This is a genomic window from Streptomyces sp. MJM8645 (assembly GCF_001625365.1).
Lineage (GTDB): Bacteria > Actinomycetota > Actinomycetes > Streptomycetales > Streptomycetaceae > Kitasatospora.
The window spans coordinates 5512501-6310000 of the sequence record NZ_LJJF01000001.1; the positions used below are offsets into that span (position 1 = coordinate 5512501).

The 797500-nt window shown below is 73.7% G+C and carries 626 protein-coding genes, 2 tRNA genes, 2 rRNA genes, 7 pseudogenes and 5 riboswitches; of the genes and pseudogenes, 352 read left to right on the forward strand and 285 right to left on the reverse strand.

All coding sequences use genetic code 11. The features are described from left to right. Positions 1-261: 261 nt before the first annotated feature. The 4 genes and pseudogenes from A6F73_RS23745 to A6F73_RS43320 all read left to right on the forward strand — a co-directional run bounded on the left by A6F73_RS23745 (position 262) and on the right by A6F73_RS43320 (position 6296). Positions 262-3382 (forward strand): 23S ribosomal RNA (locus tag A6F73_RS23745). A gap of 109 nt (positions 3383-3491) precedes the next feature. After that, a 5S ribosomal RNA gene (gene rrf / locus A6F73_RS23750) occupies positions 3492-3608 on the forward strand. A 225-nt stretch (positions 3609-3833) separates the two neighbouring features. Next, positions 3834-5294 (forward strand): annotated as a pseudogene (locus A6F73_RS43315) (hypothetical protein); the annotation flags it as partial. A 123-nt stretch (positions 5295-5417) separates the two neighbouring features. Beyond that, positions 5418-6296, forward strand: coding sequence for a tetratricopeptide repeat protein (locus tag A6F73_RS43320; RefSeq protein ID WP_079136336.1), 879 nt, complete (start codon positions 5418-5420; stop codon positions 6294-6296). A gap of 90 nt (positions 6297-6386) precedes the next feature. Here A6F73_RS43320 and A6F73_RS23760 read toward each other — a convergent pair whose 3' ends face one another. Next, positions 6387-7757, reverse strand: a complete 1371-nt coding sequence (locus A6F73_RS23760) for a DUF1015 domain-containing protein (RefSeq protein ID WP_079135935.1) — start codon at positions 7755-7757, stop codon at positions 6387-6389. A gap of 92 nt (positions 7758-7849) precedes the next feature. Here A6F73_RS23760 and A6F73_RS23765 point away from each other — a divergent pair, with 92 nt between their 5' ends. Together A6F73_RS23765 and A6F73_RS23770 are read left to right on the forward strand one after the other, a co-directional pair. After that, complete coding sequence (locus A6F73_RS23765; protein ID WP_079135936.1) at positions 7850-8449, forward strand: tetratricopeptide repeat protein; 600 nt, start codon at positions 7850-7852, stop codon at positions 8447-8449. Between the two features lie 166 nt (positions 8450-8615). Then, complete coding sequence (locus A6F73_RS23770; RefSeq protein WP_063349642.1) at positions 8616-9653, forward strand: HAD-IIA family hydrolase; 1038 nt, start codon at positions 8616-8618, stop codon at positions 9651-9653. A 110-nt stretch (positions 9654-9763) separates the two neighbouring features. Here A6F73_RS23770 and A6F73_RS23775 read toward each other — a convergent pair whose 3' ends face one another. Continuing rightward, complete coding sequence (locus tag A6F73_RS23775) at positions 9764-10111, reverse strand: SCP2 sterol-binding domain-containing protein (protein WP_063349643.1); 348 nt, start codon at positions 10109-10111, stop codon at positions 9764-9766. Between the two features lie 177 nt (positions 10112-10288). Here A6F73_RS23775 and A6F73_RS23780 point away from each other — a divergent pair, with 177 nt between their 5' ends. From A6F73_RS23780 to A6F73_RS23795, 4 genes are all read left to right on the forward strand, one after another. Then, positions 10289-11197 carry a histone H1-like repetitive region-containing protein gene (locus A6F73_RS23780; protein WP_107452939.1) on the forward strand — a complete coding sequence of 303 codons (909 nt, stop codon included), beginning with the start codon at positions 10289-10291 and terminating at the stop codon, positions 11195-11197. Beyond that, positions 11181-11369 (forward strand): hypothetical protein, encoded by a 189-nt coding sequence (locus A6F73_RS23785; RefSeq protein ID WP_063349645.1) that lies wholly within the window; start codon positions 11181-11183, stop codon positions 11367-11369. Before A6F73_RS23780 ends, A6F73_RS23785 begins: the two co-directional genes overlap by 17 nt. Then, complete coding sequence (locus tag A6F73_RS23790) at positions 11366-12223, forward strand: TlyA family RNA methyltransferase (protein WP_063349646.1); 858 nt, start codon at positions 11366-11368, stop codon at positions 12221-12223. The genes A6F73_RS23785 and A6F73_RS23790 overlap by 4 nt, the downstream gene beginning before the upstream one ends. 93 nt (positions 12224-12316) lie before the next feature. Then, a complete protein-coding gene (locus tag A6F73_RS23795; protein ID WP_063349647.1) occupies positions 12317-13225 on the forward strand; it encodes an NAD kinase in 909 nt (302 codons plus the stop codon). Between the two features lie 19 nt (positions 13226-13244). On the opposite strand, the gene A6F73_RS23800 is transcribed toward A6F73_RS23795, so the two are convergent. Further along, entirely contained in the window at positions 13245-14744 is a 1500-nt protein-coding gene (locus A6F73_RS23800; RefSeq protein ID WP_063349648.1) for a PLP-dependent aminotransferase family protein, read from the reverse strand. A 282-nt stretch (positions 14745-15026) separates the two neighbouring features. Here A6F73_RS23800 and A6F73_RS23805 point away from each other — a divergent pair, with 282 nt between their 5' ends. The 3 genes from A6F73_RS23805 to A6F73_RS23815 all read left to right on the forward strand — a co-directional run bounded on the left by A6F73_RS23805 (position 15027) and on the right by A6F73_RS23815 (position 18807). After that, positions 15027-15572, forward strand: coding sequence for a hypothetical protein (locus tag A6F73_RS23805; RefSeq protein ID WP_244293685.1), 546 nt, complete (start codon positions 15027-15029; stop codon positions 15570-15572). Positions 15573-15660: 88 nt separating this feature from the next. Next, positions 15661-17394, forward strand: a complete 1734-nt coding sequence (gene recN / locus A6F73_RS23810; protein WP_079136337.1) for a DNA repair protein RecN — start codon at positions 15661-15663, stop codon at positions 17392-17394. Between the two features lie 234 nt (positions 17395-17628). Then, a complete protein-coding gene (locus A6F73_RS23815) occupies positions 17629-18807 on the forward strand; it encodes a glycosyltransferase family 4 protein (RefSeq protein ID WP_063349650.1) in 1179 nt (392 codons plus the stop codon). Between the two features lie 4 nt (positions 18808-18811). Here the strand turns inward: A6F73_RS23815 and A6F73_RS23820 are convergent. Together A6F73_RS23820 and A6F73_RS44410 are read right to left on the reverse strand one after the other, a co-directional pair. Continuing rightward, positions 18812-20515: pseudogene (locus A6F73_RS23820) on the reverse strand (glycoside hydrolase family 15 protein); the annotation flags it as partial. Between the two features lie 135 nt (positions 20516-20650). Beyond that, positions 20651-20818: pseudogene (locus A6F73_RS44410) on the reverse strand (trehalase-like domain-containing protein); the annotation flags it as partial. A 720-nt stretch (positions 20819-21538) separates the two neighbouring features. Here A6F73_RS44410 and A6F73_RS23825 point away from each other — a divergent pair. The 10 genes from A6F73_RS23825 to A6F73_RS23870 all read left to right on the forward strand — a co-directional run bounded on the left by A6F73_RS23825 (position 21539) and on the right by A6F73_RS23870 (position 34641). Further along, entirely contained in the window at positions 21539-23218 is a 1680-nt protein-coding gene (locus tag A6F73_RS23825) for a CTP synthase (RefSeq protein ID WP_079135937.1), read from the forward strand. 93 nt (positions 23219-23311) lie between these two features. Further along, a complete protein-coding gene (locus tag A6F73_RS23830; protein WP_063349653.1) occupies positions 23312-23959 on the forward strand; it encodes an NUDIX hydrolase in 648 nt (215 codons plus the stop codon). A gap of 175 nt (positions 23960-24134) precedes the next feature. After that, positions 24135-26336, forward strand: coding sequence for a tetratricopeptide repeat protein (locus A6F73_RS23835; protein WP_159398524.1), 2202 nt, complete (start codon positions 24135-24137; stop codon positions 26334-26336). Positions 26337-26597: 261 nt separating this feature from the next. Next, complete coding sequence (gene ald, locus A6F73_RS23840) at positions 26598-27713, forward strand: alanine dehydrogenase (RefSeq protein WP_063349655.1); 1116 nt, start codon at positions 26598-26600, stop codon at positions 27711-27713. Between the two features lie 382 nt (positions 27714-28095). Next, positions 28096-29262 carry a ParA family protein gene (locus A6F73_RS23845; RefSeq protein ID WP_107452940.1) on the forward strand — a complete coding sequence of 389 codons (1167 nt, stop codon included), beginning with the start codon at positions 28096-28098 and terminating at the stop codon, positions 29260-29262. Next, positions 29259-29846, forward strand: a complete 588-nt coding sequence (locus A6F73_RS23850) for a hypothetical protein (RefSeq protein WP_063349656.1) — start codon at positions 29259-29261, stop codon at positions 29844-29846. Before A6F73_RS23845 ends, A6F73_RS23850 begins: the two co-directional genes overlap by 4 nt. A 185-nt stretch (positions 29847-30031) precedes the next feature. After that, positions 30032-30898 (forward strand): segregation/condensation protein A, encoded by an 867-nt coding sequence (locus A6F73_RS23855; protein ID WP_079135939.1) that lies wholly within the window; start codon positions 30032-30034, stop codon positions 30896-30898. A gap of 386 nt (positions 30899-31284) precedes the next feature. Beyond that, positions 31285-31920, forward strand: a complete 636-nt coding sequence (scpB, locus tag A6F73_RS23860) for an SMC-Scp complex subunit ScpB (RefSeq protein ID WP_279634960.1) — start codon at positions 31285-31287, stop codon at positions 31918-31920. A gap of 63 nt (positions 31921-31983) precedes the next feature. Continuing rightward, entirely contained in the window at positions 31984-33342 is a 1359-nt protein-coding gene (locus A6F73_RS23865; protein ID WP_063349657.1) for a pseudouridine synthase, read from the forward strand. Positions 33343-33657: 315 nt separating this feature from the next. Then, entirely contained in the window at positions 33658-34641 is a 984-nt protein-coding gene (locus A6F73_RS23870; protein WP_159398525.1) for a helix-turn-helix domain-containing protein, read from the forward strand. 85 nt (positions 34642-34726) lie between these two features. On the opposite strand, the gene A6F73_RS23875 is transcribed toward A6F73_RS23870, so the two are convergent. The 3 genes from A6F73_RS23875 to A6F73_RS23885 all read right to left on the reverse strand — a co-directional run bounded on the left by A6F73_RS23875 (position 34727) and on the right by A6F73_RS23885 (position 39113). Then, the gene (locus A6F73_RS23875) at positions 34727-35089 is read right to left on the reverse strand and encodes a DUF952 domain-containing protein (protein ID WP_063349658.1); all 363 of its coding nucleotides are present in this window, start codon (positions 35087-35089) and stop codon (positions 34727-34729) included. A 79-nt stretch (positions 35090-35168) separates the two neighbouring features. Continuing rightward, positions 35169-36716: a mucoidy inhibitor MuiA family protein gene (locus A6F73_RS23880; protein ID WP_063349659.1), complete on the reverse strand. Its 1548-nt coding sequence runs from the start codon at positions 36714-36716 to the stop codon at positions 35169-35171. A 3-nt stretch (positions 36717-36719) separates the two neighbouring features. Then, complete coding sequence (locus A6F73_RS23885; protein WP_079135941.1) at positions 36720-39113, reverse strand: DUF4139 domain-containing protein; 2394 nt, start codon at positions 39111-39113, stop codon at positions 36720-36722. Between the two features lie 473 nt (positions 39114-39586). On the opposite strand from A6F73_RS23885, the gene A6F73_RS23890 reads away from it, so the two are divergent. The 4 genes from A6F73_RS23890 (at position 39587) to der (ending at position 44510) form a co-directional block, all read left to right on the forward strand. After that, positions 39587-40672 (forward strand): prephenate dehydrogenase, encoded by a 1086-nt coding sequence (locus tag A6F73_RS23890; RefSeq protein WP_063349660.1) that lies wholly within the window; start codon positions 39587-39589, stop codon positions 40670-40672. Positions 40673-40765: 93 nt separating this feature from the next. Continuing rightward, positions 40766-41860: a DUF4419 domain-containing protein gene (locus A6F73_RS23895; protein WP_063349661.1), complete on the forward strand. Its 1095-nt coding sequence runs from the start codon at positions 40766-40768 to the stop codon at positions 41858-41860. A gap of 215 nt (positions 41861-42075) precedes the next feature. Next, positions 42076-42789, forward strand: coding sequence for a (d)CMP kinase (gene cmk, locus A6F73_RS23900; RefSeq protein ID WP_063349662.1), 714 nt, complete (start codon positions 42076-42078; stop codon positions 42787-42789). Positions 42790-43055: 266 nt separating this feature from the next. Further along, positions 43056-44510, forward strand: a complete 1455-nt coding sequence (gene der / locus A6F73_RS23905) for a ribosome biogenesis GTPase Der (RefSeq protein ID WP_063349663.1) — start codon at positions 43056-43058, stop codon at positions 44508-44510. A 136-nt stretch (positions 44511-44646) separates the two neighbouring features. Here der and A6F73_RS41635 read toward each other — a convergent pair whose 3' ends face one another. Together A6F73_RS41635 and A6F73_RS23915 are read right to left on the reverse strand one after the other, a co-directional pair. Further along, positions 44647-45411, reverse strand: coding sequence for a hypothetical protein (locus A6F73_RS41635; protein WP_063349664.1), 765 nt, complete (start codon positions 45409-45411; stop codon positions 44647-44649). Between the two features lie 276 nt (positions 45412-45687). Further along, a complete protein-coding gene (locus A6F73_RS23915; RefSeq protein WP_079135943.1) occupies positions 45688-46530 on the reverse strand; it encodes a hypothetical protein in 843 nt (280 codons plus the stop codon). Positions 46531-47125: 595 nt separating this feature from the next. Between A6F73_RS23915 and A6F73_RS23920 the strand changes: the two genes are divergently transcribed. From A6F73_RS23920 to A6F73_RS23950, 7 genes are all read left to right on the forward strand, one after another. After that, a complete protein-coding gene (locus A6F73_RS23920) occupies positions 47126-47947 on the forward strand; it encodes a transglycosylase family protein (RefSeq protein ID WP_063349666.1) in 822 nt (273 codons plus the stop codon). Positions 47948-48279: 332 nt separating this feature from the next. Then, a complete protein-coding gene (locus A6F73_RS23925) occupies positions 48280-48738 on the forward strand; it encodes a transglycosylase family protein (RefSeq protein ID WP_244293479.1) in 459 nt (152 codons plus the stop codon). A gap of 70 nt (positions 48739-48808) precedes the next feature. Beyond that, positions 48809-49525, forward strand: a complete 717-nt coding sequence (locus tag A6F73_RS23930; protein WP_063351472.1) for an alpha-ketoglutarate-dependent dioxygenase AlkB — start codon at positions 48809-48811, stop codon at positions 49523-49525. Between the two features lie 220 nt (positions 49526-49745). Beyond that, a complete protein-coding gene (locus tag A6F73_RS23935) occupies positions 49746-50612 on the forward strand; it encodes an acyl-CoA thioesterase II (RefSeq protein WP_063349667.1) in 867 nt (288 codons plus the stop codon). Positions 50613-50874: 262 nt separating this feature from the next. Continuing rightward, the gene (locus tag A6F73_RS23940) at positions 50875-51666 is read left to right on the forward strand and encodes a DUF1684 domain-containing protein (RefSeq protein ID WP_063349668.1); all 792 of its coding nucleotides are present in this window, start codon (positions 50875-50877) and stop codon (positions 51664-51666) included. A gap of 269 nt (positions 51667-51935) precedes the next feature. Further along, positions 51936-53132: an MFS transporter gene (locus tag A6F73_RS23945; protein WP_063351473.1), complete on the forward strand. Its 1197-nt coding sequence runs from the start codon at positions 51936-51938 to the stop codon at positions 53130-53132. A 146-nt stretch (positions 53133-53278) separates the two neighbouring features. Further along, a tRNA-Pro gene (locus A6F73_RS23950) sits at positions 53279-53352 on the forward strand. Here the strand turns inward: A6F73_RS23950 and A6F73_RS39510 are convergent. Beyond that, positions 53334-53816 carry a hypothetical protein gene (locus A6F73_RS39510; protein WP_159398526.1) on the reverse strand — a complete coding sequence of 161 codons (483 nt, stop codon included), beginning with the start codon at positions 53814-53816 and terminating at the stop codon, positions 53334-53336. The two genes, A6F73_RS23950 and A6F73_RS39510, sit on opposite strands and share 19 nt — an antisense overlap. 347 nt (positions 53817-54163) lie before the next feature. Between A6F73_RS39510 and A6F73_RS23955 the strand changes: the two genes are divergently transcribed. Beyond that, on the forward strand, positions 54164-54421 hold the full coding sequence (locus A6F73_RS23955) for a DUF5302 domain-containing protein (protein ID WP_063349669.1): 258 nt from the start codon (positions 54164-54166) through the stop codon (positions 54419-54421). Positions 54422-54750: 329 nt separating this feature from the next. On the opposite strand, the gene A6F73_RS23960 is transcribed toward A6F73_RS23955, so the two are convergent. Next, the gene (locus A6F73_RS23960) at positions 54751-55002 is read right to left on the reverse strand and encodes a hypothetical protein (RefSeq protein ID WP_159398527.1); all 252 of its coding nucleotides are present in this window, start codon (positions 55000-55002) and stop codon (positions 54751-54753) included. A gap of 366 nt (positions 55003-55368) precedes the next feature. Then, entirely contained in the window at positions 55369-57312 is a 1944-nt protein-coding gene (locus A6F73_RS23965) for a hypothetical protein (protein ID WP_159398528.1), read from the reverse strand. Positions 57313-57855: 543 nt separating this feature from the next. Here A6F73_RS23965 and A6F73_RS23970 point away from each other — a divergent pair. Then, positions 57856-59967: a tetratricopeptide repeat protein gene (locus A6F73_RS23970; RefSeq protein WP_244293480.1), complete on the forward strand. Its 2112-nt coding sequence runs from the start codon at positions 57856-57858 to the stop codon at positions 59965-59967. Here the strand turns inward: A6F73_RS23970 and A6F73_RS23975 are convergent. The 3 genes from A6F73_RS23975 to A6F73_RS23985 all read right to left on the reverse strand — a co-directional run bounded on the left by A6F73_RS23975 (position 59951) and on the right by A6F73_RS23985 (position 63328). Next, positions 59951-61195, reverse strand: a complete 1245-nt coding sequence (locus A6F73_RS23975; protein ID WP_079135947.1) for a hypothetical protein — start codon at positions 61193-61195, stop codon at positions 59951-59953. The genes A6F73_RS23970 and A6F73_RS23975 overlap by 17 nt on opposite strands. A gap of 694 nt (positions 61196-61889) precedes the next feature. Next, positions 61890-62087 (reverse strand): ferredoxin, encoded by a 198-nt coding sequence (locus A6F73_RS23980; RefSeq protein ID WP_063349674.1) that lies wholly within the window; start codon positions 62085-62087, stop codon positions 61890-61892. 41 nt (positions 62088-62128) lie between these two features. Further along, positions 62129-63328 (reverse strand): cytochrome P450, encoded by a 1200-nt coding sequence (locus A6F73_RS23985; protein ID WP_063349675.1) that lies wholly within the window; start codon positions 63326-63328, stop codon positions 62129-62131. Between the two features lie 232 nt (positions 63329-63560). On the opposite strand from A6F73_RS23985, the gene A6F73_RS23990 reads away from it, so the two are divergent. After that, the gene (locus A6F73_RS23990; protein WP_063349676.1) at positions 63561-64115 is read left to right on the forward strand and encodes a MarR family transcriptional regulator; all 555 of its coding nucleotides are present in this window, start codon (positions 63561-63563) and stop codon (positions 64113-64115) included. A gap of 68 nt (positions 64116-64183) precedes the next feature. On the opposite strand, the gene A6F73_RS23995 is transcribed toward A6F73_RS23990, so the two are convergent. The 11 genes from A6F73_RS23995 to A6F73_RS24040 form a co-directional block, all read right to left on the reverse strand. Beyond that, positions 64184-65413, reverse strand: coding sequence for a PLP-dependent aminotransferase family protein (locus tag A6F73_RS23995; RefSeq protein ID WP_063351474.1), 1230 nt, complete (start codon positions 65411-65413; stop codon positions 64184-64186). 65 nt (positions 65414-65478) lie between these two features. Then, the gene (locus tag A6F73_RS24000; protein ID WP_063349677.1) at positions 65479-66636 is read right to left on the reverse strand and encodes an alpha-hydroxy acid oxidase; all 1158 of its coding nucleotides are present in this window, start codon (positions 66634-66636) and stop codon (positions 65479-65481) included. Continuing rightward, a complete protein-coding gene (gene hppD, locus A6F73_RS24005) occupies positions 66633-67730 on the reverse strand; it encodes a 4-hydroxyphenylpyruvate dioxygenase (RefSeq protein ID WP_063349678.1) in 1098 nt (365 codons plus the stop codon). The genes A6F73_RS24000 and hppD (A6F73_RS24005) overlap by 4 nt, the downstream gene beginning before the upstream one ends. 52 nt (positions 67731-67782) lie before the next feature. Continuing rightward, positions 67783-69099: an MFS transporter gene (locus tag A6F73_RS24010; RefSeq protein WP_063349679.1), complete on the reverse strand. Its 1317-nt coding sequence runs from the start codon at positions 69097-69099 to the stop codon at positions 67783-67785. A 208-nt stretch (positions 69100-69307) separates the two neighbouring features. Beyond that, a complete protein-coding gene (locus A6F73_RS24015) occupies positions 69308-70321 on the reverse strand; it encodes an aminotransferase class I/II-fold pyridoxal phosphate-dependent enzyme (protein ID WP_063349680.1) in 1014 nt (337 codons plus the stop codon). Further along, positions 70321-71367 (reverse strand): class I SAM-dependent methyltransferase, encoded by a 1047-nt coding sequence (locus A6F73_RS24020; protein ID WP_063349681.1) that lies wholly within the window; start codon positions 71365-71367, stop codon positions 70321-70323. Before A6F73_RS24020 ends, A6F73_RS24015 begins: the two co-directional genes overlap by 1 nt. Before the next feature lie 120 nt (positions 71368-71487). Continuing rightward, entirely contained in the window at positions 71488-78603 is a 7116-nt protein-coding gene (locus A6F73_RS24025) for a non-ribosomal peptide synthetase (protein ID WP_063349682.1), read from the reverse strand. Between the two features lie 158 nt (positions 78604-78761). Continuing rightward, on the reverse strand, positions 78762-88316 hold the full coding sequence (locus A6F73_RS24030; RefSeq protein WP_063349683.1) for a non-ribosomal peptide synthetase: 9555 nt from the start codon (positions 88314-88316) through the stop codon (positions 78762-78764). A gap of 181 nt (positions 88317-88497) precedes the next feature. Next, complete coding sequence (locus A6F73_RS24035) at positions 88498-88710, reverse strand: MbtH family protein (protein WP_063349684.1); 213 nt, start codon at positions 88708-88710, stop codon at positions 88498-88500. Between the two features lie 61 nt (positions 88711-88771). Then, positions 88772-88900 (reverse strand): hypothetical protein, encoded by a 129-nt coding sequence (locus tag A6F73_RS44120; RefSeq protein ID WP_279634940.1) that lies wholly within the window; start codon positions 88898-88900, stop codon positions 88772-88774. A gap of 367 nt (positions 88901-89267) precedes the next feature. Further along, a complete protein-coding gene (locus A6F73_RS24040; protein ID WP_159398529.1) occupies positions 89268-90509 on the reverse strand; it encodes an IS256 family transposase in 1242 nt (413 codons plus the stop codon). Positions 90510-90850: 341 nt separating this feature from the next. On the opposite strand from A6F73_RS24040, the gene A6F73_RS43325 reads away from it, so the two are divergent. Then, positions 90851-91834, forward strand: coding sequence for a helix-turn-helix transcriptional regulator (locus tag A6F73_RS43325; RefSeq protein WP_063349685.1), 984 nt, complete (start codon positions 90851-90853; stop codon positions 91832-91834). Between the two features lie 53 nt (positions 91835-91887). Here A6F73_RS43325 and A6F73_RS24050 read toward each other — a convergent pair whose 3' ends face one another. The 4 genes from A6F73_RS24050 to A6F73_RS24065 all read right to left on the reverse strand — a co-directional run bounded on the left by A6F73_RS24050 (position 91888) and on the right by A6F73_RS24065 (position 96262). After that, positions 91888-94410: an ABC transporter permease gene (locus tag A6F73_RS24050; RefSeq protein WP_079135951.1), complete on the reverse strand. Its 2523-nt coding sequence runs from the start codon at positions 94408-94410 to the stop codon at positions 91888-91890. Further along, a complete protein-coding gene (locus A6F73_RS24055) occupies positions 94407-95087 on the reverse strand; it encodes an ABC transporter ATP-binding protein (protein WP_063349686.1) in 681 nt (226 codons plus the stop codon). Before A6F73_RS24055 ends, A6F73_RS24050 begins: the two co-directional genes overlap by 4 nt. 2 nt (positions 95088-95089) lie before the next feature. Then, positions 95090-95623, reverse strand: a complete 534-nt coding sequence (locus A6F73_RS24060; protein WP_063349687.1) for a PadR family transcriptional regulator — start codon at positions 95621-95623, stop codon at positions 95090-95092. A 159-nt stretch (positions 95624-95782) separates the two neighbouring features. Continuing rightward, a complete protein-coding gene (locus A6F73_RS24065; protein ID WP_063349688.1) occupies positions 95783-96262 on the reverse strand; it encodes an RICIN domain-containing protein in 480 nt (159 codons plus the stop codon). A gap of 43 nt (positions 96263-96305) precedes the next feature. Between A6F73_RS24065 and A6F73_RS41640 the strand changes: the two genes are divergently transcribed. The 5 genes from A6F73_RS41640 (at position 96306) to A6F73_RS24085 (ending at position 100433) form a co-directional block, all read left to right on the forward strand. Then, a complete protein-coding gene (locus A6F73_RS41640) occupies positions 96306-96719 on the forward strand; it encodes an RHS repeat-associated core domain-containing protein (RefSeq protein WP_159398530.1) in 414 nt (137 codons plus the stop codon). 1141 nt (positions 96720-97860) lie between these two features. Continuing rightward, complete coding sequence (locus tag A6F73_RS24070) at positions 97861-98055, forward strand: hypothetical protein (RefSeq protein WP_159398531.1); 195 nt, start codon at positions 97861-97863, stop codon at positions 98053-98055. Positions 98056-98101: 46 nt separating this feature from the next. Then, positions 98102-98539 (forward strand): hypothetical protein, encoded by a 438-nt coding sequence (locus A6F73_RS24075; protein ID WP_159398532.1) that lies wholly within the window; start codon positions 98102-98104, stop codon positions 98537-98539. A 272-nt stretch (positions 98540-98811) separates the two neighbouring features. After that, positions 98812-99168, forward strand: coding sequence for a type VII secretion target (locus tag A6F73_RS24080; RefSeq protein ID WP_159398533.1), 357 nt, complete (start codon positions 98812-98814; stop codon positions 99166-99168). Then, positions 99168-100433, forward strand: a complete 1266-nt coding sequence (locus tag A6F73_RS24085) for a hypothetical protein (RefSeq protein WP_063349692.1) — start codon at positions 99168-99170, stop codon at positions 100431-100433. The genes A6F73_RS24080 and A6F73_RS24085 overlap by 1 nt, the downstream gene beginning before the upstream one ends. Positions 100434-100475: 42 nt before the next feature. Here the strand turns inward: A6F73_RS24085 and A6F73_RS24090 are convergent, their stop codons facing one another. Both A6F73_RS24090 and A6F73_RS44125 read right to left on the reverse strand, forming a co-directional pair. Beyond that, positions 100476-101918 carry a M1 family metallopeptidase gene (locus A6F73_RS24090; protein WP_063349693.1) on the reverse strand — a complete coding sequence of 481 codons (1443 nt, stop codon included), beginning with the start codon at positions 101916-101918 and terminating at the stop codon, positions 100476-100478. Positions 101919-101941: 23 nt separating this feature from the next. Beyond that, a complete protein-coding gene (locus tag A6F73_RS44125; RefSeq protein ID WP_079136342.1) occupies positions 101942-102913 on the reverse strand; it encodes a M20/M25/M40 family metallo-hydrolase in 972 nt (323 codons plus the stop codon). Between the two features lie 143 nt (positions 102914-103056). On the opposite strand from A6F73_RS44125, the gene A6F73_RS24100 reads away from it, so the two are divergent. Genes A6F73_RS24100 through A6F73_RS24115 form a run of 4 tightly spaced genes read left to right on the forward strand, consistent with a single transcriptional unit; the run spans position 103057 to position 107123 of the window. Beyond that, a complete protein-coding gene (locus tag A6F73_RS24100) occupies positions 103057-103818 on the forward strand; it encodes a response regulator transcription factor (RefSeq protein WP_063349695.1) in 762 nt (253 codons plus the stop codon). Then, positions 103808-105697 carry an ATP-binding protein gene (locus A6F73_RS24105; RefSeq protein ID WP_063349696.1) on the forward strand — a complete coding sequence of 630 codons (1890 nt, stop codon included), beginning with the start codon at positions 103808-103810 and terminating at the stop codon, positions 105695-105697. Before A6F73_RS24100 ends, A6F73_RS24105 begins: the two co-directional genes overlap by 11 nt. A gap of 56 nt (positions 105698-105753) precedes the next feature. Continuing rightward, on the forward strand, positions 105754-106119 hold the full coding sequence (locus A6F73_RS24110) for a PadR family transcriptional regulator (protein WP_063351477.1): 366 nt from the start codon (positions 105754-105756) through the stop codon (positions 106117-106119). Continuing rightward, complete coding sequence (locus tag A6F73_RS24115; RefSeq protein ID WP_063349697.1) at positions 106116-107123, forward strand: hypothetical protein; 1008 nt, start codon at positions 106116-106118, stop codon at positions 107121-107123. Before A6F73_RS24110 ends, A6F73_RS24115 begins: the two co-directional genes overlap by 4 nt. A 178-nt stretch (positions 107124-107301) precedes the next feature. On the opposite strand, the gene A6F73_RS24120 is transcribed toward A6F73_RS24115, so the two are convergent. The 5 genes from A6F73_RS24120 to A6F73_RS24140 form a co-directional block, all read right to left on the reverse strand. Further along, the gene (locus tag A6F73_RS24120) at positions 107302-107523 is read right to left on the reverse strand and encodes a hypothetical protein (RefSeq protein ID WP_159398534.1); all 222 of its coding nucleotides are present in this window, start codon (positions 107521-107523) and stop codon (positions 107302-107304) included. A gap of 290 nt (positions 107524-107813) precedes the next feature. Continuing rightward, entirely contained in the window at positions 107814-108584 is a 771-nt protein-coding gene (locus tag A6F73_RS24125; RefSeq protein WP_107452943.1) for an ATP-binding cassette domain-containing protein, read from the reverse strand. A gap of 166 nt (positions 108585-108750) precedes the next feature. Beyond that, a complete protein-coding gene (locus A6F73_RS24130) occupies positions 108751-109554 on the reverse strand; it encodes a winged helix-turn-helix domain-containing protein (RefSeq protein WP_159398536.1) in 804 nt (267 codons plus the stop codon). Positions 109555-109673: 119 nt separating this feature from the next. Further along, a complete protein-coding gene (locus A6F73_RS24135) occupies positions 109674-110303 on the reverse strand; it encodes a hypothetical protein (RefSeq protein WP_063349701.1) in 630 nt (209 codons plus the stop codon). 715 nt (positions 110304-111018) lie between these two features. Continuing rightward, positions 111019-111438: a hypothetical protein gene (locus A6F73_RS24140; protein WP_159398537.1), complete on the reverse strand. Its 420-nt coding sequence runs from the start codon at positions 111436-111438 to the stop codon at positions 111019-111021. Between the two features lie 329 nt (positions 111439-111767). On the opposite strand from A6F73_RS24140, the gene leuC (A6F73_RS24145) reads away from it, so the two are divergent. Genes leuC (A6F73_RS24145) through A6F73_RS24165 form a run of 5 tightly spaced genes read left to right on the forward strand, consistent with a single transcriptional unit; the run spans position 111768 to position 117424 of the window. Beyond that, the gene (leuC, locus tag A6F73_RS24145; protein WP_063349703.1) at positions 111768-113168 is read left to right on the forward strand and encodes a 3-isopropylmalate dehydratase large subunit; all 1401 of its coding nucleotides are present in this window, start codon (positions 111768-111770) and stop codon (positions 113166-113168) included. 35 nt (positions 113169-113203) lie between these two features. After that, positions 113204-113887, forward strand: coding sequence for a 3-isopropylmalate dehydratase small subunit (leuD, locus tag A6F73_RS24150; protein WP_079135953.1), 684 nt, complete (start codon positions 113204-113206; stop codon positions 113885-113887). Beyond that, a complete protein-coding gene (locus tag A6F73_RS24155) occupies positions 113884-115083 on the forward strand; it encodes a pyridoxal phosphate-dependent aminotransferase (RefSeq protein WP_063349704.1) in 1200 nt (399 codons plus the stop codon). The genes leuD (A6F73_RS24150) and A6F73_RS24155 overlap by 4 nt, the downstream gene beginning before the upstream one ends. Next, the gene (locus tag A6F73_RS24160) at positions 115080-116108 is read left to right on the forward strand and encodes a TauD/TfdA family dioxygenase (protein ID WP_063349705.1); all 1029 of its coding nucleotides are present in this window, start codon (positions 115080-115082) and stop codon (positions 116106-116108) included. The genes A6F73_RS24155 and A6F73_RS24160 overlap by 4 nt, the downstream gene beginning before the upstream one ends. 29 nt (positions 116109-116137) lie before the next feature. Continuing rightward, complete coding sequence (locus A6F73_RS24165) at positions 116138-117424, forward strand: MFS transporter (RefSeq protein ID WP_079135954.1); 1287 nt, start codon at positions 116138-116140, stop codon at positions 117422-117424. A gap of 69 nt (positions 117425-117493) precedes the next feature. Here A6F73_RS24165 and A6F73_RS24170 read toward each other — a convergent pair whose 3' ends face one another. Beyond that, complete coding sequence (locus A6F73_RS24170) at positions 117494-118138, reverse strand: response regulator transcription factor (protein ID WP_063349707.1); 645 nt, start codon at positions 118136-118138, stop codon at positions 117494-117496. Then, the gene (locus tag A6F73_RS24175; protein ID WP_244293481.1) at positions 118126-119394 is read right to left on the reverse strand and encodes a sensor histidine kinase; all 1269 of its coding nucleotides are present in this window, start codon (positions 119392-119394) and stop codon (positions 118126-118128) included. The genes A6F73_RS24170 and A6F73_RS24175 overlap by 13 nt, the downstream gene beginning before the upstream one ends. A 298-nt stretch (positions 119395-119692) precedes the next feature. Here A6F73_RS24175 and A6F73_RS24180 point away from each other — a divergent pair, with 298 nt between their 5' ends. From A6F73_RS24180 to ddaH, 23 genes are all read left to right on the forward strand, one after another. After that, positions 119693-120427: an ABC transporter ATP-binding protein gene (locus A6F73_RS24180; protein ID WP_063351478.1), complete on the forward strand. Its 735-nt coding sequence runs from the start codon at positions 119693-119695 to the stop codon at positions 120425-120427. Between the two features lie 3 nt (positions 120428-120430). Further along, a complete protein-coding gene (locus A6F73_RS24185) occupies positions 120431-123001 on the forward strand; it encodes an FtsX-like permease family protein (RefSeq protein WP_063349709.1) in 2571 nt (856 codons plus the stop codon). Positions 123002-123353: 352 nt separating this feature from the next. Continuing rightward, entirely contained in the window at positions 123354-124514 is a 1161-nt protein-coding gene (locus A6F73_RS24190; protein ID WP_063349710.1) for a serine hydrolase domain-containing protein, read from the forward strand. Positions 124515-124532: 18 nt separating this feature from the next. Beyond that, positions 124533-130877 carry a non-ribosomal peptide synthetase gene (locus tag A6F73_RS24195; RefSeq protein WP_063349711.1) on the forward strand — a complete coding sequence of 2115 codons (6345 nt, stop codon included), beginning with the start codon at positions 124533-124535 and terminating at the stop codon, positions 130875-130877. Next, positions 130874-143350, forward strand: a complete 12477-nt coding sequence (locus A6F73_RS24200) for a non-ribosomal peptide synthetase (RefSeq protein ID WP_063349712.1) — start codon at positions 130874-130876, stop codon at positions 143348-143350. Before A6F73_RS24195 ends, A6F73_RS24200 begins: the two co-directional genes overlap by 4 nt. 11 nt (positions 143351-143361) lie before the next feature. Next, entirely contained in the window at positions 143362-147972 is a 4611-nt protein-coding gene (locus tag A6F73_RS24205; protein WP_063349713.1) for a non-ribosomal peptide synthetase, read from the forward strand. Positions 147973-148027: 55 nt separating this feature from the next. Then, positions 148028-148801: an alpha/beta fold hydrolase gene (locus tag A6F73_RS24210; protein ID WP_079135957.1), complete on the forward strand. Its 774-nt coding sequence runs from the start codon at positions 148028-148030 to the stop codon at positions 148799-148801. Between the two features lie 261 nt (positions 148802-149062). After that, a complete protein-coding gene (locus A6F73_RS24215) occupies positions 149063-150607 on the forward strand; it encodes a tryptophan halogenase family protein (RefSeq protein ID WP_079135958.1) in 1545 nt (514 codons plus the stop codon). 30 nt (positions 150608-150637) lie between these two features. Beyond that, positions 150638-151900, forward strand: a complete 1263-nt coding sequence (locus A6F73_RS24220) for a cation:proton antiporter (RefSeq protein ID WP_063349714.1) — start codon at positions 150638-150640, stop codon at positions 151898-151900. A gap of 5 nt (positions 151901-151905) precedes the next feature. After that, on the forward strand, positions 151906-152400 hold the full coding sequence (locus tag A6F73_RS24225) for a flavin reductase family protein (protein ID WP_244293482.1): 495 nt from the start codon (positions 151906-151908) through the stop codon (positions 152398-152400). 54 nt (positions 152401-152454) lie between these two features. Continuing rightward, positions 152455-154158, forward strand: coding sequence for a 2-isopropylmalate synthase (locus tag A6F73_RS24230; RefSeq protein ID WP_244293483.1), 1704 nt, complete (start codon positions 152455-152457; stop codon positions 154156-154158). Positions 154159-154238: 80 nt separating this feature from the next. Further along, entirely contained in the window at positions 154239-155660 is a 1422-nt protein-coding gene (locus A6F73_RS24235) for a PLP-dependent aminotransferase family protein (RefSeq protein WP_063349715.1), read from the forward strand. Positions 155661-155765: 105 nt separating this feature from the next. After that, positions 155766-156788 (forward strand): 3-oxoacyl-[acyl-carrier-protein] synthase III C-terminal domain-containing protein, encoded by a 1023-nt coding sequence (locus A6F73_RS24240; RefSeq protein ID WP_063349716.1) that lies wholly within the window; start codon positions 155766-155768, stop codon positions 156786-156788. Next, entirely contained in the window at positions 156785-157066 is a 282-nt protein-coding gene (locus tag A6F73_RS24245; RefSeq protein WP_079135959.1) for a phosphopantetheine-binding protein, read from the forward strand. The genes A6F73_RS24240 and A6F73_RS24245 overlap by 4 nt, the downstream gene beginning before the upstream one ends. Before the next feature lie 58 nt (positions 157067-157124). After that, positions 157125-158231 (forward strand): acyl-CoA dehydrogenase family protein, encoded by a 1107-nt coding sequence (locus A6F73_RS24250; protein WP_063349717.1) that lies wholly within the window; start codon positions 157125-157127, stop codon positions 158229-158231. Continuing rightward, positions 158228-159391, forward strand: a complete 1164-nt coding sequence (locus A6F73_RS24255) for an HAD-IIIC family phosphatase (protein WP_063349718.1) — start codon at positions 158228-158230, stop codon at positions 159389-159391. Before A6F73_RS24250 ends, A6F73_RS24255 begins: the two co-directional genes overlap by 4 nt. Positions 159392-159426: 35 nt before the next feature. Continuing rightward, a complete protein-coding gene (locus A6F73_RS24260) occupies positions 159427-160380 on the forward strand; it encodes a 3-hydroxyacyl-CoA dehydrogenase family protein (RefSeq protein WP_244293484.1) in 954 nt (317 codons plus the stop codon). Beyond that, positions 160377-162272, forward strand: coding sequence for a non-ribosomal peptide synthetase (locus tag A6F73_RS24265; RefSeq protein WP_063349719.1), 1896 nt, complete (start codon positions 160377-160379; stop codon positions 162270-162272). Before A6F73_RS24260 ends, A6F73_RS24265 begins: the two co-directional genes overlap by 4 nt. A 19-nt stretch (positions 162273-162291) precedes the next feature. Next, positions 162292-166878: a condensation domain-containing protein gene (locus tag A6F73_RS24270; protein ID WP_063349720.1), complete on the forward strand. Its 4587-nt coding sequence runs from the start codon at positions 162292-162294 to the stop codon at positions 166876-166878. Continuing rightward, positions 166875-172265 carry a non-ribosomal peptide synthetase gene (locus tag A6F73_RS24275; RefSeq protein ID WP_063349721.1) on the forward strand — a complete coding sequence of 1797 codons (5391 nt, stop codon included), beginning with the start codon at positions 166875-166877 and terminating at the stop codon, positions 172263-172265. The genes A6F73_RS24270 and A6F73_RS24275 overlap by 4 nt, the downstream gene beginning before the upstream one ends. A gap of 4 nt (positions 172266-172269) precedes the next feature. Continuing rightward, positions 172270-183282 carry a non-ribosomal peptide synthetase gene (locus A6F73_RS24280; protein WP_063349722.1) on the forward strand — a complete coding sequence of 3671 codons (11013 nt, stop codon included), beginning with the start codon at positions 172270-172272 and terminating at the stop codon, positions 183280-183282. Beyond that, entirely contained in the window at positions 183279-183503 is a 225-nt protein-coding gene (locus tag A6F73_RS24285; protein ID WP_063349723.1) for an MbtH family protein, read from the forward strand. The genes A6F73_RS24280 and A6F73_RS24285 overlap by 4 nt, the downstream gene beginning before the upstream one ends. Before the next feature lie 253 nt (positions 183504-183756). Then, positions 183757-184596: a dimethylargininase gene (gene ddaH, locus A6F73_RS24290; protein ID WP_063349724.1), complete on the forward strand. Its 840-nt coding sequence runs from the start codon at positions 183757-183759 to the stop codon at positions 184594-184596. 198 nt (positions 184597-184794) lie between these two features. Here ddaH and trpD read toward each other — a convergent pair whose 3' ends face one another. The 3 genes from trpD to A6F73_RS24305 are packed head-to-tail and all read right to left on the reverse strand — an operon-like array spanning position 184795 to position 187968. Then, positions 184795-185856: an anthranilate phosphoribosyltransferase gene (gene trpD, locus A6F73_RS24295; RefSeq protein ID WP_063349725.1), complete on the reverse strand. Its 1062-nt coding sequence runs from the start codon at positions 185854-185856 to the stop codon at positions 184795-184797. Between the two features lie 40 nt (positions 185857-185896). Beyond that, on the reverse strand, positions 185897-186472 hold the full coding sequence (locus A6F73_RS24300; RefSeq protein ID WP_063349726.1) for an aminodeoxychorismate/anthranilate synthase component II: 576 nt from the start codon (positions 186470-186472) through the stop codon (positions 185897-185899). Then, positions 186469-187968, reverse strand: coding sequence for an anthranilate synthase component I family protein (locus A6F73_RS24305; protein ID WP_063349727.1), 1500 nt, complete (start codon positions 187966-187968; stop codon positions 186469-186471). The genes A6F73_RS24300 and A6F73_RS24305 overlap by 4 nt, the downstream gene beginning before the upstream one ends. Before the next feature lie 195 nt (positions 187969-188163). Between A6F73_RS24305 and A6F73_RS24310 the strand changes: the two genes are divergently transcribed. Together A6F73_RS24310 and A6F73_RS24315 are read left to right on the forward strand one after the other, a co-directional pair. Beyond that, positions 188164-189507: a 3-deoxy-7-phosphoheptulonate synthase class II gene (locus A6F73_RS24310; protein ID WP_063351485.1), complete on the forward strand. Its 1344-nt coding sequence runs from the start codon at positions 188164-188166 to the stop codon at positions 189505-189507. A 219-nt stretch (positions 189508-189726) separates the two neighbouring features. Beyond that, positions 189727-192867 carry a BTAD domain-containing putative transcriptional regulator gene (locus A6F73_RS24315; protein WP_208869109.1) on the forward strand — a complete coding sequence of 1047 codons (3141 nt, stop codon included), beginning with the start codon at positions 189727-189729 and terminating at the stop codon, positions 192865-192867. Here A6F73_RS24315 and A6F73_RS24320 read toward each other — a convergent pair. Continuing rightward, positions 192864-193202 (reverse strand): hydroxyisourate hydrolase, encoded by a 339-nt coding sequence (locus A6F73_RS24320; protein ID WP_063349729.1) that lies wholly within the window; start codon positions 193200-193202, stop codon positions 192864-192866. The genes A6F73_RS24315 and A6F73_RS24320 overlap by 4 nt on opposite strands. Positions 193203-193491: 289 nt before the next feature. Here A6F73_RS24320 and A6F73_RS24325 point away from each other — a divergent pair, with 289 nt between their 5' ends. The 5 genes from A6F73_RS24325 (at position 193492) to A6F73_RS24345 (ending at position 198815) form a co-directional block, all read left to right on the forward strand. Continuing rightward, entirely contained in the window at positions 193492-194685 is a 1194-nt protein-coding gene (locus A6F73_RS24325) for a pyruvate carboxyltransferase (protein ID WP_063349730.1), read from the forward strand. Next, entirely contained in the window at positions 194685-196085 is a 1401-nt protein-coding gene (leuC, locus tag A6F73_RS24330; protein WP_063349731.1) for a 3-isopropylmalate dehydratase large subunit, read from the forward strand. The genes A6F73_RS24325 and leuC (A6F73_RS24330) overlap by 1 nt, the downstream gene beginning before the upstream one ends. A 100-nt stretch (positions 196086-196185) precedes the next feature. Next, on the forward strand, positions 196186-196824 hold the full coding sequence (leuD, locus tag A6F73_RS24335) for a 3-isopropylmalate dehydratase small subunit (RefSeq protein WP_063349732.1): 639 nt from the start codon (positions 196186-196188) through the stop codon (positions 196822-196824). A 119-nt stretch (positions 196825-196943) separates the two neighbouring features. Continuing rightward, a complete protein-coding gene (locus tag A6F73_RS24340; protein WP_063349733.1) occupies positions 196944-197981 on the forward strand; it encodes an isocitrate/isopropylmalate family dehydrogenase in 1038 nt (345 codons plus the stop codon). A gap of 417 nt (positions 197982-198398) precedes the next feature. Further along, on the forward strand, positions 198399-198815 hold the full coding sequence (locus tag A6F73_RS24345) for a metalloregulator ArsR/SmtB family transcription factor (RefSeq protein WP_063349734.1): 417 nt from the start codon (positions 198399-198401) through the stop codon (positions 198813-198815). Between the two features lie 10 nt (positions 198816-198825). Here the strand turns inward: A6F73_RS24345 and A6F73_RS24350 are convergent, their stop codons facing one another. From A6F73_RS24350 to A6F73_RS24385, 8 genes and pseudogenes are all read right to left on the reverse strand, one after another. Further along, the gene (locus tag A6F73_RS24350) at positions 198826-200217 is read right to left on the reverse strand and encodes a nitrate/sulfonate/bicarbonate ABC transporter ATP-binding protein (protein ID WP_079135960.1); all 1392 of its coding nucleotides are present in this window, start codon (positions 200215-200217) and stop codon (positions 198826-198828) included. Between the two features lie 33 nt (positions 200218-200250). Continuing rightward, on the reverse strand, positions 200251-202008 hold the full coding sequence (locus A6F73_RS24355; RefSeq protein WP_063349736.1) for an ABC transporter permease subunit: 1758 nt from the start codon (positions 202006-202008) through the stop codon (positions 200251-200253). A gap of 290 nt (positions 202009-202298) precedes the next feature. Continuing rightward, positions 202299-202664, reverse strand: a complete 366-nt coding sequence (locus A6F73_RS24360) for a hypothetical protein (RefSeq protein ID WP_063349737.1) — start codon at positions 202662-202664, stop codon at positions 202299-202301. Continuing rightward, a complete protein-coding gene (locus A6F73_RS24365) occupies positions 202661-203122 on the reverse strand; it encodes a hypothetical protein (protein ID WP_107452946.1) in 462 nt (153 codons plus the stop codon). The genes A6F73_RS24360 and A6F73_RS24365 overlap by 4 nt, the downstream gene beginning before the upstream one ends. A gap of 100 nt (positions 203123-203222) precedes the next feature. Continuing rightward, positions 203223-203513 (reverse strand): annotated as a pseudogene (locus A6F73_RS43335) (winged helix-turn-helix domain-containing protein); the annotation flags it as partial. Between the two features lie 192 nt (positions 203514-203705). Further along, positions 203706-203972, reverse strand: coding sequence for a hypothetical protein (locus tag A6F73_RS24375; protein ID WP_063349739.1), 267 nt, complete (start codon positions 203970-203972; stop codon positions 203706-203708). Positions 203973-204045: 73 nt separating this feature from the next. Next, positions 204046-204318 (reverse strand): hypothetical protein, encoded by a 273-nt coding sequence (locus A6F73_RS24380; RefSeq protein ID WP_063349740.1) that lies wholly within the window; start codon positions 204316-204318, stop codon positions 204046-204048. A gap of 95 nt (positions 204319-204413) precedes the next feature. After that, a complete protein-coding gene (locus A6F73_RS24385; RefSeq protein WP_063349741.1) occupies positions 204414-206063 on the reverse strand; it encodes an NRAMP family divalent metal transporter in 1650 nt (549 codons plus the stop codon). A gap of 326 nt (positions 206064-206389) precedes the next feature. Next, positions 206390-206567, reverse strand: a riboswitch (M-box (ykoK) riboswitch). A gap of 211 nt (positions 206568-206778) precedes the next feature. Between A6F73_RS24385 and A6F73_RS24390 the strand changes: the two genes are divergently transcribed. Beyond that, entirely contained in the window at positions 206779-208092 is a 1314-nt protein-coding gene (locus A6F73_RS24390; protein WP_063349742.1) for a DUF3533 domain-containing protein, read from the forward strand. 43 nt (positions 208093-208135) lie between these two features. On the opposite strand, the gene A6F73_RS24395 is transcribed toward A6F73_RS24390, so the two are convergent. Further along, positions 208136-210454, reverse strand: coding sequence for an FdhF/YdeP family oxidoreductase (locus tag A6F73_RS24395; protein ID WP_063349743.1), 2319 nt, complete (start codon positions 210452-210454; stop codon positions 208136-208138). Next, a complete protein-coding gene (locus A6F73_RS24400; RefSeq protein ID WP_063349744.1) occupies positions 210451-210921 on the reverse strand; it encodes a GreA/GreB family elongation factor in 471 nt (156 codons plus the stop codon). Before A6F73_RS24400 ends, A6F73_RS24395 begins: the two co-directional genes overlap by 4 nt. A 297-nt stretch (positions 210922-211218) precedes the next feature. Here A6F73_RS24400 and A6F73_RS24405 point away from each other — a divergent pair, with 297 nt between their 5' ends. Continuing rightward, complete coding sequence (locus A6F73_RS24405) at positions 211219-212661, forward strand: glyceraldehyde-3-phosphate dehydrogenase (RefSeq protein ID WP_063349745.1); 1443 nt, start codon at positions 211219-211221, stop codon at positions 212659-212661. Positions 212662-212816: 155 nt separating this feature from the next. Here A6F73_RS24405 and A6F73_RS41645 read toward each other — a convergent pair whose 3' ends face one another. Continuing rightward, positions 212817-213212, reverse strand: a complete 396-nt coding sequence (locus A6F73_RS41645) for a hypothetical protein (protein WP_159398538.1) — start codon at positions 213210-213212, stop codon at positions 212817-212819. Between A6F73_RS41645 and A6F73_RS24410 the strand changes: the two genes are divergently transcribed. The 4 genes from A6F73_RS24410 (at position 213196) to A6F73_RS24425 (ending at position 219878) form a co-directional block, all read left to right on the forward strand. Next, a complete protein-coding gene (locus A6F73_RS24410; RefSeq protein WP_063349746.1) occupies positions 213196-213699 on the forward strand; it encodes a hypothetical protein in 504 nt (167 codons plus the stop codon). The genes A6F73_RS41645 and A6F73_RS24410 overlap by 17 nt on opposite strands. Before the next feature lie 295 nt (positions 213700-213994). Continuing rightward, positions 213995-215023 carry a hypothetical protein gene (locus tag A6F73_RS24415; RefSeq protein ID WP_244293485.1) on the forward strand — a complete coding sequence of 343 codons (1029 nt, stop codon included), beginning with the start codon at positions 213995-213997 and terminating at the stop codon, positions 215021-215023. Positions 215024-215079: 56 nt separating this feature from the next. Beyond that, positions 215080-216966 (forward strand): HSP90 family protein, encoded by a 1887-nt coding sequence (locus A6F73_RS24420; protein ID WP_063349747.1) that lies wholly within the window; start codon positions 215080-215082, stop codon positions 216964-216966. Next, positions 216966-219878 carry a hypothetical protein gene (locus tag A6F73_RS24425; protein ID WP_063349748.1) on the forward strand — a complete coding sequence of 971 codons (2913 nt, stop codon included), beginning with the start codon at positions 216966-216968 and terminating at the stop codon, positions 219876-219878. The genes A6F73_RS24420 and A6F73_RS24425 overlap by 1 nt, the downstream gene beginning before the upstream one ends. A gap of 84 nt (positions 219879-219962) precedes the next feature. Here A6F73_RS24425 and A6F73_RS42555 read toward each other — a convergent pair whose 3' ends face one another. Both A6F73_RS42555 and A6F73_RS24435 read right to left on the reverse strand, forming a co-directional pair. Further along, positions 219963-221255 carry a carbohydrate-binding protein gene (locus tag A6F73_RS42555; RefSeq protein WP_079135961.1) on the reverse strand — a complete coding sequence of 431 codons (1293 nt, stop codon included), beginning with the start codon at positions 221253-221255 and terminating at the stop codon, positions 219963-219965. 207 nt (positions 221256-221462) lie between these two features. Beyond that, positions 221463-222392, reverse strand: coding sequence for a LysR family transcriptional regulator substrate-binding protein (locus A6F73_RS24435; protein ID WP_063349749.1), 930 nt, complete (start codon positions 222390-222392; stop codon positions 221463-221465). 226 nt (positions 222393-222618) lie between these two features. On the opposite strand from A6F73_RS24435, the gene A6F73_RS24440 reads away from it, so the two are divergent. The 3 genes from A6F73_RS24440 to A6F73_RS24450 are packed head-to-tail and all read left to right on the forward strand — an operon-like array spanning position 222619 to position 225518. After that, entirely contained in the window at positions 222619-223557 is a 939-nt protein-coding gene (locus A6F73_RS24440) for a DMT family transporter (RefSeq protein ID WP_208869111.1), read from the forward strand. A gap of 9 nt (positions 223558-223566) precedes the next feature. Continuing rightward, positions 223567-224877 (forward strand): sensor domain-containing protein, encoded by a 1311-nt coding sequence (locus tag A6F73_RS24445; protein ID WP_063349751.1) that lies wholly within the window; start codon positions 223567-223569, stop codon positions 224875-224877. Further along, positions 224862-225518 (forward strand): response regulator transcription factor, encoded by a 657-nt coding sequence (locus A6F73_RS24450; RefSeq protein WP_063349752.1) that lies wholly within the window; start codon positions 224862-224864, stop codon positions 225516-225518. The genes A6F73_RS24445 and A6F73_RS24450 overlap by 16 nt, the downstream gene beginning before the upstream one ends. Positions 225519-225543: 25 nt before the next feature. Here A6F73_RS24450 and A6F73_RS24455 read toward each other — a convergent pair whose 3' ends face one another. From A6F73_RS24455 to A6F73_RS39530, 6 genes are all read right to left on the reverse strand, one after another. Further along, positions 225544-226785, reverse strand: a complete 1242-nt coding sequence (locus A6F73_RS24455; protein WP_079135962.1) for a lanthionine synthetase LanC family protein — start codon at positions 226783-226785, stop codon at positions 225544-225546. A 137-nt stretch (positions 226786-226922) separates the two neighbouring features. Then, entirely contained in the window at positions 226923-227093 is a 171-nt protein-coding gene (locus A6F73_RS42250) for a hypothetical protein (protein ID WP_167745873.1), read from the reverse strand. 12 nt (positions 227094-227105) lie between these two features. After that, a complete protein-coding gene (locus A6F73_RS24460) occupies positions 227106-229880 on the reverse strand; it encodes a lantibiotic dehydratase (protein WP_079135963.1) in 2775 nt (924 codons plus the stop codon). 1 nt (position 229881) lies between these two features. After that, complete coding sequence (locus A6F73_RS24465; RefSeq protein ID WP_063349754.1) at positions 229882-230844, reverse strand: thiopeptide-type bacteriocin biosynthesis protein; 963 nt, start codon at positions 230842-230844, stop codon at positions 229882-229884. A gap of 265 nt (positions 230845-231109) precedes the next feature. Then, complete coding sequence (locus tag A6F73_RS24470; protein WP_244293688.1) at positions 231110-232210, reverse strand: glycosyltransferase family 4 protein; 1101 nt, start codon at positions 232208-232210, stop codon at positions 231110-231112. Next, positions 232096-233568: a glycosyltransferase 87 family protein gene (locus A6F73_RS39530; RefSeq protein ID WP_244293486.1), complete on the reverse strand. Its 1473-nt coding sequence runs from the start codon at positions 233566-233568 to the stop codon at positions 232096-232098. The genes A6F73_RS24470 and A6F73_RS39530 overlap by 115 nt, the downstream gene beginning before the upstream one ends. Before the next feature lie 175 nt (positions 233569-233743). On the opposite strand from A6F73_RS39530, the gene A6F73_RS42560 reads away from it, so the two are divergent. The 9 genes from A6F73_RS42560 (at position 233744) to A6F73_RS24515 (ending at position 244923) form a co-directional block, all read left to right on the forward strand. After that, a complete protein-coding gene (locus A6F73_RS42560) occupies positions 233744-234739 on the forward strand; it encodes a GNAT family N-acetyltransferase (protein ID WP_107452947.1) in 996 nt (331 codons plus the stop codon). After that, the gene (locus A6F73_RS24480) at positions 234732-235523 is read left to right on the forward strand and encodes an aminotransferase class IV (protein WP_063349757.1); all 792 of its coding nucleotides are present in this window, start codon (positions 234732-234734) and stop codon (positions 235521-235523) included. Before A6F73_RS42560 ends, A6F73_RS24480 begins: the two co-directional genes overlap by 8 nt. A gap of 151 nt (positions 235524-235674) precedes the next feature. Continuing rightward, the gene (locus A6F73_RS24485) at positions 235675-236532 is read left to right on the forward strand and encodes an ABC transporter ATP-binding protein (RefSeq protein ID WP_079135965.1); all 858 of its coding nucleotides are present in this window, start codon (positions 235675-235677) and stop codon (positions 236530-236532) included. A gap of 43 nt (positions 236533-236575) precedes the next feature. Next, positions 236576-239221, forward strand: a complete 2646-nt coding sequence (locus A6F73_RS24490; RefSeq protein ID WP_063349758.1) for an FtsX-like permease family protein — start codon at positions 236576-236578, stop codon at positions 239219-239221. Between the two features lie 460 nt (positions 239222-239681). Beyond that, on the forward strand, positions 239682-240152 hold the full coding sequence (locus A6F73_RS24495) for a hypothetical protein (protein WP_063349759.1): 471 nt from the start codon (positions 239682-239684) through the stop codon (positions 240150-240152). After that, positions 240149-241741: a multicopper oxidase domain-containing protein gene (locus A6F73_RS24500; RefSeq protein ID WP_063349760.1), complete on the forward strand. Its 1593-nt coding sequence runs from the start codon at positions 240149-240151 to the stop codon at positions 241739-241741. The genes A6F73_RS24495 and A6F73_RS24500 overlap by 4 nt, the downstream gene beginning before the upstream one ends. 176 nt (positions 241742-241917) lie before the next feature. Beyond that, positions 241918-243276: a DUF2252 domain-containing protein gene (locus tag A6F73_RS24505; protein WP_063349761.1), complete on the forward strand. Its 1359-nt coding sequence runs from the start codon at positions 241918-241920 to the stop codon at positions 243274-243276. A gap of 91 nt (positions 243277-243367) precedes the next feature. Continuing rightward, on the forward strand, positions 243368-243910 hold the full coding sequence (locus A6F73_RS24510) for a GNAT family N-acetyltransferase (protein ID WP_063349762.1): 543 nt from the start codon (positions 243368-243370) through the stop codon (positions 243908-243910). Positions 243911-244002: 92 nt separating this feature from the next. Then, entirely contained in the window at positions 244003-244923 is a 921-nt protein-coding gene (locus tag A6F73_RS24515) for a hypothetical protein (protein WP_063349763.1), read from the forward strand. 31 nt (positions 244924-244954) lie between these two features. On the opposite strand, the gene A6F73_RS24520 is transcribed toward A6F73_RS24515, so the two are convergent. Both A6F73_RS24520 and A6F73_RS24525 read right to left on the reverse strand, forming a co-directional pair. Beyond that, positions 244955-245866, reverse strand: coding sequence for a diacylglycerol kinase (locus A6F73_RS24520; RefSeq protein WP_279634941.1), 912 nt, complete (start codon positions 245864-245866; stop codon positions 244955-244957). Beyond that, positions 245863-247431: an FAD-binding oxidoreductase gene (locus A6F73_RS24525; RefSeq protein WP_063349764.1), complete on the reverse strand. Its 1569-nt coding sequence runs from the start codon at positions 247429-247431 to the stop codon at positions 245863-245865. Before A6F73_RS24525 ends, A6F73_RS24520 begins: the two co-directional genes overlap by 4 nt. A gap of 74 nt (positions 247432-247505) precedes the next feature. Between A6F73_RS24525 and A6F73_RS24530 the strand changes: the two genes are divergently transcribed. Further along, positions 247506-248120, forward strand: coding sequence for a TetR/AcrR family transcriptional regulator (locus A6F73_RS24530; protein ID WP_063349765.1), 615 nt, complete (start codon positions 247506-247508; stop codon positions 248118-248120). Beyond that, the gene (locus A6F73_RS24535; RefSeq protein WP_063349766.1) at positions 248117-249712 is read left to right on the forward strand and encodes a glycerol-3-phosphate dehydrogenase/oxidase; all 1596 of its coding nucleotides are present in this window, start codon (positions 248117-248119) and stop codon (positions 249710-249712) included. Before A6F73_RS24530 ends, A6F73_RS24535 begins: the two co-directional genes overlap by 4 nt. A gap of 36 nt (positions 249713-249748) precedes the next feature. On the opposite strand, the gene A6F73_RS24540 is transcribed toward A6F73_RS24535, so the two are convergent. The 3 genes from A6F73_RS24540 to A6F73_RS24550 are packed head-to-tail and all read right to left on the reverse strand — an operon-like array spanning position 249749 to position 250938. Then, complete coding sequence (locus A6F73_RS24540) at positions 249749-250153, reverse strand: hypothetical protein (RefSeq protein ID WP_063349767.1); 405 nt, start codon at positions 250151-250153, stop codon at positions 249749-249751. Next, positions 250150-250587: a MarR family transcriptional regulator gene (locus A6F73_RS24545; RefSeq protein WP_063349768.1), complete on the reverse strand. Its 438-nt coding sequence runs from the start codon at positions 250585-250587 to the stop codon at positions 250150-250152. The genes A6F73_RS24540 and A6F73_RS24545 overlap by 4 nt, the downstream gene beginning before the upstream one ends. Before the next feature lie 57 nt (positions 250588-250644). Further along, positions 250645-250938, reverse strand: coding sequence for a hypothetical protein (locus A6F73_RS24550; protein WP_063349769.1), 294 nt, complete (start codon positions 250936-250938; stop codon positions 250645-250647). Between the two features lie 226 nt (positions 250939-251164). Between A6F73_RS24550 and A6F73_RS24555 the strand changes: the two genes are divergently transcribed. Further along, complete coding sequence (locus tag A6F73_RS24555) at positions 251165-251740, forward strand: TerD family protein (RefSeq protein WP_063349770.1); 576 nt, start codon at positions 251165-251167, stop codon at positions 251738-251740. A 69-nt stretch (positions 251741-251809) separates the two neighbouring features. Here A6F73_RS24555 and A6F73_RS24560 read toward each other — a convergent pair whose 3' ends face one another. Beyond that, complete coding sequence (locus tag A6F73_RS24560) at positions 251810-253069, reverse strand: FAD-dependent monooxygenase (RefSeq protein WP_063349771.1); 1260 nt, start codon at positions 253067-253069, stop codon at positions 251810-251812. Positions 253070-253253: 184 nt separating this feature from the next. Here A6F73_RS24560 and A6F73_RS24565 point away from each other — a divergent pair, with 184 nt between their 5' ends. The 3 genes and pseudogenes from A6F73_RS24565 (at position 253254) to A6F73_RS24575 (ending at position 256896) form a co-directional block, all read left to right on the forward strand. Further along, complete coding sequence (locus tag A6F73_RS24565; protein WP_244293487.1) at positions 253254-255308, forward strand: NADPH-dependent 2,4-dienoyl-CoA reductase; 2055 nt, start codon at positions 253254-253256, stop codon at positions 255306-255308. A 76-nt stretch (positions 255309-255384) separates the two neighbouring features. Then, positions 255385-255906, forward strand: a pseudogene (locus A6F73_RS24570) (PadR family transcriptional regulator); the annotation flags it as partial. 237 nt (positions 255907-256143) lie between these two features. Further along, positions 256144-256896, forward strand: a complete 753-nt coding sequence (locus tag A6F73_RS24575) for a hypothetical protein (RefSeq protein ID WP_063349772.1) — start codon at positions 256144-256146, stop codon at positions 256894-256896. Positions 256897-256991: 95 nt separating this feature from the next. Here the strand turns inward: A6F73_RS24575 and A6F73_RS24580 are convergent, their stop codons facing one another. Continuing rightward, entirely contained in the window at positions 256992-257342 is a 351-nt protein-coding gene (locus A6F73_RS24580; protein ID WP_063349773.1) for an HGxxPAAW family protein, read from the reverse strand. Between the two features lie 92 nt (positions 257343-257434). Here A6F73_RS24580 and A6F73_RS24585 point away from each other — a divergent pair, with 92 nt between their 5' ends. Continuing rightward, positions 257435-257920: a MarR family transcriptional regulator gene (locus tag A6F73_RS24585; RefSeq protein ID WP_063349774.1), complete on the forward strand. Its 486-nt coding sequence runs from the start codon at positions 257435-257437 to the stop codon at positions 257918-257920. A gap of 113 nt (positions 257921-258033) precedes the next feature. Here A6F73_RS24585 and A6F73_RS24590 read toward each other — a convergent pair whose 3' ends face one another. Then, complete coding sequence (locus A6F73_RS24590) at positions 258034-259272, reverse strand: acetylhydrolase (protein ID WP_063349775.1); 1239 nt, start codon at positions 259270-259272, stop codon at positions 258034-258036. A 446-nt stretch (positions 259273-259718) separates the two neighbouring features. Here A6F73_RS24590 and A6F73_RS24595 point away from each other — a divergent pair, with 446 nt between their 5' ends. The 4 genes from A6F73_RS24595 to A6F73_RS24610 all read left to right on the forward strand — a co-directional run bounded on the left by A6F73_RS24595 (position 259719) and on the right by A6F73_RS24610 (position 263385). Continuing rightward, positions 259719-260390 (forward strand): DUF4097 family beta strand repeat-containing protein, encoded by a 672-nt coding sequence (locus A6F73_RS24595; protein ID WP_063349776.1) that lies wholly within the window; start codon positions 259719-259721, stop codon positions 260388-260390. Between the two features lie 54 nt (positions 260391-260444). Next, complete coding sequence (locus A6F73_RS24600; protein ID WP_063349777.1) at positions 260445-261584, forward strand: serine hydrolase domain-containing protein; 1140 nt, start codon at positions 260445-260447, stop codon at positions 261582-261584. A gap of 479 nt (positions 261585-262063) precedes the next feature. Next, positions 262064-263032: a DUF4331 family protein gene (locus A6F73_RS24605; RefSeq protein ID WP_063349778.1), complete on the forward strand. Its 969-nt coding sequence runs from the start codon at positions 262064-262066 to the stop codon at positions 263030-263032. A gap of 116 nt (positions 263033-263148) precedes the next feature. Beyond that, positions 263149-263385 carry a helix-turn-helix transcriptional regulator gene (locus A6F73_RS24610; protein WP_063349779.1) on the forward strand — a complete coding sequence of 79 codons (237 nt, stop codon included), beginning with the start codon at positions 263149-263151 and terminating at the stop codon, positions 263383-263385. Positions 263386-263522: 137 nt separating this feature from the next. On the opposite strand, the gene A6F73_RS24615 is transcribed toward A6F73_RS24610, so the two are convergent. The 5 genes from A6F73_RS24615 to A6F73_RS24635 form a co-directional block, all read right to left on the reverse strand. After that, positions 263523-263933, reverse strand: a complete 411-nt coding sequence (locus A6F73_RS24615) for a hypothetical protein (protein WP_159398539.1) — start codon at positions 263931-263933, stop codon at positions 263523-263525. Between the two features lie 143 nt (positions 263934-264076). Then, entirely contained in the window at positions 264077-264475 is a 399-nt protein-coding gene (locus tag A6F73_RS24620) for a hypothetical protein (protein ID WP_063349781.1), read from the reverse strand. Continuing rightward, entirely contained in the window at positions 264472-272544 is an 8073-nt protein-coding gene (locus A6F73_RS24625; protein ID WP_063349782.1) for a ricin-type beta-trefoil lectin domain protein, read from the reverse strand. Before A6F73_RS24625 ends, A6F73_RS24620 begins: the two co-directional genes overlap by 4 nt. A 424-nt stretch (positions 272545-272968) precedes the next feature. Then, positions 272969-273820: a hypothetical protein gene (locus tag A6F73_RS24630; RefSeq protein ID WP_063349783.1), complete on the reverse strand. Its 852-nt coding sequence runs from the start codon at positions 273818-273820 to the stop codon at positions 272969-272971. 4 nt (positions 273821-273824) lie between these two features. Then, the gene (locus A6F73_RS24635) at positions 273825-274442 is read right to left on the reverse strand and encodes a papain-like cysteine protease family protein (protein WP_063349784.1); all 618 of its coding nucleotides are present in this window, start codon (positions 274440-274442) and stop codon (positions 273825-273827) included. A 446-nt stretch (positions 274443-274888) separates the two neighbouring features. On the opposite strand from A6F73_RS24635, the gene A6F73_RS24640 reads away from it, so the two are divergent. Further along, complete coding sequence (locus A6F73_RS24640) at positions 274889-275848, forward strand: helix-turn-helix transcriptional regulator (protein WP_063349785.1); 960 nt, start codon at positions 274889-274891, stop codon at positions 275846-275848. Positions 275849-275896: 48 nt separating this feature from the next. Here the strand turns inward: A6F73_RS24640 and A6F73_RS24645 are convergent, their stop codons facing one another. Continuing rightward, positions 275897-279145 (reverse strand): EAL domain-containing protein, encoded by a 3249-nt coding sequence (locus A6F73_RS24645; RefSeq protein WP_159398540.1) that lies wholly within the window; start codon positions 279143-279145, stop codon positions 275897-275899. A 265-nt stretch (positions 279146-279410) separates the two neighbouring features. Here A6F73_RS24645 and A6F73_RS24650 point away from each other — a divergent pair, with 265 nt between their 5' ends. From A6F73_RS24650 to A6F73_RS24665, 4 genes are all read left to right on the forward strand, one after another. Beyond that, positions 279411-282704 carry an amino acid adenylation domain-containing protein gene (locus tag A6F73_RS24650; RefSeq protein ID WP_279634961.1) on the forward strand — a complete coding sequence of 1098 codons (3294 nt, stop codon included), beginning with the start codon at positions 279411-279413 and terminating at the stop codon, positions 282702-282704. Next, a complete protein-coding gene (locus A6F73_RS24655; RefSeq protein ID WP_063349787.1) occupies positions 282701-283456 on the forward strand; it encodes a leucyl/phenylalanyl-tRNA--protein transferase in 756 nt (251 codons plus the stop codon). The genes A6F73_RS24650 and A6F73_RS24655 overlap by 4 nt, the downstream gene beginning before the upstream one ends. Positions 283457-283523: 67 nt before the next feature. Then, positions 283524-285050: a hypothetical protein gene (locus tag A6F73_RS24660; protein WP_063349788.1), complete on the forward strand. Its 1527-nt coding sequence runs from the start codon at positions 283524-283526 to the stop codon at positions 285048-285050. A 206-nt stretch (positions 285051-285256) separates the two neighbouring features. Further along, the gene (locus A6F73_RS24665; RefSeq protein ID WP_063349789.1) at positions 285257-286111 is read left to right on the forward strand and encodes an alpha/beta hydrolase; all 855 of its coding nucleotides are present in this window, start codon (positions 285257-285259) and stop codon (positions 286109-286111) included. 90 nt (positions 286112-286201) lie between these two features. Here A6F73_RS24665 and A6F73_RS24670 read toward each other — a convergent pair whose 3' ends face one another. Next, positions 286202-287170 (reverse strand): hypothetical protein, encoded by a 969-nt coding sequence (locus A6F73_RS24670; protein ID WP_079135971.1) that lies wholly within the window; start codon positions 287168-287170, stop codon positions 286202-286204. A 422-nt stretch (positions 287171-287592) separates the two neighbouring features. On the opposite strand from A6F73_RS24670, the gene A6F73_RS24675 reads away from it, so the two are divergent. Then, positions 287593-288936, forward strand: a complete 1344-nt coding sequence (locus tag A6F73_RS24675) for a thioester domain-containing protein (protein WP_159398542.1) — start codon at positions 287593-287595, stop codon at positions 288934-288936. Between the two features lie 90 nt (positions 288937-289026). Further along, complete coding sequence (locus A6F73_RS24680; protein WP_063349791.1) at positions 289027-289788, forward strand: serine hydrolase; 762 nt, start codon at positions 289027-289029, stop codon at positions 289786-289788. Positions 289789-289863: 75 nt separating this feature from the next. Here the strand turns inward: A6F73_RS24680 and A6F73_RS24685 are convergent, their stop codons facing one another. From A6F73_RS24685 to A6F73_RS24710, 6 genes are all read right to left on the reverse strand, one after another. Next, complete coding sequence (locus A6F73_RS24685) at positions 289864-290997, reverse strand: FAD-dependent monooxygenase (RefSeq protein ID WP_063349792.1); 1134 nt, start codon at positions 290995-290997, stop codon at positions 289864-289866. Positions 290998-291036: 39 nt separating this feature from the next. Next, positions 291037-291639, reverse strand: coding sequence for an ATP/GTP-binding protein (locus tag A6F73_RS24690; RefSeq protein WP_063349793.1), 603 nt, complete (start codon positions 291637-291639; stop codon positions 291037-291039). A 3-nt stretch (positions 291640-291642) separates the two neighbouring features. Further along, positions 291643-292008: a DUF742 domain-containing protein gene (locus A6F73_RS24695; RefSeq protein ID WP_079136345.1), complete on the reverse strand. Its 366-nt coding sequence runs from the start codon at positions 292006-292008 to the stop codon at positions 291643-291645. A 116-nt stretch (positions 292009-292124) separates the two neighbouring features. After that, complete coding sequence (locus tag A6F73_RS24700) at positions 292125-292580, reverse strand: roadblock/LC7 domain-containing protein (RefSeq protein WP_063349794.1); 456 nt, start codon at positions 292578-292580, stop codon at positions 292125-292127. After that, positions 292577-295735 (reverse strand): nitrate- and nitrite sensing domain-containing protein, encoded by a 3159-nt coding sequence (locus A6F73_RS44130; protein WP_063349795.1) that lies wholly within the window; start codon positions 295733-295735, stop codon positions 292577-292579. Before A6F73_RS44130 ends, A6F73_RS24700 begins: the two co-directional genes overlap by 4 nt. 243 nt (positions 295736-295978) lie before the next feature. Next, the gene (locus A6F73_RS24710) at positions 295979-296671 is read right to left on the reverse strand and encodes an FCD domain-containing protein (protein ID WP_063349796.1); all 693 of its coding nucleotides are present in this window, start codon (positions 296669-296671) and stop codon (positions 295979-295981) included. Positions 296672-296933: 262 nt separating this feature from the next. Here A6F73_RS24710 and A6F73_RS24715 point away from each other — a divergent pair, with 262 nt between their 5' ends. Next, positions 296934-298565: a 2-isopropylmalate synthase gene (locus tag A6F73_RS24715; protein WP_079136347.1), complete on the forward strand. Its 1632-nt coding sequence runs from the start codon at positions 296934-296936 to the stop codon at positions 298563-298565. A gap of 134 nt (positions 298566-298699) precedes the next feature. Here the strand turns inward: A6F73_RS24715 and A6F73_RS24720 are convergent, their stop codons facing one another. The 11 genes and pseudogenes from A6F73_RS24720 to A6F73_RS24765 all read right to left on the reverse strand — a co-directional run bounded on the left by A6F73_RS24720 (position 298700) and on the right by A6F73_RS24765 (position 305015). Then, positions 298700-299479 carry a VOC family protein gene (locus tag A6F73_RS24720; protein WP_063349798.1) on the reverse strand — a complete coding sequence of 260 codons (780 nt, stop codon included), beginning with the start codon at positions 299477-299479 and terminating at the stop codon, positions 298700-298702. A gap of 117 nt (positions 299480-299596) precedes the next feature. Further along, positions 299597-300037 (reverse strand): hypothetical protein, encoded by a 441-nt coding sequence (locus A6F73_RS24725; RefSeq protein ID WP_063349799.1) that lies wholly within the window; start codon positions 300035-300037, stop codon positions 299597-299599. Positions 300038-300116: 79 nt separating this feature from the next. Continuing rightward, entirely contained in the window at positions 300117-300356 is a 240-nt protein-coding gene (locus A6F73_RS24730; RefSeq protein WP_063349800.1) for a hypothetical protein, read from the reverse strand. Between the two features lie 130 nt (positions 300357-300486). Further along, positions 300487-301044, reverse strand: coding sequence for a DUF5753 domain-containing protein (locus A6F73_RS24735; RefSeq protein ID WP_347878565.1), 558 nt, complete (start codon positions 301042-301044; stop codon positions 300487-300489). A gap of 81 nt (positions 301045-301125) precedes the next feature. Then, positions 301126-301335, reverse strand: a pseudogene (locus A6F73_RS44415) (helix-turn-helix transcriptional regulator); the annotation flags it as partial. A 31-nt stretch (positions 301336-301366) separates the two neighbouring features. Then, positions 301367-301891: a DUF6879 family protein gene (locus tag A6F73_RS24740; protein WP_063349802.1), complete on the reverse strand. Its 525-nt coding sequence runs from the start codon at positions 301889-301891 to the stop codon at positions 301367-301369. Beyond that, positions 301872-302105 (reverse strand): hypothetical protein, encoded by a 234-nt coding sequence (locus A6F73_RS24745; RefSeq protein WP_063349803.1) that lies wholly within the window; start codon positions 302103-302105, stop codon positions 301872-301874. Before A6F73_RS24745 ends, A6F73_RS24740 begins: the two co-directional genes overlap by 20 nt. 105 nt (positions 302106-302210) lie before the next feature. Further along, entirely contained in the window at positions 302211-303386 is a 1176-nt protein-coding gene (locus A6F73_RS24750) for an epoxide hydrolase family protein (protein ID WP_208869113.1), read from the reverse strand. A 28-nt stretch (positions 303387-303414) separates the two neighbouring features. Then, the gene (locus A6F73_RS24755) at positions 303415-304002 is read right to left on the reverse strand and encodes a TetR/AcrR family transcriptional regulator (RefSeq protein WP_063349804.1); all 588 of its coding nucleotides are present in this window, start codon (positions 304000-304002) and stop codon (positions 303415-303417) included. A 106-nt stretch (positions 304003-304108) separates the two neighbouring features. Then, positions 304109-304546: a GNAT family N-acetyltransferase gene (locus A6F73_RS24760; RefSeq protein ID WP_063349805.1), complete on the reverse strand. Its 438-nt coding sequence runs from the start codon at positions 304544-304546 to the stop codon at positions 304109-304111. 82 nt (positions 304547-304628) lie between these two features. Then, the gene (locus A6F73_RS24765) at positions 304629-305015 is read right to left on the reverse strand and encodes a nuclear transport factor 2 family protein (protein ID WP_063349806.1); all 387 of its coding nucleotides are present in this window, start codon (positions 305013-305015) and stop codon (positions 304629-304631) included. 192 nt (positions 305016-305207) lie between these two features. On the opposite strand from A6F73_RS24765, the gene A6F73_RS42565 reads away from it, so the two are divergent. Continuing rightward, entirely contained in the window at positions 305208-306452 is a 1245-nt protein-coding gene (locus tag A6F73_RS42565) for a hypothetical protein (RefSeq protein ID WP_208869114.1), read from the forward strand. Positions 306453-306796: 344 nt separating this feature from the next. On the opposite strand, the gene A6F73_RS24775 is transcribed toward A6F73_RS42565, so the two are convergent. Further along, positions 306797-307549: a glycine-rich domain-containing protein gene (locus A6F73_RS24775; protein ID WP_063349808.1), complete on the reverse strand. Its 753-nt coding sequence runs from the start codon at positions 307547-307549 to the stop codon at positions 306797-306799. Between the two features lie 235 nt (positions 307550-307784). Here A6F73_RS24775 and A6F73_RS24780 point away from each other — a divergent pair, with 235 nt between their 5' ends. Further along, a complete protein-coding gene (locus A6F73_RS24780) occupies positions 307785-308288 on the forward strand; it encodes a DUF3592 domain-containing protein (RefSeq protein WP_063349809.1) in 504 nt (167 codons plus the stop codon). A gap of 27 nt (positions 308289-308315) precedes the next feature. Here A6F73_RS24780 and A6F73_RS43350 read toward each other — a convergent pair whose 3' ends face one another. Continuing rightward, on the reverse strand, positions 308316-308504 hold the full coding sequence (locus A6F73_RS43350) for a DUF397 domain-containing protein (RefSeq protein WP_063349810.1): 189 nt from the start codon (positions 308502-308504) through the stop codon (positions 308316-308318). Positions 308505-308550: 46 nt separating this feature from the next. Beyond that, positions 308551-309378 (reverse strand): helix-turn-helix transcriptional regulator, encoded by an 828-nt coding sequence (locus tag A6F73_RS24790; RefSeq protein ID WP_063349811.1) that lies wholly within the window; start codon positions 309376-309378, stop codon positions 308551-308553. 125 nt (positions 309379-309503) lie between these two features. Here A6F73_RS24790 and A6F73_RS24795 point away from each other — a divergent pair, with 125 nt between their 5' ends. Beyond that, entirely contained in the window at positions 309504-310241 is a 738-nt protein-coding gene (locus A6F73_RS24795; RefSeq protein WP_063349812.1) for an SDR family oxidoreductase, read from the forward strand. A gap of 14 nt (positions 310242-310255) precedes the next feature. Next, positions 310256-310732 (forward strand): nuclear transport factor 2 family protein, encoded by a 477-nt coding sequence (locus tag A6F73_RS24800; protein WP_063349813.1) that lies wholly within the window; start codon positions 310256-310258, stop codon positions 310730-310732. A 33-nt stretch (positions 310733-310765) separates the two neighbouring features. Here the strand turns inward: A6F73_RS24800 and A6F73_RS24805 are convergent, their stop codons facing one another. The 3 genes from A6F73_RS24805 to A6F73_RS24815 form a co-directional block, all read right to left on the reverse strand. Continuing rightward, positions 310766-311062: a DUF397 domain-containing protein gene (locus tag A6F73_RS24805; RefSeq protein WP_063349814.1), complete on the reverse strand. Its 297-nt coding sequence runs from the start codon at positions 311060-311062 to the stop codon at positions 310766-310768. A 92-nt stretch (positions 311063-311154) separates the two neighbouring features. Continuing rightward, complete coding sequence (locus A6F73_RS24810) at positions 311155-311343, reverse strand: DUF397 domain-containing protein (RefSeq protein ID WP_063349815.1); 189 nt, start codon at positions 311341-311343, stop codon at positions 311155-311157. Continuing rightward, positions 311340-312218, reverse strand: coding sequence for a helix-turn-helix transcriptional regulator (locus A6F73_RS24815; protein WP_079136348.1), 879 nt, complete (start codon positions 312216-312218; stop codon positions 311340-311342). Before A6F73_RS24815 ends, A6F73_RS24810 begins: the two co-directional genes overlap by 4 nt. 119 nt (positions 312219-312337) lie before the next feature. Here A6F73_RS24815 and A6F73_RS24820 point away from each other — a divergent pair, with 119 nt between their 5' ends. Further along, positions 312338-312799, forward strand: coding sequence for an ATP-binding protein (locus tag A6F73_RS24820; protein WP_063349816.1), 462 nt, complete (start codon positions 312338-312340; stop codon positions 312797-312799). Here the strand turns inward: A6F73_RS24820 and A6F73_RS39550 are convergent. After that, positions 312696-313865 (reverse strand): DUF998 domain-containing protein, encoded by a 1170-nt coding sequence (locus A6F73_RS39550; protein ID WP_347878551.1) that lies wholly within the window; start codon positions 313863-313865, stop codon positions 312696-312698. The genes A6F73_RS24820 and A6F73_RS39550 overlap by 104 nt on opposite strands. A 162-nt stretch (positions 313866-314027) precedes the next feature. On the opposite strand from A6F73_RS39550, the gene A6F73_RS24830 reads away from it, so the two are divergent. After that, entirely contained in the window at positions 314028-314459 is a 432-nt protein-coding gene (locus tag A6F73_RS24830; RefSeq protein WP_063351496.1) for an Rrf2 family transcriptional regulator, read from the forward strand. Between the two features lie 96 nt (positions 314460-314555). Then, positions 314556-315293 (forward strand): SDR family oxidoreductase, encoded by a 738-nt coding sequence (locus A6F73_RS24835; RefSeq protein ID WP_063349818.1) that lies wholly within the window; start codon positions 314556-314558, stop codon positions 315291-315293. 90 nt (positions 315294-315383) lie between these two features. Here A6F73_RS24835 and A6F73_RS24840 read toward each other — a convergent pair whose 3' ends face one another. The 3 genes from A6F73_RS24840 to A6F73_RS24850 form a co-directional block, all read right to left on the reverse strand. Then, positions 315384-316457: a serine hydrolase domain-containing protein gene (locus A6F73_RS24840; protein ID WP_063351497.1), complete on the reverse strand. Its 1074-nt coding sequence runs from the start codon at positions 316455-316457 to the stop codon at positions 315384-315386. A gap of 503 nt (positions 316458-316960) precedes the next feature. Then, positions 316961-317905, reverse strand: coding sequence for a hypothetical protein (locus tag A6F73_RS24845; protein ID WP_063349819.1), 945 nt, complete (start codon positions 317903-317905; stop codon positions 316961-316963). After that, complete coding sequence (locus A6F73_RS24850; protein WP_063349820.1) at positions 317902-318435, reverse strand: SigE family RNA polymerase sigma factor; 534 nt, start codon at positions 318433-318435, stop codon at positions 317902-317904. The genes A6F73_RS24845 and A6F73_RS24850 overlap by 4 nt, the downstream gene beginning before the upstream one ends. A gap of 105 nt (positions 318436-318540) precedes the next feature. On the opposite strand from A6F73_RS24850, the gene A6F73_RS24855 reads away from it, so the two are divergent. Then, complete coding sequence (locus A6F73_RS24855; RefSeq protein ID WP_063349821.1) at positions 318541-319302, forward strand: alpha/beta fold hydrolase; 762 nt, start codon at positions 318541-318543, stop codon at positions 319300-319302. 19 nt (positions 319303-319321) lie between these two features. On the opposite strand, the gene A6F73_RS24860 is transcribed toward A6F73_RS24855, so the two are convergent. Together A6F73_RS24860 and A6F73_RS24865 are read right to left on the reverse strand one after the other, a co-directional pair. Next, positions 319322-319918 carry a MarR family transcriptional regulator gene (locus A6F73_RS24860; protein ID WP_063349822.1) on the reverse strand — a complete coding sequence of 199 codons (597 nt, stop codon included), beginning with the start codon at positions 319916-319918 and terminating at the stop codon, positions 319322-319324. Further along, positions 319915-321663, reverse strand: coding sequence for an MFS transporter (locus A6F73_RS24865; RefSeq protein WP_244293692.1), 1749 nt, complete (start codon positions 321661-321663; stop codon positions 319915-319917). Before A6F73_RS24865 ends, A6F73_RS24860 begins: the two co-directional genes overlap by 4 nt. A 677-nt stretch (positions 321664-322340) precedes the next feature. Here A6F73_RS24865 and A6F73_RS24870 point away from each other — a divergent pair. The 9 genes from A6F73_RS24870 (at position 322341) to A6F73_RS24910 (ending at position 330404) form a co-directional block, all read left to right on the forward strand. Further along, positions 322341-323312: an urea transporter gene (locus A6F73_RS24870; protein WP_079135974.1), complete on the forward strand. Its 972-nt coding sequence runs from the start codon at positions 322341-322343 to the stop codon at positions 323310-323312. Between the two features lie 90 nt (positions 323313-323402). Continuing rightward, positions 323403-323708: an urease subunit gamma gene (locus A6F73_RS24875; RefSeq protein ID WP_063349823.1), complete on the forward strand. Its 306-nt coding sequence runs from the start codon at positions 323403-323405 to the stop codon at positions 323706-323708. Positions 323709-323711: 3 nt separating this feature from the next. Then, on the forward strand, positions 323712-324602 hold the full coding sequence (locus A6F73_RS24880) for a hypothetical protein (protein WP_063349824.1): 891 nt from the start codon (positions 323712-323714) through the stop codon (positions 324600-324602). A gap of 24 nt (positions 324603-324626) precedes the next feature. Continuing rightward, positions 324627-325025, forward strand: a complete 399-nt coding sequence (locus A6F73_RS24885) for an urease subunit beta (protein ID WP_063349825.1) — start codon at positions 324627-324629, stop codon at positions 325023-325025. Further along, a complete protein-coding gene (ureC, locus tag A6F73_RS24890; protein ID WP_063349826.1) occupies positions 325025-326749 on the forward strand; it encodes an urease subunit alpha in 1725 nt (574 codons plus the stop codon). Before A6F73_RS24885 ends, ureC begins: the two co-directional genes overlap by 1 nt. Before the next feature lie 80 nt (positions 326750-326829). Further along, positions 326830-327501, forward strand: coding sequence for an urease accessory UreF family protein (locus A6F73_RS24895; RefSeq protein WP_244293694.1), 672 nt, complete (start codon positions 326830-326832; stop codon positions 327499-327501). A 97-nt stretch (positions 327502-327598) separates the two neighbouring features. Continuing rightward, entirely contained in the window at positions 327599-328219 is a 621-nt protein-coding gene (ureG, locus tag A6F73_RS24900; RefSeq protein ID WP_063349828.1) for an urease accessory protein UreG, read from the forward strand. Beyond that, complete coding sequence (locus A6F73_RS24905; RefSeq protein WP_079135975.1) at positions 328216-329214, forward strand: urease accessory protein UreD; 999 nt, start codon at positions 328216-328218, stop codon at positions 329212-329214. The genes ureG and A6F73_RS24905 overlap by 4 nt, the downstream gene beginning before the upstream one ends. A gap of 284 nt (positions 329215-329498) precedes the next feature. Beyond that, complete coding sequence (locus A6F73_RS24910) at positions 329499-330404, forward strand: class I SAM-dependent methyltransferase (RefSeq protein WP_063349829.1); 906 nt, start codon at positions 329499-329501, stop codon at positions 330402-330404. A gap of 25 nt (positions 330405-330429) precedes the next feature. Here A6F73_RS24910 and A6F73_RS24915 read toward each other — a convergent pair whose 3' ends face one another. The 5 genes from A6F73_RS24915 to A6F73_RS44135 form a co-directional block, all read right to left on the reverse strand. Continuing rightward, complete coding sequence (locus A6F73_RS24915) at positions 330430-331569, reverse strand: NAD(P)-dependent alcohol dehydrogenase (RefSeq protein WP_063349830.1); 1140 nt, start codon at positions 331567-331569, stop codon at positions 330430-330432. A 27-nt stretch (positions 331570-331596) separates the two neighbouring features. Beyond that, on the reverse strand, positions 331597-333000 hold the full coding sequence (locus A6F73_RS24920) for an aldehyde dehydrogenase family protein (RefSeq protein ID WP_063351500.1): 1404 nt from the start codon (positions 332998-333000) through the stop codon (positions 331597-331599). Positions 333001-333008: 8 nt separating this feature from the next. Continuing rightward, complete coding sequence (locus tag A6F73_RS24925; protein WP_063349831.1) at positions 333009-333764, reverse strand: (5-formylfuran-3-yl)methyl phosphate synthase; 756 nt, start codon at positions 333762-333764, stop codon at positions 333009-333011. A 252-nt stretch (positions 333765-334016) separates the two neighbouring features. Further along, a complete protein-coding gene (locus tag A6F73_RS24930; RefSeq protein WP_063349832.1) occupies positions 334017-334481 on the reverse strand; it encodes a protein-tyrosine phosphatase family protein in 465 nt (154 codons plus the stop codon). Positions 334482-334494: 13 nt separating this feature from the next. After that, the gene (locus tag A6F73_RS44135; protein ID WP_079135976.1) at positions 334495-335904 is read right to left on the reverse strand and encodes a LuxR C-terminal-related transcriptional regulator; all 1410 of its coding nucleotides are present in this window, start codon (positions 335902-335904) and stop codon (positions 334495-334497) included. A gap of 147 nt (positions 335905-336051) precedes the next feature. Between A6F73_RS44135 and A6F73_RS24940 the strand changes: the two genes are divergently transcribed. Both A6F73_RS24940 and A6F73_RS24945 read left to right on the forward strand, forming a co-directional pair. Continuing rightward, positions 336052-336981 (forward strand): NADP-dependent oxidoreductase, encoded by a 930-nt coding sequence (locus A6F73_RS24940; RefSeq protein WP_063349833.1) that lies wholly within the window; start codon positions 336052-336054, stop codon positions 336979-336981. 104 nt (positions 336982-337085) lie between these two features. Next, on the forward strand, positions 337086-337874 hold the full coding sequence (locus A6F73_RS24945) for an SDR family oxidoreductase (RefSeq protein ID WP_063349834.1): 789 nt from the start codon (positions 337086-337088) through the stop codon (positions 337872-337874). A 3-nt stretch (positions 337875-337877) separates the two neighbouring features. Here the strand turns inward: A6F73_RS24945 and A6F73_RS24950 are convergent, their stop codons facing one another. Continuing rightward, positions 337878-338858, reverse strand: coding sequence for an NAD(P)-binding domain-containing protein (locus A6F73_RS24950; RefSeq protein ID WP_079135977.1), 981 nt, complete (start codon positions 338856-338858; stop codon positions 337878-337880). Positions 338859-338990: 132 nt separating this feature from the next. Between A6F73_RS24950 and A6F73_RS24955 the strand changes: the two genes are divergently transcribed. Both A6F73_RS24955 and A6F73_RS24960 read left to right on the forward strand, forming a co-directional pair. After that, positions 338991-339410, forward strand: coding sequence for a MerR family transcriptional regulator (locus tag A6F73_RS24955; protein WP_063349836.1), 420 nt, complete (start codon positions 338991-338993; stop codon positions 339408-339410). 96 nt (positions 339411-339506) lie between these two features. Beyond that, positions 339507-340340, forward strand: a complete 834-nt coding sequence (locus A6F73_RS24960; RefSeq protein WP_063349837.1) for a GNAT family N-acetyltransferase — start codon at positions 339507-339509, stop codon at positions 340338-340340. Here the strand turns inward: A6F73_RS24960 and A6F73_RS24965 are convergent. From A6F73_RS24965 to A6F73_RS24975, 3 genes are all read right to left on the reverse strand, one after another. Continuing rightward, positions 340337-341521, reverse strand: a complete 1185-nt coding sequence (locus A6F73_RS24965; RefSeq protein ID WP_079136350.1) for a PP2C family protein-serine/threonine phosphatase — start codon at positions 341519-341521, stop codon at positions 340337-340339. The two genes, A6F73_RS24960 and A6F73_RS24965, sit on opposite strands and share 4 nt — an antisense overlap. A 154-nt stretch (positions 341522-341675) precedes the next feature. Then, positions 341676-342098, reverse strand: a complete 423-nt coding sequence (locus tag A6F73_RS24970) for a MarR family transcriptional regulator (protein ID WP_063349838.1) — start codon at positions 342096-342098, stop codon at positions 341676-341678. Positions 342099-342129: 31 nt separating this feature from the next. Next, positions 342130-343362: a M48 family metalloprotease gene (locus A6F73_RS24975; protein WP_063349839.1), complete on the reverse strand. Its 1233-nt coding sequence runs from the start codon at positions 343360-343362 to the stop codon at positions 342130-342132. A gap of 263 nt (positions 343363-343625) precedes the next feature. On the opposite strand from A6F73_RS24975, the gene A6F73_RS24980 reads away from it, so the two are divergent. The 7 genes from A6F73_RS24980 to A6F73_RS25010 all read left to right on the forward strand — a co-directional run bounded on the left by A6F73_RS24980 (position 343626) and on the right by A6F73_RS25010 (position 350646). After that, positions 343626-344804, forward strand: a complete 1179-nt coding sequence (locus A6F73_RS24980) for a CapA family protein (RefSeq protein ID WP_063349840.1) — start codon at positions 343626-343628, stop codon at positions 344802-344804. Between the two features lie 286 nt (positions 344805-345090). Continuing rightward, the gene (locus A6F73_RS24985) at positions 345091-345876 is read left to right on the forward strand and encodes a 2,3-dihydro-2,3-dihydroxybenzoate dehydrogenase (protein ID WP_063349841.1); all 786 of its coding nucleotides are present in this window, start codon (positions 345091-345093) and stop codon (positions 345874-345876) included. A 263-nt stretch (positions 345877-346139) separates the two neighbouring features. Then, entirely contained in the window at positions 346140-347291 is a 1152-nt protein-coding gene (dhbC, locus tag A6F73_RS24990) for an isochorismate synthase DhbC (protein WP_063351503.1), read from the forward strand. A 20-nt stretch (positions 347292-347311) separates the two neighbouring features. Beyond that, on the forward strand, positions 347312-349003 hold the full coding sequence (locus tag A6F73_RS24995; RefSeq protein ID WP_063349842.1) for a (2,3-dihydroxybenzoyl)adenylate synthase: 1692 nt from the start codon (positions 347312-347314) through the stop codon (positions 349001-349003). A gap of 13 nt (positions 349004-349016) precedes the next feature. Next, entirely contained in the window at positions 349017-349658 is a 642-nt protein-coding gene (locus A6F73_RS25000) for an isochorismatase family protein (protein ID WP_063349843.1), read from the forward strand. A gap of 5 nt (positions 349659-349663) precedes the next feature. Further along, positions 349664-349888, forward strand: a complete 225-nt coding sequence (locus A6F73_RS25005) for a phosphopantetheine-binding protein (protein WP_063349844.1) — start codon at positions 349664-349666, stop codon at positions 349886-349888. Further along, positions 349888-350646 (forward strand): AMP-binding protein, encoded by a 759-nt coding sequence (locus A6F73_RS25010; protein ID WP_063349845.1) that lies wholly within the window; start codon positions 349888-349890, stop codon positions 350644-350646. Before A6F73_RS25005 ends, A6F73_RS25010 begins: the two co-directional genes overlap by 1 nt. Before the next feature lie 86 nt (positions 350647-350732). On the opposite strand, the gene A6F73_RS25015 is transcribed toward A6F73_RS25010, so the two are convergent. Then, the gene (locus A6F73_RS25015) at positions 350733-351857 is read right to left on the reverse strand and encodes an amidohydrolase (RefSeq protein WP_244293488.1); all 1125 of its coding nucleotides are present in this window, start codon (positions 351855-351857) and stop codon (positions 350733-350735) included. 124 nt (positions 351858-351981) lie between these two features. On the opposite strand from A6F73_RS25015, the gene A6F73_RS25020 reads away from it, so the two are divergent. Genes A6F73_RS25020 through A6F73_RS43360 form a run of 5 tightly spaced genes read left to right on the forward strand, consistent with a single transcriptional unit; the run spans position 351982 to position 361498 of the window. Further along, on the forward strand, positions 351982-359337 hold the full coding sequence (locus tag A6F73_RS25020) for a non-ribosomal peptide synthetase (protein ID WP_063349846.1): 7356 nt from the start codon (positions 351982-351984) through the stop codon (positions 359335-359337). Beyond that, complete coding sequence (locus A6F73_RS25025; RefSeq protein ID WP_063349847.1) at positions 359330-359515, forward strand: MbtH family protein; 186 nt, start codon at positions 359330-359332, stop codon at positions 359513-359515. The genes A6F73_RS25020 and A6F73_RS25025 overlap by 8 nt, the downstream gene beginning before the upstream one ends. Next, a complete protein-coding gene (locus A6F73_RS25030) occupies positions 359512-360900 on the forward strand; it encodes a DHA2 family efflux MFS transporter permease subunit (protein WP_063349848.1) in 1389 nt (462 codons plus the stop codon). Before A6F73_RS25025 ends, A6F73_RS25030 begins: the two co-directional genes overlap by 4 nt. 47 nt (positions 360901-360947) lie before the next feature. Continuing rightward, entirely contained in the window at positions 360948-361340 is a 393-nt protein-coding gene (locus A6F73_RS25035) for a Uma2 family endonuclease (RefSeq protein WP_244293489.1), read from the forward strand. After that, entirely contained in the window at positions 361319-361498 is a 180-nt protein-coding gene (locus A6F73_RS43360; protein ID WP_244293490.1) for a Uma2 family endonuclease, read from the forward strand. The genes A6F73_RS25035 and A6F73_RS43360 overlap by 22 nt, the downstream gene beginning before the upstream one ends. A gap of 24 nt (positions 361499-361522) precedes the next feature. Here A6F73_RS43360 and A6F73_RS25040 read toward each other — a convergent pair whose 3' ends face one another. The 3 genes from A6F73_RS25040 to fhuB form a co-directional block, all read right to left on the reverse strand. Then, a complete protein-coding gene (locus A6F73_RS25040) occupies positions 361523-362377 on the reverse strand; it encodes an MBL fold metallo-hydrolase (RefSeq protein ID WP_063349849.1) in 855 nt (284 codons plus the stop codon). 12 nt (positions 362378-362389) lie between these two features. Next, positions 362390-362450: riboswitch (guanidine-III (ykkC-III) riboswitch) on the reverse strand. A gap of 89 nt (positions 362451-362539) precedes the next feature. Further along, the gene (fes, locus tag A6F73_RS25045) at positions 362540-363655 is read right to left on the reverse strand and encodes an enterochelin esterase (protein WP_063349850.1); all 1116 of its coding nucleotides are present in this window, start codon (positions 363653-363655) and stop codon (positions 362540-362542) included. A 21-nt stretch (positions 363656-363676) separates the two neighbouring features. Further along, the gene (fhuB, locus tag A6F73_RS25050; RefSeq protein ID WP_063349851.1) at positions 363677-365842 is read right to left on the reverse strand and encodes a Fe(3+)-hydroxamate ABC transporter permease FhuB; all 2166 of its coding nucleotides are present in this window, start codon (positions 365840-365842) and stop codon (positions 363677-363679) included. A gap of 105 nt (positions 365843-365947) precedes the next feature. Here fhuB and A6F73_RS25055 point away from each other — a divergent pair, with 105 nt between their 5' ends. From A6F73_RS25055 to A6F73_RS25090, 8 genes are all read left to right on the forward strand, one after another. After that, on the forward strand, positions 365948-366973 hold the full coding sequence (locus A6F73_RS25055; protein ID WP_063351505.1) for an iron-siderophore ABC transporter substrate-binding protein: 1026 nt from the start codon (positions 365948-365950) through the stop codon (positions 366971-366973). 137 nt (positions 366974-367110) lie between these two features. Beyond that, the gene (locus tag A6F73_RS25060; protein ID WP_063349852.1) at positions 367111-367896 is read left to right on the forward strand and encodes an ABC transporter ATP-binding protein; all 786 of its coding nucleotides are present in this window, start codon (positions 367111-367113) and stop codon (positions 367894-367896) included. A 201-nt stretch (positions 367897-368097) separates the two neighbouring features. Next, positions 368098-368946, forward strand: a complete 849-nt coding sequence (locus A6F73_RS25065; RefSeq protein ID WP_107452949.1) for a DUF4132 domain-containing protein — start codon at positions 368098-368100, stop codon at positions 368944-368946. Beyond that, on the forward strand, positions 368943-374096 hold the full coding sequence (locus A6F73_RS25070; protein ID WP_244293491.1) for a hypothetical protein: 5154 nt from the start codon (positions 368943-368945) through the stop codon (positions 374094-374096). Before A6F73_RS25065 ends, A6F73_RS25070 begins: the two co-directional genes overlap by 4 nt. Continuing rightward, complete coding sequence (locus A6F73_RS25075) at positions 374093-375277, forward strand: AAA family ATPase (RefSeq protein ID WP_063349854.1); 1185 nt, start codon at positions 374093-374095, stop codon at positions 375275-375277. Before A6F73_RS25070 ends, A6F73_RS25075 begins: the two co-directional genes overlap by 4 nt. A 4-nt stretch (positions 375278-375281) precedes the next feature. Continuing rightward, positions 375282-379076 carry a DUF5682 family protein gene (locus A6F73_RS25080; RefSeq protein ID WP_079135979.1) on the forward strand — a complete coding sequence of 1265 codons (3795 nt, stop codon included), beginning with the start codon at positions 375282-375284 and terminating at the stop codon, positions 379074-379076. 2 nt (positions 379077-379078) lie between these two features. Beyond that, complete coding sequence (locus A6F73_RS25085) at positions 379079-381064, forward strand: hypothetical protein (RefSeq protein ID WP_107452950.1); 1986 nt, start codon at positions 379079-379081, stop codon at positions 381062-381064. A 100-nt stretch (positions 381065-381164) separates the two neighbouring features. Beyond that, positions 381165-381644, forward strand: coding sequence for a MarR family transcriptional regulator (locus tag A6F73_RS25090; RefSeq protein WP_063349856.1), 480 nt, complete (start codon positions 381165-381167; stop codon positions 381642-381644). 110 nt (positions 381645-381754) lie between these two features. Here A6F73_RS25090 and A6F73_RS25095 read toward each other — a convergent pair whose 3' ends face one another. The 5 genes from A6F73_RS25095 to A6F73_RS25115 form a co-directional block, all read right to left on the reverse strand. Beyond that, a complete protein-coding gene (locus tag A6F73_RS25095) occupies positions 381755-382330 on the reverse strand; it encodes an ATP/GTP-binding protein (protein WP_063349857.1) in 576 nt (191 codons plus the stop codon). 53 nt (positions 382331-382383) lie between these two features. Continuing rightward, the gene (locus A6F73_RS25100) at positions 382384-382764 is read right to left on the reverse strand and encodes a DUF742 domain-containing protein (protein WP_063349858.1); all 381 of its coding nucleotides are present in this window, start codon (positions 382762-382764) and stop codon (positions 382384-382386) included. Continuing rightward, positions 382761-383192 (reverse strand): roadblock/LC7 domain-containing protein, encoded by a 432-nt coding sequence (locus tag A6F73_RS25105; protein WP_063349859.1) that lies wholly within the window; start codon positions 383190-383192, stop codon positions 382761-382763. The genes A6F73_RS25100 and A6F73_RS25105 overlap by 4 nt, the downstream gene beginning before the upstream one ends. Beyond that, positions 383192-385351, reverse strand: coding sequence for an ATP-binding protein (locus A6F73_RS25110; RefSeq protein WP_063349860.1), 2160 nt, complete (start codon positions 385349-385351; stop codon positions 383192-383194). Before A6F73_RS25110 ends, A6F73_RS25105 begins: the two co-directional genes overlap by 1 nt. Positions 385352-385811: 460 nt before the next feature. After that, positions 385812-387080 (reverse strand): acyl-CoA dehydrogenase family protein, encoded by a 1269-nt coding sequence (locus A6F73_RS25115; RefSeq protein ID WP_063351508.1) that lies wholly within the window; start codon positions 387078-387080, stop codon positions 385812-385814. A 426-nt stretch (positions 387081-387506) separates the two neighbouring features. On the opposite strand from A6F73_RS25115, the gene A6F73_RS25120 reads away from it, so the two are divergent. The 3 genes from A6F73_RS25120 to A6F73_RS25130 all read left to right on the forward strand — a co-directional run bounded on the left by A6F73_RS25120 (position 387507) and on the right by A6F73_RS25130 (position 392858). Next, on the forward strand, positions 387507-388580 hold the full coding sequence (locus tag A6F73_RS25120) for a GAF domain-containing protein (RefSeq protein ID WP_079135982.1): 1074 nt from the start codon (positions 387507-387509) through the stop codon (positions 388578-388580). Positions 388581-388807: 227 nt separating this feature from the next. Beyond that, positions 388808-390397 carry a lipase maturation factor family protein gene (locus A6F73_RS25125; RefSeq protein WP_079136354.1) on the forward strand — a complete coding sequence of 530 codons (1590 nt, stop codon included), beginning with the start codon at positions 388808-388810 and terminating at the stop codon, positions 390395-390397. A 205-nt stretch (positions 390398-390602) separates the two neighbouring features. Further along, positions 390603-392858, forward strand: a complete 2256-nt coding sequence (locus A6F73_RS25130; protein WP_063349862.1) for a hypothetical protein — start codon at positions 390603-390605, stop codon at positions 392856-392858. 88 nt (positions 392859-392946) lie between these two features. Here the strand turns inward: A6F73_RS25130 and A6F73_RS25135 are convergent, their stop codons facing one another. Further along, on the reverse strand, positions 392947-393948 hold the full coding sequence (locus A6F73_RS25135; RefSeq protein ID WP_063349863.1) for a lytic transglycosylase domain-containing protein: 1002 nt from the start codon (positions 393946-393948) through the stop codon (positions 392947-392949). A gap of 82 nt (positions 393949-394030) precedes the next feature. After that, positions 394031-394837: a helical backbone metal receptor gene (locus A6F73_RS25140; protein ID WP_244293492.1), complete on the reverse strand. Its 807-nt coding sequence runs from the start codon at positions 394835-394837 to the stop codon at positions 394031-394033. Positions 394838-395234: 397 nt separating this feature from the next. On the opposite strand from A6F73_RS25140, the gene A6F73_RS25145 reads away from it, so the two are divergent. The 3 genes from A6F73_RS25145 to A6F73_RS25155 are packed head-to-tail and all read left to right on the forward strand — an operon-like array spanning position 395235 to position 398338. Further along, positions 395235-396347, forward strand: coding sequence for an ABC transporter substrate-binding protein (locus A6F73_RS25145; protein ID WP_079135983.1), 1113 nt, complete (start codon positions 395235-395237; stop codon positions 396345-396347). 3 nt (positions 396348-396350) lie between these two features. Further along, the gene (locus A6F73_RS25150; RefSeq protein ID WP_063349864.1) at positions 396351-397439 is read left to right on the forward strand and encodes an iron ABC transporter permease; all 1089 of its coding nucleotides are present in this window, start codon (positions 396351-396353) and stop codon (positions 397437-397439) included. Further along, complete coding sequence (locus A6F73_RS25155) at positions 397436-398338, forward strand: ABC transporter ATP-binding protein (RefSeq protein WP_063349865.1); 903 nt, start codon at positions 397436-397438, stop codon at positions 398336-398338. Before A6F73_RS25150 ends, A6F73_RS25155 begins: the two co-directional genes overlap by 4 nt. On the opposite strand, the gene A6F73_RS25160 is transcribed toward A6F73_RS25155, so the two are convergent. From A6F73_RS25160 to A6F73_RS25175, 4 genes are all read right to left on the reverse strand, one after another. Further along, complete coding sequence (locus tag A6F73_RS25160; RefSeq protein ID WP_079135984.1) at positions 398323-399345, reverse strand: isocyanide synthase family protein; 1023 nt, start codon at positions 399343-399345, stop codon at positions 398323-398325. The genes A6F73_RS25155 and A6F73_RS25160 overlap by 16 nt on opposite strands. Before the next feature lie 116 nt (positions 399346-399461). Continuing rightward, a complete protein-coding gene (locus A6F73_RS25165) occupies positions 399462-400832 on the reverse strand; it encodes a cytochrome P450 (RefSeq protein ID WP_063349866.1) in 1371 nt (456 codons plus the stop codon). 118 nt (positions 400833-400950) lie between these two features. Continuing rightward, complete coding sequence (locus tag A6F73_RS25170) at positions 400951-402324, reverse strand: MFS transporter (protein WP_079135985.1); 1374 nt, start codon at positions 402322-402324, stop codon at positions 400951-400953. Positions 402325-402558: 234 nt separating this feature from the next. Further along, a complete protein-coding gene (locus tag A6F73_RS25175; RefSeq protein ID WP_079135986.1) occupies positions 402559-403122 on the reverse strand; it encodes a sigma-70 family RNA polymerase sigma factor in 564 nt (187 codons plus the stop codon). A gap of 55 nt (positions 403123-403177) precedes the next feature. On the opposite strand from A6F73_RS25175, the gene A6F73_RS25180 reads away from it, so the two are divergent. After that, the gene (locus tag A6F73_RS25180; RefSeq protein ID WP_063349868.1) at positions 403178-403447 is read left to right on the forward strand and encodes a zf-HC2 domain-containing protein; all 270 of its coding nucleotides are present in this window, start codon (positions 403178-403180) and stop codon (positions 403445-403447) included. A gap of 306 nt (positions 403448-403753) precedes the next feature. Here A6F73_RS25180 and A6F73_RS25185 read toward each other — a convergent pair whose 3' ends face one another. After that, a complete protein-coding gene (locus tag A6F73_RS25185) occupies positions 403754-404731 on the reverse strand; it encodes a hypothetical protein (protein WP_063349869.1) in 978 nt (325 codons plus the stop codon). 242 nt (positions 404732-404973) lie between these two features. On the opposite strand from A6F73_RS25185, the gene A6F73_RS25190 reads away from it, so the two are divergent. Next, the gene (locus A6F73_RS25190) at positions 404974-406224 is read left to right on the forward strand and encodes a cytochrome P450 (RefSeq protein ID WP_063349870.1); all 1251 of its coding nucleotides are present in this window, start codon (positions 404974-404976) and stop codon (positions 406222-406224) included. A 94-nt stretch (positions 406225-406318) separates the two neighbouring features. On the opposite strand, the gene A6F73_RS25195 is transcribed toward A6F73_RS25190, so the two are convergent. Together A6F73_RS25195 and A6F73_RS25200 are read right to left on the reverse strand one after the other, a co-directional pair. After that, positions 406319-407014: an N-acyl homoserine lactonase family protein gene (locus tag A6F73_RS25195; RefSeq protein ID WP_063349871.1), complete on the reverse strand. Its 696-nt coding sequence runs from the start codon at positions 407012-407014 to the stop codon at positions 406319-406321. A gap of 60 nt (positions 407015-407074) precedes the next feature. Continuing rightward, on the reverse strand, positions 407075-407533 hold the full coding sequence (locus A6F73_RS25200) for an Lrp/AsnC family transcriptional regulator (RefSeq protein ID WP_063349872.1): 459 nt from the start codon (positions 407531-407533) through the stop codon (positions 407075-407077). A 167-nt stretch (positions 407534-407700) separates the two neighbouring features. On the opposite strand from A6F73_RS25200, the gene A6F73_RS25205 reads away from it, so the two are divergent. The 3 genes from A6F73_RS25205 to A6F73_RS25215 are packed head-to-tail and all read left to right on the forward strand — an operon-like array spanning position 407701 to position 410539. Continuing rightward, complete coding sequence (locus A6F73_RS25205; RefSeq protein ID WP_063349873.1) at positions 407701-408330, forward strand: LysE family translocator; 630 nt, start codon at positions 407701-407703, stop codon at positions 408328-408330. Positions 408331-408352: 22 nt separating this feature from the next. Further along, positions 408353-409843, forward strand: a complete 1491-nt coding sequence (locus A6F73_RS25210) for a CoA transferase (protein ID WP_079135987.1) — start codon at positions 408353-408355, stop codon at positions 409841-409843. Positions 409844-409903: 60 nt separating this feature from the next. Further along, positions 409904-410539 carry a DUF6461 domain-containing protein gene (locus A6F73_RS25215; RefSeq protein WP_063349874.1) on the forward strand — a complete coding sequence of 212 codons (636 nt, stop codon included), beginning with the start codon at positions 409904-409906 and terminating at the stop codon, positions 410537-410539. A 49-nt stretch (positions 410540-410588) separates the two neighbouring features. Here the strand turns inward: A6F73_RS25215 and A6F73_RS25220 are convergent, their stop codons facing one another. Then, positions 410589-411188 carry an HdeD family acid-resistance protein gene (locus A6F73_RS25220; RefSeq protein ID WP_063349875.1) on the reverse strand — a complete coding sequence of 200 codons (600 nt, stop codon included), beginning with the start codon at positions 411186-411188 and terminating at the stop codon, positions 410589-410591. 254 nt (positions 411189-411442) lie between these two features. Between A6F73_RS25220 and A6F73_RS25225 the strand changes: the two genes are divergently transcribed. Then, positions 411443-413257 carry an NAD-binding protein gene (locus A6F73_RS25225; protein ID WP_063349876.1) on the forward strand — a complete coding sequence of 605 codons (1815 nt, stop codon included), beginning with the start codon at positions 411443-411445 and terminating at the stop codon, positions 413255-413257. 122 nt (positions 413258-413379) lie between these two features. On the opposite strand, the gene A6F73_RS25230 is transcribed toward A6F73_RS25225, so the two are convergent. The 5 genes from A6F73_RS25230 to A6F73_RS25250 form a co-directional block, all read right to left on the reverse strand. Next, on the reverse strand, positions 413380-414165 hold the full coding sequence (locus tag A6F73_RS25230) for an enoyl-CoA hydratase (RefSeq protein WP_063349877.1): 786 nt from the start codon (positions 414163-414165) through the stop codon (positions 413380-413382). Between the two features lie 172 nt (positions 414166-414337). Continuing rightward, positions 414338-417064, reverse strand: a complete 2727-nt coding sequence (gene aceE / locus A6F73_RS25235; protein WP_063349878.1) for a pyruvate dehydrogenase (acetyl-transferring), homodimeric type — start codon at positions 417062-417064, stop codon at positions 414338-414340. A 195-nt stretch (positions 417065-417259) separates the two neighbouring features. Beyond that, positions 417260-417922: a GntR family transcriptional regulator gene (locus A6F73_RS25240; protein WP_063349879.1), complete on the reverse strand. Its 663-nt coding sequence runs from the start codon at positions 417920-417922 to the stop codon at positions 417260-417262. A 115-nt stretch (positions 417923-418037) separates the two neighbouring features. Further along, on the reverse strand, positions 418038-419084 hold the full coding sequence (locus A6F73_RS25245; RefSeq protein WP_063349880.1) for an enoyl-CoA hydratase/isomerase family protein: 1047 nt from the start codon (positions 419082-419084) through the stop codon (positions 418038-418040). Positions 419085-419261: 177 nt separating this feature from the next. Next, positions 419262-419873, reverse strand: coding sequence for a TetR/AcrR family transcriptional regulator (locus A6F73_RS25250; RefSeq protein WP_063349881.1), 612 nt, complete (start codon positions 419871-419873; stop codon positions 419262-419264). Between the two features lie 97 nt (positions 419874-419970). On the opposite strand from A6F73_RS25250, the gene A6F73_RS25255 reads away from it, so the two are divergent. Beyond that, positions 419971-420744, forward strand: coding sequence for an SDR family oxidoreductase (locus tag A6F73_RS25255; protein WP_063349882.1), 774 nt, complete (start codon positions 419971-419973; stop codon positions 420742-420744). A 142-nt stretch (positions 420745-420886) separates the two neighbouring features. Here A6F73_RS25255 and fahA read toward each other — a convergent pair whose 3' ends face one another. From fahA to A6F73_RS25290, 7 genes are all read right to left on the reverse strand, one after another. After that, positions 420887-422110, reverse strand: coding sequence for a fumarylacetoacetase (gene fahA / locus A6F73_RS25260; protein ID WP_063349883.1), 1224 nt, complete (start codon positions 422108-422110; stop codon positions 420887-420889). Next, positions 422107-422988: a hypothetical protein gene (locus A6F73_RS25265; RefSeq protein WP_063349884.1), complete on the reverse strand. Its 882-nt coding sequence runs from the start codon at positions 422986-422988 to the stop codon at positions 422107-422109. The genes fahA and A6F73_RS25265 overlap by 4 nt, the downstream gene beginning before the upstream one ends. Then, complete coding sequence (locus A6F73_RS25270) at positions 422985-424211, reverse strand: cupin domain-containing protein (protein ID WP_063349885.1); 1227 nt, start codon at positions 424209-424211, stop codon at positions 422985-422987. Before A6F73_RS25270 ends, A6F73_RS25265 begins: the two co-directional genes overlap by 4 nt. 161 nt (positions 424212-424372) lie before the next feature. Continuing rightward, complete coding sequence (hppD, locus tag A6F73_RS25275) at positions 424373-425587, reverse strand: 4-hydroxyphenylpyruvate dioxygenase (RefSeq protein WP_063349886.1); 1215 nt, start codon at positions 425585-425587, stop codon at positions 424373-424375. A 206-nt stretch (positions 425588-425793) separates the two neighbouring features. After that, on the reverse strand, positions 425794-427155 hold the full coding sequence (locus A6F73_RS25280) for an alpha/beta family hydrolase (protein ID WP_063349887.1): 1362 nt from the start codon (positions 427153-427155) through the stop codon (positions 425794-425796). 147 nt (positions 427156-427302) lie between these two features. Next, the gene (locus A6F73_RS25285; RefSeq protein WP_063349888.1) at positions 427303-429003 is read right to left on the reverse strand and encodes an acyl-CoA dehydrogenase family protein; all 1701 of its coding nucleotides are present in this window, start codon (positions 429001-429003) and stop codon (positions 427303-427305) included. A 102-nt stretch (positions 429004-429105) separates the two neighbouring features. Continuing rightward, the gene (locus tag A6F73_RS25290) at positions 429106-429681 is read right to left on the reverse strand and encodes a PadR family transcriptional regulator (protein WP_063349889.1); all 576 of its coding nucleotides are present in this window, start codon (positions 429679-429681) and stop codon (positions 429106-429108) included. A gap of 186 nt (positions 429682-429867) precedes the next feature. Here A6F73_RS25290 and A6F73_RS25295 point away from each other — a divergent pair, with 186 nt between their 5' ends. Further along, positions 429868-430338, forward strand: a complete 471-nt coding sequence (locus A6F73_RS25295; protein WP_063349890.1) for an SPW repeat protein — start codon at positions 429868-429870, stop codon at positions 430336-430338. Between the two features lie 125 nt (positions 430339-430463). On the opposite strand, the gene A6F73_RS25300 is transcribed toward A6F73_RS25295, so the two are convergent. Both A6F73_RS25300 and A6F73_RS25305 read right to left on the reverse strand, forming a co-directional pair. Then, complete coding sequence (locus tag A6F73_RS25300) at positions 430464-431870, reverse strand: class II fumarate hydratase (RefSeq protein WP_063349891.1); 1407 nt, start codon at positions 431868-431870, stop codon at positions 430464-430466. A 226-nt stretch (positions 431871-432096) separates the two neighbouring features. Next, a complete protein-coding gene (locus A6F73_RS25305) occupies positions 432097-432855 on the reverse strand; it encodes a carbon-nitrogen hydrolase family protein (RefSeq protein WP_063349892.1) in 759 nt (252 codons plus the stop codon). A 523-nt stretch (positions 432856-433378) separates the two neighbouring features. Here A6F73_RS25305 and A6F73_RS25310 point away from each other — a divergent pair. Continuing rightward, positions 433379-435205, forward strand: coding sequence for a cholesterol oxidase substrate-binding domain-containing protein (locus A6F73_RS25310; protein WP_063349893.1), 1827 nt, complete (start codon positions 433379-433381; stop codon positions 435203-435205). Between the two features lie 21 nt (positions 435206-435226). On the opposite strand, the gene A6F73_RS25315 is transcribed toward A6F73_RS25310, so the two are convergent. Continuing rightward, positions 435227-435808: a helix-turn-helix domain-containing protein gene (locus tag A6F73_RS25315; protein ID WP_063349894.1), complete on the reverse strand. Its 582-nt coding sequence runs from the start codon at positions 435806-435808 to the stop codon at positions 435227-435229. A 166-nt stretch (positions 435809-435974) separates the two neighbouring features. Here A6F73_RS25315 and A6F73_RS25320 point away from each other — a divergent pair, with 166 nt between their 5' ends. Further along, positions 435975-436805 carry an AzlC family ABC transporter permease gene (locus A6F73_RS25320; RefSeq protein ID WP_063349895.1) on the forward strand — a complete coding sequence of 277 codons (831 nt, stop codon included), beginning with the start codon at positions 435975-435977 and terminating at the stop codon, positions 436803-436805. Then, positions 436802-437113 (forward strand): AzlD domain-containing protein, encoded by a 312-nt coding sequence (locus A6F73_RS25325; RefSeq protein WP_208869116.1) that lies wholly within the window; start codon positions 436802-436804, stop codon positions 437111-437113. Before A6F73_RS25320 ends, A6F73_RS25325 begins: the two co-directional genes overlap by 4 nt. A 26-nt stretch (positions 437114-437139) precedes the next feature. On the opposite strand, the gene A6F73_RS25330 is transcribed toward A6F73_RS25325, so the two are convergent. Further along, entirely contained in the window at positions 437140-437679 is a 540-nt protein-coding gene (locus A6F73_RS25330; RefSeq protein ID WP_063349897.1) for a GNAT family N-acetyltransferase, read from the reverse strand. Between the two features lie 117 nt (positions 437680-437796). Between A6F73_RS25330 and A6F73_RS25335 the strand changes: the two genes are divergently transcribed. From A6F73_RS25335 to A6F73_RS25360, 6 genes are all read left to right on the forward strand, one after another. Continuing rightward, complete coding sequence (locus A6F73_RS25335) at positions 437797-438975, forward strand: acyl-CoA dehydrogenase family protein (protein ID WP_063349898.1); 1179 nt, start codon at positions 437797-437799, stop codon at positions 438973-438975. Positions 438976-439038: 63 nt separating this feature from the next. Then, positions 439039-439419 (forward strand): hypothetical protein, encoded by a 381-nt coding sequence (locus tag A6F73_RS25340; protein WP_063351514.1) that lies wholly within the window; start codon positions 439039-439041, stop codon positions 439417-439419. 161 nt (positions 439420-439580) lie between these two features. Further along, entirely contained in the window at positions 439581-440369 is a 789-nt protein-coding gene (locus A6F73_RS25345; RefSeq protein ID WP_244293493.1) for an ATP-grasp domain-containing protein, read from the forward strand. Between the two features lie 126 nt (positions 440370-440495). After that, entirely contained in the window at positions 440496-441392 is an 897-nt protein-coding gene (locus A6F73_RS25350; RefSeq protein ID WP_063349899.1) for an alkaline phosphatase family protein, read from the forward strand. 420 nt (positions 441393-441812) lie between these two features. Continuing rightward, the gene (locus tag A6F73_RS25355) at positions 441813-442295 is read left to right on the forward strand and encodes a hypothetical protein (RefSeq protein ID WP_063349900.1); all 483 of its coding nucleotides are present in this window, start codon (positions 441813-441815) and stop codon (positions 442293-442295) included. 276 nt (positions 442296-442571) lie between these two features. Next, positions 442572-443864, forward strand: a complete 1293-nt coding sequence (locus A6F73_RS25360; protein ID WP_063349901.1) for a multidrug effflux MFS transporter — start codon at positions 442572-442574, stop codon at positions 443862-443864. 159 nt (positions 443865-444023) lie between these two features. On the opposite strand, the gene A6F73_RS25365 is transcribed toward A6F73_RS25360, so the two are convergent. From A6F73_RS25365 to A6F73_RS25400, 8 genes are all read right to left on the reverse strand, one after another. Then, positions 444024-446081, reverse strand: a complete 2058-nt coding sequence (locus tag A6F73_RS25365; RefSeq protein ID WP_063349902.1) for a glycosyl hydrolase family 18 protein — start codon at positions 446079-446081, stop codon at positions 444024-444026. Between the two features lie 606 nt (positions 446082-446687). Next, positions 446688-447296 carry a hypothetical protein gene (locus A6F73_RS25370; protein ID WP_063349903.1) on the reverse strand — a complete coding sequence of 203 codons (609 nt, stop codon included), beginning with the start codon at positions 447294-447296 and terminating at the stop codon, positions 446688-446690. A gap of 132 nt (positions 447297-447428) precedes the next feature. Further along, positions 447429-448370 carry an ABC transporter substrate-binding protein gene (locus A6F73_RS25375; RefSeq protein WP_063349904.1) on the reverse strand — a complete coding sequence of 314 codons (942 nt, stop codon included), beginning with the start codon at positions 448368-448370 and terminating at the stop codon, positions 447429-447431. 39 nt (positions 448371-448409) lie between these two features. Next, entirely contained in the window at positions 448410-449087 is a 678-nt protein-coding gene (locus tag A6F73_RS25380) for an ABC transporter permease (protein WP_063349905.1), read from the reverse strand. After that, positions 449084-449752 (reverse strand): ABC transporter permease, encoded by a 669-nt coding sequence (locus A6F73_RS25385; protein WP_063351516.1) that lies wholly within the window; start codon positions 449750-449752, stop codon positions 449084-449086. The genes A6F73_RS25380 and A6F73_RS25385 overlap by 4 nt, the downstream gene beginning before the upstream one ends. After that, a complete protein-coding gene (locus tag A6F73_RS25390; RefSeq protein ID WP_079135989.1) occupies positions 449742-450899 on the reverse strand; it encodes an ATP-binding cassette domain-containing protein in 1158 nt (385 codons plus the stop codon). Before A6F73_RS25390 ends, A6F73_RS25385 begins: the two co-directional genes overlap by 11 nt. Before the next feature lie 398 nt (positions 450900-451297). Continuing rightward, positions 451298-451684 carry a rhodanese-like domain-containing protein gene (locus A6F73_RS25395; RefSeq protein WP_063349906.1) on the reverse strand — a complete coding sequence of 129 codons (387 nt, stop codon included), beginning with the start codon at positions 451682-451684 and terminating at the stop codon, positions 451298-451300. After that, complete coding sequence (locus tag A6F73_RS25400) at positions 451678-452268, reverse strand: cysteine dioxygenase family protein (RefSeq protein ID WP_079135990.1); 591 nt, start codon at positions 452266-452268, stop codon at positions 451678-451680. The genes A6F73_RS25395 and A6F73_RS25400 overlap by 7 nt, the downstream gene beginning before the upstream one ends. A 674-nt stretch (positions 452269-452942) precedes the next feature. On the opposite strand from A6F73_RS25400, the gene A6F73_RS25405 reads away from it, so the two are divergent. From A6F73_RS25405 to A6F73_RS25415, 3 genes are all read left to right on the forward strand, one after another. Further along, the gene (locus A6F73_RS25405) at positions 452943-453785 is read left to right on the forward strand and encodes a nitrilase-related carbon-nitrogen hydrolase (RefSeq protein WP_063349907.1); all 843 of its coding nucleotides are present in this window, start codon (positions 452943-452945) and stop codon (positions 453783-453785) included. Positions 453786-453796: 11 nt separating this feature from the next. Beyond that, positions 453797-455227, forward strand: a complete 1431-nt coding sequence (gene hydA / locus A6F73_RS25410; RefSeq protein ID WP_063349908.1) for a dihydropyrimidinase — start codon at positions 453797-453799, stop codon at positions 455225-455227. Between the two features lie 76 nt (positions 455228-455303). Continuing rightward, positions 455304-456335, forward strand: coding sequence for a TIGR03842 family LLM class F420-dependent oxidoreductase (locus tag A6F73_RS25415; protein WP_063349909.1), 1032 nt, complete (start codon positions 455304-455306; stop codon positions 456333-456335). A 353-nt stretch (positions 456336-456688) separates the two neighbouring features. Here A6F73_RS25415 and A6F73_RS25420 read toward each other — a convergent pair whose 3' ends face one another. Then, the gene (locus A6F73_RS25420; RefSeq protein ID WP_063349910.1) at positions 456689-457933 is read right to left on the reverse strand and encodes a glycosyltransferase; all 1245 of its coding nucleotides are present in this window, start codon (positions 457931-457933) and stop codon (positions 456689-456691) included. A 192-nt stretch (positions 457934-458125) separates the two neighbouring features. On the opposite strand from A6F73_RS25420, the gene A6F73_RS25425 reads away from it, so the two are divergent. After that, complete coding sequence (locus tag A6F73_RS25425; protein WP_063349911.1) at positions 458126-458392, forward strand: GlsB/YeaQ/YmgE family stress response membrane protein; 267 nt, start codon at positions 458126-458128, stop codon at positions 458390-458392. An 87-nt stretch (positions 458393-458479) separates the two neighbouring features. On the opposite strand, the gene A6F73_RS25430 is transcribed toward A6F73_RS25425, so the two are convergent. The 4 genes from A6F73_RS25430 to A6F73_RS25445 form a co-directional block, all read right to left on the reverse strand. Further along, positions 458480-459427: an ADP-ribosylglycohydrolase family protein gene (locus A6F73_RS25430; protein WP_063349912.1), complete on the reverse strand. Its 948-nt coding sequence runs from the start codon at positions 459425-459427 to the stop codon at positions 458480-458482. Positions 459428-459564: 137 nt separating this feature from the next. Further along, positions 459565-460152 carry a TetR family transcriptional regulator gene (locus A6F73_RS25435; protein WP_063349913.1) on the reverse strand — a complete coding sequence of 196 codons (588 nt, stop codon included), beginning with the start codon at positions 460150-460152 and terminating at the stop codon, positions 459565-459567. Between the two features lie 75 nt (positions 460153-460227). Next, positions 460228-461241: an aldo/keto reductase gene (locus A6F73_RS25440; protein WP_279634942.1), complete on the reverse strand. Its 1014-nt coding sequence runs from the start codon at positions 461239-461241 to the stop codon at positions 460228-460230. A gap of 125 nt (positions 461242-461366) precedes the next feature. Then, positions 461367-462260, reverse strand: a complete 894-nt coding sequence (locus tag A6F73_RS25445; protein ID WP_063349914.1) for a methyltransferase domain-containing protein — start codon at positions 462258-462260, stop codon at positions 461367-461369. A gap of 215 nt (positions 462261-462475) precedes the next feature. On the opposite strand from A6F73_RS25445, the gene A6F73_RS44140 reads away from it, so the two are divergent. From A6F73_RS44140 to paaE, 8 genes are all read left to right on the forward strand, one after another. Next, positions 462476-463813, forward strand: coding sequence for a sensor histidine kinase (locus tag A6F73_RS44140; RefSeq protein ID WP_063349915.1), 1338 nt, complete (start codon positions 462476-462478; stop codon positions 463811-463813). Continuing rightward, positions 463810-464469: a response regulator transcription factor gene (locus tag A6F73_RS25455; RefSeq protein ID WP_063349916.1), complete on the forward strand. Its 660-nt coding sequence runs from the start codon at positions 463810-463812 to the stop codon at positions 464467-464469. Before A6F73_RS44140 ends, A6F73_RS25455 begins: the two co-directional genes overlap by 4 nt. A 963-nt stretch (positions 464470-465432) precedes the next feature. Beyond that, entirely contained in the window at positions 465433-466671 is a 1239-nt protein-coding gene (locus A6F73_RS25460) for a M20/M25/M40 family metallo-hydrolase (RefSeq protein WP_079135991.1), read from the forward strand. Between the two features lie 287 nt (positions 466672-466958). Further along, positions 466959-468032, forward strand: coding sequence for a 1,2-phenylacetyl-CoA epoxidase subunit PaaA (gene paaA / locus A6F73_RS25465; RefSeq protein WP_244293494.1), 1074 nt, complete (start codon positions 466959-466961; stop codon positions 468030-468032). After that, complete coding sequence (paaB, locus tag A6F73_RS25470) at positions 468029-468322, forward strand: 1,2-phenylacetyl-CoA epoxidase subunit PaaB (RefSeq protein ID WP_030056311.1); 294 nt, start codon at positions 468029-468031, stop codon at positions 468320-468322. The genes paaA and paaB overlap by 4 nt, the downstream gene beginning before the upstream one ends. A gap of 13 nt (positions 468323-468335) precedes the next feature. Beyond that, positions 468336-469253 carry a 1,2-phenylacetyl-CoA epoxidase subunit PaaC gene (gene paaC / locus A6F73_RS25475; RefSeq protein WP_063349917.1) on the forward strand — a complete coding sequence of 306 codons (918 nt, stop codon included), beginning with the start codon at positions 468336-468338 and terminating at the stop codon, positions 469251-469253. Positions 469254-469261: 8 nt separating this feature from the next. Then, a complete protein-coding gene (gene paaD / locus A6F73_RS25480; protein WP_279634943.1) occupies positions 469262-469819 on the forward strand; it encodes a 1,2-phenylacetyl-CoA epoxidase subunit PaaD in 558 nt (185 codons plus the stop codon). Continuing rightward, entirely contained in the window at positions 469820-470986 is a 1167-nt protein-coding gene (paaE, locus tag A6F73_RS25485; protein WP_063349919.1) for a 1,2-phenylacetyl-CoA epoxidase subunit PaaE, read from the forward strand. 48 nt (positions 470987-471034) lie between these two features. Here the strand turns inward: paaE and A6F73_RS25490 are convergent, their stop codons facing one another. Then, the gene (locus A6F73_RS25490; RefSeq protein ID WP_063351520.1) at positions 471035-472138 is read right to left on the reverse strand and encodes an NAD(P)-binding domain-containing protein; all 1104 of its coding nucleotides are present in this window, start codon (positions 472136-472138) and stop codon (positions 471035-471037) included. A gap of 188 nt (positions 472139-472326) precedes the next feature. Further along, entirely contained in the window at positions 472327-472698 is a 372-nt protein-coding gene (locus tag A6F73_RS25495) for a YbjQ family protein (RefSeq protein ID WP_063349920.1), read from the reverse strand. Between the two features lie 122 nt (positions 472699-472820). On the opposite strand from A6F73_RS25495, the gene A6F73_RS25500 reads away from it, so the two are divergent. The 3 genes from A6F73_RS25500 to A6F73_RS25510 all read left to right on the forward strand — a co-directional run bounded on the left by A6F73_RS25500 (position 472821) and on the right by A6F73_RS25510 (position 475193). Then, complete coding sequence (locus tag A6F73_RS25500; protein WP_063349921.1) at positions 472821-473753, forward strand: hypothetical protein; 933 nt, start codon at positions 472821-472823, stop codon at positions 473751-473753. 98 nt (positions 473754-473851) lie between these two features. Then, positions 473852-474346 (forward strand): hypothetical protein, encoded by a 495-nt coding sequence (locus A6F73_RS25505; protein ID WP_208869117.1) that lies wholly within the window; start codon positions 473852-473854, stop codon positions 474344-474346. A 103-nt stretch (positions 474347-474449) separates the two neighbouring features. Further along, positions 474450-475193 (forward strand): aminoacyl-tRNA hydrolase, encoded by a 744-nt coding sequence (locus A6F73_RS25510; protein ID WP_063349922.1) that lies wholly within the window; start codon positions 474450-474452, stop codon positions 475191-475193. 187 nt (positions 475194-475380) lie between these two features. Here the strand turns inward: A6F73_RS25510 and A6F73_RS25515 are convergent, their stop codons facing one another. Next, entirely contained in the window at positions 475381-475962 is a 582-nt protein-coding gene (locus tag A6F73_RS25515; protein ID WP_244293495.1) for a DUF2269 domain-containing protein, read from the reverse strand. A 98-nt stretch (positions 475963-476060) separates the two neighbouring features. Further along, the gene (locus A6F73_RS25520) at positions 476061-476834 is read right to left on the reverse strand and encodes an SDR family NAD(P)-dependent oxidoreductase (RefSeq protein WP_063349923.1); all 774 of its coding nucleotides are present in this window, start codon (positions 476832-476834) and stop codon (positions 476061-476063) included. 438 nt (positions 476835-477272) lie between these two features. On the opposite strand from A6F73_RS25520, the gene A6F73_RS25525 reads away from it, so the two are divergent. Genes A6F73_RS25525 through A6F73_RS25535 form a run of 3 tightly spaced genes read left to right on the forward strand, consistent with a single transcriptional unit; the run spans position 477273 to position 479886 of the window. Continuing rightward, on the forward strand, positions 477273-478013 hold the full coding sequence (locus A6F73_RS25525) for a hypothetical protein (protein WP_063349924.1): 741 nt from the start codon (positions 477273-477275) through the stop codon (positions 478011-478013). 35 nt (positions 478014-478048) lie between these two features. Beyond that, complete coding sequence (locus tag A6F73_RS25530; protein WP_063349925.1) at positions 478049-479227, forward strand: sensor histidine kinase; 1179 nt, start codon at positions 478049-478051, stop codon at positions 479225-479227. Continuing rightward, positions 479224-479886, forward strand: coding sequence for a response regulator transcription factor (locus A6F73_RS25535; protein ID WP_063349926.1), 663 nt, complete (start codon positions 479224-479226; stop codon positions 479884-479886). The genes A6F73_RS25530 and A6F73_RS25535 overlap by 4 nt, the downstream gene beginning before the upstream one ends. 135 nt (positions 479887-480021) lie before the next feature. Here A6F73_RS25535 and A6F73_RS25540 read toward each other — a convergent pair whose 3' ends face one another. The 3 genes from A6F73_RS25540 to A6F73_RS25550 are packed head-to-tail and all read right to left on the reverse strand — an operon-like array spanning position 480022 to position 482482. After that, positions 480022-480768, reverse strand: a complete 747-nt coding sequence (locus A6F73_RS25540; protein ID WP_063349927.1) for an ABC transporter permease — start codon at positions 480766-480768, stop codon at positions 480022-480024. 23 nt (positions 480769-480791) lie between these two features. Beyond that, the gene (locus A6F73_RS25545) at positions 480792-481547 is read right to left on the reverse strand and encodes an ABC transporter permease (RefSeq protein ID WP_063349928.1); all 756 of its coding nucleotides are present in this window, start codon (positions 481545-481547) and stop codon (positions 480792-480794) included. Continuing rightward, positions 481544-482482, reverse strand: a complete 939-nt coding sequence (locus A6F73_RS25550; protein WP_063349929.1) for an ATP-binding cassette domain-containing protein — start codon at positions 482480-482482, stop codon at positions 481544-481546. The genes A6F73_RS25545 and A6F73_RS25550 overlap by 4 nt, the downstream gene beginning before the upstream one ends. A 177-nt stretch (positions 482483-482659) precedes the next feature. Here A6F73_RS25550 and A6F73_RS25555 point away from each other — a divergent pair, with 177 nt between their 5' ends. Beyond that, positions 482660-483871, forward strand: coding sequence for a histidine kinase (locus A6F73_RS25555; RefSeq protein ID WP_063349930.1), 1212 nt, complete (start codon positions 482660-482662; stop codon positions 483869-483871). A gap of 44 nt (positions 483872-483915) precedes the next feature. Further along, a complete protein-coding gene (locus A6F73_RS25560) occupies positions 483916-484575 on the forward strand; it encodes a response regulator transcription factor (RefSeq protein WP_063349931.1) in 660 nt (219 codons plus the stop codon). A gap of 94 nt (positions 484576-484669) precedes the next feature. Here A6F73_RS25560 and A6F73_RS25565 read toward each other — a convergent pair whose 3' ends face one another. The 3 genes from A6F73_RS25565 to modA form a co-directional block, all read right to left on the reverse strand. After that, complete coding sequence (locus A6F73_RS25565) at positions 484670-485794, reverse strand: ABC transporter ATP-binding protein (protein WP_079135994.1); 1125 nt, start codon at positions 485792-485794, stop codon at positions 484670-484672. 64 nt (positions 485795-485858) lie between these two features. Beyond that, entirely contained in the window at positions 485859-486686 is an 828-nt protein-coding gene (locus A6F73_RS25570) for an ABC transporter permease (RefSeq protein ID WP_063351524.1), read from the reverse strand. Between the two features lie 71 nt (positions 486687-486757). Then, the gene (gene modA, locus A6F73_RS25575) at positions 486758-487612 is read right to left on the reverse strand and encodes a molybdate ABC transporter substrate-binding protein (protein ID WP_063349932.1); all 855 of its coding nucleotides are present in this window, start codon (positions 487610-487612) and stop codon (positions 486758-486760) included. A 398-nt stretch (positions 487613-488010) separates the two neighbouring features. Here modA and A6F73_RS25580 point away from each other — a divergent pair, with 398 nt between their 5' ends. Together A6F73_RS25580 and A6F73_RS25585 are read left to right on the forward strand one after the other, a co-directional pair. Further along, positions 488011-489078: an RNA ligase (ATP) gene (locus A6F73_RS25580; RefSeq protein WP_063349933.1), complete on the forward strand. Its 1068-nt coding sequence runs from the start codon at positions 488011-488013 to the stop codon at positions 489076-489078. Between the two features lie 133 nt (positions 489079-489211). Beyond that, complete coding sequence (locus tag A6F73_RS25585; protein WP_063349934.1) at positions 489212-490609, forward strand: cytochrome P450; 1398 nt, start codon at positions 489212-489214, stop codon at positions 490607-490609. Positions 490610-490803: 194 nt separating this feature from the next. Here the strand turns inward: A6F73_RS25585 and A6F73_RS41655 are convergent, their stop codons facing one another. After that, positions 490804-491184: a hypothetical protein gene (locus A6F73_RS41655; protein ID WP_063349935.1), complete on the reverse strand. Its 381-nt coding sequence runs from the start codon at positions 491182-491184 to the stop codon at positions 490804-490806. Positions 491185-491337: 153 nt separating this feature from the next. Between A6F73_RS41655 and A6F73_RS25595 the strand changes: the two genes are divergently transcribed. After that, the gene (locus A6F73_RS25595) at positions 491338-492132 is read left to right on the forward strand and encodes an RNA polymerase sigma factor (RefSeq protein WP_244293496.1); all 795 of its coding nucleotides are present in this window, start codon (positions 491338-491340) and stop codon (positions 492130-492132) included. Positions 492133-492177: 45 nt separating this feature from the next. Continuing rightward, a complete protein-coding gene (locus A6F73_RS41660) occupies positions 492178-493143 on the forward strand; it encodes a hypothetical protein (protein WP_063349937.1) in 966 nt (321 codons plus the stop codon). A gap of 185 nt (positions 493144-493328) precedes the next feature. Here the strand turns inward: A6F73_RS41660 and A6F73_RS25605 are convergent, their stop codons facing one another. After that, positions 493329-494732, reverse strand: a complete 1404-nt coding sequence (locus tag A6F73_RS25605; protein WP_063349938.1) for a cation:dicarboxylase symporter family transporter — start codon at positions 494730-494732, stop codon at positions 493329-493331. 241 nt (positions 494733-494973) lie between these two features. Between A6F73_RS25605 and A6F73_RS25610 the strand changes: the two genes are divergently transcribed. The 4 genes from A6F73_RS25610 (at position 494974) to A6F73_RS25625 (ending at position 500894) form a co-directional block, all read left to right on the forward strand. Next, positions 494974-496869, forward strand: coding sequence for a sensor histidine kinase (locus A6F73_RS25610; RefSeq protein WP_063349939.1), 1896 nt, complete (start codon positions 494974-494976; stop codon positions 496867-496869). After that, positions 496866-497606, forward strand: coding sequence for a response regulator (locus A6F73_RS25615; protein ID WP_063349940.1), 741 nt, complete (start codon positions 496866-496868; stop codon positions 497604-497606). Before A6F73_RS25610 ends, A6F73_RS25615 begins: the two co-directional genes overlap by 4 nt. 142 nt (positions 497607-497748) lie before the next feature. Continuing rightward, complete coding sequence (locus tag A6F73_RS25620) at positions 497749-499275, forward strand: diaminobutyrate--2-oxoglutarate transaminase (protein WP_079135996.1); 1527 nt, start codon at positions 497749-497751, stop codon at positions 499273-499275. Positions 499276-499430: 155 nt separating this feature from the next. Continuing rightward, positions 499431-500894, forward strand: a complete 1464-nt coding sequence (locus A6F73_RS25625) for a pyridoxal-dependent decarboxylase (RefSeq protein WP_063349941.1) — start codon at positions 499431-499433, stop codon at positions 500892-500894. A gap of 164 nt (positions 500895-501058) precedes the next feature. On the opposite strand, the gene A6F73_RS25630 is transcribed toward A6F73_RS25625, so the two are convergent. From A6F73_RS25630 to A6F73_RS25675, 10 genes are all read right to left on the reverse strand, one after another. Next, positions 501059-501856 carry an inositol monophosphatase family protein gene (locus A6F73_RS25630; RefSeq protein ID WP_063351525.1) on the reverse strand — a complete coding sequence of 266 codons (798 nt, stop codon included), beginning with the start codon at positions 501854-501856 and terminating at the stop codon, positions 501059-501061. Between the two features lie 234 nt (positions 501857-502090). Next, positions 502091-503317, reverse strand: coding sequence for a type III PLP-dependent enzyme (locus tag A6F73_RS25635; RefSeq protein WP_063349942.1), 1227 nt, complete (start codon positions 503315-503317; stop codon positions 502091-502093). Continuing rightward, positions 503314-505083 carry an IucA/IucC family protein gene (locus A6F73_RS25640; protein ID WP_079135998.1) on the reverse strand — a complete coding sequence of 590 codons (1770 nt, stop codon included), beginning with the start codon at positions 505081-505083 and terminating at the stop codon, positions 503314-503316. Before A6F73_RS25640 ends, A6F73_RS25635 begins: the two co-directional genes overlap by 4 nt. Next, the gene (locus A6F73_RS25645; RefSeq protein WP_063349943.1) at positions 505080-506294 is read right to left on the reverse strand and encodes an MFS transporter; all 1215 of its coding nucleotides are present in this window, start codon (positions 506292-506294) and stop codon (positions 505080-505082) included. Before A6F73_RS25645 ends, A6F73_RS25640 begins: the two co-directional genes overlap by 4 nt. Positions 506295-506296: 2 nt before the next feature. Beyond that, positions 506297-508012, reverse strand: a complete 1716-nt coding sequence (locus A6F73_RS25650) for an IucA/IucC family protein (RefSeq protein WP_244293497.1) — start codon at positions 508010-508012, stop codon at positions 506297-506299. Further along, positions 508009-509217, reverse strand: coding sequence for an ATP-grasp domain-containing protein (locus A6F73_RS25655; protein WP_063351527.1), 1209 nt, complete (start codon positions 509215-509217; stop codon positions 508009-508011). Before A6F73_RS25655 ends, A6F73_RS25650 begins: the two co-directional genes overlap by 4 nt. 222 nt (positions 509218-509439) lie before the next feature. Beyond that, on the reverse strand, positions 509440-510429 hold the full coding sequence (locus A6F73_RS25660; protein ID WP_063349944.1) for an iron-siderophore ABC transporter substrate-binding protein: 990 nt from the start codon (positions 510427-510429) through the stop codon (positions 509440-509442). Between the two features lie 79 nt (positions 510430-510508). Continuing rightward, on the reverse strand, positions 510509-511351 hold the full coding sequence (locus A6F73_RS25665) for an ABC transporter ATP-binding protein (protein ID WP_063349945.1): 843 nt from the start codon (positions 511349-511351) through the stop codon (positions 510509-510511). Further along, positions 511351-512316, reverse strand: coding sequence for an iron ABC transporter permease (locus A6F73_RS25670; RefSeq protein ID WP_244293701.1), 966 nt, complete (start codon positions 512314-512316; stop codon positions 511351-511353). Before A6F73_RS25670 ends, A6F73_RS25665 begins: the two co-directional genes overlap by 1 nt. Positions 512317-512381: 65 nt before the next feature. Continuing rightward, a complete protein-coding gene (locus A6F73_RS25675) occupies positions 512382-513329 on the reverse strand; it encodes an iron ABC transporter permease (protein WP_063349947.1) in 948 nt (315 codons plus the stop codon). A gap of 292 nt (positions 513330-513621) precedes the next feature. On the opposite strand from A6F73_RS25675, the gene A6F73_RS25680 reads away from it, so the two are divergent. Both A6F73_RS25680 and A6F73_RS25685 read left to right on the forward strand, forming a co-directional pair. Further along, the gene (locus A6F73_RS25680) at positions 513622-514422 is read left to right on the forward strand and encodes a (2Fe-2S)-binding protein (protein ID WP_063349948.1); all 801 of its coding nucleotides are present in this window, start codon (positions 513622-513624) and stop codon (positions 514420-514422) included. Positions 514423-514533: 111 nt separating this feature from the next. Then, the gene (locus tag A6F73_RS25685) at positions 514534-514935 is read left to right on the forward strand and encodes a VOC family protein (RefSeq protein WP_063349949.1); all 402 of its coding nucleotides are present in this window, start codon (positions 514534-514536) and stop codon (positions 514933-514935) included. Here the strand turns inward: A6F73_RS25685 and A6F73_RS42570 are convergent. Beyond that, positions 514896-515336, reverse strand: a complete 441-nt coding sequence (locus A6F73_RS42570; protein WP_063349950.1) for a DUF6191 domain-containing protein — start codon at positions 515334-515336, stop codon at positions 514896-514898. The two genes, A6F73_RS25685 and A6F73_RS42570, sit on opposite strands and share 40 nt — an antisense overlap. A gap of 39 nt (positions 515337-515375) precedes the next feature. On the opposite strand from A6F73_RS42570, the gene A6F73_RS25695 reads away from it, so the two are divergent. The 5 genes from A6F73_RS25695 (at position 515376) to A6F73_RS25715 (ending at position 522458) form a co-directional block, all read left to right on the forward strand. After that, positions 515376-516134, forward strand: a complete 759-nt coding sequence (locus tag A6F73_RS25695; protein ID WP_063349951.1) for a dienelactone hydrolase family protein — start codon at positions 515376-515378, stop codon at positions 516132-516134. A gap of 321 nt (positions 516135-516455) precedes the next feature. Next, entirely contained in the window at positions 516456-517406 is a 951-nt protein-coding gene (locus A6F73_RS25700) for an alpha/beta hydrolase (RefSeq protein ID WP_159398543.1), read from the forward strand. Between the two features lie 116 nt (positions 517407-517522). Further along, a complete protein-coding gene (locus A6F73_RS25705) occupies positions 517523-519712 on the forward strand; it encodes a serine/threonine-protein kinase (protein WP_079136001.1) in 2190 nt (729 codons plus the stop codon). Then, the gene (locus A6F73_RS25710) at positions 519709-520011 is read left to right on the forward strand and encodes a glutaredoxin domain-containing protein (RefSeq protein ID WP_279634944.1); all 303 of its coding nucleotides are present in this window, start codon (positions 519709-519711) and stop codon (positions 520009-520011) included. The genes A6F73_RS25705 and A6F73_RS25710 overlap by 4 nt, the downstream gene beginning before the upstream one ends. Positions 520012-520820: 809 nt before the next feature. After that, entirely contained in the window at positions 520821-522458 is a 1638-nt protein-coding gene (locus A6F73_RS25715; RefSeq protein WP_063349955.1) for a M4 family metallopeptidase, read from the forward strand. A 94-nt stretch (positions 522459-522552) separates the two neighbouring features. Here A6F73_RS25715 and A6F73_RS25720 read toward each other — a convergent pair whose 3' ends face one another. From A6F73_RS25720 to A6F73_RS25730, 3 genes are all read right to left on the reverse strand, one after another. After that, the gene (locus A6F73_RS25720) at positions 522553-523872 is read right to left on the reverse strand and encodes an MFS transporter (RefSeq protein ID WP_063349956.1); all 1320 of its coding nucleotides are present in this window, start codon (positions 523870-523872) and stop codon (positions 522553-522555) included. A 344-nt stretch (positions 523873-524216) separates the two neighbouring features. Beyond that, on the reverse strand, positions 524217-525221 hold the full coding sequence (locus A6F73_RS25725; protein WP_063349957.1) for an iron-siderophore ABC transporter substrate-binding protein: 1005 nt from the start codon (positions 525219-525221) through the stop codon (positions 524217-524219). Between the two features lie 59 nt (positions 525222-525280). Continuing rightward, entirely contained in the window at positions 525281-526069 is a 789-nt protein-coding gene (locus A6F73_RS25730; protein WP_063349958.1) for a MerR family transcriptional regulator, read from the reverse strand. 397 nt (positions 526070-526466) lie between these two features. On the opposite strand from A6F73_RS25730, the gene A6F73_RS25735 reads away from it, so the two are divergent. The 3 genes from A6F73_RS25735 to A6F73_RS25745 are packed head-to-tail and all read left to right on the forward strand — an operon-like array spanning position 526467 to position 529926. Beyond that, entirely contained in the window at positions 526467-528029 is a 1563-nt protein-coding gene (locus A6F73_RS25735) for an NAD(P)/FAD-dependent oxidoreductase (protein ID WP_063349959.1), read from the forward strand. After that, positions 528026-529024: an alpha/beta hydrolase gene (locus tag A6F73_RS25740; RefSeq protein ID WP_063349960.1), complete on the forward strand. Its 999-nt coding sequence runs from the start codon at positions 528026-528028 to the stop codon at positions 529022-529024. The genes A6F73_RS25735 and A6F73_RS25740 overlap by 4 nt, the downstream gene beginning before the upstream one ends. Next, positions 529021-529926, forward strand: a complete 906-nt coding sequence (locus tag A6F73_RS25745; protein ID WP_063349961.1) for an SDR family oxidoreductase — start codon at positions 529021-529023, stop codon at positions 529924-529926. Before A6F73_RS25740 ends, A6F73_RS25745 begins: the two co-directional genes overlap by 4 nt. 118 nt (positions 529927-530044) lie before the next feature. Here A6F73_RS25745 and A6F73_RS25750 read toward each other — a convergent pair whose 3' ends face one another. Continuing rightward, a complete protein-coding gene (locus A6F73_RS25750; RefSeq protein ID WP_063349962.1) occupies positions 530045-531439 on the reverse strand; it encodes a PLP-dependent aminotransferase family protein in 1395 nt (464 codons plus the stop codon). A gap of 231 nt (positions 531440-531670) precedes the next feature. Between A6F73_RS25750 and A6F73_RS25755 the strand changes: the two genes are divergently transcribed. Continuing rightward, positions 531671-532267, forward strand: a complete 597-nt coding sequence (locus tag A6F73_RS25755; protein WP_063351529.1) for a LysE family translocator — start codon at positions 531671-531673, stop codon at positions 532265-532267. Positions 532268-532401: 134 nt separating this feature from the next. Here the strand turns inward: A6F73_RS25755 and A6F73_RS25760 are convergent, their stop codons facing one another. The 4 genes from A6F73_RS25760 to A6F73_RS25775 all read right to left on the reverse strand — a co-directional run bounded on the left by A6F73_RS25760 (position 532402) and on the right by A6F73_RS25775 (position 535567). Then, a complete protein-coding gene (locus A6F73_RS25760) occupies positions 532402-533415 on the reverse strand; it encodes a serine hydrolase domain-containing protein (protein ID WP_107452955.1) in 1014 nt (337 codons plus the stop codon). Then, positions 533412-534344 (reverse strand): hypothetical protein, encoded by a 933-nt coding sequence (locus tag A6F73_RS25765; protein ID WP_063349963.1) that lies wholly within the window; start codon positions 534342-534344, stop codon positions 533412-533414. Before A6F73_RS25765 ends, A6F73_RS25760 begins: the two co-directional genes overlap by 4 nt. Next, complete coding sequence (locus A6F73_RS25770; protein ID WP_063349964.1) at positions 534341-535108, reverse strand: hypothetical protein; 768 nt, start codon at positions 535106-535108, stop codon at positions 534341-534343. The genes A6F73_RS25765 and A6F73_RS25770 overlap by 4 nt, the downstream gene beginning before the upstream one ends. Before the next feature lie 258 nt (positions 535109-535366). Continuing rightward, positions 535367-535567, reverse strand: a complete 201-nt coding sequence (locus A6F73_RS25775) for a hypothetical protein (RefSeq protein ID WP_063349965.1) — start codon at positions 535565-535567, stop codon at positions 535367-535369. A 156-nt stretch (positions 535568-535723) separates the two neighbouring features. Between A6F73_RS25775 and A6F73_RS25780 the strand changes: the two genes are divergently transcribed. Then, positions 535724-536497: an SDR family oxidoreductase gene (locus A6F73_RS25780; protein WP_063349966.1), complete on the forward strand. Its 774-nt coding sequence runs from the start codon at positions 535724-535726 to the stop codon at positions 536495-536497. A gap of 167 nt (positions 536498-536664) precedes the next feature. Further along, positions 536665-538506, forward strand: coding sequence for an ABC transporter ATP-binding protein (locus tag A6F73_RS25785; protein WP_063349967.1), 1842 nt, complete (start codon positions 536665-536667; stop codon positions 538504-538506). Positions 538507-538588: 82 nt separating this feature from the next. On the opposite strand, the gene A6F73_RS25790 is transcribed toward A6F73_RS25785, so the two are convergent. Then, on the reverse strand, positions 538589-539257 hold the full coding sequence (locus A6F73_RS25790; protein WP_063349968.1) for a lysophospholipid acyltransferase family protein: 669 nt from the start codon (positions 539255-539257) through the stop codon (positions 538589-538591). Between the two features lie 174 nt (positions 539258-539431). Here A6F73_RS25790 and A6F73_RS25795 point away from each other — a divergent pair, with 174 nt between their 5' ends. After that, positions 539432-539644 carry an EF-hand domain-containing protein gene (locus A6F73_RS25795; RefSeq protein ID WP_063349969.1) on the forward strand — a complete coding sequence of 71 codons (213 nt, stop codon included), beginning with the start codon at positions 539432-539434 and terminating at the stop codon, positions 539642-539644. A gap of 138 nt (positions 539645-539782) precedes the next feature. Here A6F73_RS25795 and A6F73_RS25800 read toward each other — a convergent pair whose 3' ends face one another. Continuing rightward, entirely contained in the window at positions 539783-541993 is a 2211-nt protein-coding gene (locus A6F73_RS25800) for a CDP-glycerol glycerophosphotransferase family protein (RefSeq protein WP_063349970.1), read from the reverse strand. Positions 541994-542768: 775 nt separating this feature from the next. Here A6F73_RS25800 and A6F73_RS25805 point away from each other — a divergent pair. Together A6F73_RS25805 and A6F73_RS25810 are read left to right on the forward strand one after the other, a co-directional pair. Then, positions 542769-543035 carry a hypothetical protein gene (locus A6F73_RS25805; protein ID WP_063349971.1) on the forward strand — a complete coding sequence of 89 codons (267 nt, stop codon included), beginning with the start codon at positions 542769-542771 and terminating at the stop codon, positions 543033-543035. Between the two features lie 240 nt (positions 543036-543275). Further along, a complete protein-coding gene (locus tag A6F73_RS25810) occupies positions 543276-543722 on the forward strand; it encodes a YjbQ family protein (protein WP_063349972.1) in 447 nt (148 codons plus the stop codon). 72 nt (positions 543723-543794) lie between these two features. Here the strand turns inward: A6F73_RS25810 and A6F73_RS25815 are convergent, their stop codons facing one another. Beyond that, positions 543795-544391, reverse strand: coding sequence for a DUF1990 domain-containing protein (locus A6F73_RS25815; protein WP_079136004.1), 597 nt, complete (start codon positions 544389-544391; stop codon positions 543795-543797). A 236-nt stretch (positions 544392-544627) separates the two neighbouring features. On the opposite strand from A6F73_RS25815, the gene A6F73_RS25820 reads away from it, so the two are divergent. Beyond that, positions 544628-544846 carry a hypothetical protein gene (locus tag A6F73_RS25820; RefSeq protein WP_063349973.1) on the forward strand — a complete coding sequence of 73 codons (219 nt, stop codon included), beginning with the start codon at positions 544628-544630 and terminating at the stop codon, positions 544844-544846. A 132-nt stretch (positions 544847-544978) separates the two neighbouring features. Here A6F73_RS25820 and A6F73_RS25825 read toward each other — a convergent pair whose 3' ends face one another. Further along, positions 544979-548032, reverse strand: coding sequence for an SMC family ATPase (locus A6F73_RS25825; protein ID WP_063349974.1), 3054 nt, complete (start codon positions 548030-548032; stop codon positions 544979-544981). Beyond that, positions 548029-549198 carry an exonuclease SbcCD subunit D gene (locus A6F73_RS25830; RefSeq protein WP_063349975.1) on the reverse strand — a complete coding sequence of 390 codons (1170 nt, stop codon included), beginning with the start codon at positions 549196-549198 and terminating at the stop codon, positions 548029-548031. Before A6F73_RS25830 ends, A6F73_RS25825 begins: the two co-directional genes overlap by 4 nt. A gap of 1311 nt (positions 549199-550509) precedes the next feature. On the opposite strand from A6F73_RS25830, the gene A6F73_RS25835 reads away from it, so the two are divergent. From A6F73_RS25835 to A6F73_RS25845, 3 genes are all read left to right on the forward strand, one after another. Continuing rightward, positions 550510-551379, forward strand: coding sequence for a hypothetical protein (locus tag A6F73_RS25835; RefSeq protein ID WP_159398544.1), 870 nt, complete (start codon positions 550510-550512; stop codon positions 551377-551379). A gap of 205 nt (positions 551380-551584) precedes the next feature. Next, positions 551585-552283: a hypothetical protein gene (locus A6F73_RS42575; protein ID WP_063349977.1), complete on the forward strand. Its 699-nt coding sequence runs from the start codon at positions 551585-551587 to the stop codon at positions 552281-552283. A 530-nt stretch (positions 552284-552813) separates the two neighbouring features. Continuing rightward, a complete protein-coding gene (locus A6F73_RS25845; RefSeq protein ID WP_107452956.1) occupies positions 552814-553590 on the forward strand; it encodes an SGNH/GDSL hydrolase family protein in 777 nt (258 codons plus the stop codon). Between the two features lie 194 nt (positions 553591-553784). Here A6F73_RS25845 and A6F73_RS25850 read toward each other — a convergent pair whose 3' ends face one another. After that, positions 553785-554681 (reverse strand): nitroreductase/quinone reductase family protein, encoded by an 897-nt coding sequence (locus tag A6F73_RS25850; RefSeq protein WP_208869119.1) that lies wholly within the window; start codon positions 554679-554681, stop codon positions 553785-553787. A 314-nt stretch (positions 554682-554995) separates the two neighbouring features. Here A6F73_RS25850 and A6F73_RS25855 point away from each other — a divergent pair, with 314 nt between their 5' ends. Next, complete coding sequence (locus A6F73_RS25855) at positions 554996-555382, forward strand: hypothetical protein (protein ID WP_244293498.1); 387 nt, start codon at positions 554996-554998, stop codon at positions 555380-555382. Between the two features lie 82 nt (positions 555383-555464). Here the strand turns inward: A6F73_RS25855 and A6F73_RS25860 are convergent, their stop codons facing one another. After that, positions 555465-556607 (reverse strand): polysaccharide deacetylase family protein, encoded by a 1143-nt coding sequence (locus tag A6F73_RS25860; protein WP_063349980.1) that lies wholly within the window; start codon positions 556605-556607, stop codon positions 555465-555467. A gap of 320 nt (positions 556608-556927) precedes the next feature. Continuing rightward, on the reverse strand, positions 556928-558808 hold the full coding sequence (locus tag A6F73_RS25865; protein WP_063349981.1) for an AMP-dependent synthetase/ligase: 1881 nt from the start codon (positions 558806-558808) through the stop codon (positions 556928-556930). Between the two features lie 553 nt (positions 558809-559361). Here A6F73_RS25865 and A6F73_RS25870 point away from each other — a divergent pair. The 5 genes from A6F73_RS25870 (at position 559362) to A6F73_RS25890 (ending at position 565576) form a co-directional block, all read left to right on the forward strand. Then, positions 559362-562199 (forward strand): nitrate- and nitrite sensing domain-containing protein, encoded by a 2838-nt coding sequence (locus tag A6F73_RS25870; protein WP_063349982.1) that lies wholly within the window; start codon positions 559362-559364, stop codon positions 562197-562199. Then, entirely contained in the window at positions 562196-562615 is a 420-nt protein-coding gene (locus A6F73_RS25875; RefSeq protein ID WP_063349983.1) for a roadblock/LC7 domain-containing protein, read from the forward strand. Before A6F73_RS25870 ends, A6F73_RS25875 begins: the two co-directional genes overlap by 4 nt. A gap of 8 nt (positions 562616-562623) precedes the next feature. Beyond that, positions 562624-563145: a DUF742 domain-containing protein gene (locus A6F73_RS44420; protein WP_079136006.1), complete on the forward strand. Its 522-nt coding sequence runs from the start codon at positions 562624-562626 to the stop codon at positions 563143-563145. Positions 563146-563272: 127 nt separating this feature from the next. Further along, a complete protein-coding gene (locus A6F73_RS25885; protein ID WP_063351534.1) occupies positions 563273-563824 on the forward strand; it encodes an ATP/GTP-binding protein in 552 nt (183 codons plus the stop codon). 1155 nt (positions 563825-564979) lie between these two features. Further along, positions 564980-565576 (forward strand): winged helix-turn-helix domain-containing protein, encoded by a 597-nt coding sequence (locus A6F73_RS25890; protein ID WP_244293707.1) that lies wholly within the window; start codon positions 564980-564982, stop codon positions 565574-565576. Between the two features lie 81 nt (positions 565577-565657). On the opposite strand, the gene A6F73_RS25895 is transcribed toward A6F73_RS25890, so the two are convergent. Further along, complete coding sequence (locus tag A6F73_RS25895) at positions 565658-566440, reverse strand: IclR family transcriptional regulator (RefSeq protein WP_063349984.1); 783 nt, start codon at positions 566438-566440, stop codon at positions 565658-565660. Between the two features lie 468 nt (positions 566441-566908). Between A6F73_RS25895 and A6F73_RS25900 the strand changes: the two genes are divergently transcribed. The 6 genes from A6F73_RS25900 (at position 566909) to A6F73_RS25925 (ending at position 572728) form a co-directional block, all read left to right on the forward strand. Then, a complete protein-coding gene (locus tag A6F73_RS25900; protein WP_063349985.1) occupies positions 566909-567931 on the forward strand; it encodes an ABC transporter substrate-binding protein in 1023 nt (340 codons plus the stop codon). A gap of 113 nt (positions 567932-568044) precedes the next feature. Further along, complete coding sequence (locus A6F73_RS25905) at positions 568045-569073, forward strand: NrtA/SsuA/CpmA family ABC transporter substrate-binding protein (RefSeq protein ID WP_063349986.1); 1029 nt, start codon at positions 568045-568047, stop codon at positions 569071-569073. After that, a complete protein-coding gene (locus tag A6F73_RS25910) occupies positions 569070-569936 on the forward strand; it encodes an ABC transporter permease (RefSeq protein WP_063349987.1) in 867 nt (288 codons plus the stop codon). The genes A6F73_RS25905 and A6F73_RS25910 overlap by 4 nt, the downstream gene beginning before the upstream one ends. Next, positions 569933-570682 (forward strand): ABC transporter ATP-binding protein, encoded by a 750-nt coding sequence (locus tag A6F73_RS25915; protein WP_079136009.1) that lies wholly within the window; start codon positions 569933-569935, stop codon positions 570680-570682. The genes A6F73_RS25910 and A6F73_RS25915 overlap by 4 nt, the downstream gene beginning before the upstream one ends. 63 nt (positions 570683-570745) lie before the next feature. Then, on the forward strand, positions 570746-571651 hold the full coding sequence (locus A6F73_RS25920) for an ABC transporter substrate-binding protein (RefSeq protein WP_063349988.1): 906 nt from the start codon (positions 570746-570748) through the stop codon (positions 571649-571651). 3 nt (positions 571652-571654) lie between these two features. Next, positions 571655-572728 (forward strand): LLM class flavin-dependent oxidoreductase, encoded by a 1074-nt coding sequence (locus A6F73_RS25925; protein ID WP_063349989.1) that lies wholly within the window; start codon positions 571655-571657, stop codon positions 572726-572728. Between the two features lie 112 nt (positions 572729-572840). Here the strand turns inward: A6F73_RS25925 and A6F73_RS25930 are convergent, their stop codons facing one another. Beyond that, a complete protein-coding gene (locus A6F73_RS25930) occupies positions 572841-573830 on the reverse strand; it encodes an aldo/keto reductase (RefSeq protein WP_063351537.1) in 990 nt (329 codons plus the stop codon). A gap of 434 nt (positions 573831-574264) precedes the next feature. On the opposite strand from A6F73_RS25930, the gene A6F73_RS25935 reads away from it, so the two are divergent. The 6 genes from A6F73_RS25935 (at position 574265) to A6F73_RS25960 (ending at position 579091) form a co-directional block, all read left to right on the forward strand. Beyond that, positions 574265-575284, forward strand: coding sequence for an LLM class flavin-dependent oxidoreductase (locus tag A6F73_RS25935; RefSeq protein WP_063349990.1), 1020 nt, complete (start codon positions 574265-574267; stop codon positions 575282-575284). A 239-nt stretch (positions 575285-575523) separates the two neighbouring features. After that, positions 575524-576090 (forward strand): TetR/AcrR family transcriptional regulator, encoded by a 567-nt coding sequence (locus tag A6F73_RS25940; RefSeq protein ID WP_063349991.1) that lies wholly within the window; start codon positions 575524-575526, stop codon positions 576088-576090. Positions 576091-576224: 134 nt separating this feature from the next. After that, entirely contained in the window at positions 576225-576917 is a 693-nt protein-coding gene (locus tag A6F73_RS25945) for a DUF4865 family protein (protein WP_063349992.1), read from the forward strand. 17 nt (positions 576918-576934) lie between these two features. Beyond that, positions 576935-577513: a carboxymuconolactone decarboxylase family protein gene (locus tag A6F73_RS25950; protein ID WP_244293499.1), complete on the forward strand. Its 579-nt coding sequence runs from the start codon at positions 576935-576937 to the stop codon at positions 577511-577513. Beyond that, complete coding sequence (locus A6F73_RS25955; protein ID WP_063349993.1) at positions 577510-578493, forward strand: hypothetical protein; 984 nt, start codon at positions 577510-577512, stop codon at positions 578491-578493. The genes A6F73_RS25950 and A6F73_RS25955 overlap by 4 nt, the downstream gene beginning before the upstream one ends. Positions 578494-578590: 97 nt before the next feature. Beyond that, entirely contained in the window at positions 578591-579091 is a 501-nt protein-coding gene (locus tag A6F73_RS25960; protein WP_063349994.1) for a GNAT family N-acetyltransferase, read from the forward strand. A gap of 359 nt (positions 579092-579450) precedes the next feature. Here the strand turns inward: A6F73_RS25960 and A6F73_RS25965 are convergent, their stop codons facing one another. Continuing rightward, entirely contained in the window at positions 579451-580215 is a 765-nt protein-coding gene (locus tag A6F73_RS25965; protein ID WP_063349995.1) for an SDR family oxidoreductase, read from the reverse strand. Positions 580216-580353: 138 nt separating this feature from the next. On the opposite strand from A6F73_RS25965, the gene A6F73_RS25970 reads away from it, so the two are divergent. Continuing rightward, positions 580354-580974, forward strand: coding sequence for a TetR family transcriptional regulator (locus tag A6F73_RS25970; protein WP_063349996.1), 621 nt, complete (start codon positions 580354-580356; stop codon positions 580972-580974). Positions 580975-581192: 218 nt separating this feature from the next. Further along, the gene (locus A6F73_RS25975) at positions 581193-582335 is read left to right on the forward strand and encodes an alpha/beta hydrolase-fold protein (protein ID WP_063349997.1); all 1143 of its coding nucleotides are present in this window, start codon (positions 581193-581195) and stop codon (positions 582333-582335) included. Positions 582336-582440: 105 nt separating this feature from the next. Here A6F73_RS25975 and A6F73_RS25980 read toward each other — a convergent pair whose 3' ends face one another. After that, on the reverse strand, positions 582441-582770 hold the full coding sequence (locus tag A6F73_RS25980) for a MoaF N-terminal domain-containing protein (RefSeq protein WP_063349998.1): 330 nt from the start codon (positions 582768-582770) through the stop codon (positions 582441-582443). 209 nt (positions 582771-582979) lie between these two features. On the opposite strand from A6F73_RS25980, the gene A6F73_RS25985 reads away from it, so the two are divergent. Next, a complete protein-coding gene (locus A6F73_RS25985; protein ID WP_208869120.1) occupies positions 582980-584332 on the forward strand; it encodes a lipase in 1353 nt (450 codons plus the stop codon). A 327-nt stretch (positions 584333-584659) separates the two neighbouring features. Here the strand turns inward: A6F73_RS25985 and A6F73_RS25990 are convergent, their stop codons facing one another. Next, positions 584660-585280 carry a hypothetical protein gene (locus tag A6F73_RS25990; protein ID WP_159398545.1) on the reverse strand — a complete coding sequence of 207 codons (621 nt, stop codon included), beginning with the start codon at positions 585278-585280 and terminating at the stop codon, positions 584660-584662. A gap of 184 nt (positions 585281-585464) precedes the next feature. Further along, entirely contained in the window at positions 585465-586262 is a 798-nt protein-coding gene (locus A6F73_RS25995) for an IclR family transcriptional regulator (protein ID WP_079136010.1), read from the reverse strand. A 188-nt stretch (positions 586263-586450) separates the two neighbouring features. Here A6F73_RS25995 and aceB point away from each other — a divergent pair, with 188 nt between their 5' ends. Further along, complete coding sequence (aceB, locus tag A6F73_RS26000) at positions 586451-588103, forward strand: malate synthase A (protein WP_063350000.1); 1653 nt, start codon at positions 586451-586453, stop codon at positions 588101-588103. A gap of 153 nt (positions 588104-588256) precedes the next feature. After that, positions 588257-588643 carry a gamma-glutamylcyclotransferase gene (locus A6F73_RS26005; protein ID WP_079136011.1) on the forward strand — a complete coding sequence of 129 codons (387 nt, stop codon included), beginning with the start codon at positions 588257-588259 and terminating at the stop codon, positions 588641-588643. Positions 588644-588933: 290 nt separating this feature from the next. Here A6F73_RS26005 and A6F73_RS26010 read toward each other — a convergent pair whose 3' ends face one another. The 7 genes from A6F73_RS26010 to A6F73_RS26045 form a co-directional block, all read right to left on the reverse strand. Continuing rightward, complete coding sequence (locus A6F73_RS26010; RefSeq protein WP_063350001.1) at positions 588934-590319, reverse strand: 8-oxoguanine deaminase; 1386 nt, start codon at positions 590317-590319, stop codon at positions 588934-588936. A gap of 68 nt (positions 590320-590387) precedes the next feature. Continuing rightward, the gene (locus A6F73_RS26015; RefSeq protein ID WP_079136012.1) at positions 590388-591866 is read right to left on the reverse strand and encodes a nucleobase:cation symporter-2 family protein; all 1479 of its coding nucleotides are present in this window, start codon (positions 591864-591866) and stop codon (positions 590388-590390) included. A gap of 324 nt (positions 591867-592190) precedes the next feature. Beyond that, positions 592191-593111 (reverse strand): factor-independent urate hydroxylase, encoded by a 921-nt coding sequence (gene pucL / locus A6F73_RS26025; protein WP_063350004.1) that lies wholly within the window; start codon positions 593109-593111, stop codon positions 592191-592193. A 32-nt stretch (positions 593112-593143) separates the two neighbouring features. Continuing rightward, entirely contained in the window at positions 593144-593479 is a 336-nt protein-coding gene (gene uraH, locus A6F73_RS26030; RefSeq protein ID WP_063350005.1) for a hydroxyisourate hydrolase, read from the reverse strand. A gap of 90 nt (positions 593480-593569) precedes the next feature. Beyond that, on the reverse strand, positions 593570-594073 hold the full coding sequence (gene uraD / locus A6F73_RS26035) for a 2-oxo-4-hydroxy-4-carboxy-5-ureidoimidazoline decarboxylase (protein ID WP_063350006.1): 504 nt from the start codon (positions 594071-594073) through the stop codon (positions 593570-593572). 274 nt (positions 594074-594347) lie between these two features. After that, entirely contained in the window at positions 594348-594728 is a 381-nt protein-coding gene (locus A6F73_RS26040; protein ID WP_063350007.1) for a helix-turn-helix domain-containing protein, read from the reverse strand. Then, positions 594725-594970, reverse strand: a complete 246-nt coding sequence (locus tag A6F73_RS26045; protein WP_079136014.1) for a thiamine-binding protein — start codon at positions 594968-594970, stop codon at positions 594725-594727. Before A6F73_RS26045 ends, A6F73_RS26040 begins: the two co-directional genes overlap by 4 nt. Positions 594971-595195: 225 nt before the next feature. Between A6F73_RS26045 and A6F73_RS26050 the strand changes: the two genes are divergently transcribed. The 12 genes and pseudogenes from A6F73_RS26050 to A6F73_RS26105 all read left to right on the forward strand — a co-directional run bounded on the left by A6F73_RS26050 (position 595196) and on the right by A6F73_RS26105 (position 610022). Continuing rightward, on the forward strand, positions 595196-596041 hold the full coding sequence (locus A6F73_RS26050; protein ID WP_063350008.1) for a TIM barrel protein: 846 nt from the start codon (positions 595196-595198) through the stop codon (positions 596039-596041). Positions 596042-596188: 147 nt separating this feature from the next. Then, positions 596189-597079 (forward strand): annotated as a pseudogene (locus A6F73_RS26055) (2-hydroxy-3-oxopropionate reductase); the annotation flags it as partial. A 453-nt stretch (positions 597080-597532) separates the two neighbouring features. Next, the gene (locus tag A6F73_RS26060) at positions 597533-598675 is read left to right on the forward strand and encodes a glycerate kinase (RefSeq protein WP_063350010.1); all 1143 of its coding nucleotides are present in this window, start codon (positions 597533-597535) and stop codon (positions 598673-598675) included. A 202-nt stretch (positions 598676-598877) separates the two neighbouring features. Further along, the gene (gene allB / locus A6F73_RS26065) at positions 598878-600281 is read left to right on the forward strand and encodes an allantoinase AllB (protein WP_063350011.1); all 1404 of its coding nucleotides are present in this window, start codon (positions 598878-598880) and stop codon (positions 600279-600281) included. Positions 600282-600290: 9 nt separating this feature from the next. Further along, a complete protein-coding gene (gene alc / locus A6F73_RS26070) occupies positions 600291-601550 on the forward strand; it encodes an allantoicase (protein WP_079136015.1) in 1260 nt (419 codons plus the stop codon). Between the two features lie 98 nt (positions 601551-601648). Beyond that, positions 601649-603109, forward strand: coding sequence for a catalase (locus tag A6F73_RS26075; RefSeq protein WP_063350012.1), 1461 nt, complete (start codon positions 601649-601651; stop codon positions 603107-603109). Between the two features lie 326 nt (positions 603110-603435). Then, complete coding sequence (locus tag A6F73_RS26080) at positions 603436-604215, forward strand: IclR family transcriptional regulator C-terminal domain-containing protein (RefSeq protein ID WP_063350013.1); 780 nt, start codon at positions 603436-603438, stop codon at positions 604213-604215. A 272-nt stretch (positions 604216-604487) separates the two neighbouring features. Continuing rightward, positions 604488-605405, forward strand: a complete 918-nt coding sequence (locus A6F73_RS26085; protein WP_063350014.1) for a metal-dependent hydrolase — start codon at positions 604488-604490, stop codon at positions 605403-605405. Between the two features lie 123 nt (positions 605406-605528). Next, positions 605529-606614: a PDR/VanB family oxidoreductase gene (locus A6F73_RS26090; protein WP_063350015.1), complete on the forward strand. Its 1086-nt coding sequence runs from the start codon at positions 605529-605531 to the stop codon at positions 606612-606614. A 27-nt stretch (positions 606615-606641) separates the two neighbouring features. Then, positions 606642-607505: a M24 family metallopeptidase gene (locus A6F73_RS26095; protein ID WP_063350016.1), complete on the forward strand. Its 864-nt coding sequence runs from the start codon at positions 606642-606644 to the stop codon at positions 607503-607505. Beyond that, a complete protein-coding gene (locus tag A6F73_RS26100) occupies positions 607502-609286 on the forward strand; it encodes an SDR family oxidoreductase (protein WP_079136017.1) in 1785 nt (594 codons plus the stop codon). Before A6F73_RS26095 ends, A6F73_RS26100 begins: the two co-directional genes overlap by 4 nt. Positions 609287-609401: 115 nt before the next feature. Continuing rightward, positions 609402-610022 (forward strand): LysE family translocator, encoded by a 621-nt coding sequence (locus tag A6F73_RS26105; RefSeq protein WP_063350017.1) that lies wholly within the window; start codon positions 609402-609404, stop codon positions 610020-610022. A 9-nt stretch (positions 610023-610031) separates the two neighbouring features. On the opposite strand, the gene A6F73_RS26110 is transcribed toward A6F73_RS26105, so the two are convergent. From A6F73_RS26110 to A6F73_RS26130, 5 genes are all read right to left on the reverse strand, one after another. Continuing rightward, positions 610032-611300, reverse strand: a complete 1269-nt coding sequence (locus tag A6F73_RS26110; RefSeq protein ID WP_063350018.1) for an XdhC/CoxI family protein — start codon at positions 611298-611300, stop codon at positions 610032-610034. Between the two features lie 106 nt (positions 611301-611406). Next, a complete protein-coding gene (locus A6F73_RS26115) occupies positions 611407-612912 on the reverse strand; it encodes an NCS2 family permease (protein ID WP_079136018.1) in 1506 nt (501 codons plus the stop codon). Between the two features lie 335 nt (positions 612913-613247). Then, a complete protein-coding gene (pucD, locus tag A6F73_RS26120; RefSeq protein WP_063350019.1) occupies positions 613248-615617 on the reverse strand; it encodes a xanthine dehydrogenase subunit D in 2370 nt (789 codons plus the stop codon). Then, positions 615614-616102 (reverse strand): (2Fe-2S)-binding protein, encoded by a 489-nt coding sequence (locus tag A6F73_RS26125; RefSeq protein ID WP_063350020.1) that lies wholly within the window; start codon positions 616100-616102, stop codon positions 615614-615616. Before A6F73_RS26125 ends, pucD begins: the two co-directional genes overlap by 4 nt. Continuing rightward, positions 616099-616986: an FAD binding domain-containing protein gene (locus tag A6F73_RS26130; protein ID WP_063350021.1), complete on the reverse strand. Its 888-nt coding sequence runs from the start codon at positions 616984-616986 to the stop codon at positions 616099-616101. The genes A6F73_RS26125 and A6F73_RS26130 overlap by 4 nt, the downstream gene beginning before the upstream one ends. Before the next feature lie 451 nt (positions 616987-617437). Between A6F73_RS26130 and A6F73_RS26135 the strand changes: the two genes are divergently transcribed. Further along, positions 617438-619030: a PucR family transcriptional regulator ligand-binding domain-containing protein gene (locus A6F73_RS26135; protein ID WP_063350022.1), complete on the forward strand. Its 1593-nt coding sequence runs from the start codon at positions 617438-617440 to the stop codon at positions 619028-619030. A gap of 140 nt (positions 619031-619170) precedes the next feature. Here the strand turns inward: A6F73_RS26135 and A6F73_RS26140 are convergent, their stop codons facing one another. Continuing rightward, positions 619171-620319 (reverse strand): alpha/beta hydrolase-fold protein, encoded by a 1149-nt coding sequence (locus A6F73_RS26140; RefSeq protein WP_063350023.1) that lies wholly within the window; start codon positions 620317-620319, stop codon positions 619171-619173. A gap of 312 nt (positions 620320-620631) precedes the next feature. Here A6F73_RS26140 and A6F73_RS26145 point away from each other — a divergent pair, with 312 nt between their 5' ends. The 7 genes from A6F73_RS26145 (at position 620632) to A6F73_RS26175 (ending at position 628402) form a co-directional block, all read left to right on the forward strand. Continuing rightward, a complete protein-coding gene (locus A6F73_RS26145) occupies positions 620632-621651 on the forward strand; it encodes a sugar ABC transporter substrate-binding protein (RefSeq protein WP_063350024.1) in 1020 nt (339 codons plus the stop codon). Further along, positions 621648-622679, forward strand: a complete 1032-nt coding sequence (locus tag A6F73_RS26150) for an ABC transporter permease (RefSeq protein WP_063350025.1) — start codon at positions 621648-621650, stop codon at positions 622677-622679. Before A6F73_RS26145 ends, A6F73_RS26150 begins: the two co-directional genes overlap by 4 nt. Further along, on the forward strand, positions 622676-623590 hold the full coding sequence (locus A6F73_RS26155) for an ATP-binding cassette domain-containing protein (protein WP_079136019.1): 915 nt from the start codon (positions 622676-622678) through the stop codon (positions 623588-623590). Before A6F73_RS26150 ends, A6F73_RS26155 begins: the two co-directional genes overlap by 4 nt. Before the next feature lie 47 nt (positions 623591-623637). After that, positions 623638-624699, forward strand: a complete 1062-nt coding sequence (locus A6F73_RS26160; RefSeq protein ID WP_244293708.1) for an ROK family glucokinase — start codon at positions 623638-623640, stop codon at positions 624697-624699. A gap of 119 nt (positions 624700-624818) precedes the next feature. Continuing rightward, positions 624819-626612, forward strand: coding sequence for a gamma-glutamyltransferase (ggt, locus tag A6F73_RS26165; RefSeq protein WP_063350027.1), 1794 nt, complete (start codon positions 624819-624821; stop codon positions 626610-626612). Between the two features lie 172 nt (positions 626613-626784). Further along, a complete protein-coding gene (locus tag A6F73_RS26170; protein ID WP_063350028.1) occupies positions 626785-627588 on the forward strand; it encodes an exodeoxyribonuclease III in 804 nt (267 codons plus the stop codon). Between the two features lie 154 nt (positions 627589-627742). Next, positions 627743-628402 carry a hypothetical protein gene (locus tag A6F73_RS26175; RefSeq protein ID WP_063350029.1) on the forward strand — a complete coding sequence of 220 codons (660 nt, stop codon included), beginning with the start codon at positions 627743-627745 and terminating at the stop codon, positions 628400-628402. Positions 628403-628472: 70 nt separating this feature from the next. On the opposite strand, the gene A6F73_RS26180 is transcribed toward A6F73_RS26175, so the two are convergent. Further along, positions 628473-629255: a lysoplasmalogenase gene (locus A6F73_RS26180; protein WP_063350030.1), complete on the reverse strand. Its 783-nt coding sequence runs from the start codon at positions 629253-629255 to the stop codon at positions 628473-628475. Positions 629256-629505: 250 nt separating this feature from the next. On the opposite strand from A6F73_RS26180, the gene A6F73_RS26185 reads away from it, so the two are divergent. Then, positions 629506-631323, forward strand: coding sequence for a DUF2398 family protein (locus tag A6F73_RS26185; RefSeq protein ID WP_063350031.1), 1818 nt, complete (start codon positions 629506-629508; stop codon positions 631321-631323). A gap of 156 nt (positions 631324-631479) precedes the next feature. Here A6F73_RS26185 and A6F73_RS26190 read toward each other — a convergent pair whose 3' ends face one another. From A6F73_RS26190 to A6F73_RS26205, 4 genes are all read right to left on the reverse strand, one after another. Further along, positions 631480-631665 carry a hypothetical protein gene (locus A6F73_RS26190; protein ID WP_063350032.1) on the reverse strand — a complete coding sequence of 62 codons (186 nt, stop codon included), beginning with the start codon at positions 631663-631665 and terminating at the stop codon, positions 631480-631482. A gap of 118 nt (positions 631666-631783) precedes the next feature. Beyond that, positions 631784-633427 carry a BCCT family transporter gene (locus A6F73_RS26195; protein ID WP_063350033.1) on the reverse strand — a complete coding sequence of 548 codons (1644 nt, stop codon included), beginning with the start codon at positions 633425-633427 and terminating at the stop codon, positions 631784-631786. Between the two features lie 246 nt (positions 633428-633673). Beyond that, on the reverse strand, positions 633674-634333 hold the full coding sequence (locus tag A6F73_RS26200; protein ID WP_063351543.1) for a TetR/AcrR family transcriptional regulator: 660 nt from the start codon (positions 634331-634333) through the stop codon (positions 633674-633676). A 143-nt stretch (positions 634334-634476) separates the two neighbouring features. Further along, complete coding sequence (locus A6F73_RS26205; protein WP_244293500.1) at positions 634477-635376, reverse strand: acyl-CoA thioesterase II; 900 nt, start codon at positions 635374-635376, stop codon at positions 634477-634479. Positions 635377-635512: 136 nt separating this feature from the next. Between A6F73_RS26205 and A6F73_RS26210 the strand changes: the two genes are divergently transcribed. Next, entirely contained in the window at positions 635513-636952 is a 1440-nt protein-coding gene (locus A6F73_RS26210; protein WP_063350034.1) for an SWIM zinc finger family protein, read from the forward strand. Further along, positions 636949-639717: a DUF6493 family protein gene (locus A6F73_RS26215; RefSeq protein WP_159398546.1), complete on the forward strand. Its 2769-nt coding sequence runs from the start codon at positions 636949-636951 to the stop codon at positions 639715-639717. The genes A6F73_RS26210 and A6F73_RS26215 overlap by 4 nt, the downstream gene beginning before the upstream one ends. Before the next feature lie 148 nt (positions 639718-639865). Here A6F73_RS26215 and A6F73_RS26220 read toward each other — a convergent pair whose 3' ends face one another. From A6F73_RS26220 to A6F73_RS26230, 3 genes are all read right to left on the reverse strand, one after another. Further along, entirely contained in the window at positions 639866-641050 is a 1185-nt protein-coding gene (locus A6F73_RS26220) for an MBL fold metallo-hydrolase (RefSeq protein ID WP_244293710.1), read from the reverse strand. A gap of 347 nt (positions 641051-641397) precedes the next feature. Further along, entirely contained in the window at positions 641398-641850 is a 453-nt protein-coding gene (locus A6F73_RS26225) for a MaoC family dehydratase (protein ID WP_063350035.1), read from the reverse strand. 143 nt (positions 641851-641993) lie between these two features. After that, positions 641994-642437, reverse strand: coding sequence for a pyridoxamine 5'-phosphate oxidase family protein (locus tag A6F73_RS26230; RefSeq protein ID WP_063350036.1), 444 nt, complete (start codon positions 642435-642437; stop codon positions 641994-641996). A gap of 202 nt (positions 642438-642639) precedes the next feature. Here A6F73_RS26230 and A6F73_RS26235 point away from each other — a divergent pair, with 202 nt between their 5' ends. The 14 genes from A6F73_RS26235 (at position 642640) to A6F73_RS26300 (ending at position 657465) form a co-directional block, all read left to right on the forward strand. Beyond that, positions 642640-643494, forward strand: a complete 855-nt coding sequence (locus A6F73_RS26235; RefSeq protein WP_063350037.1) for a hypothetical protein — start codon at positions 642640-642642, stop codon at positions 643492-643494. A gap of 280 nt (positions 643495-643774) precedes the next feature. Beyond that, positions 643775-644254, forward strand: a complete 480-nt coding sequence (locus A6F73_RS26240) for a hypothetical protein (protein ID WP_159398547.1) — start codon at positions 643775-643777, stop codon at positions 644252-644254. Then, on the forward strand, positions 644248-645192 hold the full coding sequence (locus A6F73_RS26245) for a hypothetical protein (protein WP_063350039.1): 945 nt from the start codon (positions 644248-644250) through the stop codon (positions 645190-645192). Before A6F73_RS26240 ends, A6F73_RS26245 begins: the two co-directional genes overlap by 7 nt. Before the next feature lie 242 nt (positions 645193-645434). Next, entirely contained in the window at positions 645435-646244 is an 810-nt protein-coding gene (locus A6F73_RS26250) for an SAF domain-containing protein (RefSeq protein ID WP_063350040.1), read from the forward strand. Further along, entirely contained in the window at positions 646244-647521 is a 1278-nt protein-coding gene (locus tag A6F73_RS42580; protein WP_063350041.1) for a hypothetical protein, read from the forward strand. The genes A6F73_RS26250 and A6F73_RS42580 overlap by 1 nt, the downstream gene beginning before the upstream one ends. Then, positions 647511-649151, forward strand: coding sequence for a CpaF/VirB11 family protein (locus A6F73_RS26260; RefSeq protein ID WP_063350042.1), 1641 nt, complete (start codon positions 647511-647513; stop codon positions 649149-649151). Before A6F73_RS42580 ends, A6F73_RS26260 begins: the two co-directional genes overlap by 11 nt. Next, entirely contained in the window at positions 649148-650110 is a 963-nt protein-coding gene (locus tag A6F73_RS26265) for a type II secretion system F family protein (RefSeq protein WP_063350043.1), read from the forward strand. The genes A6F73_RS26260 and A6F73_RS26265 overlap by 4 nt, the downstream gene beginning before the upstream one ends. Continuing rightward, complete coding sequence (locus A6F73_RS26270; protein ID WP_063350044.1) at positions 650107-650985, forward strand: hypothetical protein; 879 nt, start codon at positions 650107-650109, stop codon at positions 650983-650985. The genes A6F73_RS26265 and A6F73_RS26270 overlap by 4 nt, the downstream gene beginning before the upstream one ends. A 54-nt stretch (positions 650986-651039) precedes the next feature. Continuing rightward, the gene (locus tag A6F73_RS26275; RefSeq protein ID WP_063350045.1) at positions 651040-651327 is read left to right on the forward strand and encodes a hypothetical protein; all 288 of its coding nucleotides are present in this window, start codon (positions 651040-651042) and stop codon (positions 651325-651327) included. After that, a complete protein-coding gene (locus A6F73_RS41665; RefSeq protein WP_159398548.1) occupies positions 651324-651740 on the forward strand; it encodes a TadE/TadG family type IV pilus assembly protein in 417 nt (138 codons plus the stop codon). The genes A6F73_RS26275 and A6F73_RS41665 overlap by 4 nt, the downstream gene beginning before the upstream one ends. After that, positions 651737-652279 (forward strand): TadE/TadG family type IV pilus assembly protein, encoded by a 543-nt coding sequence (locus A6F73_RS41670; RefSeq protein ID WP_079136025.1) that lies wholly within the window; start codon positions 651737-651739, stop codon positions 652277-652279. The genes A6F73_RS41665 and A6F73_RS41670 overlap by 4 nt, the downstream gene beginning before the upstream one ends. Before the next feature lie 164 nt (positions 652280-652443). After that, positions 652444-652890 (forward strand): hypothetical protein, encoded by a 447-nt coding sequence (locus A6F73_RS26290; RefSeq protein ID WP_063350047.1) that lies wholly within the window; start codon positions 652444-652446, stop codon positions 652888-652890. Further along, complete coding sequence (locus A6F73_RS26295; protein ID WP_063350048.1) at positions 652890-656960, forward strand: BTAD domain-containing putative transcriptional regulator; 4071 nt, start codon at positions 652890-652892, stop codon at positions 656958-656960. Before A6F73_RS26290 ends, A6F73_RS26295 begins: the two co-directional genes overlap by 1 nt. Positions 656961-657144: 184 nt before the next feature. Beyond that, positions 657145-657465: a GntR family transcriptional regulator gene (locus A6F73_RS26300; RefSeq protein ID WP_063350049.1), complete on the forward strand. Its 321-nt coding sequence runs from the start codon at positions 657145-657147 to the stop codon at positions 657463-657465. Between the two features lie 226 nt (positions 657466-657691). On the opposite strand, the gene A6F73_RS41675 is transcribed toward A6F73_RS26300, so the two are convergent. Next, positions 657692-657979 carry a hypothetical protein gene (locus A6F73_RS41675; RefSeq protein ID WP_063350050.1) on the reverse strand — a complete coding sequence of 96 codons (288 nt, stop codon included), beginning with the start codon at positions 657977-657979 and terminating at the stop codon, positions 657692-657694. 45 nt (positions 657980-658024) lie between these two features. Then, on the reverse strand, positions 658025-658549 hold the full coding sequence (locus A6F73_RS26310) for an HAD domain-containing protein (RefSeq protein WP_063350051.1): 525 nt from the start codon (positions 658547-658549) through the stop codon (positions 658025-658027). A gap of 158 nt (positions 658550-658707) precedes the next feature. On the opposite strand from A6F73_RS26310, the gene A6F73_RS26315 reads away from it, so the two are divergent. After that, complete coding sequence (locus A6F73_RS26315) at positions 658708-660894, forward strand: hypothetical protein (RefSeq protein WP_159398549.1); 2187 nt, start codon at positions 658708-658710, stop codon at positions 660892-660894. 158 nt (positions 660895-661052) lie between these two features. Here A6F73_RS26315 and A6F73_RS26320 read toward each other — a convergent pair whose 3' ends face one another. From A6F73_RS26320 to A6F73_RS26335, 4 genes are all read right to left on the reverse strand, one after another. Beyond that, positions 661053-662423 carry a S53 family peptidase gene (locus A6F73_RS26320; RefSeq protein ID WP_063350053.1) on the reverse strand — a complete coding sequence of 457 codons (1371 nt, stop codon included), beginning with the start codon at positions 662421-662423 and terminating at the stop codon, positions 661053-661055. A gap of 253 nt (positions 662424-662676) precedes the next feature. Continuing rightward, positions 662677-663447 (reverse strand): 3-oxoacyl-ACP reductase FabG, encoded by a 771-nt coding sequence (gene fabG, locus A6F73_RS26325; protein WP_244293711.1) that lies wholly within the window; start codon positions 663445-663447, stop codon positions 662677-662679. A gap of 124 nt (positions 663448-663571) precedes the next feature. Next, a complete protein-coding gene (locus A6F73_RS26330; protein ID WP_063350054.1) occupies positions 663572-664774 on the reverse strand; it encodes an acetyl-CoA C-acyltransferase in 1203 nt (400 codons plus the stop codon). Positions 664775-664925: 151 nt separating this feature from the next. Then, positions 664926-666089 (reverse strand): acyl-CoA dehydrogenase family protein, encoded by a 1164-nt coding sequence (locus tag A6F73_RS26335; protein WP_063350055.1) that lies wholly within the window; start codon positions 666087-666089, stop codon positions 664926-664928. Between the two features lie 138 nt (positions 666090-666227). On the opposite strand from A6F73_RS26335, the gene A6F73_RS26340 reads away from it, so the two are divergent. Next, a complete protein-coding gene (locus A6F73_RS26340; protein ID WP_063350056.1) occupies positions 666228-666953 on the forward strand; it encodes a TetR/AcrR family transcriptional regulator C-terminal domain-containing protein in 726 nt (241 codons plus the stop codon). Positions 666954-667029: 76 nt separating this feature from the next. Here the strand turns inward: A6F73_RS26340 and A6F73_RS26345 are convergent, their stop codons facing one another. From A6F73_RS26345 to A6F73_RS26380, 8 genes are all read right to left on the reverse strand, one after another. Further along, the gene (locus A6F73_RS26345; RefSeq protein ID WP_244293501.1) at positions 667030-668274 is read right to left on the reverse strand and encodes a nitric oxide synthase oxygenase; all 1245 of its coding nucleotides are present in this window, start codon (positions 668272-668274) and stop codon (positions 667030-667032) included. 120 nt (positions 668275-668394) lie between these two features. Then, positions 668395-669819 (reverse strand): sugar porter family MFS transporter, encoded by a 1425-nt coding sequence (locus tag A6F73_RS26350; protein WP_244293502.1) that lies wholly within the window; start codon positions 669817-669819, stop codon positions 668395-668397. 143 nt (positions 669820-669962) lie between these two features. Continuing rightward, positions 669963-670934: an L-histidine N(alpha)-methyltransferase gene (gene egtD, locus A6F73_RS26355; protein ID WP_063350058.1), complete on the reverse strand. Its 972-nt coding sequence runs from the start codon at positions 670932-670934 to the stop codon at positions 669963-669965. Positions 670935-670979: 45 nt separating this feature from the next. After that, positions 670980-671729 (reverse strand): ergothioneine biosynthesis protein EgtC, encoded by a 750-nt coding sequence (gene egtC / locus A6F73_RS26360; RefSeq protein ID WP_063350059.1) that lies wholly within the window; start codon positions 671727-671729, stop codon positions 670980-670982. Beyond that, positions 671729-673072, reverse strand: coding sequence for an ergothioneine biosynthesis protein EgtB (gene egtB / locus A6F73_RS26365; protein ID WP_079136026.1), 1344 nt, complete (start codon positions 673070-673072; stop codon positions 671729-671731). Before egtB ends, egtC begins: the two co-directional genes overlap by 1 nt. Further along, a complete protein-coding gene (egtA, locus tag A6F73_RS26370) occupies positions 673069-674358 on the reverse strand; it encodes an ergothioneine biosynthesis glutamate--cysteine ligase EgtA (RefSeq protein WP_063350060.1) in 1290 nt (429 codons plus the stop codon). The genes egtB and egtA overlap by 4 nt, the downstream gene beginning before the upstream one ends. Before the next feature lie 312 nt (positions 674359-674670). Continuing rightward, complete coding sequence (locus A6F73_RS26375) at positions 674671-675816, reverse strand: aminotransferase class I/II-fold pyridoxal phosphate-dependent enzyme (protein WP_063350061.1); 1146 nt, start codon at positions 675814-675816, stop codon at positions 674671-674673. Positions 675817-675889: 73 nt separating this feature from the next. Continuing rightward, positions 675890-676354 carry an SRPBCC family protein gene (locus A6F73_RS26380; RefSeq protein WP_063351550.1) on the reverse strand — a complete coding sequence of 155 codons (465 nt, stop codon included), beginning with the start codon at positions 676352-676354 and terminating at the stop codon, positions 675890-675892. A gap of 276 nt (positions 676355-676630) precedes the next feature. On the opposite strand from A6F73_RS26380, the gene A6F73_RS26385 reads away from it, so the two are divergent. From A6F73_RS26385 to A6F73_RS26395, 3 genes are all read left to right on the forward strand, one after another. Then, complete coding sequence (locus tag A6F73_RS26385) at positions 676631-677437, forward strand: SAM-dependent methyltransferase (protein ID WP_063350062.1); 807 nt, start codon at positions 676631-676633, stop codon at positions 677435-677437. A gap of 223 nt (positions 677438-677660) precedes the next feature. Then, positions 677661-679775, forward strand: coding sequence for an EAL domain-containing protein (locus tag A6F73_RS26390; protein WP_079136028.1), 2115 nt, complete (start codon positions 677661-677663; stop codon positions 679773-679775). A gap of 220 nt (positions 679776-679995) precedes the next feature. Beyond that, on the forward strand, positions 679996-683427 hold the full coding sequence (locus tag A6F73_RS26395; RefSeq protein ID WP_063350063.1) for a hypothetical protein: 3432 nt from the start codon (positions 679996-679998) through the stop codon (positions 683425-683427). A gap of 139 nt (positions 683428-683566) precedes the next feature. On the opposite strand, the gene ribA is transcribed toward A6F73_RS26395, so the two are convergent. After that, positions 683567-684196, reverse strand: a complete 630-nt coding sequence (gene ribA, locus A6F73_RS26400) for a GTP cyclohydrolase II (RefSeq protein ID WP_063350064.1) — start codon at positions 684194-684196, stop codon at positions 683567-683569. Positions 684197-684544: 348 nt separating this feature from the next. On the opposite strand from ribA, the gene gdhA reads away from it, so the two are divergent. The 4 genes from gdhA (at position 684545) to A6F73_RS26420 (ending at position 688994) form a co-directional block, all read left to right on the forward strand. Beyond that, positions 684545-685933 (forward strand): NADP-specific glutamate dehydrogenase, encoded by a 1389-nt coding sequence (gene gdhA / locus A6F73_RS26405; RefSeq protein ID WP_063350065.1) that lies wholly within the window; start codon positions 684545-684547, stop codon positions 685931-685933. A 202-nt stretch (positions 685934-686135) separates the two neighbouring features. After that, positions 686136-687005, forward strand: a complete 870-nt coding sequence (locus A6F73_RS26410; protein WP_063350066.1) for an AraC family transcriptional regulator — start codon at positions 686136-686138, stop codon at positions 687003-687005. Positions 687006-687244: 239 nt separating this feature from the next. After that, complete coding sequence (locus tag A6F73_RS26415) at positions 687245-688153, forward strand: NADP-dependent oxidoreductase (protein WP_063350067.1); 909 nt, start codon at positions 687245-687247, stop codon at positions 688151-688153. Between the two features lie 76 nt (positions 688154-688229). Further along, positions 688230-688994, forward strand: coding sequence for a VOC family protein (locus tag A6F73_RS26420; RefSeq protein ID WP_063350068.1), 765 nt, complete (start codon positions 688230-688232; stop codon positions 688992-688994). Between the two features lie 101 nt (positions 688995-689095). On the opposite strand, the gene lnt is transcribed toward A6F73_RS26420, so the two are convergent. Both lnt and cobN read right to left on the reverse strand, forming a co-directional pair. Then, positions 689096-690793 carry an apolipoprotein N-acyltransferase gene (lnt, locus tag A6F73_RS26425; RefSeq protein ID WP_063350069.1) on the reverse strand — a complete coding sequence of 566 codons (1698 nt, stop codon included), beginning with the start codon at positions 690791-690793 and terminating at the stop codon, positions 689096-689098. A gap of 89 nt (positions 690794-690882) precedes the next feature. Continuing rightward, positions 690883-694569, reverse strand: coding sequence for a cobaltochelatase subunit CobN (gene cobN / locus A6F73_RS26430; protein ID WP_063350070.1), 3687 nt, complete (start codon positions 694567-694569; stop codon positions 690883-690885). 301 nt (positions 694570-694870) lie between these two features. After that, a riboswitch (cobalamin riboswitch) is annotated at positions 694871-694956 on the reverse strand. 167 nt (positions 694957-695123) lie between these two features. Between cobN and A6F73_RS26435 the strand changes: the two genes are divergently transcribed. The 3 genes from A6F73_RS26435 to A6F73_RS26445 are packed head-to-tail and all read left to right on the forward strand — an operon-like array spanning position 695124 to position 698619. Further along, the gene (locus A6F73_RS26435) at positions 695124-696479 is read left to right on the forward strand and encodes a hypothetical protein (protein ID WP_244293503.1); all 1356 of its coding nucleotides are present in this window, start codon (positions 695124-695126) and stop codon (positions 696477-696479) included. Next, positions 696476-697102: a precorrin-8X methylmutase gene (locus A6F73_RS26440; RefSeq protein ID WP_063350072.1), complete on the forward strand. Its 627-nt coding sequence runs from the start codon at positions 696476-696478 to the stop codon at positions 697100-697102. The genes A6F73_RS26435 and A6F73_RS26440 overlap by 4 nt, the downstream gene beginning before the upstream one ends. Then, positions 697099-698619: a precorrin-2 C(20)-methyltransferase gene (locus A6F73_RS26445; RefSeq protein WP_063350073.1), complete on the forward strand. Its 1521-nt coding sequence runs from the start codon at positions 697099-697101 to the stop codon at positions 698617-698619. Before A6F73_RS26440 ends, A6F73_RS26445 begins: the two co-directional genes overlap by 4 nt. Before the next feature lie 107 nt (positions 698620-698726). Here the strand turns inward: A6F73_RS26445 and A6F73_RS26450 are convergent, their stop codons facing one another. Then, positions 698727-700466, reverse strand: coding sequence for a TIGR03767 family metallophosphoesterase (locus A6F73_RS26450; protein ID WP_079136030.1), 1740 nt, complete (start codon positions 700464-700466; stop codon positions 698727-698729). Between the two features lie 298 nt (positions 700467-700764). Here A6F73_RS26450 and A6F73_RS26455 point away from each other — a divergent pair, with 298 nt between their 5' ends. Then, positions 700765-702012, forward strand: coding sequence for a cobalt-precorrin-5B (C(1))-methyltransferase (locus A6F73_RS26455; protein WP_063351552.1), 1248 nt, complete (start codon positions 700765-700767; stop codon positions 702010-702012). Positions 702013-702149: 137 nt separating this feature from the next. Beyond that, entirely contained in the window at positions 702150-703679 is a 1530-nt protein-coding gene (locus A6F73_RS26460; protein WP_107452962.1) for a UDP-N-acetylglucosamine 1-carboxyvinyltransferase, read from the forward strand. Positions 703680-704100: 421 nt separating this feature from the next. Here the strand turns inward: A6F73_RS26460 and A6F73_RS26465 are convergent, their stop codons facing one another. The 5 genes from A6F73_RS26465 to A6F73_RS26485 all read right to left on the reverse strand — a co-directional run bounded on the left by A6F73_RS26465 (position 704101) and on the right by A6F73_RS26485 (position 708222). Beyond that, positions 704101-704844 (reverse strand): cobalt-precorrin-6A reductase, encoded by a 744-nt coding sequence (locus A6F73_RS26465; protein WP_063351553.1) that lies wholly within the window; start codon positions 704842-704844, stop codon positions 704101-704103. A gap of 5 nt (positions 704845-704849) precedes the next feature. Beyond that, positions 704850-705611: a precorrin-4 C(11)-methyltransferase gene (gene cobM / locus A6F73_RS26470; protein ID WP_063350076.1), complete on the reverse strand. Its 762-nt coding sequence runs from the start codon at positions 705609-705611 to the stop codon at positions 704850-704852. Beyond that, the gene (locus A6F73_RS26475; protein WP_063350077.1) at positions 705608-706846 is read right to left on the reverse strand and encodes a bifunctional cobalt-precorrin-7 (C(5))-methyltransferase/cobalt-precorrin-6B (C(15))-methyltransferase; all 1239 of its coding nucleotides are present in this window, start codon (positions 706844-706846) and stop codon (positions 705608-705610) included. Before A6F73_RS26475 ends, cobM begins: the two co-directional genes overlap by 4 nt. A gap of 102 nt (positions 706847-706948) precedes the next feature. Next, on the reverse strand, positions 706949-707368 hold the full coding sequence (locus tag A6F73_RS26480; protein WP_063350078.1) for a gamma-glutamylcyclotransferase family protein: 420 nt from the start codon (positions 707366-707368) through the stop codon (positions 706949-706951). A gap of 260 nt (positions 707369-707628) precedes the next feature. Next, on the reverse strand, positions 707629-708222 hold the full coding sequence (locus tag A6F73_RS26485) for a dihydrofolate reductase family protein (RefSeq protein WP_063350079.1): 594 nt from the start codon (positions 708220-708222) through the stop codon (positions 707629-707631). Positions 708223-708371: 149 nt separating this feature from the next. Between A6F73_RS26485 and A6F73_RS26490 the strand changes: the two genes are divergently transcribed. Then, positions 708372-708947 (forward strand): TetR/AcrR family transcriptional regulator, encoded by a 576-nt coding sequence (locus A6F73_RS26490; protein ID WP_063350080.1) that lies wholly within the window; start codon positions 708372-708374, stop codon positions 708945-708947. 54 nt (positions 708948-709001) lie between these two features. Here A6F73_RS26490 and A6F73_RS26495 read toward each other — a convergent pair whose 3' ends face one another. Both A6F73_RS26495 and A6F73_RS26500 read right to left on the reverse strand, forming a co-directional pair. Then, positions 709002-709565 (reverse strand): EF-hand domain-containing protein, encoded by a 564-nt coding sequence (locus A6F73_RS26495; protein WP_063350081.1) that lies wholly within the window; start codon positions 709563-709565, stop codon positions 709002-709004. A gap of 120 nt (positions 709566-709685) precedes the next feature. Continuing rightward, positions 709686-710117: a cytidine deaminase gene (locus tag A6F73_RS26500; protein ID WP_063350082.1), complete on the reverse strand. Its 432-nt coding sequence runs from the start codon at positions 710115-710117 to the stop codon at positions 709686-709688. A gap of 41 nt (positions 710118-710158) precedes the next feature. On the opposite strand from A6F73_RS26500, the gene A6F73_RS42585 reads away from it, so the two are divergent. Continuing rightward, positions 710159-710404, forward strand: coding sequence for a hypothetical protein (locus A6F73_RS42585; RefSeq protein ID WP_063350083.1), 246 nt, complete (start codon positions 710159-710161; stop codon positions 710402-710404). Here the strand turns inward: A6F73_RS42585 and A6F73_RS26510 are convergent. The 4 genes from A6F73_RS26510 to A6F73_RS26525 all read right to left on the reverse strand — a co-directional run bounded on the left by A6F73_RS26510 (position 710401) and on the right by A6F73_RS26525 (position 716065). Then, a complete protein-coding gene (locus tag A6F73_RS26510) occupies positions 710401-712041 on the reverse strand; it encodes an ABC transporter ATP-binding protein (RefSeq protein ID WP_244293504.1) in 1641 nt (546 codons plus the stop codon). The genes A6F73_RS42585 and A6F73_RS26510 overlap by 4 nt on opposite strands. 118 nt (positions 712042-712159) lie before the next feature. Further along, positions 712160-713152: an ABC transporter permease gene (locus tag A6F73_RS26515; RefSeq protein ID WP_063350084.1), complete on the reverse strand. Its 993-nt coding sequence runs from the start codon at positions 713150-713152 to the stop codon at positions 712160-712162. Between the two features lie 119 nt (positions 713153-713271). Beyond that, a complete protein-coding gene (locus tag A6F73_RS26520) occupies positions 713272-715023 on the reverse strand; it encodes an ABC transporter substrate-binding protein (RefSeq protein ID WP_063350085.1) in 1752 nt (583 codons plus the stop codon). Between the two features lie 76 nt (positions 715024-715099). Next, a complete protein-coding gene (locus tag A6F73_RS26525; RefSeq protein WP_063350086.1) occupies positions 715100-716065 on the reverse strand; it encodes an ABC transporter permease in 966 nt (321 codons plus the stop codon). Between the two features lie 305 nt (positions 716066-716370). Beyond that, positions 716371-716466, forward strand: a riboswitch (ZMP/ZTP riboswitch). Between the two features lie 29 nt (positions 716467-716495). On the opposite strand from A6F73_RS26525, the gene A6F73_RS26530 reads away from it, so the two are divergent. After that, positions 716496-717986 (forward strand): glycine hydroxymethyltransferase, encoded by a 1491-nt coding sequence (locus tag A6F73_RS26530; protein WP_063350087.1) that lies wholly within the window; start codon positions 716496-716498, stop codon positions 717984-717986. 120 nt (positions 717987-718106) lie between these two features. On the opposite strand, the gene A6F73_RS26535 is transcribed toward A6F73_RS26530, so the two are convergent. Next, positions 718107-719537, reverse strand: a complete 1431-nt coding sequence (locus A6F73_RS26535) for an aldehyde dehydrogenase family protein (protein WP_244293505.1) — start codon at positions 719535-719537, stop codon at positions 718107-718109. Between the two features lie 657 nt (positions 719538-720194). Between A6F73_RS26535 and A6F73_RS26545 the strand changes: the two genes are divergently transcribed. Then, complete coding sequence (locus tag A6F73_RS26545) at positions 720195-721175, forward strand: class I SAM-dependent methyltransferase (RefSeq protein ID WP_244293506.1); 981 nt, start codon at positions 720195-720197, stop codon at positions 721173-721175. A gap of 124 nt (positions 721176-721299) precedes the next feature. On the opposite strand, the gene A6F73_RS26550 is transcribed toward A6F73_RS26545, so the two are convergent. Both A6F73_RS26550 and A6F73_RS26555 read right to left on the reverse strand, forming a co-directional pair. Continuing rightward, on the reverse strand, positions 721300-722973 hold the full coding sequence (locus A6F73_RS26550) for an APC family permease (RefSeq protein ID WP_063350090.1): 1674 nt from the start codon (positions 722971-722973) through the stop codon (positions 721300-721302). A 358-nt stretch (positions 722974-723331) separates the two neighbouring features. After that, a tRNA-Leu gene (locus tag A6F73_RS26555) sits at positions 723332-723416 on the reverse strand. Positions 723417-723923: 507 nt separating this feature from the next. Here A6F73_RS26555 and A6F73_RS26560 point away from each other — a divergent pair. Beyond that, positions 723924-724343 carry an ATP-binding protein gene (locus tag A6F73_RS26560; RefSeq protein WP_063351556.1) on the forward strand — a complete coding sequence of 140 codons (420 nt, stop codon included), beginning with the start codon at positions 723924-723926 and terminating at the stop codon, positions 724341-724343. A gap of 32 nt (positions 724344-724375) precedes the next feature. On the opposite strand, the gene idi is transcribed toward A6F73_RS26560, so the two are convergent. After that, positions 724376-725032 (reverse strand): isopentenyl-diphosphate Delta-isomerase, encoded by a 657-nt coding sequence (gene idi, locus A6F73_RS26565; protein WP_079136034.1) that lies wholly within the window; start codon positions 725030-725032, stop codon positions 724376-724378. Between the two features lie 492 nt (positions 725033-725524). Between idi and A6F73_RS26570 the strand changes: the two genes are divergently transcribed. The 15 genes from A6F73_RS26570 to A6F73_RS26640 all read left to right on the forward strand — a co-directional run bounded on the left by A6F73_RS26570 (position 725525) and on the right by A6F73_RS26640 (position 743213). After that, positions 725525-726280, forward strand: a complete 756-nt coding sequence (locus tag A6F73_RS26570) for a phosphocholine cytidylyltransferase family protein (protein ID WP_063350091.1) — start codon at positions 725525-725527, stop codon at positions 726278-726280. Further along, positions 726268-727329: an iron-containing alcohol dehydrogenase family protein gene (locus A6F73_RS26575; RefSeq protein WP_063350092.1), complete on the forward strand. Its 1062-nt coding sequence runs from the start codon at positions 726268-726270 to the stop codon at positions 727327-727329. Before A6F73_RS26570 ends, A6F73_RS26575 begins: the two co-directional genes overlap by 13 nt. A 91-nt stretch (positions 727330-727420) precedes the next feature. Further along, positions 727421-728158 (forward strand): CDP-alcohol phosphatidyltransferase family protein, encoded by a 738-nt coding sequence (locus tag A6F73_RS26580; RefSeq protein WP_063351558.1) that lies wholly within the window; start codon positions 727421-727423, stop codon positions 728156-728158. Next, entirely contained in the window at positions 728155-729054 is a 900-nt protein-coding gene (locus tag A6F73_RS26585) for a glycosyltransferase (RefSeq protein ID WP_063350093.1), read from the forward strand. Before A6F73_RS26580 ends, A6F73_RS26585 begins: the two co-directional genes overlap by 4 nt. Before the next feature lie 136 nt (positions 729055-729190). After that, entirely contained in the window at positions 729191-730132 is a 942-nt protein-coding gene (locus A6F73_RS26590) for an ABC transporter permease (RefSeq protein WP_063350094.1), read from the forward strand. Beyond that, a complete protein-coding gene (locus A6F73_RS26595; protein WP_063350095.1) occupies positions 730125-730934 on the forward strand; it encodes an ABC transporter ATP-binding protein in 810 nt (269 codons plus the stop codon). The genes A6F73_RS26590 and A6F73_RS26595 overlap by 8 nt, the downstream gene beginning before the upstream one ends. Before the next feature lie 292 nt (positions 730935-731226). Continuing rightward, positions 731227-732174 (forward strand): squalene synthase HpnC, encoded by a 948-nt coding sequence (gene hpnC, locus A6F73_RS26600; RefSeq protein ID WP_107452963.1) that lies wholly within the window; start codon positions 731227-731229, stop codon positions 732172-732174. A 41-nt stretch (positions 732175-732215) separates the two neighbouring features. Next, positions 732216-733073 carry a presqualene diphosphate synthase HpnD gene (gene hpnD, locus A6F73_RS26605; RefSeq protein WP_063350097.1) on the forward strand — a complete coding sequence of 286 codons (858 nt, stop codon included), beginning with the start codon at positions 732216-732218 and terminating at the stop codon, positions 733071-733073. Positions 733074-733215: 142 nt separating this feature from the next. Continuing rightward, the gene (gene hpnE / locus A6F73_RS26610) at positions 733216-734652 is read left to right on the forward strand and encodes a hydroxysqualene dehydroxylase HpnE (protein ID WP_063350098.1); all 1437 of its coding nucleotides are present in this window, start codon (positions 733216-733218) and stop codon (positions 734650-734652) included. A 257-nt stretch (positions 734653-734909) separates the two neighbouring features. Further along, complete coding sequence (locus A6F73_RS26615; RefSeq protein WP_063351559.1) at positions 734910-735980, forward strand: polyprenyl synthetase family protein; 1071 nt, start codon at positions 734910-734912, stop codon at positions 735978-735980. Between the two features lie 7 nt (positions 735981-735987). Then, positions 735988-738072 carry a squalene--hopene cyclase gene (shc, locus tag A6F73_RS26620; RefSeq protein WP_244293508.1) on the forward strand — a complete coding sequence of 695 codons (2085 nt, stop codon included), beginning with the start codon at positions 735988-735990 and terminating at the stop codon, positions 738070-738072. After that, on the forward strand, positions 738069-738749 hold the full coding sequence (locus A6F73_RS26625; RefSeq protein WP_063350099.1) for a hypothetical protein: 681 nt from the start codon (positions 738069-738071) through the stop codon (positions 738747-738749). Before shc ends, A6F73_RS26625 begins: the two co-directional genes overlap by 4 nt. A gap of 2 nt (positions 738750-738751) precedes the next feature. After that, entirely contained in the window at positions 738752-739780 is a 1029-nt protein-coding gene (hpnH, locus tag A6F73_RS26630) for an adenosyl-hopene transferase HpnH (RefSeq protein ID WP_063350100.1), read from the forward strand. 126 nt (positions 739781-739906) lie between these two features. Beyond that, on the forward strand, positions 739907-741817 hold the full coding sequence (dxs, locus tag A6F73_RS26635; RefSeq protein WP_063350101.1) for a 1-deoxy-D-xylulose-5-phosphate synthase: 1911 nt from the start codon (positions 739907-739909) through the stop codon (positions 741815-741817). After that, positions 741807-743213 carry an aspartate aminotransferase family protein gene (locus A6F73_RS26640; RefSeq protein ID WP_063350102.1) on the forward strand — a complete coding sequence of 469 codons (1407 nt, stop codon included), beginning with the start codon at positions 741807-741809 and terminating at the stop codon, positions 743211-743213. The genes dxs and A6F73_RS26640 overlap by 11 nt, the downstream gene beginning before the upstream one ends. A gap of 94 nt (positions 743214-743307) precedes the next feature. On the opposite strand, the gene A6F73_RS26645 is transcribed toward A6F73_RS26640, so the two are convergent. Continuing rightward, positions 743308-743583, reverse strand: a complete 276-nt coding sequence (locus A6F73_RS26645; protein ID WP_063350103.1) for a DUF6343 family protein — start codon at positions 743581-743583, stop codon at positions 743308-743310. 77 nt (positions 743584-743660) lie between these two features. Here A6F73_RS26645 and A6F73_RS26650 point away from each other — a divergent pair, with 77 nt between their 5' ends. Then, the gene (locus tag A6F73_RS26650) at positions 743661-743861 is read left to right on the forward strand and encodes an I78 family peptidase inhibitor (protein WP_063350104.1); all 201 of its coding nucleotides are present in this window, start codon (positions 743661-743663) and stop codon (positions 743859-743861) included. 73 nt (positions 743862-743934) lie between these two features. Here A6F73_RS26650 and A6F73_RS26655 read toward each other — a convergent pair whose 3' ends face one another. Continuing rightward, positions 743935-744702: a phosphatase PAP2 family protein gene (locus tag A6F73_RS26655; protein ID WP_244293509.1), complete on the reverse strand. Its 768-nt coding sequence runs from the start codon at positions 744700-744702 to the stop codon at positions 743935-743937. A 231-nt stretch (positions 744703-744933) separates the two neighbouring features. Beyond that, complete coding sequence (gene fabG, locus A6F73_RS26660) at positions 744934-745701, reverse strand: 3-oxoacyl-ACP reductase FabG (protein WP_063350105.1); 768 nt, start codon at positions 745699-745701, stop codon at positions 744934-744936. 375 nt (positions 745702-746076) lie between these two features. On the opposite strand from fabG (A6F73_RS26660), the gene A6F73_RS43375 reads away from it, so the two are divergent. Beyond that, positions 746077-746973 (forward strand): MarR family transcriptional regulator, encoded by an 897-nt coding sequence (locus tag A6F73_RS43375; protein WP_244293510.1) that lies wholly within the window; start codon positions 746077-746079, stop codon positions 746971-746973. Positions 746974-747230: 257 nt separating this feature from the next. Here the strand turns inward: A6F73_RS43375 and A6F73_RS26670 are convergent, their stop codons facing one another. After that, on the reverse strand, positions 747231-748094 hold the full coding sequence (locus A6F73_RS26670) for an aldo/keto reductase (protein ID WP_063350106.1): 864 nt from the start codon (positions 748092-748094) through the stop codon (positions 747231-747233). Between the two features lie 478 nt (positions 748095-748572). Between A6F73_RS26670 and A6F73_RS26675 the strand changes: the two genes are divergently transcribed. The 11 genes from A6F73_RS26675 (at position 748573) to A6F73_RS26725 (ending at position 759429) form a co-directional block, all read left to right on the forward strand. Further along, on the forward strand, positions 748573-750345 hold the full coding sequence (locus A6F73_RS26675) for an ABC transporter ATP-binding protein (RefSeq protein ID WP_063350107.1): 1773 nt from the start codon (positions 748573-748575) through the stop codon (positions 750343-750345). Between the two features lie 64 nt (positions 750346-750409). Further along, positions 750410-752182 (forward strand): ABC transporter ATP-binding protein, encoded by a 1773-nt coding sequence (locus A6F73_RS26680; protein WP_063350108.1) that lies wholly within the window; start codon positions 750410-750412, stop codon positions 752180-752182. Between the two features lie 149 nt (positions 752183-752331). Further along, the gene (locus tag A6F73_RS26685; RefSeq protein ID WP_079136036.1) at positions 752332-752577 is read left to right on the forward strand and encodes a LapA family protein; all 246 of its coding nucleotides are present in this window, start codon (positions 752332-752334) and stop codon (positions 752575-752577) included. Positions 752578-752624: 47 nt separating this feature from the next. Continuing rightward, entirely contained in the window at positions 752625-753353 is a 729-nt protein-coding gene (locus A6F73_RS26690; RefSeq protein WP_063351563.1) for an amino acid ABC transporter ATP-binding protein, read from the forward strand. 9 nt (positions 753354-753362) lie between these two features. Beyond that, the gene (locus A6F73_RS26695; protein WP_063350109.1) at positions 753363-754280 is read left to right on the forward strand and encodes a glutamate ABC transporter substrate-binding protein; all 918 of its coding nucleotides are present in this window, start codon (positions 753363-753365) and stop codon (positions 754278-754280) included. Between the two features lie 12 nt (positions 754281-754292). Beyond that, positions 754293-754937 (forward strand): amino acid ABC transporter permease, encoded by a 645-nt coding sequence (locus A6F73_RS26700; protein ID WP_063350110.1) that lies wholly within the window; start codon positions 754293-754295, stop codon positions 754935-754937. Further along, on the forward strand, positions 754934-755803 hold the full coding sequence (locus A6F73_RS26705; RefSeq protein WP_063350111.1) for an amino acid ABC transporter permease: 870 nt from the start codon (positions 754934-754936) through the stop codon (positions 755801-755803). The genes A6F73_RS26700 and A6F73_RS26705 overlap by 4 nt, the downstream gene beginning before the upstream one ends. Before the next feature lie 108 nt (positions 755804-755911). After that, positions 755912-756826 carry a LysR family transcriptional regulator gene (locus A6F73_RS26710; protein ID WP_063350112.1) on the forward strand — a complete coding sequence of 305 codons (915 nt, stop codon included), beginning with the start codon at positions 755912-755914 and terminating at the stop codon, positions 756824-756826. Positions 756827-756950: 124 nt separating this feature from the next. Continuing rightward, the gene (locus A6F73_RS26715; RefSeq protein ID WP_063350113.1) at positions 756951-757532 is read left to right on the forward strand and encodes a cysteine dioxygenase family protein; all 582 of its coding nucleotides are present in this window, start codon (positions 756951-756953) and stop codon (positions 757530-757532) included. Between the two features lie 13 nt (positions 757533-757545). Further along, positions 757546-758637, forward strand: a complete 1092-nt coding sequence (locus A6F73_RS26720; RefSeq protein ID WP_063351564.1) for a putative sulfate exporter family transporter — start codon at positions 757546-757548, stop codon at positions 758635-758637. An 84-nt stretch (positions 758638-758721) separates the two neighbouring features. Continuing rightward, positions 758722-759429 (forward strand): hypothetical protein, encoded by a 708-nt coding sequence (locus A6F73_RS26725; protein WP_063350114.1) that lies wholly within the window; start codon positions 758722-758724, stop codon positions 759427-759429. A gap of 133 nt (positions 759430-759562) precedes the next feature. Here A6F73_RS26725 and A6F73_RS41680 read toward each other — a convergent pair whose 3' ends face one another. The 3 genes from A6F73_RS41680 to A6F73_RS26740 all read right to left on the reverse strand — a co-directional run bounded on the left by A6F73_RS41680 (position 759563) and on the right by A6F73_RS26740 (position 762871). Then, positions 759563-761305, reverse strand: coding sequence for a hypothetical protein (locus A6F73_RS41680; RefSeq protein ID WP_063350115.1), 1743 nt, complete (start codon positions 761303-761305; stop codon positions 759563-759565). A 129-nt stretch (positions 761306-761434) separates the two neighbouring features. After that, the gene (locus A6F73_RS26735; protein WP_079136037.1) at positions 761435-762328 is read right to left on the reverse strand and encodes a TetR/AcrR family transcriptional regulator; all 894 of its coding nucleotides are present in this window, start codon (positions 762326-762328) and stop codon (positions 761435-761437) included. Positions 762329-762361: 33 nt separating this feature from the next. Beyond that, positions 762362-762871 carry an NUDIX domain-containing protein gene (locus tag A6F73_RS26740; protein WP_063350117.1) on the reverse strand — a complete coding sequence of 170 codons (510 nt, stop codon included), beginning with the start codon at positions 762869-762871 and terminating at the stop codon, positions 762362-762364. A gap of 156 nt (positions 762872-763027) precedes the next feature. Here A6F73_RS26740 and A6F73_RS26745 point away from each other — a divergent pair, with 156 nt between their 5' ends. Then, positions 763028-764251 (forward strand): serine hydrolase domain-containing protein, encoded by a 1224-nt coding sequence (locus tag A6F73_RS26745; RefSeq protein ID WP_063350118.1) that lies wholly within the window; start codon positions 763028-763030, stop codon positions 764249-764251. A gap of 22 nt (positions 764252-764273) precedes the next feature. Here A6F73_RS26745 and A6F73_RS26750 read toward each other — a convergent pair whose 3' ends face one another. The 3 genes from A6F73_RS26750 to A6F73_RS26760 form a co-directional block, all read right to left on the reverse strand. After that, positions 764274-764597: a nuclear transport factor 2 family protein gene (locus A6F73_RS26750; protein ID WP_063350119.1), complete on the reverse strand. Its 324-nt coding sequence runs from the start codon at positions 764595-764597 to the stop codon at positions 764274-764276. A 282-nt stretch (positions 764598-764879) separates the two neighbouring features. Beyond that, complete coding sequence (locus A6F73_RS26755; protein WP_063350120.1) at positions 764880-766403, reverse strand: aldehyde dehydrogenase family protein; 1524 nt, start codon at positions 766401-766403, stop codon at positions 764880-764882. A 267-nt stretch (positions 766404-766670) separates the two neighbouring features. Then, positions 766671-767618, reverse strand: coding sequence for a hypothetical protein (locus A6F73_RS26760; protein ID WP_063350121.1), 948 nt, complete (start codon positions 767616-767618; stop codon positions 766671-766673). A 323-nt stretch (positions 767619-767941) separates the two neighbouring features. Between A6F73_RS26760 and A6F73_RS26765 the strand changes: the two genes are divergently transcribed. After that, complete coding sequence (locus tag A6F73_RS26765) at positions 767942-770953, forward strand: tetratricopeptide repeat protein (RefSeq protein WP_079136038.1); 3012 nt, start codon at positions 767942-767944, stop codon at positions 770951-770953. Positions 770954-771183: 230 nt separating this feature from the next. Then, positions 771184-772248 carry an aldose epimerase family protein gene (locus A6F73_RS26770; RefSeq protein WP_079136039.1) on the forward strand — a complete coding sequence of 355 codons (1065 nt, stop codon included), beginning with the start codon at positions 771184-771186 and terminating at the stop codon, positions 772246-772248. Here the strand turns inward: A6F73_RS26770 and A6F73_RS26775 are convergent. Beyond that, positions 772241-772864: a GNAT family N-acetyltransferase gene (locus tag A6F73_RS26775; RefSeq protein WP_079136040.1), complete on the reverse strand. Its 624-nt coding sequence runs from the start codon at positions 772862-772864 to the stop codon at positions 772241-772243. The two genes, A6F73_RS26770 and A6F73_RS26775, sit on opposite strands and share 8 nt — an antisense overlap. 309 nt (positions 772865-773173) lie before the next feature. Between A6F73_RS26775 and A6F73_RS26780 the strand changes: the two genes are divergently transcribed. The 5 genes from A6F73_RS26780 to A6F73_RS26800 all read left to right on the forward strand — a co-directional run bounded on the left by A6F73_RS26780 (position 773174) and on the right by A6F73_RS26800 (position 779326). After that, positions 773174-774451, forward strand: coding sequence for an extracellular solute-binding protein (locus tag A6F73_RS26780; RefSeq protein ID WP_063350123.1), 1278 nt, complete (start codon positions 773174-773176; stop codon positions 774449-774451). Positions 774452-774577: 126 nt separating this feature from the next. After that, complete coding sequence (locus tag A6F73_RS26785; protein WP_063350124.1) at positions 774578-775579, forward strand: sugar ABC transporter permease; 1002 nt, start codon at positions 774578-774580, stop codon at positions 775577-775579. A 40-nt stretch (positions 775580-775619) separates the two neighbouring features. Continuing rightward, positions 775620-776525, forward strand: a complete 906-nt coding sequence (locus tag A6F73_RS26790; RefSeq protein WP_063350125.1) for a carbohydrate ABC transporter permease — start codon at positions 775620-775622, stop codon at positions 776523-776525. A 37-nt stretch (positions 776526-776562) separates the two neighbouring features. Then, positions 776563-778281 (forward strand): glycoside hydrolase family 13 protein, encoded by a 1719-nt coding sequence (locus A6F73_RS26795; RefSeq protein ID WP_079136041.1) that lies wholly within the window; start codon positions 776563-776565, stop codon positions 778279-778281. A 25-nt stretch (positions 778282-778306) separates the two neighbouring features. Continuing rightward, positions 778307-779326, forward strand: a complete 1020-nt coding sequence (locus A6F73_RS26800) for a LacI family DNA-binding transcriptional regulator (protein ID WP_208869121.1) — start codon at positions 778307-778309, stop codon at positions 779324-779326. 71 nt (positions 779327-779397) lie between these two features. Here A6F73_RS26800 and A6F73_RS26805 read toward each other — a convergent pair whose 3' ends face one another. The 3 genes from A6F73_RS26805 to A6F73_RS26815 form a co-directional block, all read right to left on the reverse strand. Beyond that, positions 779398-779598, reverse strand: coding sequence for a hypothetical protein (locus A6F73_RS26805; RefSeq protein WP_063350127.1), 201 nt, complete (start codon positions 779596-779598; stop codon positions 779398-779400). A gap of 215 nt (positions 779599-779813) precedes the next feature. Continuing rightward, complete coding sequence (locus A6F73_RS26810; RefSeq protein ID WP_159398550.1) at positions 779814-781205, reverse strand: transglycosylase family protein; 1392 nt, start codon at positions 781203-781205, stop codon at positions 779814-779816. Further along, positions 781192-781352, reverse strand: a riboswitch (cyclic di-AMP (ydaO/yuaA leader). Its footprint overlaps the gene before it by 14 nt. 430 nt (positions 781353-781782) lie before the next feature. Beyond that, entirely contained in the window at positions 781783-782760 is a 978-nt protein-coding gene (locus tag A6F73_RS26815) for a hypothetical protein (protein ID WP_063350129.1), read from the reverse strand. Positions 782761-783319: 559 nt separating this feature from the next. Here A6F73_RS26815 and A6F73_RS26820 point away from each other — a divergent pair. Further along, complete coding sequence (locus A6F73_RS26820) at positions 783320-783583, forward strand: DUF397 domain-containing protein (RefSeq protein ID WP_063350130.1); 264 nt, start codon at positions 783320-783322, stop codon at positions 783581-783583. Between the two features lie 379 nt (positions 783584-783962). Here A6F73_RS26820 and A6F73_RS26825 read toward each other — a convergent pair whose 3' ends face one another. Continuing rightward, positions 783963-784484 (reverse strand): ATP-binding protein, encoded by a 522-nt coding sequence (locus A6F73_RS26825; RefSeq protein WP_244293511.1) that lies wholly within the window; start codon positions 784482-784484, stop codon positions 783963-783965. Positions 784485-784902: 418 nt separating this feature from the next. On the opposite strand from A6F73_RS26825, the gene A6F73_RS26830 reads away from it, so the two are divergent. Beyond that, complete coding sequence (locus A6F73_RS26830; RefSeq protein ID WP_063350131.1) at positions 784903-785769, forward strand: helix-turn-helix transcriptional regulator; 867 nt, start codon at positions 784903-784905, stop codon at positions 785767-785769. A 102-nt stretch (positions 785770-785871) separates the two neighbouring features. Here the strand turns inward: A6F73_RS26830 and A6F73_RS26835 are convergent, their stop codons facing one another. Next, positions 785872-786450: a TetR family transcriptional regulator gene (locus tag A6F73_RS26835; RefSeq protein ID WP_244293512.1), complete on the reverse strand. Its 579-nt coding sequence runs from the start codon at positions 786448-786450 to the stop codon at positions 785872-785874. Positions 786451-786710: 260 nt separating this feature from the next. Then, a complete protein-coding gene (locus tag A6F73_RS26840) occupies positions 786711-788225 on the reverse strand; it encodes an MFS transporter (protein ID WP_063350133.1) in 1515 nt (504 codons plus the stop codon). An 87-nt stretch (positions 788226-788312) separates the two neighbouring features. On the opposite strand from A6F73_RS26840, the gene A6F73_RS26845 reads away from it, so the two are divergent. Beyond that, entirely contained in the window at positions 788313-788744 is a 432-nt protein-coding gene (locus A6F73_RS26845; protein ID WP_063350134.1) for a MarR family transcriptional regulator, read from the forward strand. 110 nt (positions 788745-788854) lie between these two features. Here the strand turns inward: A6F73_RS26845 and A6F73_RS26850 are convergent, their stop codons facing one another. The 5 genes from A6F73_RS26850 to A6F73_RS26870 all read right to left on the reverse strand — a co-directional run bounded on the left by A6F73_RS26850 (position 788855) and on the right by A6F73_RS26870 (position 793468). After that, positions 788855-789802, reverse strand: coding sequence for a M56 family metallopeptidase (locus A6F73_RS26850; protein ID WP_063350135.1), 948 nt, complete (start codon positions 789800-789802; stop codon positions 788855-788857). Between the two features lie 140 nt (positions 789803-789942). Continuing rightward, positions 789943-790509 carry a DUF5134 domain-containing protein gene (locus A6F73_RS26855; protein ID WP_063350136.1) on the reverse strand — a complete coding sequence of 189 codons (567 nt, stop codon included), beginning with the start codon at positions 790507-790509 and terminating at the stop codon, positions 789943-789945. 315 nt (positions 790510-790824) lie between these two features. Continuing rightward, positions 790825-791580 (reverse strand): amino acid ABC transporter ATP-binding protein, encoded by a 756-nt coding sequence (locus A6F73_RS26860; RefSeq protein ID WP_063350137.1) that lies wholly within the window; start codon positions 791578-791580, stop codon positions 790825-790827. Continuing rightward, positions 791577-792398 carry an amino acid ABC transporter permease gene (locus tag A6F73_RS26865; RefSeq protein ID WP_244293715.1) on the reverse strand — a complete coding sequence of 274 codons (822 nt, stop codon included), beginning with the start codon at positions 792396-792398 and terminating at the stop codon, positions 791577-791579. Before A6F73_RS26865 ends, A6F73_RS26860 begins: the two co-directional genes overlap by 4 nt. Before the next feature lie 176 nt (positions 792399-792574). Next, positions 792575-793468, reverse strand: coding sequence for an ABC transporter substrate-binding protein (locus A6F73_RS26870; RefSeq protein ID WP_063350138.1), 894 nt, complete (start codon positions 793466-793468; stop codon positions 792575-792577). A gap of 490 nt (positions 793469-793958) precedes the next feature. On the opposite strand from A6F73_RS26870, the gene A6F73_RS26875 reads away from it, so the two are divergent. Genes A6F73_RS26875 through A6F73_RS26885 form a run of 3 tightly spaced genes read left to right on the forward strand, consistent with a single transcriptional unit; the run spans position 793959 to position 797187 of the window. Next, positions 793959-795359, forward strand: a complete 1401-nt coding sequence (locus A6F73_RS26875; protein ID WP_063350139.1) for a DUF6421 family protein — start codon at positions 793959-793961, stop codon at positions 795357-795359. Then, the gene (locus A6F73_RS26880) at positions 795356-796114 is read left to right on the forward strand and encodes an SDR family NAD(P)-dependent oxidoreductase (protein ID WP_107452964.1); all 759 of its coding nucleotides are present in this window, start codon (positions 795356-795358) and stop codon (positions 796112-796114) included. The genes A6F73_RS26875 and A6F73_RS26880 overlap by 4 nt, the downstream gene beginning before the upstream one ends. Beyond that, a complete protein-coding gene (locus A6F73_RS26885; protein WP_063350140.1) occupies positions 796111-797187 on the forward strand; it encodes a low specificity L-threonine aldolase in 1077 nt (358 codons plus the stop codon). The genes A6F73_RS26880 and A6F73_RS26885 overlap by 4 nt, the downstream gene beginning before the upstream one ends. The last annotated feature ends 313 nt before the right edge of the window (positions 797188-797500 follow it).

Below are 797500 nucleotides of genomic sequence, written 5' to 3' on the forward strand. Positions count from 1 at the left end.
CGCTTGCAGGCGAATGTCCTGCACGGTTGCTCATGGGTGGAACGTTGACTATTCGGCACAGCGAGGGTTCTTCTCCTAGTACTGCTTCGGCGTGGAAGAGAGTGGGGTTCTGGTTGTGTCGGGCACGTTGTTGGGTCCTGAGGGAATGGCCGTGAGGCTGTTTCTTCTGGGATGCCGGCCTCATCTGATGCGCTCTTCGGGGTGTTGAGGGTGTGTGACTGGTCGTTGTTTGAGAACTGCACAGTGGACGCGAGCATCTGTGGCCAAGTTTTTAAGGGCGCACGGTGGATGCCTTGGCACCAGGAACCGATGAAGGACGTGGGAGGCCACGATAGTCCCCGGGGAGCCGTCAACCAGGCTTTGATCCGGGGGTTTCCGAATGGGGAAACCCGGCAGTCGTCATGGGCTGTCACCCGCTGCTGAACACATAGGCAGTGTGGAGGGAACGCGGGGAAGTGAAACATCTCAGTACCCGCAGGAAGAGAAAACAACCGTGATTCCGGGAGTAGTGGCGAGCGAAACCGGATGAGGCTAAACCGTGATGGTGTGAGACCCGGCAGGGGTTGCCATCGCGGGGTCGTGGGATTTTTCTTGACCGGTCTGCCGGCCGGTCGGCGAGTCAGAAACCGTATGGGTAGTCGAAGGACATGCGAAAGGTCCGGCGTAGAGGGTAAGACCCCCGTAGACGAAATCTGTACGGCTCGTTTGAGAAACTCCCAAGTAGCACGGGGCCCGAGAAATCCCGTGTGAATCTGGCGGGACCACCCGCTAAGCCTAAATATTCCCTGGTGACCGATAGCGGATAGTACCGTGAGGGAATGGTGAAAAGTACCGCGGGAGCGGAGTGAAATAGTACCTGAAACCGTGTGCCTACAAGCCGTGGGAGCGTCGTTCATCAGCTTGCTGGTGGGCCGTGACTGCGTGCCTTTTGAAGAATGAGCCTGCGAGTTTGCGGTGTGTAGCGAGGTTAACCCGTGTGGGGTAGCCGTAGCGAAAGCGAGTCCGAATAGGGCGTCTGAGTTGCATGCCCAAGACCCGAAGCGGAGTGATCTAGCCATGGGCAGGTTGAAGCGCGGGTAAGACCGTGTGGAGGACCGAACCCACCAGGGTTGAAAACCTGGGGGATGACCTGTGGTTAGGGGTGAAAGGCCAATCAAACTCCGTGATAGCTGGTTCTCCCCGAAATGCATTTAGGTGCAGCGTCACGTGTTTCTTGCCGGAGGTAGAGCACTGGATAGGCGATGGGCCTTACCGGGTTACTGACCTTAGCCAAACTCCGAATGCCGGTAAGTGAGAGCGTGGCAGTGAGACTGTGGGGGATAAGCTCCATGGTCGAGAGGGAAACAGCCCAGAACACCGACTAAGGTCCCTAAGCGTGTGCTAAGTGGGAAAGGATGTGGAGTCGCAGAGACAACCAGGAGGTTGGCTTAGAAGCAGCCACCCTTGAAAGAGTGCGTAATAGCTCACTGGTCAAGTGATTCCGCGCCGACAATGTAGCGGGGCTCAAGCACATCACCGAAGTCGTGTCATTGCAGCATATAGGGCCAACGCCTGCTGTGATGGGTAGGGGAGCGTCGTGTGCCGGGTGAAGCGGCGGTGGAAACCAGTCGTGGACGGTATACGAGTGAGAATGCAGGCATGAGTAGCGATACAAGAGTGGGAAACTCTTGCGCCGATTGACCAAGGGTTCCTGGGTCAAGCTGATCTGCCCAGGGTAAGTCGGGACCTAAGGCGAGGCCGACAGGCGTAGTCGATGGACAACGGGTTGATATTCCCGTACCCGCTTTGAAGCGCCAACGCTGAACCAGGTGATGCTAAGGCCGTGAAGCCGGCCCGGAGTCTTCGGACAAAGGGACGTGGTGGAGCCGCTGAACCAAGTCTGTAGTAGGTGAGCGATGGGGTGACGCAGGAAGGTAGTCCAGCCCGGGCGGTGGTTGTCCCGGGGTAAGGGTGTAGGCCGAGTGATAGGCAAATCCGTCACTCATTGAGGCTGAGACCTGATGCCGAGCCGATTGTGGTGAAGTGGATGATCCTATGCTGTCGAGAAAAGCCTCTAGCGAGTTTCATGGCGGCCCGTACCCCAAACCGACTCAGGTGGTCAGGTAGAGAATACCGAGGCGTTCGGGTGAACTATGGTTAAGGAACTCGGCAAAATGCCCCCGTAACTTCGGGAGAAGGGGGGCCATTCCTGGTGACGGCACTTGCTGTCAGAGCTGGGGGTGGCCGCAGAGACCAGCGAGAAGCGACTGTTTACTAAAAACACAGGTCCGTGCGAAGCCGTAAGGCGATGTATACGGACTGACGCCTGCCCGGTGCTGGAACGTTAAGGGGACCGGTTAGCTTGGATTCGTCCAGGCGAAGCTGAGAACTTAAGCGCCAGTAAACGGCGGTGGTAACTATAACCATCCTAAGGTAGCGAAATTCCTTGTCGGGTAAGTTCCGACCTGCACGAATGGCGTAACGACTTCTCGACTGTCTCAACCATAGGCCCGGTGAAATTGCATTACGAGTAAAGATGCTCGTTTCGCGCAGCAGGACGGAAAGACCCCGGGACCTTTACTATAGCTTGATATTGGTGTTCGGTTCGGCTTGTGTAGGATAGGTGGGAGACTTTGAAGCAGCAACGCCAGTTGTTGTGGAGTCGTCGTTGAAATACCACTCTGGTCGTGCTGGATGTCTAACCTGGGTCCGTGATCCGGATCAGGGACAGTGTCTGGTGGGTAGTTTAACTGGGGCGGTTGCCTCCTAAAGAGTAACGGAGGCGCCCAAAGGTTCCCTCAGCCTGGTTGGCAATCAGGTGTTGAGTGTAAGTGCACAAGGGAGCTTGACTGTGAGACTGACGGGTCGAGCAGGTACGAAAGTAGGGACTAGTGATCCGGCGGTGGCTTGTGGAAGCGCCGTCGCTCAACGGATAAAAGGTACCCCGGGGATAACAGGCTGATCTTCCCCAAGAGTCCATATCGACGGGATGGTTTGGCACCTCGATGTCGGCTCGTCGCATCCTGGGGCTGGAGTAGGTCCCAAGGGTTGGGCTGTTCGCCCATTAAAGCGGTACGCGAGCTGGGTTTAGAACGTCGTGAGACAGTTCGGTCCCTATCCGCTGTGCGCGTAGGAGTGTTGAGAAGGGCTGTCCCTAGTACGAGAGGACCGGGACGGACGAACCTCTGGTGTGCCAGTTGTCCTGCCAAGGGCATGGCTGGTTGGCTACGTTCGGGAGGGATAACCGCTGAAAGCATCTAAGCGGGAAGCCTGCTTCGAGATGAGCACTCCCACCTCCTTGAGAGGGTAAGGCTCCCAGTAGACGACTGGGTTGATAGGCCGGATATGGAAGCCCTGTGAGGGGTGGAGTTGACCGGTACTAATAGGCCGAGGGCTTGTCCTCAGACGCTCGCGTTCACTGTGTGGTTCCCGGGTAGCGAACAGCTATCGCCGGCGAACAAGAAAAACACTTATCAATTAAAAAGTGTGTTTCGCTGAATACCCGATAGGGTTTCGGTGGTCATAGCGTGAGGGAAACGCCCGGTTACATTCCGAACCCGGAAGCTAAGCCTCACAGCGCCGATGGTACTGCAGGGGGGACCCTGTGGGAGAGTAGGACGCCGCCGAACAATTATTCAAGGCCGCGGCCCCAGCGATTCGCTGGGGCCGCGGCCTTTTTGTGTTTTGCGAACGAGTAGTACCCCGGCAGACCGGGACCTTCGCCCAGGCGGAGTGTTCCGGGATGTCGGACAATGGAGATGGTGCGCGGCCAGGAGGCCGGCGCCGAAACCGCGTGACGGCAGCGGAGTTGCTCAGTCCGCGGTGGAGCTGAAGCAGCAGAAGGAGTCACCACGATGTCGAACCAGCCCCAGGACCGTCCCGAGCGTCGATCGGACGACGGCCGAGGCTACGAGCCCCGGTCCCGTGGGGGCTGGTCGAACGACCGTGGCGGCGCCCGTCGTGACGACCGCCCCTCCGGTGGCGGCTTCAACCGCGACCGTGACGACCGCCCGCGTCGTGACGACCGCCCGTCCGGTGGCGGCTTCCGTCGTGACGACCGCCCCTCCGGCGGTGGCTTCAACCGTGACCGTGGCGACCGCCCGTCGGGTGGTTTCAACCGCGATGACCGTGGCGGCGACCGTGGCGGCTTCCGCCGTGACGACCGCCCCTCCGGCGGCGGCTTCAACCGTGACCGTGGCGACCGCCCGTCGGGTGGTTTCAACCGCGATGACCGTGGCGGCGACCGTGGCGGCTTCCGCCGTGACGACCGCCCCTCCGGCGGCGGCTTCAACCGTGACCGTGGCGACCGCCCGTCGGGTGGTGGCGGTTTCCGTCGCGATGACCGTCCGAGTGGCTTCAACCGTGACCGTGACGACCGTCCGCGTCGTGACGACCGCCCGTCCGGTGGTTTCAACCGCGACGACCGTGGTGGCGACCGTGGCGGCTTCCGTCGCGACGACCGCCCCTCCGGCGGTGGCTTCAACCGCGACCGTGGCGACCGCCCCTCGGGTGGTTTCAACCGCGACGACCGTGGCGGCGACCGCGGCGGCTTCCGTCGCGACGACCGCCCCTCCGGCGGTGGCTTCAACCGCGACCGTGACGACCGTCCGCGTCGTGACGACCGTCCGTCGGGTGGCGGTTTCAACCGTGACCGTGGCGACCGTCCGTCGGGTGGTTTCAACCGCGATGACCGTGGTGGCGACCGCGGTGGCTTCCGTCGTGACGACCGTCCGTCCGGTGGTGGCTTCAACCGTGACCGTGGCGACCGCCCGTCGGGTGGTTTCAACCGCGATGACCGCGGTGGCGACCGTGGCGGTTTCCGTCGTGACGACCGCCCCTCCGGCGGTGGCTTCAACCGTGACCGTGGCGACCGCCCGTCGGGTGGTTTCAACCGCGACGACCGTGGTGGCGACCGTGGCGGCTTCCGTCGCGACGACCGCCCCTCCGGTGGCGGCTTCAACCGTGACCGTGGCGACCGCCCGTCGGGTGGTGGCGGTTTCCGTCGCGATGACCGTCCGAGTGGCTTCAACCGTGACCGTGACGACCGTCCGCGTCGTGACGACCGCCCGTCCGGTGGTTTCAACCGCGATGACCGCGGTGGCGACCGCGGTGGCTTCCGTCGTGACGACCGTCCGTCCGGTGGTGGCTTCAACCGTGACCGTGGCGACCGCCCGTCCGGTGGTTTCAACCGCGACGACCGTGGTGGCGACCGCGGTGGCTTCCGTCGCGACGACCGCCCCTCCGGTGGCGGCTTCAACCGTGACCGTGGCGACCGCCCGTCGGGTGGTTTCAACCGCGATGACCGTGGCGGCTACCGCGGCAACCGCGACGACCGCCGTGACGACCGGGGCGGCTACGACGACCGTCGCGGCAACTACGAGCCCGTCAAGCGCCTGCCGATCCCGGAGGACGTCACCGGCTTCGAGCTGGACGGGGACGTGCGCCAGGAGCTCAAGAGCCTTCCCAAGACGCTCGCGGACGACGTCGCCCGCAACCTGGTGATGGTGGCCCGCCTGCTCGACACCGAGCCGGAGGAGGCCTACCAGTTCTCCCGCGTCGCGCTCCGTCTGGCCTCCCGCGTGGCCGCCGTCCGTGAGGCGGCCGGTTTCGCCTCCTACATGACGCAGCGGTACTCCGAGGCGCTGACCGAGTTCCGTGCCGCCCGTCGGATGACCGGCCGTGCGGACCTGTGGCCGGTGATGGCCGACTGCGAGCGCGGTCTGGGCCGTCCGGAGCGGGCCCTGGCGATGGCCGGTGAGCCCGAGGTGAAGCAGCTGGACAAGGCCGGCCAGGTCGAGATGCGTCTGGTCTCCGCCGGCGCCCGCTCCGACATGGAGCAGTTCGACGCGGCCGTGGTGACCCTGCAGAGCCCGGAGCTGGCTTCCAGCGCCGTGCACCCGTGGACCGCGCGTCTTCGGTACGCCTACGGCGAGGCGCTGATCGCGGCCGGCCGTGGCGACGAGGCCCGTGACTGGTTCGCGAAGGCGGCCGAGGCGGACACCGAGGGCACGACCAACGCGGCGGAGCGCCTGGCCGAGATCGACGGTGTGGAGTTCGTGGACGCGCTCGACCCGGAGATGGCCGAGGAGGAGTTCGAGCAGGCCGACGCCCCGGCGAAGAAGCGCGGCGGCGAGGCCTCCGACGACCGCGTGATCTTCGAGGACGAGGAGAACGTCGAGGAGTACTACGACGAGGACGACCTCGAGATCGACGAGGAGTTCGACGGCGTGGTGCCCGCGCGCGCCACCGAGGCCAAGGACGAGGCCAAGGACGAGGCCAAGGCTGACGCCGAGGCCAAGGGCGACGCCCGCAGCTGAGCGGTTCCGACCGACGAGTGAGGCCCTGCCCGCTTCCCCTGAAATTCAAGGGGAAGCGGGCAGGGCCTCTTCGCGTTTCGGCGGGGGAACCTAGCCCAGTTCGAGGTTGCGCAGCACCAGTCCGGTGGCCGGCTTCGGCCCGAAGGAGGTGGACTTGCGTGGCATGGTGACGCCCTGTTCGGCGAGTCTGCGGACCACGCTCTCCCGGACCGGGTGCAGCAGGACGGCGGTGCCGCCGGTGCGCGCGGCCTCCTGCTCGGCGGCTGCGGCGGTGTGCAGGTAGCCGATGTCGTCCGGGCCGTCGGGGACGTGCCAGGTGCGGTCGAGCAGGGTGGCGTGCAGGACGGTGGCGTCCAGATGGCGCCACTCCTCGGGTCGGTCGTGCGGCACGGTGGCGTCGAGCAGTGCCTCCTCGGGCTCGCCGAGCAGCCAGTACACGCCGTCCCCGCCGGTCAGTATGAAGCCGTTGCCGCCGTGCCGTTTCTGTTCGGCGAGGGCCTGGAGGGCGGCGGTCAGCGGGCCGGGGACCTCCTTGACCTTCCACTGGTCGCCGAGCCTCTCCAGCGCCTCGGCCACCGGCAGCCGGTACAGCACCCGGTGGATGGCCCGGACCCGCAGCGGGTAGCGGGCGGTGTCCACCAGGAGCACCAGGCCGCGGTCCCACGGGCTGCGCGGCAGGTGGCGGTGCTCGCGCTGGAGGCGGAGGTACATTTCCCAGCGGTGGTGGCCGTCGGCGATCAGGGCCCGGCAGGTGGCGAGGTCGCGGCTGATCTCGGCGATCTCGGCGGGGTCGGCGACGGCCCAGAGGCGGTGGTGGGTGCCGTCGCTGGTGGCCGTGGAGAGCAGCGGCTCGCCCTGGACGGTCCGCTCGATGACGCCGGAGGCGCCGCCGCTGCCGCGGTAGGTGAGCAGCAGCGGTTCGAGGTTGGCCCGGGTGGTGCGCATCAGGCCGACCCGGTCGGCGACCGGCCGCGGCATCACGTCCTCGTGGGGGAGGACCACGCCGGCCTCGCGACCGCTCACCGCTAGGGCGCCGATCAGCCCGCGTTGGAGCAGCTCGGGGGAGTCGCCGGTGGCGGGCACGCGCTGCTCGTAGACGTAGAGCGCGGGCGCCGGGTCGGCGGCGAGGATCCCCTCGCGCTGCCAGGCGGCCAGGAGCCGGGCGGCGTGCCGGTACTTGGTGTCGCGGTCGGGCCGGTCGCCGGCGTCCTCGGGTTCGGGCCTGGGCAGGATCAGCCGGACCACGTTGTGCGGGTCGGCGGTCTCCAGGTCGAGCCGACGGCCGGGGTCGACGACGTCGTACGGCGGTGACATGACCGCAGCCAGCGCGCCGACCCGATCGGGGACGTAGCGCAGGCCTTGGAAGGGTGACAGGGACAGGCCTGCGGTGGCGACGTGCCCGGGATCGCCGGGGCCGCCCTCGGGAGTCTCGACTCCGTCTTCTGCACTGGGTGTGCTCATTCTGGGCATCGTAACCGGGTACGCGTTGTTGAGAGATCGGAATACCCGTGCTGACCTGTGGGACGGGTGTGCGACCGAGGGCGAGGTACCGCATGGACGACGGGCAGGAACGGCTGGACGGCAGCGGCCCGGCCGAGCAGGGCGGGTTGGACGGCGCCGGTGGCGGGGGTGCGCAGGTGCACGGCGGCGTGCCGGCGCAGGGGCGTTCCGGCGAACCGACCGGGGACGTGTACGACTGGTTCCGGCGCGGCGGGAAGCTGCTGGCCCAGGGCAACGCGGCGGCCGCCGAGCAGTTGCTGGTCCGGGCGGCGGCGGCCGAGCCGCAGTCGCGCAGCATCCGGGAGACGCTGGCGCGGGCCCAGTTCGACACCGGTTCGTACGCGGCGGCGCTGGAGAACTTCCGGGCCGTCGCGCTGGCCGATCCGTCGGACGACTACGCTCAGTTCGGGTGGGGCGTCGCGGCGGCCCGGCTGGGCGACTTCGAGACGTCCGCCGAGCACCTGGCGCTGGCCGTGGCCATGCGGCCGGGCACCGAGCACTACCAGGCGGCGCTGCGGCAGACCAGGGCGACCCTGGCGGCCCGCGCCGGGGCGTTCGGGCCGCTGCTGCCCGGGGCACCCGGGTACCTGGCGCCCCCGCCGGGCCCGGACGGGGCGCCGACGGGCGACGCCGGTGCGGACGACGAGGTCTGACCGGCTCGGGGCCCACCGGCTCAAGGGCCCACCGGCTCAAGGGCCCACCGGCTCAAGGGTCCACCGGCTCAAGGGTCCACCAACTCAGGGGCCCGGCAACTCAAGGGCCCACCCGCTCGGGGGCACCCGAGGAAGCGAACGACGCAGTGAATGAGGTAGCGCAGCCATGACCGCACCGACCACCACCGTGCGACGGACCGCCCCCGGCGGCAGCGAGCAGCCGTTGACCGAGGCGTACGACACGGCGCTGCTGGACCTGGACGGCGTGGTCTACGCGGGCCCGCACGCGATCGAGCACGCCGTGGACGCGCTGGCCGCCGCCCGGACGGCCGGGATGCGGCTCGCGTACGTGACCAACAACGCCTCCCGCCCGCCGCGGGTGGTGGCCGAGCACCTGACCGGGCTGGGCGTGCCGGCCGAGCCGGCCGACGTGATCAACTCGGCGCAGGCGGCCGCCAGGGTGGTCGCCGAGCAGGTGCCGACCGGGGCGAGGGTGCTGGTCGTGGGCGGTCCGGGGCTGGAGGAAGCACTGGCCGAGCGCGGGCTGGTCGCCGTCCGCTCGCTGGCCGAGGAGCCGCTCGCGGTGGTCCAGGGCTACGACCCGTCGGTCGGCTGGGCGCAGCTGGCGGAGGCCGCGTACGCGGTGCAGCAGGGGCTGCCGTGGGTGGCCTCCAACACCGACCTGACCATCCCGACCGCGCGTGGCATCGCGCCCGGCAACGGGACGCTGGTGGCGGCGGTGCGGGCGGCCGCCGGGGTGGACCCGGTGGTGGCGGGCAAGCCGCAGCCGCCGATGCACCGGGAGACCGTGCTGCGGACCGGCGCGCGGCGGCCACTGGTGGTCGGCGACCGGCTGGACACCGACATCGAGGGCGCGTTCAACGGCGAGGTGGACAGCCTGCTGGTGTTCACCGGGGTGACCACCCCGGCGCAGCTGCTGGCGGCCCCGGCCGAGCACCGGCCGACCTACCTGTCGGCGGACCTGCGCGGGCTGCTGGAGCCGCACCCGGCGGTCACGACCGGGGCGGACGGCTTCGGTTGCGGCGGCTGGGTTGCGTCGGCCGCCGGTGGCGTGCTGCGGCTGGACGGCGGCGGGGACCGCTGGGACGGTCTGCGGGCGCTGTGCGCGGCGGCGTGGACGGCGCTGGACGCGGACGGCGCACCGGCCGACGGGCGCAAGGCCCTGGCCGAGCTGGGGTTCTGAGTCGCCGCACGGCGCTCAAGGCGAGGGCGGTCGGGGCCAGGACGCTCAAGGCGAGGGCGGTCGGGTCCGGAGTGTTCGGGTCCAAGAGGGAAGGACCACGGCGGCCGGGTTCAGAGCAGGGTGCGCAGCCGCAGCAGGTCGCGGAAGCCCGCCTCCAGCCGGATCCGGCCGCCCGCCCAGGCGGACGCGAAGTTGAGCCCGCCGAAGACCACGGCGACCAGGTCGTCGCTGCTCATGGTGAGCCGGATCGCCGCCTTCTCGGCCGGTGCGCCGGAGGCCGAGGCGAGGCCTTGGATCCGGCCGTCGCGCAGTTGGCCGGTGAAGGTCAGGTCGAGGTCGGTGATCCGGCAGCTGAGCGAGCGGTCGAGGGCGGCCGCCTTGCGGACGTCACCGGTGGACTTCGCCATGTTCCGGCTGAGCTGTTCCAGCGCCTCGCGGCACTCCTCGGCGTTGGCCATGGCGGTGGTTCCCCTCCCTGGGCTTCCTGGTGGTTGCGGCAGGTGACGGCGGTGGTCCCTGCCGGGCCACGGTACCGCAGGCGGGTTTTGGCGGTAGCGTCGTCCGTGGGGTGCCCGGATCGGCCCGGGCACCGACGGCGACGGAGCGATGCGCGCAGGCGCTAAGGAGGCACCCGGATGCTGCCGAGGACGGTGCGGGGAGTGGTGGAGGTCGCCGCCGGGCTGGCGGAGGAGGTCGGCAAGCGGGTCGTCGGGACGGCGGCCGTGATCCTGGAGCGGACCGGGGTCGACGTCACCGAGGTCGAGCGCCGGCTCGGCGGGCAGTTCCCGCCGTCGGCGAAGACGCTGCAGACGCTGGCGGAGGAGGCGGTCACCGCCGGGCGGGCCGGGGTGGACCTGGCCGTCGGGGTGGCGCGCGGCGAGGTGGAGAAGGCCTTCGAGAAGGTCGGCGACCAGGTGATGAAGGTCGGCGTGGTGCTCGCCTACCTGGAGAGCAAGCTGCGCGAGGTCGAGGAGGAGGCCGAGCCTGCGGTGCGGTCGGCCGGGGTCGACGAGGCGGCGGAGCCGACGCCGGCGCCCCGGGCGGACGACCTGTTCGGGCGCGGCTGGGAGCGGGCGGACGAGCAGCCGGCGGCCCCGGTGGCGGGGGAGCCGATAGTGGCCGAACGGGTGGAGGTGGACGAGCCGGTCGAGGTCGACCCGCCCGTCCCGCCGGTACGGCCGTCGCTACCGGGGAAGGCCGCCGCGAAGCGGACCCCGGTGAGGAAGGCCCCGGCGACGGAGCAGACCTCGACGGAGAAGGTCCCGACGGAGCAGGCCCCGACGGAGCAGACCCCGGTGGCGGGCCGGGCCGGGGCGAAGAAGTCCCCGGCGAAGAAGGCGGCCGCCAAGAAGCCGGTGGCCAAGAAGACGGCCGCCAAGAAGACGACCGTGCGCAAGACGGCCGTCAAGAAGACCGCCACCGCGCAGCAGGCCGCCGCCGCGCCGGCCGCGCAGCCCAAGGCGCCCGCGAAGCGCACGGCGACGAAGAAGACCACCGTCCGCAAGGCCACCAGCACGAAGAAGCCCGATGACCGGACCAGCTGAAGCCGTCGAACCGCTCGGCGTGGAACAGACCCCGACCGGCCACCCCGTGGTGGACGCCGGGCTGGCCCGGCTGGAGGCCCTGGACGGGGTCCCGGCCGAGGCACACGTCGAGGTGTACGAAGATGTTCACCAGCGGCTGGCCGACACGCTGGCCGCGCTCGACCAGGAATGACCCTGGAACGACCCGTAGGACTCGTAGGAGCTGAAACACCAGTGGCAGTGGCACGACGCCGACTCGACGCGGAGCTGGTCCGCCGCAAGCTGGCCCGGTCGCGTGAGCACGCGTCCGAGCTGATCGCGGCCGGCCGGGTGACCGTCGGAGGCACCACCGCGACCAAGCCGGCCACCCAGGTGGAGACCTCGGCGGCGGTCGTGGTGGCCAAGGACGACAACGACCCCGACTACGTCTCGCGCGGCGGGCACAAGCTGGCCGGGGCGTTCGCCGCCTTCGTCCCGCAGGGCCTGGTGGTCGAGGGCCGCCGGGCGCTGGACGCGGGCGCTTCCACCGGCGGCTTCACCGACGTCCTGCTGCGGGCCGGCGCGGTCGGCGTGCTGGCGGTGGACGTCGGCTACGGGCAGCTCGCGTGGTCGCTGCAGAGCGACGAGCGGGTGACGGTGATGGACCGCACCAACGTCCGGGAGCTGACCCTGGAGCTGATCGGCGGCACCCCGGTCGACCTGGTGGTCGGCGATCTGTCGTTCATCTCGCTGGGCCTGGTGCTGCCCGCGCTGGCCGCCTGCGCGGCCGGGGACGCGGACCTGGTGCTGATGGTCAAGCCGCAGTTCGAGATCGGCAAGGAGCGTCTGGGCAGCGGCGGGGTGGTGCGCAGCCCCCAGCTGCGTGCCGAGATGGTGCGCCAGGTCGCCGGGCAGGCGTGGGGGCTCGGGCTGGGCGTGCGCGCCGTCACCGCGAGCCCGCTGCCGGGCCCGTCCGGGAACGTGGAGTACTTCCTGTGGCTGCGCCGGGACGCCCCGCAGCTGGATCCCGCCGAGGCGGACCGGGCCGTCGCGGAGGGGCCCCGATAGGGTGCTGTGGGGGCGTCCGGTCCGTCATGCTGTGTGACGCGGCCGTACCGGGGCCGAAGGCGACCCGGCAGGCGTGAGGGAGAGGGCAGCGGCATGAGCGATGAAGAACGTACGGTCTTCCTGATCGCGCACACCGGCCGGGCGGCGGCGCTGCGCAGCGTCGAGGCCCTGGTGCACGGGCTGCTGAAGGCGGGCATCCGGATCAGACTGCTCGCCTCCGAGGCGCTGGACCTGGACCTGCCGGACGGGGTCGAGAAGGTGGCCGGGGGGCCGGGCGCGGCGGACGGCTGCGAGCTGATCCTGGTCGCCGGCGGGGACGGGACGCTGCTGCGCGGGGCGGAGCTGGCCCGCGAGCACGGGCTGCCGATGCTCGGGATCAACCTGGGCCGGGTCGGCTTCCTCGCCGAGGCCGAGCGGGACGATCTGGCCGTGGTGGTCGAGCGGGTGGTCGACGCCGACTACGAGGTCGAGGAGCGGATGACGATCGACGTCATCGTCCGCACCAACGGCGATGTGGTGCACCAGGACTGGGCGTTGAACGAGGCGTCGATCGAGAAGGCATCCCGGGAGCGGATGCTGGAGGTGGTGACGGAGGTGGACGGCCGCCCGGTCTCCAACTTCGGCTGCGACGGCGTGGTGTGCGCGACGCCGACCGGTTCCACCGCGTACGCGTTCTCCGGCGGCGGGCCGGTGGTGTGGCCGGAGGTGGAGGCGCTGCTGATGGTGCCGATCTCCGCGCACGCGCTGTTCGCCCGCCCGCTGGTGACCTCGCCGGATTCGGTGCTGGCCGTCGAGGTGCAGCCCAAGACCCCGCACGGCGTGCTCTGGTGCGACGGGCGGCGTACGGTCGAACTGCCGGCCGGCGCACGGGTGGAGGTCCGCCGGGGGCAGACCCCGGTGCGCCTGGCCAGACTGCACCGGGCGCCGTTCACCGACCGGCTGGTGGCCAAGTTCGCGCTGCCGGTGACGGGTTGGCGCGGGCGGGCGAACACCCACTGCTGACGGCCCGTCAGGCCGCTGGTCAGATCGCCAGCGGCGGGGTGTCGCCGGGCGGCCCGTACCGGCCGCCCGCCGCAGCCCGGGCGGCGGTCTCGGCGAGCCGCTGCACGGCGGCGGGGACGGCCGGGGCCGGCACGGTGAGCGGGATCCGGACGTGGTGCTCGAACGCGCCGTCCGAGCCGAACCGGTTGCCCGAGGCGATCCTCACCCCGGCGCGTTCCCCGGACCGGGCCAGCGCCGCGCCGGACAGCCCGCCGGTGGACACCCAGAGCGAGAGCCCGCCGGGCGGCGGCGTGAACGACCAGCCCGGCAGGTGCTCGGGCAGTGCGGCGGCGAAGGCGTGCGCCGTCGCCCGCAGCCGGTCCAACTGGTGCGCCCGGACGGCGGGCAGCGGCTCGCCCAGCAGTTCGGCGGCGATCAGCTGCTCCAGGACCGGCGTGCCGACGTCGCTGTAGACCCGGTCGGCGGCCAGCCGGCGCACCAGCGCGGGCGCGGCCCGGACCCAGCCGATCCGCAGGCCGCCCCAGAGCAGCTTGCTGGCCGAGCCGACGGTGACCACCTGGGCGGAGCGGTCCAGCGCCGCCATCGGGCGCGGCAGCGGGACGGACTCCGGTACGCCCCAGCCGAGTTCGGCGGTGGTCTCGTCGACCAGGACGACGCTGCCGGCGGCCCGGGCGGCGGCCAGCAGCTCGCGGCGCTGCTCCTCGCCGATCAGCGCGCCGGTCGGGTTGTGGAAGTCCGGGATCACGTAGGCGACCTTGGGCGCGGCCCCGCGCAGCACCCCGCGCCACTCGGTGAGGTCCCACTCGGGCTGGGGGCGGTAGCCGTACGGCACCGGCACCAGGCGGGCGCCGGTGATCCGGAGCGCCTGGAGGGTGTGGGCGTAGCTGGGCGCCTCGACGGCGACCCGGTCGCCGCGGCCGATCAGCGCCCGCTGGACCAGGTGCAGCCCGCCCATCGCGCCGGTGGTGACGAGGATCTGGTCGGGGGTGGTGGGCAGGCCGCGCTGGGTGTAGCGGCGGGCGAGGGCCTCGCGCAGCACCGGGACGCCGGTGGGGTAGTGGCCGTGCCCGGCGGCGTAGCAGGGTAGCTGCTCGACGGCCCGGACGGCGGCCTCGCCGAGGAAGGGCTGCGGGGCCGGCAGGGCGGCGACGCCGAGGTCCAGGGTGCGGCCCTGCTCGTCCGGGGGGACGGGGTGCAGCGCGTCGCTGGGCGGCGGGGCGCCCTCGGGCAGGGTGGTCCAGCTGCCGGCGCCGCGGCGGCTGAGCAGGTAGCCGTCGGCGCGCAGGGTCTCGTAGGCGGTGGCGACGGTGGTGCGGCTCAGCTCCAGGGCGCCGGCGAGTTCGCGCTCGGCGGGCAGCCGGGCGCCGACCGGCAGGCGGCCCTCGGTGACCAGCAGCCGGATCTGCCCGGCGAGGGTCCGGTAGGCGGGGCGGCGGGCGGTGGCCGGCTCGGGCAGCCGGGCGGCGGCGAGCAGCCGGGCGAGCGCGGGCGGGGTGACGGTGGTGTGCCAGTCGGCCAAGGCTGATCAGTCCACTTGCTCGAAATTGGCCCTGGAGCGGGCTCTATTGGCCTGACCATCATGGCAGTGCGGCCGTCGAGTCCGCCACCGCCGGGGCCGCCCGGGGTGCAGCACCACCCGCAGGAGCGCCCGATGGCCACCACGACCACGCCGACGACCACGCCCGAACCCGCCCCGGAGGCCGCCCGGCCCCCGCTCGCCGCCCGGGTGCTCGGCGACACCCACGCCCTGGGCCGCCGGATCCCGCAGCTCGCCGTCGGCCTCTACCTGTACGGCGCGAGCATGGCGCTGATGCTGCGCTCCGGCCTCGGCCTCGACCCGTGGGACGTCTTCCACCAGGGCCTGCAACGCGTCGCCGGCCTCTCGGTGGGCACCTGGGTGACCATCTGCGGCGCCCTGGTCCTGCTGCTGTGGATCCCGATCCGCCAGCGCCCGGGCGTCGGCACCGTCGCCAACGTGCTGGTGCTGGGCGCCTCGATGGACCTCACGCTGCGGCTGGTCGACGGCCCGCACGGGCTGCCCGCCCGGATCGCGCTGATGGCCGCCGCGATCCTGCTCAACGGCCTGGCCACCGGCCTCTACATCGGTGCCCGCCTGGGCCCGGGCCCGCGCGACGGCCTGATGACCGGCCTGCACCGGCGCACCGGGCGTTCGCTGCGGCTGATCCGCACCGGCATCGAGGTGACGGTACTGGTCGCCGGCGTCCTGCTGGGCGGCACCGCCGGGGTCGGCACGGTCGCGTACGCACTGGCGATCGGCCCGCTGGTGCAGATCTTCCTGCCGTGGTGCACGGTGCCGGGACCCGGGCAAACGCCCCGGAAGGGGTGAACTTCCGGGCGCGGAGTTGCCACGCGGCGTTGCCGCTCGTCGCGCGCCGGGGGTGGAACCTCGTAAGGTCGTCTCCGTGTTGGACGAGATGCGGATACGGGATCTTGGGGTCATCGACGACGCGGTGGTCGAACTCGCCCCCGGCTTCACCGCCGTGACCGGTGAGACCGGCGCCGGAAAGACCATGGTCGTGACCAGCCTCGGCCTGCTGCTCGGCGGCCGCGCCGACCCGGGCCTGGTGCGCAACGGGACCGGACGCGCCGTCGTCGAGGGCCGGCTGGAGCTGCCCCCCGGTTCCCCGGCGGCGATCCGCGCGGCCGAGGCCGGGGCCGAACTGGACGAGGGCGCCCTGCTGATCAGCCGGACCGTCTCCGCCGAGGGCCGCTCCCGGGCGTACGTCGGCGGTCGGGCCGTCCCGGTCGGGCTGCTCACCGAACTCGGCGAGGAACTGATCGCCGTGCACGGCCAGACCGACCAGCAGCGGCTGCTGCGCCCGGCCCGCCAGCGCGGCGCGCTGGACCGTTACGCGGGCGAGGCGGTGGCCGAGCCGCTGGCCCGCTACCGGGAGACCTACCGGAGCCTGCGCGAGGTCTCGGCCACCCTGGAGGAGCTGACCACCCGGGCCCGTGAGCGCGCGCAGGAGGCCGATCTGCTGCGCTTCGGCCTGGACGAGATCGCCGCCGCCGAGGCGGTGGCCGGCGAGGACACGGAGCTGGCCGCCGAGGCCGAGCGGCTGGGCCACGCCGACGCGCTGTCCTCCGCCGCGACCCTCGCCCACGCCGCCCTGGCCGGCGACCCGGCCGACCCGGAGGCACTGGACGCGGGCACCCTGCTCGCGCAGTCCCGCCGCGCCCTGGACGCCGTGCGCCACCACGACGAGCGCCTCGCCGGCCTCGCCGACCGCCTCAACGAGGTCGGCTACCTGCTCGCCGACGTGGCCGGCGACCTGGCCGGCTACGCGGACGACCTGGACGCCGACCCAGTCCGGCTCGCCGCCGTCGAGGACCGCCGGGCCGTCCTGGCCCAGCTGCTGCGCAAGTACGGCGGCCCGGAGAACTCCCTCGCCGAGGTGCTCGCCTGGGCCGAGGCCGGCTCCGCCCGGCTCGCCGAACTCGACGGCGACGACGACCGGATCGACCAGCTCGGCGCCCAGGAGACCGCGCTGCGGGCCGAGTTGGCCGAGCTGGCGGCCGAGGTGTCGGGCGCCCGGCAGGCTGCGGCCGGGCGTTTCGCCGACGCCGTCTCCGCCGAACTCGCCGAACTGGCGATGCCGCACGCCCGGGTGACCTTCTCGATCGCCCAGGTCGACGACCTGTCGGGGATCGAGGTCGACGGCCGCACCGTCGCCTACGGCCCGCACGGCGTGGACGAGGTCGAGGTGCTGCTCGCCCCGCACCCCGGCGCCCAGCCCCGCCCGATCGCCAAGGGCGCCTCCGGCGGTGAGCTGTCCCGCGTGATGCTCGCCGTCGAGGTGGTCTTCGCGGGCGCCGACCCCGTCCCCACCTACCTGTTCGACGAGGTGGACGCGGGCGTCGGCGGCAAGGCCGCGGTCGAGATCGGCCGCCGGCTGGCCAAACTGGCTGAATCCGCCCAGGTCGTGGTGGTCACCCACCTGCCGCAGGTCGCCGCCTTCGCGGACCGGCACCTGGTGGTGGAGAAGACCAACGACGGCACCGTGACCCGCAGCGGCGTCAAGGTGCTGAACGACGAGGAGCGGGTGCGCGAACTCTCCAGGATGCTGGCCGGCCTGGAGGACTCCGAGCTCGGCCGGGCCCACGCCGAGGAACTGCTGGCCGCCGCCCGGGCCCCGCGCCACCGCTAACGCGGGTCCGGCAACCCCCGGCTGGACCTGCTGCGACAGGCCCTGGCCGGGGCGTCCGACCCGCCGACAGGGCCGGGTGGCCCTTGCGGACGGAAGGTGACGCGCCCCCGGTGGCGCCGACTGTCCAAGAGGGCCGCCGACCTGGCATGGTGGCGGCTGGACACTGGCTTTCCAGTCCCGAGCGCCGCCGACGGGCAACCCTCGCGAAGCGGCGCGCGAACCTGATCGAGTCGGATGCGAGAGAACGTGGACCATTCCGCCGCCCGGGCCGCCGCTGCCACCCCAGAACCGGGGCAGCTGCACGTGGTACTCGTCCTGGCCGCCAGCACCGGCGGTATCGGTGCCCACGTGCGCTCCCTGGCGCAGGGCCTCGTCGCGCACGGCGTGATCGTCACGGTGTGCGCCCCGGCCGGCACGGACGCGCTGTTCGGCTTCTCCCGCACCGGTGCCAGGTTCCACACCGTCGACATCACCCCCACCGCCGGCGCCCGCAGTGACGCCGCCGCGATCGGCGAGCTGCGCCGGGCCTTCACCGGCGCCGACGTGGTGCACGCGCACGGGCTGCGCGCCGGGCTGCTCGCCGACCTCGCCCTGCGCACCGCAGGCCGTTTCCCGGGCCTGCGCCCGGAGACCCCGCTGGTGGTCACCTCCCACCACGCGCTGCTGGCCACCGGTCTGGAGCGCCGCCTGCAGCGGCTGATGGAGCGCCGGGTCGCGCGCGCCGCCGACCTCGTCCTCGGCGCCTCCTCCGACCTGGTCGCCCGGGCCCGGGAGCTGGGCGCCACCGACGCCCGGCTCGGCCCGGTGGCCGCCCCGCCGATGCCCGAGGGCCGGCTCGACCGGGCCGCGGCGCGCGCCGCGCTGCTCGGCGACGGCCCGGACCGGCCGCTGGTGCTGGCGGTCGGCCGGCTCGTCCCGCAGAAGGCCTTCGGGCTGCTGCTGGACGCCACCCGCGAGCTGTCCGTGCTGGACCCGGAGCCGCTGCTGCTGCTCGCCGGGGACGGGCCGGAGGCGGCCGGGCTGCGCGAGCGGGTCGCCGCCGAGAAGCTGCCGGTGCGGCTGCTCGGCTTCCGCACCGACGTGCCCGACCTGCTGGCGGCCGCCGACGTGGTGGTGGTCGCCAGTCGTTGGGAGGCCCGCTCGCTGGTGGTGCAGGAGTCGATGCGGGCCGGCGTGCCGGTGGTCGCCACCGCCGTCGGCGGGATCCCCGAGCTGGTCGGCGACGCGGCCGTGCTGGTGCCGGCCGGCGACCCGGTCGCGATCGGCCGGGCGGTGCGCGGGCTGCTGGCCGACCCGGCGGGCCGCGAGCGGCTGGTGGCGGCCGGCCGGCAGCAGGCCGAGACCTGGCCGGACGAGGCCGCCACCGTCGCCCAGGTGCTCAGCACCTACGACGAGCTGGTCCAGCGGGACTAGACCGCTAGACCGTCGCCTGTTCGACCCGCTCGGCCGCCAGGCCGTCCGGCTGGGCGGACAGGTAGGCGCCGCCGCAGGCGGTCAGCCGCAGTGCGGTGTCGATCAGCGGGACGTGGCTGAAGGCCTGCGGGAAGTTGCCGACCTGGCGCTTGAGCCGCGGGTCCCACTCCTCGGCGAGCAGGCCGAGGTCGTTGCGCAGCGCGAGCAGCCGGTCGAACAGCTCGCGCGCCTCCTGCACCCGGCCGATCATGGCGAGGTCGTCGGCCAGCCAGAACGAGCAGGCCAGGAAGGCGCCCTCGTGGCCGGAGAGGCCGTCGACGTTGTTGCCGCTCTCGTCGTGGGTCGGGTAGCGCAGCACGAAGCCGTCCTCGGTGGACAGCTCGCGCTGGATCGCCTCGATGGTGCCGATGACGCGCTTGTCGTCCGGCGGCAGGAAGCCGACCTGGGGGATGAGCAGCAGCGAGGCGTCCAGCTCCTTGCCGCCGTAGTACTGGGTGAAGGTGTTGCGCTCCGGGTCGTAGCCCTTCTCGCAGACGTCCCGGTGGATGGTCTCGCGCAGCTCGCGCCAGCGCTCCAGGTGGCCGTCGGAGGGGGCGTCCTCGGGGGTCTGCTCCAGCAGCTTGATCGTCCGGTCGACGGCGACCCAGGCCATCACCTTGGAGTGGACGAAGTGCCGGCGCGGGCCGCGGACCTCCCAGATGCCCTCGTCCGGCTCCTGCCAGTGGTCCTCCAGGTACTCGATCAGGCGCAGCTGGAGGTGGTGGGCGTGGTCGTTGCGGACCAGGCCGGTCATGTGGGCCAGGTGCAGGGCCTCGACGACCTCGCCGTAGACGTCCAGCTGGAGCTGGCCGGCCGCGCCGTTGCCGACCCGGACGGGCTGCGAGCCCTCGTAGCCGGGCAGCCAGTCCAGCGAGGACTCGGTGAGCTCGCGCTCACCGGCGATGCCGTACATGATCTGGAGGTTCTCCGGGTCGCCGGCGACGGCGCGCAGCAGCCACTCGCGCCAGGCCTTGGCCTCGTCGCGGTAGCCGGTGCGCAGCAGCGAGGAGAGGGTGATCGCGGCGTCGCGCAGCCAGGTGTAGCGGTAGTCCCAGTTGCGCTCACCGCCGATGTCCTCGGGCAGCGAGGTGGTGGGGGCGGCGACGATGCCGCCGGTGGGGGCGTAGGTGAGGCCCTTGAGGGTGATCAGGGAGCGGATCACGGCCTCGCGGTAGGGGCCCTGGTAGGTGCACTGGGCGGCCCACTCGTGCCAGAAGTCGGTGGTGGCGTCGAGCATCTCCTCGGCGTCCGGGGCCTTCGGCGCGTCCAGGTGGGAGGCCTGCCAGGTCAGCGCGAAGGCGATCCGCTCGCCGGCGGTGACGGTGAAGTCGGCGTAGGTGGTCAGGTCGCGGCCGTAGGTCTCGGACTCGCCGTCCAGCCACACCGAGTCGGGCCCGGCCACGGCGACGGTGCGGTGGCCGCCTCCGGCCTGCTCGACCCGGTGCACCCAGGGCACGATGCGCCCGTACGAGAAGCGCATCCGCACCGCCGAGCGCATCCGGACGGTGCCGGCCACGCCCTCGACGATCCGGATCACCTGGGGGACGGCGTCGCGGCCGGCCAGCGGGCGCGGCGGCATGAAGTCGATCACCCGGACGGTGCCGCCCTGGGTGTCCCACTCCTGTTCCAGGACCAGCGAGTCGCCCCGGTAGCGGCGGCGGTCGGCGGGCACTGCGGGGGCGGCCGCGGTGGGCGGCGGGACCCTCAGATCGGCGGTGTCGGTGAAGCGGGGGAGGCCGAGGGCGGGGGCGGCCGGGGTGGGGGGTGCCGCGGGGGTGGGGACTTCGGTCGCGACGGCTTCGGCCGGACCGATCCGCCAGAAGCCGTGTTCATCGGTGCCGAGCAGGCCGGCGAACACGGCCGGAGAGTCGAAGCGGGGCAGGCAGAGCCAGTCCACCGCCCCGTCCCTGCTGACCAGGGCAGCGGTCTGCATGTCCCCGATGAGTGCGTAGTCCTCGATACGGCCGGCCACGTGGATCTCCAGTTCGCAATGTGGTCACGACGCATCGGCGATCTGGGGGAGCGAACGGTCTGCGGGGCCGGAGCCCACCCCGGGACGTCCGGCCCGCCGAAGGGTGGTGGCGGGCCTTGCTGGAGTGTCCGCGCGGGGCTCGGTCGAGCCCCTGGGGTGGGAGGGGAGGAGCTGGAATACGGGGAGGTCCGGTCGCGCATCGGGGACCGGGAGTGTCCTGACCTCCCACGCCCTCCGCGTGCTCGTGCTGTCGGCGATGCGTCCGTGCAGCTTACGACGGACGAAAGGGGCGAAGCACGCGGGCGCAGCCTCGTGTGGCGCCACAATTCGGCGGAAATGCCGTGCATCGCGAGGACGCCGGGCAGGATGGTCCGGACGGATCAGTTCCGCCTGGTCCCAGTGGAGGGGCTGTCATGGCCCGAACGGAGTGCTCCGAAGTGGCCCGGTCCGGCCGTGGTGCGACCGGTGTGACGGCTGCGCCGGATGATGCGCCGGTGGTGCGCCCCGCGCACGCCCCCGGGGCGCCGCGAGCGGGCCGGAAGGCGTCCGGGTCGGGTCACTGATACCCTGGTATCCCGTGGACCGGTGGGATCAAACGCCCCGGACCAGCCGAATCGACGACCCCCCGAGTGCCGTGCACCGCACCGCCTCCCGTCGTTCGGCGAGTCGAGAGCATCCCGCCCACGTCACCTTCGACACGCGACCCACGGGAGCCCCCTCTTGGCACAGCCCCATTCCGGCAAGGCAGCGAACGGCCGCGCCGTGACGACCAAGCACCTCTTCGTCACCGGGGGTGTCGCCTCTTCGCTCGGCAAGGGCCTCACCGCCTCCAGCCTTGGCGCGCTCCTCAAGGCCCGCGGCCTGCGCGTCACCATGCAGAAGCTCGACCCGTACCTCAACGTGGACCCGGGCACCATGAACCCGTTCCAGCACGGTGAGGTCTTCGTCACGGACGACGGCGCCGAGACCGACCTGGACATCGGCCACTACGAGCGGTTCCTGGACACCAACCTGCACGGTTCGGCGAACGTCACCACCGGCCAGGTCTACTCCACCGTCATCGCCAAGGAGCGACGCGGCGAGTACCTGGGCGACACCGTCCAGGTCATCCCCCACATCACCAACGAGATCAAGTCCCGGATCCGCCGGATGGCGACCGAGGACGTCGACGTGGTGATCACCGAGGTCGGCGGGACCGTCGGCGACATCGAGTCGCTGCCGTTCCTGGAGGCCGTCCGCCAGGTCCGCCACGAGGTCGGCCGGGACAACGTGTTCTTCGTGCACGTCTCCCTGCTGCCGTACATCGGCCCCTCGGGCGAGCTGAAGACCAAGCCCACCCAGCACTCCGTCGCCGCGCTGCGCAACATCGGCATCCAGCCCGACGCGATCGTGCTGCGCGCCGACCGCGAGGTCCCGCAGGCCATCAAGCGCAAGATCTCGCTGATGTGCGACGTGGACGAGGAGGCCGTGGTGGCGGCGATCGACGCCAAGTCGATCTACGACATCCCCAAGGTCCTGCACGGCGAGGGCCTGGACGCCTACGTGGTGCGCCGGCTCGACCTGCCGTTCCGCGACGTGGACTGGACCACCTGGGACGACCTGCTGCGCCGCGTCCACGAGCCGCAGCACATCGTCAAGGTCGCCCTGGTCGGCAAGTACATCGACCTGCCCGACGCCTACCTGTCGGTGACCGAGGCGCTGCGTGCCGGCGGCTTCGCCAACAACGCCCGGGTCGAGATCAAGTGGGTGACCTCGGACGACTGCGAGACCCCCGAGGGCGCCCGGGCGCAGCTCGGCGACGTGGACGCGATCTGCATCCCCGGCGGCTTCGGCGACCGCGGCGTCAACGGCAAGGTCGGCGCCATCACCTTCGCCCGCGAGAATCGCGTCCCGCTGCTCGGCCTGTGCCTGGGCCTGCAGTGCGTGGTCATCGAGGCGGCCCGCAACCTGGCCGGCCTGCCCGAGGCCAACTCCACCGAGTTCGACGCCGCCGCCAAGCACCCGGTCGTCTCCACGATGGCCGAGCAGCTGGCCATCGTCGACGGCAAGGGCGACCTGGGCGGCACCATGCGCCTGGGCCTGTACCCGGCCAAGCTCGCCGAGGGCTCGATCGTCCGTGAGGTCTACGGCGGCGAGCAGTACGTCGAGGAGCGCCACCGCCACCGCTACGAGGTCAACAACGCCTACCGCGCGGACCTGGAGAAGACCGGCCTGCAGTTCTCCGGCCTCTCCCCGAAGGGCGACCTGGTCGAGTACGTCGAGTACCCGCGCGAGGTGCACCCGTACCTGGTGGCCACCCAGGCCCACCCGGAGCTGAAGTCCCGCCCGACCCGCCCGCACCCGCTGTTCGCGGGCCTGGTCAAGGCCGCCATCGAGATCAAGACCACCGCGGCCGAGTAAGTCGTCGGTCGTTCACCGGACGGCGGCCCCGCGATTCCCGCGGGGCCGCCGTCCGGCGTTAGATTGTGTCGCACTGACGAAAAGGGGAGAGCGATGGACGAGCAGCGCGACCAGGGGATCGCCGACGTGGCCGAGGAGTGGGAGGTCCGGGAGAGCCGGACGCCGTTCCAGGGCAAGGTCACCGGCGTGCGCAGCGAAGAGGTCCGGATGCCCGACGGCAGCTGGGCCCGCCGCGACTACCAGACCCACCCCGGCTCGGTCTCCGTGCTCGCCCTGGACGCCAAGCAGCGGGTGCTGGTCCTGCGGCAGTACCGCCACCCCGTCCGCCAGCGCCTGTGGGAGCTGCCCGCCGGCCTGCTCGACGTGCCCGGCGAGAACCCGTGGCACGCCGCGCAGCGCGAGCTGTACGAGGAGGCGCACTGCAAGGCCGACACCTGGCGCATCCTCGCCGACTACTACACCTCCCCCGGCGGCACCGACGAGGCGCTGCGGATGTTCCTCGCCACCGACCTCGCGGAGGCCGAGGGCGAGCGCTACGCGGCGCAGGGCGAGGAGCAGGAGATCGAGGTCGCCTGGGTGCCGGTGTCCGACCTGATCCGGCTGATCCACGCCGGGCGGCTGCACAACCCGACCCTGATCACCGGCACGCTCGCCGTGCACGCCGCGCTCACCGGACCGGACGGGCTGGACGGGCTGCGCCCGGCGGACTCGCCCTGGCCGGCCCGGCCCTTCGAGGGGTGAGCGAACGGCCCGTACGCCTCCTGAGCACCCTGCTGTTGATCCGCGAGGGTGATTTACCGGTTCGTACGACCGGATGTCACCTCGGCTGAGCCGGACGGTCGAACTACGCTTCGCAGACAGGGCGCCCGTCCCGGGCCGCCTCCGCTGAGGCCGGATGACGTCGGGAGTGGCACGGGTGGCGAGGAAGACGGCGACGATGGACCCCGGCCCCGACGCGCCCGTCGGGGCCGTTCCGGGCCTCGACCGGCTGCCGGCCGGGCCCGCACTGTTCGTCGGGCGGCGCACCGAGCTGGCCGCGCTGCGGGCGGCCGCCGCGCGCCCGGCCACCGGCCGCAGCCCGGTGCTGGTGCTGGCCGGCCGCCCCGGCTCCGGCCGCACCACGCTGGCGGTCCGCTTCGCCCGCACCGCCGCCGCGGACCACCCCGACGGCGTGCTCTTCGCGCGCCTGTCCGCCCCCGACGGCGGCCGGGTGACGCCCGCCCGGGCCGCCCGGCTGCTGCTGGAGCAGCTCGACCCCGAGGCCCCCGTGCCGCTGCCCGGCGCCACCGGGGACGGGCGGGACGAGCCCGCCTGCGTCGCGCTGCGCGAGGCGCTCGTGGGTCGCCGGGTGCTGCTGGTGCTGGACGACGTCCGGGATGCCGGGCAGCTGTGGCCGCTGCTCGCCGACGAACCCGGCTGCCTGGTGCTCGCCACCACCGCCGGGCCGCTCACCGGCATCGAGGACATCGACCCGGTGATCCTCGGCGGGCTCGACCGGCAGGCCTCCGGCGAACTGCTCGCCGACCTGGTCGGCGGCACCCGGATCTCCTGCGACCCGGTCGGCGGCGCCGACCTGGCCGAGGCCTGCGCGGCCCGGCCGGCCGCCCTGCGGCTGATGGCCGGGTGGCTGCGCGGCGACCCGAAGGCGGCCGTCACCGAGGCGGCGCGCGAGCTCACCCGGGTGGTGGGCGAGGAGTCGGCGCGGTCGGCGGCGCCGAAGGGGGAGGGGGAGAAGGCGGAGAAGCCCGTCCAGGGGCCGAAGACCGCCCAGGCGTCGACGCCCGGGAAGGCGGCGAAGCCCGTACAGGGCACGGCGTCGGGGAAGGCCGCGAAGCCTGTACAGGGCACGACCTCGGGGAAGGCCGCGAAGGCCGTTCAGGGGCTGAAGGCTGCCCAGGCGTCCACGCCCGGGAAGGCCGGGAAGGCCGCGACGCCCTCGGCGTCGGGGGAGAAGCCGGCCGAGGGCCCGGCGCCGGAGCCCGCCGCCGCCGAGACGGCCGGGGAGCAAGCGGCCTGGGTGAAGCCCGGCCCGGAGCCGGCCGAGCCGGTGCCCGTACCCGACAGCGACCCGCTGATCGGCGCGTTCACCCTGCTGTACGGCACCCTCCCGGCCGCCCAGGCGCGGATGCTGCGCACCCTCACCCTGGCCCCGGCGCAGACCGCCGACCCGCGCACCGCCTCCGCCCTGGTCGGCTGCCCGGCACCGGAGGCGGCTGTGACGCTCGCCGCACTGGCCGAACGGGAGCTGCTCGGCCAGGAGGCGCCGGCCGCCGACGGCAGCCCGCGCTACCGGGTGCCAGGCCGTCTCTACCCGAGGCTGGTCCGGCTGCGCGAGCAGGAGGACCGGCCCGCCGAGACCGAGCTCGCCCGGGCCCGGCTGCTGGAGCGGCTGGTCCGGCTCACCGAGTCGGCCCGCGCCCTGCTGGACCCGGCGGGCGGCCCCGGGCCGGACCCGCTGCCCGCCGCCCTGCGGCTGGGCTCGGCGGCGCACGCCCGGGAGTGGCTGCTCGGCGAGCGGGACCTGCTGCTCGGGGCGGTGGCCGACGCGATCGGCCAGGGCGACCTGGACGGCTCGGCGGGCCGGCTGGTCACCGCGCTGCTGCGGACCCTGCCGCTCACCGGCGCCGCCCCCGCCGACCTCTACCGGCTGCACGAACTGGTGCTGACCGTCGCCGAGCGGCACGGCCGACCCCGCCGGGCCTCGGCCGCGCTGCTCAACCTGGGCGACCTGCAGGCCGCCGCGGGCCGCTGGGAGCAGGCCGTCGCGCACTACCGGGCCGCCCTGGAGCACGCCCGCACGGCCGGGGACGAACCGCTCTGCGCCCGGGCCCTGGAGGGCGCCGCCGGCTGCCACCGCGCGCTCGGCGACGCGGTGCGCGCCGCCGACTGGTACGGGCGGGCGCTCGGCCTGCGGCAGTCGATGGGGGAGCCCGCCGCCGAGGCCCGGCTGCTCGCCCGGGTGGCCGAGGCGCACACCGCACAGCGCCGTTTCGACGAGGCGGACCGCGAGTACCGGGCCGCGCTGGCGGTGCTGCGCAGGCTCGGCGACGAGCGCGGCCGGGAGGCCGTCGGGGCCGCCCTCGCGGACCTGCGGGAACGCGTCGACGCCGGGTGGTGAGGGGTATTTCGGAGGTATTGTCGAAGATGCCCGGTTAACACACCTTTGGTGGGAAGATCGCAAGGGAAGCCTACGAACCTGCCAATGTGTTCGGCAGATTTATTCACTTTGGAAGGCTGACACGCCGACTGGGCTTCATTACACTCGAACTCAGTCGCGCAGCGATCCCCGCCCCGGGCTGCCCCGGAGGCTTCCCCACGTGCGCGTCGCCCGCCGGTCTTCTCCGGTAGGGACCCCCATGGCAAGAGGACGTGTTTAGCCGTGAAGGTCGGCATCCCCCGCGAGGTCAAGAACCACGAGTACCGCGTGGCCATCACGCCCGCCGGCGTGCATGAGCTGGTCCGCAACGGACACTCGGTCTACATCGAGGACAACGCCGGTGTCGGCTCCTCGATCCCCAACGAGGAGTACGTGGCCGCCGGCGCCACCATCCTCCCCACCGCCGACGAGGTGTGGGCCACGGCCGACCTGCTGCTGAAGGTCAAGGAGCCCATCGCCTCCGAGTACCACCGGCTGCGCAAGGGCCAGACCCTCTTCACGTACCTGCACCTGGCGGCCGACCGCGCCGGCACCGACGCGCTGATCGCCTCGGGCACCACCGCCATCGCGTACGAGACCGTGCAGCTCGGCAACGGCGCGCTGCCGCTGCTCGCCCCGATGTCCGAGGTCGCGGGCCGTCTCGCCCCGCAGGTCGGCTCGTACCACCTGATGCGCCCGGCCGGCGGCCGCGGCGTGCTGCCCGGCGGTGTGCCCGGCACCCACCCGGCCAAGGCCGTCGTCATCGGCGGTGGCGTCTCCGGCTGGCACGCGGCCACCATCGCCATCGGCATGGGCTACGACGTGACCCTGCTCGACCGCGACATCAACAAGCTGCGCGAGGCCGACCGCATCTTCGGCACGAAGATCAAGGCCATCGTCTCCAACACCTTCGAGCTGGAGAAGGCCGTCATCGAGGCCGACCTGGTCATCGGCGCGGTGCTGATCCCGGGCGCCAAGGCCCCGAAGCTCGTCACCAACGAGCTGGTCTCCCGCATGAAGCCGGGCTCCGTGCTCGTCGACATCGCCATCGACCAGGGCGGCTGCTTCGAGGACTCGCACGCCACCACGCACGCCGAGCCGACCTTCCAGGTCCACAACTCGGTCTTCTACTGCGTGGCCAACATGCCGGGCGCCGTCCCGAACACCTCCACCTACGCGCTGACCAACGCGACGATGCCGTACGTCGTCGAGCTGGCCAACCGCGGTTGGAAGGAGGCGCTGCGCCGTGACCCGGCGCTCGCCAAGGGCCTGAACGTGCACGAGGGCCAGATCACCTTCCCGGCCGTGGCCGAGGCCTTCGGCCTGGAGTCGGTCTCGCTGGAGAGCGTGCTCGCCTGATCCGGTGATCCAGTGATCTGCTGATCCGGCGATCCGCTGATCTGGCGATCCAGTGATCCGGTAGGCCGCCCGGCGGTCGTTCGCCCCCGACCCGATCCCCTCGGGCCGGGGGCTTCGCCGTGCCCGTGAACGGGTGGTTGAGCGGGCGGGTCGCTCTGTCGTCAATTTCTGTCGGTCGTGTCACCCCACCGCAGAAACGTTAGGGTCAACGGCCTACTCATCCCTTGACATCGGCCCGCCCGATAGTCGACACATCCGGCCCACTACCGTGGATTGTGTTGCTGCGAACGCCTTGAACGGCCTAGAGTCGCAAACCGTCGGCATGCTGCCACGCTGACGAATCGACATAGAGTCCTGGATGCCCAAGGAGGTAAGACGACTTGTGAATGAGTCGACATTTGCTCCCGGGGGTGGTCAGCCAGGACTGGCGGAGCGCACCGCCGGCCAGCCGAGTGAGGAGCCCGGGGCCCGGCAGCCCTCCGTGGGCTCGGCCGAGGTCGGCTCGGTCGCACTCCGTACCTTCGAAGCACGCCAGAACACAGCGCAGGTGACCACGGTGACCGATCACGACGCCGACTTGGCGGCCTACGGCCTGGCCTACGGCGAGTTCGCCTACGGTGCCTACGACGACCCGGACGCCGAGTACGAGCCGGACCCGGAGTACGCCGCCACGCTGGCCCCCGACGCCGCGCGCCAGCGCCGCGAGCGGGTCGGCCCGACCGGCCGCCCGCTGCCGTACTTCCCGATCCCCGCCCCGGTCGCCGAGCACGGCCCCGCGCAGATCATCGCCATGTGCAACCAGAAGGGCGGCGTCGGCAAGACCACGTCGACCATCAACCTGGGCGCCGCGCTGGCCGAGTACGGCCGCCGGGTGCTGCTCGTCGACTTCGACCCGCAGGGCGCGCTCTCGGTCGGCCTCGGCGTCAACCCGATGGAGCTCGACGTCACCGTCTACAACCTGCTCATGGAGCGGGGCCTGACGGCCGATGAAGTGCTGCTCAAGACGGCCGTGCCGGGCATGGACCTGCTGCCGTCCAACATCGACCTCTCCGCCGCCGAGGTGCAGCTGGTCAGCGAGGTGGCCCGGGAGTCCGCGCTGGCCCGCGCGCTGAAGCCGCTGCTGCCCGACTACGACTTCGTCATCATCGACTGCCAGCCCTCGCTGGGCCTGCTGACGGTCAATGCGCTGACCGCCGCTCACAGCGTCATCGTCCCGCTGGAGTGCGAGTTCTTCGCGCTGCGCGGCGTCGCACTGCTGACCGAGACCATCGAGAAGGTGTGCGAGCGGCTCAACCCCGAGCTGCGCCTGGACGGCATCCTCGCGACCATGTACGACTCGCGCACCGTGCACAGCCGCGAGGTGCTGGCGCGCGTCGTCGAGGCGTTCGGCGAGCACGTCTTCCACACCGTCATCGGGCGGACCGTGCGCTTCCCGGAGACCACCGTCGCCGGCGAGCCCATCACCACGTACGCGACCAACTCGGTCGGTGCCGCCGCCTACCGCCAGCTCGCCAGGGAGGTGCTCGACCGGTGCCGCCCCGCCGAGTGAGTCTCCCGGGGGCCGACGAGCTGTTCCGGACCACCGGCGGGATGGCGCTGTCGCCCTCCCTCGCGCCGCGTCCGGCCGCCGACGCAGCCAGAGCGGAGACCGCGCGGACCGTCCACGGCACGGACGGCGCCGAAGGCGCCGAGGACGCCCAGGACACCCAGCGCACCGGCGAGGCCGGGCGGCAGCCGTCCCAGGACCAGCAGCCGGCCGCCGGCGCACCGGCGGGCGCCCAGCCGCCCGCCCAGCGCTCCGCCTCGTCGGCCGGGCCCCAGGGCGCCGTACCGGCCGGCCGCCAGCACCCCGGCACCGCCGAGGAGCAGGCCGGCGGCACCGGGCGCGCCCGGCCGCGCGGCCGCGCGCCGCGCCGCCCCAGCGGGCGCGAGCGGCACGACGAGAAGATCACCGTGTACGTGTCCGCCGAGGAGCTCATGGACCTGGAGCACGCCCGGCTGGTGCTGCGCGGCGAGCACGGCCTGGCCGTGGACCGCGGGCGGATCGTCCGGGAGGCCATCGCGGTCGTCCTGGCGGACCTGGAGCAGCGCGGTGAGGCCTCCATCCTGGTCCGGCGGTTGCGCGGCCGCTAGGCCCCTTCCCGGGCGTCGGTAGTGCTTCTGGTGCTGCCGGTGCGGTGCCTCCGGTGCGGCGGTCCCGGTGTGGCGGTCCCGGCGCGGCATCCCTGGTGTGGCGTGTCGGCGTCCTGCGGTGTCGACGGCGTGTCGACGGCCCCGGGGGCGGGGCGGGCGGCCGGGCCGGGTGAAGATGGACCGTCATGCCGAGCACCGCCGAACCACCCACCACCGCCGTGAACGCGACCGAGGAACAGCCGCGGGGCGGTTTCCGGGTGCGGCTGGACAACTTCGAAGGCCCCTTCGACCTGCTGCTCAGCCTGATCGCGAAGCACAAGCTCGACGTCACCGAAGTGGCGCTGGCCACCGTCACCGACGAGTTCATGGCACACATCCGGGCGATGGGCCCGGACTGGGACCTGGACGCGGCGACCGAGTTCCTGGTCGTCGCCGCGACCCTGCTCGACCTCAAGGCCGCCCGGCTGCTGCCCGCCGCCGAGGTCGAGGACGAGGAGGACCTGGCGCTGCTGGAGGCCCGCGACCTGCTGTTCGCCCGGTTGCTGCAGTACCGGGCGTACAAGCGGGCGGCGGCTCTCTTCGGCGAGCGCTGGGCCGCCGAGCTGGCCCGACGCCCGCGCACCGTCGGGCTGGAGCCCCGGCATGCCGGGCTGCTGCCCGAGGTGGTCATCACCATCGGCCCGGAGCGGCTCGCGGAGCTGGCGGCCAGGGCCATGGAACCCAAGCCGAAACCCGTCGTGTACGTCGACCACATCCACAGCCCGCCGGTCAGCGTGCGCGAGCAAGCCGGGCTGGTGGTCGGGCTGCTCACCGAGCTCGGCGAGGCGTCGTTCCAGCGGCTGGTCGCGGACGCGCCGGACGAGCTGGTGGTCGTCGCCCGTTTCCTGGCGCTGCTGGAGCTGTACCGGGAACGGGTGCTGGCCTTCGAGCAGCCGGAGGCGCTGGGCGAACTGCTGGTGCGCTGGGTGGCGGAGGCGGACCGGGGCGCGGTCGAGGTGACGGACGAGTTCGACCGGCCGGTGGGCGAGCGGGAGCGGGAGGAGAGCCGATGAGTGGTGGGAACGGGAGCCCGAGTGGGGGCGGGAGCCTGAGTGGGAGCGGCGGGGGCGGCGGGGGCGGCGGGCGGCCGGTGCGGCGCCCGCTCGGGCTGCCGGGGCGGCCGCGGGCCGGGGAGTGGCTGGAGCCGGCCTTCGAGCTGCTGCCGGAGCCGGTGGCGGGGCTGCTGCCGGGGCCGGTGAATCCGGTGGCGGCGTCCGTGGGTGTCTCGTCGGAGGGCGAGGCCCGGGTCGTCCACCAGAAGTCGGCCCCGTCGACTTCCGGCGTCGGTGATCTGGTCGGCGTCGCCGATCTGGCCGAGGATGCCGATCTGGCCGAGGATGCCGATCTGGCCGAGGATGCTGATCGGGCCGAGGGTGCTGATTCGGCCGAGGGCGAGGAGGTGGCCGGGGCCGGACTGAAGGCCGAGCTGGAGGCGATCCTGATGGTCGTCGACGAGCCGGCCGGGGAGGAGCGGCTGGCCGGCGTGCTGGAGCGGCCCCGGGCGCAGGTGGCCGCGGCGCTGCGCGAACTGGCCGCCGAATACACCGCCCAGGGCCGCGGATTCGACCTGCGGCTGATCGCCGGCGGGTGGCGGTTCTACAGCCGGGACACCTGCGCTCCGGCCGTCGACCGCTTCCTGCTGGACGGCCAGCAGGCCCGGCTCACGCAGGCCGCACTGGAGACCCTGGCGGTCGTCGCCTACCGGCAGCCGGTGTCCAGATCGAGGGTTTCCGCCGTCCGCGGTGTGAACTGTGACGGCGTGATGCGTACCCTGGTACAGCGAGGACTGGTGGAAGAGGCCGGATCCGAGCCCGAAACAGGTGCGATCCTGTATCGGACGACGAACTACTTCCTGGAACGGATGGGGCTCCGCGGCCTGGACGAGCTGCCGGAGCTTGCTCCCTTCCTGCCCGAGGTCGACGACGTGGAAGCGGAGTCCCTGGAGGGCACGATGATCGCGGAGGCGGTCGCCGCCGCTGCCGTGAAGGCCGTGGACGGCAGTGGCGAGGCCGGTCGGGCTGCGCCTGATCGGTAGGGGGCGGTGAGGTCGGCCGAAACGACCGCACATCCCAGACGGTAACGACGTACGGACACTTTGATGCGTAGCAGTGGCAACGGCAGGAACGGCAGCGGCGGCGGCAGCGGTCGCAGCGGACAGGGCGGGGGCCGGGGCGGCGGCTCCTACGGCGGCAGCGGCAGCGGCCGCAGCGGCTCGGGCTCGGGCTCCGGCTCGCGCGGGGGTTCGTACGGCGGCGGGTCCGGCTCGGGTTCGCGGAGCGGCTCGTACGGCGGCGGGTCCGGCTCGGGCTCCGGCTCGCGCGGGGGTTCGTACGGCGGTGGGTCCGGTTCGGGCTCGCGCGGCGGCTCGTACGGCGGCGGCAGCGGTGCCGGCTCGCGCGGCGGCTCCGGCTCGGGCTCCGGCTCGTACGGGCGTGACAGCCGCCGGGACGACCGGCGCGACGACAACCGGTACCCGGACCGCCCGCTGCGGCCCGAGGAGCGGCGCTACGACCGCCCCGAGTACGGCGGCGGCCCCAACGCCACCCCCGCCCGCGGCGGCTTCTCCGGGCGTCGCCCCAGCCCGGCCCCGCGCCCGCGCCGTGAGGGCCAGGGCGCCCCGGGCGACCCGCGCCGCCAGCCGCAGCGCTCGCGCGAGCTGCAGGCCAAGATTGAGGACGCCGTCCTCGCCCGGCACGACAAGCCGGCCGTCAAGCTGCCCAAGACCTTCGGCGAGCCCGAGGGCGAGCGCCTGCAGAAGGTGCTGGCCCGGGCGGGCATCGGCAGCCGCCGCGCCTGCGAGGAGCTGATCGAGCAGGGCCGGGTCCAGGTCAACGGCAAGCTCGTCACCGAGCAGGGCAAGCGGGTCGACCCGCAGAACGACGAGATCAAGGTGGACGGCCTGACCGTCGCCACCCAGTCGTACCTGTTCTTCGCGCTCAACAAGCCGGCCGGCGTGGTCTCCACCATGGAGGACCCGGACGGGCGCCAGTGCCTCGGCGACTACGTGACCAACCGGGAGACCCGGCTGTTCCACGTCGGCCGTCTGGACACCGAGACCGAGGGCATCATCCTGCTCACCAACCACGGCGAGCTGGCCCACCGTCTCACCCACCCCCGGTACGGCGTGACCAAGACCTACCTGGCCGCCATCCAGGGCCCGATCCCGCGCGACCTGGGCAAGCAGCTGGCGCAGGGCATCGAGCTGGAGGACGGCTTCGCGCGCGCCGACAGCTTCAAGGTGATCTCCAACGTCGGCAAGAACTACCTGGTCGAGGTGACCCTGCACGAGGGTCGCAAGCACATCGTCCGCCGGATGCTGTCCGAGGCCGGCTTCCCGGTCGAGAAGCTGGTGCGCACGCACTTCGGCCCGATCGCGCTGGGCGACCAGAAGTCGGGCTGGCTGCGCCGTCTGACCAACCCCGAGGTCGGTCAGCTGATGCGCGAGGTCGGCCTGTAGACCGGTCGGTATATTTCTGTAGACCGGTCGGTATATTCCGGTCGGGCTATATAGACCGGTCGGTATATTCCCGCTGGAGTCTGTAGACCGGTCGGTATATTCGGGCTTCTGTAGAGGGCCTCCCCGTCGAAAGGCGGGGAGGCCCTCGGTCGTCCGGCGGGGGTGGGTGGGGTGCGAGGCGGGCCGCAACCCCTGGTCACGGCCTTGTCAGTGCCATGATCTGTGGCAGAGGATTGCCACCGGACCACCACCCGCCCAGTGGCGGGACTGCGCCAAGGCCGGCGCCGGTGGGGGGCGAACGGGGGAGACGGCGTCGTGTCGGATGCACCACTCAGCGCACTGGGACTGGCCGAGCCGGACGGACAGGTCTACGCGGCGCTGGTGGCCAATCCGCAGTCCACCGCGGAGGAACTGGCCGAGGGCTGCGGCCTGACGCTCCAGCAGAGCGTGCGCGCCCTGGACCGCCTGGCGCAGCAGGGCATGGCGACTCGGGCGCCGGTGGACCGGCAGCGCTACCTGCCGGTCGCCCCCGACGTCGCGATCGGCACCCTGATCGGCCACCGCGAGTCCGAACTGCGGCACGCCCGGGCCGAGATGCACCGCCTGATGGACGCCTTCCGGGAGGCCTCGCGGTACACCGATCCGGCGCACTCGGTGGAGGTGCTGACCGGTGGCGAGGCGATCGCGCAGCGGCTGGAGCACATCACCGAGACCAGCCAGTACCAGGTCCGCGGCTTCGACCGCCCGCCGTACATCCAGGATCCGGTGACCCCGATCCCGTTGCAGCGGCGGCGGTTGCGGGAGGGTCTGCGGCTGCGGACCGTCTACGACCGGGACGCGGTGGCCTGGCCGGGCCGGCTGGAGCGGAACATCCTGGCCGGGGTCGCGGACGGCGAGGAGGCCAGGGTCCGGCCGTCGCTGCCGATGAAGATGATCATTTCGGACGACCGGATGGCGATCATCCCGATCAGCGTGGGCGACAGCGTCCTCGACGCCGCGTACGTCATCCACCCCTCCGCGCTGCTCCAGGCGCTGGACACGCTGTTCGAGGCGGAGTGGGAGCGCGCCGTCCAGTTGCAGGCCGCGATCGGCACCGGGGACGCGACGCTGGAGCCGGAGGCCGACCACCGCAAGCTGCTGGGCCTGCTGGCGGCCGGCCTCACCGACGAGTCGATCGCCCGGTCGCTGGGCTGGAGCGCCCGCACCACGCAGCGCCGGTTGCAGAGCCTGATGCGCTCGCTGGGCGCCACCACCCGCTTCCAGGCCGGTATGGCGGCCCGGGAGCGGGGCTGGTTGTGAGCTGGCTGACCGGCTGGTTGTGACCGGGGCTGGTTGTGCACCGGGCCGGGTGGGCCGTCGGGGGTGGGCCGTCGGGGGTTGGGCGTCAGCTCCAGGGGGTGAGGGTGGCCCAGCGGCCGTCCGGGCCGCGTTCGACCTTCAGCAGGCCCTTGACGGCGGAGCGGTTGAGCCGTCCGTAGACGTGCGGGAACAGCAGGCCGGGGGTGGCCCCGGGCGGCGGTGCGCCGTGCGGGGCCTCCCACTTGACCATCGGTTCCACCTGTGACTCCTCGATCAGCAGCGCCATCAGCGGGTCGGGAGTGTCGGCGAAGAAGGCGTTGGCCACCGCGAGCGCCGTCTGTTCGTCCGCCGAGCAGTGGATGAACCCGTCGGTGAGCAGCGACGCGGTGGTGTACGGCCGACCGGGGTCGGACAGCCAGTCGTCCAGGGGTGCGAGGTGGAGGATCATGTTCCTGTTCTACCCGGTTTGGTCCTGAGCGGTCGTCACGAGCGGACCGGTGTTCGGACGGCGGCGGAGGCCGGGCTCCTCAGAGCCCGGCGACCTTGGCGGTGGCGGAGACCTCGTAGACGAGCGTGACCGTCCGACGGGCGCCGGGCCCGAGCGGGACGTCCCAGCGGAGGATGCCCTCGGCGTCGAAGGCGTCCGGCGACGGGGAGCACTCCTCCTTGCGCAGCCGCACCTCCACCGCCGACACCTCGGAGACCGGCACCCGCTCGCGGACCGCGACGACCTGCTCGTCCCGCTCCTCCGGGCCGGAGAAGCGGGAGAGGTGCAGCCGCACCGTCCGGGTGGTCGTCTGGCGGCCGGTGAGCCCGGCGGTGGCCTGGCGCTCCTCGGCCTCGCGGACCACCCGGTAGCCGTCCGAGCTGCCGAACGCCAGCTCGGCGTCGGCCCCGGCGGCGGTGAAGCCCAGCTCGCCCCGACCGGTGAAGCCGCTGCCGCGGACCAGCTCGACCGGACCCGCCAGCAGCGGGTGCCCGGCCGCGTTGCGGAACCGGACCACCTGGGTCACCAGCGGGGACAGCTCCGGCGCGCACGCGTACTCGCTGCTCGCCTGCCCGGTGAAGGCGCCGAGCGGCACCCGGTGCGCCCGGCCGTCGGAGGGCACGGTGGCCGGGGCGGGCGCGGGCAGCACCCGGACCTCCCCGCCGTCGTCCACCCCCGGCACCCCGGCGGCCGGGCCGAGCGCGCTGATCGCCTCCTCGCGCAGCTCCACCTCGACCGTGCGGCGCTCCTCCGCGGTGCGCTCGCGCAGCATCAGGACGTCCTCGGCGACGGCGGGCGGGTCGGTGGCGAGGGCCGAGCGGGCGGTGGAGAAGGTGAGCCGGACGCCGGTCCAGTCCTCGCCGGTGCGCTGCCAGACCACCGCCTCCGACTCCAGCCGCAGGCTCCCGCCGTCCAGGGTGGCCCGGTACGAGGGGCGCCAGAGGGCGCACGGCACCAGGTGGGTGACGGCCAGCCCGCTCGGGCCGGGCTGCGCCGCCTCGACGGTGAGCTCCAGGTGGGCGACCAGTTCGGCCGGTTCCTCCTCGGCCTGGTCGAGGGCGATCAGGGCCTGCGAGCGCTCCTGGTCCAGGCGGCGCAGCCGGGAGTGGGTGGTCCGCAGCTCCTCGCCGTGGCGCTCGCGTTCGGCGTCCACCCGGTCCAGTTCGCGGGCCCAGCGGGTGCGTTCGAGCTCACCGATCCCGGCGCCCTCGCCGATCTCGCGCAGCAGGTCGGCGGAGAGCTGGGCGAGCAGCGCCAGCCGGGCCTCCAGGCGGGCGCGGGTCTGGTCGGCGAGGCGGCTCGCGGTCTCCAGCTCGTGCAGCCGGTGGCGCAGCCGGGAGTCCTCCGGGCCGGGCGGCAGCGGGGCGCGGGGGATCCAGTCGCGGACGATCCGGGCGTCCAGCACGCGGGTGCCGGGGGCGGTGGTCTCGGCGCGCAGGGTGCGGTCGACGGCGAGTGTGGTGAGCGGGCCCAGGCGCAGCCGCTGGACGCCCGCGGCGAGGTCGACGGTGGCGGTGCGTTCGACCTGGCTGCGGTCCTCCAGGCAGGTGACGGCGGTGACGGGGAGGGGGATGGTCGTTCCGGTCATCGTTCAGTTCCTCCGGTTTCCACCGACGATGGCCTTTCCGGCCGGGATCTTGATCTGGTAGCCGCCGTCCAGCTCGGTGCGGCCGCCGGGCGGCAGCTCGACCCGCCAGAGCCGGGTGCTGGGCGGGCAGTCCGGCGTGGAGACCGCCGGGGCCTGCCAGTCGGCCCGCTCCTCGATCCGGATCTCGGCGTCGGAGGTGACCGGCACGCGCTCGCGGACCTCCACGGTGACGGTACGGCCGAGCCGGTTCGCCAGCTGGACGTGCACCCGGTGGTCGAGCACGGTGCTGCTGCTCAGCATGCCCGCGGTGGACTCGTGCAGCTCGGTGCGGCGCGCCACCTCGATGCTCTCGGTGACCCCGATGCCCAGGCTCCGCAGCCCGCCCGGGGCGAGGGTGGGCAGGGCGGCGGTGAGCAGGAACTCGTCGTCGACGGTGACCTCGACCGGGCCGGCCAGCACGGCGCGGTCGGTCCGGTTGGCGAGCACCAGGGTGGCGTACACCTTCTCCTCGACGGCGGGGACGGTGACGTACTCCGGGCGGACGGACACCGGGATCTCGTCGATCGTGACGGTGTGCCAGGTGCCGTCGGACGGGATGTCGGCGGGGGCGGTGGAGTCGAAGCGGTGGTCGAAGGAGCCCGCCGACTCGCGGGGCGGGACGGCGTGCCGGGGGAGCGCCAGGTGGCGTACCCGCTCGCCGCCGGTGCCGCCCGGGAGCATCGCCGCCGGCCCGTAGTGGTCGGCCTGGTCGGCTTGCTCGGCCTGGGGGTGCAGGGTGCCGCGGTGGGTGGCGGGTGCGTCGGGGCCGGCCAGGACGAGGCCGGGGTAGTCGAGCAGGGAGGCGTCCGGGGCGAAGCCGGTGCCGGGGGCCTCGGTGCCGCCGCCGCTTCGGCGGGAGCGGCGGGCGAGCGGGTGCAGGTCCGGCGGGGGTGCGCCGCCCGGTGCCACGGGGGCGGGCGGCGGCGCGGAGGCCTGGGGCATCGAGGCTTGGTACATCGAGGCTTGCGGCAGGGGGGCCTGGGGCATCGGGGCGGCGGCGGGCGCACCGCCGTATCCGGCGAAGCTGCCCGGGGCGGGCGGGGGCGCCGGGACGGGTTCGTCGACGTCCAGGGTGCCGCCGCGCCCGGCGGGGGCGGCCAGCCGGGCGGCGTCGGCCACGAGGCCGGCGTCGGCGGGGCGGGGACCGGCGGGCCGGGCGCCGCCGAGGCGGTTGAGCCGGGCGGTTGAGCCGTACGGGCCGGGCGCCGAGGCGGCGAGTGGGGCCTTGCGGCGCGGGGCCGGGCGGGCTCCGGCGCCGGCGTCGTCGTAGCCGGTGAAGAGGTCGGCCAGGCCGGCCGGGGGCTCGCGCCAGCCGGACGGCGGCGGGGCGGGCTGGCTGCGGCCGATCCGCAGCGAGCGGAGCCGGGGCAGGTCGGTGCGGCGGTCGAGGTCGGCGGTGGAGAGGGCGAGCCGGACGCCGGTCCAGTCCTCGCCGGTCTGCTGGGCGACGGAGGCGCGCAGGACGAGCCGGCCGGTGTCGGCGCCGTGGCGGTAGGAGAGGCGGTAGGCGGGCACCCAACGGGCTGCGGGGACGCCGTACTCCAGCTCGATGTCGAGCCGGGCGGGGGGCTCCTCGGGGGCCGGGGCGGGGGCGGGGGCTGGGGCGACGGGCTCCCGGGCGGGTTCCGTGACGGGCTGTGTGGTGAGTGCCGGGGCGGACTGTGCGGTGAGTGCCGAGGCCGGTGTGGTGGTGAGGGTGAGCAGGACGGTGGCGGCGGTCCCGACCGGGTGGGCGGGGCCGGCGGTGGACGCGCGGTCCAGTCGGTCGGCGGCCAACTCGCGCTCGTGGTCAGCGAGTTCGACCTCCCGGGTGAGCTCCTCGGCGCGCTGCTGGAGCCGGGTCAGGCGCTCGTCGACGAAGTCGGCCAGCTCCAGCCAGGCGTCGGCGGGCGTCCGCCGCAGCGGCTCCTCACGCCGCCGCTGCGGCGGTACGGCGCGCAGGGCGGAGGTCTCGGCGATCGCGGTCAGGACCAGTCGGCGGCGCTCGTTGAGTGCGCCCTGGCGCTCCATGGCCTCGTCCAACTCTCGTCGGAGCCTGGGGAGTTCGGTCGGCTCGTGGAACTCGGCGAGCAGCTCCAGCCGGGCCTCGGTGACCGCCGTCCCGCTCGGGCCGTCGAGCACCCGGGCGCGCAGCGAGCGGCCGTCCAGGGAGGAGGGCAGGCCGGTCAGCCGCAGCCGGCCGTCGGCCGGGAGCGGGACGCTGGCCCGGCGGCGGCACACCGCGCCCTCGGCGTAGACCACGACGGAGTCCAGGACCGACGGGTGGGCGGGGACGGCGGGGGGCTTCGGGGGCCCGGCCTCGCTGACGTGGCGGTCCTCGCCGTTCTGCTGATCGTCGCCGCTGTGCTGATCGTCCATGCGCAACCCCTTCGTTCGCGTGCCGTGTTCCGCGTGTCGCCCGCGCCGTGCCCGGGCGGCCAGTCTGCCCCGCTTCGGTGCGGGCGTCGCCGGATTTCGCGGGGTGCGGCGTGTGTGCCCGTCGGCGGGTCTGGTGGGTCTGGCGCGTTCGCGGTGCCTGTGGTGTTTGTGGTGCCTTGGTGCCTGTGGTGCCCGGCGTGCGTCCGCATGGTGTGGGACGGGGGCGGGGCCGCCGTGGTTGCCCAACGGGTGGGCGGTGGGGGCGTGGGTGGGGCGGATGCGAGAGGATGGGGCGCGGGTGCTCCCGGCCCGTGCCGGGGCGCCGACCGGACCGAGAACCGCGAAGTCCCGCGAGGCCGGGTGGCCCGGGAAGTCCCGCGAGGCCGGGCAACCCGGGAGACCCAGAACACGAAGCTCAGAACGCGAAGCCCAGAACGCGAAGCCCGAGAATTCGAGAAGGAGCGCGACCCGCCATGCGCACTGCCGTCGTCGTCGGTACCGGACTGATCGGCACCTCCGCCGCGCTCGCCCTGGCCGGCCGCGGGCTGACCGTCCATCTGGAGGACGCCGACCCGGATGCCGCCCGGACCGCCGCCTCCCTCGGCGCCGGCATCACCGATCCGGCCGACGGCCCGGTCGACCTGGCGATCATCGCCGTGCCGCCCGCCCTCGTCGGCAAGGTGCTCGCCGACTGCCAGCGCCGCAACCTGGCCCGCTGGTACACCGACGTCGCCAGCGTCAAGGCCGGCCCGCGCATCGAGGTCGCCGCGCTCGGCTGCGACACCGTCCACTACATCGGCAGCCACCCGATGGCCGGCCGCGAGCGCTCCGGCCCGCTGGCCGCCCGCGCCGACCTGTTCGAGGGCCGTCCCTGGGTGCTCACCCCCACCGACGACACCGACACGGAGACCCTCAACGCCGCCCTGGAACTGGTCGCGCTCTGCGGTGCGATGCCGATCGTGATGGACGCGGCCGCGCACGACCGGGCCGTCGCCCTGGTCTCGCACGCCCCGCAGCTGGTGTCCTCGCTGGTCGCCGCCCGGCTGGAGCACGCCGACGAGACCGCCATAAGGCTCTCCGGGCAGGGCGTCCGGGACGTCACCAGGATCGCCGCCTCCAACCCCGGCATGTGGGTCGACATCCTCTCCGCCAACGCCGGTGCGGTCGCCGACATCCTGGAGGAGGTCGCCTCCGACCTCGGGGAGACCGTCACCGCGCTGCGCGCCCTGGACGCCCCCGAGGAGGGCGAGCGCCGGGCGGGCGCGGCCGGGATCGAGGCGGTCATGCGGCGCGGCAACACCGGCCAGGCCCGCATCCCCGGCAAGCACGGCGCGCCGCCCACCCGGTACGAGACTGTGGCCGTGGTGCTCGGTGACCAGCCCGGCGAGCTGGGCCGGCTGTTCGGCGAGGTCGGCGCGGCCGGGGTCAACATCGAGGACGTCATCATCGAGCACTCGACCGGCCAGCAGGTGGGCTTCGTCCAGCTGTCGGTGGCGCCGGGGGCGGTCAAGCCGCTCACGGTGGCGCTGCGGGCGAGCGGGTGGAGCGTCCGGGACTGATCGGGCTGCGGGGGCCGGTCGGCTTCCGGGACTTCGGGTGAGGGGTTCGGCCGAGGGGTTCGGGTGAGGGGTTCGGTTGAGGGGGGAGCAGGGGTGATCATCGAGTTGCCGCTGGGCGAGACCCGGCACGGGTCCTACGGCCGGCCGGTGGACCTGGGGAACGAGCGGTTCCTGCGGGCGGTGGTGGGTGGGGACTTCCGGATCCACCACCGCAGCGTCGAAGCGCTGGTCGAACTGCCCCGGCCGACGCCGCCGGACCCGGAGCCCGCCGAGCCGGAGCCGACCTGCAGCCTGCTGGTGCGGGCGGCCCACGCCGCCTTCGCGGAGCACCTGCCGCTCAGCCTGTCGCCGGACGTGCTCTGGTACGCGGTGGTGCACGAGGTGGCCGTGCACGCGCGGATGTACGCGCCGAGGTACCGGGCGCTGTTCGGCGGCGCCGAGGGGCGCCGGGAAGCGATCGTGGTCCGCGACGACACCCTGGCGGCGCCCGGGCCGGACTGGTCGCGGTCGATCCGGCTGGTGCGGGAGCCGCTGGCGGCGGCGGTCGGGGCCGAGCTGGTGGAGCTGTTCCAGCCGGCGTTCTCGACGACCACGCCCGACGACGCCTCCTGCGCGCTGGTGGCGCTGATGGACGTGGTCAGCCCCTACTACGCCTTCCGCTGGGAGACCCGCTGCGGCATCCCGCGGATCCGGCTGGAGGGCACGGCCGAGGACTGGGCGCTGCTGGTGGCGCGGGTCGCCGGGCTGGCGGAGCGCTTCGACTGGCTGGCGCCGTGGTTCGCCGAACTGCGCCCGGTGCTCGACGAGATCGCGGCGACCGCGGCGGGCGGGGCGGTCGACGACGAGTTCTGGCGCTCGCTCTTCAAGTGGCGGTCGATGTCCGGCGGCCCACGGGTGACCGGCTGGCTCACCGCCTTCCTCGCGCACACCCAGACCCCTGACGGGCCACGGCTGCGCCAGTCCTTCGGCTGGCGGGAGGCGGACGCCAACCCGTACCACCGGGACTCCTTCGCGGTGAACGACTTCCCCTCGCACGTCTCCAAGGTGCCGTTCGTCTGGGACCTCCTCGGCCGCGAGATCCCGATGGCCTTCACCGCCGGCATCCTCGGCATCGAGTGGGACGGGGAGTACCTGCGGCCCCGGCTGGGCAACGCCGTCCTGCAGGTCCTGGGCCCCGACCAGGGCTGATACCGGGCCTGGAGCCGGGGCTGAAGCCCGGGGCTGATATCGGCGCCGGTACCGGGGCTGATCCCGGGGCCGAGGGGGGCTGGCAGGGGGCTGGTACTGGGCTGATCGGGTGGCGGAGTGGGTAGGGCGGCGGTCCATTAACCTTGAGGGAGACAATCCCCTGCCGTCTGCCTCCCCAGGCCCCGGCTTTCACGCCCAGAGAGAGGTTCGGCCCCGTGGACACTGCCGACCGAGCGCACGCCCCGGTCGTCGTCGCGATCGACGGACCCTCCGGTTCGGGCAAGTCGACCGTCTCGCGGGCGGTGGCGGCCCGGCTGGGCCTGAGCTTCCTGGACACCGGCGCCATGTACCGGGCGATGACCTGGTGGATGCTGGCCAACGACGTCGACGTGGCCGACCCGGAGGCGGTGGCCGTCGCGTGCGGCAAGCCGGTGATCGTGTCGGGCACGGACGCGGACGGTCCCACCATCACGGTGGACGGCCAGGACGTCTCCGGACCGATCCGCGGCCCCGAGGTGACGGCGCAGGTCAGCGCCGTTTCCGCGGTGCCGGCGGTGCGCTCCCGGCTGGTGGAGCTGCAGCGCGGCTGCGCCGAGGTCGCCGAGCGCGGCATCGTCGCCGAGGGCCGGGACATGGGGACGGTGGTGTTCCCGAACGCCACCGTCAAGGTGTTCCTGACCGCCTCCGAGCAGGCCCGGGCCGAGCGCCGGGCGGCCGAGCTGCGCGCCAAGGGCGTCGACGAGACGACCATCACCGCGATGGCCGCCGACCTCGCCCGCCGGGACGCCGCCGACTCCTCCCGGAAGACGGCCCCGCTGGCCCAGGCCGCGGACGCCGTCCTGGTGGACACCAGCGAGCTCACCCTGGAGCAGGTGATCGACCGGATCGCCGCGCTGGTGGAGGAGCGGGCCGGGATGTCGTCGGTCTGAATGGACGGACAGGTCCGAACGAACGGACAGGTCTGGACGGCCGGGCCGGTCTGAGGACCGGATCGGCCGGAATGATCGGGTCGGCCCGACGGCCACAATGGTCCGGACGACCGGAATGGCCTGAACGACCGGAATGGCCGGAACGGCCGAATGAGCTGCGGTGCCGCCGAGGTGCCGCGGAGACAACCATCGCGCTGCCCCGAGCGGGGCAGGTACGCACGGCGCGCCCCTGGGAAGGGCCGCGCCGGGAAACGGAACAGACGAACATGACCGCAGAGCACTCCGACACCGGCCACGGTGGACTGGACGCCGCCGACTACGCCGAGTTCATGGCCATCGCCGCCGAGGAAGGCTTCGACGTCGACGGCGTGGACGGCTTCGACGGCGCCGAGCACGTACCGCTGCCGGTGCTGGCCATCGTCGGCCGCCCGAACGTCGGCAAGTCGACCCTGGTGAACCGCATCATCGGCCGCCGCGAGGCCGTCGTCGAGGACAAGCCGGGCGTCACCCGCGACCGGGTCACCTACGAGGCCAGCTGGAACGGCCGCCGCTTCAAGGTCGTCGACACCGGCGGCTGGGAGATCGACGTCCTCGGCCTCGACGCGATGGTGGCCGCGCAGGCCGAGCTCGGCATCGAGCAGGCCGACGCGGTGCTGTTCGTGGTCGACGCCACCGTCGGCGCCACCGACACCGACGAAGCCCTGATCAAGCTCATCCGCCGGGCCGGCAAGCCGACCGTGCTGTGCGCCAACAAGGTCGACGGCCCGTCCACCGAGGCCGAGGCCGCCTACCTGTGGTCGCTGGGCCTGGGCGAGCCGCACCCCGTCTCCGCGCTGCACGGCCGCGGCTCGGGCGACCTGCTCGACGCCGTCATGGACGCGCTGCCCGAGGCCCCGCCGCAGACCTTCGGCGACGCCGCCCCCGGCGGCCCGCGCCGCATCGCGCTGATCGGCCGCCCGAACGTCGGCAAGTCCAGCCTGCTGAACAAGGTCGCCGGCGAGGAGCGGGTGGTCGTCAACGAGCTGGCCGGCACCACCCGCGACCCGGTCGACGAGATGATCGAACTCGCCGGCAAGACCTGGAAGTTCGTCGACACCGCCGGCATCCGTCGCCGGGTCCACCTGACCGCCGGCGCCGACTTCTACGCCTCGCTGCGCACCTCCTCCGCGCTGGAGAAGGCCGAGGTCGCGGTCGTCCTGGTCGACGCCAGCGAGACCCTCGCCGAGCAGGACACCCGGATCATCTCGATGGCCGTCGAGGCCGGGCGCGCCGTCGTCATCGCCTACAACAAGTGGGACCAGATGGACGAGGAGCGCCGCTTCTACCTGGAGCGCGAGATCGAGCGCGACCTCGTCCAGGTGCAGTGGGCCCCCCGGGTCAACGTCTCGGCCAAGACCGGCCGGCACATGGAGAGGCTCGTCCCGGCGATCGAGACCGCGCTGGAGGGCTGGGAGACCCGCATCCCGACCGCGCGGCTGAACGCCTTCCTCGGCGAGCTGGTGGCCGCCCACCCGCACCCGATCCGCGGTGGCAAGCAGCCGCGCGTCCTGTTCGGCACCCAGGCGGGCATCCGTCCGCCGCGGTTCGTGCTGTTCGCCTCGGGCTTCCTGGAGGCCGGCTACCGGCGCTTCATCGAGCGCCGGCTGCGTGAGGAGTTCGGCTTCGTCGGGACGCCGATCTCGATCTCGGTGCGGGTCCGGGAGAAGCGCAAGCGGAAGTAGGACGTCGTGATCCACCGGCAGTAGTCGGTGGGTGCCGGCAGTAGGTGTGGGCGAGGGCCCCGTCACGGTGGTGGCGGGGCCCTCGTCGTGTGTGCGGGGTCGTGCGGGTCGTGCGGGTGGTGCGCAGGCGGGCGGTTCAGTGGTGGTCGCCGTTGCGGCCCGGGGGGAGGGAGAGCATCTGGCGGTGGCGGCCGCCGGTGGGCGCGGCGGTGGCGACGCCGGTGGCGGTGCCCATCGCCGGGGCGGGGGCCGGGGGCGGCGCGGGCATCGAGTGCGGGATCGGGCCGAGGTAGCCGGCGGCCACCCAGCCCTGGCCGTTGGTGAACTGGGGCGGCGGGGGCGGGGTGTGCTGAGGGGCGGTGGCCGCCGGGGCGGCTTGGCCGAAGCCGTCGCTGGTCGGGGCGGCGGGCTCGGAGTGGGGGTGCGGCTGAGGCTGAGGGGCGCTGTGGCCGGTGTGGCCCATCGCGCTGTGGTGGGTTTGGCCGGTGGTGCTGTGGTGGGTTTGGCCGGTGTGGCCAGTGTGGCTGGTGGCGCCGTGGCCGGAGTGGCCGGTGGCGTGCCCTGCGGAGTGGCCGTGCTGCTGGCTCGGCATGAACTGCGGCAGGCCGGGCGGCTGCCCCCCGTAGCTGTGGAAGGCCTGGTGCTGGGGCGGGTACGGGCGCGGTTCGCCGAGCACCGGGTAGCCGTCGCGGACCGCGAAGCCGGTGAACTTCAGGTCCTCCTCGCCCGAGCGGTCGCCCGGGAGCGCGCGGAACAGCCGCCGGTACTCGGAGTACAGCTCGTCGTAGATCGGCGTCGTCGAGTGCGGGTGCTCCGCGTCGTACGACGGGCGCATGCCGGGGATCGAGCGGGGGGCGGTGGTGGACCGGCCGGGGGACGCGGAGACGTCGTAGCTGTACACACAGGGGCCAACGAGTGAGGGGTCACGGGGATGCGGGGTGCCGGGGACCGGCCGGAAGGCGGCTTGTGCTGAGGGAGAGGCCGCCTTCCGGCGGGTGCTTCGGCGGGTGCGGAGCCGGGGTGCGGAGCCCGGGCGTGGAGCCCGGGTGCCGACGGGTCGGGGCGCGGTTGGGGCTGGGTGCTGAGGGGGCGGGGGCGGGCGCGCGCCTGGGTCGGGCGCGCGGCTGGGGCTGGGTGCCGACAGGGCGGGTGTCGGCGGGCCCGGGTGCCGAGGGGCTCAGGTGCCGGCGAGGGGGAGGGAGGCGGCGACCACCTGACCCAGTGCCACCGCCCGCTCCAGCGCCTGGCGGAGCAGGTCCTCGCGCGGCTGGCGGCCCACCATCCCGGCCGGGACGGCGTACATGGTGACCTCGGAGAGCTGACTCGCGGCCATCCGCCAGGCGTCGGTGACCTGGAGCGGCTGGTGCGCCTGCCACCAGCCGGTGCTGCCGCCGGCGGCAGCGGGCTGCAGGATCGCGTGCAGCTTGCCCATCGCCACCAGGACCGACCAGCCGCCCAGTTGGTCCGGGGTCTCGTCGAGGTCGGTGATGGCCTGGAAGCCGGCGTCCTGGAGCAGGTCGAGGAACTCGTCCTCGCCCGAGGTGCTGCCGGGGCGCCCGACCGGGCCGGTCGGTTCGACGACCAGCGAGGCGTGTCCGACCTTGCCGTGCAGCACCAGCCCGCAGGTGATGCCGAGGATGGCGGCCTGGCCCGGCGCGCTGGGCTGGGCGGTGGGGGCGGTCGCCGGGGTCGGCGCGGGAATGGGCACCAGCGGGTGCGCGGGCGCGGCCGGGGCGCCGGTCTGGGCCTGGCTGATGCTGCGGACGGCGCCGACCAACTGCTCCTCGGCCACCGGCACCACCTGGGACGGGATGCAGCGGGCGTGCGCGAAGGCGAGTACGGCGGTCTCCTCGCCGACGAACAGGACGGTGCTGGTGGGCTCCGCGTGGGTGTCGCCGGAGGTGCGGCAGGAGGTGCATTCGTAGCTGTCGGGTGCGCGGTCGCCGCCGAGGAGGCGGTCCGCCTCGTCGTCGCCGATCTCGGACCGGACCTCGTCGCTGACGTCGAGCATGCGCGGCACAGGTTCTCCTCTGGTGGGTGCGGTTGGCGGTCGGGGGCGGATACGGGGAGGTCGCCATGACCAACGGGCCCTTGTGTCAGGCGTCACGGGTGGTCGACGAGGCTGACGGGAATTGCCTCTGATCCGACCGCGCCGCGTGTTCTCGTGGTCGCAATGTGTCGATGTCGGTGGCAGGCCTGCCGGAATGAAACCGTGAGGTGAGTCACGCCACCGTGATGTTTGATCTACGAATCGACGGCTAAAACGGGCATTTCGGGCAGGATTGTGCGGGTACTACCGCCGGTAACCCTTGGCTGAGCTGGGCAGACCGGTGGAGTTTTGGTTTCCCCGCCGACCGGCTCGTAGCTTCATTGGCGGCGCAACGAGCGCCACCCGGGTTCACCCCCGACGCACCGCCCCTCCGGCTCCCCGCCGGATGCGGCAGGTGCCCGCCGACGCGATCGCTCGAAAAGGTCGCCGGTGAGCGGCTGGGTGGCCGGGGCGGCAAGCGGCACGTCCGACACGTGCACGGTCGCCCGACGGACGCGGCAAGTGAACGCGGCCCTCTCCAGGGCCTGGTTCCGCATGCCCGCCCGGGGCTTTCGAGAGGAACCCCATGACCTTCCGTCACGAGACCGCCGCTGCCACCACCTCCACGGCCACCAAGCGCAACCGCGTCCGGATGGCTGTCGTGGCGGGCGCCGCTGTCGCGGCCCTGCCGGTGGCCGGCCTCGTCACGGCCACCTCGGCCTCCGCCGCCTCCGTCTCCACCTGGGACTCCGTCGCCCAGTGCGAGAGCGGCGGCAACTGGGCCATCAACACCGGCAACGGTTTCTACGGCGGACTGCAGTTCACCTCCAGCACCTGGGCCGCCTTCGGCGGCACCGCCTACGCCTCGCAGGCCAACCAGGCCACCAAGGCGCAGCAGATCGCCGTCGCCGAGAAGGTCCTCGCCTCGCAGGGCCCGGGCGCCTGGCCCGTGTGCTCCGTCAAGGCCGGCCTGACCAAGGGCGGCACCCCGGCCGCCGTCGACACCTCGGCCGGCTCGACCACCGGCTCGGCTGCCGGTTCGACCGCCGCCAAGCCGACTGCCCCGGCCGCCAAGCCGGCGCAGACCCAGGCTCCGAAGGCCGCCGCTGCGCCGAAGGCCGATGCCGCGCCGAAGGCCGCTGCCCCGAAGGCCGCCGCTGCGCCGAAGGCTGACGTCGCGCCGAAGGCCGCGCCGAAGAACGACGCCGCCAAGGGCGCCAAGGGCTGGACCGGCTCGAACGACGCCAAGCCGGCCAAGGGCGACAGCTACACCGTCAAGTCCGGTGACACCCTGAGCTCGATCGCCGCCGCGCAGGGCCTGGACTGGCACGACCTGTACAAGAACAACGCCAAGGTCATCGGTGGCAACCCCGACCTGATCCTCCCGGGCCAGACCCTGAGCGTCTGAGCACCTGGGCCTCTGAGCGTCTGGGCCTCTGAGCAACTGAGTGTCTGAGCGTTTGACACCGGCTCTCCGGGGTCTGCCGCCTGATGTCGGCTGTCCGACGTCCCCGGCCTGAGGTCGGTTCAGCGGGCCTCCCGGCCCCGGCGGTGTGCTGACACCACGGCCGCTTCTCCGCTGCGCGGGGGAGCGGCCGTTGGCGTTTCCGGTGCTTCCGGTGTTCCCGGCGTTTCTGGTGTGTTCGGCGCGTTCGGAGTGTCGTTGGGGAGGGCCGTGAGGCGACCGGCCTAGGGTCGGCTGCTGTGCTGCCTCCGTGTGACGAGCGTATGTGCCGGGTCGTGCTTCGACTGGGCGTCGCCGTGGTGCTGCTGGCGGGGGCGGCGGCGATCCCCTGGGAGCGGGCCGGTGCGGCGGCCCGGGTCGCGGACGTCGTGTGGGACGGCCTCGCCGAGTGCGAGAGCGGCGGCGACTGGCAGGCCGACACCGGCAACGGCTACTACGGCGGCCTGCAGATCTGGCCGCCCACCTGGGAGGTCGCTGGCGGCTTGCGCTTCGCCGACCGGCCGGACCACGCGAGCCGCCGGGAGCAGACGACCGTCGGCGAGGAGATCCTCCGACGGCAGGGCTGGGAGGCGTGGCCGGACTGCGCGCGGGAGCTGGGGCTGATCGGCGGATCGCCGACTCCCGGTGGCGGTCCGACCTCCGGCGGCAGCCCGACCCCCGGTGGCAGCCCGACCTCCGGTAGCGGTCCGGGCTCCGGAGGTGGCCCGGGCTCCCGAGGCCGGCCGGATTCCTGAGGCCGGCCGGGCTTCGGCCGTGGCGGTGCGGGAGGATGGTGGGGTGATCCAGGGCGAACTGTTCGGTGACCTGCCCGGTGCCGTCCCGGGCGGCCGGTCGGGGTCCGCTGCCGCGCGCGGGCGCGCCGAGCCCGCCCCCGGTGCCGTCCTCCTCCCCGGCTGGCTGGACGCCGATGCCCAACTGCGCCTGGTCGCCGCCTGTCGGGAGTGGGCCCGCCCACCGGCCGGCCTGCACGCCGTGCGGATGCCCACCGGCGGGATGATGTCCGTACGAATGGTCAGCCTCGGATGGCACTGGTATCCGTACGGTTATCGGAAGGACGCGGAGGACGGCACGCCCGTCAAGCCGTTCCCGCCCGAACTCGACCGCCTCGCCCGCCGGGCCGTCGCCGACGCCTACGGGACGGACGCCCGGCAGATCGCCGGCGCCGCGTCGTACGAACCCGACATCGCGATCGTCAACCACTACCCGCACGGCGCGAAGATGGGCCTCCACCAGGACCGCGACGAGCGGACCGACGCGCCGGTGGTCTCACTCTCGCTCGGCGACGCCTGTGTGTTCCGGCTCGGGAACACCGAGACCCGGACCCGCCCGTGGACCGACCTGGAACTGCGCAGCGGCGACCTGCTGGTGTTCGGCGGCCCGGCCCGGTTCGCGTACCACGGTGTGGTGCGCACGCTGCCCGGCACGGCGGATCCGGCGCTGGGTCTGGTCGGCCGGCTCAACATCACCGTGCGGCAGTCGGGGCTGGCGGCGGGGGAGGCGGGGGAGGCGGGGGAGGCCTGAGTCCGGGTGGGCGTTCGTCCGTCCGCCTGGTGACCGCTCTTCCGCTCTTCCCCTCCTGCTCGCTTACTCGTTCGAGTGAATCGGCTCCTTCGGCCCGGTGAGCGGGAATGACCCCGGTCGCCGGAGAATTCCAGTGGGTTGGAGAATTCGATCAGGACGGGCGCCGGAGCCGGGCGGAAGACCTCCGCCGGGGCCGTGGGCCTGGAGAGGAAGCGCACGCATGGGTACCCCCGTCGACGACCTTGTCGACCTGCTCGACCTGGAGCAGATCGAACTGAACATCTTCCGCGGGCGCAGCCCCGAGGAGGCGCTGCAGCGGACGTTCGGCGGCCAGGTCGCCGGGCAGGCGCTGGTCGCGGCCGGGCGCACGGTGGACGGCGACCGCCCGGTCCACTCGCTGCACGCCTACTTCCTGCGCCCCGGGGTGCCCGGCGTGCCGATCGTCTACCAGGTCGACCGGATCCGCGACGGCCGTTCCTTCACCACGCGCCGGGTGCTCGCCATCCAGGGCGGCCGGTCGATCTTCGCCCTCACCGCCGACTTCCACCGCCCCGAAGAGGGCGGCATCGAGCACCAGCACCCCATACCGGACGTCCCCGCGCCCGAGGACCTGCCCAGCGCGCTGGAGGAGGTCGGTTCCCGGCTCGGCGAACTCCCCCCGTTCATCAGCCGCCGCCAGCCCTTCGACATCCGCTACGTCGACCGGCTGCGCTGGACGAAGGAGGAGCTGGCCGGGGTCGAGGCGCGCAGCGGAGTCTGGCTGCGGACGGACGGCCCGCTGCCGGACGACCCGCTGATCCACGTCTGTGCCCTCACCTACGCCAGCGACATGACGCTGCTCGACGCCGTCCGCGCCCCCGTCGAGCCGCTCTGGGGCACCCGGCACTTCGACATGGCCTCGCTCGACCACGCGATGTGGTTCCACCGCCCGTTCCGTACGGACGACTGGCTGCTGTACCAGCAGGAGTCCCCGATCGCCCACGGCGGGCGCGGCCTCGCGCGCGGGCAGATCTTCGACCGGAGCGGGCGGCTGGTGGTGTCGGTGGTGCAGGAGGGGCTGTTCCGGCCGTTGGGCGCCGGCAGCTGACGGGGTGGGCGAGTGGGCGAGTGGGCGCGTCGGGTGCTGGGTGCCGGCGGCCGGGTGTCGGCCGAGCGGGCCGGCCTTCGTCCCGGCGGGCGTCGTGTCCGTGGTGTTGCCGTCGTGACGCCGTGTTGCCGTCCTGTGGCCGCCCTGTGGCGGTTCCGGCAGGCGGGAATGATCCGTCCGGGTGCGCGGCGTTGTGGTGGGTGACCGAGGTGGACGGCCCGAACAGCGGGCCGCCCGAGGACCGCAGTGGGAGGGTGTACCGATGACGGCTACGGCCGCGGAGGACTGGAAGCGCTGGAGCGATGGCCGGGCGGCGTCGGTGAGCTCGCCACACGGCCAGCTCGCACTCACCGGCACGCACTGGTTGGAGCCCGGACCCGTCGAGATCGTCGGCCTGCCCGGGCACTGGTGGGCCGACGCCGAGGGCGTCCGGGTCCGGGCGACGGCCGCGGACGGCATCACCGTCGGCGGCGCCGACGGGCCGGTCGACGGCGAGGCGCTGCTCCGTCCCGACACCGATCCGGCCGCCGACACCGCCACCCTCGGCGACGTCCTGCTCGTCCCGATCGAGCGCGAGGGCGAGCTCGCCCTGCGGGTCTTCGATCCGGCCGCGCCGCGCCGGACGGCCTTCGCGGGCATCTCCGCCTACCCGTACTCGCCGGAGTGGGCCGTCCCCGCCGTATTCACCCCGTTCGAGGAGGACGGCGCCCAGTCCGTGCTCGTCCCCAATGCGGACGGCAAGGAGCGTCCGCTCGCCGTCACCGGGCAGATCGCCTTCACCGTCGCCGGCGAGCACCGCGAGCTGACCGTCAGCCGCTCCGGCGACCGCCTCACCGGCGTCATCGCGGACGCGACCAGCGGCATCGGCACCTACCGCTTCCGCTTCATCACCCTCCCCGCCCCGGACGCGGACGGCCGCACCGTCCTCGACCTCAACCGGGCCTACCTGCCGCCGTGCGCCTTCGCCGACCACTTCATCTGCCCGTTCCCGCTGCCGGGCAACCGGCTCGACTTCGCGGTGGAGGCAGGGGAGAAGCAGGTCCTGACCAGGTAGGACGGGCCGCTGTCCGGCCCCGGTGCGGGGAGCGGGGAGGCCGGGGCGGACCATGGAGGGTTGTGTCGACCAATCATCCTGCCAATCCCGCCCCGGCGTCCGATCCCGCCCCGACGCCTGCCCCTGCCTCGGCGCCTGCCCCTGTCCCGACGTCCGATGCCGCCCCTGCCGCTGCTCCGGCGGAGGAGCCGCCCTCCGACGTCTCCGCTCCGTCGGCCGGAACCGAGACCCTCCCCTGGTACCGGCGGGCCTTCGCCGACCTCAGCCCACTGCGCGACCACCCCGACTACCGCCGGGTCTGGTTCGGGCAGGCGGTCTCCTCCATAGGCCAGCAGATGACGGCCGTCGCCGTCTCCGTCCAGGTCTACGACGAGACCGGCTCCGCCTTCGCGACCGGCCTGGTCGGCCTCTTCTCCTTCTTCCCGATCGTCGCCTTCGGCCTGTACGGCGGCGCGATCGCCGACACCGTCGACCGGCGCAAGCTCGGCCTGATCGGTTCGGCCGGGCTCGCCGTCGTCTCCGCCGTCCTCGCCGTGCAGGCACTGGCGGGCCTCGGCCAGGTCGCCGTCCTCTACGCCGCCGTCGCCGCCCAGGCCGGCTTCTTCGCCCTCAGCTCGCCCGCCCGCTCCGCGATGATCCCCCGGCTGGTCCCCAGCCACCAGCTCCCCGCGGCGAACGCGCTGAACACCGTCAGCATGAACCTCGGCCTCACCGTCGGACCCATGCTCGGCGGCGTCCTCATCGGCGCCTACGGCACCCAAGCCGCCTACCTGGTCGACACCGTCGCCTTCGCCGGCACCCTCTACGCGATGTGGCGCCTGCCCGCCATGCGCCCGCTCGGCGACCGCAAGGGCCGCGCCTCCGTCCTCGACGGCCTCCGCTTCCTGCGCGAGCAGCCCAACCTGCGCACCAGCTTCCTCGCCGACCTGGCCGCGATGATCTTCGGCATGCCGCGCGCCCTCTTCCCCGCCATCGCGGTCACCTTCTACGGCGGCGACGCCCGCACCGTCGGCCTCCTCGTCGCCGCCCCCGCCGTCGGCGCCCTCACCGGCGCCCTCTTCTCCGGCTGGGTCGGCCGCATCCACCGCCAGGGCGTCGCCGTCCTCGTCGCCGTCGCCGCCTGGGGCCTCGCCATCGCAGCCTTCGGCGCGCTCCACAACCTCTGGCTCGGCCTCCTCCTGCTCGCGGTCGCCGGCTGCGCCGACACCGTCAGCATGATCTTCCGCAACACGATGATGCAGGTCGCCGCCCCCGACGAGATGCGCGGACGCCTCCAGGGCATCTTCATCGTCGTCGTCGCCGGCGGCCCCCGCCTCGGCGACTTCGAGTCCGGCGCCGTCGCCGCCCTCACCAACCCCGCCACCTCCGTGATCACCGGCGGCCTCGCCTGCGTCGCCGCCGTCGTCCTCCTCGCCGCCCGCCGCCCCGCCTTCCTCACCTACGACGCCCGCCACCCCACCCCCTGACCCGCCCCTGACCCACCCACCCTCAACCCGGCAGCGAGCACCCCTCCACGTGCTGTATTGTTTTCCACGTCGCCGGGACAATCGGAGACAAGGTCGAGAAGCCCACAGCAGAGCCCCCCAGGCCCCGCTACTGGGCACCGAGACCGCGGGACGTGGCGCAGCTTGGTAGCGCACTTGACTGGGGGTCAAGGGGTCGCAGGTTCAAATCCTGTCGTCCCGACTGTGAAGTCGGTTGTGAGAGCCGGTACTTGGGAAACCGAGTGCCGGCTCTTTCTGTTTTTGCGTCAGCTGGTGGTCGCACGGTGGTCGCCGGGCCACATCGGCCAGGGCGCGGACGGTTCTTCTGTTCGCGCCTGCTGGTATGCGGGCAGTTGCGGGCGCGGGCGCGGGCGCCAGGGGCCGCTGGGCGCGGCAGACGGGGTGTCCGAGGACGGTGTGGTCGGCGTAGATGTTCGCGGTCGTCGACAGAGTGCGGTGGCGCAGGGTCTTGGAGATCACGGGCAGGGGCACGCCCGCGGCCAGGGCGAAACTGGCGGAGAGGTGGTGCAGGTCGTGCAGGGCGATCGCCTCGCCTTTGCGGATGCCGGTGCCGATCATGAGGTTGGCGAGGTCGGCGTAGAGAGGGTCGGAGCCCCCGCTCCGACCGGCCTCGACCGGCCCCAGCGTCGACACCAGCAGTTCCACCGTGCGACGCTGCGGCCGCTCCCGGCGGCCCCGCTCCGGATGCCTGATGGACCTGGCGGCCAACCCGGCTACCTCGGCCGGCTCAGTGCAGCGGCCTGGCGAAACCCAGTAGAGGCTCACCGAATGCCCTCACTCGACCACCCCCGCAGCGCACTACCCCCGCTATTTCTACTTGCGGGTAACCCGTCAGGATCCTGCCGGAGAGATTCGGCCGGGTTCTGAGGACCGGGCGGGCGCGCAGGTTCTGTCCGTACAGGATCGGTACCACCCGCAGATGGGAAGCTTGGGCATGACATGGTGTGTGTGAAGTCATCAACCGCCACCATCCCTCAAGGAAGAGGTTCTGCATGAGCAGCGACGTGGAGTCATCTGAGAACCCCAAGAGCGCCGAGAGTGCCGAGAGCCCGGAGGTCACGGGGGCTGCCGAGGCTCCCGCGCCCGCCGCCCAGGACGACGTCAAGGCCCGGTTCCTCGCCGCTCTGGAGCGCAAGCGCGGCGCCAAGTCCGATAGCGCGGCCGGCGGCCCGAATGGCGACTCGAAGATCCACGGCGCCCACGGCGCGGTGGGCGGCAAGCGCAACTTCCGCCGCAAGAGCGGTGGTTGATCAGCCCGGTTGACGCCGGGGGCCGCCAGGCCTGGTCCTGACCGGGCGGCCGTAGCTGTACGCGACAGGCAAGGTCTTCGTTCGAGTGTGTCGGGTGCGGGGCCTTGCCTGCCGGGGATCGGCAGGGTGCCTGGAGAAGGCGGCGCCGGGTGCCGGCCTCGGAGCCCGTCCCGCCGAGCACCGCCGCCCGTGACAGTGGGGCCGACTGAGCGTGACTCTGTCGGGGATCTTGGCCGCTGCCGTGTCAGCTCTGTGCACATGATGCAACCAGTCGACGAGCAGACGCAGTCAAACGACCTGTCCGTTCACTCCGAGGGGTTCGGCCACTGCTACACCACATCGCTGCGCTGCCGGCCACCACGGCGTCCGTGAACCTCACCTCCCCACCTGGAGGGCGTCATGACTCCGGGGAAGGGGCTGATCCAGGTGCGGCTGGCCTCGGTCTTGGGCCCGCCGGGATGGAGCCGCCCGTTGTTGACGGCGGCGAGGGTCCAGCGGACGTAGAGCCTGCGGTCCATGAGGTGGACGTCGGACCAGTGGAGGGCGAGGATCTCACCGCGGTGCATGCCGGTGCCGAGCATCACCTCGAACAGGTCGGTTAGCTGATCGGCGTACTGTTCGGCGCCGTGGCGCAGGAAGGTGGCGGCCTGTTCGGGGGTCCAGCAGGTGCGCTCGGCGGCGCGGGGCCGGGCGGGGGCGGAGCGCTTGGCGGGGTTGTAGCGCAGTCCGCCTCCGACGCCACGAGGCCGGTGCCGCCCGGTAGTCGCCGCGGCCGGACGGCACCGGCCTCGTTGATGCTGCTTCCAGTGCTGTGCCCAGGATGGGAACGCTTGCTGACCCGAGCCGAAGTGTGGCCGACGCCTCCGCCATGGAAGGAGGGCGACCTGGACGGGGGCGGCGTCTTCGCGGCCGAGTAGGAAGGGCCGCCCCGGGGCGGCCCGGAGCTGTCACCTGGAGGTCGGCGGCTTCGGCCACGTTGTTCCGTCTGCGGCGGCCGTGAGGATGTCTCCGAGGCGGAGCCAGGCGTTGGGGCCGGAGTTGCCGATCGGGCTGTCGGCGAATCGCTGCCAGGCCTGGTGGTCGTCTCCGAGCGCTGCTTCCACCAGGGCGATCACTGTGGGATGGGTGCTGTTGTAGTGGTGCCCGCGTGCTTTGAGTGCCGTCCAGGCGGGCAGGGCGAGGATGGTCTCGCTGGGGCAGTCGGGTAGGGCGAGGATCTCCCGGGCCCATGCTTCGCGGTTGCTGGGGTTGCCGCCAAGCCTGTGGCGGAGCTCGCGGGTGAGCGTGTGGACGGCGCGCTGCGGATCGGAGTGGCGGGTGAGGACCGAGGTGAATGCCGGTTCGCTGCGGTGGCCGTGCCAGGCGAAGGACAGCAGTGCCTTCTCCACGAGTGCGTCGTCGCCGACGTGCCGGTCGAGGTACGCGTCGAGCACCACTGCGGTGACGGCGGACAGGCTCCGCACCGTCACCTCTTCGGGATCGCCGAGGGCCCCGCGACGGGTCGCGGGCGGCTGCGGGGCGGGGTCGGCGACGATCCGCGTGATCGCGTCCAGGAGTTCGTCGAACTGTCGCCGGTCGTCCTGGGACTTGTAGTCGTACGACTGGAGGCCGGACCGGCCGCGGCGGGCGTCGCGGATCACCAGTCGGACGGTCGCTTCGACGGCGGGCGTGAGTTCGGGCAGGTGGACCAGCATGGCGTGGATCCAGCGCAGGTCGGCCGCCCTGCTGATTCCGTAGAGGTCCTTCGGCTTCCACGTTCGGAGGGCTTGCACGGCCGTTTCGGCGAAGTGTCGGCCCAGGTCGGCGAGTTCGTCCGCATGGCTCTGCCAGGCGTGGGGATCGCCGTAGGCGGGCTTGGCCTCGGCGGGGTTCAGGACGAGGCGCCACCGTCCGTCGGCCGCATGGCTCACCCAGGAGACGGCGGAATCGGTGCCCCAGTCGGTGTCGAAGCCGTCGTCCCGTAGGTGCAGGAACTCGATGTCCCTTCGATCGGTCTCGTCCAGGGCGGAGAGCTCGGCGGCGAAGTGCTGCCGGGCCTCCTCCTTCGAGGAACCCTCCTGGAGGAAGCCGCAGATCCGGGTCGTGAGCATGGCGGCGCCGAACCTGAAGAGGTCATCCAGCGCGATCTGCCTAAGGAGTTTCGGCTCGACCGTCCACGGCACGCTGCCGAGCAGTTGGTCGCGGATGACCCGGTTCGCCGTGGTGCCGGCGGTCCTGTCGATGAGCTGGGAGTGTCGGTCGGAGTGCCGTTCGAGTACGGCCGACCACATGCGGCCCCACGCGTCGAACGCTGCCCTGATCCGGTCGGACCAGGCGCCGGAATCCTCGTCCTCCAGACGCGTGCGGTCGAGGCCGTCGGGCAGGAGAGCGACAGCGGCTTCGAACACGGCGTCGTGGAGGCGTCCCGTACGCAGAACCACCTGTGCGGACGTTGGCTCCTTGAGCAGTTCGGGTGTCATGTGCGGTGGCTGCGGCACTCGCCTGCGCAGTTCGTCGGCGACGGCCGCGCAGAGGTCGGCCGGCCGGTCGGCGGTGCCGAGGGAGCCGAGCCGGCGGTCGGAGCAGCGGTGCAAGGCGTCGGCCCGCAGGGCCGGGTCGCAGTCGGGGTGGATGAGCGCGAGGACCACCAGCGAGGTCGACCCGGTCAGGTACTCGTATTCGCTTTCGGTCTGCCGTAGCCCGTTCGTCACCGCGGCCTCCAGCAGCCAGGCGGGTGCCGAATCCCGGTAGGGCTTGTCGAGCAGCGCGGCGAGGAGTGGTCCGCCCTGCTGACTGTCGGCGACGGCACGGGCCTGTTCGGCTGCCATCCGGGCCGCGGCGGACCCGGCATCGGCACCGGCCGCGACAGTGGCCAGGAACTCCACAGGCAGCCGGGTTTCGTCAGTGGCCATTCCTTGCTTCCCTCTCCCCAGTGACTGGTCGAACTCCATCCTGCTCCATCGGTCGGACAATCCGGGGACGAACGGAGACGAGGAGGGCCGGGGCCCAGGGCGGGCCGTACCGGTTTCGTCGGGGGCAACTCCTCGGTGCCTCCGGTGCCGTGTCGGACAGGACCAGGTCCGGACCGCCGACAGCATCGGCGGAACCAGCGAGCGGCTTGGCCGCGGGCTCGCGGGGCGGCTATGGCCGGGGCCGGGTGAACACCCCCTGCTCGGTCTCGGCCGGGATCCCGCGCTCGACCAGCCGCTTGAGTTTCAGACGGACGTTGTTGGCGTTGGGGGCGCGATCTTCTGGGGAGGGGAAGCGGAACCGGATCCGGCTGTGGGCAAGCGGGCTGGTGCGCGCCCGTGGTGGGGTTTGGCAGGCTACCGTGGGGCCGGACGCGAGGGTGCGGCGGTGCTGGTCGGGTGCCGCGATGGACCAGGGGGTGTGGGGTGTTGGAGCCGGTGTCGCTGTCGGCGGTGGCCGCTGTTTTCGGCGCCGTGGGTGCGAGCGTGGCGAACGAGGCCGGTAAGTGGGCCTGGGAGTCGGCGGGTGCGTTCGTCCGCCGGGTGACGGGACGGGATGTGCCGGCGCCGACCGATGCCGCCGAACGGGCCACTGTGGCGCAGCTGTTGCTGGATGCGGCCGAGTCGGATCCGGCGCAGGCCAGGGCGCTTCGGGCCTGGCTGGGCGGCCAGGGCGGGGCCTGGTCCGGGCCGTTGGCGACGCCCTCCCTACTGCCGCCCTCCGACCGCTTCTTCACCGACCGGCGCAAGGTGTTGGCGTTGTTGGACAAGGAGGCCGGACGGAAGGCGGACGGCACGCCCCGCGTCAGCGTCCTGTACGGACCGCAGGGGATGGGCGTGAGCACCGCGGCCGTCCACTGGGGTGCGCAGCAGCGGAAGCGGTTTCCGCACGGGCAGCTCTACGCGGACCTCTCCGGCGGGTCGCTGGCCACCGCACCCGATGCGGCCGCCGTGCTCCGGCAGTTCCTGATCCACCTCGGCATGCCGGCGGACCGGGTTCCGCCGGCCGCGCAGGACCGGGTCGAGCGGTTCCGGTCGCTGGTCGCCGAGCGGCAGCTGCTCGTCGTGCTGGACCACACCCGGTCGGCGGCCCAGGTCCGGCCGTTGATCACCGCGGCCCCGGGCGTCGTCACGGTCGTCGTGGCCCGGCGTCCGCTCACCGGTCTCGACGCCGTCCCGATCCCGGTGGGGCCGCTGTCCGACAAGGACGCCAGGCGGCTGCTCACGGACCTCGTGGGGAAGGAGACCGTCTCAGCCGCCGGCCCCGCCCTGTCGGGCGTCCTCGAACGGTGCGAAGGATCGCCCTTCGCCCTGCGTGCCGCGGCTCCCCGGCTGGCGTTCATCCCCCAGCAGCGCCGAGGCCGGGGCGGTGGTGGTGACGGCGGCGGCGATGCCCATGTGGGTGATCCGGTGCGCGCCGCCGTGCAGGAGTCGTACGAGGCGCTGGAGCCGGAGGAGGCCCGGCTGTTCCGGCTCTGCGCCTTGCGGCCGTGGCCGGCCGTCGGTCCCGAGCTGGCCGTGGCGGTTGTCGGACCCCATGGAACTGGCGGGCTCACCGTCGAACGCGCTGGTGTCCTGCTGGCCGGGCTCGCCGAGGCCGGCCTGGTGGAGGCCACGCCCGAGGGCCGCTACCGATACCGGCCCGCCGTGCGCCGGTTCGCCGAGGAGCGGGCGGCGCGGGAGGACGGTCTGGCCGCGTGCGCGGGTGCGGTGACGCGTGCCGTGGAGCACCTGCTGCGCTTCGCCGTCCGGGCCGACTACGCGGCGTTGCGGGAGCGTTGGCACGTCGGGCCGCTCTACCGGGAGCTCGGGCCCGGCGACTACCCGGACGCCGGTGCGGCGTTGGCCGCGCTGGCCGCGGAGGTGGGCAACCTGGTCGAGGCGGTGCTCGCCGCCGAGGAGTTGGCCGCGCCGGCCACGGTGTGCGAGCTGGCGGAGGCGTCGTGGGCGGTGCAGCTCAAGGCCGGTCGGCACGAGACCTTGTTGCCGGCGCTGCGAACCGCCGTGCGGGCGGCGGTCGCGCACGACCCGGACTCGGCGATGGCCGGCCGGATGCACACCCAACTGGCTTTCGCCCTGATGGAGCTGGACCTGCTGGCCGAGGCCGAGAGCTGTCTGGTCGACGCCTCCTCGGCGTTCGAGCGGGCCGGCCACCTGCTGGGCCGGGCCACGGCCGTCGAGTCGCTCGGGCTGCTGAGGCTTCGGCAGTGGCGGTGGCAGCCCGCGTACGACTGCTTCGAGCAGGCCGACGGACTGCTCGGGTCGATCGGTCCGGAGCACGAGCGGGCGGGGGACGTTCCGCGGGCCCGGGCGCTGCTGAAGCGGCACCGGGGGCGGGCGCTGCGAGGCCTGGCCGAGTACGAGCGGGCCCGGACCTGGCTGACGGAGGCGTTGTCCGAATTCCGGCGTCTGCGCGACAACTACAACGCGGCCCGCACCCTCACCAACCTCGCGGAGACCTGGGCGGACACCTCGGCGACGGAACAGGCGCTGGCCGCGATCGACGAGGCCACCGCGATCCTGGACCGTGAGCAGGCGGAGCCCCATCTGCGCTACCTGGCGGGCCTGCGGCAGCAGTGCCTCACGGAACGGGACTGACCAGGACCGCGTGGGACGCGCCGCCGGTGCGCACCGTCAGCTCCATCGGCGGCAGCGGACGGGGGACGGCGGTGCCGTCCACCTGGGCGAACAGTGCCGAGGCGGCCGCCGCCGGGTCGAGCGAGGGGCTGGTGAGGCGGACGAATCCCCGGTCGCGCAGCAGCACTTCACAGGTGTCCGGACCGGAGACGAAGGCCGCGAGCGAGCAGTTCGGGTAGCGGGCGAGCGTCGCCGCGGCCCACTCCCGGGGCGGGCCGATCCGGGGGTCGTCGGCCTCCCCGTACCGGAGGATCGCGTCGGCCAGACCGAGGAGGCCCTGGTCGAGGGTGTCCTCGTGCACCGCGAGGTGATCGGAGCCGGGCCCGGCAGGCCCGTACCGGCCTTCGGCGACCCGCTCGATGGTGACCTCGTGCGGGCGGGGCCCCGGGCGGGTACGGACCCGCAGCGGCACGGTTCGGGTCGGTGGCCGGTAGGCGGGGAGTGGGAGCAGGTCCAGGAGAGCCGGCTCTGTCGGCTCGGGCAGTCCCATGACCTCGTAGAAGAGCGAACGCAGTAGGCCGGCCGCCTCGCCGGGTGCTGAGGTCGTCAATTCGCTGGTGCTGGTGATGGGTTGATGGTGCGTCAGGAGTCGGTTCAGCTGCGGCAGCAGAGGGGAGTCCAGGGCGAGTCTGGGGGCTTCGCGGACGAAGGCTGCCACCGGTGAGGTGGCGCCCAGGACTTCGTCGGAGGCCGTGCCGAGCAGGACGGGGGTGCCCAGTGCCGCGGCGTAGTAGCTGACCGAGCCGAAGTCCCCGATCACCGCGTCGGCGGCGATCAGTGCCTGCCGCCAGCTGTCCAGGGGGTCGATCAGGGTGAGGCCGGCCCGCTCGGCGCGGTCCAGCCAGAGGCGGACCTGGCCGGGGCCGTGGCCGTGCCAGATGTTCGGGTGGAGGACGGCCGCCACCCGGTAGTCGTCGACCGGGAGTTCGGCGGTGAGGCGGTCGAGCAGCCACGGCAGCGGGTCGTTCGCGCCGGCGTCACCGAAGAGCGACTGCGGGTTCCAGGTGGAGTTGAGCACGATGAACCGCTGCCCGGGTCGGACGCCGAACGCGCGGCGATGGCGTTCGCGGCGCGGAAGGGCGGCCAGGATGCGGTCGAAGCAGGGGTCGCCGCCGAGCACCGCCGTCGGAGCGGCCTCGGGGCAGGCTTCGCGCAGCCGGCCGAGCTGCTCGGGGTGGGAGAGCACCATCGCCCGGGCGAGCGGAACCCCGTCGGACAGCAGCCACTCGGGCGCCAGGCCGAAGACAGGGGCATGCGGCGCGTTCGGTGTTCGGTGTTCGGTGTTCGGTGTTCGGTGTTCGGTGTTCGGTGTTCGGTGTTCGGTGTTCGGTGTTCGGTGTTGCGAGCCTTTTATTGTATCCGGCTCCGTGCGAGAGGACGATCAACTTCCCCTGGAACTCGGAGAGTTCACCGCCGAAGCTGGCCGACAGGGCGAGGTCGACGGGGGTCTGCTTGGCCTGCTCCCACGGAAGTACCGGAACCCCGAGGGAGCTCAGCAGCTCGGCGACTCCTGCGCTGAAGGGGGACGATCCCGTGCAGGAGGCCAGTAACTGGATCCTGAGGTCGTCGCGGAACAGCGGAACGACGTCCAGGAGTCGGGTCGCGGAGGTCACGTTGTGGACGACGAGGAGAACGCGGCGGCAGCCACCGCGGGTGGTCCACCTCGAAGCGTCCTCGCCCACCGGAACCCGGATCCAGTCGGTCACCAGCCCTGCCAACCCGCCGCTCCTTCGATGCTCGCCGCCTCCCCCGCGCGAGGCCCGTCCATTGTTCCACGGCGTGGATGTCGAGGATCGGCCTCGGTCGGGGTCCGGTCGGTTCGGCCGGACCCGACGCGCGGTCAGGGGCGCCGCTCGGCGGCGGGTTGGTGGGGTGGGGGGTGGTTACGGCTGGTCGAGCCGGATGGCTGCGGCCGGGCAGACCGCGGCGGCGTCCTGGACGGCCTGGTGGAGGTCGGCGGGGGGTGCGGCGTCGAGGAGGACGACGATGCCGTCCTCCTCGCGCTGGTCGAAGACCTCGGGGGCGGCGAGTACGCAGTTGCCGGCGCCGCAGCACTTTTCCTGGTCGATGTGGATGAGCATGGCTTTCCCTTCGGAGGATCGGTTCGGACGTGGGAGGGCCGTTACCAGGCGAGGGGGAGCTCGTGGACGCCGTAGATGAGCATGTCGCCCCGGAAGCGGATCTCCTCGAACGGTACGGCCAGGCGCAGTTCGGGCAGTCGCTGCAGGATGGTGTTCAGCGCGATCTGCAGTTCCAGCCGGGCCAGGGGCTGTCCGAGGCACTGGTGGACGCCGAAGCCGAAGGCCAGGTGGAGGCGTGCGTCGCGGGAGAGGTCGAGTTCGTCGCCGTCGGGGAACTTCTGCTCGTCCCGGTTCGCGGTGCTGATCATGCAGATCACGCCCTCGCCCGCCCGGATCCGGACGCCGCCGACGGTGACGTCCTCGGTGGCGACCCGGGTCAGGCCGGAGTGCACGATGGTGAGGTAGCGCAGCAGTTCCTCGACGGCGCCGGCGACCGACTCCGGGTGCTCGCGCAGGTGGGCGAGCTGGGTGGGGTTCTGCAGCAGGGCCAGGATGGAGAGTGCGGTCATGTTCGCCGTGGTCTCGTGTCCGGCGACGAGCAGCAGCCGGCCCATGGCGCCGATCTCCTCGGTGCTCAGCTCGCCGCGGGCGACCAGGCGGCTGAGGATGCCGTCGTCGGGCTCGGTGCGCTTGGAGTCGGTGAGCTTGACCAGGTAGTCGGCCAGGTTCTTCTGGGCGATCTGCACCTCTTCGACCGAGGAGTCGCGGCGCAGCAGGACCCGGCTGCACTCCTGGAAGAAGTCGTGGTCCTGGTAGGGGACGCCGAGCAGCAGGCAGATGACCAGGGACGGCAGCGGCAGCGCGAACTCGTGGACCAGGTCGCCGGAGTTGCGGCCGGCGGTCAGCTCGTCGAGCAGGTCGTCGGCGATGCGCTGGACCTCGGGGCGCAGTGCCTCGACCTTCTTGATCATGAATTCGCTGGTGAGCATCCGGCGCAGCTGGGCGTGCTCCGGGTCGTCCATCCGGATGAAGGTCCGCTGGCCGGTGCTCAGCTGCCGGGCGCCGGCGCTGATGAACGGGAAGCCGGGCCGGGCGGCGTCCGAGCTGAAGCGGGCGTCGCTGAGCACGGCCTTGATGTCGTCGTGGCGGGTGACCAGCCAGCTGGGGGCGCCGTCCCAGAGGGCGATCCGGCTGATCGGTTCGTCCTGCTGGGCCTGCTGGTAGGCCGGCGGCGGGTCGAACGGGCAGCCGCCACGGGCGGCGGGGTGGGTGAACTGGGGGTGGTGAGCGGCGGTGGCCATCATGGGCTCCCTTCACGGAGCGGATTTGCCGGTGGCGCCGAGCGGATGGGCCTGCGGTGCCGTGGGGTAGCGCCCGGGACCATTGCATGCCCTAAGCAACTAACTCACCGTCACGCTAACTCGCGGTCAGTGGTGGCGAAAGGGTCCATCCGGTGGCGAACGAATCTGTCCGGAAACCGGTCAGTGGTCGAGAGGGGAGCCACTTCTCGAACGGGGTCGCTACAGTTCCCCCATGCCGGACGCAACAGACAATCCGACCGCCACCTCCGAACTGGAGGAGGTGCTGGCCTCGCTGGCCTACCTGCTGACCCGCTCGCAGGAGCACGAGCGCCAGACGGCGCGGGCCGGCATCACGGCGGCGCGCTCGGACGTCTACCTGCTGCGCGCGCTCGCCGAGGCCGAGGAGGTCAGCCGGGTGGGCGACCTGGCCGCCCGGCTGATGGTCAAGCCCTCCCACGTCACCCGGCAGATCGACCGGCTGCAGACCCAGCAACTGGTGGAACGCACCCCGGACGCGCTGGACCGCCGGGCCCGCCAGGTGGCGCTCACGGCCGAGGGGCGGGCGATGCTCAACCGTCTGAAACAGGCCAACATCGCCGGTCTGGCCAATGCGCTGGACGGCATTCCGGCACCGGACGTCGCCGCCACGGTCAGCGTGCTGCGCCACTTGGTGGACCGGTACGTGCGGCAGGTCCGGATCAAGATGCTGTCCGAGGACGCCACGCCGGCGGACCGGGCGGTCGGGGGCGTCGGGGGCGTCGACTCGGGCTCGTCCCACTGCCCCTGACGCGAGGGCCCGGCAAGGGAGGGGGCGCCGGAGCGGGCGCCCCCTCCGAGGTCAGGACCGTACGGCGATCAGGACCGTGCGGCGATCAGGGCGGCCAGCCCGTCCAGCCCGCGGTCGACGGTGTCCGGGTCGACCTGGCTGACGGAGAGCCGCAGTTGCCGCTCCCCGCCCGCGCCCGGGTAGAAGTGCGACATCGGGGTCCAGATCACCCCGTACTCCGAGGCCGAGAGTTCGAGCAGTGCGTCGTCCACCGCGAACGGCACCGTGACCACCAGGAAGAACCCGCCGCGCGGCTCGTTCCAGCTCACCCCGCTGCCGGGCGGGAATCGCCGGGCCAGGCCCGCCAGGACGAGCGCGAGGTTGCGCCGGTAGAGCGCGGCGACCTCGGTGTTGGCGGCCCGCAGGCTGTAGCCGTGTTCGAGCAGTGCCCCGCCGATCACGGCCTGGGCGATCGGTGAGGTGTTCACCGTGGTCATGCTCTTGATCATGCCGAGCAGGTCGGCCAGCAGGTCGGTACCGCCCGCGCCGTCGGCCACCGGCTGGTCCGCCACCACGTACCCGACCCGGGCGCCCGGGAGGGCCGTCTTGGCGAAGGAGCCGAGGTGGACGACCCGCCGTTCGGTGTCCAGGGCCTTGAGCGAGGGCAGCCGCTCCTCGCCGGCGAAGACGCAGTACGGGTTGTCCTCCAGCAGGAGGAAGTCCTCCTCGGCGGCCAGGGCGAGCAGCTCCCGCCGCAGCTCCAGCGGCAGGCTGGCCCCGCTCGGGTTGGCGACGTCCGGTACCAGGTAGAGGGCGCGCGGGCGCAGCCCCTCGGCCCGGGCGGCGGCCAGTTGGCGGCGCAGGTCGGCGAGGTCCACGCCGTCCGGGCCGTCGGCCACCGGCCGTACCGGGAGGTCGGCGAGCAGCGCCGCGCCGGTCAGCCCCACGTACGTGGGCGAGACGGCGAGCACCACGTCCTCGGGGCCGCGGCGCAGTGCCCGCAGCACCAGGAACATCGCCTCCTGGCAACCCACCGTCACCACGATCGACTCGGCGGGCACCTCGATGCCCTCGTCCACCGCGAGGTGGGTGGCGATCAGCTCGTGGATGATCCCCTTGGTCCGCCCGTACTGGAGCACCTGCCGCCGGGCCGCCTCCTCGGAGAGCCCGCGCTCGGCGCGCAGGTGGGCGACGTAGCGGTCCAGGTGGCGGTGGACGGCGTCGAGTTCGAAGAACTGCTCCGCCGGGCGGCCCGCGGCGAAGGAGACCGCCTCCGGGTAGCGGATGGAGATCTCGTTGAGCAGGTTCATCGAGGTCATCGCCGGGTCGGCGAGGGAGGGGTGCAGGTCGGCCCGCAGCAGGCCGCGGGGTGGGGCGGTGGTGGTCACGGGGCACTCCAGGTGGGGCAGGGCATGGGGGTGGTGCGCAGCGCGGCGGCCGCGCTCAGGTCGGCGCAGCCCGCGAGGCCGAGCGCGTGCCGCAGCTCCGCGGCCAGCAGGTCGAGCACGTGGGCGCAGCCGGCCTCGCCCCGGGCCGCCAGGCCCCAGATCATCGGGCGTCCGAGCAGCACCCCGGACGCCCCGAGGGCCAGGGCGGTGAGCACGTCCGAGCCGCCGCGCACCCCGCTGTCCAGCAGCACCTGGCAGTCGCAGCCGGCCAGCGCCTCGGCGACGGCGGGCAGCGCGGTGATCGAGGGGACGGCCCGGTCGAGCTGGCGGCCGCCGTGGTTGGACACCACCACGGCCTCGGCGCCGAGTTCGGCGGCCCGCACCGCGTCCGCCGGGTCGAGCACCCCCTTGACCATCAGCGGCAGGCTGGTGTGCTCGCGCAGCCAGGCGAGATCCGCCCAGGTGACGGCGGGGGAGAGCAACTCGGCGGTGTGCGCGGCCACCGCCGAGACGGCGGTGGTGGCCTGGTGGGCCCGCCCGGCGGCGCCGTCTTCGAGCAGGACCGCGCGGACGTCCGCGGGCAGCGCGAAGGCGTTCTTGGCGTCGCGCAGGCGGCGGCCCATGAACGGCACGTCGGCGGTGACGACCAGGCACTCGCTGCCCGCCGCCTCGGCCGCCGCGACCAGTTCGAGCAGCCGCCCCCGGTCGCGCAGCCAGTACAGCTGGAACCAGAGCGTGGCTCCCGTCGCGGCCAGGTCCTCGAAGCCGACGCTGCTGAGCGTGCCGACGGTGAACGGCACCCCCGCCGCGGCCGCCGCCCGGGCCGAGGCCAGCTCGCCCTCGGGGTGGAACAGCCGGTGGTACGCGACGGGCGCCACCGCCACCGGCAGGCTCGCGCGGCTGCGCACCAGGGTGGCGGCGGTGTCGCAGGCGGAGACGTCGGCCAGCACCCGGGGCACCAGGGCCAGTTGGTCGAAGGCCGCCCGGTTGCCGGCGAGGGTGCGCTCGCGCTCCGCGCCGCCCTCCAGCCAGTCCCAGACCTCGGGCGCGAGCGCGGCCCGGGCCGGCTCCGCGTACTCGGCGACGGAGAGCGGCTGGGTGGAGGGTGGCTGGGAGGGGGAGGGCTGGTGCCCGGTCAGGGCCGGCGCGTTCATCCGGCCACTTCGCTGGCGCTGCGCTGGAGTTCGACGGCCTCGTAGAGGGCGCGGACGTTGTTGCTGCCGAAGGTGCGGGCCCGGATGCGCTCGATCACCTCGAAGAAGAAGGTGCCGCGCGGGTGCTGGGAGCGGGTGAAGATCTGGAACAGCTGGCCGTCGTGGTCCTGGTCGACCAGCAGGTGCAGGGCGCGCAGCTGGTCGAGGGAGTGCCGCAGCGGCGTCAGACGGGCGGGCAGTGCGTCGAAGTACGCGCCCGGGGTGCGCAGGAACGGCACGCCGCGCTCCGCCATCGCGGAGACGGAGTGCACGGCGTCGGCGGAGGAGAAGGCCACGTGCTGCACCCCGGCGCCGCCGTGGTCGGCGAGGAAGGAGGCGATCTGGCCGCCCGCGTCGGGGCTGAGCGGCTCGATCAGGGTGAGCGTGACGCTGTGGTCGGCGCTCTGCACGACCGCCGAGTCCATGCCGAGCGCGCCGACCTCGATCCGCTCCTCGAAGATCATCCGGAAGCCGAAGACCTCGCAGTACCGGCGGACGGTCTCGCGCAGCTCGCCGGAGGGGACGCAGACCGCGAAGTGGTCGACGGAGCGCAGCCCCGTCGTACCGGCACCGGTCACGGGGGCGGCGTCCGGCAGGCCGGGGATCCGGTCGGCGGGGGCCTCGGGGCCGCGTTCGATCAGGGTGTGCACCACGTCGCCGAAGGCGCCGACCACCGCCGTGACGCAACCGTGCGCGGCCTGCGGCGGGCGCAGCCCGTCGGCGCCCCGGCCGGTCAGCGTCCGGTAGGCGTCGGCGGCGTCCGGCACCCGCAGGGCCAGTGCGCCCACGCCGTCGCCGTGCCGGGCCAGGTAGTCGGTGGCCGGGTGGCCGCCGGCCAGCGGCTGGGTGAGCAGCAGCCGGACGGTGCCCTGTCCGACCAGCGCCGAGAGGCAGCGCTCGGCGGCCTCGCCGCGCTCGGTGGGCGGGACGAGCAGCTCGAAGCCGTACTCGGTGGTCAGCCGGGCGGTCTCGGCGGTGAGGTCGGACAGGTAGAACTCGATGTGGTCCAGTTCGACGGGGAGCGGGGCGGCGGTGGGCGAGGAGCGGTCGGTCATCTGAGGAGCTTTCTGGTGAGGAGGAGAGGAGGTGTCGGGGGTGATCGGGCGATCAGGTGCGCTGGAGGTCCGGGGCGCTCCCGGGCTCGGTGGGACTCTCGGAGTCGGCCGGAGGCTCGGTGGAGCTCTCGGGCTCTTCGGGGGCCTCGGTCCCGGCGGGGGCCTCGGATTCCGCGGGGGCCTCGGGCTCGGTCGGGGCCTCGGGCTTGCCGAGCAGGTGGACGGCCGCGAGCAGGGCGCCGAGCACCATCACGGCCAGCACGACCCGGAAGTCCAGGGCGGCCACCAGCCCGGAGCCGACGCCGACCGCGAGGGCCTGCGGGGCGGTGAGCGAGAGGTTGACGGCCGCCTGGGCGCGGCCCATCAGCTGGGGCGGCGTGGCCGCCTGGGCGGCCGTGGCGAGGCCGACCATGGCGGCCGGGATGCCCGCCCCGGCGATCACCAGGCCGGCCGCCACCACGGGGAGGGACGGCGCGAGCAGCAGGACCGTGCCGAGGCCGAACACCACCGACCCCGCCATGACCGTCCGGCGCGGCCCGAGCCGGCCGATCAGCAGACCGCCGACCACCGAGCCGCCCAGCGCCCCGACCGCCTCGATCGTCTCCAGCACGCCGAGGAACTGCGGCGGGCGGTGCAGCCCGTGCTGGGTCAGTGCGAACAGCACCGGCTGGAGCAGGCTCAGCACGAAGCCCGTGACGGCGGTGGCCGCCACCAGCGGGCGCAGCCCGGTCGCGCCGCGCAGGTGGGCGAAGCCCGCCAGTACCTCGGTGCGCCACCGGCGGCCCGAGGGCTCCGGCCTGGGCTCGTCCGCCCGCAGGCCGAGGAAGGCCAGGGCCGCCAGCAGCAGCACGCCGAGGTCGGCCAGCGCCACGGCGCGCCCGCCCAGCCAGCTGTAGAGGCCCGAGCCGAGCAGCGGCGCGACGAGCGTGGTGCCGGCCCGGGCGCTCTGGGTGAACCCGGCTGCCGCGCCGAAGTCCTGACGGTCCGTCAGGATCGTACGCAGCAGGGCGCTCTGCGCCGGGGCCAGTACGGCCCCGGCGAGACCGCAGAGCGAGGCGGTGCAGTAGATGATCCAGACCCGGTCCGGACCGTCGACGAGCAGCAGGGGCGTCAACCCCACCGCCACCACCAGGTTGACCCCGACCAGCAGCGGTCTGCGCCGGACCCGGTCGGCGAGCAGGCCGCCCAGCGGCAGGAGCAGCAGCGGCGCGGCGAAGCAGAACAGCACCAGCCCGGCGGCGGAGTTGCTGCCGGTCAGCACCTTGGCCCAGATGCCGAGGGCGATGGAGAGGGCGCTGTCGCCGAGGACGGACAGGGTCTGCCCGGCGAGGTAGCGCCGGAACTCCGGGCGGGCCAACAGCGGGTGCATCGCGGTTCCTTCGCTGCGCCGACGGCGCTTCGGGGTGCTGGACGTGCTGGACGTGCTGTGTGTGCCGTGTGTGCTGAGTTGCTGGGCTGCTCGGCGCGTGGGGCGCGGACGGTGCGCCCTCACGCGCCGTGCGCGGGGACATGCGGGAACGTGCGGGACGTGCGGGGAGGTGCAGGGATACGCGGGGATCCGCGGACGCGGGGTGCGGTCAGGGAGCGGCGGGCGCGGTGGCGCCGAAGCCCTCGATCACCGCGTCGTTGGCGTCCTTCTCACCGACGGCGATCCGGATGCCCTGCCCGGCGTAGTAGCGGACGGCCACCCCCCGGCGCTCCAGCTCCGTCCGCAGGGGGAGCTGGTCACCCGGCGCGACGACCCAGAGGAAGTTGGTCAGGCTGGGCGCCACCGTCCAGCCCAGCCCCAGCAGTTCGGCCCGCAGGCGCTCCCGCTCGGCGGCGATCTCGGCGATCCGCCGGTCCACCTCGTCCTGGGCCGAGACGGCGGCCAGCAGGCCCGCCTCCTGGAGCCGGTTCACCGCGTACGGGACCTGGTGGTCCCGTACCCGCTGGGCCACGGACTCCTCCGCGAGCGCGTAGCCGATCCGCAGGGCGGCGATGCCGTGCGACTTGGAGAGGGTGCGCAGCACCACCAGGTTCGGCCACTCGGCGATCCGGTCCGGGACGGCCGGGGCCGCCCAGTCCCGGGCGAAGTCGACGTACGCCTCGTCCAGCAGGATCAGTGCCGTGGCCGGGACCAGGCGGAAGAAGTCCGTCAGCTCCGCCCAGGAGTAGACCGTGCCGGTCGGGTTGTGCGGGTTGCACAGCACGACGATCCGGGTGCGTTCGTCCAGCCGCTCGGCCATCGCGGCCAGGTCGTGCCGGGCGTCGGGGCCGAGCGGGACGGCCCGGGCCTCGGCCCGGGCGATCTCGCAGAACAGCGGGTACGCGTCGAAGCAGGGCGCCGAGTGCACCACGTTGTCGCCGGGCTCGACGACGGCGTGGAAGAGGTCCAGCGCCACGCCCGCCGAGCCGTGGCCGACCGCGACCTGGCCGGCCGGGACGCCCTGCCAGTCGGCGATGATCCCCTCGATCCGCTGCGGGCGGAAGTCCGGGTACCGGTGCAGGTCGCCGGCGGCCGCGGCCAGGGCGGCCACGACGGACGGCAGCGGCGGGCCCGGGTGCTCGTTCTGCGCCAGCAGGTGTCTGGCGGCGGGGGCGGCGGCCATCAGTCGGTCTGGAGGACGTAGAGCCAGGAGTGCGGGGTGGCCAGCGCCTCGACGCGGTCGATCCGCAGCCCGGCGTCGGTGAACAGCTCCTCGTACGTCTCCTTGGTGTGCAGCGGCACGCCCATCATCGCGTGCGCCAGCTCGAAGCCGACCGAGAAGACCGGCAGGGCGCTCTGGGACTCGCCCGGGCCGCGCAGCATGGTGTCGCCGAGCACGAAGGTGCGGGCCTTCGGGAAGGCCTCCCGCATCCGGGTGAAGATCGAGGAACGGGTGGCCGGGTCGGCCAGCAGGTCGTGCAGCAGGAAGAAGCTCATCACGGTGTCGACCTCGGCCACCTCGGCGGCCTCGGCGTCGTTGTCGATCTGGGTGCCGAGCAGGCCCAGGACGTCGGCCCGGACGGCGGTGACGCGGTCCTGCATCCCGGCCGTGACGATGTCGCGGCGGGCGATGTCGGTGGCCGGGCGGCTGATGTCGATGCCCAGGCCCCGGGTGCCCTCGCGCTGCCCGACCACCCGGCGCACCCGGGCGGAGGTGCCGCTACCAAGGTCGGCGATGGTGCGGAAGTCGATGCCGGAGAGCACGTCGGTCAGCTGCGCGGCGAACAGCGACTGGTCGCACTGGGCGGAGCCGAGGGCGACCATCGCCTCGTCGCGCAGGACGTCCTCGCTGTAGCGGTGCGTCCCCGCGCTCAGGTGCCCGGCGCGGCCGAACACGTCGTGGTACCCGCCGACGGCCCAGGTGAAGTAGCCGCGTGCGGCGGCGACTTCGAGGCCCACCTCGGTGGGCACGTAGGTGCCGCCGTCGGCCTTGACGTAGCCGCAGTCGGCGGCGGCGCGCAGGACGGCCTCGGTCCGGGCGGTGTCGCCGCCCTGGGCGGTGGCCTCGACGGCCGAGAGCGGCTCGCCGCGCCCGAGCTTCTCCAGGACGCCGATCCGGTCCAGCGCGAAGATCACGTTGGCGGCGATGAAGCCGTTGTAGGCGTCGGTCGACGTGATCGGCGACGGGGTGACGCCGCGCCAGGTGTCGGGGATGGCGGCAGTGGTCATGGTGGTGTCCGTTTCTCGGTGGGCGGGCCGGGTGCGGCCCGCGCGGTGGGTGCAGGTCGGTGGCCTGCGGTCGGAAGGGATGCGAAAGTCGGCGGGTCGGGAGGCCGGTCGGGAGGCGGGTCAGGAGGCCGGTCGGGCGGTCAGACGGGCGGCGAGCACCGGACCGATGACGGCGAGCGCCTCGGGGCCCGTCATGGCGCCGTGGGTGCTCGGCACCTCGTGGACGTCGATCCGGCCGCCCACGTGGGGGCGCCAGCCGTCCGGGTCGGGGGCGTCGGCCGGGCGGTCCTTGGCGGCGGTGAAGACCACCGCATCGCCGTCGTAGCCGGGCAGCGGGAGCGTGTGAGCCAGCTCGGCGTTGGTCTGGAAGACCGCGACCACCCGGGCCACCGCGGCGCCGCTGAGGCCCGCGAGCGGGCCCTCGCCGTGCCGGACCAGCTCGGCGTAGCCGTCCTCGTCCTCGGGCCAGGCGTCGATCTCCCCGGCTGGGTGGCCGAGCGAGTCGAGGATCACCGCCAGCTGCGCCGGGTCGTCCCGCCACTGCTCGGGCCCGGCCTCGCCGGCGCCCGGGTAGGCGTCCAGCAGGGCCAGCAGCCGGACCTCCTCGCCCTGGTCGCGCAGCAGCGCGGCGATCGCGTGGGCGACGGCCCCGCCGAAGGACCAGCCGAGCAGGGCGTACGGGCCCTCGGGGCGGACGGCGCGGATCTGCGCGAGGTAGTCGCGCGCCAACTCCGCGACGGAGGAGGGGCGGTGGCTCGGATCGGCCAGGCCCGGGGCCTGGAGGCCGTAGATCGGCTGCTCGGCGTCGAGGTGGCGTAGCAGCCCCGTGTACACCCAGCTGATGCCCGCGGCCGGGTGGACGCAGAACAGCGGCGGGCGCGAGCCCCGGGTGCGGATCGGCAGCAGGACGGGGAAGCTCTCGGCGCCCGGCCCCCGGGCGAGCCGCTCGGCGAGCCCGGCGACGGTCGGCGCCTCGAACACGGTGCGGACCCCGATCCCCTCGCCCGCGCCGACCAGCTCCCGCAGCCCCGCGACCAGGCGGGCGGCCAGCAGCGAGTGCCCGCCCAGTTCGAAGAAGTTGTCGTCCACGCCGACCCGTTCGAGTCCGAGCACGTCGGCGAACAGCCCGCAGAGCACCTCCTCCTGCGGCGTGCCGGGCGCCCGCCCGGCGCCGGGCCAGGCGGCGGTGTCGGGGGCGGGGAGGGCGCGGCGGTCGACCTTGCCGTTGGCGGTGAGGGGGAGGGCGTCCAGGGCCACGACGGCGGAGGGCACCATGTAGTCGGGCAGGGTCGCGCCGACGTGGGCCCGCAGGAGGGCCTGGTCGACCGTCTGCCCGGGCCGGGCCACGGCGTAGCCGACCAGGCGCCGGTCGCCGGGGCGGTCCTCGCGGACCAGGACGAAGGCCTGGGCGAGGGAGGGGTGCCGGACGAGGGCGGCCTCGATCTCTCCGGGTTCGATGCGGAACCCGCGGATCTTGACCTGGTGGTCGGTGCGGCCGAGGTACTCCAGGGAGCCGTCGGCCCGGCGGCGGGCGAGGTCGCCGGTGCGGTACATCCGGCTGCCGGGGGCGTCGTACGGGTTGGCGACGAAGCGCTCGGCGGTCAGGCCGGGCCGGTTGAGGTAGCCCCTGGCCAGGCCGGCGCCCGCGAGGTAGAGCTCGCCGACGACCCCGGCGGGGACGGGCCGCAGGGCGGCGTCGAGGACGTGCAGCCGGGTGTTCAGGATGGGCCGGCCCAGCGGCGGTGCGATCCGGCCGGACAGCGGGGTGGTCATGCTGGCGCAGACGGTGGACTCCGTCGGCCCGTAGGCGTTGACCATCCGCAGGCGGGCGGACCAGTGCTCGACGAGGTCGGGCGGGCAGGCCTCCCCGGCGACGGCCAGGGTCTCGACGTGCGCGAGCGCGTCGGGGGGCAGGACGGCCAGGGCGGTGGGCGGCAGGGTGACGTGGGTGACGCCCTGCTCGGCGATCAGTTCGGCCAGGGCCGGGCCGGGCAGCAGCTGGTCGGCGGTGCCGAGGACGGCGCGGGCACCGGTGAGCAGGGCCATGCTGAGCTCGGCGACGGCGGCGTCGAAGGAGGGGGAGGCGAACAGCAGGACGCGGCTGTCGGGGGTGGGCGCCAGGCTCGCGCGCTGGCTCTCGATCAGGGAGGCGAGGCCGGTGTGGGGGACGACGACGCCCTTGGGGCGGCCGGTGGAGCCGGAGGTGTAGATGACGTACGCGGCGGCGTCGGGGGCGGTACCAGGCTCGGTGGCGGTTTCGGCGTCGGTGAGGTCGTGCGCCGGGTGGCCGGAGGTGTCGAGGTCCTCGACCAGCAGGCGCGGGACGGCGCTGTCGGCCGGCAGGCCTGCGGCCACCGCACCGGTGGTGAGGACCAGGACGGGGGCGGCGTCGGCGAGCATGTAGGCGATGCGGTCGGCCGGGTAGCGCGGGTCGAGCGGGAGGAAGGCCGCGCCGGCCTTGAGGACGGCGAGCTGGGCGACGATGAGCTCGGTCGAGCGGTCCAGGGCGATCGCGACGAACCGCTCGGGGCCCGCGCCGTGTGCGGTGAGCAGCCGGGCGAGGCGGTTGGCGCGTCCGTTCAGCTCGGCGTAGGTGAGCTGCTCGGCGCCGAAGGCGAGGGCGACGGCGTCGGGGCGGGCGGCGGCCTGGGCCTGGAAGAGCGCCGGGAAGGTGGCGGGGGCGACGGGGTGGTCGGTGTCGTTCCAGGCCGTGATCAGCTGCCGGCGCTCCTCCGGGGCCAGGATCTCCACCTGGCCCACCCGCTGGTCCGGGTCGGCCAGCACCGCGCGCAGGGCGCGCTCGAACCGCGCGGCCGTCGCCGCCGCCGTGGCCCGGTCGAACAGGTCGACGGCGTACTCGACCGACAGCTCCAGTCCGGCGGGGGTGCCGTCGCGGTCGAAGGTCTCGCCGAAGGCGAAGGTCAGGTCGAACTTGGCGAGGTCCGAATCCAGTGCCTCGACCCGGCCCGGCAGGCCGCCGAGGCGGATCTGTCCGGCGTCGCCGCCCGAGGTCAGCATCACCTGGCAGAGCGGGTGCCGGGCCGTCGAGCGCGCCGGGTTGAGCAGCTCGACCAGGCGCTCGAAGGGCACGTCCTGGTGCCCGAAGGCGTCCAGGGTGCCGATCCGGACGCGCTCCAGCAGCTCCCGGAAGCTCGGGTCGCCGGACGTGTCGGTGCGCAGCACCAGGGTGTTGACGAAGAAGCCGACCAGGTCGTCGAGGGCTTCGTCGGTGCGCCCGGCGACGACGGTGCCGATCGGCAGGTCGGTGCCCGCGCCCAGGCGGCCCAGCGTGGTGGCGAGTGCCGCCTGCATCACCATGAACACGCTGGCCCGGCTCTGCTGCGCCAACTCGACCAGGGCGCCGTGGAGTTCGCTGTCCAGGTGCAGCTCCACCGCTGCGCCCCGGCGGGTGGGCGCGGTCGGGCGGGGGTGGTCGTAGGGGAGCGCAAGCTCTTCGGGGAGGCCGGACAACGTCTGCTGCCAGTGGGCGAGTTGTTCGGTGAGCAGGGTGGTGGGCTGCTGTGGGGTGCCGAGGAGTTCGTGCTGCCAGAGGGCGTAGTCGGCGTACTGCACGGGGATTGGCTGCCACTGCGGTGCGGTGCCGGTGAGCCGGGCGTCGTAGGCGGTGGCGAGGTCGCGCAGGAGGGGGGCGACGGACCAGCCGTCGGTGGCGATGTGGTGCATCAGGACGAGCAGGACGTGTTCGTCGTGCGGGAGGGAGAGCAGCGTCGCGCGGACGGGCAGGTCGTGGGCGAGGTCGAAGACCTGCCCGCCGGCCTCGGTCAGGGCGGACTGGAGCTCGGCCTCGGTGGCCACCGACACGGTGTGCAGCGGGAGTTCGGGGCGCTCGACGATCAGCTGGTGCGGCTGGCCGTTGGTGGTCGGGTAGACGGTGCGCAGCACCTCGTGGCGGTCGAGGACGTCCGTCAGCGCGGCATGGAGGGCGGGGGCGTCGACCCGGCCGGTCAGGCGCACCGCGCACGGGGTGTTGTAGAGCGCGCTCGGGCCCTCGAACTGCTCGATGAACCACAGGCGTTGCTGCGCCGGGGAGAGCGGGATGCGCGCGGGCCGGTCGACGGGCCGCAGGGCCGGGCGGGCCGCGCCGGAGGCGGGTAGGACGGCGGCCAGGGCGGCCACCGTGGGAGCGTCGAACAGGGCCCGGATGGGCAGTTCGGTGCTGAGGGCGGCGCGGATGCGGCTGACCAGCTTGGTGGCGAGGAGGGAGTGGCCGCCGAGGTCGAAGAAGCGGTCGTCGATGGTGACGGTGGTGAGTCCGAGGACGTCGGCGAAGAGTTCGCAGAGGGTTTGTTCGGTGGTGTTGCGGGGGGCGCGGCCTTCGGTGGTGCTGGTGTAGTCGGGGGCGGGGAGGGCGCGGCGGTCGACTTTGCCGTTGGCGGTGACGGGGAGGGTGTCGAGGATGACGACGGCGGCGGGGAGCATGTAGCTGGGGAGGGTGTCGGTGACGGCTGCGCGCAGTTCGCCGGCGGTGACGGTGTCCGCGCCTGTGCTGGCGAGGGTGGTGTAGACGACGAGGCGTTTGTCGCCGGGCTGGTCTTCGCGGACGTGGGCGAGGGCTTGGCCGACGGCGGGGTGGGCGGTGAACGCGGTTTCGACTTCGCCGAGTTCGATGCGGAAGCCGCGGATCTTGACCTGGTCGTCGGCGCGGCCGAGGAATTCCAGGACGCCGTCGGTGGTCCAGCGGGCGAGGTCGCCGGTGCGGTACATCCGCTCGCCGGCGATGAACGGGCAGGCGACGAAGCGTTCGGCGGTGAGGGAGGGGCGGCCGGTGTAGCCGCGGGCGAGTCCGGCGCCGGCGATGTACAGCTCGCCTGCCACGCCGGCGGGTACGGGCTGCAGCGTGGTGTCGAGCACGTATGTCCGGGTGTTGGCCAGCGGACGGCCGATCGGCACCACGTTCGGGACTGCTGAGGAGGGGGTCATGGTGAAGGTGGTCTTGATGGCCGTCGTCTCGGTGGGCGCGTAGACCGCAACGACGGAGGTGTCCGGGCACGCCTGGAACAGCCGGCGGACGGCCTCGGGCGGGACGACGTCGCCGCCGGTCCACACCTGCCGGACGGCCCGGAAGGCCTCCGGCGTCTCCTCGGCCATCAGCCGCAGCAGGCCCGAGGGCGCCTGGACCAGGGTCACCCGGTGGGTGGTGATGGTCTCGGCGAGGCGCCGGATGTCCAGCTCGCCGGGCTCGGCCAGCACGATCGCCCCGCCGGTGACGAGCGGCGCCCAGATCTCGGTGGTGGAGGCGTCGAAGGCGGTGGGCGAGTGCAGCAGGACGCGCTCGTGGTGGCCCGTGCGGAAGTGCTGGTTGCCCAGCAGGTCCACCACGTTGCGGTGGGTGACGGCGACGCCCTTGGGCAGGCCGGTCGAGCCCGAGGTGTACATCACGTAGACCAGCTGGCCGGGGTGCACGGGCACGGCCGGGTCGCCCGCCTCGGGGGCCGTGGCGAGCAGCGCGTCGGTGACCTCGACGGTGGTGAAGCCGCCGGTGGCGAGGACCGGATGCCCGTGGTGGGCCGGGTCGGTGAGCAGCAGGCCGGTGCGGGTGTCGGTGAGGATGTGCTGGAGCCGGTCCAGCGGGTAGCGGTCGTCCAGCGGGACGTACGTGCCGCCCGCCTTGGCGATCGCGAGGACGGCCGTGAGCAGCCCGGCGGAGCGCTCCATCAGCACCGCCACCGGCTGCTCGGCGGTCAGGCCGCGCGCCAGCAGCAGGGCGGCGAGGCGGTTGGCGCGTCCGTTCAGCTCGGCGTAGCTGAGCTTTTCGGCGTCGGTGATCAGGGCGGGGGCGTCGGGGGTGGCGGCGGCCTGGGCCTCGAACAGCCGGGGCAGGCTGGTGTCGGGCACCGGTGCGGTCGGCCCGTTCCAGCCGGTGAGCAGGTGCTCGCGTTCGGCCGGGTCGAGGATCTCGATGCTGCCGATCGGGGCGTCCGGGTCGGCGGCGACGGCGTGCAGGACGCGCAGCAGCCGCTCGGCGAGGGCGGTGGCGGTGGCGTGGTCGAAGAGGTCGGCCGCGTAGTCGACGGCGCCGCGGACACCGAGGCAGTCGCCGTCCGCCGTGAGGTGCTCGACGAAGTTGAAGTTCAGGTCGAACTGGGCCTGGGCCTCGCCGGCCTCGACCGGCCGGGCCGTCACCGGGCCGAAGGCGAGATCGCCGGCCCGCTCCGTGTTCAGGGTGACGAGCGACTGGAAGAGGGGGTGGCCGGCGGTGCGGGTGGGGTTGAGGTGTTCGACCAGGCGCTCGAAGGGGATGTCCTGGTGGTCGTAGGCGTCGAGGTCGGTGCGGCGGACGCGGTCCAGCAGTTCCCGGAAGCTCGGGTTGCCGCTGGTGTCGGTGCGCAGCAGCAGGGTGTTGACGAAGAAGCCGACCAGGTCGTCGAGGGCTTCGTCGGTGCGCCCGGCGACGACGGTGCCGATCGGCAGGTCGGTGCCCGTACCGAGGCGGGTGTAGAGGGCGGCGACGGCGGCCTGCAGGGCCATGAAGAGGCTGGCGTTCTGCGTGCCGGCCAACTCGGCCAGCGCGGTGTGCAGTTCGACGTCGAGTTCCAGCTCCGCGGCGCCGCCCCGGCGGGTGGGCGCGGTCGGGCGGGGGCGGTCGTAGGGGAGCGCAAGCTCTTCGGGGAGGCCGGACAACGCCTGCTGCCAGTAGGCGAGTTGCAGGGAGACGACGCTCTCGGGGTCGCCCTCCTCGCCGAGCAGCTCGCGCTGCCAGAGGGTGTAGTCGGCGTACTGCACCGGCAGCGGCTCCCACTGCGGCTCGGTGCCGGCGAGCCGGGCCTCGTAGGCGGTGGCGAGGTCGCCGAAGAGCGGGGCGACGGACCAGCCGTCGCTGGCGATGTGGTGCGTCAGCAGCAGCAGGACGTGCTCGCCCGGCGAGGGGAGGGCGTACAGCCAGGCGCGGACGGGGAGATCGGCGGCGAGGTCGAAGACCTGCCCGGCGTCCTCGCGCAGCCGCTCGGACAGTTCGGCCTCGCCGGCCACCGGCACCCGGTGCAGCGGCGGGCGCCCCTGGTCGAGGATGTGCTGGTGGGGCTGGCCGTCGGTGGTCGGGAAGACGGTGCGCAGCACCTCGTGCCGGGCCACCACGTCCCACAGCGCGCCTTCGAGGGCGGCGGCGTCGAGCTCGCCGGTCAGCCGGAGGGCGAACGGCGTGTTGTAGAGGGCGCTCGGGCCCTCGAACTGCTCGATGAACCAGAGCCGCTGCTGGGCGAACGACAACGGGATCAAGGTCTGCCTCCGACTGGCGACGTACGGGTGCTGTGACTGCTGGGGCTGGTGTGGCTGGTGGGGTTCGGCGGTCGCGGGACGCGGCGGGCCGCGCCGCCGGCCGGGCCGGCGGCGGGCGCGCATCCTGCTGTGGACGGGGCCGCGAGGTGGGCGGCAGGTCAGGCCGGACCGCCCGGGCGGCGCATCGGCCGCAGGGCCGGGCGGGCCTTCTTCGGCGTGGCCTTCTGTTCGCGCTCGGGCAGGACGGCGGCCAGGGCGGCGACCGTGGGGGAGTCGAACAGGGTGCGGATCGGCAGCTCCGTACCGAGGGCGGCGCGGATGCGGCTGACCAGCCTGGTGGCGAGCAGCGAGTGGCCGCCGAGGTCGAAGAAGCGGTCGTCGATGGTGACGGTGGTCAATCCGAGGACGTCGGCGAAGAGTTCGCAGAGGGTTTGTTCGGTGGTGTTGCGGGGGGCGCGGCCTTCGGTGGTGCCGGTGTAGTCGGGGGCGGGGAGGGCGCGGCGGTCGACTTTCCCGTTGGCGGTGACGGGGAGGGTGTCGAGGATGACGACGGCGGCGGGGAGCATGTAGCTGGGGAGGGTGTCGGCGACGGCGGCACGCAGTTCGCCGGGAGTGACGCTGTCTGTCGAAGTGGTGGTGTAGACGACGAGGCGTTTGTCGCCGGGCTGGTCTTCGCGGACGTGGGCGAGGGCTTGGCCGACGGCGGGGTGGGCGGTGAACGCGGTTTCGACTTCGCCGAGTTCGATGCGGAAGCCGCGGATCTTGACCTGGTCGTCGGCGCGGCCGAGGAATTCCAGGATGCCGTCGGTGGTCCAGCGGGCGAGGTCGCCGGTGCGGTACATCCGCTCGCCGGAAATGAACGGGCAGGCGACGAAGCGTTCGGCGGTGAGGGAGGGTCGGCCGGTGTAGCCGCGGGCGAGTCCGGCGCCGGCGATGTACAGCTCGCCTGCCACGCCGACGGGTACGGGCTGCAGTGCGGTGTCGAGCACGTACGTCCGGGTGTTGGCCAGCGGACGGCCGATCGGCACCACGTTCGGGACCGCCGAGGCGGTCGGCATCGGGAACTGGGTCGCGCACAGGGTCGTCTCGGTCGGCCCGTAAAGCGCTCGCACCGCGATGCCCGGGACGGCCTCCAGCACCCGGCGGACGGCCGGGGCGGAGACGACGTCCCCACCGGTCAGCACCTCGCGCACACCGGTGAAGATGCCTGGGTCCTCCTCCGCGATGACGCGGAACAGCCCGGCGGTGACGTGCACGTGGGTGAGACCGTGCGCCCGGACCAGCTCGCGGATGGCGGAGGCGTCCAGGTCGCCCTGCGGCGCGACGACCACCTGGCCGCCGGAGAGCAGCGGCGCCCACAGTTCGTAGGTCGAGGCGTCGAAGGCGTGCGGCGCGTGGAAGAGCACCCGCAGCCCGTCGGGGTGGTGCCAGCACGGGTCCGTCGCGAGCTGCACCACGTCCCGGTGGGTGATGGCGATCCCCTTGGGCACCCCGGTGGATCCGGAGGTGAACATCACGTACGCGAGCTGCTCCGGGTGGAGCCCGGCGGGCTGGGCGCGCCGCCTGCGCGGGCCGTCGAACCAGCCCTCGGTGAGCGGCAGGACGGGGCAGGGGGCGTCGGTGGCCAGCGGGTGGCCCTGGTGCGCGGGATCGACCAGGACGAGCGCCGCCCGCGTCTCGGCGGTGATCTGCCGCAGCCGCTCGGCCGGGTGCCGGTCGTCCAGCGGGACGTAGGTGCCGCCGGCCTTGGCCACCGCCAGGATCGCCGTCACCAGGTCGGCGGAGCGGTGCATCAGCAGGATCACCGGGGTGTCGGCGCCGACGCCCGCCTCGGCGAGGTGGGCCGCCAAGTGTTCGGCGCGGGAGTCGAGTTCGGCGTAGTTGAGCTGTTCGGCGCCGGTGATCAGGGCGGGGGCGTCGGGGGTGGCGGCGGCCTGGGCCTCGAACAGCTGCGGCAGGGTGGCCTCGGGTACCGGCGCCGCCGGTCCGTTCCAGCCGGTGAGCAGGTGCTCGCGTTCGGCCGGGTCGAGGATCTCGATGCTGCCGATCGGGGCGTCCGGGTCGGCGGCGACGGCGCGCAGGACGCGCAGCAGCCGCTCGGCGAGGGCGGTGACGGTGGCGTGGTCGAAGAGGTCGGCCGCGTACTCGACCGCCACCGACAGGCCCGCCTGGGAGTCCTGTTCGGTGAAGCGGAAGGACAGGTCGAACTTGGCCACGTCCAGCTCGAAGGGGTGGTCCGCGCAGGCCAGGTCGCCGACGGCGGCGGGCACCGCCGGGCCGCTCTCCAGGGCGATCAGCGACTGGAAGAGGGGGTGGCGGGTGGTGCGGGTGGGGTTGAGGTGTTCGACCAGGCGCTCGAAGGGGATGTCCTGGTGGTCGTAGGCGTCGAGGTCGGTGCGGCGGACGCGGTCCAGCAGTTCCCGGAAGGTGGGGTTGCCGGTGGTGTCGGTGCGCAGCAGCAGGGTGTTGACGAAGAAGCCGACCAGGTCGTCGAGGGCTTCGTCGGTGCGTCCGGCGACGGGGGTGCCGAGCGGGAGGTCGGTGCCCGCGCCGAGGCGGGTGTAGAGGGTGGCGACGGCGGCTTGCAGGGCCATGAAGAGGCTGGCGTTCTGCGTGCCCGCCAACTCGGCCAGGGCGGTGTGCAGTTCGGCGCCGACCTCGAACTCGGCGGCGCTGCCCCGGTGGCTGGGAACGGTCGGGCGGGGGCGGTCGTAGGGGAGCGCAAGCTCCTCCGGGAGGCCGGACAACGCCTGCTGCCAGTAGTCGAGTTGCTCGGTGAGCAGGGCGGTGGGCTGCTGCGGAGTGCCGAGGAGTTCGTGCTGCCAGAGGGCGTAGTCGGCGTACTGCACGGGGAGTGGCTGCCACTGCGGTGCGGTGCCGGCCAGTCGGGCCTGGTAGGCGGTGGCGAGGTCGCGGAGGAGGGGGGCGACGGACCAGCCGTCGGTGGCGATGTGGTGCATGAGGACGAGCAGGACGTGTTCGTCGTGCGGGAGGGAGAGCAGCGTCGCGCGGACGGGCAGGTCGTGGGCGAGGTCGAAGACCTGCCCGCCGGCCTCGGTCAGGGCGGCCCGGAGCGCCGCCTCGGTGGCCACGGGTATGGTCCGCAGGACCGACTCGGGGGTTTCGGCGACCAGTTGGTGCGGCTGGCCGTCGGTGGTCGGGAAGACGGTGCGCAGCACCTCGTGCCGGGCCACCACGTCCCGCAGCGCGCCTTCCAGCGCGGGGCGGTCGAGGGCGCCGGTCAGCCGGAGGGCGACGGGCGTGTTGTAGAGCGCGCTCGGGCCCTCGAACTGCTCGATGAACCACAGGCGTTGCTGCGCGGAGGACAGCGGGACGCGCTCCGGCCGGGTGACGGGCCGCAGGGCCGGGCGGGCCGCGCCGGAGGCGGGCAGGGCGGCGGCCAGGGCGGCCACCGTCGGGTGGTCGAAGAGCGCGCGGATCGGCAGCTCCGTGCCGAGGGCGGTGCGGACGCGGCTGACCAGCTTGGTGGCGAGCAGCGAGTGGCCGCCCAGGTCGAAGAAGCTGTCGTCGATGCCGACCGAGGCCAACCCGAGGACCTCGGCGAAGAGTTCGCAGAGCGCCTGCTCGGTTTCGGTGCGCGGGGCCCGGCCGGCGGCGGCGCCGCTGTAGTCGGGGGCGGGCAGGGCGCGGCGGTCGACCTTGCCGTTGGGGGTGACGGGCAGCGCGTCGAGGGTGACGATCGCGGCGGGCACCATGTAGCCGGGCAGGCGGTCGGCGACGAAGGCGCGCAGTTCGTCGGGCCGGACGGGGCCCGTGACGTAGGCGACCAGGCGTTTGTCGCCCGGCTGGTCCTGGCGGACCACGGCGACGGCCTGGCCGACGGCCGGGTGGGCGGTGAACGCGGCCTCCACCTCGCCGAGTTCGATCCGGAAGCCGCGCAGCTTGACCTGGTCGTCGGCGCGGCCGACGAACTCCAGTTCGCCCGTGGTGGTCCAGCGCACCACGTCGCCGGTGCGGTACATCCGGCCGCCGGGCTCGCCGAAGGGGCAGGCCACGAAGCGCTCGGCGGTCAGGCCGGCGCGGCCGACGTAGCCCCGGGCCAGCCCGGCGCCCGCGACGTACAGCTCACCGGCGACGCCGACGGGGACCGGGCGCAGCCCGGCGTCCAGCGCGTACACCCGGGTGTTGGGCAGCGGCCGCCCGATCGGTACGGCGGCCGGGACCTCGGCGGCGGTGGCCATCGGGTGGCGGGTCGCGAAGGTCGTGGTCTCCGTCGGTCCGTAGCCGTTCACCACCCGCAGGCCGGGGCAGTGCTCCAGCACCCGCCGGATGGCGGCCGGCGAGACGATGTCCCCGCCCGTCCACACCTCGCGCAGCCCGGCGAAGGTCTCCGGGGCCTCGGCGGCCAGCACGTTGAAGAGCCCGACCGTCATCCAGGCGGCGCCGACCCGCCCCCGGCCGATCGCGGTCGCCAGCTCGGCGACGCCGAGCCGCCCGGCGGGGGCGACCACCACGCGGCCGCCCGAGAGCAGCGGCACCCAGAGTTCGTAGGTGGAGGCGTCGAAGGCGACGGGGGAGTGCAGCAGGACGCGCTCGTGGCCGCCGCCCGCGAACGCCCCGCCGAGCGCGAGGTCGACCACGGACCGGTGGGTGACGCCGATGCCCTTGGGCACGCCGGTCGAGCCGGAGGTGTGCATCACGTACGCCAACTGGTCGGCGCTCAAGGGGAGTCCGAGGTTCCCGGCGGTGTCGTCGCCCTCGGGGTCTCGTGCGCCCTCGGGGTCGAGCACGTCCAGTCCGGCCAGCGCGGGGTGCGCCCGGTGGGCGGTGTCGGCCAGTACCAGCCGGGCCCCGGAGTCCGCGAGGACGGCCCGCAGGCGCTCGACCGGCTGCGCGCCGTCCAGCGGCACGAAGGCGCCGCCGGCCTTGAGCACGGCCAGGATCGCCACCACCAGGGCGGCCGAGCGCTCCATCAGCAGCGCGACGGGGGTCTCCGGGCGGACCCCGGCCTCGACCAGCCGCACGGCCAACCCGTTGGCCCGCGCGTTGAGTTCGGCGTAGGTCAGCTCGACGTCTTCGGCGGTGAGCGCGACCGCTTCGGGCGTCTCGGCGGCCCGTGCCTCGAACAGCTCGGGCAGTGCGGCCTCCGGCAGCGGCGCGGTGGCGCCGGCCCCGCCGGTCAGCAGCCGCTCGCGCTCCTCCTCGGTCAACACCTGGACGGCACTGACGAGTTCGGCCGGGTCGGCGACGATCCGGTCGAGCAGGGCGAGGAAGCGGTCCAGCAGGGCGCGCGCCTCGGCGGGGGTGAAGGCGTCGGGTCGGTGGTCCAGGCGCAGTTGGAGGCCGTCGCCCGGGGTGAGGGCCAGCAGCAGCGGGTAGTGCGCGCTGTCGACGTCCTCGACCAGGGTGACGTGGGTGGCGCCGCTCGGGTCGGCCTCGTCCAGGGCGGACGGGTCCGGGTAGTTGCCGTACACCGTGACGGTGTCGAACAGGCTGCCCACTCCGGCGAGTTGCTGGATCTCGGTGAGGCTGAGGTGCTGGTGGTCCAGCAGCGCGGACTGCTCGTGCTGGAGGCGCAGCAGCAGCTGCCCCCAGCTCTCGGCCGGGTCGAGGGTGACGCGCACCGGCACGGTGTTGATGAGCAGGCCCACCATCCGCTCCACGCCCGGCAGGTCGTGCGGCCGGCCGGAGACGGTGGTGCCGAAGAGCACGTCCTCGCTCCCGGTGAGCCGGGCCAGCAGCACGCCCCAGGCGGCCTGGACGAGGGTGTTGAGGGTGACGCCGTAGCGGCGGGCGGTGCGGGCCAGCGCCTCGGTGGCCGCCGGGGTGAGGCCGGTGTGCAGGCGCAGCGGCAGCTGCGGGGCGGCGGCGGAGCGGCCGGGGGCCAGCAGGGTGGGCTCGTCGGCGCCCGCCAGGGCCTGGGCCCAGGCGGCGCGGGCGGCGGCGCCGTCGCGCCGGGTGAGCCAGCGCAGGTACTCGCGGTAGGGGGCGGCCGGGGGCATCGGCTGCTGGAAGTACAGGCCCCACAGCTCCTCGGCGAACAGCGGGGTGGACCAGCCGTCCAGCAGGATGTGGTGCGCGGCGGCGATCAGCTGGTGGCGCCCGGGGGCGAGGGTGAGCAGGGTGTAGCGCAGCAGCGGCGGCCGGGCGAGGTCGAAGCGGCGGCCGTACTCGGCGGCGGCGATCCGCGCGGCCTCGGCCTGCGGGTCGGCGTGCGCCGTCAGGTCGAGGGCGGTGAAGGGCAGTTCGACGCCGTCCGGCACGGCCTGCACGGGCGGGCCGTCGGGGCGCTGGTGGAAGCCGGCCTTGAGGTTGGGGTGGCGCAGCAGCAGCGCCTCGGCGGCGGCGCGCAGCCGGTCGGCGTCCACCGGGCCGGTGAGGTCGAAGGTGCAGACGGAGGTGTAGACGTCGGCGCCGTCGGTGTCGTACGCCGCGTGGAAGGCCATGCCCTGCTGGAGCGGCGAGGTGGGCCAGACGTCCACCAGACGGGCGGGGGCGTGGTGTTGGGCGAGCTGGTCCAGTTCGGACTGGCCGAGGGTGACGAGCGGGAAGTCGGAGGGGGTGTGTCCGCCCGCGTCCGGCCGGTCGGCGTGCTCGGCGAGCGCGCGCAGCGCGGTGAACCACGCCTCGGCGAGCGCGGCCACGCGCTCCTCGGCGAGCAGCCCGGTGGCGTAGGACCACTGGGCGACCAGCAGCGGGCCCTGCGGGGTGTCGACGGTGGTGGCGTCGAGGCCGAGCACCCGGCCGAGCGCGAGGCCGGTCGCGGCGCCCTCGCTCATCGCCTCGGTGCCGGCGAGCACGTCCTCGGCGGTGACGCCCTCCGGCGCGAAGCGGCCCAGGTAGTTGAACTCGACCTGCGGATCGGCGTACCCCTCCAGCACGGCGGCGGTGGCCGGGTTGAGGTGGCGCAGCAGGCCGTAGCCGATGCCGTTGTCCGGGACGGCGCGCAGCTGCTCCTTGACCCGGCCGAGGGCCCGGCCGAGCCCGGGGCCGGCCGCGGTGACCTCGGACCAGGGCAGCGCCCCGGGGGCGAGCCGGACGGGGTAGAGCGAGGTGAACCAGCCGGCGGTGCGGTGCAGGTCGACGCCGTCGACGACCTCCTCGCGGCCGTGGCCCTCCGCGGTCACCAGCACGGCGCCGTCCGGACCGGTGGTCGCCGCGCCGCGCCAGTGGCCGAGGGCGAGCGCCAGCGCGGTCAGCAGCACGTCGTTGACCTGCGCGTGGTAGGCGGCCGTGACCCGGGTCAGCAGCGCCTGGGTGGTCTCGGCGGGCAGCACGAGCCGCAGGACGCCCTCGGTGGCGTAGGTGTCCCGGGCCGGGTCGAGCGGGCGCGCGCCGAGCAGCGGGTCCGGGGTGGCCAGGGCGGCCTCCCAGAGCGGGAGTTCGGCGGCCCGGCGGTCGGTCCCGGCCTCGGCGGTGAGCCGCTGGGCCCAGCGGCGGAAGGAGGTGGGCACCGGCGCCAGCTCCACGGCCCGGCCCTCGCGGACGGCGGCGAGCGCGGCGAGTAGGTCCTCCTCGACGATGCGCCAGGTGACGCCGTCCACCGCCAGGTGGTGGATCACGAGCAGGAGCTGCGAGGGCAGGCCCGGCCCGGCGTCGAACCGGACGGCCTGGAGCATCCGGCCGTCCTCGGGCGAGAGGCGCCCGCGGGCGGCCTCGGTCTCGGCGCGCAGCGCCTCCTGGGTGGCCGGGCCCGCGACGTGCCGCAGCGCGGCCCCGGCGGGGACGGCGCCGGGGGCGGGGACGTGCAGCGTCCAGGGGCGCTCGGCGAGCGGGGAGGTGCGGGCGCGGAAGACGTCGTGGTGGTCGAGCAGCGCCTGGAGGGCCGTGGCCACGTGCTCGGGCCCGCTCCCGGCGGGGAGGGTGAGCAGGGTGGACTGGTAGAAGCTCTCGACGGCGCCGTGCTGCGCGGCCAGCCAGTGCACGATGGGCGTCGGCGGCACCTCGCCGAGGCCGGCCCCGGCGGGTTCGGCGACGACCGGCCCCTCCAGCGGTCGGGCGATCCGGGCCAGCGCCTCGACGGTCGGCGAGAGGAACACCTCGCGGGGGGTGAGCTGCAGCCCGGCGTGCCGGGCCCGGGAGACGAGCCGGATGGCCACGATGGAGTCGCCGCCGAGCTCGAAGAAGGAGTCCGTGACGCCTACCGCGGGCAGGCCCAGCACCTCGGCGAAGAGCCGGGCGAGGGTGTGCTCCAGTTCCCCGGCGGGGGCCCGGCCGCCCTCCTCGGCGGCGGCGAAGACCGGCGCCGGCAGGGCGCGCTTGTCCACCTTGCCGTTGGGCGTGAGCGGCAGCCGGTCGAGCACCACGACGGTGGGCACCATGTGGTCGGGCAGCCGCTCGGCGCAGTACGCGCGCAGCTCGGCCGGGTCGGCGGCGCCGACGGTGTAGCCGACCAGGCGGCGCTCGCCCGGGCGGTCCTCGCGGACCAGCACCACGGCCTGGCGCACCTCGGGGTGGGCGGAGAGGGCCTGCTCGACCTCGCCGAGCTCCACCCGGAAGCCGCGGATCTTCACCTGGTCGTCGGCCCGGCCGACGAAGTCCAGCTGCCCGTCCGGCCGTTGGCTGCCGAGGTCGCCGGTGCGGTACATCCGGTCGCCGGGCTCGCCGAAGGGGCAGGCGACGAAGCGCTCGGCGGTCAGGCCGGGGCGCCCGAGGTAGCCCCGGGCCAGGTGCGGGCCGGAGACGTACAGCTCGCCCACGGTGCCCGGTTCGACCGGGCGCAGCCGCTCGTCCAGCACGTGGATGCGCACGTCCTGGCAGGGGTGGCCGATCGGGGGCTGCTCCTCGCCGGTGAGCGGCTCGCTCATGGTGACGATGACGGTGGTCTCGGTCGGCCCGTAGCTGTTGAGCATCAGGCGGTCGCGGCCGCAGCGGGCGGCCAGTTCGCGCGGGATGGCCTCGCCGCCGCCGATCAGGGTGCGCAGGGAGGGCAGCGGCACGTCCGGCAGGGTGGCCGCCATCGCGGTGGCGATGTCGGCGTGGGTGACGCCGTACTGCTCGATCAGCGCGGCCAGCGGCTCGCCGACCAGCTGGCTCTGCTCGCGGGGGAGCACCAGGGCGGCGCCGGTGGAGAGCGCCACGGCCAGGTCGGAGACGGAGACGTCGAAGCTGAGCGAGGCGGCCTGGAGCACCCGGCTGCCGGGGCCGACCCCGGTGGCGGCGACCTGCGTGTCGATCATGCTGGGCAGTCCGGTGTGGGTGACGGCCACACCCTTGGGCACACCGGTGGAGCCGGAGGTGTAGATCACGTACGCGGTGTTCCCGGCGCTCAGCGGCCGCACCCGCTCGGCGGCGGTGAAGGGGGTGGCGGCCTGGGCGGCCAGCTCGGCGAGGTGCCCGGGGTCGTCGAGCAGCAGCCGGGGGGCGCCGGTCCCGGGCAGCTGGGCGGCGGCCTCGGCGGTGGTGAGCACCAGGGCGGCGCGGGAGTCGGTCAGCATGTGGCGCAGCCGCTCGGCGGGGTAGGCCGGGTCGGCGGGCAGCCAGGCGGCGCCGGTCTTGGCCACGGCGAGGATCGCGGCGACGGCCTCGGGGGACTTCGGCAGGGCGAGCGCGACGATGTCCTCGGTGCCCAGGCCGCGGGCGGCGAGCACCCGGGCCAGCCGGTTGGCGCGGGCGTCCAGCTCGGCGTACGTGAGGGTGGTGCCCTCGGCGTACAGGGCGGGGGCCTGCGGGGTGCGGGACGTTTGGGCGTCGACCAGCGCGGTCAGGGTCGGCCGCTGGTCGGCTCTGTGCGTCTGCTGGACCCCGGACATGTGGCTCTCTCCCTCGTACGGCTGGCCCCCGCGGTGGCGGGAACGGCTTGCTCGGCGACCTTCGGGGCGGTCGGCCCGGGCGGTCGATGGAGCGGCGGTGCGGTGGCGTGGTGGCGCGGCTCTGGCTGTTCTGGCTGTTCTGGTGGTGCGGTGGTGCGGCTTCGGCGCTGGGCTGCCGCGGTCAGTGGCCGGACTGCTGGGCGAGCAGGCTCTTCGGCCGCAGGTCCTGCCAGTGCTGTTCGACGTAGTCGAGGCAGTCCTGCCGGCCGGCGGCGCCGAAGGCCTGCTGCCAGCCGTCGGGCACCGGGCTGAAGGCCGGCCACAGCGAGTGCTGGCCCTCGTCGTTCACCAGGACGAGGTAGCTGGCGTCGGGGTCCTCGAACGGGTTCGCCATCGTCGGTTTCCTCTTTGTTCGGAGAAATTTCGGGGAGGGGGGAATTACGCCGGAGCGCGGCTCACGGACCCCAGCCGGAGTCGGGGTTGGGCGCCGAGACGAGGGCGGCGGCGGCCAGGGGCGCGTGCGGGTCGGCGCTGCTCTGGACGCCCAGTCCGGCGACCAGCAGAACGGCGAGAATCCCGAGCATATGGTGAATGCGAACGGCAAGATTCTTCATCGTTAATTCCTTTTTCCGAGGGGGCGGTCGGCCCTCTTCGCTCGGAAATTCATCCTGCCGAGGCTCAAACGGGGGTGGAAGCTCTGGCCATGATCGGGAACACGCATTGCGGGAACCGGAAGCCCGAACAGACCATGTCAAAAACAGACAGATCTGATCCAAAGAGTGCCTGGCACTGTCAGATCAGTGGTGGGAACCGGTCACTGGCGAGGGTTTCGGTCAAACCACGCCCCCGGCGCGTCGGCGAGGGAGGCCCCGGCCCCCGGCCCCCGGAAGCCGCCGAAGCTGCCGCAGGGGGCGGGGGTTACGGAGCGTCAGCGCGGGAGGTGATGGAGCGTCAGCAGTGCGAGCCCCGGCGCAGTTCCTCGCGGACGGCGGGCCAGTCGTCGGTCCACGTCCGCCCCGCCGAGGCGGGCGACTCCAGGGCGATCGTCGCCAGGTAGGCGCGCTTGAGCGCGGCCCGCTCGTCCTGCACCCGGCCCGAGGCCTGCTCGATCCGGCGCAGCCGGGCGTGCAGCCGCTCCAGCGCGCCCCCGCCCGCGAGCAGACGCCGCGCCTCGGGGCCGAAGCGGAAGCCGGCGGCGAGCAGCGGCCAGGCCGACCGCCACACCCGGAACACCTCGCGGTGGCCCGGACCCCACTCCCGCTCGGCCCGGGACAGCCGCGCCATCGCCGCCCGCTCGGTGGGCGCGGCACAGATCTCGCGCAGCGTCCGCGCGAGCGCACCCCAGTCCTCGCCGGGCGCGTGCCGCAGCGCGGCGTGCAACAGGTGGGCCATCGAGCCGTGCACCACGGTGCGCGGCCACCGCGCGGCCACCGCCTCGGCCAGGCCCCCGCCGGTGTCGCCGACCAGTACCCAGACCTCGCGCACCCCGCGCTCGGCGAGCTCGGCCAGCACCTGCGGCCAGTGCTCCCCGTCCGTGGCCGGCCACAGGCCCAGGACCTCGCGCCGGCCGTCGGTGGAGATCCCGAGCGCCAGGTGCACCAGCGGGCCGCCCGAGCGGCCGCTGCGCACCGCGTCGAGGAAGACCACCGGGTAGACGGGGTCGAGCGGGCACCGGCGCCGCTCGTCGAGCTCGTCGAGCACCTGGTCGGTGATGGCGGAGACGGTCTCCCGGCTGAGCTCCACGCCGTACACCTCGGCCAGGTGCGCCACCAGCTCGCCCGAACTGAGACCGCGCGCGGTGAGTGAGATGACCAGCCGGTCGAGGCCGGGCAGCCGGCGGGCCCGGGGGCGGACGGCCCGGGGGGTGAAGCTGCCCTGGCGATCCCGGGGCACCCGCACCTCGACCGGGCCGACCTCGGTGAGCAGCCGTCTGGCCCGGGCGCCGTTGCGGACGTTGGCGCCGGGGTCGGAGCTGGGTTCGGCCCCGCGCAGGTGCTCCTGGAGTTCGAGCTCCAGGGCGTGCTCGATCAGCTGCTTGGCGAGCGTCTGGAACAGCCCGCCGTCGCCCAGCAGCCGGATCGCGCCGGAGCCGACCTGCTCGGCGGCGGCCTCCGCCAACTGCCGCACCAGCCGCTGGTCCACCAGCTCGGCCAGGTCCACGGGCGGGACCGCCGGGCCGGGATCAGCTCGCAACAAGGGGTGCCCTCCGTCTGTCGGCCGTTCCGTCCGCCGACCGTCCGCCCCGGCCGCCCTGACGGGGCGACAGGCGCGACACGGCGGCCATCCGCCTGTCACCGCGGCCGGGTACGGTCGGGTCCGCCACTGCCGCGGTCGGCTCCCCCGCCTCCGGGCGCGCTCGGCTTCGCCGTCGGCCGCTGATTTCCGCGCCACTTGGGCGTACACTCACGGCAGTCAGAGCCCGGGGGGACGGCTTCCGACCGACAGGTGATTTCCATCCTGCCATTTCAGACGCCTGGCGGTGGCCGGTACGGGCATTCGTGAAACCGCAATGCCGAAGCCGGAAGGATGCCCAGATGTGCCTATCCCAGGACAACAGCGCGGGAATGGGGACACCGCAGCTCTGTGACCGGGGAGTCGAGTTCTACCGGGTGGCGCTGGCCGAGGGCTGCGCCGCCGGAGACGCCCCCGAGTGCCTGCTCGCGATGGGCCTGCTGCGCTCCGTGCCCGGCTCCGGCGAGCGGCTGACCCCCGTCCCGCCCGACATCGCGGTCACCGGCCTGACCCGGCCGCTCGAACTCGCCGTGCTGGGCCACCAGGAGCGGCTCGCCGAGCTGCGCACCGCCTTCACCGCCGCCGACCGCGCCTACCAGGACGTCATGCGCCGGGCCCAGCTGCCGGTCCGCCTCCTGACGGGCGAGGAGATCAACCCCGCGCTGGAGAAGGCCGTCGCCGCCTGCGCCGAGGAACTGCGCACCGCCCAGCCCGGCGGCGGCCGCAGCCCCGAGCACCTCGCGGACGCCCTCCCGCGCGACCTCGCCCTCGCCGGGCGCGGCGTGCGCCAGCGCACCCTCTACCAGCACACCGTGCGCGCGCACGGCCCGACGCTGGCCTACATCGAGCAGGTCACCGCCCAGGGCGCCCGGATACGCACCCTGAACGAGGTGTTCGACCGGGTGATCATCTGCGACCGCTCCACCGCCTTCGTCCCGGCCGCGGCCGACCGCGAGGCCGCCGCGATGCTCATCCAGTTCCCACCGCTGGTCGAGTACCTGCTCAAGATCTACGAGTTGATGTGGGAACGCGCCGAACCGGTCACCTACCTGGAGGGTCGCCACCGCCCCCAACTGCTCACCGACCGCACCCGCCAGAACGTCCTGCGCCTGATGGTCAACGGCTACACGGACGAGGCCATCGCCTCCCGCCTCGGCATGAGCACCCGTACGGTCTCCAGCCACATCCAGAAGGCCAGCGAACTCCTCGGCAGCCGCAGCCGCGGCCACCTCGGCTACATCATCGCCCGCGAGGGCGTCCTGGACGAACCCCTCGACGACCTGTGACCGGCACCGGGGGCCGTCGCCGTCGCTTGGCGGGACGGCCCCGGTGGCCGGTGCTACTCGTAGCGCAGTTCGCTGGGCCGCATCAGGCGCAGGAGCTGCGGCAGGCCGAGCGCGGTCGTGAGGAGGACGGCGCCGGCGGCGATCGCGGACATGGCCAGCATGGAGCCCCAGTCGAGGGCGAAGGGCAGGCCCGCCGTGTACTGCAGGACGGCTCCCATCAGCAGGCCGCCGGCGGTGGCCAGCAGCATGCCCAGGGCCATCGGGACGAGGGTCTGCCACAGCACCGACAGGCCCAGGATCCGGCGCCGGGTGCCGACGGCGTTCAGCACGCCGAGGATGCGGCGTTGCTCCCGGAACCGCTCCAACTGGCCGACCAGCAGGCTGAGGGCGACCAGCAGCAGGGTGACGGCGGAGCCGGCGGTGAGCAGGCGTTTGACGGCGAGGTAGGTCGGGTCGACGGCGCGGTCGAGGGGGGAGCCGGCGAAGCCCTGCGGGTCGATCGCCATGACGGCGGTCGCGAGTTGCTCCTTCGGGTCCGGCACGCCGGGGGCCATCGCGACCAGGACGGTCGCGGGCTGGCCGCGCAGTGCGGCGGCCGGGGCGGCGGCCGGGGTGAGGAGCAGCAGGCCGGAGCCGAGCCGCCCGTTGGGGTCGGCGCCTTCGACGGGCTCGACGGTGGCCGTCACCGCGGGCAGTGGCCAGGACGGCGGCTCGCCGTCACCGCGGAAGTAGGCGGCGTGGACGGTCGTGCCGGGCCTGGTCTCGGCGGCGGCGTCCGTGCCGCGGTTCGTTCCGGTGTTCGTTCCGTCGTTCGTTCCGGTGCTCGTGCCGTCGTTCGTTCCGGTGCTCGTGCCGCCGCCCGGTCGGATGGTCCGGCCCTGGACGGCGAAGGCGTCACCGTCCTTGCAGTCGGGCAGGGTGGCGAAGCCGCGCAGCACGGCGCAGCCGGCGATCCGGACGCCGGGCAGCTCCCAGGACTTGGCGGTGGGGGTCTCCAGGGCGAACTCGGTGTAGGCGGCGGTGGCCTGCACCCCGGGGGAGTGTGCCAGCCGCTCGGCGAGCAGGTCGGCCTGCGGTCCGCCGCCGGGGAAGGACACCGACTGCTGGTACGGCCCGACCGCGGCGCGGGGGCCGGGACGGTCCTCGTAGCTCGCGCTGACGCCGAGGAAGAGCGTCTGCAGGGCGATCGCCCCGGCGACGGCGACGACCACGCCGCTGACCGCGGCCGAGGCGGGGCCCGAGCTCAACTGGAGCCTTCGGATGGCGAGTTGCCAGGACACGCCGCCGCCGGAGCGCCGGGTGGCGGCCTCCACCAGCCAGGGCAGCAGGGTGCAGACGCCCACCAGCATCAGCAGCACGCCGACCGCGACCAGCAGTGAACCGCGAGTGTCCTGAACGGAGTTGAAGACGGCGGTGCGCCCCATCCCGGACGGGTTGTACTGCGTGGGCAGCGCCAGCGCGAGCGCCGTCAGGGCAAGACCGGCCAGCGGCAGCGCCAGCCGCCACCCGATCCGGCGCCGGCCGGGACCGGACCGGCGGACCACGCCGAGCGGGTCGACGGTGACCCGGCGCATCGCCAGCAGGGTCACGCCGACGCCGAGGAGCGGCACGACCACGGCGATCGCGGCGGCGATGGCGGGGTGCGGCGCGATGTCCTCGGGGTAGAAGCTGAAGCCCGCGAGCCGCAGGCGGCCGGTCAGCCGCCGGCCGAGCAGGAACAGCGCCGCGCCCGCGACCAGGCCCAGCACCGCGCCGACCAGGGACTCCCCGGCGGCGAGCCGGGCGGTCATCCGGCGGTCCGCGCCGACCAGGCGCAGTGCGGCGAGCCTGCGGTCGCGCCGTTCGCCGCCGAAGCGGGCGGCGGCGGCGAGGAAGACGCCGACCGGGGCGAGCATCACGGTCAGACCGACGGCGTTGAGCAGGATCAGCCGGGGGTCCATCGGCTTGGGCGGCGAGAAGTGGCCGTACGAGGTGATGCGGTCGGCTCCGGCGTCCAGCGAGAGCCGGTCGCTGCCGAGCAGGTAGCCGGCCTGGCCGGGGCCGAGCAGACCGGCCGGGCCGATGCCGCCGACCACCGGATAGGGGAGGCGGTCGCGCAGCAGCTGGTTGGCCGGGTCCTTCAGGAGCTCGGCCAGGGCGGGCGAGACGACCATCCGCCCCGGCGGCGGGTACGCGGCCACTCCGGGCGGGAGCGCCGCGTCCGGGCCCTCGGGCTGGACGACCCGTCCACGGATCGGGGTGCCCCGGAAGGTGGTGTCGGCGGTGGCGATGAGGACCGTCCGGTCGCCGGGCGTGGGCAGGTCCTCGTCGCGGAAGGTGTCGTTCTGCACGTACAGGCGCTCGTTGCGGTGCTGGACGATGCCGGGGAAGGAGGCGGTGAACAGCAGCAGGGCCACCCCCAGGCCGACGCCGCAGGCGGTGAGCAGCAGCCGCCCCCAGCCGTCCCGCCCGTTGGTGAGGGCCAGGCGTACGCCGAGGCCGAGCTGGTCCAGGAACGGCGAGCGGACCCGGTCGGCGGCGGGGGTGTTCGCGTCGGGGCTGCTCACGCCGGGGCCGCTCGTGGTGGAACTGCTCATATCGCGCCCGCCAGGTCGCGGGTGCGGCCGTCGCGGACGACGATCTCGCGGTCGGCGTAGGCGGCGACCCTGACCTCGTGGGTGACCAGGACGACGGCGGCGCCGGTCTCCCGGGCGGCCAGGGTGAGCAGCTTCATCACCCGCTCGCCGTTGAGGGAGTCGAGCGCGCCGGTCGGCTCGTCGGCGAAGACCGCCCTGGGTCCGGTGATCAGGGCCCGCGCGGCGCCGACCCGTTGGCCCTGGCCGCCGGAGACCTCGCCGGGGCGCTTGGCGGCCACGTCGTCCACCTCCAGGCGCTCCAGCCATTCGCGGGCCCGGGCCTCGGCGGCCCGGCGGCGCAGTCCGTTGAGGCGCAGCGGGAGCGCGACGTTCTCCAGGCAGGAGAGTTCCGGGACGAGCTGGCCGAACTGGAACAGGAAGCCGAACTCGGTGCGCCGCAGGGCGCTCAGCTCGGCGTCGGAGCAGGCGGTGAGGTCGCGTTCCCGGTAGCGGAGGCGGCCGCTGTCGGGCCGGGTGATCCCGGCGAGGCAGTGCAGCAGGGTGGACTTGCCGGAGCCCGACGGGCCCATCACGGCGACGAGTTCGCCGGCCGCGACGGTGAGCGAGGCCCCGCCGAGCGCCGGGGTGAGCCCGAAGTTCTTGTGCAGGTCGTGGGCGGCGAGCAGGGGTTCGGGCATGGTCAACGCTGGGACTCCGTGATGCGGGCGGCGAGTTCGTCCAGGCGGGCGGCGGTGAGCTCCAGCCAGCGCAGATCGGCTTCCAGGTGGAACAGGGCGTGGTCGCAGATCAGCTGGTCGGTGAGGTCCCCGGCGAGCTTGCGGCGGGTCAGCTCCCGCATCTCCTTGAGGTGTTCGGCCCGCTGCGCGTCCAGGACGTCGGCGCCGGAGCGGCCGGTCAGGAGGGCGAGCACGACCTTCTGGTAGAGCGTGCTCTGCAGGTACGGCTGCGGGCTCTCCGGGTGCGCGAGCCAGTTGGCGAGGTCAGTGACCCCGGCATCGGTGATCGCGTACCGCTTGCGCTCCGGGCCGTCGCCGGCCTCGACACCGTCGACCACCACCAGCCCGTTCTTCAGCAGCCGGGAGAGTGTCGCGTACACCTGCCCGTAGTGCAGGCCGCGGTCGCGCCCGAAGTGCTCGTCGTGGAGGCGTTTGATGTCGTATCCGTGGCGGGGCTGGGTCTCCAGCAAGCCGAGGAACAGCTGTCCGAGTGACATGCTCCGGGACTATACAGGCCATGTATACACATGGGTGTATAGCGGGCCCCCTGGGGGCCCGGCCGCCGCCGACACGGCCGCGGCCTCCCCGAGCAGGGCTCGGGGAGGCCGGAGCGGTTCGGTGCCCTGGTCATTTCAGACTTCCGTGGGCACCGGTGGTCAGCCCGCCTGGGCGCGCACCAGCCAACGCTGGTTGGCGCTGGCGGTGCAGGACCAGACCCCGAGTGTGGTGCCGTTCGCGTCCGCCCAGCCGGGCAGTTCGAGGCACTTGTCGGAGATCGGGTTGTAGAGCGTGCCGTCGTAGCGGCGGACCCAGGTCTGGGCGTCGTCGGCGGCGCAGGTCTGGAAGGACACCTTGGTGCCGTTGCCGGCCGGCTTGTCGTTGGTGGCGACGCACCGGTCGGTGCCGGAGACCTTGACCTTGTTGTCGATGGTCAGGTTGAAGTGCTGGGCGTTGCCGTTGTAGCAGTTGTAGAAGGCGACCGCCGTGCCGATGGAACCGCCCCAACTGTCGATGCACCTGCCGGGGTTGTAGGCGCTCTGGATCTGGACGCTGGAGCCGGCCGTGGCGAGCGTGTTGGCCTGCTGGTCGGTGAACGCGTACGGGTAGATCCGGACGTCGCTGACCGCGCCGCTCACGCGGCTGTCAGGCCCGGGGTACCGGGTGGTGGTCTCCCCGCCGATGTTCAGACTGCCGTTGGCCTTCCAGCCCGCAGGGACCTTCGACCGCTTCCTCAGCCCGGACCCACTGCCCCTGCCCAACGACCCGCAGCAGTGGAACGCTTACGTGTACAGCAACAATGACCCGGTCAACAAGACCGACCCCACCGGCATGGCCCTTGAGGTTTTCTGGGATGCCGATACCGGTGGCGCAACGTTTACCGTGATGCCGTCAACAGTGGCGGGGCATCACGATACGGTAATTGGCGGTACGTCGCGCCATCCGACTACGAGGAATGTCCGGGTGCCGCTGCAGATAGTTCCAGCGAAAGAGAGGGAGATCCTGGTCTGCTTGCAGTTCCGTTTGCGTCATCCCTCTTCTCGCCTTCGGGCCGTACCTACCAGAATGGCGGGTGTGTATCAAGGTGCTGATTAACAGATTTAATCGAGTCGGCCAGTGGTTCAGTCGGGCGCTGCTGAGATATCTTGCGGTGTGCGTGGCCCCCGTGTGCGTTTTTATGCTCGTTCTTTCGGCATTTGCGCCCGGAGGGCATGACGCCAATGGGTTCTCTCGAGCCGACTCTTTGGATAGCCTCAAGCTGCTGGCGCTCATCTCGCTCACAATAACTGTCCCCACACTGTTCTTTCTCTTTCTGGTCTCTTTTTGGGCGGCCAGGGGGAGGAATGTTCGGGGGGTGGCTGCCGTGTTGTTTGCTCTGCCCCCACTGCTCTATCTCCTTGCGGGTGCTTGGCCCTTCCTGCTGATGAGCGCACTCGGTGTGATCTACGCAATGGTAGTGATGCCCGCGCCTGCGCCTAGATCCTGATTTTGCGACATCTGGGTCCCCGGGCGCGTGATGCAAATCGGGGACCCAGATGTTTATTCTGGGCACTTACGGTAACTTCCCGTTCAATCCTGGTGGGGCTCATCGAGTAATCGCTCGGCGAGCCCGCCAGGAGTGGGGGATCATGGAAGGGAGGGGGGAGTGGCAGGAATCTTGGTGCTCACTCGAGTGTGTGCCGGTGGAAGGCATATGGCTTACCGTTTGTACGGTGGCCGCACTGCTGCTGGCAGCTTCGTGCGCGGTGGCTGACGATGACTGGCGTGGACGCCGGTCAAGGACCGTTCGCCCGACAGTAGTCCGTCGGCTGTGGATAGCCAGTAGGTCTGTGCCATGAGCGCCCCATCCGGTTTCCGGATGGGGCGCTCAGCTGACTCGTGGGGGTCGGTCCTCGGCATGGCCGTCAAGGCGATCCTGCGCTGACCTGTTCGGACTGTCGCGGATGGTGGCGCGTGACTTCTGCGGCGGCGGGGCGGTCTTCGGGACGGCCTCGCTGCCAGATCCTTTGATGGAGGGTGCGTGAAGGGGCGGCGAATTGTCCTGTGGAGTGTGCTCGGCGGGTTGCTGGGCGTCCTCGGATTGGGCTGGGCCCTGTGGGTGACGGTCCGACCTTCCGGGCCTGATGTGCCCGATCCGGTCGGACGGTGGGCCGGAGGAGCGGCGGCTGTCGAGCTTCTTCCGGAAGGGCGGGTCGGATCGGCACAAGTGCCGGCCCGCGTGTGCAGCGTTGCCTCGGTGGACCGGGAACAGCCGACGGAGATTGAGGGGCGCTGGAAGAAGTCGGTTCTCGATGACGTGGGGCCGGGGGTCTACGTGGACGCGACCCGGAAGGACGGGAGCGGTAGTTGTCGGTTCTGGCTGACGGCCGAGGAGAACGGGAAGGACCTGTGGGTGTTGGTCAGTCAGGGGTTCGTCATGAAGAAGGACTGAGATGTCGCGGTGGATTCGATTCCTGGCGGTATGGAACGGGGTGGGAGTGATCGGGATGCAGAGGCCGAGCCGGGTGCGTGGACGTGGGAGGCTGCCTGTTCTGGCTGTCTGTGTGGCGTCGGCTCTGCCGCTGGCGGCTTCGTGCACGGTGGCGAAGGATCCTGTCCCGGCTGTCATCGGGTCCTGGAAGGCGCCCGTTGCTTCGATTCAGTTCCTGGAGGGCGGCAAGCTCGGCGAGGTGAGTCTGCTCCCCGCCATGTGTCGTGGAAAGAAGTCCTCGACCGTGGTGAAGTTCACCGGCACCTGGAAGTACGGGACGCTTTCCGACGCCGGACCTGGTGCGGTCGCCCAATTGGTCTCCGTCGATGGTGATCTGAGGTGCGAGCGGTTCTTCCAGTACGTCAAGCGCCAAGGTGAGGAGCGGTTGGGACTGACCGATGCGGACGACGGCGGCGTGCCGTTCGCCGCGTTCGTTCGGCAGTAGGTCCGTTTCGAGAGCCGCCCCATCCGATGTGTCGGATGGGGCGGCTCTCGCAATGGAGCATGGGCGACGCGGGGTCCGGGGGCGTCCGGGGGCGTCAGGGGGGTGTCAGGAGTGGGGCGGTGATCGTTGGGATGTCGTCAAGAGTGGTCGAGGTCCGGGGTGGGGTCGGGTGAGGTGGGTGGGTGCCGAGTCCTCCGTTGCCTGATGTGCCTGGTCCCACTGGTGGTTACCGCAATGCGCCTACCGGGGTGCCGCCGTACGGCGGGCCGGCGGTGCCGCAGCTGCCGGCTCTGGACGGGACGCTGGTGGTCGACTTCGCGTTGGTGGGCAAGGCCGGGGCGGATGCAGGGCGGGCGGCCGACGGCATGGCTGCCGCCTGGACGGCGCTGAGTTCTGCGGCCCTGTCCGGCGCGGCGCCCTGGGGGGATGATCCGGCGCTCGGGCAGGGCTTCGACCAGGTCTTCGCCCAGCCGCGGGACGATCTGCTGAAGGCGGTGCAGGCGCTGCCGGACACCTTGCGCAAGCTGGCCGATGCCCTCGGCGCCACTCGCAGCACGTTCGAGAAGGCCGACGAGCATGCCACGGAACTCGCCTGGACGTTCCCGGTGCCCGGTAGCGGCGGCGCGTGATGGCGGTCGACGCCCCCAACGCCTCGCTGCCGGACGGGTTGCAGAACCTGCTGATGATCCTGGTGGGGAACAAGTGGCCCACGGGGAACGAGAGTGCGCTGCGGGCCGAGGCGGATGCCTGGACCGAGGCGGCGAAGTCGATCCGTGCCTGTGTCCTGGACCTGGCGGACGCCAAGTCCCAGCTCGACCAGGGTCTGAGCGGTGCCACCAGGGACGCGTTCGACGCCTATCTGGCCAGGCTCGCCGTCGCCGACGACGCCGCGCTGCCGCTCATCGCCCAGTGCTGCGACGCCGCCGCCGACGCGCTGCACAACCTGGCGAACCAGATCGAGACCCTGCGCATCGAGATCATCGGTGCGCTGGTGGTCCTGGCCGTTCAACTGGCCATCGACGCCGCGTTGTTCCTCTTCGGCGGGGCCGAGGCGGCGCCCGTGGAGATCGCCTTCACCAGGGCCCTGGTGTGGGCCTTCCTGCGCAAGGCGCTGATCAGTGCGGTGACTCGGGTCGCCGAGTCGGTGCTGGCCCAGGTGGGCTTCGACCTGCTGGCCCAGGTGATCGAGCTGGGCCAGGGCCACCGCACGTCGATCGACGGCGGCGAGCTGGGCACGGCCGCCGTCAACGGGGCGGTGGGCGGCGCGGTCGGTGTCGGTGCCGGGTGGCTCGGCAAGGGGCTGGGCAAGGGCCTGGGCAAGGGGCTCGGGAAGGGCTTCACCTCGCTGACCGGCAAGGAGGCCGGCGCGTTCGCCAAGGGCGCGGCCGGGCTGGTCTGGAACACCGGCTACGGGGCGCTGACCGGGATGGCCGAAGGCGCGGCGCAGGATGCGGTGTTCGGGTTGTCGGGCGACTACGTCTCCGGCGCGGCCAACGGCGCGTTCGCCGGGGCGTGGGGGTGGCGGCACGGGGTGATGAACCCCGGGAACAAGTTCTCCATCTCGCCGGGCGACCACATCGAGGGCTGGCTGAACGGCCGGCTGGAGGGCCCGCGCCCACCGCGCGGCGGTACGACGGGGGACGGCACGCCAGGGGGCGGCCCGTCGGAGATCGAGCTCGTCCCGGTCGGGGACCTGCCCCATGAGTTGCCGCCGCTGCCGCCGCAGGACACGGACCTCTCGGGCCTGTTCCACGAGATGGGCCACTTCCCGGCCCCCGTCGGCGACTTCAGGCCGACGCACGGCGGCACCTCGGTTCCGCACCGCCCGCAGCCGAGGACCGTCTCCGACATCGTCCTGGAGGAGCTCAGCCCGGGCGTGCGCCAGCCCTCCTGACGGGGCATCAGGAGGGCTGGCGTCGGCGCGGGGGCGGGGGTGTTACCGGCTGCCTGCCGGGGCGAGGGGGGCCAGGGGGCCGGGGTAGAGGTATTCCTTCGCCGGGATCGTGGTGCCGTGGGCCCAGGCGTCGAAGAAGCCCTTGAGGTCCTTGCCGGAGACCTTGGCGGCGAGGGCCTCGAACTGGGGGAAGGAGGCGTTGCCGTAGGCGTGGTCGGCGGTCCAGCGCTTGAGGGTGGCGAAGAACGTGTCGTCTCCGACGGTGCGCCGCAGGGCGTGCATCATCAGGGAGCCCTTGAAGTAGAGGGCCGAGGCGAGTTCCTTGCCCTGCCCGGGGTCGTAGAGCTTGGTGGACCAGTACTCCGGCTTGTTCCGGTTCTCCTCGACGCCGGGGGCGTAGAAGCCGGTGTCGAGGTTGCTGCCCTGGTGTTCGTCCCACAGCTGGTTGGCGTACTGGGCGACGCATTCGGCGATGCAGCCGTCGCGCCAGTCGGTGAACGAGACGCTGTCGCCGAACCACTGGTGGGTGATCTCGTGGACCGCCGCGGAGTCCCAGAAGTAGTTGGTGTAGGTGGGCCGGCTCTGGGTCTCCAGGTCCGGCGCGCCGGTGCCCGTCTCCTTGGTCCAGCTGCGGACGATGGCGCCCGCGGAGGAGAACGGGTACGGGCCGAACTTGGAGGCCAGGAAGGCGATGATCTCGGGCTGCTGGGCCTCGGTCGCCTTGGCCATGTCGTCGATCGGCACGTCCGGGCCGTAGGCGGTGATGACCGGCGTCCCGTCGGGCAGCGCCGAGCGGTGGACGGTGAACTTGTCGATGGCGACGGTGCTGAGGTAGGTCGCCATCGGCTTGTCCTCGCGCCAGCGGAAGGTCGTCGAGCCGTCCTTGCTGGTGGTCTGGCCGGGCCGGCCGTTGCCGATGGCGGTCCAGCCGTCGGGGACGGTCGCGGCGAGCGAGAAGGTGGCCTTGTCGGACGGGTGGTCGTTGGACGGGAACCAGGAGGTCGCCGAGTGCGGCTCGCCCATCGCGTTGACGCCGCCGGACACCAGTTGGTGCCAGCCCTCGGGGTCGGGCTTGCCCGCGTACACCACCCGCACCGCGAAGGTGGCGCCGCCGGCCACCCGGCGGGCGGGCACGATGTCCAGCTTGTGCGAGCCGGAGCGGGAGAACGACTTGGCCGGGGTGCCGTTCACGGTGACGGAGGTGACCTGGAAGCCCTTGAGGTCCAGGGAGAGGCGGTCCAGCGACTGCAGGGCCCGGGCGGTGACGGTGGTGTCGCCGTTCAACTGGTCGGGGTGCGCCGGGTCGTAGGCGATCCGGACGTCGTAGTTCGCCACGTCGTAGCCGGTGTTGCCGTCCTCGGGGAAGTACGGGTCCCCGATGCCGGCCGCTCCCGCGGGGGCGGCGGTCAGGGCGACGCCGAGGGCGGTGGCGGCGGCCACCAGGGTGACGGCCTTGCGGCGGTGGCGACTCAGCGGTGTGCGCATCTGTGGCTCCTGGGGGCGGGCGGTCAGGACCGGGGGGCGGCGGAGGCGGTGGCCGGGGCGGTGGTGGCAGGAGCGGCGGGCTTGGCGGGGGCGGGCTTGGTGGTGGCGAACTGCCAGACCACGCCGATCATGGCGTTGGTGCTGGTCGCCTGCGTCGCGGGGTCGACGTTGGCGAGGTTGTCGCACGCGCTGTGGATGCAGTCCGAGACGCCGCTGCTGAAGCCGGACGACGGGATGCCCGCGTCCCCGAACGGCTGGCTGTCGGAGCTGTCCAGCGGGATGTCGAAGGTGGCCAGGCCGCGGTCGGTGAACCACTTCTCGAAGGCCTGGAAGGCCGCGGTCTCGTTGTTCTTCGCGTCCTTCACCAGCAGGTACTGCTGGAGGTTCTTGCTGCCCGCCTGGTCGAGGTTGAGGTACAGGTCGATGGCCTTGCGGTCACCGGCGGACAGGTTCTTGACGTAGTCCGCCGAACCGACCATCCCCAGCTCCTCCGCCCCCCACCAGGCGAAGCGCAGGTGCCGCTCGGGCTTCAGCTTGGCCTTGGCCACCTGGAGGGCGGTGGTCAGGACGGCCGCCGAGCCGGAGCCGTTGTCGTTGATCCCCGGGCCCATCGTGACGCTGTCCAGGTGGGCGCCGGTGAGCAGCACGTGGTCGGGGTCGCCGCCCTGCCAGTCGGCGATCAGGTTGTAGCCGTCCTTGCCGTCGTGGGAGAAGCGGCGCAGCTGCGTCTGGAAGCCGGCCCGGTCCAGCGCGTGCTTCATGTACGCCACCGACTCCGCGTACCCCTTGGTGCCGTGCGCGCGGTTGCCGCCGTTGCGGTCCGCGATCCGCTGCAGGGCCTGGAGGTGCGGCATCACCTCGGCCGCCTCGACGGTGGGCGCGGCGGGGGCGGGCCTGCGCTCGGCGGCCGTCGCCGCGACGGCGGGGACGGTGGACAGCAGCAGGGCGGCCCCGAGGACGTGGGCGGCGAGGGACACCAGACGGCGGGAGGGCATCACGCGGGAGCCTTTCGGAGGCGGGGCCGGGGGGCTTCCCCCGGCGGACTCGACCCACCCTGGTCCGTCGATGTCAGGAACTTGTCGAGAGGCTGTCGGGAACCGGTAGGGGTGCTTCCGGAGGGCGACTTACGATCATCCTCATGTGCGCACATGTCGTGGTCGCCGAGGACGATCCCAAGCAGGCCGACCTGGCCCGCCTGTACCTGGAGCGGGAAGGGCACCGCGTGGTCGTCGTCCACGACGGCCGGGCCGCGCTGGAACAGGCCCGGCGCGGCCCGGCGGACCTCCTGGTCCTCGACGTGATGATGCCCGTCATGGACGGGCTCGACGTCTGCCGCGCCCTGCGCGCCGAATCCGCCCTGCCGGTACTGATGCTGACGGCCCGCACCGCCGAGGAGGACCTGCTGCTCGGCCTCGACCTCGGCGCCGACGACTACCTCACCAAGCCGTACAGCCCGCGCGAGCTTGTCGCCCGGGTCCGGGCCCTGCTGCGCCGCGGGTCCCGGCCGCTGGCCCCGGGAGCTCCCGCGCCGCCGGCCGCGCCCACCCTGCCGCCGCCCGCGCCGCCCGCCGCCGCGCCCTCGGCGGTGCTGACCGCCGGGGCCCTCACCATCGACCCCCTGCGCCACGAGGTCACCGCTGACGGACGGCCCGTCAGCTGCACGCCCGGCGAGTTCCGGCTGCTCCAGGTGTTGGCCGCCCAGCCCGGCCGGGTCTTCACCCGGGCCCAGCTGCTGGAGCACCTGCACGGCATCGACCGGTACATCACCACCCGGACCGTCGACACCCACGTGATGAACCTGCGCCGCAAGATCGAGCCCCAACCGCGGCGCCCCACCCGCCTGCTGACGGTCTACGGCATCGGCTACAAGCTCGCGGAGGGGCCGCGCGGTGCGTCGTGACGCCCCGCCGCGCCGCAGCCTGCTGGTCCGGCTGCTCGCCCTCTCCGCCCTGGTCTCGCTCTGTTCGATCGCCGCGACGGCCTGGCTGACCGCCCGCACCACGACGGGCGCGATCAGGCAGGAGCAGCGCCAGGTCCTCGCGGACCAGGCCCGGATCTACCACGAACTGCTCGGCTACGCCGCGACCCACCCCGACTGGACGGGTGCGGAGAGCACCGTGCGGCGGCTCGCCGCCGACACCGGGCAGCGCATCCTGCTGACCACTCCGCGCTTCGAGCCGGTCGTCGACTCCGCGGCCGCCGCACCCGGGTCACCGCCGTCGGCCGCCACCGCACCCGGGTCACCGCCCCCGGCCGCCACGCCGTCGGCGCCGCCCCCGGGCGCCGCCGACCGGACGGTGCTGCCCCGGACGCCCACCACCACCGTCGACCCGCTCTCCGTCGACCTCGCCATGCTGCCCGACGCCCCGGCCGACCGGATCGACGCCCGCGCCGTGGGCCCGTTCCGGCTGACGACCGCCGAGCGCGCGGCCATGGAGGAGGCCGCGCGGGACCGGGCCGGCTGCCTGCGGTCGGAACTGGGCGTCGAGGCGACCGTCACCGACGACGCCGTCGGCCGCCCCGTGGTGAGCGTCCCCGGTGGCCGGCCGCTCGGCGTGCGCTGCGCGCCCCCGCTGGTGCTGGACGCCCCGACCCGCACCGAGAGCGCCGCCCTCGCCGACCTCACCGCGCTCGTCAACGCCTGCCTGGAGCGCCAGCAGATCCGGCCCGTGACGCTGTCCCTGGGGCTGCAGTGGGCCCCGGCCCGCGACCGGGAGCAGGAGCAGGTGATCTCCGCCTGCCTCGCCAACTCCCGCCGGCAGCAGCTCGTCCGGTACGTGGCGCCGCCCGTGCTGCTGTTCGTCGGCGCGCCCGCCGGCGCGGCGGACCAGGCCCCCGCGCTGTCCGCCCCGCACCGCGGGCGGGTCGCCGAGGTCGCCGCGCTGGTGCTGGTGGTCACCGTGGCGATCACCACGATCGTCGGCCTGCGGCTCTCCCGGCCGCTGAACGCGCTCACCCGCGCCGCCCGGCGGATGGCCGACGGGGACCTCTCCGCCCGGGTGTCCGCGACCGGCCGCGACGAGATCGCCGGACTCGCCGCCGCCTTCAACGCCATGGCGCAGCGCCGCGAACAGCTGGAGGAACTGCGCCGGGCGATGGTCGGCGACATCGCGCACGAGCTGCGCACCCCGCTCAGTAACATCCGCGGCTGGCTGGAGGCCGTCGAGGACGGTGTCGTCACCGCCGACGGCGCCCTGACGAGTTCGCTGCTGGAGGAGGCCCTGCAACTCCAGCACCTGATCGACGACCTGCGGGACCTCGCCGACGCCGACGCCGGTGAACTGGCCCTGCACCGCGAGCCCGTGGACGTCGAGGACCTGCTGGTCCAGGTCGCCACCGCGCACGGCGCCCGGGCACAGGCGTCGGGCGTGGCCCTGGTCGTCGACACCGCCGACGCTCCAGCCGGGTGCGAGGTGTTCGCCGACCCGGTGCGCCTGCGCCAGCTGGTGGGCAACCTGGTCGCCAACGCCGTCCGGCACACCCCGGCGGGCGGCACGGTCACCCTGCGGACCCGCCCGGAGGCCGACGCCCTGCTGATCGAGGTCGCCGACACCGGTGGCGGCATCGCCGAGGCGGACCTGCCGTTGGTGTTCGAACGCTTCTGGCGGGCCGACAAGTCCCGCAACCGGCAGAGCGGCGGCAGCGGTCTGGGCCTCGCCATCGTCCGCAAGCTCGCCGAGCTCCACGGCGGCGGCGTCCACGCGGCCAGCAGCCCCGGCGCGGGGTCGGTGTTCACCGTGCGCCTGCCGGCTCCGGCGGCCGCCGGGTACGGGGGCTGAGCGGGCCGATAGCTAAATCATCGACATATGTTTGCCATTGATCTATGCTCACGGCCATGGCTAACCGTCAACTACAGGAGCCGACCCGGCTCGTGCTCACCGCGCTCGCCGATGCCCCGCGGCACGGCTACGCGATCGTCCAGGAAGTCCTGGCCATCTCCGACGGCCGGACCAAGCTGCTCACCGGCACGCTCTACACCGCGCTGGACCGGCTCCTCCAGCAGGGGCTGATCCGGATCGACCACGAGGAGGTCGTCGGTGGCCGGATGCGGCGCACCTTCGCCCTCACCGAGGACGGCCGGGACGTCCTGGGCGCGGAGACGGCGCGGCTGCGGGCCGGAGTCGTCGAGGCCGAGCGCAGGCTCGCGCTCGGGCGGGGGCCGCGCCTCGGGGCGCTCCGGCTGAGCGGCGGTGCGGCATGACCGCGCAGCAGGCCGGGGCGCTGCCCGGCAGGCTCCCGCTGATCGGCATCTACCCCGCCGCCTACCGGGCCTCGCACGGCGAGGAGATCGCCGCCGTCTTCGCCGAGTCCGTCGAGGGCGCCGACCGGCGCACCGTGCTGCGCGAATGGGTCACCCTGGCCGCGCACGCCGCCCGGCTGCGGACCCGGCTCAGCTCCGGCGACCCCGCGGGCCGGGCGCTCGCCGGCGCCGCGCCGTACCTGCTGGCCGGCGGGGCGGCGCTGGCCTTCGTCCAGCTGCTGATGGGCCTCTTCATCAGGGAGCCGCACTCCGAACTGATGGGCCTGCACACCACGGCCGCGTCCGCGGTGGGCGTGGTGCAGACCGTCCCCTGGCTCCTCGCGCTGCTCGGCGCCGGCCTCGGGCACTGGGGCGCCGCCCGTGTCCTGGTGCTGGTCGGCGTCCTCGCCCGGATCGGCGCCGCGGTCGGCTATTTCGTCCACCCGGCCGGGGTGCTCTTCCTGTCCCTCTACCAGCTGCCCCTCTGGCTCCTGCTCGGGGTGCCGCTGCTCATCGCCCCGCCCGACGGCGTCGACCAGCGCGTCCGCGCCCGGGTCGGGACGGTCGTCGCGGCAGGTGCCATCGTGCTGCCGATGAGCGCGCTCGTCCTCGCCTGGCCCTGGCGCGAGTTGGAGGACTACTCCGAGGTCATCTTCCCGCGCAGCACCCAGATGCTGCTCGACGCGTCGTCGGCCTGGCCCGCCGTGGTGATGGCGATCGCCTTCTTCGTCCACTTCGCCGCCCGCCGGCCCGACCGGCCGCGCGCCGTCGGCGTGGCGCTGGCCGCCCTCCCCTGGGCGGTCATGCTCCCCGCGCCCTACTACTGGGCGCTGCCGCGCGACCTCGCCGACCTCGGGCGCAACCTCGCGGTCGTGGTCGGTCTGCTGGCTGTCGCCGCCACCCTCGCCGCGTTCAGCCGCACCCTGGCCGCCTCCCGGAACCCGGAGCCGGTCGAGCCGGCCTGACCGCGCAGGCGGTGCCCCGAACTGACCGCCGGTGTCGGGCCGGCCGGTCCGAGGATCCCCGAGTCCCTTCTTCCGGAAGGGGCTCGGGGATCTTTCGGCGTCGGTCCTCGGCGGTCGGGCGGTCCGTCCTCGGCGATCGGCGATCGGTGCGCGGTGATCGGTGCACGGTGGCCGGTCCTCAGCGGTCGGCGGAGAAGCCGTTGATGACGCTCAGGGCGCTCAGGACGCCGAAGCCGCCGTCCGCGCAGACCGGTTGGAGCTGGACGTCGCCGACGATCTGGAAGAGCTTCTCGGCCGGGTCGGCGGCCGTGGGGTTGCAGACGGGCTGGCCGACGCAGTGGTGGATGGCGGCCACGCCGTCGCCGGTGACGGCGGGGGAGGCGGTGGTGCAGAAGGTCACCACGCCGATCTTCGCGGGGTTCGGCCCGTCGGGGTCGTGCAGCTTCCACGTGCCGGAGGTGGTGGAGGCAGCGACGTTGCCGCCGCACTGCCCCGCGGCGGCGGCGGGTGCGGCGGGCGGCGGTCCGGGATGCGCCGGCGCGGTGCGCGGGAGGGCGTACGGGGCGCGGGAGCCGCGACTGGGGAAGCGCTGTGCACCGCTTGACCGGGGGGCGCCGGGGAGGGCGAGGGGCGCCGGGGAAGGGGCGCCGGGGGCGCCCTGGGAGAGGGGCGCCGGGGAAGGCGGGCGGATCAGGTGGTCGAGCCTCTTCGGAGGTGCTGGAGGCAGTCGGCGATCTCGGCGGGGGTGGAGGGGCCGAGGGCGTCGGCGAGGCGGCCGTGGTGGAGGAAGACGACGCTGTCCGCGCACGCGGCGGCTTCCGGGTCGGTGGTGACGAGGACCGCCGTGAGGTCGAGGGCGCGGACCGCGCGGCGGAGTGAGGCGCCGATGGCGCGGGCGAGTTCGGGCGAGTCGTCGTGGCCGGGGGTGTCGACCAGCAGCAGGCGCGGGGAGCCGGCCAGCAGCCGGGCCAGCATGGCGTTGTGCTGCTGGACCCGGCCCAGTCTCCGGAGCGGCCGCCGCCAGAGCCACAGTCGGGTGACCCGACTGATCTGCCAGGCCTGGCGGCGGCCGAGTGCGGAAACGCCCGGGTCGACGAATTCACGAACCGTCACATTCGGGTGGACGGGCTCGTGTTGGCCCCAGAGTGCACCGACGGAACCCCGTCCACCGTCGGCCCAGTGGACCGTTCCGGTGGACGGGGTGGTGACGCCGGCCATGCACTCCAGGAGTGCTGTGGTGCTGGCGCGTTCGTCTCCCATGACGGCACAGAAGCGGCCTTTTCGTACGCCGAGTGAGAACTCGCGCAGGACCGCTGTGGGACCGTTCGTGCCCGGGTGGATTTTCGACACGTTTTCCAGCGTGACGGCACAGTCTGGGGCGGCTTCCCGCTCAGCTGGTCCACCTCCCATCATGAATCCGCTCCCAGGCTTCCGTAAATGATGCGTGCGGCGACAAGGCATCGTGCGTGCATGCCCAGAACCTACTCGCTCGTAATGGGTTTAGGCCATGCTGCCCGCATCCGTATGTATGGTGCACTTTCCTAGACCATCCGTGTCGGATCCAGATCGCTCCTCGGGGCGTGTTGCGGGTTCGTTACTTCGGGAATCGTCGGTATAGGGCGAATTGTCAGACGAGTGGATCCCCACGAAGAAGCGCCCCGCCCAGGGGGGTCAGGGTGTGGTGCACTTTGTTGAGCGAGCGCAGGGTGGTGATAAGGCCGGCCGCCCGCAGGACGGCGGTGTGCTGGCTCGCGGCGGCGGTGGAGATGCCCACCAGCTCGCCGACCTCGGTGGTGGTGCAGGTGGTCGTCAGTACCTGGAGGACGGCCGCCCGGGTGCGCCCCAGCAGGGCGCCCAGGGCCTGGTCGCCGTCGGGCGCCGGGTCCCACAGGTTCTCCCGGTCGCGCGGGACGGGGATCGGGTAGAGCAGCAGCAGGGGCCGGTCGCCCTGCTGTTCGACCAGGATCGGCGACCGGGAGAACAGGAACAGCGACGGTGCTATCTCCAGGCCGGTCGACTCCAGTTTGATGTCGTGCCCCGTCCCGGGGACCTCCAGCACCGGGGGGCGCCAGCGGATCGCCGGGTGCAGGGTGCTGAGCAACTGGTCGACGCCGCCGCTCATCATGATCTGGGCCCGGGCGTTCCGGTCGACTTCGAGCAGGGTCGACACCTGGTTCCAGTACGGCTCCACGGCGATCCGGTGGAATGTCTCCAGATCGCGCAGGACCCGCGGTCGGAATTCGTTCCCGGATCCGGCCGTGGAGGAATTTTCGAGAATTCGGTAGAGATCCGGGAAAGGGCGGACGGTGCGGGCGAGTTCGGCCAGCGCCCGGCCGTCCCGTTCACCCGCGACCCGGCGTCGCCAGGAATGGAAGACGGGGCCTCCGCCGCCCGTCGCGAAGGTTTCGAGGGCGCACAGCGCCTCTCTCATCGGATCCAGATGGGCGGCCGACGATACTTTGGCCAGGCTCGCCGGACTGAAGAATATGCGTCGCATTGCTGTTTTCCCCCTTGAAGTTCCGATGCTGTCGCGATCGGAGGTCATCGGTCTCAGGCCGGCATCGCTGCCGCTTCGATCACGCCCTCGGTCGCACAGTTCGGTCCGTCGGGGAGAATGGGGTAGAAGAGCGTCGGTCCGTCGGCAATGGTGTGGTCGTCCACCAGGACCGGGGAATCGGGTGCCAGGAAGTAGGACGGCGCAATGGTCAGCCCGACCTCCTCCAGTTGCACGTCCTCGTTCTGTCCGGGTATCTCCAGCGAGCAGGTGGAGAGCCGGACGGTCGGGTGAAGAGTGCTCAGCAGGCTGCGGGCGCCGCAGTCCTGGAGGATTTCCAGCCGCTTCTTCCGGTCGCTCTGAACGGTGAGGGAGATCACGTCCCAGTGCGGGGCGACCATGATGCGGTAGAAGGACTCCAGGTCCCGGAGCAGGCGCAGGTCGGCGCCGTTCCCGGAGTGCCGGGCGCGCCGGACCATGGTGTCCATGTCGGGGAACGGGCGGATGGTCCGGGCGAGTTCGACGAGCCGCTGGGTGGAGCCGAGCCGGTGGGTGGGACCCAGCCGGCGGGCCGGTCCGACGGGACGGGTTTTATGCCATCGGAGCCGGCGTTTCGCCTGGCGGTGCCGGGAAGAGAGCAGGTCCAGGGCGAAGAGTGATTCGCTGACCCAGTCCGGGGTCGGCATGATACGCGTTCTCAACAGGCTTGCCGACGTGAAGTGCAGACGTGGCACGAGTCCCCCATGAATGCCGTTGATGTAGGCGGGTCGGGAGCCGGGATCCACGGTGAGGTGGATGGTCGATCGTGCGTGACCGCAAGTTCGACATGGCCATGCCCGTTCCCGTACCGACTACGCTACGTGGCGCTTTAGGGGGGTGACAGTCGAGTCTTCGCCAGTTCGAAGGTGCAGTTCTCTGCACCTGATCCGGATAGCGGACTCGACTCGGTTCGGCCGCCCCCTGACGGGTCGTGTGACCCGTGGGGCGGGTGGGGTGAGAGAGGTCTGTGGGGCCGGAGTCGCGCCGGACGTGGGTCCGCGCTCTCGGCCTACCTGCCAAGAGCGCGGAAGTTCCTCAGGCGCGGATTCGATCTGCTCGTCAGATCGTGATAAGCACGTTGATCAGAACGCCAACGGCGACCACCGCGAGGACGACCCAGGGCCACATCGGGCGTTCCTTAGTGGGCTTCCAGCCGCTCGAATCGGGCATGACTGCTCCTGGCTTGTATTGGTACGGGGAGATTTACGGCCGGGCCCCCCGGAAGACGGGGGACCCAACGAGGGGCCCGGCCAAGGGAATCGGTGGGGGGAACTGTTAGTGCCCTGTTCACCGATTCCGGTCTGTGGTCACCGTGCGCTCGCTGGGAGCCTCAACGGTGACGCTGGTTCGGAAGCCCAGTCATCACGGGTAGTCGTGGTGGTCGAGGCAGGTCTGGCGCAGTTCCTTGATGCGGTCGTTCTGCTCACCGATGTATCCGACCACGGTGCGCACCGCACCCTTCTCGCGGATGTCGGCGTTGCGCATCTTGTCGGCGGTCGACTGGATCGCATTGCGGAGCTTGTCGTCCCCGGCCTGCTTGGCCAGCCCGTCGAGCTCGTCGGCCCGTGCCCGCATCTTCTTGCGGGCCTCCTCCACGTTGTCCGGGAACGGATCGGTGAAGGTCTTGCCGAAGATCTTCGCGCACAGCTCGATCCGGTCGGCGGCCTTGGTACTGACCTGGCAGGCGGACGTTCCGGCGCCGACCAGGAGGACGGCGGCCAGGGTCAGCACGACCGTCCTGCTCCGCCGGTGTCCGGGTTCGGCCCCGTGGCTCCTGCGCATCGGGTACATGCTTCCTCCCTGGGTCCCGTGGGATCCGATGATCTTCTGCCCGTCGTCCCGGCGTTGGTTCCGCCTTCGATGACTCCATCCTGAACCCGGGCGCCGCCGATTTCATGGGGGCTTACTTCCGATCCGAGGTGCAGTTCTCTGCACCTTTCTTCGTGCACGTGATCGCCTGTGCTGGGCGTTTTCGCACCGGCTTAAAGACGTGGTGGGCGGCGGGTGGCGCCATGGAGGCTGAGGTCCGTACGGCCGGGACGGCATGCGGTGGCCGGGGTTCCGCCCCAAGGCCGTAGTGCACGGACAGCGCAGGGGAGAGAGGGACGACGATGGGCCCAGCACGGACACTCGCGGAGAAGCTGTGGGAGCGCCACGTCGTGGCGTCCCGGCCCGGCGGACCGGACCTCCTCTACATCGACCTCCACCTCACCCACGAGGCCACCTCCCCGCAGGCCTTCGACGGGCTGCGGCTGGCCGGCCGCAGCGTCCGGCGGCCGGGGCTGACCCTGGCGCTGGAGGACCACAACGTCGCCACCACGGCGACCGCGGTGCTCGACCCGGTCAGCCTGGTCCAACTGGACACGCTGCGCCGCAACTGCGCCGAACAGGGCGTCGAGCTCTACTCGGTCGGCCACCGGCGGCAGGGGATCGTGCACGTCGTCGGACCCGAACTCGGCCTGGTGCAGCCCGGCATGACGATCGTCTGCGGGGACAGCCACACCGCCACGCACGGCGCGTTCGGCGCGCTCGCCTTCGGCATCGGCACCAGCGACGTGGAGCACGTCCTGGCCACCCAGTGCCTGGAGATCGGCCAGCCGCGCACCCTGGCCGTCGAGTTCACCGGCCAACTCCCCCCGGAGGTCGGGGCGAAGGAGATGATCCTCGCGCTGATCGCCCGGATCGGGGCCAACGGGGCGCAGGGCCACCTCATCGAGTACCGGGGCGACGCGGTGCGCGGGCTCTCCATGGAGGCCCGGATGACGCTCTGCAACATGAGCATCGAGGCCGGCGCCCGGGCCGGGATCGTCGCACCCGACGAGACCACCCTGGAGTACCTGCGCGGCCGTCCGCACGCCCCCGCCGGGGCGGACTGGGACGCCGCCGTCGCCGACTGGTCGACCCTGGCCACCGACCCCGGCGCCGTGTTCGACCGGACGGTCGTGCTCGACGTGGGCGGGCTCACCCCGCTCGTCACCTGGGGCACCAACCCCGCCCAGACCGTGCCGCTCGCCGCCGCCGTGCCCGACCCGCAGACCTTCGCCGACCCGCTCGAACGCGCCTCCGCGCAGAAGGCGTTGGCCTACATGGGCCTGCGGCCCGGAACCTCGATGCGGGACCTCGCGATCGACGTCGTCTTCGTCGGCTCCTGCACCAACGGCCGGATCGAGGACCTCCGCTCCGCGGCCGGGGTGCTGCGCGGGCGCACCGTCGCCGCCGGCACCCGGATGCTGGTCGTCCCCGGCTCGATGCAGGTGCGGGCCGAGGCCGAGGCGGAGGGGCTGCACGAGGTCTTCGCGGCCGCCGGCGCCGAGTGGCGGCTGCCCGGCTGCTCGATGTGCCTGGGGATGAACACCGACCGTCTTGAGGGTGTCGAGCGCTGCGCCTCCACCTCGAACCGTAACTTCGAAGGCCGCCAAGGGGCGCGGGCCCGCACCCACCTGGTGTCGCCCGCGGTCGCCGCCGCGACGGCGGTGGCCGGGCGGCTCGCGGCCCCGGCCGACCTGGCCTGACAGCGCCGGCCCGGCCGGAGAGAGGACAGCTGAGTATGGAACCCTTCGTCGAACACCACGGTCGCGCGGTCGCCCTGCGCCGCGACGACGTCGACACCGACCAGATCCTGCCCGCGGAGTTCTGCAAGCGGGTCACCAAGAGCGGCTACGAGGACGCGCTGTTCGCCCGCTGGCGCGCCGAGGACGGCTTCGTCCTGGAGCAGCCGCGCCACGCGGGCGCGACGGTCCTGCTGGCCGGCCGGGACTTCGGCATCGGCAGCTCCCGCGAGCACGCCGTCTGGGCGCTGCGCGACTGGGGGTTCCGCGCCGTCGTCGCCACCGGCTTCGGCGACATCTTCCGCCGCAACGCCCTCAACAACGGGCTCGTCCCGGTCGACCTGCCGACCCCCGTGGTCGAGGAGCTGATGGACCTCGCGGAGTCCGCCGAGGGCCTGCGGCTCACCGTGGACCTGCGGGCCGGCCTGCTGCGCCGGCCGGGCGGCGAGCACCCGTTCACGGTCGACGCGCGGGCCCGGGCCCGGCTGCTCGAAGGGCAGGACGTGATCGCGGAGACCCTGCTCAGGACCGGGGACATCGAGGCGTACGAGGCGGGCCGCCCGTCCTGGCTGCCCGAGATCCCGCGCGGCGCCTTCGACCTGGCCGAACAGCGGCTCCAGGACGAAGCGCCGCTCCAGACCGAACAGCGGCTGCGGACCGACGCCGCGGGAGTGAGCCGATGAGCGCCACCACGCACCATGACACCCCGGCCCGCCGCGCCCTGGGCGCCGAGCGGGTCGCCGGACTGCCCGGCGGGGGGCTGGCCGCGCTGCTGCTGGAGGGGCTGCCGCCGGACACCGTCGACCTCGCCGTCGGCACCCCGGCCTACCCCGACACGCCGCCCGGGCTGGTCGAGGCGGCGGTGACCGCGCTGCGGGCCGGCGTCCACCAGTACCAGGACCCGGCCGGGCTGGCGCTGCTGCGCGAGCGGATCGCCGCGGCCCTGCCCGGCGCCCCGGACCCGGGCTCCGAGATCACCGTCACCGTCGGCGGCAGCGAGGGGCTGGCCGTCGCCCTGCTCTCGTTCGTCGACCCCGGCGACGAGGTGATCGTGTTCGAGCCCTTCTACGAGAACTTCCTCAGCGCCATCGCCCTCACCGGCGCCCGCCCGCGCCCGGTCCGGCTGCGGGAGCCCGACTGGAGCGTCGACCCGGACGAGCTGGCCGCGGCCTTCGGACCGCGCACCCGCGCCGTCATCGTGAACAGCCCGGCCAACCCGACCGGCGTCGTCCTGGAGCGCGGCACCCTCGACCTGCTCGCCGAGCTGTGCCGGCGCTGGGGCACCGTGGTGATCTCGGACGAGGTGTACGCCGGGTACGTCTACGAGTCGGCCGGCTACCGCTCGGTCGCCGAGATCGAGGGCCTGGTCGACCGGTCCGTGGTGGTCGGCAGCCTCTCCAAGAGCCATGCGATCAGCGGCTGGCGGCTCGGCTTCCTGCGCGCGGCGCCGGAGCTCACCGCCCTGCTGCGCAAGGTGCACGTGGCCACCACCGGCGGCGCGGCGGCCGCGCTCCAGCACGCCGCCGCCAACGCGGACCTGCTGCTGCCGGAGCGCTGGGACCACGCGGCGGGGATGCGCGAGCGGCGCGACCGGACGGTGGCCCTGCTGCGGGACGCCGGCTTCGACTTCACGCCCCCGGCCGGCGGCTGCTACGTGCTGGCCCGGATCGACGGGCTGACCGACGAGCCCAGTCCGCGCTTCATCCGCACGCTGCTCGCCGAGACCGGTGTGCTGGTGGCGCCGGGCACCTCGTTCTTCGTCGATCCGGCCGATGGCGAGCGCTACGTCCGGATCGCCTTCAACCGTCCACTCCAGACCCTCGACACCGCTGCCGAGCGGCTTCGCGCCCGCAGCCCGCAGAAGGGAGTCACTCCGTGACAACCGCCATCAGCATCTCGACCGAAGCGCGGCACGACGGACTGGTCCTCGGGATCACCGCCGAGACCGCGGGCAACCGGCTGGTCGACCTCGGCAAGGAGCAGGGGGAGTTCATCCGCCGGCGGATCACCGAGCACGGCGCGGTCGTGCTCAGCGGCTTCGACTGGCAGGAGTGGCCGGAGCTGGACACCTTCGTCAACGCCGTCGTCGGCCGGCCGCTCGACTACACCGAGCGCTCCTCGCCGCGCACCGAGCTGCACCCCGGGGTGTTCACGGCCACCGACCACCCGGCGACCGAGGAGATCTTCCTCCACACCGAGCAGTCGTACAACCTGAACGTCCCGCGCTACCTGTTCTTCTTCTGCCGCCAGGAGTCGCCGGACGGCGGCGCCAGCCTGCTGGCCGACTGCCGCGCCCTGCACGCCGGGCTGCCCCGGGAGACCGCCGAGCGGTTCGAGCGCGAGGGCTACCTGCTCGTCCGCAACTTCCGCCCCGGCCTGGGCCTTTCCTGGCAGGAGGCGTTCGGCACCAGCGACCCGGACGAGGTCAAGGCCTACTGCGACGCCAACAGCATCGAGCTGGAGTGGCTGGAGCGCAACCACCTGAGGACGCGTCAGCTCCGCTGGGCCGTCGCCACCCACCCGGAGACCGGCGTCCGCTCCTGGTTCAACCACCTGACCTTCTTCCACGCCCGCACCCTGCGCGAGGACGTCGCCGACTTCCTGCTGGAGGAGTACGGCCCGTGGGGGATGCCCACCAACACCTTCTACGCGGACGGCAGCGAGATCCCGGACGAGGTCGTCCGGCAGCTCCAGGCCGCGTACCGGGCGCAGCAGATCGACGTCAACGTGCACACCGGTGAGGTCCTGATCGTGGACAACATCAGCGTGGCGCACGGGCGGGCTCCCTTCGTGCCGCCGCGTGACCTGTTCGTCAGCATGGCCGGGGCGCACGCGTGGTCCGAACTCCGCCCGGTGGAGCGGACGTCGGCGCCCGCGGTGGCGCTGCCGACCCCGCCGCAGTGACCTCGGGCAGTACGACGGCCGATGCCGCCGTGGCCGCGGAGCCGGGCCCGCCGCCGCTGTCCCGCAACCGCGAGTACAACGTGCTGTGGACCGCGAACATGGTCTCCCAGCTGGGGGCGCAGGGCACGCTGATCGCGTACCCGCTGCTGGTGCTCGGGCTCGGCGGCTCCGCCTTCGAGGCCTCGCTGGCCGAGTTCGCGATCGCCGGGTCGCGGGCGCTCGCGGCGCTCCCCTCGGGGGCGCTGGCCGACCGGGTCAGCCGCAAGACGCTGATGCTGGTCTCGGAGTTCGGGCGGGCCGCGGCGCTGGGCGTGCTCGCGCTGCTGGTGGCGATCGGGCACGCGCCGCTGGCGGCCATCGTGGTGGTGGCGGTGGTCGAAGGGGTGTGCACCTCGCTGTTCGGCACCGCCGACCAGGCGCTGCTGCCGAGCGTCGTGCCGTCCTCGCAACTCGCCGACGCCGTGACCCGCAACACCGCCCGCTACTACCTCGCGACCATCGTGGGCCCGGGGATCGGCGGATTCCTGTACGGCGTCCAGCGGTTGCTGCCGTTCGTCGCCCAGGCGGTGACCTCGGCGATCGCCTTCGTCACGCTGTTGTTCCTGCGGCTGCCGGCGCCGCCGCCCGCACCGGCGTCGTCGCCCGAGGGCGAGGGCGAGGGCGAGGGTGCGGACCGGCCCGAGGGGACGTTGCAGGCGATGGCGTCGGGGCTGCGCTGGCTGCGCGGCAACCCGGCGGTGCGGGCCACCGTGCTGTTCGGCACCGCCTTCAACCTGGTGTTCAGCGGCCTGCTGATCGCCGTGGTGGTGATGGCCCAGCAGGACGGGCGGTCCGGTGCCGAGATCGGCGCCATCGGCGCCCTGGTCGGCGCGGGCGGCGTGTCGGGTGCGCTGGCGGCCGGGCGGCTGCGCCGCTCGCTCTCGCCGTTCACGGCGCTCATGGTGCTGACCTGGGCCACCGCCGTGCTGGTGCCGCTGCTCGCGGTGGTGCCGACCGGCTGGCCGTCCGGGCTGGTGCTGGGCGCGGCCGCGTTCCTCGCACCCACCGCCACCGCCCTGGTGGCGGGTCATCAGATGATGGTCACCCCCGATGAGATGCGCGGCCGGCTGGCCGGCCTGATCGGGGTCTCGATGGGCGCCGGCGCGGCGCTCGGCCCGCTGCTGTGCGGGCTGCTGCTGGAGACGGTGCACGCCGTGCCCACCGTCCTGAGCTGTGCGGCGGCGTTCCTGCTGATCGCACTCGGCGTGACCGTCACCCCCGCGGTCCGCGCCTTCCCCGCCCTGCCCGACAACCGGGAGCACCCGTCCGGGAGTTGAGGAGGGGGACGCGGAGAGGGGCGGCGCCCGACCGGCGCCGCCCCTCTCCGCGTGTCCTGCTTTGGGCGTTCAGGCCCGCAGGTAGGTGAGCACGGCGAGCACCCGGCGGTGGCCGCTGTCCGGCGTGGGCATGTTCAGCTTGGCGAAGATGTTGCCGATGTGCTTGTTCACCGAACTCTCCGCGATGAACAGCATCTCGGCGATGGTGCCGTTGTTGCGCCCCTCCGCCATCAGCGCCAGGACCTCGCGCTCGCGCTGGGTCAGCGAGGACAGCGGGTCGTCGCCGGCCCGGCGGACCATCAGCTGCGAGATGACCTCCGGGTCCATCGCGGTGCCGCCGTCGGCGACCCGTTCCAGCGCGAGCAGGAACTCCTCGGCGCGCCCCACCCGGTCCTTCAGCAGGTAGCCGACCCCGGAGGCGCTCTGCGCCAGCAGCTCCGTCGCGTACGCCCGTTCGACGTACTGCGAGAGCACCAGGACGGGCAGGTTGGGCAGTTGCTTGCGGGCCTCGACGACGGCGCGCAGGCCCTCGTCGCGGAACGTCGGCGGCAGCCGGACGTCCACCACGGCGACGTCCGGGCGGTGTGCGAGCAGCGCGGGCAGCAGGTCGTCCCCGTTGTCCACGGTGACGCACACCTCGTGCCCCTCGCTGTTCAGCAGCAGGACCAGCCCCTCACGGAGCAGGGCGTTGTCTTCGGCGATCAGGATCCGCATGGAATCTCCACCTTCAGTACGGTCGGGCCCCCGGGCGGGCTGAACAGGTCGGTGGTCCCGTCGAAGGCGGCGACCCGGCGCCGGAGTCCGAGGATCCCGCTCCCCGTGCCCTCGGTGGCGCCGCCCTTGCCGTCGTCCTCGACCCTGATCGAGATGGCGTCCGACGCGATCCGCAGCCACACCAGCGCGCTGCGCGCCCCGCTGTGCTTCGTGATGTTGGTGAGCGCCTCGGAGATCACGAAGTAGGCCGCGGCCTCGGCGGCGGCGGGCGCGCGGGGCGCCGCGCCGGCCGACTCGTCGATGTCTATCCGGGTCGGGACCCCGCACAGCGCGGTGAGCGCCCGGACGGCGTCGGTCAGTCCGCGGTCGGCGAGCACCGGCGGGTAGATGCCGCGGACGAGGTGGCGCAGCGACTCCAACGCCTGCTCGGCGAGGTTCTGGGCCGCGTCCACCATCTCCGGGACCTGCTCGGGCCGTTGGCCGAGCGCGCGCTTGATCATGCCGAGCCGCAGCGAGACGGCGACGATGCCGGCCTGCGCGCCGTCGTGCAGGTCGCGTTCGATCCGGCGCAGTTCGGCGTCGTGCGCGTCGAGCGCCTCGGCGCGGGTCACCGAGAGTTCGCGGACCCGCTGCGCGAGCGCGACCCGGGGGCGGGCGGTCAGCAGCCGGCGGGACATCCGGGCGTGCACGAGGGCCAGCCCGCGCATCGCGGCCATCGCCACCACGGCGTAGCCGACGCCGATGAACACCGCGACGAAGGACTTCAGCCACGAGTCGACGTTCATCAGGATGATCGAGTTGCGCTCGCCCGACGCGAGCTTCCACCACACCGGTGCGGACAGCCAGTTGAAGGCGTTGCCGCAGATGCTCAGGGCGAAGATGCACAGGGCCGAGCCGACGACGCCGTGGGTGATCACCCAGACCAGGTCCTTGCGGACGGCCGGGTCGCGCAGGGAGGGCTTGCGGGGGCCGGTGCGGCCGGGCTCCAGGTCGCGGTAGGGCGTGCGGACCTCGGTCTCCAGCAGCCGGCCGACCCACCGGCGGTGGACCTCCGCGTACCTGCGCAGCACCCGCAGTGTCCTGGGCAGCAGCAGGAAGCCCGTTCCGACCAGGCAGAGCGCGAAGATGATGGCGATCAGGTAGAACAGCAGCAGCCCGGCGAGTCCGGTCATCAGGCAGAGCAGGACGTAGCCCGCGGCCGGAGGGAAACGGATCACCGTCTGGCGGACCCACTGCTCGGGTTGTAAGCGTCGCAACTCGGCAATGCTGGGGGCGCGCACGGCTCCTAAAACCCTCCGAGTCGTCATCCCGATCACCCTACCACCGTCCCAAATGCGGCGGTGGGTGGCACTTTTCTGCACCATCGACTCTCCAGTTCGTGCCCTGGTTCCGCACCTGCTCCAGGACTTACCTTCGTGAACGTCAAGTAGTGCGTGCGAGTGGTGGAGGCCGGAAGTGAGCAGAAAGGGACGCGGAGCGCGGACGGAGGAGTTCCAGAGCGCGGCCGCGGAGGAGGAGTACGCGGCGCCGCCGCGGCCGGACGGCAGTGCCGCTCTGGACGCCCACTGGGTCGTCCGCCTCGACGGGGTCCGGAAGACGTACGGCAAGGGCGCCGGGGCCGTGCACGCGCTGCGCGATCTGTCCCTCGCCTTCGCCCGGGGCACCTTCACCGCGGTGATGGGTCCGTCCGGGGCGGGCAAGAGCACCTTCCTGCACTGCGCCGCCGGGCTGGACCGCCCGGACGCCGGCTCGGTGGTGCTCGGCGGTACCGAGCTGGCGCAGCTGAGCGAGGTCGATCTGACCATCATGCGCCGGGAGCGGGTCGGCTTCATCTTCCAGGCGTACAACCTGATGGCGGCGTTGACCGTCGCGGACAACATCACCCTGCCGCTGATGCTGGCCGGCCGCCAGCCGGACCACCAGTGGTTGCAGCAGGTCGTGACGCAGGTGGGTCTCGCCGACCGGATGAGCCACCGGCCCTCGGAGCTGTCTGGCGGCCAGCAGCAGCGGGTGGCCATCGCCCGGGCGCTGGCGGCGCGGCCCGAGGTGGTCTTCGCGGACGAGCCGACCGGCGCGCTGGACACCCGCACCGCCAAGCAGGTGCTGACGCTGCTGCGCGAGGTCGTGGACAGCCTCGGACAGACGGTGATCATGGTGACCCACGACCCGATCGCCGCCTCCTACGCGCACCGCGTGGTGTTCCTCGCGGACGGGAGCTACGCGGAGGAGATGACGCACCCCACTCCGGACCGGGTGGCCGAGCGCATGACCCGGCTGGGGGAGTGGTGAGACGTGTTCAGGCTCGTCGTACAGACCGTCAAGGAGCGTAAGGCCGGGTTCGTCGGGGCGTTCGTCGCCCTGTTCGGCGCGTCCGTGCTCGTCACGGCCTTCGGAATCATCCTCCAGTCCGGCATCGGCAACGGGGTGCCGGTCCAGCGCTACTCCGGCGCTGCGGTCGTGGTCGGCGGTCAGAAGCACTTCACGGTCCACGAGGCCAAGAAGAGCAAGTCCAAGGACCTCAAGGACGCCGTCGGCGTCCCGATCGACCTGGTCGACAAGGTCGCCAGGACCGAGGGCGTCGACAAGGCCGTCCCGGTGCTCACCTTCCCCGCGCAGGTCGTCTCCAACGACGGCGAGGAGCTGGTCAAGGGCGCCGACGACCGGACGTCCAACGGCACCAACTGGGGCGCGGCCGCGCTCGGCCCGTACGACCGCAACGGCGACGAGCCGAAGCGCGCCGGCGAGGTGGTGCTGGAGAAGTCCGTCGCCGACCACCGCAAGGTGAAGGTGGGCGACAGCGTCAAGATCGCCTCCACCCGGGACGCCAGCTCGTACAAGATCGTCGGCATCGTCACCTACAAGGGCGGCGGCGGGGCGCTGCGCACCCCGCCGGTGTTCTTCTCCGACGACGAGGCGCGCACCCTGTTCGGCCGCACCGACCAGGTCAGCGCCATCGGCGTGCTGGCGCCCAAGGACACCAACGCCGGCAAGCTCGGCGACCGGATCGACAAGGCGCTCAAGGGCTCCGCGATCGACGTCTACACCGGTGACGGGCGCAGCAGCGTCGAGAACCCGGACGTCGCCTCGGCCCGGGGCAGCCTGAAGGAGCTGGCGGGCTCGCTCGGCGGCACCGTCGTGCTGATCACCATGATGGTGGTGGGCAGCACCCTGGCGCTCAGCGTGCACCAGCGCCGGCGCGAGCTGGCGCTGCTGCGCGCGGTCGGCGCGACGCCCAAGCAGATCCACAAGATGATCTCGGGCGAGGCCCTGGTGATCTCGCTGGTGGCCTCGATCCTGGGCTGCTTCCCCGGCATGCTGGCCGCCGGGGTGCTGCGCGGGGCGCTCGGGGCGATCGGCATCCTGCCGGACGACTTCGAGTTCTCCTACGGCCCGATCCCGGCGATCGCCGCGGTCGGCATCGGCGTGATCGCCGCGCAGGTGGCGGCGTTCGCGGTGGCCCGCCGGGTGGTGTCGATCCGGCCGGTGGAGGCGCTCAGCGAGGCCCAGACCGAGCAGCCGGGCATCGGCGGCGCCCGGGTGGCCATCGGGATCCTGCTGTTCGTCCTCGGCTTCTGCGCGTCGCTGCTGCCGCTGTTCTTCGGCAGCATCTTCGCCGTGGCCGCGGCCGGCAGCGGCGGTCTGATCATGGTGATCGCGATCCTCATGCTGGCCCCGCCGGTGGTGGCGAAGGCGACCAGGCTGATGGCCGCGCCGTTCCAGCGGCGGTTCGGGACCCTCGGATTCCTGGCCGTGGCCAACACCCGGGCCAACGCCCGGCGGCTGGCGGCCGGCATCGGCCCGCTGATCCTGGCGATCGGCTTCGCCTCGGTGCAGCTGTTCATCCCGACCACCACGTCTGGTGCGGCCGAGGCGCAGGCCCAGGCGGGCGTCGTCGCCGACTACACGGTGACCAGCGATTCCGGCGGCCTGCCGGTCACCGCGCCGAAGTTCATCGCCGGCCTGGACGGGGTGGACGCCGCGGCCGGGACGGTGCGGGTCGACCTGTTCGCCTCGACGAAGATGCTCGGCTCGCCGGAGATCTTCGACTACAAGGCGCAGGGGCTGACCCCGGGCAACCTGAGCCGGGTCGTCGACCTGGACGTCTCCGAGGGCTCCCTGGACAACCTGTCCACGGACACGGTGGCGATCAGCAGCGGGGCTTCGGCCACGCTCGGCGCGGGCGTCGGCGGCCAGATCAAGGTGCACATGCCCGACGGGCAGACGCTGGAGCCGAAGGTGATCGCCGTGTACAAGCGCGGCCTGGGCTTCGGCGACATCACCCTGTCCTACGACACCGTGCTCCAGCACAGTTCGCGCCGGATGTACGACTCGGTGCTGGTGCGGGCCAAGGACGGCGCCGACAAGAAGAAGGTGATCGGGGAGCTCACCGGGCTCAACGACCGCTACCCCGGGGTGCACGTCCAGGACAAGGGCGGCCTGTCCGCCGCCCAGGAGAAGGCCGGCACGGCCAACCTGTTCGGCAGCGCGCTGCCGCTGGTCCTGGTCTTCGGGTACATCGCGGTGGCCGTCGCCAACACCCTGGTGATGACCACGCTGTCCAGAGCACGGGAGTTCGCGCTGCTGCGGCTGGTGGGCGCGACCCCCGAACAGGTCATGCGGATGATGCGCACCGAGACGCTGATGCTGATCCTGATCGCGGTGGTGGTCGGCAGCCTGGTGCCCATCGTGCCGTTGATGACGGTGAGCATGGGCCTGACCGGGTCCCTGGTTCCGCACATTCCGCCGCTGCTCTACCTGGCGATCGTGGCGGCGACCTCGGCCCTGGCCGCGGCGGCCGTTCTGGTGCCGACCAAGCTCGCCCTGCGCGCCCGCCCGGTGGAGGCCATCGGACTGCGCGAGTAGCTCCGCCCCCACCATTGCCACACCGACCCGCCGATGGGGTCCGCGACCGCGGACCCCATCGGCGTTTTCGGGTTTCCGGGCAGGTCGAACGGCGTTTCGCAGTGCGGCAACCAGGGTCATTCGGCTGCCGCTTAACGACCCTGACCGGCCCCGCCGCCCGGTGTTAGCCTGCATTCACCAGAGCGAATTCCCCTTTTGCGTAATCCCCGTACCGACGAGCCGTGGACGGAACACGGCCGAACGGGGCTGTTGTGCTGCGCCTTTTTCGGATTCCGGTGAATGCGGTGGGTGGGTTTTAGTGAATTCACAGTCATGGCGTGAAAAGGCCGGACGGCTCGCGCGCGAACACGGTGTGCGCTCCCTCCGGTGCGCGTTCTACGACGCCGGCGAACTCCACGTCGCCGAGGCGGGTGCGGAGCCCGGGCCGGCGCCCGCCGCGCCGTTCGCCTCGCTCACCAAGCTCTTCACCGCGACGCTGGCCATGCAGCTGGCCTTCGACGGCGACCTCGACCTGGACCTGCCGGTCGGCGAGTACCTGAACGAACCACCCTTCGCCGAGCTGAGACTGACGACCCGCCACCTGCTCAGCCACTCCTCCGGAATGGTCTGCGACGGCCCCGGCGACGGCGGGCTGCGGGCCGCCGTCGCGGCCGGCCCGCTGTTCGCCCCCGGCACCGCGTTCTCGTACTCCAACGCCGGGTTCGCGCTGGCCGGAAAGGTCATCGAGGCCGCCGCCGGGGTGAGTTGGCGCAACGCCGTGACGGACTTCCTGCTCCGGCCGCTGGACATCGAGCCGGCCTTCCTGGCGGCCGACGAGATCCCCCGCGACCTCGCCCCCGCCGCCGCGATCGCCGGCACCGTCACCGACCTGGTCGCGTTCGCCCGGCTCCACCTGGACGACCGTGACGCCTCGCACGCCGCCCTGCTCGACCAGGAGGCCGTCCGGGAGCTGGCCGAACCGCCCTTCGACACCCTGCCGTTCGGCCTGGCCGACGGCTGGGGCCACGGCTGGGCCCGGTACGGCAACGGCGCCGACCGCTGGCTCGGCCTCGACGGCGTGGGCGCGGGCGCCACCTGCCACCTGCGGATCCAGCCGGAACGCGGCACCGTGATCGCCCTCCAGGCCGACTCCGCGGCCGGCCTCGGCGCCTGGCAGGACCTGCTGGCCCAGTTCCGGGCCGAGGGCGTGGACGTCGCCGGCTACGCGCCGGGCCCCGCCGCCGGCGCCGCGCAGGACCTGTCGGACCGCGTCGGGCAGTGGGCCAACGGCGAGACCGTGTACCGGATCCGCCCCGGCGCCGACACGGCGGACGGCGCACACCCCGGCGCCACCGTCCTGGTCGACGACGACGGGATGGAGTACGACCTGACCGGCCGAGGCGAGCGCTTCTTCGCCGCCCGGCACCCGCGGCTGCCCGAGGTGGAACACCTCGGCCGCTTCCTGCTCGACCCGGAGACCGGGCGCGCGGACCACATGCAGTTCGGCGGCCGCGTCCTGCGACGCGTCGCCTGAACAGGCTGGAGAGCGAACGTGACGATCACCAACGACAGTGTCCTGTCGCCGGCGCAGCAGCGCCTGTGGTTCCTGAACCGCTTCCAGGAGGGCGCCGCCGGCCACACCCACACGGTGGCGCTGCGGCTGGCCGGCGGCCTGGGTCCGGAGCAGCTGCGTGCCGCGCTGGACGCCCTGGTCCGGCGGCACCCGCTGCTGGGCACCGTGCACCGCGAGGCCGAGGGTCGCTGCCGCCCCGAACCCGCCCCCGACGGCGGGGCGTTCGCCGGGCTGCGGCCCGAGCCGGTCGCCCCCGACGAGCTCGACGAGGCGCTGACCCGGGCGGCCGGCCAGGGCCTGGACCTCACCCGGGAGCCCCCGCTGCGGGCCCGGCTGCTGGCCACCGGTCCGGACGCCCACGTGCTGGTCCTGACGGTGCACGAGATCGCGGCCGACGAGCGCTCGCTCGCCGTGATCGTCGACGACCTGGCCCGGGCGTACGCGGCGGCCACCGCCCCGGCCGCCCCCGGCGCGTCCGAGCCCGCCCCGCAGTACGCCGCGGCGGCCGCCGCCGACCGGGAGCTGAACGGCGCCCCCGAGCGGCCCACCGAGCACGCCGCGGCCGAACTCGCCCACTGGCGCGCGGCCTTGGACGGCGCGCCGGCGCAGCTCGACCTGCCCGTCGACCGGCCGCGCCCGGCCGTCACCCGCTACGCCGCCGACGAGTACCGCAGCGAGCTGGACGTCCCGCTGGCGGCGGCCCTCGCCGACCTGGCCGCCGACTGCGGCGCCGGCGTCGAGGCGGTGCTGCACGCCGCCGTCGTGGCGCTGCTGGGCCGCTTCGGCGCCGGCGCCGACGTCCCGCTGGTCGGCAGCCTGCCCGGCCGCGACGACGCCCGGCGCGCCGCCGTGGTCGGTCCGCTGGCCAACCCGGTGGTGCTGCGGGTCGTCCGCCGCCCCGGCGCCTCCTTCCGCGAGCTGGTCGGCGACTGCGCGGCGGTCGCCGACACGGCCCGGCGCCACGGTGGCGTCCCGTTCGAGACCGTGGTCGGCGAGCTGCGGCCCGAGCGCGCGCTCAACCGCCACCCGCTGGCCCAGGTGGCCTTCGACCTCGCCGAGGACCTGCCCGCCCGCCTCCGCTTCGGCGCGCTCGACGCCCAGGTGGCCCAACTTCCCCGCCAGCACTCCCCGTTCGACCTCCAGCTGCGCTTTCGCAGCGCGCCCGACGGCTCCGGGCTGCGGCTGGCCGCGACCTTCAGCACCGAGCTGTTCGACCCGGCGACCGTGCGGCGGCTCACCGACGCGCTGCCGCGCCTGCTGGCCGCCGCCGTCGCCGCGCCGGACGCCGACCCGGACGGCTACGAGGTGCTGGACCCGGCCGAGCGGCACGCCCTGCTGACCGCGTGGAACGCCACCGACCGGCCGGTGCCCGACGCCGACGTCTCCGCACTGTTCCGGGCCCGGGCCGCCGCCCAGCCCGCGCGGACCGCCCTGATCGCCGGCGACACCGTGCTCAGCTACGCCGAACTCGACGACCGGGCCGAGCGGCTGGCCGGCGAGCTGCGCCGCCACGGCGCCGCCCCGGGCCGGCTCGTCGCCCTGGCGCTGCCGCGCTCCGCCGACCTCGTCGTCGCCCTGCTCGCGGTGGCCCGCACCGGCGCCGCCTACGTGCCGCTCGACCCCGACTACCCGGCCGACCGGATCGGCTACATCCTCGACCACGCCGCCCCCTCGGCGCTGGTCACCGACAGCGCGACGGCCGGACGGCTGCCCGCCACCGCCGCCCACCGGCTGCTGCTGGACGACGAGGAGGTGCGCGCCAGGCTGGCGACGGAGCCCGCCGGGCCGCAGGGCCCCGCCGCGACCGCCGCCGACCCGGCCTACGTCATCTACACCTCCGGCTCCACCGGCCGCCCCAAGGGCGTCGTCATCAGCCGCCACGCGCTGACCAACTTCCTGGTCTCGATGGCCGACCTCTTCCCGCTCGCCGCCGAGGACGTCTGGACCTCCGTCACCACGATCGCCTTCGACATCGCCGCCCTGGAGCTCTACCTGCCGCTGGTCGGCGGCGCCACCGTGGTCCTCGCCGACCGCGCGACCGTCACCGACCCCGCCGGGCTGGGCGCCCTGGTCGGCCGCACCGGCACCACGATCATGCAAGCCACCCCCAGCCTCTGGCAGGCCCTGTGCGACGAAGTCCCGCAGGCGCTGCGCGGCCTGCGGATGCTGGTCGGCGGGGAGGCCCTGCCGGCCGCCCTCGCCGAGCGGATGCGCGCGCTCGGCAGCGAGGTCACCAACCTGTACGGGCCCACCGAGACCACCATCTGGTCCACCGCCGCCCGCCTGGACGACCGCCCCGGCGCGCCGACCATCGGCCGGCCGATCGGCAACACCCGGGTCCGGGTCCTCGACGAGGCGCTGCGCCTGGTGCCGATCGGCGCCGCCGGCGAGCTGTACATCGCCGGGGACGGCGTCGGCACCGGCTACCTGCACCGCGAGGACCTCACCCGGGACCGCTTCCTGCCCGACCCGTACGGCGCCGAGGGCGAGCGCATGTACCGCACCGGCGACATCGTCCGCTGGGCCGCCGACGGCAACCTGGAGTACGTCGGCCGCGCCGACTTCCAGCTGAAGGTCCGCGGCTTCCGGATCGAGCCCGGCGAGATCGACGCCGTCCTGGAGCGGCACCCCGCGGTGGCCCGCGCCGTCACCGTCGCCCGCGAGTACGGGGCCGGCGACACCCGGCTGGTCTCCTACGTGGTGCCGGCCGGCGAGGGCGGCGCCGACCCGGCCGAACTGCGCGCGCACGCCGCCGCCACGCTGCCCGGCTACATGGTCCCGGCCGTGGTGGTGCCGATCCCCGAGATCCCGCTGACCCCCAACGGCAAGACCGACCGGGCCGCGCTCCCGGACCCGGGCACCGTCGCCGCCGGCAGCGGGCACGGGCCGCGCAGCGCCCGCGAGGAGCAGCTCTGCGACCTGTTCTGCGAGGTGCTCGGCGTCGCCTCGATCGGTGTCGAGGACAGCTTCTTCGACCTCGGCGGCCACTCCCTGCTCGCCACCCGGCTGATCGGGCGCATCCGCTCGGTGCTGGACGTCGAGGTGCCGATCCGCACCCTGTTCGAGTCGCCCACCGTCGCCGGGCTGGCCGGCCGGCTGGGCAGCGAGCCCGCCCGCCGGGCCGGACTGGTGCCGGTCGGCCGCGACCGGCCGCTGCCGCTCTCCTACGGCCAGCAGCGGCTCTGGTTCCTGTACGACTACGAGTCCCAGGGCACCGAGTACAACTCGCCGCTCGGCCTGCGGCTGACCGGGCCGCTCGACCGGGACGCCCTCGGGCGCGCCGTCGACGCCCTGGTGGCCCGGCACGAGGCGCTGCGCACCACCTTCGCCACCGAGGGCGGCCAGGGCGTGCAGGTCGTCCACGCCCCCGGCCACCGGCCGGTGCGCTTCACCGACCTCGCGGCCGAGGGGCGCGTCGACGACCTCGACCAGCTGCTGCGCACCGAGCTGAGCCGCTCCTTCGACCTGCGCGGCGGCCCGCTGCTGCGCCCCTGGCTGATCCGGCTGGCCGACGCCGAGCACCTGCTCGTCCTCGACATGCACCACGTCGTCACCGACGGCTGGTCCAAGGAGGTGATGGCCCGCGAGCTCGTCGCCCTGCTCGGCCAGGAGGCCACCGGACGGCCCGCCGCGCTGAGTGAACTGCCTTTGCAGTACGCCGACTTCGCGGTGCACCAGCACGGCGAGCGGGGCGCCCGGGAGGCCGCCGACCTCGCCTACTGGAAGCGCCGGCTGGACGGCGTGGTGCCGCTGGAGCTGCCGACCGACCGGCCCAGGCCCGCCACCCGCGCCACCCGGGGCGCCGGCCACCCCTTCGAGCTGAGCCCCGAGCTGGTGGCCGCCCTCACCCGGCTCTGCCGCCGGGAGGGCGTCACCCTGTTCACCGTCCTCACGGCGGGCGTCCAGCTGCTGCTGTCCCGGTACGCGCGCCAGCGCGACATCGCCGTCGGCACCATCGTCTCCGGCCGCGAGCACAGCGAACTGGAGGACGTGCTCGGCTTCTTCGTCAACACGCTGGTGCTGCGCTCCCGGACCACCCCCGACACGACCGTCGGCGCCTTCCTGGCCGACGTCCGGCAGGGCGTGCTGGAGGCCTTCACCCACCAGCACCTGCCGTACGACCGGCTGATCGACGAGCTCAAGCCGGACCGCGACCCCAGCCGCACCCCGCTGATCCAGGCCGCGCTGATGCTCAAGCGGGCCCAGGACGCGCTGCCCGGCCCCGACGGCCTGCGGGTCGAGGAGAGCGCCCTGCCGCGGATGCACGCGCTGTTCGACATCGGCTTCGAGTTCGAGGAGCGCGACGGGCGGCTCGGCGGCCTGGTCGAGTACAGCACGGCGCTCTTCGACCCGGAGACCGTCGCCCGGACCGCCCGCCACCTCACCGTGCTGCTGGAGGGCATGGCGGCGGCCGACCCGGACCGGCTCGTCGACGAGCTGCCGCTGATGGACGAGCAGGAACGCCGGCTGGTCACCACCGGCTGGAACGCCACCGCGACCGGCGCCCGGTTCCACACGGCGACCATCCACGGCCTGGTCGCCGACCAGGCCCGGCGCACCCCGGACGCCGCGGCCGTCACCACCGAGGACCGCAGCCTGACCTTCGCCGAACTCGACGCGCTGACGGACGCGCTGGCCCACCGGCTGGCCGACCGCGGCGTCGGCCCGGGCAGCGTCGTCGGCGTCCGGACCCGGCGCGCCGCCGAGATGACGATCGCCCAGCTCGCCGTGCTCAAGGCCGGCGCCGCCTACCTGCCGCTCGACCCCGAACTGCCCGACGACCGGACGGTCTACGTGCTCCAGGACGCCGGGGTGCCGGTGCTCCTCACCCAGCGCGACCTGCCCGGGCCCGAGGCGCCGGAAGGCGTCGAGGTGCTGTACGTCGAGGACACCGGGCCCGGCACGCACGACGGGCCGCCCGAGGTCGCCGTCGGCCCGTCCGACCTCGCGTACGTGATCTACACCTCGGGCTCCACCGGCAAGGCCAAGGGCGTGCTGATCGAGCACCGCGGCGTGGTCAACCTGTGCGACTGGTACCGGGACTTCTTCGACGCCGGGCCCGGCGACCGGGCCACCCAGATGGTGCCGCCCGGCTTCGATCCGACGGTGCTGGAGCAGTGGGGCGCCCTCGCCTGCGGCGTGGAGATCCGGTTCGCCTCCGACCGTGTCCTGGAGGACCCGCACCTGCTCGCCGGCTGGATCGTCGAGCAGGGGATCACCCTCATCCTCATCCCGGCCCCGCGCCTGGAGGGCCTGCTCGACCAGCCCGCGCTCCACCAGGGCCGGGTGCGCCACATCCTCACCGGCGCCGACGTGGTGCGCCGCCGGCTGCCGCGCGGCTCCGCGATGGCGCTGTCCAACCTGTACGGCCCGACCGAGACCACCGTGCTCACCACCGGCACGGTGCTGGAGGCGGAGGAGGACGCCCCGGTCGGGCGGCTGCCCTCGATCGGCCGGCCCATCGCCAACACCACCGGCTACGTGCTCGACGAGCACCGCGAGCCCGTCCCGGTGGGCGTGCCCGGCGAACTGTACGTCGGCGGCGCCGGGGTGGCCCGCGGCTACCTGGGCCGCCCGGAGCTCACCGAGGAGCGGTTCGTCCCGGACCACCTCGCCGCGACCGCCGGCGCGAGGCTCTACCGCACCGGCGACCTGGTCCGCTGGCTGCCCGACGGCACGCTCGAATTCCTCGGGCGGATCGACAACCAGGTCAAGGTGCGCGGCTACCGGATCGAGCTGGGCGAGATCGAGACCGCGCTGCTCGACGACGAGAGCGTCGAGCAGACCGCGGTGGTCGCCCGGACCAAGCCGTCCGGGCAGACCGTGCTGACCGGCTACGTGGTGCCCGCGGACGGCGCCGCCGACCCGGAGAAGATCCGGGACCGGCTCGCCGAGCGGCTGCCCGGCTACATGGTCCCGCCGGTCGTCATCGTCCTGGACGCGTTCCCGATGACCACGAGCGGCAAGATCGACCGGCGGGCCCTGCCGGAGCCGGAGGAGCAGCGGCCGGCCGCCGAGCCCACCGCGCCCCGGGACGAGACCGAGGCGGCGCTGGCCGGGATCTGGGCCGAGGTGCTGGGTGTGCCCGTCGTGGGGGCCGAGGACAACGTCTTCGACCACGGCGCCAACTCGGTGCTCACCCTCCAGGTCACCGCCCGGATCCGGGAGGTGTTCGGCGTCGGGGTCTCGGCCCGGCACGTGTTCGCCGCCCGCACCGTGGCGGCCCTCGCGGACCAGGTCCGCAAGCAAGTACTCGAAGACGTGCGCCGGACACCGGCGGACCGGACGACGACGCGCGGTGGCGCGCGGGGGAGCAACCGATGACAGACCAGCGACACAGCGAGGGCCAGGACGCCGACGAGATCCTGCGGCAGCGACTGGCAGCCGCCGGCGCCGGCGGCGGCGACCGCGACGCGATCCGGCCCGGCGGCGACGGCCCGGCCCCGCTCTCCTTCGGCCAGGAACGGCTCTGGTTCCTCCAGGAGTTCGAGACCGACGCGGTCGAGTACACCACCTCCTTCGGCCTCCGGCTGCGCGGCCGCCTCGACCTGGCCGCGCTGCGCACCGCGCTGACCGGCCTGGTCGAGCGGCACGAGCCGCTGCGCACCGTCTTCACCACCGAGGACGGCGTGGCCCGCCAGGAGGTCCGGCCCGCCTACGCACCGGACACCGAGCCGGTGGACCTGGGCGCGCTGGGCGCCGACGAGCGGGAGGCCGAGTTCGCCGCGCTGCTGCGCCGCGAACTCGCCACCCCCTTCGACCTCGCCAGCGGCCCGCTGCTGCGCTCCACGGTCGTGCGGCACGGCCCGGACGACCACGCGCTCTTCCTCAACCTGCACCACATCGCCGCCGACGGCTGGTCCAAGGGCCTGCTGACCGGCGAGCTCGGCGAGCTCTACCGGGCCGCCGTCGAGGGCCGCCCGCACACCCTCGCCCCGCTGCCGGTCAGCTACCGCGACTACTCCCGCTGGCAGCGCGAGCGCTGCACCGAAGACCGCCTGGCCGGGCAACTGGACTACTGGCGCGACGAGTTGGCGGACATCCAGCCGCTGGAGCTGCCCACCGACCGGCCCCGCCCGGCGGTGCGCACCACCGTCGGCGCCCTGCACACCTTCCAGGTCGACGCCGAGGTCGCCGCCGGCCTCGAAACGCTCGGCGCCGAACGCGGCACCACGCTCTTCGCCGTGCTCGCCGCCGCCACCCAGGTGCTGCTGGCCCGGCACACCGGCCAGCGCACCGTGGGCCTGGGCACCGTGTCGGTCGGCCGCGACCGCACCGAACTGGAGCCGCTGGTCGGCTTCTTCGTCAACACCCTGGTCCTGCACGGCCGGATCGACCTGGACGAGGCCTTCGGCGACCTGCTGGAGCGCACCACCGACCAGCTCTGGGACGCCCTCAGCAACCAGGACGTCCCCTTCCACCGGCTGGTGGACGAGATCCAGCCCGAGCGCGACCCGAGCCGCACCCCGCTGGTGCAGGCCGCCCTCGTGCTCCAGAACGACCCCGGCGCCCTGCCCGACTTCGGCGGCCCGGCCGTCGAGGAGTTCCGCGCGCCCTCGGTGTCCTCCATCTTCGACCTGACGCTGGAGTTCACCCCGGCCGCCGACGGCACGCTGGGCGGGACGGTCGAGTACAACACCGACCTGTTCGACGCCTCGACCGTCGACGCGCTCTGCACCCGGCTGCTGCTCCTGCTGGCGGGCGTCGCCGCCGACGCCGACCGCCCGGTCGGCGACCTGCCGCTGCTCACCGCCGCCGAACTCGACACCGTCACCCGCGACTGGGCCGAGAACCGGGTGCCCTACCCGGCCGACCGGACCGTCCACTCGCTGGTCGCCGAGCAGGCCGCGGCCACCCCCGACGCCATCGCCGTCACCGCCGCCGAAGGCGAGCTGACCTACCGTCAACTCGACGAGCAGGCCGACCGGTTGGCCCGGCTGCTGCTCGACCACGGCGCCCGCCCCGGCCAGCACGTCGCGGTCTGCCTGCCCCGCGGCACCGGCCTGGTCGTCGCCCTGCTGGCCGTGCTCAAGGCCGGCTGCACCTACGTGCCGCTGGACCCGGACTACCCGGCCGACCGGCTGGAGTTCATGCTCGCGGACACCGGGGCCGCGCTCTGCGTCACCGACCGGGAGCTGCTCGAACGGCTGCCCGACCTGGCCGTCCCGGCCCTGCTGCCCGCCGAGCGCACCGCCGAGCTGGCCGCCCTCCCGGCCGGGCCGCCGGCCACCGACGCGGGGCCCGAGAGCGCCGCCTACGTCATCTACACCTCCGGCTCCACCGGCCGGCCCAAGGGCGTCGTGGTCGAGCACCGCTCCATCGTCCGGCTGGTCCGCGGCGCCGACTACGCCCCGCTGGCGGCCGACGACGTGGTGGCGCAGGTCGCCGACGCCACCTTCGACGCGGCGACCTTCGAGTTCTGGGGCCCGCTGGTGGCCGGGGCGCGGATCGCCGTCATCACCAAGGACGTCCTGCTCGACCCGCCGGCCTTCGCCGCCGCACTGCGCTCGACCGGCGCCACCGCGATGTTCCTCACCGCCGGCGTCTTCAACCAGGTCGTCGGCCTGGAGCCCACCGCCTTCGGCGGCATGCGCCACCTGCTGGTCGGCGGCGAGGCGCTCAACCCGCGCCGGATCGCCGAACTGCTGGCCGGCGGCGCCCCGCCGCAGCGGCTGGTCAACGGCTACGGCCCGACCGAGACCACCACCTTCGCCGTCTCCCACCTGATCCGCGAGACCGACGGCGTGCGCGCCATCCCGATCGGCCGCCCGATCTCCAACACGGCGGTGTACGTCCTCGACGAGCGCCGCCGCCCCGTCCCGCCCGGCGTGCCCGGCGAGCTCTGGATCGCCGGCCCCGGCGTCGCCCGCGGCTACCTGGGCCGCCCGGAGCTGACCGAGGAGCGCTTCCAGCCCTCGCCGTTCGCGGCGGAGCCCGGCGAGCGGATGTACCGCACCGGGGACGTGGTGCGCTGGGCCGACGGCCTGGTCGAGTACCTCGGCCGCGCCGACACCCAGGTCAAGGTCCGCGGCTACCGGATCGAGCCCGGCGAGGTCGAAGCCGTCCTGGAGGCCCACCCCGCGGTGGCCGAGGCCCTGGTGGTCGCCCTCGCGGACGGCGACCACAAGCGGCTGGTCGGCTACCTGCGCGCCGAGCCCGGCGCCGTCATCGCGCCGCTGGACCTGCGCGCCTTCGCCGAGCAGCGGCTGCCCTCCTACAGCGTCCCGACCGCCTTCGCCACCCTCGACGCCTTCCCGCTCACCCCCAACGGCAAGGTCGACGTCCGGGCCCTGCCGGCGCCGGACGCCCCCCTGGAGCGGGAGGACTACCGGGCCCCCGAGGACCCGGCCGAGCAGGCTCTCGCCGAGGTCTGGTCGGAGGTGCTCGGCATCGGCAAGGTCGGCGCCGACGACAACTTCTTCGAACTCGGCGGCGACTCCATCCTGAGCATCCAGGTGGTCGCCCGGGCCCGCCGGGCCGGCCTCGTCATCACCTCGAAGGACATCTTCTCCCGGCAGTCGCTCGCCGACCTCGCCCGCGCCGCCCGCCCGGTGGAGCAGGCCCCGGTCGTCCAGGTCGACGCCGACGACCACGAGCCGGCCCCGCTCGGCCCCGTCCAGGAGTGGTTCTTCGCCCACCACACCCGCGGCGCCCACCACTTCAACCAGTCCGTGCTGATCACCCTGGACGGCGCGGTCGACGAACCCGCGCTGGCCCGCGCCCTGGCCGGCCTCGTCCGCCGGCACGAGGCCCTGCGCACCCGCTTCGCCACCGGCCCCGACGGCCGGCGGGTCCAGACCGTCACCGCGCCGGACGCCGACGCCGTGCCGGCCGAGGCCCGGATCGAGCGGATCACCCTCGACCAGGCCGCCCCCGGCGAGCGCGCCGCCGCCATGCGCACCCTCGCCGAGGCCGCGCAGGCCTCGCTCGACCCGGCTGAGGGGCCGCTGGTGCGCACCCTGCTGTTCGACCACGGCGCCGGCGAGCCCGCGCGGCTGCTGCTCACCGTGCACCACCTGGCCGTGGACGGCGTCTCCTGGCGGATCCTCCTGGAGGACCTGGAGAGCGCCTACCGGCAGGCCGTCCGCGGCGAGGACGTCGACCTCGGCCCGGCCGGCACCTCGTACCGCGGCTGGGCGCGCCGCCTCGCCGCCTTCACCCAGGACGGCGGCCTGGACGACGAACTGGCGCACTGGGCCCGCCCGGTGCCGGCCGGCTCCGCCGACCTGCCCACCGACCGGGAGGGCCGCAACAGCGTCGGCGACACCCGCGCCGTCTCGGCCGGCCTCGACGCCGAGCGCACCCGGCAACTGCTCCAGGACGTGCCCGCCGTCTACCGCACCCAGGTCAACGACGTCCTGCTGACCGCCCTCGGCCGCGCGCTCGCCCGCTTCACCGGCCGGGCCCGCACCCTGATCACCCTGGAGGGCCACGGCCGCGAGGAGATCCTCGACGGCACCGACGTCTCCCGGACGGTCGGCTGGTTCACCTCGATCTTCCCGGTGCTGCTGGAGTCCCCGGCCGACCGCCCGCTCGGCCGGCTCATCCGCGACACCAAGGAACTGCTGCGCGCCGTGCCCGGCCGCGGCGCCGGCTACGGCCCGCTGCGCTACCTGCGCGGCGACCAGCCGCAGGCCGCCGCCCTGGCCGCGGCGCCGCAGCCCCAGGTCAGCTTCAACTACCTCGGCCAGTGGAGCGACGCCGCGGCCGGGAGCGAGCTGTTCCGCGCCGTCGAACCCGACTACGGCCTGGACCACCACCCGGACGAGGAGCGGCCGCACCTGCTGGACATCGTCGGCGAGGTCCGGCACGGCGTGCTGACCTTCGACTTCCACTACGCGCCGCAGCGCCACGACCAGGCCACCGTGCAGCGGCTCGCCGACGACTTCGCGGCGGCCCTGACCGAACTCGTCGAGCACTGCCTGACCCCCGGCGCCGGCGGCGCCACCCCCGGCGACTTCCCGCTGCTCACCCTCGACCAGGCGACCGTCGACCGGCTGGTGCCGGCCGGCTCCGCCGTCGAGGACATCCACCCGCTGACCCCGATGCAGAGCGGGATGCTCTTCCACACCCTCAACCAGGACGGCGTCGGCGCCTACTCCGACCACGTCGCCTTCCGGCTGGAGGGCGTCCGCGACGTCGACGCGCTGGCCGCCGCCTGGCAGCAGGTGGTCGACCGCACCCCCGCGCTGCGCACCCGGCTGGTCTGGGACGGCGTCCCCGAGCCCGTCCAGGTGGTCGAGCGCTCCGCCCGGCTGACGGTGCGCCACCTCGACTGGACCGGCCTGCCCGCCGCCGAACTGGACCGCCGGCTCAAGGCGCTGATCGACGAGGAGCGCGCCACCGGGATCGAGCTGTCCCGGGCGCCGCTGATGCGCCTCGCCCTCGCCCGCGAGGACGAGCGGACCGTCCGCGTCGTGTGGACCTTCCACCACGCCGTCCTGGACGGCTGGAGCACCTCGCACCTGTTCGCCGACCTCTTCGCCGCCTACCAGGCGCTCACCGACGGCAGGGGCAAGGCCCCGGCCCTGCCCGAGCGCCGGCCCTTCCGCGACTACGTCGCCTGGCTGGCCCGGCAGGACAAGGCCGCGGCCGCCGCCCACTGGAGCGCCCTGCTGGGCGACCTGGACGCGCCGACCCAGCTGCCCTTCGGCCGCTCGGTGCCCCAGGGCCACGAGTCCCAGTCCGCCGGGCAGGTCCGGGTGGGCCTGTCCGGCGCCGAGACCGACGCGCTGGTCGCGATGGTCCGCCGCCACCGGCTCACCCTCAACACCGCCGTCCAGGGCGCCTGGGCGATCCTGCTGGCCCGCCACTCCGGGCAGCGCGACGTCTGCTTCGGCACCACCGTGGCCGGCCGCCCGACCGAGCTGCCCGGCGCCGACACCATGGTCGGCAACCTGCTCAACACCCTGCCGCTGCGCACCGAGGTCGACCAGGACGCCCCGCTGGTGGAGTGGCTGGCGGCCCTCCAGGCCGAGCAGGCCGAATCCCGGCGCTTCGAGTACTCCTCGATCGCCGAGATCCAGCGCAGCAGCAAGGTCCCGCGCGGCAGCGCGCTGTTCCAGACCCTGGTGGTGTTCGAGAACTACCCGGGCAACGGGGCCGCCGCCGAACGCCACGGACTGCGCCTCAGCGACGTCCGCGCCGTCGACACCACCAGCTTCACGCTGGACCTCACCGCCTACGACGACGACGGCTCGCTGACCCTGCTGCTCTCCTACGACCCGGCGCTCTACGACCGCGCCCAGGCCGAGGTGCTCGCCGACCAGCTCGCCGTCCTGCTCGGCAGCATGCCCACCGCCCCCGGCCAGCGGGTCGGCGACGTCCCGATGCTGTCGCTGCGCGCCCGCGACCGCGTCCTGTACGAGTGGAACGACACCGGCACCCCGGGCGCCGACGCCTGCCTGCACGAGCTGATCGCCGAGCAGGCGCAGCAGACCCCGGACGCCGAGGCGGTGGTCTTCGAGGAGACCGTGCTGACCTACGCGGAACTGGAGGCCCGGGCCAACCGGCTCGCCCAGCACCTCGTCGGCCAGGGCATCGGCCCGGAGACCGTCGTCGCGATCTGCCTGGACCGCGGCCCGGACACCGTCGTCGCCGCCCTCGGCGTCCTCAAGGCCGGCGCCGCCTACCTGCCGCTGGACCCCACCCACCCCGCCGAGCGGCTGCGCCTGGTGCTGGACGACAGCGCCGCCGCGATGCTCGTCACCCAGCGGGACCTCGCCGAGCGGCTCCCGCTGTGCGACGCGACCGTGCTCTGCCTGGACGCCGACCGCGAGGAGATCGACAGCTGGCCCGCCGAGGCGCCCAGCACCGAGGTGACCCCGGACAACCTCGCCTACGTCATCTACACCTCCGGCTCCACCGGCAAGCCCAAGGGCGTCACGGTCGAGCACCGCAGCGTCGCCCGGGCCGCCGCGGCCTGGCGCGAGGCCTACCGGCTCGACCGCGGCCCCGTCCGCCAGCTCAACCTCGCCAGCATGGCCTTCGACGTCTTCGTCTCCGACCTGACGCACGCGCTGACCACCGGCGGCGCCCTGGTGCTCTGCCCGAAGGACGCCACCACCGACCCGGTGCGCCTGCTCGACCTGATGGAGCGCCAGCGCGTCACCCACGTCGAGACGGTGCCCTCGCTGGCCAACGCGCTGGCCGACGAGGCCGCCCGCACCGGCCGGGCCTTCCCGCCGCTGCGCTACCTGGCCGTCGGCTCGGACAACTGGCGCACCGACGACTGCCGACGGCTGCTGAAGAGCGTCGCCCCCGGCACCGTCGTGCTCAACTCCTACGGCGTCACCGAGGCCACCGTCGAGTCCTCGTACTTCACCGTCACCCCGCAGAGCCTGCCGGACGTCGCGTCCGTGCCGATCGGCCGGCCCATCCCGGGCACCCGGATGTACGTCCTGGACGCGGACCTGGAGCCGCTGCCGGTCGGCGTCGTCGGCGAGCTCTTCCTCGGCGGCAGCGGCGTCACCCGGGGCTACCTGGGCCGCCCCGACCTCACCGAGGAGCGCTTCTCCGCCGACCCGTTCACGCCCCACCCCGACGGCCGGCTCTACCGCACCGGCGACCAGGCCCGCTTCCTGCCCACCGGCGACGTCGAGTTCCTCGGCCGCGGCGACGACCAGGTCAAGATCCGCGGGTTCCGGGTGGAACTCGCCGAGATCGAGGCCGTCCTGCGCCGCCACCCCGACGTCCTGGAGGCCGTCGCGGCGCTGCGCTCCGAGCCGGGCGCCGTCCTGACCGGGTACGTCGTGCCCCGGCCCGGCACCGCACCGGAGAGCGCCGAGCTGCGCCGCTACCTGGAGGGCTCGCTGCCCCGCCACATGGTGCCGCAGGCCTTCGTCCGGCTCGACCGGCTGCCGCTGAACGCCAACGGCAAGGTGGACCGGCGGGCGCTGCCGGCCGCGGCCGCCGACGACCGCCCGGCCACCACCAGGACGGCCCCCCGCAACCCCGCCGAGCAGGCGCTCGCCGGGCTCTGGGCGGAGGTCTTCCGGGTGCCCGAGGTCGGCGTCGACGACAACTTCTTCGACCTGGGCGGTGACTCGATCCTGAGCATCCAGGTCGTCTCCCGGGCGCGGCAGTTGGGACTGCGCCTCAGCTCGCAGGACATCTTCAGCCACCAGACCATCGCCGGGATCGCCGCCGCGATCTCGACCCACGAACCCGAGGAGCCGGCCGGCGTGAACACCGAACCCGTCACCGGAAGGGCGCCGCTGACCCCGATCCAGCGCGCCTTCTTCCAACACCACACCGAGGCCCCCCAGCACAGCACCATGTCCGTGCTGGCCGAGCTGCGCGAACTCCCCGACGAGGCGCACCTGCGCACCGCGCTCGACGCGCTCCTCACCCACCACGACGCCCTGCGCACCCGCTTCCGCACCGTCTACGGCCGCTGGCAGCAGGAGATCGCCGCCCCCGGCGACGGCTGGCCGCTGGAGCGGCTGGACCTCACCCTGGAGGCCGACCCGGAGGGCGCGCTGCTGGCCGCCGCGACCGCCGCCCAGTCCGGCTTCGACCTGGCCGAGGGCCCGCTGGTGCGGGCCGTGCTGGCCGACCTCGGCGGCACCGCCGGCGCCCGGCTCTTCCTCACCGCCCACCACCTGGTGGTCGACGCGGTCTCCTGGCAGACCCTGCTCGGCGACCTGGAGACGGCCTACCGGCAGGCCGCCGAGGGCCGGCCGGTCGACCTCGGCTCGCGCGGCACCTCCTTCCTCGACTGGTCCCGCCGGCTCTCCGAGCACACCGCGGTCGGCGGCTTCGACGAGGAGCTGGACCACTGGTTCGCGGCCGGCCGCGCCGGCGGCGAGCCGCTGCCCGCCGACCTCACCGGCACCCCGACCGTCGCCACCGCCGCCGCCGTCCGGGTCGGCCTGGACGCGGAGAGCACCGACGCGCTGCTGCGCGAGGTCCCCGCGGTCTACCGCACCCAGGTCAACGACGTCCTGCTGACCGCGCTCGCCCGGGTGCTCGCCGACTGGACCGGCCGCTCCGCCGTCCTGGTGGACCTGGAGGGCCACGGCCGCGAGGAGATCTTCGACGACGTCGACCTGAGCCGCACCACCGGCTGGTTCACCACCTCCTTCCCGGTCGCCCTGGACACCGCCGACGGCGCCGACTGGGGCGCCCGGCTCCGCTCCGTCAAGGAGCAGCTGCGGGCCGTCCCCCAGCGCGGCATCGGCTACGGCGCGCTGCGCCACCTCAGCCCGGCCGGGGCGCCCGGCGAGCTGCTCGCCGAAGGCCCCCGCGCCCAGGTCGGCTTCAACTACCTCGGCCGGGTCGTCGACGGCCACGACGGCGGCCTGCTGCACGACGTGCGGCTCGGCTACGGCACCGAGCAGGCGCCCGGGGAACTGCTGGAGTACCCGCTCGACATCGTGGCGTACGTGCGCGACGGCAAGCTCGGCTTCGAGCTGTTCCACTCCACCGCGACCCACACCACCGAGACCGTCCAGCGGGTCGGCGACCAGCTGGTCGAGGCCCTGCGCGGGATCGTCGCGCACTGCCGCGAGGCCGGCGCCGCCGCCTCCGGGGCCACCCCCTCGGACTTCCCGCTCGCCCGGGTCGACCAGCCGCTGCTTGACGAACTGACCGCCCTGGGCCGGATCGCCGACCTCTACCCGGCCACGCCGATGCAGCACGGCCTGCTGTTCCACAGCCTCACCGAGGAGGGCGAGGGCGTCTACCTCGGCCAGCTGTCCTTCCTGCTGGAGGGCGGCGTGGACGCGGACGCCTTCGCCGAGGCCTGGCAGCGCCTCGCCGACCGGACCCCGATGCTGCGCACCGGCTTCGCCCGGGTCGACACCGACCAGCCGCTCCAGGTGGTCCGCGAGCACGTCACCGTGCCCGTCGAGCGGCTGGACTGGAGCGCCCTGCCGGCGGCCGAGCGCGAGCAGCGGTTCGCCGCCTACCTCGCCGAGGACCGCACCCGCGGCATCGACCTGGCGGTGGCGCCGCTGATGCGCCTGGCCCTGATCGACGAGCCGGACGGCGCCCTGCGGGTCGTCTGGACCTCGCACCACCTGCTGCTGGACGGCTGGAGCAGCGCCGAACTGGTCTCCGAGGTGGTCGACGACTACCTCCGGCTCACCGGCCACGACCGGCCCGGCCCGGCCGCCCGCCGCCCGTTCCGCGACTACGTCGCCTGGCTCGGCGAGCAGGACCTGGCCGACGCCGAGCGCTACTGGCGCGAGCTGCTCGACGGCTTCACCGCCCCGACCGCCCTGCCGGCCGACCGGGCCGGCGAGGAGGCGGCCCGCCAGGGCAGCGAGGCGACCAGCGTCTTCCAGTTGGAGCCCGAGGTCACCGAGCGGCTCGCCGAGGTCGCCCGGCGCCACCGGCTCACCACCAACACGCTCGCCCAGGGCGCCTGGGCGCTGACGCTCTCGCGCTACGCGGGGGAGCGGGAGGTCTGCTTCGGCTCGGCCGTCTCCGGCCGCCCCGCCGACCTGCCCGACGTCGAGTCGATGATCGGCCTGTTCATCAACAACCTGCCGGTGCGGGTCGAGGTCCGCCCCGAGCAGCCCGTCCTCGACTGGCTGGGCGACCTCCAGCGCGACCAGGTCCAGGCCCGCAGCTACGAGTACGTCTCACTGGCGCAGATCCGCGGCTGGACCGGACTGCCCGCCGGGGTCGACCTGTTCGACAGCTACGTGGTCGTCGAGAACTACCCCTTCGACGGCGAGCTGGGCTCCGACCAGGGCATCCGGATCCGCGACGTGCGCTCCCAGGAGCCCACCAGCTACGCCATGGTGCTCGCGGTCTTCGCCGGCGAGCAGCTCTCCTTCCGGCTCGCCTACGACCCCGGGCTCTTCGACGCCGACACCGCCGACCGCGTCACCGGCGACCTGCGCGCCCTGCTGGAGGAGATCGCGGCCGAGCCCGAGCGCACCCTCGCCGAGCTGCGCGCGCTGGCCCCCGCCCACCGGGAGCGGCTGCTCACCGGCCACAACGAGACCGCCACCGCGCTCACCACCGACGCCCTGGTGCCCGAGCGGTTCGCCCGCCAGGCCGCCGCCACCCCGCAGGCCGTCGCCCTGGTCCACGGCGGCGAGCGGATCACCTTCGCCGAGCTGGACGAGCGGGCCAACCGGCTCGCCCACCACCTCGCCGACCGGGGCGTCGGCCCCGAGGTGCCGGTCGCGGTCTGCCTGCGGCGCGGCCCCGGCCTGATCACCGCGCTGCTCGCGGTGCTCAAGGCGGGCGGCGTCTACACCCCGCTGGACCCGGCCGCCCCGGCCGAGCGCCTGCGGCTGCTGGTCGAGGACGTCAAGCCCCGGGTGGTGATCGCCGACGAGGCCGCGAGCACCACGCTGGCGCTGCCCGCCGACGTCGCCCTGGTCGTCCCGGAGCGCGAGCGGGACGCCATCGCGGCCCGGCCCGCCACCGCCCCCGACCCGGACCTCGCCCCGGAGCACGCCGCCTACGTCATCCACACCTCCGGCTCCACCGGCAAGCCCAAGGGCGTGCTGGTCGAGCACGGCAGCCTGGCGAACCTGCTCGACAGCCACCTGCGGACCGTCTTCGAGCCGCTGCGCGAGGCCTGCGGCGACCGGCAGGTCCGGGTCGCCCACCTGGCGCCCGCGTCCTTCGACGCCTCCTGGAACCCGGTGCTGTGGATGGTCGCCGGCCACGAACTGCACCTGGTCGACGACGAGGTGCGGCGCGACGCGCACGCCCTGGTCGCCTACCGCGCCGAGCAGCGGATCGACTTCCTGCAGACCACCCCGTCCTGGTTCCGCCAGCTCGACGACGCCGGACTACTCGCCCCCGGCAGCCACCCGCTGCGCGGCGCGGCGCTCGGCGGCGAGGCGATCGGCCAGGCCCAGTGGGACCGGCTGCGCGCCCAGTCCGACCTGATCGCCTACAACTTCTACGGGCCCACCGAGGCCACCGTGGACGCGCTGGTCTGCCGGGTCGCCGACAGCCCCCGGCCCGTCCTCGGCCTGCCCGTCCAGAACGTCCGGGCCTACGTCCTGGACCCGGAGCGCAACCTCGCCCCGGTCGGCGCGCCCGGCGAGCTGTACCTGGCCGGCGACGGCCTCGCCCGCGGCTACCTGGGCCGCCCCGACCTGACCGAACAGGCCTTCCTGGCCGCGCCGTTCGACCCCAAGGAGCGGCTGTACCGCACCGGCGACCGGGTCCGCCGGCTGTCCGACGGCCGGCTGGAGTTCCTCGGCCGGCTCGACGACCAGGTCAAGCTGCGCGGCTACCGGATCGAGCCGGGCGAGATCACCGCGGCCCTGGACGCCCACCCGGGCGTCGCCGAGTCCGTCGTCCTGGTCCGCGGCGAGGCCGAGCACGCCCGCCTGGTCGCCTACCTGCGGCCGGCCGCGGGCGGCGTCCCCGGCGCCGCCGAGCTCGCCGGCTACCTCGCCGAGCGGCTCCCGGCCCACCTGGTGCCGGCCGCCTTCGCCGAGGTGGAGTCCTTCCCGCTCACCCGGCACGGCAAGATCGACCGGGCCGCGCTGCCCGACCCCGCCGAGACGGCCGTCGAGGCCGCCGAGGAGTGGGTGGAGCCGCGCGACGAGACCGAGAAGCTGATCGCCGGGATCTGGTCCGAAACCCTGCACGTGGAGCGGGTCGGCGCGCACGACAGCTTCTTCGCCCTCGGCGGGCAGTCCCTGACCAGCGTGCAGGCGATCACCAGGATCAAGCAGACCTTCGGCATCCGGATCGCCTTCCGCAGCCTCCTGGAGAACCCCACCGTGGCGGGGGTGGCGCGACTCGTCGAGGACGCGCTGTTGGAGGAACTGGAGCGAGAGGCCGCGCGCCAGTCGGCGCCGGCGGCGGAGTAGGGGCAACCGACATGAGTGAAACCCAGACGTCCACGTCCCGCGAGGACCGCATAGCGGCCCTGCCCGAGCACCTGCGGGCCCTGCTGCGGGACCGCCTGGCGGGCACCGAGACGCCCGCCCCCGAGGCCGCCGCGAGCACCGCGCTGCGCCCCGCCGACCGCGACCGCCCGCTGCCGATGTCCTTCGCCCAGCAGCGGATGTGGTTCCTGTACGAGTTCGACCCGGAGTCGGTCGGCTACAACTCCTCCTTCGCGCTGCGGCTGCGCGGCGACCTCGACCGCGCCGCGCTGCAGGGCGCGCTGGCCGCCGTCGTCGACCGGCACGAGGCGCTGCGCACCACCTACGACCAGGTGGACGGCGTCCCGGTGCAGGTCCCGCACCCGAGCGTGGACATCCCGCTGCCGGTCGTGGAGGCCGGCGGCGGGACGCCCGAGGAGCGGGAGGAGGAACTGCTGAGACTGGTCCGCGAGGAGGCCGGCCGGCCCTTCGACCTGCGCACCGGCCCGGTGCTGCGGACCCTCCTCGTCCGGCTCTCCGACCGCGAGCACGTGCTCGTCCTGAGCATCCACCACATCGCGCACGACGGCTGGTCGCTGTCGATCGTCACCCGCGAGCTGGGCCAGTACTACGCGGCCGCGCTCCAGGGGCGCGAACCCGACCTGCCCGCGACGGGGCCGCAGTACGCGGACTACTCGGTGTGGCAGCGCGAGCGGGCCTCCGGCGGGCGGCTCGACGAGCAGCTCGACTACTGGCGCGAGCAGCTCGACGGCGTCCCCGTGCTGGAGCTGCCGACCGACCGGCAGCGCCCCGCCGTGCCCACCGGGGCGGGCGCCTTCCACGAGTTCAGCGTCCCGGCGGAGACCGTCGCCGGGCTGCGCGAGCTCACCGAGTCCGCCGCGGCGACGCTGTTCATGACGCTCACCGCGGCCACCCAGCTGCTGCTGGCCCGGCTCTCCCGGCAGGAGGACGTCGCGATCGGCACCCCGGTGGCCGGCCGTGACGAGCCCGAACTCGCCGACCTGGTCGGCCTGTTCCTCAACACCCTGGTGCTGCGCGCCCGGATCGAGCCGGGCCTGGGCTTCCGGGACTTCCTGGGCCAGGTCCGCGACACCGTGCTGGCCGGCTTCGACCACGCGGAGGTCCCATTCGAACGGGTGGTGGACGCCGTCCAGCCCGAGCGCGACCCCAGCCGGATGCCGCTCGCCCAGGTACTCATCGTCCTGCAGAACGCCCCCGAGGCGACCCTCGACCTGCCCGGGCTGACCATGGAGCAGCTCGCCCTGCCGCAGGCGAGCACCGGCTTCGACCTCGTGGTGGCCTTCGAGGAGCGCCCCGACGGCAGCCTCTGGTCCGCCCTGGAGTACAGCACCGACCTGTACGACGAGGCCACGGTGCGCCGCTTCGCCGGCCACCTGACCACCCTGCTCGGCTCGATCGCCGCCGACCCCGACCAGGAGCTGGGCCGGCTCGACCTGCTCGACCCGAAGCAGCACAACCGGCTCACCGTGGACTGGGCCCGCAACCCGGTGGCCTTCCCCGAACAGGACCCGGTGCACCTGCTGGTGGCCAAGCGGGCCGCCGAACGCCCCGACGGCCTCGCGGTGGTGCGCGGCGACGAGCGCCTCAGCTACGCCGAACTCGACCGCCGGGCCGGGCTGTTGGCCGAGCTGCTGCGCTCCCGCGGCACCCGCCCCGGCGACGTCGTCGGCGTGTGCTGCGAGCGCGGCCCCGACCAGGTGGCCGCCACCCTCGCGGTGCTCAAGGCCGGCGCCGCCTTCCTGCCGCTGAACCCGCGCTTCCCGGCCGCCCGCCGGGAGCTGATGCTGGCCGAGACCGGCGCCCGGTTCGTCTTCACCGAACGCGCGCTGGCCGCCGACGCGGGCGAGTCCGCCGCCGAGCCGCTGATCCTGGAGGACCTGCGCCCGCAGCTCGACGCGCACACCGGACCGGTGCCCGAGGGAGACCGGGTGGGGCCGGACGCGCTCGCCTACATCGTCTACACCTCCGGCTCCACCGGGACGCCCAAGGGCGTGCTGCTGGGCCACGGCGGCCTGACCAACGTCGTCAACGCCTCCCGGCTGATCGTCGGCACCGGCCCCGAGAACACGGTGACCCAGCTCTCCTCGCCCAGCTTCGACGGCGCGGTCTGGGAGACCTTCCTCGCCCTCGTCTCCGGCGCGGCGCTCGCCCTCCCGGCGAACGAGTCCGAGGCGCTGGGCAGCGAGCAGCTGCGCGCCATGGCGGGAGGCCGGCCCACCGTCCTCGCGCTGCCGCCCGCGGCCCTCGCGGCGGTCGAGCCCGAGGCGCTGCCCGCCGGCTCGGTGGTGCTCGCCGTCGGCGACCGCTGCCCGGTCGGCCTGGCCCGCAAGTGGTCGCGGGTGCACCGCTTCATCAACGGCTACGGCCCGACCGAGAACACCGTCGGCGCCACCATGTTCGAGGTCCAGGACGAGGAGGCCGGCAGCCGGCTGTCGATCGGCCGGCCGCTGCCCAACACCGAGGTCTACCTGCTGGACCCGCACGGCAACCCGGTGCCGCCCGCCGTCACCGGCGAGATCCACCTCGGCGGCCGCGGCGTCGCCCAGGGCTACCTGGGCCGCCCGGAGCTGACCGAGCAGCGGTTCGTCCCGCACCCCTTCGCGGACGACGCCGGGGCCCGGCTCTACCGCACCGGCGACCTCGGCGCCTGGCTGCCCGACGGGCGGATCGACTTCCGCGGCCGGGCCGACGACCAGGTCAAGATCCGCGGCTTCCGGGTCGAGCCCGGCGAGATCGAGTCGGCCATGCAGCGCCACCCCGCGGTCGACCAGGCCGCCGTGGTGGTCCGCGAGAGCGACCGCGGCAAGCAGCTCGTCGGCTACCTGGTCGCCGCGCCCGGCCGCGACCGGGGCGAGGCGGTCCGCGAGGTCCGCGAGGCCCTGACCGAGGAACTGCCCGCCTTCATGGTGCCGGCCGCGCTGATCCCGATGGACGCGATGCCGCTCACCACCAACGGCAAGGTCGACCGGGACGCCCTGCCGGACGCCCGGGAGGCCCTGACCAGGGTCTCCACCCCGCCGAAGGGCCCGGTGGAGACGGCGCTGGCCGAGGTGTTCCGCTCGGTGCTGGGCATCGAGGACGTGGGCGCCGAGGACGACTTCTTCCTGCTCGGCGGCGACTCCATCCTCTCCACCCAGGTGGTCGCCCGGGCCCGCCAGGAGGGCCTGCACTTCACCGCCCGGGACCTCTTCCAGCACAAGACCGTCGCCGCGCTCGCCAAGGCCGCCGGGACGGGGGAGAGCGGGCCGGCCGAGGAGGACCCGTACGCCACCGGGCCCGTGCCGCTGACCGCCGTGCAGCAGTGGTTCTTCGAGCACCACACCGTCAACCCGGGCCACTTCAACCAGTCGCTGCTGTTCGAGCTCGTCCCGGGCGCCGACACCGAGGCCCTGCGCGCCGCCCTGGCCGCGCTGGTCGGGCAGCACGACATGCTGCGCGCCCGCTACACCCGCGACGCCGAGGGCGCCTGGTCCCAGGAGGTGGCGGCCGAGGCCGACGGCTGCTGGGACTTCCAGCGGCTCGACCTCGCCGGGGCGCCGGACGCCGAGGAGCGCGCCACCGAGGCGTTCCGGCAGGCCCAGAGCGGCCTGCGGCTGGCCGACGGGCCGCTGCTGCGCGCGGTCCTGGCCGACCTGGGGCCGGACCGCCCGGCCCGGCTGTTCCTCACCGCGCACCACCTGGTGGTCGACGGCGTCTCCTGGCGCATCCTGCTCGACGACCTGCGCTCCGCCTACGCCGACCTGGCGGCCGGCCGGCCCGCCCGGCCCGCCGCGCGTTCCACCTCCTTCGGCCAGTGGTCCCGCCGACTGCGCGAGCACGCCCTGACCGGCGGCTTCGACGACGAGCTGGCGCACTGGCGGTCGCTGCCCGAGCCCGCCGGGGAGCCCCTGGACACCGGCCGGTTCGGCGACCGCCGCACCGCGCGGCACACCCTGACCGGGGACGAGACGGAGGCGCTGCTGCGCCGGGTGCCCGGCGTGCTGCGCGCGCAGGTCCACGAGGTGCTGCTGACCGCCCTCGCCCAGGCGCTCGCCGCCCAGGGCCACGCCGGCGACGGCGGCACCGTGATCGACCTGGAGGGGCACGGCCGCGAGGAGATCCTGGACGGCGTCGACCTGTCCCGCACCGTCGGCTGGTTCACCACGATCTACCCGGTGCTGCTCGACGTGCCCGCGGAGCTGGCGCCGACCGCCGCCGTCCGGGTGGCCAAGCGCCGGCTGCGGGCCGTCCCGCGCCGCGGCATCGGCCACGGCGTCCTGCGGCTGGCGGCGGCCGCCGAGGCCCGGGAGGACCTGCTGGTCCCCGCGCCCAAGGCCCGGATCGGCTTCAACTACCTCGGCCAGTGGGACAACCAGCTGCCCGAGGGGGACCGGCTGATCCTGCGCCACCTGGACCACGGCGGCGGCGACCACGAGCCGGGCGAGACCCGCACCTACGAGCTGGACGTCGCCGCCGCGGTCGAGGGCGGCCGGATGGAGCTGTCCTGCGTGTACGCGGGCGGCCGGTTCGACGAGGCGGCGGCCACCGCCCTGCTCCAGCGCATGCACGAGGCCCTGCGCGAGATCGTCCGGGCCTGCGGATGACCGGCCGGGCCGGTACGGACACGGCCCCGCGGGGCCGACGGAAGGAAGTGACCGTTTGAACGACGACCAACCCTGGCTGGTGATCCCCCGGCCGCGCCCGGAGGCGACCCGGCGGCTGGTCTGCCTGCCGCACGCCGGCGGCAGCGCGGGCTTCTACCGGCCCTGGGCCAACCACCTCTCGGCGGCCGTCGAACTCCAGCTCGTCCAGTACCCGGGGCGGGAGGAGCGGATCGAGGACCCCTTCGTCCAGGACGCCGCGAGCCTGGTGGCCCAGCTGACGCAGGCGCTGCTGGAGACCGACCGCCCCGGCGTCGAGACGGTCGTCTTCGGCCACAGCATGGGCGCGCTGCTCGCGTACGAGACCGTGCAGTCCCTGCACGCGCAGGGCCTGCCGGTGGCCCGGCTGGTGCTTTCCGGCTACCCGCCGCCGCAGGCGCCGGCCGGCTCCGGCGACGGACCGGCCGGGCGGGCGCCGGCCCTGCCCCGCGGCGACGACGAGCTCCTCGCCACGGTCGCGGGCCACGGCGGGACCCAGATGTCGATCTTCGACGACCCGGACATCCGGGAGATGGTGCTGCCGATCCTGCGCAACGACTACCTGCTGATCGACTCCTACCGGCCCACCGCGCTGCGCCCGGTGGACTGCGGGGTCGTGGTGCTCACCGGGGACTCCGACGTCACGGTGAGCGTCGAGCGGGCCCGCGGCTGGGAGGCGCTGGCCGGCAAGGAGTTCGCGTTCCACGTGCTGCCCGGCGGGCACTTCTACCTGACCGCGCAGCGGGCCCGGGTCATCTCCCTGCTGCACGACTACCTGCTGGACGGTGGCTGAGCCGGCCCTGCCGGTCAGGCTCAGCCACTGCCGAACCCCCGCCGAATTCCGGCGAGTTCCGCCGAACAGATGGCACCCCCAACCATCGGGTGTCATCTGTTCGGCATGCCGGAAAACACCCGGCGAAGGCCGGGACGCGCTGGAGTGCGTGTTTCCGCTGAGGCTTAAAAGCCTGTTTTCCGGAGGCTCCGCTGCCGCAGGATTTCGAGCCATGGGACAGCCCGGGGCTCCGGGTTGAACGACCGGCTGAGAGGGTCAGGAATGCTGGGCAACGTCGTCATCGTCGGTGGTGGGACATCCGGTTGGATGACCGCCTCGTACCTGCGCGCCGCATTCGGCGATCGCATTTCCGTCACGCTGGTGGAATCCAAGCGAATCAAGTCCATCGGGGTCGGCGAGGCGACCTTCAGCACCGTCCGGCATTTCTTCAACTACCTGGGCCTGCCGGAGCACGTCTGGATGCCCAAGTGCAATGCCACCTACAAGCTGGGCATCCGATTCGAGAACTGGCGGCGCAAGGGCCACTACTTCTACCACCCCTTCGAGCGCCTCCGGGTCGTCGACGGCCTGCCGCTCACCGACTGGTGGCTGAACAGCCGCTCCGGCGACCGCTTCGACCAGGACGTGTTCCTGATGGCCGCGATCTGCGACGCCGAGAAGTCCCCGCGCTACCTCGACGGCACCCTCTTCGAGCAGGACTTCAAGGAGGGCGGCAACACGACCGAGCGCGACACCCTCACGGAGCAGGACACCCAGTTCCCGTACGCCTACCAGTTCGACGCCTCGCTGCTCGCCGACTTCCTCTCCGGGTACGCCACCGAGCGCGGCGCCAAGCACATCGAGGACGACGTCGTCGAGGTCGTCCAGGACGACCGCGGCTGGATCAGCGGCGTGCGCACCAAGGAGCACGGCCTGATCGAGGGCGACCTCTTCATCGACTGCACCGGCTTCCGCGGCCTGCTGATCAACCAGACCCTGGAGGAGCCGTTCAACTCCTTCCAGGACACCCTGCCCAACAACCGCGCGGTGGCGCTGCGCGTCCCGGTCGACATGGAGAAGCGCGGCCTGCGCCCCTGCACCACCGCCACCGCCTCGGACGCCGGCTGGATCTGGACCATCCCGCTGTTCGGCCGCATCGGCACCGGCTACGTCTACTCCGACGAGTACGCGACGCCCGAGGAGGCCGAGGCCACGCTGCGGGCCAAGGTCGGCCCGGAGTCGGAGGGCCTGGAGGCCAACCACATCAGGATGCGGATCGGCCGCACCCGCAACGCCTGGGTCAACAACTGCGTCGCCATCGGCCTGTCCAGCGGCTTCGTCGAGCCCCTGGAGTCGACCGGCATCTTCTTCATCCAGCAGGGCATCGAGGAACTGGTCAAGCACTTCCCGGACGCCAACTGGGACCCGGGGCTGCGCCGCTCCTACAACCGCATCGTCGGCAACACCATCGACGGCGTACGGGAGTTCCTCGTCCTGCACTACAAGGCCGCGGCCCGCGAGGACAACGCCTACTGGCGGGACGCCAAGACCCGGGTGATGCCCGACGGCCTGGCCGAGCGGATCGAGCTGTGGAAGGCCAAGCCTCCGACGGAGGCCACCATCTTCCCGCACTTCCACGGGTTCGAGTCCTACTCCTACCTGGCCATGCTGCTCGGCCTCGGCGGCATCGAGCTCAAGGCCCCGCCCGCGCTCGCCCTGCAGGACGGCAGCCGCGCGGAGAAGGAGTTCCAGCTGCTGAGCGACCAGTCCGCCGAGCTCCTGAAGCGCCTGCCCAGCCAGTACGAGTACCTCGCCCAGATGCACTGACCCCTTCGGCTCCCCGAGAAAGGAGGCACCATGGACAGTCTTCCGTACGTACCGGCCGCGGTGACGCTCGCTCTGCTCGTCCCCGTGGCACTGCTCGGACGCCGGCTGGCGAAGCTGCTGCGGCAGCCGGAGATCGTCGGCGAGATCATGGCCTGCCTCCTGCTCGGGGCGCTGCTGGCGAGCCAGTGGCACTGGAAGCCGGCCACCATGGACGGCGGGGCCCTCCTGGAGAAGGCGGGCCACCTCGGCCTCGCGCTCTTCCTGGTGGGCGCCGTCCACGAGATCCGGGCCGGCGGCAGCCGGCTGGGCGGGCGCAGCATCGCACTGACCGCCGTGGGCTCGCTGCTGCTGCCGCTCGGCTGCGGCGTCGCGTTCGCCGCGTGGGTGCTGGCCGACGGCTCCCCGGCGCTGCGCGGCGGCGCCCCGGCCGGGGTGCTGGTCCTGATGCTGGCGATCGCGCTGGCGGTCACCGCCGTCCCGGTGCTGGCCGGCATCCTGGACGACCGCGGCATGCTCAACACCGCGATCGGCCGGCTCTGCATGGCGGTCGCGGTCTCCATCGACGCCGTCACCTGGTCGCTGCTGGCGATCGCGGTCGGCCTGGCGCACGGCGGCGGGAAGATCACCCCGTACCTGGTGTTCGTCGTCGGCCTGCTGGGCGCCTGGCTGATCCGCCGGGCCGGGGCCCTGCCCGGGCCCCGGGCCTGGGCCGAGCGGATCCCGGTGGCGGTGCCGATCGGGCTGACCGCCGCCGCGGCCGTGGCCGCGGCGCTGACCACCTCGCGGCTGGGCCTCACCGATGTGCTCGGCGCCGTCCTGGTCGCCCTGGCGCTGCCGGGCGACGACGGCGCGGGCCCCTGGACCAGGGCCGCCCACACCGTCGGCGGCTGGGGCCGGATCGTGCTGCCGCTGCTGTTCACGGTGACCGGCATGGGCCTCGCCTCGGCGCCGCTCAGCGTGTTCTCCTGGCAGGCCGTCGTCCTGTCGGTGGTGCTCGCGATCTTCGGCAAGCTGGTCGGCAGCTACTACGGCGCGCGGGCGGCCGGCCGGCCCCCGGTGGAGAGCATGCGGATCGCGGTGTTCCTCAACGCCCGCGGCCTGACCGAGCTCGCCGTCCTCCAGACGGGTTACCAGGCCGGGATCCTCACCCCGGCGCTCTTCCTCGCCCTCGTCGTGATGGCCCTGTTCACGACGGTGCTCAGCGGCCCGCTGCTGTGGGTCATCGACCGGCGCACGGCGAGCGTGGACGCGCCCCGGACCGCGGAGCCGGTCCCCTACCCAGTCGAGCGGTGAATCACGTGGAACTCGTCACCTCAACCCCCTCCGACTTCCGGACCTTCATGTCCGGCTTCCCGAGCGGCGTCGCCATCGTCACCTCGCTGGACGACGCCGGCCGGCCCTGGGGCATGACCTGCTCCGCCCTGTGCAGCGTCACCGTCGAACCGCCCACCCTGCTGGTCGGCATGCGGGCGGAGAGCCCGACCCTGAAGGCCGTGCTGCGCAGCGGCCAGTTCGCGGTGAACCTGCTGCACGCCGAGGGCCGCGGCACCGCCGAACTGTTCGCCTCCGGCGACCCGGACCGGTTCGACGCCACCACCTGGCGGCTGCCCCCCGGCGCCGGCGGACCCCACCTCGTCCACGACGCCCACGCGGTGGCCGACTGCCGGGTCAGCCAGCTGGTCCCCGTCGGCGGCCAGCGGATGGTCTTCGGCGAGGTCATCCGGATCACCGAGCTCAGCGACGCGTCGCCGCTGCTCTACGGGAGGAGACAGTTCAGCTCCTGGCCCGCCTAGCAGAGCTAGCAGAGCGTCCCCACAAGACGCCCAGACCACCGTTGTGGAGGAGAGATGACCGCTCAACCCACCGACGCGGACACGCCGCAGGGCACACCCGCCCGCGACCAGGGCATCCAGCGCCACAGCGCGATGCCGGTCCGGAAGTACCAGCCGTACCAGGCGGTCGGGCTGCCCGACCGAGGCTGGCCGGGCCGCCGCGCGGAACAGGCCCCGCTGTGGTGCAGCGTCGACCTGCGGGACGGCAACCAGGCCCTGACCGACCCCATGGACATCACCCGCAAGCGGCGGATGTTCGACCTGCTGGTCGCCATGGGGTTCAAGGAGATCGAGGTCGGCTTCCCCACCTCCTCGCAGGACGACCACGCCTTCCTCCGCCACCTCGTCGACACCGGCGCGATCCCGGACGACGTCGTCGTCCAGGTCATGACGCCGATCCGCGGCGACTTCATCGAACGCACCGTCAAGGCCCTGGAGGGCGTGCCCCGCGCCGTCCTCCAGATCTTCAACCCGACCTCGGAGGTCCAGCGCCGCCTGGTCTTCCGCAAGGACCGCCGGCAGACCACCGCCATGGCGCTCGACGGGGCCGAACAGGCCCTCAAACTCCAGGACTCGATCCCCGGCACGGAGATCTACCTCCAGTACGCGCCGGAGTCCTACACCCAGACCGAGCCGGACTACGCGCTCGAACTCTGCAACGCCGTCCTCGACTTCTGGGCCCCGCGGGCCGCGCACACGCTGCGGATCAACCTGCCCTCCACCGTCGAGGTGTTCCCGCCGCAGGAGTTCGCCGACCGGATCGAGTACACCCACCGCAACCTGCTCCACCGCGAGCGCACCATCCTCAGCGTGCACCCGCACAACGACCGCGGCAGCGGCGTCGCCGCCGCCGAACTCGCCGTCCTCGCCGGGGCCGACCGGGTCGAGGGCACCCTGTTCGGCAACGGCGAGCGCTCCGGCAACGTCTGTCTGGTCACCCTGGCCATGAACCTGTTCTCCCAGGGCGTCGACCCGATGCTGGACCTGAGCGACATCGACGGCATCCGCCGCATCGTCGAGAGCTGCAACCAGATGCCCGTCCCCGCCCGCCACCCGTGGGCCGGCGACTTCGTCTACACCTCCTTCGCCGGCTCCCACCAGGACGCCATCGCCAAGGGCCTGCGCGCCCGCGAGGAGTCCGGGCAGGAGGTCTGGGACGTGCCGTACCTGCCGATCGACCCGCGCGACATCGGCCGCGACTACCAGGCGCTGATCCGGATCAACACCCAGTCCGGCAAGGGCGGCATCGCCCACCTGCTGCGCACCGAGTACGGCATCGAGCTGCCGCGCCGCCTCCAGATCGACTTCGCCGCCGAGATGCAGGCGGTCTGCGAGGAGATCGGCGGCGAGATCACCGGCGACCAGCTGTGGGAGCACTTCGTCGAGCGGTACGTGGCGCTGGGCACCGAGACCGTGCCCGGCCTGCCGGAGCCGGAGCCGCTGGCGGCGGAGCCCGGCGACACCCGCTGGAGCGGGGCCACCGCCGAGGCGGTGGCCGGCTACGGGCTCGATGCCGTCATCCAGGGCCTCGTCGTGGAGCGGGCCGGCGCACCGCTGAACGCGGTCACCGCCGCCTTCGAGATCGTCGTGGACTCCCACTCCTACTGGGGGGTCGGCATCGCCCAGGAGGAGGGCGAGGCTGTCGGCCGGGCCGTCCGGGTCGCGTGCCTGCGGGCGCTGCTGGACACCGAGCGGGCCGGTCTGTCCGAGGCCCGCTAGGGCCGGCGGGCCGGGCAGGGCTTAACAGGTCCGCAGGGCTTTAACAGGGCCGCCGTGGGCGGGGGAGGGAGGAGCCAAACATGCCCTGGAACACCTTGATCGACGTGGCACGGGAGGACGTGCTCCCGCTGACCGCCCAGATCCGGGACGGCATCAAGCGGGAGATCGCCGAGGGGGCGCTGCACCCCGGCACCCGGCTGCCGTCGAGCCGTCAGCTCGCCGAGGACCTCCGGGTGTCCCGCAGCGTCGTCGTCGAGGCCTACGGGCAACTCGTCGCCGGCGGCTACCTGGAGGCCACCCGGGGATCGGGCACCCGGGTCGCCACCCACCTGGACCGGGGCACCCGGATGCCGACCCTGCTCGGCGACGCCCGCCCCGCCCCGGTGATCCGCTGGGACCTGCGGGCCGGCGGCGCCGACGCCTCCGCCTTCCCCCAGCGCGAGTGGCTGGCCGCCTACCAGCGGGCCGCGCGCCGGCTCGGCCCGCGCGACCTCGGGTACCCGCCGGTGTCCGGCGTCCCGGCGCTGCGCGCCGAACTCGCCCGCTACCTCGGGCGGGCGCGCGGCGTGCACACCACCCCCGAGCACGTCATGGTGGTCTCCGGGTTCGCCCAGACGCTCGGCCTGGTCTGCGCCACGCTGCCCCGCACCGGCCTCGGCGCGCTCGCCGTCGAGGACCCGTGCCACCCGCAGCAGCGCCAGTTCATCGTCGAGTCGGGCCTGGACTGCCCGTCCGTCCCGGTCGACGAGCACGGCATCGACGTGGCCGCGCTCGCCCGCACCGGCGCCCGCGCGGTGCTGGTCACCCCCGCCCACCAGTTCCCCACCGGCGCCGTGCTCAGCGCCGAGCGGCGGGCCGCCCTGGTCCGCTGGGCGGAGGACGTGGACGGCTGGATCATCGAGGACGACTACGACGGCGACCTCTGGCTGGACCACGGCCGCCGGCCCACCGCGCTGCAACGGCTGGCCCCCTCCCGGGTGCTCTACGCGGGCACCGCGAGCAAGTCGCTGGCCTCCGGGATGCGGCTGGGCTGGCTGGTCGCCCCGCCCCGGCTGCGCCGCCGCCTGGAGGAGGTCCGATCCCAACGGGACCTCGGCTGCGACGTGTTCACCCAGCACGCGTTCGCCGAACTGCTGGACGGCGGCGAACTCGACCGGCACCTGCGGCGCCAGCGCGAACGGCTGCGGGCCCGCCGCGAGGTCTTCCACGAGGCCGTGCGGCGACGGCTGCCCGGGGCCCGGATCGTGGGCGCCTTCGCCGGCCTGCACGCCTACGTCCAGCTCCCGCACCGGGTGGACGAGGCGGCGCTGGTCGCCCGGGCGCTGCGCCGTTCGGTGCTGGTGCGCGGCGGCCGCTCCTACCACCACCGGTCCTGGCAGTCCGGGCCGGCCCTGGTGGTGGGGTACGCCGGGGTGCCCCGCAGCGGCGTCGCCGAGGCGGTGCGGGAACTGGGGGAGGCCTACGCCGAGTCGGCGGCGGACGGCTGCCTGCGCAGTGCCTGAGCCGCGCCCCGGCTTTGCCCGGAACGCGGCAGGGACGGCACCGAGAGACCCCGGACGGACGCCCGGCCGGACAGCGGACAGACAGCGGAGAGTCGAGGACACGGCATGGTGACGACGAGGACGGGTGGCGCCCCCGCGCCGCTCGCGGTGCGCGAGGCGGCCTGGCACCTGCCGGAGCAGCGGGTGCCGGTCGGCGAGCTGCCCGAACTGGCGGGCCTGGCCGGCGAGCGCAGAACCACGCTGGCCGGCCTGGGCATCGACACCGTGGCCGTCGACCGCGAGCTCGGCCCGACCGGGCTGGCCGAGCGGGCGGCCCGCAGCGCGCTGGCCGGCGCCGGGCTCGCCGCCCAGGACCTGGACGCCCTGATCGTCGTCGACTCCCGGGCCCCCGAGACCCTGCTCAGCTCCGAGGCGACCAGGCTCCAGGCCCGGCTCGGCGCCGACCGGGCCGTCACCTTCGGCGTCGGCGGCCTCGGCTGCGTCTCGCTCGGCCCGGCCCTGCTCGCCGCCCGCGGACTGCTCGCCGCCGACCCCGACGTCCGGCACGTCCTGGTCGCGCACGCCTCCACCCCGGCCACCCCCGGCCGCTACCGGCACCCCGTCACCGTCAACGGGGACGCCGGGCAGGCCCTGCTGCTCGCCCGCACCGGCCCGGTGCGGGTGCTCGACCTGGTCCAGGAGACCAACGGCGCGTACTGGGACCTCTTCCGGGTGGACTACCGGGACCGCCCCTGGGAGAGCTGGCAGGAGGAGTGCCGGGACCTGCCCGGCTACTCCTTCCGGCTCGCGGTGGAGACCAGGAACCGGCTCACCGCGCTCCTGGAGCGGCTGCTCAAGCGGCACGGCCTCGACCGCGCCGACGTCGCCGGCTACGCCAGCCAGAACCTCTCGGCGGGCGGACTGCGCTTCCTGGCGGAGTCGCTGGGCGTCGACCTCCTGCCGGAGTGCCGGGAGAACCTGGCCCGGTACGGCCACCTGGGGCCGAACGACGTCTTCCTCAACCTCTGGACGGCGCTGGCGAACGGGCGGCTGGCCGAGGGCGACCGGGTCGTCCTGGTCAACGTCAGCCCGGTGGCGGCCTGGAACCTGCTGCTGGTGGAAATCGGACCCTGGGAGAGCACCGCGTGACCGACACGGCAATCGAGATACGGGAGTTCCTGACCGTCGCACTGCGCCGGCCGGTGGCGCCGGACGAGGACTACTTCGCACTGGGGCTCGCGGACTCGCTGTTCGCGCTGGAGCTGGTGGTCTTCGTCGAGGAGCGGTTCGACATCCGGATCGAGGTGGACGACCTCGACCTGGACTCCTTCCGCACCGCCGAGCGGATCGCCGCGCTGGTCGAGCGCAAGCGGGCCGGCCTGGGCACGGGCGAGGAGACGGGGGCCGGCTGTGCCGCCCACGGCTAGCGAGACCCGTCCGTCCGCCCCGTCCGACCCGGGGGCTTCGGTGGCCCCGGGGACTTCTGTGGTCGACGCCGCGGCCGAGCTGGCCGCCGCCGTCCGCGACGAGGCCGCCCGCTGGGACGAGCAGGGCGCGCTGCCCGACGAGGCCGTCCGCGCGGTGGCCGCCGCCGGGCTGCTCGGCCTCGACCTGCCCGCCCGCCACGGCGGCGCCGGCGCCACCCCGGCCCAGCTGGGCGAGGCCGTCGCGCACCTGGGCGGCGTCTGCGGCGCCCTGCGCGCGCTGCTCACCGTCCAGGGCATGACGGCCGCGGCGCTGCTGCGCTGGGGCGGCGAGGAGCAGCGCGCGCGGTGGCTGCCCGCACTGGCCTCCGGCGAACGCCTCGCCGGCTTCGCCGCCACCGAACGGGAGGCCGGCAGCGCGCTCGCCGAGGTCGGCACGCGGATCGAGGACGACGGCGAACGGCTGGTCGTCACCGGCGCCAAGCGCTGGGTGACCTTCGGGCAGAGCGCCGACGTGTTCCTGGTGCTGGGGCGCACCGACGCCGGCCCGACGGCCGTCCTGGTGGAGGCCGACCGGCCCGGGATCGTCCGCGAGCCCGTCAGCGGCCAACTCGGCCTGCGCGCCGCGCGGATCGCCCACCTCACCTTCGACCGGGTGCGGGTGCCCCGGGAGAACCTGGTGGCGCCGCCCGGGCTGGGCCTGACCCACACCGCCGCCGTGGCGCTGGACCACGGCCGGTTCACGGTGGCCTGGGGCTGCGTCGGCATGGCGGAGGCCTGCCTGGCCGACGCCGCCGAGCACGCCGCGCACCGGGTCCAGGGCGGCGTGCCGCTGGCCGGGCACCAGCTGGTGCGCTCGCTGCTCGCCCGCTCCGCCGTCGACACGGCGGCCGCCCGGGCGCTGGCCGAGCGGGCCGCCGAGGCCCGGGCCGGCTCGCCGCTGGGCGCCGCCACCGAGACCGTGGTCGCCAAGTACGCGGCGGCCGGGGCGGCGAAGGCGGTCGCCGACCGGGCCGTCCAGATCCTCGGCTCGGCGGGCTGCGAGCCCGGCGTCCGGGCCGGCCGGTTCTACCGGGACGCCAAGGTGATGGAGATCATCGAGGGCAGCCCGCAGGTCGCCGAACTGCACATCGCCGACCGCCTGTTGCGCCAGGGGGTGCGCCGATGACCGGGGCTCAACCGGGGCCGCAGCGGAGTGGGGCGGAGCAGAGTAGGGCGGAGCCGACCGTCAAGGTCCTGGTCTGGGACCTCGACGACACCCTCTGGGACGGCACCGTGCTGGAGGGCGACGACCCGGCGCCGTTCCCCGTCGCGACCGCCGCCCTGCGGGCGCTGGACGAGCGCGGCGTCCTGCACGCCGTCGCCAGCCGGAGCGACCGGGCCGTCGCCACCGCGCACCTGGAACGGCTCGGGTTGCACGAGCTGTTCACCGTGCTGGAGATCGGCTGGGGGCCCAAGTCGGGCGCGGTGCGCCGGATCGCCGAGGCCATCGGCATCGGGCTGGACACCGTGGCCTTCGTCGACAACGACCCGGTCGAGCGCGCCGAGGTGGCCGCCGCCCACCCCGTGGTGCGCTGCTACCCGGCCGAGCAGGTCGCCGAGCTGGCCGAACTGTCGGAGTTCCGGCCCGAGTTCGTCACCGCCGACGCCCGCGAACGCCGGCTGCGCTACCGCGGCGAGGCGCTCCGCACCCAGGCCCGGGAGGATCACCAGGGCACCCCCGAGGAGTTCCTCGCCTCCCTGGGACTGGAGTTGGCGATCCGTCAGGCCGGGCCGGACGACCTCGCCCGCGCCCACGAGCTCACCGTCCGCACCCACCAGCTCAACACCACCGGCCGGACCTACGGCCTGACGGAGCTGCGCGCCCTGTGCGACTCGCCCGACCACCGGGTGCTGGTCGCCGAACTGACCGACCGGTTCGGCGACTACGGCACCATCGGACTCGCGCTGAGCGAGCGGACCGGGCACCGGGAGGGCGACGGCCCGGCCGGGCCGGCCGAGGTGCTGCGGCTGCTCCTGCTGTCCTGCCGGGTGATGTCCCGGGGCATCGGGCCGGCGCTGATCGGGCACGTCGTGCGCGCGGCGCTCGCCGAAGGGCGCCGCCCGCTGGCCGAGTTCGTGCCCACCGACGTCAACCGGGTGATGCTGGTGAACCTCCGGTTCGCCGGGTTCACCGTGGTGGGCCAGGAGGGGGAGGGGCGGCTGCTGCTCGGCTACCCGCCCGCCGCCCCGCCGCCCCCGCCGCCGGGCCACCTGCGGCTGATCACCCCCGAGGCGCCCAACGCCCCTGCCGCCCTTGAGGCCCCCGAGGCCCGGAACCGGCCGTGACCGGGCCGCAATCCGTCGTGACCAGGAAGGACACCGTGCACCCGCAAGACACCCAGAACCGCGAGGCAGGCGAGGCCCGGGCGGCCCGCACCGACCGGATCCCGGTCGGGATCGTCGGCGCCGGCACGATGGGCACCGCCGTCGCCCAGGTCTTCGCCGCGGCCGGGCACCCCGTGGTGGTGGTCGACCGGCAGCGGGCCGCCCTCGACGCCGGCCCCGGCCGGCTGCGGGACGGCCTGCGCGCCGCGCGGCTGCTCGGCCGCCGCCCGGCCCCCGGTGAGGCTGGTGCCGGGACCCCTGCCGAGGCCCGCCCCTCGGCGGCGGAGACCGTCGAACTGGTCGATTGGACGGACGAGTTCGGGCGGCTGGCGGCGGCCGGCTTCGTGGTGGAGTGCGCCTCCGAGCGACTGGCCGTCAAGGAGCAGGTGCTCCGGGAGCTCGACCGGGTCTGCGCCCCCGCCGCGGTGTTCGCCTCCTGCACCTCGGCGATCCCGGTCGAGCGGCTCGCCTCCTACACCGACCGGGCCGACCGGGTGCTCGCCACGCACTTCATGAACCCCGCCTACCTCAAGGAGACGGTCGAGGTGGTGCGGGGCCCGGCCACCACCGCCCGGACGCTGGAGACCACCCTTGCTCTGCTCGCCGGGGTCGGCCGCCGCGCCCACGTCGTCCGCGACTCGCCGGGTTTCGTCTCCAACCGGGTGCTGATGCCGATGGTCAACGACGCGGCCGCCCGGGTGCAGGAGGGCGTGGCCGACGCGGAGACCGTCGACCTGATCTTCCAGGAGTGCTTCGGCCACGCCATGGGCCCGCTGCGCACGGCGGACCTGATCGGGCTCGACACCATCGTCGACACCCTCGACGTCCTGCTGGAGACCACCGGCGACGAACGGTTCCGGCCCTGCGACCTGCTGCTCGACCTGGTGCGGCGCGGACACTTCGGCCGCAAGACCGGGCTGGGCTTCCACGCCTACGGGACCCGCCCGTGACCGCCGGCCGTCCGGCCCCCGACGTACTCGACCTGATCCGGGAACGGTTCCGCACGCTGCCCGACCGGACCGCCGTGGCGGTCGGCGGGCAGAGTCTGACGTATCGTCAACTCGACATCGAAACCAAGGCGTTGGCCGATCGACTGGCCGCCGTCGGGGTCGCCCCCGGCCGGCTCGTCCTGATCCACCGCCGCCAGGGCGTGCGCACCGTCGTCGGCATGCTGGCCGCGCTGCGGCTGGGCGCCGCCTGGTGCGTCCTGGAACCCGATCGCCCCGCCGCGATGGTGCGCGCCCTGCTGCGCGACAGCGGCTGCGCCGTCCTGGTGTACGACGACGGCGACCCGGCCACCCCGCCCGCCGCCGTACGGGAGCTGACGGCCGGCTGCGGGCAGCCCGTCACGGCGGTGGCCGAGAGCGGACCGGCCCCTGCTCCGGCCGTGGCCGCCGGCCGGTCGGACGCCGTGGTGCCCCCGACCGCACCGGCCTACGCCGTCACCACCTCCGGGACCACCGGGGAGCCCAAGGCCGTCCTGGTCTCCCGCGGCGCGCTCGCCCACCTGGTCGCCTCCCGCGCCGAGGACCCCGCCGCGACCACCTTCACCGCCTCCCGGCTCTCCTGGGACGCGCCGCTGTTGATGCTGTTCCACACGCTCTGCGGCGGCGGCACGGCGGTGCTGCCCGACGAACGGGCCCTGCCCGACCCGGAGGCCGCCGCCGCGCTGATCCGCCGCCACCGGGTCGAGGTGGCGGTCGGCCCGCCCTCGTTCCACCTGCTGGTGCTGCCCCACCTGGCCGGCGCCGACGTCCACCTGCGGCAGTGGATCGTCGGCGGGGAGGCGCTGTCGGCCGCGCAGGCCGAGCGGCACCGGGCCGCCCTGCCCGGCACCCGGCTGGTCAACGAGTACGGCGCCACCGAGACCACCGTCACCGTGCTCGCCCAGCCGGTCACGCCCGCGTCGCTCGACCCCGTCCCGATCGGGCGGTCCACCCCGGGCAACCGGATCCACCTGCTGGACGAGCGGCTCGCCCCGGTCGGGCCCGGGCGAACCGGCGAGCTGTACGTGGCCGGGCCGCAGGTCGCCGAGGGCTACGCCGGCCGCCCGGCCGACACCGCGCTGCGCTTCCTCCCCGACCCCTTCGCCACCACCCCCGGCGCCCGGATGTACCGCACCGGGGACCTCGCCTCCGCCGACCCCACCGGGGCGCTGGTGTTCCGCGGCCGGGCCGACGGGCAGCTCAAGGTGCGCGGCGTCCGGGTCGAACGCGAGGCCGTCGAAGCGGCGCTGGAGCGCCACCCCGCCGTCCGGCAGGCCGCCGTCCTCGCCGTGACCGGCCCCGACGGCGCCACCGCGCTGGCCGCGTGCTGGCTCCCCGCCGACCCCGCCGCCCCCGCGCCGGACACCGCCGAACTGCTGGCGCACTGCACCGCCCTGCTCGGCGGCCAGGCCCGGCCGGAGCGATTCGTCCGGGTGGCCGGCTTCCCGCTCGCGCCGTCCGGCAAGACCGACCTCCAGGCGCTGCGCGCCCTGCTCGCCGAAGACCCCGGCGAGCCCGGCGGACGTGACGAGCCCGCCGAGGCGGACGGGGCCCCGCAGCTCGTGACGCGCTACTGGACCGAGGTCCTCGGGCACGGCGACTTCGGACCGGACGACGACTTCTTCGCCGTCGGCGGCAACTCGCACCGGATCGTCGAACTCCACCTGCGCCTCGAAGGCCGCTGGCCCGGCGCCGTCCGCGTCGGCCGGCTCTTCGACCTGCGCACCGTCGCCGAGCAGGCAGCGGCCGTCGCCTCGGAGGCCGTCGCCCCGGAGGCCGCCACCCGGGAGCCCGTCGCCCCGGCGGCCGGACCGCCCACGGGCGGCGCCCGGCCCGACGCCGCGTACGAAGTCTGACGAACGGGAGAGAGCAGCAGTGACCAGGACCCCAGCGACGGCCCCCGCCGACACCGACATCGCCGTCGTCGGCATCGGCGCCCGCTTCCCCGACGCCGACGACCTGGCGGCCTTCCGGGCCAACCTCGCCGCCGGCCGGGACTCCGTCGGGGACATGCCCGCCGCCCGGGCCGCCGCCACCGGACTCGACCCGGACGCGGGCTACCTGCCGATGGGCCACCTCGCCGACGTCCACACCTTCGACCACGCCTTCTTCGGCCTCTCCCGGCGCGAGGCCGCCCTGATGGACCCCCAGCAGCGGATCGCGCTGGTCCTCGCCCACCAGGCCGTCGAGGACGCCGGCCACGCCGCGAGCGCCCTGCGCGGACGCCAGGTCGCCGTGGTGCTCAGCGCCGCCGCCTCCGGCTACCTCGGCGCCGCCACCGAGCCCGGCCCGCTCAGCGCCCTCGGCAACGTGCCCTTCGCGCTGCCCGCCCGGATCGCCCACGTGCTCGGCTTCGAAGGCCCCTGCTACGCCGTCGACACCGGCTGCAACGGCTCGCTCGTCGCCGTCCACCAGGCCTGCCGCGAACTGCGCGACGGCGAGGCCGAGTACGCGCTCGCCGGCGGCTTCAGCCTGCGCCCCGGCGGCCTGCCCGCCCGGCAGACCGAAGGCATGACCGAACTCGTCTCCCCGAGCGGCCGCTGCCGGGCCTTCGACGCCGACGCCGACGGCACCGCCAGTGGCGAGGGCGGCGCCGTCCTGCTGCTCACCACCCTCGGCCGGGCCCGCGCCGACGGCACGCCCGTCCACGCCGTGATCCGCGGCAGCGCCGTCCGGCACAACGGCCGGGCGGCCGCCACCATCAGCACCCCGAGCGCACCCGCGCACGCGGCGGTGATCGGCGCGGCCTGGCGCGCCGCCGGGCTCGACCCCGCCCTGGCCGGCTACCTGGAGGCGCACGGCTCCGGCACCCGGCTCGGCGACGCCGTCGAACTGGAGGGCCTGGCCCAGGTGTTCGGGCCGCGCGGGTTCGGGGCGCGGGGCCGGCGGCTGCCGATCGGCTCGGTGAAGACCAACGTCGGCCACCTCGACCACGCGGCCGGGATCGCCGGCCTGGTCAAGGCCGTCCTCGCGGTCGGCCACGGCGAGCTGTACCCGTCCCTGCACTTCCGCCGGCCCGTCGACGAGGCCGCCCTCGAACCCGTCGAGGTGGTCACCGCGCTGCGCCCCTGGGAGGGCGAGGAGCGGATCGCCGGCGTCAGCTCGTACAGCCTCGGCGGCATCAACGCCCACTGCGTGGTCCAGCGGCCGCCCGTGCCGCCGCGCGGCGACCGGTCGGGCACCCCACGGCTCGTCGGTGTCTCCGCGCGCAGCCGCACCGCGCTCGCCCGGCTCTGCGCCGACCTCGGCGCCGCGCTGACCGGCCCGGCCGCCCGCGACACCGACCTCGACGACGTCGCCCTCACCCTCAACTCCGGGCGCACGCACTACGGGCACCGGGCGGCGGTGTGGGCCCGCGACACCGCCGAACTCGGCCGGGCCCTGCTCGAACGGGCGGCCCGGCTCGACGCCTCGGCACCGGCCGGCGGCGCCCCGCGCGGCGGCCGGACCAGGCCGCCCGCCGTCTGCCTGCTGCTCTCCCCGGACGCCGTGCCCGACGCCCCCGGCCCGGCGGAGCTGCCCGACGCGCTGCCCGCCACCGGCCCGGCGGCCCGGCTGCTCGCGGGCCAACTCGCCCTCCACCGCGAGCTGTCGCGCTGCGGCGTGCCCGTCGGGACGGTGCTGAGCAGCGGCGCCTCCCGGTACGCCGCCCGGTATCTGCTCGGCACCCTCACCGCCGAGGACACCCGCGAACTCGCCACCGCCGCCGCCACCGGAGCCGAGGCCGCGCCGCCCGACCGGGACCGGCTCGTCGCGGCGGCCGAACGGCTCGCCGCCGCCGGACCGGTGGTGTTCCTCGACCCCGGCCCCGGCGGCGTCCTCGGCCGGCTGCTCGCCGAGCGGTTCGGCCCGGAGGGGCAGGACGGCGCCCGGCTGGTCACCGCCGCCGGTGACGGCGACGGAGGCTTTGCCGCGCTGCTCGGCCGGCTGTACGAATGCGGCCTGGACCTGGACTGGACGGCGCTCGGCCCCGAGCCCGGCACCGCCCGGCGGCTGCGCCTGCCCGGACACCCGCTGGCCGCCACCCCGTGCTGGATCCGGCCCGCACCGGCGGCCCCCGCCCTGCCCGTCGCGTCCGCGGCGCCCGCCGTCGAGCGCACCGGGACCGGCCCCGCCGAGGACCCCGAACGCTGGCTCGCCGAAGTCCTCGGAGAACTCCTGCACAGCGAGCAGCCGCCCGGCCCGGAGGCCGACTACTTCGAACTCGGCGGCAACTCGATCATCGCCCTCCAGCTCGCCGACCGGATCCAGACCCGCTTCGGCTTCCGCCCCCGGCTGCTCGACGTCTACGAACACCCCGCCGTCGGCGCGTTCGCCGACCTCATCCGCCGCCGGGCCGGCGCCCCCGCGGCCCCCGCCCTGCCGCCGATCACCCCCCGCGACACACCCCCCGTCACCTCCTTCGGCCAGGACCGGATCTGGTTCCACCACCAGCTCGACCCCGACACCACGCTCTACAACCTCCCGATGGTCAGCCTGATCAGCGGCCCGCTCGACGTCGACGCCGTCCGCGGCATGTGGCACGACCTGATGCTGCGCCACGAGGTGCTGCGCTCCAACTTCGCCGAGGAGGACGACGAGCCGGTGCTGCGCATCAGCCCGGAGCCCGGCGACTTCTTCACCTTCCGGGACGTCTCCGCGGATCCGGACCCGCTCGCCGCAGCCCGCGAACTCGTCCGGCAGGCCGCCGAGCACCGCTTCGACCTCGCCCACGACCCCCTGGTGCGGGTGCTCGTGGTCCGTACGGCCCCCGAGCAGCACGTGCTCCAGGTGACCATGCACCACGCCGTCAACGACGGCGCCTCACCGCGGATCTTCGAACGCGAGCTGCCCGAGCTGTACGCCGCCCGCCGCGAGGGCCGCCCGCACCGGCTCGCGCCGCTGCCCGTCCAGTTCGCCGACTACGCGGCCTGGCAGCGCGAACTGGTGGCCGGTTCGGCCCTGGACGGCGAACTCGCCTACTGGTGCGAGACCCTGCGGGACGCGCCGGTGCTGCGGCTGCCCACCGACCACCCGCGCCCGGCCCGCAAGGACCACGCGGGCGACCTCGCGGTGTTCACCGTGGACGCCGCCCTGATGCGGGAGCTGCGGCGGCTCGCGGCCGACCGCTCCGTCACCCTCTTCGTGGTCCTGCTCGCCGGCCTCTACCTGCTGCTGGCCCGCCGCAGCGAGCAGGACGACCTGGTCGTCGGCATCCCGACCACCGGGCGCAACCGGCCCGAACTCGAAGGCCTGATCGGCTTCTTCAACAGCACCGTGGCACTGCGCGCCGACCTGTCCGGCGCCCCGTCGGTGACCGCCTTCCTGCACCGGGTGCGCGCCGTGGTGCTGGAGTCCCTGGAGCACCAGGAGATCCCCTTCGACCGGGTCGTCCAGGCGCTGACGGACGAGCGCGATCCGGGCCGGAGCCCGCTGTTCGACGTGTTCTACGTGCACCAGGAGCTGCCGCCGATCCAGCAGATCGAGGGCACCTCGACCGGGTACTTCGACATCGGCCACAGCGCCGGCAACCTGTTCGGCGGCCTGCCGGCGGGCACCGCCAAGTTCGACCTCACCCTGATCACCTCCGACCGGGTCGGCGACGACGCCATGACCGCCTGCCTGGAGTTCAGCACCCAGCTGTTCACGGGGGCGACGGCGGCCGCGTTCGTCGAGGAGTACACGGAGCTGCTCCGTGAACTCGCCGCCGCCGACGGCGAGTTGCCGATCTCCCGGCTGTGGGCCGGGGCGCCGGTTCCCGCCTCCTCCGACGCGGCGCTGCCAGCCGCCCCCGCCGGCCCGCCCGGGCCCGTCCGGCTCGACGTCCCCACCGACCGCCCCCGCCCGGGCCGCCCCGACTACACCGAGCGCAGCGTCACCGTCCCGGTCGACGAGTCGCTGCGCGGCGCCATCGCCCGGTTCGGCCCGCACCCCGACCGGGTGCTGCGGGCCGGCTGGCTGGTGCTGCTCTCGTGGATCGCCGGCCAGGACGAGGTGGCGGTCGGCCTGCCCGGCGGCGCCCTGCTGCGGGCCGACCTCGCCGACGAGCCCGCCTTCACCGACCTGCTCGGGCGCACCACCCCCGACGGGACGGCCGGCCCCGGAGCCGAGCCCCCGGTCCGCTCCCGGGGCGACGGGGGAGGCCGCGGCGTCGGTCACGGCGCCGCCCCGGGCGGGGCCGAACTCGACCTGGGGTGGCGGGCGGAGAGCGGCGCCGCCCCCACGGCGCTGACCGTGCACTACGCCCCCGAACTCTTCGACCCGCCGACCGCGACCGGCTTCGCCACCGGCCTGCGCGAGCTGCTGCGCGGCCTGCTCGCCGAGCCCGACCGCCCGGTCCACGACGTGGCGGCCGACTACGCCGACTACGCGGACCAGGCCGACGGTGCGGACCACGCCGACCACGCCGGCCACGCCGACCACGGCGACGCGCCCGAGACCGTGACCCCGCACCCCGACGACGACACCGTGAGGGCCCTGTGAGCAGCTCCACCGCCACCCCGCTCGACGCCGCCCGGCGTGCCGTCCTGCGGGACACCCCGCTCCTTCCCGCCGACTGCGTGGCGCGCCTGGTCCGCTTCGAGGGCCCGGTCGGGCTGGACCGGCTGCGCCGCGCCGTGGCCCGGGCCCTGGCCGAGCGCCCGGACCTGCACACCGGCTACCGCGCCGCCGCCGGGGGCGGCCCCGGCCTGCTCCGCCCGGCCGACCCGGCCCAGCCGCCCGCCGTCGCGGTGATCGACCTCGACCCGGAGGAACTGGACGGCTGGCTCGCCGCCGAGCTCGTCCGCCCGCTGGACCTGCTCGGCGGGCCGCTGCTGCGCCACGTGCTGATCCGCCGATCCGACGGCGGGCTCAGCTGGTTCCAGCGCCACCACCGGCTGGTCGACGACGACGCCGGGCTGGCCGCACTCGTCCGCCGGGCCGGCGAGCTGTACGCCGAGGACGCCGCGGATGCCGAGACGGCCCCGGCCTCCACCGGCACCTCCGTTTCCACCCCGGACCCGGACCCGGACGCCGACCGGGCGTACTGGCGGGAGGTCCTGGGGACCGCCGGCCCCGAGCCCGCCGCCGCCCGCCCGGCCGGGGCCGTCGCGCCGCCGGCCGAGCTGCCCTGGCTGCCGGTGGCCGACCCGGCCGCACTGGCCCGGGCCGCCCGGGCCGGCGGTGCGGGCCCCGCCGCGGTGCTGCTCGCCGCCGCCGCCGTCCACGCGCACCGGCTGACCGGCGCCCGGGAGCTGCTGCTCGGACACTGGCGCCCGGCGCCCGGCCCGGGCGGCCGCGGCCTGGTCGTCCCGGTGCGCCTGGCCCCGGCCCCCGGGCTCAGCTTCACCGCCGTCCTCCGGCAGGCCGGCCGCGCCCTGCGCGCGGTCCGGCGCCACGGCCACCGGCCGGACCTCGACCTGCCCTGGGGCCCGTCCTCCGGGTACGGCCTGGTCACCGGGATCGCCGACAGTGCCGAGCGGGTGGCGTACGGCCCCGGGACGGTCGCCGTCCTGGCCCGCGCCTGGGGCGAGCCGCTGCCCGGCCTGTTCCTGCGCGCCGACCCCACCCCCGGCCCGGCGGACCGGGACGGGGCGTGGCGGGTCGCCGCCGGCGGCCACGGCGCCGACCCGGCGGCCCACCGCCGGCTGGTCCGGCTGCTGGCGCGGCTGGCGGCCCGGCCCGACGAGCCGATCCACTCCTTCGACCTCGCCGACGGGGACGAGCTCGCCCTGCTGCGGAAGGCCAACGCCACCGAACACGCGGTGCCCGAGACCACCGTGCCCGCGGCGTTCGCCGCCCAGCTGGCGCGGACCCCGTCCGCCGTCGCGGTGCGCGGCGGGGGAGAGGTGCTGGACTACGCCGAACTGGACGGGCGCTCCGAGCGGATCGCCCGGCGGCTCGCCGGCCTCGGTGTCGGTCGCGAGGACGTCGTCGCGGTGCTGCTGCCCCGCACGCCCGCCCTGGTCGCGGCCGTGCTGGGCGTGCTGAAGGCGGGCGCCGCCTACCTCCCGGTCGACCCGGGCCACCCGCGCGGCCGGGTGGAGTTCGTGCTCGCGGACGCCCGCCCCCGGGTGGTCCTGACCACGGCGCAGCTGGCCGCCGCCGTGCTGCCGGAGCCGACCGCCGACGGCCCGTCCGTCGTCCTGCTGGACGAGCCCGCTGCCGAGCCCGCCGGCCCCGCGCCCGCCGGTCCCGCGCCCGCCGGGGCGACGCCCACCCGCCCGCTGCCCGGCAACGCGGCGTACGTCATCCACACCTCCGGCTCCACCGGGACGCCGAAGGGCGTGGTGGTCACCCACCGGGCCGTGGCCAACCTCGCCGCCTGGGCGGCGGCCGAGCTCGGCCCCGAGGCCCTCTCCCGGGTGCTCGGCTCCACCTCGCTCTCCTTCGACCTGTCGGTCTTCGAGCTCCTGGTGCCGCTGTTCACCGGCGGCAGCGTCGACCTGGTGGACAACCTGCTCACGCTGCTGGAACGCCCGGACTGGTCCGGCAGCCTGGTCAACACCGTCCCGTCGGTGTACCAGCAGGTCGCCCGGGCCGAGTGGGTGCGTGAGCGGGCGACGACCTACGTGTTCTGCGGCGAGCCGCTGCCCGCCGCGCTGGTCCGCCAGGTGCACGCCCGCACCCCGGACGCCCGGGTGCTCAACCTCTACGGCCCCACCGAGGCCATCGTGTACGCCACGGCCGGGGCGTGCCCGCCCGGTGCGGACGGTGAGCCGTCGATCGGCGTGCCGATCGGCAACGTGCGCGCCCACGTCCTCGACCCGGCCCTGCGGCCCGCGCCGGTCGGCGTCACCGGCGAGCTCTACCTGGCCGGCGACTACCTGGCCCGGGGCTACGCCCACCGGCCGGGGGCCACCGCCGAGCGCTTCCTGCCCGACCCGTTCGGCCCGCCCGGCGCCCGGATGTACCGCACCGGGGACCTCGCCCGCTGGACCGCCGCCGGCGAGCTGGAGTACGCCGGCCGCACCGACCACCAGGTGAAGATCCGCGGCCACCGGATCGAACTCGGCGAGATCGAGGCCCGGTTGACGGAGCTGGACGGCATCCGGCGGGCCGTGGTGGTCGCCACCGACGACGGCGAGGGCGACCGCCGCACGACGGCCTTCCTGGTCGCCGCCGAGGGCCGCCCGGCCGATCCGGAGGCCGTCCGGGCGGCGCTGCGCGAGGTGCTGCCCGCACCCGTCGTCCCGGCCGCCCTGGTCTTCCTCGACGACCTCCCGACCAACGCCAACGGCAAGACCGACCGCGGCGCACTCGCCGCCCTGGCCGCCGGAGCCGTGGACGGGGCGTCGCCCGAGCCCGCCGCCGCCCCGGCCGCCGGCCCCGTCGAGGTGCTGCGCGAGCTCTTCGCCGGCGTCCTCGGCCTGCCCGAAGTCGGCCCGGACGACAGCTTCTTCGCCCTCGGCGGCGACAGCATCCGCTCCATCAAGCTGCTCCGCCGGGCCCGCCGGGCCGGGCTGGCGCTCGCCCCGGAGGACGTGTTCGCGCACCCGACCCCGGCCGGACTCGCGGCCGTCGCCACCGCGCTCGACCCCGCCGACCAGGGCGCCGGCCGGCCCGCCGACGGCGAACTGCTCCCGCTGGACGCCGCCGAACGCGCCTGGTTGCAGGCCCGGTTCCCGGGCCACCGGGACGTGCTGCCGCTGACACCGCTCCAGGAGCGGCTGCTCTTCCCCACCCAGCACAGCCAGGGCGGCGGCGGGGCCTACGTGATGCGGCTGTGGATGCTCTTCGACGGGCGGCTCGACCCGGCGGCGCTGCGCCGCGCCGTCGAGGCGCTCTGCCGCCGCCACCCGAACCTGGCGGCCGGGTTCGTCCGCCTCCCCGACGGCCGCCCGGTGCAGGTCGTCCCGGACCGCCTGCCGCCGTTCACGGAGCTGGACCTCGGCGGCCTCACGGCGGCCGAACAGGAGGCGGAGACCGAGCGGTTGGCCGCCGAGGCGAGGACCACCCGGTTCGACCCGGCCGACCCGCCGCTGATCCGCTTCACCCTGCTGCGGCTGGGCCCCGGAGAGGGCGTGGGAGCGCAGCGGTACCGGTTGGAGGTGGTCGCCCACCACACCCTGATCGACGGCTGGTCCAACCAGCTCCTCCTGCCGGAGCTGTTCGCCCTGTACCGCGACCCGGCCGGACTGCCCGAGCCGGTGCCGCTGCGCGCCCACCTGGCCTGGCTGGCCGGCCGGGACCACGAGGCCGCCCGCCGGGCGTGGCGCGAGGCCCTGGCCGCGCCGATCGAACCCACCCTGGTGACGCCGCCCGGGCTGCCGCCCGCCGCCGGGTGGCCGGGCCGCCGCTACCGGCCCCTGGGCGAGGAGCGCACCGAACGGCTCGGCGCCCTCGCCGCCGGGCTGGGCATCACGCTCAACACCGTGCTCCAGGCCACCTGGGCGCTGCTGCTGGCCGAGCGGACCGGCCGCCCCGACACCGTGTTCGGGATCATCGTCAACGGCCGCTCGCCGGAGCTGCCGGGCTCCGAGTCCGTCATGGGCTTCCTGATCAACACCCTGCCGCTGCGGATCACCCTGCGGCCGGAGGAGTCGCTGGCCGGGCTGCTGACCCGGGTCCAGCGCGAGCAGGTCCGGATGATCGCCCACCAGCACCTGGGAATCCCCGCCATCCAGCGGGCGACCGGCCTCGGCGAACTCTTCGACACCGTCATGGTGTACGAGAACTTCCCGCAGTCCGGCGACCAAGGCGACGCGCTCCCGGGGGTGCGGATCACCGGTTCGGGCAGCGAGACGGCCGCGCACTACCCGCTGTCGCTGATGGCCATCCCGAGGGACGGCGGACTGGAACTCGACATCCTGCACCGGGAGGACGCCGTCGACGCCGAGGCCGCCGACGCCCTGCTCGCCCGGCTGCTGGAGCTGCTCGACACCCTCGTCGCCGAGCCGGACACCACCGTCGGCGCCCTCGGCCTGCTCGACTCCTGGCCCGCGACCGCCGGGCCCGCCCGCACCCCGTTCCCTGCCGACGCCGCCGCCGACGCCGCCGTCCCCGCGCCGCCCGCCGACGGCCTGGAGCCCATGCTGGCCACCCTGCTGCCGCTGCGCTCGACCGGCACCGGGGCGCCGCTGTTCTGCGTGCACCCGGCCGCCGGGATCGGCTGGACGTACGCGGCGCTGCTGGGGCCGCTCGGCGACCGGCCGCTCTACGTCCTGCAGTCCCGCGGCCTCGACGGCCGGGGGCCGCTGCCGGCCAGCGTGGAGGAGGTGGCCGAGGACTGCGTGCGGGAGATCCGCGCCGTCCAGCCCGACGGGCCCTACCACCTGCTCGGCTGGTCGTTCGGCGGCCTGGTCGCCTACGCCGTGGCCGCCCGGCTGCAGGAGCAGGGCGCGGAGGTGGGCCTGCTCGCGATGCTCGACAGCTACGTGCTCGCCGACCTGCCCGCCCGCTCGGAGGCCGAGGTGCTCGCCGAGCAGGGCCACGTCCGTAACGCCCTGCTGCGGCTGACCGGCGTCGACCGCCCCGCCGACGCGCCCGCGCCGACCGCCGAGGAGTTCCTCGTCCTCGCCAAGGACTCCGACTCGCCGCTCTCCGTCTTCTCCGAACACCACCTGACCGCGCTCGCCGAGGTCTACGACAACAACGTCCGGCTCGGCCGCGCCTTCCGCCCCGGCCGGTACCGCGGCGACCTGCTCCTCATCGAGGCCGTCCCGGAGACCAGCGGGCCCGTCCAGGACCCGGAGAGCTGGCTGCCCCACCTCGGCGGCGGCCGGCTGCTGCGGCACCGGACCGACCACGGCCACCAGGACCTCGGCGGCCCGGCCGCCCTCCTCGACCTCGCCCCGGCGCTGCTCGACCGGCTCGGCGACCCGTCCGGGCCGCACGGGTCACCGAGCCCGTACGAGTCGCACCAGCCGCACGAGCCGGAAAGGAGCTGACCGGATGTCCGCCACGCCCGCCTCTCCCGCCTCTCCCGCCCGACGACGGCCGCTCACGGCCCCGCAGTCGGGAATCTGGTTCGGCCACGAGGCCGACCCCACCCGGCGGCGGTTCACCGCCGGCCAGTACGTCCAGTTCCACGGCGCGATCGACGAGGAGCTGTTCGAACGCGCGCTGCGGGGCGTGGTGGCCGGCAGCGAGAGCCTGCGGGTGCGCTTCGAGCCGACCGCCGACGGCGCCGTCCAGATCATCGAGGACGCCGCCGACTGGCCGCTGCACCGGCAGGACCTGCGCCACCACGAGGACCCGGCCGCCGCCGCCCGCGCGTTCCTCGCCGCCGAACTCGCCCACCCCTACGACCTGACCGCCCGCCCGCCCTTCGACCACTTCCTGCTGCGGACCGGCGAGGCGGAGTACCTCTGGTACCTCCGGATGCACCACATCCTGTGCGACGGCGTGGGCGGGGCCGGGCTGATGCGCCGGGTGGCGGCCGAGTACACGGCGCTGCACGCGGGCGAGCCGGCCTCCACCGGCGTGCACGACCCGCTCCAGGCCCTACTGGACGACGACGCCGCCTACCGCGCCTCCACCCGGTTCCGCACCGACGCCGCTTTCTGGGCCGAGGAGTTGGCCGGCCTCGGCGACCCGCCCCGCCTCGCGGGCGGGCGCGGCGCCCCGACCGGCTCGGGCCCGCGCCCGCCGGTCGCCGTCCGGACGGAGCTGTCCGCCGAACGCTGGGCCGCTGTCCGCGAGCGCGTCGGCGCGGGCTGGACGGCGCTGTTCCCGGCCGCGCTCGCCGTCGCGCTGCACGCCGACACCGGCGAGGGCACGGCGGTGATCGGCCTCGGCGTCCGCGGCCGGGACGCCGCGCTGGCCCGGCGGGCCCTCGGCATGACGGCGAACGTCGTCCCGCTGCGGCTCGCCGTCGACCCGGCCGCCACCGTCGGCGGCCTGATGACGGCCACGGCGGACCGGGTCCGCGCCGCGCTGCGCCGCCAGCGGTACCGCTTCGAGGACCTGCTCCGCGACACCGCCGCCGCCCGGGGCGACCGGCCGCTGATCGGCCCCACCCTGAACCTGCTGCCGCTCGACCCGGGCCTGCGGTTCGGCGGGATCCCGGCCACCGTGCACGAGGTCTCGCCGGGCCTGCCCGAGGACTTCGCGCTCGGCGTCTACGACAACGGCCGCGCCACCCTGCCGGTGTTCGCCGACGCGGTCGGCGACTACCCCGAGGACACCGTCCGGGCCCACCTGGACCGGGTGCTCGACCTCGTGACGGCGCTGGCCGAGGCGCCCGAGGGGCTCCCGGTCGGCCGGCTGCGCACCGGCGGCGGAGCCGTCGCCCTGCCCGCGCCCGCGTCCGGATCGGCGCGGACCGAGCCGGACGGCGACACCCTGGTCTCGCTGTTCGAACGGCAGGCCGCCGCCCGCCCGCAGGCACCCGCCGTGGTGCTGGGGGAGACCGTCCTCACCTACCGCGAACTCGACCTGCGCGCCGACCGGTTGGCCCGCCGGCTCGCCGCCCGGGGCGTGCGCCGCGGCGACCTGGTGGGCGTCGCCCTGCCCCGCTCGCCGGACCTGGTGGTCGCGCTGCTCGGCGTCCAGAAGGCCGGCGCCGGCTACCTGCCGCTGGATCCGGACTACCCGGTCGAGCGGCTGCGCGCGACCATCGAGGACGCCGCGCCCCGGCTCGTGGTGACGGACGACTCCGTCCGGGCGGCGCTGCCCGACGGCGTCGAGACCCTGCCCGTCGACGGCGCGGACGAGCCCGCCGACCGGACGCAGCCGCAGCGCCCCGGCCCGAACGGAGTCGCCTACGTCATCCACACCTCCGGCTCCACCGGCCGCCCCAAGGGCGTCCTGGTCACCCACCGCAACGTCACCCGGCTGCTCGCCACCACCGCCGACCGGTTCGGCTTCGGACCGGACGACACCTGGACCCTGTTCCACTCCTACGCCTTCGACTTCTCGGTCTGGGAGCTGTGGGGCGCCCTGCTGCACGGCGGCCGCCTGGTCGTCGTCCCCCGGGACACCGCCCGCTCGCCCGAGGAGTTCCTGCGCCTGCTCGCCGACGAGCGCGTCACGGTGCTCAACCAGACCCCCTCGGCGTTCACCCAGCTGGCCGCCGCCGACGCCGCCCACCCCGGCCCGAGCGCCCGGCTCGCCCTGCGCTACGTCATCTTCGGCGGTGAGCAGCTCGAACCCTGGCGGCTCGCGGACTGGTACCTGCGGCACCCGCAGGACGCGCCCCGGCTCGTCAACATGTACGGCATCACCGAGACCACCGTGCACGTCACGGCCGGCGACCTCGACGCCGCCGCCGTGGCCTCGGGCACCGCCACCATCGGCCGGCCGCTGCCCGACCTGCGGGCGTACCTGCTGGACGCCGCCCTGCGGCCGGTGCCCGACGGCCTGCCCGGCGAGCTGTACGTGGCCGGCCCCGGCCTCGCCCGCGGCTACCTCGGCCGCCCCGCGCTGACGGCCGGCCGCTTCACCGCCGACCCGTACGGTCCGCCCGGCAGCCGGATGTACCGCAGCGGGGACCGCGCCCGCCGCCGCCCCGACGGCGAACTCGAACACCTCGGCCGCACCGACCGGCAGGTGAAGATCCGCGGCTACCGGATCGAACCGGGGGAGATCGAGGCCGCGCTCGCCGCGCGGCCCGGCATCTCCGGCGCCGCCGTCCTCGCCACCGAACGGGAGCCCGGGCACAAGGCGCTGACCGCCTACCTGCTCGGCACCGAGGAGGCCGTCCGCGCGGCCGCCGACCACGCCCACGCGTCGCTCCCGGACCACCTGGTGCCCGCGGCCTTCGTCGCCGTCGAGGCCTTCCCGCTGACCGCCAACGGCAAGCTCGACGAGCACCGGCTGCGGGCCCGGGAGGCCAGGGCGGCGGACGGCCGGGGCCGGGCACCCAGCGGCGAGCACGAGACCCGGCTGCACCGGCTGTTCGGCGAACTCCTCGGGGCCGACGGCTTCGGCGCGGACGAGAGCTTCTTCGCCCTCGGCGGCGACTCCCTCTCGGCGAACCGGCTGGTGGTCCGCGCCCGGGCCGAGCTGCCCGCCGAGCTGTCGGCCGAACTGACCATCCGGGACGTCTTCGCGGCCCCCACCGTGGCCGGCCTGGCCGCCCGGATCGGTGCCCGTGGCGCCGCCCGCCAGGGCGATGCGGCGGCCGGTCGGGCGCGCCCGCAGCGCCCGCAGGCCGGCCCCCGCCCGGAGCGCATCCCACTCTCCTACGCCCAGCGCGGCCTGTGGTTCCTGCACCGGCTCGGCGAGCAGGCGTCGACCTACCACGTCCCGCTCGCCGCCCGGCTGACCGGGCCGCTCGACCTGGCCGCGCTACGGGCCGCCGCGGGCGACGTCCAGCAGCGGCACGAGAGCCTGCGCACCGTGTTCCCGGCCACCGACGGGCAGCCGTACCAGCGGATCCTCGACGACCCGCCCCTTCCGCTGACCGTCCGGCACCCCGACCCCGCCGACCTGGACGCGGCGGTGCACGAGGAGGTCCACCGGCCCTTCGACCTCGAACACGGCCTGCCCTGGCGGCTGGTGGTGTTCACCGCCGGGCCCGGCACCCACCTGCTGCTGATCGTCCTGCACCACATCACCGCCGACGAACAGTCGTTGGGCCCGCTGACCCGCGACCTCGCCGCCGGCTACGCCGCCCGGGCCCGCGGCCGGGCCCCCGAGTGGCCCCGACTGCCGCTCCAGTACGCCGACTTCACGCTCTGGCAGGGCCGGGAGCTCGGCCCGGCCGGCCGGCCCGACAGCCCGCTGGCCACCGAACTGGCGCACTGGCGCGAGACCCTGCACGCCGCACCGGGGCGCACCGCGCTGCCGGTGGACCACGAGCCGCCGCCCGGCACGGCCCTGCGCGGGGCCGCCGCCGAGTTCCAGTGGGACGCCGAACTGGTCGCCGCAGCGGCCGAATTGGCGGCCGGCCGGGGAGCCACCCTGTTCATGGTGCTGCACGCGGCCGTCGCCTGCCTGCTCGCCCGCTCCGGAGCGGGCACCGACCTCGTCCTCGGCACGGTCACCGCCGGCCGCGCCGACCCCGCCCTGGACGACCTGGTCGGCTACTTCGCCCAGCCGCTCGCCCTGCGCACCGACCTCTCGGGCCGCCCGGGCTTCGCGGAGCTCGTCGACCGCGTCCGGCACGCCGACCTCACCGCCTTCGCGCACGACCAGGCGCCCTTCGACCGGGTCGTGGACGCCCTCGCACCCGACCGGAAACTCGGCCGCCACCCGCTGTTCCAGGTGATGATCACCCTGCACGGCGGGCGCCGGCCCGCGCTCACCCTGCCCGGCCTGTCCGGCGCACCGCACCGGTTCGAGCGGGTGATGGCCAAGTTCCCGCTGCTCTTCGAGTTCACCGAACAGCCGGACGGCACGGTGCGCGGCGTCCTGGAGTACAGCACCGGCCACTTCCGCCCCGAGACCGCCGACCGCCTGGCGCAGGGCCTCGGCCGTCTGCTGGCGGCGGCTCTGGCCGACCCGGCGGCACCCGTCGACACCCTCGACGGCCTCGACGCCCTCGACGTCCTTGGCACCCGCGACCTGTCGGACACCCCAGACCCGGCTGCCCGCCCGCAGCCCGTCACCGGACCGGAGGGCGGCTCGCCCGCCGAGGAGCAGCTGCGGACCCTGTTCGGCAGCGTCCTCGGCCGGGCGCGGCCCGGGCCGTCGGAGGGGTTCTTCCGGCTCGGCGGGGACAGCATCCTGGCGATCCAACTCGCCACCCGGGCCCGGTCGGCGGGAGTGCTGATCACACCGAAGGACGTGTTCACCCACCAGACCCCGCGCGCCCTCGCCGCCGCGGCCGTCGTCCCGGACGCCGGCCGCGCAACGGCCGCCCGCCCGGCGGTGCCCGCGCCCCCGGGCGAGGTGCTGCCGCCCACCCCGATCGCGGACTGGCTGGCGGCCCGCGGCGGACCGATCCACGGCTACGCCCAGTCCCTGCTGTGCGAGGTGCCGCCCGGCGCCACCGAACACACCCTGCGCACCGCCCTCCAGCAGCTCGTCGACCACCACGACGCGCTGCGGACCCGGCTGACCGGGGCCCCGGGCGAGCCGCTCGCCTTCGAGATCCGGCCCGCCGGGACCGTCCCGGCGGCCCCGCTGCTGCACCGGATCGACCTCGCCCGCGAGGGCCTCGCCACCGCCCCCGGCCGCGACCCGGCGCCCGCCCTGCTGGAACTCGTCGCGGAACAGCGGCACGACGCCCGCCGCCGCCTCGACCCCTACCGGGGCGACCTGCTGCGGGCGGTCTGGTTCGACGGCGACCAGGGCGGCCTGCTGCTGATGGTGATCCACCACCTCGCCGTCGACGGCGTCTCCTGGCGGATCCTGCTCGACGACCTCGCCCGGGCCCACCGGGCCGCCGCCGACGGCCACCCGGCCGACCTCGCCGCCGTCCCCGTCACGGCCGCCGACTGGGCCCGTGCGCTGCGGGCCGCCGAGGCCGACCCGGCGGTCGCCGCCGACCGCGACCACTGGCACGGCCTGCTGACCGCCGGCACCGGGACCATCGGCACCCGGCCGCTGGACCGCACCCGGGACACCGTGGCCGGGGCCGCGACCCTGCGCACCACCCTGGGCGGCGGCCCGACCGCCGCCCTGCTGACCGACCTGCCCGACCGACTCGGCGCCGCCGTACCGGAGATCCTCCTCGGCGCCCTCGCCGCCGCCCTGCACGGCTGGCGCGCCCGCAGCGCCGACGGCCCGCTCCTGGTGGACGTCGAGGGCCACGGCCGCGACCCGGAACTCGCCGCCCTCGACGGCCTCGACCTCTCCCGGACGCTGGGCTGGTTCACGGTCATCCACCCCGTCCTGCTGGACACCGGCCCGGCCGCGCCCGACACCGGGGGAGCGGCCCCCGCCGACGACCTGGCCCGCGCCGTCGCGGCCGCCCGGCGGCGCCTGCGCGCCACTCCCCACCGGGGCCTGACGTACGGGCTGCTCCAGCGGTCCGGCACGCTGCCCGACGGCCCGGCCCCGATCGCCTTCAACTACCTGGGCCGCTTCGACACCACCCGACGCGGCCCCTGGCAGCCCGTCCCCGGCACCCTGCGCGGCGAGGCCGATCCCACCCTGCCGCTCGCCCACACCCTCTCGGTCGACGCCTTCGTGGAGACCGGCCCGGACGGCCCGCGGCTGCGGGTCGAATGGGCCTGGCCGGCCGACGTGCTGGCCGCCGACGCGGTGGCCGAACTCGCCGCCCGCTGGGAGCAGGCCCTCACCACCCTGTCGTCCGCCGCCCCGCCCCGCGCCGAGGGGCCCGCAGCCGACGCCCAGTCCGAGGCGCCCGCCGAAACGTCCGCCGAAGCCTCCGCCGAGGCCGCCGCGCCCGCCGCCGTCCTGCTGCCCGCCACGCCGCTCCAGGCCGGCCTGCTGTTCCACTCCCGCTACGCCGCCCACGACGGCCGCCGCGACCCGTACCTCGTGCAGCTCGTCCTCGACCTCGCCGGCGCGATCGACCCGGAGCGGCTCCAGGACGCCGCCCGGCGGCTGCTCGCGCGCCATCCGCAGCTCGCCGGGGCCTTCACCAGCGGCGAGTCCGGCCCGCCGCAGCAGGTCGTGCCGGTCGAGGTGACGCTGCCCTGGCGCACCGTGGACCTCACCGGGCGGGCGGAGCGGGAGCAGTCCGCCACCGCCCGGCGGCTCGTGGAGGAGGACCGCCGGCCGTTCGCGGTCGACACGCCGCCGCTGATCCGCTTCACCCTGCTGCGGCTGGCCGCCGACCGGTGGCGGCTCGTCTTCACCCACCACCACCTGCTGCTGGACGGCTGGTCGGTGCCGATCGTGCTGCGCGAGCTGCTCGCGCTGCACCAGGGCGTCGACCTGCCCCCGGCGCCGTCCTACCGCAGCTACCTCGACTGGCTGGCCGGGCGCGACGACGCGGCCGCGCGCGGCGCCTGGCGCGCCGCCCTCGCCGGGGCCGAGCCCACCCGGGTCGGCCGGCCCGCGCCGGCCGGCGGCGAGGGCGCCGACGACGGCCCGTCGACGAGCGTCTTCACCCTGCCCGCCGGGCTCACCGCCGGGCTGCGGGCGCGCGCCGCGCAGTGGGAGGTGACCCTCGGCTCCCTGGTGGCGACGGCGTGGGCGCTGGTGCTCTCCCACCTCACCGGCCGCGACGACGTCCTGTTCGGCACCACCGTCGCCCAGCGCCCGGCCGAACTACCGGAGGCGGAGCGGCTCGTGGGCCTGCTGATCAACACCGTTCCGGTCCGGGCCCGGCTGCACCCGGGCGAGCCACTGCGCGAGCTCGCCGCCCGGCTCCAGCGGGAGCGCACCGCGTTGCTGGACCACGAGCACCTGGGGCTCACCGCGGTGGAGGAGGCCGCCGGCGCCGGGCGGCTCTTCGACAGTTCGCTGGTGTTCGAGAACTACCCGCTGGACGAGGCCGGGTTCGTCGAGCCCGCGCCGGGCCTGCGGATCGGCGCCGTCGAACCGTTCGACGGCACCCACTACCCGCTCTCGCTGGTGGTGCTGCCGCGCCAGGGCGGCCTGGACGTGCGGCTCCAACTGCGCCCCGCCGAACTGGACCGGTACCTCGACGCGGACCGGCTGCGCACCTTGCTGACGGCCGCCTGCGCCGCCCTGGCCGGTCCGGGCGCGGACGCGCTGACCACCGGCCGGGTCGACCTGCTGCCGCCCGTCCAGCGGGCGGGGCTGCGGGCCTGGGGCACCGGCCCGGCGGCCGACGCCGAACCGGTGTCGGTCGGCGCGCGGTTCGAGCGGCTGACGGCCGACCACCCGGACCGGATCGCCCTGCGCCACGTCGACGGCGCCACCGCGAACGGCACCGGTACCGCCACGGACGCCACCACCACGTACGGCGCGCTGAACGCCGACGCCAACCGGCTGGCCCACCACCTGGCGGCCCTCGGGGTGCGGCCCGGCACCCGGGTCGCCGTGCGGCTGCCGCGCAGCCCGGAGGTGCCGGTGGCGATGCTGGCGCTGGCCAAGCTCGGCGCCGTCTGCGTCCCGCTGCACCCGGGGTTCCCGGCCGAGCGGCTGCGCGCGCTCGCCGCCGAGGCGGGCACCGAACTGCTGCTGGACGCCGACCTGTTGGCGGCGGCCCGGCGGGCGGGCGGGAGTACGGACGACCCCGGCGTGGAGGTGCGGCCCGGGCAGGTCGCCCAGTTGCTGTACACCTCGGGCTCGACCGGCCGCCCCAAGGGCGTGGCGGTCACCCACCGCAACATCCTCGCCCTGGCCGACGACCCGCTGTGGCACGGCCCCGACCACGACCGGGTGCTGTTCCACTCGCCGCACGCCTGGGACGCCATGGTGTACGAGCTGCTGATGCCGCTGCTGACCGGCCGCCAGGTGGTGGTGGCCCCGCCGGGGGAGCTGACCCCGGCGGACTACGCCCGGGCCGTCGAGCGCGGCGGCGCCACCGCGGCCTGGCTGACGGCGGGCCTGTTCGACCTGCTGACCGAGCAGATCCCGGCGGCCCTGGCCCGGTTGCGCCTGATCTGCACCGGCGGCGACGTCGTGCCCCCGGCGGCGCTCGCCCGGGCCCGGCGGGCCGCGCCCGGCCAGCGGCTGCTGGACCTGTACGGGCCGGTGGAGAGCACGACCTTCGCCCTGGGCCACGAAGTCCCGGCGGGCCAGGTCCGCGAGGGCGGGGCCGTCCCGATCGGCCGCCCGCTCGCGGGGACGAGGGTGCTGCTGCTGGACGCCGCGCTGCGCCCGGTGCCGCCGGGCGTCCCCGGCGAGATCCACCTGGGCGGCGAGGGCCTGGCCGCGGGCTACCACGGCGCCCCGGCCCGGACGGCCGAGCGGTTCGTCGCCGATCCGTACGGCCCGCCGGGCGGCCGGCTGTACCGCACCGGGGACCTGGGCCGGTGGGACACCGAGGGCCGGCTGCACTTCCTGGGGCGCGCGGACCGGCAGGTGAAGATCAACGGGTTCCGGATCGAGCCGGGCGAGATCGAGGCCGCGCTGTGCGCCGAACCGGAGGTCACCGCCGCCCGGGTGGTGCCGCACGGGGCGGGCCCGGCGGGCCGCTCGCTGGTCGGGTACGTGGTCGCCGACCGGCCGGTGGCCGCCGGCGAACTGCGCCGCCGGCTCGCCGGGCGGCTGCCGCGCCACCTGGTGCCCGCCGTGCTCGTCCCGGTCGACGCGCTGCCGCTGGACGCCAACGGCAAGGTCGACACGACCGCCCTGGGCCCGCCGAAGCGGTCGGCCCCGGGGCCGACCCGCTCGCCCCGCCGGGAGGTGCTGGCGGCGCTGTTCGCGGAGGTGCTGCGGGTGCCGGCGGTCGCGCCGGAGGACGACTTCTTCGCGCTCGGCGGCAACTCGATCGCCGCGATGCGGCTGGCCGGGCGGATCCGGTCCACCCTGGGGGTCGACGTGCCGCTCGGTGAGCTGTTCGACGCGCCCACGGTGGCCGGGCTGGACCACCGGCTCGACCGCGCCGCCCGTACCGACGGCACTGACGGCACTGACGGCACCGAAGGCAGCGCCCCGGCGTTCGGCGACCGGACGGCCCGGCCCGACCGGCTGCCGCTCGCCCCCGCCCAACTGCGCCTGTGGACGGCCAACTACCTGGGCGAGCACCGCCCGGACTACCTCACCACCCTGGCCCTCGACCTCACCGGCGGGCTCGACCCCGCCGCGCTGCGGGCCGCCCTCGGCGACCTGGTGGCCCGGCACGAGGCCCTGCGGACCGTCCTGCCGTACGGCCCGGACGGCCCCGAGCAGCGCATCCTCGCGCCCACCGCGGCCCCGCCCGCCGACGACCCGCCCGCCGACGCCGACCTCGCCGAGGCCGTCCTCGCCGCCGTCCCGTCCGCCGCGCCCCGCTTCCTCGACGTCCCGCCGGAGCGGCTGGACGCCTGGATCGCCGCCGAACTCGACCGCGGCTTCGACCTGTTGACCGAACCGCCGCTGCGCACCGCCCTGTTGCGCAGCGGCCCCGACCGGCACACCCTGCTGCTGGTGCTGCACCACGCGACGGTGGACGGGCACGCGCTCGAACCGCTGCTGGCCGACCTGCGGTCCGCCTACCGGGCCCGGGCGGCCGGCGGGGCGCCGCGCTGGCCGGCGCCCGCCGTCCAGTACGCCGACCACGCCCTGTGGCTGCGGCGGCGACTCGGCGACGAGGACCGCCCGGAGAGCCCGGCCGGTCGGCAGGCCGCCTACTGGAAGGGCGCGTTGGCCGCCCTGCCGCCGTGGCGGGGCCTGCCGGACGCCACCGGCGCCCCGGGCGCCGGGCCGGGCGCGGCCGGCACCGTCCGCTTCGCCCTGGACCCGGGGGAGCACCGCCGGCTGGCGGCCGCCGCCCGGGCCTGCTCGGCCGGCACCGGCATGGTGGTGCAGGCGGCGTTCGCCGCCGCGCTGGGCGACCTCGGCGCGGGGCACGACCTGCCGATCGGGGTGCCGCTGGCCGGCCGGGACGACGAGGTGCTGGACGGCGTGGTCGGCTGCCTGGTCAACACCGTGGTGCTGCGGGTCGACACCTCCGGCGCCCCGACGGCCCGCACCCTGGTCGGGCGGGTCCGGGAGCGGCTGCTGGCCGCCCACGCCCATCAGGACCTGCCGTTCGACCGGGTGGTGGAACTGGTCAACCCGGCCCGGCAGGCGGGCCGCCAGCCGCTGTTCGGGGTGGCGGTCTCCCACCTGGTGCGGGTCGAGCCAGCCGACGGCGGGCGGTGGGCCGACGCCGTGGCGGTCGCCGAGCGGCCCGTCCCGGTGGCCCGCACCGCCGTGGACCTGCTGCTCCAACTGGTGGAGCGGCGGACCGCGGACGGCGCACCCGGCGGGCTGGAGTGCGCCCTGGTACACGCGCTGGACGGCTGCGACGAGCCGACCGCCCGGCGGGTGGTGGCCGCCTTCCGGCGGCGGGTCACCGAGTTCTGCGACGAGCTGAACGACGAGCTGAACGACGAGCTGAACGGCGAGTTGAACGACAAGGTCGACGGCGGGCTCAACGACGAGCCGGCCGACGAGTCGAACGACCTTGCCCAAGTGCACGACCACAACCATGAAGTGAGGGTCCGATGAGCAGCACCAACCCCTTCGACGACGAGCAGGGCGCGTTCCTGGTCCTGGCGAACGAGGAGAACCAGCACGCCCTCTGGCCCGCCTTCGTCGACGTGCCCGCCGGTTGGCGCAGCGTGTTCGGCGAGGAATCCCGGCAGGCCTGCCTGGACTACGTCGAGAAGAACTGGACCGACCTGCGTCCGCGCAGCCTGGCCGAGGCGATGGACGCCCGCGTCGACTGAGCGCGATCGGCCGGTCCATCAGGGCTGTTCCACCCTGGCTTAAGGATCTTCCGCCCCCCGCAAGCGAACTGACAGCATGTCAGGGACGGGCGCGGGGCCGGCCCGCAGGAACGAGTGCGGCGCGCCTGGGTTTCCCCCACGCCCGGCCGCGCCGCCGGCGAGCCGGCCCCGGAGCCCCGCAGGCACCCGATTGCCGCCCGTCCGGACCGCAGCGCCACCGCCCGTTGTCCGAAGCCCTCACGAGGAGTCACCGATGAACGCTGTCACCCCGCGCCCCGCCGAGCGCACGGCCCGGCCCCGGCACTACCTGATGTGCCGCCCCAGCCACTTCGAGGTCACCTACGCGATCAACCCGTGGATGGACCCGGCGAAGCCGGTCGACACCGGGCTCGCCGTGGCGCAGTGGGAGCGGCTGTACGCGCTCTACCAGGAGCTCGGTCACCGGGTCGACCTGATCGACCCGATCCCGGGCCTGCCCGACATGGTCTACGCGGCCAACGGCGCCACCGTGGTGGACGGCAAGGTGCTCGGCGCCCGCTTCCGCAACGCCGAGCGGGCCGCCGAGGGCCCCGCCTACCTGGAGTGGTTCCGCGCCAACGGCTACCCCGAGCTGCACGACCCGCAGCACGTCAACGAGGGCGAGGGCGACTTCCTGGTCACCGCCGAGTACGTGCTCGCCGGGCGGGGCTTCCGCAGCACGCCGGCCGGCCACGCCGAGGCCCAGGAGTTCTTCGGGCGCCCGGTGATCGGCCTGGAGCTGATCGACCCGCGCTACTACCACCTGGACACCGCGCTGGCCGTGCTGGACGGCGACGAGATCATGTACAACCCGGAGGCCTTCTCCGCGGGCAGCCGCGAGGTGCTGGGCCGGCTGTTCCCCGACGCGGTGCTGGCCGACGCCGGCGACGCCGCCGTGTTCGGCCTCAACGCGGTCAGCGACGGCCGGCACGTGTTCCTGCCGGAGGCGGCCACCGGCCTCGCCGACAAGCTGCGGGAGCGCGGCTTCGAGCCGATCGGCGTCGACCTGTCCGAGCTGCTCAAGGGCGGCGGCAGCGTCAAGTGCTGCACGCTGGAGCTGCGCCACCGGGCCTGACCGCCGCCCGTCCGCCCCTTCGCCCGCCCCCTCGTCCGCCCCTGTGACGGAGGGGCGGGCGAACGGGGCGGACTCGGGCCGTACGGTCACCCCGCACCAACGCGACGGGCCGCGCGGGCCTCCCCCCGAGGAGGTCCGCGCGGCCCGTCGGCGTCGCGCCCCGGTGCCGCCGCCCGACGACGGCGGCCCGGTGGCGGCTCAGTCCGGCCGCCCCGCGCGCGGCGGCCCGCTCTCGGCCCAGCGCTTCAGCAGGGCGGCCGCCGCGCCCGAGTCGACCGCCTCGGCGGCCCGGGGCAGCGCGGCCGCCAGCCGCTCGACGACCGGCTGTTCGGAGGGCGTCAGCGCCGCCAGGCCGGCCGCCGCGGACAGCAGGACGGCGTCGCGGACGGGGCCCTGCTCGCCGTCCAGGACGGCGTGGACCACGCCCGCGTTGTGGGCGGCGTCGCCGCCGCGCAGCGCGTCCGGGGCCGCCGTGGCGATCCCGAGTTCGCGCGGATCGAGCCGCTCCTGCACGAACCGGCCGGTGGTCGCCGTCCAGACCGTCGAGGTGGTGGAGACGGACAGTTCGTCGAGGCCGTCGTCGCCCCGGAAGACCAGCGCGTCCACGCCCTGGCGGGCGAACACGGCGGCGATCAGCGGGCCCAGCCGGGGATCGGCGACGCCGACCGCCATGGCCGTGGGCGAGGCCGGGTTGGTCAGCGGGCCCAGCGCGTTGAACGCCGTCGGCACGCCCAACTCCTTGCGGGCGACGGCCGCGTGGCGGAACGCCGGGTGGAAGGCGGGGGCGAAGCAGAAGCCGATCCCGATCTCGCGCACCGAGCGGGCCACCTCCTCGGCCGAGAGCTCCAGCGCGATGCCGAGCCGCTCCAGCACGTCCGCCGAGCCGGAGGCGGAGGAGGCCGAGCGGTTGCCGTGCTTGACCACCCGGGCCCCGGCGGCGGCCGCCACGATCGCGGCCATGGTGGACACGTTCACGGTCTTCGCGCCGTCCCCGCCGGTGCCGACGATGTCCAGCGTCGGCCCCGGCACGTCGACCCGCACCGTGTGCTCGCGCGCGGCCCGGACCAGCCCGTCGACCTCCTCGGCGGTCTCGCCCTTGGCCCGCAGCGCCACCAGGAACCCGGCCAGCTGCGCCGGCGCCGCCTCGCCGCGCATCACCCGGTCCATCGCCCAGGCGGTGTCGGCGGCGCTCAGGTCCGTCCCGCCGATCAGCGCCGCGAGCAGCTGCGGCCAGCTGCGCGATTCACCATTCCCTGTCACTGGTCACCCATTCCGCTCGTCGATTCCGATGTGCGTGCGGTCAGCGCCCGGCGCCGACCGCGAGGAAGTTCTCCAGCAGCTGCATGCCGCCGGTGGTGGTGATGCTCTCGGGGTGGAACTGCACCGACTCGATGGGCAGGCTGCGGTGCCGCATGCCCATGACGTAGCCGTCGTCGTCGGCGGTCGCGGTGAGTTCCAGGTCCTCGGGCAGCGGCTGGGTGACGATCAGGGAGTGGTACCTGGTCGCGGTGAGGCTGTTTCCGAGGCCGGCGAACAGGCCGCGCCCGTCGTGCGTCACGGTGCTGGTGCGCCCGTGCATCAGCCGGTCGGCGACCTGGACCCGCCCGCCGAACGCCAGGCCGATCGCCTGGTGGCCCAGGCACACGCCGAGCAGCGGGACCTTCCCGGCGAAATGGTGGACGAGCTCGACGTGGCCGGAGGCCGCCGGGTGCCCGGGGCCGGGGCCGAGCACGACCGCGTCGGGCGCGGTCGCGGCCAGCTGCTCGGGGGTGCGGGTGTGCGAGCGGACCACCTCGGTGTCCGCGCCGAGCGCCCGCAGGTACTGGTCGATGATGTGGACGAAGCTGTCCCGCGCGTCCACCAGCAGAACCTTCACGCCGTCAACTCCTCACCCGTCAGCGCCCAGTAGGCGGCGCCCAGCTTCGCCAACGTCTCGTTCCACTCGCCCTCGGGGGTCGAGTCGGCGACGATCCCCGCGGAACTCTGCACGGAGTACACCGCGCCGTCGTGCGCGATCGTGCGGATGCACAGCGCCAGTTCGCTCCAGCCGCCGACGTCGATCAGGCCGACGGCGCCGGCGTAGGCCCCGCGCGGCTCCCGCTCGATCTCGTGGATGATCTCCATGGCGCGCAGCTTGGGCGCGCCGGTCATGGTGCCGGCCGGGAAGGTCGCGCACAGCGACCGCCACACGTCGGCGTCCTCCTCCAGCTCGGCGCTGACCGTGGACACCAGGTGGAAGACGTGCGAGAAGGTCTCCACCACCATCAGGTCGTCGGCCGTCAGGGTGTGCGGCTTGCAGACCCGGCTGATGTCGTTGCGGGAGAGGTCGACCAGCATGACGTGCTCGGCCTGCTCCTTGGTGCTCGCCAGCAGGGCCTTGATCCGCCGCTCGTTCTCCTCCTCGTCCTGGTCGCGGCGCGTGGTGCCGGCGATCGGGCGCATCACGATCCGGCCGTCCTCGATCCGGAACAGCAGCTCGGGGCTGGCGCCGATCAGCGTGCCCTCGCCGTTCGGGAGCAGGTACATGTGCGGGGAGGGGTTGCGCGAGCGCAGCCGCCGGTAGACCTCGACCGGCGTCAGCGCGGTGCGGACGTCGATCCGGTGGCCGACCTGGATCTGGTAGATGTCGCCGACCCCGATGTGCTCCAGGCAGCGCCGGACCCAGCCGTGGAAGGTGTCGCGGTCCACGCTGTCGTGCACGGACTGCGGACGGGCGGCCGGCGGGCACGCGGCCTGCGGCTCCTGCCCGGCCGCCTCCCGGGCCGCGCCCGCGAGGTCGTGCCGGCCGTGCTCGCCGAAGGCCGGGCTGTCGGCCGTCCGCAGGACCGGCGCGCCGTCGGTGCCGTAGTGCACGCTGTCGCGGAACAGCGTCAGCACGGCGTCCGGGCGGGCCGGCGGCAGCGCCCGGGCCGGCAGGTCCTCCATGTGCCAGGCCGCGTCGTAGCCGAACCGGGCCAGGAAGCCGAAGTGGAAGCGGTCGCCGGGCAGGCCCGGCTCCAGGCCGAACAGGCCCTGCGCGCGCCGCAGGAACTCCCAGACGCGGGCCGGGTCGGGGGCCTCCAGCCGCCCGGGGGCGTCCGCGGCGGGGGTGAGGCCCGCCGCCTCGGCGGTCGCCCGCAGCACCGGGGCGAGCTCCGCGATCCCGTCGATCTCCAGGTACGAGCCGTACAGCCGGATCTCGGCGAGCGGACCGCAGCCGAGCACCGCGGGCCCGCCCTGCCGGCCGGACTCGGTCAGGCTCTCCAGCAGGTACACCTGCTCCGCGCCGAGCCGGTCGCCCAGCCGCGTGTACAGCTCCAGCGGGTCGTGCGGCGGCAGCGGCTCGGTGCCGAGCCGGACGGCGAACGGAGGGTGCGATGGCGCGTCTGGCATCGGAATCCTCATCGTGAATGGCCGGCTGGGTACGGCCGGTGAACGAATGGCCCCCAGTCAATCCGTTCGTCCCGGAAGGCGGTCAGACCAGTTCTCCGGTGTGGGAGCAGGCCAATTCGCGGACGCTTGACCTTCTTTCCGCGGCCGGGCTGCAATGAGCGGGCCAGCGATTTCCGTTCCCATCCGAGGGCCGTGATGAATCGAATTCCGCAGACCGGAGCACCTGCCGCCTGGCGTTCCCTGCCGGCGGCCCAGCAACCGCAGTGGCCGGACCAGGCGGCGCTGCGCGAGGTGGTCGCCGACCTGTCGGCCGCCCCGCCCCTGGTCCTCGCCGAGGAGTGCGACCGGCTGACCGACCGGATGGCCGCCGTCGCCGCCGGCGAGGCCTTCGTCCTCCAGGGCGGCGACTGCGCCGAGACCTTCGGGGGCCTCACCGCGGACGCGGTCACCGCCAAGCTGCGCACCCTGCTGCAGATGGCGGTGGTGCTGACCTACGCGAGCGGCGTCCCGGTCGTGAAGATCGGCCGGCTGGCCGGGCAGTACGCCAAGCCCCGCTCCCAGCCGGACGAGACCCGTGACGGCCTCAGCCTGCCCTCCTACCGGGGCGACGCGGTCAACGGCCCGGAGTTCACCGAGGCGGCCCGCCGCCCGGACCCGGCGCGGCTGCGGCGGATGTACGAGGCGTCGGCGGTCACCCTCAACCTGGTCCGCGGCTTCGCGGCCGGCGGCAGCGCCTCCCTCTACCAGGCCCACCAGTGGAACCGCGGCTTCCTGGAGGACTCCGCCGAGGCCCGCCGCTACGAGGAACTGGCCGACGGTGTGGACCGCGCCCTGCGCTTCCTGCAAGCCTGCGGCTGCGACCCGGCCGGGCTGCTGGAGGCCGAGTTCTTCGCCAGCCACGAGGGACTGCTGCTGGACTACGAGCAGCCCCTCACCCGCACCGACCCGCGCACCGGGGCGCACTACGCCACCAGCGGGCACCTGCTCTGGGTCGGCGAGCGGACCAGGGGCCTGGACGACGCGCACATCGCCTACTTCGCCGGGATCCACAACCCGATCGCCGTCAAGCTCGGCCCCACGACCACCGCGGACGAGGTCCTCGGCTACGTCGACCGCCTCGACCCCGACCGCCGGCCCGGCCGGCTGACCTTCGTGGTGCGGATGGGCGCGGGCCGGGTGCGCGAACTGCTGCCGCCGCTGGTGGAGAAGGTCACGGCGGAGGGCGCCCGGGTCGCCTGGATCTGCGACCCGATGCACGGCAACACCGTCCAGACCGACGACGGCCGCAAGACCCGCCGCTTCGACGACATCCTGGGCGAGGTCGCCGGCTTCTTCGAGGTGCACCGGGAGCTGGGCACGCACGCCGGCGGCATCCACGTCGAGCTCACCGGCGACGACGTCACGGAGTGCCTCGGCGGCGGCGACCAGGTCCGCGCCGAGGACCTGCACCAGCGCTACGAGACGGCCTGCGACCCGCGGCTGAACCACCGCCAGTCCCTCGATCTCGCCTTCCGGGTCGCGGAGCTGATGAAGGCCTGAAACCGCCCCGGGCGACGGTTGGCCGGATCAGTGCGCGCCGATCCGGCCAACCGGCATTTCCGTGCCGATTTTTCGTGGGTCACCCGAGGGTGCGGACGCCGATCGCAACCCGTCAGGCGGCGTCTTTTGGGGAGAACTGAATAGCGTTGACCCATTGACCGGGCCGTCCTTAGAGTGCCTTGCGATCCTGCGCCTATTCCTCTGGGGGGAGTGGAAACGGTGGGGCACAGACCTGGTTCCGGCATACGCCACGACGGCAGTTCCTCACCCGTGCCCCGGGTCGAGTACCGCATTCTCGGCCCGCTCGAAGCGCTCGTCGACGCCAGGCCGCTGAACCTCGGCGGGATCCGGCAGCAGACGGTGCTCGCCGCGCTGCTCCTCGACGTCAACCGGGTGGTCAGCGTGGACCGCCTGGTCCGCGCCCTCTACGAGGAGGCCCCGCCGGCCACCGCCCGCGCGCAGTTGCAGATCAGCGTCTCCGCCCTGCGCCGGCTGTTCGCCGCGCACGGCCTCTCCGACGTCATCACCACCCACCCGCAGGGCTACATGGTGAAGGCGGCGGACGACCAGCTCGACCTGCTCCAGGCCCGCGACCGGGTCGGGAAGGCGCGGGCGCTGCGCGACCAGAAGGCGGAGGCCCACGACCGCACGGCGGAGGACCGCGACCGCAGGGCGGAGGCCCAGGACCGCAAGGCGGAGGCCGCCGCCCTCTTCCGGCAGGCGCTCGGACTGTGGCGCGGCGACCCCCTCGGCGGCCTGCCCAGCGAGTCGATCCGCTCCGCCGCCGGCCAGCTCACCGAGCAGTGGGTCGGCGCCACCGAGGAGTGCATCCAGCTCGAACTCGCGCTCGGCCGGCACGGCGCGGCCGTCGGCGAACTCCTGGGCCTGGTCGACGAGTTCCCGTTACGGGAGCGGCTGCGCGGCCAGCTGATGCTGGCGCTCTACCGCTCCGGGCGCCAGACCGAGGCGCTCCAGGTCTACCGCGACACCCGCCAGTGGATGATCGACGAACTCGGCGTCGAACCCGACCCCCGGCTGCAGCGGCTCGAACTCTCCATCCTCGCCGGCGACCCCCGGCTCGACCTGCCCGACAGCCGTCCGGCCGCCGCCCACGGAGCCCCGGCCGCCGAGCCCGCCGCCGCGCCGCCCGTGGCACCCGCCGCCCCCGCCGCCGTCCCGGAGATGCTCCCCGCCGACCTCGCCGACTTCACCGGCCGCGAGCACCTGCTCGCCGGCCTGCGCGAACGGCTGCTGCTCTCCTCCCACGACCAGTCCCGGCTCGCCGTCCCGATCGTCTCCGTCGTCGGCAAGGCCGGGGTCGGCAAGACCGCCGTGGCCGTCCACGCGGCCCACCAGATCGCCGCCGAGTTCCCCGGCGGGCAGCTCTTCGCCGACCTGCACGCCGGGGCCCCCGACACCGTCGGCCCGGCCCAGGTGCTGGAGCGCTTCCTGCGCGCCCTCGGCGTCCACGGCACCGCCATCCCCGACGGGCTGGAGGAGCGGGCCGAGATGTACCGGGCCCTGCTCGCCGAGCGCCGGGTGCTGATCGTCCTCGACAACGTCGCCACCGAGAGCCAGATCACCCCGCTGCTGCCGGGCAAGCCCACCTCGGCCGTGATCGTCACCAGCCGGCGGCACATCGGCAGCCTCGCCGGAGCCGTCCGGGTGGACGTCGACACCTTCGACCCCGAGCAGTCCGCGGAACTGCTCGGCCGGATCGCCGGCCCCGCGCGGGTGGCGGCCGAACCGGAGGCGGCGAAGGCGCTCGCCGAACTCTGCGACCACCTGCCGCTGGCGCTGCGCATCGCCGGCGCCCGGCTCGCCGCCCGGCCGCACTGGGAGATCACCGAACTGGTGGAGCGGCTGGAGGACGGGACCCGCCGGCTCGACGAGCTCAAGTACGCCGACGTCGGCATCAGGGCCGGCCTCTCGCTCACCTACGAGAGCGTCAGCGAGGATGCCCGCCGACTGCTGCGGCGGATCGCCCTGATCGACGAGGGGCCGTTCTCCACCTGGGTCGGCATGGCGCTGCTCGACCTCCCCGAGTACCAGGTCCAGGACCTGATCGACGAACTCTCCGACGCCCAACTGCTGGACGCCGTCGGCACCGCGCCCGGCCGCCACACCCAGTACCGGCTGCACAACCTGATCCGGGTCTTCGCGCGCGAACGCCTCGTCGACGAGGAGAGCGTCGAGGAGCGGGAGGCCGCACTGGCCCGGGTGATCGGCTGCTTCCTCTACCTGCTGATCGAGGCGAGGCAGCGCGAGTACGGCCGCGACGTGCTGATCCGCGGCCGCGGCACCGCCCTGCACCCGCTGCCCGCCCGGACGGTGGACCGGCTGCTGGCCGAGCCGCTGCGGTGGTTCGCCCGGGAGCGGCCCATGCTCGTGCCCCGGGTCAGGCAGGCGGCCATGATGGGCCTCACCGCGCACTGCTGGGAACTCGCCGTCACCGCCGTGACGTTCCTGGAGACCCACGGCCGGCTCGACGACTGGCGCGACACCCACGAACTCGCCCTCGCGGCCGCCCGCAAGGGCGGCGACCGGCTCGGCCAGGCCGCCGCACTGCACTCCCTCGGCTCGCTCGCGCTGACCCGGCAGAACTTCGCCGCCGCCGAGGAGCGCTTCCGCCAGGCCGCCGGGATCTTCACCGACCTCGGCGACGACCTCGGCTCCGCCCTGACCGCCCGCGGCCTCGGCTACCTCGCCCGAGTGGACGGCCGGATCGACGAGGCGACCGCCCACTACCAGGCCGCCCTCACCGTCCTGCGGGCGAGCGGCGGCTCCGTCGCCGTCGCCTACGTGCTGCACAACCTGGCCCAGCTCAAACTGGGCGCGGGCGACGAGGAGGGCGCCGGAGAGCTCCTCGACGAGGCGCTGCGGCTCAGCCGGGAGGGCCGCGGCCGGCGGGTCGAGGCCCAGGTGCTGCACCGGATGGGCCAGAGCCACCTGGAACGCGGCGGGTACGACCGGGCCCTGGAGGCCTTCTCCCGCGCCCTCGACGTCGTCCGGCTGATCGGCGACCACACCGGCGAGATCTACGCCCTGCACGGCATCGGCGCGGCCCGCCACCGGCTCGGCGAGAGCGGCGAGGCCGCCCACGCCCTGCACCGCGCACTGCTCCTCGCGGAGGGCTCCAACGAGCGGCTGATCATGGGCCGGATCCTCGTCACCCTCGGCGAGTTGGCGCTCGGCACCGGGGAGGCCGACCTGGCGGTCCAGCACCTGCGGCGGGCCCGGCTGGTGTTCCGTCTGATGCGGACCCCCGCCGAGGAGGCGCGCACCCTCGACCTGCTGCGCTCCGCCCGGCTGGCCGCCGGTGACCCGGAGCCCCCCGCGGGCCCGGGTCCACCGTCCTAGTCGGCGATGAAGGCCACCGCGTAGTGGTTCAGCGAGAGGGTGAGGCTCACCCGGTGCCCCGACTCGCCGTCGGAGACCCGGAAGGTGGCCGCCACCTCGGGGTGCACGGTGAACAGGCCGAGCCCGCTGAAGTACCGGTCGACGTCGAACACCAGCCGGTAGAGGCCGCGTCCGCCGTCCGTCCCGCCCCACTCCTCGATCCGGCCGCTCGCGTCCGTTCTCCGCTCGACCACCGGCACCCACTCGTTGTCGACCAGCGACTCCAGTCTCGCGTCGAGGCCGGCGGCGGTGCGCCCGTGGACGCTGTCCAGCGCTTCGACGATGACCCTCGCCATCAGCCCACCCGCCCCGGGCGCGGTAACCGGGCCGGCGGACGTTCCTCGGACGGGATATCTCGCATGAAAACCACTCCTTGCCTCAGTACACGATGCATCGGGAAAAGGGCGCGTCAAGCCTATTGTCAGGGGTCCCACTATCGGCCCGCCATCGAATGATTATTTGTTCGAAAAGTCTTGACGGACAGTGATTCCGGACCAGTAAAGTCACCGCTGCCAGCCACAATCCTCCGCCGCCGCACACCGCGACCTCCCGTCCGGCGGCGTTCCCGAAAGAGGCGGAAAATCCATGTCTCCGAAATCCGTCCCCACCGCACGGCGGCTCCGGGTATTCGACTCGACACTGCGCGACGGCGAACAGGCCCCGGGCAACGCGATGAACCCCGACCAGAAACTGGAGCTGGCCCTCGCCATCGAGGCCACCGGCGTCGACACCATCGAGGCCGGCTTCCCCAGCTCCTCACCGCGTGACTTCGAGGCGACCAGACTGATCGCGGGCGCGCTCACCACCGCCAAGGTGGCGACCCTCAACCGGGCCGTCCGCGCGGACATCGAGCTGGCCGCCCAGGCCGGCGGCGTCGAGCGCCACCAGGTCCAGATCATGGCCACCGGCAGCGACGTCCATCTGGAGCACAAGCGCGGCCTCACCCGGGCCGAGGGCCTGCACGAGATCATCGACAGCATCCGGTTCGCCCGCGAGCTGGGCTTCACCGACATCACGCTCGGCATCGAGGACGCCAGCCGGGGCAGCGACGACCTGCTGCGCCCGATGATCGAGGCCGGCATCGAGGAGGGCGCCAACACGGTGGCGCTCGCCGACACCACCGGCTGCCTGATCCCGTCCGAGTTCGGCGCCCAGGTGGCGCGGGTCCGCTCCTGGATCCCGGACCACATCATCCTGTCCACCCACTGCCACCAGGACCTCGGGCTCTCCCTCGCCAACGCCCTGGCCGGCGTCGAGGCCGGCGCGGACGAGGTGCAGGCCACCATCGCCGGCATCGGCGAGCGCGCGGGCAACACCCCGCTGGAGGAGCTGGCCGCGGTGCTGCTCTACAAGGGCGAGCAGCTCGGCCTGACCAGCCGGCTGCGCACCGAGAAGTTCTACGAGGCCTACCAGCTGCTGGCCCGGATCATCGGAATGTCGACGCCGCGCAACAAGGCGATATTCGGGGAGAACGCCTTCGCCACCCAGGCCGGAATCCACCAGGCCGGAATGCTGCGCAATCCGGTGACCTACGAATACGTCGAGCCGCACAGCTTCGGCCGCGAGCGCGGAATTCTCATCGGCCGGCACTCCGGGCGCAATGTGGTCCGCAACCTGTTCGACCAGATGGGAATCGGCGCCGAGCACGACCTGCTCGACGAGATCTACGAGACCTACATCGCGGGCCGCGCCGACGGCACCTGCATCGAACTGGGCGAGCTGCGCGAGATCATCGCCGAGCGCCTGGAGCGCACCAGCGAGATGGCGGTGGCCAGCTGATGGGCGGCACCGAGCGCAACCTGATCGAGAAGGTCTGGCAGAGCCACGTCGTCGACCAGGCACCGGGCGAGCCCGACCTGCTCTACATCGACCTGCACCTGCTCCACGAGGCGAGTTCCCCGCAGGCCTTCGACGGCCTCCAGCTGGCCGGCCGCCGGGTCCGCCGGCCCGACCTCGCGCTCGCCCTCGAAGACCACAACGTGCCCACCAACACGCTGCTGGTCAAGGACGCGATGGGCAGCGCCCAGCTGGAGCGCCTGCGCGAGAACTGCGAGGAGCAGGGGATCGAGCTGTTCTCGCTCGGCGACGACCGGCAGGGCATCGTGCACGTGGTGGCGCCCGAACTGGGCTTCGTACGCCCCGGCATGACCGTGGTGTGCGGCGACAGCCACACCTCCACGCACGGCGCCTTCGGGGCGCTCGCCTTCGGCGTCGGCACCAGCGACGTCGAGCACGTGCTCGCCACCCAGACGCTGGCGCTCCAGCGCCCCCGGACGATGTCCGTCGAGTTCGTCGGCGAGCCGCCGGCCGACGTCACGCCGAAGGACCTGATCCTCGCGCTGATCGCGCACATCGGCGCCAACGGCGCCAACGGCTACGCGATCGAGTACCGCGGCAAGGCCGTCGAGAACCTCTCCATGGAGGGGCGGATGACGGTCTGCAACATGAGCATCGAGGCGGGCGCCCGCGCCGGCCTGATCGCCCCCGACGACACCACGCTCGCCTACCTGCGCGAGCGCTGGGACCCGGCCGCCGAGGCCGACTGGGACGAGGCCGTCAGCTACTGGCAGTCCCTGCGCACCGACGAGGGCGCCGCCTTCGACCGCGTCGTCGAACTGGACGTCACCGGGCTCAAGCCCTTCGTCACCTGGGGCACCAACCCCGGCCAGGCCGTCCCGCTGGACGCCGCGGTGCCGGCGCCCGAGACCTTCGCGACCCCCGCCGAGCAGCAGGCCGCGCGCCGCGCCCTGGAGTACATGGGCCTCGAACCGGACGTCGCCCTGCGGGACGTCGAGATCAACACGGTCTTCCTCGGCTCCTGCACCAACGGCCGGATCGAGGACCTGCGGGCCGCCGCCGACGTGCTGCGCGGCCGCAAGGTCTCCGACCGGATCACCATGCTCGTCGTCCCCGGTTCGATGGCCGTCCGGGCCCAGGCCGAGGAGGAGGGCCTGGACCAGGTCTTCCTCGACGCGGGCGCGCAGTGGCGGCTCTCCGGCTGCTCGATGTGCATGGGCATCAACGCCGACCGCCTCCAGGGCATCCAGCGGGTCGCCTCCACCTCCAACCGCAACTACGAGGGCCGGCAGGGCACCCACGCCCGCACCCACCTGGTCTCGCCCGTCGTCGCCGCCGCCACCGCCGTGGTCGGCCGCCTGGCCGCGCCGACCGAGCTGTGACCCCGCCCGCCGGGCACACCCGCCCGACCCGTTCCACCCGACCGGCCTGTTCGACCCGTTCCACCGACCGCAGCCAGACCGACCAGCAGGGGGCAGAGGCATGAGGCAGCCGCTCACGGCGCACACCGGACAGGCCGTGGCCCTGTCCCGGGACGACGTCGACACCGACCAGATCATCCCGGCCGAGTTCTGCAAGCGGCTGACCAAGACCGGCTACGCCGACACCCTGTTCGGGCACTGGCGCAAGGAGCCCGGGTTCGTCCTGAACCAGCCGGAGCACCAGGACGCGAGCGTCCTGGTGGCGGGCCACAACTTCGGCACCGGCAGCTCCCGCGAGCACGCCGTGTGGGCCCTGCGCGACTGGGGCTTCCGGGCCGTCATCGCCACCAGCTTCGGCGACATCTTCCTGCGCAACGCGCTGAAGAACGGCCTGCTGGCCGTCGCCCTGCCGGTGCCCGTCGTCGCCGACCTCGCCGAACGCGCCCAGGCCGACCCGAAGTTCGAGATCACCGTCGACCTGGAGCAGCTGACCGTCGGCACCGACCTCGGGACCTGGGAGTTCGAGGCCGACCAGCGCGCCCGCTGGCTGCTGCTCAACGGCCTCGACGACATCGACGTCACCCTGCGCAAGGCCGACGCGATCGCCGCCTTCGAGCAGGGCCGCCCGGCCTGGATGACCAGCATCACCCGCGGCGCCTTCTCCTCCCCGGACACCGCGAAGCAGCGCCGGGCCTCCTGACGACCGCGCCCCCCGGCGCAGCTCCCAGGGCCGCGCGGCGGTGACCCTGCCCGACGCCCCCGGCCCGGCCGACCCGACCCACAACCGGCCGGCCCCACCCCAGAAACGGTGAGAGACCCATGACCAAGACAGTGACCGTCATCCCCGGTGACGGCATCGGCCCCGAGGTGACCAAGGAGGCCCTGGAGACCATCGAGTCGCTGGGCCTGGACCTCGCGGTCGACGTGCTCGACCACGTCAACGCCGACACCTACCTGCGGACCGGGGTCTCCCTGTCCGACGAGGACTTCGAGCGGATCAAGGCGAGCGACTCGGTGCTCTTCGGCGCCATCGGCGACCCCCGGGTGAAGACCTCGGACTACGGCCGCGGCGTCCTGCTGCGCCTGCGCTTCGACCTCGACCTGTACGTCAACCACCGCCCGGCCACCCTGCTCCAGGAGCGGCTGAGCCCGCTGCGCGACGCCCGGACCCGCGCCATCGACGCCGTGATCGTCCGGGAGAACACCGAGGGCCTCTACACCGACATCGGCGGAGTGCTGCGCGGGAACACCGTGCACGAGATGGCCGTCGACGCGGACGTCAGCACCTACATGGGCGTCTCGCGGGTGATGGAGTACGCGTACTCGATCGCCGAGCGCGGCGTCTGCATGGTCGACAAGTCCAACGCCGTCCGGCACGGCGGCCAGGTGTGGCAGCGGGTGTTCCGCGAGGCCGCCGCGAAGCACCCCGCCATCGACTCCACCCACCTCTACGTCGACGCCGCCGCGATGAAGCTGATCTCCGACCCGTCGCAGTTCGACGTGATCGTCACCAACAACTCGTACGGCGACATCCTCAGCGACCTGGCGGCCATGCTGGCCGGCGGCCTGGGCAACGCGGCCTCGGCCAACATCAACCCGGACACCGGGTTCGGCCTCTACGAGCCGGTGCACGGCAGCGCGCCCGACATCGCCGGCCAGGGCATCGGCAACCCCTTCGGCGCCATCCTCAGCTCCGCGCTGATGCTGGAGCGCCTGGGCTGGGCCGCCGAGGCTAAGGCGATCCAGCTGGCCGTCGGCACGGCCGTGGCGGAGGGCGCCTGCACGCCGGACCTCGGCGGCACCCTCACCACCGAGCAGGTCGGCGCCGCGGTCAGGGCGGCCCTCGCCGCGGCCTGACGGCATGACCCGCCCCCACCCCCCCAACCGCCGCCGTGGTCGCCCCACCGACCACGGCGGCCGGGTCCGTCCTCCCCGACACCGCCCGGCGGGCGGGCGTCCGAAGGCGGACCCAGGCCGCTCAGCCCCAGGGATTGTGCTCGTGCGATCCGCTGACCGCGGTACGGAACGTGGTGTGCTCGATCATCTCGTACGGACTCCAACTCCTGGACGGCGCGGCCGGTCGGCTGCGGTGGAAAGGATGGCTGAAGCCTGGCAGCCCCGGCCATCGGCCCGCTATCGACGCCCGGTGTCGACGTCCGGTGTCGACGCCCACTGGGTACGCCCGCTGGCGACGCCCGCGCCCGGCCGGACGGCACCGGCTTCGGCGCCGCCGGGGCGCCGGGGCGGTGGGGCCGGCTCGGTAGGATCCCTGGCATGGGTGCGCAGGAAGAGGCGTGGGACACGGACGCGGCGGAGCGGGCGGTCGCGGTGCTGAAGGCGGTCGCCGACCCGTCCCGGTACCGGCTGCTCTGGGCGCTGACCCGGCGGGAGCTGCCGGTCAGCGAACTGGCGGAGCTGCTGGGCGCGCACGTGGCGGCGACCTCGCAGCACCTGGCCAGGCTGCGGGCGGCCGGGCTGGTCGTCTCGCGCCGGGAGGGCACCCGGATCTTCTACCGCGCCGCCGAGGTGCGCGGCCTGCTGACGGAGGCGGCGCTGATCGCCAACGACCTGCCCGGGCGCGGTGACGGCGGCGACGGCGGCGGTACCGGCCCGGCCGCCGCGACGGCCGAGCAGCCGTTCGCCCGCGCCGTCCGCTCCGCCCGCCGCCGCCCGGCCACCGGCCAGGCCTGACTCCGGCGCTTCAGGCCGTCTCCTCGTCGAGCCGGTACTCCCGCAGGGCGGCGTCGTAGCCGAACAGCCCGGCGTAGCGGCCCCAGTCGGTGGCGGTCTCCAACTGCCGGTCGACCTGTTCGCTGGTGTAGTGGTGGGCGAGCAGGTCGCGGAAGAAGCCGGCGTGCACGGCGGCGCCGGGGCGGCCGCGCAGGCCGTTGGTGATCAGCCGGACCAGCGGGACGTCCACCGCGGCACCGGCGAAGATGGTCCGGGACTCCTGGACGTCGGCTCCGGCGAAGGCGGCGCCGGCCTCGGTGAGCAGCAGGTCGTCGCCGTGGATCTCGGCGAAGCCGAGCAGGTCGAGGGCGTCGAGCTGGGGGAGCATGTCGTCGATGTCGAGGCCGAGTTCGTCGGCGAGGTCGGCGAGGTCGCAGCAGCCGCCGCGGTGGGCGATCATCGCGGCGAGGCCGGCGAGGCCGTCCACGCTGGCGGTGGGCAGCGGGGTGTTGGCGACGGTGCGCCGGTCGGGCCGGGCGCCGTCGGCGCGGCCGGGCAGGCGGGTCTCCTTGGGGCGTCCGGTCATGATCCGGTAGACCCGGTCGACGAGTTCGTCGAAGGCGGCGGCGTCGCGGTCGCGGGGCCGGTCGAGGTCGACCTCGACGGTCTCCCGGATGGTGCCGTACGGGCGGGAGCCGAGGACGACGATTCGGTCGGCCATCAGGACCGCCTCCTCGATGTTGTGGGTGACCAGGACGACGGCGCGGGTGGGGAACTGGCCGGACTCCCACAGTTCCAGCAGCTCGCCGCGCAGGTTCTCGGCGGTGAGGACGTCCAGCGCGGAGAAGGGCTCGTCCATCATCAGCACGTCCGGTTCGACGACCAGGGCGCGGGCGAAGCCGACGCGCTGGCGCATGCCGCCGGAGAGCTCCTTGGGGTAGGCGGACTCGAAGCCGGCCAGGCCGATCAGGTCGATGGCCTGGACGGCGGCCTCGGCGCGCTCCCGGGGCGGCACGCCGCGGGCCTCCAGGCCGAGTTCGACGTTCTGCCGGACGGTCAGCCAGGGCAGCAGCGCGAAGGTCTGGAACACCAGGGCGGTGCCCGGGTTGGCGCCGGTGAGCGGGGTGCCGCGGTAGGCGACGGTGCCGGAGCTGGGCGGGATCAGCCCGGACAGGCAGCGCAGCAGGGTGGACTTGCCGGAGCCGGAGCGGCCGAGCAGGGCGACGATCTCGCCGGCCCGGACGGTGAGGTCGATGCCGGACAGCACGGGCAGCGCGCCGTCGGCGCCGGCGTAGGCCTTGGTGAGGCCGACGGTCTCCAGCAGGACCTCGCCGTCGGCGGGGGAGAACACAGCAGCAGCAGCAGCAGCATCAGCGGCGGCGGGCGGCGCGGGGCGGGCGGCGCGCGGGAACGGGAAGCGCATACGGGGACCTCCGGGGCGGGGAGCGGGCGCGGGTCAGAGCGAGTAGCGGCGCTCGGCCAGGCGGTAGAGGCGGCGCCAGAGCAGCCGGTTGAGGGCGACGACGTACAGGCTCATCACCGCCACCCCGGCGAGCAGGTGCGGGTAGTCGCCGCGCTCGGTGGCCCGCGCGATGTACGCGCCGAGGCCGGTGGCGGTGAGCGTGGTGCCGCCGAAGGTGACGACCTCGGAGACGATGGAGGCGTTCCAGGCGCCGCCGGAGGCGGTGAGGCCGCCGGTGACGTAGGCCGGGAAGATCCCGGGGATGATCAGCCGCCGCCAGCGCTGCCAGCCGCGCACGCCGAGGTCGTCCATGGCCTCGCGCAGGTCGGTGGGGATGGCCATGGCGCCGGCGATGGTGTTGAACAGGATGTACCACTGGGCGCCGAGGGCCATCAGCAGGACGCCGCCGAGGTCGATCGACAGCCCGGTCCGCAGCAGCAGCCAGACGACCAGCGGGAAGAGGAAGTTGGCCGGGAAGCTGGCGAGCACCTGCACCAGCGGCTGGGCGATCCGGGTCAGCCGGGGGGAGAAGCCGATCCGCACGCCGACCGGCACCCAGACCAGGGTGGCGACGGTCACCAGGACGACGACCCGGGCGAGCGTGGCGAGGCCGAGCAGCAGCGGTTCGCCGAACACGCCGAGGCCGGTCGCGCCGTGCAGGTAGCGGCCGAGGTCGACCAGGCCCCAGAGCACGAGGCCGCCGGCGACGGCGGCGAAGGCGGTGTCCCCGGCGCGCCGCCGCCCGGGGTCGACGGCCAGCGGGCGGTCGTCGGTGCCCAGCAGGCGCCCGGCCCGGGAGAGCGCCCGCCACCCCGGGCGCAGCAGCCGGCCGAGCAGTCCGGGCCAGTGCGAGCGGCGCAGCAGGTCCAGCACGACGGAGCGCTGCACCTCGGTGGCCTCGGACTGCTCGTTCTTGAAGCGTTCGGCCCAGGCCGTGAGCGGGCGCCAGAACAGCAGGTTGACGCCGACCACCAGGACGGCCATGGTGGCGATCGCCCAGCCGACTCGGCCGAGGTCGCCGGCGGCGATGGCCGCGCCCGCGTAGGAGCCGACGCCGGGCAGCGCGTAGCCCTGGTCGTCGACGCTGATCGCCTCGGAGGCGACCAGGAAGAACCAGCCGCCGCCGAAGCTCAGCATGCCGTTCCAGACCAGGCCGATCATGCCCGAGGGCAGTTCGACCTTCCAGAACCGCATCCACCGGGTGAAGCGGAACGAGCGTGACAGCTCGTCGAGTTCGGGCGGCAGCGAGACCAGCGAGCAGTAGAAGCCGAAGGTCATGTTCCAGGCCTGGGAGGTGAAGATGGCGAACACCGCCGCGCACTCCAGGCCCAGCACGGAGCCGGGGAACAGGGCGAGGAAGCCGGTCACCGCGACGGTCAGGAAGGCGAGCACCGGCACCGACTGGAGGATGTCCAGGGCCGGGATCAGGACCCGCTCCAGCCGGCGGCTGCGGGCCGCGGCGTAGGCGTAGCCGAAGGTGAAGACCACCGACACGGCGAGCGCGGCGAACATTCGCAGCAGCGAGCGCGCCGCGTCGTACGGCAGCCGCGCCGGGTCGGTGTCGACCGCCGCGTTCCGGCCGGTGGAGAACCGGACGGTGGTGCCCTGCCCGACCCGCAGCGCGAGGTAGAGCAGCACCAGGACGGCGGCCGCGACGAGCGCGTCCACCCAGGTCATCCGGGCCAGGCGGGCGGCCGTCCGGGACGGCAGTGAGCCCCGGGCGGCGCCCGGGGCCGGCTTCGGCAGGGTCATGGGGTGCACCTCCGGCGCGCACCCGGGGCCCCGGGGTCGGGAGAGGTGCGTGCGACGTCAGCGGGATCGGGACGAACGCCGCGTCCCCCCCGGGCCGTCGCGTCAGGCGCGCGGGCGGGCGTGGGGGAGGCGGCCGGTACGGCGGCGCGTACTGGGAGGGTCTTCGCCCATGGCCGCCTCCTCCGGTGGTGTCGTCTGGTGCCGTCCCGGCCCGTCCTGCGGGCCCCGGGCAGTCTGCTCCTTCGGTACGTCCGTAGGCAAATGGATCCGGGGTTCCCCCGCGTGCCGGCTCAGGCCGTTTCGACGAACTCCAGCAGGTTGCCGACGGGGTCGGTGGTGTAGAAGCGGCGCCGGGGCGGCAGGCTCTCGTCCCACACCACGAGCACGCCGAGCTCGGACAGCCGCGAGGCGAAGTCGTCGATCTCGGAGACCGCGATGCCGGGGTGGGCCTTGGTGCTGGGGCGGAAGCGCTCCTCGATGCCGAGGTAGAGCCGGACCCGGCCGCCGTCGGCGGCGAACCAGCAGCCGCCGCCCTCGGTCAGCGGCCGGGGCTTGGGGATCTCGGCCATCTGCAGGACGTCGCCGTAGAAGGCCCGCAGCAGGGCCTCGCTGCCGGGGGGTGCGGAGAGCTGGACGTGGTCGAGGGCCGTGATCACTGCGGCCTCCTGTCGGGAGCGGTGTGGTGCCGGGCCGCGGTGACCAGCAGCCGGGCGGTCGGGGTGGACAGGTCGAGGTGGTGGGCGATCCACTGGGGGTCGTGCCCGTGGGTGGCGAACACCCAGGCGGTGTAGAGCCGGTTCAGGCCCGGGGCGCCGGGCGACAGCAGCAGCGGTCGGACCTGCTCCATCGGGAACCCGTCCAGGGAGCGGGCGCTGAACCACTGGGTGTCGTCCTCGCCGGGGGCGGCGGGCCGGGCGGTGCCGCGCCCGCTGCGGGCGAGCAGCAGGGCGAGGAGCAGTCCGGCCGCCGAGGCGCCGATGAGTACGCCGGAGAGGAAGAGCCGCAGCCGCCCCGGGGCGACGCCGACGGCGATCCCCTGGAGGGTGAGGAGGAGCAGGACGCCGCACAGCGCCGTCCCTCTGCTGGTCCAGGGGAACAGGGCGGTTCTGGTCACGGCGGTGTCCTCCTTCGGTGGGGTGCTGGCCGGCGGGGTGCCGCGGGGGCGGGCGATCGGGCCTCGGGCGGCGCAGTCGGACGGCGCGGCCGGACGGCGGTCAGGCGACGCGGGTCAGGCGGGGGTCGTACTTGTAGCCGATCTGGCGGACGGTGGCGATCGCCTCCCGGTGGCCGGGGCCGAGCTTGCGGCGGATCCGGGCGATGTGGGTGGCGATGGTGCGGGTGTCGCCGGTGTCCGGCCGGCCCCAGACCGTCTCCATCAGCTGGCGGCGGGAGTGGACCCGCAGCGGGTTGTCGACCAGGTGCGCGAGCAGCTCGAACTCCAGGTAGGGGAGTGCCAGTTGCTGCCCGTCGACGGTGACGGTGCGCTGTTCGGGGTCCACCACCAGGCCGGTGTCCGGGTCGACGGCGGGCCGGGGGGCCGGTGCGGGGCGCGGCCGCCGGGGCGGGGCGGCGGCGGTGTGGTCCGAGAAGATGGCTTCGAGCCTGGGGTAGCGCACGGCCATGGCGGATGCTCCTTCGGCGGGTCGGTGCGGGGTCGGTGCGGATCTGTACGCATCAGTACGCATCGGTACGGGTGGTCAGCGGGCGGGGTGCCAGGGGTGCCAGGAGGCTTCCAGCCGGGCGGTGCCGTCCGGGGCCGTGACGGTCCGCCAGCTGGCCCGCAGCCGGGTGGGGCGGTCGGCGGGGGCGGCGGCCGGTGCCGGGCCCCGGGCCGTGACGGCGTGCAGGACGGGGCTGTCCAGCGGGCTCTCCGCCAGGCGTCGGCCCACGGCGGCGAGCGCGGCGCGCAGGCGGCCGCGGCCGGCGGACGGGAGGGAGGGGTGGAACGCGGCGACGATGGACATGGCAGGTCACCTCCGTGACAGGACAGCGGGTGGAGGGGTGCGCGAGGGCGCGGGTGGTGCGGTCGGCGGGGCGTCAGCCGTGCGGCCGGTGGCGGGCGGCGGCGCGGCTGAGGCGGCGCGCGGCGGCCGGCGGGAGGTCCGCGAAGTCGGCGAGCCAGTCCGGGCGGTGGCCTTGGCGGGCCAGCAGGTAGGCCAGGTGCACGCGCGGCTCGTACGCGCAGGCCCGGGTGTTGGGCGTGCCGGAGTGCGGGCAGACGCCGGGGTCGTCGAGGCGGTAGTTCCTCTCGACACCGTCGTGCAGGGCGAGGCGGACGCGCGGGCAGTGGTGGTGAAGGGCGGTGCGCATGGCCGTACTTCCTTCCTTCCCCGGGTGCGGGGCGGTCGAGGTTTCCGGGTCGGGGCCGGGGCGGCGGTACTGTCGGGCGCCGCCCCGGCGGCGGCTCAGTGGTTGAGCGCGGTCTGGACGATCTTGATGATGACCATCACCATCGCGACCAGGAGGTAGGCGCGCAGGGCGCCCATGCCGACCTTGCGGGCGGTGGACATGACCGGCTTGCCGAGGGTCTCCAGCGGGGGCATCCGCCATTCCTCGCGGCCGGTGCGGTCGATCGGGTCCTCCTTGGTCCCCCGGCGGCCGAAGGTGAAGAAGTACCCGGCGACCAGGACGCCCGCCACGCCGCAGCCGGCCATGATCCACAGGATGGCCTGCGAGCTGATGTCGGGCCAGACCACGGCGGCCGTCAGGATCAGCGACAGCATCACCAGGACGCTGACCACGGCGGAGGTGAAGGCGTTGGTCTTGGGCCCGTTGACCCAGGGCCCCAGGACGGCCTTGTCGTTGCACAGCAGCAGCAGGAACACCGTCGCCGAGGGCAGCAGCACACCGGCCAGCACCTGGACGAACTGCGTCATCAGGCCCTGGGTGTAGCCGGTGGACAGCAGCGTGATCGCGGCCGCCGCGACCACCAGGCCGGCGTAGATCGCGTAGAAGCCCTTGGCGCCCTTGACGCCCCGGTGCAGCGAGTGCCTGATGCCGAACACGTCGCCGATCGCGTAGGCGGTGGACAGCGACACGGCGAAGGCGCCGATGATCGAGGCGTCCAGCAGCGCGATGGCGAACAGCACGCCCACCACGTGCCCGGCCTTGTCCTCAAGGCCCTTGGCGACGGCGGCCGCATCCGAGAACTGGCCGAAGCCGTCGGTGCCGGCGAAGGCCGCGGCGGTGAAGCCCATCATCGCGGCGGCGCCGATGATGACGATGGCGATCCCGATCCACAGGTCGACCTTCTCGTACTTCATGAACCGCGGCGTGATCCGCTTGTCGATGACGTACGACTGCTGGAAGAACAGCTGCCACGGGGCGACGGTGGTGCCCACGATGGAGACGATCACCAGCATCACGGCCGCCAGCTGACCCGAACCGCCCGGCATGCTCGGCACCGTGAAGTCGTGCGCCATCTGCGAGGTCTTCGGGTGGACCATGAAGTAGATCGGCACCAGCAGCAGCGAACCCACGCACAGCGTGACGGCGACGCGCTCGAAACGCCGGAACGAGCCGGTGAACGCCGAGGCGATGATCACCACCGCCGCCAGCACCACCGCGGCCACCTTCGGCAGCCCGAGGTACCCGGCCGCCAGGGTGACGCCGATGAACTCCGTGACCAGCGTCAGCGCGTTCAGCAGGAACAGGTCGATGACGCTGAACGCGCCCCAGAACTTCCCGAAGCGCTCCAGGATCAGCCGGGCGTGGCCGACACCGGTGACGGCGCCCAGGCGCAGCACCATCTCCTGGTTCACGTACAGCACCGGGACGAGCATCAGCAGTGTCCACAGCAGCTGCGTGCCGTAGTTCTGCCCCGCCTGCCCGTACGTCGAGAAGGCGCCCGCGTCGTTGTCGCCGACCATCACGATCAGGCCGGGGCCGACGATCGCCAGCAGGGTCTTGAGTCTTGCGGACAGGCCGTGGCGCGGCGTGGTGTCGTCGAGCCGGATGGTGCCGAGCGCACCCTTGATGTCGCCGACGTGGGCGTCGTCCAGTACCGCTGAACGTGGGGCGGGGACCTTGGAGTTGAGCGTGGCGTTGGTGGTCATGACGATCCTCCCGTGGGCCCCGGGCAGGCGGGGCGATCGGGGGCGCACGGCGGCGATCCCCCTGCGGACGGGCGCGGCGCATCGCCACCCGGCGGTGCGGGCCCGTTCGGGCACGGCGAAGCCGGGTGTCGAGGTGATGAGCCGTCAGAGATGTGCGCAGGGAGGGTCGTTACCGCGTGCCGGGAGTGTGCGAGGACAAGCGGGGGCAGGGGCAACTGTGGCCCGGACTACTGCAATCCATGTCTCTCGCCTCCTCCCGGTCGACGCACCCCGTGGTGCGTGTGATCGACGCGGCAAGGAGTTCGCCGGCGCGCGAAGCGACCGCCGGTTCACCCCAACTCGTCAGAGCTTTGGCACTCCACGGCGTGTCCAGCCCGGTCGGGCCGGAAGCCACTTCGGATCAACCCTTAGGTCGGGAAGATCTGTCCTAACCCTGGGCGTCTCTCGACGTCGTCGGATCAGTGGCCTGTGTCCGTGAAGAAGCCTCACCGAACGAGGTGCCTTCTTCAAACCTCCAGAAGCATAGACCGCGCGGAGGCCGATACTTGCGTACTTGGTAGAACCTTTACCTTCTGTCCCGGCTGCCCCGGCCGGGGCGCGGCGGTGGGCGGCGGGGCGGATCGGGTGACGTGGGGTTTTGCCGTCGGGCCGCCACGGAACGACTTCCCACCGCATCGGCAGCAGCACCAGGTTGCGCCCGAATCCGAGGGGTGGCATGGCGTCCGCAGGCTCCCAGGACGGTCCCCGGCAGGCGCGGGCCCTCGTGCTCGCCCGCCACGCGAAGCTGTGGCTCGTTCCGAGCATCCTGTGCGGCCTGCTGGCCGTGGTGCTCTCGCTGCTCTACATGGGCGGCATCCTCAACCCGACCGGGCACCTGCACCGGCTCCCGATCGCCCTGGTGAACGCGGATCAGGGCCCGCCGCCGCCGGGCCGGACGGAGAGCCTGGGCGCGCGGCTCACCCGGGAGATCGTCGCCGGGACGCCCGGCAGCACCGTCGACTGGCGCCAGGTCGACCAGGCCGAGGCGATGGACCTGCTCTCCACCGGGAAGGTCTACGGCGCGCTGCTCGTCCCGCAGGCGTTCACCGCCGACGTGGCGGCACTGACCACCGGCCGGGCCACCGAACGGCCCACCCTGACGGTGCTGACCAACCCCGGCCTCGGCAGCCTCGGCTCCTCGCTGGCCTCCCAGATCACCCAGTCCGCCGCCCACCAGGCCTCGCTGGCGCTCGGCAAGGAGCTGACCGCCGCCGCGCCGCCGGCCGGTCCCGCCGGCTCCGGCTCCGGCACGGGCGCCAACGCCACCGCGCGGCTGCTGCTCGCCGACCCGCTCGCCGTCACCACCCGGGTCGGCCACCCGATCGGCACCCACAGCGGGCTCGGCCTGAGCGCCTTCTACTACACCCTGCTGGCCGTGCTGACCGGCTTCATCGGCGGCAACATCATCCACAACGGCGTCGACACCGCGCTCGGCTACAGCGACAGCGAGCTCGGCCCCTGGCACACCCGGCGCCCGACCGTCCCGATCACCCGCACCCAGACCCTGCTGCTGAAGATGGTCATGACGGCCGGCATCATGCTGCTCACCACCACCCTGGTGATGCTCTGCTCGGTCACCGTCCTCGGCATGGACGCCCCGCACCAGGCGCTGCTCTGGGTCTTCGCCTACTGCGCCAGCCTCGCCGTCGGCCTCGGGGTCCAGGCGATCAACGCGGCGTTCGGCGGGATCGGGCAGCTGGTGTCCATGTTCGTCTTCATCGCGCTGGCGCTGCCCTCCTCGGGGGCGACCATCCCGCTCCAGGCGGTGCCCGGCTTCTACCGCTTCCTCAGCGTCTTCGAGCCGATGCGCCAGCTCAGCGACGGCATCCGGGCGATCCTGTTCTTCGACGCCCGGGCGGACGCGGGCCTGGCCCGGGGCTGGACCATGATCGCGGTCGGCGTGGTGCTCGCCCTGGCCTTCGGCTTCGGGATGACCCGGTACTACGACCGCAAGGGCCTGCACCGCTGGACGCCGCAGCCGTCGGAGTAGACGTAGTCGTCGGCGTAGGCGCCACGCCTGATCCCTACGCCTCCTACGCCTTGGTGACGGTGACCTTGAGGTGCTTCATGATCGGCTGGTCGCTCTGGGTGCTGTAGTCGCCGATCGCGCACAGCACGTTCATCTCGGGCATGTAGCCCGCCGCGCAGCCCCGCGGGATGTCGTACGGGATCGCGAGATAGCCGTTCAGCGTGCGGGTGCTGCCGTCCTTCGCGGTGCTGGTGATGTCGACCGGGTCGAGCTCGGCGATGCCGCGCTCGCGCATGTCGTCGGTGTTCAGGAAGACCAGCGTGCGCAGGTTCCGCACGCCCCGGTAGCGGTCGTTGTCGGAGTAGATGGTGGTGTTCCACTGGTCGTGGGAGCGCATGGTGCCCAGCGCCAGGGTGCCCGGGGCGGGAACGACGTCGGGCAGCGGGGCGGTGGAGAACTCGGCCCGCCCGGAGGGGGTGAGGAAGACCAGTTCGCGGGCCGGCTGCTTGATCCGGAACCCGAGCGGCAGCCGCACCCGGCGGTTGAAGTCCTCGAAGCCGTCCAGGGCCCGGGACATGGTGTCGCGGATGCGGTCGTAGTCCTCGATGTACCACTCCCACGGTGTCCCGCTGTCCGGCAGCGCCGCGCGGGCCATCCCGGCGACGATGGCGGGCTCGGACAGCAGGTGCGGGGAGGCCGGGCGCTTCATGCCGACGGACAGGTGCACCATGCTCATCGAGTCCTCGACCGAGGTGCTCTGCACCCCGCCGCGCTGGTGGTCCTTCTCGGTGCGGCCCAGGCACGGCAGGATCAGCGCCCGGCGGCCGTGCACCAGGTGGCTGCGGTTCAGCTTGGTGCTCACCTGGACGGTCAACTCGCAGCCGCGCAACGCCTCGTAGGTGTAAGGCGTGTCGGGCGCGGCGAGCGCGAAGTTGCCGCCCATGGCGACGAAGACCGTCACCTCGCCGCGCCGCATCGCCTCGACGGCGGAGACGGTGTCCAGGCCGTGCGCGCGCGGCGGGTCGATCCCGCAGGCCTCGGCGAGGCGGTCCAGGAACTCGGGTGAGGGGCGGTGGTCGATGCCGCAGGTGCGGTTGCCCTGGACGTTGCTGTGCCCGCGCACCGGCGACGGGCCGGCGCCCTCGCGGCCCAGGTTGCCGCGCAGCAGCAGGAGGTTGACGATCTCCCGCACGGTGTCCACGCCGTGCTCGTGCTGGGTGACGCCCAGGCACCAGCTGACGATGGAGCGGTCGGCGTCGCGGTAGACCCGGGCGGCCTTGAGGACCTCGGCCCGGCCGAGCCCGCTCTGCCGCTCGATCTCCTCCCAGGGCGTGGCCCCGCACAGCGCGCGGTAGGCCTCGAACCCGGTGGTGTGGCGCTCGATGAACTGCCGGTCCAGGGCCTGGGGGTCGGCCGTGGCCTGCTCCAGGATCGCCTTGGCCATGCCGCGCACCAGTGCCATGTCGCCGCCGATGCGCGGCTGGAGGTTCAGCGTGCTGGTCTTCGTGGACTTGAACAGCGCCATGTCCACGAACTCGTGCGGGACGATGGTGCGGGTGGCGGCCGCCTCGATCAGCGGGTTGATGTGTACGATCTGCGCGCCGCGGCGGTGCGCGTCGGCGAGGGCGGTGAGCATCCGGGGCGCGTTGGAGGCGGCGTTGACGCCCATGATGAACAGCGCGTCGGTGACCTCCCAGTCCTTGAGGTCGACCGTGCCCTTCCCGGTGCCCAGCGAGGCCTGGAGCGCGCGTCCGCTGGCCTCGTGGCACATGTTGGAGCAGTCCGGCAGGTTGTTGGTGCCCAGTTCGCGGGCCATCAGCTGGTAGAGGAAGGTGGCCTCGTTGCCGAGCCGGCCGGAGGTGTAGAAGGCGGCCCGGTTCGGGTCGTCCAGCTCGCGCAGGGTGCGGCCGACCAGCTCGAAGGCGTCCTTCCAGCTGATCGGGACGTAATGGTCCGAGCCGGCGTCGTACACCATCGGCCCGGTGAGGCGGCCCTGGTCCTCCAGCGCGAAGTCGCTCCACCCGGACAGCTCGGTCACCGAGTGGGCGGCGAAGAAGTCGCGGCCGACCCGCTTGCGGGTCATCTCCCAGGTGACGTGCTTGATGCCGTTCTCGCAGATGTCCAGGTGCAGGCCCTTGGTGTCGTCCGGCCAGGCGCACCCGGGGCAGTCGAAGCCGCCGCTCTCGTGGTTCATCCGCATGATCGCCCGGGGCCCGTCCACGTACGCGCCCTCCTTGACCAGGAAGCGCGTCACGCTCTTCGCGGCACCCCAGCCGGCGGCCGGGTGGTGGTACGGCGCGAACTGCGGCGGCCCGACGGGGTCGGGGCCCACGGCCGGCTCGTCCCGGGCGGGCTCCTGCTGGGGGTCGTCGGGGGAGCTCACGAAGCCCGCCGTCCGCCGACCGACAGCACGACCGCGCTCGCCGCGCCGTTCGGCGCCTCGTAGTTCACGGTCTCCCCGGCGTGCCGCCCGAGCAGCGCCCGCCCGAGCGGGCTGTCGGCGGTCACCAGGGTCTCCTCCCGCACCTCGGCGAGCTCCGCCACCTCGACGGTCTCCTCCACCCCGTCCGCGAACCGCACGGTGACCGTGGAGCCCACCCCCACCACCTCCGTGGACGGCGGCCCGGCGGCGGCCCCCTCGCGGACCCGGGCCTCCAGCTCGGCGATCCGCTCGTCCAGCCGGGCGACGTCGTCGGCCCGCTGCAACTCGTCCGCAGCGTCCGCCCGGTCGCCCACGTCCTCCCCGCGCAGCGTCCCCACCACTTTCGCCCGCTCGGCGCGCAGCTCGGCCAACTCCTCCTGCACGGCGCGCAGGGCCTCGGCACTGATGGGCTCGGGACCGTCTGTCATGGCTGCTCCCGGGTCGTTCGCGGAACGCTCAAGCACAGGTCGCTTCCATTACCCCACCACCCCGCACCCCCGGCAAATCCGGCACGGGCGAGGCCTCCGCGACCGGCCCCGGGGGTGGCGGTGATCACCTTCGCGGTGGGTGGGCGGCGGGGCGGTGGGCCCCGGCCGGGACGAAGCCGCAGGTCCGGGCGGTGCGGGCGGGGCGCGGTCGGGCGGGCGGGGAGAGGGACCGGCGGAAGGGGCGGGGGCGGGCGAAGCTACCATGTGCGCAACACCCTCAGCTCGAAAGATGGACTTGTGACTGTCAACGACGACGTGTTCACGGACTGGAAGAACCGCGAGGAGATCGCGGAGTCGATGATCCCGATCATCGGGCGACTGCACCGCGAGCGGGACGTGACCGTCCTGCTGCACAGCAGGTCCCTGGTGAACAAGTCGGTGGTCAGCATCCTGAAGACGCACCGCTTCGCCCGCCAGATAGCCGGCGCCGAGCTCTCGGTCACCGAGACGATGCCCTTCCTGAGTGCGCTGACCACCCTGGACCTCGGCCCCTCGCAGATCGACATCGGCATGCTCGCCGCGACCTACCGGGCCGACGACCACGGCCTGTCGGTCGAGGAGTTCACCGCCCAGGCCGTCTCCGGCGCCACCGGCGAGAACAAGCTGGAGCGCCGCGACGCCCGCGACGTCGTCCTCTACGGCTTCGGCCGGATCGGCCGCCTGGTCGCCCGCCTGCTGATCGAGAAGGCCTCCGGCAACGGCCTGCGCCTGAAGGCCATCGTCGTGCGCGACAGCGGCGGAGACGACCTGGTCAAGCGCGCCTCGCTGCTGCGCCGGGACTCGATCCACGGCCAGTTCCAGGGCACGATCACCGTCGACGAGGCGAACAACAAGATCATCGCCAACGGCAACGAGATCACCGTGATCTACTCCGACGACCCGACCAAGGTCGACTACACGGAGTACGGGATCAAGGACGCCATCCTGATCGACAACACCGGCCGCTGGCGCGACCGGGAGGGCCTGTCCAAGCACCTGCGCCCCGGCATCGCCAAGGTCGTGCTGACCGCGCCGGGCAAGGGCGACGTCCCGAACATCGTCCACGGCGTCAACCACGACACGATCAAGCCCGACGAGCAGATCCTGTCCTGCGCCTCCTGCACCACCAACGCCATCGTCCCGCCGCTGAAGGCGATGGACGACGAGTACGGCGTGCTGCGCGGGCACGTGGAGACCGTCCACTCGTTCACCAACGACCAGAACCTGCTGGACAACTACCACAAGGCCGACCGTCGCGGCCGCTCGGCACCGCTCAACATGGTGATCACCGAGACCGGCGCCGCCTCGGCCGTCGCCAAGGCCCTGCCGGACCTCCAGGCGAAGATCACCGGCAGCTCGATCCGCGTCCCCGTGCCGGACGTCTCGATCGCCATCCTCAACCTGCAGCTGGCCCGCGAGACCAACCGCGAGGAGGTCCTCGACTACCTGCGCAACGTCTCGTTGACCTCGCCGCTGAAGCGTCAGATCGACTTCACCGACTCCCCCGACGCGGTCTCCAGCGACTTCATCGGCTCGCGCCACGCCTCGATCGTCGACGCCGGCGCCACCAAGGTCGAGGGCGACAACGCGATCCTCTACCTGTGGTACGACAACGAGTTCGGCTACTCCTGCCAGGTCATCCGGGTCGTCCAGTACGTCTCGGGCGTCGAGTTCCCGACCTACCCGGCCCCGGCGGTCTGATCCTCCGGTAGTTCAGGTAGTCCCGGCAGTTCCGGCGGCGGGGCGGTGACCAGTACGGTCACCGCCCCGCCGCCGTTCCCGCCCCCGCTCCGTCCTTGATCGGCCCGGGTGCACCCGGGCGCGGGCGGGCCGGGGGCGGCGGCTATCTTGATGGGTCACGGACATCCGGAGGAGTGGGCGATGGGGATGGGGATGGCTGGTCGGAGGGTGGCTGCCGCGGTGGCGGCCGGGGTGCTGACGGGGGTGCTGGCCGGGTGCTCGGCGGGTTCTGCGGGGAGTTCCCCGGCGGGCTCCGATGCGGCCAAGGGTGCGGCGGGGGCGGCGAGTGCGGTGGCGAGTGCGACGGGTCCGGCGGGTGGTGAGACCGGTGCAGGGGCTTCGGTCTCCGCCTCGGCGTCCGCGCCTGCCGCCGCGACGGGGGCGGGTGCGGCTGCGGGCTCGGCCTCGGCGCCGCCGCCTGCGACCGGAAGCGGTGGCGCCGGGGCCTCTGCTCCGCCGGCCGGGGCGGCGACGCCCGGGGCGGACCTGGAGGCGGTGCTGCTGGACGACAAGCTCGTCGGGCAGGTGCTGCCGGACGCGAAGGCGATGGCGGGCTGGGAGGAGGAGAAGCGCAAGGTCGACACCATCGACCACGCCACCACCTGCACCGCGGCGGTGCCGTGCACCGGCAAGCCGCTCAGCGGTTCCGTCCGGTTCTCCTCGGGGGATGTGGTCGCCCGCTTCATCGTCGAGACGCTGCCGAACCGCGACGCCGCCAAGGGCAAGCTCAAGGAGTCCTACGCCTCCTACGGAGCCGGGCCGTTCCGCAAGGTCGACTCCCCGGTGCTGGGCAGCGAGAGCCAGGCCTTCCAGGGTCAGCTGGGCGAGAGCGAGGGCATCGGCATCGTGCTGCGCTCTGGCACCGTCGTCGCCAGCGTGACCACCGAGGGCGGGCCGGCCGACGTGGCTGCCGCCCGGCGGTTCGGGGTGATGCTGGTCAAGCGGATCGAGCAGGCCCAGGCGGGCAAGACCCCGGACGCCGGGCTCGGACTGGCCTGACGGCCGCCGCGTACGCGAAGCGAAGCGAAGCCCCGGGCCGAGGAGGCGCCGGGGCCCGCTGCGTTTCGGCGTCGGACCGGACAGCGTCGCCGCTCGTTCGACGTGCCCGCGTTCCGGCCGTCAGCCCCGGTCGTCCGCCCCGGTCGGCGGGCCGTGGGGCGGTCCCCGCACGTGCCGGACCGGGACGGCCCCTGGGCTGGGGAAACGGATGTCGGTCGGCCGTGATATCTACTCATCTGGGGTGGCCGTCGTGCGGCCATGCGAAAGATGCCGATGATGTTCGAGGGGGCCACACATGCCGCTGTTCCGACGCCGCTCCGGCGAGGAGGCCGCGCAGAGCGGGGCGGGCTGGCTTGGGAGGGTGCGGCGGGCCGTCGGGTCCACGCCCGTGGCGGCCGTTGCGGCGCCGCGGCTGGATCCGGCGCTCGGGGACGAGTCGCTGCGCCTGATGCTCGGCCAGGCCGCAGCCGGTGACTGGGCGGCCCTGGGCCCCGCGCTGGCCGCCGTCGGGGACGGCGCCGATCTGACCGGGCGGGTCGGTGCGATCGCGGAGGTGCCCCGGGTCGAGGAGTGGACGGCCCGGGCCCTCGCCGACCGGCCCGAGGACGCGCTGGCGCTGCTGCTGTCCGGTGCCCGGCACGTCACCTGGGCCTGGGAGGCCCGGACGGGCGCCCGGGCGAAGCACGTGTCCGAGAAGCAGTGGCAGGTGTTCCATGAGCGGCTGGACATCGCCGAGGAGCAGCTGCTGGAGGTCGCCGAGCGCGAGCCCTCCTGGCTCGCCCCCTGGTACTTCCTGCAGATCAGCGCCCGCGGTGCCTCGCTCCCGGCGGAGGTCGCGACCTGCCGCTTCGAGGCCGCCGTGCGCCGTGCTCCCGGGCATCCGGCCTCGCACCGCCAGCGCCTCCAGCAGCTGTGTGCCAAGTGGGGCGGCTCGCACGAGGAGATGCACGCTTTCGCCCGTTCCTCGATGCTCGCGGCGCCGGAGGGCAGCCAGCTCGGCGAGCTGGTGGTGCTGGCGCACCTGGAGCGCTGGCTGGACCTCCCGGACGGTGAGGACCGCGCCTACCTGGCCAGTGCGGAGGTGGTGGCCGACTTGCAGGAGGCGGCCTTCCGCTCCGTGCTGCACCCGGACTTCACGCCGGTGCGTGGTTGGCAGGGTTCCTTCAACGCCTTCGCGATGGCCTTCTCGCTGGCCGGCCAGCGCAAGACGGCGCGCCTGCTGTTCGAGGCCTTGGACGGCGCCGTCACCGAGTCGCCCTGGCACTTCCTGTCCGGTGATCCGCTCAAGGCGTTCGCCTCCCACCGGGACCGCTGCGCGTACTGACGCCCCCGGCCCGTCCAGAACCTCCATCACCCGCCCCGCGATCGAAAGAGCCCCCGGTGTCCCCATCCGAGAACCCGACGCCCGACAACGCGGCGAGCGCGCACACCTTCCAGGTGGACCTGCGCGGCCTGGTGGACCTGCTCTCCCACCACCTCTACTCCAGCCCGCGGGTGTACCTGCGCGAGTTGCTGCAGAACGCGGTGGACGCGATCTCCGCCCGCCGCGCCCTCGATCCGCAGGCGCCGGCCCGGATCGTCGTGCGCGCCGACGACGAGCTGAGCGTCACCGACACCGGCGTCGGCCTGACCGAGGCGGACGTCCACACCTTCCTCGCCACCATCGGCCGCAGTTCGAAGCGCGACGCCGACGGCCGGCTGGACGGCGCCGGGCTGGCCCAGGCCCGCGGCGACTTCATCGGCCAGTTCGGCATCGGCCTGCTGGCCTGCTTCGTGGTCGCCGACGAGATCACCGTGGTGACCCGCTCCGCCGCCACGCCGGACGCGCCGGTGATCGAGTGGCGCGGCGGCTCCGACGGCCGCTACACGATCCGCACCCTGCCCGCCGCGGCCAAGCCGGAGCCGGGCACCACCGTGACGCTGGTCCCGCGCGCCGACGCCGTCGAGTGGACGCGGTCGGGCCGCGTCCTCGCGCTGGCCCGGGACTTCGGCAGCCTGCTGCGCCACGACGTCACGGTGGTGGACGCGAACGGCACCGAGCACCGGGTGAACCGCACCCCGCCGTGGGCCGAGCGGCACGGCTCGCCGCTGGCCCGGCGCGACGCGCTGACGGAGTACTGCCGCGCCGCCTTCGACTTCGCCCCGCTCGACACCATCGACCTGGACCTGCCGCTGGTCGGCCTGCGCGGCGTCGCCTACGTGCTGCCGGACGCGGCCCCGCCGTCCCGCCGTTCGGGCCACCGGGTGCACCTCAAGGGCATGCTGTTGTCCGACCAGGCCGACGAGCTGCTGCCGGACTGGGCGTTCTTCGTCCGCTGCGTGGTGGACACCGACGGCCTGCGCCCGACCGCTTCCCGCGAGGGCCTGTACGCGGACGAGACGCTGGCCGCCGTCCGCGACGCGCTGGGCGTCCGGATCCGCGACTGGCTGACCGGCCTGTCCGCGAGCGATCCGGCGCTGCTGCACCGCTTCCTGTCCGTGCACCACCTGGCCGTCAAGGAACTCGCCCGTTACGACGACGAGTTGCTGCGGATGATGCTGCCGTGGCTGCCGTTCGAGACCACCGACGGCAACGTCACCCTGGACGAGTTCACCCGCAGCCACCCGGTGGTGCTGGTGACCCGCACCGTCGAGGAGTTCCGCCAGGTCGCCCCGATCGCCGGCGCCGCCGGCCTCGGCGTGGTCAACGGCGGCTACACCTACGACCGCGACCTGGTGCACCGGCTGCCCGAGATCCGCCCCGGCGTCTCGGTCTCCGACCTCGACCCGGGCACCGTCACCGCGCACCTGGACACCGTCGACCCGGCCGCCGAGCTCGCCGCGAACGCCTTCCTCGCCGTCGCCCGCGAGGTGGTCGGCCGCTTCGACTGCGACGTCGCCCTGCGCAGCTTCCACCCGACCAACGCGCCCGCGCTGCTGCTGGACAACCGGGAGGCCCGGCACGAGCGCAGCCGCGCCCAGCTCGCCGAGGAGGCCGACGGCCTGTGGGCGGACATCCTGGGCTCGCTGCGCGCCGAGGCGCCCCGCGCCCAGCTGGTGCTCAACCACCTCAACCCGCTGGTGCGCCGCGCCGCGACGGTCACCAACCGCGAGCTGGCCGTCACTGCCGTCGAGGCGCTGTACGGGCAGGCCGTGCTGATGACCCGCCGCCCGCTCAAGGCCAGCGAGAGCGCCCTGCTCAACCGCTCGTTCATCAGCCTGCTCGACCACGCCATGCTCGGCCACGAGTCGGCCGGACCGGACCGCACCGACCCGAAGGAGGCCTGATGCTGGACACCCCCGATGCGGTGATGGCCGCGCTGCGCGAGAACGACGCCCGCCCCTACGGCCGCCAGCGGACCGTCGCGGCCGAGGAACTCGTCGACGCCGCCGAGCAGTTCGACGACACCGGGGCGCGCTCGATGGCCCTGCTGGAGCTGATGGAGGCGTACGAGTACGACGGTGAGCGCGGCAAGAGCCCGGTCGTCTTCGCCCGCCTCCTCAAGCTGTGGGACGCCGACCCGGACGGCTTCGGCGAGTGGGCCCGCCAGCAGGTGTTCTGGCGTTTCAAGTGGGTGGCCGGCGCACTCCTGGGCAACCCGGACGTGCCGCTGCCGGCCCTGCGGCGCTGGCACACCGAACTGCGCGACCGCTACCGGGCGGCCGGCTTCGACCTCCAGCCGTACTATGTCCAGCGCTACCACCTGGCCGCGCAGACCGGCAGCGGCCGCCAGGACGCCTACGAGCTGTGGACGGCCCGTCCGCGCTCCGAGCTGAGCGACTGCCACGCCTGCGAGACCCGGGCGCGCGCCGAGCACTTCGTGGACGCCGGCGACGACGCCCGGGCGCTGGACGTCCTGCAGCCGGTCCTCGACGGCCGGAGTAGTTGCGAGCAGGAGCCCGCCCTCAGCCAGGCCGCCGCCCTGCTCCCGCTGCTGCGCCGGGGCCGGCTGGACGAGGCCCGCTCCAGCCACCTGACCGGTTACCGCGCCGCGCGCGGCAAGGCCTCGATGGCGCACGCCGTCGGCCGGCACGTCGAGTTCTGCGCGCTGTCCGGCAACGAGCCGCGCGGCCTGGAACTGCTCGCCGAGAACCGCGACCTGTTCGCGGTGGCCGGCGAGCCGTCCGCGCTGCTGTCCTTCCTCACCGGCGTCGAGGTGCTGCTCGCCGTCCTGGCCCGGGGCGGCCATGGTGGGCTCGCCGTCAGCGGCCCGCCCGGCACCTCCTGGACGGCGGACACCCTGCTCGCCCATGTGCGCGCCGAGGCCGACGCGCTCGCCGCCCGCTTCGACGCCCGCAACGGCACCGACGCGGTCGGCGCCGACCGGCGCGCCCGGCTGGCCCGCGAGCCGCTGCTGGCCGAGCCGCTGGCCCTCGGCGTGCGCGCCGCCGCCGCGCCCGAGCTGGCCGCCGCCCCGGCCCTCGCGCCCGCACCGCGCCGGGCCGTCGAGCCGGAGCCGGAGGACTTCACCGCCCTGGTGGTCCGGGCCCGCGAGCTGGAGCTCGTCGGGCACCCGGACGCCGACCGGCTCTGGCGGCGGATCGCCGAACGCGCCGCCGCCGACGGTTTCGCCCACCCCGAGGGCACCGCGGTCGGCAGCCCCGGGCGGCTGCGCGCCGAACTCGCCGAGCAGCGGGCCCACCAGGCGCTGGAGCGGGACGAGCACGCCGACGGCCGGGCCGGGCTGCTGGCCGCCGCCGAGCTGTTCGAGCAGGCCGGGCTGCCCGGCCAGGCCCTGATGGCCCGGGCCCGCGCGCTGATCGTGGAACTCGGCGACGTCGAGGGCGCGGTGGCCGACTGGCCGGCGCTCGACGAGGTGCTGCGCCGGGCCGAGGAGCTGCGGGCCGCCGGCACGATGGCCGACGACGACCACCTGATCGTGTGGCAGGTCCGCGCCTACGCGGCCCACCACGACTTGGTCGAGGCGCTGCCCGAGCCGCCCGCCGAGGCCGTCGAGCGCTTCGAGGCGGCGGCCGGCGGCTACCACCGCACCGCCGTGGAGCTGGGCTCCGCCCGCCGCGCGGCCACCTCCCGCCAGTACCTGGCCGACGCGGCCGCCCGGCAGGGCCGGCTGGCCGAGGCCACCGCCGAACTGCGCGAGGTGCTCGCCCAGTTGGACGCGGCCGAACTGCCCTGGCACACCCCGCGGGTGCTCGGCCTGCTGGGCCAGGTGCTGTTGCAGAGCGGCGAACCCGCCGAGGCCGTCGAGGTGTTCCACCGGGCGCTCGCCGAGGCCGCCCGCTGGGGCGACGACTCCTACCCGTACGCGCCCACCTACCTGATGCTCGGCCACGCGGCCATGGGGGCCGGGGACCGCGGCGGCGCGGTCCGGGCGCTCACCGAGGCGGCCGCGCGCTTCGACCGCAAGGGCCGGGAGGCGGCCGAGGACGCCGCGCAGGCCCGTCTCCAGCTGGCCGACGTGCTGCGTGCCGCCGACCGCACGGCCGACGCCGTCGCGGTGCTGGAGTCGGTGCTGCTGGACGCCGCCGCGTCGGAGCTGGACGTTCGGATGCTCGCGCAGGCCCGGCTGGACCTCGCCCGGGGCCTCACCGAACTGGACGAGCACCGGGACGCCGCCGAGGAGTACCTGCGGCTGGCCGACGTCGTCGCCGGCTGGGAGGAGCAGGACACCCACACCATGGTCGCCTGCGAGGCCGCGCTGGCGCTGGCCCGGGCGGACCGCTGGGAGGCCGCGAAGGCCGCCCTCGACCGCGCCCTCGCGGCGCACGCCCAGGCCCCCCAGGTGGACCAACTGGCCGCGACGCTACGCGAGTTCGCCCGGCTGACCATGCACGCCGAGGGCCCGGAGGGGCTGGCTTCGGCGCTGGCCCGGCTGGCCGAGGCGGACGCCGCCGGGGAGCACGCCGGGCAGACCGGTCAGGAGTACAACCCCTGGTACCTGCGCGGCGGTTCGCACTACGAGCGGGCGCGCTGCCTGGCCATGGCCGAGCGCCACGAGGAGGCGCTGGCCGAGGTCGAGCGGGCGATCGCGGTCTACGAGGGCGGCGACGAGCGGGCCGGGACGTCCCGGGCCGAGGCCGTCCGACTGGCCGCGCTGATCGAGGGCGCCGACCTCGGCCGTACCGGGGCGGCCGTCGCCCGGCTGACCGCGGGCATCGCCCGCTGCGAGGCCGCCGGCCTCCCGGAGGCGGCGCAGGTGCTGGCCGAACTGCGGGAGCGGTTCACGGCCGCGGACTGACCACGGCCGCGAACTGGCCTGCCGGGGGCCCGGGGTGCGCAGATCCCCGGGCCCCGGGCGTCGGCCCGTCGACCTGTCAGCCCGTCAGCAGGGGCCGTCGTCGCCCCAGACGCCCCACTGGCCGCTGGCGCTCGGCACCTCGTTCAGCGTCCACCACTTGGCGTGGTACTCGTGGCCGCCGTACGAGACCTTGCTGCCGCTGGTGTACGTGGTGCTCGCGCTCCACGCCGGGTCGGCGCAGGCCCCGGGGGTGGTCGGGGGAGTCGTCGGCGGCGTGGTGGGCGGGGTGGTCGGAGGCGTGGTCGGCGGGGTGGTGGGCGGCGTCGCCCCGGCGAACTTCACGGTGTACTTGGTGAAGTCCCAGTCGTTCTGCGCCACGCTGGAGCAGGAGCCGGACAGCCCCGGGTCCACCGGGCCCGTGCACTGCCGGTCCCGGTTGACCGACCAGTAGGTGTACCGGGCCAGGTTGTGCGCGGTGGCGAAGTCCAGCACGGCCTGGAAGTCCGCCTGCCGGAAGTACTCGGCGGCGTCGGTGCGGCCGTTCATCATCGACACGCCCTCGTGGGCGTAGGCCGTCGCCTCGGACCAGCCGAAGGTGGTCTGGAGGATCTGGTTGAACTTCACCAGCGCGTCGGTCTGCGCGGCCGCGCCGTTGAACCCGCCGTCGAACGGCATGATCGAGTAGTTGTTCGGCGTGAAGCCCTGCGACTTGGCCTCGTTCAGCATCTGGGTGCCGAACCAGCCCGTCCCCGCGTTGGTCCCGGCGGTGGTGATCGAGATGTAGAGGCCGGGGTTGTTCTGCTGGAGGATCCGGGCGGCGCCGATCTCGTTGTGGATCGCCGCGGTGTTCTCGTACTCCGGCTCCTCCAGGTCGAAGTCGATCGCCTTCAACTGGTACTTGGTGATCACCTTCTGGTACCCGGCGGCGGTCGCCTCCGGCGTGCCGCAGACCTGGCCGAGCTTGGTGCCGCCGTACCCGCCGACCGACACCGAGACGTCCCCGCCCTTGCCGCGGATGGTCTGGATGACGCCGGGCATGGTGGTGTCGGTGTCGATCGAGGAGGTGCCGCCCCAGGCCGGTGAACAGCTGCTGCCCTGGGCCAGGATGAACGCCAGCTGGAAGGCCTTCTGCCCGGTGGCGTCCATCACCGCCGCGGCGTCCGGCGGGCTGTTGTCCTCGGGCATCAGGTAGGGCGCCGAGGCGTACCAGTTGCTGCCGAGGCCGGTCGTGGTGTCGGCGGCGGCGGAGCCGGTGTTCGCGAGCGCGGCGACACCGCCGGCGACCAGGCCGAGCACCCCGGCCACGGCGGCGGCGACCCGGCGCGGGCGGCGGCGCGGGTTCCGGGGGGCGGGGTGTGGGGGAAGTGCGCGTTCCATCGAGGGCCTTTCCAGGCGGGACGGCAGTGGGGGAGGGGCTGCTCACGCCGGAGGTGGGGGTGGCGCGCAGACCGAACGGGCCTTTGGCAGGGGGTAGTTGCCGAAGGCTGTCACTGGTATAGACCTGTCGAGGAAGGGTGGTCAACCCCAAAATGGTCAAGCCGGGCCCGGCGCCGGCGGTGGGCCGGGCGCCGAACGGGCTCCCCGTCAGGCGCGCGCCGCCACACGGACCCCGGTCCCCACTCCCCGTGCGGCGTCACCCGCCCCCTGCGCGGCACCCACCGCCGCCAGCAGCCCGCCGACCGCCGGTGACCACGGCCGGCTGGTCGGCCCGGTGAGCGTGAGCGTGCGGTGGACGGCCGGCCGGATCGGGACGAGCACGCAGTCGGCCGGGAGCATGGTCAGCGCCAGCGCGGGCATCACCGAGACCCCGACGCCCGCGTGCACCATGCCGATGAGCGTGTTGAGGTCGCGGATGCGGTGCCGGGGGGTGAAGCGGGTGCCGGCCCGGCGGAAGGCCTCGCGGATGTGGCGTTCACAGCCGCCCTCGGAGAGCAGGAAGTCGTCGTCCTCCAGGTCGGCGACGTGGATGGCCTCCTGTCCGGCGAGCGGGTGGTCGCGGCGCAGCAGCGCGTGCATGGAGTCGGCCCCGAGCGCGACCGCCCCGGGCGGGAGCGGCCCGGGGTCGACCAGGACGGCGGCGTCGACGGTGCCCGCCTCCAGCCAGGTGGCGAGCTCGTCGTCCTCGCCCTCGAAGACCCGGACGGTGACCTGCGGGTAGGCGGCCTTCCAGTCCCGGAGCAGCCCGGGGAGCAGCGCCTGGCAGACGGTGGTCGGCGCGGCCAGCCGCACGGTGCCGACGGGGCCGCCGGAGTGCCGGGTGGCGATGGCGCGTACGGCGGCGGCGGAGGCGACGGCGGTGCGGGCGTGCGGGAGGATCTGCTCGCCCAGGGGAGTGGGCCGGGCCGGGGTGCCGCGCAGCAGGACGGGCGCGCCGAGGGTCCGCTCCAGCGCGGCGACGGCGTGCGAGACGGCGGACTGGCTGATGCCCAGTTCGTCGGCGGCCGCGCCGAACCCCCCGGTGTCGGCGACCGCGACCAGTGCCCTCAGCTGGGCCAGGTTGACCTCCGACGCCATGAGACTTCCTCATCTATCCGGCACTGCCACTTGTTGGACTCATGCTCTGCCGCCGGGCCACCCTCTGTCCAGACGGGATCCCAGACGGGACCCGAGGCGGGATCCCAGACGGAATCCCAGACGGGACCCCAGGCGGGACCTGCGGCGGGACCCGAGACTGGACCCTGGACGGGACCGGGACGGAACCCGACACGGAACCAACGGGACGAAGATGGAGGTGGTCCGGGTGCGGCGCTGGTTGCCGGGCTTCGTGGCGCTGTCGGCGATCTGGGGCGCGAGCTTCGCGCTGATCAAGGTGGCGGTGGAGGCGGGGGTGCCGCCGCTGTGGGTGGCGCTGTGGCGCTGCGCGCTCGGGGCGGTCACGCTGTGGACGATCCTCGTGCTGCGCCACGAGCGCGTCCCCCGCGACCGTGCGCTCTGGGGGCACTCCGCCGTGGTCGCGGTGCTCCTCAACACCGTGCCGTTCACGCTGTTCTCGTTCGGCGAGACCCGGGTCAGCTCCGTCCTCGCCGGGGTGATGAACGCGACCACCCCGCTGTTCACCCTGCTGTTCACCGTCCTCACCGTCGCCGAGGAGCGCCGCCCCGGCGCCCGCCGGCTCTCCGGACTCGCCCTCGGCTTCGTCGGCGTGCTCACCGTGCTCGGGGTCTGGCGCGGCATCGGCTCCGGCGAGGCCGCCGGCGGCCTCGCCTGCCTGGCCGCCGCCTGCTGCTACGGCGCGGGCTTCGCCTATCTGCGCCGCTTCCTCTCCGGCCGGCCGGAGTCGGTGGTCACCCTCTCCGCCGTCCAGATCGCCTGCGCCACCGCCGAGTTGGCCGCCATCGCGCCGTTCGCCGCGGGCGCCCCGCACTGGCCGGGGGCGGGCGCGGCCGGCGCCCTGCTGGTGCTGGGCGCGGTCGGCACCGGCCTCGCGTACCTGCTCAACCTCGGGCTGGTCCGCACGGCCGGCACCGCGGTGGCCTCCGCCGTCACCTACGTCATGCCGCTGTGGTCCACGGTCCTCGGCGCGGCCTTCCTCGCCGAACCCGTCGGCTGGAACGCCCTGGCCGGCGGCGTCCTGGTGATCGCCGCCGTCGCCCTGACCCGCCCCCGGCCCGCACCCCGCCCGGCCGGCTCCGCCGCCGCTACGCCTGACGCCCCGAGGCCTGGTCAGAGGGTTCGTTAGAGTGACCGGGTGAACGAGGAGGAGCAGCAGCCGACGGCCGTCTGGGCCGCGCTGCGAGCCCACCCGCTGCGCTTCCCCGTCACCCCGTGGGTGCCGCGCTGCTGGGCGTACCTGCTCGGCGGCGCGCTGCTGAGCCCGCTGCTGCTGGCCGCCCTGGCGGTGCTGCTGGTGCTCGGGCTGGGCCTGTCCGTGGTCGGGGTCGGACTGCCGGTCCTCCTCGCACTGGCCCTCGCGGGCATCCCCGCCGCCGCCCTCGAACGCCGACGGCTGCGGCTGGTCGAACCGGCACCGCTGCCCGACCCGCACCGTCCGCTGCCCGGCGCCGGCCGCCGCGCGAGGCTGCGGACCCGCCTGCGCGAGCGCGCCACCTGGCGCGAGCTGGCCCACACCGCGCTCACCGCCACGGCCCTCGCCGCCGCCGCGCTCGGCTTCAGCGCCGTGCTGCTGTTCTGTGCCGCCCTGGTCGTCTCCCCGGTGATCGTCTGGGCGCTGGCTCCCGAAACCGTCATGATCATCCCCGGCCGGGCGGTGTCCGGGCCGCTCGCCGCCCTGCCGTTCAGTGCCGCCGGGCTCGCCGGGCTCCTCCTCTGTGCCTACGCCGGCGCCCTGCTGACCACCGCCCAGGTGGCCCTCGCCCGCCTCCTGCTCGGGCCCCGCGAGGAGGACACCGGCCGCCAGGTCCTCGAACTCACCCGCTCCCGGGCCCGGCTCGCCGACGCCTTCGAAGCCGAACGCCGCCGCATCGAACGCGACCTGCACGACGGCGCCCAACAGCAGCTCGTCGCGCTCAGCATGACCCTCGGCCTCGCCGACCACGCGCTGCGCGACGGCAGCGCCCAGTCCGGCGACCGGGCCACCGCCCTGGTCGCCCGGGCGCGCGGCGAAGCCCGGCAGGCCCTGGAACAACTGCGCGGCCTGGTCCGCGGCATCCACCCCCAGGTGCTCACCGACCACGGCCTCGCCGCCGCCGTCGCCGAGGTCGCGCTGCGCCACCCCATCCCGGTCCGGTCCGACTTCGACCTCCCCGGCCGGCTGCCCGCCCCCGTCGAGACCACCGCCTACTTCACCGTCACCGAAGCGCTCACCAACGCCGCCAAGCACAGCGGCGCCGCCGCGATCACCGTCAGCGGGCGCATCGCCGACGGCCGCCTGGTGCTCCAGGTGACCGACGACGGCCACGGCGGGGCGGACCCGGCCGCCGGGGCCGGCCTGCGCGGACTCGCCGACCGGGTGGCACTCCTGAAAGGACGGCTCATGGTGACCAGCCCGACGGGCGGCCCGACCACGCTGCGGCTGGAGGTCCCGTGCTCCGGGTCGTGATCGCGGAGGACGCCGTCCTGCTGCGCGCCGGACTCGTCGAACTCCTCACCCTCGGCGGCCACCGGGTGACCGCCGCCGTCGGAGACGCCCGCGCCCTCGCCGCCGCCGTCGACACCGAACGGCCCGACGCCGTCATCACCGACGTCCGGATGCCGCCCGACTTCTCCGACGAGGGCCTGCGCGCCGCCCTCGACCTGCGCGAACGCCACCCGGGCCTGCCCGTCCTGGTGCTCTCCCAGTACGTCGCCACCCCGTACGCGACCCGCCTGCTCGCCGCCGCCGGCGCCCAACCCGCAGGCCTCGGCTACCTCCTGAAGGACCGCGTCGGCGACGTCGCCGACTTCCTCGACGCCCTGCGCCGGGTCGCCGCCGGCGAGACCGTCATCGACCCCGACGTGGTCCGCGTCCTGCTGCGCCAGCAGTCCGCCGACCGCCCCCTCACCCGGCTGACCCCCCGCGAACGCGAAGTCCTCGCCCTCATGGCCGAGGGCCTCAACAACCAGGCGATCGCCACCCGGCTCACCATCACCGAGGCCTCGGTGGTCAAACACTGCGGCAACATCTTCATGAAGCTCGACCTCGACCCCACCGAAGGCAACCGCCGCGTCCTCGCCGTCCTCGCCCACCTCCGGGCGGCGTAGGGCGGGCCCGGCACCACGCCGGGCGTCAGCGCAGACCGAGACAGGGCAGCCAGGCCCGGGAGGCGTCGTGGCCCGCGGTGAGCAGGGCGCACAGCGGGCCGGCCGCGCCCCCGAGCAGGCCCATCCCTTCCGCGCCCAGGGCCTCCACCTCGGGCAGGCGGGCCCTCAGGTGGGCGAGCAGGCGGGCCCTCAGCGCGGCCGCGGCGGGCAGACCGGCATGGTGGGCGAAGGCGTCGGCCACCGCCAGCACGCCCGAGGCGCCGTGGCACAGGGCCAGCAGGTCGCTCGCGCGGTCGCCGAAGAGGTGGAACCGCTCGTCGTACCGGTCGGCGAGCGTGCCGAAGGCCGCTGCGGCCCAGGCCGCCGTCTCCCGGTCGCCCGTCGCGTCGGCCGCGTCCCACAGCGCCCAGGACACTCCGGGGGTGCCGTAGCACCAGGCCTGGCGGGCGCGCGCTCCGGCGGGCGGCGGGCCGTCGAGCCCGGCGCCGTCCCAGGTGCGGATGGAGCGGGCGTCGTCGAAGGACTGCCGCATCAGCCACCCGGTCGCGCGGCGCAGGGCGGGCGTCAGGCCGGGGTGCGGTCCGAGGTGGCGTACGGCTGCGGTGAGTGCGATGACGACCCCTGCGGCGCCGTGGCCCGTGCCGGTGTTGATCCGGCCGTCCAGCCAGCCCAGGTGCGGGTGGCCGGCGTACTGCCCCGTCCGCAGCCGGGGCAGCTCGTCGGTGTCGCACAGCCGGGCCAGATGGTCGGCGTACGGGCCGAGTTGGGCCGATGCCGGGCGGGCGCCCGTGGTCAGGGCGAGCAGGGTGCCGGAGGGGCCGACGATGAGGTCGTAGTCCGGGAAGGCGACCTGCTCGCACCGCCAGTTAAGGGCCGGCGCGGTGCGGACCAGGTGGTCGCGGAGCCGGTCGGCGGCCCGGTGCAAGTCCGGGTGGACCAGGGCTCCCAGGCGCAGGCCCGCCAGCGTTCCGGCCAGTCCGCCGTCGTAGAGCCCGCAGTGGCCCGGCCCCTGGCCGGCGGTGCGGGCCCACACCGCCACGGCACGGGCCGCGGACCGTTCGGCCTCCGGCCCTCCGGAGGCGTGCAGCAAGGACGCCAGGACGGGGATGCCCGGATCGGAGGGGTGCTCGGCGCCCGCCGGGCTCTCGCGGGGCCGGGCGGACCAGGCGTCGAGGAGCCGGACGGCGAGTCCGGTGACGGCGGTGCCGGTGCTCTCGGTGCTCTCAGTGCTCTCGGTGTTCGCGGCGTTCGCGGTGTGCTGCGGCACGGTGGCTCCTCGGGAACGACGGGTCGGCACTCCGCCCGGTCTGGAGGGGCCGGGCGGAGTGCCGGTGGTGGCGGCCGTCAGGGGCCGCTGTCCGGGTGGCCGTCCGAGGGCGTGCCCTCGGACGGCCTGACGGGAGATCAGCAGAACAGGCCGCTACAGAGCAGCGCCGTGTCGCAGATCAGGACGGTGCAGACGCCGCTGCAGCCGCCGCTGCTGGCCTCGGGGGTCGGCAGGGTGGTCTCGGTGATGCGCGCGTCCAGGTCGCCGATGAGGGCGTCGAGGTCGGTGAGCGCCGTGATGTCGGGCATGGTTGTCCTCCTTCAGGAGCGGTGATGGGTGGAGACCGCCCCGGTGGCCCGCCCACGAGGGGCGGGCGCACCGGGGACGTCGGGTTCGCCGCGCAGTGCGGCGGCGGCGGGCTCCGCGAGTTCCTCGGCGCCCTGGTCGAACGGAAGTCTGAGCAGCAGCTGGGCGGCGACGGCGGCACCGCCGTGCACGGGGTCATGGAGCAGCAGGCCGCCCGGGTCGGGGAGCATCTCTTCGACCAGCAGGTCCGCACCGGGGTGGCGCGCGCAGATCCGCTCCAGCAGCGGGACCGCGGTCAGCGCCGCGAAGTCCACGGGCACCGGTTTCGGCTGGGGTACGGCCCGGACGAACGCGAAGCGCGGCAGTCCGGCGCAGCGCCCGAGGGCGGCGAGGGCGCGCACCTTGGTCAGGTCGCCGTCGCCGGGCCGCCACAGCAGGGCCGCCGGCACGCGCCAGACCGCGGGGCTGATGACCAGGGCGCCGCCGCCGACGGTCACCCGGGGCAGCCGGTCCGTGTCGGGGAACGCCTCGGCCAGGCCGTCCAGGCGGATCAGGCGCGAGCCCGCCGGGTGGCCGGCGGCCAGCAGCAGCCGGACCAGGACGTCGTACGGCGGCAGGGGCGTACGGGTGGCGTGGTGGACGGGCAGCAGCCGGCACCCGTCGGCCTCGGCGATGATCCGCGGGCCGACCCGTCGCAGGGTGATGCGCTCCAGCGGCAGGTAGCGGGCCGTCAGGCCGTTCGCTCCCTGGTACGGCAGGGGATCGGGATCCCCCGTCCACCAGCCGGTGATGACCGGCCGCCGTACGGCGTTGGCGGCGCGCCCGGCCAGCGGCGGCACCAGCAGTTCGACGAAGCGCGCCCCGGACAGCCGCTCGACGGAGGCGAGGAAGGCCCGGTAGCTCCGGAGGTTGTCGTAGCCGCCGTGCAGGGTGTGGAGCGCGTCGGCGAACCGGGCGTCCAGCACGCCCGCCGGCGAGGCGGTCTCCAGGACCGCGACCGGACCGGGGCCCGGCAGCGGACGCAGCAGGCAGTCCAGGGGCCAGGGCGGCAGCGCGGTCGCGGCCGGGGGCGCCCCGAGCGTGTCCAGCAGGTCGTCGTCCAGGTCCACCGGTCCGCCGCCGGCCCGGGCGGACAGGTGGGCCAGCAGCCCGGCGTAACCGGAACCGGAGGTCTCGGCGGGGTGCCAGCCCGCGTACCGGCGCGGGGGCTGAGGCGGCGGCGGGCAACTGCCGTCGGGCAGGTGGCGCGCGAGGATCTCGCCGAGCGGGCACGGCCGTTCGGTGAGCTCCGCGAGCTCGGCCGGCAGCCGGTGCGGGTCCGGCCCCGCGAGCCGGTCGGCTTCCCGCAGCCACGCCACGCGGGCGGCGGTGCCGAGGCCCTGCTGCACCTGGCGGGCGGCCGCTCCGGAGACGGCCGAGGCTATGGTGCGGTAGGAATCGGTGAACCACGGCCGGGAGTCGTCGGCGGGGGCGGCGGAGCCGGTGGTACGGAGCTCCGAAGCGGGTGCGGGTATGGGCGCGGGTATGGCGGAATCGGCGCTCGGTGCGGGTGCTGGAGGCGGTGCCGGTGCCGGTGCCGGTGCCGGTTGCGGAAGGGTGCCGCGTGCGCGGACGTCCTCGGCGGCGAGCCAGCCCGTGGTGCGGCGGCGCGGGGCCGCGCAGGCCTGGAGCACGCCGAGTCCGAGCAGGTGCGCGAGGAAGCCGCGCAGCACCGTGGGAGCGGAAGCCGCCGCCCCGGTCGCCGCCGTGCCCAGCAGAGCCGCTTCGAGGTCGCCCAACGGGCGCGGGCCGTCGGCCAGTTGGGCCAGCACGTGATCCAGGGGGAGGGAGCGCCGCAGGTCGACCTGCCGCAACCGGCCCCGGTCGTGCGGGTCGGTCACCCAGCAGCGCAGGACACCGGCGCCCGGCGCGGCGCCCGCCGGCTGGGGGAAGTGCAGCGGAGTCAGGGCCAGCACCGTGGCCGGGTCCGCCGCCCGCAGGTCCAGGGCGCCGAGCCGGGCCCGCACCCCGTGGACGTTCTCCACGGCCTCGGCCGCCACCTCGCCGAGGGCCGTACCGGGCGGGACGAGCCGCAGCAGGGGGCCGTCGGCCCAGCCGCCGCTCCCGCCGCCGCTCCCGCCGCCGCTCCCGCCGCCGTTCGCGCCCGCCGGGGTGACCGGCAGTAGGGTGACCTGGCCGACCCAGCCGCGCGGGGTGGTCTTCGCCGCGGCCCGACCGAGCGCCCGCCACACGTACGCCGCCCGTTTGCGCAGCCGCTTCCCGCTCCAGGACTCGCCCGCGGCCAGCCGGCCGGCCACGTCTGCGGCGGCTCCGGGTTCCACCTCGTCCAGGAAGGCCCGCATGACGGGCGACGCGCACACCAGGGACCAGCCCAGGGCGCCCACGCGCTCGCGCTCGGCCGCCACCGCGGCCTCCAGCCGCCGGAGGGCAGCGGCCGCCGACTCGGCTTCGCCGGACAGCCGTGCGGCGTCCGCGACGAGGCCGTGGGCGGCGGGCAGCCGCCCCAGCAGCCCGCAGTCGGCCGGGCCCGGTGCGGCGCCGGAGTGCAGCCGACGGCGCACGGCCAGCACGGCGCGGCGGTCGGCGGCGGTGAGGGCGGGGTGCGGTACGACCAAGGTGCCCAGCTGCCCGGCCAGTTGGCGGGCGTGCTCCGCCCGCCGTTCGTCCTGCCGGGCGTGGTCGGCGACCTGTGCGAACAGCTCCGGGTTGCCCGCCGCCGCCCACGCGGCCAAGGGCATGCCGGCCACGCGGAGCAGTGCCGCGGCGCCCAGTTCCCGGTCCTCGGACACGTCAGGACCTCCCGTCACCGGTGAGTGCGTGGGTCAGCAGGCTCTGCCGGGCCAGGGAGAACCGCCCCCGGTTCCAGTGGAAGACGACGTAGTGGGCGGCGGCCCGGCGCGGGCCGATCACCGCCTCGCCGGACTCGAAGTAGCCGGTGCGCCAGCCCTCGGCGGCCCGGCGCACGGCGTCCCCGTGCACCTCGACCGCCGCCCGCCGGTGCGGCGGCAGCGGAGCGAGCAGGCTCTGTCCGCCGGCCCGCCAGGCCGCGAGGATGCCCGCGGCGGCGCGCCGGGTGTCCTCGTCCGGGTCGGTGCCCAGCCTGCGGCCGGCGTCGTCCTGGAGCACCTGCCAGACCCCGCGGTGCTCCCAGCCGACGATGCCGAGGCCGTCGAGGAGTTCACCGAGGAGGTACAGGGACAACCGCCAGTCCGCGATCGCCTCCGGTCGGCCCGGGGCCGCGACGGTGTCGTGGTGATCGAGCCAGGCCAGGGAGTCCACCGTGAACAGGTCGTGGACGTGCCGCATCGATCGCGGGCCGCCGAAGAGGTAGGTCTCCGGCTCGTACCGCCCGCACAGCGGCGGTTGCGGCTGTCCGTCCACCGCGCGGAAGCGGCGGGTCAGTTCCTCGCGCAGTGCCCCGACGTCCGACCGGCCCGCCTCGAACCGGACCCGCAGCCCGGGCGGTTTGTGCATGAAGAAGAAGGAGCGCGCCGCGCCGGCGGCGATCAGGTCGCGGGCCGTGTCCGCGACGGCGCGGTACGTCCGGTGCCAAGTGGCCGGGACCGGTGCGAGGTTGATCTGCACCCAGCCGTCCTCGGGCCTGTCGTCGCGCAGCGCGGACAGCCCGGCCGTCAGGAACGCGCGGCGCGCGGCCTCGTATTCGGGGCCCGCGGAATCGACCGGTACCGTTCCCCACGGAATGTCGCGAGCGTCCTGGAGGCAGTCGGCCAGCAATCGTTCGACCTCCACCATGGTGCCCACCTCCTCGTGATTTCGGCTCTACTCCTGGGGTTTCCACGGTTTGGTCAGATTGAAAAACGGAAGGCAAATATTCATATGATGAAAAAGGGTGCGCCTGCTGCGCGTAAGGGACTTCGCGCGCTGAAGGCGCATCCTGCGGGCGCATTCGACAGCCTTAGCCCCCCCCTGGCGTGATGACCGCCCGAATGCCGGTGAGTGAGTGCCATTTTTATTCAAACTCCCCTTGAATAAAACGGCGTTGGCGCGTCCGAAAGTGTCAGGCGAGTCCGGCGAGGGCATCCGGAACGGACCGGGCGGGGTCGAGCAGGTGGGCGAGGCGGTGGGCGGAGGCGGTCCAGGACCAGTGGGTGGTGGCCCAGTCGCGGCCGGCGGTGCCCATCCGGGCGCGGTCCGCCGGCGGGGCGAGGAGGAGCCGGGTGAGGGCGGCGGCCACGTCGGCCGGGTCGCGCCCGTCGACGACGGTGCCGGTGACGCCGTCGAGGACGGTGTCGGGGGCGCCGCCGGATCGGCCGGCGACGACGGGCAGGGCGGCGGCGGCCGCTTCGAGGTAGACGATGCCGAGGCCTTCGGCTTCGAGGCCCGCCCGGCGGGTGCGGCACGGCATGGCGAAGACGTCGGCCTCGGCGTAGTGGGCGGCGGTGGCCGCGTGGTCGAGACCGCCGGCGAACTCGACGCTGCCGGGCTCGGTGCACCGGTGGGCGAGCGCGCGCAGGCGGTCCTCGTACGGGCCCTGGCCGACGAGGACGAGGACGGTGCCGGGGACGGCCCGGCGGATCGCCGGCAGGGCGCGGATCAGGACGTCCTGCCCCTTGCGCGGGACGAGCCGGGCGACGCAGAGGATCACCGGCCCGGTGCGGGCCCGCCGGGCGCCGTCGACGCCGGGCCGGAAGCGGTCCGGGTCCACGCCCGGGACGAGGCGCGCCAATTGGGCGTCCGGGCCGAGGGCGGGGGCGATCCGGGCGCGGGTGTACTCGCCGAGGTAGGTGACGACGTCGACGCTGCGGCCTATCCGGCGCAGCAGGCGGCGGGCGCCGGGGGTGCGGGCCCACCAGATCTCGTGGCCGTGGGTGGTGGCGACGGTGCGGCGGATGCCGTCGGCCTGGCGCAGCAGGCCGGGGGCCATCGCGGCGAGCGGGGCGGCGGCGCCGAACCAGACCCGGTCGCAGCCGTGGGCGCGGGCGATCTCGGCGGCGCGGCGGGTGGCCCGGGCGGTGGGCAGCAGGGTGCGGGCCCGGTCGCGGATCACCGGGAAGGGGAGAGCGGCGTCGTGCCGATCGGCGCCCGGTTCGGCGGAGGTGTAGACCACGACGTCGGAGTGGGGCAGCCGGGTGGCCAGGGCGTGGACGAAGGTTTCGATGCCGCCTTGGCGGGGCGGGAAGTCGTTGGTGACGATGAGTGTGCTGCCCATGGGCGGGTGAGACCTCGGTTCGGTGTCGGAGAAGGGACCGGAGAAGGGACCGGAGAAGGGACCGGAGAAGGGACCGGCGAAGGGACCGGCGAAGGGGTTGGAGCGGTGGTCGGAGCGGGGGAAGCGGGGAGCACCCGGGCGAGCAGGACGAGGAGGGCCGGCAGCGCGAGGTAGCCGAACCGCCCGGCGGGGGCGAGCAGGAAGGCCAGGGCGAGCCCGAGGGCGAGCCGGTCGGCGGCGGCCGCCGCGTGCCGGGGCGGGTGGGTGAGCAGGGAGGCCGCGAGGGCGAGTGCGGCGAGCAGCAGCAGGCCGACGGCCGCGTACCAGCCGGGCGGGCCGAGGTCGGCGAGCAGCCGTCCGGGCAGCGGGCTGGCGGCGGGGGTGGGCAGGTCGCCGCGGCCGGTGGGGAAGGCGAACACCTGGTGGAGCATCGGCCCGGGCGAGCGCAGGGCGCCGGGCAGGACGAGCAGGGCCGTGCCGCCCACCGCGACGGCGGCGGCGCGCAGGGCGGGGCGCCGTCCGGCGGTGGTGGCGAGCAGCGCGGTGACCACGGCGACGGCCGGCCAGGCCGTCCACTTGAGCGAGCAGGCGGCGGCGAGGGCCAGTCCGGCGGGGGCGGGGCGCCGTCGGGCGGCGAGGGTGAGTGCGAGCCAGCAGAGGCCGGTCATCGGCAGGTCGACGCCGCTGACGCAGAGCGGCAGCGCGACGACGGGCGAGGCGGTCAGCGCGGCCAGGACGGTCCGCCGGCCGACAGGTGGGGCGGTCGGCGCGGCGCGGGCGGTTCGCCGCCCGGTGGGCGCGGAGCGCAGCAGGCAGGCGAGGAACGCGGCCGCGCACCAGAGCCGCGCGTCGCCCGCCACCCGGGCGAGCGGCAGCCCGCCGAGTGGCAGCCCGTCGAGCAGGGCCCGGGGCAGTCCGAGGAGCGCCATCCCGGGCAGGTACGGGGTGTACTCGGCCACCGTCCTGGGCTCGGCGAGGTACGGCGTCCCGGTGTGCAGCAGCAGGGCCCCGGAGCGTTCGATCACCCCGACCTCGCTCTGCCCCTGGCCGGCCAGCACGAGGGCGAGCAGCGGTACGGCGACGGCCCCGATGAGCGCGAGGGCGATGGACAGCGGCCGGCCCCGGCGCGTCGGCAGAAGGGCGGCGAACGCCGCCAGCAGGTAGCCGACGGCGGCGCAGACGCCCCAGGCGCGGTGCGGGCCGAGGTCGGAGAGCAGCGGGAAGGCCCCGGCCCACCCGGCCGCGAGGAGCCATCCGCCGCACCACGCGGCGGCGTGCCGCCGGTCTGGGGAGTCGTGCCGATTCATCACCCGTTCATTGCATCGTCGCAGGTCAGCCTGGTCATCACGGTCAGGTCGAGTCCTCTGGTCGGGTTTCCCCTACCATCCGTCGGGGCCTTCGCCCGGAGACCTTCGCATCCGATCTGACGTTCGGTGTTCATCGGATTACGGAAAGTGCCCGCGCTCCCGCTATCGTGTCGGCGTGGTGAGGTCGTGGGATGCGGCAGTGGAGCGGGCGCAGGACCGGCTGGCGGCGGGGCCGCGGCTGCGGGCGGTCGCCGAGGGGGACGAACGGCGGTTCACCCTCTGGGACTTGGCGTCCCTGGTGGAGGGTGAGCTGGGGGAGCTGGTGGCCCCGGACGCGCTGACGCCGGAGGTCGAGCGCCGGTGGCGCGAGCGGCTGGGGGAGAGCGGCCGGGAGTGGCCCGGCGGCGAGCTCTACCGGCGCCGCTACTGGGTGCTGGACGAGGGCGGCGCCGTGGCCGGCATGGTGGCGGTGGACAACTGGACCAAGGGGCCCGGCCAACTGGCCGTCTCCTCCCTCTACTTGATTCCGGAGGCGCGCGGCCGGGGGCTGGCCGCCGGGGCGCTGGACGAGGTGTACGCGGCGGCTGCCGTGGAGGGCCTGCCCGGCTTCCGGCTGGAGGCGCACTGGTCCTGGCAGCGCGCCGTCCGCTACTACCTGCGCCGCGGCCTCTGGGTGGTCGGCTGGAAGCGTTCGCTGGCCCTGGCCCGGATGCCGCAGCTCCCGCCGTACCGGGTGTGCGAGGAGGGCGGCTGGCTGCACCTGCTGGTCGCGGACCGGGGCTGGGGCTGGGTGCCGATGCTCGCCGCCGGCTGCGAGGGCCGCTGGCTGCGGCTGGACGAGACGCCCGACTACCGGGCGGCCGACGGCTGGGTGCACGAGTACGCGCGTTCGACGCTGGCGCTGCATCTGGCGCTCGCGGGCCGGCCGCTGGTGCGCGGCCCGCAGTGGTGGGCGGAGGCGTGGCGGTGGTCGGACGCCGGGGAGCCGGAGGGGCTGGCCTACAAGATCGAGCACTTCGAGCAGTTGGCCCTGGCGGCGGGCCGCGAGGTGGTCAGCCCGTACCGCCCGGCGGCGACCCAGGCCCCGGCGGCCCCGACCCCGCCCCCGGCGCCGAGAGCGGAGGCCCCGGTGGCGGCCGTGCCGGGGCTGGCAGACTCGGGGGATGGCTGAGATCGAGATCGACGGCGCGCCGGCCGACCCGGCGCGGCTGGCCGCACTGGGGCTGCTGAACTACGGGCACTTCACCACCCTGCGCGTCGAGGCGGGCCGGGTCCGGGGCCTGGCGCTGCACCTGGACCGGCTGGTCCGGGACTGCGGGGTGCTGTTCGCCGCCGAGTTGGACCGGGCGGCGGTGCGGGAGCGGATCCGCGCGGTGCTGCCCGCCGACGGCGCGCCGGTGATCGTCCGGGTGACGGTGTACGACCCGGAGCTCGGCCTGGAGCGCCCCGGCGGCCCGGCGGCGCCCCGGCTGCTGCTGACCACCCGCCCGGCGGCGGTGGCCGCGCCGGCCCCGTTGCGGGTGCGCACGGCCGGGTACCGGCGGGAGCTGCCGGAGGTGAAGCACGTCGGCCTGTTCGGCCTGGTCCACCACCGCAGGCGGGCCCAACTCGACGGCTATGACGACGTGTTGCTGGTGGAGCCGGACGGCGGCGGGGTGGCCGAGGGCGCCACCTGGAACGTCGGCTTCCTCGACGGCCGCCGACTGGTCTGGCCGGACGGCCCGAGCCTGCCCGGGGTGACCGCCGCGCTGCTGGCCGGCGCGTACGGCGGGCCGCAGTCGCGCGAGCGGGTGGACGCGTCCGGGCTGGGCCGCTTCACGGCGGCGTTCGCGGTGAACGCGGGTGTCGGCGTCCGGCCGCTGGCCGCGGTCGACGGTACGGCCTTCGACCCGGCGCACCCCGTGCTCGCCGAACTCGCCACCGTCTACGGGGAGATCGCCGCCGACCCGGTGTGAGCCCGCCCGGCGCCGGCCCGCAGGCCCCCGGAGGGGGGTGGGGATATCCCCACCCCCGGTCCGCCAGCGGCCTCCATGGTCCGCCGGCCTGGCCTTTTCTAACGTGGAACCCGTCGACGACCACCGACGATCCCCGAAGGAAGGCCCACCCATGGCACGCCGCCACGACCGCCCATCGACCGAGCCGTACGCCGCCGGACCGCACGCCGCCGGACCGTACGCGACGGGGGCGTACGGCGGCGGCCCGTACACCGAGCAGGGCGCCCGTCCGGCGATCGAGCTGCGCGGGGTGCGCCGCACCTACGGCCGCGGCGCCGAGACCGTGCACGCGCTGCGCGGGATCGACCTGGCGCTGGCCCGGGGCACCTTCACCGCCGTGATGGGCCCGTCCGGCTCCGGCAAGTCGACCTTCCTGCAGTGCGCGGCGGGCCTGGACAAGCCCGACCAGGGGGAGATCCGCCTCGGCGGCGAGGACATCACCCGGCTGAGCGAGGACCGGCTCACCAAGCTGCGCCGCAGCCGGATCGGCTTCATCTTCCAGTCCTTCAACCTGCTGCCCTCGCTGACGGTGGAGCAGAACGTGCTGCTCCCGCAGCGGCTGGCGGGCGAGCGCCAGGACCGTGCCCGGGCCCGGGAGCTGCTGGCCCAGGTCGGCCTCGGCGAGCACGCCAAGCGGCGGCCCGGCCAGCTCTCCGGCGGCCAGCAGCAGCGGGTGGCGATCGCCCGCGCGCTGATCACCGACCCGGACGTGGTGTTCGCCGACGAGCCGACCGGCGCGCTGGACACCCGCACCGCGCACGAGGTGCTGGGCCTGCTGCGGCGCGCCGTGGACGACCTGGGCGCGACGGTGGTCATGGTGACCCACGACCCGGTGGCGGCCTCGTTCGCCGACCGGGCGCTGTTCCTGGCCGGCGGCGCGCTCGTCGACGAGCTGCACCACCCGCAGGCGCAGGCCGTCGCCGACCGGATGGTCTCGCTCACCGCCCGCCCGGTGGGGGTCGCGGCGTGAACGGGCGGCGTGGACCGATCGACGAGTGGAACGGGGCAGGGGCATGAGCAACGGACTGGCGCGCGCCTCGGTGCGCTTTCGACCCGCCTCCTTCGTGGGCACCCTGGTCGCCCTGCTGCTGGGCGCCGCCGTGGTGGTGGCCTGCGGCGTGCTGCTGCAGACCGGACTGACCGCGAGCGTCGCACCGCAGCGGTACGCGGGCACCCCGGTGGTGGTCGCGGCCGACCCGATGGTGCGGATCACCGCCAAGGTCGGCCGCGACACCGAGACCAGGGAGCAGACCACCCCCGAGCGGGCCCGGACGGACGCCGCCCTGGTGGGCCGGATCGCCGCACTGCCCGGGGTCGCCGCCGCCCGCCCGGACAGCGCCTTTCCGCTGCCGGCCGGCGCCGGCACCCCCGCCCTGACCGGCCGGGGCTTCGCCGCGCTCGGCATCGCCGGCCCGGCCGACCAACTGGTCGAGGGCCGTGCGCCCGGCGCCGACGAGGTGGTGCTGGACGCCGACACGGCGCGCGCCGCCCACCTCGCGCCCGGCGCGAAGCTCACCCTCACCGCCCCCGGCGGCACCGGCGACTACCGGGTCTCCGGCCTGGCCGCCGCCCAGTCGGCCGGCCCCACCGCCTGGTTCGCCGACGCCATCGCCGACCGCCTCTCCGGCCACCCCGGTCGGATCGACGCGATCGCCGTCCAGCCGCGCGAGGGCGTGGACCGCGCCGCGCTGGTCGCGCAGGTCCGCCAGGCCCTCGACGCCCAGGCCCCCGGCACCAAGGCCGCAGACGCCAAGGCTGCGGGCACCCAGGCAGCGGACGCCAAGGCCGCCGGCACCCCGGCCATCGGCCTGGAGGCCAAGGCCGAGAACGGCGGCGCCAAGGTCTTCACCGGCGACGGCCGCGGCACCGTCGAACAGCCCGCCATCGGCGAGGCCCGCACCCTGCTGATGGGGCTCGGCGGCAGCTTCGGCGGCTACGCCACCATGACCGCGATCTTCGTCGTGATGAGCACCGTCGCCCTGGCCACCGGCCAGCGCGCCCGCGAGTTCGCCCTGCTGCGCGCCATCGGCGCCACCCCGCGACAGATCCGCCGCACCATCGCCACCGAGGCGATGCTGGTCGCGCCGGTCGCCGGGGCGCTCGGCATCCTGCCCGGACTGGCCCTGGCCCGCTGGTGGTTCGACGAACTGACCTCGCGCGGCGCCGTGCCGCAGGGCGTGCGACTGGACGTCGGCCCGCTGCCGATGCTCGCCGCCGTCCTCATCTGCACCCTCGCCGCGCTGACCGCCGGCTTCCTGGCCGCCCGCCGCCCCGCCAAGCTGCGCCCCGGTCAGGCGCTCGGCGCGGCCGCCGTCGAACCGGGACACCCCGGCAAGGTGCGGACCGTCATCGGGCTGCTCTTCGCCGCCGGCGGCGTGGTGGCCGCCGCCCTCGCGGCCGCCCTGGACGGCATCAACGCCGCCAACACCGCGCTCGGCGTGGTCATGTGCTTCATGCTGGCCGTCGCGCTGCTCGGCCCCTGGGTGGCGCGGGTCGCCGCCGCGGTGTTCGGCGCCCCGCTGCGGGCCGGCGGTGCCCCCGGCTCGCTGGCCGCCGACAACACCCGCGCCAACGCCCGCCGGCTGGCCTCCGCGATCACCCCGATCGTGCTGGTCACCGCCTTCTGCGGCACCCTGCTGTTCCTCCAGAGCACCATCAGCCACGCCACCGGCGCGAACGTGCGGGACGGCATCGTCGCCGACCACGTGATCGGCTCCACCGGCCCCGGCCTGCCCGCGGGCACCGCCGCCCGGGCCGCCAAGGTGCCCGGTGTGGACGCCGCGGTCGGCGTGCTGCGCACCGCCGCCGTGTACACCCACGACATGCAGCTCGGCTCCGCCACCGCGCTCGGCGTCGACGGCGACCCGGCCCGGCTGTCCCGGGTGCTCGACCTGGGCGTGCGCAGCGGTTCGCTCGCCGACCTGGGCCGCGCCGCCGACACCGTCGCCCTGGACGCCACGCTGGCCGACGCCCTGGACGTCAAGGTCGGCGACCGGGTGCCGCTGCGGCTCGGCGACGGCACCCCGGTGCAGCCCGCCGTGGTCGCCGTCTACGACCGCGGGCTCGGCTTCGGCCAGGTGCTGCTGCCCCGGGCGGTCGTCGCCGGGCACGTCACCGCCGGGTACGACAGCCAGGTGCTGGTCGCCGACGCGCCGGGCGCCGACCGTACGGCGGTGGCGGCCGCGCTGGCGGGCCTCGCGGGCCCCGGCGGGGCGACCGTGACCGACCGGGCCGGATTCGTCGCCCAGTCCGACAAGATGATGGAGCTGAATGCCTGGGCCAACACCGTGATGGCCGGCGTGCTCGGCGGGTTCGCCGCCGTCACCGCCGTCAACACCCTGGTGATGACCGTCCTCGACCGGCGCCGCGAGGTCGCCCTGCTCCGACTGGCCGGCACCACCCGGCGCCAGGTGCGCGGCATGATGCGCTGGGAGGCGCTGCTGGTCGCCGCGACCGGCCTGGTGATCGGCGGGGGGATCGCCTGGATCGCCCTCGTCCCGATCGCCCGGGGCGTCGCCAACTCCTCCCCGTACATCCCGCCGGCGCTCGCCCTGCCGCTGGCCGCCGGAGCCGTCCTGCTCTGCCTCGGCGCGACCGGGCTGCCCGCCCGGGCCCTGCTGCGCACCCGCCCGGTGGCGCTGGGCGCCGCCCGGCAGTAGCCGAGGCCCGTGAAAGCCCGAAGGGCCCCGTCCGGTACCGCCGGAAGGGGCCCTTCGGGCTGGTCAGGGCACCTGCCAGGTCCTGTCCGGCCGATCTTGCCGGGCCCGCGACGCGCCCCCAGCCTGGCGGCCGGGAGGTACCCCCAGGCATCCCGCCTGGACGCACGCCCGAATCGCCCAAGTACGTCCAGTACGAGGGCGATCCGGGCGCACGCCCAGCCGGGCGCCCACCGCCGCGGGCTGATCCGCCAAGATCGACCGGACAGGACCTAGAGGATCGCTGGACGGCCACACCAGAGCCTCGCTCGTACGGGTGACAAAAGCCGGGCCGAGTAGGCGCAATGGGGTAGCCGGGAAAGTCCAAACCCCTTTATTGGAGCTGATCGTGATGTCGGATCAGCTACGCTCTCGCCCGCCCCGTCGGACCCGCCCGACCCGCCGAAGCAGAGAGTAGCCCGACATGAGCAGTCCTCCCGCGGCCGCCGCGCCCCGCTGGCCGCTGATCCTGCTGCGCATCACCGCGACCACCCTGGCGGTCCTGGCCCTGCTCCAGGTCATGCTGGCCGGCAGCTTCCTCAACGGCACCTACGAGTCCCTCAAGGACCACGAGGGCAACGCGATGACGCTGGCCACCGTGGTCCTCTGCCAACTGGCGGCGGCCGCGCTGGTGCGCCGGCCCGGTCGCGGCCCGCTCTGGCCGCTGTGGAGCACCGCCGTGCTGACCGTCGCCGTCGTCGGCCAGATCGCCGCCGGCTACGCGCGGTCGATCAGCGTGCACGTCACCCTCGGGGTGCTGCTGGTCAGCGGGGTCCTGTTCGGGCTGGTCGGCGCCTGGCGGCTGCCGCTGCCCGCCCGCGCGGACCACCTGCCCGAGCCGGACGGCAGCGGACGCCTGCCGCGCCCCGGCGGGCCGCTGGAGGTGTCCAAGTGAACCGTCGACGGTTCCTGGGCGTCGGCGCCTCCGTCCTCGGCGCGGGCGCGCTGGCCGCCGTCGCCGGCCCCGCCGCAGCCCGGCTGTTCGCCGAGGGCCACCCCGGCCGGCTGCTCAGCAGCGGCCTCGACCTGCCCGAGCCGTTCCAGGTGCCGCTGCCGGTGCCCGCGGTGCTCCAGCCGGTGCGCACCGACGCGACGGCCGACTACTACGAGATCACCCAGCGGGTCGCCGAGCTGGAGATCCTGCCCGGCGTCAGGACCGAGGCCTGGACGTACGGCGGCACCTTCCCCGGGCCGACGGTGGTCACCCGGTCCGGCCGGGCGGCGGTGGTCAAGCACCGCAACGAGCTGCCGGTGCCGTCCGTGGTCCACCTGCACGGCGGCCACACCCCGGCCGACAGCGACGGCTACCCCGTCGACCTGCTGCTGCCGGTCGGCTCCTCCGGTGCGGGCCAGGGGTCGGCGGGCATGCAGGGGATGTCCGACATGCCCGGCATGGCGGGGATGGGCCACGAGGCCGGGCGCACCGCCGAGGGCGAGCGCACCCACACCTACCCGGGCAAGCAGCGCGCCGCCACCCTCTGGTACCACGACCACCGGATGGGCTTCACCGGCCCCGGCGTCTGGCGCGGCCTGGCCGGCTTCCACCTCGTCCACGACGACGAGGAGAGCGCCCTGCCGCTGCCGCGCGGCGACCGCGACCTCCCGCTGATGCTCGCCGACCGCTCCTTCACCGAGGACGGCTCCTTCCGCTACCCCGCCATCGACGAGGACCTCGCCTCGCCCGGCGTCACCGACGACTACATGAACGGCGTCCTCGGCGACGTCATCCTCGTCAACGGCGCCCCCTGGCCCCGCCTCGACGTCGACCGCGCCCGCTACCGGCTGCGCCTGCTCAACGCCTCCAACGCCCGCCCCTACCGGCTCCGGCTCGACCCGCAGCCCTCCGGCGGCGACGCCCTCGTCCAGATCGGCTCCGACGGCGGCCTGCTCGCCGCCCCGATCGCCCACGACGTGCTGGAGATCGCCCCCGCCGAGCGCTTCGACATCGTCGTCGACTTCTCCCGTTATGCCCCGGGCACCTCGGTGCGCCTGCTCAACCTCTTCGGCAGCGGCCGTACGGCGGAGGTGATGCGCTTCGACGTCTCCGGCAAGAAGGTCGGCGACGACTCGACCGTGCCCGACAAGCTGTCCGCGATCGAGGAACTGGACGCCTCCGCCGTCGACGTCACCCGCAAGTTCATCTTCCGGCGCAGCGGCAGCTACGGCTGGACCATCAACGGCGACCTGTACCGGCCCGGCCGCGACCTCGCCCGGCCGGCCCTCGGCAGCACCGAGCGGTGGCGCTTCACCTCCGACCTGCACCACCCCGTCCACGTCCACCTCAACCAGTTCCAGGTGCTCAGCCGCAACGGCCGCGACCCGGGCCCGTACGACGGCGGCTGGAAGGACACCGTCGACCTGCGCCCGGCCGAGGCGGTCGAGGTCCTGGTGCGCTTCACCGACTACCAGGGGACGTACATGATGCACTGCCACAACCTGGAGCACGAGGACATGGCGATGATGGCGGACTTCACCGTGCAGTGAGCCGGGGGCCGGGGGGCTTCGTCCGGCGGGCTTCATCCGGTCGGCCGAGTGCCGGAGGGCGCGCGGTGCGCGTTCCGGCACTCGTGGCCTAGCGTCGCGGGGAGACGCACCCCGTCCGCCGTCCGCCGTTTCGTCCTCCCGCCGTCCCCGCCGTCCCGCCGACCGAGGAGCCGCGCATGACCACCCCCGCCGAACGCCGCCGGCACGGCCGGGCCGCCCGTGACCGCGTCTCCCGCTCCGCCCACGGGCGGTGGATCCCCGCCGCCGACCGGCCCGACCCGGTCGAGGTGCTGGTACGCCAGGGCGAGGGCCGGGTCGCCCGGCTGCTGCCGATCCGCTACGGGCGGATGGCCGACACCCCCTTCACCTACCTGCGCGGCGCCGCCGCCGTCATGGCCGCCGACCTCGGCGCCGTCCCCGACACCGGCCTCACCGTCCAACTCTGCGGCGACGCCCACCTGGTGAACTTCGGCTTGTTCGCCTCGCCGGAACGCGCCCTGCTCTTCGACGTCAACGACTTCGATGAGACCCACCCCGGCCCCTTCGAGTGGGACGTCAAACGGCTGGCCGCCAGCATCGCCGTCGCCGCCCGCGACCACGGACAGGACGAGGACCGCGCCCACCGCGCCGCCCGCACCGCCGTCGAGGGCTACGCCACCGCCATGCGCCGCCTCGCCGGGCTCGGCGAACTCGACGTCTGGTACTCCCGGATCGACGCCGGCGACCTGCTGGCGCTGCTCCGCAAACCCCGGCAGCGCAAGCGCGCCGAGGCCGACCTCGCCCAGGCCCGCCGCCGCACCAGCCTGCACGCCTTCGGCAAGCTCACCGAGGAACGCGACGGGCAGCGGCGCATCATCAGCGCGCCACCGCTCATCGAACCGCTGAAGAAGAACGAACTGCGCGACATCGGCAAGGTGTTCAGCGACTACCGGGCCGCCCTCGCCGAGGACCGCCGCGTCCTCCTCGACCGCTACCGCTTCGTCGACGCGGCGATGAAGGTCGTCGGTGTCGGCAGCGTCGGCACCCGCTGCTACATCGTCCTGCTGGAGGGCCGGGACACCCGCGACCCGCTGTTCCTCCAGCTCAAGGAGGCCGGGCGGTCCGTCCTGGAGGACCACCTGCCGCCCACCCGGGTCGACGCCGAGGTCTCCGTCCACCGCGGCGGGCGCCGTGTCGTCACCGGCCAGCACCTCATGCAGGCCGCCGGCGACATCTTCCTCGGCTGGACCGCCGGCCCCGCCGGGCGCCACTTCTACGGCCGCCAACTGCGCGACATGAAGGGCTCGGTCGAGGTCGCCGACCTGGCCCCGTCCGGCCTGCGTGCCTACGCCGACCTGTGCGGCCGCACCCTGGCCCGTGCCCACGCGCGCACCGGCGACCGCCTCGCCATCGCCGGCTACCTGGGCGGCACGGACGCCTTCGCCGAGGCGATCGCCGACTTCTCCGTCCGGTACGCCGACCAGACGGCGCTCGACCACGCCGAACTGGTCGCCGCGATCGACGCCGGCCGGATCACCGCGACCCCGGGCGTCTGAGCTCGGCGCGCCCCCGGGGCAGGGGTGCGGGGGTGCGGGGGTGCGGAAAACGGGTTGCCCCGGCGGGCGCGGTCGGCGTTGGCTGGCCCGCATGACCGAACTGCGCACCGACCGCCTGCTCCTGCGCCCCTGGCGGGCCACCGACCTCGCACCCTGGGCCGCGATGAACGCCGACCCCGAAGTCCGCGAGCACCTCGGGGACGTCCTCACCCGCGAGCAGTGCGACGCCTCGGTGGCGCGCTTCGAGGCCGAGACCGCGGCGCGCGGATACGGCTGGCTGGCCGTCGAGGTGCGCGCCACCGGCGAGTTCGTCGGCCTGGCCGGCCTCGACGAGGTCGACGAGGGCCTGCCCTTCACCGGCGTCGAGATCGGCTGGCGCCTCGCCCGCACCGCCTGGGGCCACGGCTACGCGACCGAGGCGGCCCGCGCCGTCCTCGCCCACGGCTTCGACGCCCTCGGCCTCCCCGAGATCCTCGCCGTCACCACCGCGACCAACCACCGCTCGCAGGCCGTCATGCGCCGCCTCGGCATGACGTCCGACCCCGCCGACGACTTCGAGGACCCGGCCGCCCCCGAGGGCCCGCTGCGGCCCAACGTGCTGTTCCGCCTCCGCCGCGAGCAGCGGGCGGGCTGACGGCGGGCCGGGAACAGGCCGGAAACGGCCTGACGGCAGGCGCGTCCCGCGGCTCGGCGCCGTTGTCAGTGGCGTGTGGTTGGGTGATCCACATGCTGGCGATCGGGGTGCAGGAGAACGACGGGACGCGCCACCTCCGGGTGGAGGCGGCCGAGTTGGCGCGGCTGGTGCGGCGGATCGGCGCGAAGGGCGACCGCTTCCTGGTCGCCCAGCGGATACCGGACCTGCCGGACGTCTTCATCCAGGTGTGGCACGCCGAAGGCGGCGAGTACACGCTCGAACACCGCGACGGCTCCGCCGCCCGGCACTTCGAGGTGCGCACCGACGGTCCCGAGGCGGTCATCGCCGCGATGACGGGCTGGGCGCGGTACGAGCCGGGCTGGGGCGACGGCCTGGACTGGCAGCCGCTCGACCTGGGCCCGCAGCCCGAGCCCGCCCCGCCGCTCGACCTGCCCGCCGAGGACCTGCGGCAGTTGCACGACCGGCTGCGCCTCACCCTGGCCGGCGGCTACACCACCCGCACCGAGCTCGCCGAACTCGCCGAGGACCACCTGGCCTCCGGCGACCACCGCCCGCCCTCCCGCGACCAGGCCGAGCAACTGGCCGACCGGCTCTGGCTGGAGCGCGTCGGCGAGCAGACCGGCTGGATCGGCGAGACCGACCCGGAACGCCTCACCCGGGCCTTCGCCGCCCTGGAGGCGGCCGCCATCACCGCCCGGGAGCACTTCAGCTGCTGCGGTTCCTGCGGCGACGCCGAGATCGCCGCCGCCGGGGCGCCGGACGCCCGCGGCTACGTCTACTTCCATACCCAGTCCACCGACTCCGCCGCCGCCGGCCACGGCCTCGCCCTCCGCTACGGCGGCTTCGATGCCTCCCCGCTGACCACCACCGCCATCGGCCACGAGGTGGCCGCCGCGCTCACCGAGGCCGGCCTGCCCGTCATCTGGAACGCCGACCCCTCCCAAGCGATAGAGATCCGCCCGCTCCTCTGGCGCCGCCGCCTGACCGGGTGAGGCTCGCGGCTCCGACGGGGAGACGGGTGGGTCACGGCACCAGGAGGTGGAGGGCCCCGGGGGCGGCGCTCACGTCGACGGGGAGGGCCGCGATGAACTCGCCGTCGGCGTAGGCGGTGATGGCGGGGGAGTCGATCCGCAGGGATGCGGTGCGGTGGGTGGTGACTTCGGGGTGGGTGGTGTGGGTGCCCTTGAAGAGGGTGGGGAAGAAGCGGGCGATGCGTAGCCGGGGCATGGCGGCGACGAGGGTGAGGTCGAGGAGGCCGTCGTCCGGGAGGGCGTCGGGGCAGATGAGCATGCCGCCGCCGTAGCTGCGGGTGTTGCCGACGGCGGCCAGGGTGAGGTCGCGTTCGATGACGGTGCCGTCGGCGAGGGTGATGCGGAAGGGCAGCGGGCGCAGGTTGGCGAACTCGGCGAGGATGGCCAGGTTGTAGCGCATCCGGCCGCGGGGCCAGCGCAGGCGGTTGGCACGGTCGCTGACCAGCGAGTCGAAGCCGGTGGCGAGGACGGAGCCGTACCAGCGGGTGGTGCCGTCGGCGGCGGTGACCAGGCCGAGGTCGACGGTCCTGGTGCGTCCGGCGGCGACGACGTCGGCGGCGGCTTCGGGGGTGGCGAGCGGGAGGCCGTAGGCACGGGCGTGGTCGTTGCCGGTGCCGGCGGGTATCACGCCGAGCGGGACGGCGGTGCCGGCGACGGCCTGGAGCGCGAGGTTGACCATGCCGTCGCCGCCGACGGCCACGACGGCGTCGACGCCGTCCGCCACGGCCCGCCGGGCGAGGCGGACGGCGTCCTCGGGGTCGCGGCCGGCGTGCCGGTCGACCTGGAGGCCGAGGGCGTGCAGACGGGCGACGGCCCGGTGGGCGGCGGGCGCGGCGTGGCCGGCGCCCGCCGCCGGGTTGCTGAGGACGGCCACTCGCCTGATGGCTCGCGGACCGCCGGTCACGGGATCAGCTTGCCGGGGTTGAGGATGCCCGCCGGGTCGAGTTCGGCCTTGACGGCGCGCAGGATGCGCACGCCGAGCTCGCCGATCTCGTCGCTCATCCAGGGCCGGTGGTCGGCGCCGACGGCGTGGTGGTGGGTGATGGTGCCGCCGGCGGTGACGATGGCGTCGCCGGCGGCGCGCTTGGCGGCGGCCCACCGGGTGAGCGGGTCCTCGCCGAGGGCGGCGACGACGGTGAAGTAGAGCGAGGCGCCGGTCGGGTAGACGTGCGAGATGTGGCAGAGGACGAGGGCGCCGGGCAGGGCGGTGGTGAGGGCCTCGGTGACGGCGGTCCGCAGCTGCGGGAGCCGGCTCCAACTGGTCGCGGTCTCCAGGGTTTCGCAGAGGGCGCCGGCGCTGAGCAGGGAGTCCCGCAGGTAGGGGGCGTTGAAGCGGCCGTGTTCCCAGGCCCGGGCGGGGGCCTCGCCGACAGACGTGGCGCCGGCGGCGAGCAGGGTGTCGCGGGTGAGCCGGTGGCGGGTGGCGACCTGTTCGGCGGTGCCTTCGAAGACGGTGACGGCGAGGCAGCCGGTGATGGCGGGGGCGCCGCCGATCTGTTCGGTCGTGGCGAGGTTGACCATCGTCTCGGCCTCGTCGGAGAGCCGGATGACGGTGGGGCCGGTGCCGGCCTGTTCGACGGCGCGCAGGGCGGCGCTGCCGGTGGCGAAGTCGGGCAGGCTCCAGGCCTCGTAGGCCTTGACGGCGGGCAGCGGGTGAACGCGCAGGCGGACGGCGGTGATGACGCCGAGGGTGCCTTCGGAGCCGAGGAAGAGCTCGCGCAGGTCGGGGCCGGCGGCGGAGGCGGGGGCGCGGCCGAGGTCGAGCACACCGGCGGGGGTGACGACGCGCAGGCCGCGGACCATCTCGTCGAAGCGCCCGTGGCCGGCCGAGTCCTGGCCGGAGGAGCGGGTGGCGGCGAAGCCGCCGAGGGTGGCGTAGCGGAAGCTCTGCGGGTAGTGGCCGAGTTCGTAGCCGCGCTCGGCGAGCAGGGCCTCGGCGGCGGGGCCGGTGAGGCCGGCGCCGAGGACGGCCTCGCCGGAGGTCTCGTCGAGGTCGTGGAGCCGGTCGAGGCGGCGCAGGTCGAGCGAGATGACGGCGGTGAGGCCGCCGCGTTCGGGGTCGAGGCCGCCGACGACGCTGGTGCCGCCGCCGAACGGGACGACGGCGATGCGGCGTTCGGCGCAGAGCGCGAGGACGGCGGCGATCTCCTGCTCGTCGCCGGGCAGCACGACGGCGTCGGGCGCGTCCTGGGGGTCGCGGCTGCGGCGGCGCAGCAGGTCGGGGGTGGACTTGCCGCCGGCGCGGGGGAGCCGGTCGGCGTCGGCGGCGCTGACGTTGGTCTCGCCGACGGCGGCGGCGAGGGCCTTGAGGTCGTCGGCGGCGATCCGCGAGGGGTGCAGGACGACCTCGTCGGCGGCCGGTCCGGGGGTGGCGTCGCCGGTGACGCCGAGGGCGGCGGCGAGCAGTCCCTTGATGTCCGCGGACAGCTCCTTGGCGAGGGCCGGGTCGCCCCAGGCGTCCCACTTCATCGGGGGGAGCGGCAGCGCGGCGCCGGCCGGTCCCGCTTGCGTCTCAGATGCCATGCGTTACAGTTTCACACATCATGTCAAGTAGTAACGCCGAGCCCCCTGGCAGTCCCGCGCGCAGCACCGACGACGCGATCCTGGACGCCGCCGCCGACCTGATCGTCCATCTCGGCGTGCGCCGAACGCAGTTGGCGGAGATCGCCCGCCGCGCCGGGGTCAGCCGGCCGACCGTCTACCGGCGCTGGCCGGACGTCCGGGCGGTGATCGGCGCCCTGCTCACCCGGGAGATCCGGGCCACCCGGGAGGGCGTCGCCCTGACCCTCGGGGGCGACGGCGCCCCGATCGGCCGGGAGGCCTTCGTGGACGGGGTCGTCGAGGTGGCCGTCCGGCTGCGGGACCACCCGGTGCTCGGCGCGCTGCTGCGCTCCGCCGACTCCGACCTGCTGCTGGAATACGTCGTCGAGCGGCTCGGCACCAGCCAGCGCGGCCTGCTGGAGGCGCTGCGGGCCGGCATCGAGCAGGGGCAGGCGCACGGTTCGATCCGGTCAGGGGAGCCGGTCGAACTGGCCGCCATGGTTCTGCTGATCGCCCAGTCCACCGTCCAGTCGCACCGCATGGTCGCCTCCCTGCTGCCGGAGGCCGCCTGGCGGCGCGAACTGACCAGAGCACTGAACGGATACCTCGCGCCATGACCTCGACGCCCGCCGGATCCTCCGCCGCTCGCTCCGCCGCTCCTTACGCCGGCTCCAGCCGACTCGACGCCGGCCGGCGCCGGGCGGAACTCGAAGCGCTGGGGGACCGCCCGCGGGTCGACCTGCTGGTGATCGGCGGCGGCGTCACCGGCGCCGGGGTGGCCCTGGACGCCGCCTCGCGCGGGCTGCGCACGGTGCTGGTCGAGTCCCGCGACCTGGCGTTCGGCACCAGCCGCTGGAGCTCCAAGCTGGTGCACGGCGGCCTGCGCTACCTCGCCTCCGGGCGGATCGGGGTGGCCCGGGAGAGCGCGATCGAGCGCGGCGTGCTGATGACCCGCACCGCCCCGCACCTGATCCGCGCGCTGCCCCAACTGGTGCCGCTGCTTCCGGGGTTGCTGCGCCCCGGGCAGGCCTCGCTGATCCGGGTGGGCTTCCACGCCGGGGACGCGCTGCGGCTCAGTGCCGGGACGCCGGGCGCGCTGCTGCCCCGGGTGCGCCGGATCGACGCCGCGCGGACGCGGCAGCTGGTGCCGGGCGTGCGGACCGCCGGACTGTCCGGCGCGCTGGTCGCGCACGACGGCCAACTCGTGGACGACGCCCGGCTGGTGGTGGCGCTGGCGCGGACCGCGGCGCAGTACGGCGCCACCGTGCTGACCAGGGTGCGGGCGGAGTCCGTGACGGGCGGCTGCGCCCGGCTCACCGACACCGTCACCGGGCAGTCGCTGACCGTCGAGGCCGGCGCGGTGGTCAACGCCACCGGCGTCTGGGCGGGCGAGGTGGACCCGTCGATCAGGCTGCGCCCCAGCCGGGGCACCCACCTCCTGGTGGACGCCGCCGCGCTCGGCCACCCGACCGCGGCGCTCACCGTGCCGGTGCCCGGTTCGACCAGCCGCTTCGTCTTCGCGCTGCCCCAGCAGCTCGGCCGGGTGGCGATCGGGCTGACCGACGAGGACGCGCCCGGTCCGATCCCGGACGAGCCGCAGCCCGCCGAGGGGGAGCTCGCCTTCCTGCTCGACACCGTCAACGCCGCCCTGAGCACCGCGCTGACCAGGGCGGACGTGCGCGGCGCGTACGCGGGGCTGCGGCCGCTGATCGACACCGGGGGCGGCAGCACCGCCGACATCTCCCGGGAGCACGCGGTGCTGGAGTCGCCGTCCGGGCTGGTCACGGTGGTCGGCGGCAAGCTCACCACCTACCGGCGGATGGCCGAGGACGCGGTGGACGCCGCCGTCCGGCTGCGCGGCCTGCCGGCCCGGGCCTGCTGGACGGCCCGCCTGCCGCTGGTCGGGGCCCCGACCCACCGGGACAGCCGTCCGCTCCCGGCGGGCGCCGTGCCCGGCTCGCTGCTCGCCCGCTACGGCGGATCGTCCCAGGAGGTGGTGGCCGCCGGGGAGTTGACGCCGATCGCGGAAGGCCTGGACGTGACGCGCGCCGAGGTCGCCTACGCCGTCACGCACGAGGGCGCGCTGGACGTCGCCGACGTGCTCGACCGCCGGACCAGGATCGGTCTGGTCGCCGAGGACGCCGAGCGGGCCCGCAAGGCGATCGAGGAGATCGTGACGGAGGTCCGGGACGGCAGCCGGGAAGGCTAGGGAAGGCTGGGGAAGGCTGGGGAGGGCTGGGGAAGGCTAGGGGAACGGCACCAGGTCGGGTTCGACCCAGGTGGTGCGGGCCTGGTCGCTCGTGAGGGTCTCGGGGCGGTAGTGGCGGGCGAGCAGGTTCTTGTCGAGCAGCTCGGGGTGACGGGCGGCGAAGTCCTCGAAGTCGGTTGCGGCGTCGGCGTGGTGGGCCACCAGTTCCATCCAGGCCCGGGTCATGGTGACGTGGAACTTCTGCGGCGCCCCGGCCTTGGCGGCGGTGCGGCGGATGCCGTCGCCGACCAGGTCGAGGGCGGTGGCGCTGCCGTGGCGGCGGACGGCGAGCCAGCTGAGCCGGACGTGCTGACGGTGGCCGAAGCGGTCTGCGCCGGCCATCACCTCGCGCAGCAACTCGCCGAAGGGGTCGGGGGTTTCGGGAGTTTCGGGGGAGTTCATGAGGAGGCCTTCGTCAGGGCCCGGAGGGTGGCGTGGAAGCCGTCCACCTGGGCGGGGGAGAGGTTGCCGAGTGCGCGGCGTTCGAGGTCGGCGACGGTCTGCCGGATGGTGTCGGCGGTGATTCGGCCGGTGGGGGTGAGCTCGATCAGTACCGAGCGGCGGTCCCCGGCGCGGGTGCCGCGGGTGATGTGGCCGCGGCGTTCCAGGCGGTCCAGGACGCCGGTCAGCGTGGTCGGCCGGGTGCCGACGGCGGTGCCGAGCTCGGAGACCGTCCGGCCGCGCCCGTCGGCGAGGTTGGCGAGGGCGTTGATCTCGGAGGCGGTCAGGTCGAGGTCGACCAGCTCGGTGGCGAGCAGGTGGAGCGTGGCGTGGGTCGCGCGCTGGAGCGCGAGCAGTGCGGACTGCTCGCCGGACGCTTCGGTTTCGAACTTCACGTTTTCGGATAGTACGGTTTCGTACTATCGGCGGGCAAGTCGCCCGGGAGGCGGCGCTCAGCGCGCCGCGCGCTCCGGCATCGGGTGCTCGGCTCCCGCGACCTCCAGGACGCAGGAGTACGGGTGCTCGGCCGCGCCCGTGCGGTCCAGCCGTACCGAGAGCGGCAGCGGCGGCTCCTCGGCGAGTTGGGCGGCGAGCGTCAGCGGGTAGACGCCGTGCCCGTGGACGCGGTGGAAGGCGCATTCCTTGCCGTCCACCAGCAGCTCGGTCTCGGTGATCCAGCCGGAGCGGACGTTGACGGTGACCGAGTGCCCGGCCTGGTCGAAGTGGAAGCTGTACCGCTGGCGCATGGGGAACCTCCCGCGCGGGGGCCGCCGGTCGGGGCGGACCAGGGGATCCACCGCCAGTCTAGGGTGGCCACCGGGCCTCGGCCCGGCGGGTGCGGCGGCCGGGGTGGCGGGTGGTTCCCGGTGGAGCCCCTGAGAAATTCCCGGGGTGGGGCCCGACCGCAGGTGGATTCCCGTGATCTCTACAGTGTTGTAGATTCGTCCGCAGGGAGAGATCGAGGAGGGCATTGTGGGAGTTTCGCTGGCCAAGGGCGGCAACGTCTCGTTGAGCAAGGAGGCGCCCGGTCTGAGCGCCGTGATCGTGGGTCTCGGCTGGGACGTGCGCACCACCACTGGCGCCGACTACGACCTGGACGCCAGCGCGCTGCTCTGCAACGCGCTCGGCAAGGTGGTCTCGGACCAGCACTTCGTCTTCTTCAACAACCTGCGCAGCCCCGATGGTTCGGTCGAGCACAGCGGCGACAACCTGACCGGTGGCGGCGACGGCGACGACGAGCAGATCAAGGTCGACCTGGCGCGGGTGCCAGCCGACGTGGCGAAGGTGGTCTTCCCGGTGTCGATCTACGACGCCGACGCCCGGCTGCAGAGCTTCGGGCAGGTCCGCAACGCGTTCATCCGGGTGCTGAACCAGGCCAACGGCCAGGAGATCGCCCGTTACGACCTCAGCGAGGACGCGTCCACCGAGACCGCGATGGTCTTCGGCGAGCTGTACCGCAACGGCGCGGAGTGGAAGTTCCGCGCCATAGGGCAGGGTTACGCCTCCGGTCTGCGCGGCATCGCGACCGACTACGGCGTCAACGTCTGATCGCGGCAGGTGAATCGCAGCAGGTGATCTGACGGGGTTTCGGCGGCCACGGGCCTGTGCGGCCCACGCTCACTCGGGACGCCCGAGGGCGTGGCCGCCGAAACCCCCGCTGCCGGTGAGCTGGCCGTGCCACCAGGCGACCATCCCCGGCTCGTCCATGGTCGACCAGTCCGGTGCGGCGGCGACCTGCTCCCGGCCGAGCCGTCGGCCCAGTTCCACCAGCTCCCGCCCGACCACGCCCCGCTCCTGGTCGTACGCGGCCAGCACGGACGGCCAGGAGTCGCCGTGCGCGGCGGCGGCCCGCCCGGCCTGCTCGAAGGCGTGCGCGTCCTGCAAGGCCTTCACCGCGCCGCTGGTGTTGTGCGGGCGGACGACGGTGGCCGCGTCCCCGCCGAGGAGCAGCCGGCCGGCCGTGCGGCGCGGGGTCTCCAGGTCGTAGACGGGCTGGAGGAAGGTCCGCTCGCGCGGGGTGAGGGTGACCAGGGCGGCCCAGTACGGCGGCAGGTGCCGTTCGGCGAGCTGGCGCAGGTCGTCCAGCTGCCCGTCGGTGAGGGTGCCCGCCGGGATGCTGGTCGGGCCGTCGAGGCGCAGCCAGGCGGGAGTGGGCGCGTAGAAGACCCAGTTCACCTGGGTGCTGCCGGGGGTGAGCCCGGGGATGCGGTAGATCACGACCTGGCCGCCGGGGTAGCAGACGGTGGCGCACTCGTCCTCCGGCCAGGCCGCGGCGCCGCCGGGCAGCTCCGCCAGCAGTGCGGCGTCGTAGCTGCCGCGCCAGCACACGTACCCGGCGTATTCGGGCCGGGCCTGCGGGCAGACCGCCGCGCGGACCACCGAGCGGTAGCCGTCGGCGCCGATCACCAGGTCGTGCGGTTCGCGGGTGCCGTCGGGGCCGGCCGTCCAGGCGCCGTCCTGGTCGGTGCCGGCCGCGGTGACGGTGTGGCCTTGCCGGAACTCGATCCGGTCGGGGGTGCGTTCGCGCAGGGCCTGCCAGAGGACGGCCCAGTGGTGGGAGTGGAACGGCATCGGCTGGTTCCAGAGCACCCGCCCGCGCCCGTCCGGTCCGTCGCCGCCGCGGTCCTCGGCCGTCTCCCGGGTGACCCAGCGGCGGACGGTGAGGCGGTGGCGGCGGACGCCGTCGTGGAGGTGGCCGGCGCGGACCAGTTCGTCGAAGCGGTCGTCGTTGATGCAGATCCCGACGCCGCGGTCCTCCAGCTGGCCCTCGCTGCGTTCCAGGACCACGATCCGGTCCGCTCCCAGCCGGGCGGCGGCCCCGGCGAAGGCGCTTCCGGCGATGCTGCCGCCGATCACGGCTATCGAGCTATCCCGCATGGCGGTCCTCTCCCAGCTGCCCACACTACCGATCTGACAATACGCGGATCATGTCCGCGAGTTGGTGGGAACCGGCAGAGCGCGGGGCCCCGGCCCGCGACCCCGTTATGCAACTAGTTGCACATCGAGCCACCGTCCCCTACCCTGCGGTAACAACGACCCCCGCCGCCCCCAGGAGACGTCGATGAGCGCGTCGATGAGCACCACCCCCGGCAGCAGCCGCTACCCGCACCTGCTCAGCCCGCTCGACCTCGGCTTCACCACCCTGCCCAACCGCGTCGTCATGGGCTCCATGCACGTCGGCCTGGAGGAGGCCCCCGACGGCTACCGGCGGATGGCCGCCTTCTACGCCGAACGGGCCCGCGGCGGCGTCGGCCTCATCGTCACCGGCGGCATCGCCCCCAACGAGGCCGGGCGCCCCTGGGAGGGCGGCGCGATGCTCACCACCGAGGCCGAAGCCGACCGCCACCGCGTCGTCACCGACGCCGTGCACGCCGCCGGCGGGAAGATCGCCCTGCAGATCCTGCACTTCGGCCGCTACGCCTACCACCGCGACCTGGTCGCCCCCAGCGCGCTCCAGGCCCCGATCAGCCCCTTCGTCCCGCACGAGCTCACCGCCGCACAGGTCGAGCAGACCATCGAGGACTTCGTCCGCTGCGCCGAACTCGCCCGCCGCGCCGGGTACGACGGCGTCGAGGTCATGGGCTCCGAGGGCTACCTGATCAACGAGTTCGTCGTCGCCGCCACCAACCGGCGCGAGGACGAGTGGGGCGGCCCGTACGAGCGCCGGATGCGCTTCCCGGTGGAGATCGTCCGCCGCGTCCGCGAGCGGATCGGCGAGGACTTCATCATCGTCTACCGCCTCTCCATGCTCGACCTGGTACCCGGCGGCTCCACCCTCGACGAGGTCGTCCGCCTCGCCCAGGCCGTCGAGGCCGCCGGGGCGACCATCATCAACACCGGCATCGGCTGGCACGAGGCCCGCATCCCCACCATCGCCATCTCCGTGCCGCGTGGCGCCTTCGCCTGGGCGACCAGGAAGGTGATGGGCACGGTCAACATCCCGCTGGTCACCACCAACCGCATCAACACCCCGGAAATCGCCGAGCAGTTGCTCGCCGACGGCTGCGCCGACCTGGTCTCGCTGGCCCGCCCGCTGCTCGCCGACGCCGACTTCGTCGCCAAGGCGGAAGACGGCCGCGCCGACGCCATCAACACCTGCATCGGCTGCAACCAGGCCTGCCTCGACCACACCTTCAGCGGCCTGATCACCTCCTGCCTGGTCAACCCGCGCGCCTGCCACGAGACCGAACTCGTGCTCGCGCCCACCAGGTTGCGCAAGCGCATCGGCGTCGTCGGAGCCGGACCGGCCGGGCTCGCCTTCGCCGTCTCCGCCGCCGAACGCGGCCACGACGTCACCCTGTTCGACTCCGCCGCGGCGATCGGCGGGCAGCTGAACACCGCCCGACTCGTCCCCGGCAAGGAGGAGTTCGACGAGACGCTGCGCTACTACCGCACCCGGCTCGCCGAGTTGGCCGTCACCCAGCGCCTCGGCACCACCGCCACCGCCGACCAGCTCGCCGCCGAGAACTTCGACGAACTCGTCCTCGCCACCGGCGTCACCCCGCGAACCCCCGCCGACCTCCCAGGAGTTGACCACCCCAGCGTGCTCGGCTACCTCGACGTCCTGCGCGGCGGCGCCCCCGTCGGCGAGCGGGTCGCCATCCTCGGCGCGGGCGGCATCGGCTTCGACGTGGCCGGCTTCCTCACCGACCCGGGCGACGCGGCCAGCCTCGACCCGGCCGTGTTCCAGGCCAAGTGGGGCATCGACCCGGAGTACCGCGAGCGCGGCGGACTGCGCCGCCCCGAGCGGCCCGCACCGCCGCGCGCCGTCCACCTGCTCCAGCGCAAGACCAGCAAGGTCGGGGCCGGGCTCGGCAAGACCACCGGCTGGATCCACCGCACCGAGCTCCGACACCGCGGCGTCACCATGGTCGCCGGCGCGACGTACGACCTGATCGACGACGCCGGCCTGCACTTCACCGTCGACGGCGAGCGCCAACTGCTGCCCGTGGACACCGTGGTGCTCTGCACCGGCCAGGAGCCGCGCCGAGACCTGTACGAGGCGCTGCGCGAGCGCGGCCTGGAGGCCCACCTGATCGGCGGCGCCGACGTCGCCGCCGAACTCGACGCCAAGCGGGCCATCAAGCAGGGCACCGAACTGGCCGCCGCGATCTGACCCTTCCTTTCGCGCTGGGTCCTGTTCGGCCGGACAGGACCTGGGCACGCCTTGGGCACGCCCTAGGATCGACGGCATGTCGCTGCCGCACGCCATCCTCACCGCCCTGCTGGAGAAACCGTCCTCGGGGCTGGAGCTGACCCGGCGCTTCGACAAGTCGATCGGCTTCTTCTGGCCCGCCACCCACCAGCAGATCTACCGCGAACTGGGCCGGCTGGAGGCCTCCGGACAGATCCGGGCCCTCCGGCCGTCCGGCCCCGTCCGCGGACAGAAGAAGGAGTACGAGGTCCTGCCCGAGGGCCGCGCCGAACTCGCCCGCTGGACGGCCGAGGGCGCCGCGCCGCGCGCCGTCCGCGAACCGCTGCTGCTACGGCTGCGCGCCGCCGCGGTGGTCGGTACGGACGGCCTGGCGGCCGAGGTGCGGCGGCACCTGGCGTTGCATCGCGCGCAGTTGGACGACTACCGGGAGATCGAGCGGCACGACTTCCCGGCCGAGACGACGGCCGGGGAGAACCGCCTCCAGCACGCCGTGCTGCGGGCGGGCATCGGGCTGGAGGCCTTCTGGGTGCAGTGGCTCGCCGAAACCCTCGAAACCCTCGAAGCGCTCGAAACCCCCGAAACCCCCGAAGCGCTCGAAACCCCCGAAACCCCCGAAGCGCTCGAAACCCCCGAAACCCCCGAAGCGCTCGAAACCCCCGGACCGCTTCCGCCGGACCAGCCGGACCAGCCGGACCAGGGGGCCTGACCTGCGGTGATCCGCGCCCGCGAGCCCCGTATCAGGCCCGGTGGGACACTGGTGCCTGTCCCTGCCCGCACTCTCGACCGGGGGGCCCGCATGTCCCACCCGAAGCCGCTCCACGCCCTCGCCGCCGCCGCCCTCGCCGCGGCGGTCGCCTTGGGCCCGGCCCACCTCGCCGCGGCCGCGACGCCCGGCCAGCCCGCCCAGGGCCTGCCCACCTCCGAGCAACTCACCGCGGCCCTGCTCACCGTCGACGACATCGGCCCAGGCTTCACCCAGGTCTCCAGCACGGCCAGCCCCAGCGCCGGCCCCAGTACGATGCCGTCCCCGGCCAACGACTGCGACGCCCTCAGCGACCTGATCAACATGCACACCGGCATCCCCGGCCCCGAGACCCCGCACGCCGAGGCCGAACTGGACGGCCCGGGCGGCAACCCGATGGTGACCGAGTCCCTCACCGCCGAGGACGCGGGAAAGCTCACCACCGACCTCGACGCCGCCACCGCGGCCCTCAAGAGCTGCCACACCATCACCTTCAGCGCCGGCACCAACGACTCGGTGACCTTCACCGTCACCCCGGTCACCCTCGGCGACCGCCAGGACGCGTCCGCCGTCCGCCTCGACGGCACCCTGGCCGGCGTTCAGCTGAACGCCTTCGTCGGCGTCGAGCGCTTCGGCACCGTCGGCATGGCCTTCGGCTTCTTCCAGCGCGGCGGCGACTCCTCCCAACTGGCCTCCTTCCAGTACCGCGCCGCCGTCGCCAAGGTCCAGCGCGCCCTCGGCGCCACCGCTGGCAGCACCACCCCGCCCACCGCTACGGCCCCCGTCACCCAGGGCACCTCGGTCTGAGCCGGACAACGCGACGGCCCCCGTCGAGCACGGAGCTCGACGGGGGCCGCGGCGTGGGCTGTATCGGGCGGGTGCGAGCCGGCGGTGTCGGCCGGTCAGGCGCTGATGCGCCGCCGGTTTCGAGCCGGGGCCGGCGCCTGGATCGGGGTGCGGCCGGCGAGGCGGCAGCCGAGGCAGTGGGGGTGGCCCTGGCGGCCGGCCGGGTCGGGGGTGCGCCACTGCCGGTGGGCGGGCGGGCGCGGGCCGGTGGGTTTGCCCCAGCCGGCGAGGTGGAGCAGCCAGCCGGCGGGCGCGCCGAGGGCGGTGAGGATCCCGCCGGCCCAGAGCCCGGCGGCCGAGCCGAGGACGAGGGCCGCGCCCGCGACGGTGAAGCCGAGGATCGCGATGACGGAGCCGGTCCAGCCGGCGATGGTGTGCCCCATGTCGTGGTCGCCGTGTGCGCTCATTGCTCCTCGTTTGGTGTGATGGGCGGGTCGGGATGGACGGGTCGGCCGTTTATCTCACGAGCTAAGTAACTTAGATGCTAAGGAGATATCGAGTGAAGGGCAAGCCGCGCCCCCGGGCGACGCCCGAGCAGGCGCTCTACGCGATGGACCGGATGATCGCGCTGGCGCAGTTCGGCCAGCAGGACATCGCCGCCCGGCTCGGCCTCAACGTCACCGACCTGACCTGCCTCGGCTTCGTCATCGAGGCCGCGATGGCCGGGGAACCGCTGGCCGCCGGCGACCTCGCCGAGCGCGCGCAGCTGACCACCGGCGCCGTGACCGGCGTGCTCAACCGGCTGGAGAAGACCGGCTACGCCCGCCGCGAGGCCGACCCGGCCGACCGTCGGCGCGTCCGCGTGGTGATGGCGGAGGACGCGCAGCAGCGCATCCTCCAGGTCTACGGCCCGTTCTACGAGCGGATCGGCGCGCTGTTCGCCGACTACACGCCGGACGAGACCGCGGTGATCGCCGACTGGTTCACCCGGGCCAAGGGGGTGCTGCGGGAGTCGCTGGACGAGATCCGGGCCGAAACGCCGTAGCGGCCGACCCCGGGGAGGGGACGGCCGCCACGGTCTCGGAGCAGCGTCTCGGTGCAGCGTCGTGGAGCAGCGTCGCGGGGCGACGTCTTGGTGCAGCGCCTCAGGCCGGCGTCTCAGGGCAGGTACGTCACCTCGGGGAAGGCCGTGGACGGGCCGTCGAGGAGGCGGCTGGGGCGGTGCCGCAGGTGCAGGTCGAAGAAGGCCACCGGGTACGCCTGCTGGATCTTCACCGCGCGGGCCGGGTCGAGGGTGCCGATCATGTCCCGGACCTGTTCGTCGGTCAGGCCGAGGAGCTTGGCGGCCTGCGGGATCAGCACCTGGTCGTCGCCGTACGAGACGTGCACCGCGCCCTGGGCCTGGACGTCGAGCCGCCAGCCGCGCAGGTGCGGCCAGAACTCGGCGACGGCCGGCTGGCCGGCCCGGGTGAACGCGGCGGTCATCATCATGAACGGCCGGTCCAGGTCGGTGGTGATGGTCGGCTGCATCGGGCCGTCCAGGCTCAGCCCGGCGCGGACGCGCCGGTCGGCGAGCATGGTGTAGGCGGTGGCCGTGCCGCCCTTGGACCAGCCGAACATGCCGATCCGGTCCGGGTCGAGGGCGTGCAGCAGGCCGGCGGGCAGCGGCCTGCCGTCGGTGTCGGGGTTGCGCCCGGCGGCGAGGGCGTCGACCTGGTCGAGGAGGAAGCGGATGTCCGCGGCGAAGTCCTTCGGCCCCATCGGGATGCTCCGGTCCGGGGTGAGGACCAGGCCGTCGGGGAACTCGGTGATCGCGTCGCGGGTGTGGTCGACGGTGATCACCACATAGCCGTGGCTGGCGAGTTCCTGGACCATCACGGTGTGGTCGGCGCGGTGGCTGTGCGCGCCGTGCGAGTAGACGACGACGGGCAGGCGGCGGCCCGCGCGGTGGACCGGGGCGCCCACGCGGCCGGAGGTGAGCGGGGCGAGGGCGGGGTCGATGGCGAAGCCCGTGTCCGCGAGGAACGCCCGCAGTGCGCCGTCGGCCATCCAGGGCGCGAGCGGGTACTCCCCGGCCTCGCGGGCGGGGTACCAGACGCTCGCCATCAGCTCGCGGAACCGACCCGGGCCGGCCAGCGGGTCCGGGCGGGAGGCGTCGAGCAGGTGCAGCGGGACGGTGCCCACGGGGTGCGGCCCGGTGGGCTCGGGCAGGGTGAGCCGCGCCGGGCCGCCGGCGGCGGTGGCGGCGGACCCGGGGGTGGCGGCCCTGCCCGTTGCCCACGCGGGGCGGGCGAGGGCGAGCGGTGCGGCGGCCCCGGTGGCTCCGGCGGCCAGTGCGGCCCCCAGCAGGCGGCGGCGCGTCATGGCGTGTCGGCTCGTGAACGGCGTGGTGGTCATGGGCCCTCCCTGGGTGTGCTGGACAGAACCGGGCCGAGGCGCACGGTCTTCGCAGGTGCGGCCGTCGTTCGACACCGGACGGCCGGGGAAGCGCCCCTGACAGACCGTCCGATGGATCTCCGTGCACCTGAACGGAAGGCTGTCATCGCGGCGTACCCGGCCACATCCGACCACCGGATGACGGTGCGGGGGCGCGCATTGGCCCGGGGGTTTACATCCGTGGGCTGATGCGGCGGCGTGCCGGGGCGGGGTGGCGCATAGCGTTCACGCTCAATCCAATGCAACGGGCGACGTGACTGACGTTGCGTTAAATCCGTAACTGTTGCAACGATAATGAGGTTTTGACCTGCGATGATGCTGATTGTGCGCAACATGCCTGTTGCCGTGAAGCGTGAAGGCAACGTAGCGTTTCCGTTGTCAGAAAGAACGAGCCACAGGAGAGCATCATGCAGAAGTTCGCCACCCCCGCCCCGGTCTCCGCCGTCCTCGACATCCCCGCCGGGCGCATCCGGTTCATCGCCGCCGACCGGGCCGACACCACGGTCGAGGTCCTGCCCGCCGACGCCTCGAAGAGCCGCGACGTGAAGGCGGCGGAGCGGACCACCGTCGAGTACGCCGACGGCGTCCTGCGAATCGAGGCGGCGGCGGCCGAGAACCGGATCCTCGGCCAGTCCGGCACCGTCGAGGTGACCGTCCAACTGCCCGCCGGCTCCCGCATCCAGGCGAAGACGGCCAGCGCCGAACTCCGGGGCGTCGGACGCCTCGGCGACGTCACCTTCGAAGGCGCGCAGGCCTCGGTCAAGCTCGACGAGACCGCCGGCGTCCACCTCGCAGTCCTCGCCGGCGACATCTCCGTCGGCCGCCTCGACGGCCCCGCCGAGATCACCACCGCCAAGGGCGACATCCACATCACCGAAGCCGTGCACGGCACGATCACGCTGCGCACCGAGGCCGGCGACGTGTCCGTCGGCGCGGCCCGCGGCGTCTCCGCCTCCCTGGACGCCGGCACCACCTACGGCCGGATCCACAACACGCTCAAGAACACCGACGGCGCCGCCGCCGGCCTGAGCATCCACGCGACCACCGCCTACGGCGACATCACCGCCCGCAGCCTCTGAAGCCCCAGCCCCAGCCCGCACCCGCACACTCCGATCGCGAGACAAGGAACAACCATGAGTGAATCCCGCTACGCCGCCGAGATCGCCGCCGAGGACGCCGCCGGGCAGGATCGCCCGGAGCTCCAGCAAGCCATCCAGGAGTTCGTCGACGCCGGTTTCGCCGGGATACAGCTGCGCGTGCACGACGAGCACGGGGAGTGGGTCGGCAGCGCCGGGGTGCGCAAGCTGGGCGAGGCCGCGAAGCCGTCGGTGGACGGGAAGTTCTGGGTGGGCAGCACCACCAAGACCTTCGTCGCGACCCTGGTGCTGCACCTGGTGGCCGACGGCGCGACCGGGCTGGACACCCCGGTGGCCGACCACCTGCCGCAGTTCGGGCTGGACCGGCGGATCACCGTGCGGATGTTGCTCCAGCACACCAGCGGCCTGGCCAGCTACACCGGAGACCTCGAACCCGACGGGACGTTCGTGCCGGGGATCCCCGCGATGGGCAAGGAGTGGGTGGACAACCGGTTCCACAGCTACCGGCCCGAGGAACTCGTGCAGTTCGCCCTGTCCAAGCCGGCACGGTTCGAGCCGGGCACCGACCAGAGCTACTCCAACACCAACTACACGCTGGCCGTGCTCCTGATCGAGCAGGCCGCCGGCCGCCCGTACGCCGAGGAGATGCAGCGGCGGATCCTTCGGCCGCTCGGACTGCGGGACACCATGGTGCCGGGCGACTCGCCGGAGCTCCCCGCGCCGCACGCCCACGGCTACTACCGCTACCAGGACGGCGACCAGTGGAAGGTGGTCGACGTCGCCCGCCAGAACCTCTCCCTCCTGGTCGGCGCCGGCGACCTGATCTCGACCACCCGGGACCTCCACACGTTCTTCGCCGCACTCCTGGGCGGCAAGCTCCTGCCCGCCCCCCTGCTGGACGAGATGCGCACGCCGCACGGGATGCTCGGCTACGGCCTGGGCCTGTTCGTCCAGGACCTCGGCCCCGACGGCGGCACCATCGTCCACCACAACGGCGGCGCCCCCGGCGGCTACGGGGCACTGATGATCGGCACCCCCGACGGCAGCAAGACCCTGACCGCCGGGCTCACCACCGGCGACTCCGCATCCGACCCGGCACAGGAGTTCCCGAAGGCACTGGACCGGCTCATCAAGGCGGTGTTCGGCAGCGGCAGCGGTGTGCGGGCCGAAGGCTGACGGCCTGCGGTTTCGGCGCGGCGAGTGGGAAGTCGACGGGCCCGACTTCCCACTCCGTTCGTTGAAGGGGTGGTGCCCCGGCGCGCAGCGGTGGTGGGGCAGGAGTGAAGCGCGAAGCCGCGCTCCGCGATGGTGAAGCGGCGTGGCGTAATGAAGCCCATCGAAACTCAAGTACATTGCACTGCCGATAAATTGACGCTGAGTCAAATATCGAGTAGCGGTGATGCCCTGGGCGTAGCGGCTCGGGCGTCCGAGGGGGCCTCCGTCGGCCCGGGGAAAACCACGGTGCCCTGGACATGTGCCGACCATGGATTCGGTGAGCACTCAGCATGCTGCCCCGAATGCGGAGGGTTGGCCCGCGCTTCCGCGCGGCGAGCCGTCGGGGGTCCGTCGGGGGATGACGGCCAATCGGCGGATGGGTGGGCGGAGTGCGGGTGTCGTCGGGCCGGTGCCGGGTGGGGGCTGCTACCAACGGTCCCATGTCCCATCACCTCAGTGGCCCCAACCTCCGCTCGCCCCGAGGCGACTCGCGGCTCGACCTGACCGACGTGTTCGCCTTCCCGGCCGCCGATGCGCCCGGCCGGACCGTCCTGATCATGAACGCGAACCCCTACGCTCCCACCCAGGCGGCCGAGTTCCACCCCGACGCCGTGTACCGCATCAACATCGACACCGACGGCGACCACCGCGCCGACGTCGCCTACTCCTTCACCTTCTCCGCCCCCACCCACACCGGCGCCCAGACCGTCACCGTCCACCGGGCGACCGGCGCCGCCGCGCAGAAGCACGAGCCCACCGGGGACGTCCTGTTCTCCGAAGCCCCGGTCGCCTTCGGGGACGCGCCCGACGTCATCGAGGCGAACGGCCGCAAGCTCTCCGTCGGCCTGCGCAGCGATCCCTTTTTCGCCGACCTCGAAGGGATCGTCAACGACTTCACCTGGACCGGCAAGGACGCCATGGCCGATGCCAACGTCTTCGGCATCGCCCTCGAAGTCCCCGACACCGACCTCGGCCCCGACCCGACGATCGGCGTCTGGGCCCGGGTCAGCCTCCGCCAGGACGGCCGGCTCGTCTCCGTCGACCGTGGCGCGCACCCCTCCCTCACCGCCTACTTCAACAAGGAGGAGGTGAAGGACGCGTACAACGCGGGTGAGCCGGCCGACGACTGGGACACCTACCGCGAGGCCTGGACGGCCGTCCTCCAGCACACCGGGGACTACACCACCGAGGCCGCCACCGAGACCCTCAAGCTCGTCCTCCCGGACATCCTCCGCTACGACCGCTCCCGCCCCGCCGCCTACCCCAACGGTCGCACCCTCGTCGACGACGTGACCTCGGCCCGCCTCACCATGGTCTCCGGCGGCAAGATCACCAGCGACCACATCCCCCCGCACACCGACGTCCTCCCCGTCTTCCCGCACCTCGGCCACCCGCACCCCGTCAAGTAGCGAGTCAAGTAGCCGGACGACAAAGCGGCGGTCAAGAATCCTTGACCGCCGCTTCGCACTTCCCGCCGTGATCACGTGTCAGGCTGTGCGCCCCCGCCCGGCAATGAGGAGGTCCGGTGAACCGCGCGCGCCCACTGATCGAGGACTTCCCCGCCCACCCGGACGGCGACCCGGCCGGCGCCCTCGCCCGCGCCGTCCGCGAGCGCCGCACCGCCCTCGGCCTCTCCATCGCGGACCTCGCCAAGCGCGCCGACCTCACCGACGCCCAGGTCCGCGCCATCGAAGCCGGCCACGCCGCCCCCACCCTCCCCCTCCTCACCGCCCTCTCCCGGGCGCTGAACGCGGAGGTGTGAGGGCTCAGGACGGGACCGATCGGGAAGTACGCGAGCGCCCAGGGACTGCGCCTCTTCTGCATGATTCCCCCCAGTTGTGTTGTGCGTAGGGACGCCATCCGAAGCTCGGATGGCGCCCCTACAGATGGTGTAGCGGATCAGGCTGTCCGTCCGATGACGCTCTTCTCCCAATCCGAGAGATCGTCGGCGAATCGGCGCCGATCGACCCAGGTCCCTTCGGGCAGGGACACCCGCAGGACCAGTTGCCGCCCGAACCGCGTGGGCGAGAGGTCGACCTCACCCCGTGCCACCAGGTCCACGAAATCCAGGACCCGATGGGCGGGGACGCCGTCGAACACGTAGTCCTCGTAGAGAACTCTGGCTTCGCCGAGGTCTTCCCTCAACATCACCAGATACTCGTGCCCGGACAGGGCCTCCAGATGAAGGTCGACCAGCCTCGGCTCGGCCGCGACCTCGACCGCCTCGATCCCGGCGAACCGCCCGGACCGCTGGGCCGCCGCCACGAGATCCTCCACCGAGTACCCCGGGGGTAGTCCTTCCTGTCCCATCCAACTGCCTCCACTCTGCAGGTCGATTCCCGCTCTACCAGGCGTGTCCAGTGACACGGTGACCGGCCACGGCAGAACGTGGAACGGCCCCCGCGACCGGCTCTCGGCCGATCGCGGGGGCCGGGGGCTCCCTCAGTTCGGTGCTACGCCGCGAGCGGCCGCAGCGCCACCTCCCAGGCCCGGAACTTCAGCCGGAGCGTGGAGGAGAGGATCTCGAACACCGGTGGCAGGTCGGCCCCGTACTCGTAGTACGTGACAGTGTCGATCCCGTCCGGTTCCTCCGGAGGGTCACCCTGCCAGCCGTCCGAGCTCACCGCGGTCTGCTGCATGACCAGTTCGCCGGCGTCGTGGAACTCCAGCGCGAAGCGACCACGGGTCGGGTGCCTGAACTCCAGGCTCACCGTCGCCTTGGGGTAGCCCACCAGGGCGACGCCGTGAAGCTCGCAGTCGTTGTGGAGGTCGATGAAGCCGCCCGGCACGTCGAGCTCGACGTAGTCGCCCGGGGCCTCCCATGCCTCCAGACCGCTGAATCGGGCCTTCACTTGATTCCCTTCTTCTTCGGCTTCATCAGATGGAACTGGGCCCGTCCGATGTCACGCCAGGTCATGCGCTGGGTGTTGTTCCGCTGGAGCGGACCCCAGCCGCTCGGTGCCCGGGGCTCGCGGTAGCTCGGTACCTTGTGCGGGGTCGGGACCTTCTCGGTCTTCCCGCCACCGAGTTTGTTGGTGTGGGTCTTCCCGCGGAGGTCGTAGTACCACTTCGTCTTCCGGCCCTCGACGATCACCCGGCTCTTGCCGCCATTGTACTTGTCGGCCAACTTGCTGGCGTAGCGGGCCTTGGCCTCCGTGTTCTGGATCCGCGCGTATCGGTAGACCACCTTGGCCTTGGTCGCTATCCGATCCACCCGGGCCGCAACCCGTACGGCCTTCACCGCTGTGATGGTGGCCTTGGCAACGGCTCCACCGCCGACGACCTGAGCCACCGCGACCACTGCCATCTCGGCGGCCTTCGCCGTGTCCCCGGCCACTGCGTAGGAGACGGAGGAAACGGCTGCTGCCACCGCGCCGATGGGGCCGGGGATGTAGGCGGCGACCTCGGCGACCTTGGCGACGACCTCGACCGTCTTCTTCAGCCACTTGGGCATGCCCCAGTTGCCGTCGAGGTCGGTGCAGTTGACCGGATCGCCGGTGCAGTAGTCGTACGGGCTGGCGTTGCCTCCGGGGACCGGGTCGATCTGGAGGAAGCGGCCGAGGGCCGGGCTGTAGAGGCGGGCACCCATGAGGATGTCGCCGTCCTGGGCTTCTGCGGAGCGCTGCTTGCCGCCGAGCCAGCCGTAGCGAACGTTGGCCTGGCCGTCCTGCGGGATGCCGAACTCGTCGAAGTCGAGCACCACCGGCTTGGTGAGAGCGGTGTCGGTGGTGACGACCACAGAGCCGAACAGGTTGGTCAGTTGCAGCTGGACGTCACCGGTCTTGCTGGTGGTGGCCGTCAGATCGGCGTCCGGGCCCGAGACGTTGCGGGTCAGGGTGCCCTGGGCGGTGTCCTCGACGGTCCAGCGGACCTCGTCGGAGTCGTCGCTGTAGTGGTTCAGCTTCGACGTGGCGTTGGCCCAGGTGCCGTCGGCCTGCTTCTTGCTGGTGGTGAACGCGGTCAGGCGGTGGGCGGCGTCGACGGCCCACTCCTGCTTGGTGTCCCCCTTCTCCTGGGCGGCGACGCGGTCGTTCGCCCAGTAGGTGTTGGTCGCGCCGGTGGCCGTCTTCACGGTGCGCCCGAAGGCGTCGTAGACGAAGCCGGCGTCGGTGAGCCGGTCGGCGCTGTCGTAGGTGTGGTTCTCCGCCGTGGCCCCGGCCGTGCTGCACTCGCCGGCCGCCCCGCGCGGGGAGGTCTGCTTGGACAGGCGGTTGGAGTGGGCGTCGAAGGCGTACTGGCGGGTGACGCAGCCGGCCGCGACCGTGGTCTGCTCGGCCTTCACCAGCCGGCCGAGCCGGTCGTACTGGTAGGAGCGGGTGGCGGTGGAGCTGGTGTCCTTGGCGACCTGGCCCTGGGTGGACATGTCGGTGGTCTGGGCCCAGACCACCGTGTTGTCCGAGGTGCGGGTGTAGGTGCGGCCGGTGGCCTCACCGACGGCGTTGAAGGTGTCCTTGCGGACGATCCCGCCGGGGTAGGTCTGCTCGACCAGCTGGCCGTCCGGACCGTACTTGGCGGTGAACTCGCCCGCCACGCTGTCGGTCACGGAGGTGACCAGCCCGCGCGGCTCCTTCGCCCGGTCGTAGGCGTAGGTGGTGGACCCGGTTTGGTCACTCACCTTCGCCGGCTTGCCGAACCGGTCGAACTCGGTGGTGGTGGTGGCACCGTCGGCGTCCGTGTAGGAGATCAGACGGCCGAGCGCATCCAGGACGCGGGTGAGCGACTTGCCGCCGGCGGTCGTCTTGACGATGTCACCGGTGGCCGGGTCGTACTCGGTGGTGACCTTCGGCAGGGGCTTGCCCTCGTCCGAGGTGATCTCGGTCGAGACGATCCGGTCCAGGGCGTCGTAGACGGTGACGGTCTTGCGGGACTTGCCCGCGTTGGTCTCGGTCGTCTCCTCCGGCTCATTGAATGCGGAGTAGCGGGTGACCCGCTTCACCGGCAGCGTGGTGGACATCCGCGAGGCGTCCGCCCCGGTGACGGCGCCGCCCGGCATCGTGACGCAGGGCAGGCCCGCCCACTCCGGGCGGTTGGCGCACGCGGCGTCGTCCGGGTTGGTTCCGGCGGTGTAGAACACCGACTTGACCGTCCCGGCGTCATTGCCGGTGGAGCCCGGCTTGCGGGACTCCAGCGCCCGCCCGGAGGCGTCGAACTTGACGTAGGCGGTCAGCTTGGCGCCGAGCGCGTCGGTGGTCACCGAGGTGGCCGCCTTCAGCGTCCAACCGGAGGTGCCGCCGATCGGCGTGTCGTAGCCGGTCCTGGTGACGCGCAGCTCCACGTCGTCGGCGTAGCCGTCGATGCGGGCGCCGTCGGTCGCGGTGGTGACCAGGTGGTAGGTCTGGCCGTCGGGCTTCCCTTCGTCGTAGGTGTTGGTGTTGTGGTCCCGCGCGACGACCGGGGTCCCGGCGGCGAGCGTCGGGTTGACGGTCGCCTTGGTGAGGGTGACGGTGTCGATGCCGGTGTGGAACCGCTCGCCGCCGCTGGCCGCGTTGGTGTCGACCACGGTGAGCTTCAGCTCGTGGTCGCCGCGCGTGAGCTTCACGGGTGCGCCGGTGGTGTACGGGGCCACTGCGCCGCTGGCGCTGTAGGTGTCGATCCGCTGGCCGACGTCCTTGCCGTCGATCGCCCACTGGATGACGCCGTGGTCGCTGTTCTTCGTCAGCTGGCCGGAGAGGACGTACTCGCCCTCCTCGGGAACGGTGACGCGCATCGCGTCGAACGCGCCCGCCGCCGTGCCGCGGATGCCCAGCTGGGCACCGCCGGACCAGGTGACGCCGCAGCAGTCGTTGTCGATCTGGACCTTGGCGTTGGTCCCGAGCTGCGGCAGCTTCTCGGCCTCGGCCGTGACGACGGCCGGGTTGGTCTGGCCGTTGACCTGCTCGGCGAGCGAGGCGCGGTAGACCGGGCCGAGCGTCTCCGTCACGTCCAGGCCGTCGGCGGAGTACGTGGTACGTGAGTCGAGCAGACGCGCGCGGGAGGCGGAGTCCGCCGGGAGGTTCAGCTCGGCGGCGAACTTGTCCGCATCCGGGTACGTGCCCAGCGCGATCGAGCGGTTGGCCGCCCCCAGACCGCGCACGACGTGGCCGTAGCGGTCGTACTCCTTGGTGTCGATGTCACCACCGGGGGTGACGGACGGGATTGCGGTGTTGACCACATTGCCGGAGGCGTTGAGGTAGTGGATGGAGGCCGACTTGTAGGCGTCCGGGCCCGGCTTGGCGGCCGAGGCGGTGTTGGTGCCCGGGTCGTCCTCGGGGCCGAACACGGCGGTGGCGTCGGTCGGCGCATCGGTCTGCGCCCACTTGGCCACGTCCGCACCCGCCAGGTCGTACGGACCGCCGGCGCCGCGGGTCAGCGGCACGTCGTAGACGACGCTGGATGCGGCTTCGCCGGTGACCTGGTCCTTGCTGCCCGGCGCGAGCATGCCGCGACGGACCTTGAGGAGGCGGCCAGGGTCCTGGTCGGCCGCCGCCTTGCCGTAGTCGAAGTTCCACGGCAGCTCACCGGCGCTGCCGATCCGGGTGACCCGGCCGGCGTCGTCGTAGCCATAGGCGGTCTTCAGCGGGGTGGCCAGGCGCGGGTCCCAGACCTGGGTGAGGCGGCCGCGGTCGTCGTACGCGTAGTGCGCGACCTCGACGGCCTCCTGCTTGGAGGTGGCCGGGTTCCACGTCCAGACCTTCACCCCGCGGACGCGGTCCAGGTAGTCACCCGGGGTCGCGGCCGTGGCGGTGGTCACCTTGGCGTAGTCGTACTCCATCACCTCACAGCCGCGCGGCAGCGGGTCGACGGTGCAGCCGTTGACGTCGTCGATGCCCGGCTCGACGGCCGGGACGATGCGCTTGACGAGCGAGCGGCCATCGGTGGTGTCGTACTGGTAGCGGGTGGTCGAGGCCGCGTCGGGCCCCGTCTCGCTGACCACCTGGTAGATGTTCGAACCGGCCTGGCGGGCGAAGACGGTCTTCGAGCCGTCCAGCTCGCTCAGCTCGTAGGCGGTGCCGGCGGTCTGGATGTCCCAGACCTGGTTGGGGCCGGCCCAGCAGACCCAGATCGAGGCGCCCTTGTCGGCGTCCAGGCACTGGCCCGAGTGGCGGTTCATGACCGTGCCGTTGGTGCGCACCTCCCACTGCTGGTTGTCGCCGCCGTTGCAGCCCCACAGCGTGAGCGGGGTGGCGTTGCCGGTCTGGCCCCAGGGGTTGTCCAGGCAGTAGCCGAGCAGGCGCAGGGTCAGGTCGTCGCCGCGGGTCCACTGCTGGTTCGACGCGCCCGTGCACGGAGCGGGCTGCAGCCGGGCGCCGTTGCCGGCCGCGCCGTTCGGGACCTCCAGGCACTGGCCGCTGGTCGACAGGACGATCGCACCGGACTTGGCCGGAACGGCCTTGAGCGACAGCGACTCGGCGCCCGGCTCGGGGAAGAACGTTCCGTCCGTGCCCTTGGCGAAGGTCAGCGAGGTGTCGTCGTTGTCCTTGATCTCGACCAGGTCCGACTGCGGGAAGGACAGCGCCCGGTAGTCCGAGCCGGTGCCCGCGTCCGGGCCGCCGGCCCACTGCGGGCCGAACGGGGCGACGATCTCCTTCAGCGACAGGTCGTCGAAGAAGACCTCCTTGCCGCTGCCGGCGGTGTTGCCGTTGTAGAGGCGGAACCAGGCCTCGGTGGCGTCCTTGGGCACCGTCAGGTCCAGCGTCAGCTGCTGCCAGCCGTCGGTGAACGACGCCTTCGGAGAGGCGGTCTCGCCGTAGCCGGCCGGGGTGCGGTAGACGCCGACCATCCGCAGGCCTCGGTTGGCCAGCGGGTTGTCCAGGCCGGTCGCGCCGGGGACGTAGATCCAGCCGGTGAGCCGGTAGGTCTTGCCGGGCTGCATGCCCTGGCCGAGCGTGTACTCGGGGCCGAGCGCGGCGAAGGAGTCCCAGCCGGAGCCGGCCGGGACGACCAGGAGCGAGTCGGGCGAGTTGTCGTGGCCGCGGACCGTGGAGCGGGACAGCGTCGCCTGTCCGGCGGTGAAGCCGGTCAGGTCGGTGCCGACCTGGCGCTGGTTGAGCGTCAGACGCTCGCCCTGGGGCTGCCAGCCGCGGCCGAGGTCACGTGAGGAGGCAGTGCGCTTGACCGACAGACCGCGCTCGTCGGCGTCGGTGACGTCGGTCGAGTAGTCGCCGGTGAGCAGGTTGACCGAGCCGGGGCCGATGTTGGCGCCGGTCGCGCCGTCGGCGTTGCGGTCGACCGTGATGGTGTTCCAGACGGTGGCGTAGCCGTTGCCGGAGCCGTCCTCGGGGAAGAGGAGGGCGCGGACCTGGACGACGCCGCCGACCTGGCCGAGCGTGTCGAGGACGCTCCAGTTGGCGTGCGGGCCGAGGTCCGCGAGCCGCGGCTTGTCCTCGGTGACCGCGGTGTTGTCCGCCTTGGTCAGGTTGGTGCGCGGGACGTTGTACTCCGCGGCGCCGGGGCCGCGGCGGTACTGGTAGACGACGCGCTGGAACTGCGCCTGCGCGTCGACCGCGAGCTTGACGCGCTTCGCGGACTGGGTGCCGTTGACCGGCGAGCTCATGCCCGCCTGGCCGACCTGGAAGGTGTACGTCGCGGGCGGGGACAGGTTGCCCGCGCGGTCCTTGGACTGCACGCTGAGCACGCGCCGGCCCTCGGTGGTCGGCGTGATCGACGTGGTCAGCGCGCCGGTGGCGGCGACCGTCACCGGGGTGCCGCCGTCCAGGGTGTAGACGTAGGCCGCGGTGTCGTCGGTGCCCGGGGCGGGCGAGAAGGTGAACGAGCCGGCCTGGTTGGCGGTGCCGTGCCAGAGCCCGTCCGCCGGGTAGTCCGCCGAACTCACGAACGGCGTACCGGGCTTGACGGTGTCGGCGATGACGTTGGTGCCGACCCAGCCGGAGCGGGACTTGCCGTCGTCGAGCATGGCCCAGATCGTGTACTGCACGCCCTCGTCGAGCTTGGCGATGCCGTAGTCGGAGGGGCGGACGGTCGCGATCGCGCCGTTCGGGGTGTCCCGGACGATGCTGCCGATGAACGTGCCGCCGCGCCACAGGTCCAGGTAGACCTTCAGCGGGTCGCCGTCGGGGTCGGCCGCCTGCACCTGGAAGCGCGGGTTCGCGTCCGAGGTGTAGCGGGGGTTGCCCTGCTGCGAGGGCTGCACCTCCACCGTCGCCGGGGTGGCCGGGACGGTGTTGTAGGTGATCGAGAGGAACGGAGGCCAGTAGCCCTCGGCGGAGCTGAACTTCTTCCAGGACAGGTTGCTGGACTCGTCGGCCGCCTTGAGGGCGAACCCGTACTCGTTGTGACCGAACCCGGCGAAGTACCGGATCATCTCGGTGACGTCGGCCTTGGCCCAGAACGTGCCGTCGGAGGCGTAGCAGTCGTGGGTGTCACCGTCGTTCGCCACGTCGTACGTGTCGTTCGAGGTGGCCCACTTGCGCTCCATCGCGGGCTGGTTGCCCCAGCGGGTCCACCAGGCCGCGCCGGGCGCGTTCCAGACCTCCCACTGCTTCGGGATGCAGGACGAGGAGTGATGGTTGGCGAGGTTGAGCGTGGCGCCCAGGATCTGCTTGCCGTTGAACGACCCGCCCGGGACGGTCAGGAACGACCGGGCCACGACCTTGCCGTCGTAGCTGCCCAGCTTGAGGTCCGTCGACGCGGAGGCGTCGATGTTCTCGTTGGTCTGGACGTAGGTGTCGAAGGTCGTGCCGACGTCCACCACCGGGTCGATGGTGACCGGGAACTGGGTCTTCGGGTCCGCGAGGAAGGCGGCGTCCGGGGTGAACACCAGCTCGGTGTCCGCGCCCTGACCGCGCACCTCCATCGTCACCGGGCCGCGGTTCAGGTGCTCCTGCGAGGCCGGGTCGACCGCGGCGTCCCACATGACGGGGGTAGGGATCTTGACCGTCGCCTTGCCGGTCGCCTTGTCGAGCAGCTGGATCGAACCGTCCTGCTGCGGCGAGACGGTGAGCCCGGTGGTGTCCAGCGGGAGCGTCACCGTGCCGGTCTGGGCGACGGCGGAGCGGTCCTTGACGATCAGGAACTGCTCGAAACCGGTCCGGGTGGCTTCGAGGACCAGGTCGACGCCGGGGCGGGCGTTGACGTAGGTGGCCTTGTTGCCCTCCAGCTTGGGCTTGGGCAGCTTGCCCAGCCAGCCGAACTTGACCTGCTGCTCACCGGAGCCGATCTTGACCAGCTCGCGCTCGGCGGGGACCGGGGCGGCCGGGGTGGACTGCGGGTCGGCGGCCGGGGCGGCGGCGCGGGCGCCGCTGCGGGAGGCCCGGTTCGCGTCGGCCGAAGCCGAAGCCGAAGCCGAAGCCGAAGCCGAAGTCGAAGCCGAGGTCGAAGCCGAAGCCGAGGCGGACGGAGACGACGACGGGGACGACGACGGGGACGACGACGGGGACGCGGAAGCGGGGGCCGTCGGTATCGCACTGGGCGACGTCGCCGGTGCAGTGGCCGGCGCAGTGGTGGTTGCGGCGCTCGGAGTCGTGGCCGGAGCAGTGCTCGGCGCGGCCGTCGGTATCGCGGCGCCCGGCAGGCTGTCGCCGACCGTCACCCCGGCGTCGCCGCCCTCGAAGACCACCCCGCCCGGGTGCGCCTTCGGCGCCACCTTGCCGTCCGGGGTCTGCACCAGCGTGGTGTCGACGGGCACCCAGGCCTCGCCGACCTTCATCCGGATCGGCCCGGTGGAGCGGTCGGAGGTCAGCGTGCCGTCCGGGTTCGCCCACAGCGTGGTGAACTCCGTCCGGGCGTTGGTGACTTCGATCCGTCGCTTCTGCAGTCGGGCCGACAGGAGCGCCGAAGCCTCGTCAGGCGCCTCGGTGGCCGGAGCGGTCGGTGGCGTGGGGGCGGTGGGTGCGGCGGAGGCCGGAGCGGCCGTCACCGCGTCCACCACCACACCGGCCTGCACCAGCAGGCCGAGCGTCAGGAGCGCTGATACGGGGCGCATCCGACGCGTAGAGAAGGCCCCGCCCGCAAAAGCGGACGAGGCCCGAGACCGTCGTTTCATCAAAGACTCTCTCAAGAGATGTGCATTGTTTTGAATGGCTCGATTGAAGCCGAAGCACAATCTCTCATTCTCAGCTGACTCCCAGTGACCAATCAGGATGACGATTGCGTAACAGATCGCTTACGCTGAGGAGTCGTGAGAAATGGAGTCATTTCGATGACATCACCCCAGGTGGGCGAGGTGTCCGAGATGCGAAGAGGGCCCCCGATCGCGTGCGCGAAGGGGCCCGGATGGTCGTGAATTAAGAAGTGATGTGCCGTCAATTACCGTGCGGGCTTTCCGCCGAAAACCGCCGACGGCGGGACACCCGGAGGTGCCCCGCCGTCAGCGCCGTTCGCAGTGTGGAAGCCGAACGGCGGTGCCGTCAGGCGGTGCTGCGGCCCGCCCGGCGGCGGCGCAGCAGGGCGGTGGCGAGTCCGAGGGCGGCGAGGAGGGTGCCCGCCCCGGTGAGCAGGGCGGTGGTCGGGGTGGAGTCGCCGGCCGGTGCCGCGACGGGGGCCGTTCCCCGGTCGAAGCCGCCGAGCAGGTGCGCCTTGGCGTAGTCGGTGCCGGGCAGCTTGTCGGCGTACCGGTCGTGGACCACCTGCTGGTACTGGGCGAGGGTGATGCCCGCGTCGCCCACGGACCGGACCGCGTCCGGGTTGAGCGGCCGTACCTGGCCGTCGACCAGGGCGTACCAGGCCCGGATCTGCGGTTCCTCGAAGGCGACGGCGCCCCGGCCCAGTGCTGCCGCGGCGGCGGCGTGGTCGGTCTCGTCGCTGCCGGAGGCTATGTTGATCTCGGCCCAGGACCCGCTGTTGTGCGGGTCGGGGGCCGTCCACACCGAGGCCTTGCGGCCGTCGGCCGCGTCGGCCTCGGTCGCCATGAACGCGAACTTCGCGACCGGCGCCCCGGCGGAGGCCGCCGCGACGAAGTCCGGGTTGAGGTAGTACACGGGCACGGTGTCGCCGACCACCCGGGCCGGGGCGGCGGCCTGCGCCTGGCGGGCGTCGGAGGAGCCCTGACCGGAGCCGTGGGCGAAGAACCCGCCGAGGGTCTGCACGACGGGGGCGGCCTTCGCCGCCGCGGCGGCCGCGGTGACGTCGGCCGCGGACGGGGCGGACGGGACGCCGGCGGCCGCGGCCGGGGTGGCGGCGAGGGCGGGGGCGGCGGCGAGCAGTCCGCTGCCGGCCAGGGCGATGGCGGCGAGGGCGCGCGGGGCGCGGAAGTGCGTCATCGTGTCACGCCCCGATCCGGTACAGCGAGTCGTTCCAGTTGAACTGGCCGTTGTAGCCGGCGTAGTAGCTGTACGACGCCAGGTTGTAGCGGTTGCTGCTGGGCCACGGGTCGCCCCAGTAGATGGACTTGTTGCTCTGGTCGTAGCCGTAGATGACCTGGGCGTGCCCGCCGCCGGCCAGCCAGGAGATGCCGGTCTCGATCGGCCGGCCCGCGTTGATCTCGCTGACGATGGTGTTGAAGGACAGGGCGCCGGTCTCCTGACCGGGGGACACCCCGAGTGCGGAGAGCGCGTTCTGCACCCAGGAGAGCTGGCCGGGCTGGTTGGGGCACTGGTACGAGGTGTCCTGGCCGTAGGCGAGGTCGCAGAACGAGTTCTGGTCGGTGCCGTGGCCGAGGAAGGTGGCGATGGTGTTGCCGGAGGCGGCCCAGCACCACTGGTCCTGCTCCTGCGCCTGCATGGAGATGTTGAGCCGGGAACTGGCGGCGAAGGTCTGGGAACTGCCGGCGGCGGCCTGGGGGGAGGCCGCGGCGGTGCCGGCGCCGGTGGTCACGACGGCGGCCAGCATGCACAGCGCGGCCAGTGCGGCGCGCAGGGACGACCCACGGATGGGTCCGCTCATGGGGGAACTCCTTCGTGCGGGGGCACGGGCGGCTCCGTGTGCACCCGGCGCCGCCCTGGGGTGTGCCTTGTGTGGGGGTGAGCTGTGTGGGGGATTGCCGCGCGGCCGACGCGGCGGGCCCGGACCGGGGTTGCTAGGAAGCGTAGGCAGCAGGCCGGGCCGCTCCCAGACCCCCGGGAGGGGAGCGGGCGGTGCTGTGAACGGGGCTGTGAAGAGGGGTGGTGCGGCGGAGGTGCTGCGCCGCAGACGGGTGGCCGGGAGCGGGGCTCCCGGATATGGACGCGGCCGGGGTAAGCCGGTAATTTCACAGCGCGCCGCGTCCCCCCGTACCGCGTCCCCCGCCCTCCGTACCGCCGCCGTCCGCACCCTTCGCCCCCCGCACCGCCGCCGTGTCCCCTCGGCCCCGCCGCCGCGCGCCGGCCGGGCCAGTAGCCCCGGGAGCCCCGATGGCCAGTCGTCAGGAACCGCCGCCCGGTGCTGCCCCGGAGAGCGCCGCCGTGCTGGCCGCGCTGCGGAGCGGGCCCTTCGGCCTCGCGCTGCGCACCGCGATCGAGGCCCGCGGGCTGCCGCTGGAGCGGCTGCGCAGCCGGCTGGCCGAGCGCGGACTGCGGATCGCCGTCACGACCCTGAGCTACTGGCAGCGCGGGCTGCGCCGGCCGGAGCGCCCGGAGTCGTTACGGGTGGTGGCCGCGCTGGAGGAGATCCTCGGGTTGCCGGCGCACGCGCTCACCGCCCTGCTGGGTGCGCCGCGGCCGCGCGGCGGGGCGGACCGCGACGGCGCCGGGCCCCGCCCGTACCCGCAGATGGTGCGCACCCCCGGTGATCTGGGCGGGCTGCTCGCGGATCTGGACAGCCCGGCGGCGGGGAAGCTCCAGGTGGTCACCGAGTACGCGACGGTGACGGTCGGGCCGCGTCGTGAACTGGCGGCGCTCAGTTCGATGGTGGCGGTCCGGGCCCGTCAGGACGGGGTCGACCGGGCGCTGCTGATCTACGACTGCGACGAGGGGGTGGACGAGGGGGCCGTCGAGATCGTGGCGGGGGACAGCTGCCGGCTGGGCCGGGTGCGCCGGGATCCGGTGGCCCGGGTGGTGCTCGCGGAGCTGCTGTTCGACCGCTCGCTGCACTGCTCCGAGACCCAGGTGTTCTCCTTCGAGGTGCGCCCGCACAGCGCGGCCGAGTGCTGCCGCTACCGTGCGGCCTTCCGCTTCCCGGCGGACCACTACGTCCTGCGGGTGCGCTTCGATCCGGGCGAACTCCCGGTGCAGTGCCAGTGGTTCACGGCCAGTGACTCGGAGGGTCCGGACGACAGCCTGGCCGACCTCACCCTGGACAGCCACCACCTGGCGCACGTGGTGGCGACCGCGCTGGGGCCCGGGGTCGCGGGCATCCGCTGGGCGTGGACCTGAGGCGTGGGCCTGAGGCGTGGACCTGAGGCGCGGCCCTGCGACCGGGGGTCAGGTCGGTTCGTGCGCGGTGCCGCCGACGAGGGCGCGGGCCTGCGGGGCGGTCATGGGGTGGGCGAAGAGGTAGCCCTGGCCGAGCGGGCAGCCCATGGCGGCGAGGAGGTCGCGCTGTTCGGGGTGTTCGATGCCTTCGGCGATGACCCGGACGCCGAGGGTGTCGGCGATGCGGGTGATGCCTTCGACGAGGGCGTACTGCTGCGGGGAGAGGCCGAGGCCGTCGATGAAGGACTTGTCGATCTTGAGGATGGAGATCGGGAACTCGCGCAGGTAGGAGAGCGAGGAGTAGCCGGTGCCGAAGTCGTCGATGGCGATGCCGACGCCGAGGTCGCCGAGGGTGGCCATGTCGGCGTGGACGCGGTCGTCGCGGCGCATCAGGACGGATTCGGTGAGTTCGAGGACGAGGGTGTGCGGGTCGATGCCGGAGCTGCGCAGGGCGCCGCGGACGACGTCGACGAAGCCGGCGTCGCGGAACTGGCGGGCGGAGACGTTGACGTTGACCCGCAGCGGGGGGAGGCCGGCGGCGGCGCGGTCGGCGGAGCTGGCGGCCTGCCAGGCGGCGGCCTCCTGGGCGGCGCGTTCCAGGACCCAGGCGCCGAGGGGGACGATCTGGCCGCTCTCCTCGGCGAGGGCGATGAACTCGTCGGGCAGCACCATGCCGCGCCGCTGGTGCGGCCAGCGGACGAGCGCCTCGAAGGCGACCAGGTCACCGGTGCGCAGGTCGACGATCGGCTGGTAGTACAGCTGGAAGGAGGATTCGGCGATCGCCGCGTCCAGGTTCTCGTTCAGCTCGTGCCGCTCCACCAGCCCGGTCTGGAGGGCGGGCTGGTAGTGGCGCCACTGGCGGCGGCCGGCCGCCTTGGCGGAGTAGAGCGCGAGGTCGGCGTGGGTGAGCAGTTCGGCCGCGTCCACGCTGTCCTCGGTGGTGGCGACGCCGATGCTGGCCGTCACCCGGACGGCGCCCGCGCTCAGCCTGAACGGTTCTGCGAACACCGTCAGCACGGTGTCCGCGATGGCGTCCACGTCGGCCGGGCGCAGCGCGTCCTCGACCAGGACGGCGAACTCGTCGCCGCCGAGCCGGGCGGCGGTGTCCGAGCTGCGCAGTGCGGTGGAGACCCGCAGCGAGACGGCGATCAGCAGTTCGTCGCCGACGGCGTGCCCCTGGGTGTCGTTGACCACCTTGAAGTCGTCGAGGTCGAGGAAGAGCACCCCGGTGACGGCGCCGCTGCGCTCGCCGCGGGACAGCGCGTGGCCGACCCGGTCCAGGAACAGCACCCGGTTGGCGAGGCCGGTGAGGGAGTCGTGGAAGGCCCGGTGGGTGAGTTCGCGCTCCATCTGGCGTTGCTCGGTGACGTCGCGCAGGGTGAGCACCAGGCCGCCGACCGTCGGGTCGGCGCGCAGGTCGTTGAAGCGGACCTCGGCCTCGATCGGGGTCCGGTCCTGCCGCAGCAGCCGCCAGTGCTCACGGGGCTGCTCGCGCAGCGGTTCGCGCGGCGGCGAGTGCGGCGGGGAGTGCAGCGGTTCGCGCGGCGGCGAGTGCGGCGGCGAGTGCTCCGGCGCGTGTGCCGGGGCGGCGTGCGCCGGGGCGGCGTCCACCGGGCCGCGCATCCGGGCCAGCGCCTTGCCGACGGCCCGGCTGTCCTCGGGCGGGACGAGCTCGGTGAGCAGGGTGCCGTCCAGGCTGGGGTAGCCGAGGACCCGTTCGGCGGAGGAGGAGGCGTAGCGGACGCCGTCGTCGGCGTCCAGGATCAGGATGACGTCGCTGGCGTTCTGCACCAGGGTGCGGAAGTACAGCTCGCTGTTGCGGCGGTTGACCTCCTGGCTCAGCACGACCCGTTCGACGGCCAGCGCGGCCTGCGCGGCCAGGATCTCCAGCGAGCCCCACAGGCTGGTGAGCTCCTGCGCGGTGCCGGTGACGATGAGCGCGCCGATCAGCGGGTCGCCGGAGGGGCGCTCGTCGAGGGTGAGCGGGCACAGCAGGGCGGAGGGCATGCCGTCGAGGCGGGCGGCGAGGTCGCTGCCGATGTCCTCGACGGGCAGCAGCCGGGTCTCCCGGTAGGCGGCGAGGGCGAGCGCCTCGTCGGAGTCGGTGACGGGGCCGAGGTGGTGCTGGGCGGCGCCGCGTTCGGCGTGCCGCACGTGCAGGACGCCGGCCTCGGTGACGGCGAGCAGGGCGACGTGCCCGGGCTCGGTGGGCATCAGGGTGGAGGCGGTGGCCTGGACGGCGTCCGCGACCTCCTCGACGGTGACGGCCGCGGTGAGTCTGGCGCCGGCCTCGCGCAGGGCCCGCTCGCGGGCGATCGCCTGCCGGCGGGCGACCACGACGACCGCCAGCCGGGCCAGCACCAGCAGGTACAGGAGGGCGGAGAAGGCGCCGATCACGCCGGCGTTGCTGGTGTTGCCGTTCAGCGACTCGATGATCAGGATCGCCGGGGCGATCAGCGAGGCCAGGGTGAGCAGGGCGAGGCGGCCGGCGCTCAGGTCGGGCTGCTGGGTGGGGACGGGTCTGGTCAGCTCGACCATGGACGGGTGCAGCGCGGCCGCGCCCCAGGCGGTGTAGAAGGCGGCCCAGCCGAAGTCGACGGGGGTGCCGATGTGCCAGTTGCCGTGCAGCTGGATCAGCCCGTACAGGGTGTCCGAGACCAGCATGCCGGCGGTGCCGACGGTGAGCAGTTGCAGCGCCCGGCTGGTGCCGCCGCGCGGGGTCAGCAGTCGCAGCAGCAGGGCGAGGACGACCACGTCGCCGAGCGGGTAGCCGATCGAGACGGCCTTCTGGAACCAGGAGAGGTCGGGGTTGCGGGCGTACGGGAGGATCAGGTAGATCCAGGCGAGCAGCGCCAGGCCCATGGTGAGGATCAGCGCGTCGAGCAGGCCGGCGCGGTCCTGACGGGCCGTGCGCCAGCGGATGAAGCCGAGCACGCCGGCCGCGTACAGCACGAACTCGGCCAGGTAGAAGCCGTCGGCGACGGACGGGAACGGGTTGTGGAGGTGCAGGAACTGGGTCTGGACGACCTGGACGACCTCGCCCGCGGTGAAGCTCAGGTTGGCGAGCGCCAGCACGTACCAGAACAGCGCGTGCGCGGGGCGGTTGAGGCGGACGCCGGCCACGATGGCCGCGCTGCTGCCGAGTCCGATGCCCGTCCACCAGATGATCCGCTGCGAGGGGTTGATGTAGTAGACGCCGGTGAACAGCACCATCCACAGCAGGTAACAGACCATCAGGCGTTGTCGCCGACGTGTCAACGGGGCTACCTCCTCCGCGTCGCCACCCGGCCGGTGGGACGGGGGAGTTCGGGCGAGGACGGGTCTCGGCGGTCGCGGGGTCGTCTCGTCCCGGGCTGACGGGCACACGGCAGCGTCGCGTCCGGTCGGGTTGCGATCGGACGTTCGTCCTGTGCCCTGAGTGCGTATAGTCGGAAATGTCGCACCTCCCAGGAAACTGCCGCCACAGCACGAGGTCAAGCCGGTGGACGACGCAGCAGACAGCGCACAGGGCGTACGAACGGATGTGAACTCCGGGCGTCACGCCGTGGTTCGCAACGACAGCGGTCAGTACGCGATCTGGCCTGGCGACTTGACCGTGCCGGGCGGCTGGCACCTGGTGTATGGGCCGGCCGGCCGCGACGACTGCCGGGCCCACGTGGCCCGCGAATGGCGCCCGCCCGGGCTCGGCTTCGCCGGGCTCGGCTCCCCCGGGGAGCGCGGCCGCGGGCGGGCCGCGGGCGGCGGCGGCACCGTGCACGGACTGCTGCGCTCCCGCGCCGCGCAGCACCCGGACGCGGTCGCCGTCGCCGCAGACGACGCCACGCTGAGCTACCGCGAACTGGACCGGCGCAGCGACCGCCTGGCGCGGGCGCTGCGGGCCCGCGGGGTCGGCCCCGAGGAGGTGGTGCCGGTCTGCCTCGAACGCGGCGCGGGCCTGGTCGTCGCCTGGCTCGGCGTACTGAAGGCGGGCGCGGCGCTGCTGCCGCTGGACCCGGCGTACCCGGCGCGGCGCCTGGCCCGGCTGGTCGAGGACAGCGGGGCGCGGGTGGCGGTCACCGAGGGCGGGGCGCTGCCGGGCGTCGAGCCGCTGCCGGTGGACGGCGTGGACGGCGTGGACGGTGCGGGCGGGCCCGACGGCGCCGGTGAGCCCGACGGTGCCGGGCCCGACGACCTCGCCTACCTGATCTACACCTCCGGCACCACCGGCACCCCCAAGGGCGTCCCCGTCACCCACCGCGCCCTGGTGTTCACCCTCGACCGGGTCGTCCACGCCTACGGCCTCGCCCCCGGCGAACGCGTGCTGCAACTCGCCGCGCTCGGCTTCGACACCGCACTGGAGCAGGTCTTCGCGACCCTGCTCGCCGGGGCCACCCTCGTCCTCGGCGGCGGCCGCACCTGGGCGCCCACCGAACTCGTCCACCGGATGCGCGGACTCGGCCTCGCCGTCGCCGACCTCACCCCCGCCTACTGGCACCACGTGCTCACGCTGCTCCCGTCCGGCGGGCCCGGCCCGGAGGGGCTGCGGCTGGTCGTCGTCGGCGGGGACGTCGTGCACGCCGACGACTGCCGCAGCTGCCTGGACCGGCTGCCCGGCGTCCGGCTGGTCAACGCCTACGGGGTCACCGAGGCCGCCGTCACCTCCACGCTCTGCGAGGTCACCCCCGCCCTGCTGGACGCCGGCGGCCCGGGCGGCCCGGCCGCGCCGGTGCCGATCGGCCGACCGCTGCCCGGCGTGCGGGTGCACGTCCTGGACGCCCGGCTGTCCCCCGTACGGCCCGGCGAGAGGGGCGAGATCCACCTCGGCGGGCCCGGCCTCGCCCGGGGCTACTGGCGCGCCCCCGTGGCGACCGCCGAGGCCTTCGTCCCCGACCCGTACGCGCCGGTGCCCGGCGAGCGGATGTACCGCACCGGCGACGCCGGGCGCTGGCGGGCCGACGGGCAGCTGGAGATCCTCGGCCGCTTCGACGACCAGGTGAAGGTGCTCGGCCACCGCGTCGACCCCGCCGAGATCGAGGCCGCCCTCGCCGCCCACCCCGACGTCCGGCAGGCCCGGGTCGCCGCCGACGGCGGCGACCCCGACGGCGGCCGCGCGCTCACCGCCTACTACACGCTCGCCGACCACGCCGACGCCGCGGCCGGTGCCGGGGCCCGCCGCGACCGGCTCCGCGCCTACCTGGCCGAACGGCTGCCGGAGTACATGCTCCCGGCCGCCTTCGTGGCGCTGGACCGCATGCCGCTCACCCCGGCCGGAAAGGTCGATCGCCGCCGGCTGCCGCACGCCGAGCCGCGCACCCCGGGCCGGGCCGACGCGGGCGGCACCGGGGCGGCGGGCGGCGGGGGAGCCGGCGAGGACGCCATCGGGCAGCTGTGGGCCGAACTGCTCGGCGTCGAGGACGTCGGCCCCGCCGACGACTTCTTCGCGCTCGGCGGCAACTCGCTGCTGGCCATGGAGATGCTCGCCCGCGCCCGGATCATGCTCGGCCTCGACGTCACCCGCGTCCGCGCCCTCACCCGCGCCCTGCTGCGCGACGCCACCCTGCGCGCCTTCGCGGCCGCCGTCCAGGCCGCCCGCACCGCCCGCGCCGGCCCCAGCCCCGGCCCCGGCGAGGCCGCCGTCGACTGGGCCGCCGAGGCCCGGCTCGCCCACCCCGTCCAGCAGTCCTGGAGCCCGGCGCCCAGCCGCGCCGAACCCGCCGAGATCCTGCTCACCGGCGCCACCGGCTTCTGCGGCGCCCACCTGCTGCACACCCTGCTCGCCACCACCCGGGCCCGGATCCACTGCCTGGTCCGCGCCCCCGACGAGGAGCACGCGCTGGAACGCCTGCGCGCCGCCCAGCAGCGCTTCCTGCGGCACGACCTCACCGACACCCGGGTGGTGCCGCTGGTCGGCGACCTCGCCGCACCCCGACTCGGACTGACGCAGCGTCAGTTCGACGGGCTGGCCGGGAGTCTGGACGCAGTCCACCACCTCGGCGGGCAGGTCAACTTCCTCTACCCGTACCACCAGCTGCGCGCGCCCAACGTCGGCGGCACCCGCGAGATCATCCGCCTCGCCGGGCTCAGTCGGGGCGTACCCGTGCACTACCTGTCCACCCTCGCCGTGCTGGCCGGCTTCGGCGCGGCCGGCGTCCGCGAGGTCACCGAACGGACCCCGCTCGCCCACCCCGACCGGCTCGGCGTCGGCTACGTCGAGAGCAAGTGGGTCGCCGAACAAGTGCTGCACGAGGCGGCCGCCGCCGGGCTCCCGGTCACCGTGCTGCGCACCAACGACGTCACCGGCGACCTCGCCACCGGCGTGATGAACACCGGCACCGAGATCTGCGCGCTCATCGCGTACCTGGCGGACAGCGGCACCTGCCCGGACGTGCTGCTGCCGCTCGACTTCGTCCCGGCCGACCGCTTCGCGCGCGCCGTCGCCCACATCGCCGCCCACGCCCCCGCCGACGGCGAGGTCTACCACCTCACCTCGCCGCGCCCCGCCGACCTCGCCGACCTCGCCGAACGGCTCCGGGCCCGGGGCCACCCGATCGCCGAACTCCCGTACGGTGACTGGGTGCAGGGCCTGGTCCGGTTCGCCGCCGGGCAACCCGCCCACCCCGTCACGCCGTTCGTCCCGCTGTTCGTCGACCGCGCCCCCGGATCGGCGCTGTCGATCAGCGAGCTGTACTTCCGGCCCGTCTTCCCGCTGTTCGACCGCGCCAACACCAATGCCGCGCTCGCCGGCAGCGGGATCGACCTGCCCGCCGTCGACGCCGGCCTGCTCGACCACTACCTGGACCGGCTGGCGGCGGAGGGCTTCCTCGGGCCGCCGGCATGAGCCCCTTCGACGGGCTGGACGTCCAACGCGGGCCCGGGGACGGGCCGGTGGCGTTCGGCGCCGGTCTCGGCGCGCCGGACTTGCTGGCGGCGTACCGCCGCGGCCTGTTCCCGATGCCCGCGGCGGACGAGTACGCCGGCGCCTACAACGAGGCGCGCTACGAACAGGCCGTCGAGGCGGGCGAGGTGATGCTGCTGCCCGGCGGGGACGACCCGTACGCGCTGGCCTGGTGGTCGCCCGACCCCCGGCCCGTCCTGCCGCCCGACGGCGTCCGGCTCGGCAGCCGCCTCGCCCGGCGGCTGCGCCACCGGCCGCAGTGGTGGACCAGCGCCGACCGGGCCTTCGGCGAGGTGCTGGCCCGCTGCGCCGAGGGCCGCCAACCAGCCTGGCTGACGGGTGAGTTGCGGGCCGCACTGGAGCAGCTGCATGTGCTCGGGGCCGCCCACAGCGGCGAGGTGTGGGAGGGCGAGGAACTGATCGGCGGGGTGTTCGGCGTCGCCGCCGGGCCCGTCCTCAGCCTCGACTCGATGTTCCACCGCCGCCCCGACGCCGCCCGCGTCGCCGTCGCCGACCTCGGGGCGCGCTTCGGCGCGGCCGGCGGGCGGCTGCTCGACGCCCAGTGGGACAGTCCGCACATCCGCAGCCTCGGCGCCGAGCCGGTACCCCGCTCCCGGTACCTGGCCGAGCTGGCGGCGGACGCCGTGGTGGGCCCGCTGCCGGGAGCTCCGCTGCCCGTGGCCCGGCTGGTCTGACCTGCGCCTTTTACCCTGCTTGGCCTGTCTTCGACAAACTTATTCCCCGTCAGTAACATGACGCCGCGTGTTCAAAAGCTCCATAGGCAGGGCCCTCGGCCCCGCCCTCCTCACCCTCGCCCTCGCCGGGGTCGCCGCCTGCGGGCCGACCACCTCCGGCACTCCGCAGGCCGCCGCCGGCACCACCGAAGCGGCCGTCACCACCGGCACGACCACGACCACGGCCGCCGCCGGCGGCCAGGCCCCGACAGCCCCGGCCGCCGGCACCCCGCGCGCCCGGGCCGCCGCCGCCCCGACCACCGCGGCCGCCACCGCACGGCCGACCGGTGCCGCCGGCGCCGCCGGTGCGCCGGTCACCGCCGCCCCGGCCGGCGACCGGCAGGCCGCCGTCGCCGCCCCCGCCAAGGACGGCGGCGCGGCCACCCCCGCCGGGCAGAACCTCCAGCTCACCGCTTACGACCCGGCGGGCGGCACGGCCGTCCTCTCGGCGCCACCGGCCGCCGGGCCCACCGCGACCGCCGGCGCGACGCCGACCCCCGCCCCCGCCGTCCAGCCCGGGCAGCTCATCGCCAGCCCGCCCACCGCCGCCGCGCCCCAGGGCGCGCTGGTCGCCGTCACCGGCGTCCGCCCCGGCGCGGGCGCCAGCCTCAACCTGACCACCCGCCCCGCCACCCTCGCCGAACTCCTCGGCGGCACCGAGGCCGACGGCCAGGTGCCCGTCGACCCGCACGGCATCACCGTCACCCCGCTGGTCAAGGACCTCAAGGCCGTCGTCGGTGCGGACGGCGGCGGCGTGAAGGCCGACGCCTCCGGCACCCTGGAGGTCGACGTCAAGGCCCCCGTCCCGCTGCCCGACGGCGCGAGCGTGGACGCCTCCGGCTCCCTCCAGCTGCACCCGGCCGTCCACTTCGCCTACCACGGCGCCGCCGCCGGCAGCCCGCGCACGGCCTCCATCGGCTTCGACCTCGGCGCCCACGCCCAGTGGAAGGTCACCGGCGACGTCGCGCGCAGCACGGGCGCCGCGCCCGTCCGGCTGCCCTTCGCCACGTTGCAGGCCAGCCCGGTTCTCACCGTCGCCGGACTGCCCGTCGTGGTCAACCTGAAGCTCACCTGCTACCTGGAGGTCAGCGCCGACGGCCAGGTCCACCTGGAGGCCGAACAGGAGGCCACCGGCACCTGGGCCGTCCGCGCCGACTACACCGGCGGCAAGGGCTGGACCCCGACCACCGACGCCGACACCAAGGTCTCCCCGATCCGGGTGCGCCTCACCGGCAAGGCCGGCGTGCGGGCCGCGCTCGGCGCCGAGGTCTCCGTCGGCCTCTACGACACCGTCGGCGTCCAGACCACCGTCGCCCCCTACCTGCGGGCCCAGGCCGAGGGCTCACTGACCGTCGACTCCTCCGGCAACCCGCCGCAGGCCCAGGGCAGTTGGTCGCTGGTTGGCGGCGTCGACCTGACTGGCTCGCTGCTCGCCCACCTCAAGGTCTTCGGCACCCCGGTCATCGAGGGCACGTACCCGCTGCCGCCGTTCCACCGCGAATGGCCCCTGGCGGCGGGCTCCGCGGCCCTGCCGTCCCCGCGCCCGAGCAGCTGACCCGGGCGCGCCCCGGGCTCGGGGTCCGGTTACTGCTCGGGCGGTACGCCGGGCAGCGGTGCTACTGCTCCTGACGTACTTCTGACGTACCGGCAGTTCGTGTCCCAGGGCGATGATCCGGTGCCGGCGCGCTGGAAGGCTGACGCGCAGGAAGTCGGCCTGACCGACTTCCTGCGCATCCGCACCCATCACCGCCAGGAGACCGCATGACCACCCCCAAGGCCCTGCGCCGCGTCGCGGCCGCGGGCCTCGCCCTGACCGCCTGCCTCGCCACGGCGCCCGCCGCCACGGCCGCCGCCGCCGAGCGCGACGACGGCCCCGCGAGCGCCGCAGCCGGACTCGACCGCTACCACCACCAGCGCCTCGACTGGCGCAGCTGCGTCCTGGGCCCCGACGACGAGGTGGGCCGCGTCGTCGCGGCGGCCGAGCGGGAGCCGCTCACCGTCGGCACCGCCCCCGACGACTTCCGGCTCGACGGCAGCCAGGTGCCCGCCCTGCTGTTCGCCGGGCTCGCGAGCGACCTCGACCCGGCGCGGGCGGGCCTCGCCGAGCAACTGTCCGTCCTGGCCAAGGCCGCCGACGGGCAGCCCACCCGGGTGTCGCCCGGCTTCGCCGCCTTCCTGCGGGAGGCGTTCACCAGCGCGGGTTCGGCCACCGGCAGCGTGCAGACCGCCATCCTGTGCGGGGACGTGGCCGCCCCGCGCGACCCCGAGCGGTACTGGCGCGACATCGAGCGCGGCCGCGCCGCCCACCCGCTGTTCAGCCCGATGACCGAGAACATCACCCCGTGCGCGTTCTGGGACGCCCCGCGCGAGGAGCCGACCCAGGTCCGGCGCGACACCGCGGCCCTGCTCGTGGCCGCCAGCGGCGACCCGCGCACCCCGTACCGGGGCAGCGTCGCCCTGCACGGCATGCTGCCCAGCTCCCGGCTGGTCACCCTCGACGGCGCCTTCCAGCACACCGGCTTCGGCGTCTACGGCAACGCCTGCGTCGACGACTCGGTGAACACCTACCTGGCCACCGGCCGCCTCCCGGGCAAGGACCGCACCTGCGCCAAGTAGGCCTCGCGGGCCTTCCGGCCTTCCGGCCTTCCCGGACGGGCCGACGTCCCTGAACGGGACGGAGGCACCTGGCCCTTCCCCGCCCGCCGGTCAGATCCAGTTCCGGTCGCGGGCCGCCAGCGCGGCCTGGAACCGGTTCGGCGCACCGAGCCGGCGCATCAGCGCCGCGACGTGGCCGCGGTAGGTGCGCAGCGACATGTCCAGGGCGCGTGCCCCTGCCTCGTCCTTGTCGACGCCGGCCATGGTCCGCAGGACCGCCCGCTCGATCTCGCTCGGCAGCCCCTCCCCGACGCCGCAGGACTGCGACCAGCGGCGCTCGAACAGGGCCAGCAGGTGCGACAGCAGGCCGGGCTGGCGGATGACCAGGGCGCCCCGGGTGATGTCGTGCGGGTCGGTCGCGACCAGGGCGGTCCGCCGGTCGAAGATCACCATCCGTTCGAGCGGGTCGGCCGTGCCGCGCACCTGGGCGCCCTGTTCGGTGAGTTCGGTCGCGAAACGGTTGATCCGGCGGCAGTCGAGCGCGCTGGAGTGCAGGATGGTCCGCATCCGCAGGCCCCGTCGCAGGTACTTCAGGTCGGAGGTGCGGACGGAGTCGAGTGCGGCGGAGATGATCGGCCCCGGGTGGGTGGTCAGTCGTTCCTCGCGGGCGAAGAACGACAACTCGTCGACGCAGGCGATCACTTGGTCGATGCCATCGATGTACTGGAGGTCGCCGACCGGCCCCCGCAGCCCCGCCCGCTGGTCCTCCAGCAGGCCGTCCACCAGATGGCGCGCGGAGACGACCTGCCGGATCTCGTCCTGGAGCCCGTCGAGCCGGCGCCGGGCCAGTCGTTCGACGGCGGCTTTCGGGTCGACGCCGCTGAAGGCGTGGCGGTCGCCCGTGGCGATCGCCAGGCCCAGCTCCCGGAGTCGGGTGACGGCCGCCCCGGCGGTGTCGCGGTCGAGCCCGCAGCCGAGGGCGATCGGGGTCAGTCCGATGTCGGGCGAGCGCAGGAGCAGCCGGTAGACCGACTCCTCCTGGGCGTTCACGCCCAGTACCGCCAGTGCGTTGCCTTCCACGCGGATGCCCTCGGGGATGTCGAAGCGAAGACGGCGGCCCGGATCGGGCCGCCGCAGGACAGTGATCGTCTAACAGTCGCCGGGGGCTCCCCAGGGACCTTCGCCCCGAACGGACGGGACCAACGTCTCGGGGCCCGCAGGAAGTTGCACCTGGGGCGTGCAGGCAGTGCCGCCGGGATCGGGCCCCGGGCCGGCCCGGTCACCGGTAGGTTCGTTCGTGTCCGTAGGGACAAGCCCGACGGGGGACACCGCAGTTGCGGCTGTCGGGTGCAGGACGCCGGGCCGCCGGAGCGGGAGGGGGACTCCGGCGGCCCGGCCGCCCGGGTCCGCGCTTCGTACGGCGCGCCATAGGCCGGGCCTATGGCGCCATAGGGCGGCCACTCCCACCCGGTTCCGGAGCTCACATAGGAGAAGAAGCAGCAGTGAAGTGGACATGTGCGATCCGCGCGGCAGCCGTCGTGCTCTCGACCGCGGTGCTGGCGGTCGGCGGGCTCGCGCCGACGGGGGCGGCCGGATCGGGGGGCGGCTCCGGCGGTGCCTGCGCCGGGGTCGACACCGGTGTGACCGTGACGGGGGAATCCGACGTCATCCAGGGCCGTACCGTCGAGCTGAGCGATGACGAGGGCGACCGGATGTTCGGCGGGCTGTTCGAGATGGTGACCGATAAGGCGGTCCACCTGTCCGGATACTCGCTCGACGCCCGGTCCGAGCTGAAGGACGACGCGGTCTACCGCGAGACCGGCCCGTCCGAGGCGCCCCTGCTGAAGGGCGATCCCGAAGCGGGGAAGGTCAACTGGATCCTGCGCAACGGGTACCCGAGGGCCTCCGCGAGTGAGCTCGGCGCACTGGTCGGCGGCGAGCTCTCCGAGGCGGGGGCGGGCGGCGCGACCCAGGCCGCCATCTGGCGCATCACGAACCACGTCAAGGGGGTCCTCCCGGGCGACCCGGTCGCCACCAGGCTCGTGGACTACCTGGTGTCGCACGCCGAGGACGTCGAGGAGCCCGCCGCCCCGCTCGCCCTCGCCCCCGGTGCCGTGACCGGGGCCGCGGGATCTCCGCTCGGGCCGATCGCGGTCACCTCCACCGGCGGTCCGGTCGGCGCGTCCCTCGGCCCGGCGGCGGGCGCGGTCCTGACCGACCGTGCCGGAAACGTCCGCTCCGACGACTGCGGCTCCCTCACCGAGCCCGCCGCGAACGGCGACGCGCTCTTCGTGAGGGCCCCGGCCGGTGCACGGTCGGGCAGCGCGACCGTCTCGGCGACGGCGTCGCTCCCGGCCGTGGCGGGCCGGGCGCTCCTCAGCTCCGGCAGCAAGCCGCTGATCCTCGTGGGCGGTGGTCGGATTCCCGTCGGTGCGAGTGCGCGGGTGAGCTGGACGGCGGCGGACGCCTCGCCCTCGCCCACTGCCACCCCGAGCGCCACCCCGAGCGCCTCGGCGAGCGCGAGCGCGAGTCCGAGCGAGAGCGCGAGTCCGGGTACGGGTACGGGCCTCGGCGAGTCCGCCGCGTCGACCGCCTCGGGCAGCCCGAGCCCGAGCCCGACTACGAGCCCGAGCCCGACTACGAGCCCGAGCCCGACTACGAGCCCGAGCCCGACTACGAGCCCGAGCCCGACTACGAGCCCAAGTACGGCCCCCGGCGGGCCGCTCGCCTCCACCGGGGCGGGTGACGGCGTCCTGTTCGCCGCCGTGGTCGGCCTCGGGCTGCTGCTGGTGGGCGGTGGAGCGGTGCTGTTCCACGAGCGACGCCGCCGCCGCAACGGCGCCTGAGCGCGGTCGCGGGGAGCGGGACGTCGGAGCCGCCGACTTCCCGTTCCCCGCGCCCGCCCGGTTCGGCCCGATCTCCCCTACTCTTCCTCCATGCTGTCTGTGGTGGTGGCCCCCTGGGCGGGCGAGGCGGAGCCGGTGTTCGTGCGGGCGCCGGACGAACTGCATGATGCGGCGAGCACGATGAAGGTCGCGGTGTTGGCGGCGCTCGCCCGGGGCGGGGTGGATCTCGATGCCGAGGTGCCGGTGGTGAACCGGTTCGAGTCCGTGGTGGGCGGGGAGTTCGGCAACGATCCCGACTGGGACAGCGATCCGCTGCCGTGGGAGCTGCTGGGCACGCACGTGCCGCTGCGGCTGCTCGCCGAGCGGATGATCACGCACTCCTCCAACCTGGCCACCAACCTGTGCCTGGCCCGGGTCGACCGGGCGGCGGTGGCCGAGGCGTGGCGGCGGGCCGGGGCGACGCGCAGCGCGAGCCCGCGCGGGATCGAGGACTACGCGGCGCGCGACGCCGGGGTGCACAACCTGGTGAGCGCGCGGGACTTGGTGCGGCTGCTGCACTCCCTGGGCGGGGAGCCGGAGTTGCTGGCGCTGCTGGAGCGCAACGCGTTCCGGGTGGATCTGGCGGCGGGCCTGCCGCCGGACACCCGGATCGCCTTCAAGAACGGCTGGGTGCCGGGCGCCCGGCACAGCGTGGGCCTGGTCCACCCGCAGGACTGCCCGCCCTACCTGATCGCGGTCTGCTACACCGGCCCGCTGGCCTCGGGTGAGGACCGTACGGACCCGGCGGCCCGGCTGCTGGCCCGGGTCTCGGCGGCGGTGTGGCAGCGGCGGCACGAGCTCGCCGGCGCGTGAGCCGACGCGTGAGCCGGCGCGTGACCCGGCCGCCGGCCTGCTGCACGGGGCTGTGCAGCAGGCCGGACAGGGGCTTTAGTACGGCTGGACGAGGACGTGGGCGGCGCCGGGGATGCCGACCTTGAGGAGTTCGTCCTCCTCCGGGGTGGTGGGTGTGCCGGTCTCCTGCTTGAGGATGGCCCGGGAGAGCGCCTGGACCCACATGGCGCGGGGTCGGCGGCGCTCCTCCCAGGTGGCGAGCGCGGCGGGCACGGTCTCGGCGGTGTCCAGGCTCTGGGCGAGGACGAGGGCGTCCTCGACGGCCATCGCGGCGCCCTGGGCGAGGTGCGGGGTGGAGGCGTGGGCGGCGTCGCCGGCGAGCGCGATCCGGCCGACGTGCCAGGGCTCCTCGACGCTGACCTGGGAGATCCGGGAGTAGACCACGGCGGACGGGTCGGTGACCTGGGTGAGGGCCTCGGCGATCGGGCCGCCGAAGCCGGCCAGGCGTTCGGCGAGCTGCTCGTGGGCGTGCCCGGGGTCGGGCCGGAAGTCCTCGGCCTCGGCGAACACCGAGCCCAGGTACATGAGGTCGTCGCTGATCGGGGTGAGCAGCGCCTTGGCCTTGAGGTTGCCGGTGGACATCACCACGCCCTGGACCTCGGGCGAACGCGGCAGGGTGACGCGCCAGTTGGCGAAGCCGGTGTACTCGGGCGCGTACTTCTCCCCGTAGAGGCGCTTGCGCAGCGGGGAGCCGATGCCGTCGAAGCCGACGACGAGGTCGTAGCGGCCGCGGTGCCCGTCGGTGAGGGTGGCGTCGACGCCGTCGGCGTCCTCGGCGAGGTCGGCGATGGTGGTGCCGAAGCGCAGGGTGGCGCCGGCCCGGGTGGCGGCGGTGGCGAGTACCTGGGCGAGGGCGGGGCGGGGGATGCCGTTGTTGGAGGGGGCGTCGCCCATCCGGGGCTGCGGGATCTTGGCGAGGGTGGTGCCGGTCGGGTCGCAGATGGTCAGCACCTCCCATTCGAAGCCGGCGGCGAGGCAGTCGTCGAGGACGCCGATCTCGCGCATCACGTGGAGGGCGTTGGAGGGCTGGATGATGCCGACGCCGAGGGCTTCCAGCTGGTCGCGCAGTTCGGCGACGTCGACGTGGTGGCCGCGCTTGGCGAGGGCGGTGGCGAGGGTGAGCCCGCCGATGCCGCCGCCGTGGACGAGGACGCGCAGGGGTGAGGTCATGGGGTGGCTCCTGGGGAAGGGAGGTGGTTCAGCCGACGTTCAGCCGACGGGGGCGGCGGAGAGGTCCATCAGGTGGTCGACCAGGGCGAGCAGCAGGTCGCGTCCGAAGGCGCGTTCGCGGACGTCGCCGAGGAGCATCGGCACCTGCGGGTCCAGGTCGAGGGCGGCCCGGATCTCGTCGGGGGTGCGGGTGTTGTGGCTGTGGAAGCAGTTGATGGCGACGACGAAGGGGATGCCCCGGCTCTCGAAGAAGTCGATGGAGGCGAAGCTGGTGTCGAGCCGGCGGGTGTCGGCGATGACGATGCCGCCGAGGGCGCCGTTGACGAGGTCGTTCCACATGAACCAGAAGCGTTCCTGCCCGGGGGTGCCGAACAGGTAGACGACGAGGTCCGGGCTGACGGTGATCCGGCCGAAGTCGAGGGCGACGGTGGTGGTGTCCTTCTGGTCGACGCCGGACAGGTCGTCCACGCCGACGCTGGCCCGGGTCAGGTACTCCTCGGTGCGCAGCGGGGTGACCTCGCTGACGGAGCCGACGAGGGTGGTCTTGCCGACGCCGAAGCCGCCCGCGATGAGGATCTTGACGGCGGCCGGCGCGGTGGCGACGTCGGCGTCAGCGGCACTGCTGGGGTGGGGTGTTGCCATGGTTCAGAGTCTCCGGAGTCCTTCGCGAACGGCCGTGAGCAGGCCGAGGTCCACGCCTCCGGCGGCCCGGGCCACCGAGAGCGGTGCCCGGGCCCGCAGCAGGCCCTGGGCGACCAGGTCGCCCAGCAGGATCTTGGTGACCGAGACCGGGAGGTCCAGGCCGGCCGACACCTCGGCGACGGCGGCGGGCCGCCGGCAGTGGTCGAGGATCATCCGGTGCTCGGGCTGGAGGCCGCGGGCACCGGCGCGGCTGCCCCGCGCCAGGGCCCGGTCGGCCTCGTCCTCGACGGTGGTGAGCACGGTGATCAGGGTGAGGTCGTCGCGCTCGGGGGCGGTGCGGCCGCGGGTGATGGTGTACGGGCGCACCATGGCGCCCGACTCGTCCTCGGCGTCCTCGTCCGTCAGTTCGCTCCAGTGCGGGACCCCGCCGCGCTGCCCGTTCCCGTTCCCGCTACCGCTCCCGTTTCCGTACGGGCCCACCGGTGTCAGCTCCGGTTCCGGGCGGCGAAGGCGTCGAAGCCGGCGGGGGAGGCGGCGCCGGCCTCGGCCCGCACCGGGGTGGTCATCTTCTGGCCGACCTGCTGCACCAGGGTGTGCATGGCGACCGACATGACCTCGGCGTCGACCTCCTGGGAGGCGACGACGGCCAGGTGGGTGCCCTGGGCGGCGGCGATGATGAACAGCCAGCACTCGGCGAGTTCGACGATCACCTGGTGGACGGCCCCGCCGTCGAAGAGCTGGCCGACGCCGCGGGCGAGGCTCTGCTGGCCGGTGGCGACGGCGGCGAGGCGCTCGGCGTCGGCCCGTTCGATGGTGCGGGAGTGGCTGACGACCAGGCCGTCGTCGGAGAGCAGGACGGCGTTCCTGGTCCCGGGCACCGAGTCGACGAGTCCGTCCAGCAGCCAGTCCAGGTCCTGGTGGGTGGCGATCGTTCGGTTCATGACTGGTCATCCGTTCGTGTGGTTCGGGGGTCCGCGGCCGGCAGGGCCCAGGGGGAGGGGCCGGACGCGGGCGTCGGGGAGCCGGCGGGGGCGGTGGGGGGAGCCGGTGGGGTCACGGCCCCGGGCAGCGGGTGCTCGCCGCTGTCCTGGGCGCGGGCGGCACGGGACTGGCGCTGGAAGGCGCCGATCGTCGCACCGGAGCGCTTCGCCGGGCGCTGGAAGGGGCCGCCGGCGGGCTCGGTGCCCTGGGCGGCGGATTCGGCGCGGGGCCCGGCGGCGGGCTCGGCCCACTGCGGGCGGGGCGCCGGCGGGACGCGCAGTTCGGCGGCCAGGCTGGCCTGCCGGACGCGCTGGGGCAGCGGGGGCTGCTCGGTCTCGGTGGGGCTGAGCGGCACCGCGGAGGCGTACTCGCGGCGCTGACGCCGTTCGGCCAGCCGGTAGTGGTCGGCCGGGCGGTACTGCTCGTCGGCGTACGGGGCCTCGGCGTCGGTGACCCGGGCGTAGGCGATGTCCGGGTAGGCGGGCACGTCGTGCGAGGGCCGCTGGTCGGCCGGGGCGTCGGGGGCCGTGGAGCTGTGCTCGATCGGCTGCTCGGCGTACGGGGCGGGGAACGGGGCGGGGAACGGGGTGGGCTCGGCGGCGGGCGCGGCCTCGGGCTGGACGTACTCGACGTGGCCGAAGGCCTGGACGGGGGCGGTCAGCGGGTCGTGCGGGAACTGCTCGGTCTGCGGGAGCTGCTGGGTCTGCCCGAGCGGTTCGACGTGCCCGACCGGTTCGACGTACCCGAGCGGTTCGGCGTACCCGGGCTGCTCCACGTGCTGGGCCTGCCCGAAGGCCTCGACCTGCCCGAACGCCTCCACCGGCGGGAAGGACTCCACCGGCGGGAGGGGATCCACCGGCAGGAAGGAGTCGGCCGCGGCGAAGGTCTCCACGGGCGGGAGGGGCTCCGCCGGCGCGAAGGATTCTCCCGGCGGGAAGGAGTCCACGGGCGCGACCGGCGGCCCCGCCGGCGCCGGCGCCGGGGCCTCGTTGGAGGCGGTGAGCAGCGCCTTGCGGGAGCGCCGCACGAGCGGGATCGGTTCGACGGGGGCGTCGTCGGGCAGTCCGGCGTCGCCGTCGATGACGAGCTCGTCGGGGACGAGCACGACGACCCGGGTGCCGCCGAAGGCCGACGGCCGGAACTCGATCTTGAGTCCGTGGTGCGCGGCCAGCCGGGCGATGACGTAGAAGCCGAGGCGGACGTCGTCAGCCCGGGCGAGCACGTCGGTGCGGGGCGGGCGGCTCATCAGTTCGTTGGCGGCGTCGTACTGCTCGGGGTCCATGCCGAGGCCGCGGTCCTCGATCTCGACGGCGAGTCCGCGGCCGACCATGGCGGCCCGGACCTCGACCGGGGTGGGCGGCTTGGAGAAGGTGGTGGCGTTCTCCATCAGCTCGGCGAGCACGTGCGCGACCGGGCCGACGGCCCGCTCGGACAGCCACGGGTGGCCCTCGACGTCGATCATGATCCGGCGGTAGTCCTGCACCTCGCCCTGTGCGGCGCGCAGCACGTCCAGCAGCGGGACGGGCTTGCGCCAGCGCCGCTGCGGCTGGCCGCCGGCCATGATGACGAGGTTCTCCTCGTAGCGGCGCAGGCGGGCGGTGAGGTGGTCGAGGTCGAACAGGCCCTCCAGGACCTCCGGGTCCTCGTGCTTGCGCTCCAGCTCGTCGAGCTTGCGCAGCTGGCGGCCGATCAGCAGCTGGGTGCGGCGGGCGATGCGCTGGAGCAGCCGCTCGAAGCCGCGGTGCTGTTCGGCCTGCTTGACGGCGGCCTCGACGGCGGAGGCGCGGGCCAGGTTGAGGGCCTGGCCGAGGCGGGCGAGTTCGTCGGTGCCGTTGCCGTGCGGGCCGGCGGTGATGGTGCGGGTGTCGGTCTCGACGTCGACCTGCTCGCCGCGGCCGAGGCGTTCGACGACCTCGGGGAGGGTGCGCTCCATCTCCTCGGCCTGGGTCTGGAGCTCCTTGATGCGCCGGCGCAGCGAGCGGCTGAGCCGCCAGGAGGCGATGATCACCGCGACGACGGTGATCAGGCCGACGACGGTGGTCAGGACGACCGTGGTGAGGAGGGAGAGGATGGTGCCCTTGCCGACGTCGACGATGCCGCTGGTGCGGGTCTCGATGACCTTGACCAGCTGCGGGTTGAGCTGGTCGAGGGCCTGGCGCCACTGGTCCTGGGCGGCGGGGAGTCTGACGGTGCCGTTGGCCTCGGCGGCGGTGGGCTTGGTGAGCGACTGCTCGACGGCGGCCTTGGCCTGCCAGGCGGGGCTGTTCATCAGGTCGTGCCAGGCGGCGGACTCGCCGTCCGGGATGTACGGGACGACCTGGACGGCGAAGAGGTGCTCCTGCGCCCCGACGGACTGCTGGACCTGCTGGTAGTCGGTGACGGTGAGCCGCCCGGTGGGCCAGCCGCGGGCGAGGATGGCGTCCTCGCGGGCGAGCATCTCCTTGGCCCAGAAGGCGTTCACCAGGGTCTTGGAGATCCAGGTGACCTCGCCGGTGTCGACGTGGCTGAGTGCGGTGAACAGCCGCAGGTCGACGGCGATCAGGTCGGTGTAGTACGTGTAGAGGGTCTGCTGGTCGATCGAGCCGTGGTCGACGGCGGCGCGCTGTTCGGCGAGCTTGCCCATCGCCTGGCGGGCCTCGGTGACGGCGGTGCGAACCTCTTCGGGGGCGCTGTCGGCGGTCTCGCCGGAGAGGACCTGGAACTGGCGGACCGCGTCGTCGGTCTGCTGGCGCTGGCGGCGCAGCTGGTCGGTGTTGCCGCCGGGCCGGGCGAGAGCCTCGGCGCTGAGCCGGCGTTCTTCCTGGAGGCTGTAGTAGACGATGTTGGACGGCTGGCCGGCCTTCTGGGCGAGCAGGCCCTGGGCGGCCTGGCGCTGGAAGGCGAAGACGGTCTCGCCGCTGGTGACCGCCCACAGGGCGGCCAGGGCGATGCTGGGGACGACGGCGAGGACGAGCAGCGCCGTCCGCAGTGACAGGCGCGGACGCCTGCGGGGGGCCTTCGGCGTCGGGGGCCGCCGATTCGCACGCGCGCGCAGAGCAGTCTCCTTGGGGATGGCGGCCGGCCTGAGCGGGGCGGGCCGTCCGGGGCACGGGCTTGACGAGGCGATACTAGTCATACCGTGTGATTGGAGTGAAAGTGCGTTCGCCGCCTGGACCGTGGTCACACACGCTCCGGACACAATGTCATCTGACGGTTGATCGTACGTGCTCGAAGCATCCCAGTTCGGAGCGGGTTGACGAGGCGTCGGCCGCCGGAGCGGGCGGCCGGGTGGCCGCTGTGTGAAAACTGTGTGCCCGCGCTCCGGATATCCGCCCGGCCGGTCGGTCGGTGGCCCGGGTGCCCTCCCGGCCCGCCCCGCTCAGTCGGCCAGCAGGCGCGACCGGGTGGCCTCCAGCTCGGCCGCCAGCACCTGCCCGGCCTCCTCGGGATCGCCCCGGTGCAGCGCCCCGACGAGGTCCGCGTGCGACGCGTAGCCGTGGTTCGGGTCCCCGCTGCGCAGCCCCAGCACCCCCACCAGGGCCACCAGGTGCTCCCTCAGGACCGGCGCGAACTGGGCGAACAGATCGTCCAGCACCGGATTGTGCGCGGCCGCCACCACGGCGGTGTGCAGCGCGATGTCGGCGTCCACGAAGGCCGTGTCGTCCGCGCCGCCCGCCGCCAGCCGGGTGGCCAGCGCCGCGTCCACGGCGGTGAGGTCCGCCTCCGTGCGGCGCGCGGCCGCGAGCCGGGCCGCCTGCACCTCGACCATGGTGCGCACCTCGTAGACGTGCGCCAGCTCGGCCCGGCGCAGCCGGGTCGGCCAGTCCAGGGCGGGCCGGTCCGCCGTCACGAACACGCCCGACCCCTGCCGGCTCTGCACCATCCCGGCGCCGGTCAGCGCGCGCAGCGCCTCCCGGACGGTCGAGCGCCCGACGCCCAGTTCCTTCGCCAGGGTCACCTCGCCCGGCAGCTTCCCGCCCACCGGCCAGTGTCCGGCGGTGATCTGCTCCTCCAGGCGTCGGGTGGCCTGGTCGACGAGGGGGGAGCGGTGGAGGGGGCCGAGCGGGGACATTCGCGTTCACCTGTCAGCTTGTCTGAGGACTTGGTTCGTGGTTAGTCTACCCGGCATGCAGCCGTGGAGTCTCCCTCTGGGTGGCCTTCTTCTTGGTGGCCGCAGCGGGGCGTGACCGGACCGGCACCCCGCTGCGGGGCGCCGTCCTGCCGGTCCACCGGTACCTCCGTAAGGACTCATCGTGCGATTCCCGACCCTGCGTACCCCCGCCGGCCCCGTCCCGGTCACCGCCCCCGCCTGGAACCCGCAGCGCCCGGGTGCCATGCCCTCCCACCGCTACCGGCCCGCCCACGAGCGCGTGCACGTCCCCGCACTGATGCGGCGCTGGCCCGGCCGACGGATCGGCCACGCCCCGCTGTGGGTCCCCGTCGACCTGCGCGACGGCAACCAGGCACTGGCCGAACCCATGGACCCGGCACGCAAACAGCGGATGTTCGACCTGCTCCTGGCCATGGGCTTCAAGGAGATCGAGGTCGGCTACCCCTCCGCCAGCCGCACCGACTTCGACTTCGTCCGGCAACTGGCCACCGTGCCCGGCGCGGTGCCCGAGGACGTCACCATCGTCGTCTTCACGGCGGCGCGCGCCGACCTGATCGACCGCACCTTCGAGGCCGTCGAAGGCCTGCCCCGCGTCGTCGTCCACCTCTACACCGCCACCGCCCCGCTCTGGCGCGAGGTCGTCCTCGGGCGCGACCGGCACGAACTGCGGGCCCTGATCACCGAGGCCGCCACCCACCTGGCACGGCGGGCCGACGGCCGGCCCGGGGTGCGCTTCCAGTTCTCGCCCGAGGTGTTCAACCTGACCGAACCGGACTACGTCCTGGAGGTCTGCAACGGCCTCACCGAACTGTGGGACGCCAGCCCCGACCGGCCCGTCGTCCACAACCTGCCCGCCACCGTCGAGATCGCCACCCCCAACGTCTACGCCGACCAGATCGAGTACCTGCACCGGCACCTGGAGCGCCGCGAGTCGGTGATCCTCTCCGTCCACCCGCACAACGACCGGGGGACGGGCGTCGCCTGCGCCGAACTGGCCGTGCTGGCCGGCGCCCAGCGGGTGGAGGGATGCCTGTTCGGCAACGGCGAGCGGACGGGCAACGTCGACCTGGTCACGCTGGCGCTCAACCTGCACACCCAGGGCGTCGACCCGATGCTCGACTTCTCCGACCTCGACGAGATCCGCCGCACCGTCGAGCACTGCAACCGGCTGCCCGTGCACGAGCGCCACCCCTACGCGGGGGACCTGGTGCACACCGCCTTCTCCGGCACCCACCAGGACGCCATCAAGAAGGGCTTCGCCCACCACGCCAAGGTGGCGGCGGAGTCCGGCGTCCCGGCGCGCGAGGCGCCCTGGTCGGTGCCGTACCTGCCGATCGACCCGGCCGACCTCGGCCGCGACTACGAGGCGGTCATCCGGGTCAACAGCCAGTCCGGCAAGGGCGGCATCGCCTACCTGCTCCAGACCGGGCACGGGCTGGAACTGCCGAGGCGGCTCCAGATCGAGTTCTCCCGGGTCGTGCAGGAGGCCACCGACGACAGCGGGCGGGAGGTGACGGCGGAGGAACTGTACGGGCTCTTCCGCGCGGAGTACCTGGACGCGGCGCCGGACTGGCCGTGGCAGGCCGGCGACGACTGGGCGGAGGTGGACGGCCGGCGCGGCGAGGGCGCCGGGCCGCTCGACGCGGTGGCCGACGCGCTGCGGGTCGACATCCTGCACTTCAGCGAGCACGCCGTCGGGGCGGGTGCGGGCTCCAGCTCCGGTACCGACGCCGTCGCCTACGTCGAGGCCCGGGTCGGCGGACAGGTGGTCTGGGGCGCCGGGCGGGACGGCTCGGTGCTCACGGCAGGCGTGCGGGCGGTGCTCAGCGCCGTCGGCCGCGCGCAGCGGGGGTGACGAACGGGGCGCCGTCGGCCGTCGTACTGTCGGCTGTCGCGCCGGAGTGACCCGTACGGGCGGGAGTTGTACGGACGGAAGTCGGACGGAGACGGCCCACCGCGACACCGTGCGTGGTGGGCCGTGCCGTCCACCTACATCGGTTTCGGTGCGATCACCGCGAACGGCGCGCCCTGCGGGTCGGTCACCACCGACATCCGGCCCGCCACCATGTCGAACGGCGGGGCGAGGACGGTGCCGCGGTGCTTGACCAGGGCGTCCACGGTGGAGTCGACGTCGTCCACCGCGAAGTACGTCAGCCAGTGCGCGGGCGTGCCGGGCGGGTCGTTGGCGAGCAGCGAGACCCCGCCGACGGCCCGGCCGCCGACCCGCAGCTCCCAGTACTGCTCGGCGCCCTGCGCCGGCTGGATCTCGATGCCGAACGCCTCGCCGTAGAAGGCGGTGGCGCCGGGCACGTCGCTGGTGTGCAGCTCGTTCCAGATCAGCGCGCCGCTCTCGTTGACGACCCGGGCGCCGAAGAACTCGCCCGGTTGCCAGACGCCGAACACCGCGCCCTGCGGGTCGGCGGCGATCAGCATCCTGCCGAGCTCGCCGACGTCCATCGCCGGGACCAGCAGGGTGCCGCCCGCGCCGACGATCGCGTCCTGGGTGGCCTGGGCGTCGGTGGTGGACAGGTAGCTGGTCCACACGGTCGGCGGGGTGGGCATCCCCTCCGGTGCCATCGCCGGGCCGATCCCGGCGGACGGCTTGCCGTTCAGCTCGCAGACCGCGTACCCGCCGAACTCGGCCGGGCCGACCTGCCCCTGCCAGCCGAACAGGTCGCGGTAGAAGTCCAGTGCCGCCTGCTGGTCCTGCGCCATCAGATCGACCCAGCACGGGGTGCCGGTCGCGTACGGAGTGGTGACTTCGGGCATTCTCGCTCCTTCAGGTGAGGTCCTGCGTCGGTCACCCTCTCGTCGCGGATCGCGCTCCGCCACTCGACACGCTGTCACGACCCGCCGAGCGGCTGGCGGTTAGCCGGGCGGCGCCGGTCAGCGCCGTCGAAGCGGGCAGGGCGGGGGCGTTTCGGAGGTGGGGCTGAACGTCCGGGGGCACGCCACGGCGGCGACCGACCGGAGCTGCTGTCCGGGTGTCCAGTACGTCCACACCACGTCGTGCGGGAACGTGTCGAGGAACGCCAGGGCGTGATCGAGCCGGGTGAACGCGGGAAGGTCGGCCTCCGAGGCGGGGGAGTCGGCGAGCTGCTTGCCCAGCCAGTCGAGCACCTCGGCCGGGTCGTTGGTGGTGAGCCTGATCTGCGCCGCCGACTTGGCGAGCCAGTGCATGACCTCCAACGGCGGTACCGGGCTGCCCCATTCGGGCCGCGAGCCGTTCTGCGGTCCCGGCGGCCGCCGCTCGGCGTCATCGGGCCGCTTGCCGCCCGCCCACACGTAGCAGTGCCAGTGGAGGCCGGGCCTGTTCCAGTGATCCATGCGCGCTCTACCCTGGGTGTGAGGCGGGCCCCGTTCCCAGTTGCGTTGGGAACGGGGCCCGCTGGTGCGAGGTCGTACGTCAGGCGGAGGTCGTGAAGCGGTCCGGGTCGATACCGGCGGAACTCAACTCCACGGTGGTGAAGCGCAGTTCCCGCCCCGGCGCCTTGGTGTCACCCATCACCCACAACCCGCCGGCCACCCCCGGCACCTCCCGCAGGGTCACGCACGACTCCCCGTCGTCACCCCCGCCCTGGTTCCCGCCACACGCCTTGTAGGCGGCGAGTCCGGCCGGGATCTCGATCTCGTACAGGTCGCTCACTGCACTGCCTTCCTGTTCGATGTTGAAGGGAGGCGGCCCCCAACCGGCATTGACCGATGAGGTGCCGTCAGATCGACAGTAGGAAGCCATGAGTGCCGCGGTCCACGAAGTTGCACTCGGTTGCACCGGTTCACCCGAGGGAGTCGACGGCCCTGGTGATGCACGCGCGTGCTGCCGCACCCCGATCGGCGAGTTTCGCCAGCTCGGCGAACGCCCTGTGGTAGGTACCGATTTCGCTCGGCGTCGAGATGTTGATTTCCGCCGTCAAGGTTTCCACGGCGACCAGGTCTTCATCGAAGGCGTAGAACGCTTCAAGTGGCCAAACCGAACGACGCACGCCGAAGGGGATGATTCCGAAGGATACGTTCGGCTGTGCCATCACCGACAGGAGATGACCGAGCTGGCCCGCCATCGCGGCATCGTCGGCCACTCGGTAATACAAGACCGATTCCTCGACCAGAATCGCGAACCGCTGCCCTGCGTTGCGGATGACACTCGATCGCTCGATCCTGGCCTGGACGGCTTGGTCGACGTCGTCAGGTGTCCCTTGGAACTCCGTGATGGAGCGCAAAAGGCCGGATGCGTATTCGGCGGTTTGCAGCATCCCCGGCACGACATTGGACGCGTAGACGCGGAAGTGTCGGGTTCGCTGGTATAGCGGAACCGTTTTTTCGTGGATCTTCCGCATGCCGTCACGGTGAATCTGCTGCCACTGTATGTACATGGAATCAGCGGAACGCGAGGCGGCTATGAGGTCTGCCGCCTGGTCATCGACGCCACAGGCGGCACACCATGCGCGAATGTCGGCGTCCGATGGTGGAGTCACGCCTCGCGAGATCCGAGATGACTTTGACTTGTGCCATCCACAACGAGCGGCTAGTTCATCCCCTGTGAGCCCGGCGTCCTTCTTCATCGCGTCCAGGCGCGCGGCTAGCGCCGCACGCACGGACTTCGCGCTGGAGAGCGGATTGGAGGACATGAACTAGCCGATCGGGTTTCTGTGCGGGGAGCTAGACGGCGAACTTCTCGTGAGGGACCCCGGACTCCCAGATCGCTTCGAAAGCCGAAGCACACAGCGCTACCATCGCGGCGTCTTCCGTCTGATCCGTGTGGACCCATCGGCCGGCACCATCGAAAATGTTGAACTGAACGAGTCGACCGTCGAAGATCCAGCAGTCATTGCCGGGAAGAGCGATTCCGGACGCGCTGCGTCTGGGGAGCCAGCGGATATCTTCGCCAGCGGCAATGTTGGTGAAAGTGCCGGAGTGCTCGAAGCGGATGTAATCGCTCACCGGTTCCGAGACCACGCGGGCGCGGCGAATCGCGACGCCTTGGCCGGTGACTTCCTGTACCAGATCGAGCCAAGGTCGCCACCAGGACTCGCGGTTGTCGGGATCGAGCCTCTTCCCGTGGCGCCACGCGGCGAACCCCTCGGTTTCGCTCTCCACCGAGTACCAGTCTCGCATCTCAAGGTGCAGCGCCGAATGACGTGCGGATTTGATCAGATCGGCGAAGCTAGAGAGCGTCTGTGTCACCAAGGGCCTCCCTGAGAAGTGGAATCATGCGCCGGGGCAGCCGGATGACGGTCTCGTGCTCGGGAATCGGCCCGGCCTTCAGGCACTCGACTTCCGTCGCCTCGTCCGCTTTCCAGCCCTGAATCACCAGCTCTGCTCGTTCCTCGTCCACCCACACGGAGGGACACCCGTGGTCCCCGGACTCGGGGTCCTTGCCGACGAACCGTAGCTTCATAACCGCCTCCGCTGTCGAGTCAGTTGCGCCCAGTTGCAACGACCTTGGGCCCCGCCCGGGTGTGGAGTCAAGGGCGCATCGGGGCGCAGTGGAGGCGGACGCAACTCAGACCCCGCTCCAACCATCCGCCAAGGAGCGGAAGAAGGTCCGGATGTCGGCGACCAGCAGGTCGGGCTGTTCCAGGGCGGCGAAGTGGCCGCCGTGGTCGAACTCGGTCCAGTGCACGATGTTGTCGATGCGTTCGGCGAAGGCGCGGACCGGGAGGGTGATGTCGTGGGGGAAGACGGCCATGCCGGTGGGGACGGGGGAGGGGGTGGATTCGGTCCAGCCGTTGCGGGCCGACTCCTTGTACAGCCGTGCGGAGGAGCCGGCGGTGGCGGTGAGCCAGTACAGCATCACGTTGGTGAGGAGGTGGTCCCGGGGCACGGCGTCTTCGGGGAGGCCGCTGTCGCAGTCCGTCCATTCGCGGAACTTCTCGATGATCCAGGCGAGTTGGCCGACCGGTGAGTCGGTGAGCGCGTAGCCGATGGTGTGCGGGCGGGTCGCTTGGACGGCGGTGTAGCCGGAGGTTTCGGCCTGGTGGCGGGCCCAGGTGTCGAGCCGTTCGCGGTCGAGGGTGTCGAGGACGGCCGGGTCGCCGGTGGGGAAGGTGGGGGAGGTGTTGACGTGCACGCCGATGACCCGGGTGGGGGCGGCGAGGCCGAGTTCGCGGGAGATGCCGGAGCCCCAGTCGCCGCCCTGGGCGCCGTAGCGCGGGTAGCCGAGGCGGTCCATCAGTTCGGCCCAGGCGCGCGCCACGCGCCGGTAGTCCCAGTCGAGTTGGCTGGTCGGTCCGGAGAAGCCGTAGCCCGGGATGGAGGGCGCGACCACGTGGAAGGCGTCGCGCGGGTCGCCGCCGTGGGCGCGGGGGTCGGTGAGCGGGCCCAGGATGTCCAGGAATTCGGCCACCGAGCCGGGCCAGCCGTGCGTGATGATCAGCGGGGTGGCGTCGGGTTCGGGTGAACGGACGTGCAGGAAGTGCACGTTGGCGCCGTCGATGGTGGTGGTGTACTGCGGGAAGGCGTTGAGCCTGGCCTCGTGTGCGCGCCAGTCGTAGCCGGTCCGCCAGTACTCGGCCAGGTCCTGGAGGTAGGGGAGTGGGACGCCGTAGTCCCAGTCGGCGCCGGGCAGTTGGTCGGGCCAGCGGGTGCGGGCGAGGCGGTCGCGCAGGTCGTCGAGTTGGTGCTGTTCGATGGCGATGCGGTAGGGGCGGATGGCGGTCTCGGCGGTCTCGGCGGTCATGGCGGGGCCTTTCAAGCTCGGGGAGGGGTCAGGTCGGCGGCAGGAGGTGGGTGAGCAGGGCCGTTTCCAGGTCGCGCAGCGGGAAGGCGGGGTCCTCGGCGGCGAGGGTGAGGCCGCCGCGGATGCCGGCGAGGAGGAGCAGGCGGGCGCCTGCCGGGTCGGGGACGTGGCAGGCGACCAGGGCTTCGTCGAGGGCCTGGAGGAGGTCGGCGGAGGCGAGGTCGGCGCCTGCGGCGACGAGGACGGCTCGGGCTTCGGGGTCGGCGAGCAGGGCGGAGACGGCCCGGCTCTCCTCGATCTCTTCGGGGGCGGTGTCCAGGCCGAGCAGGGCGGAGCGGACCAGGAGTCGCAGGGTGTCGGCGGGGCTGTCGGCGGGCTGGGCGGCGAGTGCCGCGCGGGTCCGTTCGCGCCAGCCGTCGGCGATGTCGGTCAGCAGGCCGTCCTTGCTGCCGAAGTAGCGGGAGGGCAGTCCGTCGGCGACGCCGGCCCGGGTGGCGACTTGGCGCAGGGTGGTGGCGCGGTAGCCCTGTTCGGCCATGAGCAGGACGGCGGCGCGCCGGATCTTGGCGCGGGTCGCTTCGCGGACGGCCGCCGAGGCCTCAGGCGTGCGGGGCATGGGGGTGTCCCGTTTTTGGTTGAACCATTGTTCAATATAAACACACGGCAAAGGTCCGCGTCACGCCCGGCGCGGGCCCGGGGAGTCGGAGGTGGCAGGGCGGTCGCTAGCCCAGTTCGTAGCGGACGATCTCGTCGGTCACGGTGGTCACGACGAAGCCGGTCTTCGTCAGGACCCTTCCCGAGGCGGGGTTGCCGACGCGGTGCTCGGCGGTGACCCGCGGGGTGCGGTGGTGGGCGAGGAACCGGCGCACCGCTGTGGTGGCGTAGCCGTGGCCCCAGGCGTCCTCGCGCAGGATGTAGCTGAGGCTGCCCGTGTGGCCGGTGATGCGGAGTCGGACGATGCCGATCAGGTCGTCGTGGACGTCGATGCCGAGGACGCGTGCGGTGCGCGGCCGGTGCGCGTCGGCCTCCCGGGCTTCGCGCACGTAGTCGTGGGCCTGGGCGGCGGTCATCTGGCCGAACCACAGGTCGGCGACCGACCGGCCGCTGTAGATCCGGCGGACGGCGTGGGCGTCGGCCGGCCGCAGCCCGCGCAGGTGCACCCTTCCTCCAACTCGTGGCGCTGGCCCGGGGCTTCCGCTCGCCGAGCGGGAAGCCGGCGGGAAGCCCCGGGCCCTTGGCGGCTCAGGCGAAGATGAGGCGGAAGATCTGGTTGTAGACGAAGAAGCCGCCGGGCTGGCCGGGGATCGGCTGCAGGTTGAACGTCTCGGCGAACTGCATCGGCTTGTCGAAGGCGTTGTCGATGACGAGGCCGCCCGTGACGGTGACCAGTACGCCGCCGCCCGGCGCGGGCTGCGCGTCGTTGCTGGACACCGCGTGCTTGACGGTGGCCAGTTCGGGCGTCGTCAGCTTCGCGAGGATGTTCTGCTGCCCCTGGACCTGGGCGTTCTCCCAGGTGAGCATCGACTCGGGCCGGTAGAGGCTGGTGAGGTTGCTGCGCCCCGCGATGCCGGAGTCGAAGGTGTTGTAGTAGTGGGACACGAACGAGTTGGCAATGGCGTTGAAGTCCATGCGCGGAACGTACCAGTCCACTCACAACGGGTGTGTGTCGTTTGACAGATCCGGCCGGGGCTGCTGAGGGGTGGGCCGGGTCGCCTTCCGGGCGACGGGTCCTCGGCGGTGGCTGTGTGGCTGCCGTCCGGGATGCCGCGCGGGGCGTCGCCCGGGTTGCGACGCAAGCGAACGGTATCGGAGGGTGGTCGCATGGATACTCTTCGCGTACAACCCTCGCGGCCCGCCCGTCGGCGGCGTCTCGCGCTCCTCGCGCTCCCCGTGACCGGTGGCCTGCTCGGTGCTGCCCCCGCCTCCGCGCCGCAGCAGGTAGCTCCGGTGGACCTGCGGACCGTCGTGATGGCCGCCGCCGCCCATGGGCAGCAGGTGTTCTCGGAGGCCGGCACCTCCTACTTCACGGTGCCCGCCGGGGTGGCCGAGGTCCTCGTCCAGGCCTGGGGCGGCGGTGGTGGCGGCGGTGGGGGAGGCGGTGGGGGCGGGGGTGCCGGAGGGGGTGGCGGCGGTGAGGACTCCACCCTCGGGTCGTACGGCGGTGGTGGTGGCGGTGGCGGCGGCGGGGGTGCCGGAGGGGGTGGTGGCGCCGGCGGGGGCAGCGGCTTCTACCTCGCCTGCCGGGTCCAGACGTCCCTCCTGGAGCAACTGCCCCCGTACGGGCAGCTGCCGGGAACCGTCGCGGTACGCGTCGGACGGGGTGGTGGAGGTGGGGCCGCGGGGTCGGGTTCGGGCGGGGGTGGCGGCGGTGCGGACACCGAGAACGGCGGCAGCGGGGGGTCGGGCTCCACCGGTCTCACCGGCGGGGTCGGTGTGGAGGGGTTCAGCAGCGGCGTGTTCTTCGAACTGCCCTACCCGGATGCCGACGGCGAACTCGTGCTGCAGCCCTTCGCCGCGGCGGCCGGCGGTCGGCCCGGCGGCGGCGGACCTGGCGGACCCGGCGGCGGTGGCGGCGGGGGAGGCACCACCGGGCGGTCGAGCGGCTACCCCGGAAGCGGCGGATCCGGCGGCCAGGGCGGACCTGGCAGCGCCGGGGGAGCGCAGAGTCAAGGCTCCGACAGTGTGTGTGAGGGGAAGGCGACCGATGCCGTCATTGGCGCGGACGGTGCGCAAGGGAAGGGCGGTGGGGCGGGCTACTCCGGTAGCGCAGGCAATGACGGAGGCCAGGGGCGGGGCGGCTACGGCGGAAACGGCGGCTACGGCTCCTCCGGCGGAGGTGCGGGCGGTGCGGGCGCGACGCTCTCGGCCGCCACACCCGCCCCGCCGGCCGGAACCGGCACGGGAGGTGCGGGCGGAGCCGGCAGCGGGGGCGGCGGGGGAGGAAAGGGCGGCAACGGTGACGACGTCGTCGTCAACGACAACACCCCCGGCAGCCCGGGCGGAGCCGGCGCCGACGCGACCGGGGGCACGCAGGGGACGCCCGGCTACGTGATCATCAGCTGGTAGCCCGACGGTCGGCCGCCTCGCGACGGGGCGTGGACCACGTGTGGGCCGGGGCTGCGTGAACGCCGCCCCGGCTCGCCCGGTGGGGTCGGGGGTCCGGCAGCCGGCTCTCCACGGGGGCGCCGACGCGTCGTCGTCAGTGGTAGGGAGCCCGCGTGACGGTCGCAGTCGGCGCAGTGGGGGCCACGGTCGCCGAGTGCATTGGCGCCGGGTTCCTCTCCAGCACGGTCTTGTCCCGTGGTTCGGTAGTGACGCGCCAAAACACGGTTCCCGGTATTGGGCTGCTGCGGTACCGACCGGATCCCCTGTTCGGTGCCGTCTCGGCTCGGCCTTGTGAAGTCGGGCGCTCAGAACGACCAGTGGATGAGCGCGTACCCCGGTGCTCCGGCCTCGCCGGGCGAGGTGCCACTGACGCCGGACTGGCCGCCCGGCCCGCCGGTCGCGGCGTCTCCCGGGTTGGCGCTCCCGGTGTTCGCGGGCTGGCCGCCCGTGCCGCCGGGTGAGACGGGGTTCGGGAAGAGCGCGCTGGTCGTGCTGCCCCCGGCCGCGCCGGGGCGTACGAAGCCGCCGCCGCCCAAGGGGGTTTCGGCGGGTGCGGTGCCGCCGCCCCCTGCGCCGCCGCCGGCGTACGAGCCCGGGAAGCCCCCGTTCGACGTGAAGCCCCCGCCGCCGCCCTGGGCGGTGGCCAGCACCGTCGAGCCGATCGCGATGGTGCTGCTGGTGCCGCCGGAGCCCACGGCGCCGACCGCACCGCCCGCGCCGCCGGTGCCGATGGTGATGGTGACCTGCTCAAGGGGGAGCACCGTGATCGCGCCGTGCACGTATCCGCCGCCGCCCCCGCCCCCACCGCCGGTCACGGGCGCGGTCGAGGTGCCGCCGGCGCCTCCGCCACCGGCGCCCCAGGCGTCGATCAGCAGGCCGGTGACGCCGACGGGGACGGTGAAGGTGGTGGTCCGGGTGAACTCGCGCACGCCCGTGGTGGCGTGGGCGGGGGCGGTCCCGGCGGCGAGGGTGGTGGCGGAGACGGCGAGCGCGGTCGCGCAGGCGGCCAGTGCGGCCCTGCTCCGCCGACGGTGTGTCGTGGTCGGGGCGGATGTCATCGAGGTGTTCCTCCGTGTCGCTGCCCTGGCCGGGCGTGGGCGGGTGGGCCTGTGGGTAGTCCACGCACCATCCTTCGCTCCCGGGGCGAGCCGTGCACCAGGTGTTACGCCGGATGACCGGGGGCCGGGCCCTCGGTGGATCTCGATCAGAGGTTTTCCCTGCTCGGAAGCCGGTGTCGGTGGGTGCGGGTAGCGTGAGCGCACGTGGGCAGTTGGGCCGACACCGGGGGGATCGATGGAGAACGCGCCGGACCACGGCCGGACCGTGCGGAACGGTTCGCTCGCGATGATCGGCCTGGGGGTCCTGCTGTTCGTCCTCAGCCTGGTCTACCTGATACCGCACGACATGGGGGTGACGTCGGCTCTCCGCAGCCGCGGCGTCCACGTGTCGGCGGTCGTCACCGAGTGCACTGAGGTTAGCGCGCCGCAGGACAACCCGGCGGGCAACGCCCACTGCCGGGTGCGGTTCACGACGTCCGAGGGGGCGCCCGTCGAGACCCAACTCGCCTACGTCACCGACACCGTCAAGGCCCGCGACACTGTGACGGTGGTGTACGACCCCCGGCACACCGACACCGCCGCCCTTGCTTCGAGCATCGGATTCTGGAACTCGCTGGGCCGGAACGTGCTCGATGTGGTCGCACTGGTCGCGTCGGTCCTCATGACCTTGCTGGGCCTCGCGGTCCATCTCGCGTACCGCCGGCTCACCCGGGCGCGCAGACGGCCCACCGCTCTTTAGGCGGTGAGCCGTTGAGGGGGAAGTCGATCAGGCCTCGACGGTGGCGGCGAAGGCCACGAACGCCTGCCAGGCGGCGGGGGTGAAGGCGTGGTGGGGGCCGGAGGCGTCCTTGGAATCGCGGACGAGGACAGCCTCGGTCGTCTCGGCGACCTCGATGCACCGGCCGCCTTCGTTGCTGCTGTGGCTGCTCTTGAACCAGACGAGTTCGTTGCTCACCGCTCCCCGTGGCGCGAAGCGGTCCTCAGACTCGCCTGCTGCGTGATCACCTACCGACGCGTGTGGCGTGCACGGAGCCGAGCAGGCTGAGTGCCTCGGCGCTGGGGCTGCCGTGTTCGGCATGGTAGATGATCAACTGCTGGCCGGGGGCGTCCCGCACGTCGAATGCGTGGTGGGTGAGGGTCATGCCGCCGACGTCCGGGTGGTGGATGTGCTTGTGTTCGCGGGTCTTGCCGCGCACGGTGTGGGTGTTCCACAGTCGGGCGAAGTCCTTGCTGCGCGTGCTGAGTTCGCCGACGAGAGCCCGTAGGCGCGGACTGCCCGGGTCGACGCCGGACGCCTGGCGCAGGTGCCCGACCACCGTCTCTGCCGTCCGCTCCCATCGGGGGTGGAACGGCCGACCTGCCGGGTCGAGGAAGAGCATGCGGGCCAGGTTGTCCATCGCTTCGAAGGGGGAGTACAGGGCCTCGGCCAGGGCGTTGGCGGCCAGGATGTCCAGGATCGGGTTGATGACGAACGCCGGAGTGCCGGGGTAGCCGTCCAGCAGGACGCGCAGGGCGGGGGCGACCTGGTCGGTGGCGGCGACGGGCCGCTGGGACGGCGCGGTTCCGGACAGTTGGTGAAGGTGCGCCTGGGCGTCGGTGTCCAGCAGCAGCGCGCGGCTGAGCGCGTCCACCACCTGCGCGGACGGGTGGCGTTCACGGCCCTGTTCCAGCCGGGTGTAGTAGTCCGCGTTCACCCCTGCCAGTACGGCGACTTCTTCGCGGCGCAGCCCGGCGACCCTGCGCACGCCATGGCTCGGCATCCCGACCTCGTCCGGCCGCACGGCCGCACGGCGCGCCCGCAGGAACTCACCCAGCTGGTTGTCGGTCATGTGCCCAGGCTAGGCCGCGGGCCCGGTGTGCTGCCTGGGTGTACCGCACCCAGGCAGCACACGGCCTGGGCCGCCCGGAACACCTCGCCCAGACTCGGTGCCCTACCGAGAGACAAGGGGCAGTCATGCCGGACCGGACAATCAAGGTCGTAGCGATCACCGGTGCCAGCAGTGGGATCGGCGAGGCGACCGCCCGCCGGCTCGCCGCCGACGGCCACCGCCTGTTCCTGGGAGCACGGCGCACCGATCGCCTGGACCGACTCGTCACGGAGATCACCGCCGCGGGCGGCACGGCGGCGGCCCGGCGCCTGGACGTGACCGAGGCCGCCGACGTGCGGGACTTCGTGGCAGCGGCCGAAGAGCGGTACGGCCGCGTGGACGTGATGGTCAACAACGCCGGGGTGATGCCGCTGTCGCCGCTGGAGGCGCTCAGGACGGAGGAGTGGGATCGCATGATCGACGTGAACCTGCGGGGTGTCCTGCACGGTATCTCCGCCGCCTTGCCCGTGATGCGCGCCCAAGGTGGCGGGCACATCGTGAACATCGCCTCCGTCGGCGCGTACGAGGTCTCTCCCACCGCTGCCGTGTACTGCGCCACCAAGTTCGCGGTCCGTGCGATCTCCGAGGGCCTGCGTCAGGAGTCCGCCGGTGACGTCCGGGTCACCCTGGTCTCGCCGGGTGTCACGGAGTCCGAACTCGCCGACGGCATCGCGGACCCGGCCGCCCGGGCGGCCATGCGGACGTACCGCGCCGTGGCCCTGCCGGCGTCCGCGATCGCGGACGCCGTCGCCTACGCAATCTCCCAGCCGCCGTACGTCGACGTGAACGAGATCGTCGTTCGACCTGCGGCGAGCGCCCAGTGACGGAAGGAACCGGAATGCTGCACACCCCCGCTTTCGACGACCTGGCGCGCAGAGTACGTGACCTGGAGGACCGGGACGCCCTGCACGCCCTCATGATCCGCGGCTGGCGGGCACTGGACCGCAAGGACTGGCGGACCTGGTCCGCCTGTTGGGCCGAGGACGCCGTGCTGGAGTTCGGGCCCTGGCAGCGAACCCAGGGGAGGGAGGCCATCCGCGCGAAGGTGGAGGAGGCCGAGTCGGCCTACACGAGCATCCAGCACCACATCCTCAACATGCACGTGGACGTGGCGGGCGACCGGGCGACCGGCATCGGGTACATGTGGTTCGTCGCCGTCACCGCTCCGGGGAGGACCTCTGCCCCCTACTCCATGGGCGGTCCCTACGACTGGGAGTTCCGCCGTGACGGGGACGGATGGCTCTTGGCCCGGCAGCGGCTCGGGGTCTTGTGGACCGACGGCGAGGACACCCTGCGAGCCTTCGAACCGGAGTGACCGGAGTGACCGGAGTGACCGGAACTATGCTGATCAGGCCTCGGCGGTGGCGGCGAAGGCGACGAACGCCTGCCAGGCGGCGGGGGTGAAGGTGTGGTGGGGGCCGGAGGCGTCCTTGGAGTCGCGGACGAGGACGGCCTCGGTCGTCTCGGCGACCTCGATGCACTGGCCGCCCTCGTTGCTGCTGTGACTGCTCTTGTGCCAGGCGACCTCGACGCAAGCACCGCCTTCGTTGCTGCTGTGGCTGCTCTTGAACCAGGCGATCTCGATGCAGGCGGTGCCCTCATTGCTGCTGTGGCTGCTCTTGAACCAGACGAGTTCGCTGCTCACTGCTCCCCCTAAATCCGGGATGGCGCGGTCAGCTTGACGGTACGCCAACGGCCCGCCGCCCGGTAGGCGGTGGGCCGTTGGGAGGACGTTGATCAGACCTCGGCGGTCGCGGCGAATGCCACGAACGCCTGCCAGGTGGCCGGCTCGAAGGCCAGCTGCGGGCCGCTCTTGTCCTTGGAGTCGCGCACGTGGATGACGCCGGTTGTCTCGGCGACCTCGACGCAAGCTCCACCCTCGTTGCCGCTGTAGCTGCTCTTGAACCATGCCAGCTCGGTGCTCATCGTTCTCCCAGGATCTTCTCGATCAAGGCCAGGGACTCCTCGGGACCAAGGGCCTGCGCCCTGAGGATGTTGTAGCGCGCGTTCATGATCCGGACTTCCTCCGGGTCGGCGATCAGCCTACTGCTCGTCTGTACCTCGATGTAGGCGTGCTGAGGCCGACCCTTTGGTGCGATCAGAATGAACGGCCCGCCCATTCCGGCGTGCTCGGCTCTGTCCAGGGGCAGCACCTGGATGACCATGCCGCGGGTCCGCCCGATCTCCAGGAGTCGGCGGAGCTGGGCTGCATGCACGTCCCACCCTCCCAGGGGTCTGCGCAGCACGCTCTCGTCGATCACCCAGCTGAACATCCCCCGGGGCCACCGGGTCAGTACCTCCTGGCGCGCCATTCGCGCGGCGACCCGCATCTCGATCACCTCTTCTGACAAGGGGGGCTGCCTCATCGCATAGACAGCTCGGGCGTGCTCTTCGGTCTGGAGCAGCCCAGGGATGTCGAGCGTGGCGAAGTCATGGGACTCGATTGAGTCGACCTCCAGGGTTGCGTAGCCACGAAACCAGGCCGGGTGCCGCAGCCGCGCCTTGGCCCGCGCCCGCATCACGTCGTCCTTCGTGATGGCCAACAGGCCGCCGGCGTTGAGGACTTTGTCCGCCGCCACCAGGAACTCCGGCTGCGGGGTGCGCTTTCCGCGCTCGACCGCGCCGATCAAGTGCTCTCCGTAGCCGACGCGTTCGCCGAGTTCCTTCTGCGTCATCCCGGCCCGCTCCCTCAGGAGCTTGATCTGCTTCCCGATGGCGCGGAAGAAGTCCGACACCTCGCTCAGGTCCTCCTGCAGTTCCGTGCGAACGTCGTCCGACTCGATGTTGCGTCCTGCGCCCATCGCGACCACCCCGTTAGTGATTCGGCCACACGAACAAAAGCTGTCCGCACCCGGACAGGCACTCTCCGTACTCCCCGGATGCATGGTCAGCGTACGTCCGCGCCGTCACGATTTTTTCCATGACGACCGACATCCCCCTCGACAGCCCCCGCCGTCACACCATCACCCTCGCCGCCACCCCCAAGGGCGCCGCCATCTGCCGGCGCATCACCAGGCGTCAACTGACCACCTGGGGGCTGAACTTGTCCCACACCGAGCCGTACTACTCGGCGCTCCTGATCGTCGCGGAGCTCGCCGCTAACGCGACTACCCATGGCCGCGTTCCGGGGCGCGGCTTCGAGCTTCACCTCTGTCTCACCACCACCGTGCGCCGGGGCACAACCTTGCGCATCGAGATCTCGGACTGCCGGGGCGACCGCTTCCCGGCTCTGCCCGCCGTCCTCGCCCCCAACTCCCAGTCCGGGCGCGGCCTCACCCTCATCGACGCCCTCGCCGACCGCTGGGGCACCATCCCCCGCCACCCGAACGCCAAGACCGTCTGGGCCGAGCTCGACCTCCCCATCGCCCCCGATGCGTCCTGAACCCCGCCATAGCCCGGGCAGCGCGACGCTCTGCACCCTCCTCCCGTTCGCCCTCCTCCTCGCGCTTCTCGCCTGGATCCACCCCCTCACCGCGCACCACCCCCCGAACCGCCACCCCCGCCCCGTCGCCACCTCCACCCCAACCACCCCGTAAAGCAAGAGGAGTGGGAAGTCGGCCCCGCCGACTTCCCACTCCCCGGGTTTGTTCCGCCGCCTGGGCGAGCAGGGCCAGCCAGACACCGACCAGGAGCAGGTGGATCCGCTGCGGGATGCCCTGACCGCCGGGGTGGCCGAGCAGCGGGCCGACGGTGGCGATCGCCGCGGCCATCGCGGCGGGCAGCAGCCAGGGGCCCCAGCGACTGATCGACGCGAGTTCTGGCGCGCGGTCTCCGCTGCGGCGGGCCGCGAGGATGAGCAGTGCCATCGCCAGGAAGAGGAACAGGTGCACTAGCGCGCTGGTCAGGGTGTGCAAGGGATGGACTGCCTCGCAGTCGGGTTCCACCGACGGTGCGCAGCTCATCGGCAGCGCGACGTCGGCGAGCGAGCACATGCCGAAGCCGGCCATGGCCCACCAGCCGCCTGGCCTTCCGGCGGACGGTCGGGCCACGAACAGTGCGGCAGCGGTGACCAGCGTCGCCGTAACCACCTCGATCGAGGCAAACAAGTGGCGGAACGGCTGGTCGGCGGCGTAGAGCTCACTGACGTAGGAGTTGGCCGGGTCGATCCCGGTCGGCAGCAGGAACTCCAGGACCCAGTCGTTGTACGTGATCGCCGCCGCCCACAGCAGAACGCGGGGCGCAGCCCAACGGCGTGCACTCGGCGCGTCGGCCGTGTCGGGTGGTCCAGGGTGCTGGTCCATGCCGCTCCGGGGTACGGGCGGTCGGCTAGGTTGCGCCGGACCGCAGTGGCAGTTGACCGGACCACAGTGGCAGTTGAGCAGCGTTCCGAACGTGGGGACGCTACAGCGAACGGGGGGACTTGCCGGGGTAAGTCCAGCCTGCGGGTGGCCCCGGCAGAGCCAAGCTGACGGCGTGGGGCAGAGAGTTCCTCGTGATCGTGCACACATGAAGTGCGGTGCCTACATCGTGGACGGGTCGGATCAACTGAGACAGCGGTAGGCATCCGTTCGGGCCGCGCCCGGCCAGTACCTCCTGCTCGACTCCGCCGGGGCTTGTCGTAGGCCGATGTAACTATTACAGTTACGACATGGAGAGGGGTGATGGGCGGCATGAGCGCGAACAGTAGGTTGACCGTCGCCGCGCACGCCCTGACCTGGATCGGGCTGTACCAGCGCCGTGGCCACGAAGTCGCCACCTCCGAGCAGATCGCGACGAGCGTCAACACCAACCCGGTGGTGATCCGCCGCCTGCTGGCCCAGCTGCGCAAGGCGGGCCTGGTCGACTCGCGAAGGGGTGCCGGGGCCGGCTGGACGCTGTCGCGGGACCTGTCGGCGATCACCCTGCTCGACGTCTACGAGGCGGTGGAGCCGGGGCCGATCTTCGCCCTGCACCCCGCCACGCCCGACTCCGAGTGCGTCGTGGGTCACGGCATCGCTCCGGTGATGGCGGCCGTCTACGGCGGGATCGAGGTCACCCTCCGCCGGGAGTTGGCGGGGACCACGCTGGAGGATGTGCTGCGCGACGTGCTGAAGGCCGCCTAGCCTCGGCCGTGGCAGTGCTTCCTGTGCCGCTTCCCGCGCCGCTTTTTGTGCCCAGAAATGTAACAAGAATAGTTACGTCAAGATTCGGAGAATCTCATGGGACAGCTGGACAACAAGACCGCCCTCGTCACCGGCGCCTCCACCGGCATCGGCCTGGCCATCGCCCGCCGCTTCGCGGCCGAGGGGGCGACCGTCTACCTCACCGGTCGCCGCGAGGCCGAACTGGCCGCCGCCGTCGAGCAGGTCGGCAGCCGGGGCATCGGCGTCCGGGGCGACGTGTCGAAGCTCGACGACCTCGACCGGCTCTTCGCCGAGATCACCGAACGCAGCGGCCGGCTCGACATCGTCGTGGCCAACGCCGGCCTCGGGGACTTCGGCCTGCTCGGCGAGATCACCGAGGAGGAGTACGACCACACCACCTCCGTGAACCTCAAGGGCACGGTCTTCACCGTGCAGAAGGCGCTCCCGCTGCTGTCGGCCGGCGCCTCGGTGATCCTGCTCTCGTCCAGCGCGGCCCTGCGCGGCGTCCCGGGCCTGGGCGTCTACGCCGCCACCAAGGCCGCGATCCGCAGCCTCGCCCGCACCTGGGCCACCGAACTCGCCGGCCGGGGCATCCGGGTCAACGCCCTCACCCCGGGCCCGGTCGCGACCCCCGGGGCCGACGAGCTGCGGGCGGCGTACCCCCAGGTCGATCAGGCCGTCGCCACGACCCCGCTCGGCCGCATCGGCCGACCCGAGGAGGTCGCCGCCACCGCCCTCTACCTGGCCGGGGACCAGAGCTCCTTCACCACCGGCGCGGAACTGTTCGTCGACGGCGGCGTCACCCAGCTCTAGGGGTTTCACCTCGGGGCAGAACCTGAGCGGAGTGGAAAGCGGAGTGGGAAGTCGGACCCGCCGACTTCCCACTCCCTCACCGGACTTCGGTCAGCGGCACAGGGCCGTGTCCACGACGTTCTCGACGTGCTCCGAGCCGGCGGCGTCCGGCGGGACGGTGGTCACCGCGATGTTGACGGCGCGGCCGTCGTCCGTCGCCCCGCCCCGGGTCTCGTAGCCGGGGATGTCGCCGCCGTGGCCCCAGTAGACGCCGCCGCAGGACAGCGGCCGGCTGATGAGCCCCAGGCCGTAGGCGGCGCCGCTGTCGCCGATGGGGACGGTGGTGCGCATCTGGGCGAGCTGGGCCGGTTGCAGGAGGCGGCCGCCGAGGAGGGCGGTGAAGAACTGGTTGACGTCGGAGTTGGTGGAGATCATCTGGCCCGCCGCCCCGCCCGCGGAGGGGTCCATCTCGGTGAAGTCGATCAGGTGCCCGTCGGCCGCGTCCTTGCGGTAGCCCTGGGGGTGGGCCTCGCGGATGGTCCGGTCGCCCTGGGCGGGGTAGTAGGTGTGCCGCAGGCCGAGGGGCTTGATGATGCGCTGGTCGATCTGCTCGGCGATGGGGCGGCCGGTGACCTTCTGGACGACCAGGCCGGCGAGCACGTAGTTGGTGCTGCTGTACTTGAAGCTCGCCCCCGGGGCGAAGTCGGCCTTGTGCTGGAAGGCGATGTCCAGCAGGTCGCGCGGCTCGAAGTACCGGTGCTGGAGGGAGGGTTCGTCGAGGTCTCCCTCGTAGTCCGGGAGCCCGCTGGTGTGCTGGAGGAGCTGGCGGACCGTGATGTGGCGCCCGTCGATGCCGTCGCCGCGGACCAGGCCCGGGAGGTAGGTCTCGACGGGCTCGTCGAGGCCGATCTTCCCCTCGCCGACCAGCTGCAGCACGACCACCGCCGTGAACGTCTTGGTGTTGCTGCCGATCCGCACCTGGCCGTCGACCGGCACCTTCGCGCGGGTGGTGACGTCGCCGACCCCCGCGGTGTAGGTGCGGGTGCGGCCGTCACGGCTCTGGACGCTGGCCAGCGCGGCGGGCAGGCCGTCGTCGCGGACCAGCGCGTTCAGCCCCTGCTGGACGCTGTCCGGGCGGGGGGCGGCGGCGGCCGTGGACGGCGCCAGGGCGGTGCCCGCGGTCATGACGCCGACGGCCACCGCGGCCGCCGCCGCCACGACGACCCCGCGCCGACCGGCCTGCGGGCGCCGGAAGGAAAGCCCGGAGGAAAGCCGGGACGAACGCCAGGAGGAAGGTCGGGAGGAAAGCGGCTGCCACATCTGCTCACGCACGAGTCAACTCCGGTGCAATCAAGGGGAGGCCGGGAAGTCCTCCCCGGCTGTGATCGCCAGTCTGCTCGGGCGGCCCGTTGATGACCTCCCTCGACCGGGGGAGCACTTTCTCCCACGTTTCCGCGATGCGCACCGACCGCCCCGCACGCTGACCGCCCCGCACGCTGACCGTCCCGCACGCTGACCGTCCCGCACGCTGACCGTCCCGCACGCTGACCGTCCCGCACGCCGACCGCCCCGCGCACCGACGCGGGGCCGGCCCGCCGGGGGAGCGGGCCGGCCCCGCGGGCCTGGTCGGGCGGTCGTGGCCGCCCGGTCGTGTTCAGCCGGTCGTGTTCAGCCGGTCGCGCCGACCGCTACTCGGACAGCATCTTCACGCCGGCGTCCGGCAGCTTGGCGCCGTTCTTGTCGAAGAACTGCCACGACGTCACCTTCTTGCCCGGCTGCTCGGGGACCACCAGCCGCTGGTACGGGGAGTCCCCGACGGCCTTCAGCCACGGCTCCATGACCGTGCCGTCCGACCAGGTCACCAGGACCTTGCCGACGTCCGGGCCGAGGGCCATCACGGCGAGCTTGATCGGGAGCGGACCGGGCGTGCCGGACTTGTCCCGGGCGCCCATCAGGCCGCCGCTGAACGTGTCGGCCATCCGCGGGTCGAGGTGGCCCGGCGCCGGGTAGCTGCCCGCGTTGTCGTGCGGCTGGCGCACCCCGTCCAGGGTGACGTAGTCGTTCACGACGTCCTCGTTGGGCTGCCAGTACTGCTGGACGTACGCCTCCGTCGGCTTGTCGAGCGAGGAGTCGACGGCGTGGCGCTCCTCCCAGACGGCCACCGCCTGCTCGTACGCCCGCTCCTTCGGGGCGACCGGCCAGAGCGCCGTCCAGAGCTTCCACGTCTTGCCGTCAGGGGTGTTGCCCTGGGCGAGCGTCACCCGGACCGGGGTGAATGGGTCCCGCTCGGCCGTCGCCGTGCCGGACGGCTGGGCGGCCGGGCCGCCCCCGGTGCCGCCGCCGGGACCGCCGTTCGCCGGGACGAGCGCCTGGGCGCCGCTGCTCGCGGGGGAGCTGTGCAGACCCGCCATCGTCCCGCCGCCCAGCACCACCACCGAGGCCAGTGCGAGCGCGCCGACCACTGACCGGCGACGGCGCCGGATCCGGCGGCCGCCCGCCATGATGTCCGCCATCGGCGCCGGGCTGATCTTGGCCCCGGCCGCCACGTCCGCCAGGCCGAGTCCGACCCACACGTCGCTGTCGTCGCCCGCCGCGCCCATGCCGACCGTCCCGCCGTTGCCGCCCGCGCTCATACCGCACCTCCGATGCTCGTCATGCCCTTGATTTCCTTCAGCGCTGCGGCTCCCCGCAGTCTCGCGATCCCCTTGGCCGCGTGGCTGCGTACGGCGCCCGTCGAGCAGCCCATCGCCTCGGCGGCCTGACTGTCGCTCAGGTCCTCCCAGTAGCGCAGCACCACGGCCTCGCGCTGGCGGGCCGGCAGGGCGGCCAGCGCCGTCATCAGCGCGCCGCGCTGGTCGGAGCGGGCGTAGCAGTCCTCTGCTCCGGCCTCGTCCGGCACGGCGTACACCAGCAGCTCCGGCGCGCGGCGGCGCCAGCGGCGGGCGTGTTCGTTCACCAGGATCCGCCGTACGTAGCTGTGCGGATCGCCGGCCCGTCGCACCTTCGCCCAGGCCGCGCAGGCCTTCTCCGCCGCGGACTGCACCAGGTCCTCGGCCGCGTACTGCTCCCCGGCCAACAGGTACGCCGTCCGCAGCAGCCGTGGCCAGGCCCCGACGATGAACGCCTGGAACTCCTCGTCCCGGTCGGTCTTCGTGCCTCCCATGAGCACCTCCTCACCCACCTAGAGCCCGGAAGCGGCCCAAAGCGCTTACTCCCTCCGATCACCAAACCGGTTGGCGTCCCCCAGAGGCGTCGATACGATCCGCGGATGATCCTCTCCCATGACGTATCTCATGACCTGCCGGGCGACCGCCCCACCGTGGTGCTGCTGCACTCGTCCGTGTGCGATCGGAGGATGTGGGACCCGCAGTGGCAGGGGCTGGTCGACGCGGGCTACCGGGTGATCCGGGGCGACTTCCGGGCCTTCGGCGACACGCCGCCGGCCGACGCCCCGTACAGCGACGCGCAGGACGTGCTGGCGCTCCTCGACCACCTGGGCGTCGAGAGCACCGCGCTGATCGGAGCCTCGTACGGGGGGAAGATCGCCATGGACGTGGCGGCGCTGCGCCCCGGGGCCGTCACCGCGCTGGCCCTGCTCTGCTCCGGGGCGGCCGAGCACGTCGCCGGCGACGCCCTGATGTCCTTCGCCGCGCGGGAGCGGGAACTCCTCGCGACCGGGGACGTCGAGGGCGCCGTCGAGCTCAACGTCGAGACCTGGCTCGGCCCGGAGGCGGGCGACGAAGCCCGCGAACTCGTCCGCCGGATGCAGCGGCGCGCCTTCGAGGTGCAGGCGGACGCCGAGATCGGCCCCACCGACGACGAAGCGGACCTCTCCCGGATCACGGCGCCCTGCCTGGTCGTGACCGGCGGCCACGACGTGGACGACTTCCGGCAGATCGCCGACTCCTTGGCGACCCGGATCCCCGGCGCCCGCCGGCTCGAACTGCCCTGGGCCGGCCACTTCCCCGGCCTCGAACGGCCCGAGGAGACCTTCGAGTTGCTCACCGGATTCCTCCGCGAGACGGCGTAGGCGCCCGAGGAGCGCTGCCTCAGCCGGCGGAGTCGCGCCGGTCGGGGCAGGGCGGGTCAGGGCAGGCCGGGTCGGGGCAGGACGGATCGGGGCAGGCTTGGCCGGGGAAGGCCGCGTCGGGATCGTCCAGCAGCAGCTCCAACAGCGGTACGGCCGCCTCCAGTTGACGGCACTGCTGCGGGGTGAGCCGCGCGCTGCGGCGGGCCAGCAGGGCGGAGCGCTCCCGGCGGATCCGGGTGATCGCCGCCAGGCCGGCCGGAGTGAGTTCGAGCAGCTGGGAGCGGCCGTCCAGCGGGTCGGGGGTCTTGGCGATCAGGCCGTCGGCGGTCAGCGGGGCGATCGTGCGGAGCACGGACGGCACGGCCACCCCCTCCCGCGCGGCGAGTTCGCCGAGCCGCAGCGGGCCGTGCACCTCCACCCGGGCCAGGGCGGAGAGTTGGGCGACGGTGAGGTCCTGGCCGCCGGAGGCGCGGGCCATCTGCCGGTTGAGCCGGCCGATCGCCAGGCGCAGCCGGACGACGGCCTCGGCGGAGAGACCGGCCCCGGCCTCGGCCTCGGCGTCGGTCGCGGTGTCGGTCGCGGTGTCGGCGTCGGTCACGGCATCGTGCCCGGTCATGGCCTGCGGGCCTTTCCGCGTGGTGCGGGCCGGCCCGCACCGGGCCGTTCAGCGGGCTCGCCCGCGCCCGGCCGGGTGCGGCCGGGCCGGCGCGGCCCGGTCCGCTCGCGGACCAGTGAGGCCGCTGCGGCGACCAGCGACATGGCGATCGCCAGCCAGAACACCACGACCAGGCCGTCGTGGAAGGGGCCCGAGATCAGTTGCGGGAAGAACTCCCGGCCGGTCAGCGTCCGGGCGTTGGCCGCCGGTAGCATGCCGAGCACGTGCGGGCCCAGCAGCTGCTGGATCGGGTTGTACCCGAGGAACGCGGCGAAGAGCGTGCCGACCGGTGGCAGCGAGGCGATGGTGTGCGCGTCGGCGGCGGGCACGCCCTGCGCGGTCAGTCCGGCGGTGAGGGTGTGCGGCAGCGAGCCGGCCAGGCCGGCCACCATCAGCGAGAAGAAGACGCCGATCGAGAGCACCATGCCGGCGTTCTGGAAGGTGGCCCGCATGCCGGAGGCGGCGCCGCGGGCCTCGGCCGGCACGCTCGACATGATCAGCGAGGTGTTGGGGGCCGCGAACAGGCCGCCGCCCAAGCCGTTGAGGAACACCAGGACGGCGAACCACGGGTAGCCGAAGTCGGTGGGCAGGAGCAGCAGTCCGGCGAAGGACAGGGCCATCACCACCAGTCCACCGGAGGCGAACAGCCGGGCCCCGGCCCGGTCGGAGAGGTAGCCCGAGACCGGCCCGGCGGCCAGGAAGCCGACGGTCAGCGGGACGAGGTAGATGCCCGCCCACAGTGGGGTGTCGGCGTAGTCGTAGCCGTGCAGCGGCAGCCAGATCCCCTGCAGCCAGATGATCAGCATGAACTGGAGGCCGCCGCGGGCGATCGAGCCCAGCAGGGTGGCCGCGTTGCCGCCGGCGAAGACCGGGTCGCGGAACAGCGCCAGCGGGAACATCGGCTCGGCGACCCTGGACTCGACCAGGCAGAAGGCGATCAGCAGCGCTACGCCGCCGAACAGCCCGCCCATCACCCAGGGGCTGGTCCAGCCCATGGTGTGGCCGCCGTAGGGCTGGATGCCGTAGGTGATCGCGGCGAGCAGGGCGGTCAGGCCGACGGCGAAGGTGACGTTGCCCCACCAGTCGATCCGGGCGGGCCGCCGTACGCCGGTCTCGCGCAGCGACCGGTAGGCCCAGACCGTGCCGAGGATGCCGATCGGCACGTTGACCCAGAAGATCGACCGCCAGTTCCACTCGGCCAGCAGCCCGCCCAGCACCAGGCCGATGAAGGAGCCGGCGATGCCCGCGACGATGTTCACCCCCAGCGCCATGCCGCGCCGGTGGGCCGGGAACGCGTCGGTGATGATCGCGGCCGAGTTGGCCATCAGCATCGAGCCGCCGATCGCCTGCACCACCCGCCAGCCGATCAGCCACAGCGCTCCCGGCCCGCCGTGCAGCGGGTCGAGGGAGAGGGCCACCGAGGTGAGGGTGAAGATCAGGAAGCCGGCGTTGTAGATCCGCACCCGGCCGTGGATGTCGCCCAGCCTGCCGAGGGTGACCACCAGGACGGCGGTGACCAGCATGTAGCCCATCAGCATCCACAACAGGTAGCTGACGTTGCCGGGTTGGAGCGGGTCGAGGCCGATGCCGTTGAAGATCGCGGGGAGGGAGATCAGGACGATCGAGGCGTTGACGGTGGCGATCAGGGTGCCGAGTGTGGTGTTGGAGAGGGCGACCCACTTGTACCGGGGATGGTCCGCCGCCACGGCTCCGCGGACCGCGCGGACGGGCCGGCGCCTGCCGTTGTTCGGGATCTTCGTCGCCACCGCTGCCCCCAGGTGAGTGGCAGACCGGGGCCGCCAGTCGGAGAGTACTTCGATAGCTTTCGCTAACTAACGATAGTCCGACCACCCCACTGCCGGTAGCCCGCAGGCGTCCCGGAGGCCGCCACCGGCCGCTGGCCGCCGGCCATCGGTCCGCTCCCGCGCTGCCGGGAGCCCGGCGGCCGGTTCGTGCCCGCGGGCCCGCGTCCGCAGGCCCGGCTGCTTTCCGACGCGGCGCATACACATTTCCGCCACATTCCCGCAGCGCTGCGCCGCCTTTTCGCGGCGCCGGATGCCCGAATTGCCTGACCGGGGCGGCTTCGTGTCGAATTCCTTGACATGACCACCTTCTCGTTTTCGTCTGTCGCAAGTAAAACTTCGCAAAGAATGGCTCTCCACAGGGGGGCCGCTGACCTGCGTAATCAACATATTGTTGCAGCTCAGAGGCCTGATGATCACCCTTCGCCATACGGGTGTAACCGGTCGTGTCCGCGCCGACCGGCATTCCGCAGGAGTACGGTTCCGGAGGAATCGCCGGGCGTGCTCGCGAGTAAAGCCGAGCAGCCTTGCGGGACTATTCGCCATGCCGTGAAAAGCCGTACCGGGAATTGGTGCGAAGTATGGGTCAGAAAAAGGGTGAGCCGGGGGCCTCCGAGGCCGCCCGCCCGATATCCCTCAAGTTAGCCGTCGAAGTCCTGCGCGGCGTCGCACAGGTGGACTTCATGCCGTCCGCCGTCTGCGGCCTGTTCTTCGTGGCCGCACTCTTCGCGGCCGGCTGGCGCTACGGCGTCTACGGCCTGCTCGGCAGCGCCGTCGGAACCGCCGTCGCGTACGGCCTGCGGCTGGCGCGCGACGCCGTCGAGGCCGGGCTGCACGGCTACAACGGCTGCCTGGTGGCGCTGGGGTGCGCGGTGTTCCTCGGCCCCGACCACCCCGCCACCGTCGCGGCGGCCGTCCTCGGCGCCGTCGTCGCCGTGGTGGTCACCGCGGGCCTCGGCGCGGTGCTCGACAGCTGGAAACTGCCCGCGCTCACCGCGCCGTTCTGCCTGGTCGCCACCGCGACGACGGCCGCGGCGCCCGGCTTCCGCCACCTGTGGCACGGCACCGGCGCCCCGACCGCCCTGGCCGGGCCGGCCGCCGGCCCGACCGGGCTGACCTGGGACCAACTGTGGCACGGGTTCTTCGCCAACATCGGCCAGATCTTCTTCATGCCCCAGTGGTACGTCGGCCTGCTGTTCCTGGCCGGCATCTTCGCGGCCAGCCGCCCGGCCGGCCTGCTGGCCTGCGCGGGCAGCGCGACCGGGCTGCTCACCGCCTGGGCGCTCGGCGCGCCCGCCGACGCCGTCGGCCAGGGGCTGCTCGGGTACAGCGGGGTGCTCGTCGCGATGGCGCTGTGCGGCGTGTTCGTCGCCCCCGGCGGGTGGAGCGCGGCCTACGCCGTCCTCGGCGCGGCCGCCGCGACCGTCCTGACCCCGGCGCTGGCCGCCGCCACTGCGCCGTTCGGCGGCCACGCCTTCACCTGGCCGTTCGTCCTGACCACCATGCTGTTCCTGGCGGCGGTGCCGGCCATTCCCCGGCTGCGCAGAGTCTGACCGGATTTCGGTAGCCCGAATTCCCGCCCGTGACAGGCGTGTTCATTCGGAGTTCCTGCGGAGTTCCCTCGGAAAGGAAGAGTGATTCCCGTGAATCTCGCCCCGCGTGAGATGGACAAGCTGTACATCTACGTCGTGGCCGATCTGGCCCGCAAACGCCGCGACCGCGGTGTGAAACTGAACTACAGCGAGGCCTGCGCGCTGATCAGCGAGGCGATCATGGAGGGCGCCCGGGACGGGCGCACCGTCGCCGAGTGTATGGAGATCGGCAAGCAGGTCGTCAGCGGCGAGGACGTCATGCCCGGCGTCCGCGAGATGCTGCCGCTGCTCCAGGTCGAGGCCGCGTTCCTGGACGGCACCAAGCTGGTCTCCTGCCACGACCCGGTGGGTGCCTGAGTCATGACGGTACGTCAGGCGGAAGCGGCGACCGGTCCGACGCCCGGGTCGACCTCGGCCCCCACGCCCGCGCCGACCTCGGCCCCGGTACCCGCCGCCACGGTGGTGCTGGCCGGCGGGCACGAGAGCGACGGCGGCCGGGACCTGGCCGCCCTGGTGGAGCGCGAGCCCGCCGTCCACGCCGCGGCCGCCGCCGGCCGGGCGCTCGGCGAGGCCGTCCGCTCGGCGCTGGCCGCCACCGACGGCCCGGTGTGCGTCGTCCCGATGACGCTGGGCCGCGACCCGAAGCTGGTGGCCGACACCGCCCGGGCGCTGCGCTGGCTGGCAGCAGGGGAGGGGCGCGGACGACTCGCCCTGACCGGGGCGTTCGGCGGCAAGGACCACCTCGTCGGCTGGCTGCGGGCCGCGGCCTCCGCCGCCCCCGGGCCCGACGGCGCCGTGCTGGTCACCGCCCCGGCGGCCGGCCCCTTCGAGGACGCGGACCTGTTCCGGATCGCCCGGCTGGTCCGCCAGTACGGCCACCACCGCTGGGTCGAGGTGGCCTTCGCGGGCGGCGACCCCGACCTCGCCGAGGGCGCCGAACGCTGCCGGCTGCTCGGCGCCCGCGAAGTGACGGCCGTCCCGGCCTCGTTCGGACCGGCGCTGCGCACCGAACTGCCCGGGGTGCGGGACGGCGGACCGCTGCTGCGGCCGTCCGCGATCGCCGGCGTCGTCGCGGCCCGCACCGCGGCGGCCCTGCACCTGCTCGGCCACGGCGAGGACGGCATCCTGGCCGGCCTCGATGCCGAGCACGGGCACGGCTACGCCCACAGCCACGGCCCCGGCGGGGACCACTCGCACGGCCACGGCCACGGTGCCACCGGCGGGCACACCCACGGCCACACACATCACTGAACCGACAGAGAGGAAGGGCCCGCCATGTCTGGTGGCGCCACGTACCTGTACGGCGACGACCCGGTGGAGATCAACGCCGGTCGCGCCCAGGTCACCATCACGGTCAGCAACACCGGCGACCGGGCGATCCAGGTCGGCTCGCACTACCACTTCTTCGAGGCCAACCGCGCCCTCGACTTCGACCGCAACGCCGCCTACGGCAAGCACCTGGACATCCCGGCCGGCACCGCCGTCCGCTTCGAGCCGGGCGACACCAAGGACGTCACGCTCGCCGAGTTCGGCGGCCACGGCCGCCTGATCGGCTTCAGCAACCTCGTCGACGGCGGCATCAGGTCGGCCGACACCCGCGCCCGGGCGATCGACCGGGCGATCGCCCTCGGGTTCAAGGGCACCAACCTCGACCACAAGGAAGGCGACCGCTGATGGCCACGCTGTCCCGCAAGCAGTACACCGATCTCTTCGGGCCCACCGTCGGCGACCGCTTCCACCTCGCCGACACCAACCTCGTCGTCGAGATCGAGAAGGACTTCAACCAGGGCCACTACGGCGACGAGGCCGTCTACGGCGGCGGCAAGGGCATCCGAGACGGCATGGCCCAGGACCCGGCCGCCACCTCCGCCCAGGGCGCGCTGGACCTGGTGATCACCAACGTCGTCGTGATGGACGCCGTCCTCGGCGTGGTCAAGGGCGACATCGGCGTCAAGGACGGCTTCATCACCGCCGTCGGCAAGGCCGGCAACCCGCACACCCAGAGCGGCGTGCACCCCCGGCTGGTCATCGGCCCCGGCACCGAGGTGATCTCCGGCGAGCACCTGATCGCCACCGCCGGCGGCATCGACACCCACATCCACTTCATCGCCCCGCAGCAGGTGCAGGAGGCGCTGAGCAACGGCATCACCACCCTCATCGGCGGCGGCACCGGCCCCTCCGACGGCACCAACGGCACCACCTGCACCCCCGGCCCGTGGAACATCCACCGGATGTACCAGGCGGTCGAGGACCTCCCGGTCAACGTCGGCCTCCTCGGCAAGGGCAACGGCTCGCTGCCCGGCGCCCTGCGCGAGCAGGTCGAGGCCGGCGTCTGCGGCCTCAAGGTGCACGAGGACTGGGGCAGCACCCCCGCCGCCATCGACAGCGCGCTCGGCGTCGCCGACGAGTACGACGTCCAGGTGGCCATCCACACGGACACCCTCAACGAGGGCGGCTTCTTCGAGGACACCCTCTCCGCCATCGACGGCCGCACCATCCACACCTTCCACACCGAGGGCGCGGGCGGCGGCCACGCCCCCGACATCATGCGGATCGCCGGCGAGCCCAACGTCCTGCCGTCCTCCACCAACCCCACGCTGCCCTACACCGTCAACTCGGTCGACGAGCTGCTGGACATGGTGATGGTCTGCCACCACCTCAGCCACGACATCCCCGAGGACGTCTCCTTCGCCGACTCCCGGGTCCGCGCCGAGACGATCGCCGCCGAGACCGTCCTGCACGACGAGGGCGTCATCTCGATCTTCTCCTCGGACTCGCAGGCGATGGGCCGGATCGGGGAGTCCTTCACCCGCGCCTTCCAGACCGCCCACCACTGCAAGGACCAGCGCGGCAAGCTCGACGGCGACACCGAGCGCAACGACAACTTCCGCGTCCTGCGCTACCTCGCCAAGCTCACCATCAACCCGGCCATCGCCTCCGGCACCGCCGACCACATCGGCTCGCTGGAGAGCGGCAAGCTCGCCGACATCGTGCTCTGGCCGATCAACTCCTTCGGCGCCAAGCCCAAGATGGTCATCAAGGGCGGCGTCATCAACTGGGCGCTGATGGGCGACCCGAACGCCTCGCTGCCCACCCCGCAGCCGGTCTACTACCGCCCGATGTACGGCGCGCTCGGCCGGGCCAAGCAGGCCACCCGGGTCTCCTTCATGTCGCAGGCCGCCATCGACCTCGGCGTCCCGGCCCAACTCGGGCTGGACAGCCGGGTCCTGCCCGTGCGGCGCTGCCGCTCGGTCGGCAAGCAGCACATGGTCCGCAACGACGCGCTGCCGAAGATCGCCGTCGACCCGGAGACCTACAAGGTCACCCTGGACGGCGAGCCGGCCACCATCGAGCCCGCCCGCGAACTCCCGCTCAACCACCTGTTCTACCTCGCGTGAGCGGCGCTTCGGGGCCCGGCTCTTCCGGACCTGGCTCTTCCGGACCCGGCTCTTCGGGCCCCGGGGGAGGACTCGACGCCCTGCTGGTCAGCCTCCAGCTGACCGACTCCGCCTTCCCCAGCGGCTTCTACACCCTCTCGCACGGCCTGGAGGGCTACGCCCAGGCCAAGGCCGTCACCGCGGACACCATGCCCGACCTGCTCACCGACCTGCTGCGCCACTCGGTCGGCCCCGGCGACGCCACCGCGCTCGCCCTCGCCCACGGCGCCGCCCGGGCCGGCGACTGGGGCCTGCTGGTCGAGGTGGACCAGCGGCTGCACGCCACCAAGCTCAACCGCGAGCTGCGCCTGGCCTCCACCCGGACCGGGCGCCAACTCCTCGACATCGCCCGGGAGTCGATCGGCGGCGAACCGCTGGACCGGTACGCCGAACTGGTCGCCGCCAAGCAGGCCCCCGGCTCCCAGCCGGTGGCCGCCGGAGTCGCCTACGCCTCCGCCGCCGTACCCGTCGACCAGGCCGTCGCCAGCGACCTGTTCGCCTTCTGCACCAGCTTCGTCGGCGCCGCCCTGCGGCTGCGGCTGACCGACCACCGCAAGGCGCAGGTGGTGCTGCGGGCCGCGGCGCCGGTGATCGAGGAGACCGTACGGGCCGCCCTCACCCGGGAGTTGGACGACCTGGGCGGGTGCGTGCCGGTCGCCGACGCGATGTCCGGACGCCACGAACGGGCCGAGGCCCGGCTGTTCGCCAGCTGAACCGCGTCCGGGAGGTGCGGGCGGGCACGGGAGTGTCGCAGCTCCCGCTCCTCCCGGACGCAGAACCAACGTCACACCGCATCAGAAGGAGACAGCAATGACCGAGAACGTGCTCCGCGTGGGCATCGGCGGGCCGGTCGGCTCCGGCAAGACGGCGCTCATCGAGGCCCTCGTCCCGGTGCTGATCGCCAACGGCCACCGCCCGGCGGTCATCACCAACGACATCTACACCCAGGAGGACGCGCAGCACGTGCGTCGCACCCTGGCCGGCGTCCTCGACCCCGAGCGGGTCGTCGGCGTCGAGACCGGCGCCTGCCCGCACACCGCCGTCCGGGACGACCCGACGATGAACCTCGCGGCCGGCGCCGAGATGCTGGAGCGCTTCCCCGACGTCGACACCCTGCTGTTCGAGTCCGGCGGCGACAACCTCACGCTGACCTTCAGCCCCGTCCTGGTCGACCTCTTCCTCTTCGTCCTGGACACCGCCGAGGGCGAGAAGATGCCCCGCAAGCGCGGCCCGGGCATCACCGAGTCCGACCTGCTGGTCATCAACAAGATCGACATCGCCCAGTACGTCCGCGCGGACCTCGGCATCATGGAGTCCGACGCCCACCGCGTCCGTGAGGGCGGGCCGGTCGTGCTCACCAACTGCCTCACCGGGCACGGGCTGGACGAGATCGCCACCTTCCTGGAGACCTTCCGCAAGGTCCCGGCATGACCGTCACCGCGGCCGCGGGGGAAGCGGTTGCGGGGGAAGCGGCTGTGGGGGAGGCCGCCGAGGCCGCCGTGCCCCGGCTCGATCCGCGGCACTACGAGCCGGCCCGCGTCCCGTACGCCGTCCGCCGGTACGCCGGGACGCCCGACACCCTGGGCGTCGGGCGCCCCGGCAAGGTCGGCCTGCTGGAGCTGGCCTTCGAACGGATCGGCGAACGCACCGAACTCACCGGCCACTACCAGAAGTCGCCGCTGCAGATCATGCGCCCGCTCTACTTCGACCCGGCCCGCCCGGACCTCGCCGTCACCTTCCTGATGTCCACCGGCGGCGGCATCCTCCAGGCCGACCGGCTCCGCACCGACCTGCGCTGCGGCGCCGACACCGCGACCCACCTCACCACCCAGGCGGCCACCAAGGTCTACCGGATGGAGTTCGACTACGCGACGCAGCTGGTCAACCTGGACGCCGGCCCCCGCGCCTACGTCGAGTACCTGCCCGAGCCCGTCATCCCCTTCGTCGACTCCCGGCTCTACCAGCGCACCGTCCTCACCGTCGACCCCACCGCCACCGTGCTGGCCGGCGAGACCGTCCTCGCAGGCCGCCTCGCCCGGGGCGAGCGCAACGCCTACCAGGTGTTCGCCTCCGACCTCGAAGTGCGGCGCCCCGACGGTCAGTTGATCGCCATCGACACCGTCCGGCTGGAGCCGCCGGAGGCCGGCGTGACCGGCCCGGCGGTCCTGGCCGGCCACGACGTCATGGCGAGCCTCTACGTCGTCACGCCGCTCGCCCCCGCCGCGCAGGTCGCCGACACCCTGCACGAGGCCCTGGCCGGCAGCGGCCTGCTGCACGGCGTCAGCGTCCTCCCGCACGACAGTGGCGCCTGGCTCCGCCTGCTCGGCTCCGACACCCGCGCCTGCGCCGCCGCCCAGCGCACCGCCTGGGACGCCGTCCGCCGGCTCCTCATCGGCGCCCCGGCCCCGGCCCTGCGCAAGACCTGACCCCGCTCCGTATCTCCCCGTACCTCCCCGAAGCGCCCCGGCGCCTCGGGGAGGGGGCGGCGGGGCGCGGGTGGTCCGGGAGTCCACGCCGCCGGAGGTCTGGGGCACGCCGCGGTCGGTGAGCAGCACACCCGGGGGGCGTGCGGGCGCCGCGACGGCGGGATTCACCCGGTCGGGTGGATCCGGTGGGAGCGCTCCCGGGCGGGCGCGGGCCGGCTGGATAGTGAGGAGGCAGTCGCATTCCTCGCTGTTCGCGTTCTCAACTCGCTTCAAGAGGAGGACACATGGTCGGTACGGCGCACCGGAGCACCGGTGTGGAGGGGGTGGAGGGCGGTGTCGGTCTGACGGCCCTCCTGGTCGCCGCGGCACGCGCGATCGAGACCCACCGGGACGACACCCTGGCGCAGGACGTCTACGCGGAACACTTCGTGCTCGCCGCGCCGGCGTCCGCGGGCTGGCCGGTCCGGATGCACCAGGTGCCGGACGGGGACGCGAACCCGCTGTGGGGGCGGTTCGCGCGCTACTTCGGTCTGCGGACGAGGGTCCTCGACGACTTCCTGCTCCGGTCGGTGCACTCGGGCGCCCGTCAAGTGGTCCTGCTCGGCGCCGGGTTGGACACGCGGGCGTTCCGGCTCGACTGGCCTCCCGGCTGCACGGTCTTCGAGGTCGACCGGGAGGGCGTACTGGCCTTCAAGCACGGGGTGCTCGGCGGGCTGTCGGCCTCCCCGAAGGCGGCGCGCGTCCCGGTCGCCGCCGACCTGTGCACCGACTGGGTCGCAGCTCTGGCCGAGGCCGGCTTCGACGCGGCGGTGCCGAGCGTCTGGCTGGCGGAGGGGCTGCTCTTCTACCTGCCCAACGGCGTGGAGACGCAACTCATCGACACGGTCGGCCGGTTGAGCGCGGGCGGCAGCGCCATGGCGTACGAGGTCAAGCTGGAGAAGAGCCTGTTGGACTACCGCGAGAGCCCGCTCTACACCTCGACGAAGCACCAGATCGGCATCGACCTGCTCGATCTGTTCGACGCAGAGCCGCGGCCCGACTCCGCGGGCGCCCTGGCCGACAAGGGCTGGATCACCTCGGTCCACACCCCCTTCGACTTCACCCACCAGCACGGACGCGGCCCCCTGCCCGAGCCGAACGACGCGCTGGAGGGCAACCGCTGGGTGTTCGCGCACAAGCCCCGGGTGTAGCGAGCCGCTGGGCGGAGCGCCTCGCTCAGCGGGCGCTCCGCTCCGGGACCAGGACGGGTTTGACCACCCGGCCCGCGTCGCAGTCGCGTTCGGCCTCGTTGACGGCGGCGAGCGGGTACCGGCGGATCAGCTGGTCGAAGGGGAACTTCCCGGCCTGCCACAGCCCGGTCAGCCGGGGGATCAGCAGCGCCGGCACCGCATCCCCCTCGCAGATGTGGGAGATCCGCCGGCCCCGGTCCAGTGTCCCCGGATCGAGCGGCAGCGCGGTGCGGAGCCGGGCCACCAGCCCGAGGTGGCCGGTCGGGCGCAGGGCCCGGAGCGCCTCGTTGATCAGCGGGGCGGAGGCCGTGGTGTCCAGCGCGTACTGCGCGCCGCCGTCGGTCAGCCGCTGGATCCGCTCGGCCAGTCCGGGCCGGGGGACAGGGTCGGGCCCGGAGGCGTGGTCGGCTGGTCCGGCGCGCAGCGGGATCGCGCCGAACCGCTCGGCGAGGTCAAGCCGTTCGGGGTACCGGTCGACGGCCACGGTCACCGCCCCGGCGGCCGTGGCCGCCATCACCGCGGCCAGGCCCACCGCCCCCGCGCCGAGGACCACGACGGTGTCGCCGGGGCCGGCGCCGAAGGAGTTGAACACCGCCCCGGCACCGGTCAGGAAGCCGCAGCCGAGCGGCCCGAGCAGGTCGACGGGCAGCGAGCGGTCGACCCGGACGGCGTTGCGCGCCGGAACCATCGCGTACTCGGCGAACGAGGACTGGCCGAACCACCGGGGGGCCAGTTCGCCCCCGGCCGCGTCGGTGAACCGCGCCGCGTCCTCCTTGCGCCCGCCGAAGAGGTTGAGCGCGGCGAAGGAGTCGCAGTAGGCGGGGGCCGCGCCCAGGCAGTTGCGGCAGTGTCCGCAGGAGTCGAAGCTCAGCACGACGTGGTCGCCGACGCTCAGCCCGGTGTGCGGGCCGCCGGTCTCCACCACGACCCCGGCCCCCTCGTGCCCGAGCACCGCCGGCAGCGGCGAGCGGCCCGCCGAACGCCGGACCGCGAGGTCGGTGCGGCACATCCCGCAGCCCGCGATCCGCACCAGGACCTCGCCGTCGGCCGGCCCCCCGTTCAGGACCACCTCCTCGACGGCGAACTCGCCCTCGTACGAGCGCAGTACCGCCGCATCGAACCTCATCGTCACCGTCACGCCTCCTCCGGATCGTCAAGCCTCTTCCGGCCGGTGCACGACGAACGGCCTGAGGTTCCCGTAGAGCCCCCACGGCCCGCCCGCGACGCCGACACCGCTCTCCTTGATGCCCGCGAAGGGCTGGGCGAGGGACAGTTCGGCGTGGTGGTTGATCCACGCCGTCCCGCACTCCAGCCGGTCGGCCACCGCCTCGGCCCGGTCGAGGTCCGTCCCCCACACCGAGCCGCCCAGCCCGAATCCGGTGTCGTTGGCCGCCTCGACGGCCTCGTCGACGCTCCGGTACGCCAGCACCGGCAGGACCGGGCCGAACTGCTCCTCCGTCACCACCGGACTGTCGGAGGGGACGTCGGCCAGGATCGTCGGGGCGAAGAAGTAACCCGGCCGGTCCAGCCGGTGGCCACCGGCCACGGCCCGGGCGCCGCCTGCCAGGGCCCGGGCCGTGTAGCGCTCGACCCTGGCCAGCTGGGGGGCGTTGTTGACCGGCCCCAGCCGGGTGCCCGGGTCGAGTCCGGCGCCGACGACGACGCTCTTCGCCCGCTCCGCGAGGGCCTCGACCACCTGGGAGTGGAGCCGGGCCGGGGCGTAGACGCGCTTGACCGCCATGCAGACCTGCCCGCAGTTGCGGAACGCCGCCCAGAACAGCCGGTCCGCGATCCGGTCCACGTCCACGTCGTCCAGCAGGACGGCGGCGTCGTTGCCGCCCAGCTCCAGGGTGACCCGGGCGAGCGAGGCGGCCGCGCCCGCCGCGACGGCCCGACCGGTGGGGACCGAGCCGGTGAAGGTCACGTGGCGGATCCCCGGGTGGGAGGCGAGCCGGGCGCCGAGGGGTTCGCGGCCGGTGACGATCGTCAGGACGCCCTCGGGGAGGGCGGCGGCGAGGACGGACCCCAGCAGCCGGGTGGCGAGGGGGGTGAACGGGGAGGGCTTGAGCACCATCGTGTTGCCCGCGGCGAGTGCGGGCGCGAACTTCGCCGCCGCGAGCTGGAGCGGGAAGTTCCACGGGACGATCGCGGCGACCGGCCCCAGCGGCCGCCAGCGGATCTCGCTGCGCACCGGGCGGCCGTCCGCGATCGGCTGGGGCGCGGGGGCCAGGTCGGCGAAGTAGCGCAGGCGGGCCGCCGTCCGGGCGACCTCGGCGGCCGACTCGGCCAGGGGTTTGCCCTGTTCCCGGGTGAGCAGCGGGGCGAGGTCGGCTCCGGCCGCCTCCACGGCGTCGGCTGCCGCGCGCAACGCGGCGGTGCGGGCGGCGGGGTCGGCCCGCCAGCCGCGCCAGGCCTCGTGGGCCCGGCCGACGACGGCGTCCAGCGTGTCCGGCTGCTGGTCGGGGGCCTCGGCGAAGGCCTCGCCCGTCGCCGGGTCGACGACGGCGAAGCGCCCGCCGTCGGGCCCGGGCGGGCGGTCGGGCCGGCTCGTCGGCATGCCGGCGGTCAACTCGCGGCGGCGACGACGGCCGCGTGCTCCCGGGCGTGCCGGTCCATCTCGGCCCGGAAGTCGGCCACCAGCTGCGGCCGGATCCTTCCGGCGGTGCGGTCGCCGCCCTCGCAGACGGCCCCGCGCACCCCCACGATGTCGGTGCCGATGCGGGTCAGCGTGCCGAGGTCCGCCGCCTTGACGCTGCCCGCGAGCGCGGCGAGCAGGTCGGCTTCGTGGGCCAGCCGGACGAACTCCGCGCAGACCTCGGGCGGAACGTGGTCGAACAGCCTGGTCCCGTCCTTGATCGCGGTGTCGAGCATGGCCGCGTCGGAGCCGGAGCGGCGGGCGATGTCGGGCAGCGCGAGCGGGTTGACGCAGCCGATCCGGTGGGCGTCGGCGTAGCCCGAGGCGACGACGAACGCGTCCGGCCGGTAGTCCTTCACGGCCCGGACGACCCCTCGCATGACGTCGACGGCCTGTTCGGGCGTCGTGCACCCGTAGAGGCCGACCTTGATGTACGTGGCGCCGGAGACGGCCGCACCGAGCGCGGCCTGGGCCACCGTGCCGGGCTTGTACGGGACGTCCCCCACGGTGGCGGACAACGGCTTGTCCGCCGGGACGGCGTCGCGGATCTCCCTGATGACCCACGGGAAGTTCGCGCCGAGCGAGCCCTCGTCCGGCTTCTTGACGTCGACGATGTCGAGGTGCTCCGCCGCCTTCGCACAGTCGAGGGCCTCCTCGACACTGTCCGGGGAGATGAGCAGCAACAACGTGGGCTCCTTCCACCGCAGGTCCACCGGCCGGGGCCGGTGTGCGGGGTCGTCTGGATCACGTGCGATCCGCTCATCATTCCTTCGGCCTGCGACCCCCGGTAGGGCGCGCGGAGCCCGAACGGGTCACTCCCGTGGCGCGGCCACCCCTCGGCGCGCCGGACACTCCAGTTCGAACCCGTCGCACGCGAGTGCGGCCGGGTCGCCGGGTCGGGATTCCCGCTCCCGGCCGCCGGGACGGCCGTTCAGGCCTCAGGCCCACCGCTCCACGAAGCGGCGCTGCCAGGGCGTCTCCACCGCGTGCGGGTCGTAGTGCTCCCGGACGTACGCGACGGCCTCGGCGGCCGGGACGCCGTCCAGGATCGCGACGCAGGCAAGGGCGGTGCCGGTGCGGCCGTGGCCGCCGACGCAGGCGAGTTCGACGCGTTCGGTCGCCGACCGCCGCCAGACCTCGCGGAAGGCGTCGGCCGCGTCCGCCCGGTCGGCGGGGAGCCGGAAGTCGGGCCAGCGCACCCAACGGCCCTGCCACGGGAGTGGTTTGGGCGGGCGGCCCAGCAGGTAGAGCCCGAAGGAGGGGTGCGGGCCGGGCGGCAGCGGGCGGCTGAGGCCGCGCCCTCGCAGCAGCCGGCCGGAGGGCAGGCGCAGCACGCCGGGGGCGGCCGGGTCCCAGGGCGTGGTCGGCCCGGTCGGCCCGGGGGTCTTGGGGGTCTCGGTCATCTCGTGGTTCTCCTCAGGACGCGACGTGCAGGGCCGGGGTGCCCGGCATCCCGGCCCGGTGGGCCAGGGCCGCCGCCTCGCCGCGCGAGGAGACGCCGAGCTTGGCCAGGATGTTGGCGACGTGGAACTTCACCGTCGACTCGCTGATGTGCAGCGCCACGGCGATGTCCCGGTTGCGCCGGCCCTGGGCCAGCTGGTCGAGCACCTCCAGCTCGCGCGGCTGGAGGCCGTCCACCGGGTCGGTGACGCGCGGGTGTTCGGGCAGGCCGAGCGGCAGGTCGACGCTCACCGTGGTGCCCCAGCCGGGGACGGCCTCGATGGCGCAGCGCCCGCCGAGGGCGGCGATCCGGTCGGCGGTGCGGTGGACGGCCAGCGCGTCGGCGGCCAGCAGGCCGGGGCCGTCGTCCCGCACCACCGCCCGCAGCGTGTCACCGGCGAACCGCCAGCTCACGTGCAGCCTGGTCACGGCGTCCTGCTCCAGCATCACGAGCACGGCCGCCCGGACGGCGTCCCGGGCGGCGTGCGCGGTGTCCGCCGGCACGGACCGGCCGGCCTCCGCCGGCGGTGCCACGTCCAGCCGCACCCGGGTGTGCCGCAGCAGCGGGCGCAGCTGCTGGTCGAGCCGGGCGAACGCGGCGTCGGCGGGCTCCTCGCTGAGCGCCCGGTCCAGGTCGGCGCCCCGGCGCAGGTCGAGCAGCGCCGTCACGGCCAGCTCGGTGGCGGCGCGGCGCGCGGTGGCGTCGTCCAGTGCGGCGGAGCGCAGCGGCGCGAGGAGCGCGGTGAGCGCGGCGCCGTGGGAGCCGGTGAACTCGGCGATCGCCCGGGCCCGGGCGTTGGCGGAGGCCCGGGAGGCCGCCGCGTGGGTGGGGCCGGCGTCGGTGGCGCGGTGGTGCGAGTGGGTGGTGACCAAGTCCCACAGCTGCTGGAGGACGGCGAGCGCCCCGGCCGCCACCGGGTCGGCGGCGCCGTCCCGGACCAGCACCAGCACCGCGGTGGTGGCGTCCGACGCCGACGCCGTGACCACCACGACGGACCTCGCCCGCCCGGCCAGCTGCGCCTCGCCCTGCCAGGCCCGGCCGTCGGCCGTTGCCGAGGTGGTCGTCTCGGCCAGCTTGGCGAGCTCCAGGCCGCTGACGGCGGCGGTCAGCTCGGGCGGGCCGAAGGCGAGCGTGGGGGAGTAGGTGCAGATGCCGCTGAGCTGGGCGATCGCGACGTGCGGGACGAGGGTGGCGACCACCTCGGAGAGCCGGTCCATGAGGTGCGGCCGGGGCGTGCGCAGCACCTCGACGGCGTGCGCCAGCGCCTCTTCGGGGCGGCCCCAGTGCTGCCGCCACCGCTCGTCCACGCCGTCCCCGTCCACGCCGTCCCCGTCCTTGCCCGTCTCGTTGGGCACGCCGATGTCAACGCCGATGCCGTCGCCCATGCCGGCCAGCCTAGCCCGGGGGCCCGGGTGGCGGCCTGGCCGTTCGGACAGGTGGAACCATCCGAAAGGCGGGCCTGGCGACCACCCCGGACGATCCAGGATGGAGCCGACGGAAGAAACAACTCACCGAACCCGCAAGGACATTCCATGACCAAGGCGATCGCCTTCTCCGAGTACGGCGGCGTGGACGTGCTGCGCCCGACCGACATCGAGCTGCCTGCCCCGGGCCCCGGCCAGGTGCGGGTCGCGGTCCGCACGGTGGGCGTCAACCCGCTGGACCACAAGGTGCGCAGCGGCTCGATGGTGGCGGCCTTCCCGGTCTCCTTCCCGCACGTCGGCGGCTACGAGCTGGCCGGTGTGGTGGAGGCCGTCGGCCCGGACGTGACCGCGTGGGCGCCCGGCGACGAGGTGTTCGGCGCCGTCATGGGCGGCGCGTACGCCGAGCAGGCGCTCGTCGACGCCGACCTGCTGGCCCGCAAGCCCGCCTCGCTGAGCTGGGAGGAGGCCGCGGCGATCCCGGTGGCGGCCGAGACCGCCGAGCGGGTGCTCGGCGTCCTGGGCGCGCGGGCCGGCGAAACGCTGCTGGTGCACGGCGCGGCCGGCGGGGTCGGCACCCTGCTGCTGCAACTGGCCCGGGCGCGCGGGATCACCGTGGTCGGCACCGCCGGCGAGGCCAACCACGCCTACCTGCGCGAGCTGGGCGCGATCCCGGTGGCCTACGGCGACGGCCTGGCGGACCGGGTGCGGGCCGCCGCCCCGGGCGGGGTGGACCGGGCGCTGGACGCGGCGGGCAAGGGCGGGGTGCTGCCGCTGTCCATCGAGCTGACCGGCTCCGCGGACCGGGTGGTGACGATCGTCGACTTCGCCGGCTCCGCCGAGTACGGCGTCCGCTTCAGCGGTGGGGCGGAGGGCGTCGAGTCCTACCACCAGCGCGCCTACGCCGCCGTGCTGGCGCTGCACGAGGCGGGCACCCTGCGGCTGCCGCTGCACCAGGTGCTGCCGCTGGCGGAGGCGGCCGAGGCGCACCGGCTCAGCGAGCACGGGCACCTGCGCGGCAAGATCGTGCTCACGGTCTGAGGCCATGGGCGCCGGGGGCGCCCGGGGGGCGTGGGGGTCCGGTGCATTGATCAACTGGTCGATGCACCGGGCTTCCTGACGTGGAATCGGTAGAGTCCGGTGGCATGGTGACTGAGAACACATCAGGGGTGTCGGCGGGCCGCCTGGCCGGGCGGTCCTGCGTGGTGACGGGCGCGGCCAACGGCATCGGCCGGGCCGTCGCCGAACGCTTCGTGCGCGAGGGCGCGTCGGTGGTCGGCACCGACATCGACGTCGAGGGCCTGCGCCGGCTGGCCGACCGGTTCCCGCACGCCGTCAGCACGGTGGTCGGCGACGTGGCCAGCGACGAGGACGCCCGCCGGATGGTCGACGCCGCCGTCGAACGGTACGGACGCCTCGACGTCCTGGTGGCCAACGCCGGCGTGATTCCGCTCATGGAGGTCACCGAGGCCACCGCCGAGGAGTGGGACCAGGTCATGGCCGTCGACGGCCGCGGCATGTTCCTCACCTGCAAGTACGGCATCCAGGCGATGGCCGCCCAGGAACGGCCCGGTGGGGCGATCGTCTGCGTCTCCTCCATCTCCGGCGAGGCCGGCCAGCGCGGCCAGGCGGTCTACGGGCCCGCCAAGTTCGTCGCCTCCGGCCTCACCCGGCACCTCGCCGTCGAATGGGCCGACCGCGGCATCCGGATCAACGCCGTCGCCCCCGGCACCATCGCCACCGACCGCGTCGCCCGCCTGTACGACGAGCCCGGCGGGACGGAGTACCTCGCCGCGATCGAGAAGCGCCACCCCATGGGCCGCCTCGGGGCCCCGGCGGAGGTCGCGGCGGCCGTCCTGTTCCTCGCCTCCGACGACGCCTCCTTCATCACCGGCGCGGTGCTGCCCGTCGACGGCGGCTACCTCGCGCAGTAGCCGTCAGCCCTCGGCGTTCCCGACGCCACCGGCGGTCCCGGCGGCCCCGGCGGCCCCGGCGGTCTCGACGGCCCCGACGGTCTTGATGGTCCCGACGGTCTCGACCAGGGCGGACACCCCGTCCGGGCCGTGACCGGCCGCGACCGCCCGTCGGGTGACGGCCAGTGCCGCGTCCAGCACGGCGGTGTCCAGGCCGCGCGCCCGGGCGGTGTGGGCGACGTGCGCCAGACCGGCCTCCGCCGAGGCCACGCTGCTGCGGTCGCCCGGGTGGCTGCCCTGGTCCGCCCGTTGCGCGAACTCGTCGATCAGGGCCGGCAGCAGCCGGGGCAGGCCCTGTGCGTACGGGGCGAGTTCGGTGCCGCCGATGCCCTCGGCGCGGGCCAGCGCCAGCGCGTGCAGGTAGCCGTGCACGGTGGTCCAGAACAGGTCCAGCAGCGCCGCGTCGAACGCCGCCGCCCGGCCCGGATCCCCGCTGTCGAGCAGCCGGACGCCCCCGCCGAGGGTGCGCAGGGCCGCCTCGTGCGCGGCGAAGGCCCCGGCGTCGCCGCTCAGCAGCACGGCGCCCTCGGGCCGCCCGATGGTCGGGGTGGGGGTGAGGATCGCGGCGTTGAGCAGCCGGAAGCCGCCGGCCCCGGCCCGGGCGGCGTTCGCGCGGGCGTCGTCCGGCGTGACGGAGGTGGCGTTCACCAGCGTGCGGCCGCGCAGCGCGGCCCCGGCGGAGTCCAGGACGGCCCGGGCGGCGGCCTGGTCCCGGACGCAGAGCAGGGCGAGCGGTCCGGCGGCGACGGCCTCGGCCGCCGTCGCGGCGGACCGCGCCCCGAGCGCGCGGAGTTCGGCGTCCCGCCCGGGCGTGCGGTTCCACACCGTCACCGGATGCCCGGCGGCCAGCAGGGCCCGGGCCAGCGCCCGGCCCATCGGGCCCAGGCCGAGGACGGCAACTGCGGTGGGGGAGGAGGGGGTTGCGGAAGATCGTTCGGTCGGCATGGCGGCTACGCTAGACCTTCACGTCGACGTCAGAGTCAACGGCGGAGTCGATGTCGGAGCTGGCGTCGGAGCCGACGTCGGCGTCAATAGCGGAGTCAACGGCGGAGTCGGACGAACGAAGGACGGCACGGCATGCGGATCGGAGAACTCGCCCGGCGCACCGGCGTCAGCCCCCGCGCCCTGCGCTACTACGAGGAACAGGGCCTGCTCGCCCCCGCCCGCCGCCCCAGCGGTTACCGCGAGTACGGCGAACCCGACATCGACACCGTCCACGGCATCCGCACCCTCCTCGCCGCCGGCCTCGGCAGCGCCGCCATCGCCCGGATCCTCCCCGGCCTCCCCCGCCCCGGCGCGCGCCGCCCCGGCCCCACCTGCCCCGAACTCCTCACCGGCCTCGCCCGCGAGCGCGCCCGCATCACCCAACAGATCGACGAACTCGCCGCCGCGCGAGGGCTGTTGGACGCGATCATGGGGGCCGACGCGCCGAGCGACCTCATCCGCGCACCCCGCCCGGACCAGGATTCCGCCCGCCGCCCTCCCCGCCGGGCCTGAGCCCTGTCGTCCCGTGGCGTGCGCCCGCCGGGCCCGGGCCGCGCCGCCGGGAGAAACCCGATCGCGCGGCACGCCGCCCTGTGCTGGAGTGGGCGGATGGATCATGAGGACACACTCGCCCTGTTCGACCGCCGACTGAGGCGCGAAGCGAAGCCCGACGGCCCCGGCGCCCGGATCGAGCGGCACGGCGACGTCATCCGGCAGGTCGGCGCCGCCCACGACTGGAACGGCGTCCTGTGGTCGGACCTCGACGAGGCCACGGCGGACCGGGCGATCGCGGCACAGGTGCGGTACTTCACCGCACTGGGCCGCGAGTTCGAATGGAAGACCTACGCCCACGACCGGCCCGGCGACCTCGGGGAACGGCTGCGGGCGGCCGGCTTCACGGCCGAGCCGCAGGAGGCGGTGATGGTGGCCCGGATCGAGGACCTCGCCACCGACACCGCCCTGCCCGAGGGCGTCCACCTGCGTCCGGTGACCGACCGGGCCGGGGTGGACCTCGTGGCGGACGTCCACGAGCAGGCCTTCGGCACCAGCAGCGCCCGCCTGCGGCAGCGGATGCTCGACCAGCTGGCCCGGAGCCCGGAGACCGTCAGCCTGGTCGTGGCGATGGCCGGCGAGCGCCCGGTGTGCGCGGCGCGGATGGAACTGAACCCGGGTACCGAGTTCGCGGGCCTGTGGGGCGGCGGCACCGTCGCCGACTGGCGGGGGCGGGGCATCTACCGGGCCATGGTCGCCCACCGGGCCCGCATCGCCGCCGATCTCGGGTACCGCTACCTCCAGGTCGACGCGAGCGACCAGAGCCGCCCCATCCTGCAACGGCTCGGATTCGCGATCCTGACCACGTCGACCCCGTACGTCCACCAGCCGCCCGCCTCCTCGGACGCCGGCCAGGGGAGCCAGGGGAGCCAGGAGAGCCGGGGAAGCTAGGGGAGCCGCTCGACGATGACCATCGCCGCGTCGTCGTCCAGCCGGCCGCCGACGTGGGCGAGCAGGTCGCGGCGCAGGTGCTGGAGCAGGGCGGTCGGGCGTTCGTCCTGCCAGGCGGTGACGCGGTCGGTGAGCGGGTAGAAGCGCCGGTCGGCGTCGCGGGCCTCGATCACGCCGTCGGTGTAGATCAGCAGCCGGTCGCCGGGCTGGAACGGGAAGGTCTCCACCTCGTAGCGGACCGGGGCGAGCTCGCCCAGGCCCAGCGGCGGCGCCGGGCGGCGGGCGGCCAGCGTGGTGATGCCGTCGGGGCGCAGCAGCAGCGGGGGCGGGTGGCCGCAGTCGATCAGTCGGATCGCCGTGCCGTCGTCGGGGATGTCGAGCAGGACGGCGGTGATGAAGGACTCGCCGCTGTCCTCCGGCGGGGCCGCCTCGTCCGGGTCCTCGCCGCTCAGGCGGCGCCGGCGGGCCTGTTCGCCGAGCTGGGCGAGGTCCCAGCAGACGCTGCCGTCGAGGTAGGCGGCGAGCCCGGGCAGGTCGGCGTGCAGGTGGGCGGCGGCGCGGAAGGCGCCGAGCAGCAGGGCCGCGTCGCCGAGCGAGGACAGGCCCTTGCCGCGGACGTCGCCGACCAGCAGCCGGGTGCCGGTGGCGGTGCGGGCGGCCGCGTACAGGTCGCCGCCGACCTGCGCCTCGGCCTCGGCGGCCAGGTAGACGGAGGCCAGGTGCAGCGGCCCGATCCGGTCCGGCAGCGGGCGCAGCAGGACCCGCTGGGCGGCCTCGGACACCGAGCGGACCTGGGCCAGCTCGCGCTCGTACCGTTCGCGCAGCGCCCGCAGTCCGATGATCAGGGCGGAGACGACGAGCTGCGCGCCCAACTGGGTCTCGATGTTGGCGCTGGTGAGGCCGTCCCGGAGGATGCCGATGACGGTGAGCGCGGCGAGGGCCAGCAGGGCGACTCCGGCGGTGGCCCGGGCGCCGGCGTAGGAGGCGGTGAGCGCGGGGGCGACGATCAGCAGCGGGCCGAGGTGGATCTGTGCGGGGGAGAGGATGTCGACGACGGTGATCACGACGATCAGCGCGAGCGACAGCGCCGTCAGCGCGCGACGGTCGGGCCGCCGGGGGTGGCGGCGGTCGCGCGGGCGGTCGCGGGGCTGCGGGTCACGGAGACGCTGCCGGAGTGGCACCTTTCCTCTGTACACCGTCGGGGCGGTGCGGCGCACCCCGGGCGCTCCTCGGGTGCACCCCGGAGGCCCTCGGGCGCACTCCGTACAGGGGTCTCAGTACGGGGGGTCTCGGTGCAGGGGGGCTCAGTGCAGGGGGTCTCAGTACAGGGGGGTCTCAGCCCTCTTCGCCGTAGCGGGCCAGGTAGGCGGCGAAGCGGGCGACGTCCTCGTCGGACCAGTCGGTGAAGCGGGCGGTGAAGGCCAGCCGGCGCTGCTCGTTGGCGTCCTGCAGCAGGGCGAGCCCGGCCTCGGTGGCGCGCAGGATCTGGCCGCGCTGGTCGTCCGGGTCGGCCTCGCGCCGCAGCAGGCCGAGCTTCTCCAGGGCGGTGACCTGGCGGCTGACGGTGGACTTGTCGAGCATGAAGTGGGCGGCCACGTCGGCGGCCCGGCAGCCGCCGCGCTCGGTGATCAGGTCGAGGATGCTGTAGGTGACCAGGGAGAGGTCGGGGTGCAGCTGGGAGGCCTTGTGCCGGGCGCGCCGGGCGAAGGCGGTCAGCTCGCGCTGGATGGCGTCGATGGACGACTGGCGGCCGGGCACGGGCGTTCCTACCTCCTCGATATTTGTTGCACTATACAACGGAATCCCCCGGGTCCGCGCGCCGCTCCGGGCCTCCCTGCCCCTGAGTGGCCTGCCAGGCGCGGGCGGCGGCAATCCGGCGGGTCGCACTCGGGTGAGTGGCGAACAGTAGCTCAAGCGCCCTCGGCGGGTCGACATCGGAGACGTTCGCCAACGCCAGTCTGCGTTGCATCGCGACGAACTGCTCGGCGTCCGACGTCAGTTCGAGTGCGTGTCGGTCCGCCCTGGCCTCGATCCGGCGGCTCACCGCGCACTGGGCCGGCCCCGACAGCGCCCCCAGCAGCGCCGCGCACGCCGCCAGCAGCGGCAGCGCCCGCGGATCGGCCGCATCCGCCGCCCCCGCCGCCGACAGCAGCGGCTGCCAGGCGCCCAGCACCCCCAGCACGGCCACGGCCGCGGCCGCGCCCACTGCGCCCAGCAAGGTGCCGAACGGCACGTCCCGGTGCTTCACGTGGCCCAGCTCGTGCGCCACCACCAGTTCCACCTCGCGCGGCGTGGCCGTCGACAGCAGCGTGTCGTACGCGACGATCCGGCGGGTCGCGCCCAGCCCCGACACATACGCGTTGAGCGCGGTGGTCCGCCGCGAGGCGTCCGCCACCAGGACGTCCCGCACCCGTACGCCGTCCCGCTCGGCCAGCGCCAGCAGGGCGCTGCGCAGCGGGCCCGGCGGCATCGGAGTGAAGCGGTTGAACACCGGCTCGATCAGTAGCGGGTGCAGGAAGGACAGCGCCGCCGTCAGCACCGCCGCCGCGCCCGCCGCCGGCAGCCACCAGTGCCGCGGCGACCAGGCGGTCAGCGCGAACAGCCCGAGCGCGAGCGGAAGGACCAGCACGAGGGCCAGCCCCAGGCCGCGCAGCGCGTCCACCGCCCAGCCGGCCCAGCCCTGCGTCACCAGCCCGTACCGGGCCCGGACCGCCCGCAGCCGGGCGCCGAACGGCAGCTGCAACGCCTGGCCGAGCACCATCAGGGCCGCCGCGCCCGCCAGCACCCCGGCCGTCCGGGAGCCGCCGAACCAGCCGCCGACGGCCGAGACCAGGCCGGCGCCGGCCGGGGTCAGGCCGAGCAACAGGGTGAGCGCCAGGCCCGCCAACCGCCCGCCCAGCGCCCAGGGCAGCTGGGCGCGGCGCAGCGCGCGGCCACGGGCGCGCTCGGCGGGGGTGAAGTCGACTGGTGGGCGGCCGGCGGGGGCGGGGCCGGCGGAGGCGGTGGTCTCGGTGTCGTCCATGGGGTGGGTGCGGCTCCGGGCTCTGGCGGACGGGGGCGGGTGGGGCGGTTCAGCATCTCCTACCGCGCCGGGGCGGCGCTCAGTCCTCGGCGCCCGGTGCTCCAGCCGTTGGTGTTCGGCCCGCCGGCGCTGCGCTCGGAATCCGGTGTCGTGCTCGGAATGAAGCCGGTGTTGTGCTCGGAATGTTGCGGAACCGAGGCGGATGGGTGCGGAAGCCGTGCCGTAGGCTGACCGCTTCTGGATCGACCCGGGGGGAACCACTCATGCGCCGTGCCGCGGCCGCCGTCGCGCTGTTCGTCGGCCTGACCGCCATAGCCGCCTGCGGGCCCGACGACCCCGCCCCGGCGCCGGCCGCCGCGCCCGGTTCGACTGCGGCCGCCTCCGGCGGGGCGGCGGGCACGCCCACCAGCCCGGGCGCGACGCCCTCCGGAACCGCCGCCGGGAAGAACGCCGCGCCCCGGCCCGACGGCAGCATCACCGTCGCGTTCGCCGGAGACGTCCACTTCGAGGGCCGCACCGAGGCCCGGCTCGCCGTCCAGCCGCCCGAGCAGGCCCTCGGCCCGCTCTCCCGGACGCTCGCCGACGCCGACCTGTCCGTCCTCAACCTGGAGACGGCGATCACCGGGCGCGGCGCCCCCGAGCCGAAGACCTACACCTTCCGCACCTCGCCCAAGGCGCTCTCGGCGCTCAAGGACTCCGGCGTCGACGTCGTCTCCATGGCCAACAACCACGCCGTCGACTTCGGCGCCGACGGCCTCACCGACACCCTCGCCGCCAAGGACTCCTCGCCGATCCCGGTCGTCGGCGTCGGCCGCAACGCCAAGGAGGCGTACGCCCCGTACGTCACCACCGTGCGCGGCGTGAAGGTCGCCGTCGTCGCCGCCAGCCAGGTCGAGGACCTCACCAACCAGAAGTGGCGGGCCGGCGCCAACAAGCCGGGCATCGCCTCCGCGCTGGACGTCCCCGCGCTGGTCAAGGCGGTCGAGGCGGCCAAGCAGCAGGCACCCGTCGTCCTCGTCTACCTGCACTGGGGCGACGAGGGCAAGGCCTGCCCCACCGGCCCGCAGACCGCCATCGCCAAGAAGCTCGCCACCGCCGGCGCCACCGCCGTGGTCGGCACCCACGCCCACACCATGGTCGGCTCGGGCATGCTCGGCAACACGTACATCGGCTACGGCTTCGGCAACTTCCTCTGGTACGGCACCTCCAACTACGCCTTCTCCAACGAGACCGGCGTCACCACCCTCACCCTCACCCGCGACGGCAAGGTCACCGGCGAGGCCTTCGCCCCGGCGACCATCGACGACAAGGGCGTCCCCGTCCCGGTCGCCGGCGCCACCGCCGAGGCGGCCCGCAAGCGCCGCGACGCCCTCCGGGGCTGCACCGGCCTCGCCCCGGCCCCGTCGGCTCCGTCGGCTCCGGCGACCGGCGCGACGGGCTGAGTCGTTTCCGGGGGCCCGTGGCCCTCTCGTGAGCGACCGGGAGCCGCCATCAGCTCCCGGTCGCCGTCCGGCAGTTCGCCGCCCTCCAGCCGCCGCGGCACCGCGGCCGTGGGAGGTTCGGTCCACGGTCTCGGCGAGACGAAACGTCTCGTACTGGCGCGTCCGAAAGCGGTGGCGATCGGGCCGGAGTCGAGGGGGCGGCGGTGAGTTGACGACTGCACAGGACATCGGCGCAGCCGAACATATGTGTTAGGTTAGGCTTACCTAATATTGCTGGTCGGAGGGGATGTCCGTGCAAAAGTCCGAATTCGCCGGTGCCGTCGCGATGGTCACCGGGGCCGGGCAGGGCATCGGTGCGGCCGTGGCCCGGGCGCTCGTCGCCGAGGGGGCCGTCGTCGCCGCGGTGGACCGCAACCCCGGCCCGCTCGCCGCCCTCGCGGCGGAGTCGCCCGCCGTGCACCCGTACGTCCTGGACGTCGCCGACGGCCGGGCGGTGGACGACACGGTCGACCTGATCGAGCGCCAACTCGGGCCGATCGCCGCACTGGTGAACGTCGCCGGGATCCTGCGCACCGCACCCGTCGTCGAACTCACCGACCAGGACTGGGCGGAGACCTTCGCGGTCAACACCACCGGCGTCTTCCACACCGGCCGCGCGGTCGGCCGCCGGATGGCCGACCGCGGCCGCGGCGCCGTGGTCACCGTCGGCTCCAACGCCGCCGGGGTGCCGCGCGCCGGCATGGCCGCGTACGCGGCGTCCAAGGCGGCGGCCACCATGTTCACCCGCTGCCTCGGGCTGGAACTCGCCCGCTCCGGCGTGCGGTGCAACATCGTCTCGCCCGGCTCGACCGACACCGGGATGCAGCGCGCGCTCTGGGGCGAGGACGCCGAGGCCGCCGAACAGCGGGTCATCGACGGCGACTTGGGCGCCTGGCGGGTCGGCATCCCGCTCGGGCGGATCGCCGCACCCGCCGACATCGCCGAGGCGGTGGTCTTCCTGGCCTCCGACCGGGCCCGGCACATCACCATGCACGACCTCTACGTCGACGGCGGCGCGACCCTGCGCGCCTGACCGCCGCCCCCACGCCTTCCTCGCCGCTCCCCTCCGCGCCCCGGGCAACCCCCGGGCGCCGGCCATGCCCTGACCTCCCTCCCCGACCTTCCTCCCTGACGCGCAGACCGTCCAGACCGTCCCAGACTGGAGACTTCACGGTGACCACGGTGCACCACGCCCCCGCCGGGGGTGTCGCCGAGCACGCCGCTCCCGCCCCCACCGCCGCCCCGGCCCCCGCCGGGCCCGCCGACGCTTCCGCCCCGGGCCCCGACCACGCCGTCATCGGCGCGGCCAGCGGCCTGCTCGGCCAGTACCGGGCCGCGGCCGACGAGGCGTTCTTCGCCTCGCCGACCCGCACCCTGCTCACCGCCGGGGTGCACGCCCGCGTCCCGCAGGACGATCGCCCGCTGCCCGTCCGGGTCGCCGCGACGCTGGCCGAGGCCCGTCGCGCCGGGGTCGAACGGCCGCTGGTGGTCGGCGCGGTGGCGTTCGACCACGACAGCCGGGTCGAACTCGCCGTCCCCGAGAGAGTCCGCAGAGCCGGGGCGCTGCGCGACGACCCGCTGATCGCGCTGCCCGCGCCGCCGGCCGAGCCGGTCGACTGGCAGGTGCGCCCGATCCCCGAGCCGGCCGCGTACGGCGCGGGCGTCGCGGCGGCCGTCGAGCGGCTGCGCGGCGGCGAGTTGAGCAAGGTCGTGCTGGCCCGCACGTTGGAGCTGAGTGCCGACCGCCCGCTGGACCTGCCCGCGATCCTCCAGCGGCTGGGCCGCCGCGACCCGGGCGGCTACACCTTCGCCGTCCCCGCCGGCGGCGGGCGGACGCTGATCGGCGCCAGCCCCGAACTCCTGGTCTCCCGGCGCGGAACGGCCGTCCTGGCCAACCCGCTGGCCGGCTCGGTGCCGCGCAGCGCCGACCTCGGCGAGGACGTCCGGCGCGCCGCCGCGCTGCTGGAATCGCCCAAGGACCTGCACGAGCACGCCGTCGTGGTGGACGCGATCCGCGCCGCGCTGGCGCCGTACTGCCGCACCCTGGACGTGCCGGCGCGGCCGACCCTGGTGCGCACCGCCGCGATGTGGCACCTGGCCACCACCATCACCGGCGAACTGGCCGATCCGGCGGTCTCCGCCCTGGAGTTGGCCACCGCCATGCACCCGACCCCGGCTGTCTGCGGCACGCCGACGGCCGTCGCCCGGCGGGTGATCGGCGAGGTCGAGCCCTTCGACCGAGGCCTGTACACCGGCATGGTCGGCTGGGGTGACGCGGACGGCGACGGCGAGTGGGTCGTCACCATCCGCTGCGCGGAGGCGGACGAGCGGACCCTGCGGGTGTACGCGGGCGCGGGCGTCGTCGACCGGTCCCGGCCCGAGGACGAACTCGCCGAGACCAGTGCCAAGTTCCGTACCTTCCTGGACGCCGCGGGGGTGTCGCAGTGACGGCGCCGGAGAGTTTTCTGATGCAGGATCAGTTCGACGTTGTGGACCAGGTCTCCCTTCAGGAGTCCGCCTTCACCCCGTACCCCGCCGAGTTCGCCGAGCGCTACCGGGCCGCCGGGTACTGGCGCGGCGAGACCTTCGGGCGGATGCTGCGCGAGCGCGCCGCCGCGCACGGCGAGCGGATCGCGATCGTCGACCCGGCGGGGGAGGGGCGGCGCTGGACGTACGCCGAACTCGACCGCCGCGCCGACCGGATGGCCGCCGGGCTGCTCGCCCGGGGGATCGGGCGCGGTGACCGCGTGGTGGTCCAACTGCCCAACGTGGCCGAGTTCTTCGAGGTGGTCTTCGCGCTGTTCCGGATCGGCGCGCTGCCGGTCTTCGCGCTGCCCGCCCACCGTGCCACCGAGATCGGCTACTTCTGCTCCTTCACCGGGGCGGCCGGCTACGTCGTCGCGGCCGTCGACAACGGCTTCGACTACCGCGAACTGGCCTCCCGGGTCAAGGCGGAGAGCCCGGCGCTGCGGCTGGTCCTGGTGGCCGGGGACGACCCGGGCGAGCACCTCCGGCTGGCGGACGTGCCCTGCGACGGGCCCGGTCCGGCCGAGGAGCCGGAGCCCGGGAGCGTCGCCTTCCTCCAGCTCTCCGGCGGCAGCACCGGTGTGCCCAAGCTGATCCCGCGCACCCACGACGACTACATCTACTCGCTGCGCGGCTCGGTCGAGCTGTGCGCGCTCGACGAGGACAGCGTCTACCTGTGCGCGCTGCCCGCCGCCCACAACTTCCCGCTCAGCTCGCCCGGTTCGCTCGGCACGCTGTACGCGGGCGGCCGGGTGGTGCTGTGCTCGCGGCCCAATCCGGAGACGGCCTTCCCGCTGATCGAGCGCGAGGGCGTGACCATCACCGGGCTGGTGCCGCCGCTGGCCCTGCTCTGGCTGGACGCCGCCGAGCGCGGCGCGGGCGGCCCCGGCGCGGGGGGCCTGGACAGCCTGGAGGTGCTGCTGGTCGGCGGCGCCAAGTTCAGCGCCGAGGCCGCCCGGAGGGTGGGCCCGGTGCTCGGCTGCACGCTCCAGCAGGTGTTCGGGATGGCCGAGGGGCTGGTCAACTACACCCGCCTGGACGATCCGGAGGAGCTGATCACCACCACTCAGGGCCGGCCGATCTCCCCGGACGACGAGGTCCGGGTGGTCGACGATCAGGACCAGGACCTGCCCGACGGCGTCACCGGCCACCTGCTCACCCGCGGCCCGTACACCATCCGCGGCTACTGGAACGCGCCCGAGCACAACGCCAACTCCTTCACGGCCGACGGCTTCTACCGCACCGGCGATCTCGTCCGCCGCACCCCCACCGGCCACCTGGTGGTCGAGGGCCGGGCCAAGGACCAGATCAACCGGGGCGGCGAGAAGGTCGCCGCCGAGGAGATCGAGAACCACCTGCTCGCCCACCCCGCCGTGCACGACGCGGCGGTGGTGTCGATGCCCGACCCCTACCTCGGCGAACGCACCTGCGCCTACGTCGTCCTGCGCGCCGAGAACCGCGAACAGCCGCCGAAGAGCATCGAGTTGAAGCGCTTCGTACGCCATCGCGGACTGGCCGAGTACAAGGTGCCGGACCGGGTCGAGTTCGTCGACGCCTTCCCCGCCACCGGGATCGGAAAGGTCAGCAAGAAGGACCTGCGCGCCGCCATCGCGGCCGCACTCCCTACTCACTGAAGGAAAGACCACCGTGGGCCTGCCCCGCATTCCCTCCTATCCCCTGCCCGCCGCCACCGAACTGCCCGCCAACCGGGTCGAGTGGACGGTCGACCCGGACCGCGCCGTGCTGCTGGTGCACGACCTGCAGAACCACTTCCTGGACGCCTTCGACGCCGCCGCCGCGCCGGTGCCCGAACTCCTCGGGAACGTCGGCCGGTTGGCCGAGGCGGCGCGCGCCCACGGCATGCCGGTGCTCTACTCGGCCCAGCCCGGCGGGCAGAGCCCGGCCGAACGCGGCCTCCAGCAGGACTTCTGGGGCCCGGGCATCCCGGACGACCCGCGCGCGACGGCGATCGCCGACGCCGTCGCCCCCGCATCGGGCGACACGCTGCTCACCAAGTGGAAGTACAGCGCCTTCGTGCGCACCGACCTGGACCGGCTGCTGCGCGAACAGGGCCGGGACCAGCTGGTGATCACCGGCGTGTACGCGCACATCGGGGTGCAGGCCACCGCCTGCGACGCCTGGATGCGCGACCTGCCGGCCTTCGTGGTGGCCGACGCGGTCGCCGACTTCGGCCCGGACGAGCACCGCGCGGCGCTGTCCTGGGTGGCCGGCCGCTGCGGGCAGGTCACCACCACCGACGCCGTCCTCGCGATGCTGGAAGGGAAGTGACGGGCATGGCCTTCACCGTGGAGCGGATCCGGGCCGAGGTCGCCGACCTGCTCGGAGAGGACCCGGCGGACGTCCCGCTGGACGAGAACCTGGCCGACTGGGGCCTGGACTCGGTCCGGCTGATGGCGCTCGCCGAGCGCTGGCGGGCCGAGGGCGCCGAGGTGGCGTTCGTGCAACTGGCCGAGCGCCCGGCCGTCGAGGCCTGGGCCGCACTGCTCGGCGCGGCCTGATGGAGGCCGTGCTGCTGGAGGCCGGGCCGCAGGCGCCCCCGCGCACGGACCGGGCGGCGAAGTACCCGCCGACCACCGTCGTGGGGCCGGTCGAGGCGCAGGCGGCCCGGACCCCGGACGCCCCCGCCGTGCTGCTCGCGGGCGGCGCGGTCGTCACGTACCGGGACCTGAACGCCGCGGCCAACCGGCTGGCGCGCGCCCTGGCCGCGCGCGGCGCCCGACCGGGGGCGGTGGTCGGTCTGGCGCCGGCCCGCCACCCGGCGCAGCTGCTGACCGCGCTGCTCGCGGTGGCCAAGTCCGGCGCGGCGTACCTGCCGCTGGACCCGGCGGACGCGCCCGGACGCCGGGAGCGGCTGCTCGCGGAGACCGCGCCGGTCTGCGTGCTGGGGGAGGGGGTGCCGGAGGCGCTGGCCGGGCTGGACGTGGACGGCGAGCTGGCCACCGACCCGCCCCGGGCGCTCACGCCGCAGCACCTGCTGTGTGTCGGGTACGGCCCGGGCGGGCGCCCGGACGCCGTCCGGCTCACCCACGCCGAGGCCGACCGCCGGGTGCGCGAGCTCCAGGCGGCCCACCCGCTCGGCCCGGGCGACCGGGTGCTGCAACTTGGCCTGCCGCTCTGGGAGTTCCTCTGGCCGCTGCGGACCGGCGCCGCCGTGGTGCTGGCCGACCCGCAGCGGCCGGGCGAGGTCGGGGAGCTGGTGAGGGAGCTGGGCGTCACGGCGGTGCGGGCGACGCCGGCGGCGCTGCTGGGCGGCTGACAGATGACAACATTCAGCGAACAACTTTCAGATAACAGATGATGAAATCTGTTATCTGAAAGTTGTCATCTGTCAGCCGCCGGCTGTCAGGCGTTCGTCGCCAGGTCCGCCGCCGTCCAGGCCATGGCGACCGCGCCGTCCAGCACCGCCCGGTCGGCCTGCGCCCCCACCGCGGCCTCGGCGAACGCGGCCTCGTGCGGGGCGCAGGCGCCGCCGGTGATGTCCAGCACCGGGTGGATGGCGGGCACGGCGTGGGAGACGTTCCCCATGTCGGTGCACGCGAACGGCCCGCTCTCGACCGGCTCCGGCCGGCCGAGCGCCGCCGCGTTGGCCCGCCAGAGGGCGAGCAGGGCGGGGTCGGAGCGCATGTCCAGGTAGTCCGGTTCGGGCCGGTCGAGAGTCACCTCGCAGCCGGTGGCGAGCGCCCCGGCCCGGAAGCAGTCCTCGACCCGGGCGCGCAGCTGCGCGAGGTCCTCGGCCGCCGAGGCGCGGATCTCGTACTCCGCGCTCGCGCTGTCGGGGATCAGGTTGGGCGCGGTGCCGGCGGCCGTGGTGATGCCGTGCACCCGCCACTGCGGCGGCAGGTGCTGGCGCAGCAGCCCGAGGGCGACCTGGGCGACGGTGAGCGCGTCGGCGGCGTTGCGCCCCTGGTGCGGGTTGAGGCTCGGGTGGGCGGCGCGGCCGGTGTAGCGGACGGAGAGGGTGCCGAGCGCGAAGGAGCGGAAGTCGGCGACCTCGACCGGGCAGGGGTGCACCATCATCGCCGCGTCCACGCCGTCGAAGGCGCCCGCCTCCAGCAGCAGCGCCTTTCCGGCTCCGCGCTCTTCGGCGGGCGCGCCGATCACCCGTACGGTGAGCCCGAGTTGGTCGGCGTACGGGGCGAGGCCGAGCGCCGCGCCGAGGCCGGCGGCGGCGATCAGGTTGTGCCCGCAGGCGTGCCCGAGGCCGGGCAGCGCGTCGTACTCGCAGACGAGTGCGACGGTGACCGGCCCGCTGCCGAGGCTCGCGGTGAACGCGGTGTCCAGTCCGTGCGCGGGCGCGGTGACGGCGTAGCCGTGGGCGCGCAGGAGTTCGGCGCACCAGGCGGCCGCGCGGTGCTCCTCGAACGCGGTCTCGGGGTGGGCGTGGATGCGGTGGCTGAGCGCGAGCAGTTCCGCGCGGTGCGCGTGGACGCGTTCGCGGACGGCCTGTTTGGTCGCGGTCAGGGGCATGGGCGGCGCCTCCGGGATGTCAGGGCCCCCGTACTGGGAGGCCGTTGACCAGATCATATGAAGTTAGATTAGGCTAACCTAACTAGGCGTTTCGTTCGCCGGACCCCGAGGAGCACCCCGAACCATGCCTGCCGTCGAAACCCAGGCCGTCGATGTCCCGCTGCTCGCCGCCCAGGCCGCCATCTGGTACGCGCAGTCACTCGACCCCGACAGCCCGGTCTACAACACCGGCGACGCCGTCGAGATCACCGGCCCGCTCGACGAGGCCCGGTTCGAGGACGCGCTGAGGCAGGCGGTCGACGAGGCCGAGGCGCTGAGCGCCGTCGTCGTCACCGGCCCGGACGGCACGCCCCGCCAGCAGCCGCGCCCCGGCCGCCGCTGGCCGCTGCACCACCTCGACCTGCGCGCCGCGCACGACCCGGCCGCCGAGGCCGAGGCCTGGATGCGCGCCGACCTCGCCCGCCCGGCCGACCTCGCCGAGGGCCCGCTGTTCACCCACGCGCTGATCCGCCTCGCCGACGACCGGTACCAGTGGTACCGGCGGATCCACCACCTCGCCGTCGACGCCTACGCGTTGAACCTCCTCGGCGAGCGCCTCGCCGAGCTGTACACCGCGCACACCACCGGCGCCGAGCCCGCCGCACGCCCGTTCGCCACCCTCGCCGAGGTCGTCGCCGAGGAGGCCGCCTACCGGGACGGCGAGGAGTACCCGGCCGACCGCGCCTACTGGGCCGACCGCCTGGCCGGCGCCGACACCCCGGCGACCCTGCCGGGCAGCCCGGCGCCCGCGCTGGCCGCAACCCCGGCCCAGGCCCCCCTGCGCCTCACCGCCGAACTGCCCGCCGGCACCCGCGACCGACTGGAGGGCGCCGCCGCCACCGCCCGCGCCACCTGGGCCGAACTGCTCCTCGCCGCCACCGCCGGCTACCTGCACCGCCTGGCCGGCACCGAGGACGTCGTGCTCGGCCTGCCGCTCGCCAACCGCCGCGGACCGGCCACCCTGCGCACCCCCGTCGCCGCCGCCAACGTCCTCCCGCTGCGCCTGGCCGTCCGCCCCGCCGACAGCGCCGAGGCGCTGCTGCGCCGGGTGGTCCGCGAGCTGCGCGCCGTCCGCCGCCACCAGCGCTACCCGCTGGAGGACCTGCGCCGCGACCTCGGGCTGACCGGCGAGCGGCGCGCCCTGTTCGGCCCGATGGTCAACATCAAGGCCTTCGAGGGCGATCTCGACCTGGCCGGCCTGCCCGGCGTCGTCCGCAACCTCGCCGCCGGACCGGTCGACGACCTCGCCGTCGGCGTCTCGCCCGCCCCCGGCGGCGCGCTGCGCCTCGTCCTGGACGCCGACCCCGCCCGCCACGACGCCGCCTCGCTCGCCGCCCACCGTGACGGGCTGTTGCGCTACCTCGACGCCCTCACCGACCTGCTGCTCACCGCCCCGCAGACACCGATCGCCCGGATCGACCTGCTCGACCCGGACGGCCTGCGCCGCGCCACCGCCGGGCGCGCGGAGCCGCCGCTCGACCGGACGCTGCCCGAGCTGTTCGCCGCGCAGGCCGCCCGCACCCCGGCCGCCGTCGCCGTCCGCAGCGGCAAAACCGCCCTCACCTTCGCCGAGTTGGACGCCGCCGCCAACCGCCTCGGCCACCGCCTGAACGCCCTCGGCGTGCGCGCCGGTGCGCCGGTCGCACTCGCCCTGCCGCGCGGCGTGGACACCCTGGTCGCGATGCTCGGCGTGCTCAAGGCCGGCGGCGCCTGCGTCTCCCTCGACCTCGCCCACCCCCGGCAACGCCTGGCCGCCGTCCTGGACGACGCCCGCCCGGTCTGCGCGGTCGGCACCGCCGACGCCTTCGCCCAACTGGACCTGCCGGCCGGCCTGCCCACCGTGCTGCCCGGGGACGCGGACGCCGAGCCCGTCACCGCGCCCCCGGCCCCCCGGCCCCACCACGCCGCCTACGTGCTGCACACCTCCGGCTCCACCGGCCGCCCCAAGGGCGTCGTCGTCACCCACGCCTCGCTGGCCAACCTGTACGCGGGCCACGGCGAGGACCACATCGCCCCGGCCGTGCGCCGCACCGGCCGCGAACGCCTGCGCGTCGCCCACAGCGCCTCGTTCGCCTTCGACGCCTCCTGGGACCCGGTGCTGTGGATGGTCCACGGCCACGAGCTGCACCTGCTCGACGACGCCACCTACCGCGACCCGGCCGCCCTGGCCGGCCACCTGCACCGGGAACGCGTCGACTACCTCGACGTCACCCCCTCCTACCTCGAAGTCCTGCTCTCCGAAGGCATCCTGGACGAGGAGTGGCACCGCCCGGCGGTCATCGCGGTCGGTGGCGAAGCCACCCCGCCCGCCCTCTGGCAGCGCCTCACCGCCGCAGCCGGCCTGCACCCGATCGACCTCTACGGCCCGACCGAGACCACCGTCGACGCCTACGCCTGGACGCCCGGTCCCGACGGCGCCCCGGTCGGCCGGGTGGTGCGCGGCTCCCGCGCCTACGTCCTCGACGGCTCGCTGCGCCCCGCGCCCGACGGCGTCGCCGGCGAACTCTACGTCGCCGGGGCCTGCCTGGCCCGCGGCTACCTCGGACGCCCCGACCTCACCGCCGAACGCTTCCTGGCCGACCCGTTCGGCCCGCCCGGCGACCGGATGTACCGCACCGGCGACCTCGCCCGCCGCCGACCGGACGGCACCCTGGAATTCCTCGGCCGCGCCGACGACCAGGTGAAGATCCGCGGCTTCCGGATCGAGCCCGGCGAGATCGCCGCCGTCCTCGCCGAACTGCCGGGCGTCGCCCAGGCCGTGGTGATCGCCCGCTCCGGTCCGCAGGGCAAGCGGCTGCTCGGGTACGTCGTCCCCGAGGCGGCTCCCGAGGCGGCTTCCGAGGCGGTTTCCGAGGCGGTTTCCGAGTCCGAGGCCGCCCCCGAGGCCGCCCCCGAGGCCGTCCCCGAGACCGTTGCCGAGGCCATGTCGGAGGACGCCGCCGAACCCGCCCCCACCCCCCGCGTCGCCCTCGACCCGGCCGCGCTGCGAGCCGCGCTCGCCGCCCGGCTGCCCGGCCACATGGTCCCGGCCGCCGTCCTGGTCCTCGACGAACTGCCGCGCACCGCCCACGACAAGCTCGACCACCGCGCCCTGCCCGAACCCGCCGCCGCCGAGCCCGGCACGGCCCCGGCCACGCCGCAGGAGGAACTGGTCTGCGGGCTGTTCGCCGACGTCCTCGACCTGCCGCAGGCGCCCGGGCGGGACGCCTCCTTCTTCGACCTCGGCGGCCACTCGCTGCTGGCCGGCCGCCTCGCCGCCCGGCTGCGCGAGACCTTCGCCGCCGCCGTCGGGTTCGCCGACGTCTTCCGCCACCCGACCCCGGCCGCGCTCGCCGCCCTGCTCGACGCGCACCCCGGCGGCGAGCCCGAGGCCCGCCCCGCGCTGGTGCCCGTGCCGCGCACCGACCGGATGCCGCTGTCACCCGCCCAGCGCGGCCTGTGGTTCCTGCACCGGCTCCAGGGCCCCAGCCCCACCTACAACATCCCGCTCGCCCTCACCCTCACCGGCCCGCTCGACCGGGCCGCCCTCGCCCTCGCCCTCGGCGACCTCGCCGCCCGGCACGAGGTGCTGCGCACGGTCTACGGCGAGGAGCCGGACGGCACGCCGTACCAGCGGGTGCTGCCCGCCGCGCCCGTCGAACTGCACGACGGCACCGAGCTCGCCGAAGCCGTCCGGCACGCCTTCGACCTCACCGGCCGGCCGCCGTTGCGCGCCACCCTGTTCACCCACGGCCCGGCCGAACACACCCTGCTCCTGCTGCTCCACCACATCGCGAGCGACGGCGCGTCCACCACCCCGCTGGTCCGCGACCTGTCCGCCGCCTACACCGCTCGGCTGGCCGGCCGCGCACCGGAACTCCCGGCGCCCGCCGTGCAGTTCGCGGACCACACGGCCTGGCAGCGGCAGCTGCTCGGCACCTCCGAGGCGCCCAGCCCGCTCGCCGCGCGGCAGTCGGAGTACTGGCGCACCGCCCTGGCCGGCCTGCCCGACCAGCTGGAACTGCCCACCGACCGCCCGCGCCCCGCCGTCGCCGGCCACCACGGCGCCACCGTGCCCTTCACCCTCGACGCCGAGGCGCACGCGGCCCTCGCCGCGCTCGCCCGGACCGCCGGCGGCACCGTCTTCATGGCCGTCCAGGCCGGACTCGCCGCCCTGCTCACCCGGCACGGCTGCGGCACCGACATCCCCGTCGGCACCCCGGTCGCCGGCCGCGACGACCCCGAAACCGCCGACCTGGTCGGCTACTTCGTCAACTCCGTGGTCCTGCGCACCGACACCTCGGGCGATCCGACCTTCCGCGAGCTGCTCGGCAAGGTCCGCAGCACCGTCCTCGCCGCCCACGAGCACGCCGACCTGCCCTTCGACCGCCTGGTCGAGGAGCTCAACCCGCCGCGCTCCCTCGCCCGCCACCCGCTGTTCCAGGTGATGCTCGCCTGGCAGAGTCGGCCCGACGAGCCCCACCCGTTGGGCGGCGGTCTCACCGCCCGGATCGCCGCCGTCCCCAGCGGCACCGCCAAGTTCGACCTCACCCTCAACGCGGGCGAGCTCCCCGACGGCGGCATCGGCGGCTTCCTGGAGTACCGCACCGACCTCTTCGACGCCGCCACCGTCGAAGGGCTCGCCACCCGCCTCGCCCGGCTGCTCACCGCCGCCGCCACCGCGCCCGACACCGCGATCGGCCGGCTCCCGCTGATCGGTGAGGAGGAGCGGCTGCGCGCCCTCGTCGAGTGGAACGGCACCCCGCACACCTCGGCCCCGCACACCTCGGACACCTCGGCCGCCCCGCACACCCCGGCCCCGGACGCCACCCTGGCCGAGCTGTTCGAGGCCGCGGCCGCCGCCAACCCGCGGGCCGTCGCCGTCAGTTGCGGTGACGAGCAGCTCGACTACACCGAACTCGCGGACCGCGCCGACCGCCTGGCCCGGCTGCTGGCCGCCAACGGCATCGGCCCCGGCACCATCGTCGCCCTCGCCCTGCCGCGCTCGCTCGAACTCGTCGTCGCCCTCCTCGCGGTGGCCAAGTCCGGCGCCGCCTACCTGCCGCTCGACCCCGACTACCCGGCCGACCGCCTCGCCTACATGCTGGCCGACGCCGCCCCCGCAGCCCTGCTCACCGACCGCGCCACCGCACCCCGGCTGCCCGCCCACCAGGTGCCCCAACTGCTCGTCGACGGACCGGAGTCGGCCGCCCACCCGGCCACCCCGCTGGCCCAGCACGAGCGCACCCGCCCGCTGCACGCCGAGGACACCGCGTACGTCATCTACACCTCCGGCTCCACCGGCCGGCCCAAGGGCGTGCCCGTCACCCACCACAACGTGGTCCGGCTGTTCCGCTCCACCGACCACTGGTTCGGATTCGGCGCGGACGACGTCTGGACCCTCTTCCACTCCTACGCCTTCGACTTCTCCGTCTGGGAGCTGTGGGGGGCCCTGCTGCACGGCGGCCGCCTGGTCGTCGTCCCGCACCTGGTCAGCCGCGACCCGGCGGCCTTCCTCGACCTGCTCGCCCGCGAACGTGTCACCGTGCTCAACCAGACCCCGTCCGCCTTCTACCAGCTCAGCGCCGCCGACCGGGACCACCCCGGAACCGAACTCGCCCTGCGCTACGTGGTGTTCGGCGGCGAGGCGCTCGAACTGGCCCGGCTCGACGACTGGTACGCCCGCCACCCGGAGGACGCGCCCACCCTGGTCAACATGTACGGCATCACCGAGACCACCGTGCACGTCTCCTACATCGCCCTCGACCGGGCCACCGCCGCCGCCGGGAGCAGCAGCACCATCGGCGTCAACATCCCCGACCTGCGGGTCTACGTCCTGGACCAGCACCTCCAGCCCGTCCCGCCCGGCGTCACCGGCGAGATGTACGTCGCCGGGGCCGGCCTGGCCCGCGGCTACCTCGGCCGCCCCGACCTCACCGCCGGGCGCTTCGTCGCCGACCCGTACGCCGAACTGTTCGGCGAGCGCGGCACCCGGATGTACCGCTCCGGCGACCTCGCCCGCCGCCGCGCCGACGGCGTCCTGGAGTACTTCGGCCGCGCCGACCAGCAGGTGAAGCTGCGCGGCTTCCGGATCGAACTCGGCGAGATCGAGGCCGTGCTGGCCGCCCACCCGGGCGTCGCCGACGCCGCCGTGGTCGTCCGCGAGGACGCCCCGGGCGACAAGCGACTGGTCGGCTACGCGGTCACCACGGCGAGCCCCGAGGAGTCGCACGCCGTCGCCGTCGCCGCCGTCACTCCGGAGGACCTGCGCGCCCACGCCGCCGCCGAACTGCCCGCCCACATGGTGCCCTCCGCCGTCGTCCTGCTGGACCGGCTGCCGCTCACCGCCAACGGCAAGCTCGACCGCCGCGCCCTGCCCGCCCCCGACGCACCCGCCACCGGCGCCGGACGCCCGCCGCGCACCCCGCGCGAACAGCAGCTGTGCGAACTCTTCGCCGAGGTGCTGGGCGTCGCGGCGGTCGGCGTCGACGACGACTTCTTCGCCCTCGGCGGCCACTCGCTGCTGGTCGTCCGCCTCGCCGGGCGGATCCGCGAACTGCTCGGCCTGGACGTCGGCATCGGCACCCTGTTCCAGTCGCCCACCGTCGCCGCCCTCGACGCGGCCCTGGCGGCCGGCTCGCAGAGCGCCGACGCGCTGGACGTCCTGCTCCCGCTGCGCCCCGCCGCGCCCGGACGTCGTACCCCGCTGTTCGCCGTCCACCCCGCCGGCGGCCTCAGCTGGTGCTACACCGGCCTGATCCGCCACCTGCCCGCCGACCAGCCGATCTACGGCCTCCAGGCCCAGGGCGTCGGCGCCGCCACGGCGGCCCGGCCCCTGCCGCAGACCCTGGACGAACTGGCCGCGCACTACGTCGACCGGCTGCGCGAGGTCCAGCCCGAGGGCCCGTACCGGCTGCTCGGCTGGTCCACCGGCGGGATCATCGCGCACGCCGTCGCCGTCCGGCTCCAGGACCTCGGCCACGCCGTCGAACTGCTCGCGATCCTGGACGCCTACCCCGCCGAGGGCTTCCGCGACCTGCCCGTCCCCGACCAGGCCGAGGCGCTGGAGGCGCTGCTCACCATGGGCGGCTACGGCCCCGAGGACCTCGCCGGGCGGCCGCTCGAACTCGCCGCCGTCACCGAGCTGCTGCGCCGCGAGGGCAGTCCGCTCGCCGGGCTCGACGACGCCACCGTGGCCGCCCTCAACCGTATCTACCTCAACACCAACCACCTCGTCCGGGGCCACGACCACCGCCCCTTCGACGGCGACGTGCTGTTCTTCCGCGCCACCGTCGACACCATCGACGAGACCCTGGTGCCCGAACTCTGGACCCCGTACGTGACCGGCCGCATCGACAACACCGACGTCGCCTGCTCGCACAAGGACATGACCCTGCCCGCCCCGATCGCGCACATCGCCCGCGTGATCACCGACCACCTGGAGAAGTCCTCCGATGAGTGACGCCCCCGCCAACCCCTTCGACGGTGACGGCGAGTTCCTCGCCCTCGTCAACGACCAGGGCCAGCACTCGCTCTGGCCGGCCTTCGCCGCCGTCCCGGCCGGCTGGAACGTCTCCCACGGCCCGTGCGAGCGCGCCGACGCCGTGCAGTGGATCACCGCCCACTGGACCGACCTGTGACCCCTCCGGCCGTCGAGGCCGCCCCGGCGCGCCCCCTGCTCGCGGGGCGCGCCGCGGTGGTCGTGGTCTACACCGCCGCGATGTGCATGAACGGCCTGGACTCGACCATCGTCAACCCCGCGCTGTTCACCATCGCCGAGGACTTCGGGCGGCCCGTCTCGGCCGCCAACGCCGTCGAGACGGCCTTCCTGGTCGGCCTCGCCGTCGGCCTGCCGGTGGCGGGCTGGCTCGGCGACCGGTTCGGCGTGAAACGGGTCTTCCTCGGCTCCCTGGCCGCGTTCACCCTCGCCTCCGCCCTGTGCGCCGCCGCGCCCGGCCTCGGCTCGCTCGCCGCCGCGCGGGCCGTCCAGGGCGTGGCCGGCGGACTGCTCACCCCCGTCGGGATGACCCTGCTGTTCCGGGCCTTCGCCCCGCACGAGCGGGCCGGCCTGGGCCGGATCCTGATCGTCCCGACCGCCCTGATGCCCGCCCTCGGCCCGCCGCTCGGCGGCCTCCTGACCGAACACCTCTCCTGGCACTGGCTGTTCCTGGTCAACGTGCCGATCGGGGTCGCGGCCGTCGTGACCGGGCTCATCGGCCTGCGCGCGGCGGACGAGCCCCCGGCCGGCCGCTTCGACACCACCGGCTTCCTGCTCGCCACCCCCGGCCTCGGGCTGCTCACCTACGCGCTCGGCTTCGGCCCGGCGCACGGCTGGTCCTCGCCCCCGGTGGCGCTCGGCGGCGTGGCCGGGCTCCTCCTGCTCGGCATCGCCGTGCGCCACCAACTCCGTGCCGCCGAACCACTGGTGGACCTGCGGCAGCTCGCCGACCGCACCTTCGGCACCGCCACCTGGCTGGCGCTGCTCACCTCGGCCGGCCTGATGGGTGCCCTGTTCGTCCTCCCGCTGCTCTACCAGGCCGCCCTCGGGGCCTCGGCCCTCGACGCAGGGCTGAGCGTCTTCCCCGAGGCGATCGGCCTGATGGCCGCCTCCCAGGTGGTCGACCGCCTGCTGCCCCGGTTCGGCCCCCGCCGCCTCGCGCTGCCCGCGCTGCTGCTCGCGGCCCTCGTCCTGGCCGCCCTCGGCTTCGCCGAGAACCCCTGGGCCGTACGGGCGTTGATGTTCGCGGTCGGGCTCGTCCTGGGCACCGCCGTGCTCACCGTCCAGATCGCCGGCTTCGCCGACGTCCCCGGGCCCGCGATGGGCCGCGCCATGGGCCTGTTCACCATCGTCCGCACCCTCGGCGGCGCCCTCGGCATCGCCGCCACCGCCGCCCTCATCGGCGCCCTGGACACCGACGGCGGCTCACCCGGCCCCTACCGCCTCGCGCTCCTGCTCACCGCCGCCCTGGTCGCCGCCGGCACCCTCCTCACCACCCGCCTCCCCCGGGAGGCGCCGGCACCCTGAATCGGCTCCGGCTGCCGTACGGTGGCCGGAGCACTGGAGGAGAGTCCATGAACCCCGAGCGCTACCGTCTTCTCGAAGAGGCCCGGCGCAGTCTCCCGGACGGCTACAAGGTGGAGTTGTCCGGCGACGTCATCGTCATGCAGGCGTCACCGTCGTCGGTCCACCAGCTGAACCTCGCGCTGGTCCAACGCCAGTTCGAGGCGCACTGCCCTCCCGGCTACTTCCCCACCGGGAACAGTGATCTCTCCTCACCCGAGGTCGGCTCCGTGCGCAATCCCGACCTCACCTACCTGCCCGAGGACGTCATCGACCTGGCCGGCCACGACATCCCCGCCGAGCTGGCCCTGATCGCCGTCGAGATCGTCTCCCGTCCAATCCCGAGAACGACTGGACGGGGAAGGTCCGCGACTACCCGCGCATGGGCTTCCCGCTCTATCTGATCGTGGACCCGCGGCAGCAGACGGCCACGCTGTTCTCCGAGCCGAACCACGACCGGTACCACACGAGGACCGAGCGGGAGTTCGGCGGGACGATCAGCGTTCCCGATCCGTTCGGCTTCGAACTGGACCTCGCGCGGCTCGTCCCGTACAAGGACTGATCGCCGAGCGCCTGACCGATGGGCTCAGGCGCTCGGCCAGAGGATCAGGTCGGGCAGGGCGTGCCGGCGCGGCCGGTCGCCGAGGTCGGCGAGTGCGGTGCGGATGGCCCGGAGGTGTCCGACGGTCAGTTCCAGGGGCGGCTCGTCGGGCTGGTGGGTCGTGCGGATGGGGTAGTCGACGCCGGGGGTGCGGGTCATCTCGATGTGGCAGCCGAGCAGATGCGTCACGGGGCGGCGTTCGGCGAAGTCGATCAGCCGGTCGACGGTGCGGGTGAAGGCCGGCCAGTCGTCGATGTAGAGGCGGCCCGGGTAGACGGTGTCGCCGGTGAGCAGCAGGCCCGTCCACGGGTCGTAGTAGGTGACGGCCGCCGGGTGGTGGCCCGGGGTGGCCAGGCATTCGAGCACCCGGCCGCCGCCGAGGTCCACCCGCGCGACGGCGTCCGGGTCCTGGTCGAAGCCGAAGTACGGCCAGGCCGTGGCCGGGTCGGCGCCGACCAGGGTCGTCGCGGGCCGGTCGGCGAACTGCCCGTCGCCCGCGACGTGGTCGCCGTGCGGGTGGGTGTGCAGGACGAGCAGCCCGTAGCCGTCGCGGGGGTTGTCGGCGAGCCACCGGTCGATGAGCCCGTCGACCACGGTACGCAGCGGGAAGTACGCGGCGGAGGCGGTGGCCCCGGTGTCGATCAGGACGGCCCGCTCGCCCCCGAACAGCAGGAACAGGAACGGCGCCTCGTAGTTGACCGCCTTGTTCTGCCGCAGGATGACGGTGTGCTCGTCGTACGCGTGGACCTGGATGTCCGGGTCCGTGTTGTGCTTCGCGGACGGGGATCCGTGGATCCACCGCACGTCGAGCGGACGGGCGATCGGGGCACCGGCGGCCATGACGTCTCCCTGGGTGCGTCGTCTTGGCGGGCCGGGTACGGCGCACATCTCGTCCGGGGCGGTCACCGGCGCGCCGCCACCGGGACGCTAGCACGCCCCCGTCGCCGCGCGCCGGTCCGCCTGGTCCGCCGGTCCGCCGATTCGCCGATTCGCCGGGAACCGTCAGGCACGCCCCAGCAGGTGCGCCAGCCCGTCCGCCAGCCCGCCGCGCCAACAGGCGTAGTCGTGGCCGCCGTTGAACTCGCGGTACGCGAGGTCGTAGCCGCGGGCGGTGAGGACGTCGCGCAGGTGGCGGTTCTGCGGGAGCAGCATCCACTCCTGGAGGCCGACCTCGACGTAGAACCGGGCCTCCCGCCGTTGCTCGCGGGCGAATTGGCGGGTCAGCCACTCACTGCCCTCGTCGAACTCCGTCTCGTCCGGCCACCAGAAGGAACCGGACTGGCAGAGCGCGCCGCCGAAGCGGTCGGGGCGCCGGAACGCGGCGAAGGCGGCGGTGAGGCCGCCCGCGCTCTGGCCGGCGATGACGGTGCCGGCCGGGTCGGTGGTGGTGCCGAACTCCGCTGCCGCCCAGGGGAGGAGGCGGTCGGCGAGGAGGTCGACGAAGGCCGGGTTGCAGCTGAGGTCGTCAGGGCGGCAGGGGCCCATGGTGTGGACGAGCAGGGCGACGGTGGGCGGGATGGCGCCGTCCGCCGCCAGGTTGTCGAGGGTGTCGCCGACCGACAGCACCTCGCCCCACATCTCGCCGTCCAGCAGCACGGCCACCGCGAACGGCCCGCCACCGGCGGAAGGCCCGCCACCGGCGGGGAGGTGGACGTCCACCCGCCGCCCGGCCACCTCGTGGGCCACTGTCCGCCCGCGCGGCACGCCGTCGCGCCGCCGGGCGTACGGCTGGGCGGGGGCGTCGGGCAGGCTGAGCACGGACGACGGGTGGCGCCCGTCGCGGGCGGGCAGCCGGGGGGCGGCGTCGTGCGGGTCGGGGCGGGCGTGGTCGAGGACGCGCAGCCAGTCCGCCCGGGTGGTGCCGGGGGCGTCCCCCCGGAACGGGTACAGCTGGTAGGACGCCCGGTGGTCGGCGCGCAGCCGGTAGGTGATCGACCAACGGCCGTCGCCGCGGCGGGTCATCAGGTGCGGGGCGAGGTCGCCGGCGTGCCGGTCCTTGTCGGTGACGGTGTGCAGGAGCGCGAGCACGCCGTCGCACGACGCGTCCTCGTGCACGAAGGTGACCAGGCGGTAGGCGGGGTCGGCCGGATCGGGCTCGACCAGGGGAAGGGTTTCCATCTGCGGGACTCCTCGGGGAGGTTAGGCGGGGGTGCCCTTGCGGCCGAGCAGCACCCAGAGCAGGAAGGGGCCGCCGAGGACGGTGGTGACGATGCCGACGGGGATCTCCACCCCGCCGATCAGCACCCGCCCCACGGTGTCGGCGAGCACGACGAGGACGGCGCCGGTCAGTGCCGAGCCGAGGACCGGTACGCGCGCCGGCCCGGCCAGCCGCCCGGCGATCACGGGCGCGGCCAGCGCGACGAAGCCGACCGGCCCGCACACGCCGACGGCCAGTCCGGCCAGCGCGACGGCCAGCAGCAGACAGCCGAGCCGGACCCGGCCCGGGTCGACGCCCAGCGAGGCGGCCACGCTGTCGTCGAAGCGCAGCACCGCCAGCCGCCGGGCCGCCGCCAGCGCGAGCGGCACGAGCACGGCCAGCCCGATCAGGACCGGGGTGGCGACGGCGTAGTCCCGCCCGTTGAGGCTGCCGGAGGTCCAGACGTACAGCGAGCCGGCCGAGTTGAGCGAGCGGCGGGCGAGCGCGACCTGGATGACGGCCGAGGCGAGCGCGGACATCGCGAGGCCGACGACCAGCACCCGGTAGCCCTGCGCGCCGAGCCCGCCGGAGACCAGGGTGACGACCAGGACGGCGGCCAGCGCGCCGAGCGGGCCGGCCCACCAGGCGCCGAAGGTGCCGGAGACGGTGGCGGAGATCAGGACGGCGGCGGTGGCGCCGTCGTTGACGCCGAGCAGTTCGGGGGTGGCGAGGCGGTTGCGGGCGAGGGTCTGGGTGAGGCAGCCGGCCAGGCCGAGGGCGGCGCCGGCGGCGAGCCCGGCGACGATCCGGCCGAGCCGGAACTTCTGCACCAGCAGCACGTCCAGCCGGTCGCCGTAGCCGAACACGGCCTGGAGGGTGCGGCCGAGGCCGAGTTCGCTCTGCCCGGCGTGGGCGGACACGACGACGACGGCGAGCAGCGCCGTGGCCAGGGCGAGCGAGGCGAGCAGCGCCCGGCGGGGGAGCAGCAGCGACCAGGCGCCGCGCCGCAGTACCAGGTCGGGTTTGGGCGCGGGCGGCTCGGACCGCCGGACGGGGGAGGGCTCGGCCGGATCGGCCATGCCGAGCGCGGCGGTCCGGCGGGAGCGGACGATCGCGATCAGCGCGGGGGCGCCGACCAGGGAGACGATCACCGACACCGGCGCCTCGAACGGGCGGGCCACCACCCGGGCCAGCACATCGGCCCCGGTGAGCACGGCGGCGCCGAACAGCCCTGCGAGCACGGTGAGTTGCCCGACCCTGGGGCCGGCGACGGTCCGTGCCAGGAATCCGGCGAGCAGGCCGAGGAAGGAGATCGGGCCGGCCAGCGCGACGGCCGAGGCGGTCAGCAGGGTGACGGCGAAGGCGACCGCGGCCCGGGTGGCGCCGGGGCGGTGGCCGAGGCCGCGGGCGAGGTCGTCGCCGAGCGCGAGCGCGGTGAGCGGCCGGGTGGCGAGCAGGGCGAGCAGGAAGCCCACGCCGAGCACCGGGGCGAGCTGGCGCAGTGTCGTCCAGCCCTCCACCCCGGCCAGCGAGCCCAGCACCCACACCCGGTACCGGTCGTACGCCTCGGGCGAGTTGACGATCAGCACGCCGGTGAGCCCGCCGAAGGTGGCGCCGACCGCCGAGCCGCCGAGCACCAGCCGCATCGGCGACCCGCCCCGGGCGCCCGCGATGAGCAGCACCAGCGTGCTGGCGAGCACGGCGCCGCCGAAGGCGAAGGCCAGGTACCCGTACGAGGTCTGGATGCCGAGTACGGCGATGCCGAGCACGACCCCCAGGGAGGCGCCGGCGTTGACGCCGAGCAGTCCGGTCTCGGCGAGCGGGTTGCGGGTGACGGACTGCAGCTGCGCCCCGGCGACCCCGAGTGCGGCGCCGACCAGCAGGGCGGTGGCCGTGCGGGGCAGGCGCAGGTCGCCGACGACGAGGGCGAGCCGGCTGTCCGCGCGGGCGCCGTGGCGGTCCAGCAGGTAGTCCAGCACCCGCCCGGGGCCGACCTCCCCGGCGCCGACGGACAGCGAGAGCGCGGCGAGGGCGAGCAGGACCGCGACCGCGCCGAGGGCGATCGGCCAGGCGGCGCGGCGGCCGTCCCCGCGCGGTGGTGGCGGTGGCGGCGGGGCGTCCGGCTCGGTGCGGGACTCCCCGGGGGCGCCCACTTGCGACAATGTCATAAGGTAAGGCTAACCTAATGAGCGCATCGTCCTGTGGGCACCGCCACCGTGCCAGGTCACCCGGACGCCGCCCAACCCCCGTACCACCGCTGCCCGGAGGCACCCATGCCGTTCGCCCAGAGCCCGCTCCACCCCGTCCGCCGCCGCGCGGCCCGGGCGCTGGCCGTCACCGGGGCGGCCGCCCTCCTGCTCGCCGGGTGCGGCTCCTCCGGGTCCTCCTCCGGATCCTCGGGCTCCGCGGGCGGCTCCACCGCCGCCGGCAGCCCGGCGGCGGACGCGGCCGGCGGCAAGCGCACCGTCAAGGACGCGACCGGCAAGGCCGTCGAGATCCCCGCCGCGCCCCAGCGGATCGTCACCCTCACCCAGGAGGACCTCGACGCGGTGCTCGCCCTCGGCGTCAAGCCCGTCGGCATCACCAACGGCCAGGGGCTCAACGAGCCGCCCGCCTACCTCAAGGACAAGGTCCAGGGCGTCCCGGTGGTCGGCAACCTGCTGCAGCCCGTCATGGACAAGGTCATCGCCGCCAAGCCCGACCTCATCCTGGCCGGCGACATGCAGGACGAGCAGATGCTCAAGCAGCTGCGCGAGATCACCCCCGCCACCCTCGTCACCATGGCACCCACCGACGACTGGAAGCTCGCCTTCCGCGGCATCGGAAACGCCGTCAACAAGCTCGACCAGAGCAACAAGGTGATCGCCGACTACGAGGCCAAGGCCGCCAAGGCCGGAGGCGACCTCGGCAAGAACAAGGGCGCGGCCGTCTCCATCGTCCGCTGGAACCCCACCGGGCCCAGCTGGATGGAGAAGAAGCAGTTCGCCAGCGGCGTCGCCCTCGACATGGGCCTCACCCGCCCGGCCGCGCAGGACAAGGACGGCAACGCGCACAGCCCGGCGCTCAGCCTGGAGAAGCTCGCCGAGATCGACGGCGACTGGCTGTTCCTGTCCACCCTCACCGACGACGGCAAGACCGCGCTCAAGGACGTCCAGTCCAAGCCCGCCTACCAGGAGCTGGGCGCGGTGAAGAACAAGCACGCCGTCACCGTGGACGGTTCGGTCTGGTCCACCCGCGGCGGGCCGCTCGCGGCCGACGTGGTCATCGGCGACATCGGCAAGGCGCTCGCCGCCTCCTGACCGGCCCGCGTTCGGGCCCCGTTCCGGGCTCGTGTCCGCGCTCGGGACCGGGCTCGGGCTCATGTCCGCGCCCGTGCCCGGCCGGCCGGCACCTCGCCCGGCCGGCCCGCAGCCCCCTCCAACCGAAGGAACCCTCGATGGAGTTGACGATCCAGGGCCTCACCGCCGGCTACGGCCCCGGCCGCCCGGTGCTCGCCGGCGTCGACCTCACCGTCCCGGCCGGCCGGGTGGTGGCCGTCGTCGGCCCGAACGGCTGCGGCAAGTCCACCCTGCTGCGGGCCGTCGCCCGGCTGCACCGGCCGGACGGCGGGCGGGTGCTGGTCGGCGGCGAGGACGTCTGGCGGCTGCGGCCGCGCCAGGCCGCGCACCGGGTCGCGCTGCTCCCGCAGAGCCCGCAGGCCCCCGAGGCGGTCACCGTCGCCGGACTCGTCCGCTACGGCCGCCACCCGCACCAGGGGCTCTTCCGCCAGTGGTCGGCCGACGACGAGCGGCTCACCGCGCGGGCGCTGCGCGCCACCGGCGTCGAGGAGCTCGCCGACCGCCGGCTGGACCGCCTCTCCGGCGGCCAGCGGCAGCGCTGCTGGCTCGCCATGGTGCTCGCCCAGGACGCGCCCGTCGTGCTGCTCGACGAACCCACCAGCGCGCTCGACCTCGGGCATGCCGTCGAAGTGCTGGAACTGGTCCGCGAGGTCGCCGCCGGCGGGCGGACGGTCGTCATGGTGCTGCACGACCTCGCGGCGGCGGCCCGTTACGCCGACCTGGTCGTCGCCCTGCGCGACGGCTCGGTGGTGGCCTGCGGCCCGCCCCGCGAGGTGGTCGACGCACCGCTGGTGCGCGCGCTGTACGACATCGACAGCGACGTGCTCGCCGCCCCCGGCGACGGCGCTCCGGTGATCGTCCCCCGTGCGGCGTCAGCGCATTGACGATGCGTCAGATGTGATCTGGCGGGCGGCGAGAGGCGGGTGACGGGGCAGGCGGCGTGCCGCCCTGTCCCGTTCACTCGTTCGACGGGTTTGCGCCCCGGAAGCCGCGCAGCGGCCTCCCCGGCCGCCGCTTTGTCAGTGGGCCTCGCTACGTTCCTCGCATCGCTGACCGGCAGGTGGGAGGAGACGTCCGTGGCATGGGTGGAAACAGGCGCGGGAGGGTACCGCGTCGCGCTCGACGGGGAGGGCAAGGTGGTCTGCCGCAACGCGGCGGGCCGCGAGCTGAAGTCCCTGCCGTCGAAGCTCGGTGACGATCCGGTGGTCACCCAGCTCAGGCAGCTCACCGAATGGCTGGCCGCGCACGAGCGGCGCTGCCAGGAGGACGTCGAGCGGTGGATGGTGCGCTCGCTGCCGGTGCCCGCCGCCGTGCTGACCGCGGTTTGGGCGGACGAGGCCTGGCAGGCCGTCCTGCGCGACCTGGTGGTCACCGGCCCGAACGGCGCCGTCGCCGGCTTCCTGCGCGGCGCGGACGCCGAGCGCGGGCTCGGCCTGGTGGACCTGGACGGCGACACCGTCCGGCTCACCGACGGCGAGATCCTGATACCCCACCCCGTGCTGCTCCCGGACCTCGACGACCTGCGCGAGTTCGCCGTCGAGCTCGGCGTCTCCCAGCGCGTGCCGCAGCTCTACCGGGAGGTCTGGCACCGGCCGGACGAACGGCCGACCGGCACCGAGGTCACCACCTACGCCGGCGGCCGCTACCGGGAGCTGCGCGAACTGCTCGGGCGCTGTGCCCGGCTCGGCCACCGGGTGCGCGGCGGCTCCGCCGTCCAGCCCGTGGTGGAGGCGGGGCGCACCGTCGAGGCCCGCGTCTGGGTGGGCGACTACTACGAGTACGACGCCTGCGAGACGGGCGCGCTCAGCTGGGCGGGCCCGGACGGCCGGGTGCTGCCGCTCGCCGAGGTCGGCCCGATCGCCTGGTCCGAGGGCATGCGGATGGCCGCCGCACTGTACGCAGGCCGCACCATCGAAGGGGAGGACGTCGCATGACCGCCACCGGACTCGACCAGAGGGCCGTTCAGGACGCCGACCGGACGGCCGCCCAGGACACCGGGCCGCACGAGCGGCTGCTCGACGCGGGGGCCGTGCTCCCGCCCGGCACCCTGCCCGGCGTCGGCCGCCCCGACAGCGCCGCCGACGTGCTCACCGCCCGCGCCTACACCCACCCCGCGCTCGACGGGCGCCGGATCGTCCGGCTGGTCCCCGGCGCGCTCGGACCGGCCGAGGACCTCGCCGTCGACTTCCTCGGGCTCGTCCCCGACGGCACGCCCGTCGAGGTCGGCCAGGTCCGCCAGGAGGCGCTCGGCTTCCCCGCCTGGGCGCTGGTCCACGACCCGGCCAACGGGCACCACGCGCTCGCCCTGGTCAAGGAGATGGAACGGCTCTCCCGCCAGGCCCGGTCCAAGCCCGGCACCGCCAAGGACGGGTTCGAGGCGCTCGCCGCCCGCCTCGGCCGCGCCGTGCCGCACTTCCTGCCCACCTTCTGCGAGGAGGTCGGCCGGATCTTCCTCGCCCACGGCAACCAGACCTACGCCGCCGGCTACTTCGGCAAGGCCCGCGAGGCCGAGCGCACCTACCGCCTGACGGTCGACGAGGAGCGGCTGCGCGCCGTCTTCCTGGAGTTCGCCCTGGCCGGCGCGCTCACCGTCAAGTCCCTGCGCCAGTACGTCAAGGAGCTCGCCGGGCGGCTCGACGCGCTGACCGCCTGGCAGCGCTTCCGCCAGCTCTGCACCGAGCGCTCCGCCGCCGGCATGGCCCCCTACGCCGGGGTCGCCGAGGACGCCCGCGCACTGATCAAGGCCGCCGGGTTGGACCGCGCCGAGCACGAACAGGCGCTGCTCGCCGAACTGCTGGCCGGCCCGGGTGCCAACCGGGCGCCCGGGGCGTTCTGGAAGTCCTGGCACGGCCCCCTGACCGAACTCGGCCGGCGCGACCCGGTGGTCCGGGCCCGCCTGCTGGAGCTGATGCCCGACCCGGCCGGCACCGACGCCGCCGTGAACGACACCGCCTGGCTCGTCCTGCTCGCCGAGACCGGGGCCGAGCAGCTGCTCACCGGCCCGCGCGCCGAGGGCGCCGAGCCCGCCGCCGCGTGGCTGCAGCGCTGGTGCCACCACCTCGGGCGCGGCTGGCGCTCCCGGCCCAGCTGCGCCGCCACCGTCGCCCTGGCCGGCCGGATGGCCGAGCGGCTGCGGGCCGACGGCGTCCCGGTGGACCTGTACACCGGCGTCCACAGCAGCCAGACCCAACTCGACCTGCTGGACCGGCTGCTCGCCGACGGCGTGCCCGTCGCCGACCCGTCGGCCACCCTCAGGTTCGACCTCAAGGACTGGGTCGACCAGTGCGGCCCCGACAGCGCCGGCCTCGCGGCCGTCGCCGCCGACCCGCGGTTCCGGCCCGTCCTGCGCGCCGCGACCCCGCCCGCCTGGGAGACCGCCGTCAAGCGGCAGGTGCCCGCCCTGCCGCTGCTGCGCCGCCTGTTCGAGGAGTGGGCCGAACTCCGGACCGACGAGCTGACCGCCGCCCGCGGGCTGGCCGGCGCCGCCGACCTGGTGCGCTCGCTGAGCCCGTACCGCACCGCCGTGCGGGCCGTCGCCCCGGCCGCCGCCGAGCGGATCGCCGCCCTCGACGTCACCGCCCTGCTCGCCGGGGCGCTCGGCGCCGGCATCCTCGACGAACTCGGCTGGCCGGCCCTGGAAGAGGCCCTGGCCAAGCTCGCCGACCCGGCCGACCCGGCCAAGCCCGTGGACTCTGCGGACCTTGCCGGCCCCGACTCCGGCGCCCCGGAGCCCGAGCCGCAGGACACCCCCGGCCTCAACGGCGGGCGCCTCACCGGCCTGATCGTCGAGGACGCCTGGCCGCACCTGATCCTCGCCCGCCACGACCAAGCCGTCGTGGTCGGCCCGCAGGGCGTCCTGCTGGAGCACACCCTGCGCCTGCCCCCGGCGAAGGAGCGTTGGAACCAGCCCCGGCTGCGCTTCGTCGACGGCGAACTCCTCGTCGCCTGGTACCAGGACGGAAAGCAGCACGCCTACTGGTCCAGCCGGCCCGGCGAGGTCGTCGAACTCACCGGTGAGACCATCACCGGCTACCACTACGGCGACCGGGATCCCGAGCCCCCCTCCCTCCCGCTGCCCGGCGGCGGCCGCACCACCGGCGAACGCCCGCTGCACCCCGGCGACACCCGGATGCCCGCCGAACACCGCGTCCTCGGCGACGGCACCGGCCACTGGACAGTGCGCTACGGCCAGGACGGCGCCGTCCTGCGCGAACTCGACCCGCACACCGGCGCCCTCGGCCGCGCCGCCGAACCACCGGTGATCGCCGCCACCGCGGCCGCCGGCCGACTGACCCTCACGCGCGCCCGACTGCTGCCGCTCCAGCCCGGCCTGGAGCAGACGCCGCTCGGCACCGACGGCACCGTGCTCGGCAGCTGGGTCCGGGTCGACCTCGACCGTGCCGTCACCACCACCACCGCCGACGGGCAGGTCATCGTCCTGCCGATCACCGACGGCCACCCGGACCACGTCCCGGTCGGCCGCCTCACCCTCCCCGGCCAGGCGCAACCGGTCGTCACCGAGGCGCAGCGCGACGGCCTCGCCCTCACCCTGCCCGACCTGGCCGCCGAGACCGACCGCACCGTCGACCTGCGCCCCTGCCGCCCGGGGGACTTCGCCGCCGCCGGCACCGCGCTCGTCCCCCCGCTCGACCACTGGCACGCCCTGCGGCCCCGCGACGAGGCGGGCTCACGCGTCCTGCGCACGGTCGGCACCGAGCAGGCGGCCCGCCTGATCGACGCCGCCTGGCCGACCGACAGCCGGCCCGTGCCCGAGGACGAGCAGCGCTGGATCACCGCCCAGGGCATCCGACGCCCGCTGGCCCAGTCCGGTGGCGCCCGCCGCGCCCTGCCCGTTCAGGCGATCGGCACCGTCCTGCCCGGCATCAGCCACCCGCTGCTGCTCGCCGGGGTCGCCGGGCTCGCCCGCACCGCCGCCGACCTGCTCGACCGGATCGCCCGGTTCGTCCCGCAGCCGGAGGCCGAGAAGCCGTCCAAGGCCGAGGCCGCCGAGTACCGGCCCGAGCACGGCCGCGACCACGAACTGCGCGAGGCCGTCACCACCCTCCTGCCCGACGTCGCCTGCTTCGGCCCCAACTGGGGCGACGGAGACCGGTGGAGGGTGCTCAACAACCTGCGCGCCGTCACCGCCGTCCTGGCCGACCCGCCGGCCGCCACCGGCGAGGGCTGGAGCACCCCGGCCACCGTCACCCTGCAACACGGCGACACCCACCACGGCTGGCTCCACCTGCTCGGCCGTCTCGACACCCTCGCCTACGCGGTGGCAGCCCCGCTCACCGAACCGGCCCACCGCTCCAGCCTCGTGCTGCTCCTCGGCGAACTGACCGAGGGAGTGCTCGCCGACCGCGGCGCCACCCTGCGCGAGATCGTCCTCGGCGAACCCGCCGACCGCGCCAACCGCCACCAGCCCGCCGTCCCCCGCGAGGGGCAGGTGCTGCGCCACGGCGACCGCACCGTCGTCATCCTCGGCCACCGCCGGCACCACGAGGGCACCGAGCAGTGGTACGCCGTCGACCACGACCCGAGCGGCGCGTTCGGGCCCGTCGCCCACTTCACCACCGTCAAGGAACGCGGCACCGAGGAGCGGGTCGGCGCCGCCTGGATCGCCGCGTTCCGGCAGGTGGCCGCGCTGCACGGAGGCGCCCCCTGGCAGCTCGACCGCGCCACCGCCTTCGGCGGGCTCACCGGGATCGGCGCCGCCCGCGCCGCCCTGCTGCTCAGCCCGCCGCCCGGGCTCTTCCAGTGGCACAGCGCCGTGCTGCCCGCCGACCGGCTCGCCGAGTACGGCCTCAAGTCCACCGAGGCCAAGGCCGCCCGGGACTGGCTGCGCGGCCGCGACCGGGCCGCCCTCGCCGACGTCTGGGGCGCCCTGCTCCCCGCCGACCCGAAGACCCTCTGGGCGGAGGGCCCCGACCTCGACGCCGGCGCCGCCGCCTGGATCCGGCACTTCGGCCGGCTCGTCACCCTCCCCGAGGCCGCCCAGGCCACCGTCAAGGGCGCGCAGATCGAACACATCGAGGCGGTGCTCAACCCCGCACAGACCCCCTGGCTGACCGGCACCACGGCCTTCCGGCTCAGCGACGGCGGCGGGTCCACCCCCCAGCTGCTCGCCGAGGACCAGAGCGCCGCACCCGCCTCCGGCGACCTCGGCCGCGCCGTCGACGCCCTGCGCTGGCTCGCCTACCACCTGCCCGCCGACAGCCCGCTGCGCCCGCTGCTGCCCGCGGCCGCCGCCGCGCTGCGAAGCCGCCTCGCCGACCCCGACCTGCTGCTCGACTTCCACCTCGTCCACACCACCAAGGGCGCCTCGATGTCGGCCGTCCTGCGCACCCACTTCGGCCTGCCGGCCGCGGGCGGAGCCGACCCGAACGGACTGGTCGACTGCGGCCCGGCCCTCGTCCTGACGCCCTACCACGACGAGTACGAGCGGGTCTGGCTGCGCCCGGCCGGGCTCACCGGCCCCGACGACCCGGTGCTCGAACTGCTCGGCGGGCTGGGGGCCAGCTACTGGCTGGAAATCGAGCGGGGCGCCATCGAGGCCGTCCTGCGCGGCGAAGTGGAGCGCCTGACAGCCGCCGCCACCGAGGCGGTGGTGGCCGCCGACGGCCAGGCCTGGCTACAGCACCCGCAGCTCACCGTCCCCGACCTGGTCGCCGAGGCGGCCCGGGCCCACGGCCTCGGCGAGGACGCCGCGGTGCTCTACCTCCAACTGCTGGCCCTGCCCGACCCCACCGACCGCAACGTCGCCCGCTGGACGGGCTGGAAGCCGGCCAGGCTCAAGCGCGCCCGCGTCGAACTCGCCGCCACCGACCTGGTGCTGGAGGCCAAGCGGGCCCGGGCCGGCCGCACCCTCTTCCTGCCCGGCGGCTGGCAGGAGGCCAAGGCCCCCGCCCTGCCCGCCGAGACGTGGAAGGCCGCCCTCTACGAACTGCCCACCCACCGCGTCCCGCTGCCCCACCTGCCCGTCCCGGAGCTGTTCGCCCGGGCCTGGCAGCGGACCCTCGACGGCGACGCCCCCGGCTACGAAGAGCTCCAGACCAGCAAGCGCAGGAAGGCCCGCCGATGAGCACCACGCCGACGAACAGCACACCGACGGGCAACACACCGGCGAGTGCCGACACCGCCCCCGCGAGCCGGCAGATCATCCCGCCCGAGGAGAAGCACGCCGCCGAACTGGAGTTCCTGGCCGCGTACGACAGCGGCCCGCGCCCGCCCGGCTGGCGGCTCACCCCGCGCGCCGTCGTCACCTTCGTCATGGGCAGCGACGGCGAGAAGCTCAAGGCCGGCCGCCGCGGCCTCGCCATCGAGCAGAAGTTCGTCGGCGAGCGCGCCCTCGTCGAACGCTGCGTCGTCACCCTCGCCGGGGAGCGCGGCCTGCTGCTCGTTGGCGAGCCCGGCACCGCCAAGTCCATGCTCTCCGAACTGCTCGCCGCCGCCGTCTGCGGCACCAGCGCGCTCACCGTCCAGGGCACCGCCGGTACCACCGAGGACCAGCTCAAGTACGGCTGGAACTACGCCCTCCTGCTCGCCAAGGGGCCCAGCCGGGATGCCCTGGTGCCCTCCCCGGTGCTCACCGCGATGACCACCGGGGCGGTGGCCCGCGTCGAGGAGGTGACCCGCTGCCTGCCCGAGGTGCAGGACGCGCTGGTCTCCCTGCTCTCCGAACGGCGGCTCTCCGTACCCGAGTTGGCCGGCACCCCGGACGGACAGCTGCACGCCGCCGCCGGCTTCACCCTGATCGCCACCGCCAACCTGAGGGACAAGGGCGTCAGCGAGATGTCCGCGGCGCTCAAGCGGCGGTTCAACTTCGAGACGGTCGGCCCGATCGCCAGCCTCGCCGCCGAGGTCGAACTCGTCCGCCGGCAGTCGACCGTCGCCGTCGCCCGCGCCGGAGCCCCCTACGCGGTGGACGACGCCGTCCTGGAGGCCCTCGTCACCGCCTTCCGTGACCTGCGCACCGGCCGTTCCACCGAAGGCTGGGACGTCGAGCGCCCGTCCACCGTGATGAGCACGGCAGAGGCCGTCTCGGTCGCCACCGCGCTCGGGGTCACCGCCGCCTACCTGCCCGACGGCGGCGACCTGCTCGGCCGCCTTCCCGGCCAACTCATCGGTGTCGTCCGCAAGGACGACCCGGCCGACGCGGCACGGCTGCTCGGCTACTGGGACGGGCCGGTCCGCCGGCGCGCCGAACAGGGCGCCGGCACCTGGCGCACCCTGTGGGACCTCCGCTCGGCCCTGGAGGCATGAGGCGATGACCAGCACGGTGACGCCCGCCCCGGCCGGCCCCGATCACCAGGCCGGCCGCGACCACCAGGACGGCCCCGTCCGTCCGCTCCGCCCCGGCCACCTGGACGGCCTAGACGACCCGCGCCCGGCCGTCCGGGCCGAGGCCGAGCGGCTGGCCGCCTCCGGCACCGGCCGGCCCGGGCCCTACCTGATCGGCGTGCGGCACCACGCGCCGTCGCTCAGCGCGGTCCTCCCCGCGCTGCTCGACGCCGTCAAGCCCGAGGTGGTGCTGGTCGAACTCCCCACCGAGTTCCAGCCCTGGCTCGGCTGGCTGGCGGACGAGGACACCCAGGCCCCCGTCGCCCTCGCGGCCGCCCCGGCCGGCCGCGAGGGCGGCCGGGGCCCCGCCGCCGACTCCGGCCCCGGCCGGCTCGCCTTCTACCCGTTCGCCGACTTCTCCCCGGAGCTGGTCGCCCTGCGCTGGGCCCGGCGCAACGGCGTCGAGACACTCGCCTGCGACCTCCCGCTCGCCCACCGCACCACGCCCCACGAGGAACAACAGCCCGCCCCCGGTGCCCCCGGCGCCCCCGGTGTCGCCGACGCGCTGCGCCACCGCCTCACCGGGCGCGATTCCGACGACGACCTGTGGGACCGCCTCGTCGAGACCGCAGCCCCCGGCTCCACCCCCGACGCCGTCCGGCGCGCCGCCCTGCTGGTCGGCTGGGCGCTGCGCCGCGACGCCGAGACCGGCCCCGGCGTCGACCCGTACGACCTACGGCGCGAAGCCTGGATGCGCGCCCGGATCCGGGCCGCGGCGGCCGGCGGGCGCCGGGTCGCCGCCGTCGTCGGCGCCTTCCACGCGCCCGCCCTGCTCGACGGGCCCGCCGCCACCGAGGAACCGCCGCACCCGGACCACCTCGGGCACGCCCTCTCCCTGATCCCCTACACCTACCCGCTGCTCGACGCCCGCTCCGGCTATCCGGCGGGCATCCGCGATCCTGAGTGGCAGCACACCGTCCTCGACGCCGGCGGCGACCCCGACCGCCTCACCCGGGCCCTCACCACCACCGCCGTCCGGATCTGCGAAGCACTGCGCAGCCAGGACCACCCCTCCGGCCCGGCCGACGCCCGCGAGATCGTCCGCCTCGCCGGAGACCTCGCCCGCCTGCGCGGCCACGCCGCCCCCGGCCGCGGCGAACTCGTCGAAGCCGTCCAGACCGTCCTCGCCCAAGGCGAACCCCTCGGCCGCGGCCGGGCCGTCGCCCGCGCCCTCGAACGCGTCCTGGTCGGCACCCGAACCGGCCGCGCCACCCCCGCGGCCCCGCGCAGCGGGCTCGCCCCCGCCGTCGAAGCCCTCCTCGCCGACCTCGGCCTCCCCGGCCCCGCCGACCCCGAGCCCCGCGAACTCCGCCTCGATCCGCTGCGCACCCCCCTCGACCGCCGCCGCGAGATCCTCCTCCACCGCCTCACCGCCTGCGGGGTCCCCTACGCCGACCCCGTCACCACCACCGGCGCGGGCGGCACCGAAGCCATCGGCACGCGCTGGCGCCTCCACTGGACCCCGGCCGCTGCCGCGATGCTCACCGTCGCGGGCGCCCGAGGCGTCACCCCCGCGCAGGCCGCCGAAGGCACCCTGCGCGAACGCCTCCGCCGTGAACAGCAGGCCGACGGCCCCACCGCCCGCGAGGTCCTCCAAGGCCTCACCGACGCGGCCGCCTGCGGCCTCCCGGCCCTCGCGGACACCCGCCTCACCCAACTCGCCACCGTCCTCCCGTCCTCCGGCACCCTCCCCGAACTCCTCGACGCCCTGGCCCTCCTCGACCGCCTCGCCGCTGGCCACCTCCCGGGCTACCCCCCACCCGACGTCCCCGACACCCCCGGCGCCCCCGGGGCTCTCGCGTCGTCGCCCGAGCTGGGCGCCGCCCCCGGCCGGCAGGAGCCGGCGCACCTCGCCGCGTTCCCCGACGGCTCCGCGCCGTTGCCCGGTGCGGGCGGGGCGTCGGCCGGGCCGGCGGGGCGGTTGGGGGCGGTGGGCGAGGTGTTGACCGTGGCGGCCGTGCGGCAGTTGGAGGGGTTGGGCGGGTCGGACGATCCGGCGGATGCACGGGCGCTGGTGGAGCTGGCGCGGCGGGCGGATCTGGACGGCGGGTTGCGGCTGGGGCACGTGCTGGCCGAACTCGCGGACCGGGGGAGTCCGTTGGTGCGAGGCGCAGCCGGAGCGGTGCGGGTGCTGCTGGGGCGGGAGCGGGCGGAGGCGCTGGGCGGGCGGGCGGCTTCGTGGGTGGACGGGGCGACCGGCCCGGAGGCCCGGCACGCGCTCGGGCGGGGGCTGGTCGGCCTGCTGACGGCAGCGGAGGGCCTGTTCGCCACCGCGCCGGAGGCGCTGGAGCCCGTGCTGGAGCGGATCACCTCGCTGCCCGACGCCGCCTTCCTGGACCGGCTGCCGGCGTTGCGCGGGGGCTTCGACACGCTCAGCCCGGCCGCCCGGGACCGGTTGCTGCTCCTGGTCGAGGAACGCCTGGGCACCCGGCTCGCGGGCCTGCCCGAGGAGGTCCCGCCGGCGGTGGTGGCCGGCTGGGTCCGCGCGGATCTGGCCGCCCGCGCGGCGCTGGCCCGGCGCGGCCTGCTGCCGGAGCCCGGGGGCGATCCGGCGTCCGAGCCACCGCACCGCGTCGAGCCGCTCCCTTCCGCATCCGTCGCCACGCGGCACGCCCTCGCCCCGGCCGAGCGCTGGCGGCTGCTCCTCGGCCGCCCCGGCAGCAGTGGCCTGAGCGGGCGGTGCGCCCGACTCGCCACCGCCCTGGACGAGTTGTACGGCAGCGGGCGAGGCGAGGGCTCCGGCCCGGGCCTGGACGGGCGGTCCGGGCGGGGCGGCCGCGAGGCGCCCTTCCCGGGGGTGCGGGAGTGGGCCGAGGAACTGTCGGCGCTGTTCGGGCCGGGCGTCCGGGAGGAGGTGCTGGCGGCCGCCGTGGCGCAGGGCCGGACGGACGTCCTGGAGGCGATCGAGCCGGGTGCCGTCCGCCCGTCGGTCGACTTGCTGCGCACGGTGTTGGAGCATGCGGGCGGCCTGCCGGAGGCGAGGGTGGCTCGGCTGCGTCCGCTGGTGCGGCGTCTGGTGGACGAGTTGACGCGCGCGTTGGCGACCAGGCTGCGTCCGGCGCTGACCGGGATCAGAGTGCCGCGGCCGACGCGTCGGCCGGGTGGCGGACTGGACCTGGACCGGACCATTCGCGCCAATCTCGCCACGGCCCGCCCGTCGGGGGACGGCGGCACACTCATCGTGCCCGAGCGTCCGGTGTTCCGGACCAGGGCCCGGCAGGCGGCCGACTGGCGGCTGATCCTGGTCGTGGACGTCTCCGGGTCGATGGAGGCCTCGACGGTCTGGGCGGCGCTGACGGCGTCGATCCTGGCCGGGGTGCCTTCGCTGAGCACCCACTTCGTGGCGTTCTCCACCGAGATCGTCGACCTGACCGAGCGGGTGGAGGATCCGCTGAGTGTGCTGCTGGAGGTGCGGATCGGTGGTGGCACCAGCATCGCGGGCGGGCTGCGGTATGCGCGGAAGCTGGTGACGGTGCCGTCCCGGACGCTGGTCGTGGTGGTCAGCGACTTCGAGGAGGGCGGCCCGGTGGGCGGGCTGCTGGCCCAGACCCGGGCACTGGTGGATTCCGGTGTGCACCTGCTCGGCTGCGCCGCGCTGGACGACACGGGGACGGCCCGCTATTCGAAGGCGGTCGCGGGCCAGTTGGTCGCGGCCGGCATGCCCGTGGCGGCGTTGAGTCCGCTGGAACTGGCCCGCTGGGTGGGGGAGAAGGTGCGATGAGCGTGGCGGAGCGGACGAGCGGCTGGCCGGCGGTCCGGCCGGAGGTGGTCGCGGAGGTGGTGGCCGGGTTGAGCGCCCGGTTGCAGAAGCGGCTGGACGGCGCGGCGGCGAAGCTGGCGGAGCGGCCGGTGACCCGTTGCGGTGACGAGTGGCGGGTGGAGGTGGACGAGGAGACGGCGCTCGTGCTGCACGCCCCGGGCGCGGTGGTCGCGGATGCGGCCGGCGTCCGCTGCGGCTGCCTGCTGGCCCCGGCCTGCGTGCACCGGGCCGCTGCGGTCATGCTCTGCCCGTTGGCCGAGCTGGCGGAGGAGCCCGGGGAGCCCGAGGAGGTCACGCCGACCGAGGCGGCCTCAGCGCCCTCGGAGGAGCCGCAGGAGCGACGGGAGCCACGGGAGTCACAGAAGTCACAGGAGGCGCAGCCCGAGGCCGGGCCCACCCCGGTGGAGGTGGCGGCGGCCCGCCACCTCCACCGGGCCGGGTGCGCCGTGCTGGCCGCCGGGGTGAGCGGCGCGGGGGCGGTCGCGCAGGCTGAGTTGCTGCGGGCGGCCCACCGGGCGCGGCTGGCGGGGTTGTACCGCCCGGCCGCGGCGGCGGTCGCGGTGGTGACGAGGGTGCGCGCGGCCCGGTCCGGGGCGCCGGAGCACCGGCTGGCGGACCTGGTGGCCGGTCTGCGCGAGCTGCTGGACCTCACCACCGCCCTGAGCACCGGCTCCGGCCCGGTCGCCGAGCTGCGCGGCACCGCCCGCCAGGCGTACGGCGAGGAGGGCGGTTTGCGGCTGTACGGGCTGTTCACCGAGCCGGTGCTGACGGCCACGCATGCGGGGGTGGTGAGTTGGGCGGTGGACGCCGGGGGCCGGCTCAGTACGGTGGCCGAGGTGATGCCGCACGGTGACGCGGCGGCCGCCGCCCCGCAGGCGGTCGGGGCGGGCAACCGGACGGTCCGGCTGGGGGAGGCCCCGCTCAGCCACAGGGAGTTCAGCCGTGCCGGGCTGGCCGTCCAGGGCGCCACCCGGTCCGCCGCCGGGCGGCTGGGCGCGGGTGCTTCCGTCCGGGCGGTCCGGGCGGCGGGCGCGGCGTGGACGGCGGAGCCGGTGGCCGCGCTCTGGGCCGAACCGGCGGCCGCCCAGGTGGCGCGGGCGCTCGCGGCGGAGTCGCTGCCGTACGAGGGCCGCCCGGCCGGGAGTGACCTGCTGTTCCTGGACGTGACTCTGCTGGGCCCGGCTCCGGTCGGCCCGGGCGGGGCGCCGAGGCTGCTGGCGCGCTGCGAGGGCGGTGCCGACGGTGCCGATGGTGCCGACGGCGGCTTGGTGGTCGGTCTGTGCACGGGGCACGAGCACCCGGGCCTGGCCTTCCGGGCGAACCTCGCACTGCTCGCCACCACGCCCGGCCTGCGGCTGCGGGTGATCGGCCGTCTGGAGCGATCGGACCGTCCGGAGCTTCGCCTGCTCGCGATCGGCACACCCCCGGAGCCCTCGACGGCCCCCGAGGCCCCCGGCCTTCCCTCGCTCGCCGTCCCCGCGGACCGGGCCGACCGGGTCAATCTCGGCCTCGAACGCCTCCAGACCGCCGACCTGCGGACCACCGACCTCCAGACCGCCACCGCCACCGATGCCGTGCCCGGCTTCCCGGTCGGTCTCCCGAGCGAGGCCCCGTACGGGCCGCCCGTCCACGTGCTCGGCCGCCGGGTCGAGCAGGCGGTCACCACCGGGCGCCATGCCCTGGCCCCGAGCGCGGCCACGGCGGCCGCCGACGGGAGCCTGCTGCGCGCCGCCGGGCTGGTGACGGCCGCCGAGCTCCTGGACGCACTGCGGGCCGCCGCGGCCGACCGGCGCCGCGACGTGTTCGGCCGGGTCGTCCCGGACGACCATGACGCCTTCGCCGGGTCCTGGCTGGCGGCCGCCTGCTACACGGAGGAACTGGCCGCCGCGCTCTGCGCCGCCGCCTGGGCCGGGGAGCCCGCCATGGACCGGCATCGAGGGGAGGTATAAGGAAAACTATTTGCATAGACAGCTAATCCGCGTCGGCTGGCATACTTGTCCCAGGGAAGACGTCACGAGACGTGCAGGGAAGTGGAAGGGAAGGCGAGCGATGGGTATCCGCGACGACGCGGCCGAGGTCCGGGCCCGTGGCTGGCGGACTCTCGCCGCGCTGCACGGGCTGATCGACGCGGCGCTGGAGAAGGCGCTGCAGGCGGAGCACCGGCTCTCGGTGGTCGAGTACACGGTGCTGGACGCCCTGTCGCGGCAGGACGGGTGGCACATGCGGATGCAGCAGCTGGCCCGCGCCGCGGCGCTGAGCAGCAGCGCGACGACCCGCCTGGTGACCAGGCTGGAGGACCGCGGGCTGCTCAGCCGCTACCTCTGCGCCGACGACCGGCGCGGGATCTACACCGAGCTGACGCCGGAGGGCCGCACCCTGCTGACGGCCGCCCGCCCGGTGCACGACGCCACCCTGGAGGCGACCCTGGCGCAGGCCGCCGAGGTGCCGGAGCTGGCGCCGCTGGTCCACGCGCTCTCCGGACTCGACGACCCGGCCGGGCTCACCGGCCGCCCCCCGACCAACGCCTGAACCCCGGCCAACGCCTGAACCCCGGCCAACGCCTGAACCCCGGCCCCGACCTCGACATCAAGTCCGGCGCCGGCCCCGGTGACCCCGCGCGGCCCGCACGGCCCGGACGCTCAACGCCGCCCGGCGGACAGGGCGTTGCGGTGCACCTGGTCGAGCAGGGCGAGCAGCAGCTCCTTGCTGGACGCCCGCTCCCGCACGTCGCAGAGCACGATCGGGACCTCGGGGCCGAGGTCGAGGGCGCGCCGGACGTCCTCGGGGCTGGCGTCGCGGCGGCCGTGGAAGCAGTTGACGCCGATCGCGAACGGGATGCCGCGCTGCTCGAAGAAGTCCACGGCGGCGAAGCTGGATTCGAGCCGCCGGGTGTCGGCGAGGACGATCGCTCCGAGGGCGCCGAGCGCGAGGTCGTCCCACATGAACCAGAACCGGAACTGGCCGGGTGTGCCGAACAGGTAGAGCACCAGGTCCTCGCGGACGGTGATCCGCCCGAAGTCCATCGCCACGGTGGTGGTGGACTTGCCCTGGACGCCGTCGAGGCTGTCGACCCCGATGCTGGCGCGGGTCATCCGCTCCTCGGTCTGCAGCGGTTCGATCTCACTGACCGAGCCGACCATGGTGGTCTTGCCGACGCCGAAGCCGCCGGCGACGAGGATCTTGACCGCGCCCGGCACCAGGCTCTGGGTCGTCAATTCGGGTCTCCTGGAGTGGGACTGAGAGGTGCGGGGCGGTCGGGTCCGCCGGGTCAGAGCCGGCGGACGCCCTCGATCACGGCCTGGATCAGCGAGATGTCCGGCGCCTCGGCGAGCTGGACCGGGGCGCGGGTGAGGATCAGCCGGGCCTCGGCGAGGTCGTCGAGCAGCACCTTGACGACGCTGACGGGCAGGTCGAGGGTGGCCGCGATCTCGGCCACGGCCAGCGGGCGTTCGCGGCACAGGTCGAGGATCGCGGCCGGTTCGGGCGTGAGCCGGCTGGTGTCGGTGCGCGGGTCGGAGGTGACCACCAGGGTGATCAGCGCGAATCCGTCACGGACCGGGCCGGTGCGCCCGTTGGTGATCGCGTAGGGGCGGACCAGATGGCCTGCGTCCTTGTCGTAGAACCAGGCCTCCTCGGCGTCGGCGGTCACGCACCGCCACCCGCGCCGGCCTGGCCTGCGTCGCTGCGCGGTGCCGCGGTGAGGTACTGGCCGACCTGCTTGACCAGCATGTTGATCTCGTAGGCCATCAGCCCGGCGTCCACCTGCTCGCTGGTGAGGACGGCGAGCCGGGCGCCCTGCCCGGCGGTGGTGACGAACAGGAACAGCTGGTCCATCTCGACCACGGTCTGCCGGACCCGGCCGCCGTTGAAGCGGTGGCCGGCGCCGCGGGCGAGGCTCTGCAGACCGGAGGCGACGGCGGAGAGGTGTTCGGCGTCGGCCCGGTCGAGGCCCTGGGACATGCCGACCAGCAGGCCGTCCTCGGAGAGGACGATGGCGTGCCGGGTCTCGGGTACCCGCGCCACCAGCTGGTCCAGCAGCCAGTTGAGGTCGCGCGGGGTGTCGGTGTGCTGCGTCATCACTGCTGTTCCTTGGCTTCCTGAACGGCGGAGGCCTCCCAGGCGGCGGAAGGTGCGGCCGGGAGGTGGGGCGCGGCGGGCGCCTGGGGGGCGGTGGGGGTGGTCGGCGCGTCGGGGTCGGCCGCGCGGGCGGTCCGGGTGCCGCGCTGGATGGCGGCCATGGTGGTGCGGGAGCGCTGTGGCGACGGGTCGTCGGCCCTGGCGGCCCAGGTTCCTCCGGTGGCCCCGGTTTGTCCGGTGGCCCCGGCGGCTCCGTGCCAGGGCCCGGCCTGGGGTGGCGGGCCGACCACGGGGGGCAGCATGGCGCCGGGAGCGTGGGCCTCGCGGAGCTGCTCGGCGAGGCTGGCGTTGCGGACCCGCTGCGGCAGGACCCGCGGGGTGCGCAGTTCGCCGTCCGGGCCGTGGTCCGAGTGCTCCCTCTGGGCACGTTCGTGGGCGGGCGCAGGAGGCTCGGCGGTGGCACCGTCGAAGGGCCCGGTCGTGGGCCCGGTCGTGGTTCCGGCCGGCACGTCCGCAGCACAGCCGTCGGCCGGCGGCCCACCGGGCGGGATGTCGGACGGGACCTCGTACGGGCGCGGGAAGACGGGCCGGGGGACGACCACGGCCCCGGGCAGACCGGGTATCTCGGCGCCGACCGGCAGACCGCCGTTGGCCGGGCCGGGGGCGGTTCCCTCGGCCGGGCCGCCGTCCAGGGGGTACTGGGCGAGCAGCTCGCCGATGATCACACCGCTGCCACCCGCACCGGGAACACCAGGTCCCCCGGGAACACCAGGCACCACCAGGCCACTGGCCACACCACCAGCCCCGGGCCCGGGCCCGCCGGGCGCACCCGGCTCGGCCCCGGGCGTCGGAGCGCCCGGCCCGGTGCCGATCAGCCCGCCGAGCACTCCGGCGAGCGCGCCGGTCAGCCCCCCGTCCAGCCCGCCGTCCGGACTGCCGGGGTCGTTGCCGCCCGCCGCCCGCACGGGCTCGGGGACAGGGGTCCGGGTGACCCGCGCGCCGGACGGCAGTCCGGCCATGGCGGCCGGCTGGTCGGCCTGCTCCAGCAGCACCGACGGCACCAGCACCACGGCCCGGGTGCCGCCGTAGGGCGAGGGCCGCAGGGTGACCTGGATGTCGTGCCGGGCGGCCAGCCGTGCGACGACGAACAGGCCGAGGCGCAGGTCGTCGCCGAGGGCGGAGACGTCCAGCTCGGGCGGGTTGGCCAGGTAGTCGTTGAGCCGCTCGTACTCGTCCTCACCCATGCCGAGGCCGCGGTCCTCGACCTCGACCGCCAGGCCCTTGGGGACTTCCTGCGCGGAGACCTGCACCTGGGTGTACGGCGGGGAGAAGGTGGTGCCGTTCTCGATGAGTTCGGCGATCAGGTGGATGACGTCGGCGACGGCCTGTCCGCTGAGTGAGGCGCGCGGCACGCCCTGGACGACGACGCGGGCGTAGTTCTCGGTCTCGGAGACGGCGCTGCGCAGCACGTTGACCATGGGCACGGCGTTGCGCCAGCGCCGGGCGGGCAGGGCGCCGCCGAGGATGACGAGGTTCTCGGCGTTGCGCCGCATCCGGGTGGCGAGGTGGTCGACCGCGAACAGTTCGCGCAGCAGCTCGGGTTCCTCGTGCTCGCGCTCCAGGGCGTCGAGCATGCTGATCTGTCGGTGGATCAGGATCTGGGTGCGGCGGGCGATGTTGAGGAAGACCTTCTTCGTCCCCTCGCGGCCCTGGGCCTGGTGGATGATGGCGGCGACGGCGGCCTGGCGGACGGCGGCGAGGCCGTCGGAGGTCTGCTGGACCTCGTCGCCGGTCCGGCGGGACGGTGACCAGGCGGGCGGTGTGGGTACGGGCTCCCCGGCGCGCAGCCGTCCGACGACCTCGGGGATCTCGTCCTGGGCGAGCGCGAGGGTGTCGGTGCGCAGTGCGCCGAGGCGGGCGGACAGGGCCCGCGCGGTCCGGATGCCGTGGGCCAGGCTGATCAGCAGGACCAGGGCGACAGCGGCGCTTCCGGCGATCAGGGCGGTGCGGTGTTCGGTGCCGCGCAGCAGGTAGGCGGCGTAGCCCCAGGCGGCGGCGAGGCCCAGGCTGGGCACCAGTACGAGGGCGAGGAGCGAGCTGCGGAGCGAGCCGGACCGGCCGGCGCGGTGGGCCGTGCGGGGGGCCGATATGCCTGGCATCTGATTCCTTGTTGCAGGGCCGAGTCGCTGGGCCGAACGGCGGGCCGGCCTGTACGCGGTCCGGCCGGGGCTTCAGGGCGCCGCGGCCGGGGTGGCCGGACGGGGTGACGCGGTGTCATCGTCCGGGCGGGGGTGCAGCACGGCCGCCGACGGCAGGAACGCTATCAGTCCCAGGTGCCCTCATCGCAACATCAACTGACGATCTGTGGACGGGTGGTGACGATGGTGGAGGAGCCCGGGGGGAGTGTCCGCCGGCGGAAAGCCGCAGCTCACGTCGGTCGCGGGTGGCGCGTGGACGGCGCGTGGACGGCTCTCCGGGGGCCGGGAGAACCTCCCGGAGAGTCGTCAGGAACAGGTCAAGTCGCCGCCGTGCCGAACGTTCGCCCTCTCGGTTCGGGTGCCCGGCTCCGAGGGTGCCCGGCACCAAGGGCGTCCGGCTCCGAGGGCGCGCAGTACCGATTCAGCCCGCCAGCGGTATCGGTACCACCTGCCCGCCCCCGATGGCCTGCAGCTCCACCGCGGCCTCCCGCTGGGACAGTTCGCTCCACGCCCAGCTCGCCAGGTCGGACAGCTCCGCCGACCACTGCTTGCCGTAGGTGCCGGAGGCGACCTGCCCGAGCCGCAGCCGCTGGACGTCCGAGGTCCCGGCCGGCGGGTAGACGTGGGTGGCGTCGCGCAGGTAGCGCTCGATGCGGAACTCGGCTTGCAGGCCCCGGGCGGCGTGGATCTCCATGGCGTTGCGCGCGGAGTCCAGCGCGTACTCGGTGTTGATGAGTTTGGCGTTCATCAACTCGGCGTCGCAGGCCTTGCCGTGGTCGAGCAGGTGCGAGGCGTGGTAGGCGGCCAACTTGGCCGTCATCAGCCTGGACTGCATCTCGCCGAGCTTCAGCGCGATGTTGGGCAGTTGGTTGATCGGCTTGCCGTAGAGCACCCGCTCCTCGGCGAAGCGCGCGGTGTCCTGGACGATCGCGGTGTGGATCCCGAGCGCGACGGCGGCGAGGTTGAGCCGGCCGTAGAGGGTGGAGGAGGAGTAGGCGACGTCCAGGCCCTGGCCCTCCAGGCCCAGCCGGTTGCCGACGGGGATGCGGCAGTCCTCGAAGACGATCTCGCCGAAGCTGAAGCCGTGCAGGCCGCTCTGCGAGCCGAGTTCGCCGACGCGGAAGCCGGGGCGCTCGCTCTCGACCAGGAACGCGGACAGGCCCCTGCTGCCCTCGCCGGTGCGGAAGACCACGCCGTGCACGTCGCCGATGTGGGAGTTGCCGACGAACCACTTGCGGCCGTTGAGCACGTACTGGTCGCCCTCGCGGCGGGCGGTGCCGGACATGCCGAGCACGTGGCCGCCGCACTCCGGTTCCGTGACGGCGATGGTCGGCAGCGACTCGCCGGAGGCGAACCTCGGCAGCCACTTGCGCCGTTGGGCGTCCGAGCCGAAGTGGATGACCTTGGCGACTCCGAGCTGTGAGGCCTGCGCCATCGCACCCATGGCGCCGCTGATCCGGGCGAGTTCCTCCACGATGATGGTCTTGGCGAGGTGCCCCAGTCCCAGTCCGCCGAATTCGCGCGGAATGGTCACCCCGATCCAGCCCCGCCGGGCGATCTCCCGCGACAGTTCGAACTCGACGGTCCGTTCGGCCTCCATTCGGGCCACGTGCGGGCGTACCTCCTTCTCCGCGAACTCCCGGACCTCCGCTCGGAGACTCTCGTGGCGCTCGTCGGTGAAGTAGTCCATCGCCATGCTGGGGTCCTCTCTTGTCAGTGGATGTGCCGTGCCTCCGTCCGTGCTGTCGAAGTCGCTCCAGCCGCTCCCCGGGAATGAGTGGGGGTTCGAGGTGGTGGCGGCCGACTGCCCCTTTGCAATCGGTGCATGCGGAACTCGGGGCGTCCTCCCCGGGGTTGGGAATGCCGCCCGTGTCTTCGGCAGGGCTCATTGTCGTATGGGCCTCCTGTGCTGACCCAGAGTCGATCTTGGATTGGCGGAAATCGGCCCGTCCTTACGCTGAGGAGTTTTGCCATGGCTCTGAGTGGGAAGTGATCTTGCCCCGCCGTGGCAACCTGCTGAGCGGCCGCTCACATGCGGCTTTGACTGTCCATCAGCAACGGTGATGAGCCGGACCGGGAGCACCGAACCGCCCGGATGTCTGATTACATGTGCGCCATGACTGATGTGATGAGCACTCAAGGCCAGTTCCCGGGTGCCGCCGGGGAGTCCGAGCGGACCCGCAGGCTGCGCAGCCTTGGTCTCAACGAACCGTCCGCGGACGAGGCCTTCGACCGCTTCGCCCACCTGGCCGCCAGCATCACCCGCGCTCCCATCGCGATGGTCAACTTCATCAACGACGAGCGCCAGATGTTCCGGGGGCTCTACATTCCGCCAAACTCGAACGACGTCGCGGTCGACGAAGGCGCTTCCTGGGCCGATCGGGGCATCGCCTTCGACCTTCCCACCCGTCAGATGCCGCTGAGTCACGGCTTCTGCCCGCATGTCGTCGCCCAGCGATCCCCCCTCGCGCTCGACGACATCCTCGCCTACCCCCGGTTCTCCGGAAACCCGGTCGTCGACGAACTGGGCGTGCGCGCCTACCTCGGCGCCCCGCTCGTCGACGACACCAACACCGTCATCGGCACCGTCTGCGTCCTCGACCGGGAACCCCGGCAGTGGGGGCGCGAGCGGCTGCGCGACATCCAGCACCTCGCCGAGGCACTGCTCTCCGAGATCCGGCTGCGCGACAACCTGCTCGCCCAGCAGCAGGAGATGTTCGCCGCCTTCGACGGCTCCCCGTTCCCCATCATGCTGACCGACGGCCCCGGTCAGGAGATCCGCTACGCCAACGCCCAGCACGCCGACACCTTCGGCGCCCCGGTGGCGTACGGCGCGATCGGCCTGGCCTACCCGCAGCTCGGCGCCGCCGGCCTCCAGCAGGTCATCGTCGAGGCCTACCACACCGGGCGCAGCACCGTCCTCAACGACGTCCGGATCCAGTCAGGCCGCCCCGACGCCCAGCGCGGCCAGCAGATCTTCAGTTTCACCTGCACCCCGCTGCGGGCCGCGCGCACCGGCCAGGTCAACGGTGTCCTCACCGTCGGCATGGACGTCACCGCGCAGTCCCGCACGGAGGAGGAACTCGGCACGCTGGCCGCCCTGCTGGTCGACCGGCTCCAACAGAACGGTGCCACCCCCGTCGGCCGCCCGGGCATCGCCGGGGAGTCCGGTCTCGTCCTGCCGAGCTGAGCCGCCGACCCGCCGTCCGCGTGCGGCGTCGCCGTCCCCCTCCGCACCACTGCTCGTCGATCCGTACCACCGCGCACCACCCACCACCGTGGCGGGGCGCCTCTCACCCCCGAGGAGAGGCTCCCCGCCACGGTGCCGTCCGGGGGCGGGCCCGAGCGGGTGAACCGTCCCCGCCCGCGCCCCGGCCGCGTCCCGCCCGGCGGCCGCCGATGGTAGGCATGGGCCGCATGGACTGGTTCGCCGCCCCCGACTACTGGTTGAGCCGACTGCTCGTCCAACGCCTGCTCGCCGGCCTCTACCTGATCGGATTCCTCGCCGCCGCCGCACAGTTCCGCGCGCTCATCGGCAGCGACGGCATGCTGCCGGTGCCCCGCTTCACCGCCCGGGTCCCGTTCCGCCACTCGCCCGGACTGTTCCACCTCCACTACAGCGACCGCTTCTTCGCCGCCGTCGCCTGGAGCGGCGCCGCGCTCGCCGCCGCCGTGACCGCCGGACTCGGTGACGCCGTCCCGCTCTGGGCGTCCGTCCTGCTGTGGGCGGTGCTCTGGGGGCTCTACCTCTCGATCGTCAACGTCGGACAGACCTGGTACTCCTTCGGCTGGGAGTCGCTGCTGCTCGAAGCGGGCTTCCTCGCCGCCTTCCTCGGCAACGCCGACACCGCCCCGCCCACCCTGGTGCTCTGGCTGATGCGCTGGCTGGTCTTCCGGGTCGAGTTCGGCGCCGGACTGATCAAACTGCGCGGCGACCGCTGCTGGCGCGACCTCACCTGCCTGCGCTACCACCACGAGACCCAGCCCATGCCCGGACCGCTCAGCTGGTTCTTCCACCACCTGCCCGACCCGCTGCACCGCGTCGAGGTCGCCGCCAACCACTTCGTCCAACTCGTCGTCCCCGTCGGCCTCCTCCTCCCGCAGCCGGTCGCGAGCTACGCCGCCTGCGCCGTCGTCGCCACCCAGCTGTGGCTGATCGCCTCGGGCAACTTCGCCTGGCTCAACTGGCTCACCATCACGCTCGCCCTCGCCGCCGTCGACCCGGCCCGCGTCGGACTGCCCGTCCACGCCCGCGTCCACCCCGCCACGCCCGTCTGGTTCGAGGCGCTGGTGATCGCCCTGACCGCAGCCGTCGCCGTCCTGAGCTACTGGCCGGTCCGCAACCTCGTCTCCCGCCGCCAGGCCATGAACCGCTCCTTCAACCGGCTGCACCTCGTCAACACCTACGGCGCCTTCGGCAGCATCAGCCGCATCCGCCAGGAGGTCGTCGTCGAAGGCACCGACGAAGCGACCCTCACCCCGCACACCGTCTGGCACGAGTACGGCTTCAAGGGCAAACCCGGCGACGTGCGCCGGCTCCCGCGCCAGTACGCCCCCTACCACCTGCGGCTCGACTGGCTGATGTGGTTCGCCGGCATCTCACCCGCCTACGCCCGCCCCTGGTTCCTGCCCTTCATCGCCCGCCTGCTCGCCGGCGATCCCGCCACCCTTCGCCTGCTGCGCCACAACCCCTTTCCCGGCACCCCGCCGACCCACGTCCGGGCGACCCTCTACCTCTACCGGTTCACCAGTTGGCGCGAACTGCGGGAAACCGGCGCATGGTGGCACCGCACCGCGCTCCACGAGTACCTCGCGCCGGTCGACCTCACCACCCTCGGCCGCGCCGGATACCGCCCACCCCTCGGCCGACGGCTCCGCACCGTCCCGCTGGACCGGCCGCGGCGGCCCGGGGCCCGCCCGGAGAGCCCGCCCGCCCGGCCCGACGGCCGTGCGCCCCAGTACCCGTCCGGCCCAACGCCCCACCACCCGTGCGGCCCTCCCGGGTAGCGGCCAGGCGGGGGGTATGGCACACGACACCCGCCCGTCGGGCGGTGGGTGCGTGCAAGGCTCGAACGGGCACCCGTATTCTGGGCGTCCACAACCGGCGGCCCGCCCGCGCGCCCCCCAGCCCCGCCCCCGGGGCACCCCGCGCAACCGGTCCGCCGCCCCCTCGCCGCCAGCCCCGCCGTCGTCGCCCAGAACCGGACCTCACATGACAGTGCTTCACTCGCGCAACGCCGACGCAGCCGACCCGGCGGACGTCGCCGACGCCGCAGACGTCAAGGACCCCCAGGACGCCAAGGCCACCACGGCGGAGACCGACCTCCGCGAGGACCTCGGCCGCTACGCCGAACTCGGGGCCTTCACCCTCACCGCCGACACCCACGCCTGGTACGCGGCCGTCGACACCGTCGCCACCCCCGAGGACGCCCGGGCCGCCTCCACCGCCCTCGCCGAACTGCGCGGCCGCGACCTCCGCCAGACCTGGGACGCCGTCACCGTCCTCGCCGCCGCCGCCAAGCTCGACGAACCCGACACCGTCGCCAAGGCCGCACTCCTCGTCGAGATGCTCCAGCGCGTCCACCGCACCTCCGCCACCCTCACCACCGCCGCCTACGACGCCGACCTCGGCGCCCTCGCCGCCGCCACCGCCGACGGCACCTGGCGCCGCGAGAACGGCGTCAAGTTCTCCTGGCTGCGCGCCCGCTCCCTGCGCAAGCAGGCCACGGCCCTCGCCACCGACCGCCGCATCCGCCGCGAGGACCTGCACGAGGCACTCGCCTCCGCCGAGGTCGAACGCCGCGCCTGGGCCGCCCTCGCCCCCGCCGGCACCCTGCCGGTCGTCCCCGCCGACGGCGCCCTGGTCGAGCGCACCGCCCAGGCCTTCGAGGCGATCAACACCGGCCTGCGCGGCCTCGCCCGGATGTTCCCCGACCACGACCTCGACGGGCTGGCCTTCGCCGAGCTCGTCGACCTCGTCGAGCGGCTCGCCGCCGACGAGGGCACGCTCTACCGCCTGCCCACCATCCGCGGGCTGCGCACCACCCTTGAGGAGGCCGGCCTCGGCGACCTGCTCACCGAACTGGCCGCCGCCCGGGCCGACCGCCGCTCCGCCGAAGCCGCGTTCGCCGCCCGCCAGGCCCTGGCCGGCGGCCAGCGCGACGGGCTCGCGGGGGAGGGCAGCGCCGTCGAGGCTTCGGCTTCGGTTCCGACTCCGGCTTCGGTCGAGGAGACGGTGACCGACGCGGACGCGGACGCGGAAGCAGACTCGGGCGACGCTGAGGCTGCGGCCGTGGTCAAGACGGCCGAGGCAGCCGAGGAAGAGGCGACGGAGGAAGCCCCGTCCGCTGTCGTGGTCTCCCTCCCGGCGCCGTCCCCGGCCGCCGATGACCTGGTGGCCGCCGCGACCGCCGCCCTGGCGGAGGCCGCGGAAACCACGGAGGCCGAGGCCGTCGTCGAGGTTTCCGCTGTCGAGGTCGAGGTCGAAGCCAAGGCCGAGGTCGAGCTTGCGGAGGAGGCGCCGGTCCTGGAGGACGCGCCCGTCGTCGAGCCGGAGACGACCGAGGAGGCTGCGGAGCCCGAGACGGTCGCCGAGGTCGCCGCGGTCGAGGCTCCCGTGGCTGAGGTCGAGCCGATCGCTGAGCCCGCCGCCGTCGTCGTGGAGCCGGTGGCTGAGGTGGAGCCGGCTGCGGAGCCTGCCACGGTCGAGGCTCCCGTGGCAGAGGCGGACGAGCCGGTGGCTGAGGTAGAGCCGATCGCTGAGCCCGTCGCTGTCGTCGTGGAGTCGGTTGAAGCGACCGAGGCCATTGAGGACGTGCAGCCGGTGGTCGAGGTTGAGGTCGTCGAGGAGGCGCCTGCCGCCGTCGTCGTGGAGCCGGTGGCTGAGGTCGAGCCGGCTGCGGAGCCTGAGACGGTCGCCGAGGTCGACGCGGTCGAGGCTCCCGTGGCAGAGGCGGACGAGCCGGTGGCTGAGGTCGAGCCGATCGCTGAGCCCACAGTTGTCGTGGAGCCGGTGGTCGAGGTTGAGGCCGTCGAGGAGGCGCCCGCCGCTGTCGTCGTGGAGTCGGTCGAAGCGACCGAGGCCATTGAGGACGTGCAGCCGGTGGTCGAGGCCGAGCCGGTTGTTGAGCCCGCCGTCGTCGTGGAGCCGGTGGCTGAGGTCGAGGCCGTCGAGGAGGCGCCCGCCGTTGTTGCGGAGCCGGTGGCCGAGGTCGTCGAGGTCGAGGTCGTCGAGTCCGCGCCCGTCGCCGCCGGTCGGCCCGAGAAGCCGGACTTCACGCCCGGCCGGCCCGTGACCGCCTACTCGGCCGACGAGCTGCTCGCCGTCGTCCGGTGGGTGGACGGTGACGGTGTGGAGCGTACGGAGGAGGAACTGCTGCGGGCGGCGATGAAGGAGCTGGGCTTCGCCCGCCTCGGGCCGCGGATCAAGGAGGCGCTGGGCGCCGCCGTCACCGCCGCGCGGGGCTGACGTACGAGCGGGGAACATCGGCGAAGGGCCCGGGACGCGGGATCGCGTTCCGGGCCCTTCCGCTGTCCCGCGCGGGTTCGGGGGTTTGTCAGCCCGTCTTGGTCCACGGCTGGCCGGTCATCAGCGCCTTGACGTTGGCCACGTACCCCGGGTTGGGGATGACCAGGCTGCCGACGACCTGGCCGGTGGCCGGGTCGGTGACGGTGTTGTAGTGCACGTTGCCCGCCCCGGCGTTGTACGCGGAGATGACGAGGTCGAGCAGCGGCGTCTTGCCGGTGGCCGGGTCGGGGGAGAGGTCGTACTTGCCGTCGAAGGAGGAGTCGCCGTAGTAGGCGACCAGCCAGTCGAGCAGCTGGGTGCCGAGCTGGACGTTCCCGGGGAGGGTCTTCGCGTCGGAGTTGGTGCCGAACTTGCTGTTCATCCAGCTGATCGTGTTCGGCATGATCTGCATGGTGCCGATCCCGCCGTCGCAGGCGAGGATGCCGGACTGCCAGCCGCTCTCCTGCCAGGCGATCGCCTTGACCAGGTTGACGGGCAGCGGCGGGAGCTTGTCGGTGCCGCCGCTGCTGAGGTTGAGCGTGCGGGCCTGGCCGGCGGCGGTGGCGAGGGCCGCGCCGACGGTCTCCTTGGGCTCGTCGGGCTGGGGCTTGCTGGGCTGGCAGCTGCTCTGCAGCGGCGGGACGTGCGGGGTCGGCGGCGCGGGCGGCGGCGGGGGAGCGACCGGGCCGGGCTTGGTGACCGGCACGGGGGCCACGACGGCGGGCTTGGCGACCGGGGGCGGCGTGGCGGGCGCGGCGGGCGGGCTGCTCGGGGCGCCGGGCTTGGTGCTGGCGGCGGTCGGGGCCGGGGTGGTCGGGGCGGGCTTGCTGGACTTGCTCGCGGACGGGTTCGGGCTGTGGGAGGCGCTGGCCGTCGGGGAGGCGGTCGGCGTCGGGGTGGCGGTCGCGGACGGGCTCGCACTCGGCGTCTCGGTCGGCGTCCCGGTGGCGGCGACCGCCGTGGTGTCCGGCGCGCTGTTCTGGTGGTTGTCGGCGTGCTTGGTGCCGCAGCCGGCCAGGACGGCCGTCGAGACCGCTGCGGCCGACACCATGACCAGTGCTCTCCGGGATGCGCTCACTGCCACTGTGGTTCCCCCCACTCGTCACCGGCGGTCCCGGTGAGTGGCGGTCATCCTACGATGTGATGTTCATGCCCCCTGTGAACGGGTGGTCCAACGCGTGCGCGAGGACCGTCGGCGCCGTCACCAGGGACGGTCCGTACCAGGTCAGGTGGCGTCCGCTGACCAGCGCCGCCGGGACGCCGGGGAACGCCTCGGGGCCGTCCTGTGCCGTGAAGCGGTACGGCTCGTCCGGGAGGACCACCAACTCGGGTCGGCAGGCGAGCAGTTCGGGCAGCGGAACGGCCGGGTAGCGCTCGGCGTGTCCGGCGTGGACGAGCCGGAGGCCGAGGCGGCGCAGCAGGTCCCCGGCGAAGGTGTCGCGGCCCAGGACCATCCACGGGCGGCGCCAGACCGGAACGATCGCCCGCGGGCCGTCCGGCGGGCGCCGGACCGGGGCCCACGCTGCCTCGGCCTGGTCCAGCCAGTCCGGGCGCGGGAGCGCGCAGGCGGCGGTGAGCAGCCGGTCGAGCGAGCGGAACGCGTCGTCCAGGGTGCGGATGTCGGTGACCCAGACCGGCAGGCCGGCCGCCCGCAGCGCGTCCAGGTCGGGGCGCCGGTTCTCCTCGTCGTTGGCGAGGACGAGGTCCGGGGCGAGGGCGAGGATGCCGGGCACGTCCGGGTTCTTGGTGCCGCCGATCCTGGTGACCGCCAGGTCGGCCGGATGGCTGCACCAGTCGGTGGCGCCGACCAGCAGCCCGGGGGCGGTGGCGGCGACCGCCTCGGTCAGCGACGGCACCAGCGACACCACCCGGCGCGGCGGGCGCGGGCCGAACCGGACGGGCAGGTCGAGATCGTCCCGCAGGACGGTGGGATCGGCCATCCGGCCACCCTACGCCGGGGGTCCGCGGACGGGCATCGGACGGGCGGCACGGGCATCGGACGGGCGATGGTCGGGCGGCGAACGGGCGGCGGATGGCGGGCGGGCGGACGGCGGGTGAACGGGCACCGGGCGGTGCGGAAATCCCCGGGAACCCCCCGGACGGTCCGGCCGACTACCTGGTCCGGGTTCGCACGACGGGCCCCTATGGCGTGTCTGACAATTCCCGCCGGGCGCGCGACGCCGGGCATCCCGCCTGGACGCACCGGCGAAACGTCCAAGTACGACCCAGTACGAGGACGCTTCGCCGGCGCGCCCAGCCGGGCGCCCAACGCCGCGCGCTGATCCGCCGCGAATTGTCAGACACGCCCTGGCACGATCACCCACCAGGAGAATTGTCATGCGCCCTCGCGTTGTCTGCGGAATCGCGGCCGCCGTCGCCCTGTTCGCCACGGCCTGCGGAAGCGGCGCCGGAAGCGGTGCCGGAAACGGCGGCGGGGGAGGCGGAGAGCGCGGCGCGGCCGGCGCCGCCCAGACCGCCCCGGCCGGCGGCTACCCCGTCAAGGTGGCCGACTGCGCGGACCGGGAGACCACCATCGCCAAGGCCCCCGCCAAGATCGTCACCAGCAATGCCGCCGCCCTGGAGATACTGCTCCAACTCGGCGCGGGCGACCGGGTGATCGGTACCGGCTTCCCGCCCGGCAAGGGCACCCTCCCGCCGGCCCTGGCCGAACAGGGCGCCAAGGTGCCGGTGCTCGGCGACAAGACGATCCCCAAGGAGAAGCTGCTCGGCTCCGGCGCCGACCTCTACGTCGACACCTTCGGCGCGATGCCGATGATGGGCGGCGGCGCCACCGGGCCCAGCGAGGAGGAGTTCGCGGCAGCCGGCATCCAGCACGTCTATCTCCTCTCGACCGCCTGCGCCGGCACCCCCAAGGCCGCCAAGGCGCCGCGCACCGACCTGTCCGGGGTCGAGAACGACATCCGCCGCCTCGGCGCGGTCACCGGCACGGCCGCCCGCGCGGAGGAACTCGTCACCGGGATGGAGAAGCAGGTCGGCGAGGTGCGCACCGCCCTCGCCGGCGTCGCGCAGGCGCAGCGGCCCGGCTACTTCGTCTTCGACTTCGACGCCGGCACCAAGCAGCCGGTGGCGGTCTGCGGCCGGCAGGTCGCCAACGCGGTGATCACCCAGGCCGGCGCCCGCAACGTGTTCGCCGACTGCGACGCCGACTTCAAGCCCGGCTCCTGGGAGGACGTCGTCGCCAAGAACCCGGACTGGATCCAGCTCGCCGTCCGCAACCGGGGCAGCGAGGAGGCCACCCGCAAGGCCTTCGACGACGCCGAGGCGTTCCTGCGCGGGTTCCCCGCGACCCAGGGCCTGAAGGCCGTCCAGGAGGGCCACTTCGTGCGGCTCGGCTCCGAGGTCACCACCATCGCGGGCGTGCGCAACGCCGACGCCGTCCGGCAGATCGCCGCCACCGTCCACCCCGACCTCGTCAAGAACGGGCAGTAGACGGTGACGTCGGCCGTCTCCGCCGAACGGCGCGAGGAGCCCCGCCCGGCCCGCACCCTGCGGGCCGGGCCGCTGGCCGTCGCGCTGACCGCCGCCCTGGTGCTCGCGCTGACCGCCGCCGTGTCGTTCGGCGCGGTGGACATCCCGCCCGGCGAGGTCTGGTCGGTGGTCGCCCACCACCTCACCGGGCGGGCCCCCGAACCCGGCACCCGCGACCTCATCGTCTGGCAACTGCGCGTCCCGCGCGCCCTGCTGGCGGCGACGGTCGGGGCCGGGCTCGGCCTGGTCGGCACGGCCGTGCAGGCCCTGGTCCGCAACCCGCTCGCCGATCCCTACCTGCTCGGCATCTCCTCCGGCGCCTCCCTCGGGGCGGTCGCGGCGATCGTCCTCGGCACCTCGCTCGGCCTCGACCTCGCCTTCGGCAGCGCGCTCGGCCTCACCGTCTCCCTGGCGGCCTTCGCCGGCGCGCTCGCCGCGTTCTCCCTGGTCTGGCTGGCGGCCCGGCGCGGCGGCGGCTTCTCCCCGCTGCGCCTGGTCCTCGCGGGCATCGCCATCGCCCAGTTCCTCGGCGGCATCACCAGCTACCTCGTCCTGCAGACCCGCGACGAGCAGCAGACTCGTGGCGTGCTGTTCTGGCTGATGGGTAGTCTCGGCGGCGCGGTCTGGGCCCAACTCGCTGTCCCCGCCGTCGCGGTGGTGCTCGGGCTGGCCCTGCTCCAGGCCCGTGCCCGCGGGCTCAACGCGATGCTCATGGGCGACGAGACGGCCGCCGGGCTCGGCGTGGACGTCACCCGGCTGCGCTGGGAGGTCTTCGTCGTCACCAGCGTGCTGACCGGCGTGCTGGTCGCGGTCTCCGGCGCGATCGGCTTCGTCGGACTGATGGTGCCGCACGTCTGCCGCCTGCTCGTCGGCGGCGACCACCGGCGCCTGCTGCCGCTGTCCGCGCTCACCGGCGCACTGCTGCTGGTCGTGGTCGACACCGTGGCCCGCACCGCGCTGGACGGCCAGGAACTGCCGATCGGCGTGGTCACCGCCGTCCTCGGCGCCCCCACCCTGCTCTACCTGCTGGACCGACGACTGGAGCGCACGTGAGGATCGCCGTCGAGGACCTGAGCGTCACCCTGTCCGGGCGGGCGGTGGTGGCCGGCGTCCACCTGGTCGCCGAGGAGGGGGAGATCGCCGGCCTGGTCGGGCCCAACGGCAGCGGCAAGTCCAGCCTGCTGCGCACCGTCTACCGGCACCTGCGGCCGAGCGCCGGGCGGGTGCTGCTGGCCGGGCGCGACCTGGCCGGGCTGCGCCCCGCGCAGTCCGCCCGGCACATCGCCGCGCTGCCGCAGGAGCGGGGCGGGGACTTCGAGTTGAGCGTCCGCGAAGTGGTCGCGATGGGCCGCACCCCCTACAAGCGGTCGTTCGCCGGCGACGACGCCGAGGACCACCGGATCACCGCCGACGCGCTGGCACGGGTCGGCATGGCGGACGCCGCCGACCGCCGCTTCGCCCAACTGTCCGGGGGCGAACGGCAACGGGTGCTGCTGGCCCGCGCGCTGGCCCAGCAGCCGGACGTCCTGGTGCTGGACGAGCCGACCAACCACCTGGACGTCCGGCACCAGGTCGAACTCCTCGCCCTGCTGCGGGACCAGCGCCGCACCACCCTGGTCGCGCTGCACGACCTCAACGCGGCCGCCTCCGTCTGCGACCGGCTGCACGTCCTGCACCGCGGCGCCCTGGTGGCCTCCGGGGCGCCGCGCGAGGTGCTGACCGCGGAGCTGCTGGCCGAGGTGTTCGGCGTCCGGGCGGCAGTGGTCGAACACCCGCTCACCGGTGACCCGTTGATCGCCTTCGACCACCGAACCCCGGCCGCCCCGACCCCGGCCGTCCCGACCGCCCCGGCTCCGGTGGAGGGTGCCGGGGCCGGGGCGGATGCTGGTGGGGCGGGGTTCGTCGGGTTGGACGCCGCCGGGGTGGAGCCCGCGCGTCAGAGCGCCTCGTAGTGGCTCGGCCGGCCGTCGAGTTCGACCAGCCGGCCGCGCTGCGCGGCGTCCTCGCTGCGCAGCAACTCCCAGTCCCCGTCGGCGCGGTGGAGTACCGAGGAGTGCCAGGGCGTCATCCAGGCGTCGGCGGCCTCCAGCAGCCGGATGCCGAACTTCGGTGCGCCCGCCGGCTGCGGGTGGATGGACAGCCGGACCGACCGGGGGTGCTGCTCGGCGATCAACTCGCCCCAGGCGCGGCTGCGCTGGATCACCCCGTACGCGCGGCGGCGGCAGTCGCGCTGCAGGGCGGAGCGGGTGCCGGTGAAGCCGACGGTGTCGTCGGTCAGGAAGCGGGTGATGCCGCGGTAGAGCCGCAGGGTCTCCTCGTCCGTCAGCACCTGCTCGCGCAACTCCTCGACGCTCGGCGCGTACTGGGCGTGCACCCGGGCGCGCTTGTCGTCGTACGGCAGGTCGCCGAGGACGTCCCGCAGGTCGAAGGTGGCGAGGTGGGCGAGTTCCTCGCGGGCGATCATCGCCGTCAACTCGTCGGAGTACTCGTCGATGTGGTCGTCGGGGACGTGGACGAGGTCGCCGAAGATGTGCCCGTCCGAGCAGATCAGGATCCGCGCGCCGGGCTCGTAGTACCCGCCGATCTCCGCGCAGAGCCCGTCGAGGAAGGTGAGCGACAGCCGTTCGCCCTCGTCGGGCAGGTGGCTGAGCACCTTCGCGGGGTTCGGCGACTTGCAGGGGAAGCCGGGCAGGGTGAAGAGGATCGGGTCGCCGGCGGTGATGAAGTCCTTCAACTGGGCCAGCTGGAACGGGAAATGCTCGGGCTTGGCGTCCAGCCCCGGGTCGGAGGCGCGGCGGTGCGGCAGCAGCAGGCCGAGGATCCGGGCGGCGAGCCGTGCGGCGTCCTGCTGGTCGGTGCCGCCCCCGGTGTTCGCGGGCTCCGGTGCGGGCTCCGGCGCGGGCGTGGGCGCAGGTGCGGTGTGGTGGTGGCGGGTGGAAACGGTGCCGGCGGGCGGCATGGTGGTCCTCCGTGGAAGGTGGTGCGGGCGTGGAGCGGACGCCGGGCCGACGTCGGGCGGACGTCGGCGGGCGGGCGCGGCCGCGGGGTGTTCGCAGGGTGGCCGAGGGCCCCGGCTCAGGCGCGCCGGTCGTAGCCGACGGGCAGCCGGTTGACCCCGCGCGCCAGGACGGCGGGGATCCAGGCGAGGGAGTCCAGGTCCTCGTCGGCAGCCTCGGACGGGCGCAGTCCGGGCAGCCGGGTGAGCAGGGTGGCGACGGCGGTCTGGAGTTCGGCCCGGGCCAGGGCGGCGCCGGGGCAGTAGTGGATGCCGTGGCCGAAGGCGAGATGGGCGTTGGGCGTGCGGTCGAGGTCGAGGCGGTCCGCGTCCGGGAACCGCGTCTCGTCCCGGTTGGCGGCGCACAGCGAGACGATCACCGAGTCGCCGGCCGGGACGGTGGTCCCGAACAGGTCTCCGTCCTCGGCGAGGAACCGCCAGGTGGTGAGCTCGAACGCGGCGTCGTGGCGCAGCAGTTCCTCCACCGCGCGGGCCAACAGGCCGGGGTCGTGGGCGGGCCCCTCGGAGAGGGAGTCGCGCAGCCGGGCGAGCTGGTCGGGGTGGCGCAGCAGCGTGATCAGCATGGTGGTGATCTGGTTGGTGACCGGCTCCTGGCCCGCGACCAACAGCTGGAACACCATGGAGTCCAGCTCCTCGCGGCTCAACTCGCCCGCGTCGTGGGCGGCGACGAGCCGGCCCAGCAGGTCGGCGCCGGCCGTGTCCGGGTCGTGCCGGTCGTGGCCATCGGAGGGGTTCCCGGCGCGCTTGTGGGCGACCACGTCGGCGATGTACGTCTGGAGGCCGCGCAGCCGCGCCTCGTACGCCGGACGGCCCGGATCGTGCGGGCCGACGGGCTGCACGACCTTGCCCCAGTCGCGGTCGAACCGCACCGCCAACTCGGCTGGCAGGCCGATCACTTCGGCGAGCACCCGGAACGGGAAGTGCGCCGCGAAGCCGGCCACCAGATCGGCGCCGCCGGTCTCGGGCAGTTCGTCGACCAGCGCGTCGGCCAGCTCCTGGAAGCGCGGGCGCAACGACTCCACCCGGCGCGGCGCGAAGGCGTCCAGGACGAGCCGGCGCATCGTGGTGTGCTTGGGCGGGTCCTGGTGCAGCAGGTGGACCTGCAACTGGGAGTGCTGCGGCTCGGGCATGATCGACGCCAGCTTGTGCCAGTTCTCGTTGCCCAGTGCGTGGTTCTTGCCGAACCTGGGGTCGTTGAGGGTCTCGTGGGCGGCCTGGTAGCCGGTGACCAGCCAGGCGTGGATGCCGCTCGGGAACTCCACCCGGTGCACCGGCCCGGCCTCGCGCATCCGCCGGTAGAGCGGGTACGGGTCGCTCTTGTACGCGGGGCCGTACAGCGGTATGGGGTCCGGGAGTTGGTCGTACCCGTACGGGCAGCGCGGTTCGTCCGCCGGGTGGGCCGGCGCCGGATCGTGGACGGTGTCGGTCATCTGCGGTGTTCCTCCGGTGGTGCGGGCATGGCGGGGTGCGGGCTCTCGGGTATGGGCTCTGGGGTACGGGCTCTGGGCATGCGGGCGTTGGGAGTTGGGGAGGCGCGGTCCGGCGGGCTCAGGTCCGTGGACGGCGGTGCAGGGCGAGCAGGGCCACGGCCGTCGCCGCGACCAGGGCGGCCAGGGCGATGCCCGTCCGGGTGCCGGTGGTGGCGCGGTCGCCGGCCAGCGCGGCGGCGCCGGCCAGGGCCGGGCCGAGGGCGAAGCCCAGGCTGCGGGCCAGTTGGACGGCGGAGCCCGCGGTGGCGAGCTTCCCGGGGGGCGAGGCGGTCATCACCAGGGCCTGGGTGGGGCCACCGTTGAGGCCCATCCCGACACCGGCCAGGGCGAGCCGCCAGGCGATGTCGGCGGCGGACCAGCCGGTGTCCAGCGGGACGAGCAGCGCCAGGCCGAGGGTGGTGACGGCGGCGCCGGCGAGCGCGGTCGGGCGGGCGCCCCAGCGGTCGGCCAGCCGTCCGCCGACCCGGCCGGCCAGCACCATGCCGAGCGGGAAGGCCAGCATGGTGAGCGCGGTGGCGGTGGCGCTCTCGCCGCCCGGACCGCGCAGGTGCTGGGCGAGCAGGTAGTGGCAGGCCGCGAAGCCGGCGGCGAGGGCCAGCACCGACGCGTTGACCCCGACGGTTCCGGCGGCCCGCAGCACCTCGGCGACCGGCCTGCCCCCGGGGCGGCGCAGCCAGACCAGCACCAGAGGGGCGGCGGGCAGCGCCAGCAGCAGCCACAGCGGCGCCTCCGGGGCCAGGGTCAGTGCGAGCAGCACGGCGGCGACGGCCGCGCCTATCAGGGCGGCGTCGCCGAGCGACGCCCGGTCGGGCGGGCGCAGGCGGCCTCGCCGCGGGGCGTACCGGCGCACGATCAGCACGGCGGCCAGGCAGACCGGCAGCTTGATCAGGAAGACCGCCCGCCAGCCGAAGTGGTCCAGTAGCAGGCCGCCGATGACCGGCCCGGTGACGGCGCCGAGCGGGCCGAGCGTCGCCGGGATGCTCATCGCCCGTCCGCGCGATTCGGGGCGGACGGAGGTGGCGGCCAGCACCGGCATCAGGACGAACAGCACCGCGCCGAAGGCGCCCTGGAGTAGTCGGGCGGCGATCAGCCAGCCCGCCCAGGGGGCGAGGGAGGCCAGCACGCTGCACGCGGCGAAGCAGCTGACGGCGAGCAGCAGCGCCGAGCGGGTGCCCACCTGGTCCAGCCAGCGCCCGGCGGGCAAGAGGAGTGCCACCAGCGGGAGTTGGTAGCCGAGGGTGGCCCACTGGGCGACCCCGGCGGACACGTGCAGGCTGGCCGAGATGTCGGTGAGGGCCAGGTTGACCACGTTCATGTCGAGCATCGCGACGAACGAGAGCAGCCCGGCGGCCACGACCAGGATCCACCGGTCTGCCGGTTCTGCCTGACTGTCCATCAACGTAGCGGCGGTCAGCGGCTGTTGCGCTGCCATGAAGTCCCTCCGTTGCCCGACTGCTGTCCCGGACACCGCCTCGGCGGCGGGGTCCGGTACAGCAGTCGGAGGCGCGGGGGCTCCAGTTCCGAACATGTGAAGGAATTTTCGGACGGACAGACGGGGGCGGCGGACGGATGGCAACCGACAGCAGACAACTAACAACTAACAACTAACAGATTTCGAAATCTGTTATCTGTTAGTTGTCATCTGTTACCCGCTACCTGCCCCCGCTCAGCAGGCCGCTGCGAGTTCCCCGCCCTCGGCCGCGCGGAGCCGGGCTATCAGCTCCTCCCGGGCGCGGGCGACTCGGGAGCGCACGGTGCCGATCGGGCAGCCGGCGACCTCGGCCGCCTCGGCGTAGCTCAGGCCGACCATCTGGGTGAGGACGAAGGCCTCCCGCCGCTGGGCGGGCACCCGGTCGAGCAGGTCCCCGAGCGCGACGCCGTCCTCGAACCCGGCTGCCGGTTCGGCCCCCTGCCGCTCCGCCGCCTCCTGCCAGTCCGGCAGCGCCGCGCAGCGCGGTCGGGCGGCGGCCGTCCGGTACCGGTCGATCACCGTGCGCCGGGCGATCGACAGCAGCCAGGTGCGGGCCGAGGAGCGGCCGGCGAACGCGGGCAGGCCGCGCAGCGCGCGCAGGAAGGTCTCCTGCGCGAGGTCGTCGGCGGACTGGACGTCGGTGAGGTGGGCGACGAACCGCCAGACGTCCCGCTGGGTGGCGCGGACGAAGGCCTCGACGTCCGGGGCCCGGCCCGCGCGGGCGGTCAGTGCGAGCGCGGTGAGCTGCTCGTCATCCACGGTGGCCTCCCACCCGGCCGGTCCCACCGTGAGGGCAGTGCGGGACGATGGTCGTATGAGATGCGCGCAGTTCCGTACCGCCCTGTCGGCCCGGCTCGACGGCGAACCGACCGGACTGTCGGGTGGCCGGCTGGACGGGCACGTCGCGCGCTGCGCCGGTTGCCGTGCGTGGCTGGAGCGGGCCGAGCAACTGCGCGGCCGCGTCCGGGCGAGCGCCGCCGTCGGCCCGTCGGACGAGTGGTCGGCCCGCTTGCTGGACGGACTCGGCGTGCGGGGGCTCGGGGGCGGTCAGGCTCCGGACGGGCCGGAGGCCGTGGAGCGGTAGGACGGTGGCGCCGGCCCAAGCCGGTGCGCCGTCGTAGTCAGGCATGCGAAGGTCCTGAGGGGAGGGCTGGGAGCGGCGCCACCCGAGGCGGCGCCGCCGGCGTCCATGGGACTTCCGCGCGGCCCGCGGCGCCTCCACGGAGGAGGCGGCGGGCGGGCGCGGGTCCGGGCCCTGGCGGCACGGCGGCGAAGGCGCGGCCGAGCGGCAGGGCGACCTGCCCGCCGAGCGAACCCCGTGGGCCCTGCGGTCCCCGGCGGCGGTGGGCTGCCGGGGGCGGTAGGCGCAGGAGTGGGGACGGCGGGCGCGTCAGCAGGCGAGGGCGAGCGCCGGCGGGCCGCGCCGGACCACGGCATGGGTGAGCAGCACCGACCGGGATGGCCGGGTCCGGCCGCCGGTGGGCCGGGGTGCAGCCGGCGGGCGGTAGCCGAAGGGGCGCGCGAACAGCGCCAGCAGCGGGAGCACCAGCACTCCCGCGACCACGGTGCCGAGCGCGCCGAGCAGGTCGAAGAGCCGGACCAGCGCGGCGTCACCGCGCCACAGCAGCAGCGCGCAGGCCAGCGCGGCGAGCGCGTGGGCGGCGATCATCCCGAAGGACATCCCGTGCGCCATGTCGTGTGCCATGCCGTGTGCCGTCCCGGAGGGCATCCCGTGTGCGGCGGATGCTCCGGACAGGCCCGACGTACCCGGCATGCCGGGCATCCCCGCCATCCCGGCCGCGTCCAGCGCCGTCCCATCGGCCGAAGCCGAAACCGAAGCCGAAGCCGAAGCGGACGCGGACCCGGAGACCGACGCGGACGTGGATACCGATACCGGGGCGGAAACCACACCTGCCGCCGTCCCGTGGTGCATGCCCGCCATGGTGTGCAGGCCGTTGGCGGCGGGCGGGACGTCCGGGTCGAGGCCCGCCATCCGGGCCAGCTCGGCGGGGGAGAGCCCGCCGGGGATCCGCTCGGGGTTGCAGAGCAGCAGCGCGGCCCAGTCCGTGGTGGCGAGCCGGCCGAGACCGCCGCCTCCCCGGCCGAGCGCCGCGGCCTGTTCGAACAGCAGGTGCAGCGCGCTCTGGGCCGCGACCATCCAGGCGCTGATCGCGCCGAGCCCGCGCCGCTTGCCGGCGAGCAGCCAGGTCAGACCGAGGACGGCCCCGAACGCGCCGATCAGCACCGGTGGTGAGACCCCGGCTCCGGCCATGGCGACGTGCGCCGCGGCGGCCAGCGCCACGCACAGCGCGGCGAAGACCACGGCGCGCAGCAGGCGGATCCGGTCGGTCATCACGATGGCACTCATCGTCGCACCCGCCCCGCCCGGCCCGGACCGCACCCTCCGGTATTGGCCGGTTCCACCCCGTGAGACCATGCCCGGCCCCGTGCCTCCGTGTGTCGAGAGTCCGGCCCGGCCGCCGAACCAACCCGTTCGTACGACCATCGACGCGGTTTGACATCACCCCCCGCTTGCTCACTAAATGTGCACACCCCGGTACCGATAGTGGTTGCCGGGCGGACGCCGAACGCGAAGCAGGAGGCCCGGCCATGGAGACCTCGACCGGCTTGGCGGCCCCCGCCGCCGACCTCGCCGACCCCCGCTTCTGGCAGCTGCCCGCCCCCGCCCGCGCGGCCGCCTTCGCCGAACTGCGTCGACGCCCCGCGCCGGTGTTCTTCGGCGATCCCGCCGCCGGCCGGGGCTTCCACGCGCTGGTCCGCCACGCCGACGTGGTCGAGGCCAGCCGGACCCCCGCGGTGTTCCTCAGCGGCCCCGGCGTCACCACCCCGGAACCGCCCCGCTGGGTCCGGCTGGTGTTCGGCGACTCGATGGTCAACCTCGACGACCCCCGGCACGCCCAACTGCGCAGGATCGTCTCGCGAGCCTTCACCCCCCGGCTGCTCGGCCAGGTCGAGGAGGACATCCGCCGCGTCGCCACCCGCCTGGTCGACGACGTCGAGCGGCGGCGGCCGGAGGACTTCGTCACCTCCGTGGCCGCCGAGCTCCCCTTCCAGGTGATCTGCACCATGATGGGGATCCCGGAACATCCGCGCCGAATGATCCTGGACCAGGTCAACCACGCCTCCGAGAACATCGGCGTGGCCCGCCCGCTGCGCCGCCGGATCCGGATGCCCGGGCGCGGGCTGCTGGCGCTGGCCCGCATGCAGGGCATGGTCGCCTCGATCGGTCGTGAGCGTCGCCGCCGGCCCACCGAGGACCTGATCTCAGCCCTGGTCACCGCCGACGTGGACGGCCGCCGGCTCACCGGACGCGAACTCGGCGCGTTCTTCTCCCTGCTGCTGGTCGCCGGCGTGGAGACCACCCGCAACGCGCTCGCCCACGGCCTGCACCTGCTGACCGCGCACCCGGAGCAGCGCGCCCTGCTGCTCGCGGACCTCGACGGGGGGCTCGGCGGTGCGGTCGACGAGATCATCCGCCACGCCACGCCGATCATCCACTTCCGCCGGACCCTCGCCGTCGACCACGAGCTCGGCGGCCTCGGGGGCCCGCTGCTGCGCGCGGGGGAGAAGGTCGCCCTGTTCTTCGGCTCGGCCAACCGGGACGAGACGGTCTTCCCCGACCCGGACGCGTTCGACATCACCCGCACGCCCAACCCCCACCTCGGCTTCGGCGGCGGAGGGCCGCACTACTGCATCGGGGCGCACCTGGCCCGGCAGGAGATGAAGGTGCTGTTCCGCGAGCTGTTCGCCCGGCTGCCCGAGGTGCGGTCGGTCGGCGAGCCGGACATCGTGCCGTCCAACTTCGACCACCGGGTCCGGTCGCTGCGCTTCACGTTCTGAACCCTCCGAGTCCTCTGAGCACTCTGAACTCTCAGAGCCTCCGAGCCTCCGAGCCTCCGGACCCCCTGAACTGTGCCTGGCCCGGCCGTTGGCCCTATCCGACCGGTTCCCAGACCGCGTGGTCGTGCGCGAACAGAACCCGGCGCGGCCCGTACTCCGCCACCCGGTCCAGCCAGGCCCGGTAACCGGGCAGCGGCGCGGCCACGCCCTCGCGCGACGCCCGCCGGGCGAGCACCGCCTGGCCGTACTCGGACGCGAAGTCGTACGCCTGCCCGGCCAGCATCACCGCGCCGCCGCCGGGCCGCTCGACCACCAGTGACTGGTGGCCGCCGGTGTGCCCGGGCGTCGGCAGCACCCGTACGCCCGGCCAGACCTCCGTCTCGCCGTCCAGTTCGCGGTAGTCGGCGCCGGGGAAGTCGACCAGCGCGTCGATGGTGTACGCGCCGCGCCGGGCGGCGGCCAGTTCGGCCGCCTGGACGAGGACGGGCGTGCCGGCGAGCAGCGGATTGCCGCCGCAGTGGTCGAAGTGGAGGTGGCAGTTGACCACCAGGTCGATGTCGGCGCAGGCGACGCCGACGGCCGCGAGCGCCTCCGTCAGCGGGCGGCGGACCGGGCGGTAGTGCGCTTCGGTCTCGGGCTCGCCTGCGCCGATCCCGGTGTCGAACAGCAGCAGCCCCTCCGGGCGGCGGACCAGGTACGCGAGGACCGGCTCCACCCGCGGCTCCGGGCCGCCCACCTCGGACGCAGGCCGGACGAAGTACCCGAGATCGAGGCGGCGGACCGCGTGCATGGAGCTCCCTTTGTCGCGCTGTCCCCCGTACGGGCGGCCGCGGCGGCCCCCGTTCGCAGCCTACCCGCCGATCGGCAACCCTCGGTCGGCCTTCACCTGCTTCATCGTCAGATGCGAGTTGACCTGCGCGATCCCCGGCAGGCCCGAGAGCACGTCGGTGATGAAGCGCTCGTACGCGGCGATGTCGGCCACCGCGATGCGCAGCAGGTAGTCGGGTTCCCCGAAGAGGCGGTGCGCCTCCACCACTTCCGGCAGCTCCGCCACCCGGCGTTCGAACTCGGCGACCGTCACCTGATCCTCGTGACGCATGGTGATCGTGACGAAGGGTTGGAAGCCGCGTCCGACCGCCGTGCCGTCCAGGAGCGCCCGGTAGCCGCGGATCACGCCGTCCTGCTCCAGTTGTCGGACCCGGCGCAGGCAGGGGGAGGGGGTGAGGTCCACCCGGGCGGCCAGGTCGGCGTTGGTCAGGCGGCCGTCCTGCTGGAGCTCGCGGAGGATTCTGCGGTCGATTCGGTCCATGGCGCAATATTCTGCCAAAAGGCGGGCCGGACCAGCAGGAAGTGGCCATCGCGTGCCAGGGCTATCCGGCTACCTTCAGTGACCGAACGCACCGGACAGGTGCCGCGAGGATCACCGGACCAACGGCCGGGACCCGCCCGAACGAGCACGACAGGTCACCGCCACCCATGGACACCCACGCCCTCCTTCTCTTCCTCGGAGTCGACCTGCTGCTGGTCTGCACACCGGGGCCCGACTGGCTCTACATCGCCGCCCGAGGCCTCGGCCAGGGTCGGCGCGCCGCCTTCATCGCGGTCGGCGGCGTCTGCGCCGGCTACGCCGTCCACACCCTGCTCTCCAGCGCCGGCCTGGCCGCCGCGCTGCGTGCCGTCCCCGCCGCCCTGCCCGTCCTGCGCCTCACCGGCGCCGCGTACCTGCTGGTGCTGGCCGTCACCATGCTGCTCGCGCTGCGCAAGGGCGGGGGCGCCACGGCCCTCACCGAGCCCAAGCCGCAGCCCACCGCGACCGTGCTGCGTCAGAGCATGCTGACCGCCCTGCTCAACCCCAAGGGGCTGCTGCTCTACCTCTCCCTGGTGCCGCAGTTCGTCGAGCCGGGCGCCGCGCTGCCGGTCGGCGGGCAGGTGCTCGCCCTCGGCTCGCTCAACGTGCTGGCCTGCGCCGTCGTGTACGGGCTGGTCGCGCACGCCAGCGGACGCTTGGGCGGCCGGCTCGGCGGCACCCCGCGTGCGGCGCGCCGGATGACCCTCGTCTCGGCGGTGCTGCTGATGCTGGTGGCGGGCGTCACGGCGAGCGCCTGAGAACGGGAGCACAATGCCGGGCATGACAGAGCGTCCGACCTTCCCCGGCACCTGGCCCGCCGATCAGCCCGCGTCCGGCGATCAGCCCGCGTCCACCGAACAGCCCGCCGCCGGAGGGGAACCTGCGGACCGGCCCACCGCCGACCTCTGGGCCGCCCTCGGCGGATCGGCCGAGCTGCTGGGGCGGGTCTCCTTCCACGGCCCCGGTGACGTCCTGGCCTCCGGCCTGCCGGTGCGCAGGCTCGCCCGGGCCACCGTGGCCGCCTGCTCGCTGGCCGCCGCCGAACTCGCCGCCCACCGCGCCGGCGGCCCGGTCCCCGCCGTCCGGGTGGACCAGGGCGCCGTCGCCACGGCCTTCGTCAGCGAACGCCACCTGACCGTCGATGGCCGCACGCCCGTCAGCTTCGCCCCGCACTCCGGCTTCTGGCGCGCCGCCGACGGCTGGGTCCGCACCCACGCCAACTACCCGCACCACCGCACCCGACTGCTCGCCGCCCTCGACCTGCCCGCCGACGCCGGGCCCGAAATGCTCGCCAAGCTGCTGGGCGAACTGCCGGCGGAGCAGGTCCAGGAGCGGGCGTTCGAAGCGGGGGCGCTCGCCGTAGCCGTCGCGCCGGTGAGTGCCACCGTGCACCCCCTGATGGAGAGCCGGGTGACCGGCACCGCGCCCGTCCGCCCGCTCGGCGACGCCGGCCCGGAGCGGCCCGCCGCCGGGATCCGCGTCCTCGACCTCACCCGGGTCATCGCCGGCCCGGTCGCCACCCGCACCCTCGCCCTGCTGGGCGCCGACGTCCTGCGCGTCGACCCGCCCCACCTCCCCGAGGCCGACGACGCCCACGCCGACACCGGCTTCGGCAAGCGCTCCACCCGCCTCGACCTCACCGATCCCGCCGACCGCGCCGTCTTCGACGGCCTGCTCGCCACCGCCGACGTCCTCGTCACCGGCTACCGCCCCGGCGCCCTCGACGCGCACGGCCTCGCCCCCGACGCACTGTCGGCCCGCCACCCCGGCCTGATCGTCGCGCAGCTCTGCGCCTGGGGCTGGACCGGCCCCTGGGCCGGCCGTCGCGGCTTCGACAGCCTCGTCCAGGCCGGCGTCGGCATCGCCGCCCACGAGGCCGGCCCCGACGGCCGCCCGGGCGTACTGCCCGCCCAGGCCCTCGACCACGGCACCGGCTACCTCGTCGCCGCCGCCGTCCTGCGCGCCCTCACCGAGCAGCGCACCGGCCGGCCCGGCGGCCGGCACCTGCGGTTCTCCCTCGCCGGTACGGCCTCGTGGCTGCTGCACGGCATCCCGCCCGAGGCGCCCGCCCCTGCTGCCCCGGCGGACGGCGCTCCGGCGGACGGTGCTCCGGACACCGGGGCGTACGACCCGGCCCGGTGGCTCGCCGAGACCGACTCCGCCTACGGACGGCTGCGCCACGCCCTGCCGCCCATCGCCTACACCGGCGCGCCCACCGACTGGTCCCGCCCGCCGGGGCGCTGGGGGACGGACGCGCCGGTCTGGCTCTGAGGACGCCACGCAACCGCCGCCCCGGCCGGCGGTGTCACAGGCAGCTGGCAGCATCGGCGCATGACTGCACACGCCACCGACTACACCTGGTTCGAGCAGCGCTACCCCATCCCCGGGGCGGCCCACTGCCTGACGCTGGTCGAGGGGATCACCGCCGACGAACTGCTGCGCCGCTTCGGCGCCCTGCCCGGTCGGGAGGTCACCGGCCTGGACGCCGTGGTCGCCGCCTGGGAGACCTTCGACGACGGGGAGGACGAGGAGGCGGAGGCCCGGATCGAGCCGGAGGACGACCGGCTGCTCGTCGCCGTCACCGAACTCGACGGGTGGGCCGTCGTCGTCGAGGTCTTCGGCTACCTCGGCAGCCTGCCCGACGTCATCCGCCGCCTCGCCGACGGCACCCGGCTGGTCTCGCACTTCCGGAACGCCGTCGCGGTGGACCACTTCAACTGGTGGGAGCAGGGCAGCTGCCGGCTCCAGTTCGAGCCGCTGTTCCCCACCCAGCGGCACGGTTCGGACGCCGACGCCCCCGGTGTCCCCGCGCTGCTGACGGCCTGCGGCTTCCAGCTCGACGGGGAGGGTCACGACCTGCACACCGAGGCCGCGTTCGCGCTGGCCGAGCGGCTGACGGACGTCCGGCTCACGCCGGAACGGCTGGAGGCCGCCACGTTCCGGATCGGCTACGCGCCGACGCGCTAGCTACGGAGTGAGACCCGTGGAGTCAGGCCCGTGAGGTCAGGCCGTGGAGTCAGACCCCCGCCGGGATCTGCTTGGCCCGGCCGCGCATCTGGAGGGCCGTCACGATCTCGATCAGTCCGAGGATCACCAGCCAGCAGCCGGCCAGGACGGCCAACGCGGCGATCGAACCGACCGGCCAGACCAGCAGCAGCACACCGGCCACCGTGTTGGCCACGCCTGCGAAGGCCTGCCAGCCACGGGCCGGCATCGCCGGGTCGGAGACCGCGGCGGCGAGCTGGGTGATGCCCCGGAACAGCCAGCCGATGCCGATCCAGATCGCCAGCAGGAGCAGCGACTGCGCCGCGCTGCGGAAGCAGAGCAGCCCCAGCAGGACGCAGATCGCCCCGCTGATGAAGGCCAGCACCCGCAGCGCGGTGGTCGCGTGGGTGCCGAACGCGGCGATCAGCTGCACGATGCCGATGACCAGCAGGTAGAGGCCGAACAGCACGCCCACCACCAGCAGGGTCTCCTTCGGCCAGACGAAGACGACGATTCCGAGGGCCAGCGAGACGATTCCGGCGAGCAGCAGGACCTGCCAGGCTGCCTTGGCGAGTTGGCCGAGCGGACCCTGGACCGGGGAACCGTCGGGGGTGATGATCGGGGAAACCACGGTGGTGTACTCCTCGGGGCCGGGGACGGGCAGGGGCCGAACCCCAGCCTGGCCGGGCCACCGTCGACCGGCGCGTCGGGTACGGCCGTTCGGGGGACGGAGACAAGAGAGGGGGGAGAGGAAGCGGAGGGGGACGGAAGGGGGATGGGAGAGGGCGTGCGGAGGAGACGAATGTTCGATGGAGTGGCTCCGGTGGCCTTCCGGTCGCCGGAACGACACCGTCCGGCCACCTGCCGTCGATATCATCCGGCGGTATGACTTCTGAAGGGTGGGGGACCCGTTCGGTAGAGCCGGTCAGTCAGCACTACATCGTCTGCGGGGGCAACGCGCTTGCCCACCGGCTGGTCCTGGAACTCGTCGAGCACTACGAGGTCCCGGTCGTCGTCCTGGTCGCCGATCGCACCCGCGACCACGCGCCGCAGATCGAGCAACTCCCCGGCGTCGCCGCCGTCGTCGAGTACGCCAGCATCACCGACGAGGCGCTGCGCGAGGTGTCGATCGACACCGCCCGCGGCCTCGCCCTCGTCGAGGGCAGCGACCAGGACAACATCCACGCCGCGCTCAGCGCCCAAGGCCACAACCCGGACATCCGGATCGTGCTCCGGATGTTCAACCAGCGCCTCGGTGAGAACATCGAACGGCTGCTCAGGAACGGTGCCGCGCTCTCCGGATCCGCCACCGCCGCACCCGCCTTCGCCGCGGCGGCGCTCGGGCGGCCCAACTCGGTCGAGATCGGTGGACGCTTCCTGCACATCGCCTTCGACGAGGCCATCACCTCCGACCGGATCTGCGTGGTCGCCGACCACATCGACCGCCAGGACCTCAGCAAGATCCGCCTGCTGCCCGAACAGCGCGGCGACTCGGCCGACTTCGTCCGGCTCGCCAGCGAGTTCGGCGACGACGGGCCGGTCCGCCCCGGTGGCGTCCGCCGCGAAGCGGAACCGGAGCCGGTGCCCGAGGAGGAGCCGGACGGCGTGGCCGCCCTCCAAGCGCTGCGCATCGAACCCAGGGAACCGATCAGCTGGGCGCGGCGGGCGCGCTGGCGGCTGCTCGACATGATGCGCTTCTTCACCAGCGCCCGGATGCGGCTGGTGCTGCTCACCGCCCTCGCCGCGGTGCTGATGGCCTTCGGCGTTCTCTGGTACCTGAACCGGAACTTCGGCTGGACCCTCTACATCTCGCTGCTCGACCTCGCGGGCGCCGCCCAGCCCGACCAACTCGCCGACATCGCCGCCGGGACCGGGACGGGCGGGCTGTGGCAGCGGGTGGCGCAGGTGGTGATCACCATCTGCGGGATCACCTTCGCCCCGGTCGCCACCGCCATCGCGGTCGAGGTGCTCGGCTCCGGGCGGCGCGGGCAGCCCCGCAACCCCGGGGCCGGCACCCGGGACCACGTGATCGTCGTCGGCCTCGGCAACGTCGGCACCCGGGTCGCGGCCCAACTGCACGAACTGGGCGTGCCGGTGGTCTGCATGGAGCGTGACCCGCAGGCCCGGGGCATCGCCGCCGCCCGGGCGCTCGGCATCCCGGTGGTGCTGGGCGACGGCCCGTTCGAGGAGCAGTTGCGTCGCGCCCGGTTGAAGCACAGCCGGGCGCTGGTCGCGGTCAGCGGCGACGACGCCACCAACCTGGAGGCGGCCCTGGAGGCGCGCCACGGGAATCCCGAAGTCCGTGTGGTGGTGCGGCTGTTCGACGACAACTTCGCCGGGCACTTCTACGCGACGCTGGACAACGCGGCCTCGCGTTCGGTCTCGTACCTGGCCGCACCCGCCTTCGCCGCCGCCCTGATGGGGCGCGAGGTGCGCGGGATGCTGTCGGTGTTCCGGCACGTGCTGCTGATCGCCGAGTTGACGGTCGAGGACGGCAGCGGGCTGATCGGCATGAACCGGCACGACCTGGAGGACCCGGGCGGCGTCCGGGTGATCGCCGTCCGGTTCGCCCGCAGTGCGCAGTTGCAGTGGAACTTTCCCGACCGCACCCGGCGCCTCACCCCGGGCGACCAGATCGTGGTCGCCGCCACCCGTAGCGGGCTCGCCCGGCTCAACACGGCGCTGGTGGACGAGGTGTGACGGCGGCTGACGCATAACAGCTGACAGATAACAGCTAACAGATTTCAGATGACGAAATCTGTTAGCTGTTATCTGTTACTTGTCAGCTGTTATGCGTCAGCCGTCAGCCGTAAGCGGCCAGGTCACCGGTTGGTGAAGGACGGCGGGCGCTTCTCCGCGAACGCCGCCATGCCCTCCTTCTGGTCCGCCGTGGCGAACGCCGCGTGGAACAGCCGACGCTCGAAGCGCACGCCCTCGGCGAGGGTCGTCTCGAAGGCGCGGTTGACGCTCTCCTTGAGCATGACCGCCGCCGGGGTGGACATCGCCGCGACGGTCTCGGCCACCGTCAGGGCCTCGGCCAGCAGCTGGTCCGCCGGGACGATCCGGGAGACCAGGCCGGCCCGCTCGGCCTCCTCGGCGCCCATCATCCGGCCGGTCAGGCACAGTTCCATCGCCTTCGCCTTGCCGACCGCCCGGGTCAGCCGCTGCGAACCGCCGATGCCCGGGATGACACCGAGCTTGATCTCCGGCTGCCCGAACTTCGCGGTGTCCGCCGCCAGCAGGATGTCGCACAGCATCGCCAGCTCGCAGCCGCCGCCCAGCGCGAACCCGGCCACCGCCGCCACGACCGGCTTGCGCAGCGCGCCGAGCCGGTCCCAGGGGCCCAGCCAGTCGTCCAGGTAGACGTCCGGGAACCGGTTGCCCTGCATCTCCTTGATGTCGGCGCCGGCCGCGAACGCCTTCTCCGAGCCGGTGATCACCAGACAGCCGATCTCCGGGTCCCGGTCGAAGGCGGTGGCGGCCGCGACCACCTCGTTCATCAGCTGGGTGTTCAACGCGTTGAGTGCCTTCGGCCGGTTGAGCGTGATCAGCCCCACCCGGCCCTTGCGCTCGACCAGGATCGTCTCGTAGGTCTCGGTCTCGGTCATCGCCGTTGACTCCCATTCCGCTGCTCGGCGCCGCGCGGGCGCGCCCTGACCATCCAACGATCTACGACGCGCCCCGCCTCGCGCCAGTCTTGGTATGCGAGACGGTCGTCACGGGCCCGGCTCCTTCGCTGCGGAGCCGGGGCCCAGGGCTCCGGACGCGGGGAGTCAGGGGTCAGAAGCGGACCCCGTAGCGCTCGGCCGCCTGCCGGACGGTCTCCGCCTTGACCTCGCCCCGGCGCGCCAGCGCGGCCAGCGCCGCCACCGCGACCGACTGGGCGTCCACGCCGAAGTGCCGCCGCGCCGCGTCCCGGCTGTCGGAGAGGCCGAAGCCGTCCGTGCCCAGCGACGTCCAGTCCTGCTCCACCCACGGGCGGATCTGGTCCGGTACCGCGCGCATCCAGTCGCTGACCGCCAGCACCGGCCCGGGCGCCCCTGCCAGTGCCCGCGTCACGTAGGGGACGCGCGCCGCCGCGCCCGTACCGGCCGCCGCCTGCGCCAGGTTGGCCGCGTCGCAGTCCAGCGCCTCCCGGCGCAGCTCCGTCCAGGAGGGTGCCGACCAGACGTCCGCCGCCACGCCCCAGTCCTCGCCGAGCAGTTGCTGGGCGGCGAGCGCCCAGCGCACGGCGGTGCCCGAGGCGAGCAGCTGGAGCCGCGGGGCGTCGCCGCCCGGCGAGGGCTCCGCCTGGCGGTAGCGGTACAGCCCGCGCAGGATGCCGTCGGTGACGTCAGCGACGGCAGTAACGTCGGTGACATCCGTGCCGGTCGGCAGCGGCGGCTGTGGCAGCGCCTCGTTGTAGACGGTCAGGTAGTAGAACACGTCCTCGCCGTACGGGTGTTGGGGGCTGCTGCCGTACATCCGGCGCAGGCCCTCGCGGACGATCACCGCGACCTCGTACCCGAAGGCGGGGTCGTAGGACAGCGCCGCCGGGTTGGTGGAGGCGATCAACTGCGAGTGGCCGTCGGCGTGTTGCAGGCCCTCGCCGGTCATCGTGGTGCGTCCGGCGGTGGCGCCGATCAGGAAGCCTCGGCCCAACTGGTCGGCCAGGGCCCACATCTGGTCGGCGGTGCGCTGCCAGCCGAACATCGAGTAGAAGATGTAGAACGGGATCACCGGCTCGCCGTGGGTGGCGTACGCGGTCGCGGCGGCGGTCAGCGAGGCCATCGAACCGGCCTCCGTGATGCCCTCGTTGAGGATCTGGCCGGTCGCCGACTCCTTGTAGTGGAGCAGCTGGTCGCGGTCGACCGGGTCGTAGGTCTGCCCCAGCGGCGAGTAGATGCCGGCGCTCGGGAAGAGCGACTCCATGCCGAAGGTGCGCGCCTCGTCCGGGACGATCGGGACCCAGCGGCGGCCGGTGGCCTTGTCCCGCATCAGGTCCTTGACCAGCCGGACGAACGCCATGGTGGTCGCGATCTCCTGCGTGCCGGAGCCCTTGAGCAGCGTCTCGAAGGGTTTCGCGGGCAGCTCGGGCAGCGGGGTGAAGCGCACCCGGCGGGCGGGCGCGGGGCCGCCCAGCGCGGCGCGCCGCTCCCGGAGGTAGCGGGCCTCCGGGGAGTCCGGGCCCGGGTGCGCGTACGGGACCAGCTCGCCGGTCAGGGCACTGTCGGGAATGGGGAGTTCGAGCAGGTCGCGCATCGCCCGGAACTCCGCCCCGGAGAGCTTCTTCATCTGGTGGTTGGCGTTGCGGGCCTCGAAGCCGCGGCCGAGCGTCCAGCCCTTGACCGTCTGCACCAGCACCACCGTGGGGGCGCCCCGGTGCTCCAGCGCCGCCCGGTAGGCGGCGTACACCTTGCGCGGTTCGTGTCCGGCCCGGGAGGTCGCGACGATCTCCAACAGCCGCTGGTCGTCCACGGTTTCGGCGATTGCCCGGAGTTCGGGCGAGGCCTGGAACAGGTGCTCGCGGACGTAGCGGGCGTCGGAGGCGGCGTAGGTCTGGAACTGTCCGTCCGGCACCGTGCCGAGCCGGCGCACCAGCGCGCCCGTGGTGTCGCGGGCCAGGAGGTCGTCCCAGGCTTCGCCCCACAGCGACTTGACGACGTTCCAGCCGGCGGCGCGGAACTGGCGCTCCAGCTCCTGGGCGATCTTGCCGTTGCCGCGCACCGGTCCGTCCAGGCGCTGGAGGTTGCAGTTGACCACGAAGGTGAGGTTGTCCAGCCCCTCGCGGGCGGCGAGGGCGAGCGCGGCGGTCGACTCCGGCTCGTCCATCTCCCCGTCGCCGAGGAACGCCCAGACGTGCGAGCCGGACGTGTCCTTGATGCCGCGCGCGGTCAAGTACCGGTTGAACCGGGCCTGGTGGATGGCCGACAGCGGTCCGAGGCCCATGGACACGGTCGGGAACTCCCAGAACCACGGCAGCCGGCGCGGGTGCGGGTACGAGGGCAGGCCGTCGCCGCCGGCCTCCTGCCGGAAGCGGTCCAACTGGGCCTCGCCGATGCGCCCTTCGAGGAAGGCGCGGGCGTAGACGCCGGGCGCGGCGTGGCCCTGGACGTACAGCTGGTCGCCGGAGCCGTCGGCCTCCTTGCCGCGGAAGAAGTGCTGGAAGCCGACCTCGTACAGCCAGGCGGCGGACGCGTACGTGGCCATGTGCCCGCCGAGGCCGCCGCGGTGGTTGCCCCTGGTCACCATGGCGGCGGCGTTCCAGCGGTTCCAGGCGGTGATCCGCCGCTCCATCGCCTCGTCGCCGGGGAACTCGGGCTCGGCGCCGGTCGGGATGGTGTTGACGTACGGGGTGTCCAGGAGCGGCGGGACGTCGAGCCGGCGCAGTTCGGCGTGTTCGACGAGGCGGCGCAGCAGGTGGGCGGCGCGGTGCGCTCCGCCGAAGTCGCGGGCGGCGTCCAGGGAGGCGCGCCACTCCGCGACCTCTTCGGGGTCGTGGTCGGGAAGCTGGTCGAGCTGGGACACGGATGGTTCCCCTTTGCCGGTGCTTCAGAGTGCCGATTCCGGGATGCGGAATGGCATTTCTCTCCATGGAAGGTCTCTATGGACGGTAGGGAGTGGTCCGGCGACGCGTCAACCGCTACTGGAGGGTAATGTGAGCGATGATCGATCATCTTGGTGCGAACCATGGTGCCGCACCGGGACCCCGCCCGGATCCGCTCAGGCGGAGCGGTCGGCGTACTCCAGGACGTGTTCCGCCAACAGCCGCCCGACCTCCGGATCCCGCCGCCGGAAGGCCTCGATCAGCGGAGCGTGGTCGGCCGCGTTCTCGTGCAGCTCCGGGCGGACCCGGTGCAGCGACAGCACCGTCCACACCTCCACGCCCAGCCCCTCCCAGGTCCGCAGCAGTGCCCCGTTGCCGGCGGCGGCCACGATCTCGCGGTGGAAGGCCACGCCGTGCCGGGCCTGCCCGAGCGCGTCACCCGCCCCGGCCGCCGCCGCCATCCGTTCCGCGTGCCGCTCCAGGGCGGCGGTGTCCCCGGCCAGGCGGACGACCGCCGCCTCGGCGGCCAGCCGCTCCAGCGCGGCCCGCACCTGGTAGACCTCCCGCAGTTCGGCCGGGCTGATCTCGCGCACCCGCACGCCCCGGTTGGGCTCGGCGTCGAGCAGCCCGAGCGACTGCAGTGAGCGCAGCGCCTCGCGCACCGGCGCCTGGCTGACGTTCAACTCGGCGGCTAGGCGCCGTTCCACGATCCGGTCGCCGGGCTGCCAGCGCCCGTTCAGCAGGCCCTCCAGCAGCAGTCCGCGCACCTGCTCGCCGAGCGGCACCCGGGACAGCGGGTCGGCGTCCCCGGCGGGCGGCAGCGGGATCGGGCGGGTCATGCGGGCTCCTTGATCGTGGTTCACGACTCGTGGTTCACGACTCGTGGTTCACGACTCGTGGTTCACGACTCGTGGTTCATGGCGCGTGGTGATGCGGGGCCGCGGCGCAGCCCGGTCAGGCCAGGCCCAACTCGTCGCCCACGCGCGGGGCGAGGAAGCGGGCGACGTCCGCCTCCCCGACCTCGGCGAGCGCGGCCGGGGACCAGCGCGGGGTGCGGTCCTTGTCGATCACCTGGGCGCGGATGCCCTCGACCAGGTCAGGCCCGCTCAGCGCGGCGCAGGAGACGCGGTACTCCTGGTCGAGCACGGCCTCCAAGGAGGGGAGCGTGCGGGCCCGGCGCAGTGCGGCGAGGGTCACCGTGACGGCCGTGGGGGAGTTGCCGAGGACCAGCTCCGCGGCCTCCTTCGCCTCCGCCACGCCGGAGTTCAGCAGTCGTTCGACGATCTCCTCGACGGTGTCGGCCGTGTAGCAGGCGTCGATCCAGCCTCGCTGCTCCGCGAGCGCGGACCCTGGCGCGGGCTCGGCGTGCGAGGCGACGGCGGCGGCGGGGGCGGGGCTCTCGGCCAGGGCGTCGAGCAGCGCCGCGATCCGTGTCGAGGGGACGAAGTGGTCGGCGAACCCGCACAGCAGCGCGTCACCGGGGCCCATCGAGGCCGAGGTGAGTCCGAGGTGGGTGCCCAACTCGCCCGGGGCGAGCGCGAGCAGTCGACTGCCGCCGACGTCCGGGACCAGCCCGATCCGGGTCTCGGGCATCGCGACGGTGGAACGTTCGGTGACGATCCGGAGCGCGCCGTGGGCGGACAGGCCGATGCCGCCGCCCATGGTGATGCCGTCCATCACCGCGACGTACGGCTTCGGGTAGTGGGCGATCAGCGCGTTCAGCCGGTACTCGTCGCGGAAGAAGGCCCGGGCGCCGGCCCCGCCGGCCTTGGCGTCGTCGTGCAGTGCGCGGAGGTCGGCCCCGGCGCAGAGGCCGCGCTCGCCGGCGCCGGTCAGGACGACGGTGCGCACCCGGTCGTCCGCGGCCCACTCGGTCAGCGTCGCGTGGACGGTGGTGATCATGCCGTGGGTCAGCGAGTTGAGCGCCCGCGGCCGGTTCAGCACGATCCGCCCGGCCCCGCCGTCCAGGGAGACCTGGACCTCCGCCACCTCTGCGTTCATCGGGTCCGTTCCCGTCGTTCGGTCGTTCGGTCGTTCCTCGGTCTTGACGACTCCTGTCGTCCACCGTACCGGGGCGACGCGGAGCCGTGATCACCCGACCGGGCAGCGGGCCGTCCTCACGGCGGACCGGCGGACCGTCCTCACGGCGGACCGGCCGGCTGGGCCCGGTTCGGGTCCCTACGGCCAGGCGCGCAGGGCGAGTTCGGCGGTCCGGGCCAGGTCGGCGGCGGTGGCGCCGTCCCGGGCCTGCTGCGACATGCCCTGGATGACCGTGCCGAAGTAGCCGGCCAGCGCGTGCGGGTCGGCGTCGGGCGGGAGTTCGCCGTCCGCCTGGGCCGTGCGCAGCCTGGTCTCGAAGACGTGGAGGTTGCGGTTGCGCAGGTCACGCAGGTGGGCCTGGACCTCGGCGTCCTGCGGGGAGACGTTGGTGGCGGCGCTGATCACCAGGCAGCCGGCCGGGTGCGAGGGGTCGGGGTAGATGGCCGCCGCCTCCCGCAGGATCCGGGCGAAGGCCGCGTACGCGCTGGTCTCCTCGCGCAGGGCGGCCCCCGCGAACGCGCCGACGGGGGAGTGCCCGTAGTGGCGGACGACCTCCTCGAAGAGCGAGCGCTTGTCGCCGAACGCGGCGTAGAGGCTGCCGGGCCGGATGCCCATGGCGGTGGTCAGGTCGGTGACGGAGGTGGCCTCGTAGCCGCGTTCCCAGAACAGCCGGGTCGCCGCCGTCAGCGCCTCGTCCCGGTCGAAGGTCGGCGGTCGTCCGCGTCGGGGCCGCGTCGGGTTCTCGGTCATGCCGGAATTTTAGAACACCCGCTCAACAAGTGTGTTAGCTTCTTTCTTGAGTGAGCACTCAACAAATGTGGTGGGCGAAGCAGGAAGGGGCTCAGTCATGGGCACGCAGGCACTCAAGGGCAAGACCGCGCTGGTCACCGGGGGTAGCAGGGGGATCGGCCGGGCGATCGCCCGCAGGCTCGGCCGCGACGGCGCCACCGTCGCCGTCGGCTACGCCCGCGATCAGGAGGCGGCGGGCGAGGTCGTCGCGGGCATCCGCGCCGACGGCGGCCGGGCCTTCGCGCTGCACGCCGAACTCGGCCGGCACGGGGACGCGGCCGCGCTGTGGGAGGCGTTCGATGCCGGGATCGGCGCGCACGCGCCCGACGGCGGCGTCGACATCATCGTGAACAACGCCGGGATCGGGCGCAGTGCCGACCTCGCCGCGCTCACCGAGGAGGGCTTCGACGAGGTCTTCGCCGTCAACGTCCGCGCGCCGTTCTTCGTCGTCCAGCACGGCCTGCACCGGATGCGCGACGGCGGCCGGATCATCAACGTCTCCAGTGGCGCGGCCCGCCTCGCCATGCCGGAGATCATCGCCTACGGCGCGACCAAGGGGGCGCTCGACACCTTCACCCTCAACCTCGCCAAGCAGCTCGGCCCGCGCGGGATCACCGCCAACTCGGTCGCGCCGGGTGTCGTCGACACCGACGTCAACGCCGGCTGGCTGCGCGGCAACACGGAGGCGGAGGCCCATGCGGCCTCGCTCGCGGCCCTCGGCCGGGTCGGGCAGCCGGAGGACATCGCGGACATCGTCGCCTTCCTCGCCTCGGACGACGCCCGCTGGGTCACCGGCCGGGTCATCGACGCCACCGGAGGGGCGGGCCTGTAGGCGTGGTGCGTTCGGCGCGGGGGGAGTTCGGGGAGGGGGCGGGGGTAACGGATAGCAGCTGACAGATGATGAAATCTGTCAGCTGTTATCTGTCGTCTGTTATCTGTTTGCCGTCAGTTGTCGGCCGGCGGCTGCGGGCCCGCTACGGCTGGACCCGCCCCGTCACCTCGCCGAACCCGATGACGGCGCCCTCCGGCCCCGGCGCGGTGGCGGTGATGGTGACCTCGTCGCCGTCCTCCAGGAACGTCCGGGTGGTGCCGTCCGGGAGCTTCAGCGGCTCCTCGCCGTTCCACGTCAGCTCGATCAGCGCGCCGCGGGTTTCCGGCTCCGGCCCGCTGACGGTGCCCGAGGCGAACAGGTCGCCGGTGCGCAGCGAGGCACCGTTGACCGTCATGTGGGTGAGCTGCTGCTGCGCCGTCCAGTACATCGAGGCGAACGGCGGCCGGGACACCAGGTGCCCGTTCAGCCGGACTTCCAGCGCCAGGTCCAGTCCCCACGGCTCGCCGTCGCGGTCGTCCAGGTACGCCAGCGGCTCGACGTCGCGCTCGGGCGGCGCGACCCGGGCATGCTGCAGGGCGTCCAGCGGGACGATCCACGGGGAGACGGAGGTGGTGAAGGACTTGCCGAGGAACGGGCCGAGCGGCACGTACTCCCAGGCCTGGATGTCGCGCGCGGACCAGTCGTTGACCAGGCAGACGCCGAACACGTGCTCGCGGAAGTCGTCCAGGACGACCGGCCGGCCCAGCTCGGACGGGGTGCCGACGACGAAGCCGACCTCCGCCTCGATGTCCAGCCTCCGGGTCGGCCCGAACGACGGCGCCGGGTCGGCGGGCGCCTTGCGCTGCCCGTGGGGCCGCACCACCGGGGTGCCGGAGACGACCACCGTGCCGGCCCGCCCGTGGTAACCGATGGGCAGGTGCTTCCAGTTGGGGGTGAGCGGCTCCGAGCCCGGGCGGAAGATCCGGCCCAGGTTGGTGGCGTGGTGCTCGGAGGCGTAGAAGTCGACGTAGTCGGCGACCTCGAACGGCAGGTGCAGCTGGACCTCGCCCGCCGGCAGCAGCGCAGGCGACAGCGCCTCGCGGTAGGACTCGTCCGTCAGCCATCGGGTGAGGTCGGCCCGGACCTGCGTCCAGGTCGAACGCCCTGCCGCCAGCAGCGGGTTGAGCGAGTCCGCGGCCAGCAGCACGGACGGCGCCCCGGCGGCCCGGGCGGCCGCCGCGGCGTCCAGCACGAAGTCCCCGACGCGCACGCCGATCCGGCGCCGGCCGGGCTGGTCGGCGGCGGTGAACACGCCGTACGGCAGGTTGTGCACGCCGAACGGCGAGTCCTGGGCGCTGGCGAGCCAGCTGCGGGGGGTGGTGCTCAACGGTCCTCCTGGGGCTGTGACGTGGACGGCAGCAGGCCGAGCGCGGCCAGGTCGTCCAGGGGCTCGGCGATGCTGCACGTGCCGAACGCGGTGAACGAGTTCCGGATCACCGTAACCTGACGGTCGGTCAGTGCATGGGCGGCCTTGGCCAGCGCCGCGCCGTCGCGCTCCGCCAGTATCGCCGCTGCTGCGGCCCGGTCGGTCTCCTGCGCGGCCAGCAGCACGTTGAGGAAGCCGTGGTGCTCGAAGCCGGTGGCCGGGTCGGTGTGCCGGACGGCGTTGTGCAGTCCGGCGGTGCACTTGTACGGCAGTCCGCGCAGGGCGCAGCCGGTGAGGAAGGCGGCTAGCTCCTCCTCGTCCGGGAACGCCTCGGCCACCACCCCGCCGGTGCGGAACTTCGCCCGGTAGGGGCTGTCGACGAGCACGTCCAGCACCTCGTCCAGGCCGTCGCCGCGCAGGAGTTCGCGCGGCAGCTCGACGGCGGCCGGGACGTCCGGCGGCAGCAGCCGGTCCAGGGCGGCGACCGCCTCGGCGGCGTCCCGGACGGCGAGTTCGACGCCGACCACCTCGAAGGGTGCGGCGGCGGCGAGCGCCGGGCCGAGCTCGGCACTGCCCCCCGGCAGTACGAGCCCGACCCTGAGCGGCGCGCCGCCCGAAGCCGCCGCGGCCAACTCGCCCAGCCGGCCCGCCCCGCACAGGAGCGGACCGACCGCCTCGGCGTACCAGGCCGCGCGGTGCCCGCGGTGCGCGGGCACCGCCTCGGCGACCGGCAGGTTCCCCGGGGGGAACACCGCGGCGTCGTCGAAGAGCCCGTGGAACAGCTCGGGGATCGCCCCGGGGCCCGTCCGGTTGGTCACGGCGGACGAGGCGGCGCTCATCGCCCGGGCCCCCGACCGGCCCAGGTCCAGGCGTAGTTGCCGTCCTCGCCGGCCCGGCCGCCCTCGCCGAGCTCCAGCGGGCGGAACGTGTCCACCATGACGGCGAGTTCGTCGAAGAACTCCACGCCGATGCTGCGCTCGTACGCGCCCGGCTGCGGCCCGTGGGTGTGCCCGCCGGGGTGCAGCGAGATCGAGCCCTGGCCGATGCCCGAGCCCTTGCGGGCCGCGTAGTCGCCGCCGCAGTAGAACATGACCTCGTCGCTGTCCACGTTGGCGTGGTAGTACGGCACCGGGATCGACAGCGGGTGGTAATCCACCTTGCGGGGAACGAAGTTGCAGATCACGAAGCCGTTGCCCTCGAACACCTGGTGGGCCGGCGGCGGCTGGTGGACCCGGCCGGTGATCGGTTCGAAGTCCCGGATGTTGAAGGCGTACGGGTACAGGCAGCCGTCCCAGCCGACCACGTCGAAGGGGTGGTGCGGCACGGTGTAGCGGGTGCCCGAGACACCGTTCGGGCCGCGGTGCTTGACCAGCACGTCGACGTCTCCGGAGGCGTCTCCAGCGGCATCCCCGTCGGCGTCGACGACCAGCGGGCCGACCGGGCCGCGGAAGTCCCGCTCGCAGTACGGCGCGTGCTCCAGCAGCTGCCCGTACTTGGAGAGGTAGCGCTTGGCCGGGGTGATGTGGCTGTTCGCCTCGATGCAGTACGCGCGCAGCGGTTCGTCCCCGGCCGGCACCCAGCGGTGGGTGGTGGCGCGCGGGATGATCACGTAGTCGCCCTGGCCGACCTCGATCGAGCCGAAGACCGTCTCGACCGTGCCGGAGCCGGACTCCACGTACACGCACTCGTCACCGAGCCCGTTGCGGTACAGCTCGCTCGGGGCCCCGGCGGCGACGTACGAGATCCGCACGTCGCCGTTGCCGAGGACCAGGCGGCGGCTGCCGACGACGTCCGCGGACTTCCATTCCTGGTCCGCGAACAGCTCGTGCAGCTTGAGGTGGCGGGGGAGCAGGGGGTGGTTGGGCACCGTGGACTGGTCCGGCAGCTCCCACGGCACCGCGTTCACCACGGCCGAGGGGATACCCCGGTGGTAGAGCAGCGAGGAGTCCGACGAGAACCCCTCCTCGCCCATCAACTCCTCGTAGTACAGCCCGCCTTCGGGTGTGCGGTGCTGGGTGTGCCGCTTGGGCGGGATGCTGCCCAGCTGCCGGTAGTACGCCATCTCCCTGCTCCTCCTCGACCGTGCTCAGCCGACCGTCCTCACGGTACGCCCGACCGTGCTCAGAGTTCCCCGGTGCTCAGAGCTTCTCAGTGTTCAGAGCTGCTCAGCGCCCGGGGTTCCCCCCGTGTTCAGGACTCCCCGTGCTCAGGGCTCCCCGGCACTCACAGGTTGCCGCGGGCGTCCTGCTCGCGCTCGATCGCCTCGAACAGCGCCTTGAAGTTGCCCTTGCCGAAGCCCAGCGAACCGTGCCGCTCGATGAACTCGTAGAAGACGGTGGGGCGGTCGCCGATCGGCTTGGTGAAGATCTGCAGCAGGTAGCCGTCCTCGTCGCGGTCGACCAGGATGCCGCGCGACTTCAGCTCGTTGATGTCCACCCGCACCTTGCCGATCCGGGCGCGCAGCTCCGGGTCGTCGTAGTACGAGTCGGGGGTGTTGAGGAACTCCACGCCGCGCGAGCGCAGCACGTCGACGGTGGTGAGGATGTCGTTGGTGGCGAGCGCCATGTGCTGGCAGCCGGGGCCGGTGTAGAACTCCAGGTACTCGTCGATCTGCGACCGCTTCTTGGCGATGGCCGGCTCGTTGAGCGGGAACTTCACCCGGTGGTTGCCGCTGGCGACGACCTTGGACATCAGGGCGGAGTAGTCGGTGGCGATGTCGTCGCCGACGAACTCGGCCATGTTCACGAAGCCCATGACCCGGTTGTAGAACGACACCCACTCGTCCATCCGGCCCAGCTCGACGTTGCCGACGGCGTGGTCGAGGGCCTGGAACAGGCGCTTGGGCGAGCCCTCCGGGTGCTGGACCTTGCTCTGCGCGGTGATGTACCCCGGCAGGTAGGGGCCGTGGTAGCGGGAGCGGTCGATCAGGGTGTGGCGGGTCTCGCCGTAGGTGGCGATGGCCGCGCGGCGCACGGTGCCGTTCTCGTCGGAGACGTCGTTCGGCTCCTCCAGGACGGTCGCGCCGGTCGCGCGGGCGTGCGCGATGCACTTGTCGACGTCCGGGACCTCCAGGGCCAGGTCGACGACGCCGTCGCCGTGGCGGCGGTGGTGGTCCAGCAGCGGGCTGTCCGGCAGCACCCCGCCCTTGATCACGAAGCGGCAGGAGCCGGAGCGGAGCACGAAGGCCTTGCGGTCGCGACGGCCGGTCTCCGGGCCGGAGTAGGCGACCAGCTCCATGCCGAACACGGCCTGGTAGAACTGGGCCGTCTGGGTGGCGTTGCCGACCACGAAGACGACCGCGTCCTGCGCGGTGACCGGGAACGGGTCGGTGGCCGGGTCGTGCTCGACGAGGCCGACGAGGCGGCGCAGCTGGTCGGCGTCGAGGCCGGCCTCGCGCTCCTCGGGGGTCAGCTCAAGGGCGTGGGACTGCGGGGTCATCGGTCGTTCCTCCACTTTTGGCCTCGGCTCTGAGGCGTCCGCTTGAGGCGGCCGCGCCGCGAACGGGTGGGCGGTGCGGCTGGCGGAGAGCTTGCTCCTGTCCGGGTGGCTGGGCAACAGGTCGGGATTTCACTGTTCAATGTGTACAAGCTGATCAGGAAATCCCGCATTCAGCTGCGCAAAATGTGCTGCCGGTCGAGGCCGGTTCACGGGGTCCGCGACACCGGCTCCTGGACGGTCCCGGGCGGTGCGAGGTGGCGCAGGAACCAGGCCCCGGCGAGCTCGGCGACCTGGTCCAACGTGCCCGGCTCCTCGAACAGATGGCCCGCACCCGGCACCACCGCCAGTTCGCTCACGCAGTGCAGCCGGGCCCGGGCCCGCCGGTTCAGGTCGATCACGGTGGTGTCCAGGCCGCCGACCACGAGCAGCGTCGGGGCGCTCACCCGGTCCAGGACGTCGGGACCGGCGAGGTCGGGGCGCCCGCCGCGGGAGACCACCGCGCCGACGGCGGGCCCGAGCGAGGTGGCGGTGTGCAGGGCGGCGGCGGTGTGCAGCGCGGCCGCGGCGCCGGTGCTGGCGCCGAAGAGGCCGAGCGGCAGGCCGCGGGTCTCCTCCAGCCGGCCCAGCTCCTCGGCGACGGCGGTCAGCCGGTCACCGAGCAGACCGACGTCGAACACCTTGCGGCGGTCCGGCTCCTCCGCCTCGGTGAGCAGGTCGAACAGCAGCGTGGCCAGCCCGGAGCGGTTCAGGTACCGGGCGACGTGCCGGTTGCGCGGGCTGCGCCGGCCGCTGCCGCTGCCGTGCGCGAAGAGCACGATGCCGCTCGGTGCGGCGGGGACGGTCAGCCGGCCGGCGAGGCGCACACCGGCGGCGCGCAGGACCAGCTCGCGGTCCACGCCCACCGGCCCTGGCACGCGCCCGCCCGCGGCCTCGGCGAGCAGCCGCAGGACCTCCTCGTCGCCGGTCTGCGCGAAGTCCCCGTAGAACTCGCCGATCGAGAAGAACGGCGACGGCGTACCGACGCAGACCAGCTCGTCGGCGACCTCGGACAGGCGCTGCGTCCAGTCCGCCGGGGCCACCGGGACGGCGAGCACCACCCGGGCCGCGCCCCGGGCCCGGACGATCCGGCAGGCGGCCCGGGCGGTGGAGCCGGTGGCGACGCCGTCGTCCACCACGATCACCGTGCGGCCGCGCAGGTCGGCGGGCGGGCGGCCGCCCCGGTAGCGGCGGGCCCGGCGCTCCAACTCGGTGCGCTCGCGCCGCTCCACGGCGGCCAGCTGGTCGTCGCCGACCCCGGCCAGCCGGATGACCTGCTCGTTCAGCACCCGGACGCCGTCCTCGCCGATCGCCCCCATGCCCAGCTCGGGTTGGTAGGGCACGCCGAGCTTGCGGATCACGCAGATGTCCAGCGGCGCGCCGAGCGCGGCCGCCACCTCGGCGGCCACCGGAACCCCGCCCCTGGGCAGGGCCACCACCACGGTGTCGGCGCCGCCCAAGTGGCCCACGCGGGCGGCCAGCCGCCGGCCCGCGTCGGTCCGGTCGGTGAAGTGGGTCCCGGTGCCGTGCATGACGCGCCCTCCGTGTTCCACGGTACGTCCGGGCGGCGTCGGGCGGGGCACCGAGGGCGCGGGCCTGGGGTGCGGGCCGGGGGGCCGAGGGCGCGGCCCGTGCCCCAGGCCCGCACCCTCGGGCTCGTTCCTCGTTCTGCGCGGCGGCTACGGCCGCATCTCGTACGCGCCCGACAGCTCCTCGACCCGGGCCCACACGGCGGCGGCCCGCTCCGCGTTGGCGACCGGCCGGCGCACGTTCGCCAACGCCCAGGCGGCCTGCTCCGGGGTCGTCGAGGCCTTGCCGTGCAGCTCGGTCGCGTGCGCGGAGAAGTCGCGGACCAGCGCGTCGAAGATCTGGTCCAGGACGTCCTCGTCCAGGCCGGTCAGCTCCGCCTGCTCCAGCACCAGCTGGCCGTAGACGATCAGTGCGAACAGCTGGCCGATCTCCAGCAGGAAGTCCAGGTCCGCCTGCTGCTCCTTGCTCGGTGCGTGGCTGAGGAGCAACTCGCAGAAGCCGTCGGCCTGTTCGCGGAATCGGGCGACGTTCGGCAGCTGGGTGTGGCGGTCGTACGCGGTGCGCCAGTCGTGGAAACGGATCGCGCCGAGGCCGCGTGCCGCACCCTGGCGGAACAGGAAGGCGTCATCGGTGGCGTCCAGCCGGGTCGGCACCGGGGCGTAGTCGCTCGGGGCGAACAGGTAGTTGCCCATGAACTTGAGGATCAGCGCCAGGTTGACGTGGACGGTGCCCTCCAGCTTCGGCAGGCCGCGGATGTCCTTCGCCGCCTTGTCGAAGTAGGTGTCCGCCTCGAAGCCCTTGGCCGCGATGACGTCCCACATCAGGTCGATGACCTTCTCGCCCTCGGTGGTGACCTTCATCTTGGTCATCGGGTTGAACAGCAGGTAGCGGCGGTCCTCGGGGGAGGCGGTGCGGAAGTAGTCCACGGCCCGCGCACTGAACATCTTCATCGCCACCAGGCGGGCGTACGCGTCGGTCAACTCCCGCCGCACGTGGGGGAAGTCGGTGACCTTCCGGCCGTACAGTACCCGGTTGTGGGCGTGCGTGACGGCCTCGTACATCGCGTGCTCGCAGATGCCGACCGAGGCCGTGCAGAGGTTGAACTTGCCGACGTTGACGGTGTTCAGCGCGGCGTCGAAGGCGGCCTGCCCGGTGTGCAGCACGTCCTCGGCGCGCACCGGATAGCCCTCCAGCCGGAACTCGCTGACGTACATCTGGGCGTTCACGACGTTCTTGACCAGGTGGTACGCGTCGTGGCGGCTGTCGGCGGCGAAGAAGACGTAGCCCTCGGGGCCCTCGACGTCGGAGCGGCGGCCGAACACCGAGACCAGGCCGGCCACGTTGCCGTTGCCGATGTAGTACTTGGAGCCGGTCGCGGTGAAACCGCCCTCGCCGTCCGGGGTGAGGATCATGTCGGTGGAGTAGATGTCGGCGCCGTGGGTGCGCTCGGAGAGCCCGAACGCCATGACGTGACCCTCCGTCAGGAGCTTGGCGGCGCGGGCCCGGACGGCCTCGTTCTTGCTCTGCCAGACCGGCCCGAGGCCGAGGATGGTGACCTGCCAGGTGTACCAGTAGCCGAGACCGTAGAAGCCCAGGATCTCGTTCAGTTCGGTGATCCGGGAGGTGTCCCAGCGCTTGCCCGGGTCGGCCGCGGACGGGGTCAGGAACTCCGCGAACAGGCCCTCCGCGGCGGCGAATTCGAGGAAGTCGGCGTACCAGGTGCGGTCGACGTAGGTGTCGATCAGCGCCTTCTTGCCGCGGGACTCGAACCAGTCCACGGTCGCGCGCAGCAGCCGGCGGGTCGGCTCGTCGAACTGCGCGGGGTCGTACGTACGCGGGTTGAAGAGCATCACGGGCTCCCGGGGGTCGAGGGTGAGGGGCGGCGGGTGGTGGCTGCTGGGTGGCGGCGAACAGCGAACAGCGAACAGATAACAGATGACAACTAACAGATTTCAGATTCTGTTATCTGTTACCTGTTGTCTGTCACCCGCGGCGAGGCGGTGCAGGGTGGCGAGCACGTCGTCGAGCCAGGCGAGGGTCATCCGCTCGTACTCGATGCCGCCGCGCAGCACCACGTGCTGGAGCTCCTGCCGGGTGTCGAGCGCGGTGAGGTCGGGGAAGTCGCGCTGCTCGCCGTGCAGGTAGCGGGCGAGCAGGGCGGCGTGGCCCTCGCGGTGCCGTTCGACCTCGGAGATCAGCGCGGCCGGGTCGTCGAAGGCGGCGGCGCGGATCTTGACCGCGAGCTCGTGTCGGACGGACTCCGGCTCGACCGGTTCGCGCAGCCAGTCGGCGAGCACGGCCCGTCCGGCGTCGGCCGCCGAGTAGACCTTCTTGTCCGGCCGGCCGTCCTGGGCGACCTCCTCGGCGGCGACCCAGCCGTCGGCCTCCATCCGCCGCAGCACCTTGTAGATCTGCTGGTGGGTGGCGGTCCAGAAGCGCCCGATGGAGCGGTCGAAGCGCCGGGCCAGTTCGTAGCCCGAGCCCGGCTGCTCCAGCAGTGAGACGAGGATCGCGTGCTCCAGTGCCATGTCCCGCATCCTGCTATGCAACGAATTGCATAGGCAATGGGGGTCCGGAGTGGTGAGACGCAGGTCACCGGCGTGATCGGATGGTTATCGATCATTTGTGGCCAAAGGGCGCAAATCATCGGATAAGCGCCAGAATGGGTACGGGGCAAGAGCCCTCCATGTTCCGAACCATAGGAGGTGGTATCGGTGTCTACCCAGATTCCGATGGGCATGGAGCATCACCCGGACATCGTCGAACTCCGGGAGCACTACGAGCGGATCACCTCGACCCCGCGCGCCCAGGCCACGGAGGCCCTGGCCGTGCTGGCCGGCCTGTTCCTGGCGGCATCGCCATGGATCGTCGGCTTCACCGCCTTCAACACGCTGACCGTGACCTGCCTGATCGTCGGCCTGGCCTACTGCGTGCTGATGGCGGGATACGGGTCGGCCTACGAGCGCACCCACGCGAGGGCCTGGGCGGCCACCGTGCTCGGCGCGTGGACGATCGTCTCTCCCTGGCTCGTCTCCGGATCGGCCGCGCAGGGCAGGAACATCGTCACCTGCGTCATCGTCGGTGCCGTGATGTTCCTGCTCGGTCTCGCGGCGATCTCGATGGCCACGATCACGGCGAACGGAGCAGCGATGCGGCTCGGCCGGGCCGGCCGCGCCAAGGGCTGACGTCACTGACAGTCCGCGTCCGGGGCGTGGAGGGCCGAACCGTCCTCCGCGCCCCGGCGCACGTCGTCAGGGAGCCGCGGCCGTCATGGGCGGGTCGTTGGCCGTCATGGGCGGGTGGGTGGCCGTCACGGGCGGGTCATCCGCAGGACGTCCAGCGCCTCGTCGAGCTGTTCCCGGGTGAGCTTGCCCTGTTCCACGTAGCCGTGCTCCAGCACGACCTGTCGGATCGTCTTCCGCTCGGCCAGCGCCTGCTTGGCGACCTTCGCCGCCTCCTCGTACCCGAGGTAGCGGTTCAGCGGGGTGACCACCGAGGGGGAGGACTCCGCGTACTCCCGGGCCCGTTCGACGTTGGCGGTGATGCCGTCCACCGTCCGGTCCGCCAGCAGTCGGGCGCTGTTGGCGAGCAGCCGCACCGACTCCAGCACGTTGCGGGCGAGCACCGGGAGCATCACGTTCAGCTCGAAGTTGCCGCTCGCGCCGGCCAGGGTGACCGTCGCGTCGTTGCCGACCACCTGGGCGGCGACCATCAGCACCACCTCGGGGAGCACCGGGTTCACCTTGCCCGGCATGATCGACGAACCGGGTTGCAGGTCCGGCAGGTTGATCTCGCCGAGGCCGGTGCGCGGGCCCGAGCCCATCCACCGCAGGTCGTTCGCGATCTTCGTGAAGCCGACGGCCACCGTGCGCAGTTGCCCGCTCAGCTCGACCAGGGCGTCGCGGGCGCCCTGCGCCTCGAAGTGGTCCCGGGCCTCGGTCAGCGGCAGGCCGGTGGTGCGGGCGACCTCCTCGATCACCGCCGCCGGGAAGCCCGGCGGGGTGTTGATCCCGGTGCCCACCGCCGTGCCGCCGAGGGGCAGTTCGGCGACCCGGGGGAGCGTCGCCAGCAGCCGCTCCCGCCCGTGCCGCACCTGAGCGGCGTAGCCGCCGAACTCCTGGCCGAGGGTGACCGGCGTGGCGTCCATCAGGTGCGTCCGGCCCGACTTGACCACCTGCGCGAACTCGGCGGCCTTGCGTTCCAGCGCCTCCGCCAGGTGCTCCAGCGCCGGGATCAGGTCGTGCGTGACGGCGGCGGTGGCGGCGATGTGGATCGAGGACGGGAAGACGTCGTTGGACGACTGGCTGGCATTCACGTGGTCGTTCGGGTGGACCGGGCGGCCCAGCCGCTCGGCGGCCAGGGTGGCGATCACCTCGTTGGCGTTCATGTTGGACGAGGTGCCCGAACCGGTCTGGAACACGTCCACCGGGAACTCGTCGTCCCACCGTCCTTCGGCGACCTCCTCGGCCGCCGCCGCGATCGCCGCCGCCGTGTCCTCGTCCAGGACGCCGAGACGGGCGTTCACCCGGGCCGCGGCGGCCTTGATCCCGGCCAGCGCGGCGATGTGCGCGCGCTCCAGCCGCTGTCCGGACACCGGGAAGTTCTCCACCGCCCGCTGCGTCTGCGCCTGCCACTTCGCGGCGGCCGGCACCCGGACCTCGCCCATCGAGTCGTGCTCGACGCGGTACTCCCGCTGGTTCTCCTGCTCGTCACCCATCACGCGCTGCACCTCCTGAACGGGCCGGTGGTCCGGCCCCGAGCGGTCTCCGATCACCACAGCCGCGCGCGGGCCCCGGGTATTTCCGCCCGGCCGCATCCGGTGTTGCAGCCCGGCCACGCTCGCCGTTCCGGCCCGGCCGCATCCACGGTTACGGCCGGGCCGCGCCCGTCGTTGCCGCCGGGTCCGCCCGGCCGCATCCGGTCGTTACCGTCGCGTCCGGTCGTTACCGCCGGGGCAGCTCGGCGCGGACCAGTTCGCCCGGCGCGGTGCCGGCCTGGGCGACCAGGGCGCCGCCCGGCGCCCAGAAGCCGGAGCCGCCCGAGGTCTGCGGCTGCTCGCCGCTCGCCCCGGCGGAAGTGGCCAGCACGGCCCACACCCCGTGGGTGGCGGCGCGGTCGCGGAGGTGCCCGTCCCGGCGGGCGGCCTGCGCGGGCCCCGCGCCGTACAGGGTGGAGGCGACGTAGGCGTCGATGCCGAGCGCGGCGGTCTCCTCGGCGTGCGCGGGATCGGCGGCGTCGGCGCAGATCGCGAGGCCGAACCGCAGGCCGTCCAGTTCCAGGACGGCGGGCCCGTGGCCGGGGGTGAACCGGTCGTGCTCGGCGCCGTGCAGCCGCGTCTTCCGACACACGACGACGGCGCCTTCGCCGGTGACGGCCAGGGTGGCGATGGACTCGCCCCCGTCGGGCTCGGTGACCGGCGCGCCGACCAGGGCGGTCGTGCCGGTCGCGGCGCAGGCGGCGACCAGCGGGGCGAGGCGCGGATCGGCCGGGCCGAGCGCGGGTGCGGCCAGGTCGTAACCGGTCAGGGACAGCTCGGGGAACACCACCAGGCGCGCGGCGGCCTCCCGTACGGCCTGCGCGTGCCGTTCGACGTTCACGGCCACGGTGTCCGGGCGGCCGGCGTCGGCGCAGGCGGGCTGGGCGACGGCCACGGTGACGGTGGCAGTGGGGGTGGTGGTGGCGGCGATCAGGGGTGCGGGCATGGCGGTGGCTCCGGGCACGAGGTGGAAAAGATCAACGTATGCGCAGGTCCGGGCGGTGGACAAGGGTTTCGCGTGGCAGCCGGGACGGAGCCGCCCGGGGCGGACGCACGCACCGCTCCGCGCTGCGCCCGGAGCGGCCGCGGCCCGGAACATGATCACCCGAATGGATGAATAGCTGCGTGGAGTGCTTCAAACTGCCGTACGCCACTTCGTACGCTCCTGCCCAGGCCGGATTCACACCGGCCCCACCCGGATCGCCGCTGCTCGGCATCACTGCTGCTGCTCGGCATCATCGCTGCGCGGCATCACCGCCGCTCGGCGCGGGTGACCGGCTAGTGGGGGCGGACTCATGACGACGACAGGGCGGGGCATGACCGGGGGCACGGAAGACCGCGGGGGGACGGGCCCGGGGACGGAGTCGGGGACGGAGCCGAGGACGGCTCCGGACGCGGTCCCGGACGCGGGGAACGGGCGCGGGAAGGTTCGTGGAAACGCCAGGGGCGGCGGCCTCACCAGGCGGCAGATGCTCGGCGCCTCGGCCGCCCTGGGCGGCGCGGCCTGGCTGCTGCGCGGCACCATCGGCCCGGACAGCGCCGAGGCGGCCACCCCGGTGCCGCCCGGCCTGCCCGCCGGCACCGAGTTGTACCAGCGGGTCTTCCAGAACTGGTCCGGCGAGATCCGCACCGACCAGCTGTGGACCTGCGCGCCCCGCACGCCCGAGGAGGTGCCGGCGCTCGCCGACTGGGCGCACGCCAACGGCTGGCGCCTGCGCGCCACCGGCTACCGGCATACCTGGGCGCCGCTCACCGTCGCCAACGGGACCCCGGACAGCGCCCGCGTCCTGCTCGTGGACACCAGCCGCCACCTCACCGCGATGACCGCCGACTCGCCGACCACCGTCCGGGTCCAGACCGGCGCCACCATGGAGGACCTGCTCGCCCACCTGGCCGGCCGGGGCCTTGGCCTGACCGCGTGCCCGGCACCCGGCGAACTCACCGTCGGCGGGGTGCTCGCCATCGGCGGCCACGGCACCGCCGTACCCGCCGCCCACGAACTCCGGCCGGAGGGGCACGGCTACGGCTCGGTCAGCAACCAGGTCGTCCGGCTCACCGCCGTCGTCCTCGACCCGGCCACCGGCCGCTACACCCTGCGCACCTTCGAGCGCGCGGAGGCCGACAGCGCCGCCTTCCTGGTGCACCTGGGCCGCGCCTTCCTCACCGAGGTCGTGCTGCGGGCCGGCGCGGACCGGCCGCTGCGCTGCGTCAGCCGTCTCGACATCCCTGCCAGCGAACTGTTCGCCCGCCCCGGCACCGGAGGCGGCGGCGGGATCCTGGGCGGCGGCGGGCTCCTGGGTGGCCTGCTCGGCGGTGGCGGCCCGCGCACCCTCGCCGACTTCGTCGAGCGCGACGGCCGGGTCGAGGCGATCTGGTTCGCCTACACCGAGTACCCCTGGCTGAAGACCTGGAGTGTCGCCCCGGCCAAGCCGCTGGGCTCCCTGCCCGTCGACCAGCCCTACAACTACCCCTTCTCGGACAGCATTCCGGAACCGGTCGCCCGGCTCGCCGGCCAGATCCTTGCCGGCGCCTGGGGATCGGCCCCGTTGTTCGGCCAACTCCAGTACCTGATCGCCAAGGTGGCGCTCACCGGCGACCTCACGGACGTCCTCCTCTCCGGCGGACTGCTGCGCGACCTGCTCAGCGGCGACCTGATCACCCACCTGCTCGCCGGTGGCCTGCGCTCCGACCTCTGGGGCCCGTCGCGCAGCCTGCTGCAGTACGTCCGGCCCACCACCCTGCGGGTGACCGCCAACGGTTACGCGGTCCTCGCCAAGCGTGCCGACCTCCAGTGGGTGGTCAGCGAATTCGCCTCCTACTACCGGAAGTTGCTGGCCGACTACCAGGCCCGGGGGGAGTTCCCGGTGAACGGCGCGGTGGAGATCCGGGTCACCGGCGTGGACGACCCGACCTCCTCCGGCGTCCCCGGCGCGCGGCCGCCGCTGCTGTCCGCGCTGCGTCCTCGGGCGGACCGCCCGGAGTGGGACACCGCGATCTGGCTCGACGTCCTGGCCTTCCCCGGCACCCCGGGGCTGGAGCGTTTCGCCCGCGACCTGGAGCAGTGGTTGCTGCGCACCTTCGACGGCACCCGGGCGGGCCTGCGGGTCGAGTGGTCCAAGGGCTGGGCGTACACCGCCGACGCGGCCTGGTCCGACCCGGACCTGCTCGGCCGGGTCATCCCCGCGAGCCTGCGCGACGGCGGCGGGCCGGGCTGGGACGAGGCGGTCGCCGTCCTGGACCGGCACGACCCGCACCGGGTGTTCGGAAACCCCTTCCTGGACGGGCTGTTGAAGTAGTGGAGCACATCTGACTGATCGTCAGATGTGCTCCATGACGATCACCGCGAGGGTGTCCGGAGCCAGTGCGCGGAAGACGTGCGGGGCGTCGCCCGGGTAGCTCACGTAGTCGCCCGGGCCCAGCTCGACCGGGGCCTCCGTCGGTCCGGCCAGCGCCCGGCCCGAGCCGACCAGCACGTGCTCGACGGTGCCGGGCATGTGCGGGTCGGAGGCCCGGGTCTCGCCCGGCTGCGCCTCGATCCGGTAGATGTCGCGCCGGGCGTTCGGCGGGCAGGAGGACAGTACGGTCGCCGCGTAGTCGGCGCGCTCGGAGTGGGTCACCGGGCCCTCGCCGGCCCGGATCACCCTGACCGCCGGGCGCGGGGGGTCGACCAGGCGGCTGAACGGTACGTTCAGCGCGACGGCGAGGGCCCAGAGCGTCTCCACGCTCGGGTTGCCCGCGCCCGACTCCAGCTGGGAGAGCGTCGACTTGGCGATGCCCGCGCGCCGGGCCAGCTCCGCCATCGACAGCCCGCCGCGTTCGCGCTCGCGCCGGATGGAGACGGAGATCAGGCCGATCAGATCCGCGCCGGAACCCGCGCTCGGGGTGGTCCGGTCACTCATGCTTGCCACTCACGCTCTCTCCTGGTTCCTTCTCCGGCCCCCGTGCGGCTGGTGCCGTTCATGCTGCCACTCGTGAGGGCGGCTGTCCGCATCTGCCCGCCGTTCGCCCTGTCGGTCCAATCGTTCGCCTTGACGAACGGCGGGCGATGGGTTCACGCTGGTGGACATGCGTTCGCTACTCCGAGCACTGGAGCGTGCCACCCTTCGGGACATCGCTCTCGTCTGCCTCGCCGACGCACTCGTCGGCGCCTCCTTCGGCGCGATCAGCGCCTCCGGCGGCCTGCCCCTGTGGGTGCCGGTCGCGCTCTCCGTCCTGGTCTTCGCGGGCGGCTCCCAGTTCGCGGCGGTCGGCGTGGTGCTGTCCGGTGGCGGTGTGCTCGCCGCCGTCGCCACCGGGCTGGTGCTCAACGCCCGGCTGCTGCCCTTCGGCTTCGCCGTGGCCGACGTGCTCGACGGTCCGTGGTGGCGGCGGCTGTTCGGCGCGCAGCTGATCACCGACGAGACCGCCGCGTTCGTCCTGCGGCAAGACGACGGGCGGCGGCGACGGGCCGCGTTCTGGCTCTGCGGGCTGGCGCTGTTCGTGGTGTGGAACGTCTCGGTGGTGCTCGGGGCCCTGGCCGGAGGGCTGATCGGGGACACGGACGCGCTGGGCCTCGACGCGGCCTTCCCCGCCGTGCTGCTCGCGCTCGTGCTGCCCTCGCTCGCGGACCGCCGGGTCCGTACCGCCGCCGTGGCCGGCGCCGTCGTCGCGGTCGCGGCCACGCCGTTCGTCCCGGCGGGGCTGCCCGTCCTGCTCGCCCTCGTCGGGCTGTTGTTCGCCGGGCGGCCCGGAACGCGCGAGGGGCGTGACGGTCGTGACGGTCGTGAGGTGCGGGAGGGGCGTGAGGTGCGGGAGCCGCAGAACTCGCTGCAGTTGCGGGAGCCGCGGGAGTCGCGGAAGGGGGCGTCGGTCGAGGAACCGGGCGTCCCGGTGATCGAGCGGGAGGAAGCCCGATGATGCCGTTGTACGCCGTGCTGCTGCTGGCCGTCGGGACGTACGCCTTCCGCCTTGCCGGGCCGCTCCTCGGCCACCGGCTTGCCCTCTCGGAGCGCGTGCGGCACCTGCTCGCCGTCGCCGCGGCCGTCCTGCTGGTCGCCCTGGTCGCCACCGGTGCCCTCACCCAGGGCCAGGGCTTCGCCGGTTGGGCTCGCCCGGCCGGCGTCCTGGTCGCCGGTGTGCTCGCGCTGCGGCGGGCGCCGTTTCCGGCGGTGGTGGTCGCGGGTGCGGCGACGACGGCGCTGCTGCGGCTGTGCGGGGTGGGGTGAGCGGGGTGGGGTGAGCGGCGCGCCCGTCAGCCGCCCAGCGCCTTGAAGAAGATCGTCGTCGGGTGCGCGACCCCCGCGGGGTCGGTCGCGTAGTCCGGCACCGAACCGACCCGGGTCCACCCGGCCGCCTCGTACAGCCGCTCGGCCGGGCTGCCCGTCTCGGTGTCCAGCACCAGCAGCCGCAGCCCCAGCTCGGCTGCCCGTTCCTCCAGCACCGCCAGCAGTCGCCCGGCCAGCCGCTGACCCCGGTCCGCCGGATGCACCATCAGCTTGGCGACCTCGCCCCGGTGCCGCCCGTTCGCGGGTATCGCCCGGCGCAGTTGGATCGTCCCGGCGAGCCGCCCGTCGGCCTCCGCCCGGACCGTCCACAGCAGCAGCCGATCCGCCGCGACCTCCGGGGCCAGCGCCCGCCACCACGCGACGGCCTCGGACCGCCCCAGCGGCGCGAGGAAGCCGATCGACCCGCCACCGTGGACGGTGTCCACCAGCAGCCCGGCCAGTTCCTCCGCCGCGCCGTCCAGCTCCTCCGCCGCCACCTGACCGACCGCGTACGCCTCGCCCGCCATGTCGTCTTCCTCACTCGCTCGCGCCCGCCCGCCGCCCGGGCGGTTGCGCCATACTCGCCGGTACTGCGCCGAGACCGGGATCCCGTCGATATCCCGCCGACACTACAAGGAGCTTCGATGACGAAGCCGACCCGGATCGACCCGTCCGACCTGCTCGCCGTCGGCGACCTGCTCTCCGACGAGGAGCGGCTGATCCGCGACACCGTCCGGAGGTTCACCGAGGAGCGGATCCGCCCGCACATCGGCGACTGGTTCGAGCGCGGCGTCTTCCCGGCCCGCGAACTCGCCCCCGAACTCGGCGCCCTCGGCGTGCTCGGCATGCACCTCGACGGCTACGGCTGCGCGGGCGCCGGCGCGGTGGCGTACGGAGTCGCCTGCATGGAGCTGGAGGCGGCCGACTCCGGGCTGCGCAGCTTCGTCTCGGTGCAGGGCTCGCTCGCGATGCGTTCGATCCACGCCTTCGGTTCCGAGGAGCAGAAGCAGCGCTGGCTGCCCGGCATGGCCGCGGGTGAGCTGATCGGCTGCTTCGCCCTCACCGAGCCGGACTTCGGCTCCGACCCGGCGAACATGCGGACCCGCGCGGTGCGCAAGGGCGGCGACTGGGTGCTCTCCGGCAGCAAGATGTGGATCACCAACGGCAGCATCGCCGACGTCGCCGTCGTCTGGGCGCAGACCGAGGAGGGTGTGCGCGGCTTCCTGGTCGAGCGCGGAGCGCGCGGCCTGACCGCCACCGACGTGCACGGCAAGCTCTCCCTGCGCGCCTCCGTCACGAGCGAACTCGCCTTCGACGAGGTGGTGCTGCCCGCCGACGCCGTCCTGCCGGGCGTCACCGGCCTGCGCGGACCGCTCTCCTCCCTCAACGAGGCCCGCTACGGCATCCTCTGGGGCACCGTCGGCGCCGCCCGCGACTGCTACACCGCCGCCCTCGACTACGCGAAGAGCCGGATCCAGTTCGACCGCCCGATCGCCGGATTCCAGCTCACCCAGCACAAGCTCGTCGAGATGATGCTGGAGGTGGAGAAGGCCTACCTGGTCGCCCTGCGGATCGGCCGGCTCAAGGAGGAGGGCGCGGCCCGCCCGCCGCACATCAGTTTCGGCAAGCTCAACAACGTCCGCACGGCGCTGGAGATCGCCCGCAGCGCCCGGACCGTCCTCGGGGCCAACGGCATCACCACCGAGTACCCGGTGCTGCGGCACGCCAACAACCTGGAGTCGGTGCTCACCTACGAGGGCACCAGCGAGATCCACACCCTGATCCTGGGCGAGGCCATCACCGGCGAGTCCGCCTACCACTGACGGGCCGTCCACCTCGGGAATTCCGGTGGCCGGGACCGTCGCGGCCCGGCTACCGTGCCCACCGTGAACAGCAAGCCCACCACGCCCGGCACCGCCCCGACCACCACCCTCTGGCGCCCCACCGGCCCCGAGGAACTGGCCCTGGTCGAGGCGTCCGGCCGGCGCGCCTGGCCGCCTCGGCTGCCCGAGCAGCCGATCTTCTACCCCGTCCTCAACGAGGACTACGCGATCCGCATCGCCCGCGACTGGAACGTCCCCGCCTCCGGCGTCGGCTACGTCACCCGCTTCGAGGTCGACACCGCCTTCCTCGCCCGCTATCCGGTGCGGCAGGCGGGCGGCCGTACGATCCTCGAACTCTGGATCCCGGCTGAGGAGTTGCCGGAGCTCAACCGGAACATCGTCGGCCGCATCGAGGTCGTCCACGAGTTCCGCCCCCAGCCGTGACGCGCCCAGCCGCGCCGGGCCCCGCCGTGACGCGCGCCGCCGCGCCGGGCCCGGGTGAGGTCCGCCCCGCCGCGCCGGGCCCGGTTGGTGCGCGCCCGGGTGAGGAAGGCCCGGGTGGGGCGCCCGCAACCGTGCCCCACCCGGCAGCGACGGCGCGCGAGGTGCGCACGGACCACGTGCTGCTCAGCTCCGCCCAGCGGACCAGCACCACCGCGCTGCTCACCCAGGCCGCCGCCCGGCGCGGCCTCGACACCGCCGTCCTGGACGGCCCGACCACGGTCGAGCGCCTCGCGGGGCGGCCCGTCCACTGGTACGGCGGCCCGCTCTCCGCGGCCCGGATCGCCGGACCGCTCGGCCTCGCCCTGCTCGAACCCGATGATGACTGGCTCACCCGCCTGCCCGAGGAGTTCACCCGGCGCCGGATCGAGCTCACCACCCTCGCCGAGGCGTGGACGCTGCGCCGCCCGGCATTCGTCAAGCCACCCGCCGACAAGTCGCTCCCGCCCGCGGTCTACCCGGACGGCACCCGGCTGCCGCGCACCGGCGACCGGATCGGCCCCGACACGCCCGTCCTGGTCAGCGAGCCGGTGACCTTCGCCGCCGAGTACCGGCTGTTCGTCCGCGACGGCGAGGTGCTCACCGGTAGCCGCTACGCCCGCTTCGGCCGGCTCGACCCGGCACCGCTGACCGCCGAGGCCGGCGCCTTCGCCCGGCGCCTGCTCGCGGCAGTCGGCGACACCCTGCCCAGCGCCGTCGCCCTGGACGTCGGCCCGATCGCGGACCCGTACGACCCGGCCGAGCACTGGGCCGTCGTCGAGGCGAACCTGCCGTGGTTCGCGCACTGCTACGCCGCCGACCCGGACCGCGTCCTGGACGTCGTGCTGCGCGCCGCCGGACCGGTCTCCCAACTCGCCCAGGCCGACCGCCGGTTCGTCCGTACGGCCGCCTGACACCCGGCGGACACCCCGCGTTCGGCGGGTGGACGCCGGGCGGTACGGCGGGAGGTGGAGCATGGCGCGGTCGGCGGCGCCCTCGGCGGGCGCGGCCGGATGTGTACGACCGAAAGGAACCCCGCCATGTCCGCTGCCCAGTGGCCCCGCCCCCGGGTGCTCGTCGTCGGGATCGACGGCGTCCGCCACGACTACCTGGAGCACGTGCCGATGCCGCGCCTCCAGGAACTCGCCGAGGCCGGGTTCCTGGTGCCGGTGACCGTGGCGGACACCACGCCCACCATGTCCGGGCCGTGCTGGGCCACCATCGTCACCGGCGTCGAGCCCGCCAAGCACGGTGTCTGGGGCAACCACCTCGGCGGCAACCGGCTCGACGTGTTCCCCGACTTCGCCACCCGGCTCGCCCGCGGCGACCGCCGCCGCACCTTCGTCGCGGCAGGCTGGGACCCGCTGATGATCAACGAGTCCGGCGGCCCGCTGTTCCGCGCCCCCGGCCGACTCTCGTACATCGCCCCGGCCGAGGACACCCCCGAAGCCTGGGAGGCCGTCGACGAGGAGGTCACCCGCGAGGCCGTCCACGTCCTGGGCACCGCCGACCCGGAAGCCTCCTTCGTCTACCTCGGCGCCGTCGACGAGACCGCCCACTTCCTCGGCTGCGGCGACGAGTACCGGGCGGCCATGCGCACCGCCGACGAACGCCTCGGCCGACTGCTCGACGCCGTCCGCGGCCGTGCCGACCACGCCGACGAGCAGTGGACCGTCATCGTCGTCACCGACCACGGCCACGTCGACGCCGGCGGCCACGGCGGCCGCACCGTCGAGGAGCGCACGGCCTGGGTCGCCTGCGCCGGGCACGGCATCCCGGCCGGCCCGCCCACCGGGGAGATCCGCCACCCGGACGTCGCCGCCCAGGTGTACGCCTCGCTGCTGCGCCCCATCGACCCGCACTGGACCCTCGACGGCCGGCCCTTCCCGGTCGCCCGGCCGGTGCCGGTGCCGGAGGCGGTGTCGGTACCGATCTGACCGGTGCTCTGATCGGCGGTCCGGCCGGTGCTCTGACCAGTGCTCCGACCAGTGCTCTGACCAGTGTTCCGACCAGCGGCCGGCACCGTTGCCGGCACCGGGCCCGACGACGCCTCAGGGGCGCGCTGATGCATCCGGGTGCAGCAGGCCGGGCTGCGCCGGAGACCGGCTTGAGTGACGCTCGATCGAGGCCCGGGCGGCACTTGAAGACGGTGTGCCAGCCTGGGCGCCCCACCGTGTAACCCCGAGACCGGGTCGCTGGACATACCTCTGAAGGTGGAGACGGTACCCCGTGGGATGGAGACAAGATCGCGACCTCGTGGTGACGCTCCGGAGGCGCGGCACGGGCCACGATGGATACACCCGGACGGCAGACCTCGCCGACCGGACCGGAACCGGAGACGGAGAGGACAGGCGGGCATGAAGGGCATCGTGAGCAAGGTCGCACTGGGAGTCGCGGGCACCGGCATGGCCGTCGCCGTGGCCGCCGTGGCTATCGGCCCGAGGGTGTCCGATTGGTACGACGGACGCCACCAGGAGCAGGCCACCTACGACACCGGCAGCCAGGCCAAGGCCGAGCGCCGTTCGATGCCGACCTGGCTGCCCGACAACGCCTCCTCGGTGAAGTACCTGATGTCCACCACCGGCGACGACCGCCTGCTGCGCGCCACCCTTCCGGAAGGACGGCTGCCCGTCGGCTGCAGCACCGGCCTGCCCGGCAAGTCCGCGCACTCGGTGCCGCTGTCGCTCAAGGCCGGCTGGTTCCCCGAGGGCGTCGCGGCCAAGGCCAGTGGCACCTGCGGGCACTACAACGTGACGCTCACCGGCAACCAGCTCTACGCGTGGCAGGACGGCGCGGCGGTGCAGGCGGCCCTGCGCTCGGAGCGGCCCACCAAGCACTGAGCCGAGTGCCGTGCACTGAGCCGAGCACCGTGCACCGAGCCGGGTGCCGTGCGCCGTGCACGCCGTGAGGCTCCGAGTACGCCGACAGGCTCCGATCGGCCCGCCGGGCACCGACAGGTGCGGGCGGGCCGTCGTCGTGCGCGAGTGCCGCCGGGGTGGCCGACGGTGGACCAGAGGGAGGACCCCCGCTGTCGGAAACGGCCTGGGCTGCGATAGGACGGGGCGTGGACAAACCCGTCCCGCCCCCGTCCCGTCCCCCGTTCCGTGAGGAGCCCCATGCCCGGCCCGACCGTCGGCCCTGCCGGCGACACGTCGACCGCTCCCTCCGCCGCCCCCACCACCGGCCAGTCCCGCCCCGGCCGGGCCACCATCGCCGTCCTGGGCGGCCTCGTGGCGCTCGGCCCGCTCACCACCGACCTCTACCTGCCCGGGCTGCCCGAGATCGCCGACGACCTGGTCGCCGAACCGGCCGCCGTCCAGCTCACCCTCACCTTCTCCATGTTCGGGGTCGCGGCCGGGCAGTTGCTCTTCGGACCGCTCAGCGACCGCTACGGCCGCCGCCCGCCGCTGCTCGCGGGGCTCGTCCTCTACACCCTGGCCAGCGTGGTGTGCGTGATCGCGCCGAGCCTGACGGTGCTGATCATCGCCCGCTTCATCCAGGGCGCGGCCGGATCCGCCGGGCTGGTCATCGGTCGGGCCGTCGCCCGGGACCGCTTCCAGGGCGTCGCGATGCTGCGGTTCCTGGCCTCCATCGCGCTGATATCCGGGCTGGCGCCGATCCTCGCCCCGATCGTCGGCGCGCAACTGATGCGGTTCACCTCGTGGCGCGGCACCTTCGGCGCGCTGACCGCGCTCGGGCTGCTCCTGACCCTGGCCGCCTTCGGCGCGCTGCGCGAGACGCTGCCGACGCAGGCCCGGGGCACCGGCGGGGTGGGCGCGGCGCTGCGCACGATGGGGCGGTTGCTGCGCAACCTGCCGTTCCTCGGGCTGGCGCTGACCAGCGCCTTCGCCTTCGGTGCGCTGTTCGGCTACATCAGCGGGTCGTCCACGGTGCTTCAGCACGTGTACCAGGTCTCGCCGCAGACCTACAGCCTGCTCTTCGGGGCGAACTCGCTGGCCATCGTCGTCATGACGCAGTTGAACGGACGGGTACTCGCGCGCCGCTTCGCTCCGCGGGGGCTGATGCTGGCCGGGCTGGCGACGGCGGTGGTCGCCGGGGTGGCGCTGGTGTTGCTGACGGCGGTCTGGGACTTCGGGCTGGTCGGGTTCTGCCCGCCGTTGTTCGTGATGATGGGCAGCATGGGTGTGGTCCTGCCGAACACGGCCGCGCAGGCGCTCAGCCTGGTCGAGCCGCGGGCGGCCGGGACGGCGTCGGCGCTGCTCGGCACCGGCAACTTCCTGTGCGGGGCGGTGGTCGCACCGCTGAGCAGTCTCGGCGGCCGGCCGTCGGCGGTGCTGCTGGCGGTGGTCGTCCTGGCGAGCGGAGTGCTGGCGATGGCGGCGTACGTGACGCTGTGCCGGCCCGGGCGGATGAAGGCGGCGGAGGCCGAGGTGATGGCGGGGAGCTGACGGCGGACGGCCGCCGGCCGGCGACGAACAGCGAACAGCGGACAACGAACAACGAACAGATAACAGCTGACAGATAATGAAATCTGTCAGCTGTTATCTGTTATCCGTTCCCTGTTGACCGTCAGCCGTCGCCGTCAGCCATCAGCCGTCAAGCGCAGCTCAGGCGATCGAGAAGTCGTCGCCGAAGACGTTGCCCTGGCCGTACCAGCCGTGCAGGTACACGGTGACGGTGCCGGAGGCGCCGGTGGTGAAGGGGACGGTCAGCTTGGTCCAGCCGGAGGCGTTGGTCCAGGAGCTGGCGGTGGTGTCACCGCTGACGCCGAGGTACGCGTAGTTGCCCTGCACCCAACCACTCAGCGTGTAGCTGGTGTTGGCCTTCAGCGTGACGGTCTGCGAGCACTCGCCGGTCTGGCCGGCGGTCGCCGCCGCCTGGAGCGCGTAGGACCCGGAGTGGACCGGGGTGGAGACCACGGCGCCGCCGCTCTGGCAGGTCCACGGGGCGAGGCTGCCGGTCTCCAGGCCGCCGTTGACCAGGCCGGTGGGCGGCGGGGTCGTCCCGGTGACGGTCAGCGCGTACGTGGCGGTGTGGGTGCCGGACGGCCCGGTGGCGGTCACGGTGAGCGGGTAGCTGCCCGCCGTGGCGGCCGAGGTGGTGGCGATGTTGAGGGTGGCGCCGGTGCCGGCGGTGACGCTGCCGGGGGTGACGGTGGCGGTGACGCCGGCCGGGGCGCCGCTGACCGACAGATTGAGGTTCTGCGCCGAACCCGCCGTCACCGCCGTGGCGATGGCCGCGGACGTGGACGAACCAGCGGCCACGGTGCCGGAGTTCGGGTTCACCGCGACCGAGAAGTCGTTGCCGGGCTGGGTGCCCGTGACGTTCAGGGTGAAGACGCCGGTGTGACTGCCGGAGGCCGCGCTGCCGGTGACCGTCAGCTGGTAACTCCCGGGCGCCACCGCCGAGGTGGTGGTGACGTTGAGGGTGGCGCCGGTGCCGGCGGTGACGCTGCCGGGGGTGACGGTGGCGGTGACGCCGGCCGGGGCGCCGCTGACCGACAGATTGAGGTTCTGCGCCGAACCCGCCGTCACCGCCGTGGCGATGGCCGCGGACGTGGACGAACCAGCGGTGACCGTCGCGGAGTTGGGGTTGACGGCCACGGAGAAGTCGTTGGTCACCGTCGATCCGCTGGTGAACGGCGCGAAGATGTGGGTGAAGTCCCAGGTGTTCTGGCTGATGCCGGAGCAGGAGTCGTCCCCCGCCTTGCCCGGGCAGCCGCCGTTGTCGCGCTGGAGCGCCCAGAAGGACAGCGTGTTGATGCCCTTCGACACCGCCCAGTTGTAGACGGTGGTGGCGTTGGCCACGGTGAAGGTCTCGGCCGCGCCGTAGTCGTCGATGCCGGGCATCTCGGTGATCCCGATCGAACCCCACAGCTGGGCGGGGGTCTTGGTCGGGTAGAGCTTGGCGAGCTGGTTGTAGAGGCCCTGCGCGGAGGTCTGGGTGTCGGCCGCCATGTCGTGGGTGGCGCCGTCGTAATAGTCGAAGGTCATCATGTTGACGACGTCGATCCGGGCGTTGTTGCTGACCGCGTTCTTCAGCACGGCGAGGCCGCTGGAGGCCAGCCCGGTGGTGGTGGTCGGCAGCGTGTAGGAGAACTGGACGTTGCGCCCGTTGGCGGCGGCCCAGTCCTGCACGATCTTGATCGCCTTGTTGCGGCGGTCGATTCCGGCCGTGTTGGTCAGCGAGTTGTCCTCGATGTCGAGGTCGATCCGGCTGACGTCGTAGGTGGTGACGAGGTTCTCGAAGGCTGCCGCGATCTGGTTGACGTCGGTGCAGCTGTCGGCCAGTTCGGTGCCGGTGTTGTCGGCGGTGTAGCCGCCGAAGGAGGGGATCACGTCCCCGCCGTTGGCCCGGATGGTGGCGATGTCGGCGCCGAAGGTCGAGGAGGAGACCGGCTTTGAGGTGTCGCCGTTCCAGTACGGGGTGCAGGAGCCCTTGGTGGCGGCCTGGAGGAACGCCATCGTCAGGTGCTTGGCCCCGGACTGGGCGGCCAGGGCGGCGGGGCTCTGCCCGGTCCAGGACTCGAAGTAGGGGGCGAAGACCCGGCTGGGGAGCGGGGTCGCGGCCTGGGCGGAGCCCGTCCCGGCGGCGACCAGGCCGGCCGAGGCGGCCAGCGTGGCACAGGCCGTCAGGGCCGCCTGGATGGTTCTGCGTAGACGCATGGATTCTCCAACATACGTGGTGGGGCAGGACGTTGGGGATACGCGCATGATCGGGGCGCGACGGCCGTGTGGGGTCGGCCGCGCGGGCCCGGACGTGCGGGTGTGCGGGTGTGCTGACGTGCGGGACTGCTGGGTGTCCGGGTGTGCGGGCGCGCGGAAGCCCACCGACTCGCGCGGAGGCGGGTGGCGGGTACGCGTGTGCGCACGCCGTACGGAGCGGGGGTGGTGCGGGACAGGGCAGGGCAGGGCAGTGCCTCAGCCGCCGGTGGTCACACCCCCACAGTGCATCCCGGTCGGATCGACATGCTTATGGTTGGACTAGACCACTGGTCTGTCAAGAGACCTAACAGTTCGTCAACACACCGCCCCCGCGGCCGAAGGGCCGTCCGATCGGCCGGGTGTGCGCGGTGCGGCCGGGGCTGTGGAGGTGGGCGGTGCGGCGGAGGTGGCCGGTGGTGCGGGGTGGCCGCGCTGCCGAAGGGCGGATGCACCGAAAAGTGGCGCCGCCGAAGAATGAAGGTGCCGTGGCCGCGCGCCCGTCGGCGGGAGCGCGGCCACGGCGGCCCGGTGCTCAGGACACCGGGCGGTTCGGGTGGCCGTTCCGGGTCACGCCGGCGGCGGACAGAGGGTGGTCCGCAGCGCGTCGTTGATCTTCGCGGCGGTGTCCGGTCCGAAGCCCTGCGGGTGGTCGGGCGAGGTGAAGCGCTGGTTGGCCAGCTCGACCAGCTTCGACTTGTCCTTGGGGAACTGGAACAGCGCCTGGCACTGGTTGCGGGCCCGGTCCACGGCCTGGTCCGGCTTGCCGCCGACGATTGCCGGGTCGATCGCGTCCAGCGCGGCGACCAGTTTGCCGGTCAGGTCGGTGCCCGGCTTGCCGGGCAGGCCGGCGTCGCTGGGGGGCGTGGGCTTGGCCGGGGCGGGGGCTCCGGGGGAGCCTGCGTCAGGTGCGGGGGCCGAGGGGCTGTCGGGTGCGGGCGCCGAGGGGGCCGCGGGTGTCGAGGGGGAGGCGGCCGGGTCGGGCGCGGAGGCCGAGGGCGACTCGGGCGTCGGCGGCGTCGAGGCGGTGCCGGGGGCGGGGGCCGAGGCGGCGGCCGGGGCGGTGGGGGAGCCGGCCGCGGCGGTGGCCGGGTGGGGGCCCGGTCCGGAGCTGGAGCAGGCAGCGAGGCTCACCGCGGCGAATGCCGTGAGGGTGGCGGCGAGGAGACGAGTGCGCATGGCGTCACACTGTCATGTCCGCGGCGTCGAAGGGAAGATCCTCCCGCGAGCGCGGACGGCCCGGGAGGGGGACCTCCCGGGCCGCCGGCCCGCCGCGTCCGCAGGGCGCGCAAGGCGCCCGCCGAGGCGTGGTCAGCCGAGGCCGTTGGCCTTCAGCCAGTCCTTGGCCACCGCCGACGGGTCGTCCTTGTCGATCGCGACGCGCTTCATCAGCGCCGTCAGCCCCGCCGTGTCGAGCTTGGCCGACACCGCGTTGAGGGCCGCCGTCGCGGTGGGGTTCACGCCTGCCTTGTTGACCAGCGGGGTGACGTTCTGCGCGCCGAAGAGGTTCTTCGGGTCGGTCAGCGGGACGAGCTTCAGCTGGGGGATCTTCGGGTCGGTGGTGAACACGTTGCCGACCTGGATGGTGCCGTCCTTGAGCGCGTTCGCGGTGGCGTCGCCGGTGGGCTTCCACTCCTTGAAGTTCAGCCCGTAGACGTCCTTGAGCTGCTGCTCGCGGCGGGACTTGAACTCCGGCGGACCGCCTATCGTGAACTCGCCCGCCTTGGCGGCCAGGTCGGCGATGCTCTTGAGGCCGTACTTGTCGGCGTTCTCCTGGGTGACGCTGAGCGAGTCCTTGTCCTCGGCGGGGGAGGAGTCGAGGATCCCCAGCGCGGCGGGCAGCGTTTTGGTCAGCGCCGCGTTCACCTCCTCGGTGGTGGCGGCGGTGGACTTGGCGTCCAGGTAGGCGAGCAGCGAGCCGTTGTACTCGGGCAGGACGCTCAGGCTGCCGCTCTGGAGCTGCCCGTAGAGCACCTCGCGGCTGCCGATGTTGAACTTCTCCTCGACCTTGACGCCCTTGGCCTTGAGGGCCTGCGAGTAGATCGAGCCGAGCAGCACGTTCTCCGGGAAGTTCGCCGAGCCCACGACCACCGTCGAGCCGGCGCCCGCGCCCGAGGCGGCGGGGGAGCCCGTCGCGGAGCCGCCGCCGAGCGGGTCGCCGCCGCCGGAGGAGCCGCAGGCGGTGGCGCCGAGGGCGAGCGCGGCGAGCGTGCCGAGGACGACGGCGCGCCTGCTTCCGTGGTTTGTCGACATGGTGACAGATGTCCTTCCGGAGAGGATGGGGAACGAGGTTCAGCGGGCCCGGCGCTGGGCGCGCATCCCGGGCGGGAGCGCGTACCGGGCGAGCAGGGCGAAGAACAGCTGGGCGCCGACCGCGAGCAGCACCACCAGCAGCGCGCCGCCGACGGTGACGGCGTACTTGCGGGTGGCCAGCCCGTCGATGACGTAGCGGCCGAGGCCGCCCAGTCCGACGTAAGCGGCCACGGTGGCGGTCGCGATCACCTGGACGGTCGCGGTGCGAAAGCCCGCCAGCAGGGTCGGCGCCCCGGACGGCAGGCAGACCTGCCACAGCACCTGCGGGTGGGTCAGCCCGATGCCGCGCGCCGCGTCCCGGACGTCCGGGTCGGTGCCGCGCACCCCCTCGACGGCGGCCACCAGCAGCGGCGGCGCGGCGAGCGCGACCAGCGGGATCAGCACGGCCGTGTCGCCGACCCCGGCGAGCAGCACCGCCAGCGTCACCAGGCCGAGCGTCGGCAGGGCGCGGGTGGCACCGGCGAAGGCCGTCACGAGCGTGACGCCGCGCCCGGTGTAGCCGATCAGCAGCCCGAGCGGCACGGCGAGCAGCGCCGCGAACAGCAGGGCCTCGCCGGAGAGCACCAGGTGCTCGGTGATCCGGTGCACGATCGAGTCCGGGCCGCTGCGGTGGTCGGGGGCGGAGAAGAAGTCGCCCAGCCAGTTCAGCCAGTTCACGAACCGGCTCCCTTCTCCCGGACGGCCCAGGGCGCGAGCAGCCGGCGGGCGCCCACCAGCAGCAGGTCGACGGCCAGCGCGAGGACGGCGATCAGCGCGATGCCGGCCACGATCGGGGTCGGGAAGGTGCGCTGGAAGCCGTCGATGAACAGGTAGCCGAGCCCGCCGCGCCCGATCAGCGCGCCGACGCTGGCCAGCGAGATGCTGGACACCGCCGCGACCCGCAGCCCGGCGATCAGGTACGGCACGGCGGCGGGCAGCTCGACGGAGGTCAGCCGGTGCCACGGCCCGTACCCCATCGCGGTGGCGGCCTGCCGGACCGGGTCCGGGACGGCGCGCAGGCCGTCCACGGTGGTCGGCAGCAGCACGGCGAGCGCGTAGAAGGTGAGCGGGATCATCACCGTGGCCTGGGTGGCGAGGCCGGTGTAGGGGATGAGCACCACGAACACGGCCAGCGAGGGCAGCGCGTAGACGACGTTGAAGACGGCGGACAGCGGTTGGTACAGCCGGGGGAAGCGGGTGCAGGCCAGGCCCAGCGGGACGGCCAGCAGCAGGCCGATGAGCACCGGGAGCAGGGCGATCACGGCGTGGTCGGCGAGCAGGCCGCCGAGGTAGCCGAGGTGGTCGCCGATCCAGTACCAGCGGACGATCGGTTCACCGTCCACCGGCCGCCCCGTCCGTGAGGTCACCGGCCGCCGTGCCGGCTGCCGCACCGCTCGCCCCGTCCACGGCGCCACGGGCCGCCGCGCCGGCCGCCGCGTCCGCCACCGGGATGGCCGCGGGGGTGGACAGCGCGGCGAGGACGGCCTCGCGGCTCGCGGTGCCGGTGGCCCGCCCGTCGGCGTCCAGGGCCACGGCGGCCCCGGCGGGGGAGAGGACGGCGGCGTCCAGCGCGGTGCGCAGGGTGTCGGTGTCCGGCCGGTAGCCGGAGACCGGGTGTAGCTCGGCGGTGGCGGCGTCTCGGTCGATCCAGCCGATCGGGCGGCGCTCGTCGTCCAGCGCCAGCTCCCAGCCGCCGTAGCGCAGCCCGTCGGCCACCGGGCGGACGGCGATGGTGGTCGCGGGGCGCAGGGCGAGGCCGCGCAGGCCCCGGTCGCGGCCGAGGAAGGCGGCCACGCCGTCGTCCGCGGGGGTGGTGAGCAGGGTGTGCGGGTCGGCGAGCTGGGCGATCCGGCCGTGTTCGCGCAGGACCACCACCTGGTCGCCGAGCCGGACGGCCTCCTCGATGTCGTGGGTGACGAACAGCACCGTCTTGTGCAGCTCGGACTGGAGCCGCAGCAGTTCCTCCTGGAGCCCGGCGCGCACCACCGGGTCGACGGCGCTGAACGGCTCGTCCATCAGCAGCACCGGCGGGTCGGCCGCGAGGGCGCGGGCCACGCCCACCCGCTGCTGCTGGCCGCCGGACAGCTGGAACGGGTACCGCTTGCCGGTCTCGGGCGCGAGCCCGACCAGTTCCAGCAGTTCGGCGGCCCGGGCGCGGGCCTTCTTGCGGTCCCAGCCGAGCAGGTAGGGCACGGTGGCGACGTTGTCGATCACCTTGCGGTGCGGGAAGAGGCCGGCCTGCTGGATCACGTAGCCGATGCCACGGCGCAGCTTGGCGGGCTCCAGTTCGGCGACGTCCGTGTCGTCCAGCAGCACCCGGCCCGAGGTCGGCTCGACCATCCGGTTGACCATGCGCAGCAGGGTGGTCTTGCCACACCCGGACGGTCCGACCAGGACGGTTATCCGACCGGTCGGGACGTCCAGGTCCAGGCCCTCGACGGCGATGGTGCCATCGGGGTGGCGCTTGCCGGCGCCCTCGAATCTGATCACGGGGAGTTTCCTCGTCAGGGCGCCCCGGGGAGGCGGCGCCTGTTTCGGTCGTGCGGTTGATGGCGGTTTGTCGACAAGCGGCGACGGCGTGGGCCGTACCGGCCGCTGCCGTGACGGCGTCTGTCGGATCGACCGCCCGGGCGTTCTTCCGCCCGCGTGGCTGCCCAGCTTCGGACCGGCGGAAACTCTGATCAGACTATGACCTGCATCATCTCCTGTCTCTCACTTACCACCCGGCACGGGGCCCAGACCCCGCCGCCGGACGGCCGGGGCCGACCGGGCGCCCGACGTTTCGGCAGGTCACAGGGTCGGGACGCGGACACCCTGACGGCGGGTCGAGGGCTCGCGCCCCGGACGATCAGCCCGTCAGCCGCCGAGCGCCCCAGCCCTCCAGGCTCTCAGCCGCCCCGGCGCGTCGGCAGCCCGGAGGCCGCCCAGCCGACGAAGCCGCCGTCCAGGTCGGTCGCCCGGTGCAGCCCCAGCTCGCGCAGCGAGGCCGCCGCCAGGCTGGAGGCGTACCCCTCCGAGCAGACCACGATCACCTCGACGTCGTAACCCGACGCCTCGGGGATCCGGTGACTGCCCGTCGGGTCCAGCCGCCACTCCAGGACGTTGCGCTCGATGATCAGCGAGCCGGGGATCTCCCCCTCCGCCGCCCGCTGCGCCGCCGGACGGATGTCCACCAGCAGCGCGCCGTCCAGCTGAGACTGGTACGCCTCCCGGGCGCGCGGACGGTGGACGCCCTCGCGGGCCCGCTCCACCAGGTCGTCGATCGTGGTCACCATTGCTCCGGTCCTTCCTCCGAGGTGCGGACGAGCCCGCCGGCCCGCAGGTCGTAGTGCGCCATCGAGCCCAGCGGGGGCGAGTAGGCGTGCAGGGTCACGGCTGGGCCGGACGCGGTGTTGCGCACGTCGTGCACGTACTCGGGGCCGAAGGCGCGGGCGGTGCCGGCCGGGACCCGGCGGATCAGCAGGCCCTGCTCCGGCCCGCCGAGGGACAGCTCCTCCAGCTCGCCGAGGGCGACGGCGAACGCGCCGCGCGAGCCGCCGTGGTCGTGGAAGCCGGTGGACTGGCCGGGCAGCCAGCTGATCAGCCACACCTCGTGGTCGTCGTCGGCCACCAGCCGCTGGTACCAGCGCTCCTCGGTGGAGAGCCGGACGAGGTGGATCCACTGGTCGGGCTGTTCGGCCAGTTCTCGGACGACGGCGCGCAGGGCGCTCGGGGTGAGCGGCGCGCGGGCCTCCGCGGTGGCGGTGGCGGTGGCCCTGGCTGTTCTGGCCAGTGCCGATGCCAGTGCTGGTGCCGCTGCCGCTGCCGGGGTCGGGGCTTGGGCGGCAGCGGGTTCGTCGGGGGCGAGGTTCAGGCTCATGGGGGCGTCCTCGGGTGCAGCGGGAACGTCGGCGGGGTGCGCCCTGGTCCGGCGGCGGGCGGGGGCACGGGCCGACGGAGCGGCACGGCACGCGCGGGTGCGCCGGGCGGGGCGGGAATCAGAACGCTGGGTGCGGGTGCGCGGCGCGGGCCCTGGCAGACGTCACAGGGCGGGGGCGGCGGGGAGAGTCAGGGTCAACAGGCACAGATGGAACTCGCCTGGCGTCGCAGATCGACGTGCAGGCGGCAGACCAGAGTGGTGCCGGTGTCCATGCGCCGGATCCTTCCCGAGCCAACCGGACGAAGTCAAGCCGGATGGGGCCGGCCGCCACCGGCCGCCCCGCTGCTCCACCCCCGGCCGACCGGCCGTCGAGCCGTTCTGGACCGGAACCGCCGAACGGCACTCGCATGCGTAAGGACCCCACTTGCGGGGTAAATGATCGTTTCATCCCATCCAGGACCTTCCGCGTGTCCGCGTCACGAGATCGCCCCAGATGCGTTACCGCCAACGTATTGTCAGGCCACCGAGGCCCGGCCTACGGTCTACAGACCGCTTTCTACGCACGTAGACCCCTGCGGATCCCCGGCGGTCCGCAGACGAGACCCGCCCGCCCCGTCAACCCTCAGACCGCAGGCCCGACCCCATGGCCGGGCAGCGGAGTTGCGGAGGTATCCATGTCGCAGATCGTCCGTGCCGCGCTCGTCCAGACCCGCTGGACCGGCGACCAGGAGAGCATGATCGCCCTTCACGAGCGGTACGCCCGCGAGGCCGCCGCCCAGGGCGCGAAGATCATCGGCTTCCAGGAGGTCTTCAACGCCCCGTACTTCTGTCAGGTCCAGGAAGCCGAGCACTACCGCTGGGCCGAAGCCGTCCCCGACGGCCCCACCGTCCGCCGGATGCAGGATCTCGCCCGTGAACTCGGCCTGGTGATCGTCGTCCCGGTCTACGAGGAGGAACAGGCCGGGGTCTACTACAACACCGCCGCCGTCATCGACGCCGACGGCAGCTACCTCGGCAAGTACCGAAAGCACCACATCCCGCAGGTCAAGGGCTTCTGGGAGAAGTACTACTTCAAGCCCGGCAACCTCGGCTGGCCCGTCTTCGACACCGCCGTCGGCAAGGTCGGCGTCTACATCTGCTACGACCGCCACTTCCCCGAGGGCTGGCGCGCCCTGGGCCTGGCCGGAGCGCAGATCGTCTACAACCCCTCCGCCACCAGCCGAGGCCTCTCCGCCTACCTCTGGCAGCTGGAACAGCCCGCCGCCGCCGTCGCCAACGAGTACTTCGTCGCCGCCATCAACCGCGTCGGCACCGAGGAGTACGGCGACAACGACTTCTACGGCACCTCCTACTTCGTCGACCCGCGCGGCCAGTTCGTCGGCGACGTCGCCTCCGACAAGGAGGAGGAGCTCGTCGTCCGCGACCTCGACCTCGGCCTGATCGAACAGGTCCGCCAGCAGTGGGCGTTCTACCGCGACCGCCGCCCCGACGCCTACGGACCGCTCGCCGAGGCCTGAGGAGCAGCGCGATGACCACCCGCGACCCGCACCAGCGCACCATCGTCCGCGGCGGCCTCGTCATCACCGCCGCCGACGAACTCCACGCCGACGTCCTCATCGAGGGCGAACGCATCGCCGCCCTCGCCGCCACCGGCAGCTCCGCCGCCGAGGCCTGGAGCGCCGACACCGTCATCGACGCCACCGGCCACTACGTCATCCCGGGCGGCGTCGACGCCCACACCCACATGGAACTGCCCTTCGGCGGCACCTCGGCCTCCGACACCTTCGAGACCGGCACCCGGGCCGCCGCCTGGGGCGGCACCACCACCATCGTCGACTTCGCCGTGCAGTCCGTCGGCGGCTCGCTGCGCGAGGGCCTGGACACCTGGCACGCCAAGGCCGACGGCAACTGCGCCGTCGACTACGCCTTCCACACCATCGTCTCCGACGTCAACGAGGGCGTCCTCAAGGAGATGGACGCCCTCGTCGACTCCGGCGAGTCCACCTCCTTCAAGCTCTTCATGGCCTACCCCGGCGTCTTCTACAGCGACGACGGCCGCATCCTGCGCGCCATGCAGCGCGGTGCGGTCAACGGCGGGCTGACCATGATGCACGCCGAGAACGGCATCGCCATCGACGTCCTGGTCGAACAGGCCCTCGCCGCCGGGCACACCGCACCCCGCTACCACGGCGAGGTCCGCCGCGAACTCCTGGAGGCCGAGGCCACCCACCGGGCCATCAAGCTCGCCCAGGTCGCCGGCAGCCCGCTCTACGTCGTCCACGTCTCCGCGGCCGCCGCCCTCGCCGAGCTCGTCCAGGCCCGCGACGCCGGGCTCAACGTCTTCGGCGAGACCTGCCCGCAGTACCTGTTCCTCTCCACCGACAACCTCGCCGAGACCGGTGCCGACGGCTTCGAGGGCGCCAAGTACGTGTGCAGCACGCCGCTTCGGCCGCGCGAGCACCAGGAGGCGCTCTGGCGCGGACTGCGCGCCAACGACCTCCAGGTGGTCTCCACCGACCACTGCCCGTTCTGCTTCACCGGGCAGAAGGAACTCGGCCGCGGCGACTTCTCGAAGATCCCCAACGGCCTGCCCGGCGTGGAGAACCGGATGGACCTGCTCCACCAGGCCGTCGTGGACGGGCACATCACCCGTCGGCGCTGGATCGAGATCGCCTGCACCACGCCCGCCCGGATGTTCGGGCTGCACCCGCGCAAGGGCACCATCGCGCCCGGCGCCGACGCCGACCTCGTCGTCTACGACCCCACCGCCGTGCAGACCGTCTCCGCCGCCACGCACCACATGAACGTCGACTACTCGGCGTACGAGGGCCGCCAACTCACCGGCCGCGCCCGCACCGTACTCTCGCGCGGCACCGTCGTGCTGGACGGCGAAACCTGGCTCGGCCGGGCCGGCCACGGCACGTTCCTGCGCCGCGACACCTGTCAGTACCTGACCTGACCACTCTCCCGCACCGCCGCCCGGGCCCGTGCGCACGATTGCCCGGGCGGCGGAACCACCCTCCCCGGAGCCACCCATGGACATCGGCCTCGTCCTGCAGACCGACCCGCCCGCCCGCCTGCTCATCGACCGGATGATCCGCGCCGAACAGGCCGGGTTCAGCCACGGCTGGACCTTCGACTCCTGCGTCCTGTGGCAGGAACCGTTCGTCATCTACAGCCGGATCCTCGCCGAGACACGGCAGTTGACCGTCGGACCGATGGTCACCAACCCCTCCACCCGCACCTGGGAGGTCACCGCCTCCCTGTTCGCCACGCTCAACGACATGTACGGCAACCGCACCGTCTGCGGCATCGGCCGCGGCGACTCCGCCATGCGGGTCGCCGGACGCCGCCCCGCCACCCTCGCCCGGCTCTCCCAGGCCATGCACGCCATCAAGGAGCTGGCCGAGGGGCGGACGGTCGAGGTGGACGGCACCGAGATGCACCTGCCGTGGGTCGGCCCCGGCGCCGAACTCCCCATCTGGATGGGCGCGTACGGGCCGAAAGCACTCGCCCTGACCGGTCGTCAGGCCGACGGATTCATCCTCCAGTTGGCCGACCCGTACCTCACCGAGTACATGATCAAGGCGGTGCGGTCCGCCGCGGCCGAGGCCGGCCGGGACCCGGACGCCGTCACCATCTGCGTCGCCGCCCCCGCCTACGTGACCGCCGACGACTCGCCCGCCGCGCTCGCCCACGCCCGGGAGCAGTGCCGCTGGTTCGGCGGGATGGTCGGCAACCACGTGGCCGACCTGGTCAGCCACTACGGCGCGCACTCCGACCTCGTCCCGGAGGCCCTCACCGACTACATCAAGGGCCGCCAGGGCTACGACTACAGCCACCACGGCCGGGCCGGGAACCCCGACACCGCCTTCGTGCCGGACGAGATCGTCGACCGCTTCTGCCTCATCGGCCCGCCGCAGGCCCAACTCGCCCGCCTGGAGCACCTCCGCGCCCTCGGCGTCGACCAGTTCGCCGTCTACGCCATGCACGACGCCGTCGAGGCCACCATCGACGCCTACGGGACCGACATCATCCCGTACCTGTCCCGCCCACCTCAGGCGTAACGCCATTCGCGCAGAGGGGAGTTGCCCATGGCTGGGTTGAACTCTACCCGGCCGCAGGAGAGTTGCCGTCCAACGGCTACACCGACGACGACCTGTGGCCGGTCCCGGTGGCACGGCGCACCTGGACCACCTGCAACTTCCTGGCGCTCCGGGTCGGCCTCGGTGCTGTACCTCGCGCTGGGCGCGGCCTCGGGCGCCCGGCGGGCGGGTGCGACGGGCGGATGGGGGTGGGCGGCTGACAAGTGACAGCGAACGGATAACAGCAAACGGATGACAGCGAACAGATAACAGATTTCGAAATCTGTTATCTGTTATCTGTTCGCCGTCACTTGTTCACTGCCGTTTGCCCGCTGTCATCCGCCGGCCGCTGCCCGGTCGACGGCCGCCAGCACCTTCGCCGCGCCGTCCTCGGCCGCGAGCGTGGCGGCCGCCGCCCGGGCCTGGTCGCGGTAGCGGGGGTCGTCGAGAGTCTGGCGGATGGCGGCGGCGAGGCGCGCGGCGGTGAGGGCGCGCAGTGGTACCGGCCCGGGGGAGACGCCGAGGCGGGTGAGCCGGTCGGACCAGAACGGGGCGTCGAGTTGTGCGGGTACCGGGACGGCTGGCGTGCCGCAGCGCAGGGTGGCGGCGGTCGTGCCGGCTCCGGCGTGGTGGATCACGGCGGCCATGCGGGGGAACAGCCAGTCGTGCGGGGCGTCGCCGATGGTCAGGGCGTCCTCCGCCTCGCCGGCGGCGAGGTCGCTCCAGCCCGACTGCAGGACGGCCCGGACCCGGGCGGCGCGGACCGCGGCGACCACCGTCGCGGCGAGCCTTCCGGGGTCGGGGACGACCAGGCTGCCGAAGCCGACGAAGACCGGCGGCGGTCCGGCGGCGAGGAAGTCGAGCAGTCGGGCCGGGGGTCGCCAGCCCGGATCCCGTACCGGCCACCAGTAACCGGCCACGTCGAGCCCCGGGCGCCAGTCGGCGGGTCGCGGGACGACGGCAGGCGAAAACCCATGCAGGACGGGGTACTTGCGCCTGGCGCGGCCGGCGTCGAGTGGCGGCAGGCCGAGGCGGCGCCGCAGCCCGCGTACGGCGGGGGCGAAGAGCTGGTCGGTCGCGACCTGGACGGCATGTCCCGCGAGCAGGTTGCCCGGGCGGCCGAGTGAGCGGGCGCCGGTGACGGCGGGCGCGAACTCCCGCGTGGGGGAGAGCGGTTGGAGGTGCAGGCCGATGCTGGGAATGCCTGCGGCCTCGGCTGCGACCTGGCCGAGCGGGCTGGTGGTGCTGGTGGTGAGCAGCAGGTCGGTGCCGAGTGCCGTGGCGTCGGCGATGCCGTCGGCGAGCTCAGGCATGAACTTCCGCCCCAGCTGAAGCAGTTGTAGGACGGCTAGCGGTCCGGTGCCGGCCTGGAGCAGGCGTCGCCCCTCGGTGGAGGCGAGTTCGGCGCGCGGGTCGACCGGCAGCGGGCGGAACTCCAGCCCTGCGGTCCGCACCGAGGCGGCGAAAGTGGCGTGGGTTGCGACGGCCACCTGATGGCCGGCCGCCTGGAGGCGGACGCCGAGCCCGGTGAACGGGGCCACGTCGCCCCGGGATCCGGCGGTGGCGATCAGGATGCGCATGGCCGCAGTATCCCGGCTCGGGCGCCCCGCCGGGAGGGTGCCTCGCCCGGAGCGGCCCGGTCCGGGGTGGCCGGTTCGGGGTGGCCGGTTCGGGCCGGTGCTCCCGCGGCGCCGGAACCGGGCGGTGGTGGGCGGCGTCCTTCCTGGCAGAGCGGCGGAACGGGGCCGTCGCGCCGTGGACGGGAGGGACAGATGAGCATCGTCGCGTGGATCGTGCTTGGCCTGCTGGCGGGGGCACTGGCCAAGCTGCTGCTGCCGGGAAAGGACCCGGGCGGCATGATCGTGACAACCCTGATCGGTATCGCCGGTTCCTTCGTCGGCGGTTGGATCGCCTCGCACTTCCTGCACAGGTCGGTGACGGCGCACTTCTTCGACATGGCGACCTGGGTGTCGGCGATCGGCGGCGCCCTGGTGCTGCTGATCATCTACCGGCTGGTGTTCGGCAGCTCCCGACGCTAGCCCGGGCGCCGGGAACCGGCCCCGCGCCGACGCGGACACGGTGTCGCGCAGCCGAGCCGGCCAGGCCCACGGGGCGGCCGGCTCGGCTCAGCGCGTCGGTGCCGACGCCTCCGTGGCCCACTCCGGCAGGTCCTCGCGGGCGGCCAGCCAAGCGGTCGGCACCTCGGCGAGGCCGGTGCGGGCGGCGACCACCCCGGCGGCGATCGCGCAGGTGGTGTCCATGTCGCCCCAGCCCTCCAGGGCGTGCCAGATCACCTCGGGCAGTGAGTCCAGGTGCCCGGCAGCGGACCAGAGGGCGAACGGGACGGTGTCCGGGGCGGAGATCATGAACCCGGAGCCGAGCACGTTGGCGGCCTGTCGGACGCTCGTGTGTCCGGGCAGCCGGGCGGCGATCCGCAGGCCGGAGCGCACCTCGCTGTCGGGCAGGCGACCGGCCACCTCGGTCAGCAACTCGGCACGGCCGGGCGGGGTTTGGCCCCGGCTGCGGACGGCGAGTGCCGTGGCGAGGGCGACCGCCACCGCGCCCGCGACCGCCTCCGGGTGGAAGTGCGTGGCGAGCGCCTGGAGCTCGGCCTGCCGGGCGACGGAGTCCAGGTCGTCCGCGAACCAGGCGCCCAGTGGGGCGACCCGCATCGCGGCGCCGTTCCCGTACGAGCCCTGACCCTCGAACTGGCGCGAGGTGATGGCGCGCCAGTCCCCGCCGGCGCCGATCTCACGTAGCACCCGGTGCATCGACGGGCCGTACTTGCGCCCGTACTCACGGGCGTACTCCTCGGCGAACTCGCCGGCCAGCGCATCCTGCCGGACCTCGCCCCAGGAGGCCAGGTGGCGGACGAGGACCAGCGCCATCGCGGTGTCGTCGGTCCAGTGCCAGGGCGCCGGGCGGAGCCGGCGGGCGGCCAGCGCGGCGGGCGCCTCGTCGAGCGGGGCCGAGAACCAGCGGTCGCCGAAGGCGTCGCCGAGGGCGAGCCCTTGCAGACTGTCCAGGGCCGGACGGGTCGGGCGGGGCGGAGGGGTCGGATGGGCCGGACGCATGTCGTCCTCCAGGTGAGATCAACCGTGCGCGGCAGTCTGCCGGACGGCCGGGCCCGCCGACGACCGGGTTTCGCTCCGGTGTCGGCGGGCCCGGCCGTCGGTGCCCGGGTCAGGGGCGCCCGGGCGTCGGAGGTCCGTCACTTGGCGAGCAGGCCGCCGAGGATGAGCTTCCAGAGGGCCTCGAAACGGTCCTCGATGGTCGGCTCGGACCACGAGGACGCGTACGCCGGGTCGTGGAAGGGGCTGGTGGCGTCGAAGACGGCGCGGGCCGTGGAGAGGATGTGGGCGAGCTTGAACTCCTTCCTCTCCATGCCGTCCTGGACGATCTGGGCGATCTGGGTGACCAGGGTGTCGATGTGCGCCTCGACGATGCCGCTGTTCTCCTCGACCAGCACCATGTAGGTGGCGAACAGCTCCGGGTCGTCCAGCGCCTTCTTCCGCTTGGCCGCGAACAGTGTCACCAGCCAGCGGTGCAGCTGCTCGACGGCCGAGCCGGGCTCGGTCGAGATGAAGGCGAGCTGGTGGTGCGCCTGGTCGAGCCAGCGCTGGGTGACCGCCTCGCGCAGCGCGGCCTTGCTCGGGAAGTGGCGGTAGACGCTGCTGTGGCTGACGCCGAGGATCCGGGCGACGTCCACGACGGTGGCCTTGGCCGGGCCGAACCGCCGGAGGACGTCCTCCGCCGCGATCAGGATCTGCTCGGCGGTGAGTGTGGTGTCCGTGGTCACGGGGAGGTCCGTCCTTAGGGTCGTGCGGTCGAGGGTGGTGCTGCCGTCCCCGGCCGTCGGGCCGGTTCCGGTTGGTCAGTGCTCGCTGTCCAGGTGTGCCATCTGGGCGGCAGCGTAGCGGTCGCCCGCTGCGGAGCCGGCGGGGACGGCCGCCTCGATGGCCGCGAGGTCGGCCGCGGTGAGGGCGACGTCCAGCGCGCCCAGCGCCTCGGTGAGGCGGTCGCGGCGGCGGGCGCCGACCAGCGGAACGACGTCCTCCCCGCGCGAGGCGACCCAGGCGATGGCGACCTGGGCGACGCTCGCCCCCTTCGCGGCGGCCACCGCGCGCAGCGCCTCGACGAGCGCGAGGTTGTGGGCCAGGTTGTCGCCCTGGAAACGCGGGCTGTGGCCACGGAAGTCGGTGCCGGCCAGGGCGCGGCCCTGGTCCCAGTGGCCGCTGAGCAGGCCGCGCGAGAGCACGCCGTAGGCGGTGACGCCGATGCCGAGCTCGCGGGCGGTGGGGAGGATGGCGTCCTCGATCGAGCGGGAGATCAGCGAGTACTCGATCTGCAGGTCGCTGATCGGGTGGACGGCGGCGGCGCGGCGCAGGGTGTCGGCGCCGACCTCCGACAGGCCGATGTGGCGGACGTAGCCGGCCTTCACCAGGTCCGCGATGGCGCCGACGGTCTCCTCGATCGGGACGTTCGGGTCCAGGCGGGCAGGGCGGTAGACGTCGATGTGGTCGGTGCGCAGGCGGCGCAGCGTGTAGGCGAGGGCGGTCTTGGTGGCGGCGGGGCTCGCGTTGTAACCGAGCCACTGGCCGTCCGGGCCGCGCTGGGCGCCGAACTTCACGCTGATCTGCACGCTCTCGCGGGCGCGGCCGCGCAGGGCCTCGTGGATCAGCAGCTCGTTGTGGCCCATGCCGTAGAAGTCGCCGGTGTCGAGCAGGGTGACCCCGGCGTCGATCGCGGCGTGGATGGTGGCGATGCTCTCGGCCTCGTCGGCCGGGCCGTACAGGTCGGACATGCCCATGCAGCCGAGGCCGAGGGTGGAGGTGACCGGTCCGGAGGTGCCGAGGGTGCGCTGTGTGGGGCGGGAGGTCGTGGCCACGGGGACTCCAGGGGTGAGTGTGGCGATGGGTGGGGTGACCCGGAGTCCACTATGGCACGACGGCGAACAGATTTCAAAATCTGTTCGCTGTCGTCTGTTATCTGTTATCTGAAAGCTGTCACCTGTTATCTGTCACCCGCCGGCCCGATCGGCCGTCCGGCTGCGGTTCTCGTACGCGAGGGCGCCTCGTCGGCTGTGGCCTCGCCTGCCGGGGGCTCTGGGGACTCTGGGGGCGAGGCCAGGCCCCAGTCCTCCCGTCCGCCCGGCGCCCGGAGCAGGTAGGCGCGGGCCGGCGGCAGGTTGCGCCACACCGTTCGCTCGCCCAGCCCGTACGCCGCCTCGAACCGCCGCAGCAGTCGCACCACTGCCCGGTGGCGGGCGCTCTGCCGGGGCCCCGAGGACAGGGTGCGAGCCGTCGTCGTGCCGAGGTAGCCGAAGTACGTCAGCTCGCCCCCGGGCAGCAGCAGCCGCAGGTAGAGGTCGAGGAGGTGGCGTACCTGGGCCGGCTCGAAGTTGGTGAACGGCAGGCCCGACACGATCACGTCGTACCGGTCGTCCGTCTCGCCGGCCCCGCCCGCTCGGCCCGTCTGGTTCGTCTCGCTGGTCTCGCTGGTCTTGTCCTGGGGCAGTTCCTCCACCCGGCAGGCCGACAGCCGCAGGGCGACGCCCGGGCGTCGTGCGGCCAGCACCGGGTCCTCCCGCAGCCGGTCGGCGAAGCGCGGGTTCGCCTCGACGACGTGCAACCGGTCGCCCGGGAGCAGTGCTTGGGCCAGCCGTCGGGTCACCACGCCGGTCCCGGCGCCGACTTCCAGCACCGAGATCGGTCGATTCGGGCGGCTGGTGACCGGAACCACCAGGGCGTTCACCAGGTCCTCGCCGCTCGGTGCCAGCGCGCCGGTGTCGTGGAAGGTGCGCAGGGCCTCGGCGAGGAACAGCAGGTGGTCCCCGGCGGAACGTGAACTGCGCTTCGGGGCAAGGGAGTCGAGGTGGGGGCGGGGGCGGAGCTGCTCGGTGGTCATGCCGTCGACGCTAGGCAGCCCCGCCGCACCCCGAATCGGCCGACGAGCGACGCGTACCCCCGACGAAAGTCGAGGGTGCGGGTACCTGGGAGAAGGGGGCACCCGCCCGCCGCCCGCCCGTAGCATCGAATCGAGCCGGACGGACGGAGGGACGGGCGACGGACGGACGGAGAGAGCGCGGGGGGAGCCCGATGCGAGAGGACAGGAGCGGCCCGATGCGCACAGGCCTGCTGGGCTGGTACGGCCCGGACCGCCGGCTGTGGAGCGACACCCTGCTGCTGCTCGGCATCCTCGCGCTCACCGCCGAGGAGGGCCTCTCCCAGTGGGTCCACGCCGACGAGCCGTTGCGGCTGCCCCGGACGGTCGTGGCCGCTCTCGCCCCGCTCTCCCTGCTGTTCGCCCGTCGCTACCCGATGGCGTCCGCCGTCCTGCCGGTGCTCACCGGTGGCCTGTTCAACCGCGCCTTTCCCGGACTGTTCAGCGTCTACTACCTTGCCTCCCTCGGCCGGACCGGTCCGGCGGCGGCCGGCGGCGCCCTCATCGCGGTGGTGAGCGCGACCCGAGCCGACTCGCTGGTCGGCTGGGCGGGCACCACCGGATCCCAACTCCTGGTCCAGGCGGCGACCTTGTCCGTCGGCCTGTGGCTGCACGGCCGCCGGGTGCTGATCCGCACCCTGCACGAGCAGGTGGACATGCTGCGCCGGGAGCGCGAGTTGCGCGCCGAACGGGCCCGGGCCGCCGAACGGGCCCGGATCGCCCGGGAGATGCACGACGTGCTCGCCCACCGTCTCAGCCTGCTGGTGCTGCACGCCGGGGTGCTGCGCGACCAGGCCCTCGCCGGCACCGTCGCCGCCGACCCGGACCGGCTCACCCACCGCCTCGAACTGCTGCGCACCACCGCCGCCCACTCGCTCGACGACCTGCGCGACGTCCTCGGCGCCCTGCGGGCCGACCCGCCGACAGCACCGGTCGCCGAGGAGGTGCCGGCCGTACCGCCCCGGGAGGAGCGCGTCCCGGCGCCCGCGCTGCGCGATCTCACCGAACTCGTCGGCGAGGCCACCTCGGCCGGGCAGCAGGTCGAACTGGCCCTCGCCGGCGACCCGGAGACCGTCCCCACCACCCACCGGCTGGCCGTGCACCGTCTGGTCCAGGAGGCGCTGACCAACGCCCGCAAGTACGCGCACGCCGCGCCCGTCACCGTCCGGGTCCGTTACGGCGCCCCGGCCACCACCGTCGAGGTCCGCAACGGCCCGGGGGAGGCGTCGCCGAACGGGCCGGGCACCAGCGGCGGGTACGGTCTGGTGGGGCTCACCGAACGGGTCGACGCGCTCGGCGGCCACCTCGACGCGGGACCGGACGGCGGTGGCGGCTTCCGGCTCGCGGCCCGCCTGCCCGCACCGGAGCGCCCGCCGCAGACCGTGCCAGAACCCGCGCCAAAACCCGCGCCTGGGCCCGCCCCAAGGCCGGGCCCAGGACCGGGACGCGACCCCGGATCCGGGCCTTCCCCGACCCCTGCTCCCTCCCCGACCCCGAAGCCGAAGGACGACGCATGATCCGTACGATGGTGGTCGACGACGACGCGCTGGTGCGGCTCGGTCTCGTCGACCTGCTCGCCCAGGACCCGGCCCTCACCGTGGTCGCCGAGGCCACCGACGGACTGCAGGCCGTCGAACTCGCCCGCAGCCAGCGGATCGACGTGGCGCTCATGGACATCCGGATGCCCCGGCTCGACGGCATCGCCGCCACCAGGCGCCTGCGCGAACTGTCCGACGCCCCGCGCGTGATCGCGCTCACCACCTTCGACCTCGACGAGTACGTGTACCAGGCGCTCGCCGCCGGGGCTGACGGCTTCCTGCTCAAGGACACCCCGCCCGCCGAGATCGCGCGGGCCGTCCACGTCGTCGCCTCCGGCCAGGGGATGCTGCACCCGGCGGCCGCGCGGCGCCTGATCGACCGCTACCACCGCACCGGTGCGCCCCGGTCGGTCGCCGCCCGCAATCGGGTCGCCGGGCTGACGCCGCGCGAGACGGACGTGCTGCGCGAACTCGCCGACGGGCTCTCCAACGCGGAGATCGCGGGCGTCCTCGGGATGCGCGAGAGCACCGTGAAGGCGCACGTCAGCCGGATCCTGACCGGGCTGGGCGTCGGCAACCGGGTCCAGGCCGCGCTGCTCGCGCGCGATGCCGGGCTGGTCGAGGACGGCGCCTGAGTCGGAGCCTGCCAGCGGTGCCCTGAGTCGGTGCCCTGAGTCGGTGCCCTGCAGTTGGTGCCGGGCGGTGCGGGGCAGTGCAGGGCGGTGCCGTCGTGGCTCGTGTGGTCGCTGGTCCTGCCGATGCCCGACGCCCGGTGGTGCGCACGGTGGCGGGTGGGGCGTCATGTCGTCCGGTGTTCACGCGAGTGTTCCCGGGGCGTCGGACCGGGCTCCCCCTGAGCCGGTCGCGTGCTCCCGGTTCGTACCGCGCGCTGAGCCGTTGTCACCCATCCGGCGTGGAAATCCCGCGCCTTGGCGGTTTGCGCTGCCGAACCCGGGCGGCGGGTCCATGGTGGAGATGGGCGCGATCCGGCGACCGCGCCCGCGCGCCGATCCAGGCCCGCGCGCCGCGCGCCCGCCGCTGTTCTCCGACGGGTGTCCGAGGTTGAGGGCCCGGTCCCGGCACGCTGGGAGCAGGGCCACCTCGCAGGAAGCCGAACGGTTCTTCTAGGCTCACATCTCGGCTTCCCTGCGGCGGTCCGGCCCGTTGCGCCCGCCGTCAGGAAGCCGCCGTCCACGGGGCCCCGGGCGGACCGGGGCCACCGGATCGAGCGAGGAGGACGTAATGCCAAGCACGCCGCCCAGCCGTTCCACCGCACTTGGGCCAGACGGTCCGTTCCGAAGGGCCGGGCACCATCCCGGTCGATCGGCGCGGTCCAGCCGGGCCTGGCAGCCGGGTTGGGGTGGCCGGCCGGTCCGGCCGCTGAATACCGGCAGCGGCCGCGGAGGCGAACGTTGAGTCCCCAGATCGTCGGGTCGCCCGCCGCGCCGAGTGCCGCCGCCGCCCCCGACGGTGACTCCGCCCCCGCGCCCGCCCCTGCCTCGGACCGCGCCCCTGTCGACCTCCCGGCCGCTGCTGACGGTGAGGCCCTCACCGCTACCGCTACCACCAGCGCTACCACCACCGCTCATGCCACGGCCATGGCCACGGCCACAGCCACAGCCACGGCCACCGTCACAGCCTCGGCCACCGCTGCCGCGACCGCCGCGCTCCCCGGCCTGCCGCAGGCCCTCAGTACTCGCGCCCGTACGCTGGCCGGGGCCGTCCGGCGCCGGTGCACGGACCTGGCCCGGATCGAGTCACCCAGCGGAGACGTACCCAGACTCGACGCTCTCGCCGAGGAGTTGAGCGCCGGGTTCAGTGCCACCGGTGCCACCGCGCGACGCGAGCCCGGGCCGGCCGGCGACCACCTCGTCCTGGATTGGGAGGGGCAGGACGAGACCCTGCCGCACCTGTTGATCGTCGGCCACCACGACACCGTCTGGCCGGTCGGCACCCTCGCCGACTGGCCGGTCACCGAGCAGGACGGTCTGCTCAGCGGCCCCGGCGTCGTCGACATGAAGGGCGGACTCGCCATCCTGGAAGGCGCGTTCGCCCTGCTCGCCGACCTCGGGCAGCGGCCGCACCGCGCCGTCCGGCTGGTCGTCGTCTCCGACGAGGAGGTCGGCAGTCCGGACGGACGGCGCCTGGTCGAGCGCCAGTTGCGCGGCGCGGCCGCGGTCCTAGGGCTCGAACCTCCGCACCCCGACGGCCGGTTGAAGACGGCCCGGCGCGGCAGCACCCGGGTCCGGCTCACCGTCACCGGGCGTGAGGCCCACGCGGGCAACGACGCCCACGACGGGGTGTCGGCGGTCGACGAACTCGTCGACCAGCTCGTCGTCGTCCGCGGCCTCGCGGGACAGCCGGGGACGGAGCTCAACGCCGGTCGGATCAGCGGGGGTTCGCGGGCCAACGTGGTCGCGGGCCGGGCCGAGGCCGAGCTCGGCCTGCGGTTCTCCACCGCCGAGGCACAGCGCCGTACGCTCGACAACCTGGCTCGGCTCACCGCGCTTCGCCCGGGGGCCAGGGTCCGGACCGAGGTGCTGTCCAGCCGCCCGGCGTGGCCCGAGCGCACCGGCAACCCGCTGCTGCGGCACGTTCGTTCACTCGCGGCGGTGCTCGGGCAGCAGCTGGACGGTGGACCGGCGGGCGGCGCGGGGGACACCAATCTGCCGGGCTCGCGCGGGCTGCCGACGCTGGACGGCTTCGGCGCGGTCGGTGCCGGCGCTCACGCCCGGCACGAGCACATCCGGCTCGACCAGCTGGCACCCCGGATCGCCCTGCTGGCCGCGCTCCTCGCCGTACCGCTGCCGAGGCTGCGCGACCGCACGGAGGGTTGAGCGGGCCGCGGACGGCCGGGGGCTATCGGAGAGCAGGGAGCAGAAAACAGAGAACAGAAGACGGGTGACAAGTAACAGCTAACAGATAACAGCTAACAGATAATGAAATCTGTTAGCTGTTATCTGTTTGTCGCCCACCCGTCGCCCGCCGCCTGCGCCCACTGCTCACCGCCCGAACCCCGCCCCTCGCCCACATCCCTTGCCATCCCTCCGTCTCGCCGCGCAGAATGGTACCGACCGAACGGTCAGTCGGTTGGCGCTGTGGGCGCCGGCGCGGGACACGAGAGGTGATCGTGGTGACAGCAGAGGTGGCCGAGGCGGTCCCCGCGCAGGCGCAGGAGGACCGGTTCGAGGCGGTCGTCGCCGCCGAGCAGCGGATCGAGCCCAGGGACTGGATGCCCGACGCCTACCGGGCCACGTTGATCCGCCAGATCGCCCAGCACGCCCACTCCGAGATCATCGGCATGCAGCCCGAGGGGAACTGGCTCACCCGCGCCCCCTCGCTGCGCCGCAAGGCGATCCTGCTCGCCAAGGCCCAGGACGAGGCCGGCCACGGCCTCTACCTCTACGCCGCCGCCGAGACCCTGGGTGTCGACCGCGCCGAGCTCACCGAGAAGCTGATCTCCGGCCGGCAGAAGTACTCCTCGATCTTCAACTACCCGACCCTCACCTTCGCCGACGTCGGCGTGATCGGCTGGCTGGTCGACGGCGCCGCGATCTGCAACCAGGTCCCGCTCTGCCGCTGCAGCTACGGCCCGTACGCCCGCGCGATGGTGCGGATCTGCAAGGAGGAGTCGTTCCACCAGCGTCAGGGCTATGAGCTGCTGATGACACTGATGCGCGGCACCGAGGCGCAGCGCCGGATGGTCCAGGACGCGGTGGACCGCTGGTGGTGGCCGTCTCTGATGATGTTCGGGCCCCCGGACGCCGACTCGCCGAACACCGCCCGCTCGATGGCCTGGCGGATCAAGCGGCACACCAATGACGAGCTGCGTCAGCGCTTCGTCGACATGACCGTCCCGCAGGCCGAGCACCTGGGCGTCACGCTCCCGGACCCCGAGCTGCGCTGGAACGAGGAACGCGGCGGCTGGGACTTCGGTGAGCCGGACTGGTCCGAGCTGACCAGGGTCATCCACGGCCAGGGCCCGTGCAACACCCAGCGGGTCGAACGCCGCCGGACGGCGCACGAGGACGGTGCCTGGGTCCGTGAGGCGGCCGTCGCCTACGCGGCCAAGCGCCGCGCCGAACAGTCCGCCGAACCCGTGCTGCCCGAACCCGCGCTGCCCGGAGCCGGACAGTCCGCCGAACCCGGGCAGCCCGGGCGTACGGGCGAGCCCACGGAACAGGAGAACGGAAAGTGACCGAGTCCAAGGCCGGCTGGCCGCTGTACGAGGTGTTCGTGCGCCCCCGACGCGGGCTGAACCACGTCCACGTCGGTTCGCTGCACGCGGCCGACGACCGGATGGCCCTGCTCGCCGCCCGCGACCTCTACACCCGCCGCAACGAGGGCGTCAGCCTCTGGGTGGTCCGCTCGGACGCGATCACCGCCTCCACCCCGGACGAGCGTGACCCGTTCTTCGAGCCCAGCGGGGACAAGGTCTACCGCCACCCGACCTTCTACGACATCCCCGAGGATGTCCCGCACATCTGACGGGGGAACCGCCATGCAGGACCACAGCACGCAGGCCGGCGCCGGCGCCGACCCCGACGACCATGTCTACCTCGGCCTCGCCGAAGCCGCGCCCGGCCCCGAGGGCGAGGGCCGCTGGGCGTACGGGACGGGCTTCGCCGACCCGCTGCTCGGCGTGGACACCGCCGTGCCCGCCGGGGTGGACGGCGCGGACCTCGCCGCCTACTGCCTGATGCTCGGCGACGACGCCCTGATCCTCTCCCAGCGCCTGATCGAGTGGTGCACCCGGGCGCCCGAGCTGGAGGAGGAGGTCGCACTCGCCAACCTGGGCCTCGATCTGCTCGGCCAGGCCCGCCTGCTGCTCACCCGGGCCGGCCAGGCGGACGGCTCCGGCCGCACCGAGGACGACCTGGCGTACTGGCGGGAGGACCACGAGTTCCGCAACGTCCGGTTGGTCGAGGTCCCGAACGGCGACTTCGCCCACTCGGTCGCCCGGCTGTTGCTGTTCGCCACCGCGCGCTGCGCGCTGTACGAGGCGTTGAGCGCGCACCCGGACCCGGTGCTGGCGGCGGTCGCCGCCCGGGGCGTCAAGGAGCTGGCGTACCACCGCGAGTACGCCACCGCCTGGACGCTTCGGCTCGGTGACGGCACGCCGTACTCCTCGGCGCGGATGCAGGCCGGGCTGGACGCGCTCTGGCCGCTGCTGGAGGAACTGTTCACGGCCCACCCGGTGGAGCTGCGCACGGGCGCCGATCCGGCGGCGCTGCGCGAACCGGTGCTGCGCTCGCTCGGCGCCGTGCTCGCCGAGGCCGGGCTGACCGTACCGGACGGGCAGCCGCTGGCCACCGTGCTCGGCCGGGCCGGCCGGGACGGCGTGCACACCGAGGCGCTCGGCCCGCTGCTCGCCGAATTCCAGGTGCTGGCCCGCGCGCACCCGGGGGCGACGTGGTGAGCGCGGCGGTGACGGAGCGCGGGACGGCCTGGGAGGTCGCGGCGGCCGTGCCGGACCCGGAGCTGCCCATGCTGACCCTGGCCGACCTGGGCGTGCTGGCCGAGGTGGAGGTGGACGACGGCGCGGTGACCGCCTGGCTGACCCCGACCTACTCGGGCTGCCCCGCCGTGGCCGAGATGGCCGCCGACGTGGACCGCCGGCTGCGCGTGGCCGGGTACCGGGACGTCCGGGTCCGGCTGCGGTTGGATCCGCCGTGGTCGACCGATCTGATCACGGCCGAGGGCCGCCGCAAACTCGCCGAGGCGGGCATCGCCCCGCCGCGGCCGACCTCCGCCGCCGGCGTGGCCGGCGCGGTCCCGCTCGTGCTCGGTCCCACCCACACCACCGCCCCCGCCGCCGCTCTGGCCGGCACTGCCGCAGCCGCAGCCGCAGCCGCTCCCGTGCCCTGCCCGCGCTGCGGCGGCGTGGACACGGAGGAGCTGTCCCGCTTCGGTTCCACCGCCTGCAAGGCGCTCTGGCGCTGCCGCGCCTGCCGGGAGCCGTTCGAACGCGTCAAGGAGATCTGAATGCCCGCCGCTTCGCACGCCGCCTCCCCGGCCGACGCCGACGCCCCCGCCGACGTCCCCGCTGAGGCCGCAGTCTCCACGGTGCGCCCCGCCCGCCGCCCGACCTTCCACCGGCTGCGGATCGAGCGGGTCGAGCGGCTCTGCGACGACGCCGTGGCGGTGACCTTCGCGGTGCCGGACGGGCTCGCGGCGGACTTCGCCTTCCGGCCGGGGCAGACCCTGACGCTGCGCAAGGTGGTGGACGGCGTCGACGAGCGCCGCTCGTACTCGATCTGCGCCCCCGTCGGCGGGCCGCTGCGGATCGCCGTCCGGGAGGTGCCCGGCGGGCTGTTCTCCCGGTGGCTGGTGCGGGACGCGGGGCCGGGCGAGGAGGTGGACGTGCTGACGCCGTCGGGCCTGTTCACCCCCGACCTCGGCGTTCCGGCCGAGCACGTGCTGCTCGCGGCCGGTTCCGGCATCACCCCGATGCTGTCGATCGCCGCGTCCGTCCTGGCCGCCGACCGCAGCTCCACCGTCACCCTGTTGTACGGCAACCGGCGCAGCGACACCGTGATGTTCGCGGACGAGCTGGCCGACCTGAAGGACCGCTACCTCGGCCGCTTCCAGCTGGTCCACGTCCTGTCCCGGGAGACCCGTGACGCGGAACTGCTCAGCGGGCGGCTGGACCCGGAGCGGGTGCGGGCGCTGCTGGCGGCGCTGGTGGATGTCGGGAGCGTCGGGCACTGGTGGCTGTGCGGCCCGTTCGGGATGGTCGTCGGGGCGAAGGAACTGCTCGCCGGGCTGGGCGTGCCGGGCGAGCGCGTGCACCAGGAACTGTTCCACGCCGAGGACGAGCCGGTGTCCGAGCGCCCGGAGGACCGGGACGGCGCGGCGGGAGTGGCCGACGGCCCGCACAGCGAGGTCACCGTCGTCCTGGACGGGCGCGGCAGCACGCTCTCCCTGCCGTGCGACCGCTCGATCCTGGACGGCGCCCAGCGTTCCCGCCCCGACCTGCCGTTCGCCTGCAAGGGCGGGGTCTGCGGCACCTGCCGCGCGCTGGTCACCGAGGGCGAGGTCGAGATGCGCCGCAACTTCGCGCTGGAGGAGAAGGAGCTGGCTGCCGGCTACGTCCTCACCTGCCAGGCCCGCCCGCTCACCGACCGGGTGACGGTCGACTACGACCGCTGAGCGGCCGGCCGCCGCACCCTTCTCCTCCTGCTTCCCCTCCTGACTGCTTCAGACCACGGCTGGGGCGGGCAGCCTGGCCGGATCGCCGAGCAGGTGGACGAGGTCGCTGACGGCGGCGCGACCGGCCCGGTTGGCGCCGATGGTGCTGGCGGACGGGCCGTAGCCGACCAGGTGGACGCGCGGGTCGGCGGTGGCGCGGGTGCCGGTGAGCGCGATGCCGCCGCCGGGGGAGCGCAGCCCGAGCGGGGCCAGGTGGCCGACCTCCGGGCGGAAGCCGGTGGCCCACACGATCGCGTCCACCGTCAGCTCCTCCTCCCCCCAGGCGACGCCGTGCTCGGTGAGCCGGTCGAACATCGGGCGGCGGTGCAGCGCGCCCAGTTCCTCGGCACGCCGGTAGGCGACCGACGGGCCGAGCCCGGTGACGCTCACCACGCTGCGCACCGGCAGGCCCTGCCGGACCCGTTCCTCGACCTTGGCGACCACCGCGCGCCCGTACTCGGGGGTGAACGGCCCCTCGTGGTAGACGGGCGGGGTCCGGGTGACCCAGACCGTTTCGCCGACCGCCGCCACCTCGGACAGCACCTGGATCGCCGAAGCGCCCCCGCCCACCACCAGGACGCGCCGGCCGGCGAACTCCCCGGGGCCGCGGTAGTCGGCGTAGTGCAGTTGGCGACCGGCGAAGTGGCCCGGGTAGTGGGGCAGGAAGGGGCGGGTCCAGGTGCCGGTGGCGTTGATCAGCGCGCGGGTGGACCAGGTGCCGTGGTCGGTCTCGACCAGCAGCCGGGAGTCCGGGCGGTCCGACTCGGCGCGCACCGCGCGAACCGCGACGGGGCGTACGACCGGGAGCGCGTGCCGGGCCTCGTACGCCGCGAAGTACCCCGGCACGACCTCGCGCGCCGGGGCCTCGGGGTCGGGCGCGGGGAGTTCGGCGTCCGGGAGGTCATGGAAACCGTGCACGGTGGCCATCCGCAGGGACGGTGAGCGGTGTGCCCAGGCGCCGCCCGGCGCGGGGTTGGCGTCGAGCACGACGAAGCCGCCGTCGGCGTCCGCCCGGTAGGGGGCGAAGCCGCGGCGGCTGAGGTGGTAGGCGGCGGACAGTCCGGCCTGTCCGGCGCCCACCACCAGGACGTCCACCGTGAGGACGTCCACCACCTCGATGTCCACTACCAGGGCGTCCGCGTGCCGCTGCCTGCCATTGGTTGCACCGTAAACAGTCACGCCGGTGAAACATCGGGGGTGCGGCGGGTGTTCCCGCGTCTGCGGGTGCTTGCGGTCCCGGGGTGCTTGCCGTCCCGCCGCGTGGCGCCCCGCGCGGGCGACGGGTCAGCTCGGGCGCCGGGTCAGGCGGCCGGGGAGATCACCGCGGCCGTGCCGTAGGCACAGACCTCGGTGCCGACGTCCGCCGCCTCCGTCACGTCGAAGCGCATCATCAGCACCGCGTTTCCGCCGCGCGCCTTGGTCTGCTCGATCAGCCGCTGCATCGCCTCGTTGCGGCTCTCGACCAGGGTCTTCGTCAGGCCCCGCAGCTCGCCGCCGATCAGCGACTTCAGTCCGGCGCCGATCTGGCTGCCGATGTGGCGGCTGCGCACGGTCAGCCCGAAGACCTCGCCGATCACATGATCGACCCGGAAGCCGGGGATGTCGTTGGTGGTTACGACCAGGACGTCGGCGTTCGGGCCCTGCCCGCCGCCGTACTCGTTGATGTCAGCCATGGGCCCATCCTGCCCTGTCGTACGTCCGAGTGATCGAGGCGGGGCCGGACGATGGCCGAGAAGGGGTCCAGAAGCTGGTTCAGACCGGTGATCGGGCGGCCGAAAGGCCGTACCGTAGCCCCATGGGCGAGCGAAGCGATCATCCACAGGGGCCGGGCGCGGCGGAGGACTCCGGCGCGCAGGAGATCGAGGCGACGGTGGTGCTGGGCCTGCGGATCACCGACTGGCCGGCGCTGCGCGCCGCCGCGATCAGGGCCGTCGAGGAGCTGGTGTTCGAGGGCATCGACCCGGCCGGCCAGCGCCGTGAGCTGCTGCGCGAGGTCTCCGAGGACGCCAACGCGGCGCTCGGCGCACTGCTGCACCCGGACCGGCTGGTGGCCGCGATCCCCGGGGTCGAGGCGATCGGCGGCACGCTGGAGATCAGCGTCACCGAGGACTTCGCGCCGGACTTCGCCGAGCTGTTCCCGCTGGAGGGCGACGAGGACGAGGACGGCGGCGCCGGCGCGGACTGGACCCTCACCCCGCGCACCGCCTGCCTCCTGCACGCCCAGCTGATCGGCCTGGCCGACGCCGCCTACGACGACTTCGACGAGCACGGTGACGACCCGGTCGTCGACGGCGAGGACGCCGACTGGTCGCTCTACGCCCGCCTGCCCCAGCGCACCTGGCGGCTGCACCGGAACTGGCGCCGCGCCATGGCCCGGGCCCTCGACGACCTGGCCGACGACCTCGCGCTCGGTGAATGGCCGCTGCCGCGCTGTCTGGCCGAGGACATCGGGCTGCGGATGGCCCTGGTGGACGCCCGGGCCCTGCTCGGCGCGCAGCCCGAGTCGGTGGCCGACATGATGGGCGACCTGCCGGCCGACCTGTACGACTACGACTGGGACGGCTGCCACGACGAACTGTTCGGCGTCTACGGACCGGACGACGGCGACCCGGAGCTGGGCGCCGAGCAGCGCACCGAGGTGCTGCTGGCGGCCACGCACCCGGAGGGCTGGTTCCTGACGTACGAGGACGCGGAGGCGCGGGACCCGCAGCGCGGCTACCGGCGCTGACCGGCCGCCGGGCTGGTCCGGTCCGGTTTTCGGGCCGGGTTGGAGTGGTTCGAAAGGCTTTTCGGGCGCCGCGACGGGTGGGCGACTAGGCTGCGGGCATGTCCGATACGTCTGATGTGCGTGCGGGTCCGGCAGGCGGGGACGACCAGGTGTTCACCCGGATCGCGCTCGGACTGGACGGCGTCCAGGCCGCCCAGCACGGGCGGACGGCCGAGGCGCGGGCCAGCTTCGAGGCGCTCTGGGCGGCGCTCGGCGAGCGGGGCGATGTCTTCCACCGCTGTGTCCTCGCCCACTACCTGGCCGACCTGCAGGACGATCCGCAGGACGAGCTGGAGTGGGACCGGCGGGCGCTGGCCGCCGCCGACTCGCTGACCGCCGAGCGCGCCCAGACCTACGAGTCCGCCCTCCAGGTGCGCGCGTTCTACCCCTCACTGCACCTCAACCTGGCCTCGGACCACCTCAAGCTCGGCGAGCCCGACCTCGCGCGCGAGCAGCTGGAGCGCGCCGTGCGCAGCCTGGACGCGCTCCCCGAGGACGCCTACAGCGCGAGCATCCGGTCGGCCGTCGACGAACTGCGGCAGCGGCTGCGCTGAGCGGTGGTGTGCAGGGGCGGGGGTTGGCAGGGGCAGGGGCAGGGGCGCACGGGCCCCCGGCACCGCGTGATCACCGGGGTGGCGGGGCTGGCATGCTGGACGGGTGACTTCTCCGTTCGACACCCCTGCTCCCGCTCCCGCTTCCGACGACTCCCCGGCCCCGGCGGACCGTGACGCGCGGCCGCAGTACGTGCTGCCGCTGCTCGTCCGGCTGGAGAAGGCCACGCCGCCCGGGCGGACCGACGCGCTGGAGACCTCGGCCCGGGCGGTGCTCACCCTGCTGTCCGACTCGCGGGTGACCGACGCGGACGGCGAGTGGGCGGAGCGGGTCGAGGCCTGGGAGGACGCCCGGATCCGCAAGGTGGTCCGGCGGGCCCGGGGCGGGGAGTGGCGCCGGGCGGGCGAACTGCCGGGGATCACGGTGAGCGGACGGGAGGCCGAGGTGCGGGTGTTCCCGCCGGTTCCGTTGGACGGTTGGCCGAAGGACCTCGCCAAGCTCCAGGTCTCCGGGACGGACCTGGAGGAGACCGCCGAGGTCGGCGCCCCTGAGCCCGGGTTGCCGGTGCTGTGGCTCAACCCGGAGCTGGAGATGAGCGCGGGCAAGACGATGGCGCAGACCGGCCACGCCGCCCAGCTGGCCTGGTGGCGGCTGGACGAGGCGCAGCGCAAGGAGTGGGCCGAGGCCGGATTCGCGCTCGCGGTGCGGACGGCCCCGGCGGAGACGTGGGAGGCGCTGGTCGCCAGCGGTCTGCCGCTGGTCCGGGACGCGGGCTTCACCGAGATCGCGCCGGGTAGCTGCACGGTGATCGCGGACCACCCGGCATTGCGGGGGACTGCTGAGGTCTGAGGTCTGAGGTCTGACGTCCGGGAGTCGACAGCTGGCGTCTGGCGTCTGGCGTCTGGCGTTTGACGGCAGACGGATAACAGCGAACAGCTGACAGATTTCGAAATCTGCCAGCTGTTCGCTTGGAGCGGCGTGTTCGCGCGGCATGGCTTTCTACCGTGGCATCCAGCGAGCTCGGCCCTGCCTTGGCTCACCCGCCACTGGGCCGTGACCGGGCATGGCGGCGTCCCGACGGTTTGACGACGGAGAGCACGACGTTGGTGACGTACACCGACAGCGCGACGATCGGGATGATCACCAGGCTGTAGCGGGTGAATCCGAGGTGCATGTCCGCGATGGTGCCGGTGGGGTGCTGGTCCACCAGGTGGGCCGCTTCGTGCAGCCGGGCGGTGAGTTCGAAGATCGAGGCGGCGGTGGCGGCCAGGGTGAGCCAGAACTTGACGGCAACCCAGCGGTACCTGAACAGGCGCCAGGGGGTGCCGAGCGCGAGGAGCAGGCCGGTCAGCAGGGAGAGCAGGCTCAGCGGGAGGACCAGCGCGTCGCCGAGGAGCGGCATCGTCCGGTAGGCGCTGCGCAGGGTCTCCGCGCTGTCCGTCAGCAGCCCTGTCGCGCCGAGTGTGAGCAGGCAGAGCATCAGGCCCAGCCAGCTGATCGAGCTGATGATGTGCACGACCACCGCGCTCTTGCGGGCAGTCGGTGAGAGGCGGAAGTTCTTGGGCTGCCGGGTGCCCGGATGGGGCGTTGCCACGGAGGACGCGGCGGGGGTGGTCATACGGGGTCCTTCGGGAGGCGACGGGGGAGGGGGCCTGCGTCAGGCTCTCGTGGCGAGCGCCGTGGTCGCCGGCCTGTGGCTGCGGCCGGCCACCGACGTCAGAGCATGATGCGCCCGCCGGCCACGTCGATCGTCTGGCCGGTCAGCCAGGACGACGACTCGGACGCGAGGAAGAGCGCGGCGTGAGCGACATCGGCGGGCACTCCTGCGCGGCCCAGCGGGAACTGCCTGACGATCAGCGGGAGCTTTTCGGCGGGTATGCGCTCCTGCTGGCTCTCCGTCATGATGAGGGACGGAGCGAGGCAGTTGACCCGCACGCCGTGCCGGCCCACCTCCTGTGCGACCTGGCGGGTGAACATCAGCACGCCTGCCTTGGCCGCCGCGTAGGAGGCGGCGGCACCGCCGGGAAGCCGCCCGGCGGTGGACGCCATGGTGATGATCGAGCCGCCGCCGCGCTCGATCATGCCGGGCAGGAAGGTCTGCACGGCCAGGAAGGTGGTGGTCAGGTTCAGGTCGACCACCGAGTGCCAGTGCTCCAGGCTCATCTGCTCGATCGGCACCGGGTCGCCGCCTCCGCCGACGAACGCGCAGAGCACTTCGATCGGACCGACGGACTGCTCTGCCTGTGCACGCAGCCGTACGAGGTCGGCGGGATCGGTGCAGTCGGCCGTCATCGCGACCGCCGTTCCGCCTGCCGCGCGGATCTCGCCGACCGTCCGGTCGACGGCACTCCGGTCGCGGCCGACGACGGCTGCCTTGACACCGTTGGCGGACAGGGCTTTTGCCGTCTCGGCTCCGATGCCCCGGGAACCTCCGGTGACGAGGGCGGCCTTACCTGCGAGATCGGGATAGGTGGGCAGTGGCGTGGTCATCAGTGTGGCTCCGTGGATTCTCGGTTGACGGTCAGTCAGTCGGCTGGCGGGCGGCGTGGCGCCGCCCGTGCCGACCCCAGAAATCCTCGTTGCCGTGCCTGTGCGCCGTCGTCGCCCGAGCGGCGGCCGTCGGGATACTCCCGCTGTCGTAGCGTTGCGTTTTGGTGGTACGACGCTGGGCGGAGGCCGAAGTGTCAGGCGCAGAACGGTTGCTGACACAGAGCGAGGACAGTGCTCTCCTGGTGGCAGAGCCCTTGGTACGACCCGCGGCTGAAGCACCAGGCCCGTGTGAGGGCGGCCGGTGATGCGGTACCTGCGTGGGCGTACGGCCGAAGCCTTCCTCCGGAGGACGCCCCGGCGCGGCCGGTGCGGTGAACTGAACCGCGCCGGACGTGGGCCTTCCAACCGGCGCCGTCCCTTACCTGGAGGCTGTCGACCTTGTCGTCCTTCACCTCGCCCCGTCGGTCGTCCGCGGGAGCGCTCAGCGGCATCCTGTACGTGCTCCTCTTCGTGGCCGGCCTCGTCATCAGCGGCATCACCGCGCCCTCCGGGCCGTTCGCCACCCCGTACTCCAGCGACGACGTGGTGCGCAAGTACCTGCTCGCCGATCCGGCGGCGCTGCACCGCTCGCTTCAGGTGGGAGCCCTGTTCCAACTGCTCTCGGCGCTGGCGCTGCTGGCGTTCGTCCCCTGGTTCACAGAGTTCGTGGGCCGCCACGGCACCCCGGTGCGGGCGGGTGTGGTCCGGGCGGCGGGCGGTGCGTCCGGGGTCCTGCTGGTGCTGTCCGCGAGCGTGGGTTGGGTCCTGTCGCTGCTGGGCACCGCCGCGGACCTGCCGGTGTCCCGCGCCCTCATGGACCTCGCCTTCATCACCGGCGCTGCGCCCGCGATCGGCACGCTCGGCGTGGTCCTGTGGCAGGTGTCGCGCACCGCGCTGGTGAGCCGGGCGCTGCCCGCCTGGGTGGCCTGGTCCGGACTGGCCCTGTCCGCCGCGAGCATGTTGTCCCTGCTCTCGCTGGTCGCCGAGCCGGCCACGCTGCTGATCCCGGTCGGACGTTACGTCGGCTTCCTCTGGTTCGTCGCGGTGAGCCTGACGCTGTGGCGTCGGGACGGCGGCACCCCCTCCACGGGCCAGTCGGGTACTACGGTGGGAGTAGCTGCACCCGCACCCGCGAGCTGATGCCCGGGTGTGGCGCGCCGAACTAGCCTTCCGGCATGAACGAGTTACGCCCGTCGTGGAAGCCGCCGTGGAACCGATCCGGCCGGGCGAGCCTGCCCGTGCTCTCGTCGCTGGCCGTCGCCTGCTTCCAAGTGGCGGGCACGGTCGGTGCAGGACAGCGGCAGCCCGACCGCGTCCAGCTCGACGCCCTCGGCTACGTGCTGCTCCTGCTCGGCCCCGCCGCGCTGCTGCTGCGCCGCCGCCACCCGGCGGCGGTCATGGCCGGCACCACAGCGGTCACCATCGGCTACCTGTTCGCCGGGTACCCGTACGGCCCGGTCTTCGTCAGCCTTGGTGTGGCGTTCTTCGTCGCAGTCCAGTGCGGGCAGCGGCGGGCGGCCTGGGCCTGCGGCGGCGCCTTCTACGTCGGTCAGCTGCTGATGAGCTACGCGATTCCATACGACTGGCTGCGGGCCAAGAGCTGGCAGGCCAACGCCTGGCAGGAGTTGGGCGTCGCGGTGGTGCTACTGCTCATCGCGACCGGTGCGGAACTGGCCCGGGTCCGCCGCGAGCAGTTCGCCGCCGCCGGAGCCGCCGCGGAGGAGGCACAGCGGCGCCGCGTCGACGAGGAGCGGCTGCGGATGGCCCGCGAGCTGCACGACATCCTGGCGCACAGCATCTCGTTGATCCACGTCCAGGCCGGGGTGGCGCTCGAACTCATCGACACTCGCCCGGAACAGGCCAGAAGCGCCCTGGCGACGATCAAGGCCGCCAGCAAGGAGGCCTTGGGCGAGGTCCGGCAGGTCCTCGGCACGCTGCGCGGACCGGGGGCCACCGCGCCGCGCACTCCAGCCCCCGGCCTGGACCGGCTGGACGAACTGGTCGACCAGGCCGGCCGGGCAGGCCTGACCGTCAGCGTCCGTTCCGAGGGCATCCCCGGGGAGGCGCCGACCGCCGTCCAGCGGGCCGCCTTCCGGATCGTCCAGGAAGCCCTGACCAATGTGATCCGCCACTCCGCGGCCCGGACGGCCACCGTGCTGCTCTCCCGGACGGCCGACGGCCTCACCGTGCAGATCGACGACCCGGGCCCGGTGGGCGGCGGCGACGCGGGCGGCTCGGGAGCCGGACTGATCGGGATGCGGGAGCGGGTCGCCACCTTCGGGGGCACCCTGGAGGCGGGCCCGTGCGACGCGGGCTTCCGAGTCCGGGCCCGCCTGACGAGAGGTGACTGGTGATCAGGGTGCTGCTGGTGGATGACCAGATGCTGGTCCGGGCCGGGTTCCGGGCGTTGCTCGACGCCCAGCCCGACGTCGAGGTGGTCGGCGAGGCCGGCGACGGCGAGCAAGCCCTGCGCCTCGCCGTCGAGCTGCGTCCCGACGTGGTGCTGATGGACATCCGGATGCCCCGCCTCGACGGCCTGGAGGCCACTCGGCGGATCGGGGCCGACCCGGAGCTCGACGGGGTGCGGGTGGTCGTACTGACCACCTTCGAGCTCGACGAGTACGTCTTCGAGGCGTTGCGGTCCGGCGCGGCAGGGTTCCTCGTCAAGGACGCCGAGCCGGCCGAACTGCTCCGGGCGGTCCGGGTCGCTGCCGCAGGCGACGCGTTGCTCTCGCCGGGCGTCACCCGGCGCCTGATCGGAGAGTTCGCCGCCCGCTCGAAGGAGCCGCGGGCGGTCGGCCTTGAGATGCTCACCGAACGCGAACGCGAGGTGCTTGCCCTGGTCGGGCTCGGGCTCTCCAACGAGGACATCGCCCGCCGCCTGGTGGTCAGCCCGCTGACCGCCAAGACGCATGTCAGCCGCGCCATGGTCAAGCTCGGCGTCCGCGACCGCGCCCAACTGGTCGTCCTCGCTTACGAATCCGGCCTGGTCCGCCCCGGCTGGCTCGGGTGACGGATGACAGATGACAGCGAACAGATAACAGATAACAGATAACAGATTTCGAAATCTGTTATCTGTTCGCTGTTACTTGTTTGCTGTCATCTGTTTGTTGTCATCGGTTACCGGCCCGCCGCCCGCCGTCGGGCGCTACCCGCCGGAAGCCTGGTGTCGTCGGATCGCCCGCAGCCCGCCGTAGGCGGCAGCAGCCGTCCAGAGGGCCATGATCAGCAGTCCGGTCCAGTGGCCGTAGTGGATGCCGGCCTCGGTCCGGGTGTGCGTCGCGTACAGGCCGGCCCGGTCGGGCAGGAACTGGCCGGCCTCGCGGATGCCGGGGATGGCCGCCAGCCAGGTGGTGCCGAGGAACACCATCGGGCCGAGCAGGCCGAGCGCGGCGCTGAAGTTGCCCAGCATCGTGGTCAGTCCGAGGCAGAGCAGTACCAGCAGCGGGTGGTAGAGCACGCCGGCCACGAAGCTGCGGGCCAGGCCGGGGGTCGACCAGTCCAGTCCGACGGTGGCGTCGACGGCCAGGAACGAGCCCGCCGTCGACGCCAGCCCGAGTAGCAGGCCCAGCCCGGCGCCGAGCGTGAGCTTGGCGCCGTACAGCCGCGCGCGCCGGGGGGCGGCGATGAACGAGGTGCCGATCATGCGGGTGTTGAACTCCTGCCCGATCAGCAGGATCCCGAGGCAGGCCACGGCCACGTGCCCGAAGAGCAGCCCGTAGTAGATCCCGTTGGCCGGGTCCGTGCCGGGGGCCACGGTCTTGGGGTCGGAGGCGGCGCTGACGGCCGCGGTGACCCCGACGGTCAGGACCAGGGCGACCAGCGGGGCGGCCCACTGGGAGGGCAGGGTGGTGAACTTGATCCGTTCGGCGCGCAGGGCGTGGGCCGCGCTCATTGCCATCTTCCCTTCGTTCGTGGTCACTTGGCGCGCCGCAGGGCGAGCAGGCCGCCGTAGGCCGCGGCGCCGGCCCACAGGGCCATGATCAGCAGTCCGGTCCAGTGCCCGTACGAGACCTGCGGGTCGTCGGCGTAGTGCAGTGCGTACTGGCCGGCCCGGTCGGGCAGGAACTGGGCCACCTGCCGCACCCCGGCCACGCCGCCGAGCAGCGGCGAGAGCAGGAAGACGACCGGTACCAGCAGTCCCATGGCGGCGGTGAGGTTGCCGAGCAGCGCGGTCGCTCCGAGGCAGAACACCACCAGCAGCACCGGGTAGAGCACGCCGGCGGTGGCGCTGCGGACGAAGGCGGGGCCGTCCCAGTCGCCGGGGACGGTGGCCGCGTACCCGGCGAAGGCGCCCGCCGTGCCCGCCGCGCCGACGCCGAGGCCGACCAGCGCGCCGAGCGTGAGCTTGGCGCCGTACAGCCGTCCGCGCCGGGGGACGGCGGTCAGTGAGACGTCGATCATGCGGGTGTTGAACTCCTGGCCGATCAGCAGGACCGCGAAGCAGACCAGCGCGGCCTGGCCGAAGTTGAGCCCGTAGAAGACGCCCACGCCGGGGTCGTCGGTGAGGTTGTGCTCCGAGCCGCCGAGGGCCGCACCGATGGCCGTGGTGGTGCCCACGGTGAGCGCGAAGGCGAGCAGCGGGGTGATCCAGAGCGAGTGGAGCGTGGTGAGCTTGATCCGTTCGGCGTTGAAGGCGCACAGGTGGTACCGGAGGGTCGAGCCGGGGTTCATGCGGTGGCCTCGGCGCGGTACTCGACGCTGTCGGCGGTCATCCGCATGAACGCCTCCTCCAGCGAGTCCTGTTGGACCGCGATCTCGTACAGGACCACGCCGTGTGCGGCGGCGAGCGCGGCGATCTGCTCGGGTTCGGCGCCGGTCACCTCCCAGGCGCCGTCGTCGGCCTCGGTCGCGGTGAGGTTGCCGGCGGCGTCCGACTGCTGGAGCAGGTCGCCGCCGAACAGGGCGGCGAGTTTGGCCGAGTTGACGGCCCGGACGCGGATCCTGGTCCGACCGTGCTGGTCGATGAACTCGGCGGTGGCGGCGTCCGCGAGCAGCCGGCCACGGCCGATGACCACCAAGTGGTCGGCGGTGAGCGCCATTTCGGTCATCAGGTGGGACGACACCAGCACCGACCTGCCCTCGGCGGCCAGTTCGCGCAACAGGGTGCGGATCCAGCGGATGCCCTCCGGGTCGAGACCGTTGACCGGTTCGTCCAGCAGCAGCACCGGCGGGTCGCCGAGCAGCGCGGCGGCCACCCCGAGGCGCTGGCGCATGCCGAGGGAGAAGCCGCGGATCCGCCGTCCGGCGGCGTCCGTCAGGCCGACCTGGGCGAGCACCTCGTCCACCCGGCGCGGCGCCAGGCCGTTGCTCGCCGCGAGCCAGCGCAGGTGGCCGGCGGCGGTGCGGCCGCCGTGCAGGGCGTGGGCGTCCAGCAGGGCGCCCACCTGCCGCAGCGGCTGGGCGAGTTCGGCGTACCGGCTGCCGCCGACCAGGGCGCTTCCGGCGGTGGGGCGGTCCAGGCCGAGGATCAGGCGCATGGTGGTGCTCTTACCGGCGCCGTTCGGGCCGAGGAAGCCCGTCACCAGGCCGGGCCGGACCTCGAAGGACAGGTCGTCGACGACGCGCCGACCGTCGTACTCCTTGGTGAGGCCCTGGATCTCGATCACGGCCGCTCCCCTCTCGGTGCTCCGGTGCCGGGTCGTCCGGCTGGTGGTCACATTCGACCGGAGCGGGCCGTACCGGCGGATCCCGCCGGGGTCGGGAGCCGTCTCCCTCCCGGGAGGGAGACGGCGGCAGGCTCGCGGGGGAGCCAGGGCCGGCCGCTGAGCTGGCAGGATGGTGGAATGCCCAGGATCCTCGCGCCGCTGCTGGCCGGCGCCACGTACGCGCGCCTGCTGCACCTGCTGGTCGGGTGGATCTTCGCGGGCGTCATCCTGATGATCTACCCGGGGACGTACCACAAGGGCCTTGGCGAGATCGTGGTCGCGAGCGCCGCGGCGGACGTCACCCTGCTCGCCCTGGTCGCCCTCGTCCCCGCGACGCGGCGCGCCGAGGGGGTGCAGGCGCGGTTGCTGCTGCTGCCCGACCGCGAGGAGGACATCGCCGCCGAGTCCTCCCGCACCTGGGCGGACCGGCGGCGCACCGCCGGCTGGCTGATCGGGCGGGTCGTGCTCGGCTCGGTGGTGGGGTTCGCGACGGCCTTCGGCCTCACCAGCGGCTACGACCTGCTGACCGGACCGGACTCGTTCTGGTACCTCCCGCTCGCCCCGGTGCTGGTGGTCGGCTACGGCTGGCTGGTGGTGTCCGCCGGTCGCCTCCAACTCGCCATGGCCGTAAGGCTGCTGGGTCCTTCCCCGGCGGAGCGGCTGGCGGAGGCGGAGCTGCGGGCCGAACGGCTGCTGGAACGCAACAGGTTGGCCCGCGAGCTGCACGATTCCATCGGCCACGCACTGACGGTGACGGTCCTTCAGGCGGGTGCCGCACGGGAGGTCGGGGACCAGGTGTTCACCGCCAAGGCGCTCGAAGTCATCGAGGAGACCGGCCGCCGGGCCATGGAGGACCTCGAACGCACCCTCGTCCTGCTCCGCGAGACGCCGGAGGGTGCGGCCGGCAACGGAACAGCCACCGAACAGCCCGGCGTCGACCAGCTGCCCGCACTGTTCGACACCGCCCGGTCGGCCGGGAGCCCGGTCGAGGCGCGGATCGAGGTGTCGGCGGGGGCGCTGCCCGGGGTGCTCTCCCGCGAGTCCTACCGGATCGTCCAGGAGGGCGTCACCAACGCGCTCAAGTACGCGCCCGGCGAGCCGGTCAGCGTCCGGATCGCCGTTCAGGGAGGGCAGTTGGAGCTGCGCTGCGCCAATCGCTCGGCGGTCGGCGGAGCCTCGGCGCGCCTGGCGGGCGGTGCGGCGGGCAAGGGCGGCAAGGGCGGCAAGGGGCTGCGCGGCATCCGGGAACGCGCCACGCTGCTCGGCGGGGAGGCCACCGCCGGGGTGTCGGGCGACGGGGGCGGGGAGTGGGTGCTCGCCGTCCGGCTGCCCCTACGCTTGGGCTCGTGACGAACGATCCTGTGGGCGCCGGACCGGCGAGGGGCGCTGCCGGGATGATCGACATCCTGCTCGCCGACGACGAGGAACTGGTCCGGGCCGGGATGCGGGCCGTCCTGGAGGCGCAGGGAGACCTGCGGGTGGTCGGTGAGGCCGCCGACGGCGCCGACGCGGTGGCGCTGGCCCGCGCGCTGCGCCCGCACGTCGTCCTGATGGACGTCCGGATGCCGGTGCTGGACGGCCTGGCGGCGACCCGCGAGCTCCTGCGCCCCGGCGCGCCGGGGGAGCAGCCGCCGAAGATCCTGGTCGTCACCACCTTCGAGAACGACGACTACGTCTACCAGGCGCTGCGCGCGGGCGCCGACGGCTTCCTGCTGAAGCGCTCCCGGGCGGCCGAGATCGCGCACGCGGTACGGCTGGTGGCGGCGGGCGAGTCACTGCTGTTCCCGGCCACGATCCGCCGCCTCGCGGCCGGCCACGGCAATCCCGCCGCCCGCGCGACCATGGACCGGGCGGCGCTGACCGAGCGCGAGGCACAGGTGCTGCGGCTGGTCGCGCGCGGCCTCAGCAACGGGGAGATCGCCGAGCTGCTGTTCCTCGGCGTGCAGACGGTGAAGACCCACGTCAGCAGTGTGCTGGCGAAGCTCGGGGCGCGGGACCGCACCCAGGCGGTGATCGCCGCGTACGAGTCGGGCTTCGTCGAGCCGTCGGAGTAGCGCACAGCGCGGCGGGCAGGAGTGGCGTACCGGGCCTGAGCGGCGTAGCGGGCAGGAGCTAGGCGGGGACGCGGGCGGCCCGGCGCTGTCGGGGTCAGGCCGGGTAGGCGTGGGTCTGGGTGGCCTTGACGGAGGCCCAGACCTCGGATCCGGGCGCCAGCCCCAGCTCGGCGACGGCGGCCGGGGTGAGGTCGGCGGCCATCGGCAGTTCGCCCGCGAGGTCGGCGCGCACCTGGTCGCCGTGCAGGTCCAGGCCGGTGACCTCGGCCTTCCACACGTTGCGCGCGCTGGACTGGGGCCGTTCGCGGTGCAGGGTCACGGCGGACGGCGGGAAGGCGACGAAGGCCGGGCCGGACAGCTCCTCGGTGGTGGCCAGGACCGTGCCGGCCGTGAGCGTGACCTGGTGGCCCTCGGCCACGCCCTGGTACAGGTTCAGTCCGACCAGGCGCGCGATGTAGTCGGTGCGCGGCCGCCGGGCGACCTCCGCCGGGCTGCCGGACTGCACCTCGTGCCCGCCCTCGATCACCACCAGCCGGTCGGCGAGCACCATCGCGTCCAGCGGGTCGTGCGTCACCAGCACCGCCACGGCCTCGAACTCGGCCAGGTGGCGCCGCAGTTGGGCGCGTACGTCGAGCCGGGTGCGGGCGTCCAGGGCGGCCAGTGGCTCGTCCAGCAGCAGCAGCCGGGGGCGGACGGCCAGCGCCCGGGCCAGCGCCACCCGCTGGGCCTGGCCGCCGGAGAGGCTGCCGGGGCGTACGGAGGCGTGGTCGGCCAGGCCCATCCGCTCCAGCCAGGCGGCCGCCTCGGCCCGGGCGGCACGCTTGGGGCGGCCCTGGCAGCGCGGGCCGAAGGCGACGTTGTCGAGCGCGCTGAGGTGCGGGAAGAGCAGGTAGTCCTGGAACACCACGCCGACGGGACGTTCCTCGGCGGGGGTGTGCACGCGCTGCCCGGGCTCCTCCAACAGACGCCCGTCCAGGCGCAGGTGGCCGCCGGTGAGCGGGAGCAGCCCGGCGAGGGCGCGCAGGGCGGTGGACTTGCCGGCGCCGTTCGGGCCGAGCAGCGCGACCACCTCGCCGGGGGCGGCGGTGAGGGCGAGGTCGAGGGTGAACGCGGCGCGCTCCACCCGCAGCCGGGCGTCGAGGGCGGGTGCAGGCGCAGCCGCGGCGGTGGGGGCAGCAGGGGCAGCGGGGTCGTTGGGGTCGGTCGGGGAGGTGCTCATCGGGGCGGCGTCCAGGGGGTCGGGGCAGCGGTGGCCGGGTTCCGGCCCGGGGCTCGCAGGGCCGTCACGGGGTCGACATCCAGCGGTCGCGCAGGCCGACCAGGACCGCGACGGAGACCACCAGCAGGACCAGCGACAGCGCGATCGCCGCCTCGGGGTCCGATTCCATGGCGAGGTAGACGGCCAGTGGCATGGTCTGGGTGCGGCCCGGGAAGTTGCCCGCGAAGGTGATCGTGGCGCCGAACTCGCCGAGCGCCCGGGCCCAGGCGAGGACCGCCCCGGCGGCGATCCCTGGGGCGATCAGCGGCAGGGTCACCCGGCGGAACGCAGTCAGCCGGGATGCGCCCAGGGTCGCGGCCGCCTCCTCGTAGCGGGGGTCGGCGGCGCGCAGCGCGCCCTCCACGCTGATCACCAGGAACGGCATCGCCACGAACGCCTCGGCGATGACCACCCCGGTCGTGGTGAACGGCAGCGTGATGCCGAAGGCCGAGTCCAGCCAGGAACCGACGATGCCGCGCCGCCCGAGGACCAGCAGCAGTGCCACGCCGCCGACCACCGGCGGCAGCACCAGCGGCAGGGTGACCAGGGCCCGGATCACCCGCCGGCCCGGCAGTTCGGTGCGGGCGAGCAGCCAGGCCAGCGGGACGCCGAGGAGCAGCGAGACCGCGGTGGCCGCCGTCGCGCAGATCAGCGACAGGCGCAGGGCGTCCCAGACGGTGGCGCTGGTGAGCTGCTCGGACAGGCCGCTCCAGGGCGCCCGGACGAGCAGGCCGACCAGCGGCAGGATCAGGAACGCCAGTCCGAGCAGCGCCGGGAGCAGCAGCGTGACCGGGACGCGGTGGGTGCGCCGGCGCCGGCGCCGGCGTGGCAGGGCTTTCGCCGTTGCTGCCATGCCGGGCCCGGTGTCGGCGGTGCGTTCGGTGGTGCGCCCGGTGTCGCTGGTGCGCTTGGTGGTGCGGTCGCTCACGGCGCCTGGAAGCCCGCCGCGGTGAGCACCTGCTTGGCCTCGGGCGACTGGATGTACGCGACGAAGGCGGCGGCGCCGTCCTTGTTCGGGGCCTTGGCCAGGGCGGCGATCGGGTAGTCGTTCACGGCCTTGTCGGCCTCGGGGAAGTCCACGCTGTCGATCTTCCCGGCATCCGCCTTCACGTCGGTCTTGTACACGAGCGAGGCGTCGACCTCGCCGAGCTCGACCTTGGTCAGCGCGCCCTTGACGTCCTGCTCCAGGGTGACCGGGGTGAGGTTGACGTTGGCGGCCTTGAGCGCGGTGAGGGCGGCGGCGCCGCACGGCACCTCCTTTGCGCACAGCGCGACCTTCACGCCGGAGGCGGTGAGGTCGTTCAGGCCCGCGACGTGCTTGGGGTTGCCCTTGGGCACGGCGATGGTGAGCGTGTTCTTGACGAAGGTCTTCGGGTCGCCGCTCGCGCCGCCCGCGTCGGTCACGGTCTTCATGGTGGCCGGACTGGCGGCGGCGAACACGTCCGCCGGGGCGCCCGAGTTGATGCTGGTGGCGAGGCTGGAGCTGCCGCCGAAGTTGAACTTGACCTTGGCGCCCGGGTTCGCGGCCTCGAACTTCTTGCCGAGGTCGGTGAACGTCTCCTTGAGCGAGGCGGCGGCGAAGACGGTGATGTCGCCGGTGGCCTTCGGGACGCTGCCGCCACCGGCCGCCGACGAGGCCGAGGAACCCGCCGTCGAAGCGGGCGAGGAGCCGCCGGACTTGCCACCGCCGTCGCTGCCGCAGGCGGTGGCCCCGAGGCTGAGGACGAGGGCCGCCGCGGCGGCGACGGCGAGTCTGCGGGTGGTCGTACGGGTGCTCATCGGGGCTTCCCCTCCAGGGCTCGCGCCGGAAGGGGCGCGGGGTGAGGCCGCAGGTGCGGCCATTACGGTGATCATAGTGCCGCAAATGCGAGTGATAAGTCCTCTGTCGCTTCGCACAGGCGGGGTGTGGCGGGGGTCTCCGCCCGGCTGTGTGAAGGCTCAAACGTGCACGGACGGCGCCGGGGCGGGAGTGCTGCGGGGGTTGGTGTGACGGCCGGTGTGAGGGGCCGTGTGAGGGGGTCGACGTGAGCATGGTGCCGGGGAAATTGCGTCGCGCAGGGGGCGGTCGGGCGGACAGAGTGGGGGCGATTCGTACAACAGTCCGCACAGCAGCCCGTACAGCAGTCCGTACACACCGCCCGGGTCGAACGGCCCAGGAGGGGAGGAGGGGTCCGTCCATGTCCACGTTGCGCGTCACCGTCGAGAAGCTGGTCGTCCTGGAGCACCCGAACGCCGACGCACTGGAGCTCGCGCAGGTCGGCCTCTACCGGGCGGTGGTCGCCAAGGGCAGGTACCGGACCGGCGACTACGCCGTCTACATCCCCGAACAGTCGGTCCTCCCGGCGGAGTTGATCGATGAGCTGGGCCTGACGGGCAAGCTGGCCGGCAGCAGGTCCGACCGGGTGAGGGCCGTCCGGCTGCGCGGTGAGCTGTCCCAGGGCATCGTCTGCCTGCCGACCGCGCTCGCCGGTACCGACCTGGCGGACGCCGCCGGGCGCGGCGAGGACTTTGCCGAGCTGCTCGGAGTCGTCAAGTGGCAGCCCCCGGTACCGACCTCCATGAACGGCGACGTGCTGAGCGCGCCCGACCTGCTGCCCTGGGTGGACATCGAGAACCTCAAGCGCTACCCCGACGTCTTCGAGCCCGGCGAGCCCGTGGTGCTGACCGAGAAGCTGCACGGCAGTTGCTGCCTGATGACGTACACCGCCGCCACCGGCGAGGTCCAGGTGTCGTCCAAGGGCATCGGGGCGCAGGGGCTCTCACTCGTCGAGGACGAGCGCAACCTGTACTGGCGGGCCGTGCGCGCGTACGACCTCCCCGCCGTGGCGGCCCGACTGGCCGAGCGGCTCGGCGCCGAGCGGGTCGGCGTCTTCGGCGAGGTCTTCGGGGCCGGTGTGCAGGACCTGACGTACGGCGCCTCCGGCCGTGCCGAACTGCCCGGCTACGCCGTGTTCGACGTGTCGGCCTTGGTGGACGGGCAGCTGAGGTGGTACTCCGCCGCCGAACTGCTCGACGGCGAACTGCCGTTGGTGCCCGAACTGTGGCGCGGGCCGTTCGACCCGGAGACGGTGCTGGCCTTCGCCCAGGGCGAGGAGACCGTCTCGGGGCGTGAACTCCACCTGCGCGAAGGCGTGGTGGTCCGGCCGGTGACGGAGCGCTGGAGCCTGGTGGTCGGCGGGCGGGCGATCGCCAAGGTGGTCGGTGACGCCTACCTGACGCGCAAGGGCGGCACCGAGTACGAGTGATCCCCGCCCCGCCCCGTCGCGCCCTCCCGTGCGCTCCCGCGCGCTTTCGCTTCTTCGCGCGCGCCTTCGCGCCTTCCGTTACTGATGATTCGTCAGTTACGTTGATGGGTCGCCTGTGGAGAATGGAGTGCCGATGACCACCGCCACCGCCCTCATCCCCGGGCCGGCCGGAAACCCCCTGGTCGGGTCGCTGTTCGATCTCACCCGCCGCCCGCTGCGCACCTACCTCGCCGCCCACCGCGACCACGGGGACGTGGTCCGGTTCCGGGTCGGGCCGCCCGGGCTGCGGGTCGAGTTCTACGGGGTGTTCTCCCCGGAGGGTGTCCAGCAGGTGTTGGGCAGCGAGGCCGCCAACTTCCGCAAGGAGAACGCCTTCTACGACGAGCTGCGAAGCAGCGTCGGCAACGGACTGCTGACCAGCCAGGACGGCGACTACCAGCGCCAGCGCCGGCTGGTCCAGCCGCTGTTCACCCGCCGCCGGGTGGACGGCTACGCGGGCGCCGTCGCCCAGGAGGCGCGGGCGCTCACCGAGCGGTGGAACGCGATCCCGGTCGGGGGCGGGGGCGGGGTTGTGGACGCGGCGGAGGAGATGTCCCGGTTCGCGCTGCGCGCCGTCGCCCGGATCCTGTTCGGCGCGGACGTCGAGGAGGCGGTGGCGGTGGTGGACCGCAGCTTCCCGGTGCTCGGTGAGTACGTCTGGGACCGGGGCTTCGCGGCGATTCGCATCCCGCGCACCTGGCCGACCCCCTCGAACCGGCGCGGCGCCGAGGCCCAGCGCGCCCTGTACGCGGTCTGCGACCGGATCATCGCCGAGCGGGCCGCGCGCGGCGACCTGGACGAGGACGCGGACGACCTGCTCACACTGCTCGGACGGGCCCGCGGCGAGGACGGGGAGCAACTCGACCCGGCCGAACTCCGGGACCAGGTACTGGTGTTCCTGCTCGCCGGGCACGAGACCACGGCCACCTCGCTGGCCTTCGCGCTGCACCTGCTGGCCACGCACCCCGAGCAGCGCAAGCTCGCCCAGCAGGAGGCGGAGACCGTGCTGGCCGGCCGGGAGCCGACTGCGGCGGACCTGGAGTCGCTGCCGTACATCACCCAGGTGCTGAAGGAGTCGATGCGGCTCTACCCGGCGGCGGCCCTGGTCGGGCGGCGGGCGGTCGCCGAGACGGTCATCGACGGGTACGTGATCCCGGCGGGTGCCCAGGTCGTCGTCTCGCCGCTGGTCACCCACCGGCACCCGGCGCACTGGCCGGACCCGGAACGCTTCGACCCCGACCGCTTCCTGCCCGAACAGGAGAAGGAGCGGCACCGCTACGCCTGGTACCCGTTCGGCGGCGGTCCGCGGGCGTGCATCGGGCAGCACTTCGCGATGCTGGAATCGGTGCTGAGCCTGGGCGTGCTGCTGCGGGACTTCGAGATGGAGGCGGTGGACGAGCGGGTGGCGCTCGCCCAGGGCATCACGCTCCGCGCGGCGAGCCCGATGCGGATCCGGGTGACGGCGCGGGGAGCCGCGGGGCTCGCCGGGTAACGGCTGACAGGCTGCAGCGTTCAGATTTCAGCTAACAGATAACAGAAGATGAAATCTGTTATCTGTCATCTGTTTGTTGTCATCTGTTCGCGGCCCTCGGGGCATGCGACCGGCCGGCGCCCGCTGGGGTACGGACATGCAGCGGGGGGCGCCGCCCCGGCGGGACGGCGCCCCTCATCGGTTCTGCCGGTGCCTCAGCCCCGGCTCTGGAACACGATCTTGGTCCAGCTGGAGCCCGGGCAGTTGCCCCAGACGTCCCAGGCCTGGGATCGGGCGCCGATCCACAGGCCGGTGGTGCTCGTGCCGTTGGCGCAGTAGGTGATGGTGCGCAGCTCGCCCGAGTAGACGTTGCAGTAGCCCACCCAGCGCCACCCGTAGTCTGCGGTGATGACGCAGTGGTAGGAGGCGGCGGCTACCTCGGGCGAGGCCCCGATGGCGCCGGCGGTGATGGTCTGGTCAGCGGCGGCGACGGTGGGCGCGGCGGCGGCGGGCAGGGCGGTGGTGCCGAGCACGCCGAGGGCGGCTGCGGCGGCCATCCCGAACGTGGCGATCTTCCTGGCGATGCGACCTCGCATGGCGGTTTCTCCTCGCTCAACGGTACAGATCGGGCAGTGCGTCCCCGGCCGTCCGGATCCACGGGGTGGGTGAATTCCGGCTTCCTGTCCGGCTGATGACGTATTGCGCACGAATGACTGCGGACAGTGAGACGACGACCTATGATGTGACCTGTGTCACAGGCCTTTTCGATGGGTCGTGACCTGCCCAACTGGGCTTTCGGAGTGCCGATTTCCGGGGAGAGCGGCATGGCGGAATGCGACGGTCGGTGTGGCGGCGGACGCGGGAGCGGAGGCGGGAAGGACTTCGGTCCGAGGCCCGCCGATCGTCAATCGGCCGATTTCAACCGGGTGTTCACGGAAATGCTGCCGAGGCTCCACCGGGCGGCCGCTTCGCTCACCGGCGGGCTCGCCGCCGGGGACGTGGTGCATGACGCGTATCTGCGGATCGCCCGCAGGCCGGAGCGGTTCCTGAGCCATCCGCAGCCCTACGCCTACGTGTTCACCACGATGGCGAACATCCTGCGCGACCAGTGGCGCCGGGAGCGGCGGAGGGTCGTGCTGCCCGATCCGTCCGAGACGGCCGAGCGGGAGCGGGGCCGGCCGCCGGTCGAGTCGCCGTCGGGCGGGATGGTCGAGCTGCAGGCGCGCTGGGAGGTGCTCCGGCTGCTGGGCTGCCTGACCTCGAAGCAGGCCCGGGTGGTGGTGCTGGTGGATCTCGACGGCTACACCGTCGACGAGGCCGCCGAGCTGCTGGGCCTGCATCGCAGCACGCTGGCCGTCACCCGTCGCCGTGCCCACGGGAAGCTGCGCGCCGTCCTCGCGCGGGAGCGGGAACATGAGCGGGAGGGCGAGCGGGGCGATCGGCCGGGGCCCGCCCCCGCAGAGGCGCCCGGCGTGGGGTCCGATGAGGGGCCCGGCGCAGGCCCTGGGGCGGCGCCCGAAGCGGCTCCCGACGCACCGAGCTGACGCTAAGTCAGCTGATGCGCCACCCCGGCCCGTACGCTGAAAATCGTGATCACGTACGAGGACCACCGCCTCCGCGCCCTGGCTGACGACGGCCGCTGGCCCGAACTGCTGACCGCCTACCGGCAGGGCAGGGCGGCAGCCGTGGAGCGCGCCGGGGAGGAGCCCGCGGCGGCGCTGACCGCGCCGCTCGGCCACCTGATCGCCTACTCGGCGCCGCCGGAGCTGTCCGTCCGGCTGTTCGACCGGGACGGCGGCCCGGGGACGGTCGCGGGGGTCGCCGACCATGACGCCGGTCCGCTCTGGGAGGTGCTGGCGACTCGGCATTCCTGGCTGCGGCTGGCTCCGCTGCTCGTCCCGGCCCCGGTGCGCCGACTGGTCGCGCAGACCAGGGTGCTGCTCGGCGAGGACCTCTCGTACGGGGCCGAACCCGACCCGGAGGGCATGCCGCTGCTGCTGGCGCCCTGGGAGACGGCCGGATGGGACGAGGGGGCTCGGGTGCGCCAGTACCTGCCCTGCGGGGGCGCGCGCAGTGCGCTGCTGACCCTGCCGGCCAGCCGGGAGGGTCTGGGCGAGGTGGTGCTGCCCGCGCCGGGCGTACGGCTGGGCGGGCAGCGGGCGACCCGGGCGCTGGCCGCGCTGGCGGACTGGGCGGAGGTGGTCTGCGTCCGGGGGCCGGCGCCGCAGGCGGCCGCCCAACTGGCCCGTAGTTCCCGGGTCACCGGCGGGTACCTGCCGTTCGCGCTGGTCTACCCGGCGCTCGTGCAGGCCGCAGTCGTGGACCGCGGGCGGGGCTCGGCGCACGGACGGCTGGCGCTCTGGCGGGCGCTGGTCGCGATGGCCGGCGCGGAGGGTACGGACGGGCCGGACCGGGCGGAGGTCGACGCGCTGGTGGCCCGGATGCGCTGCTTCATCTGGCACGAGCCGGCCGCCGGGCTGCGCCATCTGCACGTCGCGCTGGAGGACCCGGCCTGTGGCCTGGCCTGGGCGGTGAGCGGCTCCGAGGACCTGTGAGGACCTGAGAGGACCTGAGAGGGCCTGCGAGACTCCGTCAGGACCTGCGAGGTGAGGACCTGCGAGGACCCGCGAGAACCGGTGAGGGCCTGTGGCGAAGGCCCGTCGGACATGCGGAACCCCCGGTCCGGCGCCGTTTCCGGGGGAGGTGGTGGCGCCGGACCGGGGGCGTATGAGGGGGCCGCTCAGGCGGCCGCGGCCGTGCCGCTCCGGACGGGGTCGGCTTCCGGAGCCGCCGGGACGGCCTCGGGGGCCGCGATCGGCCCGCCGTGCGTGTCGACCAGGGTCCGCTCGTCGAACGGCTCTTCGCCGGCCAGCACCCGCTGGGCGCGGTCCGCGTCGAGTTCGCCGGTCCAGTGCCCGATCAGGACGGTGGCGACGGCGTTGCCCGCGAAGTTGGTGAGCGCGCGGGCCTCGGACATGAAGCGGTCGATGCCGACGATCAGTCCGACCCCGTCCACCAGGGCGGGCTTGTGCGACTGCAGTCCGCCGGCCAGGGTGGCCAGCCCGGCGCCGGTGACCCCGGCCGCACCCTTGCTCGCGATCACCATGAACACCAGCAGCGAGAGCTGCTCGCCGATCGACATCGGCTTGTCCATCGCCTCGGAGATGAAGATCGACGACATGGTGAGGTAGATCGCGGTGCCGTCGAGGTTGAAGCTGTAGCCGGTCGGCACGGTGATGCCGACGACCGGGCGGCTCACGCCGAGGTGCTCCATCTTGGCGATCAGGCGGGGCAGCGCGCTCTCGGAGGAGGAGGTGGAGAGGATCAGCAGGAACTCGCGGCCCAGGTAGCGCAGCAGCGCGAACACGTTGACCCCGGCGACCAGTCGCAGCAGCGCGCCCAGGACGACGACGACGAACAGCACGCAGGTCGCGTAGAAGCCGATCATGATGACCGCGAGGCTCTTCAGCGCGGCCGTGCCGGTCGCTCCGACGACGGCGGCCATCGCCCCGAAGGCGCCGATCGGCGCGACCCACATGATCATCGACATGACCCGGAAGACCAGCCGCTGCACGTGTTCGATCCCGCGCAGCACCGGGGCACCGGCCGGGCCCATCGCCTGGAGGGCGAAGCCGGCGAGCAGTGCGACCAACAGGGTCTGCAGCACCTTGCCCTCGGTGAGGGCCGAGAACGTGGTGGTGGGGATCATCCCGAGCAGGAAGTCGGTCGTCGACTGGGCGCCGCCGGCGACGGCCTGGGCGTGGCCGGACTTCGCGAGCGCGGCGGTCAGGTGCAGGCCGCCGCCGGGCTCCAGCAGGTTGCCGACGGCCAGACCGATGGCCAGCGCGACGGTCGACATGACGAGGAAGTAGCCGAGGGCGAGGCCGCCGACCTTGCCGACCTTGGCGGCCTTGGTCACCGAGCCGATGCCCAGCACGATGGTGCAGAAGATCACCGGGCTGATCATCATCTTGATCAGGTTGACGAAGCCGGTGCCGACCGGCTTCAACTCCACGGCGAAGCCGGGGGCGGCCAGCCCGACCACGATGCCCGCGACCACGGCGGCGATGACGGAGAGGTAGAGGTAGTGGGTCCGGTCCCTGCGTCTGGATCCCCCCGCCGGTGCTGCTCCAACGATCGACATCTGCGGCTCCTTCGCCGTGCGGTCCTGGCGGCCCCGGGTGGTGGGCCGCTCTGACTATCGGGCCTGGGCGTGACGGAGGTCACGTTTGCGTTCATAGAGTTCACGGCTGGGCGCGACCGGGCGCAGCCGGGCCGTGGGGGTGCGACTGGGCTGCGGGACGTTCGTCGACGGGCAGTCGACAGGCCGCCGACCGATCGCGGGCCCCTGGGGGACCCCGGGGGCGTGGTGCACACTGGCAGGCATGTCCGTGCGCACCGCCCCCACGCCCCCGCGCCGACGGCTCCCGGCACCCCGCGGGCTGGTCCGCAGCTTGGCCGGGCAGCTCTTCGTCGTCCAGGTGGTCATCGTCGCCGCCGTGGTGGCGGGCGGCGCGGTGCTCGCGTACCTCTTCACCGCCGACCGGGCCGAGGACGCGGCCCGCCGCCAGGTCACCGCCGTCGCCCACGCCGTCGCCGACTCGCCGTCCGTGCGGGCCGCCGTCACCGCGCCGGACCCGACCGCGGTGCTCCAGCCGTACGTCGAGCAGGTGCGGGTGGACACCGGCGTCTCCTTCATCACCGTCATGGACACCGAGGGCGTGCGCTGGACCCACCCGCTGCCCGAGCAGATCGGCAAGCGCTTCCTCGGGCACATCGACTGGGCACTCGCGGGGGAGACCCGCAGCGAGACCTACACCGGCACGCTCGGACCGTCCGTGCGGGTGGTCACGCCGGTGCTGGACGACCGGCACCAGGTGATCGCGCTGGTCAGCGCGGGTCTCACGGTGGAGTCCATCTCCGCGCAGTTGAGCGGCCCGCTGCTCGCCCTGGTCGGGGTGGCGGTGGCCGCGCTCGGGGTCGGCGGCGTGGGCACCTACCTCGCCAACTCCCGGCTGCGGCGGCACACCCACGGCATGGGGCCGGCCGAACTCAGCCACCTCTACGAATACCACCAGGCGACCCTGCGCTCGGTGCGCGAGGGGCTGGTCCTACTGGACCGCGCGCACCGGGTGGTGCTCTGCAACGACGCGGCCCGCGAACTGCTCGGACTGGCCGGCAACTTGGAGGGTCGCCTGATCGTGGAGCTGGGGCTGCCGCGGGCGCTGGTCGCGGCCGTGCTCGGCGACGAGCCGGTCCGGGACGAGGTGCACCTGACCGCCGAGCGGGTGGTGGTGCTCAACACCTCCACCATCGGCACCGGCCTCGGCCTGGTCGTCACCCTGCGCGACCACACCGAACTCCAGTCGCTCAGCGGAGAGTTGGACTCCGTACGGGGCTTCACCGAGGCCCTGGGGGCGCAGGCGCACGAGGCGGCCAACCGGCTGCACGCCGTCGTCTCCCTGATCGAACTCGGCCGCCACGAACAGGCGGTGGAGTTCGCCACCGCCGAGCTCGCGCTCGCCCAGCAGCTCACCGACCGGGTGGTCGCGGCGGTCGGCGAACCGGTGCTGGCCGCGTTGCTGCTCGGCAAGGCGGCCCAAGCGGCCGAGCGGGGAGTGGAGTTGACCCTCACCGATGACAGTCGGATCGACGACGGGCTGCTGCCGCCCGGGCTCTCCTCGCGGGACCTGATCACCGTCCTCGGCAACCTGATCGACAACGCCGTGGACGCCGCCATCGCCGGAGCCGCGCAGAGCACGGTGGCGCCGGAGGTCACCGTCACCGTGCGAATCGACGCGGGTGGTAGCGGTGCGGACGACGGCGGTGCGGACGATGGTGGTTCGGGCGACGGCGGTTCGGACGATGGTGGTTCGGGCGACGGTGGTTCGGCGGGCGGTGGTGTGGCGGGCGGTGACGTGGCTCCGGGTGGGGGCGGTTGCCTGCTGCTGCGCGTCGCCGACACCGGGGCGGGGATCGACCCGGCCGCCGTCGAGGACGTGTTCCGGCGCGGCTGGAGCACCAAGCAGGACGGGCGCGGGCATGGTCTCGGGCTGGCGCTGGTGGCCCAGGCCGCCCGGCGCAACGGCGGCAGCGTCGCGGTCGGGCGTGACCGGGGTGCGGTGCTCACCGTCCGGCTGCCGCTCGCCGGGCTGCCGGCGCGACCCGGTGAGCGGCAACCGGGGCAACCGGGGCGGCCGGAGCAACTTGGGCGGCCGGAGCAATTCGGCCAGGCAGGGCAACCGGGGCAACAGGGCCGGCGGGAAGGGGCGTCGCGATGACCGAGGCGACCGCCGCTCCGGGGATCTCCGTGCTGGTCGTCGAGGACGACCCAGTGGCCGCAGCCGCGCACACCCTCTACGTCGAGCGCGAACCCGGCTTCCACGCCGCCGGGACGGTGCACAGCTGCGCCGACGCGCTGCGCTTCCTGGACCGCGCCCGCGCTGCCGGGAGGCCCGTCGGCCTGACCCTGCTCGACCTCTACCTGCCGGACGGCCATGGCCTCCAGCTCTGCCGCTCGCTGCGCGCCGCCGGCCACACCACCGATGTCATCGCGGTGACCTCGGCCCGCGACCTGGCGATGGTGCGGCAGGCCGTGTCGGCGGGCGTGGTCCAGTACCTGCTGAAACCGTTCAGCGCCGCCGCCCTGCACGATCGCCTGGAGCGCTACGCCCGCTACCGCGACAGCCTCGGGCGCACCGGCGAGGCGACCGGGCAGGACGAGGTCGACCAGGCGTTCGCCCTGCTCCGCACGCCCGAGCGCAGCAGCCTCCCCAAGGGCCTGAGTGCGCCCACCCTGGACGCCGTCGCCTCCGTGCTGCGCGAGACGGCGACGGGCCTGTCCTCCGCCGCCGCGGGCGCCGCCGCCGGGGTCTCGCGGATCACCGCGCGCCGCTACCTCGAACACCTCGTCGACACCGGGCGGGCGGTGCGGGAGCCGCAGTACGGGAGCGTGGGGCGGCCGGAGCTCTGCTACCGGTGGAAGGGCGGTGGGGCGGCTCCGGGTCGGCGGGGGTGAGGGCCGTGACCTTTTCGCCGGTCGCTCGTTGGAAGGACCGGGGGCGGTTCACTCACTCGGGTGGTTCTGGGGGCCCCTGGGGTATCCCGCCAGGTCAGGGGCAGTAAAGTTAGGCTTACCTAACTTCTTCTGGGGGTTTGCCTTGTCGCTCGCCGCCGTTCCCGCCCAGGCCCCGGCCTCCTCCTCCGGAGATGTTGGAGCCGCCGGAGCTCTCGGAGCCGCCGGAGCTGTCGGAGGTGTCGAAGCCGCTGGTGTCGCTGGAGCCGCCGGTGCCCCGGCCTCCGGCGAGGCCATCCTGCGCCGCCAGCGCGTACGCGAGTCCGCCGCCCGTACGTACGCCCGGTCCTTCCCGATCGTCCCGGTGCGGGCCCACGGCATGACCGTCGAGGGTGCCGACGGGCGGCGCTACCTGGACTGCCTCTCCGGCGCCGGGACGCTCGCCCTCGGGCACAACCACCCTGTGGTGCTGGAAGCGATCCGCCGCACCCTCGACAGCGGCGCCCCGCTGCACCTGCTCGACCTCGCCACCGCTGAGAAGGACGACTTCACCAGCGCCCTCTTCGAGAGCCTGCCCGCCGACTTCGCCGCCGGCGCCCGGATCCACTTCTGCGGGCCCGCCGGCACCGACGCCGTCGAGGCCGCGCTCAAACTGATGCAGACCGCCACCGGCAGGTCCGGCGCGCTCGCTTTCACCGGTGCCTACCACGGCATGACCGCCGGAGCCCTCGCGCTCACCGGCAACGTCGCCGTCAAGGAACCGCTGCCGAGCGGCGGCGAGGTCGTCCGGCTGCCCTACCCGTACGGCTACCGCTGCCCGTTCGGCGTCGGCGGCGAGGCCGGCGCCGACCTCGCCGCGACCTACGTCGAACGGCTGCTCGACGACCCCTCGGGCGGGGTCGTCCCGCCCGCCGCGATGATCCTGGAAGCCGTCCAGGGCGAGGGCGGCGTCGTCCCCGCGCCCGACGGCTGGCTGCGCGAGATGCGCCGGATCACCGCCGAACGCGGCATCCCGCTGATCGTCGACGAGGTGCAGACCGGCGTCGGGCGCACCGGGGCGATGTGGGCCGTCGAGCACAGCGGCATCGTCCCGGACGCCATGGTGCTCTCCAAGGCCATCGGCGGCAGCCTGCCGCTCGCCGTCGTCGTCTACCGGGAGGACTACGACGGCTGGCGCCCCGGCGCCCACACCGGAACCTTCCGCGGCAACACCCTCGCCATGGCCGCCGGCGCCGCCACCCTGCGCTACGTCGCCGCCCACGGACTGGCCGAGCGCGCCGCCGTCGTCGGCGAGCGGATGACCGCCCGGCTGCGCGGGCTCGCCGCCGAACTGCCGGTGATCGGCGACGTGCGCGGGCGCGGCCTGATGCTCGGCGTCGAACTCGTCGACCCCGCCGCCGAACCGGACGCCTGCGGGGCCCGGCCGGCCGACCCGGGGCTCGCCCGCCGGGTCCGGGAGGCTTGCCTGGCGCGCGGGCTGATCGTCGAACTCGGCGGGCGCCACGACGCGGTGCTGCGACTGCTGCCGCCGCTCACCATCACCGACGAGCAGGTCGCTGCGGTGCTCGACCGGCTTGCCGACGCGATCGCGGCCGCGGCGGCCCTCGATTCCGCCGCAGCGGCGAGCCCTGTGGCGAGCCCTGCGGCTCCCGCGGCCCGGGGCGCCGAATGAGCGCGGGGCGAGGGGGCGGTGGCGCTTCAGGGGAAGGCTCGGGAGGAGGCTCGGGCGCCCGATCCGGGGCCGGTGGTGACTCCGGGGCCGCGGGCGGGGCCGGGGCCGGGGGTGGTTCCGGCGCCGCCGCCGGACTGCCCGGCGGGCCCGCCCCGTTGGACGCCCTCGCGGGCGGCGTCGGCGGGCCCGGCGCGCTCGGGCCGCTGCTGGCCACCGTCCTCGACGCGCTCGACCACGGCATCGCCCTGCGCGGCGGGCCGCTGCCCGCAGGCAGTCCGGCCGAGCTCGGCGCGCTGGTCGCCGACGGCCTGGCCGGCGCCCATGGGCCCGGCGCGCTCGCCCGCCTCACCGAACTCCTCGCCTACGGCGCCGCCGACCCCGCAGACCCGGCCTGCGCCGCCCACCTGCACTGCCCGCCGCTCGCCGTGGCCGCCGCCGCCGACCTCGCGGTCAGTGCCCTCAACCCCTCCCAGGACTCCTGGGACCAGGCCCCCGCCGCCACCGCCCTGGAGACCGCCCTCCTCGCCGAACTCGCCACCCTGGTCGGCTACGACCCGGCCCGCGCCGCCGGCGTCCTCACCTCCGGCGGCACCGAGTCCAACCTCATGGGCCTGATGCTGGCGCGGGACCAGAAGCTGGACGGCATCGTCGAGTTGGACGGCATCCCGGCCGGAGTCCGGCCGTGCATCGTCGCCTCCGAGGCCGCGCACTTCTCCGTCCAGCGCGCCGCCGCCCTGCTCGGGCTCGGCGAGCGCGCCGTCACCACCGTCCCCGTCGACCGGCAACTCCGAATGGAACCAAAGGAGTTGGAGCGAACCCTGGCCGAGGCCAGCTGGGCCGGACGCACCCCGATCGCCATCGTCGCCACCGCCGGCACCACCGACACCGGCGGCATCGACCCGCTGCACGTCGCCGCCGACCTGGCCGGCCGCTACGGCGCCTGGCTGCACGTCGACGCCGCGTACGGCGGCGGCGCGCTGCTCTCCGACCGGCTCGCCCCGCTCCTCGACGGCATCGACCGCGCCGACTCCGTCTCCCTCGACTGGCACAAACTCGGCTGGCAGCCCGCCGCCGCCGGCGTCTTCCTGGTCCGCCGCACCGAGACCTACGTCTCGCTCGCCCGCCGCGCCGAGTACCTCAACCCCGTCGACGACGAGCAGGCCGGCTACCCCAGCCTGCTCGGCCGCTCGCTGCGCACCACCCGGCGGGCCGACGCCTTCAAGCTCGCCGTCACCTTGCGCACCCTTGGTCGCGACGGGCTCGGCCGGCTCGTCGACGCCTGCCACGAACTCGCCCGGTCCGCTGCCGAGGCCGTCCGCGCCGAACCGTCGCTCGAACTCCACGCCGAACCCGCGCTGACCGTCCTGCTGTTCCGCTACCGACCGCCGGGCCTGACCGACGAGGCCGCCGTCGACGAACTCAACGGCAGCCTGCGCCGGTTGCTGCTGCGCACCGGGCGGGCGGTGGTCGGGCGGACCGAACTCCCGGGCGAGGGGCCCGGCCGGGTGCGGCTCAAGCTCACCTTGCTCAACCCGCACGCCACGGTGGGGGAGGTCCGTGCACTGCTGCGCGAGGTGGTGGGCGCCGGGCGGAAGGCCGAGGGGGACCGGGCCGGCTAGGCGCGTGCTGCGGGGGATCGGTCATCGCCGGGGAGTCGGTTGTCGTCGGCCGCCCGGCGCCCGGGCAGGCCCCGTTCGAGACCGAGGACCAGGGCGCCGATTCGTGACCGCGACCGGATGACCGTGGTGGCGGTGGCGGTGGCGGTGGCGGTGGTGGCGGTCCGTCAGTCGCTCAGGAGGAGGGTGCGGGTGAGCTCCCAGGTCTCCGGGTCGGCGGCGACCAGCAGGCCGTTCTCGCAGCCGGGGGCCTCGGGGCGGTAGGGGGTGCCGTCCAGCCGGGCGGACACGCCGCCAGCCTCGGTGACGAGCAGGGAGCCGGGGGCGTGGTCCCAGGGGAGGGTGCGCCAGTAGAGGAGGAAGTCGAAGCGGCCCTCGACGACGTCCGGGTACTCGATTCCGGCCGCGTGCCGGCCGGGGGAGACCTCGCCGAAGGCCGACTCGTTGGCCTGTAGGCGCCGGCGGTGTTCCGGGTCGAGGTAGCGGCTCTTCACGGATCCGCGCAGCTTCGCGGCGTCGCGCGGTGCCGGCGGCCGGGTCAGGCGTACGCCGTCGCGCCAGGCCCCGGAGCCCAGTTCGGCGCAGTAGGCGGTGGCGGTGGCGGGCTGCCAGATCCAGGAGGCGACGGTCTCCCCGCCGCGGACGAGCGAGCACATCACGGCGTACTCGGGGCGGCCGGCGACGAAGTTGGAGGTGCCGTCGACCGGGTCGACCAGCCAGGCGGCGGGCTCGTCGTGGAGGGCCTGGGCGAGTTCGGGGTCGGCGGAGACGGCCTCCTCGCCGACCACGGGGATGGGCAGCAGCTCGCGCAGGCGGCGGGCGATGATCGCCTCGGCCTCGCGGTCGGCGACCGTCACGATCTCGCCGGGCGCCTTCTCCATCACCTCGCCGGCGGCCAGCGCACGGAAGCGCGGCTCCACCACCTCGGCCGACGCCTCGGCGAGTATCTCCGCGACCTTGTCCATCAGCACGTTCGCGCTCCCTTCGCTGCCTACCACTGTCGCACGAGTGTGCGGAGGTGACCTGCGGCGACCCCTGGGGCGGGCGGGGCCCACGGGTGGCGTCCGGCGCGTGGACGGGCGGGCGGCGGGGCGCGAACAGGGGGCGGCGAACAGATAACAGCTGACAGATAACAGATTTCGAAATCTGTTATCTGTCAGCTGTTATCTGTTACCTGTCGACCGTCATCCGGGGTGCCCTCAGCCGCCCAGGTAGTGGAACCCCGGGCGCGGGTGCATCAGGAACTCGTGGTGCGAGATGTTCCAGGCGTACGCGCCCGCCATCGCGAACAGCACGCGGTCGGCCGCCCGCAGGCCGTCGGCGTCGGAGGCGGCCCGGGCGAGGACGTCCTTCGGGGTGCAGAGCTGGCCGGCCAGGGTGGCGCGGCCGGTGGCGACGGCGGGGCGCGGCCACGGATGCGGCCAGGTGTCGACCGGGAGCACCTCGAAGGGCTGGGAGTGCCCCCGGGTGGCGGGGGTGCGCAGGTGGTGGGTGCCGCCACGGACCACCGCGAAGTCCTCGCCGTGGCTCTGCTTCACATCCAGCACCTCGGTCGCGTACCAGCCGCAGTGGGCGGTCAGGGCCCGGCCGGGTTCGATCCGCAGGGTCAGGCCGGGGTGGGCGTCCAGCAGCTTGGCCAGCCCTTCGCCGAAGGCCGTCCAGTCGAAGTGGTTCGCCGGGTCCTCGTAGTCCACGGCCATCCCGCCGCCGACGTTGACCTCCGCCAGCGGGAAGCCGTGCCGCTCGGCCAGCGCGGCCGACCAGGCCACGATCTGCTCGGCGACGGCCAGTTGCTCCGCCGCCGCGAGCCCGCTGGCCAGATGGGCGTGCACGCCGCGCAGGCGCAGTTGCCGTCCGAGCGGGCCGGTGCCGGGGCCGGTGCCGGGGCCTTCGCCGGTGAGCTGGCGCACGCACTCCTCGGCGCGGTCCGGGTCGAGCCCGAACGGCGTCGGCCGCCCGCCCATCGCGAGTGCCACCGCGTCGAGCGCACCGGTGGCGACCGGCAGGTTGACCCGTAACAGCACGTCGACCACCGTGCCCGGCCGGTCCGCGAGGACGGCGTCGAGCCGGTGCAGTTCCTGCTCGCTCTCGATGTGCCAGCGGTGCACCCCGGCGTCCACGGCGGCAGCGATCTCGGCGGGCGTCTTGCCGGGGCCGCCGAAGGCCAGCGGCGCGTCCGGCACGGCCGCCCGCACGTGCGCCAACTCGCCTCCGCTGGAGACCTCGTAGCCGTCGACCGCGTCGCGCAGCGCGGCCAGCAGTGGCGCCTCGGGGTTGGCCTTGGCGGCGTAGTACAGCTCGACCCGCGCGGGCAGCGCGGCCCGGACGGCGGCGGCGTGCGCGCGCAGCGCCGCCAGGTCGTAGACGTAGGCGGGCAGGGCGTCGGGTGCGAGGGCGGCGACGTGCCGGCGGACGATCTCGGTCATCGGGCGGCGCTCCCGAGGGAGAGGGGGGCGGAGGTGCGGGAGGCCTGGGCGAGGACGGATCCGGCGAGCGGCGAGGGCAGGCGGACGTAGCCGGCCTGCCGGTCGGCCTTGCGCTCCCAGCGGGTGAGCAGGTTGGCCTTGGCCGGCAGCGGCACGCCCGCGAGCAGTGCCCGCAGCCGGGGCGGCCGGCCGTGGCCTGCCGCGTACTGCTCCAGGGTGTCCCGGACCACCTGCCACAGGGCGCCCTCCAGCTCGGGGTGGCGGTCGGCGAGGGCAGCGAGCAGTTCGGCGACGTGGTTGACCAGCAGGCAGTAGACCACCCGGTCCCAGCCGCGCTCGGCGTCGTACGTCATCGGCCCGGCGACCTCGGGCGGGAGGGCGGCCAGGATGTCGGCGTTGTGCTCGGGGACGAGCTTGGTGCCCTCCAGATCGCGGAAGAGCACCTGGGTGGGGTGCCCGGTGGCGTCTACGCCGATGAGCACGTTCTGCAGGTGCGGTTCCAGCACCACGCCGTGGTCGAAGTAGGCGGCGAGCACGGGCGGGATGAGCAGCCCCAGATAGGCCCGCCACCAGTCCAGGGCCTGGTAGGCGTCCGAACTCCCCTCCAGCAGACGGGAGATGTGGGCGGAGCTGGTCGGGTGCTCGTCGGCGACGGCGGCGGCCAGCAGCGGGGTGACGCCGGGTCGCAGTACGCCGCCGAAGCCCTCGCGGACGATCAGGCCGAAGCCCTCGTAGAGCGCCTGGTCGGGTCGGCCGTCGGCACCGGGCAGGGCGAGGGTGCGGAACGCGGGCTCGCGCAGCATCGCCGCGTCGGGGAAGCGCCGGGCGAGGTCGGCGAGGGCGGGGGCGAGCAGCCGGGTGAGCGCGACGGCTCCGGTGAGCTCGTAAGCGGCGTTCTTGCGCAGGCAGTTGGTGATGCGCACGTTGAGGCTGAACTTGAGGAAGGCGTCCGCGCCGTGGAGGGTGCGCACCGAGGCGGTGGCGGCGAACTCCTCGCCGCGCGGCCCGAGGTCGAGGACGTCACCGCGGTCCAGGGAATCGCGCAACAGCGGGTGATCGCCGATGAGTTGGTACTGCCAGGGGTGGGCGGGCAGCAGACGGTAGCCGTCCGGGACGTCGCCGAGGCCGTCCAGCAGGGCGCTCGCGCTCTCGTCCAGGGACTGCTCGGCGATCAGTTCGGTGCGGACGGCGAGGTGGCGCAGCGGGAACGCCGCACGGGACTCCGGGGCGTACCCGCGCCAGTCCCCCCGGGCGGCGGAGCGGGACTTGGGCGCCGGGTGGAAGCGGTGGCCGAACAGCAGGGCCTGCTCGGACTCCAGGTAGCGGTCCGGTCCGGAGGCCGGGCGGCCGGCCAGGCTCTGCCGGAGGCCGTCGTGGCTGGAGGTGACCTGGCCCAGGAACTCCTCGTTCACCGTGCCGGTGCGCAGCTCCAGTTCGTCCTGTACGTGTCCCGCCAGCTCGCGCCAGTCCAACTCCGCCCAGCTGCCGCCTCGTTCGATCTCGACCGGGCCGGTGAAGCGGTGCGCGCCGAGCAGCGAGGTGCGGCGCAGGGCGATCCGCAGCAGGGCGCCGCGCCGGGGCAGGCGCAGCAGCAGGCGGCCGTCGGCCACGGCGGTCTGGTGCTCGGGGGCGGAGACTTCGCGCAGCAGGCAGTTCAGCAGGGTGTGGGCCACCGCGTCGTCGGCGGTGGGCAGTTCGTGGCTGATCGGCTCGTGGCTGATCGGCTCGTGGGTGATCGACTTGTGGGTGATCGGCTCGGGGGTCATCGGCGACTCCAGCGCTGGCGGAGGGACGGGAGGGAGAATGCGGTGGCCGCGACGGCGGCCAGCAGGGCGGCGGCGGTGCCGGCCACCACGGGCGCGGCGGCGCCGAACTGCCCGTTGGCCAGCGCTGCGACGGCGCCGGCGGCGACGGCGCCGCCCTTGGAGACGAGTTCGAGCGTGCCGAACATCCGCCCGGGCGCGCGCCCTTGGGCCGCTCCGGCGGCGAGTACGGCGAGGCAGACCAGGCCGAGCGTGAGCCCGGCGCCGAGCAGCAGCCGGACGGCGACGAAGACCGGGAGCGAGTACGCGACGGCGTGCCCGGCCAGGCCGAGCGCGACGAAGCCGAAGCCGAGCGCGATGCCGGTGTGCGGGCGGGCGTGGAACAGCGTGTGGATGCGCGCGGCGAACACCAGGTAGCACAGGTGCGGTAGGGCGAACAGCACGCCGGTGGTGGTGCCGGAGACGCCGGGCAGCCGTTGCTCGGCGAGCGAGATGAGATAGGGGAAGGAGATGACGGTGGCGAAGACGAAGACGAACTCGAAGACGTAGAGCGGGAGAAGCGGGGCGGCGGGTGCCCGCTCGACGCGTCCCTCCGACGCGGGGGCGGCCGCCGGACGGTCCGGCTCGGGCAGCAGGGACAGCAGCAGTGCGGCGGCGAGCGGGAGGACGGCCATCACCAGGTACTGGCGGTGCGGGTCGATCCACGGGGACAACGCACCGACCAGGATCGGCGCGGCCACCAGGGCTGCCCGGGCGCTGCCCTGCATCAGGGTGAGTGCGCGGGACAGCCGCGGCCCGTCGAGGGCGGCGGCGAGGTAGCCGTTGGTGGCGGCGAAGGTGCCGCCGAGGAAGCCCTGGAGGACCAGTGCGAGGGTGAACGCGGGCAGACTGCCGGCGGCTCCGGCCAGCAGGAAGGAGACGGTGAGCCCGAGTTGGGCGCGTAGCAGCAACCGCTTGCGGCCGTAGCGGTCGGCGAGCCGGCCCCACAGCGGTGCGCCGAGCGCGCTGAAGACCGTCGGGACGATGTAGAGCACACCGGCCCACCGGGCCTGCGGATCGCCGAGCGTGGGCAGGATCGCGGTCAGGTACGGCGGCAGGCCCAGTGCGGCGAAGGAGGCGACGAAGTAGCAGGCGGCGACGGCGTGCACCTGGCGGCGGCCGAGTCCACCGGAGTGGTCCGTCCCGTGGCCGGAGCGCTGTGGAACGGTCTCCACACTCACCGGGCGATCCCGTTCGCCAGCAGGTAGTTGGGGCCGCTGGTGTAGTGCTTGTTGATGTCGGCGGCGCCTGAGCGCTGCTTGCTGAGCAAGGTCCCGGCGCTGACCATGGCCTTGACCGGCAGGCGTTCGGCCTCCAGCAGGTCCGTCCGCAGCGGCTCGCCGGCCGGCCCGATCCGGTCCACCGCCTCGGCCAGGCGCTTTCGCAACAGTGTGAGCACGTCAGTGAGTTCGGCGCGACGGTGCTCGGCGAGGCCGAACGCGAGCGCGCCGGTGCACAGGTGGCCGGTGATGGTGGTGAACAGGTCGGTGAGCGCCCGGTCGTCGTCGCCGAAGATCCGGGCGTCGTCGAAGTCGGCCCGGGTCGGGGCGAGTTCGCCGAGGCGGGCGGGCATCCGGGCGGTGTGCACGCGCGGGCCGTCGTCGTCCTTGTAGAGCAGGCGCAGTCCGTCGTCGTCGAGTACCAGGGAGGTGTTCTGCTGGTGCGACTCCAGCGCTATGCCGTAGTCGAACAGCGTGGTCTGCCAGTCCAGCAGGAGTTCCAGCAAGGAGTCGTAGAAGGCGAGTTGGTCGCCGTCGTGGAAGCGGTCGGCGAGGTGGTCGAGCACCAGGCGACCGCCGGGCGCGGGGGCCAGCAGAGCGGCCAGCGGGACGGTGACGGCCCGCTCCAGCCCGGCGGGGTAGCGGCGCAGCAGGACGGCCAGCAGTTCGTGGCCGGCGTGCGCCCAGGTCTGCTCGTCGGCGTGCAGGACGCGGCCGGCGAAGCGCGGCTCGCGGGCCAGCACGGCCTCGATCAGGCGCTGGCCGGCGGCGCCGTCGAGCAGCGTGCCGGGCTTGATGGTGCGGCGGTTGAGCCGGCCCAGCGAGGCGGTGGCGAGCGGGAGTTTGAGGTGGCAGGCGGGGTCGTCGGCGACGGCGACGGTGCGCATGGAGAGCGTCGGCACGACGGTCAGGTACGGCCGTTCGGCGAGCACCGCGCGGCCGGCCAGGCCGACCGCCTCCAGCGCCTCGTCCAGCGGGGCGCCGACGGTGAGGGGGTGGACCGGCAGGGTGGTCCAGCCGTCGCCGGGGCAGGCGTCCGCAAGGCCCAACCAGGCCGGAGTGGGCCACCAGCTCGGGAGCGGACGCCGGCCGTGGGTGGTGAGGGCATCGGTCGGGACGGCCAGCCAGCGCAGCTCGAATGCGGGATGGAACTCCGGTGCATAGGAGTTCAGTTGGGGTTCGGTGAGACCGGACCGGCCGCGCGCGGTCGGGTAGACGGGGTGGTCGAGGTAGGCGGCCAGGGTGTCGTGGCCGAGGGCGGCGGCCAGGCCGGTCCAGTCGGCCGGGTCCTCGCCGTACAGGTCGGTGAGCCGGGCGTGTACCTCGGGCCGTGCGCGCTCGTGCAGTTCCATGGTGGCGAGGGTCTGGCGGCACTCCTCGGCGAAGGCGGCCCAGCCGGGTCGGTCCTCGGCCTCGGCCAGACCGGCCAGGGCCGCCACGATGGCGTCCAGACCGGTGAGCCGACGCCCGGCCAGCTCCAGCAGGGGCAGCCGGGCGGCGTACTCGCACTGGAAGCCCTCGGCGGCGACGGGCAGGGCGAGTTCGGCGTCCGCGACGGTGAACCAGGGGCCGTCCGCGCGGTCCTCCACGGCGCCGCGGGAGCGCAGGCCGAGGACATCCTCGCGCAGCAGGGCGGAGAGCACCCGCAGGGTGAGCTGCTCGTCGGCGGTCACGGGGTGATCTCCCAGCGGTTGGCGGCGCGGAACCGGGCGACGGCCGCGTCCACGGCCTCCTGATCGGCACCGATGGCCCACATCACGCCCAGGTAGTCGCGGTTGGTGCGGTAGTGCTCGTGCCGCTCGCCGAGCGGGCGCAGCGGGCGGTAGGCGAGCCGGACGCCGTCGCGCTCCTCGTCGTACGGGCCGGGGGCGGCGGTGAGGAGGCCGGCCCGGTCGGCGCAGACCACCTCGTTGCGGGCCCGGCGCGGGGTCGCGGCGCACTGCGCGCCGAGGTCCGCGGGGAGTTCCCGGCCGAGGTGGGTGGCGAGGATGTGTTCGAAGAGCGGGACGCCGAGGATTTCGGCGAGCATCAGGTCGCACTGGTCGCCGATGGCGCGGTAGTTGACCTCGATGATCCGGGCGCGGCCGTCCGGCTGCACGACGAACTCGGTGTGGCAGGCGCCGAGTCCGATGCCGAGCGCGTCGAGTTGGGCGAGCACCTGCGCGACCACCTCGGCGGGGTGCGCGGGGACGAACTCCAGCACCTCCTCGATGAAGTCCGGCGGCGGGGAGAGCTGCGTGCGGAAGCCGCCGAGGACGTGCCGGCGGCGGCCGTCGCCGAGGGTCTCCAGGGTGCACAGCCGGCCGTCCAGGAACTCCTCGACGACCAGCGTCGCGCCGGCCCGGCGGTGCTGGATCTCCCGGCAGCGGAGGGCGAGTTCGGCGGCGTCGGCGACCAGTGTGACGTCCTCGCTGGCCACTCCCTCACGGGGTTTGACCACGCACGGGAACGGCGGCTCCAGCTCGGCCGGGTCCTGCCCGGGGGCCAACTCGGCGGACCAGACGGCGTCCTGGCCGGTCAGGGCGAGGTGGCGGCGCAGCTGGCCCTTGTCCTTGGCCCGCAGCGCGGCCTTCCAGTCCTTTGCGGGGAGGCCGAAGTACTCGGCGGCCAGGGCGGTCTGGGTCTGCAAGTGGTCGCTGTTGCTGAACACCGCGTCGGGCGCGTGACGGCGGGAGACCAGGCTGATCACGGCGCGGAAGTCCCGGACGTCGCACTCCAGCACCTCGGGTGCGGTGAACGGGAGGTCGGCGTAGGCCTTCCGGTGGGGTTCGGCGTGGTCGGTCAGGACGGTGACGTCGAGCCTGAGCCGGGCGGCGGCGGGCAGGAAGCCGGCGGTGACCGAGTCGGTGGGGTTCAGGGCGAGCAGGTAGAGCCGCATGGGGTGGTGGTCCTTGAGGGTGGTGACGGACGAGAGCGACGGCGGGCGGATCACGGGGCACGTCGGGAGGGCGGCGAACAGATGACAGGCGACAGCTGACAGATAACAGATTTCGAAATCTGTTATCTGTTTGTTGTCATCTGTTCGTTGTCGGCTGTTCGGTGGCGGCTGCTGCTGTGGCCGCCACCGCTACCTCGCCCGCCCGCCGTCGTCCGTCGGCGGTTACTTGGGTGCGTCCACGCCCGCGGCCTTGGCGATGTCGCCGAGCATGGCGTCGGCGGCCTGGACGCCGATGCCGGACATCCAGGTCTCGTCCGGGACGTTGAAGACCTTGCTGTTCTTGACGGCGTTCAGGCCCTGCCAGACCGGGGTCTGCTGGACCTCGCTCTCCTTGGTCTTGGACGGGTCGTCGGCGGTGGTGACGAACACCAGGTCGGCGTCGGCCTGGTTGATCTGCTCGGCGCTCACCTCGACGATGTTCTTGTCGACGTCCTGGGCGGCCGGGCGGGCCAGGCCGACGTCCTTGAGCACCACGCCGCTGTAGGAGGCCTTGGCGTAGAGGCGGGTCGGTCCGGCCACGAAGCGGACCACCGAGGCGGTCGGCATGGCGCCGCCGTTCTTCGCCTTGATCGCCTCGCCGAGCTTGGTGGCCCGCGCCTCGTAGTCGGCGAGCGCCTTCTTGGCCTCGTCCTCCTTGCCGAGCGCCTGCGCGTAGAGGGCGAGGTTCTCCTTCCACGGGAACCCGGTGGTCTCGGCGAGCACGGTCGGCGCGATCGCGTTCAGCTGGTCGTAGACCTTGGCGTGGCGGACCTTGGAGGAGAGGATCAGGTCGGGCTTGAGGGAGGCGATCAGCTCCAGGTTCGGCTCGTTCATCGGGCCGACGTCCTTGGTGTCCTTGATCTTGTCCTTGAGGTAGTTCGGGAACCCGCCCTCGGTCTTCATGTGCGGCGACACCGCGCCGACCGGCGTGATGCCGAGCAGCGTGACGTCGTCCAGCTCGCCGCTGTCCAGCACCACGACGCGCTTGGGCTGGGCCTTGATCTGGGCCGTTCCGGCGGCGTGGGTGACGGTGCGCGGGAAGCCGGCGGAGGCGCCGGCGCTCGCGGAGGCGGCGTCCCCGCTCTGCTTGGTCCCGCCGTCGCTGCCGCAGGCGGCGAGCAGCGTGGTGGACAGGGCGACGGCGAGGACGGCGACGGGGAGGCGGCGGTTCATGGGGTTCCTTGGATCGGGTCGAGCGGGTGTCGGGGGTGAGGAGCGTCAGGGGTGAGGAGCCGGGGGGGGGGGGGGGCGGTCAGCGGTCGGCGGCGCGCGGCCGGGTCCGCGCCCGGGGGACGACCAGCGGCGTGCCGGTCTCCGGGTCGGGCACCACCCGGCACGGCACCTGGAACACGGCCTCGACCAGGTCGGCGGTGAGGACCTCGGCGGGCGGTCCGGCGGCGGCGAGCCGCCCGTTCTTGAGCACCACCAGGTGGTCGGCGTACCGGGCGGCCTGCCCGAGGTCGTGCAGCACCATGACGACGGTGCGTCCGGCCTCGGCGTGCAGGTCGGCGACCAGGTCGAGGACGTCGAGCTGGTGGCGCAGGTCGAGGAAGGTGGTCGGCTCGTCGAGCAGCAGCAGTTCGGTGTCCTGGGCCAGCGCGAGCGCGATCCAGGCGCGTTGGCGCTGCCCGCCGGAGAGCCGGTCGACCTGCTGGTCGCGCAGTTCGGCGGTGCCGGTCCGGGCGAGGGCGTCCTCGACGGCGGCCTGGTCGGTCTTGGACCACGGGCTGAGCATCCGCTGGTGCGGGTACCGGCCGAGCCGTACCAGCGCCTCGACGGTGATCGCCTCGGGGGTGACCGGCTGCTGCGGCAGCAGGCCCATCCGCTTGGCGAGGGCCCGGGCGGACATCCGGTGGATGTCGGAGCCGTCCAGGGTGACGGTGCCGGCGGCGGGGTCGAGCAGCCGGACCAGTCCGCGCAGCAGGGTGGACTTGCCGCAGGCGTTGGGCCCGACGATGGCGGTGACGGCGCCGCCGGGCAGTTCGAGGTCGAGCCCGTCGACGATCGTGCGGTCGCCGTAGCGCAGGTCGAGGCCGTGCGCGGCGAGCCGGTTGGCGGTGGTGGTGACGGACTCGACGGTCGTCGTGGGCGTCATCAGTTGCTCCTCTGGGGAGGCCGGCCCTGGCGGATCATCAGCGCCAGGAGCCAGGGCGCGCCGAGCGTGGCGGTGACGGCACCGACCGGCAGGCCGTGGACGGGGATCACGTGGAGCACGAGGAGGTCGGCGGACAGCAGCAGGACGGCGCCGGTGAGCGCGGTGAGTCCGAGCGTGCCGAGGGTGGGCGGCCCGGCGAGCAGCCGGACCAGATGCGGCACGGCGAGCGCGACGAACGCGACCGGGCCGGTGAGGGCGGCGGCCAGCGAGGCGAGGGTGATGCCGAGCAGCAGCAGCCAGAGCCGGTCCCGGCCGGGGTTGAGGCCGAGGCCGCCGGCCGAGTCGTCGCCGAGGTCGAGGACCGAGATCCGCCGCTGGCAGAGCAGCACGGCCAGGGCGGTCAGCGCGATGGCGGTGCCGCCGATCCAGACCTCGGTCCAGTTGCGGCCGTAGAGCGAGCCGGTGGTCCACTGCATCGCGGAGGAGGCCAGCTCGGCCGGGAACCGTACGATCATCAGGTTCACGGCGGCGGCGAGGCCCTGCTGCACCGCCAGGCCGACCAGCACCAGCCGGGTGACGGCCATCTTCGACCGCCAGGCGAGGCCGCCGAGCAGCAGCGCCGCCAGCAGTCCGCCGCCGAGCGCGGCCAGCGGGATCAGCTGCTGGGAGGCGCCGGTGGCGAGCATCAGCACCGCGCCGAAGGACGCGCCGCCGGTGACACCGATGGTGTCGGGGGAGGCCAGCGGGTTGCGGAAGAGCCGCTGGAGCATCGAGCCGGCCATCGCCAGCCCGGCCCCGGCGATCAGCGCCGACACCACCCGGGGCGCCCGGAACTGCTGCACCACCAGGACGTTTCCGGGTTCGCCCTGCCCGACCAGGGCGCGCAGCGCGTCCCATCCGGACAGGCTCACCTGTCCGGTGCCGAGCGCGACGCCGGTCAGCACCACCAGGACGACGGCGGCCAGCGCCGACCACGCGGCGGTGCGGGCCCGGCGGCGGGCGAGTGTGCCGACGGGCACGGCGAGCGCGGTCACCGGGCCACCTTCCGGGCCAGTACGGCGAGCAGCGGCGCGCCGAGGAAGGCGGTCACGATGCCGACCTCGATCTCGGAGGGGCGCACCACGAGCCGTCCGAGCACGTCGGCGGCGAGCAGCAGCAGCGGACCGGCGATCAGGCAGCCCGGCAGCAGCCAGCGGTGGTCGTTGCCGAGCAACGGGCGGACCAGGTGCGGCGCGGCCAGTCCGATGAACGCCACCGGCCCGGCGACGGCCACCGCGCTGCCCGCGAGCAGGACGACGGCCAGCCCGCCGGCCAGTCGGATCCGGGCCACCGGCACGCCGAGCGACTGGGCGGTCTCGTCGCCGAGGGCGAGCGCGTTGAGGGCGGGCGAGATCGCGAACGCGCCCAGCAGACCGAGCACCAGGAACGGCAGCACGGGGGTGAGGGTGTCCAACTGCCGCCCGCCGATCGATCCGGCCAGCCAGAACCGGGCCTCGTCCAGGGTGCGGTGACTGGCCAGCATCAGCGCGGAGGTCCAGGAGGTGAGCACCACGGTGAGCACGGTGCCGCCGAGGGCGAGCCGGACCGGGTCGAGGTCGCCGCCGCGCCGGGACATCGCGTACGCGGCGACCGCGGCGACGGCCGCCCCGGCGAAGGCGAACCAGACGTATTGGACGGGCCGGGTGAGGCCCAGCGCGTAGATCGCGGCGACCACGGCGAGGCTCGCGCCGGCGTTGACGCCGAGGGTGACCGGGGAGGCGAGCGGGTTGCGGGTGACGCCCTGGGCGACCGCCCCGGCGACGCCGAGCGCGGCCCCGACGGCCAGCCCGATCACCGTTCGCGGCAGGCGAAGGCCCGTCACCACATCGGCGTCGCCGCCGTGGGCGGCCCCGGTGAGGGCGTCGGCCACGGTGGACAGCGGGATGGATCGGGAGCCGAGCGCGAGGCTCAGCGCGGCACACAGCACGAGCGCGCCCATACCGGCGACCAGCAGCAGGGGCCGCTGGACCGCCGAGGATCGAGGCGTCGCCGGGGCTGTGGTGGCCGGAGGGTCGGTTCTCAACACGAGTCGACATCTTAGGTTAGGTTTGCCTAAGTTCGTCAATCTCGGGTTGCCTGGTCCGATGTCGGGCCGTTCGCCGCGGCGTCGACCCGTCCGGGTGTCGTGGGTGCCGTGCCGCCCGGCCCGGCCCCGGGTGATGCACTTCCTGAGGCATTGTAAGGTGAGCCTCACCTTATTCGATCATGCGGAGTCGATCCACGGAGCGCCGATGATCCCCGGAACACCCCTGCCCGTCGCACCGACGTCCACCCTGCCCGGCGACTACCGGCGCCTGCGCGAGCTCTGCCCGGTGCTGGAACTGCGCCTGCTCGACGCCGACGAACCCGACCCCCGTGCCGCCGACGGCTGGTACTCGGGGGCCGAACTCGCCGCCGACGAACGGGCCCTGGCCGCCGCCCTGGCCGGCGAGGAGGAGCGCATCGCCGCCGAACACGGCCGCGCCCCCCGCCCGCACGTCACCGCCTCCAGACTGCTGCACCACTACGTCTGGTCCGCGTGCCTGCTCATCGCGGGCCCCTGGCACCTCGCCCGGAAAGTCCCCCTCGTCGACCCCGCCGACCTCTGGCTGCACGCCCCCACCGGGGACCTCGCGCTGCGCCCGCGCGGCCACGTCACCCTCCCCGGCGACGACGAACTCCGCGCCGAACTGCGGGCCGCCGTGGTCGCCCACGTCGAGCCGGTGCTCGCCGCCTTCGCCGCCCCCAGCCGGCGCCGCGACCGCGCGCTCTGGGGAATGGTGACGGACGACCTCGCCTCCGCCGTCTGGTACCTCGGCCGGATGCTCGGCGAGGAGGACACCGCGGTCGTCGCCGCCGAGGCGGTGCTGCCCGGCGGCACCCTCCCGCTGCCCGGCGCCGCCGACTTCCGCCGTCTGCACACCCCCGACGGGCGCGGCCACCACACCCGTACCCGGCTCGGCTGCTGCCTCTACTACGCCGTCAAGCCCGAGGCCGCCGCCTGCCTGACCTGCCCGCGCACCAGCGACGAGGAACGGCTGCGCCGGTTCTGAGGAGTCCGTCCGAGGATCGCCGTCGGGGGGATCGTCGGGGGGAGTTGGGGGATCGTTGAGGGGATCGTCGGGGGCGGTTCGTTGTCAGTGGTATCGGCTAGGGTCGCGGCCGTGATCGATTCGACGACGCGGGTCCGTATCGCCCGGCCCTCGCGCGACCTCGCGGCGGCCGAGCGCTTCTACGTCGGCGGCCTCGGCCTCGACGTGCTGTGGCGCACCACCGAGCGGGTGTCCGGTGAGCACGACCTGCTGATGGTCGGTCCGCCCGGCGGAGCCTGGCATTTCGAACTCACCCACGACCCGGAGAACCCGCTGGAGCCCACCCCGACGGTCGACGACCTGTTCGTCGTCTACCTCGGTGCGCCGGCGGACGACGCCCTGGTCGCCCGGCTGGAGGCCGCCGGCGGCACCCCGGTCCGGGCCCACAACCCCTACTGGGAGGAGTTCGGCGTGACGATATCCGACCCGGACGGCTACCGGCTGGTGCTCTGCTCCCGTGGCTGGGGGGCCTGAGCGCCTGTCCGGCCCCGTCCGGTCTCACCGCCCGTCCCGCCCTTGCCGTGCAGCACCGCCACGCCCCGGTCCAGGTCCACGCCGAAGTGCGGCGGCGCTCCGACCTGGGCGTCGTCCCGCAGCGTCAGCTGTTCCCGCCGCTGTTCGACCTGCACCCGCTTGCCCGGACTGAACAGCGCCTGCAACTCCTCCAACCCGCCGCCCAGGCCCACCCCGGTGCTCCCGCCGCCCCGCCGCCAACGCCCCGACGACTCGCCCCGGATCTGCCACGCGATCAGGAGCACCAGCCCGATCACCGCCGCCGCCACGCACGCCACATCTACGATCACACCCATGTACGCCCAACGCCGGGCGGTCGCACCCGCGTTCCCCGCGGGCGCCGCGTCGGTGGCGGCGTCCACCCGCTAACCTGCCGCGCGAACCGAAGGAGACCCCTCACCATGACCGTGCGCGGAACCACCGTGGACATCCCGACGGCGGACGGCACCGCCGACGCCTACCTCGCCCATCCCGACGACGGGCGGGCCCACCCCGGAGTCATCCTCTACATGGACGCCTTCGGGCTCCGACCCCAGCTGAAGGACATGGCCGACCGGCTCGCCCAGGCCGGGTACGCCGTGCTGGTCCCCAACGCCTACTACCGGAACGGCCGCGCGCCGGTCGTCGAACTGCCGCCGCTGATCGACCTGGAGAAGGACCCGACGATCTTCCAACAGATCGGCCCGCTGCTCCTCAGCCTCACCCCCGAGGTGACCGCCCGCGACGCGGACGCCTATCTGCGCTGGCTCGCCGACTCCCCGCTCGTCTCGGACGGCCCGGTCGGCCTCACCGGCTACTGCCGCGGTGCGTTGCTCGCCCTGTGGACGGCCGCCAGCCACCCCGACCGGATCGCCGCCATGGCCGGGTTCCACGGCGGCAACCTCGCCACCGATGCGCCGGACAGCCCGCACCTGGGCGCCTCCCGGATCACCGCCGAGGTGTACTTCGGCCACGCCGACGAGGATCCGTCCATGCCCGCGGAGCAGATCGAACGGCTCGCCGAGGCCTTCACCGCCGCCGGTGTCCGCCACCGGGAGGAGGTCTACCCGGGCGCCGCGCACGGCTACACCCAGGCCGACACCACCCGCTACGACGCCGTCGCCGACGCGCGCCACTGGGAGGCGGTGCTCGACCTGTTCAAGCGGACCCTGTCGGCCTGAGCCACCGGAGGGCCGGGGCGGCGGGCGCGGCGTGGCCCGGTCCGCCCCGGCCTGGTCCGTGCAGGCGCGGGCCGGTGACGGCCTTGCGCCACAGCACCTCCTCTTCGTCCTCCAGTCGCGCAACGGACGCGAGGTGTTCGGGTCGGCGTGGAGCCGGGCGGTCAGGGTCTGGTGCCTGACAGCGAGTCCGGGCCCGGCCGTCGGCCGGGCCGCCGGGCGTCGGGGAGGCGCCCGGGACTCGTGGCAGTGGTGAGTAACGAACCCGCGTCACCCGGCACCACAGGCCGGGACCGGGCGGACGGATCCAGGGGGGAGCCGAACGTGCAGAAGACAGAGAACAGGCAGAACGCGCAGGAACCGTGGGGCACGCAGGACACGCAGGACACGCGGGCCATGCGGGACGTGCAGGTCGCCATCGGGCAGGCGCTGGCCGAGCGCGTCCCCGGCGGGGTCCGGCAGGGCGAACTCGACCGTGGCGGGCGGGCATTGCGCTGGGTGGAGGCGGGGCGCGGCGGTCCGCCGGTGGTCCTGCTCGCGGGCTGCGGCACCTCGTCGCTGACCTGGGCGCCGGTGTTGCCCGAACTGGCCGCGCACAGCCGGGTCGTGGCGTACGACCGGGCCGGGCTCGGTGCCAGTGACCCCGATCGCGTCTCCGGCCCGTCGCTGGAGTCCCCGACCGGGGACCTGGCGGCCCTGGTGGAGCACCTCGGCGCCGGCCCGGCCGTCCTGGTCGGGCACAGCTGGGGCGGCCAGCTGGCCCAACTCCTCGCCTGGCGGCGCCCGGAGCTGGTGGCCGGCCTGGTCCTGGTGGACCCGGCGCACGAGGAGTTCCAGCCACCGGCCATCCGCGCCGCCGAGGCCGTCCTGTTGCGGGTGGGGCTACTCCGGGCGGCCTTGACGCCCGCCGCACGCCGTACCGGGGGAACTGTCGCGAGGGCCGAGGCGGCCGTCGAGGCACACCGTCACCAGCGGCTGACCGTCCTCGACGAGAACCGGCTGACGGTCCTCGCGGTCTCCGAGCTCCGGCGGCGGCGCGCGGCCGCGCGGCTGCCCGACGTGCCGGTGACCGTGCTGAGCGCGACCGACGGCCTGCCGGGGGCGATGCGCGCCCGCTGGACCGTCCTCCAGTCACACGTCGTCGCCGGCGCCGCCAAGGGGTCGCACATCGTCGTGCGCGGCGCCGGCCACCACGTCCACGCCGACCACCCGCAGGCCGTCGCCGCCGCCGTCCTGGAGGTGGTCGAGCACGCCCGGCAGGGCCGGGACAGCTGACGGTTGGGCCCTCAACCCCTGGCCGGACAGTGCCTGCTGACCGTTCGACCCCCTCTGGCACACTGGGGGCCGAACGGCCCGCTGGGGAGGGTCATGACACACATGGGGGCGGGAGTATGAGGGGTCCGGGCGCCGTGCTCGGCGGGCGGTACACGCTGGTCGAGCGGATCGGCGGCGGGGGGATGGGTACGGTCTGGCGGGCCGACGACACGGTGCTGGCGCGGCCGGTGGCCGTCAAGATCCTGCACTCGGCGCTGTTCGAGGACGACACCTTCATCCAGCGCTTCCGCCGGGAGGCCCAACTGGTCGCCGCGATCGACCACCCGGCCGTCGTGGACGTCCACGACTACGGTGAGAGCGGCGGCGGTGCCGAGGGCCGGGAGGGCGGCGAAGGCGGTGGTGCCGGGGACCGCTGCGCCTACATCGTCATGGAACTGGTCGACGGCCGGCCGTTGGACCGGGTGCTCGCCGAGGAGGGCCCGATGCCTCCCGAGCGCGCCCTCGGTCTGGTCGCCGCCGCGCTGGACGGCCTGCACGCCGCCCACCGCCGGGAGATCGTGCACCGGGACCTCAAGCCGTCCAACCTGATGGTGCGTACGGACGGCCGGGTGACCATCACCGACTTCGGCATCGCCCGGGCGATCGCCAGCACCAAGATCACCGCCTCGCACGCGATCGTCGGCACCGCCCTCTACATGGCCCCCGAGCAGGCCGAGGGGACGGGCACCGGGCCAGCCTCCGACCTCTACTCGATCGGCGTGGTCTGCTTCGAACTGCTCACCGGGAAGCCGCCGTTCGTCGGCGAGAGCGTGTTGGAGGTCGCGCTCAAGCACGTCCGCCAGCCGGCGCCGGAGCTGCCGGGGGCCTTCCCGGCGGCGGTTCGAGAGCTGGTCGCGAAGGCGCTGGAGAAGAAGCCGGAGGACCGGTTCGCCGACGCCGCCGAGATGGCGGCCGCGGCCCGGGCGGCGATCGGCGCGAAGGACGCGGGCGCTGCGGCGGGTGCGGTCGGCGCCCCGGCCGACACCGGGACGGTCGACCTCAGAGCTGCGGCGGCCGGGGGAGCGGCTGCGGGTGAAGAGGCCAGGGGCGGAGCGCCCGGGGGTGCCGGCGGGGCGAAGGCCGGTGCCGTGGTGCCGGTCGCGGACGGCGCCGACCAGCCCGCGTCGGGCGAGCGCCCGGCGTCGGGTGACGGCCCCGTGTCGGACGAGGTCGCGAAGGTGGGGCCGCAGCCGGTGACCGAGCCGGGCAAGCGCCGGTCACGTCGCGCACTGCTGGTGCCGGTGATCGTCCCCGTGGTCATCTCGATGGGCACGGCGACCGTTCTGCTGGTGGACCGCGGCCCCGGCCGGTCGGACGCGGCCGAGCCGCCCGCCGCCCAGCCGACCGTCGTCGTGACGGCCCCGGTGACCCCGGGCACGGGCACCCCGGCGGCCCCGGCCACGACGCCGCCCGCCACGCCGACACCTTCCGACACCCCGGTCGCGGCCCCGGCCGCCGACCAGCAGCCGAGCACCCAGAACCAGCCGGGCGCGCCCGTCCAGGCCCCCGCGCCGGGCGGCAACGGAGGCGCGGCGAGCCGGGGCACCGGCGCGGGCGCGGCAGGCGGCGGCAACGCGGCTGGTGGCGGCGGGGCTTCGGGCGGTGCCTCAGGCGGTTCCGCCGGCGGTTCTGCGGGAGGTGTCTCGGGCGGTTCCGCCGGCGGGGCTTCGGGCGGTCAGTCCAACCAGTCCGGCGGCGGGGGCGGGGGCGGCGCGGCAAACCAGCCCGCCAACCCCAATCCCAACCCGCAGCCCCCGGCCCAGAACGCGGCCGGTGGCTCCCCCGCCGGGGGCGGCTCCCCGTCAGGCGGCGGTTCTCCCTCGGGCGGCGGCAACCCGCCGGCCCCGCAGACCCCCACCCGGCCGCCGTCGTGCGGCGGCACCTCCTGGACCACCATCGTCAACGTGAAGGACGGCCGCCCGATCGGGATGGCCCGCGACGAACTGAGCGGCGACAACCCGATCGTGGTCGGCGGCGCGTCCCAGTACGGCTGGGTGCGGGCGACCAACCCCGGCTCCTGGATCAGTTTCAACGCCTGCAACAGCGGCGGGCCGCTGCTCGTCCAGACCATGGACGGCAAGGTCACCCTGAGTGGGGGCTTCAGCTTCCTGACCAACTGGACGGTGCGCAGCGGGTCCGCCCAGGGCTCCTACACGCTGGCCGACTACCAGAACCACAGCTGCATGACCGACAACGGCCCGGGGAACGCGGTCACCATGGTGACCTGCACCCCTGGCAACACGGCCCAGGAATGGCGGTTCCAGTGACAGCGACCGACGGAGCCGACGACGGCGTGGTCCTCTACTGGCGTCCACTGTGCACGTTCTGCATGAACCTGCGCCTGGCGCTGCTCTTCACGCGCCTGCGCTACAGCAGGCGGTTCACCATGGTGAACATCTGGAAGGACCCGGACGCCGCCGCCTTCGTCCGCTCGGTCGCGGACGGCAACGAGACCGTGCCGACCGTCACCGTGGCCGGGCGACCGATGGTGAACCCGTCGATCCGCCAACTGCTCGCGGCGGTCCGGGAGTACGCGCCGGACGTGCTCCCGGGGAGGCCTCGCTGACCGGTCCGGGCGAGGAGTGGCACCCCTGCGCCCTCCCAACCCCGACCCCGACGCTGCCACTGCCACTGCCGCTTCTGCGACCGGACGGGCCTGGCGCCGGCGGCGGTTGAGCGCGTGTGCCGACCCGGCCCGGGTGTCCGTACGGGCAGGTCGCCCGGGAGTCGGGGCGGGCGAGCGGGGCGCCGCGGGAGCCGGGCGCCATCGCAGCCGCCGGTGGAGCAAGGGCAGTTGTGGGACACGGGGCCTTGTCGGCTCCGGTGCGCCCCAGGGTGTCGCGCTCAACTCGCCGACTGCGCTGAGGAGTCGGGCGAACACGAGGTTCGGTGGCGCTAGCAGATGGCCCGGCGGCGGGCAAGGGTGGCAGGTGGCGGGACCTCGCCAAGCGGATGTCAAGATTCCGTATGGGAAGTTCTACAGGGATGTAAAAGTCGATTCCGGCCCGCTCGGCTCCGCGCGCCGAATCGACGTTCGACGGTCGATCGGACATCGGCGCAGGCGGTCGGCCGTGGTTCGGGTGGGAACCCACTGCAAGGCGCGGTGAATTGCCCCGTTTTGCCCACCACTTGAGAGCCCCGGCGAGCTGGCGGGACCTGGCCAATCGCTGAAGTAGACCTGTCAATTCACCTGCTGGATTGTCATGCTTTTGGACAGCCCCGGCGGTAGCCCCCACCCCCACCCCTTGGTGGCTCGCCGCTCGACCGCCCGGGGTTTCAGCACGTCAGCGCCCATTCCGCCCCACAGGTGCCGACCCCGGCCCCCGGAACGCGGCGCGACCGCGTCCACACGCGGTTTCCCGGAAGGACTCGCACGTGAAGCGAAAGCTCGCAGCTGTCGCCGTACTGTCGGCCACCGCCCTGCTGACCGGTGTGATCCAGGTGAGCACCGCCGCCCAGGCCAGCCCCGTCGCTGGCCTCCAGACCCAGGTCGACCACCAGCACGCGGCCGTGCTCGCGCTGGCCGGCGGCCAGTCCGGCCCGCTCGCCAAGGCCCTCGCCCTCGGCGAGAAGGAGCGGCTCGTCGCCAAGGACGCCGTGGTCGACAAGGACGGCACCCGGCACCTGCGCTTCGAGCGCACCTACGCCGGCCTGCCGGTGCTCGGCGGTGACCTGGTCGTCCACCAGAAGGCCAACGGCTCGGTCAAGTCGGTCGACAAGGCGGTCTCCGCCAAGCTCGCGCTGCCGAGCCTGACCCCGCAGATCCCGGCCGACCAGGCCGCCACGCAGGCCACCGGCGCGGTCAAGGCCACCGTCGGGGTCACCCTCGACGCCGACGAGTCCCCGCTGGCCGACGTGCACCAGACCGGCAAGGCCGAACTGGTCGTCTGGGCGACCGACGGCAACCCGCGCCTGGCCTACCGGACCACCGTCGAGGGCGTTCGCGCCGACGGCACCCCGAGCAACCAGGTGCTCGTCACCGACGCCGCCACCGGCAAGGTGCTGTCCACCCACGAGAAGATCCAGACCGCCGCCGGCACCGGCAAGGGCGTCTTCGTCGGCCAGGTGCCGCTCACCACCGCGCAGAGCGGCTCCAGCTACTCGCTGAAGGACGACAGCCGCGGCGGCCAGTCCACCACCGACATGAGCAACGGAACCGCCGGCAACGGCTCGCTGTTCGCCAACACCTCCAACAACTTCGGCGACGGCACTGCCAGTAACCGCGAATCCGCCGCCGTGGACGCCCAGTTCGGCGCGGCCACCACGTGGGACTTCTACAAGAACACCTTCGGCCGCAACGGCATCCGCAACGACGGTGTCGGCGCCGCGAGCCGCGTCCACTACGGCTCGAACTACGTCAACGCCTTCTGGGACGACAGCTGCTTCTGCATGTCCTACGGCGACGGCAACGGCGACGCCGCCCCGCTCACCGAGATCGACGTGGCCGGCCACGAGATGAGCCACGGCGTCACCGCCGCCACGGCGAACCTCAACTACGCGGGTGAGTCCGGCGGCCTCAACGAGGCCACCTCCGACATCATGGGCACGATGGTCGAGTGGTACGCCAACCTGCCCTCCAACCCGCCGAACTACTGGATCGGCGAGCTGATCAACCTGAACGGCAACGGCACCCCGCTGCGCTACATGGACCAGCCCAGCAAGGACGGCCAGTCCGCCGACTCCTGGTCCGCCGACGTGGGCAACCTCGACGTGCACTACTCGTCGGGCGTGGCGAACCACTTCTTCTACCTGCTGTCGGAGGGCAGCGGCGCGAAGAGCATCAACGGGTTCGACTACAACAGCCCGACGGCCGACGGCTCCTCGCTCGCGGGCATCGGCCGGGACAAGGCCGCGCAGATCTGGTACCGCGCGCTGACCGTCTACTTCACCTCCACCACCGACTACGCGGGCGCCCGGGCGGGCACCCTCAGCGCGGCGGCGGACCTGTACGGCAACGGCAGCGCCGAGTACAACGCGGTCGCGGCCACCTGGACGGCGGTCAACGTCAACTGACAACCGCCTGAGTGGGCCCTGCCGAATCGTGGGTGCCGGCCGGCAGGGCCGCACGGCGGGGGCGACGGTGTGCGGACCACCGTCGCCCCCGCCGTCATGTGCGCGGGGCGCGGCGCACGGGCGCGGCGATGCGAGGTCGGGCGCCGGAACCGCCAGGCCGACCGTCGGACCGACCTTTGGTTGGAGCGGTTGGAGCGGTTGGAGCGGTCGGAGCGGTCGGAATACGGCGGCGGTAGCGCTGTTCGGTCGCGGTGCACGCGGCGAGCAGCAGGGCGGCCGCCGCCGCGGCCGCGGTGATCGCGAACGGCGCGGCGGCCGCGAAGTGCGTGGTCGCCCAGCCGCCCAGGAAGGTGCCGGCCGACTGAGCCAGGATCAGCGCGCTGACCAGCGCCGCCATCGCCTCGCCCAGCCGGACGGCCGGCACCGTCCGCTCGACCAGGCCGAACATCGTGATCATCTGCGGTGCGACCGCCACCCCGAGGAGGCCCACGGCGGCGGTCAGGCTCCACAGGCTCCCGGCGGAGACGAGCAGGACGCAGGCGGCGGCGAACAGCAGCACCGTGCCCGCCCGCAGCCGGGACGCCAACTCCCACCGGGCGGGCAGGCCCGCGGCGGCGATCCCGGCCAGGGAACTGGTGAACCCGATGAAGCCGTACAGCAGTCCGGCGGCGCCCGGCCGGCCCAGGGCCTCCGTGGTGGCGGTCACCCCGACCTGCACCGAGCCGAAACACGCGCCCAGCAGCGCCATCCCGGCCAGCAGCAGGACGTAGGGCACGGTGAGCAGCCGCTCGGCGGAGCGGGCCGGGGACTTCGGGGTGCCGGGTGAGGCCGTTGGGTGCAGCGCGAACAGGGTCGCGCAGACGCCGGACAGCACGGCCGCCACGAGCAGGCCGACGGCGGGGGAGGAGACGGTGGCGAGGACTCCGACCAGTGCGGGCCCGGCGGTGAAACCGACCTCGTCGACGATCCCGTCCAGCGACAGCATGACGGAGGTCAACTCCTTTTCACCAGCGGCCAATCGGACCCACCGGCTGCGCGACAGCGGGCCGACCAGCGGGACGGACAGGCCGACCACGGCGGCAGGCGCGAGCTGCCAGCCGAGGGCCGACCCGCGTTGCGAGGCGGCCACCAGCACCACCAGTGCCGTCGCGTTGACCAGCGCGGCGACCAGCCCGACCGTCCGCTGCCCTCGGCCGTCCGCCAGCCGACCCACCAGCGGACCGCCGACCGCTTGGCCGACCGCCAGCGCGCCGGCGACCAGGGAGCCGCGCCACACGCTGTCGGTGTTCCGGCTCACCAGCAGCAGGGTGCCGATCGGGCTCATCGCGTTCGGCAGCCGACCGAGCAGCGACCACAGCAGCACCCGGCCGCCGGTCAGTTGCGCTGCTGTACGGAACTTCACGACCACGGACATCGGTACGCCCCCACACGGAGCCGGTGCGGGCGCCCGCCTCCCGCCACCGGCCCGACCAGGCGACAGCGACCTGCGGGTGAGCCTCGACGGTAGGGGCGCGTCCGGGGGGTGGGTAATCGGTCGATCGACCAGTGGCGGCGGGGGCGGGGGGCGGGGCGGGGTTGGAGGAGTGGACAACGGGCGAGGCGTGAGAGACCGCGGCGAACAGATGACAGATAACAGATTTCAACATCTGTTATCTGTTTTCTGTTATCTGTCGGCCGTCATCTGTTCGCCGTCGTCTGTCGGGTGTCCGCCGCCATCGGTTCGTGCGCCGCCGTCGGTCCGTGCGCTGCCGAGCGCGCTCAGGTCGCGAGGTCCTTCCGGATCTGGTCCAGGATCAAGCCGGCCCCGGTGTAGCCGATCCCGAGCATCCACAGGTTGTCGTCGACCCGGAACACCCGGCCGGTGCGGACGGCGTCCAGGTTCTTCCACAGTGCGCCATCGGTGATCCTGCCCTGGTCGGACTTGGCCGTGTCCCCGTAGACCGAGTAGAAGATGACGTCGGCCGCCGCCTGGTCCACCTGCTCGGGGCTGATCTCGACCGAGAACCCGGGCTTGTCCTGGTTGGCGGGCCGGCCGAGCCCGAGGTCCTTGAACAGTGAGCCGACGAAGGTGTCGTTGAGGTACAGCCTGGTCGGCGCGCCCGCGAGGAAACGAGCCATCTCGACCCGGGTGGCGGCGGCCTTGGCCGGGCCGCCGAGTGCGGTGACGAGGTCCCGCGCCTTCGTCCGGTACGCCGCGTCGGCCGCTTCGGCTTCGGCCTGCCGGCCCATCGCCTCGGCGTGCAGCCGGACGTTCTCCTTCCAGGTGGGCCCGGTGGTCTTGGACAGCACGGTCGGCGCGATCTTCGCCAGTTCGTCGTACCGCTTGTCGTCGCGCACCTGGTTGCTCAGGATGAGGTCCGGCCGCAGCGCCGCGATCGCCTCCAGGTTGGGCTGCCCGATGGCGCCGACGGCCTTCGTCGCGGCCAGCCGTTCGGCGGGCAGGTAGGCGGGGAAGGGCGCACCCTCGGTGACGGTGGTCGCGCCGACCGGCGTGAGCCCGAGAGTGACCACCGAGTCCAACGCGTCGGTGTCCAGCGCCACCACCCGGGTGGCCCGGGCCGGTACGGTGCTCTCGCCGCGAGCGTGCCGGACGGTCCGTGGGCCAGCCCCGCTGGATCCGCCGGAACCGCCGGAACCGCCGGACCCGCCGGTCGAACCGGCGGACGGCGCTGGCGAGTTCGGGCCGCAGGCGGCGAGGGTGAGGCCCGGGGCGAGCCCGGCGGCGAGGCCGAGCGCGGCGCGGCGACTGAGCGGTCTGGGCATCGGCGGTTCCTCCAACGGGCGGGCAGGGCGCGGGAATCCCTGCCCTCCCGTTGGAGGGGTTACGCCTCGGTGTCGTTCTCCCGTCGCTGGCGCAGCAGTTCGTCGTACTCGGCGGGCACCCGCCGGTCCATCGCGAGGGCGAACTGCGCGTCGATGACCGTACGGGCCAGCGGCCGCACCCGCAGGATGCGCTCGGTGAGCCGGGCCGCTTCGCCGGGCGGCAGTGGGGCGTCGGCGGCGAGGGCGCCGAGCAGGTGCTCGCCGACCACGTCGATGAAGATCTCGGCGATGGCTTCCACGTGCTCCTGGGTGCGCCGGCTGGCGTCCAGCACCACGGAGAGCGGTACGCCCTCGGCGACGAGTGCGGTGGTGGCGTCCATCAGGCGGCGGCTGATGTGGGTGATCCCGTCGTCGTCGATCGTGATGTAGCCCTGGGCGATCGACTCGGCGGTGTTCTCCTCGGTGAGCTGGTCGTTGAAGACGGTCTTGAGCTCGTCCCAGTCCAGGCGCACCGGGGTCTCGTCCGACCAGGGGGCGACGATCGCGGCCTCCAGCCCGATCAGCTCGGCGACGTCCCGCCCGCTCTCGCCGGCGCCGATCAGTTCGGCGATGCCGCCCAGGGTGTGGCCGCGGTCCAGCAGTTCGCCGATCATCCGCAGCCGGGCCAGGTGCTCCTCGCCGTACCAGGCGATCCGGCCCTCCTTGCGCGGCGGCTGGAGCAGTTTGCGCTCGCGGTAGAAGCGCAGTGTCCGGCTGGTGATGCCGGCCGCTTCGGCCAGTTCCTCCACCCGGTACTCGCGTTTTCCGTCACCCGCAGCAGCTCTGACCTTGTCCACGGCGATCAGCATAGGTCCGCCACCTCCGAAGGCTCCCGGAATCCGGGTGGCCGCGCTTCTTCCATCCGGTGTCAGCAAGGGCTACCCTGCCAATCATGCCAGTGATTACTGGCGCGATTGGCGAGGCTCCGATGCCAGTCGTCGGGGGAGCCCTCTCGGCAGTACGGCAAGGCAGTACACAGGGCAGCACGCAGAGCATCATGCAGGGCAGCACCAGAGCGATACCGCGGCGTCACCCGGGCGCGTCAGGGCAACATCAGGGCAGCGCCAGGGCGGTACGAGAGCAGTCGAGCACAGTACGAGCACGGCGCCGTCGGCGCGCCAGGGTCCGTGCCAGGAGGCGCGGCACGAGCGGGCGCCACGGTACGGCAGCGCGAAGATCATCGCCCCACCCTCAGGAGGAGGCCGCATGGCATCCAGCAGCAAGCGCCCCCGCTCCGGCACGTCCGGTGCCCCCGCGGCGGACGAGGCCGTCCCGCACGTGCGGGTGGCGGTGATCGGCTCCGGCTTCGGCGGTCTCGGCGCCGCGGTCCGGCTGCGCCGCGCCGGGATCACCGACTTCGTCGTCCTGGAGCGCGCGGACTCGGTCGGCGGCACCTGGCGCGACAACAGCTACCCCGGCTGCGCCTGCGACGTGCCCTCGCACCTCTACTCCTTCTCCTTCGCGCCCAACCCCGCGTGGCCGCGCAGCTTCTCCGGCCAGCCGGACATCCGCGCCTACCTGGAGAAGGTCGCCACCGTCTTCGGCCTCCGTCCGCATCTTCGGTTCAACACCGAAGTTCTGGAGGCACGTTGGGAGGCCGAGCAGGTCCGCTGGCGGATCGCCACCTCGGCCGGCCAGTGGACCGCGGACGCCGTGGTCTCCGCTGCCGGACCGCTGGCCGATCCGCAGATCCCCGACCTGCCGGGGCTCGGCGCCTTCCCCGGCAAGGTGTTCCACTCCTCCCGCTGGGACCACGACTACGACCTGACCGGCAAGCGGGTCGCGATCGTCGGCACCGGAGCGTCCGCCGCCCAGATCATCCCGTCGATCCAGCCGAAGGTCGGCAAGTTGACGGTCTTCCAGCGCACGCCCGCCTGGGTCCTGCCGCGCCGGGACCGCGAGATCAGCCAGCTGGAGAAGTGGCTGCACGACCGCGTACCGGTCACCGGGAAGATCCGCCGCGGCACCCTGTTCGCCCTCCGGGAGCTCCAGGTGGACGCCTTCGTGCGCCGCCCGGGAATGCTGCGCGTGGTCCAGCAACTCGCCGAACGCCACCTCGTCCAGGGCGTTCCCGACCCGGCCCTGCGCGCCAAGCTCACCCCGGACTACCGGATCGGCTGCAAGCGCATCCTGCTCAGCAACACCTACTACCCGGCGCTCGCCGCGGCCAACACCGAGGTCGTCGCCTCCGGCCTGCGCGAACTGCGCGGCTCCACCCTGCTCGCCGCCGACGGCAGTGAGCACGAGGTCGACGCCATCGTCTTCGGCACCGGCTTCCACGTCACCGACATGCCCATCGGGGCCCGGGTGTTCGGCGCCAACGGCACCAGCCTGGCGGAGGAGTGGAAGGACGGCATGGAGGCGCTGCGCGGCTCGGCCGTGCACGGCTTCCCGAACCTGTTCTTCGTGATCGGCCCCAACACCGGCCTCGGCAACAGCTCGATGATCCTGATGATCGAGTCCCAACTGAACTACCTGATCGACGCGTTGACCACGCTCGGGTCGATCGGTGCCACCGCGATGCAGCCCACCGCCCGGGCCCAGCGGCAGTGGAACCTCGAACTCCAGCACCGGATGGACCGCACCGTCTGGACCACCGGCGGCTGCCGCAGCTGGTACCTGGATCCGAACGGCAAGAACACCGTGCTCTGGCCCGGCTCCACCACCGCGTTCCGCCGCGCCACCCGCAAGGTCGACCTCGGCGAGTACGAACTGATCATGCGCGCCGGCCAGGACGCCGCCCCTGCCGTGCAGGAGGTGTCCGCATGAGCGCCGCCGAGCTGCCCGCCGAGTACGTCCCGCCGACGCCTGTCGAGGAGTTGAGCATCCGATCGGCGGACGGGATCCGGCTGCACGCCGAGGTGCACGGCCAGCCCGGGGCGCCCACCGTCGTGCTCGCCCACGGCTGGACCTGCTCAACCGCCTTCTGGGCACCGGTGATCCGCCAACTCTCCGACCGTTACCGAGTGGTGGCGTACGACCAGCGCGGCCACGGGCACAGCGAGATCCCGCCGAGCCGGGTCCGCTACTCCACCCGGGCGCTGGCCGAGGACCTCTCCGCCGTCCTCGCCCGGACCGTCCCGGCGGGGGAGAAGGCCGTGCTCGCCGGGCACAGCATGGGCGGGATGACCATCATGGCCGCCGGCGGCCGCCCGGAGATCGCCGACCGGACCGCCGCCGCCGTCCTGGTCTCCACCGGGCCGGGGGAGCTGGTGGCCGAACTCACCGTGCTGCCCGAGGCGGTGCGCTCCCCGGGGCTGCGCCGCTTCCTGAACCGCCAGCTGCTGCGCTCCCGGCTGCCGCTCGGACCGGTCTCGCCGGTCAGCCGTGTCGCGCTCAAGTACGCGACCATGGGCCCGGGTTCGTCCGCCGGTCAGGTGGAGGCGACGGCCCGGATCGTGCACGCCTGCCCGACCGCCGTCCGCGCCAACTGGGCGGGCGTCCTCGACCGTCTGGACGTCCACGCCGGGCTCGCCCGGCTCGCCGTACCGACCGCCGTCGTGGTCGGCACCGCGGACCGGCTGACCCCGCCGGTGCACGCACACCGGATCGTTGCCGAACTCGCCGACCCGCAGGGGCTGTTGCTGCTTCCTGGGGTTGGGCACATGGCGCCGCTGGAGCGGCCGGTGGAGGTCGCGGCCGAGATCCACCGCTTGGCCGCCGCGTACCTGTCCGCCGCGCCCGCTTCCGTCTCCGCTCCTGCCTCCTCCACATCTGCCTCCTCCGCCTCTGCGCCCGTTTCGGAGAGGACCGCCGCCGCATGAACGCCATCCCGCCGTTGTCCGCACAGGTCGTCGTCGTCACCGGGGCCGCCCGCGGGGTCGGGGCTTCGCTCGCTCGCACGCTCGCCCGGCGCGGGGCCAAGGTCGCCCTCCTGGGGCTGGAGCCGGACGAGCTCAAGGCCGTCGCGGCGCAGTGCGGCGCGGCCGCGACCAGTTGGGAGGTGGACGTCACCGACCTCGACGCGCTCGGCGACGCCGCCCGCCGGATCAAGGAGCACTACGGTCGGATCGACACCGTGGTCGCCAACGCCGGCATCGCCATCGGCGGGCCGGTGGCGGACAGCGATCACCGGGCGTTCAGCCGGGTGATCGAGGTCAACCTGCTCGGCAGCGTCGCCACGGCCAGGGCCTTCCTGCCCGCCCTCGTCGAGAGCCGGGGCTACCTGCTGCAGATCGCCTCGCTCGCCGCGCTCACTCCCGCGCCGCTGATGAGCGCGTACTGCGCCAGTAAGTCCGGGGTGGAGGCCTTCGCCCACTCGCTCCGCGCCGAGGTCGCCTACCAGGGGGTCAAGGTCGGTGTGGGATACCTGAGTTGGACCGACACCGACATGGTGCGCGGCGCCGACGAGGACACCGTGCTCAAGCAGATGCGGACCAGGCTGCCGTGGCCGGCCAACAAGACCTACCCGCTGGAGCCCGCGGTGGAGCGGATCGCCGCCGGCATTGCCCGGCGGTCCGCCCACGTCTACGCGCAGGCCTGGCTGCGCGGCATGCAGCCGGTCCGCTGGCTGCTGCCGAGCCTGATCGCGGCTGTCGGTTCGCGCGACGTCGCCCGGATCGCGCCCCAGCTCGCCGCCACCGCCGCCTCCCGGTTGCGCGCAGTCGGTGCCGGCGGGGCTGCGGACACGGCGGTGCGAGGCGGTCGGAGCGGCGCCGTCGACTGACGGCCGTCGACTGACAGCTGACAGATTTCAACTGACAGATAACAGATAACAGATTTCAACAGCTGTTATCTGTTATCTGTCAGTTGTTCGTCCGCCTGGCCGTCCGCCCGCCCGCCCGTCACTCCATCCACTCCTCTGCCGTCCCCCGCGCGATCCACGCCAGCGTCTCCAGTGCTTGCGCCAGCACGGGCAGCGGCGGCGAGGCCAGGGCGACCCGGACGGCGGACGGGGAACGCCGGGGGTCGGCGGCGAACGCCGCCGCGGGTGTGACGGCGATGCTCGCCCGCGCCGCCACCGCGACGAAGGTCTCCGCCCGCCAGGCCGCCGGCAGCTCCCACCACAGGTAGTACGAGCGGGGGTCGGCCCGGACGCGCTGCCCCGTCAGCGCCTCGCGCGCCAGCAGCTGACGCGCGACGGCGTCGGCGCGCTTGGCCGCCGCGACCTCGGCCACGGTGCCGTCCCCGATCCAGCGCACGGCCGCCTCCAGGGCGAACCCGCTGGGCGTCCAGCCGCCCGAGCGCAGTGCGCCCGCGATCCGTTCGCGCAGCGCGGCGGGGACAACCGCGAACCCGGTGGTCAGCCCGGGCGCGAGCCGCTTGGAGAGGCTGTCGACGAGGACGGTGCGTTCCGGCGCGAGGCTGGCGAGGGCGGTCAGCTCCGGGCGGAGGAAGGACCAGATCGCGTCCTCGACGGCCGGCAGGTCGAGGCGGCGCAGCTCCTCGGCGAGGGCGGCCGTCCGCTCGTACGGCAGGCTCCCGCCGAGCGGGTTCTGCAGCCTCGGCTGGACGTAGACGGCGCGCAGCGGCGCGGCCCGGTGGGCGGCGGCCACGGCGTCGGGCAGAAGTCCGTGCTCGTCGACGGCCAGTGGCACGAGCGTGATGCCCAGTCGCTGGGCGACGGCCTTGACCACCGGATAGGTCAGTGCCTCCACCCCCAGCCGGTGGCCGGGCGGCACCAGCGCGGACAGTGCCGCGGCGATGGCCTGCCGTCCGTTGCCCGCGAACAGCAGCTCCTCCCCGGCGATCTCCGGGGTGACCTCGCGATCCCTGCCCGTCCGGTCCCCGCCCGTCCGGCGTTCGTCCGACAGCAGTGCCGCGAACGCCTGCCGGGCCGCGCCCGTCCCGGCCGCGCCCACCGGCGCGAGTGCGGCACCCAGCGCGTCCGCCCGGAGCAGCGGTGCCAGTCCGGCGGCCAGGAGTGCGGCCTGCTCGGGGACGGCGGGGTAGTTGAGTTCCAGGTCCACCGGCGCGCCGGCCGGTTCGGCGAGTGCCACCTGCCCGCCGGTTGCCCCGCCGCCGGCCCCCTGTCCGGCCCGGACGAAGGTGCCGCGCCCGACCTCCCCGGTGGTCAGTCCGCGCCGGGTCAGTTCCCGGTAGACGCGCCCCGCCGTGGAGTTGGCGATGCCCCGGCTGCGGGCGAAGGCGCGCTGGGTGGGCAGTTGCTGGCCGGGTCGCAGCCGCCCGCCGGTGATGGCGTCGGCGATCTCGTCGGCGATCAGGCGGTAATCGTCCATCGGCGGGACCCCTCCACGCAAGGTGATGGCATTGCACGGCATCGCATCGGCATTGCACCGAGTGCAAAGTCATCATTGCATTGAGATCGACGCCGGGCCTAGCCTCCTCGCATGGAAGCACTGACCCCCGCCGCTCCCGTCGTATCCGCCTCGTTCGACCTGCCCGCCGCATCTGCCCTGTCCGCCGTGGGTGGGCATGCCGTGCTCGGGATCGCCGCCGTGGCGCTCGGGATGGTGCTGACACCGGGGCCCAACATGATCTACCTGGTCTCCCGGTCGATCGCCCAGGGCCGCCGCGCCGGGCTGCTGTCGCTGATCGGGGTCGCGGCCGGCTTCCTGGTCTACCTGGCCGCGGTGACGGCGGGCGTGGCCGCCGTGTTCTCGGTGGTGCCCGCCCTCTACACCGCGATCAAGCTGGCCGGCGCCGGCTACCTGCTGTGGCTGGCCTGGAAGGCCGTCCGGCCGGGTGGTACGGCGGTGTTCGCCCCGCAGGAGCTGCCGCCGGACCCGCCGCGCCGGTTGTTCGCCATGGGCTTCCTGACCTGCCTGCTCAACCCCAAGATCGCCATCATGTACATCTCGCTGCTGCCCCAGTTCGTGGCGCCCGAGCGCGGTCACGTCGCGGTGCAGAGCCTGGTGCTGGGGCTGACCCAGATCGTGGTGGCGGTCACCGTCAACGGGCTGATCGCGGTGAGCGCGGGCGGCATCGCGTCCTTCCTCAACCGCCGTCCCGCCTGGCTACGGTTCCAGCGCTATGCGATGGGGACGGTCCTCGGCGGCCTCGCCGTCCACATCGCCGCCGACCGCGCCAAAGCCGTGGCAGCCTAGGCCCGCCCGCTGCCCGCCGCCCGCCGCCCGCTGCCCGCCGCCCGCCGCCCGCTGCCCGCCGCCCGCCGCCCGCCGCCCGCCGCCCGCCGCCCGCCGCCGCCTGGGCCGCGGCGCCGCACCCCCCAGGTCGGGTCCTAAGCCGCCTGCAGCACCTCGTACGCCGCCTGTAGGAACCGTCCGTCCAACGACGGCCCGGTGTTGGCCAGGGCCGCCACCGCGGCCGACGCCTGGGGCGAGAACCCGACGAAGGCGGTGAACCCCCGGGTCGCCCCGGCGTGGAAGTACAGGTCGCGCCCGCCCGGGCGGCGGTGGTTCCACACCAGGCACAGCTCGTCCGTCGAGCGCGGCAGCCGCAGCCGCGGCCGCTGGACCTCGCGCAGCGCGGCCGCCAACTCGCCGTGGCCGCCGTCGAGATGCGCCCTCAGGTAGCGCAACAGGTCGGCCCCGCTCGCCCGGAGCGCGCCGGCCCCCGGCAGTCCGGGGATGCGCCAGGGCGGAAGTTCCTGTCCGCGCCGGTACCCGACCGCCCGCCCCGGCGGGTCCGCCGTACAGGTGGTGGCACCGAGGCCCAGCGGTCGGAGGACCCGTTCGGAGAGCAGTTCCCCGTAGGGCAACCCGCCCGTCTCGGCGAGTGCCCGCCCGAGCAGCGCGACGCCGTAGTTGGAGTACCGGTACCGGCTGCCGGGCCTGCACCGTACGGTGGTTCGGGCCACTCCGGCCCTCAACTGCTCGTCCCCGAACGTGGCGTACGGATTGCTGAACCAGGTCGGCACGGCGCGCGCGGCCAGTCCGGGCGGCAGCCGGGGCAGGCCAGAGGTGTGGGTGGCCAGGTGCAGCAGCCGGATCGGTTCGGGGGAGCGGACGGTCACCGGGCGCCAGCAGTCCGGCAGGCGGTGTTCGACCGTGTCGTGCAGGGAGACGTCTCCGCACGCGGCCATCTGTGCCAGCAGCAGCGCGGTGAAGGTCTTGCTGACCGAACCGAGTTCGAAGACGGTGTCCGGAGAGCACGCGGCCGTCCGCCCGTGCCCGAGCCGCCCGTGGCAGCGCACCTCCTCCGCGTCCCCGCGCGTGACGGCCACGGTGACGGCGGTGGCGTACGGTCCGGCCGCGCGCACCGCCTCCGCGACCGCCGGACCCAGCCCGTTCACGCGACCGCCGCGGTGGCCCCGAGTGCCCGGGCGAGCGTGATGCCACCGGCCACCACCGCGACGACGGCGGTGTGCTGGTGGTCCTGGAACGCCCGCTCGCGGTCCTCGTCGACCGGGTCGGTGTCGCGCGGCAGCAGGCCGTCCTCGTGTTGGGCGGCGGCCAGCGCGTCCCAGCCCTGCCGTCCGGTGGCCGGTTCGCCGATGCAGGCGTCGACCACGAGGAGTTCGGCGGCGAGATCCCACTGGCCGATCTCCAGCCAGACGTCGAGCCAGGCCGGCAGCCAGTCGCGCACGTGGTCGCGCATCGGCTCCGGCAGGCCGTCCGGGCGGGCGCCCCAGTCCGTGAGGTGGAAGACGGTGTGGGTGATGTCGTAGCCGGTCATCCAGTTGACGGCCCACGGTTCGGGCGTGGCGCCCAGCCAGGTGCCGGCGGCGAGTGCGGCCCAGTCCGGCTGGTGGGCGAGCCCGACGACCCGTCGGGCGTTGGCGACCCCCAGGCGTCGGTTGGGGTGGATCTCCTCGGCGTGCGCGGCCCGCAACCGGCTGAGCGAATCGAGCAGTTCCTCCAACGCCGGGTGGCGGTAGCCGGCCCGGGCGAAGTGGGCGTAGGTCTCCAGCGGGTCGGTCATGGTGAAGTGGCGCAGCTGCCGCTCGTACAGCAGGTCGCCCTCGCGCAGTTGCCCCCAGGCGTGGTCGAGCAGCGCGCGTGCGGTGCGGGCCTCGGTGGGCCCGGTGACGCCGTCGCGCAGGATCAGCGAAGCGGCCAGCGCGATCTCGCCGAGCGGCTTGTAGGCGTCGTCGGGGTCGGAGAGGTCGACCACGGTGTTGTCCGGGATCCGGCCGAGGCCGTCGGCGTGGGAGGCGTGCAGCCAGGCCAGCGCGCGGGAGGCGAGCCGCTGCGCGGTGGCGAGGACGTGGGTGTCGGTCATCGGACCCGGCTCCGTCGGTCGGTCGGCGGACGGGAGGAACGGTCGAGCATCCGACGGGCGATGGCCAGCTCAAGTCCGGTGCGGGCGCTGCCGTTACCGGCCAGCCGGATGCGTTCCAGGACGGGCTCGACCTCCAGCCGCAGCGGCCGGCCTTCGGCACCGGCCCAGGCGAGCCAGCGGGCGAGCCGGGCGGCGGTGGGGAGGTCGCGACGCAGCATGGAGCGGACGGTGCCGCGGGCAAGGGCCAGGGTGTGCGCGCGGGCGGTGTCGTGCACCGGGCCGTCGAGCCCGGGCAGTGCCAGGACGGACAGCTGCGCCATTCGTACCGACCAGGTTTGCCAGCCGACGGCCTCCGGGCCCGGAGGCGGCACGGGCGGTGGGGCACCGGTTCCGTACGGCGTGCGGGCGAGCACCTGCTCGGCCGCCCAGTCCTGCCATGCGATCACCAGCGCGGCGTCGGCCGAGACCGCTGCCGAGTCCAGTGCCGAGTCCGGTGCCGGGTCCGGTGCCGGAAAGGCCTGCCGGGCCTCGGCCAGCAGTACGGCGGTGGGCCCGTCGGGCGCGGCCCCGGTGAGTAGTTGCGGGGCGAAGAGGTCTGCGCCGAGCACCCGCAGTGCGGCCAGGGTCGGGCGCGGTACGGCGCCGTCCGGGTCCGCGAGCGCGGCTGCGCCCCCGTCACCCCGGAGGGCGTCGAGGGTCCGGCGCGCCACCCGTTCGACGGCTGCGGCGTACTCGTCGCGCAGTGGCGTCTCGGCGAAGGGCATCGGTGGTGTTCCTCCTGGTCGGGGAGCCCCCGGCGGGCGGCCTCGCGGGAGTGGGCTCGCGGGCGCGGGTTCACGAGAACGGGCTCACGAGCCCTCGTCAGGCCCGCCGAGGCGCCGGGGAAGGGGTGGGCCGGTCCACGTCGGTGGACCGGCCCCGCGATCGGGCCGCCCGGCACCGGCCCCGCGATCGGGCCGCCCGGCACCGGCCCCGCGATCGGGCCGCCCGGCTACCGGGTCGGTGATCGGGTCGCCCGGCTGCTAGCGGGTCGACTTCTCCTTCGGCGGCTTCGGCGACAGCAACAGCGCCAGCAGCAGGAGTCCGAGGGCTTCGGGCGAGTACGTGGGCGCGTCGGACACGACGGCCTCGTCCTCCACCATCAGGCTCGCGAGTGTGTCCGCCTCGGCGCGCGTCGCGGTCGGCGTGGTCGTCGTCCGGTGGGTCCGGCAGTGAGTAAGCATCAGAAGTGCCTCCTCAGTTGAGCGTCACCACCCGGTCGGGCGATGCCCCCGTCCGAACGGTAAGGGCGCGGTCCGGTACCTGCATCCGCAGATGGCCGGGCCGGGATAGTCCATTCGGAGTGGGCGCGGCCGCGGTGAGTCGGTACCGTCGGGGGCATGACCACAGCCTTGATCACCGGCGCGACCGCCGGCATCGGAGCCGCGTTCGCCCGCCGGCTCGCCCGCAGCGGCTACCGGCTCGTCCTGGTGGCCCGGGACACCGAGCGCCTGGAGCGCGCGAGCGCCGACCTGCACGCCGAGTACGGAGTCGAGGTGGAGACGCTGACCGCTGACCTCGCCACCGACGAGGGCATCGCGGCCGTCGAAGCCCGGCTCGCCGACTCCGCCCGCCCGGTGGACCTGCTCGTCAACAACGCCGGTTTCGGCAACAAGGGCGCGTTCGGGACCGTCCCGCTCCAGGACGAGCTGGACATGCTGAAGGTGCACATCGAGGCGATCCTGCGGCTGACCACGGCGGCCCTGCCGGGGATGCGCGAGCGCGGTCGCGGCGCGGTCGTGAACGTCGCCTCGGTGGCGGCGTTCCTGCCGCGCGGCACGTACGGGGCGAGCAAGGCGTGGGTGGTGAGCTTCACCCAGGGCGTGCTGCGCGACCTCGGCGGCACCGGGGTGCGGATGATGGCGCTCTGCCCGGGCTTCACCCGTACCGAGTTCCACCAGCGGGCGGGCATGGGCACCGGCAACATCCCGGCCTGGTCCTGGCTCTCGGCCGAGCGGGTGGTGGCGGAGGCGATGCGCGACCTGGCCCGGGGTCGGTCGGTGTCCGTGCCGGGCAAGCGCTACAAGGCGGTGGTGGCCCTCGCCCGCCTGTTGCCCTCCGGTCGGCTGGGCGGCCTGTCCTCGAAGGCGGCGCGCAGCTACCGGACGAACTGACGCGGTCGGGGCGGTCGGGGCGGTCGGAGTGGCCGAGCGGTCGGTCGGGCGGCCGGAGGGGCGGTCGCCATGGGAATAGATCCAGCCTCACTATTAGCTAGTCTAACTATGAGCTATTCTCGCTATGCTGGCGGCCGTCCGACCGCCCCACCCACGGAGGTTTGCCCTTGAGACCCACCACCATCAACTGGACCCCGCCCGAACGCGCCCAGGGCGAGCCCCGCCCGCCGGCCCAGTGGCGGCGCATCCTCGCCCTCTTCCGCCCGTACACGGGCCGCCTCACGGTCGTCGGGCTGCTGGTGGCGGCCTCCGCCGTGGTGTCGGTGGCCTCGCCGTTCCTGCTCAAGGCCGTCCTGGACACCGCGATCCCGCAGGGCCGCACCGGGCTGCTCAGCCTGCTCGCGCTCGGCATGGTTCTCGCGGCCGTGGTGAACAGCATCTTCAACGTCCTGCAGACGCTGATCTCCACCACCGTCGGCCAGCGCGTCATGCACGACCTGCGCACCGCCGTCTACAGCCACCTGCAACGGCAGTCGCTGGCCTTCTTCACCCGCACCCGCACCGGCGAGGTGCAGTCCCGGATCGCCAACGACATCGGCGGCATGCAGTCCACCGTGACGTCCACCGCGACCAGCCTGGTCTCCAACTTCACCGCGGTGATCGCCTCCGTGGTCGCCATGGTCGCGCTCGACTGGCGGCTCACCGTCGTCTCGCTGCTGCTGCTCCCGCTGTTCGTCTGGATCAGCCGGCGGGTCGGCAACGAGCGCAAGAAGATCACCACCGAGCGGCAGAAGCAGCTGGCCGCGATGAGTTCGGCGGTCCAGGAGTCGCTGTCGGTCAGCGGCATCCTGCTCGGCCGCACGATGGGCCGCTCCGACTCGCTCGCCCGTGAGTTCACCGGGCAGTCCGACCAGCTGGCCGACCTCGAAGTGCGGGCCAGCATGGCCGGGCGCTGGCGGATGAACACCATCCAGATCGTCATGGCCGCGATGCCCGCGGTCATCTACTGGGCGGCGGGGCTGTCCGCGGCGGGCGGCGCACCGATCGTCTCGGTCGGCACCCTGGTCGCCTTCGTCACCCTCCAGCAGGGCCTGTTCCGCCCGACCGTCAGCCTGCTCTCCACCGGAGTGGACGTGCAGACCTCGCTCGCGCTCTTCCAGCGCATCTTCGAGTACCTCGACCTGCCGGTGGAGATCGCCGAGCCGCCGAAGCCGCGGAACCTGACCGACATCCGCGGCGAGGTCCGCTTCGAGGACGTCGACTTCCGCTACGACCCCGCGCAGGAACGGCCGACGCTCTCCGGGATCGAACTCAAGGTCCCGGCCGGGAGCTCACTGGCCGTGGTCGGTGAGACGGGCTCCGGCAAGACCACGCTCAGCTACCTCGTCCCGCGGCTGTACGACGTCACCGGCGGCCGGGTCACCATCGACGGCGTGGACGTGCGCGAACTGTCCTTCGACACGCTGGCCCGCGCGGTCGGCGTGGTCTCCCAGGAGACCTACCTCTTCCACGCCTCGGTCGCCGAGAACCTGCGCTTCGCCAAGCCGGAGGCCACCGACGCCGAACTGGTCGAAGCCGCCCGGGCCGCGCAGGTCCACGAGACCATCGCCGCCCTGCCGGACGGCTACGACACCCTGGTCGGCGAGCGCGGCTACCGCTTCTCCGGCGGTGAGAAGCAGCGCCTCGCGCTCGCCCGGACGATCCTGCGCAACCCGCCGGTGCTGATCCTCGACGAGGCCACCAGCGCGCTCGACAACCGCACCGAACAGGCCGTCCAGCAGGCCGTGGACACCCTGGCCGCCGGTCGCACCACCATCACCATCGCGCACCGGCTCTCCACCGTCCGGGCCGCCGACCAGATCGCCGTCCTCGACCGTGGTGAGGTGGTCGAACTCGGCACCCACGAGGAACTGGTGGAGCTGGACGGGCGCTACGCGGCACTGCTGCGCCGGGAGGCACCGGAGCCGGCCGCCGTCGTACCGGAGGCGGCCGCGCTCGGACACGTGTGAGCGCTCGCCCCGGTGCGGCGAAGCGTGATGTGGCGCAGCGAGGTGTGGCGCGGCGTGATGTGGCGTGGTGCGCGGCCGGGGCCTACGCGGCCTTCGGTGCCTCGTTGTAGCGCTCCGCGACCTCCTGGCCGGAGAGCCGCTGGATCGCCGCCATCACCTCGTCGGTCACCTGCCGACGGGCCTTCAGCGAGCGGGCCTGCCCGTGCAGCTCGTCGAAGTGCAGCGGCTCGCCGAACCGGACGGTCACCTTCTTGATCCGCGGCACCCGCTTGCCCACCGGCAGGATCTGCTCCGGTCCCTCCAGCGCCACCGGCACCACCGGCACGCCCGCGGTCAGCGCCAGCCAGGCGACGCCCGTCTTGCCCCGGTAGAGCCGGCCGTCCAGCGACCGGGTGCCCTCGGGGTAGATGCCGAAGGCCTTGCCGTCCTCCAGGATCTCCAGCGCCGACTCCAGCGAGGCCTGAGCGGAACGGTAGGTGCCGCGCTCGACCGGCACCGCGCCGATCGCCTCGAAGAAGTCCTTGGAGAGCCGGCCCTTGAGCCCCGTCCCGGTGAAGTACTCGGCCTTGGCGAGGAAGTGGACCCGGCGCGGGGCGGTGAGCGGGATCACCACGCTGTCGATGAAGGACAGGTGGTTGCTGGCCAGGATGACCCCGCCCTTGCGCGGCACGTTCTCGATGCCCTCGATGGTCGGCCGCCAGATGCCGCGTGAGACGGGTTTCAGCACCAGCCTGGTGGCGAGATCGAGCATGGTCCCTCCCTGGACGAACGATCGCCCGGGAGGAGCCCGGGCCTGCAATCAGATCCGCAGACTACGACAACCACCCCCGCGGCCGTCCACTCCCGGCGACCGTGGCGCGCACCACGGCCGGGTAGGGTACGCCCGTCCGAACAGAGCGCAACCCCGCAGTACCAGGAGGGCACGATGGAGACCACCGAGGCGATCAAGGCCATGTTCGACCGTTTCGACAAGAACGGCGATGGCAAGATCACTCCGGCCGAATACGCGCTGGTCGCGAACGAGATGGGCGACCACGCCGTGACGCTGTCGATGGCCGAGGCCCTGATCCACGCCATGGACACCCGTCACCAGGGCTTCCTGACCTTCGACGAGTTCCTGGCCGCCCGCCAGCGCTGAGCGTGCCGACGGGTCCGGTCGCCGTACCGGCGGCGCCGGGCCCGGTGCCGCACGGCTCCTCACGGCTCCTTAAGGCTCCTCAGGGCTCCGCACGGCTCCTCACGGATCCTCAAGGCTCCGGGAGCGCCGCGGGGCGCCTCAGGACTCCACCGGGAACACCCGGCGCACCACCCGCTCCGCCGCACCGCCGTCGTCCCACGGGCAGAACCGCGCCCGGAAGCGGGCCCGCGCGGCCGGCTCCGGATCGCCCGCCAGCAGCGCCTTCGCCAGCCCGTCCGGGTCCACCGTGACGGCCCCCGGCGGCTGCTCGAACAGGTCGAAGTAGACGCCGCGCACCCGCTGGTACTCCTCCCAGTCCGGCGCGAAGATCACGACCGGCCGGTCCAGCACCGCGTAGTCGAACATCATCGACGAGTAGTCCGTCACCAGCGCGTCCGCCGCGAGGTAGAGGTCCTCCACGGTCGGGTGGGCCGAGACGTCGACGATCGCGGCCGAACCCTCGCCCGCCGCCAAGTCGCCCGGGCCGCCAGTGTGGAAGTAGTGCGTGCGCACCAGCAGGGTGAAGTCAGGGCCAAGCCGCCGGGCCAGCTCCCGGACGTCCAGCAGCGGTACGTAGCCGCCCTGGTCGCCGCGGTGGGTCGGGGCGTACAGCACGGCCGTGGTGTCCGGCCGCAGCCCGAACCGCTCGCGCATGGCCCGCACTTCGTCCGGTGTGGTGTTGGCCAGCCGGTCGTTGCGCGGGTAGCCGGTGTCCAGCATCTCGTACCGGCCGGGGAAGGCGCGGGTGAAGTGCTCGCTGGTGTGCGGGTTGGAGGAGACCAGGAAGTCCCAGCGGTCGACGGCCTCCTGGAGCCGCTCGAAGTCCATCCCCTCGGCGGCCTCGGGGCGTTCGCGCAGGTCCATGCCCATCGCCTTGAGCGGGGTGCCGTGTTGGGTCTGCACGTGCACGGTGCCCGCCCGCTTCGCCATCGTGCGCGGGAAGTTGACGTTGTTGACGAAGTACTTGGCGGTCGCCATCGCCTTGAGGTAGGCGGGGGTGTTGACGATCACGTACGGCACGCCGGGCGGCATGGCCGCGGCCTGCCTGCGGTTCTCCACCACCCACACGCCCCGGATCTGCGGCGCCAGTTCCCTGGCCTTCTCGTAGATCGCCGCCGGGCTGCACGCGTAACCCCGGTGCCAGTACGCCGCGTAGACCGCCAGGTGCTCGTCCAGCGGCAGCCGGCGGAAGGCGTTGTACGCGGTGAACCGGGCGCCGCTGCGCACGCCCTTCTTCACGGCCGGGGCCACCGCCCTTGCCCCGCGCTTGAGTTCGCGCGGCAGCTGCCCGGTGCGGCGCAGCTCCGCGTACGCGATCCGGGCGCCGCGCGCGGCCAGCCGGTACTGCACGCCGCGCACGCCGCCGGGGTAGCGGTAGCCGGTCGGGCGGTGCCGGGCGAAGTGCCGGGCGATCTGGCGGAAGAAGTCCTTGCGCCGGTCGGCGGGGACCAGCCCGGGGGTGTCGTAGACGTTCAGCGCCTGCCGGACGGTCCGGTCGAAGACCAGGGTGCGCAGTGCGTCGGGGACGGGTCGGCCGGGGCGGTCCGGGCGGTCCAGGAAGGCGAAGATCGCGTCGTACTGGGCGAACACGTCGGCGTGCTTGGGGGAGGCGGTGGCGGTGATCGCGCCGTCCCGGCCGCGCCGGTAGAAGTAGCAGGGGCGGTCGAGGTAGCGCAGCCGCTCGGCGGCCAGCAGCGCGGGGTAGGTGACCGAGATGTCCTCGTAGTAGCCGCGGCCGAAGGAGACGCCGAGGCCCTCCAGGAAGGCGCGGCGGAACACCTTGTTCCAGACCGACATCACGGTCTGGAACAGCGCCGGGTGTTCGGCCAGCGTGCACCCCTCGACCAGCGGGGAGTCGGCCAGCACGTGGCGCCAGGGGTTCGGCTCGGTCTCGCCGTCCGGGTAGACGTGGGTGAAGCCGGTGAGCAGGACGTCGGCGGGCGTCCCGGGCCCGCGCTCCCGCTCCTGCTCCAGCTCCAGTTCGTCCAGGATCGCGCCCACCGTTCGCTCGGGCAGCCAGTCGTCGCTGTCCACGAACCAGACGTACTCGCCGCGCACCTGCGCCAGGGCGGCGGTGCGGGCGCCGCCGAGGCCCTGGTTCTCGGTGAGGTGCAGGACCCGCAGTCGGGGGTCGCGGGCCGCGTAGGCGTCCAGGATCGCGCCGGAGCCGTCGGGGGAGAGGTCGTCGACCGCGATCACCTCGAAACGGGACTCCGTGGCGGGGGTGTCGCCGAGGATCGAGTCGAGGCAGCGCGGCAGGAACCGCTCCACGCCGTGGACCGGGAGCACGATGCTGAGGAGGAGGGGCACGCTGGCCGAGTCTACCGATCGACCGGGTGCGACCTGCGGGGACGTCCGACCGGGGTGATCGGCCGAGGTGACCGGCCGGGCTGACCGGCCGCGGTGGAACCGTGGCCACGATCGCCGCTGGGCCCGGAACCGCCGGTGCCGGGCCCTGAACGGGGCGGCACCGGCAGCCTGGCGGCGGCCCGGCCGACCCTCTACGGCCGACCGCCTTTCCGGGCACCTCGCGAGCCTGGCCACCGCAGCGTCGAGGCGGCCGGGCAGTGGCTCGCGGGAGCCGGAGTTCTTCATCACTCGAACACGCGCCCGGGTGCGATGCGGGCGCGGACGCGTTCTCACAGATATTGCTTGGAGGATTCCCCGGAGTCAATCCCTCGAATGTGTTCACTTCATGAAGCCTGGAGGTGTCGACCGGTCGCTTTGTCGACGGCCCCGGCTGTCCCCTATATCCACCGCGGTATCCGCGTCGTGTTCACCGCCGCATCCGCCGCGGCATCCCTCATGGCCGCCGGGCCGCCCGCAGGGACGCGTGCGGGGTCGCGCGCGCCCGGCGTGCGCCGTGCGGCCGGGCGCCGGACCTGTGCCCCGGGTACTGCTGACAGATGGCCGGTCGTGCACCATCATTGATGCCTAGTCGTGATCGCCCTGGTGGCCCCTGGTGCATCGTCAGTTGACGCCGCACGGTACGGTGGCACAACACCAAGGACGGTTGCGCGAAGGCCGTCCATCGCGGATAGTCTTCGCCTCACGGCCCTGGCGCCTCGTAGGGGTGGGAAAACTGATGGAACACATGCAAGTGCGGACTCGGCCCCGCGTGCCGGCGATCCAGTGCGGTGTCGGCACGACCGGCCGTCGGATCGACCGACACCTGGCCGTGCTCGGCGCGCCCGCGCTCCCGGCGGTGGACACCGCCGAGGCGCTCGGGTTGATAAGGGAGCTGACGCCGCGCGGCGCGGACGCCCCGACGGCCAAGCGTCGTCACGCGCGGATCTCGCTGCTGACGCCACTGCGCCGGCTGCGGCGAAGCCTCTTCGGCGGGCGCGGCTAGCGCCCGTCGGCCCGGGGCCTACGGCTCCGCGGCCCGGGCCTCCCGGGCCACCCGGTGCGGATCGGGACCCCGACCCGGCGGACCACACGGACCGTCGGGTCTTCGGCGTGCTCGGATCCGGGCACGCCCCGGCCGGGCCGATGTGGTCTAAACCTTTCAGCCTAGTGCACCTCGCCGCCCCCACAGGCGGAGTCGGCGAGGTGCTGCGCGGGGCCCGTCGAGGTGGGTCAGGATGGCGCCATGGCGGACAACATCCACTCCACCCACCAGGGCCTCTTCCAGACCACCACCATCGAGATCACCACCGGCAGCCGAGAGGTCGCGCTCGACATCACCGACCGCTGTGCCGCGTTCCTCACCGAGCGGGCCGCCGGCTGCGACGGCCTGCTCAACGTCTTCGTCCCGCACGCCACCGCCGGAATCGCGGTGCTGGAGACCGGCTCCGGCAGCGACGACGATTTCCTCGCCACCCTGCGCGAACTGCTCCCCGCCGACGACCGCTGGCGCCACCGGCACGGCAGCCCCGGCCACGGGCGGGACCACGTGGTGCCCGGCCTGGTCGCCCCGCACGCCACCCTGCCGGTGATCGGCGGCCAGCTGGCGCTCGGCATCTGGCAGTCCGTGGTGCTGATCGACACCAACGGCGACAATCCGCGCCGGACGGTGCGGCTCTCCTTCTTCGGCTGACCCGACTTCTGCGGCCGGGACTCGCTCGGGCGGGACTCCTTCGGCCGACATTCCTTAGGCCGACTCGACGCGCTACTCGACGGCGGGATCGGCCGGGCCCGCGGGCCCGGCCGGCTCGGCCACGGCCATGGCGGCGGCCACCGCGGCCAGGTAGCGCTCGATCGCCAGGTACTGGCAGAGCAGCGCGACCGGCCGGCCCAGCCGCGCGTACCAGGCGGTCAGCCGGGAGAACGCCGACACCTCGAACCACACCTCGCCGGCGGCGTCCATGGACACCAGGAACGCCTCCTCGCCGCACTCCGGGTGCCCGGAGAGCGTGCCGTACGCGAAGCCGATCCGGTCCGGCTCCTCGACCGTCCACGCCACCCGGCACGGGATCACCAGCCGGGGCCACCGGCTGCCCGGCAGGCTCAGCCGCAGCAGCACCGTCGACCCCGGCTCGGCCGGCGCGTGCGGGTACACGGCGAAACCGGTGCCCAGCTGGCTGCCCCAGCCGAGTACGTACCGCCCGGCCCGGGCCAGCACCTGAGGCCCGCGGCCCAGGTGCACCCGCCGCCGCAGGTGCGCGTAGCCGTCCGGCAGCGGGCCTCCGCGGGTGGCGCCGACCTCGGGGTAGGAGGGCGCGCTGGCGCGGGCGGCGAGCAGGCGCCGCTGGAGGTCGGTGGCCATGCGGTCACCGTAGCCGGGCGTCGTGGGCCCGCCGTCGGCGGGTCGCCCGGGGGGAGCTGGGTCGGGTCGGGCGGGGGCGGGCCGGTTCGGGCTGCGCCCGCTCCTGGACGGCGCCGCCGCCCTGATCGAGGAGTGCGGGGACCGGGTCAGGCTGGGTCAGGGCGGGCCGGCGCTCGGTTCGGGCTCGGGTCGGCGGCGCCTTGCGGCGGGGGCCGGGGGCGGAGTAGGAAGGCGGCATGAGCGACAGCGCGAGGAACGAGGACACGGCGGTCTGCGAGTTCGCCCCCGACGACGGGGCGCAGGCGGCGCTGGTGCGCGATCCGGCGTCGACCGGGCCGCGGGCCGACTGCGTCCTGTGCGGGGAGCCGACCGAACTGCCCGCCGACCACCCGGGCAGCACGCTGTGCCCGGTCTGCGCCTGGCAGCAGGCCCAGCGGGTGGCCTGTTCGGGCTGATCCGAAAGAGAGCCCCTAGCCGCGATGCCACCGGCTTGACAGCGCCCGCAAGTCGCTGACCTGCGGTGATGCTGGGGCGAGAAGGCCCGGGAAGGCCGTCTCAAAGCCGCTGGCAGTGTCCCTGGGCGGCCCCTAGGCGTCCTCCCTCCCGGCCAGGGCCAGGGTCGAGCCGCGTCGCCCCTTGCGGACCAGGAGCTGGGCGGGGATGCGGGTGCGCAGGTCGGCGACGTGACTGACGATGCCGACCGCCCGGTCGCGTTCACGCAGGCCGTCGAGGACGTCCATCACCTCCTCCAGGGACTGCTCGTCGAGCGTGCCGAAGCCCTCGTCGATGAACAGGGTGTCCAGCGGCATGCCGCCGGCCTCGTCGGTGACCACGTCGGCCAGGCCCAGGGCCAGGGCGAGGGAGGCGAAGAAGCTCTCGCCCCCGGAGAGCGTCGCGGTGTCCCGCTCGGTGCCCGTCCAGGCGTCGACCACCCGCAGGGCCAGGCCCGAGCGCTTGTTGCCGGTGCCCCGGTCGTCGCTGTGCACCAGGGTGTAGCGGCCGCCGGACATCCGGACCAGCCGGTCGCTGGCCGCCGCCGCGACCTGCTCCAGCCGGGCCGCCAGGACGTAGGACTCCAGGCGCATCCGGAGCCGGTTCTCGGTGGAGGTGCCGGCGGCCAGCGCCGCGAGCCGGTTGATCCGCCCGTACCGGGCCAGCGCCGGGGCCAACTCGTCCGCGAGGTCGGCTAGTTGCCGACCGATCGAGGCCAGTGCCGCGCACCGTTCGTCGGCCGCCGAGCGGGCGGCGTGGGCCCGGCCCAGCCGGTCGGTGGCGGCGCCGAGCGCGGCCGCGGCGGCGGGCAGGTCGACCGGCGGACGGGCCGCGGCCTCGGCCAGATCGGGCAGCGCGAGTTCGTGCCGGACGGCGGCGGACTCCGTCCGGTGCCGCTCCAGTCGGGCTGCCAGCCGCTCGCGCTCCGCGCGGGGGAGCAGCACGGCCAGGGCCTCCTCGGCGCTCGGGAAGCCCGCTGCGGCCGCGGCCTCGGCGAGCTCGCCCTCGGCGTCCCCGAGCCGGGCCAGCGCCTGAGCGCAGGCCCGCGAGGCCTCGGCCACGGCGGCGACCCGCTCGACCAGCCGCTCCAGCGCGGCCGCCCGCGCGGCGACGGAGGCCGCCTCGCCCCGGGCCGCGGTCACCCGTGCGGCGAGCTCGCGCTGTTCGTGCCGGAGCGCCTGGAGCCGGTCGGTGCGGACGGCGGCGCGCTCCCGGGCCTCGCGCAGCTCGGCGAGCCGGCGGTCCCGGTCGGCCGACAAACGGGCGATCTCCTGCTCGACCCGGCCGAGCGCCTCCGCCGAGTGCAGTGCCTCGCGGTGCTCGCGGTCCAGCTCGGCGAGGGCCTGCGCGAGCGCGTCGGAGCCCTCCGGCCCGGCTGCGCCGGTGGCGGTGGCCTCGCGGACCCGCAGCGCGGTGAGGGTCTGGTCCGCTGCCGTCCAGGCCTGTTCGGCGGTGGCCTGGGCCCGGCGGGCACGCTCCTCGTCGTCGGCGCCGACCCGGCCGTCGGTGGTCTCGGCGGGTGCCGGGTGTTCGGGTGAGCCGCAGACCCGGCACGCTTCGCCCGTGCGCAGTTGCTCGGCCAGCTCGGCGGCCATGCCAGCCAGCCGCCGCTCGCGCAGGCCGAGGCCGTACTCGCGGGCGTCCAGCGCGGCGGTGCGCAGGGCGGCAGCGCGTGGCTCGGCGGCGGCGATCTCGGCCCGCAGGCCGTCACGCTCCCGGGCGGCATCCAGGCGGGTGCTCAACTCGGCCCGTCGGCCGTCGAGTTGCTCGACCAGTGCGCCCGCCGCCCGGGCCCGGTCCTGCTGCTCCTGGAGGCCGCCGAGCCGCGCGTCGTACTCGGCCAGCCAGTCCTCGGCCTCCTCGGCGAGCTCGTCGGCCCGCCGGCGCTCCTCGTCCAGGCTCCGCTGCTCGCGGGCGAGTTCGGCGCAGCGCCGCTCCTCCGCCCCGGCGGCCTCCAGCCGGACCAGCCCGGCCCGCAGTTCGCGTTCGGCCTCGGCCAGCTCGGCGGTCCCCGCTTCGGCGAGTGCCGGGCCCCCGGCGGCAGCGCTGCCCGTGCCGCCGTCGCCGGCCAGCACCTCGCGGTGCCGTCGCTCGGCCTCCCGGGCCCGTCGGTGCGCCTCGGTCGCGCCCTCGTGCAGCCGCAGCGCGGACTCCACCCCGACGGCCGCCTGCGCCGCCGCCAGCCGCCGGCCGTCCCGGGCCGCCTCGGGCTCGAACGCGGCCAGCCGGTCGGCCTGGAGCAGCGCCTGCCGGTGGCGGCGCTGCCGCCCGGCCAGCTCCTCGGCGGCCGCGCGCTCGCCCTGGGCGGTGCGTTGCGCCTCCTCGGCGCCTGCCAGCGCGGCCCCGGCGACGGTGCGCTGTTCGGCTGCGCCGCTGCGCAGGATCGCCGCCCAGCCGAGCACCCCGGCGGTCAGGTCGGCGGCGTCCTCCTCGGCCGGCACCCAGCCCTCGGCGGGCTCGGCGCCCGGGCCGGCCGCCTGCTCGGCCTTGCTGGCGAGATCCCGCAGACGGCGACGGCCGGCCTGGACGGCGGCCTCCTGAACGCGCCGCTGCTCCGCGAGCCACCCCTCGACGTGCTGGAACCGCTCGGTGTCGAACAGCCGCCGCAGCAGCTTGCCGCGCTCCTCCGAGTCGCCCTTGAGGAAGCGGGCGAAGTCGCCCTGCGGCAGCAGCACCACCTGGCAGAACTGCTCCCGGTTCATGCCGATCAGCCGGTGGATCTCCTCCCCGGCCTCCTGGTGCGACTTGCTCACCGCCCGCCAGCCGGGCGTGCCGTCCCCCGCGTCGGCGGCCCACTCGCGCAGCAGGGTCTGCGGCCGCTCGACGGTGGTGCCGGTGCCGACCTTCTTCGGCCGCCGCTGCTCCGGCAGCCGGGTGATCTGCAGCCGCCGCCCGCCGAGCGTTAGCTCCAGCCGGACCTCGGTCAGCCTGCGCGCCTCGGCGTGGTCGCTGCGCAGCCGGTTGGCCCGCCGGGTGCCGGGGACGTCGCCGTAGAGGGCGAAGCAGACTGCGTCCAGCACGCTGCTCTTGCCCGCGCCGGTGGCGCCGCGCAGCAGGAACAGGCCGCCGGCGGCGAGCGCGTCGAAGTCGACGCTCTCGCTGCCCGCGAACGGGCCGAACGCGCTGACGGTGAGCCGGTGCAGCCTCATCGGGGCAGGTCCGCCTTCCGGTCGGTGGTCTCCCGGACGCTCTCGAACCCGGCACGCAGCCAGCCCAGCTCGTCCGGTTCCGGCTCGGCACCCGGGCGCACGTGCCGCAGGAAGCCCTCCGCGATCTCCAGGTCGGCCCGGCCGCTGACCCGGGCCGCGTACGACCGGGAGGGTTCGGCCTCGCTCTCCTCGGGGTCGAAGAGCAGTTGGAGGGTGTGCGGGAAGCGGCGCCGCAGCTTCTCCATCGGCTCGCTCGGGCGGGCCGCGTCGGTGAGCGTCGCCTGCACCCAGGCCTGCTCGTACGGCGCGTACTCGTCCTTGGTGAGCAGCGCGTCGAGGCTGTCGCGCAGGGTGGCGAGCGGGCGCGGGCGCGGGCAGTCGACGCGCTCGGCGGCGACCGAGCCGTCGGCCGCGAGGTCGACCAGCCACATGGTCTTGCGCTGGTCCACCTCGGAGAAGGAGTAGGCGAGCGGCGAGCCGCTGTAGCGCAGGTGCGGGGCGAGGGTCTGGCAGCCGTGCAGGTGGCCGAGCGCGGCGTAGTGCACGCCGTCGAAGACGGAGGCGGGCACCGAGGCGACGCCGCCGACCGCGATGTCCCGCTCGCTGTCGCTCGCCGTGCCGCCGGTGACGAAGGCGTGCGCCAGCACCACCGCGCGGGTGCCGGCCGGGCGGGCCGCGAGATCGGCCCGGACCAGGTCCATCGCCGCGCCGAGCACCGCCGCGTGCCCGCCGCGCTCCAGCCCGAACCGCTCGCGCACCAGCGTCGGCTCCAGGTACGGCAGCCCGTACACCGCCACCGGCCCGTGCTCGTCCGCCAGCAGCACCGGGGCGGCGCACTCGCCCGGGTCGGTGCGCAGGTGGATGCCGGCCCGGCCGATCAGCCCGGCGCCGACGCCGAGGCGGCGGGCCGAGTCGTGGTTGCCGCTGATGAACACCGTCGGCACGCCCAGCCCGGCCAGCCGGTGCAGCACGTCGTCGAACAGGGCGACCGCGTCCAGGCCCGGCAGCGCCCGGTCGTACACGTCCCCGGCGACGAGCACGGCGTCCACGCGCTCGGCCCGGACCACGTCCACCAGGTGGTCCAGGAAGGCGCGCTGGGCGTCGTGCAGGCTCTCCCGGTGGAAGGAACGGCCCAGATGCCAGTCGGAGGTATGCAGCAGTCGCACTACAGCGCCCCTACCTGCATGTTTGCCACTTCCATGTCCTCCGAGTCAGCACCGAGTCAGCACCGGTCACGCGGCCGGCGCCTGGTCAGTACCGAGTATCACAGGACCCACCGACAGAGCCCCGTCCATCACAGCCCTCAGCCTCTCACCCGCATCAGGGGACAGGCGGCCGCAGACGTCGGCGGTGATCCGGATCGTGGATCCCAAGGAAAATGGGTCGGGCCCCGCCTTCTCGGGTGGGGCCCGCTTTCCTTGTTTCACGAGGCCCCCGAGATTCGCCGCACAACTGGCGTTGATCGAATGTCTACTGGCCGCTGGTCCACTGTGAGAACTGACCCCTTCGAGTCCTTGGACAACCATAGTGATCAAGCGTGTAGTAGTTGGCGTAGCGGCAACTGCGCTGTTCAGCCTCGGTGCCGGTGTGGCGCTTGCCCAGACGGGTGCGGAAAGCACGGCAGTCGTCACGGCTTTCCCTGCGACGGGTGCGGCCGTTCCGGTCGGCACCGAGGAGGCCCACGCTCAGGCCTCCGTGCCCGGACGGACCGGCGAGGCCAGCACCGCCAACTGGCACTGGGTCAACGGCGGAGCACGCAACACCGTTGTGACTCCGGCGGGCTGGAGCGGCAAGCGCTTCGAGGAATGATATTTCGGGATTGCCCGCTGGTGCCCTGCACCGGCGGGCATTCGCCGTTGTACGGCGCACCCGTTCACAGCTGGATCGTCGTCCAGAAGTGGTCCATCCAACTCGCTGCTTTTGCGGCCAGATCTGCTGGTGCGCCCAAAGCTGCCGCCTATTGGGCTGTGTCTCCATGCGGCAGTCGCATGGTTCCCGACCCTAACGTCCGGTACTGACAATCCCGTCCGGATCGGGAGCCCAGGGGTCCTGGGGCGCGCGTGTTCGATTACTTGGGGTGGATTGTCAGTGGCTCTGTGTATGTTCCTCGACGTCGGCGGCTCCAGGGTCGGAGCGGTCGACGGTGTCCGGTGCTGGGCTAGTCGGTGGGAGGAACCATGCGGGTGTGGTCGTTGGGTCGTGAGGGCTCCGGGGTTGCGGAGCGCTGTGCGGGGCGTTGTGGGGGCTGCCGGGGTTCCGGGGCCGTCGATGTCTTCGGGCGGTCGCGGGTCCGCCGGCGGGTGCTGCTGCGCGCCGGGCGGCGGGCCGGGGCGGATGGCGGGCCGGGTGCTCCCGGCGGGGCCCGGCCGTCCGGTGGTGACCGGCCGCCGGGAGGGCGTGCGGGCGGGGCCGGTGCGCGGGGGCGCCGTGGCGGGCGGGCCCGGGGTGCTCCGCCGCCGCAGCCGGTGGCGGTCGCGGTGGCGGCGGCTGCGTCCGACTTCGCCGGCCTCGCGCGGTACGGGCTGTTCGGCCGGCTCGCCCACCAGGAGTACCTGCGGCGCTCGGAGGAGCAGCTGAGGGCCCTGCACGCGCAGGGCCTGGAGGTGCACCTGCGGGTCCTGGAGGCGGGTGACTACGAGGACTACTGCACGGCGCTCGGCCTCGACCCCCGGACGCCCGCCGCCCGGGTCGCGTACGCGGGCGATCCGGAGCTGGCCGGGGAGCCCTTCGTCTACGCGGGGGAGCGGCTGGCCGAACTGCTCCCGGTCCTGCTGGACGACCACCGGGCGCGGGTGCGGATGTCCGTCGCGGGCGTGGCCCTGCTGGAGGCGGTCGGCGACGACCCGGACGGGCAGCGGCGGCTGGCGGCGGTGATGGGGTACGTGACATCGGCCTACCTCGCGCTGGCCGAGGGCGCGGGGGAGGGCTGCCACCTGCTGACGCTGCGCTGCCACGGCCCGGAGGACGGCGAGCAGCTCAGCTCGGCGGTGGAGGTCTGCGTGGAGGCGGGCGGCCTCTACCCCGCCGGGCGGGACACCGAGGCGTTCTGCGTGACGCTGGCGGCGGGGGTCGCTGGCGGCGGGGCGGGGGCGCTGCTGCTGCACGGCGATCCGGGCGTCCCGGCGTCCGGGGCCTCGGCCTCGGACGGGCCGTGGGTGCGCGGTTGGGCGCTGGCCGGCGGGCGGTTGCGGCCGATGACGGTGCACGAGGTGTTCGACGAGCTGGCCGACGACGCCGCGCGCGGGCTGCCGTTCCCGCCCGGGGTGGTCCCGCGACCGGGCTTCCCGCTGCCGGGCTTTTCGGAGCCCGCTTCCCCGTCGGAGGAGGGGGGTGGGCCGCTGGGGTGATCAGGGGGTTTCCACTCCTGCCATCCACCATGCGGCGCTGGGGACTGTTCATCGACCGCCTGTTCGGGGAAGATTCGGAGAAGATCAACAGCAGGAGCGCGCGGTGCCCCACGCCGCCGCTCCGGCCGCTCCGCTCCGTACCGTGCTCCGCAGGTCCGTCCCGCGCACTGCCGGTCCGGCGAGCCCGACAGCGAGAGGGGGACGCATGAGCCGGATCGAGTACAGCGCGGAGATCGCCGAGCTGCTCGGCAGGGTGCGCCGGCGTCCCACGGCGGGGTGGCCGTGGCGGCCGGGCGAGCAGGTGCCCGAGGGGCTGCCGGTGAAGCAGTCCTGGGGGTGGCTGTTCGCTCCGGACGGGCGGGTGCTGACCCTGGTCAACCCCAGGGACGGGATCTGCTCGCTCCCCGGCGGCTCGCTGGAACCGGAGGACGCCGGGGATCCGGCCTCCGCGCTGGCCCGGGAGGCGGCCGAGGAGGCCCAGGCCGTGATCGGCCGACCGTACTACCTCGGTTACCTCTACGACCGGGTCGGCTCGGCCAACGGCGGGCACGAGTGCGCGCGGGTCCGGATGGCGGCGGCGCTGCGCGCGGTCGGCCCGAGCGCGGCCGACCCGGCCTCCGGCCGGCACTACCGGCGGCTGCTGGTCGCGCCCGGACTCGCCGTCGAACTGCTCGGCTGGGGCGCGCCCGGGCTGCGCCAGGCCCGGGTGGCGGTCGCCACCGCCGCCCGCCGGCTCGGCGTGCCGGTCGCCGCGAACGAGGCGATCGAGGAGCTGCCGGTGGAGGGCTGCGTGGTCTTCCCCGGCGCCGTCTACCCGGATGCCGCGTGTCCGGACGCCGGTTACCCGGAGGCCGTCCACCCGGATGCGGTGTGCCCTAGCGAGCCTCACCCGGGCCTCACGTAGCCGGAGGAGGGGCTGCCGGGTGACGGCGCCGTCCGCCTGATCCACGGTCAGGGCTTCGAGCTGGAGTCCGCGTGCGCCGGAGTCCGCGTGCGCCGGAGTCCGCGTGTGCCGGAGCCCGCGTGCGCTGACGCCCTTGCGTGAGAAGTCGGTTCGCGCGGAGTCGGGTCGTGTCGTGCCGGTTCGTGCCGCGCTGTGCCGTGGCGAGCCCCGGCGCGACGCGACGCGTCGTACGGCGGGGTGGCCTGGCGATGGCCGTGTCGTAACGGTGTCCTGGCCGCGCCCTGACTACCAACTGACCACTCGCTGACTTTTTCACCGACCACTGTCTACGCGCGATGACCGACGCCGGTCGGCGTACACCGGCGCTGACCAGCGCCAACTCACGCCCTGTGGCCGATGGTTCACTTCTGCGTTGTCGGACTGCCCGTCAATGTCCTTGGCATGACCGCTTCCCGGTTCACCTACTGCCTGGTATCACTTCTGTGACCCATACCACACCAGGAGGTGCCATGCTCCGTCCAGCGCGCGCCATGTCCGTTGCCGCGATAGCGGCTCTGCTCACTCTGACCACGTTGTTCACCGCTTCATCCGCGAATGCGGCGAGCGTCAACTACGTCGCCCTCGGGGACTCCTACTCCGCCGGTGTCGGTGCCGGCAGCTACCTGAGCGACAGCGGCAACTGCAAGCGAAGCACCAACGCCTACCCGTACCTGTGGAAGAACGCGCACTCGCCGTCGTCCTTCTCGTTCGTCGCGTGTTCCGGCGCCAGAACCGGAGACGTCCTCAGCAACCAGATCTCCGCGCTGAGCTCCAGCACCACGCTGGTCAGCCTGTCGGTCGGCGGCAACGACGCTGGCTTCGCCGACACCATGAAGACCTGCGTGCTGGAGTCGGACAGCACCTGCCTCAGCGCCGTCAGCGCGGCCCAGAACTACGCCCGCAACACCCTGCCCGCCCAGCTGGACAAGGTGTACTCGACGATCCACACCAAGGCGCCGAACGCCCACGTGGTGGTGCTGGGTTACCCGCACCTCTACAAGATCGGCGGCAGCTGCATCCTCGGCATCAGTGACACCAAGCGCGCCGCGATCAACGGCGCCGCCGACACGCTGGACGAGGTCATCGCCAAGCGGGTCGCCAACGCCGGCTTCAGCTTCGGCGACGTGCGCAGCATCTTCACCGAGCACGAGATCTGCGGCTCGCTGACCACCTGGCTCAACAGCGCCACCCTGCCGGTCGACGAGAGCTACCACCCGAAGGCCGCCGGCCAGTCCGGTGGCTACCTCCCGGTCTTCAGCCAGTCGTAACGGCTTCGCGCCGGTAGGCCATCGCATCGGCAGGCCCGTCGCATCGGCAGGCCTGTCACAGAGGCAGGCCTGTCACATAGGTGGGACCGTCGCATCGGTAGGCCGTCGCTCCAGGGCGCCCGCCGAACCCGGCACGCGGGCCGTCGGCCCCTCTCCCCGAGCGCGGGGAGAGGGGCCGACGGCATTCGTGCGTCTCAGTCCCGGGCCGGACCGGGCCGGAGCGGTGGGAACGGGATCCCGGCGAGCGTCGGGAGCAGTTCCGCTTCCTCGTAGTCGAGGTGCGCCTCCAGCTCGGCCGACATCCGGTCCAACTCGGCCCGGAGCCGGTCCGGTTCGGTGACCTCGATCCCGGCCAGCAGTGCCACCAGCTCCTCCTTGATCCACCCGATCACCAGGTGCTGTTCGCCCAGCTGTTCCAGCACCCCGGCCAGCTCCGGGTGATTGCGCGCGAGCGCGGGGAAGATCGCGGCGTCCTCGCCGCTGTGGTGGTGCGTCAGCCCCTCGCAGAAGGCTAGGCAGTGCTGGCGCAGTTGGAGCCCGAGGCCGGTCGGGCGGCCCGCGACGTGCGAGTGCGTCTCCTCCCGGACGTGGCGCAGCTGCGCACGCAGCCAGGTGTGCGCCTCCAACAGCTTGTCGGCGAGGCTGCGCACCTCGCGCGCGGGTGTCTCGGGTCGTTCCAGGACGACCACCGGCAGTTCCCGGTCGGTGTTCGCCTGGTAGTCGCCGTACCCGGGCGCCTGCCGGACGGCGGCCGCGAACAGCCGCTCCCGGCGGGCGCCTTCGGCGGGTACGGCGATCACGTCGAACGCCTCGGATCCGAGTTCGACCCGGACCACCGGTCGGGCGAGCAGGTTGCGGTACCACTGCGGATGGTCCGGCGCCCCGGCGGCGGAGGCGACGACCAGGAGCAGTCCCTCGGCCCGGACGTACCCGAGCGGCACGGTGTGCGGCTTGCCCGACCTGGCCCCGGCGGTGGTGAGCAGCAGCAGGTCGCCGCCCTCGAACGGGCCGCCGACCCGCCCGCCGTTGGCCCGGAACTCCTCGATGACGCTCTGGTTGAACTGGTTGACATGGTTCGTGGACATGGACATAGGTGTGGGTGAAGTCTCCTACAGGGGTTGGGAGTCACGGCCACACGCGGTGCACGGGTGCGCACGCGGACACCACGGTGACCGCCTACGTCAGATCAGGGCAGCGGAGAAAGTACTCATCGCGCATCGTCCCTCGGATAAAGGTGCTCGCTCGGCTGCCGGCCGGCCCACTACTCTGTGGCCGGCGCCGCGCTGCACGCCCCCATTAGAGCCACGCGCGGACGCCCTGTCAACGAGCAAGATCGCCGCCGAAAGATCGCCGACGCGGGGCCGCCGACGCGGATTCGCCGACGCGGGATCGCCGATGAAGGGAAGTGAACGCCGTCGTGGAGCGCATCGTCGACCTCGACCACGCCGCCGAGCGGATCGCCGCCCGGGCCGTACGCTGGCGGGCCGCCGGTCTGACGGTCGGCGCGCTCACCTGGCGCGACGCCCTGGCCCCGTGGCCGCAGCCGCTGGAGACGGACCGCGCCCGCGTCACGGACCCGGACTCCGTCGGCGTCCAGGTCGTGGACCCGCTGTCCGGTGGCGAACTGCACGTGGTGCTGTTCCGTGGCGGCTGGGCCGACGTCGAGTACCTCGCCGCCGGCTGGGAGGAGCAGGACGACGCCGAGGGCGGCGTGATCCCGGCCAACGATTTCACCGGCGCCGCCGACTTCGACGAGCGCCTGCGCGGCTGGATGGCGCACGTCTTCGGCTGAGCCCGGCCGCCGGTGGACGGGAGCCCCGCGAGTGGGTGCCCCCGTCGGCGGGCTCCCTGGGGAGCCCGCCGACGGCGACGCGTCAGCGCAGGTAGTCGACCAGGCCGGCCGGCTTGAGCCCGGCCGCGTCGGCAGCGGCGAGGGCGCGCTGGAGATCGGCGGCGAGGGTGTCGGTCCAGTGCATCAGGACGACGTCGCCCGGCTGCAGCAGGCCCGGGTGCCAGATGTTGGACGCGCCCCAGCTGAAGTCCGCGTCGGCGGTGAGCACGGTGCGGATGCCGCAGTTGGCGGCGGCCTGAAGGGTGTCGGCGTTCCAGGCGAAGTACGGCGGGCGGAAGGCCACCGGTGTGGTGCCGAACTGGCGGGTCAGGGTGTCGCGGGCGTCGCAGATCTCGATCTGCTGCTGCGCCAGCGGCAGTTTGCTGAGGTCGGAGTGGGAGACGCTGTGGTCCTGGATGGAGGAGCCGGGTACGGCCGTGACGCGCCGGAAGAAGTCGGGGTCGGTGCCGGCCGGCATCGGCAGCGGGAAGGCGGTGATCGGCAGCCGGTGGTCGGCGATGACTTTCTCCGCCTCGGGGGTGCGCTGCCAGCCGTCGTCGATGGTGAAGAAGACGACCTTGTCGCTGGTGGGCACGGATCCGGCGGCCACGGCCGGGGCGGGTGCGGGGCCGTCCACCCGGACGTCGTCGACCGAGAACGGGCCCTGCTGGTACCAGCCGTGGACGTAGAGCCGGACGCTGTGCGCGTTCGGGCCGGTGGTGAACCGGGTGGTGAGCTGCTGCCAGCCGCCGCCGGTGGTCTCGGTCCAGGCCGGGGCGACGTCCCTGCCGGTGCCGGTGGCGCCCAGGTAGACGAAGGCGCCGCGGACCCAGGCCGAGGCGGTGTAGGCGGTGTTGGGCTGGACGGCCACGGTCTGCGCGCACTCGCCGGTGGAGTCGGCGGCGGCCGGCGTGACGGTGAGCGCGGAGGCGCCGGAGTGCGCGGCGGTGGTGGTGACGGCGGCTTCGGCCGGGCCGCCGGTGCAGTTCCAGCCGGGGACGGCGCCCCAGGCGGAGAGGTCGGGGGCGGGCAGTTCGAAGCCGGGGTTGGTGGCCAGGTTGACGGTCGGGCCGCTCGGGGTGTTCGGACCGCTCGGGGCGCTGGCCGGGGCGGGCCCGGGGGCGGCGGAGGCCGCCGGGGCGGCGAAGGCGGTGAGCAGCGCGACGGAGGCGGCCAGCGCGGACAAGCGCGTGGACAGGCGCGCAGACGGGCGCGCAGACGGGCACGTGGACATCGACACGAGAGGACTCCTGCGTGTGGGGGACACGCCCGTGGGGAGGGCGTGGCGGAATCGGAACCCTGGAACCGGAACCCTGGAACCGGGCCCGTGGGGCGGGCCGCTGGAACCGGGCTCGCGGGACCTGGGTGCTCCCGGAGGGGCGGGAGCGGATGGTGCGCCGCACTCGGACCGAGGAGAAACAATGGACTGGACCAATCAGCCCGTCAAGGGAACGGCCGGTGAATCGAAGCCCACCGCACCTGCCACAAAAGGGACGAGACGATCCGTCAGGGGACGTACAACTCCGCGATGTCATCGGCGTAGTACTCGGCGATCGCCGCCCGGCGCAGCTTCAGGGAGGGTGTCAGCAGCCCCTGGTCCTGGCTGAACTCGCGGGGCAGCAGCCGGAACGCGCGGATCGACTCGGCCCGCGACACCGCCGTGTTCGCCGCCGCCACCGCGCGCTGTACCTCGGTGTGCAGCTGCTCGTCCGCGAGCACCGCCCACGGGTCCAGCTGCTCCAGCCCGTGCGTCTTCAACCAGTGCGCCAGCGCCGCCGGGTCGAGCGTGATCAGCGCGGCCACGTACGGGCGGTCGTCGCCCACCACCAGGCACTGGGAGACCAGCGGATGCGCGGCCACCCGCTCCTCCAGTGCCGACGGGGCCAGGTTCTTGCCGCTGCTGGTGACGATCAGGTCCTTCTTGCGGCCGGTGATGGTCAGGTAGCCGTCCTCGTCCAGCCGGCCCAGGTCGCCCGTCCCGAACCAGCCGTCGATCAGGGACTCCGCCGTGCACTGCGGGTGGTTGAGGTAGCCGCCGAAGACCGAGCCGCCGCGCACCCAGACCTCGCCGTCGTCGGCGAGGGCCACCGACGAGCCCGGCAGCGGGTGCCCGACCGTGCCCAGCTTCTGCCGCCCGATCGGGTTGGCGGTGATCGCGGCGGACGTCTCGGTCAGCCCGTAGCCCTCGTACAGGTGCAGGCCGGCGCCGGTGAAGAAGAGGCCGAGTTCGCGGCGCAGCGCGGAGCCGCCGCACATCACGCTGCGCACCCGGCCGCCGAGTACGGCCCGCAGCCGCTGGTAGACGGTCCGCTCGTAGGCGAGGTGGCGCAGCCGCAGCTTGGGGCTGGGCCCGGGCCCGCGCCCGAACGCCTTCTGCTCCCGGGCGGCGGCCCAGTCGACGGCCACCTGCCGGGCCTGTTCGAAGAGTTCGCCGCGCCCGGCGTCCTCGGCGGCCCGCCGGGCCTGCTGGAAGATCTTCTCGAAGACGTACGGGACGACGTGCAGGAAGGTCGGCCGGAAGGACTCCATCGCGGGCAGCAGGGCGTCGGTGGAAACCTCGGGGACGTGCCCGATCCGGAAGCCGCCGCGGATCGCCGCGACCTGCACGGCCCGCCCGTAGACGTGTGCCAGCGGCAGGAACAGCAGGGTGGACGGCTGTCCGCCGCCGGTGTCGTGGAAGGCCTCCCGCCAGCCGCCGAGCAGCGCGTCGGCCTCGGCGGCCAGGTTGGCGTGGGTGATCAGGCAGCCCTTGGGGCGGCCGGTGGTGCCCGAGGTGTAGACGACCGTGGCGACGTTCCCGGCCGTGACGCCGAGCCGCTGGCGGTGGACGAGCGAGTCGGGCACGTCGCGGCCGTCCTCGGTGATCGCGGCGACGCAGTCGCGGTCCAGCTGCCAGATGCCGGTGAGGTCGGGCAGCGCGTCGCAGACCGCGCCGACCGTCATCGCGGCGTCCTCGTCCTCGACCAGGCAGGCCACCGCCTGGGTCTCGGCGAGGATCCAGCGCACCTGCTCGGCCGCCGCCGTGGGGTAGACCGGGACGGTGATCGCGCCGATCGACCAGAGCGCGTAGTCGAACAGCGTCCATTCGTAGCGGGTGCGGGACATCAGGGCGACCCGGTCGCCGTAGCGCACGCCCCGGGTGAGCAGGCCCTTGGCGAGGGCGAGCACCTCGTCGCGGAACTCCCGCGCGGTGACGCCCCGCCACTCGTCCCGGTGCCCGAACCGGTGCCCGTCCCGGTGCTCGGCGGGGTCGGCGGGGCCCGGCGGGCCGACGCGGCGGGCCAGCTGCACCAGGTCCGGTGTGCGTTCGGCGGTGTCGTACAGCGAGTCGGCGAGTCCTCCGGTGGCCTCGGGCCCGGCCACGGCGGGGGTGGTGAACTCGCGCACATTCCCCCCGTTGGCGTCTCGCGGCGGCACTGCCCGCGCCGGTGCCGGAACCGGTGTCGGCGCCGGAGGCCGTGGCGGCGGTGCCGGGCCGCGCAGGTGGAGCGAAACTATCGGATCGGCCTGTCACTGCCCAGGGTTGTGACCGTGACGCGACGAGATCGGCACCGGTCCCTGCGGAAGGTGTCGCCGCCGAGGAGGAACCGCGTGCGTTCGGTGACCGGGCAAACCGGGCGGAGGTGGATGATCCGGACGCGAGCCCGCGGTGGCCGGGATTCGATCCTGACGTGTGCGGGGCAAGCCGGGGAAGTGGACTGGTACGACCCTCGAACGAGTGGTCAGGGCGTAGTAGGCTCTCGCAGACCTGCGACCGGGGGCCTCCCGGCCAGGCCCGATCCGACGACGCACCATCCACGCCGACCAGCCCCGAAGCCGATTCCCGAAGCCCGCACCCGAACTCTTTCCGAAGCCCTTTCCCAAGCCTTTTCCGGCCGAGCCCCGCGGCTCCTCCGAACCGCTCCCCGTCCGCGCCTGGCACTTCCCGACCGAGGACTCCATGCGTCTGCGCAGCAGCTCGATCCGCGCGAAGATCATCGCGCTGCTCCTGGTGCCCATCGTCGCACTCACCGCGCTGTGGGTGTACGCGACCTTCGCCACCACCGGAGACGTCTGGGGCCAGCTGGAGATCAGCCGTACGTACAAGGAGTTCGGGACCCCGGTCGACCGGTACGCCGACGATCTGCAGAACGAGCGCCGCGCGGCCGTCCAGCGACTGGCCGTCCCGAACTCGCAGGTCGCCACGGACGCCTACGAACACGCCAAGGCCGCCACCGACCGCAGCCTCGACGTCCTGCGGCAGAAGAAGGACCACGCGGGCGGCAAGCTCTCCAGCTCCCAGCGCGGCCGCTTCCTGCAGATCATCGCCGCCGCCGACCAGATCGGACCGCTACGCGCGCAGGTCGGCCGCTCCGCGCTCAACTGGGAGTTCGCGCTGGGGCAGTACAGCGACCTGGTCAAGCCGGTGTTCGGCTTCCGGTCCGCCTACGTCGCCCGGCAGAGCGGCCAACTCCCGCGGCAGGGGACCATCCTGATCGAGCTGGTGCGCGCACGCGAGTACCTCGCGCAGGAGGACGCGGCGATGGAGGGCCTGCGCGGCGGCGCGGCCAAGCCCACCGCCGAGCAGTACCAGGTCGCCCTGGACGCCCTGCACAACCAGCAGGCCCTGTTCACCGTCTACATCGCCGAACTCGAACCCGCCGACCAGTCCGACTACATCGCCCTGCGCGGCGGCGAGGCCTGGGCCGCGCTGGCCCGCGCCGAAGCGGACTTCGTCGGCGCCGGCGGCCCCGAGCGGGTCGCCCAGGCGATCAACGGCGATTCCTGGCGGGAGACCGCCGACCGGGCGCTCGGCGACCTCACCTCGATCAACGCCCGGATCGCCAACGGGATCGGCGAGCGCGAACGGTCCGCCGCGATCGGGCTGCTCTGGCGCGGCGGCATCGCCGGTGCGATCGGTCTGGTCGCGGTCGTCCTGTCGGTGCTGATCTCCTTCCGGATCGGGCGCGGCCTCGCCCGCGAACTGATCGGACTGCGCAACGCGGCCAACGAACTGGCCGGCGCCCGGCTGCCCTCCGTCATGCTGCGGCTGCGCCGCGGCGAGGCGGTGGACGTCGCGGCCGAGGCACCCGAACTGCGCTTCGGGGCGGCCGAGATAGGCCAGGTCGGCCAGGCCTTCAACGCCGTCCAGCGGGCCGCCGTCGAGGCCGCCGTCGAGCAGGCCGAACTGCGGCGCGGCGTCTCGGCGGTGTTCGTCAACCTGGCCCGGCGCAGCCAGGTGCTGCTGCACCGCCAGCTCACCCTGCTCGACACCATGGAGCGCCGCACCGAGAACCCGACCGAGCTGGCCGACCTCTTCAAGGTCGACCACCTCACCACGCGCATGCGGCGGCACGCCGAGGGCCTGATCATCCTCGCCGGCGGCTCGCCCGGGCGCGCCTGGCGCAAGCCCGTCCGGATGGTGGACGTGGTCCGCGCGGCGGTCGGCGAGGTCGAGGACTACGCCCGGGTGATCGTCCGGCCGTTCCCCGGCACCGGCCTGCTCGGCAGCGCCGTCGCGGACGTCACCCACCTGATCGCCGAACTCGTCGAGAACGCCGCGGTGTTCTCCCCGCCGACCACCCAAGTCACCGTCCAGGGTGAGGTGGTGGCGCACGGATTCGCGCTGGAGATCGACGACCGCGGGCTCGGGCTGAGCGATCAACTCCTCGCCGAAACCAACGAACGCCTCGCTGTGGAGCAGGAGTTCGACCTCGCCGACACCGACCGGCTGGGCCTGTTCGTGGTCAGCCGGCTGGCCCGGCGGCACGGCATCCGGGTCCACCTGCGCCCGTCCCCGTACGGCGGGACGACGGCGGTCGTGCTGATCCCGCGCGAACTGCTCGCCGAGGCGCCGGACGGCCTGCCCGAACCGCCGCCCACCGGACAGCGCTCCGCCCCGGTCCGGCGTGGACAGCGCGACCTGGTCGCCGTGCCCGCGCTCGGTGGTGGCGGTGGTGGCGGCGGTACGGCGGAGGGCGCGGCTCGGGCCGCTGCCGGCTCTGCCGTCGGTGTCGGCGCCGGTGCCGGGTCTGTGGCCGGTTCCGTCGCGGGGGAGGACGAGCGGAACCGGGGCAGCGGCGGTCCCCGGCCGTCCACGCCCGAGCCGGCCCGGACACCGGGCGGGCTGCCGCGACGGGCCTCGCGGACCAAGGGCGGGCCGGTGCTGGTGCCCGCGCCGCCCAGGGACGCCGAGGACGGTGCGGGGACGGGGCGCCACCGTCGGGACGAGCCGACCACTGCCGCTCCCGTCGTCGACGGGCCCGCGGACCCGCCGTTGGTCGCAGGCCCGCGGACCGAGGGCGGGCTGCCCCGGCGGGTCCGGCAGGCGAACCTCGCGCCGCAGCTCAAGGAGCAGCTGAAGGAGCGCCTCCGGGAGCGGGCCGACCACGGGCCCGAGGACGAGGCCGCCCTCGCCGCCCGACGGACCCGGGAGGCCCAGGAGGCCGAGCGGGCGCGTGAGCGCTCGCCCGAGGAGGCGCGGGCCACCTTCGCCTCGTTCCAGCGCGGCTTCACCCGAGGGCGCGGCGCCGCCACGCCCAGGTCGGCCCCGGCGAGTGCCCGGCCCGCCGCCGTACCCGCCTGGCAGCCACCGGACCCCGCCCGGCGGGCGATCAGTCCGGCACCCGCCCCGGCGGCGCTGTCCGCGCCGCCGGACGGTGCCCGGGCACCGCTCGCCCGTCGGGTGCCGGCCGGCTCGCCCGTCCGACGGAACCCGGCAAACCCTGCACCATCGACAACACCCGTACCAACAGCACCACCTGCACCACCCGCTCCATCGGAAGGAACTGATTCATGACCACTTCGACGCAGCCGTCCGGGGACCTCAACTGGCTCCTGGACGACCTGGTGGGGCGCGTCGCGGCCCTGCGGCACGCCGTGATCCTCTCCAGCGACGGCCTGGCCACCGGAGCCTCCCGCGACCTCGACCGCGAGGACGCCGAGCACCTGGCGGCCGTCGCGGCCGGATTCCACAGCCTGGCCAAGGGCGCCGGCGGGCACTTCAAGGTCGGCGGAGTCCGCCAGACCATGGTGGAACTGGACGAGGCGTTCCTGTTCATCACGGCGGCCGGTGACGGCAGCTGCCTGGCCGTGCTGAGCGAGGCCGAGGCCGACATCGGCCAGATCGCCTACGAGATGGCGCTGCTGGTCAAGCGGGTCGGCGAGCACCTGGCCGCCGAGCCGCGCACCGAAGCCGCGCCGCCGGGGAGATGAGCGGTCCGATGGCGGATCCGAAGGCTGAGGCGGCGGGGCCGCCCGAGTCGTCTGGCTCGGGCGGCTCGGACGTGTCGGCCGGGGCGGTGGTGGAGCGGGCGGGCCAGGACGGGGCCGAGTCCGACCTGCTCCACCCGCGTGCCCCTGCCGACGACCGCTGGTTCGACGACGAGGCCGGCCCGGTCGTGCGGCTCTACTCGATGACCCGCGGCCGCACCCGGCCGGTCGAGGACGGCCTGTTCGACCTGATTTCGCTGATCACCGCCGCCGAGCCCGGGCCGAACGCGGGGGCCGTGCCCGCGCACGTCCTCGACCCGGAGCACCAGACCCTCCTCGCCTGGTGCCGCCGCGAGCCGCTGTCCGTCGCCGAACTCGGCTCCTACACCGACCTGCCGGTCAGCGTCGTCCGGGTGCTGCTCGGCGACCTCTACGACGCCGAGCTGATCAGCGTCACCCGACCCGTTCCGCTCGCCGAGCTGCCGGACGAGCGCCTGCTGCGAGACGTGATCAATGGACTCCGTGCGCTCTGACCACGACGGCCGCGCCGCTGCCGGCGGCACCTCTGCCGGTAGTGCCCCTGGTGGCGGCACCCCCGGCGGCCACGGCTCCGGCGGTCGTGCCAACGACCCGCGCTGGCGCGGCGGCCCGGCCGTCGCGGTGAAGATCCTCGTCGCGGGCGGCTTCGGCGCGGGCAAGACCACGCTGGTCGGCTCGGTGAGCGAGATCCGGCCGCTGCGCACCGAGGAGGAGCTCAGCGAACTGGGCCGCCCGGTGGACGACACCTCGGGCGTGGAGGCGAAGCGCACCACCACCGTGGCGATGGACTTCGGCCGGATCGACCTGCGGCCCGGACTCGCGCTGTACCTGTTCGGCACGCCCGGGCAGGACCGGTTCTGGTTCGTCTGGGACGAGTTGGCCCGCGGCGCGCTCGGCGCACTGGTGCTCGCGGACACCCGGCGGCTGGCCGACTGCTTCCCGTCGGTCGACTTCTTCGAGCAACGCGGCATCCCGTTCGTGGTCGCGGTGAACTGCTTCGACGGCACCGAGCGGTTCTCCCCGGACGAGGTCCGCGACGCGCTCGACCTCGACCCGGACATTCCCGTGCTGCTGTGTGACGCGCGCCTGCGGGAGGACGGGAAGGAACTCCTGGTCGCGCTCGTCGAGCACGCCGCCGCCCGTCGCCACCGCGGCACCCCGGCCCGAATCTGACGCCGCCACACCCCGGGCCGGGCGCTGCCGTGGCCCGGTCTGACGACACCGCATCCGGGTCTGACGCCTCCGCGCCCCCGGTCTGACGCCGCCGCACCATCGGTCCGGCACTGCACCCGCACAGAGGCTTCACAGAGCCTCCGAGCCTCCCGACGTCTCATTCGGTTGTCCGCATCCCGGACGTTCGGTGTGCCGAAGGTTGCCTAGACCGGCCCGGCGTGGAAGGCTCTGGGCACGAAAGCCGCCCGGCCATGCCGTCGGGAGGGCCGGAAACGTTCCGTTCACGAAGGCGCGCATCGACGACGACGCGCCGTCGTACAGAGCAAGGGGGAGGGCAGCAGGATGACCGTCGGCCAGCGACGCGCCACGACCGATCCCGCCCCCGTCACGCCGGTGCTCACCGTCCGTCGCTACATCGACCAGGCGCTGATCTGCAGCGCCTGTTGTCGGTGACCGGCCGGCCCCTTCCCGGTACGTCCCTGACGCTCCCGGCCCACCCGGCCGCCGTCTGACGCACCGCCAATCCCGTCGACCAGGCCGTAGCGGACCCGCCTCATCCGGCGTGCCCGCGACCGCCGATCCGGCCCCGCCTCGCGGAGAGACCACCAGTGAACATCGCCTGCACCAGCCCCGCCCCCGGCATCGCCGGCCGTCCCCGCTCGACCGGGGCGGCCTCCGCGATGTGCGTCGGTGGACCGGCCAGGCGGTGGAACGGGCGCGCGAACCGCGCCGGGGACAGCCACCAGGGTCGCCTCGACCTTGAGCCGTTCTGGCCGTCCCGGCAGCCGCACCTGTTCGATCAGACGTGTCCGGGCTCGCCCAGCGCGTCCCGGCCCTCCGCAGGCTGATTCCGGATCAGCCCGGCAGTACGCCCGGTCGACGCGCAGACGACTCCACCCCGTCCGTCACGCGCGAAATGAGCGGCACACCATGTCTTCTTCATCCACGGCCACCCTGCCCCTGCCCTCCGCGACCCCGCATCTGCGCGCGGTCCGCTCCGTCCCGGGCGTCGCCCCGGCCGGCTCCGGCGTCTCCGGCGCGCCGGGCTCCTCCGCCTCCCCGCTCTCGCACGGCTCGCCGGCCGCCGAGCGATGGCCCGGGGGAGCGGTCCGGTCCTCTCACGCGATCCCGTCCCGTCCGGCGGGCGCGGGCGTCGTGCCCCAGCCGGGCGCGGTCCTCCCGGCCGCGCCGGCGGCCCTGCTCGCCGCGCTGCCCGAGGGGGCGACCGTCGTCGCCGCCCTGCCGCAGGGCGCGCTGCCACAGGGTCTGCTCGCCCAGTACGGCACGCAGTTCGGCGCCGGTACCGGGAACCCGATGGTCGGGTACCTGGTGCTCGTGCCGGCCGACAGCCCGGTGGCGGCGGTGCCCGCCGGCGCGCCCCTCGGCGGGCCCTCGGGTGTACAGCACGTCGGTGTGCACGTGAGTGTGCCCGCACAGGCCGGTGTTCGCCCGGTCCGACCGGCCGGGCGCGGCATCACCGTCGACGCCGAGCGGCGCAACGCCTACGTCGACGGGCGGCTGCTCGACCTCACCTACCTGGAGTTCGAGCTGCTCGCCCACCTCACCGAGCACCCGCAGCGGGTGCACACCCGGGACCACCTGGTCTCGGCGGTCTGGGGTTACGGCCACGTCGGCGACGGCCGCACGGTCGACGTGCACGTCGCCCGGCTGCGCCGCAAGCTCGGACCGGGCTACCGCGACACGATCGTGACGGTCCGTCGGGTCGGCTACAAGTACACCCCGGCCAGCTGATCGGCCACCGAACTTCCTGCCGCGGCTGGTTGCCCGTGCCATCGCGCAACGGGTGACCCGCTGCGGCATTGTGACGTGACGTCAGGCGCGCTGATCGGGCGGCAGCAACAGGACGGCGAGCGCGTCGGCGCAGGCGCGGGCGTGGCCCAGGAACCAGTCCAGGCGGTCGTCGGTCAGGTGCGCCGGGGTCGAGCGGACGGCCAGCGCGAACCGGGCCTGCCCGGTGCCGTCCAGGACGGGCACGGCCGCCGTCCGCACCCCGGCGGCCGACTCGCCGTCGTTGAGCGCGTACCCGGAGCTCCGGACCTTCGCCAACTCCTCGTCGAGCCGAGCCGGTTCGGTGATCGTCCGGTCGGTGAACGACGGCAGCGGGCCGAGTGCCGACACCGCCGGCTCCCCCGGGCGCGGCCAGGCCAGCAGTACCTTGCCGAGCGCCGTGGAGTGCAGCGGCCGGCGCAGCCCGAGGCCGGTGTCCGGGCGGACGGAGGCCCCCACCAGGATGACCGCGTGCGGACCGCTGCGGATCGCGAGGTCCGCGGTCGCACCGGTGCGTCGGGACAGCCGGTCCAACTCGGGTGCGGCCAGGTGCAGTCCGCGCTGGTGGAAGGTGAGTTGGCCGAGTTCGGCGACCGCCGGGCCGAGCCGGTAGCGCGCGGTCTGCTCGTCCTGCTCCAGGAAGCCGGCGCTGACCAGCGTCCGGGCCAGCCGGTGCGCGGTGGAGACCGAGAGGTCCATCCGGCGGGCCAGGTCGGAGGCGCTCAGGTCGGGGCCGTTGTCGTGGAAGCAGTGCAGCAGCCCCAGCGCACGCTGGACGGCCTGCGCACCGGCCGGCGGGCCCTGGACGGCGGTGGCGGCCTCGGCCATGGCACCTCGCGTTTCGGTTCGGGAATCCGGCTGGATCACCGGGAGGAGTCTCAGCGTAGGGCAGCGAGTGCTGCGGGATTGTGTCGACGACGTTGCAATGGAATGGCGTTGATGAACAAGTGATCCCACCATGTGGCAAAACCTTGCCTCCGGCTCGATCGTCATGGAACGCTCCTCACATCGTGCCGGACGCCCGCCGTCCGGCGCACCACCCGCAACCTCGACCCGCAGGAAGGAGCGACGCCGTGACGATCCACCGGTTCCTCGCCTCCTGCGCGTGTTGTCGCTGACGCTCCCCTCGCGTCGCACCGTCCGGCGTTCCCCGCCTCGCGCGACCCACCGCCCCGCCCGACTCGCCACCTCGTGCAACTCCCCGACGCCCCGGGCCCCGTGACCCGCGCGGCGTGCCCAGACCCGCAGCCTTCCGGCGCCCGCCGAACCCGCCCCCTCCGCAGAGGACCACACCCCGTGCCCAGCCCTTCCCCCAGTGCCCCCGACACCCTCTGGTTCACCCGCTGCCCGGTGCCCACCGCCACCGGGATCGCCGCCGACCAGGGGTGGCTCGCCCGCGAGTTCGCCGCCGACGGGATCGCCGTCCGCTCGCTCCAGGACGCCCCGCCGGAGGTGGCCGCCGACCACCACTACACCCACGCGCTCACCGGACTGTTCCGCGAGGGCGGCAACGTCCCGGCGCTGTGGGCCCGTTCGCGCGGCGAGCGGACCCGGCTGGTCGGCCTCACCTGGATCGAGGAGCGCCAGGTGGTCCTGGTCCGGGCCGGCAGCGGCGTCACCGGCCCCGGCGACCTGCGCGGGTTGCGGCTGGCGGTCCCACATCATGACATCGGCATCGACTTCTGGCGGGCGATGGCCCTGGCCGGCTTCCGCGGCGCCCTCGGCCTCGCCGGGCTCACGCTGGACGACGCCGAGCTGGTCGACGTCCCGGGCCTGCCCGGCGGCGGGCAGTGGGCCGGCGAGCTGGCCGCGCTGCGGGACGGTGTGGTGGACGCCGTGTACGTGAAGGGGGCGCTCGCCGTCGAGGCGGCCCGCCGGGTCGGGGCGGAGGTGGCCGTGGAGCTGGACGCGGCGCCGGACCGCCGGGCCCGGGTCAACAACGGGACGCCCCGGCCGGTCACCGTCCACCAGCAACTGCTGGACGAGCAGCCGGAGCTGGTCGCCCGCTTCCTCGCCGTTCTGCTGGAGGCCGCCGACTGGGCGGCCGAGCACCCGGCGGAGGTGGTGCGGATCCTGCGGGCCGAGACCGGTGCGGGCGCCGAGGGCGTGGCCGGGGCGTACGCACCGGGCAGCCACCGCACCCTGCACCTGGACCTCTCGGCGGAGCGCCTGGAGCTGCTGGCGCAGCAGGAACGTTTCCTCGGGGACCGGGGATTCCTCGCCTCCCCGGTCGACATCCCCGGCTGGGCCGACCCGGAACCCCTGCGCGCCGCCCACGAGCTGCTGCGCGAACGGCGCCGCGCCGCGGTGGGCGGCTGAGCGCCGCCCGGCCGCCGGCTGACAGATCACAACTAACAGATTTCAGCAGACAGATTTCAGATAACAGATTTCGAAAGTTGTCACTTGTCAGCTGTCCTTCGTTTGGAGACCCCGTGAAGACCCCCCGCCTCGCCCTCGCCGCCACCGCGCTGCTCGCCTCCACCGCACTGGCCGCCTGCGGCTCGTCCGCCGACGGGGCCAAGGCCTCCGCCGACGGCGGGGCCGGCGGCAAGGCCGACGTGGTGCTCCGCCTGCCCGACCCCGGAAACAACGGCTTCCTCGCCCGCGGCAAGAAGGACGGCTCGCTGGACAAGGCGCTGGCCGCCGTCCACGCCAAGGTCGCCTGGACCGGCAGCGCGGGCCCGTTCGCCCCGGCCGCGCAGGCCCTGTCCGCCGACCAACTGGACGTCGCCCTGGGCTCGATCACCTCGGCCGTCGCCGCGCTCGCCCAGAAGCCCGGCTTCAAGCTGTTCGCCCAGACCGCGCCCGACGGCGTCGGCGAAGGGATCCTGGTGAAGAACGACTCGCCCATCAAGTCCGTCCAGGACCTGGTCGGCCGCAAGGTCGCCGTCTCCCAGGGCGGCACCAGCGAGTACCTGCTGCTCAAGGCGCTGGAGAAGAACGGCGTCCCGGCCGACAAGGTCGAACGGGTCTACCTGCGCGCCGACCAGACGGCTGGCGTCTTCAACTCCGGCCAGGTGGACGCCTGGGCGACCTGGAACACCTTCTCCACGCCCACCATCGCCAACGCCGGGGCGCACTTCCTGGCCAACGGCAAGGAGGTCGGCTCCGACAACTATGCCGTCTGGGCCGTCCGCAACGGCTTCGCCGACAAGCACCCCGAGGTGGTCAAGGCCTTCTACACCTACCTGCGCGAGAACGGCCTCAAGGAGAAGGCGGACCCGGCCGCCTACCTCAACGTCTTCACCGACTCCGGCCCGACCGCCGTCACCCCCGCCGAGAAGGACATCGCGGTGAACGTCAGTGGGCAGGGCGCCGCCGCGGAGGCCATCTCCGACGCCGACACCGCCCGCTTCGGCACCGTCGCCCGGTTCTTCGCCGACCAGAAGGTCACCAAGCAACTCGTGGACGTCAAGCCGTACCTGATCGACATCAACAAGCTCGGGGACGGTGCCAAGTGACCACCGCCGCCCCCGAACGCACCACCGACGAGACCCGTCTCGCCCTCGACGCCGGACTCGTCACCCCGCACACCAGGCGGCAGCGGCCCCGCCCGCGCGCCCTCGCCGTGATCCTGCGCACCCTGGGCCCGCTCGCCCTGCTCGGCGGCTGGGCGCTCGCCTCCGCCACCGGCGCCCTCACCCAGGACGTCCTCGCCTCACCCGCCCAGGTCGCCGAAGCCGTCGGCGAGTTGTGGGGCAACGGCCAGCTCACCGATGCCCTCGGGGTCTCCCTCACCCGGGCCGGCCTCGGCCTGCTCGTCGGCGCGACCACCGGTCTGGTGCTCGGCGTGGTCACCGGCTTCACCCGGCTCGGCGAGGAACTGCTCGACTCCGCGATCCAGGTGCTGCGCACCGTCCCGTTCCTGGCGCTGGTCCCGCTGTTCATGGTGTGGTTCGGCATCACCGAGACCGCGAAGGTCGCCCTGATCGGCGTCGCCACCAGCTTCCCGATGTACGTGTCCGCCTCCGGCGGCGTCCGCAACACCGACCGCAAGCTGGTCGAGGCGATGCGCAGCTTCGGGCTCGGCCGCTGGGCCATCGTGCGCACCGTCGTCCTGCCGGGCGCGCTGCCCGCCCTGCTGTCCGGTCTGCGGCTGTCGATGACGCTCAGCGTGATCGCCCTGATCGCCGCCGAGGAGATCAACTCCACCGAGGGGATCGGGTACTTGATGGCCCAGGCCCAGAACTACTCGCGCACCGACATCCTCGCCGTCTGCATCCTGATCTACGGGCTGCTCGGCCTCACCGCCGACGCGGTCGTCCGGGTCCTGGAACGCCTCCTGATGCCGTGGCGCCAGGCCGTCCAGGGAGCAGCCCGATGAGCACCGCCACTTCCGCCACTTCCGTGCCTGCGACCGCCGTGCCTGCGACCGCCGCTCCGGCCGTCCATCTGCGGGGCCTGCGCCGGGTGTTCGGCACCCGGGCCGTCCTCGACGGTGTCGATCTCTCCATCGCCCGGGGCGAGTTCGTCGCCCTGCTGGGCGCCAGCGGCACCGGCAAGACCACCCTCCTGCGCATCCTCGGCGCGCTCGACCGGGCCGACGAGGGCGCCGTGCTCGTCCCGCCGGTGCGTACGGTGGTCTTCCAGGAGCCCCGACTCGTCCCGTCCAAGCGGGTGTTGGCCAACGTCACGGTCGGTCTGCCGCGCGGCGCCGCCACCAGGGAGACCGGACTCAAGGCGCTCGCCGAGGTCGGCCTGGACAAGCACGCCGACGCCTGGCCGGCCACCCTCTCGGGCGGCGAGGCGCAGCGCGTCGCTCTCGCCCGGGCCCTCGTCCGCGAACCCCAACTGCTGTTGCTCGACGAGCCGTTCGCCGCACTGGACGCGCTCACCCGACTGCGCATGCAGGACCTGGTCGGCGACCTCGTCCGCCGCCACCGCCCCGCCGTGCTGCTGGTCACCCACGACGTGGAGGAGGCCGTCCGGCTCGCCGACCGCGTCGCCGTCCTGCGTGACGGCCTGCTCGTCCGCGACGAACCGGTCGCCGTCGACCACCCCCGCGACCCCGCCGACCCGGCCTTCGCCGACCTGCGCCGCCGACTGCTGGCCGACCTCGGCGTCCACTGACCCGTAAACGGCCCCACCGAACCGTCCTCAAGACCGCCCGCCCGCACCACCGGAGTTGAACAGATGACCGTGACCCTCGGCGTCCACGCCAGCAACCCCTCGCTCTACTACCTCGCCCGACTGCCCTACCTGGACGAGGAACTGGCCCCGCTCGGCGAGACCGGCGCCTTCCACCACTACGCCGACGGCACCCGCACCGGTGCGCTGCTCGCCGACGGCACCATCGACTTCGGCGGGACGGGCTCGACCCCGCCGGTCACCGCCCAGGCGGCCGGCCATGACCTGGTGTACGCGGCGGTCTCCGCACCCCGGCCCGACCACGGCGCCCTGCTGGTGCTGGACGGCGGCCCGGTCCAGGCGGTGGCGGACCTCAAGGGCGGCACCGTCGTGCTGGGCATCGGATCCTGGCAGACCCATCTGCTCGCCAAGGCCCTGCACGCGCAGGGGCTTTCGTACGCCGAGGACGTCACCCCGGTGCGCCCGGCGGCCGGCGAGGACCAGGCTCAGCGGCTGCGCGACGGCGAGATCGCGGGGTGGATCGCCCAGGGCGCCGAACTGGCCGCCGCCCGCCGGAGCGGGGGCTTTCGGGAGCTGATCCGCACCGGCGACGTCATCACCGACCGCTCGGTGTTCTTCACCCGCCGGGACTTCGCGACCGAGCGCCCCGAGGTGGTCGCCGCGATCGCCGCCGCGCTGCGCCGGGCGGACGCCTGGGTGGCCGCCCACCCGGCCGAGGCGGCCGCGATCGCGGCGGAGCAGTTGGGCGGCTCGGCCGTCGACTGGCAGACGGCGCTGGCCGCACTGCCGTGGCAACTGGAGCCCGCCACCGCCGGGTTCATCGCCGAGCAGCAGGAGGCCGCGGACATCTTCCACGGGGTCGGGTTCATCGACCGGGCGCTGACCGTCGCCGACGCCCATCTGCCCGCGCTGGAGGCCCCGGTGGCCGCCGCGCTCGCCAAGGCGGTCTGAACCGTGGCCTCCGAAGTCCTCTGGTACATCATCCCGCGCGAGGGCCACTACCCGTGGGAGCCGGCCGGCCGCCGCCCGGTGGATCTCCGCTACCTGCAGCAACTGGCGGGAAGCGTCGAGCGGTTGGGCTACACCGGCGCCCTGCTCGCGACCGACCTCTACGATGTGTGGACGCTCGGCAGTGCGCTCGCGGCCGCCACCACCCCGGCGTTCAAGCCGCTGCTGGCCGTCCACCCGGGGCTGGTCTCGCCCACCCTGCTGGCAAAGATGGCGCTCAGCTTCGACCGGATGCACGGCGGCCGACTGCGGTTCAACGTGGTCAACGGCTCGACCGCGCAACTGCGCGAGTACGGACTGGACGTCGAGCACGACGACCGCTACCGGCTCAGCGCCGAGTACTGGTCGATCGTCAATCGCCTGACCGCCGGCGAAGTCTTCGACCACAAGGGCGAGTTCTACGAACTGAAGAACGCGGGCGCGAGCCTGCGGGAGCTGGCGCCGGTCCAGCCCGGTGGCATCCCGCTCTGGTTCGGCGGCAGTTCGGCGGCCGGCATCGAGATGGCGGCCGAGCACGTGGACGTCTACCTGACCTGGGGCGAGCCGCCGCACCTGCTCAAGGAGAAGCTGGACCTGGTCCGGGCGCGGGCCGCCGCCCACGGCCGGACCCTGCGGATCGGGCTGCGGCTGCACCTGATCGTCCGCGACACCGAGGACGAGGCCTGGGCGGCCGCCGACCGCCTGCTCGACGTCACCAGCGAGGCCACGTACGCCCGCCAACTGGGCGGCGCGAAGGGTGAGGACGGGGTCGGCTGGCAGCGGCAGTTCCGCCAGCACGGCGGCAAGGTGCCCGCGCGGGCCCGGGAGTTGGAGGCCTACCCGAACCTCTGGCCGGGAATGAGCCTGTTCCGCCCCGGCCCCGGTACGGCGGTGGTCGGCTCTACGGCCCAGGTGGTCGAGCGGTTGCAGGAGTTCGAGTCGCTGGGCGTCGACACCTTCATCCTCTCCGGTAACCCCCTGCTGGAGGAGGCCCACCGGGTTGCAGAAACGGTACTGCCCGCCCTGGGCATCCGCCGCTGACGGCTGACGGCTGACGGCTGACGGCTGACAGGTGACAACTAACAGCTGACAGATGATGAAATCTGTCAGCTGTTAGTTGTTCGCCTGTTCCGGCGGCAAGCCCCCTACCCGCTCAGAGGCTGAGTCGGTCGATCTCCGCGAGCTCCTCCGCGGTCAGCGGACCGCCCGCGAGCGCGTCGATGTTCTGGTCCAGCTGGGCGACGCTGCTCGCCCCGATGATCACCGAGACCACCCGCGGGTCCCGCAGGACCCAGCACAGCGCGAGCTGCGCCAGCGTCTGCCCGCGCCGCTCGGCGACCTTGTTGAGTGCCCGCAGCTGCTCCAGCTTCGGCCCGCTGAGCGCCTCCTCGGTCAGGAACCGCCCGACCGACATCCGCGAACCGGCCGGCACCTCGCCCGACAGGTAGCGGTCCGTCAGCAGGCCCTGGGCGAGCGGCGAGTAGGCGATGAGGCTGGTCCGAGTCTCGCCCACCGCGTCCAGCACGCCCTCCTCCACGTACCGGTTGAGGATCGAGTACGCCGACTGGTTCAGCAGCACCGGCGTGCCCAGCTCGCGCAGGATCGCCACCGCCTCCCGGTGCTGCTCCGCCGGGTAGTTGGAGATCGCCGCGTACAGCGCCTTGCCCGAGCGCACCGCGCTGTCCAGCGCGCCCATCGTTTCCTCGAGCGGGGTGTCCGGGTCGTAGCGGTGGGAGTAGAAGACGTCGACGTAGTCCAGCCCCATCCGGTCCAGCGACTGGTCCAGGCTGGCCAGCAGGTACTTGCGGCTGCCGCCGTTGCCGTACGGGCCCGGCCACATGTCCCAGCCGGCCTTGCTGGCGATGAACAGCTCATCGCGGTACGGGCGGAAGTCCTGGGCGAACAGGTAGCCGAAGTTGCGTTCGGCGCTGCCGTACGGCGGACCGTAGTTGTTCGCGAGGTCGAAGTGGGTGATCCCCCGGTCGAAGGCGCGGCGCAGCACCGCGCGCTGGACCTCCAGCGGCTGGGCGTCACCGAAGTTGTGCCAGAGGCCGAGCGAGACGGCCGGCAGCTGAACGCCGCTGCGGCCGGCCTTGCGGTAGGTCATCGAGGCATAGCGGTCATCCGCGGCGAGGTAGCTCATGCCGGACATCTTGCCAGTCGTCGCGGGCGGATCAAGCCCTTGCCCCGTTTCTGACCGGTGCTTATGCTCGCGGGGGATCGTACGCGTGCGAGGCGAAGGGGGAGTCGCGATGACCGTCCAGGCTGTGGCCCCACCCGCGACCGCACCCGAGACCGCAACCGTGTTCGCGGCCACGACCACGGCCATGACCGCACCCGCGATCGCGACCGCGACCGCGGTGCCCCACTGTTGTCGTCGCCGCCGCTGCACCTCGCGCTGACGCCGCCGCCCCAGAGCCGCTCCGCCGCGATCCCCTCCCGGTGCCGCCCGCGTGAGCGCAGCCCGTACCCGGGCGTTCCGCGCGGGCCGCCGCCGCCCCTCCTCGGCAGCCGCGCCCGCGCCTCGGGTCAGGGCGTCGCGCCGAGGCCCCATCGAGCGCCCCCAAGGAGACCGCCGTGCGGTTCACCGTCTCGTCCCTCGTCGCCAACGGACCCGATCCCGTGACCGGCGTCCAGCGCACCCCGCAGGAGAAGCTGTGGAACGTCATCGACCAGGCGGTCGTGGCCGAGCAACTCGGTTACGACGGCTACGGCGTGGGGGAGCGGCACGGTGAACCGTTCCTCTCTCCGGCGCCGCCGGTGCTGCTCAGCGCGATAGCGGCCCGCACCTCCACCATCCGGCTGTTCACCACGGTGACGGTGCTGAGCATCCTGGATCCGGTCCGGGTCGCCGAGGACTACGCCCTGCTCGACCAGCTCTCTGGAGGCAGGGTCGAGTTGATCATCGGCAAGGGCAACGACCCGCGGCACTTCGACCTGTTCGGCCTGCCCGAGGAGCGCCAGTGGGACGCGCTCGCCGAGAACTACGGCCTGTTGCGCCGACTCTGGCGTGAGGAGAGGGTGACCTGGGAGGGCTCGACCCGCCCGCCGCTCAAGGACGCGGCCGTGTCGCCGCGCCCGTTGCAGGACCCGATCCCGGTGTGGCACGGCAGCGCGACCAGCACCCAGTCCACCGACCTGGCCGCCCGCTACGGTGACCCGCTCTTCTCCGCCAACTCCTTCCACCCGCTGGCCAAGTACCGCTCCCTGGTGGAGCACTACCGCGAGCGCTGGGCGCACTACGGGCGCGATCCGAGGGAGGCCAGGGTCGGTGCGAGCTTCGGCGGGCTGTACGTCGACAAGCGCTCGCAGGACGCGGTCGAGGGCTTCCGTCCGTACTGGGACGCGATGTTCAGTTCGGCGGCCGGCCGGCACAACAAGTCGCCGTTCACCTCGTTGGAGGACGCGTTGGAACACGGTTCGGCCCTGGTCGGAAGCCCGCAGCAGGTGATCGAGAAGATCCACCGCTATCACGAGGCCTTCGGCAACGAGGTGGTCGGGATCGGAGTCGACGCCCTGACGGAAGGGGCGCAGCGGGAGCAGTTGGAGCTGTTCGCGGCCGAGGTCGCCCCGGTGGTCAGGCGCGAGCTTCCGTGAGCGCCTGCCAGACGTGACGCGCGCCACCGGCCGCGGTGGAGTGCCGCCGGTCGGGGCGGGGGAGACGAGCGGGCGAGGGGCCGTGGCCGCCGGGGGGCGGCGCACGGCCCTCAGCCGTCCCCGGCGCGAACTCGTCCGCCCGCCTCGTCCCCGGCGCGAACCCGTCGGCCCGCCCCGCGTCCGCGTCGAGGTGGGAAATTCCTGGCCTTCTGTACCTACTGGTATGTACAGTGATTCACATGACCACCCAGGACCGCCTCATCGAGAGCACCCAGGAACTCCTCTGGGAGCGCGGCTATGTCGGCACCAGCCCCAAGGCCATCCAGCAGCACGCCGGTGTCGGCCAGGGCAGCATGTACCACCACTTCGCCGGCAAGCCCGACCTCGCCGCAGCCGCCCTGCGCCGCAGCGCCGAGCAACTGCGGGGAGTCGCCGCCGCCGACCTGTCCGCCCCCGGCAGCGCGTACGACCGCATCGCCGCCTACCTGCACCGCGACCGTGACGTGCTGCGCGGCTGCCGGATCGGCCGGATGGCCCAGGACCCGGACGTCATCGCCGACCCCGAACTGCGCGCCCCCGTCGAGGAGACCTTCGACTGGCTGCGCGCCCGGATCGCCGAGTTGGTGGCCGAGGGCCAGGCCGCGGGCGAGCTCGTCCCCGGTGTCGACCCGGCCGACACCGCCGCCGCCGTGGTCGCCGTCGTCCAGGGCGGCTACGTCCTGGCCCGCGCGGCCGGCCGGGCCGAGCCCTTCGATCAGGCCGTACGCGGCGCCCTCGGCCTGCTCGCCGCCCAGCGCACCGCCTGACCCGCGCCGCGCACGGCTGAGCGGCCGCGCGACCGACTGACCGCGCGACCGACTGGCCGCGTGACCGCGTGACCACGCGCGTGACCGACTGGCCGAGCGATCCCCGCTCGACGATCCGACCGAGGAGACCCGCCGTGCACGCCATGCAGTACGAGATCACCCTCCCCGCCGACTACGACCTGGGGATCATCCGCAAACGCGTCGCCGACAAGGGCCATCTGCTCGATGCGCACCCGGGCCTCGGGCTCAAGGCGTACCTGGTCCGCGAGCGGGGCCGCGACGGGTCGCCCGTCAACCAGTACGCGCCGTTCTACCTCTGGCGCACCGCCGAGGGCATGAACAGCTTCCTCTGGGGACCGGGCTTTCGCGGCCTGAGCGCCGACTTCGGCCGCCCGGCCGTCCGTCACTGGCTCGGCGCCGGTCTGGCCCACGGCGCCGTGCCGGACGCTCCGGCGACCTCGACCTCGACCTCGACCTCGACCTCGACTGCGACCACAACCGCGACCGCGACCGCGACCACAACCACAACCGCGACCGCGACCGCGACCACAACCGCGACCGCGACCGCGACCACGGCTACCCGGCACATCGTCAGGCTCCCCGAGTCCGACGATCCCGCCGAGGCGGTCGAGCGGGCCCTCGCCGAGTCCCCCGCGTACCCCGCTCTGCACACCGCCGCCGTCGCGGTGGATCCGAGCCGCTGGGAGCTGGTCCGCTTCGCCCTCTGGTACGGCCCGGCCCCGGACGACGTACCGGGCATCCGCTACCAGGTGCTGCACCTGTCCCGTCCCGAACTCAACCGGCTGCCCGGCGGCCGACACTGGTGAAAGGTTTCGCCACTTCCATGACCAGCCCCGCGACCGCGACCGTCGCCCCCGCGACCGCCCCCGTCACCCCCGCGACCGCGACCGCCGTCCCGGCCCCCGCCCCGATGACACCGGCCGACCTGACCCCCGCGCCGCTCGACCGCGAAGCCGGCTACGCCCTGCTCGCAGACCTCGCCGGCCCGGTCGCCGCCGCGACCCTCGGCGGCCTGGACGGTCTCGCGCCCGGCTTCCCCGACTGGATCGTCACCAGTCTCTTCGGCGGCACCTACCAGCGCCCCGGCCTCGCCCTGCGCGACCGGCAGGTGGCCAACCTGGCCGCGCTCACCGCCCTCGGCGGCGTGGAGCCGCAGCTCGCCGACCACGTCCGCAACAGTCTGCGGATCGGCCTGACCAGGGAGGAGATCACCGAGGTCATCGTCCACCTCGCCCCCTACGTCGGCGTCCCCAAGGCCCTGGCCGGCCTGCGCGTCGCCACCGCCACCTTCGCCGAGGCGCCCCCGACCGAGGCGTCCCCGACTGCCGCAGACCCGACCCCGGCATTCCCGACTCCAGCAGACCCGACCCCGGCATCCCCGACCGAGGAGGACCGGGCATGACCCCCACGATCCGTACCGTCCTCGGCGACCTCGACCCCGCGGAACTCGGTGCCACCGACTCCCACGACCACCTCTTCATCCGCAGCCCCCTGCTCCCCGGCGAGGAACTGGACGACCCGGCCGCCGCCGAGGGCGTCCTGCGCGCCTTCGCGGCGGCCGGCGGACGGTCGTTCGTCCAGTGGACCCCGTATGGTATGGGCCGCGGAGCGGACTCCCTCGCGAGGCTCTCCCGCGTGACCGGAGTCCACGTCGTCGCCGCCACCGGCCTGCACCAGGCGGCCCACTACGACCCGGACACCCTCCCCGCCCTGTACGACGGGCTGTCCGAACGCTTCATCGCCGAACTCACCACCGGGCTGACGGCCGAACCGGCCACCGAACCGCCTGGACCGCCTGGACCGCCCGCAGCCCCCGAGGCCCCCGAAGCACCCGCATCGCCCGAGGCCGTCCGGGCGGGCCTGATCAAGGTCGCCTGCGACCCCGGGACCACCACGGCGCACACCCGCCAGGTGATGGCCGCGGCCGCCTCCGCGCACCACGCCACCGGTGCCCCGATCGCCGTTCACCTCGAACCCCGAGCCCACCCGCACCTCGTACTGAACCGGCTGCACGTTCGACACGGCGTCCCGCCCCACCGGATCATCCTCGGCCACCTCACCCGGCTGCCGGATGTGCGGGTGCACCGCGAACTCGCGGCGGAAGGCGTCTACTTCGCGCTGGACAGCCCCTCCCGGGCCGGCCACCCGGCCGACCACCAGGCCTTCGACGTCATCGCCGACCTCGTCGAGGCCGGCCACGCCTCCCGACTCCTCCTCGGCGCCGACACCACCACCCGCACCGCCCGTCGGGCCGACGGCCCGACCGAACTGCTCAACGACCTCGTCCCACGGCTCGCCCGCACCTTCGGCCCCGAACTGCCCGGCCTCCTCCTCACCGCCAACCCGGCCGCCGCCTTCGCCACCGACTGGCGCACGCCCTGAACCGTCCCTGCTCGGCCCGCCCCGGTCTCGATCCCGGCCGCAGGCCGACCCCGGGCCTTCGGCGAAGGCCCGCCGCCCACGCCCTACCGTGACGGCCATGGTGACCCTGCGCATCCTCACGACCGACGACTGGCCGCTCTGGCGCGACCTACGCCTCGCCGCCCTGTCCGACGCGCCGCACGCCTTCAAGGCCCGCCTGGCGGACTGGCACCAGGGCGGCGAGGAACGGTGGCGCACCCGGTTGCACCTTCCGGGCGCCCACCACGTCGCGGCGCTGCTGGACGGTCCGGCCGGTCCGGACGCCACTCCCGTCGGCCTGGCGGACGGCCTCCCCGGAGCCGACGGCGTACGGGAGTTGCGCTCGGTGTGGGTCGGACCGATGGCGCGAGGCAGGGGCGTCGCCGACCGCCTGCTGGAGGAGGTCGAGCGCTGGGCCCGCGCATCCGGTGGCAGCACGCTGCGCCTCGCGGTGCTCCCCGGCAACGAACCGGCGATCACGCTCTACCGCCGGCACGGCTTCACCGTGCTCGCCGAGCCCGGCGGGCCGCTCGCCGACAGGGTCGCCCGGGAGCTCGTGATGGCGAAGCCGCTGCGCTGACGGTTGCAGCTGACGGCCGGGCGGGCCGGACGGGCCGGTCACCCGCCGATCCACCCCGCCACCCGCTCGACGGCCGCGAAAGCACCGAAAGCGAGCAGCCGCGTCAGCTCCCCGTCGCCGGCCGCGGGCCGAACGGCGCGCCAGGCGGCCACGTCGGCCTCCGTGAGCCGGTACTCGCGAGGACGGCGGCCTCGGCTGACCCGAGCGGCCTTCACGAGCCAGCGGCCTTCACGAGTCAGCGGCCGTCACGAGCCCGGCGCTCGTCATGAGCCCGGCCCCGCCGTCCGCGACGTGACGGCGGGGCCCGTGTCACCGGGGGGAGTGGCTGGGGCCCCACCGTCGTGCTGCCGTCCGGCGGCTCACATGTGGGTGCCGCCGTCGATGCGCAGCTCGGTGCCGGTGACGAACGCGCCGTCGTCGGAGGCCAGCATCGCGATCACCCCGGCCACCGTCTCCGGACCCGCGAAGCCCTGGCCGAGGGCCGGGGCGAGCTTGGCGAGCAGGCTGAAGTCGGCGTCGGCGGGCAGCCCCGGGTTGTGGGTCATGCCGCTGTCGATGCTGCCCGGCGCGACGCAGACCGCACGCAGGCCCTGCTTCGCGTACTCGGAGGCGATGGCGTGGGTGAAGGACTGGATGCCGCCCTTGGTCGCGGCGTACGCGGCCATGTAGGGGTGGGCGAAGCTCGCCGAGGTGGAGCTGAAGTTGACCACCACGCCCCTGCCGCCCGCGAGCAGCGCGGGGAGCGCCTCGCGGGTCATCAGGAAGGTGCCGGTCAGGTTGACCGCGAGGAGCTTGTTCCAGAACTCCAGGCTGGTCTCGTGGGTGTGCGAGGAGCGGAGGATGCCGGCCGCGTTGACCAGGGCGTCCAGCCCGCCGAGGTCCGTGATCGCCGCCGCGACGCCGGTGACGACGGCCGCCTCGTCCGAGATGTCCAGGACCTGGATGGCCAGGCGGTCTGCGGTGCCGTCGACGGTCGCGCGGTCCAGGGTCGTCTTCAGGCCGTCCTCGTCGACGTCGACGGCGACGACCTTCCCTCCCTCGGCGAGGATCCGGTGCACGGTCGCCTGGCCGATGCCAGAGCCGCCGCCGGTGATCAGGACGTTCCGTCCGCTGAAGCGCTCCATGGTGGTACTCCGTTCGTTCGTGGCCTCTCGACCTCAAGAGGCACGGTACGCCTTCCTGGCATAACGTGCCAATAAGTCTTCTGAGTGCCACTTCGGCGCACCACGCCACAGTGGCACCGGCCCGCGTACGCTGACCCTGTGACCGGACGCCCCACCCTGAACCAGCGCCGCCGCGACGCCACCCGGCTGGACATCGCCCGCACCGCCGCCGCGCTCTTCGCCGAGCGCGGGGTCGAGGCGACCACTGCGGAGGAGATCGCCCTCGCGGCGGGCATCTCGCTGCGCACCTTCTACCGGTACTTCTCCGTCAAGGAGGACGCCGTCGCGCCACTGCTGGCGGCCGGCGGGCGCCGCTGGGTCGACCAGCTCGCCGAGGCCCCGGCCGATCTGCCGCTGCGCGAGGCGTTGGAGCGCTCGGCGGTCGCCTCGCTGACCCCGCCCGACGGCGAGGCGGTCGAGGCGATGGAGTGGACTCGAAGCCTGCTGCGCGACCCGCGCCTCGACGGCACGTGGCAGCGCGTCCACGCCGACTCCGAGGAGCGGCTGCGGACGGTCCTCGCGGCCCGCTGTCCGGGTGGCGCCGACCCGCTGGAGATCCGACTGGCCGCCGCTGCGGCGACGGCCGCGATCCGGGTCGCGCTGGAGGAATGGGCCGCCTCGGACGCGCCCACGGTCGGCCCGGGCTCCCCGCGGGAGCTCGGCGCGCGCTGCATGCGTGAACTCACGGCGGGGCTGCGGCTCTACGGGCGGGAGGGCTGAGCCCGTCAGGCCGCGAACAGATAACAGATAACAGCTGACAGATTTCGTTATCTGTTATCTGTTATCTGTTATCTGTCGGCTGTCATCTGTCACCCGTTCCTCCTCCCAGGCCCCGTTAGGGTGGGTGATCGCGCGCCCCGGCGGGGGAACCGGGGTGACCGCCTTGGATGTCCTGGACGGAGGGGGCGGGGAGTTCGAGGCGTGGGAGCAAGTAGGACATGGGTCTGACGAGCCACAAGGTGTTGGCGCTGGCCGTATTGATCGCCGTCGTGATGACGGCAGGCACGGTCTGGCTGTGGCCAAGACTCGCCAAGCAGACCTGGCAGGCGGTGCTCGGCCGGATCGGCGCACTGCTCGCCACCCAGCTCGCGGTGCTGGCCGCGCTCGGCCTGGTGGCGAACAACTACTTCGCCTTCTACAGCAGTTGGGGCGACCTGCTGGGCACCGGTGACACCGGCCCGGTGGTGATCCACAACAAGGCGGACGCGTCCGGCCGGCTGCTCGTGGAGACGATCGGCCACGCCTCCGTCAAGGGCGGCGGCGCGATGGGTCGCGAGCCCAGCCAGTCCGGCGAGATCCGCAAGGTGCGGATCGACGGCGCGGCCAGCCGGCTGTCCACCGAGGGGTACGTCTTCCTGCCGCCGCAGTACTTCCAACCGGAGTACGCACAGCGGCAGTTCCCGGCGGTGATCGTCAGCACCGGCTTCCCCGGGATCGCCGAGAACCTGATCACCCGGTTCAACTACCCGGGTGCAGCACTCAAGTTGCTCCAGGACGGCAAGATGCAGCCGACCGTCATGGTGCTGATGCGCCCCTCGCCGGCCCTGCCGCAGGACACCGAGTGCGAGGACATCCCGGGCGGCGCGCAGTCCGACACGTACTTCACCAAGGACGTCCCCTCAGCGATCCAGGCGAGCTTCCGGGTCTCCTCCGACCCGCAGGCCTGGGCCTTCATGGGCAACTCGACCGGCGGCTACTGCGCCCTCAAGCTGGCCATGCGCCACCCGGACGTCTTTCCGACCGCCGTCGCGCTCTCCGCCTACTACGACGCCGCCGACGACCCGACCACGGGCGACCTGTTCGGCGGCAGCAAGCAGCGTCGTGACGAGGCCAACCTGATGTGGCGGTTGAAGAACCTGCCGCAGCCCAAGGTGTCCGTGCTGCTGGCCGGCACCAAGAAGGGCGACGGCGACTACCGGCACGACACCGAGGCCTTCGTCGATGCCGCGCAGTCCCCGATGAAGGTCTCCTACAGCATGCTGGAGAACGGCGGCCACAACTTCGAGACCTGGAGCGCGCTGCTGCCGTCCTCGCTGGAGTGGCTGTCCCAGCACCTCAAGGTCCCGAACCAGACCGCCTGAGCAGACCGCCTGAGCAGACCGTCTGAGCGGACCGTCTGAGCAGGCCGTCTGCTCAGGCGGCTTGAGCGAGCCGACGGACAGCGAGGGGCGCGGGAGCGGCGAGGCTCAGGCCACCCGCTCCAGCGTCCCGGTGTGCAGCTCGCCGACGCGGCCGCCCTCGCCCTCGTACGTCCAGAAGGCGCGCACCGTCAGCCGGCCGAGGTCCATCACGTGGCTGACGGTGATCCCGCTCTCCTCGGTCCAGCTGATGAAGTAGATCTCCGGCGCCACCTCGGCGACGTGCAGCCGCACGTCCTCCCACTGGCCCGCCGACTCGCCGAGGCCCTCCCAGCGCAGCCGCCTGCCGTCGGCCGAGTAGGTGTTGCGGAAGGCCGCTCCGTTGTCGGCCCGGAAGAGGTAGGTGCGGCCGGCGAAGGCGGGCAGGGGCGCGGTCATGGTGGGGCGGTACCTCGTTCCTGTGAGGCCGTGCACGGCGGTCTTGTGCACTGCGGAAGATGTCGGAGCTCCAATTTATCCGACCCGGTGAGCCGGGTGGGCGCACCCGTGGGCGGTGCGCCACGGCACCGGCCGCCACCGCGCAGGCCTGCGGGGTGTGCGACCGGCACCTGGGCGCCCGCCGACGGCCGGTCCTACCGTCCACCCCTATGAGACGCACCCCCACTCCCGTGCGGCACATTCCCACCGCCATCAGACGCACCCCTGCCGGGCTGTCCGCCCTCCTGCTCACCCTCGCCGCGCTGCTCCTCGGCACCCCCACCCCCGCCGAGGCCGACGCCGCCCAGGCCGCCCCCGCCCGGACCGCCAGTGCCCAGACCGCCGCCCAGGCGGTCACCGCCCCGCTCACCCTCGAAGCCGCCTTCCCCGCCACCGGCAACGGCTGGGCCAAGGTCGAGCGCTACCTCGACACCACCCCCGGCTTCCGCGCCGAGCAGTACCCGGCCGATGGCCGTGGCGACCAGGACGGCGCCCGCCGGACGTACTTCGGCGGCACCGGCCAGCCCTCCTCCAGCCGCTTCCTGCTGTACTCGGCGACGGGCTGGGACACCGGTAGCCGCCCGACTCCCGTGCTGCTGGTCCACGGCGCCAACGACAACGCCGACCGCGCCTGGGCGAACCCGGGGGAGAGCGGCACCTGCGGTGCCTCCGCCTGCCCGTCCACCGGCCTCGCCCAGTACCTCGCCGGCACCGGCCACCGGGTGTTCGCCATCGGCTTCGCCCACAAGCAGGGCGACAACCTGCTCCAGGCGCAGGCCGTCGGCGACGCCGTCGCGCTGATCCGGGCCCGCCTCGGCGTCCCCCAGGTGGACGTGGTGGCGTGGAGCAAGGGCGAGGTCGCCGCCCGGGCGTACGTGTCCTCGGTGCGCCCGTCCTGGGGGCGGGCCTATGCGGGCGACGTGCGCCGCCTGATCACCCTCGGCGGCCCGAACGGCGGGCTCGACTACGTGTACGCGCACGGCTGGTCGTTCGACCTCGCGAGCTGGCCGGCCTGCGGCGGCACCGCCAATGCGCCGTCCCCGCACCTGTACATGACCTGCTACGGCACGTACACCGCGCAGCCCTGCCTCGGCGTGCTGCCCACCGGCGGCTACGACTGCTACCCGGGCCAGCGCCAGCTGCTCGCCCGCTGGGACGGCCGGTACGGGGTGGACGGCACCGCCCAGGACTGGTGGACCACCTACTACGGCGGCCAGGGCTTCTACACCTCCGGCCAGGGCATCCAGGCGGCGATCGATGCCGGTTCGCTGATCGCGCCGCTGCAACAGGCGGGCGTCCCGGCGTCGGTGCGCACCTACCTGCTCGCGGGCGGGTCCGCCGACATCCCGGGCGTGCTCAACGAGAACCGGGGGCCCAGCGACGGCATCGTGTTCACCGCGAGCGCGCTGGACACCACCGGCATCGCGACGATCGGCGGCACCCGGCTGCTCACCGGCCTCAACCACCTGGAACTCGCCTGGGCACCGGAGGCCGAGAGCCAGGTCGACAACTGGCTCGCCTGATCCGTGGGCCCGTGGACCCGTGGACCCGTGGACCCGTGGACCCGTGGACAATGGGGAGGTCGACTCCTTCGAGTACCACCCCGACAACCCGAACCTGCTGGAGCCGACCAACCACGTCAGCCCCGGCAACCCCAGGTACTACACCGACGCGAGCGCCAAGGTGTTCTCGGACGGCAAGGGCATCGGCGCCAACTGGTCGGCGTACCTGATCCGCAACCTGTCGGTCGGTGGGGGGGAAGCACCACCCGGCGCCGCAGGGCACCGCCCCGATCACCTTCGCCGCCGACTACGTCCGCGTGTACCGGTAAGGCCTTCGGGTCTTTCGGGTCAGGAACCGGGAGCCGTCTCGACCACCGTGATGTCGAACGGCTGCCGGTTGTTCCCCTCGTCCGGGTCGTCCACGTCGCGCACCGCGACCGAGCCGCCGGTGAGCCTGCCGATCGGCAGGTCAGGGGACAACCTCACCGGCACCAGCGCGGTCGCGCTGCGCAGTGGGGGCAGTCCGGCTGGGAAGACACAGCGCACCTGTCGGCCGTTGAGCCGCACCTCGCAGTCCTCCGGGTAGTACGGGCCCTCGGGGGTGACCCCGGGTGGCAGCGTCACCAGCACGGTGAACGGTGCGGCGGTGGTGTCCGGGCCGCGGTTGGCGATGAAGGCGTGGATGGTGGTGGTGCCGCCGGGCGGGGCGGCGTCCGGGTCGAGCCGGACCACCTCCAGATCGGAGCGGGACGCTGCGGGGGCTGCCGTATCCACCGCCGGCCGGGGCTCGGGCCGCCGCAGCGCCCAGGACGGGCCGGCGGCCAGCGTCGCCACCGAACAGCCGGCCGCCACGGCCGCGACCAGCGAGGCCGCGCGGAATCCGCAGAGCCTGCCGCCCTGCCCGGACCCGCCCTGCCCGCGCCCGCCCTGGTTGGACCCGCCCCGCGCTGCCGAACGCCTGTACGTCATCGTCGTCCACCCTGCCCCTGTGCTCCGGCCGCCCGCGCCGTTGCGGGCCGCGTCCGCACCAGGGTGGCGGAGCCTGCGTCGGGGCCCGGTGCAACCCGCTCGGCGTCCGCTCGAACGGGGGAACGCGCGCACGGGAAGTCGGCGTGACCGACTTCCCGTGCGTGAAACGGGTGCTGACGACAGGTCAGGGGGCGAGGACCTGCCCCAGCCGGGTCGCGATGTGGTGCATCACCGGCACCAGCGAGGACGCGCCGGTCTGCTCCTCCAGGGCCCGGATGCGGGCCTCCGGGCCGGACACCGACAGGGCGGTGGGCGTCGGTGCGCCCGGTACGGCGAGCGCGATGCAGCGGACGCCGATCTCCTGCTCCTGGTCGTCGACCACGTAGCCGCGCTCGCGCGCCTCGGCGAGCTGGTGCAGCAGTTCCTGCGGATCGGTGACGGTGTACTCGGTGTGTGCGGGCAGCGGGTTGGGGCCCAGGATGGCGCGCGCCTCGTCCTCGGGGAGCTGGGCGAGCAGCGCTTTGCCGACGCCCGTGCAGTGCGGCTGCACCCGTCGGCCGACCTCGGTGAACATCCGCATCGAGCGCCGCGACTGCACCTGCCCGACGTACACCACCTCGCCGCCCTCCAGCACCGCCAGGTTGGCGGTCTCGCCGGTGGCCTCCATGAGTTCGGCCAAGTAGGGGCGGGCCCAGCTGCCGAGCAGCCGGCCGGCCGTCTCGCCGAGGCGGATCAGCCGCGGGCCGAGGGTGTAGCGACGCGCGGTGTCCTGGCGTACATAGCCCTGCTGGACGAGGGTACGAACCAGGCGGTGGATGGTCGGCATCGGCAGGCCGGAGCTGGCGGAGAGCTCGCTGAGGGTGGCCACGCCGCCGGAGTCGGCCAGCGCCTCCAGGAGTTGGAAGGCGCGCTCGACGGACTGCACACCGCCGGTCGCGCGGTCCGTGCTGGTCGTCGGTGCTGTGTCGGGGGTCGAAACCACCGGCGTTCCCTTCGCTGTCGGGGAGGAGTAGAGTCCCGGCGATCACATCAACAAACCGTTGAAATTCTGTATCGCGGAAACTAGTCTCCACCTTACAGAATCGAACTCGCCGACAGGCAGGTTCCGATCAAGGAAGTTCCCACCGGAGCTCCCTCCGTCAGGCTCAACCGCTTAGGAGTGTCCTGCCCATGGCTACAGAACAGGGACCCGTCGGCGCCTCCCCCGCTGCTCCGGTCGTCACTGTCGCCGGTCCGCGCGTTCACCGGGCGGAGGAGGTGCTCACTCCGGAGGCGATCGCCTTCGTCGTCGGCCTCCATCGCGCTTTCGAAGGGCGCCGACAGGAGCTCCTGGCCGGGCGGAAGGCCCGCCGGGCGGAGATCGCCAGGGCCGGCACGCTGGACTTCCTCCCCGACACCGCCGACGTCCGGGCCGGCGACTGGAAGGTCGCCGAAGCGCCCCGCGCCCTCCAGGACCGCCGGGTCGAGATCACCGGCCCCACCGACCGCAAGATGGTCATCAACGCCCTCAACTCCGGCGCGCGGATCTGGCTCGCCGACTTCGAGGACGCCACCTCCCCGACCTGGGAGAACGTGGTCAGCGGCCAGATCAACCTGATCGACGCCTTCGAGGGCCGGATCGACTTCACCACCCCCGCCGGAAAGGCGTACGCCCTCAAGCCCGCCGCCGAACTCGCCACCGTCGTGGTCCGCCCGCGCGGCTGGCACCTGGACGAGAACCACCTGCTCGTCGACGGCACCCCGGTCGCCGGAGCCTTCCTCGACTTCGGCCTGTACTTCTTCCACAACGCCGCCCGGCTGCTCGCCAAGGGCGCCGAGGACCCCAACTCCGGCCCGTACTTCTACCTGCCGAAGACCGAGAGCCACCTCGAAGCCCGGCTCTGGAACGACGTGTTCACCCACGCCCAGGCCGCGCTCGGCATCCCGTACGGCACCGTCCGCGCCACCGTGCTGATCGAGACCATCACCGCCGCGTTCGAGATGGACGAGATCCTCTACGAGCTGCGCGACCACGCGGCCGGCCTCAACGCCGGGCGCTGGGACTACCTGTTCTCGATCGTCAAGAACTTCCGCGACGCCGGCGAGCAGTACGTCCTGCCGGACCGCAACAGCGTCACCATGGCCTCGCCGTTCATGGCCGCCTACACCCGTCTGCTGGTGCAGACCTGCCACAAGCGCGGTGCCCACGCGATCGGCGGCATGGCCGCGTTCATCCCCAGCCGCAGGGACCCGGAGGTCAACGCCGCCGCCCTGGAGAAGGTCAAGGCGGACAAGGACCGCGAGGCCGGCAACGGCTTCGACGGCTCCTGGGTCGCCCACCCGGACCTGGTGCCGGTCGCCCGTGCCTCCTTCGACGCGGTGCTCGGCGAGCGCCCCCACCAGAAGGACGAGCCCGGGCCCTCCGAGCCGGTCACCGCGACCCAGCTGCTCGACATCGCCGGCGCCGGCGGCACCTGCACCCGCGCGGGGCTGCACAACGCCGTCCAGGTCGGCATCCGCTACATCGAGGCCTGGCTGCGCGGCCTCGGTGCGGTCGGCATCTTCAACATGATGGAGGACGCCGCCACCGCCGAGATCTCCCGCTCGCAGATCTGGCAGTGGATCCACAACGGCGTCGTCCTGTCCGACGCCGGCGAGAAGGCCACCGCGGACCTCGTCCGCGCCCTGGTCGCCGCGGAGTTGGCCGAACTCCTGGCCGAGCTGGGCGCGGACGCCTACGCCGGCGGCCGCTGGCGCGAGGCCGCCCAGCTCTTCGAACAGGTCGCCCTGGCCGAGGAGTTCGCGGACTTCCTGACCCTCCCCGCGCTTCCCCTGCTGGGCTGAGCCCCAATCTATCCGCCGGCGCCGCCGCTGCCGCCTGCCAGGCTGTAGCAGTCCCGTCGGCCCATTGCTCCGTTCCGTACGGCGACGATTCCACCTGTCCTCTCGTCGCCGTGCGGAACGGCCTTTTCCCGGTACCCGGTAAGGAGTTCAACCGTGCCCCGCATCTTCTTCAACGGCCAGGCCATGGTCGGCGGACCGTTTCACGCCAAGGTCGCCGACTCGCTGATCGGCCCGGCCCGGACGGCCCCCGGCTACCGCTTCTTCTCGATCGACGACGTCTGCCCGGGCCTGCTCGCCGATCCGGCGGTCGACACGGCCATCGAGGGCGAGCTCTACGAGATCACCCTGGAGCACCTGCGTGACGTCATCCTCCCCGGCGAGCCGCGGGAGTTGGAGCTCGGCGTCATCGAGCTCGACGACGGCTCCGCCTGCCTGTCGATGCTGCTCGCCCGGGGTGAGGTGGAGCGGGGGGTGCACCGCGAGATCACCCACCACGGCGGCTGGCGCGCCTACCTCGGCTCGCTCGGGCGCACCGCCTGAGACCGGGCGCGTAGCAGCGGACGCACCACAGCGGACGCATCACGGCGAACGGATCACGGCGAACGAATCACGACGAACAGATAACAGATGACAACTTTCGTCATCTGTTATCTGTTCGCTGTTATCCGTCACTCGTCACCCACCCCCGGGCACGCCGCAGCCCCGGACCCTCGCCGTGGGTCCGGGGCTGCGGTCCGCGCGCCGGTCGGGAAGGCCGGGTTGCGGAGTCCGGGTCACGCACCGTCCCTGGGCGGCCCGGAGTTCAGGGGTGGAGGAGCAGCGGCGGGGCGTCAGAGCGGCCGGGCGGCGAGCTCCTTGGCGGCGCGGGCGCAGGCGCGGGCGATCCGGTCCTCGTTGACGGTGGTCAGCTGGCCCTTCTCGACGACGGCGTTGCCGTTGACGAACAGCACGGCCAGCGGCGGCAGGGCGCCGAAGGTGAGGGCGGCGACCGGGTCGGCGATGGAGGAGTGCAGGACGCCGTCGATCTTCCACAGCGCCAGGTCGGCGAGCTTGCCGACCTCGATCGAGCCGATCTCGTCCTGGCGGCCGAGCACCCGGGCGCCGCCCATGGTGCCCAGCCGCAGCGCCTGGCGGCCGGTGAGGGCGGCCGGGGAGCCGTGCAGACGGTTGATCAGCAGGGCGTTGCGCAGCTCGGTGCCGAGTTCGCCGGACTCGTTGGAGGCGGTGCCGTCGACACCGAGGCCGACCGGGACGCCGGCCCTGAGCATGTCGGGGACGCGGGCGATCCCGGCGGCCAGCCGGGCGTTGGAGGAGGGGCAGTGGGCCACGCCGGTGCCGGTCTCGGCGAACTTGGCGATGTCGGAGTCGTTCATGTGGACGCAGTGCGCCATCCAGACGTCCTCGCCGAGCCAGCCGACGGACTCGAAGTAGTCGGTCGGGCCCATGCCGAACAGTTCCTTGCAGAACTGCTCCTCCTCGGCGGTCTCCGAGCCGTGGGTGTGCAGCCGGACGCCCTTGCGGCGGGCGAGTTCGGCGGACTGGCGGAGCAGGTCGGTGGAGACCGAGAACGGCGAGCAGGGCGCGATGGCGATGTGCAGCATCGAGCCGAAGGAGGAGTCGTGGTAGGTGTCCACGGCGGCCTCGGAGGCGGTGAGGATGTCGTCGAGCTCCTCGACCGCGTGGTCCGGCGGGAGGCCGCCGTCCTTCTTGCTGCGGTCCATGGAGCCGCGCAGCGCGGTGAACCGCAGGCCGAGCTCCTGGACGGCCTCGATGGAGGCGCCGAGGACGTCGCCGCCGTCCTTGGGGAAGACGTAGTGGTGGTCGGAGGCGGTGGTGCAGCCGGACTTGAGGAGGGCGGCGGCGGAGCCCTGGCTGGCGGCGTGGACGAGTTTCTCGTCGATCCGGGCCCAGGTCGGGTAGAGGGCGACGAGCCAGTCGAAGAGGATGTCGTCCTGGGCGAGGCCGCGGGTGATCCACTGGTAGAAGTGGTGGTGGGTGTTGACCAGGCCGGGGGTGATCAGGTGGCCCTCGCCGTTGATCCGGCGCACCACGTTGTCCAGCCACTGTGGGGCGGGTCCGTCGCCGACCGACTCGATCGTGTTGCCGAGGATGACCACGTGGCCGCGGGCGTACTCGGTGTCGTCGGCGTCGACGGTGGCGATCGCGACGTTCTCGATGACGATCCGCTGGTCGGCGGGTGGGGGCTGGACTGCCATGGTGTCACTCCTATGGGGGAGGGCCGGGAGGGGCGTGCGCCGCGCGGCGTGCACCCCTCCCGGGTCGGTCAGGACGGTGTCGCCGTCGGCACCGTCGCGCCGGAGGCCTGGCCGGTTCTGGTCCGGCGGGCGGCTCCGACGTGGTGGAAGAGCAGGTTGAGCAGGACGGCCATCACGCAGCCGGCCGAGATCCCGGAGTGCATCAGGGTCCGGACGGCCTCCGGGAAGGAGTCGTAGAAGGTCGGCACCGCGATGGGGATGATGCCGACGCCGAGTGACACGGACACCAGGATGGTGTTCGAGCTGGATTCCATCCCAGCCTCCGCGAGGGTGCGGATGCCACTCGCCGCGACGGTGCCGAAGAGCACGATCCCGGCGCCGCCCAGGACGGGCTGCGGTACCAGGGAGACGAGCGATCCGAGCACGGGGAAGAGCCCGAGCAGGATCAGGATGCCGCCGCCGGCCGCGACCACGAAGCGGCTGCGGATCTTGGTCAGCGCCACCAGCCCGATGTTCTGGGCGAAGGCACTGGCGGCGAAGCCGTTGAAGACGGGGCTGAGCGCGGTGGCCAGTCCGTCGGCCCGCAGGCCGGCGGCGAGCGTGGGTTCGTCGGCCTCGCGCTCGACGATCTTGCCCAGGGCGAGCATGTCGGCGGTGGACTCGGTCATGGCGACCACCATGACGATGCACATCGAGACGATCGCGGCGGCGTCGAAGACGGGCGCGCCGAAGTGGAACGGGGAGGGGAGCGCGAAGACCTTCGCGTCCTTGACCGCGCCGAAGTCGGCCAGGCCCAGCGGGAAGGCGATCAGGGTGCCGAGCGCCAGGCCGATGAGCAACGAGAGCTGCTGCCAGAAGCCGCGCAGCAGCCGGTTGCAGAGCACCACCGCGACGAGGGTGATCGCGGCGAGCCCGACGGCCCGCATGGAGCCGTATCCGGGGGCGCCCGGCGAGCCGCCGCGCGCCCAGTTGACCGCCACCGGAAGCAGGGACACCCCGATGAGGGTGATCACGGTGCCCTGGACGACCGGGGGGAAGAACCGGATGAGCTTGCAGAAGTACGGTGCCGCGAGGAAGCACAGGATCCCCGCGACGATCACCGCTCCGAAGATCACCGGGAGGGCGTCCTTCGGGCCCCCCGTTCTTTCGATGGAGCCCTTGGCTATGGCGATCATGGGCGCGACTCCCGCGAAGGAGACGCCGTTGACGAACGGCAGCCGCGCGCCGATCTTCCAGATGCCGAGGGTCTGGAGCAGGGTGGCCAGTCCGGCGGTGAACAGGCTGGCCGATATGAGCAGGGCGAGTTCGGCGGGGGAGAGCCCGACGCCGGCGCCGACGATGAGCGGGGGTGCGACGACTCCCGCGTACATCGCGGCGACGTGCTGGAGTCCGGTGGAGAAGAGCTTCACCGGGGGCAGCAACTCGTCCACGGGGTGGGTTCCGGGCCCGGACGGCTCACCGGGGAGGTGTGCCGACGTGCCGTCCGGGCCAGGGGTTCTTTCCGGGGTGGAACCGCCGTCTTTACTGCTGGTGTCGCTGGGTGCCATGTCGAGCCCCTCTTGTGCCCGTGACTCCCGGCGCGCCCGCGGCGCTGGAGCTGCCCCGAGGGCGGGACGGCGGTGCAGGAGTCCCTCGGGGCGCTTCTCCAGTGCCCCGGGCCGGCCGCCGCGAGGCAGACACGAACTCCGGTGGGTGGGGGTGGAGAAACTGGTGGAACGGGTGGCGCTGGTGGGGCAGATCGTGCTGGTGGGGCTGGTGGGGCTGGTGGGGCTGGTGGTGCGGGTACTGCGGCCCGCCCGGACGCGGCCGGCGTTCGGGGGCCGGCGGGTGCGGCGATTCCGGGCGGTGTCCATGGGGGTGGGGTGGGGCGGTCAGGCGACGGGGATGACCGGGACGACGCCCTCGCGGTGCACGGTGCCCTCGATGAGGCCGTACATCCGGTCGGCGGCGTAGTAGACCTCGTTGTCGTTCTTGAGGCCGAAGGGCTCCAGGTCGACGAGGAAGTGGTGCTTGTTGGGCAGCTCCAGGCGGACTTCGTCGACCTCGGCGCGGTTGTTGAGGACCCGGGTGCCCATCGAGTGCAGGGTCTGCTGCAGCGAGTAGGAGTAGGTCTCGGCGAAGGCCTCCAGCAGGTGCCGCCGCACGTGGGTGTAGGAGCGGTTCCAGTTGGGCTGGGCCTGGTCGTCCCGGCCGTCGTAGCCGTACTTCCAGCGAGCAGTGACCTGGGTGGCGAGGATGCGGTCGTACGCCTCTTGCAGGGTGGTGTACTTGTCCTTGATGTAGCCCCAGAACTCCGAGTTGGTGGAGTTCATGACGATGAGGTCCTTGAGGCCGGAGACGACCTGGACGGTCTCGCCGTCGTAGACGATCTCGGTGGTGCGGGTCTCCTGGCCGTTGCGGACGAAGGAGTGGCCGACCTCCTCCGAGCCGATGAAGCGGGCCGAGTTGTCCGGCGTCTTGATCCGGTCCCAGGCGTACTCCTCGATCCGGATCCGGGCGCTGTGCACGACGCCGCGCTCGGTGTCGTCGACGAAGTGGCGGGCCAGGATGATGCCGAAGGCCTCGGCCGACTCGATCCCGTGCTCCTTGGCGAAGGCGTACACGGTGTTCTTGGTGGTGTCGGTGGGGAGGCAGTTGGCGTTCGACCCGGTGAGGTGGACGTCCTCGAACTCGCCCCGGAGGGAGACCGAGACGTTCAGGTCCTTGATCTCGTGCCGGGTGGAGTCGCGGTAGACCCGCACGATGCGGTTCTCCGCCTTGCCGTACTGGTTCTGACCGAGCACGTGGGCCATGACGTGGCTCCTAGGGCTTCCAGGTCGGTCTACTAGCTTCCGCGGTAGACCGAGTATCCGAACGGGTTGAGCAGCAGCGGCACGTGGTAGTGGTGCTGCGCGGGCGCGACCGTGAAGACGATCGAGACCTCGGGGAAGAACGGCGGCTCCGCGGACTTGAGCGCGTGGTAGGCGCGGGTGTCGAAGAGCAGCCGGACGACCGAGCCCGCCTCCACGGCCGGCAGGTCCTTGGCCCGGCCGTCGGAGTCCGTGGCGGAGGTGCCGAGCACCTGCCAGCCACCCTCGGTGTGCAGTGCGAGCTCGACCGGGACGCCCTCGGCCGGGCGGCCGAGGCTGGTGTCGAGCACGTGGGTGGAGATGCCAGTCATGGGTGAAGTGACCTTACTGATGGCAGAGGTGATCATTCGTCAGCAGATTCTAACGATCCGTCAGGATCTGTCAGGGTTTGCCAGGGCCCGTCAGGATGCGTCGAGCAGGCGATTGAGCCGAATGTCGTTGATCTTGCGCAGTTCGCCCCGGACGATCTCCGCCTCGGTGGCGGCGTCGTTGGGGTGGCGCTCGCGCAGGGCGGCGAGCATGGTGGCCGCGGTGCGGCCGGTCGCGCAGATCAGGAACACGTGGCCGAACTTGGCCTCGTAGGCGGCGTTGGCCTCGTGCAGTTCGTCGAGGAGGGCTCGGTCCGCGCCCTGGATGCCGGCCTGCTCCCGCTGCGAGCTGGCGTCGCCGGTCTTGGGCTTGCCGATCCGGGCGTGGCCGGCCATCGCGTCGTGCAGGTCGGCGACCGTCAGCCCGGCCATGGCCGCCGCGTTGGCGGTGAGCAGGGACTCCCGGTCGGGCCAGGGCCTGGCCCGTGCGACGGCGGCGGCCCAGTGGGGGCTGGGGCAGACCTCCAGCAGAACGGCTTCCAGGTCCGCGGCGTCGGCCGCGGCCAGGGCGTCAAGGGTGTGGGGGTGGTTGGTCACGGGTGGACCTCCTGAAGAGTGGTGCCACCCGCACAAGCTAGATCCACCCCACCCGGCCGTCAACACTTTGTTGAACGGTTGGTGGTTACGTTTTGAACCGGCCGCCGTTGCCGGCGCGATTCGTGTGCGATTCGCCAAGTGCGCCCCGCCGGGGGCTGGTTCGGGCTGGCTGCGCCGGCGGGGTCCGTCCGTTCGGAAGGTTTCCGTCAGGAGGAAGTCCTGGCGGAAGTCCTGGCGGAAGTGCTGGAGGAATCGACCGGGGGATCGACCGGGGTCAGGAGGGCTTCGAGCCGTCCTGGCGGTTGAGGTAGTTGTACACCGTGAACCGGCTGACGCCGAGTGCTGAGGCGACCGTCTCGACCCCGTGGCGGACGGTGAAGGCGCCGCGCTCCTCCAGGAGGGCGACGACCCGCTGCTTCTCCCCGCGATCCAGCTCGGCCAGTGGGCGGCCGTCGAACTGGCGGGCCATCTCGGCCAGCAGCCGGTCCAGGGCACTGCTCAGGTGCGGCAGCCGGACGGCGAGCGCCGGGGCGCCCTCCCACTCCAGGACGACGTCCTCGGACTTCGCCTCGTCCAGTCGGACGGGCGTCGCGCCGACGGCGTCCAGCAGCGGCTTGATCGCCAGGGCGAGCGGGTGTTCCACGTGCTCGGTCACGGCGTACCGCCCTCCTCGCCGAGCACGCTGACCTGGACCGAGATCCGGGTCGCGCCCGCGGTCAGGGTTTCCCGGAGCAGCTTGGTCACCGCGGCGAGCACCTGGTCGGCCTCGCCCTCGGCGCCGGTCCCGAAGGGGCCGACCGAGACGGCCAGGCCGGCCTCGTCGACGACCTGGCGGGCCGCCGCGGCGTGCTCGGGGAACGTGTCCAGTTCGAACGGTTCTGTCGTGAACTCCACCATCAATCGCACGTGCTCACTGTAGCGAGCGCCGGTGCGGGCGGGCGGGGGCCGGTCGATCCGACGGCCGCGGTGCCGGCGGGAGGGGGTTTCCGGGTTCGCGTCCGGGCTTCTTCAACAAAATGTTGCGACGGTCTTGACACCTGCTCGCCGAGCCGGAGATGCTTCCACCAAGCAGAATCCCTCTTCCGGATCGTGGAAGTTGCGGATCTCGGAAGAGAGTGAGAGGTGAGTGACGTGACGGCCGCTTCCCGGCACAGCTTCACGGTCAACCTGTCGATCCTGTTCGGCGAACTGCCGCTGCTGGAGCGTCCCGCCGCGGCCGCCGCCGCCGGTTTCACCGCCGCCGAGCTGTGGTGGCCCTTCGGCGCCGAGCCCACCCCGTCCGAAGCCGAGCTGGACACCCTCCGCAAGGCCTTCGGCGACGCGGGCGTGCGGCTCACCGGCCTCAACTTCCTGGACGACCTCACCCTCGGGGCCCGCGGCACCGTCTCGGTGCCCTCCGAGAGGGACCGCTTCCGGGCCAACGTCCCGGTCGCCGCGGGGCTCGCCGCCTCGCTCGGCGCCAAGGCGCTCAACGCGCTGTACGGCAACCGGATCGAAGGCGTCGAGGCCGCCGAGCAGGACGCCCTCGCGCTGGAGAACCTGGTGCTCGCCGCCGGGGCCGCGCACGAGATCGGTGCGATCCTGCTGATCGAGGCCCTCAACACGGCGGAGTCCCCGGACTACCCGCTGGTCTCCGCGGCCGCCGCGGTCGAGGTGGTCGACAAGGTCAACGCCGCCACCGGCCTGGGCAACGCGAAGTTCCTCTGCGACCTGTACCACCTGGCCAGGAACGGCGAGGACCTGCCGGCCGTCATCGACGCCTACGCCGACCGGTTCGGCCACGTGCAGATCGCCGACAACCCGGGCCGCAACGAGCCCGGCACCGGCGGGCTGGACTTCGAGGACCTCTTCGCCCGGCTCACCGCCGCCGGCTACACCGGCCCGATCGGCCTGGAGTACCGGCCCTCCACCGGCGTCAGCGCCGACAGCTTCGGGTGGCTGCCGCGCGAGCACCGCGCCGCCGAGTAGCCGCCGAGTAGCCGCCGAGTAGGCGCCGAGTAGGCGGGCACCGCCGCCGCGTGAGCGGGCACGGCACCGCTGCTTAGGCGGGCCGCACGCCGCCGAGCAAGCCCGGCCCACCACCCTCCCCACCCCACGAACGACGTAAGGAACGACGCGATGAGCCGCAAGATCGCCTTCATCGGCCTCGGCATCATGGGCAGCCCGATGGCCGCCAACCTGGTCAAGGCCGGCCACCACGTCACCGGCTACAACCTCACCCAGCCGCAGATCGACGCCCTGGTCGCGGCCGGCGGCCACGGCGCCACCAGCATCGCGGACGCGGTGAAGGACGCCGAGGTCGTCATCACCATGGTTCCGGCGGACCCGCACGTCGAGCAGGCCGTCCTGGGAGAGGGCGGCGTGCTGGAGAACGTCAGGCCCGGCACCCTCGTGATCGACATGTCCTCGATCACCCCGCAGACCTCCCAGAAGGTCGAGGCGGCCGCCAAGGAGAAGGGCGTGCGCACCCTGGACGCCCCGGTCTCCGGTGGCGAGGCCGGTGCCGTCGAGGCGGTGCTGTCGATCATGGTCGGCGGTGCCGCCGAGGACTTCGCCGAGGCCAAGCCGCTGTTCGACGTCCTGGGCACCACGGTCATCCACGTCGGCCCGTCCGGCGCCGGCCAGACCGTCAAGGCCGCCAACCAGCTGATCGTCGCCGTCAACATCCAGGTGCTCGCCGAGGCCGTGGTGTTCCTGGAGAACGCCGGCGTCGACCTGCCCGCCGCGCTGGACGTGCTCGGCGGCGGCCTGGCCGGTTCGACCGTGCTGAACCGCAAGAAGGCGAACATGGTCGGCCGCGAGTTCGCCCCCGGCTTCCGGATCGACCTGCACCACAAGGACATGGGCATCGTCACCGACGCCGCCCGCGCCGTGGGCGCCGCGCTGCCGGTCGGCGCCGTGGTGGCCCAGTTGGTCGCCTCCGCCCGCGCCAACGGCGACGGCTCGCTCGACCACTCGGCGCTGCTGCGCGGCGTCGAGCGCCTCTCGGGCCGCGAGGTCAAGTAGGCCCCGGGGCTCCTCGGGCCTTCGTGAACTCCTCCTGGTGGCGTGTACCTCATCCGGTCGTGCCCGCGCCACCAGGAGGCCAGACCCGACCGGCGGGCGGGCCGGGGCTCATCCGCCCGCCCGCCGGTCGATCCAGCCGGTGATGCGTACCTCCCCTGTCGGGGGCACTTCGGTCGTGCCGGTACGCCTCGCCTGGCCCCCTCCCCGCCGAGGGGAGCCTCTCGTACGTCGGAAGCGGGACGAGGGGAACGGCGGGGAGGGGGTCGCACCTCCCGACGGGAGTCGCACCCTCCCGGCGGGAGGCGCATCTCCTGACCGGGGGCGTATCTCCCGAGTCTCCCGAGCGGGGACGTTTCCCCTGACGGGGGGTCGCACCCCAGGTGCACCCGGGCCCATGCTTGGCACAGGCTGTCGAAACATCGCCAGACCCCGTACGGAAGTGAGGACCGCACCATGCCCGTCACCCCCCACCAGGGCCATGTGGTCGTAGCTCCCGACAAGTTCAAGGGCACCCTGGAGGGCGCCGAGGTCGCCGCCCGGATCGCCGCCGGCGTCCGGCGCGCCGCGCCCGGTGTCGAGGTGCGCGAACTGCCCGTCGCCGACGGCGGCGAGGGCACCCTGGCCGCCGCGCTCGCGGCCGGCTTCACCCGCGTCCCGGCCAAGGTGGCCGGCCCGACCGGCCTGCCGGTGGACGCCGCGCTGGCCGTGCGGGAGGACACCGCCGTGGTCGAGCTGGCGCAGTCCTCCGGTCTCGCCCGGCTCCCCGGCGGCCGCACCGCCCCGCTCGCGGCCGGTTCCTACGGTGTCGGCCAGCTGATCGGCCGGGCCGTGGCGCTCGGCGCCAAACGGATCGTGCTCGGCCTCGGCGGCAGCGCCTGCACCGACGGCGGCGCGGGCATGGTCCAGGCCCTCGGGGCCCGCCTGTACGACGCCGAGGGCGCCGAACTGCCCCCCGGCGGAGCCGCGTTGCGCAGGCTCGACCGGATCGAGCCCGGCCCGCTGGCCGACGTGCTGGCCGGCGTCGAGGTCGTCGTGGCCTGCGACGTGGACAACCCGCTGCTCGGCCCGCGCGGCGCCACCGCCGTCTACGGCCCGCAGAAGGGCGCCGACGGCGACGACCTGGTGATCCTGGAGGAGGGCCTGACCCGCTTCGCCGACCAGGTCGCCCTGGCCACCGGACGGGACGTGCGCGACGCCCCCGGCGCCGGGGCCGCCGGCGGGGTGGGCTTCGCCGCCCTCGCGCTGCTCGGCGCCACCATGCGACCCGGTATCGAGCTGCTGCTCGAACTGCTGGGTTTCGACGAGGCCGTGCGTGGGGCACGCCTCGTCGTGACCGGCGAGGGCTGTCTGGACGCGCAGACGCTCCACGGCAAGGCCCCCGCCGGCGTTGCCGCGGCGGCCGCCCGGGCGGGGGTTCGGGTAGCTGCCGTGGCGGGGCGGCTGGAGCTGTCCGAGCCCGAGTGGCGGGCGGCCGGGTTCACCGCCGCGATCGCCCTCACCGACCTCGCCGAGCGGCCGGGGGACAGCATGACCAAGGCCGGCGAGCTGGCCGAGGTCGCGGGGGAGCGGCTGGCGGGCGAGCTGTTGTCCGGCTGATCCCTCGGGCCGATCCGCCGTACCCGGTCCCGCATGCCGATCGGTCGGGCGGGTCCCCCGTGCGTTTCCCTCGCACGTTCCTCCATTGACGTTTTGTTGAAGGCGGGCCTAGGCTCCCGGCAATCCTTCGCTTCCCCTCCCGCTTCCCCTCCCGGTTCCTGCCCGGCGCCCACCCCCAACTTCCAGGTTTCGGAGGTCTCCCATGCCTTTCAGCCAGCCAGCGGTGATCCGCTCCCGACGGGTGGTCCTGCCCGACGGTGAGCGCCCCGCCGACGTGCTGATCCGGGACGGGAAGATCGAGCAGGTCGCCGCGTACGGCTCGCTCCTCGCGGGCGACCGACCCGACGGCGACGGCGGCCTCGCCGACCTCGGCGACACCGCCCTGCTGCCCGGCCTGGTCGACACCCACGTGCACGTCAACGAGCCCGGCCGCACCGAGTGGGAGGGCTTCGCCACCGCAACCCGGGCCGCCGCGGCCGGCGGCGTCACCACGATCATCGACATGCCGCTCAACTCCGTCCCGCCCACCACCACGCTGGACGGCCTGGCCGCCAAGCGGAAGGCCGCGGACGGCCAGGCCTGGGTCGACCTCGGTTTCTGGGGCGGCGCCGTCCCCGGCAACGTCCCGGACCTCGCACCGCTGCACGAGGCCGGCGTGTTCGGCTTCAAGAGCTTCCTCGCCCCCTCCGGCGTCGACGAGTTCCCGCACGTCGAGGCCGCGGACCTGGAGGCCGCGCTGGCCGAGCAGGCCCGGCTCGGGGCGCTGGCGATCATCCACGCCGAGGACCCGGCCGTGCTGGCCGCCGCCCCGCAGCAACCCGGCGTCCACTACCGCGACTTCCTCGCCTCCCGCCCCGCCGACGCGGAGACCGCCGCCGTCGCCGTCCTGCTCGACACCGCCCGGCGCACCGGCGCCCGCGTCCACATCCTGCACGTCTCCTCCGCCGCCGTGCTGCCGCTGCTGCGCCAGGCCCGCGAGGACGGCGTCCAGGTCACCGCCGAGACCTGCCCGCACTACCTGACCCTGGCGGCCGAGCAGGTGCCGGACGGCGACACCGCCTTCAAGTGCTGCCCGCCGATCCGCGACGAGACCAACCGCGACCTGCTCTGGCAGGCCCTGGCGGACGGCGAGTTCATCGCCGTCGTCTCCGACCACTCGCCCTCCACCCCCGACCTCAAGCTGCTGCCCGAGTACGGCGGCAGCGGTGACTTCGCGGCCGCCTGGGGCGGCATCGCCTCCCTGCAACTGGGCCTGCCGGCGATCTGGACCGAGGCCCGCCGCCGCGGCCACGGCCTCGCCGACGTGGTCCGCTGGATGTCCGCCGGACCGGCCGAACTCGCCGGCCTCACCGGGGTCAAGGGCGCCATCGCGGCGGGCTGCGACGCCGACCTGGTCGCCTTCGACCCCGACGGCGAATTCGCCGTCCACCCCCGCGAGTTGCACCACCGCAACCCCGTGACCCCGTACGCGGGCCGGACGCTGACCGGCGCGGTCCGCACCACCTGGCTGCGCGGCCGCGCGGTGGACGTCTCGGCCGAGCCCTTCGGCCGCCCGCTCACCCGGCCCGCCGCCGCCCCCACCACCCCGTCCGATCGCCCGTCCTGAGGAGACTTCGTGACCACTGCCGACACCCCGAGCGCTCCCTTCACCGAGCTGGTCAACCTGGCCTCGCGGCTGCTCGGCGCGGGCGTCGTCGCCACCAACGAGGACACCTTCGCCGACGCCGAGAACCTCCTGGTCGCCAAGCCCGCCGAGTTCCGCCCGCACACCTTCGGCCACAAGGGCCAGATCATGGACGGCTGGGAGTCCAAGCGCCGCCGCGGCGTCTCCGCCGACCAGCCCCACCCCACCGACCAGGACCACGACTGGGCGATCGTCCGGCTCGGCGCCGGCGGTGTGGTCCGCGGCCTGGTCGTGGACACCGCCCACTTCACCGGCAACTACCCGGAGAGCGCCTCCGTCGAGGCCGCCTCCGTGCCCGGCCACCCCTCGCCCGAGGAAGTCGCGGACGCCGAGTGGACCACGCTGGTGCCGCGCACCCCGCTCCAGGGCGACACCGCCCACGAGTTCGCCGTCGAGGACGCCAACCGCTACACCCACATCCGCCTCAACATCTTCCCGGACGGCGGCGTCGCCCGGCTGCGCGTCCACGGCGAGGTGCTGCCCGACCCGCGCGAACTGGACGGCCTCACCTTCGACCTGGCCGCCCAGGAGTACGGCGGCGTGGCCGAGGCGGCGTCCGACCGCTACTTCTCCTCCCCGCACAACCTGAACGCTCCCGGCCGCGCCTCCGTCATGGGCGAGGGCTGGGAGACCCGGCGTCGGCGCGACAAGGCCAACGACTGGGTGCAGATCGCCCTGGCCGGGGGCGGTGAGGCCCTGGCCGCCGAGGTGGACACCACCCACTTCGTCGCCAATGCCCCCGGCTGGGCCGACCTCGTCGGCTTCGACGCCTCGACCGGGGCGGACCCGGCCGACGGCGAATGGTTCGAGATCCTGCCCCGCACCCGCCTGCAGCCCGACACCCGGCACCGCTTCCGGCTCGACGCCGGCCGCCCGGTGACCCACGTGCGCATCAACGTCCACCCGGACGGCGGCCTCGCCCGCCTCCGGCTCACCGGCCGCCTCACCGAGGCCGGCCGTGCGGCCCTCGCACTGCGCTGGTTCAACGCCGTCCCGGCCGCCGAGGCCGCCGCGGCCCTCACCGAGGCCGGCCTGACCGCCGACGAGGCCGCCGCGCTGACCGCCGCCCGCCCGCTGGCGGACCAGGCCGCGGCCGCCGGCGCCGTCGCCGCGCTCCGGCCCGCCGACGGACCCGACGGCGAGCACTCCTCCCGCCGCCGCTCGGCGGTGTGGCGCCTGCTGGCCGCCTGACGCCCGTTCGGCGATCCGGCGGAGCCCTGTGCCGCAACCTGACGCTACGTCATTTCACTCTCCACGCACTGCTTTTATCGACACCTGAAGGACCCTCCATGTCCAAGATCCTGACCACGGAGTCCGGCGCCCCGGTCGCCGACAACCAGAACTCGGCCTCGGCCGGCGAGTACGGCCCGCTGCTGATCCAGGACCAGCAGCTGCTGGAGAAGCTGGCCCGCTTCAACCGCGAGCGCATCCCGGAGCGCGTCGTGCACGCCCGCGGCTCCGGCGCGTACGGCTACTTCGAGGTCACCGACGAGGTGTCGCAGTACACCCGCGCGGACTTCCTCGCCGAGGTCGGCAAGCGCACCGAGGTCTTCCTGCGGTTCTCCACCGTGGCCGGCAACCTGGGCTCCAGCGACGCGGTGCGCGACCCGCGCGGCTTCGCGCTGAAGTTCTACACCGCGCAGGGCAATTACGACCTGGTCGGCAACAACACCCCGGTGTTCTTCATCAAGGACCCGCTCAAGTTCCCCGACTTCATCCACTCGCAGAAGCGCGACCCGTACACCGGCGTGCAGGAGGCGGACAACGTCTGGGACTTCTGGGCCCACTCGCCCGCCTCGACCCACCAGATCACCTGGCTGTTCGGCGACCGCGGCATCCCGGCCTCCTACCGCCACATGAACGGCTACGGCTCGCACACCTACCAGTGGGTCAGCGCCGAGGGCGACGCCTACTGGGTCAAGTACCACTTCAAGACCAACCAGGGCATCCGCTCGCTGGACGGCGACCAGTCCGCCGAGGTGCTCGGTGCCGACGCCGACTCGCACCAGCGCGACCTGCACCAGGCCATCGAGCGCGGCGTGTTCCCGTCCTGGACCCTCTACGTCCAGCTGATGCCGGTGGCCGAGGCCGCGGACTACCGCTTCAACCCGTTCGACCTCACCAAGGTGTGGCCGCACGCCGACTACCCGCTGGTCAAGGTCGGCCGCCTGGTGCTCAACAGGAACCCGGAGAACGTCTTCGCCGACGTCGAGCAGTCCGCGTTCTCGCCGAACAACTTCGTGCCCGGCATCGGCCCCTCCCCGGACAAGATGCTCCAGGGCCGCCTGTTCGCCTACGCCGACGCCCAGCGCTACCGCCTCGGCGTCAACCACACCCAGCTGCCGGTGAACGCCCCGCGCGCCACCGAGGCGGACAACTACGGCCGCGACGGCCTCCACGCCGTCAACAAGTCCGGCCGCGGCAAGAACTACGAGCCCAACTCGTACGACGGCCCCGCCCAGACCGACACCGCGCTCGCCGCGCCGGTCCGGCTGGACGGCTACACGGGCACCTACACCACGCCGGCCCACACCAAGGACGACGACTTCTTCCAGGCCGGCGAACTGTACCGGCTGATGTCCGCGGGCGAGAGGACCCGGCTGATCGACAACATCGCGGGCTTCCTCGCCCAGGTGAGCCGCGACGACGTGGTCGAGAAGAACCTCGCCCACTTCCATGCCGCGGACGAGGAGTACGGCGCCCGCCTGGAGGCGGCCGTCGCCAAGCTGCGGGCGGGCGACGAGGGCTGAGCCGCCCCGCTATGGCGCGCCTCGTGCAACGAGGGCTGGGCCACCCTGCCGTGGCGCGCCTCGCGTGACGCCCCGCTGACCGACTGACCCGCCCCCACCGGCCGCCGGGGCCCCGCAACCCGGCGGCCGCGGGACGGGCTCCTCCCCCCGGGGCAGTGGGGGAGGGGTCCGTCGTGCTGTCCTCCACTACCGTTCCTCCAGGCGATCGGTGGGTGCTCCACGGAATGTTCACGGATATTCACGGACGGCAGTCGCCGGGCCCGCCGGGTCGATAGGCTGGAGGGCGCCCGCGGTCGCTCCGTGGGGGGACATCGGAAGGGGACGACATGTCGACACCAGCCCCGGGTCGCCACGCCGCGCTGGACCAGGGCCTCGCCGGCCCGTTCACCTCCCTGCAGCACGCCCTCAGACTGCTGGAGGCCGTCGACCGGCACCCTGACGGTGCCACCCTGGTCGCCCTCGCGCGGGAGACCTCGCTCGGCCTGCCGACCGTCCGGCAGCTCGCGGAGATCCTGGAGATCGAGGGCTACCTCCAGTGTCAGGACGGCGGTTGGGTGCTCGGCGGTACCTTCGCCCTGCTCGGCCAGCACAACCGGGAGCAGCTGGTGAAGGCCCGGCTGAACCGCAAACTCGCCGAGCTGCGGGACGAGTTGGGCGCGGCCGTGTACTTCACCCGCTACCACGACGGCGAGTTGTCGGTGGAGGCGGTGTCCGCGGCCGAGTACGCTCCGGCCGTGCAGGAGTGGGTGGACTTCCGGGCCACCGCGCACGCCAGCGCGATCGGCAAGTGCCTGCTCGGCCAGCTCGACGCGGACGCCCGCTGGGACCACCTCTCCCGCCACCCGGTGGCCCGGCTCACCTCCCGGACCGTCACCGACGCCGACCAGCTGATGCACCGGCTGGAGCGGCAGCCGGCCACCGTGCCGGTGCTGGACATCCAGGAGTACGCGCTCGGCACGGTGTGCGCGGCCGTCCCGATCACGGCGGGCAGCACGGTCGGCTGCCTGGCCACGTCGATGCCGGTGGACAACGTGCACAAGCTGAAGGCCGCCGCCGAACTGCTGGCGGCCAGGGCGGCACCGCTGATGCTGGCGATGGCGGTCTGACGGCCGGTCGCTCCCGTGGGCCCCGCCGGATCCGAGTGATCCGGCGGGGCTCGCGTGTTTGTCCGCGGGCGTGTTGGTTCACAGGCGCGCTGGTTCGCAGGCGTGTTCGTTCACGGGCGCGTCCGTTCGCAAGCGTTTCCGGTGACGGCCCCGGAGTGCGTCACTTATTAGACTCGATGTCGATAAGAGTCGCCGAACCCCTTGTCCCGGCCGCTACCCGCGAGTACGTTTCCCTGAGTCGAGCCGCCGCCCCGAGGTCAGGAGGGCCTGCCGTGCCCCGCTCAACCCCCGTACCCGCCCTTGCCGTCCCCGCCGCGCGCGTCCACGACAGCCTCGTCCTCGAACCCCGGGACGTCCGCTTCGACTGGGACCGGCTGCCGCTGCACTGGATTCCTGACGAGCCGATGGCCACCCACGTCATCAACGTGCTGCACCTGCTGCTGCCCGAGGGCGAGCGCTGGTTCGTCAAGGTCTTCAAGGAGGCGCTGCCGCTCATCCGCGACGAGCAACTGCGCGAGGAGGTCCTCGGGTTCATCGGCCAGGAGGCCATCCACGCCGAGGCGCACCAGGAGGTCCTCGACCACCTGCTCGGCCAGGGGCTCGACCCGCGTCCGTACGTCCGGCAGATCGCCTGGCTGTTCCAGCGCGTCCTCGGTGACAAGCCCGGGCTCAGCCCCGCGCGGCGACGCGAGAACCTCATCGAGCGGGTCGCCTTCGTGGCGGCGATCGAGCACTTCACCGCCTTCCTCGGCAACTGGGCGCTCAACTCCCCTGGCCTGGACCGCGCCAAGGCCGACCCGACGATGCTCGACCTGCTGCGCTGGCACGGCGCCGAGGAGGTCGAACACCGCAGTGTCGCCTTCGACCTGATGGTCCACCTCGACCCCGGCTACCTGCGCCGGGTCCGCGGCATGGCGGTCTCCGGGCCGCTGCTCGTCCACCTCTGGGTGCGCGGCGCCCGCTTCCTGCTCGCCGCCGACCCCACCCTCGGCGGACGGCTCAAGCCCACCTGGCGCGAGGCCGGCAAGATCGCCAAGCGCGGCCTGCTGCCCGATCCGCTCCGGTCGATCCGCTCCGGCCTGCGCTACCTGCGGCCCGGCTACCACCCCACCCAGGAGGGCTCCTCCAGCCAGGCCCTCGGCTACCTCGCCGCCTCCCCGGCCGCCCGCGCGGCGGCAGGGGGCCACTGACAGAGTTCAGGCGACAGATTTCAGATAACAGATAACAGAAAACGTTATCTGTTATCTGAAATCTGAACTCTGAAACCTGTCACCCGTCGCCCGCGCCCCCTCCCAGACGCCAAGGACCGCCGGATGGACCTGCTCAACCCGCCCCCCGACCTCTACGGCCGCCCCCGCGCCGACGCGTTCATGCGCCGGCTCACCGCCTTCGGCGACCGCTACACCCCGGCCCTCGGCAGCCCCCTGCTGCGCCGCAACCCCCGCCGCCCGCTCAGCCGCCCCACCCCGCCGCTCCAGCTGGTCGTCGCCGCCCGCCGCCAACTCGCCTCCGACGTCGTCGAATTGCGACTCGCCGACCCCTCCGGCGGACCGCTCCCCGACTGGCAGCCCGGCGCCCACCTGCGCCTCGCCCTGCCCTCCGGCCGCGAACGCCACTACTCGCTCTGCGGCGACCCCGCCGACCGCGCCGCCTACCGGATCGCCATACGGCGACTGCCCGAGGGCGGCGGCGGCTCCGTCGAGATCCACGACACCCTGCACTCCGGTAGCCGCCTCACCGCCCGCCGCCCGCGCAACGGCTTCGCCTTCTGCGCCGAGCCCGCCGTCCTGCTGCTCGCCGGCGGCATCGGCATCACCCCGCTGCTCCCGATGGCCCGCGAGGCGCAGCGGCACGGCCTGGACTGGCGCCTGGTGCACGTCGGCCGCAGCGCCGACACCCTCCCGTACGCGGACGAGCTGCGCGCCCTCGACCCGTGCCGGGTGGTGCTGCGCACCGACGACGAGCACGGCGTGCCGACCGGCGCCGACCTGCTCGCCCACGCCCCGCACGGCGCCGCCGTCTACTGCTGCGGCCCGGCCCCGATGCTCACCGCCGTGCAGCGCGCCCTGGACGAATCCCCGTCCACCGCCCTGCACTTCGAGCGCTTCGGTGCCGCCCCGGTCGTCGGCGGCGAGCCCTTCGCCCTGCGCCTGGGCGTCGACGGCCCGGCGCTGGACGTCCCCGCCGACCGCTCTGCCCTGGACGTGCTGCGCGAAGCCCGCCCCGACCTCCCGTACTCCTGTCACCAGGGCTTCTGCGGCACCTGCGAGGTCCGCCTGCTGGCCGGTACGCCCGAGCACCGGGACCGCCGGCTCACCCCCGAGCAGCGTGCCGCCGGCGCCGTGCTGCCCTGCGTCTCCCGGGCCGCCGAGGGCGAGACCCTGGTGCTCGACCTGTAGCGTGCTCGACCTGTAGAAGGAGCCCCGATGGCGAACCCCCCGACCTTCCCCTACGACGAGCGCGACCTCGCCCGCTTCCGCGAGACCCAGCAACTCGCCTACGACTGCGCCGAACAGGTCGCCGCCTGGATCGAACCGGGCGTCACCGAGCGCCAGGCCACCGCCGAACTGCGCCGCCGCCTGGTCGCCGCCGGGGTGCAGGACTTCTTCCACGTCCCGTTCGCCTGGTTCGGCGACCGCACGGCCTTCCGGCACTTCCACACCCCGCTCCAGTTCTTCGCCGGCAACCGCCGCCTGGAGGAGGGCATGCCGTACGTCCTGGACTGCGCGCCCATCGTCGACGGCTACACCGCCGACATCGGCTACGGCGGCAAGGTCGGTGAGAACCGGGTCTGGGACCGCCTGGCCGCCGACCTCCAGGTGTACCGCGAGCTGATCCTCGCCGAGGTGCGCGCCCGCCGTCCGCTCGACGAGGTGTACGCGGCCGTGGACGCGCAGATCGTCGCGCACGGCTACGACAACCGCCACCAGGTCTACCCGGGCCGGGTGATCGGCCATCAGGTCACCCGCACCACCGTGCGCGGCCCGGCCGGGGTCAACGTCCTCGGCTTCGGCGTGCGCACCCTGCAGACCCTCGGGCGCGAGCTGATCTCCGAGCGCCTGCAAGGCCGTTCACCGCTCTGGGCGGACGGCCGGTCGTCCCGGCACGCGCCCACCCCGGGCCTGTGGGCGGTCGAGCCGCACATCGGCTTCCGCGGCGTGGGCATCAAGTTCGAGGAACTGCTGGTGGTCACCGAGGACGACGCCCACTGGCTCGACGACGACCTGCCGCACGTCCGCCGCTGGACGGCGGGCGCCGCCCACGACGTTGCCCTGGAGGCCGCCCGATGACCACCCCCGCCGCAGACGCCCCGAAGGCCGCAGCTGCCCCGAAGGCGCCGGCCGCCCCGCCCGTGCGCCGCCGCACCGTGCACTCCGACGGCCTCCCGCTCGCCGTCTTCGAACAGGGCGACCCGGCCGCCCCCACCGTCCTCCTGGTGCACGGCTACCCGGACACCCACGCGGTCTGGGACGACGTCGCCGCCGACCTCGCCCGCGACCACCACGTGGTCCGCTACGACGTGCGCGGCGCCGGCGAGTCCGGAGTACCCGCCACCCGGGACGGCTACCGGCTGGAGCACCTGGCCGCCGACCTGTTCGCGGTCGCCGACGCCGTCAGCCCCGACCGCCCGGTGCACGTGGTCGCCCACGACTGGGGCTCGCTGCAGTCCTGGGAGGCCGTCACCGAGCCCGGCTCCGAGCGGCGGATCGCCTCGTACACCACCATGTCCGGCCCCTGCCTGGACCACATGGGGTACTGGCTGCGCCACCGGATGCGCCGGCCCACCCCGCGCCACCTGCGCCAACTCCTCCACCAGGGCCTGCACTCCTGGTACATCACGGCCTTCCACCTGCCCTTCCTCGCCCCCGGCGTGTGGCGCCTGGGCCTGGCCCGGGCCTGGCCGCGGGTGCTGCGCGACCTGGAGCAGGTCACCCCGCGGCCCGACCACCCGCAGCCCGGCCTGCGCCGCGACGCCGTCCGCGGCATCGAGCTGTACCGGGCCAACTTCCGCCCCACGCTGCGCAGTCCGCGCGAGCGGCCGACGCAGGTGCCGGTCCAGCTGATCACCCTCACCCGGGACCGCTACGTCGCCCCGTTCCTCTCCGAGGGGCTGGAGCGCTGGGTGCCCGAGCTGACCCGACGGACGCTGCACGCCGGCCACTGGTCGGCGCTGCTGGAGAAGGGAGCCACCGTGGCCGAGATGGTCCGCGAGTTCACCACCCGCATCGAGACCGGGGCCGCCGAGCCGGCCCGGGAGCAGGGCGACGGCCGGCTGGTCGTCGTCACCGGCGGCGGCAGCGGCATCGGCCGGGCCACCGCGCTCGCCTTCGCCGAGGACGGCGCCCGCGTCGTGGTCTGCGACCTCGACCTCGCCGCCGCCGAGCGCACCGCCGAACTCGCCTCGCTGCTCGGCCCGCAGGCACACGCCTACCGGGTGGACGTCGCCGACGGCGCGGCGGTGGACGCCTTCGCCCAGACGGTCGCGGAGGAGCACGGGGTGCCCGACGTGGTGGTCAACAACGCCGGCATCGGCCACTCCGGGACGTTCCTGCAGACCACCGAGAAGGAGTGGCAGCGCGTCCTGGACGTCAACCTCTGGGGCGTCATCCACGGCTGCCGCGCCTTCGGCACGCTGATGGCCGACCGCGGCCAAGGCGGTCACCTGGTCAACGTCTCCTCGGCCGCGGCCTACCTGCCGTCCAAGGCGCTCACCGCGTACGCGACCAGCAAGGCCGCGGTGTTCATGCTCTCGGACTGCCTGCGCGCCGAACTCGCCGGGCACGGCATCGGCGTCTCCACCATCTGCCCGGGCATCGTCAACACCAACATCACCCGCACCTCCACCTTCTCCGCGACCACCGCCGACCAGCAGGCCGCCAAGCAGGCCCGCGCCGCCAGGCTCTACGCCCGCCGCGGCTTCCCCCCGGAGAAGGTCGCCACCGCCATCCTCACCGCCGTCCGCACCGGCAAGCCGGTCGTCCCCGTCACCCCCGAGGCCAAGGCCGCCCGCTTCCTCTCCCGCCTCAGCCCCGGCCTCCTGCGCCTGGCAGCCCGCCTCAACGTCACCTGAGCGGCCCCTGCGGGCCTGCGGTATCGGCAACACTTGCTCCCGTATATCGCAGGCCCGCTTCGCTCCGGGAGGTTGACCCGAGGGCCCCGTCGGGCCTGTGAGAGCATCGAGGCCCATGGAGATGACAACGGCTCTGTGGTCCTTCGCCCTCGTCGTGGGGCTGCTCACGCTCACACCCGGGCTCGATACCGCGCTGGTGCTGCGCACGTCCGCGCTCGGGCGGCGGCGTCAGGCGTGGGGGGTGGTGCTGGGGATCCAGACCGGGACGCTGGTCTGGGGGACGCTGACCTCTGCCGGGGTGACGGCGCTGCTGACCGCCTCGCAGGTGGCGTACGAGGTGCTGCGCTGGGGCGGGGCCGCGTACCTGGTGTGGATGGGCGTCGGCATGCTGCGCAGCCGGGGCGGGGAGGCGGCGGCCGAGGAGGAGCCGGCCGAGGGCGGCTTCGGGTACGGCTGGCGGCGCGGCACGCTGACCAATCTGCTGAACCCCAAGGTCGGGGTGTTCTACGTGGCCGTGCTGCCGCAGTTCATCCCCGCTGGGGCCCCGCACTTCGCCGCCGGGGTGGCGCTCACCTGCGTCCACGTGGTGGAGGGCGTGCTGTGGTCGGCGGTCCTGGTCGGTTTCGCCCAGGCGCTGCGCGGCTGGTTGCGCCGCCCGGCTGCCCGGAGGCTGATGGACCGGGTGACCGGCGCGGTGGTGGTGGGCTTCGGCGTGAAGCTGGCGCTGAGCGACTGACCGCCGGCCTCAGGCGGCGTGCGTCCGTCGCGTGCGTCGTGCCTGTCGCGCCGCCCGGGGCTCCTCGGGGGTGGCCGGTGCCTCGTGGTGGATCGGGCCGTCCCCGGCGTTGAGCGGCAGGCAGCTGCCGCCGCGCCGGTGGGCGATGATCTCGGCGGCGACGGACACGGCCGTCTCCTCGGGGGTGCGGGCGCCGAGGTCGAGGCCGATGGGGGAGCGCAGCCGGCCGATCTCGGCCTCGGTGAGCCCGACCTCGCGCAGCCGCGCCTCGCGGTCGCGGTGGGTGCGGCGCGAGCCCATCGCGCCGACGTAGCCGACCGGCAGCCGCAGGGCGCGTTCCAGCAGCGGGATGTCGAACTTGGCGTCATGGGTGAGCACGCAGAGCACGGTGCGCCCGTCGATCCGGTCGAGCTGGGAGTCGAGGTAGCGGTGCGGCCAGTCGACGACGACCTCGTCGGCCTCGGGGAAGCGCTGCTTCGTGGCGAAGACGGGCCGGGCGTCGCAGACGGTGACGCGGTAGCCGAGGAAGCGGCCGATCCGGACGACGGCGGCGGCGAAGTCGATGGCGCCGAAGACGAGCATCCGCGGTGCGGGCACGTAGGACTCGACGAAGCAGGTGACGGTGCCCTGGTCGCGGTCGTCGCAGGGGCGTCCGTCGAGGCCGAGCACGATCCGGCCGGTGCGTCCGGCGTCGAGCATGGCCCGGGCCTCGGTGACGATCGCCTGTTCCAGCGCGGTCAGGAGGTGTCGCGCGGGGCGCGTCGCCGCAGGGGCGGCGGCGGGCGACGGCTGGGCCGTCGAGGAGGTGGGGGGGAAGGCGGGGGAGAGGGCGCCGTGGTGGGTGTCGGCGGTGACGGCGACGGTGGCGCCGACGAGTCCGTCGGGCCCGGCGATCACCCGGGCGAGCGCGACCGGGGTGCCGGAGGCGATGTAGGCGATGCCGGCGTCGAGTCCGTCGTCGGCCCCGGGCCGGATCGGCTGGACGAACACGTCGAGGACGCCGCCGCAGGTCAGGCCGACGGCGAAGGCGTCCTCGTCGCTGTAGCCGAACCGCTCCAGCACGGGTTCGCCGGACTCGATGGCGGCCTGGCACAGCTCGTAGACGGCGCCCTCGACGCAGCCCCCGGAGACGCTGCCGATCGCCTCGCCGGCCGCGTCGACGGCCAGGGCCGCCCCTGGGTCGCGGGGCGCGCTGCCGGAGACGCCGACGACGGTGGCCACGGCGAAGGAGCGCCCGGCCGCGTGCCAGGCCTGCAACTGCTCGGCGATGTCCTGCATGTCGGGGAGCTCCTTACACAAGCGAGGGTAGACGGGAGGTGCCGCCGTACGGGAAACGATTCCCGCACGGCGGCGGTGCGGCCAGGCCCTGTCCGGCCGAGAAGGCCTAGTGCACGCCCAGCCAGGACTTGATCGGGGTGAGCGCGAAGTAGACCACGAAGACCCCGGTGAGGATCCACATCAGTGGGCCGGGCTCGCGCCACTTGCCGGTGCCCGCCTTGATGACCGTGTACGAGATGACGCCCGCGGCGACACCGGCGGTGATGCTGTAGGTGAACGGCATCAGGGTGCAGGTGAGGAAGGCCGGGATGGCGACCTCGCGGTCGGACCAGTCGATGTGCCGGGCCTGGCTCATCATCATCGAGCCGATCACGACGAGGGCGGCGGAGGCCACCTCGGTCGGGACGATCGCGGCGAGCGGCGAGAAGAACAGCATCAGCGCGAACACGCCGCCGGTGACGGTCGAGGCGAGGCCGGTGCGGGCGCCGTCGCCGACACCGGTGGCGGACTCGACGAACACGGTCTGGCCGGAGGCGCCGGACAGGCCGCCGATGGCGCCGCCGGCCCCGTCGATGAACAGGGCCTTGGAGAGGCCGGGCATCCGGCCCTGCTTGTCGGCCAGTCCGGCCTCGGTGCCGACGCCGATGATGGTGGCCATCGCGTCGAAGAAGCCGGCCAGCACCAGGGTGAAGACGGCGACCGAGGCGCTGATGGCGCCCAGGCCGTGGCTGCCGAAGGCACCGAAGAGGTCGACGTGGCCGAAGAGGCCGAAGTCGGGCGCGGAGACCGGACTGCCCGGCCACACCGGGGCGGAGCTGACCCAGGTCTTCGCGGGGAGGTCGGCGACCGCGTTGATGACGAAGGCCGCCACGGTGCCGCCGGCGATGCCGATCAGGATCGCGCCGCGGACGTTGCGGGCCAGCAGGACGAAGATCGTCAGCACGGTGAGGCAGAAGACCAGGACGGGCCAGCCGGCCAGCTCGCCGAAGGGGCCGAGCGCGAGCGGCGTGGGGCCGCCGGTGTGCACGAAGCCGGCCTTGACCAGGCCGATCAGCGAGACGAAGAGGCCGATGCCGATGGTGATGGCGTGCTTGAGCGGCAGCGGGATGCCGTTCATGATCTTCTCGCGGAGCCCGGACACGACCAGCAGGACGATCAGCAGGCCGTAGATCACGCACAGGCCCATGGCCTGGGGCCAGGTGGTGTGCGGCACCACCAGCGCGGATATCACGCCGGAGACCGAGAGCCCGGCGGCGACCGCCAGGGGGACGTTGCCGACCACGCCCATCAGGATCGTGGTGACGGCGGCGGCGAGCGCGGTCGCGGTGGTGAGCTGCGCGTGGTCCAGCTTGAGGCCGTTGACGTCGGCGCCGCTCAGGATGATCGGGTTGAGCAGCACGATGTAGGCCATCGCCATGAAGGTGGTGAGGCCGCCGCGGATCTCGTTGCCGAAGGTCGATCCCCGGGCCGTGATCTTGAAGTACGCGTCCAGTGCGTTCTTCGGCGCGGGCACGGGCGCGGGGGCGGGCGCGGGGGCCGGGGCCGGTGTGGCGGTGTCGTCCTCGGTGGGTCTTTCTTCCGTGGGGCTGTGTTCCGTGGGGATCTGGGTCATGTCCACTCCCAAGTGTCAAAGGGGGTTGGGGTGGGCGAGCCGACCTGACTGCCAGTCAACGAGGTTGGCGCAGGGGGACTGCTCGACTCGCTGGGCGCACTGTGGCGGTGCCTGCGGTGCGTGGGTGGTGCGCACCGCTGCAGAACCCCGGCGTGGGAGGGGCAGCGGGATGGTGCGGTCGCGTGCCGGTGGGTGGTGCACGCGAGTGGGGGTGGCGCGGTGGAGCGGCCCCGGGGCGGCGGGGAAGACGGTCGCCGCCCCGGGGAGGTTCTCCTGCATCCCGGCCGTGCTCCCCGGGGCCCGGAGCCCGGGGGAGCTTGCGGGCTCCGGGGGCGTCAGGCCCCGGGGGCCTCCGTGGTCAGGTGCTCGGGCCGGACCGGGATCCGGTTGAGGGCCAGGCCGGTGGCGTTGCGGATGGCTGCCACGATCGACGGCGTCGCCGACACGGTCGGGGCCTCGCCGACGCCGCGCAGCCCGTACGGGGCGTGCGGGTCGGGCAGTTCGAGGATCTCCACCGGGATCGGCGGGGTGTCGAGGATGGTGGGGATCAGGTAGTCGGTGAAGGAGGCGTTGCGCACCTTCCCGTCCCGCACGATGATCTCCTCCATCACGGCGAGGCCGAGCGCCTGGGTGCAGCCGCCCTGGATCTGGCCGACGACGGAGAGCGGGTTGAGCGCCTTGCCGACGTCCTGGACGGCGGTGAGCTCGACGACCTTGACCAGGCCCAGTTCGACGTCCACGTCGACCACCGCGCGGTTGGCGCAGAAGGTGTACTGGACGTGGCCGAAGCCCTGCCCGGTCTCCTTGTCGAAGGGGACGGTCGGGCGGTGGTGGTGTTCGCGGGTGAGGTCGATGGCCTCCTCGCCGAGCAGGTCGACCATGGGGACCAGCACGCCGGCGCTCTCCGAGACGACCTTCCCGGCGATCAGCGTGATGTCGCCGTGGGTCCAGCCGTAGCGGCGGCGGCCCTTCTCGATCAGTGCCCGCCTGACCGCCTCGGCGGCGAGCTTCACGGCGCCGCCGGTCATGTACGTCTGGCGCGAGGCGGAGGTCGATCCGGCCGATCCGACCTCGGTGTTGGCCGGGTGGATGGTGACCAGTTCGACGCCCAGTTCGGTGCGGGCGATCTGGGCGTGCACGGTGACGCCGCCCTGGCCGACCTCCGCCATCGCGGTGTGCACCATGGCGACGGGCTCGCCGCCGATCACCTCCAGGCGCACCCGGGCGGTGGAGTAGTCGTCGAAGCCTTCGGAGAAGCCGACGTTCTTGATGCCGACCGAGTAGCCGACGCCGCGCACGATGCCCTCGCCGTGCGAGGTGTTGGACAGCGCCCCGGGGAGCTGGCGCACGTCCGGGTGCTCGGTGTCCAGTGGCGGCGGCAGCGGCATCTCCTTGGCGCGCCGCAGCAGTTCGGCGACCGGGGCGGGCGAGTCGATCTGCTGGCCGGTGGGCATGCGGTCGCCCTCCGACATGGCGTTGAGCTGCCTCAACTCGACCGGGTCCATGCCGAGTTCGGCGGCCAGCTTGTCCATCTGCGACTCGTAGCCGAACGCGGCCTGGACGGCGCCGAAGCCGCGCATGGCGCCGCAGGACGGGTTGTTGCTGTAGAGCGCGATGGCGTGCATCCGCACGTTCGGGATCACGTACGGGCCGTGCCCGAGCGAGGCCGCGTTGCCGACCACGGCGGGCGAGGCGGAGGCGTACGCGCCGCCGTCCAGCACGATCCGGCAGTCGGCGAAGACCAGCTTGCCGTCGCGGGTGGCGCCGTGCTCGTAGTGCATCCTGGCGGGGTGGCGGTGCACGTGGCCGAAGAAGGACTCGTCGCGGGCGTAGACGATCTTGACGGGCTTGCCGGTGTGCTGGGCCAGTAGGCAGGCGTGGATCTGCATCGACAGGTCCTCGCGGCCGCCGAAGGCGCCGCCGACGCCGGCCAGGGTGAGCCGGACCTTCTCCTCGGGCAGGTCGAGCACCGGGGCCATCTGCTGGCGGTCGACGTGCAGCCACTGGGTGGCGATGTAGAGGTCGATGCCGCCGTCCTCAGCGGGCACCGCGAGGCCGGACTCGGGGCCGAGGAAGGCCTGGTCCTGCATGCCGACCTCGTAGTCGCCGCTGACGACGACGTCCGCGAGCGCGCGGACCTCGTCGGTGACGCCGAGGCCGGAGACCAGCCGCTGCTCGTGGCAGATGTTGCCGTACCCGTGCGACTTGTACTCGTGCGGCTCGTGCACGTAGCCGTGGGTGGCGGGGTCGAGGCACTGCTCCTCGGTGACGATCGGGGTGAGCACCTCGTACTCGACCTTGATCTTCTTCACCGCGCGGCGGGCGGTCTCCGGGTGGTCGGCCGCGACCAGGGCGATCGCCTCGCCGTGGTAGCGGACCTTGTCGATGGCCAGGGCCGGCTGGTCCTGGATCTCCAGCCCGTAGTACTTCGCGCCGGGGATGTCCTGGTGGGTGAGGACGGCGTAGACGCCGGGCACCTTGAGCGCCTCGGAGATGTCCACCGACAGGATGGTGGCGCGCGGGTGCGGCGAGCGCAGCGCCGTGCCCCAGAGCATGTCCTCGTGCCACATGTCGGAGGAGTACGCGAACTCGCCCTTGACCTTGAGGTGGCCGTCCGGGCGCAGCGGCGAGCCGCCGATGCCGTCCTTGCTGGCCTGCCGGATGTCCTGGAGGTTCTTCTGCCCCTGGATGGTGCGGGTGGTCATTGCGACACGGCCTTTCCGGCGCACGTGCGGGCGGACGCCAGCCGCACCGCGTCCATGATCTTCTCGTAGCCGGTGCAGCGGCAGAGGTTGCCCGACAGCGCCTCGCGGATGTCGTTGTCGCTCGGCTGGGCGTCCCGCTCCAGCAGCGCGTCGGTCTGCACCAGCAGGCCGGGGGTGCAGAAGCCGCACTGGACGGCGCCGGCATCGATGAACGCCTGCTGGACGAGGCCGAGTTCGCCGTTCTCGTCGGTCAGGCCCTCGACCGTGCGCACCTCGCGGTCCTGCACCTGGCCGGCCGCGACCAGGCAGCTGCAGACCGGCACGCCGTCCAGGTAGACCGTGCAGGAGCCGCACTCGCCCTGCTCGCAGGCGTTCTTGGAGCCCGGCAGGCCGACCCGCTCGCGCAGCACGTACAGGAGGCTCTCGCCCTCCCAGACGTCGTCCGCCTCGACCGGCTTGCCGTTGGCGGTGAAAGTCACCCTCATGCCGCGCTCCTGATCTGCTTGCTGTAGTCGTTCCAGGTCCAGGTGAGGGTGCGGCGGGCCATCACGGCCAGTGCGTGCCGGCGGTAGTCGGCGGTGCCCCGGACGTCGTCGATCGGCGAGGCGGCCGCCTTGACCAGCTCGCCGAAGCGCTGGACCACCTCGGCGCCCAGCAGGTCGCCGGACTCCCAGAGGCCGCGCTCGGCGAGCACGCCCCCCAGGTACTCCTCGGCCTCGACGGCGCGGCGCGGCGTGGGGGCGGCCGAGCCGATGCCGGTGCCGACGGTGCCGTTCTTCGGGTGGAGGGCGAAACCGAAGGCGCAGACCGCGATCACCATGGCGTTGCGGGTGCCGATCTTCGAGAACTGCTGCGGGCCGTCCGCCACCGGGATGCGCACGGCCCGGATCAGCTCGTCGGCCTCCAGGCTGTTGCGCTTCACGCCGACGTAGAAGTCGTCGATCGGGATCAGCCGGGTGCCGCGCACGGAGGCGGCCTCGACCAGGACGTCCCGGCCGGCCGCCAGCAGCGCCGGGTGGGAGTCGCCAGCCGGGGAGGCTGCGCCGAGGTTGCCGCCGACGCCGCCGCGGTTGCGGATCTGCGGCGAGCCGACGGTGTGGGCCGCCAGCGCAAGCCCGGGCAGCGGCCCGGACAGCTCGTCGATGATCCGGGAGTAGGGGACGGAGGCGCCGAGCCGGACGACGCCGCCGTCGTTCGACCACTGGGTGAGCTCGGTGATGCGGTTCAGATCGAGAATCGCGGATGGCCGGTGCACGTCGAAGTTCAGCTCGACCATGACGTCCGTACCGCCCGCGATGGGCAGTGCGGTCGGGTACTCGGCCTTCGCCGCGAGTGCCTCGTCCCAGGTAGCGGGCCGAAGGAACTCCATGCGGGTGTCTCCTCAAGTCGTCGCCTGCCGGACGGGTGGGCACAGTGCCCGGAACTCGGTGTTCGGACCTCTCAACCAACCGCTTCGTCGCCTCCGCGTCGGGCCCCGGTCACCGGGCTGCGTCCGGCGGCGTGTCGCCCAGTGAACCGCCGCGACGGGGCCCACAGGCAGTCACCGATGGCATGAAGCCCCGGCTGTGCTCCCGCCCGGCATCCTGTACGTTCCTCTAAGGAGAGGAATGCGCAGCCCAGGTGTTCACCAGGTGCTACCTACGACCGTAATCCGGCCGTGATTCGCAAGCGACGGGCCCGTGATCCGGTCGCCCGCCCGGACGTGACGACAAGTACGGATGTTCGGGCACACTGTGACCCCCGACCGAACGCTCGGGCCTCCCCCGTTCGGCCCACCCCCTCAGCCCCATCCCACCCTCAGCCCCGTTAGGAGTCCGCGGATGCGTGTCCGTGACCTGCTCGCCCCCGGCGCCCCGCGACTGCGCCTGCTCGCGGCCGAGGACGAGCTGGACCGGCAGGTCAGCGGCGTCATGACCACGGACCTGCACGACCCCGGCCGCTACCTGCACGGCGGCGAGCTGGTGCTCACCGGCATGCTGTGGCGCACCGCCCCGGCCGACTCCGAGCGGTTCGTGCGGACCATCGTGGCCGGCGGCGCGGTCGCCCTGGCGGCCGGCGAGGCCGAGGTCGGCCCGGTGCCCGAGGACCTGGTGGAGGCCTGCCAGCGGCACCGGATGCCGCTGCTGGCCGTCCCCGACGACATCGCCTTCGGCACCGTCACCGAGTTCATCGGCCGCCAGGTCTCCGCCGACCGCGCCGCCGACCTCGCCGCCCTCGTCGACCGGCACCGCCTGCTGGTCTCGGCGGCCGGCGGCGGCGGGCTGGACGCGGTGCTGGACCTGCTCGGCGGCGACCTCGACCTCGACTGCTGGGTGCTCACCCCCACCGGCGCGGTGATCGCCGGCCCCGCCGACCGCCTCCCGGCCGAGGACCGCGACCAGCTGGTCCGCGCCCACCTCGGCGCCCAGCGCCAGCGCCGCCGCCCCCCGCACCGGGCCCGCCTGGCCGGCGGCTCCTACTCGCTGCTGCCCGCCCCGGCCTCGGCCGACCACCAGGCGCCGCTGGCCGACTGGGTGCTCGCGGTGGCCGGCGATGTCACCGAGTGGACCGCCAAGCGCCAGCAGCTCGCCGAGAACCTGGCCCGGCTGGTCGCCGCCGAGCGCCACCGCCGCGACGAGGGCCGCCGGCTGCGCCGCCGCCTCGCCGACGAGGTGCTGGCCCTGCTCCAGCGCGACGCCGACCCGGCCGAGATCAGCCGCACCCTGTACGCCTCCACGGCGATGGCCGCCCGCTACGAGAGCGTCGAGCCCAAACCCCAGGCCCAGGACGGGTCCTGGCTGGTGCTCAGCGCCGAGGGCACCGGCCTGCCCGAGGGCGTGGTGCGTGCCGTCCTGGAGGAGGCGCTGGGCGGCACCACCGACCGCGCGCTGGTCGCCGGGGCCGGCTCCGGTGCCGTCGTGGTGCTGCCCGTCCTGGACGGCCCGGTGCCCGCCGAGACCCTGCGTGACCTGCTCGCCCCGCTGGAGGCGGGCCTCGGCTCGGAGGGCCGGATCACCCTCGGCGTCTCCGCCCCCGCCTCCGAGGCCGGCGGCCTGCGCGGCGCCCTGGAGGAGGCCCGGCACGCCCGCCGGATCGCCGCCGCCCGGGTCGGCCGGGTCTGCGTGGCGGGCCCCGAGGAGCTGGCCTCGCACGTGCTGCTGCTGGCGGCCGTCCCGGACGAGGTCCGCCGCGCCTTCCGCAGCCGGCTGCTGGACAAGGTGATCGCGTACGACATCGAGCACCAGGCGGACCTGGTCCGCACCCTGGAGGCGTTCCTGCGCTCGGACGGCTCCTGGACGCGCTGCGCCGCGCAGCTGCACGTCCACGTCAACACCCTGCGCTACCGGATCGGCCGGATCGAGGAGCTGACCGGCCGTGACCTCTCCCGGCTGGAGGACCGGGTGGACTTCTACCTGGCGCTCGAACTGGCCTGACGGGTCGGGACGGCCGGGTCCGAGGGCTGGGCCTGACGGCCGGGCCTGAGAGCCGTGCCGCATGCAGGAGGGGCCCGCCGCGAGTGCTTGCGGCGGGCCCCTCCTGCATGATCGTTACTGCGTGGGACTACTGCGTGGGACTACTGCGGCGGGATGACCGAGGTCATCCACTCGAAGATGCTCGGCACCATGGTCTTCCACAGCTCGGTGGTGTGCGGGCCGTTGCTCTCCTGGACCTGCACCTTGGTCGGCTCCTTGGCCGCCGCCGCGATCGCCTGGCCGTCCTCCAGGCCGTCGCCCTTCTTGCCGCTGATGTAGAGGCTGACCTTCGGCGGCTGCTGGGCGCTCTTGAGGATGTTGACCGGGTTGTTGGCCTCGCGCAGCTTCGGGTCCTTGCCGACCAGGGAGTCGTTCTCGGACGCCGGGTCGTTGTAGCCGGACATCGAGATCGCGGCCCGGTACCGGTTGGGGTGCGCCAGGGACAGCTTGGCCGCGCAGTGGGCGCCGGCCGAGTAGCCGGCGATGCCCCAGCGGTCCGGGGACGGGTCGGCGCGGAAGTTGTCCATGATCATCTGCGGGACGTCCCGGGTGAGCCAGGCGTCGGCGTTGATCTTGCCGGGGATGTCGGTGCAGCCGGCGTCCTGGTGGTTGCCGAGGAGCAGGGTGCGCGGCGAGACCAGGATGAATGGGGAGACCTTGCCCTGCTGCATCAGCGGCTTGAGCTGCTCGGAGACCTTGAGGGTGCCGTACCAGGTGGAGGAGGAGCCCGGGTAGCCCGGGATCAGCTCGACCACCGGGAACTTCTTGTCCTTGAACGCCGGGTCGTTGTACTGCGGCGGCAGCCAGACCAGGACCTCGCCGTCGACCCCGGACACCTGGCCCTTGAGCTCGGTCTTCTGGACGTCGCCGGGCACCGCCGGGTCGCCCACGCCGGCGAACTTCTGGAGCGCCTTCGGCGGCTGCTTGGCCGCGTCGCCAGTGCCCTGGCCGGCGCCGTCCTTGCCCGCGGCGCCGCCCTGGTCGGCCGGCGCCACCTGCGGCACGGCCCGGACGTGGTCGCCGGTGCCGAGCAGGTCGTCCCAGTTGCCGTAGATCAGGTTGGCGTTGTTGACCATCACGAAGACCATCAGCACGGCCGTGATCTGGCAGAACATGATCATGACGAGCCTGGACAGGATCCGCACCGGGTTCGGCCCGCGGACCTTGCCCCAGTACAGGAGCGCCACCGCGATGGACACCGGCACCAGGATGACGGTGAGGATGAAGAATGGCGTACCTGTCAGTTGCATCAAGTTCTCGTATCCGGGTTGCTGGCCGCCCGAGCCCCACTCGCCCGAACGCACTCCAATGGCATTGGACGGCGCTGAACCGATGATCGGTTGCCATCCGAATCTGTGCGGAACCTGAGAGGAACATCACGTTTCCTGTGATGTTCCTGTTTCGGGTCGGCGCTAAGTCTGCCACCCGGACGGCCGTCGTCCGGACGAGATGTCCAGCGAACTTCCAGGAAGGTCCCCCGGGGCACCTTACCTCCCGCGTCGCGGGCGCCGCCGGGCGAGGCGGTGTCATCCACGTGCCGCCCGGCCAGAGAGACTAGGGGGATGAGCACAACCCGCTTTCGCCCGTCCCGCCGCTTCTGGCCCGTCTGCGCCCTCCTGGCACTCGCGGTCACAGCGGCCGGTTGCAGCAGTACCGGAGGCCGCCGTGCCGAGGAGGCCCGCGCCAAGGCGTCGGCCGCCGGCGGCAGCGCCGTCACCACCCCGCGCTGGAAGGTCGCCATGGTGACCCACGCCGGGGCCGGCGACGCCTTCTGGGACAGCGTGCGCAAGGGTGCCGAGCAGGCCGCCGCCAAGGACAACATCACCTTCCTGTACTCCAACGACGCGCAGACCCAGAACCAGGTCCAGCTCGTCCAGGCCGCCATCGACCAGAAGGTCGACGGCCTGCTGGTCACCCTCGCCAAGGGCGACGCCATGGCCGACGTCCTCGGCAAGGCCAAGGCCGCCGGCATCCCCGTGATCACCGTCAACTCCGGCCAGGAGTACTCCGCCAAGTTCGGCGCGCTCACCCACATCGGCCAGGACGAGTCCACCGCCGGCCAGGCGGCCGGCACCGAGCTGGCCGGCCGCGGCCGCAAGAACGTGCTCTGCGTCATCCACGAGCAGGGCAACATCGGCCAGGAGCAGCGCTGCTCCGGCGCCCAGTCCAAGGCCGGCGGCGCCTTCCAGGTGCTGTACGTGGACGGCGTCAACATGCCCGACGCCCGCGCCGCGATCTCCGCCAAGCTCCAGGCCGACCCGGCCATCGACACCGTGCTCACCCTCTCCGGCCCGATGGCCGCCACCGGCCTCCAGGCCGTCCAGGACGTCCACCGCGCCGTCGAGCTCGACACCTTCGACCTGGGACCGCAGGTGGTGGCCGGCCTCAAGTCCGGCTCCGTCGGCTTCGCCGTCGACCAGCAGCCCTACCTCCAGGGCTACGAGGGCGTCGACCTGCTCTGGCTGTACAAGTCCAACCTGGACATGCTCGGCGGCGGCAAGCCCGTCGCGACCGGCCCGCAGATCCTGACCAAGGACGACGCCGACGCGCTCGCCGAGTACGTCGCGAGGGGGACCAGGTGAGCACCACCGACGTCCTCGCCCAGGACCGCCCGGCCGCGCTGCGCCGCCTCCTCGCCCGCCCCGAGCTCGGCTCGCTGATCGCCGCCGTCGCGGTGTTCACCGTCTTCGCGGTGGCCGCCGAACCCTTCCTGCGGGTCTCCTCGCTGGGCACCGTGCTCTACGCGGCGTCCACCATCGGGATCATGGCCGTCCCGGTCTCGCTGCTGATGATCGGCGGCGAGTTCGATCTGTCGGCGGGCGTGCTGGTCACCACCGCCGCGCTGACCTCCTCGATGGTCTCCTACCAGTTCACCGCGGTGACCTGGGTCGGCGTGCTGGTCTCGCTCGCCGTCACGCTGGCCGTCGGCGCCTTCAACGGCTGGATGCTCGGCCGCACCCGGCTGCCCAGCTTCATCGTCACCCTCGGCACCTTCCTGATGCTGACCGGTGCCAACCTCGGCGTCACCAAGCTGGTCTCCGGCACCGTCTCCACCAAGCCGATCTCCGACATGGAGGGCTTCGCCGCCTGCCGCTGGCTGTTCGCCTCCGAGGTCACCGTCGGCGGACTGACGATCAAGGCCACCGTCTGGTGGTGGCTCGGCCTGCTCGCGGTCGGCAGCTGGGTGCTGCTGCGCACCCGCTTCGGCAACTGGATCTTCGCCGTCGGCGGCGACGCGGACGCCGCCCGCGCGGTCGGTGTGCCGGTCGCCCGCACCAAGACCCTGCTCTACCTCGGCGTCGGCTTCGGCGCCTGGGTGCTCGGCCAGCACCTGCTGTTCTCCTTCGACACCGTGCAGTCCGGCGAGGGCGTCGGCAACGAGCTGATCTACATCGTCGCGGCCGTCATCGGCGGCTGCCTGATCACCGGCGGCTACGGCTCGGTGGTCGGCTCCGCGCTCGGCGCGCTGATCTTCGGCATGGCCAGCAAGGGGATCATCTACGCCCAGTGGAACCCGGACTGGTTCAAGTTCTTCCTCGGCGCGATGCTGCTGCTCGCCGCCCTGCTGAACGCGTACGTCAAGCGCCAGGCCGAACGGGGGCCCCGATGAAGACCGAACTGCTCGTCCTGGAGGGCGTCGGCAAGAGCTACGGCACCGTCCGCGCCCTCCAGGACGTCTCGCTCACCCTGCACGCCGGCGAGATCAGCTGCGTGCTCGGCGACAACGGCGCCGGCAAGTCCACCCTGATCAAGATCATCTCCGGGCTGCACCAGCACGACGAGGGCACCTACACCGTCGGCGGCGAGGAGGTCCGGCTCGACTCCCCGCGCCAGGCCCTGGACCGCGGCATCGCCACCGTCTACCAGGACCTCGCCGTCGTCCCGCTGATGCCGGTCTGGCGCAACTTCTTCCTCGGCTCCGAACAGGGCCACCGCCGCTGGGGCGGCCTGCGCCTGGACGCCGAGGCGATGCGCGCCACCACCCGCGAGGCGCTCGCCCGGATGGGCATCGACCTGCACGACGTGGACCGCCCGATCGGTACCCTCTCCGGCGGCCAGCGCCAGTGCGTGGCGATCGCCCGGGCCGTGCACTTCGGCGCCAAGGTGCTCATCCTGGACGAGCCGACCGCGGCGCTCGGCGTCAAGCAGTCCGGAGTGGTGCTCAAGTACGTCACCGCCGCCCGCGACGCCGGGCTCGGGGTCGTCCTGATCACCCACAACCCGCACCACGCGTACCTGGTCGGCGACCACTTCACCCTGCTCAAGCGGGGCCGGATGGCCGGCAGCCACCCGCGCACCGAGATCGGCCTCGAACAGCTCACCACCGAGATGGCCGGCGGCTCCGACCTCGCCGAACTCTCGCACGAGCTGGCCCGGCCCACCGAGCCTGAGCCCCGCACCGAACCCCAGCCCCGCACCGAACCCCGGCCCCGCACCGAACCCCAGTCCCGCACCGAACCCCGGCCCCGCACCGACCCCGAGCCCCGTCCTGACCCCGAGCCCCGTGAGGAGCGTCCGTAGCCGTGACCAGCCCCCAAGGCAGCACCCGGCCGGCCGTCCTGCCCACCCTGCTCGGCCTCGGCCCCCGCGCCGAGCGCCGCCGCCGCGCCCTGCCCGCCGGGATACTGCGACTGCCCACCATCGGCGTCGACATCGGCGGCACCAAGGTGGTCGCCGGAGTGGTCGACGGCGAGGGCACGGTGCTGGAGAAGCTGCGCACCGACACCCCCGACAAGAGCAAGAGCGCCAAGGTCGTCGAGAACGTCATCGTCGACCTGGTGTTGGAGCTCGCCGACCGGCACGACGTCCACGCCGTCGGCATCGGCGCGGCCGGCTGGGTCGACGCCGACCGCTCCACGGTGCTGTTCGCCCCGCACCTGAACTGGCGGGGCGAGCCGCTCCAGCAGGCGCTCAGCGAGCGGCTGCGCTTCCCGGTGATCGTCGAGAACGACGCCAACGCCGCCGCCTGGGCCGAATGGCGCTTCGGCGCCGGGCGCGGCGAGGACCACATGGTGATGCTCACCCTGGGTACCGGCATCGGCGGCGCCGTCGTCCGCGACGGCTACGTCGACCGCGGCAAGTACGGCCTGGCGGGCGAGTTCGGCCACATGCAGGTGCTGCCCGGCGGCCACCGCTGCCCGTGCGGCAACCGCGGCTGCTGGGAGCAGTACTCCTCCGGCAACGCGCTGGTGCGCGACGCCCGCGAACTCGTCGCCGAGGAGTCCCCGGTGGTGCAGCCGCTGCTCGCCCGGGCCGGCGGCACCGTCGAGGGCATCACCGGACCGCTGGTCACCGAGGCCGCCCGGGCCGGTGACCCGACCGCCACCGAACTGCTCTACGAGGTCGGCACCTGGCTCGGCGTCGGCATCGCCAACCTGGCCGCCGCGCTCGACCCGGGCCGCTTCGTCATCGGCGGCGGCGTCTCCGAGGCCGGCGACCTGCTGCTCGGCCCGGCCCGGGACACCTTCCGCCGCACCCTCACCGGGCGCGGCTTCCGGCCCGAGGCCAGCATCGTGCACGCCGCACTCGGCAACGAGGCCGGCCTGGTCGGCGCCGCCGACCTCGCCCGGCAGGTCGCCCGCCGGTTCCGCACCATCAAGCGGCGCCGGGTCGAGCGCAGCGGCGTCTGACCGCCCTCTCCCCGATCGCGTCGGCCGCGTCAACTACCGGTTGGTAGCGGTGCGGTGTGATTGTCGGGACCATGCCTCCTGTGAGACAACGGAGTTGACGTCGACTCAGGAGGACTCGGATGAGGGCTCTGGCCCGGATCGCACCACCGCTGCTGCTCGCCACCGCCCTGGTCTGGTCCTGCGCCGGGCCGGCCGGGGCGGCGGGGGCGGCCCCGCCGCCGAAGGCCCCCGAGGCGGTGGGCCGGGGCGGAGCTGTGGCCAGCGTCGACGCCGACGCCACCGCGGCCGGCATCGAGGTGCTGCGCAAGGGCGGCAACGCGGTCGACGCGGCGGTCGCGACCGCGGCCGCCCTCGGCGTCACCGAGCCCTACTCCTCCGGCATCGGCGGCGGCGGGTACTTCGTCTACTACGACCACGCCACCGGCCGGGTGCACACCATCGACGGCCGCGAGGTGGCCGGCCGCACCGCCGACAGCGGGCTGTTCCTGGAGGACGGCAAGCCGCTGGCCTTCGCCGACGCCGTCACCAGCGGCCTGTCCGTCGGCGTCCCCGGCACCGCCGCCACCTGGGACACCGCCCTGCGCCAGTGGGGCACCCGCACGCTCGCCGACGCCCTCAAGCCCGCCGAGCGGATCGCCGACAACGGCTTCGTCGTCGACCAGACCTTCCACGGTCAGACCGCCGACAACTACGACCGGTTCAAGGACTTCCCGGACACCGCCAAGCTCTACCTGCCCGGCGGCAAGCCCCCCGAGGTCGGCACCGTCCTGCGCAACCCCGACCTCGCCGCCACCTACCGGCTGCTCGCCAAGGACGGCGTCAAGGCCTTCTACCAGGGCGACCTCGGCAAGGACGTGGCCGACACCGTCCAGCACCCGCCGGTCGACCCGGCCTCCGGCCGCAAGGCCCGCCCCGGCAAGATCGACACCGCCGACCTCGCCGCCTACCAGGTCCGCCGCCAGGCGCCCACCCACGTCCCGTACCGGGACTACGACGTCTACTCCATCGCCCCCTCCAGCTCCGGCGGCACCACCGTCGGCGAGGCGCTCGGCATCCTGGAGGACGGCGACCTCGGCGCGTACAGCGACACGCAGTACTACCACCACTTCCTGGACGCCTCCCGGATCGCCTTCGCCGACCGCAACCGCTGGGTCGGCGACCCGGCCTTCGGCGACGTCCCCACCAAGGAACTGCTCTCCGCGCGCTACGCCGCCTCCCGGGCCTGCCTGATCAGCCCCGACCGCGCCCTCACCAGCCCGCTCGCCCCCGGCGACCCGCGCCACCCCGCCGACTGCGCCGAGGCCGGCCCCGCCGTCGCCGAGCCCTACGAGGGCCCCAACACCACCCACCTCAGCGTGGCCGACCGCTGGGGCAACGTCGTCTCCTACACCCTCACCATCGAGCAGACCGGCGGCAGCGGCATCACCGTCCCCGGCCGCGGCTTCCTGCTCAACAACGAGCTCACCGACTTCGACTTCACCCCGCTCACCCCGGGCGTCCCCGACCCCAACCTGCCCGGTCCGGGCAAGCGGCCGCGCTCCTCGATCTCCCCGACCATCGTGCTGCGCGACGGCGAACCGCTGCTGGCCACCGGCAGCCCCGGCGGCGCGACCATCATCACCACCACCCTCCAGGTGCTGCTCGGGCGGCTCGACCGGGGCCTGAGCCTGGAACAGGCCATCGCCGCACCGCGCGCCAGCCAGCGCAACACCGTCTCCACCCAGGCCGAGCCCGGCTTCCTGGCACTGCCCGAACGGGCCGCCCTGGAGGCGCTCGGGCACAGCTTCACGTCCGTCGCCGAGATCGGCGCCGCGACCGGCGTCGAACGGCTGCCGGACGGGCGGTGGGTGGCCGCGGCCGAACCGGTCCGGCGCGGAGGCGGCTCCGCGGCGGTGGTCCGGCCCACGGGCTGACCGGGCCGCAGGCCGGCCGGGCCGCGCTGTCGGTGCCGGGCGGTATGTTCGGGGTGGGCGTCCCCTCGGGGGGTGCCCACCCCTCGTCTTGACCGGACCACCTGTCCGTACCGAACCACCCGTCCGTACCGAACCGCCCGTCCGTACCGAACCACCGGGAAGGCCGCCCGCCGTGACCGTCCGCATCGCCACCTGGAACATCAACTCCGTCACCGCGCGGCTGCCCAAGCTCCTGGAGTGGCTGGAGAGCGCCAAGCCCGACGTGCTCTGCCTCCAGGAGCTCAAGTGCGCGGCCGACGCCTTCCCGTACGAGGAGGTGCGCGCCCTCGGGTACGAGACGGCGGCCCACGGCACCGGCCGGTGGAACGGCGTCGCGATCGTGTCCCGGCTCGGCCTGGACGACGTCGTGCGCGACCTGCCCGGCCAGCCCGGCTACCTCGCCGACGGCGCCCTGCTGCCCGACGTCGAGCCGCGCGCCGTCGCCGCCACCTGCGGCCCGGTCCGGGTCTGGTCGGTCTACGTGCCCAACGGCCGCGAGGTCGACCACGCCCACTACCGCTACAAGCTGGAGTGGCTGCAGGCGCTGCGCACGGCCGCCACCGAGGACGCCGCCGGGCCCCGCCCGTTCGCCGTCCTCGGGGACTTCAACATCGCTCCCGCCGACGAGGACGTCTACGACGTCGCCGCGTTCGAGGGCCTCACCCACGTCACCCCCGCCGAGCGGGCGGCGCTGGAGGCCCTCGGCGAGGTGGGCCTGCACGACGTGGTGCCGCGCCCGCTCAAGTACGACCGCCCCTACACCTACTGGGACTACCGACAGCTGGCCTTCCCCAAGAACCGGGGCATGCGGATCGACCTCACCTACGCCAACAAGCCCTTCGTGGACGCCGTCACCGACAGCTATGTGGACCGCGAGGCCCGCAAGGGCAAGGGCACCTCGGACCACGCGCCGGTCGTGGTGGACCTCGACCTGTGAATCACCCTGGGTGAGGGGCGGTAACCCGAACGGTCCCGACCGGTGGCCGGGTCCGGGCGGGCTGCCTACTGTCGGGCATAACCGGGTGCAGTTGTTCGACCACGTGGACATCGGAGTCCCCCCGGCTGCGCCCGAGAATCCCGGAGGTTCCGGCATGCGCCCCATGCGTACGGCCGCCGCCGCCCTGATCGGCGCGACGGTGCTGACCGGCCTGACGGCCCCCCTTGCATCCGCCAGGGACGGCTCGGCCTCGGTCAGCCCGTCCCAGGCCGCACCGGGCCAGACCGTGAAGCTCACGGTCTCCTGTGAGAAGTCGGACAAGCCCGACGCCAAGACCATCACCGCCCACTCCGCCGCGTTCGAGGGCGGTCCGGCCACTCTCACCCTGGGCTCCGACGGCAAGCACAGCGGCTCGGCCCGGCTGGCCGGCCAGCACTCCGGGGACAACAAGATCGACGGCACCTGCCCGGACGGCGGGGCGTTCTCCACCAAGGTCGCGGTCGCCGGCGTCCCGGTCGCCGGCTCCGACAAGGGCTCCGACAAGGGCTCTGACAAGGGCTCCGAGAAAGGCCCCGAGAAGGGGCCCGAGAAGGGTCCCGAGAAAGGCCTCGGCGACTGGGGCAAGGCGGCCGGCGAGTGGGCGGGTTCGCTCGGCCAGTCCGGCGCCGGCGGCCAGCAGGTCGCCCCGCACGGTGCCGTCAACACCGGCCTCGGCGGTTCGGTCGCGGCCGATCCGGCGGAGCTGGCCGGGGGCCTGGCCCTGGTGGCGGGCGGCGTCGGAGGCTTCTGGCTGCTGCGGCGGCGCGGTGCCTGATGGGCACCGCGCCTTTTTGTTTTCCCCGCGCGCCGTCGGACCCTGACCGGGCCGGCGGCGCACAGGCGTGTCAGCCGGCCTGCGGCGCGGGCTTGCGCTGCTGCTGAGGCCCGTGCCCGAGTTCCTGCCTGTGCTTGTGCTCGTGCCCGTGCTTGTGCCCGAGTTCGTGCTCGTGCTCGTGCCGGAGGGTGCCGCTGGCCAGCAGGTACTGGGCCAGGACGTACGTCGCCATGATCCAGAACTGATGTCCCGGCAGCTCCCGCCACTTCGCCAGCTGGGTGGCGATCAGCGTGTCGGACAGCAGGAACAGCGCCCCGCCCAGCCCGGTCCGCCAGCCCAGCCCGGCCGAGGTGACGGCCGTGGAGGCGAGCAGCAGGCTGTAGCCGGCCACCGGGATCCGCAGGTCCCCGAGGTCCGGCCAGAGCTGCCCGACCATGGCCACCCAGGCGGTTGCGTACGCGGCCGCCACCACCAGGGCCCGCCGACGGTCGGTCAGCGCCCCGCGCCGGACGAACATCGTCACGTAGCAGACGTGCGCCGCCGCGAACGAGCCCATCCCGGCCAGGAACGCGGTGTCGTTCTTCAGCTGGAGCAGCACGTCCCCGCCCGCGCTCAGCAGCAGCGCCGGGGCCAGCGGCTTCGGCGCTCGCCGCCCGGCGGAGGCGGCCGCGGCGACGCTGTGCGCGGCCAGCAGCGGCATCAGGGCCGGCTTGGTGGCGTTCTGCAGCACGGACGCGCCGGAGGCGATCGCGCCCAGGTGGGTCGCCGAGGCGGCCGCGAAGCCGCCGAGCAGGCCGGCGGCCGAGCGCAGGCGGCCGCCGAGGACGGCACGGGTGGTCGTACGGATGCTCATGCGGCTGCTGACCTCCGGGGTCGGGCGGTGGGGGAGTGGGACGAACCCTAGGCGACCCGTCGGTGCGGCGGAAGAGCGGGTTACCGGTGCGTAACCCGGGCGGTGCGTAACCCGGGCGGTGCGGGGCGGGTGACGGCGTGGCGCCGGGTGCGGGCCGGTGGGTGGCGTAGCGGAGGGCGGCCGGTCACTTCGGCGCGCGGCCGGTTGCTGCCACCGGGTGACCCGGCCACCGTCTAGTCTGGTCCCCGACATGGAGCAGCAGGAGTACGCGGTCGGCGCCACCCGGGTGGCCACCGGCAGGCCGGACGGGCGCACGGGCGGGACGGGGCGGAGGGCTACCGACGCCCTCCTCGCCGTACGCGAACCCGCAGCTGGGGCGGCGCCCGAAGCCGTGTCCGGCCCCCGTGCTGACGCCGCGCCGACCAGGCCCGCCCCCGAGCCGGGCGCCGCTTCCGCGCTCTCGTCCGACCCGGGCCTGCTCCGACTCGCCCACTGGTTCGCCGCCGCCACCCCCGGCACCGCCGACGACCTGTGCGCCGCCTCCTTCGGCCTCTACCCGGCCCGCCATCTCGGCGCCCCCGCCGAAGCGGCGCCCGACGCAGACGTCAGCTGGTGGCACGGCCCCACCGCGCACGCCACCGCCACCCCGCGCTCCCGGGAGCCCCGCCCCGTCGGCGGTCTGCGCCGTGCCCGGCGGGACGCCTCCGCGCTGCCCGTCGTCCGGTCAGGCGCCAAGCCGGGCAGGCCCGGAAGGCACCGCAAGCCCGAGCGCACCCGCCCGGTGCCGGGTGCGCAGGATCGCTCCGGCCAGGACCTTCCGATACCGGCCCCCGCCCCGGCCCTTCCCGCCGCGGACGTCTCGGCCCCGGCCCTGCCCGCCGTCGACCTGCCCGCCGCCGAGCGCCGGATCGCCGCCCGGCTGCTGCTCGCCCACCCGCTGGTCACCGCCTCCGGCCCGCACGCCGACGGCTTCCCGCTGATCCGCCGTCACCGCGACTGGCTCGTCGAACGCTTCGACGCCCTGCTCGGCTACCGGCTCGTCGTCGGCCCCTGGCACGCCCGGCTCTGCAAGGCCGGCCTCGGCCCCGGCGCCGCCCGCCGCCTCGAACACCCCGCGACCGGCGCCCCGTTCACCCCCGCCGGTTACGCCCAACTCGCCCTTGCCCTCGCCCTGTTGGTCGACGCCCCCGAGCAACTGCCGTACGGGCGGCTGCTCGACGCCATGCGCGCCGCGGCGCCGGGCCTCGCCGCCGGCCCGGCCGACCGCGCGATGGCCCTCGCCGCGCTCGCCGACTGGCAGGTCCTCGGCGACCTGCCGGCCGGCGGGGCCGACCCGGCAGACCCGGCCGCCCGGGCCGCCGTACTGACCGTCGACCGCGAACTCGCCCGCGCCGTCCCGGCCGGCCCGCCCGCCCTCGCCGACGACGCCGCCGACCTCATCCGCCGTGCCGCGGACGCCGAACCCGCCACCGCCGTGCGCCGCCTGCTCGCCGAGACCCCCGCCGTCCTCGACGCCGACCTCCCCGAGGACCGGCGCGCCTGGCTGCGCGAGCACCGGCTGAGCGGCCCGGCCGCGCTCGCCGACTTCCTCGGCCTGGAGGCCGAGCTGCGGACCGAGGGCGTCGCCCTGCTCGATCCGGCCGACGAGCTCACCGACCTCGTCTTCCCCGGCGCCGGCCCCCTGCCGCAGGCCGCCCTGCTGCTGCTCGAACGCCTGGTCGAGGAAGTCCGCCCGCTGCCCGGCGAGACCACCACCGGCGGCGACGTCCCGATCCCCGATGCGCTGATAGACGGCCTCCTCGGCGACATCGCCGACGAGTACGGCCTCCCGGCCCGCTGGCGCCGCGACTACCTCGCCGACCGCACCGCGCTGCGCCGCGACGCCCTCGACCTGCTCCACAACCTCGGCCTGATCACCCCCACCCCCCGCGGCAGCCGCCCCCCGGGCTGGCTCCTGCGCCCGCCCGCCGCCCGCTACGCCCCCGCCCCGGACCTCCACCCCGTCCCCGGCACCGGCCGCCACTCCCGCCCCGCGCCGGCCGGGGCCCGGGAGCAGCGGCGCGCCTGAGGCCGGTCCGCCGCCCCGTTGCGCCGTCGCGCTCCGCTGCCCCGCTGCGCCGTCGCCGGAAAGGCGGAAGCACCGCGTCCGGGGGCGGACGGCGGTGCTGAGGGGGTGGATCGGACGGCCTGTCGGTCTCTTTCTCGCCGGTCGCTTTCTCGCGGGTCACTTCCTCGCGGTGGCCGTGGTGGCGGCGATGGTGTCGTGCTGGACGGTCTCGACGGTGGCGCCGACGCCGAAGGTGCCGAGGGCGATGGAGGCGAGGACGGCGGTGGCGGCGAGGAGTCGGCGGTGGCGCCGGGGGAGCGGGAAGCGCGGTTCCTGGTAGGGCGCCTGAGGGCTGGCGTTCATGACAGGGAGGGTCCCAGGGTGGTGTGAACGGTCGGTACGCGCGGGTGAAGTCCGGGCGGGGGTTGGGCGTCGGTTGGCCGCGTACGCCCCACCTGCACGGGTGGGGCGTACGCGCTGGTCAGCGGCGTGGTGTGCGTTCGGCGAGGGCCTCGCCGACGGCGACCCGGACGGCGTCGCGCAGGCCGTGCACGGGGTGCAGGCGGGACGGGCCGGCGGCCGGGTCCTCGCGGAGCTCCTTCACCAGGGACACGCAGAGCAGCAGCATCACGACCACGAAGGGCAGCGCGACCAGGATCGTCGCGTTCTGCAGCGCGGTGAGCCCGCCGGCCAGCAGCAGGGCGGCGGCGACCCCGCCCATCAGCACGCCCCAGACGACCACGAGCCAGGTGCGCGGGTGCAGCGAGCCGCGGCTGGAGAGCGAGCCGAGGACGAGGGAGGCGGAGTCGGCGCTGGTGATGAAGAAGGTCATCACCAGCAGCACGGCGACGACGCTGGTGGCGGAGCCGAGCGGCAGCGCGCGCAGCATCTCGAACAGCGAGGCCTCCGCGCCCTTCGGGATGGTCGCGACCAGGTCGGCCGCGCCGGTGGAGGCCAGCCGGATCGCGGTGCCGCCCATCACGCAGAACCAGATCACGGTGGCCCCGCTGGGCACCAGCAGGACGCCGATCAGGAACTGCCGGATGGTGCGGCCGCGGGAGATGCGGGCGATGAAGGTGCCGACGAAGGGGGCCCAGGAGAGCCACCAGGCCCAGTAGAAGATCGTCCAGGAGCCGAGCCAGCTCTCGTCGGTGAAGGCCCCGGTCTGGGTGGACATGCCGAGCAGGTCGGAGAGGTAGCCGCCGACGGTGGAGGGGATCGCGTCCAGCGTGAACACCGTCGGGCCGAACACGAAGACGAAGAGCATGATCAGCGAGGCCAGGACGACGTTCGCGGTGGAGAGCCACTTGACGCCCTTGTGGACGCCGGAGAAGGCGGAGAGCACGAAGGCGGCGGTCAGCGAGCCGATGATGATCAGCTGGGCGTTCTGGGTGTTGCGCACGGAGGTGATGTAGCCGAGGCCGTCGGCGACCTGGAGCGCGCCGAGGCCCAGGCTGGTGGCGGAGCCGAAGACGGTGGCGAAGACGGCCAGCAGGTCGATCGCGCGCCCGGGCCAGCCGTCGGCGCCGCGCTGGCCGATGAGCGGGACGAAGGCGGCGGAGATGCGGTTGCCGCGGCCCTTGCGGAAGGTGGTGTAGGCGAGGGCGAGGCCGCCGACGGCGTAGATCGCCCACGGGTGCAGGGTCCAGTGGAACAGCGAGAACTCCAGGGCCTGCTGGGCGGCGGCCGCGCTCTGCGGTTCCAGGCCGGACCCGGGTTGCGGGGTGGCGAACAGTTGGAGCGGCTCGCCGACGCCGTAGAACATCAGGCCGATGCCCATGCCGGCGCTGAACATCATGGCGACCCAGGCAAGGGTGGAGAACTCGGGTTCGTCGTCGTCGCGGCCGAGCCGGATGCGACCGAAGCGGCTGAAGGCGAGCAGCACGGTGAGGACGAGGAAGACGTCGGCGGCCACCACGAACAGCCAGCCGAAGTTGTGCAGGACCCAGCCGAGCGCGCTGCTGGAGGTCCGGCCGAGCGAGTCCTCGGCGAACACGCCCCAGGCGACCACGGCCAGCACCAGGGCGGCGCTGATCCCGAACACCGCCCGGTCGGCGGGCAGGGTCGCGGCGGGTTCGTCGGGCTCCTCCGCGCGTTGGTCGGGTTGCGGCGGCTGGCTGCTCATCGGGTGGACTCTCCTACCTCGGGGGCGGACGTGGGCTTCGGCGACATCGGCGGATTAAAGCTGCATGTCGCACTATGTCCAGTTCGTGCCGCGAGGGGCGGGAGGGCGCGCCGGGGAGGCGGCGGGTGGGGACTTACGTCCCGTCAGGCCGGGTGCTCATGGGCCGGGGCGTGCGCGGCGAGCCGGAACCACGGGCGGAAGCCGTCCGGCGCCGGGGAGTTGGGCCGGCTGTCGCGTCGGACGGGTTCAGGGCCGGTGGGTGCCGGACGGGACCTCGTACGGCGCCGGGTACGGCGTCTCATACGGGTTCAGCACCAGCCGCACCACGTCCTCCAGCCGCCGCCGGGCGTCGCCGAGGGTGGTGCGGCCGGTCACCCAGGCGGTCAGCTCGCCCTGCCAGGCGTGGGCGACGATGTGCCGCACCAGGTCGCTGGCGGCGGCCGGCACCTCGGCCGTCACCGCCTGGAGGGCGGTGCTGTCGGCCCGGGCCATGCCCTGCAGGGTCTCGCTGGCGAACGGATCGGTGGAGGCGGCGACGGACACCCGCAGCCGGGCCAGCTCGGGCTGGCGCTGGTAGGCCCGCATCCCGCCGCGGACGAAGCGGACCGCCCGGTCGGTGGCCCCCAGCCCGGCGCGCGGACCGCGCAGTTCCGCCACCAGGTCGGCCAGCAGCAGGCGGTGCCACTCGGCGATCGCCGCCGCCAGGAGATGGTCCTTGGAGGAGAAGTAGCGGTACGCCGTCCCCAGGGCGACTCCGGACCGCTCGCAGACCTGTTTCATCTGCAGCCGTTCGACGCCGATCTCGTTCACCAGGGCGAGCGCGGCCGCGATCAGGCTTCCGCGGCGTTCGAGCTGACGCGGAGACATCGCCTCCACCGGCCGTGGTGACAGGTCAACCTTGGTCACCCGCACCATGATACGGGCCGGGGCCGCTCAGGAGTATGACGCCGACCGGCCCCCTTGCGTTCGCCGTGCGGTCACCGTCGCCGGGCCCGTCCCGCGCCGTCCCGCGCCGTCCCGTTCTGTCCCGGGTCGGCGCAGTCGGTGGATCAGCGCAGTCGGCGGATCAGCGACTCCTGCACGGCGGAGGCGACCAGCCGCCCGTCCCGGTCGTAGAACTCGCCGAGCGACAGCCCCCGGCCGTCCGAGGAGGACGGGCTGCGCTGGGCGAACAGCAGCCACTCGTCGGCCCGGAACGGGCGGTGGAACCACATCGCGTGGTCGAGCGAGGCGATCAGCAGCCGGGGCGGCTCGGTGCGCTGGAAGAAGTTCGGCTGCTCGTGCAGGCCGGCGGTGGAGGCCAGCGTGAGGTCGGACAGGTAGGTGAGCGCGCAGACGTGCAGGAGCGGGTCGCCCTCGGGCAGCGGGGAGGCGATGCGCAGCCAGACGAACTGCTGCGGCATCCCCGGCACGGACGCCGGCACGCCCGGCGCGTCCGGCGGGACGAAGCGCAGTTCGAGGTCGCGGAAGCCGCCGGTGCCGGTGATCGCCGCGCGCAGGGCCGGATCCCAGAGCGAGAAGGCGTCCGGCAGGGTCTCGGGCCCGGGCAGCGGCGGCATCGTGCGGTGGCGGTCGGTGGCGGTCTCGGGGCGCTTGAAGGAGGCGGAGAGGGTGAAGATCGCGTTCTGGTTCTGCACCGCCGTCACCCGGCGGGTGGTGTAGGAGACGCCCTCGCGGACCCGTTCGACCTCGTAGCGGATCGGCTGGGACGGGTCGCCGGGCAGCAGGAAATAGCCGTGCAGCGAGTGCACCGCGCGCGGGCCCTCGCAGGTGCGGCCGGCGGCGGTGAGCGCCTGCGCGGCGACCTGCCCGCCGAAGGCGCGCATCGGCGCCCCGGCGTGGCAGTGGCCCCGGAACGTGTTCTCGTCCAGTCGTTCCAGCTCCAGCAGTCCGGCGAACGAGCCGGCCGGGCGGTCGGCCCGGATTTCCTGTTCTGTCAGGTCGGTCACGGGCCCATAGTGGCAGAATCCCGCCGCGCCGCGGTGTGACCTGGGTAACGCCCCGGGGCTCCGGCGCTCGGTAGAACCTGTTCCAGTGCGGTCGCGGCCCGACGGATTGTCAGTGCCCTCACCTAGCGTGTTCGACATGACGCAATCCGCACACGCGTACGCCTATCTGCGCCCGTCCGCCGTCCTCGACGGCGCCGACGGCCGGCACCTCGACCTGGCCACCTCCGGCGGCGCCACCCCGCTCGGGGAGGCGGCCAACCCGCGCTTCTTCGCGGGCTTCCTGGCCGACCCGGCGCCGGCCGCCGCCGCGCTGCTCGCCGTCGCGGACGTCGCCGCCGCGCGGTACTACCAGCCGCAGCTGCGCTCCTCGCTCGACCCGGTGGTCACCGCCAACGGGGACCGGCTGCGCTTCGAGTCGTTCTCCGGCTGCTGCGGCGTCTACGCCCGGCTCGACGTGCTCCAGGCCGGCCTCGACGGCGACGAGATCGGCCACGGCACCACCAACGTGGACGTCAACAACCCGCTGCGGGAGGCCCTGACCAGGATCGGCCCGAGCGACCCGCTGCACCTCGCGGTCGGGCCGGACGCGCTGGAGGTCACCAGCTTCGACGGGCCGCTGGTCGAGAAGAAGGTGCCGCTGCCGCAGCGCTGGCTGCGCGGCTTCGCCGAGACCCAGGTCGTCGCCGCCGGCTTCGACCTGCGCGCCGAACTGCCCGCCGCCGAGGCGGTCCGCTTCCTGCGCTCGCTGCCGCGCGGCGGCCGCTCCAGCACCGCCTGGGTCGTCCCGGCCGGGCGGACGCTGCGGCCCACCACCCGGCCGGTGCCCGGCGCCGTCTGCCTGCCCGGGCCCGACCGGCTGGTGGCACTCCAGCGGGTGCTGCGGCACGCGCTCGCCCTGCGGGTGTACGGCCCGGTCGCCGCCACCGGCCCGGCCGCCTCGGCCTGGGAGGTGGTCCTGCCAGGCATGCGGCTCACCCTGACCCTCTCGCCCGACGCCTCCCGGGGCTTCTCCGGCGAGGGCGGAGTGCTCGGCGCGCTCGCCACCGGCACCGCCGAGCAGGACGCCGACCTCGTCGCGGTGCTGCTCGCCTGGGAGCCGCGGATCGAGGTCGCCGACCTCGCCGAGCAGTCCGGGCTCAGCCACGAGCGGGTCCGCGCCGCGCTCACCCGGCTCGGCACCGCCGGGCAGATCGGCTACGACACCGCCGAGGCCGCCTACTTCCACCGCCAGCTCCCGTACGACGCCGGGCGGGCCGAGGCCGCCAACCCGCGGCTGCGTGCCGCCCAGGCCCTGGTCGCGGCGGGCGCGGTGCGGCTGGAGCCGGGCGGCACGACGGCCGTCGTCACGGTGGACGACCACATCCAGCGGGTGCGTACGGACGAGGCGGGGCGCCTCGGCTGCACCTGCCTCTGGTGGGCCAAGTACCGTGGCGGGCGCGGTCCGTGCAAGCACGCGCTGGCGGTCGCGATGGTGCGGGAGGCGGCCCAACGGGCGGCCGGGGAACAGGTTCCGGCGGTTCCGGCGGTCCCGACGGTCTCGACGGTTCCGACGGCGGATAAGGGGGTCCAGGCATGAGCGCGGCGGCAGGGGGGTCGGAAGCGGTGCGGGGCGCGACGGCGGTGGCGCCGATACCGGAGGCGGTGCGGGGCGAGGCGGCGGTCGAGGACCTGCTCGCCGCCGTCCGGGGCGGACGGATGCCGCAGATACCGGCGCTGGTCGCCGCGCTGGACCAGGCACAGCGCCGGGACTGCCTGCTCGCGTTGAAGGCGCTGCGCAAGGAACTGCGCGACGAGTGGTCGAAGGAGGCGCTCGCCACCAGGGGCGCCCTGCTGCTGGCCGGCGCCGGCTGCCACGCCGGCCCGGCCGGGGCCGCCACCTGGCTCGGCGCCCGCGACTTCACCTCGCTCGGCTGGGCCCGCCACCCGGCGGTGGGCCAACTCGTCGCGGCGCAGCCGGTGGAGTGGCAGATCGAGGTGGCCACCCGGCTCGCCGCCCGGCCGGCGCCGAGCTGGGGCTGGGCGCTGTACCCGGTGATCGAGGCCGTGGTGCGCCGCACCGGCTGCGCGGTGCCGCAGAGCGAGCCCTTCGTCCGCGAGTGGATGGAACGCCAGCGCCGGGGCAGCGGCGCACGGCCCACCCTGGTCGAGCTGCTGCGGGCCGACGCGTTCACCGCGGTGCTGCTGCCCCGGGTGTTCGAACTCGCCGACATCGGTGGCGCGGTGTCCTTGCGGTTCAGCCCCCGCCCCGGGGACGCCTTTACGGAGGCGATCGCCGAACTCGCCGCCGCCGGCGACCTGGACCGGGCCGACCTGATCGACCGCTGCCTGGCCCGGCTGCTGCGCGGCGGCAAGCCGGCCGACCAGCGCTTCTTCCTCGACGTGCTGCGGGCCCTCGCCCCGACCCCGCAGGAGTACGCCGCCCGGGTACGGGACGTGCTGCCGCTGCTGGACGGGCTGTCGGTGGTCGCCGGGCACGCCCAGGAGGTGCTCGCCGGGCTGGACGAGGCCGGGCTGATCGAACCCGAGGTGCTGGTCGAGTCCTCCGCGGTGGTGCTGTTCCGGGCCGAGAAGAAGCTCGTCCGCGCCCAACTCGGCTGGCTGGAGCGGGCGGCCCGGCGCGAGCCCGGGCGGTCCGGGCCGGTGGTGCTCGCGGCCGCCGAGGCGTTCGGGCACCCGGACCAGGCCGTCCAGGAGCGGGCGCTGAACGTGGTGGCCCGCCACCTGCGCGCGGCCGGGGAGGCCGTCCTGCCCGAACTGCGGCTCGCCGCCGAGGTGCTGAACCCCGCCCACCACCGGCGCGCCGGCGAACTGTTCGGCGCGCCGGTCGGTGGCGACGGCGACGACGACCCGGACACCGGGTGGAACGAACTCCTCCCACCCGCCCCCCAGCCCCTCCCGCTCGGCCCGCCGATCGCCTCGGCGGCCGAACTCGCGCAGGAGCTGTCCGCCCTGCTCGCCGCCGACGAGCCGGAGCCGACGGTCTTCGAGCGCGTGCTGGACGGTCTGGTCCGCCAGGCCCACCAGGACCGGGCGGCGCTCGCCGAGGCACTGGAGCCGGTCCGGCGGGTCCACCCGTGGAGCGGCGTCGACCGCTGGCGCGACTGCTCGCCCCGGGACGTCCTCTACGTCGTGGCCGCGGTGGCGGGCGAGACGCCGCCGCACCGGTTCTGGGACTTCCTCGGCGGCAAGGGCCGGTCCCCGCTGCGTGGACAGAACAACACCGCGCAGGGCACCGCCCTCGCCGCCCGCCTGGAGGAGGCCGCCTGGCAGGTGACCGCGAACCGGCCGCCCTACCTGCTGGCCACCCCGACCGACACCACCGGCGCGATCGACCCCGGCACGCTGGTCGAACGCCTCGCCGGGTACCAGACGGCGGGCATCACCCCCGGCCGGGCCGACCTGTGCGCGGCCCTGCTGCGGGTCGGCCTCCGCGCCGACGCCGGGGTGCTGCGCGCCGCCGAGGCGCTCACCTCGCCGTCCGGGCGGTGGGCCGCCCAGTGGCTGCGCACCGGCGGCCTGCCCGACCAGCCGTCCGAGCGGGTGCTGTTCGCCCCCGGCCGGGGCTCGAAGCACGGTCACCAGTACGCGGACCGCTGGTGGGAGGACGTCCGGCGGGTGGCCGTCGCCCAACCCGGCATCGGAGCCGGCCCGAAGGGCCCGGACGGCGAGCGGCTCGCCCCCGAGTTCCGGGCGCTGCTGGACGGCACCGAGCCGAGCGTGGCCCGGGCCCGCAAGGTGGGCGACTGGACGTGGCGGCCCACGGCGCACTGGGCCGCGATGCTCCCCTGGCACCGGGAGGAACTGGCGGCCCGGTGGCTCGACCACTTCGCCGCCGGCGCCGACCGGGACGAGCGCGGCGCGGGCCGGCTGCTGCCCGCTCTCGCCGAGGCCGGCGGCCCGGCCGGGCTCGCCCTGCACCTGGCGCTGGCCTACGGCCTGGGCGCCCGGCACACCGAGGACCGGACGGCGGCCGTCGACGCCCTGCTGGTGCTCGCCGCCCGCGGCGAGCTGGACGGTGCGCAGCTCGGCCGCGAGCTCGGCGCGCTGGTCGACTGCGGCGCGGTGAAGCCCAACCGGCTCGCGGCGGCGCTCACCCTGGCCGCCGGGACGGGCGCCTACGGCACGGTCTGGTCGGTGCTCGGGCCCGCGCTGCCGGCCCTGCTGGGCGGCGAGGGCACGCCCGCCCGGGGCCTCGGCGACCTGCTCGCCCTCGCGGCGGACTGCGCCCGGCGCACCGGCGCCCGGGGGCCGGTGGCCGAGGTGACGGCGGCGGCGGAGCAGGGCGGGTCGAGCCGGCTGGTCAAGGAGGCCCGCGCACTGCGGGACGTCCTGGCGGGGTGACGCCGCGGTTGGTCCTGGGCCCAGGCGGTGGGCGGGACTTCCGTCCGCCGCCCCGTCCCGCAGGTGGCAGCGAACAGGTGGCTGCGGACAAGTGGGCGAACAGATAACAGCAAACAGATAACAGCAGACAGATAACAGATAACAGATTTCAGCGAACAGATTTTGAAATCTGTTCGCTGAAATCCGTCGCCCGCTCCCGGACCGGCACCGCGCTGCGGTCCCGGACCAGCGGCTCGATGCCGCGAGGCGTGGCCGCGACCGCGCGCCACCACAGCCGCAGCGCGGGCGGGTCGACCGGTTCGAAGGGCTTGCCGGGCCGGGGCACCGCCAGCCGGGCGCCCAGCGCCTGGGCAGCCGCGACCACCCGTTCGGCGGGCTCCTCCCAGGGGTGCGTCGCCAGGTTGAAGGTGCACCAGTGGATCGGCAGCAGCAGATCGCCGCCGAGGTCCAGGTGGGCCCGGACGCCCTCCTCGGGCGTCATGTGCACCTCGGGCCAGAAGTCGCTGTACGCGCCGACCTGCATCAGCGTCGCGTCGAACGGCCCGAGCCGGCGGCCGATCTCGGCGAAGCCCGGGAAGTAGCCGGTGTCCCCGCTGTGGAAGATCCGGTGCCCGCCGCCGGCCACCACCCAGGACGCCCAGAGGAACAGCGCGCTGGTGCGCGGGCCGCGGCTGCAGTAGTGCCGGGCCGGGGTGGCGGTGAGGGTGAGCCCGGCGATCTCGGCCGACTCCCACCAGTCGAGTTCGGCGATCCGCCGGGTCGGTACTCCCCAGCGCTCCAGGTGCGCGCCGACGCCGAGCGGGACGGCGAACACCGCGTCCGTCCCGATCAGCGCGCGGATGGTGGCCATGTCGAGGTGGTCGTAGTGGTCGTGGGAGATCACCACCACGTCCACCGGCCCGAGTTCGGACAGCGGCAGCGGCATCGGGTGCAGCCGTTTGGGCCCCGTCCAGGCGAACGGCGAGCAGCGCTCGCCCCACACAGGGTCGATCAGGACCCGCCGCCCGCCGATCTCGGCGAGCACGGTGGCGTGGCCGAGCCAGGTGAGTCGCAGTCCGGAGTCCGGCGGCAGGGCGAGGTCGACCGGGAGCAGCCGGTGCACGGGTACGGCGGCGGTCGGTGCCCGGCGGGTCTTGTCCCCGGTCAGTTGGGCGCGGGTGATCTCCAGCGGGCTGCGCTCGTAGACCAGGCGGCGGGTGGGCAGCGGGTTGCGGAAGGCGCCGTCGGCGAACTGCGGGGAGCGGTGGATCCGGGCCAGCCGTTCGCCCCGGGGTTCGGCACCGAAGGCCTCGGCCCGGACCAGGTGCCAGGCCGCGCGGGGCAGTCGGGCCAGGCCCGACCCGGTGCGGTTCGCGGTCGGGCCGAGGGCCGGGCTGGTGGTCGGGCTGTTGGTCGGCGGGGTGATGAACTGCGAGGACAGACCGGCGAGGCGGGAGAACCAGGGGGCGGGGCGGGGCAAGGCTCCTCCAAGGACGGTCACGGCTACCGGGCATGCCGGGGCGGGTATCCGGGCGACTGGTGGGGCCGCTGCGATACGACAACCATCTCGTCGGAGACTACTCGTCATGGGCCGTCCGGACCTGGTGAGCGGCCCCGCGCGGGCCAATCGGCGTACCCCGCCCCGGTCGCGCGCCCGGGGCCACCGCCCGGTGCCGCTCCGCGTGGAGCCGCCCGGTGCCGCTACGCGTAGAAGCGGGTGATCGTCTCCGCGACGCAGTGCGGCTTGGCGCTCTCCGCGCTGGTGATCGTGAACCGCACCACCGCCTGGACCCCGCCCGGCACCTCGGTGGCCGAGACCAGTTCGGCGGTGGCCCGGATCGCGGTGCCCACCGGCACCGGCGCCGGGAAGCGCACCTTCTCCGAGCCGTAGTTCAGCGCCATGCGCACGCCCTCGACGCCGTAGCACTCCTTCGCCAGCACCGGGATCATCGACTGGGTCAGGTAGCCGTGCGCGATGGTCGAGCCGAACTGGCTCTCCTTGGCCCGCTCCGGGTCCACGTGGATCCACTGGTGGTCGCCGGTCGCCTCGGCGAACAGGTCGATCTGCCGCTGCCCGATGGTGTGCCACTCGCTGGTGCCCAGTTCGGTGCCGACGGCGGCGGTCAGATCGGCGAGGGAGGCGAAGCTCGTCACGGTGCGCTCCTGGGGGAGGGGTCAGGACGCCGGAAGCGTATGCGTACCCGCCGGTATCTGTCAGCGGTGCGGAACCCGGGAACACAGGAACACAGGAACCCGGGAACACGGGAACCCGAGGGCGCGGCGGCCCTGTGGGTGTTTCAGGACCGCAGCGCCCCGCGCCCCAGCGCGTCCTGCCCGGTCGGGAACAGCCGCCGGCCGCTGACCAGTTCCGGCACCAGCGCGACGAACAGCGGCTCCGGGTCCCCCACCCACGGCCGCAGGCCGGACCGCAGCACCCGCCGCACCTGCTCGGGCTCGCGCACCACGTCCGCCCGGCCGTGGACCAGCACGCTCCAGCCGGTCCGGGTGACCGGGTCCAGCAGGTCCGCCTGGAAGGCCACCACCGTGCCGTCAAGCCCGCGCGCGGTGGCACTTCCCCGGCGCACGGCGAGCACCAACCGCCCGTCCAGGACCTCGAAGGAGACCGGTAGCACGGCCGGCAGCGCGTGCTCGGTGTACACCACGCGCCCGACGGGCACGGTGCTGAGCAGCCGCAGGCACTCGGCCTCGCTCAGGGTCTCCACACGGTCCTCACGCTCCATGCGTCCGATCGTCCTCCGGTCGGCGCGCGCGCCGATAGGGCCCATGGTCCCTGAGCGGACGGGCCGGGAGCCCCGTCGGCGGCCGCCCGGGGCGGTAGCCTGCCCGGCGGCGGTACGGTACGCGCCCCTGCGCACCACGGCAGCGGCGGGCGCGACGGGCGGCCCCGGGTGCGCCGGGGCCGGCATGGGAGGGGGCGTGCGGATGGCGGGCGGGGTCGACCTGGTGGTGATCGGGGCGAACGGCGGGCCCGATCGGGGCTTCGGGGGCTCGGCGCTGGCGCCGGACGGCGCCCGGCTGCTCGCGCGGGTGCTGCCCGGGATGTGCTTCGACGTCGGCGCGGCCGGCTGCCGGGTCACCGAGGTTGCGCCGGACGCGGACGCCAACGCGATGCTCACCGCCGTCCGGGAGGCCGCCCAGCACCCGGGCCGGTGGCTGGTGGTCTGCCTGGTCGGCCAGTTGGCGGTCGATCCGCGCGGGCGGCGGCTCGCCCTGGTGACCGGCGGCAGCACCGCCGACAACGCCTACCGGCGCGGCCTGGCCTGGGACTGGGTGGTCAGCGCGATGGTGCACGGTGGCCACGAGGAGGCCCTGCTGCTGGTCGACGCGGTGGCCGACCGGGACACCTGGGCGGCGTTGGAGCGCGGCGGCGGCGAGGACGGCGCGGGCGAACTGCTGGCCTACCCGCGTGTCCCGCTGTGGGGCCGGGTCGGCCGGTACACCCCGGGCAGACGCGGCCGGGACGCCGTACTGCCGGGTGGTGAGGGCTCGTTCAGCCATGCCCTGACCACCGTGCTGCGGCAGGGCGTCCCGGGCGCCCCGGCGGCCGTCGCCCCGCTGGATCTCCAGCCGTCCGTCGCCGCGCTGCTCGACGGGGGCGAAGCACCGGGTGGTTCGGGTGCGCCGGGCGCGCGCCTGCTCGTTCCGCCGCAGGGCGGGCGCCTGTTGATGCGCAATCGGGCCGCGGTTCGGGGCGCATTGGCCGGATTGTCGCTTTCCGAAGAACTGTTGGCCGTTCTGTGGCGGGAAAGTGCCCCGACGGAACCGCCTTCCGCGTAAGGTCAGGTGGCCTGAGGTGTTGCCGTGATGGGGTGGGTTGGCGAAGAATCGATCCCCAGCGGAAACACCTGCGGGACGACGGAATTCTTCCGGCGGCCACGGATCACGAATCGGTCGGTCGCGACGAGGTGGGGCGATGCGGCAGCGCGGAAATGTGTTGCGCCCTGGGGCGGTTGGGGTCGGTGGGGTGGTTCTGGTGTTGCTCCTCGGAGCCTGTGCGAGCGGCGGTGCCGGTGGCTCCGTCGATCGGCTCGGAACGGCTGCGCCCAGTGTCGCGGGAGTGGATCCGGTACCTCCTTCGGGTGGTTCGGTAAACACCTCGATCGCGCCGACGGACGGGCCGGAAGGTGCCATGGGGCGGCTGGCCCTGAAGACGTATCAGGACTGGTGGCAGGCCCAGACCGAGGCATTCGGGCGGTCGGATTCGGACGGATTCGCTCTGGAGACGTACTCTTCCGGGCGGGCCCTTACCGACACCCTGGTCAGTCTCCGCCAACTTCGCGACGCCAAACTGGTGATGACCGGAACGCCGCGCAATTCGGCGGTGGTCAAGGCCATTGACCTGAAAGCCGATCCGCAGACCGCCGTGATCGAGGACTGCGTCGACGTGTCGGGATGGCACCGCGTCGACGCCGTCACCCAGGTGGCAAAGGATCCGGGCGACCGACTGAACCGCTACGTCGCGACCGCGTCCCTGCGCTGGTTCCAAGCACGTTGGCTGATCTACGACTTCAAGCGGGAGGTGGACCGGGCATGCTGAACACGCGTAAACCGGCCCGGCGATTCGCGATCCTCGCGCCGTTGTCCGCCGGGTTGCTGTTGGCCTCGGCGGTGTCGGCGGCGGCGGACGAACCGCCGGGCGGAGGTGCCGAACAGTGTTACCCGGACGTGATCTGCTCCGGGGTCAACACCGGTGGCACGAAACCGAAACCCGGACCGTCACAGCCCGGCGGTGGCGGCGGCGGAAGTACGGGCGACGGGCCGCTGCTGTGCAGCTACCACGACCAGCAGTGGCCCTGCCACGACCCGGAGCGCGGCTGGTTCAACAGCGGCTTCGGGTGCTACTTCCGCCCGCTGGACAACCCGCCCCCCGAGGGCGCCCCGGAGTGGCAGGGCCACAAGCCGTCCGAGGGCGCGCTCTACTCGAAGGTCTGCCCGCAGACGGGCGGCGGCCAGGACGGCGCCGAGATCGTGTTCGAGGCCACCTCGCCGGCCGGGCCGCCGGCGCTGAACCTGGTGGACGTCGGCTTCGGCTTCGCCCACGAGATGCGCTTCCCGAAGCCGACGGCGGGCGTCGCGCCCAAGGGCACGGCGGTGGTGAAGGCGCCGGTCTGGCTCTGGCTGGACGGCGTGGCGGCGCCCGCGCCCAAGACGCTGTCCGTCCCGGGCGCCTCGGTCACCGTCACACCGGTGCTGAGGGGCGTGACCTGGGTCTTCGACAGCGGCGTCTCCGTGACCTGCGACAAGGCCGGGACGCCGTACGACCCCAAGTACGGCGCCGCCAAGTCACCTGACTGCGGCTACGAGTTCGCCGTGGGCTCGGGCACCAGGAAGAGCGGCGTCTTCGACGGCACGGTGACGGCGAACTGGGTGGGCGAGGTCGTGGTCACGGGGCCGAACGCGAAGACCTTCGACGTCAAGATGCCGCAGTCCTCGAACTTCACGCTCAAGGTCGCCGAGGTGCAGGTCCTCAACTGACCCGGCGGCGGCGGACGTCCGATGCCCCGCGGCCCGGCCGCGGGGCGCCGGCGGCCGGCCGCACGCGACCACGGCACTGAAGCCCGGGCACTGAAGCCCGGGCACCGGCGGCCCGAACGGTGACGACCCGAGCACCGAGAACCCAGTACCGACGATCCGGAACGAGCACGAGGGAAGGGCGGAACCCGGTGGAGAACCGTACGTTCGCGACGCCGGGATCCGGCACACCCGCAGGGGCCGCGGTGTCCGTGGCGGTCCCGGACCAGGGGCAGGGGCCGGGCGAGGCCCCGGGCAGCGGTGCGGGCAAGGGGCGCGCCGCCCCGCACGTCCCCGGCCGGACGCTGCGGGCCCGGCGGCGGCGCCCGGCGGTGCTGGCGATGGCCGTCGCGCTGATCGCCGCCGGCGGCCTGGGCGGCGCGGTGCTCTACAACAGCACCGGCCAGCGGGTCGCCGTGCTGGCGCTGGCCCGGGACATCCCGTGGGGGCAGGTGATCACCGACGACGACCTGGTGGTGGCCCGGATCGCCGGCGATCCGGCGCTGCGGCCGCTGTCCGCCACCGAACGGGACAAGGCGGTCGGCATGCGGGCCGCCACCGACCTCAAGCGCGGCGCGATGCTCACCAGGGGCGACGTCGCGCAGACCCTGGCGGTGCAGCCCGGCCAGATCGTGGTCGGCGTCTCGGCCAAGCACAGCCAACTGCCCGCCACCCGGCTCCAGCCGGGGCTGCAGATCGTCGTGGTCTACACCCCGGACAACACCAAGGCCGACTCGATGCCCGCGACGGTCATCACGGTCGGCCGGGTGGACACCGACGGCAGCCAGGTGATCGACGTGGCCGTCGGCGCGGCGGACGGCCCCCGGCTGGCGCAGTGGGTGGCCGGCGGCCGGATCCAGGTCCTGCTGGCCCCGCGCGCCGCCGCGGCGGGCGGCGCGACCGGGACCGCCGGTGCAGGCACCGGCGGCAGCGCCGCGCCGACGGCCCCGGCGACCGGAACCGCCTCCGGCGCTGCCACGGCCCCCGCGCCCCCGACCGGGGCGGGTGGCGCCTGATGGCGGTGATCGCGGTGGCCGGCGGCCCGGGCGCGCCCGGCGCGACCACGGCTGCCCTGGCCCTGCTGCTGGCCTGGCCGCTGGAACCCGGACGGCGGGTCCTGCTGGTGGAGGCCGACCCGGACGGCGGCGCGGTGCTCGCGGGCGCCCTGGAGGGCCGGGTCGACGCGGTGTACGGGCTGCGCAACCTGGCCGTCGCCGACCGGCGCGGACTGCTCGCCGCGACCATCTGGGAGCAGCTGATCGACCTCTCGCCCGAGGGCACCGCCGAGCGGCTGCTGCTGCCCGGGCTGACCGACCCCACCCAGGCCCCGGGTCTCGCCTACACCTGGGAGCCGCTCGTCGACCTGCTGCACGGCCTCGAACCGCAGGGCTACGACGTCATCGTGGACCTCGGCCGCTCCGGCGCCACCGGCGTGAGCGCCGTGCTGGCCCGCCGGGCGGACGTGGTCGCGGTGACCGTCCGCACCACGCTGCGCGGCCTGAGCTCGGCCCGGCCCCGGCTGTCCGCGCTCGCCGAGGACCTCGCCACGGCCGGCACCGGGGTGGACGCGCTCGGACTGCTGCTGGTCGCCGAGGGGCCGTACTCGGGACCGGAGGTGTCGCGCGAGTTCGGCCTGCCGGTGCTGGGGCTGCTGCCGCACGCCACCCGCACGGCCCGGGTGCTCTCCGACGGCGGTGACATCACCGACCGGCGGTTCATCCGCTCGGAGCTGATGCGGACGGCGCGTTCGGCGGCGGACGAGGTGCAGCTGCTGGTCCGCCGCCGTCGCCAGCGGCTCGCGCCGACCGCCGCGCCCGTCCCGGCCCAGCTCACCGCCGCGGCCCGGACCGGGACCCAGCCCCAGCCCCCGGCCGCGGTGCACGCCCAGCCCCCGGTGCCGACCCCGCAGGCGGCCTCGCCGACGGCGTACCGGCCGGTGGAGGGGGAGCAGCCCTCGTACTCCCCGCCGCAGCCGGTCGGGCCGGTGATCACCACCGGCCCGGTGGCGCCGCTGGCCGGGCTGGCCCCCCAGCCGGCCGCTCCGGCCCCGTTCCCGGGGCACGTCCAGCAGCCGCAGCAGTCTCAGCCGCAGTCGCCGTACGGGCCGCAGGGCGGCTACGTCGCGTACGACCAGCAGGGTGGGGCCCCGTACGACCAGCAGGGCGCGTACGTCCGCCCGGAGCCCGAGGACGACGGCCGCTACCCGCTCCAGCAGCCCGCCGTGACACCCGATCAGACACACCCGAACGGTCCGCAGCCGTACAACCCCGGGGAGGTGCTCCGTGCGCGGTAGCCCCCTGCACCAGCACCCCGCGGCCGACCCGGCCGCGCTGCCCTGGGCCACCCCGGCCCAGGCCCAGGCCCCGACACAGGCCCAGACGCAGACGCAGGCGGCCGCCCCGCCCCAGGCCTACCGGCCGGGCCCCGTCGCCCCGCAGCCCGCGCCGCCGCCGTACGTCCAGCCGGGCGGCGCGGCCACGCCCACCGCCGTGCCCTCCCAGCTGCCCTCGCTCGACCTGCGCGGCGCCGCCACCCGGCCGGCCGTCGACCCGCAGGTGGCCCGCGAGCTGAAGCGCCAGGTCGCGGCCGAACTGCACCAGCAGATCACCCGGTTGACCGCCACCTCGGGCGCCGAACCGGACCGCGCCACCCGCCGCCAGCGCGGCCGCGCGCTGATCGAGGAGGCGGTCGCCCGCTGGTCCGACGCCTACGCGCAGACCCACGGCATCCCGCCCACCCGGGAGCAGGACCGCGCGCTCGCCGAGGCCGTCTTCGACCTGCTGTTCCGGGCCGGGCGGCTCCAGCCCTACTTGGACGACCCGGAGATCGAGAACATCCTGATCAACGGCTGCGACGACGTCTGGGTCTCCCGGGTGCACCAACCCCTGCGCCAGGTGCCGCCGGTGGCCGAGAGCGACGCCGAACTCGTGGAACTGCTCCAGGACCTGGCCCGCCAGCACGGCGGCGGCGAGCGCAGCCTGTCCACCGCCAGCCCGACCCTCGCGCTGCGCCTGGAGGGCGGCATGCGCCTCCAGGCGCTCACCGAGGTGACGCCCCGCCCGTACGTGGCGATCCGGCGCCACCGGGTGGCCTCGGCGACGCTGCCCGAGATGGTCGAACTCGGCACCCTGGACAGCACCTTGGCCGCGTTCCTGGCCGCCGCGATCCGGGCCCGGAAGAACGTGATGATCACCGGCACCCAGGGCGTCGGCAAGACCAGCCTGCTGCGCGCGATGGCCGCCGAGATCCCACCGGACGAGCGGATCGGCACCCTGGAGTCGGAGTTCGAGCTGTGGCTGCACACCCTCGGCCACCTGCGCCAGGTCGTCCCGATGGAGGCCCGCGAGGGCAACGGCGAACGCGTCGAGGGCCGCCTGGCAGGCGAGTTGACGATCGGCGACCTCATCCCGGCGGCGCTGCGGATGACGCTGTCCCGGATCATCGTCGGCGAGGTCCGATCCGGCGAGGTCGTCCCGATGCTGCGGGTCATGACCAACGGCGAGGGCGGCTCGATGTGCACCCTGCACGCCCGCGGCCCGCACATGGTCGTCGACCGCATCGCCGAACTCTGCCTGGAGTACGGCTCGCACATGACCGACTCGCTCGCCTACCGGCTCACCGCCAACGCCCTGGACCTCATCGTGCATGTCGCCATGGTCGACGAGACCGCCGTCGGCGGCCGCCGGCACCGCTTCGTCTCCCACGTCCTGGAGGTCGCCGGCCTCGGCGAGAGCGGCCGGCCCGCGCTGAACACCGTGTTCGGCCCCCGGGTGGACCTCGGCGAGCCGCGGGCCGTCCCGCACACCCCGCCGCAGTGCCTGGACGACCTGCGCCGGGCCGGCTTCGACGCCGCCCTGCTCGGCTCCCGCTACGGCGGCTGGGCCGCCCCGCTGCAGCTGCGGATCGGCGGTGGCGCGCGATGATGCTGCTGTTCGCCCTGTGCGGGCTGGCCGTCGCGGGCGGCCTGGTCGCCCTGGTGGCCTGGGCCCGCGGCAGCGACCCGGCGGACGAGGACGAGACCCCGGAGCGGAACAGCCCGCTGGCCGGCCGCGCCCACGTCTTCTGGTACGGCGCCCCCGGCGCCGCCTCGGCCCGGGTCGCCCGGCTGCGCCGGATCCAGCTGCCGCTCGCGCTCGCCGGCGCCCCGCTCGCCTGGCTGTTCACCGGCATCCCGCTGGCCGCCCTGCTGGTGCCGCTGGCCGTGTTCGGCCTGCCCTGGTTGTTCGACACCACCCGCCCGGACAACCGCCGGATCGAACGCCTGGAGGCGCTGTCCGAGTGGACCCAGCGCATCGCCGACGTGCTGCTGCTCGGCGTCGGCCTCAACCAGGCCATCGTCACCAGCCGCCGCACCGCCCCCGCCGCCCTGGAGGAGGAGATCGGCGAACTGGCCGCCCGGCTCCAGGCCCGCTGGCGGCCCGAGGAGGCGCTCCAGGCCTTCGCCGACAGCGTCGCCGACGCCACCGCCGACAAGGTGCTCGCCGCGCTCGTGCTGCGCTCCGGTGACAGCGGCCCCGGCCTGGCCCGGGCACTGGCCGACATGGCCGACTCGGTGCGCGAGGAGGTCCGCCAGCGCCGCGCCATCGAGGCCGACCGGGCCAAGCACCGCACCACCATCCGCTGGCTGGTCGGCATCATCGTGCTGGTCGTCACGGTCGGCTCCTTCAACACCGAGTACACCCGGCCGTACGGCACGTTGCTCGGCCAGATCGTGCTCGCCGTCGTCGCCGCCCTGTTCGTCGCGATCATCGCCTGGATGCGCGCCCTCGCCTCGCACCCGCCGGTGCCCCGGCTGCTGGCGCCCGACCGGCGCGGCAAGGCCGGGCGCCGCGCCCCGGCGCGCGAGGACGAGGCGCTCCAGCAGCTCGGGGAGGTCCGGTGATCTCCCCCTGGTCCGTGCTGGCCGGGGCCGTCGCCGCCGGCGGCGTCGCCCTGCTGATCGCCGAACTGCGGCCCGCGCCGCCCGACCTGCGCCAGGCCCTGGACCGGCTGCACCGCACCCCCGCCGAACGGGCCGCGGACCCGGACGAGCGGCCGCGCTGGTACGACCGGATCGGCGAGCGCTCGATCGGCCTGCGCGGAGTGTCCCTGCCGCACCGCGAACTCGCCCTGATCGGCCGCGCCCCGGCCCGGTTCATGGTGCACAAGCTGCTGTTCGCCGCGATCGGCCTGCTGCTGCCCGCCTACCTGGGCGCGATGGCCGTGCTGATGGACATCGGCCTGCCCTTCGCCCTGCCGCTGCTGGCCGGGCCACTGCTGGCCGGCCTGCTCTGGTTCGTCCCCGACGGCATCGTGCGCGGCGAGGCCAAGGAGGCGCGCAGCGAGTACCTGCACGGCATCGCCGCCTACCTCGAACTCGTCGCCCTGGAACGGGCTGCCGACTGCGGGCCCGCCGAGGCGCTGCGCCGCGCCGCCGCGGTCGGGCGCGGCACCGTGTTCCGGCGCATCCGCGACGCCCTCGACCGCGCCGCCACCGACCGGCTCCCGCCCTGGGCCGGACTCGACGCGCTGGCCGAGGAGTTGGGGCTCAGCCCGCTGCAGGACGTGGCGGACATCATGCGGCTGTCCGGCACCGACGGCGCCGCCGTGTACGACACCCTGCGGGCGCGCGCCAAGGGCCTGCGCGGCGAGCTGCTCGCCGAGGACCTCGCCCGCGCCAACGCCGACAGCGAGCGGATGGTCGCACCCGGAGCCGCCCTCACCCTGCTGATGACCGTCCTGATCGTCTTCCCCGCACTCCACCAGATGCTCAACTGACCCTCCTCACAGGGCATCTGGCACCACACCGCACTCCACCCCCGGGAGACCCGAATGACCGTCCGACTCGTCCACCTGGCAGGCCGGCTGATCCGGCCCGTCCTGCTGCCCGTGCAGTTCGCCCTGCTGCTGTTCACCCTGCGGCTCGGCCGGCTGCGGGCCGCCCGCGCGCGCGGCGACCGCGGCGCGATCAGCATCGAACTCGCGCTCGCCATCATCGCGTTGGTCTTCGTCGCGGGCGCCGTCGCGACCGCGTTGTACCTGCTGAAGGACAAGGTCGTGCAGAAGGTGCAGCAGGACCCGAACATGCCGGGTGCGGGCGCGGGAGGCGCCACCAAGTGACGTACCGACCTCGCCGCCGCGGCGACCGGGGGTCGATGAGCGTGAGCCTCGCCATCGTCTTCCCGGTCGTCCTGGTGCTCCTGATGCTCGTCGTCCAGGCCGCGCTGCTGTGGTACGACCGCCAGCTCGCGCTCACCGCCGCCCGCGAGGGCGTGGACGCCGGCCGGATCCAGGGCAACGCGACGGACGAGGTGAAGAACGAGGCGGCGCGCCGACAGGCCAGGGACTTCCTCGACCGGCAGGGCGTGCACTCGTACACGGTGACGACCGACGGCAGCACGCCCGAAGTGGTCCGGGTCACGGTGGCGGTGCGCCCGCCGCTGCTGATACCCGGGCTGTCGGCGCCCGCCCTCACGCAGTTCGCCGAGGCGCCGCGCGAGCACTTCGTCCCGCCGGTGGCGGTGGCGCCGTGAGACAGCGGACCCGGGCCGACTGGTGGCCGGCGCCGCGCGCCGAGCGTGGTTCCGAGCGCCGTTGCGCGCCCCGGGCCGAGCGCCGTTCCGCACGCCGGCCCCGGTGGTGGCCGGTCCGGCGGAGCGACGGCGGCGCCGTCGCCATCGAGGCGGCGATCGTCGTGCCCCCGGTGGTCGGGCTGGTCCTGGTGGCCATCGCCGCCGGGCGGGTGCAGACCACGGCCGGTACGGTCGAGGCCGCCGCCCGGGCCGGCGCCCGCACCGCCTCGCTGCAGCGCAGCGTCGACGGGATGACGCAGCCGGGCCGGGACTCGGCCCTCGCGACGCTGCGCCAGCAGGGCGTCTCCTGCCGCAACGGGGACGTCCAGGTCGTGCCCGGCCGACTGGACCTGCCCGGCGGCGCCGTCACGACCGTCAAGGTCACCGTGGTGTGCGACGTCGAACTGGCGGACCTGCTCGGCGGACCGTCCGGCGTACCCGTGACGAAGCACCTCGTCGGCGAGTTCACCTCCGTGGTGGACCGCTACCGGGGCACATGACGGCCCGGGGCGGCACCCGGCGGGACACGGGCCACGACGGGGGATTGGGGACGGCCCGCGCGGGGGAGACGCAAGCGGAGAGCGCACGGGGGATGACGCGACGGGACCGGCCGGCGCCCGGTGGGGGCCGGTGGGGCGGACGAGGTGCGGGAGGGGCAGGGGGGATGGGAGTGCCTGTCAGGGCGCGGCGCCGACGCCGCTCCGACCGGGGCGCGGTCGCCCTCTTCGTGGCGATCTGCGCGGCCTACGTCGTGCTCGTCATCGCCCTGGTGATCGACGCCGGCGGCCGGTTGCGGGTCGCCGAACGCACCGACGCCTACGCCCAGGAGGCCGCGCGGGTCGGCGGACAGCAGCTCGACCAGGCCGCCGTCCTCCAGGGGAAGGGCTTCAAAATCCAGCAGGACTACGTCCGGCAGGCCGCCGACGCCTACCTGGCCCTGTACGGCCTCCAGGCGGGCGAGGTCGAGTTCTCCGGCGACGGCAAGGTCGTCACCGTCACCGTGCGGGCCGACTACCGGCCCGTCCTGCTGGGCGCGCTCGGGGAGCGGAAGGTAACGGGCAAGGGCAGTGCGACCCTCGTCCACGGAGTCGAGAAAGCGGAGACCGACTGATGGCCGCGCCACGTGCCAAGGACCAGGCCCGAACCGCCCCGGGCCGGGCTCGAACCGCCAAGGGCCGGAGCCCGGGCGCCAAGGACCAGGCCCGGAGCGCCAACGGCCGGGCCCACACCGGACACCGGGCCGCCGGCCGCCCCGCCGCCCCGGCGCCCCGCCCACCGCGCGGGCGCGGCCGCGGCGCAGCCCTGATCACCGCGCTCGCCGCGCTGGTCACCCTGCTCGCCCTGCTGCTCGGCGTCCCCGCGCTGCTGCTCTACGGCACCCGTGCGGTCGCCGCGATGGGCGACGTCGCGCCGGACGGCGTCGGCCAGGCGCTCACCGGCCCGGACGACGGACGGCTGTTCCTCTGGCTGCTGGTCGTGGTCGGCTGGCTCGCCTGGGGCTGCTTCGCGTTCTCCGTCCTGCTGGAGATCCCCGCGCAGCTGCGCGGCCGGATCGCCCGCCGCATCCCCGCCTTCGGCTGGAGCCAGCGGATGGCGGCCGGCCTGGTCGGCTCGGTGTTCGCGCTGATGCCGGTCGCCGGCTCGGCCTTCGCCGCCACCCCGGCCCACACCGCCACCGCCCCGGCGGAGTTGGCGGCCGGAGTGCAGCGCGCCGCCCTGCCCGCCGCCCAGGCCGCGCCCGCGCTGGCGCCCGCCGCCGAGCAGAACCCCACGTACACCGTGCGGGACAGCCGGCCCGCCGACAGCCTGTGGTCCATCGCCGAACGCCAACTGGGCTCCGGTGAACGGTGGGTGGAGATCGCCAAGCTCAACGACGGCCGGGTGATGGACGATTCAGGCATCCGCTTCGACGCCGACCGGCCGATCCAGCCGGGGTGGGCGCTGCTGATGCCGGGGGACGCGAAGGCGGACGGGTCGGCGCCTGCGCCTGCTCCGACGCCTGCTCCTCCGTCCGAGCCCGCGCCCGCCCCTGCTTCCGGTGCGGCCCAGGTGCCGCAGGCCGGGACGGAGCCGGGTGCGGGCGGGCACGCGACGGTGACCGTCCAGGGCGGGGACAGCCTGTCCGTCATCGCCCAGAGGGAGTTGGGGGACGCCGAGGCGTGGCCGAAGCTCTTCGAGGCGAACAAGGGCGCCCAGGCGCCGGACGGGGAACGGCTGACCGATCCGGACGTGCTGGTGCCCGGGATGGTGCTCACGGTGCCGGGGGCGGCCGCTCCCGCGCCCGCTCCCTCGCCTGCTCCTCCGTCCGAGCCCGCGCCCGCGCCCGCGCCCGCTCCGGCGCCGTCGACCGGCCGGCCGTCGGCCGACCAGGCGCCCGCCACTCCCGCCCCCGCGCCGACCCAGGCCGCGCCGACCCCGGCCGCGTCCCAGCCCGTCACCCCGGCACCCACCCACGCGCCCACCCATGCGCCTGCCCCCGCCGCGCACGCCGAACCGGCCGCCGGTGACGACTACTCCATCGCCCTCACCGCCTCCACCGTCGGTGTCCTGCTCGCCGCCGTCATGGTCGGCACCGTCGCCCACAAGCGCGGCACCCAGCTGCGCGCCCGCCGCCCCCGGCACCGCATCACCATGCCCGACGCCGAGGCCGCCGCCTTCGAGAACGAGCTCAGGGCCCGTCAGGACGACGCCGGCCTCGACCTGCTCGACCGCGCCCTGCGCACCATGGCCCGCAACACCGTGCGCGGCGGCAAGCGCCTGCCCGCCATCGTCGCCGCCCGGATCACCCCCGGCCACACCATCGAACTGCACCTCTCCGGCCCGGCCACCCCGATCGCGCCGTTCCGCGCCGCGCACGCCGCCAACGTCTGGTGGTGCAGCCTCGACTCCGGCGACCTGCTCAGCGCCGCCCAGGCCCGCAAGACCGCCGCGCCCTACCCCGCCCTGGTCACCCTCGGCACCTCGCCCGACGGCTCGGTCGTCCTCGCCGACCTGGAGGCCGTCCGGCTGCTCCACCTCTCCGGCCACCCCGACGACGCCCGCGACATCCTGCGCACCCTCGCCGTCGAACTCGCGCACAGCCCGCTCGCCGACCGGCTCCACCTGCACCTGGTCGACCTCGCCGAGGAGATGCCGATCAGCGGCCCGGCCGCCGAACGCATCCACCGCCACCCCACCCTGGAGGCCGCGCTCGCCGCCCTCGGCCCGCGCACCGCCAAGGCCCGCGCCACCCTGGTCGCCGCCGAGGCCGCCAGCCCGCGCGACGCCCGCAGCCGGGGCCAGGCCGACGAGTCCTGGACCCCCGAGATCGTGCTCTGCGCCCAGCAGCCCGGCGGCGAGGTCCCCGCCGAACTCGGCCGCCTGCTCGACGCCCGGCCGCGCACCTGCGTCGCCGTCATCACCCGCGCCCCCGAACGCGGCACCGGCCCCGTCGCCCGCTGGACCCTCCCGGCCACCGGCCAGGCGGCCATCCCCGGCCTGCACCTCACCGTCGAACTCCAGCGGCTCAGCGACCAGCAGTACGACCAGGTCACCGAACTGCTCCGCGCCGCAGACGACCTCACCCAGCACCCGGCCCCCGCCTGGACCCTGGACGGTCCCGGCCTCGACCCCGACGCGGACGACGACGACACCGATACGGCCGAACTGCCCGCCGCCGTACCCGTGCTGGCCGCCGTCGGCGCCGCCGCGACCGGCGCGCAGGGCGGTACGGACACGGCCGCCGGGCCCCGGCTGCTCGCCCGGGTCATCGGCACCGGCGCCAGCCCGTTCGCGGGCACCGACCCGGCGACGCCGGTACCGGCCCCTCCGGCCGGGCCGGGGCGGTACGCGGTCAACGGGCAGGGGCGGCAGGCCGCCTCCGCCGAGACCGAGACCGGGAGCGGGAGCGGAGTCGGTACCGGTACCGGGAGCGGGACCGGGACCGACGAAGAGCTCGTGGTCGGGCAGCTCGTTGACGAGGCCACGGACGAGGCAGCGGACGAGGCCACCCGGGACCTGCGCCGCCCGGACGCGGTGGCGGGGGACGCGGCGGAGGCACCGCAGCAAGCCCCCGCGGCCGTCCTCGCCGTCCAGCCCGCGCCGTCCGCGCCGTCCGTGCCTGCCGTCCAGTCCGTCCAGCCGGTCGTGCCGCAGTCGCCCGTCGAGCCGGCCCCGGTCCACCAGCCCGCGCCCGCGCCCTCCGGCGTCGACCCGCGCGTCCCGTCCCGGCCGGAGCCCTCGCCCGACCTCCTGCCCGGCACCGAAGCCGAGGCCCCGGCCGAAGCCGATTCCCACGCTGATTCCCACACCGAGTCCGGAGTCGAACCCGGAGCCGAGCCCGGCCCCGCCGCCGTCGCCCCGGTCGCCCAGACCACCCCCGGGCGCAGCGACAGCGACGACCTGCTCGCCATCCTGCGCTCCCCGGAGGCGCACGCCGCCCGCAACGCCCCCCGGATCCGCCTGCTCGGCCCGGTCGACGTCGCCGGAGCCCTCGGTACCGCCGAACCCGGCGCGCTGTCCCGGCTCACCGAACTCGCCGTCTACCTCGCGCTGCGGCCCGGCGCCGACCACCACGCCCTCGACCACGACCTCCACCCCGGCGCCGCCCACCTCGACCCGCACCCCACCGCGGCCGACGCCAAGAGCCCGCTCCCCGGCAAACTCGCCGACCTGGCCGCCTGGTTCGGCACCTCGCCCGAGGGCCGCGCCTTCCTGCCCACCGACACCACCGACGGCTACTCCTTCACCCCGGTCGTCACCTGCGACTGGGACGAGTTCCGCAGCCTCTACCGGCGCGGCATGCGCAGCACCAGCGCCACCGCCGACGCCGCCCTCGCCCACGCCCTGGCCCTGGTGCGCGGCGCCCCGTTCGCCGAGGCCCCGCCCGCCTCCTACGGCTGGGCCGAGGCCGAACGCCAGGACATGATCGCGGCGATCGTCGACACCGCCCACGAACTGGCCGCCCGCCGCCTGCAGTACGGCGACCACCGCAGCGCCGAGGCCGCCGTCTTCCGCGGCCTCGCCGTCGCCCCGGACGTCGAACTCCTGCACCGGGACCTCTTCTACGCCTACGCCTCGGCCGGCGCCCGCGACCAACTCCTGCGCGCCGTCAACCGTCTCGACGCGCTCAGCCGCCGCACCGGCCGTGACCTCGACGCCGACACCGTCGCCCTGCTCCGCGACCTGCTGGCCGGTTCCTGACGTCCCCTGCATGTTGTAGAATCCGCGAATCCGTGAGCACTGTAGGCCGATCATGAGCACTGTCCGAGCAAATCCGGGTGATCATGATCAGGGGGCCGAGCTGTTCGAATGGATTCATCCGATGCGGTGGGTTCGTGTCAGGCTGGCGGCGGTCACCCACAGGTCTTCGGGCGGGAGTTGACGAATGGCCGAGCGTGCCGCGATCAAAGAGCCCTCGGCAGCCCGCCGGATCGCGGAGACACTGCGCGGTGAGATCCTCGATGGCCGGATCGGCGCCAGCGAGGCGCTCCCGACGGTGCGTGAGCTTTCGGTCCGCTTCGAAGCCAAGGGTGCGGTCATCCGAAAGGCCCTCCAACTGCTGCGGGGGGAGGGGTACGTGAAGCCAGGTCCGGCCGGGAGGTTGTACACGCCTGGTCTCGATACACACTGGATGTACGGCGGCGACTTTGACCGTTTCGCCGCTGTTGCCCAGCCGGACCGGCATCCCCCACACGACCACCCGTAGGCCGACGGATTGGTGCTGCCCGAGGGCCTGCTCTCGGATTGCTCATGATCGCTCGACACGGCGACCGTCGGCGAGTGCTCACCGGGCAGATACCCGCAGGTCACAACGCCGAGATTGCTCACGGAATCGTGGACCCTACAACGCCGCTGCCCGGCCGCCCCTCGGGGTGACCGGGCAGCGGCATACGGGGCCGCGTCGATCAGGCCGATCAGGTCGGTCGGGCCGGTCAGGTCGGGCAGACGCACCGGCCGTCGACGGTGCGCTCGGTGGCGGTGTGGACGTCCCGGATGGCGGCGAGCGGGACCCGGGCCACCGCCACACCCACCCGGGTCCGGTCCGCCGGCGTCCGGGCGACGACGTCGAGCTGCCCCTGCTCCGCCACGGTGGCCCGGGCGAGCACGCTGAAGACGTACGCCCCGCCCTCGACGCCGTACCCGTCCGCCCACAGCTCGACCACCGCCCCGCCGTCCAGTGTCAGGTGCCAGGGCAGGGGCGGTCCGGCGGCGAAGTCCATGGTCGGGGAGTCCAGATGGTCGGGGAGTTTAGATGGTCGGGGAGTCTAAGGCGTGTCGTGTCGGTGTGTGCGCAACCAGGCGTCCAGGGTGGCGAAGTCGGCTGCGGTGAGGCCGCGTTGGTGGTCGACGCGGTGAAGGAGCGCGGGGGCGGGCGAGTGGGCCGCGACCCAGCGGCGGTCGGTGGCGGCGATCTCGTCGTCCACCCAGACGAACGGGCGGCCGGCGGCCCGGGCGACCAGCGCGCGGGTCTTCCCGTGCAGGCCGGCCGGTTCGTCGCCGTCCTCCACCGGCCAGCTCACGACGGGTAGTTGCGGCAGTCCGAGCCAGGGGGAGAGGCAGTCGTTCGCATCGGACATCCACGTCGTCGCCCACACCAGTTCGCACGGCAGGCTCAGCAGGCGCCCGCCGAGCGCCGGATCGACGCGGGCCAGCAGGGGGTTGACGCCCGGGCCGGGTGCGGCGGCGGAGACGCCGCGGAAGACGGGGTAGCCGCCCGGGGGCGGCGCGCCGAAGGGGATGAGCGGTCCGTCGATGTCGAGGAACAGGAGAGGTGTACCGGGGCCTGCCATGACGGCACGATAGCGGGCCGCGTGGCACGCCGATCGGAGACCCGGCCTGGATCGGGTGTGCCGGGATCTCGTAGGGTGGCGCGACGGGAGTGGTGGCAGGCACCACCCAGCAAGGGCATCAGACGCCGCGAAGCGGCGGGGTGGGCGGTGACCAGAAGATGGCGGAGACGACAGCTGTCCCCGGAGGCCCCGAACCGGCAGCGGACTCGGGCCCCTGGGACGCCGTACCGCCGCCGCGCACCCCGGCCGAGGAGCACCCGCCCGGGCCCGCCGCGCTCTACGAGCCGCCGCCCGTGCCCCTGCTCCCGCCGCCCGCTCCGGCAGCCCCGCCGTCGGCTCCGACGGCTCCGGCCGCGGTGCCGGGTCCACCGCCGACCGCGCCCACCGGATGGACCGTCACCGGCATGCCCGCCGTGGGCGCGCCGCCGTCCGCGGCCACGCCGCCGCCCTTCCCGGCCCCGGGCGTGAGCGCCCCCGGTGCGGGCGGACTGGGGGCGGCGCCGCGCGGACGGATCCTGGTCGTCGAGGGCGGCTACGGCAACTCCGGGCGCCGCACCTGGGGTCGGGGCGGTCCCGCCCAGGCGTCGGTGCTGTCCGCGATGCTCGCGGCCGTCTCACCGCAGGTACTGCTCGCCGCGGACGCGGTGGACGCCGTCCACCTCCCCGGCGCCAGCGACCCGCACACCGTCCTCGCCCACCTGCGCGCCGCGTCCCGCCATCCGGGGCCGCTGCTCGTCCACTTGGGCGGTCACGTGGTCGCCGACAAGCGCGGCGGACAGCTCCAGCTCACCCTGCGCGACTCCAAGCAGGACGGCCTGCCCTGGCAGGCCGTCGCCGCCGAGCTGAGCCACCGCCCGGCCGAGTGGCAGACCCTCGTCGTCGCCGACCTCAGCGCCGACCAGAACGCCTGGCCGTACCTCCAGGGTGCCGCCTCGCCGCTCAGCGAGGGCATCCCGCTCTGGGCGGTCGTCAGCCCGGACCCGGAGCAGATCGGCACCTTCACCCGGGCCCTGATCGAGGCGCTGCACGGCGGCCACCCCGGCGCGGGGGACGTGCTCGCGCCCGAGCAACTGCGGCAACAGGTGTACTCGGTGCTGCGGCCGGACGTCGTCATCCTGGCCACGCACGCCCCGGACCGCCCGGTCTTCCGCAACACCGCCCGCCGTGGCGACGGTCCGCCGGCCGACGTGTCGGCGCCGGTCGATGCAGTGCCGCCGGTTGATGCCGTGCGGGCCGACGTGGTGCCGGTTCACGCGGTGCCGCCGGTTGATGCCGTGCGGGCCGATGTGGTGTCGTCCGGGCCGGCCGTGCTGTCGGTGCCGCCGGTGCCGGGTCGGGCGGAGTCGCAGGACGCCGTCGTCGAACCGCCCGTGGCGCCCCCGGCCTTGCCGTCGTCGGCCTTCCCGGCTCCCGGGACCGAGGCCGGTCCGGTGAGCCTGGTCAAGCCCGGCGTGCCGCCCACCCCGCCCAGGCCGGCCCGCCCGGTCAGCCTGCTGAAGGGGCAGCCGGCCGGCTCGGCTGGCGTGACCCTGCACAAGCCCGCTCCGGCGGACGCGACGCCCGAGGTCGTCGAGTCGTCCGCAGGCGTGACGCTGGCCAAGCCCCAGCAGCCGGAGCCGGAGCCGGAGCCGGAGTCCGAGCGGGAGCGGGAGCCGGAGCAGGCGCCGGCGGACGTCGCCACGCCGACGGCGGAACCGCAGGACGCCGCCCCGACACAGGCCCCTCCCGTTGACGAGACCCCCGTGGACGCGGTCCCGGTGGCGGAGGCCCCAGCGGACGCGGTGCCAGCAGACGCGGTGCCGGCGGACGAGGTGCCTGCCGATGCGGTGCCCGTCGACGCTCCGGTGTCCGGTCAGCCGCGTGCCGACTACCGGGAGGCCATCGGCCGGATCGTCCGCAGCGCGGATGCCGGGGAGCACGGTGCCGCCACCGAACTCGCCTTCGCCCTCGAACTGGAGGCGATCGCCGAGCACGGCGCCGCCTCCGAACCGGTCCTCCAGGTGCGCCAGGTCCGGGCGCACGTGTGCCGTCTCGCGGGCCGGCCGGCCGAGGCCGCGGACATCTACCGCGAGGTGGCCCTGGCGTTGCTCCGTTCGCAGGGGCCGGACCACCCGGAGACCCAGCAGGCGGCCACCAATGCCGAGGCCTGCTGGCGCTCGGTCCCCGACCGCGCGGCGGCCCTTCGGATCGCCCCGGAGATCATCGAGCTCCGCGCCTACCTCCCGGGCCCCGACGGCCGTAAGCTCCGCGCCGCCGAGCGCTACCTCGCCCAACTGGCCGCCGCCCCGGAGCCCGCAACGCCGCCCGCCCCGGAGCCCGCTTCCGCCCCGGCGGACCGCGTCTGACCCTTCGCGCCGCACGGCCGGGCCGGACGACCGGCACCGGGCTGCGAGCAACTAACACCGAACAGAAAACAAAAAACAGAAAACAGCGAACAGATAACAGATTTCGAAATCTGTTATCTGTTCGCTGTTAGTTGTTACTTGCTACCCACCACTGCCCGTCAGCGACCGGCGATGGCGTGGACGAACTTCGCGCCGTCGATGGTGCCGAGGCCGCTGGAGAGGTCGTAGCCCTCGGTGGCGGTGTAGCCGGTGACGCCGCCCCAGGAGTTGTCGCCCTCCTTCACGTCCGTGATGCCGCTCCACGCGCTCGGGAGCAGGTTGAGCCCGTACAGACGCCAGTTGAGCTGGCCGAGGCGGTGACCGGCGAGCTGGTCGGCGAGGGCGACGACGCCGGAGAACAGCGGGGTGGCCTCGCTGGTGCCGCCGGTGAGGTGCCAGCCGACGGAGGTCGGGTCGTAGGACTCGTAGGTCCAGGCGCCGCCGTCGACGGCCGCGCTCATGCTGATGTCGGGCGTGCCGCGGTGGTTGCCGGTGACGTTGGCGACGCCGGCCTGGTACCACGGGCGCTCGAAGATGCCGGAGACGCCACCGCCGCCGGCGCCGGACTTGTCGTGCCACACCTTGTCGGGCGCGGTGCGCGCGCCGTTGTCGTCCAGGGTGAGCTGGGTGCCGCCGATGGAGGTGACCAGCGGGTCGGAGGACGGCCAGGAGTTGACCTTGTACGGGTACAGGTCGGTGCCGTTGGTCTGCGCGTCGGTGGCGCCGTTGTCGCCGGAGGCGGCGAGCACGGTGACGTTGTGGTCGGCGGCGGCCTGGAAGGCGTAGCGCAGGTCGGTGAGCGACTTGAAGTCGCCCTTGTCGTACCCCGGGAAGGTGTTCTCGGTGGCGCCGAAGCTCTGCGAGATGACGTCGCCGCGGCCGGCCTTGATGAGGGCCTTCTCGGCGTCCATCATCTCGGGCAGACCGGTGGTGCCCTCGGTCTCGGCGACACCGGTCTCGACCAGGACGATGTGCGCGTCGGGGGCGATGGCGTGGGCGTACTCGACGTCCAGCGTGGTCTCGCCGGCCCAGCCGGTGTGGTCGGGGTTCTTGGGGTCGAAGGCGGGGACGTTGCCCCACTTGACCACCTCGACGTTGGTGTCCTGGATGCCCCACTGCTTGTCGAAGACCTCCAGGTCGTGCTGGATGGTCGGCGAGCCGAAGGAGTCGACGATGACGATCGTGCGGCCCTTGCCGGTGATGCCCTCCTGGTACAGCGGGTTCAGGTTGTAGGCGTTCCGGTACTGCAGCGGCGAGTAGCAGTGGATGCCGATCTGGCTGACGCACTGGGTGGTGGTCAGCGGGGCGGTGCGGCCCTGGGCGTTGTGGTGCCCGAAGGAGGCGGGGCGGACGTGGACGCCCGTGAGGTCGTGCGCGGGGGCGGCGGTCGCGGCGCCGACCGCCGGGACGGCGATGGTGCCGGCCGTGAGGGCGGTGGCCCCGACGGCGAGCAGAGCCAGGGCACGGCGAAGGGGGGCGGGGCTGCCCATGGGACTCCTTGGGGCGCAGGGCCCGACCTGGTCCGGTCGGGTCGGTCCGGCCATCCCATCGACTGCCGCATGATCATGCCATAGTCATTTGGTGGGGTCGCCTGATCAGAGGCATGGTCATGCTCGGCCACGCGAAAAGGTAAAGACCGTCCCAGGTGAAGGTAACCCCACGCCCGGGACGGTTATGTGACGACACGTCAGTATTATCGTACTAATGCTGAACGGTTCTTGACGATCCCCGCCCGGGCCAGCCCTACCGCGCCCCGCCGTTGACGTACAGCGTCTGCCCGCTGACGTACGAGGCGTCCTCGCTGGCCAGGAAGGCGACCACGGACGCGATCTCCTCCGGCTGTCCCACCCGGCGCAGCGGGGTCCGGGCGGAGACCTCTGCGTGCTGGTCCTCGGCCGTGCTGCCGACCCGCTCGGCGGTGGCCGCGGTCATCGCGGTGGCGATGTACCCGGGGGCGACGGCGTTGACGTTGATGTTGAACGGCCCCAGCTCGATCGCGAGGGTCGCGGTGAGCCCCTGGATGCCGGCCTTGGCGGCCGCGTAGTTGGCCTGCCCCCGGTTGCCGAGGGCGGAGCGCGAGCTGAGCGAGACGATCTTCCCGTACTTCTGCGCCACCATGTACTTCTGCGCGACGTGGCTGCAGTTGTACGCGCTGGTCAGATTGACGGTCAGGACCGCGTCCCAGTCGGCCTTCGGCATCTTGAAGAACAGGTTGTCCCGGGTGATCCCGGCGTTGTTCACCAGGATGTGCACCCCGCCGAGGTCCGCCGCGACCTGCGCGAACACCGCCTCGACGGCGTCGTAGTCGGCCACGTCGCAGCCGTACGCCCGAGCGGTGCCGCCCTTGGCGGTGATCTCCGCGACCGTCCCGGCGGCCCGTTCGGCGGTGAGGTCGACGACGGCGACGGTCGCGCCCTCCTCGGCGAGCCGGCGGGCGGTGGCCGCGCCGATGCCCTGCGCGGCGCCGGTCACGACGGCGACCCGCCCCGCGAACCTGCCCGCCAGGCCCGTCACTTCAGCCACTGCGGCTACTTCAGTCATTCCCGGTGCTCCCTTGGACTCGGACGTGAACTCGAACTCGGACGTGAACTCGGACGCGGACTCGACCGTGAACTCGGCCGCGAACGCGGGCCCGCACTCAGTCAACGTTCTCGACGAGGACGGCAGTGCCCTGACCGACCCCCACACACATGGTGGCGAGCCCGCGCCGGGCGTCGGTGCGGCGCATCCGGTGCAGCAGGGTGGTGAGGATGCGCGCGCCGGAGCCGCCCAGCGGGTGGCCGAGCGCGATCGCCCCGCCGCTCGGGTTGACCAGTTCGTCGGCCTGTTCGGGGGTGAATCCGATGCCGTCGGCGGAGGCCAGGGCCTGGGCGGCGAAGGCCTCGTTGAGTTCGGCGGTGTCGAGGTCGGCCAGCGACCAGCCGGCCCGGCCGAGCACCTTGCGGGTGGCCGGCACCGGGCCGATGCCCATCACGTCGGGGTGCACCCCGACGGAGGCGCCGGCCACGTACCGGCCGAGCGGCCGCAGCCCGAGGTCGCGCAGCGCCTCCTCGCCGACCAGGAGCAGCCCGGCCGCGCCGTCGTTCATCGGCGAGGCGTTGCCTGCCGTGACGGTGCCGCCGGGGCGGAAGGCGGGCTTGAGACGGGCGAGTTTCTCCAGGCTGGTGTCCTCGCGGATGCCCTCGTCCTGGCCGACCGTCACGCCGTCGGGCCGTTCGACCGGGATCAGCTCGGCGTCGAAGTGGCCGTCCTTGCGGGCGGCGGCGGCCCGTTGGTGGCTGCGCAGCGCGAAGGCGTCCTGGCGTTCCCGCCCGATGCCGTACCGGCCGGCCACCTCCTCGGCGGTCTCGCCCATGCTGAGCACGCCGTGCAGTTCGGCCATCCGGGGGTTGGTGAGCCGCCAGCCGAGCCGGGTGTCGTAGGTCTCGATCCGGTGCGGGAGGGCCTCGTCGGGGCGGGGGAGGACGAAGGGGGCGCGGGTCATCGACTCGCAGCCGCCGGCCAGGACGACGTCGGCCTCGCCGGAGCCGATGGCCCGGGCGGCGAGGGTGACGGCCTCCAGCCCGGAGGCGCAGAGCCGGTTGACGGTGGCGCCGGGGACGGTCTCCGGCAGGCCGGCCAGCAGGACGGCCATCCGGGCGGCGTTGCGGTTGTCCTCGCCGGCCTGGTTGGCGGCGCCCCAGTAGACGTCGTCGATGCGGGCGGGGTCGAGGGCGGGGACGTCGGCGAGCAGGGCGCGCAGCACGGTGGCCGAGAGGTCGTCCGGGCGGACCGTGGCGAGCGCTCCGCGCAGCCGGCCGATGGGTGTGCGGCGGGCTGCGGCGAAGTAGACGGGACGCACGTCGTCGGGCTCCTATCCGGTTGAATCCGAGTGATCCGAGTGATCCGAGCAGTCAGGGTGATCCGAGCAGTCAGGACGGTCCGGGTGATCCGGGTGGTCCGGGTGGTCCGATTGACCTGTCCTGGCTGATCGGATGGGATGAACGGGCTGGTCAGAAGGCGTTGACCCCGGTGAGGGCACGGCCGATGAGCAACTGGTGGATCTGGCTGGTGCCCTCGTAGAGGGTCATGACCCGCGCGTCGCGCAGGTACTTGCCGACCGGGTACTCGTCGATGAAGCCGTAGCCGCCGAACACCTGGAGCGCGTTGTTGGCGGCCCGGACGGCGGCCTCGCTCGCGTAGAGCTTGGCGACGGAGGACTCGGTGGCGAACGGCAGGCCGCGTTCGATGTGGTCGGCGACCTTCCAGGTGAGCAGCCGGGCGGCCTCGACGTCGACGGCGATGCCGGCCAGCAGTTCCTGGACGAGTTGGTGCGAGGCGATCGGGCGGCCGAACTGCTCGCGCTCGCCGGCGTAGCGGACGGCGGCCTCCAGGCAGGCGCGGGCGATGCCGACGCAGCCCGCCGCGACGGACATCCGGCCCTTGGCGAGCGCGGACATCGCCACCCGGAACCCCTTGTCGACCTCGCCGAGCCGCGCGCTGTCGGGCACCCGGACCCGGTCGAGGGCGAGCTCGGCGGTGGCCTGGCCGCGCAGGCCGAGCTTGCCGTGGATCTCGGTGCGGGTGAAGCCGGGCAGGTCGGTGGGCACCAGGAAAGCGGTGATGCCCTTGTGGCCCTGCCGGTCGGGGTCGTCGCCGCCGGTGCGGGCGAAGACCAGGGCGACGTCGGCCCAGGTGCCGTTGGTGATGAACATCTTGGCGCCGCTGATCAACCAGTCGTCGCCGTCCCGGACGGCGCGGGTGCTGAGGTTGGCCGCGTCGGAGCCGGTGCCGGGTTCGGTGAGCGCGAAGCAGCCGAGCGACTCGCCCGAGGTGAGCCGGGGGAGCCAGTGCTGCTTCTGCTCCTCGGTCCCGTAGCCGTTGACGGACTTGGCGACCAGGCCGAGTGTGACCGAGACGATGCCGCGGACGGCCGAGTCGCCGCGGCCGAGCTCCTCCAGGACCAGGCAGTACGCGAGGTGGTCGCCGCCGCTGCCGCCGTAATCCTCGGGGATGGTGAGGCCGAGGAAGCCGAGCCCGGCCAGTTTGCCGATGATCGCGCGGTCGACGGACTCGGCACGGTCCCAGGCGGCGGCGTGCGGAGCGATCTCGCGGTCGGTGAAGGAGGCGGCGAGGTCCCGGACGGCGCTCTGCTCCTCGGACAGCTCCAGGTTCACGGCGGCTCCAGATCCATTAAACTAGCGCTGCAAGTTTTATGGAGGGACTGTAGCCCCGGCCGGCCCGCGCTGGGAAGGGGCACCTGCCAGAATCGGTCCCCGCCCCACCCGACCGGAGGAACCGGAGGCAGCACCCCGATGGCCCGCCCGCGCACCCCGCTGCTCAGCCGCGAGCGCATCGTCGCCGCTGCTCTGCGGCTGATCGACGCCGAGGGCCTGGCGGCCCTCTCCACCCGCCGCCTCGCCACCGAACTGTCGGTCAGCGGTCCCTCGCTCTACAACCACGTCGCGACCAAGGACGAACTGCTGGACGCGGTGGTGGACAGCGTGATCGGCGAGGTCGACTTGTCGATGTTCGGCACGCCCGACGGCCCGCCCACCGCTACGCCCACCGCTAAGCCCGACGGCACGCCCGACGACGCACCCACCGCCACGCCCAGCGGCCGGCCGACGCCCTGGCCGGACGCGCTGCGCGCCTGGGCCCGCTCCTACCGCGCCGCCCTCGCCGCCCACCCCAACATCGTGCCGGTGCTCGCCCAGGGCCCGGGCCGCCGGCCGAACGCGCTGCGCCTGGCCGACGCGGTCTTCGGCCACCTGGTCGAGGCCGGCTGGCCGCGCGGCCAGGCCACCCGGATCGGCGCGCTGATGCGCTACTTCGTCACCGGCTCGGCACTGGCCTCCTTCGCGGCCGGCTTCCCTGCGGACGCCGAGGTGTACGACGCGGCCGACTACCCGCACCTCGGCGAGGCGCACCGGCTGGCCGGGCACCGCGGGACGGTGGACGAGGGCGCCTTCGAGACCGGCTTGGAAGCGCTGCTCGACGGGCTCGTCCTGCGCTTCGAGCGCCTCACCGAACGCCCCTAGACCCCGCCGCCGCCGACCTTCCCCCTGTCCCACCGTCCCGCTGTTTCCGCTGCCCCCGCCCCCGCCGGCCCCCGCCTCACCAGGGCTCGCGCGCCAGGAAGGCCGGCCGCAGCGACGGGTCCACCGGGTCGTAGTACCGGTGGTAGACGGGCGTGAGTCCGCCGGAGACCGGGGGCACGATCCAGCTCCAGTCCGCCGGGGTCGGCCGGCCGAGCCGCTTCTCCTGGGCGACGTGCCGGAGGAAGCGCTCGGACTCGGTGTGGTGGTCGGCGATCGTCACTCCGGTCTCCTGGAAGGAGTGCAGCACCGCGATGTTGAGCTCGATCAGCGCGCGGTCGCGCCAGAGCGTGCGCTCGCTGGAGGTGTCCAGGCCCAGGCGCTCGGCGACGGTGCCGAGCAGGTCGTAGCGGTCGGCGTCGGCGAGGTTGCGGGCGCCGATCTCGGTGCCCATGTACCAGCCGTTGAAGGGCGCGGCCGGGTAGCGGACGCCGCCGATCTCCAGCGTCATGTCGCTGATCGCGGGCACCGCGTACCAGCGCAGGCCCAGGTCGGCGAACCAGTCGTACGCGGGGTGGGTGAGCGGCACCTCCAGGGTGGTGTCGTCCGGCAGCTCGTACCAGCGCGGGCGCTCGTCGGGGCGTTCCTGGACGAGCAGCGGCAGCACCTCGAAGCGGTCCTCGGCGCACTTCCAGCCGAGGTCGCGGGCGCGGGCGGCGAGTGCGGTGCCGGCCGGGTCGCCGACGACGGCGTCGCCGACCCGGTGGCCGGCGTAGCGGACCAGTTGCTGGTTGACGATGTGGGCGGCCGGGTGGCCCGGGCGGTCGGGGGCGAACACCGAGACCACCGGGCGGATCCGTCCGCCGTTGCCGGCCAGCCGCAGGTGCTCGAAGCACTCGGCGGCGATGTCGTCGGCCGAGTCGAGGTGGCGCAGGTCGCGCACCACCAGACTGCGCCAGTACAGCCGGCCGATGCAGCGGGCGGCGTTGCGCCAGGCGAGCTTGGCGCCGTAGGCGAGTTCGGCGGGGGTGTGCTCGTAGCTGCCGGTGCGCTCGATCTCGTCGAGGACGGCCCGTATCCGGGGGTCCGGGGCCCCGGTGGCGGGCTGCTCGCGATGGAAGCGGCGGATGAACTCGGCGGCCTGCTCCGGGTCGGTGAACGGCGGCGTGGACGATGGCGGGGGCGTGGACGGCGGCGTGGACGATGGCGGGGGCGACGGCCGGGCCGCGGCCGGGGTGTGGGTGTGGGTGTGGGCGTACGGGCAGCCGCCGGCGGGGGCGGCGGCTGGTCTGCGGGCGCGGAGCCGGTTGAAGATCAAGGACACATCCCTCCTGGCGAACAGGAGTACCGGAGGTGTCCGGGCCGCCGCAGGGAGTGAACGATTCGGCCCCCGCACCCGCGCTGATCGCGCTAGGGTGCGGGGGCCGATGGTCGGACTGTCGGATCAGCCCATGTCCTCCAGTCGGACGCCCTTGGTCTCCTTCATGAACTTCGCCACGAAGACGATCGACAGCGCCGCGAACGCCGCGTACACCAGGTAGGTCGCCGACAGGTTCCAACGCGACATCGACGGGAACGACACGGTGATCGCCCAGTTGGCGATCCACTGCGCGGAGGCGGCGACGGACAGCGCGGCGGCCCGGATGCGGTTCGGGAACATCTCGCCGAGCATCACCCAGACGACGACGCCCCAGGACATCGCGAAGAACAGCACGAAGGCGTTGGCGGCGACCAGTGCGACGGTGCCCTGGAGGTCGGGCAGCGTGACGTTGTCGCCGCTGCCGGTGGCGGAGGAGAACGCCCAGCCGGCCGCGCCGAGCGCGACGGCCATGCCGGCCGAGCCGATCAGGGCGAGCGGCTTGCGGCCGATCCGGTCCACCAGCAGGATCGCGACGACGGTGCCGAGGATGTTGATGACCGAGCCGACGAAGCTGATCAGCAGCGAGTTGCTCTGGTCGATGCCGACCGACTGCCACAGGATCGACGAGTAGTAGAAGATCACGTTGATGCCGACCAGCTGCTGGAAGACCGACAGTCCGATGCCGACCCAGACGATCGGCAGCAGGCCGAAGCGCCCGCCGAGCAGGTCCCCGAAGCGCGGGCGGTGGTCGGAGGCGATCAGCCCCTGGACCTCGGCGATCCGGGCGTCGGTGTCGATGTCCTGGCCCTCGACCTGGGCGAGCACGGCGCGGGCGTCGTCCAGCCGGCCGGCCTGGATCAGGTAGCGCGGGGACTCGGGGATCACTGAGGCGAGGGTGAAGTAGACCGCGGCCGGGACGACGCAGATGCCGAGCATCCACTGCCAGGCCTCCAGGCCGAGCAGCTGGCCGCGGGTGTCGCCGCCGGCCGCGTTCGCCAGCAGCCAGTTGACCAGCTGGGAGATCGCGATGCCGAGCACGATCGCGGCCTGCTGGAAGGAGGCCAGCCGGCCCCGGTACTTGGTGGGCGCGACCTCGGCGATGTAGGTCGGGGCGATCACCGAGGCGATGCCGATGGCCGCGCCGCCGAGCACGCGCCAGAAGGCGAGGTCCCAGGCGGCGAAGGGGAGCATCGAGCCGATCGCGCTGACCGCGAACAGCAGCGCGCCCGCCTTCATGACCTTGATGCGGCCGTAGCGGTCGGCGAACCGGCCGGCCAGCGCGGCGCCGATCGCCGAGCCCAGCAGGGCGGAGGAGACGATCAGACCGGTCACGCCGTCGCCGACGCCGAACTTCTCCTGGATTCCGGAGACGGCGCCGTTGATCACGGAACTGTCGTAGCCGAACAGGAACCCGCCGAGGGCTGCGGCGGCGGTGATGAAGACGACGAAGCCGAGGCGGCCGGGCGCGGAGGCCTCGACCGCCCCGGAGGGCTGCTTGGTGACGCTCACGATCTTGACTCCTGGTACTCAACGCTGAGCTCGGTAGCCGAGATCGTAACCCCTATTCGTTTAAGTCTTGTACACCAGAAACCTCAATTTTTGCTCTGAGGATTCGTAAGGTGAACAAGCAAATTAGGCTGCGCCGAACCTCCCTACGCCGGGGCGGACAGGGACAGCCCGAACCGGCCCTCCTCGTCCGTCCACCAGTGGCTCAGCCGCAGCCCGGCCGCCGCCAGCTCGGCGGACACCCGCTCCCGGCGGAACTTGGCGGACACCTCGGTGCGCAGCTCCTCGCCCCGGTCGAAGTGCACCGGCAGGTTCAGCGCCGGGATCTTCACGGTCTGCGCGCGCAGCGAGCGCAGCCGCATCTCGATCCACTCCCGGTCCGGGTCCCACCGCGCGACGTGCGCGAACGCGGTCGGGTCGAAGTCGGCGCCCAGCTCGCGGTTGAGCACGTTGAGCACGTTGAGGTTGAACTCGGCGGTCACCCCGGCCGCGTCGTCGTAGGCGGCGACCAGCATCGACGGGTCCTTGACCAGGTCGGTGCCGAGCAGCAGGAAGTCGCCCGGGTCGAGGGCCGCGCGCAGCCCGCGCAGGAAGGCCGCCCGCTCCTCGGGCAGCAGGTTGCCCAGGGTGCCGCCGAGGAAGGCGACCAGCCGGGGGCCGCCCTCCGGGGGCAGGCCGAGCCGGGCGGTGAAGTCGGCCAGCACGCCGTGCACGGCGAGCCCGGGGTATTCGGCGGCGAGCGCGACGCCGGCGGCGGTCAGCGCGCTCTCGCTGACGTCCACCGGGACGTACGTCTCCAGGGTGCCGAGCGCGCGCAGTGCGTCCAGCAGCAGCCGGGTCTTCTCGGAGGAGCCGGAGCCCAGCTCGACCAGCGTGCGGGCCCCGGTGGCGGCGGCGATCTCGCCGGCCCGGGCGGTCAGGATGGCCCGCTCGGCGCGGGTCGGGTAGTACTCCGGCAGCCGGGTGATCTCCTCGAACAGCTCGCTGCCCCGCGCGTCGTAGAACCACTTCGGCGGCAGCCACTTGGGTTCGGAGGTCAGCCCGTGCTGCACGTCGTGGCGCAGCGCGGTGCTGAAGTGGTCGGCGGGCAGCAGCCGGGTGAGATCAAATGTGTCCATGACAGGGTGGGTCCTCTGTTCAGAAGATGAAGGGGCGATGGAGGATCAGTAGCGGCCGAGGAGCTGACGGACGGTGACGCCGCGCTCGTCGACCACCACCAGCGAGCCGTCCGGAACGGCCGTCCAGCCGGGGGCGTCGTCGTACGGCTCGGAGGCCACCACCGTGCCGAGCCCGGGCAGGTCGCGGTGGTGCAGGGTGTCGCCCCAGGCGGTCGCGGCGAGCGTGCGGCCGTCGGTGAGCAGCAGGTTGAGCCGGCCGGCGGTGTGCGCGGTGACGTCCGCGACGGTGCCCGCCAGCGCCTCGCCGAGCTCGGCTCCCGCCCGCAGTCGGTGCAGGACCAGGGCCCACAGCAGCGCCGAGTCGGTGCGCGCCTCCAGCTCCAGCAGCTCGGCCGGCGGGAGCAGGGCGGCCAGCGCGTCCAGCTTGCCCGGCCAGCCCGCCACCGCGCCGTTGTGGCTGAACAGCCAGTGCCCGGCCGCGAACGGCGCCGCCGCGCTCTCGCCCGCCGCGCAGCCCTCGGTGGCGGAGCGCACCGCCGCCAGCAGCGCCCGGGTGCGGATCACCCGGGCGAGGTCGGCGAACGCGGCGTCCGCCCAGATCGGCCCGTCCCGGCGGTAGCGGGCCGGTACCTCGTCGCCGTCCGCGTACCAGCCGAGGCCGAAGCCGTCCGCGTTGACCGTGCCGTACTGCTGCGCCCGGGGCGCCCAGGACTGCCGGTACAGGCCGTGCGGCGGGTGCACCAGCAGCTCCTGCGGCGCCACCGGCTCACCCAGGTAGGCGAGGTGGCGGCACATCAGGCCACATCCAGGTCGCGGGCGGTGCGGAACCCGGCGAAGATCTGCCGCCGGACGGGGTAGTCCCAGTTGCGGAAGGTGCCCCGGCAGGCGACCGGCGCCACCGCGAAGCAGCCGCCGCGCAGCACCTTGTACTCCGGCCCGAAGAAGACCTCCGAGTACTCCTGGTACGGCCACGCCCGGAACCCCGGGTAGGGGCGGAAGTCGCTGGCCGTCCACTCCCACACGTCGCCGATCAACTGCCGTACGCCGTACGGGGACTCGCCCGCCGGGTAGCCGCCGGCCGGGGCCGGGCGCAGGTGCCGCTGCCCGAGGTTGGCGTGCTCGGCTCCGGGGGCCTGGTCGCCCCACGGGTAGCGGCGGGAACGGCCGCTCGCCGGGTCGTGCCGGGCCGCTTTCTCCCACTCCGCCTCGGTCGGCAGCCGTCGTCCGGCCCACCGGGCGTAGGCGTCCGCCTCGTACCAGCTGACGTGCAGGACGGGCTCGTCCGCCGGGACGGGCTCCACCGCGCCGAACCGGCGCCGCAGCCACTGGCCGCCGTCCAGGCGCCAGAACAGCGGGGCGGTCAGGTCGGCCCGCCGCCGGTGCTCCCAGCCCTCGGGCGTCCACCAGCGCGGCTCGTCGTAGCCGCCGTCCGCGATGAACCGCTGGTACGCGGCGTTGGTGACGGGCGTGGTGTCCAGCAGGAAGGCGGGCAGCTCGACCACGTGCGCGGGGCGCTCGTTGTCCAGCGCCCACGGCTCGGTGTCGGTGCCCATGGTGAACGGCCCTGCGGGGACGAGCACTTCGGTGGGCAGCGCGGCCGCGTCCGCCGGGGCGGGCGGCGGCGGGGGAGCGGCCAGCGCCGGCTCCCCCGGGCGGAGCTGGTGGGTGATCAGCATCGTCTCGTCGTGCTGCTGCTCGTGCTGGGCGATCATCCCGAACGCGAACCCCGCGTCCAGCAGCGGCGCCCCCTCCAGCGGGCTGGCCGCCAGCAGGTCCAGCACCCGGCCGCGCACCTCGTGCGCGTACGCCCGGGCCTCGGCGGGTGCCAGCAGCGGCAGGCTCGGCCGCTCGGCCCGGGGGTGCTGGAAGGCGTCGTACAGCGGGTCGATCTCCGGGTGCATCGGGTCGCGGCCGCCGACGTTGCGCAGCAGCCAGAGTTCCTCCTGGTTGCCGATGTGCGCCAGGTCCCAGACCAGCGGGGACATCAACGGCGAGTGCTGGGCGGTGAGGTCGCCGTCCTCGACGCAGTCGGTGAGCGCGGCGGTGCGGGCGCGGGCGGCCAGCAGCTCGGCCGCGATGGTCTCGCGCAACTCCTCGGTGCCCGCCGCCGGGGCGGCAGGGGGGCGGACGTCGGTCATGGTGCGGCCTCCTCCGGAGGAGTGCGTCGGGTGCCGGAGCGCAGGGCGTCCAGCTGGTCGTCGGCGGGGCAGCGGCCGCGCGCGGGGTAGCGCTCGGCGAACTCGGCGACGGCGGCGCGCAGCCGTCCGGCGCCGGGCAGGCGGCCCAGCGCGGCGTCGGCGGCGGCGAAGCAGGTCAGGGCGGCGCGGCGCAGCTCGGGATCGGCGACGGCCAGCGTCGCGGCCCGGCGCCAGACGTCGCTGCGCGGCGGGCGCGGACCGTCCGGGCGGTCCAGCGGCTCCAGCGCGGCGAGCGCGGCCTCGGCGGCCAGCGGGTCGTCCAGCAGCGCGGTGACCAGGGCGGTGGGTACCACCCAGCCGTCCCCGGGCTGGGCGTCGATCATGCGCAGCTCCAGGTGGCCGCGCGGGCGCACCGGCGGGAACAGGGTGGTCCGGTGGTAGTCCAAGTCGGCCAGCGTGGGCGGGCGTTCACCGCCGCCGCGGACCCAGTCGCGGAAGGTCAGGCCGGGCGGGGCCGTCCACGGCAGCCCCTCCGGGCGGCGCACGCACAGCACCTCGGCGTCCAGCACGTACTGCGCCCAGGCCTCGCGCGGGTCGCCGTGGTCCGGCTCCGGGGCGAGCGTGCGGGTCGGGTCCATCCGGGACCAGACGGTCTGCCGGGTGGACCGGTGACCGGTCGGCCTGCCGTCCAGCAGCGGGGAGTTGGCGAAGGCGGCGACCAGGACCGGGCCGAGCAGGTGGGTCAGCCGCCAGCGGCGCTCCACCGCGTGCGGGCCGCCCGCGTCGCCGGCGTCCAGGCACACCTGCACCGAGGCCGTGCCGGTCATCATGATCCGGCCCCAGGGGCCGGCGGAGTCGAAGAACCGCTCCATCGCGAGGTAGCGGGGGTGGTCCAGGACCATCAGGCGGGGGCGGGCCAGCGGGTCCGTCCCGGTGCCGGTGAGGCGCAGGCCCTGCGCCGCGAAGGCGGCCCGCAGGGCGGTCAGATCGCGTCGGGTGTCCTCGACGCAGGCCAGGAGGCCGGTGGCGGGCGGGGAGCTGAGCTCGACCTGCCCGCCGGGTTCGAGCGTGAGCCGCGAGCCGGAGGGGAGCGAGGCCCCGTCCGGGCCGCCGAGTGGCAGCGACTCCAGTGCGGCGTGGACCAGTTCCGGTCGGACGGGCTTACCGGGACATCGGTCGTCGTGGACGAACCACTCGACCTCGACGCCCACCAGCCGGGGCGGTCCGATCTTGAAGCAGACGCCCGACACGTGGCTGAGCGCCCCCGACTCGGTCAGCGGGGTCACCCCCGGCGGGGGCGCTGGGGGGCTCTGCCGGTCGGGCGGAGTGGTGCGGGATGTCGGTATCACCGGACTTACCATCCTCGGGGTCAGGATTGCGGCCCGAACTACCCTGCCCAGTCTGCTACGGAGCATGCGGGGGCGCTTCGCAAATATCGTGTGAACGTTCGTTTCTGCAGGTCAGGGGTGGCGCGATCGGGTGAATCCGGGGATCCGGGGCGGCTTTCCGGGCGTGCGCGGGGTGCCGGGCGGGAGCGTTGAGGGACGTCGGTGAGCAGAGGGCGCGCGGGCGTCGGGCGGGGTGCCCCGGCGGTTCGGTCACCGTCGGTCGAGGCGCTCCAGGACGGTGTCCAGCACCGGGCCCGGCAGGGCGTAGTTCAGCCGCAGCCCGCCCCGGCCGCCGGGGCCGAACTCGGCGCCGTCCGAGGCCTCCAGACCGCAGCGCTCCAGCAGCGCCCGGCGGGCCCCGTCCGGCGGCAGCCCCAGGGCGGCGGCGTCCAGCCAGAGCAGGTAGGAGGACTGCGGCGCGGAGCGGACGGCGGGCCCCAGCCGGCCGGTGAGCGGGGCGCGGGCGGCGGCGAGGTGGGCGAGCAGCGCGTCCAGCCACGGCCCGCCCTCGGCCAGCGCCGCCCGCTGGACGGTCTGCTCCAGCAGGCCGCCCTCCCAGAGGCCGAAGCCGGCCAGCACCTCGGTGAACCGGGCGCGCAGGCCCGGATCGGGGACGAGCGCGAAACTGCTCGGCAGGCCGGAGCAGTTGAAGGTCTTGCCGACCGAGTTCAGGGTGACCACCCGGGGCCGGAGCGCCGCGTCGACGGTGGCCACCGCCACCGGGTGGACGTACCCGGGGTGGGTGAGGTCGCCGTGCACCTCGTCCGAGACCAGCAGCGCGCCGGCCTCCGCCGCCCGCTCGGCGAGGGCCCGCAGTTCGGCGGCCGGCCAGACCCGGGCGGAGGGGTTGTGCGGGCTGCTCAGCAGGACGGCTCCGGCCGGGTGGGGGAGCGGGCCGTCCGGGAGCCGGTAGCCGTCCGGGCCGACGGCCAGGGGCAGTTCCCGGTACGGGAGGCCGGCCGCCCGGCACAGTTGGGCGAAGCCGCCCCACTCCGGCGTCGGGAACAGCACCGGCGCCTGCGGGCGTACGGTCTCCAGCAGCAGGCGCAGGGCGGTGCGCGGGCCGCAGGGCAGCAGCAGCACCCAGTCCGGATCCACCTCGACGCCGTGCCGCGAGCGGTACCAGCGGGCCACCAGCGCCCGCCCGGCCGGGTCGCACACCGTGTACCCGTACGCGCGGTGGCGGGCCCGGCGCTCCAGCGCGGCGGCCACGGCCGGGGGTCCGGGCAGGTCCATGTCCGCCAGGCCCATCGCGATCACCCCGGGCGCCCCCGCGCGGGCCCACTTGCTGCTGCCCGTCCCGGTCCGGTCGAAGGGGGCCGCGAAGCCGAACGCGTCCGGTGCGGTGGTGGGCATGACGGCCTCCGGTGGTCGGGGGTGCGCCGCCACGCTAGAGCCGGACGGGTCCTGGCCGCCACCGGCCGTGTGGTCACCTCTTCGCCGGCCCGCCCCCGCTGCCCAGGTGCGCCGCCAGCCCCCGCCGCCCCCGGCGCATCATCACCGCGTGGTTGGCCCGGAACAGCGGGTGCAGGGGCAGCGCGAGGCGGCGCAGCAGGGGTTTGCCGGGGCGGGTGTCCTCCTCGAAGAGCACGCGGCTGCCCGGCCCGTCCGAGGTGACGGTGAACCGTGACCACCCGGTGAGATCGCCCCGCATGGCCGCCTCCAGCACTCCGGCGGCCGGGTCGCGCCGTCGGGTCTCCAGGCGGATCACCAGCCGGTACGGCAGCAGCGCGCGCACCACGAGGTCCCCGGACTCCTCGCCGGTCTGCCGGACTTCGAGGACCTCGGGCCACCACAGCGGGTAACTCCGTACGTCCTCCAGTGCCGCGTACACGTCGGGCGCCGGCGCCGCGAGTCGCCACGTGCCCCGGAAACGGTAGTGGTTGGGGTCCACGCGCCCCACCCTAGGACGCTCCGGTCCGGAGCCGGCCCGTTTCGGTCGGGTTCCCTCGCCGACACCCGGGCCCTACGGTGGCCCGGCTGTCGACGCGACCGGTGCCGGTGAGACGGGCGGCGAACGCTCCGTAAACGTCGCATGCCAGGAGGGAGGTGTTCCGCTTGCGGCCGTTCGGGGTGCAGGGGAGGATCTTGTGTGCTTGTAGTCTCGTCTGTCACAGCAGCTGTCGCGAGGCACTGCATCCCCGGAAAACGGAGTGAAGGAGTCACAGGCATGCGGCGACCGAGCTGGGTACCGGAGGGCACGGACCTGGACAAACCGAACGCCGCGCGGGTCTACGACTACTACCTGGGGGGCTCGCACAACTTCGAGGTCGACCGGGAGATGGCGCGCAAGGCGATGGCCCTGTGGCCGGAGCTGCCGCAGATCATGCGCTCCAACCGGGCCTTCCTGCGGCGGGCCGTGTCCTTCCTGGCCGAGCGCGGCGTCACCCGCTTCCTGGACATCGGCTCCGGCATCCCGACCTTCGGCGCGGTGCACGAGATCGCCCGCGCGATCCGCCCCGAGGCGACGGTCCTCTACGTGGACCGGGACCCGGTCGCCGTCGCACACAGCCGCCTGCTGCTGGAGGACGACCCCGGCAGCGAGGTCGTCCAGGCCGATCTGCGCGACATCCACGACCTGCTGGCCCGCCCCGAGGTGGCCGCCCTGCTGGCGCAGGGCGAGCCGGTGGCCGTCCTGCTGGTCGCCGTCGCGCACTTCGTCACCGACGACGAGGACCCGTGGAAGCTGATCGGCACGCTCCGTGACGCGCTCCCGCCCGGCAGCGCGCTGGTCCTCTCGCACGCCTCCCTGGAGGGCCGACCGGACCAGGCGGAGGAGCACCAGGAGCTCTACCGCAGGACGCCGACCCCGCTGACCATGCGCACCCACGAGCAGATCAGCGGGATGTTCGCCGGCTTCGAGCTGGTCGAACCGGGCGTGGTCTACCTACCGCAGTGGCGCCCGGACCAGCCGGAGACGGTCGGCGAGCACCCCGAGCGGATGACCGGGGTGGCGGGCGTGGGGTTCCGCCCTTGAGCGGACGGATCGGGCGAGTGACCGACGGCCGCGGGCTCCGCGAAGCGGCCGCCGGTCACCCCGCCGTGCCCGCCGCGTGGACCACTGCGCCCCCTGCCCGGACCACTGCGCCCCCTGCCCGGAGCACTGCGCCCCCCGCCCGGACCACTGCGCCCCCCGCCCGGCCCGCCGCCGTCTGCGGCGGCCACCCCGCAGCGGTGACCGCACGCACCCGGGCGGACGCATGAGCGCCGCCCCGGTCGCCGCCAGCGCCGAGCGGTTCCACGAGGCCTGGGCGCGACTGCTCTCCGCCGACCACGGCACGGCCGTCGACCCCGGGCTGCTCGGCCGCCTCACCGCCCGCACCGCCGCCCTGCTCCACCGCGCGCAGCTGGGCGAGCCGTTCGAGCCCCGGCTGGCCGAGCAGGCCGGCGCGGAACTGGTCGACGCGCACTTCACCGACCCGGTGGTGCTGGCCCGGGCGGTGGAACTGCTCCAGGTGCAGCCGCTCGGCGACGACCGCGGCCCGGCCCTGACCGGCGCCTTCGCGGCCGGCTGGGCCGCCGCCCTGCGCGAGCGCACGCTGCGGGAGCAGGAGGCGATCCGCACCGCCGCCGACACCGCCCGCAAGGAGGCCGAGCGGGCGCTGCGCGACTCCGAGGCCCGGTTCCGGGCGCTGTTCGAGAGCGCGGCCATCGGGATCGGCATCGGCGACACCGACGGCAACATCCTGGCGGTCAACAAGGCGCTCCAGGAGCTGTTCGGCGCGAGCCCGGAGGACATGACCGGCCGCCGGGTCGGCGACCTCGTCCACCCCGAGGACACCCCGGGCGTGTGGGAGGCGTACGAGGAGCTGATCAGCGGCAAGCGGGACTACTTCCAGTTCGACAAGCCGTACTACCGCCAGGACGGCGAGGTGGTCTGGACCCATCTGACCGTCTCGCTGATCCGCGACGACGACGGCGTCCCGCAGTACCAGGTCGCGATGCTGGAGGACGTCACCGACCGCTACCGGCTCCAGGAGCGGCTGCGCCACCAGGCCACCCACGACCCGCTGACCGGCCTGCCGAACCGGGCGGCCTTCTTCGAGCGGCTGGAGAAGCTGTTCGAGGATCCGGATCCGGGCGCCAGGTTCGGCCTCTGCTACGTCGACCTCGACGGCTTCAAGGTGGTCAACGACAGCCTCGGCCACGACACCGGGGACGAGCTGCTGTCCGCCGTGGCGGCCCGGCTGAAGGCCGCGCTCAACCCGCTCGGCCACCTGGTGGCCCGGCTCGGCGGCGACGAGTTCGTGGTGCTGCTGGAGAACTGCCGGGGCGAGCAGGAGGCCGTCGCGGCGGCGAAGACGGTGCTCAAGGCGCTGGCCGGGCCGGTGCTGATCGGCGACCACAAGCTGGCCGTGGGCGCGAGCGTCGGCGTGCTGGAGCGGCGGGTGTCCACCACCACCCCGGGCGCGGCCGTCCGGGCCGCCGACCTGACGCTGTACCGGGCCAAGGAGGCCGGCCGCGGCCGCTGGACACTGTTCGACCCCAAGGAGAACGCCCGCGCGGTCAGCCGTTACGCGGTGTCGGTGCGGATGCCGGCCGCCCTCGACCGGGGCGAGTTCTTCATCGACTACCAGCCGCTGTACGCGCTGGCGGACGGCCGGCTGGCCGCGGTGGAGGCGCTGGTGCGCTGGCGCCACCCGCAGCTCGGCGTGCTCGGCCCGGACGAGTTCGTGACCACCGCCGAGGAGACCGGGCTGATCATGCCGCTCGGCCGCTGGGTGCTGGAGCAGGCCTGTGGCCAGGCCGCGGACTGGGTCAAGCGCTTCGGCGACGCCGCGCCGCAGCTGAACGTCAACCTGGCGGTCCGCCAGGCGCGCAGTGCGGCGCTCGTCACCGACCTCGGCCGGATCCTGGATGCGACCGGACTCGATCCGGCCCGGCTGCAGCTGGAGATCACCGAGTCGACCGTGGTCGGGCCCGAGGACGAGGCGCTGCGCACCCTGCACGGGCTGGTGGACCTCGGCGTGTCGCTGGCCGTGGACGACTTCGGCACCGGCTGGTCCAACCTCGCGTACCTGCGCGACCTGCCGGTCTCCGGGCTGAAGATCGCCGGTTCCTTCGTCGGCGACCTGCACGACCCGGAGAAGGACGAGTCCACCGGGTGGCGGATCGTCAGCGGCCTGGTGTCGATGGCGCACGCGCTCGGGCTGACCGTCACCGCCGAGGGCGTGGAGACCCGCAAGGACGCCGAACGACTGCGGACCATCGGCTGCGACTGGGCGCAGGGCTGGCACTTCGGCCGCCCGGTGCGGCCGGCCGAGATCGCCCGCCGGATCGCCGAGGAGCCGCGGGGGCGCCCGGTCGGGGGCTGACGCGTCGGGGCCGTCAGGGGGCAGGGGCCGAGCAGGTGGGGAAGGCCCGCGGTGGCGTTCGGCGGCGGTCGTGCAACCGCTCGGTCGCGTTCCGGAAAATCGGCCAACACCACGGCCCACCATGCGGGATGATGGCGCGTCAAAATCACCACCCGGGGGCCGTGTGGTGCGTGGCTACGGCCCCGTGCCGGCCCCGGGAAGCGGGGAGGAGAGCGCCGCCATGGCCACACCGGAGGACGCCGGCCCGGCCGACGACGACCGACGAGGCCCCTGGCCGGAGAGCGGCCCCGGGCCCCGGCCCGAGCCCTCGACCAGGGTGGACCGGCGGCCGTGGGGGCGGCGCCTCGGTGTCGTACCGGACCGGCCGTCCCGGCTCGGCGCCGTCCCGCGCACCCGGACGGACCCCGATGCCGCGACCGGGCGGGAGCCGGACGGCGGGGCCCGCTTCGACCCGGAGGCCCCGACCAGGGTCCAGCGGGCCGCGCCGGAGCGGGTCGACCCGGAGGCCCCGACCAAGGTCCAGCGGCGTGCGGGCACCGGGCGTGCCGCCGCCCCCGGCTGGGCCGACAACGTCGGCCCCGGGCCCAGCCGGAGCGGCGAGGGCCCCGTGGGCGGGGTGTCGAAGGGCGGGGTGTCGGAGGGTGGGATACCGGGGGGCGGGGCGTCGGAGAGTGCGGGGCCCACCGGCGGACGGTTCGCGGGCGCCTTCCCCGACGCCCTGCGCGGCCGCTTCGCCCCGCTCGGAGTGGCCGGCTCCGGCACCGAGGGCACCGTCTGGCACGTCCGGCGCACCGACGGCGGCGGCGAGGCCGCGGTGAAGGTGACGGCCGCCGGCCACGCCATGGACGCCGACCTGCTCGGCTACCTGCGCAACGACGACTACCGCCGCCACGTCCCGCACATCGTCGACTTCGGCCGGGTCGGCCACCACGGCGCCGAACTCGACTGGGTGGCCATGGAGTACCTGCCGGTCACCCTCGCCGACCACTTCGCCGAACTGCGCAAGCGCGGCCGGCACACCGACCGGCGGGAGGCCGAGCGGATCGTCTACGAGCTCGTCGCCCTGCTCGACTTCTGGCAACGGCGGATCGAGCGCAACCCGCTGGACTTCAAGCCGGCCAACGTCCTGGTCCGCCCCGGCCGCGAGCCCGGGGAGTTCGTGATAGCCGACTTCGGCGGCGTCGCCCGGCTCACCGCCAGCCGCCGCTTCACGCCCGAGACGATCGTCACCATCCCGTACATGGCCCCCGAGCTCTTGGCCGGCCGCAACCACGAGGCCGGGCCCTGGTGGGCGCTCGGCAACGTCCTGTACGAGCTGTTCACCGGCCGCCCCCGCTTCCTCGGCGCGGACGGCCTGCTGATCAGCGACGAGGTGCTGCAGCTGGAACTGGTCCTGGGTGACGAGGTCGACCTCTCGGCCCTCGCCGACCCCCGCCAACTGCTGCTCCTCCAAGGGCTGTTCACCAAGAACCCGGAGGATCGCTGGACCGCCCCGCAGGTCCGCAGCTGGCTGGCCGGCGGCAGCCCCGCGGTGGTCCGGCGACAGACCCGGGCCGACACCGGCCGCACCCACCGGCCGATCACTTTCTTCGGCTCCCCCTTCACCGACCCGGCCAAGCTCGCCGAGGTCCTGCTCCGGCGCTCCGGCGACGCGGCCCGCTGGCTCTCCGCCGGGGGAGCGGAGCGGCTGCGCGACTGGTTGCGCGACGACGTCCAGGACAACGTCTTCGACCTGCACCACCTGACCGACGTCGCCCGGGCTCCCGGCTCCCGCCGCGACGCCGTGGCCGCCCTCGCGGTGCTCGCCTTCGGCGCCGCCTTCGCCCCCTCCACCACCCCCTACTACCTCGACCGCCCGATCGACACCCCCGGGCTGGAACGCATCGCCACCGAACCGGACGGCGCCGCGTTCATCGACGCACTGGTCCGGGTCGGCGCCCCGGCCGTCGCCGCCCGCTACGACTGCTTCCACCCCGAGTGCTCCGGCGAACACTGCTCCCGACTGCTCGCCCTCGCCCAACTCCCGGACGTCCTGGCCGAAGTGGACCGTGCCGCCCGCACCGTCGGCGGCGGCCGGCGGGGCGGCGACGGGCTCAGCCCGCAGGAGCGCGAGGAGGCACACCGGTTGGTGGTGTGGCTGAGCGTGCGCCCCGAGGAACGCGACCGGCTGCTCGGCCGGCTCTCGCCGCTGCCCACCGCCCTGCACCGGCTGCCGCTGCCCGAACGGGCGGCGGAGCTCGCCGCCCTGGTCGCGGCGGTGGTGGTGGACGCGGCCCTGGCCGCCGGCTCCGGGCTCCGCACGGCCGTACGCGCCACAGTGCGCCGGCCCGCGCCGGACCCGACCGCCGCGCCGGAGGCGGTCCGGCGCCGCTGGTCGGCGCTGCGGCGGCGGGCGGTGGGCGCCGACCCGGGGGACGAAGCCGGGCGCGCGGCCCTGGTCGCCGCCGAGACGCTGCGCCCGCGCGGCCGGGGCCGGGGCGAGCGGCCCGACGGCGCGGAGGGCCGGGAGGGCGGGGAAGGCCGGGAGAACCGGGCCGGCCGGGACCGGTGGCTGGGGCGGCTGTGGCAGGGCGGGCGTGAACGGACGCCGGTGGACTGGCCGGCCCGGCTGCGGGAGTGGTGGCCGCACGCCCGGACCGGTCTGCCGCGTCGGGCAGGCGCCGTGCTGCTGCTGTTCCTCGCCCTCGGGTTGCTGCTGTGGGCGGGGGCGGTGTTCCGCTACCCCGTCGAGGCCGGGGTCCAGCTCAAGATCTCGCCCGACGGTGCCTTCGGCGGGCCGTTGAAGAAGGCCGGCGAGCACGCGGCCCAGCAGGTGGTCGGCCAACTGGGGGCGGCGCTGGTCGCCGCCGCCGTCCTCGCCTTCTTCCCCGCCCGGGTCGGCCTCGGCACGGCGGCCCTGACCGGCGTCGGGGCCTTCGCCATCGGCTACCTGCGGCTCGGACCGCCGATGACGGGCCTGGAGATGCCGAAACCGGTGGCCGAGCGGGTGGTGCTGTTCGAGGGCGGGATGGGCAGTTGGGCCGGCCTCGCGGCGGTGGCGGCGATCGTGGCGTCGTTCGTGCTGATCGAGCGCGCGGCGAACCGGCTGCTGAAGCCCGCGCACGAGGCCCGGCGGCAGGTGCGGGAGGCCTGGCGGCGGCTCGCCGGGCGGGGCGCGGCGGCACGGTGGGACGGCAAGCAGTGGCGGACGGGCCCCGTGGGCGCCCGCGACCGTGCGCTGTTCGCGCTCGGGAGCACCTGTGTGCTCGCCCTGCTGCTGTGGGCGGCGGTCGAGGTGCGGCTGGCGGCCACCGGGCACCACCCGACGCCGGCCTCCTGGGGGACCGGCCAGACCGGTGCGGCCTACCAGTCCGGGTTCGTCGTCCTGCTGGCCGTCGTCTCCCTCGCGAGCACCCTGGGGACGCCGGTCACCGCCCGGGCGCTCCTCGGCTGCTGGATCCCCGCCACCCTGGTGCTCGGCGCCTGGCCCGGACCGCTCGGCCCGGTCGAGGCGCTGCGGATCCCGGTGCTCCAGGGGCAGTTCACGGCCGTCGCGGAGTTCTGGGGGCACGGCGCGTTCTGGGCCGCGTTGCTGGTCGCGCTCCCGCTCGCGGCGTACGGGGTGCTGCGTACGGCCCGGGCGCGGGGGGCGGGTACGGGGGCGGGCGGCTGACGGGCGAACGGCTGACAGATAACAGATGACAGAGTTCAGCTTTCAGATTTTGAAATCTGTTATCTGTTATCTGTCGGCTGTTATCTGTCAGCTGTTAGTTGTCAGCCGCCCGCCGCCGGCGATCCAGCCGCCATCCGGCTCAGCCGACCAGCCGGGACAGTTCGATCGAGTGCCCGGTCCGTTCCACCTTCGCCCGCAGGTAGCGCACGTTGCTCGCGGACAGGTGCACGCCGGTCGGCACCCGCCGCCGCACGGTGATCCCGAGGTCGGCCAACTGCTGCGCCTTGTCCGGGTTGTTGCTCAGCAGGTCGATGCCGGTGGCGCCGAGGGTGGCGAGCATCTGGGCGGCGGCGGTGTAGTCCCGGCCGTCCTCGGGCAGGCCGAGCGCCGTGTTGGCGTCGTACGTGTCCAATCCGGAGTCCTGCAAGGAGTAGGCCTCCAGCTTGTTGTAGAGCCCGATGCCCCGGCCCTCCTGCCGCAGGTACAGCAGGTAGCCGCCGGCCTCGGCGATCCGCTCGACCGACTCGCGCAGCTGCGGGCCGCAGTCGCAGCGGTCCGAGCCGAAGACGTCGCCGGTCAGGCACTCCGAGTGCAGGCGTACCAGCGGCGTCCCGCCCTCCGGCACCTCGCCGAACGCGAGCGCCAGGTGCTCCGCGCCGTCGGCGAGGTCGTGGAAGGTGAAGGCCTCCGCCTCGGCGCGGTAGCCGTCGTGGAAGGTCAGCGGGATGCGCACACGCGAGCGCACCGTGGCGGGGCCGGGCTGCGGCATGGGTGGGCCTCCGTCGATGAGGAGATGGGTCGGCGAACCGACGAACCGATGGGTCGAGAGGGGCGGGCCGGCCGGCCCGGGGTGGATCGGATGTCGATGACCGTACTCGGTAGTTCCAATTTGAACAACTAAATACTGTCCGTGCCCGATTCGACTACGGACTGTGGTTCAGCCGGGCTCCGTGCGGACGCGAGGGCGCTGGTGGATCGTACGGTCCGCGAGGCGTGGGGGTTTCAGCATGTGGATGCGTCGGGAGCCGGACCGTGGACACTGCGAGGATTCCCCCGTTTCCTGGGCACGGGAATGCCTCGCGCACGAGCACCGACGACCACGGAAGGTCCTGATCAGATGCCCACAACCCCTCCCGCCGCCACCTCCCCGACCTCCTTCGACGCCGAGCAGCGCGTGATCGAGGCGCTCTACGCGGACGTGGTCCGCCGGAACAGGGGTGAGACGGAGTTCCACCAGGCGGTCCGCGAGGTCCTGGAGACCCTCGGGCCGGTGCTCGCCCGCCGCCCCGAGTTCGTCGACGCCCGGATCATCGAGCGGATCTGCGAGCCCGAGCGGCAGCTCATGTTCCGGGTGCCGTGGACGGACGACTCCGGCGACATCCACGTGAACCGCGGCTTCCGGGTGGAGTTCAGCAGCGTCCTCGGCCCGTACAAGGGCGGGCTGCGCTTCCACCCCTCGGTGAACCTCGGCATCGTCAAGTTCCTCGGCTTCGAGCAGATCTTCAAGAACGCGCTCACCGGGCTGTCGATCGGCGGCGGCAAGGGCGGCTCCGACTTCGACCCCAAGGGCCGCTCGGACGCCGAGGTCATGCGGTTCTGCCAGTCCTTCATGACCGAGCTGTACCGCCACCTCGGCGAGCACACCGATGTCCCCGCCGGGGACATCGGCGTCGGCGGCCGGGAGATCGGCTACCTGTTCGGCCAGTACAAGCGGATCACCAACCGCTACGAGAGCGGCGTGCTCACCGGCAAGGGCCTCGGCTGGGGCGGCGCGCAGGCCAGGACCGAGGCGACCGGCTACGGCTGCGTGCTGTTCACCGCCGAGATGCTGCACAGCCGCGGCGAGAGCCTGGACGGGCGCCGGGTCGTCGTCTCCGGATCCGGCAACGTCGCCATCTATGCGATCGAGAAGGCGCAGCAGCTCGGCGCGACCGTGCTCACCTGCTCCGACTCCACCGGCTACGTGGTGGACGAGAAGGGCATCGACCTCGCGCTCCTCAAGGAGGTCAAGGAGGTCCGGCGCGGCCGGGTCGCCGACTACGCCGAACTGCGCGGCAGCCACGTCCGGTTCGTCGAGGGCCCTGGCGTGTGGAGCGTGCCCTGCGACGTCGCGCTGCCCTGCGCCACCCAGAACGAGCTGACCGAGACGGACGCGCTGGCCCTGGTGCGGGGCGGGGTGCTGGCGGTCGCCGAGGGGGCCAACATGCCCACCACCCCGGAGGCGGTCCGGGTGTTCCAGGAAGCCGGGGTGGCCTTCGGCCCGGGCAAGGCGGCGAACGCGGGCGGCGTGGCCACCAGCGCCCTGGAGATGCAGCAGAACGCCTCGCGCGACTCCTGGACCTTCGCCCGCACCGAGGAGCGGCTGGCCGGGATCATGAAGCACATCCACGACTCCTGCTTCACCACCGCCGAGCGCTACGGACATCCGGGCGACTACGTGGTGGGCGCGAACATCGCCGGCTTCGAGCTGGTCGGGGACGCGATGCTGGCCCAGGGCCTGATCTGAGTCCTGCCGCCCTCCGCCCGGCGCCGACGTCCCTCCGCCCGGCGCCCCTCCGCCCGGCGCCCGCGGCCCTTCGCTTGGCGCCGACGGCGCCACTCGCCGTCACCCGGCGATCGGTACCCGACCGGAGCGGGCACCGATTGTCGGGTGCGGCAGGGTGGGTCCTTCCTACGGTGGTGATCAGTAAGGGAAGGACGGGGTCGGAGTGCTGGAACACCTGAACCGGGCGATGGAGCACATCGAACGGAACCTGGACCAGGAGGTCGAGGTCGCCGAGCTGGCCCGGATCGCGATGACGTCGGAGTACCACTTCCGACGGTTGTTCTCGATGCTCTCCGGGATGCCGCTGTCGGACTACGTCCGGCGCCGGCGGTTGACCGTCGCCGGGGCCGAAGTCCTCGGTGGGGAGCGGACGTTGCTGGAGGTCGCGATCCGGTACGGCTACACCTCGGGGGAGGCGTTCGCCCGGGCGTTCCGGGCGATGCACGGGGTCGGGCCCGGTGAGGCCCGGCGCGAGGGCGCGGTGCTCAAGTCCCAGCCCCGGATGTCCTTCCGACTCGTCGTGGAGGGAAGCAGCAGTATGGAATACCGGATCATCGAGCAGCCGGACTTCCGGATCATCGGTCGGCGGGCGCGGGTCCCGCTGGTGCACGAGGGCGTGAACCCGGCCATCGCCTCGTTCATCAAGGGGCTCGGCCAGGAGACCGTCGACCGGATCTCGGCGCTCTCGGGCCGCGAGCCGGAAGGCATCCTCTCGGTCACCGAGTTCTTCTCGGAGAGCCGCGAAGAGGGTGTCGAACTCGACTACTACCACGCGGTGGTGGCGGACGCGGACACCGTCGTCCCGGACGGCCTGGACGTTCGGGAGGTGCCGGCGGGCACCTGGGCGGCCTTCTCCAACACCGGGACCTTCCCGAAGGCCCTCCAGGAGATGTGGCGGGACGTCTTCACGCAGTGGTTCCCGTCCAACCCGTACGAGTTCCGGCCGGGGCCGGAGATCCTGCGCACCCGGTTCCTGTCGGACGGCCAGGCGGAGGCCCAGCTGTGGATTCCGGTGGCGCGGGCGCTGCGCTGACGGACGGCCGCTGACAGCTGACAGGTGACAGCCGACAACTAACAGATGACAGATAACAGATTTCGAAATCTGTTATCTGTCATCTGTTAGTTGTTCGCCCACAGCGCCCACTGCCGCCGCCCGCCGCCCCGCCCGCCCCCGTTCGGCCCAGCAGCGCCCGCACCCGTCCTCCCCCGCCCGCATGCTGGGGCGGGGGAGGACGGGGGATCGCAACCGCTACCCGAGGAGTGGGATCACCGATGGCCAAGGCATTCGGCTTCGTCGACTACGGCGGGCCGGAGACACAGGAGTTCCTGGACCGCCCGGTGCTGGAGCCCGGCCCCGGGCAGCTGGCGATCGCGGTCGGCGCGGCCGGGGTGAACCCGGTGGACTGGAAGATCCGCACGGGCCTGCTCGGCCGGGAGCGCGAACTCCCCGCCGTCATGGGCCAGGAGGCCTCGGGCGTGGTCCTGCAAGTCGGCCCCGGGGTCACCGGATTCACCCCGGGCGATGAGGTGTTCGGCCTCGCGGCCGCCGGTGCCTACGCCGAACAGACGCTGATGCGCGCCGAGTTGAGCGCGCTCAAGCCCGAGGGCGTCGGCTTCGACCAGGCGGCCGTCCTGCCCGTGTCGGCGGCCACCGCGGACGACGCCGTCCGTGACCTCGGCCTCGGCGCCGGCCGGACGCTGCTGATCCTCGGCATCGCCGGCGGTGTCGGCAGCGCGGCCGCCCAGATCGCCCGCAGTCGCGGCCTGATCGTCCTCGGCACCGCGAGCGACGCCAACCGTGCGTACGTCGAGTCCCTCGGCGCGGTGCCGGTCCGCTACGGCGACGGCGTCGCCGAACGGATCGCGGCCGCGGCGCCCGACGGCGTCGACGGCATCCTCGACCTGGTCGGAGGCGACGCCCTGCGGGCCGCCGTCCCCGTGCGCAAGGACCGTACGGAGCTGGTCAGCACCGCCGACCCGGCCACCGTGGCCGAACTCGGCGGCCGCTACATCACCCGCTCGACGACGTCCGAGACCCTGTCCGCGCTGGCGGCCCTGGTCGCCGCCGGTGAGCTGGACCCGAACATCACCGGCCGCTACCCGCTGGCCCGGGCCGCCGAGGCGCTCGCCTTCGTCGAATCCGGCCATGCCCGCGGCAAGGTGGTGCTCGAAGTCGCGTGACACAAAGCAAGAGTGACGATCAGTCAACAAGGACCGAGAGATCGAGAACCGAGAGAAGAAGTCGAGAGAAGAAGCCATGAAGCAGAACTCCGTGACCATCGGCGGCCCCTGCTGGGTCGAGTTGGGCACCTCCGACCCGGCCGCCGCCAGCACCTTCTACGGCGAGTTGTTCGGCTGGCGGGCCGAGGCCGATGTGCGCCCCGAGGCCAGCGGCTACACCCAGATGTTCCTCGGCGACGCCACGGCGGCCGCCGTCAGCCCGCGGTTCGCGCCGCAGCAGCCCATCGCCTGGTCGACCTGCTTCGCGGTCACCGACACCGACGCCACCGTCGCGAAGGTCGAGAACGCCGGCGGCAAGGTCCTGAAGGAGCCCACCGACGTGTCCGACCTCGGCCGCTTCGCGGTGGTCGGGGACAGCTCCGGCGCGGTGTTCCTGCTCTGGCAGGCCCGCGCGTTCGCGGGCGCCGAGGTGTTCAACGAGCCGGGCTCGCTCGGCTGGGTGGAACTGCTCACCCGCGACCCGGCCGGTGCGACCGCCTTCTACCCGGCGGTCTTCGGCTGGTCCGTCAGCCCGTCCGAGCAGTACACCCAGTGGGGCCTGGACGGCGCCGACTTCGGCGGCATGCTGGTGATGGACGACCGCTTCCCGCCGCAGGTGCCGCCGCACTGGCTGCCGTACTTCTCGGTCGCGGACGTCGACAACACCGTCGCCCGGGCGAGCGGCCTCGGCGCGGACGTGCTGATGGGGGCCACCGACGTGCCGGACGGCCCCCGGATCGCCGTGCTGCGCGACCCGCAGGGCGCGTCGTTCGGCGTCTACCTGGCCGGCACCGAGGGCTGACCCCCCCCGGAGGCCACGCCCTGCCCGCGCCCCTGCCCGCGCCCCTGTCGACGCCCCTGCCGAGGACCCCGACGTCCTCCCGTCGGGCGCAGTCTCCGCCCTCACACCGGACGCCGACTGCGGCTGGAGCGCCACGCCGCCGCCGTCGCGCCTGCGGTGACGAGCAGCGCGCCGATCGGCACCACGTCGCCGATCCGGTCGTACCAGGTCAGCGCCCCGGGCTCGGTGAGCGGCAGTCGGACGGTCAGCGTGCCGGTGCCGTCGGTACCGAGCCGGGCGAGCTCGCGGCCCTGCGCGTCGAAGGCCGCCGACACCCCGGTCAGCGAGGCCTGCACGGCCGGCCGGCCGGTCTCGGCGGCCCGGATCGCCGCCAGCGAGACGTGCTGCTCGGGTGCCCAGGTGTGCTGGAAGGTCGAGGTGGAGGACTGGTAGACCAGCACCCGGGCGCCGTCCCGCGCGGCGGTGCGGGCCAGGTCGGGGAAGGCCGACTCGAAGCAGATCAGCGCGCCGACCGGCAGCGGTCCGCCCGCCCGGTCGGTGGCCGGCAGGACGTGGAAGGCGGTGCCGGGCGCCCGGTTCTCGCCGGCCGCCCGGCTGACGCCGGCGATCCAGCCGAGCACCGGCCGCAGCGGGATGTACTCGCCGAAGGGCACCAGCCGGATCTTGCGGTAGCGGTCCAGCACGCCCGCGGGGGAGACCAGTACCGCGTCCTTGGAGATCCGCCCGTCCGCCTTGCGGGCGTCCTCCCCGGCGATGATCTGCGCCCCGGTGGCGGTGGAGAGTTGGCGCAGCCGGTCGAGCGCGGCCGGGTCGCGGTCGAGGTCGGCGGTGGTGCTGCTCTCGCCCCAGACGACCAGGTCCACCGGCTGCCCGCCGAGCGCGGCGGTGGCCTGGGCGCTGGCCTCGAACCGGGCCTGCGGGTCGTCCACGATGCCGGGCTGGACCAGCGCGACGGTGACCGCCCCGGCCGGGGCGGGGGCGTCGCGCAGGGCGAACAGCAGCGGTCCGGCGGCCAGGACCAGGACGGTGGTCAGCGCCGCGAGGGCGCGCGGCCGCCGGTGCGCGGCGGTCAGGACGATCAGCACCCCGGTGTTGGCGGCCGCGACGGCCGCGCTGACCAGCCAGATCCCGCCGGTCGAGGCGAGCCCGAGGATCGTCGGGTGCTGCCACTGGGTGGCGCCGAGCAGTGCCCACGGCCCGCCGAGGGCGTCCCAGGAGCGCGCGTACTCGGTGGTCACCCAGACCGCCGGGACGACGAGCAGCGCGAGCAGCGCCCGACGGTCGGTCAGCGGCGGGTGCAGCAGCCGGTGGACGGCGTACCCGAAGCCGCCCTGAAGCGCCCCGAACAGCACCGCGAGCACCGGTAGCCCCGGCCCGATGGACGGGACCAGCCAGTACATCGCGGTCAGGATGAAGCCCGCCCCGAACCACCACCCGCGCACCGCCGCCTCCCGCCCGCCGGGCGCGCGCTGCATCAGCAGCATCCCGGGGACGAGCGCGACCCACGCCAGCCAGGCCTGCCCCGCCGCCGGGAAGGCGAGCACCGGTACCGCCCCGGCGGCCAGGGCGCCGAACCGCGCGCGGTAGCGGTGCGGGCGCGCCTGCGGGTGGCCGCCGTGTCCGGACTGCCCGCCGTGTTCGGAGTGCCCGGGAGGTTCAGGGTGCCGGGGGTGCCCGGGATGCGAGGAGTGCTCGCGGTGCCCGGGATGCGGGGAGTGCTCAGGGTGCTCGCGGTGCTCGGAGTGCTCCCGGTGCGGCGTGCGCCGGGCGGGGCTGGTGAGGGCGAGGCGGCGGGGCATGCCCCGTATTGTCCGCTCGGACGGACTGCGCCACCAGTGTTCCTGTCACCCGAATGGACTACGGGAACACTGGTGGCCACCCCCGTGGCTCAGCCCTCGTCGCCCTCCAGGTCCCCCTCGGTCTCCAGGAACGCGGCCTGCAACTGCGCGATCAGCTCCGGGTCGGGCTGCTCCCAGAGCCCGCGGCTGGCCGCCTCCAGCAGCCGCTCGCTGATCCCGTGCAGCGCCCACGGGTTGGCGCCGGTCAGGAACTCCCGGTTGACCGGGTCGAGCACGTACTCCTGGGTGAGCTTCTCGTACATCCAGTCCGCGACCACGCCCGTCGTGGCGTCGTAGCCGAACAGGTAGTCCACCGTCGCGGCCATCTCGAACGCGCCCTTGTACCCGTGCCGGCGCATCGCCTCGATCCAGCGCGGGTTGACCACCCGGGCGCGGAAGACGCGGGCGGCCTCCTCGGTCAGCGTCCGGGTGCGGACCGTCTCCGGGCGGGTCGAGTCGCCGATGTAGGCGGTCGGCGCCTTGCCGGTGAGCGCCCGGACGGTGGCCACCATGCCGCCGTGGTACTGGAAGTAGTCGTCCGAGTCGGCGATGTCGTGCTCGCGGGTGTCGGTGTTCTTCGCGGCGACGGTGATCCGCTTGTACGCGGTCTCCATCTCCTCGCGGGCCGGCCGCCCGTCCAGTCCGCGCCCGTAGGCGTAGCCGCCCCAGACCGTGTACACCTCGGCCAGGTCGGCGTCGGTGCGCCAGTCCCGGCTGTCGATCAGCTGGAGCAGGCCCGCGCCGTAGGTGCCCGGGCGGGAGCCGAAGACGCGGACGGTGGCCTTGCGCTCGTCGCCGTGCACCGCGAGGTCGGCCTGGACGTGGGCGCGCACGAAGTTCTGCTCCGCGGGCTCCTCCTGGGCGGCGGCCAGGCGCACCGCGTCGTCCAGCAGGGCGACCACGTGCGGGAAGGCGTCGCGGAAGAAGCCGGAGATGCGCAGCGTCACGTCGATGCGCGGGCGGCCCAGCTCGGCGAGGGCGATCGGCTCCAGGCCGGTGACCCGGCGCGAGGCGTCGTCCCAGACCGGGCGGACGCCGAGCAGGGCGAAGGCCTCGGCGATGTCGTCGCCGGCGGTGCGCATCGCGCTGGTGCCCCACAGCGACAGCCCGACCGAGGGCGGGTAGGCGCCGTCGTTGTCGGCGGTGTACCGCTCGACCAGCGAGGCGGCGAGCGCCTGGCCGGTCTCCCAGGCGAGCTTGCTCGGGACGGCCTTCGGGTCGACGGAGTAGAAGTTGCGGCCGGTCGGCAGCACGTTGACCAGGCCGCGCAGCGGCGAGCCGGAGGGCCCGGCCGGGACGAAGCCGCCGCGCAGCGCGTGCAGCACGGCGTCCAGCTCGTCGGTGGTGGCGGCCAGCCGCGGCACCACCTGGGTGGCGGCGAAGGTCAGCACCTCGTGGACGGCCTCCGGCAGCCCGACGGCGACCTTCTCCACCGCCTCGACCGCCCAGTCCTGCGCCTCCATGGCCTCGACCAGGGCGCGGGCCTGGGCCTCGGCGGCGTCGGTGGCCCCGAGGGTGAGCGCGGCCTCGTCCAGCCCGAGCGCCTCGCGCAGGCCCGGCAGCGCGCTGACGCCGCCCCAGATCTGGCGGGCGCGCAGGATGGCGAGCACGATGTTGACCCGGTCGGTGCCGGCCGGCGCCTGTCCGAGGACGTGCAGGCCGTCGCGGATCTGGGCGTCCTTGATCTCGCACAGCCAGCCGTCGACGTGCAGCAGGAAGTCGTCGAAGCCGTCGTCCTCGGGGCGCTCGTCCAGACCGAGGTCGTGGTCCAGCTTGGCGGCCTGGATGAGGGTCCAGATCTGCGCGCGGATCGCGGGCAGCTTGGCCGGGTCCATCGCGGCGATGTTGGAGTGCTCGTCCAGCAGCTGCTCCAGGCGGGCGATGTCGCCGTAGGAGTCGGCGCGGGCCATCGGCGGGACGAGGTGGTCGACCAGGGTGGCGTGGGCGCGGCGCTTGGCCTGGGTGCCCTCGCCCGGGTCGTTGACCAGGAACGGGTAGATCAGCGGCAGATCGCCCAGGACGGCGTCCGGGCCGCACTCGGCGGACAGCGCGGCGGTCTTGCCGGGCAGCCACTCCAGGTTGCCGTGCTTGCCGAGGTGGATGACGGCGTGCGCGCCGAAGCCGCCGTCGGCCTGCGCGGCCTCGATCCAGCGGTAGGCGGCCAGGTAGTGGTGGCTCGGCGGCAGGTCGGGGTCGTGGTAGATGGCGACGGGGTTCTCGCCGAAGCCGCGCGGCGGCTGGATCAGGACGAGCAGGTTCCCGGAGCGGATCGCGGCCAGCACGATGTCGCCGTCCGGGTTCTGCGAGCGGTCGACGTACAGCTCGCCGGGGGCCGGGCCCCAGTGCGCCTCGACCTGCTCGCGCAGCCCCTGGGGGAGCGTGGCGTACCAGCGGCGGTAGTCGGCGGCGGGGATGCGCACCGGGTTGCGGGCCAGCTGGTCCTCGGTGAGCCAGTCCTGGTCGTAGCCGCCGGCCGCGATCAGGGCGTGGATCAGGGCGTCGCCCTCGTGGGAGGCGTCGAGGGAGGAGTCCTGGGACGCGTCGTGGGAGCCGTCGGGCGAGGCGTCGCGGGAGCCGTCGTGGCCGTCCCCGTTCGTTCCGTCCAGCCCGGGGAGGTCCGAACCCAGGTCCATGCCCTCCGCGCGCAGCCGGTTCAGCAGGCGGATCGCGCTGGCCGGGGTGTCCAGGCCGACGGCGTTGCCGACCCGGGCGTGCTTGGTCGGGTAGGCGGACAGCACGAGCGCCAGGCGGCGCTCGGCGGCCGGGATGTGCCGCAGCCGGGCGTGCTTGACGGCGGTGCCGGCCACCCGGGCGGCGCGCTCCGGGTCGGCGGCGTAGACGGTGAGGCCGTCCTCGTCCAGCTCCTTGAAGGAGAACGGGACGCTGATCAGCCGGCCGTCGAACTCCGGCACCGCGATCTGGGTGGCGGTGTCCAGCGGGGACAGGCCGTCGTCGCTGGCCTCCCACTGGGCGCGCGACCAGGTGAGGCAGAGCGCCTGGAGGATCGGCCGGTCCAGGGCGGCGAGCGCGCCCGCGTCCCAGGCCTCCTCGTCGCCGCCGGCCTGCGCGTCGGCCGGGCGGGTGCCGCCGGCGGCGAGCACGGTGGTGACGAGCGTGTCGGCCTCGCCGAGTGCGGCCAGCAGCTCGGGCTCGGCGCCGCGCAGCGAGGCGCAGTAGTAGGCCCTGGCCTGCGCACCCTGGTCCTCGATCGCCTGGCAGAGCGTCTCGACGAAGGCGGTGTTGCCGCTCATGTGGTGGGCGCGGTAGTAGAGCACCGCGACCGTCGGGCCGTCCTGCGTACGGGCTTCGCGCTCCAGCGGCCCCCAGGCCGGGGCGGAGGCGGGCGGGGCGAAGCCGTGGCCGGTCAGCAGCACGGTGTCGGAGAGGAAGGCGGCCAGCTCGGCGAGGTTGGCGGCGCCGCCGTGCGCGAGGTAGGCGTGCGCCTCGGCGGCGATGCCGGCCGGGACGGTGGACAGCTCCATCAGCTGGGCGTCGGGGGCCTGTTCACCGGTCAGCACGATCACCGGGCGGGGGCCGGCCAACAGCGTGTCCAGGCCCTCCTGCCAGGCGCGGCGACCGCCGAGCAGGCGGACCACGACGAGGTCGGTGCCCTCCAGCAGCGCGGGCAGGTCCTCGGGGGTGAGCCGGGCCGGGTTGCCGAGCCGGTAGCGGACCGGGCCTTCGGCGGCGCGGGCACTGAGCAGGTCGGTGTCGGACGTCGACAGCAGCAGGATCATGCGAAGGCCCTCCCGGCCTCGGAGCCGCCCCGAGCCGAAGGGCGCGCCGGCGTGGAAAGTGACGAGTGACGAGCGACGGACGAAAGCGCGTGGCATGCGACGGACGAAGGCGCGTGGCATGCGGCGGACGAAAGCGAGCGACGGCGCGTGACCGGCGACCGAAGGAGCGCCGAGACGTCGGCGAAGCGCCCGGAGTCGGGCGGGCGTGAGGTGCCCGGGGACCCGGGCGCGGGCATGCGGCAGCGCATTGCTCTTCGAGCCTTCCTCGGGGTCCGCGCCCCGGGCCGGTGGAGGACGGCAGGAGTTCCTGGCTCCCGCGGCCGTCCGGTCTCCCGGTGAACCGCGGTCACAGTGGCGGGACCGCACCGGGCTTGCACCGGTTTCCTCCCCTGCGCCGTCGCTGGCGTGCGGACGGTCCGCGGGGACCGTCCGCCAGCATCGTACGGGGTGCGGCTGACCTGGGGGAGGGCGATCCCGGGGAGGCCGCCCGGAGCGCCCGGGGTGTGAGGCGACGGACAAAGGCAACCGATCGGATCATCTGTATGCTCGCGGCCATGCCACCGACACCCGACGCCACCGCGCCGGGCGCCGCGGTGCCCGACCGGGGGCGCGCGGACGCCTGCCCAGGGGCCCTTCGTCTACATCCGGCCGACGACGGCGCCCTGGCCCGGGTCCGGCTGCCCGGCGGTCTGCTGACGGACCGTCAGGTACTGGCGCTGGCCGACGCCGCCGAGGCGCTCGGCGACGGCGAACTGGAGACCACCTCCCGCGGCAACGTCCAACTCCGCGGCCTGGCTTCGCACTGCGGGGCCGAACTCGCCGAACGGCTGCGCGCCGTCGGCCTGCTGCCCTCGGACACGCACGAACGGGTCCGCAACATCGTGGCCTCCCCGCTCGCCGGGCTCGACGGACACGGCTTCGCCGACGTGCAGGCCTGGGTGCGGGAGCTGGACGCGCGGCTGTGCGCGAGCGACTGGGCGGCCGGGCTCTCCGGCAAGTTCCTGTTCGCGCTGGACGACGGGCGGGGCGACGTCGCCGCGTTCGACGCCGATGTGACATTGATCGCAGGCCCGGACGGGTCGGCGCTGCTGCGCCTCGGACGGGCCGCCCACGGGCGTCCGGTGCCGGCGGGGCAGGAGGTGACGGCCGTGCTCGACGCGGCCCGGACCTTCCTTGGCGTGCTGCGCGAGAGCGGGCGCAAGGCCTGGCACCTGCGCGAGGTCCCCGAGCTGCTGCCGGCCGGGCCCGTGCCGGTGCCCGCCCTCGCCGGGGCCGCGCCCGCGGTCGGCGTGGTCCGCACGGCCGGCTCGTTCCCCGAGGTGGCGGGCGGGCTGTCGGTGGGCATGCGCTTCGGCCGGGCCGGCGCCGCGCAGTGGCGGGAACTCGCGGGCGCCTGCGCCGGGGAGATCCGGCTGACGCCCTGGCGCGGCGCGGTGCTGCCGGGGGCGCCGGCCGACCGGCTGCCCACGCTGGCGGCGGCCGGGTTCCGGACCGCGCCCGGCTCGCCCTGGGAGCGGGCCACCGCCTGCACCGGACTGCCGGGGTGCGCCAAGTCGCGGGCCGACGTCCGGGCCGACGCGGCGCGGGCGCTCGATGCGGCAGCCGCCACCGGGAGCCCGCCGGTCGGCGGCCTTCCGGCTACCGGCCTTCCGGTTACCGGCTTTCCGGCTACCGGCCTTCCGACTGCGGGCCTTCCGATGGCCGGCCTCCCGACCGCCGGTCTCCCGGTGCACTGGTCGGGGTGTGAACGACGCTGCGGTCATCCGGCCGGGCGGTGGGTGGACGTGCTCGCCACCGGGCAGGGCTACCGGGTGACGGTGAACGGTCCGGCGGCCGCCGGGGCGGCCGTGGACGTGACGAACGAGGAGATGGCCGAGGCGGTCGCCGAGGCCAGGAGGACCACGAAGTGATCGAGTACGAGAAGGACGGCGCGTCCATCTACCGCCAGTCCTTTGCCACCATCCGTGCGGAGGCCGACCTGGCCGCCCTCCCGGCGGACGTCTCCCAGGTCGCGGTGCGGATGATCCACGCCTGCGGGATGGTCGACCTGGTCGAGGACCTGGTGTACTCACCGGGCGTGGTCGCCTCCGCGCGCGCGGCGCTGCGGGCCGGGGCGCCGATCCTGTGCGACGTGAACATGGTGGCGAGCGGCGTCACCCGCAAGCGGCTGCCCGCCGACAACGAGGTCGTGTGCACCCTCACCGACCCGTCCGTGCCGGAGCTCGCCCGGAAGATGGGCAACACCCGCAGCGCCGCCGCCATGGAACTGTGGCTGCCCCGGCTGGAAGGCGCGGTGGTGGCCGTCGGCAACGCGCCGACCTCGCTGTTCCGGCTGCTGGAGATGATCGAGGCCGGCGCGCCGCGCCCGGCCGCGGTGATCGGCGTCCCGGTCGGCTTCATCGGCGCCGCCGAGTCCAAGCAGGCCCTGGCCGAGCACCCGTCCGGCCTGGAGCACCTGGTGGTGCGCGGCCGGCGCGGTGGCAGCGCGATCGCCGCCGCCGCCGTCAACGCGATTGCGAGCGAAGAAGAGTGACGGATCGTCAGATCTCTGGTGCCGGCCGGCTCTACGGGGTCGGGCTCGGCCCCGGCGACCCGTCGCTGGTGACCGTCCGGGCGGCCGAACTCATCGGCAAGGCCGACGTGGTGGCCTACCACAGCGCCCGGCACGGCCGGTCCATCGCGCGCTCGATCGCCGAACGCTATCTGACGGGCGGTCAGATCGAGGAGAAGCTGGTCTACCCGATCACGGTCGAGACCACCGACCACCCGGGCGGCTACCGGGGCGCGCTGGACGACTTCTACGAGGAGGCCGCCGCCCGGCTGGCCGCCCACCTGGACGCCGGCCGCGACGTCGTGGTCCTCGCCGAGGGCGACCCGCTGTTCTACGGCTCGTACCAGCACATGCACAAGCGGCTCGCGCACCGCTACCCGACCGAGGTGGTGCCGGGCGTGACCTCCGTCAGCGCCGCGGCCGCCCGGCTCGGCCAGCCGCTGACCGAGGCCGAGGAGACGCTCACCGTCATCCCGGGCACGCTGCCCGAGGAGGAGCTGACGGCGCGGATCGCCGCCGCCGACTCCGCCGTGATCATGAAGCTGGGGCGCACCTTCCCGGCCGTCCGGCGGGCGCTGGAGCGGGCCGGCCGGCTCGACGACGCGCAGTACGTCGAGCGCGCGTTCATGGACGGGGAGCGCATCCTGCCGCTCGCGGAGGTCGAGGGCGAGACCGTCCCGTACTTCTCGGTGGCGGTGCTGCCGAGCAAGGTCGCGCCGCTGGAGCCGGTGGAGCGGCGGACGGACGGCGCGGGCGCGGTGGCCGTCATCGGCACCGGTCCGGCCGGGCCGCTCTGGCTCACCCCCGAGGCGCGCGGCGTCCTCGCCGAGGCGACCGACCTGGTCGGCTACACCACCTACCTGGACCGGGTGCCCGAGCGGCCGGGGCAGCGGCGGCACGGCTCGGACAACAAGGTCGAGTCGGAGCGCGCCGAGTACGCCCTCGAACTGGCCCGCCGCGGGCACAAGGTCGCGGTGGTGTCCTCGGGTGACCCGGGCGTCTTCGCGATGGCCACCGCCGTCCTGGAGGTCGCCTGCGAGGAGGCCTACCGGGACGTCCCGGTGCGGATCGTCCCGGGGATGACCGCGGCGCACGCGGCCGCCTCCCGGGCCGGCGCCCCGCTCGGGCACGACTACGCGGTGGTGTCGCTGTCGGACCGGCTCAAGCCCTGGGACGTGGTGGCCCGCAGGCTGCGCGCGGCGGCCGAGGCGGACCTGGTGCTCGCGCTCTACAACCCGGGCTCGAAGTCGCGCACCACGCAGGTCGCCCTCGCCCGGGACCTGCTGCTGGAGTACCGCGCGCCCGAGACGCCGGTGGTGATGGCGCGTGACGTCGGCGGGCCGACCGAGCGCGTGCGGATCGTCCGGTTGGGCGAGCTGGATCCGGCGCTGGTCGACATGCGGACGATCCTGCTGATCGGCTCCTCGCAGACCCAGGCGGTCGAGCGGGGCGGCGGCGTGAAGGTCGTCTGGACGCCGCGGCGGTACCCGGAGGAGTAACGGGCGACGACTGACAGAAAACAGATGACAGCTAACAGATTTCATCATCTGTTAGTTGTCATCTGTTTTCTGTTACTTGTTCGCCGCCCGGCGTCCCCGCCTCCCCGTCACCGGGTTGGCTTGGCGATCACCAGCTCCGTGTTGTGGTCCTCGCCCGCGCCCAGCAGCGCCGCCGGCCGGCCGTTCGGGTCGTTGTACGACAGCTCGCGGTACAGCGCGGCGAGGTTGGCGTCCGAGGTGCTGCCGAAGTCCGTGCCGTACGGTGCGGAGGACTCGATCAGCGTCGTGAACAGGGAGAGCGTGCCGTCCCCGTTGTCCGCGATCTCGATGATGCGCCCGTGCTGCGGGTAGTCGATGTGCGAGGCGGTGTTGATCTCCCAGAACGCCCGCTCCGGCACCGCGTGGCCGTGCGCCGTGACCTTGTTCATGTGGGTGTGGCCGTTCACCCACGCGATCACGTTCGGGTAGCGCTGGAGCAGCGCCACCAGCTCGTTGCCGTCGTGCCGCTTCTCGAAGATGTTGCGCGGGTCGGGCAGCAGGTTGCCCATGGTGGTGCTCGTGTGGTGGCTGAACAGGAGGATCACCTCGTCCGTGCTGCCGCCCGTCACCTTGCGTCCGTCGGTGTCGTACCAGTGCCCGCTGTGCGCCTTCAACTGCTGCTCCAGCCAGCGCAGTTGCGCGGTGCCCAGTGAACCGTCCGCGAACCCGGCCTGGTTGGTGGTGTCCAGGCTGATGCCGAGCACCTTCTCCGAGATGCGGAAGGTGTAGTAGAGCTTGCCGCTGCCCACCATGTCCGAGGTGAAACCGTGCCCGTACGGGCCGGCGCCGGTGTGCGCCGGGTTCAGGTGGGCCTTGGCGAACTCCTTGAGCGTGAACGGCCGTCGGCGCTCGTCCGGGGTGATCCGGCGCACCGCGTCGCCGCTCGCGAGCAGCTTCGCGAGCAGGAGCGCGGCGCCGGCCGGGTCGCGGCGCAGCGAGTCCATCAGCCGGGCCGCGTCCGCGTCGTTGCAGCCCTCCAGCTTGTACTGGCCGGTGTAGAGGTCGTTCAGCAGCCCGAGGTCCGGCAGCGAACCCTCAAGGCTGTCATCGTGGTTGCCGACCGTCGTGTACCAGGGCGTACGCAGGCCCGGCGCGTCGAACGGCCGGCCGGCGGCGTCGAGGAAGCCCGGTATCTGCGGGAAGCCCTTCGCCTTGTAGCCGTCGTTGTAGGCGAGTTCGGGGTTCCAGTAGGCGGCGTTGCCCGAGTTCTGCACGCCTTCGTAGCGGTTCGGGTCACCGGTGTTCTGGGCGAGCCGACCGCCGCCCATGACGGTGAGGTACCAGTCGAGTTCGGCCTGCTCGTGGTTGTCGGTGTTGTCGCCGGTGGCCATCACCATGCTGAACGGCATCCCGGTGTAGGGGCCGCCGTCGAGCGCGTTGACCCGCTCGACGAGGGCCGAGACGCCGCGGGCGTTCAGGGCCTCCTGCGGCCGGTACGCGCTGCCGGTGAACCGGGCCAGGTACTCGAATCGCACCGGGGACTCGGTGTCCACCAGGTGCAGGTCGCTGAACTGGACGAAGCTGGCCAGCCCGGTCCGTCGGTCGTCCCGCCCGGTGCCCGGCGCCGCCAGGTCGCCGCGAACCACCAGCGGCCAGCCCGGCCCGGCCGTCAGTCGCTTGTACCCGCCGGTGCCGACGGGCGTGGCCACCTGGTCGAGCGTGGTGCCCGTCGTCTTGACCGCCCGCGCGGCGGTGGCCGTCAGTGCGCGCTCGCGCTCCGCCGCCGAGGCGAACTGCCCGCCGCCCAGCGACAAGGCCGACCAGGCGGCGGCCACCGACGTACCGGTGAGGAACGTACGCCGACTCATCCCTGCCACAAAAACCCCCACATGCTGATGGCCCGGCCGGACAACCCGGCCGCCGGACCCCGTGTCATGAACCCGCCCTCTGGCGGACCGCCAGATTACTCACTGGTAGGAGCGGGGTGCGAGGCCCGTGCGGAGAACTCTTCGGGAACGCGGGGCAGCGGCCGCTCCCCGACTCGGACACCGGGCCGCGGGGCCCCGCTCCACCGCCCCCGGTCGGGGCGCGGCCAGGCGAATGGGGGAAAATCGGTACCGACGGCCGGTGCGGCCGCACCTCAACGGAGCCGGAAGCGAGACGCAGGTGGCCAAAGCGGGAGCCGAAGCGGGGGCCGAAGCGGCGGTCAAGGCTGGAGTCGAAGCCGGGGGCCGGGCCGGCCAGCTGAAGAGCAGCGGCCTGCGGCACGGCTGGACCACGGGCGCCTGCGCCACCGCCGCCACCAAGGCCGCGTACACCGCGCTGCTCACCGGTGAGTTCCCGGACCCGGTGGCCATCACCCTCCCCAAGGGCCAGCAGCCGGCCTTCGCCCTCGCCGCCGAGGAACTCGTCGCCGCGGAACTTGCCCCCAGGGCCGGGGGGCTGGCCACCGGGGAGCGGGCCGCCGGGGGCCGAGCCGCCGTCCCGCCCATGCCGGCGAGCGCCATGGCCGCCGTGGTCAAGGACGCCGGCGACGATCCCGACGTCACCCACGGCGCGCTGATCCGCTCGACGGTGCGGGCCGGCGAGCCCGGCGCCGGCGTGGTGTTCCGGGCCGGCCCGGGGGTGGGGACGGTCACCAAGGCGGGCCTGCCGCTGCCCGTCGGCGAGCCCGCGATCAACCCGGTGCCCCGGCAGATGATCCGCGACGCCGTGGCGGAGGTGGCCGCCGCGCACGGCGGCAGCGGGGACGTGGTGGTCGAGATCTCCGTGGACCACGGCGAGGAGATCGCCCGTTCCACCTGGAATCCACGGCTGGGCATCCTCGGGGGCCTGTCCATCCTCGGGACCACCGGCATCGTCGTCCCCTACTCCTGCTCCGCCTGGATCGACTCCATCCGCCGCGGCGTGGACGTGGCCCGGGCGGCGGGCCGCACCCACGTGGCCGGCTGTACCGGTTCGACCTCCGAGAAGGTCGCCGTCGCCGTGCACGGACTGCCTGAGGACGCGCTGCTCGACATGGGCGACTTCGCGGGCGCCGTCCTCAAGTACCTCAAGCGCCACCCGGTGCCCCGGCTGACGATCGCGGGCGGCTTCGCCAAGCTGTCCAAGCTCGCCGCCGGCCACCTCGACCTGCATTCGGCGCGCTCCCAGGTGGACAAGGGGTACCTGGCCGAACTGGCGCGGCGGGGCGGGGCCGACGGGGCGCTGGCCGAGGCGGTGGCCGCCGCCAACACCGGGTTGGAGGCGGTGCAGTTGTGCCGGGCGGCCGGGGTGCCGCTGGGCGATCTGGTCGCCGAGGCGGCGCGGGCGACGGCGCTCGGCGTGCTGGTCGGCTCGCCGGTGGCGGTGGACGTCATCTGCATCGACCGCGCGGGCACCGTCGTCGGCCGGGTGGAGCCGCTCGGGCCGTGACGCTCTCACAGAATCGCGGCAATACCGCCTGGTGATGTGAAGATCTGACGTTCATACGGGGCGAGAAACGGACAAAAGGAGTGTCGCGCCCGCCCCTGGTTCTGTCGCCATCTCAACCATGAGATATGGTCTGGCGAGTGACAGGCGACTACCTCACCCGTATCGGCACCCTCATCCGTACCGCCCGCCAGCACCGCGGCTGGTCCCAGGCACAGCTCGGCGAGGCCCTCGGCACCAGCCAGAGCGCGGTCAACCGCATCGAGCAGGGCAAGCAGAACGTCAGCCTTGAGATGATCGCGCGCATCGGCGAAGCCCTCGACAGCGAGATCGTCTCCCTCGGCTACTCCGGCCCGATGCACCTGAGGGTCGCCGGCGGCACCCGACTCTCCGGCGCCATCGACGTCCGCAGCAGCAAGAACGCCTGCGTCGCGATCCTCTGCGCCTCGCTGCTGACCACCGGACGCACCACGCTGCGCAGCGTCGCCCGGATCGAAGAGGTCTACCGCATCCTCGAGGTGCTCACCAGCATCGGCGTCAAGAGCCGCTGGACCAACGACGGCCGCGACCTCGAACTCACCCCGCCCGCCGAGCTCGACCTCGCGGCGATGGACGTCGAGGCGGCCCGCCGCACCCGCAGCGTGCTGATGTTCCTTGGCCCGCTGATGCACCGCGCCAGTCGCTTCGCCATCCCGTACGCGGGTGGCTGCGACCTCGGCACCCGCACCGTCGAGCCGCACCTGACCGCGCTGCGCCGCTTCGGGCTGGAGGTCGCCACCACCGGCGGCGCCTACCACGCCTCGGTCGAGCCGGGCACCCCGCTGGACCGTCCGATCGTGCTGACCGAGCGCGGGGACACCGTCACCGAGAACGCCCTGCTGGCCGCCGTCCGGCACGACGGCGTCAGCGTCATCCGCAACGCCTCGCCCAACTACATGGTCCAGGACCTGTGCTTCTTCCTGGAGAAGCTGGGCGTACGGATCGAGGGCGTCGGCACCACCACCCTCACCGTCCACGGTGTCCCGGAGATCACCTGCGACGTCGACTACACCCCGGCCGAGGACCCGGTGGAGGCGATGAGCCTGCTCGCCGCCGCCGTCGTCACCTCCTCCGAGCTGACGATCCGCCGGGTGCCGATCGAGTTCCTGGAGATCGAACTCGCGGTGCTGGAGGGGATGGGCCTCGACTACGACCGGACCCCCGAGTACCGGGCCCACAACGGCCACACCCGCCTGGTCGACCTCACCGTGCGCCCGTCCAAGCTGACCGCGCCGATCGACACCATCCACCCGATGCCGTTCCCCGGCATCAACATCGACAACGTGCCGTTCTTCGCGGCCATCGCCGCGGCCGCCCACGGCACCACGATGATCCACGACTGGGTCTACGACAACCGTGCGATCTACCTCACCGAGCTGACCCGCCTCGGCGCCGACGTCAAGCTCCTCGACCCGCACCGCGTCCTGGTCCAGGGCCCCACCCGCTGGCGCGCCGCCGAGATGATGTGCCCGCCGGCCCTGCGCCCCGCGGTCGTCATCCTCCTCGCGATGCTCGCCGCCCAGGGCACCTCCGTCCTGCGCAACGTCTACGTCATCAACCGCGGCTACGAGGACCTCGCCGAGCGCCTCAACTCCATCGGCGCGCAGATCGAGACCTTCCGCGACATCTGATCCGATCCGGATCTGAAGCACGATCAGATGGCCGACCGGCCGCACGCGTTGCGGCCGGTCGGCCATTGCGGGCTAGGGGCTCTCTTTCGGATCACGCCGGGCGCGCGACGCCGGAGCACGCACCTCGCCGCGTTGTCGTCGGTCGCCGATACTCCGCATGGACTCCCTCCTCCGCCTTGCGATGCACGCACTCCGACGCCGCGCGCTGATCCGACGTGATCCGAAAGAGAGCCCCTAGTCGCACCTCCTCGCCGTAGTGCCCCAGGACGTCCAACGACTCGGCGGCGGCGACGAGTTGACGGGCGTGGCTGCACTCGCGGCGCCAGGCCGCGAAGGCTTCGTCCGGGTCGGCGGTGTCGGCGTCGACATTCGGCCGACCCGACCCGACCCGACCCGACCCGACCCGACCCGATCGGCCGTCCTAGCGCAGGTGCTGCAACCACCGCACCGCGCCCGGTACGTCCGGGGCCGCCGGTACGCCGTCGGGCAGCGGCGGGCGTTCCACGACGACCACCGGGAGCCCGAGTTCGCGCGCGGCGGTGAGTTTGGGCGCGGTCGCGGCGCCGCCGCTGTCCTTGGTGACCACGACGTCGATCCGGTGCTCGCGCAGCAGCGCCCGTTCGCCGTCGAGCGTGAACGGCCCCCGGTCCAGCAGGACTTCGAGCGTGGACGGCAGCGGCGGCTCGGGCGGGTCGACCGAGCGGGCGAGGAAATGCAGGTGGTCGAGGTGGGCGAAGGTGGCGATGCCCTGTCGCCCGGTGGTGAGGAAGACCCGCCGTCCGAGGCCGGGCAGGAGTTCGGCGGCCGCGGCGAGCGAGGGTGCGTGGTGCCAGCGGTCACCGGGGACGGGCGCCCAGCCGGGCCGCCGCAGCGCCAGCAGCGGCACGTCGGCGGCGGCCGCCGCGAGGGCGGCGTTGCGGGACATCCCGGCGGCGAACGGGTGGGTGGCGTCGATGACCGCGTCGACCCGTTCGCCGCGCAGCCAGTCGGCCAGCCCGTCCGGGCCGCCGAAGCCGCCGATCCTCACCTCCCCGGCGGGCAGCCGGGGTTGGGCGACCCGGCCGGCCAGCGAACTGGTGACCCGCAGGGACGGCAGCTCGACGAGTGCGGCGGCCAGCGCCCGCCCCTCCGTCGTGCCGCCGAGGATCAGGACGTGCCGGGTCATGGGGTTCACGCCCCGCAGGGCTCGTGCGGGCGTTCGCGCTCCGCCGAGTAGAGGTGGCTGTCGCGGAACTGCTCGGCGGCCAGGGTCCGGCCGACCAGGATGACGGCGGTGCGGACCACGCCCGAGGCCTTGACCTGTTCGGCGATGTCGGCGAGGGTGCCGCGCAGCACCAGCTCGTCCGGCCGGCTGGCCATCGCGACGACGGCGGCCGGGCAGTCGGCGCCGTAGTGCGGGAGCAGCTGCTCGACGACGTCGTCCACGTAGCCGGCGGCCAGGTGCAGCACCAGCAGGGCGCCGCTGCGGCCGAGGGTGGCCAGGTCCTCGCCCTCGGGCATCGGGGTGGCGCGCTTGGCGATCCGGGTGAGGATGACGGTCTGGCCGACGGTCGGGACGGTCAACTCCCGCTTGAGCGCGGCCGCTGCGGCGGCGAAGGCGGGCACGCCGGGGACGATCTCGTACGGCACGCCGGCCGCGTCGAGGCGGCGCATCTGCTCGGCGACGGCGGAGAAGACGGACGGGTCGCCGGAGTGCAGCCGGGCCACGTCCTGTCCGGCCTGGTGCGCGCGGACCAGCTCGGCGATGATCTGGTCCAGGTTGAGCTGCGCGGTGTCGACGAGGCGGGCGCCGGGCGGGCATTCGTCGAGGAGCTCGCGCGGTACCAGGCTGCCGGCGTAGAGGCAGACCTCGGCGCGGGCCAGGAGGCGCTGGCCGCGCAGGGTGATCAGGTCGGCGGCGCCGGGGCCGGCTCCGATGAAGTAGACGGTCACGACGCGTTCTCCTGAGGGGTGTTGGGCTTGACGGCGGACCACTGGGTGACCGGCATGGCCTGCCGCCACCCGGTGAAGCCGCCCACCGGGACGGCGTGCGCGACGGCGAGTTTGACGAGCTCCCCGCCGTGGCGCCGGTACCACTCGGTGAGCAGCGCCTCGGATTCCAGCGTCACGGTGTTGGCGACCAGCCGGCCGCCCGGCCGCAGGGCGGCCCAGCAACTGTCCAGCAGGCCGGTCGCGGTGAGGCCGCCGCCGATGAACACCGCGTCGGGGGCGGGGAGTTCGGCGAGCGCGGCGGGGGCCGGGCCGGTCACCACGCGCAGTCGTGGCACGCCCAGGGCGGCGGCGTTGCGGGCGATCCGTTCGGCGCGTACCGGGTCGCGTTCGATGCTGACGGCCTGGCAGTCGCGGTGCGCGCGCAGCCACTCGACGGCGATCGAGCCGGAGCCGCCGCCGACGTCCCAGAGCAGCTCGCCGGGGGAGGGGGCGAGGGCGGCGAGGGTGGCGGCGCGCACGTGCCGCTTGGTGAGCTGGCCGTCGCTCTCGTAGGCGGCGTCGGGCAGGCCGGGGACGAGCGAGTTGCGGGGGCCGTCGCCGAGGTCGACCGCGATGACGTTCAGCGGGTCGCCGGGTGGGTGCGGCCAGCCGTCGGCGGTGCCGTCGAGCCGGCGTTCGGCCGGGCCGCCGAGCTGTTCGAGCACCCGCAGACGGGCGGCGCCGTAGCCGCGCGCGGTGAGCAGCCCGGCGACGGCGGCCGGGGTCGCGGCGTCGGCGCTCAGCACGAGCAGGCGGCGGCCGGGGTTCAGGGCCAGGGCGAGGGTGTCCAGCGGGCGGCCGACCAGGCTGACCACCTCGGTGGACTCCAGCGGCCAGCCGAGTCGGGCGCAGGCGTGGGAGACGGAGGAGGGGTGCGGCAGGACGCGCAGCCGCCCGGCGCCGACCGTCTCGGCGAGGGTGCGGCCGATGCCGTAGAACATCGGGTCGCCGCTGGCCAGGACGGCGACCCGGCGGTCCGCGTGCGCGGCGAACAGCCCGGGGACGGCCGGGCGCAGCGGGGACGGCCACGGGACGCGCTCGGCGGCGACCTCGTCGCGGGGGAGGAGGTCCAGCTGCCGGGGGCCGCCGACGACCACCTCGGCTGCCCGCAGGGCGGCCCGGCCGGCGGTGGAGAGGCCGGGCCAGCCGTCGGCCCCGATCCCGACGACGGTGATCGGGGGTGGCAGCTCGGGCACCGGGTGGCTCCTGTCGTTCGGCGGGCGCCGTGAGTAGAAAAAATAACTATCGGGGCAGCCTACCTGGCGGTATCCGGCCGCCCGTCTCCCGCCCGTCCCCCGCTACCGGTCCGCCCAGTCCCCCGAGTCGATCACCGCGGGCCGTTCCCGTAGCCGGCTCTCGACGACGGGCCCGGCGAAGTACACCCAGGCCTCCCGCACCTCGCCCGCCGCCGTCCGCACCGGCAGCCGCCGCCGTACGTACAGGCCCGTCCCGTCCGCCCGGCAGTCCTCCAGCCGGTCCAGCGCCGCGAGCGCGCCCGCGTACGCGCCGGGCCGTACGGTGATCAGCTCGCCCACGATCCGGCGCCCGGGCGTCGCGTCCGGCACCGCGTACGGGTACCCGGGGCCGTCGTGCAGTGTGGCGCCGTCCAGCACGGCCGGGCGGATGTCGGCGCAGCGTCCGGCCAGGTGGGCGGCGTGGTTGCGGCCGCCGCTGCGCAGGGTGCCGTAGACGAAGAACGGCAGGGCCTCCTCGGACACGGGTTCGACCTCTCGGCTGGGGGAGCGCCCACGGTACGTCCTCGCGCCCGCGCCGCGATAGCGCCTCTTGCCTCGCGCGTCCCGCGTCCCGCGTCCCGTGCCCTGCGTCCCGTGCCCTGCGTCCCGTGCCCTGCGTCCCGTGCCCTGCGTCCCGTGCCCTGCGTCCCGTGCCCTGCGTCCCGTGCCCCGCGTCCCGTGCCCCGCGCCCCGCGCCCCGCGCCCCGCGCCCCGTGCCCCGCGCGTCCGCCGGGTGGTGGGCGTCAGGCGGCGTCCGGGGCGGTCCGTGCGTAGGTCAGGACGACGTTGCCGCGCTCGAAGACGCGGCTGTCGGTGAGCGTGAAGGCGCGGGGCCCGAACTCCGCGCGGAACAGCGGGATGCCCGATCCGACCACCACCGGGTACTGCTTGATGATCAACTCGTCGATCTCGGGCAGCAGCTGGCCGGCCAGGTCGGCGCCGCCGCAGAGCCAGATGCCGAGCCCGTCCTGTTGCTTCAGCCGGCGGACGAGGGCCACCGGGTCCTCCGCAGTGACCTCCACCGCCGGGTCCGGGCTGGTGCCGAGGGTGCGGGAGACCACGATCTGCCGCAGGTGGGCGTAGGGGCTGGTGAGGCCCACGGCCAGCCCCGGTGCGTAGGTGCCGCGGCCCATGACGACGGTGTCGAAGCGCTTGTTGGGTGCCTCCGCGATGCCGAACGCCGCGCGGCCGGGGGTGGGGATGGTCTCCGGGTACTCGGCGAAGAGCGTCGAGGTGTAGTCCTCGGTGAGGAACGGCGCGAAGAAGTCGAAGCTGTCGTCCGGGCCGGCGATGAAGCCGTCGATGGTGGTGCCGATGAAGTAGGTGAGCTTGCGCATGCAGGTCCTTTGGGGTCGGGAAGCGGCGCGGGCCGTGCGGCCCGCCGCCTAACCACTCCGACTATAGTACTCCAGTTGTAGTGGTTGCCGAGGTGTTTTCGGACCCGGGCGCCCCGGCCCCCGAAAACCCCGCGAGAGAGAATCGACCCATGGTCCAGAACCCCGCCCGCCGCACCGCCCTCGCCGACGCCGCCATCGAGGTCCTCGCCCGCGAGGGCGCCCGCGGCCTCACCTTCCGCGCGGTCGACGTGCAGGCCGGCGTCCCCAACGGCACGGCCTCCAACTACTTCGCCAACCGCGACCACCTGCTCCACCAGACCGCCCGGCACATCCACCACCGGCTCACCCCGGACCCGGCCGTCATCGCCGACCTGCTGCGGGCGCCGCGTGACCGCGCTCTGGTCGCCGCCCTGATGCGCGACCTGATCCGCCGCATCTCCGCCGACCGGGCCGGCTACCTCGCGATGCTCGAACTGCGCCTGGAAGCCACCCGCCGCCCCGGCCTGAGGGCCCAGCTCACCGGCACCATCCGCGAGCAACTGGAGGCCAACGTCGCCTACCACCTCGACGGAGGACTGCCCGGCGACCGCGAGACCGTCCTCGTCCTCTACCTCGCGATGACCGGCCTGATCGTCGAACACCTCACCCTGCCCGAGGTGTTGGGCACCGACACCCTGCCCGCCCTGCTCGACACCGTCGTCGAGCGAATCGTCCCCGCGACCTGACTCTGCCGGCCTCGCGTTTCGGCGGGCGAGGGGGCGGCTGTGCCGGAGGGGGTGTCAGAGGGTGTGCGGGGGCCTGCCCGTCCACCAGTTGCCGGGGGCGTCGGGGTCGCGGCTGGTCCAGAACTCGATGATCGCGCTGGTGAACTCGGCTGCGGAGAGGGTGCCGTCGCCGTCGCGGTCGAGGTGGCGGAAGGCCTCGTCGGCGTCGTCGCGGGAGAGGCCGGCGAAGTGGCCGCGCTGGAAGACGAAGAACTCGCCGGCGTCGACCGTTCCGCTGCGGTCGGTGTCGGCGACGGCGAGGAAGGCGTCGGCGAGTGCGCCGAAGCTGGTCCGCGCGGCCTCGGGGTCGTCGGAGAGGGCGCCGGTCGAGCGGACGAACTGTTCGCGGGTGATCGCCTCGGTGCCGGCGGGCAGGTGGGCCAGGTGCAGGTCGTGCCAGACCGTCAGGTAGGCGCGGACGATGACGGCCTCGGCCTCGGAGCCCTCCTGATGGCCGAGCGAGCGGGCGACGGCGATGCCCATGAGGACGTGGTCCCGTTCGGTGAGGAGTCCGTCGCCGTCGGCGTCGAGGTGGTCGAACCCGTGGTTGATCTTTGCTGTGAGCAGGTCGTCCGACAATGTGCCCCCTCGGTTGGCGATCACTACGACACGTCGCCAGCACGCTAGTGCCTGGAGTCGCGCTCGCGCAGCCGAACGACGGGCGAACGGCCACACGAGCGCGACTCGAAGGCGGGGTCGCTAGCCGTCCTGGTGCTCGGCCCAGACGTACGCCTCGGGGAGCAGGTCGAGGACGGGCAGGGCGAGCAGTTCCGTTCCCCGCTTGACAATGATCTCGACCGTCGGGAAGTAGTCGAGCAGCACCTGCCGGCAGCGGCCGCACGGAGGCACGACGCCCCGGCCCCGGTCGCCGACCGCGACGACCGTGGTGAGGTCGTACGCGCCCTGGCCGGCGGCCGCGCCGATGAGGACGAGCTCCGCGCACGGGCCGCCGGTGAAGTGGTAGGCGTTCAAGGCCGTGACGATCCGCCCGTCGGCGTTGCGTCCGGCGGCCGCGACGGTGTGGTTGTCGCCCCGGGAGAAGCGCTGGGCCACCGCCCGGGCGGCCTCGACGAGCTCCTGGTCGACGGCTGCGCGGTCTCCTACGGGGTCGGATTGATCGCTGACGGACATATTCGCTGGGACTCCTTGATCGCACATGACAGGCTTCGAGCATGGACCGACCGCCCCTGACCGTGCCAACGCTTTACGCGGGCCCCTTCACCCTTCGCCCCTGGCGCCTCACCGACCTCGCCGTGGTCCGGGAGGCGGGCACCGACCCGTACATCCCGCTGGTCACCACCGTCCCGGCCGCCTCCGCCGGGTACGACGACGAGCGCCGCGACATGCACCTCTACGCACTCCTCCCCACCGACCCCCGCGAGGCCACCGACCCCCGCGAGGACCGGTCCCCGCGCTAGTGCACCGCCGCCAGCAGCTCCCGGGTGTACTCGGTGTGCGGCGCGCTGAACAGGCGGTCGCGGTCGGTGGACTCGACCAGTCGGCCCCGGTGCATCACGGCCACCCGGTCGCAGAAGTGCCGCACCACGGCGAGGTCGTGCGAGACGAACAGGAAGGCGACGCCGAGGCGTTCGCGCAGCTCCATCAGCAGGTTGAGCACCTGCGCCTGGACCGAGACGTCGAGGGCCGACACCGGTTCGTCCGCGATGATCAGGCGCGGCTGCGGGGCGAGGGCCCGAGCGATGCCGATCCGCTGGCGCTGTCCGCCGGAGAACTCGTGCGGGTAGCGGTCCAGGTGGGCGGCGGGCAGCCCGACCTGGTCCAGCAGTTCGGCCGAGCGCTCCCGCCGCTGCGCCGCGTCGAGTGAGGTGTGCAGGCGCAGCGGGGTGTCGAGGGTCTGGGCGACGGTGCGGCGCGGGTTGAGGGAGGCGTACGGGTCCTGGAAGACCAGCTGGATCTCCCGGCTGAGCCGGCGCCGCAGCTCCCGGCTCGGGCGGGTGACGTCCTGGCCGTCGTACAGGACCGTTCCCGAGGTGGGCTGTTGGAGGCCGGCCAGGACGCGGGCGGTGGTGGACTTGCCGGAGCCGGACTCGCCGACCAGTCCGAGCGTCTCGCCGGGGGCGATCCGCAGTCCTACGCCCTCCACCGCCCGGACGGGCTCGGCGCGCAGGTTGGGAAGGCGGCGCCGCCCGGGGAAGTGGACGGCGAGGTCCGCCACCTCGACGAGCCAGCGCTCCGGGTGCCCGACCGTCCGGGGCGCGAATTCGGCGGTGGGTGACGGATCGTCAACTGTCGGCAATGGCGAGCCGGGTACGGAGTCGAGGGTGAGCGCCGCCCCGACCAGTGCGCGGGTGTACGGCTCGCGCGGCGCGGCCAGCAGCTCGGCGGTCGGCGCGGACTCGACCTCGACGCCGCCGCGCAGCACGAGCGTGCGGTCCGTCGTCCCGGCGACCACGCCGAGGTCGTGGCTGACCAGCAGCACCGCCGTGCCGTGCTCGCGCTGCAACTCGCCGAGCAGGTCGAGGACTTGCCGCTGCACCCGGGAGTCCAGGGCGGTGGTGGGCTCGTCGGCGATCAGCACCTGCGGGTCGTTCATCAGTGCCATGGCGATCATCACCCGCTGGCGCATCCCGCCGGAGAACTGGTGCGGGAAGTCGCGCACCCGGGCGGCCGGGATGCCGACCCGGTCGAGCATCGCGGCGGCCCGTCGGCGGGCCTCGGCGCGGCCGGCGCCGGGGTGGTGCAGCCGGTACATCTCGGCGAGTTGGGCGCCGACGCCGTGGAAGGGGCTGAGCGAGGTGAGCGCGTCCTGGAAGACCAGCGCGGCCCGGCCGCCCCGGACCGGGCGCAGCGTGGACTCCGTCGCGCCCACCAACTCCTGCCCGCCCAGCCGGATCGAGCCGGTGACGGTGGTGGTGCGCGGGTCGTGCAGGCCGAGGACGGCGAGGCCGGTGGCCGACTTGCCGGAGCCCGACTCGCCGACCAGGCCGAGGACTTCACCGGCGGCGAGGTCGAAGGAGAGCCCCCGGACGGCGGTCACGGGCGCCCCGCCGCGCGGGTCGGCGAAGGTGACGGTCAGATCGCGAACGCTCAGCACGGGCTCTGCGGAGGGCGCGGCACCAGGCCCAGGAGCGGCCTCCGACACGGCTCCGGGCGCGGCTCCGGACACGCCCCCGGACACGGATTCAACAGTGGACGTCATCGAACGGCTCCAGTCAGCTCAGGCGGATTCGCGGGTCGAGCCAGGCCACCACCAGGTCGGCCAGCGCGACGAACAGCACCACGAAGCAGGCGGCCAGCAGCACCGCGCCGACCACCGCGGGCAGGTCCTGCCCGGACACCGCCTGGGCGGCGAACCGTCCGACCCCGTTCAGCCCGAACACCGTCTCGGTGATGACCGCCCCGCCGAGCAGCACCCCGGCCTCCAGACCGAGCAGTTGCACCAGCGGTCCGGCGGCGCCGCGCGAGGTGTACTTGAGGTGGGCGCGCAGCCGGCCGAGGCCCTTGCCGCGTGCCGTGCGGACGTACTCCTCGTTCATCGTCTCCAGTAGCTGGGAGCGTGAAAGCCGGGCGAACACGGCGGAGTTGACGAAGCCGAGGACGAGCCAGGGGAGCAGCAGCCCGCCCGCCCAGGCCGCGAGGTCCTCGGTCGGCGGGGTGTAGGAGGGCAGTGGCAGCAGGCCGGTGGAGTAGACCAGTGCCCACTGGGCGACGTATCCGAGGAAGTAGATCTGCACGCTGGCGCCGACGAGGGTGAAGCCGGAGAGCAGCCGGTCGGTGCGGCCGCCGTGCCGCAGCGCGGAGACGAACCCGGTGCCGAGGCCGAGCACCAGCAGGACGGCGAGGGCGCCGGCGGTGAGCGAGAAGGTGACCGGCAGGTGGTCGGCCAGGGCCTCGGTGACGGGCTGGTGCAGCCGGTAGGAGTAGCCGAGGCAGGGCGCGTCGCAGTGGATGACCGAGCCGTCCACGTCGCTGATGTCGCGCCCGGCGACGACCCCGGTGAGGTAGTCGGTGTACTGGGTGAGCAGCGGCTGGTCCAGGCCCATGCTCTGGCGCACCGCCGCGACTTGGCCGCTGTCGCAGCGCGGGCCGCAGGCGGCGCGGGCCGGGTCGGCGGGCGCGGCGTAGAAGAGGGCGAAGGCGGCGGCGGAGACCGCGACCAGGACGGCGAGGGCCTGGAGGGTCCGCCGCAGGGCGAAGGAGAGCATGGCCGGTCCGGGGTCGACGGGACGGGGAGGCGTGCGCGAGGGCTACGTGGAGCACACGGGGAGTGCAGGACTTCAGGGGCCCGCCCCCGCACCGACCGGCGCGGGGGCGGGTACGGCGGTCAGGACTTCAGGTACAGCCACGCCAGGCTGACCGTGCCGTAGATGGGGTGGATGAACGCCCCGCCGACGTTGGAGCCGCGCACCTGGTTGACGTTCGCGTAGACGAACGGCAGCACCGGGACGTCCTGCATCACGGTCTTCTCCAGCGCGTACAGCTCCTTGGCCTTGGCGCGCGGCTCGCCGATCTGGTTGATCCGGTCGATCTCCTTGTCCACCGCCGGGTTGCGGTAGCGCGCGGAGTTGAGGTCGCTGCCGGCGCGGCCGTCGAAGGAGAACGGGATCAGCGTGGACGGGGTCGGCCAGTCGACGGAGGAGGTCTCCTCGAACAGGTCGTACGGGGAGTCGGCGCGGTGCACCTCGTCCAGGAACGCCTTGGGGTCGATCGGCTTGGGCACGATGGTGATGCCCGACTTGGCGAAGCCGTCCACCAGCACCTGCGCGGTGCGCTGTCCGTCCGGGGTGTTCTTGTACCCGTAGGTCAGGCTGGTCGGCGCCTGCTTGGCCTTGGCGAGCGCGGCCTTGGCGGCCTCCGGGTCGCCTTCGGGCTTGACCGGGTAGAGGTCGTACTTCTCCCAGTCGATCAGCGCCGGCGAGCTGAGCGTGCTGGCGAGTTCGCCGATCCGGGAGCCGCCCTGGACCTGGCGGGCCTGCTGGCGGGGGTAGCCGAGGTGCAGGGCCTTGCGGACCTCGACGTCCGGCACCCGCTCGTTGTTGATCACCAGCTGGGTGACGAAGGCGCCCTGGCGCCCGGAGACGACCAGGTCCTTGGCCTTCGGGTCGGTGTCGGCGGTCTGGTACAGCTCGGGGGAGAGCACGTCGGAGGCGGTGGTGGCGCTGGCGCCGCCGTCGCGCCCGGACAGGATCTCCTGGTTGATGTTGAGCGCCTCCTTGCCGAACGTGAAGACGAACTTGTCCGGGTACTGGCTGCGGATCGGGTCGGTCTCGGCCTTCCAGGCGGGGTTGCGCTCCAGCACCATGCGGGTGTTCTGGATGTGCTCGACGATCCGGTAGGGGCCGGTGGCGAACGGCTGCCGGTCGTAGTCCGTCCCGGTGTCCTTGTCCCGGCGCACCGGCGAGGACGAGGACTGCGCGGCCATGTACGGGACGTCGGCCTGCGGCTGCGGGAAGTGGAAGACGAGGGTGTGCTCGTCGGGCGTCTCGATCGCGGCCAGGTCGCCGTCCTGCGGGCCGGCGTACTTGGCGCGCGCCGCCTCGTAGCTGGCCTCGCCGGTGAGCCACTGCGGCCAGTACGGCGGGCCGACCTCGTAGCCCTTGCCGAAGCTGCGCTCGATGCCGTACTTGACGTCCTGGGAGGTGATCGGCTTGCCGTCCTCCCAGGCCACGCCGTCCTTGAGCCGGTACGTCCAGGTGCGCCCGCCGTCGCCGGAGGTGCCGGTGTCGGTCGCCAGGTCGCCGACCAACTTGGCCTTGCCGTCGACGACCTGATACTGCGTCAGCTGGCGGCCCCAGAGCAGCGAGGCGTTGTACGTCGCGCCCGCGTAGACCTTCTGCGGGTCGAGGTGGCGGAACTCGACGCTGTTGTACACGTTGACGGTGCCGCCCACGCGGGCGCCGGCGACGGCGGGGGCCGGGCCGGCGCTCTCCTTCTCGCCGCCGAGCGCGGCGGTCAGCGGGGACGTCTCCTTGGCGGCCGCCCCGGCGGGCGCCGGGCCGGTGCCCGCGCCGGCCGAGCAGGCGGTCGCCAGCAGGGCGGTGGCGACGACGGCGAGGGACGGTCTGGTCCAGCGCATGGCGAATCTCTCCTTGCCCCGGGAGTCGGGGCGGGTCGGGGCGGGCTTGGGGTGATGGACGGAGGAGGACGGGGGCTCAGCGGGCGGCGCGCGGGTCCAGCGCGTCCCGGACGGCATCGCCGAGCAGGTTGAAGGCGAGCACGAAGAGCAGCAGGGCGACACCGGGGAAGACCATGTAGGTCGGATCGGCCTGGAAGACCTCGGAGCCGCGGGAGATCATCCGCCCCCAGTCCGGGATCGGCTCCGTGATGCCGACGCCGAGGAAGGACAGCACCGCTTCGGAGGCGACGAAGGTCGGCACCGCCATGGTGGCGTGCACCAGCAGCTGCGAGCGGACGTTCGGCAGCAGTTCGTGGACGACGACATGGAATCGGCCGGCGCCCTGGGCCCGGGCGGACTGCACGAAATCCCTTTCCCGGAGCGACCGCACGGTGGCCCGCAGGGAAAGCGCGAGCGGAATCCAGCCGAACGCGGAGAAGACCAGGATCAGCACCAGGAACTGCATCCACTCCGGTTCCGCGGCGCCCGGATCGACCAGCCGGGACTGGATGACGGGGCTCAGCGCGAGGAGCAGGAGCAGGGTCGGAAAGGCCAGCAGCACGTTGGCCAGGAAGCCGAACAGCCGGTCGGCGATCCCGCCGAGGTAGCCGACCGCGACCCCGGCCAGCACGCCGAGCGTGGTGGTCACGGCGGCGGAGGCGAAGGCGATCAGCAGCGAGGTGCGGATGCCGTAGAGCAGCTGGGTCAGGACGTCCCGGCCGAGCCCCGGCTCCAGGCCGAACCAGAAGTCGCCCGAGATGCCGCCGTTCGGCAGGACGGGCAGGCCGCTGTCGCTGAGCAGGCCGGGGGAGTTCTGGCCGTAGTGCTCGACCGGGTTCTTCCCGTACAGGGCGGCGATCAGCGGGGCGGCGAGGGCGAGCAGCAGGAAGAGCAGGACGACGGCGAGGGCGGCGGCGCCGACCCGGTCGCGCAGGAGTCGGCCGAGCAGCCTCGGCGCGGCGGGTGCGGGGACGGTGCCCGCTGCTGTTTCGACCACGGCCATGAGAGGCGTACTCCCCGAATTCTCCGCCGCCCTGTGGGTGAGGGTGCGCTGGTGTGCATTTCCGAACCGGCCCCCGGGGGTTTCCCGTCGGCCGTTCGAGCGCCATCAGACCGGATGCGCGGGGAGGTCCGCAAATCACCTCCGGCGGTTTTCCCCGGCATTGTTTCGGCGCGTATTGCGGCTTCATTCGGCGTCATTGCGCCGCAATACCGGCGTTGCAGAAGAACGGACATCGAGGGACGAAACGGGCGTGCCGTCCCGAATCCTGAGATCTCCGCCACATCCCCCCGGGCATTGGTACGATCCCGGGGAGCCGCGACTGGCGCGCACGGATGGAACCGACCATCGGGAAGCGGCTCCGTGCACCCGCACGACAGTTGCCGAGCGCCTGGGCCGTCCGTACTCGTCCGTGCACCACGAGGAGACCGCCTTGGCCACCCCGTACACCCCTCATGCCGTTGAGGCCGCTCAGGCCCCGCACACCGCCGCCGGCGCGGCCGCCGACACCGCCTTCCGCAGCGCCCTCGACGTGGTCGCCGGCGTGGAGCCGCGGATCGCCGCCGCCATCGGCCAGGAGCTGGAGGACCAGCGCGCCTCGCTCAAGCTGATCGCCAGCGAGAACTACGCCTCCCCGGCCGTCCTGCTCGCCATGGGCAACTGGCTCAGCGACAAGTACGCCGAGGGCACCGCGGGCCGGCGCTTCTACGCGGGCTGCCGCAACGTCGACACCGTCGAGACCATCGCCGCCGAGCACGCCCGCGCCCTGTTCGGCGCCGACCACGCCTACGTCCAGCCGCACTCCGGCATCGACGCCAACCTCACCGCCTTCTGGGCCGTCCTCTCCCAGCGGGTGGAGAGCCCGGCGCTGGAGCGGGCCAAGGTCCGGGGCGTCAACGACCTCACCGAGCAGGACTGGGCGCAGCTGCGCCAGTCGCTCGGCAACCAGCGGATGCTCGGCATGTCCCTGGACGCCGGGGGCCACCTCACCCACGGCTTCCGACCCAACATCTCGGGCAAGATGTTCGACCAGCGCAGCTACGGCACCGACCCGGCCACCGGCCTGATCGACTACGACGCGCTGCGCGAGACCGCCCGGGAGTTCCGCCCGCTGATCCTGGTCGCCGGCTACTCCGCCTACCCTCGACTGGTCGACTTCCGGCGGATGCGCGAGATCGCGGACGAGGTCGGCGCGACCCTCATGGTCGACATGGCGCACTTCGCCGGCCTCGTCGCGGGCAAGGTGCTGACCGGCGACCACGACCCCGTCCAGCACGCCCAGATCGTCACCACGACCACCCACAAGTCGCTGCGCGGCCCGCGCGGCGGCATGGTGCTGTGCGACACCGAACTGGCCGAACACGTCGACCGCGGCTGCCCGTTGGTGCTCGGCGGACCGCTCTCGCACGTCATGGCCGCCAAGGCGGTCGCCTTCGCCGAGGCCCGCCGACCCGAGTTCCAGACCTACGCCCACGCCGTCGTGGACAACGCCCGGGCGCTCGCCGAGGGCCTGCTGCGCCGCGGCGGCCGGCTGGTCACCGGCGGCACCGACAACCACCTCGTCCTCGCCGACGTCTCCGGCTACGGCCTGACGGGCCGTCAGGCGGAGGCTGCGCTGCTGGACTCGGGCGTCGTCACCAACCGCAACTCCGTCCCGCAGGACCCGAACGGCGCCTGGTACACCTCGGGCGTGCGCCTCGGCACCCCGGCCCTCACCACCCGCGGCCTCGGCACCGCCGAGATGGACGAGATCGCCGCCCTGATCGACACCGTCCTGCGCGCCACCACCCCGACCACCACCGCGGGCGGCGCCCCCTCCAAGGCCCAGTACCGCCTCGACGACGCCGTGCGCGACGGCGTCGCCAAGCGCGCCACCGACCTCCTCGCCCCCTTCCCCCTCTACCCGGGCGTCGACCTCACCTGACCGGCCGCACCTGACCGGCCCCGTCCAACCGCCCTCGATGCCCGAACCCCCGGGCCCGCCGCCCCACTTGCGGCGGGCCCGGAGCCGGCGCCGAGGCCGGCACCCCGCTCGGTACCGAGGTCAGTACTGCAGCGACTTGTACTGGAGGAACTCCTCCAGCCCGTGGCGGCCCAGTTCGCGGCCGAGGCCGGAGCTCTTGTAGCCGCCGAACGGGGCGAGCGGGTTGAAGCGGCCGCCGTTGAGGTCGACCTGGCCGGTGTCGAGGCGGCGGGCGAAGGCGGCGGCGGTGTCGGTGTCCGCGGCCCAGACGCCGCCGGCCAGGCCGTACTCGGTGTCGTTGGCGAGTTCGGCGGCGTGGTCCTCGTCCCGGTAGGGGAGGACCACCAGGACGGGTCCGAACACCTCCTCCCGGGCGATCGCCATGTCCCCCGTGACGTCGGCGAGCACGGTCGGGTGGACGTAGAAGCCGGTGGGCAGGCCCGGGACGGGCTCCGCGCCGCCGACGACCAGCCGGGCGCCCGCGGCGAGCGCGCCCTCGACGTAACCGCGCACCCGGGCCAGCTGCTTGGCGTTGACCAGCGGGCCGATCCGGGTCTGCGGGTCGGTCGGATCGCCCGGGGCGTACTTGGCGGCGGCCTTCGCGGCCGTCGCGACGGCCTCCTCGTACTGGTCCTGGTGCACCAGCAGGCGGGTCCACGCGCTGCACGTCTGGCCCGAGTTGGCGAACACGTTGGCGATGTTGACGTTGACCGCCCGGGTCAGGTCCGCGCCCGGCAGCACCACGTTGGCGGACTTGCCGCCGAGTTCCAGGGCGACCCGCTTCAGACCCCGGCCGGCCGTCTCGGCGACCTGCCGGCCGACGGCGGTGGATCCGGTGAACGAGACCACGTCCACGCCCGGATGGGCGGCGAGTGCCGCACCCGCCACCGCGCCCGTGCCGGTCACCAGGTTGAACGCGCCTGCGGGGAAGCCCGCCTCGTGCACCAGCCGGGCGAACAGCCGGGCCACCAGCGGGGTGTCCTCGGCGGGCTTGAGGACCACCGGGCAGCCGGCCGCCAGGGCCGGGACGACCTTGGCGACGATCTGGTGCAGCGGGTAGTTCCACGGCGTGATCGCCGCGACCACCCCGGCGGGCTCGGCGAGCACCACCGAGTTGCCGATCCGTTCCTCGAAGGGGTGCTCGGCGAGCAGTGTCAGGTAGGAGGTCGCCACGGTCAGTGGCGCTCCGGCGTGCACGGCGGCGGCGAAGCCGACCGGGGCGCCGAGTTCGGCGACCACGGTGGCGGTGATCTCCTCCTGCGCGGCGGCGATTTTGTCCCGCAGCCGGGTCAGCAGGGCGAGCCGGTCCGCGCGGGCGGTCGTCGCCCAGCCGCGGGCCGCCCGGCGGGCCGCGGCGACCGCGGCGTCGACGTCGGCCGGCCCGCCGGCCGGCACGGTGGCGAGCACCTGCTCGGTCGCCGGGTTCAGCACCTCGATCGACCCGGCGTCGTCCAGGGAGGGCCGCCAGGCGCCGTCGATGTACTGGTCGCCGTACTCCGCGTGCTGCTGCACCGAGTGTCCTCTCATCCGGTCGGCCGATTGACCAACAGCGCTAGTCAAAGGGCCAGTCAAGGCGGCCCGGTCGGCCGCGCGCAAGAGCCAATCCGGTCCGGTGGGCCGGCGGGTTACCCCGGGGCGAACCGTGCGGTGTACTCGTCGAACGGCTCGGTCCCCGCGCCCGCGCCCCGCTCGTCCGACCGCTCAAGGGCCTCGCGCGGCCACGGCACCGGGCGGCCGCCCGTCACCGGCCCCGTCACCGCCTCTGCCACCGCCGTCAGCTCCACCGCCCGCCGCCGGACGTCCAGTTGACGATCCGCGCGCGGCGCGGCCGGCCGCGCCGCACGGGCGGCCGCCGGTCCCACGGCCCGCTCGGCCGGCCGGCCGTGGTCCACCGTCGCGGGACACCGGACGAACCGTCCCGAAGGCTCCGCGTTCACCCTCCGACAGCGAAACGACGGTCCGAGAAAATCATTGCGCGAAAAGCTCCTCACGCCTGCGGGCACCGCTGTAGATTGCAGCGAACTCAGCGGTGAAGCACTACTGTTGCCAGTGGTTCGTAGTGGTGCACATGGTCCGGGACCAGCGCGTCCCACGGTCGGGCGGGGGTTTCCACCGGGCTGAGGTCTGGCTTAAATCCGCAGGTCATCCGTACCGCATAAGGAGCATCCCGTGACCGATGCCGCGTTGAAGGACGAGTCGCAGCGGCCTGCCGAACCAGCCGTGCTGGAGGACGTTCCGGGCTGGTTCTGGGACCATGACCGGCACTCGTTCGACTGGTTCATGGGGCGGCAGGAGAAGACCGGGGTCACCGGCGACCTGCTGGAGATGGGCGCGTACCTGGGCCGCAGCGCGATCGTGATCGGCGAGCACCTCCAGCCCGGCGAGTCCTTCACCGTCTGTGACCTCTTCGACTCGGACGCGCCGGACGACGAGAACGCGGCCGAGATGGACACCTCCTACCGGAAGTCGCTGACCCGCTCGGCCTTCGAGGTCAACTACCTCGCCTTCCACGAGGAACTGCCGGAGATAATCCAGGCCCCGACCTCCGCCCTGGCCGGCGGGCGGATCGCGGCGGGCACGTTCCGCTTCATCCACATCGACGCCTCGCACCTGTACGAGCACGTCGTGGGCGACCTCCAGGTGGCCCGGGTCGCGCTCCAGGACCAGGGTGTCGTCGTCCTGGACGACTACCGCTCGCAGCACACCCCGGGCGTGGCCGCCGCGACCTGGGGCGCGGTCTTCAACCACGGGCTCAAGCCGATCATGTTGACCGAGTGCAAGTTCTACGGCACCTGGGGGGATCCGGAGCCGTTCCAGCGCGACCTGCTCGACCGGGTGGACCTCGCCGCAGGCTGTTACCTCAGCTCCGAGACCTTGAACGGGCAGCAGGTGCTCCGGATGACCGGCGACTCGGACGGGATCGGCGCGTTCCGCCCCTCCCGCCACCACCGGCGGCTGGCCGCCGAGGCGGCCCGGGACGAGGCCTCGCAGTCCCGCCGGGCGGTCCAGGAGGAGGCCGCCCGCGACCTCGCCGCCCGCCGGGCCCGCGCCGCCGAACTGCGCCGCCCGGCCAATGTCGCCAAGCGCGCCGCCCGCGACCTGCTGCCCCCGGTCGTCACCTCCGTCATCCGCCGCGCCCGCCGCGGCTGACGGCCGCCCCCGACGGCCGACGGGTCCGACTGTCACCCGGCACCCGGCCCCGCCCTGTCCCGCCCCGCCAACGCCGAAGGGCCGGTCGACGAACTCGACCGGCCCTTCGGCGTTGTGCGCTCCCTCAGGCCCGCGAGGCCTCCCGCGGCTCCTGGCCGGAGCCCGCAGAACCGTCGGAGCCCTCGGCGGCCGCGGCCTCCTCGGCCAGCTCGCGCCGGACGGCGGCCAGGGACGGGTTGGCCCAGGCGCTGGCGACGCCCCAGTAGTAGAAGGCCAGCGCGATGGCCGCGACGACCAGCAGGTCCCAGCCCTCGGGCAGGTAGCCCTGGCCGCCGAAGTCGGTGCTGCCGGCCCAGGAGACGCCGGCCATCACGAACAGGTACGCGACCATCCAGGCGCCCGCCTTCAGGTGCGGCTTCAGCTCGGCCCACGGCTTGCGCAGCTCGTACCAGGCCCAGATCGGCAGACCGGCGGCCATCAGCAGGATGACCTTGCCGGTGAGCGGCCAGCGGGCCCAGTACAGGACCAGCGAGCCGAACACCATCGCCACGGGCGCGATGATCGGCATGGCCCGCAGCCGGACCGGCCGGGGCAGGTCCGGCGCGAGGCGGCGCAGGGCCATCACGGCGACCGGGCCGGTGACGTACGAGATCACGGTGGCGACCGAGACGATCTCGGCCAGCGAGCCCCAGCCGCGGAAGACCGCGAGGAACAGGAAGGCGACCACCAGGTTGAGCACCAGGGCCGGGCGCGGGATGCCGGTCTTGGCGTCGACCTTGCCGAAGATCTTCGGCAGGTGGCCGTTCTCCTGCACGCCGTGGATCATGCGCGAGGTGGTGGCGGCGTAGATCATGCCGGTGCCGCTGGGGGAGACGAAGGCGTCCGCGTACAGCAGCAGGGCGAGCCAGTTGAGGCCCCAGACCATCGCGAGGTCGGCGAGCGGCGAGGTGTAGGCGAGGCTGCTCCAGCCGTGCGACAGGTCGGCGGCCGGGATGGCACCGATGAAGGCGATCTGCAGCGCGACGTAGATCACCAGGGCGATCAGGATCGAGCCGATGACGGCCTTGGGCAGCGACTTGCCGGGGTTGCGGGCCTCGCCGGCCAGGTTGAGCGGGGACTGGAAGCCGTTGAAGGCCCAGACGATGCCGGACACCGCGACGGCGGTGAACACGGCGCTCCAGCCGTTCGGCGCGAAGCCGCCGTGGTCGGTGAAGTGGGCGGTGTCGAAGTGGGCGAACAGCAGCGCGCCGGCGGTCAGGGTCGGGACGATGACCTTGAAGACGGTGATCGCCGTGTTGGTCTTGGCGAACATCGTGATGGCGAACCAGTTGAGGATGAAGTAGCCGACCAGCAGCACGCTGGCCAGTGCCACCCCGCTCAGGGTGAGTTCCTTGCCGTTGTACAGCCCCTGTGCCCAGCCGAAGTGCCAGGAGCTCATGTACTGGACGGAGGCGGTGGCCTCGCCGGGGATGACCGAGACGATGGCGATCCAGTTGGCCCAGGCGGCGAGGTAGCCGGCCAGCGAGCCGTGCGAGTACTGGCCGTACCGGACCATGCCGCCGGCCTTGGGGAACATCGACCCGAGCTCGCTGTAGGTGAGCGCGATGGTCAGTGCCACGGCGGCCCCGATCACCCAGGCCAGGATCGACGCGGGGCCGGCCAGCCGGGCGGCGCGCTCGGCGCCGAACAGCCACCCGGATCCGATGATCGATCCGAGCCCCACGGCGGTGAGGCTGATGGTGCCGAGCGATCGCCGGTAGTTCTGATGTGATGCCGTCGGAGACTCTGGCTCACTCAACGTATCGGTCCTCTCGCTCGGGGTTTCATCGGGTGGTGTCGTGGTTTTTACGCTGGTTTCCGGACAAACGGAGACAGCCTATGGGGCCAAAACGGGCGAATACCTCAAGGGAAGCTCAAACTGTCCGATCGTTGCCATCTCGTGTCCGCTTTCCGGGTCACGACAGCCGCAGAAGTCGCCTGGGTCACAGCGGTTGCGGGGGTCGCGAGCGCCGCAGCGGCCACCCGGTCCGCACGGAGAACCCGAGAGGACCTGCGAGAACTCGAGAGAACCCGAGAGAACCCGTGGATGGCGACGGCGCGCCGGGAAAAAGAAATTCCCCGCGGGTTCCTTTCGGATCCCACGGGGAATTCGGTTGTGTCCGAGGGGGGACTTGAACCCCCACGCCCGATAAAGGGCACTAGCACCTCAAGCTAGCGCGTCTGCCATTCCGCCACCCGGACAGGGTGTGTGCTTCGGGGTTTTTCTCGCCCCCTCGGCGACAGAGAGAACATTACCAGGGTTCTGGAGTGCTTCTCACCTGCGTTTCCCCGGGTGGGGGGATGTCCGGGTCGGTCGGGGTGGTCGGGCTGGCTGGGATGGGTCGCCACGGTGCGCGAACCCCGGCCGAAGCGGTGGCGAGCGCGAAGGAAACGGTCGACCCCGGCGGCGGCCGCGGTCCGTTCCGGCCGGAAGCGGTCCGACACGGGCAAGTTGTCGACGGTGCCACGGTCCCGGCGGTGCCTCTCCTAGCCTCTGTGGATCGAGGGCGCCATGAGCGGAACGCCTGATTCCCGGGTCGCGGACACTCCCGGGTCGCGGACGAAGGGCGGCTGGACGTGGAGCAGATCAGCGGGGCGGCGAAGGCCGAGCCGAGACGCGCCGGAGCGGAGCGCGCACCCGCCGAGCCAAGACGCACCGGGCCGGAACGCACCGGGCCGGAACGCGCACCCGCCGGACCGGTCGAGGGCGTGTGGCGCTTCCCGGTGCCGGCCGAGGAGGCCTCGGTGCCGCTGACCCGGCACGCGGTCCGTGACCGCCTGCTGGCCCAGGGGATGGCCGGGGTGCGCTACCAGGAGCTGGTGGACGACGTGCTGCTGATCGTCTCGGAGCTGGTGAGCAACGCGGTGACGCACGCGGCGAAGCTGTCGCCGGAGGTGACGACCGAGCTGGCGGTCCGCCGGGGCTGGGTCCGGGTGTCGGTCGAGGACGGTGACCCGTACCGGCCGAAGGCGCTGGAGAGCGACACCGGGCGGACCGGTGGCCGCGGCCTGCTGCTGGTGAAGAGCGTGACGTTGCAGGCCGGCGGGGTGTGCGACGTGGAGCGGACGGGGGAGGGCGGCAAGGTCATCTGGGCCTCGCTGCCCGTCCCCCCGGAGACCGACGACTGAGCGCCGCGGGCCCGCAGACCGGTCCCGCCCGCCTACCAGTCCCGCCCGGCGATCTCCCGGATCCCCGGCAGCGCCGCCTCGAAGACCGTCTCGAACCACACCGAGAACGGCCGCTCGGCGCGCAGCTCCCGCAGTTCCTGCGCGGTCACGAAGGCGTAGTCGTCCACCTCGTCGGGGTTGGGCTCGACGGGCGCGGTCACCAGCCCGACGAACAGGTGGTTCCACTCCCGCTCGATCAGCCCGGTGGCCTCGTCCGGCAGGTCGTAACGGACCGTACCCGCCTCGCAGAGCAGCGCCGGCGCGATGCCGAGCTCCTCGGCGGTGCGGCGGGCGGCGGCGACGAACGGCGGCTCGTCCGGGTACGGGTGGCCGCAGCAGGTGTTCGACCAGACGCCGGGGGAGTGGTACTTGCCGAGTGCCCGCCGCTGGAGCAGCAGCCGCCCCTGGCGGTCGAAGAGGAAGACCGAGAACGCGCGGTGCAGCCGGCCGGGCTGCTGGTGTGCCCAGTGCTTCTCGGCGGTGCCGGTGGTGACGCCCTCGTCGTCGACCAGTTCCAGCAGGATCTCGGGACCGGCGCCGGCGGTCCCGGTCGAGGCCCCCGGGGCGACCGTCACGTCCGTCTCGACGTCGAGACCGGTGTCGATCTCGGAGTCGAAGTGTGTCGGGTTGGTCGGCAGGCTCTGGGGCATGGGGCCTCTTTCGGGAGGGGGGAGCAACGGAAGCATCGGGGTACGTCCGGTACACCGGGTGCAGCGGACGCAGCGGGGGCACCGGCGCCGGCGTCGGGCTCCAGTCTGCCGTATGGGTGGCGGTGGGGACGGGTCCCACGCACAACCGGGCGGATCATGACCGTCCGCAGGTCGATTCCGGGCACAGATGGGTCCAAGTCGCTCCCGGAAGGGTCATCGGAATAGCAGAATTGTTCGGCATTCGTTCGAGTCGCGTTCGATCACCGCTTCGCCCCCGCGTTCGATCACCGCTTCGCCACCCTCCCGTCACCTCGCGGCCCCCGGCCGCGTTCGGGTCGGCCGCCCGGGTCGCCTACCATCGCTTACGGCACGGTGCCCGCACTCGCGGCGGCACCGGCGCGCCGATTCGCGGCCCGGCCGGACGGAAAGCCGGTGCCCCGGCACCCCGCGCGCACCGCCCCGCGCACCGCACGACGGATCAGGAGACCCCGCATGATCGGCCTCGTTCTGGCAGCCGGCGCCGGCCGCCGGCTGCGCCCGTACACCGACACCCTGCCCAAGGCGCTGGTGCCGGTCGACGGGGAGCGGACCGTGCTGGACCTCACCCTCGGCAACTTCGCCGAGGTCGGCATCCGTGAGGCCGCGATCGTCGTCGGCTACCGCAAGGAAGCGGTGTACGACCGCAAGGACGCCCTGGAGAGCAAGTACGGCGTCAAGCTCCACCTGGTCGAGAACGACAAGGCCGAGGAGTGGAACAACGCGTACTCGCTCTGGTGCGCCCGCGAGCTCTTCGCCGAGGGCCTGCTGCTGGCCAACGGCGACACCGTGCACCCGTCGTCCGTGCAGCGCACCATGCTGGAGGGCAACCAGCGCCTCGTCGAGGCCGGCACCGCCCCCGGCATCCTGCTGGCCCTCGACACGGTGAAGAAGCTCGCCGACGAGGAGATGAAGGTCGTCGTCGACCCGGCCGCCGGCATGCGCCGCATCACCAAGCTGATGGACCCCACCGAGGCCACCGGCGAGTACATCGGCGTCACCGTGATCAACCCCGCCGCCGCCGCCGACCTGACCGACGCGCTGCGCGCCACCTACGAGCGTGACCCGCAGCTGTACTACGAGGACGGCTACCAGGAGATGGTCGACCGCGGCCTGCGGATCGACGTGCAGCCGATCGGCGAGGTCTCCTGGGTCGAGGTCGACAACCACGACGACCTGGCGAAGGCGCGGGAGATCGCGTGCCAGTACTGACCCGGCTGGTTCCGTCGCCGCTGTTCGTCGAGGTCCGCCCGGGCGCGCTGGACGCGCTCGGCGGCATCCTCGCCGACCAGCGGCTGTCCGCCTCGGGCCGGATCGCGGTGGCGATCAGCAACGGCTCTGGCGCGGCGATGCGCCGGCGCCTGGAGCCGGCCCTGCCCGGCGCCGACTGGTACAACGTCGACGACGGCAGCCTGGACAGCGCGGTGCGCCTGGCCGAGTCGGTGCGCGGCGGGCACTACGACGCGATGGTCGGCCTCGGCGGTGGCAAGATCATCGACGCCGCCAAGTACGCCGCCGCCCGGGTCGGCCTGCCGCTGGTCGCGGTCGCCACCAACCTGGCCCACGACGGCATCTGTTCGCCGGTCTCCACGCTCGACAACGACGCCGGCCGCGGCTCCTACGGGGTGCCCAGCCCGATCGGCATCATCGTCGACCTGGACGTGATCCGGCAGGCCCCGCCGCGCTTCGTGGCAGCCGGCATCGGCGACGTGGTCTCCAACATCTCCGCCTGCGCGGACTGGGAGTTGTCGCACGCGGTCACCGGCGAGCCGGTGGACGGACTGGCCGTGGCGATGGCCCGCTCGGCCGGCGAGAACCTGCTGCGGCACCCAGGTAACACTCAGGATCAGGACCTCCTCACGGCCCTCGCGGAAGCCCTGGTACTGTCCGGCATCGCGATGAACATCGCGGGCAGCACCCGGCCTTCCTCGGGTGCCTGCCACGAGATCTCGCATGCTCTGGACGTGCTGTACCCCAAGCGTTCCGCCCAGCACGGCGAACAGGTCGGCCTCGGCGCCGCGTTCGCCAGCTTCCTGCGGGGCGAGCGCGAGCTGACCGGTCTGATCGTGGAGCGCCTGGCGAGCCATGGACTGCCGGTGACCGCAGCTCAGATCGGTTTCACCGAGGCGGAGTTCACCGACGCGGTGCACTACGCTCCGAACACCCGCCCGGGGCGCTTCACCATCCTTGAGCACCTCGACCTCTCCCCCTCAGCAATCAGGGACGCGTACGCCGACTATGTCCAAGCCGTCAACAGCTGACCCCTCCACCACGGGCGCCGAGCGGCCCCCGGTGGACCTGACCCGCCGGCCCTCGATCGAGGAACTGCGCGCGGTGATCCACCCGGAGGGCATGCTCCAGCGCCGCAGCGCCGAGCACTGGGCCGGGCGCCTGTACATGCGGCGGATCTCGCTGCGGATCACCCGCGTGCTCTCCACCGTGACGGCGATCACGCCGAACGGCCTGACATACCTGATGATGTTCACCGGCGTCCTGGCCGGCGTCGCGCTGGTCGTACCGGGCATCGCGGGCGCGGTCCTGGGGGCCCTGCTGATCCAGGTCTACCTGCTGCTGGACTGCGTGGACGGCGAGGTGGCCCGCTGGCGCCGGCAGACCTCGCTCACCGGCGTCTACCTGGACCGGGTCGGCCACTACATGTCCGAGGCGGCCCTGCTCACCGGGCTGGGCCTGCGCGCCACCGACCTGCTGCACCGCGAGGGCGGCGGCTCGCACTGGGAGTGGGCGTTCCTGGGCACGCTGGCCGCGCTCGGCGCGATCCTGATCAAGTCCGAGACGGACCTGGTGGACGTGGCCCGGGCCCGCAGCGGCCTGACGGCGGTCGAGGACAGCGCCGCGGTGCCGCGCTCGTCCTCGGTGGCCAAGGCCCGCCGGGCGGCCTCCTTCCTGAAGTTCCACCGCCTGGTCGGCGCGGTCGAGGCCTCGCTGCTGATCCTCGCGGCCGGGATCGCCGACGCCGTCCACGGCGGGCTGTTCTTCACCCGGATCGCGGTGGTGGCGCTGGCGGCGATCGCCATGCTGCAGACCGTGCTGCACCTGCTGAGCATCGTCCTCTCCAGCAGGCTGCGATGAGCGCCCCGACCAGCGCGGAGAGCTTCCGCCTCGGAGCCGTCATCATCACCATGGGCAACCGCCCCGAGGAACTGGCCGCCCTGATCGACTCGGTGCGCGCCCAGGAGGGCGCGGCGGTCGAGCTGGCCGTGGTGGGCCAGGGCGCCGAGCTGCCGCCGCTGCCGGAGGGCGTGCGCAGCGTCGAGCTGCCGGAGAACCTCGGCATCCCGGGCGGGCGCAACGTCGGCATCGAGCTGTTCGGCCGCGACGGCCGGGACGTGGACGCCGTCCTCTTCCTGGACGACGACGGGCACCTGCCGCGCACCGACTCGGCCCGCCTGCTGCGCGAGGCCTTCACCGCCGACCCGGAGCTGGGCATCGTGGCCTTCCGGATCGCCGACCCCGACACCGGCGTGACCCAGCGTCGGCACGTCCCCCGGCTGCGCGCCAGCGACCCGCTGCGCTCGTCCCGGGTGACCACCTTCCTGGGCGGCGCGACCGCCGTGCGCTGCGCGGTGTTCGAGCAGGCCGGGCAGCTGCCCGCGGAGTTCTTCTACGCCCACGAGGAGACCGACCTCGCGTGGCGCGCGGCGGACGCCGGCTGGGCCATCGACTACCGCGCGGACGTGGTGCTGCACCACCCGACGACCTCGCCCGCGCGGCACGCCACCTACTTCCACAACATTGCCCGTAACAGGGTTTGGCTCGCCAGACGGAACCTTCCGGCCCTGTTGGTGCCTCTCTATCTGGGAACCTGGTTCCTGCTGACCCTGGCCCGCCGCCCCTCCTCGGAGGCGCTGAAGGCCTGGTGGGGCGGGTTCCGGGCGGGCTGGCGCGAACCCTGCGGTCCGCGGCGGCCCATGCGATGGCGTACCGTTTGGCGATTGACCAGGCTGGGCCGGCCACCGGTCATCTGATCGAATGATCGATCGCTGCGGCCGGTGACCACACACCGGCCGGACTCTCCCCGTGATCCAGTGGATCCCCATCGGCGCAAGGCCGGCGGACCCCCGTCGACCGGCCGCCCCGACCGATCCCGCGTGAAGGACGAATGTGTCGACAGTGAGTGAACCCGTCAGCCTCTCATCCCCCAGGGGGGTGGACGCGGGCCTGACCCCCAAGCAGCTTGCGGACAAGTACGGCCTGGCCGTGAGCGGCAGGCGGCCCGGCCTGATTGCCTACACCAAGCAGCTCTGGGCCCGGCGCCACTTCATCTGGGCCTTCGCCACCGCCCGCCTGGTGGCCCAGTACACCGACGCCAAGCTCGGCCAGCTGTGGCAGGTCGTGACGCCGCTGCTGAACTGCGCGGTGTTTTACCTGGTCTTCGGTGTGATTCTGAAGAGCAAGGACAACTTCCCGCCGGACACCTACATCGCCTGGCTCTGCATCGGTGTCTTCGTCTTCCAGTTCACCCAGAACGCGGTGCAGTCCGGCACCCGGGCGATCGCCGACAACCTCGGGCTGATCCGCGCGCTGCACTTCCCCCGGGCCTCGCTGCCGATCGCGTTCACCGTGATCCAGCTCCAGCAGCTGCTGATCTCGATGGTGGTGCTGGTCGGCACCGTGCTGGTCAGCGGCATCAAGCCGGGCCGGACCTGGCTGCTGATCATCCCGGCCCTGGTGCTGCAGATGATGTTCAACACGGGCATCGCCCTGGTCATGGCGCGGCTCGGCTCCAAGACCAGCGACATCTCCCAGCTGATCCCCTTCGTGATGCGGGCCTGGATGTTCCTGTCCGGCGTGATGTTCAGCATCCAGGACAAGATCCAGGAGTGGCCCAAGTACATCCAGACGCTGATGGCCCTCAACCCGGCCTCGGTCTACATGGATCTGCTGCGGCACGCCTTCGCGCCGATCATCTACAACAAGCACCAGCCCCAGCACCAGGAACTCCCGCTCCACCAGTGGACCTACGGCATTGGGTGGGCGGTCGTGATGTTCGTGATCGGATACGTCTTCTTCTGGAAGGCCGAGGAGGAGTACGGCCGTGGCTGACGTCGAACTGAGCAAGCTGGACACCGTCCGGGACGCGGACGTCGCCCGCGAGCCCACCGTCGTCGTCGACGACGTGCACATCGTCTACCGGGTGCACGGCGCCGGCTCCGGCAAGGGCAGCGCCACCTCGGCGATGAGCCGCATCATCAGCCGCAAGCGCTCCGCGGGCGTGCGCGAGGTGCACGCCGTGCGCGGCGTCAGCTTCACCGCCTACAAGGGCGAGGCGATCGGCCTGATCGGCTCCAACGGCTCCGGCAAGTCGACCATGCTGGCCGCCATCGCGGGCCTGCTGCCGACCGAGAAGGGCGGCATCTACACCAACGGCCAGCCCTCGCTGCTGGGCGTGAACGCGGCGCTGATGAACGAGCTCACCGGTGAGCGCAACGTCATCCTCGGCTGCCTGGCGATGGGCATGGCGCCGGCCGACGTGCGCAGCCGCTACGAGGACATCGTCGAGTTCTCCGGCATCAACGAGAAGGGCGACTTCATCTCGCTGCCGATGCGCACGTACTCCTCCGGCATGGGCGCCCGCCTGCGCTTCGCCATCGCCGCCGCGAAGACCCACGACGTGCTGCTGATCGACGAGGCGCTGGCCACCGGCGACCAGGCGTTCCAGCAGCGCAGCAAGAAGCGGATCGACGAACTGCGCAAGTCCGCCGGTACGGTCTTCCTGGTCAGCCACGACAACAGCTCGATCCGCGAGGTCTGCGAGCGGACGATCTGGATCGAGGCCGGCGAGCTGATCATGGACGGCCCGACCGAAGAGGTCGTCGGCCGCTACGAGCGCGGCGAACGCCCGTAATAACAGGCCGTCCAGGGGGCCGGTTCCGGGGATTTCCGGGGCCGGCCCCCTGTTCGTGCGCCCCCGTCGGTGCCCCGGGTGGCCCGCCGCCGCGGGGGTGAGCGCCCCCGTGCGCCGGGCGGGGCGCTCTTCTCCGGCGCGCCCCGTGGTGTCAGGCTGTATGCGCGGGGGCGGTGTGCCGGAGGTGGCGCCCCCGCTCGGACGCGTGTCCGAGTCGGGCCGGTGATGCCCAGCGGTGTAGAACGGGGGAGTGACAGCAGTGTCGGCTTCGGCCCAGCCCAGAGATACGTCGGTGAACCGCTCCGCGGGGGAGACCCTGGACAAGGCGGGCGCGGAGAACTTCCCGGTCGCCCCGTTCTTCCTGCCCGCGGCCTGGCGCGACGACCTGATGGCCGTCTACGGCTACGCCCGGCTGGTCGACGACGCCGGCGACGGCGACCTGGCCGATCCGGCCGCCACCGCCGCCCTGCTCGGGGTCGAGGCCACGCCTCCCGCCACTCCTTCGGCCCAGTCCGGCCCGCCGAGTCCGCAGGAGGTCGCCTTCCGCCTCGCACTGCTGGACGGACTGGAGCGCGATCTCGACCGGGTCTTCGAGGCGGCGCTCCACCCGGGAGCCTCCGAGGGCCCCCGCCACCCGCTGCTGCGCAGCCTCGTGCCGCTGGTCGACCGGCACGGGCTCACCCCGGAGCCGTTCCGCCGCCTGATCGAGGCCAACCGGGTGGACCAGACCACCACCCGCTACGCCGGCCACGACGACCTGATCGGCTACTGCACCCTCTCCGCCGACCCGGTCGGCCGCCTGGTGCTGGCCATCGCCGGCGTCGCCACCCCCGAGCGGATCGAGCTGTCCGACGCGATCTGCAGCGCCCTCCAGGTGGTCGAACACCTTCAGGACGTCGCCGAGGACCTCGCCCACGGACGGATCTACCTCCCCGCCGAGGACCTCGCCCGGTTCGGCGTCACCGAGGCGGACCTCGCCGCCCCCACCGCCAGCGGCCCGGTGCGCGAGCTGATCGCCTTCGAGGTGCAGCGGGCCCGCACCCTGCTCGACCGCGGCGCGCCATTGGTAGGTACGGTTCGGGGGAGGCTTCGACTGCTCCTGGCGGGATTCACCGCCGGCGGGTACGCGGCCCTGGCGGCCATCGAGGACGCCGGGTACGACGTGCTCGCGCAGCAGGCGAAGCCGAACAAGCGCCGCCTCGCAGCGAAGGCGGCGGCAATCTTCGCGAAGGGAAGGTGAACGCCCGAGTGGCGGCATCACCACTGGCGTCGGCCCAGGTCATGGCGGCGTACCGGTACTGCGAGGCAGTCACCGGACTTCAGGCACGCAACTTCAGCTACGGCATCCGGTTGCTGCCCGAACCCAAGCGGCTGGCCATGTCGGCCCTCTACGCCCTGGCCCGCCGGGTCGACGACATCGGCGACGGGGACCTTCCGTCCGACCGCAAGGCCGAGGCGCTGGTGCGCACCCGGGAACTGGTGGACGAGGTCCGCGCCGGGGTGGTCGCTGAGGACGACACCGACCCGATCAAGGTCGCCCTGGCCGACGCGGCCCGGCGCTTCCCGATCCCGCTCGGCGGCTTCGACGAACTGATCGACGGCGTCGAGATGGACCTCAAGGGCGCCGAGTACCAGACCTACGAGGAACTGAAGGTCTACTGCCGCTGCGTGGCCGGCTCGGTCGGCCGGCTCTCGCTCGGCGTGTACGGCTGCGACGACCCCGAGCGCGGCGCGGGCTACGCGGACACCCTGGGCCTGGCCCTGCAGCTCACCAACATCCTGCGCGACCTGCGCGAGGACGCCCTGAACGGCCGTACCTACCTGCCCGCCGAGGACCTGGCCCGGTTCGGCTGCGAGCAGGGCTTCGCGCTGCCCAGGCCGCCGGTCGGCGCCGACTTCACCGGCCTGGTGGCCTTCGAGGCCGCCCGCGCCCAGGCCGCCTTCGAGGAGGGCCTGCGGCTGCTGCCGATGCTCGACCGCCGCAGCCGGGCCTGCACCGCCGCGATGGCGGGGATCTACCACCGGCTGCTCGGCCGGATCGCCGCCGACCCCGAGTCCGTCCTGCGCGGCCGGGTCTCGCTGCCGGGCTGGGAGAAGGCGTACGTCGCGCTTTCCGGGCTCGCCGGGGGGCGTTCTTGATTCTCACCGCAGTTCTGTCACGCTGTGTCAGCGGGGAATCACAAGCGGGCAGAGCAGTGTTGACCAGGACCGGGCCGGTCACGAGCGTGCCGGCCGGAGCGACCGCCGCAGGGCGGTCCAGCAATCGCGAGGGGGAGGGTCGATGACCGGGCGAGCCGATGCCGCGCGCCCGGCCGCCGTGGTGGTCGGCGGCGGCCTGGCCGGGATCACCGCCGCGCTGCGGCTGGCCGAGGCCGACCACCGGGTCACGCTGGTCGAGGGGCGGCCCAGGCTCGGCGGGCTGGCGTTCTCCTTCCAGCGCGGCGAGCTGACCGTCGACAACGGCCAGCACGTCTACCTGCGCTGCTGCACCGCCTACCGCGGCCTGCTGGAGCGGCTCGGCGCCGCCCGGCTGGTCCACGTACAGGACCGGCTGGACGTTCCGGTGCTCTCCGTCGCCGGGCCGGACGCGGCCCCGGTGCGCACCCTCGGGCGGCTGCGCCGGGCCGGCCTGCCCGTTCCGCTGCACCTGGCCGGCAGCCTCGCCCGCTACCCGCACCTCGGGCCGGCCGACCGCGCCCGGGTGGTCCGCGGCGCGCTGGCGCTCCAGGGCCTGGACCTCGCCGACCCGGCACTGGACGAGATCTCCTTCGGCGAGTGGCTGCGCCGCAACGGGCAGAACGCGAACACCCTCGCCGCCCTCTGGGACCTGGTCGGCGTCGCCACCCTGAACGCCCGGGCCGACCAGGTGTCGCTGGCGCTGGCGGCGATGGTCTTCAAGACCGGCCTGCTCTCCGATCCGGGCGCCTCCGACATCGGCATGGCCGCCGTCCCGCTCGGCGTGATCCACCACGACCGGGCGCTCGCCGAGCTGGAACGCGCGGGCGTGAAGGTGCTGCTGCGCGCCCGCGTGACGGAGCTCAAGCCGGCGGTGCCCCAGCACGCCGTCCATCTGGAAGGCGGCGCGGAGCCGCTCGCCGCCGAGACCGTCGTGCTGGCCGGCGCCCAGGACAGCGCGGCCGCCCTGCTGCCCCCGAACGCCCTCCCCGGCCAGGACCGGCTGGCCGACTTCGGTACCGCGCCGATCCTCAACGTGCACGTGGTCTACGACCGCAAGGTGCTGCGCCGGCCGTTCTTCGCCGCCCTCGGCTCCCCGGTGCAGTGGGTCTTCGACCGCACCGCGCACTCCGGCCTGGCCGGCTCCGGGCTCGGCCGGGCCCACCCCGGCGCCCAGTACCTGGCGCTCTCGCAGTCCGCCGTCCAGGACGAGATCGACCTGCCGGTCGCCGAGCTGCGCCGCCGGTACCTGCCGGAGCTGGCCCGGCTGCTCCCGGCCGCCGCCGGGGCCGAGGTGCTGGACTTCTTCGTCACCCGCGAGCGCACCGCCACCTTCGACCCGGCGCCCGGCAGCGCGCTGCTGCGCCCGTCGGCCCGTACCGACGTCCCCGGCCTGCTGCTGGCCGGCGCGTGGACGGCCACCGGCTGGCCCGCGACCATGGAGGGGGCCGTGCGCAGCGGCCACGCCGCGGCCGACGCGGCGCTCGCCGCGGCCGGCAGTCGGCTCCCGGCGGACCGGGGCGACGGGAGGTGGCCCCGGTGACGGCGGGCGCCGCCGGGGACCCCGCCAGAGCCGGCGGGCCTCCCGTCGACCGCACCGGCGGGAACGACACCGGCCGCACCGGCGGCACTGACAGCGGTGACACCGGCACCAGCCGCACCGACCCGAGCCGCATCGACACCGGCCGCACCGACACCGGCCACATCGACACCAGCCGCACCGACAGCGCAAGCACCCGGCCGCCCCGGGCGGTCCGGCACCACGAGGGAGAGGGAACGCACGTGGAGTCACGCACCGGCATCGCCGTCGGAGGCACGGCGCACGCCGAACCGGTCTCGGTGCCGGAGCTGCTGGCCCGCAGCCGCACGCTCTGCACCCCGCCGCTACGGTCCGCCGTCGCCCGTTTGGCCGCACCGATGGACACCGTCGCCGCGTACCACTTCGGCTGGATCGACCGGGACGGCACCCCGGCCAAGGGCGACGGCGGCAAGGCCGTGCGCCCCGCCCTGGCCCTGCTCTCCGCCCGGGCCACCGGCGCCGCCGCCGAGGTCGGCGTGCCGGGCGGGGTCGCGGTTGAACTGGTGCACAACTTCTCCCTGCTCCATGATGATCTGATGGACGGTGACGAGACCCGACGGCACCGGGCCACCGCCTGGACGGTCTTCGGTCCGGCCCAGGCGATCCTGGCCGGCGACGCCCTGGCGACGCTCGGCACGGAGGTGCTGCTCGACGCCGCGGTGACCGGCGGTACGAGCCCCACCGACGCCGCACGCGCCGTCCGGCTGCTCACCACGGCGACCCGCCGACTGATCGACGGCCAGGCCATGGACGTCGCCTTCGAACAGCGCGACAGCGTCACCGTCGCCGAGTGCCTGGAGATGGAGGGCGGCAAGACCGCGGCGCTGCTGGCGGCCGCCTCGGCGATCGGCGCCGTCCTGGCCGGGGCCGACGACAAGGTCTCCGAACCGCTCCAGCGTTACGGCCACCACCTGGGCCTGGCTTTCCAGGCGGTGGACGACCTGCTCGGCATCTGGGGCGCCACCGAGGTCACCGGCAAGCCGCACTGGGGCGATCTGCGCCAGCGCAAGAAGTCCCTGCCGGTCGCCGCCGCGCTGGCCGAGGGCGGCGCGGCCTCGCGCCGGCTCGCCGAGCAGCTGGCCGACCCGAAGGGCCGCGGCGAGGAGGGCGAGCCCGAGCTCGCCGCCCGGGCCGCGCTGATCGAGGAGGCCGGCGGCCGCGCCTGGACCCAGGAGGAAGCCCGCCGCCAGCACACGACTGCCCTCGCCGCCCTGGACGAGGTGCCCATGTCCGACGAGGTGCGCGAGCACTTCGTCGCACTCGCCGAATTCGTGGTGGTACGAGAGAGGTGACGTTACGTTGACAGCAACCGCGGACGGCCGGCTCGACCCTGAGTACGATTCCGAGCCGGTCGCGGTGGGCGACCGCCCCCCGACCCTCCTGGGCGCCGGGCGGTGGCAGCCCGAAGACACCGACCAGCTCCGGCCGGCCGGTGAGGCGGACCTCGGAGCGGCCGACGCGCGGGAGGCACTGGCCCGCGCCACCACCCACCTGCTCTCGCTGCAGAGCTCCGAGGGCTGGTGGAAGGGCGACCTGGAGACCAACGTCACCATGGACGCCGAGGACTTACTGCTGCGGCAGTTCCTCGGGATCCGGACCGAGGACCAGACCAAGGCCACCGCCGAATGGATCCGGTCCCAGCAGCGGGAGGACGGCACCTGGGCCACCTTCCACGGCGGGCCGGCCGAACTGTCCACCACCGTCGAGGCGTACGTCGCCCTCAAACTCGCCGGCGACGACCCCGAGGCCCCGCACATGGTGGCCGCCGCGCGGTACGTCCGCTCCGCCGGGGGCATCGCGGCCGCCAGGGTCTTCACCCGGATCTGGCTCGCGCTCTTCGGCTGGTGGCCCTGGGAACGGCTCCCCGAGATGCCGCCCGAGATCATCTTCCTGCCCAAGTGGCTGCCGCTGAACATCTACGCCTTCGGGTGCTGGGCCCGCCAGACCATCGTCCCGCTGACCGTCGTCTCGGCCCACCGCCCCGTCCGTCCGGCGCCCTTCCCGCTCACCGAGCTGCACACCGACCCGGACCACCCCTACCCCGACCGGCCGCTCGCCCCCGCCACCAGCTGGGACGGCCTCTTCGAGCGCCTCGACAAGGTCCTGCACGCCTACCACCACCGCGCCCTGCGCCCGCTGCGCCGGCTCGCCGTCTCCCAGGCCTGCCGCTGGATCGTCGAACGGCAGGAGGCCGACGGCTGCTGGGGTGGCATCCAGCCGCCCGCCGTGTACTCGCTGATCGCCCTGCACCTGGAGGGCTACGAGCTGGAGCACCCGGTGATGCAGGCCGGACTCTCCTCCTTCGACCGCTTCACCGTGCACACCGAGGACGGCCGGCGCTGGCTGGAGGCCTGCCAGTCCCCGGTCTGGGACACCTGCCTGGCCACCATCGCGCTGGTCGACGCCGGGCTGCCGGCCGACCACCCGGCGCTGGTCTCGGCCGTCGACTGGATGCTCGGCGAGGAGATCCGCAAGGACGGCGACTGGTCCGTCCAGCGGCCCACGCTGGCCCCCGGCGGCTGGGCCTTCGAGTTCGAGAACGACACCTACCCCGACATCGACGACACCGCCGAGGTGGTGCTCGCGCTGGGCCGGGTCGACCACCCCGACCCGGCCAAGGTCGATGCGGCGATGGACCGCGGCGTGCTCTGGAACCTCGGCATGCAGTCCAAGAACGGCGCCTGGGGCGCCTTCGACGTCGACAACACCAGCACGCTGCCCAACAAGCTGCCGTTCTGCGACTTCGGCGAAGTGGTCGACCCGCCGTCCGCCGACGTCACCGCCCACGTGGTGGAGATGCTCGCCGAGACCGGCCGGGCCCGCGACCGGCGCACCCGGCGCGGCGTCGAGTGGCTGCTGCACAACCAGGAGGCGGACGGCTCCTGGTTCGGCCGCTGGGGCACCAACTACATCTACGGCACCGGCTCGGTGCTGCCCGCCCTGGTCGCGGCCGGCGTCCCGGACGAGCACCCGGCGATCCGGCGCGCCGTCCGCTGGCTGGAGGACCGGCAGAACACCGACGGCGGCTGGGGCGAGGACATGCGCTCCTACGAGGACCCGGCCCGCTGGGCCGGGCGCGGCGACTCCACCGCCTCGCAGACCGCATGGGCGCTGATGGCGCTGCTCGCGGCCGGCGAGGGCCCGGACGGCCGGGCCAACCCGGCGGTGGAACACGGCGTGGACTGGCTGGTGCGCACCCAACTGCCCGAGGGCACCTGGGACGAGCCGCAGTTCACCGGTACCGGCTTCCCGTGGGACTTCTCCATCAACTACCACCTGTACCGGCTGGTCTTCCCGGTCACCGCGCTCGGCCGCTACCTGCACGGCAGCCCCGCCCTCGGCCGCCGCAACGGCGACACCCCGGCGATCGGGGCGGCGCGGTGACCACCGCCCCGCTGCTGGTGCTCTGCGCGCTGGGCCCCGAGGTCTGGGCGCTGCGCGGTGGCGACTGGCGCGGTGCGGCCGGCGGGCCGCCGGTGCTGGTGCGCACCGGCATGGGCCGGCGGCGGGCCGCGCTGACCGTCCGCCGGTTGCTCGGCTCCGCCCCCGGCGGCTACGGCGCGGTCGTGGTGGCCGGCTTCGGCGCCGCGGTCGGCCCGGGCGTGCTGCCGGGCGACATCGTGGTCGCCGACGGCGTGCGCGACGCGGAGGGGCACCTGTACCCCGTCGACTCCGGGCCGGAGCTCGCCAGGGCCCTCAAGGAACTCGGCCTGACCGCGCACGCCGGGGTGCACCACACCGCCGACCACGTCGTCCGCGGCCTCGAACGGCGCGCCCTGCACCTCCAGGGCGCGCTCGCCGTCGACATGGAGGCCGCCGCCGTGCTGGCCGCGCTGCGGGAACGGCGGCCGACGCTGCCCGCCGCCGTCCTGCGGGTGGTCGTGGACACCCCCGAGCGCGAACTGCTGCGGCCCGGCACCCTCCCGGCCGGGGTGCGTGCCTGGCGGACCCTGCGGGCGGCGGTGCCCGCCCTGGTCGACTGGTACCGGCAGGAGTCCCGGCCCGGCCCCGCGGACCTGAACCACCCCACATCCTCGACGCTCCCCCAGGAGGCGAGCTAGCCATGGCCATGCCGTTGCGCCAGACCGTGCGGGTCGGCACCTACCTCATGCAGCAGAAGCTGCTCAAGCGCCGGGACAAGTTCCCACTGATCGTCGAACTGGAGCCGCTGTTCGCCTGCAACCTCGCCTGTGAGGGCTGTGGCAAGATCCAGCACCCGGCGGGTGTGCTGAAGCAGCGCATGCCGGTGGCCCAGGCGGTCGGCGCGGTCCTGGAGTCGGGTGCCCCGATGGTCTCGATCGCCGGCGGCGAGCCGCTGATGCACCCGCAGATCGACGAGATCGTCCGCCAGCTCGTCGAGCGCCGCAAGTACGTCTTCCTCTGCACCAACGCGCTGCTGATGCGCAAGAAGATGGACAAGTTCAAGCCCTCGCCGTACTTCACCTTCGCCGTGCACATCGACGGCATGCGCGAGCGGCACGACGAGTCGGTGGCCAAGGAGGGCACCTTCGACGAGGCGGTGGCGGCGATCAAGGAGGCCAAGCGGCGCGGCTTCCGGGTCACCACCAACAGCACCTTCTTCAACACCGACACCCCGCAGACCATCATCGAGGTGCTGGACTTCCTCAACGACGAGCTCAAGGTCGACGAGATGATGATCTCCCCGGCCTACGCCTACGAGAAGGCCCCCGACCAGGAGCACTTCCTCGGCGTCGACCAGACCCGGGAGCTCTTCCGCAAGGCCTTCGCCGGCGGCAACCGGAGCCGCTGGCGGCTCAACCACAGCCCGCTCTTCCTGGACTTCCTGGAGGGCAAGGCCGACTTCGAGTGCACCCCCTGGGGCATCCCCAACTACTCGCTGTTCGGCTGGCAGCGGCCCTGCTACCTGATGGCCGACGGCTACGTGCCCACCTACCGCGAACTCGTCGAGAAGACCGACTGGAGCAAGTACGGCCGCGGCAAGGACCCGCGCTGCGCCAACTGCATGGCGCACTGCGGCTACGAGCCGACCGCCGTACTCGCCACCATGGGCTCGCTCAAGGAGTCGCTGCGCGCCATCACCGAGACCATCGGCGCCAACCGCGGCCACTGAGCCGGTCGTTCGACCGCGCCACCGCTCCCGAGGACACCCCGTCCGGCCCGGGCCCCGCGCCCGGGCCGGCCCCGCCCCCGCCGGGCGGCGGCACCACCGCGCCACTCCGAGTCGTGAGGTGTACCCATGTCACTGCTCTCCAGCGTCACGTCACCGGCCGAACTGCGAAAGCTTCCGGCGGCCGAACTCCCGCTGCTCGCCGACGAGATCCGCGCGTTCCTGATCGACGCCGTCACCCGCACCGGCGGCCACCTCGGGCCCAATCTCGGCGTGGTCGAGCTGACCATCGCCCTGCACCGGGTCTTCGACTCCCCGTACGACCGGATCGTCTTCGACACCGGCCACCAGAGCTACGTCCACAAACTGCTCACCGGCCGCCAGGACTTCTCCCGGCTGCGGATGAAGGGCGGGCTCTCCGGCTACCCCTCGCGCGGCGAATCCGAACACGACCTGGTCGAGAACTCGCACGCCTCCACCGCCCTGTCCTACGCCGACGGCCTCGCCAAGGCCGCCGGACTGCTCGGCCAGCACGACCGGCACACCGTCGCGGTGATCGGCGACGGCGCGCTCACCGGCGGGCTCGCCTGGGAGGCGCTCAACAACATCGCCGAGGCCCGCGACCGGCCGCTGGTCATCGTCGTCAACGACAACGAGCGCTCCTACGCCAAGACCATCGGCGGCCTCGCCAACCACCTGGCCACCCTGCGCACCACCCAGGGGTACGAACGCTTCCTCGCCCTCGGCAAGGGCGCGCTGCAGCGCACCCCGCTCGTCGGCCAGCCGATCTTCGACGCGCTGCACGGGGCCAAGAAGGGCTTCAAGGACGCCTTCGCGCCCCAGGGCATGTTCGAGGACCTCGGGCTGAAGTACCTCGGGCCGATCGACGGCCACGACCTCGGCGCCGTCGAACAGGCGCTGCGCCAGGCGCGCAACTTCGGCGGCCCCGTCATCGTGCACTGCCTCACCGTCAAGGGGCGCGGCTACCGGCCCGCCGAACAGGACGAGGCCGACCGCTTCCACGCCGTCAACCCGATCGACCCGTACACCTGCCTGCCGATCTCGCCCAGCGGCGGAGTCTCCTGGACCTCGGTGTTCGGCGACGAACTGGTCGCGCTCGGCGCCGAGCGGCCCGACCTGGTGGCGATCACCGCGGCGATGCTCCAACCGGTCGGCCTGGCCCGCTTCGCCAAGGCCTTCCCGGACCGCACCTTCGATGTCGGCATCGCCGAGCAGCACGCCGTCACCTCCGCCGCCGGCCTCGCCACCGGCGGCCTGCACCCGGTCGTCGCCGTCTACGCGACCTTCCTGAACCGGGCCTTCGACCAGGTCCTGATGGACGTCGCCCTGCACCGGCTCGGCGTCACCTTCGTCCTCGACCGCTCCGGGGTCACCGGCAGCGACGGCGCCTCGCACAACGGCATGTGGGACATGTCGATCCTCCAGGTCGTCCCGGGCCTCAGGCTCGCCGCCCCGCGCGACGCCGAACAGCTGCGGGCCCAGCTGCGCGAGGCCGTCGAGGTCGAGGACGCCCCCACCGTGGTCCGCTTCCCCAAGGCCACCATCGGGCCCGCCGTGCCGGCCGTCGAACGGATCGGCGGGATGGACGTCCTGCTGCGCACCGGCCGGCCGTCGGAGATCCTCCTGGTCGCGGTCGGCACCACCGCCGCCGCCTGCCTGGACGCCGCCCGGCTGCTGCTCGCCGAGGGCTTCACCGCGACCGTCGTCGACCCCCGCTGGGTCAAACCGGTCGACCCGGCCCTGCCGGAACTGGCCGCCGCCCACCGGCTGGTCGTCACCGTCGAGGACAACGGCCGCACCGGTGGCGTCGGCGCCGCCGTCGCCCAGGCGCTGCGCGACGCCGACGTGGACGTACCGGTGCGGGTGCTCGGCCTGCCGCAGGAGTTCCTCGGCCACGCCGCGCGCGGGGAGATCCTGGAGGAGACCGGCCTGACCGGCACCGGAGTCGCCGCCCAGACCGCCGTCTTCGCCAAGAACCTGCTACCGAACCGAGGAGCGAACCAGCGCCATGCCGGCTGACCCCGACCGCACCGCCGCCAGCTTCGACCTCGCCGCGCTGATCGCCGAACGCGGCGCCGAGCGGTACGAGCTGCACGGCCGCCACCTCAACCCGCAGCTGCCGCGCATGCTGCACACCATCGGCTTCGACAAGTACTACGAGCGCGCCAAGGGCCCGTACTTCTACGACGCCGAGGGCAACGAGTACCTCGACATGCTGGCCGGCTTCGGCATCTTCGCGCTGGGCCGCCACCACCCGGTCGTGCGATCGGCGATCCAGCAGGTGATGGACCTCGACCTGCCGGACCTGGTCCGCTTCGACTGCTCGCCGCTGCCCGGGCTGCTCGCCGAGCGACTGCTCTCGTACGCGCCCGGGCTGGACCGGGTGTTCTTCGGCAACAGCGGCACCGAGGCGGTGGAGACCGCGCTCAAGTTCGCCCGGTACGCCACCGGCCGCAGGCGCGTCCTGTACGCCGACCACGCCTTCCACGGGCTGACCACCGGCTCGCTCTCCGTCAACGGGGAGAGCGGTTTCCGCAAGGGCTTCGACCCGCTGCTGCCGGACACCGCCATCCCGCTCGGCGACCTCGGCGCGCTGGCCAGGGAGCTGAAGCACGGCGACGTCGCCGCCCTGATCGTCGAGCCGATCCAGGGCAAGGGCGTCCTGGCGCCGCCGCCCGGCTGGCTGCGTGCCGCGCAGGCCCTGCTGCATGAGCACAGGGCGCTGCTGATCTGCGACGAGGTGCAGACCGGGATCGGCCGTACCGGCGAGTTCTTCGCCTACCAGCACGAGGAGGGCGTGCTGCCCGACCTGGTCTGCGTGGCCAAGGCGCTCTCCGGCGGCTACGTGCCGGTCGGGGCGACGCTCGGCAAGAGCTGGATCTTCGAGAAGGTGTACTCCTCGATGGACCGGGTGCTGGTGCACTCGGCCAGCTTCGGTGCCAACGCCCAGGCGATGGCGGCCGGACTGGCGACCCTGGAGGTGATGCGCGAGGAGAAGGTGGTGGAGAACGCGCGTCAGGTCGGCGATCAGTTGCGCGAGCGGCTGGCCGCACTGGTCGACCGGTACGAGCTGCTCGCCGAGGTGCGCGGCCGGGGTCTGATGATCGGCATCGAGTTCGGCCGACCCAAGTCGCTCAAGCTGCGCACCGGCTGGACGGCCCTGCAAGCGGCGCGCAAGGGGCTGTTCGCCCAGATGGTGGTCGTCCCGCTGCTCCAGCGGCACCGGATCCTGACCCAGGTGTCCGGGGACCACCTGGAGGTGATCAAGCTGATCCCGCCGCTGATCATCACGGAGCGCGACGTCGACCGGTTCGTGGACGCCTTCACCGACATCATGGATGACGCGCACCGGGGGAGCGGGCTGATGTGGGACTTCGGGCGGACGCTGGTGAAGCAGGCGGTCGGCAGCCGCTGAGCTGGTTCTGGGCGGGTGCTCGGCGGCGGTGCGGGAGTGTTGCGGGAGTGGGAAGTCGGCCGGGCCGACTTCCCACTCCGTGGGAGACACCGTGTCAGAGCTCGGTCCGGCGGCGCCGGATGACCACGACGAGATCGACGGTGGCGAACAGGGTGAGCAGGCCGCAGGCGATGGCGAAGCCGGTGAGGGTCCCCTGGCTGGGGGCGCCGTTGGCGGGGGAGGCCGCCGCCCAGATCGCGAAGCCCGCCGTCGCGAGCGCGAACAGCGGCGTGAAGGTGAGCGACAGCAGGTAGCGGAGCTTGAGATCGCTGCGGGCGGTGGCCGGCTCGGTGCCGCTGCGCCACGGCCGTCGCGGAGTGGTGGTGCGCATGGCCGTTCACCTCCGGGCCGCGCGGGTGGGGGCTACGATTCCAGCGTACGTCCGTGGGGGAGAGCGGGGGAGACGCGATGACGGGGTCGGACGCGGCGGCGGACGCCGAGGGCTACGCGGGGCTGCGGATCGAACGGGCCCGGGAGCTGGCCCGGCGGCACGGCTGGGCCTCGGTCCGGGTGCTGGAGCCGGGGGCGATGATGACCATGGACCACCGTGAGGGCCGGCTCAACCTCGCGGTGCGCGACGGCGTGGTCGAGCGTAGCTGGGAGGGGTAGGGCCGCCCTCCCGGTGGTCGACCTTTCCGGCGGCCGGGGTGGCCGGTGGCCGCGGTGGTCGTGGCGTGCGGGCTCAGGGGCCCGGCCGACGGGCCAACCGCTGTTCGGCGGCGACGACCAGCGGCTCCAGCAGCGGCAGCGAGAGCAGTACCAGCAGTCCGGCGGCCCAGCCGGCCAACACGTCGGTGACCCAGTGGGTGCCCAGGTAGAGCGTGGTCAGGCCGATCGAGCAGGCGGTGGCGGCGGCGATCACCGCGCCGGTGCGCCGCCAGCGGACCGCGAGGTAGGCGAGCACGCCCCAGGTGACGACCGCGTTGGCGGTGTGACCGGAGGGGAAGATGGTGCCGCCGGAGAACAGTTCGGGCGAGCCGACGTACTGGGCGTAGTGCGGGCCGAGCCGGCCGGTGACGATCTTGACCGCGCCGACCGTGACGTTGAGCAGCAGCAGCGCGACGGCCATCACCAGCAGCGGGCGCAGCCGGCCCAGCCGGTGCGCGCGCCAGCCGAGCCAGACGAAGGCGGCGATGGCGGAGGGGCCGCGTTGCCCGGCGACCACCCAGGTGTCGAGCAGCGGTTCCAGGCTGGGCCAGCGTTCGTAGGGGCGGAACAGCCGGACCGACCAGTCGAGGTCGACCAGGGCCGTGTTGAGCAGGACACCGGCCAGGACCAGCAGGTAGGCGACGCAGGTCACGGCGAGCAGGGCGGCCTGTCGGCGGCCCATCGGCGGCCAGCCGGGCTCGCGGCGGTGGGCTCGTTCGGGGCTCGGGCGCTCGCGGTGGGTGGTGGTGAGCTGCTCCGGCCCCTGGTTCGGATAGGGCGCGGGGGTACTCGGGGCTTGCACGGGGGTGACCTTACCCATCCGGCCGGGGCTATTCCGGAGGGATTTGTCATTTTCCCGTGAAATCGACAATTGGCGGGGAGAGGTCCGCCCGGGGAGTGATTTCCGCGATTCTCGGATCGAATGCCAGTGTGGTGTTCGAATGATTCTGCAAAAGCCCCGGTAAAGAAAGCGGAGTGGGAGGCCGGCGCGGCCGGCTTCCCACTCCGTGGTAACCCTGTGTAGGTTCCGTGCTCAGTCGAGGGGGCCGCCCGCGACGTAGATCACCTGCCCGGAGACGAAGCCGGCGCCCTCGCTCGCGAGGAAGGAGATGGTGTGGGCGACGTCCTCAGGCAGACCGACCCGCTGGACCGGGATCTGGGAGGCCGCAGCCCGCTTGAAGTCTTCGAAGTCCATGCCGACCCGGGCTGCGGTGGCCGCGGTCATGTCGGTGGCGATGAAGCCGGGGGCCACGGCGTTGGCGGTGATGCCGAACTTGCCCAGCTCAATGGCCAAAGTCTTGGTGAAGCCTTGCAGACCGGCCTTGGCGGCCGAGTAGTTGGCCTGGCCGCGGTTGCCCTGGGCGGACGAGGAGGACAGGTTGACGATGCGGCCGAAACCGGCGTCCACCATGTGCTTCTGCACCGCGCGGGTCATCAGGAAGGCCCCGCGCAGATGGACGTTCATGACCGTGTCCCAGTCGGACTCGGACATCTTGAAGAGCAGGTTGTCGCGGAGCACGCCCGCGTTGTTGACCAGCACCACGGGGGCGCCGAGCTCGGCGGCCACCCGGTCGACGGCGGCCTGCACCTGGTCGGCGTCCGAGACGTCGGCGCCCACGGCCAGGGCCCGGCCGCCGGCCGCGGTGATCCGGTCGACGGTGTCCTTCCCGGCGGTCTCGTCCAGGTCGAGGACGGCCACGGCGTAGCCGTCGGAGGCCAGTTGCACGGCGGTGGCGGCGCCCAGGCCGCGGGCGGCGCCGGTGACGACGGCGACCCGGGGGGCGGTGCTCTGCTCGGTCATGCTCGCTCTCGTCTCTCTCGGGGTGGTCTCCGCGGGGAGCGCCCCGGGGAGGGTGGCCACACCCTACCCGCGAGTAGGGAGGGCGAACAGGGTCGGAGAGTCGCGGGTGACGGTCGGTAAGGACCGACCGGTCGGCTTTCTACTGAGAACGGGTTACCGAGAGGGCGTGGCGGGCGCGTAAATATGCCAATGTTGCCGAACCTGCGTCTACTATCCGCCCCTGCCTGCCAGCAAGGGCCCGCCGTTTGTATAGTGTCCGCCAGCAGCCACCGGCTGCACGGCTGGAGCGCCCTCCCTCATAGCTGGACGCCCACTCGCCGTTACTGCCCCACCCGGGTGTCCCACACACACCGGGTGTGACATCGGGACGGATACATGGTGCTGGGGGAGATCCCGACGACCCGCGTGTCCGCGCGACTGCAACAGTCGCCCGGACACCTGATTCGCGTTGCACAGCAGGTTCACACCAGGCTGTGGTCCGAGCATGTCGGAGCCGATCTCACGGCTCCGCAGTTCGCCGTCCTGCTGGTCCTGGCCCTCGAACCGGGTGCCGACCAGCGGACGGTCGGCGAGCGAGCCTCGCTGGACAAGGCGACGATGGCGGAGATGGTCGCGCGGCTGGTCCGCCGCGGCTTGGTGCTGCGAAGGCGTGACCCGGCCGACGGCCGGCGAAAACTGCTCGCTCTCTCGCAGAGCGGTGCCCAGGCGGTGCGTGAGGCCACCGGCGGTGTGGTCCGCGTGCAGCGCACCCTGTTCGAGCCGCTGACGGCGGAGGAGCAGGTGGAGATCGTGCGGGTGATGGCCAAGATAGCCAGGCTGGAGCCCGCCGCGGTCGCCGTGTTCTCCGACACACGGCCGATACTGGACGCGCAGCGGGCGATCGGCTACCTGATCAGGGTGGGCCAGCAGGTGCACACCAAACTCTGGTCGGAGCACGTCGGTGCGGAGCTGACGGCTCCGCAGTACGCGGTGCTGGACGCGCTCGAACTGGAACCGGGCGCCGACCAGCGCACGGTCGGTGAGCTGGCCTCGCTGGACAAGGCGACGATGGCCGAGATGGTGAGCCGGCTGGTGCGCCGTGGTCTGGTGCAGCGCCGGCGCGACCCCTCGGACGGGCGCCGCAACCTGCTGTCGCTCTCGCCGGCGGGCCAGGACCTGCTGCACCGTTCGACGGCCGGCGTGGCCGAGGTCCAGCGGCTGTTGCTCGCCCCGCTGGACGAGAGTGAGCACGGGCCCGCGCTGGCGCTCCTCGGCAAGGCGGCGCGGCTCTAGAAGGATCCTTTGAGCGCCAGCCAAAACGATTCGCCAACGTACGGAAGGCCTGGTGTGCCGAAGGCTTGAGGCGTTGACGGCTCAAGGCGTTGATGACTCAAGCCGTTGACGGCTCAAGGTGCTGGTGGCCTGACGTGCCAGAGGCCGCTGCTCGTCGGCGCTGGTGGATCGTGGCACACCGAAGACCGCCCACCCCTGCAGGGGTGGGCGGTCGTTCGACATGACCGCTCGTCAGAGAAGTCGGACGGCGGGTGCCGTCAGTTCCAGTCGAACTCCTGCGGGTCCGGACCGATCCGCGTGCCGGTGGCGACACCGGCGATCGCGGCGAGGTCCTCGGCGTCCAGCTCGAAGCCGGCGACGTCCAGGTTCTCCCGGATGCGGGCCGGGGTGACCGACTTCGGGATCGCGATCACGCCGCTCTGCAGGTGCCAGCGGAGCACCACCTGGGCGACCGTGCGGCCGTGCTTCTCGGCGATCTTCGCCAGCGCCGGCTCGGCGAGCAGCTCCTTGCCCTGGCCCAGCGGGCTCCAGGCCTCGGTGGCGATGCCGTGCTGGGCGTGGAAGGCGCGCAGCTCGGTCTGCGGGAAGTACGGGTGCAGCTCGACCTGGTTCAGCACCGGGACGACCGAGGTCTCGTCGAGCAGTCGGGTGAGCTGCTCGGGCCCGAAGTTGGAGACGCCGACCGACTTGACCCGGCCGTCCGCCTTCAGCTGCTCGAAGGCCTTCCAGACGTTCAGGTAGCTGCCGTGCTTCGGGCGCGGCCAGTGGATCAGGTAGAGGTCGACGTAGTCGAGGCCGAGCTTGGCCAGCGACGCGTCGAACTCGCGCAGGACGGCGTCGCGGCCCTGCTCGCCGGACCAGTCGCGGGTGCCCGAGTTCCACAGCTTGGTGGTGATGTAGAGGTCCTCGCGGGCGACGCCGCCGGCCAGGGCCTCGGTGATCGCCTGGCCGGTGCCGGCCTCGTTCTCGTAGATGGCCGCGGTGTCGATGGAGCGGTAGCCCGCCTCGATCGCGGTGCGGACGGCGGCCGTGGCCTCGTCGTCCGGGACCTGCCACACGCCGAATCCGAGCTGCGGGATCTGCGCGCCGTCGTTCAACGTGACGTTGGGGATGTTGCTCACGGGAAGGGGTGCCCTCCTGGTTGTCCGTCTGATTCCAGAAGGGGGCAACTGGGACCCGGGCGGGATTGTTCCCGCCGTTCGGGGGAATCTTGCGGGGCCGGAGGCCCGATCCGGCGGAGATCCGGGGGCCGGGCGGCGAAAAAACCTGTTGCGCAGATCACATCGGGGTTGGCAGGCTCGTGGCCATGACCTCCTGAGATCCGGGCCCTTCGTGCCCTTCCCGCCCCCGTCCGGCCGTCCCGTCCGGCGGTCCCGTTCGGCGCCGCCCCGGACGCGCCGATGCCGCCGGGGCGAGGCGCCGCGCTGTCGCCCGCCGCCGCCCGTCTTCCGCTGTTCGCGCGAGTCGGGCCCGCCGTGCCGCGAGACCCGTGCCTCCGGCTCGTGACCTTCTCCCGGCGTGCCCGCTCACGCCTGCTCGCGCCCTCCAGCACCTCCAGGACCTCCAGCACCGTCCCGCACCCTCCTGTATCGGAGTGTCATGCTGCTCACCCCCCTGCCGTTGGCCGACCCCGGTAGTCCCGATCTCTCCTCGCCCCCGGCCTTCCTGCGCTGGCTCCAGCGCGGCCAGCGGCGCGGGCAGGTGCTCGCCACCTGCTGGGCGCTGTTGGAGATGGGCGGCCAGGCGGCGCTGCCGATAGCGCTCGGGTGGGGCGTGCAGGCCGCTGTCGACGGCGAGGCCGCCGGGATCTGGCGGGCCGGCGCCCTCGCGGTGGCGCTCGCCGTGCTGTCCGCGCTCGGTGCTGTGCTGCTGCACCGGCAGGCGATCTGGAACTGGATCCACGCGGCGTGCCACGTGAAGCAGTTGGTGGCCCGGCAGGCCTCTCACCTGGGCGCCGGGCTGTCCCGCCGGATCGCCACGGGAGAGGTCGTCGCGGTCGGCAGCGGGGACGTCGAGCGGATCGGCTGGTACGTCGAACTCGTCGCCCGGGTCCGGGCCGCGGTGATCGTCTGGCTGGCCGTCAGCTCGGCCGTGCTGGTCGTCGAACCGGTGCTCGGGGTCGGGGTGCTGCTCGGCGTCCCGGTGCTGGCGGCCGCCGTCTGGCCGCTGATCGGGCCGTTCGAGCGGCGGTACGAGCAGCAGCGCACGCTCGGCGGCAAGGCCACCGAGCTGGCCGCCGACACCGTGGCGGGGCTGCGGGTGCTGCGCGGCATCGGCGGCGAGGAACTGTTCCTCGACCGGTACCGGGCCGCCTCCCAGAAGGTCCGGGCCGCGGCCGTCCGATCGGCCCGGATCTGGTCGCTGATGCAGGCCCAACAGGTCCTGCTGCCAGGCCTGTTCGTGATCGGGGTGACGTGGTACGGCGCCCGGCAGGCGGCCGCGGGCGAGCTCGCCGTCGGCACCCTGATCGCCGTGTACGGCGCCACCGCCTTCCTCGCGGCGCCGCTGCGGATCCTCGGCGAGGCCGCGCACGCCTGGAGCGTCGCCCGGGTCTCCGCCGGGCGTGCCGTCCGGGTGCTCTCGCTCAGCCGCAGCAGCGGCGTGGCCGAGGCCTCGCTGAACAAGTCGGGGAACGCCGACCTGTTCGACCCGGCGACCGGGCTGACCGCGCGGGCCGGGGAGCTGACCGCGGTCGTCTGTGGGGACCCGGACTTCGCCGGGGCGCTCGCCGGGCGGCTCGGCGGGCACGTCCCGGCCGCCGAGGACGAGCCGGAGCAGCCCTCCGTCCGGCTCGGCGGGACGGAGCTGGACGCGGTGCCGCTGGCCGAGGCCAGGGCGGCGGTGCTGGTCCACGACAAGGAGCCGGTGCTGCTCTCCGGCACCCTGGCCGGGCTGTTCGACATCCCGTCCTCGGGGCGGGTCTCGGTGGCCGAGGCGCTGGCCGCCGCCCGGTCCGACGACGTGCTGGAGGCCCTGGTGGACGGCTCGCCGGAGTGTGCGGGCGACGCGATGCTCGCCCGGATCACCGAGCGCGGGCGCTCGCTGTCCGGCGGGCAGCGCCAGCGGCTCGCCCTGGCCCGCGCGCTGCTGGCCGACCCGCCGGTCCTCGTCCTGGACGAGCCGACCAGCGCGGTGGACGCCCACACCGAGTCCAGGATCGCCACCGGACTGCGGGACACCCGGGCGGGGCGCACCACCGTGGTCTTCGCGACCAGCCCGCTGCTGCTCGACCAAGCCGACCGGGTGGTGCTGCTGCGCGACGGCCGGGTGGCCGTGGCCGGGCGGCACCGCGACCTGATGCGGACCGAGCCGGCCTACCGGGCCGTGGTCACCCGCGAAGAGGAGCCGGCACCGGTGGGGGAGCCGGTATGAGCGGCCGCGTGGGCACCCGCGCCGTCCGCCCCGCCCGACCCGCCGCATACCTGAGGAGCACGCCATGAAGCCCCCCGTCCATGAGGAGCAGGGGCCGGCCACCACCCTGCCGGTCGGCTCACCGGCCGCCGTGCGCGCCTACCTGCGCCTGCTCGCCCGGCGCCACCGCCGAGGGTTCTCCGCGGTGGTGTCGCTGCACTCGGTGGCCACCGTGGCCGGGCTGGTCGGCCCCTGGGTGCTCGGCAGCCTGGTCGAGTCGCTGGCCACCGGCACCGCCGAGGCCACCATCGCGGTCGCGGTCGGCTGGTACCTGCTGGCGCTGGTGGTGCAGTCCGCCTTCACCGGCTGGTCCCGGATGCGCGGTGCCGTCCTCGGCGAGCGGGTGCTGGCCGACCTGCGCGAGGACTTCCTGGTCCGCTCGGTCGCGCTGCCCACCGGCGTGCTGGAGCGGGCCGGCACCGGGGACCTGGTCTCCCGGGGCACCACGGACGTCGACCGGCTGGACAAGTCGGTGCGCGAGGCCGTGCCCGAACTCGCCGTCGCCATCGTGTCGTTGCTGCTGGTGATCGGCGCCCTGCTGGTCACCTCGCCGCTGCTCGCGCTCACCTCGCTGATCGGCCTGCCGCTGCTGCTGGTCAGCTCCCGCTGGTACTTCAAGCGCGCGCCGCAGTCCTACCGCAACGAGTCGGCCGGGTACGCCGCGGTGAACACCGTGCTGGCCGAGACGGTGGACGCCGGGCGGACGGTGGAGGCGCTGCGCCTGGGCGACCAGCGGATCGCCCTGACGGACCGCAAGCTGGGCGAGTGGCTCGCCTGGGAGCGCTACACCCTGTGGCTGCGCTCGGTCTGGTTCCCGACCATCGACGCGGTCTACTCCTCGGCGGTGCTGGCCACCCTGCTGCTCGGCGGGCTGTTCACCCTCAAGGGGTGGATCACCGTCGGCCAGTTGACCACAGGAGTGCTGTACGCGCAGATGCTGACCGGCCCGGTCGACCTGATCCTGCGCTGGTACGACGAGCTGCAGATCGGCCAGGCCTCGCTGGCCCGGCTGGTCGGCGTCCGCGAGGTGCCGGAGCACGAGGGCGACGAGTCCAGCCACCCGGACGGCCGCCGGGTCGAGGCCCGGGACGTCCGGTTCGGCTACCGCGAGGGCGCCGACGTCCTGCACGGCATCAGCCTGGACGTCGCGCCGGGCAGCCGGGTCGCGCTGGTCGGACCGTCCGGGGCGGGCAAGTCCACGCTGGGGCGGCTGCTGGCCGGGATCTACGCCCCCGGGCGCGGCAGCGTGACGCTCGGCGGGGCGGCGCTGGCGCGGATGCCGGCCGAGCGGGTGCGGGCGGAGGTCGCCCTGGTGAACCAGGAGCACCACGTCTTCGTCGGCACCCTGCGGGACAACCTGCGGCTGGCCGCGCCCGGGGCCGAGGACACCGAACTGCGCTCCGCGCTGGACGCGGTGGACGCCGGCGGCTGGGTGGACGCGCTGCCGCACGGCCTCGACACCGAGGTCGGCTCCGGCGGCACCGCGCTGACCCCGCCGCAGGCCCAGCAGCTGGCGCTGGCCCGGCTGGTGCTGGCCGATCCGCACACCCTGGTGCTGGACGAGGCCACCTCGCTGCTGGACCCGCGCGCCGCCCGGCACCTGGAGCGCTCGCTCGCCCGGGTGCTGGAGGGCCGCACGGTGATCGCCATCGCCCACCGGCTGCACACCGCGCACGACGCGGACGTGATCGCGGTGGTCGAGGGCGGCCGGATCAGCGAGTACGGCAGCCACCCGGAGCTGGTCGCGGCCGGCGGCCCGTACGCGGCGCTCTGGCGCTCCTGGCGGGACGAGCGGTAGCGGGCCGGCGCCGTCGAACCCGTACGGCGCCGTTGACCCGTACGGCATTTCAAACCCGCACGGGGCCTGATTGCCCCGTGCGGGTTACTCCCTCGCCCATCAGGGCGTGTAACCGGGCAAATCGGAGCCCCGGCCCGCAGACTGCTCCGGTGACCAAGATTTCGGACGGCTCGTCCGGCTCCAAACGCAGCGAGATCGCTGGGATCCCCACCCGGTACATCGGGATCGGCGTCATCGTCGTCCTCGCCGTGTGGTTCCTGTTCGCGAACCTCGACAGGGTGAAGATCCAGTTCTGGGTGTTCACCGTCACCGCGCCGCTCTGGATCGCACTGCTCGCCACGCTGCTCGCCGGCGGCGCGCTGGGCTGGCTGCTGAAGGGGCGTCGCGGCCGGTGACCAGCGCTCCCGGGCCGGCCGAGGCGGGGCCGTCGGCCTTCACGCCGCTGATCGAGGTGCGCGGCGTCAACAAGCACTTCGGGGACCTGCACGTCCTCCAGGACATCGAGCTGACCGTGGGCCGCGGCGAGGTCGTCGTGGTCATCGGACCGTCCGGCTCCGGCAAGTCGACGCTCTGCCGGGCGATCAACCGCCTGGAGCCGATCGAGGACGGCACCATCCTGATCGACGGCGAGCCGCTGCCCGAGGAGGGCAAGGGGCTGGCCCGGCTGCGCGCCGAGGTCGGCATGGTGTTCCAGTCCTTCAACCTGTTCGCGCACAAGACCGTGCTGCAGAACGTCTCGCTCGCGCAGATCAAGGTCCGCGGCCGGCCCCGGGCGGAGGCGGACGCCAAGTCCCGCGCCCTGCTGGAGCGGGTCGGGCTGGAGGCGCACGCCGACAAGTACCCGGCCCAGCTCTCCGGTGGCCAGCAGCAGCGGGTGGCGATCGCCCGGGCGCTGGCGATGGACCCGAAGGCGCTGCTGTTCGACGAGCCGACCTCGGCGCTCGACCCCGAGATGATCAACGAGGTGCTGGACGTCATGCGCCAGCTCGCCCACGAGGGCATGACGATGGTCGTGGTCACCCACGAGATGGGCTTCGCCCGGGCCTCCGCCAACCGGGTGGTCTTCATGGCCGACGGCCGGATCGTCGAGGACCGCGCCCCGGAGGACTTCTTCAACGCTCCGGAGAGCGAGCGCGCCCGGGACTTCCTGTCCAAGATCCTGAAGCACTGAGGCGGCGCCGTGACGAGGAAGACCACCGCCGCCCGGGGCCGGACGGCGCTCGCCGCCGTCCTGCTGCTCGCCGTGCTGGCCGCCGGCTGCGGCAAGCCCGGCACCCCGCCGCCCAAGGGCCCGCAGGCGAGTGCGCTGCCCAGCTACCAGGTGCGCGACGCCGCCTCCATCACCGGCTCGCCGACCCTGGACGCCGCCCGGAGCCGGGGTCACCTGGTGGTCGGCGCCAAGGAGGACCAGCCGTACCTGGGCGAGAAGAACCCGGCCACCGGCGTGTACTCCGGCTTCGACATCGAGATCGCCAAGATGGTCGGCGCCTACCTGGGCTTTCCGCCGGACCGGATCGAGTTCAAGACCATCGCCTCGGCCAACCGCGAGACCGCGCTGCAGAACGGCCAGGTGGACTTCTACGTCGGCACCTACACCATCAACGACAACCGGAAGAAGCTGGTCGGCTTCGCCGGACCGTACTTCATCGCCGGGCAGTCGCTGCTGGTGCGCAGGAACGACAACACCATCCACGGCCCGCAGGACCTGGACGGCAAGAAGGTCTGCTCGGCGGCCGGCTCGACCCCGTACCAGCGCATCCAGTCGCAGTTCCCGAAGGCGAAGCTGATCGGCTACGACACCTACTCGGCCTGCGTGGACAACCTGATCACCGGCCAGGTCGACGCCGTCACCACGGACAACGCGATCCTGCTGGGCTACGCGGCCAAGGCGCCGGACGAGCTCAAGGTGGTCGGCCCGCTGTTCTCCCAGGAGCCGTACGGGATCGGCACCCCGAAGAACGACACCGTGCTGCGCCTGGCCCTGGACGACGCGCTGGCGCAGAACGAGCAGAACGGCGACTGGAAGAAGGCCTACGACGCGACCCTGGGCCTGTCCGGGGAGCCGGCGCCCACACCGCCGCCGATCGACCGGTACTGAGAGGGCCGCGCCGTGAAAACGCTGACCGACAACTGGTCGACCTACTGGGAGGGCTTCCTCGGCACGCTCTCGCTGTTCGCGGTGAGCGCCGTGCTGTCGCTGGTGCTGGGAGTGATGATCGCGGGCTTCCGGGTCTCGCCGGTCCGGCCGCTGCGGGTGTTCGGGACGGCGTGGGTGACGCTGCTGCGCAACACGCCGCTGACCCTGCTGTTCTTCATCGTGGTGCTGGGCCTGCCGCGCTTCAACATCACGCTGCCGTTCTTCGTCTTCGCGGTGGCCGCGCTCGGCTGCTACACCTCGGCCTTCGTCTGCGAGGCGATGCGCTCGGGCATCAACACCGTGCCGGTGGGGCAGGGGGAGGCGGCGCGCAGCCTGGGCATGAGCTTCGGGCAGACGATGAGCGTGGTGGTCATGCCGCAGGCGTACCGGTCGGTGGTCGCGCCGATCGGCAGTGTGATGATCGCGCTGGCGAAGAACACGGCGATCGCCGGCTCGTTCAGCGTCACCGAACTGCTCGGCACCTACCGGACGATCAACGAGCTGGGCTACAGCATCATCTGGACCTTCGTCTGGATCGCCGTCGGCTACCTGATCATCACCCTGGCCGTCAGCGCCGTCTTCAACCTGCTGGAACGACGAGTGGCGGTGTCGCGATGACCGTTGGATCCTCGGCGCTGTACGACATCCCCGGTCCGAAGGCGCTCGCCCGCCACCGGCTGTACGGCGGGATCGCGCTGCTGCTGATCGCGGCGCTGATCGGCTGGATCGTCTACATGCTCTTCCACACCCACCAGTTCACGTACCAGAAGTGGATGCCCTTCGAGTACCGGGGCGTCCAGGACCTGCTGCTGAGCGGGCTCGGCAACACCCTCAAGGCCTTCGGCTGGACGGTGCTGTTCGCGCTGCCCTTCGGCGCGCTGTTCGCGGCGGGGCGACTGTCCGACCACAAGGTGGTGCGGGTGCTCTCCACGGTGGTGGTGGAGTTCTTCCGGGCCATGCCGCTGCTGGTGATGATCTTCTTCGTCTTCGTCGCGCTCAAGGTGCAGCCGCTGTGGGCGCTGGTGGCCGGGCTGGTGCTGTACAACGGCTCGGTGCTGGCCGAGGTCTTCCGGGCCGGCGTGCTCGCGGTGCCCAAGGGGCAGCGCGAGGCGGCCTACGCGCTCGGCCTGCGCAAGACCCAGGTGATGACGTACGTGCTGGTGCCGCAGGCCAACCGGGCCATGCTGCCGGCCATCATCAGCCAGCTGGTGGTCGCGCTCAAGGACACCTCGCTGGGCTTCCTGATCACCTACGAGGAGTTCCTGCACGCGGGCAAGCTGATCGCCACCAACCTCGACTACGACCTGCCGTTCATCCCCGTGGTGATCGTGATCGCGCCGATCTACATCGGCATGTGCCTGCTGCTCTCCTGGCTCGCCCGCTGGGTCGAGCGCCGCAGCCGGCGCAGCCCGAGCATGCGGGGCGGGGCGCCGGTGGTCAAGGCCGGGGTGGCGATGGGGCTGCCGCCGTCCGCGCAGCAGTGAGAAGGCTGGTTCGATCCTGAACCATAGGTGCGGGTGGGGATAGAGCGGGCACCTCCAATTTCCTCTTATGATTGCGGAGGCTCGACGACGACGACCGGGGGAGGGGCCATGGAGCCGGTATTCGACTCACGGCACATCAGGACGTTCCACGAGGTCGTCAGAGCAGGCTCCTACTCGGCCGCCGCCCGCGAGCTCGGCTACACCCAGCCCGCCATCACCCAGCAGATGAAGGCGCTCGAACGCACCGTCGGCGTCGCGCTGTTCACCCGGGCCGGGCGCGGACTGCGGCTCACCGAGGCGGGCGAGGCGCTGTCCCGGCACGCCGAACTGATCCTCGGCAGCCTCTCCGCCGCCCAGCAGCAGCTCGCCGCGCTCGCCCGGCTGCGGGCCGGGCGGGTGCGGGTCTGCGCCTTCCCCAGCGCCAACGCCACTCTGATACCCGAGGCGATGGCCCGGCTGCTCGCCGAACACCCCGGTGTGCGGGTCGAGCTGCTGGAGGCCGAACCGCCGGACTCCGTCCAGCGACTGCTGCGCGGGGAGTGCGACATCGCGCTGGCCTTCCGCTACCCCGGCGGCGCGACCGAGGTGCCCGACGGGCTGGACGAGATCCCGCTGATGGAGGACCTGCTCACCGTACTGCTGCCGGTCGGACACCCGCTCGGCCGTCGGCACGCCGTTCGGCTCGTCGACCTCGACGGCGAGCGCTGGATCGCCGGGTGCCCGCGCTGCCGGGCCAACCTGCTGAACGTCTGCGCGGAGGAGGGCTTCGCGCCGGACATCGTGTTCTCCACGGACGACAACCTCGCGGTCCAGAGCCTGGTCGCCGCCGGGGTCGGGATCGCGCTGATGCCCGCGCTGGTGCTCTCCTTCATGTGCCACCGCAAGGTCACCGGGCGGGCCGTCGAACCGCACCTGCGCCGGCAGGTGAGCGCGTACGTGCTGCGCGAGCACCGGCGGATACCGGCCACCGGGCTGGTGCTGGACCATCTGCGGCGGGCGGCGGCCAGCCGGATCGGGTGCTGACCGGATCGGGTGCTGAGTCGTGGCTCCGGTGGGTGCTCGCCGGGGCGATTCATAAGCTGAAGTTGGGGGGAAGCTTAAGAACCATCGTTGGACGTGATGGGTCGGTGCAGCCGAACCTGCTGGCATGACACCCCCAGCCACGGTCGGCAGCGACCGGCTCACCGAGCGGATGACCGCCCTGATCGGCGAGATCCGTGCCGTCGTGGACCGCGGACTGCCCCCGGAACTCACCGCCTACCTGGTCGGCGAACGCCTCGCCCCGCACCTGCACGCCGACCCCGACGGGCCCGACGCGCTGCTCACCCCCGCCCAGTGCGAGGGCGACCCGAAGCGCTACCGCCAGCACGTCCTGCACGCCGAGGAGGACGGCGGCTTCTCCGTCGTCGCCCTGGTCTGGCTGCCCGGCCAGCAGACCCCGATCCACGACCACGTCTCCTGGTGCGTGGCCGGCGTCCACCAGGGCCAGGAGAGCGAGACCCGCTACCGGCTGGTCTCCGACGGCCGCACCGCCCACCTCGTCGAGACCGAGCACGTCGCCGGCCCGGCCGGCACCGTCGCGGCCTTCGCCCCGCCCGGTGACATCCACCTGGTGCGCAACGCCTGCAACAGCACCGCCATCTCCATCCACGTGTACGGCGCGGACGTCTCGCGGCTCGGCACCAGCATCCGGCGCGTCTACCGGCTGCCCGCCGACCAGCAGCAGTGAGGGCGGCGTGGCACTGACCCTCCGGGAGCGCGCCACGCGCACCCGCTCACTGCCCCCGCTCGGCGGGGACGCCCCCGGCCTGCTGCTCGCGGCGGCCGGGGTGGCCGCCGCGATCGCCGTCCACGCGGCCGTGCCCGCCGTGCCCAAGCTCACCGCCGCCGTCGTGCTCGGCATGGCGGCGGCCCACCTGCCCGGGCTGCGCCCGGTGGTGCGCGGGGTGGCCCGGCCAGGGCTGTCCATGGCCGGCAAGCGGCTGATGCGGCTCGGGATCGTCCTGCTCGGGCTCAAGCTCAGCCTGGACGACGTGCTCGGCCTCGGCTGGGCCACCGTCGCCATGGTGCTCGCGGTGGTCGCGGCCACCTTCACCGGCACGCTCTGGCTCGGCCGACGGCTCGGCCTGCCGGGCGACCAGCCGCTGCTGGTCGCCACCGGGTACTCCATCTGCGGCGCCTCGGCGATCGGCGCGGTCAGCCAGGCGGCCGGCAGCGAGGAGGAGGACGTCGCCGCCTCGGTGGCCCTGGTCACCCTGTGCGGGACGCTGGCCATCGCCGTGCTGCCGCTGCTCCAGCAGCCGTTCGGGCTGGGCGACGTGGAGTTCGGGCGGTGGGTCGGCGCGAGCGTGCACGACGTCGGGCAGGTGGTCGCCACCGCGCAGACCGGCGGGGCGGGCGCGCTGCGGGAGGCCGTCCTGGTCAAGCTGATGCGGGTGGTGCTGCTGGCGCCGCTGGTCGCCGGGATGGCCATCGCGGTGCGGCGCCGGGCGCGACGGGGCGGGGCGGCCGTCGTCGGGGCGGACCAGGAGTCGGGGGAAGACCCTGCGAAGAACCCGGTCAAGACCGGCAGCCGCCCGCCGATCGTCCCGCTGTTCGTGGCGGGGTTCCTCGCGATGATCGTGCTGCGGACCACCGGGGTGCTTCCGGAGCGGGCGCTCACCCTCGCCGGGGACGCCCAGGAACTGCTGCTGGCCGCCGCACTGTTCGGTCTCGGCAGCGCCGTGCACCTGCCGACCATGGTCCGCACCGGCGGGCGGCTCGCCCTGCTCGGGCTCGGCTCCTGGGTGGTCGTCGCGGGCGTCTCCTACGCCGGGGTGCTGGTCACGACGTGACGGGCGCAGGGGCGGACTCGGCTATTGTCGGCGGGTACTCGTCCGCCGGGACGCTCCTGCACCCGAGTCCGCTGAGGAAGCCGCATGTCCACCGCACTGCCCGAACGGGACGCTCACGAGGCCGTCGTCACGCTCGACCGGCGGGACGGCCCGTTCGGCGAGGTGGTACTGCGCCGGCGCGGTCGGCACTTCGAGATCATCGCCAACGGCTGCTTCCTGATGGACACCGCCGACGGCCGTTCCGAACGCCTGCTGATCCAGGCGGCGTTGGACGAACTGGACCGCACCGGCGCCCCCGCAGAGCCCTCGGTGCTGATCGGAGGCCTCGGCGTCGGCTTCTCGCTGGCGTACGCGGCGGCCGAGCCGCGCTGGGGGCGGATCGCCATCGTCGAGCGCGAGACCGCCATCATCGACTGGCACCGGAACGGGCCGCTCGGCGCCTTCTCCGGCGGCGCGCTGGAGGACCAGCGGGTCCAGGTCCTCCACACCGACCTGCTGGAGTACCTGGCGGCGGCCGACGGCGAGCGCTACGACGCGCTGTGCCTCGACATCGACAACGGCCCGGACTGGACCGTCACCGACTCCAACGCCGGGCTGTACGGCGCCGACGGGCTCGCGGTGCTCTGGCACCGGCTGCAGCCGGGCGGGGTACTGGCGGTGTGGAGCGCCCAGCCCTCCGCTGACTTCGAGGAGGCGCTGCGGGCGGTGGGCTTCTCCGACGTCGTCACGCACGAGATCCCGGTCAGCCGCGGCGTGCCGGACGTGGTCCACCTGGCCCGGCGCGCGGGCTGACGGCGCAGGGCCTCGCCAACCCTCCTGCTGCGTCCGGGCGTTGTCCGTGGCAGCGGCCAACTGCCGGCTCTCGGCGTCGCGTTGTCGCGGCCCCCTGGGGTTGGATCCGGTCGGAGGGGGCCGTTGCCGGGGCTCAGCCGAACGGCCTGGTCTCCGGGCCCGAAGCCTCCGCCGCGTCGGTCTCCGTCGCTTCGTCCGGGGTGGACGGGAGGCTTTCCGGGGCGAAGGGGTTGAAGTCCGGCGGGGGCACCATGACGGGCGTGCCCTTGCGCGGGGCGTCCTGCGCGGGAACGGCCTGCGCGGGAACGGCCGGCGGCGCGGAAGGCGGCGGCGGGACGGCCGGGCCCTGCGCCGCGAGCGTGGTGCCGAACGGGTCCGACTGGTCGGCCGTCACCGTGCCGAACGGGTCGGTGGTCGGGGCGGCCGCTGCCGGGGACGTGTCCGGGGTGGGCGGGAGGCTTTCCGGGGCGAAGGGGTTGAAGTCCGGCGGGGGCACCATGACCGGCGTGCCCTTCCGCCTGGCTGGCGCCGCCTGCGGCTCGGTGTCGGCCGGGGAGGCCTCCGCGACGGGCGCGAACGGGTTGAAGTCCTCGGGCGGGAGCTGCACCGGCGTGCCGCGCAGGTCCGCCGGCACCTCCTCCGCCTCTTCCGGCTCCTTCTCGACGGGAGCGGGAGCGGGAGCGGCAGCAGGTGTGGCGGGCACGGGCGCGGCGCCGGCCGCCTCCCCGTCCCAGCCGAACTGAACGCTCTTCAGTAGCTCCGCGAACGCCCGCGTGTACAGGTCCCAGTCCTCCGGCTGCGCCGTGGACAGCTGGACGCAGAGCACGGTGCCGCCGTCCGGCAGCGGGACGAAGGCCTCGACCGCCGAGGTGACCACCCAGCGCCGCTGCCCGTCGGCGGACAGCGGCCCCGGCACCGGGACGGTCCGTCCCTCGACCAGGACGGCGGCCGGCCCGGCCGGCAGCAGGACCGTCCACACCTCGGCGTGCCGCCGGACGGTGGCGAGTTCGGTGGCGAGCGCGGTGATCGGCAGCGGGTGCCGGGCGAGCGAGACGACGAGGGCGGCGTCGGAGGCCCGGCCGTCCACGTCCAGCGCGCAGACGCCCGCGTAGACCGTGCCGGCGTCGTGGACCAGGTCGGCGAGGGTGGCGGCGATGACCGCGAAGTCGCGGCGCCGCTCCGGACCGTCACCGCTGAACAGCTCCTCGGCGACCTCGGCCAGATGCCCGGTCAGTTCCTCGGCGGCCGCGGCGGTGGCCGGGGCGACGTCGCCCGCCCCGCCCGCCGGCGCGGGCACCGTACGGGAGCAGACCCCGGCCGGACCGCCGGGGGAGGTCAGCGGGTGGAAGCCGGGCGGGACCACCAGCCGGACCTCGGCACCCGCGCCGGTGGCCAGTTCGACCGGCTGGCGGGTCTGCTGCCCGGCGGCCAGCGCGGCCAGTGCCGGAGCGAACGGCGGGCGCAGCTTGGGGTCGGCGAACTCGCCGGTGACCGGCAGGTGGAACAGCGCGGCCGAGGTGGTGCCCCGGTCGGCGATCGCGCCGCGCACCGCCCCGCCGCCGTAGCGGGTGTGGAGGGCGGCGGTCACCCGGTCGGCGACCCGGGCGCCGCTACCGGGGCGGGCCGTGCCGGCGGTGAGCACCGTGCCGAGCCGGTCCACGGCCGCGTGCACCGGGCCGTTCGGGGCCAGCGGGAGGCCGAACAGCGCCTCGGCGGCGGGGTGTTCGGCCGGGCGCAGGGTGCTGAGCGAGGCCGCCGGATGGCGGGAGGTGCGCTCGTCGAAGAGGGCGTCGGTGAGCGTGCCGAGGGTCGCGCAGACCTGCTCCGCCGCTGCGAAGGGATTGGCCTCCGCGCTGAACTGGACGTCCTGGGTCAACTGTTGAGCCCCCCGCTCTGCTGCGTCTGCGGTCCGCTGGTTCGGGTGGGTCCGCGCGCGCCGTGGCGGCGTGCCGTCGGATCCGTGCTCATTCCTATCAGAGCCCGCTGTCGGGACCGAACCGGCGGATCACCCGATGGGAGCCTCGGCCGTTTCGCCCGTGGCCTGCGGGGACGTTTCGCCGGACGGTGCGGTGGCGAGCGCGGTGACCGCCTCGGCGATCCCGGGGACGGCGAACAGCCCGGCGAGCTCCCGCACCAGGCGCCCGGTCGGGCCGTCAGGACGCTCGTCCGCGAAGAACGAGGCGAGTTCGGCGGCGAGCGCCGGTTCCCGGGCGGCGGTGAGGGTGAGGGTGGCGACGAACTCCTGCACCAGGTGCAGCTGCAGGTCCTCCAACGGCACCGAGCGTTCGGCCAGCCACTCCAGGGAGGTGATCTCGGCGTTGGCGATCCAGGCCCGGACGGTCAGCCGCAGCCCGGGGCTCGGCGCGGGGATCGCCAGGTGGGAGAGGATCTGGTCGTGGGCGGCCCGCCGCACCTCGTCGATCACCGCCGAGGTGCCCGCGCTGGCCGCCACCGAGCCGCCGCGCAGCAGCGCCGCGAAGCCGGGCCCGTGGCTCTGCACGAAGTCCAGGTAGCGGCCCATCACCCGGTACAGCCGCTCGGACAGCGGCCCGTCGGCGGGCTCCTCGAAGCGCGCCGAGAGCTCCCGCCCGGCCCGCCGCAGCGACTCCTCGTACAGCGCCTGTTTGCCGGGGAAGTAGTGGTACACCAGCGGCCGGGAGGCCCCCGCGGCGGCGGCGATGTCGTCGATCGACACCTCTTCGGGCGGGCGCCGGCTGAACAGCTCCAGCGCGACGGCGATCAGCTGTTCGCGCCGCTCGTCCACGCTGAGCCTGCGGCGCGGCCGCTCACCGGCAGCCGCCCGGCCTGGCGTCCGGCCCGCCGCCCGGTCCGGGGCCTGCTCCGGGGCGGGGGTCCGTGCAGCGCGGGCGGCCGTCGGCGACGGCGTACGGGAGGCCATGCGCGCCACCCTATCCGCCGTCCGGGGCGGGGCCTATGCGGCGTGGAGGTCCAGGTAGCGGCGGTAGGCCTCGCGGCCGTCGGGGACGAAGTGGTCGCGGGCGAGGCGGTCGGCGAGCTCGGCCGGGGTGAGCCAGGCGTGCCAGGCGACCTCGGACTCCTGCGGCTGGACCGGGCCGTCCCACTCGGCCTCGTACATGTCGCTCCACCAGGAGAGCCGGTCCTGCCGGAAGAGGAACTTGAAGAGCGGGCGCGGGGTGATCCCGTGCACGCCGAGCTCCTCCTCGGCCTCGCGGACGGCGGCCTCGGCGTACGTCTCGCCGGAGCCGACCACGCCGCCGACGAACATGTCGTACGCGCCGGGGGCGAACAGCTTGGTGTCGGTGCGGCGGTGGACGAAGATCCGCCCGGCCGGGTCGCGGACCAGGATGAAGACGCACCGGTGGGTGAGCCCCTGCCGGTACACCTCCCCGCGCAGCGCCGTCCCGATCACCCGGTCGTGCTCGTCGACGACGTCCAGCAGTTCTTCGGCAGGGTTGGTCATGACGGACAGGTTAGGGTTTCGGGGCCCGCTTCGAACGCTTTTCGAGTGCGATCCGAGCTCGATTCGCATGTGATCCGCATGTGATCCGCATGTGATTCGTGCGCGATTGGATGCGGGCGGGAACGCAGGAACCGGACAGGCTGAGGGTGGCGCGCGGTGGTGGAGATCTGGGGCGAGACGGCCGAGGGGTTCGAGCCCGTACGGGAGGCCTTCGCGCGGAACTTCCACGAGTACGGCGAACTGGGCGCGGCCTTCGCGCTGTACGTGCGCGGTCGCAAGGTGGTCGACCTGTGGGGCGGTGACGCCCGGCCCGAGGTCGGCGGGCGGCCCGCGCCGGCGGTGCCCTGGACGGCGGACACCGCCCAGGTGCTGCGCTCGGTCACCAAGGGCCTGACCGCGACCACCGCGCTGCTGCTGGCCGAGCGCGGCCTGCTCGACCTGGACGCCCCGGTGGCCTCCTACTGGCCCGAGTTCGCGCAGGCCGGCAAGGGCGGGGTGCCGGTGCGCTGGCTGCTGTCGCACCAGGCCGGGGTGCCCGCGCTGGACGTGCCGCTGCGGCTGGAGGACGTGCTCACCTGGGAGCGCGCGGTGGCCGCGGTGGCCGCGCAGGCGCCCGCCTGGGAGCCGGGCACCGCGCACGGCTACCACCCGTACACCTTCGGCTGGCTGGTCGGCGAGGTGGTGCGGCGGGTGAGCGGGCGCACGATCGGCCAGTACTTCGCCGAGGAGATCGCCCGGCCGCTCGGGCTGGACCTGTGGATCGGGCTGCCGGCCGGGGCCGCGCCGAGGGTCGGCCGGCTGGTCGACCTGCCCGCCCCGGAGGCGGCCCGGACCGGGCCGAGCGGTCTGCGGCTGCGGCCCAAGCAGTCCGTCCGGGACGCCTACCAGGACCCGGCCTCGCTGACCGCGCGGTCCTTCGCCTCGGTGCGCCCCGGGGTGGACCTCAACGACCCGGCGGTGCAGGCCGCCGAGATCCCCGGCGCGGGAGGCATCGGCACCGCCCGCTCGCTGGCCCGGTTCTACGCGGCGCTGATCGGCGCCGCCGACCGCCCGGACGGCTCCGGCGCGCTGCTGCCGCCGCTGCTCGGGCCCGGGGTGCTGACCCGCGCGGTCGGGCCCGAGGTGAGCGGACCGGACCGGGTGCTGATCGTCAACTCCACTTTCGGCCTGGGCTTTTGGCGGCACGGCCCGACCGCGCCGATGGCCTCCCCGGCGAGCTTCGGCCACCCCGGCCGGGGCGGCTCGCTGGGCTTCGCCGACCCGGAGCTCGGGCTGGGCTTCGGCTACGTCACCAACGGCATGCAGCCGGGCGTCACCGGCGACATTCGCTCGCGCAACCTGATCCGTGCGGTGCGGGGGTGCCTGGGGCTGTCCGGGTAGCGGCGGGCGCGGTCCCGAGCCGTCAGGCCTGGCCGGTCTCGAAGCGGGTGATCTTCGGGCCGGTGAAGGTGAAGCGCCAGGCGGTGCGCATCTCGCCCCAGGTGTCGTTGGTGAAGTTGGCGATCAGCGCGTGGCCGCCGTCCGATTCGGTCTGGACGTCCATCCGGCCGCGGACGGTGAAGATCTCCTTGTCGATCCACTGGGGCAGGTCGCGGTCGGAGCCGTCGTCGGACATGGTCGCGTCCGGGGTGAGGGTGGCCAGGAAGGCGTCGCGGTCGCCCGCGTTGACCGCGGCGACGAAGGCGCGCACGGTGGGGTCGGAGAGCTTGGCGGGGGAGATGGTCATCGGGACTCCCGGGGGTGAGGGACGGGGAGTCCTGTCTACGGCGTTCGCCGGGTGTGTTCGGGCATGTCGGCGGCGCGTCGAGAAAATCGCGCATTCATGTGCTTAGATCCCGAAATGGGCGTTTTGCCCTACGGAGGGTTGCGCAGCGTGGACGTCCCAACGGGCGTTCGCGGTGCGGCCACGGGGAGTGGCGGCGGAGCGGGAGGCCGGGACCGGCCTCCCGCTCCGTGTTTACCTGGTTCCTGGTTCCTGGTTCCGCGTTCCGTGCGGGCCGCGGCCCGGCTAGAAGAGGCCCACCGCGTCCGGGGAGTAGCTGACCAGCAGGTTCTTGGTCTGCTGGTAGTGCTCCAGCAGCGCCTTGTGGTTCTCCCGGCCGATGCCGGAGTTCTTGTAGCCGCCGAAGGCCGCGTGGGCGGGGTAGGCGTGGAAGCAGTTGGTCCACACCCGGCCGGCCTGGATGGCGCGCCCGGCGCGGTGGGCGGTGTTGAGGTTGCGGGTCCAGACGCCCGCGCCGAGCCCGTACTGGGTGTCGTTGGCGAGGGTGATCGCCTCGGCGAAGTCCTCGAAGCGGGTGACCGAGACGACCGGGCCGAAGATCTCCTCCTGGAAGACCCGCATGCTGTTGACGCCCTCGAACACCGTCGGCGTCACGTAGTACCCGCCGGCCAGGGCGCCGCCGAGGTCGGCCCGCTCGCCGCCGGCCAGCAGCTTGGCGCCCTCGGCCTGGCCGATCTCGAAGTAGGAGAGGATCTTCTTCAGCTGTTCGGCGCTGGCCTGGGCGCCGACCTGGGTCTCGGTGTCCAGCGGGTCGCCCTGGCGCATCGCGCGCACCCGCTCCAGGCCGTCGGCGAGCAGCCGCTCGTAGACCGAGGACTGGATCAGCGCCCGGCTGGGGCAGGTGCACACCTCGCCCTGGTTGAGGGCGAACATCGCGAAGCCCTCGACCGCCTTGTCGTAGAAGGCGTCCGAGGCGTCGGCGACGTCCGCGAAGAACAGGTTGGGGCTCTTGCCGCCGAGTTCCAGCGAGACCGGGATCAGGTTGTCGCTGGCGTAGCGGGCGATCAGCCGGCCGGTGGTGGTCTCGCCGGTGAAGGCGATCTTGCGGATGCGGTTGCTGGAGGCCAGCGGGGCGCCGGCCTCCTCGCCGAAGCCGGTGACGATGTTGACCACGCCGGGCGGCAGCAGGTCGGCGGTCAGCTCGGCCCACAGCAGCACCGAGGCCGGGGTCTGCTCGGCGGGCTTGAGCACCACCGCGTTGCCGGCCGCGAGCGCCGGGGCGAGCTTCCAGATCGCCATCAGGATCGGGAAGTTCCACGGGATGATCTGGCCGACCACGCCCAGCGGCTCGTGGAAGTGGTACGCCACGGTGTCCTCGTCCAGCTGGGACAGGCCGCCCTCCTGGGCGCGCAGCGCGCCCGCGAAGTAGCGCAGGTGGTCGACCGCGAGCGGGAGGTCGGCGGCCAGCGTCTCGCGCACCGGCTTGCCGTTCTCCCAGCTCTCCGCGACGGCCAGCCGCTCCAGGTTCGCCTCCATCCGGTCGGCGATCCGCAGCAGCGCCTGGGCCCGCTCGGCGGGCGGGGTGCGGCCCCAGCCGGGGGCGGCGGCGTGGGCCGCGTCCAGCGCGGCCTCGATGTCCTCGGCGGTGCCGCGGGCGACTTCGGTGAACACCTCGCCGGTGACCGGGGTCGGGTCGCCGAAGTACTCGCCGCGCACCGGCGGGGTCCAGCCGCCGCCGATCCAGTGCTCGTACCGGGAGCGGTAGGCGACGATGCTGCCGGGCGTGCCGGGGGGCTGGTAGACCGTCATGCTCTGGTGTCTCCTCGCGACGTCGGGCGCCGCCCGGACCGGGTGGCGGGGCGGCGCGCCGGGCCGCGCCCGGCGCGGGGCGGCCCGGCGGGAGGGTGTGGACACGCAATTCCGGGCGGACGCCCGCCGGGGCGTCCGCCGTCGAGCACGATAGCCGCCCGGCGCGGGCGCGGCTACGGTCCGTGCGCCCGGCCCGTACGGAGGGTTGCGCGTTCCGGCGGTCGCGCGGGGCGCGCACCATGTCTCCGCGCTCCGTCCGGGACGGTGTCAGACCGCGTGGTACCGGCCGGTGCGGGACTCCCAGTGCAGGTAGCCGGCGAGCCAGGTGACCAGCCCGTCCGCGTACCGCTGGGCGATCGTCCGTTCGACCCGGGAGAGCCCCAACTCCCGGTAGACGTCCGGCAGTCGGCCGTGCAGGTCCCGGCACCGCTCGACCATCAGCTGCGCCTCCTCCAGCACCACCGCGCAGGCCTCCTCGGCCGAGCAGCGGCGCTCGCGCTGGACGATCATCACCAGGTTGTTGACGTCGCCGCGCGGGGCCTCCAGCGGGAACGACCGGACGTCGTTGCTGAGCGAGGGGATGTCGGCTGCCAGCTGGCGCAGTTGACGCAGCACCGGGTGGTGCAGGACGGCGGCGGGCACCTCGAACTGGCCGAGGCGTTCGACCATGTCGAAGATGGTCTCCATCGCCGCGGTGCCTCGTCTGAGCACCAGGTAGCCGTCGCGGTCGGGTGGCCGGGTGGAGATGCGGCCGGCGGCCTCGGCGGGGTGACTGGCCAGGTACCACTCCCAGTTGTACGCGGCGCGGGCCTGCCAGCGGGCGGGCATGCCGCGCACGCTGCGGTCCCAGAGGTCGGCGAAGGCGGTCTCGACCGGCGAGTCCTGGTCGGGGCGGGCTCCGTGCAGGACGGCGATCAGCCGCTCGCAGATGGGGGCGACCTCCGTCGGGCGGCGGCCGAGCGGGCCGTCGAACTGGTCGTCGAAGAGGAAGTAGAAGCCCATCAGGTCGGCGGCGAGGGAGAGTTCGTCCGGGCCGGTGTCGGGGTAGCCGAGGGCGGCGAGGTCGACCACGTCCCAGTGGGCGTACCCGGGGTGGTCGACGTCGGGGAGCAGCGGGTGGCGGACCAGCCAGTCACGGTGCAGCGCGGTGGCCTGCGGTCCGTGCGGGCTGCGACGGTGCGGGAACGGAATCTGAAGTGAGGTGTCGTCAGACATCGGACTCCCGGTGCGGCGAAGGGTGGGGGTACTAGTGATTCGAACGTTGGGTGTGGGGGGAGTTGACGCGGCGAGGCTTCCGGGGAGAGGGTGATAGCGAAAGATCATCTTCGCCTCGCGGGCCGTAGGGTATCTGATGTAATGATCGGACGTTAGGGGTATAGGGCAATTGCCCTTGGCAAGGCGTCCGAACCCTCACCGTCCGCCCCAGCCTGCGCGAATGCCCCACAGCGAGTGCCACGCAGCGCTAACCTCGGCTCCACGGGCAGTGATGCGAGCAGCGACACGGGCTGTGACGCGAGTGGCGAGGCGGAGGCACGACGGTGACCGAGCAGGACAACGAACTTCGGACGGGATCAGGTTCCGGCCGGGACGGCGACAGCACCTCGCCGAGGGTCAGGCTGCGCGACCGCGACGCCGAACTTCGCTCCGTCGAAACGGCCGTCGACAAACTCTGCTGCGAATTCGCGGCCGGCGGCACCGAGATCGGCGAACTGCTCGCCTTCTCCGGCCGCCCCGGCATCGGAAAGACCAGCCTGCTGCACGAGGTCCGACGGGTCGCCAATCTCCGCAACCGCGCCACGGTGCTGTTCGCCCGCGGCGGCGAACGCCAGTTCAACGAGCCCTACCACGTGCTGCGCCAGCTCCTCCAGCCCCTCCTCACCAGCCTGCAGCCCGACGAGTTCCGCCAGGTCATGGGCACCTGGGAGGAGGTCGTCGGACCGGCCATGGGCCTCAAGCGGCCCAAGGCCGGCGCCCGCCGCCTCGACCCCCAGGGCGTGCGCGACGGCCTCGACTACGTCCTCACCCAACTCGCGCCGCGCCGGGCCCCGCTGGTCATGATCGTCGACGACCTGCACTGGGGCGACCACGAGTCGCTCTCCTGGCTCACCCAGTTCGCCGTCCGCTCCCGCGAACTACCCGTCCTGCTCGTCTTCGCCTTCCGCGAGGACGAGAACGACTGGCCGACCGAGATCCAGCAGCACCGCAAGGCCGTCCTCGGCCTCGCCACCAGCAAGCACGAACTCAACCGGCTCTCGCTGGTCTCCGTCACCGACATGATCCGCGCCGAACTCGGCGACAAGGCCGAGGACGCCTTCTGCTACGAGTTCTGGAACGTCGTCAACGGCAACCCCTTCGAAGCCGTCGCCCTGCTCGACCAGGTCCGCGACCAGGACCTCGAACCGGTCGAGGAGAACTCCCAGCAACTGCGCGAACTCGCCGTCGACGCCACCGGAATGACCCTCAAGAGCTGGATCGACCGGCTCGGCTCCGGCACCCTGCGCTTCGCCTGGGCCTGCGCGATGCTCGGCACCGACATCCGGGTCGACCTCGCCACCCGGATCTGCGCCCAGACCACCGAGGGCGCCCGCGACGCCATCAAGCAGCTGCGCAAGCAGCGCGTGCTCACCCAGACCCCCAACGGCAACCTGGAGTTCGTCCACCCGCTGATCGGCAGCTCGATCTACAACACCATGCCGGAGGCCACCCGCACCGGCATGCACGGCGTCGCCGCCGCCGAGATCGAGAACGCCGGACTCGGCCTGCTCGCCGCCTCCCGCCACCTCGTCGAGACCTTCTCCGGCGAGGGCGACGACAAGACCGTCCGCAAACTGCGCCGGGCCGCCGTCGAACACCTGCTGATCGGCGCCCCCGAAGCCGCCCAGCGCTGCCTGCACCGCGCCCTCAACGAACCCCCGGCCGACGACATCCGCGCCGAGGTGCTGTACGAACTGGGCTGCTCCGCCCTGCTCACCGACCCCGTCGCCACCGTCAACCAGCTCAAGCTCGCCCTCGACCCCGACGAGGGGCCGCTGCGCCCCGAACTGCGGGTCGACGCCACCTTCCGGCTCTCCGAGGTGCTCGCACACAGCGGCGAACTGCGCCAGGCCGCGGTGGTCTGCCAGGACGAGGCCGAGCAGACCGCCGACCCGGCCGGCCGACTCCGGCTCCAGGCCGCCTCGTTCATGTGGCACGCCTTCCGCAAGTCCGAGGACGACGGGCCCGGCCGATCCACCCGGCTCGGCCTCATGTGTGACGGCCTCAGCACCCGCGACGCCGCCGACCGGGCCGTCCTCGCGATGCGCGCCTGGGACCTCACCCTGCGCGGCGCCCCCTCCGCCGAGGCGCTGACCTACGCCGACGCCGTCCTCGACGCCGGCCGCCTGCCCAAGGGACTCGGCTGGACCGACAGCACCTGGGGCTTCGAACTGCCCTCCATGCTCGGCCTCACCTACACCTACAACGACCGCATCGCCCAGGCCGAGCGGCTGTTCGCGGACGCCATCATCCAGTTCGAGGTCGCCGGGTGGAGCGGTGCCCACCGGGGCTTCGCGTACTTCCTGATGGGCCTCGCCCGCTTCCGCCGCGGCCTGCTCGCCGAGGCCGAGGACTTCCTGCGCCGCGCGCTGCGACTGTCCGAGCGGATCGGCCCCAAGCTGCCGCTCGCCTGGGACGCCGTCGGCGTCCTGGTGGACACCCTGCTCGCCCGCGGCCGGACCGAGGAGGCCTGGGAACTCGCCGTCGAGTTCGGCTTCCACCCGCCGTACCACACGACCGCGATGGTGCTGCCCGACGCGCCCTCGCTGTACGGCAAGCTGCTGATCGCCAAGAAGCGCTACGCCGGGGCGGCCGCCGCACTCACCGAGGCCGGCGCCCAACTGGAGGCCCGCGGCTGGCACAACACCGTCTGGGCGCCCTGGGCCGGCCACCTCGCCATCGCGATCGCGGCCGACGAGCCCGACCGCGCCCGCGAGTACGCCCAGAAGGCCGTCCAGGACGCCCGCACCTTCGGCACCGCCTCGGCGATCGGCACCGCGCTGCGGCTGAACGCCCAGATCGAGGACGGCCAGCAGGCGGTCGAGCTGCTGGAGCAGGCCGTGATGTACCTCGGCCAGTCGCCGGCCGGGTACGAGCACGCCGTCGCGCTGGTCGACCTCGGCGCCGCGCTGCGCCGGGTCGGGCGGCTGGAGGACGCGCAGGAGTACCTGTACCAGGGCATCGAGCTGGCCCAGCACTGCTCGGCCGAGGGGCTGGTCGACCAGGCGCGGCGGGAGCTGGCCAACTACGGCCTGCGGCCCAACCGGCTGGGGCTGCGCGACTTCCGGGAGACGCTCAGCCAGCCCGAGTGGGAGGTCGCCAACCTCGCGGTGCAGGGCGTGCCGCCGCAGCGCATCGCCGACGAGCTCGGCGTGCACCTCAGCCTGGTCAACCGCCGACTGGCCGCGGTCTACCGCAAGGCGGGCAGCGGGCCGGACGGCCTGGCCTCCGCCCTCGGGCTGCCGACGCAGCCGCGCGGGGCCGCCCGGCCGGGGGCGGAGCCCGAGGAGGCGTAGCCCGCGGTGGCAGGGGGCGTGGGCGGCGGGTGCCCGGGCGGCGCGCGGAGGCACGGGAGCGCTCCCGGGGCGGTCGCCGTCGTCAGGGCGTGTCTGACGATTCCCGCCGGGCGCGAATTGTCAGACACGCCCTAGGCTGACGCAGACGTGGGGGCGCCGCGGCGACCCCCTGGACGGACCCGGAACCGGGGCGGTCACGGCACCCCGCGACCGCCAGTGAGGAGCAGGCCATGGCGAGCGAGGCCACCAGCGTGCGGCACGAACCCCTCGACCCCTCGGGCGCGGGCGCCGCGATCGAGCGTTGGACGCTCTCCGCCGGCCCGTACGAGGCGAGCGTGCTCACCCTCGGCGCCACCCTGCACACCCTCACCGGCCCGGACCGCGCCGGGCGCCCCGCCCAACTGCTGCTCTCCACCGACCAGCTGACGCAGATCCTCGGCCCGGCCCGGCACTACGGCACCGTGGTCGGCCGGTACGCCAACCGGATCGACGGTTCCAGGGTCACCATCGACGGCGAGGAGCACCCGCTCGCCCCGACCGGCGGCGGCATCACCATCCACGGCGGGCCGGACGGCTTCGCGCAGCGGATCTGGGAGGCCGAGCGGATCGAGGGCGGGGTGCGGCTGCGGTTGCACAGCCCGGACGGCGACCAGGGCTTCCCCGGTGCGCTGGACATCACCGTCTCCTACACCCTGGACCCGGCCGGCGAGCTGGTGATCGCCTACCGCGCCGTCACCAGCAAGCCGACCGTGGTCAACCTGACCAACCACGCCTACTTCAACCTTGCGGGTGAAGGGAACGGCGATGTCCTCGGCCACCTGCTCACCCTCGACGCCGACGCCTACACCCCGGCCGACGAGCGGCAGATCCCGTACGGGCGGACCGAGCCGGTGGCCGGCACGCCGTTCGACTTCACGGTGGCCACGCCGATCGGCAAGTCGGTGCACGACGACCACCCGCAGCTGGCCGGGCCCGGCGGCTACGACCACAACTGGGTGCTCCGGGCCCGGCCGGCCGACGGCGGCCCGGCCCGGGCGGCGTTGCTGGAGGACCCGGTCAGCGGGCGCACCCTGGAGGTGCTGACCACCGAGCCGGGCGTCCAGGTCTACACGGCCAACAAGTTCCAGGGGGCGGTCACCGGCGCGAGCGGCGTCCCGTACGGGCCGTTCGCCGGGATCGCGCTGGAGACCCAGCACTTCCCGGACTCCCCGAACCACCCGGCGTTCCCGAGCACCGTGCTGCGGCCGGGGGAGGAGTTCCGCTCGATCACCGTGCTGCGGCTGGGCGTCAGCTGAGCGCTCCGGGCACGTCCGGGGTGAGGTTCTGCGTGAGGTCCTGCTGGAGGTCCCGCGCGAGGTCCCGTGCGAGGTCCCGGCGCATGCAGAGCCGGGGCCAGCGGTCGAGACCGTGCTCGGCCTCCTTGCGGCGGATCTCCCGCAGGCCCGGGGTGAGCTCGTGGTCGGCGAGCGGGCGGAAGCCGCAGCGGGCGTAGTAGGGGGCGTTCCAGGGGACGTCGGCGAAGGTGGTGAGGGTGAGCGCGGGGGCGTCGGTGCCGGCCGCGAGGTGTTCGATCAGCGCCCGGCCGATGCCCCGGCGGGCGTGGTCGGGGTGGACCGACACCTGCTCGATGTGCAGGGCGCCGTCCACCGGCTCGGCGAGCAGGTAGCCGGCGATCGGACCGGGACCAGGACCGGGTTGCTGGGGCAGGTCGGTTCCGTGGGGCAGGTCGGTCGCGTCGGGGACGGCGACCAGGGCGATGCCCGCGTCCAGGTAGTGGGCCAGCTCGTGCGGGGCCGGTGGTTCGTCGTCGGCGATCTCCGGCATGCCGATCGCGGCGAAGGGGGCCCCGGCGGCCCGCTCCAGTTCGCACAGCAGCGGCAGTTCGTCCCTCATGGCGGCTCTGATACGCATGCGTTCAGTCTGCTGCAAGCGGTTTTCGGCCAGGGATGGTGGTGCTCTCGGCCATCCGGTACCGGCTCGAAGCGGGCGAACCCGGACATTTGGTCGCACTGTCAACTACCGTGCGGCTACGTCCAGGACACGTGGGCGTAACGATCGCTGTTTCTTGCAGAAACTTGCTGCAAGGACTTTCCGTCGCTATTGCACCGCTGTTAACTTCCTTCCGAGCCCGACGGCAGCAACGGTGCAGTCGGCACGAGGCAGCCATTATGCGCCTGTCTCCGAAGATCTCGGGCACCCCCACCCTCCCAAGGAGTTCTCATGCGGCGTGGCATCGCGGCCTCTGCCCTCGTTGTGGCCCTCGCGGTCTCGATGGCTGCCTGTGGCAGCAGCGGCTCCAGCTCAAACGGCAAGGCCGACGGGCCGGTCACCCTCACCTACTGGGACACCTCGAACGCCACCAACGAGGCGCCGAACTACCAGGAGCTGGTCAAGAAGTTCGAGGCCGCCAACCCGAACGTCAAGGTCGACTTCGTCAACGTCCCGTTCGACCAGGCGCAGAACAAGCTCCAGACCGCCATGGGGGCCAAGGGCGCTCCGGACGTGTTCCGCTCCGAGGTCGGCTGGACCGCCGCCTTCGCCAAGGCCGGCTACCTGGAGCCGCTCGACGGCACCCCGGCCGTCGCCGACACCTCCGCCTTCCAGCCCAGCCTGATCCAGCAGGCCAAGTTCGACGGCAAGCTGTACGGCGTGCCGCTGGTCACCGACACCCTGGGCCTGCTCTACAACAAGGAGCTGTTCGCCAAGGCCGGCATCACCGACGCCCCCAAGACCTGGGACGAGCTGAAGACCGACGCCGCCGCGCTCAAGGACAAGGCCGGTGTCGACGGCTTCTGGCTGAAGGCCGCGGACGGCTACTACGCGATGCCGTTCCTGTTCGGCGAGGGCACCGACACCGTCGACGCCGCCGGCAAGAAGATCACCGTCACCTCGCCGGAGGCCGTCAAGGCCATCGAGACCTACAAGACGATGTTCACCGCGCCCGGCATGGCCAAGGCCGACGTCACCACCGACGCCTACGCGCACATGATGGACGCCTTCAACAACGGCAAGGTCGCGGCCATCGTCCAGGGCCCGTGGGAGATCACCAACATCTACAAGGGCGCCGCGTTCGCCGACAAGAACAACCTCGGCATCGCGCCCGTCCCGGCGGGCTCCAGCGGCAAGTCCGGTGCGCCCACCGGCGGGCACAACATCTCCGTCTACGCCGGTGCCGACCAGGCCCACAAGGCCGCCGCCGAGAAGTTCGCCGCCTTCATGACCTCGGCGGAGAGCCAGGCCTTCATCGCGCAGAAGAACTCCACCCTGCCGACCCGCTCCGACGCCTTCACCGCCGACGTCAAGGCCGACCCCGGCATCGCCGGCTTCCAGGCCGTCCTCGGCAGCGCCAAGCCGCGCCCCGAACTGCCCGAGTACAGCTCGCTGTTCTCCTCGCTCGGCACCAACCTGGGCAAGGCCGTCCAGGGCACCGGCACCCAGGACGCGCTGAACACCGTCGCCACCGACTACGCCAAGCTGCTGCCGGGCTTCGCCAAGTAGTCGCCGTCGGCCGTCCGGGCCGCCGCCGCTCCAGGCCCTGTCCGGCTGGAGCGGCGGCGGCCACCCGGCGGGCCCGGCGGCCGGACCCGCTCTCCCCGAGACTTCCCCCCGAGAAGGTGTCAATCGATGTCAGTCGCCGTGCAGGGCGCCACCGGCAAGGGCAGCCCGGAGCGCGAGCAGCGTCCGGGCCTGCTGGAACGCGTCAAGCGCTCCTACGCCAAGCACTGGTACGCCTACGCGATGATCGCCCCCGTGGTGCTGGTCCTCGGTGCCCTGGTGCTCTACCCGCTGGTCCAGGGCCTCTGGCTCACCCTGACCGACGCCAACAGCCTCAACGTCGCCCGCAAGATCGGCGTCAACGAGATCCCGGCCAGCTACAACTTCGTCGGCTTCCACAACTACGCCGACATCCTGTGGGGCCCCGGCTCGTACGACCGCTTCTGGTCCCACTTCGTCTGGACCATCGCCTGGACGGCCATCTGCGTCTTCCTGCACTACACCCTCGGCCTGGGCCTCGCCCTGCTGCTCAACAAGAAGCTGCGCGGCCGCGCCGTCTACCGGATGCTGCTCATCCTGCCCTGGGCCGTGCCGACCTTCGTCACCGTCTTCTCCTGGCGACTGATGCTGTCCGACGGCGGTGTCGTCAACAGCATGCTCGGCTTCCTCCACCTGCCCGAACCCGGTTGGCTCACCGACCCGTGGGCGCAGAAGTCCGCCGCGATCCTGGTCAACACCTGGGCCGGCGTGCCGTTCATGATGATCTCGCTGCTCGGCGGCCTGCAGTCGATCCCGGCCGAGCTGTACGAGGCCGCCGAGATGGACGGCGCCACGCCGTGGCAGCGCTTCCGGTACGTCACCCTGCCCGGGCTGCGGGCCGTCTCCTCCACCGTCGTCCTGCTCGGCGTGATCTGGACGTTCAACCAGTTCAACGTCATCTTCCTGCTCTTCGGCACCGGTGCGCCCGACGCCCAGCTGCTGGTCACCTGGGCCTACCGCCTCGGCTTCGGCCAGATCCCCCGGGACTACGCGCAGTCCGCCGCCTACGGCGTGATCCTGCTGTCCATCCTGATCGTCTTCACCGCCTTCTACCGGCGCTGGCTCGCCCGCAACGAGCAGGCCAACGGCTGAGGCCCCGGACCCAGTTGACCCACGAAGGCAGGTACCCCCGATGAGCACCACCACCGAACTCCCCACCCCCGCGGCGGCCGTGGCCCCGGCCGCCCGGCCGGCCAAGGCCCGCCGGCGCGGCGAGAGCAGCCCGCTGGTCAGGGCGCTGTCCCACGGCACCCTGATCGTGGCCGGCCTGATCGCGCTGTTCCCGGTGGCGTGGATCCTCTTCGTCTCGCTCGGCCCGGACAAGACCGACTACCTCCACCCCGGCGCGATCCTCGACAAGCTCACGCTGTCGAACTACCACCACGTGCTGTTCGACACGGACTTCTTCACCTGGTTCGGCAACGCCCTCCTGGTCTCCGGCGTCACCACCGTGTTCGGCGTCCTGGTCGCCGCCACCACCGGCTACGCCGTCTCCCGGATGCGCTTCCCCGGCCACCGGCCGCTGATGTGGTCGCTGCTGGTCACCCAGATGTTCCCGATCGCGGTGCTGATCGTGCCGATGTACACGATGCTCTCCGACCTCGGCCTGCTGGACAGCTACCTGGGCCTGATCCTGGTCTACTCGACCACCACCGTGCCGTACTGCGCCTGGCTGCTGAAGGGCTACTTCGACACCATCCCGGTGGAGATCGACGAGGCCGGCCGGGTCGACGGGCTCAGCCCGTTCGGCACCTTCTGGCGGCTGGTGCTGCCGCTCGCCCGCCCGGGCCTGGCGGTGGCCGCCTTCTACTCCTTCCTCACCTACTGGGCCGAGGTGCCGTTCGCCTCCACCTTCATGCTCAGCTCCGACAAGTACACGCTGGCCGTGGGCCTGCAGACCTTCGTCAGCGAGCACGACGCCCAGTGGAACCTGATGGCCGCGACCGCCGTGCTGATCGCGATCCCGTCGGCAGCCTTCTTCTACCTGGTGCAGCGCCACCTGGTCACCGGTCTGACCGCCGGTGCCTCCAAGTCGTAACGCTCCTCGCTCCTCTAGTCCCCAAGGGATACCGTCCATGACCCAGAACCTGGCCGACACCTCCCGGCCTGCCGCCGACGCCGCCGCCCACGAGGCGGTCACCCCGGCTCCTGTGACTGGCGGCGCCTCCAGAGGCTGGTGGCGGGACGCGGTCATCTACCAGGTGTACCCGCGCAGCTTCGCCGACTCCAACGGCGACGGCATGGGCGACCTGCCCGGCATCCGCAGCCGCCTGCCGTACCTGCGCGACCTCGGCGTGGACGCGGTCTGGCTCTCGCCGTTCTACGCCTCGCCGCAGGCGGACGCGGGCTACGACGTCGCCGACTACCGCGCAGTGGACCCGATGTTCGGCAGCCTGCTGGACGCCGACGCGCTCATCCGGGACGCCCACCAGCTGGGGCTGCGGATCATCGTCGACCTCGTCCCCAACCACTCCTCGGACCAGCACGAGTGGTTCCAGCGCGCCCTGCGCGAGGGCCCCGAGTCCCCGCTGCGCGAGCGGTACCACTTCCGTCCCGGCAAGGGCGAGAACGGCGAACTGCCGCCCAACGACTGGGAGTCCATCTTCGGCGGCCCGGCCTGGACCCGCAGCGAGAACCCGGACGGCACCCCCGGCGACTGGTACCTGCACCTGTTCGCCCCCGAGCAGCCCGACTTCAACTGGGAGAACCGGGCAGTCGCCGACGAGTTCCGCTCGATCCTGCGGTTCTGGCTCGACATGGGTGTCGACGGCTTCCGCATCGACGTCGCCCACGGCCTGGTGAAGGCCCCCGGCCTGCCCGACCTCGGCGGCGCGGACCAGCTCAAGCTGCTCGGCAACGACGTCATGCCGTTCTTCGACCAGGACGGCGTGCACGAGATCTACCGCAGCTGGCGCAAGATCCTCGACGAGTACCCGGGCCAGCGGATCGGCGTCGCCGAGGCCTGGACCCCGACCGTCCAGCGCACCGCCAACTACGTGCGCCCCGACGAGCTGCACCAGGCCTTCAACTTCCAGTACCTGGGCACCGGTTGGGACGCGGCCGCGCTGCGCGAGGTGATCGACGTCTCGCTCGACTCGATGCGCCCGGTCGACGCCCCCACCACCTGGGTGCTGTCCAACCACGACGTCACCCGGCATGCCACCCGCTTCGCCAACCCGCCCGGCCTCGGCACCCAGATCCGCACCCCCGGCGACCGCGAGCTCGGCCTGCGCCGCGCCCGCGCCGCCACCCTGCTGATGCTCGCGCTGCCCGGCTCCGCGTACATCTACCAGGGCGAGGAACTCGGCCTCCCGGACGTCACCGACCTGCCGGACGAGGTCCGCCAGGACCCGTCGTTCTTCCGCAAGGCCGGGCAGGACGGCTACCGCGACGGCTGCCGCGTCCCGATCCCGTGGTCCGGCACCGAGGCCCCGTACGGCTTCGGCCCGGTCGCCGGCGGGCCGTCCTGGCTGCCGCAGCCGGCCGAGTGGGCCGCGCTGAGCGTCGAGGCGCAGACCGGAGACCCGGCGTCCACCCTGGAGCTGTACCGCAGCGCGCTCGCCGTCCGCCGTTCCCAGGACGACCTCGGCGCCGGGACGGCCGTGGAGTGGCTGGAGGGCCCCGAGGGGACCCTGACGTTCCGCCGCGGCTCCTTCGTCTGCACCGTCAACGCCACGGACGAGCCGGTCCGGATAGCGGCGCCCGGAAAGCTGCTGCTCTCCTCGGTGGAGCTGGTGGTCGACGGCGGCGAGACGGTGCTCGCGCCGGACAGCACCGGCTGGTGGGCGGTCTGACGTGGTTGCAATAGGCTCTGGGACCGTGACTACGGCGCGACTCTCAGACATCGCGGCGCAGGCGGGGGTCAGCGAAGCCACCGTCTCCCGCGTACTCAACGGCAAGGCGAACGTCTCCGCCGCCACCCGGCAGACCGTGCTGGCGGCGCTCGACGTGCTCGGCTACGAGCGGCCGACCCGTCTGCGCCAGCGCAGCGCCGGCCTGATCGGGCTGATCACGCCGGAGCTGAGCAACCCGATCTTCCCCGCACTGGCCCAGGTGATCGAGCAGGTGCTCAGCCGGCACGGGTACACCCCGGTGCTGTGCACCCAGACGCCGGGCGGGTCCACCGAGGACGAACTGGTCGAGATGCTGGTCGACCGGGGTGTGGCGGGCATCGTCTTCGTCTCCGGGCTGCACGCCGACTCCACCGCCGACCACGACCGCTACGCCCGGCTGACCGGGCGCGGGGTGCCGTTCGTGCTGATCAACGGCTACAGCGAGCGGATCGACGCGCCGTTCATCTCGCCGGACGACCGGGCCGCGATGTGGATGGCCGTCCAGCACCTGGCCGAACTCGGGCACGAGCGGATCGGGCTGGCCGTCGGGCAGCGGCGGTACGTGCCGGTGCTGCGCAAGATCGAGGGCTTCACGGCGGCGATGCGCGAGGTGCTGGGACGGAGCCAGGAGGAGGCCGAGGAACTCGTCCACCACACGCTGTTCAGCGTGGAGGGCGGGCACGCGGCGGCCGGCGCACTGCTGGACAAGGGCTGCACGGCGATCGTCTGCGGCAGCGACATGATGGCGCTCGGGGCGATCCGGGCGGTGCGGCAGCGTGGACTGTCGGTGCCGCACGACGTCTCGGTGGTCGGCTTCGACGACTCGCCGCTGATCGCCTTCACCGAGCCGCCGCTGACCACGATCCGCCAGCCGGTCGAGGCGATGGCGACCGCGGCGGTGGACGCGCTGCTGGAGGAGGTCGGCGGGAACGCGGTCCAGCGCGGGGAGTTCATGTTCCAGCCGGAGCTGGTCATGCGTGGCTCCACGGGGGCCTGCGCGCGCTGAGGACGGTCAACGGACGGGCCCCGGAGAGCTGTTGCTCTCCGGGGCCCGTTGCGTGCCGCCCGGGTGCCGGGTCAGCCCTCGTGGTCCGTGGGGCGGCTCTCGGTGAGCCGTTGGCCGTCGGTGGCGTCGCCGGTGCGGGTCTCGGTGCGGCGGCCGCGGGCCAGGTAGTCGCGCAGGACGAGTTCGACGGCGTCCTGCGGGTTCTTGGTGCCGGAGAGCATCATCGCGTCGATCGCGAGGTTGGCGTCGAGTGTGACGGTGACCTGGGCCATGGTGACTCCTCCTCGGGTGCCGGAGCAGCAGCATGCCCGCTGGGGGCGGGCTTTGACCATGGCCCCGGGCGGTCCTGCCCGGCGGCCTGCCGGCGGCCTTCCTACGGCGCCGGGCGACCGCCGGGGCGGGCGGCGGCTGACAGATAACAGATGATGAAATCTGTTATCTGTTATCTGTCAGCCGTCAGTTGTCAGCTGTCACCCGCGGGTCGTGCTCAGCCCCGGCCGGCGAAGTCCGGCGCCCAGTTGGCGACGGTCTGCAGGCGCACGCCCGAGCTCGGGTTGGCGGCCTCGACGTACTGGCCGCCGCCGATGTAGATCGCGACGTGGTAGACGCCGGAGTTCTGGCCGTTGTTGGACCAGAACAGCAGGTCGCCCGCCTGCAGGCTGTCCAGCGAGACGCGGGTGCTGGCGGCGGCCTGGTCGGCGGCGACGCGCGGGACGGAGACACCCGCGGCGCGCAGCGCGGCCTGGGTCAGGCCGGAGCAGTCCCAACCGCCGTTGCCGGTACCGCCGTAGACGTACGCCTGGCCGACCTTCGACTGGGCGAAGGAGACCGCGGCGGCCATGCTGCCGGTGGCGGCCGGGGCCTGAGCGGGGGTCTGCGCCTGGGCGGCCGGCTTGGAAGCCGGCTTGGCGGCCGGGGTCGAGGTCGGGGCCGGGGCCTGCGGCTGGGCGGTCGGCTTGGCGTTCACGGCGGCGCCGTTGGAGGTCTGGCCGGACTTCTGCGAGCGGTCGAACCAGGTGAAGTCCGAGCCGGACTGGTCGGTCTGAGCCGACTGCTGGGCCTGGCCGCCGTCCTTGAACGAGAGGCGCTGGCCCGGGTAGATGGTGTCCGGACCCTCGGTCAGGGTGCCGCGGTTGAGCTCGTACAGCCGCTGCCAGCCGCCTTGGAGGTTGTGCTTGTCGGCGATCGAGGACAGCCAGTCGCCGGAGGCGACGGTGTAGTCGTCGCCCTGGGGCTGGGCGCTGTTCTGGGCCTGGTTCTGGCCCTTCTGCGCCGAGGTGCCGTTGGCGGAGTCGGCGGGGGCCTGTGCCTGGTCCTGGGCCGGTGCGGCCGGCTTGGCGGGCTTCGCGGCCGGGGTGGCCGGGGCCTGGCTCTGCGCGGGCTTGGCGGCCGGGGTGGCCGGCTTCGCGGCGGGCTTGGTGGCGGTCGAGCTGGCAGCCGAGCCGGTGGTCGAGCCGGCCGAGGTGTCGACGGCAGCCGCGGCGCCGCCCTTGGTCAGGCCGGCCTGGACCGAGCACACCGGCCAGGCGCCGGGGCCCTGCGAGGCGAGGACCTTCTCGGCGACGGCGATCTGCTGGTCCTTGGTGGCCTGGTTGGCCTGGGGGGCGTACGCGGTGCCGCCGAAGGCGGCCCAGGTGCTGGAGGTGAACTGCAGGCCGCCGTAGAAGCCGTTGCCGGTGTTGATGCTCCAGTTGCCGGTGCTCTCGCACTGGGCGACCTTGTCCCAGGTGGCGACGGAGGCGGCGGAGGCGGTGCCGGAGGTGAGGCAGGGGATGGTGAGGCCGACGCCCGCGACGCCGATGGCGGCGATCACGCGTCGGGTACGACTGGACAGACGGGTGCCGTTGGTGGGCAGCATGAAGACGCAGTCCTCTCCCACGCCTGCGAGGTGAGCTGTCGGATTCGGGCTGGAGTTGCCCGGCCGCGCTGTGGGCGCGGCTTCACCCCTAGCCCTGGATCGTTCCGGGGAACGGTCCGGGGCGACTTACCTGTGGGTCCCCCGCTCCTGCCGTGGTGCGTTTTCGCGCTGCCAGGACATCCGACGGCAGGACTCGGCGTCGCGGATGAACTGGGTTCGTGTGGCCACGAACGGGGAGCACGTTAAGCAGACTTAAGTTCAAACTGCAAACACCTGTGACGTGCATCACGGTTTGGCGAGAACGGTCGTTCCCCTCGCTCGCCATGATCGAAAATGGCCGATTTCCGGCAATGCCGCGAAGGGCGTGCACAACTGTCTGTGCTTCAGGAGGCGGGTGACGGCGGGTCGGGTCCCACGGGGGCCGCCCGCCGAGAAGGAGGTGCGTCCACACTGTGGCCGTCGGGGGATGGATCGAGCGACGGCGAACAAATGCGGATAGAACGGACATCGCACCTATTCGCCCTTTAACTCCCTTACGGGACAAGCAGGAAGGGCCCGGAACGTAGCCGTTCCGGGCCCTTCACGAGTGCGGTGACCGCTACTGGCCGGCCGACTCCTCGGTGGCGGTGCGAGCGGCGTGGGCGGCGTGACCGCCCCGGCCGGAGTGGTCGGCGTGCGCGCCCTCGGCGGTCTCCGCCGCCTCGGCCTCGGCCTGCGCCAGGGCCTCGGGGGAGGGTGCCGGCAGCGCGGCCAGGTAGGTGGCGGCGATCAGCTGGCCGACCGTCGGGTAGGCGCCCAGCGGCGCCGCGGACGGGCAGCCGGTCTCCTCGGCGGCCGTGGCGAGCAGTTCGGAGTCGGCCTCCGGCCCGATCACCAGCGGGGCCAGCGCCGGGCGCTGGGAGCCGGTCTCCTTGAGGTGGTTGACGGCCGCGGCGACCGAGCCCGGCACGTCGAGCGCGGCGGGCACGACCGGGACGGCCAGCCGGGCCGCCAGCAGGACACCGGTGATGCCGGCCGCGGCAGCGGCCTCCTCGCCGCCGACGGTGGTCAGCACGACGCCGTCCGCGGCGGTCGCGATGGCGAACAGCCGGGCCCGGTCGGCGCGTGCCAGGCCGGCCTCGGACAGGCGCACGTGCACGGCCTCGGCGAGCAGCGGGTGCGGGCCGAGCACGTCGGTGACGGGGGCTCCGTACTCCGCGGCGAGGGCGTGAAGTTCGGTCAGGAATCCGTGCGGGCCGGGTACCAGCGGCACCAGGACCGGCGCGGGCAGGCCCGCCTCGGCGGCCATGGCCAGCAGTTCGGCGACGGTGCGGTCGTCACTGTCGACCCCCTGGGCGGCTTCGCCCGGGAGGTAGCCGACGGCGGTCTGGATGCCGCTCTGCTCGCTGCGGACGATCGACAGCAGCTCCTCGACGACCGAGCGGGACTCGGGCCCGGCGGTCGCGGGCACGGCGAGCACCAGGGCCGGGGAGCCGGCCGGGATCTCGGGGCGCTCGGGGCGGCGGTGGCGCCCCCGCGCACGGGAGCCTGGAGTGCGGACGGGCAGTGGCGCGCCCGGGATGGCTGCGGTGCTCATGCCGGAGATCGTAGGACATCGGCCCGTCAGGCCTGCATTCGGCTGCCGTTCGAGTTTCACGTGGTCATGGCGGGTGCGCCGCGTTCCCGCCGTGTCCGTCCGGGCGGTTTGCCCGCAATCCGGACATATCTCACCCAGCCTTCGAGCGATCACCGCTCGTAGCCCTGACGTGTCCGACGGGGCGTCGAGTTGCCTGTGTGGCGCGTGAGATGTCTCACAGCCGGGAGGTCGCCTGACGGAGCGTCACGGCAGCGCGACTCCGGGCGTCTGAAGATCAACATTCAGCGGGGAACCGCTCACGGCCGGTTATCGAGAATCTGGCGATTCACTCGGCTATGTCCGTTTACGTACCGTCAGGAGAAGGGCCCGTGAAGAGTTCGGAACTGCCGGTGAAAGGCCTCGTGCACCTGCAATGTCCCGTGCTGATGCACGTGCACAGCAGCTATCATCGCGTCAAGTGAGGCGTTGTGCCGGGCCGGTACGGGGCCGGTCCGTTCGTTCGGCGGGTGCCGGGAGCGCCGCGCTGGACGACCACTCCGGAGCTCTTCGGGAGATTTCTATGCACGACTCGCAGGACACGCACGGCTCGTACGACACCTACAACGGGATGGCGGCCGCCGACCTCAAGGGGGTTCTCTGGCAGAAGAGCCTGCACAGCAACTCCCAGGGGAACTGCGTCGAGTTCGCGGCCCTGCCGGGGGGCGATGTGGCGATGCGCAACTCGCGCTTCCCGGAAGGGCCGGCGCTCATCTACACCCGGGCCGAGATCGCCGCCCTGCTGCTGGGGGCCAAGGACGGGGAGTTCGACCACCTGGCGGTCTGACCGGCCGCCGTCCTGCCATCGGGGGGCCGTCGTGGGTGCTGACACCGCGACGGCCTTTGTCTTGTCCGGGGCCGGTCCGGGGCCACGCGACGGGCGTTCTCCCGACGGGCGCTCTCGCGGCCGACCGCGCGCAGGCGCGGCGGGTGGTCCCGCGCACGGTTGGGGGCCCGGACGTGGACGGGGGGCGGGCCGCCGGGGTGCCCGGCCGTCAGTCCGGCCGGCTCGTCCGGGGGGCCGACCCGGCAATCGTCGTGGGAATCGTCCTGAGGACTGAGCCGGAGCCCGTGGCGCACCTGCGCCAGGCCCGTCGAGCCGCCCCGCGGAGCCCGGGGTGCGGTCCTCCCGGGGCCTCCCTCGGCCGGCCGCGCGCCGCCTGGCGCTAGGCCGAGCGCCGGTGCCGTCCACCGAGTTCGGAACCGGTGGCCGGCTCCGCCTCGAACAGGGCCCAGACCACCTTGCCGCTGCCCAGCGGGTGCCAACCCCAGGAGCGGCTGAAGGACTCCACCAGGTGCAGTCCGCGGCCGGACTCGGCGACGAAGTCCGCCTCCCGGGCGACCGGGCCGATGCAGCTCGGGTCGCTCACCGCGCAGACCACCTGGGGAGAGCGGTGGACCAGGCTTATTCGGATCGGCAGCCGGCCCTCGGGGGTCGGCTGTATGGGAAAGTCGTACTCGCCCTGGGCGCCACCCGCAGGGTCGGGTCGTGCGCCGATCGCATGCCGCAGTGCGTTGGTCACCAGCTCCGAGGCCACCAGCGCGACGTCGTCGAACAGCTCCATCAGGCCCCAGCGCTGAAGAGAGGTTCTGGCGAAGTCGCGCGCGGTTCTGACGGCTTCGAAGCGAGGAGCGAGCGTACAGGTGACCACATGGGGGTCAACCGCCAAAGCCGTACCGGTGCTCATGAAGAGCTCCTCCCATAAGGGGGCGGACACGGCTGGACCCGCCGGGGTCATGCCGGTCACCTCCGACTCGCTCGGCCGCTCGGCCGCCCCCTCGACCAGCGCGCGCGCACACGATCCCCCGGTGGCGCGGGGGAACGCTGCCGGGTCGGTGCACGGAGTCGCGCGTGGGGTCGACGCGGAGCCCGCGGGATTGCCAGGGATGTGCAGGTGCACGTGCACCATGGTGGTGTGCGCTCACTGCAGATGCAAGAGTCGATTCACGTGCAGTCGCACTATTGGCATATGCAAGCGCCGGATGCACGTGCATCCTGGTGTGTGGAGTGTGGAACTGATAGGAACATCCGTCAGTATCGGCACCGTGAGCGCTCAACTGATGGCAGACTGTGCGCTGTTTGCCCTAGGTGGAGGTTTCGACCGCATGACCACAGTTCAGCCGGGCGGCGGCTCGATGGTCCGCCGGATCCTCCTCGGGTCTCAGCTGCGTCGCCTGCGTGAGACGCGCGGCATCACGCGCGAGGACGCCGGCTACGCGATCAGGGCCTCCGAGTCCAAGATCAGCCGCATGGAACTCGGCCGCGTCAGCTTCAAGGAACGCGACGTCGCCGACCTGCTCAGCCTCTACGGCGTGGACGACGGCCTGGAGCGGGAGGCACTGCTCGGGCTGGTCCGCGAGGCCAACAAGTCCGGCTGGTGGCACAGCTTCAACGACGTGCTGCCGGGCTGGTTCCAGACCTACGTCGGCCTGGAGGAGGCCGCCCAGCTGATCCGCACCTACGAGGTGCAGTTCATCCCCGGACTGCTGCAGTCCGAGGAGTACGCACGGGCGGTTTTCGGACAGAGTCGGCCGGTCGTCAGCGAGGAGGAGATCGAACGGCGGGTCAGCCTTCGCCTGCGTCGCCAGAAGCTGCTGACCGAGGGCGCCAGCCCGCGGCTGTGGGCCGTGATCGACGAGGCCGCGCTGCGCCGCCCCGTCGGCGGGCCCAAGGTGATGCGCGGCCAGGTGCAGTACCTGATCGACGTCGCCGAGCAGGCCAACGTCGTGATCCAGGTGATGCCGTTCCGATTCGGCGCGCACGCGGGGGAGTCCGGGGCGTTCACGATCCTGCGCTTCCCTGAACAGGACCTCGCGGACGTCGTCTACCTGGAGCAGCTCACCAGCGCGCTGTACCTCGACAAGCGGGACGACGTCGACGCGTACATCCAGGTCATGGAGCGGCTCTGCGTGGACAGCCTCACGCCCGAGCGGACCGTGGACCTGCTGGCCTCGATCCTCAAGGAGCGCTGAGAGGAGCACTGAGAGGAGTGCTGAGGGGAGCTCTCAGCAGAGCGTACGGGTCCGGCGGCCCGCGATCGGTCGCCCGGGCACCGAGCCGCCATCCACCCGCCGTCAGCCGCGGGCCGGCGGCCGTTCGCGTTCCGGCGGCAGTGCCTGCGGCGGGGTGCCCAACTCCCAGGGCAGGTCGTAGCGGCGGAACAGGTCGGCCCGGATCAGCGCCAGCGGGAGTTCGGCGCCCGGCAGCAGCACCCCGATGCAGCCGCCCATCAGCGCGCTGCGCAGCACCGCGTGCTCGGCGGCCGGGTCCGGTGCGCCCCAGTCGAGCAGCAGGCCCTGGAGGATGGCGCCGAGCTGCTGCTGCTCCGGGTCCTGGACGAAGGCGCCGGAGTCCGGGTCCAGGATCAGCGCGAGGTGCGAGCGCATCACCCGCGGATGCTCCAGGGCGAGGGTGAGGACCGCGTCGATCGCGCGGGCCAGCCGGGCCGCCGGTGTGGCGTCCGGGGTCAGCTCGGCGAGCGCGCCGGAGAGCGACTGGTGCATCATCCGGTGCGTTGCGGACTGCATCAGCAGCCGTTTCCCGTCGAAGTAGTACGAGAGCAGGCCGCGCGCGAGCCCGGCCCGCTCGGCGATGTCGGTCAGCGTGGTGCCCGCGTATCCGTGCCGGTCGACCAGTTCGACGGTGGCTCGCATGATGCGCCGACGGGAGCGTTGCCGCATCTCCTCATTGACCGAATCCCCGCGAGGTGCCATCGTGTCTGCTCCGAACGTTCGTTGGCTCCGGGCCAATATACTGGCGGAGCCGGTAGTCGCACCGTGAAACCGCGCGCCGGTGGGCGCCGCTCGGGCGCCCGGTACGAAGACGGCCGGCTCCACCAAAACGGGGGTTTGGTGGAGCCGGCGCCATTGTCCGACGGCGGGGGCCGGGGGCCGGCCCGGGTGGCGGTCGACGGTCAGCGGTTGGTCAGGACTTCGGTCCGCGCCGCGCTCGACCCGACCGAGGGGTAATCGTAGTCCGGCACCGGCGCGGGAGCCGACTTCCGCCGCCGGTCGACCAGGGCGCCCACCGCGGCGATCAGCAGGCCGAACAGCGCGACCGCCGCGACGAACACCAGGGCCGGCCGGTAGCCGTCCAGCTGCGCCTGCGGGCTGTCACCGCCGGCACTGCCGGCGGTGATCATCGCGGTCGCGCCGGCCAGGACCACCGCTGTGCCGACCTGGATCGCGGTGTTGACCAGGCCGGAGGCCAGGCCCTGCTCGTCGTCGCCCACGCCGTCGGTGGCGGCGATGTTCACCGAGGGGAAGGCCAGCGCGAAGCCCACGCCGAGCAGCAGCATCGAGGGCAGGACCAGACCCACGTACGAGCTGTGCTCGTCCAGCCGCAGGAACAGCGCGAACGCGCCGACCAGGGCCAGCAGGCCGATCGGCAGCAGCCGGCCGGTGCCGAAGCGGTCCACGATCGGGCCCATGAACGGTGCCGAGAGCGCGATGAAGGCGCCGGCCGGCAGCAGCCCGAGGGCCATCTGCAGCGCCGACCAGCCCAGCAGGTGCTGCAGGTAGAGGGTGACGACGAACTGGAACCCGCCGTACGCGCCGGCCATGGCGAAGGCGATCACGTTGGCCCGGGCGACCGAGCCGTTGCGGAAGATGCCGAGCCGGACCAGTGGGTGGGCGGTGCGGCTCTCGACCAGCAGGAAGGCGGCGGCCAGTGCGGCGACCACGACCAGCGAGCCGACGGTGCGCAGGCTCAGCCAGCCGGCGCCCTGCGCCTCGGTGGCGGTGAACACCAGCAGCAGCACGGTCGCGGTGCCGGTGATCGCGCCCAGCACGTCGTAGCCGCCCTTGGCGCGTTCCTCGGTAGGGCGGGGGAGCAGCCGGACCGCGAAGAACAGGGCGAGCAGCGCGACCGGGACGGGCATCAGGAACGTCCAGCGCCAGCCGACGGAGGTGAGCAGCCCGCTGAGCACCAGGCCGAGCGAGAAGCCGCTGGCGCCGCAGGTGGTGTAGATCGACAGCGCCCGGTTGCGGGCGGGGCCCTCGGCGAAGGTCGTGGTGATGATCGACAGGCCGGCCGGGGCGGTGAAGGCGGCGCTGACGCCCTTGAGGAAGCGGGCGGCGATCAGCAGCCCGCCGTCGTCGACCAGGCCGCCGAGCAGCGAGGCGGCGGCGAAGACGCCCAGGGCGACCAGGAAGACCCGGCGGCGGCCGAGCAGGTCGGCGGCGCGGCCGCCGAGCAGCAGCAGGCCGCCGTAGCCGAGCACGTAGCCGGAGACCACCCATTGCAGGGCGGAGGTGGAGAGGTGCAGCTCGGAGCCGATGGACGGGAGGGCGACGCCGACCATGGAGACGTCCAGGGCGTCCAGGAACATGGCGGCGCAGAGCACGATCAGGGTGCCCCAGAGGCGGGGTGTCCAGCTCAGCCCGCTGGTTGACGGGGCGTCGGGTGACGTGGCGGTCGCGGTGGTCATGGGGAGGACAGTACATGCGCGTGCATTCAATGCAAATGAATAAGATGTGAACACATAATTTTACGGCGCACATGCTAGGGTGGCACCGTGGCTGATCTCGACTCCCCGGCGGAGGCCGGTCTCGTTGCGCAATGGCGCGACCTGCTGGCCCGGCATGCCGCCACGGCCTGCATGCTCGATCGCGAGCTGGGTGACAAGTGCGGGCTGGGCGTGAGCGAGTTCGAGGTGCTGGAGCGCCTGGTGGAGGGGTGCCAGGGCGGCGGCCATGCGCTGCGGGCGCAGGAGCTGGCCCACACCGTCCACCTCAGCCAGAGTGCGCTGTCCCGGGTGATCGCCCGCCTGGAGAAGGGTGGGCTGGTCACCCGGGCGATGTGCGAGAGTGACCGGCGGGCCATCGTGATCACCCTGACCGGGATCGGTCGGGAGCGGTACGAGCAGGCCAGGCCGCTCCATCGTGAGGTGCTCGAACTGACCCTCGGTGCCCCGCTCGGGCCGTTGGACGAGTCGCCGACAAGCTGACCTGCCGGCAAGCCGTCCCGCCGGCAAACTGTCCCTTCGGCAACCTGACTCGGCGTCAATCCGGCGGGCTGGCGGTTGGGTTGGGCCTTTTCGGAGGGGTGAGCCCCTTTTCAGAGGAGCGAGGTCAGCCCCGGCGCGACGGCCAGCAGGACGGCTGCGGCGGGTGCGGCGAGGGCGACGACGGTGAGCCGCAGCCGGTGCGGGACGGACAGTCGCGGGCGGCCCGCGAGCAGCCGGTCCACTCGTCGCGGGGACTGCGCCAGACCGGGCGGGCAGGAGCCGAACACCCCGCGGTCCAGGTTGAGTTCGGCCAGTGCGAGGGCAGTGGTGTGCCGGCCGTGCCGGCGCGCGGCCCGGTCGTCGGCCGCCAGCTCCACCAGCTCCTCCACCTGGGCCCGGAAGGCGCTGAACACGCCGACCCCGGGGAAGCCGGAGGCGAGCGCCTGGGCGCACTGCTGGAGCCAGTGGTGCCGGGCCCGGACGTGCCCGCGCTCATGGCTCAGGACAGCGGCCAACTCCCGGTCGGTCAGCTGCTGGAGGGCGCCGGTGGTGACCACCAGGCGGGAGTCCGGGCCGGGCAGCGACCACGCCTCCGGGCGGATGTTCTCCAACACCACCAGCCGCTCCCGGCGGCTGCGGGCGGCCGCGATGGCCTCCGGCAATTCCGGTGCCCGGACCGTCAGTTGAGCATGCCGGTGGTCGCGGAGCGCCTTCGCGGAACGGACCTCGCGGGTGAGCGCCAGCACCGTCTGCAGGCCGCCCGCCGCCAGCACCGCGGCGCACAGCCGGCCCCAGCCCTCGGCGTCCTGGAGGCCGTACGCGGCCTCGACGCCGTGCGGGGCGCCCGAGAACACCAGGGCGCGCAGTTCGGGCAGCGCGGCGGAGGCGGCCAGCAGCAGGCCCAGGACGCAGCACAGCAGCACGGCCACCACCAGGCACTGCCATGCCAGCAGCGCCAGCACCGGTTCGCGCTCCGCCCAGCGGGCCCGGGCCAGCAGCCGGGGCGCGACGGTCGAGAGCAGCAGTCCGAGCAGCAGCAGGCCGATCAGGGCAGTCATCGCATGGGCTCCCCGAGTACGCACGGAACGCGACAACGCGCTCCCTGCCAACCTATGCGCTGATGACCTCCGGAGGAACGGCTTTCGACCGGCCAGTGACCAACGCCACGTCAGGGATGGGGTCTTGGATCGATCGGGGCTCACATGGTCAGGAGCATGGCGAACATGCCGATGCCCATGGTGAGTCGGCAGGCCCGGGGCAGCCCGGCGGTGCCGAGTGCCAGGGTCCCGGAGGGGGTGTGCAGGAGCCGGGTGCCGGCCCACAGGGAGTAGGCGCCGAAGTAGAGCAGGAGGGAGCCGGTCAGCAGCGGCGTGCCCGCGTCGGCGGCGTGGTGGTGATGGCCGGGGGTGGCGGTCATCGCGAGCGCCATGTACGTCATGGCGAGCGCGCCGATCGCGTGGTGCAGCCGGTGTGCCCGGCGGGCCGGGGCGCGTACGGCGGCGAGCAGGAAGGCGGCGGCGGGGAGGCCGAACACCCAGGCCCAGACAGTGGCCGGGACGGCGCCGCCGGTCACGGCCATGGCGGCCATGCCGAGCCCCATCAGGGCCTCGGCGGCGTCGGACTCCCGGGCGAGCAGGCGCCGGGCGCCGAAGTGGTGAGTGGTGCCGGCGGCGCAGGGGGAGTGGCGCAGCCGGGTGAGGCAGTAGGCCCCGGCGGTGGCGGTGAGGAGCGCGAGCAGCCAGCTGATCAGCGAGGGTCCGTGCAACGGCGGCCTCCCGGGGCGGCGGGGGCGGGCGGCCGGCGGTGATGTGGCGGGGGCGGCGAACAGATGACAGATGACAGCGAACAGATAACGGATAACAGATAACGTCATCTGTTATCTGTTCGCCGGCATCTGTCTCCCGCCCCTGCTCCTCGCCCGCGGCCCGCCACACCATCGCCCGCCGACCGCGGTCTGGACGGTCGTCCTGTCCACGATCACCGCTGTGGCCGGGGCGCGGGCAGGGCGCGCACCGGGGCGCACAGTGGTGCTCCCCGGTGTGCGGCCACTGGGCACACGCTCCGCCGCCCCGGCCGGCGCTCAGCCCGCGAGCCGCCCCGAGGCGACGACCCGACTGAGGAACCGTCGCGTCCGCTCCTCCCGCGGATCGCCGAACACCTGCTCCGGCGGCCCCTGTTCGAGCACCACCCCGTCGTCCAGGAAGCAGACCTGGTCGGCCACCTCGCGCGCGAACCCCATCTCGTGGGTGGACAGGACCATCGTCATCCCCTGCTCCTTGAGGTCGCGCACCACCGAGAGCACCTCCCCGACCAGGACCGGGTCGAGCGCCGCGGTGATCTCGTCGAGCAGCAGCAGCCGGGGCCCGGTGGCCAGCGCCCGCACGATGGCGACGCGCTGCTGCTGTCCGCCGGAGAGCCGGTCCGGGTACTCCTTCGCCTTGGCCGCCAGCCCGAGCCGGTCGAGCAGTCCCAGCGCCTCCGCCTCCGCCTCGGCCCGCCCCCGTCCGTGCACCCGGCGCGGGGCGAGCGTGATGTTCTCCAGCACGGTCAGGTGCGGGAACAGGTTGTAGGACTGGAACACCACGCCGATCCGGCGGCGGACGGCGTCCTGGTCCGCGCGCGGGTCGGTGATCTCCTCCCCGTCCAGGAAGACCGCCCCGTCGTCGATCCCCTCCAGCAGGTTGACGCACCGCATCAGCGTGGACTTGCCGGAGCCGGACGCCCCGATCAGCGCCGTCACCGAGTGTTCGGGCACGGCGAACCCCACGTCGCGCAGCACCACCTGGCCGCCGAAGGTCTTGCGCACGGACTCCAGCCGGAGCACGTCCCCGCTCACACCGCACCTCCCTGGAACTGCCGACGGTTCGTCCGGGCGGTCAGCCAGTCGGCGAACCGCGTCAGCGGAATGGTCAGCACGATGAACACCAGCCCCGCCACCAGGTACGGCGTGAAGTTGAACGACCGGGCCGCGATGATCTTGGCCGCGTACACCGCGTCGATCGCCCCGCCGATCGAGACCAGCCCGGTGTCCTTCTGCAGGCTGACCAGGTTGTTCAGCAGCGGCGGCACCACCCGCCGCACGGCCTGCGGGAGCACCACGTACCGCATCGCCTGCGCGTTGGTGAGCCCGAGCGACCGGGCCGCGGCCCGCTGGCTGGGGTGCACCGACTCGATGCCGGAGCGGAAGACCTCCGACACGTAGGCGGAGTACGTCAGCACCAGCGCCGCCCCGCCGAGCACCAGCGGATCGGTGGTCACCCCGCTGAGCCGCAGCGCCGGCACCCCGGTGATCATCACTAGCAGGCAGATGATCATCGGCAGCCCGAGGAAGAAGTCCACGTATGCGGTGGCCAGCAGCCGCACCGGGAGGAACACCGGCCCGCGCAGCGTCCGCAGCACCGCGAGCAGCAGGCCGAACACCAGGATCAGTGCGCCGCAGCCGAGCATCAGTTCCAGGTTGAGCCGCAGCCCCGTCAGCACCTCGGGCAGCGCCTGGCGGGCGTAGTCGGCGTTGAAGAAGGTCTTCCGAGTCACCTCCCAGCCGGGGGAGTTGACGACCAGCAGGTAGAGCGCGACCGCCATCGCCAGGGTCGACCCGGCGGCCGTCAGCGCCGACCGGCGGGCCCGGCCGCGCCGGTACGCCTCGTGTGCCAGCCGTCGTTCGGAGGGGCGGTAGCCGTCGTCGTCCCCCTTGCCCCCGCCGCCGTCGCGGCCCCTCCCGTCGCGACCCTTCCCGTCGAGGTCATCCCCGTCGAGGCCCTTCCCGGCGCGGATCTTCCCGCCCCGGCCCGTGGCGACCGACGCCGGACCGGCCGCCACCGCGTCGCCGCTCACTTGAGCACCGGTGCCGAGACGGCGTCGGAGAGCCACTGCTTCTCCAGCTTCGCGAGCGTGCCGTCGGAGCGCAGCGCGTCCACCGCCTGCGACACGCAGCCGGTCAGCTTCGAGCCCTTGTCCAGCACCAGACCGAACTGCTCGCTCTTCGACGCCCCCTCGAACTGGCCGACCACCTGCGCCTCGGGCACCTCGGCGCCGGTGATGTAGAAGGCCGTCGGCAGGTCCACCACGAGCGCCTCGACCTGGCCGTTCTTCAGCGCGGCCTTCGCGAGGTCGTTGGAGTCGAACACGGCCGGCTGGACGCTCGGCTTGATGGTGTTGGTGATGGTGTCCAGGCTGGTGGTGCCGACCTGCGCGCCCAGCTTGGCGCCCTTCAGGTCGGCGATGCTCTTCGCGCCCGCCGCCTTGGAGTTCTTCAACGCGATGACGGCCTGGCGCACGTCGTAGTAGCCGGAGGAGAAGTCGACGGCCTGCTTGCGCTCGTCACTGATGGACACCTGGTTGATGTCGAAGTCGAAGTCCTTGGCCCCCGGCGAGGTGGCCTTGCCGAACGGCGCGACCACCCAGCTGACCTTCTCCTTGGGGTAGCCCAGCTTCTCCGCCACCGCGAAGGCCACGGCGGACTCGAACCCCTTGCCGTTCTCCGGCTTGTCCTCGGTGAACCACGGGTCGTAGGCGGGCTTGTCGGTGCCGACGGTCAGCGTCCCCGCCGTCCGGGTCGCCAGCGCTCCCGGCGCGCAGCCCGCGGCGCTACCGGCCGCACCCGAGGAGCCCGAGGCGGCGGCCCCGTCGGACTTGGCGTCCTGCGGCGCGCACGCGGTCAGCGCGGCGGCCGCGGCGAGCAGCGCGGCGAGGGGCAGAGCGGCGGACGGCTTGCGGATGGTCATGGCAGGGCTCCAGTGAGGAAGGGCAGGGCGGGACAGGGGAGGCGACGGGGCGGGCCGGGGCCGGCCGCGGGCCCGGCGGGTCACTTCCCCCCGGTGGCGGCGCCGGAACACACACGGCATGGTCGGCGTACGGGCCCGCGTCCGCGGTGCCCTCCGAGCCGGATCAGCGACAGCGGCGGCAGAGGCCGCGCACGCGACAGCAGGCGTGACAACGAGAGGGCACCCGGAGCAGGCCGATGTGGCACTCGGTCACCGTGATCGCCGCCGGGAGCATGGCGGGAGGTTCGCATTCCGACGGTGCATCTGTCCAGAACATCCAGATCCCTGTCCACATGGCGGACGCCCGGCCGGCGGGCCCGCGCCCCGGGGCCCCGCCCGGGCCTCGGCGGAGCCACGCCGGAGCTTTGTCGGTCGCGACCCCCTTGAACAGGAGAACCTTTCGTACTTATGGTGTCTCCGTTGAAATAACTCCTGTCGAAGTGAGTCCCCGATGCAGAATCTTTCGCCAAGGCTCGCTGCGGCGGCCGAGGCCCCGGTCTCGACCCTCGCCGGCCACCCGGCCTGGCTGCGCCTGAAGGAGGCCGTCGAGACGCTGCGCCCGCTGCAGTCCAAGGACGGCTCGATCGACCTGTCCGCCGTCCAGCGGCACACCGTCGACCCGCTGGTGGCCACCGTCCGCGGCGCCGTCGAGGAGCTCGCCCCGCTGTTCCCGCACGACGCCGCCTACCTGGCCGCCGTCGACGCGGACCTGGCCAAGTGGGCCGACACCGGCTACCGGGAGCCCGACTTCCTGGACTCGCTGCTCGCCTTCCACCCCGCCGACCAGCGCGAGGACGGCCTGGAGCACCTCGTCGTCTTCCCGATGTACACGCAGAACGGCAACCCGGACCGCAACCTGGAAGCCGTCCTGCTGAGCGTCGTGTGGCCCGACTGGCTGGCCGAGCTGGAGCGGACCCGCTTCGACAACCCGATGTTCGTGCCGATCACCTTCACCGACTTCACGGCCGGCTACGACACCAACTCCGCCGTCCTCTTCCCCGAGACGGTCGCCGTGCGCAAGGCGCCGGAACGTTTCACCTGGGGCGGCATCTTCTGCGACCGCGAGGCCGCCCGCTTCCGCGCCGTCACCACCAGCGCCGTCCAGCAGCTCGGCCTGGAGATCCCGGCCGACGCCGAGGGCCTGCTCAAGGACCAGGACCGCGCGCAGGAGACCTTCGTCCTGTGGGACCTCGTCCACGACCGCACCCACAGCCACGGCGACCTGCCGTTCGACCCCTTCATGATCAAGCAGCGCAGCCCGTTCTGGATGTACGGCCTGGAAGAGCTCCGCTGCGACCTCACCACCTTCAAGGAGGCGGTGAAACTGGAGGCCGAGGGCAACGCGCACGCCCGCGACGTCCAGTACGCGGTCCTCTTCGACCGCCTGTTCCGCTTCCCGGTCAGCGGCGACCGCGTCCGCAACTACGACGGCATGGGCGGCCAGCTGCTCTTCGCCTACCTGCACAAGCACGACGCGCTGCGCTGGCGCGACAACCGCCTCAGCATCGACTGGGACCGGGCCCCGCAGGTCACCAACGCGCTCTGCGCCGAGATCGAGACCCTCTACCGCGACGGCATCGACCGGCCCAAGCCGGCCCACTGGATCGCCGCCTACGAGCTGGTCTCCCGCTACCTCACCCCGCACCCCGCCTCCACCTGGGCGAAGGGCTCCGACGCGCTGCCGCTCGACATCACCGACGGCAAGGCCCTCAACAAGGCGCTGTGCGACGCGGTGCTCCCGGACGAGTTCCCGCTGAGCATGTTCTACGAGGCCCTGTCCAAGAAGCTCGGCGGCGTCATCGCCGCCACCGCCGGCATCACCGGCACCGGTATCCAGGGAGCCGCCGCGTGACCACGACCACCAAGTCCCCGCTGGCCGGCAAGGTCATCGCCGTCGCCGGAGCCAGCGGCCCGGCCGGCCAGGCGGTGCTGCGCCGCCTCACCGCCGACGGCGCCACCGTGATCGGTGCCGACATCGACGCCCAGCGACTCGACTCCGCGCTGGACGCCACCCGCATCGCCGTGCGCGGGGCCAAGGTCAGCGGACAGGTGATCGACCTGCTCGACCCGCAGGAGGTCCACGACTGGGCCGACCACCTGGAGGCCGAGCACGGCCACGTCGACGGTCTGTTCCACCTGGTCGGCGGCTGGCGCGGCAGCAAGACCTTCTTCGACACCCGCCTGGACGACTGGGACTTCCTGCACGACACCGTCGTGCGCACCCTCCAGCACACCTCGCTGGCCTTCCAGCCCGCCCTGGTCCGCAGCTCCGCCGGCCGCTACGCGATGATCTCCGCCGCCGCGGCCCACAAGCCCACCGCCGGCGGCGCCGCCTACGCGGCCGCCAAGGCCGCCACGGAGGCCTGGACCCTCGCCATGGCCGACTCCTTCAAGAAGGAGACCACCGCCCCCGACGGCGAGCCCACCGCGGCGGCTGCCATCCTGGTCATCAAGGCGCTGGTCAGCCCCGAAATGCGGGCCGAGAAGCCGGAGGCGAAGTTCGCCGGCTTCACCGACACCGCCGACCTCGCCGGACACCTGGCGGGCCTCTGGGACCGCCCCGCAGCAGAACTGAACGGACAGCACCTGTGGCTGACAGCCCGATGACCGACCTCACCCGTACGGACGCGGTACGGCGGCACGACCCCGCCGTCCGCGGCTTCGCCAGCGACAACTACGCCGGCGTGCACCCGGAGATCCTCGCCGCGATAGCCCTCGCCAACGGCGGCCACCAGATCGCCTACGGCGAGGATGACTACACGGCCCACCTCCAGGACGTCTTCCGCCGACACTTCGGCGACAAGGCCGAGGCCTACCCCGTCTTCAACGGCACCGGCGCCAACGTGGTTGCCCTCCAGGCGCTGCTCCCGCGCTGGGGCGCCGTGGTCGCCGCCGAATCCGCCCACATCAACGTGGACGAGGGCGGCGCCCCGGAGAAGATGGGCGGCATCAAGCTGCTCACCGTCCCCACCCCGGACGGCAAGCTCACCCCCGAGCTGCTCGACAAGCAGGCCTGGGGCTTCGGTGACGAGCACCGAGCGCAGCCGCTCGCGGTCTCCATCACCCAGAGCACCGAGCTCGGCACCCTCTACACCGCCGACGAGATCCGCGCGATCACCGAGCACGCCCACCAGCTCGGCATGCTCGTCCACGTCGACGGCTCCCGCCTGGCCAACGCCGCCGCGGCGCTCGGCCTGCCGCTGCGCGCCTTCACCACGGACGTGGGCGTCGACGTGCTGTCCTTCGGCGGCACGAAGAACGGCCTGCTGCTCGGCGAGGTCGTAGTGGTGCTCAACCCCGAGCGGGTGCGGAACATCAAGTTCCTGCGCAAGACCTCGATGCAGCTCGCCTCGAAGATGCGCTTCCTCTCCGTCCAGTTCGAGGCGCTGCTCTCCGGCGACCTCTATCTGCGCAATGCCGGGCACGCCAATGCGATGGCCAGCCGGCTGGAGGCGGCCGTCCGTGGGATCGACGGCGTCGAGATCGTGCGCCCGGTCCAGGCGAACGCGGTGTTCGCGATCCTCCCGCGCGAGGTGAGCGAGCGGCTGCAGAAGCACTACCGCTTCTACTTCTGGAACGAGCACACCGGCGAGGTGCGCTGGATGTGTTCGTACGACACCACGGAGGCCGACATCGACGGCTTCGTGGCGGCCATCGTCGAGGAGATGGGCCGCGTCTGACGACGCCTGAACATCGGATCGCCCCTGCCCGGGACCCCGGGCGGGGGCGATTTGCATGTGGCGGGCCTGTCCCCGTACAGTTCCGGAGTCGCCGCGAGAGAGCGGGGGCAAGCGGAAAGCGAATTCCGATGAATGAAACTCCGGAAAACGGAGCGGAAAACATCTGATAAGCTTGAAACACGAAAGAACGAAGCGCCCGGAGGGCCCGCTGGAAGGCGGTCCGAAGGAAGTGTCCGTTCCTTGAGAACTCAACAGCGTGCCAAAAGTCAACGCCAGATATGTTGACATCCCCGGCCTCAGATTCTTCTGGGGT

Excerpts from the sequence above, each read along its gene's own strand:
- A6F73_RS23760 (WP_079135935.1), bottom strand. The coding sequence starts at position 7,757 with ATGAGCACACCCAGTGCAGAAGACGGAGTCGAGACTCCCGAGGGCGGC.
- A6F73_RS23765 (WP_079135936.1), top strand. The coding sequence starts at position 7,850 with ATGGACGACGGGCAGGAACGGCTGGACGGCAGCGGCCCGGCCGAGCAG.
- A6F73_RS23770 (WP_063349642.1), top strand. The coding sequence starts at position 8,616 with ATGACCGCACCGACCACCACCGTGCGACGGACCGCCCCCGGCGGCAGC.
- A6F73_RS23775 (WP_063349643.1), bottom strand. The coding sequence starts at position 10,111 with ATGGCCAACGCCGAGGAGTGCCGCGAGGCGCTGGAACAGCTCAGCCGG.
- A6F73_RS23780 (WP_107452939.1), top strand. The coding sequence starts at position 10,289 with ATGCTGCCGAGGACGGTGCGGGGAGTGGTGGAGGTCGCCGCCGGGCTG.
- A6F73_RS23785 (WP_063349645.1), top strand. The coding sequence starts at position 11,181 with ATGACCGGACCAGCTGAAGCCGTCGAACCGCTCGGCGTGGAACAGACC.
- A6F73_RS23790 (WP_063349646.1), top strand. The coding sequence starts at position 11,366 with ATGACCCTGGAACGACCCGTAGGACTCGTAGGAGCTGAAACACCAGTG.
- A6F73_RS23795 (WP_063349647.1), top strand. The coding sequence starts at position 12,317 with ATGAGCGATGAAGAACGTACGGTCTTCCTGATCGCGCACACCGGCCGG.
- A6F73_RS23805 (WP_244293685.1), top strand. The coding sequence starts at position 15,027 with ATGGCGCTGATGCTGCGCTCCGGCCTCGGCCTCGACCCGTGGGACGTC.
- recN (WP_079136337.1), top strand. The coding sequence starts at position 15,661 with ATGCGGATACGGGATCTTGGGGTCATCGACGACGCGGTGGTCGAACTC.
- A6F73_RS23815 (WP_063349650.1), top strand. The coding sequence starts at position 17,629 with ATGCGAGAGAACGTGGACCATTCCGCCGCCCGGGCCGCCGCTGCCACC.
- A6F73_RS23830 (WP_063349653.1), top strand. The coding sequence starts at position 23,312 with ATGGACGAGCAGCGCGACCAGGGGATCGCCGACGTGGCCGAGGAGTGG.
- A6F73_RS23855 (WP_079135939.1), top strand. The coding sequence starts at position 30,032 with ATGCCGAGCACCGCCGAACCACCCACCACCGCCGTGAACGCGACCGAG.
- A6F73_RS23865 (WP_063349657.1), top strand. The coding sequence starts at position 31,984 with ATGCGTAGCAGTGGCAACGGCAGGAACGGCAGCGGCGGCGGCAGCGGT.
- A6F73_RS23875 (WP_063349658.1), bottom strand. The coding sequence starts at position 35,089 with ATGATCCTCCACCTCGCACCCCTGGACGACTGGCTGTCCGACCCCGGT.
- A6F73_RS23880 (WP_063349659.1), bottom strand. The coding sequence starts at position 36,716 with ATGACCGGAACGACCATCCCCCTCCCCGTCACCGCCGTCACCTGCCTG.
- A6F73_RS23885 (WP_079135941.1), bottom strand. The coding sequence starts at position 39,113 with ATGGACGATCAGCACAGCGGCGACGATCAGCAGAACGGCGAGGACCGC.
- A6F73_RS23890 (WP_063349660.1), top strand. The coding sequence starts at position 39,587 with ATGCGCACTGCCGTCGTCGTCGGTACCGGACTGATCGGCACCTCCGCC.
- der (WP_063349663.1), top strand. The coding sequence starts at position 43,056 with ATGACCGCAGAGCACTCCGACACCGGCCACGGTGGACTGGACGCCGCC.
- A6F73_RS23920 (WP_063349666.1), top strand. The coding sequence starts at position 47,126 with ATGACCTTCCGTCACGAGACCGCCGCTGCCACCACCTCCACGGCCACC.
- A6F73_RS23935 (WP_063349667.1), top strand. The coding sequence starts at position 49,746 with ATGGGTACCCCCGTCGACGACCTTGTCGACCTGCTCGACCTGGAGCAG.
- A6F73_RS23940 (WP_063349668.1), top strand. The coding sequence starts at position 50,875 with ATGACGGCTACGGCCGCGGAGGACTGGAAGCGCTGGAGCGATGGCCGG.
- A6F73_RS23955 (WP_063349669.1), top strand. The coding sequence starts at position 54,164 with ATGAGCAGCGACGTGGAGTCATCTGAGAACCCCAAGAGCGCCGAGAGT.
- A6F73_RS23960 (WP_159398527.1), bottom strand. The coding sequence starts at position 55,002 with ATGCTCGGCACCGGCATGCACCGCGGTGAGATCCTCGCCCTCCACTGG.
- A6F73_RS23965 (WP_159398528.1), bottom strand. The coding sequence starts at position 57,312 with ATGGCCACTGACGAAACCCGGCTGCCTGTGGAGTTCCTGGCCACTGTC.
- A6F73_RS23975 (WP_079135947.1), bottom strand. The coding sequence starts at position 61,195 with ATGGTGCTCTCCCACCCCGAGCAGCTCGGCCGGCTGCGCGAAGCCTGC.
- A6F73_RS23980 (WP_063349674.1), bottom strand. The coding sequence starts at position 62,087 with ATGCTCATCCACATCGACCAGGAAAAGTGCTGCGGCGCCGGCAACTGC.
- A6F73_RS23985 (WP_063349675.1), bottom strand. The coding sequence starts at position 63,328 with ATGGCCACCGCCGCTCACCACCCCCAGTTCACCCACCCCGCCGCCCGT.
- A6F73_RS23990 (WP_063349676.1), top strand. The coding sequence starts at position 63,561 with ATGCCGGACGCAACAGACAATCCGACCGCCACCTCCGAACTGGAGGAG.
- A6F73_RS23995 (WP_063351474.1), bottom strand. The coding sequence starts at position 65,413 with ATGACCTCGATGAACCTGCTCAACGAGATCTCCATCCGCTACCCGGAG.
- A6F73_RS24000 (WP_063349677.1), bottom strand. The coding sequence starts at position 66,636 with ATGAACGCGCCGGCCCTGACCGGGCACCAGCCCTCCCCCTCCCAGCCA.
- hppD (WP_063349678.1), bottom strand. The coding sequence starts at position 67,730 with ATGACCGACCGCTCCTCGCCCACCGCCGCCCCGCTCCCCGTCGAACTG.
- A6F73_RS24010 (WP_063349679.1), bottom strand. The coding sequence starts at position 69,099 with ATGCACCCGCTGTTGGCCCGCCCGGAGTTCCGGCGCTACCTCGCCGGG.
- A6F73_RS24015 (WP_063349680.1), bottom strand. The coding sequence starts at position 70,321 with ATGGCCGCCGCCCCCGCCGCCAGACACCTGCTGGCGCAGAACGAGCAC.
- A6F73_RS24020 (WP_063349681.1), bottom strand. The coding sequence starts at position 71,367 with ATGACCACTGCCGCCATCCCCGACACCTGGCGCGGCGTCACCCCGTCG.
- A6F73_RS24030 (WP_063349683.1), bottom strand. The coding sequence starts at position 88,316 with ATGTCCGGGGTCCAGCAGACGCACAGAGCCGACCAGCGGCCGACCCTG.
- A6F73_RS24035 (WP_063349684.1), bottom strand. The coding sequence starts at position 88,710 with ATGGCGAACCCGTTCGAGGACCCCGACGCCAGCTACCTCGTCCTGGTG.
- A6F73_RS44120 (WP_279634940.1), bottom strand. The coding sequence starts at position 88,900 with ATGCTCGGGATTCTCGCCGTTCTGCTGGTCGCCGGACTGGGCGTCCAG.
- A6F73_RS43325 (WP_063349685.1), top strand. The coding sequence starts at position 90,851 with ATGTGCCTATCCCAGGACAACAGCGCGGGAATGGGGACACCGCAGCTC.
- A6F73_RS24050 (WP_079135951.1), bottom strand. The coding sequence starts at position 94,410 with ATGAGCAGTTCCACCACGAGCGGCCCCGGCGTGAGCAGCCCCGACGCG.
- A6F73_RS24055 (WP_063349686.1), bottom strand. The coding sequence starts at position 95,087 with ATGCCCGAACCCCTGCTCGCCGCCCACGACCTGCACAAGAACTTCGGG.
- A6F73_RS24060 (WP_063349687.1), bottom strand. The coding sequence starts at position 95,623 with ATGTCACTCGGACAGCTGTTCCTCGGCTTGCTGGAGACCCAGCCCCGC.
- A6F73_RS41640 (WP_159398530.1), top strand. The coding sequence starts at position 96,306 with ATGTTCAGACTGCCGTTGGCCTTCCAGCCCGCAGGGACCTTCGACCGC.
- A6F73_RS24085 (WP_063349692.1), top strand. The coding sequence starts at position 99,168 with ATGGCGGTCGACGCCCCCAACGCCTCGCTGCCGGACGGGTTGCAGAAC.
- A6F73_RS24090 (WP_063349693.1), bottom strand. The coding sequence starts at position 101,918 with ATGCGCACACCGCTGAGTCGCCACCGCCGCAAGGCCGTCACCCTGGTG.
- A6F73_RS44125 (WP_079136342.1), bottom strand. The coding sequence starts at position 102,913 with ATGCCCTCCCGCCGTCTGGTGTCCCTCGCCGCCCACGTCCTCGGGGCC.
- A6F73_RS24100 (WP_063349695.1), top strand. The coding sequence starts at position 103,057 with ATGTGCGCACATGTCGTGGTCGCCGAGGACGATCCCAAGCAGGCCGAC.
- A6F73_RS24110 (WP_063351477.1), top strand. The coding sequence starts at position 105,754 with ATGGCTAACCGTCAACTACAGGAGCCGACCCGGCTCGTGCTCACCGCG.
- A6F73_RS24115 (WP_063349697.1), top strand. The coding sequence starts at position 106,116 with ATGACCGCGCAGCAGGCCGGGGCGCTGCCCGGCAGGCTCCCGCTGATC.
- A6F73_RS24125 (WP_107452943.1), bottom strand. The coding sequence starts at position 108,584 with ATGCCTTGTCGCCGCACGCATCATTTACGGAAGCCTGGGAGCGGATTC.
- A6F73_RS24130 (WP_159398536.1), bottom strand. The coding sequence starts at position 109,554 with ATGAGAGAGGCGCTGTGCGCCCTCGAAACCTTCGCGACGGGCGGCGGA.
- A6F73_RS24135 (WP_063349701.1), bottom strand. The coding sequence starts at position 110,303 with ATGCCGACCCCGGACTGGGTCAGCGAATCACTCTTCGCCCTGGACCTG.
- A6F73_RS24140 (WP_159398537.1), bottom strand. The coding sequence starts at position 111,438 with ATGCGCAGGAGCCACGGGGCCGAACCCGGACACCGGCGGAGCAGGACG.
- leuC (WP_063349703.1), top strand. The coding sequence starts at position 111,768 with ATGGGCCCAGCACGGACACTCGCGGAGAAGCTGTGGGAGCGCCACGTC.
- leuD (WP_079135953.1), top strand. The coding sequence starts at position 113,204 with ATGGAACCCTTCGTCGAACACCACGGTCGCGCGGTCGCCCTGCGCCGC.
- A6F73_RS24155 (WP_063349704.1), top strand. The coding sequence starts at position 113,884 with ATGAGCGCCACCACGCACCATGACACCCCGGCCCGCCGCGCCCTGGGC.
- A6F73_RS24170 (WP_063349707.1), bottom strand. The coding sequence starts at position 118,138 with ATGCGGATCCTGATCGCCGAAGACAACGCCCTGCTCCGTGAGGGGCTG.
- A6F73_RS24200 (WP_063349712.1), top strand. The coding sequence starts at position 130,874 with ATGACAGACCAGCGACACAGCGAGGGCCAGGACGCCGACGAGATCCTG.
- A6F73_RS24205 (WP_063349713.1), top strand. The coding sequence starts at position 143,362 with ATGAGTGAAACCCAGACGTCCACGTCCCGCGAGGACCGCATAGCGGCC.
- A6F73_RS24215 (WP_079135958.1), top strand. The coding sequence starts at position 149,063 with ATGCTGGGCAACGTCGTCATCGTCGGTGGTGGGACATCCGGTTGGATG.
- A6F73_RS24220 (WP_063349714.1), top strand. The coding sequence starts at position 150,638 with ATGGACAGTCTTCCGTACGTACCGGCCGCGGTGACGCTCGCTCTGCTC.
- A6F73_RS24230 (WP_244293483.1), top strand. The coding sequence starts at position 152,455 with ATGACCGCTCAACCCACCGACGCGGACACGCCGCAGGGCACACCCGCC.
- A6F73_RS24235 (WP_063349715.1), top strand. The coding sequence starts at position 154,239 with ATGCCCTGGAACACCTTGATCGACGTGGCACGGGAGGACGTGCTCCCG.
- A6F73_RS24240 (WP_063349716.1), top strand. The coding sequence starts at position 155,766 with ATGGTGACGACGAGGACGGGTGGCGCCCCCGCGCCGCTCGCGGTGCGC.
- A6F73_RS24255 (WP_063349718.1), top strand. The coding sequence starts at position 158,228 with ATGACCGGGGCTCAACCGGGGCCGCAGCGGAGTGGGGCGGAGCAGAGT.
- A6F73_RS24280 (WP_063349722.1), top strand. The coding sequence starts at position 172,270 with ATGTCCGCCACGCCCGCCTCTCCCGCCTCTCCCGCCCGACGACGGCCG.
- A6F73_RS24285 (WP_063349723.1), top strand. The coding sequence starts at position 183,279 with ATGAGCAGCACCAACCCCTTCGACGACGAGCAGGGCGCGTTCCTGGTC.
- ddaH (WP_063349724.1), top strand. The coding sequence starts at position 183,757 with ATGAACGCTGTCACCCCGCGCCCCGCCGAGCGCACGGCCCGGCCCCGG.
- A6F73_RS24305 (WP_063349727.1), bottom strand. The coding sequence starts at position 187,968 with ATGCCAGACGCGCCATCGCACCCTCCGTTCGCCGTCCGGCTCGGCACC.
- A6F73_RS24310 (WP_063351485.1), top strand. The coding sequence starts at position 188,164 with ATGAATCGAATTCCGCAGACCGGAGCACCTGCCGCCTGGCGTTCCCTG.
- A6F73_RS24320 (WP_063349729.1), bottom strand. The coding sequence starts at position 193,202 with ATGGCGAGGGTCATCGTCGAAGCGCTGGACAGCGTCCACGGGCGCACC.
- A6F73_RS24325 (WP_063349730.1), top strand. The coding sequence starts at position 193,492 with ATGTCTCCGAAATCCGTCCCCACCGCACGGCGGCTCCGGGTATTCGAC.
- leuC (WP_063349731.1), top strand. The coding sequence starts at position 194,685 with ATGGGCGGCACCGAGCGCAACCTGATCGAGAAGGTCTGGCAGAGCCAC.
- leuD (WP_063349732.1), top strand. The coding sequence starts at position 196,186 with ATGAGGCAGCCGCTCACGGCGCACACCGGACAGGCCGTGGCCCTGTCC.
- A6F73_RS24340 (WP_063349733.1), top strand. The coding sequence starts at position 196,944 with ATGACCAAGACAGTGACCGTCATCCCCGGTGACGGCATCGGCCCCGAG.
- A6F73_RS24345 (WP_063349734.1), top strand. The coding sequence starts at position 198,399 with ATGGGTGCGCAGGAAGAGGCGTGGGACACGGACGCGGCGGAGCGGGCG.
- A6F73_RS24350 (WP_079135960.1), bottom strand. The coding sequence starts at position 200,217 with ATGCGCTTCCCGTTCCCGCGCGCCGCCCGCCCCGCGCCGCCCGCCGCC.
- A6F73_RS24355 (WP_063349736.1), bottom strand. The coding sequence starts at position 202,008 with ATGACCCTGCCGAAGCCGGCCCCGGGCGCCGCCCGGGGCTCACTGCCG.
- A6F73_RS24375 (WP_063349739.1), bottom strand. The coding sequence starts at position 203,972 with ATGTCCATCGTCGCCGCGTTCCACCCCTCCCTCCCGTCCGCCGGCCGC.
- A6F73_RS24380 (WP_063349740.1), bottom strand. The coding sequence starts at position 204,318 with ATGCGCACCGCCCTTCACCACCACTGCCCGCGCGTCCGCCTCGCCCTG.
- A6F73_RS24385 (WP_063349741.1), bottom strand. The coding sequence starts at position 206,063 with ATGACCACCAACGCCACGCTCAACTCCAAGGTCCCCGCCCCACGTTCA.
- A6F73_RS24390 (WP_063349742.1), top strand. The coding sequence starts at position 206,779 with ATGGCGTCCGCAGGCTCCCAGGACGGTCCCCGGCAGGCGCGGGCCCTC.
- A6F73_RS24400 (WP_063349744.1), bottom strand. The coding sequence starts at position 210,921 with ATGACAGACGGTCCCGAGCCCATCAGTGCCGAGGCCCTGCGCGCCGTG.
- A6F73_RS24415 (WP_244293485.1), top strand. The coding sequence starts at position 213,995 with ATGCCGCTGTTCCGACGCCGCTCCGGCGAGGAGGCCGCGCAGAGCGGG.
- A6F73_RS24425 (WP_063349748.1), top strand. The coding sequence starts at position 216,966 with ATGCTGGACACCCCCGATGCGGTGATGGCCGCGCTGCGCGAGAACGAC.
- A6F73_RS42555 (WP_079135961.1), bottom strand. The coding sequence starts at position 221,255 with ATGGAACGCGCACTTCCCCCACACCCCGCCCCCCGGAACCCGCGCCGC.
- A6F73_RS24435 (WP_063349749.1), bottom strand. The coding sequence starts at position 222,392 with ATGGCGTCGGAGGTCAACCTGGCCCAGCTGAGGGCACTGGTCGCGGTC.
- A6F73_RS42250 (WP_167745873.1), bottom strand. The coding sequence starts at position 227,093 with ATGCCCGACATCACGGCGCTCACCGACCTCGACGCCCTCATCGGCGAC.
- A6F73_RS24465 (WP_063349754.1), bottom strand. The coding sequence starts at position 230,844 with ATGGTGGAGGTCGAACGATTGCTGGCCGACTGCCTCCAGGACGCTCGC.
- A6F73_RS39530 (WP_244293486.1), bottom strand. The coding sequence starts at position 233,568 with ATGAATCGGCACGACTCCCCAGACCGGCGGCACGCCGCCGCGTGGTGC.
- A6F73_RS24480 (WP_063349757.1), top strand. The coding sequence starts at position 234,732 with ATGGCTGAGATCGAGATCGACGGCGCGCCGGCCGACCCGGCGCGGCTG.
- A6F73_RS24485 (WP_079135965.1), top strand. The coding sequence starts at position 235,675 with ATGGCACGCCGCCACGACCGCCCATCGACCGAGCCGTACGCCGCCGGA.
- A6F73_RS24490 (WP_063349758.1), top strand. The coding sequence starts at position 236,576 with ATGAGCAACGGACTGGCGCGCGCCTCGGTGCGCTTTCGACCCGCCTCC.
- A6F73_RS24495 (WP_063349759.1), top strand. The coding sequence starts at position 239,682 with ATGAGCAGTCCTCCCGCGGCCGCCGCGCCCCGCTGGCCGCTGATCCTG.
- A6F73_RS24505 (WP_063349761.1), top strand. The coding sequence starts at position 241,918 with ATGACCACCCCCGCCGAACGCCGCCGGCACGGCCGGGCCGCCCGTGAC.
- A6F73_RS24510 (WP_063349762.1), top strand. The coding sequence starts at position 243,368 with ATGACCGAACTGCGCACCGACCGCCTGCTCCTGCGCCCCTGGCGGGCC.
- A6F73_RS24515 (WP_063349763.1), top strand. The coding sequence starts at position 244,003 with ATGCTGGCGATCGGGGTGCAGGAGAACGACGGGACGCGCCACCTCCGG.
- A6F73_RS24525 (WP_063349764.1), bottom strand. The coding sequence starts at position 247,431 with ATGAAGTGGGACGCCTGGGGCGACCCGGCCCTCGCCAAGGAGCTGTCC.
- A6F73_RS24530 (WP_063349765.1), top strand. The coding sequence starts at position 247,506 with ATGTCAAGTAGTAACGCCGAGCCCCCTGGCAGTCCCGCGCGCAGCACC.
- A6F73_RS24535 (WP_063349766.1), top strand. The coding sequence starts at position 248,117 with ATGACCTCGACGCCCGCCGGATCCTCCGCCGCTCGCTCCGCCGCTCCT.
- A6F73_RS24540 (WP_063349767.1), bottom strand. The coding sequence starts at position 250,153 with ATGAACTCCCCCGAAACTCCCGAAACCCCCGACCCCTTCGGCGAGTTG.
- A6F73_RS24550 (WP_063349769.1), bottom strand. The coding sequence starts at position 250,938 with ATGCGCCAGCGGTACAGCTTCCACTTCGACCAGGCCGGGCACTCGGTC.
- A6F73_RS24560 (WP_063349771.1), bottom strand. The coding sequence starts at position 253,069 with ATGCGGGATAGCTCGATAGCCGTGATCGGCGGCAGCATCGCCGGAAGC.
- A6F73_RS24565 (WP_244293487.1), top strand. The coding sequence starts at position 253,254 with ATGAGCGCGTCGATGAGCACCACCCCCGGCAGCAGCCGCTACCCGCAC.
- A6F73_RS24575 (WP_063349772.1), top strand. The coding sequence starts at position 256,144 with ATGTCCCACCCGAAGCCGCTCCACGCCCTCGCCGCCGCCGCCCTCGCC.
- A6F73_RS24580 (WP_063349773.1), bottom strand. The coding sequence starts at position 257,342 with ATGAGCGCACACGGCGACCACGACATGGGGCACACCATCGCCGGCTGG.
- A6F73_RS24590 (WP_063349775.1), bottom strand. The coding sequence starts at position 259,272 with ATGACCACCACGCCGTTCACGAGCCGACACGCCATGACGCGCCGCCGC.
- A6F73_RS24595 (WP_063349776.1), top strand. The coding sequence starts at position 259,719 with ATGCAGAAGTTCGCCACCCCCGCCCCGGTCTCCGCCGTCCTCGACATC.
- A6F73_RS24600 (WP_063349777.1), top strand. The coding sequence starts at position 260,445 with ATGAGTGAATCCCGCTACGCCGCCGAGATCGCCGCCGAGGACGCCGCC.
- A6F73_RS24605 (WP_063349778.1), top strand. The coding sequence starts at position 262,064 with ATGTCCCATCACCTCAGTGGCCCCAACCTCCGCTCGCCCCGAGGCGAC.
- A6F73_RS24615 (WP_159398539.1), bottom strand. The coding sequence starts at position 263,933 with ATGGGACAGGAAGGACTACCCCCGGGGTACTCGGTGGAGGATCTCGTG.
- A6F73_RS24625 (WP_063349782.1), bottom strand. The coding sequence starts at position 272,544 with ATGCGCCCCGTATCAGCGCTCCTGACGCTCGGCCTGCTGGTGCAGGCC.
- A6F73_RS24630 (WP_063349783.1), bottom strand. The coding sequence starts at position 273,820 with ATGACGCACTTCCGCGCCCCGCGCGCCCTCGCCGCCATCGCCCTGGCC.
- A6F73_RS24635 (WP_063349784.1), bottom strand. The coding sequence starts at position 274,442 with ATGAGCGGACCCATCCGTGGGTCGTCCCTGCGCGCCGCACTGGCCGCG.
- A6F73_RS24640 (WP_063349785.1), top strand. The coding sequence starts at position 274,889 with ATGGCCAGTCGTCAGGAACCGCCGCCCGGTGCTGCCCCGGAGAGCGCC.
- A6F73_RS24655 (WP_063349787.1), top strand. The coding sequence starts at position 282,701 with ATGAGCCCCTTCGACGGGCTGGACGTCCAACGCGGGCCCGGGGACGGG.
- A6F73_RS24665 (WP_063349789.1), top strand. The coding sequence starts at position 285,257 with ATGACCACCCCCAAGGCCCTGCGCCGCGTCGCGGCCGCGGGCCTCGCC.
- A6F73_RS24680 (WP_063349791.1), top strand. The coding sequence starts at position 289,027 with ATGCTGTCTGTGGTGGTGGCCCCCTGGGCGGGCGAGGCGGAGCCGGTG.
- A6F73_RS24685 (WP_063349792.1), bottom strand. The coding sequence starts at position 290,997 with ATGACCTCACCCCTGCGCGTCCTCGTCCACGGCGGCGGCATCGGCGGG.
- A6F73_RS24690 (WP_063349793.1), bottom strand. The coding sequence starts at position 291,639 with ATGGCAACACCCCACCCCAGCAGTGCCGCTGACGCCGACGTCGCCACC.
- A6F73_RS24695 (WP_079136345.1), bottom strand. The coding sequence starts at position 292,008 with ATGGTGCGCCCGTACACCATCACCCGCGGCCGCACCGCCCCCGAGCGC.
- A6F73_RS24700 (WP_063349794.1), bottom strand. The coding sequence starts at position 292,580 with ATGAACCGAACGATCGCCACCCACCAGGACCTGGACTGGCTGCTGGAC.
- A6F73_RS44130 (WP_063349795.1), bottom strand. The coding sequence starts at position 295,735 with ATGACTAGTATCGCCTCGTCAAGCCCGTGCCCCGGACGGCCCGCCCCG.
- A6F73_RS24710 (WP_063349796.1), bottom strand. The coding sequence starts at position 296,671 with ATGTCCCCGCTCGGCCCCCTCCACCGCTCCCCCCTCGTCGACCAGGCC.
- A6F73_RS24715 (WP_079136347.1), top strand. The coding sequence starts at position 296,934 with ATGCCCTCCCACCGCTACCGGCCCGCCCACGAGCGCGTGCACGTCCCC.
- A6F73_RS24720 (WP_063349798.1), bottom strand. The coding sequence starts at position 299,479 with ATGCCCGAAGTCACCACTCCGTACGCGACCGGCACCCCGTGCTGGGTC.
- A6F73_RS24725 (WP_063349799.1), bottom strand. The coding sequence starts at position 300,037 with ATGGATCACTGGAACAGGCCCGGCCTCCACTGGCACTGCTACGTGTGG.
- A6F73_RS24735 (WP_347878565.1), bottom strand. The coding sequence starts at position 301,044 with ATGCGGAAGATCCACGAAAAAACGGTTCCGCTATACCAGCGAACCCGA.
- A6F73_RS24745 (WP_063349803.1), bottom strand. The coding sequence starts at position 302,105 with ATGAAGCTACGGTTCGTCGGCAAGGACCCCGAGTCCGGGGACCACGGG.
- A6F73_RS24750 (WP_208869113.1), bottom strand. The coding sequence starts at position 303,386 with ATGACCGCCGAGACCGCCGAGACCGCCATCCGCCCCTACCGCATCGCC.
- A6F73_RS24755 (WP_063349804.1), bottom strand. The coding sequence starts at position 304,002 with ATGCCCCGCACGCCTGAGGCCTCGGCGGCCGTCCGCGAAGCGACCCGC.
- A6F73_RS24765 (WP_063349806.1), bottom strand. The coding sequence starts at position 305,015 with ATGGACTTCAACGCCATTGCCAACTCGTTCGTGTCCCACTACTACAAC.
- A6F73_RS42565 (WP_208869114.1), top strand. The coding sequence starts at position 305,208 with ATGGATACTCTTCGCGTACAACCCTCGCGGCCCGCCCGTCGGCGGCGT.
- A6F73_RS24775 (WP_063349808.1), bottom strand. The coding sequence starts at position 307,549 with ATGACATCCGCCCCGACCACGACACACCGTCGGCGGAGCAGGGCCGCA.
- A6F73_RS24780 (WP_063349809.1), top strand. The coding sequence starts at position 307,785 with ATGGAGAACGCGCCGGACCACGGCCGGACCGTGCGGAACGGTTCGCTC.
- A6F73_RS24790 (WP_063349811.1), bottom strand. The coding sequence starts at position 309,378 with ATGACCGACAACCAGCTGGGTGAGTTCCTGCGGGCGCGCCGTGCGGCC.
- A6F73_RS24795 (WP_063349812.1), top strand. The coding sequence starts at position 309,504 with ATGCCGGACCGGACAATCAAGGTCGTAGCGATCACCGGTGCCAGCAGT.
- A6F73_RS24800 (WP_063349813.1), top strand. The coding sequence starts at position 310,256 with ATGCTGCACACCCCCGCTTTCGACGACCTGGCGCGCAGAGTACGTGAC.
- A6F73_RS24810 (WP_063349815.1), bottom strand. The coding sequence starts at position 311,343 with ATGAGCACCGAGCTGGCATGGTTCAAGAGCAGCTACAGCGGCAACGAG.
- A6F73_RS24815 (WP_079136348.1), bottom strand. The coding sequence starts at position 312,218 with ATGGGCGCAGGACGCAACATCGAGTCGGACGACGTTCGCACGGAACTG.
- A6F73_RS24820 (WP_063349816.1), top strand. The coding sequence starts at position 312,338 with ATGACGACCGACATCCCCCTCGACAGCCCCCGCCGTCACACCATCACC.
- A6F73_RS39550 (WP_347878551.1), bottom strand. The coding sequence starts at position 313,865 with ATGTGTGCACGATCACGAGGAACTCTCTGCCCCACGCCGTCAGCTTGG.
- A6F73_RS24830 (WP_063351496.1), top strand. The coding sequence starts at position 314,028 with ATGAGCGCGAACAGTAGGTTGACCGTCGCCGCGCACGCCCTGACCTGG.
- A6F73_RS24835 (WP_063349818.1), top strand. The coding sequence starts at position 314,556 with ATGGGACAGCTGGACAACAAGACCGCCCTCGTCACCGGCGCCTCCACC.
- A6F73_RS24840 (WP_063351497.1), bottom strand. The coding sequence starts at position 316,457 with ATGACCGCGGGCACCGCCCTGGCGCCGTCCACGGCCGCCGCCGCCCCC.
- A6F73_RS24845 (WP_063349819.1), bottom strand. The coding sequence starts at position 317,905 with ATGAGCGCGGGCGGCAACGGCGGGACGGTCGGCATGGGCGCGGCGGGC.
- A6F73_RS24850 (WP_063349820.1), bottom strand. The coding sequence starts at position 318,435 with ATGGGAGGCACGAAGACCGACCGGGACGAGGAGTTCCAGGCGTTCATC.
- A6F73_RS24855 (WP_063349821.1), top strand. The coding sequence starts at position 318,541 with ATGATCCTCTCCCATGACGTATCTCATGACCTGCCGGGCGACCGCCCC.
- A6F73_RS24860 (WP_063349822.1), bottom strand. The coding sequence starts at position 319,918 with ATGACCGGGCACGATGCCGTGACCGACGCCGACACCGCGACCGACACC.
- A6F73_RS24870 (WP_079135974.1), top strand. The coding sequence starts at position 322,341 with ATGGGTCAGAAAAAGGGTGAGCCGGGGGCCTCCGAGGCCGCCCGCCCG.
- A6F73_RS24880 (WP_063349824.1), top strand. The coding sequence starts at position 323,712 with ATGACGGTACGTCAGGCGGAAGCGGCGACCGGTCCGACGCCCGGGTCG.
- A6F73_RS24885 (WP_063349825.1), top strand. The coding sequence starts at position 324,627 with ATGTCTGGTGGCGCCACGTACCTGTACGGCGACGACCCGGTGGAGATC.
- ureC (WP_063349826.1), top strand. The coding sequence starts at position 325,025 with ATGGCCACGCTGTCCCGCAAGCAGTACACCGATCTCTTCGGGCCCACC.
- ureG (WP_063349828.1), top strand. The coding sequence starts at position 327,599 with ATGACCGAGAACGTGCTCCGCGTGGGCATCGGCGGGCCGGTCGGCTCC.
- A6F73_RS24905 (WP_079135975.1), top strand. The coding sequence starts at position 328,216 with ATGACCGTCACCGCGGCCGCGGGGGAAGCGGTTGCGGGGGAAGCGGCT.
- A6F73_RS24910 (WP_063349829.1), top strand. The coding sequence starts at position 329,499 with ATGGTCGGTACGGCGCACCGGAGCACCGGTGTGGAGGGGGTGGAGGGC.
- A6F73_RS24915 (WP_063349830.1), bottom strand. The coding sequence starts at position 331,569 with ATGAGGTTCGATGCGGCGGTACTGCGCTCGTACGAGGGCGAGTTCGCC.
- A6F73_RS24920 (WP_063351500.1), bottom strand. The coding sequence starts at position 333,000 with ATGCCGACGAGCCGGCCCGACCGCCCGCCCGGGCCCGACGGCGGGCGC.
- A6F73_RS24930 (WP_063349832.1), bottom strand. The coding sequence starts at position 334,481 with ATGACCGAGACCCCCAAGACCCCCGGGCCGACCGGGCCGACCACGCCC.
- A6F73_RS44135 (WP_079135976.1), bottom strand. The coding sequence starts at position 335,904 with ATGGGCGACGGCATCGGCGTTGACATCGGCGTGCCCAACGAGACGGGC.
- A6F73_RS24940 (WP_063349833.1), top strand. The coding sequence starts at position 336,052 with ATGACCAAGGCGATCGCCTTCTCCGAGTACGGCGGCGTGGACGTGCTG.
- A6F73_RS24945 (WP_063349834.1), top strand. The coding sequence starts at position 337,086 with ATGGTGACTGAGAACACATCAGGGGTGTCGGCGGGCCGCCTGGCCGGG.
- A6F73_RS24950 (WP_079135977.1), bottom strand. The coding sequence starts at position 338,858 with ATGCCGACCGAACGATCTTCCGCAACCCCCTCCTCCCCCACCGCAGTT.
- A6F73_RS24955 (WP_063349836.1), top strand. The coding sequence starts at position 338,991 with ATGCGGATCGGAGAACTCGCCCGGCGCACCGGCGTCAGCCCCCGCGCC.
- A6F73_RS24960 (WP_063349837.1), top strand. The coding sequence starts at position 339,507 with ATGGATCATGAGGACACACTCGCCCTGTTCGACCGCCGACTGAGGCGC.
- A6F73_RS24975 (WP_063349839.1), bottom strand. The coding sequence starts at position 343,362 with ATGGACGACACCGAGACCACCGCCTCCGCCGGCCCCGCCCCCGCCGGC.
- A6F73_RS24980 (WP_063349840.1), top strand. The coding sequence starts at position 343,626 with ATGCGCCGTGCCGCGGCCGCCGTCGCGCTGTTCGTCGGCCTGACCGCC.
- A6F73_RS24985 (WP_063349841.1), top strand. The coding sequence starts at position 345,091 with ATGTCCGTGCAAAAGTCCGAATTCGCCGGTGCCGTCGCGATGGTCACC.
- A6F73_RS24995 (WP_063349842.1), top strand. The coding sequence starts at position 347,312 with ATGCAGGATCAGTTCGACGTTGTGGACCAGGTCTCCCTTCAGGAGTCC.
- A6F73_RS25005 (WP_063349844.1), top strand. The coding sequence starts at position 349,664 with ATGGCCTTCACCGTGGAGCGGATCCGGGCCGAGGTCGCCGACCTGCTC.
- A6F73_RS25010 (WP_063349845.1), top strand. The coding sequence starts at position 349,888 with ATGGAGGCCGTGCTGCTGGAGGCCGGGCCGCAGGCGCCCCCGCGCACG.
- A6F73_RS25015 (WP_244293488.1), bottom strand. The coding sequence starts at position 351,857 with ATGCCCCTGACCGCGACCAAACAGGCCGTCCGCGAACGCGTCCACGCG.
- A6F73_RS25020 (WP_063349846.1), top strand. The coding sequence starts at position 351,982 with ATGCCTGCCGTCGAAACCCAGGCCGTCGATGTCCCGCTGCTCGCCGCC.
- A6F73_RS25025 (WP_063349847.1), top strand. The coding sequence starts at position 359,330 with ATGAGTGACGCCCCCGCCAACCCCTTCGACGGTGACGGCGAGTTCCTC.
- A6F73_RS25035 (WP_244293489.1), top strand. The coding sequence starts at position 360,948 with ATGAACCCCGAGCGCTACCGTCTTCTCGAAGAGGCCCGGCGCAGTCTC.
- A6F73_RS43360 (WP_244293490.1), top strand. The coding sequence starts at position 361,319 with ATGGGCTTCCCGCTCTATCTGATCGTGGACCCGCGGCAGCAGACGGCC.
- A6F73_RS25040 (WP_063349849.1), bottom strand. The coding sequence starts at position 362,377 with ATGGCCGCCGGTGCCCCGATCGCCCGTCCGCTCGACGTGCGGTGGATC.
- fes (WP_063349850.1), bottom strand. The coding sequence starts at position 363,655 with ATGGAAACCCTTCCCCTGGTCGAGCCCGATCCGGCCGACCCCGCCTAC.
- fhuB (WP_063349851.1), bottom strand. The coding sequence starts at position 365,842 with ATGACATTGTCGCAAGTGGGCGCCCCCGGGGAGTCCCGCACCGAGCCG.
- A6F73_RS25055 (WP_063351505.1), top strand. The coding sequence starts at position 365,948 with ATGCCGTTCGCCCAGAGCCCGCTCCACCCCGTCCGCCGCCGCGCGGCC.
- A6F73_RS25060 (WP_063349852.1), top strand. The coding sequence starts at position 367,111 with ATGGAGTTGACGATCCAGGGCCTCACCGCCGGCTACGGCCCCGGCCGC.
- A6F73_RS25070 (WP_244293491.1), top strand. The coding sequence starts at position 368,943 with ATGACCGCCACCGGACTCGACCAGAGGGCCGTTCAGGACGCCGACCGG.
- A6F73_RS25075 (WP_063349854.1), top strand. The coding sequence starts at position 374,093 with ATGAGCACCACGCCGACGAACAGCACACCGACGGGCAACACACCGGCG.
- A6F73_RS25080 (WP_079135979.1), top strand. The coding sequence starts at position 375,282 with ATGACCAGCACGGTGACGCCCGCCCCGGCCGGCCCCGATCACCAGGCC.
- A6F73_RS25090 (WP_063349856.1), top strand. The coding sequence starts at position 381,165 with ATGGGTATCCGCGACGACGCGGCCGAGGTCCGGGCCCGTGGCTGGCGG.
- A6F73_RS25105 (WP_063349859.1), bottom strand. The coding sequence starts at position 383,192 with ATGACGCAGCACACCGACACCCCGCGCGACCTCAACTGGCTGCTGGAC.
- A6F73_RS25110 (WP_063349860.1), bottom strand. The coding sequence starts at position 385,351 with ATGCCAGGCATATCGGCCCCCCGCACGGCCCACCGCGCCGGCCGGTCC.
- A6F73_RS25115 (WP_063351508.1), bottom strand. The coding sequence starts at position 387,080 with ATGGACTACTTCACCGACGAGCGCCACGAGAGTCTCCGAGCGGAGGTC.
- A6F73_RS25120 (WP_079135982.1), top strand. The coding sequence starts at position 387,507 with ATGACTGATGTGATGAGCACTCAAGGCCAGTTCCCGGGTGCCGCCGGG.
- A6F73_RS25125 (WP_079136354.1), top strand. The coding sequence starts at position 388,808 with ATGGACTGGTTCGCCGCCCCCGACTACTGGTTGAGCCGACTGCTCGTC.
- A6F73_RS25130 (WP_063349862.1), top strand. The coding sequence starts at position 390,603 with ATGACAGTGCTTCACTCGCGCAACGCCGACGCAGCCGACCCGGCGGAC.
- A6F73_RS25135 (WP_063349863.1), bottom strand. The coding sequence starts at position 393,948 with ATGGTGTCGGCCGCAGCGGTCTCGACGGCCGTCCTGGCCGGCTGCGGC.
- A6F73_RS25140 (WP_244293492.1), bottom strand. The coding sequence starts at position 394,837 with ATGGCCGATCCCACCGTCCTGCGGGACGATCTCGACCTGCCCGTCCGG.
- A6F73_RS25145 (WP_079135983.1), top strand. The coding sequence starts at position 395,235 with ATGCGCCCTCGCGTTGTCTGCGGAATCGCGGCCGCCGTCGCCCTGTTC.
- A6F73_RS25160 (WP_079135984.1), bottom strand. The coding sequence starts at position 399,345 with ATGCCGCCCGCCGGCACCGTTTCCACCCGCCACCACCACACCGCACCT.
- A6F73_RS25165 (WP_063349866.1), bottom strand. The coding sequence starts at position 400,832 with ATGACCGACACCGTCCACGATCCGGCGCCGGCCCACCCGGCGGACGAA.
- A6F73_RS25170 (WP_079135985.1), bottom strand. The coding sequence starts at position 402,324 with ATGGCAGCGCAACAGCCGCTGACCGCCGCTACGTTGATGGACAGTCAG.
- A6F73_RS25180 (WP_063349868.1), top strand. The coding sequence starts at position 403,178 with ATGAGATGCGCGCAGTTCCGTACCGCCCTGTCGGCCCGGCTCGACGGC.
- A6F73_RS25185 (WP_063349869.1), bottom strand. The coding sequence starts at position 404,731 with ATGAGTGCCATCGTGATGACCGACCGGATCCGCCTGCTGCGCGCCGTG.
- A6F73_RS25190 (WP_063349870.1), top strand. The coding sequence starts at position 404,974 with ATGGAGACCTCGACCGGCTTGGCGGCCCCCGCCGCCGACCTCGCCGAC.
- A6F73_RS25195 (WP_063349871.1), bottom strand. The coding sequence starts at position 407,014 with ATGCACGCGGTCCGCCGCCTCGATCTCGGGTACTTCGTCCGGCCTGCG.
- A6F73_RS25200 (WP_063349872.1), bottom strand. The coding sequence starts at position 407,533 with ATGGACCGAATCGACCGCAGAATCCTCCGCGAGCTCCAGCAGGACGGC.
- A6F73_RS25205 (WP_063349873.1), top strand. The coding sequence starts at position 407,701 with ATGGACACCCACGCCCTCCTTCTCTTCCTCGGAGTCGACCTGCTGCTG.
- A6F73_RS25210 (WP_079135987.1), top strand. The coding sequence starts at position 408,353 with ATGACAGAGCGTCCGACCTTCCCCGGCACCTGGCCCGCCGATCAGCCC.
- A6F73_RS25215 (WP_063349874.1), top strand. The coding sequence starts at position 409,904 with ATGACTGCACACGCCACCGACTACACCTGGTTCGAGCAGCGCTACCCC.
- A6F73_RS25225 (WP_063349876.1), top strand. The coding sequence starts at position 411,443 with ATGACTTCTGAAGGGTGGGGGACCCGTTCGGTAGAGCCGGTCAGTCAG.
- A6F73_RS25230 (WP_063349877.1), bottom strand. The coding sequence starts at position 414,165 with ATGACCGAGACCGAGACCTACGAGACGATCCTGGTCGAGCGCAAGGGC.
- A6F73_RS25240 (WP_063349879.1), bottom strand. The coding sequence starts at position 417,922 with ATGACCCGCCCGATCCCGCTGCCGCCCGCCGGGGACGCCGACCCGCTG.
- A6F73_RS25245 (WP_063349880.1), bottom strand. The coding sequence starts at position 419,084 with ATGAACGCAGAGGTGGCGGAGGTCCAGGTCTCCCTGGACGGCGGGGCC.
- A6F73_RS25250 (WP_063349881.1), bottom strand. The coding sequence starts at position 419,873 with ATGACCGAGAACCCGACGCGGCCCCGACGCGGACGACCGCCGACCTTC.
- A6F73_RS25255 (WP_063349882.1), top strand. The coding sequence starts at position 419,971 with ATGGGCACGCAGGCACTCAAGGGCAAGACCGCGCTGGTCACCGGGGGT.
- A6F73_RS25265 (WP_063349884.1), bottom strand. The coding sequence starts at position 422,988 with ATGAGCGCCGCCTCGTCCGCCGTGACCAACCGGACGGGCCCCGGGGCG.
- A6F73_RS25270 (WP_063349885.1), bottom strand. The coding sequence starts at position 424,211 with ATGGCGTACTACCGGCAGCTGGGCAGCATCCCGCCCAAGCGGCACACC.
- hppD (WP_063349886.1), bottom strand. The coding sequence starts at position 425,587 with ATGACCCCGCAGTCCCACGCCCTTGAGCTGACCCCCGAGGAGCGCGAG.
- A6F73_RS25280 (WP_063349887.1), bottom strand. The coding sequence starts at position 427,155 with ATGCACGGCACCGGGACCCACTTCACCGACCGGACCGACGCGGGCCGG.
- A6F73_RS25285 (WP_063349888.1), bottom strand. The coding sequence starts at position 429,003 with ATGCTCTTCAACCCGCGTACGTACGACCCCGCGCAGTTCGACGAGCCG.
- A6F73_RS25290 (WP_063349889.1), bottom strand. The coding sequence starts at position 429,681 with ATGGCACTGGAGCACGCGATCCTCGTCTCACTGCTGGAGCAGCCGGGC.
- A6F73_RS25300 (WP_063349891.1), bottom strand. The coding sequence starts at position 431,870 with ATGGGTGACGAGCAGGAGAACCAGCGGGAGTACCGCGTCGAGCACGAC.
- A6F73_RS25305 (WP_063349892.1), bottom strand. The coding sequence starts at position 432,855 with ATGCCCGCACCCCTGATCGCCGCCACCACCACCCCCACTGCCACCGTC.
- A6F73_RS25310 (WP_063349893.1), top strand. The coding sequence starts at position 433,379 with ATGCTCGGCGCCTCGGCCGCCCTGGGCGGCGCGGCCTGGCTGCTGCGC.
- A6F73_RS25315 (WP_063349894.1), bottom strand. The coding sequence starts at position 435,808 with ATGAGTGACCGGACCACCCCGAGCGCGGGTTCCGGCGCGGATCTGATC.
- A6F73_RS25320 (WP_063349895.1), top strand. The coding sequence starts at position 435,975 with ATGCGTTCGCTACTCCGAGCACTGGAGCGTGCCACCCTTCGGGACATC.
- A6F73_RS25325 (WP_208869116.1), top strand. The coding sequence starts at position 436,802 with ATGATGCCGTTGTACGCCGTGCTGCTGCTGGCCGTCGGGACGTACGCC.
- A6F73_RS25330 (WP_063349897.1), bottom strand. The coding sequence starts at position 437,679 with ATGGCGGGCGAGGCGTACGCGGTCGGTCAGGTGGCGGCGGAGGAGCTG.
- A6F73_RS25335 (WP_063349898.1), top strand. The coding sequence starts at position 437,797 with ATGACGAAGCCGACCCGGATCGACCCGTCCGACCTGCTCGCCGTCGGC.
- A6F73_RS25350 (WP_063349899.1), top strand. The coding sequence starts at position 440,496 with ATGTCCGCTGCCCAGTGGCCCCGCCCCCGGGTGCTCGTCGTCGGGATC.
- A6F73_RS25355 (WP_063349900.1), top strand. The coding sequence starts at position 441,813 with ATGAAGGGCATCGTGAGCAAGGTCGCACTGGGAGTCGCGGGCACCGGC.
- A6F73_RS25360 (WP_063349901.1), top strand. The coding sequence starts at position 442,572 with ATGCCCGGCCCGACCGTCGGCCCTGCCGGCGACACGTCGACCGCTCCC.
- A6F73_RS25365 (WP_063349902.1), bottom strand. The coding sequence starts at position 446,081 with ATGCGTCTACGCAGAACCATCCAGGCGGCCCTGACGGCCTGTGCCACG.
- A6F73_RS25370 (WP_063349903.1), bottom strand. The coding sequence starts at position 447,296 with ATGCGCACTCGTCTCCTCGCCGCCACCCTCACGGCATTCGCCGCGGTG.
- A6F73_RS25375 (WP_063349904.1), bottom strand. The coding sequence starts at position 448,370 with ATGTCGACAAACCACGGAAGCAGGCGCGCCGTCGTCCTCGGCACGCTC.
- A6F73_RS25395 (WP_063349906.1), bottom strand. The coding sequence starts at position 451,684 with ATGGTGACCACGATCGACGACCTGGTGGAGCGGGCCCGCGAGGGCGTC.
- A6F73_RS25400 (WP_079135990.1), bottom strand. The coding sequence starts at position 452,268 with ATGAGCCTGAACCTCGCCCCCGACGAACCCGCTGCCGCCCAAGCCCCG.
- A6F73_RS25405 (WP_063349907.1), top strand. The coding sequence starts at position 452,943 with ATGTCGCAGATCGTCCGTGCCGCGCTCGTCCAGACCCGCTGGACCGGC.
- hydA (WP_063349908.1), top strand. The coding sequence starts at position 453,797 with ATGACCACCCGCGACCCGCACCAGCGCACCATCGTCCGCGGCGGCCTC.
- A6F73_RS25415 (WP_063349909.1), top strand. The coding sequence starts at position 455,304 with ATGGACATCGGCCTCGTCCTGCAGACCGACCCGCCCGCCCGCCTGCTC.
- A6F73_RS25420 (WP_063349910.1), bottom strand. The coding sequence starts at position 457,933 with ATGCGCATCCTGATCGCCACCGCCGGATCCCGGGGCGACGTGGCCCCG.
- A6F73_RS25425 (WP_063349911.1), top strand. The coding sequence starts at position 458,126 with ATGAGCATCGTCGCGTGGATCGTGCTTGGCCTGCTGGCGGGGGCACTG.
- A6F73_RS25430 (WP_063349912.1), bottom strand. The coding sequence starts at position 459,427 with ATGCGTCCGGCCCATCCGACCCCTCCGCCCCGCCCGACCCGTCCGGCC.
- A6F73_RS25445 (WP_063349914.1), bottom strand. The coding sequence starts at position 462,260 with ATGACCACCGAGCAGCTCCGCCCCCGCCCCCACCTCGACTCCCTTGCC.
- A6F73_RS44140 (WP_063349915.1), top strand. The coding sequence starts at position 462,476 with ATGCGCACAGGCCTGCTGGGCTGGTACGGCCCGGACCGCCGGCTGTGG.
- A6F73_RS25455 (WP_063349916.1), top strand. The coding sequence starts at position 463,810 with ATGATCCGTACGATGGTGGTCGACGACGACGCGCTGGTGCGGCTCGGT.
- A6F73_RS25460 (WP_079135991.1), top strand. The coding sequence starts at position 465,433 with ATGGCCACGGCCACAGCCACAGCCACGGCCACCGTCACAGCCTCGGCC.
- paaC (WP_063349917.1), top strand. The coding sequence starts at position 468,336 with ATGCAGGACCACAGCACGCAGGCCGGCGCCGGCGCCGACCCCGACGAC.
- paaE (WP_063349919.1), top strand. The coding sequence starts at position 469,820 with ATGCCCGCCGCTTCGCACGCCGCCTCCCCGGCCGACGCCGACGCCCCC.
- A6F73_RS25495 (WP_063349920.1), bottom strand. The coding sequence starts at position 472,698 with ATGGCTGACATCAACGAGTACGGCGGCGGGCAGGGCCCGAACGCCGAC.
- A6F73_RS25500 (WP_063349921.1), top strand. The coding sequence starts at position 472,821 with ATGGGCGAGCGAAGCGATCATCCACAGGGGCCGGGCGCGGCGGAGGAC.
- A6F73_RS25505 (WP_208869117.1), top strand. The coding sequence starts at position 473,852 with ATGTCCGATACGTCTGATGTGCGTGCGGGTCCGGCAGGCGGGGACGAC.
- A6F73_RS25515 (WP_244293495.1), bottom strand. The coding sequence starts at position 475,962 with ATGACCACCCCCGCCGCGTCCTCCGTGGCAACGCCCCATCCGGGCACC.
- A6F73_RS25520 (WP_063349923.1), bottom strand. The coding sequence starts at position 476,834 with ATGACCACGCCACTGCCCACCTATCCCGATCTCGCAGGTAAGGCCGCC.
- A6F73_RS25530 (WP_063349925.1), top strand. The coding sequence starts at position 478,049 with ATGAACGAGTTACGCCCGTCGTGGAAGCCGCCGTGGAACCGATCCGGC.
- A6F73_RS25540 (WP_063349927.1), bottom strand. The coding sequence starts at position 480,768 with ATGAGCGCGGCCCACGCCCTGCGCGCCGAACGGATCAAGTTCACCACC.
- A6F73_RS25545 (WP_063349928.1), bottom strand. The coding sequence starts at position 481,547 with ATGAACCCCGGCTCGACCCTCCGGTACCACCTGTGCGCCTTCAACGCC.
- A6F73_RS25555 (WP_063349930.1), top strand. The coding sequence starts at position 482,660 with ATGCCCAGGATCCTCGCGCCGCTGCTGGCCGGCGCCACGTACGCGCGC.
- A6F73_RS25560 (WP_063349931.1), top strand. The coding sequence starts at position 483,916 with ATGATCGACATCCTGCTCGCCGACGACGAGGAACTGGTCCGGGCCGGG.
- A6F73_RS25565 (WP_079135994.1), bottom strand. The coding sequence starts at position 485,794 with ATGAGCACCTCCCCGACCGACCCCAACGACCCCGCTGCCCCTGCTGCC.
- A6F73_RS25570 (WP_063351524.1), bottom strand. The coding sequence starts at position 486,686 with ATGGCAGCAACGGCGAAAGCCCTGCCACGCCGGCGCCGGCGCCGGCGC.
- modA (WP_063349932.1), bottom strand. The coding sequence starts at position 487,612 with ATGAGCACCCGTACGACCACCCGCAGACTCGCCGTCGCCGCCGCGGCG.
- A6F73_RS25580 (WP_063349933.1), top strand. The coding sequence starts at position 488,011 with ATGTCCACGTTGCGCGTCACCGTCGAGAAGCTGGTCGTCCTGGAGCAC.
- A6F73_RS25585 (WP_063349934.1), top strand. The coding sequence starts at position 489,212 with ATGACCACCGCCACCGCCCTCATCCCCGGGCCGGCCGGAAACCCCCTG.
- A6F73_RS41655 (WP_063349935.1), bottom strand. The coding sequence starts at position 491,184 with ATGCGAGGTCGCATCGCCAGGAAGATCGCCACGTTCGGGATGGCCGCC.
- A6F73_RS25605 (WP_063349938.1), bottom strand. The coding sequence starts at position 494,732 with ATGTCGATCGTTGGAGCAGCACCGGCGGGGGGATCCAGACGCAGGGAC.
- A6F73_RS25610 (WP_063349939.1), top strand. The coding sequence starts at position 494,974 with ATGTCCGTGCGCACCGCCCCCACGCCCCCGCGCCGACGGCTCCCGGCA.
- A6F73_RS25615 (WP_063349940.1), top strand. The coding sequence starts at position 496,866 with ATGACCGAGGCGACCGCCGCTCCGGGGATCTCCGTGCTGGTCGTCGAG.
- A6F73_RS25630 (WP_063351525.1), bottom strand. The coding sequence starts at position 501,856 with ATGGACAAGGTCGCGGAGATACTCGCCGAGGCGTCGGCCGAGGTGGTG.
- A6F73_RS25635 (WP_063349942.1), bottom strand. The coding sequence starts at position 503,317 with ATGACCGAGATCGTCCGCCGGCACGTCGCCGCCCTCGCACCCGACGCC.
- A6F73_RS25640 (WP_079135998.1), bottom strand. The coding sequence starts at position 505,083 with ATGACCCCCGAGCCGATCACCCACAAGTCGATCACCCACGAGCCGATC.
- A6F73_RS25655 (WP_063351527.1), bottom strand. The coding sequence starts at position 509,217 with ATGCGGCTCTACCTGCTCGCCCTGAACCCCACCGACTCGGTCACCGCC.
- A6F73_RS25660 (WP_063349944.1), bottom strand. The coding sequence starts at position 510,429 with ATGAACCGCCGCCTCCCCGTCGCCGTCCTCGCCGTCGCCCTGTCCACC.
- A6F73_RS25665 (WP_063349945.1), bottom strand. The coding sequence starts at position 511,351 with ATGACGCCCACGACGACCGTCGAGTCCGTCACCACCACCGCCAACCGG.
- A6F73_RS25675 (WP_063349947.1), bottom strand. The coding sequence starts at position 513,329 with ATGGGCGCGCTCGTGCTGTGTGCCGCGCTGAGCCTCGCGCTCGGCTCC.
- A6F73_RS25680 (WP_063349948.1), top strand. The coding sequence starts at position 513,622 with ATGATCCCCGGAACACCCCTGCCCGTCGCACCGACGTCCACCCTGCCC.
- A6F73_RS25695 (WP_063349951.1), top strand. The coding sequence starts at position 515,376 with ATGACCGTGCGCGGAACCACCGTGGACATCCCGACGGCGGACGGCACC.
- A6F73_RS25705 (WP_079136001.1), top strand. The coding sequence starts at position 517,523 with ATGAGGGGTCCGGGCGCCGTGCTCGGCGGGCGGTACACGCTGGTCGAG.
- A6F73_RS25720 (WP_063349956.1), bottom strand. The coding sequence starts at position 523,872 with ATGTCCGTGGTCGTGAAGTTCCGTACAGCAGCGCAACTGACCGGCGGC.
- A6F73_RS25725 (WP_063349957.1), bottom strand. The coding sequence starts at position 525,221 with ATGCCCAGACCGCTCAGTCGCCGCGCCGCGCTCGGCCTCGCCGCCGGG.
- A6F73_RS25730 (WP_063349958.1), bottom strand. The coding sequence starts at position 526,069 with ATGCTGATCGCCGTGGACAAGGTCAGAGCTGCTGCGGGTGACGGAAAA.
- A6F73_RS25735 (WP_063349959.1), top strand. The coding sequence starts at position 526,467 with ATGGCATCCAGCAGCAAGCGCCCCCGCTCCGGCACGTCCGGTGCCCCC.
- A6F73_RS25740 (WP_063349960.1), top strand. The coding sequence starts at position 528,026 with ATGAGCGCCGCCGAGCTGCCCGCCGAGTACGTCCCGCCGACGCCTGTC.
- A6F73_RS25745 (WP_063349961.1), top strand. The coding sequence starts at position 529,021 with ATGAACGCCATCCCGCCGTTGTCCGCACAGGTCGTCGTCGTCACCGGG.
- A6F73_RS25750 (WP_063349962.1), bottom strand. The coding sequence starts at position 531,439 with ATGGACGATTACCGCCTGATCGCCGACGAGATCGCCGACGCCATCACC.
- A6F73_RS25755 (WP_063351529.1), top strand. The coding sequence starts at position 531,671 with ATGGTGCTGACACCGGGGCCCAACATGATCTACCTGGTCTCCCGGTCG.
- A6F73_RS25765 (WP_063349963.1), bottom strand. The coding sequence starts at position 534,344 with ATGACCGACACCCACGTCCTCGCCACCGCGCAGCGGCTCGCCTCCCGC.
- A6F73_RS25770 (WP_063349964.1), bottom strand. The coding sequence starts at position 535,108 with ATGCCCTTCGCCGAGACGCCACTGCGCGACGAGTACGCCGCAGCCGTC.
- A6F73_RS25775 (WP_063349965.1), bottom strand. The coding sequence starts at position 535,567 with ATGCTTACTCACTGCCGGACCCACCGGACGACGACCACGCCGACCGCG.
- A6F73_RS25780 (WP_063349966.1), top strand. The coding sequence starts at position 535,724 with ATGACCACAGCCTTGATCACCGGCGCGACCGCCGGCATCGGAGCCGCG.
- A6F73_RS25790 (WP_063349968.1), bottom strand. The coding sequence starts at position 539,257 with ATGCTCGATCTCGCCACCAGGCTGGTGCTGAAACCCGTCTCACGCGGC.
- A6F73_RS25795 (WP_063349969.1), top strand. The coding sequence starts at position 539,432 with ATGGAGACCACCGAGGCGATCAAGGCCATGTTCGACCGTTTCGACAAG.
- A6F73_RS25805 (WP_063349971.1), top strand. The coding sequence starts at position 542,769 with ATGGAACACATGCAAGTGCGGACTCGGCCCCGCGTGCCGGCGATCCAG.
- A6F73_RS25810 (WP_063349972.1), top strand. The coding sequence starts at position 543,276 with ATGGCGGACAACATCCACTCCACCCACCAGGGCCTCTTCCAGACCACC.
- A6F73_RS25815 (WP_079136004.1), bottom strand. The coding sequence starts at position 544,391 with ATGGCCACCGACCTCCAGCGGCGCCTGCTCGCCGCCCGCGCCAGCGCG.
- A6F73_RS25820 (WP_063349973.1), top strand. The coding sequence starts at position 544,628 with ATGAGCGACAGCGCGAGGAACGAGGACACGGCGGTCTGCGAGTTCGCC.
- A6F73_RS25825 (WP_063349974.1), bottom strand. The coding sequence starts at position 548,032 with ATGAGGCTGCACCGGCTCACCGTCAGCGCGTTCGGCCCGTTCGCGGGC.
- A6F73_RS42575 (WP_063349977.1), top strand. The coding sequence starts at position 551,585 with ATGAGCCGGATCGAGTACAGCGCGGAGATCGCCGAGCTGCTCGGCAGG.
- A6F73_RS25845 (WP_107452956.1), top strand. The coding sequence starts at position 552,814 with ATGTCCGTTGCCGCGATAGCGGCTCTGCTCACTCTGACCACGTTGTTC.
- A6F73_RS25850 (WP_208869119.1), bottom strand. The coding sequence starts at position 554,681 with ATGTCCATGTCCACGAACCATGTCAACCAGTTCAACCAGAGCGTCATC.
- A6F73_RS25870 (WP_063349982.1), top strand. The coding sequence starts at position 559,362 with ATGCGTCTGCGCAGCAGCTCGATCCGCGCGAAGATCATCGCGCTGCTC.
- A6F73_RS25875 (WP_063349983.1), top strand. The coding sequence starts at position 562,196 with ATGACCACTTCGACGCAGCCGTCCGGGGACCTCAACTGGCTCCTGGAC.
- A6F73_RS44420 (WP_079136006.1), top strand. The coding sequence starts at position 562,624 with ATGGCGGATCCGAAGGCTGAGGCGGCGGGGCCGCCCGAGTCGTCTGGC.
- A6F73_RS25895 (WP_063349984.1), bottom strand. The coding sequence starts at position 566,440 with ATGGCCGAGGCCGCCACCGCCGTCCAGGGCCCGCCGGCCGGTGCGCAG.
- A6F73_RS25915 (WP_079136009.1), top strand. The coding sequence starts at position 569,933 with ATGAGCACCGCCACTTCCGCCACTTCCGTGCCTGCGACCGCCGTGCCT.
- A6F73_RS25920 (WP_063349988.1), top strand. The coding sequence starts at position 570,746 with ATGACCGTGACCCTCGGCGTCCACGCCAGCAACCCCTCGCTCTACTAC.
- A6F73_RS25930 (WP_063351537.1), bottom strand. The coding sequence starts at position 573,830 with ATGAGCTACCTCGCCGCGGATGACCGCTATGCCTCGATGACCTACCGC.
- A6F73_RS25940 (WP_063349991.1), top strand. The coding sequence starts at position 575,524 with ATGACCACCCAGGACCGCCTCATCGAGAGCACCCAGGAACTCCTCTGG.
- A6F73_RS25950 (WP_244293499.1), top strand. The coding sequence starts at position 576,935 with ATGACCAGCCCCGCGACCGCGACCGTCGCCCCCGCGACCGCCCCCGTC.
- A6F73_RS25955 (WP_063349993.1), top strand. The coding sequence starts at position 577,510 with ATGACCCCCACGATCCGTACCGTCCTCGGCGACCTCGACCCCGCGGAA.
- A6F73_RS25960 (WP_063349994.1), top strand. The coding sequence starts at position 578,591 with ATGGTGACCCTGCGCATCCTCACGACCGACGACTGGCCGCTCTGGCGC.
- A6F73_RS25965 (WP_063349995.1), bottom strand. The coding sequence starts at position 580,215 with ATGGAGCGCTTCAGCGGACGGAACGTCCTGATCACCGGCGGCGGCTCT.
- A6F73_RS25975 (WP_063349997.1), top strand. The coding sequence starts at position 581,193 with ATGGGTCTGACGAGCCACAAGGTGTTGGCGCTGGCCGTATTGATCGCC.
- A6F73_RS25980 (WP_063349998.1), bottom strand. The coding sequence starts at position 582,770 with ATGACCGCGCCCCTGCCCGCCTTCGCCGGCCGCACCTACCTCTTCCGG.
- A6F73_RS25985 (WP_208869120.1), top strand. The coding sequence starts at position 582,980 with ATGAGACGCACCCCCACTCCCGTGCGGCACATTCCCACCGCCATCAGA.
- A6F73_RS25990 (WP_159398545.1), bottom strand. The coding sequence starts at position 585,280 with ATGACGTACAGGCGTTCGGCAGCGCGGGGCGGGTCCAACCAGGGCGGG.
- aceB (WP_063350000.1), top strand. The coding sequence starts at position 586,451 with ATGGCTACAGAACAGGGACCCGTCGGCGCCTCCCCCGCTGCTCCGGTC.
- A6F73_RS26010 (WP_063350001.1), bottom strand. The coding sequence starts at position 590,319 with ATGGCAGTCCAGCCCCCACCCGCCGACCAGCGGATCGTCATCGAGAAC.
- A6F73_RS26015 (WP_079136012.1), bottom strand. The coding sequence starts at position 591,866 with ATGGCACCCAGCGACACCAGCAGTAAAGACGGCGGTTCCACCCCGGAA.
- pucL (WP_063350004.1), bottom strand. The coding sequence starts at position 593,111 with ATGGCCCACGTGCTCGGTCAGAACCAGTACGGCAAGGCGGAGAACCGC.
- uraH (WP_063350005.1), bottom strand. The coding sequence starts at position 593,479 with ATGACTGGCATCTCCACCCACGTGCTCGACACCAGCCTCGGCCGCCCG.
- A6F73_RS26045 (WP_079136014.1), bottom strand. The coding sequence starts at position 594,970 with ATGGTGGAGTTCACGACAGAACCGTTCGAACTGGACACGTTCCCCGAG.
- A6F73_RS26060 (WP_063350010.1), top strand. The coding sequence starts at position 597,533 with ATGCCCGTCACCCCCCACCAGGGCCATGTGGTCGTAGCTCCCGACAAG.
- allB (WP_063350011.1), top strand. The coding sequence starts at position 598,878 with ATGCCTTTCAGCCAGCCAGCGGTGATCCGCTCCCGACGGGTGGTCCTG.
- A6F73_RS26075 (WP_063350012.1), top strand. The coding sequence starts at position 601,649 with ATGTCCAAGATCCTGACCACGGAGTCCGGCGCCCCGGTCGCCGACAAC.
- A6F73_RS26080 (WP_063350013.1), top strand. The coding sequence starts at position 603,436 with ATGTCGACACCAGCCCCGGGTCGCCACGCCGCGCTGGACCAGGGCCTC.
- A6F73_RS26090 (WP_063350015.1), top strand. The coding sequence starts at position 605,529 with ATGGACCTGCTCAACCCGCCCCCCGACCTCTACGGCCGCCCCCGCGCC.
- A6F73_RS26095 (WP_063350016.1), top strand. The coding sequence starts at position 606,642 with ATGGCGAACCCCCCGACCTTCCCCTACGACGAGCGCGACCTCGCCCGC.
- A6F73_RS26100 (WP_079136017.1), top strand. The coding sequence starts at position 607,502 with ATGACCACCCCCGCCGCAGACGCCCCGAAGGCCGCAGCTGCCCCGAAG.
- A6F73_RS26105 (WP_063350017.1), top strand. The coding sequence starts at position 609,402 with ATGGAGATGACAACGGCTCTGTGGTCCTTCGCCCTCGTCGTGGGGCTG.
- A6F73_RS26110 (WP_063350018.1), bottom strand. The coding sequence starts at position 611,300 with ATGCAGGACATCGCCGAGCAGTTGCAGGCCTGGCACGCGGCCGGGCGC.
- A6F73_RS26115 (WP_079136018.1), bottom strand. The coding sequence starts at position 612,912 with ATGACCCAGATCCCCACGGAACACAGCCCCACGGAAGAAAGACCCACC.
- pucD (WP_063350019.1), bottom strand. The coding sequence starts at position 615,617 with ATGACCACCCGCACCATCCAGGGGCAGAAGAACCTCCAGGACATCCGG.
- A6F73_RS26125 (WP_063350020.1), bottom strand. The coding sequence starts at position 616,102 with ATGAGGGTGACTTTCACCGCCAACGGCAAGCCGGTCGAGGCGGACGAC.
- A6F73_RS26130 (WP_063350021.1), bottom strand. The coding sequence starts at position 616,986 with ATGGAGTTCCTTCGGCCCGCTACCTGGGACGAGGCACTCGCGGCGAAG.
- A6F73_RS26135 (WP_063350022.1), top strand. The coding sequence starts at position 617,438 with ATGCGTGTCCGTGACCTGCTCGCCCCCGGCGCCCCGCGACTGCGCCTG.
- A6F73_RS26140 (WP_063350023.1), bottom strand. The coding sequence starts at position 620,319 with ATGCAACTGACAGGTACGCCATTCTTCATCCTCACCGTCATCCTGGTG.
- A6F73_RS26145 (WP_063350024.1), top strand. The coding sequence starts at position 620,632 with ATGAGCACAACCCGCTTTCGCCCGTCCCGCCGCTTCTGGCCCGTCTGC.
- A6F73_RS26155 (WP_079136019.1), top strand. The coding sequence starts at position 622,676 with ATGAAGACCGAACTGCTCGTCCTGGAGGGCGTCGGCAAGAGCTACGGC.
- ggt (WP_063350027.1), top strand. The coding sequence starts at position 624,819 with ATGAGGGCTCTGGCCCGGATCGCACCACCGCTGCTGCTCGCCACCGCC.
- A6F73_RS26175 (WP_063350029.1), top strand. The coding sequence starts at position 627,743 with ATGCGCCCCATGCGTACGGCCGCCGCCGCCCTGATCGGCGCGACGGTG.
- A6F73_RS26180 (WP_063350030.1), bottom strand. The coding sequence starts at position 629,255 with ATGAGCATCCGTACGACCACCCGTGCCGTCCTCGGCGGCCGCCTGCGC.
- A6F73_RS26185 (WP_063350031.1), top strand. The coding sequence starts at position 629,506 with ATGGAGCAGCAGGAGTACGCGGTCGGCGCCACCCGGGTGGCCACCGGC.
- A6F73_RS26190 (WP_063350032.1), bottom strand. The coding sequence starts at position 631,665 with ATGAACGCCAGCCCTCAGGCGCCCTACCAGGAACCGCGCTTCCCGCTC.
- A6F73_RS26195 (WP_063350033.1), bottom strand. The coding sequence starts at position 633,427 with ATGAGCAGCCAGCCGCCGCAACCCGACCAACGCGCGGAGGAGCCCGAC.
- A6F73_RS26210 (WP_063350034.1), top strand. The coding sequence starts at position 635,513 with ATGACGCAATCCGCACACGCGTACGCCTATCTGCGCCCGTCCGCCGTC.
- A6F73_RS26215 (WP_159398546.1), top strand. The coding sequence starts at position 636,949 with ATGAGCGCGGCGGCAGGGGGGTCGGAAGCGGTGCGGGGCGCGACGGCG.
- A6F73_RS26230 (WP_063350036.1), bottom strand. The coding sequence starts at position 642,437 with ATGGAGCGTGAGGACCGTGTGGAGACCCTGAGCGAGGCCGAGTGCCTG.
- A6F73_RS26235 (WP_063350037.1), top strand. The coding sequence starts at position 642,640 with ATGGCGGGCGGGGTCGACCTGGTGGTGATCGGGGCGAACGGCGGGCCC.
- A6F73_RS26245 (WP_063350039.1), top strand. The coding sequence starts at position 644,248 with ATGCTGAACACGCGTAAACCGGCCCGGCGATTCGCGATCCTCGCGCCG.
- A6F73_RS42580 (WP_063350041.1), top strand. The coding sequence starts at position 646,244 with ATGGCGGTGATCGCGGTGGCCGGCGGCCCGGGCGCGCCCGGCGCGACC.
- A6F73_RS26265 (WP_063350043.1), top strand. The coding sequence starts at position 649,148 with ATGATGCTGCTGTTCGCCCTGTGCGGGCTGGCCGTCGCGGGCGGCCTG.
- A6F73_RS26275 (WP_063350045.1), top strand. The coding sequence starts at position 651,040 with ATGACCGTCCGACTCGTCCACCTGGCAGGCCGGCTGATCCGGCCCGTC.
- A6F73_RS26290 (WP_063350047.1), top strand. The coding sequence starts at position 652,444 with ATGGGAGTGCCTGTCAGGGCGCGGCGCCGACGCCGCTCCGACCGGGGC.
- A6F73_RS26295 (WP_063350048.1), top strand. The coding sequence starts at position 652,890 with ATGGCCGCGCCACGTGCCAAGGACCAGGCCCGAACCGCCCCGGGCCGG.
- A6F73_RS26300 (WP_063350049.1), top strand. The coding sequence starts at position 657,145 with ATGGCCGAGCGTGCCGCGATCAAAGAGCCCTCGGCAGCCCGCCGGATC.
- A6F73_RS41675 (WP_063350050.1), bottom strand. The coding sequence starts at position 657,979 with ATGGACTTCGCCGCCGGACCGCCCCTGCCCTGGCACCTGACACTGGAC.
- A6F73_RS26310 (WP_063350051.1), bottom strand. The coding sequence starts at position 658,549 with ATGGCAGGCCCCGGTACACCTCTCCTGTTCCTCGACATCGACGGACCG.
- A6F73_RS26315 (WP_159398549.1), top strand. The coding sequence starts at position 658,708 with ATGGCGGAGACGACAGCTGTCCCCGGAGGCCCCGAACCGGCAGCGGAC.
- A6F73_RS26320 (WP_063350053.1), bottom strand. The coding sequence starts at position 662,423 with ATGGGCAGCCCCGCCCCCCTTCGCCGTGCCCTGGCTCTGCTCGCCGTC.
- A6F73_RS26340 (WP_063350056.1), top strand. The coding sequence starts at position 666,228 with ATGGCCCGCCCGCGCACCCCGCTGCTCAGCCGCGAGCGCATCGTCGCC.
- egtD (WP_063350058.1), bottom strand. The coding sequence starts at position 670,934 with ATGGACACATTTGATCTCACCCGGCTGCTGCCCGCCGACCACTTCAGC.
- egtC (WP_063350059.1), bottom strand. The coding sequence starts at position 671,729 with ATGTGCCGCCACCTCGCCTACCTGGGTGAGCCGGTGGCGCCGCAGGAG.
- egtB (WP_079136026.1), bottom strand. The coding sequence starts at position 673,072 with ATGACCGACGTCCGCCCCCCTGCCGCCCCGGCGGCGGGCACCGAGGAG.
- A6F73_RS26375 (WP_063350061.1), bottom strand. The coding sequence starts at position 675,816 with ATGCCCACCACCGCACCGGACGCGTTCGGCTTCGCGGCCCCCTTCGAC.
- A6F73_RS26385 (WP_063350062.1), top strand. The coding sequence starts at position 676,631 with ATGCGGCGACCGAGCTGGGTACCGGAGGGCACGGACCTGGACAAACCG.
- A6F73_RS26390 (WP_079136028.1), top strand. The coding sequence starts at position 677,661 with ATGAGCGCCGCCCCGGTCGCCGCCAGCGCCGAGCGGTTCCACGAGGCC.
- A6F73_RS26395 (WP_063350063.1), top strand. The coding sequence starts at position 679,996 with ATGGCCACACCGGAGGACGCCGGCCCGGCCGACGACGACCGACGAGGC.
- ribA (WP_063350064.1), bottom strand. The coding sequence starts at position 684,196 with ATGCCGCAGCCCGGCCCCGCCACGGTGCGCTCGCGTGTGCGCATCCCG.
- gdhA (WP_063350065.1), top strand. The coding sequence starts at position 684,545 with ATGCCCACAACCCCTCCCGCCGCCACCTCCCCGACCTCCTTCGACGCC.
- A6F73_RS26415 (WP_063350067.1), top strand. The coding sequence starts at position 687,245 with ATGGCCAAGGCATTCGGCTTCGTCGACTACGGCGGGCCGGAGACACAG.
- A6F73_RS26420 (WP_063350068.1), top strand. The coding sequence starts at position 688,230 with ATGAAGCAGAACTCCGTGACCATCGGCGGCCCCTGCTGGGTCGAGTTG.
- lnt (WP_063350069.1), bottom strand. The coding sequence starts at position 690,793 with ATGCCCCGCCGCCTCGCCCTCACCAGCCCCGCCCGGCGCACGCCGCAC.
- cobN (WP_063350070.1), bottom strand. The coding sequence starts at position 694,569 with ATGATCCTGCTGCTGTCGACGTCCGACACCGACCTGCTCAGTGCCCGC.
- A6F73_RS26435 (WP_244293503.1), top strand. The coding sequence starts at position 695,124 with ATGCCACCGACACCCGACGCCACCGCGCCGGGCGCCGCGGTGCCCGAC.
- A6F73_RS26450 (WP_079136030.1), bottom strand. The coding sequence starts at position 700,466 with ATGAGTCGGCGTACGTTCCTCACCGGTACGTCGGTGGCCGCCGCCTGG.
- A6F73_RS26465 (WP_063351553.1), bottom strand. The coding sequence starts at position 704,844 with ATGACCCGGCACGTCCTGATCCTCGGCGGCACGACGGAGGGGCGGGCG.
- A6F73_RS26485 (WP_063350079.1), bottom strand. The coding sequence starts at position 708,222 with ATGCGCAAGCTCACCTACTTCATCGGCACCACCATCGACGGCTTCATC.
- A6F73_RS26490 (WP_063350080.1), top strand. The coding sequence starts at position 708,372 with ATGGTCCAGAACCCCGCCCGCCGCACCGCCCTCGCCGACGCCGCCATC.
- A6F73_RS26500 (WP_063350082.1), bottom strand. The coding sequence starts at position 710,117 with ATGTCCGTCAGCGATCAATCCGACCCCGTAGGAGACCGCGCAGCCGTC.
- A6F73_RS42585 (WP_063350083.1), top strand. The coding sequence starts at position 710,159 with ATGGACCGACCGCCCCTGACCGTGCCAACGCTTTACGCGGGCCCCTTC.
- A6F73_RS26515 (WP_063350084.1), bottom strand. The coding sequence starts at position 713,152 with ATGCTCTCCTTCGCCCTGCGGCGGACCCTCCAGGCCCTCGCCGTCCTG.
- A6F73_RS26520 (WP_063350085.1), bottom strand. The coding sequence starts at position 715,023 with ATGCGCTGGACCAGACCGTCCCTCGCCGTCGTCGCCACCGCCCTGCTG.
- A6F73_RS26525 (WP_063350086.1), bottom strand. The coding sequence starts at position 716,065 with ATGGCCGTGGTCGAAACAGCAGCGGGCACCGTCCCCGCACCCGCCGCG.
- idi (WP_079136034.1), bottom strand. The coding sequence starts at position 725,032 with ATGCCCCAGAGCCTGCCGACCAACCCGACACACTTCGACTCCGAGATC.
- A6F73_RS26570 (WP_063350091.1), top strand. The coding sequence starts at position 725,525 with ATGATCGGCCTCGTTCTGGCAGCCGGCGCCGGCCGCCGGCTGCGCCCG.
- A6F73_RS26580 (WP_063351558.1), top strand. The coding sequence starts at position 727,421 with ATGCTCCAGCGCCGCAGCGCCGAGCACTGGGCCGGGCGCCTGTACATG.
- A6F73_RS26585 (WP_063350093.1), top strand. The coding sequence starts at position 728,155 with ATGAGCGCCCCGACCAGCGCGGAGAGCTTCCGCCTCGGAGCCGTCATC.
- hpnD (WP_063350097.1), top strand. The coding sequence starts at position 732,216 with ATGGCGGCGTACCGGTACTGCGAGGCAGTCACCGGACTTCAGGCACGC.
- hpnE (WP_063350098.1), top strand. The coding sequence starts at position 733,216 with ATGACCGGGCGAGCCGATGCCGCGCGCCCGGCCGCCGTGGTGGTCGGC.
- hpnH (WP_063350100.1), top strand. The coding sequence starts at position 738,752 with ATGGCCATGCCGTTGCGCCAGACCGTGCGGGTCGGCACCTACCTCATG.
- dxs (WP_063350101.1), top strand. The coding sequence starts at position 739,907 with ATGTCACTGCTCTCCAGCGTCACGTCACCGGCCGAACTGCGAAAGCTT.
- A6F73_RS26640 (WP_063350102.1), top strand. The coding sequence starts at position 741,807 with ATGCCGGCTGACCCCGACCGCACCGCCGCCAGCTTCGACCTCGCCGCG.
- A6F73_RS26645 (WP_063350103.1), bottom strand. The coding sequence starts at position 743,583 with ATGCGCACCACCACTCCGCGACGGCCGTGGCGCAGCGGCACCGAGCCG.
- A6F73_RS26650 (WP_063350104.1), top strand. The coding sequence starts at position 743,661 with ATGACGGGGTCGGACGCGGCGGCGGACGCCGAGGGCTACGCGGGGCTG.
- fabG (WP_063350105.1), bottom strand. The coding sequence starts at position 745,701 with ATGACCGAGCAGAGCACCGCCCCCCGGGTCGCCGTCGTCACCGGCGCC.
- A6F73_RS43375 (WP_244293510.1), top strand. The coding sequence starts at position 746,077 with ATGGTGCTGGGGGAGATCCCGACGACCCGCGTGTCCGCGCGACTGCAA.
- A6F73_RS26675 (WP_063350107.1), top strand. The coding sequence starts at position 748,573 with ATGCTGCTCACCCCCCTGCCGTTGGCCGACCCCGGTAGTCCCGATCTC.
- A6F73_RS26680 (WP_063350108.1), top strand. The coding sequence starts at position 750,410 with ATGAAGCCCCCCGTCCATGAGGAGCAGGGGCCGGCCACCACCCTGCCG.
- A6F73_RS26705 (WP_063350111.1), top strand. The coding sequence starts at position 754,934 with ATGACCGTTGGATCCTCGGCGCTGTACGACATCCCCGGTCCGAAGGCG.
- A6F73_RS26710 (WP_063350112.1), top strand. The coding sequence starts at position 755,912 with ATGGAGCCGGTATTCGACTCACGGCACATCAGGACGTTCCACGAGGTC.
- A6F73_RS26715 (WP_063350113.1), top strand. The coding sequence starts at position 756,951 with ATGACACCCCCAGCCACGGTCGGCAGCGACCGGCTCACCGAGCGGATG.
- A6F73_RS26725 (WP_063350114.1), top strand. The coding sequence starts at position 758,722 with ATGTCCACCGCACTGCCCGAACGGGACGCTCACGAGGCCGTCGTCACG.
- A6F73_RS26735 (WP_079136037.1), bottom strand. The coding sequence starts at position 762,328 with ATGGCCTCCCGTACGCCGTCGCCGACGGCCGCCCGCGCTGCACGGACC.
- A6F73_RS26740 (WP_063350117.1), bottom strand. The coding sequence starts at position 762,871 with ATGACCAACCCTGCCGAAGAACTGCTGGACGTCGTCGACGAGCACGAC.
- A6F73_RS26750 (WP_063350119.1), bottom strand. The coding sequence starts at position 764,597 with ATGACCATCTCCCCCGCCAAGCTCTCCGACCCCACCGTGCGCGCCTTC.
- A6F73_RS26755 (WP_063350120.1), bottom strand. The coding sequence starts at position 766,403 with ATGACGGTCTACCAGCCCCCCGGCACGCCCGGCAGCATCGTCGCCTAC.
- A6F73_RS26760 (WP_063350121.1), bottom strand. The coding sequence starts at position 767,618 with ATGTCTGACGACACCTCACTTCAGATTCCGTTCCCGCACCGTCGCAGC.
- A6F73_RS26770 (WP_079136039.1), top strand. The coding sequence starts at position 771,184 with ATGGCGAGCGAGGCCACCAGCGTGCGGCACGAACCCCTCGACCCCTCG.
- A6F73_RS26775 (WP_079136040.1), bottom strand. The coding sequence starts at position 772,864 with ATGCGTATCAGAGCCGCCATGAGGGACGAACTGCCGCTGCTGTGCGAA.
- A6F73_RS26780 (WP_063350123.1), top strand. The coding sequence starts at position 773,174 with ATGCGGCGTGGCATCGCGGCCTCTGCCCTCGTTGTGGCCCTCGCGGTC.
- A6F73_RS26785 (WP_063350124.1), top strand. The coding sequence starts at position 774,578 with ATGTCAGTCGCCGTGCAGGGCGCCACCGGCAAGGGCAGCCCGGAGCGC.
- A6F73_RS26790 (WP_063350125.1), top strand. The coding sequence starts at position 775,620 with ATGAGCACCACCACCGAACTCCCCACCCCCGCGGCGGCCGTGGCCCCG.
- A6F73_RS26795 (WP_079136041.1), top strand. The coding sequence starts at position 776,563 with ATGACCCAGAACCTGGCCGACACCTCCCGGCCTGCCGCCGACGCCGCC.
- A6F73_RS26805 (WP_063350127.1), bottom strand. The coding sequence starts at position 779,598 with ATGGCCCAGGTCACCGTCACACTCGACGCCAACCTCGCGATCGACGCG.
- A6F73_RS26815 (WP_063350129.1), bottom strand. The coding sequence starts at position 782,760 with ATGAGCACCGCAGCCATCCCGGGCGCGCCACTGCCCGTCCGCACTCCA.
- A6F73_RS26820 (WP_063350130.1), top strand. The coding sequence starts at position 783,320 with ATGCACGACTCGCAGGACACGCACGGCTCGTACGACACCTACAACGGG.
- A6F73_RS26825 (WP_244293511.1), bottom strand. The coding sequence starts at position 784,484 with ATGAGCACCGGTACGGCTTTGGCGGTTGACCCCCATGTGGTCACCTGT.
- A6F73_RS26830 (WP_063350131.1), top strand. The coding sequence starts at position 784,903 with ATGACCACAGTTCAGCCGGGCGGCGGCTCGATGGTCCGCCGGATCCTC.
- A6F73_RS26835 (WP_244293512.1), bottom strand. The coding sequence starts at position 786,450 with ATGCGAGCCACCGTCGAACTGGTCGACCGGCACGGATACGCGGGCACC.
- A6F73_RS26840 (WP_063350133.1), bottom strand. The coding sequence starts at position 788,225 with ATGACCACCGCGACCGCCACGTCACCCGACGCCCCGTCAACCAGCGGG.
- A6F73_RS26850 (WP_063350135.1), bottom strand. The coding sequence starts at position 789,802 with ATGACTGCCCTGATCGGCCTGCTGCTGCTCGGACTGCTGCTCTCGACC.
- A6F73_RS26870 (WP_063350138.1), bottom strand. The coding sequence starts at position 793,468 with ATGACCATCCGCAAGCCGTCCGCCGCTCTGCCCCTCGCCGCGCTGCTC.
- A6F73_RS26875 (WP_063350139.1), top strand. The coding sequence starts at position 793,959 with ATGCAGAATCTTTCGCCAAGGCTCGCTGCGGCGGCCGAGGCCCCGGTC.
- A6F73_RS26885 (WP_063350140.1), top strand. The coding sequence starts at position 796,111 with ATGACCGACCTCACCCGTACGGACGCGGTACGGCGGCACGACCCCGCC.